Here is an 895252-nt window from a genome sequence, read left to right on the forward strand (position 1 = left end):
TCCAGCTTGGCGCGGGTGAGCTTGATGTTCAGGTGCTTCGGACCCGAGGCATCGGCCGTGATGTAGGGCAGGTTGATGTCGGTCTGCGCGCTGTTCGATAGTTCGATCTTGGCCTTCTCAGCGGCTTCCTTCAGGCGCTGCAGTGCCAGCACGTCCTTGCTCAGGTCGACGCCCTGTTCCTTTTTGAACTCGGCAATGATGTAGTCGATGATGCGCTGGTCGAAGTCTTCACCGCCGAGGAACGTGTCGCCGTTGGTCGACAGCACTTCGAACTGCTTCTCGCCGTCGACGTCCGCGATTTCGATGATCGACACGTCGAAGGTGCCGCCGCCCAGGTCATACACGGCGATCTTGCGGTCGGCCTTGTCCTGCTTGTCCAGGCCGAAGGCCAGGGCCGCAGCGGTGGGCTCGTTGATGATGCGCTTGACGTCCAGGCCCGCAATGCGGCCGGCGTCCTTGGTGGCCTGGCGCTGGGCGTCGTTGAAGTACGCCGGCACCGTGATCACGGCTTCGGTGATGGTTTCGCCCAGGTAGTCCTCGGCGGTCTTCTTCATCTTGCGCAGGATGTCGGCGCTGACTTGCTGCGGAGCCATCTTCTTGCCGCGCACTTCGACCCACGCGTCGCCGTTGTCGGCCTTGGCGATGGTGTAGGGCATCAGGTCGATGTCCTTCTGCACTTCCTTTTCCTCGAACTTGCGGCCGATCAAGCGCTTGATCGCGTACAGCGTGTTCTTGGGGTTGGTGACGGCCTGGCGCTTGGCCGAGGCACCGACCAGGACTTCACCGTCTTCCTGGTACGCGACGATCGACGGCGTGGTGCGCGCACCTTCCGAGTTCTCGATCACACGCGTGGTGTTGCCTTCCATGATCGACACGCACGAGTTGGTGGTGCCGAGGTCGATGCCGATGATCTTTGCCATGTTCTTTACTCCTGAAGCCTGAAAAATATGTTGTTATGAACTTGTGGATAACCCAGCTCGATTCAAGGGACGGAGCGGGGATTTCCTGTGGGAATCTTGTGTGCTGCTCTGCCGGTTACTTCGGCGCGCTGACCGTCACCAGCGCCGGGCGCAGCACGCGCTCGTTGATGGTGTAGCCCTTCTGGAGCACGCTCACCACGGTGTTGGGTTCCTGGTCGGGCGCGGGCACCACCGAGATGGCCTGGTGCTGGTGCGGATCGAACTTGGTGCCGGCGGCCGGGGCCACTTCGATCACCTTGTTGCGTTCGAGCGCGCTCTTGAGCTGGCGCAGCGTGGCTTCGGCACCTTCGCGGATCTGTTCGGGGGTGGCGTCCTTGATGGCCAGGCCCGCTTCCAGGCTGTCGGTCACCGGCAGCAGGCTTTCGGCAAAGGCCTCGACCGCGAATTTGCGGGCCTTGGTGATTTCGTCGTCGGCGCGGCGGCGGGCGTTTTGAACGTCGGCCTGGGCGCGCAGGTATTGATCGGCCAATTCGGCGTTCTTGGCCTGCAGCGCGGCCAGCTCGCCTTGCGCCGCGGCCAATGCGTCGGCTTCATTGGCGGCCTGCGCGGCCTCCAGTTCTTCGGGACTGGGCTCGCCTTGCAGCATTTGCGAATTCTGTGCGGATTGTTGCGGGTCAGACATTTTTCAAAGAACGGCATGCGCCGGAAAACAAACGATAGCCAGCCACTTGGGGCTGGCCCGGGGCATTTCAAGCGAAAAAATGCGGAAAAAGAGGCCGTTGGGACATGAAAAAGGCCCGAAATCGGGCCTCTGTGCCAAGTCCTGGCTCGGGAGCGATCAGTGCGCGTCGAGCAGTTCGACGTCGAACTTGAGCGTCGCGTTCGGCGGGATCACGCCGCCGGCGCCGCGGGCGCCATAGCCCAGCGATGCGGGAATGATCAGCGTGCGCTTGCCGCCGATCTTCATGCCGGCCACGCCTTCGTCCCAGCCCTTGATGACCTGGCCTGCGCCCAGCGAGAACGCGAAGGGGTCGTTGCGGTCGCGGCTCGAATCGAACTTGGCGCCTTGCACGCCGTCGTTGTAGAGCCAGCCGGTGTAGTGCACATGCACGTGCTGGCCAGCCTTGGCTTCGGCGCCGGTGCCGACTTCGGTGTCTTCGTACTGGAGGCCGGAGGGGGTAGTAGGCATGGGAAAACGCTCCTTGCGTCGATGAATGGTGAATTGGATCGAAGGCGCGAAGTTTACCGATGCCGGATGGCGGCCTGCTCAGCTCGTCGTATCGGCGGGCGGTGCAGGGGTCGGGGGAGGCGGCGAGGAGGGGGCTGGAGGCGCGACGGGCGCCGCTGGCGCAGTGGCCGTGGGTGCAGCCGGGGCAGCGGCTTTCTTCAGTTGGCCCAGCTGCCATTTGCCGGCAAAGGCCTGCAGGTCCGACAGGCGCTTGAGCAGGTCCTGCCCGCTGAGCGTGAGGCAATAACCGTCGCTGCCGTGGCTCACGATGCCGGCCTCGCGCAGTTCCTTGATGCGGGTGTTGAGGGTGTTGGGAGTGATACCGCCCACGCTGTCCTGCAGCAGGCGGAAGGTCTGGGCATGACCGTCGCGCAGAGCCCAGAGCACACGCAGCGCATAGCGGGCCTCGAGCAGTGCGAGCAACTGGCTGACGGCTGCGTTTTCCTTGGTACTCATCGACATCATCTCCTCGAAGCTGGGCGGGCTGCGGGCCTGTGGGAGGCCGATGCCGCGCGCTCTTGTTTGTGATTGGTTATGGACCGTCCTGCTGGCCGGCGACTATAGCGCAAACGATGTGGATGCTACTAGTTTTATAGCTGTAAGGGCATGCTGCATGCGGGCTGTGAGACAAAGCCTCACAAATTCGTGTAGTCGGCCATGGCTTCGCCCAGGCGGATCGCACGGGTGGGCGACCAGTCGGGGTTGAACGCCAATGCAGGCGCCGGGAACAGCATGACGACGGTGGAGCCGAGCAAGAAACGGCCCATCTCGTCGCCCTTCTTGATGTCGATCTGCTGGTCGTTGTAGTGCCACTCGCGCAGCTCGCCCACGCGCGGCGGATTGACCACGCCATGCCACACGGTGGCCATGCTGCCGACGATGGTGGCGCCTACGAGCACCAGCACGAACGGGCCGCGGGCCGATTCGAAGACGCACACCACGCGCTCGTTGCGCGCGAAGAGACCCGGCACGCCGCGCGCGGTGGTCGGGTTGACCGAGAACAGGTCGCCGGGCACATGGATCATGCGCACGAGGCGGCCATCGCACGGCATGTGGATGCGGTGGTAATCCTTAGGGCTCAGGTAGAGCGTCGCGAAGCTGCCATGCGCGAATTTCGCGGCCAGCGCTGCATCGCCGCCGACCAGCGCGGTGGTCGTGTAGTTGTGGCCCTTGGCCTGGAAGATCTGGTCGCCCTCGATGGCACCGAACTGGCTGATGGCGCCGTCCACGGGGCACACCAGGTCGGCCTGCGCGAGCGGGCGCATGCCGGGCTTGAGCGCGCGCGTGAAGAACTGGTTAAAGCTTTTGTAGTGCTCGATGTCGGACTCGAGCGCCTCGCCCATGTCGACGCCGTACTTGGCGACGAAGCGGCGAATGATCCATGTCGTGACAGCACCGCGTTCCTTCCCCGCGACCCAGCCGGCGAAATTGGTCAGGGCCTGCTTGGGGAACAGGTATTGGGGCAGAACTGCGGAGCGGTCGGACACGTTGGGGGAAGCCTCGAATGCGGATCGGAGGGGCATTCTATAAAGCGCCCTCCGCAAGGAGCGTAGGAAGCTTCCCTCGGTTGTGCGTGGATGACGGCCGGCGGCGGATTGCTTACTCCGCCTTGATGCCGGCCGCCTTGATCACCCCCGCCCACTTCTCCACCTCGGCCTTCTGGAATGCCGCAATCTGCGCCGTCGACAGATCGGCCGGCTCCATGCCGAAGCCCCTGAGCTTGTCCTGCATCTCGGGCGTTGCGAGGATCTTGCGGATCTCGGTGTGCAGTCGCTCGACGACCGGCGCCGGCGTGCCCGCGGGCACGAAGATCGCCTGCCACGACACCACCTCGAAATCCTTCAGCCCCTCGATGCCCGACTCGGCCACCGTCGGCACGTCGGGCATCGAGGCCAGGCGCTTGGCCGATGTGACGGCGATGGCGCGCAGCTTGCCGCTCTGGATGTGCGGGCCCGCGACCACCGTGGTGTCAAACATCATGTCGACCTGCCCGCCGATCACGTCCTGGATCGCCGGGCCGCTGCCCTTGTACGGAATGTGCGTGAACTTCACGCCCGACTTGAAGGCCAGCAGTTCCAGCGCCAGGTGCTGCGACGTGCCCGTGCCCGCCGAGGCCGACGAGAGCCCGCCCGACTTGGCCTTGCTCGCGTCCAGCACGTCCTTGAGCGTCTTGTAGGGGCTCGCCTGGTTCACCACCAGCACCACCGGGTTGGTGCCGATCAGCGTCACCGGCGCGAACGACTTCTGCGGGTCGTAGCCGATCTTGGGGTACAGGCTCACGTTGATCGCGTGCGAGCTGATCGTGCCGCCCACCAGCGTGAAGCCATCGGGCGCCGCGCGCGCGCCGATCTCCGAGCCCACGCTGCCGCCGGCGCCGCCCTTGTTGTCGATGATCACGCTCGTGCCCAGCACGGTGCCCAGCTTCTGGCCGATCAGCCGGCCCAGCACGTCGGTGGTTCCGCCTGCGGGAAAGGGCACGAGGTAGGTGATGGCCTTGCCCGTGGGCCAGGTGTTGCTGCTCTGCGCGAAGGCGGGCAGGGCCGTTGCAAGCGAAGAGGCGAGGGCGGTTTGAATCAGTGTGCGGCGTTGCATGTCTCTGGTCTCCGATGGTCGGGTCATGGCTTGATGTTGAGCTTGGTGATCAACTGCTTGAAGTAGACGTTGTCCTTGGCCAGCGTCTCCTTGAACACGGCACCGTCGGTGTAGACATAGCCCAGGTTCTGCTTGTCCATCACCTCGTGCATCAGCGGCTCTGCCGCCGTCTTGGCGGTGATCTCGCGCAACTTGGCCATCACCTCCGGCGGCGTGTTCTTCGGCGCGCCGATGCCGCGCCAGGTGCCGATCGACAGGTCGATGCCGCGCTCCTTGGCGGTCGGCACCTTCTCGAAGCCTTTCACGCGCTTGTCGGCCATCACCATCAGCACCTTGAGCTTGCCGCCCTGCACGTGCGTCGTCACTTCGGCCGGGCTCACCGCCACGGCTTCAATGTGGCCGCCCAGGAGGGCGAGCACCGCGGGTGCCGCGCCCTGGAACGGGATGTGGCCGAACTTGGTGGCGGTCTTGTCTTCCAGCGCGGCGGCCGCAAGGTGCCAGATCGAGCCGTTGCCCGAGTTGCCCACGCGGATGCCTTCGGGCGACTTCTTCGCGGCAGCAAGGAACTCTTCGATGGTGTTCCACGGCGCATCGGCCTTCACGGTGATCGCGGCCGGGTCGGCGTTGAGCTGCGCGATCGGCTGGAAGTCGTCGTAGTTGAATTTGGCCAGGCCCAGGTGCGGCAGCGTGAGCAGCTCGACCGTGAGCACCGCGAGCTTGTAGCCGTCGGGCTTGGCGTTGATCACCTCGGTCCAGCCGATGGCGCCGCCCGCGCCGGGGCGGTTGACGATCACGATGCTCTGCGAGATGTGCTTGCGGCTCGCTTCCGAGAAAGCGCGCGCGAGGCCATCGGTGCCCCCGCCCGGCTGGTAGGGCACCAGCAGCTCGATCGAGCGGTTCGGGAAGTCGCTGGCCGCCTGCGCGGAGGCCGTCGAGGCCAGTCCGAGCGAGAGCGTGGCCGTGGCCGAGAAGGCGGCGAGGCCGCGAAGGAATGTGCTTCTTTTCATGATGTCTCTTGTCTCCGTTGTTGATCTGATCCTCGACGCCCCCTTGAGGGCGTTTCGCAAAAAAAGGTCAGGGCATGTACTGCCCGCCATTCACTTCGATGACCTGGCCCGTCACATAGCCCGAGAGCTGTTCCGAGGCCAGGTAAAGAAACGCACCGACGCATTCCTCGGGCTCGCCGATGCGGCCCATCGGAATGCTCGCCTTGAAGTTCTCCAGCATCGCGGGCGTCGAGAAGCGGTCCTGGAACGGCGTCTGGATCACGCCCGGCGCCACCGCGTTCACGCGGATCCTGTCGCCCACCAGTTCCTTGGCCAGCCCGTGCGTCGCCGTGCTCACGAAGCCCTTGGAGCCCGCGTACAGGTACGCGGCCGGCCCGCCGCCGGTGCGCGCCGCGACCGAGGTCACGTTGATGATGTTGCCGCCGCCCTGCGTGCGCATCAGGGGAACCACCTCACGGCAGAACGCGAGCACCGAGCGCGCGTTGATGTGCATCACCTCGTCGAACAGCGCATCGTCGAACTCGGCGATGGGCACGCGCTTGACCAGGCTGCCCGCGTTGTTCACCAGCACGTCGATGCGGCCGAACTGCGACGAGGTCTCCTTCACGCACGCGCGGATCGCGGCGGTCTCGCGCACGTCGGCCTTCACCGCGAACGCGGTGCCGCCGGCGGCGCGGATGGTTTCCACCACCTGGTTCGCGGCGTCGGCCGAGCTGTTGTAGTGCACCGCCACGCGCATGCCGCGCGCGGCGAAGGCGATGGCCACCGCCGCGCCGATGCCGGTACTGGCACCGGTCACGAGCGCGGTCTTGTCCTTGAGGTCTTCCATGAGGGGTTCCGTTGATGAAATCGAAAGAAGGTCAGCGCGGCGCGATCGACGCCACGCTGGGCGAGCGGTACTTCAGCACCCACTTGATGGTGAGCGGCGTGGCGAAGCTGAAGGCCGGCGCGCTGCAGCGGATGCTGGTCTTGAGCGCGCCGGTGGGCGTGTTGTAGTCCTTGATGGCACTCACGTCGACCGGCGCGCAGTCCTGCAGGCCCTCGACCTCGAAGCCCTGCACGTCGCCGTTGGCGTAGCTGAACTTGTTGCCACCGAGCGCCGTCACGCCATCGGAATAGGAGCCGAACTCCAGCTCGATCTTGCCGATGTCGAGCGCGGCGGCGGGCGTGTAGGTGTCCACGCGGGTGATCTTTCCCGGCTCGAAGGTGTACGCGGTCGACGAGGTGATGCGCGTGTCCTTGATCGGATCGTTGCCGCTGGTGGCTTTGTCCATCGCATCCTGGTCGTAGGTCACGGTGAGGACCTTGCCGGCTTCGGCGATCTTCAGGTTCTTCTGGTAAGCCGCGGGAATCAGTGGATCCAGCGAGCCTGCCACCGTGAACTTCGGCTGCAGCTGCGGCCATTGCCTGTCGGCCGCGCCGGAGAGCATGTTGTACGAGTGCGGAATCGCGAAGTAGGGGTTGGTGTGGTGATAGGTCTTGGCGCCGTTTACGACCGGCAGGCTGAGGATGCGGAGGCCATCGCGGTAGGTGACGAGGCCGCGGTCGTAGGTGGCGGGCTGGCCATCGAAGCCCGCGAACTTCGTGAGCGTGCTGCGCGGCAGCTTGTCGAGATAGGCCAGGAAGGTCTGGGTCGAGACGGGCGGCTTCTGCGCGTAGCCGGCGGACTTCCAGAGGTTGTTCGTGTAGATCAGCTGATGCGAGAGGCTCAGGTTCTCGCCGAGGATGCGGATCTTGCCGCGGTAGCCGTCGGTCATCCGACCCTTGTCCCACATGTTGAGCGAACCCAGCTCCGCGTCGTACCAGAACTCCACGTATTTGGCCGTGATGCGGGTCGCGAAGGCGTAGGCGATGTCCTTCTCCTCGGCCGACAGCACGTTCAGGTGCTCGGCCGCGGACAGCACTTCGGCGAATGCGGTGTCGCCGTAGGCCGAGAGACTGCGGCCATAGTCCACGCCATTGCCCGCGGGGTTGAGCCGCGTCTTGATGAGATCGACGGATTGCCGCAGCCAGCCCTTGAGCGAGGCTTCGTCGGCCGGCGAGACCGTCATGCCGGTCTCGATCAGGCGCTGCATGATCTCCCCGATCAGCAGCACGCTGTAGCGGTCGAAGCGGCCGCTGCCATCGGTCTCGTCGGAGAAGCCGAAGGCCGAGAAGGTCTTGTAGTGGGTGATCATCTTCTGCAGCAGCGCCTCGCTGGCCTCGGGCCCTTCCCAACCCATGAGGTAGCGCAGGCGTGCGATGCTGAAGGCCACGCCGTAGTAGTTGGTGGGCAGGTTGATGAGCGAGTAGTCCGCCGGTCTCACGAACGTACGCCAGTCGAGCTTGGTCTTGAGCTTGTCGAGCGTCACGGCGGTGATGGCGGAGTTCGCATCGCCTTCAAGGTAGCCGGCCTTCTTGAGCTTCCACAGCGCCGACATGTAGTAGTAGATGCCCCAACTCTCGTTCACGCGATCGACGGTGGCGTCGGCGATGGTGCGATAGCCGCTGAGATAGCTCTGGAACTTCGGATCCGAGGGCGCAGTGCTGAGCAGCAGGTACGAGAAGCCGATCGCCACCTTGCCCGGCAGGAACTTGTCGCCGCTGTCGAAGACCCTGATGCCCTGGATCTCGGTGTCCACCCCTTGCGCGCTGACCTGTTCGAACAACTTGTCGATCGTCGGCAGCAGGTTCTCGCGCACGATGTCGTCCATCGGCTTGTTCGACAGCTTCGGCTGCGCTGCAAGCACTTCGGGGTCCACCGGCGTCTCCGCTGGCGGCTGTGCCGGCGGATTGACCGCCACGGGAGGAAAGAAAGTGCCACTGCTGTCACTCCCACCGCCGCACGCGGTGAGCAGGGCGGCGCCCGCGATCAGGCTCAATACCAGCTTGGGTTTCTGCATCCTCTGTCTCCTTCTGTTGTAGAAATAAACCAGGCCCGGCTCCTCCGCCGTGCCATCCGGATCAGGTGGTCGTGTCTTCCTCAGGTCACGGGTGCAGGATTGAAGAGCACGAGCGCGTTGTGCAGCTTCCAGTGCTCCGCCCAGGTCTTCTTCCTGCCGCTGGCCACATCGAGCATCAGCCGGAACAGCTCCCAGCCCACGTCTTCGATGGAGGCGTCGCCGTCGGCGATGCGGCCCGCGTTCACGTCCATCAGGTCGTGCCAGCGGCGTGCGAGGTCGCTGCGCGTGGCGACCTTGATGACCGGCACTTCGGCCAACCCGTAGGGCGTGCCGCGGCCGGTGGTGAAGATGTGCAGGTTGATGCCCGCGGCCAGCTGCAGCGTGCCGCAGATGAAATCGCTCGCGGGCGTGGCCGCGTAGATCAGGCCCTTCTGCTTCACTTTCTCGCCCGGAGAGAGCACGCCCGAGATCGGCGCCGAGCCCGACTTCACGATCGAGCCCATCGCTTTCTCGACGATGTTCGAGAGCCCGCCCTTCTTGTTGCCCGGCGTGGTGTTGGCGCTGCGGTCCACGCGCCCCTTCTGCAGGTAGGCGTCGTACCAGGCCATCTCGCGGATCATGGCCTCGGCCACTTCGGGCGACGAGGCGCGCGAGGTGAGCTGGTCGATGCCGTCGCGCACCTCGGTGGTTTCCGAGAACATCACGGTGGCGCCCGCGCGCACCAGGAGGTCGGTGGCAAAGCCCACGGCCGGATTCGCGGTGACGCCCGAGAAGGCATCGCTGCCGCCGCACTGCACGCCCACCACCAGTTCGCTCGCGGGCACGGTCTCGCGCCGGCGCGCGTTCAGCCGCGCGAGGTGCACCTCGGCCTGTCGCATCACCGAATCGATCATCGACATGAAGCCGACGTGCGCGTCGTCCTGCAGGCACACGACGTCGAGCGCCGCATCGGCGGCAACGTTCTCGCCGCGCTGGTCGGCGATGGGAATGGTGCCGGGCGGCAACAGGCGCTCGGGCTGCAACTTCTCGCAGCCCAGGCTCACCACCATCACCTCGCCGCCGAAATTCGGGTTGAGGCTGATGTTGCGCAGCGTGCGGATCGGGATGATCGCGTCGGGCGCGTCGATGGCGACGCCGCAGCCATAGCTGTGTTCCAGCGCCACCACGTCGTCGACGTTGGGAAATTTCGGCAGCAGCTCGGCCTTGATGCGCTGCACCGCGAACTCAGTCACACCTGCCACGCACTGCACGGTCTGCGTGATGGCCAGGATGTTGCGCGAGCCCACCGAGCCATCGGCGTTGCGGTAGCCCTCGAAGGTGTAGCCCTCCAGCGGAGGCATGGCGGGCGGGTTCACGGTCGCAATGGGCAGGCCGTCGAGCTCGGGTGCCGTGGGCATGCGCATCACGCGCTCGTGCACCCAGCTGCCGCGCGGCAGCGCCTTCTGTGCGTAGCCGATCACCACGTTGTAGCGAACGATGGCGTCGCCTTCGGCCAGATCGTTCAGCGCGACCTTGTGGCCTTGCGGCACGTTGTCCACCAGCACGAGGCCGTCGGCGAACGTCGCGCCTGTTTTCAGACCGCCGTCGTTCGCGACGATGGCGACGTTGTCGGCCGCATGGATGCGGATGTAGAGCGGGGGGCGAGTGTTTGTCTCGGCCATCGTGGGGCCTTTCTTTTCTTACTTCACGACCATGAAGAGGCCGGGCAACCAGGTCGAGAAGGCGGGCACGAAGGTGACCACGCCGAGCGCGAAGATCAGCGCGCCGTAGAACGGCCAGATGGTCTTCATCACCGTTCCCACCGACACACCGCCGATCGCGCAACCGACGAATTGCGTGGTGCCCACCGGTGGCGTGTTCAGGCCCAGCGCGCAGTTGATCAGCATCACGACGCCGAACTGCACCGACGTCATGCCGTAGTGCTGGGCGATCGGCAAAAAGATCGGCGTGCACAGCAGGATCGTCGCGGCCATGTCCAGGAAGGTGCCCAGCACGAACAGGATGATGTTGATGAGCAGGAAGATCATCCACGGCGTGGTGGTCACCTGCGACAGCATCTGGCCCGTGAGTTCGGCCACGCCGTAGAGGCTGATGAGGTAGCCGAAGGTGCTCGAGATGCCGATCAGCAGCAGGATCACGCCGGTGGTGCGCACCGCCTTCGATGCGGCCTTGATGAAGTGCTCCCACTTCAGCGTGCGGTACACGAAGATGGTGAGGCCCAGCGCATAGAGCACCGCCACCGCCGCCGATTCGGTCGCCGTGAAGATGCCCGACAGAATGCCGCCGAGGATCAGCACCACGATGAAGAGGCCCGGCAGTGCCGCGGCGAACGAACGCGCCACGATCGACCAGCCCGGGAAGCTGCCGGCCGGATAGCCGCGCTTCACAGCCACGAGGTAGGCGGCCGCGAGATTGCTGATGGTGAGCACGGCTGCCGGCAGCAGCGCCGCCAGGATCAACGCCGCGATCGACACCTTGCCGCCCGCTGCGAGCGAATAGATGATCAGGTTGTGGCTGGTCGGCATCAGCGCGCCCACCAGTGCCGCATGGGTCGTCACGTTGACCGCGTAGTCGGCGTGATAGCCCTCCTTCTTCATCATCGGGATCATCACGGCGCCCATGGCCGAGACGTCCGCCACGGGCGAACCCGAGACGCCGCCGAACAGCGTGCAGGCCACCACGTTCGACATGCCCAGGCCGCCACGCACATGGCCGACGAGGTTGCGCGCGAAGTTGACGATGCGGTCCGCGATGCCGCCGTAGAGCATCAGCTCACCGGCGAAGATGAAGAACGGAATCGCAAGGAACGAGAAGATGCCCATGCCCGAGGTCATCTGCTGGAAGCCCACCGCGAGCGGCAGGCCTTCATACAGCAGCGTGGCCAATGCGGAAAGACCGATCGAGAAAGCGACCGGCACGCCCAGCAGCAGGAAGACCGTGAACGAGAGGCAAAGAATGAGGAGAGGGATCGTCATGATGCGGTTCAGCCCCAGGCGGGTTCGACTTCGCGGCCTTGGGCCAAAGCGATGATGTGTTCGATGGAAAACATGACGATGAGCACGCCGGCGATCGTCGCGGGCACGTATTTCCAGCCTTCCGAAATCCAGAGCGTGGGCAAGCGGTAGTCCCACACCGATTCGGCGAGCGAGGCGCAGTTCCACGCCATGGCCAAACCGAAGACGAGGATGAGCGCATGGATCAGGTATTCCATCTTCAGGCGCAGCCAGTCGGGCGCGAGCACGAGGAACGATTCCAGGCCGATGTGGCCCGCGTCGCGCACGCCGACGGCCACGCCGAACATCGTGACGTAGAGCACCAGCAGCAGCGCGAGGCTTTCAGCCCAGGTCGGGGTGTTGTTGAGCACATAGCGGCCGAACACCTGCCAGCTCACCGCGCAGATCACTGCGACGAGACCGAGGATGCCCAACCACATGCAGGCACGGGCGAGGGTGCGGCAAAGTTTGGTGTACATGAAGGTTCTTCTCTGTCTTACTCCCTCCCCCTCTGGGGGAGGGTTGGGGTGGGGGCAAGCGGCGTTGCGATGCCAGCGCCGCTGTGCCCCCATCCCGGCCTTCCCCCAGAGGGGGAAGGAGCCAATGCAAAAACTGCCTTACTTCGTGTCCTGCACGCGCTTCACGAGGTCTTTCAGCTTCGCGTCGGTGATGAACTTGTCGTACACCGGCTTCATCGCGGCCTGGAACGGGGCCTTGTCGACTTCGATGATCTCGGCGCCGCCGGCCTTCACCGTGGCGAGCGACTTGATCTCGCGCTCTTCCCATTGCTTGCGCATGTAGGGCACCGATTCCTTGGCCGCCTGGCGGATCCAGCCTTGTTCTTCGGCGGAGAGCTTGTCCCACACGCGCTTGGAGAACAGCAGCATCTCGGGCGCCATCGAGTGCTCGGTCTTGCTGTAGTACTTGGCCACTTCGAAGGCGCGGGCGCTTTCATACGTGGGGTAGTTGTTCTCGGCGGCGTCGATCAGGCCGGTCTTCAGGCCGGTATAGACCTCGCCCATGGGCATCGGCGTGGCGTTGGCGCCCATGGCTTCGAGCATCGACACCCAGAGGTCCGACTGCTGCACGCGGACCTTCAGGCCCTTCATGTCGGCAAAAGTGCGCACCGGCTTCTTGGCGGTGAACATCGAGCGTGCGCCGCTGTCGTAGTAGGCGAGGCCGATGAAGCCCTGTTTCTCGCACGACTTCAGGATCTCCTCGCCGATCGGGCCGTCCAGCACCTTGTGCAGGTGATCGACCGAGCGGAACAGGAAGGGCATGGTCGGCACCTGCGTCTCGGCGCAGATGTTGTTCATGGGGGCGATGTTCACGCGCACCATCTGCAGCGCGCCGATCTTGGTCTGCTCGATGGTGTCTTTCTCGCTGCCCAGCGAGCTGTTGTTGAACACCTTGATGGTGTGCTTGCCGCCCGACAGCGCCTTGAGCCGTTCGCTCATGAACTTGACCGCGGTCACGGTCGGGTAGTCGTCGGGGTGGATGTCGGCCGAGCGGAACTCGGTGGCGCCGGCAGCCAGGCTGGACAGCGCGGCTGCGGCGCCGACGGCCAGTGCGATCAGGGTCTTGGTGAATTTCATTTGTCTCATCCTCTTGCTTGGTGGTTGTCGAAAAAGGGTCAGGCGCCGAAGGCCGGTTCGGGAACGCCCTGCACGCCGGGCCGCAGCGCGAACACGCCGCCGGCCAGCGGCTGGTCCGCGAGGTCGATGCCGCCGGGGCGGATCGAGGTGACGAAGAGCGTGTCGAGTGCTGGGCCGCCGAAAGCGCACATCGCGGGCTTCTTCACCGGTACTTCGAGCGAGCGGTCGAGCCGGCCATCGGGCGTGAAGCGGTGCACGAAGCCCGCGTCGTTGCCGCAGATCCAGTAGCAGCCATCGACGTCCATGGCCGCGCCGTCGGGACGGCCGGGCAGGGGCTTCATGTCGACGAAGAGACGGCGGTTGCTTGGTGTGCCGGTGTCAGTGTCGTAGTCGAAGGCCCAGATCGCCTGCACGCTCGGGTGCGAGTCCGAGAGGTACATCGTGCGGCCGTCGGGGCTGAAGGCCAGGCCGTTGGGCACGATGAAGTCGTCGAGCTGCAGCGTGGCGCTATTGCTGCCTTTGCCGTAGCTGTAGAGGCGGCCGACGCGTGCACCGGCGGCCATGTCGAGCAGCATCGTGCCGGCCCAGAAGCGGCCCTGGCGGTCGCAGCGGCCGTCGTTGAAACGCATGGCCGGCATTGCATGTTCGACAGGTGCGAGCGATGTGGAGGCGAGCGTACCGTCGGCCTGCGGCTGCAGCGAGAAGAGGCCGCTCTCCATGCCTGCGATCCACGTGCCGGGGATGTCGGCGCGCGGCGCGATGCAGGCGATCATTTCATCGGCACGCCACTGGGCGTGGCCTTCGCTCGCATGCCAGCGGTTCAGCGCACGCGCCGGAATGTCGACCCAATAGAGCGCCTGCTCCGCGGCATGCCACACCGGGCTTTCGCCGGTGCCGTTGCGCGCGTCGAGGACCAGTTCAGCTTGCATCGCCGAAAGGTCCTTGCGCGGTGAACGCGCCACCCTGGTAGATGGCGTTCGGGTCGGTCGGCACAACGGGCGGCTGCGCCTCGATCTTGTCGCGGAACACTTCCGAGCTGTCCTGCGGCACGAAGCCCAGGTGCGCGGCGGCGCTGTTGTCCCACCACACGTCGCGGTTGGCCGACATGCCGTAGACGACGGTGTGCTTCACATCGGGCGTGAAGAGCGACTTCTCGATCAGCGTGGTCAGGTCGCGGTAGCTCAGCCAAGTGCTCATCATCCGGCGGTTGAGCGGCTCGGGGAACGAGGAGCCGATGCGGATGCTCACCGTCTCGATGCCCCAGCGGTCGAAGTAGAACTGCGCCATGTCTTCGCCGAAGGACTTCGACAGGCCGTAGTAGCCGTCGGGCCGGCGCGCCGCGTGCGCATCGATGTGCTCGGTCTGCTTGTAGAAGCCGATCACGTGGTTGGAGCTGGCGAACACCACGCGCTTGACGCCGTGGCGGCGCGCGGCCTCGTAGACGTTGAAGATGCCCTTGATGTTGGCTTCGAGGATTTCCTCGAACGGCCGCTCGACCGAAACGCCGCCCAGGTGCACGATGGCGTCGCAGCCTTCGAGCAGCGCATGCACCGCGGCCTTGTCCGACAGGTCGCAGGGCACGACTTCTTCGCTCGCATCGGCGGCGGGTGCGAGCGATGCGATGTCCGAGAGGCGCAGCACCTTCGCATAGGGCTTGAGCCGCTCGCGCAGCACCTTGCCCAGGCCGCCGGCCGCGCCGGTCAGCAGGAGGCGGTCGAGCTTGTTGTGGAGGGCTTGTTGGGTCGTCGACATTTGTTTGCGGGAGGTGGTGACTGGGACGGCGTGTCAGGCACCTGCCGAAAGCCGTCGGTACGATGCCGATCAGCCAGGTCGTGAATGCCTTGCAGGACAGCCCTTGAATCGGTTTAAGTGATGAGTTATCTGTTGTCGTACAACTATTAGGGGATTATCATCGTGACCATGGTTCAGACGACTGCGGGTAATCCCTTGGCTTCAGGTGCGTCGGCGGAAGCCGGCTCGGCGGCGGCCCCCGCGGCCTTCGTGGGGCGGCCGCGCCAGCGTGCCCGCGGCCTGGCGCACGGGCTGGTGGAAGACCTGGGCGAGAAGATCCGCAGCCAGTCGCTGCGCCCGGGTGACAAGCTTCCCACCGAGTCGGCCATCATGCAGGCCTATGGTGTGAGCCGCACCGTGGTGCGCGAGGCGCTCTCGAAGCTGCAGGCGGGCGGGCTGGTCGAAACATTGCACGGCGTCGGCACCTTCGTGCTGCAGCCACGGCCGGGTGGGGTGTTTCGCCTCGATCCGGGCGAGATTGCTGCCTCGGTCGATGTGTTGGCCGTGCTGGAGCTGCGCATCAGCCTCGAGACGGAATCCGCCGGGCTCGCCGCGAGCCGGCGCACCGAGGAGCAGCTGGTTGCCATGCGCCAGGCGCTCGACGACTTCGAGCACAACGTGACGATCGCCGGCGACACCGTGGCGCCCGATTTTCGCTTTCACCTGCAGATCGCGCAGTCGACCGGCAACCCGTATTTCGCCGACATCATGCGGCACCTGGGCACCACGATCATTCCGCGCACGCGCATCAGCGCCATCCGCATTCAGGATGGCGGGGCGTACCTGAGCCGCGTGAACCGCGAGCATGAAGAGATCTATGCGGCCATCGCGCGCCGCGATCCCGAGTCGGCCCGGGCCGCCATGCGCATCCACCTGACGAACAGCCGCGAGCGCCTGCGCATGGCGCAAGAGGCTGCGCAGCAGCAGAAGGCGAAGGCCGAAGGTGCGGGCGCTGGCAAGGGCAACGGCGCGGGCGCCGCTTCGTCCGACAACTAACCCTTTCGCCGAAATTTTCGGGTCCGAATCTGGACAAGTTGTTTTTCTAGTTGTACGATGACTGATCTCTTGCTCTGACAACGGGCGAAGCCATGGCACAGATCGAATAACTGGAGACATCAGCATGACCATCAACCGACGCGGCGCACTCGGCGCCGCCCTGGCCACGACCCTGGCCGCCAGCCTGCCGGTGAGCGCGTTTGCCCAGGGCGGCGGCGGCAGCTGGCCCTCCAAGCCGATCCGGCTCATCGTTCCTTACCCGCCGGGCGGCTCGTCCGACATCATTGCGCGCTCGATCAGCCAGCCGCTGTCCGACGCGCTGGGCCAGCCCGTGGTGATCGAGAACCGCGCGGGCGCCAACGGCAACCTGGGCGCCGACATGCTGGCCAAGGCCCCGGCCGATGGTCACACGCTCATGCTGTGTGACCTCGGCGCGCTGGCCATCAGCCCGTCGCTGTACCCCAAGCTGCCTTTCGATCCGACCAAGGACCTGCGCAGCGTGGCCATGCTGGCCTACTCGCCGCACCTTTTGGTGGTGCATCCCTCGGTGCAGGCCAATACGCTGAAGGAACTTGTCGAGCTGTCGAAGAAGAGCGACTTCAACTTTGCCGTCACCGCCAGCGGCAGCACCGCGCACCTCGCAGGCGTCGAGCTGCAGCGCAAGAGCGGTGCCAAGTGGGAATACGTGCCCTACAAGGGCGGCGTGCAGGCCGTGCTCGACACCGTCGCAGGCCAGACGCAGGTGCTGATGAACGGCATGCTCGCCACCTACCCGCACGTGCAGAGCGGCAAGCTCAAGCTGATCGCGGTTTCCAAGCCCACGCGCATGCCCCTCATCGGCAATGTGCCGACCATCTCCGAGCAGGGCGTTCCCGGTTACGAGTCGGGCACGTGGCAGGGCGTGGTCACCGCGCGCGGCACGCCCGACGCGGTGGTCGCCCGGCTCAACAAGGAGCTGGTCCGCATCATCCGCACCCCCGACATCCGCGCCCGCCTCGCAGGCCAGGGCGCCGAGGTCGTGACCATGACCGCGCCCGAGCAGGACCAGTTCTTCGCCAAGGAGCGCGCGCGCTGGGCGCAAGTCATCAAGGAAGCCAACGTCAAGCTCGATTGACCAGCCACCCACCCTCATTTCTCTTTCTCAAATCTTCACTGGACGTTTCCCGATGAACCCGCAAGAACTCAAGACCATCATGGGCTCCGGCCTGCTCTCGTTCCCGCTGACCGACTTCGACAGCAACGGCGACTTCAACGCGCAGGGCTACGTCAAGCGCCTCGAATGGCTGCAGCCCTACGGCGCGAGTGCGCTGTTCGCCGCCGGCGGCACGGGCGAATTCTTCTCGCTGACCGGCGACGAGTACCCCGGCATCATCAAGACCGCGGTGGACACCTGCCGCGGCGTGGTGCCGATCATTGCCGGCGCCGGCGGCCCGACGCGCTTTGCCATCCAGTGCGCGCAAGCCGCCGAGAAGGCCGGCGCGCATGGCATCCTGCTGCTGCCGCACTACCTCACCGAAGCCGGCCAGGAAGGCCTGGCCGCACACGTCGAAGCCGTTTGCAAGAGCGTGAAGTTCGGCGTGATCGTCTACAACCGTGCGTCGAGCCGTCTCAAGCCCGACACGCTGGCGGGCCTCGCCGAACGCAACCCGAACCTCGTGGGCTTCAAGGACGGCGTGGGCGACATCGAGGCGATGGTCGCGATCTACCAGAAGATGGGCGACCGCTTCGCCTACCTGGGTGGCCTGCCGACCGCCGAGGTCTATGCCGCGGCCTACAAGGCCATGGGCACGCCGGTGTATTCGTCGGCCGTCTTCAACTTCATCCCCAAGACGGCGATGGACTTCTATCACGCAGTGGCCAACGACGACCTCGCCACGCAGCACCGCCTGCTGAAGAACTTCTTCATGCCCTACCTCGAGCTGCGCAACCGCACGCCGGGCTACGCCGTGAGCATCGTGAAGGCGGGCGCCAAGATCGTCGGCCACGACGCGGGCCCGGTGCGCGCACCGCTGACCGACCTCAAGCCCGGCGAGATGGAAGAGCTCAAGGCGCTGATCGCCACGCTCGGCCCGCAGTAAGAGCCTCGCCTTTTTCGCAGTCGACAAGCAAGCATCAACATAACAACGGAGTCAACGACATGCTCATCAAGAAACTCTTCCTCATCGCCGCCTCGGTCGCCGTATTCACGGGCTGTGCGATGGCGCCCGCAGGCGGCGGCGCATCCGACCAGGCTTCGGTGGCCGCGGCCGCCGAGCGCCTGCGCATTGCCATGGTCGACCCGACCGCCGCCGCACTCGGCGCACTGGTGGCTGACGACCTGAGCTATGGCCACTCGGGTGGCAAGGTCGACACCAAGGCCAGCTTCATCAGCGACCTGCTCGATGGCAAATCGGACTTCGTGACCATCACGATCACCGAGCAGACCATCAAGGTGGTCGATGCCAACACCGCCATCGTGCGCCACACCCTGGCGGCCGACACCAACGATTCGGGCAAGCCCGGCAAGGTGGCGCTGAAGATCCTGGGCGTCTGGCAGAAGCAGGGCGGCAACTGGAAGCTGCTCGCGCGCCAAGCTGTTCGCGTCAACCCCTGATCAGGAGCACGAATGCAGAGACGAGAGCTTCTTGCGGCGGGCCTCGCGCTCGCCGCCACCGCGATGTTGCCGCTTCACGCCTCGGCCCAGGCCGATGCATGGCCGCAGCAGAAACCCGTGACCATCATCGTGCCGTTCCCCGCCGGCGGCTCCACCGACATGGTGGCGCGCGCGCTTGCGCTGCAACTGCAGACCCGACTCGGCGGCAGCTTCGTCGTCGACAACCGGCCCGGTGCCACGGGCACCATCGGCACCGGCTTCGTCAAGCGCGCACTGCCTGACGGCTACACGCTGCTGGTGTCCTCGCTCGGCGCCTTCGTCGTCACGCCGCACCTGCAAAAGAGCGTGCCCTACGACGCGACCAAGGACTTCGACTACATCAGCGTGCCGGTGCAGGCGCCCAACGTGCTCGTCGCCAACGTCGCGCGGCCCGAGCACACGGTGGCCGACGTGCTCGCGCTCTTGCGCAAGACGCCGGGCAAGGTCTCGTTCGCGAGCTCGGGCAACGGCTCGTCCGATCACCTGTCGGCAGAACTCTTCTGGCAGCAGACCAAGACCGAAGGCGTGCACGTGCCCTACAAGGGCGGTGCGCCGGCGGTGAACGACCTGCTGGGCAACCAGGTCGACTTCTCGTTCCAGAACGTGAATGCCGTGCTGCCGCACATCCGCGCGGGCAAGCTGCGCGCGATTGCCGTCACCGGCGACAAGCGTTCGCCCGTGCTGCCCGCTGTGCCCACGCTGGCCGAAGCGGGCGTGAAGGGCGCCGAGGTCTATTCTTGGCAGGGCATGGCCGCGCCGAAAGGCCTGCCACCTGCGCTCAAGAAGAAGCTGAGCGATGCAGTCATCGCCGCGATGCAGGACCCCGAGACGAAGAAGCGCATGCTCGATCAGGGCCTTGAAATCGTCGCGAGCACGCCCGAAGACTTCACCGCCTTCCAGTTGCGTGAGTGGACGCGATGGAAGACATTGATCGAAACCCGTCACATCACCGCAGACTGAGCCACCGAGCCTGAAGATGACAAGTCCTGAATCCGTTTCCAACGTCGTGTCGGGCACGCCCGTCGTCACCGGCATGCGCGTGGTCCCCGTCGCGGGCCACGACAGCATGCTGATGAACCTGAGCGGCGCGCACGGCCCGTTCTTCACCCGCAACCTCTTGATCCTGACCGACAGCGCCGGCCATACCGGCGTGGGCGAAGTGCCGGGCGGCGAGAAGATCCGCCAGACGCTCGAGGACGCACGCGACCTCATCGTGGGTCAGCCCATCGGCCGCCACAACGCGGTGCTCAACAGCCTGCGCAGCGCCTTCGCCGGCCGCGACAGCGGGGGGCGCGGCCAGCAGACCTTCGACCTGCGCGTGACCATCCATGCGGTCACCGCCGTCGAGGCCGCGCTGCTCGACCTGCTGGGCCAGTTCCTCGAAGTGCCCGTTGCGGCCCTGCTCGGCGAAGGCCAGCAGCGTGATGCGGTGCAGATGCTCGGCTACCTCTTCTACGTGGGCGACCGCACGAAGACCGACCTGCCGTACGAGACCGACCCCGGTGCGGACAACGACTGGTTCCGCCTTCGCCACGAAGAGGCGATGACGCCCGAGGCCATCGTGCGCCTGGCTGAGGCCACGCACGCGCGCTACGGCTTCACCGACTTCAAGCTCAAGGGCGGCGTGCTGCGCGGCGAAGAAGAAGTCGAAGCGATCCGCGCGCTGCACGAGCGCTTTCCGAAGGCACGCGTCACGCTCGACCCCAACGGCGGCTGGCTGCTGGCCGACGCGATCCGCATCTGCCGCGACCTGCACGGCGTGATGGCCTATGCCGAAGACCCGTGCGGCGCCGAAGGCGTGTTCTCGGGCCGCGAGGTGATGGCCGAGTTCCGCCGCGCCACGGGCTTGCCCACCGCCACCAACATGGTTGCCACCGACTGGCGCGAGATGGTGCACAGCCTCTCGCTGCAGTCGGTCGACATTCCGCTGGCCGACCCGCATTTCTGGACGATGCAGGGTTCCGTGCGCGTGGCGCAGCTGTGCCAGGCCTGGGGCCTCACCTGGGGCTCGCATTCGAACAACCACTTCGACGTGTCGCTCGCGATGTTCACGCACGTGGCCGCGGCCGCACCCGGCAAGGTCACGGCCATCGACACGCACTGGATCTGGCAGGACGGCCAGCGCCTGACGAAGTCGCCGCTGCAGATCGAAGAGGGCTTCGTGAAAGTGCCGACGCGCGGTGGCCTGGGCATCGAGCTCGACATGGCCGAAGTCGAGAAGGCACACCAGCTGTACCTGAAGCACGGCCTGGGCGCGCGCAACGATGCGCAAGCCATGCAATACCTGATTCCCAACTGGACCTTCGACAACAAGCGGCCCTGCATGGTCCGCTGAGTGCCCGGCGCCTTGGCGCGCCGGCGGCTTCGACACCCAAGGAGACAGCATGAACAACCACATGGATCGCCGTCGCCTGCTCCAGGCGGCTGCCGGCTCGGCACTCGGCGCAGTGGCTGCCGCCGCAGGCGCCCAATCGTTCCCCTACAAGCCGCAGCAGCGCTACCCCGACCCGGCAGTGCTGATCCTCGACCCGAGCTTCGCCAAATACCGCCTCTACAGCAGCACGCTCGAGCAGGTCGGCACGGGCATGCGCTGGGCCGAAGGCCCGGTGTACATGCCGCGCGAGGGCTGGCTGATCTGCAGCGACATCCCGAACAACCGGCTGATGCGCTACGAGGAAAAGACCGGCGAGTTCAAGGTCCACAAGTCGAACGTGAACCACTGCAACGGCAACACGCGCGACAGGCAGGGGCGCTTGATCAGTTGCGAGCATTCGGTGACGCGGCGGGTGGTGCGCACCGAGCATGACGGGCGCATGACCGTGCTGGCCGACCGCTTCCAGGGCAAGCGGCTGAATTCGCCGAACGACGTGGTCGTGAAGTCGGACGACACCGTCTGGTTCACCGATCCGCTCTTCGGCATCTCGGGCACCTGGGAAGGCGAGAGGGCCGCGCCCGAGCAGGCCACGACCAACGTGTACCGCCTCACGCCCGATGGCCAGCTCTCCGCGGTGATCACCGACCTGGTGAACCCGAACGGCCTGGCCTTCTCGCCGGACGAGAAGAAGCTCTACGTCATCGAATGGAAGGGCACGCCCAATCGCAGCCTCTGGAGCTACGACGTGGCGGCCGACGGCAGCGTGTCGAACAAGGCCAAGCTGATCGACGGCGTGGGCGCTGCCGCGCTCGACGGCTTTCGCGTCGACCGCGACGGCAACCTCTGGATGGGCTGGGGCTGGAACGGCGCGCTGGCCGCCGAGCCCACCGATGCCGGCAACGGCATGAAGGTCTATCAGCCGCTTGCGAAGTCCGAAGACCTGGATGGGGTCAAGATCTTCAACTCGCAAGGCAAGCCCATCGGTTTCATCCGCCTGCCCGAACGCTGCGCTAACCTCACGTTCGGCGGCCCCAAGAACAATCGCCTCTACATGGCGGCCAGCCATTCGCTGTACGCCCTCTACGTGGAGTCCGAAGGCGCCACCTAGCCTTTGGACTCTTCAAACCCCATCACCGCAACAGGCAAAGAAGGACATCGACGATGACTGAATTCAACAACCTCATCAATGGCGAATGGCTCGCTGGCAAGAGCTACAGCCCCAACGTCAACCCCAGCAACCTGGCCGACGTGCTGGGCCAGTACACGCAGGGCGACGCGGCGCATGTCGATGCCGCCGTGGCAGCCGCCACCGCAGCCTTCCCCGCATGGGCCACGGGCAGCATCCAGGCGCGTTCGGATGCGCTCGACAAGATCGGCACCGAAATCCTTGCGCGCAAGGAAGAACTCGGCACGCTGCTCGCACGCGAAGAAGGCAAGACCAAGGCCGAAGGCATCGGCGAGGCCACGCGTGCGGGCCAGATCTTCAAGTTCTTCGCGGGTGAATGCCTGCGGCTTTCGGGCGAGCTGCTGCCTTCGGTGCGTCCGAACATCGGCGTGGAAATCACGCGCGAGCCGGTCGGCGTGGTCGGCCTCATCACGCCGTGGAACTTCCCGATTGCCATTCCCGCATGGAAGATCGCGCCTGCGCTCGCGTTCGGCAACTGCGTGGTGTTGAAGCCCGCGGACCTCGTGCCGGGCAGCGCCTGGGCGCTCTCCGAAATCATCAGCCGCTCGGGTATTCCGGCCGGCGTGTTCAACCTCGTGATGGGCCGCGGCAGCGTGATCGGCGAGGCGCTGGTCAACCACCCCGGCATCCATGCGATCAGCTTCACCGGCTCGGTGGGCGTGGGCCGCAACATCGCGATCCAGTGCGTCACCAACCACAAGAAGGTGCAGCTCGAAATGGGCGGCAAGAACCCGCAGGTGGTGCTGGATGACGCGGACCTCGCGCAGGCCGTGGAACTCAGCGTGCAGAGCGCGTTCTACTCGACCGGCCAGCGCTGCACCGCATCGAGCCGCCTCATCGTGACCGAAGGCATCTACCCGAAGTTCATCGAGGCGATGAAGGCGCGCATGGCCAAGATCAAGGTCGGCGACGCGCTCGCACAGGGCACCGACGTGGGCCCGGTCTCCTCGAAGTCGCAGCTCAACCAGGACATGGAATACATCGCCATCGGCAAGGGCGAAGGCGCCACGCTGGCAGCCGGCGGCGAGCTGCTGAAGCTGGAGACCGACGGTTACTACATGTCGCCCGCGCTGTTCAGCGAATCGGCCGCGACGATGCGCATCAACAAGGAAGAAATCTTCGGCCCGGTCGCGAGCGTGATCCGCGTGAAGAACTACGAGGAAGCGCTGGCCACGGCGAACGACACCGAGTTCGGTCTTTCGGCCGGCATCGCCACGACCTCGCTGAAGTACGCGACGCACTTCAAGCGTCACAGCCAGGCCGGCATGGTGATGGTCAACCTGCCGACGGCGGGTGTGGATTACCACGTGCCGTTCGGCGGCCGCAAGGGCTCGAGCTACGGCCCGCGCGAGCAGGGCAAGTACGCGCAGGAGTTCTTCACCACGGTGAAGACGGCCTACACGTTGGCCTGATCTTCAAGCCGGCGGCAGCGAACTGGGCGGTGCGCGCCGGCGGCGGCGCATCGTCCATTCGATCAGCTCGAAGATCCCTTCGCTGATCAGCGCCATCGCCGCGGCCGGCAACGCGCCGGCCAGCAGCAGCTCGCGGTCGTTCAAGGCCAGGCCCGTCACGATGCGTTCGCCGAATCCGCCCGCACCGATGAACGCCGCAATCGTCGCCGTGCCGATGGCAATCGCGGTGGCCGTTCGCACCCCCGCCAGCAGCGTCGGCAGCGCCAGCGGCAACAGCACGAGCTGCAGGCTCTGCGGCGGCGTCATGCCGAGCGCAGTGCCCGCAAGCCGCAGGCCGTTCGGCACTTCGGCCAGGCCCGTCACCGTGTTGCGCATGATCGGCAGCAGCGAGTAGAGCGTGAGCGCGATCAGCGCGGGCAGCGCACCGATCGCGCCGAGCATCGAGATCAGCACCGCCAGCAGCGCCAGCGACGGCACGGTCTGCATCAGGCTCGCGATGCCGAGCACCACGGCGCGCAGTCGCACATGCGAGAACACGAGGATCGCGATCGGCACGCCGATCAGGATCGCGATGCCCACCGACAGCGCCACCAGCAGCAGGTGCTGGCGCGCGAGCTTCCAGAGGTCGGGGCCGAAGAGCTTGGCGGTGAAGCCGCGCCGGGCTTCCTGCGAGGGCGCCGTGCCCGTCTTGCTGGTGCTGGCGATGAAGTCGCGCGCAATCACGTCGAAGGGCACGCTCTGCAGTTCGGCACGCGCATTCATCGCGATCATCGCGTGCTCGTCGATCTTGCCCTCGAGCGTTTGCAGCGCTGCCCAGGCCTTGGGCAGGCGCGTCGGCAGGTCGAGCTTGTAGAGCACCACCGCGTCGTAGCGCGGAAAGAACTTCCTGTCGTCTTCGAGCACGCGCAGGCCCAGGTGGTCGATCTTCGCGTCGGTGGTGTAGATGTCGATCGCATCGATCTGCTTGGCCGCCACCGCCTCGTAAGCGAGGCCATGGTCCAGGCCGGTGGGCGTCTGCGTGAAGCCGTAGCGCGCGGCCAGCCCCTTCCAGCCATCGGCGCGGCCGAGAAATTCGTTCGAGAGGCCGAGCTTGAGTTCGGGGTGCTTGGCAAGATCGCTCAGCGTACGAAGCCCGAGCCGCTCCGCATCGGCCGCGCGCACGGCCAGCGCATAGCCGTCGTTGAAGCCGAGCGGAATCGCCACGCCCAGCCCCATCGGCGCGAGCGAAGCGTTCATCGCCTCGCGCGTGTCCGCGGGCGAGCCCTTGAGGATTTCCAGCGCGATGGTGCCGGTGTACTCGGCATAGAGATCAATGGCGCCCGAGCGCAGCGCTTCATAGACGATGGCGGTGTTGCCCAGGCCCTGCCGCACGACGGGCGGCGATGCGGTGTGCGGCGCGGCCGTCTGCGCGAGCAGCTCGGCGAGGATGTACGACTCGGTGAAACGCTTGGAGCCGACGCGCAGTGCGTCGTCCGCGGCCTGCGCGGGGGCTGCGGCAAGCCAGGCCATCGAGACCAACAGGGCGGCGCGCCAGAGGCTGCGGAGCAGGTGCATCCGGGCCAGTGTATAGACAACGCTTCGCTTGGCGTACCCGCCAATCTCCTACACGGCATGGTGCGCGGAGCCGATGCAAGCGGGCGGTGATGAGGCTCATAGTCAATCGCCATGAAGTCCAAGCCCTCGAAGAAGAAATCCTCTCCCGCCCCCAAGAATGGTTTGCCCGGCCCCGAAGTCCACGGCCTGCGAGAACTCCCGGGCCTGCAGGTAGACGGCTACAGCCTGCAGTTGCGCGACAAGGACGGCTTTGTCGGCGACCAGGCCAGCCAGACCGCCTTCAGGGAATTGCTCGAACGCTGGCGCAAGCGCCGTCGCAAGGAGGGCCGCGATCCGCTGGGCCTCTCGCATTCGCGCAACCTCAGCAAGAAGGAACTCGACCACGCGTTGCAGGCGAAGCGAACGGCAGAAGCCGCCGACTTGATGCATGGCGCCATCGAGGAATTCGCCGAGGAGCTGGCCTACGTGATCCAGCGTTTCACCCGCCAGCCCTCGTGGCAGAAGGTGCAACGCATCGTGATCGGCGGCGGCTTTCCCGAAAGCGACGTGGGCGAGCGGGCCGTCCTGCAGGCCGGCGCCATCCTCGAGGAGATGGGCGTGCACGTGCAGCTGGGCAGGCTCTCGCACAACGTGGACGACGGCGGCCTGATCGGCTGGGTGCACCTCACGCCGCCGGAGATGCTCAAGGGGCACGATGCCATCCTCGCGGTGGACATCGGCGGCACCAACATCCGCTGCGGCATCGTCAAGACGCGCCACCGCAAGGCGCGCGACTTCTCGCTCGCGAAGGTGGTGCGGCGCGTGAAATGGCGCCATGCCGACGACGGACCGAATCGCGGCAGCATCGTCGAGCACATCGCCGAGATGCTGGAAGACATGGTGCGCTACAGCGAGCGCAAGAAGATCCGGCTCGCGCCTTTCATCGGGATCGGTTGCCCCGGGCTGATCCGCCAGGACGGCTCCATCTCGCGCGGTGCCCAGAATCTGCCGGGCGACTGGGAGAGCCATGCCTTCCACCTGCCGAGTGAAGTGTGGCGCCGCATGCCGATGATCGGCTCGGGGCCGACGCTGGTGCTGATGCACAACGACGCGGTGGTGCAGGGCCTGAGCGAGCTGCCCTTCATGCGCGAGGTGAAGCACTGGGGCGTACTGACCATCGGCACGGGGCTCGGCAACGCGAGCTTCACGAACTTGCCCTGAGCGGACGGGCTACAGGTCTTCGGGCCGCAAGCCTTCGATGCTCACCTGGGCCGAAGCGCTGGCGACATTGCCCGCCGCATCGGCAGCGCGCACCTCGATGTTCGCGGCACCGGTCTTCGCAGGCGTCCATGCGCAGACGTAGGGTGCGGCGCGCAGCGTGCACACGGTCTTGCCGTCGACGATGAACTTCAGCTCCGAAACGCCGACGTTGTCCGATGCCGTGGCCGTGAGCCGCATCGCCATGCCGGCCGCAGCCGCAGACGGCGTGGCCAATGCAACCGTCGGCACCAAGGCATCCGCCGGCGGATTGACGATCACATTCGCGAAGGCGACGGCCGAGTTGCCAGCCATATCGAGCGCGATCACGCGGATGGTTTGCGTGCCCGCCGTCGTCGGCGTCCATGTGCAGGTGTATGGCGGCGCGGTGAAGGTGCAGATCGGGAGGCTGTTCGCACCGACCACCTTGACGCCGAAAATGCCGACGTTGTCGACAGCTACGGGTGCAAGCGTTGTCGGCTGACCTACCGTGGCCATGGCCGGCGCGGCCAGCGAAACCGTCGGCTTGTAGGCATCGGGAACGCCCAGCGACAGGTCGATCGTGAAAGCCGACTGGCCCTGCACCGCCTTCTGCTCGAATGCATCGAAGATGGTGAACCAGGTTGCGTCCGGCGCACGGCCCGGCGCCTGTGCCTTCACGAGCAGGTTGGTCTTGCCGACCGCGAAGCAGCTGAAGCCGCAGCGCCAGTCGAACGTGAAGAGGCCGTTGGCATCGACAGCGCCTTGCGCGAGCGGCTCCAACGGCTTCTGCGCACCCGGGTCGCGCCACACCGAGACCTGCGCGCCGGCGAGTGCAGTACCGGTCTCGCGATCCGTCACGCGCACCTGCGTGGCGTTGGTCGTGGCCATGTACTTCGAGCTGCCGAGCTTAGGCCAGTCGCTCCAGTCGGTGTTGATGTTGGCCTTGGTGCCTTCGGTGAAGCGGATCATCTCCAGCGTGGCAACGCGGTTGGCGGCGGGATCGAAGCGCTCTTCGAACACGGTCCCCAGCAACGGATCGAGGCGCCACTGCTGGCGCTGCCACCAGTAGCGGTCGGTGAGCTTTGCAAGTTCGAGGTCGGTCTTGGGCGCCACCTCGGTGGTGTCGGTCACGGCGATGGCGCTGTAGTACTCGCCGGAGCCCGCGCCGAACACGTGCTCCAGCTCGTGCAGCAGCGTTTTGAGCTGGCGGCCCAGGTAATCCTTTTCGGTGGATTCGGGCACGGCCCCGGTGATGGCGCGCGACAGGCGCAGCGGGTCGTGGATCGCGGTCCAGTTGAGATTCCAGGTCACGCCCTTGGGCGGGAAGGTGGTGCTCGTGGTCAGCCCGCCGTGGCTGAAGCCACGCTGCGACTTCGAGATGCACAGCACGATCTCTCGCTCGGCCACGCCGTTGAAGCCGCACTGCGGTGCTGAGCCCGGCGAGACGAACTGCAGGTCCTTCGCCGGATCGAACACGAAGCTGCGCACGGTCTCGCGCATGAACACGGTGTTGATGTCGGCAACGTACTGCGCGAGGCGGCGGCCTGCTTCGGGCGCGCCGATGTCGGCGGCGAGTTGCGGATCGACGAAGAGCTTCAGCCGATGGATGCTCGGCGTTGCGCGGCCGACTTCGTCCATGGCCGCCCAGGTGGCGGAACTGAAAGAAGGCAGCAGCCATGCAAAAGCAAAAGGCATGGCTGCGCCCAGCCGGCGCGCACGCGCCAGCAGCGAATAAACGGATCGCATCGATTTCTTCCCCTTGGCTCAGGGGAACCCGGCAGTGATCAAAGGGAAATCGCTTCATGCAATCGGATGGACCCGAACTGCAAGAAGCACCATCTTCCCGCCCATGACCACCTTTGCCGGTCACGCTCCTGCATCGCATCGAGTTCGCCGAGGGCGATACGTCCTGAAGGGCGCCGATGCTTCTGAAGTGCGGGGACTGGTTGCGAATTTACGGAGTGAAGAGCGGACCGCTCATTCCCGAACACGAAACTGCGATAACCAGGAAGGCCTCGATTTTAAATTTCGACCCTGTAGGAATGGGTCTTTCCCGCGTGTCGTCGGTGCCTATTATTTAGGCACTAAATCACGGGGTGGAGGACGGATTGCGCTGGGCCATCACATCGCTGTGTGGCGTGCCGCCAGCCAGTGCCTTGTAGACCGTGACCAAGTTCACGGACAGGCGGCTCGTGCTCTGTGCGTGGTCGCGGCGGGCCTGCAAGAGGGCTCGGCGCGCGTCGAGTTCGAAGCCGAAATCGGTGAGCCCAATGGCATACCGCGCATGCGCCAGCACGAGTGCATCGCGGCTTTGGCGCTCGCGCTCGATGAGTTCGGCATGGCGCTGGCGCTCGGCGCTGTAGGCGTTGAGCGCGGCGTCGATCTCGTGCCAGGCCTTGAGCACCGTTTGCTGGAAGGCCACCGCCGCCTCCTGCTGCTGCAACTCGCGCAGATCGATCGTGCTGCGGCGGCGGCCGTTGTCGAAGATCGGCAGGCTGAGCGATGGGCCGACATGCCATTGCCGGCTGCCCCAATCGCCGAAGCGATTGCTCCCCACCGACTCGTAGCCGAAGCCCGCGCCCAGCGTGATGCGCGGATAGAGATCGGCCACGGCCACGCCGACGCGCGCGGTGGCGGCATGCAGCTGCGCCTCGGCCGCGGCGATGTCGGGGCGGCGGCGCGCGAGGTCGGCGGGGAGCCCGAGCGCGAGGTCGGGCAGCAGTGGCGCATCGCCCACGCTGTCGGTGGCGGCATGGGCCAGTTCGGCGTTCAGCGCGCCGGGCGGCGCCCCGATCAGCAGCGTGATGCGGTTCATCGCATCGGCTTCCTGCTGCAGCAGCGAGGGAATGCGCGCGCGCAGCTCGGCCAGCAGGGTGCGCTGGCGCACCGGGTCGAGGTCGGTGACGAGCCCGCCATCGGCGCGCGCCTGCACGAGTTCGAGCGACTCGGCGGCGGCCGCGATGTCGGCGCGCGCAATGCGCAGTTCGCGCTGCGTGCCGCGCAGTTCGAAGTAGTTGCGCGCGAGCTCGGCCTGCACGCTGAGTTCGACCTGTTGCAGCATCGCGGCTGCAGCCGCTGTATCGGCGTCGGCCGCTTCCACCGCACGTCGCACGCGGCCCCAGAGGTCGATTTCCCACGAGGCATCGAAGCCGGCCTGGTAAAGGTTGTAGGGCTCGCTGAGCGTGCGGATCAACTGGTCCTTGTTGGTGACCGAGGAGCCCAGCGCATCGATCATCCGCGTGGCCGCGCCGCTCTCGCTTTGCCGTTGCCGCGTGACGCCCGCGCTGGCGTTGACCTGCGGGCCGCGCTGGGCCGCCGTGGTGGCACGCTGCACGCGGCTCTGTGCGAAGCGCAATGCGGCGGTCTGCAGGTCGGGGTTGGCGGTGAGCACCATCGCTTGCAGCCGGTCGAGCATGGGGTCGTTGAAGGCCTTCCAGTCGCCGGTCGTGAGGGATGCCGTGGCCGTGGTGCGGCGTTCGGCGCCGAGCAACGCGGACGAGCCGCCGTGCCAAGCCGACCAGTCGGCGGGCGCACGTGGCTCCGAGGGCTTGTGATCGGGACCCACGGCGCAACCACCGACGAGAAGTGCCAGTGCAGCAGCGGTCACTGCGTTGCACGTGAAATGGAGAGTGAGAGGCATGAGGTACTCCCGTGTTCAGACAAGACGATTGCGAAAGAGCCACGCCGCCAGCGGCAGCGTGACGACCGCGATGATCGAGAGCGGAATCAGGTTGTGCCACACCGTGCCCAGCCCCACGCCCTCGAGGTACACGCGCTGCACCAGGTCGATGGCGAAGCGCAGCGGATTGGCCAGGGTGATCACCTGCAGCACGTGCGGCATGTTGCGCACCGGCGTGGTCAGGCCCGACAGCAGCATCATCGGCATCAGCAGCACGAAGGTGTAGAGCATGGCCTGCTGCATGTTGGCCGATACCGCCGAGATCGAGAGGCCGATGCCCACGCTCGCGACCGTGAAGAAGATGAGCCCGGTGTAGAGCGTGATCAGCGAGCCCGCCATCGGAATGCCGAACCAGAACATCGCCACCAGCAGGATCAGCGACGACTGCACGAGCCCGACCAGCACCGGCGGCAGCGCCTTGCCGATCATGATTTCGAGCGGCGACATCGGCGTGACCAGCAACTGGTCGAAGGTGCTTTGCTCGCGCTCGCGCGCCACCGAGAGCGCAGTGAGCAGCAGCGTCTGTAGCATGCTGAGTGCGGCGATCATGCCGGGCAAGAGGTTCCAGCGCGTCTCCAGGTTCGGGTTGAACCAGGCGCGCGATTCGATGACCAGCGGCGCGGGGGGCGCGCCCGCGCGCGTACGCAGCTCGGCGTTGTAGCGCTCGACCACCGCGCCCACGTAGCCGGCCGCCGAGCCCGCGGTGTTGGAGTTGCGCGCATCCAGGATCAGCTGGATGGGCGCGGGCTGCCCCGCGCTGAGCTGCCGCTCGAAGTCCGGCGCGATCTGGATCACGAGCAGCGCGCGCTCGGTGTCGATCACCTCGCGGATGTCGGCCTGCGTGCGCAGCGTGGCCACGCGGTGGAACACGCCCGTGCTGTCCAGGTGCGCGATGAGTTCCGTCGCCGCACCGGTGCGGCTCTGGTCGAGCAGTGCATAGGGCACGTTGGTGAGGTCATAGGTCGCGCCGTAGCCGAAGACCAGGCTCTGGACCAGCGCTGGCGCGATCAGGATGACGCGCGTGGCCGGGTCCTTGAGGATGGTCAGCAACTCCTTGCGGCAGAGGTTGGCAACGCGGGCGAAGAAGTCGATCAGGGCGGTCATGGATGCGGCTTTCAGTCGAGGCTCTTGCGCGTTACCGCGCGGGCCACGATCAGCAGGCCCACCGCGTACGCCAGCAGGATCAGGCAGTTGCGCCAGATCAGCGGCCAGACGTCGCCCGCGAGGAACAGCGTCTTGATCAGGTCCATGAAGTAGGTGGCCGGCAGCACGTGGCCGATGACGCGCACGGCAGTCGGCACGTTGCGCAGGTCGAACAAAAAGCCCGACAGCATCATCGAGGGCATGAAGGTCGCGATCAGCGCGATCTGGCTCGCAAGGAACTGGTTGCGCGTGACCGACGAGATCACGAGGCCCAGGCTCACCGCCACGATCAGGTAGAGCATCGAGCTGAACACCACCACGAACAGCGAGCCGTACATCGGCACCGCGAACAGGAAGCGTGCGGCCAGGAGGCAGAGCGCCAGGCCCAGCATGCCGACGCCGAAGTACGGAATGATCTTGGCCAGCAGTATCTCGACCGGCCGCACCGGCGTGACGAACAGCGCCTCGAGCGTGCCGCGCTCCCACTCGCGCGCCATCACCAGCGCGGTGAGGAAGGCGCCCACCAGCGTCATGATCAGCACGATCAGCCCCGGCACGAGGTACCAGGTGCTGGTGTTCGCGGCGTTGAACCACATGCGCTGCTCGACGGTGACGCTGCCCACGGGCGGCGCGTCTGCGCCAGAGGTGCTGCCGAGGCGATCGGCCTGCCGCACGGCGGTCTGGGCGAGGGCACCGCTCACGTAGGCCTGGATGATGGTCGCGCGGCCCGCGTCGGCGCCGTGCACGATCAGCTGCACGCGCGCATTGCCCGCGGCCAGCGCGCGCGAGAAGTCGCTCGGAATGCGCACGATGCCGTCGACCTTGCGCTCGCGCATCAACTCTTCGGCGTCATGCATCGAGCCGAGCAACACCGGCGCGATGGTGGGCGAGAGCTGCAGGCCGGCAATGGCCTCGTGCGCGGTCGGTGAGGCGTCTTCCATCACCACGGCCACCGGCGCGTTCTTCACGTCGAGCGACATGCCGTAGCCGAAGATCAGGATCAGCACCATCGGCAGCAGGATGCCGATCGCGAGGTTGCTGCGGTCGCGCAGCAGCTGGCGGAATTCCTTGCGGGTGAGGGAGATCAACCGTGACCAGAAGCCGCTCATGCGCCAGCTCCTTCCGGTTGCTTCACCGCAGCTTCCTTGCTCTTGCGCCGCGCCTTCTCGACGATGCCGATGAAGGCCTGCTCCATGTCGATGCGCTTGCCTCTGTCTTCGCCCTCGAGTGCCTGTGCGCGCACTTCCTGCGGCGTGCCGATGGCGAGCACCTTGCCGGCGTCCTGGATCACGATGCGGTCGCAGTACTCCGCCTCTTCCATGAAGTGCGTGGTGATGACGATGGTGGTGCCGCCTTCGGCCAGCGCGGTGATGCGGCGCCAGAACTCGCGGCGCGCGAGCGGGTCGGCGCCGCTCGTGGGTTCATCGAGGAACAGGATCTCGGGCTCATGCAAGAGGCCGGTGGCCATCGCCAGGCGCTGCCGGTAGCCGCCGGGCAACTGGCCGCTGGGCGTGTCGAGCTCGCGTTCGAGGTCGAACTGGTGCAGCACGGTCTCCATGCGGTCGCGCAGCCGCTGCCCGCGCAGGCCGTAGGCGCCGCCGAAGAACGAGAGGTTTTCGCGCACCGTGAGGTTGCCGTAGAGCGCGAACTTCTGCGAGACGTAGCCGATGCGCTGGCGGGCCTGCGCACGCGCATGGCGCAGGTCGACGCCGGCCACGCGCAACTGGCCGCCGCTCGCGGGCAGGAGGCCGCAGAGCATGCGGAAGGTGGTGGTCTTGCCCGCGCCGTTGGGGCCGAGCAGGCCGAAGATCTCGCCGCGCCGCACCGAGAAGCTGGTGCTCGCGACGGCGACGAAATCGCCGAAGCGGCGCACGAGGTCTTTCACTTCGATGACGACTTCGTTGGGGTCGCCCTTGGCGGAGCTGGTGGTCGCGACTGCAGTGGTGCCCGGTGCGGATGCCTGCTGCGTGCGCAGCAGCGTCATGAAGCCGTCTTCGAGCCGTGGCGGCACCGGTTCCGCGTGCGTGCCGGCCAGCAGCGTGGCCAGCGCCGCATCGTCTGTGTCCTTGCGACGGATGAAGTGCACCTCGCCGCCTTGCGGCACGGCATCGACGATGTCCTGCTGCGCATCGAGCAGGCGGGCCTGCATCAGGCGGGGTGGCTCGCCCTCCGGCGGCGCGGCGATGAAGCACAGGCCCTGCGCGTGGTCGCGAATCTCGGCGGGCGTTCCCTCGGCCAGCAGCTTGCCCTCGCGCAGCACGAACACATGGCTGCAGCGCTCGGCCTCGTCGAGGTAGGCGGTGCTCACGATGACGGAGAGCTTCTCGTCGTCCACCAGCTGCTGCACGATCTGCCAGAGCTCACGCCGCGAGAGCGGATCGACGCCGACGGTGGGTTCGTCGAGCAACAGCAGGTCGGGCGAGCGCACCAGCGTGCAGGCCAGGCCCAGCTTCTGCTTCATGCCGCCGGAAAGCTTGCCCGCGGGGCGGTCGGTGAAGCGGCCGAGGTCGGTCATCTCCATCAGCCGGGCGTAGCGCTCGCGGCGCTTGTCCTTCGACACGCCATGCAGATCGGCGTAGAGATCGAGGTTCTCCTGCACGCTCAGGTCGTCGTAGAGGCCGAAGCGCTGCGGCATGTAGCTGATGCGGTCCTGCACCGCCTGAGGGTCGGCCAAGACGTCGATGCCGAGCACGCGCAGCTCGCCTTCGTCGGCGCGCATGAGGCCTGCCATCAGGCGCAGGAGCGTGGTCTTGCCGGCACCGTCCGGACCGACGAGTGCGGTGAGCGTGCCCGCAGGGACTTCGAGCGACACGCCGGCCAGCGCATGCACGGGCTGCTTCGACGACTTGAGCGTGAAGCGCTTGTGCAGGGAGCGTCCGGCCACGGCCGGCCCGTGGGTGGCCATCAGGACTTGCCGTTGGCGTCGGAGAACTGCAGCCGCACGGTGGCCGGCATGCCCAGGCGCAGGCGGTCCTGCTTGTCGTCGACCATCACGCGGATCTCGTAGACGAGGCTGCTGCGCAACTCTTCCGTCTGCACGGTCTTGGGTGTGAACTCCGCCACCGACGCGATGTAGCCGACCTTGCCGGCGATGGCCTCGCCGGGCTGGCTGTCGGTGGTCACGCGGGCGGCCTGGCCCGGCTTCACGCGGCCGAGGTCGGCCTCGGCCACATAGGCGCGCACCCACTTGGGATCGGTGATCGCGAGCGTGAAGGCCGGGCGCTGCGGCGAGGCCATGTCGCCGGGTTCGAGCAGGCGCGCGCGCACCACGGCATCGATGGGCGCCTTCAGCTCTGCTTCGGCAAGCTGGTGGTTCATGAGCGCCAGGTCGGCGCGCGCGGATTCGAGCTGGGCCTGCGCTTGCGCGATGTCTTCCTTGCGCGGGCCGGTGACGACGAGCTGCTGCGCCTTGCGCGCGTTGTCGAGCTGCGCGAGAGCGACCTTGCGCCTGGCCTGCGCGCTGTCGAGGTCCTGCTGGCTCACCGCGCGGCCGGCGGTGGTCTGGCTGATGCCCTGCAGGCGCGCGAGCTGCTGCTGTGCGAGGTCGGCATCGGCCTGCGCGGCGGCCACCTGCGCGCCGGCCTGCGCCACTTCTTCGGGGCGGCTGCCCGTCTTCAGGCGCAGCAGGGCCTGCTCCTGCACCCCGATGCGCGCCTGCGATTGCGCCACACGCAGCACGAGCGTGCGGGTGTCGAGCTTGCCGAGCAGTTGCCCGGCCCGAACGTGGTCGCCTTCGCGCACCGCGAGTTCGGCCACGCGGTCGTTGGCGTTGAAGGCGAGCGAGACCTGGCGCACATCGACGTTGCCGTAGAGCACGAGCTGGTCGGTGGGCGTGGCCGAGCGGTTGAAGTACCACCAGCCGCCCGCGACGGCGACCAATGCAACGACGGCCACGGCGATGAGGGGTTTCTTGTTCATGGGTCGGGTTCCTGCCAGTTTCCAGAACGGGATGCGGCCGGATGATATCAAATTGAAATTTGAATTTGAAGTATTTTTTCAATTCGATTACCCTTGACCCCATGGCCACCAGCTCTTCCACTTCCACCGCGCGCACGCAGCGCACCGATGGCAACGCCACGCGCTTGCACATCCTCGAGACCGCGGGCCAGCTGTTCGCCGAGCGTGGTTTCGCCGAGAGCACGAGCAAGGAAATCTGCACCCGCGCGGGCACCAACATGGCCGCGATCAACTACCACTTCAACGGCCGCGACGGGCTCTACGAGGCCGTACTGATCGAGGCGCACCGCCAGCTCGTGAGCATCGACGAGCTGGTCAGCCTGGCCAGCGTGCAGACCGATCCACGCCTGAAGCTGCGCGCCTTTCTTACCCACATGGTCGAGCTGGGCAGCCAGCCCACAGCGCCCTGGGGATTTCGCGTGGTGCTGCGCGAAGCCCTGTCGCCGTCGCCGGCGATGCCCGTGATGATCAAGCGGGCGGTGCTGCCCAAGGCCAAGCTGCTGCGCGGGCTGATCGGCGAGATCATGGCGTTGCCCGACGACCATCCCACGGTACAGCGCGCGCTGATGTTCACCGTGCTGCCATGCATCGTGATGATGGTGGCGCCCAAGGACCTGGGCAACAAGGTGCTGCCGGCGATCAAGGACACGGAGGCGCTCGCGGACGACCTGATGCGCTACGTGTTCGCCGGCATCGAGGCCCTGATGAAAGGCGCGAAAGCCTCCGCGCCGGCGGCCTCTAAAGCTGGAAAGCGACGGTGAGCAGCAGCCCCTCGGCCACGTCACGTACGAGGCCCGGGCGCCGCGCGCGATAGGGCTCGCCGGCCGAGGCCGTGGTGTCGATCCACTCGGCGAGCCAGTCGATCTCGTGCGGGCCGTAGAACACCACGGCGGCCTCGTGGTTCAGCAGCAGGCTGCGCAGATCGAGATTGATCGAGCCGCACATCGCGAGCTCGTGGTCGACCACCACCGCCTTGGCGTGCGCCATGAAGGGCAGCATGCGAAAGCTCACGCCCGCGCGCGCCAAGTCGCGCATGGCGCGCGCGCGCACGAAGTCGGCCAGGCGGTGGTTCGACTGCGCGGGCATCGCGATCGTCACCTGCACGCCGCGCCGCGCCGCGAGCCGCAGCGCATCGCGCAGGCCGTCGCCGGGCACGAAGTAGGGCGTGATCGCGAGGATGCGGTGCTCGGCGCGGAAGCACGCGTCGATGAGGAGCGCGTGCGCGGTGTCCTCGGTCTGGTCGGGGCCGCTCGGCAGGAACTGGGCCATGGCGGTGCCGGGCCCTTGCGGCGCTTCTTCGCAGGTGATGGCGCGCGCCTTGCGCGAGCGCACCGAGCTCCAGTCGTGATCGAACTGGCGGGCCGCGGCGGCCGCCACGCTGCCGTGCAGGTCAAAGGAGAGATCGCGCCAGGCTTCGGGGTGCTTGTCGTTGCCGGTGAAATATTCGCCCGCGAGGTTGCGCCCGCCCGACCAGAGCCAGCTGTCGTCGGCGATGGTGAACTTGCGGTGGTTGCGCAGGTTGCGCGGCCCGGTGCGGCGCAGGCTGAAGAAGGGGCGGAACACCGCCACCTCGCCACCCGCCGCGCGCAGCAGGTCGAAGTGATGGCGCGGCAGCGACAGCGCGCCGAAGCCGTCGAGCAGCACGCGCACCTTGATGCCTTCGCGCGCGCGCTGTGCGAGCCGCGCGAGCACCGCGTGGCCGAGCGGGTCGTCGCCGATGATGAAGGTGCACACGTCGATGCGCTCGCGCGCACCGTCGATCACCTCGAACAGCGCGAGCCGCGCGTGCTCGCCGTCGGCATGCAGACGGATGGCGCAGCGCCCCGGCGGCGCGAGGCCGAAGCTCTCGATCAGGTCGGCCGCCCAGTGCCCGGGCGGCATCGAGCGCGGCGGCCGCGGGGAGCCTGCCGGGCGCAGCTTGCGCTGGCCGAACAGCAGGTACATCGGAAGGATCAGGTAGGGCATCAGCACCAGCCCCATGACCCACGCGATCGCCGTGGTGGGCGCGCGCTGCTCGCGACGCGCGCGCGTGCTCAGTACGTAGACAAGCAGCGCAAAAGTGACGACGAGGAAATGCTGCGAGGGAGAAGGCAGCCAGTCGAACCCTGTATTCGGCATGGGCACCATGATGCCTCAGCGGGCTGGGACCCGATCAGCGCTGCAGGAAGGCCGGCACGCCTCGGCCTTCGGAGGCGAGGAATTTCATCATCGGGTCGACCACCGCATGCACCGCGGGCCGGTCGCGCACGCGGTTGCGCCAGGCGATGAGGCGCGGCGTCGCATCGGTCATGCCGGCGCCCTTGCGGTCGGCGAAGACGTGGGCCATGTAGAAGGCGATGTCCGCGAAGGAGTAGGGGCCCGCAAGGTACTCGCGCGTGGCCAGCAGGCCTTCCATCTCGTCGTAGAAGCGCGCGCAGGCGGCGCATGCCGCAACCGCCGGGGCGCTCTGCATGTCGTGCTGCAGCCCGAAGAGCTTGATGACGTTCGGAAAGAACACCTCGTCGGCCTTCTGCTCCAGCTGCCGCGCCCGTGCCCGGTCGGCAATGCCTTCGGGCCACAGGGCTGGGGTCGGATAGCGGTCTTCGAGGTACTCGAAGATCTGCGTCGAATCGAAGAGTTCGACCTCGCCGTCCATCAGCACCGGCACCTGCTGCTTGACGGGGTTGATGCGCAGCACGTCCGGGTGCTTGGGCTCGTAGGCGTCGTCCTTGGTGAACGGCACCATCGTGAGCTCGAAGGGAATGTCTTTTTCGAGCGCGGCGATCTGCACCTTCGCGCCGAACATGCTGAGGGGGCCTGAGAGGATTTTTGTGATGGTCGTCGTCATGCCCCCGACTTCACCAGAAACCGCGCCTCAGGTCGAGCCCCAGACCTCCTGCGCCGTCTCGACCACCAGGCGCAACTTGTTGCGCTGCGCTTCCACCGCGATGTTGTTGCCGTGCACCGTGCTGGAGAAGCCGCACTGCGGCGAGAGCGCGAGCTGCTCGAGCGGCGCGTACTTGGCGGCGTCCTCGATGCGGCGCTTGAGCTCGTCCTTGTCTTCCATCTCGCCGAACTTGGTGGTCACCAGGCCCAGCACCACCGTCTTGCCCTTGGGCAGGTAGCGCAGCGGCTTGAAGTCGCCCGAGCGGGCGTCGTCGTATTCCATGAAGTAGGCGTCCAGGTCCATCTCCTTCAACAGCGCCTCGGCCACGGGCTCGTAGTTGCCGGCCGCGGCGTGCGTGCTCTTGAAGTTGCCGCGGCACAGGTGCATGGCCAGCAGCATGCCCGGCGGCTTCTGCGCGACCACCTTGTTGATGAATGCGGCATAGCGATGGGGCAGCTCGTTCGGGTCGTCGCCGCGCTTGCGGGCGGCTTCGCGCATGTGCTCGTCGCAGAGGTAGGCGAGGTTGGTGTCGTCCATCTGCACGTAGGTGCAGCCGGCCGCGGCCAGCGAGCGCAGCTCGTCGCCGTAGGCCTTGGCCACGTCGTCGTAGAACACCGGGTCGAGCTCGGGATACGCGTCCTTGCTGATGCCGGCGCGGCCGCCGCGGAAGTGCAGCATGGTGGGCGAAGGGATGGTCACCTTTGGCGTGCGGCCCGCGGAGACCTGGCTCTTGAGGTACTGGAAGTCGGCGAGCTGGATGTCCTTGATGTGGCGCACCTTGTCGATCACGCGCATCGCGGGCGGCGCCAGTTCCTCGGTGCCGTCGGGCTTGCGGATGGTGACCGGAATGTCGGTCTTCACGCCACCGAGCTGGTCGAGGAAGTCGATGTGGAAATACGTGCGGCGGAATTCGCCGTCGGTGATGCTTTTCAGGCCGATGTCTTCCTGGAAGCGGACGATCTCGGTGATGGCCTTGTCTTCGACCGTGCGCAGTTGCTTGGGCGTGATCTCGCCCTTGGCTTTCTGTTCACGCGCTTCGAGCAGGTATTTGGGGCGCAGGAAACTGCCGACGTGGTCGTAGCGTGCGGGCAGGGCGGCGTGCTGGGACATGGGGTGAACTCCGTCGTGGGCTGATAACGAACGGAGCATCCTATCGCCTTCGAAAGCGGCTTGTTTGTATACGTTGATGTCGGTATTTACCCTTAATTTAGGCGTTTTTAGGTAGATATTTCCTGATTTATGTATACATTGGGTATTCATGAAAACGCCCAAGACCGCCTTTCCACTGAACGCTTGGTACGCCGCCGCCTACGATGTCGAAGTGCGCCACGCGCTGTTGCCCCGCACGATCTGCAACCAGAAGGTGGTGCTGTTCCGCCGCACTGACGGGCAGGTCGCCGTGCTCGAAGACGCCTGCTGGCACCGCCTCATGCCGCTCTCGCTCGGCCGCCTCGAAGGCGACGAACTGGTCTGCGGCTACCACGGCCTCGTCTACAACAGCCAGGGCCGCTGCACCCACATGCCGAGCCAGGAAACGCTCAACCCTTCGGCCTGTGTGCGCAGCTTTCCCGTGGTCGAGAAGCACCGCTTCGTCTGGATCTGGCCCGGCGATCCGGCCAAGGCCGACCCGGCATTGGTGCCCAACATGCACTGGAACGACGACCCCGCCTGGGCCGGCGACGGCAAGATGATCCGCGTCAATTGCGACTACCGGCTCGTGGTCGACAACCTCATGGACCTCACGCACGAAACCTTCGTGCACGGCTCGTCGATCGGCAACCGCGAAGTGGCCGAGGCGCCTTTCGTCGCTACGCACGGCGACCGCTCGGCGACCGTCACGCGCTGGATGGAAGGCATCGATGCACCGCCGTTCTGGGGCGGCCAGATCCGTCATGCACGCGGCTACACGGGCAAGGTCGATCGCTGGCAGATCATTCGTTTCGAGGGGCCGTGCACGGTGAACATCGACGTCGGCGTGGCCGAGGCGGGCAGCGGCGCGGTGCCGAATGGCGACAACCCCGGCGACCGCAGCAAGGGCGTCAACGGTTACGTGCTCAACACCATCACGCCCGAGACCGACAAGACGTGTCTCTACTTCTGGGCCTTCGCACGCAACTACTGCATCGGCGAGCAGCGCCTCACGCACGAGTTGCGCGAGGGCGTGGCCGGCATCTTCCGCGAAGACGAACTCGTGCTCGAAGCCCAGCAGAAGGCGATGGACGACCACCCCGACCACCAGTTCTACAACCTCAACATCGACGCCGGCTCGATGTGGGCGCGGCGGTTGATCGATCGCATGGTCGAGAAGGAAAAGCCCGCGCGCGCAGCGATCCCGATCCGGCCCGCAGAAGAAAAGCAGGCGGCATGAAGGCCGCAGTGGTTTCCCCCATCGAGCCCGGCGACACGGGCAGCTCGCAAGCCGTGAAGGCGCAGTTGCGGCTGCGCGAAATGATCCTCGCGGGCGAGCTGCCTGGCGGCGCGCGCATCGCCGAGGTCGCCATCTCCGAGCAACTTGGCGTCTCGCGCACCCCGGTGCGCAGCGCGCTGATGCGACTCGAACAGGAAGGCCTGCTCGAAGCGCTGCCCAACGGCGGCTATGCGGTGCGCACGTTTTCCGAGCGCGACGTGGCCGATGCCATCGAGCTGCGCGGCACGCTCGAAGGGCTGGTCGCCCGGCTCGCGGCCGAGCGTGGCGCGGCGCCCGTGGTGCTGCGCGAAGCGCGCGCCTGCCTTGCACGCATCGATGAGTTGCTGCGCGAGCCCGCGCTCGACGACGCGGCGTTCTCCCGCTACGTCACGCACAACGAGAAATTCCATGCGCTGCTGTGCGAGATGGCCGGCAGCCCGGTCATCGCACAGCAACTCGAACGCGTGGTCAACCTGCCGTTCGCCTCGCCCTCGGGCTTCGTCATCGTGCAGGCCAATTCGCCGGCCGCACGCGACATGCTCGTGATCGCGCAGGACCAGCACCTGCAGGTGCTCGACGCCATCGAGTCCGGCGAGGGCTCGCGCGCCGAGGCGCTGATGCGCGAACACAGCCGCATCGCGCGGCGCAACCTGCGCGAGGCGCTGCACGGCACGCCGACCGCCGAGCAGCGCCCGCTGCCCGGCGTGCAGCTGATCCGCCGCCGCGGCTGATCGACTTCTTCTTTTTCCCTGTTGGTGTTTCCCGATGAAAAGCGATCTTCAATGGATGCAGGCGCAGGTCGCTGCGCTGCGCGATGTCACCCCCACGGTGCGCGAGTTCGAACTGCGGCCCGAGTCGGGCTTTGCCGCCTCGTATGAGCCCGGCGCCCACCTGCAAGTGCAGGTGATGACGGCGCAGGGCAAGCTGCAGACGCGCTCCTACTCGCTGGTCGGCGAGGGCGACGGCCAGTGCTGGCGCATCGCGGTCAAGCGGCTGGACGACGGCCGCGGCGGCTCGCTCGCCATGTGGCAACTCGCACCCGGCGACCGGCTGCAGGTGAGTGCGCCGCAGAACCACTTTGCGCTCGACCTTTCCGCGCCCGGCTACCTGCTGGTGGCGGGCGGTATCGGCATCACGCCGCTGGTGCTGATGGCGCAGCGCCTCGGTGCCCATGCGAAGCGCAGCGGCGTGCCGGTGAAGATGCTCTATGGCGCCCGCCATGCCGGCGAGTTCGGCTACCTCGCGCATCTGCAGGAGGCATTGGGCGAGGGCGTCGTCGCGCACGAGGGCGCGGCCCCCATCGACTTCGCCGCCGCCATCGCCGAGCTGCCGCCCGGCGGCCAGCTCTACACCTGCGGCCCGGTGCCGATGCTCGAAGCCGTCAAGCGCGCCTGGGAGGCGGCCGGCCGTGCTCCTGCGGACCTGCGCTTCGAGACCTTCGGCAGCAGCGGCCGCCTCGCGACGCAGGCCTTCACGGTGCGCATCCCCCGGCACGACCTGGCGATCACGGTGCCCGCCGACTGCACGCTGCTCGAAGCACTCGACGCGGCCGGCGTGCAGACGCTCTGGGACTGCAAGCGCGGCGAATGCGGCCTCTGCGCCATGGACGTGCTCGCGGTCGATGGCGAAGTCGATCATCGCGACGTGTTCCTGAGCGCCGACGAGAAAGCGGCCACCACCCGCATCTGCGCCTGTGTGTCACGCGCCGTGGGTACGCTCACACTCGATTCCGCTTACCGCGCCGACAGCTGAAGAAGGCTTGCGCGATCATCGCGCAGTTCATTTGTTGATCGCGCAACAAAGGTCCGCGCGAGGGGCCGGCTAGGTGATTGCCTGCTCCGCCGAATGTTGCAAAGTGTTGAAAATAGCCCCGGTTTCGCATTCCGTCCCTCAAGGAAAACCTCATGCAAAGACGCCATCTCATTCAGACCGCGGGCCTCTCGGCGATCGCGCTCTCCGCCGCGCTCGCGGCGCCCTTCGCCAGCGCCCAGGACAACAACAAGTTCAAGATCGGCCTGATCCTTCCGATGACCGGCCAGTCGGCCTCCACCGGCCGTCAGATCGAAGCCGCGGCGCGCCTGTACATGGCGCAGAACGGCGACACCGTGGCTGGCAAGAAGGTCGAGCTGATCGTCAAGGACGACACGGGCCTGCCCGACGTGACCAAGCGCCTCGCGCAGGAACTGGTGGTGAACGACAAGGTCAACGTGCTGGCCGGTTTTGGCCTCACGCCGCTGGCGCTGGCCGTGGCGCCGATCGCCACCCAGTCGAAGACGCCTGAAGTGGTGATGGCCGCGGCCACGTCGAGCATCACCGAAGCCTCGCCCTACATCATTCGCTCGAGCTTCACGCTGCCCCAGGTGTCGGTCGCCATGGGCGACTGGGCGCCGAAGAACGGCGTGAAGACCGTGGTGACGCTCGTGGCCGACTACGGCCCCGGCAACGACGCAGAGAAGTTCTTCAGCGAGCGCTTCCAGCTCAACGGCGGCAAGGTGATCGAAAAACTCCGCGTGCCGCTGCGCAACCCCGACTTCGCGCCGTTCCTGCAGAAGGTGCGCGATGCCAAGCCCGATGCGCTGTTCGTCTTCGTGCCCTCGGGCGCGGGCGCGGCGGTGATGAAGCAGTTCCTGGAACGCGGCATGGACAAGGCCGGCATCCGCATGATCGCCACCGGCGACGTGACCGATGACGACCAACTGAACGACATGGGCGACGGCGCGCTCGGCGTGGTCACCTCGCACCACTATTCGGCCGCGCACCCCTCGGCCGCGAACAAGAAGTTCGTCGAGGCCTTCCAGAAGGCCAACCCGAAGATGCGCCCCAACTTCATGGCCGTCGGCGGCTATGACGGCATGCGCGTGATCTACGAAGCGCTCAAGACCACCAAGGGCCAGGGCGGCGGCGAAGCGCTGCTGGCGGCCATGAAGGGCCAGGTCTTCGAGAGCCCGCGCGGCCAGGTGCTGATCGATGCGCAGACGCGCGACATCGTGCAGGACGTGTACCTGCGCAAGGTCGAGAAGAAGGACGGGCAGCTCTACAACGTCGAGTTCGACGTGATCAAGGGCGTGAAGGACCCGGGCAAGGCGAAGTAATTCGGCGCCTCGCGGTGGGGCGTTGCCGTTCAGGGCGACGCTCCCGCCGACGGGGTACCTTGCTCTGCGAATGTCCCCCGGCCTGCGGCCTCCTCCTTGATTTCGCTGCGCAAGGCACCCCATCGGCGTGCTCGTTTTTCAGTGCAGTCGCTGATCAGCGATATGCCAGCAGAGTGCCCAAGTGCGCAGGGCATCGGGTGCTCCCCGCAGCGAAATCAAGGAGGAGGGGCGAAGCCCCGGGGGACATTCGCGGAGGGGAGTACCCGGTGGCCTGTGCACCCGCCCTGAACAACAGCATCCAGAACGAACGCACCTCAGACGCAGACAACAGACATGCTGACCATTCTTTTCGACGGCATCGCCTACGGCATGCTGCTCTTCGTTCTCGCCGTCGGCCTGGCCGTGACGCTCGGGTTGATGAACTTCATCAACCTCGCGCACGGCGCCTTCGCCATGGCGGGCGGCTACCTCACCGTGTTCGCGATGCAGAAGCTCGGCATGCCGTTCCTGGCCTGCCTGCCGTTCGCGTTCATCGTCGTCGCGCTCGCCGGAGCCTTGCTCGAACGCACGCTCTACCGGCCGATGTACGGCAAGCCGCACCTGGACCAGGTGCCTTTCTCCATTGGCCTCGCGTTCATGGCGGTGGCCGCCATCGACTACTTCGTCGGCTCGTCGCAGCAGAACGTGCAATTGCCCGAGTGGCTGCGCGGCCGCACCGAGATCGGCGACGGCGCACTGCTGCTGGGCATGGGGCACTACCGGCTCTTCATCATCGGCGTGTGCGCGGTGCTCACCGTGGTGCTGCAGCTCATCCTCTCGAAGACGCGCTTCGGCAGCCGGCTGCGCGCCGCGGTCGACGACCCGCGCGTGGCCGCGGGCCTGGGCATCAACGTGAACATCGTGTTCCTGCTGACCTTCGCCGTCGGCTCGGGGCTTGCAGGGCTGGGCGGTGCGCTGGGGGCGGAAATCCTCGGGCTCGATCCGACCTTTCCGCTCAAGTACATGATCTATTTCCTGATCGTGGTGTCGGTCGGCGGCACCTCGTCGATCACCGGGCCGCTCGCGGCGGCGCTGCTGCTGGGCATTGCCGACGTGGCGGGCAAGTACTTCATTCCGAAGATGGGCGCCTTCACCGTCTACCTGCTGATGATCCTGATTTTGATGTGGCGGCCCCAGGGCCTGTTCACGCGCAAGGGAGGCCGTTGAGATGAGCGCGCCTTCTTCCTCCACCACTGCGACCTATGAGTCGGCCCTGCTGCGCACCGCGCGCTGGCGGCCCTGGGAGTTCGTGGCCTGGGCGGTGGCCTTCGCGCTGCCGCTGGTGATGCCCTCGCATTCGCTGCTGGTCAACGAGATCGCCATCGTCGCGCTGTTCGCGATGTCGCTCGACCTGATCCTCGGCTACACCGGCATCGTGTCGCTCGGCCATGCGGCCTTCTTCGGCTTCGGCGCGTATGCGGCGGCGCTGTTCGCCAAGCTCGTGATGCCGGACCCGACCGTCGGGCTGGTGTTCGCGACCGTGCTCTCGGCGCTGCTGGGTCTCGTGGCCAGCGTGACGATCCTGCGCGGCAGCGACCTCACGCGGCTCATGGTCACGCTCGGCACCGCGCTGCTCCTGCTCGAACTGGCCAACAAGCTCGACTGGCTCACCGGCGGCGCCGACGGCCTGCAGGGCGTGGTGATGGGGCCGGTGCTCGGCCTCTTCGAGTTCGACCTGTACGGCCGTACCGCCGCCTGGTATTCGCTGGCGGTGATGCTGGTGCTGTTCCTGGTGATGCGCCGGCTGGTGCATTCGCCGTTCGGCGCAACGTTGAAGGCCATTCGCGACAACCGGCTGCGTGCGATGGCCATCGGCATTCCGGTGGTGTCGCGGCTCGCGGTCATCTACACCGTCGCAGCCGGCATTGCCGGCGCGGCGGGCGCGCTGCTCGCGCAGACCACCGGCTTCGCCTCGCTCGACGTGCTGGCCTTCGACCGCTCGGCCGATGTGCTGCTGATGCTGGTGATCGGCGGCGTGGGCTGGCTCTATGGCGGCGTGGCGGGTGCCATCGTCTTCAAGCTGCTGCAGAACTGGCTCTCGGCCGTGACGCCGCAGTACTGGATGTTCTGGATCGGCCTCATCCTCGTGCTGCTGGTGCTCGTGGGGCGCGACCGCCTGCTCAAGCCGTGGACGTGGTTCGGCATGGGCAAGAAGAAAGGGGGTGCGGCATGACCACCACCGACACCGTGCTTTCGACGCAAGGCCTGGTGATGCGCTTCGGCGGCATCACGGCCACCAACAACGTCACGATGGAATTGAAGCGCGGCGCTCGCCATGCGCTGATCGGCCCGAACGGTGCCGGCAAGACCACGCTGATCAACCTGCTGACCGGCGTGCTCACGCCGACCGAAGGCCGCATCACGCTGCTCGGCGAAGACATCACCACGCTCGCGCCGCACAAGCGCGTGGCGCGTGGGCTGGTGCGCACCTTCCAGATCAACCAGCTGTTCGATTCGATGACGCCGCTGGAAACGCTGGCGCTCGTGGTGTCGCAGCAGAAGGGCATCGCCGCGCAATGGTGGCGGCCGCTCGGCGGCACCAAGGGGATCGCGGAGCGGGCAGGGCAACTGCTGGAGCAGTTCCACCTGGCGGACGTCGCGAAGCAGCAGACCAAGTTCATGGCCTACGGCAAGCGCCGCCTGCTGGAGATCGCCATCGCGCTCGCCTGCGAGCCGCGCGTGCTGCTGCTCGACGAGCCCGTGGCGGGCGTGCCCGCCGGCGAGCGCGAAGAGCTGCTGCAGACCGTGGCCGCATTGCCGGCCGATGTGTCGGTGCTGCTGATCGAACACGACATGGACCTGGTGTTCAGCTTCGCCGACCGCATGACGGTGCTGGTCAACGGCACGCTCCTGACCGAGGGCGACCCCGAGACCATCGCCAACGATCCGAAGGTGAAAGAGGTCTACCTGGGCCATGGAACGGAGAACGCCCATGTCTGAGCTGCTGCGCATCGAGAACCTGAGCGCGGGCTACGGCGAGGCCGTGGTGCTGCACGACGTGGCGTTCGCGCTCGGCGAAGGGCAGACGCTCGCGCTGCTCGGCCGCAACGGCACGGGCAAGACGACGCTGATCAACACGCTGGCCGGTGCCACGCGCCAGCACGGCGGCACCATCGCGCTCGGCGGGCAGGCGCTGCACAAGCTGGCACCGCATCAACGTGCCGCGGCGGGCATTGGCTGGGTGCCGCAGGAGCGCAACATCTTCAAGTCGCTCACGGTGCACGAGAACCTGACGGCCGTGGAGCGCCCGGGCAAGTGGAATCCGCAGCGCGTCTACGAGATGTTCCCGCGCCTGGCCGAACGCAAGACCAACCTGGGCACGCAGCTCTCGGGTGGCGAGCAGCAGATGCTGGCTGTCGGCCGTGCGCTGGTGCTGAACCCGAAGCTGCTGCTGCTCGACGAGCCGCTCGAAGGCCTCGCGCCGATCATCGTGGAAGAACTGCTACGCGCCATTCGCCGGATCACGCAGGACGAAGGGCTGGCCGCGATCATCGTGGAGCAGCACCCGCAGGCGATCCTCGCGATTTCCGACCACGCGGTGGTGCTCGACCACGGCACCATCGTTCACACCGACAGCGCGGCGGCACTGCGCAGCCAGCCGCAGGTGCTGGAGCGGCTGCTGGGCGTGGCGCGGTAGCGGCCTCTAACGAACAACGAAGGAGACAGACAGATGGCGATCCCGAAGACAGTGTTTTGCGGGGGCGCCATGCTGGCGGTCGCCGCGTTGCTCGCCGCATGCGGCACCCCCACCGGGCCGAGGAGCCTCACGCTCGGCGCGTACCCGGCCACATCCTGCGTGGCCCTCGCCGCACCGATCGCGCCCGCTGCGATCGGCCTGCCGAGCGGCGCCGCAACCATCGACTCCGTGACCCTCGTTGCCGCCTCCCCGCTGGCGGTCGCCGAGCGCGGGCCCAGCCCCGCGGCGCGCATCACGCCGGTGACGCCCGCGCACTGCAAGGTGCTCGGGCGCATCGCGCCGCTCGATGCGAGCGCGCCGCCGATCCTGTTCCAGGTCAACCTGCCGCTCGCATGGAACGGGCGCAGCGTGCAGTACGGCGGCGGTGGCTTCAACGGCGTGCTGATCACCGGCCTCGCGCTGGTTCCGGCCGGCCGTTTCGACCAGCCCACGCCGCTCGCGCAGGGCTACGTGACCTACGGCACCGACTCGGGCCACCAGAACGTGCAGGGCCAGCCGCCGCAGGCCTTTGCGCTGAACGACGAGGCGCTCGCGAACTTCGCGCATGCCTCGTACAAGAAGGTGCGAGACGTGGCGGTGGCGCTGATGCAGCGCGCCTACGGGCAGGCGCCGCAGAAGCTCTATTTCATGGGCAGTTCCGAAGGTGGGCGCGAGGCGCTCACGATGGCGCAGCGTTATCCGCAGGACTTCGACGGCATCTTCAGCCGCGTGCCGGTGATCAACTGGACGGGGCTGCAGCACGCGGGCACGCGCAACGGCATCGCCACCTTCGGCGAGGGGTGGCTGCGGCCCGCGCAGGTGCAACTGGTGCACAACGCGGTGCTCGCGTCGTGCGATGCCGCGGACGGCGTGGCCGATCGCATCGTGTCGAACCCGGTGGCGTGTCTTCAGCGTTTCGATCCGGCCACCCTGCGCTGCGCGGCGGGAACGAGCGGCGACAACTGCCTCAACGATGCGCAGGTGCAGGCGGTGCGCACGCTGCGCTCGCCGTGGCGCGCGCCCGTGCCGCTGGCCCACGGTGTCGCCGAATATCCGGGCTGGGGCATCGGTGGTGAAGGCACGCCGGCTTTCGCTTCGATGGGCGGCTGGAACGCATGGTGGACCGGCACCGCCGCGCCGAGCGTGCCGCCGCAGCCGAGCAACGGCATCGCGTGGTTCTACGGGAGCGGGGCGCTGCAGTATTTCTACGCGCGCAATCCATCGCTCGATGTGCGCAACTACCGCGCCGAAGACTTCGCCGCCCGCATCGCCACCGTGTCGCAACTGATGGACTCGACCAACCCTGATCTCAGCGCCTTCAACGCACGGGGCGGCAAGCTGCTGATGCTGGAGCACATGGCCGACTACGCGCAGAGCCCGTTCGCCGGCATCCGCTACTACGAGTCGGTGGTGGCGCGCATGGGGCGCGACAACGTGGACCGCTTCATGCGCCTGTACACCGCGCCGGGTGTGGACCATGTGGGCAGCGGCGCGCCTGCGAACGTCGACATGCTCGGCGCGCTGGCTGATTGGGTCGAGCGCGGCCGCGCGCCGGGCGGACTGCAACTGCTCGAGCAGGAGGTTCAGCCGCCGTTCAAGACCACCCGCGCGCGCCCGTTGTGCGAGTGGCCGCTGTGGCCGCGCTACGTGAGTGGCGATGCATCGCAGGCGGCGAGTTTCCAATGCAGCAAGTAGCGCCTGTCATCGCGCGGGCATTCTTCTGAGAGGGCGATCTTCAAAGGCCGATTGAAAGAGTTTCCGGATCGAGAGACTTTTTCAAACGGCGGTGTCATCGCAAACTGCAGGCATCGAAACTTCGTGCCGCAGGAAACGAATACATGAGCACCGTCCCTCTGATCAGCATCGCCGTCCTGAAGGCCAAGGCCGGCCAGCGTGAAGCGCTTCGCAGCGCCTTGAGCGCCCTGGTGCCCTCCACGCGGGAAGAGCCCGGCTGCCTCGACTACACCTTGTTCGAGTTGCGTGACGAGCCCGGCAGCTTCTACATGCGCGAGTCGTTCAGGGACCAGGCCGCGCTGGACGCTCACTTCGCAACGCCGTATTTCCAGGCGTTCGAGAAGCGGTTCGACGAACTGCTGGATGCACCGATCCGGCTGGTCTTCCTGGAAAAGATCGCCTAGATCGCGCAGCCGTCGGGGCCGCACGCGGCGGGCGCTGCTGCGGATTGCGGCGGCGCGGCCAGCGTGGCGAGTTGCGCCTTCCATTCGTCCGCCCGGCCGAGCCAGGGTCCGATGTCGATGCGGCTTGCAGTGCCGTCGGCCTGCGCCAGCACGAAAGTCGGAAAGCCCTGTCCGCCCGAACGTTGCAGCAGCTGGCGGCTCGCGGCGATGTGCTGCGAAGTTGCTTCGCCGGACAGGCGCGCGAAGGTCGATGCGAAAGCTTCTGCATCGAAGCCGAGTTCGATGGCCACGGCATTGAGCACATCCGTATCGGCGATGCGCCGGCCTTCGACGTAGTGGGCGTGCTGCAGGCGATGGACCATGTCGAGGCCGCCACCTTTGCGCAGCGCCTCGGCTGCGAGGATCGCGGTAGTGGGGGGGGCGGAGTCCATCACCGCGCCGGTGTCGCGCAGCAGCCCCTCGAAGTACGCCTCGCCGAAAGGCTGGCCCGTGAGTTCGGCGATGCGCCGGTCATGCGGCATCACGTACTCGCGCCACTGCGGCGAGATCGCGCGGCGGTTCGCGCCGGTCATCATGCCGCCGCCGTGGAACTCGACCGCAAGGCCCGGCACGCTGCGCGCCGCATCGACCAGCGGCGCGGCGGCGTAGCACCAGCCGCACATCGGATCGAAGATGTAGTGCAGCGTGGCGGTGCCCGGTGCGTCGTTCACTGCGGCCATTTCATTTCTCCCTTGATGACCTTGGCGCTCAGTTCGAGCGACGAGGTGTCTTCCAGCTTCGGGTAGCGCTTCTTCATCGCGGCGATGAGTGCGGCCGAGTCCTTGGCCTTCTTGGCTTCGGTCTCGAAGGCCTGCAGGTAGCTGCGCGTGAATTTCACCGAGGCGACTGTGTAGGGCGCGCTGCCGTTCGCGTTCGGCAGATAGTGGCCGGGCACCACGGTCTTGGGATGCAGGGCTTCGATGCGGCCCAGCGTCTTGAGCCAGTCGCTGCGCGATGCAGGCGTCTGCGTGTCGGCGATCCACACGTGGATGTTGGCCGACACCGGGATGCCGCCGGCCACGGCCTTGAGCGAAGGAATCCAGGCGAAGGTGCGCGCGGGGGTAGGACCGTCGAGGCCGACGATCTGGATCTTCTGGCCTTCGAGCTCGATGCTGTCGCCAGCCAGCGGCTGGGGCACGACCACCGCCTTGGGCGCGTTCTCCTTCAGGATCGGGCTCCAGTACGCGAGCTTGCCGTCCTTGGAGGCCTGGATCGCGGCCACGGTCTGCGGCGTGGCGACGATCTTCGCGTCGGGAAAAGCGGCCTGGATCACGTCGAGGCCGAAGTAGTAGTCGGGGTCGCTGTGGCTGATGTAGACGGTGGTCAGCTTCTTGCCGCTGGCCTTGATCTTCTGCACCAGCGCCTCGCCGTCGTTGCGCTGGAACTGCGCGTCGATCAGCACGGCATCGGTCTGGCCGGTGATGAGTTCGGACGACACCGGGAACATCGACTTGGCGCCGGGGTTGTACACGTCGAGCTTGAGCGGCTCGGCGGCTTGGGCCAGAGGTGCGAGGGCGAGGGTGGCGGTCAGGGCGACAGCGGAAATCAGGGTCCTGCGGAACATGGCGATGTCTTTCGGTCGGTGGAATGGAAGGGTGACAGCGTGAACAGACCGAATGTTAGGTTGCAGGAAACGAAACAAAAACCACCGCCATCGCAATGGATCGTTTCCGTTATCGGACGAATCAGTCGCCCGCTGGCCGGTCCGTGGCGCAGCGTTCGAGGTGTGCGACCAGCAGCTGGGCCGAGGGCGACAGCGCCGACTCGCTCCGAAAGCAGATCGCGAACCGGCGGCGGGCCCAGTCGTCGGTAAGCGGCATCAGGCGCAGCCCGAAGGCGTCGGCGAATGGCCGGGCGACTTCCGCCGGCACCACGCTGATGGCCAGGCCGGCGCGCACCACGCGCAGTGCCGCGTCGAAGTTCGACACCAGCACCCGGTACACGAGCGGCTTGCCGGCCACGGCGGCCTCGCGCGCGAGCATCAGCTGCACCGCGCTCAGCGCGGGCATGCCGACGAATTCGTGGTCGAGCACCTGTTCGAAGCGCACCGTGTCGTGGCGGGCCACGGGGTGCGTGGGGTGTGCGACGATCGCGAGGTGGTCCGAGCGGTAGTCGCGCCGCTCCAGCCCTTCGAGATCGGCGGCATCCCAGCACAGGCCGATGGAGGCGACGCCCTCGCGGATGCCCCGGACGATCTCGGGGCTCACGCGCTCTTCCATGTCGACCCGGATGTTGCGGTGCACGGGGTCCTGCAGGAAGCCGGCCACGTCTTCGGCCAGCGATTCGGCCATGACCGACGCCGAGGCCAGGATGCGCACATGACCGCGCGCCCCGCCGGCGTAGGAAGCCATGTCGCGCTCGATGCGGTTCGCGCTGCCGAGCATGGCGCGGGCGTGCTCCAGCAAGGTCTCGCCGGCGGGCGTGGGCACCACACCGCGGCGCTTGCGCAGCAGCAGCGGCGTGCCGACGGTGTCTTCGAGCTGCGCGAGGCGCTTGCTGATCGCCGAGCCGACGATGCTGGCCTGCTCGCCGGCGCGCGCGATGCTGCGGGTTTCGCAGACGGCGACAAACAGGCGCAGGGTGGTCAGGTCGAGGTCTCTCATGATGTTCCGTTCTGGAAGCAAATGGCTTCCAAAATATACCTTCTGAACCAAATCGGAACTTCTAACATCGACGCCGTACCCCTCACGACGGAGACAAAGAATTGACTCACGCTTTCCTGCCGCCCCGCGCGGTCGTTCGCGAAGTGGGGCTGCGCGACGGGCTCCAGAGCATCGCCCGCGTGCTGCCCACCGCACGCAAGCTCGAATGGATCCGTGACGCGCACGCGGCCGGCCAGCGCGAGATCGAAGTCGGCTCCTTCGTGCCGGCCCACCTGCTGCCGCAACTGGCCGACACGGCCGAGCTGCTGGCGTACGCGAAGACGTTGCCGGGGCTTTTCGCCTCGGTGCTGGTGCCCAATCTCAAGGGCGCGGAGCGCGCCATCGCGGGCGAGGCGGACCTGATGATGGTGCCGCTCTCCGCGAGCCACGCGCACAGCCTCGCCAACCTGCGCAAGACGCCCGACGAAGTGGTGGCCGAGGTCGGCCGCATGCGCGCCGCGCGCGATGCGGCGGGCTCGAAGACGCTGATCGACGGCGGCGTGGGCACGGCCTTCGGCTGCACGATCCAGGGCCATGTCGACCCCGAGGAAGTGCTGCGGCTGATGCAGGCGCTGCTCGATGCGGGCGCGGACCGCGTGAGCCTGGCGGACACCGTGGGCTACGCCGACCCGGCGATGGTCCGCAGCCTGTTCGAACGCGCGCTGCGCATCGCGGGCGACCGCCTCTGGTGCGGCCATTTCCACGACACGCGCGGCCTCGGGCTCGCGAACGTCTACGCGGCGCTGGAGGTCGGCGTCACGCGTTTCGATGCCTGCCTGGCCGGCATCGGCGGCTGTCCGCATGCGCCGGGCGCGAGCGGCAACGTCGATACCGAAGACCTCATCTTCATGCTGGAGAGCATGGGCGTTGCGACCGGCGTCGACCTGCAGCAACTGCTCGACCTGCGCAAGCGCGTGGCCGGCTGGCTCGAGGGCGAGACGCTGCAGGGCACGGTGTGGCGTGCGGGTTTCCCGAAGACCTTCGTGCCGACGGCCGCAGCCCAGGAGGTGGCCGCATGAACGCCGCCGTGATCGAGAAAAAGCGCCTGCCGCTCGCCGGCATCCGCGTGGTCGAGTTCACCCACATGGTGATGGGCCCGACCTGCGGCATGGTGCTGGCGGACCTGGGCGCGGAAGTCATCAAGGTCGAGCCGATCGACGGCGACCGCACGCGGCACCTGCTGGGCGCGGGGGCGGGCTTCTTCCCGATGTTCAACCGCAACAAGAAGAGCATCGCGCTGGACCTGCGCAACCCGCAGGGGCTCGAGGCGGCGCTGCGCCTGTGCGCCACGGCCGACGTGGTGGCGCAGAACTTCCGCCCCGGCACGATGGACAAGTACGGCCTGGGCTACGCCGCGCTCGGCAAGCTCAATCCGCGCCTCGTGTACGTGAACCACACGGGCTTCCTGCCCGGGCCCTATGAGCATCGAACGGCGCTCGACGAGGTGGTGCAGATGATGGGCGGGCTCGCCTACATGACGGGGCGCCCCGGCGACCCGCTGCGCGCGGGCACGAGCGTGAACGACATCATGGGCGGCATGTTCGGCGCCATCGGCGCCATCGCCGCGCTGATGCAGCGTGCGGAAACCGGCAAGGGGCAGGAGGTGCAGTCGGCGCTCTTCGAGAACAACGTGTTCCTCGTCGGCCAGCACATGCTGCAGTACGCGATCACCGGGCAGGCGGCGGCGCCGATGCCAGAGCGCATCTCGGCCTGGGCGCTGTACGACGTGTTCACCGTGAAGGACGGCGAGCAGATCTTCCTGGCCGCAGTGAGCGATGCGCAGTGGACGGTGTTCTGCGATGCGCTGGGCTTCGACGACCTGAAGGCCGACCCGGCCCTGAGCACCAACAACGACCGGGTGCGCCTGCGACCCACGCTGCTGGCCGACCTGCGCGTCCGGCTCGCCGATCGTTCGGCGGCCGAGCTGTCGGCGATCTTCGAGGCGCGGGGCCTGCCGTTCGCACCGATCACGCGGCCCGAAGACCTGTATGCCGATCCGCACCTGAAGGCCAGCGGGGGCTTGGCCGACATTCGCTTGCCCGACGGCGAGCGTGCAGGGCAGATGGCGCAGACGACGCTGTTCCCGATCACGCTCGACGGCGAACGCCTGGGCGTGCGCCTGCATCCGCCAACGCTCGGTGAACATACGCGCGAGCTGCTGGCCGAGCTGGGCTACGGCGATGCGCAGGTCGATGCGATGCATGCGGACGCGGCCGTGAGCTGACGCCGGCGATTCTTCAAAAACCATAAAGAGAGACAAGACCCATGACCACCACGAACTTTTTCCCGATGAACCGCCGAACGCTGCTGGGCTTCGGCGCCAGCGCGGCGGCGCTGGCCGCCTGTCCCGTGCTCGCACAGGGCTCCGACAAACCGATCCGCTTCATCCTGCCTATCAGCGCCGGCTCGGGCGTGGACAACATCGTGCGCGCCGCGTCGGTGGCGCTCGGCAAGGCCTTCGGCCAGCCGGTGGTGATCGAGAACATGCCGGGCGCGGGCGGCATCACCGGCACCGCGGCCATCGTCAAGGCGGCGCCCGACGGGCTCACGCTGGGCATGGTGTCGAACAACCACGTGATCAACCCGAGCGTGTTCAAGAAGATGCCGTTCGATGCGATCACCGACATCACGCCGATCAGCGTGGTCGGCGCGACGCCGCTGGTGCTGATGGTGAACCCGAAGCTGCCCGCGAAGAACGTGAAGGAGCTTGTCGCGCTCCTGCGCGCCAAGCCCGAGGGCTACAACTACGCCTCGTCGGGCAACGGCACCATCATTCACCTGGCCGGCGAGATGTTCATGGATGAGGCTGGCGTGAAGGCGCGCCACATTCCGTACAAGGGCACCGGCCCGATGGTGACCGACATGATGGCGGGGCAGGTCGAGATCGGCGTGGTCGCGTTGCCCGCAGTGCAGCAGCACATCAAGAGCGGCGCGCTGCGCGCCATCGGCGTGTGCGGATCGGCCCGCTCGCCGGCCGCGCCGGACATTCCGACGATCGCGGAGCAGGGGCTGCCGAACTACGCGGTCGAAGGCTGGTTCGCGGTGATCGGCCCGCCGAAGATGCAGGCGGCCGACATCAAACGCGTCCACGACGCCGTGGTGGCCGCCTACACCAGCGCCGAGGTGCGCGAGGCGATGGACCGGCAGGGCAACGTCATCAAGCCCACCTCGTCCGAAGAGGCAGCAAGCTACTTCCGCAGCGAGGCTGCGCGCTATGCGGCGCTCGTGAAGAAGGCGAACGTCGTGCTGGAGTAGCGCGCGGTGTTCAGGCCGCGCTCGTGAGCTTGAGCCCGAGGATGCCCGCGACGATCAGCCCCACGCACACGAGCCGCGCCGCATTGGCCGGCTCGTGGAACAGCACGATGCCCAGGATCACCGTGCCTACGGCGCCGATGCCGGTCCATACCGCGTAGGCCGTGCCCACGGGCAGCGAGCGCATGGCCCAGCCCAGCAGCACCACGCTGAGCACCATCGAGAAGGCGGTGCCGACCGAGGGCCAGAATTTCGTGAATCCTTCGGTGTACTTGAGGCCGATGGCCCAGCCCACTTCAAGTAGACCCGCCACCAGCAATACGACCCAGGCCATGCGCGCTCCTTGGTAAAGACAAAAGGGGTTTCAGTTCTCCGGCCGCACGGCACGGTAGAGGGCGCGCACGAAGTCCGACTGGGTGATCATGCCGGTGAGGCGCTTTTCACCATCGATGATGGGGATATGGTGGTGGCCGCCTTCGGAAAAAAGCGGCACGAGATCGACCACCGGCCGCTCGGCGCTGGCCACGCGCACCTGGCGCGTCATGATCTGGCCGACCACCTCGGGCTTGTTCGACACCACGGTGCGCGTGGCGCGAATCAAATCGCGCAGCCGGCCTGCGATGCCTTCGTGGTTCTGCAGGTCGAGTTGGCGGAAGAAGTCGGCCTGCGTGACGATGCCCACCACGCGGCGCGTGCGGTCGGTCACCGGCAGCGCCTTGATGCGCTTCTCGTGCATCAGCGCCCAAGCCTCCTGCAGGGGCGTTCCGAACTCCACCGAGACAGGGTTGGGCGACATGATGTCGCCGCAATCGAGCGTGCCCAGGCGCCGCTTGTACGACTCCAGCTCGGTCTGCTGGATCAGTGACTCGAGGTCGTCTCGGCTGATATCCAGCACCTGGTTGTAGCGGGCGAGCACCGCGTCGATGTCGGCCTGGCTGAAGCGGGCGTCCGCGCGCGGCGGCTGCGCCACCTGCACATGCGGATAGCGTCGGCCGGTGAGCGAGTTGTAGATCACGCCGGCCAGCACCATCAGCACCGAGTTCGTGAGGGCGGGAAACAGGGCCGACGAGAACTGCGTGGTGTGGGTGAGCACCGCCAGCAAGGCCGCCGCGCCGCCCGGCGGATGCAGGCAGCGCGCGGCGAACATCACCCCGATCGCGGCGGCGACCGCGACGGCGGCGCCCACGGCGGGGTCGGGAATCCAGTTCGCGCAGGCGATGCCGACCAGTGCCGACAGCGTGTTGCCGCCGATGACCGACCAGGGCTGCGCGAGCGGGCTCGAGGGCACGGCAAACACCAGCACCGCGGTGGCGCCCAACGGCGCGATCAGCCAGACGGCGCTCTCCAACGGGCCGGCCAGCCAGCGGCACAGCAGGGCGGTGATCAAGAGCCCGATGGCCGCGCCGCACACGGCGCGCAGGCGCTCCCGCATGTCGACGGTGGTGCGGCCCGGCAACCAGGCGCGTGCGTAGGCGAGGAACGCGGAGAACCGCATCGCGCGGCTCCTTTCAGGTTTCGTTGGCGAGGCTGCGGCCGATCTCGGGCCAGCGGCCATGCAGCCAGACCCAGGCAACCAAGCCGATGCCCAGCATCAGCGTGGAGGTGACCGCCAGGGCCAGCGTGGAATGCATCACCAGCGGTGCGATCGCACCGGCGACGACGCCGTTGGCGGTGGAGCCGATCACCGCCTGCAGCGACGAGGCCATGCCGCGGCGCTCGGGGTGCAGGTCAAGCACCAGCAGCGTGACCACCGGCACCATCAGCGCCCAGCCGAAGGCGAACACCGCGAGCGGCCACAGCGCCCAGGCCACGTGCGCATCGAAGAAGAAGTTGGCCACCACGTTGACCACCGAGGTGACCAGCATGATGAGGAAGCCGTCGCGGATCTGGCGCTTGGGCGTGACCTTGCCGGCCATGCGGCCGCTGGCGCGCGCGCCGAGCATGATGCCGCCGATGGTCAGCAGGAAGAACCAGAAGAACTGCTGCGGCTGCAGCGCGAGGTGGTCGCCCAGGAATGCGGGCGCGGCCAGCACGTAGAGAAACATGCCGTTGAAAGGCACGCCGCTCGCGAGCGCGAGCAGCAAAAAGCGCGGGTCCGAGCACAGGTCCCAGTAGCCGCGCATCAGGTGCCGCACGTGGAACGACTGGCGGTGCGAGGGATGCAGCGTCTCGGGCAGCAGCTTGTAATTGGCGACGAACAGCACCACGCCCACGGCCACGAGGAACCAGAACACCGCGTGCCAGCCCGCATGCACGAACAGGAAGCCGCCGATGATCGGCGCGATGGCCGGCGCCACGCCGAAATAGATCGTGACCTGGCTCATCACGCGCTGCGCCTCGGCGGGCGGGAACATGTCGCGGATCACCGCGCGCGAGACCACGATGCCCGCGCCGGTCGACAGGCCCTGCAGCCCGCGGAACAGCACGAGCTGCGTGATGTTCTGCGACAGCGCGCAGCCCAGCGAGGCGATGGTGAATACTGCAAGGCCCCACAGCACCACGGGCCGGCGGCCAAAGCTGTCCGACAGCGCACCGTGGAACAGGTTCATGAACGCGAAGCCGAAGAGGTAGGCCGAAAGCGTCTGCTGCATCTCGGCGGGCGTCGCGCCGATGGAGCGCGCGATGCCCGAGAAGGCCGGGATGTAGGTGTCGATGGAGAACGGCCCGAGCATGCCGAGCACCGCGAGCAGGACGGCCAGCGCCCAACGCGGGGCCTGCCAGAGTTTGTCGGCGTCGGGATTCATGGCTTGGGATGGGAGAGGAAAAGGGCGCGCGAGGTGCGCACCGAAAGAGTGCGAGCGTAGCAGACGCGTCGGGAGGTCGCCGGAGCGGCCTGCCCACTAAACTGCGCGCCTGCGTGCATTGAAGAAACAAGAAGGGACGAGGAATGATTCAGGAGTTTCTGTCGATCACCCGCGGCGAGCTGTGGCTGCGCGGGGGCGAAGCCGCGCCGGTGCAGATCGAATCGCCGTTCGCGCGCGAGCTGATCCAGCGCGAGGCCAACAGCCGCCGCACCACCTCCTGGAAGCACGCCGAGCGCGAGGAATCCAAGGGCATGCTCTCGGGCGCCGCGCTGTGGGGCCGCGGCGGGCCGGGCGGCGCGATGGCGCCGGCGCGCTTCCAGCACGTCTGCCGTAGCGGGCCGCGCACCATCTACTACGTGCTGAGCGTGGGGCGCAGCATCGGTCTGTTCCGCTACGAGCTCGACGAGAAGCGCGAGATCCGGCTCTTTCACCGGCAGCACACGCCGATCCTCGGCATGACCTACGTGCCCGAGACCCGTCACGTGGTGCTGGCCGTGGGGCAACCCGACGGGACCGCTCAACTGGAGGTGTTCGACGAGGAGGGCAATGCCAAGGGGGCGGTCACCGGCGGCGATGCGGTGGACGCCGCGCCGGCCGCGATGCCGGGCGCGCCCTCGACGCTGGTCTACCAGACGTGCGGCGTGGCGCGGCACCCCGAGAACGGCGTCGTCGTCGCGATGGCGCATTCGACGGTGAACTGGCTCGACTACAAGAGCGCCCAGATGGACAGCCTGCTCGACGACCCCGAATGGGACTACATCGTTCCGCGCATCGCGGCCGACGGCACGCTCTACGCGATCCGCCGCCCGGTGGAAAAGCCGGCGCACGAGCGCGCCGGCGGTGCGATCAAGGACACGCTGATGATGCCGCTGCGCCTGGGCAAGGCAGTCTTCGGTTACCTCAACTTCTTCTCGATGATCTACGGCAAGGAGCCGCTGCGCTCGGCCGGCGGCCCGCGCACGCCCGAGCTCGACCAGGACCTGGGCAAGCTGTGGCTGCACGGACGGATGATCGAGTTGTCGAAGGTTCGGAGCGACCCGCAGTACGCGGGCAATCTGGTGCCGGGCTCGTGGCAGCTGATCGCGCAGGAAGGCCGCCGCGCGAGCCCGCGTGTGGTCGCCTCGCATGTGGCGCACTTCGATCTCGCACCGGACGGCACGGTGCTCTACAGCAACGGCTACGACATCTTTTCGTGGTCGCGCGGCGAGCAGCGCAAGCTGGACCGGGAAGCGCTGGTGGAAGGGCTCGCGGCGCTCTGAGGAAGATCGGCGTACCGACCAAAGAAAAAGGCCCGGGACCGCAAGTGCGGTTCCGGGCCTTTTTTGAGCCTGTCCGGCACGGGTGCCGGACAGAGCCCTGGGCTCAGAGCGTGTCGATGAAGCTGCGCAGCTTGTCCGAACGCGACGGGTGCTTGAGCTTGCGCAGCGCCTTCGCCTCGATCTGACGGATGCGCTCGCGGGTCACGTCGAACTGCTTGCCGACTTCTTCCAGCGTGTGGTCGGTCGACATCTCGATGCCGAAGCGCATGCGCAGCACCTTGGCTTCGCGCGGCGTGAGCGAGTCGAGGATGTCCTTGACCACGTCGCGAAGGCCGGCTTGCATCGCGGCCTCGATGGGGGCCGTGTTGCTGCTGTCCTCGATGAAGTCGCCCAGGTGCGAATCGTCGTCGTCGCCGATGGGGGTTTCCATCGAGATCGGCTCCTTGGCGATCTTCATGATCTTGCGGATCTTGTCTTCCGGGATCTCCATCTTGGCGGCCAGGATGCCGGCGTCGGGCTCGAAGCCGAACTCCTGCAGATGCTGGCGCGAGATGCGGTTCATCTTGTTGATCGTCTCGATCATGTGCACCGGGATGCGGATGGTGCGCGCCTGGTCGGCGATCGAGCGGGTGATGGCCTGGCGGATCCACCACGTCGCGTACGTCGAGAATTTGTAGCCGCGACGATATTCGAACTTGTCCACCGCCTTCATGAGGCCGATGTTGCCTTCCTGGATCAGGTCGAGGAACTGCAGGCCGCGGTTGGTGTACTTCTTGGCGATGGAGATCACGAGACGCAGGTTGGCCTCGATCATTTCCTTCTTGGCATCGCGCGAAGACGATTCGCCTTCGTTCATGCGCTTGTTGATGTCCTTGAGCTGCGTGAGCGGCACCACCACGCGCGACTGGATGTCGGTCAGGCGCTGCTGCAGTTCCTGCACCGGCGGAATGTTGCGCGCGAGCACGGCGCTCCAGGGCTTGCCGGCGGCGGCCTGCTTCTCGACCCACTTCAGGTTCAGCAGGTTCGACGCGATGCGGTTGCCGTTCTTGTCGTAGCCGCTGAAGTCGCGGATGAATTCGTCCTGCGGGAAGCCGCACTTGTCCACGATGATGCGGCGCAGTTCGCGTTCCTTCTTGCGAACGTCGTCCACCTGCGTGCGCACCAGGTCACACAGCTTCTCGATGGTCTTGGCCGTGAAGCGGATGGTCATCAGTTCTTCGGACAGGGCCTCCTGGGCCTTGACGTACGCGGGCGTACCGTAGCCTTCCTTGTCGTAGATCTTGTGGACCTTCTCGAACAGGCCGGCAATGCGGTCGAAACGATCGAGCGCTTCGCGCTTGAGTTCTTCGAGCTTCTTGGTGAGGGCCTTGGAGCCGCCCTTGCCGTCGTCGTCGTCTTCTTCGTCGAATTCGTCGAAGTCTTCTTCGGCCACGTAGTCGTCGGCCTCGTTGGGGTTCGAGAAGCCGTCCACGATGGTCGAGATGACGACCTTGCCTTCGCGGATTTCAGCGGCCAGGCGCAGGATCTCGGCGATGGTGGCGGGGGAGGCCGAGATGGCTTCCATCATGGCCATCAGGCCGCCTTCGATGCGCTTGGCGATTTCGATTTCGCCTTCGCGGGTCAGCAGCTCGACCGTGCCCATTTCGCGCATGTACATGCGGACCGGGTCGGTGGTGCGGCCGAATTCGCTGTCCACCGTGGAGAGGGCCGCTTCGGCTTCTTCTTCGGCTTCTTCCACCGTGGTGGCGGTGGGCGCGGTGTTGTTCAGCAGCAGGGTTTCGGCATCGGGCGTCTGCTCGTACACCGCCACGCCCATGTCGTTGAGCATGGTGACCACGACTTCCATGGTCTCGGCGTCGACCAGCTTGTCGGGCAAGTGGTCGGAGATTTCGCCGTGCGTGAGGTAGCCGCGGGTCTTGCCCAGCGTGATCAGGGTCTTCAGGCGCGAGCGGCGCTTGGCCAGGTCTTCTTCGGAGAGCACGGTCTCGTCGAGGCCGAACTCCTTCATCAAGGCGCGTTCCTTCGCCTTGCTGATCTTCATGCGCAGCGGCTTGACCTTTTCTTCGGTGGTCGTCGCAACCGCCGGCTCGTCGCCGGCCAAGTCTTCCTCGATGTCCGACAGGTCGATGTCGCTCTCGGCGGCTTCATTGCCGGCCTTGGGCTTGCGGCCGCGCTTGGCGCCGGTGGCAGGTGCGGCGGCACCGGCAGCCTTGGGCGGACGGCCGACTTTCTTGGCGGCGGGAGCGGCGATTTTCTTGGGATCGTCGAGGGTGGTCGTTTTCGTGGGCACGGTTTTCACTTTCGTTGCGGGCGCCGATTTGGACGCGGCGGCACCCGTCTTAGATGCCGGCGTCTTGCCGGCTTTCAACGGTTTCTCTGCGACAGGCTTTTTGGCGACGCTCTTGGCAAGTGAAATAGCAGGCTTCTTTGAACTGGGCATACGACCTCGTTACGACAAGAATGGACAAGCGGAAATCACAGGCGCACCGCCATTCGGGCAGCGCCACCACAGCCCGCGCACAGGCACGGACATAAAACAATTGGGAAAGAGGAATTAATTCCTCAGCAGACAAGATGTCGGGCGAACATTTGGTGTGCAGTCCTTGCGGTTATTGACCCTTTCCGCCGGAATTTACCGTTGGAGTGCGTTGCGCTAGGGGGTCGGCCCGGAGGTGCTGCTGTCGCTCTTGTCTGATTTCGCCAGTTGCGAAGCCCTACATTATAGCGTATTGCACAAATTTCAAGCAGTTTCTGAACCGCGCGGACTCAGGCGGTTGCGCAATTCCAACCGCCGCGCCTCGAGCGCCTTGTAGCGTTCCAGGGCTTTCGGGTCTTTTCCGACCGCGGCGATGGCCTCGCTTTGCTGGGCCTTGAGGCGATCGTCCAGCATGAAGTCGAGCACGCTCGAAAGCTCCTTGGCGGCGTCAGCCAGGTGCTGTTCTTCCTCGCCCTCGGGGACCGGGGCGGCGTCGGCGACGTTCATGAGGCGCTCGGCCAGTGATTCGAAATCCAGCCCCCTCATGCCTTCGCGCAGCGCCGCCCAAGGTTGCACGCCGTGCTCGTGCAGCTGGCTGTCGAGCCAGGTGAAGAGCGCTCCGTGCGTGCCGGGCAGGTCGCACAGCATGAGGTGCAGCTCATGCGAGAGTGCATCCCATTGCGCCATGTTCGAGAGCAACAGCCGCACCGCCACGTCGGGCCGGCTCGGGGGCTTGCCGCGGCCGCGCAATGGCTCGATGGGCTCTTCGAACTTGCTACCCCAGCGCTTGCCCTTGACGAATTTGCGCGGCTTGCTATCGGTTTCATAGCGGGGCGCTTCGTATTCCATGGGCGGCGGCATGTCCGGGTAGCCGCCATCGTCATCCCCCGACTCGCTGTGGCGCGGCGCGGGCGGCGCCGCTGCCTTGCGCGGGCCAGGCGTGGAGGCCCAGAGATCCGAAAGCGCCGCCGCATCGAGCTGCACCAGAGTGGCGATCTCGCTCAGCAGTTGCCGCTTGAGTGCGCCGTCCGGCATCGCGCTCCAGAGCGGGCGCACGTTGCTGGTCATGTGGGCGCGGCCTTCGGCGGTGGTCAGGTCGCAGCCTTCGCGGGCGGCCTCGAGCATGAAGCGCGACAGCGGCGTGGCCTCGGTCACGAAGCGGGCGAAGGCGTCCGCGCCGTGTTCGCGGATGAAGCTGTCGGGGTCGTGCTCGGCCGGCAGGAACAAGAACTTGATGCTGCGGACGTCGGTGGCATAGGGCAGGGCGCCGTCCAGGGCCTTGCGCGCGGCGCGGCGGCCGGCGGCGTCGCCGTCGAAGCTGAAGACCACCGATTCGGTGAAGCGGAAGAGCTTCTGCACATGCTCGGTGGTGCAAGCGGTGCCGAGCGTGGCCACCGCGTTCGGAAAGCCGAGCTGGGCGAGGGCGACCACGTCCATGTAGCCCTCGGTCACCAGCGCATAGCCGCGGTCGCGGAAGGCGGCGCGCGCCTCGTAGAGGCCGTAGAGCTCGCGGCCCTTGCTGAACACGGGCGTTTCGGGCGAATTCAGGTACTTGGGCTTTTCGTCGCCGAGCACGCGCCCGCCGAAACCGATGCACTCGCCCTTCACGTTACGGATCGGGAACATCACGCGGTCGCGGAAGCGGTCGTAGCGCTTGGCTTCGCTCGCTTCGAGTTGGCCGTCTTCGGTGTTGACGATCACCAGGCCGCTCTCGGCGAGCAGCGGATCGTCGTAGTCGGGGAACACGCTGGCGAGGGCCCGCCAGCCCGCGGGCGCATAGCCGATGCCGAACTGCTTGGCCACCTCGCCGGAGACGCCCCGGCCCTTGAGGTATTCGATGGCACCGGGCGCCTGTCGCAGCGACTTGCGGTACGACTCGCCGGCCTTCTCGAGCACGTCGGTCAGCGTGGCCTGTTTCTGGCGCTGGCTGGCGGCGCGGGCGCGCTCGGCGGGAGAGGCGTCGTCCTCGGGCACCTGCAAGCCATATTGGCCGGCCAGGTCGTGCACCGCCTCGACGAAGCCCATGCCCGCGTGCTCCATGAGAAAACCGATGGCGTTGCCATGCACCCCGCAGCCGAAGCAGTGATAGAACTGCTTGGTCGGGCTGACGGAAAAAGAGGGGGATTTCTCGCCGTGGAAGGGGCACAGCCCCATGAAATTGGCGCCGGCCTTCTTGAGCTGCACATAGCGGCCGACGATCTCGACCACATCGGCGCGCGCGATGAGTTCCTGGATGAATGAAGCGGGGATGGTCATGTAGGCGAAGAGCGGCAAATCATACGCAAGCGGCCGGCCTCCGGCGGTGGGACGGCATACTGATTGCGATCCGGATTTCCCAACGCATGACGACGCCCAACCCATTGCACCACGCCGCGCCGCTGCTGCGGCACCCGCTCCGATTCATCTGGGACGCGCTGAAGGCCTTTCGCGCCAACCAGGGGCTGCTGCTCGCGGGGGCAGTGGCGTACTACGCGCTGCTATCCATCGTGCCGCTCCTGATCGTGAGCGTGATCGCGATGTCGCACATCATCGAACAGGCCGAGCTGCTGCGCACCATCGGTCGGTACCTCGAATGGCTGCTGCCGGGGCAATCGAAGGCGATCGTGACGGAGCTGTCGAGCTTCCTCGACCATCGCGACGTGATGGGGCCGGTGCTGCTGGTGACAATGATCTTCTTCAGCTCGCTGGCCTTCAGCATCCTCGAGAGCGCCATGGCGGTGATCTTTCACCACCGAAAGGCCGACCACAAGCGCCACTTCCTGGTTTCGGTGGCGATGCCCTACGTCTACATCCTTTGCCTGTGCGTGGGGCTGCTGCTGGTCACGCTGGTGTCGGGCGCGCTTCAGCTGGTGGGACAGGAAAGCGTCGACTTGCTGGGGCGCAGCTGGTCGCTATCGGGCGTGTCGGGGTTGCTGCTGTACCTGCTGGGGCTGGGCGGCGAGATCTTCATGCTGACCTCGCTCTACCTCGTGATGCCGGCCGGCCGTATGTCGTTGCGCCACGCGCTGCTCGGCGGCGTGACCGCCGCGCTGCTGTGGGAAGCGACGCGGCGGGTGCTGATCTGGTATTTCTCGACCTTGTCGCAGGTCAACGTGGTCTACGGCTCGCTCACCACGGCGATCGTGGTGCTGCTGAGCCTGGAGATCGCCGCCACGCTCGTGCTGCTGGGCGCGCAGGTGATCGCCCAGTACGAGCGGCTGGACCGCACCGGCAGCACCGCAGTGCCGCCTGCGGTGCCGGGTGTCAGCGTGGAGGGAGTCGAATCGCTCCGTCCAGACGAATCACCTCGCCGTTGAGCATGTCGTTCTCGATGATGTGCTTGGCGAGCTTGGCGTAGTCCTCGGGCGTGCCCAGACGCGAGGGGAAGGGCACGCTGGCCGCCAGCGCGTCCTGCACTTCCTGCGGCATGCCGAAGAGCATGGGCGTGCCGAAGATGCCGGGGGCGATGGTCATGTTGCGGATGCCGTTGCGCGCGAGGTCGCGGGCGATGGGAAGGGTCATGCCGACCACGCCGCCCTTCGAGGCGCTGTAGGCGGCCTGGCCGATCTGGCCGTCGTAGGCTGCGACCGAGGCGGTGGAGATCAACACGCCGCGTTCGCCGGTGGCTTCGGGCTCGTTCTTGCTCATCGCGTCGGCGGCGAGGCGGATCATGTTGAAACTACCGACCAGGTTGATCGTGACGGTCTTGCTGAACACGGCGAGCGCGTGCGGGCCGTTCTTGCCCACGGTCTTCTCGGCCGGCGCGATGCCGGCGCAGTTGACGAGGCCGACCAGCTTGCCGAGCTTGGTGGCCGCGGCAACGACGGCCTGGCCGTCGGCTTCCTGGCTCACGTCGCACTTGACGAACACGCCGCCGATTTCCTTGGCGACGGCTTCGCCTTTTTCAGCCTGCATGTCGGCGATCACCACCTTGCCGCCGTTCGCGGCCAGCATGCGCGCCGCGCCTTCGCCGAGGCCCGAAGCGCCCCCGGTCACGATAAAAACCTTGCCGTCGATCTGCATGAAGAGTCTCCTGAAATAAGACCGGCATTATCGAAGAGGCTCGCCGGGCCAAAAAAAGGGCCTCATCCGAAGATGAGGCCCCTGAATTGGATCCGTGAGGACCCAAGGAGACAACTGGTGGTGGTCAGTGCTTAGCGCTTGCGCGAAGCGGTGGCCGTCTTGGCGGCGGCGACGGCTTGCGTCGACACGGCGTTGAAGTTGGCTTCGGCGACGTCGGAGGCTTGCTTGACAGCCTTCTGGACCGATTCGAATGCGTTGTTGGCAGCAGCCACGGCGCTCTTCAGGACGGCAACGGCGGTTTCCGAACCAGCGGGTGCGTTCTTGGAAGCGCTGTCGACCAGGCCGACGAAGGCTTGCTGGGCTTCAGAGGCCTTGGCTTCGAAAGCCTTGGAGAATTCTGCGCCGGTGCCTTGGGCGATGTCGTACAGGTGACGGCTGTAGGCGGCGGTCTTTTCGGCCAAGGGCTGGAACAGGCTGGCTTGCAGCGTCAGCAGTTCTTGCGCGTCCTTGACGTTCAGTGCAGCTTGGGCGGTGCCGGCGGCTTCGGCCAGGGCAGCCTTCGAGGCGGTCACGTTCAGTTCGACGAGCTTCTCGACGCCTTCGAAAGCCTTGGTGGTCAGGCCGAACAGGGTTTCGAGGTTTGCTTTTTGGGCGGCGAGGATTTGGTCAGCGGTCAGGGCCATTTGGGATCTCCAGAAGGGATGGTGGTCTATTCACGTTGCGCTGCGCCTCGTCGTCTTTGTTGCGGTGCAGCATGGCCTCAAGTATAGGCAGCTGAGTTTTGCGATCAAGGGGTTTTTGCTGCTGTGCAGCAATCTAGAGGTCACTTTCTAAAACGGGCCCGCATCGCAGAATGCGGGGCATGCGCGCCTTCTATTCCGGCCAGTTCGTGTTGCCCCTGCCGCCGGGGCATCGCTTTCCCATGTCGCGCTACGCTTTGCTGCGCGACCGCCTTGAGGAGCACCTGCCCGCCGTCGAGATGGACCAGGCGCCCCGCGCCAGCGACGGCGAACTCGCGCTGGCCCACACCCCGCAGTGGATCGCCGCCATCAGCGACGGCAGCGTGAGCCCGCAGGCGATGCGCGAGATCGGCTTTCCGTGGAGCGAGGCGATGGTCGAGCGCTCACGCCGCTCCACCGGCGCCACCATCGCCGCCTGCCGGGCCGCATTCGCCGGCGGCATCGCGGCGAACATGGCGGGCGGCACGCACCACGCCTATGCCGACAAGGGCGAGGGTTTCTGCGTCTTCAACGACGCAGCCGTGGCGGCCCGGCTGATGCAGGCAGAGCACGGCCGCAGCGGCCGGCAGCTCAAGGTCGCGGTGATCGATCTCGACGTGCATCAGGGCAATGGCACCGCCAGCATCTTTCGCCGCGACCCGAGCGTCTTCACGCTCTCGATGCACGGCCAGAAGAACTTTCCGTTCCGCAAGGAGGCCAGCGACCTGGACGTGGAGTTGCCCGATGGCTGCGGCGATGCCGACTACCTCACCGCCCTGGAGCACGCCCTGGACGAACTCGACCGGCGCTTTTCCCCTGGCCTCGTGATCTACCTTGCCGGCGCCGACCCCTTCGAGCGCGATCGTCTCGGGCGCCTGAAACTCAGTTTCGACGGCCTGGAGGCGCGAGACCGGCGCGTGTTCGACTGGACCTGGCAGCGCCGCATCCCCGTGGCCTTCGCCATGGCCGGCGGCTACGCCAGCGACATCGGGGAGACCGTGCAGGTGCAACTGGGCACCTTCCGGGTGGCCTTCGACTATTGGCGCCGCTGGCAGAATGCCGCGCGATGAGCTCCTCCGCCGCCAAACCCACGCCGAATTCCCGCAGCAGCTACCGCGCGTTCCGCAGCATCCCGACGCGCTGGGCCGACAACGACATGTACGGCCACGTCAACAACGTCGTCTACTACAGCTGGTTCGATACGGCTGTGAATGCCCTTCTCATCGAACGCGGCGCGCTCGATATCCACCAGGGCCGGGCCATCGGCTTCGTGGTCGAGACCCAATGCAACTACTTCGCGCCGATCGCGTTTCCGCAAACGGTGGAGGCCGGCATCCGCGTGGCGCAGGCAGGGCGCTCCAGCGTGCGCTATGAAATCGCGTTGTTCGCCGAGGGCTCCGACACCGCGGCCGCGCAGGGCCACTTCGTTCACGTCTACGTGGACCGCGAGACGCAGCGACCGGTGCCGTTGCCCGAGGCGCTGCAGCGCGTGGTCGACGCGCTGAAAGCCTGAGCCCCAAGAAGAACGGCGCCCGAGGGCGCCGTTGTCTTTTGTCGTACGGCCGATCGACCGATCGGGCCGCAGTGCCTTACATGGCCTTCTTCATGGCCTTGACTTCGGCCTTGCCCTGGGCTTCGTCAGCCTTGGCCTGCTTCACGCAGGCATCCTTGGCCGCACCGTTCTGGTCGTCGCACTTTTCCTTCGCGACTTCGTAGGTGGCCTTCACCTTCTCTTCAGCAACCTTGCGTGCATTGCTGTCGCTCGGCTTGTATTGCTGCTCCAGTTCGGCCTTGGCCACGTCTTCCTTGCCCTTGGCTTCCTTCTGGCAGACGTCCTTGGCGTTGTCCTTCATCGTGTCACATTGGGCCTTGGCGACCTTGTAGTCGGCCTCGATCTTTTCCTTCGCGACCTTGTGTTCGTCACCGGTCATTGCGCTGGCTTGCGTGGCAACGAAGCAGGTGGAAGCGAGGGCGAGCATGAGCAGATGTTTTTTCATTGGAGTTTTCCTTCGAGGTTGTTGAATTCGGTAAGTGCTGCGGGACACGCCCGCAGGCTCTTGATCAGGACTTTTCGAACCAGAGCGAATCGGCCGTGCGGCCGTCGCGCGATTCCCAGTCCTTGACCTGTTTCTCGGCTTCGTCGCGGCTGATGCCGTGGCGTTCCTGGATGCGGCCGAGCAACTGGTCGCGCTTGCCGGCGATGACGTCGAAGTCGTCGTCGGTCAACTTGCCCCATTGCTCCTTGACCTTGCCCTTGAGCTGTTTCCAGTTGCCTTCGATGGTGTCCTTGTTCATTGCGAATCTCCTTGAGAGGTTGATTCGGCGGACCGTGTTGCCGCCGTGAAATCAATGTCTCGTGAGCGATTCGCCCTGCCGGTAGGACGTGCTGTGCAGCCCCCGTAGGCAGAGGCCGACGCTGCCCGTGATAATCGAGCGGACGCCGAAAAGTTTGAGACACCGCGCACCGACGACGACCATGATCATCCACAGCCTGCTCGACACCGACCTCTACAAGTTCACGATGATGCAGGTCGTCCTGCATCACTTCCCGGGCGCCCGGGTCGAGTACCGCTTCAAGTGCCGCAACCCCGGGGTCGACCTGGCGCAGTTCGCGGGCCAGATCCGCGACGAGGTGCGCAGCCTCTGCTCGCTGCAATTCCGCGATGCCGAACTGGCCTACCTGCGGTCCATGCGCTTCATCAAGAGCGATTTCGTCGACTTCCTGGGCCTCTTCCGGCTCAACGAGAAGTACATCAACATCATTCCCCAGCCCTCGGGCGAGCTCGAGATCCGCATCCAGGGGCCGTGGCTGCACACCATCCTGTTCGAGATCCCGGTGCTGGCCATCGTCAACGAGGTCTACTTTCGCAACACGCAGAAGAAGCCCGACATCGAGGAAGGCCGCCGCCGCCTCGAGACCAAGATCGCCCAACTGCAGGACGCGGGCCTCGCCGACCTCAAGATTGCCGACTACGGCACGCGCCGCCGCTTCTCGAAGGACTGGCACGAAGAGGTGCTGCGCACCCTGAACTCGCGCCTCGGCGCCGTCACGCCGCCGTCGATGCAGGCCAAGCCGGGCGCCCGGCTGCCGCAGCTCGCGGGGACCAGCAACGTGCTGTACGCCATGAAGCTGGGCCTCATCCCGCTGGGCACCATGGCGCACGAATACCTGCAGGCCTGCCAGGCGCTCGGCCCGCGGCTGCGCGACAGCCAGATCTTCGGCTTCGAGAGCTGGGCGCGCGAATACCGCGGCGACCTGGGCATCGCGCTGTCCGACGTGTATGGCATGAGTGCGTTCCTGCGCGACTTCGACCTGTACTTCTGCAAGCTCTTCGACGGCGCCCGCCACGACAGCGGCGACCCGTTCCAGTGGGGCGAGCGCATGCTGGCGCACTACGTGGCGAACCGGGTCGATCCGCTCACCAAGACGCTGATCTTCAGCGACGGCCTCACGGTGCCGCGGACCATCGAGCTCTACCAGCAGTTCCGCGGCCGCTGCCAGCTGGCCTTCGGCATCGGCACCAACCTCACCAACGACCTGGGCTACGAGCCGCTGCAGATCGTCATCAAGATGATCAACTGCAACGGCCAGCCGGTGGCCAAGCTGTCGGACACGCCGTCCAAGAACATGTGCGAGGACGAAAAATACCTGGCGTATTTGCGCCAGGTGTTCGAGATCGAGGCATGAGGCGGGTCCCCCGGTTCGGGCTGCTGGCGCTGCTGCTTGCGCCGGCGCTGGCCACGGCCGCGGACTTCGACGGCGCCCAGCTCTCGCCGCTCTGGGGCGTGCCGTTCGCCGGCATCCTGCTGTCGATCGCGCTGCTGCCGCTGCTGGCCCCGTCTTTCTGGCACCACCACTACGGCAAGATTTCTGCGGCCTGGGCGCTGGCCTTCCTGCTGCCCTTTGCCGCAATCTACGGCGCGGGCCTGGCGGGCGTGCAGCTGGTGCATGCGCTGGTGGCCGAGTACATCCCGTTCATCATCCTGCTTACGGCGCTCTTTACCGTGGCGGGCGGCATTCACATCCGCGGCAACCTGCGCGGCGCGCCCGGGCTCAACACGGCGATCCTCGCGATCGGCGCGGTGCTCGCGAGCTTCATGGGGACCACCGGCGCCTCGATGCTGCTGATCCGGCCGCTGATCCGCGCCAACGACGACCGCGTGCACAAGGTGCATGTGATCGTGTTCTTCATCTTCATCGTCTCGAACGCGGGCGGCGCGCTCACGCCGCTGGGCGATCCGCCGCTGTTCCTTGGCTTTCTCAAGGGCGTGGGCTTCTTCTGGACCGCGCAGAACATCCTCGTCGAAACGATCTTCATCCTGGCCGTGCTGCTGGCGCTGTTCTATGCCATCGATCGCCACTACTACCGCAAGGAAGGCGTGCTCCCCGTCGACCCGACGCCGACGACGGCCGAGACGCAGCGCCTGGGCTTCGACGGCGCCGCCAACTTCTGGCTGCTGGGCGGCGTGGTCGCGCTGGTGCTGCTGAGCGGCTTCTGGAAATCGCCGGTCAGCTTCGACGTATTCGGCACCGAGGTGGGCCTGCCGGGGCTCGTGCGCGACGTGGGGCTGCTGTTGATCGCCCTTGTCTCGTACAAGTTCACCTCGCCCAAGGTTCATGCCGACAACCAGTTCGAATGGGAGCCGATGGCCGAGGTGGCGAAGCTGTTCGCGGGCATCTTCCTGACCATCATCCCGGTGATCGCGATGCTCAAGGCCGGCACGCAAGGCCCGTTCGGCGCCATCGTCTCGGCCGTGACGCGCGCCGACGGCCAGCCCGACCCGGCGATGTACTTCTGGGCCACCGGCGTGCTGAGCTCGTTCCTGGACAACGCGCCGACCTACCTCGTGTTCTTCAACACCGCAGGAGGCGACCCGGCGGCGCTCATGACCACCTACGCGAGCACGCTGGCGGCCATCTCGGCCGGCGCCGTCTTCATGGGCGCCAACACCTACATCGGCAACGCGCCCAACCTCATGGTCAAGGCCATCGCCGAGAGCCGCGGCGTGCGCATGCCCAGCTTCTTCGGCTACATGGCGTGGTCCGTGGCTATCCTGGTTCCGCTGTTCGTCCTCTCCACCTTCCTCTTCTTCCGTTGAGTGCACACATCATGAGCAAGCCCAAGATCCTGGTCGCACGCGCGATCTTTCCCGAGACCATCGAACGCCTGTCGCAGCATTTCGAGGTCGAGTCGAACCAGTCCGACGAGAGCTGGAGCAAAGAGCAACTCATTGCCAAGCTCAAGGGCAAGCAGGGCGCCTTCACCACCGGCAGCGAGCGCATCGATGCCGCGGTGCTGGACGCGAACCCCGACCTGAAGATCTGCGCCAACATGGCCGTGGGCTACAACAACTTCGACGTCGATGCGATGGCCGCGCACGGCGTGCTCGGCACCAACGCGCCCGACGTACTGACCGAGACCACGGCCGACTTCGGCTTCGCGCTGCTCATGGCGACCGCGCGCCGCATCACCGAGAGCGAACATTTCCTGCGCGCGGGCAAGTGGGAGAAGTGGAGCTACGACATGTTCGCGGGCTCCGACATCCACGGCGCCACGCTCGGCATCATCGGCATGGGCCGCATCGGGCAGGGCATTGCCAAGCGCGGCGCGCATGGCTTCGGCATGAAGGTGATCTATCACAACCGCTCGCGCCTCGATGCGACGCTCGAAGCCGACTGCAAGGCCAGCTACGTGAGCAAGGAAGAGCTGCTCAAGACGGCCGACCACGTCGTGCTGGTCGTGCCTTACTCGCCCGCTTCGCACCACACCATCGGCGCCGCCGAGATCGCGCTGATGAAGCCGACCGCCACGCTGGTGAACATCGCGCGCGGCGGGATCGTCGACGACGCCGCGCTGGCCGTGGCCCTGCGCGAGAAGCGCATCGCGGCGGCGGGCCTGGACGTGTTCGAGGGTGAGCCCAAGGTCCACCCCGACCTGCTGACCGTGCCCAATGTCGTGCTCACGCCGCACATCGCGAGCGCGACCGTGCCCACGCGCCGAGCGATGGCCGACCTCGCGGCGGACAACCTCATCGCGTACTTCAGCGGCAAGGGGCCGCTTACGCCCGTCACGCCGGTTCCGGCAGCCACCAAGTAAACACCGGACGCAGCGACCCGCCTTGGAACTGACGGAATTGATTCTTCTCGCGCTGGCCGCGCTCGCGGTCGTCCAGCTCGTGCTGGTGATCTGGTTGCTCGCGCGCCGGCAACCCAAGCCCGATCACAGCGAGGTGCTGGGCCTCTTGGCCGCGATGGGCACGGCCAACGAGCGCACCGAGCGCGAGTTGCGCCGCGAGATCGGCGAAAACTCGCGCGGCGCGCGGCAGGAAACCGCGCAGGCCTTCGCCACCTTCCAGCAGTCGCTGGTGCAGCAGGGCGCCGAAGCCACGCGCACGCAGAACGCGCAGCTCGACGCCTTCGCGCTGCAGCTTGCCTCGCTGCAGAAGTCGCTGGCCGACACGCTCAACACCCAGCTGCAGGGCCTGAGCGAATCGAACGCGCGTCGACTGGCCGAGGTGCGCACGACGATGGAAACGCAACTCGCGCAGCTGCAGCAGAGCAACACCGCCAAGCTCGACGAGATGCGCAAGACCGTCGACGAGAAGCTGCAGAGCACGCTCGAGGCGCGGTTGGGCGAGAGCTTCAAGCAGGTGGCCGACCGTCTCGAGCAGGTGCACAAGGGCCTGGGCGAAATGCAGACGCTGGCCGTCGGCGTCGGCAGCCTGCAGCGCGTGCTGACCAACGTGAAGACGCGCGGCGTGTTCGGCGAAGTGCAGCTCGAAGCGTTGCTCGAACAGGTGCTCACCACCGACCAGTACGCCAAGCAGGTCGAGACCAAGCCGCGCAGCGGCCAGCGCGTCGATTTCGCGATCCGCTTTCCGGGCCGCGGCGACGATGGTGCGCCGGTGTGGCTGCCCATCGATGCGAAGTTTCCGCGCGACGACTACGAGCGCCTGATCGATGCGCACGAGCGGGCCGATGCGCCCGCCGCCGAGCTCGCCGCCAAGGCGCTCGAAGCGCGCATCCGGCTGGAGGCCCGCTCGATTGCCGAGAACTACCTCGCCGCGCCGCACACCACCGATTTCGCCATTCTTTTCCTGCCGGTCGAAAGCCTCTACGCCGAGGTGCTGCGCCGCCCCGGCCTGATGGACGCCATCCAGCGCCAGCACCGCGTGACGCTGGCCGGCCCGACCACCTTGCTCGCGATGCTCAACAGCCTGCACATGGGCTTTCGCACGCTCGCGCTGGAGCAGCAGGCCTCCGAGGTGTGGAAGGTGCTGGGCGCGGTCAAGACCGAGTTCGAGCGCTATGGCGAATGGGTCGCGCGCATCAAGGAGCAGGTGGCCAAGGCCTCCGACACGCTCGACAAGGCCGACACGCGCGCCAAGCAGATGCGTCTCGCGCTGCGCAAGGTCGAGGCGCTGCCTGAAGCCCAGTCGCAGGTGCTGCTGCCTCCCACCGCCGACAGCGAGGGCGACGACACCCCGTGAAAGGCTCCGAACTGCTGCGTGTGATCGGCGCCCAGGTCTGCCTGCACGCCACGATGGCCGGCATGCGCCTGGCAACACCGCTGCTGGCGCTGCAGCAGGGCTACAGCGCAGCAGCGGTCGGCGTGCTGATCGCGTTGTTTGCGCTGACCCAGGTGTTCCTGGCGCTGCCGGCGGGGCGATTCGCCGACCGGCACGGCTTCAAGCGGCCGCTCTGGTTTTCGGTGCTCGCGGCCTCGGGCGGTGCGGGGCTGGTGCTGGTCTTTCCGATTTTTCCGGTGATGTGCATCGCGGCGCTGCTGACTGGCGGCGCCACCGGCGCGACCGTCATCGCCTTGCAGCGCCATGTGGGGCGCTCGGCCACCAACGCGACACAGCTCAAGCGGGTGTTCAGCTGGCTGGCCATCGCGCCCGCGGCGGCCAATTTCGTCGGGCCTTTTCTCGCCGGCATGCTGATCGACCACGCCGGCCGCGCGCCCGCGGACATGCTGGCGTTCCGCGTCTGTTTCGCGGTCATGGCCTTCCTGCCGATACTCTGCTGGCTGCTCGCGCGTGGCGCGCACGAGCCGCCGCGTACCGCGCCGACACCCGGCGCCGTGCCGACGCGGGCCTGGGACCTGCTGCGCGAGCCGATGTTCCGCCGCCTGCTGTTCGTGAACTGGCTGCAGTCGTCGAGCTGGGACGTGCACGCCTTCGTGCTGCCGGTGCTGGGCCACGACCGCGGCATCAGCGCCTCGGTGATCGGCTCGATCCTCGGCGCGTTCGCCATCGCCGCGGCCGCCATTCGCGTGGTGCTGCCGCTCATCGCCTCACGCGCTTCCGAGCGCAGCGTGATCCTGAGCTCCACCATCGTCACGGCCGCGATGTTCGCGGTCTACCCGCTGCTCGACTCGGCCTGGACCATGGGCATCTGCTCGGTGATCCTGGGTTTCGCGCTCGGCGCGGTGCAGCCGATGGTGATGAGCATGCTGCACCAGATCACCCCGCACGCGCGGCACGGCGAGGCGCTGGGGCTGCGGCTGATGACCATCAATGCCTCGAGCGTGGCGATGCCGATGCTGTTCGGTTCGCTCGGCGCGCTGATCGGGATCGCGGGTGTGTTCTGGGTCGTGGGCGGGGTGCTGGCGCTGGGCGCGCGGGCGACCTGGGGTTTGAAGCTCTGAGTCGGCTTCGGTTGAAATCCACGCTCCAAATAAGATCAATTCTCATCTGGATTGACTTTTAACTGACTCACGGTCAGTATCGGCGCCTTCTTCAACGACCTTGAAGGCGTCCATGCATTCCCAGAATCCGGCTGCAGCCGATCCGCGTCGCCGCATCGCGCTCGTGGCGGCGGTGTATCTCGGCAGCTTCATCGCCACGCTCGACGTGAGCATCGTCAATGTCGCGCTGCCCACGCTGCAGCGCGCGCTGTCCACCGACCTGGCCGGCCTGCAGTGGGTGATCGACATCTACGCGCTGTGCCTCTCGGCCTTCATCCTGTCGGCGGGGCCGGTCGGCGATCGCTACGGCCGCAAGCGGGCCTGGCTCGCCGGCGTGGTCGTGTTCACGCTGGGCTCGGCGATGTGCGCGATGGCCGGCAACCTCTCCACGCTGCTTGTTGGGCGCGCGGTGCAGGGCGTGGCCGGCGCGCTGATGATTCCCGGCGCGTTGTCGCTGCTGGCGCATGCGTTTCCGGAGCCGGCCAGCCGGGCGCGGGTGATCGGCGGCTGGTCGTCGTTCACGGCGCTGTCGCTGATCCTCGGGCCGATGCTCGGCGGACTGCTGGTGGACCACGCGGGCTGGCAGAGCATCTTCCTCATCAACCTGCCCATCGGCGTGCTGACCGTGGGGCTCGGGCTCTGGGGCATTCGTGAGAGCTCGCATCCCGAGCATGCGGCGCTAGATCCGATGGGGCAGGTGCTCAGTGTGCTGTGGCTTGGCGCACTGACCTACGGGCTGATCGCGGCCGGCGAATACGGCTGGGGTTCCGGCCGTGCCGCGACCGCGCTGGTCGCGGCGACCATCGGCCTTGCGCTGTTCCTGATGGTGGAAGCGCGCGTCGCGCGGCCGCTGCTGCCGCTCGCGCTGTTCCGCGATGCGCGCTTCTCTGCCACCAATTTCGCTTCGTTCGTGCTCGGTTTCTCGTCGTACGCGAGCCTGTTCTTCTTCTCGCTCTTCCTGCAGCAGGTGCAGGGCTGGTCGCCCAGCGACACCGGCTGGCGGCTGGTGCCGCAGTTCGTCGCGACCGGCCTCATCGCCTCGCAGTTCGGCCGTCTCGCGCGGCACTTCGAGGTGCACACGCTGATGGTCGCGGGCTACGCGCTGATCGGCGGCTCGATGCTGCTGCTGACGCTGTTCTCGGCCGATACGCCCTACCTGCTGCTGGCGTTCCTGTTCGTGTTCCTCGGCGCGGGCACGGGCCTGGCGGTGCCGTCCACGAGCATGGCGGTGATGGCCTCCGTGCCCGCGCAGCGCTCGGGCATGGCCTCGGCCACGATGAATGCGCTGCGCCAGGCCGGCATGCTGATCGGCATCGCGCTGCTCGGTACGCTGATGAGCACGCGGGCGACTGCGCTGCTGGCCACCGCGCTCGAGCAGGCCGGGCTGCTCGATGCGCAACAGGCGGCCGTCGCAGCTGTCTCGCGGCATGACCTCGCCGCGCTGGCCTCGCTCGACGCGGACACGGCGCACACCCTGCTGGCCGGCGCGCTCGCCGGCGGGTTTCATGCCGCGATGGCCTGCGCCGGCGTGGCGGGACTCCTCGCGGCGGGGCTGCTCGTGCGCGTCAGGCCGCGCGCCGCCGCGTTGCCGGCGCGCGCCTGAGGCTGCGCAGCACCATGCCCGCCGCATTCGTGCCCGTGCGCCTGCGCGCGCGGCTTCGATCGAAATTTGCCAAGGAGCTTTCCATGATCCGTCACGAACTCAGCCAGTGGCCGCTGGTCATCAGCATTTCATCCGGCCTGCAGACGTTGGAGAGCATGAACGCCTTCACCGAGGACTGGAACCGCTGGCTCGACCGCGGTGAGCCTTTTGCCTCGCTGCGCGTATTCGCCGACGCGGACGCGCTGGTCCATCCCGAAGGCAGCGCCCAGCGCGCCAAGCAGTGGCTGCAGGCGCGGGGCGAGGACATCCGCCGCCACATGATGGGCATGGCGAGCGTGGTGCCTGCCGCGCAATACGAGAAAATCAGCAAGATGAATGTCGAGAAGCTCTTCGGCGTGCCGGCCAGCACCTTCGTCACCACCGACGATGCGCTGACCTGGCTCCGCGAAAGCGTGCTGGCCCCGCGGGGCCTCCGACTCGATGCGGCGGCCGTCCATGCGGCCATCGGCGCCGTGCGCGCCACCCCTGTTTCCTGACTGAACTTTCCGAGTTCCTCGAGATTTGCCATGACACGAAGCGATCCGGCCATCGATCCCACCCCGGCAGGCGAGGCCGAACCGGCCACACCCGCCGCAGTGCGCCGCCGCACGAAGGCGCCCGAAACCCGCGCCGTCGCGCTGATGGACGCCGCCGAGCGCCTCTTCATCGCCAAGGGCATCGCCAGCACCAGCATCGACGACATCGCGGCCGGCGCGCAGGTGGCCAAGGGCACGTTCTACCTGTACTTCCCGTCGAAGGAAGCGATGCTCGGCGCGCTGCAACAGCGCTTCGTCGACACCTTCTGCGAGCGCCTGCAGAACGCCATGGACCGTCATCGCCCCGACAACCATCACGCGCGCCTGAAGGCCTGGGTGGAGACCGGCCTGGAAACCTACCTGGACAACGTCGCGTTGCACGACGTGGTGTTCCACGAATACCGGCCCGAAGACCGGCGCATGCGCAACGACAACGCGGTCATCACGCAACTCGTCGGCTTGCTCAAGCAGGGCGATGCGGCAGGGGTGTGGGAGGTTGAGGACGCGACGCTCACCGCCGTGATCCTCTTCAATGCGCTGCACGGCGTGGCCGACGACGCGGTGGCCATGGGCCCGGCCGGCGACCCGGTGGCCGACCGCCGCCGCCGCGCCCGCGCGCTCACGCGGTTCTTCGAGCAGGCGCTGCACCCGGACGTGGTCGACGACACGGACGCCTGAGCGTCCGCGTGGATCAGAGCTTGTAGAAGCGCTTGATGTAGTCCCACGCGTCTTCGGGCGCGTCGACGTATTCGAAGAGCTTCACGTCGCCGGGCGAAATCACACCTTCATCGACCAGGAAGTCGAAGTCGATCATCCGCTTCCAGTAGTCCGAGCCGAACAGCACGATCGGCACCGGCTTCGACTTCTTCGTCTGCACCAGCGTGATCACCTCGAACAGCTCGTCGAGCGTGCCGAAGCCGCCCGGAAACGCCACCAGCGCCTTCGCACGCATCATGAAATGCATCTTGCGGATCGCGAAGTAGTGGAATTTGAAGCTCAATGCCGGCGTGACGTAGGGGTTGGCTTCTTCCTCCATCGGCAGCGCGATCGCGAGGCCTACCGAGATGCCGCCGCCTTCGTGCGCACCGCGGTTGGCCGCCTGCATGATGCCGGGGCCGCCGCCGGTGCAGACGAAGAGCTTGTCCTGCGGTTCCTTGCCATTGCTGTACTGCGCGACCAGCTTGCCGAAGGTGCGCGCCTTCTCGTAGTAGTGCGAGCTGCGCGCAAGGCGGCGCCAGCGCTCGGCAGCCACCGCGTCGCCGGCGGCATCGGCCTGCGCGATCAGCGCGGCGGCGTCTTCCTCACTGCGAAAGCGAGCGCTGCCGAAGACCACCACGGTGTTCTCGATGCCATGGGCGCGCTGCTCGACGTCGGGCTTCATCAACTCGAGCTGCATGCGGATGCCGCGCGTCTCGCGGCGCAGCAGGAACTCGGGGTCGGCGAAAGCGATGCGCGAGGGATCGGGATCGAGCGGGAGACCTTTTTCGGAATGCGCCTGGAGCGTGGCCCAGGCGTCGGCGAGGCGTTTGTCGTGAAGATCGTGCGTGTTGTTCATGAAGGACTCGGACAGGAAGACCTGAGGGATTGTGCAGCGTTGCAACCGCCGTGCCCAAGAAACGAAAAAGGCCCCTTGCGGAGCCTTTCTTCAGGGAGAGTGGCCGACCCGTAGGGCCGGGAACGCTCAGACGCGCTTGCGGTATTCGCCGGTGCGCGTGTCGATTTCGATCTTGTCGCCTTGCGAGACGAACAGCGGCACGGGCACTTCGAAGCCGGTGGCGATCTTGGCGGGCTTCAGGACCTTGCCCGAGGTGTCGCCCTTGACGGCCGGCTCGGTCCAGGTGATTTCGCGCTCGACGCTGGTGGGCAGTTCGACCGAGATGGCCTTGCCGTCATAGAACACCACTTCGACGGCCATGCCGTCTTCGAGGTAGTTCAGGGCGTCGCCCATGTTCTCGGCTTCGACTTCGTACTGGTTGTAGTCGGCGTCCATGCAGACGTACATCGGGTCGGCGAAGTAGGAGTAGGTGCAGTCCTTCTTCTCGAGCACGATCTGGTCGATCTTGTCGTCGGCCTTGAAGACCACTTCGGTGTTGAAGTTGGCGATCAGGCTTTTCATCTTCATGCGCACGGTGGCGGAGTTGCGGCCGCCGCGGCTGTATTCGGTCTTGAGGACGACCATCGGGTCCTTGCCGTGCATGATGACGTTGCCGGCGCGGATTTCTTGAGCGATTTTCATAACAGGTTCTCTGGATGTTGGCCGCTCGGTGCACGGGGCCTTTCTGTGACATCCGGCGACGTTCGAAACGCGCTTGCCGGTGTGTCTGGCCCCGCGGTACAGGTCCCGCGGCAGGTTTGGCGAAGAGCTTCTCGGGCCCTGAGGGCCCGGGCCGAAATCCGCAAAGCCCGCTATTTTAGCTTTTTTGGGCGATCAGATGCCGCAGTTGAGTGACCAGATCGTCCTGGTCGCGCAGCCTTTGGCGGCCTGCAACCACCGTTTCGCGCCACGGCCCCTGCGTTTCCAAGGGCGGCAGGGGGGGCTCGTCGAACCCGTTCCAGACGTGGTGAAAACGCCGAAGCGAGGGAGGGGCACCGAGCCAGTCGAGCCAAGCGTTCAGCTTGGCGTGGTGGGCGTCGTCGTCCTGCGGATAGATCTGCCAGACCAGCGGGGCACCGGCCCAGAGCGCGCGCACCAGTGAATCCTCGCCCCGCACGAAATTCAGGTCACAGGCCCAGAGCAGATGATCGAAATCGGGCTGCGTCAGATAGGGGAGGTATGAAATCGATAGCGCGCCGTGCCCATGAGGTGAGGGGTTCTCCGGCGAAATGTTCGAAAAATGGGCCTTCACGGCGTTGGCGGCACGGCCTGCCGTCACCAGCAGCCGGGTGGGTTCGGGGCCTTCCGCCAACTGGGTGAGCAGCGGCGCCAGCGCGGGCGGCTCGTAGCAGAACAGGGAGACGAGGCGCTCGTTTTCTTTCCAGGGAATCTGCTGTGCCGCCAACCATTGCACTCGATCGAACCCGGCCCGGCGTTCCGCGAGGCCGGGCTCGCGCAGCAATCCACCGGTGGCGGGCGTGAAGCCTGGATAGAAAAAGCGCTTGGTCAATCCGGCGCCTGGCCCCCTGAACACCGGCGAGGGCAGGCCGTGCAGGCGCTCGACGTACGGCTCGGCCGAGAGGTATTCGAGGTTGATCCAGGACCGGGGCCCGTTGGCGTTCGATGCCGCGGCGAACCGAGCGATCAGTTCCGGCGCGGGCTCGCACCCGAAGGCTTCGATCAGCACGTCCGGCGCAGCCTCGGCCGCGGCCTGGTGCACCGCGGCGGGGTCGAGCCAGTCGATCACCTGCACGCCCTCGCATCCTGCGGGCGCCATCCAGTTCAGCGCCGTCGCATCGTCGATCCACAGTCGCACGCGTTCGCCGAGCGCGGCCAGCTGAGAAGCCAGCCGCCAGCAGACGCCGAGATCGCCGTGGTTGTCGATGACCTTGCAGAAGATGTCCCATTGCATGTGCGTGCCCATGGTCGCGAGTGTGCCTGTCCTGGGAGCCCGTTCGGGGCCCGGCTTGCTATGCTGGCCGCCACAACAACCACCGGAGAGAGAAAGACCATGAGGATGCAGACCCGTTCGCAGTTTTCCCTTCGTTCCACCAAGACCGTGCTCGCCCTGTCGCTGGCCCTGTGCGGCATCGCCGGCATGACCGGTGCGTCGGCCCAGACGAGCACCGCGCCGACGTCGCTCACGCCGCAGCAGCAGCGCTTCCACGACATCTACAAGGAACTGATCGAGATCAACACCACCCACTCGACGGGTGACAACACGCTGGCGGCGCGCGCCATGGAAAAGCGCCTGGTCGAAGCGGGCTTCGCGCCCGGCGACATCCAGATCTTCGAACCCTTCCCGAAGAAGGGCAACCTGGTGCTGCGCTTCAAGGGCAACGGCAGCAAGAAGCCGCTGCTGCTCCTGGCCCACATCGACGTGGTCGAGGCCCGGCGCGAAGACTGGAAGACCGACCCGTTCAAGCTGCAGGAAACCGGCGGCTACTTCACCGCGCGCGGCTCCATCGACGACAAGGCGATGGCCTCGGCGCTGGTGTCGGTGCTGGGGCAGCTCAAGCAGGAGGGCTTCAAGCCCAGCCGCGACATCATCCTGGCGCTCACCGCCGACGAAGAGCGCGGCGATGCGCTGAGCAACGGCGCCTTCTGGCTCATCAGCAACAAGCCCGAGCTGCTGCAGGCCGAGTTCGGCATCAACGAGGGCGGCGGCGGCGAGCTGCGCGGCGGCAAGCCGAACCTGCACCGCATGCAGGTGGCCGAGAAGATGTACACCACCTACATGCTCGAGGCGCGCGACGTGGGCGGCCACAGCTCGGTGCCGACGAAGAACAACCCGATCTACGCACTCTCCGCGGGGCTGGAGCGGGTGGGCAACTACGCCTTCCCGATCAAGCTCGCGGATGTCACCAAGACCTACTTCGCGCGCAGCGCGCCCTTTGCCACCGGTCAGCTGGCCGACGACATGCGCGCCATCGGCAGCGGCACCCCCGATGCCGGCGTGCTCGAACGCATGACGGCCAACCCGGCCTACAACGCGCAGTTGCGGACCACCTGCGTGGCGACGATGGTGCAGGCCGGCCATGCCGAGAACGCGCTGCCGCAATCGGCCAAGGCCACGGTCAACTGCCGCATCCTGCCGCACGACGACCCCGAGGAAGTCGAGCGCCTGCTGACCCAGGCCGTGGGCAACGACAAGATCGTGGTGCGCAACATGGGCAAGCCGCTGCGCAGCCCGGCCTCGCCGCTGAACGGCGACCTCGTGAAGACGGTGGAATCGCTCACCCAGCAGATGTGGCCCGGCGTGCCCGTGGTGCCCGCGATGAGCACCGGCGCCACCGACAGCCGCTTCCTGCGCAATGCCGGCATCCCGATGTACGGCGTGACCGGCATGTTCCTGGAGCCGGCCGATGCGCGTGCGCACGGGCTGGACGAGCGCATCGAGATCCAGCGCCTTTACGACGGCCGCGAGTTCCTTTACCGGCTGGTGTCGGAAGTCGCGAAGTAATCAGGCATAGGGCAGGCGCGGTGCTTGCCCTCTGCGCTTTCTTGCCGTCAGGGCGTGAAGGTATCGCCCAGCACGATGCCTTCGCGCCGCGGGTCCGCGCCGCCGGTGAGCACCGATTTGCCACCCACGTTCGTGCGGATGATGGTGCTGATGCCGCTGGACTGCGGCCCGAAGCTCACCGTGTGGCCGAGCGCACGCAGGCCGGTGATCAGCGGATCGTTGTTGCCCGAATTCGAGGTGTCGATGGCCGGGTGCTCGCCGCCCACGTTGGTGCTCGGGCTGTTGGTGGCGCCGAAGTCCACCAGCGAGGTCGCCTGCTGCGCATCGAGGCCCCAGTCGAGCGCGCCGACCACGGTCTTCACCACGTACTGGATGATCGTGCCGCCGCCCGGAGAGCCGGTGCCCATCACGAATTCGCCCATGCTGCCGTCGCCGTTCTTCCTGAACACCATTGTGGGCGCCATCGTGCTGCGCGGGCGCTTGCCCGGGGCGACGCGGTTGGCGACCTTGATGCTCGGGTCCACGGTGTCGTTCGGGTTGGCCGCGAAGTCGGTCAGCTGGTTGTTCAGCATGAAGCCCTGCGTCATGTGGAACGAACCGAGCGTGCTTTCGACCGTGGTCGTCATCGTCACGACGTTGCCCTCCTTGTCGACCACGGTGAAGTGCGTGGTGCCGTGCTCCTCGGTCTTGTCGACGCCCAGGGGCACGCTGCCCAGATTGCCCGCCGGCGCCACGCCCATGCTCTTGGACAGGCTGATCAGGCTGGCGCGCTGTTGCAGGTAGGGCTTGTTGAGCATGGTGTCGGGCGAGCCGCCCGGCAGCGGGATGAAGTCGGTGTCGGCCACGTACTTGTCGCGGTCGGCATAGGCCAGGCGCTCGGCCTCGCTCACCAGGTGCACGCCCATCACCGTCGGCTTGCCGCCCTCGATGTCGATGGCGGTGGGCTTGTACAGGCCCATGTTGAAGGTCTCCAGGATGCCCAGCGCCTGCACCACGGCGATGCCGCCCGAGGACGGCGGCGACATGCTGCACACGTAGTAGTCGCGGTAGGTGCCGCAGACCGGGTCGCGGCGCTTGGCCACGTAGTTGGCCATGTCGGCCATGGTCGTCACGCCGGGCGTGATGGCCGAGCCGTCGCTGGCCGCGGTCGTGATGCCGACCTTGTCGACGATGGCCTGCGCGATCGGGCCGGTGTAGAAGGCGTTGGCGCCTTCGGTCGCGAGCGTGGTCAGCGTCTTGGCATAGGCCGGGTTCTTGAGCTTCGTGCCCAGCGCCTTGGGCGTGCCGTCGGCGTTGAAGAAGTAGGCCGTCGCCTCCGCGTCGCGCTTCAGGCTGGCTTCCGAGGAGGCGATCGCGGCGGCCATGCGGCCACCGATCGAGAAGCCGTCCGATGCCAGAGTGATGCCGTAGCTGAACAGGTTCTTCCAGGGAAGCTTGCCGTGGTCCTTGTAGGCGATGTCGAGCATGCGCACCGCGCCCGGCGTGCCGATCGAGCGGCCGCTGGCTCGGGCACTGGGCTTGGGCAATCCGCTGGCTGAATCGGTCTGCACGGCGTAGCGCAGGTAGTTTTCGGTGGCTGCGGCAGGTGCCATTTCGCGCCCGTCGTAGGCCTGTACCTTCTTCGTCTTCGCGTCGTAGTGAAGCATGAACGCACCGCCGCCCAGGCCGCTCGATTGCGGCTCGACCAAGCCGAGCACGGCCTGCACTGCCACCGCCGCGTCGACCGCGCTGCCGCCGGCCTTGAGCACGTCGCAGCCCGCGCGCGTGGCCAGCGGATGATTGGCCACCACCATGTAATTCTTCGCGTAGATCAGCTTGTGGCCGAGCACGTAGCCCGAGGCCGGTTCGGGTGCGGCGGGGTCGCCCGGATCGCCGGAGCCCACCACGACAGGCGTGCCGCTGTCGCCGATCAGGCAGCCCTTGGCGGCTTCGGCCGCAGCCGCAGCGTCGTTGGCCGCGTTGATGGCGACGATCGACGCGATCAGCGCAGCATCGTTGTTCTGCCCGCTGCCACCGCCGCCGCAGCTGGCCACGGTCAATGCAAGCGCCAGGGGTGAGAGCACCCACCAGGCACGCGCCTGGATCTTCTTCGTCATGGAAATCTTCCCGAATGGTTTTGGTGAAATGACACGGGCGCTCCTCGCGCCGTCTTTGCATCATCAGCACATTTCATTCCAGCCACCTCGGGGTTTGCGCGCAGCCTGCGACGCGGGCCTCGCGTGCACGCCACAATAGCCGCCATGTCAGACGTGCATTCCGATCAATTGCTCAGCGAGGTCGCGGCGCTGCCGCAACTGCCGGGCGTGTACCGCTACTTCGACGCTGCCGGCGCGGTGCTCTACGTGGGCAAGGCGCGCAACCTCAAGAAGCGGGTCGCCAACTACTTCCAGAAGAGCCACGGCGGCACCCGCATCGGCCACATGATCTCGAAGATCGTGCGCATGGAGACCACCGTGGTGCGCTCCGAGGCCGAGGCACTGCTGCTCGAGAACAACCTGATCAAGATGCTCAAGCCGCGCTACAACATCCTGTTTCGCGACGACAAGAGCTACCCCTACCTGAAGATCGCGTCGCACGCATTTCCGCGGCTTGCTTACTACCGCGGCTCGGTCGACAAGAAGCACCGCTACTTCGGGCCCTACCCGAGCGCCTGGGCGGTCAAGGAGTCGATCCAGTTGCTGCAGAAGGTGTTCAAGCTGCGCACCTGCGAGGACACGGTGTACGCCAACCGCACGCGGCCTTGCCTGCTGTACCAGATCAAGCGCTGCACCGGCCCCTGCGTGGACTACATCACGCCTGAGGCCTATGCACAGGACGTGGCCAGCGCCGAAGCCTTCCTGATGGGCGACACGCAGCTCGTGCTCTCCAGGCTCGAACAGCGCATGACCACGCACGCCGAGAAGCTCGAATTCGAGCAGGCGGCCGAGCTGCGCAACCAGATGTCGGCGATCTCGCGGGTGCTGCACCAGCAGTCGATCGAGATCGCGTCGGACAAGGACGTGGACATCCTCGCGGTCAAGGTGCAGGGCGGCAAGGCCTGCGTCAACCTCGCGATGGTGCGCGGCGGCCGGCACCTGGGCGACCGGCCCTACTTTCCGGTGCACGTGGAAGACGCGGCGCAGATCCACCACGGCGAGATGGACGTGGATGCGGAAGAGGGCGTGGAAGCGGTCGCGGCCGACCCGATCGAAGTGCAGGTGCTCGAAGCTTTCATCGCCCAGCACTACATCGACGTGCCGGTGCCGGCCACGCTGGTGTTGAGCCATCTGGTGAGCCGCGAGCTGATCGAGGCGATCTCGCTGCAAGCCGGCGCGCGCGTGACGGCGGTGTTCCAGCCCCGCGAGCAGCGCCGCCACTGGCTCGAGATGGCCGAGACGAATGCGGGCCTGCAACTGGCTCGCCTGCTGGCCGAAGAAGGCTCGCAGCAGGCGCGCACCCGCGCGCTGGTCGAGGCGCTCGAACTCGCGTGCGACGACCTGGACAACTTCCGCGTCGAATGCTTCGACATCTCGCACACCGCGGGCGAGGCCACGCAGGCTTCGTGCGTGGTGTTCGAGCACCACACGATGCAGAACAAGGAATACCGCCGCTACAACATCGAGGGCATCACGCCGGGCGACGACTACGCCGCGATGCGTCAGGTGCTGCACCGCCGCTATGGCAAGCTGGCCGAGGCGATGGCGGCCGAGACCGAAGCGCTGCCGCCCGGCGACGCAGAGAGCGAAAGCATCGAGGGCGGTGAGGCGGCGCCCAAGACCCGGACCGCGCGCATGCCCGAGCTGGTGCTGGTCGACGGCGGCAAGGGCCAGGTGTCGATGGCGCGCGAGGTATTCAGCGAACTGGGCCTGCCGCTGTCGCTGATCGTCGGCGTCGAGAAGGGCGAGGGCCGCAAGGTCGGCCTCGAGGAACTCGTGTTCGCCGACGGCCGCGAGAAGGTCTACCTGGGCAAGGATTCGGCAGCGCTGATGCTGGTGGCGCAGATCCGCGACGAGGCGCACCGCTTCGCCATCACCGGCATGCGGGCCAAGCGCGCGAAGGTGCGGGTGGGCGGCAGCCAGCTGGAAGATATTCCGGGCATCGGCCCGAAGCGCCGAGCGCGCCTGCTGCAGCGCTTCGGCGGCATCCGCGGCGTGGCGGCGGCGAGCATGGAAGACATCGCCTCGGTCGAGGGCATCGCCGCCGAACTGGCCGAGGAAATTTACAAGGCCCTGCACTGAGCCAGCACCGAGAGATGGGCAACCCGGTGGGGTCATCCCGCCATGACACAATCAAGCGATGTTCTGGACCTTACCGACCATCATGACCTGGACGCGCATCGTCGCGATCCCTTTGATCGTCGGAGTGTTCTACCTGCCGATCGCCGAGCCGATGCGCAACCTGATCGCCACGGTCATGTTCATCGTCTTCGCGGCCACCGACTGGCTCGATGGCTACCTGGCGCGCAAGCTCAACCAGACCTCGGCCTTCGGCGCCTTCCTCGATCCGGTGGCCGACAAGTTCCTCGTATGCGCCGCGTTGCTGGTGCTCGTGCACCTGCAGCGCGCCGATGTGTTTGTGGCGCTCATCATCATCGGGCGCGAGATCGCCATCTCGGCGCTGCGCGAATGGATGGCGCGAATCGGCGCCGGCAAGAGCGTGGCAGTCCACATGATCGGCAAGGTCAAGACGACCGTGCAGATGGTCGCGATTCCCTTCCTGCTCTATGACGGGCACCTCTTCAAGGTGATCGACACCGGCCTCTGGGGCCAGTGGCTGATCTGGATCTCGGCGGTGCTCACCGTCTGGTCGATGGTCTATTACCTGCAAAAGGCCATTCCCGAGATCCGGGCCCACTCCAAATGACGGTGGCGGCCACGGCACGAGGCTCGGGCTGGCTCCGGGCCATGCCGGCGGTCTTCGTGCTGATCTGGAGCACGGGTTTCATCGTCGCGCGCTATGGCATGCCGTATGCGCCGCCTCTCAAGTTCCTTGCTGTGCGCTATGCACTGTCGCTCGTGTGCTTCGGCGTCTGGGTTGCGCTCGCGAAGGTCGCCTGGCCGAAGGAGCGTTCGCAATGGGGCCATCTCGCAGTTACTGGCGTTTTGATGCAGGCGGGCTATCTGGGCGGCGTCTGGGCCGCGGTCCATGCGGGAATGGGTGCAGGGCTCGTGGCGTTGTTGGTCGGCGTCCAGCCGGTGCTCACCGCGATCTGGCTGTCGTTCAACGGCGGGCGCATTTCGAAGCGGCAGTGGGCCGGACTGGTTCTGGGCTTTGCAGGGCTGGTGCTCGTGGTCTCGCGCAAGTTCGGGCAGGGCGCGGAGGTCAATGCGCTGACGATGGCACTCGCAGTCTTCGCGCTTCTTTCGATCACGGCGGGCACGCTGTACCAGAAGCGCTTCGTTGCCCCCTGCGATGTGGGCAGCGCGAGTGCGGTGCAGATGGCGGCGGCGCTGCTCGTGACCTTGCCCTTCGCGGCCATGGAGTCGCAAGGCATCGAATGGAACGCGCATTCGACCGGCGCGATGGCCTGGTCGGTGCTGGCGCTGTCGCTGGGCGGCAGCTCGCTGCTCTACATGCTGATCCAGCGCGGTACTGCGACTGCGGTCACGAGCCTTCTGTACCTGGTGCCGCCATGCACCGCAGTGATGGCGTGGCTGCTGTTCGGCGAGCCGATCACGCTGGTGACGCTGCTGGGCATCGGGCTCACCGCGGTCGGCGTGAGCCTGGTGGTGCGCAGCGAACGCTGAGCCTCAGCGCGCCGCTGTCTTCGCCGGCTTCCACGGCTCGCCGCGAAACTGCTCGGCCAGGTGATCGAGCAAGAGGCGCACGCGGCGCGGCGTCTTGGGCCGCCAGGGGGCGACCCAGTGGATGCCGGCATCGGGCATCACGTACTGCGGCAGCACGCGCACCAGTTCGCCGCTGGCAAGTTGCGGCGCGATGTCCCACAGACTGCGCAGCATGATGCCGTGGCCCGCCATGCACCAGTCGCGCACCATCTCCCCTGAATTGCTCGCGAGCGGCCCCTGCACGCGAACGCGCGCGGTGCTGCCGTCGCGCGCATGGCGCAGTGTCCAGAGCGCGAACTGTCGCTGGTTGACCTCGCCGTTCTCGCGCGCGACCAGGCAGGCGTGCGCGGTGAGTGCGTCGACCGTGGCCGGCACGCCGTGTTGCGCGATGTACGAGGGCGATGCCGCCAGCACGCGCTGGTTGCGCGCGATGCGTCGCGTGACCCAGTCGGCCGCGCGGTGCTGCTGCACGGCCCACAGCCAGAGCGCGCCGTCGTAGCCTTCGGCGCCGAGGTCGGGGAGTTGCTCGGTCAGCAGCAGTTCGATCTGCAGGGCAGGGTGGCGGGCCTGGAAGGCGGCCAGCGTCGGCCCGAGCCAGCGCCTGCCGAAGCCGAAGGTGGCGGCGAGGCGGATCGTGCCGACCAGTTCGTTCTGCCGTTCGCCGAGTTCGCTTTCCAGCGCCGCGAAGCCTTCGAGCAATGTGCGCGCATGCAGGCACACCGCCTCACCCTCGGCCGTGACGCTGAGCCGCCGCGTGGTGCGGTCGAACAACCGCTGCCCAAGCCGCGCTTCGAGCGCCCCGAGCCGCTTAGTGATGACGGAGGGCACGACATCGAGCGTGGCGGCCGCGCCGGCAAGGCTGCCCTGGTCGCGAATCGCGAGCACCAGTTCGAGATCGCTGCGTTCCAGCGAGGAGGGATTCATGCCAATCCGGAAAGTATGAATTGGCTGATTGTTGCTTGATGATCGCGAGGGCGCAACGCACAATCGTTCCGTGACTGCCTCTTTCCTCTCATTCCCCACCTTCGACATCGAGCGCAACGGCGTGCGCATCCATGGCCGCATCGGCGGCAAGGGCGCACCGCTTCTGCTGCTGCACGGACATCCGCAGACGCATGCGATCTGGCATCGCGTGGCACCGCAACTGGCCGAGCAGTTCACCGTGGTCGCGGTGGACCTGCGCGGCTACGGCGACTCGGGTCGTCCGGCGCCCGATGCCGATCACGCGGCCTACAGCAAGCGCGAGATGGCGCTCGATGCGATCGCCGCCATGCGGCACCACGGCTTCGAACGCTTCGGCGTGCTCGCCCACGACCGCGGCGCGCGCGTGGCGCACCGGCTCGCGGCGGACCATCCTTCGGCGGTCGAGCGCATGCTGCTGCTCGACATCGCTCCGACGCTCGCGATGTACGAGAACACCACCGAGGCCTTCGCGAAAGCCTATTGGCACTGGTTCTTCCTGATCCAGCCGCCGCCGCTGCCTGAGGCGCTGATCGCCTCCGATCCGGTGCGCTACGTGCGCAGCGTGATGGGCGGGCGGCACGCGGGCCTCACGCCATTCGCGCCTGAAGTGCTGGCCGAATACGAGCGCTGCGCGCGCATCCCTGGCACGGCCGAATCCATCTGCGAGGACTATCGCGCCTCCGCCACCATCGACCTCGTGTACGACCGCGCGGACCTCGCCGCCGGACGCAAGCTCGCGCAGCCGCTGCGCGTGCTGTGGGGCGAGCACGGCGCGGTGGGCAAGTGCTTCGACGTGCTCGCGCTGTGGCGCGCGTGCGCCAATGACGTGTCGGGCCACGCGCTGCCGTGTGGTCACTATGTTCCCGAAGAAGCCCCGGCCGAATTGCTCGCCGAGGCGCTCGCATTCTTTTCATCTCTCCAACCCGCAGGAGCCACCCCATGAGCACCCACAGAATCGCAGTCATCGCCGGCGACGGCATCGGCAAGGAAACCATGCCCGAGGGCCTGCGCGTCGTCGACGCGGCGGCACGCAAGTTCGGCATCGACCTGAAGTTCGACCACTTCGATTTCTCCAGCTGGGACTACTGCGAGAAGCACGGCAAGATGCTGCCCGACAACTGGAAGGACCAGATCGGCGGCCATGATGCGATCTTCTTCGGCGCGGTCGGCTGGCCCGAGAAGATTCCCGATCACGTGTCGCTCTGGGGCTCGCTGCTGTTGTTCCGCCGCGAGTTCGACCAGTACATCAACCTGCGTCCCGCGCGCCTCATGCCCGGCATCGTCGCGCCCGTGGTGCGCCGCGATGGCACGCCGCGCCAGCCCGGCGAGATCGACATGTACATCGTGCGCGAGAACACCGAAGGCGAGTACTCGAGCATCGGCGGGCGCATGTACGAAGGCACGCCGCGCGAGATCGTGGTGCAGGAAACGGTGATGTCCCGCATCGGCGTTGACCGCGTGCTCAAGTTTGCATTCGAGCTCGCGCAATCGCGGCCGAAGAAGCACCTGACGAGCGCCACCAAGTCGAACGGCATCTCGATCACCATGCCCTACTGGGACGAGCGCGTGGCCGAGATGGCGAAGAACTACGCCGGCGTGAAGCTGGACAAGTTCCACATCGACATCCTCACCGCGCACTTCGTGCAGCGCCCCGATTTCTTCGACGTGGTGGTCGCGAGCAATCTCTTTGGCGACATCCTCTCGGACCTCGGCCCGGCCTGCACCGGCACCATCGGCATCGCACCGAGCGCCAACCTGAACCCCGAGCGCACCACGCCCTCGCTGTTCGAACCGGTGCACGGCTCGGCGCCCGACATCGCAGGCAAGGGCATCGCGAACCCGATCGGGCAGATCTGGTGCGGCGCGATGATGCTGGAATTCCTCGGCCACAAGGAGGCGCATGACGCGATCCTCTCGACCATCGAAAAGGTGCTCGCGCCCCAAAGCGGAGCACCACGTACCCCAGATATCGGCGGCAATGCGAGCACGAGCGACCTCGGAAAGGCCATCGCTGAAGCGCTTTGAAAAGTACTTCACGAAGTGAGCCGAAAAGTGCGCGACGAAACGCCCCTAAAATCGCGCGCTCCGCTGTTTTGCATGGCTTCGTGTCTTATTGACACCCTGCAGGGCAGTGGTTGTAATCCTCGCTGGCAGTGCGCTGCCGAGGCGTCAGGCCTGCCAAGCTCTTGAGTCGCACCCGTCGCGGCCAGGTCGCAGCTGACGAAAGCCGACCAACTTTTTCTCTACAAGGGGCCCTTGTGAACAAGACCGAACTGATTGAGCACATCGCAAAGAACGCCGATATTTCCAAAGCAGCTGCCACCCGTGCGCTCGAATCCACCATCGGCGCCATTCGTACCACGCTCAAAAAGGGCGGCTCTGTTTCGCTCGTCGGTTTCGGCACTTTCGCAGTAGGCAAACGGGCCGCCCGCACCGGCCGGAATCCCCGCACCGGCGACGCGATTAAAATCAAGGCAGCCAAGATTCCGAAGTTCCGTCCGGGCAAGGCGCTGAAAGATGCGCTGAACTGAGACTAGACTCGGAAAGTATTCCCGGTGGGGTGCTTAGCTCAGTTGGTAGAGCGGCGCCCTTACAAGGCGTAGGTCGGGGGTTCGAGCCCCTCAGCACCCACCACCACCCAGATGCAAAGGCGAACACCAGTTCGCCTTTTTTATTGCCGTCCGACATCCGTCGAAAAAGAGTGTTCAAGCATGTTTGATTTCTTCCGCAAGTACAACAAGATCGTCATGATTTTCTTGTTCTTGCTGATCATTCCCTCGTTCGTGCTCTTCGGCGTCGAGCGTTATCAGGGCTCCGGCAGCGACGAGAAGGTGGCCCGAATCGAGGGCCACGACATCACGAAGCCCGAGTGGGATGCGCAGCATCGCATCGAGACGGACCGCATTCGCCAGCAGTCGCCCAACGTCGATCCGACGGTGCTCGACTCGGACGCCTTGCGCTATGCCACGCTGGAGCGCATGGTGCGCGACCGCGTGCTGGCCGCAGCCGCCGCCAAGGCGAACATGACCGTCTCCGAAGACCGCCTCTCGCGAATCTTTGCGCAGGACCCGGGCCTCGCGTCCTTCCGCACGCCCGACGGCAAGTTCGACCGCGAGACCTTCCTTCGCGTGACGGGCCGCACGCCCGAGCAGTACGAAGCACAGGTGCGCGCCGACATGTCTACGCAGCAGGTGCTGCTCGGCGTGTCGGGCACGGCCCTCACGCCGCCCGCGCTGGTGGCTGCCACGGTCAACGCCTTCTACGACCGTCGCGAAATCCAGGTCGCGCGCTTCGCCCCCGAGAGCTTTGCCTCGAAGGTGACCGTGAGCGATGCCGACATCGAGGCCTACTACAAGGACCACACCTCGCAGTTCCAGGCGCCCGAGCAGGCCAACATCGAATACCTGTTGCTCGACCTCGATGCAGCCAAGAAGAACGTCGTCGTGAGCGAGGCCGACCTCAAGACCTATTACGAACAGAACACCGCGCGCTTCGGCACGAAGGAAGAGCGTCGCGCCAGCCACATCCTGATCACCGCACCGGCCAGCATGCCCGCCGCCGATCGCGAAAAGGCGAAGGCCAAGGCCGAGCAACTGCTCGCCGACGTGAAGAAGGCGCCGAACACTTTCGCCGACGTGGCGCGCAAGAACTCGCAGGACCCGGGCTCGGCCGAGAAGGGCGGAGACCTCGACTTCGTCACCAGGGGTGCGATGGTCAAGCCGTTCGAAGACGCGATGTTCGCGTTGAAGAAGGGTGAGATCAGCAGCCTTGTCGAAACCGAGTTCGGCTATCACATCATCCACCTCGTCGACATCAAGCCGGCGGTGGTGCCGCCGTTCGAGCAGGTGCGCGCCACCATCGAGAGCGAAGTCCGCGCCGCGCAGGCCGCGCAGGAATTCGCGAAGGCCGCCGAGGCCTTCACCGATGCGGTCTATCAGCAGCCCGACAGCCTCAAGCCTGCCGCGGAAAAGCTCAAGCTCACGATCCAGACCGCGACCAATGTCCCGCGCATTCCCGCGCCGGGCGCCAAGGGTCCGCTGGCCAGCCGCAACTTTCTGAGCGCGCTGTATGCCAGCGACTCGCTCGAGCGCAAGCAGAACACCGAGGCGATCGAGGTCGGCTCAAGCCAGCTCGCCTCAGGCCGCGTGACGCAGTACACGCCTGCGCATCCGATCCCGCTGGCCGAGGTCAAGGACAAGATCCGCGCGCAGCTCATTACCGAGCGTGCCGCGGTGCTGGCCAAGACCGAAGGCGAAGCCAAGCTCGCGGCCTGGACCGCCAAGGCGGACGGCGCAACCTTCGGCGCGCCAGTCACGGTCTCGCGCATCGAAGCGCAGTCGCAGCCTGTTCCCGTGATCGATGCCGCGTTGCGCGCCGATGCCGCCAAGCTGCCTTCGCTCGTGGGCGTGGACCTTGGCACGCAAGGCTACGTGGTGGTGCGTGTGACCAAGGTGGTTCCGCGCACGCCGCCGCCGCCTGAGCAGGCGCAGCAAGAGAGCGCGCAGGTCGGCCAGTCGGTGACTGCGGCCGAGGCCGATGCGTACTACAAGTTGTTGAAGGAACGCTTCAAGGCCGAGATCCTCGTGCCGAAGCCGGCGGACACGCTGCCTGTTGCATCCGCGCGCTGACGCGAGGCTGCTCAGCAAGCGAACGCCCGGGTCGATGACCCGGGCTTTTTTTGGTCGCACGTGGGACAAGCGCGGCCTGCGCTTCTTGCCAGAATCCGGCGCATGGGAACCCTCTACCTCGTGCGCCATGGGCAAGCCAGTTTCGGCGCTGCCGACTATGACAACCTGAGCGAACTCGGGCATCGGCAGTCCGTGCGCCTGGGTGAGTACTGGCGCGAGCGCGGCATCGTGTTCGATGCCGTCATCACCGGCACCTTGAAGCGGCATCGCCAGACATGGGAAGGCATTGCCAAGGGCCTGGGGCTGGAGCGCGACGACGTGCTGCCGTGGCCCGGGCTCAACGAGTACGACAGCGAGGCCGTCATCGCCACGATCCATGAGGGCAAGCTCGAGAAGCCAGATTCGCCCGAGATGTACCGGCATCACTTCCGCCTGTTGCGCCAGGGCCTGGGTGCCTGGATGCAGGGCAAGACAGCGCCGGTCGGGATGCCGAGCTATGTCGACTTTCTTGCCGGCGTGACGACGGCGCTGGACCATGTGCGCGACCGGCACCACGGCGCGAAGGTGCTGGTGGTGTCGAGCGGAGGGCCGATCAGCACGGCAGTCGGCCACGTGCTGGGCACGAGCGCGGAGACGACCATCGAACTCAACCTGCGCATCCGCAACACCTCGGTGACGGAGTTCGCTTTCACGCCGAAGCGACACATGCTGGTGACCTACAACACGCTGCCGCATCTCGATGGGCCGGCGTACGAGGACTGGGTCACGTACTCCTGAGATTCCTTCCGCGCTGCGCCGCGTCAGGCCTGCCAGACGCCGTAGCCAGCCTTGCGCAATGCGATGCCGAGGTCGACCTCCATCAGGCGCGCGTCGTCACAGGGCATCGGGTTGTAGCGCTCGTAGAGCGCGGGCAGCAGGCGCAAGCCGAACTCCTGCACGAAGCTGTTGGCCTGGATTCCGGCCTTGTGCTTGTCGAAACGGATGTCGGGGTCCAGGCCGGTCATGCCCACGTAGACGAAAGGCTTGCCGAGCTGGTAGTCAGGATTGGCGCGCCTGAAGCGGCTGCTGTTCCACACGCGATCGTCGAGTTCGACCACATAGACGTGGTGCTTGGCGCGTGGCTTGCGAGGCATGTGGTTCGCGACCTCGCCGCGCTGCGCTGGCAAGGCCGCGCGGGGTATCAGCTCTTGCGCTTGATCAGGCCGTAGAGGATCAGCAGCACGATCGCGCCCAGCACGGAAGCGATGAAGCCGGCGCCCTGGCCCGCGGTGTACCAGCCCATGGCCTGGCCGACGTAGGTGACGATCAGCGAACCCGCAATGCCGATCAGCGTGGTGATGATGAAGCCGGCGGAATCGTCGCCCGGCTTGACGGCGCGTGCCACCAGACCCACGACGAACCCGATCAGAATAGTCCAGACGATGCTCATGAAGAAATTCCTTTGGTGGTGAAGTGGAGGGGGCGAAAAGCCGCGCCCGTCCGCGCGGGCCGCGTCGATGATAGCGGAGCCATGTGAGCGGTCGCACCCGTGGTCCATATCGGTGCATGCAAACGAGGAATCTTGCCGCAAGGGCTGCGGCGCGAGCGCTGCGGCGTCCTACAGCGTGTGGATGCGTGCGGGGCTATACCGGCTGCATGCTTGAAAAACTACCCGAAGCCGTCGGCCGCGCATTGCAGGGCGTGCGCGCCGGCCTGGACAACATCGTTTTCAACACGCTGGGCCTCCGCGAAGGCATGGCGTCGATCGCGCTGACCAGCGTGACTTTCGCCGACCATGCGCCGATGCCGCCGCGCTACACCGCCGATGGAGAAGGTGTCTCGCCGCCTTTGCAATGGACGGGGTTGCCGCCGGGCGCCGCATCGCTGGTGCTGATCGTCGAAGACGCCGACTCGCCCACGCCGAATCCACTGGTGCATGCCATCGTGGTCGGCCTGAGGCCTGAAGACGACAGGTTGGTGGAGGCCGCCATTCCCGGAAGCGATCAGGAAGGCGCCGGTTTGCATGTCGGGCGCAATTCGAGCCTGCAGGCCACTTGGCTGCCACCGGACCCGCCGCCCGGCCACGGCGTGCATCGCTACGCGTTCCAGCTGTTCGCGCTCGACAGCGTTCCCGTGTTTTCCGAGGAGCCAGGTCGCGACGAGGTCATCGGCGAATTGCGCGACCACGCCATTGCCAGCGGCCTCTTGATTGGCACCTGCGAGCGATCCGATGGCTCCATCAAGATAGAGGAAGGCGTCGAGGCTTCGGTCCCTCTGGCGGCAGGCTGAATGTGAATTTCAAGCCACGTCGCAGCCTGCTGAAGCCGAAACGGCGATTTTTGACGCTACAATTGCTGGCTCTGCGGTGGCTGTAGCTCAGCTGGTAGAGTCCCAGATTGTGATTCTGGTCGTCGTGGGTTCGAGTCCCATCAGCCACCCCAAAAAATATCTCCCTGTCGCTATTTCCCAATAGCATTCATGGGATTCCAACGCCGGGTTTACCCGGCGTTGTCATTTCCGGCGCATTGCTCGTTGCAGCAGTTGCCCGTCGACTTTTCTCCCCTGTTCTCCCTCGATATACAGAGCCAAAACGGCCCGCTTTGCGTTGCGCGCTGTTGCATCAACCCATTGGGCAGGCATTTTTTCTGATGTTGAGGCACTTGTGACAAATGCAAATTGAATTAAAATCCACCCGTTTTCAATTTTCAGGAGTCCAACAATGGCTTCGACCCTCGCCGATATCAATTCCCAGATCAAGAAGCACGACGAGCAGATTGCTCAATTGCGCAAGCAGGCTGAAGACCTGCGCAACCATGAACGCGCGGGCGTGATCGAGGAGTTGCGCAAGAAGATCGCAGAATTCGGTTTGACTGCCTCCGACCTGAAACTCGGCGGCCGCGGTGCAGCCGCCAAACGCAGCGCAGGTGCTGCAGCACCCAAGGCAGCCGCCAAATACCGCGGCCCGACCGGTGAAACCTGGTCTGGTGGCCGTGGCCGCAAGCCGCGCTGGGTGACCGAAGCATTGGCTGCTGGCAAGTCGCTTTCTGATTACGAGATCAAGTAAGCAGCCTGAATCGCCGAACTTTTATCAATAAAAAAGCCCGCGCATGCGGGCTTTTTTTATTTGGCGCTGAAACGAGCTTCGCTCAGTTCACCATCACGAGCTTTCCTTTGACGCCGCGCGACCCCATGTGCGCATACGCGGCCTTCAATTCGGCCATCGGCATCGTGCTGTCGATCACCGGCTTGATCTTTCCCTGGCCGTACCACTGTGCCAATTCGGCCATCATCTGCGCATTGGCCTTGGGTTCGCGTCTCGCGAAATCGCCCCAGAACACGCCCACGAGCGAAGCGCCTTTCAACAACGTCAGATTCAATGGCAGCGATGGAATGGGTCCCGACGCAAAACCCACGACCAAATAACGACCGCGCCAACCAATGGAGCGAAATGCAGGCTCCGCAAAATCGCCGCCCACCGGGTCGTAAATGACATCCGGGCCCTTGCCGTCGGTTGCGGCCTTGATGGCATCGCGAAAACCGTTGGGCAATGCGTGCGTCGTGTAGTTGATCGTGGCGTCTGCGCCAATGGATCGGCAGAGTTCGCATTTCTCGTCGGTGGATGCGGCTGCAATCACCTTGGCGCCGGCTGCCTTTGCAATCTGGATGGCCGCGGTCCCCACGCCGCCTGCCGCGCCGAGCACCAGCACGGTTTCACCCGCCTTGAGTTGTGCGCGGTCCATGAGCGCGTGCCACGAGGTCGCATAAATCATGATGAACGCGGCCGCATCGACATGACCGAAGCCCTCGGGCAACGGCATGCACAGCGCCGCAGGGGCCAGCGTGTGTGTGCCAAAGCCGCCGGTGCCCGACAGGCACGCCACGTTCTGGCCCACTTTCAAGTGCGTCACGCCTTCGCCGACGGCCTGGACCACGCCCGCGTATTCCGACCCGGGAACGAAGGGCAGGGGCGGCTTCATCTGGTACTTGTTCTGCACGATCAGCAGGTCGGGGAAATTCAGGCTGGCGGCCTTGATCTCGATCAGCACCTGCCCCGGGCCCGGCGTGGGTGTCGGCAGTTCCTTCCAGGTCAGCGCGTCGACGCCAATGGGGTTTTCGCAAAGCCATGCGTGCATGCTCGGGTCTCCTTCGAATGGGTAATGTTGAGGCAATGACTGCGGTCATGATAGGTGTCGCGGCAGAGCATCCTTGTCCCTGCTGCGACGCACCCGACGCCTACAATCCGGTGCACCGAAAAGCACCATGAAGATACTTATTTCCAATGACGATGGCTTCCAGGCGCCAGGCATCGTCGCACTGCACGACGCGCTCAAGGACATTGCCGAAGTCGAGGTGGTCGCACCCGAGCACAACAACAGCGCCAAGTCGAACGCACTGACACTGGCCGCACCGCTCTACGTGCACAAGGCGCACAACGGGTTTCGCTACGTCACCGGCACCCCCGCCGATTGCGTGCACATCGCCCTCAAGGGTCTGCTCGACTACCGGCCCGACCTGGTGGTCTCCGGCATCAACAACGGCGCCAACATGGGCGACGACACCATCTATTCAGGCACCGTCGGAGCGGCCATGGAGGCCTACCTCTTTGGCATCCCGGCCATCGCTTTCTCGCAGATCGAAAAGGGCTGGGCGCACGTGGATGCGGCAGCGCAAGTCGCGCGTCGTCTGGTGCAGCAGATCGAGCGCGAGAAGATGATCGGCGGCCCCGCCTTCCTGCTCAACGTGAACGTGCCGAACCGGCCGTTCGACGAGCTGAAGCCGGTCAAGGTCTGCCGTCTCGGCCGCCGCCATGCGGCGGAGAAGGTCATCACGCAGGACAGCCCGCGCGGCGAGACGATGTACTGGATCGCCGGCGCGGGCAGCGCCAAGGACAGCGGCGAGGGCACCGACTTCCACGCCACCGCTTCCGGCCACATCGCTCTGACTCCATTGCAGATCGACCTGACCGACCACGCCAACCTGGGCCAATGGCGCGAGACGGTGGCCCGTCTCGGCAATTGACATGGCCACGCAACGGCCCAGTTTCCCGGTTCGCCTGACACCCACTGCTTCGGCTGCCACGCGCGGGCGCATGCCCGCCGTGCCGGCCAAGCCCATGGTGCCGTCCACGCCCTCGATGGCTTCCGATGCTGTGCGCGCGCGCATGGTGCAGAAGCTCGCGGCGCAGGGCATTTCCGATCCGCGCGTGCTGCGCGCGATGGGCGCCGTCGAGCGGCATCGCTTCGTCGACAGCGCGCTGGTCAACCAGGCCTACGAAGACACCAGCCTGCCGATCGGCCTGGGACAGACGATCTCCAAGCCGAGCGTGGTCGCCCGAATGATCGAACTGCTGCTCGCAGCGCCCGCGCTGGCTGGCAAGCCGCAAGAGCGCCTCGGCCGCGTGCTCGAGATCGGCACCGGCTGCGGCTACCAGGCCGCGGTGCTCAACCATGTGGCGACCGAGGTCTACAGCATCGAGCGCTTGCGCGGCCTGCATGAGCGCGCCCGGGCCAACCTCCGGCACTTCCGGCTGGCGACGGTGCACCTGATGCTGGGCGACGGCATGGTCGGCTATGCCAAGGGCGCGCCCTACGCGGGCATCATTGCGGCGGCCGGCGGCGAAGCCGTTCCAGAGGCCTGGATCGAACAACTCGCGGTTGGTGGGCGCATCGTTGCGCCTACCCATTCGGCCAAGGGCGGACAGGCCCTGGTCGTCATCGACAAGACCGCTCGTGGACTGGAGCGCCTCATTCTTGAGGCGGTTCACTTTGTCCCCCTAAAATCGGGCATCGCTTGAAGGAATAACAAATGCAGGGTTTTGGCAATCGGAGTTTGTTCGCGGGCATCACGTTGGCCGTTGTGCTCGTGATCGCGGGCTGCTCCACACCGCGCGGGCCAGCGCCCGTCGAGGACCGCGGCACGATGACGCGGGCGCCCGGTGTCACGCCAGGCGGTTCTCCCATCACCGTCGATGCCAACGGCAAGCCGCTCCAGGGCATCGAGAACTACGGCAAGCCGGGCTACTACGCCGTGCGACCCGGCGACACGATCCGCCGCATCGGCAGCGAAACCGGACAACGCTGGCAGGACATCGCCCGCTGGAACAACCTCGACAACCCCGACCTGATCGAAGTGGGGCAGGTGCTGCGCGTGATTCCGCCGTCGGGCTCGGGCACGGCCGTTGCAACCGCTCCTGCCGTTTCGGGTTCGGAAGGTGCTGTCACCAAGCCGGTGACGCCGCCGCCGGTGATCGCAGCCGTTCCGGGTAGCGGTGCAAGCACACCGGTGAAGCCGGCGGCGCCTGTCACGGCTTCTCCGGCAAGTCCCGGCAGCGGAAGCTCTGGCGACGAAGACCTCGGCTGGATCTGGCCCGCGAGCGGTTCGTTGATCGCCGGCTTCGACGAAGCCAAGAACAAGGGCTACGACATCAGCGGCAAGGCGGGCGACCCCGTGCTGGCCGCAGCCGATGGTCGCGTGGTGTATGCCGGCGCGGGCCTGCGCGGCTATGGCAACCTGATCATCCTGAAGCACAACAACACCTACCTCACGGCGTATGCGCACAACCAGGCGCTGCTCGTGAAGGAAGACCAGTCGGTTCAGAAGGGCCAGAAGATCGCCGAAATGGGCAACAGCGACGCCGATCGCGTGAAGCTGCATTTCGAGATCCGCCGCCAGGGCAAGCCCGTCGACCCGTCACGCTACCTGCCCGGCCGGTGATGCCATGGCTGCCTCCCGCCCTCGTCGCACGCTGCCCGTGCGCGGGCTGGCGGGCAGAGGCGGCCGGTCTTCCGGCGACAAGGAAGTCTCGCCCGACGAGAGCCTTCCAGCCGACCCTGTAGAGCTCAACGCGGCGTTGCCGCGCGGCGCCATGGCCGAGCTGATCGGCGGCGAAGGCGCAGATGCATTGACCATCTACCTGCGCCAGGTCCGGCGCACCGAGCTCTTCACGCCCGATGAGGAATTCCAGACCGCCTGCGCTGCGCGGTCCGGGGACTTCGCGGCACGTCAATCGATGATCGAGCACAACCTCCGGCTCGTGGTGAACATTGCCAAGGGGTATCTGGGGCGCGGCGTGCCGCTGTCGGACCTTATCGAAGAGGGCAATCTCGGGCTGATGCATGCCATCACCAAGTTCGAGCCCGAGCGCGGTTTCCGCTTTTCAACGTATGCGACCTGGTGGATCCGCCAGTCGGTTGAACGCGCCGTCATGACGCAGGCGCGTGCGATTCGCCTGCCGGTGCATGTGGTGCGCGAACTGCAGCAGGTGCTGCGCGCGCGCCGTGCGCTCGAAGGCGATGCGGAGTTTGTCGCACGCCGCCCCGACGGCGTGCGCGTGGAGGACATCGCTGCGCTGCTCGGCCGCGACGTGCAGGAGGTGGCCGACCTGCTGGCTCTCTCTGAGGCGCCGCGCTCGCTCGACGCCGGGGATGCGCGCGGAGACGAGGGTTTCACGCTCGCCGACACGGTGGCATCCGACGACGAGCAGGGCAACCCGAGCGGCGTGACGCAGGCGCACGAGGTGGAGCGGTTGCTCGACCAGTGGGTCCACGCGCTTGACGCGCGCGAGCGTGAGGTGCTCGAGGGGCGGTATGGCCTGCATGACCGCGAGCCCGAAACGCTCGAGGTGCTGAGTGTGCGCCTGGGCCTCACGCGAGAGCGCGTGAGGCAGATCCAGAACGAGGCGCTGGCCAAAATGCGGCGCCAGCTGGCGCGTTCGGGCATCGAGCGGGATGCGCTGTTCTAGCGGGGCAAAAAAGCAGGGATGGCCGCGCTGAGACAATCGGGGGATGACGGAATCCATCGAAGAAAAGAAAGTCCCCACGAAACCCGGCGAAGAATGGTTGAAGGTCGAGTCGCTCGACCTCGACGCGCAGGGCGTTTCCCACAATGCCGACGGCATGGTCGTTTTCATCGAAGGCGCGCTGCCTTTCGAGGAAGTGCAGTTCAACGTCCATCGCCGCAAGAACAACTGGGAACAGGGCACGGTCACCCACATCCGGCGCGAATCGTCGCAGCGGGTGCGCCCGGGTTGCCCGCATTTTGGCCTGCACACCGGCGCCTGCGGCGGCTGCAAGATGCAGCACTTGGACGCGGCCGCGCAAGTGGCCGTGAAGCAGCGCGCCATGGAGGACAACCTGTGGCACCTGGGCAAGGTGCGCCCCGACAACGTGCTGCGCCCGCTCGAAGGGCCGGCATGGCATTACCGCTACCGCGCGCGCCTGTCGGTGCGCCATGTGATCAAGAAGGGCACGGTGCTGATCGGCTTTCACGAGCGCAAGAGCCGCTACCTGGCCGACATGCAGGTGTGCCCGGTGCTGCCCAGGCAGGTCAGCGACATGCTGATGCCCCTGCGCGCGCTGATCGGCTCGATGGACGCGCGCGAGACCTGCCCGCAGATCGAACTGGCCTGCGGTGATGCGCCGGGCTCCACGGCGCTCGGCACCATCGCCTTGGTGCTGCGGCACCTGCAGCCCCTCTCAGGCGCCGACATCGTCCGGCTGAAGGCGTTTGCTGCCAAGAATGAAGGCGTGCAATGGTGGCTGCAGGCCAAGGGGCCGGAGACGGTGAAGCTGCTGGAAGAAGGCGGCACGCCACTCGCATACCGTTTGCCCGAATTCGGCGTGACGATGCCGTTCAAGCCGACCGATTTCACGCAGGTCAATCCGCACATCAACCGCGCGCTGGTGGGCAAGGCGCTTCGCCTGCTCGATGTGCAGTCCGACGAACGGGTCATCGACTGGTTTTGCGGCCTGGGCAATTTCACCTTGCCGCTGGCGAGCCAGGCGCGCGAGGTGCTGGGCATCGAAGGCAGCGACACGCTGGTGGCACGCGCGACCGACAACTTCGAGAAGAACCAGCCTGCAACGAGCGCTCGACGGGCGCTTTCGCCGACACGGTTCGTCGCGCGCAACCTGTTCGAGATGACGCCTGCCATGCTGGTGGCCGATGGCAGCGCCGACAAGTGGCTGGTCGATCCGCCGCGCGAAGGTGCTTTTGCGCTCGCCAAGGCGATGGCCGACCTGCATCAGCAGCCCGAGCTTCGCGCCGATGGCTGGACGCCGCCGAAGCGCATCGTCTATGTGAGCTGCAACCCGTCGACGCTTGCGCGCGATGCGGGCTTGCTGGTGCATCAGGCGGGATATCGATGCACCTTCGCGGGGGTGGTCAACATGTTCCCCCACACGGCGCACGTCGAGTCGATTGCGGTCTTCGACCTGGAATGACAAAGGGCCCCTCGGGGCCCTTTGTTCTGGAGTGCGGTTTCGCTCGCTCAGTCGCGTTCGCCGCCGAAGATGCCCAGCAGCGCCAGCAGGCTCTGGAACACGTTGAACAGGTCGAGGTACAGGGCCAGCGTGGCAGTGATGTAGTTGGTTTCGCCGCCGTCCATGATCTGCTTCAGGTCATAGAGCATGTAGGCCGAGAAGATGCCGATGGCGGCCACTGAGATGACCAGCATGCCCGTGGTCGAGCCGACGAACACATTGATGATCGCGCCGAACATCAGCACCATCGCGCCGACGAACAGGAACTTGCCCATGCCCGACAGGTCGCGCTTGATGAAGGTGGCCAGCGAGGCCATCACGAAGAACACGCCCGCCGTGCCGCCGAAGGCCGTCATGACGAGTTCGGAACCGTTCTTGAAGCCGAGCACCATCGCGATCAGGCGCGACAGCATCAGGCCCATGAAGAAAGTGAAGGCCAGCAGCACCGGCACGCCGGCAGCCGAGTTCTTGGTCTTCTCGATGGCGAACATGAAACCGAATGCGCCGCCGAGGAACACGATCAGGCCGAGTCCGCCGGTGAGCGAGCGTGTGAGGCCGGTACTCACGCCGAGCCAGGCGCCCAATACAGTGGGCAGCAGGCTCAGTGCCAGCAGCCAGTAGGTGTTGCGCAGGACGCGTTGGCGCTCCGCCTGCGGCAACGTCTGGCCGTAGCCTGTGGAAGTGTCGAGGGTGGTGACGCGGTCGTTCATGGCCGAAGCTCCTGTGGTTGCTGCTACGCAGTTGGGCGCATTCTAGGTGTCTGCAAGAGGAGGGTGTCCGAAAGACCGTATCCGGGTTGTTCTTAAGCGGCCCGGGCATTTCGAGGCAGGTGGCCGTTATGCTGTCGGGTTTTTACGCAACCTGAGCTCAACATGAAGACCAAATCATTCCTCGAACTTGCCGACGTCAAGGCCATCGCCGCAGCGGCCGAAGCCGAGGCCCTCAAGAACAACTGGGCCGTGACCATCGCCATCTCGGACGACGCCGGCAACCTGCTCTGGCTGCAGCGCCTGGACGGCGCCGCGGCGCTGTCGTCGCACATCGCGCCCGCCAAGGCGCACACGGCCGCCATGGGGCGCCGCGAGAGCAAGGTCTATGAAGACATCATCAATGGCGGCCGGACGGCTTTCCTGACAGCACCTGCGGTCCAGGGCCTGCTTGAAGGCGGCGTGCCGATCGTGAAGGATGGCCAGGTCATCGGCGCGGTCGGCGTGAGCGGCGTGAAGTCGAACGAAGATGCGCAGATTGCCAAGGCGGGCATTGCCGCGATCGGCCTCTGAGTTTTTCTCTCCGCACAAAGCAAAACGCCGACTTCGAGGTCGGCGTTTTCTTTGGAGCGTTCAACGTGAAAAAAAGCTTGGCTAGTCGGCGAACCGTTGGCTAGCAAAAAACGACCCTTCGGAGATGAATCTCCTTGAGTCGCCCCACGATGAAACTTGCGCGAGAGGCGGGCTGAGTGACTTACTTGGTCAGGATCAGCTTGCCGAGTTTGGTGGCTTGGAGCCGGTAGAGCGAACCGTTGTGCATGATGCCCACGGTCTTGCTTCCCTTGAGAAGCTCCGTGCTTTCGACCATCGGCACCGGACGCGATGCCTGGATCGACGCATGACCGCCACCCGATTGGTCGAGCGAAGGATGGTTCAGAACAGTGAAGGCGTTCGGTGTGGCTGGCATTTGGAGTTCCCGTATCGAAGCGATGAGTGAATGATAATGATTCTCAACAAGAAGTCAATCGCGAAGATTGATTTTTTTCACACGCTTCGAATTCAGTTCACTTCACTTCACGTCGGGCTCGGTGATGAAGCCGATCTTGCGCACGCCGGCTTCCCGCGCTTCCGACATGGCCTTGGCCACGCGTTCATAGCGCACGGCCTTGTCGCCGCGGATGTGCAGTTCGGGCTGCGGCTCCTTGGCGGCTTCGGCGGCAAGGCGGTTGGGCAGTTCGCTGTCGTCGATCTTCGTTTCGTTCCAGTAGTAGCTTCCATCGGCCGTGACGCTGAACAAAATGTTCTGCGGCTTGGGCTGCTCGGGCTCGCTGCTGGCGCGAGGCAGATCGATGTTGACCGCGTGCTTCATCACCGGCACGGTGATGATGAAGATGATCAGGAGCACCAGCATGACGTCGACCAGCGGCGTCATGTTGATCTCGTTCATCACCTCATCGGGTTCGTCTTGTGTTCCGAAAGCCATGGTGCTTAGCCCTTCTTGAGCGGAACCACGATTGCGTCGCCGCTGCCGCTTTGCACGCGGGCGCCGGTGACGAAGTAGGCATGCAGGTCGTGCGCGAAGCTGTTGATCTTGGTCAGCACGAACTTGTTGCCGCGAACCAGCGCGTTGTAGCCGAGCACGGCGGGAATCGCCACTGCCAGGCCCAGCGCCGTCATGATCAGCGCCTCCCCGATGGGGCCTGCCACCTTGTCGATGGTGGCCTGGCCGGCCGAGCCGATGCTCATCAGTGCATGGTAGATGCCCCAGACCGTGCCGAAGAGGCCGATGAACGGTGCCGTCGAGCCTACCGATGCGAGGATGGCCAAGCCGGTTTGAAGGCGTGCGGTGAATGCGTCGATGCCGTTGCGGAGGGCGCGCGTGATCCAGTCGCTCACGTCGAGGGCGTCGTGCAGATGGGCCTTGGTGTTGCGGTGGTGTGCCGCTGCCTCTCGGCCTTCGAGTGCCAGTGCGCGGAAGGGGTTGCTGTCGTCCTTGCCGAGCTTGTTCAGCGCGGTGGCGAAGTCTTCGCTGTGCCAGAAGTCCTGAGAGTTCTTGGCAAGGCGCTTGTACTTGATGACGTCGAGTGCCTTGACGATGATCACGATCCACGATGCAAGCGACATGCCGATCAACAGCACCGCGACGGCCTTGGTGACGAAATCGCCCTGATTCCAGACGTTCATCAAGCCAAATTGGGAATCCATACGAAGTTGCTCCAGAGAAAAATTAGTTCAAGACGTAGTTGACGGGGGCGTCATAGGACATGGCCTGAACCACGCCGTTGACCTTGCCGGGCACGAACCGGCATTTCATGATGTATTCGATGGCCGCCTCGTCCAGGCGTTCGAAACCGCTGGATTTCTTGACCTCGGCGCTCTTGGGCAGCCCGTCGACGCCGACGAGCACCTTGACGATCACCTTGCCCTGCTCGCCGAGCCGCTTGCTCATGGCGGGGTAGACAGCCTTGGGGTTCTGCAGGTAGTCGGCGTTGCTCGAGGGCAGTTGCACCGCGGGCGGAGCCGGAGGTGCCGGCGGCAGTGCAGGAGGAACGGGCGGCGTGGGCGCAGCCGGGGGCGCTGGCGGAGGAGGCGGTTCCGTGGTGCCCACGGGCGCCTGTGGGGCTGGCGTGGGCTTGGGTTCGCGGATGGCTTGCGGTCGCGGTGGAGGCGGCGCCTTGGCCACCTTCGGGGGCGGCGGCGGCGGAGGGGGTGGATCCACCTTCGGTTTCGGCGGCTCGACGAACTGGCTCAATATTTCGACTGGAATCACCACTTCGGCAGCCCGCCGCAGCAGCCCGCTTTGCAGCGCCCAGAGCGCAGCCGCGTGAAAAAGGATGACGCTGCCCGCAATGACGACATTGCGCGAGAGGCCAAAAGCAGAGGGAGGGGGGGCAAAGCGGTCAGACACGATCAACCATTCGAATGCGGGCACGCCAAAACGTGCCCCGATTGCAGCAAAACCGCTACGACGTTACTTGCGAAAAATCCACCAGACCGAGCCTGCGACCAGGATCAGGCTGCCGCCGAGTGCCGAGACGAGTTCCATGCCTTGCTTTCCGTGATGGAGCTGGCAAGCTGGATCGCCCTCGGACCCGATTCGCGATTCAACGCGGCGACCGGGTGCGAAGCGCTGCATTGCGCGACGATATCGCGCGCACAACCTTCACATTGACCACACTGTGTGGCCACGCCAAGCTCGAATTGGACTTCGTCGAACGTCATGCCGGCTCGCACATGACGTGCGATTTCACGGTCGGAGACTCGGCGGCAGACGCAAACGATCATGGCTGTGAAAGCGGCAGTTGGCTGGCTGTTGGTTGATCGATTATAAATAAGAATCCGTCGCATTTGCAATAACTATGGTGTTACTGGGCTTGTCGACGACTTCCTATCCGCCCGCTATACCTCGGACCACAGCCGCAAAAGGTTGTGATAGTGGCCTGTCAGCGCCACCGTTTCCTCGCATTCGCCCAGCCGGGCGCGCAATTTCTGGATGTTCTGGTCGAGCTCGAACAGCATGCTGCGCTGCTGGTCGTTGCGCACCATGCTCTGGAGCCAGAAGAACGAACAGACACGCGCCCCGCGCGTCACCGGGTGAACGCGGTGCAGGCTGCTCGCGGGATAAAGAATGAGGTCGCCGGCCGGCAGTTTCACCTCGTGCGAGCCGTAGGTATCGATCACTTCGAGCTCGCCGCCGTCGTAGTCTTCCGGATCGCACAGGAACAGCGTGCAGGACAGGTCGGTGCGCAGCTGCTGACCACCTCCAGGCAGCGCACGGACCGCACCATCGACATGAACGCCGTAGTGCTCGCCCCCTTCATAGCGATTGAAGAGCGGCGGAACAAACCGCGAGGGCAGTGCGGCCGAAAAGAAGAGCGAATGACGCGCCAGCGCCGCAAGCACCGTTGCGCCGAGCTCACGCCCGACAGCCGATGACTCCGGCAGTTGCCGGTTGCGCTTGACCTGCGCGCCTTGCTCGCCAACGGTCTCGCGGCCATCGATCCAGTTCGTCGCTTCCAGTGCAGCGCGCATGTCGCGCACCTGGGCGGGACTCAAGACGTCGGGCACATGCAGCATCATTTTTCAGGCACTCCGCAAAGAGAAAAGCCCCGGCGCAGACCGGGGCTCGAGTTTCGCACCGCGCCGGGCGAACCCGGCAGGCAACAGGATCAGAACGCGAAGTTCGCGGTGATCTTCGCCGAACGGGGCGTACCCGGCGTGTAGCGGTAGCCGCTCTTGTTGATGGCCGCCGCGTACTGCTTGTCGAACAGGTTGGAGACGTTCAACTGGATGTCGACGTTCTTGTTGATGCGGTAGGACGCCATGGCATCGAACACCCAGTAGGCGTCGATGTAGGCCGGCGTACCCACCGCGCCGTCGGTGCCCCGATGCAGCTTGCCGTTGTAGCGCGCGCCGCCGCCGATGGTCAGGCCGAACGGGAACTGGTAGGTGGTCCAGGCCGTGAAGGCGTTCTTCGGGGTGTAGACCAGCACGTTGGTGCCGTCGGCGGTGACGTTGGGGCCGCTCTGGACCTTGGTGTCCATCGTCGTGAATCCGGCCGTCACGCCCCAGCGCTCGGTGATGCTGCCTGCGAGGCCCAGCTCGATGCCCTGAACGCGCTTCTTGCCGCTCTGGTAGTAGACCGAGGTGTTGGTCGGGTCCTGTACCACTTCATTGGTCACGTCCGTGCGATAGATCGCGCCGGTCAGCGACAGCTTGTCGTTCATCACGTCCCACTTCGTACCGATTTCGAAGGTCTTGGCCTTCTGCGGCAGGAAGTCGGTGCGTGCCGCGCTGTTGCCCGAACCGGCAGCCGACAGCGAGAAATTCGCGCCGCCCGGAGGCTGGGCCGACGTGCCGTAGGCGGCGTAGATGCTGCCGTTCTTCACAGGCTTGTAGACCACGCCGATCTTGCCGGTGAACAGGTTGTCGGAGAGCTTGAGCGATGAGGGCACGAGCGTGCCGACCGGCAGGCCCGGGTTGGTCGTCGCAGTCGACAGCGTCGAGCCCTGGAACGACGTGTTGTAGTGATCGAAGCGCAGGCCCCCCGTGATCTGCCACTGCTCGTTGAGCTTGACGGTGTCGAAGGCATAGAGGCCGACGGTGTTGGTCACGCCCTTGCTGTCGGCGCCGCTCTGGATGCGGCTGTAGCCGTTGACGTACGGGTTCGGTGCGTAGAGGTTCGCAGCCGGCCAGGCGCCGTTCTGCACGGCCTTGCCGTTGAACAACGCGCCGGGCGCGAAGTAACCCAGGTTCGACTGCTCTTCGCGGATCAGCTCGACGCCAGCACTGAGCGAGTGGCTCACGCTGCCGGTATCGAACTTGGCGGTCACGTTCGTCTGGTTGACGAAGATCGTGTTTTCCTGGGTCTTGCTGGTCGGCGAGTTGCGCGTGACTGCCCAACTGGAGGGAAGGCCCGGGATCGGCGTGCTGAGGAATGCTGTATTGGCGGAGGGAGGCGGGTTGCCGTTGGTTCCCAGGCCGCCGAGCATGAACGACGTCAGCATGTAGTCCTGCTTCGTCTTGCCGTAGCGCGTGGTGTTGCGCAGCGTGATGTCGGGCGTGAAGTCATGCTCGACGCGCGCGGTGAACATGTCAGCCGTGACCTTGTTGAAGTCGTAGGCCGTGCCGTAGAAATTCTTCGGGTCGACCGGTGCGGCGAAGTTCAGGAAGCTGCGGCGGCGTGCGCCGAGCGCCGTCGGATCGGGGTTCGAGTAGCTGGGCAATCCGATGGTCGGCACGCCGCCGTCGGGCACGTTGTCCTGGTCGACATGCAGGTAGTCGAAGTAGAAGCGCGTGGGCGAGTTCAGGCCGAGCGCGACCGACGGTGCGATGGCCGTGTGCTTGTTCTTGATGAAGTCGCGGCCGGCAACGCCGGAGTCTTCCACCACTGCGTTCAGGCGGAATGCCGCGCCGATGCCGTTGGCACTGCTGAGCGACTTGTTCCAGTCGATGCTGCCGCGCTTGTAGTCGGCGCTGCCGAAACCGATCGAGCCGGTGAAGTTGTCTTCGAGCTTCGGCTTCTTGGTGACGAGGTTGATGTAGCCGGTGGGCGAGGTGCGGCCGACGTCGGTGCCCGAGGGGCCCTTCACGACTTCGACCTGTTCGATGTTGAACACGTCGCGCGAGATCGAGCCGAGGTCGCGGATGCCGTCCACGAAGATGCTGCTCGAGCTGTCGAAGCCGCGCATGAAGACGGCGTCGCCGGTGTTCGTGTTGCCGTTCTCCCCGAGGAAGAAAGTGCCCACGCCGGGCGTGTTGCGAAGCGCTTCGGTCAGCGTCGTCGCGCCCTGTTCGCGGATGACCTGTTCCTTGATCACCTGGATGGTTTGCGGCGTGTTCAGCAGCGGTGCCGTGAACTTGGGGTTGGCCGAGGTGTCGGTCTTGTAGTCGGCTGCAGCCGAATCCTGCACTCGGACTTCGGGCAATGCATTGCCGGCCTGGGCAAAGGCGGCGGGAGCCGCGATGGCCAACAGGGTCGCGGCGGCAGCGCCGGAGAGGTGGGGAACGGCGCGCGCGACGGCGTGTTTGCGGCTCTTGATGTAGGCCATGTAGTTTTCTCCGAAAAGGGCGGCGAGCTGAAGGACTCGACTGGCGATGTCGCACGCGCGCTTTCAGAAAGAGAAAACCGGGGACTGGCTGGGTGAGTCAATTTGCTGGGAAATGCAAATTGATGCGAATAATAGTGTTTCTCATTAACCGATAGTTAACAAGTGAAAAAATAAGCCATTAGTCTTCGTGTGTTGTTGCCTGCGAGCAACTGACACGGCGCTTGCCCAGCTCTCGGAGCTCAGTAGATGTCGCGGCGATACCGCCCGGTTGCCGATAGATCGCGCAAGAACGCGTCGCCGGCAATCTGCCTCAAGGCCGCATCCACACCCGATGCCATGCCCTGGAGACTTCCGCACACGTAGACGGCCGCGCCTTTTTCCAGCCACGCGCGCAGCAGGTCGGCCGATTGCAGCAGCCGGTGCTGCACATAGAGGCGTTCGGACTGGTCGCGCGAGAACACCATGTCGAGGCGCTGTAGCACGCCGGCGGATTGCCATGCCTCGATCTCCTGGCGGCAGAGGAAGTCATGGGCGGCATGCCGTTCGCCGAACACCAGCCAGTTGTCGTTGCGGCCCGCCGCCGCGCGGGCTCGCAGGTGGGCGCGGAGGCCGGCCAGCCCGGTGCCGTTGCCGATAAGGATCAGCGGCCGCGTCTCGTTGCCGTCGAGGCGGAAAGTGCGATGCGACCGCAAGCGCAAGGCGACGGTGTCGCCGATCGTGAGCGTCGATGTGAGCAGGCCCGACGCGGTGCCAAGAGTGCCATCGGGATGCTGCTCCTGGCGCACCAGCAACTGCAGTTCGCCATCGGCAGGCAGCGAAGCGATCGAATAGTCGCGGGGCCGCCCCGGATCGCTGGCAACGGCGATCTGCACGAGGTCGCCGGAGGCCCAACGGGGCATGGCCCCCGACTGCGGCACCAGGCCCAACTGGAAGACCGGCGCGCCTGCGCTGCCGGCGTTGAGCAGGTCGCGCGTCGCGAGCCGCCACGGCGCGAATGCCTCGGAATCTTCATGATCGACGGCAACGTCGCCCCATCGGGCGTGCCAGGCGGCCAGTGCGGCAGGGTCGCTGTTGTCGACTTCGATGCATTCGAAATCGCGCCTGGCCCCGGCCGCGTGCAGCCACGCATCGAGTGCGCGACCGAAGCCGCAAAAATTCCTGTACTGGCGGTCGCCCAGCGCCAGCACGGCATAGCGAAGCGAAGACAGGGTGGGAGCCGAATCCATCACGCGCTCAGCGAACACGCTGGCGCCGTCGGGCGCATCGCCCTCGCCATACGTGCTTGCCACGAAGAGCGCGCGCCCCGCGGAACTCAGCGTGGCGGCCTCGAGGGCATTGAGTTCCATCACGCGCACCGGCGTGCCCGCCGCACGCAGTTGCCGCGCCGTCTGCCAGGCGATCGTCTCCGCCTGGCCGGTCTGGCTGGCGAACAGCACGAGGGTCGGGGGCGTTTCGCCGTCGCTGGAAAGCGCCGCCGCTTCGCGGATTGCCGCAGTGCGCTGCCGTCGCTGCCGCGCATAGATGGCAAGGCAAAGCGCGGCATAGGCTGCCGCCGTGGCGCCTGCGCCCAGCGTGCGCAACATCGCCTCGGTCATGTGCCGCCGGTCTGCGCGATCCAGGCGCGGGTGGCTCGCGGACCCACGCCGCCGTGGCTGATGAACAGGGCTGCAATGCTGTGACGGTCGGCGAAGGCCAGGCCATCGTCCGGCCCCAGCACAGTGAGCACGGTGGCCAGCGCATCGGCCTGCATGCATTGCGCATGCAGCACCGTGACGCTCGCCAGCGCATGCGCAACCGGTTCGCCGTTGCGCGGATCGATGGTGTGCGACCAGCGGCGCCCTTCGTGCTCACGGCGATGCCATCGGTCGCCCGATGTGGCGATGGCCATGTCGGTGAGCGGGATGCGTTGCGCGATCGACGATTCGCCGTCGACGAGCACCTGCCACGGTTGGCCGTCAGGACGGCGACCGATCCCACGCAGTTCTCCGCCGATCTCGAACAGCAGGTCGGTGAGGCCGAGCCCACGCAACGCCTCGACGCCATGATCGACCGCGAAACCCTTGGCGATGCCCGAGAGATCGAGCATGACGTTCCCCGGCTGCAGCAGGGTGCCACGCGCTTCGTCGAATTCCAGCTGCTGCCAGCCAGTCCGCGCGCGCAGCTCGGCGATGGCTTCGGGCGTGGGCGAGCCGTTTGTTTCTGCGTTGGGGCCGAATCCCCAGCACGCGACCAGCGGACCGACAGTCGGATCGATCGCGCTTTCGCTGATGCGCGCCCAACGAAGGGCGCAACTCATCACCTCGGCGAATTCCTTGGGCAACACATGACGCGAGCCCGCAGGCGCACGGTTGAATCGGCTGATGTCCGACGCCGGCTCCCAATGGCTCATCTGCGCGATGACCCGCGCAAGCGCCGCATCCACCGCTTCGCGCACCTGTTCCAGCGGAAGCATCCGCGGGTTGTCGAAGCGCAGCGACCAGGTCGTGCCCATCGTCTGCCCACCCAGTTGCTGCAGGGTGGCCGGATCGGCGCGGCGCGGTACGGCCGCGTTGGCGTAGCCGCCTGCGCGCCAGGTGCTGAAGGAAAGTCCCAAGGGAGCGCGCAGGTGTCAGGGCATCACTTCAAGGGTGGCCGCATAGCTCAGGCGGCGCTCCTTGGCTTGCGGCACGGTGGTCTTGTTGTCCTTGGTGCTGGCGTCGAGCCAGTACATGCCGGCGGTCGGCCAGGTCACGCTGAACTGGCCCTTGTCGTCGGTCTTGAGCTTGATCTCTTCGAGCTTGTCGCGGTACTGCGTGTTGCCGGCTGTCACGGTCACTTCGAGGTTCTTCGCGGGCTGGCCGTCGAGGTTCAGTGTGAAGCTGGCTTTCTCGCCCTTGACCAGGTCGGTCGGGCTGCCGGCCACGATCAGTTCCAGCCCCTGGCCGATCGGCTTGAGCGCCGAAGGCTTGCCGACGGTCACGAAGGTTTCGATGCGGCCCGACGACTGGGTGATGGTGACGTCCTGTGCATCGGCCGGGATGTCCTTCCCGATGGTCTCAGCCGTGCCGCGTGCGCGCTTGTTCTGGCCCGTGGCCTTGTCCTTCCAGCTCGCAAATGCGCCTGCGTTGACCACGGCGATGCGGTACGTGCCCGGCTGCGCGACGCTCACATCGAACACATTGCGCAGCTTGAGCTTGGCTTCGCTCTCGGGCTTGAGCGTGCTGCCATCGGGCGCGGTGATCTGCAGGCCGTCCAGGCGCAGCGGCGCGTGGTTCGCGACGAACAGGTCGTTCGACACGGCGGCATCGACGGTCACGGTGTCCGCCTTGGAGAACACGGTGGACGAGGGCAGCAGCCAGGCGTTGTGCGCCATGGAAACGGAAGCAATGGCCGACAGGGCGATGGCGAGGCCGGTGGCGCGCAGGTTGGAGCGGGTCATGGGAGGTCCTTGATGGATGAAGCGATGAAGCTTGCGGAGAGAGAGGGCCGTCGTCGATCAGGGCTTGAGTTCGAGCTTGATTTCGCCAAGCTCTTCCTTGCCGGTCACGCTCGGCTGCGCTGCTGCAGCGGGCGGCCACTGGAACGGAATGCTCACGACCTCGCGGCCACCGACTTCACGGGCCGCTTCGACCACCAGCTTGTAGGCGCCGGGCGCGAGCTTGGGCATCGGCGCCGTGCCTTCGGTGAAGCTCAACTGATGCTTGCCCGCGGGCTTGGTGGCACCAGTCACGCCGTCGACCGGCACCGCGAGTTCGCGGCCGCCGCGGCGCCACCACTGGCGCATGTCCTTGAGCCACTTCGTGCCTTCGCCTTCGGGGTTGTTCGTCTTGGTGCGCACGTCGTACCAGACGGCCAGCGTGCCCGCGACCGTGTTGTCGGCGCGTTCGATCCAGGTCGCCACGTAAGGGCGGTGGTACTCGGAAACGTTCAGCCGCGGAATCTCGATGTTGACGGCGAGGCTCGCCGCGAAGGCCGGGGTTGCGAGCAACGCCGACATGGCGATCGGCGCGAGTGAATAGCAGCGAACGTGCACGGGAAACCTCTTTTTCTGAATCGATCGATCGGTCAATGAATGAACAACAGCGCGAGCAGCACCGGCACGACCAGCCCCATGCCGACCATCGGCCAGGTGAACGGCCGATTGCCCGCATGCATCTTGAGAATGAACAGCCCGGTGATCGAGAAGACCAGCGCGGCGCCCGCAAAGATGTCGATGAACCAGCTCCAGGCGGCGCCGGTGTTGCGGCCCTTGTGCAGGTCGTTGAGGTAAGAGAGCCAGCCGCGGTCGGTGCGCTCGTATTCGATTTCGCCGTCGGCCAGGTTCAGGTGCAGCCAGGCGTCGCCGCCGGGGCGGGGGAGCGAGAGGTAGATTTCATCGTCGGACCATTCGGCGTCGCGGCCAGAGGTGTCGACGTCCCAGTTCTTCTGGATCCAGCCTTGCAGCTCGGAGGGCAGGGGCGCCTTGCCTTTTTGCGCCTTGGCGGCTGGAAGCTGCTGTTCGAGTCGGGCACGCAATGCCTCGTCGACTGAGCCGTTCAGCTTCGTGATCGCCGGCTTGGCCTCGATCTGCCCCGCGTGGTTGAGGGTGAAGCCCGTGACGCTGAACAGGATCATGCCGATGAGGCAGATCGCCGAACTCACCCAGTGCCATTCGTGCAGGGTCTTGAGCCAGTAGGCACGGCGGCGATTGTCGGGGCGGGCGGCAGCAGTCATCGAAGGCGCGGATTCTATCCGCGCAGATGAGAATGACTGCTATTTGGCGGTCGTTAAGTTACGTAAAGCAATAAAAAACGGGGCCGAAGCCCCGTTGCCTGAAGTCGAAAGATTGCGCTTATTCGAGCTCGCCCATTTGCGATTGCAGGTAGTTCTGCAGACCCACGCGGTCGATCAGGTCGATCTGGGTTTCGAGGAAGTCGATGTGCTCTTCCGTGTCGTCCAGGATTTCCTGCAGCAGGTCGCGCGAGACATAGTCGCGCACCGATTCGCAATGCTGGATGCCGTCCTTGATGGTCGCTTGCGCGCCGGTTTCGGCGCCGAGGTCGCAGCGAAGCAGCTCGGGCACATCCTCGCCGATGTTCAGCTTGCCGAGGTCCTGCAGATTGGGCAGGCCGTCGAGCATGAAGATGCGGTCCATCAGCTTATCGGCGTGCTTCATTTCGCCGATCGATTCTTCGTATTCTTTCTTGGCCAGCTTGTCCAGACCCCAGTGCTTGAGCATGCGGTAGTGGAGGAAGTACTGGTTGATCGCGGTCAGCTCGTTCTTGAGCTGCGCCTGCAGATGTTCGATGACCTTGGGGTCGCCCTTCATGATTTTTCCTTGTTCTGAAAGCGGTGATTGTCAGAGGGGCGGATGCGTGCTTGCAAGCAATCCCATGCTGCGCCGGTCTGCATGCGTTTGATGGTGATACACGTTCGTATTGAGGCGCCGCAAAACCCATCGCGACCTCATCGCAAACATAGCAAGCTCCAATACTTTTAATAGCTCATGACTATTGATAATATGAGATTGGTAGCTATACTCATGGTTCGCCTTTTTCATCAGCCACCTAGGAATCACCAATGTCCCTGATCAACACCCAAGTCCAGCCCTTCAAGACCCAGGCCTACCTCAACGGCAAGTTCATCGATGTGTCCGACGAGACGCTCAAGGGCAAGTGGTCCGTGCTGATCTTCATGCCGGCCGCCTTCACCTTCAACTGCCCGACCGAAGTCGAAGACGCTGCCGACAACTACCCCGAGTTCCAGAAGCTGGGTGCCGAGGTCTACATCGTGACCACCGATACGCACTTCTCGCACAAGGTCTGGCACGACACGTCGCCGGCCGTCGGCAAGGCCAAGTTCCCGCTGGTGGGCGACCCGACCCACACGCTGACCAACGCTTTCGGCGTGCATATCCCTGAAGAAGGCCTGGCACTGCGCGGCACCTTCGTGATCAACCCCGAGGGCATCATCAAGACCGCCGAAGTGCACTCCAACGAAATCGCCCGCGACGTCAAGGAAACCCTGCGCAAGCTCAAGGCAGCGGTCTACACCGCCGCCCACCCGAACGAAGTCTGCCCGGCCAAGTGGAATGAAGGCGACAAGACCATCGCTCCGTCGTTCGACCTCGTCGGCAAGATCTAAGCACCCCGTGCGAAAGCCCGGGCGCTCACGAGGCCCCGGGCTTTTTTGTTCCCATTTGATAGTTTTCAGTTATCGAAAGTGAGTCCGTCATGCTCGACGCCAACACCAAAGCCCAATTGAAGGGTTACCTCGAACGCGCCACGCAACCGATCGAAATCGTTGCCTCGCTCGACGACAGCAAGGCCTCGGGCGAGATGTTGTCGCTGCTGAAGGACGTCGCGGAGTCCTCGCCGCTGGTCAAGCTGACCGAAAGCCGCGACGACAGCCACCGCAAGCCCTCTTTCTCGGTCAATCGCCCGAGCGAGAACCACGGCCCGCGCTTCGCCGGCCTGCCGATGGGCCATGAATTCACTTCGCTGATCCTTGCGTTGCTGCAGATCGGCGGCTACCCGCCCAAGGTCGAGCAGGCCGTGCTCGACCAGATCAAGGCGCTCGACGGCGACTTCGAGTTCGAGATCTACGTCTCGCTCACCTGCCACAACTGCCCCGACGTCGTCCAGGCGCTGAACCTGATGGCGATCCAGAACCCGCGCATCCGCACCACGATGATCGAAGGCGGCACCTTCCAGGACGAAGTGAAGGAACGCCAGATCATGGCCGTGCCCACGGTCTTCCTGAACGGTACCGAGTTCGGCCAGGGCCGCATGAGCCTGGAAGAAATCCTCGCGAAGATCGACACCAGCGGCGTCGAGCGCGAAGCGAAGAAGATCGCCGGCAAGGAAGCGTTCGACGTGCTGATCGTCGGCGGCGGCCCCGCGGGCGCAGCGGCTGCCGTGTACGCCGCGCGCAAGGGCATTCGGACTGGCGTGGCCTCCGAGCGTTTCGGCGGCCAGGTGCTCGACACGATGGGCATCGAGAACTTCATCTCGATCAAGGAGACCGAAGGGCCCAAGTTCGCCCACGCGCTCGAGGAACATGTGCGCGACTACGACGTCGACATCATGAATCTGCAGCGTGCCAAGGCGCTGGTTCCGGGCGACCTGGTCGAAGTGCAACTGGAGAGCGGCGCCTCGCTCAAGAGCAAGACCGTCATCATCTCGACCGGCGCGCGCTGGCGCAACATCAACGTGCCCGGCGAGCACGAGTTCAAGAACAAGGGCGTGGCCTATTGCCCGCACTGCGACGGCCCGCTGTTCAAGGGCAAGCGCGTCGCGGTCATCGGCGGCGGCAACTCGGGCGTCGAAGCGGCGATCGACCTGGCCGGCATCGTGGGCCATGTCACGCTGATCGAGTTCGACACCGCGCTGCGCGCCGACGCCGTGCTGCAGCGCAAGCTGCACAGCCTGAAGAACGTCGACGTGTTCACCAACGCGCAGACCACCGAGATCACCGGCGACCAGAAGGTCAACGGCCTGGTCTACAAGGACCGCGCGACGGGCGAGCTGAAGAAGGTCGAGCTCGAAGGCGTGTTCATCCAGATCGGCCTCGTGCCCAACACCGACTGGCTCAAGGGCGTGGTCGAGCTCACGAAGCACGGCGAGATCGTCGTCGATGCGCGCGGCCAGACCTCGGTGCCGGGCGTGTTCGCGGCGGGCGATGTGACGACCGTGCCGTTCAAGCAGATCATCATCGCGGCCGGCGACGGCGCGAAGGCGGCGCTCGGTGCGTTCGATCACCTGATCCGCACTTCGGCCCCTGCATGAGTAAGTCTTAAGTTGTTTAGATGAGAATTATTCTCATACAATAAAAGCTCGGGCGAATACCTCTTTCTCGCCCCTCATTGCCAGCCAGGTCACGCGCGCAGTTTCGCTGCGCATCAAGGTCCAGCAAGCAGTTCTCCAACTGTTTTCTGGACCTTTTTCGTGGCCACTCATTTCCCTCGAACTTCTCCCCATCGCCTCGCGCTCCTGCCGCTGCTGATCGCCTCCGGCTTCGGTATGGCCACGACGACAGCGTGGTCCCAGCAAGTCGCGGCGCTCGGTGAGGTGGTGGTGAGCGGATCGCGCTCGGAGCAGGCCAAGGACGACCTGCCGCTGAGCATCGAGGTCATCAACCGCAACGACATCGAATCCAAGCAGATCCATGACATCCGCGACGCGGTGCGCGACCTGCCCAACGTCTCGGTCAAACGCTCGCCCGCGCGCTTCGGGCTCGCGCAGGGCAACACAGGCCGCGATGGCAACGCGGGCTTCAACGTCCGCGGCCTCGACGGCAACCGCGTGCTGCTGCTGACCGACGGCATCCGCACGCCGCGCAGCTACGTCTTCAGCGCCAACGCCTTCGGCCGCGACTACTTCGACATCGGCCTCGTCGAGCGCATCGAGATCATCAAGGGCCCGGCCTCGGCGCTCTACGGATCGGACGGCCTCGCGGGCCTCGTCAACTTCATCACCCGCGAACCCTCGTCGTCCCTGCGCGACGGCCGTACCTTCGGCGGCAGCGCGAACATTGGCTACAGCGGCGACGACAACGGCGTGCGCGGCGGCGTCACGCTTGCGGGCAAGGCGAACGATGCGCTCGAGTGGCTCATCTCCGCCAACCTCGGCCGCGCGAGCGAACTCGAGAACATGGGCCGGCTCAACGTGCCCAATGTCGACCGCACCACGCCCAATCCGCAGCGCGACAACACCCGTTCGCTGCTGGCCAAGGCGATCCTCACGCCGAATGCCGATCAGCGCCATGCCTTCACCTTCGAGCACGTCGAGAAGAGCAGCCGCTACGACCTGCTCTCCGGCGTTGCCAAGCCGCCGTATGCGTCCACCTCGGTCGTCGGCCTCAACGCGAAGACTGACCTGGACCGCGATCGCCTCACCTATGAAGGGCGCCTCCGCCTGGACACCGTCGTGGCCGACAACCTGCTCGCCGTCGTGAGCTACCAGAAGGCCAAGTCGCGCGAGTACATCTATGAAGACCGCTTCACCGCTGCCGACCGCACGCGCGACGTCACCTACGACGAGAACACCTGGCAGTTCGGCCTGCAGGCCGGCAAGACGATCCGCATGGGTGACTGGGCGCAGAAGATCACCTACGGCCTCGACTACACCCGCACCAACGTCGAGAACCTGCAGACCGGTCTCGTGCCGCCGGCGGGCGAGAGCTACCCGCTCAAGCGCTTCCCCGATACGCGCGAGACCTCGTCTGCCTTCTATGTGCAGGACGAGTTCATCCACGACCGCTGGAGCATCACGCCCGGCATCCGCTTCGACCGCTTCTCGCTTGACGCGAAGCAGGCGGGCTTCAACGCGCAGGCCGTGTCGCTGTCGGGCTCGGCGGTGTCGCCCAAGCTGGGCGTGCTGTTCCGCGCGACGCCGCAGTTCAGCGTCTACGGCAACTACGCCTCGGGCTTCAAGGCGCCCAACGCGTTCCAGGTCAACAACTTCTTCGAGAACGTGATCTCGGGCTACAAGACGATTCCCAACCCGAATCTCAAGCCCGAGAAGAGCCATAACATCGAGCTGGGCGTACGTGGTCGCACCGGCGTCCTGAGCTTCGATGTGGCCGCGTTCACAGGCGACTACAAGAACCTCATCGAGAACGACCGCCAGGTCGGGGGCGTGTTCGGTTCGCGCGTCAATCCGGCGACGTTCCAGTCGGTCAACATCGGGCGCGCGCGCATCAGCGGCTTCGAGATCAAGGGCGAGCTCGACTTCACCGAGAACGGCAACGGCTTCTCGGTGCCCTTTGCCTATGGTCAGACGCGCGGCCGCGACCGCACCAACAACCGGCCACTCAACTCCATCGATCCGCAGAAGTTCAGCGCCGGCCTCAAGTACCAGGCGCCCGTCTGGAGCGTTCGCCTCGACGCGGTTCACCATGGCGCCAAGAAGTGGAACGACGTCGATCGCAGCGAGGTGACCACCGGCCTGCAGTTCCGTACGCCGCAAGCCACCACGCTGGACATCAGCGCGCAATGGCGCATCAAGAAAGACCTGCGCCTGAATGCCTCGGTGACGAACCTCACCGACAAGCGCTACTGGATGTGGAGCGACGTGCGCGGGCTGACGACGACCTCGAACTTGCGCGATGCCTATACCCAGCCGGGACGCGCCTTCAACGTCTCGCTCGTGGCGGACTTCTGACCCGCGCCGCTGCCACTGCCACTGCAAACAACAAAGGAAACCGATGAACGGCGAAGAAATCCGCGCCCGCTTCTCAGAACTGCGTGCCAAGGGCATGCGCCACAAGGACGCCGCGGCCGCCATGGCGCTGAGCGAAGGCGCAGCCATCGCCGCGCACACTGGCACGCACGACAAGGCCCTGCGCGCCACGCCGCTGAAGGGCCCGTGGGTCGATCTGCTGCAGGCGCTGGAACTGTGCGGCCCGGTGCTCGCGCTCACGCGCAACGAGACCACGGTGCACGAGAAGACCGGCGTCTACGAGAAGGTGTCCGGCAGCGAGGCGATGGGGCTCGCGCTGGGCGAGGCCATCGACCTGCGTCTCTTCTTCAGCCGCTGGCATGCCGGGTTCGCAGTCAGCGAGGCGGCGGCCAATGCCGGCGTGCCGCCTTCGCTGAGCCTGCAGTTCTTCAATGCGAACGGCGTGGCGGTCCACAAGATCTTCGTGCGCGAGGCCACCGACCGCGAAGCCTTCCAGTCGGTCATAGAGACATACACCGCACCCGACGCACCCGTGCAGTTCGTGCCCGCCGATGCCAAGGCCGCACCGCGCGACGACAGCGCCATCGATGCCGGCGGGCTCTCGGAGGCCTGGCGCGGCATGCAGGACACGCACGAATTCTTCGGTCTCCTGAACAAGTTCGGCGTCGAGCGGCAGCAGAGTTTTCGCCTCACCGAGGGAGAGTTCACGCAGCGCGCGGAAACGTCCGCAGTGCGAGAGTTGCTGCACGAAGCTTCGTTCGACGGCACACCCATCATGGTGTTCGTCGGCAGTCCCGGCTGCATCCAGATCCACTCGGGCCCCGTCGTCCGCATCGAGCCGATGGAGATGCACAGCATGCGCTGGCTCAACGTGCTCGACCCCGGCTTCAACCTGCACCTGCGCGAAGACCGCATCGCGAGCGTCTGGATCGTCGAGAAGCCGACCAGCGACGGCATCGTGACCTCGGTTGAAGCCTTCGACGGCGAGGGCGACCTGATGGCAATGTTCTTCGGCGCGCGCAAGCCGGGCGTTCCTGAGCGCGAGGAATGGCGCCAGATCGTGCGCAAGCTCTCGCGCGTTGCCACCTCTGGGGCGGAGGCTCCATGAGCGCCGCACTGAACGTCGTCGAGATCAAGGCTTTCGTCCCGGCGAAGGACTTCGCGCTGTCCTGCTCCTTCTATCAGGACTTGGGTTTCACCATGGCCTCGAACGAAGACGGCATCGCCTATTTCCTGCACGGCAACAGCAGCTTCCTGCTGCAGCAGTTCTACGAACAGAGCCATGCCGAGAATTTCATGATGCACCTGCTGGTCGACGACGCGCATGCGTGGTGGGCTCATGTGCAGGCGCAGCGGCTGGCCGAGCGCTACGGCGTCAGCACCACGCCGCCGGGCGAGCGTCCATGGGGCATGGTCGATTTCACCCTGACCGACCCGAGTGGCGTGCTCTGGCGCATTGCGCACAACATTCCCCGGCGCGGCTGATCCGCGCCTTCATCTCTTGCCGGCTGTGACCTCATGACCGATCACCACGACTCCCTTCTTCTTCCATCGGCACGCCGCCGCGATGTGCTGCGCGTTCTTTCCGCTTCGGCGCTCGGCGCGGCCGCATGGCCCGCGCTCGCGCAGGACAAGCGCCTGCCGCGGCTGGTGACGGTCAGCGGCGCGATCACCGAGGTTGTCTACATCCTTGGGGCCGAAGGCCAGCTGGTGGGCACCGACACCACCAGCCTCTATCCCGCCGCCGCGCGCAGCACGCCCAAGGTGGGCTACATGCGCCAACTGTCGGCCGAGGGGCTGCTTTCGCTGAAGCCCGACGCGATCATCGCCACCAACGAATCGGGTCCGACCGTGGTGCTCGACCAGATCCGCACGGCCGGTGTGAAAGTCGAGATCATCGAGGCCGACCACACCTGGGGCGAAGTGCAGCGCAAGGTGCAGGCCGTGGGCCGTGCCGCCGCCAAGGAAGCGCAGGCGCGCGAACTGCAGGCCCGGCTCGATGCCGAATGGGCCCAGGTGCAGCAGCGCGTGGGCGCGGCGAAGGGCCGCAAGCCCAAGGTGCTGTTCGTGCTCTCGCACAGCGCGAGCCCGCAGGTCTCGGGCGAGAAGACGGCAGCGCATTCGGTGATCGGCTTTGCTGGCGGCGTCAACGCGCTGGGCGGCTTCCACGGCTACCGGCCGATGACGGCCGAGGCGATGGCGAGCGCCGCGCCCGACATCATCCTCACGAGCACGCAGAGCATCGAGGCGCACGGCGGCATCGACAGGTTCTGGGAGCGGCCCGAACTGGCGCTCACGCCGGCCTACAAGAAGCGCGCACTCATCACGCAGGACGCCTTGCTGCTTCTGGGCTTCGGCCCGCGCCTGCCGGCTGCCATTGGCGAGCTGCACGACAAGTTCCTGGCCGCACTGGCATGAGCCAACGCTTCGGGGCGCGTGCCGTGCTGGGCGGCAGCGTGGTGCTGCTCGTGGCAGCCTTTGCGGTGGGTGCCGTGTCGGGTGCCTATGCCATCAGTCTTTCGCAACTCTGGAACGTGCTGACCTCGCTGGGGCAGGGCGGCGTCGACCGGTCGCCCGAGCACCTGGTCTTCCTCAACATCCGCCTGCCGCGCCTCGTGCTCGGTGTTGCGGCTGGCGCGGGGCTCGGCATGGCGGGCACGCTGATGCAGGGGCTCTTTCGCAATCCGCTGGCAGACCCCGGGCTCATCGGCATCAGCAGCGGTGCGGCGCTTGCTGCCGGCATCACCATCGTGCTGGGCGCGTGGTTCTGGCCGGTGCTGCCGCGCACGCTCGGCAGCTGGACGCTGGTGCTCATGGCCTTCGGCGGTGGCTTCCTGGTGACGCTGCTGATCTACGGGCTCTCGCGCAGCGAGGGGGGCACGCGGATGGCGCTGATGCTGCTCGCCGGCATTGCGATCAATGCGTTGGCGGGTGCGGGGCTCGGGCTGCTGAGTGTGATGGCCACCGACGAGCAACTGCGCAGCCTCCAGTTCTGGCTGCTGGGGAGCCTGGGCGGGGCGCGGTGGAGTGCGGTCATGCTGGTGTGCGCGGCGGTGTTTCTCTCTTGCTGGGCGGCGGCCTCGCTCGCATCGCCTTTGAACGCCATCGCGCTCGGCGAAGCGCAGGCGGCGCTGCTCGGCGTGGACGTCGAACACACCAAGCGGCGCGCGATCGTCATCACGGCGGTGGCCGTGGGCGCGGTGACGGCCACGACCGGGATCATCGGATTCATCGGACTGATCGCGCCGCACTGGGTGCGGATGGTGGCGGGGCCCGATCACCGCATCGTGCTGCCGGCCTCGGCGTTACTGGGCGCAGCGCTGGTGCTCGCGGCCGACACGGTGGCGCGTACGGTGATGGCGCCTGCAGAGTTGCCGCTGGGCGTGCTCACCGCCTTCATCGGTGTGCCGATGTTCCTCTTGATGCTGCGGCACTTCAGGGGGCGCATATGACGGCGAGCCACGACGCGCTGTCGTGCGCGGGCGTCGAGGTGCGCATCGGCGCAAAGACGCTGCTGTCGAATGCCTCCGTCGAACTGGCGCCGGGCCGCGTGACGGCCATCCTCGGGCCGAACGGTGCGGGCAAGTCAACGCTGCTGTCGGTGCTGTCCGGCCAGCGCGAACCGACGCGGGGCAGGGCGGCGCTCGACCGCCGGCCGCTCGCGGACCACGGCATGCCGACATTGGCGCTGCGCCGTGCGCTGATGCCGCAGGAAAGCGCGGTCGCCTTCGACTTCACCGCGCACGACATCGTCGCGCTGGGGCGCTACCCGCACCGGCGTGCACCCGAGCCGAATGAGGACGGGATCATTGCCAAGGCGATGGCGCTGACCGACGTCACGGCGCTGGCGCCGCGCATCCTCAACACGCTGTCGGGCGGCGAGAAGGCGCGGGTCCACCTGGCGCGGGCGCTGGCGCAGCTCTGGCATCCGCGCCCCGACGGCGCGACGCGGTGGCTGCTGCTCGACGAGCCCACCGCGGCGCTGGACCTCGCGCATCAGCATTCGGCGATGCGCCTCCTGCGCGCCTGGGCGGCGCGCGGCGTGGGCGTGGTGGCCGTGCTGCACGACCTGAACCTGGCGCGGCGTTATGCCGACGAGGTGGTGGTGCTGGGCGCGCCCGAGGGGCTGCGGCAGGGACCGGTGGACGAGGTGCTGCAGCCCGCGCTGATCGAGCAGGTCTGGCGCATGCCCTGCCAGCCGGTGACCAGCGCGGATGGGACGGTGCAGTACCTGTTCGGCTGAGGCTCCGGCAACGGGGCGCGCTCAGGTCCAATCGAAAGTGAAGAGCGCGATCGAATCCTGCGGGTCGTAGAACAGCAGGATGCTGTCCGCGCCATGCAGGCAGTAGTTGTAGCCCGGCACATGCGCGATGAAGCGGAAGCGGCGGCCGTCCGCCGTGAGAGGGGCAGGGTCGCCCGCAGGATTCCGGTCGATGGGCCATTCGCTGCTCTCGGACCAATTGCCCTCGAAGGCTTCTCCGCCCAATTGCGCCAGCAGGGGCAGCGGGTCGTCGTCGCTGTCGAAGCCGCGAATTTCCTGGCGTTTGTGCAGCAGCGCGAGGGTGTCCGGGTCGCGCACATTCCTGAAGCCGGTTCGCATGATGTCCAGTCGATGGCAGCTTGCGTAGTGCGCTCGCATCGCGGCAAAGGCCAGGTGCGAATCGTCGTAGCGGATATCGAGCTCGGTGCGAAACGACGGCGACAGGTCCGGATCGTTGACCTCGAAGTACCGCCAATCCCCGAGCAGCTTGTAGCGGTCGTCCTTCAATCCGAAGGCCAGCCAGTTGGGGCGCAGGAATTCGCCGTGGTGGGCAACCGTCGATTGACCGATCAATCCCTCATAGGGCTCGATCGGGCTCAGCATGTGGATGCGGCCTTCCCACGCGGGGTCGATAGCGCTCAGGTCGATGGCGCACAGCGGATGCAGATGCCGCGCGTACCGGTCGACGGGATCGCTGAAGACGTCGGCCGGGTCGGGGAACGGGTGGAGGAAAGGCGCGGGCTGGCGGACGTCCGTGATCATTTGCTATCAAAAATGCAGCAAATCAGTACGTCAACCGCTCCGGCCGCAGCTCCTGCAGGATCGTGGTCGCGATTTCCTCGATCGACTTGGTGGTGGTCGATAGCCAGCGGATGCCGGCGCGCCGCATCATGGCCTCGGCCTCGCTCACCTCGTGACGGCAGTTCTCCAGGCTCGCGTAGCGCGAATCGGGTCGCCGCTCGTTGCGGATCTCGCTCAGCCGCTCGGGCTGGATCGTCAGGCCGAAGATCTTCTTGCGGTGCGGCATCAGCGCAGGCGGCAGCTGGCGGCGGTCGAAGTCTTCGGGAATCAGCGGGTAGTTGGCCGCTTTCAGGCCGTGCTGCATCGCCAGGTAGAGCGAGGTGGGCGTCTTGCCGCTGCGGCTCACGCCGACCAGGATCACGTCGGCGCCCTGCAGGTCGCGGTTGCTCTGGCCATCGTCGTGCGCCAGGCTGAAGTCGATGGCTGCGATGCGGGCGTTGTATTCCTTGCTCTTGCTCACGTCGCTGAAGCGTCCGATGCGGTGGTTCGACTTCACCGCGAGCTCGATTTCCAGCGGCCGCACGAAGGTGCCGAACATGTCCAGCAGCATGCCCTTGCAGCCGGTTTCGATCACTTCCAGCACGTCCATGTTGGCCAGCGTGGTGAAGACGATGGGCCGCACGCCCTCGAGTTCGGCCGTGTGGTTGATATGCCGCACCGCCTGGTGCGCCTTGTCGACCGTGTCGGTGAACGGCAGCCGCACATGGCGCGGCTTCATCTCGAACTGGGCGAGCACGGCGTTGCCGAAAGTCTCGGCGGTGATGCCGGTGCCGTCGGAAATGAAGAAAACAGTGCGTGTCTGCATGGTGTTGCTCTTGCGGCCTTGTCCTGCGGCGCGGGCGACCTTGCCACGCCTACAATCCGGTCCATTATCGGGAATCCGCTTTCCCAACCCCCATTCTTCTCATGCACGCCGCTTCCGCACCCAAAGCAACGACAACGATCGTGCCGTGCCGCCTGCATGCAGCACCGGTTTCAACTTCTGGAGCTTCCCCATGTCTGCACTTTTCGACGCGACCGCCCTGATCGTACCGTTTGAAAACCTGAGAATGACCGACGTCGAGGCGGTTGGCGGCAAGAACGCCAGCCTCGGCGAAATGATCTCGCAGCTGCCTCAAGGCGTGCGGGTGCCCACCGGTTTCGCGACCACGGCCCACGCCTTCCGCCAGTTCCTGGCCCACGACGGCCTGGCCGACAAGATCAGCAAGCGCCTGGCCGCACTGGACACCGAGGACGTGCGCGCCCTGGCCGTCGCCGGTGCCGAGATCCGCGCCATGGTCGAGTCCCAGCCCTTCCCGGCCGACCTGCAGAAAGCCATTGGCGAGGCCTTCGCCACGCTGAGCGCCGGCAACCCGTCTGCCTCGTTCGCCGTGCGTTCTTCCGCTACCGCCGAAGACTTGCCCGACGCTTCGTTCGCCGGTCAGCAGGAAACCTTCCTGAATGTGGTCGGCATCGAAGACGTGCTGCACAAGATGAAGGAGGTGTTCGCCTCCCTCTACAACGACCGCGCCATCAGCTACCGCGTGCACAAGGGCTTCGAGCACGACGTGGTCGCGCTCTCGGCCGGCGTGCAGCGCATGGTGCGCTCCGACCTGGGCGCCGCCGGCGTCATGTTCACCATCGACACCGAATCGGGCTTCGACCAGGTCGTTTTCATCACGTCGAGCTACGGCCTCGGCGAGACGGTGGTGCAGGGCGCCGTGAACCCGGACGAGTTCTACGTGCACAAGCCGACGCTGCGCGCCGGCAAGCGCGCCGTGATCCGCCGCAACCTCGGCTCCAAGCTGATCCAGATGGAGTTCGCGACGCCCGAAGAGAAAAAGGCGAGCGGCAAGCTGGTGAAGACCTCCGACGTGAAGGCTGAGCAGCGCAACCGCTACTCGCTGAGCGACGCCGACGTCGAGCAACTGGCCAAGTACGCGCTGGTCATCGAAGAGCACTACGGCCGTCCGATGGACATCGAGTGGGGCAAGGACGGCACCGACGGCCATCTCTACATCCTGCAGGCGCGCCCCGAGACGGTGAAGAGCCAGCAGCAGGGCAAGGCCGAGCAGCGCTACAAGTTGCTGGGCAAAGGCGCAGTGCTCGCCGAAGGCCGTGCCATCGGCCAGAAGATCGGCACCGGCCCCGTGCGCCTGGTGCACAACATCAGCGAAATGGACAAGGTGCAGGCCGGTGATGTGCTCGTCACCGACATGACCGACCCGAACTGGGAACCGGTGATGAAGCGCGCCGCGGCCATCGTCACCAACCGCGGCGGGCGCACCTGCCACGCGGCCATCATTGCGCGCGAGCTCGGCATTCCGGCCGTGGTCGGCTGTGGCGACGCGACTGACCTGCTCAAAGACGGCACGCTGGTCACCGTGAGCTGCGCCGAAGGCGACACCGGCTTCATCTACGACGGCCTGCTCGAGACCGAGGTGACCGAAGTGCAGCGCGGCGTGATGCCGGAAATCGACATCCAGCTGATGATGAACGTCGGCAACCCGCAACTGGCCTTCGACTTCGCGCAGTTGCCGAACCACGGCGTGGGCTTGGCCCGCCTTGAGTTCATCATCAACAACAACATCGGGGTGCACCCGAAGGCGATCCTCGACTACCCGAACGTCGACAACGACCTGAAGAAGGCGGTCGAGTCGGTGGCCCGCGGCCACGCTTCGCCGCGCGCCTTCTACGTCGACAAGGTGGCCGAAGGCATCGCGACCATCGCTGCCGCCTTCTGGCCCAAGAAGGTCATCGTGCGCCTGTCGGACTTCAAGTCGAACGAGTACCGCAAGCTGATCGGCGGCAGCCGCTACGAGCCGGAAGAAGAGAACCCGATGCTGGGCTTCCGCGGCGCGGCGCGCTACCTGAGCGCCGATTTCGGCGAGGCCTTTGCCATGGAGTGCGAGGCGCTCAAGCGCGTGCGCAACGACATGGGCCTGGTCAACGTGCAGATCATGGTGCCCTTCGTGCGCACCCTGGGCCAGGCCGAGCGCGTGACCACGCTGCTGGGCGAGCATGGCCTGAAGCGCGGCGAGAACGATCTCAAGCTGATCATGATGTGCGAGGTGCCGAGCAACGCGATCCTGCCGGAGGAGTTCCTGAAGTACTTCGACGGCTTCTCGATCGGCTCGAACGACCTGACCCAGCTCACGCTGGGCCTGGACCGCGATTCGGGGCTCGAACTGCTGGCGGCCGACTTCGACGAGCGCGACCCGGCCATCAAGGCGTTGCTGAGCCGCGTCATCAAGGCCTGCAAGGCCGAGGGCAAGTACGTGGGCATCTGCGGCCAGGGCCCCAGCGACCATCCGGACTTCGCACTCTGGCTGGCGGAAGAGGGGATCGAATCGATCTCGCTCAACCCCGACAGCGTGATCGACACCTGGCAGCAACTCGCCAAGCGCTGAGTTCCGTCGCGCCGGATTGCGGAAATCCCCATGGGGGGATTCCCGCGAGGCGTGGGTGTTTTTGAAACAAATTGCGTAATTGATGCCAGACTTCTGAGACTCACGGGCGTATCCCGGAAGGGGAAGACCACCATGATTCTTGTGAAGACATCGGCGGGCCATCAGGCCCTGAAGGACCGCGCGGTCCCCATGACGCCGCGCCAGCGCTCGGCGTTCATTCTTTTCGATGGCAAACGCTCGGTCGACGAGGTGCTGGCCAACGGCATGGGCATCGTGCGCGAAGACATCGATCACATGGTCGCACTGGGACTGCTGGAGGCGGCAGCAGGCAGTGCGACGTCACCGGCACCGACGGAGATCGGCACGACCCCAGAGGCTCCGAAACCGGCAGCTTCTGCGGTTGGCTCCAGCTCTTCCGGCCGCAGCAAGCAGCAGCGGTACAAGGACTCCTACCCCATCGCCATCCAGCTCACGGGCAGTCTGGGCCTGATGGGGTTCCGGCTCAACCTGCAGGTCGAGGGCGCTACGAGCTATGAAGACCTGCTGGCGCTGGCGCCCAAGATCCGTGCGGCGGTCGGTCCCGAGAAGGCCGCGGCCCTGGACAAGGCCCTCAACGACTGAGGTGCCTTGCCGGATTGTCAATTACAGGGCTATAATCGCCGGCTTTGCCTTGCCACACTGCGCCCGACGCTGCAGGTGGCTTTTCCTCTTCCTCGGAAGAATCCACAAGGAGTGCCATGCGTCACTACGAAATCATTTTGCTGATCCACCCGGATCAGAGCGAGCAAGTTCCGGCCATGCTGGAGCGCTACAAGGGCCTGATCACGGCCGGCGGTGGCAACGTCCATCGCGTTGAAGACTGGGGCCGCCGCCAGCTGGCTTACCAGATCAACAAGCTCAACAAGGCGCACTACCTGTGCGTCAACATCGAAGCCGAGCAAGCCGTGATGGGCGAACTGGAACACGCGTTCAAGTTCAACGATGCCGTGCTGCGTCACCTCACCGTCCAGAAGAAGAAGGCCGAAACCGGTCCTTCGTCGATGATGAAGACGGTCGAGCGCGAAGAAGCCCGCAAGGCCCAGCAGGCCGAATACGCCGCCAACAACAACTGATGGCGTGACTGCTGCCGCTCTGGCAACCGGTGTCAATCAGCTCTTGCTGACCGCCTCGGTTGCCGAACTCGGAGCCTTGCGATACACGCCCGCCGGCCTGCCAGCCATCGACCTCAGACTCGAACACGAGTCCACGCTCGATGAAGCAGGCAAACCCCGGCAGGTGAAGACGGCCCTCAAGGCCGTTGCCTTCGGCGCCATCGCCGAACGGCTCGCAAGACAGTCGATGGGAAGTCTCTGGCGTTTTCAGGGTTTTCTCGCGACACCGGGCAACGGCAAGCATCCGGTCCTGCACATCCAGGATTTTCAGCAAGATTAATTTTCGACAAGAGGTCCCCAAATGGCCACGTTTAAGAAATTCAACAAAGACAAGCGCCCGAAGCGCAACACCCAGTCGCTGCTGTTCAAGCGCAAGCGCTTCTGCCGTTTCACCGTCGCTGGCGTCGAGGAAATCGACTACAAGGACATCGACACGCTGCGTGACTTCATCAGCGAAAACGGCAAGATCATCCCCGCACGCCTGACCGGCACGCGCGCGATCTACCAGCGCCAGCTCAACACCGCCATCAAGCGCGCCCGCTTCCTGGCCATGGTCCCGTACAGCGACCAACACCGCGTCTAAGGAGCCGACACCATGCAAGTCATTCTTCTGGACAAGGTCGTCAACCTCGGCACCCTCGGCGAAATCGTCAAGGTCAAGGACGGTTACGCGCGCAACTTCCTGATTCCGTCGGGCCGCGCTCGCCGCGCCACCGCTGCCAACAAGGCCGAATTCGAAGCCAAGCGCGTCGAACTCGAAAAGGCTGCGGCCGCCAAGCTGGCTGAAATGCAAGCCCAAGGCGAAAAGCTCGGCGGCACGACCGTCAAGCTGACGCAAAAGGCTGGCGTCGACGGCCGCCTGTTCGGCTCGGTCACCAACGGCGACATCGCCGAAGAGCTGGGCAAGCAAGGCTACAAGGTTGCCAAGTCGCAAGTGCGCCTGCCCAACGGTCCGATCAAGGTCGTCGGCGACAGCACCGTGGCTGTTGCGCTGCACACCGACGTGGTCGTCGAGATCACCGTCACGGTCTACGGCGAAACCGCCTGATCGTTCGTGGCGCCTCGTGCGCTGCCGCGAAAGCCGCCTTCGGGCGGCTTTTGTTTTTTGTTCGCCCGGTTTATTCAGTGGCTGTCCACAGGGTTTTGCACAGCACGTACACAACGTTATGCGTAGCGCTGCCAGTGCCGCGCGCGTAGCATGCCCGTTCACTTCCAAGGTCCCATGTCCGCCGTTTTCTCTTACACCGACGGTAATTCGTCGGCCGACCGCCAGATCGCCCAACTGCGCATTCCGCCTCACTCCATCGAGGCCGAATCGAGCGTGCTTGGTGGCCTGCTGCTCGACAACGGCGCCTGGGACCGCATGGGCGACCTGCTGGTCGACGGCGACTTCTACCGCCACGAGCACAAGCTGATCTACGCCGCCATCGGCGGGCTGATCAATGCCAGCAAGCCGGCTGACGTCATCACCGTCTTCGAGCAGTTGCAGAGCCTGGGCAAGGCCGACGATATCGGCGGGCTGGTCTACCTGAACTCGCTCGCGCAGTACGTGCCGAGCGCGAGCAACATCCGGCGCTATGCGGAGATCGTGCGCGAGCGCTCGATCCTGCGAAAGCTCGTTTCCGCCAGTGACGAGATCGCGACCAACGCCTTCAACCCGCAGGGGAAGCCGGTCGACAAGATCCTGGACGAGGCCGAGCAGAAGATCTTCAACATCGGCGAAGAAGGCTCGCGGATGAAGCAGGGCTTCCAGAGCATGGACGCCCTGGTGGTCGAGCTGCTCGACCGCGTGACCGAGATGGCCGAGAACCCGAACGACATCACGGGCGTTCGCACCGGCTTTCACGACTTCGACAAGATGACCTCGGGCCTGCAGCCGGGCGACATGATCGTGCTGGCCGCGCGCCCCTCGATGGGCAAGACCTCGCTGGCGATCAACATCGCCGAGCACGTGGCGCTCAACGAAGGCCTGCCCGTTGCCGTGTTCTCGATGGAAATGGGCGCCTCGCAGCTGGCGGTGCGTATCGTCGGCTCGATCGGCCGCATCGACCAGGGTCACCTGCGCACCGGCAAGCTCAGCGACGAAGAGTGGCCACGCCTGACCGAAGCCATCGAGAAGCTGCGCACCGTGTCGCTGCACATCGACGAGACACCGGGCCTGTCCACCAGCGAACTGCGCGCCAATGCACGCCGGCTCGCGCGCCAGTACGGGCGCCTCGGCCTGATCGTGGTCGACTACCTGCAGCTCATGTCCACCAGCTCGAGCGGTGACGAGAACCGCGCAACGGCCGTGGGTGAAATCTCGCGGGGGCTGAAGATGCTCGCCAAGGAACTCAAGTGCCCGGTGATCGCGCTCTCGCAGCTCAGCCGCGGCGTGGAAAGTCGAACCGACAAGCGCCCGATGATGAGCGACTTGCGCGAATCCGGCGCCATCGAGCAGGACGCGGACATCATCATGTTCATCTACCGCGACGACTACTACGACAAGAACAGCAAGGAGCCGGGCGTGGCGGAGGTGATCATCAGCAAGCACCGAAACGGCCCCACGGGCACCGTCAAGCTGGCCTTCCTGAAGCCGATCACCAAGTTCGAGAACCTGGAAGGCTACAGCCACAGCGACCAGTATTGAGGCGAACCGAAGGGGTCAAGGCTTCGAAGGACCTCGGGCCTTCGACGGCCATGTCTGCGGTTCCGGCGGCGTCGTTTCCACCTGGCGGGCCTTCACCTGGCGCAGCAGGTCGGCCAGCGTCTTGCCCGGTTCGTCGCGAAATCGATCGGGCAGAACCTCGACCGCATCCATGCGATCGACGCGAAACCCGCGGAAGTCGTTGCGCAGCTCGCACCAGGTCGACAGCGTCCAGACCTTTCCCCAGTAGAAGCAGCCGAGCGGCCGCACCGTGCGCTCGCTGGCGTCGCCCGACACGTCGCGGTAATTGAGGCGCAGTTTCTGGCGCGCCTGCACGGCCTCGCGCAAGGCCTGCAGCCGCGCGCCCATGACGTCGTCGAGCCCCAGCGCGGGCGCATAGAGCGCCAGCGCTTCCGCCGAGACGCGCGCGGCCGGCGGCAGCACCGAGAGAATCTTGCCAAGCCCCGATTCGATGTCGCGCGCCAGCGCCGGATCGACCCAACTCTGCGCAAGCCGCGCCGCAGCCACGAGCGCCGAGGCCTCGTCCTGCGTGAACATCAGCGGCGGCAGCTCGAAGCCCACACCCAGCCGATAGCCCACGCCGGCTTCGCCCTCGATCGGCACGCCCTGGTGCTGCAGGTCGGCCACGTCGCGGTACACCGTGCGCTCCGAGACCTCCAGGCGCTGCGCGAGAAACGCAGCCGTGGTGAGCCGGCGCCCGCGGATGAGCTGCACGAGCTGGAAGAGGCGATCGGCGCGGCGCATCAGCGCGTTCCGGAGAGCTTCTTGGCGAAGTCCTCGACGAAGTAGCGCTTGCCGCGCTGGACGACCGTGTGGCCTTCGGCTTCGAGCCTGGCCATCTGCGCCTCGATGCCGCCGGGGTACTTGGGGTTGAGTTCGCCGCCGATCTTGAGGGTGCGCCAGTAGGGCGTCCGGTCTTCCGCCTTCAGCGACTCTTCGGTGGCGTGCGCGACCATGTGCGCAAAGATCGCCGTGGTCACGGTGCAGCCGATGGTGGCGCGATGGCGCACCGCGATGTCCTCGCCGATGCCCATCACGGTCGCGAGCCGGCCCTCGGGCACGCCACGCATCGCCTCCTCGACCTCGCGCGGCGAGGGCGTGGCGATGGTGCCCTCGCCGTGGCGCTTTCGCATCGGCGCGGGGATCTCCTTGACGTTCGGCAGGTGCGGGTAGCTGGCGAGCCTGTCGCGCCAGCTCTTCTTCATGCTCATGAAACTGCGGAGACTCCGATGTGGATCGCCACCTTGTCCGGCCCCTCGTAGGCTTCGAAATCGCTCTGGTAGCGGCGCGCGATTTCCGGGTGCGCCTCGAAATACTGCCAGATGCGCTGCCAGGTGGCGATCACCATCTGCGGCATCTCGCCCTGGCCGGTGAAGACGAGGTAGTCGCCGGCTTCGACGGCCACGCTGTCCGCGCCGTCCGAGACGGCCACGCCAACGGTGATGTCGAACGGGCCATGGGCATCGGATTCGTAGGCGGAGTAGACGCCGAAGATGCGCGTGTCGCTCGTGCGATGGGGCGTCGATTCGTAGGTCTGCTCGCCGAAGAAACGGCCCCATAGCGCGCCGATGCGGGCCGTGGCTGGATCGTTTTCTTCGCGGTTGGTCGTGCGGACCGTGAGGCCGGCGACCCGGAATGCGTCGTGGTGTTGGCGGGCGGGTTCCATGGGGTTCTTCTCCTGTGTCTGCGATGTTCGGGTGTTGCTGCTCAAAGGGCGAGCGTTTTCAGGTCCGCCTTCATGGTCCGGGCGATCAATGCCATGTCGGCGTCGGTCACGTCGAACATGCCGAAGCGGAACTTGTAGCCCCACTGCTTCGGCGTCTCGATGAAGGCAAGGCGCTCGATCAGCGGCGCGATGGGCGCCTCGTGCGAGGCCGCGTAGCTCACGTCGCGGCGCCACGGGACGAAGCCGCCGCCCATGTCGAATTCGTAGGGTTCGCCGGGCAGCACGGTGCCGATCGCAACGAAGCTCTGCAGCTTGTCCGTGCCGCCGAACACCATGGCCGGCGAATAGTAGGCCACGCGGTCGCCCGCGGCGACCCGCTTGAGAGGGGCCAGCTTGCCGTGGCCGACCTGCATGAAGCCGAGTGGCTTGTGGTCGCGCCCGCGCCGGGCATGTTCGGCGCTCGCGACTGCGATCCAGTTGCGCTGTGCCATGGTGCTCAGGCGAGGGCGTGCAGGCCGACTTCGTTGCCTTCGGTGTCGCGCAGATGGGCGATGAAACCCATGCCTGGCGGCAGCGCGGACTTGGGCGCCACGACCTGCCCGCCGGCCGCCTCGACGCGCGACAGCACGGCGTCGATGCTGGGCATGCAATCGAGGTAGACACGGATGCTGCTGCCCGCACGGCCGGCGGCACTTGCGCCGGCCTGCAAGGCGCCGCCGACGCCCGGGGCGTCGTACGGAAAAACAGCCAGCGCCTCGCCGCCGAGACTCTCGCGGCGCAGCTTGCGCGCCAGCACGGTTTCATAGAAGGCCTGAGCACGGTCCAGGTCGCTGACCGGAATCTCGAACCAGGTGATTGCGTTCTGCATGAAGAGCTCTCTTTCGTTGTGTTGGAAGGAGCCTCGATGGTGCGAGCCGCCTCCTGACAACGTCTTGTCAGGAGCCTGTCATCGCGGGGCGAAAAAAAGCCCGCGATGCCCCAAGGGAGCATGCGCGGGCTTGGTTGCTGACTGGCTTTTTAGAGCACGTCGCTTGCGAAATCGGCCAGGCGTGAGCGTTCGCCGCGCGCCAGCGTGATGTGCCCGCCGTGCGGCCAGCCCTTGAACTTGTCGACCGCGAAGGTGAGACCCGAGGAACCTTCCGTCAGGTACGGCGTGTCGATCTGCGCCAAGTTGCCCATGCAGATGATCTTGGTGCCCGGGCCGGCCCGGGTGATCAGCGTCTTCATCTGCTTGGGCGTCAGGTTCTGCGCCTCGTCGATGATCACGTACTTGTTCAGGAAGGTGCGCCCGCGCATGAAGTTCATGCTCTTGACCTTGATGCGGCTGCGGATCAGCTCGTTGGTGGCCGCGCGGCCCCATTCGCCGGCACCGCCGCCGTCGCCCTTGGCGAGAAACTCGAGGTTGTCGTCCAGCGCGCCCATCCAGGGGCCCATCTTTTCTTCCTCGGTACCGGGCAGGAAGCCGATGTCTTCGCCCACGCTCACCGTGGCGCGGGTCATGATGATCTCGGTGTAGCGGCGGTCGTCCAGCACCTGCGTGAGGCCCGAGGCCAGCGCCATCAGGGTCTTGCCGGTGCCGGCGGTGCCGGTCAGCGTGACGAAGTCGATTTCCGGGTCCATCAGCAGGTTCATCGCGAAGTTCTGCTCGCGGTTGCGCGTGTTCACGCCCCACACCGCGTTCTTGCCCGAGCTGTAGTCCTTGAGCGTCTTGAGCACCGCGGTCTTGTCGCGGATCTCGGTGACGCGCGCGTACATGCTCGGCTCGCCGGGCGCCTCGAAGAAGACGAACTGGTTGATGTACAGGTTGGGCACGATCGGACCGCTGATCCGATAGAAGGTGTTGCTGCCGCTCTGCCAGCTCTCGACGGTCTTGCTCTGGCGGGTCCAGAAGTCGGGCGGGAGCGCCAGCGAGCCGGCGTAGAGCAGGTCACCGTCTTCCAGCGTCTTGTCGTTCTGGTAGTCGTCGGCGGCCAGGCCCAGCGCGCGCGCCTTGACGCGCATGTTGATGTCTTTCGACACCAGCACCACTTCCTGCTTCGGCTTGCCGGGGCGATCCTTGGCGTACTCGTCGCGCAGCGCATGCACCACACCCAGGATCTGGTTGTCGGCCTTGCCCTGGGGCAAGCTGATCGGCAGCGAGTAATCGAGCGGGGCGGTCTGGAAGAACAGGCGACCGCCGGCCTCGCGATGGCCGGTGGTGTCCAGCTTCAGCCCCTTGTCGATGTCGGCATCCTGCGCGCCGGCCAGCGCATCGAGCGTGCGGCTGGTCTGGCGGCCGTTGCGGGCGACTTCGGTCGTGCCTTTCTTGTGGCCGTCGAGCTCTTCCAGCACGATCATCGGCAGGAAGATGTCGTGCTCCTCGAAACGGAACAGGCACATCGGGTCGTGCAGCAGCACGTTGGTGTCGAGCACGAACAGCTTGGCCGGACCGGTGGACTTGCTGCGCTTGGGGCGAGCAGGCGCTTGCGGTGCGGTTGCGACAGGGGCGGGAGCGAGGGCGTGGACCGGAGCGGGGGGCGCCGGGACCCGCGTCTCGACCTGAATGGCGGCAGGCTGTTGGGGGGCAGGCGCGGGCGCCGGCCGGGGGCGGCCGCGGCGCGCCGGACGCGCGGTCTCGCCGCCGCCCACCGCTTCGGAAGCCGGGTTGTCGAACAGCTCCAGCGGCTGCGGGCCGTTGGAGGTTGTTTCGTCAGCGCGCTGGTCGCCAGCGCGGCGCGAACCCCTGTGCGAGGAGCGGGCGGGTGCGTCGATCGCATCCGGCGAGAGCAATGCGGCGCGTTTCGTGGGGGCGGGAGGCAATGGCATGTGGGAAGTCGCTCGCAGGAAAGTGGAAACCAGAAAACGAAAAAGCCGCCTGAAGACCAAGGCGGCTTTGTTCGGGGGATGCGGTCGTGGAACTCAACGGCATGAGGCCATTATGCACACCGCAGGTGACACGCCAGAGGCTCTTTGCGGCTGCGTTGGGCATTCCCCACGCAAATCGCCCAAAGCGCAAGCTGGCGCTTCTTGCTGCGGTCAGGCGGCCTTCTTGAGCGCCTTGACTGCCTTGAGCACGTCATCGACGTGGCCCGGAACTTTGAGCCCGCGCCATTCGGCCTTCAGGATGCCGTCAGCGCCGATCAGGAAGGTGCTGCGTTCGATGCCCTTGACCTTCTTGCCGTACATGATCTTGTTCTTGACCACGCCGAACATGTGGCACATTTTTTCTTCGGTGTCGGCGATCAGTTCGAAAGGCAGTTCGAGCTTGGCCTTGAACTCGTCGTGCGACTTCATGTTGTCACGCGAGACGCCGAAAACAGTGGCACCGGCTTTTTCGAAGTCCTTGTAGCGGTCGCGAAACTGCATGGCTTCGGTGGTGCAACCCGGGGTGTTATCTTTCGGGTAAAAATACATGACCAGCACGTGGCCGAGATGCGAGGTATTCGAGACCTTGAGGCCGCCCGTGGCGTTGGCGTCGAATTCAGGAATGGGTTTGTTGACAACGATCGCCATGAAACTTGTTTTCTCCGTTAGATTCCGTGGATCGAGTTCTTTGGGGCAGACTCGATGCGCAGAGGATTGGTCGTTGCTAACTTTGGGGTAGCTGGCCTGTTCGCAACCCGCTATTTTACCCCGAAAACACCCCTCTCAGTCAGACGACGGGCTCTCGACCAGCAGGGCGGCGATCACATGCCGGCCTTCGCCGGCCAGGATGTTGTAGGTCCGGCAGGCGGCCGGGGTGTCCATGGTCTCGACGCCGGTGCGCTGCGCCATCAAGGGCTGGAGCCAGGCAGGCTGCGGAAAACGAATGCGGGTTCCGCTGCCGAAAATGATCAATTCGGCGCCCAATCCCGCCAATTGCGCGAAATGTTCCGGGCCGATTTCGTCAAAACGGGTGCAATTCCACTCGAAACGCTCGCCGCGCGAGCCGACCACCACACTGCCCTCGACCTTTTCATTGTTGATCGCGACCCAGCCGGGGCCGTGTGCGGTGAGGGATTGGGCGTCGGATTTGTCGGGCTGGAGCTTCATCGGTGCACTGGGAACTGTGGTCAAATTATAGGTTTTCCCCAGTGACATGAGGCCTGCAGGGGCCTTTGACCCTCGAGTAAACCCGCCCGGGAGGGCCCTTTGAAGCAGCTCAAGAAATCGGCCAAGCTGGCCAACGTTCTCTACGACATCCGCGGTCCCATCATGGATGCCGCCAAGCAGATGGAAGAGGACGGCCAGAAGATCATCAAGCTCAATATCGGCAATCTCGCCGTGTTTGGCTTCGATGCGCCCGAGGAAATCCAGCAGGACATGATCCGCAACCTGCCGAACTCGGCGGGGTATTCGGACAGCAAGGGCGTCTTCGCCGCGCGCAAGGCGGTGATGCACGAGACCCAGAAGCAGGGCATCGCCGGCGTCACGTTGGACGACATCTATCTGGGCAACGGTGCCAGCGAGCTGATCGCCATGTCCACGAACGCGCTGCTGGACGACGGCGACGAACTGCTCCTGCCGGCCCCCGACTACCCTTTGTGGACCGCCTCCACCAGCCTGTCGGGCGGCACCCCGGTGCACTATCTGTGCGACGAGGCCAACGGCTGGATGCCCAACCTGGACGATATCCGCGCCAAGATCACGCCCCGCACCAAGGGCATCGTGGTCATCAACCCGAACAACCCGACCGGCGCGCTCTATTCCGACGAATTGCTCAAGAGCATCGTGGCCATCGCGCGCGAACATGGTCTCGTGATCTTTGCCGACGAGGTCTACGACAAGGTGCTGTACGACGACGTCAAGCACACCGCCATCGCGAGCCTGTCGACCGATGTGCTCACGCTCACCTTCAACTCGCTCTCCAAGAGCTATCGCTCGTGCGGCTACCGCGCCGGCTGGGTGGTGGTCTCGGGCGACAAGCGCGCCGCGCAGGATTACATCGAGGGCCTGAACATGCTCTCGAACATGCGCCTGTGCGCCAACGTGCCGGGCCAATGGGCCATCCAGACCGCCTTGGGCGGCTACCAGAGCATCAACGACCTGGTCTGCGACGGCGGGCGCCTGCGCCGCCAGCGCGACCTGGCCTACGAGCTGATCACCGCCATCCCGGGCGTGACCTGCGTCAAGCCGAGCGCCGCGCTCTACATGTTCCCCAGGCTCGACCCCGAGGTCTATCCGATCTCGGACGACCGCCAGTTCTTCCTCGAGCTGTTGAAGGAAACCCGCGTGATGCTGGTCCAGGGCACCGGCTTCAACTGGGCCACGCCGGATCATTTCCGCATCGTGTTCCTGCCCCACGAGGACGATCTGCGCGAGGCCATCAACCGCATCGCGAAGTTCCTGGAGCAGTACCGCCTGCGCCGCAAGACGGGAAAGTGAAATCTGCTGGCGGCGGCATGTGCCGTCGCCTTGCCGGCGCTGCCTGAAGGCTGCCCCCCATCCAAACCATGAACGCCATGAGCGCGACTCTCCCAATGAAACCCATCCAAGTAGGCCTGCTCGGCGCAGGCACGGTCGGCGGCGGCACCTTCAAGGTGCTCCAGCGCAACCAGGAAGAAATCAAGCGCCGCGCCGGCCGCGGCATCGAGATCACCATGGTGGCCGATCTGGACACCGCCCGCGCCCGCGAAGTGGCCGGCGAAGGCGTCAAGGTGGTGGCCGATGCGCGCGAAATCATCGCCAACCCCGACATCGACATCGTCATCGAGCTGATCGGCGGCTACGGCGTCGCGAAACAACTGGTGCTCGAAGCGATCGCGGCCGGCAAGCACGTGGTCACCGCCAACAAGGCGCTGCTCGCGGTGCACGGCACCGAGATCTTCGCGGCCGCGCATGCCAAGGGCGTGATGGTGGCTTTCGAAGCGGCCGTGGCCGGCGGCATTCCGATCATCAAGGCGCTGCGCGAAGGCCTCACGGCCAACAGCATCCAGTGGCTGGCCGGCATCATCAACGGCACCACGAACTTCATTCTTTCCGAGATGCGCGACAAGGGGCTGGATTTCGCCACCGTGCTGAAGGAAGCCCAGCGCCTGGGCTACGCCGAAGCCGATCCGACCTTCGACATCGAAGGCGTCGACGCCGGCCACAAGGTCACGCTGATGAGCGCCATCGCGTTCGGCATTCCCGTTCAGTTCGACAAGGCCCACATCGAGGGCATCACCAAGCTCGCCGCGCAGGACATCAAGTACGCCGAGCAGCTCGGCTACCGCATCAAGCTCCTGGGCATCACCAAGCGCACGGCCAAGGGCATCGAGCTGCGCGTGCACCCGTCGCTCGTGCCGTCCAAGCGCCTGCTGGCGAATGTCGAAGGCGCGATGAACGCGGTGGTCGTGCACGGCGACGCCGTCGGCACCACGCTCTACTACGGCAAGGGCGCGGGCAGCGAGCCGACCGCCAGCGCGGTGATCGCCGACCTGGTCGACATCACGCGCCTGCACACGGCCGACGCCGCACACCGCGTGCCGCACCTGGCCTTCCACCCCGACGCGATGAGCGACCTCAAGGTGCTGCCGATGGCCGAGGTGGTCACCAGCTACTACCTGCGCCTGCGCGTGGCCGACCAGGCCGGCGTGCTCGCCAAGGTGACGGGCCTCCTGGCCACCGCCGGCATCAGCATCGACGCGGTGCTGCAACGCGAAGCCGACGAAGTGGGCGGCGAGGGCTCCACGCAGACCGACCTCATCATCCTCACGCACGACGCGCGCGAAGGCACTGTCGATGGCGTGCTGGCCGAGCTGCAGGCACTGCCGACCGTGCTCGAACCCATCGTGCGCATCCGCAAGGAAGAGTTGAAGTGAACTACCTGAGCACCCGCGGTCACCCCGATCGCAAGCGCTTCTGCGAAATCCTCCTCGAAGGCCTCGCGCCCGATGGCGGCCTGTACCTGCCGGAGAAGTACCCGCAGGTCGATACTGCCACGCTCGCCAAATGGCGCGAGCTGCCGTATGCCGAACTGGCCTTCGAAATCCTCTCGCTCTACATCGACGACATCGCGCCGGCCGACCTGAAAGCCATCTGCGCCAAGACCTACACCGCCGAGGTGTTCGGCACCGACGAGATCGCGCCGTTGCGCGAGCTCGAAGACGGCGTGTACATCGAAGCCCTGTCCAACGGCCCGACGCTGGCCTTCAAGGACATGGCGATGCAGCTGCTGGGCAACCTGTTCGAGTACGAACTGGCCCGCCGCGGCGCCGAGCTCAACATCCTGGGCGCCACCAGCGGCGACACCGGGAGCGCCGCCGAATACGCCATGCGCGGCAAGAAGGGCGTGCGCGTCTTCATGACCTCGCCGGACGGCCGCATGAGCCCGTTCCAGCAGGCGCAGATGTTCAGCCTGCAGGACGAGAACATCCACAACATCGCCATCACCGGCGTGTTCGACGACTGCCAGGACATCGTGAAGGCGGTGTCCAACGACCTGGGCTTCAAGCGCAAGTACCGCATCGGCACGGTCAACTCGATCAACTGGGCGCGGCTGCTCGCGCAGGTCGTCTACTACTTCGCGGGCTACTTCCAGGCCACGGCGAACAACGACAAGCCGGTGAGCTTTACCGTGCCCTCGGGCAACTTCGGCAACGTCTGCGCGGGCCATGTGGCGCGCATGATGGGCCTGCCGATCCAGACGCTGGTGGTCGCCACCAACGAGAACGACGTGCTCGACGAGTTCTTCCGCACCGGCATCTACCGCGTGCGCGGCGCGACCGACACGCACGAGACCTCCAGCCCGTCGATGGACATCAGCAAGGCCAGCAACTTCGAGCGCTTCGTGTTCGACCTGGTGGGCCGCGACGCCGGCAAGCTGCGCAAGCTGTTCGTGGAAGACCTGGGCCTCCAAGGCCGCTTCGACCTGAGCGCCGACCCGGCCTTCAAGCAGGCGGCCGAGCGCTTCGGCTTCAAGAGCAGCCGCAGCACGCACGCCGACCGCCTCGCCACCATCCGCGACACCGAGAAGCGCTTCGCCACGCTGGTCGACCCGCACACGGCCGACGGCCTGAAGGCCGCGCGCGAATTCCTCGTGCCCGGCGTACCGATGGTGGTGCTCGAAACGGCGCTGCCGATCAAGTTCGCCGCCACGATCGTCGAAGCCCTGGGCCACGAACCCGACCGGCCCGTGAAGTTCGAAGGCATCGAGGCGCTGCCCAAGCGCGTGGTCAAGCTGCCTGCGGACGCCGAGGCCGTCAAGGCCTACATCGCCCAGAACTGTGACTGACTCATCGAGCTGTCCGGCATGAAGGTCGTCGGCTTCGCCGGGTACTCGGGCGCGGGCAAGACCACGCTGGTCGAAAAGCTGATTCCCGTGCTCAAGCGGCTCGGCAAGCGCGTCTCGGTGGTCAAGCATGCGCACCACAAGTTCGACATCGACCATCCCGGTAAGGACACATACCGCCACCGCGAGGCCGGTGCTTTCGAGGTGGTCGTCGCTTCCGACAAGCGCCTGGCGGTGATGCGCGAATTCGAAACCCCGGTCGAGCTCAGCGTGCACCAGCTGCTGGCCGAGCTGCATCCGGCCGCCGACTGGGCGCTGGTCGAGGGTTTCCGCCACAGCGACGTGCTCAAGATCGAGGTGTGGCGCCTGCCCGAGGCGGGCGAGGCGCTGCGGCCCGTGCTCTACACGGACGATCCGTTCGTCACTGCCGTCGCCACCGATGCGCCCGGCAACCTGCCATCGCCCACCGAACGGCAGCTGTTCGACCTCAACGACGCCGAGGCCATCGCGCAGTGGCTCATCGCCAATGGCGAGCGCTTCGAGTACAACCCGGAACACCATGGCTGACACACCCGTTCCGTTCTCCGCGTCCAACGCGCGGCCCCCGCTGATGCCGCTGGACGAGGCCATCGCGCAGTTGCTGGCCAAGGCCGTGCCGAAGCTTCCCGACGAAAGCGTCGTCACCTTCGACGCCGACGGCCGCGTGCTCGCGCAGGATCTCGTCTCCGGCCTCACCGTCCCGCCGCGCGACAACAGCGCGATGGACGGCTACGCGGTGCGCGCGGCCGACTGCGTCGCGCCCGGTGCCGTGCTCGAGGTGACGCAGCGCATTCCCGCTGGCACGGTGGGCATGCCGCTCGCGGCCGGTACTGCGGCGCGCATCTTCACCGGCGCGCAGATTCCCGAGGGCGCCGACGCCGTCGTGATGCAGGAAGACACCACTGCCGCGCCGCAGGAAGGCGGCCTGGGTTCGGTGCGCATTGCGATCGTTCCCGTGGCCGGCCAATGGGTCCGTCGCGCGGGCGAGGATGTGGCCTCCGGCGATGTCGTGCTGAAGAAGGGCGAGCGCCTCACGCCCGCCGCACTGGGCCTCGCGGCCAGCGTCGGCTTCCACAAGCTGCAGGTCGCCCGCAAGCCGCGCGTGGCGATGCTTTCCACCGGCGACGAGCTGGTGATGCCCGGGGAGGTCGCACCCGACGCGATGAAGCCCGGCGCGATCTACAACTCCAACCGCTTCTTCATGCGCGCCCTGCTGCACCGGCTGGGCTGCGAGGTGAACGACCTGGGCATCGTGCCCGACAACCGCGAGACCACCATCGCGGCACTGCGCGACGCGGCCGAGTCGAGCGACCTGATCATCACCACCGGCGGCGTCTCCGTCGGCGAGGAAGACCACATCCGCGCAGCGCTGCAGACACTCGGCGAGCTGCAGCTGTGGTCGTTGTCGATGAAGCCCGGTAAGCCTTTCGCTTATGGGTCCATTGCGCGCAGCAACGGGCAGGGCATGTGCCATGTCACGGGGCTGCCCGGCAATCCGGTGTCGAGCTTCCTCACCTTCCTCATGCTCGTGCGCCCCTTCCTGCTGACGTTGCAGGGTGCTGACCGCGTGACCCCTGAGGCTGTGCAGATGCGCGCCGATTTCGATTGGCCGCGCGCCGACAAGCGCCGCGAGTTCCTGCGCGCACGGCGCAACGCCGCGGGCGGGCTCGACCTGTTCGCCAACCAGAGCTCGGGCGTGCTGACCTCGATGGTCTGGGGCGACGGCCTGGTGGACAACCCTTCGGGCCAGACGATCAAGTCGGGCGACACCGTGAACTTCATTCCCTTCGCCTCGCTGCTCGCCTGACATCTCCATGAAGGTCCAGATCCGTTATTTCGCCTCGGTGCGCGAGGCGCTCTCCAGCAGCAACGAAACCGTCGACACCCGCGCCGAAACGCTCGCCGCGCTGCGCGACGAACTCATCGCGCGCGGCGGGGCGCACGCCACTGCCCTCGCGCGCGGCAAGGCGGTGCGCATGGCGCTCGACCAGGTCATGAGCGACGAAGCCGCAGCCCTGCACGAAGGCTGCGAGGTCGCTTTCTTCCCGCCGGTTACGGGCGGCTGAGTCGCGCGTCCAGCGCCACCAGGCGCTCGCGCAGATCGTCGGAGGCGCGCGTCATCGGCGAGCGCAGTTCGTCGTGCATCGCGCCGCCATGCGCCAGCAGCGCCTTCACCGGTCCGGGGTTCGATTCGGCGAACAGCATCTCGATCAGCGGCTGCAGCGGCTGCCATTCGGCGCGCGCTTCGGCGACACGGTTGTCGGCCAGGAGGCGCAGCACCTGCACGAAGCGCTTCGTCTGCACATGCCCGCTCGCTGCGATGGCACCCACGCCGCCTTCGGCCACGGTGGAGAAGATCTGGTGGTCTTCGCCCGACAGCACCTGCAGCCGGCCATCGGCGATCAGCGCGCGCGTCTTGGCCATGTCGCCGCCGCAGTCCTTGATGCCCTGGATGCGCGGGTGCGCGGCCAGCGCGAGCAGCGTCTCGCGCGAAAGTGTGGCGCCGGTGCGGTAGGGGATGTCGTAGATCAGCACCGGCACCGCGCTCGCGTCGGCGATCGCGCGGAACCATTCGATGAGCCCGGCCTGCGACGGGCGGATGTAGTGGGGCGCGGGCACGAGCAGCCCCGTGAGCGGCCGCCCCGAGAGCTGGCGCACCCAGGCCGTCGTCTTGCCCAGGTGGTAGCCCGAAAGACCCATGACGACGGGCAGGCCGCTGGCGGCCGCCAGCACCGTGTCGAGCGACGCGAGTTGCTCCGCTTCGTCGAGCGCGGCGGCCTCGCCGGTCGAGCCGCAGACCACGAAGCCGGCCACGCCGTCGGCGGCAAGGCGCCGGGTCAGCGCGGAGAGCGCTGCATGATCGACCGCGCCCTCGCGAAACGGCGTGACGAGCGGAATCCAGAGGCCCGAAAAATCAGGGGTGGGGGAGGCGGGTTGTTGTTGTGGCACGCAGGTTTCCTTTCAGGAATCAACCGATGGAAAGAACCACCGTCCGATGCGCGCACAACCATGCAGGGGTCAAAGCCTTTGGGCAGGTTCCGTCGCTCATCCGACGACGGAACCGCAGCTCCGGTCAGACGAGCTTTGGTTTTTTGGCTTTGCTGCCCTGGCGCGCGCAACGGCTCTCGGGGTGCGAAGGCACCGTGGAGAGCGTGGCGAGGCAAGGCATGGACGCAGTCTATCTCGATGACACAATCCGGACATGAGCGTTGCGCGTGTTTCGATCCAGACGGGTGATTTCGACTTAAGCCAGGAGCTCGCCACGTTGCGCGCGGGCGACAAGCGGGTGGGCGCGGTCTGCAGCTTCATAGGCACCGTGAGAGATCGCAACGACGGCAGCACCGTCGCCTCGATGGAGCTGGAGCACTACCCCGGCATGACCGAGAAAGCCATCGAGGCCATGATCGACGAGGCCCACAAGCGCTTCGACATCCTGGGCGCCCGCGTGATCCACCGCGTCGGCCTGCTGCAGCCGCTCGACCAGATCATGATGGTGGCGGTGATCTCGGCCCACCGCGGCCAGAGCTTCGAGGCCTGCGAGTTCCTGATGGACTACCTGAAGACCCAGGCCCCGTTCTGGAAAAAAGAACAGACGCCCGAAGGCGCCCGCTGGGTCGATGCGCGCGTCAGCGACGACGCGGCTTTGGCGCGCTGGGGCATCTCCGCCCCGAACGCTTAAAGAGGCTTGAAGCCGCTCGCCTGGATGATCCGTTCCCAGGTCTGCGTGTACGTGCGCACGCGGCCTGCGAACTGGCCCTGCGGCTCGTAGCCGACCGTCAGCCCCATCGTCGTGAGCTTCTGCTTCACGTCGGGCATCGCCAGCACCTTCTGCAGCGCATCGCCGTACTTGTCGATGATCGGCTGCGGCGTGCCCACCGGCGCGAAGATGCCGTAGTAGGGCAGGTCTTCCAGGTTCGAGAAGCCCAGCTCGGTGAAGGTCGGCACGTTCGGAATCACCGCCTGGCGCTTGGCACCGATGGAGGCCACGATGCGCACCTTGCCGGCCTTGTGGTTCTCGATGAAGTCCGGCACCGAGGCGATGCCCGCGGTGATCTGGTTGCCCAGCATGTCGGCCGTCATCGGGGCGCTGCCGCGGTAGGGCGCGGGCTGCACGTCGATCTTGTACTTGTCCGAGATCATCTTCACGAGGAATTCGGGAATCGATGCGGGCGCGGGGATGCCGATGGTCTCCTTGCCGCCCTTGGCGGTGCGGACCCATTTCACGTACTCGTCGATGCTCTTGGCCGGTGTGCCACCCGAGACGGCCAGCACGTTGGCGAAGGTGGCGAAGCCGGCCACGGGCACGAAGTCGGTGGCGGGGTTGAAGCCGGGGTTCTTCACCACCTGCGGCAGGATCGAGATGGTGTGGTCGTGCGAGAGGAACAGCGTGTGGCCGTCGGCGGGCGAAGATTTCAGCACCGTCGCGGCGATCTGCCCGCCCGCGCCGGCGCGGTTCTCGACCACCACCGGCACGCCCAGCACGTCCTTGAGCTTTTCACCCAGGGTGCGCGCAATGGCATCGGTGCCTGCCCCGGCGGGGAAGCCGACCAGGATGCGGACCGGCGTGCCGCTCTGGGCCTGCGCCAGGCCGGACAAGCCCATGGCAGCGGCAAAGAGACCCACGCCGAGCGCGCGGCGCACAGGCTGGACGCGCTGCATTGAAAAAACCATGATCGACTCCATTCGAGAGAAAGAGGGAAATGCCTACGGCAGAAAGGTGCGGGGCACCGTGCAATACCCGTGCCCACGGCGCGAGCCCGGTTTGCAACCTTGAATCGTGCCCGAACGGCCCTATTTTGGATGCAGGATTACCACCATGCGACAAGACAAACTCACCACCAAATTTCAGGAAGCGCTGAGCGACGCGCAGACGCTGGCGCTCGGCAACGACAACGCCTACATCGAGCCGGCCCACCTGCTGGTCGCGATGCTGCGCCAGGACGACGGTCCGCGCGCCCTGCTGGAGCGTGCCGGCGTCAACGTTCCGGGTCTCTTGCAGGCAGCCGAGGCTGGCATCAAGAAGCTGCCGCAGGTGCAGGGCCACGACATCGTGCAGGTCGGCCCCGACCTGGGCAAGCTGCTGCAGGCCACCGAGAAGGAGGCCATCAAGCGCAATGACCAGTTCATTGCCGGCGAACTCTTCCTCCTGGCCGTGGCCGACAGCAAATCCGACATCGGCAAGATCGCGAAAGAAAATGGTTTGAGCCGCAAGTCGCTCGAGTCGGCCATCGATGCCGTGCGCGGCGGGCAGGGCGTGAACAGCGCCGATGCCGAAGGCCAGCGCGAAGCCCTCAAGAAATACACCATGGACCTGACCGAGCGCGCGCGTCTCGGCAAGCTCGACCCGGTCATCGGCCGCGACGAGGAAATCCGCCGTGCCATCCAGGTGCTGCAGCGCCGCACCAAGAACAACCCCGTGCTCATCGGCGAGCCCGGCGTGGGCAAGACCGCCATCGTCGAGGGCCTCGCGCAGCGCATCGTCGCGGGCGAGGTGCCCGATTCGCTCAAGGGCAAGCGCGTGCTGTCGCTCGACATGGCCTCGCTGCTGGCCGGCGCCAAGTTCCGCGGCGAATTCGAAGAGCGCCTGAAGACCGTGCTCAACGAACTCGCGAAGGACGAAGGCCAGACCATCGTCTTCATCGACGAGCTGCACACCATGGTCGGCGCCGGCAAGGCCGAGGGCGCGATGGACGCGGGCAACATGCTCAAGCCTGCGCTCGCACGCGGCGAGCTGCACTGCGTGGGCGCCACCACGCTGGACGAATACCGCAAGTACATCGAGAAAGATGCTGCCCTGGAGCGCCGCTTCCAGAAGATCATCGTGGGCGAGCCGAGTGTGGAGGCCACCATCGCGATCCTGCGCGGCCTGCAGGAGAAGTACGAAGTGCACCACGGCGTGCAGATCACTGACCCTGCCATCGTGGCCGCGGCCGAGCTCTCCGACCGCTACATCACCGACCGCTTCCTGCCCGACAAGGCGATCGACCTGATCGACGAGGCCGCGGCCAAGATCAAGATCGAGATGGACTCCAAGCCCGAGGTGATGGACCGCCTCGACCGCCGCCTGATCCAGCTGCAGATCGAGCGCGAAGCCGTGCGCCGCGAGAAGGACGAAGCCTCGCAGAAGCGCTTTGGCCTCATCGAGGACGAGATCGCCAAGCTGCAGAAGGAAATCGCCGACTACGACGAGATCTGGCAGGCCGAGAAAGCCCAGGCCCAGGGCAGCGCGCATGTGCGCGAGGACATCGACAAGATCAAGTTCCAGATCGAGGAATGGAAGCGCAAGGGCGACTTCAACAAGGTCGCCGAGCTGCAATACGGCCAGCTGCCCGCGCTCGAGAAGCGCCTGAAGGAGGCCGAGGCCAGCGAGGCGAGCAAGGGCAAGTCCAGCGCGCCTACCCTCCTGCGCACGCAAGTCGGCGCTGAAGAAATCGCCGAGGTCGTGGCGCGCGCCACCGGCATCCCGGTCGCCAAGCTGATGCAGGGCGAGCGCGACAAGCTGCTCGTGATGGAAGACAAGCTGCATGAGCGCGTGGTCGGCCAGGACGAGGCCATCGGCGCGGTCGCGAACGCGATCCGCCGCTCGCGCTCGGGCTTGTCCGATCCGAACCGCCCCACGGGTTCGTTCCTGTTCCTCGGCCCCACGGGCGTGGGCAAAACCGAGCTGTGCAAGGCGCTTGCGGGGTTCCTCTTTGACAGCGAAGACCACCTGATCCGCATCGACATGAGCGAGTTCATGGAGAAGCATTCGGTCGCGCGTCTCATCGGCGCGCCGCCGGGCTACGTGGGCTACGAAGAGGGTGGCTACCTCACCGAGGCCGTGCGCCGCAAGCCCTACAGCGTGGTGCTGCTCGACGAGGTCGAGAAGGCGCACCCGGACGTCTTCAACGTGCTGCTGCAGGTGCTCGACGATGGTCGCCTGACCGACGGCCAGGGCCGCACCGTGGACTTCAAGAACACGGTGATCGTGATGACGAGCAACATCGGCTCGCCCATCATCCAGGCCATGGTGGGCAAGCCTTCCGAAGAGATCAAGGAAGCGGTGTGGGATGAGCTGAAGAACTACTTCCGCCCCGAGTTCCTGAACCGCATCGACGAGACGGTCGTGTTCCACGCGCTCGACGCGAAGAACATCGAATCGATCGCCGCGATTCAGCTGAAGGTGCTCAAGGCGCGTCTCGCGAAGATGGACCTGGGCCTGGAGGTGTCACCCGCGGCGCTGGCCGAGATCGCCAAGGTCGGCTTCGACCCGGTGTTTGGTGCGCGGCCGTTGAAGCGTGCGATCCAGCAGCGCATCGAGAACCCGCTTTCGCGGCTGCTGCTGGACGGCAGCTTCGGGCCGAAGGACACGATCGAGGTCGACACCGACCCGATCCAGTCGCCGGGCCAGTTCTCGTTCACGAAGGGCTGGGAACCAACGGCGGTGGCTTCGGCCTAAAGTCGGATGATGAACTTCATTCTTCGCGTCCTTCTTCTGCTCCTGGGGCTGGTGTTCGCGGCCAGCCTGGCCGTCGCGGTCATGCTGCTGGCGGCCGTGTGGGGTGTGCGCTACGCCTGGGGGCGGCTCACGGGCAAGCCTGTGACGCCTTGGGTCATGCGCTTCAACCCGCGTTCCGGCTTCGACCGTTTTCGCAATGCGACACAACCGGCCGAGCCCACGGCCGCCGACGTGGTGAGCGCGCGTGCCCGCGGCGAGTCGGTGCGCAGCCCCATCACGCTGGGCCGCGCCGACGATGTGACCGACGTGCGGGCCCGCCCCGTTCGCGGCGAATAAGACAGTCCGATCAGGCGCTGTACAGCGCCTCGATCTCGCTGGCGTAGGTCTTGTAGATGCTGGAGCGCCGCACCTTCATGGTCGCGGTGACTTCACCGTCGTCATGGTCCAACTCTTTGGTGAGCAGATGAAAACGCCGGATCTGCGACACCTGCGCCAGTTTCTCGTTGCCTCGCGCAATTTCCGTCTCGATCAGCGCCCGCACCCGCGGCTCCTCCACCAGCGAGCGGAAATGGGTGAACGGAATGCGCTCGGCCTCGGCCCACTTGCCCACCGTTTCGTAGTCGATCTGCAGCAGCGCGCCGACGAACTTGCGGCCGTCCGCCACCACGATGCATTCCTTGATGAAGGGGCTGCCCTTCATGGTGTTCTCGATCTCGGACGGCGTGAGGTTCTTGCCGCCCGCGGTGATCATGATGTCCTTCAGGCGGTCGACGATGCGCAGTTGCCCGTCTTCCTCGCGCACCACGTCACCGGTGTAGAGCCACCCCTCGCGGATCGATGAGGCCGTGGCCTCGGGGTTCTTGTAGTAGCCCTCGAACACCATCTCGCCGCGCACCAGCAGCTCTCCCGCTTCGCCGACGCGGTGCTCGGTGCCCTGCGTGGGCGGGCCCACGGTGCCGATCTTCACCGCGTCGCTGCGGTGGCCGGCGATCATGCCGGTCGATTCCGTGAGACCGTACACCTCCACCAGCGGCACGCCCAGCGTGCGAAAGAAGCGCACCACGTCCGCCGGAATCGGCGCAGCGCCGGTGAGCGCGATGCGCGCGCGGCGCAGGCCGATGAAGTTCTGCAGCGCGCGCAGCACCGTCCAATAGGCCAGGGAAAAGCGGCAGCGTTCGGCCAGTGTCCACGTGTCACGCGGCTTCTCCGCCAATGGCGCGCAGGCGGCCATCGCCCGGTGGAACAGGGCACGCTGCACGCGCCCCGCCTCCTGCATCTTGATGCTGATGCCCGCATGCAGCTTCTCCCAGATGCGCGGCACGCCGAGGAACATCGTGGGCGCGACTTCGCGCAGGTCTTCCTGCACGGTGCGGATCGATTCGCCGAAGTTCACCTGCGAGCCCAGGTACACCGGCACGAAGGCCGTGAGCATCTGTTCGGCCACATGACACAGCGGCAGGTACGACAGGTGCGTGGTGTCGCCATCGAGCGCCAGCCGCTCGACGATGCCCGGCACCACGCCGCGGATGTTGCGGTACGAAATCACCGCGCCCTTGGGCTTGCCGGTGGAGCCCGAGGTGTAGATCATCAAGCCGGTGTCGGCGAGCGTCTGGCGCGCGAGCGCGGCATCGACGAGTACGGTGCCATCGCGTGCCTGCACTTCGCCACCGGCCTGCTCGACTTCCGCGAACGTCGCGATGAGCCCGCGCACTTCGGGCGGGTAGCTCGCGAGGCCCTTGGTCTCGATCACCACGATCTTGCGCAGGCGCGGCAGTTGCTCGATGGCGTCGAGCACCTTGTCGGTCTGCTCCTGGTCTTCGCAGACGATCACCTCGATGTCCGCATGACCGACCACATAGGCCACCTCGTTGCTCGGGCTGGTCGGGTAGACGCCGACGGTCACCGCGCCGATCAGCCCCGCGCCCATCTGCGAGAGCAGCCATTCGACGCGGTTCTCGGAGATCACCCCAAGGTGCCCGCCCGGCGCCAGGCCCATCGCATGCAGGCCGAGGCCGAAGTGCGTGGCGCGCCGCAGGTACCCGGCCCAGTCCAGCGGATGCCAGATGCCGAAGTCCTTCTGCCGTATCGCGATGCGCTGCGGCTGCGTGCGTGCCTGCTCGCGCAGCATCTGCGGTAATGTCAGCGAGGGAAGGGCGACATTGGTCATGACAGCCAGCGCTTGCGGCGCTTGTAGTGCTTGAGCGCGCGGAAGCTGCGCGACTCGCCGCTACCGCCCACGCCCAGGTAGAACTCGCGCACGTCGGGGTCGGCGGCTAGGCGCTCGGCGCTGCCGTCGATCACCACCTTGCCGCTTTCCATGATGTAGCCCGTGTGCGCGATGGCCAGCGCCACGCTCGCGTTCTGCTCCACCAGCAGCATCGAGGTGCCACGCTCGGCGTTGATGCGCGCAATGATCGTGAAGATGTCTTCCACCAGCTTGGGCGAGAGGCCCAGCGAGGGTTCGTCCAGCAGGATCAGCTTGGGCTGTGCGACCAGCGCGCGGCCGATGGCCAGCATCTGCTGCTCGCCGCCGGAGAGGTAGCCCGCAAGGCCCTTGCGGCGCTCGTGCAGGCGCGGGAAATAGGCGTACACGTCGTCGAAGTTGCGCGGCGGTGCGGCGCCTTCGCGCCCCGTGAGCGCATAGGTCGCGGCCACGAGGTTTTCTTCGACGGTAAGGTCTTCGAAGACACGCCGGCCTTCCATGACATGGCTCAGACCGCGACGCACCAGTTGCTGCGGCGCCAACTGCGCCGTGGGGGCGCCGTCGAAGATGATGCGGCCGGCCTCGACCTCGCCGTCCTCGAGCGCCAGCAGCCCCGACACCGCCTTCAACGTGGTCGACTTGCCCGCGCCGTTGCTCCCCAGCAGCGCAACGATCTGTCCGCGCGGCACGGCCAGCGACAGGCCGCGCAGCACCTGCACGACCTTGTTGTAGACCACCTCGATGTTGTTGACCTCGAGAACGAGGTCAGCCTTCTCGGGGGCAGGCGCAGCCGCGGGCAGGTTCATGGCTCAGTTCAGCGAGATCCAGTCCGACGCCGGCACCATCTTCTGGGCCTTCATGTCGGCCTTGTAGACACGCCCCACCGGAATCGAGTTGCCCTTGATCGTGATCGGCGTGCCGATGATCCCGCCCGTGTCGAAGTCCTTGATGGTGTTGAGCGAGGCCTTCAGGTTCTTGCCGTCCAGCGGCTTGCCCGCGTCGAGCGTGCGCCTGGCGGCCTCGGTGAACAGCATTGCCGTGAGAAAACCCTGCGTGTAGGCCGTGCTCTGGTACTCGGGGCGCAGCGCGCGGATCTTGTCGAGCATCGGCGACTTGGCGGAGGTGTCGTAGTAGTAGCGGTAGGGCATCACGCCCATGAAGCCGTCGGCACCTTCGCCCATCTTCATGACCGTGGAGCTGTCCATGGTCCAGAAGGTGCCCATCCACTTGCTGGTCATGCCCATCTGCTTGCCCTGCTGCACGAACTCCGGAATGGGCGCGAGGATGTAGCCGTGGAAGATGGTGTAGTCGGGCGCGGCACGGCGCAGCTTGATGACTTCGGTCGACACATCCACGCTGCCGGCCGGCGTCATGAGCTTCACCGGCACCGTGAGGCCGAGCTTCTTCGCGGCGGCTTCGCTGGCTTCGATGGGGTCGCGGCCGAATTCGGAATCGGAGTACACGAAGGCCACCTTCGCGCCCGGCTTCTCCTTGGCGATGTGGCGCAGCAGGATGCCGATCTGCTCGGTGTAGTCGGGGCCGACCAGGAACTGGTTCGGGTACTTGGCCGAGTCGTTGAGTTCCGTCGCGAAGGATGCGCCCGCCATCAGGATCTGGCCGCTGCGGTCCAGCTCGGGGTTGATGGTCTTGGAGAAACCGGTCGAGTCGCCGTAGTAGAGGTTGACCTTGTTCTGGCTCGTGATCTTCTTGAAGGCCGCGACCGACACGTCGACCTTGTAGCCCGTGTCTTCCGGCACGTAGCGCAGCTTCCGGCCCTTGATGCCGCCCGCGTCGTTGACGATCTTCACGTAGTCGGCAATGCCGGCGTTGATGCCGACGCCCGCGAAGGCGAACACGCCGGTCATCGGGATCGAGCCGCCGATGACGATGTCCTCGGTGCCTTGCGCGTTCGCGAACGGTACGGCGGCGGCGAGACCCGCGGCGATCAGCAGCGCACGGCGGTATTGGGAAAGCTTCGGTGTCTTCTGTGTCTTCGGTGTATTGGGCATGCTTGTCTCCTGTTGGAAGGGGCTCAGTTGCGGAACGGCCATAGATGGAAAAAGCGGCGTATGCGCCGCCACACTTCTGCGAGCCCGTGCGGCTCGAACACCAGAAATCCGACGATCAGCAGCCCGAACACGACGGTGCGCACGGGCGAGAGGAACACCGTCATCTCGACGCCGCCGGGCAGCAGGTCGACGATGAGCTTGAGCAGCTCGGGCACCATCGTCATGAACACCGCGCCGAAGATGCCGCCCAGGATCGTGCCCATGCCGCCGACGATGATGGCCGCGAGGAAGAAGATCGACATCAGCAGCGGAAAACTCTCGGGCGTGACCACGCGGAAGAAGTAGGCCCACAGCCCGCCCGCCACGCCCGCGTAGAACGACGAGAGCCCGAACGACAGCAGCTTGTAGCGCAGGAGCGGAATGCCCAGCACTTCGGCCGAGATGTCGCGGTCGCGGATCGCGATGAAGGCCCGGCCCACGCGGGTGCGAAACAGGTTGGCTGCGCCGAGCACCATCAGCAGCATGACCGGCACGATCACCCAGTAGAGGCGGAACGATGTATCGAGCGGCAGGCCGAAGAGCTGCGCAGGCGGCAGCGAAATGCCCGTGGTTCCGCCCGTGAGCTTGAGGTTGGCGAACAGGAAGTGCGTGATGAACGAGGCCGCAATGGTCGCGATGGCCAGGTACAGACCTTTCACGCGCAACGAGGGAATGCCGACGATCAACCCGCCGAGCATGGCGACCACGCCGCCCGCAACGATGTTCAGCAGGAAGGGCGTGCCGAGCCGCGTCTGCATGATCGCGACGGTGTAAGCGCCCAGGCCCATGAACGCTGCCTGCCCGAGGCTCACCAGGCCCGTGTAGCCGGTGAGGATGTTCAGGCCGGTGGCACTCGCCACGTTGATGGCCACGAGGCACGCGAGGTACAGCCAGTAGTCGCTGGCCATGAACGGAAACAGCACCAGCAGCGCCGCACCGACCATGAGCCACACCTTCTGGGTGCGCGAGTCGAACAGCGCCGCATCGGCGACATAGCTTTGCTTGAGGGTGCCGATGCGCATCAGAGTCTCTCGATCTCGTGCGTGCCGAACAGCCCATAGGGCCGCACCATCAGCACGAGCACCAGCACGATGAAGGTTGCGAGCAGCTTGTATTCGCCGCCGAGGTACGAACCCGCCAGCGCTTCCACCAGCCCGATGAAGACACCCCCGACCAGCGCACCGAGCACGCTGTCGAGGCCGCCGACGATCACCACCACCAGCACCGACAAGCCGAACACCCCCATCGACGACGAGATGCCGCCGATGGCGCCGACGATGATGCCGGCCACCGCGGCGATCATGGCCGAGGCCACCCACGCGAGCGAGAACACGCGCGGCACGTTGATGCCCATCGAATACGCCGCCGCCTGGTCCGAGGCTGTGGCCCGCAAGGCCACGCCGCCCCGCCAGAAGCGGAACAGCAGCAGCACCATGCCGATCAGCACCACGGCGATCAGCGCGCCGTAGGCGATCTTGGGCGCGAGGAATGCGTCGCCGACCATCACCGGCGCGTTCGGCAGGAACTCGGGCAGGCGACGCTGGTCGGCGGTCCAGATGATCTCGACCAGCCCCACGAGGATCGACGCGAGCCCCACCGTCACCATGAACACCGAGATCGGTGGCTCGCCGAGCAGCGGGCGGATCATCGTTCGCTCGATCACCGCGCCCAGAAGCCCTGTGCCGATCACCGAGCCCAGCACTGCGAGCCAGATCGGCAGCGAGAAGCTCGCGGCGAAGGTGAAGAACAGGTATGCGCCCACCATCAGCATTTCGCCGATGGCGATGTTGACCACGCGCGTGGCCTTGTAGACCAGCACGAAGGCGAGCGCGGCCAGTGCATAGAGCCCGCCGCCGGCGATGCCCGTGAGCGCGATCTCGAAGAGGTAGGCCCAATCCATCAGGCCACCCCCGCCGCGGTTTCGCCGCGCAGCCGCCGCCGCAGTTCGCCGACATCGCCCGCGCCCAGGTACGCGCGAATCACCTCGGGGTCGGCCTGCACCTGCGCCGGCGTGCCCTGTGCGATGACCTGGCCGAAGTTGAGCACCACCACATGGTCGGACAGGTCCATCACCATGCCCATGTCGTGCTCCACCATCAGCACCGTGATGCCCCACTCGCGCCGCACGTCGAGGATGAAGCGCGCCATGTCTTCCGTCTCCTCGCGGTTCATGCCGGCCACGGGCTCGTCGAGCATCAGCACCTTGGGCTGCATGGCGAGGGCGCGGGCCATCTCCACGCGCTTCTGCAGGCCGTAGGGCAGGGCGGCGACCGAGGCGTGGCGGATGTGGTCGATCTCCAGGAAGTCGATGATCCGTTCCTCCACGTCGCGCCGCAGCTCGGCCTCTTCGCGACGCGCACGGCCCAGGTAGAAGAGCGCGTCGAACACGTTGGTCTTCAGGTGCGCGTGGCGGCCGAGCTTGATGTTGTCGAGCACCGTCATGCCGCGGAACAGGGCGATGTTCTGGAAGCTGCGTGCGAGGCCCAGCGCTGCGCGCCTGGGTGCCGGCAGGCGGGTGATGTCCTCGCCCTCGAACAGCACGCGGCCCTCGGCCGGCTTGTAGAAGCCCGAGACGGTGTTGAAGAGCGATGTCTTGCCCGCACCGTTGGGGCCGATCACCGCGGTGATCGAGCCGGGCGCCACGCTGAAGCCCACATTGGTCAGTGCCTTCACGCCGCCGAAGGCGAGCGTCAATGCCTCCACCTGCAGCACGGGGGCGGCAGGGTTGGGAGAGGCGTCCCGCGAGGGCTCGTCAGGCATGGCTAAGAGGAGGGCGCTAGGGTCAGGGTTTGTGTCCAGGGGCAGGAAAGCTACTGGCCCGTAAAATTCCTACTGGCGGGTAATGTCACAGTTCGCCGCATCGCGCGGCATCCGGACTTTCCCCGCCCGCAGAAACCCGATGCCTCCCATGCCTCGCCAAGCCTCCTCCGCAGTTCGCCAGACCATCCCTTCCTCACCCTGGGAGCCCGCCGACAAGCGCGCGCAGCAGCGCGAGGTCAAGCGCAATGCCGTGCTGCAGACGGCTGCCCAGCTGTTCAACGAGCGCGGCTTCCATGCCACCTCGCTCGACGACATTGCCGAGCGGCTCAACGTGAGCAAGCCCACGCTCTATTACTACGTGGAGAGCAAGGACCAGATCCTGCTGGAGTGCGTGAAGATCGCGCTCGACCTGATGCAGGCCGGCATCGGCGAGGTGCGCGCCGCGGGCGGCAGCGCCATCGACCAGCTCAAGGCCTGCATGCGCATCTATTCGAGCGTGGTGACGCAGGACTTCGGCATGTGCGTGATCCGCATCGGCGAAGACCCGCTGCCTGCGCCGCTCAAGAAGGAACTGCGCCGCCTGAAGGCCGGCATCGACGGGCAGTTCCGCCGGCTCATCGAGGACGGCGTGGCCGAAGGCTCGCTTGCGCCCTGCGATCCGAAGATGGCGGCCTTCATGCTGGCCGGTGCGCTCAGTTGGATCGGCCGCTGGTACCGCCCCGACGGCGACCTCACGCCCGACCAGATCGCCGACCAGGGCATCGAGCTGCTGCTTAACGGCGTGCTGCACCGCCCGGCCGCGGTGCGCCGCAAGCCCGCCGCGGTGAAGCCCAAGTGACCGGCCGCTGCGCCTGAACCGATTTTTTCAATCCAGGAGATCCACACCATGACCTCACGCGACATCTTCGTGGTCGGCACCGCCCGCACCGCCATCGGCACCTTCGGCGGCGCGCTGAAGGACGTGCCCAACACCCAGCTGGCCACCACCGCCGTCAAGGCGGCCATCGAGCGCAGCGGCGTCGCCGCCGACGCCATCGGCCATGTGGTGATGGGCAACGTGATCCCCACCGACGTGAAGGACGCCTACCTGAGCCGCGTGGCCGCCATCGACGCGGGCTGCCCTATCGAGACGCCGGCCTTCAACGTCAACCGCCTCTGCGGCTCGGGCCTGCAGGCCATCGTGTCGGCGGCGCAGGCGATTGCGCTCGGCGACTGCGACATCGCCATCGGCGGCGGCTCCGAATCGATGAGCCGCGGCCCGTACTTCGACACCTCGGCGCGCTATGGCGCGCGCATGGGCGATGCGGTGCTGGTCGACTACATGCTGGGCATCCTGCACGACCCGTGGGAGAAGATCCACATGGGCATCACCGCGGAGAACGTGGCGGCGCGCTACGGCATCACGCGCGAGCAGATGGACGAACTGGCGGTCGCCAGCCAGCAGCGCGCGGCGGCTGCCATTGCCGCGGGTCGCTTCAAGGAACAGATCGTTCCGGTCGAGGTGAAGACGCGCAAGGGCGTCGTGCTGTTCGACACCGACGAGCACGTGCGCGCCGACACCACCGTCGACACGCTCTCGAAGATGAAGCCCGCATTCAAGAAGGACGGCCTCGTCACCGCCGGCAATGCCTCGGGCATCAACGACGGCGCCGCTGCCGTGGTGCTGGCCGAGGGCGGCCGCGTGAAGGCGCTGGGCCTGAAGCCGCTGGCGCGCCTTGTCGGCTACGCACACGCGGGCGTCGAGCCCGCGTACATGGGCATCGGCCCGGTGCCGGCCACGCGCAAGGTGCTGGAGCGCACCGGCCTGAAGGTTTCGGACTTCGACGTGATCGAGTCGAACGAAGCCTTCGCGGCGCAGGCCTGCGCGGTCATCAAGGAATTGGGTTTCGATCCGGCCAAGGTGAACCCGAACGGCTCGGGCATCTCGCTCGGCCATCCGGTGGGCGCGACCGGCGCGATCATCACGACCAAGGCGATTGCGGAGCTGCTCCGCACCGGCGGGCGCTATGCGCTGGTCACGATGTGCATCGGCGGCGGGCAGGGCATTGCCGCCGTCTTCGAACGCGCCTGAGCGCGTTCAGGGCACACTTGCCGGCATGCTGTGCCCACCCCTCCTGATCGATCCCGACGAAGTCGAGATCAGCGCCATCCGGGCGCAGGGCGCGGGCGGGCAGAACGTCAACAAGGTGTCCAGCGCGGTGCACCTGCGCTATGACATTCACGCAAGCTCATTGCCCGCCGATGTGAAGGAGCGGCTGCTCGCGCTGCGCGACAGCCGCATCACACAGGAAGGCGTCTTCGTGCTCAAGGCGCAGCAGCACCGCACGCAGGAGATGAACCGCGCCGACGCGCTCGCGCGCCTGCAGGCGGTGATCGACACCGTGGCCACGCCGCCGCGCGTGCGGCGCGCCACCAAGCCCACCTACGGTTCGAAGCAGCGCCGGCTCGAAGGCAAGAGCCAGCGCGCGCAGATCAAGAACCTGCGCGGGCCGGTGCGGGACTGACCCGCTTGTCGCCGCGCAGCCGCTTGATCTGCAGTGTCACGCCGACCAGGTACAGCGCGCCGAGCACGGCGGTGATCGCCTTGAGTTCGGGCGCCTCGGCGCTCGACAGCAGCGGCGCACCCATCGGCAGGCGGGTCAGGGTTTCGGTGAAGGCCGGAATCCAGTGGAAGAGAAAGCTGGCCGAATAGGCGATGGCCTCGATGTAGCGCGAGTTCTTGCCGAGGTTGCCCCGGCCGGCCAGTGCACCCACCGCGAGCGCGACCAGCGTGATGATGCCCAGCGCATGCGGCTTGCCGAAGCCGCCGTGCTGGAAGATGCCGAAGCCGGTGAGGCAGGTGAGCACCGTGGTCCAGACGAAGATCTGGCCCCATCCGGTGCGCAGGGTGATTTCCTTGTAGCGCAGCAGGGCGACGATCCCCGCGAAGACGGCGATCAGGCTGATCGCGGTGTGAACCAGGCCGAGGGACGTGAGTCCCAGCCATCCTGTAGCTGCCATGCGGATCTCCTCGAAATCGTGGTGTGGCATTCTGGCGCGTGGCCCGCCATTTGTGAAATTTGTCCCGCTTTACGCCTCTGAAACATCTCCCAAGCAAAATCGTGGTCATGAGAAGGTTCTTTCCGCCCGTCCTGCTGTCGGCATTTCTCCTGGTGCCGGCTGCTGCGCTGCTGGCCGGCTGCGGTCCGCAGGCCGTCGCGACAGGTGCCAGCATGGCCGCCGCTCCGGAGCTCAAGTGGGACGAGCTCATTCCCAAGAGCTGGGACCCCACCAAGCGCTATCGCAACATCAGTCTGGAGGCCCTGCGCGACAACGACCCGCGCGCGATCCAGATGCTCGATGAGATGCGCGCCGTCTGGGACAACGCGCCGGTCAACGTGGCGCTCGATGGCACGGCGGCCAAGCTCGCGGGTTTTGTGGTGCCGCTCGACAGCACCCAGGACGGCATCCGCGAATTCCTGCTGGTGCCGTATTTCGGCGCCTGCATCCACACCCCGCCGCCGCCCGCCAACCAGATCGTGCACGTGATCGCCGACCAGGCCTTCAAGGGATTGCACGCGATGGACACGGTCAAGGTCAGCGGCATCCTGAAGGCCGCGCGCTACGCCTCGGCGGACATGGGTGTGAGCGGGTACGAGATCAAGTCGGCGGCGGTGGAGCGGTTCGTCCCGGCCCAGCCGAAATAAGCGCTGGCATCAGGTCATGCGCTGCGACAGGAAATCCAGGAACGAAGTGATCCGCGCCGACAGCTGCGTGTTGCGGTAGTACACCGCATTCACCGGCTGGCGCACGTCCACCGTCTCCTTCGTCAGCACCTGCACCAGCGTGCCGCTCGCGCGGTCGGTGCCGGTCATGAAATCCGCAAGACACACGATGCCCGCGCCGGCAAGCGCGAGCTGGCGCAGCGTTTCGCCGCTCGATGCAGCCAGCGTGGGCACGATGGGCCATTCGTCGCCATGGATGCCGTTCTCGCCGCGCAGCGGCCAGCGGTTGAGCGATTCGGGCTGGGTGAAACCCAGCAGCGCGTGATCGGCAAGATCCGTCACCTTGCGCGGCTTGCCGTGCGCCTCCAGGTACGCCGGACTCGCAAGCACGCGCAGGCGGTGCGAGCCGAGCGGTCGCGCATGCAGCGTGGAGTCGCGCAGCGGCCCGATGCGGATCGCGATGTCGGTGCGGCGCTCCAGGAGGTCGATGGGCAGGTCGTCGGTGTCCAGCTCCAGGCTGATCTGCGGATAGAGCTTCCGAAACTCGGGCACCAGCGGCACGATGGCGTGCAGCATGAAGGGCGAGGCCGCGTTCACGCGCAGACGGCCGGCCGGCTGCTCGCGGCGCGCGGCCATCTGCTCCTCGGCATCGTCGATCGCATCGAGGATCGCGCGGGTGCGCTGCAGGAAGGCGGCGCCTTCCTCGGTGAGTTCGAGGCGCCGCGTGGTGCGGCGCATCAGCGTGGTGTCGAGCTTCTGTTCGAGCCGGCTGAGCGCGCGGCTGATGCCCGAGACCGTGTGCCCGAGCTGCTCGGCCGCGGCGGTGATCGAGCCGGTGTCCACCACCGTGCGGAACGCGACGAGTTCTTCGATGGTGGTTTTCATGGGGCCGTGCTCAGCCTGCGGTCTCGGCCTCTATGGGCACGTCGATGCGCGGCATCAGCGCGGCCAGCGCCTCGCCGTCGGTGCGGTAGCAAAAGAGCATCGGCCCCGGTGCGAGCAGGCCGGCGCGTTCGAGCACCTGCATCGCCGGCAGCTTCATGCCGCTCAGATGCAGGCGCACGCCCTTGGATTCCATCATCCGGCGGATCGAGCCGAACACTTCGGCGCCCGTGATGTCGATGCGGTTGATGGGCTGCGCGAAGAGGCACACATCGGTCAGCTCGGGACGCTCGGCCAGCGCCACGGTGAGCGCGCGTTCCAGCGTGGAGGCCGAGGCGAAGTCGAGCTCGGCGTCCATGCGCAGCGCATAGAGCTTCGGCGCGAGCGGCGGCAGCTTCCAGAGGTTGCGGTCGCGCAGGCTCCCGTCGGGATGCAGGCCCACTTCGATGATGCGTGGATGCAGGTGGCGGTACATGTAGTGCGCCATGCTCGCGAGCAGGCCGCCGAGCACGCCCCAATAGATGCTGGGCGCGGTCGCGATGGTCAGCACGAAGGTGCCGAAGGCGATGCCCGCCTCGATGCGCGAGACGCGCCACAGCGCCGTGAAGCTCGCGGGCTTTACCAGCCCGAGGATGGCCGTGACCACCACCGCCGCCAGCACCGCCTGCGGCACGTGGTACAGCAGCGGCATGAGCCACAGCAGCGCACCGGCCACCACCACCACGCTGAAGAGCGTTGCCCAGCCGGTCTGCGCGCCCGCATAGAGCGTGATGGCCGAGCGCGAGAATGACGAACTGGTCGGGAACGCGCCCGTGAAGCCCGAGGCCAGCTTGGCCAGGCCCTGGCCGATGAGGTCCTGGTTTTCGTTCCACAGCGTGCCGGCGCGTGCGTTGTCGACCTTGGCGCTGGAGGCGGTCTCCAGGAAGCTCACCAGCGTGATCATCAATGCGGGCAGCACCAGCGCGCTGAAGGTGCTCAGCGGCAACAGGCCGGGCCAATAGAAAGAGGGCAGGCCCGAAGGCAGGCTGCCGACCACCGCGCCGCCGCGCAGCGCGTAATTGATGCCCCAGCTGATGGCGGCCGCGCCGGCCACCAGCGCCATCGTGGTCGGAAAGCGCGGCATGAACCGCTTGCCCAGCCACAGCACCGCGATGCTGCCGAGGCCGAAGGCGATGGCCACGAGATCGGGCAGCGGCCCGCCCTGCAGCACCTGAGGAATCGTGCGCCCGGTAAAGCCCAGAAGCGAAGGCAGTTGCGAGATCGCGATCAGCACCGCCGCGCCCTGCGTGAAGCCGATCAGCACCGGTGAATTGACCAGCCGCAGCAGCCAGCCGAAGCGTCCCGCACCCAGCACGATCTGGATCGCGCCGGACATCAGCGTGAGCCACACCGCCATCGCCACCCACTCGGCGCTGCCCGCCACCGCGAGTGGCGCGAGCGAGGCGCCGACCAGGAGGCTGGTGAGCGCCGTCGGCCCGACCGACAGCCGCTGCGACGAACTGAACATCACCGCGATCAGCGCGGGGAACAGCGCCGCGTACACGCCGGTCACCAGTGGCATGCCGGCCAGCGCCGCATACGCCACGCCTTGCGGAATGACCATCAGCGCCACGGTGATGCCGGCCATCGCCTCGCTGCGGAGCAACGCCGCGGAAGGGCGGGGCCATGCAAGACAGGGAACCCAGCGCGCGAGGCGCTGGCGCAGGGAAGAGGGGGAGGCAGCCGGAGTCATGAAGTCGTTACGGGCGCACGGGGAGAAACAGGCAAGCACATGCGCGGTGCGCCGCGCGGGGGCAAGACGGGACGCTATCGGGTCAGATCAGTGAAGTGGCGTTCTTCAGGACGTAGTCGCACGCCTTTTCCTTCACCTTGGACGACAGGATCTTCATGTTGAGCGTCTTGCCGTCGCCGCCCTTCAGCAAACCCTTCGCGCCGCTTTCGAAGTTTTTTTCCTGCTGCTTCTGGCCGGTGATCTTGGCCAGCAGCTTGTCTTTCACCGAGGCCGCATCGCCGCCGAGGTAGTTGTTCTTCACGCAGTACTGCAGCACGCCGGCGGCACTGCCGATGGTGCTGGAGCCGATCGCGGGCATCTTGAAGCCGAGGTTGCCGAGCGCGGAACTGGTGGAGTTGCCGCTCTGCGAACTGGCGGCCGCGCCGGCCTTTTCCTTCAGTTGGTCGAGCAGGTCGTTGGCCTGCGCCGAGGCGCCTGCGGCGAGCAGGGCCAGGGCAATGAGTGTGGAGCGAGCATGCATGGTGGTCTCCTTGGAACGCAATGGGGGGAGAAGCGCCCATCAGCATACCGGAGAGTCCCCGTCATTTCCGGGGGCATGGATCCCGAGGCTCGTCCTAGTTCTTGCGGGGAGCGCGCTTCTCCAGAAGCGGCTCGCTCGTGCCCTGCACGCCGACCAGCCCCAGCACCGTGATGAGCGAGTTCTGCGCACCCTTCCAGCCATCGGTCACGTCGATCCATTCCGACAGCGCGTGGAAGCCCCCCGTCTTGCCGCCGGCGCCGATGATGATGGCCGGGATGCCCAGCGACATCGGTACGTTGGCGTCGGTGCTTGCGCCCGTCAGCAGGGTCTTGTGGCCGAAGGCGCTGTTCGCGCGCGTGGCGGCCTCGACGATCACCGTGTCCGACTGCGTGCGGCCGCCCGGCCGGTCGCCGATCAGCTTGCGGCTCGCGCTCAGCGTGGTCACGTTCCAGCGCTTGTTCTCTTCCTCGACGGCTTCGTCGATGGCCGCGAGGATCTTTTTCTCGGTCTCCAGCAGCGGTGCCATTTCGTCGGAACGGATGTCGATGGCCATGCGCGCATCGGGCGCGATGGTGTTCACCGAGGTGCCGCCACCCACCGTGCCGACGGTGAAGGTGGTCTTCGGGAACGTGGGCGTGCGGACTTCGGCGATCTTGGCGATCGCGCGGCCCATGCCGTGGATCGCGCTGGGCACCTGGCCGAAGGCACCGAAACTGTGGCCGCCGGGGCCCTTGAAGGTGACCTCGTAGCGATGGCTGCCTGTGCCCAGCATCAGCACCGTGCCATCCGGTGCCGGTTCAAGGCCGACCATGCCGTCGATGTCCAGGTTGTCGCGAAAGATCGCCTTGATGCCGCGCAGGTTGCCCAGCTCTTCCTCGCCGACGTTGCCGACGATCAGGAGGTCGCCCACGGTCTGGATCTTGTTGTCGTTGAGCACCTTGAGCCACGACAGCAGGACGGCGAGGCCGCGCGTGTCGTCGGAGATGCCGGGGGCGTAGAGCTTGCCGTCGCGCTCCTTCACCTTCACGTCGGTGCCGGCCGGGAACACGGTGTCCAGATGCGCGGAGATCAGGAGCTTGGGGCCATTGCCCGTGCCTTTGCGCAGCCCGACCACATTGCCCTCTGCGTCGATCTTCGCGTCGGTGAGACCGAGCGCCTTCATGCGCGCGAGGAAGGCTTCGGCGCGCTTCTGCTCCTTGAACGGGGGCGCTTCGATCTCCGTGAGCATCTTCAGGTCTTCGACCGAGCGCTCGTGGTCGGCCTTCACCGCATCGAGCAGCTTCTGGATCGTGGGTGCCGCCATCAACTGCGTGTAGGCCTTGTCGATCTCGGGCCGGACCTGCGCGGGCGTGGCCGCGACGGCGGTGTTCTGGGCCTGGGCGAGCCCGGCGGTGCAGGCGAGGGCGAGGACGATCGGGGCAAGGCGGAATGACGCGGAGCGAGGCATGGCGGTGGGTTGTCCTTGAAGGTGAAGAGGGCGCGGCCGGCGCGGCGCCGTCAGCAATTCTTAGGGGCAAGTGAGCCGCCCGCTCTGGTTTAATCTTTGGCCTTGTCAGTTTTTCTTACGAACCCCGCCATGCGCCGCCACATTCCGAGCACCCGAGCGCTCTTGATCTTCGATGCGGTGGCCCGCCACCATGGCGTCGGCAAGGCGGCCGAGGAGTTATGCCTCACGCACAGCGCGGTGAGCCAGCAATTGCGGCTCCTCGAATCGCAAATCGGCGTGCGGCTGGTGCAGCGCACCGCGCGCGGCACCGAGCTCACCGACGCCGGGCGCCGCTACCACGGCCAGATCGCGGGCGACCTGATGCGGCTGCAGAACCACACGCTCGAAGCGATGGCGCAGCGCGTCGACGGCCTGCGCCTGATCGTGGGCGCGGTGCCTGTGTTGGCGGAGGGCTGGCTCACGCCGCTGCTGCCCCAATTCATCGCGCGGCATCCCGGATGCAGTCTGCACCTGCAGGTGTTTCCCACCGATCTCTACATGGCCGACATGCCGTTCGACGTGGGCGTGCAGTACGACGACGCCGTATGGCCCGGTGCCGATGCGCGGCCGCTGATGGGCGAGTTCTGCGTGGCGGTGTGTTCGCCGCACGCGAAGGGCCGGTCCGCGATGGCGCGCGGCGATTTCCGCGCTGCGCCGCTGCTCCAGCTGCGCACGCGCATGGGCGCGTGGGAGGAATGGTTCGCGCAGACGCCGCATGCGCAGCCGCCCGAGAGCCTGGTGGCGGGGCACCGCTTCGATCTGTTCTCGTCGCTGGTCGCTGCGGTGCGCGCGGATCTCGGCGTGGGGCTGGTGCCGCTGTACTACGTGGAGCGTGAACTGCGTTCGGGTGAACTGTTGCTCGCGTGTGCGCACCGGGCGCCGTCGAGCCGCGGCTACAGCGTGTTCATGGCGCCGAACCGGACAGCCGATCCGTTGGCGGAGGCTTTCGTCGCGTGGCTCTGCGAGGCGGGGGCCGCGTCGCAGCCGGTACAGGCTTAATCAGCGCGACGGAAAAGCAGCACCGAGTTCGTGCCGCCGAAGGCGAAGGAATTGCTCATCGCCGCTTCGAGCGCCGGTGCCGCGCTGTCGTCCTGCGTCACGAGGTTCATGCGGCAGGCCGGATCGATCTCGCTGCAGTTCGCATTGGGCGGCAGTTGCCGACGATGCAGCGCGAGCACCGTGATGAGCGCCTCGATGGCGCCCGCCGCGCCGAGCATGTGGCCGTGCAGCGCCTTGGTGGAACTTACGCGCAGGCTGTCGAAATCGTCGCCCCATACCTCGGCCAGCGCATTGCGCTCGACCACGTCGCCGATGCGCGTGGCCGTGCCGTGCGCGTTGCAGTAGCCCACGTCGCGCGGTTGCAGGCCGGCCTGCCGCAACGCCTGGCGCAATGCGCGCGCCTGGCCGGGTGCGTCGGGCTTGGTGAGATGGGTGGCATCGCTGCTCAAACCCCAGCCGGCCAGCGTGGCGTAGCTGCGGGCACCGCGGTGGCGTGCGCGCCCGGCGGATTCGAGCATCAGGAAGGCCGCACCTTCGCCGAGCGCGAAGCCGCTGCGGTCGCTCGCGAACGGCCGCACCGCGCCGGCCGCTTCGCCGGACTGGAAGGTGGCCAGCGTCTGCATGGCCTGCCAGGCCAGCACCACGCCCGGCACGATCAACGCCTCGCTGCCGCCGGCAATGGCGATGTCGACCTCGCCGCGCTGGATGGCCTTGGCGGCTTCGGCGATGGCCACCGACGACGAGGCGCAGGCAACCGAGTAGGTGAGCACCGGGCCGAGCACACCGTTGCGCATTGCCACGTGGGCTGCGGGCGCGTTGGGCATGAAGGCTGGAATGGTGAGCGGCGACACGCGACCGTTGCCGCGGTAGGCGGCCTCGAGCGCGGCGGCGCCGCCCATGCCACAGCCGGCGTACACGCCGACGCGTTCGAGGTCGGCATCGGCCAGGGGCTGGTTCGCATCGCGCAGCGCAAGGTCGGCCGCGGCCACGGCGAGCTGGCTGACGCGGTCGACGCCGGCGAGCTGGAGCTTGGTGAACCAGCGCGTCTCGTCGAACGCCACCGTGGCGGCGGCGGCCGGCTTGGGCAGTTCAGGGAAAACGGGCTGGATGGCCGAGCGGCCCTGCAGCAGCGCCTGGAACAGCGCGCCGGGCTCGTTGCCGTGGGGCGCCATGACGCCCAACCCGGTGACGGCAACCTCGTGGTGGTTCACGCGACCTTCGCGGCCCGGACCTTGTCGACCAGTTGCGCGAGCTCGGCCAGGGTGTCGATGCTCGCGTCCTCGTCGGGCATGGTGATGCCGAAGTGGTCTTCGATGGCAAAGAGGAATTCGGCCAGCGCCAGCGAATCGAGACCGCCGGTTTCGCGCATCGAGGCGTTGGGGTCGAGTTTCGACGGCTCGATGCCGTACTTCTCGTGAATCAGGTCCTGCAATTCCTTCAGCGAACTCATCGTGCGATGCCTGTCGTCTTGTGCCGCCGTTGATCGATTGCAGCCCTTGCGGGGTGCGCCATTGGATCGATCCCTTCCTCGCTCGGCCTGTGTTGGTCAGTGATGACCAATGATATCCGCTCCGACCGGAGGGGAATCCCCTCGCAAACGCCTGCCCGGCCGCCAGCGCAGCGACGGCAGTGCGAACGCCACGCCGAGCAGCGCGCCCGCCACCACGTCCAGCACCACGTGCTGCTTGACGGCCAGCGTCGAATAGGCGATGGCGGCGAACCATGTCCAGTTGACGATGCGCAACACGATCGGCGTGCGGGCCTGCCGCAGCAGGTGCTCGATCCAGAGGGCTGTGAAGATCGCGACGGCCACATGCATCGACGGGCAGGCGTTGCCCGCCGCGTCCACGCCCTGCAGCATCGCGAAACCGGGATAGCCCGAGACGTCCAGGGCCAAAGGCGGTATCTGGGTCGGCCAGAAGTAGAAGAGGGCCAGGCCGGTGAGGCACAGCGCGCCGATCCACAGCCCGTAGACCACCAGCTCGCGGAAGGTGAGCTGCAGCCCCGGCGCAAGGCCGACGTAGACCCAGAGCGAGAGGTACGCGCCCAGCGTGTAGGGCTGGAACGGAATCAGGTGGTCCAGCGCCGTGAGCGGCATCACCGCGACCGGGAAGGAGGGGTTGCGCAGCAGATGGAAGTAGCCGATGAAGAACAGCCAGGTGAAGGCCGTGGTCCCGACCGCCTTCAAGAAGAAATGGCGGCGAATGCGCAGGCCGATGTCGGCGGTCCAGGTCTGCGGTCGGGGAGGCGGTGCCATGGGCAAGTCGATGGAGGGTCCGTGGTTCTTCGGGCTCGCCGATCTTGCCAGAGCGTCGTGAAGGCCCCGCGCGCCGAATGGTTCATGCAGACACAGCCGAGCGCTTCTTGTGCTGAAACGAAGTCGGCGAGCGCCCCGTGGCGGCCTTGAACATCGCGCAGAACGCGCTGTCGGTGGCGTACCCGCTGGCCGCCGCCACCTGGCTCACCGCCATGCCGCGCGCGAGCAGCGGCAGCGCATGCGCCATCACCGCCTGCTGGCGCCATTGCTGCCAGCTCATGCCGAGCTGGTCGCGGAACAGTCGCGCCACCGTGCGCTCGCTGGCGCCGATGGTGGCCGCACGCTCGGCCAGCGTGGAGCGGTCGGCCGGGTTGCGCAGCAGCGCCTCGCAGAGCTGGCGCAGGCGCTTGTCGGTGGGCAGCGGCACGTCGATGCGGATCTGCGTGGCGCGCTCGATCTCGTCCACCAGCAGCGGCGCGATCATGCGTTCGCGCTGCGGCGCCTGCGGGTCGGTGGGCGGCAGGCCGTCGGGCGTGGTGTCGAGCGCGAGCATCAGGGCGCGCATCAGCGGGCTGATCTCGAGCACCTCGCATTTCTCCCAGGCCGGCGCGAGCCAGGCGTGCAGGTAGATGGTGCGCAGCTCGGCGTCCTCGATCAGCATGATGCTGTGCGGCATGTTGGCCGGCACCCAGAGTGCACGCGAGGGCGGCACGATGTAGCTACCGTCCTCGGTGCTCAGGCGGATCACGCCGCGCGTGGAGAAGGTGAGCTGCGGCCACGGATGCTGGTGCAGCTCGACGAAGGTGTCGGCGCTCAGGAAATGCTCCTTGGCGCGCAGCGGGCGCACCGCGTCGGGGGCGTAGAGGTGCGGCGTGAGCGAGGCGACGCTGGTGACCGGAGAAGGATGGAAAGCGGTGGAGGAGGCGCGTGGCATAGTTTCGACAAATGTTGTCGCTGTATCGCCATTCTGCCGCGCCTCGGGGGCATAGCATCGGTCCCTGCCCCGGTTTTTTGTAGCAATCCATGTCTTCCCACGCGACCACCACACCCCCTGCCACCACCTTGCGCTCCGACGCGCAACTCATCGGCCTCGTCGGCCTGGCCCACGCGATCAGCCACTTCAGCCAGCTCATCCTGGCGCCGCTGTTCCCGTGGCTGAAGGACGCGTTCAACGTGAGCTATACCGAGCTGGGCGCCGTGCTCACGGTGTTCTTCGTGGTCTCGTGCATCGTGCAGGCGGCCTCTGGCTTCATCGTCGACAAGCTGGGCCCGCGCCCGGTGCTGTTCGTGGGCCTCGGCGCGCTGGGGCTCGCCGCCTTCGGCTATGCGATGGCGCAGAGCTACTGGATGCTGCTGGTGTGCGCCGTGGTCGGCGGTATTGGCAACGGCGTGTTCCACCCGGTGGACTACACCCTCTTCAACCGCAAGGTCGCGCCGACGCGCCTGGGCCATGCTTACAGCGTGCACGGCATCACCGGGAGCCTCGGCTGGGCGCTGGCGCCGGCCTTCGTGGTGCCGATTGCCATTGCCTTCTCGTGGCGCGTGGCGCTGGCTTCGGCGGGTGTGCTGGCCATCGCCGTGTTGCTGGTGCTGTGGATCTACCGCAGCGTGCTGTCGCTCGATGTCGCAGCCGTGCACAAGGCCACGGGGCAGGGCGAGCCCGCGCCGGTGGGTGGCGAGTTCGACTTCCTGCGCATCCCGGCTGTGTGGATGTGCTTCGGTTTCTTCTTCTTCTATGCCGCGGTCATCAGCGTGGTGCAGACCTTCGCGCCTGTGGCCGCGGGCCATCTGCATGCGGTGCCGGTGGCGCTGGTGGCGGTGTGCCTCACGGTCTACATGGTGGCGAGCGCGGCCGGCATGGTGGTGGGCGGTTTCCTTGCTTCCGATCCGTCGCGTTGCGAGCGCATCGTGGGCGCGGGCTTCGGCATCGCGGCCGCGCTGGCGCTGGTGCTGGCCTTCGCGCAGTTCCCGCCGATCCTCGTGCCGGTGCTGTTCGGCGCGATGGGTTTCTTCTCGGGCGTGGCCGGGCCGTCGCGCGACCTGCTGGTCAAGCGCTCGACGCCGCCCAATGCGACCGGCCGCGTCTACGGCGTGGTGTACGCGGGGCTCGACATCGGCCAGGCGCTCGCCCCGCTGGTGTTCGGCCGCCTGATGGACCACGGCCAGTACACGAGCGTGATCGTCGGCCTGGCGCTGGTGCAGGGCGTGCTGATCGCGAGCGCGTTCAACGTGACGCGGGTGCGCCGTACGGCGCTGGTGCCGGCTTCGGCCTGACCCTCTCGAGCCCGTCCTCGGACTGAGGCGGGCACGGTGTGGCGGCTTCTATCATCGGCCGCATGCAAGCCTTGTATGTCTATGTGATCGTCGGCGCCGTGCTGGCGGGTTTCGTGCAGGGCCTGTCGGGCTTTGCGTTCGGGTTGGTCGCGATGTCGGTCTGGGCCTGGACGCTGGAGCCCCAATTGGCCGCTGTGCTCGCGCTGTTCGGTGCGCTGACGGGGCAGGTGATCGCGGCCGTCACGGTGCGACGCACTTTCGACAAATCCTTGCTGTGGCCGTTCGTGCTCGGCGGCCTGGTCGGCGTGCCATTCGGTGTGTGGCTGCTGCCGCATCTGGATCTCGTGGTCTTCAAGGTGTGCCTGGGCACGCTGCTGGTGCTGTGGTGCCCGGCGATGCTGATGTCGCAACACCTGCCGAAGATCACTTTCGGTGGCCGCGTGGCGGATGGCATCGTTGGCACCATCGGCGGGGCGATGGCGGGTATCGGGGGCTTCTCGGGGACCATTCCCACGCTCTGGTGCACGTTGCGCGGCTTCCAGCGCGACACGCAACGTGCGGTGATCCAGAACTTCAATCTCTCGATGTTGTTGGTGGCGTTCGCGATTCACCTCGCCAGCGGCAGCATCGTCGCCTCGATGGTGCCGCTGCTGGGGCTGGTCGCGCTGGCGGTTGCGGTGCCGGTGCTGCTGGGCGCGAGGCTTTATATCGGCATCAGCGAGACGGCGTTTCGCAAGCTTGTGCTGAGTTTGCTCACCGCATCGGGCGTGGCGATGCTGGCGTCGGCAGTGCCGACGTGGATGCAGCGCTGAACTATCGCGGCAACGCCAACGCGAACGGCAAACTCGCAACGCCCAGCACCGTCGACAGCGTCACCAGCCCCGCCACATACGGCCCGTTGTAGCCCATGCGCGCCGCGAGCACATAGGCGCTCGATGCCGTCGGCACCGCCGAGAACGCCATCAGCACCGACGCCTGCACGCCGTCGAGCCGCAGCGCCCGCGCCAGGCCCCATGCGACCAGCGGAAGGATCAGGTGCCTTATCGCCAGCACCGACACCGCCAGAACCTTGCCGCGCCCCAATGTCGCGAACTGCATCCCCGCGCCCGCGGCCAGCAGGCCCAGCGCGAGCGAGGCGGCGCCGATGCGCGTGAGCGTCGGCGTGAGCCAGCTCGGCACGGTGAATCCCAGCACGTTCGCCAGCAGCCCGGCCACCGTGGCCACGATCAGCGGGTTGCGCACCAGCTGCCGCACGAAGCCGGTCTGCGCATGCCGCGTCATCGGCCACACTGCCGCGATGTTGAACATCGGCACGCACACGCCGATCAGCACCGCGATGAGCAAGAGGCCCTCGGGGCCCGCGAGCCGGTCGGCCAGCGCGAGGCAGATGAAGGAGTTGAAGCGGAACGCGACCTGCGCGCTGGCGGCATGGTCGCGCCGGTCGATGTGCGGGCCGATGCCCGGCACGAAGGGCAGGGCGTAGGCCAGCGCGATGCCGCACAGGCCGATGCCGACGCCTGCAGTCAGCAGGCTCGAGGTGGCACCAAAATCGAGCGGGCTGCGTACGATCGAATGGAACAGCAGCACCGGAAAGAGGAAGTAGTAGACGAGGCTTTCGACCTGGTCCCACACGCGGCGGTCTAGCGCGGTGTAGCGGCACAGGAGCCAGCCGATGGCGATGAGGGAAAAGTCGGGGAAGAGCAGCTGCGCGTAGTTCACGTTTCGAGCATAAACCGCACGGACCATGGGTAATCCAGAGCATGGGGAGGACCCTGGAGCCGCTAGCATCCGGGCTTCGCTTTTTTCGACATCTGTCAGTCAGAGTCAGTCAAATCAAGGAGTTATTCGATGCAACGTCGTCAATGGAGCGCCCTGATGGGGGCAGTCGCCCTGGCCGCAGTCGCGGGCCAGAGCTTTGCACAGGGCTATCCCACCAAGCCGGTCGAACTGAGCGTGCCGTTCGCTCCGGGTGGCACGACGGACATCGTGGCCCGCGTGATCTCCGATCCGCTGGGCAAGATCCTGGGCCAGCCGGTGGTGGTGATCAACCGTGCCGGCGGCGGCGGCATCGTCGGCGCGGCCGAAACCGCACGCGCCACGCCCGATGGCTACAAGCTCGGCGTGGCCACCGTTTCGAGCACGGCCGCCAACCCGGCCATCAACCCGAAGACGCCGTACGACCCGATCAACGACTTCACGCCGATCACCAACATCGCGGCCACGCCGAACATCATTGCGGTGAACCCGAGCTTCCCGGCCAAGAACTACGCCGAGTTCGTGGCCGAGCTGAAGAAGAACCCCGGCAAGTATTCGTACGCCTCGTCGGGCACCGGCGGCATCGGCCACCTGCTGATGGAGCTCTACAAGAGCCTCACCAACACCTTCGTCACGCACATTCCCTACCGCGGCGCGGGCCCGGCGTTGAACGATGTGGTGGCCGGCCAGGTGCCGATCATGTTCGACAACATCCCCTCGGCCATGCCCTTCATCACCAGCGGCCGGCTGATCCCGATCGTGGTGTCGGCGCCCCAGCGCCTGGCTGCGCTGCCGAACGTGCCGACGTTCAAGGAAGTGGGTCTCGAGCCGGTGAACCGCATGGCCTACTACGGCATCCTCGGCCCCAAGGGTCTGCCCAAGGAAGTGGTCGACAAGGTCGCCGCCGGCGTGAAGAAGGCGGTGGAAGATCCGGCCGTGAAGAAGCGCATCGAGGACACCGGCTCGCTGATCGTGGCCAACACGCCCGAGCAATTCGCAGCGCAGATCAAGGCCGAATACGAGGTCTACAAGCAGGTCGTGAAGAAGCAGAACCTGAAGCTCGACTGATCCGCTTCTGCCCCACGAAAGCCGCCCGCACCCCGGGCGGCTTTTTCTTTTTGTTATCTTGCACCGCATGACCGAGGCCGCTGCCGCACCCACCCCCGAAATCGACGAGTTCATCGACGCCCTCTGGCTCGAGGATGGCCTCTCGAAGAACACGCTGGCCGCGTACCGTCGCGACCTCGCGTTGTTCTCGCAGTGGCTCGGCAAGCAGCGCAGTGGCGTCGCGCTCGATACCGCGCAGGAGAGCGACGTGCAGGCTTACATGGGTGTGCGCCTTTCGACCAAGGGCAAGGCCACCTCGGCCAACCGGCGGCTCACGGTGTTCAAGCGCTACTACCGCTGGGCGCTGCGCGAGCGCCGCATCACGGCCGACCCGACGATCCGGCTCGCACCCGCACGGCAGATGCCGCGCGCCATCAAGACGCTGTCGGAGAAACAGGTCGACGACCTGCTGGCCGCGCCCGACGTCGAGACGCCTTTGGGCCTGCGCGACCGCGCGATGCTCGAAGTGATGTATGCGAGTGGCCTGCGCGTGAGCGAGCTGGTGGCGCTCAAGGTCATCGACATGAGCCTGAACGACGGCGTGTTGCGCGTGCTCGGCAAGGGCAACAAGGAGCGCCTCGTGCCCTTCGGCGGCGAGGCGCGGCGCTGGATCGAGCGCTACCTCGAGGAGTCGCGCCCCGCCATCCTCGACGGCCAGCAGACGCCCGATCTCTTCGTGACCGCGCGCGGTGCCGGCATGACGCGCGTGATGTTCTGGATCATCGTGAAGAAGCAGGCCACGGCCGCGGGCATCCATGTGCCGCTGTCGCCGCACACGTTGCGGCATGCCTTCGCCACGCACCTGTTGAACCATGGCGTGGACCTGCGCGCGGTGCAACTGCTGCTCGGCCATGCCGACATCTCGACGACCACCATCTACACGCATGTGGCGCGCGAGCGCCTGAAGCAACTGCACGCGGCGCACCATCCGCGCGGCTGAACCTGCGGCGGTTCAGGCCTTGCGCTTGCGCGCCTCGATGGCCGGCACCAGCGTGTCGAAGAAGGCGCTCACCATGCGCATCTCGCGCCGCTCCGCCAGGCACAGCACGTGCGCATACGTGAAGATCTCGGTGTCGCTGAAGCCGACCATGCGCAGGTCGGGGCTCGGCACAAACTCCACGCTCGACACCGCCGCGATGCCCAGGCCCTGCGCCACGGCTTCGCGGATCACCTCGCGGCTGCTGATCTCCATCACCACGTCGACCTCGACCTTCGCCTTGGCGAGCGCGAGTTCGAGCGCCTTGCGCGTGGTCGATCCTTCCTCTCGCATGATGAGCCGCTCGCCCTGCAGCTCCGAGAGCCGGATGTTGCGCCGCCGCGCAAAGCGGTGCGTTGACGGCACGAACATCACGACCGGGTGCTGGCTGAAGGGCACCGAGAGAAAGCGGTCGTCGCGCACCATCTGCGCGAGCACGCCGACATCGGCGCTGTAGTCCACGAGGCTGTCGAGCACGTCCTGCGAATTGCCGGTGCTCACCGTCACCTTCACGCCGGGGTAGCGCAGGCTGAAGTCGACCAGCATCTTGGTCACGTGGTAAGGCCCCACGGCCGCCACGCGCAGGTGGCCGGTGCGCAGCGTGCCCGCATCGCCGAGCAGCGCGACCGCATCGCCTTCGAGGCTGAAGATCTGCTGCGCGAGCTGCATCAGCTGCTCGCCGATCTCGGTGAGCTGCACGCGCCGGCCGCGCCGGTGGAAGAGTTCGACCTGGTAGGCCTCCTCGAGAAACCGCACCTGCGTGGTGATGGTGGGCTGGCTCACATGCAGGTGTTCGGCGGCCTTGGTGAAGCTGCCCTCGCGGGCCACGGCATAGAAGGAACGCAGCTGTGTCAGGCGCATGGGGAAGACCCTTTGTATCTATAGATTCAGTATATAGATCATTCAAAAAAATTGAATTTGTTCGATACATGCCTCGGTGGTTTACTCCGCTTCAAGACGGACCAGGCAGCAACAGACATACGCCGGACGTCCCGAATCCTCTCGTTGTCATGACCACGACACGAAGCACTGGAAGACTCAGAACGGGCGCTTTTGCCCTTCGAAAACACCAGGAGGAATTCATGCAACACAGACCACTGGAGACAACCATGATGAAGCGCAGAAAGTTGCTGTTCGGCACTGCAGCCGTCACAGCGTCCGCCTTCGTGCCGATGGCACGGGCACAGCAGGTTCTCACTGTCGGGCTGATTCCTTCCGAGGATTCGCGCGCCATGATCGCCAACAGCCAGGCCATGATGGACATGCTGTCCAAGGCACTCGGTTTTCCGGTCAAGCCCTTCGTGGCGGCCGACTACAACGGCGTGATCGAGGCGCTGCGTTCCAAGCGTCTCGACGTGGCCTACCTCGGCCCGTTCTCGTATGTGCTGGGCGCCACCGTCGCCGACATCGAGGCCTTCGCGGTCGCCGAAACCAAGAAGGCCGGGCGCACCTTCTATTACAGCCAGATCGTCACGCACAAGGACACCGGCATCAAGACGGTGAACGACTTGAAGGGCAAGACCTTCGCATTCGTCGATCCGAGCTCGACCTCGGGCCATCTGTTCCCGAAGGCCGGGCTAATGAAGCTGGGCTTCAACACCGACAAGGACTTCGGCCGCGTCATCTTCTCGGGCTCGCACGACTCCAGCGCGATCGCGGTGCAGAACAAGAAGGTGGACGCCGCGGCCATCGCCGACCGCATCCTCGATGCAGCTGTTTCGAAAGGCCTCGTGAAGCGCGAAGACCTCGTCGAGGTCTGGAAGTCCGACCCGATTCCCGAGTCGCCCACCGTGTGGCGCAAGGACCTGCCTGCCGACCTGAAGACGCGCGTGCAGGCCGCCTTCCTGCAGGTGAAGAACATCCCCTGGTCCGACCAGGGCGAGCTCAACGGTTTCCACCCGACCAACGACGCGGCCTACAACATCATCCGCGACACGGCCAAGGTGCTGAACCTCGACCTGAGGAAGATGAAATGATCGAAATCCGAGGCCTGTGCAAGCGCTACGGCGACTTCACCGCGCTGCACCGTGTCGACCTCACGGTGGGCAAGGGCGAGTTCGTCGTCATCCTCGGCGCGTCGGGTGCGGGCAAGTCCACCTTGCTTCGCTGCATCAACCATCTGGCCGAGCCGAGCGAAGGCGAGATTCACGTCGATGGCGAGCGCTCGCGCGGCGACCGTGCAGGGTTGCGCAAGGTGCGCCGCGACGTGGCGATGATCTTCCAGCACTACAACGTGGTGCCGCGCCTGTCGGTGCTGAAGAACGTGCTGACCGGGCGGCTCGGCTCGATGCCGGCGATCGCTTCGTGGTTCCAGATCTTCCCTGCCAAAGACATCGCGATTGCCCGCGAGTGCCTGCGCCGTGTGGAGCTCGACCACAAGTCGGACCTGCGCACCGACACGCTCTCGGGCGGCCAGAAGCAGCGCGTGGGCATCGCCCGGGCGCTGGCGCAGCAGCCCAAGGTGATCCTGGCCGACGAGCCTGTGGCGAGCCTCGACCCGAAGACTTCGCGCAAGGTGCTCAACTACCTGAAGCAGGCCAGCAGCGAAGCGGGCATCACCGTCATCTGCAACCTGCACCAGGTGGACTACGCGCGCGAATTCGCGCAGCGCGTGATCGGTGTCGCGGCCGGTCGTGTCGTGTTCGAAGGCCGGCCCGACGAGCTGACCGAAGAGGTGCTGCAGCGCATCTACCCGGGTGGTCTCGAGGACGGTCCCATCGAGCCGCCCGCACCCGCCGCATCGCCTGCAGCCGCTCCCGTGGCCGCGGTGCGCCCCGCCCAGCAACTCGCCCTGGAGCAATCATGATCGCCATCGGACGCTACAACCTGCTGGTCGCCAAGAGCGGCGGCAACCCGGGCTGGTGGAAGTACGCCCTTGCCGGACTGGCCCTGCTGTCCGTGATGTGGTGGGCCGCCATCGGCAGCCAGGTCAGCTTCAGCGAACTGGCCAAGGGCATGCCGTGGATCGCCGACTTCCTGGGCCGCATGCTGCCGCCCAACTGGGAGTTCATGCAACGGTTGGTGAAACCCGCCATCGAGACGGTGCAGATCGCGCTCTGGGGCACGCTGCTGTCGGTGATTCTCGCGGTGCCGCTGTGCTTCTTCGCGGCGCGCAACATCTCGCCAAACATCGCGGTGTTCCATGCGATGCGGCAGGTGCTGAACATCACGCGCGGCATCAACGAGATCATCCTCGCGCTGATCTTCGTGGCGGCCGTGGGCCTCGGGCCGTTCCCCGGCGTGCTGGCCTTGGCGCTGCACGGCGCGGGCATGCTCGGCAAGTTCTTCGCGGAGTCGATCGAGGAGATCGACCAGGGCCCGCTCGAAGCGCTGCGCGCCACCGGTGCCGGCCCCATACAGACCATCATCTTCGGCGTCATCCCGCAGGTCGTGACCGCGTGGATCGGCGTCATCGTCTACCGCTTCGAGACCAACCTGCGCCAGGCCACGGTGCTGGGCATGGTGGGGGCGGGCGGCATCGGCTTCGAACTGGTGGGGAGCATGAAGCTGTTCCAGTACCAGGACACCGCAACCTGCATCCTGGTGATCGTCGTCATGGTGATGACGGCGGACTACCTGTCGACCAAGTTGCGCGCATGGATTCAACAAGGAGCGCATCAATGACAGACAAGCCGACCCTCCCGGGCATCTCGGTGAACGGCCGCAGCTACAAGTCGCCTTCGCAGCCCGTCGTCGTGGTGTGCGTGGACGGCTGCGAGCCCGACTACATCACGCAGGCGATCCAGGCCGGTGTCGCGCCCTTCATGAAGAAGATGCTGGCCGCGGGCAGTTCGATGGTGGGCGACTGCGCGGTGCCGAGTTTCACGAACCCGAACAATCTCTCGATCGTGACCGGCGCGCCGCCCTCGGTGCATGGCATCTGCGGCAACTACTTCCTCGATACCGCGCAGGGCAAGGAAGTGATGATGAACGACCCCGCCTACCTGCGCGCCGAGACGCTGCTGGCGGTGTTCTCCAAGGCCGGCGCGAAGGTCGCGGTGGTGACGGCCAAGGACAAGCTGCGCACGCTGCTGGGCCACCGCATGGAAGGCATCTGCTTCTCGGCGGAGAAGGCCGACCAGGCGACGCGCGCCAACGGCGGTATCGACGACGTGCTGGCGCTGGTCGGCAAGCCCGTGCCTTCGGTCTACAGCGCGGACCTGAGCGAGTTCGTCTTCGCGGCCGGCGTGAAGCTGATGGAGACGCAGCGGCCCGACTTGATGTACCTCTCGACCACCGACTACGTGCAGCACAAGTGCGCGCCCGGCACGGCCGGCGCCAACGACTTCTACGCCATGATGGACGGCTACCTCGCGCAGCTCGATGCGCTGGGCGCCACCATCGCGCTCACCGCCGACCACGGCATGAGCCCGAAGACCGATGCCGCCGGCAATCCGCGCATCGTGTTCCTGCAGGAAGTGCTCGATGCGCGTCTCGGTGCGGGACGCGGCCGGGTGATCCTGCCGATCACCGATCCGTATGTGGTGCACCACGGCGCGCTCGGCTCGTTCGCGACCGTCTACCTTGAAGCGGGCGTGGATGTGCCCGCGCTGGTCGAGGCACTGAGGGGCACCGACGGTATCGAGCAGGTGCTCACGCGCGACGAAGCGGCGCAGCGCTTCGAGCTGCCGCCGGACCGCATCGGCGATCTCGTGGTGGTGTCGGACCACCTCGCCGTGATCGGCACGCGCGCCTCGGAGCACGACCTGAGCGGCCTCACGGTGCCGCTGCGCTCGCACGGCGGGCTGTCCGAGCAGAAGGTGCCGTTGCTGTTCAACCGACGGCTGCAGGGGCTCGATCCGAAGCGGCGATTGCGCAACTTCGACATCTTCGACCTGGCACTGAACCACGCGATCCCCGTGGCCCCTGCGGCAACTGCCGCCACCTGACGAGAAATCCATGAGCGCCAACTACCACAACCCCGTACAGAGCGTGTACGGGGCAGGGGCCCTGTCGTCCCTGCCGAAACTGCTCGACGGCCGCCGCGCCGCATTGGTGACCTTTCCGGAGGCCCGCGCCATCGGCCTGCTGGGCCGGCTGGAGTCGGTGCTGCAGGGCGCATTGGCCTGCACCATCGACCAGACACGGCCCAACCCCGACGTCGCCGAATTGGCCGGCCTCTACGAGTGGTTCTGGCGGGAGCACGCGGATGTGGAGGTGCTTATCGCAGTCGGCGGTGGCAGCGCCATCGACACCGCGAAGGCGCTCATGGTCGCGAACGATGCGGCGAGTTTTTCCGATCTCGTGGCGGGCCTTGCCGGCGAGCGGCCTTTCGTTCCCACGCGCAGGAAGATGCTGATCGCCGTGCCCACCACCGCCGGCACCGGCAGCGAGGTCACGCCCTGGGCCACGGTGTGGGACCGCGAGCGGCAGAAGAAGTATTCATTGCACCTGCCCGAGACCTGGCCGCGCTATGCGGTGGTCGACCCGGAGCTGATGCTGTCGCTGCCCGCGGCCGTCACGCTGCAGAGCGGGCTCGATGCGCTGTCGCATGCGCTCGAGGCCATCTGGAACGTGAATGCGAATCCGCTGTCCGACACCTTCGCCGTCTCGGCGGTGCGCGACACGCTGGAGGTGCTGCCGCAGCTGATGGGCCAGCTCGGCAACGTCGAGCTGCGGGGCCGCATGGCGCTCGCGGCGCTGAAGGCCGGCATGGCGTTCTCCAACACCAAGACGGCGCTCGCGCATTCCATCTCCTACGAGATGACGCTGCGCTACGGCCTGCCGCACGGCATTGCCTGTTCGTTCCTGCTGCCGATGGTGCTGGAGCGCGCCATCGGCCGGCGCACCGACCGCGACGCGGTACTGCGCGAAGCGCTCGGCATGCCGCTCGCAGAGGCACCGCAGCAGCTGGCGGCCTTCATCGAATCGCTGGGCGTGAAGACCCGCTTCGCCGACTACGGCGTGGGCGACGACGAAGCCCGCGAGATGCTGCTGCATGCGCAGGGCGGTGCGCGCGGCAAGAACTTCATCGGCAACGACTTCGCGGAGAACCAGGCATGACCACACTTGCCACACCCCATCCCCCTCATCGTGACAGCGCGGCCTTTCGCGCCGAGTCTCTGCGCATCGGCGGCGAGCGCGTGCGGCGCGAGCGCACGCTCGATGTGTTCAACCCCTACACCAACGAGCGCGTGGGTACCGTGCCACTCGCCTCGGTGGACGATGTGCGCGAGGCCTTCCGCATCGGGCATGCGTACCACTCGACCCTGTCGCGCTACGAGCGCGCCAGCATCCTGCAGCGGGCCTGCGCGCTGCTGCGTGCACGCGCCGACGAAGGGGCCGCGGTCATCACGATGGAATCGGGCCTGTGCCGCAAAGACGCGCTGTATGAAATCGGCCGCGTCGCCGACGTGCTGACCTTCGGCGCCACCGAGGCGCTGCGCGATGACGGACAGGTGTTCTCCTGCGACCTCACGGCGCACGGCAAGAAGCGCAAGGTCATCACGCTGCGCGAGCCGCTGCTGGGCGTGATCACCGCCATCACGCCGTTCAATCACCCGATGAACCAGGTCGCGCACAAGGTGGTGCCGAGCATCGCGACCAACAACCGCATGGTGCTCAAGCCCTCGGAGAAGGTGCCGCTGTCGGCCTTCTACCTGGCCGACATCCTCTACGAGGCAGGCTTGCCGCCCGAGATGTTCCAGGTGCTGACGGGCGACCCGCGCGAGATCGCCGACGAACTCATCACCAACGCGCAGGTGGACTTGGTCACCTTCACCGGCGGCGTGGCCATCGGCAAGTACATCGCCGCGAAGGCCGGCTACCGGCGCATCGTGCTGGAGCTGGGTGGCAACGATCCGCTGATCGTGATGGAGGACGCCGACCTCGACCGCGCCTCCGACCTCGCGGTGCAGGGCTCGTACAAGAATTCGGGCCAGCGCTGCACGGCAGTCAAGCGGATGCTGGTGCACAAGGATGTGGCGAGCGAGTTCACCGAGCGCGTGGTCGAGAAGACCAGGCGCTGGAAATACGGCGACCCCGCAGACGCGAACAACGACATGGGCACGGTGATCGACGAAGCCGCCGCGCGTCGCTTCGAGCTGCTGGTGGACGAGGCGGTGGCATCGGGCGCGCGGCTGCTCGTGGGCAACCGGCGCGAAGGCGCGCTCTATTCGCCCACCGTGCTCGACAACGTGCGTCCCGAGATGACGGTGGTGCGCGAGGAGACCTTCGGTCCCGTCTCGCCGATCATCCGCTTCGGCAGCATCGACGAGGCGATCGCCATTTCGAACGGCACGGCCTACGGTTTGTCGTCGGGCATCTGCACCGACAGAATGGACTACGCCACCCGCTTCGCCAACGAGCTGAAGGTGGGCACGGTGAACGTGTGGGAGGTGCCGGGCTACCGCATCGAGCTCACGCCCTTCGGCGGCATCAAGGACTCGGGGCTGGGCTACAAGGAAGGGGTGCAGGAAGCGATCAAGTCGTTCACCAACGGCAAGACATTCACCATGCCCTGGGGCTGATCGGTCGCAGTGCTTACGATGCGGGGATGACGCAGATCATTCCCGAGATGCCGCGCATCGGGTGCGCGGGCTGGAGCCTGCCGCGCGACCTGTGGCCGGCGTTTCCCGCCGAGGGCTCGCACCTCAAGCGTTACGCGCAGCGCTTCGATGCGGTGGAGATCGATACATCGTTCTACCGGCCGCATCGGCGCGAGACCTACGAGCGCTGGGCCGCCAGCACGCCCGACGGGTTTCGCTTCGCGGTGAAACTGCCGAAGACCATCACGCATGAGCGGCGGCTGGCCGGGGCGATGCCGGCCTTCGATGAATTCCTTGCGCAGGTGACGGGGCTGGGCGACAGGCTCGGCTGCCTTGTCGTGCAGCTGCCGCCGAGCCTCTCCTTCGACGCTGCTGTGGTGCGGCGTTTCCTCGCCGATGTGCGGCAGAGGCACACCGGTGCCGTGGCACTGGAGCCGAGGCACCGCAGTTGGTTCTTGCCCGCGGCCGAGTCGCTGCTGTCGCGCTTCCAGGTCGGGCGCGTGCTGGCCGATCCGGTGCTGTTTGATGAGGCTGCGGCGCCCGGCGGATGGCCCGGGCTCGTCTATTTGCGATTGCATGGATCGCCGCACCGGTACTGGTCGGCGTACGACGATGCGCTGCTCGAGCGGCTCGCATCGCGTCTGCGGCTCGCGCGCGAGGAGGGCGCCGCGTGCTGGTGCATCTTCGACAACACGGCAGGCGGCGAGGCGGTCGGCAATGCGATGACCTTGGCACGCCTGCTTCAGAATCGCTGATTCATTCGAGGAGACAACACCATGAACTTCAACAGACTCTGTGCCGGCGTTGCGCTGGCTGCCGCCGCGGGGCTCGCCGTGGCGCAAGGTTTCCCCACCGCCAAGCCGATCCGCCTGATCGTCGGCTACCCGCCCGGCGGCGGCATCGACTTCGCGGCGCGCACGGTGCAGGTGCCGCTGCAGGAGGCGCTCAAGCAGCAGCTGGTGGTCGACTACAAGCCCGGCGCGAGCGGGATGATCGCGGCCACCGAGCTCACGCGCCAGCCGGCTGACGGCTACACGCTGCTGCTGGCCAACACCGGTCCCTTTGCCATCGCACCGTACCTGCAGAGCAAGCCGCCGTACGACCCCATCAAGCAGTTCACGTACATCGGGCAGATCAGCCAGGGCAGCTACATCGCGGTGACGCGGCCCGACCATCCGGCGAAGAACCTCAAGGAGTTCGTCGCGTGGGCCAAGGGGCAGCCGGGCAAGGTCAATTTCGCCTCGGGCGGCAACGGCACCTCGACGCATTTGAATGGCGAGCTGATGAACCAGGTGACGGGCCTGGACATGACCCACGTGCCCTACAAGGGCAGCGCACCCGCGGTGCAGGATCTGCTGGGCGGGCAGACGCAGATCCTCATCGACGCGGGCAGCGTGCTGCTGCCGCAGGTGAAGGGCGGCAAGCTCAAGGCGCTGGCGGTGACCGGGCCGGTGCGCGATCCGCAACTGCCCGACGTGCCGACGGTGAAGGAGCTGGGCTTGGCGGGCATGGAGTCGGTGGGCTTCCAGGGGTTGGTGGGGCCGGCCAACATGCCCAAGGACGTGGTGGACCGGCTCTCCAATGAACTGGCCCGTGCGTTGGCGCAGCCGGCGATCAAGGCCAAGTTCGCGACTGCGGGAGCGGAGGTGCATTCCCTCGGCCCGGTCGAGTTCGCGGCCTTCGTCAAGGCGGACAATGAGAAGTGGTCCAGGCTCATCCGCGAGCGCAAGCTGCAACTCGACTGACCCCTTCCTCATGACAGACATGCATTTCAAGTTCAAGCCGTCGTGGCTTCTCGCCGTTGCCGCACTCTTCGCCGCGGGCGCACAGGCCCAGGCCATTCCCAAGACCATCCGCCTCATCGTGGCGTACCCTGCCGGCGGCGTGAGCGACGTGGTCGCACGCGCGCTTGGCGACAGGCTGGCCGCGCAACTGGGTACCACGGTGATCGTCGACAACCGCGCCGGCGCGAGCGGCGCTATCGGCATGGACGCGGTGGCCAAGGCTGCGCCCGACGGCGCGACGCTCGGCTTCTCGGCCATCAGCCCGCTGGTGCTGAGCCCGCACCTGGGCAAGCTGCCTTTCGATCCGCTGAAGGACATCGCGCCGGTCGCGAGCGTCATGTATTCGCCGGTGCTGCTGATTGCCACGCCCGCCAGCAAGGCGAAGGATTTCCGCGCACTCATCGCCGATGCCAAGGCGCAGCCTGGTGCAGTGCGCTGGGCCACGTCGGGGCCGGCGTCGCTCGGGCACATCGTGCTGGAGCAGGTGAGGGCGGCGACGGGTGTCGACATCACGCACGTGCCCTACAAGGGCGGCGGGCAGCAGCTCAACGATGCGTTGGGCGGGCAGTTCGAAATCCTGTCGACCAACGCGAGCCCGACGCTCACCTCGCACATCCAGTCGGGCAAGCTGCGGCCGCTGGCCGTGGGCGCGCCGGCGCGGCTCGAGAGCCTGCCGCAGGTGCCCACGCTGGGCGAGCTGGGCTACAACGCGGCGAACATCAACTCGCTGTTTGGCGTGTTCGCACCGGCAGCCACGCCGCCCGCGTTGATCGCGAAATACAACGCCGAGATCAACAAGGCCCTGGCCAGCCCCGAGCTGCGCGCCAAGCTCACCGCCACCGACAACGTGCCGACCGGCGGCACGGCCGCGGCCTTCGCCAAGGAGATCGCCTCGGAGTTCGAGAGCAACGGGCGCATCGTGAAGGCCGCGAACATCAAGGCGGATTGATGAATGACCCTGCGGCTTGCGGTTGGAATTTCCCTACCTTATAGTAGGTAGATGAACAACACCGCCGCCACCTCCGCCGCACTTGCTGCCGGCAGCACCCGGGACCAGATCCTCGGCGTGGCGCGCGGCCTCATTGAGACCCGCTCGTACCTGGGCTTCAGCTTCCAGGACGTGGCCAATGCGGTCGGCATTCGCAAGGCGAGCCTGTACCACCACTTTCCGACCAAGGAAGCGTTGGGCATCGCGGTGATCCGGCAGGCCACCCAGTACTTCAAGGACTGGGATGCGGCCCGGGAGCGGGAGCCCCAAGACGCGCTCGACTCGTATTTCCGCATGTACCGCAACACGCTGAAGGCCGGCTCGGGCATGTGCCCCGCCGGATCGCTGGCGCCGGGGTGGGATTGCATCAACGAAGAGCTGCGCCAGGCGGTGCAGGAGCTGCGCCACACGCAGGTGCTGTGGCTCACCGGCGTGCTGGGCGCGCTGGCACCGGCAGGGGCGCGGAAGAAGGGTGCTGCGTCGGTCGCTTCGCAGGCCAGCTATGTGTTCTCGGTGTGCCAGGGCGCGCTGCTCGCATCGCGCATGACCGGACGTGTCGAAGACTTCGATGAAGCCATCGCGCAACTCAGGAGTTCATTGCCCGGCTGATGGTCGGGCGGCATCGCAAGGCACGTATCGACGTGCCTATTTTTTGACCTGTCAGCCTACCGATTGGATGGTAGATTTTCTCAAGGAGCATCTCATGAAAGCCGTCATTTCCGCCTACGCCCGCTCGCCTTTCCACTTCGCCAAGAAAGGCGCGCTGGCCGAAGTGCGCCCCGACAAGCTGGCCGCCGGCGTGGTCAAGGGTCTGCTGCAGCGCACCGACCTCGACCCCGCGCTGCTCGAAGACATCGTCCTGGGCTGCGCCTACCCCGAGGCCTCGCAGGGCAACAACGTCGCGCGCATCGTCGGCTTGCTGGCCGGCCTGCCGCACGAGGTGGGCGGCATGACGGTGAACCGCTTCTGCGGCTCGTCGATGCAGGCCGTGCACATCGCCGCGGCGCAGATCGAGGCGGGCATGGGCGAAGCCTTCCTGTGCGTGGGCGTGGAGTCGATGACGATGGTGCCGCAGGGCGGCTTCAACTTCTCGCCCAGCCCCGAGCTGCTGGCCAACACCGACGCCTACATCTCGATGGGCGAAACCGCCGAGAACGTCGCGCAGCGCTGGAACGTGAGTCGCGCCGACCAGGAGGCCTTTGCGGTCGAGTCGCACCGCAAGGCTGCCGCCGCGCGCGCCGAAGGGCGCCTGACGGGCGAAATCGTGCCGGTGCACTTGGCCTCGGGCGACGTGGTCGATGCGGACGGCTGCATCCGCCCAAGCACCTCGGCCGAGGCACTGGCCAATCTCAAGCCCGCGTTCCGCCCTGACGGCGTGGTGACGGCCGGCACCTCGTCGCCGCTCACCGACGGCGCGGCCGTCGTGCTCGTGACCAGCGATGCCTTCGCCGCCAAGCACGGCCTGCAGATGCTCGCGCGCATCAAGTCGTTCGCGACCGTAGGCGTGGACCCGGCCATCATGGGCATCGGCCCGATCCCCGCGACCCGCAAGGCACTGGCGCGCGCGGGGCTGACTGCGGCGGACCTCGACGTGATCGAGATCAACGAAGCCTTCTCGTCGCAGGCACTCGCGTGCATCCGTGACCTGGGCCTCGACCCGGCGAAGATCAACCTTGACGGCGGCGGCCTCTCCATCGGTCATCCGCTGGGCGCGACCGGCGCGCGCATCACCGGCAAGGCTGCGTCGCTGCTGGTCCGCGAGAAGGGCCGCTATGCGCTGGCCACGCAGTGCATCGGCGGCGGGCAAGGCATCGCGACCATCCTCGAGCGCGTCTGACTGAAGGAAAGTTCGAGAATGCGCGAAGGCACGACAAGGAGACCTCATGGCCGCACCCACTGACACTGGCGCCAGACGCGCGCTGTACCTCGAAGACCTCTCGGTCGGCGACCGTTTCCAGAGCGGCGAACACGCGCTCGACGTGGCGCAGATCAAGGCCTTCGCGCTGCAGTTCGATCCGCAGCCCTTTCACACCGACGAAGAGGCCGCGAAGCACACATTCTTCGGCGGCCTCGCGGCGAGCGGCTGGCACACCGCGGCGATCACGATGAAGCTGCTGGTGGAAAGCGGTGTGCCGCTGGCCGACGGCATCATCGGTTCGGGCGGCGAGTTGCAGTGGCCCAAGCCGACGCGACCCGGTGACGTGCTGCACGTGGTGAGCGAGGTGGTCGACATCACGCCCTCGCGCTCCAAGCCCGGCCGCGCGATGGTGACGATGCGCTGCCAGACGCGCAACCAGCGCGGCGAGGTGGTTCAGTACTTCACGCCGAAGCTGGTGGTGCACAGCCGGCCCACGGCGGCCTGAAGTCTGGCTTCAGACGACGCGCAGGCCCAGCTCTTCGACCAGCGATGCGGCCTGCCGGTGCGAGATGGTCGCGCCCTTGAACTGCGCGGCGTTCGCCAAGCGCAGGCCGCCCAGGTCGGCATCGCGCAGGTCTGCGCCTTCGAAGCGCGCGAGCTTCAGGTGCGCATTGCGCAGGCTCCCGCCCTCGAACACCGCCTCGCGGAAATCGCAGCCCGACAGGTCGGCTTCGGAGAAGTCCAGTTGCGCGAGCGTCTGCTTGCGGAATGACAGGCTGCGCAGATGGGCGTCGACCAGCAGCGAATCCTTGAAAACGATGCCCAGTGCCGAGACTTCGGCGAAGTGCGCGCCCGTGAGCTTCACGCCCGTGAACAGCGCGGAAGCGAGCTTGGCGCGCGTCCATTGGGTGTTGTTCAGATCGCAGTCCTGGAAACGCGCATTCGTGAGGTCTGCGAGGCCGAAGTCGGCTTGCCGCGCCCTGCATCCAGTCCAGCGGGTTTCCGATAGCAGGGCACGCTCGAAAGATGCTTCGGCGAAATTGCACAGCGTGAACTGCGCGCCACGCAGGTCGAGCCGGGAAAGGTCTGCTTCTTCGAAGTTGCAGCGCTCGAAATGCAGGGGCGCGTCGCGGCCTTGCAGGCAGGCGAGCAGGTCGGCGCGGGACCAGGTCTGGTCGGAAATCACGGAGGCAGTGGCCATGTTCATGTGTAGTTGCCGCCGGTCAAGGCGCGCAGCTCTTCGGCGGTGAAGCCGGCGCGTTCGCGGGCTTCGAGATTGAAGGGTGGCCTGATCCGCGGCGCGTCGTAGCGCGCCACGAGCGCCGGATAGTTCGCTTCGGCATCGAGGCCCGCGCGCTCGCAGAGCCAGCGGTACCAGTGATTGCCGATGGCGACGTGGCCCACCTCGTCGCGCAGGATGATGTCCAGGATTTCCACCGCGCGCAGTGCATCGGGCGTGTTGACGCGCTTCAACTTCGCCTGGATCAGCGGCGTGGCGTCGAGCCCGCGCGCCTCCAGCGTGCGCGGCACCAGCGCCATGCGGGCGAGCACGTCGTCCTTCGTTTTCTCGCACATGTTCCACAGGCCGTCGTGGCCCGGAAAGTCGCCGTAGCGCCAGCCCATGTTCTGCAGGTGCGCGTGCAGCAGCGTGAAGTGCAGCGCCTCCTCGTCGGCCACGCGCAGCCAGTCGCGGTAGTAGGCCTCGGGCATGCCGTCGTAGCGCCAGACCGCATCGAGCGCGAGGTTGATCGCGTTGAACTCGATGTGGCAGATCGAATGGATCAGCGAGGCGCGGCCCTCGGGCGTGAAGGGCGAGCGCTTCTGCACCGCCGTGGCGGACACGCGGACCGGCTTCTCGGGGCGGCCCGGCACGCCCAGGTCATCGCCTTCGGTGCGGATAGGGTCGGTTGCTATGGAATCGGTAGCGGCCAGCGCCGCCGTGGCGTGCGTTGCAGCCACCTTCTGTTCAGGATCGGTCAGTCTCAGCGCGGCCAGCGCGCTCAATCGGGGGTGCATCCCTACAATTCTAGTTTTTGCCCCCGGAGACCCCACGATGGCCCTCTATGAACTCGACGGCGTTGCGCCGCAACTCGCCACCGGCGCCTGGGTCGCCGACAGCGCGGAAGTGATTGGCAACGTGAAGCTGGGCGAGAACGCCAGCATCTGGTTCGGTGCCGTGCTGCGCGGGGATAACGAGACGATGACCATCGGCCGCAACAGCAATGTGCAGGACATGTCGATGCTGCACTCCGACCCCGGCAGCCCCCTCACCGTGGGCGAGAACGTCACCATCGGCCACCAGGTCATGCTGCACGGTTGCACCATCGGCGACAACTCGCTCATCGGCATCCAGGCGGTGGTCTTGAATAACGCGAAGATCGGCCGCAATTCGATCGTTGGCGCCGGCAGCGTGGTGACCGAGGGCAAGGAGTTTCCCGACAATTCCCTGATCTTCGGCTCGCCCGCCAAGGTGATGCGCACGATCAGCGACGAAGACGCTGCCCGGCTGCGTCACGGTTCCGAGCATTACGTCGAAAATGCCGTTCGCTACGCGAAGGGCCTCAAGAAAATCGCCTGACCCCGCGCAGGCCCAACAGAAAGAAGAATCCGTTTTGAGCGAGCTGCACAAATTCCTGTTCGATGGCCTGCCGGTGCGCGGCATGATCGTGCGCCTGACAGATGCGTGGCAGGAGATCCTTGCGCGGCGCGCCTCCAACACCGCCACCGGCGCCTACCCGCCGCCCGTGGCCGAACTGCTTGGCGAGATGACCGCCGCGGCCACGCTGATGCAGGCCAACATCAAGTTCAATGGCGCGCTGATCCTGCAGATCTTCGGCGACGGTCCGGTCAAGGTGGCCGTGGCCGAGGCCAAGCCCGATTTGAGCCTGCGCGCCACCGCCAAGGTGATCGGCGACCTGCCGGCCGATGCGCGCCTGCCCGACATGGTCAACGTGAGCAACAAGGGCCGCTGCGCGATCACGCTCGACCCGAAGGACAAGCTCCCGGGCGCCACGCCGTACCAGGGTGTCGTGCCGCTCTTCGGCGACGAAGGCGAGAAGCTCGGCAAGCTCAGCGACGTGCTGCAGCACTACATGCTGCAGAGCGAGCAGCTCGACACTACGCTGGTGCTCGCGGCCGACGACAAGGTGGCGGCGGGCCTCCTGATCCAGCGCCTGCCGGTGAAGGGCGAGGGCAACCTCGAAGGCACCTCGGACAAAGACCGCGACCAGGCCAACGAAGACCAGATCGGCCGCAACGAGGACTACAACCGCATCTCGATCCTGGCCTCGAGCCTGACGCGCGACGAGCTGCTCACGCTCGACATCGAGACCATCCTTCGGCGCCTCTTCTGGGAAGAGAAGCTGCTGCGCTTCGAGCCGCAGGCCGGCTTGCTCGGTCCGCATTTCGCATGCACCTGCGGCCGCGAGCGCGTGGCGCAGATGATCCGCGGGCTCGGCGTGGAGGAAGCCGAAGAGATCCTGGCCGAGCGCGGCGACATCGAGGTGGGCTGCGACTTCTGCGGCAAGCAGTACCGCTTCGATGCGGTCGATGCGGCACAGATCTTCAGGCCGCCTACGGATCAGATTCCGGGCAGTCCGATCGTTCAGTAAGTCGCACTGATGTCAGCGGAGGTGCGCAAGACGCCACCGCTGATGGCTATGTCGTTGCGTGCCGATTCGAGTCCGGCTCGGCAGCACTTCCAGCGAAACACCCGCCATGCCGGGTCGCTCACGCCGGTCCGCGTGAGACTACTTAATTGGGCGACTTCCTGCATGTCGGGGAGTCAATGCCAAAAAGAAACCCGCCAGAGCGCGAGGCGCCTGACGGACTGAAAAGTAGCCCCAGGAGTGTGAGGGGAAAGTCGCTTGAACTGCCTGTGGAACGGTAGCAGTCGAGCCACAGTCGATCACGTCGATACAACCTAAAGACTCACCGATTGATTCGACGGTGTGACATTTATTGCGCATGCCGTTTGAATCTGTGCGCGTTGAATCTTGTTGACATTTGCTATGCGGAGGTCCCCGGAAAATCCGGATCCACTGATGCCTGTGTCAGTGGGCCAGCATGTTGCTCCTACGCCGCGCTTGGCTGTCACGTTGCGCGATCCCAGGGGAGAAAAGAAACATGAACAAGTCGCTTTATAGAGTCGTCTTCAACCGTGCGCGCGGTATCCGCATGGTGGTGCAAGAAACAGCGGCAAGCGACAGCAAGGGGGCCAATAAGGCAACGGATGGATCGCCAGCAACAGCACCAGCGAGGGTGGCGGCTGCCGTCGTGTTGTTCGGCGCGCTGGTGACGTTACCCGGACAGGCCCAGATCGTGGGTGCCCCCAACGTTCCCGGCAACCTGCGTCCCACTGTGCTGCTGGCGCCCAACGGCGTGCCGCTGATCAACATCCAGACGCCTTCGGCAGCGGGTGTTTCGCGCAACGTCTTCAACCAGTTCAACGTCGGGCCCAACGGCGCGATCTTCAACAACAGCCGGACGAATGCGCAGACGCAGCTCGGCGGCATCGTTCAGGGCAACCCGTTCCTCGCCAGAGGCCCGGCGCGGATCATCCTGACCGAGGTCAACGGCGGCAATGTGAGCCAGCTTCGCGGCTACATGGAGGTTGCGGGCCAGCGCGCAGAAATCATCATTGCGAATCCGGCCGGAATCAACGTGGACGGCGCGGGCTTCATCAACGCGAGCCGCGCCACGCTGACCACGGGCCTGCCTCAGCTCAATGCGTTCGGCGGTCTCGACAGCTTTCTCGTGCGTGGCGGCACCATCACCATCAACGGTGCGGGCCTCGATGCCAGCAAGACCGACTACGCGGCCATTCTTGCCCGAGCTGTGGAAGCCAATGCGGGCATCTGGGCCAGTGAATTGAAAGTCGTGACCGGCGCCAATCAGGTCTCGGCCGATCACAACCAGATCAGCGCAACCACGGGCACCGGCACGACGCCCACCTTTGCGCTCGACGTAGCCGCGCTTGGTGGCATGTACGCCGGCAAGATCGTGCTCATAGGGACCGAGGCCGGACTTGGGGTTCGCAATGTCGGCACGATCCAGACCGCGCCGGGCACGCCCGCGATGGCAGGCGCGGGGCAACTCGTGGTGAAAAGCGCGGGCCGGCTCGAAAACATCGGCACGATCCAGGCCACGGCCGATGCCAACCTTGCCGCAGCGAGCCTTGCCAACAGCGGTCGCATCACCAGTGGAGGCAACCTGAAGGTCGCGACGCAAGACACGTTGGGCAATTCCTTCAACGGAGCGGGCGGCACGCTCGAAGGGGCGCGCGTCGAGTTGGCTAGCGCGGCAGGCAACGTCGACAACCGCAACGGCGGCACCATCCGTCAGACCAGCAACGCGGCGCTGAAGATTTCCGCGCCGACTTTGAGCAACGCCAGCGGCGGCGTGATCGGCCTGGAGCCGATTGTGCTGTCGCCGTCGCAGCCCGGCGGCAGCACGGGTACTGGTGCGGGCACGGGCGGTGGCACCGCCACTCCGGAGACACCTGCAGCAGCGGGCGGACCCGGCACCGCTGGAACCATCACGCCTGCGCCATATGTGCCGCCGTCGCCGGGCATGGTCACTGCGGCGAGCGCAATCCTCAACGACGGCGGCCGCGTCTACGCGGGCGGAGCGATCACGCTGCAGAGCGCGAACATCAACAACAACGGCGGGACCATGAGCCTCGCCAGCATGAGGGTCAACCAGCCCACCTTCGACAACCGCGGCGGAACGTTGAATGTCACCAACGGCTTCAACGCCAATGTCGATCGCTTCGACAACAGCGGCGGCAAGCTGAATGCGGGCAAGCTGAACATTGCCACGAGCGGCGACCTGATCAACGTCGGTGGCGCGCTGACCAGCGCCAGCGGCACCTCGCTCACCGTCGGCGGCAAGGCGGACAACACACGCGGAGCGATCTCTGCGACAGGTGCGTTGAATGCGACCGTGGCGGGCGCGACGAACAACACGGATGGCACCCTTGCTTCCAATCAAGGCCTGACGCTCAACACCGGCTCACTGGACAACACGCAGGGCAGCATTCAGTCGGCCCAGGCTGGCATGCAGCTCGCGGTGAACAACCGGCTGGTCAATGGCAACGGTGGCACCATCGGTGCGGCCACGGACCTGAATGTCCAAGCGGGCTCGCTCGCCAATGGTGGCAGCTTGCGCGGTGCGAACGATGTCACCGTCGCAGTCGGTGATGCACTGACCAACGACGGCAGCATCACTGCAGGTCGCAACGCCACAATCACAGCAGGCAGCATCGCATCGGGCAACGCCAGTGTGCTCGGTGCGGGCGTGCAAAGCGACGGCAGGCTGGGTGCAGCAGGCGATCTGCGCGTCACGACCTCCGGCGCACTGGTCTCCAACGGCAACAACATCGCCGCCGGCAACGCCACGTTGCAAGGCGCGAGCGTCGACCTCTCCGATAGCCAGACCAGCGCGGCCAACATCGCAGTCACCGCAATCCAGGGCAATGTGACCACGAGCAATGCCACGGTCGTCACACCGGGCACCCTGAGCGTGACGGCCAATGCGCAGACCGGTCAGACGCTGGTCAACGAAGGCGGCAAGCTCAACGCGAATCTGTTGGACCTCAAGGTCTCGAACATCGCGAACACCCGGGGCGGCGAGATTGTCCAGACCGGCACAGGCGTCACCAGGATCACGACCTCGGGCGTCATCGACAACGGCGGCGGCACGCTGGCGAGCAATGGCAGTCTGGCCTTCACCGCTGCGAGCCTGAACAACAAGGGCGGCACCTTGCGGGCCGCGCAGACATCGGACCTGACGGTCACGGTGGCTGGCTTGGTGGACAACCGGCAGGGCGAGATGAGTGCTGGCGGCAATACGACGCTCCAGGCGGGCAGCCTCGACAACGATGCTGGACGTGTCACAGCTGCGGGCGATGCATCGAGCACCACGAGCAGCACCACCAGCAACAAGGGCGGCACCATCGCCGCGAACGGCAACACGACCCTGAACGCCGGGAGCCTGGACAACGCAGGCGGTGCCGTCTCCGCGTTGAACACCCTGACGGCAAATGTCCAGGGGGCGGTGGACAACACCACAGGCACGCTGGTCGCCAACCAGACGCTCGTGCTCGATGCCGGCTCGCTGGTCAACGACAAGGGCGCGGTTCAGTCGACACAGGCTGCAGCCCGCTTGAACGTAGGCGGGGCCTTGAACAACGGTTCGGGCGTTGTAGGAGCTGCAACCGATCTGGGCATCAAGGCAGGCACTCTGGCCAATGCCGGCAGCCTGCGTGGTGGCAACGACGCCAGCGTCGCCGTGGGGGGCCAACTGGCCAACGACGGCAACATCACGGCCGGGCGGAACACCACCATCAAAGCCGGCAGCGTGCAAAGCAGCAGCACGGGTGTGCTGGGCGCAGGCATCCAGAGCGATGGCAAGCTGGGCACGACAGGTGACTTGAGCGTGACTGCGGATGGTGCACTCGTCGCACGCGGCACGAACCTCGCGGCCGGCAATGCCATGCTGCAAGGTGCAAGCGTCGACATATCAGCCAGCCAGACCAGCGCCGCGAACATCGCAGTCACCGCGACGCAAGGTGACGTGATCACAAGCAAGGCCACGGTCGTCACGCCAGCCATCTTGAGCGTAACCGCCAACAGCGACGCAGCGCAGAGCCTCCTCAACGACGCCGGCAAGCTCAACGCGAAGCAGCTCGACCTGAAGCTCTCGAACCTTGCCAACACGGATGGCGGGGAGATCGTGCAGATCGGTACAGGAGCGACCACCATCGCGATGAGCGGCACGCTCAACAATGACGGCGGTCGCATTGCTAGCAACGGCCAGAACTTGGCGCTTCAAGCGAATGCGATCACGAACACGGCTGGCAAGATCGAGCATGCCGGTACTGGCACGCTGAACATTGCGGGCGGCAACTACAGCGGCACCAACGGTCAGATCACGACCAACGGTGCATTGGCCGTTGCGATGAAGGGTGCGTTCAACCAGGACGGAGGAACGACCAGCGCGAAGCGGGTCACCATCGATGCGGGTTCGTTGAGAAACCGTGACGGGCAGATCGTGCAGACCGGTGCCGATGCAACGCGCATTGCCGTCGTCGGCGCAGTGGACAACAGTGCGGGGACGATTGCCGGCAACGGCAACATGAATGTCGCCGCGGGAAGTTGGATCAACCAAGGCGGAACCCTCCGCGCAACCGAAACTTCCAGCCTTGCATTGACGGTTGGAGGCTTGCTCGACAACAGCAACAAGGGCCTGATCGGCGCGGGTGGCAACACCACGGCTGCGGCCGGAAGCCTGAACAACAACGCCGGTAGCGTGACTGCTGTTGGCGACCTGGGCGCCACCGTCAGCGGTGTTGCAACGAACGTCGAAGGCACGCTGGCGGCCAACGGAAATACCACGCTCGTTGCCGATACGTTGGACAACAGGAGCGGAGCCGTTGCGGCAGTCAAGGGCAAGCTGGGCGTCACGACCACGGGCGCGACGACGAATGATGCTGGCACGCTGCAAGCGGGTGCCAAGACCACATTGCTCAACGGCGGACTGAGCAACGTCGGCGGCAAAGTGCTCGGGGACAGCCTGTCCGTGGACACGCGCGGCAATACGCTGAACAACGCGCGAGGCACGTTGGCCGCGACCACGACGGTTGCAGTGAACTCAGGGGGGCTTGCGAACGATGCCGGCCTGATCCAGTCCGGCGGCGCGATGACCATCGACACGAATGGCAAGGCGCTGACCAACACCAACGCGGCCGGCTACAGCACCAAGCAAGGCGGTATCACGAGCGCGGACACGCTGGACCTGAAGAGCGGGACGGTCAACAACGCCGCCGGCTTCATCGGCGCGAAGAAGGCGCTGACCGCCAATACGCAGGCTTTCTCCAACACGAACGCTGGCACGATGCTTGGCCAATCCAGGGTGGCAATCAACACCAACGGCGGCTACGACAACAGCGGTGGCCAGACACTCGCCGTGGGCGACCTGGACATCGGCGCAGGCAACATTGCCAATACCGGTGGCTTGATTCGGTCTGCGGCAACGACCACCCTCAACGCAGGCAGCGTCGCCAACGACAGGACCCAAGGCAAGGACCGGGGCATCGAAGGCAAGAGCGTTGCGATCAACACGGGCAGCCTGAACAACACGTCTGGCGCCATTCGGGCGGACGTCGACACGACCGTTACCAGCGGCGGCACTGTCACGAATACCAACGGCCTGATCTCGGCAGGCAACGAACTGGGCATTCTCGATCCCAACCGCGCGAACCCCGGTGCCAAGACGCTGAACCTCGTCAACAGCGGTGGCACGCTGGTGGCCGACAAGAGCCTGAAGATCGATGTGGGGACTTTCAGCGGCGATGGCCGGGCGGTCTCGGGCAAGGACCTGAGCATTGCGCTCAAGCAGGACATCGTTAACAACGGTGAGGTGGCCGCCAACGGCAACCTGAGCTACACCACCACCGGCAACTTCACGAACAATGGGAAGTTGCTGGCGGGCCAGACGCTCACGGTGGGCGGCCACAACGTCGACAACACCGCCAATGCGGAGATGTCGGGTACGGACACCATCGTCAACGCCAGCGGCATGCTCACGAACCGTGGCCTGATCGACAGCAAGGGGGCGACGCAAATCAATACCGGTACCCTCCGCAACATCGGCACCGGTCGCATCTATGGCGACGCAGTTTCCGTCGGTGTCGGTACGCTCAACAACGACGCAGAGACTGCCAACGGCATCACCAAGGCCGGGGCGATTGCGGCGCGCGATACTTTGGACATCGGTGCGGGCACCATCAACAACCGCGAGCACGCGTTGCTCTTCAGCTCGGGCGACATGTTTATTGGTGGCGGCCTGGATGCGAGTCGTCAAGCCGTCGGCAAGGGCGGCACGCTCAACAATGAGAGTGCCAGTATCGAGTCGCTTGACAATATGTCGGTTGCCATGGGCAGCATCAACAACATCGACACGCATCTGCGGGTGACAAGCACCAGCAACGCCGTTTCCCTCCCCGGCATCATCACCACAGACGGAAAGACCTGGGACATCGCGGACACATGGGGCGATCCGAGCACGCGACTGGTCTATCACCGAGCCGCAAATGGAACAGTCAGCGTGGTCGGCAAGGGCTGGACCAACACAGTCACCAACATCATCGTGAACCAGGATGTGGCGGCCGATGCAGATCCCGCACGGATCGTCGCAGGTGGCAATATGCGCATCGATGGACGACTGTACAACCGTGACAGTCAAGTCATGGCTGGTGGTGCGTTGGATGCTCCCGATGTCGACAACCAGGCGACGTCAGGCAAGAAGGTGACCGCCATTGGTGGGTTGTGGATCGGCTACAACCCGAATCGTCCTGGAGAGGGGCCGGAGGCGCCCATCGTTATTCCCCCAACGACGACTACCGAAACGTACCGCCTCACGGACTACAAACCGCAGCAGAACCTCAACGCCACGCGGGGCTATGACGCGGGGAGCGCCAACGTTGGCAACGTCAGCAGCGGCTCTGGCGGTGCCGGCAGCATCGGCGGGGGAGCAAGATCGGGTGCGATCATCGAAGTCCACTCCAATGTCGGTGCCGTGGTCAAGACACAAGGATCCGGAGCGAACGCGGCCAATGGCGCTGACGGCGCGCGTGGCATAACGACTGCACTGTCCGGCTCCGCGAGTGCCGGCATCGTCGATGGCGGAGGCTCGACGAGCGGTGCGTCATCGACCGCTCAAGCGGGCGCCACACGGACCATTCCAATGGTCGTGCGCACCAGTGTTCCCAATGCCTCCATTCCACAAGCCAGTCTGTTCAACCTCCACGGAGGACCAAGCGGTCGCTATCTGATCGAGACCGATCCACGATTTGCGAACTACCGAAACTGGCTGAGCAGCGACTATCTGCTGAACAACCTTGGACTCGATCCGAACAACATCCTCAAGCGTCTTGGAGATGGCTTCTACGAGCAGAAGCTGATCCGTGAACAGCTGGCCCAGTTGACTGGGTACCGGTATCTTGACGGCTACAGCAGTGATGAAGATCAGTACACCGCGTTGATGAATGCGGGTGCAACGTTTGCCAAGCAATACGGTCTTTGCCCAGGCATCGGCCTGAGTGCGGCGCAGATGGCGCAGCTCACCAGCGATATCGTCTGGCTGGTCGAGCAAACGGTGACATTGCCGGATGGCAGCACGCAAAAGGCGCTGTTACCACAGGTTTACGTCCGCGTTCGGCCTGGAGACATCGACGGCAACGGTGCGGTACTCAGCGCCGACACGCTCAGGATCAAGGGCAGCGGTGATCTCGTCAATACCGGCACCATCGCTGGCCGAAGCCTGGTGAAGATCGATGCCGACAACATCAACAATCTGGGCGGTCGCATCAGCGGTGGCGATGTGACTTTGAACGCCAAGACCGATCTGAACAACATCGGCGGCGTCATTGATGCCCGCGACAACTTGAAGATCGATGCCGGGCGCGACATCAATGTCCGCACCACCACTCAGACCAATGGCTTGAACACGAACGTGGACCGCATCGCGGGACTTTACGTCACCGACCCTGGCGGCACGCTGGTGGCGAGTGCAGGGCGCGACGTGAATCTGATTGGCGCAATCATCTCGAACCAGGGCAAGGCAGGCTACACCTCCATCACCGCCAAGAACGACATCAACCTGGGAACGGTGACCGAAACACGGGTGCAGATCGGCGTCGGCTTCAGCATGTCCATGGCCATCGCCAGTTCGCAAGAACTTGGCAGCACGATCTCCACCAACGGGACCACGTTGCTCAAGGCCGACCGCGATGTCAATGCGCGACAAGCCACGGTGAACGCGGGGGACAGCCTTCTGAGCGTGCGCGCGGAACGCGACATCAACATCGAGTCGGGCGAGTCCAAGGTCGCAGGCAACTACGCGATGCAGTGGAAGGACAAGAGCACCTTCAGCCGCACGGACAACAAGGTATCCGGCGGTTTCGACAACAGCACGAGCGTGGGCAGCAGTTTCTCGGGCGGCACGGTGTTCATGAATGCCAAGCGCGACTTCACCATGGAGGGATCGAGCATCAGCGGCAAAGATGGTGTGGCGATCATCGTCGGCAGAAATTTGTCCGTGGTCGAGGGACGCAATACCTCGAATGCCCAGGCAGAGTTCGAGCAGAACAAGCGGGGCATTGGCGGCATGGCGGGGTTGCTCACGGGCAATCCAATCATTCCGGCGCTGCCCTACGGAAAGAACAGCAGCACGGGTGTCGAGATCAAGTCGGATACAGCTTCGGCCAGCACGATCAGCAGCAGCCAGGGGGGCGTATTGCTTCAAGGCGGCAATGTCTTCCTTCAAGGCGCGCAGATCGATGCGGCCAAGGACGTCAACATCAACGGCGGCAATGTCGTCATCCAGGCGGCCGCCAACAGCAACGCCGTGACCGGCACGACCGGCTCCCGCACCAAGGGCATCGAGCCGGGCCAGATTCTTTGGCATGACCCGAGCACGGGCATCAACGCGAAGAAGACGACCGAGACCAAGATCGAGGACAGCACGTTGACGCGCACCACGATCAATGGGGCCAACGTGAATATCACGGCGGCCGATACGTTGGCGATGGCCGCTACGACAGTCAACACGCCCGGCAAGCTGACGCTGGAGGCCGATCAACTCATCCTGGGCACGCAGACGACGGAGCACAGAGAGCAGACCACCAGCCAAGGGCGCGATCTGGCCTATCAGAAGATCAAGGACAAGGGAAAGAGCGACCAGACCACGAACTACAACCAGTTCAATGCTGGAAATCTGGCGGTCACGGCGAATCGCATCCAGGCCGGGCTTGGGGCCAGAGACAGCATCGAAGAACTGGCCAAGCAGCCGGGCATGGACTGGGTCAAGCAGATCACCAGCGACCCCAAGCTCAAGGACAAGATCGACTGGACCAAGGTCGAGGAAGCTCACAAGAACTGGAACCACAGCCAGCAAGGATTGACGCCGGAGGGGGCGGCCATTGTGACGTTGGTGGCCGCGTACTTCACGGCGGGTGCGGCCTCGAGCATCGGTGGCGCGGCTGGCAATGCCGCTGCAGTGGGGGCAGGTCAAGGCGTAGCACTGACGAGCGGTGGGGCTTTTCTCACGGGGGCCGGCGCTACGATTTCCAGTGTCGTGGGTGGCGCGGTTACTGCCGGAATCACCGCCCTGGCAAGTCAGGTGGCTGTTTCGCTCATCAATAACCAAGGTGACATCGGCAAGACGCTACAAGACTTGGGGAGCAGCGCCAACGTCAAGAACTTGTTGAACGCCATCGTCACCGGCGGGGTATTGGGCGGGCTCAATCTGACGCCCACAGGCCTGCCTACGCCGGGCGGCGGGAGTCAACAGTTCTTCACCCAACTCGGCCAAAACCTGCAGGCAGGGGTGGCGCGTGCGGTCATCGGCTCTGCGATTAACGGGGGCAATTTTGAGAAAGCCCTGAAGGCTGGCCTCGCAAGCGCGATCCTCGATACCGTGGCTGCGCAGACGGCGTTTGAGATTGGTGAACTGAAAGAAGCAGGAAAACTGGACAGCCTCACGCAAGCCTTGGCGCACGCCATTGCTGGCTGCGCTGTGGGCGTGGCCAAGGCAGACAAAGGGAGTGGTTGCGGGGCGGGGGCACTCGGCGCCGTACTGGGCGAGATCAGTGGCAATGTCTACGGCCGTGACGAATTCGGCAACATCAAGCCCGGTGCGGTCGAGTTGGCACGGATGTTTGCCGGTATCGGCGCGGCGCTGGCGGGGATGGATGCGAACGAAATCAATCTTGCCGGCGATGCAGGCGCCAATGCGGCGGCGAACAACGCGTTGAGCTTGCGTGGCTCGGCCAAGCTGATGGAGGAGCTGCGAGCCTGTTCAAGCGGGGCGAGTCGGAGCTGTGATCTCCCGAGATTGCGCGAAGAGATGATGCGGGATGCCGAAAGGCAAGCCGGGCGTATTGCGGCAGCTTGCGGAAGTTCCGGCGGCTTCACCGATTGCACGGCTCTCGCCAACAGCGCGAGCGTGACGCTCAACAATCTCATCACCTCCTACCTATACGCCGATACGTCAGCGAAGAAAGAGTTGGTGGTTGAGTTGCTGGACAAGCAAGTCAGGGATATGACTGAGCTGTACGAAAAACTTGGGACGTGGGAGGACGCCTCCAGTTTCCAGGACCGCTTGGGTGCAGCAATCTCCAGTGCAATGCCCATGCTGGCTGGAGGAACTGCAGCGCTGCTGGATAAAAAACTTGGAGGGTCTGCACCTAAAGCTCCCTCGGGCGGAAAACCAGTCAAGGGCAACTGCTCTTTCCGGGGCGACATGCTGGTCAAAACAAGAGCCGGCTATGTACAGATCAAGGACATACAAGTCGGTGACAGCGTCTATGCGCGCGATGAGGACAGTGGAGCGTCGAGATACAAGTCTGTCCTGGCGCACTACAGCAACTCGTACAAGGAGACGGTTTACGTCAGCGTGAAGGATGTAATGGGCCGGTCGCAGATTATTGTTTCCAACACCGTTCACCCGTTTTTTGCGCAGGTGTCGAGTATCGAGAGCGAGACTGTGCTGCCCAAGGCGTCCGAAGGTCATGACTACCGGGGCCCGATCCTTCGTGCGCAATGGGTTGATGCGGCGACTCTGAAGGTGGGATACCGCCTGTTGGGCAGTAGCGGAAGCTGGCTCACGGTGAAGGAAGTACGACGTGCTATCGAACCATTAGAAGCCTATAACCTAAGTGTTGCCGATTTTCATACTTACTTTATTAAAGGTGAAGCAGGAGATGAAGGCGTTTGGGTTCACAACACTTGCGCGTATGAGTCGACAGAGTTGCCCAATGCAAAACCCACTGGGGCAAAAAATATCAATGGCCAAGAAGAATATCTAGCCACACCCAATAAGGCACAAGGCGAGAGAAGATTCTATAAGGGCGAAGATGGGAGGTTTTATGACTCTCTGCAAACCTATAATGGAGAAATGCTTGGTGCAAAGGGGACTCAAACGTCTGGAAGCGTCACAAAATGGAAGGGTAAAGATGATGCGTCTCGAATAGACGTGGAAAATGCTAGACCCGGAGAAGATCCTGGGCAAATACATTACCAAGATGCGAGCAATAAAAAATACTACTATGACGCAAATACGAAAAAATTTTACGAAGAAAATACCACTATTGTTGCCCCTAGAAAGATTCAAAAGCTTCTTGAGAATTCCACATTTGAGCGAGGCATCAAGAAAGCCATGGATGTTCTTGGCATCAAATATGATTAGAGATCATGAAAATATTTACAAGCAAACTAATGGAAGGGTATTTTTTCGAAAATCGCCCTCGCCCTTTGATTCCAGATAAATTGAAGAGCACTTTTTTGAGTCTTCCTTTTCTCGAGCTGCAGGGCTGCGTATTTTTCGATTATCTCGTAAAACCAGAATCGAGAGGGAAGTTTAATTTTCATCGATATGGCAACAGATCAAGATGCGAAGCATCCGTAAATGGATTTCATTTGCAGGATTTTTGCGACAAGAAAAAATCTACAATTCCTATTGGCTTTTTATTTTTTGAGGAATTTGTGAAAATTTGGAGGCGAAGATCTGATGAAAATGTTGTGATTTATTTTGGAATAACTCCTCCCGAAGAAGAGTTTGGCCCCGATGTGACCTTCACGTTTCACAAGAAGCGTGAAAATGAAATATGGATGAACCTGGAAAGCATTGAGAAATTGGACACTGCCTTTATGGTTGTTGAGGTTTAATTAATTGATCTGATTTTAAATAAAATCCTCAAGACGAATTGAAGGGTGAATTTGCTTTGAAATTTGAAATGAAATAAATAATAAAGGGGAGTCTGATTTGAAATGCAAACTGCTGGCGACTGCTATGGCAGCCAGCCCACTTCTGGCCTTTGCCCAGCAATCCTCAACAACGCCGCAGCCCTTCGTCGAGCAGCAACGCCAGCAGGAGCGTGAACGCGCCTTGCGCGAGCTGAATGAACGCGCTGCCGAGCAACGCCCGCAGGCGGCCCCGCCGGCGCCCGCCCAACGCATCCCCGAATCCGAGTCCCCGTGCTTTCGCATCGACCGTGTGCTGTTGGTCGGCGAGCAGGCCGACGCTTTCCAATGGGTGGTTGCCGATCTTTCAGGACCCGAGGGCAATGACTCGCCCATCGGCCGATGTCTCGGCACAGCCGGTGTTAACGTGGTCCTCGCACGAGCCCAGCAAGCCGCCATTGCCCGCGGCTACGTTACGACCCGCGTGCTGGCCGCGCCGCAGGATCTCTCCAGTGGCACATTGACGCTCTCTCTGGTGCCCGGCCGTATTGCCGCCATTCGGCTGACGCCGGATTCTTCGTCCACGTTGCTCGGCAGTTCCGCATTGCTGACAACCGCCATCCCTGCACGCGTCGGCGATCTATTGAACCTGCGCGATATCGAGCAAGGTCTAGAGAACTTGAAGCGCGCGCCCACCGCTGAGGCCGACATCCAGATCGAACCATCGACAGCGCCGAACGCCAGGCCCGGCGACAGCGATCTTGTCGTCAAGTACGTGCAGTCCAAAAAATGGCGCGTCAATCTGAGCCTGGACGACAGCGGCACTAAGGCCACAGGCCGCAATCAAGCCGGCGTTACGGCATCGTTTGACAACCCCTTGGGCCTGAACGACCTGTTCTACGTCAGCGCCAACCACAGCATCAACAGCCACTTCCTTTCGGAGCCGAGCTATGGCACCGAAAGTCAAGTCGCCCACTACTCCTTGCCCTTCGGCTACTGGATGCTCGGCTTCACGGCATCGAACAGCCAGTACCACCAGAGCGTTGCGGGCTTGAACACCGACATCGTCTATGCCGGCAAGACCAACAACGCCGAGGTCAAGCTCTCGCGCCTGGTCTACCGTGATCAGAGCCGCAAGACGACGGTGGCGATCAAGGGCTTTCGCCGCGAGTCACGCAGCTTCATCGAAGACCAGGAGATTGAGGTACAGCACCGCGTGGTCGGTGGCTGGGAGCTGAGCCTGAACCACAAGGAGTACATCGGTGAGGCGACGCTCGAAGGCACGCTGGCTTACAAGCGCGGCACCGGAGGGTTCGGTTCGCGCGCTGCACCGGAAGAAGAGTTCGGTGAGGGGACCTCGCGCCTGAAGCTCTACACCGCCGACATCAGCCTCAATGCGCCATTCAAGCTCGGCGAGCAAAAGCTTCGGTACTCCGGCCTGATTCGCGCCCAGTGGAACCGCACGCCCCTCACACCGCAAGACCGCTTCGCCATCGGAGGACGCTACACGGTGCGCGGCTTTGACGGCGAGACGAACCTGATGGGCGACCGCGGCTGGCTGCTGCGCAACGACGTTGGCTGGGCCATGGGGCAGAGCGGGGCAGAGCTCTACGCCGGCGCTGACTATGGCCATGTCGGCGGGCGCTCCACCATCGACACGCTCGGCCGGAACCTGGCGGGTGCCGTGGTCGGCGTGCGCGGTCAGTGGAGCAAGTTGAGCTACGACTTCTTCGTTGGTGCACCCATCAGCAAGCCCGAGGGCTATCGCACCGCGAAGGTCACGCTCGGCTTCAATCTGAACGCGAGCTTTTGATCAAGGGAGGTTTTTCCAATGCAAACAAAGACAGAAAAAATATCAATGAACACTGCTGCCCTGCGACGGGGTGCGCTCGGCATCGCACTTCTCCTGACCGCATGCGTCACCCAACCGCCGCTGGCAGCGACCCAACCGGACGAAGCGGCTGCCTCGGCGCCCGCGCTGAGCAGTTACGCCGCAGCCGACGGCCTCGTGCCGGTGGGCACGACCAAGGTGCGTCTGCGCAGCAAGTCTTATCCCGACGGCTTCGATCGGTTGCGCATCGTGCGCCGCGATCACACGGGCCGTGCCGTTGCGGCACAGGTGGCGCTCAATGTCGGTCTTGCGGCGGTCACGGGGCGGGTAGGCGGCTTCGCGGCAGAAGGCTTCTCCAAGGACAACCTGGTCGGCGACCCGGTATTGGAACTGGCAGGGCAGCCATGGGCGAATAACCCCAGCATGAAGGAATTACCGGAGGCGCTCAATGAGATCGCCACCCGTGTCTATGCGGCCCGAGCGTGGAAGGAACTGGAGCGGGGCCGCAGCGAAAGCGGGTGGACGCGTGAAGACATGGTTGCTGCCGCGCAGTTGCCTGCCGAGGCCGACGCACCGATCAATCCCGGCGCATGGCGACTCGTCTACGAAAACTTGTCGGGCCAGGACGAGTTGTACCGCCTGCAGTTCAGCGCAGGCTTGGCCTTGGCAAGCCTGCACTTCGGTCTTCCGCCCATGCCGGCCAATTGCTTCTATCAGTCGGAGCCGGTGGCTTGGAGCACATGGCAAGCCGACGGCTGGCTGCGTCTGCGCGAGGAACGCGCCAAGGCCTTGGCGCAGTGCGTCGAGAAGCTAGGCCAAACCAAAGGGCGTCTGTGGTGACGGATGTTCCTCGCAGCCGCCAGGAATATTCAGCCAAACGGCATGCGGCATCGGCATCGGCATCGGCATCGTTGAAGCGGTACGGCGCGTTCCCGTAGTCCATCGCAGTGCAGTGGAAGAGCACGCTGCCGCTTCAAAGCAGGAACGTCGCGTGGTTGCAGTTCTATGACGCGGGGAATCCAGTTATCGCAATGCTGCGCAGCGACATCAGCGAGGCTAACGCATCACCTTCACCATCGCCGCCAACCGTTCGTTCGCAAGACCCGCATCCAACGACCGCTCGAACAACCCCATCAGGAATTCCGGAAAGCTCGCATCGAGCCCAGCTTCCCGCGCCTGCTTCACGAAAAGCCGCCCCGAGCCCGCGCAGGTGGCCATCGAGCTCTCGGGCTCGCCATAGCGGTTGGCGTGGATGGCTTGGCCCTCGGCGCTGATCATTTCGCCGAGCACCGGCGAGATCGCGCCGATCATCTGCGAGAAGGCGTCCACCCCCAGCCCTTCGGATTCGCAGATGCGCACGCCGTGGAAGAAACCGCTCATCGCGCCGAACATGCACGAGAGCGTGGCCAGGTCCCACGCAGCCGCGTTGCCGATGGGCTCGCCCATGTACTGGATGTTTCCGGCAACGGCTTCGAGCACCGGCCGGCAGGCGGTGAGGGCGCGTTCCTCGCCGGAGATGAAGAGCGGCGTGTCGGGCCGGCCGATCTGGCCGGGCGTGGCGAGCAGGGCGCCGTCCAGGTAGGCCACACCGCTCAGGGCGGCCCAGTCTTCGCGCGCGTCCTGCGGGGTACCGGTGCTCAGCTGCACCAGTACCTTGCCGCGCAGCGCGTCGGCCACGCCGGGTGCGGCGAGGATCGCGCGCGACGCCGTGTAGTCGGCCACGCAGACCAGCACGACGGGGCTGGCCTGCACTGCGGCGAGCGCGGTCGGCGCGAGCACCGTGCCCTGGTTCAACAGGGATGTCGCGCGTTCGGCGGTGCGGTTCCATACCGTCAGCGTGAATTTCGATTGCAGGGCGCGCGCGAGGGCCATGCCCATGGGGCCGAGGCCTATGAGAGAAACGTCTGTCATGTCATGTGTTCCTTGGGTGTTGATTTCAGTCCGCAGCCGGCGTGAGGTTCTGCCCCAGCCCACCATCGACGGTAAGCCGGGCCCCGGTCGTGAAGGTGGCCTCGAATGCGAAGAAAAGCACTGCGCGCGCCACTTCGGCGGCGGTGCCGTGCCGGCGCATCGGCGTGATCTGGTCGCCGATGCGGATGAACTCCGCGCGCTCCTCGGCCGTCGCATCGGCGATGCCGAGCGTGGGCGTGTCGATGAAGCCGGGACTCACCACGTTGACGCGGATGCCGCGTGTCACCAGCTCGGCCGCGAAGCCCGAGGCGAACGAGCGCAGCGCGGCCTTGGTGCCGCTGTAGACGCTCATGCCGTGCATGCCGCCCTCATCGGCGATGGACGAGGTGAAGACGATCGCGCTGCCCGGCGGCATCAGCGGCGCGAGGCGCTGCACGGTGAAGAACGGGCCCTTGGTGTTGATCGCGAACGCGCGGTCGTAGCCCGCTTCGGTCACCTGCTCGAAAGGCTCCAGCGTCGCGATGCCCGCGTTGATGTGCAGCAGGTCGATGTGGCCGAAGCGCTCGCGTGCCGTGGCGGCGAGGGTGTCGATGTCGGCCAGCGAGGCAGTGTCGGATGCCAGCACATGCGCGCCCGGGCCGAGCGTGTGGCGTGCCGCTTCGAGGTTCTCCGGATTGCGCCCGGTCACCAGCACCTCGGCGCCGCCGTCGAGCAGCGCCTGCGCCGTCGCCAGTCCCATGCCGATGGTGCCGCCGGTGATGACGGCCTTCTTGCCCGCGTAGGGTTTGTTCATGATTCACATGCCTTGAAACGAGTGGAGTTCATGGCTGCGAATGATCGGGATTGCCCCGCGAACGGTCGCGCACGTTCGGCCGTGCCGGAGCACAAACGGACGATGGCATGCAGTGCGGTCGCGGCAGATAATCTTCCGGATGAGCTACACCACCGATCTGGCACTGACGGCCGACAGCTTCGTGATGCCCGCCCCCTCCGGTCTGCGCGTCGACATGCGCCAGACCCCGGCCGGCGTGGTCGGCTACGAGGCATTGCCCGACCACCGCATCAAGCTCCACGCGGGCGCACCGGTGCCGGGCGCCTGCCGGCTGCACAAGTTCCTCTACACGCGCGGCGACCTCGACATCCTGCCGGCCGGCGCGACCGACGTCTGGCACGAGGAGGCGCCCAGCACCTCGATCGTCGTGCGCATGGCGCCATCGCTATTGCAGCGCACCGCCGACGAGATGGGGCTGCCGGCCGAGCGTGCGCGGCTCGGCGAGCGCCACCAGTTCCGCGATGCACAGATCGAGCACATCGCCCTGGCGCTCGATGCAGAGCGGCGCGCGGGTTTTCCGAACGGCACGCTGTACACCGACAGCCTGGGCACCGCGCTGGCGGTGCACCTGATCGCCGGGCAGAAGATCGAGACGGCGTCCGTGCAAGGGCTGTCGCGGCCGCAACTGCGGCGCGTGACGGAATACATCGAGGCGAATCTCGATGGCGATCTGTCGCTGTCCGCGCTGGCGGACATCGCGGGCCTGAGCGCCTCACACCTGAAGACGCAGTTCAAGCGCTCCACCGGCCTGCCGGTGCATGAGTACGTGGTGCACCGGCGCGTGGACCGTGCCCGCGGACTGCTGCTGCGCAGCGCGATGCCGGCGAGCCTCGTGGCACTGGAGAGCGGCTTCTCGCATCAGAGCCACATGGCGCGGTGCATGCGCCGCGTGCTCGGCGTGACGCCGGGCGAGGTCCGGCGCGCGGGCTAGTTCTGCCTAGCGGGCCTCATCGTCGAAGCCGCTGAACTCGATGTCGGGCGCGCTCGTGTTGTGCTTCGAGGGCAGGCTGCGGCCGAAGCGCACCTGCGTGGCCTGCAAGGACTTCACCTCGGGCAGCGGCCTGGCCTGTGATGCGGCATTCGGCGATTCCTGCCAGCGCACTTCGCTCATGTCCGCGTTGTCGGGCGTGACGTACATCGAGCGAAGCACCGCGAAGGGCTGCGTACTCGCCGTGGGTTTCGACAGCGTCACGTCCAGCGCCGTACGCTTGCGGCTGATCTCCTCCACGCGCGCCACGGCGCTGCCGCCGTTCGTGAAGCGCAGGTGGATCGCCAGCGGCTTCGTCGCTACGCGGATCGACGCGATGTTCACCACTGGCCGCCCCGCCTGCTCGACCGGCCCCAGCAGGAACGATGAACCGTACACACCATCGCCGAATCGCGCCTCGGGCAGCGGCTTCAGGCGCCAGTAGCCGTCGGAGGGGTACAGCACGATCGCCTCGAGCGCCTTGCCGTTCTCCTTCTTGAACACCTGCAGCAGGTGAAAGCCGCGGTCGTTGCGTGCACCCACCTGCACCGGCACGCGCTGCGGTCGCCAAAAGGTCGGCAGGGTCATGCCGACGATGCGCCACTCGGCGTTGTCCAGCAGCACCACGGTGCGCTTCTTGAAGCGGTGCGCAGGGTCGGTGGGGTGTGCGCCGCCGTCGAAATTGCAGCCCGAGAAGTCGGGCGCGGTGACGTCGTTGCCGATCTTGTCGAGGTAGTCGGGCTGCAGCGCCTCGATGCGCATGTGGCGGATGCCCTCGCCGCGCAGCACCATGGAAACGTTGTCTTCCTCGGCGCAGGCGGTGGTCGTGGTGCCGTTTTCGATGGTGGCGGCGACTGGGGCCGCGAGCGACGGGCCGGCCGACAGCAGCGCGGCGATGAAGAGGGGCAGGAGGGAGGCGGTGCGCGGGGCGGGGTGCAGGGGCATCAGGTCTCCGTTGAAGAAGAACGGCGGCGTGTGCTTATTCGCGCCGCCCGATCAGGTCTGTGAAAAGCCGATGTTCGCATTCCGGGTCGGAACACTTCTCGCAAGGCCATGTCCACGCGGCGGGCTTTGCATCGGCCTTGCCGCGCGCGCGTGCGCGGGTTTCGCGGTCTTCGCCGCTGGCGATCGAGTTGATGGCATTCCACGCGTTGGCCAGGCGCTCGCCGCCGGTGCCGTGCACGACGGTGAACGAGAGCTTCGCGCCCGTCAGCGCTGCGCGCACGAGCGTGTCGGTGGGCTGGCGGGCATGGGGGCCGTCGCGCAGGTGGTCGCCGACCCAGGGAATGTCGAGCGCTGTGAGCAGCGTGATGGCGTAGCGCCGCTGGGCTGCGAGGGCGTCGGCGTAGAGCGAACGGTCGTCGAAGAGCTGCTCGCTGTAGACCGCGGTCATGAGCGCGGTGGTGTCGGCGATCACCACGCCTGTTGCGGCGGCGATGTCGATGCGGCGCGTCTGTTCGTCGGCGATGGCCTGCTGCTCGTCGGGGCGCGGCGTGCGGCCTTCGCGATCGCACCATTCGCGCAGGTATTCGCCCACCAGCGTGGCGGGAATGCCGCGCTCCTGCAGGCGTTGCGCAATGGCGCGTGCCAGTTCGGTCTTGCCGGTGCTCTCGGCGCCCAGCACCGCGATGACGCAGCCGGTCGGCAGCATCGGCGTCATGCGCGCTCCAGCGCCGGCAGGCGCCGCCGCCATGCCAGGTAGCCGGCCACGCTGAGCACGGCGAACACGGCGTACAGGCCGACGGTGAGCCACAGGCCCTTGTGGATGAACAGGCCCACGCTCACGACGTTCACCGCGAGCCAGATGAGCCAGTTCTCGATGAACTTGCGCCCGAGCAGGAACTGGCCGACGAGGCTGAGGCCGGTGGCGAAACCGTCCCACCACGGCACGTCGGTGTCGGTGAAACGGCGAAGGAAGAGGGCGACCGCGGGCCACGCGATGGCGCAGGCGGCCAGGGTCAGCGTGATGCCGCGCGACGACAGCCGACTGACATGCAGCGCACTGCCGTCGCTGCGATGGCCGCGCAGCCATTGGAACCAGCCCCACAGCGCGACGAAGGCAAAGAACACCTGCAGCGACGCATCGCCGTAGATGCGCGCCCTGGCGAAGACCACGACGTAGAGCAGCGAACTGACGATGGCCAGCGGCCAGCCCCAGTGGATCTCGCGCATGTTGCAGCCGACCATCGCGAGCGCGAGAACGGCGGCCACGAGTTCGAGCCAGCTGACGGGGGAGCCCCAGAGCGCAAAGGCAGGGGCCGAGAGGAACTCGGGCATCAGCAGGCGAAGTGGTGAAGGGTCAGTGCGCGATTTGCACGAACACTTCGTTCGGCTTGACCATGCCGAGTTCCGCGCGAGCGCGTTCTTCGACCATTTCGAGCCCGTCCTTGAGGTCGTTGACCTCCGAGGCAAGGCGTTCGTTGGTGATCGTGGCCTTGGCGTTGGCTTCCTTCTGGTCGGTCAGCTTGGTCTGCAGTTGCTGCACGTCGCGCACGCTCCCGCGCCCGTTCCACAGCTGCCACTGAAGGACGGCCAGCAGGAGCAGCAGGACGATGGGGGGAACGAAGCGCGCGCGCATGAGCGTCTGTCTAACCCACCCGCACACCGAGGCCGCCGCGCTGCCGTTCCAAAGGGAGCGGCGAAGTGCGCGGCCTGGCGAGCCGGGTGGCTGGCATCACTTGAGGTTGTAGAACGCGCCGCGGCCCGGGTAGCTGGCGATGTCGCCGAGGTCTTCTTCGATGCGCAGCAGCTGGTTGTACTTGGCGATGCGGTCCGAACGCGAGAGCGAGCCGGTCTTGATCTGGCCGGCGTTGGTGCCCACGGCGATGTCGGCGATGGTGCTGTCTTCGGTTTCGCCCGAGCGGTGCGAAATGACGGCCGTGTAGCCTGCGCGCTTGGCCATCTCGATGGCGGCGAAGGTTTCGGTGAGCGTGCCGATCTGGTTGATCTTGATCAGGATCGAGTTGGCGATGCCCTTGTCGATGCCCTCTTGCAGGATCTTGGTGTTGGTGACGAACAGGTCGTCGCCCACCAGCTGCACGCGCTTGCCCAGGCGTTCGGTCAGGTGCTTCCAACCGTCCCAGTCGCCTTCGTGCATGCCGTCTTCGATGCTGATGATCGGGTACTTGTCGACCCAGTTGGCGAGCATGTCGGTCCAGCTCTCGGCCGACAGCGACAGGTTCTCGCCCGACAACACGTACTTGCCGTCCTTGTAGAACTCGCTCGCGGCGCAATCGAGGCCGAGGGCGATCTGCTCGCCAGCGGTGTAGCCAGCCTTGTCGATGGCTTCCAGGATCAGCTGGATGGCCGCTTCGTGGCTCTCGACGCTGGGAGCGAAGCCGCCTTCGTCGCCGACCGCCGTGCTGATGCCGCGGTCGCCCAGGATCTTCTTGAGCGCATGGAACACTTCGGCGCCGTAGCGCACGGCCTCGCGGAAGCTCTTGGCGCCCACGGGGATGATCATGAATTCCTGCAGATCGAGGCTGTTGTTGGCGTGCGCGCCGCCGTTGATGACGTTCATCATCGGCACCGGCAGCTGCATGCCGCCCATGCCGCCGAAGTAGCGGTACAACGGCAGGCCCGACTCTTCGGCCGCGGCGCGGGCCACGGCCATCGAGACGGCGAGGGTGGCGTTGGCGCCCAGGCGCGCCTTGTTGTCGGTGCCGTCCAGGTCGATCATCGTGCGATCGAGGAAAGCCTGTTCGCTGGCATCGAGGCCGAGCACGGCTTCGGAGATCTCGGTGTTGATGTTCTCCACCGCCTTCAGCACGCCCTTGCCGAGATAGCGGCTCTTGTCGCCGTCGCGCAGCTCGATGGCTTCGCGCGAACCGGTCGATGCGCCCGAAGGCACGGCCGCGCGGCCCATGGTGCCCGACTCGAGCAGCACGTCGCACTCGACGGTGGGGTTGCCTCGGCTGTCGAGAATTTCGCGGCCGACGATGTCAACGATTGCACTCATCTTTTTCTCTTTCTCAAATAAAACGGATCACAGACCTTCGACAACGATCATGCGCATGATCGCGGCGCCCTGGCGCGATTCGCGCGCCTTGCCGTATTCGGGCGATTCATTGAATTTCTTCGCGGCTTCGACGCTCGGGAACTTGAGGATCACGATGCGCTGCGGAGCCCAGTCGCCCTCGAGCACTTCAACCTTGCCGCCGCGCACGCACACCTCGGCGCCATGCGCCTTCATGGCTTCGGTGGACCACTTCTTGTAGTCCTCATACTGCACCGGGTTGGTGACTTCCACGTTGGCGATGATGTAGGCGCTGCTCATTGCTGAAAGATGTCCTCGAGGAAAGCGTTTTTCTTGGTGACCCGGTCGAGCGCCACGAGCGTCTCGAGCAGGGCCTTCATGTGCTTGAGCGGCACGGCGTTGGGGCCGTCGCTCAGTGCCTTGGCGGGATCGGGGTGCGTCTCCATGAAGAGGCCCGACACGCCCACGGCCACGGCCGCGCGCGAGAGCACCGGCACCATCTGGCGCTGGCCGCCCGAGGTCGTGCCCTGACCGCCGGGAAGCTGCACCGAGTGGGTCGCGTCGAACACCACGGGCGCCTTCGTCTCGCGCATGATCGCGAGCGAGCGCATGTCCGAGACGAGGTTGTTGTAGCCGAAGCTCGCGCCGCGTTCGCAGGCCATGAAGCTGTCTTCGTCCAGGCCCGCTTCTTTCGCCGCAGCACGCGCCTTGTCGATCACGTTCTTCATGTCGTGCGGCGCGAGGAACTGGCCCTTCTTGATGTTGACCGGCTTGCCCGATTGCGCCGCGGCGTGAATGAAGTCGGTCTGGCGGCACAGGAACGCTGGCGTCTGCAGCACGTCGACCACCTTGGCGGCCTCGGTGATGTCCTCGGTGGTGTGCACGTCGGTCAGCACGGGCAGGCCGAGCTCGCGCTTGACCTTGGCCAGGATCTCCAGGCCCTTGTCGCGGCCCGGGCCGCGAAAGCTGGTGCCCGAGGAGCGGTTGGCCTTGTCGAAGCTGCTCTTGAAGATGAACGGAATGCCCAGCGCCGAAGTGATTTCCTTCAGCGTGCCGGCGGTGTCCATCTGCAATTGCTCGGATTCGATCACGCAGGGACCGGCGATCAGGAAGAACGGTTGGTCCAGCCCGATGTCGAATCCGCAAAGTTTCATGCGACGGCCTTCAGGGCCTTGGTGCTTCCGGCACCCTGGTCCTTGTGTTCGAGCGCCGCCTTGATGAAGGCGTTGAAAAGCGGGTGGCCGCCCCACGGCGTCGACTTGAACTCGGGGTGGAACTGCACGCCCATGAACCAGGGGTGCACGTCCTGCGGCAATTCGACGATTTCGGTCAGGTGCTCGCGCTGCGTGAGCGCCGAGATCACGAGGCCGGCGGCGCGCAGCTCGTCCAGGTAATTGACGTTGGCTTCGTAGCGGTGGCGATGGCGCTCGGTGACCACGTCGCCGTAGATGCTGTGGGCCAGCGTGCCCGGCGAGACGTCGGAGCTTTGCGCGCCCAGGCGCATGGTGCCGCCCAGGTCGGACTTCGCGTCGCGCGTCTTCACGGTGCCGTCGGCGTCTTTCCACTCGGTGATCAGCGCGATCACGGGGGTGGGCGTCTCGGGGTCGAACTCGGTGCTGTTGGCGTTCTTCAGGCCCGCCACGTGGCGCGCGTATTCGATGGTGGCCACCTGCATGCCCAGGCAGATGCCCAGGTACGGCACCTTGCCTTCGCGGGCGAAGCGGGCGGCGGAAATCTTGCCTTCCACGCCGCGCTGGCCGAAGCCGCCCGGCACGAGGATGGCGTCGTACTTCGCGAGGCGCGAGACGTCTTGCGCGGAGATGGTTTCCGAGTCGATGTAGTCGATCTTCACGCGCGCATGGTTCTTCATGCCAGCGTGGCGCAGCGCCTCGTTGAGCGACTTGTAGCTGTCCGACAGGTCGACGTACTTGCCGACCATGGCGATCGAGACTTCCTGCTGCGGATGTTCGACCTCGTAGACCAGGTCGTCCCAGCGCTGCAGCTTGGCGGGCGGGGTATTGATGCGCAGCTTGTCGCAGATGAGGCCATCGAGGCCCTGCTCGTGCAGCATGCGGGGCACCTTGTAGATGGTGTCCACGTCCCACATCGAGATGACGCCCCATTCGGGCACGTTCGAGAACAGCGAGATCTTGGCGCGCTCGTCGTCGGGAATCGGGCGGTCGGCGCGGCACAGGAGCACGTCGGCCTGGATGCCGATGGCGCGCAGTTCCTTGGCGGTGTGCTGGGTGGGCTTGGTCTTGAGTTCGCCGGCGGCGGCGATCCAGGGCACGTAGCTCAGATGCACGAAGGCCGAGTTGTTCGGGCCGTTGCGCAGGCTCATCTGGCGCACGGCCTCGAGGAAGGGCAGCGATTCGATGTCGCCGACCGTGCCGCCGATTTCGACGATGGCCACGTCCACTTCGTGCGAGGTGCCGATGCCGGCGCCGCGCTTGATGTATTCCTGGATTTCGTTGGTGATGTGAGGGATGACCTGCACCGTCTTGCCGAGGTAGTCGCCGCGGCGTTCCTTCTCGAGCACGGTCTTGTAGATCTGGCCGGTCGTGAAGTTGTTGGCCTTGCGCATCCGCGTGTTGATGAAGCGCTCGTAGTGCCCGAGGTCGAGGTCGGTTTCTGCGCCGTCATCGGTGACGAACACCTCGCCATGCTGGAAGGGCGACATCGTGCCGGGGTCGACATTGATGTACGGATCGAGCTTGATGAGGGTGACTTGGAGGCCGCGCGATTCGAGGATCGCGGCGAGAGAGGCGGAGGCGATTCCCTTGCCAAGGGAAGATACGACACCACCGGTGACGAAGACAAATTTGGTCATGCCAGTTCCGGATGCGTGAATCCGGGCAGTGGGAAATTGCGATTATAGGTGTGCCCTTAGCGACACCTCCCGCCAAGGGCTTGTTGCCATTTGTTCGATGACCTATGAGCAACAATACGGTCCATGCAAGATCTCGCCGGAAAACACATTGTCCTGGGCCTCACGGGCGGCATCGCCTGCTACAAATCGGCCGAGCTTTGCCGGCTGTTCGTGAAGGCGGGGGCCACCGTCCAGGTGGTGATGACCGAGGCGGCCGAGCAGTTCATCACCCCGGTGACGATGCAGGCGCTCTCGGGGCGCACCGTCTACACCTCGCAGTGGGATGCCCGCGAGCCCAACAACATGCCGCACATCAACCTGAGCCGCGAGGCCGATGCGATCGTGCTGGCGCCGTGCAGTGCCGACTTCATCGCCCGCCTGGTGCAGGGCCGATCCGACGACCTGCTGAGCCTGATGTGCCTGGCCCGGCCGATGGACCGCATTCCGCTCCTGATCGCCCCGGCCATGAACCGCGAGATGTGGGCGCATCCGGCCACCCAGCGCAACCTGATGCAGGTGTCGGCCGACGGTGCAACGGTGCTGGGCGTGGGCAGCGGCTGGCAGGCCTGCGGCGAAACCGGCGACGGGCGCATGCTCGAGCCGGCGCAATTGCTCGAGGACATCACCGCCTTCTTCCAGCCCAAGCTGCTGGCAGGGCAGAAGGTGCTGGTCACTGCGGGCCCGACCTTCGAGGCGCTCGATCCGATTCGCGGCATCACCAACCACTCGTCCGGCAAGATGGGCTTTGCCATCGCACGGGCCGCCCGCGAGGCGGGCGCCGAGGTCACGCTGGTGGCCGGCCCGGTGCACCTGCCGACGCCGCGCGGCGTGACCCGTGTCGACGTGCTTTCCGCCCAGGACATGCTGGAAGCCACCACCCGCGCTGCGCAAAGTGCTAGCATTTTTGTAGCGACGGCCGCCGTCGCCGACTGGCGCCCGGCCACGCACAGCGACCAGAAGATCAAGAAGGACGGCAGCGGCAAGACACCGGTGCTCCACTTCGTCGAGAACGCCGACATCCTGCTCACGGTTGCCAAGAGCGATCGGGCGCAGGCCAAGAAACTGTTCTGCGTCGGCTTCGCGGCCGAGAGCGAGAACCTCGTCGAACATGCCAAGGCCAAGCGCGAGCGCAAGGGCATTCCGCTCCTGGTGGGCAACATCGGCCCGCTGACCTTCGGGCAGGACGACAACGCATTGCTGCTCGTGGACGCCAAGGGCGTGCGCGAGCTTCCCCGCGCATCCAAGCTCACGCTGGCGCGTGAACTGATGACCGAGATCGCCGCGCGACTTCCTGATTGGAGGGTCTGATGAATACCGAATCGAACACACCGCCCAATGGCGACTTCGCCCGATATGTCGAGCAGCTTTCGGCACGGGCCGCGCAGCCCAAGCGCGCGGCACAGCCGGGCGAACCGGGGCTCGACGTCGGCATGGCGCCCGCGCCCGGCCAGCAGGGCCCGGTCACGGCCGCGATGCAGCGCACCGACCTTTCGAACGGCGAAGTGCCGAAGCGGGAGTCGGGCGCGCTCAACCCGACGCTGCTCAAGGGGCTGGGTGTCGTGGGAGCGCTGGTGTTCCTGGTGCTGTGGTCGATCGGCGTGCCGTTCTTCGTGCTGGTCGCGGGGTTCGCTGCGGCTGCGTGGTTCGGCAAGAGTTTTTTCAAGGGTCTGAAGCTGACGCCTGGCGTGGCCAAGTGGCAGCAGGTGCTCGAAGAGGCCGCCCGCAAGCAAAGAGAACAGCAAAACAAGCAAGGCAGCAAATAAGTGAAAGTCGACGTCCGTATCCTCGATCCGCGCATGGTGGATCAATTGCCCGCCTATGCCACCCCCGGAAGCGCCGGCCTCGACCTGCGGGCCTGCCTCGATGCCCCGATCACGCTGGAGCCCAACGGCTGGCAGCTGGTGGGCACCGGCATCGCGATCCACTTGGCGGACCCGGCGTTCGCGGCGCTGATCCTGCCGCGCTCGGGCCTGGGCCACAAGCACGGCATCGTGCTGGGCAACCTCGTCGGCCTGATCGACAGCGACTACCAGGGCGAACTCAAGATCAGCGCCTGGAACCGCAGCGACACGCCCTTCGTGCTGCAGCCGATGGAGCGCCTCGCCCAACTGGTGATCGTGCCGGTGGTGCAGGCGCAGTTCCGGGTGGTCACGGAATTCGAGGCATCGCAGCGCGGCGAGGGCGGCTACGGCTCCACGGGCAAGCACTGAATCAGCACCAAAGCTGAAGCGAACCTGAGTAACCGCGAGGTAAGCGAGGGGTAAAGAACGGAACCCGGGTAGCGCACCGCTCTCGAAAGTTTCAGCATGTGTCTTGCGTCATCGCGGCAAAAGCTGCGGCGTTAGTCACAGGCAGGCGCACTTTCCACGCGCTGTTCTATCCGAGGAGCCTCTCAACATGAAGATCTCAATGCGCTTCGTATCCGTTACCGCATCCATGCTGGCCCTGGCCACGCTCACCGCTTGCGTCGCACCAGCGCCGATTTACCAGACCTCGCGCTACCCATACCAGGCACCGCCGCAGGCCATCCAGTACCGCGAGGCGGCCTACGTCGAGTACGGCCACGTGGCCAACATCGAGGTGCTGCGCAGTGAAACCGCCGGCACCGGCACCTCCGGCGGCGGTGCAGTCGCCGGTGGTCTCATCGGCGGCGTGGTCGGCAACCAGTTCGGACGCGGCCAGGGCCGTGCGGCCGCCACCGCGCTGGGCATCGTGGGCGGTGCCCTGCTGGGCAACACCATCGAGGCCCAGCAGAACGGGCCGCGTGCCTATGAAAGCTACCGCGTGTCGGTGCAGACCGACCACGGCGGTTATCGGGCGTTCGACGTGCAAAGCCCGGGCGACCTGCGCATCGGCGACCGGGTGCGCATCGACAACGGCCAGATTTCGCGCATGTAAGCCGCTCCTGCGGGCACAAAAAAACCGGGCAGTGCCCGGTTTTTTCACGTCTGCAGTCCTCAGTGCAGCATCTGGTTGCCCGGTGCCATCGGCGGCACCTTGAAGAAGGCCGTACCGGCCGTGCCGCGGCCGACTTCTTCTTCCGTCGCCTCGCGCACCGACCGCACCGTGATGTCCAGGCGAATCGCGATGCCGGCCAGCGGATGGTTGCCGTCGAGCACCAAGTGGTCGGGGTAGATTTCGGCGACCGTGTAGAGCGCGTCCCGCGGGATGCCGTCGCTCACGCCCTTGGGCAGGGCGGAGCCGTCGAAGGTCATGCCTTCTTCCGTGCCCTCGGGAAACAACGAGCGCGGCTCGAGAAAGAGCAACTGGTCGTTGAAGTCGCCGAAGCCCTGTTCGGGCTCGACCTGCAGTTGCACACGGGCGCCGGGCTCATGGCCTTGCAGGGCCGCCTCGATGACGTCGAAGAGATCGTCGCCGCCCACCATGAATTCGACCGGCTCGTCGAGCACATCCAGCACGTCGCCGAGCGTGTCTTTCATCGTCCAGGTCAAACCGACCACGCATTGTTCAGAGATTTCCATTGCAGAATTCTCCCATGGAGACTACACAACCGCTGCCGTTGCTCGGCGGCCTGAGCGCCGCGCAGTTCATGCGGCGGTACTGGCAGAAAAAGCCGCTGCTGGTCCGCCAGGCCATTCCCGCCATGGTGCCACCGATCGATCGCAGCGCATTGTTTGCGCTGGCCGAGCACGAGGAGGTGGAATCGCGCCTCATCCGTCATGGCAAATCCGGTTGGTCGCTCAAGCACGGCCCGCTCTCGCGGCGTGCCCTGCCGCCGCTGAAACAACCCGCCTGGACCCTGCTGGTGCAGGGCGTCGACCTGCACCACGAGGGCGTGCACGACCTGCTGCGGCAGTTCCGCTTCCTGCCCGATGCGCGCCTGGACGACTTGATGATCAGCTACGCGAGCGACACCGGCGGCGTCGGCGCGCATTTCGACAGCTATGACGTGTTCCTGCTGCAGGCGCAGGGCCGCCGCCGCTGGTCCATCGGCAAGCAGGGCGACCTGCGCCTGCAGCCGGACGTGCCGCTCAAGATCCTCGAGAACTTCGAGCCGGAAGAGACCTTCGTGCTCGAGCCCGGCGACATGCTCTACCTGCCGCCGAAGTACGCCCACGAGGGTGTGGCGGTCGGCGACGACTGCATGACCTTTTCCATCGGCCTGCGCTCGTCCGCCATGGGCGAACTCGGCGCCGATCTGCTCGCGCGCATGGCACAGGCCTATTCGGAAGACCTCGAGGACGCCGGCCCCGCGGAGCTGGCGCGCTACCGTGATCCGACGCAGCCCGCCGTCGATGCTCCGGCTGCGATGCCGGCCGCGCTGCAGGACTTCGCACGCAAGGCCGTCGAGGCTGCGCTGCGCGACCCCGACGCCATCGACCGCGCCCTCGGCGAATCGCTGACCGAGCCCAAGGCCAACATCTGGTTCGACGAAGGCGGCGACGTGCCCGATGCGATGCAGCACGTGGTGCTCGACCGCCGCACGCGCATGCTCTACGACACGCGCCACATCTACATCAACGGCGAGAGCTTTCGAGCAGGCGGCGCCGATGCCACGCTGATGCGAAAGCTGGCCGACCAGCGCGCGCTCGGTCCGCGCGAACTGGCCCGCGCCAGCGAGGGGGCTTTGACGCTGCTGGGGGAGTGGTGCGAGGCGGGCTGGATTCATGCCGACTGATGACACGCCGCCGCTGCTGCCGGAAGGCCGCTTCGACGGCCGAGAGGCGTTCGGCGCGATCGTGCGCAATGCACTGTCGACGGCCGCGCGCGAGGGCTGGAAGGAAATCGTGTTCAGCGATCCCGACTTCGCCGACTGGCCCCTGGGCGAACGCGCCAGCATCGAAGCGCTGCAGGCCTGGTCGGCCAGCGGCCGGCGCTTCGTGCTGCTTGCCCAGCGCTTCGATGTGATCGAGCGCGGCCACGCGCGCTTCGTGCCGTGGCGCCGCATGTGGGACCACATCATCGAATGCCGTGCCGCCGGCAAGGCGGCCGGCGCCGAGGTGCCGAGCGCGATCTGGACGCCCACCTGGTTCGCGCACCGCATCGACCCCGAGCGCTGTCGTGGCGTCTGCGGCACCGATCCGCGCGCCCGCCGCGAACTGCGCGAAGCCATCGACGAGAGTTGGCGCCTTGGCCGGCCGGCATTTCCGGCATCGACGCTCGGCTTGTAAGCCAATGCCGCGAATGCGGCCGCGAGACACATTCAGGCGGAGATGCGGGTCTAGAATTTTTTCGTTCCAGACATTCTTTGCCAAAGGAGTTCTCATGAAGAAGTCGTCGTCCGTCCTCATTGCCTCGTTGATCGCCGCTGCCGCACTCGTTGCCTGCGGCAAGAAAGAGGACGCTGCCCCCGCGGTCGTGACGCCTCCACCTGCGCCCGTGACCGAGCCCGCAGCGCCGCCTGCTGCCGCACCGGCGCCTTCCGCCGACCCGGCCGCAACCGCGCCTTCGCCCGCTGCTTCGTCGGCGCTGGACGCTGCAAATGCCGCCACAGAGGCCGCAAAGAAGAACGAAGCACCCAAGCAATAAGCCGGGTTCTTCACAAAGCAGAAAGCCGCCCCAGGGCGGCTTTTCTACTGGGGCCGGCAGCAGGTCAGCTGGCGGTCAGACATCCAGCCAGGGCGAGCCCTCGGCCGCCGTGGCGGTAAGCATTTCCGCCTCATGGCCACCCAGCGCCTCGGCCATCAGGCGCCGCACGATGTCGGGCCGGTTGTTCTGCTCGCTCAGGTGTGCCGCGACCACATGGCGCAGGCCGTCGTGGCGTACCGCGCGCGCGATGTCCGCTGCCGCCGCGTTCGACAGGTGCCCGTAGTTGCCGCCGACGCGCAACTTGAGGAAGGGCGGGTAGGCCGAGTTGGCCAGGAGGTCGCTGTCGTGGTTGAACTCGAGCAGCAGCGCATGCACGCCGCTCAGACGGTTCAGGACGTGCGCGGTGGCATGTCCCAGGTCGGTCAGCACGCCGAGCGTGCGCGCCCCGTCGGTGCAGCGCAGCTGCAGCGGCTCGCGCGCATCGTGCGGCACGGTGAAGGGCTGCACGCCGATGTCGCCCACGGCGAACTCCGCGTCGTCGCGCGCCAGGTTCAGCCGGCCCTCGAAGTCGCGGCCGCCCGTGGCAAGCCAGGTGCCTTCGCTCATCCAGACGGGAATGCGGTTGCGCCGCGAGAGCGTGTGGGCGCAACCGATGTGGTCGCCGTGCTCGTGGGTGATGAAGATGGCGTCGATGTCGCCGGCGGCGAGGCCCGCCTGGGCCAGCCGCTGATCGAGCTGCCGGATGCCGAAGCCGCAGTCGATCAGGAGCCGGGAGGTGCGGCCGCCGCTGGTCGCTTCGACCAGCGCGGCATTGCCCGTGCTGCCGCTGCCGAGGCTTCGGAAGCGGAGCATGCGGGTTACTTCAGGTCGTCGGCAATGACCTTGACGATGCGCTGCGCGTTGGCCGAAGTTTCGGGCGCACCGGCTTCGTTCTGCACCGAGACCGTGGTGGCTTCGCCCTGGCTCTTGACCAGGATGCGGAACTTGATCGGCGTTTCGTTCTTGGACGAGCCGCTGAAGAGCTTGCCGAAGAAGCCTTCTTCCTTCTTGTCAGGATTCGGGGTCACGTAACGCACGTAGTAGATGCCGGCGCTGCGGTCGCGGTCTTCCACGGTGAAGCCGGTGCGGTCGAGCGCGAGGCCGACGCGGCGCCATGCGCGCTCGAAGCCTTCGCTGATCTGCACCACGGGCTGGTTGCCCACGCTCGCGATGGTCGCGGTCTTCGCCGGTGCCGAGGTGGCGGCCAGGATCTTCGACTGTTCTTGCGAAACGCCCAACTTGACCATCAGGCGGCGCAGGAACTCGGTCTCGAGTTCAGGGTCGCTCGGGCGCGGCTGCCACACGGTCTGGTCCTGGCGCAAGTTGTTGTAGACCTCCTGCATGCCGCGGTGGCTGATGAAGATCTCGGTGCCGTTGGTCGTGCGCTCGATGCGGGTGCGGAAGCGGTCGAGTTCGCCGGTCGAGTAGACCGAGTCGACCAGCTTGCCCAGCGTGCCGCGGATGATGTCCTGCGGCAGCTTGGCGCGGTTTTCGGCCCAGTCGGTTTCCATGATGCCGAGGTTGCGCTGCTCGGTGGTCAGCAGGAAGCCGCTTTCCTGCCAGAAGTCCTTCACCGGGTCCCAGAGCTGGTCGGGCGTGCGGTTGACGACGATCCAGCGCTGCGTGCCCGCGCGCTCCATGCGCACATCGCCGATGTTGGCGACGGCGGTGGGCACGCCCGGCGCGTTGGCGATGCCGGTCTGGTACGAATTGGCGGTGACTGCGCCGCCGGGCACCGCGTAGCGGTTGTCGCGCGAAAGCTGCGACAGGTCGGGCGGGACTTCGAGCGTCGGGGCCTTGCCGGCGCTCTTGTAGTCGATCTTGTCGCTCTCGAGCACGGAGCAGGCGGCGAGGCTGGCAACGAGGGTGGCCAGCAGTGCATATCGCGAAAGTTGCGAAAGGTTCTTCAACGTCGTCTTCCTTGTTGGAATGGTTCGGTCAATCTATGGGCCGCAGTGCCCGCCATCTCTGAGCACGGATCGGGCAAAAGGTTGCTTAACCTTGTTGCGGCCAGGGAAAAGCGGATCGCAGGCGTGTGTTGGGGATGGGGCTCAGTGGTTGAGCAGGCCGGTGGCGCGCAGGGCGCCCTCGACCGCCGGACGGCTGGCTTCGCCGAGTTCGGTGAGCGGCAGCCGCAGGGCGCCGCCGCACAGGCCGAGCCGGGCCATGGCCCACTTGAGCGGGATCGGATTGGGCTCGACGAACAGGTTGCGGTGCAGCGGCATGAGTTCGAACTGGATCTGCATCGCGCGCTTCACGTCGCCGGCGAGGGCGGCCACGCACAGTTCATGCATCTTGCGCGGAGCGATGTTGGCCGTGACACTGATGTTGCCTTGGCCGCCGCAGAGCATGAGCGCGACGGCGGTCGGGTCGTCGCCCGAATAGACGGCGAAGTTCTTGGGCACATCGCGAATCAGCCACTGGGCGCGTTCGATGTTGCCGGTGGCTTCCTTGATGCCGATGATGCCGGGCACCTGCGCGAGCCGAAGTACCGTGTCGTGCGCCATATCGGCAACGGTGCGGCCGGGCACGTTGTACAGAACGACGGGCAGGTCGCCCACGGCCTCGGCGATGGCCTTGAAGTGCTGGTACTGGCCCTCTTGCGTGGGCTTGTTGTAGTAGGGCACGACCTGCAGTTGCGAATCGGCGCCCACGCCCTTGGCGAATTTGGCGAGCTCGATGGCTTCCTTGGTCGAATTGGCGCCACAGCCGGCCATCACGGGCACGCGGCCCTTGGCCTGCTCGACCGAGACGCGGATGATTTCGCAGTGCTCTTCCACATCGACCGTCGGCGATTCGCCGGTGGTGCCGACCACGCCAAGGCAGTCGGTGCCTTCGTCGATGTGCCAGTCGATGAGTCGCCGCAGGGCGGGGTAGTCGACACTGCCGTCGTCGTGCATCGGCGTGACGAGCGCGACGATGCTGCCTGTCAGTTGCTCCAAGGGGGAATCTCTTTGTCGGTGGACGAAAGCGCCGATTCTACTTACTCCGGGCACAGCCAAGGCAGCGGGCCCGGCCCCCTCATTTTCCCTTGAGGAGGGCGCGCAGTGGATGTCCCGCAAGGGGCTCGGGCGCACGGATGGCGGCAATACGCTGCACGAAGCGCTCCGGTTCAGGGAGGAACCCGTCCTCGTAGGCCACTACGCGCAGACCCTGGCAGGCCACGAGCAATTCGCCGGGCTGCAGCAGGAAGTCGGCCCGCGACGGCTTGCCCACCGTTTCGTTGCCGGCGGCGAAGGTTTCGTAGAGCAGCACGCCGCCCGGGGCCACGGCGGCCACGATGTCGGGCATGCGGGCGCGCCACAGGTAGTTGGTGACGACCACTGCGCCGAAGGTCTGGCCGGCGAAAGGCCAGGGGCCGGATTCGATGTCGGCGGTGACGGTGCGGCCGAAGGCACCGGCTGCCTCGGTCGCTTCCGGCGCCCGGTCGACGCCGGTGGCGGCGTGCCCACGCCCGGCAAACCACTGCATGTGCCGGCCCGCGCCGCAGGCCACATCGAGCACGGTGGCTTCGGCGGCCAGCAGGTGCGACCAGCGAACGATCCATTCCGAAGGTGCGCCCGCACCGTGCAATGGCGCTACATCTTTCATAGCAAGTCGGACTGCCTCAGAAACACGACCACACCTGATCGACCAGCGTCACCAGAAACTCCGGATGGGTATAGAGCATGAACACGCCCGCCAGCGCCGCCAGCACGGCCGCGAGCCAGCCGGCGTGTGCAAGGTGGTGGCGCATTTGCGGAGTCATGACCCGATTGTCTGCTCGCAATAATCAACCCGGCACGGCAGCCGGCCGGGCCGCCCGGGGGATCGCGTGTTCCTTGACCGGCAGGTTGATCAGCGCCGCGAACACGCCCAGCGCGATCGCGATGTACCAGACGATGTCGTAGCTGCCGGTGGTGTCGTACAGGTAGCCGCCCAGCCACACGCCCAGGAACGAGCCGACTTGGTGGCTCAGGAACACGAAGCCGCTGAGCATCGACAGATGCGCGACGCCGAAGATGCCCGCCACGATCGCATTGGTCGCGGGCACGGTCGAGAGCCAGAGGAAGCCCATCGCCGCCGAGAAGACGTACACGCTGACAGGCGAGATCGGCACGATCAGGAAGAGGGCGATCGAGATCGCCCGCGCGAAGTAGATCGCCGCGAGGATCTTCCGCTTGGCCAGCGTCTGCCCCAGCAGGCCGACGGTGTACGTGCCGAACACATTGAAGAGCCCGATCAGCGCCAGCGCGTAGCCGGCCACGTCGGCCGACAGGCTCCGGTCGCGCAGGTAGGTCGGCATGTGGATGCCGATGAAGGCCAACTGGAAGCCGCAGACGAAATAGCCCGCCATCAGGAGGCCGAAGCTCGGGTAGCGGAAGGCTTCGCCCACCGCCTGCAGCACCGATTGGTCGCGGTGCCCGGCCAGTGCCTCGCGCTGCGGTTCGCGCAGGCCGAAGGCCAGCGGCACGATCACCAGCACCAGCACGGCCAGCACCGCCAAGGCGGTCTGCCAGCCCAGGTGGCCGATCAGGCGCCCCTCGATCGGCGCCATCAGGAACTGGCCGAACGAGCCGGCGGCAGCCGCCACACCCATCGCCCAGGAGCGCCGCTCGGCCGGAATCTGCCGCCCGATCACGCCGTAGATCACCGCGTAGGTGGTGCCCGCCTGCGCCGCGCCGATCAGCACGCCCGCGCTCAGTGTGAACAGCAGCGGCGTTGGCGAATGCGCCATGCCCAGCAGCCCCAGCCCGTAGAACACCGCGCCGCCGATCAGCACCCGGAACGCCCCGAAGCGGTCGGCCAGCATGCCCGCGAACACCCCGAAGATGCCCCACGAGAGGTTCTGGATCGCCAGCGCGAAGGAAAAGGTCTGCCGGCTCCAGTCCTGCGCCTGCGTGATCGGCTGCAGCCAGAGGCCGAAGCCGTGGCGGATGCCCATCGAGAGCGTGACGATCATGGCGCCGCAGAACAGCACCTGCTTGATCGAGAGAGTGGGCGTGGGGGCTTGCATGCCTTCGAATGTAGCCACTGCGTGGTGTGGCCGGCGGGCGGGCGGCCAAAGCCATTGATGATTTATCCGGGCCATCTCAATGCGCACTGGGCATCAAAGCGCCTGCTGTATGGGTATCCAGTTGTTTGGCGGCGACTGACTACAATTCGCCCCCATGGCGACTCCTCCCAAGACAACCTCAGACCCCGCTTCCGGCTACTCGGAAGGCTCCATCCGCGTGCTCAAGGGCCTCGAGCCCGTCAAGCAGCGCCCGGGCATGTACACCCGGACCGACAACCCCCTGCACATCATCCAGGAAGTGCTGGACAACGCCGCCGACGAGGCGCTGGCCGGCTACGGCAAGAAGATCAAGGTCACGCTGCATGCCGACAACTCGGTGAGCATCGAAGACGACGGCCGCGGCATTCCGTTCGGCCTGCATCCCGAAGAAAAAGCCCCCGTGGTCGAACTGGTGTTCACCCGCCTGCACGCCGGCGGCAAGTTCGACAAGGGCTCCGGCGGCGCCTACAGCTTCTCGGGCGGCCTTCACGGCGTGGGCGTGTCGGTGACCAATGCACTCTCGAAGCGGCTCGAAGTCACCTCCCACCGCGAAGGCTCGATCGCCAGGTTGGCCTTCAGCGCCGGCGACGTGATCGAGGCGCTCGAAATCCGCAAGCTCGAAGCCGGCGAGCGCAAGCAGGGCACCACCGTGCGCGCCTGGCCCGACGCCAAGTATTTCGAAACCGCCGCGCTCCCGATGAGCGAACTCACGCACCTCCTGCGCAGCAAGGCCGTGCTGATGCCCGGCGTGAGCGTCACGCTGACGGTCGAGAAGACCAAGGAAACGCAGCAGTGGCTCTACAAGGGCGGCCTGAGCGACTACCTGATGCAGACGCTCAACGGCGACCCGGTGATCCCGTTGTTCGAAGGCAGCGGCCACGCCGACAAGAACGCCGACAACTTTGCCGAAGGCGAGGGCGCCGACTGGTGCGTGGCCTTCACCGAAGACGGCCAGCCGGTGCGCGAGAGCTACGTCAACCTGATTCCCACCAGCGCCGGCGGCACGCACGAGAGCGGCCTGCGCGACGGCCTCTTCACCGCGGTGAAGGGCTTCATCGAACTGCACTCGCTGCTGCCCAAGGGCGTGAAGCTCTTGCCCGAGGACGTGTTCGCGCGTGCCTCGTATGTGCTCAGCGCCAAGGTGCTCGATCCCCAGTTCCAGGGCCAGATCAAGGAGCGCCTGAATTCGCGCGATGCCGTGCGCCTGGTGTCGAGCTTCGTGCGCCCCGCGCTCGAACTCTGGCTCAACCAGCACGTCGACTACGGTAAGAAGCTCGCCGAACTCGCCATCAAGGCCGCGCAGACCCGCCAGCGTGCCGGCCAGAAGGTCGAGAAGCGCAAGGGCTCCGGCGTGGCCGTGCTGCCCGGCAAGCTGACCGACTGCGAGAGCAAGGACATCAGCCACAACGAGGTCTTCCTGGTCGAGGGCGACTCCGCCGGCGGCAGCGCCAAGATGGGTCGCGACAAGGAAAGCCAGGCCATCCTGCCGCTGCGCGGCAAGGTGCTCAACACCTGGGAAGTCGAGCGCGACCGGCTCTTCGCCAACACCGAAATCCACGACATCTCGGTGGCCGTGGGTGTCGACCCGCACGGCCCCAACGATTCACCCGATATGAGCGGCCTGCGCTACGGAAAGATCTGCATCCTCTCGGATGCCGACGTCGACGGCTCGCACATCCAGGTGCTGCTGCTCACCTTGTTCTTCCGCCACTTTCCGAAACTCATCGAAACCGGCCACGTGTATGTCGCCAAGCCGCCGCTGTTCCGGGTCGATGCGCCCGCGCGCGGCAAGAAGCCGGCCTCCAAGGTCTATGCGCTCGACGAGGGCGAACTGACCGCCACGCTCGACAAGCTGCGCAAAGATGGTGTGCGCGAAGGCGCCTGGAGCATCAGCCGCTTCAAGGGCCTGGGCGAGATGAGCGCGGAACAATTGTGGGAAACCACGCTCAATCCGGATACCCGGCGCCTGATGCAGGTCCAGCTGGGACGCTTCGACTTCACCTCCACCCAGGGCGAGATCACCAAGCTCATGGGCAAGGGCGAAGCGGCCGCCCGGCGCGAGTTGATGGAACTGCGCGCCGACGATGTGGACATTGATGTATGACGGCTGGCCCCAACAACGGCACTGACAAACTCAGGCTCACGATCTACGTGGCGATGCTTGTGGTTGTCGCCGTTCCCATGCTGTGGTTCTTGATTGAGCGTGTGCTGGTCGTGCTGCATGTGTCTTGGCGACCTCTCGACATGACCGAGTCACTGACGCCGATCTTGCTAATGAGCAAGTTCGGGCTGCTTGCAAACAATGGCGGTGCAATTTGTCCTATTCACTGCGGCTATGACGGGTTGACTATCGTGCTTCATGTGCTGGCGCTGGGCTTGATTGCCCGCCGCGTCTTCCTGGCTTTGTCAGGTCGGCGGCGCCTGCCGCCTGAGTCATTCAAGACCCTGGAAGCAGGGATGGCCGGTATCGCTATTGCGCTGCTGGTGTATTCCGTGTGGTTCGTGCTGACATCGTTGGGAGTCATGTTCAGTGTCATGCTGACCATGTTTTTTCACACAATCAGTTTCGGTTTCATTTCCAACGAAAACGAGTTCTCGCTTCTCCTGCTCGCCCTGGCGTTCTGGCTGACCGAGCTGAAGCAGTTGCCGTTGCTGCCGTCGCCGCGCCGCGGTGCAGAAGCGAGCTGATTCACAGCGCCTTGCATGCGAACAGAAATGCCACGCGTCGATGAGTTCTTGCGCCTGTCTCGGGTGCCAGCTCTTGTCGCCCTTGTTTTCTCACTCTTGGGGTTTGCCGGGTGGACGCACGCCGCTGACATCTACGGCTACATCGACAGCAAGGGCGTCGCGCACTTTGCTGCCGAGAAGGTCGACGAGCGTTACCAGGTCTTCTTCCGCGGCGGCCAGAGCTTCGACACCGCGCAGGGCCTGTCTCCGCTCTCGCGCAGCGGGCGCAAGTTCGACGGCAAGGTGCCGCCAGCGTCGCAGAGCCTGCTGGCGCTCTTCGAGGCCTCGCCGAGCTACAAGGTTGCCAAGAGCGCGCTGCGCGATGCGTCGAACAAGCATTCGATCGACTACGAACTGCTGCAGGCGCTGATCGCCACCGAATCGGGCTTCGACGCGCAGGCCGTCTCGCCCAAGGGCGCGATGGGCCTGATGCAGCTCATGCCCGCGACCGCGCAGCGCTACGGCGTTGCCGCGGACAAGCGCACGAGCATCGAGAAGAAGCTGTTCGACCCGCGCATCAACATCGCCGCCGGTTCCCGCTACCTGCGCGACCTGATCGCGATGTTCCCCGGCCAGATCGAACTGGCGCTCGCCGCCTACAACGCGGGCGAAGGGGCGGTGCAGCGCGCGGGCAACAAGATCCCGAACTACAAGGAAACGCAGAACTACGTGCAGACGGTGCTGCAGCTCTACGCGTACCTGAAGCCCGGCGCGACCGGGGGGCGCATCGGGAGCGGCGGCAAGTCGCCCGGCCGCATCCGTATGGAAATGGGCGGCGCCGTCGGTCGCGGGAACATGCCGCCCGACCGGCCTTGGCTGCCGGCCACCTCGCCGGCCGCGCCCGTCCTGCCGGAGGCGGCCGACGTGCCGACCTCTCCCTACATGCCCGAAGTGCCGGTCTCGTCCATGACGGGCGCGCCTTCGGTGGCCATGTCCGAATAAACAAGCAACAGCAATCTTCCGGAAACGACAGACGATGGATTCCCAACCTCCGCTCGACCTCGGCGGCCCGACCGACGGCGACACCACCCTCACACTGGCCGACTACGCGCAGACCGCTTACCTCGAATACGCGCTCAGCGTGGTCAAGGGCCGCGCGCTGCCCGATGTGTCCGACGGCCAGAAGCCGGTGCAGCGGCGCATCCTGTACTCGATGTCGCGCATGGGCCTCGGCTTCGGCGGCACCAACGGCACCGTGGGCGCCAAGCCCGTCAAGAGCGCGCGCGTGGTCGGCGATGTGCTCGGCCGCTTCCACCCGCACAGCGACCAGGCCGCCTACGACGCGCTGGTGCGCATGGCGCAAGACTTCTCGCAGCGCTACCCGCTGGTCGACGGCCAGGGCAACTTCGGCAGCCGCGACGGCGACGGCGCCGCGGCCATGCGCTACACCGAGGCGCGCCTGGCCCGCATCACCAGCCTCTTGCTCGACGAGATCGACGAAGGCACGGTCGACTTCATTCCCAACTACGACGGCAGCACTGAAGAGCCGCGCCTCCTGCCCGCGCGGCTGCCGTTCACGCTGCTCAACGGCGCGAGCGGCATCGCGGTCGGCCTGGCCACCGAAATCCCGAGCCACAACCTGCGCGAAATCGCCGACGCCTGCGTCGCGTTGATCAAGTCGAACGGCAAGCTGAGTGAGGAAGAACTCTTCGCCATCGTGCCCGGCCCCGACTACCCCGGTGGCGCGCAGATCATCAGCGGCCCGGGCGACATCGCCGACGCCTACCGCACCGGCCGCGGCTCGCTGAAGGTGCGCGCACGCTGGAAGATCGAAGACCTCGCACGCGGCCAGTGGCAGCTCGTGGTCAACGAACTGCCGCCCGGCGTGAGCACGCAGAAGGTGCTCGAGGAGATCGAGGAAATCACCAACCCGAAGGTCAAGGCCGGCAAGAAGGCGCTCTCGGCCGACCAGACGCAGCTGAAGGCCGCGATGCTGTCGGTGCTAGACGTGGTGCGCGACGAATCGAGCAAGGACGCGGCCGTGCGGCTGGTGTTCGAGCCCAAGACCTCGCGCATCAGCCAGGAAGAATTCATCACCACGCTGCTCGCGCAGACCTCGCTCGAAACCTCCTCGTCGATCAACCTCACGATGGTGGGTATCGACGGCAAGCCCACGCAGAAGTCGCTGCGCCAGATGCTCAACGAGTGGATCGCCTTCCGCGAGATCACCGTCGAGAAGCGCTCGCGGCACCGCCTGAACAAGGTGCTGGAGCGCATCCACATCCTCGAGGGCCGGCAGCTGGTGCTGCTGAATATCGACGAGGTGATCGCGATCATCCGCGCGGCGGAAGACCCGAAGGCGGCGCTCATCGCGCGCTTCAGCCTCAGCGAACGGCAGGCCGAGGACATCCTTGAAATTCGCCTGCGCCAACTCGCGCGGCTCGAAGCCATCAAGATCGAACAGGAGCTCAAGGGCCTGCGCGAAGAGCAGAAGAAGCTCGAAGACATCCTCGGCAGCCCCGCCACGCTGCGCCGCCTGCTGATCAAGGAAATCGAAGCCGACGCCAAGAGCTTCGAAGACCCGCGCCGCACGCTGATCCAGGCCGAGAAGCGCGCCGTGGCCGAAGTGAAGGTGGTCGACGAACCCGTCACCGTGATCGTGTCGCAGAAGGGCTGGGTCCGCGCGCAGAAGGGCTGGGCGAGCGAGAAGGCCGGCGCGAACGGTGGCAATGGCTCCTCGACGCCCGAGTACAGCTTCAAGTCCGGCGATTCGCTCTACGGCGCCTTCGAGTGCCGCAGCGTCGACACGCTGCTGGTCTTCGGCTCCGCCAAGGACAAGTCGGTGCGCGTGTACACCGTGCCGGTGGCCTCGCTGCCCGGCGCGCGCGGCGACGGCCAGCCCGTCACCACGCTCGTCGAGCTGGACGCCGGCACGCACGTCACGCATTTCTTCGCGGGCCCCGTGGGCGCGAGCGTGCTGCTGGCCAACACCGGCGGCTACGGCTTCATCGCCACGGTCGAGAACATGATGTCGCGCCAGCGTGGCGGCAAGGCCTTCATCGACGTGGGCGAGGGCGAACAGCTCTGCCGTCCGTCGCTGGTGGGCGGCGCGAGCGGCGCCGAGCCGATGCCGGCCGCCACGCACGTGGCCTGCGCCTCGACCGGCGGCCGCATCCTGACCTTCGACATCACCGAACTCAAGAGCCTGCCCAAGGGCGGCCGCGGCCTCACGCTGATCGACCTGGAGCCCAAGGACACCCTCGCGGGTGCCGCAGCCTACACGCGCAGCGTGAAGATCGAAGGCATCGGGCGCGGCGGCAAGGAGCGCGACGAGACGCTGGAGATCCGCACCCTCAACAACGCGCGCGGCACCCGTGCGCGCAAGGGCAAGGCGGCCGACCTGGGCTTCAAGCCGGCCAGCATCGTGCGGGTGTTGTGATGGGCGGCATCGACATCAGCGTCATCGGCCTGTTCATCGCGGTGGTCACCGGCCTTGCCAGCTTCCTCGTGGGCCGGCACTTCCGGATGAAGCGCGCGGCCAAGCGGCGCGAGAAGGACCGCATCGCGGCGCAGGCCATCGAGACCCGGCAGGTGCGCCGGGCGCGCGAGCGGCGCGAAAGCGGCAGGTGAGCGGAGCGCAGGCGAGGGGCTAGCGCAGCCCCTGCCACCACCGCGTGTTGGTTCGCGCCTGCCCCACCGTCACCACCTCGCCGATCACCGGCGTCGCCAGCTCGATCTTCTTGGCTTCCGTCAGGCTCGCGATGCGGTCCAGCGGGTCGTGCCAGGTGTGGAAGGAGAGGTCGAAGGTGCTGTTGTGCACCGAGAAGAACACCTTGCCGCGCAGGTCCTCGAAGGCCTGCACGCTCTGCTCGGGGGTCATGTGCACGCCGGGCCAGTAGGCGTCGTAGGCGCCGTTTTCCATCAGCGCCAGGTCGAAGCCGCCGAAGCGCTCGCCGATCTGCTTGAAACCCTGGAAGTAGCCCGAGTCGCCGCTGTAGAAGATGCGCTGGTCACCGCTCTGCACCGCCCATGAGGCCCACAGCGTGCGGCCGCGGTCCGAGAGCGTGCGGCCCGAGAAATGCTGGGCCGGCGTGGCGGTGAGCTTCACGCCGTCGTGCTCGGCGTCCTGCCACCAGTCGAGCTCGGTCACGCGCTCGGCGGGTACGCCCATCACCACCAGCCGCGAGCGCACGCCCAGCGGCACGAAGTAGCGCTTCACGCTCTTGGCGAGGTATTCGATGGTCGCCACGTCCAGGTGGTCGTAGTGGTCGTGCGAGAGGATCACGCCTTCGATAGGCGGCAGTTGCTCCAGCGCGATCGGCGGCTTGTGAAAGCGCTTCGGCCCGGCCCACTGCACGGGCGATGCGCGCTCGCTGAACACCGGGTCGATCAACCAGTACTTGCCCCGCAGCTTGAGCAGGTGCGACGAGTGGCCGAGGCGCACCACGTGGTTGGCCTTGGTGTCGAGCGCGTCCAGATCCTTCGCGCTGATCTCACGGACCGGAATCGCATCGACCGGCACCGTGTCGACCTTGCTGCCGACGATGAAGCGAGACCAGATGCGCCAGGCGCTGGCCGAGGGCTTCTCGTCGGGGTTGGCCATGTTCTGGAACACGCCGTCACGGAACTGCGGCGAATTCTCGTAGCGTGTCTCGCCACCGCCGGCGGCGCTGCAGCCCGCGACGAATGCGCAGCCGGCCGCGGCGAGCGCCGTGCCCCGGCGCAGGAGTTGGGGCAGGTAGGACCCCTGCGAAGCCGAATCGTCAGCCATGGGAAGAACCTCTGGACGTGTGTTTGTGTGGAGGCGCGAGACTATCGCGGGCACATGTTTCAATGGTTTCAGCGACAGAAACATTCGGGCGGCAGGGGAATTTCGGGGTGCGCGCGCCATGCCCGGCAAGGGCCCTTCCTTATGCCATGCGCCCTATGGCATGCACCGCTTCGGCGCGGCACACTCGGGGCCTTCATGGGCCAGGAGAAGGCGATACAAAAATGAGCGGCAACCGCTATCCCATCATCTACGTGCGTGGCTATGCCATGACCGAATCCGAGCGCGACGAGACCGCGGCCGATCCGTTCTGCGGCTTCAACCTCGGCTCCACGGTCTACCGCGCCACCGTCAAGAAAGACGCGCCTGCGCAGAAGTTCGTCTTCGAGTCGCCAGTGGTGCGCCTCTTGGCCGACTTCCAGTACCAGAGCGTCTATCAGAACGGCCTGGACATCCTGGACGACGACTGGAAGCCTTCGCCCGACGAGACCGGCAAGGACGTGGACGGCATCCCGTCGGCCTCGGTCATCATCTACCGCTACTACGACACCGGCTCCGAGCTGCTGGGCGATGGCAAAGCGCGCAACATCAAGTTCTATGCGCAGGGTTTGAGCAAGCTGATCCTGCGGGTGCGCGACCTCGTGGGGCAGCGCGAAGGGGCCGCCGCTGCTGCCGACTTCCGCTGCTACCTGGTGGCGCATTCGATGGGCGGGCTGGTGGTGCGCGCCTTCCTGCAGAACCCGGCGCTGGGCGACCCCGCCGCGCGGGCCTGCGTCGACAAGGTGTTCACCTATGCCACGCCGCACAACGGCATCGACATGGGCGGCGTCAACATCCCGGCCTGGCTCACCGCCAACGAGATGAACACCTTCAACCGCGAGAAGATGTCCGAGTTCCTCGCCACGCCGGCCGTCAACGGCCGCATGGACTACCTGCCGGCCACCGCCTTCCCGGCCGAGCGCTTCTTCTGCATGGTCGGCTCCAACCGAGGCGACTACGAAACCGCCAAGGGGCTCTCGCGCATGTTCGCGGGCCATGGCAGCGACGGGCTGGTGCGCATCGAGAACGCCTCGCTCTGGTCCATCGACGCGAACAAGAAGACGCAGCCGGTGGCCACCGCCTACGCCTTTCGTTCGCACTCGGGCTACTTCGGCATCGTCAACTCCGAGGAGGCCTATCAGAACCTCGTGCGCTTTCTCTTCGGCGATGTGCGGGTCGACCTCTGGTTCGACGTCGACGGCGTGACCCTGCCGCCCGACCTGCCCAAGGACGCCGACATCGATGCGCTCTATCAGGTCGAGCTTCTGGCCGCGCCGCGCGGCAAGCGCTGGTACCTGAGCCGGCGCGTGGCCGAGGAAGACTCGCCCGCCTGCCGCACGCACAAGGAGCTGACCGATCCGAAGAAGCCCGAGCGCCGCTCGATCTATCTCTCGACCGTGTTCCTGGCCAACAAGGCCCGCGTCAACCAGGACCGCCCGACGCTCGCCTACGCCATGACGCTGGGCGTGCGCGTGCCCGACTACCAGGTGAACAAGAAGTTCTGGCTCGACGGGCACTACGAAGGAAGCTCTCTCTTCCGCGACACGCTCGTCATCGAGATCGCGCCGCCCCAGGCCGACGACCCGGCGCAGAACTGGAACCTCAAGTACGGCTGGCAGACCGACACGGCGGGGCAGGCGTCGCTGCCGATCAGCCCGAAGCAACTGGCCGGCGGCAAGCTGCAGTTCGTCGTGCCGCTCTCGAGCCTCGGTGCCGCAGCGGCGGCGCCCGGCATCACCGGCAAGGTGCGGCTGGAGGTGAGCGCCTGGAGTTGAGAGGCTGAGAGGCTGAGAGGCAATCCGACATGACCGCTCATCCCCCGCAAACGGCCCCACTCTGCGTTGCAAATGCTCGCCATAGCCTCAGCTATGGCTGCGCTTTGCGCCTTGATTGGGCCCGTTTGCGGGGGCTGCTCGGCCACGCCGAATCGCCTCTCAGCCTCTGAGGCCGCAACGCGAACGCCTGGCCCCACAATCGCACCTCACATGCATTACCTCCTCTTCATCGGCGCGCTCATCTTCTTCGCGTTCATGACGCCGCTCAAGCTCGCGATCGCGGTCTGTGCGCTGGTGCTGTTCGTGACGGTGGTGGTGAAGATATCGGCGCAGGTCGTGGCGGGCGTGTCGCCGAGCCTGGGCGAGTCGTTCAAGTCGGTGTTCTATGCCTCGTTGTTCGTGGCGTTGGCGCTGCTGGCCTACATGAGCTTCTCCAGCGGAACCGGCAATCACCATGTCGAAGGGCTGCCCGCGATCGCGGTGATGGTGGGGCTGTTCGTGGCCTACACACTGGGCTTCCAGATCGGCATCGGCACGTCGTTCGGTGCCAGCGCGGTCGTCGCACTCATCTCCACGCTCCTGTCCGGCGCCATCCTCTGGTCGGTCAAGGGCATTGCCTTCTAACTAGCATCATGAAAACTGCAGTTCTCGTCATCGATGTGCAGCGCGGCCTTTGCGACGATCCGCCGCGCCCGCACGAGGCACAGGAAGTGATCCAGCGCATCAACGCGCTCACTGTGCGAGCCCGCGCCGCCGGCGCGCCGGTGGCTTTCATCCAGCATGAGAACGCGGTCGACCTGGAATTCGATTCCGAACGCTGGCAGCTCGCCGATGCGCTGCAGGTCGATGCGGCCGACACCCGGATCCGCAAGACCACGCCCGATTCCTTTTTGCGCACGCCGCTCGAAGCGTGGCTGATGGGGCAGGGCGTGCGGCGCGTGGTGATCTGCGGCTACTCGTCGGAGTTCTGCGTGGACACCACCACCCGCCGCGCGGCCGCGCTGGGCTACGAAGTGGTGCTCGCGGCCGATGCGCACACCTCGCACGACAAGCCGCATGCCACCGGCGCCTTCATCCGCGCGCACCACAACGCGACGCTGTCGGACATCACGAGCTTCGGCGTACGCATCAGCGCGGTCGACGGCGCGAAGATCGTATTGGGCGATTGATCCTCAGGGCATGCGGCCTGTCTTGAGTGCATGGGCCCAGTCCGGCCGCCCGTTCTCCAGTGCAAGGTTTGCCATCGCCGTGTGGTCGTACGGAACGGCCACCAGCCTGGCGGTCCAGTCGCCGTCGCGCTGCTCGACGATGGCATAGCGCGCATGGGGCGAGCCGGTTTCGACGGCATGCGGATAAGGGTGGATGTCGTCGTAGGCCGGCAGGCCGACGCTGCCCGGATTGACGATCAACTGCCCGCTCGACGCATGCACCACGCGCGGCACATGCGTATGCCCGCAGGCGACGAGCGCTGCATCGACATCGCCGAGCCGCGCATCGATTTCCGCCTGCGTGGCCGCTCGGAAGTCGCCGGGTTCGACCGTCTCCAGAAAGTATTCGAGATCGCTCGCCGGCGTGCCGTGGCAGAGCATCACCTCCGCGCTGAAGCGGTGCGTATGCCCCAGCGATGCGATCCACGCGAACTCCTTCGCACCGAGCCGCGCATGTGCGAACGCATCGGACGCGCCGCGCTTGTCTGCGGGCACGGTGAGCAACTGGCGTTCATGGTTGCCGGCGAGCTGCACCCAGTCCTGCGCCATCAGGAACTGCGCGGTCTCCAGCGGCATCAGCGGGCCCGAGAGGCTGTCGCCCAGGTTGGCGATGGCGTCCACGCCGCGGCGTTCGATGTCCTCGACCACGGCTTCGAGTGCGGGGAGGTTTCCATGGATGTCGGAGACGATGGCGATGCGCATCGGCAGACTTTAATCCGCGCCCGGGCGCCACACCCGTGCCAGCGCAGCCAGCTTGCCGCGAAACCCCAGCCGATCGTTCGACAGCGCATCGATGAAGTCCGACAGCCGCTGCGACTTCACCATCGTGTAGATCGTGAGCCACGTCGTGAAGGCGAACACCACGCCGAACCAGAGCGCCTTGCGCCACAGCGGCGCATCGGCTTCCGCCAGCAGGTTCATGCCGAGGAAGCCCGTGGTGACGGTGCCGATCAGCCCGAACAGCGTGACCACCGTGAGCCGCACGACGGTGCTGGCCTGCCGGCGCAGGCTGTCGGCATCGAGGTATGTGTTCATGTCGGCGATGCGAGATTTGACCTCGTCATACAGCGGATCGAGCCCGAGGTGCGCGGCGCACATGTGCGAGAGCGCGCGCACCTGCGCCTGCTCGGAGATCTCGTGAAACCAGTAGCGGTGCGTGAAGCGCAGGAAGCGTTCGAAGCTCGAGCGGATCGCGCGCTTGAACTGCTTCACGCTCGGCGTGCTGCGGATATCGAGCTTCTTGAGCGCCTCGACCAGCTGGTCCGAGAACATCAGGAGCGACGCCTTCTGGAAATGCGCGATGAGGAACAGCAGGAAGTGCTGGTGCCTGAACTGCGCGAGCACGCCGCGGTCGCGGCAGCAGAAGAAATCGGAGTGCGCATCGCCCACCACGACCAGCGCGTGGCCGTTGCACAGGTAGCGCGTGTTGGGCGCGGCGCCCGCGTCGACCCAGAAGCGGTCGTAGCAGTACTTGTGCTCGAAGTCCGCGAGGTGGTGGTCGGCGTAGGGCAGGTGGGCGTCGGTCGTGCCCGCGCCCGTCACCAGCGCGAGCCGCACGAAGTCGTCGCGCGTGAGGCGGCGCGGATCGTCCATCGAGAGGTACGCCATCACCGGCATGCGGTAGTACTCGATCTGGCGGTAGCGCAGCGCGCCGGGGTCTTCCGAATGGTCGCTCACCAGCGGCTGCATCAGGTAGGCCCAGTGCGACGAGATGCGCGGCGCGCGGTGCTGCGCCACGTGCGAGAGAAAGCTCTCGCGCTGCTGTGCATCGGAACTCGCGAGCACGCGGCCGTCGGCGCCCAGCCATTCGACGCTGGCCATGCAGTGCAGGGCCGATCCGTCGGGCTCCCAGCCGGCGGGGTAGGCGCGGCCGAAGCGGTAGAGGATTTCCTGCGCTTGCGCCAGGCTGAGGTGATTGACACCGACTTCGAGATTGAGCATCACCACGTCGATGTCGAAGAAGAAGTAGAGGTCGCAATGGATCACGTCCAGCGTGACCGGCACGTCGCCGGGCCGGGCCACCACGCGTACCGCCGCGACGTCGTGGCGGCGGAAGATGCGCATCGGCGAATCGCCGTCCTTGCCTGAAGCCGAGTCGTCGCCCTTGCCGCGTGAGCGACCTTCGCCATAGAGAAAGCGCTGCACATACGGCAGGAAGCTCACGAACTCGTTGTAGTGCCGTTCGTGGAAGCGGCTGCTGTCGCCGGTGTATTCGTCGACCTCTTCGCGCCATGGGGAGGCATCGCCCATGTCGCGCAGCACCTGCCAGGGGCCGTGGTGCGTGTACCTGGCATCGGGCGAGGGCATCAGCCGCAGGGGCCAGAGCAATGCCTGCCTGAAATGCTGCACGACGGGAGCGCCGGAAACTGGCGCATTCGCCTCTGTGGGCAAGGTGGCCGCGGGTGGGTTCAGCATCGCGCCAGTGTAGGCAGAAGGTAGGTCAAAACGCCCACCTAGGGGAATCCCTAGTCAAGCCTGAAACCGGTTTCATATAAGCTGCAAGCATTGCTTTTCGAGGCACGTGCACGGCCTTCGTGCACGCCGCACCATGAACTACCAGTTTCAATTCGACGCCGTCTTCGCTGCCTGGCCGCTGCTGCTCAAGGGCACGTGGATCACGGTCCAGCTCTCGCTCATCGCGACGGTGCTGGGCCTCGTGGTCGCGATCTTCTGCGCCTGGGGCAAGACCTCGGGGCCGGGGTGGCTGCGCTTCATCGTCAACGCGTACATCGAGGTGATCCGCAACACGCCGTTCCTCGTGCAGCTGTTCTTTTTCTTCTTCGCGCTGCCGGCCATCGGCCTGCGCTGGTCGCCGCAGACGGCCGCGCTGGTGGCGATGGTGGTGAACCTGGGTGCGTACGCGACCGAGATCATCCGCGCGGGCATCGAGTCGATTCCCAAGGGGCAGATCGAGGCGGGCAGGGCGCTGAACCTCAAGCCCTGGGAGATCTTCCGCTTCGTGATCATCAAGCCCGCGCTGAAGGCCATCTACCCGGCGCTCACGAGCCAGTTCATCCTGCTGATGCTGAACTCGGCCGTGGTGTCGGTGATTTCGGCCGACGACCTGACCTCGGTGGCCGCCAACCTGCAGTCGCAGACCTTCCGCAGCTTCGAGATCTACATCGTGGTGGCCGCCATCTACCTTGCGCTGGCGCTGGCCTTCTCGGCGATGTTCAAGCTGATCTACAAGCGCACGCTCAACTATCCGGACCGCCGGTAACGCGGCCGCACGGAAGAAAACATCATGCGCACCTTCGGCTTTCCCGAATTCCTTTTCATCCTCGAAGCGGCCCAGTGGACGCTGGCGCTGTCGGCCATCGCCTTCGTCGGCGGCGCGATCCTGGGCTTGATCATCGCGCTCATGCGCACCTCCGACTCGACCTGGGCGCGCAATGCGTCGATGGTCTTCATCCAGGTGTTCCAGGGCACGCCGCTCCTGCTGCAGCTCTTTTTGATCTTCTTCGGCGCGCCGGTGCTGGGGCTGGACATCAACCCGTGGATCGCCGCGGGCGTGGCGCTCATCCTCAACAGCGCGGCCTTCCTCGGCGAGATCTGGCGCGGTTGCATCGAAGCCATTCCGCGCGGCCAGTGGGAAGCGGCCGAGGCGCTGAGCCTCAAGTACGGCGCACGCATGCGCGACGTGGTGCTGCCGCAGGCCTTCAAGATCGCGCTCGCGCCCACGGTGGGCTATCTGGTGCAGATCATCAAGGGCACGTCGCTCGCGGCCATCATCGGCTTCACCGAGATCACCCGCGCGGGGCAGATCATCAACAACGCCACCTTCCAGCCGCTCATCGTGTTCTCGGTGGTGGCGGCCATCTACTTCGTGATCTGCTGGCCGCTGTCGCTGCTGGCCGCACGCATGGAGCGCAAGCGCGCTCGCGCCCTCGCACGCTGACCCATTTCCTTTTCTCGCCGCTTCCTTTTTCCATCCAGGAGACACAACCCATGACCCGCACCTTTACCCGCCGCGCCGCACTGGCAGCCCTTGGCCTTGGCGCCGCACTCACCGTGTTCGCACCGTTCGCCTCGGCGCAAAGCGTGGCCGACATCAAGAAGAAGGGCGAGATCACCATCGGCATGCTGGTCGACTTTCCGCCCTATGGCACCACCGATGCGAAGAACCAGCCCGACGGCTACGACGCCGACGTGGCCAAGCTCCTGGCCAAGGACTGGGGCGTGAAGGCCAACATCGTGCCGGTGACCGGCCCGAACCGCATTCCGTTCCTGCTGACCAACAAGGTCGACCTGCTGGTCGCCTCGCTGGCCGTGACGCCCGAGCGCGCCAAGCAGGTGCAGTTCTCGCAACCCTACGCGGCCGCGACCATCGTGCTGTACGGCGCGACCAAGACCCCCATCAAGGCCGCCACCGACCTGAAGGGCCTGCGCGTGGGCGTGGCCCGCGCCTCGACGCAAGACGTGGCCGTGACCAAGGCCGCACCGGAAGGCACAGAGATCCGCCGCTTCGACGACGACGCCTCGGCCATGCAGGCGCTGATCTCGGGCCAGGTCGATGCGATCGGCTGCTCGGTCACCGTCGCCGCGCAGATCGCCAAGCGCGTGCCCGCCGGCACCTATGAAAACAAGTTCACGCTGGTGCAGCAGTCGATGGGCATCGCGATGCGTCCGGGCCAGGAAGAGCTGACCAAGGCGGTGAACGAGTTCGTGCAGAAGAACACCGCGAATGGCGAGCTGAACAAGCTCTACCAGAAGTGGCTGCAGGCCGACCTCCCGAAGATGCAATAAGCCAAGGCGCTTGAAGGAAACCCTGGCATGACGACGGAATCGATCATCCGCATGGAAGCGGTCAACAAGTGGTACGGTGAATTCCAGGTGTTGACCGGCATCGATCTGTCGGTGCGCCAGGGCGAGCGCATCGTGATCTGCGGGCCTTCGGGCTCGGGCAAGTCGACGCTGATCCGCTGCATCAACCGGCTGGAGACGGTGCAGAAGGGCCGCATCGTGGTCGATGGCATCGACCTCACGGCCGGTGGCAAGAACGTGGACGCGGTGCGCGCCGAAGTCGGCATGGTGTTCCAGCAGTTCAACCTGTTCCCGCACCTCACCATTTTGGAGAACTGCACGCTCGCGCCGATGCGCTCGCGCGGCATGACGAAAGCGCAGGCGGAAGAGGTGGCGATGAAGTACCTCACCCGCGTGCGCATTCCCGAGCAGGCCAAAAAGTACCCGAGCCAGCTCTCGGGCGGCCAGCAGCAGCGCGTGGCGATTGCGCGCGCGCTGTGCATGTCGCCCAAGATCATGCTGTTCGACGAGCCCACCTCGGCGCTCGACCCCGAGATGGTCAAGGAAGTGCTCGACACCATGATCGGCCTGGCCGAAGACGGCATGACCATGCTGTGCGTGACGCACGAGATGGGCTTTGCCCGCAGCGTGGCCGACCGCGTGATCTTCATGGCCGAAGGCAAGATCGTCGAACAGGCGCCGCCCGAAGAATTCTTCGGCAACCCGAAGGACGAGCGCACGCGCCAGTTCCTCGGGCAGATCCTCAGTTCTCACCAAGCCCACTGATGTCCTTCGAGGTTCTGATTTCTCTGTCGTCCTTCGGCGCGGCCGAGGTGGGGCGGCACGGCCAGCTCTGGTGCTCGCAACTCGCGAGCACCGCTGGCGCCGATTCGGTGGAAGTGCGCGGCGAGATGCTGCGCGATGCGGATGCCGAATTGCCTGCGCTCAACGGTCTTGCTTCCGTGTACTCCAGCCCTGAAGGTCTTTGGGCCGAGGGCGGCTGGCTCGACAGTGCGGCGCTCAAGCGCGGCATAGCCGCTGCCACCCGCGTGGGTGCGAAGCGGCTGAAGATGTCCATTGGCGATTTCCAGCCTTCGTCGCACGGCTCGCTGTGGGGCCTGAAGGTGGAGCTTGCCGAGACGCGCGTCGAACTGCTGATCGAGAACGACCAGACGGTGCGCGCCGGCACATTGCCCGCATTGCAGGCCTTCTTCGAAGCGGCGGACCGTGCCGGCGTATCGCTCGGCATGACCTTCGACATGGGCAACTGGCACTGGCTGGGCGAGTGCCCGCTGCAGGCCGCACAGGCACTCGGCCACCGCGTGCGCTATGTGCACTGCAAGGGCGCGCAGCGCCTGCCGCACAAGTGGGTGGCGGTGCCGATGGGCGATTCAGTCGCGCCATGGCGTGCGGTGCTGCGCGCCTTGCCCGCCGACGTGCCCCACGCCATCGAATACCCTCTGGTGGGCGACGACCTGATGGCCGTCACCCGCTCGCAAATCGAATTCATCCGCGCCGCACGGGCGTAGAACCAACCACACATGCCAGAACCCACCGCTTTCGACGTCGCCCTGTTCGGCGAGGCCATGATGCTGCTCGTGGCGGACCGCCCCGGGCCGCTGGAGAACGCAGAGGCGTTCCACAAGCGCACCGCGGGCGCCGAGACCAACGTGGCCATCGGTCTTTCGCGCCTGGGTCTGAAAGTGGGCTGGGCCAGCCGACTGGGCACCGACTCGATGGCGCGTGCGCTGCTCGCGACGATGAAGGGCGAGGGCATCGACTGCTCGCACGTCATCTGCGATCCGACGCAACGCACCGGCTTCCAGTTCAAGGGCCGCGTCACCGACGGCAGCGACCCGCCGGTCGAATACCACCGCAAGGGCTCGGCCGCGAGCCAGATGGGCCCGGCCGATGTCGATGAGGCGTGGCTGCGCTCGGCGCGCCACCTGCACGCCACCGGCGTGTTCGCCGCCATCTCCGAGACCAGCCTGCAGGCCGCGCTCAAGACCATGGACGTGATGCGCGCCGCCGGCCGCACGATCTCGTTCGACACCAACCTGCGCCCGACGCTGTGGTCTTCGACCGAGACGATGCGCCACTGGATCAACGAACTCGCCTCGCGCGCCGACTGGGTGCTGCCGGGCATCGAAGAAGGGCTGCTGCTCACCGGCCACAGCGAGCCCGAGGCTGTGGCGCGCTTCTACCGCGAGCGCGGTGCGAAGCTCGTGGTCGTCAAGCTCGGCGCCGAGGGCGCCTACTACGACAGCGATGTGGCCGGCACAGGCCGCGTCGAGGGCTTTCCGGTGAAGGAAGTGATCGACACCGTGGGCGCAGGCGACGGCTTCGCAGCCGGCGTGGTGAGCGCGCTGCTCGAAGGCAGGAGCGTGCCCGAGGCGGTGCGCCGCGGCGCGTGGATCGGCGCTCGTGCGGTGCAGGTGCTGGGCGATACCGAAGGCCTGCCGACGCGTGCGCAACTCGAAGAAGCGGGGCTCTGAAGACCATGACGAAAAAAAACGTGCTCGTTTTCCGGCCCCTGCTCGAAGACCAACTCGCGCGCCTGCAGGCCGCGCACCACGTCACCGTGGCCGATCCGCGCAAGGAGCCCGAGGCCTTCGCCGCCGCGCTCGCCACCGCGAACGGTTTGATCGGCTCGAGCCACACGGTCGATACCGCGTTGCTGGATGCAGCGCCGCAACTCGAGGTGATTTCGAGCGTGTCGGTCGGCGTCGACAACTACCCGATCGCCGAACTGCACAAGCGCGGCATCGTGCTGTGCCACACCCCCGACGTGCTCACCGAGACCGTGGCCGACACGGTGTTCGCGATCCTCATGGCCACGCAGCGCCGCGTCGTCGAGCTCTCGAACCTCGTGCGCGAAGGCCAGTGGACGAAGAACATCGGCGAAGACCTCTTCGGCACCGACGTGCATGGCAAGACGCTGGGCATCCTCGGTTTCGGCCGCATCGGCCAGGCCGTGGCACGGCGCGCGGCGCTGGGCTTCGGCATGCCGGTGCTCTACCACGCACGCCGCCCGGTCGACCTGGCCGCGCAGGCGCCTGAGCTGCAAGGCCGCGCCACGCACACGCCGCTGGACGACCTGCTCGCGCGCGCCGACATCGTGCTCGCGATGCTGCCGTTGACCGACGCCACGCGCGGCATGATCGACGCCGCCTTCTTCGCGCGCATGAAGCCGGGCGCATCGTTCATCAACGGCGGCCGTGGTGCCACCGTGAACGAAGACGCGCTGCTGCAGGCGCTGGACCACGGCACGCTGCGCGCCGCCGGCCTCGACGTGTTCGCGAAGGAGCCGCTGCCGGCCGATTCACCGCTGCGCACGCACCCGCGCGTGACGCCGCTGCCGCACATCGGCTCGGCCACGCACGAGACGCGCCACGCGATGGCCGAGCTGGCGACGACCAATCTGCTGCAGGTGCTGGCCGGCGAGAAGCCGACCGCGCCCTACGACACCGCCGCCCCGTGACATGAAACCCACGGGCCGCGCCACCATCGCCGACGTCGCCGAAGCGGCCGGCGTTTCCAAAGCCACGGTCTCGCGCTTCCTCAACCACCGCGAACGGCTGCTGAGCCCCGACATCGCCGCGCGCGTCGAGGTCGCCATCGCCAAGCTGGCCTATTCGCCGAGCCCGATGGCGCAGGCGCTGAGCCACGGCCGTTCGCGGCTCATCGGCCTGATCGTGGCCGACATCACCAACCCGTATTCGGTGGCGGTGCTGCGCGGTGCCGAGAAGGCCTGCCAGGACGCCGGCTACCTCGTGATGCTGTTCAACCTCGGCAACGAAAGCGAACGCGAGCGCGAGGCCATCGATGCGCTCGCGGGCTACCAGGTCGACGGCTTCATCCTCAACACGCTCGGCCGCGGCAGCAACGTGGTCGATGCGGTCACGCTGCACGGCAAGCCCGCGGTGCTGGTCGACCGCCGGCACACGGGCATGCACACCGACTTCGTCTCGCTCGACAACCATGCGGCGATGCAGGCGACTTGCGGGCATCTGCTCGAAGGCGGGTATCGCGAACTGCTCTACGTCACAGAGCCGCAGAAGGGCGTGAGTTCGCGGCGCGAACGCACGGCCGCCTTCGGTGCCTGCGTGGCTGCGCACGAACCGCGCGTGGCGGGCGAGGTGTTCGAATCGGTCGAAGGTGAGAGCGATGCGCTCGATGCGGCACTGACCGCCTTGCGCAAGCGCGCCAAGCGCGGTCGCCGCGCCGCCGTGGTCGCGGGCAATGCCGTGGTCACGCTGCGCGTGGCGCAGGCCATGGCGCGCCTGGGCCTGCAGTTCGGCGACGACCTGGGCTTCGTCGGCTTCGACGATCCCGAATGGGCCTCGCTGATCGGTCCTGGCCTCAGCACTGTGGCGCAGCCCACCGATGCGATCGGCCGCACGGCCGCTACATGCCTGATCGAGCGGCTGCGTGGGCTGGACTCTGCACCGCGCCAACTGCTGCTCCCTGGAGAGCTGATGGTGCGAGGCTCTTCGCAGGCTCTCTAGCATCCTGCACCGCGCGGTCGAATGTGATCGGCCCGCGCATCCAGTCGGCCACGCGCTCGGCGATCATGATCGTCGGGGCATTGGTGTTGCCGCCGATCAGCGTCGGCATCACCGAGGCATCGACCACGCGCAGATTCTCGATGCCGTGCACGCGCAGTTGCGCGTCGACCACCGCCATCACATCCACGCCCATCTTGCAGGTGCCCACCGGGTGGTAGATGGTGTCGGCGCGCGAGCGGATATGGCGGGTGAGTTCTTCGTCGGTGTGCGCATCGGCCGTGTAGACCTCGCGGTGCCGGTACTTCTGCAGCGCCGGTGCGCGCAGGATCTCGCGCATCTTCTTCACGCCCTGCAGCAGCAATGCCATGTCTTCGGCGTTGGAGAGGAATTGCGGGTCGATGCGCGGCGCCGACAGCGGGTTCGCATCGTTCAGCCGCACGTCGCCCCGGCCCTTGGGGCGCAGCACGCACACATGGCATGAGAAGCCGAAACCCGCATGCAGCTTGCGCGCATGGTCGTCGGTGATCGCGATCACGAAATGCAGCTGCAGATCGGGCCGGCGCAACTCGGGCGACGACTTGATGAAGGCGCCGCCTTCGGCAAAGGGCGTCGCGATGAGGCCCTTGCCGCTCTTGCGCCACTCGAAGATCGCCTTCGTCAGCTTCAGCCCGGCTTTCACGCCGATGCCGAAGAGGTCGGTGTCCTTCGAGGTGTAGGCGAGGATGAAGTCGGTGTGGTCCTGCAGGTTCTGGCCGACGCCCGGCAGCGCATGCCGCACGGCGATGCCGTGGCGGCCCGCCTCGGCGGGGTCGCCGATGCCCGAGAGCATCAGCAACTGCGGCGAGTTGAAGGCGCCGCCACACAGCGCCACTTCACGATGCGCGCTGATGATCTCGGCGGTGCTGCCGCGCAGCACCTCCACACCGGTGGCGCGCTTGCCGTCGAGCACCACGCGCAGGGCTTGCGCGCCGGTCAGCACCGTGAGGTTGGGGCGCGTATTCATCACCGGGTGCAGGTACGCCGCGGCGGCCGAGCAACGCTCGCCGTTCTTCGCGCCGCCGTGGAACTGCGTGACCTGGTAGAGCCCCGCGCCTTCCTGCTCGACGCCGTTGAAATCGTCGTTGCGCGGAATGCCGCACTCCGCAGCCGCGCGCACGAAGTCTTCGGTGATCGGGCGCGGGCTCTGCTGCTCGGAGACCTGCAGCGGCCCGTCGGCGCCGTGCAGCGCGCTCTCGCCGCGCTCGTTGCCCTCGGCGCGCTTGAAGTACGGCAGCACCTCGTCGAACGACCAGCCCGTGCAGCCTGCGCGCGCCCAGTCGTCGTAGTCGTCGCGATGGCCGCGCACGTAGAGCATGGCGTTGATCGCGCTCGAGCCACCGAGGCAGCGCCCGCGCGGCTGGTAGCCGCGGCGTCCGTTCAGGCCGGGCTGCGGCACGGTCTGGTAGGCGTAGTTGTTGATGCGCGGTCGGCCCGGCAGCATCGCCACCGTGGCGGCCGGTGCCCGTACCAGGATGCCGCGGCCATCGCCGCCGGCTTCGATGAGGCAGACCGTCATGGCCGGGTCTTCGCTGAGGCGGGAGGCCAGCGTGGCGCCGCCGGAGCCTCCGCCCACGATCACGTAGTCGAATTCCATGGCTTGTCTCCGTAGTTGTTGTGTTCGGCCGCGGGAGCCTGAACTGTACGATGGCGGGATTCCAACGCGCAGGGCACCCCATGAAGAGCCGCATCATGTACATCGAGTCGAAGGCAGGCGGCTTGACGGGGCCAGCCCGCATCGGACGCGTGAAGTTCTCCAAGACCGGCGCAACGCTGTATTACGGAGACAAGGCCTTCCAGAGCTTGAAGGGCGATGGATTCAAGTCGAACTACTTCGATGTCGAGACGGGCGAGCACTACTGGATTTCGGGGCCACGCAAGGATGGGCCGGACGCGCTCTATGCAACGCACACGCGGCCCGTCGTCGACGAGGACGTGCAGGACGAATACTTCCTGAAGATCCGCGGCGTGGCCGTGCCGGGGCGGAAAGATCCGGAACCGAACCAGACAGCCTAGGCAGAAGGCCATGACTGCGTCCGGAGTGCGTTCCCGCTACGAAGCCGCAGTGAACGAACTCGCCCGGTCGGCATCGCAGATGCTCGCTGCGGGTACGGACGAAGAGCAGGTCGCCCGCTGGGTGGTGGCCGAGCGCAATCGCCTCAAGGAGGCCTACCGCGACCTCACGCCGCCCGATCTGCTGGTGCTCATCGAAGCCCGGACGATGCGGCAGTACGGCAACATCCTCGGCCCCTCGGTGGATCAGCTTCGGGCAGCCGGCAAGTCGTGGCGCGAGATCATCGATTCGGCGGCGCGGGCCGGCGCGCATGGCGATCCATCGACCGGGTTTTCCCTGCCGCAGCCGACAGGCGATTGACAGTTCGCGGAACCAAACTGGTGCGACCTGTCCATCCCGCAAGACAAGGAAGCCAACAACATGCAAGAGACAACACCTGCCATCTCCCGCCGCGGCCTGCTGCGCCTTTCCATCGGCGGCACCGCCATGGCTTCGCTGCCCGGCATCGGCTGGGCCGCCACGGGCACTGCTGCACCGGTCTTTGCCGACGGCCTGCCGCGCAGCCGGCCCGAGGCGCAGGGCATTTCGCCCGCCGCGATCCTCGCCTTCCTCGACGATGCCGAGCGCGGCGCCTTCGAGCTGCACAGCTTCATGCTGTGGCGCAATGGCCATGTGGTGGCCGAAGGCTGGTGGGACCCCTACAAGCCCGAGCGCCGGCACATGACGCACTCGCTCACCAAGAGCGTGACGGTGTGTGCCGTCGGCATGGCGATCGCCGACGGCAAGTTCGGCCTCGACGACAAGGTCGTCTCCTTCTTTTCCGAGCACCTGCCGCCCACGGTCAGTGCCAACCTCGCGGCGATGACGGTGCGCGACCTGCTCACGATGCGCACCGGCCACGAGTCGATGGTGTCGGGCTCGGTGTGGCGGCCGATCCGCACGAGCTGGATCGCGGAGTTCTTCAAGATCCCGGTGGTCCACACACCGGGCAGCAAGTTCGTCTACACGAGCGCGGCCACCTACATGCTGTCGGCCATCGTCACCAAGACCACGGGGCAGTCGACGGCTGACTACCTCAAGCCCCGCTTTTTCGATCCGCTGGGCATCACCGGCTACGAGTGGGATGTGGGACCCGAAGGCATCTCGCCCGGTGCCAACGGCCTGAGCTGGAAGACGGTCGATTCGCTCAAGCTCGGCATCCTGCATGCGCAGAACGGCCTGTGGAACGGCAAGCAGATCCTCACGAAGGAGTGGGTGGCGTCGGTGCACGAGCCGCACACGAAGGACCGCTATGGCTACCAGTGGTGGCTGGGCCAGCGCGGCGCCTACAACGCCGATGGATTGTTCGGCCAGTACTCGGTGGTGTTCCCCGAGCAGAACGCGGTGCTTGCGCTCAACTCGGCGCTGCCGCCGAAGGCGGGCTTCAACGCGGGCATTCTCTACAAGCACTTCCCTGCGGCGTTCGGCAACACGCTGCCGGCCAGCGAACGGGACTACGCGACGCTGAAGAACCGCACGCGCACGCTGCAACTGCTGCCGCCTGTGAAGGCGACGAGTTCGCCCGTGGCGGCAAATGTCTCGGGCGTGCGTTTCGACTTTCCCGAGAACGCGGAGAAGGTCAAGTCGATGCGCCTCGACTTCACGGGTGACACCTGCACCTTCACGATGGAAGACGACCGCGGCACGCACAAGGTGCAGGCGGGGTTGAAGAAGCCCTTCGAAGGCGACACCACCATCACTGGCAACAAGCTGCACCACGAGTACCAGCCCGACGTGATGCGCGTGGTGGCCAGCGGCGAGTGGCGCGACGCGCGCACCTTCGTCATGACCTGGACCTTCGTCGAGTCGGCCTTCCGCGACACGGTGGAGTGCCGCTTCTCGGGGCCCTACATGCGCTTCGATCGCAGTGTGAATGTCAATTCCAGCGCCACGGAACTGCCGACGCTCACGGGGACGCGCGCGAAGGCCTGAGCGCGCCCCCCGATCACCAGCCGTGGAAGCGGCCCCAGGGCTGCAACGCACCGTCTTCGCCCAGCGCCTGGTACTCGGGAAACTGCGCGCCAGTCGCGCATGCATGGTTGGGCAGGATGCGCAGGCGCGTGCCGATCGGAAAGCGCGTGGCGATATCCGTATCAGGCTCGCCTTCGCGCGACAGGATGCCGTGCTCCTGGTTCGCGCCGCTGAGCACGAAGCCATCGAGCACCGCGCCGTCCAGCCCGCAGACCTGGCCATAGCCGAAGTCGCGCTTCTGCTTCTGCGTGCCGCGGTCGCGGCTCATCGCCATCCAGCCCGCATCGACGATGGCCCAGCCTTTCTCGACCTGGTGGCCGATCACGGTGGTGAGCACGCTCAGCGCGATTTCGTCTGTGTCGCACACGCCGACGTTGCGCATCACGAGGTCGAAAAACACATAGACACCGGCCCGCACTTCCGTCACGCCGTCGAGTTGCTCGGCCATCAGCGCCGTGGGCGTGGAACCCACGCTGACGACGGCGCAGGGCAGGCCGGCATCGCGCAGCCGCTGTGCGGCGCGCACGCAGCCGGCGCGTTCCTGCTCGGCCATGGCCTTGAGCGCTTCGGGCGTGTCCAGGTCGTAACTGGAGCCGGCGTGCGTCATCACGCCGGCAAGGCGCATGCCGCCGTCGTGCAGCACGTGGGCAACTGCTAGCAGCACGTCGTCGTCGGGGCGGATGCCGGAGCGATGACCGTCGGTGTCGACTTCGATCAGCACCTCGAAGGCCTCGCCGTTCGCGCGGCCGAACTCGGCAATGGCGCGCGCCGAAGCCACGCCGTCCGTGATGATCGAAAGCGCGCAGCCGCGGCGGCGCAGCTCGAGCGCATGCGGCAGCCGGTGCGCCGCCATGCCCACGGCATAGAGGATGTCGGTGAAACCGGCGGCGAAGAACTGCTCGGCTTCCTTCAGCGTGGAAACGGTGATGCCCTGCGCACCCGCATCGCGCTGCGCACGCGTCACGTCGATGCACTTGCTGGTCTTCACATGCGGGCGGAAGCGCACGCCGAGCGCGTTCATGTGCGCCTGCATCCGCGCGATGTTGTGCTGCATGCGGGGCTGCTCGACGATGGCGGTGGGCGTGTCGATGGTGGCGAGGGTGAGGGCGTTCATGAGGGGGCGTCCGTTCAGGAAATCGAAGCAAAGGATTGGAGCCACGGCAGCGCGGGTGCGAGCGTCGAGGCTTGTTGCTCGGGCGGTGGCGCGCCATTCGGCAAGGCGAGCCCCACGCGGTTGTGCCAGAAGGTGCGCAGGCCCACGGCCGAGGTGCCGAACATGTCGTAGCCCGAGCCGGCGACGAAGGTGGCGTCGCTCGCCTGCACGCCCAGCCGGTCGAGCGCCATGCGGTAGGGGCGCGGGTCGGGCTTGTAGAAGCCGGCTTCTTCTGAAGTGACGACCACGTCCCAGTCGATGCCGAGCAATGCCGCCGCGCGATGGCCGAGCCGCTGCGAGCAGTTGGTGACCACCGCGAGCTGGCAGTGCGGCTTGAGCGCCTGCAACAACTCGCGTGCGCCGTCCCATGCGGGCAGCGTGTCCCAGTGGGCTTCGAGCGTATCCGGTGCGGTGTCGGCCATGCCGGTGTTGCGGGCGGCGTCTTTCACCAGTTGCTCGTAGGGCACGTAGGCGCCGCAGCCGTAGGTGAGCCGGAGGTATTCGGCGCGCCATGCGCGGCCTTTTTCTTCCGAGCCGGCGGCGGCGTTCCACACGGTCCAGGAGTCGAGGAGGGCGGTGAGCAGGTCGAAAAGCACGGCGCGTGGGTAGGCGCCAGCGGGGGCGATGGAGGCTTGCATGAGCACGGACTGTACGTTTCAAAGCCGTCGTTGTGCTTCAATGCGAACTCATCAATCGTTAAGTACAGATTAATGATCCAGATCGAGGACATGCAACTGGCGGCGGCCCTTCTGCGCGAGCCTTCGCTCAGCGCCGCGGCGCGTTCGCTGGCCGTCACGCCGCCCGCGCTGTCGATGCGGCTGCGCAAGCTCGAAGCCACGCTCGGCCTCTCGCTCGCCACCCGCACCGCGCGGCGGCTGAGCCTCACGGCCGAGGGCGAGCGCTTCGCTCGCGAGGCCGCGGCGCTGCTCGGGCAGATCGAGGGCCTGCGCGAATCGATGCAGCGCGACGACCGCCGGCTCACCGGCACGCTGCGCATCGCCGCGCCCTTCGGCTACGGTCGGCAGTACGTGGCGCCGATGCTCGCGCGCTTCGCCCGCCTGCATCCGGGCCTGCGCATCCAGTTCGACCTTCGCGAGACGCCATGGCCCGACCGGCACGATGCCGACGCGATCATCCATATCGGCACGGTGCGCGATTCGTCGTGGGTCGCGCGCACGTTGAGCACCAACGAGCGCTGGCTGTGCGCGAGCCCCGAGTACCTGCGTGTGCGCGGCACGCCCCGCGTTCCGCGCGACGTGATGGTGGGGCACGACTGCATCGTCATCCGTGAGAACGACGAAGACGTCACGCTGTGGCATGTGCGCCGCGCAGCAAAGCCGAAGGCGCAACGACGCGTCGGTGCGCGCGAAACACTGCGTATCGCGCCGGCTTTCGTCACCAACGACGGCAGCGTGGCCCGGCACTGGGCCGAGCAGGGCATGGGGCTGGTGCTGCGCTCCGAATGGGACGCGGCCGATGCGATCGCGCGAGGCTCGCTGGTGCGGGTGCTGAAGGACTGGGAATTCGACAGCGCACCGGTGGTGCTGCTGGTGCCGACCCGCAAGGGGCGGACGGCGCGCGTGCAGGCGTTGATCGAATTCCTGGAGGCGAGCTTCGGCAACTCGCCCTAGTTCACTGAACCCGGTCCCCGTCGCGCACCGACTCGACCGCGCCGTTATAGAACCGCACGATCCCGAGGAAGTTGCCCTGGCCGCGGTGGTAGGTCCAGTCTTCCATCGGGATGCATTGCTGGCTGATGATCTGCCGCGTCCCGCCGCCGCGTGCGCCCGGCGTGACGATCACTTCGACCTGGGGCCGGTTGACGCAGACGATGTCCTTCAGGACCGGCTCGCCGCACTTGTTGAGCACGGAGAACTTCGATTCGCCGACGCCTGCGAGAAAACCGCCGCAGCTGAGCGACTGCGCAGATGCGCCGCCCGGGTGCATGGCGGCGAACAGGAGCGCAGTCGAGGCGAGGGTGCGCAGGACGATGTTCATGGTTGTCGAAGGCTCGAAAAAAAGCCCCGGCCAGCGGGGCGCTTTCCTGCCGGATCAGCCGACTTCGGCGATCAGCTCGATCTCGACGCAGGCGCCCATCGGCACTTGCGCCACGCCGAAGGCGCTGCGCGCGTGCGCGCCCTTTTCGGGGCCGAAGACTTCGGCGAAGAACTCGCTCGCGCCGTTGGTCACCAGGTGCTGTTCGGTGAAGGTGCCGACCGAGTTCACGAGGCTCATCACCTTGACGATGCGCTTGACCTTGTTGAGGTCGCCCACGGCCGCGTGCAGCGTGCCCAGGAGGTCGATGGCGATGGCGCGTGCGGCCTGCTTGCCTTCCTCGGTGGTGATGTTCACGCCGAGCTGGCCGGCCCAGACCTTGCCGTCCTTCTTGGCGATGTGGCCCGACAGGAACACGAGGTTGCCGGTCTGCACGAAGGGCACGTAGGCGGCGGCGGGGGCCGAGACCGGGGGCAGGGTGATGCCGAGGCTGGAAAGTTTGTCGTAAACGCTCATGGAAGCTCCTTGTCTTGGGATGTCGATTGTGTCCGGCTTTGCGGCGCGAGCTGGATCACTTCCCCCACCGGCTGCACGGTCACCCCGACGCTCAGCGTATGCCTTGCGCCGCCATGGAGTACGCCGCGCATCGGCGAGACGTCGGAGTAGTCGCGGCCGATGGCCAGCGTGACGTAGTCCTCGCCCGGCTGGCGGCCGTTGGTGGGATCGAAATCGGCCCAGCCGCCGGCACCGTCGTCTTCGCCCGGCAGGTACACCGACACCCACGCATGCGAGGCATCGGCGCCCACCAGCCGCGGCTGGCCCGGCGGCGGCTGCGTGAGCAGGTAGCCGCTCACGTAGCGCGCGGGCAGGCCCAGCGTGCGGAAGCACGCGATCATGATGTGAGCGAAATCCTGGCACACGCCCTTGCGCTGGGCCAGCGCCTCGACGGCGGGGGTGTTGATCTCGGTGCTGTCGGCGTCGTAGTCGAAGTCGCGGTACATGCGCTCGGTGAGGTCCATCGCCACGTCGAAGGTGGAGCGCCCGGGCACGAAGCTCGCGCGTGCATAGGCGGCAAAGTCGTCGTGGCGCGGCACGTAGGGCGAGGGAAAGACGAACTCGGAGGCCGCATCGAAAGTGGCGTCCTTGCGGAAGCGGAAGCGCTCGCGCACGGTTTCCCAGGGGAGTTCGCGGGCGATGGCGCCCGAGAGCACCGGCACCGAGGTATCGACCACGCTCTCGGCCGTGACCACCAGCCGGTCGTGCGTGGCCTCGAGCGCGAAGAAGGCGCGGGTGTTGCCATACACGTCGGGCAGCTCGCCGCGCTGCGCCGGCGGCGGATCGATCGTGAGCAGGTGGCTCACGAGCCGCTGCGAACCGGTGGCGAGCGGCTTCAGGTGGGCCAGGTGCTGCGCCGTCTCGACCGGCGGTGCGTACTCGTAGCGGGTTTCGTGGGTGACGTGCAGCAGCATGGCGAAGCCGGTGAGTTACTTCGACGCGGCGCCGAAATGCGACGCGTAGATCTTCGCGTAGGTGCCGTCGGCCTTGATGTCCGCCAGGCCCTTGTCGATCTTCGCCAGGAGCTCGGCATTGCCCTTCTTCACCGCGATGCCGTACTGCTCGGACGGAAAGCCCGCATCGCTCACCGTCTTGAAGCCGCCACCAGCGTTGTTCGCGAGGTAGTGCGCCACCACGCCGTTGTCAGCGACCACGGCCTGCACGCCGCCGGCCTCGAGTTCCTTGAGCGCGAGCGGGGTCGATTCGAAGCGCTTGATGGCGGTGTTCGACTTGCCGAGCAGCTTGCCCACCACCTCGTCGCCGGTGGTGCCGTTCTGCACGCCGACCTTCAGCGTCTTGATGTCCTCGAACTTCGCGACGGGCGAATCGCTTTTCACCGCGATGAGCTGCCTGGCCTCGAAGTAGGGCTGCGAGAAGTCCATGGTCTGGCGGCGCTCGTCGGTGATGGTGATGGACGACACCAGCAGGTCGCGGTCGCCCTGGTCGAGCGAATTGAAGATCCCTTCCCACGGCGTGTTGACGAACTTCACCTCGATGCCGGCCTTCTGCGCGACGGCCTTCACCACGTCGATGTCGAAGCCAACGACCTCACCCTTTTCATTCTGCGATTCGAAGGGTGCGTAGGCAGCATCGGTGCCGACGACCAGCACGCGCGCTGCGGCGGGAGGCGGTGGTGCCGAGGCGGCCGCGGGCGCGGCGGCTTCCTGCTTGCCGCAGCCGGCCAGTGCGAGGCCGACCAGAAGTGCAGCGGCGGTCAGCGTGAAGCGGCGGTTGATGGCGATGCCTGACATGGAAATGCCTCCTTCGAAATATCGTTGTGGAATCGATCAGGCTCCAACGGAGCGCAGCGATTCGGATGTGAGCGTGAAGTAGCGCGTGCCGATGGCGTCCGACACATGGTAGGCCGCCGTCTCGCAGTTGGCGAGCAACTGGACCAGCGCGGGATAGTCCGCGTCCGGCCCGACGGCGCACAGGTGCTCGAGCGTCCATGTGGCCGGATCGGGCAGTTCGTACGACAGCGCGGTGAGCTTGCCGGGCGCACTGCCTGCGAGCCGGGCGATGCGCCCGCGCAGGGTCTGCGTGACCCAGGCCAGCGAGCGCGGGTTCTCCGCGTCGAGCACCAGCAGGTCGACCAGCGTGGCGACGTCGCGCCGCTGCTGGTAGCGCGCGTGGAAGGTGATGGTGCTGTCGAACAGCGCCACCATCGCCTCGAAGCCGCTGACCTCGTGCACCGCGCCGTTGTCGAAACCGACTTCGAGCGCATTCGACAAGAAGCCCAGCCGCTCGATGTGGCGGCCGATGGAGAGCAGTCGCCAGGCGTCGTCGCGCGTCATGCGGTCGGTCTGCGCGCCGGTCATGGCGGCCAGCGCGGTACTGGCGGATTCGAGCGCGCGCAACGCGGCGCTGGCGGCAAAGCTGCCTTCGCCGGCCTGCTCGGCAGCGCGGCGAAGGAAGTCGGCCTCGGCGCGCACGATCTGGTTCCAGTTGTCCTGCGAGAGCCGCTCGCGCACCGCGGCCGCCGCCTGCCGGATGCAGCGGAGGCTGTAGCCGACGCTGCCGCCCCCGTCGACGTCGCCGAGCTCGGCCACCAGGGCACGCTCGAACACCCGGCGCGACTGTGGCGCGCTCGGCGCCTCGGCGGGCACCAGCGCATTGCGCACGGCCATGCGGTGCAGCCATTCGAGCAGCGGGCGCGACGACTGGTCTTCGCCGCCCAGCAGGTTGAGCGTGAGGCGCGCCAGGCGCACCGCGTTCTCGGCGCGCTCGGTGTAGCGGCCAAGCCAGAACATGTTCTCCGCGGCGCGGCTGGTGACCGGCGCGCGATGGCGCGCCAGCGAGGCCGGCGTGGCGTGCGGCTGCAGCAGGGTGGTGCGATCGACCTCGCCATGCGTCTGCACCCACACGTCGGCACTGCTGCCGCCGCGCTGCATCGAGGCGATCTGCGCATCGGCGCCCGCGAGCCGCGCGAGGCCGCCTGGCAGCACGCGCCACGACTGCGCGCCGTCGCTCACTGCAAACACGCGCAACAGCGCCGCACGCGGCGCGATGTGGCCGGGGCCAAGGTCGCTGGCCCAGGTGGGCATCTGCGACAGCGGCAGGTAGCTCTGCACCGTGTGGGCGTCGCCCTCGCGCACGATGCGACCGGCCCACTCGTCGAGTTCGCGACGCCCCAGCTGGCTGCCGAGCACCGCGTCGAAACTCACGCGGCCGTCGATGCCGGGGTAGGTGGGCTTGATGAAGCAGTCGCCCAACTGCGGCAGCACCGCCTCGAGTGCGGCGCGCTCGCCGCACCACCAGGTGGGCAGCGCGGGCAGCTTGAGCTTCTCGCCGATCAGCCGACGCGCCAGGCCCGGCAGGAAGCCGAGCAGCGCGGGCGATTCGAGAAACGCCGAGCCCGGCATGTTGGCCACCAGCACGTTGCCGGCGCGAATCGCCTGCAGGAGGCCGGGCACGCCGAGCGTGGAATCGGGGCGCAGCTCCAGCGGGTCGAGGAACTGGTCGTCCAGCCGCTTGATGAGGCCGTGCACCGGGCGCAGGCCCTGCAGCGTCTTGAGGTAGAGCCGCTGGTCGCGCACCGTGAGATCACTGCCCTCGACCAGCGTCACGCCCAGGTAGCGCGCGAGGTACGCGTGCTCGAAGTAGGTTTCGTTGTAAGGGCCGGGCGTGAGCAGCGCGATGTGGGGCGGCACGCCGGCCGGGCACATGCGCTGCAGTCCGTCCATCATGGCGCTGTAGGTGGCGGCCAGGCGCTGAACATGCAGGGCCTCGAAGGCCTGTGGAAACTGTCGCGTGATGGCCAGCCGGTTCTCCAGCAGGTAGCCCAGGCCCGAAGGCGCCTGGGTGCGCTGCGACACCACCCACCAATTGCCGTCGGGGCCGCGCGCGAGGTCGAAGGCTGCGATGTGCAGCCAGGTGTCGCCCGGCGGCTTCACGCCGTGCAGCGCGCGCAGGTAGCCCGGATGGCCGCGCACCAGCGCCGGCGGAATGAGCCCTTCGCTCAGCAACTGCTGCGGGCCGTAGACGTCGGCCATCACCCGGTCGAGCACGCGCACGCGCTGCAGCACGCCGGCCTCGATCTGGCTCCAGCTCTCGGGCGAGACGATCAGCGGGAACAGGTCGAGCGACCAGGGCCGCTGCGGACCGTTGGTGGCATCGGCGTAGACGTTGTAGGTGACGCCGTTGTCGCGGATCTGCCGCTCGAGGCTGACCGCGCGGCGCGGCAGGTCGTTGAAGCCGCCGGGGCCGAGCTGGTCGAAGAAGGCGTTCCAGGCGGGGGTGAGCGGCGGGGTGTCGCCGGAAGCCGCCGGTTGCTGCGACTGCGATTGGCTCTGGGACTGCGATGCGGAAGATTGGGATTGCGATTGCGTGGCTGCCGGGCGTTCTGCTGCCGCGTCGTGCAGCAGCGGGGCACTTGCGGCCGGGGCCGTACCCGGAGGCCCGGGCCGAACAGGCGCCGCCGGCCTGGCCTCGCCGCGCAATTCATCGAAGTGGCCGGGCAGCGCGGCCGGTGCGAGCGCCGACGCCAGGGCCGCTGGAAACTCCAGGGCCTGGGCGTCGAACAGGGATTCGTTCAAAGGTTCCACAGGGGGTGGATTGTCACACCGCCGTCACGGGCCGGCCGTTCGGGCAGTGTGCTAAATGGCCCCTTATCGCCGCAGATCGAGGGTGAACGGGAATTCGCGGCTGCCCGGAAGCTCGATGGTGGCCGGCGGCGTGCGCATCAGGCCGGGCGTGTGGCCCATGCGCGTGAAGCGCGAATGGCGGCGGCTCTCGGCCTCGTAGGCGTTGACCGGGAAGCTGTCGTAGTTGCGTCCGCCCGGGTGGGCCACGAAGTACTGGCAGCCGCCCAGCGAGCGCTTCATCCAGGTGTCGACGAGGTCGAAGGTCAGCGGCGCATGGGCGCCGATGCTCGGGTGCAGCGCCGAAGGCGGATTCCACGCCTTGTAGCGCACGCCTGCGACGAATTCTCCGGTCACGCCCGTGGGTTGCAACGGCAGCACCTTGCCGTTGACGGTGACGACATGGCGGCTCTCGTTGAGACCTGTCACGCGCACCTCGATGCGTTCGAGCGACGAATCGACATAGCGCACCGTGCCGCCCGCCGAGCCTTCCTCGCCCATCACGTGCCACGGTTCGAGCGCGTTGCGCAGCGACAGCTCCACGCCCATCGCCTGCATTTGCCCCACGAGCGGGAAGCGGAACTCGAAGTGCGGCGCGAACCAGTCGGGATCGAAGGCGAAGCCGGCCTGGCGCATCTCGCTGATGACGTCGTCGAAGTCCATCTTCACGAAGGTCGGCAGCAAGAAGCGGTCGTGCAGTTCGGTGCCCCAGCGGGTGACGGGCGCCTTGTAGGGCTCGTCCCAGAAGCGGGCGACCAACGCGCGGATCAATAGCTGCTGCGCGATGCTCATGCGCGCATGCGGCGGCATCTCAAAGGCGCGCAGCTCCAGCAGGCCGAGGCGGCCGGTGCTCGAGTCGGGCGAATACAGCTTGTCGATGCAGAACTCGCTGCGGTGCGTGTTGCCCGATACGTCGATCAGGATGTTGCGCAGCGTGCGGTCGACCAGCCACGCGGGCATGTTCTGGCCGTAGATCTCGCGGTTCTTCGCGATTTCCTTGAGGGCAATTTCGAGCTCGTAGACCTGGTCGTTGCGCGCCTCGTCCACGCGCGGCGCCTGGCTCGTCGGGCCGATGAACATGCCCGAGAACAGGTAGCTCAGCGACGGATGGTTGTGCCAATACAGCAAGAGGCTCGCGAGCAGCTCGGGCCGGCGCAGGAAGGGGCTGTCCGCCGGCGTCGCGCCGCCCATCACGAAGTGGTTGCCGCCGCCGGTGCCGGTGTGGCGGCCGTCGGTCATGAACTTCTCGGCCGACAGGCGCGTCTCGAACGCGGCGTTGTAGAGGAACTCGGTGTGCGCGACCAGTTCCTTCCAGTTGTGGGCCGGGTGGATGTTGACCTCGATCACGCCCGGGTCGGGCGTGACGGCCAGCATCTTCAGGCGCGGATCGCGCGGCGGCGGATAGCCTTCCATCACGATGCGCATGTCCAGTTCGCGCGCGGTGGCTTCAACGGCGGCGACGAGGTCCAGGTAGTCCTCCAGGCGTGCGAGCGGCGGCATGAAGACGTAGAGCACGCCCGAGGCGCTGCCCTTCTTCTCGGCCGACGGGCCGTTGGCGCGGCGCGGGTCGCGCACCTCGACGCACAGCGCGGTGCGCGTGACCCAGTGGGCCGATTCGCCGCGAAGCGGCTGGCGGGTGGCGGGCGTGGCGCTGGCGTCGTCGGCGGCACGCGCGGCCGCCGCTGCGTCGCTGCTGGCCGCATCGCCAGGGCTCTGCATGCGCAGCGATGCGGGCACCACGGGCGGTGTGCCGAAGGTGTAGGGCACGTCGCCGAGGCTGGCGCCGCCAGCACCGGGGGCACCGGCAGCACCGGCGACGCCGGGGGCACCCGTGCTGTAGCGCGCACGGTAGTCGGCCGCGCTCGGCAACGCGCCGCGCGGTGCGGTCGGGTCGCGCTCGATCAGGTAGGGGTAGTCGCCCTTGCTGGCCCACGGCTGCGAGTCGAGCGGCAGGCGGTAGCCCATCGGCGAATCGCCTGGAATGAGATAGAGCCGGTCATCGCGCAGGAACCACGGGCCGGTCTTCCAGCCGGGGCCGGCGAGTGCCGGCGCATCGGCGTTCGCATTGCCCGGCTCGATGGGCAGCATGTAGCCGATCACCGCATCGAGCTTCTGCGTGAACACGCGGCGCAGGCGCACGCGTTCGAGCTCGTCATCGAGCTTCGATTCGAAGGGGTCCACGTTCACCGGCAGGCGGCGTTCGCGCCAGAGGTAGTAGTAGGTGTCCTCGTAGCCGGGCTGGATGTAGCGCTCGGTCAGCCCGAGGTTGCCGGCCAGCGTGGTGGTGAAGCGGCGCGCGTCCTCGCTCGTGTAGTGCGTGGGAAAGCGCTCGTCGGCGAAGAGGGCCGGGTCGTGCCACAGCGTCTGGCCGTCGGCGCGCCAGAAGATCGACAGCGCCCAGCGCGGCAGCTGTTCGCCCGGGTACCACTTGCCCTGGCCGAAATGCAGGAAGCCGCCGTTGCCGTATTCGGCGCGCAGCTTGTGGACGAGTTCGGTGGCGTAGCCGCGTTTCGTGGGGCCGAGCGCGTCGGTGTTCCACTCGGGCGCATCGCGATCACTGGTGGCCACGTAGGTGGGCTCCCCGCCCATCGTGAGGCGCACGTCGCCGGCCTTCAGGCGCGCATCGACCGCATCGCCGAGCGAGAGCACTTCGGCCCATTGCTCTTCGGTGTAGGGCTTGGTGACGCGCGGCGATTCATAGATGCGCGTGACCTTCATCTCGTGGCCGAACTCGACCTCGGATTCATCGACACCGCCTTCGATGGGCGCCGCGCTCGACGGCGTGGGCGTGCAGGCGAGCGGGATGTGGCCTTCGCCGGCCATGAGGCCCGAGGTGGCATCGAGCCCGATCCAGCCGGCGCCCGGCAGGAACACCTCGCACCAGGCGTGCAGGTCGGTGAAGTCGACCGTGGTGCCGCTCGGGCCGTCGAGGGCCTTCACGTCGGGCGTGAGCTGGATCAGGTAGCCCGAGACGAAGCGCGCGGCCAGGCCCATGTGGCGCAGCAGCTGCACGAGCAGCCAGCCCGAGTCGCGGCACGAGCCGCTGCCGTTGGTGAGCGTTTCTTCCGGCGTCTGCACGCCGGGCTCCATGCGGATCAGGTAGTTGACGTCCTGCTGCACCTGCTGGTTCAGGCCCACCAGGAAGTCGATGGTGCGCTGTTCCTTGCGGTCGATCTTGTCGAGGTAGGCCTCCACCAGCGGCGTCACCGGATCGGCCACGAGGTAGGGCGCGAGCTCCTCGGCCTGCGAGGCGGTGTACTTGAACGGAAAGTTCTCGGCCTGCGGCTCGAGAAAGAAGTCGAAGGGGTTGTAGACCGCCATCTCGACCACGAGGTCGACGGTGACCTTGAATTCGCGCGTCTTCTCGGGAAACACCAGCCGCGCCTGGTAGTTCGCGAACGGGTCCTGCATCCAGTTGACGAAGTGCTCGGCCGGCTCGACCGTCAGCGAGTACGAGATCACATTGCTGCGGCAATGCGGCGCGGGCCGCAGGCGCACGACCTGCGGGCCCAACTGCACCAGGCGGTCGTATTTGTAGTGAGTGACGTGGTGGAGTGCGGCGTGAATGGACATGCGTTTTTGTGTGCAGTACTGCGAGATTGCATCGAAAAGATGTCTCTTGTGAGACGCATACTAGCCGAGATAACAAGCAATTAACGCGCCATCGAGCGCGGGTTCGGGGAGGGTTTGCATCATGTGTCGTGAGGTTGTGTGCTGACGCCGTCGCGTGCGTCCGGCAGGGGCGGGTCGTGGGCGTTTGCCGCGCTAGGGGGAACGGTGATCGGTGCGGCGCTGCAGCTGCACCAGCCGGCGTTATGGACCGCGGGTGTCTACGTGGCGCTGCTGTTTGTAGCCGCAGCGGGGCTGTGGTGGCGGCGTGCTTTCGGGCGGTTGCTGCTGGTCGCGGCGTTGATGTGCGGTGCCCTGGCCGGTGCCGGCCTTGCGGGTTGGCGTGCCGTGGCCTATGCGGATGGCGCGCTCGATCCAACACTCGAAGGGCGCGACCTGCGGGTGACCGGCGTGGTGTCGCAGATGCCGCAGCGCAACGAGACTGGAACGCGGTTTCATCTCGATGTCGAATCCACCCGATGGGCCGATGCGCGCAACGACGCGCCCCCGACCATGCCCTCGCGCATCGCGCTGGGCTGGTATGGCGAAAACACCGGTCTGTGGGGGCGTGCCGTCGAGGGGCGGGCATCTGCCTCTGCTGTCGTCGGCGAACTGCACGCCGGCGAACGATGGCAATTGACGGTGCGGCTCAGGGCGCCGCATGGCAATCTCAATCCGCATGGCTTCGACAGCGAGCTCTGGCTGTGGGAGCAGGGCGTGCATGCCAATGGCTATGTGCGAACCGGCGCGCGCGATGCCGCGCCGGTGCATGTGGCGAACACATGGCGACACCCCATCGAACGCGCACGGGAAGCGGTGCGCGACGCGGTCTTCGAGCGTGTGGACGATCGCCGCCGGGCCGGCGTGATCGCCGCGCTGGTCACAGGGGACCAAGGCGCCATCGACCGGGCCGGATGGGATGTGTTCAGGGCGACGGGCGTGGCGCACCTGATGTCGATCTCGGGCCTTCACATCACCATGTTCGCCTGGCTCGCGGCGCACGTCGTCGGCGCGCTGTGGCGGCGCAGCGGCCGGCTGATGCTGCGGCTTCCCGCGCCGCAGGCGGCACTGATCGGCGGCGTGCTGCTTGCCACGCTCTATGCCCTCTTCAGCGGCTGGGGCGTGCCCGCGCAGCGCACCGTGTGGATGCTCGTCACTGTCGCCTTGTTGCGCCTCACCGGCCGGCGCTGGCCGTGGCCGCATGTCTGGCTGCTGACCGCCGCGGTGGTGGTGGCGGTCGATCCCTGGGCCCTGATGCAGGCGGGCTTCTGGCTCAGCTTCATCGCAGTGGGCGTGTTGTTCGCCACCGATTCGACGGACGCGGGCGAGAGAAAGCCGACCGCCGCGAACCGGCTGTTCCTGTTCTTCCGCGAGCAATGGGTGATCACGCTCGCGCTCACGCCGCTGAGTCTGCTGCTGTTCCAGCAGGTGTCGCTGGTCGGCCTGCTGGCCAACGCCATCGCGATCCCGTGGGTGACTCTCGTGGTCACGCCGCTTGCCATGCTGGGTGCGATCGTGGCGCCGTTGTGGGACGTCGCGGCCTGGGCGGTGCAGGCGCTCTCCGTCCTGCTGCAATGGTTGGCCGGGCTGCCTTTCGCCACGCTCTCGATGGCTGCGCCGCCGTGGTGGATGGCCGCTTGCGGCGTCGCGGGCGGCGCATTGCTCGCCATGCGGTTGCCGTGGTCGATGCGCGCGCTCGGCCTGCCGCTGCTGCTGCCCGTGCTGTTGTGGCAGATGCCGCGGCCCTCTGCCGGGGAATTCGAACTGCTCGCGGCCGACATCGGGCAGGGCAACGCGGTGCTGGTCCGCACGGCCACGCACAGCCTGCTCTACGACACGGGGCCGCGCTACAGCCTCGAGAGCGACGCCGGCCATCGCGTGCTCGTGCCGCTGCTGCGCGCCTTCGATGAACGGCTCGACATGCTGGTGCTGAGCCACCGCGACACCGACCACACAGGCGGAGCACCCGCGGTGCTCGCGATGCAGCCGCAGGCCGCGCTGCTCAGCTCCATCGAAGCCACCCATCCGCTGCAGGCGCTGCGCCCGGCGCAGCGGTGCGAAGCAGGCCAGCGCTGGACCTGGGACGGCGTGAGTTTCGAGGTGCTGCATCCCTTCGATACCGACTACCGCAGCTTCACCAGGCCCAATGCCGTCTCGTGCGTGCTGCGCATCGGCAACGGCCGTGCGACGGCGCTGCTGGCCGGCGACATCGAGCGGCTGCAAGAGGCTGCGCTGGTCGCGCGAACAGCCGAGGAGCACCTGCGGGCCGACGTGCTGCTGGTGCCTCATCACGGCAGCAAGACGTCGTCGAGCGAGGCGCTGCTCGATGCGGTGCGCCCGCGTATCGGGCTGGTCCAGGCGGGCTACCGCAACCGCTTCGGGCATCCCGCCGGGGAGGTGGTCGCGCGCTACATGGAGCGGGGCGTGCGGCTGGTGGAAAGCGCGCGCTGCGGCGCGGCGCACTGGACCAGCAAGCGGCCCGCCGAACTGGCCTGCGAGCGCGAGCGCCGCGCCCGTTACTGGCATCACCGCATGCCCTGAAACATGGGGACGCGCCGCTCGTGCCGCACCGGGGAACTCTCCAAAACTGTGAATAAATTGTTAAACAAGAGGTTGAAGACCGGTTGCCACGTCACGCAAGGTGGCGCCTGATGCGTTGTACCGTCCTGAAACAACACACGGGGGCGTCATGCACGGCAGAGACAAGCTTCAGCGCAGGTTCCCTGGCAGGCGGACGTCATGACGTCCGCGGCCGTGCCTGCCATCACCAGCGCCGGGACGGCTTCTTCCGCCTCCGCCGCAAAACTCCAGATGCACCGCGAGGGGGCGGTGCTGGTGCTGACCATCAGCAATCCCGCGGCGCGCAACACCGTCAATCCATCGATCTACCGCACGGCCGCCAAGGCGATACGCGCAGCTTCCCGCTTTCGCACCGTGCGTGCCATCGTGCTGACCGGGGAGGGCGAGCATTTCTGCGTCGGCGGCGACCTGCGGCGGCTCGTGAGGCAGCGCAAGCTCCCGCAGTCGGAGCAACTGGCACATTCCGACGCCCTGAACGAATGGGTCATGGCGATGCAGGAGGCGCCCCAGCCCGTGATTGCCGCGGTGGAAGGCACGGCGGCGGGCAGCGGCTTTTCGCTCTGCCTGGCCTGCGACCTGATCGTTGCGGCCGAGGATGCGGAATTCGTGATGTCCAACGTCAACTTCGGCCTGTCGATCGACGGGGGCGGCACCGATTCGCTGGCTCGCTCGCTGCCGCCGCAGGCAGTGATCGAGATCCTGCTGGGCGGCACGGTCCACCACGCCCGCCGGCTCCACGACTGGGGCGTGGTGAACCGGATCGTGCCGCGCGGAACCGCGTACGCCGTTGCGCTCGCCTGGGCGCAGAAGCTCGCGCAGGGCCCGTTCGACGTGCAGGCGCGCATCAAGGAGCTGGTCCATTCGGCGCGCGGGCGCAGCCGCCGCGAACAGCTCGATGCCGAGCGTGGCGTGCTCGTCGAGAGTCTCTACAGCGACGAAAGCGGCAAGCGGATCAAGGAATTCCTCGCGGCCCGCAAGAAGCGGTAGCGGGGGAGCGGCCATTTACAAGCCTTCCGGCGATGCATAAGGGGTTCTACTGGCCCTGAACTTGCTAAGCTATGGCTCAAGGAGATTGGTCGTTCCATGCACAAATTCGATGAGATGTATGAGCAGTTGCCCTATACGGGGGCTGCAATCCGACAGCACTACAAGCGCTACGACCAATGGCTCGCGAAGCAACCCGGTGAGGTGATGCGATCGCGGCGCGAAGAGGCGGAAATGATTTTTCGCCGGGTCGGCATCACCTTCGCGGTGTATGGCGCCAAGGATGAGGACGGCTCGGGTACCGAGCGGCTCATTCCGTTCGACCTGTTGCCCCGCATCATTCCCGCCCACGAGTGGGACAGCATGGAAAAGGGGCTGGTGCAGCGGGTCACCGCGCTCAACCGCTTCCTGCATGACGTCTACCACGACCAGGAAATCATCAAGGCCGGCATCATCCCGGCCGAGCAGATACTGAACAACGCGCAGTTCCGCCCCGAGATGATGGGCGTCACCGTGCCGCACAACGTCTACTCCAACATCTCCGGCATCGACATCGTCCGCGCCCCCGATGCCGACGGCAACGGCGAGTACTACGTGCTCGAAGACAACCTGCGGGTGCCCAGCGGCGTGAGCTACATGCTGGAGAACCGCAAGATGATGATGCGGCTCTTCCCGGAGCTGTTCAACCAGAACCGCATTGCGCCGGTCGCGCACTACCCCGACCTGCTGCTGGAAACCCTGCGCGCCAGCGCGCCGCCAGCCACGGCCGAGCCCACGGTGGTGGTGCTCACGCCCGGCATGTACAACAGCGCCTACTTCGAGCACGCCTTCCTCGCGCAGCAGATGGGCATCGAGCTGGTCGAGGGGCAGGACCTGTTCGTCAAGGACGACTTCGTCTACATGCGGACCACGCGCGGACCGCGGCGCGTCGACGTGATCTACCGCCGCGTCGATGACGACTTCCTCGACCCCGACGTGTTCCGCCCGACCTCCACGCTCGGCACGGCGGGCCTCATGCGCGCCTACCGTGCGGGCAACGTCGTGATCTGCAATGCGGTGGGCACCGGCGTGGCCGACGACAAGTCGATCTACCCGTACGTGCCCAAGATGATCGAGTTCTACCTCGGCGAAAAGCCGATCCTGAAGAACGTGCCCACCTACATGTGCCGCAACAAGGACGAGCTGCAGTACACGCTCGACAACATGAAGGACCTGGTCGTGAAGGAAGTGCACGGGGCAGGCGGCTACGGCATGCTGATCGGCCCGGCCGCCACGCAGGCCGAGATCGAGGACTTCAAGAAGGCCGTGATCGCCAAGCCCGACGGCTACATCGCCCAGCCCACGCTGAGCCTGTCGACCTCGCCGACCTTCGTCGATGCCGGCATCGCGCCGCGCCACATCGACCTGCGCCCGTTCGTGCTCTCGGGCAAGGAGGTGCAGATGGTGCCCGGCGGCCTCACGCGCGTGGCGCTGAAAGAGGGTTCGCTGGTGGTCAACTCGTCGCAGGGCGGCGGCACCAAGGACACCTGGATTCTCGAAGCCGACCGCACGCCCAAGCCCAAGGCGGCCACGCAGTCACAAAGCCAATCGTCATCGGTCTGAGTGCAGGCACCAAGGAACTAGGAGAACACACGATGCTTTCGCGCACCGCAGACCACCTCTACTGGATGTCCCGCTACACCGAGCGCGCGGAGAACACCGCGCGCATGCTGGACGTCAACTACCAGACTTCGCTCCTGCCGCAGTCCGCCGAAGTCGCCAAGTACGGCTGGCAGGGCGTGCTCTCCATCAGCGAACTGCTGCCCTGGTACAACAAGAAGTACGAGCAGATCACGCCCAACGAGGTGATGGAGTTCATGGTCAAGGACGAGAGCAATGCCTCGTCGATCGTCTCCTGCCTCAAGGCCGCGCGCGAGAACGCACGTGCCGTGCGCGGCGCGCTCACCACCGAGGCCTGGGAAACGCAGAACACCACCTGGCTCGAAGTGAACCGCATGCTGCGCCAGGGCGACTTCGAGCGCGACCCGGGCCAGTTCTTCGAATGGGTCAAGTTCCGCTCGCACCTCTCGCGCGGCGTGACGCTGGGCACGATGCTGCAGGACGAGGCCTTCTACTTCTCGCGCCTGGGCACCTTCCTCGAACGCGCCGACAACACCGCGCGGCTGGTCGACGTGAAGTTCCATGCGCTGAACAGCGAGTTCTTCGGCGCCGCCACCGAGGAAGATCAGGAGTACGACTTCTATCACTGGAGCGCGATCCTGCGCAGCGTCTCGGCCTTCGAGGTCTACCGCAAGGTGTACCGCGACGTGATCAAGCCCGAGCGCGTGGCCGAGCTGCTGATCCTGCGCGCCGACATGCCGCGCTCGCTCCACGCGAGCCTGGCCGAGGTGGTCAGCAACCTCGCGAAGGTGCAGAACGAGCAGAGCGCCGAAACGCAACGCCGCGCCGGCAAGCTGCTGGCCGACCTGCAGTACGCGCGGGTCGACGAGATCCTTGCGACCGGGTTGCATGCCTATCTCACGCAGTTCCTCGATCGCGTGAATGAGCTCGGCGGACGCATCAGCCAGGATTTCCTGGTCCCCGCGCACTGAGCGCCGATGCCAGCCTTCGGGCTGGCATCGCTTTCATCCCGCCGTGTTCACCGCATAGAGGCTTGCGCATCCATAGTCGGTGCGCACGCCGATCGCGTCGTTGCCGATCCAGGCGATGGCGCAGCGCTTGATCACATGATCGACTGCAAAGCGCAGCAGCGATTTCATGGTGACGAAGTCGAACACTTCGATGTGGTTGCGGTGTGCGACGGCGAAGCGTTCGCCTGAAGGGTCGAGCGCGAAATCGCTGTTCGCCAGATCGCCGAGGTCCGGCCAGTCTGCGCGCGGCGCGGCGGTTTCCATGTCGAAGCAGTGCAAGGTCCAGCCGCCGTATTGCTCCTTGGCGAGCAGCCAGCGCCCGTCGGGCGTGAAGCACAGCTTGGCGATCATTTCGAAATCACCTTTCCACGAGGTTCTGGCGGTGCCGCCAGCCACGTCCAGGAACTGCACTTCGCCGGCTTGCACGCAGAAGGCGAGAACGCCTTGCGAGGACAGCGCGCCTTCCATCTGAGGCGTGTGCCCGCCGTGAAGCTGGGGGTGTGCCTCGTGCCTCAGAAGATCGTTGCCGCTCGCTGAAGGCGACAGGTCGCGCACCACCAGTTCCGGCTGCGCGAACCAGGCGGCGCGTGTGCCCTCGACGCTCAGGAAGCTCGCGGGGGTGCGGTTCTGCTCGGCAAGGGTTTCGAAGGTACGCGTGGCCGGCGACCAGGCGAGCACGCCGTGATCGGCGCGCACGAGCAGGCGGTCGAGCGCCGGCGCGTACACGGCTTTCCAGATCAGCGTGTTCTCGGGTGCCTCGAAGGTATCGGTTTCCTGCGCCTGCGCGTTGATGACCACCAATTGGTCTCTGCCAGCGGCCTGGGGATGCACATCTGAGGCGAGATTGCGGCTGCACAGGAGCTGGCCGTTGAAGTCGGCAACCGGCATCGCACCCGTGTAGCCCTGGCCAAGGTAGCGGTGCATGCGCGGCTCGCCGGCGCGGGCCTCGGGGTTGACGAGCACGAAGCCTTTCTTGAGTCGCGACCACTCCTCTTTCTGCGCGTGGGCGATGGCGGCCTTGGCATCGGCTTGAGATTTGACGCTTTCCTTTTCCTTGCCGGGCGCACCGGCGCGAACGATCACGTCGGCGCCTTCGCAGCGCGTGGCCCATGTCTTGCCGGTGGGGTCAAGAAGAACGCGGGTACGGGTCATGAAAGGATGCTCCGGAACGTAGAGGAATCGGATCGGGAACGGGGCCCGTTGGCGGCGTTGCCAGCGCTTTCAGCGCGAGAACGACTCTACAGCCACCGGAATCTTAGGCGCCTGCCAGCGGTAGGCATCGCCCAGCACATTGCGCTCGGGCATCTGCCCGCTCCACTGGATATTGAGCAGGTCCATCAGCGCCCATCCCGTCCAGTCCGCGCGAAAGGGCTGCTGCTGCGCGGCGGCGCTGGGCAGCGGCTCCCGGTTGCGCCAGATGACCGTCGGGATGCGATAGCCCGAGGCGGTCGATGGGCTGTGGCCCGCGCGGTCGCTGCCGTGGCCGACCTCCTGGCCGTGGTCCGACAGGTACATCCAGGCGCGGTCCTCGCCCGCCTTGCCCGCGCTGCGCGTCTGCTGCAGCAACTCCGACACCACGAAGTCGTGGTACAGCAGCGCCGCGTCGTACTCCTGGCGGAAGCGCCGCACCCAGGCGGAGCGGCCGTCCTTCACCAGACCGTTCTCGACCGCATCGACGTCGTCGTCGAAGGGGTTGGCATTCTCGGGAAAGCGCAGGCTGTAGTGCGGGTGCGCGCCCATCAGATGGACCACGATGAGCTTGCGGTCGGTGCTCGTGTCCGCAAAGGCTTCCTGCACGCAGTCGAGGATCTCGCCGTCCAGCGAAGCGCTGGCGCGGCCCGGCGTGCGGTTGACCATGTCCACCACGTCAGCCAGGCGTGCATGCTGCTGCTCGATGGCGAGGTCGTCGTGGTTGCTGATCCACCAGACCTTGTAGCCCGCGGCGCGCGCCAGCGCCAGCAGGTGCGGCGGGTTCTCGCTCTCGGGCAGGCCGAAATGGAACATGTTGCGCAGCGCGGGCAGGGTGCTCGCGTCCACCGACCATGCATTCTTCAGTACCGCCATCTGCTCGCCGGCCTGCGCCTTGTGCGCCAGCAGGCGCGGCGTGGTCGGGCGGCCGTAGCCGTACAGGGCCATGTTGTCGCGGTTGATGCTGTCGGTGATGACCAGCACCACCGTCGACGGACCGGCCTGAAAGGCCACGGGGGCGATGGCTTTTGCCTGTGCCATCAGGCGGTCGCGCACCTTCTCCTGGTCGGCCCAGGCGGCGCGCTGCGTCTGCAACGACTGTGCCCAGCCGGCCCAGAAGATCGCGGGATGCAGCCGGCGCCACGGCTTGCTCGCATAGGCCACGCAGGCGATCAGCAAGAGAACGAGCACCAGCGATCGCGTCCAGAACGATGACCTCGTGCGTGCGGAAGATCCGCCCGCATCGAAAGCCGCGCCGCGCCGCGCGAACATGCCCACGAGCACGCCGGCCATGGCGAGCGCGCCTGACCAGATGACCGCCGAGCGCCAATGCATCCACAGGTATTCCGTGCTCTCGCGTGCATTGGTGTTGGCTGCGGCGCCGAGCACCATCGCGCCGTCGGGCGCGGCCTGGTAGGTATCGAGCAGGTACGCGCGCACCGCGCCGTCGAGTGCGAAGCCCATGGCCCAGAGCCACACGAGCACCGTTCGCGCGCTTCGCATTCGCGCGCTGCGGATCGGCCATGCGAGCCACAACACCATCGGCATGGCGAGCACTGCGAGTTGGGCGATACGGCGGCCGTCGTGGCCCAGCGCAATGAGGGCGAGCAGTGTGGCGCCGACCACGCCGCAGGCGAGCAGGGCGCTCTGGCGGGAAGCTGCGGTCCGCGGAGCGGGTTTGTCGGAGGGGAGGGAAGTCAAGCGGGCAACGCGGCGAGTCGGGGGCGTGCGCATTCTGCGTTGGCGCATGCGCTGCAGGGGCCAGTGTCCCGATGGCAGCGGGGGCCTTGAGGGGAAGCGCTCCGGGATATCCCCGCGGAACTTATCGCGCCTCGCGGTCCCAGAAGGGCTCGACCGGCATCGCCGGACATTTCGAAGACCCGTAGAAAGGAACCTCCCCTCCATGTTCAGATTCATCCGGCTGCCCGCGCTCGTGCTCGCCTTCGTCCTCTCGTGGATGGCCCTGCCTTCAGCGTGGGCCGCGCCCCAGAAACAGATGGTCAGCGCCGCCGTAGGCACCCTGAACATGCGCACCGGCCCCGGCCAGCGCTACGAGACGCACTGGACCGTGAGCAAGGGCTACCCGTTCCGCGTCATCGGCCGCAAGGGCCGCTGGCTGCATGTCAGCGATTTCGAGAACGACAAGGCCTGGATCTACCGGCCGATGACGAGCAGGACGCCGCACCACGTCGTGAAGGCGAAGGCGGTCGTGCTGCGCAAGTCGCCGAACGCGCGCAGCCCGGTCGTGCGCCGCGCAGCCTACGGCGATGTGTTGCGAACCCTCGAGCGCCGCGGCGCCTGGGTCAAGGTCACGCACGAAGGCGGCGGCACCGGCTGGGTGGCGCGGCGCCTGGTCTGGGGCTGGTAGGGAGCCTCAGGTCGCCGTCGCCTGACGCACCGCGCGCTCCCAGCGCGCCATCGATTCCTCGGCCTGCGTGCGGCCCATGGTCGGCAGGAAGCGGCGCTCCACCTTCCACAGCTTCGAGAGCTGGCGCGCGTCGGCATAGACGCCTGTCGACAGCCCCGCGAGGTACGCAGCGCCGAGCGCCGTGGTCTCGATGACTTCGGGCCGCACCACCGGAATGCCCAGCAGGTCGGCCTGGAACTGCATCAGCAGGTCGTTGACGCTCGCGCCGCCGTCCACGCGCAGCTCGGCCACCGGCTTGCCGCCCGCGGCCACCGCATCGCGGCTCATCGCCTGCAGCAGCGCGGCGCTCTGGTAGGCGATGCTCTCCAGCGCGGCGCGCGCGATGTGCGCCACCGTCGTGCCACGCGTGAGTCCGGTGATCGTGCCGCGCGCATCCGCATCCCAGTAGGGCGCGCCGAGGCCGGTGAAGGCCGGCACCATCATCACGCCGCCCGCATCGGGCACGCTCTCGGCGAGCGACTGCACTTCCGCACTGCCCTTGATGGCCTTGAGCCCGTCGCGCAGCCACTGCACCACGGCGCCACCGACGAACACGCTGCCCTCCATAGCGTACTGCGGGGTCGCGTCGGCCTGTGCGGCGCTGGTCACGAGCAGGCCGTTGTGCGAGGGCTGGAACGCGCCGCCCGTGTGCATCAGCAGGAAGCAGCCGGTGCCATAGGTGTTCTTGGCCATGCCGGCCTCGAAGCAGGCCTGGCCGAAGAGGGCGCTCTGCTGGTCGCCCGCCACGCCCCCGATGGGCAGTGCGTGGCCGAGCAGCGCGGCATCGGTGTCGGCGAAGTGCGAGCTCGAGGGCTGCACCTTCGGCAGCAGCGCGGCGGGGATCTTCAGCGCGGCGAGCAGGTCGGCGTCCCATTCGTTCGTGTGCACGTTGAAGAGCATCGTGCGCGAGGCGTTGCTCACGTCGGTCACATGCACCTTGCCGCCGGTGAGCTGCCACATGAGCCAGCTGTCGACGGTGCCGAAGGCCAGATCGCCGCGTTCGGCCTCGGCGCGTGCGCCGGGCACGTTGTCGAGCAGCCAGCGCAGCTTGGTGCCGGAGAAATACGCGTCGATCACCAGGCCGGTCTTCTCGCGGATGGTGTCGGTCATGCCTTCGTCGCGCAATTGCGCGCACAGCGGCTCGGCGCGGCGGTCCTGCCAGACGATGGCGTGGTGCACCGGCTGGCCGGTCTTGCGGTTCCACAGCACGGTGGTCTCGCGCTGGTTGGTGATGCCGATGGCGTGGATGTCCGAGGGCTTCAACTTCGCCTTCACGAGCACTTCGCGCGCGGTGGCGAGCTGGCTGCGCCAGATCTCCATCGGGTCGTGCTCGACCCAGCCGGGCTGCGGGTAGATCTGCGTGAGCTCCTTCTGCGCGATGGCGACGATGTGGCCTTCGCGGTCGAACACGATGCTGCGGGAGCTGGAGGTGCCCTGGTCGAGGGCTAGCAGGTAGGTCATGGGTTCATGTTCCTCTGGGTCCGGTCAATGGAGCGGTCGGGTCTTGCTCCTTCCCCCTCTGGGGGAAGGCTGGGATGGGGGCAGGCCTTCGATCAAGCACCGTGCTTCTTCGGAAGCCGTAGTGCCCCCACCCCAACCCTCCCCCAGCGGGGGAGGGAGCAATGCGGGGCGCGTTCATGCTTCGCGCGCGATCTCGAGGCGAACCTGCGCCGCATGCAGCAGGTCCGCAAAAGGCGCCGGTGGCGCCGCGTCGGTGAACAGCCGGTCGATCTGCGAGAGCGTGCCCAGCTGGATCATCGCGGGTCGGTTGAACTTGCTCGCATCCGCCGCGAGCCACACCTCGCGCGCCTGCGCAATGATGGTTTGCGCCACCTTCACCTCGCGCAGGTCGAAGTCGCGCAGCGACCCGTCGGCCTCGATGCTCGAGACGCCGATGAGAGCGATGTCCACCTTGAACTGGCGGATGAAATCGATGGTCGCCTCGCCCACGATGGCGCGGTCGCGTGCGCGCACCGAGCCGCCCGCCACGATCACTTCGCACGAGCTGTTGCCGCTCAGGATGGTCGCCACGTTCAGGTTGTTGGTGATCACGCGCAGGCCGGTGTGGCGCATCAGCGCCTTGGCGATGGCTTCGGTGGTGGTGCCGATGTTCAGGATCAGCGAGCAGTCGTTGGGCACCAGCTCGGCCACGCGCTGCGCGATGCGGGCCTTGCCTTCGGCATGCAGGGTTTCGCGCTGCTGGTAGCCGATGTTCTCGGTGGTGGAGCTGGGCACGCGCACGCCGCCGTGAAAACGCGTGAGCAACCCCTCGTCGGCCAGCCGCTGCACGTCGCGTCGCACGGTCTGCAGGGTCACGCCCAGCATGTCGGCCAGTTGCTCGACAGTGACGGAGCCGCGCGTGCGCACGGTGTCCAGGAGGTTGATCTGGCGCGGGTTGGAATTCACAGGGGCGTCGTGGAGAGCAGGAAGACTGCAGGGAGGGTACAGGCCGCGTCACTTTAAAGCGAACCAAAACGAACTCGACTAAGGGAAAACTCGGAGGAAAATCGCGCCAAAAGGAATCCAAATGAAAAGACCCGAAAATACAATGGCGCCCTCCAGTGACCAAAGTCACGCTTCAACGGGCCCATTTCCAGTGAGCGATTTCTCCTCCAGTTCGCCTGCGCCGGCAACCGATTGCGACGTGCTGATCGTCGGCGGCGGCATCAACGGCTGCGGTATCGCGCGCGACCTCGCCGGGCGCGGCTGGCGCGTCGTGCTGTGCGAGAAGGACGACCTCGCCTCGCACACGTCTTCCTCTTCCACCAAGCTGATCCACGGGGGCCTGCGCTACCTGGAGTACTACGAGTTCTCGCTCGTGCGCAAGGCGCTGCAGGAGCGCGAAGTGCTGCTCAAGAGCGCGCCGCACATCATGTGGCCGCTGCGCTTTGTGATGCCGCACGACCCCTCGATGCGGCCGGCCTGGATGATCCGCATCGGGCTGTTCATGTACGACCACCTCGCCAAACGCGAAGTGCTGCCGGGCTCGCGCAGCGTCGACCTGCGCAAGCACGCGGCCGGCAAGCCGCTCAAGGACCAGTACAAGCGCGGCTTCGTCTACTCCGACGGCTGGGTCGACGATGCCCGGCTCGTGGTGCTGAACGCGCTGGATGCGCAAGCCCGTGGCGCCGAGGTGCTTACCCGCACCCGCTGCACCCATGCGCAGCGCGATGCCGACGGGTGGACCGCCACGCTCGAAGGCCCGCAGGGCACACGTACCGTGCGCGCCCGCGCCGTGGTGAATGCCGCGGGGCCGTGGGCCGAATCTTTCCTGCGCGGCGTGGCGCAATCGGCCAAGGGCGAATCGCTGGCCACCAAGAGCCTGCGGCTCGTGAAGGGCAGCCACATCATCGTGCCGCGCCTGTTCGAGCACGACCATGCGTACATCTTCCAGAACCCCGACAAGCGGATCATCTTCGCGATCCCCTACCAGGACGAGTTCACGCTGATCGGCACCACCGACATCGAGCTGAACGGCGACGACCCCGGCGCCGCGCGCATCGCGCAGGAAGAGATCGACTACCTCTGCACGCAGGCCAGCCGCTATTTCGAGAAGGCCATCGTGCCGGCCGACGTGGTGTGGACCTACTCGGGCGTGCGCCCGTTGCTGGACGATGCCTCGGGCGATCCCTCGGCCGTCACGCGCGACTACATGCTGGAGTCGAACACCACCGCCGCACCGCTGCTGTCGGTGTGGGGCGGCAAGATCACCACCTTCCGCAAGCTCGCGGAAGACGCGGCCGACGAGGTCGGCAAGATGCTCGGCCAGTCGAACGCGCAGCGCCCCGCATGGACCGATGGCGCATTCCTCGCCGGCGGCGACCTGTCGGCGTGGATCGGCGCTGCGAAGCGGCCAGACGACGACTTCGAACGCTTCGTCTCGGCGGTGCAGGCGAAATACCCATGGCTCTACGGCAAGCTCACGCGCCGTCTCGCACGCGCCTACGGTGCCCGGGTGTCGGAGCTGCTCGGCGATGCGAAGTCGCTCGCCGACCTGGGCCCCGCGGTGGCGCCCGACCTGCACGAGCGCGAGCTGCGCTTCCTGCAAACCCATGAATGGGCCGTGAGTTCGGACGACGTGCTCTGGCGCCGCTCCAAGCTCGGCCTGCACTACACGCCAGCCGAACGCGAACAGGTCGCGGCCTGGCTGCAGGCCAACGCGAAGAACAACGACAAAGTGGAAGTGGAGGTGAGCTGATGCAGCTGACTCTGGATCGCGTCACCAAGAAGGTCGGCGCGCAGACATGGCTCTATGAACAGAGCATCGCGCCCAAGAGCGGCGCGGTGACCGTGCTGCTGGGCGCCACGCAGGCCGGCAAGACCAGCCTGATGCGCCTGATGGCGGGGCTGGACACGCCGACGACGGGCAAGGTGCTGGTCGACGGCAAGGACGTGACCGGCATGCCGGTGCGTGAGCGCAACGTCGCGATGGTCTACCAGCAGTTCATCAACTACCCCTCGCTCAAGGTGTCCGACAACATCGCCTCGCCGCTCAAGCTGCGCGGCGAGAAGAACATCGACGCGCGGGTGAAGGCGCTGGCCGACAAGCTGCACATCGGCATGTTCCTGGACCGCCTGCCGGCCGAGCTCTCGGGCGGGCAGCAGCAGCGCGTGGCGCTGGCGCGCGCGCTGGCCAAGAACGCGCCGCTGATGCTGCTCGACGAGCCGCTGGTGAACCTGGACTACAAGCTGCGCGAGGGCCTGCGCGAAGAGCTCACGCAGCTTTTCGCCACCGGCGACTCGACCGTGATCTACGCGACCACCGAACCCGGCGAGGCGCTGCTGCTCGGTGGCTACACCGCCGTGATGGACGCGGGCGAACTGCTGCAATACGGCCCGACCGCCGAGGTGTTCCATGCGCCGCAATCGCTGCGCGTGGCGCGCGCCTTCAGCGATCCGCCGATGAACCTCTTGGCCGGCACCGCAACCGCCGGCCAGGTGCAACTCGCGGGCGGCCCGGCACTGGCGCGGGCGTTGCCCGAAAGCGTTTCGGGCGCGGTCACCATCGGCCTGCGCGCGAGTGCGTTGAACGTGGATGCGGGCGAGGGCGACATTGCCTTGCCCGGCAAGGTGGAGCTGGCCGAGATCTCGGGCTCCGACACCTTCGTGCACGTGGAAACGCCGGTGGGCGAACTGGTGGCGCAGCTCACCGGTGTGCACCGCTTCGAGCTGGGGGCTTCGATCACGCTGTACTTCAGCGCATCGCAAGCCTATGTGTTCGATGCCGGCGAAAAGCTGGCGCTGGCGCCCGCATGGCGCAAAGGAAACTGAGATGGCACGCATCGATCTCGACCTGGCCCACGCCTACCGCGCTAACCCCACGCAGGACAGCGACTATGCGCTGCTGCCGCTGAAGATGAGCTTTCGCGACGGCGGCGCCTACGCCTTGCTCGGCCCCTCGGGCTGCGGCAAGACGACCATGCTCAACATCATCTCGGGCCTGCTCGTGCCTTCGCAGGGCACAGTGACCTTCGATGGCCGCGACATGACGCGCGCCACGCCGCAGGAACGCAACATCGCGCAGGTGTTCCAGTTCCCGGTGATCTACGACACCATGACCGTGGCCGAGAACCTCGCGTTCCCGCTGCGCAACCGCAAGGTGCCCGAAGACCAGATCAAGAAGCGTGTCGGCGAGATCGCCGAAATGCTCGACATGAGCGGCCAGCTCAACCAGCGCGCGGCGGGTCTCGCGGCCGATGCCAAGCAGAAGATTTCGCTGGGCCGGGGCTTGGTGCGCAGCGACGTGTCGGCCGTGCTCTTCGACGAGCCGCTCACCGTGATCGATCCGCACCTGAAATGGCAGCTGCGCCGCAAGTTGAAGCAGATCCATCGCGAGCTGAAGCTCACGCTGATTTATGTGACGCACGACCAGGTCGAGGCGCTCACCTTCGCCGAAGAGGTGGTGGTCATGACGCGCGGCAAGGCCGTGCAGGTGGGCAGTGCCGAGGCGCTGTTCGAGCGGCCGGCCCATACCTTCGTCGGCCATTTCATCGGCTCGCCGGGCATGAACTTCCTTTCAGCCAAGAGCATGAACGGCGCACTCGAAGTGGCGGGCACGCCGCTCGTGCCCACGCGCGAGCTGCCGCAGGGGGCGCTCAAGATCGGCATCCGCCCCGAGTACCTGCGCCTGTCGAACGCTGGCGCCGCCGGTGCCGTGCCGGCGGTGGTCAAGCAGGTGCAGGACGTCGGCACGCACGCGATGCTGAGCGCCGAAGTCGACGGCATCGTGATCAAGGTGCGGCTGCACTCCGACGAACAGCCGCCGGCCCCGGGAGATACGGTGTGGCTGCGCGTACTGGACGCCCACACCTGCTATTACAAAGACGAGGAACTGGTGGCATGAACGCAACCAACAAGCCGATCAATCAAAAAGCCTGGTGGCTCGTGCTGCCGGTGCTGATCTGCGTGGCCTTCTCGGCCATCGTGCCGCTGATGACGGTGGTCAACTACTCGGTGCAGGACATCATCTCGCCCGATCGCCGCGTGTTCGTGGGCACCGAATGGTTCGCCTCGGTGATGCGCGACGACGAACTGCACCAGGCGCTGTGGCGCCAGCTGGGCTTCTCGCTGTCGGTGCTGCTGGTGGAGATTCCGCTGGGCATCGGCCTCGCGCTCTCGATGCCGGCCAAGGGCTGGAAGTCGTCGGCGGTGCTGGTGGTGGTGGCGCTGTCGTTGCTGATTCCCTGGAACGTGGTGGGCACCATCTGGCAGATCTACGGCCGCGCCGACATCGGCCTCCTGGGCCATGCGCTGCAGAAGATGGGCATCGACTACAACTACACCGGCAATGCGACCGACGCGTGGCTCACCGTGCTGGTGATGGACGTGTGGCACTGGACGCCGCTGGTGGCGCTGCTCTGCTATGCGGGACTGCGCTCGATTCCCGACGCCTACTACCAGGCCGCGCGCATCGACGGCGCGAGCAAGTTCGCCGTGTTCCGCTACATCCAGCTGCCCAAGATGCGCGGCGTGCTGATGATCGCGGTGCTGCTGCGCTTCATGGACAGCTTCATGATCTACACCGAGCCCTTCGTGCTCACGGGCGGCGGGCCGGGCAATGCGACGACCTTCCTGAGCCAATACCTGACGCAGAAGGCGGTGGGGCAGTTCGACCTCGGGCCGGCTGCAGCGTTTTCGCTGATCTATTTCCTGATCATCCTGTTGTTCTGCTTCGTGCTCTACAACTGGATGCAGCGGGTCGGTACGCAGGAAGTCGAGGTCGAAAAATGAACGAAAAAAGATTCCACAAGCGCAGCATCTTCCTGGTGCTGTACATCCTGTTCGCGCTGTTGCCCATCTACTGGATGATCAACATGAGCTTCAAGACGAACGAGGAGATCCTCTCGAGCTTCTCGTTCTTCCCGCAGCAGCTCACCTGGGCGAACTACGCGCGCATCTTCACCGACGAGTCGTGGTACTCGGGCTACATCAACAGCCTGATCTACGTGGCGATCAACACGGTGATCTCGCTCACCGTGGCGCTGCCGGCGGCGTATGCGTTCTCGCGCTATTCGTTCCTCGGCGACAAGCATGTGTTCTTCTGGCTGCTGACGAACCGCATGACGCCGCCCGCGGTGTTCCTGCTGCCGTTCTTCCAGCTCTACAGCACGGTCGGATTGATGGACACGCACCTGGGCGTGGCGCTGGCGCACCTGCTGTTCAACGTGCCGCTGGCGGTGTGGATCCTGGAAGGCTTCATGAGCGGCATTCCGCGCGAGATCGACGAGACGGCGTACATCGACGGCTACTCGTTCCCGCGTTTCTTCCTCACCATCTTCCTGCCCCTCATCAAGGCGGGCGTGGGCGTGGCGGCGTTCTTCTGCTTCATGTTCAGCTGGGTCGAACTGCTGCTGGCGCGCACGCTCACGAGCGTGAATGCCAAGCCCATCGTCGCGACGATGACGCGCACGGTGAGCGCATCGGGCATGGACTGGGCAACGCTGGCCGCGGCCGGCGTGCTCACCATCGTGCCGGGCGCGATCGTGATCTGGTTCGTGCGTCACTACATCGCGAAGGGTTTCGCGATGGGCCGCGTTTAAGGAGGTCGAAAGATGTTCGACTGGATGGTCTGGACCACCCCCGTGGCCGTATTTTTCATCTGCATCGCGCTCATGCTGGTCGGCATGACGGTGTGGGAATTCAAGTCGCCCACCGTCATGCGGCGCGGCTGGCTGCCCATTGCCACCACGCGCGGCGACAGGCTCTTCATCGGGCTGCTCTCTGCGGCCTATGTGAACCTCATCTTCATCGGCCTGGCCGGCAAGTTCCAGGAGTGGATGAGCCTGGAGGCCGAGCCTTCCATCTGGATCAGCTTCGTGCTGTCGATGTTCGTGCTGGCCCTGGTCATGCGCAAGGGCTAGGCCCCCATTTTTTTCAGACGCGTCCGGCTCTCCGCCTCCCCGGAGCCGCGAAACGAAGAACACCGGGGAAGCACAACCGAGGAGACACATTCATGAAGATGCGCTACACGGCATTGGCAATGGCAGCGGCAATGTTTGCCGCGCACGGTGCATGGGCCGCAGAGCCCGAGGCCAAGAAATGGATCGACAGCGAGTTCCAGCCGTCGACCCTGAGCAAGGACCAGCAGGCAGCCGAGATGAAATGGTTCATCGACGCGGCCAAGAAGCTCCAGGCAAAGGGCGTCAAGGAGATCTCGGTGGTGTCGGAGACCATCACCACCCATGAATACGAATCGAAGACGCTGGCCAAGGCCTTCGAGGAAATCACCGGCATCAAGGTCAAGCACGACCTGATCCAGGAAGGCGACGTGGTCGAGAAGCTGCAGACCTCGATGCAGTCGGGCAAGTCGATCTACGACGGCTGGATCTCCGACTCCGACCTGATCGGCACGCACTACCGCTACGGCAAGATGATGAACCTGACCGACTACATGGCCGGTGCAGGGAAAGAGTGGACCAACCCGGGCCTGGACCTCAAGGATTTCATCGGCACCAAGTTCACCACCGCACCCGACGGCAAGCTCTACCAGCTGCCCGACCAGCAGTTCGCCAACCTCTACTGGTTCCGCGCCGACCTGTTCGCGCGCAAGGATCTGAAGGACAAGTTCAAGGCCAAGTACGGCTACGAGCTGGGCGTGCCGCTCAACTGGAGCGCGTACGAAGACATCGCCGAGTTCTTCAGCGTCGACGTGAAGAGCATCGACGGCAAGCCGATCTACGGCCACATGGACTACGGCAAGAAGGACCCGTCGCTCGGCTGGCGCTTCACCGATGCATGGCTCTCGATGGCCGGCACCGCCGACATCGGCAACCCCAACGGTATGCCGATCGACGAATGGGGCATCCGCGTGGCTGACGACAAGTGCACGCCGGTGGGCGCTGCCGTCTCGCGCGGCGGTGCGACCAATTCGCCGGCCGCCGTGTACGCGCTCACCAAGTACATCGACTGGATGAAGAAGTACGCGCCCAAGGAAGCCATGGGCATGACCTTCGGCGAATCCGGCCCGGTGCCCGCGCAGGGGCAGATCGCCCAGCAGATCTTCTGGTACACGGCCTTCACCGCCGACATGACCAAGAAGGGCCTGCCCGTGGTGAACGAGGACGGCACGCCCAAGTGGCGCATGGCGCCCGGGCCGAACGGCCCGTACTGGAAGCAGGGCATGCAGAACGGCTACCAGGACGTGGGTTCGTGGTCGTTCTTCAACGGCCATGACGCCAACAAGACGGCAGCCGCCTGGCTCTACGCCCAGTTTGTGACTTCCAAGAGCGTCTCGCTCAAGAAGACCATCGTGGGCCTGACCCCGATCCGCGAATCGGACATCCAGAGCAAGGCCATGACCGACATGGCGCCCAAGCTCGGCGGCCTGGTCGAGTTCTACCGCAGCCCGGCCCGCGTGGCGTGGACGCCCACCGGCACCAACGTGCCCGACTATCCGAAGCTCGCGCAGCTCTGGTGGAAGAACGTGGCCGAGGCGGTGACGGGCGAGAAGACCCCGCAGAAGGCGATGGACAACCTGGCCGACGAGATGGACAACGTGATGGCACGCCTGGAGCGCGCCGGCATGGCCCATTGCGCGCCCAAGCTCAACGCCAAGGGCGACCCGAACAAGTGGCTGAGCGACCAGCATGCACCGTGGAAGAAGCTGGCCAACGAAAAGCCCAAGGGCGAGACCATCGACTACGACAAGCTGCTGAGCGCCTGGAAGGCCGGCAAGGTGCGCTGAGCGCGCCTGCTTGAGGCTCGCCAGACTGCTGGCTTGCACAGTGAAAGGGGCCACACCGAAAGGCGTGGCCCTTTTTTTGCGCCCAGCTGCGCCGCTTCTCACTTTTCGCTTGGTACACGGAAAAATTACGCGCGCTTGTTTCTTTCTGGCTGTGTCACCCACCATGCTGATGCAACGATCAGCAGGCCACCAATCCAGCCTTGCAACGCCATCTTTTCGCCCAACCAGAGCACGGCGATCAGCGCACCCCACATCGGTTCGCTGCCCATGAGCAAGGTCACGCGTGAAGGACTGGTGCGCGATGCCGCGTAGTTCTGCACGAAAAAAGCAAACAACGTGCACAGCAACACCAGGAACGCCATGGCCGACCAGAACGACACGCTGCTCGGCAATGGTGGCCACGCAGTACCGTGCGCAGCGAGCATCAAGGCTGCCGAGCCCAACGTCATTACGCCCATCTGCACTGCAGTCACCGTGAGTGCAGGCAGCCCATGTCTTTGACCATAGAGACGTGTGAAGCAGACCATGATGCCCCGCAGAAAGGCTGCAAGCACCATCAGGCCATCACCCCAGGCGAGACTGGCCGACCCGCCATGTTGGAACGCCAGCAGTCCTGCGCCCAATAACGACAAGCCAGCCGCCGCCAGAACTGTGCCAGAGGGCCTTGCCTTAAGCAGCCACCACTCGCACAACGGTGTAAAGGCCACGCAGAGGCTGATGAGAAATGCCGCATTGGAGGCAGTGGTTAATGAAACCCCGAAAGTCTCACAGATGAAGATGGCCAAGAGGTTGATGCCCAGCATCGACGCACCGGTCAGCGCAGCCGGCCACGACGCCACCGCCAGCCCTCGAAGTGCGGGCAGCAGAATCAGGAAAGTCAGGCCAAAGCGCAGCACCAGGAACTGCAACACGGGCACCTGCTCTGTAGCAAACTTGGCGGCGCTATAACTACCGCCCCATATCACGGCCACCAGAAGCAGCAGCCACTCGACTGGACCGAACAATGGCCAAAATCGTGTACCCGTCTTGACCGATCCCTTCGAGTCCGTGGCGATGGAGGAGGTATTCATGCAGTCACCTTGGTGAAGGCGATCACCAGAACGTCCCGATAGGCCTCTTTGCTGGTGTCAACCGGAGACACCGGTGAGACCGCGTGCATCGTGTGTGCGTCCTTGCCGATCACGATGTCCATCGGCTTTTGAAGCGTTCTCTGCCAAAGCACCTGGCTGTCGTTGTCGGTGATGGTCGTCTCGCCCCCTTCGACGTTGCGCCGCGACATCATCATGCTCACGATGTAGTCCACACCGTCCCTGTGAAGTCCCTCAGGGGTGGGATTTCCTTTCTCATCCTGTTTGGCCAGGACTCGGTACGGATGCAGGCGGATGTTCCAGCGTTGTCGACCGCCCTCGCACTGGTCGTAGAGGGTCGTGAGCCAGTCGAGCAGCCTATTCAGCGTCGGATGCGCAACGAACGTAGGTTCCAGAGGATCGAACAGTCGAGCAACATCGCCGTTGAGGCTGTTGATGTATTTGGGTTGCTGGTATGGGCCATGTGGCAACAGTCGACGGGTCGATCCAGGCTGCGAATCAAATGCTCCATAGCGACGGAACCTGTAGGTTCCGCCGTCGCCCATGTAGCGATCCGATGTCAGCCGAGGCCAATGCGATGCAAAGTCTTTGATGTCCTCCTGTGTCAGGCCCAACAGGTCACTCAGGGCACTGCCGGGAAAGAACAGAAATCGCAGATTGTTCAGGTGCCGCCCGAATCCTTCGATCAACGCGCTTTCCACCGTTGAGGCTTCGATGACTTCGCTCGTCATGCCGCCACCTCTTCTTCGCTGGTGGCACGAGCGCTGCGAGCCGGTGGCGCAAACGCGTCCTGAATCAAGCTCTTTTCCCATGCATCGCGGTCGGTGAGATAGAGGGGCTCGTGCGCCTTGATCGAACACAAATCCATCGCACCCTGACGCAGGCTGTAGACAACGGTGCCCGTCACTTTCTCCGACGACATGCGGATGAATGCGTCGGCGCATTGCCGCAATGGCGCAAACCATCGCCCCTCGACGGCTTCGCGAGTCCATAGAAGCTCCACTGCCGCCTTCTCCCGTAGCAATTCTGCGTCGAGTACCGCGGTTTCGATCTGTCGGTAGGCATCCATCAAGATGGCTGCCGCGGGTGCTTCGCGTACCTCGAGAACCTTCTGACCTCCCTCGAGGTGCTCCAGCCCGCTGTACCTGCCGATCGAATACGCGCCGACTGTCTCGTTGAGATACGCGATAAGCGGGACGAGATCAATAGCCTTTTTATCGACGGCCACCGGAATGCCGGCACGAAAATCGATTTGAATCTCCCGAATCCTGGGGGATGTTTCTGGAGCACGGGTCCACTCGAACAGCGATGGAGGTACCCAGAATCCTTCGGGGTTGTCGATGGAGCCGGATTCAAATTCGCGGCACCACAGGTTCGCATCGCCGCTGATGCCGCGAGCCTGAAACCGCGTGAGTCCTAGCTGCCTGAGGACTTCGATCTTCTCGTCGCGCGTGAGAATCGAACGCTCGTAGGGTGTGCCATAGCAACCTGAATACTCCAACTGACCGATGGCGCCGTTGAGCCTGCGAAGGCTGTTCTGCGACTGGTTGGCGGTGTGCACGATGGCATCGCAGCCCAGTTCACGAGCTGCTTGCACAGCAACCTTGGCCAGGATAGGGCGAGAGAGCGAGGAACTCACCGGGTACATCCCAAGGTACTTTGCCTGAGCGCGAATCGCGGGTGCGACAGCTTCATGCGCAAACATTTCACGGGCATCCACGATCGTCAGATCGGCTCCAAAGAAGTCGGCGATCTCTTTAAGGTCCTGGACCTGGCAGCCTTCACCCACATCCACCGAAAGTGCGGTAATGCGCAGGTTTCGTTGCGAGAGCTCCTTGAGCACATAGCTGCTGTCAAGGCCACCACTGAAGAGCGTGAGCACATGGTCGACGTGGCCCTTCATGGCATCGAGATCTTCAAAGCTGCGAATCCTGCGTGTTGACATGCCATTCCCCCTTGATGTTGTTGGCGTGCGAATTGTTCGTTTCCCTCCCGGCATTGACTAGACTCGACCTCAGAACAGGAGCTTTGCGCCTTGAGAACAGATGATTTCCTGGAGGTGATGCGCGAACTGGTCGCGTTCGTCCGCGTAGCGGAGGCGGGCAGTTTCTCGGCCGCGGCGCGGCGGCATGGGCAAACACCGTCGGCCGTCAGCCGGCAAGTCGCGCGCCTGGAAAGTGTCATGGGTGTATCGCTGTTGCAGCGCACGACTCGGCAATTGCGCCTAACGGAAGCGGGTATGGCCGTGCTGGAGCGCGGGCGCGAAATGGTGGCTTCGGCGCAAGCCTCCATGAGGGTGGCCGAGGGCCATGTGGGCATACCCAAGGGCCTGATCCGCGTTAGCGCGCCCAAGGCGTTTGCCCGCCATGTATTGCAGCAGCCTTTGCTGTCTTTCCTGCAACGCTATCCCGATGTGGATGTGCACCTGCTGGTGGTTGACCGGCCGGTGGACCCTCTGCGTGAAGGCGTCGACCTCGTGATCCGCCTGACTGACGATCCGCCGCAGGGCATGGTGGCGCGCGCCCTGATGCCAGTGCGTCAACTGGTGCTGGCCAGCCCGGCTTACCTCGCTTCGCACGAGAGCATCCACAGTCCCGAGGACCTCATGGCCCACAGTTGCTTGTCAATCGGTGAGCAGGAGCGCGACAGCCGCTGGCGCTTTGTGCGGGGCGACGACGAGGTCGAACTCGCGGTAGCCGGTCGCTATACCCTCAACCACAGCGAGATGCGCCTGGCGGCGGTCGAGGCTGGCCTGGGCGTGGGCTGCGTGCAGGATTTCGTGGCACGGGATGCCCTGGCGGCCGGACGGGTGGTCCGTTTGCTGTCAGAGTGGGCTTTCGACACCAACTATCAGGGTATGGCATACCTGTTGTTTTTGGCATCTCGCTACACCACTCCAAAGGTGCGCGCTCTGATCGATCACCTGGTAACTGAGTTGCGGCCGCCGTCAGCGAGCCCACTGCCCCCGCCAATTTGAACGGGCAGCGAGTATCGAAGGTGTCGCCGGGGCTGAGTCCGCTGTTGCATTCCCTCTGTACACCCGGCGTATCGGCCTTGCGAACTGCCTCAATCGTGGGATCGGCGCGACGGCATGACCAATGGCAGATGCGTTTTGCTAACGCTTGGCTTACATTCGACGGCCCTCGAAATCGCCCACCCAGTGACCTCCAGCTCTCCCAGCTCCGCCAGCCCTGCCCCACGCCCCAAGCGGGTGCTGGTGATTCATTACTCGCAGTCCGGACAGCTCGACAGCGTTGCCGAGCAGATCGTCGCGCCCTTGCGGGCCGACCCGTCCATCGAGGTGCACGAGGAAACCCTGCGCCCGCTGGTGCCGTTCCCGTTCCCCTGGCCCTTCATCACCTTCTTCGACGCCTTCCCGGAATCGGCGCACCTGAAGCCGCCGCCGCTGGCGCCGCTCTCGCTCACGGGCGACGAGGATTTCGACCTCGTCGTCCTGCCGTACCAAGTGTGGTTCCTGGCGCCTTCGCAGCCGGTCACCGCGTTCCTCAAGCACCCGCTGGCCGGGCGCCTGCTCAAGGGCAAGCCGGTGGTCACGGTCATCGCCTGCCGCAACATGTGGCTGCTGGCCCATGAAAAGCTCAAGGGCATGCTCGACGACTTGGGCGCGCGCCTCATCGACAACGTGGTGCTGACCGATCCCGGCCCGACGCTCGCCACCTTTTTCACCACGCCGGCGTGGCTCATCTGGGGCCGCAAGCGCGGCTTCTGGGGGATGCCCGATGCGGGGCTCAGTGCTACGCAAATTCGTAGCACGGGCCGTTTCGGCCGTGCGCTGCGCGATGCGCTGCACGGCGACCTGGAGCGCGGCACCGGGCCGCTGCTGGCTGGCCTGGGCGCGGTCGAGGCCAATGCGCGCCTTCTCATCAGCGAGAAGGCCGGCACCCGCAGTTTCTTCCTCTGGGGCAAGCTCATCATGGCGGCCGGCGGGCCCGGTGCCTGGCCGCGCAAGCCGTTGCTGCTGCTCTATGTGGTGTTCCTGCTTGCGCTCATTGTCACGGTCGTGCCGGTGAGCCTGACGCTGCAGGCGCTTCTGCGACCTTTGTTCAAGGGGTGGCTGACTAAAATGACAGCCCAATTCGAGTGCCCGTCGGGCTCCGCCACGGACCGCTCCCACCTCTATGACGACTGATGTCTTCCTGACCCGCACCGCCGCCTTCCTGCCCTTTTCCCCGGTCAGCAATGAAGACATCGAAGAAGTGCTCGGCCGCATCGGCGGCAAGGCGTCGCGCGCGCGGCGGCTGATTCTTCGCAGCAACGGCATCCAGTCGCGCCACTACGCCATCGATCGCGCCACCGGCCAACTGGCCATGACCAACGCGCAGCTCACCGCCTCGGCCATCCGCGGGCTGGGCGACGACATCGGCCCGGTCGACTGCCTGGCCACCGGCACTTCGCTGCCCGACCAACTCATGCCCAACCATGCGGTGATGGTGCATGGCGAACTCGGCTGGCCGCGGCTCGAAGTGGTGGCCTGCGCGGGCATCTGCCTCGCGGGCACCGCGGCGCTCAAGCACGCCTGGCTCTCGGTGCGCGCGGGCGATGCGCGTCGCGCGGTGGCCACGGGCTCGGAGCTCGCATCCGCGGTGATGCGCGGCTCCCGTTTCGAGGCCGAGCTCGAGCACAAGCTCGAAGCGCTCGAAGAACGGCCCGAGCTGGCCTTCGAAAAGGACTTCCTGCGCTGGATGCTGTCCGACGGCGCCGGCGCGGTGCTGCTAGAGCGCGAGCCGCGCGGGCCGCTGTCGCTGCGCATCGACTGGATCGACCTGTCGTCGGCCGCGCACGAGCTGCCGGTGTGCATGTATGCCGGCGCCGACAAGAATGCCGAAGGCGGCCTCGACGGCTGGGCCCGCACCGCGCCTGCCGACTGGCACCGCGACTCGACCTTCGCCGTCAAGCAGGACGTGCGCCTGCTCAACGACAACATCGTGCGTGCCACGCTGGCCGAACCGCTCGCCGCCGTCATCGAGAAGCGCGGGCTCAAGGCGGCGGACATCGACTGGTTCCTGCCGCACCTGTCGTCGAACTATTTCGTCGAGCCGGTGAGCCGCTGCCTCGATGCCATGGGCTTTTCGATCCCGCGCGAGCGCTGGTTCAGCAACCTCGCGCGCAAGGGCAATACCGGCTCGGCATCGCCTTACATCATGCTCGACGAGCTGTTCCGTTCCGGACGCATCCAGCCCGGCCAGAAGCTCCTGATGTTCGTGCCCGAAAGCGGCCGCTTCTCCAGCGGTTTCATCCATATGGAAGCGGTGTAGCCATGGACCTCGACGCAGTTCCGCAGGAGGGCAACGCGACCCTCGACGGCCATTCCAAGCTGATGTACGCGCGCGACGCGCAGGGCCGCGTCGTCACCACCACTTCGCGCGGCTGGGAGGCGGAAGAAATCGTCACCAGCCACGCGGTCGACGTGCTGGTCGAGCAGGCGAAAGAAGCGAAGGAGCGGGCAAAGGCCGGCCTTGCTTCGCCGCTCGAATACTGGATGTACGAGCGCCGCATGGACGTGGCGCTGCTCTCGCAGACCAGCGGCTTCTGGCAATGGCGCGTGCGGCGCCATCTGCAGCCCCGGCATTTCTCGTCGCTCTCCCAGGCACAGCTTGCGCGCTATGCCGAGGCGCTGGGCCTTCCGATTTCCACCTTGCAGGGCCTGCCGTGAACTTCCAACACCAACAGGCGGCGCACTGCGAAAGCGGCGTCATCTCCAGCCTGATGCGCCACCACGGCGCGCCGATGACCGAGAGCATGGCGCTGGGCCTGTCGTCGGCACTGTCCTTCGCGTACCTGCCGTTCATCAAGCTGTCGGGCCTGCCGCTCATCTCGTACCGCATGCCGCCCAAAGCCATCATCAAGGGCCTGCTGGCACCGATGGCTGCGCGTTTTCGCTTCGAGACCTTCCGCAGCCCCGAGGCCGGGCAGCAGCGGCTCGACGCGCTCCTGGCCGATGGCCAGCTCGTGGGCCTGCAGACCTCGGTGTACTGGCTGCCGTACTTCCCGCCGAACATGCGCTTTCACTTCAACGCGCACAACCTGCTGGTCTACGGCAAGGACGGCGACGACTACCTGATCAGCGACCCGGTGTTCGAGGAGCCCGTGCGCTGCGCGAGCGCCGACCTCGCGCGCGCGCGCTTCGCCAAGGGCGTGCTCGCGCCCAAGGGGCTCATGTACTACCCGCAGGCCATCGATCGCAAGGCGGTCGACCCCGCGTCGGTGACCAAGGCCATCCGCAAGACGGTGCGCAACATGCTCGCGCCCATTCCCATCGTCGGCGTGCGCGGCATGCGCACACTGGCCAACCGGATGCAGCGGCTGTCGGCCACCGATCCGCGCAGCGTCGATTTCATCGGCCACCTGGTGCGCATGCAGGAAGAAATCGGCACCGGCGGGGCGGGCTTCCGCTTCATCTACGCGGGCTTCCTCCAGGAGGCCGCGCAGCTGCTCGGCAAGCCGCAGCTCACGCAGATGTCGGAGCGGCTCATCGCCATCGGCGACGGCTGGCGCGCCTTCGCGCTCAAGGCGGCGCGCATGGTGAAGGGGCGCGAGCCGGTCGATCCAGCCGCGCTGGCGGGCAAGCTGCGGGAGCAGGCGCAGCAGGAAGAGACGTTCTTTCGCGACCTCAAGGCTGCCGTCGCCTGAACCGATGCTCGAGCTGAAGAACCTCGGACACCGCTACCCGCACGCCACGGCCCCCGCGCTGGCCGATGTCTCGCTCGCCGTGCCACGGGGTTGCGTGCTGGGGCTGCTCGGCCCGAACGGCGCGGGCAAGACCACGCTGATCTCTCATCTGTCGGGTGCGCTCGCGGTGCAGTCGGGCGAGATCCTGATCGATGGACAGCCGCTGCAGCAGGTGCGCGCGAAGACGCCCACGCGCATCGCGGTGGCGCCGCAGGACCAGGCCTTTTATTCGATGCTCACGGTGTCGGAGAACCTCGCATGCTTTGCCGCCGCGAGCCGGCTGTCGGGCGCGCGCAAGAAGGAGCGCATCGATGCCTGCATGCACTTCTCGCAGCTCGAGTCGTTCGCGGGCGTGCGTGCCGACCGGCTCTCGGGCGGCCTCAAGCGCCGGCTGAACCTTGCGATCGCCTTGCTGCCCGAGCCCGAGCTCATGCTGTTCGACGAGCCGACCGTCGGTGTCGATCCGCAGTCGCGCGCGTTCATCCTCGATGCCATCAAGAGCCTCGCACAAGCGGGTGCGGCAGTGATCTACGCCTCGCACTACATGGAAGAGATCGAGGCCATTGCCGACCGCGTCGCCATCCTCGACCACGGTCGCGTACTGCGTGAAGGGTCTCTCGACGATCTGCTCTCCAGGAGTGCGATGCTCCTCACGCTCGCGGCCGACGGGCTCGACGCGGAGATGCTCTCGCGCTTCGGCACGGTGGAGCAGGGGGCGGCGCAGTGGCGCATCCACCTGAACCCCGGCAGCGGCCCCGGCCCGGTGCTGGCGGCACTCGAAGCCTCGGGCATCGAGGTGCGCCACGCCGAGTTCGGCCGCCACGACCTGGAGCAACTCTTCATGGCTCTGACCCACCGCTCGCTGCGAGATTGAACGACAGAACCCGATGCTTCCCGCGCTCATCAAGAAGGAACTGCTCGCCCTCGTGCGCGACATGCACGGGCTGGCCGTGCTGTTCCTGATGCCGATGGTCTTCATCGTGCTGATGTCGCTCACGCTGAAGGACATCTACCGCCCACCGCTCGCCGAACTGAGTTACGCCGTCGACGCGCGCGACACCGCGACGCCCGCCAACTGGCTGCTGCAGATCTGGCAGCGCAGCCACGGCGCGCCGCAGCCGCTCGGTGCGGACTGGCAGGAGCGCCTGCGCAACGGGTCGCTCAAGTACGTGATCGTGCTGGAGCCGGGCCTCTCGGAAGAACTGGAATCGGCCGCGCTCTCGACCAGGGCGCACATCCGGCTGCTGACCGAACCGGGCGTCGACGCCAATCTCTTCAATGCGCTGCGCGCGGAACTCATCGGCGCATCGGGCGAGTTGAAGGCGCGCCTCGCGCTGGCCGTGCCCGGCACCGCCAGCCCGGCGCCCGACGCCTCCATCCAGGCGATGGTGCAGGCCGAGCGTTTCTCCACCGCCGGCCCGCGGCCCACCTCGGTGCAGCAGAACGTGCCGGCCTGGCTGGTCTTCGGCATGTTCTTCGTGGTGGCCTCGCTCTCCAGCCTGTTCGTGCAGGAGCGCGGCTCGGGCGCGCTCGGCCGGCTGCAGAGCCTGGGTGTCTCGCGCACGATGCTGCTGGCCTCCAAGGCCTTGCCGTACCTCGGCGTGAACGCGCTGCAGGCGCTGTTGATGCTTGCAGCCGGCATCTGGTTCATGCCGCTGATCGGCGGCGATGCGCTCTCGCTCGCGGGCATCCACTGGGCCGCCTTGCTGCTGTCGCTCGCGGCCGTGAGCCTTGCCGCTGTGAGCCTGTCGCTCGCGCTGGCATGCCTCGTGCGAACTCACGCGCAAGCGGCTACGCTCGGACCGATGGTCAACGTGCTGATGGCGGCTGCGGGCGGCATCATGGTGCCCAAGTTCGTCATGCCGGGCTTCATGCAGCGGCTGGTCGAGGTCTCGCCGATGAACTGGGGCCTCGAGGCGCTGCTGACCGTGCTGTTGCGCGGCGGCGGCGTGGCCGATGCATTGCCGCAGGTCGGTCGGCTGGTCGCGTTTGCGGCCGCCATGTTCCTTCTCGCAGTCTTTCTGTTTCGCAGGCGCACATCGTGAGTACCCCGTGAGTAGCGTGACCCCTGAATTCATCGCCAGCCTCAAGACGATGGTGCTCGAAGCCGTCGAGAGAGATGCGCCCCCCGGCGGCCTCGGCGACGACGAGCCGCTGTTCGGCCCCGAGGCGCGGCTGGACCTCGACTCGCTCGATGCATTGCAGGTGTCGATGACGATCCAGCAGCGCTTTGGCGTGCGCATGCCCGACAGCAAGGAGACGCGCCGCGCGCTGACTTCCATTGCTCATCTTGCGGAACACCTTGCGCAGGTCGGAAAAGCATGAGCGGCGGCGTCTACCTGGCTTCTACCGGTCTTGCCTGCGTTCTCGGCAACGACATGCCCGGCGCGCTCGACGCATTGCGGCGCGGCGGTGTGCCACCGACGCCGGTGAGCATCGCCCGGGGAAACGGCTGGCCGGTCTACAAGCTGCCGTCGCAGGAGGGCAACTGGCTCGAGCGCGTGCGGCGCACCGTGCGCAACGTGGTCGCGCAGACTGGCGAGTGGGGCGCTCGCACCGCGCCGCTCTTCGTCGCGTCGTCCTCGCTCGACATCGGCTACATGGAATACGAGAAGCCGGACTTGCGGCTCGGCGGCGACCTGCAGGACTTCGCCAGCATCGTCTCCGAGGCGCTCGACTGGCGGGGCCCGGTCTTCACCATTTCCACGGCCTGCACCTCGGCGCTCAACGCCGTGCTGGCCGCTGCCGACCTGATCCGGGGCGGCGGCGTCGACGAGGCGCTGGTGCTCGGTGCCGAGCTGGACAACCGTTTCACCGCAGCCGGCTTCCGCGCGATGCAGCTGCTGGCACCGGGCAACGCCCAGCCCTTCGGCGCGGAGCGCAGGGGGCTGGTGCTGGGCGAGGCCGTGGCGGCGCTGCGCCTGGGTGCGCGGCCGACGCGTTGGCGCATCACGGGCGGCGCGAACGTGGTCGACGGGCGCAATCCGTCGGGCACCGAGGCCAGCGCCGTGCGCGCCATGTGCCAGGCGGCGCTCGCGCAGAGCGGGCTGCGGCCCGAGGACATCGACCTCATCAAGGTGCAGGCCGCAGGAAGTCCCGTCAACGACGCCATCGAGGTGGAGGCGCTCAAGCAGGTGTTCGACCGGCTGCCGCCACTGGTGTCGCTCAAGTCGTCGCTCGGCCACACGCTCGGCGCGGCGGGTGCCGCCGAACTGGCCCTCTTGGTCGGCTGCATCGAAGGCGGCGCCTGGCCATCGACCGACTATCCGCTGGACGACACGCTGGGCATCACGCTGAGCGCCGAACCGCCCGTGAAGCTGCGCAACATCCTGCTCAATGTGGTCGGCTTCGGCGGCGGGCATGCCTCGCTGCTGCTGAGGGATTGCCACGCATGAGCGCTTTGCCCAGAGATATCGCGATGAATGCCGGGATCGATACGGCCTGGCGCACTGTCGCCCATTTCGTTGTCCATCCGCCGCCCGCGGACTGGCGCGACGAACTGGCGCGCCGCCTCGGCCGTCGGCCGCGCCGCGTCGGCCTGTGGACCGAACTGGCGATGTACGGCGCGCGCCGCTGCCTCGATGCGGCGGATGAAGCCGCGCTGCCGCAGGGAGCACGCTTGCGCGTGTCCAGCAGGCGCGGCGCATGGGGTGCCACCTACACAGGCCTGGAGCAACTCGATGCCGGGCTGCCGATGCCGTTCACCTTCATGCAGAGCCAACCGGCGCTGATGCTCGCCGAGGTCGGCCGCAGCCTCGAATGGCAGGGCGACGCGAGCTTCATGCTGTGCCGCGATCCCGAGCGCCTGCTGCAGCTGGCGAAGCTCGGCGCTCCCCGCGACGGCCTGCTGTTCGGCATCGTCGAGGAGGAGCGCAACGAAGAGCTGCCGCGCACCGAGTGGTGGCGGCTGGTGCCGGCCTGAGAAGGTGCACACCTTCTGAGCGCTACTCGCGCGGCAGGTCAGCGGTGGAGCCTCACTCCCACCATGCTTCCATCTGGATACCGAAGGTTGTGGCGTTCCTGCGGCCATTGGCCCCGAAGCTGGTGGCGTTGGCATCGCCGGCTGCCTTGTTCCAGCTCGCACGCGTGGCGTAGATACGGAACTCCGGCCGGGTCCAGAAATCGGTGTTCGGCGAGAACGCCACCGCGATCGTGCCCTTGTTCAGCGTCTGGCGAGGCTGGTCGTCGGTGCTGCGGCGTGTGGTGGAGAGCTCCGCGAGGAGCTTGGTGTACTTGGCGATGCCGTAGGAGACGCGTCCGCCCAGCGAGAAGTCCTTGGTCTCGGGACCATCGTCCGGACGCGTGGTCTGGTAGCCGATCAAGCCCTGGCCGCCGAAGCGCCCGAACTGGAAGTCCACCGAATCGAGAATGCGCCGCTGCTTGGCGCCCGCCTGCGGCGTGATCACCGTGCGCTCCACCAGCGGCGCGAACAGCAGCGTGTTCTCCAGCCCGAAGCCCGGCGGCAGCAACAGCCCCGTGGTCGTGGTGCTGTTGTCCATGTTGTAGAACTTGCCGCTGAGCGAGGCGTGGCCGCTCGACGCCTGCACGATGAAGGTGTTGTTCAGGCCCGGCAACAGGTCTTTCTGGATGTGCATGAGCCCCAACGCCCCGCCGTCGCGGCCCTTGGCGAAGTCGCCCGAGATCAATCCGCCCGTCACCGTGAGCTTGCCGCCCGGGTTGGTGGGAATGTCGCGCCACTGCACATTGATGCGCTTGGCGTTGTTGGGGTTGCCGCTCTTGTTGTCCACCGAGTCGGCCGTGTGCAGGGCCACGTTCAGGCGCCCATAGCCCCAGAGAGGAATGTCGTCGATGCCCGCGCCGTAGTTGTCGCCGTCCTCCACCACCCACTTGTCCACGATGTGCACGTCCTGGACGCGGTGGTAGCGCTGGCCGGCCCAGAGGGTGGCGGCGTTGCCGAAGATGCCGGTCAGGGAGAAGTAGGCCTGTGCGGTGCCGCTCTTGCCGTTGTAGATGGTGGGCATGTAGAACACGCCCCACTTGATGCCGTCGCCCATGTCGAAGCGCTTGCCGATGCCGAATTCCAGGTAGTTGTCGCCCTCGTTGCCCAGGCGGTACTTCTGCAGGTCGCCGCCCAGGGAGTAGCCGCCCTTGAGCCTGCCCTTGCCGGCGCTGAAGAAGCCGCCGCGGCCGTAGCCCCAGAACTCCAGGCCGGTGGCGTCGTTGATCTTCTTGACGAGCTCCTTGGTGGGGTCCTTGGCTTCGGCCTGCGGGGGCTCGTCGGTTTGCTGGGCGTGGGTATGGGCGCAGAGGCCGGCCAGCAGAAGGACGGCGGTGGCGAGTTGGGTCAATCGGGTGTTCACAGGGGATGTCTCCTTGGTTGGGATTGGTTGTGGGAGGCGGTCTTCGAAAGCGCCGGGCAACAGAAGGCCCTCACCGGCCGTTGGCGGCAGTGACAGATGCAGGTGAAAAAGAGGGGAAGGGGGCTACCGCTTCATCGGGCGATGCGATCGGTGTTCGTCAAAGGTCCATGGATCGACTCCTTCTTCTGGCGTGCGGTGAGCGGGAGGGGGACAAAAAAAGGGCGTGCGTGTGCTCCGCGGAAGGCCGGGGCCTTTCGCGTGAATGGTTTCGGTGAAAGCGGGTCTACGCGGCTCGGCGGTGAAGCACGAGAGGCGCTATGAGCGGCGGTGCGCGCGTCGCATCGCGACGGGTGGGCGAACAGGTCGTCGGCATGCTGTATCTCCTCAGTTCTGGCTGCTTCTCATCGGCAGTGTCTTGGGGTGTTCGTGTGCGCAGCGGGTGCGTTTTCCGAGGTGGCTTGTGCGTGACGGCCGCAGTGTAGGGGCGCGGTTTCGCCATGCGGCGTGTGATTTCCCGCACGCAACACAGCGTTGGCAACGCAACAAACTGGCGGCCGGGCCGATGGCTCGGCGATGCCCCGTTCCGGGGATCAACCTGCGGCGATGGAATGCTGCAGATTGGTGCGCGCGCGGGCCTCGAGCAGCGCGTGCATCCGGGGCGTGGCGTAGATGGCGCCGCGGTCCAGAAAGCGCTGCAGGATCGCGCGCCGGCGCGGCAGGCGCACTTCGTCGGGCACGAAGGCGTATTCGGCGTGGACCTGGCGCTCGTACTCGGCAAAGCGCGCCGGTTCGGCACCGAGGATGGAGAGGTCGATATCGATCAGCAGCTCGGCGTCGCGGCCCTCGGGCACCGCGTCATGGCGCGTGGCCATCACGAGCGCATGAATACGTTCGGCTGCTTCTTCGCTCGCGCCCGCGGCCCGCATGGCCTCGCGCGCCCAGTCGGCGCTGCGCGCTTCGTTGTCGTGCGCATGCACGTCGTAGATGGCGTCGTGGAACCAGAGTGCGAGCGCCACTTCGCCCGGGCGTTCGGCCAGCGACTTCTCGCGCTCGAACCAGGCGAGGCATTCGCCCAGGTGCTGCATCGTGTGGTAGTGGCGTTGCGGCTCGGCGTAGCGGCGTTGCAGTTCCAGGCACAGCGCCTCGTCGGGCGCCGCGATGCCCAAGTCGCGCCAGGCCTCGGACCAGTTCGCCAACAGCGCCTCGGGCGTCATGGCGCTATTGCTCCATGGCGGCCTTGACCTCCTGGCCGAGGTCGAGCACCGACATCGCGTAGTAGCTGCTCCAGTTGTAGCGCGTGATCACGTAGAAGTTGCGCGTGCCGGCCACGTAGGTCGGCGGTGCGTCGGCGCCGTTCTGAAGTTCGACGAGCGCGAGCAGGCCCTTGTGACGGGTGCCTTCGCCTTCGGGCACCGCACCGGCGGCCACGAAGCTGTCGGCGCTGAAGGTCGGGAGGATGTCGGGTGCGAGCAGCAGCGACTTCTTCAGCCGCGCTTCCTCGAAGTGCACCGGGTAGATGGCGGGCATGCCGGGCGTCCAGCCGAACCCCTTGAAGTAGCTTGCGACCGAACCGATCACGTCGGCAGGGTTGTTGACGAGGTCGATGCGGCTGTCGCCATCGAAATCGACTGCGTACTTGGCAATGCTGCTGGGCATGAACTGCGGCATGCCCATGGCGCCTGCATAGCTGCCGAGGGGAACGAGCGGGTCTTCGGCGGTGCGGCTCTCGGTGCTCAGGAAGCTCTCGAGCTCGCCGCGAAAGAAGGCTTCGCGTTCGGCCGCGCGCGGATGGCCCTGCGGGAAGTCGAACGACAGCGTGGCCAGTGCATCGATCACCCGGAAGCTGCCCATGTTGCGGCCGTAGATGGTTTCCACGCCGATGATGCCGACGACGATTTCGGGCGGCACGCCGTACACCTGCTCGGCACGCGCCAGCGTGTCTGCATTGGCGCGCCAGAAGCGCACGCCGGCCGCGATGCGCACCGGGTCGATGAAGCGGCTGCGGTAGACCTGCCAGTTCTTCACCGTGCCCACCGGGCCCGGCAGCATCAGCCGCGGCACGTTGGGCAGGAAGCGAGCGCTGCCGATGGTGGCGCGCACCCAATCGCGGTCGAGGCCGCGGCGTGCGGCCACGTCGTCGGCGAATTGCATCGCGTCGTCGCGCGTGGCGTAGGGGATGCTGCCGCGAACCGGGCTCGTCGCAGCGTTGCGGCCGCTGGTGGATTTCTGGGCCGAAGCCCCCGTGGACCAGGCGCAGCAGGCTGCGAGAAGAACGATGGCGGTGGCGGCGCGAGAGGGCTTGGGGAGAAGAAATCGCATCGGCCGATTGTGCCGCCCGCCTGCGCGTGGCTGCCGGCGGGACACATGTGGTTTCAGCCGCGCGGATTTGCGACAGGCCAGACAAGGCGCCGGAACTCCGCGCGCAGGGCTGCGAGCGTTTCGGGTGCCGCCTCTGCATAGCGCTGGGCCTCGAGCTTGAGCAGCCAGTCGCGCACCGGTTGCGCGGCGGTGCCGAAACGCGCGTCGGCCTGGGCGGCCATCTGGCGCGGCGGGGCGGTCTCGGGCACCGCGAGGCCGGCTTTCGCAAGGCGCGCTCGGGCCTGGCCGAGGAGGCGCAGCCAGGGGTCGTGCCGGCTGCGCTCCCACAGTGTCCAGCCCGCGCCGGCGAGGCTCGCGGCGATGACCAGGTAGAGGAGCACGTAGGCGAGGTCTTCGAGGCTCGGCGCGTCGAAGCCGAGGTTCTTCAACAGGTTCAGCTGGCGGCTCTGGGTGTAGTTGAGCACCCACTGGTTCCACCCGTTGTTCACCGCTTCCCAGGCGGCGCGCAGGTTCTGTACCAGCGTCGGGCTCATCGCGCCGATGGCGCCGGCGAAGAGGCCCGGCTGCGGCATGAGCCGCTGCAACTGCCCGATGCGGCCGGGAGCGACCGAGGCCGTCGGGTCCACGCGCACCCAGCCTGCGCCTTCTTGCCAGACTTCGGTCCAGGCGTGCGCATCGCGCTGGCGCACGATCCAGTAGTTGTCGATGCTGTTGAGTTCGCCGCCCTGGTAGCCGGTCACGATGCGCGAGGGAATGCCGAGGTTGCGCATCAGCACCACGAAGGCCGAGGCGATGTGTTCGCAGAAGCCCTCCTTGCGGTCGAACCAGAATTCGTCGGCCGTGTCGTTGCCATAGACGCCGGGCTCCAGCGTGTAGGTGTAGCCGCCGGTGCGAAGCCGTTGCAGCGCGGCCTGCACGAGGGCGGGCGTGGCGGCGCCGGCCAGCGCCGGATCGTTGCGCATTTCTGCCGCGAGCGCGGCGGTGCGCGGGTTCGTGCCGGGTGGCAGAGCCAGGTAGGCCTGCAACTGCCCGCCGACGCGGCGAACCGGACCGCTCTGGAATCGCGGGTAGCTTTCCGCGCGGTAGCGCAGCAGGTCGGTGACGGGGCGGTTCGAGAGCCACTGCAGGTCGGGCGTGCCCATGACCTCGAGGCCGGGGGCTTCGGGCGCTTTTTGCGCCGCATCGAGCGTCAGCAGCCAGGGGCGGTTGTTGGGTTCGAGCGTGACTTCGTAGCGCACGGGCTCGCCGGTCACGCGCAGGTTGGAAGCCCCTTGTCCGCCGCGTGCCCATGTTGGCAGCGCTGTCCACTCGCGGCCATCGAACTGGCCGAGCACCGGGCCGCGAAAGTAGAGTTGGCTCTGCGGCGGTGCGCGGTTGTCGTCGAACTTGATGCGGGCGGCAATGCTGTCGTCCAGCGCCAGCTCGGCGATGGCGCCGACGCGCATCGTGTTCGAGAGCCCCGAGCGCCCGGCCATCGCATCGCTCGGCGTGCCCCACAACGGCGCGAAGCGCGGGAACAGAAGGAACAGCGCGAGCATGATCGGCGCCCCGGCCAATGCCATCCAGCCTGCCGTGCGCGCGGCCTGCATCAGCGACGGCTTGCCCACGGGCATGTGCGCGTTGACCAGCGCCGTGAGCAGGCCCAGCAGGGCGAGCAGCATCGTGAAGGCCGTCAGCAGCGATTGCGAATAGAAGAAGTTCGTGAGCATCGCGAAGAAGCCCAGGAAGAAGACGACGAAGGCGTCTCTTCGGGCACGCAGCTCGAGGGTCTTGAGGGCCAGCAGGATGACGATGAGCGTGACGCCTGCGTCGCGGCCGAGGAGGGTGCGGTGGGTGGCGTAGGTGCCTGCCAACGCCAGTGCGAGCAGGGCGATGCGCCACCAGCGGCTGGGGAGGGGGCGGGCTTCTATGGCCAGCGAGCCGCGCCAGAGCAATACCAGCGCCGTCAGGGCTGTGCACCACCAGGGGAGGTTCTCGACCTGTGGCAGCACTATCAGGGCGATGACTGTCAGCAGGAAGAGGGTGTCTCGGGCGTCTCTTGGGAGAGCGGAGAGCTTCTGGATGAGCTTGTTCATGGGGCGGGCCCCTTGCGGGGGGCGGAGGCCGGGTCTCGCCCCGGCGGGCGACTCACTTTCTTTTGCTTCGCCAAAAGAAAGTAAGCAAAGAAAAGGCGAACCCGCTGTCTGCGACCCCTGCGCTGCGCTACGGGGCAACCTGCGGTGCTCGTGTTTTGCGGGGTCCCGCAGAACTCGCTTCGCTCAAACAGCTGCGAGCCCTGATCCGCAAAACGCTGCGCTCCTCGGCGCAGCCAGAGGGGGTGGAAACCATGCGGGCCATTGCTTCGCTCGGCCCGAAGGGCGGACACGCTCCGCGTGTCCGCCTTGCATTGGCTGTTGGTATTGGTCTCGTGTGCCGAGCGCAGCGAAGGCGTGTCTTGTCTCCAAGCCCTTCTGGCTGCGCCGAGGAGCGCAGACGTAGGCGGGATCAGGGCCGCAGCTGTTTGAGCGAAGCGAGTTCTGCGGACCCCCGCCGTAGTCGAGCACCGCAGGTTGCCCGCAGCGAAGCGGAGGGACGCAGACAGCAGGGTCGCCTTTTCTTTGGCTACTTTCTTTTGGCGAAGCAAAAGAAAGTAGCTCGCCCGCCGGGGCGAGACCCGGCCTCGGAAAGAAAACCCATCAACCCTCAACATAAAGCCAACGCCTCCAGGCAGGCCCGCTTGTGTGCCTCCCCTTGCGAAGGCTTCATCACCCGCCCGGCAACCCGAACCCCATAGTCCACCCCCAGCCGATCTGCCATCAGCACCCAAGCGCAGAGCCGGGACAAACGGGCTTCGACGTCGGCAAGTCCAGCCGCCTGTGCATCGAGCCACAGCTCCTCGCGCTGCGTGTGCTGCGTGTCGCGGCTCACGAGGTCTTCCGACCCGGCCGCCTGCGCGCGCGCGGCCTTCTTCCAGACCACCAGCTTCAATGGATCCCCACGCCGATACGCACGCACACCGTCGTACTCACCGGCGCCATGCGCCCGCTGCGCAGCCGAGATGGCCGCCGGCCCCGACAGCGGTTCGCCGGGCGGCAGCGGCGGTGGATGCGCCTCGGGCGCCGGATACACCAGCATCTGCGCCGCGGGGCGCCAGACCGTCCACACGCGGAACGTGCCGAGCGGAAAGCGCGTCTCGGCGGTCAGCGGCGGCACCGGATGCAGCCCCCGCCGCTCGGGCAGGAACGCGATCTCGACCGTGGATGTTCCCTCGGCCGGCACGTCGGTCCAGGCCCACTGTCCGCTGCCGCGCACCGCCATCCCGATGCCGTAGCGCACGCTGCGTCGCTCGTTGTGCAGCACCACCCGGAAGACGGCCGCGGCGCCAGCGTAGTGCGCCTCGGGCGGCATCATGCGCATCGCGAGGCCGCGCAGCGTGGCATGGCACACGTGCATGCCTACCGCAACGCTGCCGGCCAGGAGAAAGGTCAACAGGTAGCCGAGGTTGAGCTGGTAGTTGATCGATGCGACCAGCAGCACCAGCAGCGTGGCTGCCAGCGTCCAGCCGGCGCGCGTGGGCACGATGTAGACGTTGCGTTGCGTGAGCTCAAGCGTGTCCGACGGCGGTCGCCGGGACAGGAACCAGCCGTCGATGCGCGCGCGCAGGGCGCCGACGGGATTCACGGCAGCGGGACCGCCGCGATCATCGCGCGCACCTGCTCGACGGCGCCCCGGCCCGCATCGCCCACGGGCGTGAGCCGGTGCGCGATCGTCTGCGGCAGCACGGACTGCACATCGTCCGGCGCGACGTAGTTGCGGTTGGCCAGGAGCGCCTGCGCCTTGGCGGCGCGCAGCACCGCGATGCCGGCGCGCGGCGACAGGCCCTGCAGGAACCAGCGGCCCGAGCGCGTGGCCGCGATCAGGTCCTGCACGTAGTTGAGCAGCGCGTCGGAGGCATGCACCTGCTGCACACGCTGCTGGATGGCCGTGAGTTCGCCGGCGGTCAGCATGGCCGGCAGGCCGGCCAGCATCTCGCGGCGGTCTGCGCCCGAGAGCAGCAGCCGCTCGGCGGCGCGGTCCGGATAGCCGAGCGAGATGCGCATCAGGAAGCGGTCCAGCTGCGACTCGGGCAGCGCGAAGGTGCCCAGCTGGTCCTGCGGGTTCTGCGTGGCGATCACGAAGAAAGGCGTGGGCAGCGGGCGGGTCTCGCCTTCGATGGTGACCTGCTTTTCTTCCATCGCCTCGAGGAGCGCGCTCTGGGTCTTGGGGCTTGCGCGGTTGATTTCGTCGGCCAGCAGCACCTGCGCAAAGATCGGCCCGGGGTGGAACACGAAGGCCTGCTGGCCGCGGTCGTAGATCGCCACGCCCGACAGGTCGCCCGGCATCAGGTCCGCGGTGAACTGCACCCGCGAAAACTGCAGGCCGAAGGTGTGCGAAAGCGCGTGGGCGAGGGTGGTCTTGCCGACCCCCGGCACATCCTCGATCAGCAGGTGTCCGCCCGCGAGCAGGCAGGCCACGCAGTCGCGCACCTGCGCCTCTTTGCCGACGATCACCGTGTTAAGCTGACTCAGCAAAGTGGCAAGCTTCGCAGCAACGTCCATATTTGTATCCATATGCAAACGATACCGTAAGACCTTGCGGCCCCATGCCGCGTGAGGTCTAGACGCGACAAGAGACATGGGCAAGACAGGCTACTTCACACACCGCGACTTCTGGAAGCACGACATGGGCCGGGGTCATCCCGAGTGCCCCGAGCGACTGGATGCCATCGAAGACCGGCTGCTGCTGACGGGCGTCAGCGATGCGTTGGAGCACTGCGAAGTGCCGCTGGCCACTCTGGAGCAGCTCACCCGGGCTCACAGCGTGGAGCATGTCGAGCTCCTCGAAGAACTCCATATGCGCCTTGTGGCCGACGAGCCCGCAGGGGGCCCAGACCACGCGCAGCTCGACCCCGACACCTCCCTGAACCGCTTCACGCTGTTGGCTGCACGTCGCGGCGCCGGTGCGGCCATCGCCGCGACCGATGCGGTGATCGCCGGCGACATAGAGAACGCCTTCTGCTCGGTGCGCCCGCCCGGCCACCACGCCTGCCGCGAGCGGGCGATGGGTTTCTGCTTCTTCAACAACATCGCCATTGCGGCGCGCCATGCGCTGGAGGTGCACGGCTTCGACCGGGTGGCCATCGTCGACTTCGACGTGCACCACGGCAACGGCACCGAGAACATCCTCTCGAACGATCCGCGCGTGCTGATGGTCGGCTTCTTCCAGCATCCGTTCTACCCGTACAGCGGCACCGAGCATCCGGCCTCGAACATGCTGAATCTGCCGATCCCGGCCTATACCCGGGGCATGGACGTGCGAGAACTCATCGAAGCCGCCTGGATGCCGCGGCTCGAAGAGTTTCGCCCGCAGATGGTGTTCATCAGCGCCGGCTTCGACGCCCACCGCGAGGACGACCTGGGCCAACTCGGCCTCACCGAGAACGACTTCGCCTGGATCACGAGCCGCATCCACGACGTGGCCAAACGCCATGCGCGCGGGCGCATCGTCTCGATGCTCGAGGGCGGCTACAACCTCGATGCGCTGGCGCGCAGCGTCGAGGCGCACATTCGCGTTCTCGCGGACCTGTAACGCAATCGGCGCGGTTGGCGCCGTGTTTTTTCATCGATGAATTTCAACGACTTCACCCAACGCCTGAAACTGGTCGATGCGACCGGCATCGGCATCGAACTGAGCGTGCTGGTGGCCTGCGTGGCCCTGGCCTGGGCCATCTGCAAATGGTTCGGACGCGACCAGCCCAAGGACTCCATCTGGTTCGGCGAAAGCACTTTCGACGGCCTGTTATTCCCGCTGCTGTCGCTGGTGTTCACCGATCTCGCGCGGCGCGTGGTGATCGATTTCCAGACGGTGCTGGTGCTGCGCATCGCGGTGTCGGTGTTTCTCTCGCTCGCTGTCATCCGGCTCTTCGCGCGGGTGCTCAGGGCGGTGTTTCCCACCTCCAACCTGGTGCGGCTGATCGAGCGCACGATTTCGTGGCTGGCCTGGATCGCAGCCGTGCTCTGGATCGTCGGGCTGCTGCCGCCCGTGCTGGCAGAACTGGACAACATCACGCTGGCCTTCGGCAAGACGCGTGTGAGCGTGCAGACGATCTTCCAGGGCGTGCTGTCGGCCGGGCTGGTGCTGGTGATTGCGCTGTGGATCGCCTCGACCATCGAGAAGCGCATCCTGCGCGAGGCCGTCACCGATCTGTCGATGCGCAAGGTGGCTTCGAACGCGGTGCGCGCCTTCCTGCTGCTGATCGGCTTGCTGTTCGCGCTGTCGGCGGTGGGTGTGGACCTCACGGCGCTCTCGGTGCTGGGCGGTGCGCTCGGCGTGGGCCTGGGCTTCGGGCTGCAGAAGCTCGCGGCGAATTACGTGAGCGGCTTCGTGATCCTGCTGGAGCGCTCGATCCGCATCGGCGACAACGTGAAGGTCGACACCTTCGAAGGCCGCATCACCGACATCAAGACGCGCTATACGCTCATCCGCGCGGGCAACGGACGCGAAGCCATCGTGCCGAACGAATCGCTGATCACCAGCCGGGTGGAAAACCTCTCGCTGGCCGACCGCAAGTTCAACATCACGACCAACATCGTGGTGGGCTACGAGAGCGACGTGGCTCAGGTGCAGGCCATCCTGTGCGCGGCGGCGAAGTCGCAGGCGCGGGTGATGACCGACCCGGAACCGGTGGCTTATCTTGTGAACTTCGCGCCCGATGGGCTCGAGTTCAGCCTGCACTTCTGGGTGGCCGATCCGGACAAGGGCAAGGACAACCTGCGCTCGGCCATCAACATCGCCATCCTCGAGGGGCTGCGCGGAGCGGGAATCGACATTCCCTATCCGCAGCGCGTGGTGCGGGTGGAATCTTTGCCGCCAGGAATCGCGCCGGCGCCTGGCGCTGTTTTATAATCGCGGAAAAGCACGATCGTTCTTTTTTTTGGCCCGCAGTGCCTACGAGAAGAATGGAGAGGCTGCAAAGGTCGCGTCCTAGAATGACCGGTTGCCCTCGAAGCCCCCTTTTTGCAATCCAATGGAGTCAAGTCAATGAAGGTTCTTGTGCCTGTCAAACGGGTCGTCGATTACAACGTGAAGGTGCGCGTCAAGAGCGACGGCACCGGGGTGGACATTGCCAACGTCAAGATGAGCATGAACCCCTTCGACGAGATCGCTGTCGAAGAAGCGGTTCGACTGAAGGAGAAGGGCGTTGTGACCGAGGTCATCGCCGTCTCCTGCGGCGATGCCAAGTGCCAGGAAACCCTGCGCACCGCGATGGCCATCGGTGCTGACCGCGGCATCCTGGTCGAAACGACTGAAGAGCTGCAGCCGCTGGCTGTCGCCAAGCTCCTGAAGGCGCTGGTCGAGAAGGAACAACCGTCGCTCATCATCCTGGGCAAGCAAGCCATCGACGATGACGCCAATCAAACGGGCCAGATGCTCGCTGCACTTGCAGACCTGCCCCAGGCCACCTTCGCCTCCAAGGTTGAAGTCGCTGGCGACAAGGCCACGGTCACCCGCGAAGTCGACGGCGGCCTGGAAACCATCTCCCTCACGCTGCCGGCCGTCATCACGACCGACCTGCGCCTCAATGAGCCGCGCTATGTGACGCTGCCCAACATCATGAAGGCCAAGAAGAAGCAGCTCGATACCTTCAAGCCCGAAGACCTGGGCGTGGACGTCAAGCCCCGCCTGAAGACCCTGAAGGTCAGCGAGCCTCCGAAGCGCGGCGCCGGCATCAAGGTGCCTGACGTGGCGACGCTGGTGGACAAACTGAAGAACGAAGCGAAGGTGATCTGAACATGACCGCACTTGTTATTGCCGAACACGACCACGCCAGCATCAAGCCGGCTACCCTGAACACTGTGACTGCAGCGCTGGCTTGCGGCGGTGAAGTGCATGTGCTGGTGGCTGGCGCGAACGCCGCTGAAGCCGCCAAGGCTGCAGCCCAGATCGCAGGCGTGACCAAGGTCATCGCGGCCGACAGCCCGAGCCTGGCCGAGAACCTCGCCGAGAACGTGGCTGCCCAAGTCCTCGCGATTGCGGCCAACTACAGCCACATCCTGTTCCCCTCGACCGCCAACGGCAAGAACGTCGCCCCGCGCGTGGCTGCCAAGCTGGACGTGGCGCAGATCAGTGATATCACCAAGGTGGACAGCCCGGACACCTTCGAGCGTCCGATCTACGCCGGCAACGCGATTGCCACCGTGCAGAGCAGCGATGCCACCAAGATCATCACCGTGCGTACGACCGGCTTCGATGCCGCAGCAGCAACGGGCGGTAGCGCCACGGTCGAAACGGCTGAAGGCGTGGCCGACAGCGGCAAGAGCAGCTTCGTCGGAAGAGAAGTCACCAAGAGCGAACGCCCCGAACTGACGGCCGCCAAGATCATCGTCTCGGGCGGCCGTGCCCTGGGCAGCGCCGAGAAGTTCACCGAAGTGATGGCCCCGCTGGCTGACAAGCTCAACGCGGGCCTGGGTGCCAGCCGCGCCGCCGTCGATGCGGGCTACGCCCCGAACGACTGGCAAGTGGGCCAGACCGGCAAGATCGTTGCGCCGCAGCTGTACATCGCAGCGGGCATCTCGGGCGCGATCCAGCATCTGGCCGGCATGAAGGACTCCAAGGTGATCGTGGCGATCAACAAGGACGAAGAGGCACCGATCTTCTCGGTGGCCGACTACGGCCTCGTGGCCGACCTGTTCACGGCTGTGCCGGAACTGGTCAAGGCGCTCTGATCGCATCGCCGCATTGAGCCGGAGGGCATCGTTCGCGATGCCCTTTTCGTATCCGCTGTATCTGGAGACAAGACATGAGCTACACCGCCCCCCTCAAGGACATGCTGTTCGACATCGAGCACCTGGCCAACATCGGCGAGATCGCCAAGCTGCCGGGCTTCGAGGATGCAGGCCTCGAGACCGCGCAAGCCGTGCTCGAGGAATGCGCCCGTTTCAACCAGGACGTGGTCGCGCCGCTGAACATCGAAGGCGACCGCAATCCCTCGTCGTTCAAGGGCGGTGAGGTCACCACTACGCCGGGCTTCAAGGATGCCTTCGCGCAATACGTCTCTGGCGGCTGGCAAGGCCTTCAGCATCCGGCGGACTTCGGCGGCCAGGGCCTGCCGAAGACCATCGGCGCGGCATGCGGCGAGATGCTCAATTCGGCCAACATGAGCTTCGCGCTGTGCCCGCTCCTGAGCGACGGCGCCATCGAGGCACTGCTCACCGCCGGCTCCGACGAGCTCAAGGCCGTGTACCTCGAGAAGCTCGTGAGCGGCCAGTGGACCGGCACGATGAACCTCACCGAGCCGCAGGCCGGCAGCGACCTGGCCATGGTGCGCAGCCGCGCCGAACCGCAGCCCGACGGCACCTACAAGGTGTTCGGCACCAAGATATTCATCACCTACGGTGAGCACGACATGGCCGAGAACATCGTGCACCTCGTGCTGGCCCGCGTGACCGGTGCGCCCGAAGGCGTGAAGGGCATCAGCCTGTTCGTGGTGCCGAAATTCATGGTCGGCAAGGACGGCGCGCTCGGCGAGCGCAACGACGTGCACTGCGTGAGCATCGAGCACAAGATGGGCATCAAGGCCTCGCCGACCGCGGTGCTGCAGTACGGCGACCACGGCGGCGCTGTCGGTTACCTCGTCGGCCAGGAGAACCGCGGCCTGGAGTACATGTTCATCATGATGAACTCGGCCCGCTATGCAGTGGGCATGCAGGGCATCGCGATTGCCGAGCGTGCCTACCAGCACGCCGTGGCCTACGCAAAGGACCGCGTGCAGAGCCGTCCGGTCGACGGTTCGATCAACGTGAGCGCACCGATCATTCACCATCCCGACGTCAAGCGCATGCTGATGACGATGCGCGCCTACACCGAAGGCTGCCGCGCGATGGCTTCGGTGGCCGCTGCCGCCTACGATGCCGCGCACCACCACCCCGATGCGGATGCGCGCAAGCAGAACCAGGCCTTCTACGAATTCATGGTGCCGCTGGTCAAGGGCTACAGCACCGAGATGAGCCTCGAAGTGACTTCGCTCGGCGTGCAGGTGCACGGCGGCATGGGCTTCATCGAGGAGACGGGCGCGGCGCAGTACTACCGTGACGCGAAGATCCTCACGATCTACGAAGGCACCACCGCCATCCAGGCCAACGACCTGGTCGGCCGCAAGACCGCGCGCGACGGCGGCCAGACCGCCAAGGCCATCGCCGCGCAGATCGAGAAAACCGAAGCTGAACTCGCCAAGAGCGACAGCGCCGCAGCCGCGTCCGTGCAGAAGCGCCTGAAGGCCGCGCGCGAAGCCTTCATCGAAGTGGTGGATTTCGTCGCGGGCCAGACCAAGGCCTCGCCCAACGCGGTGTTCTCGGGCAGCGTGCCGTACCTGATGCTCGCGGGCAACCTCATGGCCGGCTGGCAACTGGCGCGCTCGCTGATCATTGCCGAGGACCTCGCTTCGCGCAGCTTCGATACCGACTTCATGCTCGCCAAGATCGCCACGGCGCGCTTCTATGCCGAGCACATCCTGAACAAAGTGCCGGGCATCCGCGAGAGCATCGTCGACGGCGCCGAGAGCGTCACGGCGCTCGCGCTCGACGCGTTCTGAGCCGCGTTCCGTGTCGCCCACCTGACCGGCGGCACGGGCCTTCCTCTCTTATAAAACCGAATCCATTTCCGGAGACAACATGTCCAAGCTGCCCCCCGTCCTCGCGAACCTGCCGCTGCCGATCATCGGCTCGCCGCTGTTCATCATCAGCAACCCCAAGCTCGTGATCGCGCAATGCAAGGCCGGCGTGGTCGGCTCGATGCCCGCGCTCAACGCACGCCCCGCGGCGCAGCTCGAAGAGTGGCTGATCGAGATCACCGAAGAACTTGCGGCCTACAACAAGGCGAACCCCGACAAGCCCGCCGCGCCGTTCGCCATCAACCAGATCGTGCACAAGAGCAACGACCGCCTGGAGCACGACATGGAGATGGTCGTGAAGTACAAGGTGCCGATCGTCATCACCTCGCTGGGCGCGCGCACCGACGTGAACGATGCGGTGCACAGTTACGGCGGCGTGACGCTGCACGACATCATCAACAACAAGTTCGCGCAGAAGGCGATCGAGAAGGGCGCCGACGGCATCATCGCCGTGGCGGCCGGTGCCGGCGGCCATGCGGGCGTGAAGAGCCCGTTCGCGCTGGTGCAGGAAATCCGCCAGTGGTTCGACGGGCCGATCGCGCTGTCGGGCTCGATTGCCACCGGCGGCGCGGTGCTCGCGGCGCAGGCCATGGGCGCCGACTTCGCCTACATCGGCACCGCCTTCATCGCGACCGAAGAGGCGCGCGCGAGCGACGACTACAAGCAGGCCATCGTCGATGGCACGTCGGACGACATCGTCTACTCCAGCCTCTTCACCGGCGTGCACGGCAACTATCTGGCGCCGAGCATCGTCGCCGCCGGCATGGACCCGGCGAATCTGCCCGAAGGCGACGTGAAGACCATGAACTTCGGCGGTGGCGACGGCAGCAAGGCCAAGGCCTGGAAAGACATCTGGGGCTCGGGCCAGGGCATCGGCGCCGTGACCGAAGTGGCCAGCGCAGCGGCCTTCATCGAAAAGCTCAAGCGCGAATACCAGGAAGCAAGGCAGCGGCTCGCTCTTTGAGCGACGACTGACCATGGCTCCTGCCATCGCGCCCTCGTCGCCAGGGCGCATGCCGTTGCTCGACGTGGCGAAGGGCATCGCCTGTGCGGTGATCGTCGGGCATCACCTCTCGCGCTACGGGCCGATGCCCGCGGGCGCGTACGGGCTCGCGCCCGATTTCTTCGGCTGGCTGGCGGATGACGGCCGGCTCGCGGTGCAGGTGTTCCTCGTGATTGCGGGATTTCTCGCGGCAGCGAGCCTCGCGCCGGACGGCCTGTTGCGCGTCGATCGGCCCATCGCACGCATCCTGCAACGGTACGGGCGGCTGGTGATGCCGTACCTGGCTGCGCTCACCGTCTGCGTGCTCGTGGCCGCGCTGGTGCGGCCGTGGCTCGATGAAGACGTGGTGCCGGCTTCGCCGAGCATCGGCCAATTGTTTGCGCACGGCCTGTTGCTGCAGGATCTGCTGGGCTACGAGTCGCTGTCCACCGGCGTCTGGTACGTGGCCATCGACTTCCAATTGTTCGCGCTCGCGTTGATGCTCGTGGGCCTTCCTGCCATGTTGCGCTCGCCCGCACCGGCCGTCGTGCATCCGTCGTCGCGGTGGATGCCCGTGCTGCTGGTGCTCGCGCTGGCCGTTGCCTCGCTGGTGCTCTTCAACCGAAACGCCGACCTGGACGACACCGCGCTGTATTTCTTCGGCGCCTACGGGCTCGGCATGCTGGTGTTCTGGATCGGCCGTGCGACGCGGGCCAGCACCTGGCAGGGCGCCGTGGCACTGCTGTTGCTGGTTGGGGCAGGAGCGCTGGCCATCGAATGGCGCAGCCGCATCGCGACGGCGCTGCTGACGGCGCTGCTGATCGCGCTCGCACAGCATTGGCATTGGCTATCGCCCGCCAAGTGGCCGGCAGCAGCGGTGCCGCTGCAGCGCTTGGGGCGCATGTCGTATTCGCTCTTCCTGATTCACTTTCCGGTGCTCCTGGCCATGAACGCGCTCGTCGCGAACCTTGCGCCGCACGGGCCGTGGGTCGACCTGCTGGGCATGGTGGTGACCTTCGGCCTTTCGGTGGCTGCGGCGGCGCTGCTGTACCGCTGGGTGGAGGCGCGCCCGGCATCGTGGCGCGGGGTCTTCACGCTGTTCGCTGCGCTGCTGGTCAGCGGGATCGTCGTTTCGCACTGATCGCGTCGGTGAAGAGGGCGTCTGCCTCGCGGCAGCGCTGGCGCCACAGCTGATTCTTCCTTGAACGGGTTGCGCTCGGGCGCCGGAGCGCGCAGGCTGCGGGCTCGTCAGTGTCTTTTCGCCTTCGGTATGATTGTGGAGATTTCAGTAAATACTGAAAATACGCAAAACTAAGGAATGACCCAGCACTCGCCAACCCCACGACTGCCGTTGCAGGCCTCTGCGTCGACCGACGTCGGCAGCGTGGTGCAGGGCGCAGCCGCGCTTTTCTGGATTCCGCAGGCAGCGTTGCTCGCGATGGCGGTGCAGGGACTGGCTGCGGGACAGGGCTTGGCGGCGGTGCAGTTGCCGGCGCTCGGCATCATGCTGCTTGGATTGCTGCGCGCGGCTTGCGAGGCCTGGGGCGCGCGCCGGACTTTCACGCGCGCAAGAGCACAGCTGACGGCACTGCGTGCGCAGGCAACTGCAGCACTCGCGGGCGGATCGCCACTTGACCGCAGCCGCACCGCTTCCGGCCAGGCCGCCAGCATCCTCGCCGAGCAGGCCGAGGCGCTGGTGCCATACCTCGTGCGCTACCAGCCGGCGCGCTGGCGCGTGATGGTGGTGCCCGTTCTCATCGTGCTCGTGGTGGCGAGCCTCTCGTGGATCGCCGCGTTGGTGCTCCTGGTCGCGGCCCCGTTGATTCCGCTCTTCATGGCCATCGTCGGCTGGCGCGCCAAGGCTGCGAGCGAGGCGCAGATGGTCGAGATGGGCGGCATGAATGCCTTCCTGCTCGACCGCCTGCGGGGCCTGGCCACGCTGCGCGCGCTCGGTGCGGTGGATGCAACGGCCGTCCGCCTGGGCGAAGCCGCGCAATCGCTGCGTCAGCGGACCATGGCGGTACTGCGCATCGCCTTCCTCTCGTCGGCGCTGCTTGAGTTGTTCTCGGCGCTCGGCGTTGCGATGGTGGCGGCGTACGTGGGCTTCCACCTGCTGGGCACGCTGGGCTTCGGCGCCTGGGGCCGGCAGTTGAGCCTCGGTGAAGGCCTGTTCGTGCTGTTGCTCGCGCCGGCTTTCTTCGAGCCGCTGCGCGAGCTTTCGGCCGTCTGGCACGACCGCGCGGCGGGCGAGGCGGCACTGCAGTCGCTCGAACAGCTTCAGCGCAGCGAGTTGCCGCTGCCTGGCGCGAATACACCGGTGCGCACGGCAACCGGAGCCGCTGGCGCCGCGCCCGTCGTCACCATCCACGGCCTGCGTTTCGCCTGGCCCGGCGAGCAAGCGCTGTTCGACGGCTACGACCTTCGCGTCGCGGCCGGCGAGCACGTCGCGATCACCGGCGCGAGTGGCTCGGGCAAGACGGCCTTGCTGTCGCTCCTCGCCGGACTGCTGCCTGCGACCGGCGGAGAAATCTCCATCGGCGGTGTGCCGCTGTCCGACCGCACCGTGAGCGCCCTTCGGCAGCGCATGGCATGGATGGGCCAGAAGCCGCATGTGTTCGCCGGTTCGATCGAGGACAACGTGGCGCTCGGCCGCGCAGAAATCGACACCCCACAGGTCGCGGCCGCTATGCGTTTCGCATCGCTCGAAACCGTCGCACAGGCCCATCCCGCCGTGGCGCTGGGCGAGGGCGGCAGCGGCCTGTCGGGCGGAGAGGCGGTGCTGCTTGCCCTGGCACGCATCGCCGTCCACGTGCATGCCGACCTGCTGCTGGTCGACGAGCCCACCGCGCACCTCGACACGGAAACCACCGGGCGCGTGGCCGACGCACTGGTCACGCTGGCCAAGGGCAAGACGCTGATCGTCGCGACGCACGATCCCGTGCTGGCGGCGCGCATGCACCGGGTGATCAGCCTCGACGCAGAAGCGATGGAGCGTGCGGCATGACGATCTCCAGAAACAACTGGCGCGACCTGCGCCTCGTGCTGCGCCCCTTCCTCGCCTCGCAGCCGCGCCCCTTGCTCTGGGGTGGCCTGCTCGCTGCCGTCACGGTGCTCGCGGGCATGGCGTTGCTGGGTCTCTCGGGCTGGTTCATCACCGCGACCGCGCTCGCCGGCCTGCATGCGGCGACTGCATTCACCTTCGACGTGTTCGCGCCGTCGGCCGGCATCCGCCTGCTGGCGCTGGGCCGCACGGCATCGCGTTATGGCGAACGGCTTGTCACGCACGATGCGACCTTTGCTGTGCTCGCATCTCTGCGGGTTCGTCTGTTCCAGGGTTGGGCGCGTCCGGAGGCGGCGCGTGCGCTGCTGACGCGACCTGCGCGCCTGCTGTTCCGCCTCACGGCCGACATCGACGCGCTCGAATCGCTCTACCTGCGCCTGCTCGTGCCCGCCGCCGCAGCCTTGGGTGCCGCGCTGCTGGCCGGCGTGGTGCTGGGCTTCATGCACGTCGGCATGGGCGTGGCGTTGATGCTCTGGCTCGTCGCTGTCGGTTGGGGCATCGCGTTCCTTGTCGCGCGGCGTGCACGGCGACCTGCGGTGCACCGCGCCCACGCCATCGAGGCGTTGCGCGCCCGTGCGGTCGATCTCGTGGCCGGCCAGACCGACTTGGTCATGGCCGGCCGCATCGACGCGCAACGCGAAGCACTCATGAACGCCGACCGGCATCTCGCCAAGGCAGACCTCGCGTTGAACCGCCTCGAAACCGCAGCCGGCATCGCCTATGGCAGCGCGGGTACCGCAACCCTCGTCGGCGTGCTGCTGGCAGTGGGCGTGCTGGTGGGGGAGGGCGCGATCGGCGCACCCGCCGCGGCGCTCGCGTTGCTCGTGGCGCTCACGGCGACCGAGCCTTTCGCGGCCTTGCGGCGCGGCGCGCTCGATGCGGGGCGGACGTGGCTCGCGGTGCGCCGCCTCGCGCCGCGCATGACGACCGAGGAAGAGACGCCGGCAGCCAGCAGCGAAGAAGCCTCCGTCGCGCTGTGCATGAGCCATGTCACGCTCGCGCACCCCGGCAGCCGCATCCAGGTCTTGAACGACGTGTCGTTGACCGTCGCCCCAGGCGAACGCGTCGCACTGATCGGCGCCAGCGGCGCCGGCAAGTCCACGCTGCTCAACGTGATCGCCGGCGAAATCACCCCGCAGTCCGGCCGCACGAGCGCACAGCCGCCGTGCCTGCTCACCCAACGCACCGAACTCTTCCAGGACAGCCTGCGCGACAACCTCCGCCTCGCCAACCCCGAGGCCACTGACGAGCAACTCTGGTCCGCGCTGCAAGCAGCAGGCCTCGAAGACGACGTCCGTGTCCTGAAGACGGGCCTGGACACCCGCCTCGGCGAAGGCGGCCTCGGCCTCTCCGGCGGTCAATCCCGCCGCCTGGCACTGGCCCGCCTGCTGCTGCGCCCCGTGCCACTCTGGCTGCTCGACGAACCCACCGAAGCGCTCGACGCCGCAGTTGCGCACGACGTGCTGCAACGCCTCGCCCGACACGCCGACGGCCGCACGCTCGTGATCGCCACGCACCTGCGCCGCGAAGCCGCGCTCGCCGATCGCCTCGTGTGCATGCAGCAGGGCCGCATCGTGGCCGACCTGCGACGCGGCAGCGCCGCCTTCGACACCGCGTTGCGCACCCTGCGCCCCGATTGATCCCGCAGAAAAAGACAGAAGAGAAAAACCAAAGGAAGCCCCATGGACCTCGACATCGTTGCGCTCTCGCGCCTGCAGTTCGCCGTCACGGCGCTGTATCACTTCCTCTTCGTGCCGCTCACTCTCGGCCTCTCGATCCTCCTGGCCATCATGGAGACGGTCTACGTGATGACCGGTCGCGTGATCTGGCGCGACATGACGAAATTCTGGGGCGTGCTCTTCGGCATCAATTTCGCGATGGGTGTGGCGACCGGCGTGGTGATGGAGTTCCAGTTCGGCATGAACTGGAGCTACTACAGCCACTACGTGGGCGACATCTTCGGCGCGCCGCTGGCCATCGAGGGGCTCATGGCCTTCTTCATGGAAGCGACGTTCGTGGGCCTGTTCTTCTTCGGCTGGGACAAGCTCTCCAAGGTCGGCCACCTGGTCGCGACGTGGGCCGTGGCCATCGGCTCCAACTTCTCGGCGCTGTGGATCCTCATTGCCAACGGCTGGATGCAGAACCCCGTGGGCGCGGCCTTCAACCCGCAGACGATGCGCATGGAGGTGACCGATTTCCTCGCGGTGCTCACCAACCCGGTGGCGCAGGCCAAATTCGTGCACACCGTCTCGGCGGGCTATGTGTGCGCCTCGGTGTTCGTGCTCGGCGTGTCGGCCTGGTATGTGCTCAAGGGCCGTCACCTCGAACTGGCCAAGCGCTCGATGACCGTGGCCGCGTCCTTCGGTCTGGCCTCCGCGCTGTCGGTGGCGGTGCTCGGCGACGAAAGCGGCTACCTTTCGGGCGAGCACCAGAAGATGAAGCTGGCCGCCATCGAAGCCATGTGGGAGACGCAGCCCGCACCCGCCGCCTTCACCGTCATCGGCTTCCCCGACCAGGCGGCGCGCGAGACGCACTACGCCATCCACATCCCCGGCGTGATGGGCCTCATCGGCACCCGCTCGCTCGACACGGTGATGCCCGGCATCGACGAACTGGTCAAGCGCGCCGAGGCCCGCATCCGCGAAGGCCTCAAGGCCTACGACGCCCTGCAGAAGATTCGCGAGGCCGGCGGTACCGACAAGGTCACGCAGGGCGTGCGCGGCGACTTCGAGGACAACGGCATCAACATGGGCTACGCGCTGCTGCTCAAGCGCTATGTGGACGATCCGCGCCAAGCCACCGACGAACAGATCGCCAAGGCTGCGTGGGACACCGTGCCGCAGGTGGCGCCGCTCTTCTGGCTGTTCCGCGTGATGGTGGGCATCGGCATGCTGCTGATCCTTTTGACCGGCACCTTCTTCGTGCTGTCGGCGCGCCGCCAGCTCGACAAGCACCGATGGCTGCTCAAGGCTGCGGTGTTCGCGATCCCGTTGCCGTGGATCGCCATCGAGTCCGGCTGGCTGGTGGCGGAGTTCGGTCGGCAGCCCTGGGTGATCGAGGGCGTGCTGCCCACGGCCGTGGCCGTGTCGAACCTCGGCGTGAAGACGCTCCTGCTCACGCTCGCGGGGTTCATTGCGATCTACACCACGCTGCTGGTCATCGAGATGAAGCTGATGCTCAAGGCCATCCGCAAGGGACCTGAAGCCGAGCACGCGCCCGACGAGGGCGATGCACGCTCGCACGTTCCACCGGCGCACGCCGCCGCCACCGTCTCTTCCACCACCGGGAGCGCCGCATGATCCTCCACACACTCCTCGACTACGACACCTTGCGCTTCATCTGGTGGCTGCTGATCGGCGTGCTGCTGGTCGGCTTCGCCGTGACCGACGGTTTCGACTTGGGCAGCGGCATGCTGCTGCCGTTCGCGGCGCGCAACGACATCGAGCGCCGCGTCGTCATCAACAGCGTCGGCCCGGTGTGGGAGGGCAACCAGGTGTGGCTGATCCTGGGCGGCGGCGCGATCTTCGCGGCGTGGCCGCAGCTGTACGCGGTGTCGTTCTCGGGCTTCTATCTCGCGATGTTCGTGATCCTCACGGCGCTGATCCTGCGGCCCGTGGCCTTCAAGTTCCGCAGCAAGCGCGAGTCGCCGCAATGGCGCGCGCGCTGGGACTGGGTGCTGTTCTTCAGCGGCTTCGTGCCCGCGCTGATCTGCGGCGTGGCGGTGGGCAATGTGCTGCAGGGCGTGCCATTTCGCTTCAATGCCGACATGCACATCTTCTACGACGGCGGCTTCTTCGGTCTCCTGAATCCGTTCGCGATCCTGTGCGGGCTCGTGTCTGTCGCGATGCTCGTGATGCACGGCGCGGCGTGGCTGCTGCTCAAGACGGCCGGGCCGGTGGCCGAGCGGGCGCGCACCTACGGCATCGTCGCGGCGGTGCTCACCGTTGTGCTCTATGCGCTGGCCGGCGTGTTGCTCGCGACCAGCATCGGCGGTTACCGCATCAGCAGCGTGGTCGATGCGGTGGGGCCGTCGAACCCGATGCTGAAGACCGTCGAGCTGCACGCGGGCGCATGGACCGCCAACTACGCAGCGCACCCGTGGACATTGGCTGCGCCTGTTGCCGGCTTCGTCGGCGCGCTGGGCGCGTTGCTCGGGCTGGTGTTGCGCCGGCCGGTGCTCGCGTTGCTCACCGCGGCACTCGGCATCGCCGGCATCATCCTGAGCGTGGGCGCGTCGATGTTCCCGTTCATCCTGCCTTCGTCCATCGATCCGCGCGCGAGCCTCACGGTGTGGGATTCGTCCTCGAGCCATCTCACGTTGTTCATCATGCTGGTGGTCACGGGCATCTTCATTCCGATCATCGTGGCCTACACCACCTGGGTCTACCACGTGCTGTGGGGCAAGGTCGACGAGAAAGCCATCCGCGAAGACAGCGGTCACGCCTACTGAACAAGGAGGAACAGAACATGTGGTACTTCGCCTGGATCCTCGGCCTGCCGTTGGCGGCCGCCTTCGCCGTACTCAATGCCATGTGGTACGAACTCATGGACGACGACGCCATCCGCAGGGAGAAGCTCGAGTTGCCCGAATCGCCGGAGGGGCAGGAGCGGCTGTGACGGTGAACTAGCCAGCTGCAGGCTTTTTCTTCTTCGCCGCACCACCGCCAGTGATGCGGTCTTTGAGTGTCAGCACCTTCGTGACAGTCGCCCCCATGCCCATGAGCTGCATCGCAGTCTCGGGCGCGAGCCGCTGCACATCGTCGAACCACTTCATCAACCGGTCGATCAGGTCGTGCATCTCGCGCATGCGCTCCTGCGCGTGGCGTTCGGCATCGCTCGTGGGCGATTCGAGCAGCGCGTTGCGCAGCATCGAGAGCGTGGGTTCGATCTCGCGGCGACGGCGCTCCTCGGCCAGCACGCGGAAGATTTCCCACACGTCCGACGGCGCCTCGAAGTATTCACGCCGGTCGCCGGCCTGGTGCCGCAGCCGCACCAGCCGCCAGGCCTGCAACTCCTTCAGGCCCATGCTCACGTTGGAGCGCGAGAACTCCAGCAGCTCGGCGATTTCGTCGGCATTGAGCGCGCGCTGCGACAGGAAGATCAGCGCGTAGATCTGTCCCACGGTGCGGTTGATGCCCCACTTGCTGCCCATCTCGCCGAAGTGAGCGACGAACTGGCGGTTGAGGGGAGGGAGGTCGGGTGCGGTGGCCATGCGCGGATTGTCGCGCGGGATTGCTGGAGTTTCGGTAGCTTCTGAAAACTCGATCCGCTCAATCGGGCTGCACGTCGGGCAGGGCACGCCGCCGGTACGACCCCGGCGCGCCGCCCGTCCAGGTCTTGAAGGCCCGCTGGAAGGCTGCGCTGTCCGCGAACCCCAGCTCCTCGGCCAGCGCGGCGAGCGGCACGGTGCTGGTGTTGAGCCGCACGATGGCCAGGTCGCGCCGCAGCTGGTCCTTCAACGACTGGAACGACGTGCCTTCCGTCGCCAGGTGACGCTGCAGGGTGCTCACCGACATATGCAGGCTGTCTGCCGTGGTCGCCAGGTCGGCCCACGCGGGCCGGTTCTGCTGCAGTACCGCGCGCACCTTCGCGCTCACGACCTGCTCGGCGAGCCGGGGCAGGATCACGTTGGCCGGCGACGCCGAGAGAAAGACCTGCATCGCGTGCGCATCGCGGTGCACCGGCGTGGCGAGTGCGCTGCGATCGAACCACACGGCCGACAGCGGCTGGCCGAACTGCAGCGGGCCCGGGAACACTTTGGCGTAGCCATCGGCATAGGGCGGCAGCTCGAAGCCGAAATCGAAACGCCGTGCCACCAGCCGGCCGCCATGCAGCCATGCGAAGAGTCGCCAGTACACCCGCAGCATCAACTCGTGCAGGAAGTTCTGGTGCGCCGCCTGCGGGTTGTTGAGGCGGATGCCGAAGCCGGCGAGCGCGCCTTCCTGCAGCGGCACCAGCGTCAGGTCGTCCTGCAGCAGGCTGAAGGTGTGCGCCACGCGGCGCAGCGCCACTTCGAAGGTCGGCGCGCCCAGCGTGGAGCGCACCATCAACGCGAAGCTGCCGCAGCGCAGGCGTCGCGTGAGAAAGCCCAGGGCCTCGTCGTCCATGCGCTGCATCAGCAGCGCGAAGAGGGCCACGTACTGCTCGCCCGTGACGCGCGCACCGGCCTCCTGCAGCAGCGAGGGCGCGATGCCCGCATCTTCGAGTGCCGTGTCGATGCACACCGCCGCCTCGGCCCCGCGCGCCCGGACGCCCGAGAGCATGCCCTGCACGAAGACGATCGGAATGGTGATGGGCGGTTGCAGCATGTGTCGGTGGATTGACGTTTTCTGCCATGCGATCGAAGCGAACTGCAATCGCCGGGCCGTGCGGGGATTTCTACCATGCCACTGCACAAGAACCAGACGGAGACAAACCCATGTACATGACCCAAGGCCTTCACCGCGCCGTGCAGCAGCGCCCCGACGCCATCGCGGTGCGCTTTGCCGGCCGCGCCCGCAGTTTTCGCGACTTTGCTGAACGTGTGGCGCGCCTGGCCGGCGCGCTCCAGGGCCTCGGCATGCAGGCGGGCGACCGCGTCGCCATGCTGTCGCTCAACTCCGACCGCTACCTGGAATACCAGATGGCGGTGCCCTGGGGCGGCGGCGTGCTCAACCCCTGCAACATCCGCTGGTCGCCGGCCGAAATCCTCTACTCACTGGAAGACTCCGGCTCGAGCATCGTGCTGGTCGACGAGACCTTCCGCGGCGTGGTCGAGCAGATGCGCGGCCAATCGAAGAGCCTGCGTGAGGTCATCTACTGCGGCGACGGCCCTGTGCCGGCCGGCATGCACAGCTACGAGAGGCTGATCGACGCCGCCTCGCCGGTGTCCGACGCCGTGCGCCGCGGCGAAGACCTGGCCGGCATCTTCTACACCGGCGGCACCACCGGTTTTCCCAAGGGCGTGATGCTCAGCCACATCAACATCTGCAGCTCGGCGCTGGCGGCGCAGGCCGAGGGGCTGGCACCGGCGGGCGGCTGCTACCTGCATGCGGCGCCGATGTTCCACCTGGCCGACATGGGCCTGGCCACGCCGCACTGGTTCGCCGGCAACACGCACGCGATCCTGCCGATGTTCACGCCCGAGGGCGTGCTCGACGCCATCGAGCGCGACCGCGTGACCAGCCTGCTGCTGGTGCCCACCATGATCCAGATGCTGGTCGATCATCCCGCCATGCGCAAGCCGCGCGACCTGAGCACCCTCAAGAACATCACCTACGGCGCCTCGCCGATTTCCGAGGCCGTGCTGAACCGCGCCATGGAAGCCTTCCCGGGCGTCGACTTCGTGCAGGCCTACGGCATGACCGAGCTGTCGCCCATCGCCACGCTGCATCCGGCCTTCTTCCACACGGCCGAGGGCCGCAAGACCGGCAAGCTGCGCTCGGCGGGCCGCGCCAGCGTGTGCATGGAAGTGCGCATCGTCGATGCCGACGGCACCGAAGTGCCGCGCGGCACCGTGGGCGAAGTGGCGGTGCGCGGCCCCAACGTGATGCAGGGCTACTGGAACAAGCCCGAGCAGACGGCCGCCGCGCTGCGCGACGGCTGGATGCACACAGGCGACGGCGCCTACATGGACGCGGACGGCTTCATCTTCGTGGTCGACCGCATGAAGGACATGATCATCAGCGGCGGCGAGAACGTGTACTCAGCCGAAGTCGAGAACGCCATCAACCAGCACCCCGCGGTGGCCGCGTGCGCGGTCATCGGCATTCCGAGCGAGGAGTGGGGCGAGAGCGTGCATGCGGTGCTGGTGCTCAAGTCCGGGCAAGGCATCCAGCCCGAGGAATTGATCGCGCACTGCAAGAGCCTGATCGCCAACTACAAGTGCCCGCGCAGCGTGGCCGTGGTCGAGGCGCTGCCGCTGTCGGGGGCCGGCAAGGTGCTCAAGACAAAGCTGCGCGAACCCTTCTGGCAAGACCGGCAACGCAGCGTGGCCTGACATTTTCCCTCCAACCATTTTTCCAATCCGAACATCAAGGAGACCTTCATGAGTCAAGACGTCTACGTGGTCGGGGTCGGCATGATCCCCTTCACCAAGCCGGGCGCGAACCAGCCTTATCCGCAGATGGCCGCGCACGCGACGAACGCCGCGCTCAAGGACGCGGGCATCGGCTACGAGTTGATCCAGCAGGCCTACGTGGGCTACGTGTACGGCGACTCCACCGCCGGCCAGCGCGCGCTGTACGAGGTGGGCATGACCGGCATCCCGGTCGTCAACGTCAACAACAACTGCTCGACCGGCTCGACCGCGCTCTTCCTCGCGCGCCAGGCCGTGGCCAGCGGCGCTGCCGACTGCGTGCTCGCGCTCGGCTTCGAGCACATGAGCCCGGGCGCGCTGGGTGCGGTGTTCAACGACCGCCCGAGCCCTTTCGACAATTTCGAAACCATCACCGACGAGCTGGTCGGCAACGAGCAGGTGCCGCTCGCGCTGCGCTACTTCGGCGGTGCAGGCTTGGCGCATATGCAGCAGTACGGCACGCAGATGTCGACCTTCGCGAAGATCCGCGCCAAGGCCAGCCGTCATGCGTCGAACAACCCGGTGGCGCTGTTTCGCACCGTCGTCACCGAGGACGAGGTGATGGCCGCCCCCGTCATGTGGCCCGGCGTGATGACGCGGCTCATGGCCTGCCCGCCCACCTGCGGCGCGGCCGCGGCCATCGTCTGCTCGCCGCGCTTCGCGGAACGCCACGGCCTGGACCGCAGCGTGCGCATCAAAGCGCAGGCCATGACCACCGACCGCCCCGTGACTTTCGAGAGCCGAGACATGCGCGAGGTGGTCGGCTTCAGCATGGCGCAGGAGGCTGCGCAGAAGGTGTACGACGCGGCCGGCGTCGGCCCGCAAGATATCAACGTGGTCGAGCTGCACGACTGCTTCGCGCACAACGAGCTCCTCAGCTACGAGGCGCTGGGCCTCTGCCCGGTTGGCGGCGCGGAGAAGTTCGTGGTCGACGGCGACAACACCTATGGCGGCAAGGTGGTGACCAACCCGTCGGGCGGGCTCCTGTCGAAGGGGCATCCGCTCGGGGCGACAGGGCTCGCGCAATGCACGGAGCTGGTCCAGCAACTGCGTGGCACGGCAGACAAACGGCAGGTCGAAGGCGCGCGGATGGCGCTGCAGCACAACCTCGGGTTGGGCGGCGCCTGTGTGGTCACGCTGTACGAACGCGTCTGAGGAAAGGCAAGACATGATCGACAAGAAATGGATCGGCCACGAGCTGCCCGCCTCGGTGCTGCCGATCGAGCGCACGCGGCTGCAGTTTTTCGCCAAGGCCATCGGCGAGACCGACCCGGTCTACACCGATGCCGCCGCGGCACGCGACGCGGGCTACGCAGACCTGCCCGCGCCGCCCACTTTCCTGTTCGCAGCCGAGCTGGATTCGGGTGCCTCGAACCAACTGCTCGACGACCTGCAGATTCCGCTGTCAAAGCTGCTGCACGGCGAGCAGAGCTTCAGCTACCACCGGCCGGCCTGCGTGGGCGACACGGTGACGGTGCGCTCCACCATCAGCGACATCTACGACAAGAAGAACGGCGCGCTCGAATTCGTGGTGAAGACCTCGCGTGCCACCAACCAGCGCGACGAGCTCGTGGCCGAACTGCGCACGGTGATCGTGTGCCGCCACTGACGAAGGAACGCACGATGACCACCATCACTTACGACAACATCCAGATCGGCGACGCGCTGCCCGCATTGCAGCTTGCGCCCGTCAACCGCACCACGCTCGCGCTCTTCGCGGGCGCCTCGGGCGACCACAACCCGATCCACATCGACACCGACTTCGCGCGCAAGGCCGGCATGCCCGACGTGTTCGCGCAGGGCATGCTGGGCATGGCCTGGCTCGGCCGCCTCGTCACGCAGTGGGCGCCGCAGTCGCAGCTGCGTCGCTTCGACGTGCGCTTCCAGGGCATCACTCACATCGGCCATGCGGTGCGCTGCACCGGTCGCGTGGTCGAGAAGCTCGAGCACAACGGAGAGCGCTGCGTGCGCGTCGAGGTGCAGAGCGCCAACCAGTACGGCCAGACCCGCATCGCCGGCGAAGCGCTGGTGGCGCTGCGCTGATCCATCCCAACGAAAGACAAAACAACATGACACTCAAGCTCGAAGGCAAGGTTGCCCTCATCACCGGCTCGGGCCGCGGCATCGGCCGTGCGATCGCACTCAAGCTCGCTTCCGAAGGCGCGCGCATCGTGGTCAACGATCTCGATGCGGAGCCCGCCGAGGAAACCGTGCAGGCCATCCGCGCGGCGGGCGGGCAGGCGGTGGCCTGCACCGGCAGCGTGTCGGCGCCGGACTTCGCCGAGCGCTTCATCGGCACCGCGGTGAACGAATACAAGGGCCTCGACATCATCGTGAACAACGCCGGCTACACCTGGGACAGCGTCGTCCAGAAGATGACCGACGAGCAGTGGTACGCCATGATCGACGTGCACCTGACGGCGCCGTTCCGCATCCTGCGCGCGGCGCAGCCGGTGATTCGTGCACTTGCCAAGGCCGAGGGCGAAGCGGGCAAGCGCGTGGTGCGCAAGGTGGTCAACATCTCCTCGGTGGCGGGGCTCTTCGGCAACGCGGGCCAGACCAACTACTCGACCGCCAAGGCCGGCATCGTCGGCATGACGCAGACGCTCGCCAAGGAATGGGGCCGCATGAACGTCACCGTCAACTGCGTGGCCTTTGGCTTCATCCAGACCCGGCTGACCGCGAGCACCGCCGATGCGGCCACGGCCAACATCGAGGGCCGCGAGATCAAGGTCGGCGTGAACCCCGGGCTGCTGGCGATGATGGAGCAGTCGATTCCGCTCGGCCGCGGCGGCACACCCGAGGAAGCGGCCGGCGCGGTGTACCTGCTGTGTGCGCCCGAGTCGGACTACGTGAGCGGCCAGACGCTCATGTGCACCGGCGGCTTGACGGGCATTTGATATGGACACCGTCGAAGGCATCGCCTGGGGCATCCGCGACGACATCGGTCGCATCGTGCTGCAGCGGCCCGGGAGCGCGAACGCGCTGACCTCGGTGAGCGCCCGGGCCCTGGTCCGCGCCATCGACGAGGTGCTCGAACAGAAGCCGCGCGCCATCCTGTTGACCGGCGAGGGCAAGGCGTTCTGCGCAGGGGGCGATATTGATGAGTTTGTGGCCGCCGGAGAGCGGCTGCCCGAACTGGTGAACGAAATTCTCGACGGGCTTCATCCCGCATTGCTGCGCCTGGTGACGGGCCCGGCACCGCTGGTGGTCGCCGTGAACGGGCCGGCCGGCGGCGCGGGCGTGGGGCTCGCGCTGTGCGGCGATTTCGTGCTGGCTGCGGAGTCGATGAAGCTGCGCACGGGCTATGCGGCCATCGGCCTCTCGCCGGATGCGGGCGCCTCGTACTTCCTGTCGCGCCGCGTGGGGCCGGTGCGGGCGCAGCAATGGCTGATGCTCAGCGAACCCATCGACAGCCAGCGCTGCCTGGCATCGGGCGCGGTCGATGCGGTCTATCCGGATGCGGAGCTTGCGGCGGCGGGCGAGGCGCTGGTGGCGCGGCTGGCCGCCGGTGCGAGTGCGTCGTTCGCGGGCATCAAGGCGCTGTGCGGCGGCGCGCCGGGGCGACCGATCGAGGAACACTTCGCGATGGAGCAGAAGCTCTTGCGCGAACGTGCGGGCAGTGCGGACGCGCGCGAAGGCGTGGCCGCATTCGTTGCGAAGCGGGCACCGCGTTTCACCGGCCGCTGAGGCGCGGCCTTCGGGGCCTGGACCATGAACGAAGCCCCGTTGCCGGCGTGGCGCATGCAAGAATTGCCGTGGCCCTTTCGCCTTGCGTCCAGACCACGGAGTTCTCTTGAGTCTTGTCTCCACGACCTCGCTTCGGTACTTCGCCGAAGTCGTTCGCGCCGGCTCGATCAGGGCGGCATCCGAGAACCTGTACGTCGCGGCCTCCGCCATCAGTCGGCAACTGGCCATGCTCGAGGACTCGCTGGGCGCGCCCTTGCTGGAGCGGCGCCAGGGGCGCGGCAAGGTCAAGCTCACCGCGGCGGGCGAGATCCTGATGCGTTATCACAAGAACGTCGTCAAGGAGTCCGGGCGGCTGCACTCCGAGATCGAGGCGCTGCAGGGCCTCAAGCGCGGCCATGTCAACTTCGGCATGCCCGAATCGCTCACGCGCGACTTCATGCCGCAGTTCTTCGCCGGCTTCTCCAAGCGCTATCCGGGCATCTCGTTCAGCGTGAAGGTCAGCGGCAGCCCCACGCTGGGCGAGATGCTGCTGGAAGACGACCTGGACGCGTGCTTCACCTTCGGCGACATCGCTTTCCAGGACCTGTCGGTGGTCTATTCGCGGCTCCTGCCGCTGTACGTGATGGTGCCTGTCGGGCATCCGCTCGAAGGCAGCAAGTCGCTGCGGCTTTCCCACTGTGCCGAGTACGGCCTGTCATGGCTCGACTCGTCGCTGTGGGCCAGGCAGCAGTACGACGAGATGCTCGCCAAGGCGAAGATCCGCCCGCGCATCGCGCTGGAGACCAACTCCTACGAGCTCATGCGCAACGTGGCGGCCGAAGGCATGTGTCTCACCTTCACGACCGTGCCGCTGGAAGACCCGTTCGGGCGCCCCAGGGCCGGCTCCTATGTGCCGCTGAAGGATCCGCGGGCCCGGCCGCAGCGCCTGGCCTTGAGCGTGCACAAGGGCCGCAGCCTGCCGATCCCGGTGGCTGCTTTCCTGTCGGAGCTCACCGCCGCGCTCGAGGCGGCCGAAAAATTGGCCGAGCCACATGCCGAACCAAGGGCGCCGAGGGGCCGGCCCGCCAGGTGAGGCGCGCGCCGCGCGGTGGCCCGGTCAACCGGCAGCCAGCTCCGCGGGCGTCTTGTACTTCTGCACCGCCGCGAACCGGCGCACCAGGTAGTCGCCCGACTTGATGGGCGCATGCCGGGGTTCGCCATCGGCGGGCGCGAACTCGGGCAGGCAGGCCACGGGCGTGTCGTAGTCGAGGTTGAAGAAGGTGGGAATCGAGTAGCGCTCCTTGCCGGTGCGGTTTGCCACGCGGTGCCGGTTGGACACGTAGACATCGTTGGTCCACACTTTCACGAGGTCGCCCAGGTTGATGACCAGCGTGCCTTCGACATACGGCGCTGCCACCCACTCGCCGCCGCGCGTGCACAGCTCCAGCCCGCCGATCGGGTCTTGCGCCAGCACGGTCAGCATGCCGTAGTCGGTGTGCGCGGCGGCGCCCAGCTCCAGGTTGGTGAACGACTCCTGCGGCGGGTAGTGAAAGAGCCGCGCCTGCACCATCGGCTTGGTGGCGTACTGCAGGAAGAAGTCTTCGTCCTTGCCGACCGCCGAGGCGAAGATCTTCAGCAGGTTGCGCCCGAGCGCGATGGTGGCGTTGAAGTACGCCATGGCCGCGGGTTCGAGCCAGGGCTTGTCCGCGGGCCAGCGATTGGGGCCGTGCAGCGGCAGGCCGTTCGCCACGTCGGGGTCGGCGAGCGGCAGGTCCATGCCCAGTTCGTAGCTCTCCTTGAGGTCCGGCTTGTGGCCCGGGTGCTGCGTGACGCCCATGGGCATGAAGCCGCGGCGAAAGCGCTCGTCGATGCGGTCCTTCAGGCGCTCTTCCATCGGCAGCGACATGTAGCGGCGGGTGGCGTCGAACACGGCGTCGATCACGGCCTGCGGCACGCCGTGGTTCCGCACGTAGAAGAAGCCGGTGTTGGTGCATGCGGCCTTGAACTGCTCGACGACCGGCCCGATCGGCCCGCCGGCCAGCCATGGGCCCAGGTCCAGGATCGGCATCTCCTCTGCGGAGGCCCTGCGAGGGGCTTCGAGCTGCTGTTCTTCTTGGGTCATTGCGTTGCTCCTTTGTAGTGGTGGGGTTGTTGCTTCAGGTGCCGCGGGACAGGTCGGTGAACGCTTCCGCCCAGAACACCACGCGCCGCGCGATCGCCTTCATCAGGCCGTGCAGCACGATGCCGATCGCCGAGAGCACGATGAGGATCGCGAACATGCCCGCCGCGTCCATCGAGAAGTTGCGCTGCAGGATGAGATAGCCCAGGCCGGCCTGGGCGCCCACGAACTCGCCCACGATCGCGCCGATCACGGCAAGCACGATGCCGATGTCCAGCCCCGCGAACACATAGGGCAGCGCGTGCGGCAACCGCACCATGCGGAACACATGCCATGGCGAGGCGGTGAATGCGCGCATCAGGTCGATCTGGTCCCTGGGTGCCGAGCGAAGCCCGACGATGGTGTTGGCGAGCACCGGAAAGAACACGATGGTCGCGGTGATCACGACCTTCGACGTGGTGTCGAAGCCGAACCACAGCACGAACAGCGGCGCCACGGCCACCTTGGGCACGGTCTGGAACGCGACGACGTACGGGTAGAGGACGAGTTCAAGCAGGGCGCTCTGGCCGATCAGCGCGCCCAGCAGGAAGCCCGCGAACGCGCCGAGCGCGAAGCCCGCAAGAATCTCGTAGAGCGTCACCCACAGGTGCGGCCACACCTCGCCCGAGAGGAAGACGTCGTAGATGGAGCGGGCCACGCCCGCGGGGCCCGGGAAGATCAGGTGCGAGACGCCCACTGCGCTCACCACGAGCTGCCATGCGGCCACCACGGCCACGAAGACGGCCACGATGAGCGCCTTGCGCCGCGCGGGAGTGAGCCACGGGGCGGGAAGCTCGAAGTCGATGTTCTCGGTGCTCATCCGTCGAGCCCTCCACTGGCGTTCAGGTTGGTGCGGATGCCGCGAACGTGGCTGCCGAACCGCTCGGTGTTGATGAGATCCAGCGTGCGGGCGGCGGGCAGGTCGACCTCGATCACCTGCGTGACGCGCCCGGGCCGCGGCGACATGACGATCACGCGGTCGCCGAGGAACACCGCCTCCGGAATGCTGTGGGTCACGAGCATGATCGTGGCGCCGGTGCGCTCGCGCAGCTTGAGCAGCTCCACGTTCATGGTCTCGCGCGTCATGGCGTCGAGCGCGCCGAAGGGCTCGTCCATCAGCAGCAGCATCGGGTCGTTGACCAGCGCACGCGCAATGCCCACGCGCTGCTGCATGCCGCCGGACAGTTCGCCGGGGTACTTGGTCTCGAAGCCCTCGAGCCCCACCAGATGCAGGTAGTGCAGCGCGCGTTCGCGCGCGACCTTGGGGTTGCGTCCCTGGATCTGCGCCGGCACCAGCACGTTGTCGAGGATGTTGCGCCACGGCAGCAGCACGGGCGCCTGGAACACCACGCCGATGTCGCGGCTCGGCCCGCTGTGGCGCTGCCCGCCGAGCTCGACCGTGCCGCGGCTCGCGCGCTCCAGGCCCGCCAGGATGCGCAGCAGCGTGCTCTTGCCGCAGCCGCTCGGGCCGACCACGGTGACGAACTCGCCGCGCGCGACGCTGAAGCTCACGTCGTGCAGCGCGACCACGTCCGCGCCGTCCTTCGAGCGGAAGGTCTTGTGCAGGCCGTCGAAGCGGAACGCCGGCACGGCACCCGATGCTTCCTGCAGCGTCGTCCGCCTGGCAGGGAACTGGACGAGCGCGCTCATGCCGCCGCCTGCTGGATGCTGTGGGCGACCCATGCATCGACGGCGCGGAACGCGGCCGAACGCTGCTCGGGCGTGATGAAGGCGGCCTCGAAGCTGTTGAGCGCCAGGCTCACCATGTCGTCGCGCCCGAGGCCGAGCGCCTGCTGGCATGCGAGGTAGTTGTCGTTGACGTAGCCGCCGAAGTAGGAGGGGTCGTCGGAGTTGACGGTCACGCACAGGCCTGCGTCCATGAGCCTGCGCAGCGGGTGCGCGGCCATCGAGGGCACCAGCTGCAGTTTCAGGTTGGACAGCGGGCACACCGTGAGCGGAATGCGCTGCTGCGCCAGTTGCGCGACGAGCGCGGGGTCGTCCAGGCAGGCGTTGCCATGGTCCAGGCGCTGGACCTGCAGCAGTTCGACCGCTTCGCGCACATACGCGGCTGGTCCTTCCTCGCCCGCATGCGCCACCACCTTGAAGCCGCGCTCGCGGCAGCGGCGGAAGAACTCGACGAACTTCGAGGGCGGGTTGCCCACCTCCGCACCGCCGAGGCCGAAGCCCAGCAGCCGGTCGTACCAGGGGCGCAGCCCGTCGAGCAGCGCAAGCGCCTCGTCTTCGCTGCGATGGCGCTGGACGACGACGATCAGGCCTGAGCTGATGCCGTCTTCGGCCTGCGCGGCTTCCATGGCGCCCAGCACACCGTCCATCACCACGGCCAGCGGCACGCCGCGGCTGGTGTGGCCTTGCACGCCGAGGAACATCTCCGCATGCAGCACGCGATCGGCATGCGCGCGGCGCAGGTAGTCGCGCGTCACGTCGTGGAAGTCCTGCGGCTGAACGAGCACACGGCAGCCGTCGTAGTACAGGTTCAGGAAATCCTGCAGGTCGGTGAAGCGGTAGGCGGCGCGCAGCTCGTCTTCGGTCTGCCAGCGCAGCGCCACGCCGTTGCGCCGGGCCAGCCGCAGGAACAGCGCGGGCTCGATCGAGCCTTCGATGTGCATGTGCAGTTCGGCCTTGGGCAGGCCCGCCACGAATTGCTCGGGCGTCATGTCAAAGCACCTTGCAGGCCTTGGCGGCCTCGATGACGGCGTTGCGGTCGAAGCGGTTGATGGCTTCGACGAAGCCGGGCTTCAGGTACAGCATCGACTCGGGCGGCAGCGTGCGCTTGATCAGGCCGTCCTTGAGCATCACGTCCTGCATGCGGCCGTAGGCGGCCGGGCTCATCGCGCCGATCAGCTTGCCGCCGTTCATGGCCTGCGCGTCGGCCATCGTCTCCAACTGCGTGCGCAGCAGCGCGAGGTCCCATTTGGCCAGCGTGGCCTCGTCGGCGCCCGTGGGTTTGGTGCTGGGGAAATTCTTCCAGTGGATCTGGCGCGCGCACTCGGGATCGGTCTGCGCGAACAGCGTCGCCTTGGCCGCGCCGCGCGCGATGGCCTCGACCATCGCCGGGTCGGCGTCGATGGTCTTCTGCATGGTGGCGAAGGTGAAGTCGGGCAGCGAGCGCCACGCCGGATCGAACAGCACGCGCATGTTCGCTCCCGCATTCTGGAAGCCGGTGAGCGCCGAGCCCCAGAACATCAGCGCCTGCACGCGGCCCGCGCGCATCGCCTCCAGCGCCGGCGCGCCGGCACCGGTGGCGATGATCTGCACCTCGGTGTCGGGGTTGATGCCGTTGGCGCGCAGGTACCCCTTGAGCAGCGGCATGCCGCCCGTGCCCAGGCTGAAGATGCCGATCTTCTTGCCCTTGAGGTCGGCCACCGTCTTCACGGGGCTGTCCTGCGGCACGCCGATGCCCCAGTCGATCACGCCGGTGCCCATGAGCCCGCGCACGGCGACGTTGTTCTCGGTGTTGGCCTGGATCAGGCCGGTGGAGTTGACCTGCGCGAAATCGACGCCGCCGGCCACCATCTGCTGGATGCCCTGCAGCGAGCCGCCGGTGGTGACGATCTTCACGTCGTAGCCCTCGGCCTTCCAGTAACCCAGGGCGATGGGCAGCGTCAGCCAGGGGTAGGTGACGTTGACCACCTGCGTGCCCAGCGCGATGGTCACGGGCTTGAGCGGCTTGGTCTGGGCCTCCGCGACGGGGGCCGACAGCAGGAGGGCCAAGGTGGCAAGTCCTGCGGCAAGGCGGGCGAAGACGGGTTTCAGGTGGGGGGACATGAACGATCCTGTGGTGCTCGGATCGCTGCGAGATTAGTCCCGGAAACCAATCGCTTTGGATCAATATTCCGTCAGTATTGTTCTGATTTTTCGCGCATTGTCAGAGCAGGGCTCACCTGTCCTTCCGGTGCGTACCGCACCGCCCGGCGCGGCCGTTCAGCCGCCCAGCACGTGTGCGCTGCCCAGCATCTCGTGCGTGTCGTGCGCCATCACCGAAAGGAACGCCAGGAGGCCGATGTAGTACACGCTGTACGTCACCCGCGTCTCGGTGGAGACGGCGTAGTACTGCTGGTTGGCCGGGTCCTTCGGGTCGTACTTCCAGGCCCGCATCACCTGCGGCGCGGCGAGTACCGCGACCAGGATCAGCATCGGGCTCGGCCGCCAGAAGAAGAGGCCCGCGAGCACCGGCACCCCCACCAGCCACACGCGCGGCGTGAGCACCGCGGTGATGCGCCCGCCGTCGAAGGGCGAGAGCGGGATCAGGTTGAAGAGGTTGATGAATAAGCCCGCATAGGCGAGCGCCAGCAACAGCCGGCTGTCGGATTCGCGCGCCGCGAAATAGCAGGCCAGCGCCGCGAGGCTCCCGAGCAACGGGCCGCCGAAGCCGACCCAGGCTTCGGTCTCGACGTCGTGCGGCTGGTCCTTCAGCTCGATCCATGCGCCCACGAACGGAATGAAGGTGGGCAGGCCGACGTGCAGGCCGCGCTGCTTCGCCGCGAGGTAGTGGCCCATCTCGTGCACGAAGATGAGCGCCACGAAGCCCGCCGCATAGCGCCAGCCGAACACGAAGGCATAGGCCACCACCGAGAGCAGCATCGTGCCGCCCGAGAGCAGCAGCTTGCCGAGCTTGCCCGCGCTCAGCAGGACCAGCAGCAGCTTGACCATGGATCGCTCTTCAGTCCTTCAAGTCCCTTCAGCCTTCAGGCCTCGGGGTTCTTCTTCTTGAAGATCTTGGCGATGCCCCAGAGCGCCGCGCCGCCGGCCACGACCGCGATCTTCGCGAACTTGGCGAGGAATGCCAGCGCGAGCGCGAAGAGGCCCAGCTTCTTGACCGCAACGCCGGCCACCAGCGCGGCCAGGCCATAGGCGGCGACCTTGTCGGTGGACGAGTTGAAGTCCGCGTACTTCTTGCCGTCGTCGTACTGCAGCGCGGCCAGGAGCTTGGCGGCGTCGGGCTTGTAGGTGTCCAGGTCCTTGGCGTTGGTGATGAGGTTCAAACTCAGGTAGCCCTCGCGGCCCAGCGCATAGGTGTTGTAGTTGACGCCCTGGTTCTCGCCCGTGGAGCCCTTCTTCTTCGAGAGGGCCGACCACACGAGGCGGTGCGTCTGGGCCTCGTAATGCGGCTTCTGCGCCCAGCCCGTGACCTCGATGCCCGGGATGCCGCGCTTGGCGCGCTCTTCGTTCGCGGCCTCGGTGCCTTCCTTCAGGCTCTTGAGCAGGTCGTCGGCGTTCCAGTCCTTCGCGTCGTCGTCCTTGATGTAGCCCTCTTTCACGAACTTGACGACGGCCATCCAGTCGGCGTTGTCGTCGGCCGGGAAGATCGCACCGATGAAGGTGTCGTCGGTCCGGTTGCCCATGCTGTGCATGAGCTGTGCGGCCGCGGGCGTCGGCACCCAGATATAGCCGGCCGGCAGTTGCAGGTGGGCCTGGTCGCGCAGCGGGATGTCGGCGGGGCCGGCCTTCTGCACGGCCTTGGCGGCCTTGAAGGCGGCTTCCTGTTCGGCCTCCAGCGAATTGGTTGCAGAGGCGGGGGCCGGGGCCGCGGAAGTGGTGGGCGATGCGGCGTTGCCGGTATTGGTGGCCGCAAGGGCGCACGCGAGCAGCAAGCCGGCCGTCAGGCGGGCAGTATGAATACGCAAGTTCTCTCTCCTCGGTTGTTGTCGGTTTTGGTGAGCCGCGAGGAGTTTATCGGCGCCCTTGCCGGCGCCAACAGTGCGTTTTCAGGGCCAGGGCGTGGGCGGCGGAATTTCGCACACCGGCTCGACGTCGATGCTCTTGAAGTCCGCCGGCGAGACGATCTCCAGGTACTCCATGTCGGGCGAGTAGTCGAACAGGAAGTGCCGGATGCCCGGCCGCTGGTGCACCACGTCGCCGGCCTCGACCAGGGTTTCCTTGTCTTCGTACATGAAGCGGGCCCAGCCCTTGACCATGATGACGATCTGGAAGTCCGCCTCGTGGCGGTGCCAGCCGGTGCCCGTTTCCGGTGCCATGTTGGCCTTGACCAGATGCGCGATGACCTTGCCGTTGGTGGCCTCGGCCACGCCCAGGTCGCGGTACAGGAAGAAATCGCGCAGGCCGCCCGAGACGAACTCTGTGTCACCGGGCTTGACGTGGGAGAACTGGGTGGCGGTACGGTCCAGCATGGGGCGCTCCTTCGCAGGGTGGTTGTGTTGCGCCGCAGCACGCATAAAGCGTTCCTGTTCATGGGAGCTTTTGTTTGTGCAGCGGGGCGTTCGTGACTTTCTTCTCTCCACTTGACGCTCTTGCACCCCCTTTCCATACTCAACCGCATGGTTCACCCAGCCGCCCCTCCCGAAGCCGCAACCCTCGACGCCGTTTTTGCCGCGCTGTCCGATTCGACGCGTCGCACCGTGCTCGAAACCCTGGGCGAGCGCAGCCTCAGCATCACCGAACTCGCCGAGCCGCACGGCATGTCCCTCACCGGTTTCATGAAGCACCTGCGCGTGCTTGAGAACGCAGGCCTCATCTCCCGCACGAAAGAGGGCCGCATCGTGCGCTGCGAGCTGTCGCCCCGGCCCATGCAGGAGGCGGCCGTGTGGTTGTCGCGTTACGAGAAATTCTGGACCGGGCGCCTCGATGCACTGGCGCGCTTTCTCTACCACCAGGAGGAGACCGAATGGCACAACCTACCGACCGAGACACCCCAGACAAAGAGCGCCCCTCGCTCACCCTCCGCCGGCACTACCGCGTCGCGCCCCAAAAAGTCTGGCGTGCCTGGACGGACCCGCAAGCGCTGAGGCTCTGGTTCGGCCCCGACGAAATCGTCGCGGTGCCCCTCGTCGAGATCGACCTGCGCGTCGGCGGGCGCTTCCGCGTGGCCATGCTGGCGGCCGACGGCGAGACGCACGACGTGAGCGGCACCTACCTGGAGATCGTGCCGAACCGCAAGCTCGTCTTCAGCTGGGCCTGGCGCAGTACGCCCGAGCGCGAATCGCGCGTCACCGTGCAGATCGAGCCCGACGACGACGGCTGCGAACTCGTGCTCATGCACGAGCAGTTCTTCGACGAGGCCGCGCGCGACGGGCACAACCATGGCTGGAGCGGCGCGCTCGTGAAGCTCGAACGGTGGCTGGGCAGCGCAACGACATGACTGAGCCGGTCGCCGATGCCATCGACGCGATCTATCGCACCGAGTCGCGCCGCATCTTCGCCACGCTGGTGCGCCTGCTCGGCGACTTCGACCTTGCCGAAGAGGCGCTGCACGACGCCTTCCGCAGCGCCCTCGAACAATGGCCGCGCGATGGCGTGCCCGCGAACCCGCGCGCCTGGCTGGTGTCGGCGGGACGCTTCAAGTCCATCGACGGCGTCCGCCGGCAGGCGCGCTTCACCGCCTGGGATGATGCGGCCGAGCACACCGCAGGCCTCGCCGATCCCGCCCCGGCGTGGGACGACGCCACCGAAGACCTCGAAGACGATCGCCTGCGCCTGGTCTTCAGCTGCTGCCATCCCGCGCTCGCGCCCGACGCGCAGGTGGCGCTCACGCTGCGCGAGGTCTGCGGCCTCGCCACCGAGGAAATCGCGCGCGCCTTCCTCGTGCCCGCGCCCACCATCGCCCAGCGCATCGTGCGCGCCAAGGCCCGCATCCGCGATGCGCGCATTCCGTACCAGGTGCCTTCGCTGGCCGAACTGCCGGAGCGGCTGGATGCGGTGCTGCGCGTGGTGTATCTCGTGTTCAACGAAGGCTATGCGGCCTCGTCGGGCGAGAGCGTCATGCGGGCCGATCTCTCGGCCGAGGCGATCCGCCTGGGCCGTCTGCTCGTCGATCTGTTGCCCGACCCCGAGGCGCTCGGCCTGCTCGCGCTGATGCTGCTGCACGACTCGCGCCGCGAGGCGCGCACTTCGCCGGGCGGCGAGCTCGTGCTGCTCGACGCGCAGGACCGCAGCCTCTGGAACCGGGCGCAGATCGGGGAGGGCGCCGCGCTGGTCGAGCGCGCGCTGCTGTCGCGCCGCTTCGGCCCCTATGCGCTACAGGCCGCCATCGCCGCCGTGCATGCGGAAGCCCGCGAGGCCACTGCCACGGACTGGCCGCAAATCGTCGGCCTCTACGACGTGCTGCTGCGCCTGGACCCCTCGCCCGTGGCCGAACTCAACCGCGCCGCCGCCATCGCCATGCGCGACGGTCCGGCGGCGGGGCTGGCGCTCATCGATGCGCTGCTCGCACGCGGCGAGCTGGCCGACTACCACCTGGCCCACGGCGCCCGCGCCGAACTGTGCCGACGCTTGGGGCGCCTCGGCGAGGCGCGTGCCGCCTACGAGCGCGCACTGTCGCTGGCGCATCAGTTGCCCGAACGGAAATTCCTGGAGCGGCAACTGACCCTGCTGGATCTCAAATAGAAAATTTTTGACGCCGGTCGTGCCGGACATGTCGATTTCCGGCATCGCCAATCGACCAGTGGTGTCCACATTCCATCTTCAAGGAGATACCGCCATGAAATACCTCTGCCTCGTTCACTACGACGAAGCGGTGATCGACACGATGCCGCCCGACGAACTCAAGGCCCTGGGCGACGAATCCCACGCCTACGACCGCGAGCTCGAGCGAACCGGCCACTACATCGCCTCGAACGCGCTCGAACCCGTGAAGACCGCCAAGGTCGTGCAGGTGCGGGGCGGCAAGCGCTCCCATGTCGATGGCCCCTACGCCGAGGCGCGTGAGCAGCTCGGCGGCTTCATCCTCATCGAGGCGCGCGACCTGAATGCCGCGATCCAGCTGGCGGGGCGCATTCCCATGGCGCGCTACGGCGCCATCGAAGTGCGGCCAGTAGAAACCCTTCAAAGGAGAGCGGCATGAGATACCTCTGCATCATCTACGGCACCGACGATCACACCGCGCACTTCTCTCCGCGCGAAATGGACATGTACGTGAACGAACACCTCGACTACGACCTGGCCCTGCAGGCCCGCGGCAAGCTCGTCGCCTCCGAGGCACTGCAGCCCGCCGAAACGGCAACCACCGTGCGCATGCGCCGCAACAAGCTCTCCGTCACCGACGGCCCGTTCGCCGAAACCAGCGAATACCTCGGTGGCTTCTACCTGGTCGAAGCCGAGAACGACCAAGAAGCGCTCGAACTCGCGGCCGGCATTCCGTCCGCGCGCTTCAGCAGCGTCGAAGTGCGGCGTGTGAAGGGCGGCACGCGCGGCGCGGAGCGAACGCCGTGAGCGGCGCGCCGCCCGCGCGCGCCACGGTGCGCGAATGGACCGGCCTGGCCGTCATCGCGCTGCCGTGCATGCTGTATTCGATGGACCTCACGGTGCTGAACCTCGCGATCCCGGCGATCAGCGAGGAGCTCAAGCCCACGGCCTCGCAGCTCCTCTGGATCGTCGATATCTACGGCTTCTTCGTGGCAGGGCTGCTGGTCACCATGGGCACGCTGGGCGACCGCATCGGACGGCGCCGGCTGCTGCTGATCGGCGCTGCCGCGTTCGGCATCGCCTCGGTGCTGGCGGCGTTTTCCACCAGCGCGAACATGCTCATCGCCACGCGCGCGCTGCTCGGCGTGGCGGGCGCAACGCTCGCGCCGTCGACGCTCTCGCTGATCCGCAGCATGTTCCTCGACCCGGCGCAGCGCACCGTGGCCATCGGCGTGTGGATATCGAGCTATTCGGCCGGCGCCGTCATCGGGCCGGTGCTGGGCGGGGTGCTGCTGCAGTTCTTTCCGTGGGGCTCGGTGTTTCTCATCGGCGTGCCGGTGATGGTGCTGCTGCTGGTGCTCGGGCCGATCCTTTTGCCCGAGTACCGTGACCCGGATGCGGGGCGGCTCGACCTGGCCAGCGTGGCGCTGTCGCTGGGGGCGGTGCTGGCTGTGATCTACGGCATCAAGCAGATCGCCGAGCACGGGCCGGACGTCGTGCCGGCGCTGTCGATCGCGGTGGGCGTGGCCCTCTGCTGGGTGTTCGCGCGCCGGCAGAAGCGCCTGGCCAACCCGATGATCGACCTGCAGCTCTTTCGCCTGCCGGCCTTCACTGTCTCGCTCGCGGCCTACATGCTGGCGTGCTTCGTGATGTTCGGGCTCTTTCTCTACAACGCGCAGTACCTGCAACTGGTGCTGGGCCTGTCGCCGCTGCATGCGGGGCTCTGGAGCGTGCCGGGGGCGGGGGCTTTCATCGTGGGGTCGATGGTCGTCTCGGCGCTCGTGCGGCGGATGCGCCCGGCCTACGTGATGGGCGGCGGGCTGGCCGTGGCGGCGCTGGGGTTCGCGATGCTCATCGTGCTGCCCGTGTCCTCCGAACAAGGCGGGCTGGCGTGGCTGGTGGCGAGCGCGGTCATCTCCTCGCTCGGCCTCGCGCCGGTGTTCACGCTGGCCACCGACGTGGTCGTGGGCAGCGCACCGCCGGAGCGAGCCGGCGTGGCCTCGGCGATTTCGGAAACCAGTTCCGAATTCGGCGGGGCGCTGGGCATCGCGATCCTGGGCAGCATCGGCGCGGCCATCTACCGCAGCACGATGGCCGACGCGGTGCCTGCGGGGCTGGCGGGTGCGGCCGAGGTGGAAGCGGCGCGCAGCACGCTCGGCGGTGCGGTGGCGCTGGCGGCCCAGCTCACCGGGAGCGCAGGCGCCGAGCTGCTCGATGCAGGCCGCGCTGCGCTGCTGCACGGCCTGCGCCTGACGGCCGGCATCTGCGCTGCCGTGCTGCTGATCGTGGCCGGCCTCGTCGCTTTCAGGTTGCGCGGGGCTGGCGAGGCCAATGCCCCCGAAACACCGGGTGCCGCCGCATTGCCGGAGCGCTGACGAACACCCATACTGGGGCTTCCACGACGAGACCAACGGAGCCTCCCATGAGCAACGAACTGCGCAAGAAGCTGCACGACCTGGCGGAGCTGGCCGAGAACACCACCGACCCGCAGACCAAGGCCATCGTCGAGGCCATCCGCCTGCAGACGGCCGTGCTGAACGAGCGGCTGTTCTCCATCGAGCTGCAGGTGGGCGCGCTCACCAAGCGCCTGGAAAACACAACCGACTGAGGGGGCGCCGCTTTGTAGGGATAATCCCGGCCATGAGCGGCAACACTTTCGGAACACTCTTCGCGGTCACCAATTTCGGCGAATCGCACGGCCCGGCCATCGGTTGCGTCATCGACGGCTGCCCCCCGGGCATGGCATTGAGCGAGGCCGACATCCAGGGCGATCTGGACCGCCGGCGCCCAGGCACCAGCCGCCACGTCACGCAGCGCAACGAGCCCGATGCGGTGCAGATCCTCTCCGGCGTCTACGAAGGCAAGACCACCGGCACCCCCATCGCCCTCCTGATCCAGAACACCGACCAGCGCAGCAAGGACTACGGGCAGATCGCCCAGCAGTTCCGTCCTGGCCACGCCGACTTCACCTACTGGAAGAAATACGGCATCCGCGATCCGCGCGGCGGCGGGCGCTCCTCGGCGCGGCTCACGGCGCCGATGGTCGCGGCCGGTGCGGTCGCCAAGAAGTGGCTGGCTGAAAAATACGGCATGGTGTTTCGCGGCTGCATGACGCAGATCGGCGACATCGCGATTCCCTTCGAGAGCTGGGACCACGTGCCCCACAACCCCTTCTTCGCCCCCATCGCCGACGTCAGCGAACTCGAGGCCTACATGGACCGCCTGCGCAAGGCCGGCGATTCGTGCGGTGCGCGCATCCGCGTCACCGCGACGAACGTGCCCGTTGGCCTGGGCGAACCGCTCTTCGACAAGCTCGACGCCGAAATCGCCTACGCGATGATGGGCATCAACGCTGTGAAGGCAGTGGAAATCGGCGCCGGCTGGGACAGCGTCACCCAGCGCGGCACCACGCATGGCGATTCGATCACGCCGACCGGCTTCGTCACCAACAACGCGGGCGGCATCCTGGGCGGCATCAGCTCGGGGCAGGACCTCGAGGTGAGCATCGCGATCAAGCCGACCAGCTCGATCATCAGCCCGCGCCAGTCCATCGACATCCACAACAACCCCGTCGAGGTGGTCACCAAGGGCCGCCACGACCCGTGCGTCGGCATCCGTGCCACGCCCATCGCCGAGGCGATGCTCGCGCTGGTGGTGATGGAGCACGTGCTGCGCAATCGCGCGCAGTGCGGCGACGTGCAGACCGACGCCCAGAAGAACGAAGCCGCGTCCCCGCAGGCGTCTTTCCTCTAGTGCCTACCCCGCCACCCGTGGCCGCCCAGCGCGGCCACCTGCTGGCGTTCGCTGGTCTGTCGGCCAGCTATTTCGCACACATCGGTTTCTTCAACCCCTACCTGCCGCTGTGGCTCAAGGACCTGGGGCTGCCGATCTTCACGATCAGCCTGCTGGCCTCGGTGCAATCAATCACGCGCGTTTTCGCGCCCTATGCCTGGGGCGCGCTCAGCGACCACACCGGCCACCGCGTGATGCTGCTGCGCTTCAGCGCGGCGGTGGCGCTGGTCAGTTCCTTCGGGCTCTGGTGGCACGGCGGCGCGTGGTGGCTCGCGCTGGTGCTGCTCGTGATGTTCACCCACACCAGCTCGATGATGTCGCTCACCGAAGCCGCCATGGCGCAGCTGGTGGCCGGCGACTGGGGCCGCTACGGGCGCATTCGCCTCTGCGGCTCGGCCGGCTTCCTGCTGACCGTGTTCGTCGCGGGCGAATGGTTCGAGCGCTTCGGCATGAAGCACTTTCCGGCCTGGGCGGCCGGCACGCTGGCCATCGTGCTCGTCGCGACGATGAAGCTGCCCGACGTGCGCGAGCCCGTGGCGGCGCACGACGCTGTCAAGGAGCCCATCGGGCCCGTGCTGCGCAGCCCGGTGGTGCAGTGGTTCTTCGCATCGCTGTTCTTCCAGGTGATGTCGCACTTCTCGGTGTACGCCTTTTTCTCGCTGTATCTCGATTCGATCGGCTACGGCAAGAGCACCATCGGCCTCCTGTGGGCGCTGTCGGTGGTGGCGGAGATCGTCTGGTTCTTCCTGCAGGGCCGCCTCATCGGTCTCCTGCCGATGCCGCGCTGGATGCTGGTGTGCAGCATCGCGGCCGTGGCGCGGCTGGGGCTCACCGCAGCGTTCGGCGGCTTCATCGCCGCGCTGGTCGTCGCGCAATGGCTGCACGCGCTGAGCTTCGCGGCGCACCACACGACCTGCATCGCCGTCGTGTCGCGCCGCTTTCCCGGGCGGTTGCGGGGAAGAGGGCAGGCGCTCTTCACTGTGATCGGCTATGGGTTCGGTGGCGTGCTGGGTGTGCTGCTGGGCGGGGCGGTGGCGCAGGGCTTCGGCTACCGCGCGATGTTCACTGCGGCGGCGTTGTTGGCGGTGGTGGGGAGTCTTTGTGCCTTGCGGGTGGTCAGGCTGGAGCACGTCGAGCGCGCCGCAGCCTAGTCCCGCCGTTGCGCCGCTATTTCTTGCCGCGCTTCACCGGCTTGGTCACGGCAGTCTTCGCGTTGCTTCCCTTGCCCGCCTTGCCACCCCCGCTCTCCTTCTCGAACACCGCAAAGTACTCCGAAGCCAGCTTCCTCAACGACCGCCCGATGTTCGCGTAGTCGTATTCATTGAGGTTCGCCAACGACACCCGCCCCGATGCGTGCTTGCCGCCGAAGCCGCGCCCCGGCAGCAGCACGATGCTGGTCTCCTCGGCGATGCGAAAGAGCGCCTCGTTCGGCTGCAGCTTCGTCACGATCCACTTGCCGAAGCGCTCGCCGTGCATCTGCGTGGCAATGTCCTGCAGGTCGAGCAGGTGGTAGTAGTTGACCGAGTTGGGGTCGTCCTGCATCGGCAGGCCCAGTTCGCGGTACAGCGCTTCCTTCCTGCGCAGCACGATGCGCTTCATCGACTGCTTGTAGGCCTGCGGCTCGTCCATCAGGCAGAAGAGCGAGAACATCACCATCTGCGCCTGCACCGGCGTCGAGAGGCCGGCGGTGTGGTTCAGTGCCACGGTGCGGCTGTCGGCCACCAGGCGGTCGATGAACTTCAGTTGGCGCGGCTCGGTGGTGATGGAGCTGTAGCGTGCGTCGAGCTCCTTCTTCTTCGACTCGGGCAGGGCCGCGATCTTGCGGTCGATGATGTTGTCCTCGTGCGTGGCCACCACGCCCATGCGCCAGCCGGTCACGCCGAAATACTTCGAGAACGAATACACCAGGATGGTGTTCTGCGGACAGGTTGCGAACAGCGAGAGAAAGTTGTCCGCGAAGGTGCCGTAGACGTCGTCGGTGAGGATGATCAGGTCGGGCCGCTGCTTCACGATGTCGGCGATGTAGCCCAGCACCTCGTCGCTCATCTTCACCGAGGGCGGGTTGCTCGGGTTGCAGACGAAGAAGGCCTTGACCTTCGGGTCGAGCAGCTTCTGCAGCTCCTTTTTGGTGTACTGCCAATTGTTCTCCGAGGGCGCCTCGATCAGCGTCTCGATCAGCTGGTAGTCGTTCAGGTGCGGAATCTCGATGTAGGGCGTGAAGATCGGCATGCCCAGTGCGATGGTGTCGCCGGGCGAGAGCACATGGTTCTCGCGCAGGCTGTTGAAGAGGTAGGTCATGGCGGCGGTGCCGCCTTCCACCGCGTACATGTCGAAGGTGCCCACGAAGGGATGCGTGCCGATCATCTCCTGGTGGATGTACTTGCCCACGATGATTTCACTGAGCCGCAGCATGCGGTCGGGCACCGGGTAGTTGCAGCCGAGGATGGCCTCGCACATCTCGTAGATGAAGTCGCCGGCCGAAAGCCCCAGCTGATCGCGCACGTACGACACCGCCGCCTCGATGAAGCGCGTGCCCGGCTCGCCCGCATGGGCCTTGGCAAAGATCTCGAAGCGCGCCTCGATGCCTTCGCGCTGCGGAAAGCCGCCCACATGCTCCATGTAGATGTAGGAGCGCTCGGCCTCGGTCATCGCGAACTGGCCGAACTGGAAGAAGCCGTGCCGCGGCGTGGTGGCCAGGAAGTTCGGATTGCCGCGCCCCGCATTGAGCATGAGGCGGTCGCTCTGCTTGGCGACCTGGATCAGTGCGTCCTTCAGTTCGAACGGGCTCAGGCCGGCCAGTTTCTTCACGTCGCTGAAATCCATTGGATGCTCCTTCTGGTGGTGGAAAAGAGAGAGAACGAAAAAAGAAGTGGGCGGCCCGCTCAGACGAGCGCGACGATCAGCGGGCCGAGCAAGGTGAGGAACACGTTGGCCAGCGCATAGGTGATGGCGAAGGGCACGGTGGGAATCGAGTTCTCCGCCTTGCCGAGCACCTCGCCGAAAGCCGGGTTGGCGCTGCGCGAGCCGCTCAGTGCACCCGCGAACACGGCCGTGTTGCTGTAGCGCAGCACGTACTTGCCGAACAGCATGGTCAGGAGCATCGGCACGATGGTCACGACCACGCCCACGCCGAAGATCGTGATGCCCAGTTGCTTGATGGTCTCCACCGCCTGCAGGCCCGAAGACAGGCCCACCACAACCACGAAGCCGGCAAGGCCCAGGTCCTTGAGCAACTGCACCGCGGCGGGCGGCAGGGCGCCGAAGGTCTGGCGCCTTGCGCGATACCAGCCGAAGAGCAGGCCCGCGAGCAGCGCACCGCCACCCGAGCCGAGCGTGAGCGGGATGTTGCCGAGCTTCACGCTCAGGAGGCCCACCAGCAGGCCGACCACGAGGCCGGCGCCCAGGTACACGAAGTCGGTCTTCGCGCTCGGCACGATCACGTCGCCGACGAGGGCGGCCACGCGTTTCACGTCCTGCTCGGCGCCGAAGATCGACACCAGGTCGCCGGCCTGCACCACGGTGCCGGGCTGCATCGGCAGCGCCTTGCCCATGCGGCTCAAGCCCGTCACGAAGATGCCGTGGCGCACGCCGCCGGCGGTGAGCTGGCGGATCTGGTCCACCGTCTTGCCGTCGAACTCCTTGTTGGTGAGCACGATCTCGCGCTTCTCCAGCGTCAGCTCCATGCCGTCGACCGCAAAGACCTCCTTGCCCAGCAGCGGCGCGCTGGCCACCACCGCATCGCGGCGGCCGACCGCGAGCACGGTGTCGCCCTGGCGCAGCGCGAGCGTTGGGCTCACCTCGATGAATTTGCCCTCGCGCTTCACGCGCTCGATGGTGATGGTGGTCGCGGGGTTCGCGTTCTCGATGTCGGCCACCGTGCGCTGCGGGTCGGTGCTGAGTTCGTAGATGCGGCCCACCAGCGAGGGCGCCGCCTCTTCCTGGTCGGCGCCGAGCACCTTCACGCCGGCCTGCTGCGCGGTCTCGGCCGCGATGGCGTCGTCGCGGATGGTGCGGCCCATGAACTTGGGCAGGATGTTGACGCACACGATGATCGCGCCGAAGGAGCCGAACACGTAGGTCACCGCATAGCCGATGGCCACGTTGGCCTGCAGCCGCGCGGTCTCGGCCGCGGCGAGCCCGAGCTTGCCGATGGCATCGCCCGCCGTGCCGATGATGGCCGACTGCGTGAGCCCACCCGCCGCCACGCCCGCGGCCAGGCCCTTGTCGAGCCCGCACAACTTGGCCATGACCACCACCGTCGCAAGGCCGGTGGCCGCCATCACCGCGGCCAGGATGATCTCCTTCACCGACTGCTTGCCGAGCGAGCTGAAGAACTGCGGCCCGCTCTCGAAGCCCACCGCGTAGATGAAGAGCGCGAACAGCACCGCCTTCACGCCGCCGTCGATCTGCACGCCCACCTGGCTCACGATCACCGCGACGAGCAGCGAGCCCGCGACGCCGCCGAGCTGAAACTTGCCGAACTTGATCTTGCCGATCCAGTAGCCGACCGCCAGCGAGAGAAAGAGCGCCATCTCGGGCGACTTCTTGAAGAGGTCATGGAGCCATTCCATAGGTCAAGGTCCTTTCAGGTTATTTCGCTGCATGCACCAGTCCCGCGAGCGCCACGATCAGCGGCCCCATCAACGGCAGCACCACGTTCGAGATGGCGTAGGTGATCGTGTAGCCCAGGAGCGGCGTGGCATTGCCCGCTGCGTTCTGCACCGCGCTGAGCGCGGGCGTGCTGCACTGCTGGCCCGCGATGGCGCCCAGCAGCACTGGCGCCTCGAGCTTGAGCAGGCGCCGCCCGACGAAGAGCGAGATCGAGGCCGGCACCACCGCCACGGCCACGCCCACCAGCGGCAGCGCGATGCCGAACTTCTTGACGAGCGCGATCGCCTGCGGCCCCGAGGCCAAGCCCACGCAGGCGATGAAGGTGGCCAGGCCCAGGTCCTTCATCAGCGCCAGCGCATCGGGCGGCACGCTCAGGCGGTGCGGGTTCTTCGACTGGTACCAGCCGAAGGCCAGCCCTGTGACCAGCGCACCGCCGCCCGTGCCGAGCGAGAACGGAATGCCGCCGAGCTTGACGCTGAAGCCGCCGATGAACACGCCCAGCAGGATGCCCGCCGCCGCGTAGCTGATGTTGCTGCGCGTCGATGCGATGACCCGGTCGCCGACCAGCGGCAGCGTGCGCGCCACATCGGCCGCCGGGCCGTAGAGCTTGAGCACGTCGCCGCGCTGCAGCTTCACCTCGTGCAACAGCGGCATGACATGGCCGTCGCGCGCGAGGCCCACGATCTGCAGTGCGGGCGGCAGTTGCGCATCGAGCTCGCGCAGGCCCCGGCCGAACCATTCGCGCCGGTTGACCACGACCTCGGTGGTCTCGACGACGGCATCGAAGGCGGTGGTGTCCGCGAACTCGCGGCCCAGCAGCTCGGCCACATTCACCAGCATGCTGCGCCGGCCGATGGCCAGCACCTGGTCGTAGGCCTGCAGCCGCAGCGCGGGCTCGACGTTCAGCTTTTGCCCGCGCCGCACCACGCGCTCGATGCTCGCGTGGCCGCCGAGGATCGACATCAGCTCGCCCACCGTGCGCCCCCGGCCGACCGTGACGAGGAACACGCGGCCGACCATCTCGGGCGTGGCGCTGGCCGCGGCGGGGTTTTCGTCGCCGCCGCCCATCGTCTTCCAGAGCCTGTCGGCCTCGGCGCGCAGGTCCACGCGCAGCAGCAGCGGAAAGACCTGGCTCGTGGCAACCACGATGGCGATGAGGCCGAACACGTAGGTGATGGAGTAGGCCGTGACCACGTTGGCCTGCAGCTGCTGGATGTCCGCGAGCGGCAGCGCGAGCTTGGAGATCGCATCGGTCGCCGTGCCCACCACGGCCGACTCGGTGGCCGCGCCCGCCATCAGGCCCGCGGCGGTGCCCTGGTCGAGCGAAAGGAAGACGGTGGCGCACAGCACCAGCGCGAGCACGGTGACCACCTCGACCAGGCACAGCAGCCCGAGTCGCAAACCCTTGGCATCGAGATTCGCAAAGAATTGCGGCCCGCCCGCATAACCGAGCGCAAAGATGAACAGCATGAAGAACACGTTCTTCACGCTGTCGTCGAGCTTGATGCCCAACTGGCCTACCACGAGCGCGGCAATCAGGGTGCCGCAAATGCCGCCGAGCTGGATCGGACCAAAACGGATCTGGCCGACCGCATAGCCAATGGCGAGCACGAGGAAAAGTGCGATTTCGGGCTGGCTTCTCAGGATGCCGGTCAGGCCATCCATCACCGGCCGTTCTCCTTGGTGGTCAATGCTGGATTCATGGAAGCGAGAGCTTTGTGCCTATGAATTGGGAACACCGGATCTCTTGTCTCCTGTCACGATAAATCAACATCGGAAATAATTGTAAAAACATGCGGCAATTGCGGAAAGCTGCGCTGGCAATTAAGACGATAGGCCTATTTGTTTAATTGCCAATAGTCGGTTCTCGCTATAGCGCAGCAATTCGACGAATTGATGTTTTCGGGAGTGCGCGCGAAACCCCTCTCCGGGTTTCCGATAACTACATGCACTTGATTTAGTCTGCCAGCTGAAACATAGTTGCCCCCGTTCAACAACGACACAGGCACATCGCCTGCAAGGAGACACACCCATGTTCAGTTCGCGCAGCCGCCGTCGCTCGACCCTGGCCCTCGCCATCCTCTCCGTTGCCGCATCCACGGCTTTCGCCGCCGGCGAGCCGGTCATCGGCCTGGTCACCAAGACCGAGACCAACCCCTTCTTCGTGAAGATGAAAGAGGGCGCGCAGGAAGAAGCCAAGAAGCTCGGCGCCAAGCTGCTCTCGGGCGCGGGCAAGGCCGACGGCGACAACGCGGGCCAGATCACCGCGATGGAAAACATGATCGCGGCCGGTGCCAAAACCATCCTCATCACGCCGAGCGACGCCAAGGCCATCGTGCCGGCGATCAAGAAGGCGCGCGACAAGGGGATCATGGTGATCGCGCTCGACAGCCCGGCTGATCCGCCGGACGCAACCGACGCGCTCTTCGCCACCAACAACTACACCGCCGGCGTGCTGATCGGCGAATACGCCAAGGCCGCGATGGCCGGCAAGACGCCCAAGATCGTCGCGCTCGACCTGCTGCCTGGCCATCCGGTCGGCGCGCAACGCCACAACGGCTTCATGAAGGGCTTCGGGCTGGCGGCGAACGATGCCAAGTCGAACGAGCTCTCCAAGGCGCCCGAGATCGTCTGCATGGCCGACAGCTTCGGCGACCAGGCCAAGGCGCAGACGGTGATGGAAAACTGCCTGCAGAAGGCGCCCGAGGTGAACCTGGTCTACACCATCAACGAGCCCGCCGCGGCCGGTGCCTACAACGCGCTCAAGCGCGCGGGCAAGGAGAAGGGCGTGATGATCGTCTCGGTCGACGGCGGCTGCCAGGGCATCAAGGACACCAACGCCGGCATCATCGCCGCGACCTCGCAGCAGTACCCGCTGAAGATGGCCGCGATGGGCGTGGCCGCAGGCGTCGAGTTCGCCAAGACCGGCAAGAAGGCCTCGGGCTACGTCGACACCGGCGTCACGCTGATCGCCGGCAAGAGCGTGGCGGGCGTCGAGAGCAAGGACACCAAGACCGGCGCCGAGCTGTGCTGGGGCAAGAAGTAAACAGGTAGCCCCAGGGAGGCACATCGATGGCGAAATCCGCAACGCACCACATTCCGTGGGGCGCCCTGGGGCCGTGGCTGGCCCTGCTCGGCGCATGCATCTTCTTTGCGACCCAGTCCGACCGGTTCCTGACCGGCGAGAACCTGTCGCTCATCCTGCAGCAGGTGATGGTGGTGGGCGTGATCGCCATCGGCCAGACGCTGATCATCCTCACGGCCGGCATCGACCTGTCGTGCGGCATGGTGATGGCGCTGGGCGGGATCATCATGACCAAGTTCGCCACCGAGCTGGGCATGCCGGTACCGATCGCCATCCTCTGCGGCATCGGGGTGACGACGCTCTTCGGGCTCATCAACGGCCTGCTGGTCACGCGCATCAAGCTGCCGCCCTTCATCGTCACGCTGGGCACGCTGAACATCGCGTTCGCGATCACGCAGCTCTATTCGTCGTCGCAGACCATCACCGACCTGCCCACGGGCCTCACCGGGCTGGGCACCACCTTCGCCATCGGCAGCGCCGAAGTGGCGTGGGGCTCGGTGCTGATGGTGGCGCTCTACGGCCTCGCGTGGTTCGTGCTGCGCGAGACGGGCGCGGGCCGGCACATCTATGCGGTGGGCAACAACGCCGAGGCCACGCGGCTGGTCGGCATTCCGACGCAGCGCGTGCTGCTGGGCGTGTACGTGGCGGCGGGTGTGCTCTATGGCATTGCCTCGCTGCTGTCGGTGGCGCGCACCGGCGTGGGCGATCCGAATGCGGGGCAGACCGAGAACCTCGACGCCATCACGGCAGTGGTGCTCGGCGGCACCAGCCTCTTCGGCGGACGCGGCATTGTGCTGGGCTCGCTGATCGGCGTGCTGATCGTGGGCGTGTTCCGCAACGGGCTCACGCTGATGGGCGTGTCGTCGATCTACCAGGTGCTGGTGACGGGCGTGCTCGTGATTCTTGCCGTGGCCGCGGACCAGCTCTCGCGCAAGGGGGCACGCTGATGAACACCGTAGCCAACCCGAAGATCGTGATGCAGGCCAAGGGCCTGGTAAAGCGCTACGGCCAGGTCACCGCGCTCGATGGCGTGGACTTCGAACTGCGCGAGGGCGAAATCCTCGCGGTGATCGGCGACAACGGCGCGGGCAAGTCGTCGCTCATCAAGGCGCTCTCGGGCGCGACCATTCCCGACGAGGGCGAGATCCTGCTCGACGGCGCGCCGGTGCACTTTCGCAATCCGCTCGATGCGCGGCGCGCGGGCATCGAGACGGTCTATCAGGACCTGGCCGTCGCGCCCGCGATGACCATCTACGAGAACCTCTTTCTCGGCCGCGAACTGCGCCGCCCCGGGTTCCTCGGCAACGTGCTGCGCATGCTCGACAAGAAGAAGATGCTGCAGGAAAGCGCTGCCCGCATGGCGGACCTGAAGGTCGGCATCCAGTCGATGACGCAGGCTGTCGAAACCCTCTCGGGCGGTCAGCGCCAGTGCGTGGCCGTGGCACGCAGCGCGGCCTTCGCGCGGCATGTGGTCATCATGGACGAGCCCACTGCCGCGCTCGGCGTGAAGGAGGGCAACATGGTGCTCGAGCTCATCCGCCGCGTGCGCGACCGCGGCCTGCCCGTGGTGCTCATCAGTCACAACATGCCGCACGTGTTCGAGGTGGCTGACCGCATCCACGTGGCGCGGCTGGGCAAGCGCGCGGCCGTGCTCAATCCGAAGAAGATCAGCATGAGCGACACGGTGGCGGTGATGACCGGCGCAATGACCGCCGACCAGCTGCCCGCGGAGGCGCATGCCTGATGCAGAAGTTGCTGCCGCGCGCTCGCCCGACCTGTTGCGCCCGCGCGGCTCCAACCAGGTCGGCATGCGCCAGTTCAACGAGCGCGTGGTGCTGCAGGCGCTGCGCGTTCACACGAGGCTGCCCAAGGCCGACCTCGCGCGGTTCACAGGGCTGAGCGCGCAGACCATCGGGCTCATCACTGCGCGGCTCGAGGAAGACGGGCTCATCGTCAAGCAGAACCGTGTGCGCGGGCGCATCGGCCAGCCTTCGGTGCCGCTGGCGCTGAACCCCGATGGCGCGTTTGCCATCGGCATCAAGGTAGGGCGGCGCGGCGCGGAGTGGCTCTTGATCGACTTCACCGCGCAGGTGCGGGAGCGCCATGCGATGAGCTATGACTTTCCCGATGCGGATGCGTTGCTGCCCGCGATTGCCGAGCACATCCACCGGCTGCGCGACGGGCTCGGCCCGCTGGCCGCGCGCAACGTCGGCGTGGGGCTGGCCGCGCCGTTCCTGCTGGGCGGCTGGCATCGCACGCTGGGACTCTCGAAGGCGCAGTCGGACGAGTGGAACCAGATGGACCTGCTGGCCGAGGTGCGGGCGCGCACCGAGGTGCCGGTGAGCTTCGCCCGCGACACGGTCGCCGCCTGCGTGGCCGAGCTGGTCGGCGGACGCGGGCACGATCTGAAGAGCTTCCTGTACATCTTCGTCGACACCTTCGTGGGCGGCGGGCTGGTCATCGACTCGCACCTGCACACGGGGATGCATGGGAATGCGGGGGCCTTGGCTTCGTTGCCGATGCAGTCGGTGCGGGCCGGCGGCACACCGCCCCCGCAGGTGATGGCCGAGGCCTCGCTGTGGGAGCTGGAGCAGCGCCTGCAAGGCGAAGGGCTCGACCCCACGGCCGCCTACGACGACCGCGCGTTGCAGCCGCCGTTTGCCGCCGCGACGCAGGCCTGGCTCGGCTCCGCATCGCTGGCATTGGCGCACGCCATCGTCAGCAGCACCGCGGTGCTCGACCTCGCCGACGTGGTGATGGATGGCTCGATGTCGCGCGCGTTGCTGCAGGCCTTGCTCGACCAGACGCGTGCCGCGCTTGCGCAGTGCAACTGGGAAGGCTTGTGGCCGCCTCAGTTGCATGGGGGCAGGGTGGGCGCACAGGCGTGTGCGCTAGGCGGCGCGATGCTGCCGCTGCATGCCAACTTTGCGCCGGACCACGATGTGTTCCTGAAGGCGGCCTGAGAGGGCGAACGACGCGTTCTCGCTCGGGCGCGCCGACCAGCTTCAGTCGCTCACGGGCTGGCCGCTGCGTGCAGGTTGCGCGGCAATTTCAGCGTGCTCGCGCTGGCACCCTCGGGGCAAGGCCCGTCGGAATAGATCGCATCGCCCTCGGGCATGACGCACTTCTGCACCTCGACGAAAGCGGGTACTGCCTTGGCGGGCGGCTCTGCGGCCACCGGGGCCTCGAAGCTCGTGCTCGCCAGCGGCATGCGATAGGGCGTCGACCGGGCCGGCGCTTCGGGCGGTCGCGTCGCCGCACCCTTGGTCTCGACATAGGCTGGCATGACCGTGGGTGCCGAGGCTGGCGCGCGCGCCGCGCTCTCGTGGACCAGGTCCTTCAACGTCACATAGAAGAGAGACACCGCGACCAGCGCCACGGCCAGGCATGGTGCCCAGTACCGCGGGGCGCCGAAGAGGGATGAGCCGGATCGGGGCGCGCCGACCCCTGAGTTCAGCGCCGCGGCCATGCCCAGCCTCCGCTCTGCAATGCACCTGCGAGCTTCGAGATGCCACCGGTGCCGCTCGCAGCCCGCCCGATCAGCGCGCCGCCGGCCGCGCCAGCGGCGATGCGCATGAGGAACGATCGGCTGCGGCCCGCCGCAAGAAGCAGCAGCACGCCGGCGCCGAGCACGACGAGATGCTCGCCGGGGTAGTCGGCGCGCGCGGCATCTACTTTCTTGAACTTGTCGACTGTTTCTTCCAGGCTCATGGCTGAAGCTCCCAATGGTGTTCAGCGATTCTTGTTGGCAGGTGCAGTCACCCTTGTAGGCCTGCGCCATGCGCCGCGACGGAATTCGTCCCGAAAACGACGCGGACAAGAGCGCATCGGCCGCGTGTCTCGATAATGCGATCCCCTTGCAGAGAACCGGGAAAACATGAGTGCCGCAGATTTCCTTTTCGCCCCTGAGGTGCAAAAGCTCTTGATGGTCGCCTACGCGGCGCCCGACCAACCCTTTTCTTCCAGCGAATTGGCCCAGCGAACGAAGCTCGCCCTCGACGACGTGGCGCGCACGCTGGAGCACCTCGTCGGCAGCGGCATCCTGAAGCGGCACAAGCCCAAGGCAGACGAAGCCGTGGCGGTCTCCATCGACCGCGCGTTTCTCTTCCACGACGAACTGCGCAGCATCGCGCTGAAGTCGTTCGCCGCGGCCGAGCCGGTTCGCGCGATGCTGCGCAGCAAGTTCAAGGATTCGGTGCTGCGCGCCTTCGTGCTGAACGAGGACAAGGACGGCACCCTCGAACTCCTCGTCGTGCACGGCCAGCTGACGCCCGACGAAGCGGCCATGACGGCCGCGTGCCAGAAGCTCTCGAAGAACATCCACCGACACCTGAAGGTTCACGTCATCCCGAACGCGAGGTTCAACGGCCTTACGCCGCGCGACCCGCTCATGCCAAAGCCCTCGGCACTCGAAGTCATCAAGCTCGGCGATACGAAGGCTCAACCGCCCGTCGAGAAAGTCGGCCTCCTGCAAAGCGCGAAGAAGAAACTGGCGGCGCTGTCGCGCTCATCGGCATCCTGAGAAGCGAGACCGGAGACGGCTCGATCGATGTTTCTCGAGGCTGAGGGTACGACCTTTACGGTCCGCATTCCCCGCTGAACATCTCGCCACCTTCTCGTTGACGGATCAGGATCAGGCAGATCCGAGCGCATCGTTCTTGGAGGGGTCCGGCTCCGCATCGTCGTGCTTCAGTGCGGGCTTCTGGCCGGGCTGAGGCGCGTGGATGGCGCCGGGTGCGATCTCCTCGCCGTTGTGTTTCTTTTCCTGTTGCACTTTTTTGTCGTGCGCGACATTGCGTGGGTCAGTCATGAATGCAGGTTGGATGCATGGCTGCATGCTGAACGTGGGACGAGGCGCCTGTCGAGGGTCGGCATTGGGGGCCGCCTTTGATGAAACGGCGACCTTGTCCTCTGAAAGCGATCGCGCTGAGTTACTTGCCTTTGTCCCTCGCGGCCAGCAGGTTGCGGGCCTCCATAAGCAGAGGCTTCACGGTCTCGAAGGTCTTGTCGCCCGGGTTGATCACGCTGACCCAATACATCTTTGCGTACATGGGATGCGGCATCAGCCGGTCGAGCGCGGTGTAGTCGATGGTCGCCGGCTCCTCTTCGCCGAACAGCGCGCGAAAGGTTTCCCTGCCGACGCCCACATTGAGGCGAAAGATGCCGGGGCGGTCCAGGTTCGAGGCGCTGTCGAACTCGTTGTCCTTCGTGACGATGGTCGCGAAGGGAAACTTGTTGTCCGCGCCATGAAAGAAGAAGGTGTTGTCGTCGGCCACTTCGAAATGGCCGCCGCCGAGCGAGTCGATGATGTGCTGGGTGATGTCGTCTTCGGTCATGGGCATGTTGTTCTTCAGGGCTTCCAGCGGCGCAGGCCGAGTTCGTCCGCGAGCGCCTGGTAGGTCTTGATGCGGGCCTGCACGTAGTCGTCGAGTGCGGCGCCGGTGAGCGCGAAAGGATAAAGGCTGTGCCGCTCGCGCAGCGCGGCATAGCCCGGCGCGGCCGTGGCCTCGGCGAACGCTGCGCTCCACGCGCGCACGGCTGCATCGGGCACGTTGGCGCTGAGGTACAGGCCGCGCACGGTTGGCCAGACGATGTCCACGCCTTGCTCGCGCGCGGTCGGCACGCCGGTGAGCGCACCGCCCAGCCGCGTTTCCGACAGCACCGCCAGGAGGCGCACCGCCGCGCCGCCTGCCATGGCCTGCAGCGCCTCGGCCGCATCGCCGGGGAACACGTCGACGTGCTTGCCCTGCAACGCGCCCAGTGCATCGCCGCCGCCTTCGAAGGAGACAAAACGCATCGCCTTGTGGTCGCGGCCCGCGGCGCGCACCAGCAGCGCAGCCTTCACCCAGTCCTGGCTGCCGACCGTGCCACCCGCGCCGAAGGCCATGCGCGAAGGGTCTTGTCGCAGGGCCGCGATCAGGTCCTGCAGGCGCTTATGGGGCGAGTCGCGGTGCACGGCGATCACGCCGTAGTCGGTGCCGAGCGTGGCGATCCAGCGCACGGCCGATGGCGAGTGCGGGCCGAAACGGCCCTGCGCGAGGTTGAGCAGCGAGCCGCTGGAGAACGCGACCAGCGTGCCTGCGCCGCCGAGCTGGCCGGTGGCGATGCGATCGAAGGCCACCGCGCCGATGCCGCCGGGCAGATAGCGCTGGCCGAGGGGCGGGCGCGGAGGGCGTACCGCCTGCAGCGCATCGCGGGCGAGGGTGCAGGTGAGATCGAAGCCGCCGCCGGCCTTGGCGGGGATCACGCAATCGGCCGCGGCCAGCGAAGGGTCGCCGAACTGCGCCGTGGCGATGCCAGGCATCAGCAACACGGACAGCGCGCACAGCGCATGACGGCGGTTGGGGAGGGAAGTCTGCATCGGGTGAGTGCCGCTAGCTGGCGGCCGGCCGGGGCCACCAGATGATCGCATGCAGCCCTGTGCCGGCCTCCCGCGCTTCGAGTCGCAACTCGCCCCGGTGCCGCTGCGCGATCGAGCGTGCAATGGCCAGCCCGAGACCGAAGCCGCCCTTGCCCGCACGCGCGCCGCGGCGAAAGCGCTGCCCCAATGCCGCGCGTTCCTCGTCGCTCAGGCCGGGGCCGTCGTCTTCGACATTGAGGCTCCAGCCCGCGGCATCGCCCGCCGCGAAGAGGGTGATGGTTCCTTCGGCCGGCGTGTAGGTGATGGCGTTCGTCACGAGATTGCTGAAGGCTTCGCGCAACAACCCCCGGTCCGCGACCGCGAAGAACTCGGGGGCGGGCGCATGGATGCCCAGGTCGATGCGCTTTGCACGCGCCAGCGGCAGCAGATCCACCGCCACTTCTCGCAGCAGCGCCGCGAGGTCGAACTCGGCGGGCTCCACCGCCACCGTGTCGCTGCGGCCGAGCGCAAGCAACTGCTGCGCGCTGCGCGTGGCGCGACCGATCTCGGTGCCGAGCGCATCGAGCGCGGCGCGCACCTGCGCCGGGTCTTCTTCGCGCCTGGCGTAGTCGGCCTGCATCTGCAGCGTGGTGAGGTGCGTGCGCAACTGGTGCGAGGCATCGTCCAGGAACTGGCGCTGCTGCGTCACCAGGTCCTGCGTGCGCGACATCTGCTGGTTGACCGCATCCACCAGCGGGCGCACTTCGGCGGGCAGGTCGGTCTCGGGAATGCGTGTCAGGTCGTCGGGCGTGCGCGCCTCGACCTCGCGCGCGAGCCGCGACAGCGGACGCAGTGCCGCGGCGAGCGCGATCGCAGTGCCGCACAGCAGCATCACCAGCACGAGCCCGTCGCGCAGGGCGGCGCTGCGCACGAAGCGCCCCGTGAACTCCTGCCGCGAGTGCGTGCTCTCGCCGACCTGGATCAGCACGCTGCGCCCCGTGCTGCCGGCCGGCGCGCGGTCGAGGTCGCGCCGATAGGCCGCGAGCCGCACCGCCTCGCCGAAGTAGGTCGCGTCGTAGAAGGCCGGCACGCCCATCTTCAGTTCGGCGGGCGGCGCGGGCAGGTCGGCGCTGCCGAGTTCGACGAGCCCATCGGAAGTCGCCACCCGAAAGAACACCTGGCCGCTCGCCGTGAGCTCGAAGAACTCGAACATCGTGTACGGCAGCTCGACCGAGAGGCCGCCCGATGCGGTGGAGATGTTGGCGTCGATGGACTTGAGCGCGCCCAGCAAAGAGCGGTCGTAGGCGGCGTTGGCGGCGGCGAGCGCGTCGTGCCGCGTCATCCACAGCTCGAGGCCGGTCACCACCAGCAGGGCGGGGAACAGAAGCAGCGCGAGCCGCTGCCAGAGGCTCGCGCGGCGCAGGCGACCGCTCAGGCTGCTCACTCAGGTTCCTACCGCGCGTGACGCATGAAACCGCCACGGCCAAGGCCAGGAACACCGCGGAACGGGCTTGGCCCGGCCGCAGGTGTTGCCCCCTGCAAGGGGGTTGGCGAAGCGACACGAAGTGCGCGAAGACTGGGGGTGTGCTTCATTTTTTCAGTCCGCTTCCAATACGTAGCCGAGGCCGCGCAACGTGACGATGCGCACGCCGGTGCCGTCGAGCCGCTTGCGCAGGCGATAGACGAACACCTCGACGGCCTCGGGGTGCACTTCTTCGTCGTCGGAGAACACCCGTTCGAGGATCTGCTGCTTGGACAGCGGCTCACCGCTGCGCTGCACCAGCACGCGCAGCACCGCGTGTTCGCGCGGCGACAGCGCGAGCGCCTCGCCGTTCAGCACGAACTGCCGGCGCGCTCCGTCGTATACCAGTGGCCCGCACGCGAGGCGCGGATGTTCCACACCGCGCGCGCGCCGCACCAATGCATGCAGCCGCGCTTCGAGTTCGGCGAGTGCGAAGGGCTTGGCGAGGAAGTCGTCCGCGCCCGCATTGAGCGAGGCGACGCGCTCGTTCAGCGAATCGCGCGCCGTGAGGATCAGTGCCGGCAGCCGCTGGTCGCGTTCGCGCAGCCGCTGAAGCACGGTGTGGCCGTCCATGCCGGGCAGGCCCAGGTCGAGCACCAGCGCATCGTGGTCGCGCTGCTGCAGCGCGCGGTCCGCGAGCCGGCCGTCGTCCACCCATTCGACCTGAATGCCCGCATGCTCCAGCGCCTTGCAGAGCCAGGTGCCCAGGGTGTGTTCGTCTTCGGCCAGCAGGATGCGCATGGCGCCGATGCTAGGGCCTGCGGGGCTCAGTCCGGCTTGATGTTTGCCCGGGCGATCACCTTCTGCCAGCGGGCTTGTTCCGCGGCGATGAACTGCGCGAACTGCTCGGGCGTGCCGCCGACGGCCTCGGCCGCGTCGGCCGTGAGCCGCTGCATCGAGTCGGGCGACTTCACCGCCTTCATCGTCTCGGCCGAGAGCTTGGCCAGGTTCGCCGGCTCGATGTTGGCCGGCGCGAGCATGCCGTACCACTGCGTCATCTCGAAGCCCGGGAAGCCTTGCTCGGCAACGGTCGGCACATCGGGCAGTTGCGCCAGTCGCTTGGCCGAGCCGGTCGCGATGCAGCGCACCTTGCCGGCCTTGATGAACGGAATGATCGCCGCCGCGCCGATGGCCGAGGCGTCGAGCCGGCCCGAGAGCAGGTCGGTCACCATCGGGCCGGTGCCGCGGTAGGGCACGTGCAGCATGAACACGTCGGCGGTCATCTTCAGGTACTCGAAAGCCAGGTGGCCCGCGCTGCCGTTGCCGGCCGACCCGTAGCTCAGCTTGCCGGGCTTCGACTTGGCATAGGCGATGAACTCCTTCAGGTTCTTGGCCGGTACGTCGGGGTGCACCACATAAAGGCTCGGCACCTTGGCCAGCAGGCTCACGGGCTTGAAGTCCTTGTTCGGGTCGTAGGGCAGCTTGGCGAAGATGTACGGGTTCACGGCCAGCGTGCCGATGTGGCCGAGGATCAGCGTGTGCTGGTCGGTGCTGCGCGCCACTTCGCTCATCGCGATGTTGCCGGCCGCGCCGGGCTTGTTGTCGACGAAGACGCTCTGGCCGAGCGTGCGCGAGAGTTCTGCGGCAGTGGAGCGCGCGACGATCTCGGAGCTGCCGCCCGGCGCGAAGGGCACGACGAAGCGCACCGACTTGCTGGGCCAGGCCGACTGGGCCGAAGCCAGCGAGGGGAGGAGGCCGCCGAGGGCGAGGGCGGAGCCGCCTTGTAGCCATTGGCGGCGCGTGGGCGGGGCGCTCAGGAAGTTGTCGTGCATGGTCTGTCTCCGTCTTTTGATGCGAACGCCTGCATCCTGCCCGGTCGATGCTGTCGGAATGCTGTCAGCGCGGCACAACGAAATCCGCCTTGGCGCGTATTCGCCGCGGGTGACATGTGTAAACGTAAGTTACATTCCTCCGAAAACGACCCGAGGGAAGCGCACGTGAACGAGACGGCCCAACATTTCCTGGACTGCTATGCCCGCGGCACGGAGCCCGACGGCGGCTGGACATTCGGCAAGGCCTTGCAGCAGGCCCAGCTCGACTACACGGCCGCGAGCCTGAAGCGGGTGAACAGCCTGCTCGACCAGATCAAGGCCAAGGTGAATCCCGAGCGCGAGGCGTTCCTTGCAACGCCGGGCGGCCGCAACTTCTGCGCGCTGCTGGCGTACTACCTCATCTCCCACGCCACGAAGAACGCCGGAGCACCCGTCGACTGGCACGACACGGCCTCGGCGCAGCAGGTGCTGGGCGCGGAGCGGCCCCTGCCGCAGAAATCGTTCTCGCGCATCGTGGCGATTGCCAAGGACCCCGGCGTGGCCCTGATGCCGCTCGGGTGGATCGAGGACAAGCTCTTCGGCGACGGCTCCGCGCCCGCGTGCGCCGACTACCTGGCCGGGGTCAGTGCGCAGCTGAACCACGCGGGTCCTTTGGTCTGGGCTGGCGCCGCGCGGTGCCTGGGCCAGCTGGCATCGCATGCGATGTACATGGTCTCGGAAGGGGGAAGCCTCATGCCGACCGTGCTCCACCCGAGCGCCGATGGCAAGCGCTGGGCCTTCGTGAACATCGTCGATGAATCGTCCGACAGCGCCCTGCGCCGCGCCCGCGCGGCGCTCGAAGCGCAGAGAGAAGGGCCGCCCTTCGCCGCGTTCGCCTGCGAAGCCAGCGTGACGCTGCCGACCGGGCGCACCGACGCGATCGTGATCGAGTTGCGCTGCCATGGCGATGCGCCGCTGGCGGTCACCCTCGTGTTTCCGTTTCGCCCCGCGGGCGATCCGCAAGGCTTTGCCATTCTCGATTCGCAACTCATCGAGGGCACGGTTCCGGCCGCGGCGCAAAGGCTTTTCAACGAGGCGATCGAAGCAGGCATCCAGAGCTTCAACTGGCCTTCGGGTTCGTGGGCGCAATACCAATCTCGCGACCAACACAGCGATGTCGCGGCGACCGATGCGGCGCCTTCGACCACGACGAGCGAAGCACCTGCCTACGCCGATGGCCGGCGCGTGCAGGTGGGCGATGCGGTGCTCGCCAACGGCGGGCTCCTTCCTTCGCGGGTGACGGAAATCGTCCGCACCGGCGACGACTTCTCCGGACTGCGGCTGGAGGGCTGCAACGGCACGGAGCAACGCATTCCACCGCAGGCCGCGAAGGAGACGCTCGTCTTCGTTGCCAGCGAACCGGCGGATTTCCGCTTCGCCTGCATCCGCTGGCTCGAGCAGCAGGATTCACCGCATGCGCAGTTCGCCCTGGGCAACCTGCTGTACCGCGGGCTCGCGGTGGAGCGCGATCTGGGGCGTGCCCTGCGCCTCTGGCAGACCGCCGCCGAGTCGGGCCATGCGCCGGCCGAACGCGAGATGGGCATCATCTATCTCGAAGGCGATGCGCTGAGCGCCAACATCTCCAAGGCCTTCACTCTGCTGCGCCGCGCGGCGGACAAGGACGATGCGCGCGCCCTGTGCGTGCTGGGCGAAGTCCACGAGCGGGGGCAGGTCGTGCCGCAGGCGATGGGCGAGGCCATCTCGTTCTACACGCGTTCGGCGAAGCTCGGCGACCTGGCCGCGCTCACGAACCTGGCGCGCCTGCATCTGACCGGGACGGAAGTTGCATCCAGCACAGGCAAGGCCGTGGCATGGCTCACGCAGGCGGCCGAGAGCGGGTACGTGGGCGCGCAGCACCTGCTCGCCACGTGCTACCAGCAGGGCCTTGGCGTCCCGCAGGACTACGCCCGCTGCGTTCATTTCTATGCACTGGCGGCCGCGCAGGGCCATGCCATCTCGATCAACAACCTGGCCGACAAGTACGAGAACGGCACCGGCGTCGCGCAGGACCTCGGCAAGGCCCTGGCGCTCTACCGCGAGGCCGCCGACAAGGAAATCGTGGCCGCCTGGTACAGCCTGGCCGGCATGTATGCCGACGGCCGCGGGGTGCCGCGCGACCTGGAGCAGGCCATCCGCTTGATGAAGCGCGCGGCCGGCTACGACTTCCTCGACGCGGCGCAGCGCCTGCGCGCGATGGAAGAAGGGCTGAACGCCTACCGTCGCGAAAAGGGTGTCGCCGCACTGGCCGACGCGCAGCGCTTCGACGCGGAGACGCTCTACGAGCTGGCCGGCAGCATCTACGAGCCCGAGATTCCGCAGTCCCTGCCGATCGCGTTCGAGCTGTACATGCATGCCGCCGAAGAGGGGCATGCCGACGCGCAACTGCAGGTCGCGTTCCGCTACCGCCAGGGCCTCGGCGTGGCGGTGGACGGGCCCAAGGCAGTCGAGTGGTACCGCAAGGCGATCGACTCGGGCAGTCCTTATGCCGCCGAGGGCCTTGGCGAGATGTACCAACTGGGCAAGCTGGTGCCGCGGGACCTGCGACAGGCGGCCGCGCTGTATGCGGAGGCCGTCGAGGCCGGCAGTTTCACCGCGGGTGGCCGGCTGGCCGCATTGCGACGGGCGGGCGTGCCCGAGCCGAAGAAGGGCGGCAAGCCGGGGTGGAAGTTCTGGTGATCCGCCGCGCCGGCGCAGCGCTCGCCGGGCCGGGGATGAAAGAAAAAGTAAGGTGCAAACTCCCCAGCCGCACCCCAGAATCCGGTGCGAAGCGGCGACGACGTCGGCGCAGCGATGGCTCTTTCGAGGACTCGGACGGCAACTTTGTTCATTGCGCCATGCTTGACGAATTTCGGGTTGCAGCTCGCCGGCAAGGCGAAGCAGTCCGGCATCGCTGACTGCCTCGCCGCGATCCGCGCTGTGGCGGGACTCGCCTTGTTCCTGCTGGCGTGCCTGGCCCTGCCGAGCCATGCACAGGTGGAGCCGCTGAAGCTCGATGCGGGACTGGGTTTCTTCGAGCGCAACCTCGAGGGACGCTCGCAAGCCTTCCACGACGCCACCGGCCTGCTGACGCGCGAGCAGGTGGCATCGCCGCCTTACGACCGGCAATTCGAAACGCTCAAGGGCACTTTCAACGGCGGCTACGACCGCGGCGCCTGGTGGGTGCGCTTCCGTATCGAGGCTTCGCCCGGGCAGGTCGCACATCCGCTCGAGGGTGGCTGGTGGTTGCGGCTGAACGCGCCGTATGTCGACTACCTTGACGTGTGGTGGCCCGATGCCGAAGCCGGTACGAGCGGCGGGTTCACGCACCGCGCGCTCGGCGGAATGCGGGCCGGCTCCCAGCGCGAGCTGCCCTGGTCGATCCCGGCGACACGCCTGCCCGACCTGCGCGATACCGAACCGCGCTGGGTCTGGGTGCGCCTGGCGGGTGACCGCACGCTGAGCCTTGCCGGCGGTGTCTCGCCGCTGCGCGAGTTGGCCGAGGTGCAGCAGCGGCTCGACTACGCCGACGCGGCCGTCGTCGGCATGGCCCTGCTGATGGCGGTGGTCAGCCTGATGATGGGCATCGCGCTGCCCGACCGCCGGTTCATTGCCTACGCCGGCTACCTCCTCACGCTCGCCATGGTGTTCGCGAGCTCGGAGGGCCTGCCGGCGTCCCTGTGGCTGCAGAACAACCCCCTGGCTGCCGTTCGCCTGCACAACTTCTCGGTTTGCCTGCACACGGCCGCCGCGTTCGGATTCGCCAGGGTGCTGCTGGACATGGAGCGACAGTTCCCGCGCATGAACCGCGTGTTCCAGGTGATGACGCTCGTCTGCTTCGCGGCCTGCGCGATCGCCCTGGCCGGTGGGTACCGGCACGTTGCACGACCGCTGAACCTGCTGTGGCTGCTCTTCGCGGCCTGCATCGTGCCGATGTGCGTGGTTGCGCTGCGCCGGAACATCCATGTCTGGCCGGGGTTGGTCGGCTATGTCGTCTACCTCATGATGGGCACGGTGCACTTCGCCAAGAACCTGCAGTGGCTGCCCTACACGCAGGCCACCCAGTACAGCTATGCGCTCGGCAGCATCGTCCACATCATGGCTTTCTTCTTCGCGCTGGGCTGGCGCGTGCGCCATCGCGAGCGGCGGGCGCTCTCGCTGTCCCTGCGGCATCGCGCGCGGCTGGCACGGCGCGTGAACGAGCGCACCCACGACCTGCGCCAGGAGATCGCGCAGCACCATCGCACGCACGACCAACTGGCGCTGGCGCTGCGCGAACAGCGCGGCCTGCTGGCCATGGTGTCGCACGAGTTCCGCACGCCGCTGGGCACCATCGGCGGCGCGGCGCAGATCCTTGCGGACGACCGGCTCGGCCTGGCGCGCGAGGAGGTCAAGAAGGAAGCCGAGAAGATCAGCCGTACCGTCCTTCGCATGCGCGATCTGGTGGACACCCTGCTGGCCGACGAGTGGCTCGATGCGTCGAGCGAAAACCTGTGCCTGGTCCCAATCGAGCTCGCGGGGTTCCTGCGCGAGAAGATCGAGGAGCACAACGAAGGCGTCGGCGGCGGGCGCATCTCGCTGCAACTCGGTGCGCGCGAATTGCCGGTGCTAGCGGACGAGACGCTGATGCACATCGCGCTGGACAACCTCCTGACCAACGCCATCAAATATGCGCCGCCTCATTCGCCGGTTTGGGTCCGGGCCGGAATCCGGCGCGGCCGCGCCGATGGCCTTGCGGAAGGCGACACGGCGTCGGACGTGTGCATCCAGGTGTGCGACGAAGGCCCCGGCTTCATGCCGCACGACCTGTCGCACGTCTTCGAGCGCTTCTATCGCGCGGCCGGCACCCGGCGCATTCCGGGCATCGGGCTGGGCCTGCACATGGTGCACCGCATCGCCACGGTCCATGGCGGCGGCGTGGCCGCTTCCAATGGCGCCAGGCAGGGCGCAGTGCTGACCCTGACCCTGCCTCTTCTCGGAAGTGCCGAAGGATTGGAAACCCGAAACTACACGGCGCTTGGACAAGGGGGCTACCGATGAGCGCCCAGGCCCGCGTGCTGGTCATCGAGGATGACGACGACCTGCGCGACACGCTGCTGCGGTACCTGCGCGGCGTCGGCATGCTGGCCCGCGGACTGGAGAGCGCCGAGGGGCTCGATGCGGAATTGCTGCGACAGGATTTCGATGCCGTGGTGTGCGACGTCAACCTGCCGGGCGAAGACGGATTCAGCGTGCTGGCGCGCCTGCGATCGCGCAGCGCGATGCGCATCGTGATGCTGACCGCGCGCGGCATGGCGAACGATCGCCTGCACGGCCTGGGTCTGGGCGCCGACTACTACCTCGTCAAGCCGGTGAACCTGCGCGAACTCGAAATGGTGTTGCACAACCTGCTGCAGCGCAGCCACGAGACGCAGGAGCAGGGCGGCACGCGCGAGACCGCTGCCCATGCGGTCGGCGAGCCCGCCGCGCAGGCGCCCTGGCGCTATCAGGGCACCACGTGGTTGCTGCTGTCGCCGGCCGGCCAGCGCGTGCAGTTGTCCAGTGCGGAAGCGCGGCTCTTGCAGTGCCTGATCGAGCAGCCGCGCGAAGTGGTGGACCGAGCCACGCTGCTGGCGGCAATGGGGCGCCCGGGCCTTGAGGCCTACGAACGCAACCTCGATGTCACGGTCTCGCGATTGCGTCGCAAGGCCGAGCAGGCCAGTGGCGAGAAGCTGCCGATCGTCGCGGTGCGCGGCGAGGGCTACAGCTTCCAGGGGACCGTGCGCATCGAGCGCTGAGCGCCGCTGGTTGAGTGACCGCTGGGCCTCCGCCCGCGCATCCGGCTCACCTGAATGCAGCACTGCCGCACTGCCGGAACGCGTGGCGCCACACGCCTGTCAAGCCTCTTTTCCGTCGGCAAAACCACGGTTTTCCGTAGGTGACGGCGGGCTCCGTTTGCAAGAAAAAGTAAGGTGCAAATCAGAGGGGGGAGCTTGAGAATTTCGCTCGAAGCGGCAACGCAGTGATGCCGCACATGCCGCGCGCCGCGCGCGATTGCATGGCGGGAGGAGACCCCCATGAACAGCAGTACGACAGCCGTCGGCCCATGGTCTTCGGCTGAATTGGCTTTTTGTTGCAGCGCTTTTTGCACGCTGCCTACGGAGGAGGAGAACCGTCCATGAATACCGCCTACAAGACCGTCTGGAACGCCGCGATCGGCGCATGGGTGGCCGTCTCGGAAACGACGCGCGCGCGGGGCAAGCGCAGCACCAGCCGGCGCGCGGGCCGCACGGCACATCTCGTGGAGCCGATGAAGGTCGGCATGCTGACGGCGCTCGCATTTTTTGCGACCAGCTTCTTGCCGGCGCAGGCCTTCTGCACGACTGCGGGCAGCGACGTGACCTGCAACGGCGCTGCCAACCCGCTGGCGCCGGGCTTTGCGAACGGCGCCAACAACCTGGCCGTGACGGTGAACCCCGGGGCAACCCTCGGCGTGTTGCTGGGCGTAGGTGGAAGCGCAATGTCGCTGACGGGTTCCAACGTCAGGCTCACGAACAACGGCCGGATCGATCCGTTGCTGTTCGGCAGCAACACCGGGAAGCTGTCCACGGGCGTCGTGATGGGCAACACCGCGAACAGCACGATCGTCGTCGTCAACAACGGGACGATAGGCGGTACCAGGCAGTCGTCGGTCGACCTGGCCGGCCTGGCGCTCACGGTGCGCAACGGCCCCGGCGGCATCACGACGATCACCAACACGGGAACGATGACGACGGGGGCCATCCTCGGCGCGACGCTGGCCGAGGCCGATGCGGCCGTGGTCGCCGCCTATGGTGGCGGCCAGATCAGCATGGTGAACACGGCCGCCGGTACGATCACCGGCCGCATCGCGTTCGAGAGCCCGACCAGCGGCGGCAACACCTTCACCAACGCGGGAGTGATCAACGGCAGCGTTTCGCTCGGCACTGGGGAGCGCAACGACACCTTCTTCGCGGTCACCGGCTCGAGCATCACCGGCGGATCGGCCCCGGCCGTCGCGGTGGCGACGCCGTCGGGCGGCAGCCTGAACTTTGCGGCCGGCGGCACGGTCGACGCGGGCCTCGGCGGCACCGATATGCTGGTGCTGCGCAACATTGCAGGCGGTCCCGGTTCAGGCAATGCCGGCTCGGGCGGGATCAAGGCCGCGCAGTATCTGAACTTCGAGAACCTCCAGGTCGACAGCGGCACCTGGACCCTGAACGGCGCGGTGGTCAGCGGCAGTGCCCTGCTCAACGGCGGCCTCGCGATCTTCGACGATGCGGGCGCCTTCGGCACCGGCACGCTGACGGGCAGCGGCGGCGCGATGCAGGCTGCGGTGAACGGCCTCACGCTGGGCCAGAACGTGAATCTCACCAGCGGCCTGATCGTGCAGGGTGACAACAGCTTCACGCTGGGCGGCACCGTCAGCGGCGGCGGTGGCCTCATCAAGAACGGCACCGGCACGCTCACGCTGAACGGCATCAACAACTTCAGCGGCGGTTTCGCGCTCAACGGCGGCGGCGTGACGCTGGGCAACGCGAGCGCGCTCGGCTCGGGCCTGTTCCTGGTCAGCGGCAATGTCGATCTCAACACCTTCTTCACCGGCACGCTCAACAACCAGGTGCAGCTCAACGGCGCGCTGACGCTCGACGGGACGGGCACGCTGACCTTCGGCGCACCCATCTCGGGGGCCGGCAGCCTGACGACGAACGGCAACCTTGCACTGGCCGCCAGCAACACCTATGGCGGCGGCACGACGATGGGGGGCGGCAGGCTGGACGTGGGCAGCAACACGGCGCTCGGCACCGGCGACCTCACCATCAACGGCGCTTCCGTGCTGACCGGCGCGGCCGGCGTGACGCTTGCCAACAACGTGGTGCTCAACAACACGCTGAACTTCGGCGCGGCCGGCAGCGGCGGCGCGCTCACGCTCAATGGCACGATCAGCGGCGCCGGCGGCATCAGCCTGGCCGGCGCGCCGGGCCTCACGCTTAATGGCGCCAACACCTTCACCGGTGGCTTCAACCTCGGCGCCGGCACGCTCACCGTGGGCAACGACAAGGCGCTGGGCCAGGCCGGCGTCACGGTCAGCGGCCCGAGCTCGCTCGAGTCGAACAAGGCGGTGAGCCTCGCCAACGACTTCCGCCTCAATGCGGCGCTCGCCGTCGGCGGTGCCAGCGACCTCGCGCTCAACGGCGCGATCACCGGCCTGCGCGGATTGACGAAGAGCGGCACGGGCCGCCTCACGCTCGGCGGCGCGAATAGCTTCTCGGGCGGGGTGAACCTGCAGGGCGGCGCGCTGCGCGTGGGCACCGACACCTCGCTGGGTGGCGGCGACCTCACGGTGAGCGGCACCACCGCGCTCGACGCGAGCGCGGCCGTGAACCTCGGCAACGCGGTGGTGCTCAACGCAGGCCTGGACATCGGCGGCGCGAACGACATCGGACTCGGCGGGGTCATTACGGGCACCGGCCCGCTCTCGTACAGCGGCAGCGGCACGCTGACGCTGGCCAACGCCAACTTCTGGACCGGTGGAACCACGCTCAAGAGCGGCACGCTGAACGTTGGCGACAACTTCGCGCTGGGCCAAGGCGCACTCGCAGTGACCGGCAACGCGAACCTGCGCGCCAACGTGCCGGGTACCGTGCTGGGCAACGCCCTGACATTGGGCGCTGGCACGACGCTCAACGTGGACGGCTCGAATCCGCTGGCGCTGATCGGCACGATCGACGGCGGCGGCGCGCTCGCGCTCAGCGGCCCGGGTGCAGTGGTGCTGGCCGGCGCCAACACCTACAGCGGCGGCACGACCGTCTCGGGCACCACGCTCGGGGTCATCAACCCGGCTGGCAGCGCCACCGGCAGCGGCGCCGTGCAGGTGCAGGCGGGCGGCGCGCTCGTCGGGAACGGCAGCATCGCGGGCACGGTGAGCGTGGGCTCGGGCCTGCTGGAGCCGGGCCTCGGCGGCGCGGGCACGCTGACCGTCGGTGGCCTGAACCTCGCCGCCGGCTCCGTGCTGAACTACGAGCTCGGCGAGGCCGGCGTGGCGGGCGGCACGTTCAACGACCTGATCAATGTCAACGGCAACCTGCAACTGGACGGCACGCTCAACATCGCGCAATCGGCCGGCGGCAAATTCGGCGCGGGCCTGTACCGGCTCATCAACTACACGGGTACGCTGAGCGACAACGGCCTCGACATCGGCACCGCGCCGACCGACGGCAAGAACCTGCAGGTGCAGACCAGCATCGCGAACCAGGTCAACCTGATCAATCTCGACGGTGCGGCGCTCACCCTGTGGGACGGCGGCGATCCCGCGAACTTCAACGACGGCAAGATCGCGGGCGGCAGCGGCGTCTGGCGCGCGGGGGGGTCGACCGAAAGCTGGACCGGCGTCGACGGCAAGCTCAACGCGGGCTGGCAGCAGGATGGCGTCGCCATCTTCAGCGGCACGGCCGGCACCGTCACGGTGGACAACAAGAGCGCGGGCGGTCCGGTGCGCATCGGCGGCGCGCAGTTCGCGGTCGACGGCTACGTGGTCAACGGCGACCCGCTCACGCTTCGCGCCGGGGACGCCGTGGTGCGCGTGGGCGACGGCACCGCGGCGAGCGCGGGCATGACCGCGACCCTCAACGCGGCGCTCGGCGGCACAGGCCGGCTCGTCAAGGACGACGGCGGCACGCTGGTGCTGGGCGCAGCCAACTCGTACACGGGCGGCACGACGGTCAAGGGCGGCGTCCTGCAGATCTCCACGGACAGCAATCTGGGCGCGGCCGGCACGGAGCTGGCACTCGACGGCGGCACGCTGCGCATCGCGGCGGGCTCCACGCCGTTCTTCAGCATGCGCGCGCTCTCGCTCGGCGCGGGCGGCGGCACCATCGATCTGTCGAACAGCCTGTACGGCGTGGGCGGCCCCATCACCGGCAACGGTCTGCTCACCGTCACCGGCAAGGGCGGCACGTTCGGCCTGGTGGCGGCCAACAGCTACAGCGGCGGCACGGTGCTGAAGGACGGTGCGAGCATCACCACCACCGCCAGCGGCGTGCTGGGCAGCGGCGCGGTACAGCAGCAGGGCAACGGCACGGTGTTGTCGTTGCTCGGCACGGCGAGCGCCGGCAGCAACGAATACACCGTGGGCCGCGCCGCGAGCACGGACAGCGGCAACACGCTGTCGTTCTCGCAGAGCGCCACGGCCGCCGCCTCGAAGATCACGCTCAACGGCACGGGCTGGGCGACCCCCGGTTCGAACGCGCTGCAATTCGGCGGCAGCGCCAGCGCGGGCACATCGATCATCGTCAACCAGGGCGGCGCGATCAACATCTTCGGGAACGCCAGCGCCGGCAGCGCGACGATCACCAACGGCGACAAGAGCGTGCTGGCCTTCAGCCAGAACGCCACGGCGGGCAGTGCGCAGATCAGCAATCTCGGCGGCGGCCTGGTGCGCTTTGCCGAGGGTTCGATCGGCACTTCGGCGACGGTGACCAACGCCGCGGGCGGCGTGGTCGATGTCTCGGGGTCGACCGCCAAGACCGGTGTCGAGCTCGGCTCGCTCTCCGGCGCAGGCGCTGTGGTGCTGGGCGCCACGCAGCTTGCGCTCGGCGGCCTGGGCAACAGCGACACGATCTCGGGCACCGTCAGCGACAAGGGCAGCATCTTCGCGCAGCCGGGCTCGGGCACGGGCGGCTCGATCGTCAAGGTCGGCGCGGGCACGCTCACGTTGAGCGGCGCCAATACCTATACCGGCGGAACCACCATTGCCGCAGGCACGCTCAGCGTGAACAACACCAGCGGCAGCGCGACCGGCACGGGCGCGGTGCAGATCCTGGGCAACGCGATGCTGGCCGGCAGCGGCACCATCGCGGGCACCGTGAGCATCGCCAAGGGCGGCATCCTGTCCGCGGGCAACAGCCCGGGCACGCTGACCGTGGGCGGCTTGAACCTGGCCGACGGCGCGGTGCTGAATTTCGAGCTGGGTCAGGCCAACACCGTGGGCGGTCCGCTCAACGACCTGGTCAAGGTCAACGGCGACCTGCAGCTGGACGGCACGCTCAACGTGGCGCAGTCGGCGGGCGGCGCCTTCGGCGCGGGCCTGTATCGCCTCATCAGCTACACCGGCGCGCTGACCGACAACGGCCTGGACATCGGCATCGCACCGGGCGCCGTGGGTGACCTGCAGGTGCAGACCTCGGTGGCGCAGCAGGTCAACCTGGTCAATCGCGCGGGCCTGTCGCTCAACTTCTGGGACGGCAGCGACGCAAGCAAGTACAACGACGGCCAGATCGCCGGCGGCAGCGGTACCTGGCGCGTAGGCACCCCGGGCGACGGCTGGACCGGCGCGGACGGCAAGATCAACGCGGCGTGGGCGCAGGGACAGTTCGCGGTGTTCGGCGGCAATGCCGGCACCGTCACGGTCGACGGACTCGGCGGCAGGGTGCTGATCACCGGCGCGCAGTTCGCCACCGACGGCTACCGCGTGCAGGGCGATGCCATCGAGCTCGGCAATGCCGCCACCACCGTGCGCGTGGGCGACGGCACCGCGGCCGGGGCGGGCATGACGGCCACGGTCGCCTCGGAGCTCACCGGCACCGGCAGCCTGGTCAAGGAAGACCTGGGCACGCTGGTGCTGGACGGCACCAACAGCTACAGCGGCGGCACCCTGGTCAAGGGCGGCATCCTGCAGATCGCGTCCGACGCCAACCTCGGCACGGCTGCGGGCGGCCTCGCGCTCGAAGGCGGCGCCACGCTGCACGTGACCGGCGACACCGCCAGCACGCGTGTCGTGAGCCTCGGCGCAGGCGTCGACACCTTCGACATCGACCCGATCCGCACGCTGGCACTGAATGGCGTGGTCACCGGCGCGGGGAGCCTCCGCAAGACAGGCGCGGGCACCTTGCAACTCGGGGCAGCCAACTTCTACGCCGGCGGCACCGAGGTCGCGGCGGGCTCGGTCGAAGCGCTGGTCACGGGCGCACTGGGCACTGGACCGGTGTCGGTGGCGGACAACGCATCGCTGGCCTTCGCCAACACGGCGGAAGCGGGCGCGCTCGCGATCACCGTGGCCGCGCGCGGCAATGTGCCGACCGACAACGGCGGCTTCGTCGCGTTCCGCGACAGCAGTTCGGCCGGCAACGCGACCATCACGACGAACAAGGGCGCCTCGGTCGAATTCCGCGACACCTCCAGCGCGGGCAATGCGGTGATCGAGAACCGCGGCGGCCTGACCATCCTGTGGTTCAACGCGACCGCGGGCAAGGCGCAGATCACGAACTTCGACGGCGGGCGCATTGACCTGCTCGACGATGCGAGCGCCGGGCAGGCGCGGCTGGTCAACGAGAGCGGCGGCGCGATCAGCTTCTTCGACCGCACGAGTGCCGACCAGGCCACCGTGGTCAACAACGCGGGTGCACAGCTGCGCATCGGCAGCCTCACCAATGCGGGCCTCTCGATCGGCTCGCTCGAAGGCGCGGGCAATGTGCTGCTCGGCGCCAAGGCGCTGACCACCGGCGGGCTGAACACCAGCACCACGGTCTCGGGCACCGTCAGCGGCGTGGGCGGCTCGATCGTCAAGGTCGGCAGCGGCACGCTCGCGCTCACCGGCGCGAACACCTACACCGGCGGCACCACGGTGGCGGCCGGCACGCTCACCGCGAACAACGCGAGCGGCAGCGCGACCGGCACGGGCGCGGTGCAAGTCCAGGGCGGCGCAGCGCTTGCCGGCACCGGCACGGTGGCCGGTACGGTGACGATCGCCAAGGGCGGCATCCTGTCGGCCGGCAACAGCGGCGCCGGCACGCTCACGACGGGCAGCCTGAACCTCGCCGAGGGCGCGGTGCTCGACTACGACCTGGGCCAGGCCGGCACCGCCGGCGGTTCGCTCAACGACCTGGTCAAGGTCAACGGCAACCTGCAGTTGGACGGCACGCTCAATGTGGCGCAGTCCAAGGGCGGCGTGTTCGGCGCGGGCGTCTACCGCCTGATCGACTACACCGGCACGCTCACCGACAACGGCCTCGACATCGGCAGCGCGCCGGTCGCGTCCAAGGACCTTCAGGTCCAGACCTCGGTCGCCCAGCAGGTCAACCTGGTCAACCGCGCGGGCCTCGCGCTGAACTTCTGGGACGGCGGCGACGCCGGCAAGTACAACGACGGCAAGATCGCCGGCGGCTCGGGCACCTGGCGTGTCGGCGTGCCGGGCGACGGCTGGACCGGCGCCGACGGCAAGGTCAACGCGGCCTGGGCGCAGGACCAGTTCGCGGTGTTCGGCGGCACGGGCGGCACCGTCAATGTCAGCAACGCGGGCGGCACGGTGCGCATCACCGGCGCGCAGTTCGCGTCCGACGGCTATGTGGTGCAGGGCGATGCGATCGAGCTCGGCGCTTCGGGCACGGTGGTGCGCGTGGGCGACGGCTCGGGCACCGACACCACGCGCAGCGCGACCATGAACGTGGCACTCATCGGCACCGGTGGCCTGGTCAAGGACGACGTGGGCACGCTGGTGCTGGGCGGTGCCAACACCTACACCGGTGGCACCACGGTGAAGGCCGGCGTGCTGCAGGGCGGCACGGCGAGCCTGCAGGGCGACATCGTCAACAACGCCGAGGTCGCGTTCGACCAGGGCAACGGCATCGTCAGCACCTATCTCGGCACGATGAGCGGCACCGGCCGGCTGCGCAAGATCGGCAGCGGCATCCTGTTGCTGGACCGCGCGAACAGCTACACGGGCGGCACCTTCGTCGATGCCGGCGCGCTCTTCGCCAATGTCACCGGCGCCCTCGGCAGCGGCCCGGTGAGCGTGGCGGCGGCCGGCAGGCTGCTGTTCAGCCAACTCGCCGACGCGGGCGACGCGGTCATCAGCAACCAGGGCACGGTGCGCTTCCAGGAACAGGCGAGCGCCGGCACCGCGACCATCACCAACGCAGCGGGCGGTGTGTTGGGCTTCTCCGAAAACGCCACGGCCGACAAGGCCACGGTGATCAATCAGGCCGGCGGGCAGGTGCGCCTCGACCAGCCGATCGCCGGCGTGAGCATCGGTTCGCTCAGCGGTGCGGGCGAACTCGTGCTCGGCAGCGCCGCGCTCACGCTCGGCGGGCTCGGCGGCGACAACACGCTGTCGGGCACTGTCAGCGGTACGGGCGGCTCGATCGTCAAGGTGGGCAGCGGCATGCTCACGCTGACGGGCGCCAACACCTACACCGGCGGCACCCAGGTGGCCGCCGGCACGTTGAGCGTCAATAACAAGAGCGGCAGCGCCACAGGCACGGGCACCGTGCAGGTGCAGTCGGGCGCCACGCTCGTGGGCAGCGGCACCATCGCGGGCGCTGTCTTCGTGGCCAACGGCGGCATCCTCGCTGCCGGCAACAGCCCCGGCACGCTGACGCTCGGTTCGCTCGGGCTGGGCAGCGGCTCCGTGCTGAACTACGAGCTCGGCCAGGCCGGCGTGCCCGGTGGCGCGCTCAATGACCTGATCAACGTCACGGGCGATCTGCAACTCGATGGCACGCTGAACATCGCGCAGTCCGCGGGCGGCAGCTTCGGGCCAGGGCTGTATCGCCTCATGAGCTACGGCGGCACGCTCACCGACGCCGGCCTGGACATCGGCACCGCCCCGGCCGGCGCCAAGCTGGCCGACCTGCAGGTGCAGACCTCGGTGGCGAACCAGGTCAACCTGGTCAATCGCGCGGGCCTGTCGCTCAACTTCTGGGACGGCAGCGACAGCACGAAATACAACGACGGCCAAGTGGCCGGCGGCAGCGGCACCTGGCGCGCGGGCAGTCCGCGGCCCTCGCAGGACGGCTGGACCGACATGGACGGCAAGCTCAACGCCAACTGGGCGCAGAGCCAGTTCGCCGTCTTCAGCAGCAAGGCCGGCACCGTGACGGTCGATGGGACCGGCGGCCCGGTGCGCATCGCGGGTGCGCAGTTCGCGGTCGATGGTTATGTGGTGCAGGGCGACGGCGTCACGCTGGACAGCGCGAACTCGGTGATCCGCGTGGGCGACGGCACGGCCGCGGGCGCGAACATGACCGCGACGATGAATGTCGCGCTCAGCGGCACCGGCGGCATCTCGAAGGAGGACGCGGGCCGGCTGATCCTCGGCGGTGCCAACACCTACACCGGCGGCACCACCGTCAAGGGCGGCGTGCTGCAGGGCAGCGCCACCAGCCTGCAGGGCACCATCGTCAACAACGCCGAGGTCGCGTTCGACCAGGGCGCGACCGCCGGCATCTATGCCGGCGCGATGAGCGGCACCGGCAAGCTGCGCAAGATCGGCACGGGCACGCTGACGCTGGCCAATGCCAACAGCTACAGCGGCGGCACGCTGGTCGATGCGGGCACGCTCGCCACCGACACCAGCGGCGCGCTGGGCACGGGCGCAGTGAGCATCGCCTCGGGCGCGACGCTGCAGTTCGGCGGCAAGGCCGATGGGGGCAAGCTCGCCATCGCCAACCAGGGCACGCTGCGGCTGCAGGACGGCGCGAATGCCGCCAGCGCCACCGTGACCAACGCGGCCGGCGGCCAAGTGCGCATCGACCTGGCCACCACCGGCGCGAGCATCGGCTCGCTCGGCGGTGCGGGCGACGTGGTGCTCGGCGCCAAGGCGCTCACCATCGGCGCCATCGGCAGCAGCACCACGATCTCGGGCGCGATCACCGGCACCGGTGGTTCGCTGGTCAAGGTCGGCGCGGGCACGCTCACGCTTGCGGGCACGGCCAGCTACAGCGGCGAGACGCGCGTCGTTGCGGGTACCTTGAAGGCCGGCGCGGCCAACGCCTTCAGCGCCGCTTCGAGCGCCGCGGTGGCCAGCGGCGCCACGCTCGACCTCGCGGGCTTCAGCCAGACAGTGGCGGGCCTGAGCAACAGCGGCACCGTGGCACTGGCAGGCACCGCGCCCGGCACCACGTTGACTGTCAAGGGCAACTACGTCGGCAACAACGGCGTGCTGAAGCTGGGCACCGTGCTCAACGGCGGTGCGGGGCCGTCGGACCGGCTGGTGATCGACGGCGGCACAGCCAGCGGCAAGACCAGCGTGCAGGTCACCAACCTCGGCGGCCTGGGCGCGCGCACCAGCGGCGCGGGCATCGAGCTGATCAGCGCACGCAACGGCGCGACCACCACCGCGCAGACCACCAAGGACGCCTTCGTGCTCGCGGGCGGTCATGTCGATGCCGGTGCCTTCGAGTACCGGCTGCACGCGGGCGATGCCAGCGGCGGCGGTGAGAACTGGTACCTGCGCACCGAGGCCGAACCGGGCACGCCGGGCGCTGGTCTTCCGACCTATCGCGCCGAGGCCTCGCTGTTCGCAGCGCTGCCGAATCAACTGCGCCAGAGCAACCTGGGCATGCTCGCAAGCCGCAGCCAGCGCATCGGCGACGACGATGTGCGCGGCGGCGCGGGCGCGACACCAGGCACCGACGGCAATAACCGCCGCGCCTGGGGCCGGCTGATCTCCACCGACATGGACATCCGCCAGGGCGGCACCGTCTCGCCGCACAGCGAGGGCCGCGTGACCGGGCTGCAGGCCGGCACCGACCTGTGGGCCAACCAGGACTGGCGCGCCGGCATCTACGTGGGCCAGCTCGATGGCGACACCCGCACGAGCGGCTTCAGCAGCGGCCTTTTGAACAATGCCGCGGGCCGCAACGACCTGCGCAGCCAGTACCTGGGCCTGTACGGCACCTACGCCTCCGAAGACGGCTTCTATGCCGACGCGGTGCTGCAGGCAGGTCGCCATCGCTACACGGTGCAGCCATTCCTGAGCGGGGGCGTCGAGGGCAAGGGCAACAGCCTGCTGGCCTCGATCGAGGTGGGCAAGGCCTTCGCGATTGGCACGGGCGGCTGGTCGGTGGAGCCGCAACTGCAGCTGATCCATCAGCGGCTGCGGATGGACGACGTGTCCATCCCGGGCGCGCTCGTGCAGCAGGACGCGGACAGCGGCTGGATCGGCCGTGCGGGTGTGCGCATCAAGGGCAGCTTTGCGACCGGCGCCGGCACACTGCAGCCTTATGCGCGCGTGAACGTCTACCGCAGCGCCAAGGGCAACGACGTTGCGCGCTTCGTGAACCCGGCGGCGATCACGCCGGTGGGGGCACCGATCGGCGGCACCAGCACCGAGCTGGCGGCGGGCTTCACGTTGTCGGTGAGCCAGCGCACGAGCATCTACGGCGAACTCGGCAAGCAGTGGGCTTCGGGTGGCGATGCGCGCGTGGGCAGCTCCATCAACGCGGCTGCGGGCGTGCGGGTGAAGTGGTGAAGTGAGGCCGCATCGACAGCGCAGGCACCGTCGGCGCGCGAGCGGCCCGATTCAGATCAGGTTGCGCATCGCCTGCGCTGTCTCGCGCAGCACCGGCAGCACGCGGGCCACCGCGTCCTCGGAGCTCTCGTGCCCCATCGGCATCGTGATGTTGAGCGCGCCCACCAGCGTGCCGTGCCGGTCGCGCAACGGCACCGCGATGCCGCGTGAGTTGAGGTCGAGCTGTTGCTCCGACAACGCCCAGCCCTGCGCCCGGATGCGCGCCAGTTCGAGCTTCATGCGCTCCATGCTCGCGATGGTGTGCGAGGTGAACACGGTGAGCTGGCGCGTCGCGAGCCACTCGTTCAGCTCGGCGTCGCTGCGCAGCGCGAGCATCAACATGCCCGAGGCCGTGACCTGCGCCGGCACGCGCGCGCCGAGCACATAGCCGGTGCTCATGCTGCGGTTGGGGCCGTTGCGCGCGATGTAGACGACCTCGTCGCCGTCCATCACGCTGAGGTACGCGATCTCGTTGGTGCCGGCCGCCACGCGCTGCAGAAAGGGCTGCACCACGCGCGGCAGGCGGGCCGATTCGAGGTACGAGCGGCCCAGGCGCAAGACCCGCGGGGTGAGCCAGAACAGCTTGCCGTCGCTCGCCACATAGCCCATGTGCTGCAGCGTGAGCAGATAGCGCCGCGCGGCGGTGCGCGTCATGTTCGTGCGCTGCCCGGCCTGGCTGGCGGTGAGGCGCGGGTTGGCATCGTCGAATGCCTCGATGATGCTCACGCCGCGCTCCAGGCCGGCGATCCAGTCGCGCTTGTCCAGGCCTGCGGGTGCGGGGGAGTCGTCCTTGCTGTCCTTGCTCATGGTCGGAAGTGTGCCTCCGGCGGGCGGCCGGCAAGCTGCACTCAATGGCGGTGAAAACCCTTGGTTTGAACGATTGTCGAATTTGAAAGATCGATGATCGAACGTTTTGGCCTTCCTGACGCTGTGGAAAAGGGCCGAAGGGACTATAAAGCTCGGCATCCGGCCTTCCAAAGAGCGATTGACGAACGGAACCCAGCACATGAGCCATTCCATCAGCGGCAGCACCCAGGCTTACCTGATCCCGGGCGATCCGGTCCGCAATGTGCGGCTGCCGCGCATGTTCAACGCGGCCTTCCAACGCTTCGGCATCGACGCGGTGCTGCTGCCGATGCAGGTGCCGGTGCGCGACTTCGCGGTGTTCTTCAAGTCGGCCTTCCTCGCGCGCAATGTGCGCGGCATGGTGATCGCGCCGCCGCACAAGCCGCTGGTGGTCGACCTGCTCGACGGCTGCGGGCTTTTCGGCCGCGTGGCCGGCTCGGTCAACGTGGTGCGCCGCACCGAAGGCGACCAGCTCGAGGGCGACCTGTTCGACGGCGAAGGCCTCATCGGCGCGCTCGACCACTGCAACATTCCCTTCCGCGGCAAGCGCGTGCTGATCCTCGGTGCAGGCGTGAGCGCCGCGGCCATCGGCGTGGCGCTGGCCGAGGGCGGCACGGTGAATGGCGCGGAGCACATCGCCTTCTTCGACACGGCGGCCGGCAAGGCGGCGGGCGTGGCCGCCAAGCTCGATGCGTTCTTCGATGCGACCGTGGTCGCGGTCGAGAGCAACGCGCCCGAAGGCTACGACCTCGTGATCAACGCCACGCCGCTCGGTCTGGTCGAGGGCGATGCCCTGCCACTCGACGTGTCGCGCATGGAAAGCCACGCGGCGCTGTTCGACATCCTCTTGCGCAATCAGCCCACGCCGCTGGTGCGTGCGGCGCGGGCGCGCGGGCTCAACGCGCAGGCCGGCTTCGAGATGCTGATCCAGCAAATGCCGCACTACCTGCGCTACTTCGGCCACCTCGATGCGGCCGATGCGCTGCAGGCAGACGCCAACTTCCTGCGCGAAATCATCTATCCGCCGGCGATGCAGGCCGAGATCGCGAATCCCTTGCGCTACCACTCGCCCAGCGTCGCCTGACGCCTTCCCTCTTTTCCTCGACGAAACGGCTTTCATGATTTCCGGCAAGACAACGCTCATCGCGCACCTCGGCTATCCGACCGAGGCCTTCAAGGCGCCGATGATCTACAACCCCTGGTTCGACAAGCAGGGCATCGATGCGGTGGTGGTGCCGATGGGTGTGAAGCCCGAGGACTACGCGGCCACGCTGCCGCAGGTGTTCAGGTTCTCGAACCTCCGCGGTGCGCTGGTCACGATGCCGCACAAGGTCACGACGATGGGGCTGGTCGACGAGGTGACGCCCACCGCGCGCGTCGCAGGCGCGTGCAACGCCATCCTCAAGCGCGCCGACGGCACGCTGCTCGGCGACCAGTTCGATGGCGCGGGCTTCGTGCGCGGCGTGGAGCGCAAGGGCAGGCTTTTCAAGGGCACACGGGTGCTGGTGTCGGGCACGGGCGGCGTGGGCTCGGCCATTGCGGCGTCGATCGCCGCCGCGGGCGCCGCCGAGCTGATGCTGTTCGACATGAGCGATGCATCCGCACAGGCCCTCGCCGCGCGGCTGCGCGAGCACTACCCGCAGATGAAGGTCGCCACAGGATCGAAGGACCCGGCCGGCTACGACGTGGTCGTCAACGCCACGCCGCTCGGCATGAAGGACAGCGACCCGCTCCCCTTCGACGTGGACCGCATCGACCCGGCCACCTTCGTCGGCGAGGTCGTCATGAAGACCGAATACACGCCGCTGCTGCAGGCCGCCCGGGCCAAGGGCTGCGCGGTGCAGGTCGGCACCGACATGCTGTTCGAGATGATCCCGGCCTACCTCGAATTCTTCGGCTTCGGCACCGCCTCCCCGGAAGAACTGCGCGCCGTCGCCCAACTGAAATATTGATTGATGAACACCCAGGTCACCGCATGAGCATTTTCGAAGGCTTCCTCTCCACATCCGAAACGCTGGGCGCCTTCAGCGACCGCGCCTTCGTCGACGCGATGCTGCGTTTCGAGGCCGCGCTCGCGCGCGCGCAGGCGGCCGAAGGGTTGATTCCCGAGAGCGCTGCGCACTCCATCGTCGGCAGCTGCAAGGTCGAGCTGTTCGACGTGGCCAAGATCGTGCGCGAGAGCGGCCGCGCGGGCAGCGTGGCGATTCCGCTGGTCAAGGCGCTGCGCGAAGCCGTGGGCCTGTTCAATGCCGAGGCCGCGCCGTTCGTGCATTTCGGCAGCACCAGCCAGGACGTGATCGACAGCGCGATGGCACTGGTCACGCGCGAAGCGGTCGCGCTCATCGAGACCGACCTGTCCAAGGCCGTCAGCGCGCTGCTGCGCCTCGCGGTACAGCACGCCGAGACGCCGATGCTCGCGCGCACGCTGATGCAGCCGGCCTCGGTCACCAGCTTCGGCTTCAAGTGCGCAGGCTGGGCCGCGCCGCTGGTGCGCAGCCGCATGCGCCTGCGCGATGCCGCGAAGCATGCGCTGCAATTGCAGCTGGGCGGGGCCGTCGGCACGCTCGCGCAGATGAAGGGGCAGGGCGCCGCGGTGCGCAGGCGCATGGCCAAGGAACTGGGCCTCGACGACCCCGGCGCGACCTGGCACACCCAGCGCGACGAATGGGTGGCGCTCGGATGCGAGCTCGGCCTGGTCGCGGGCAGCCTCGGCAAGATCGCCGTCGACATCGCGCTGCTCGGCCAGTACGAAGTGGCCGAAGTCGCCGAGCCCAGCGAACCCGGCCGCGGTGGCTCGTCGGCGATGCCGCACAAGCGCAACCCGGTGGCCTCGATGGTTGCCATCGCCGCCGCGCACCGCGCGCCGCAGCGCGTGGCCGCCTTGCTCGGCGCGATGCCGCAGCAGCACGAACGTGCCCTCGGCGCATGGCAGGCCGAGCTGGCCGAATGGCCGCAGCTCCTGATGTCGGCCCACGGCAGCGTGCGCGCCATGGCCGGCGCGCTGCCCGGCCTGCAGGTGGACGCCGCGCGCATGCGCGCCAACATCGATCGGCTGCGCGCCGAGCTGCCGCGCGATGCGGCCGACGAATGGTTCGACCCCGCGCTCGCCATCGCGGCGGGCCAGATCGCGCTGGCAGAAGTGAAAGCGCTGCAAGCCCAACTCAAAGACAAGGAACTCTCGCAATGACCGCCCCCGAAACCCCGAGCAACGATTACGAAGACGGCCTCCTGAACCGCCGCCGCATCCTCGGCGATGCCTGGGTCGACAAGTCGCTCGCCAACCGCAACGGCTTCAACGCAGAGTTCCAGGAACTGATCACGCGCCATGCGTGGAACGACATCTGGGGGCGTCCCGCGCTGGGCGACAAGACGCGCCGCTACATGGTGCTGTCGATGATGCTGGGCATCCACGCCTACGAAGAGTTCGCGATGCATGTGCGCGCCGCGCTCGACGGGCCGCCCGAGTCTCGCCTGACACCGGACGACATCAAGGAAGTGATCATGATGGCCGCCATCTACTGCGGCGTGCCGGTGGCCAACCATGCGTTCGGTATCGCCACGAACATCCTGCGCGAGAAGGGCCTTCTGCCCGCCGCACCGCCTGCGCAGTGAACGCGCCGGTGGCCCGCAAGGGCCGGTTCGACGTCACGTTCACGCTGATGCTGCCGCTGCTCCTTGCGGCGCAGCCAGTGGCCACCGACAGCTACCTGCCGGCACTGCCCGCCATCGCCAAGGAACTCGGCTCGGCCAGCACCAGCCTCACGCTGTTCGTGCTGGCCTTCGGCTTTGCGCAGTTGCTGTGCGGCCCGCTCGCCGATCGCTTCGGCCGCCGGCCGGTGCTGCTCGCGGGGCTCGCCTGCTACGCGATCGCCGCGCTCGGCGGTGCGTTCGCGGGCAGCGTGGTGCTGCTCGCGGGCTGGCGCACGCTGCAGGGCTTTTCGATGGCCGCGATCCTCGTGTGCGCGCGCGCGGCGGTGCGCGATCTCTACCCGGCGCACGAAGGCCCGCATGTGATGGCGCGCGGCCTCACGGGGCTGGGCGTGGTCGGGCTGATCGCGCCGCTGCTCGGTGCCTGGCTCGTGCAGGGCGCGGGCTGGCGCTGGGTGATGGTGGCGATGGCGGTGTATGCCTCGCTGCTGTTCGCGATGTGCTGGCGCTCGTTCGGCGAAACGCGCAAGCCGCTGACCGGTGAGTCGTCCGCGCCGCGCGGCAGCACGCGCACGGTGTTCGCAAGCCGCTCGTTCCGCGCGTGGGCCTCGGTGGCGGCGACGACCTATGGCGGGCTCTTCTGCTTTCTGCTGCTGTCGCCGATGGTCTACATCGGCTACCTCGGCTGGTCGCCCGCGTGGTACGGGTGGATCCCGGCCGGCGGCTCGCTGGTCTACATCTTCAGCACCACGATGTGCCGCACGCTGCTGCGGCGCTACGGGCCGGTGCGCACCGTGCGGCTGGGCGCGACGCTGAGCATGACGGGCGCGGTCATCCAGGCGCTGGGCTGCTGGCTCATGCCGCTCAGTGCGGTGCCGCTGCTCGTGGGCCATGCGGTGTACTGCCTCGGCCATGGCATCCACCAGCCCTGCGGACAAGCGGGCGCGGTGGGCGACCTGCCGCACCTCGCGGGGCGTGCCGTGTCGTGGTCCGGATTCGGCATGATGATGGTCGCGTTCTGCGTGGGGCAGGTCGCCGCGCTGTTTGTCGATACCGATTACTCCCATGGCGCATGGCCCATGGTCGTGCCGATGCTGGTGGCCGGTGCCGTGCTGCTGGTCATCGCCTTTCTCTGGCTCCCGCGTCTTCAACATCCCAAGCATCCGTAAGAAGGAAACCACACCATGACCCCCCGCCTGAATGTCGTTCGCGAAGGCGAAGGCCCGTTCGTCGTGCTCAGCCATGCGCTGGGCTGCAGCTTGCGCATGTGGGACGGCGTGGCCGCGCAGCTCGCACAAGCTCACACGGTGATCCGCTACGACCACCGCAACCACGGCGCCTCCGAGGTGGTGCCGGGCGCACTGCGCGTGGAGACGCTCGCGCAGGACGTGGCCGAGCTGATCCAGCGCGAGACCGAGGGCGAGCCCGTGCACTTCGTCGGCCTTTCGATGGGCGGCATGACCGCGCAGGCGCTGGCGGTGCGCCACCCCGAGCTGCTCAAGACGGTGGTGATCGCAAATTCATCCGCCCACTACCCCGACCAGGCGCCGTGGCGCGCGCGGGCCGAGACGGTGGCCACCAAGGGCGTTGAAGCCATCGCATCGGGCGCTGTCTCGCGCTGGCTCACGCCGGCCTATGCCGCGACCTACGAAGGCGCCGGCGCAGCGAAGGCGCTACACGACGTGCTGGTCGCCACCGACGCACAGGGCTACATCGAGAGCTGCAACGCGGTTGCCGCCATCGATTTCCGCGACAGCAACCACCGCATCGCCGTGCCCACACTCGTGATTGGCGGCCTGCAGGACGAGGCCACGCCGATGGCGATGTCGGAAGCCATGGCCGCGGCCATTCCCGGTGCCCGGCTGGCCACCATCGACGCCGCCCACCTGAGCGCCGTGGAGCGGCCCATCGAATTCGAACAGCTGCTGATCGATTTTTGGCGCAGCCTCTGAGGACTGGCGGGAGCGCTCCGGACCTAGGTGTATCCCGTATTTCGTGCGATTAATGAACGAGTGCGTTCGTTAATCGCTCAATGAATGCCCGAATTGGTTGTGGCGCGGGGCCGGGGTTCCTAAAGTCCACCCCCATGCATCGCTCCATCGCCACGGTTTCGCTCAGCGGCACCTTTCGCCAGAAGCTCGAAGCCATTGCGGCCGCCGGGTTTGACGGCATCGAGCTGTTCGAGGCCGACTTCATCAACTTCAAGGGCACCGCCACCGAACTGCGCGGCATCGTGGCCGACCTGGGCCTGTCGATCGATCTCTACCAGCCGTTTCGCGATTTCGAAGGCATGCCCGAGCTGCAGTTCCGCCGCAGCCTGGAGCGCGCCGAGCGCAAGTTCGACCTCATGGAGGCGATGGGCGCACCGATGGTGCTGTGCTGCTCGAACACTTCGCCGTTGTCCATCAACGATCCTTCGCTCGCCGCCGCGCAGCTGCATGAGCTGGCCGAGCGCGCCGCGCGCCGCAACCTGCGCGTGGGCTTCGAGGCGCTGGCCTGGGGCCGCCACACCTCGCTCTACAGCCAGGCCTGGAACATCGTGAAGCAGGCGGACCACGCGCACCTCGGGCTGATCCTGGACAGCTTTCACACGCTGTCGCTGAAGGACGATCCCTCGGGCATCGCCGACATTCCGGGCGAGAAGATCTTCTTTTTGCAGATGGCCGATGCGCCGTTGCTCGCGATGGATGTGCTGCAGTGGGCACGGCACCATCGCTCGTTCCCGGGGCAGGGCGATTTCGACGTCGTCGGCTTCTTCGCGCAGGTGCTGCGCGCGGACTACACCGGGCCGCTGTCGCTGGAGATCTTCAACGACATCTTTCGCGAGACGCCGAACCGCCGAACTGCGGTCGATGCGATGCGTTCGCTGCTGTATCTCGAAAGCGAAGCGCGGCAGCGGCTGGACGTGGTGCAGCCGCTGCGCGTGGAGCTTTTCAACCCGCCGCCCGTCGCTGCACTCTCGGGCCTGTCGTTCATCGAGTTCGCGGCAGACGAAGCCTCGGCGCTCACGCTCGACACGCTCGTGCGGCAACTCGGCTTTCGCCGCATCGGCAAGCACCGCTCCAAGGCCGTGACGCTGTACCGGCAGGGCGAGATCAACTTCATCGTGAATGCACAGCCCGATTCGTTTGCGCGCGGCCGCTTCGAGGCGCACGGCACCTCGGTGTGCGCGCTGGGCGTGCGCTGCGCCGATCCGCTCGCGGCGGTGGAGCGCGCGACCGCGATGCGCTCCAAGCGCCACGACAGCCCGGTCGGCCCGAACGAACTGCGGGTGCCGGCCGTCGTTGCGCCGGGCGGCAACCTCATTCATTTCGTGGCGGAGTCGCTGGGCGCGAACGGCCTGTACGAGGCCGACTTCATCCTCGAAGAGGATGCGCCGGAAGCTAACGATGCGGGCCTGAAGCAGATCGATCACGTCGCCCTCGGCCTTGCGCTCGACCAGCTCGACACCTGGGTGCTCTTCACGCGCGCGGTGCTCGGCCTGGAGCCCGGCGAGAGCCTGGAACTGGCCGACCCCTTCGGCCTGATCCGCAGCCGCGGCGTCGCGAATACGGAGCGCAGCGTGCGCCTGGTGCTCAACGTGTCGCTGAGCCAGCGCACCCGCACCGCGCGCACGCTCAGCGTGACCGGTGGCGGCGCGGTGCATCACATCGCACTGACCTGCGACGACATCTTCGAGACGGCCGCCAGGCTGCGCGCCAACGGCACGCGCTTCGTGCCGATCTCGGACAACTACTACGACGACCTCGCCACGCGCATCGACCTCGCACCCGAGCTGCTCGCGCGCATGCGCGGCGCCGGCGTGCTGTTCGACCGCTCGCCGGCCGGCGACTACCTGCACATCTACACCGAGAGCTTCGAGGGAGGCCTCTTCTTCGAGGTTGCGCAGCGCGTGGGCGACTACGACGCCTACGGTGCCCTCAACGCACCCGCGCGCATGGCTTCGCAAGCGCAGGACGACTGATTTTTTCGCACGCATCACTGCATCACCACTGGAGACAAACCCATGGCCAACACATCAGCCAAAGAGCCGCAAGGCAGGCACCAGTCGAAGAAAGCCGCGGCCAGCGGCTGGATCGGCTCGGCGCTGGAGTACTACGACTTCTTCATCTACGCCACCGCGGCGGCGCTGATCTTTCCGCAGATCTTCTTTCCGAAGGGCGACCCGACGACCGCGATCGTCGCATCGCTCGCGACCTACGGCGTGGGCTACGTGGCACGCCCCATCGGTGCATTCGTGCTCGGCCACTGGGGCGACACGCATGGGCGCAAGCAAGTGCTGGTGCTGTGCATGTTCCTGATGGGTTTCTCGACCGTGGCCGTGGGCCTGTTGCCGACCTATGACCAGGTCGGCTTGCTGGCCCCAGTGCTGCTGGTGATCCTGCGCCTGGTGCAAGGCTTTGCGGTGGCGGGCGAGATCTCGGGCGCGAGCTCGATGATCCTGGAGCATGCACCGTTCGGGCGTCGCGGCTTCTTCGCGAGCTTCACGCTGCAGGGCGTGCAGGCCGGCCAGATCCTGGCGGCCGCCGTGTTCCTGCCGCTCGCGCACTACATGCCCGAAGACGCCTTCAATTCGTGGGGCTGGCGCATTCCGTTCCTGCTGAGCTTTCTTGTCATCGTGGCCGGCTATATCATCCGCCGCGAGGTCGATGAGACGCCGGCCTTTGCCGAAGTCGACAAGAAGGGCGAAGTGGCGAAGTCGCCGATCGTGCAGGCCTTCACCGACAGCTGGGCCGACATGCTGCGCGTGGTCTGCATGGCGCTGATGAACGTGATTCCGGTGGTGGCCACCGTGTTCGGCGCGGCCTATGCGGTGCAGGCGGCCTACGGCATCGGCTTCCAGAAAGACGTGTACCTGTGGATCCCGGTGCTGGGCAACATCCTCGCGGTGCTGGTGATTCCGTTCGTGGGCAACCTGTCGGACCGCATCGGCCGCAAGCCCCCGATCGTCATCGGCGCGCTGGCCTCGGGGCTGCTGTCGTTCGTGTACCTGTATGCCATCAGCATCAAGAACGTGCCGCTCGCGATCTGCATGTCGCTCCTGATGTGGGGCATCGTGTACCAGGGCTACAACGCGACCTTCCCGAGCTTCTATCCGGAGCTCTTCCGCACCCGCAATCGCGTGTCGGCCATGGCCATCTCGCAGAACATCGGCACGACGTTCACCGCGCTGCTGCCCGCGCTGTTCGCCGCCGTGGCGCCTCCAGGCTCGACGAATGTGTGGCTGACCGTGGGCGCGATCACCTTCACGGTGACCATCCTCGCGGCGCTCGCGGCCATGAGCGCGCGGGAGACCTACCGCATCCACATGCGCGACCTGGGCGACCCCAACGCGGTGCCGGTGGACAAGGCCGAGTACGACCGCCTGCGCGAGCAGACGCTGTCGGATGCCCGGCTGGCCAAGGCCGTGGCCTGACCAGCCCCTCGGAAAACCTTTCGCGCACCAAGGGTTGTGACGCCATGAAGAATGGCGCCATGACATCCCACCTCAAGATCGATTTCGTCTCCGATGTGTCTTGCCCCTGGTGCGCCGTTGGCCTGAGTTCGCTCGAGGCGGCGCTCAAGAGGGTGGCACCGGAGGTCACCGCGGAACTGCACTTCCAGCCCTTCGAGCTGAACCCGCAGATGCCGCCCGAAGGGCAGGACACCTTCGAGCACTTGAACCAGAAATACGGTTCTTCACGCGAGCAACAGGCCCAGTCCCGCGAGATGATCCGCCAGCGCGGCGCGGCCGTCGGCTTCGAGTTCAGCGCCGAGGGCCGGCCCCGGGTCTACAACACCTTCAACGCGCACCGGCTCCTGCACTGGGCCGAACTCGAAAGCCCGACCAAGCAGGCGGCGCTCAAGAAGCTGCTGCTCAAGGCCTATTTCACCGACAGCCAGAACCCCTCGGACCCCGAGGTGCTGGTGCGCGCGGCGACCGAAGCGGGCCTCGATGCGGCGCGGGCCCGCGAGATCCTGGCGAGCGACGAATACGCCGCCGAGACCCGCGAGCGCGAACGCATGTACACCGATGCCGGCATCCACTCGGTGCCCGCGATCATCATCAACGACCAGCACCTGATCTCCGGCGGCCAACCGGTCGAAGTGTTCGAGCGCGCGTTGAAGCAGATTGCGGGCGCGGCGCCGAGTTCGGTTGTCAGCGCCTGACATGGCCCGCTTTCGTTTCGGCTTGAAACGAAGCTGACCGCCAGCTTTACCTGAGGGGCGGGCAGGGGCCGTCAACCGCATCGACCCGGTGAGGGTTGATCGGTTCATGATGAGTCCCATGCTGCATCTTGGCCGTCTCTGCATGGTGTCGGCCGCCATGGCCCTGGCGGCTTGCACGACGGGATCGTTGCGATCCGATGCGCCCCCGCTGTCTGTGTCCAGCACAGTGGCCGATAGCCCGGCCGCGCAGTTGCAATGGCTCGATCGCGTGACCTGGGGCGCGAATGCGAGCAGCCAGGCCGAGCTGGCGAAGACCGGCCTTGCGCGATGGATGGGGCGGCAACTGAAGCCGCAGCCGCAACCCTTGCCGCCGGCGGCACAGGCGCAGATCGACGCGATGACGATCTCGCGCACACCGCTCGACCAGCTCGTGATCGCCCTCGACGCCCAACGCAAGGCCGCCGATGCGTTGCCCGACGAAGAACAGAAGAAGGCCGCGCGCCAGGCCTACCAGCAGGAGCTGACCCGGCTCGGCCGCGAGGCGCAGCAACGCTTCGTGCTGCGCGCGCTGTACTCTCCCAACCAGCTGCAGGAGCAGATGACCTGGTTCTGGATGAACCACTTCAACGTGAACCTGCGCAAGGACAACATCCGTGCGCTCGTCGGCGACTACGAAGAAAACGCGATCCGCCCGCATGCGCTCGGCAGGTTCCGCGACCTGCTCGGTGCCACGCTGCACCACCCCGCGATGCTGCGCTACCTGGACAACGCGCAGAACGCCGCCAACCGCATCAACGAGAACTACGCGCGCGAGCTGATGGAGCTGCACACGCTGGGCGTGGGCGGCGGCTATTCGCAGGCCGATGTGCAGGAGCTGGCGCGCGTGCTCACCGGCGTGGGCGTGAGCCAGCAGCCGCTCGATGCGGTGCCGCCGAACATCCGGCCGGCGTTGCGCGCGGACTATGTGCGCAAGGGGCTCTTCGAGTTCAATCCGAACCGGCACGACTACGGTGCCAAGACGTTGCTGGGGCAGCCGATACAGGCCCGCGGTCTCGCGGAAGCTGACGAGGCGCTGGACCGCTTGGCACGCGCCCCCGCCACCGCGCGCTTCATCTCGCGCAAGCTCGCGGTGTACTTCGTCGCCGACGAGCCGCCACCCGCGTTGATCGACCGCATGGCATCGGCCTTCACGCGCAGCGATGGCGACATCGCCGTCACGTTGAAGGCGCTGTTCGAATCGCCCGAATTCGCCGCTTCGCTCGGCCGCAAGTTCCGCGACCCGGTGCACTACGTGATGGCCGGCGTTCGGCTCGCGTACGACGACCGCGTGGTGCTCAACGTGACCCCGATGCTGAGCTGGATCAACCGCATGGGCGAGCCGCTGTATGGGCACGAGACGCCCGATGGCTATCCGCTGAACGAAGCCGCGTGGGCAAGTGCGGGGCAGATGAACGCGCGCTTCGAGATCGCGCGGGCCATCGGGGCGAACGGCGCAGTGCTGTTCCGTGCAGACGACAAGGCACCCCTGGAGAAGCCTGCGTTTCCGCAGCTGGCCGAATCGAACGCGGTCCGCGCCATGCAGGTCGGCCTGAGCGCCGATACGCGCGAAGCACTCGCGCAGGCGAAGAACCCGCAGGAATGGAACACCTTCCTGCTCGCATCGCCAGAGCTGATGCGCCGATGAGCAGAAAGGACAACACCATGCAACGCCGAGAACTGTTGAAGCTCCTTGCCGCCGCACCGCTCGCGGGCGCTGCCGGCCAGCTGATCGCCGCGCCCGCTGCCGAAGGCGCCAAGCTGCTCGTCGTGTTTTTGCGCGGCGCCTACGACTGCGCCAACCTGCTGGTGCCGACCGCCAGCGATTTCTATTACGCCTCGCGCCCCAACATCGCCATCGCGCGGCCGGGCCAGCCCAACGGCGCGTTGCCGCTCGACAGCAACTGGGGCCTGCATCCTGCGCTCGCGCAAAGCGTGATGCCGCTCTTCCAGCAGAAGCAGGCATCGTTCATCGCCTTCGCCGGCACCGACGACCTCACGCGCAGCCACTTCGAAACGCAGGACTCCATCGAGCTGGGCCAGGCGCTCGACAAGCGCCGCGACTACCGCTCGGGCTTTCTCAATCGCCTGGCGGGTGTCCTCGGCGGCGGGCCCATCACCGACGTGTCGCCCATCGCCTTCACCGACCAGTTGCCCATCGCGCTGCGCGGCGATGCCAAGGCCGCGAACATGGCGCTTGCGGGCAATGCGCGTTCGGGCATCGACGCGCGGCAGAGCCAGATCATCGCGTCGATGTACCGCAACACGCCGCTCGCGCAGCCCGTGGCCGAGGGCTTCCAGGTGCGCGACGAAGTCATGCGCGCGGTGCAGGCCGAGATGGACGCGGCCAGCCGCAATGCGATGAGCGCCAAGGGCTTCGAGCTCGTCGCGCGCCGCATGGCGGTGCTGATGCGCGATCGCTTCGACCTCGGCTTTGTCGATGTCGGCGGCTGGGACACGCATGTGGGGCAGGGCGCCGCCACCGGCTACCTCGCCAACCGTTTCGAAGAACTGGGCCGTGGTGTCGCCGGCTTCGCGCAGGAGATGGGCGAGGACGCCTGGCGCCAGACCGTGGTGGTCGTCATCAGCGAGTTTGGCCGCACCTTCCGCGAGAACGGCAACCGCGGCACGGACCACGGGCATGGCACTGTCTACTGGGTGCTCGGCGGCGGGCTCTCGGCCGAGGCCGGCGGGCGCATCGTCGGCGAGCAGCAGGCGCTGACGCAGGCCACGCTGTTCCAGAACCGCGACTACCCGGTGCTCAATGAATACCGGGCGGTGTTCGGTGGATTGTTCAGGCGGATGTATGGGTTGTCGCCTGCGCAGCTCGGGCGGGTGTTCGAGGGCGTGTCGCCGCGCGAGCTGCAGCTGGTCTAGCGGCCCGGCGGACCGGGCTGCGGCTCGTCGCCGGCTAGCAGGTACTTCTTGACGGTGTTGCGAGACAGGCCTGTACGCCTGGCTATCTCGCGGATAGACATCTGCTCGCGCAGGGCCCAGCGTCGGATGACACTCAATGTCGCCACGTCTATCACTCCTAGGATCCCTGCTTTAAAAATGTGCAGGGGAGTTTTACGTGGGTCAGTCTTAGACGGAAATTAGTGCGTTAGCTGGGTCAATTTTCGACGGCAATCAACAATCGACCAGTTGAATCCGCCGTAACAGCGTTCGCCGACATGGCTGTGGAGAAGCTCAGTCATCAGGATTGGGTGCCAGCATCCTGTGCATAGCGTTCAGAGGCTGTTCACGCCGCGTGAGAGAACAATGCCATTCCACCTAAAAATGAGTGAGTGAATCTCGATTTTCGATGCGATCAAAAAACAAGGGATGAAGTCTCGGCTTCTCCTACTCCGTCGATCGCCGTATCGTGAATGGAGCGCCTTTTAATGCACAAGTGGTGGTTGATGCTAGGCCTGATGTGCCGGTGTTTCCTTTTTGTCAGACTCCACTTAAGAGATGGCCATAACTTGTCACACGGTGAATCCGAAGCGACGCTCCGTTTCACTTTCTGGGATCAATTGGCGCGTTCTTCTCCGACGGGGTCTAAGGCATGAATCGTGCATCTCATGGCGTGGTCGGCGAGTGGATCCGGGCCCGAGCCTGCGACATGCATGCTGGCCATGCACGACGAAAGTGTTCCCCTGCATGTGAAGTGCGCAACGGCCATACGGAGCGCGTCCAGCGCTATACGGTCACCAGCACCACCAACCCGGTCCCGCGCGATCCGAAGGACTGGCCCAAGCCGTAGTGAACCCGATGCGCGATTACCGGAGCATCGATCCGGGCGACGCATCTTGTCGTTTTTTCACGGCCGCGCGGCGACGATTTGAGTGGTTCGGTTTTTGCTGTGCATTAACAATTGCACACAAAATGCCAAAAATGTCACAGATTTCAAAAATGATGAGTGAGGTATCCATTGACAGATCGTCAACAGTTTCATCGGCGATCTCCTGGAACTGGAGTCGCGCGCGGCTCATTGCGATCGGCCTGCTGACCACATGGGTCGCGGCTTGTGGCGGTGGTTCGTCAGGCACTTCGGCAGTAGCGCTCTTTGCAGGCGCACCTGCAACCGCACCTGCACCTGCACCTGCAGCTGCACCTGCACCTGCACCTGCAACCGCGCCCGCACCTGCACCTGCACCTGGAGGTGCAGGTGTCACTTTCATGGGCAAGAGCACGGTGTTGATCGGAAGAATGTCGACTGATGCTCTTTCGGTTGCCGCACCATTCGACGCTCAGTACCAATACGTCGTCAGTCCGCCGGCACCGTCGAGCGACCTGTACACGGCGACGTCCTGCCCGGATGGGACGAACTGGTGGGGATGCGCGGGCGGCAGCATCGGGGGGCTCATCCCCAACGTCGAAGCCCGCGCTGCGCAGGCCACCTACTTGGGTAAATCGCATCCGCAGACAGTGATGTGGACATGGTTTGAACTCGGCCTCCTCGTGCCCGGTAAGCCCGGTGTTCCTACTCCGTGGCAGGAGGAAGTTGAGTCGGTCAACAAGGTCGACCTCCTCACCAGATACCTGAACGACTACCGTTTCTTCCTCCAGAAGATCGGCACCTCGCACGACATGATCGATCTCGAACCCGACTTTTTTGGTTTCGCGCGCGGATATGGCGATGTGACCCAGGTCCCGGCGCAGGTGACGGCTGCGAATCCGACCGACTGCGCAGACCAGGCGAACACTGTGGCGGGTCTGGCTCACTGCCTGATCGCAATGACCCGCAAGTACGCTCCCAACACGGCCGTCGGCCTGCACCTCACCTGCTGGGATTGGCCGGGCAACGTGGATAAATGCGCCAGAGATTACGTGAACCTCGGAGGAAAAGGAGCCGACTTCCTCGTCGGGGAGGTTGAATCCACGGACGCCGGACTCAACGCCAAGCTGGGGAATGGCAACTCATTCTGGAGCGACGAGAAGTGGGCCGCGCAACTCGCCTATTGGAAGCAGATGTCCGAGGCGGTCGGCCACCCGATCGTGGTCTGGCAGATCCCGATCGGCAACATGGCACAGAACAACACCGACTACCACTACCAGGACGAAGGTGGACTGGCTGTTCTCGCACATGGACCAGGTCGCGAGCGCCCATGTCGGTGCTCTGATGTTCGGCCAAGGATCGGACCTGTCGACCACGGCTGAAACCGACGGCGGCAACCTGTACAAGAAGACGGCCGCCTATCGAAATGCAGGGGGCACACCGCTCAAATAGCGTGTCCCTGCGTGCTGTCGCATAGCCACCCTGGCGTCGGCCTGACATCCGGCGCTTGAACTCGCCATCGCTGAGTTCCAGTTCACTTGCTTCGCGCCAGTTGACGTTCATCGCTTCCAACAGACCTCGAGCCGAAAAGCCTTCAAGGCGGCTCGCGGGCCTATCAATGAAATCAACGCCTCGAGGAAAGCTTGCAGTGCCGTACGAGCTCCGCGACTTTCCGCGTATTGACCAAGAAGGTTCCCATGTTTGATAAAACCAAATTTGCTGCTGTGTTGCTCGTGTTGAGCGCAGTCGTGCTCCCGGGTTGCGGGGGTGGAGATTCGGGAAGTTTCCAGGCGGACGCCAGGGGCCCTGCTGTCGCGGGGGGCGCCCCGGAGGTCCCCGCTGTCGCGGGAGGCGCACCGGAGACTCCCGCCGCCCCGGGAGTCACCCCCGAAATCCCCGCCGCCCCGGGAGACAACACCCCGGTGGCCCGCGTCATCAAGCATCCAGGTGCTGGGCTCACCCTCTCGGATCTCACGACGCTCAAGGCAAAAGTCGATCAGGGCAAGGAGCCGTGGAAGTCCGGCTACGACCAACTGGCGGGCAGTCCCATGTCCAGGCTCAGCTACGGAGGGTATGGCCCGTTCGCGAAAGTGAGCCGCGCCCCTGACGAGAACCTCGGGGCCTGGCGCAACGACATGGTTGCGATCGGGAATCTGTCGCGGATGTGGTACTTCACGCAGGACGAGCGATACGCGGAGAATGCGCGCAAGCTGCTGCTGGGGTGGGCCACCACCCAGACCGAGTTCTCGGGTCGCGAGTCGATGCTCGAACTGGGCGACTACGCCGCCGCGTTCGTGGGCGGCGCGGAAATCCTGCGCGGCACATGGCCGGGCTGGAAAGAGGACGACACGGCGACCGTCCAGAAGTACTTCAAGGACGTGCTGATGCCGGCAGCCAACCCCTATGGCGAAAGCTCGTTCGGCGCCGCCAACAAGGGCGCACTGTCCCTCACCGCGCTTGGGCTGATGGCGATCTACACCGACGACATCGAGACATTGGACAAGGTCGTCTACCAGGCCCGCACGCTGGCCCACATCGGGCTGCGAAATTCCAACGACATCGGCATGCTCGGCGACTCGCTGCGCGACCAGGGGCATGCCTACGGGCAGCTCAAGTCACTGACCATGCTCGCCGAGGCGCTCTGGAGCCAAGGCATCGACATCTATTCCGATTTCGACAACCGCCTGCTGGCGGCGGGCGAGTATTTCGCGAGGGTGAACGATCTCGTGCCCACGCCAGCGCTTCCTTTTGGCACCACCGATCGCTACTACCTCACCGACGTCACCGGGCACGGCTGGCAGGGCGCCAATGGTGGAGGCGTGGCGCTGACCCAACTCTATGGTGCCTACGTCCTGCGCAAGGGTCTCCAGGCGCCATTCATCGCGCAGAGACTCCTCTGGGTGGGGGTAGACGGCAGCAGTTTCATGTTCCTCAAGGACGCCGACACGTCGAAGGCGACGCCGCCGCCGGCGCTGCCCATTCCTTCGACCGCCTCGATCACCTCGGGATTCAGCAATGCCGACATCGGGGGCGCCAGCCCGGCCGGCTCGGCCACATATGCCGCCGGCAAATGGAGAGTGGCGGGGGCAGGCTGGGGTATCTGGGACGCACTTGACAGTTCCCACTTCGCCTACAAGGCCCTCACCGGCAACAGCGCCATCATCGCGAAAGTCGAGTCGCTCCAGAACACCCACCCGTCCGCAATGGCGGGCGTGATGATGCGCACAAGCCTGGATCCAGGCGCTCCGCGCGCCTGGATGGCGATCAACTACAAAGGTGAAGCCTTACAGAACATGACGAAACTGGCGGTGTATGGCAGCGCGAACTACGCAAACAAGGTTGCGAGCTCCGGGCCCACTTACTGGGTGAAGCTCGAGCGCATCGGGAACATCATCACCGGCTACGTTTCTCCCGATGGCACCAATTGGGCCGCCACCGATGTCGGCCGCATCGACGCCCCCGTTCCCGATACGGTCTATGTTGGATTGGTGGTCACGTCGGTCACCAGCCAACTGAACAACAGCGTCTTCAGCAATGTCCAGATCACCGGCGGCGACGGTGGTGCGCCGCGCGTCATCCCCGCGGCGCCCGCCATGCTGCTGGCCTCGCCGGGCGATGGCGCCGTCCCGCTGCGCTGGCAGGCGTCCTTCGGGGCCACAGGCTACACGGTCAACCGCTCCGAATTCAACGGCGGGCCCTACGAGGCCATCGCGTCGGGCGTCACGGGCAGCAGCTATACGGACACGTCCGTGACCAATGGCACCACCTACTACTACACCGTCACGGCGAGCAACTCCGCAGGAGCGAGTGGTAGTTCTCCTGCGGACAGCGCCACACCGGTTCGTTCGATGGTGAATGTCACCACCGGTGGGACCGCAAACGACAGCGCAGGCAACGCGACCAACGCCAGACGCGCCTTCGACAAGAACGCGTGGTCGCAATGGGTCTACGCTGGCATAACCGGCTGGCTGCAGTATGACCTTGGCCACACGGAGCGCGTCCAGCGCTATTCGGTCACCAGCACCTTCGACGGCAATCTCATGGCGCGCGATCCGAAGGACTGGCAGTTCCAGGGCTCCAACGACGGCGCCAACTGGACCACGCTCGACACGCAAAGCAACCAGAAACGCGCCGAGTTGAAGAGCTACGCGGTCGCGAGTCCGGGCTCCTATCGCTACTACCGGCTGAACATCACAGCCAACAACGGCGATCCCACCTCCACGGCTATTTCCGAATTCGGGCTGTTCGTTTCCAAGCCGTAGTGAATCCGATGCGCGATGGACGGGCACGCCCATGGCACCTATCTTCCAGCTCCAAGAAATAAGCCAAAAAATGTCACAAATATCAAGAAGGATGAGTGAGGTGTCTCTCGACCGATCGTCACCGATTCCATCGACGATCTCTCGCAACTCGAATCGCGCGCGGCTCATCGCGATCGGCCTGCTGAGCACATGGCTCGCGGCTTGTAGCGGTGGGTCGTCGGGCACTTCGACAGAAGCACTCATTGCAGGCACACCCGCGACTGCACCTGCAACCGCACCTGCACCTGCACCTGCACTTGAACCCGCACCCGCCCAGGGCACCACCTGGAAGAGTTTGAAGTTCGGCGGTGGCGGCTACGTCAGCGGCCTCGTCTTCCACCCGACGACCGCCAATCTGCTGTACGCACGCACCGACGTCGGCGGCGCCTACCGCTGGAATCAGGCCGTGGCGTCCTGGGTGCCCATTACCGACGGCCTGGGCTTCGGTGGAGGCGAGGCCCGTTTCCATGGCATCGAAAGCATCGCCGTCGATCCGAACAACGACCAGCTCGTCTACATGGCCGCCGGCATGTACACGTCCGAAGGCAACGGCCGCCTGTACATCTCCAGCAACCGCGGTGACCAGTGGACCTACGTCGCCCTGCCTTTTCCCCTGGGTGGCAACAACCCTGGCCGGGCCATCGGCGAACGCCTGATGGTCGACCCCAACAAGCCTTCGACGCTGTTCTACGGCACGCGCACGGCCGGCCTATGGAAGAGCATCGACTCGGGCTTGACCTGGGCGCAGGTCACGTCGCTGTCGTCCGCCAAGTTGACCCAGGACCAAGTCAATGCCTTGGGCATGAACAGCGCGATGGGCGTCGAGACGGTCGTCTACGACACCGGCACCAAAGGCAGCGGCTCGGCCACGCAGACGATCTACGCGCCCGTCGCCCCGGACTATGTCCAGACAGCAGGCCTGGCCTCGAACCTGTACAAGTCCAGCAACGGCGGCGCCTCGTGGACCCCGGTCCCGGTCCCGATCTCCGGCTATCACATCCCGCACATGGTGCGCGCCGCGGACGGCATGTTCTATGTCGTGTTCACCAAAGAGACCGGACCAGGCGCCGGCGGTCCCGCCCGTCTCTACAAGTTCGACGGCAGCAACTGGACCTTGCTCGGCAGCAACGACTCCGCCGGCTACGGCGGCGTGTCCGTCTCCGGCACCGGCTCGACCACGCGAATTGCGCTGGGTGTGACCAACACCTGGGGCAACTTCAGCGGCCAGCAAATCATCCAGCTGTCCGACGATGCCGGCCGCAACTGGCGCGAGATCGCGGCCACCATGCCGCATACGCCGGCCGACGCACCCTTCTGGGGATGGCCCGACGACATGGAGATCGATCCTGCCGACCGGGATCACATCCTGTACGGCCATGGCGGCGGGGTCTGGGAAACGCGCGACGCTTCCTCGGCCACGCCGAGCTGGAACGAGCTGAACGACGGCATCGAGGAGACTGCCGTCCTGGGCCTGGCCACGCCGCCGGCCGGCGCCACGTACACCGTGATCAACAGTACGGGCGACATCGGCACCTGGGTACACACCAAGCTCGCGACCAAGCCGACCCTGACGCCGGCCACCAGCTGGAGCAACGGCTTCGCCGCCGACATGGCGTGGTCCGATCCGCAATACATGGCCACCATCGGTGTCGTCCTGGGCAACAGCACCGGCTACGGCGTCTGGTCCGGCGACGGCGGCAAGATCTGGGCGAAGTTCGCCACCTACCCGCCGGGCGTCGCGGAAAACAAGGGTGGGGAAGCGAGCATCGCCATCACCGCGCGCAACAGGGCGGTCTGGGCGCCCGGCTATTCGGTGCCGTCCTACACCACGGACAACGGCGCCACCTGGGTGCCGACCAATCTGCCCGCGATCAACACCATCTTCCCCCGCGCCTACCATCTGGTCGCAGATCGCAAGAACCCGAACAAGGTCTATGCCTACGATTCCGGCGGCCACTGGTGGGGCACGCCGGGCAAGGTCTACGTGTCGACGGATGGCGGCCACACGTTCACGCTGAGCCAGGGCTCGGTGACCGCAGGGATGGCCCCCAGCTACTTCGGGAACACCTCGCTGGCGGTCAACCCCAACGTCGAAGGCGAGCTCTGGCTGGCCGACGGCAACGCCGTGTACCACTCGGTGGATTCAGGAGCGACCTGGACGAAGCTGAGCCAGTTTGCGTCGATCATGGGCAGCAACCCGTGGCCCGACGTCCAGGGCGCCACCTTGGTGGCCTTGGGCAAGGCAGCGCCTGGTGGGGCGTACTCGGCCTCAGTCTATGTGGTGGGCGTGGTGAACGGCGTGTGGGGCGTGTACCGCTCCGATGACGCCGGCGTCACCTGGACTCGCTTCAACGACGACGCTCACCAATTCGGCGGCATCGGCGTGATGGCGGCCGACCAGAACATCTATGGCCGAATCTACGTGAGCGGCACCGGCCGCGGCGCGTTGTACAGCAACTGAACCCCGTCGCTTCATCCTCGCATCGCTCATGCGCAAGACAACTGCGATGGGCTCCTTGCCCGATGCGCCGGCACGCCGCGGCTTCGTGCGCGCCGTGGCACGTGCCGGAACCGTGGGGTACCGAGGTCCACGGGCGTTGCCAAGAAGCGCAAGACCGTGCAGGGTGCTTCACGTACCGATGCAGCGCTCGACGGCTTCCTCTTGCCAGCTTTCCCATTGGCGACCTTGACCGGCCTTTGATGGCGCTGAACACCTCCGCTTGCTGCCCTACGGAAGCTCCCTCGCGCTGACCGGATCGGCCGTCGGCGGTAGCGCCCCACGGAGCGGGCTGGGCGCCAGCTTGCGCGTATCCACCAGCGGTTGCGGCGGCGGAATCAGCTGCGTGCCCTCCATGCGGGTGCTGCCCGCACCCCGGTTGTTCGAGCGCTGCAGCGTCGTATCCGGCAGCACCGGCGCGGCGTTCACCCCGCGCAGCATGATGTTGTCGGTGCTGGGCTGCGTCTGCAGCTGCTGGCCGCGGATCTCGTCGTAGCGGTCGTAGGCGAAGGCCTCGGTCGAAGCGCCGTCGCGCATCACCGCGGGGCGCAGGAACATCATGAGGTTGCTCTTGTTGCGCGTGCGGTTCTCGTTCTTGAACAGGTTGCCCACCACCGGGATGTCGCCGGCCAGCGGCACTTTCTCGATGTTGTTGTTGTAGGTGTCCGACAGCAGCCCGCCCAGCATCACCAGGCCGCCGTCCTCCACCAGCACGCTCGACTCGATCGAGCGCTTGTTGGTGGTCGGGCCGTTCACGTTGGTCAGCGAGTTCTGGTCGACCGTAGAGGTCTCCTGGAAGATCGTCATGCGCACCGTGCCGTTCTCGTTGATGGTGGGGCGCACGCGCAAGGTCAGGCCCACGTCCTTGCGCTCCACGGTGGTGAACGGGTTGACGCCCACCGAGCCCGAGGTGCTGGCATACGAGCCGGTGGGGAAGGGCACGTTCTGGCCGATGATGATCCTGGCCTCTTCGTTGTCTAGCGTCAGCAGGTTGGGCGTGGAGAGCACGTTGGCATCGCCATCGCTGTTGAAGAAGTTCGCGATCGCGCCCAGGATGTACTGGCCGCCGATCTTGCCGGTGATGCCCAGGTTCAGCCCGGGCTGGATCGAGGAGGCCACGCCTGCGGCATTGCGGGTGGCCAGCGCCTGCGTCAGTGTCAGGATGTTGTTCCTGTTGAGGCTGGAGTTGGTGCCGATGACCGCGTTGTTGCCCAGCGCGCTCTGCCATTGCACACCGAAGTTCGCGGCCTTGTTGGCGCTCACCTCGACGATCAGCGCCTCGATCATCACCTGCGCGCGGCGGCCATCGAGCTTGTCGATCACTGCGCGCATCTGGCGGTACTGCGGCTCGGGCGCGGTGATGATCAGCGAATTGGTCGATGGGTCGGCCTGGACCTGTCCGCCGGTCGATGCCTGGTTGGCGTTGTTGAGCGGGGCGTTGGCCGCCGGCGAGCCGCCTTGTCCGCCCATGCCGTTCTGCGTGGCCTGCTGTGGTACGGCACTGTTGCTGCCGTCGGTCGCACCCGTGGCGCCCGATGGCCGGTTCGCCGCCATCGCCGCGCGCAGCGTGGCCGCCAGGCGCACTGCATCGGCGTTCCTCAGGTAGACCACGTAGATGTTGCCGGCCGCGCCGTTGCTGCTTTCCGCAGGCGGGCGGTCGAGCTTCTCGATCAGCGTGCGCACGAGCTGCGCGCGCGCCGGATTGGCCGCGCGCATGAGCACCGAGTTGCTGCGCGCGTCGGCCAGCAGCGTGGTGCGAAACGATGCATCGGCACCACCCGGCGCTTCGCTGACGCTCGGTGCGCCCGACGCACCGCCATCGATGAGCCGCTGCACCAACGGAATCAGGTCGGTGGCGATCGAATGCTTCAGCTGGATGACCTCGACATCGGATGCATTCGGCACATCGAGCGCCGCGATGATGCGCGCGAGCCGGCGCATGTTGTCGGCGTAGTCGGTGATCACGAGCGAGTTGTTGCTCGGGTTCACGTTGATGGGGTTGTTCGGCGGAATCAGCGGGCGCAGCACCGGCAGCAGGGCGTTGGGCGACTCGTGGTTGAGCCTGAAGATCTGGGTGACGACCTGGTTGCTGGCCGTCGATGGCACGGCGCCGATGGAGGTGTTCACCGCGACGCTCTGCAGCTTGGCGTTGGCTTCGAGCACCACCTTGTAGAGGCCGTCGGCCTCCACCACCGCAAAGCCCTGCAGGCGCAGCGCCGCGGCGAACTGGTTGAAGGCCGCGGCCGGCTGCACGGCGCGGTCGGTCACGAGGTCCATCGTGCCCTTCGCGCGCGGATCGACCACCACATTGCGCCCGGTGACCACCGCCATGGTACGCGCCACGGCCTCGATGTCGGCGTTGATGAAATTGAGCGTGATCGGACTGCTGCGAACAACGGGCGCTGGCGCGGCATCGCCCGGCGCGGGCGTCTCCACCGTCCGCGGCTCGGCAACGGCAACGGCAACGGCAACGGCAACCGCCTGCAGCGTGACCCGCACCGAATTGCCTTGCAGCTCCGCCGTGTACGGCACCGGCTGCCGGAGATTCAACACCACCCGGCTGCGCTCGCCGGCCTGCACCACATTGATCGAGCGCAGGTTGGGTTGATTCACTTCGATGGCTGCGCGCCCGACATCGTTGGTGGCGCCGGGGAAGTCCAGTGCGATGCGCGCGGGGCTCGCGACCGAAAAACTGTTGGGCGCGGCGGCGAGCGGTCGTGCCAGGTCGATCTGAATCACCTCCACACCCTGTTGCAAGGCGCTTGCGACCGCCTTGATCGCGTTCTGCGCGCAGGCGGTGTCGACCGCCCCGGCCACGAGCAGGCCCAGGCACGCGGCCCGAAGGAGGAATCGGAACCGGAGAGCGCCCCTTGCGCCGAGATCTTTCACTTGCGGGCGGTTCGTCTCAAATCGAATGGCCGAGCACCAAGGGGAGTCATTGCGGCACGCAGCAGCCGCCGGGGAAAAGGGAACATGGGTACGACGCCAACGGCGGTTTGAATTTCGATGTCGATCACACGCCGTTGCTGTTTCGCCGACCCTCGAGGGTCGCAATCGCATCCACCGCCCGGCATCGCTTGCAAGAGATTCGGTTCTTGCGAGCGATGCGGACCCCATGTGTCATTCGGTAACCTTGCGCGCTGATTGTTTACTGAAACGTGTACCTTCCATTGGCATAAAAAATGGAATTCAGACGCTCGTTTTTCGAAGTAATCACCAGGGGCGCCGGGTGCCAGTACCAGGCGCTCTGAAATGTCTGACTTCAGAATGCGTGACGGTGCTGGCAACGACCGGCGCCGCCGGATGGTCCAGCATCACCGTCAGCGCGACGGCGGGCGTGGGGTCGACGGTGTCTTCGATCGTCTCGCCGCGTCCGATCCACGATTGCGGCTGTTCTCTCTGTGCGTCCACTGGTGTCTCCTTTGCGGCTGCACCAAGCGGCACTCATGGGAGCGAGTCTGCGGCGCAGGCCGCGTTCGGGGAATTGCAATGTTTGTGGTCCTATTGATGCATCCGGCGCAATAAAGCCCCTCGCGTTCCGGTTCGGGACGCGGCGAGACGGCGGGGAACTGGCTCGCCGTTCGCGGTATTCCGACGCCCGCTTGCGGGGGCGAGTGGATGACCCAGCCTCTGCAACGGCCCCACGGAGATCACCAGCGCTGGCACGCCGCTTCCAACCCGACGTCGAGAGTGGAGGGCTTGTCTTCGCCCAGCCACAGTGAGGGCTTCGGCAGCAATGTGCATTATATTTCCGAATGATCGCTGCGAAAAAGCCGGATCTGGGCTGCTTTGGTGGGTCAATTCGCTCACAACCACTGCACGGCGTATTCCCTAGCGGTGGGATAACCCGTACAAGCGAAATTTTTGGAGGATGCCTAATATTTCATGCTGCATTCGAAGTTGGGCAAAGAAATGCACTTTCTTGCAGCTGCCCATAACTTGAGGAGACATATGAAAACTCATCAGCCTTTGGCAGCTTCCGCGATCGTTGCAGCCGTTCTCGCCAGTGGGTGCGGCGGCGGCAGCAACAACAACACACTGCCTTTCATCGGATTCGGCAATCCCCCTGTCGCCACGGTGCCGCCCCCCTCAGGCCCTGCGGCGCTGACATGTGATGACACGCTCAAGGCCAATTTCAAGCCTGACGCCAGCACCAGTGTTGTTGCGGTCAAGTCATTCAAGAAGGGAGACGCCCTCGTCTTGAGTGGCGCGGCGACGGCGGCAACGCCGGTGGCTGCCAATGACGTCTGCATGGTCAAGCTCAATGTGGGGCCTGGAAACCCTGGACCCGAACGCGCCCCTTCAACGTCGCCCGGCATCGGCATCGAGATCTGGCTGCCATCGAAAGCAGCCTGGAATTCGCGCATTCATGCGTTGGGGGGCGGCGGTTGGCAAGGGGGTGTCGCCGGCAGCTCGGCAGCGATTGCTAGCAGTGACGCGGCCGACGTGGCGGGCAACGAGGGCGCCGTCTCGTCGACCACGGATACCGGCCATCCTTCGCTCGCGGGCGGGTCGTTTGCAATGAATCCGGATGGCACCATCAACAAGACGTTGTGGACCGACTTCGCCAGCAGAGGCATTCATGAACAGGCCGTCAAGACGAAAGCGCTGGCAGCGGCCTACTACGGAACGCCGGCCAGGTACGCCTACTGGGACGGGGGCTCGACGGGTGGACGCCAGGGCCTGAACCTGGCGCAGAACAACCCCACCGACTTCGACGGCATCATCGCCAACTTTCCCGCCATCAACTGGACGAGGTTCATCACCGCGGAGCTGTATCCGCAGATCGTCTTCCAGCGCGACCTGGGTGGTGTTGCACCGACGCGGGCCCAGCAGGATCTGGTTTCCAACGCCGCTGTTGCCGCATGCGATGTGGTGGCCGGCCAGCACCTGGGCTACGTGCTCGACCCCGCGTCTTGTATGTACGACCCGACGACTGATCTCACGGTTCTCTGCGCATCCGACGGTGGGACGAACGGCACGAGCGCGTGCGTCACGAAAGCACAAGCCACGGCCATCAACAAGGTCTGGTACGGCATGACCGCCGACGGCTCGGCGCCATCGCCGGCGACCGACAACGGCTGGTCCGCGGCGTCGTCCTCCACGCTGCTCGGTTCCGCAAACCAGCGCTGGTATGGGCTCAGCCGCGGGACTTCGCTGTATGGCGCGATGTTCGCTCCCTTTGGCTTGAACGGCCTGACCAGCCCGAACGGTGCATTCCCCATTGCGTCCGATCAGGTGGCGCTCGAGTTGCAGAACTCGACCATCGGCGACCCTTCGTTCGTGAATGCAACCGGCAACGGTCAATCGCTCTGGAAGCAGCTGAGCTACGCACAGTTGAGCAATGCCTATGACCGCGGCGTGACGCTGCAGCCGCAGTTCGGAAACATCAACACGGACAACCCGGACCTCTCCGCGTTCAAGAATCGCGGCGGCAAGATGCTGACCTGGCACGGTTTGGCCGACGAGCTCATCATGGCGCAGGGGACGGTCAACTACTACAACAGCGTGGTCGCCAAGAACGGCGGGTTGAGCGATGTCCAAGGCTTCTATCGACTCTATCTGGTGCCAGGTGCCGGCCATGGCAATCCAAACGGAACGTCCAACCCGACAGCGGAAGTTCCCTACTTCGCGCCGACCCAGTTCTACGATGCGCTGACGGCGTGGGTGGAAAAAGGCATCGCTCCGGATGCCCTGACCCTGCAGACCCTTGGCGGTGCCCCAGCGAAAACTCGTCCCATCTGCGTGTACCCGAAGAAAATCACCTACACCAGTGGCGACATCGGGTCAGCGGCAAGCTACGCCTGCTCGTAACTGCGGCAAAGGTCGAAGCGTGTGGTGCGCGCTGAGCGAAGGTCATGTTGGCAGCAGGCCGTGCACGTCCGCGAGAGAGGAACACGCTCCGTGTCTTTGATCCTTGGGTGTGTTTGATGCCGAGATGCTGCAACGCCCCCATAAAGCTTAAATCGGAGATACGTATGGCGCGAGAAAAGCATTCAAGCCATTGGGTCGGCGTAGGTAGCCTTGTCGCCTGCTTGACGCTGCTTGCCGCATGCGGTGGCGGCGGCAGCAACGTCGTCATTCCGACCGTCCCGGACAAGTCCTCGCTCGCACAGGCTTGCACCGGCATGGCAGCTAAAACGGTCGCGGCGGGGCAGATCGGGCTGGCCAGCGGCAGTGCAACCGTTTCATCGGCCGTGCTCGTACCGGCGGTCACCACTTCGCCTGCTTTCGCCGAATATTGCAAGGTGCAGGGTTTGATCGCGTCCCTCACGGCGGGTGCTGATCCGATTCGCTTTCAACTCAACTTGCCGACCGCCTGGAACGGAAAGGCCGTCATGGTGGGCGGCGGTGGGTTCAACGGCATGCTCATCGACGCTGTCGCCGCGCTTCGCGACGCAGCGCCGGGCCAAGCGCAGCCGATCACCCAGGGCTTCGCGACCTTCGGCACCGACTCCGGTCACGACGGCACGACTTACGGAGTGACCGACCCCGCCAAGTTCGCGTTGAACGACGAGATGTTCCTGAATTTCGCGCACCAGTCATACAAGAAGGTCAAGGACGTCGCGCACGCGCTGATGCAGCAGTATTACCTGCGCACGCCGTCCAAACAGTACTTCTACGGAGGGTCTGAGGGCGGGCGCGAGGGCCTCACGATGGCGCAGCGCTACCCGCAGGACTTCGATGGCATCGTGTCGGTCGTGCCGGTGATCCACTGGACGGGACTCTTCAACGGCTTCATCAATTACCAGTTGCCACAGTTCTCCGGCGGCGCAATCAACGCCAGCAAGGTGCGCGTGCTCGCCAACTACGTGAACACGGCGTGCGACGCACTCGACAACAGCGCGGACGGCGTGGTGAGCAACTACCTGGCTTGCCCGTCGCGCGTCGACCTGCAGACGCTACGCTGCCCTGACGGTGCCAACACGGGCGACACCTGCCTTTCCGACGCGCAACTGCTCGTGCTCAAGGCATCGTACGGACCGACCGTGATGCCTTTCCCTCTTGCCAACGGGCTCACTACCTACCCCGGCCGCCTGTACGGCGGTGAGATCCAGCTCGGTGGCGAAGGCATCGGACGCTGGGTGACAACGGGCAAAGCGCCTAACCTGCCACCCACTGCGACAGATGCCCGCGGTGTGATCTACGGCAGCAGCTACGCTCGCTACGTGATTGCGAAGAACGCCGCCTTCGACATCCGCACGTGGAACGCCTCGACCTTCCAGGCGCGCATCCAGGAGGTGTCGGCGCTGATGGACTCGACCAATCCCGATCTCGCAAACTTCCACGCGCGAGGTGGCAAGCTCATCATCCGCGAGAACGCGGGTGACTGGGCGCAGAGCCCGGTGGCCGGCATCCAGTACTACCAGAGTGTCGTCGACAAGCTGACGCAGCCGGTAGTCGACGAGTTCGTGCGCCTCTACGTGTCGCCCGCGTCGAATCACGGCGGTACGGCAGCAAGCCTCACGGCAGGCACCGAAGTTCCCACCAACCACGATTTGCTCACGACGCTCGACAACTGGGCGACGAGTGGCAGCGCGCCAGCCGATGCACTTGTGCAGGTACGCAACTCGCCCACTGCCCCATTCACCACCCTGGCGACGCGCCCCATGTGCCGCTACCCGAACTACCCGGCATACGTGTCAGGCGACGTGACGAAGGCGGAGAGCTACCGTTGCGTTGCGTCGTTGCCGTGAATCGACACGCTTCTGGCGCAATCAAGTCAATCGCAGGCTTCCGAGGGGTGTAACTACAGCCGCCCACTGCGGCTAGGCTCTGTTGTCGATCGGCAGCGATGACCGAAGCGGCGAAACTGGAGAGTCGTGACGAACTTCCGCTTCTGGCCGACTGTAGCCGGTCGAGATGCTGCCGCGAAGGGGCCCACTGCGGTCTTCCGACATTGTCCAAAGCTGCCGGTCGTCGCGCCAAAGCTAAGAGACATCTCCTTCCACGGAGTGTCTAGCCAGGCACGCTGAATAAAATCCAGCCATGTCCGCCGCGGTAGTCCCTCGCCCCCAGTGCACCGCTTGCCTGCGCCCGCTCAGCGCCTGCATTTGCCGCTGGGTCGTGCCCACGGCCAACGCGGTGGAGGTACTAGTGCTGCAGCACCCGCTGGAGGTACACCAGGCGAAAGGCAGTGCCCGCCTGCTGCATCTCAGCTTGGCGCACTGCCGCTTGGTGGTGGGTGAGGCATTTGCCGTGCCGGTCTGGCCGGTGGACGGCAAGCACACGCTGCTGCTGTACCCGGACAGTCTGCAAGATACCGCCCGGGACCTGCGGGTCCCACCCCCGCTACCGTCCGAGTGGCCGCAAGCCCAGTCGCGCCTGCGCCTGGTTGTGCTGGACGGCACCTGGCGCAAAAGCCGAAAGATGCTCTACCAAAGCCCGCCACTGCAAGAGTTGCCCCGCTTGGCCCTGCACAATCTGCCGCCTTCGCACTACCGTATCCGCAAAGCCCATGGGCCCGACCAACTGTCCACGCTGGAGGCGACCTGCTACGCCTTGTGCCAACTGGAAGGCGGTGCGGCGCGGTTCCAGCCCTTGTTGGATGCCTTCGACGGGTTTGTAGAGTACTTGGAGCAGGCTGGCGGGCAGCGAAACGCGAAAACTGACAAGTCCTGCCCTCGACCGAGGGTTACGGGGTTCATTTAAGTGACCAGCTAAATGGCTGGTTTTGGCCGCGTTGTGCCCGCTGCCTTACTCTTCTGTTTGCTGGGCTTCGGCCTGGCGGCTCCAAGGAGCATCGGGCGCCTCACGCCAAGCCATCCAGCCTGGCTGCATTGCTGCAAGCTCAAGCAGCGTCTGGTCTCGCGCGACCATGCTCTCCAAAGTGACCAGCATTGCTTCTGCCATGTGGAACGCATCCCCCGTTAGGAACTGCCATCCTCCATCGTCTGCATCGCGTGATGCCATAAGGACGGGCTTTTCGCCATCAACGATGGACCGCACCGTGAAACAAACCACGTTGGGTGGACTGTTGAACGGCCAACTCTGCGGCTCGGTGGTCATGCTGGGGCCCGTGTGTAAACGTCTGGTTGTAGCCGCATTCTGCCTTTCCCGAACGCCGGAGGCTCATGCGTTAGCGGGCGCGACTGTCTGACCAACCAGAATCCATCGCTCACCTTGCCCGGCCTCCGCACGGGCATCCTGGGCGAAACCGGACTTCTGGAGGATGCGTCGGGAGGCTCCGTTGACGGGATTGATGTCGGAGGAGCGCGATCTTCGGAATAGATAACCGTCTCAATCTTTACGGTCGCCTCAACCGAAGTACAGAGATCAAGACTCGTAGCATCTGGGTCAAATGGCTGACATGCTCCGGCGATTTCTTGTGGCCGTACCAAACGAAAGTCGCTGCTGATGCCGATTGCGACAAGTGTGGCACGGCAAAGAACCTCCTCGCTGCTTGCGTGCGGCGGAGGGAGGATGGCAAATGCAGATGAAGTGACTACCGCGACGAGGGCTACCAACGCGCTCTTGGAGAAGCTAAGCATTGTCTTCATCTTGGATGACTGCAAACGGGGTACCCGAGAAATTGGGCGAATCAGTCGAACGTCAGGTTCTGGCCGCACTCTGTCTTCGATGCCCACACAGCATCACGACTTTCGCGGGTCGTTGCTGGGTCGCACTTGAAGCTCTTGTTCGGCCGGAATGCTTCGGAGACCATCCCGCAAGTCTTCATAGGCGGGGCAGTCGCCTGCGCGCACAGCGCCGCGCCGGAAGTCACATGTCAACGTCGCCCCATTCCCCGGACGAGCATGCTCTTCGTATGTGAGCGGGGAGCCGCGCTGAAACCGAATCACCAGGACGCGCTCGCCCATCTCGTTCCACATCGTTTGACAGCCGGTGTATCCGGCACTCACCTTGTTAGGGAAGACGAAGAAATAGTTTCCATGACTGGCGTTCACACCGGCAGCGCGAGGAGGCTTCTTCAACGCACAGGTCCTTTCGGCCCACGCTGGCGCCATCAGCGCCAGTGCTCCAAATGCGACTGCAGCCAGCCGTACGAACCTTGGGAGAGCGCCAATAGTCATAGGCAACGAAGCTGATGTGCCGAAGGTCTGCTCATGGCCGAAGTCCATCATCCGGTCTTTGGCTGTCATGCGCCCATGCACTCACGGTCTATTGACCAACTGCATGTATCGCCAGACGCCCCAAACCACGCCCACAGCGATACCAACCACGACGCTCCAGCCCACCGGAATACCAGCGATGAGGCTCAGAAAAAATATCAACGCGACCGATGCGAGACCAATGTAGGTCAATGTGATGAGGTCAAAGCGTGCGATCTCGTGCGCGTCTTCGGAGAATGCGCGGTCGCTGTGACCGCGCTTGCGGCGCTGCCCTCTGAAGAGCACTACGTCAACGATGAACTCGAAGATTCCGACGACGAAGTCCGTCAGCATGCTGAACATGAAGCTCCTTTGAATGTCTGCAAATTGACCGAAGGCACCACAGCAAGAAGGCCACCCACCACTAGCGACCCCGAGGCTGCTCCACAAGCTGAATCTCATTGCCCGCAGGATCGCGAAGCGTCGCAAGAATACCGCCCCATTGCTGCCGCTCGGGAAGCCCGCTGAAGTCAACGCCGAGCGACGCCAGTTCCTTGTACTTCGACTGGATGTCCGCCACGTCGAAAGACAGCCCTGTAAAGCGCCCCACCAATACCTGGTCTTCCGCCGGAGCATCGTCCTCGACACGTTCGACCACCAGGCTCATCGGTCCCGCGTCAAACACACAGAAGCCGTGTTCGCGACCGTCGGCCTTCAGTGGCAGGTCCAGGACTTCCTCATAAAAGCGGGAGGCGCCGGCAAGGTCCCGGACAAAGATGCGTGCGGTGTGAAGCTGCATGGTCTCTCCTGGCAAGCTCATGGTTGCGGATGGGCTGCATCCTAGGTGCGGACGCCTTCCGCAACAAGAGGCAATCTCGCGCTCATGAAGAGGCCGAGAGAGTGATCAATCGATCAATGCGCGTGGTCGCCGGGCGTGCCCCGCGCTGGCACGGTCACCGCCACCGTTTCGCTCACAAGGATCTTGTGGTTCGAATCGGCAAGCTCGATGCGCATCGTGTGCGGGCCGGGCGCGAGGCCCATCACGATGATCGGGTCGCCGCTCGTGTGCGCCCAGGTGCCGGGCCGCTCATCGACGGTCACGTGCAGGTGGCCGACGCGCGGCGAAACCTCGACGGCTGCCTGACCGAAGACCGGGATGATCCGCGCGTTCTCGGTGCGGTACTGCACGATGACGACGCCGCGTGCCAGGGGCGCAGCCAGCGCCGGATAGACGATGAGCTTGGGGGCCGGCTCCTCCGATTGCAGCGGCACGACGGCCGCGGGGCGACCGATGTCGCTGGCCGCCTGCGCCGAGGCCGCGACGCAGAAGACTGCCCCGGCAGTGAAGAGGGCAAGGTGTCTGAAAGGGAGTCGCATGGGTTTCCTTCACGAGGTTCGAGTTGCACAACATCCGAAATCTTCGGCGGTGCGTTACCCCATCAGGGCGCGGAACGTATGCCTCTGTGTCGGCGCTGCGGATACCTACAGTACGTTTCTCATCCGGACGACCCGTGAAATTTATTGTCGTGAAAGCGCGCCTGGATACACAGGCATACGGTGTGCGCGGAGAGCGGGGTGCATCGCCCCAAGAATCGTCTTCGTCATCCACTCCTCACTCCAAAAGACTCCCATGACGAACACGACGAAGATCCGAACAATGGCTGCAATGCTGCTGGTCGCCGCCAGCACTCTTGCCCCGCATCTCGCGCTTGCGCAGCAGCCTCCGGGCATCGGCCGCACCCAATCGCTGAAGCACGACCTGGCCGATCCTGGCCGCGAGGTCATCCAGGTGCGCGTCGATTTCGCGCAGGGCGCGGCCTTCGGCTTTCACTCGCATCCGGGCGAGGAGATCGCCTATGTGCTCGAAGGCACGGTGCAATACCAGTTTGAGGGCAAGCCGCCCATCACGCTCAAGGTCGGCGACTCGCTGTTCATTCCGGCGGGCGCGGTCCACTCGGCAAAGAACGTCGGCAGCGGCCATGCGGCGGAGCTCGCGACCTATCTGGTCGAGAAGGGGAAGCCGCTCGTGGTGAGCAAATGAGCCCTGGTTTCCCTGTCTCCAGGACAATCCGCTCCTGAACCGTTGGCCGCATCGGCCCAACCCTGGAGCGAAAGATGAATGCCATAAAGTCGTTTTCGCGGATGCTCGTCGCCGCACTGGTGATCGCGAGCGCGATGGTGGTGCATGCCCGCACGGATGGGCCCGCTGTGCCTGCGCAGGTGACCACCGTGGCAACTGGCGGCGAATGGACTTCGGCTCAGGCAGGCGGCACGCTTCGCCTGGTCATCGTCAACCAGGGCTTCGAGCATGTGCACTCGAAGCTCTGGCTCGAATGGCTGGCTCTCGATGAACGGGGCAAGCCAAGGCTGGCTGCAAGGATGCTGGTGAAGGAGTTGTCCTCGGGCTTCGCGGTCGTCAGGCTGGACGATCGACGCAAGACATTCAACGGGCTGCGGGTTCAGCTGCGTGCTGCGAACCCTTATTCATCCGATGACAGGGAGGTCACGATCGAGGCGGGAAAGCCGGGGCAGTACAAGATGATTTCCGAGGCACCTCGCTGAGTTGAAAATCCCCGCATGCCTCACGCCGTCTCCCTCCTTCGCGCCGCCCGTCTGGCGCGAAGCGCCAAGCCCTTTCTCGCACGCGGTGGCTTCAAGCGCGAGCGCTGCGCGGGCTGCCGCCTGCTGCCCAGCCATTGCATGTGCGCCTTGCGCCCGTCGGTGAACACGCGCGCGGGCGTGTGCCTTCTCATGGCCGACATCGAGCCGCTCAAGCCGACCAACACGGGTTGGCTGATCGCCGATGTGGTGGCCGATACCTTTGCCTTCGGTTGGGCGCGCACCGAAACCGATCCCGCGCTGCTGGCCTTGTTGGCCGACCCGCAGTGGCAACCCTATGTGGTGTTTCCCGGGCAATATGCGGCGCCCGAGCGCGTGGTGCACACCGTCCTGCCGTTGCGTGACTCGCTGTACGGCGTGCCCGCGAAACGCCCGCTCTTCATCCTGCTGGACGGAACCTGGGGCGAGGCCCGCAAGATGTTCGGCAGAAGCCCGTACCTCGACGCGCTGCCGGTGCTGAGCCTGGAGCCGGAGCAGATATCGCAGTACAAGCTTCGCCGCTCCGGCCGCGACGACCATTTCTGCACCAGCGAGGTGGCCGCCCTGTGCATGAGCCTGGCCGGCGAACACCTCGCCGAGCAAACGCTGGAGGCCTACCTGGCGGTGTTCACGCACCACTATCTGCGTGCGAAGAACCAGCAGCCCATCGTGTGGGATGGTGATGCGCACCAGCGGCTGCGCGACGTGCTGCTCCAAGGGAAAGCGGGTGCTACGACTCCTGCAACCCCATGAAAAACTCGACCGCCCGCGCCACCACCCACGGCACGATGACGTGGTCGCCGTCGAAGGGCTGAAGCGTCAGGTCGTGCCCGCTCTCCAGCAGCCGCCGTGCGTGCGGATGGGCGCTGGTCTCGATGGGCAACTGGCTGTCGGAGCGGCCGTGCGCCAGAAACACCCGCGGCTTTCCCGTCTGCGTGAACGCGTTCATGAAGCCCGCCGACAACCCGATCACATGGCTCGCCACATCGCCATTGGTCACGCCGAGCGAGAGGGCGTAGCTGCCGCCATCGGAGAAGCCCGCGAACCCGAGGCGCGCGGGGTCGATGCAAAAGTGCCCGGCCACCGTCGAGAGCGCGCCGTCTAGCCGCTCCAGGTCGGGCCCGTGCCCGCCGACCACGATGTCCCACGTCGGGTACATCGATTGCGGTGCCAGCAGAAGAAATTTCCGGGCTCGCGCATGGGCCACGAAATGCGGCAGCACCCGGTTGGCCTCGCCACCCGCGCCGTGGAACATCACCAGCAGCGGCAGCGGTGCATCGACGGGCAAGCCCTCCGGTACGACCAGCACGGCCTCGCGCCCTTCGGCGAACGAGAGGCCGTGGCGCCCTGGCGGCAGCGGGGCTGAAGCGGGCAGGGCGCCGGGCCGGAAGGCCAGGCGGCCGGTGAGCGCGCCACCCAGCAGGCTGGCATCGATCATTCGTCGTTCCTCGTCCGTGCGCCGGTCTGCGAAGCGCAGGCAATGCCGCGGAACACCGCGCACTGCGCGAACGCCTGCGTCGACAGCGGCAGCTCCTTGCGGCGGCAGTACTTGCTGGTGAGCTTGAGCAGTTCCTTGATGTCGCGTCCGCTCGCGCCGGCATAGTCCGCCACCAGCCTGTCGATCACCGTGCCCGGCAGCTCAACGCCCAGTTGCGTCGACAGCGTGGACCAGAGGCGCCGCGCATCGTCCGGCCCCGGCGGCTGGTAGTCGATGACCGCGATGCAGCGCGAGAGGATCGCCTCGTCGATGTCGCCGTCGCGGTTGGTGGTCATGAAGAGCAGGCCGCTGAAGTATTCGAGCGTGCGCAGGAACTCGGCCACGATGGCGTTGTGCTGCAGGTCGTTGTCGCGCCGGCGGATGTACACGTCGGCTTCGTCGAGCAGCAGCACGCAATCCCAGCGCGCGGCGCGCTGCAGGATCTTCGTGAGGCTGGCCTCGACCGAGTTGGCCGTCACGCCCAGTTGGCCCGAATGCACGCGGTACAGCGGCTTGCCCACCACCTCCGCATAGACCTCGGCCGTGAGCGTCTTGCCCAGGCCCGGTGCGCCCTTGCACAGGATGGTGGTGCCGCCCGACTTGCCGGGCACCACGTCTTCCACGAGGAAGCTGCGGTCGGCCGTGAGGATGTCGATCAGGTCGCGGTGCGCCTGCGGCAGCACCAGCCGCTCGCGCAGGTTGGGCTGGTACGTGTACGCCTGCACATGCTGCGCATGCACCCAGACGTTGCGGTGCCAGTCGAGATGAAACAGGTGCAGGTAGCAGTGCTGCGGAATGCGGTCGAACCCGCTGGCAACGCCGCTCTCGCGCCAGTAGTGCGGATCGGCGGCCAGGTCGAAGCGGCGCCGCAGCAGCTCTTCGTCGTTCACGCAGCGCACGGTCGCGCCTTCGGGCAGCCGGTGGCACGACATGCCGGCCCGCGGGCCTTCGCCCGCCGTCCAGATGCAGCCATCGACGGTGAACTGGGCGCCGAACTGCGGTTGCAGCCTGGTGAAGCACGCGACCTGCTTGTCGTACTCGCGCTTGAACTCGGCGCACTCCTTGTGAAAGCCGTGGTCGGCGAAGAGGCCGGCCAGCGTGCGGCCGGGCAGGTCTTCCGCGTAGAAGCTCAGGCCCCAGGTCATGCCCGAGAAGCGCAGCCGCGGCTCGGTGGGCGGCTCGCGGCCGGCCGCCTGCAGCGTGTTGGCCAGCAAGCCCACCAGCACATACGCCTCGCCGTCCGTCGGCTTCACCAGGCGCACCGTGTGCACCAGCCAGGGCAGCAACGCGCCGTCCTTGCCGCGCTGGTAGAGCCAGCCGTCGATGAGGTCGCGGCGCAGCCACTCGATCAGGGCCGGCACCATCAGCTCCAGGCTCGGGATCGGTCGCGCGAGCGGTTCGCCGTTGAGGTTGTCCAGCGCGAGCAACTGGAACACCAGGTCGCGCGCGCCGGCGCCCATGCCCAGCTGGAAGAGCAGGTTGAGCGATTCGCCGTCGAAATGCTGGCTGGACACGATGCGCACGCCGCTGCCGGCGCCATACCCACCCAACTGCAGGCCAAGCGGCGACTGCGCGCCGACCTGACCCTGCAGTACAGCGGCCAGCATTTCCGGTATCTCGAGTTCCACGGTGTCTCCTCGTGTGGTCTTCGATGCTAGCCATGGGGGCGCTGCGAGCGCTTGACCCAGGTCAAGCCGGCGGGTCTTGCGGCTTCGCAGCTGTTGCGAGGTTTTCTCCGCCTTTTTGCCGGAGGCGCTTCGTGGCGGGTGTGCAACAACGGCGATCGGGATGGCCCGCGGCACCTGCAAAAGCGTGTGTGCACTGACGCCGTGCGAATCGACAATGCGCCTCCAGGCCGTCTCCATCCGTCTCGCCCAACGAGAGTCGCATCCCCATGTTCTTCTCGCGCAAACCGAAGCAACCTCCTTCAAGGCTCGTGCAACTGCACGAGTACCTCGACCTGCTCGAGGGCGGCACGGAGGATCACGCCGCGAGAGACGCCGTCAAGCGCAATGCCGTGGCGCTGGCGGGCAGCCTTCGCGAATCGCTGCGATTGACGGCGTGGACTGCACCCGAGCTGGCGCGGGTTTTCGTGCGTCGCGCCAAGGCGCACGATGCGCTGCTGGTGCATGTGCCGCTGGACCTGCCCGATTGCTTCTTCATCGCCATCGTCAGACGCGGCGCGTTGATCGCGCAGGAGCATCTTCTTTTTGACATCGGCGCGGAGTACCAGGTGCCCATGCTGGACAGCCCCGACTTCGGTGTGTCGGAGGCGGCGAGCGAGGCCAACATCCGCCACTGGATTCCGCGGCTGCAAGACAATGCGGCCGCATTCGCGATCATCGAACGGCGCGGCGGAACGTACATGCAGCTGTACGCCGATTCGAAGGGCTTTCACCTGGAGCACCAGCTGGTCGCCGGGGGCGCGCACTACCGCAGCGCCGAGCCCGTCGGCGTCGATGAGGCCATCGACACCGTGGTGTCCTATGGATGCGGCAAATACGAGTGGGCCTACAAGCGCTGGGAGTGGCTCGAACTGTAGGCGGGGCGGGCCGCCTCGCTTTCTCGTTCAATCATCGATGGCAGCGGCTTGCCTCCCGGCTTCTGCGGTTCCGCCAGGTCCCCTCACCCCGCTCAAGCTTGCGACACCCAGCCCCTGAACGCCATGCCGGCGTAGAACACCCGCACGTTCGCGAAGCCGGCTTCTCGAAGCAATTCTTCCTCTTCCTCCGGGCCGAGCAGCGGCAGCGTCGAACCGATGGCAGATGCTGCCTTGCGCGCGTTCGCCGGTTCGACGCCCGAAGCGATGGCGAAAGCCGCATACCGCGAGAGCCACAGCGCCCGCTCTTCCTCCGCCTGGGGAAAACTGAGATGTGCCATGACAAAAGGCGCCCCGGGCTTCAAGCGGCGATGGATTTCCTTCAGCGTCGATCTTCTTTCGTCGATGGTGATGAAGTGCATCGTCAGCAGGCAGGTCGCGGCATCGAACGGGCCAGTGGGCGATGTGTCGGTGTAGCCGAGGTGCAACTGGGCTCGCGCAGCAAGCGGGCCGAGCGCCGCCGCCGCCAGGTCGAGCATGGGTTGCGATGGATCGACACCGACGAATTGCCAGTGCGGATGCGCCTGTGCGAGCGCCGCCAATTCCATGCCGCCACCGGCGCCGATGACCAGCACGTTGGCCGATTCGGGCGCACGTTCTGCGACCAGCAGGGCGGCCATCTTCTGCAGGTCGTGCAGGCCGGGAACGATGCGGGCGGTTTTCTCGGCGTAGTCGCGGAGGGCGGATGCGTCGCTGAAAGGGGTGTTGGGTTGGGGCATGGGAACAGTCTATTGAGGCGGGCGAGAGGGCGCTCTGCTGGGGGCATGGTGCGGCAGAATCCGGTAAAGAGAAGTCGTTCATCTACAGCAGAGAAATCGGACATCTGCAGCACCGGCACAACCATACCAATGCCTTCCATCTCCTTCGGTCCACTCCCCGCTGAATGCCTGTTGGACGAAGCCTTGCGCATCACAGTGAACGGGCTGGCACCCGGCCAACAGATAACACTGCGGGCGCTGAGCGCTGGTGCCGAAGGAACCGTGCTTGCCTCTCACGCGAGCTTTCACGCAGCAACTACGGGTGATGTGGACCTGGCGCGTGATGCACCCGGGTCCGGTGACTACACGGGCGCAGATGCCATGGGATTGTTCTGGTCCCGCTCATCGCAACCAGCGTCGGCGGTGCCATTTGCAGATCGGTGCGCGGACGACCCTATGGCCGTTTTGCTCGTCGTCGAGAGCGAGTCGGAGGAGCCTGTCACGCATACATTCCGCAGGCGCTATTTCGACGACTCCGTCGCGATGCGCAAGGTGCACGAGGTGGGACTTGTGGGCAGTTTGTTCGAGCCGAAAGCATCCGGCCGTCATCCCGCAGTTCTGGTCGTGGGTGGTTCCGGAGGTGGCGTGCGGTGGTCAGCGGAAATGGCCGCATTGTTGGCGTCACACGGGTACGTTGCATTGGCCCTGGCTTACTTCGGCCTGGAGGGACTGCCGCCTACCTTGGACCGAATTCCTCTGGAGTACTTCGACAAGGCCATCGCCTGGCTGGCACAGCAGGAAAAGGTTGACCCCGATCGCATCGCCGTGAGCGGCGCATCCAGAGGCGGGGAATTGGCGCTTCTGTTGGCGTCGACCTTTCCCTCCGTTCGGGCCGTGGTGGCGTACGTCGCAAGCGGCATCGTCTGGCCCGCCTATCCGCCGAGCGGGCACTCGGCCTGGACGATGGATGGCAAGGACGTGCCGCATGCCGATGTCATGCCCCTGGAAGCGTGGAACCTCGCCGTTTCGCAAGGCCGCGTCGACCCCGACAGCTTTGACTGGTATTTCATTCCGCTTCAGGATGAGGCGGTCGTGGAAGCAACCTCCATCCGCGTGGAGAACATCAACGGGCCCGTGCTGTTGATCAGCGCCCGGGACGACAAGATCTGGCCTTCTGCGCCATTGAGCGAATTCGCAATGATTCGCTTCGAGCGGAAGGGGTTCAATCACCCCGTCGAACACTTGTCTTACCCCGACGCCGGTCACAGTCTGGGCTGGCCGAATGTCTCCACCATGTCGACGCGATTCAAGCATCCTGTATCCGGTGAAGACCAAGACCTCGGTGGTTCACCAGTCGGCACGGCCCGTGCGCGTGAGGATTCCTGGCGGAAGATGCTCGCCTTCTTGCGGGACAACTTGTAGAGGCCATCGTGGATGACAGCAGAATTCCGTCGCACCGACTCCGCATGCCGCCGCGTCGGTTGAGAAAAACTGGGAGCAACCTGCCATGACAAATTCCGATGCCGCAGAAGCACCAGCCGAAACCTTCCCCTCCCTGACAACCCCCCGCCTCACCCTGCGCGAGATCATCCCGACCGACGCAGCCTCCTTGCTCGCCATCCACGGCGACCGCGAGGCCATGCGCTGGTTCGGAAACGATCCGATCACAAGCCTGCCGGAGGCCGAGCAGCTGGTGAAGATGTTCGCGAATTGGCGAAAGCCACCGGTCCTGGGGACCCGATGGGCGATAGAGCGCGATCAAGACCACCGGTTCATCGGCACATGCGGCCTGTTCCGCTGGAACAGGAACTGGAAAAGCTGCACCTTGGGCTACGAACTCGCACGCGATACCTGGGGCGGCGGCCTGATGACCGAGGCGCTGCGGGCTGCGCTGGCGTGGGGGTTCGAATCGATGGCGTTGAATCGCATCGAAGCGCAGGTCCATCCGGAAAACGCCGCTTCGCTGAAGCTCCTGAAGCGACTTGGCTTCGTCGAAGAAGGAGTTCAGCGGCAGGCGGGCTTCTGGGGAGGCGAGCATCGCGACCTCTTGCAACTCTCGCTGCTGCGCCACGAATACCGCGCCCCTTCTCCATGATCACCCCCGACCTCCTGCGCCGCATGTGCCACGCCCGCAGCCGCCTCCAGTTTGAACTGGAGCCGCCGGCCAGCGTGGCGCTGCTGGCGCGCGAGGCGGGCCTGTCGACCTCGCACTTCATCACCCAGTTCAACGCGCTCTTCGGCGAAACGCCCTTGCAGTGCCGCACACGCGCCCGCCTGCAGCGTGCGAGCGAATGGCTCCTGGCCAGCGACGAGCCGGCCACGCAGATCGGCCTCGCACTGGGCTTCGACAACGTGGGGAGTTTTTCGCGCCTCTTCACCCGGCATTTCGGCATGCCGCCGCGCGTGTACCGGCGAACGGCGAAGCGCTTCGTCGCGCCGTTGGGCTGCGTCGCGCTCATGAACGAGGCCCATGCGAGCGACCTCAATTTCGGCAAAGTCGCGCCCGGTCGCGTGGTGCAGGATGGCGGCTCCGCACCTCCTCACCACTGACCCGACCACCATGCGCATCAACCTCACCAGCCTCTTCGTCGACGACCAGGACAAGGCCCTGGCCTTCTACACGCAGGTCCTCGGCTTCGTGAAGAGCCAGGAGATGCCGATGGGCCGCTACAAGTGGCTCTCGGTGAAGTCGCCCGAAGGCGGCGACACCGAACTCTCGCTCGAACCCAATGCCAACCCCGCGGCGCTCGCGTACCAGCAGGCGCTGATGAGCCAGGGCATCCCGGCGACGGCTTTCGAGTGCGACGACATCGATTCGGAGGCGAAGCGCCTGCGGGAGCAGGGCGTGCGCTTCACGATGGACCCGTCTGACGCGGGCGCGGTCAGGCTGGCGATCTTCGCGGACACCTGCGGCAACCTGATCCAGATCTACCAGCACCGCAAGTAAAGGGGAGTGCAGGCAGCCGCTCCTACTGCGGCACCAGCCCCGCAGCCTTCACCAGCTCCGCGTGCACCCGGATCTCTTCCGCAATGACCTGCCCCAGCGGCTTGGCATCGTCGGGCGCCGGCTCCATGCCCACCTCCAGCAGCCTCGCCCTCGCGTCGCCCCGCAGCAGCGCCTTCACGGACTTGTCGAGCCGCTCCAGGATCGGCCGCGGCGTCTTCGCCGGGGCCAGCAGGCCGATCCATGCCGACAGCACCACGCCGTCGACGCCGCCTTCGCGCAGCGTCGGAATCTCGGGCGCCGACACCGCGCGCTTGTCGCTCAGCACGCCGACGGCGTGCAGCTTGCCGCCCCGGATGTGCGGCAGCGCCTCCGGGAGCGGGGCGAACACCATGTCCACGACGCCGCCGATGAGGTCGGTGATCGCGGGCGCGCCGCCCTTGTAGGGAATGTGCAGCAGCCGCGCGCCGGTGCGGCTCTCGAACATGAGGCCCGCCAGGTGCTGCGGGCTGCCGTCGCCCGAGGATGCGTAGGTCAGCTTGCCGGGGTTGGCCTTCGCTGCCGCCAGCACGTCGGCGACGGTGCCAAAGCGCGCCTTGTCGCGCACCACCAGCACCATGGCCTGGTTGACCAGCTTGGTGACCGGGGCGAAGTCGGTCTCCGGGTTGTAGGGCAGCGTCTTGAAGATGCTCTTGTTGGTGGTGAGGAACGAGGCGGGCGAGACCATGAGCGTGTAGCCGTCGGGCGCCGCGCGCGCGACCAGCGGCGTGCCGATCTGGCCGGAAGCGCCGGCCTTGTTGTCGACCACGAAGGGCTGGCCCAGGTCGGCCGCAAGCTGCTGGCTGACCAGCCGCGCCACCATGTCCACGCTGCCGCCGGCCGGCAGCGCGACGATGACCTTCACGGGGCGGTTGGGGTAGGCGTCCTGTGCCGGGGAGGGCGTGGACAGGAGAAGGGCGGAGACGGCGCCGAGCGCTGAGAGGAGGGATCGGGTGGTGGGCATGTGGCGGCTCGTTTCGTGGTTGGGGCGTCCTGCAGGTTTCGTGCCGAGTCGGGGTTGCCGGACAAATGAGGCGTCCCACCGATCTCCGTAGTAGCGGAAGCACACCTCGGCCCCTATAAAGCCGGATGACCGTTTGCTCTGTTCTTTCCGCCTTGCGCGCCTTGCTGGTGACTTCGGTCTGCGTCGGCCTGCTGGCTGGTTGTGTGTCCCGCCCCGGCCGCAACATCGAGGGCGACATGCCGCTTTTCGTTTCCGATGCGGTCCGAAAGTCCGTCTCGGCGCCCACAAAACTCAGACCGCCCACCTATGTGATCGCAGTCCTGGAGAACGCGCAGGAGATCGACAGACGCGGAAATCTCGGCTTGATCGAGACCAGGGTGCGCCAGCGGATCACGACGGGCTGGCACGACGACCTGATCCTGGGAGCGACCGGCATCGACATCTACCGGAGCAAAAGCGGTGATGACAATGCCCGCGCCAAGTTCCGCAACACCAGCCTGTGCGGCATGGTGATGCTGGCCAGCGAATACGCGCTGGACAGCAACTTCAAGGGAACAAGGATGCTTCAGGCCGGCGCCGTATTCGTGCCCATCACCGTGACGGAAAGCGAGCAATACCGGCATCGCGTCAGGCTGTCGAAATTCATCGGCGACCCGATGAAGGTGTGCGGCCCGACGCCCGGCGGCAGCTTCGAATACCGTACCGAGAGCGAGCGGCAGGTGCGGTCCGAAGGCAACGTCGTCAGCTCCAACAAGCAGGTCACCATCGATACCATGGTCACCTGCAGGGTCGGCGCGAATCCATTGCCGGCCAAGGGGCTGAATGCGGCACTGCCGGGCGACTACCTCCCGGTGTCTTGTGACCACAAGGCCAATGTCGAGAACGTGGAGCGAACCCGCTTCGCATGGCTGATCGACGCCGGCATGTACCTGCCGCTGGAGGAAGTCAATTGGCGGGAGACAGTGAAGACAGGCTACGGCCGGATCGAGCTTCGAGCGCCCTGAGCCGCCGGATTCGAGCCCGTCCGCATCCGGGCGCCCGGCAAGTTCTTACAACTCCCTGGCCTTGGGGACCATCTGCTGACGGTAAAGTCCCGTGACCCGGTCGCTCCGCGACTTCTCCCTCGATCACTCTCGTTTCCGTTCCCGCACCTCCATGTCCAACCTCATCGTGCACGGCGGCACGCCGCTTCGCGGCCGCATCACCCCTTCCGCCAACAAGAACGCCGTGCTGCCGGTGCTCTGCGCCACCTTGCTCACCAACGAGCCGCTGCGATTGCTCGGCGTGCCCGACATCACCGACGTGCGCAAGATCCTGGACATCTTCCGCACCCTCGGCAGCGACGTGCAGATGGACCACGCCACCGGCACGCTCGAACTGCACCACCGCGAAACCGCGTTCGACGCCGCGCTGCACCGCCTGCCCGAGGAGATGCGCTCGTCGATCATGCTGGTGCCGCCGCTGCTCGCGCGCTTTGGCGTCGCGCGGCTGGAAGACAACGTCAAGGGCTGCACGCTGGGCGTGCGCGAGATCGATCCGCACGTCGAAGTGTTCCAGCGCTTCGGCGGCCAGGTGGAGCGCACCGAAGGCTCGCTGCTCGTGCGCAGCGCCGGGCGCCTCACGCCCACCGACCACTGGCTCGACTACGCCTCGGTCACCACCACCGAGAACTTCGTGCTGTGCGCCGCCGCCGCGGACGGCACCTCCACGCTCACCAACGCCGCCTCGGAGCCGCATGTGCAGGAGTTCTGCCGCTTCATGGCGATGATCGGCGTGCGCATCGAAGGCATCGGCACCTCGCGCGTGACGGTGCATGGCGGCAGCGCGCTCGCCGGCGGCGAGTTCCGCTTCGACGAAGACTTCCACGAGATCACCACCTTTCTCGCGCTCGGCGCCATCACCGACGGCGACGTGATCGTGCGCAACAGCGCGCCCGCGAACTTTCCGCTGCTGGACCGCACCTTCGCGAAGTTCGGCGTGCGCATCGAGCACGCGGACGGCTGGTCGCGCGCCATCCGAACCGGCCCGCTGAAGGTGCAGACGCCGTTCACGAGCAATGTGCTCACCAAGGTGGAGGCGGCGCCGTGGCCCTATTTCCCGGTGGACCTGTTGCCGATCTTCATCGCGCTGGGCGTGCGTGCGCAGGGCAACGCGATGTTCTGGAACAAGGTCTACGACGGCGCGCTGGGCTGGACCGGCGAGCTCTCCAAGTTCGGCGCCCACGTGTTCTCGTCGGACCCGCACCGGCTCATCACCTTCGGCGGCAATCCGCTGACGCCTGCGGTGGTCGAGAGCCCGTACATCATCCGCGTGGCGATCGCGCTCTTCATGGTGGCGGCGAGCATCGAAGGGCGCTCGGAGATCCGCAACGCGACGCCGATCCGCCGCGCGCATCCGCGCTTCGTGGAGAACCTGCGCAGCCTGGGCGTGCAGGTGGAGTGGACGAGCGAGGAGTGAAGCTCGCGCTCAGGCTGCTGCTGTCCTATCTGGTGGCGAGCTTCGCGATGGCGGCGGCGTCGGCCGTCTTTTTTCCGCCGCATGCGCATGTGCCCGTGGTCGCGGTGCTGCTTGCCTTTCCGCTGCTTCCGTTGCTCGCGCTCAAGGACTTGCTGGCCGTGGGCGCCGCATGGAAGGGCGTGATGCCGCTGGCCGTTTTCGCCGTGCTGTTCGGCGGCATGGCGTGGCTGGCGTTTCGTGCCCGGGCACACGACCGGTCGAAGGCGGCTGCACGCCCGTAGGCGGTAGGGGCCTCCGGATGCCCCTCCGTCAGAACGACGGCACCGGATTGCGCCCCTGGCGCAGCACATACGCCCCATTGCGATTGACGTACACGAGCGTGGTGTTGACCGTGCGCACTGCCGGGTCCTTGGTGCCATTGGTGCGCTTGCCGCTGAAGGCGATGTGCATCTCGCCTTTTTCGTCGCCCTCTGCACCGGGCGCGAAGGCCAGCCGGCCGCTGATGTCGTAGCACGCGTTGCGCGGCGGTGCTTCCGGCCGCTCGGCCTTGAGCAGTTTCTCGCAGGCTTCGTCGGCGCCCTCGTTGACGGCCGAAAGCGGAATGCCCCTGACCATTGCGCGCACCCTGTCCGTCTCCAGCGAAAAGACTGACAGCCACTGGGCGCAGTTGCCCTGCCAGCAGCTGCCGTTGGTGAGGGTCATCACGAACTGGCCGGTTGTCAGATGCTCCACCTTCGTCTCGCCGAGGTTGCCCATGAAGCCCTGGTAGTCGACCGCGTCGTTGCGGCCGGTGAGCTTCCACCCGTCGGGACCCTGCTCGAAGAAGTAGGCGCCGAGCCAGGCGCCTTCGGGGTGGCCGTTCATCGGCTGGCCCTGGTCGTCCAGGGGCAGGTTCTCGGTGAGCATGACGGCGTGCCTGTCGTCCAGGCGCACCACCTCGCGCGCCGACACCTGCGCCTTGCGTTCGCCGTCGCTGCCTGCGACCTGCTTGCCGTCGTTGCCGATCTCGGGCAGGCGCACGGTGTCGGGCGTGTCCGCTGCCGCCTGCGGGCCTTGCGAATCGGGGAACACCAGCGCCAGCAGTTCTGCGCGCTTGAGCGTGGCGGAGACGGTGGGGCGAGGCGCCGGTGCCGTACGTGCAGCCGGGGGTAGGGCTGCACTGGCCGGGGTGGGCGATGCCTCGGGCGCCGCCCCGACGGCCGCTTCTTTCTGCGGACAGCCGCCGAGCACGAAGAGCCCGGCAGTGGCGATGGCGACGGCGACGGCGCGCCGCAGCGGCTTCGACGGGCGGGGCAGGGAGAAGGTCGGGCTGGGCATGCGCGCGATTGTGCCAAGCCATGCCGCGATGACCCCGCCGCCACAGCGCCCTGCGGCTTGGCGAGACAATCGCCGGCATTCGACACAGAAGGAGCATTCGAATGACGACGCTGCAGCAACTCCTGGGCACTGAACTCCCACTCATCCAGGCGCCGATGGCAGGCATCCAGGTCAGCGCGATGGCCATCGCGGTCAGCAACGCGGGCGGGCTCGGCTCGCTGCCCTGCGCCATGCTGAGCCCCGACGTGATGCGCAGCGAACTCGCGGCGATCCGTGCCGGCACCGACAAGCCCTACAACGTCAACTTCTTCTGCCACACGCCGCCCGTGCCGAACACCGAGCGCGAGGCCACATGGCGCGCCGCGCTCGCGCCGTACTACGTCGAGTACGGCATCGATGCGGCGAGCATCCCGACCGGGCCGGGCCGCAATCCCTTCAGCGCCGAGGTGGCCGACCTGCTGGCCGAGTTCAAGCCGCCGGTGGTGAGCTTTCATTTCGGGCTGCCGTCCGCGGAGCTGCTCGCGCGGGTGCGTGGCTGGGGCGCGAAGGTGCTGGCTTCGGCAACTACGGTCGAAGAGGCGCTGTGGCTCGAAGCGCATGGCGCCGATGCGGTCATCGCGCAGGGGCTCGAGGCTGGCGGGCACCGCGGCCACTTTCTCTCCCACGATCTCACGAAGCAACTCGGCACCTTCGCACTGCTGCCGCAACTGGTGCGCGCGCTGAAAGTGCCGGTGATCGCGGCGGGCGGCATCGCCGATGCGAACGGCGTGGCCGCGGCCATGGCGCTGGGCGCGGCCGGCGTGCAGGTCGGCACCGCCTACATGCTGACGCCCGAGGCCACGACGAGCGCGATTCACCGCGCGGCGCTCAAGAGCGAAGCCGCGCGCCACACCGCGCTCACCAATCTCTTCACCGGCCGGCCGGCGCGTGGCATCGTCAATCGCGTGATGCGCGAACTGGGGCCCATCGGCGCGGCCGCGCCTGAGTTTCCGCTCGCCACCTCGGGCATCGCGCCGTTGCGCGCCAAGGCCGAAGCCGCGGGCAGCGGCGACTTCACGCCGCTCTGGTCGGGGCAGAACGCCACCGGCTGCCGCGAGGTGTCGTCGGCCGAAGTGACCCGCGCGCTGGCCCAAGGTTTTCAAGCATCCCTCTGAACGACTTCAATGACCCAGCTTCACCTGCCCCTCAAGTTTCTCGAACACAGCGCACAGGCCAACGTGCGCGAGCCCTGGTTGCTGGTGCTGATGCATGGCGTCGGCAGCAACGAGCAGGATCTGTTCGGCCTCGCGCGGCTGATGCCGCCGCAGTTCCATGTGCTGAGCCTGCGCGCGCCGTATGTGCTGTCGCCCGATGCCTATGCGTGGTTCGAGTTCGAGGTGCTGCCCGATGGCGGGCGCCGCATCGATGAAGAGCAGGAGCGCGAAAGCCGCTTCCTCGTCGGCGAGATGATCGACTCGGCCGCGCAGCAACTGGGCGTGCCGCCCGAGCGCATCGTGGTGGGCGGTTTCAGCCAGGGCGGGATCATGGCGCTGTCGCTCCTGCTCACGCAGCCCGCGAAGCTGCGCGCCGCGATGGTGTGGCACAGCCGGCTGCTCGCGCAGGTGGTGCCGCACATCGCACCGCCCGAGGCCTTCGAGGGCAAGGCGCTGTGGGTGAGCCATGGCAGCGCCGACAACGTGATTCCGCCGGCCGCCGCAGCGGCCACGCGCGAGCTGGCGCGCACGCTGCCGCTGGCGTTGTCGGGCTCGGACTTTCCGGGCGCGCACGAGATCCGCCCGGCCGAGCTGCAGGGCACGATCGCGTGGCTGCAGTCGCTCAGCGCGCCGGCCTGAACCTTCGCTGAACCTTCGCGCGGCGTCACAAGGCGTTACGAGCTTGTGGCGTGACGCGGTGCCGATTGATGCAACATCGACCGGTCTCCTGCATCACACAGCCTTCAGCAAAAGGAAAGTGCCGCCATGACCGACAACGACTCCCCCGGCTCCAGGGACGATGCCCCCGAATTCAGACCCCGCCGCGAAACGCCGATCGGCATGATCGTCGCCATCGGCCTCGTGGTACTGGTGGCCGCGTTCTTCGGCTGGCGCTGGTACCAGCAACAGCAGAAACCGCCCGAGCCCACGCCGGTGGCCACCGCGCCCAACGACGGACCCACGACGCCGCCCGCCGCCACCGAGCCCACGGGCCCGCAGAACCCTGTCGATGCGCTTGCGCCGCCCGATGCCGCCCTGCCGGCGCTCGCGGAATCCGATTCGCGCGTGATGAAGGCGCTGGCCGAGCTGATCGGCGGCAAGAACGCTTCCGAACATCTGCGCTCCGACGGCATCGTGCGGCGCTTTGTCGCCACGGTCGACAACCTCGCGCGCGAACAGGCGCCCGCCAGCGCATGGCCGGTGCAGCCCACTGGGCAGCGCTTCATCACCGACGGGCCGCAGGGCGGCACGCAGACCATCGCGGCGAACAACGCGGCGCGCTACAACGGCATGGTGCTGATCGCCGAGACGGTCGATCCGGCCAAGGCGGCGACGGTGTACGCCAAGCTCTATCCGCTGTTCCAGAAGGCGTATGAAGAGCTGGGCTTTCCGGGACGCTACTTCAACGACCGGCTCATCGCGGTGATCGACCACCTGCTGCAGGCGCCCGAGCCGAGTGGCCCGGTGCAGGTGCGGCTGGTCGAGGTGAAGGGCGACGTGCCCTCGACGCGGCCGTGGGTGCGCTACGAGTACGTCGATCCGAAGCTGGAGGCGATGTCCTCGGGCCAGAAGATCATGGTGCGCATGGGGCCGGAGAACGAGCGCAAGGTGAAGGCCAGCCTGCGCGGTTTCCGCCAGCAGATCGCCACGGGCGAACTGGCTAAGAAGAAACAGCCCTGAACGCTGATCGGGTCTGATCCGGCGCGCTGTGTAGGCGCGGGCCGATTGCGCGCGGCGCCGGGGCCGGGGACTATCGGTTCTCAAATTACGAGGACAAGCATATGAACCCGATGAGCGTCGACCTCTACCAGAGTGCCACCGATCCGGAGAAATTCCTCGCGCTGCCCACGGGCGTCGATCCCGCGGAACTCATGGGCCCGATGACCTTCGACCGCGACTACGCGCAGGTCAAGCGGTACCAGGCGGCTTTCGAATTCAATCCGTCCGAAAGCTACGCGGGCGTCAACGCCGCGAAGATCGCAGCGGACATCCTGACGGTGAGGTGGGCGATCTATCGCCGTGATGCCTGACCGCAGGGGCGCGGTCGCCATGGCGAAGAAGAAGCCGCCGTAACCGGTCACGGCCCTGGCCGCGGCCTTTGTTCCAGCGGGGACACTGGCGCGCCGCCTTCGTTCCTAGAGTTGCGTGCTTCGAGACAAGACACGCAACGAGGGAAAAAAATGAAGGCGATCATCCGGGCCGCGACACTGTGCGCGGCGGCACTGTTCGGTGCTGCGCTCTCTGCGCAGGCAGCAACGGTCCAGCAGCTTTCGGTGCAGTCGCCGGTGGCCGATCCGTTGGCGCAAGGCACCGCCGGCACCAAGGTCGCATTCACGCTCTTCCTGCCCGATCGCCAACCGGAAGGCGGCTACCCGCTGGTGCTGCATGCGAGCGGCTTCGGCCTCGGGCGCCTGCAGGCCATGCCGCCGCGCGACACCGACCCGTCAGCAAGCTACTGGTCGCGGCTCGATCGCCTGGTGCCCACGCTGGTGGAACGTGGCTATGCCGTCATCAGCTTCGACCACCGCGGCCACGGCGACAGCGGCGGCGACAGCCGCATCATGGACCCCGAGGCCGAGATCGCCGATATCCGCAGCCTCGTCGACTGGGCGGAACGCGAACTGCCGCTGCGCAAGGGCGCCGATGGCCGCGCGCGCATAGGGACCATCGGCGGCTCCTACGGTGGCGGCTACCAGATGCAGCTCGCGCAGCGGGAGCCGCGCATCACCGCCGTGATTCCATCGATGACCTGGTACGACCTGCAGCACGCGCTCGCGCCGCAAGGTGTGTTGAAGGAAGGCTTCGTGCAGTTCGAATGCTTCATGGCCCAGCGCGGCAAGGTGCGCGACGGCGGCCTGCTGCGGCCGCTGTGCGACACGGCGCCCAGGCCGGGCGCCTGGGCATGGAACGACCTGGGCGCCGACGCGGCGCGGCTGCGCGACGCGTACCAAGCCCACGGCCCCTCGGGCGCAAGCTGGGCCGGGCAGCCGGTGCGGCGTGTCGACGCACTGGTCGTGCAGGCCAGCGAAGACGTGCTGTTCGACATGGAGGAGGGCCTGCGCAACTGGCGTTACCTGAAATCCGGTGGCGGCGACGTGCGGCTCATGGTGCTGCGCTCCGGCCATGTGAATCCGCGCGCAGGGCAGCGCGACAAGCCGGCGCGCTGCGGCGACGTCGATGCAATGGCGGCCATGGCGACCTGGCTCGACGCCAAGCTGCGGGATGTCGTGGATGCGGGGCTCGCGTCGGTGCCGCGCCTGTGCATCGCGCTGGACGACGGCACCGCCTACACGGGCACGGCGCCTGTCGCGGCGCAGGTCGGCGCAGCGCTTCCGCTGACCGACGTGCCCGCGACGACAGCGGGCCCCCGGTTCGTTCCGCTGTCCGTCGATGCGCTGGCGCGCCAGGGCGCCGGTGCCGTGCTGGCCGGTGTGCCCGAGGCCGAGCTCGAGGTGCAGGGCAAGGCCGGTCCCGGCGTGGCACTGGTCGGCCTTGCACTGCGGCGGCGCGGCGGCGAAGTGGTGTTGCTGTCCGACCAGGTGGTGCCCGTGCCGCCAGGCCGCCAGCGCATCGCGCTCGGTGGCGTGGCCGCGCGCATGCAGCCGGGCGACGAGCTGGGCGTGGCGTTGTTCGCGACGCACCCGCAGTATGTATGGGCGCCCGCGTCCACCTCGGGCGCACCGGTGGCCGGCATCGTTGCCGGCAACGCCTACGCAGTCTCGGGCCGCATGTGGCTGCCGCTCGCCACCGATGCGCTGCCGCAGTAGGTGCGCAGCGCATCGAGCTGCGTCAGCGTGACGACCTGGTAGCCGAGTTCGACGAGCCCTTCGGATTCGAGTTGCCGCAGGGCCGCGTTCAGCCGCGGGCGCGACATGTTGCAGTAGCTCGCCAGCTCGGCCTGCGACACGCGCAGCTCCAGCGAGCGCGGCGGAAAGGCCGAGGGGCTGAACAGCAGGGCCAGGATCTGTGCCACCTTGGCGATGGGCTCCAGCGTGCGGTCCGACAGCGTGACGGCCATCGATTGCGTGAGCCGTTCGCTCATCAGCCGCAGCACGAAGCGGTTGAACGCGGGGTTGGTGTCGAGCAGATGGAAGAACGCGGCCTTGGGCAGCTTGATGACCACCGCTTCGGACAGTGTCACCGCGTCGCAGAAGCGCGGTGCGTCCTGCAGCAGCTCGACCTCGCCGACCCAGCTGAAGGCCTGTCCCATGAAGGTCACGGCCTTGCCCGAGGCCGAGGTGGTGCACAGCTTCATGCTGCCGCGCCCCATGCCGATCCAATGCTCGGCGGGGCCGCCGCGGTGCCAGATGGCCTGGCCCGCGGCGAGTTCGACAAAGCGCAGTTGCGGCAGCAATGCCGCGCCTTCGTCGTCGCTCAGCGTGTGGGCCCACACGCAGCCGCGCCAGCGCGACTTGAGCGAGGCGACCTCGTCCGCGTTCATGGGCGCCTCGGGCGTCTCAGGCCTCTTCGGTTTCCTTGTAGTCGCCCACCGGCACGCAGCTGCAGAACAGGTTGCGGTCGCCGTACACGTTGTCCACGCGGCCGATCGGCGGCCAGTACTTGGCCAGCTTGAGTTCGGCCAGCGGGAACGCGCCGAGTTCGCGCGAGTACGGGTGGCTCCACTCCGTGCCGAGCAGGCTGGCCGCGGTGTGCGGTGCGTGCTTGAGCGGGTTGTCTTCCTTGGGCCACACGCCTTCTTCGATGCGGCGGATCTCGCCGCGGATCGCGATCATCGCGTCGATGAAGCGGTCGAGTTCGGCCAGCGGTTCGCTCTCGGTGGGCTCCACCATCAGCGTGCCGGGCACGGGGAAGCTCAGCGTGGGCGCGTGGAAGCCGTAGTCGATGAGGCGCTTGGCGACGTCTTCGGCGGTGACGCCGCTGGTGTCCTTGAGCGGGCGCAGGTCCAGGATGCATTCGTGCGCGACATGCCCGTTGGGGCTTGCGTACAGCGTGGGGTAGTGGTCCTTCAGGCGCGCGCTGATGTAGTTGGCGCTCAGGATCGCGGTCTCGGTCGCGGCCTGCAGGCCCTTGGCGCCCATCATGCGGCAATACATCCAGCTGATCGGCAGCACGGCCGCGTTGCCCAGCGGCGCGGCTGAAACGGCGCCGACGCCGTTCGATGCGACGCCGGCCGTCGCATGGCCCGGCAGGTACGGCACGAGGTCTTCGACCACGCAGACCGGACCCACGCCCGGCCCGCCGCCGCCGTGCGGAATGCAGAAGGTCTTGTGCAGGTTCAGGTGGCTCACGTCGCCGCCGAATTCGCCCGGTGCGGCCACGCCGACCAGCGCGTTCATGTTGGCGCCGTCCACGTACACGCGGCCGCCGTGTTCGTGCACGAGCTCACAGAGCTCCTTCACGCGCGTCTCGAACACGCCGTGCGTGCTGGGGTAGGTGATCATCACCGCGGCCAGGTGGGCGCTGTGCTTCTCGCAGGCGCGCTTCAGGTCGTCCATGTCGACGTTGCCCTGCGCGTCACAGGCCGTCACCACCACCTGCAGGCCCACCATCTGGGCGCTCGCGGGGTTGGTGCCGTGGGCCGACGAGGGAATCAAGCAGATGTTGCGGTGGCCCTGGCCCTTGGCTTCATGGAACGAGCGGATGGCCAGCAGGCCCGCGTACTCGCCCTGCGAGCCCGCGTTCGGCTGCAGGCTGATGCCCGCGTAGCCGGTCGCTTCGCACAGCCATGCGCGCAGTTGCGCATCGAGCTGCGCGTAGCCCAGCTGCTGCTCGGCGGGCGCGAAAGGGTGGATGTTCGCAAACTCGGGCCAGGTGATCGGGATCATCTCGCTGGTCGCGTTGAGCTTCATCGTGCAGCTGCCCAGCGGGATCATGCTGCGGTCGAGCGCGAGGTCCTTGTCCGAGAGGCTGCGGATGTAGCGCAGCATCGCGGTCTCGCTCTTGTGCGTGTTGAACACCGGATGCGTGAGGAAGGCGCTGCTGCGGCGCAGGTCTTCGGGAATCAGCGGCGTGGTGTGGGTGGCCAGGTCGTCGAAGCGCGGCATCGCGGTGCCGGCGGGAACGAACAGCGCCCACAGGGTTTCGATGTCGGCGCGCGTCGTGGTCTCGTCCAGCGAGATGCCCAGGTGCTGCTGCAGCCGCTGGCGCAGGTTGACGCCGCCGGCCTGCGCGCGCTCGATGATCGCGGCGGTGTCGTCGCCGGTGCGGATCGTGAGCGAGTCGAATGCGGTGGTGTTGACCGGCTCGCGGCCCATCTGCGACAGGCCCTTCGAGAGGATCGCCGTGAGCGCCGCCACGCGCTGCGCGATGCGCGTGAGCCCGTCGGGCCCGTGGTACACGGCGTACATGCTGGCCACGACGGCCGGCAGCACCTGCGCGGTACAGATGTTGGAGGTGGCCTTCTCGCGGCGGATGTGCTGCTCGCGCGTTTGCAGCGCGAGGCGGTAGGCGGGTTGGCCGTGGCTGTCGACGCTCACGCCGACGAGGCGGCCCGGCAGCGAGCGCTTGAACGAATCGCGGCAGGCCAGGTACGCGGCGTGCGGGCCGCCGTTGCACAGCGGCATGCCGAAGCGCTGCGTGGTGCCGCAGACGATGTCGGCATCCCATTCGCCGGGGGGCGCGAGCAGCGTCAGCGCGAGCAGGTCGGCCGCCACGCAGAAGGCGGCGTCGCATTGGTGGGCGTGGCCCGCGAGCGGACGCAGGTCGTGCACATGGCCGGTGGTGGCGGGGTACTGCGCGAGCACGCCGAAGAATTCGCCGCTCACCATGAGGTGCGGCAACGTCTCGGAGGCGGTGCTCACCTTGACCTCGATGCCCAGCGGCGCGGCGCGCGTCTTGATGACCTCGATGGTCTGCGGATGGCAGTCGCCCGAGACCAGGAACACGTTGCTCTTGCTTTTCACGCTGCGCTTGGCGAGCGTCATCGCCTCGGCCGCGGCCGTGGCTTCGTCCAGCATCGACGCGTTGGCGATGGCCATGCCCGTGAGGTCGCACACCATCGTCTGGAAGTTGAGGAGCGCCTCCATGCGGCCCTGCGAAATCTCGGCCTGGTAGGGCGTGTAGGCGGTGTACCAGGCGGGGTTCTCCAGCACGTTGCGCAAGATCACGCCCGGCGTGTGCGTGCCGTAGTAGCCCTGGCCGATGAAGCTCTTAAACACCTTGTTCTTCGACGCCATCGCCTTCAGCTCGGCCAGCGCCTCGGCCTCGGTCACCGGTGCGGGCAGGCGCATCGGCTTCGCACGGCGGATGGCCGCGGGCACGATGCCGTCGATGAGCTCCGCCCGCGTTTCCGAGCCGATCACCGGCAGCATGCGTGCCTCGTCCGCCGCATCGATGCCGATGTGGCGGGCGAGGAATTCTTCGGCGTTCTCTAGTTCTTGCAAAGAGGGAAGGGCGGGAATCGGCATGGCGGTGAAGGCTTGAGGAGAAGAAGGAAAGGCGGGGGAACGCGGTGGATCAGGATTCGGCTGCGAACTTGTCGTAAGAAGCGGCGTCGAGCAAGGCGTCGAACTGCGCGGGCTCGCTCAGCTTGACCTTGAAGAACCAGCCGCTGGCCAGCGGGTCGCTGTTGGCGAGCGACGGGTCGGCGCGCAGCGCTTCGTTCACTTCGGTGATCTCGCCCGAGACGGGCATGAACACATCGGCCGCGGCCTTCACCGATTCGACGACACCGGCGACTTCGCCCTGCGCGAAGGTCTTGCCGACTTCGGGCAGGTCGACGAACACGACGTCGCCCAGCGCGTCCTGCGCGTGCACGGTGATGCCGACGGTGGCAGCGCCGCCTTCGGCCGAGACCCACTCATGGTCCTTGGTGTACTTGATGCTCATGGGAAAACTCCTCGTGGAAAAAATTGAATAAGTGGCAGAGCCTAGCCGCGGTAGTAGCGGGTCGGCACAAAGGGCATGGTCGAGACTTCCATCGGCACCGGCTTGCCGCGCACGATGGCCTGCACGCGCGTGCCGGGCTCGGAGAACGCGGTGGCCACGTAGCCCATCGCGACGCAACGGTCGGCACTCGGGCCGAGCAGGCCGCTGGTGACGATGCCGATGTCCTGGCCTTCGAAGGATTGCAGCACCGTGCCGTCGCGCACCGGAATGCGTTCCAGCGCGACGAGGCCGACGCGCTTGCGCTTGAGGGTGTCGTGGTCGGTGTGGCCGGCCGCGCCTGCGGTGGTGGCAGCGAGCTGGGCGAGGATCTTTGCCGCGCCCGGGAAACCGCCTTCGCGCGCACCGCCCGCACGGCGCACCTTCTGCATCGCCCAGTTGAGCGAGGCTTCGACGGGCGTGGTGGTGGTGTCGATGTCGTTGCCGTAGAGGCAGAGGCCCGCTTCCAGCCGCAGCGAGTTGCGCGCGCCCAGGCCGATGGGCTTGACCTCGGGCTGCGCCAGCAGCAGGCGGGCGAGGGCGTCGGCATCCTTGCCGGCCACGGAGATTTCGAAGCCGTCCTCACCCGTGTAGCCGCTGCGCGTGACGAAGGCCGGGATGCCGCCGATCTGCACCGCACCGCCCGTCATGAACACGAAGCGCTCGATGCCGGGCGAAAGGCGCGCCAGCGTGGCTGCGGCCTGCGGGCCCTGCAGCGCGAGCAGCGCGTGGTCGGGCAGGGGCTGCACCTCGCAGCGCGTGCCGATCTTCTGCTGGATGTGCGCGATGTCCGCCGCCTTGCAGGCGCCGTTCACGATCACGAAGATCGAGCCGTGGCCCTCGTTGAAGAACATCAGGTCGTCCAGGATGCCGCCCTCGTCGTTCAGCAGCAGGCCGTAGCGCTGCTTGCCGGCGGGCAGGTCGATCACGTCGACGGGCATCAGGGTTTCGAAGGCGGCGGCGGCGTCGGGGCCGACCAGGCGCAGCTGGCCCATGTGGGAAATATCGAAAAGGCCGGCCGCATCGCGCGTGTGCTTGTGCTCGGCCATCAAACCGGAGGGGTACTGCACGGGCATCGAATAGCCGGCGAAGGGCACCATGCGGGCACCGAGCTCCACGTGGAGGTCGTACAGCGGTGTCTTGAGAAGTTGGGCGTCGGAAGCGGGAGAAGTCACCGGAGGCACTCCAAAGGGGCAGTCGAAATCCATGGCTGCAACGCCACGGGCCACCCCTGCTGTCCGCTTTACCTGAGAGATTCGCCCCACGATCGGGGTTTGCTCCTTCGGTGGGCCGGTGCAATGCAAGCATGCAACGGCCTCTCTCCAGCAAGGAAACGCCGGTGTGAACCGGCGCCTTGTCAGTCCTTTTGCCTGAGCGTTCGGGGATCCCCTGCGCCTTCGGCGGCCCCGTCGCGCGGGGCTCTCTCCTGACCCTGCCGAGTGTAGTGGACGAATCGCCCGACGTCGGAGCTCAAGACGTTTGCGCGGGATTTCGGTGTCATCAGTGCGGTGCGGCAAAACCGCACCAAGGCTTGGACAAATCCGTCTGGTGAGCCTCTTCTTTTGGCACTAGCATATTGGGCACATCAACACATCCCCAAAGGAACGCAAAGAATGACAGATGCCAGAAATATGAGCTTCGCGGATATCCAGAAGCGCATCCAGGAAATGGACGATGAACGGGCCCAACTGGAACTGGCATTGCAGGCCAAGCGCGGAGAAGAATTGAAGGTGCTGGCCGATGCCTATGCGAAGAAACTCGAAGCAGCCGGCTTCAGCATTGCGGAGGGCAAATCCGCGCTCGACCCCTACGACAAATCGGAAGCAAAACGTACGCGTTCACCCAATGGCAGTCGTGTATCGGAAGCCAAGGCCTATGTGAAGGGCACCGTCTACAAGGATCCCAATTCCAGCGCGACCTGGACAGGCGGAACAAAAGGCCGGCAACCACCGTGGCTCATCGCCGCGCTCGAAGGCGCGCCGGACAAGAGCAAGGCCTACGAAAAGCTCGCGGCAGGTGGCGACCACGTTAATAACGGCTGATGGCATTCAATGCCAAGTTTTGCAGCCATCACGCCGGCGATCATTGCCGGCGACGTCGACGCAGTTCATCATTTTTTCAAACATGATCTGAATGGAAATGCAAAAGCCGTGGACATATGTGGAGATACCTTGCTGCATATTGCTGCCCGCCACAACAAGACCACGGAAGTTCGTGCGATAGAGGTTTTGCTGATTGCTCATTGCCGGGTTGAGTTCAGCACGCCAAACAGGAGTGGAATTTGCGCCCGGGATATGCCGGATCAAATGAACGAGGCCAATGTCTCGAACAATGACCGATATCGCGAGATATTCAACGACCGTCTGGAATGGGTCATGGTGGACGATGGTCCGCCCGAGAAAGTAGAAATCAAATCCAGAAAAATCTGACCGAATCTTCACGGTGTCCGGGAGATGCCAGATCGTCAGAAGTGGAAGCGCAGATGCAGCGTCAATGCACCACTTCCGCCGGCGGCAGCAGCCGCTCGATGCGCTCGCGCAGCGATTCGGCCCGCTCGGCGCCGGCCGTCTTCTCGATTTCGCTGAGCATCAGCGCAGCAATGGTCAGCATCGCCTCGCGGTCGCGGGCTTCGCGCAGGGCGTCGCGCATCTGCAGGGCGAACTTCGGGTCGCGCCGCACGAACATGCGCTCGCAGATGTCGAACAGGAACATCCGCGTGGTGGCCAGCGAGCGCTTGCCGTCGAAGTTGTCGGCCGTGGTCGTGAGCTGGATCGGGTTGGCCGCGGGCACCGGCTCGGGCGGGGCGCTCGCCGTGGGCGGCTGCGCCGATGGGGCCGCGGCGGGCGCCGCGACAGGCGCGGCCGGCCGCGCGTCCTGCAGATACCCCTTGCTCACCAGCGCCAGGATCGCCTGCTCCGCCTCGATGCGGTTCGCGAACAGCGGGCTGAAATCGGTCAGCGAGCGTCGGCCGTCGGCCATCAGCAGCAGGGCGCGTTCACGCTGGCTGAGCGTGCGCTGCCCTCCCTGGAGTTCGTCGCGTGCCTTGTCGGTCTTGGTGGGAAACATGGCGGCCACAGCTTTCGGAGATCGAAGGCTGCAGCATCGTTGCAAGCGGTGACATCTTCATGAACCTGTTTGCCTTACAGGGGAAATCACCGCCGCCGGCCCGGCGGACGCTCGAATCCTCAGGCGCCGGTGCTTTCCTTGCGGATCAGCCACTTGTCGCCCACGCGCTGCAGTTCCAGCGTCTTGCGGTCGGTGCTCTTGAGCTTGTCTGCGACGTAGACCTGCTTGAAGCGCGCACTGGCGGTCTGGCCGTTGACGCTGATGACGAGGTCGTCGACCGTCACGCTGATCTTCGACTTGTTCGAAATGCGGGTGCGGCGCTCGGCTTCCCAGTGCTTCTTGTCCTGCTTCTTGGCCGGCGTGAAGTCGGGGGCGTAGGCCGCGAGGTAGCGATCCACGTCGCGAGCCGACCAAGCGTCGGCCCAGGCGCGCACGGCGGTTTCGACTTCGGCGATGCCCGCGCTGGGCGCCTGCGCGGGGGCGGCCGCTGGTGCCGGGGTTGCCGCAGCAGCCGCCGATGCGGCAGGTGCCGGTGGTTTTGCGGCCGGGGTGGCGGGCGTGGCAGCCAGCGCGGCCGTGGACAGCAGTCCTGCGGCGAGCAGGCAGGTGGCGAGTCGGTTCATGGTGCGGTTCCCTCGGATGTTGGTTTGTTGGCGTGGCGCCGATTCTGGCAGCGAACCGTTGCACAAACACCGGCCCCGCTACTTGAACCCCAGCGCCCGCGGCAGCCAGGTGCTCAGCGCAGGCACGAAGGTCAGGATCATCAGCACTGCGCCGTGCGCCCACAGGAACGGCACCAGCTCCTTCACCAGCGCCGACATCGGCACCTTCGACACGTTGCAAGTCACGAACAAGAGCCCACCCACCGGCGGCGTGATCATGCCGAGCGTGAGGTTGAAGATCACGATCATCGCGAAGTGCACCGGGTCCACGCCCAGCTTGATCGCCACCGGCGCGAGGATCGGCGCCAGCACCATCACGCCCGGCAGCGGCTCGATGAAGATGCCGAACAAGAGCAGGAACACGTTGACGATGATCAGGAACATCCACGGCGAGAGGTTCATGCTGATGAGCCACTCGGCCATCTGCTGCGGAATGCCCTCGATGGTCAGCACCCACGCGAACGAGGCCGACAGGCCGATGATGATCAGCACCGAGGCCGAGAGCAGGGCCGAGCGCGAGAGGATGTCGGGCAGCATCTTCCACTCGAGCGTGCGGTAGACGAACTTGCCGCACACCAGCGCATAGAACACCGCCACCACCGAGGCTTCGGTCGGCGTGAACCAGCCGGCGCGCATGCCGCCCAGGATGACCACCGGCAAGAGGATGGCGGGAATCGCCTTCCAGGTCGTGATGAGAATCTCGCGCAGCGGCGGCGTCTGACCGTCGCCCTTGTAGTTGCGCTTTTTCGAGACGTAGAAGTTCACCACGCACATCGCCACCGCGATCAGGATGCCCGGCAGGATGCCGGCCGCGAACAGCGTGCCCACCGACACGCTCTCGTCCTGCAGCGCATAGATGATCATGATGATCGAGGGCGGAATGATCGGCCCCACGATCGCGGTGGAAGCCGTGAGCGCCGCCGCGTACGAGCGGTCGTAGCCGGCCTTGTCCATCATCTTGATGAGCATCGACCCCGGCCCCGCCGCATCGGCCAGCGCCGAGCCCGAGATGCCCGAGAAGAAGGTGAGCGACACCACGTTGGTGTAGCCCAGGCCCCCGCGCCGGTGGCCGACGAACTGGCCCGCGAAGCGCAGCAGCACCTCGGTGAGCGAGCCGCCGCTCATGAGCTCGGCCGCGAGGATGAAGAACGGCACGGCCATCAACGGAAAGCTGTCGATGCCGGTGAAGGTTTCCTTCAGCAACACCATCAGCGGATAGTTCTCCGCAAGGATGAGCGTGGTGACGGTGGAGAGCCCGAGCGCAAAGGCCACGGGCACGCCGATGGCCAGGAAAATGCAGGCCGAGACGATGAGAACGATGCTGGCATCCATGGTCGTTCTCCTTACAGCGACGCCGAGGCGTTGGCGTCGAAGTGGGCGTCGGAGGCGAACTCGCGGTTCATCACGTAGCCTCGCACCACCAGCAGCCAGTGCACGATCAGCAGCACGCCGCCGAACAGCATCGCGCTGTAGATGTAGGCGAACGGAATCTGCGTGACGGCCGTGAGCTGGAACATCGTGCGCTGCATGTAGAGCCACCCGTACCAGACCATGAAGCCGAAGAAGGCGAACAGCAGTGCGGCGACGAAGGCGCGCACCGCGATGGCGCCCGCGCGCGGCAATGCGTCCTGCAGGTTCTCGACCGCGATGTGGCCGCCGTAGCGCAGCACCGGACCGGCGCCCAGGAAGGTGAGCCAGATCATCATGTGGCGCGAGACCTCTTCGGCCCACTCAAGCGAGTTGCTCGTGGTGTAGCGCATGACGACGTTGGTGAAGATGATGACCGACATGGCGGCCAGCAGAAGAATCAGCGCCCAGCGGTTGGCGGCAAGGAAGTAGCGCTCGAAGGCTTGCACGTTGTTGTTCTCGATCTCGGTCTCGGGGTCTTGGAAAAAGCGAAGCGCCCGGCGCACTGAAGCGGGCCGGGCGCGGTCGTCACAGGAAGCGGGCGCGCAGGCTTACTGGACGTCCGTGATCTTCTTGATGTTGTCGGCGCCGAACTCCTTGGCGTAGCCCGCATAAGCCGGCTTCAGCGCTTCGCGGAAGGCGGCACCGTCGACGGTCTTGGTGACCTTCATGCCGTCCTTCTCGAGCTGGGCGATGCCGTTGTTCTCGTCGTCGTTGACCTTCTTGCGCTGGGCCACGGCAGCCTTCTTGGCGGCATCGACGAAGACCTTCTTGTCGGCATCCGAGAGCTTGTTCCACACCTTCGGCGAGAGCAGCAGCAGCGCGGGCGAATACACGTGTCCCGTGAGCGACAGGTGCTTCTGCACCTGCGAGAACTTGGACGCCAGGATCACCGGAATCGGGTTCTCCTGCCCGTCGACCGTGCCCTGCTGCAGTGCGCCGAAGAGTTCGGGGAAGGCCATCGGCGTCGGCAGGATGCCGAAGGTGCGGTAGCCGTCCATGTGCACCTTGTTCTCCATGGTGCGCATCTTCAGGCCCGCCGCATCGCTGGGCTTGACGATGTCGCGCTTGCTGTTCGTCATGTGGCGAAAGCCGTTCTCCGTCCAGGCCAGCGCGATGATGCCCTTGCTCGGGAACTTGGTGAGGATGTCCTGGCCGATGGGGCCGTCCATCACCTTGCGTGCGTGGTCGTAGTCGCGAAAGAGGAAGGGGATGTCGACGATCTTGACTTCGGGCACGAAGTTGCCCACCGGGCCGGTCGAGGTGTTCACCAGGTCCTGCGTGCCCAGCTGGATCGCCTCGATCTGCTCGCGCTCGCCGCCCAGGGCCGAGTTGGCGAAGTGCTGGCACTTGAAGCGGCCTTGCGTGCCTTTCTCGACCTCGTCGCAGAACACCGTGGAACCCACGCCGTAGTGCGACTCCTTGGAGGTCGCGTAGCCGATCTTCAGCACCGTCGGTTGTTGGGCGAGGGCGGATGTGCCCAGGGCGAGCGAAAGGCAGGCGGCGGCGATGTGGCCGAGTTTCATGGTGTCTCCGGGGGGAATAGGGTCGGGGTCAGGAATGCGTCAGGCGCATTCGACTATGCCGCAACCGGGGGCTTTGCCGTGTCGGGAGTTTCACGGACGCCACCCGTGAAAACGCCCTCATCGGCCTCACCAGAGCTTGGCGCAGCTTCCGCTCAACACCACGTCGGCACTCGGGGTTGCAGGCGTCGCCGTGCGCTCGCGCGTGACGACGAGACGCGACACCTTCGACAGCAGTTTCTCGGAGGTGTCGGGCAGGGCCGACACCTGGGTTCCGCTGGCCGGAACCGTTCCCATGGCGAAAGGCGCCCCGTCGGCGGGTAAAGCCCACAAGACCAGTCGCTCATCGCTGGCCAACGCAGGTGAGAGGGGGGCGGCACCCAGCACCTTGAGCGTGAGCGTCTTGCCATGCCGCAGCGAACTCACGAGCAGCCGGCCCTGGCCCTGCGCATCGGTCAGCACGCCCACATAGCTTTGCGGCAGCCGTTCGCCCGAGCGCATCGCGAGCTGGTCGCTCGTGATGAAGAGGCCGGGTGCAGAAAGGATCAGCGCGCTCGCGGCGATCACCCCGGCCGCGATGCCGCCAAGCCCGAAGCCCGCGGGACGAAGCCATGCCGGCCAGCGCGAAGTGGATGCCTTGTGTTCTGCAGCCGGCCGTGTGCGCGCCTCGATCACGCGCCACAGATCGGCCGAGGGCCGGCGCGCCGGCACCGACAGGGCCAGCTTGCCCAACCGCTGCTCCCACTGCACCACAAGCGCGCGCACGTCGACGCGGTCGCGCTGCAGGCGTTCGAAGCGCCGCCGCGCACCACCTTCGAGCGTGCCGAGCACATAGGCCGATGCGAGCGCATCGAGCAGCTTGGTGTCGGTGTATCTCATGGCGTGACTCCTTGCGCGCTCAGGCAGGCGCGCAGCTTGTCGAGGCCGCGGCGTATCCACGCCTTCACCGAGCCCAGCGGCGCATTCATCTGCGCGGCCACCTCGGTGTGCGACAGGCCCTGGTAGTAGGCGAGCGCGAGGCTCTGGCGAAAGCTGCCGTCCAGCGCCGCCATGCAGCCTTCGATGCGCAGCGCCTGCATGGCCTGCTCGAAGAGCTGCAGCGCGCCGGGCGCGGTGTCGGTGCCATGCGGCACCTCGATGTCGTCTTCGGCATCGAAGTGCTGCTGCGGCTGCTCGTGCGCACTGCGCCGGGTGCGCGAACGCAGCGCATCGAGCGCCTTGTTGCGCACGATCGCGATCAGCCAGGTGATCGGCTGGATCTCCTGGCCGTCGACGCTGGCGCGGTAGCTGGCCGCGTTCTTCCAGATGTTCACGAAGGCCTCTTGCAGCACGTCTTCGGCTGCCTGTTCATTGCCCAACATACGAACCGCGACACCGAACAGGTGCAGGTGCGTGCGTTCGTAGATCTGGGCGAAGGCCGCGTGGTCCCCGCGCGCCGCTGCGGCGATCAACGTCTGCAGGCTGTCCGGAGGATGTCCATTCATGCGCGCGAGTATTGCACTCCGTGACAGCCCTGCGGCCGCGGCCGCAGGGCTTCAGCTCTTCTTGCCGCCGCTCGCCTTGAAGCTTTCGACCGAGGCCTTCAGGTCCTTGTATTCGCCGCAGCTCATGTTGCAGGCTTGGCCCAGCGCGGCCAGGCGTTGCTCGGCCTTGGGCAGGTCGCCCATCGAGATGTACAGCTCGCCCGAGTATTCGAGCGCGCCGAGGTGCTTCGGGTTGATCTTCAAGGCTGCGTCGTAGTACTTCTCCGAAGCCACCCACTTGCCCGCGCCCGATTTGCGCATCGTATAGCCCATGAGGTTGTTCCAGTCGGCGTTGCCGGTGTCGTTGACGCGCTCGAGCTCGCTGACGGCGGCGGCCCACTTGCTGTCGGCGATCAGCGCGCGGGCGGCGGCGAGGTTGCTGGCCGGCGCGGCCTTGGCGGCGGGGGCGGGTGCTGGCGTCATGTCCGCGGCGAGGGCGTGGCCGGCGGCCAGGGCGAAGGTGGCTGCGATGGCAATGCGGGTGAGCATGGTGTTCATGGCGAAAGATCCTCTCGAATGGTCGTTGAATGGATTGGCGGACGGCGATGTTTCATCGCCGTCCTGCTTCCATTTACGCCGCGGGTTTCCGAACGGACGCATCTTCGCGAAAAAAAATGAAAAAGCCCTCCGAAGAGGGCTTCCAGAAACAGCGCGGGGGCGCCTTACATGCCCACGTAGTTCGGCCCGCCACCGCCTTCAGGCGTCACCCACACGATGTTCTGCGTCGGGTCCTTGATGTCGCAGGTCTTGCAGTGCACGCAGTTCTGCGCGTTGATCTGCAGGCGCTGCTTGCCGTCTTCCGTACCCACGAATTCGTACACGCCGGCCGGGCAGTAGCGGCTCTCGGGGCCGGCGAACTTCTCGAGGTTGATGTTGACCGGCACCGTCGCATCCTTGAGCGTCAGGTGGGCCGGTTGCTGCTCTTCATGGTTCGTGTTGCTGATGAAAACGCTGGAGAGGCGGTCGAAGGTGAGCTTGCCGTCGGGCTTGGGGTACACGATGGGCTTGCACTCGGCCGCGGGCTTCAGGTACTGGTGGTCGGGTTTGGTGCGGCGCAGGGTCCAGGGGATGTTGCCCTTGAGCAGCCACTGCTCGATGCCGTTCATGAGGGTCGCGACGACGAGGCCCTTCTTGAACCAGGCCTTGAAGTTGCGCGCCTTCTTCAGCTCGGCGTGCAGCCAGCTCTTCTCGAACGCGGCCGGGTAGGCCGTGAGCTCGTCGTGCTGGCGGCCGGCCTGCACTGCGTCGAAGGCGGCTTCGGCGGCCAGCATGCCGGTCTTGATGGCGGCGTGGCTGCCCTTGATGCGGCTCACGTTCAGGTACCCGGCCTCGCAGCCGACCAGCGCGCCGCCCGGGAATACCGTCTTGGGCAGCGACTGCAGGCCGCCGGCCGTGATGGCGCGTGCACCGTAGCCGATGCGCTTGGCCGGCTTGATGCCCTTGGCCTCGTCGCCTTCGAGGTACCAGCGCACATTGGGGTGCAGCTTCCAGCGCTGCATTTCCTCGAACGGGCTCAGGTACGGGTTGCTGTAGTCCAGGCCGGTGATGAAGCCCATCGTGACCTTGTTGTCCTCCATGTGATAGAGGAAGGCGCCGCCGTAGGTGTCGCTCTTCATCGGCCAGCCGGCCGTATGGAGCACAAAGCCGGGCTGGTGGCGCTTGGGGTCGATTTCCCACACTTCCTTCACGCCCAGGCCGTAGGTCTGCGGGTCCTTGCCTTCGTCGAGCTTGTATTTGGCGATGAGCTGGCGGCCCAGGTGGCCGCGCGCGCCTTCGGCAAACACCGTGTACTTGCCCAGCAGCTCCATGCCGAGCTGGAAGTTCTCGGTCGGCTCGCCGTCCTTGCCGACGCCCATGTTGCCGGTGGCCACGCCGCGCACCGAGCCGTTCTCGTTGTAGAGCACCTCGGCGGCCGGGAAGCCGGGGAAGATTTCCACGCCCAGGTTTTCGGCCTGCTGCGCCAGCCACTTGGTGAAGGCGCCCAGGCTGATGATGTAGTTGCCGTGGTTCTGGAAGCATGCGGGGAGGAAGGCGTTGGGGGTACGCAGGCCCGACTTCTCGCCGAGGAACACCATCGCGTCGTCGGTGACGGGCTGGTTCAGCGGGGCGCCCAGTTCCTTCCAGTCGGGCAGCAGCTCGTTGAGCGCACGCGGGTCCATGATGGCGCCCGAGAGGATGTGCGCGCCGGGCTCGGAGCCCTTTTCGAGCACCACGACCGAGATTTCCTTCTCGTGCTGGGCCGCCAGCTGCTTCAGGCGGATCGCGGTCGAGAGGCCGGCCGGGCCGCCACCGACCACGACCACGTCGTATTCCATGGCTTCGCGAGGGCCGAACTGGGCAAGGATTTCGTCGTGGGTCATGTGGGTCTGGTCGATAATGTTTTGAGGCTCGGACGCTACGAGGGCGCGAAACATTTTAGGGGGAGCGCAACCCGTCACCTCCGCGACTCACCAGGACCCGTTTTCATGGCTTACAGCATCGATCTTTCGGGCCGCGTGGCCTTCGTCACCGGCGCCTCCAGCGGACTCGGCGCCCAATTCGCGAAAACGTTGGCGCGCGCCGGCGCCGCGGTGGTCCTGGCCAGCCGCCGGGTCGAAAAACTCAAGGAGCTGCGCGCCCGCATCGAAGGCGAGGGCGGCGACGCCCACGTGGTCGAACTCGACGTGACCGACCACGGCAGCATCAAGGCCGCCGTGGCACGCGCCGAGACCGAGGTCGGCCCGATCGACATCCTGGTCAACAACTCCGGCGTCAATATCCGCAACAAGCTGCAGGACGTGACGCCCGACGACTACGACTTCATCTTCGACACGAACCTCAAGGGCGCTTTCTTCGTCGCACAGGAAGTGGGCAAGCGCATGCTGGCGCGCGCCGACGGCTCGGCACCGGGCACCTACATCGGCGGTCGCATCATCAACATCGCCTCGGTGGCCGCGCTCAAGGCGGTGCCGAACATCGGTGCCTACGGCATGAGCAAGGCCGCGGTGGTGCAGATGACCAAGGCCATGACGCTCGAGTGGGGCCGCTTCGGCATCAACGTGAATGCGCTGTGCCCGGGCTACATCGCCACCGAGCTCAACGAAGAACTCTGGACCACCGAGGCTGGCGCCAAGCTGGTCAGCATCCTGCCGCGCAAGCGCGTGGGCAAGGCCGAAGACCTCGACGGCCTGATCGTGCTGCTGGCCAGCGGCCAGAGCCATTTTGTAAATGGCGCGGTGATCGCTGCCGACGACGGATTCGCGCTCTGACTCCACGCGCGTGGATCGGCATCGCCGCCGGCCTGGGCGCGGGCGCGCTCTGGGGCTTGGTGTTCGTGGCGCCGCGCATGGTCGGCCACTTCGGCATGGTCGACATCACGGCCGCGCGCTTCGCGGTGTTTGGTGCCGTGTCGGCGTTGGCAGTGTTCGCGCGGCCGGCGGCCGTGCGCTGGCCGAATGGACGGCAGGCGCTCGCGGCGCTCGGGCTCAGTGTGCTGGGCTTCAGCGGCTACTACCTGCTGCTGGCCTTCGGCATCGTGGCGGCCGGTACCGAGGTGCCCAGCCTCATCATCGGCACGATTCCCGTCTGGATGATGCTGCTCGGCCGGCCCGCGGGGCTGCGCATGCGCGCGCTGCTGCCGGGGTTGTTGCTCACGGGCGCGGGCATCGCGCTGATGATCTGGAGCGCGTGGGCGACGCAGCATCGCGAAGGTGGGGTGCGCTACGGCTGGGGCATTGCGCTGGCACTCGGCGCGATGGTGAGCTGGACGATCTACGGCCTGCTCAACGCGAAATGGCTGCAGCGCCACACCGAACTCAACGCGACGGACTGGGCCAACTGGCTCGGCATCGCCACCGGCCTCGGCGCTCTGCTGCTGTGGGTGGTGGCGGGCAGTGACATGGCCACGCTGCAGTCGCAGCCCGACGGCATGCTCTTTGTCTGGATCGCATTGGCGGGCGGCTTCGGTTCGTCGTGGCTTGCGACCATCCTCTGGAACATCGCCAGCCAGCGCCTCTCGGCCAGCCTGTGCGGCCAACTGATCGTGAGCGAGACGCTGTTCGCCTTGCTCTATTCCTTCGTCTGGGACGGCCGCTGGCCGCAGGCCACCGAATGGGTGGCGGCGCTGCTGTTCGTGCTGGGCATCCTCGCATCCATCAAGGCGCACCGATGAGAATCGAAATCCCCGAAAAGAAGAAGCTCGTGTATGAAATGTCGATCCCCATCCGCTGGGGCGACATGGACGCCATGGGCCACCTGAACAACGGCACCTACTTCCGTTACCTCGAAACCGCACGCATCGACTGGATGCGTTCGATCGGCTTCGAGCCGGAGCCGGGCGGCGAGGGCATGGTGATCGTCAATGCCTTCTGCAATTTCTACCGGCAGATCGAATATCCGGGCAACGTGCTGCTGAAGATGTACGTGAGCGACCCGGGCCGCACCACCTTCGAGAGCTGGGGCACGATGGCGCGCGAGGAAGCGCCCGACGTGATCTGCGCGGCGGGCGGGGCGACGACGATCTGGGTGGATTTTCCGAAGCAGAAGGCGTTGGCGTTGCCGGTGTGGCTGCGTACGCTGGTGAGCGAGTAAGCGCACGATGAAACGCAAGGTACTGTCGCTTGCCGCGTTCGCGTTGCTCGCCACCGCAAGCCATGCCCAGACGACGAAGGCCGAAAAAAATGCATGCCCCGCCAACGCGCCCTTCCTGAGTGCCGACGCGGTGAAGAAAGCCGGCGTCGAACTCCCGGTGTTCAAGCGCTACTGCTACACCGACACCTCCGGCAGCTACGCGTTGCTGCTCGCCGAAAAGCAGGACGTGCCGTTCACAGGCGAGATGCTGTCCTCGGTCATCCAGGCCACGCTCTTCAAGGTAGAAGGCGACGGCAGCCTCGCGCGGCAATGGTCGATTCGCGACTTCGCGGGCAAGGACGATGCCGGCATCAACTTCAGGTCGAAGCTCTTGGAGCTCGCAGATATCGATGCGGACGGGTCGGTCGAGCCGATCCTCGTCTACCGCTTCTTCGCCCCGGGCGAGAAAGACGGCTTCAACACCGACGCCTACTCGGGCGCCATCAAGATCGTCGCGTTCTACCAGGGGCGAAAAGTGGTGATCCACGCCATCACCGGCATCCTGGACGGTGATCGCAGCACGAGGGCCAATGCAGAATTCTTTGCCTTGCCGGAGCCTGTGCGCCGGCACCTGATCGACAAGACGGTCGCGATGGAGAAGGCGGGTCAGTTCGGCTTCGACAACTCCAACAAGTTCATGCCGAAGAAGGCGAAAGCGCGCTAGGCCGGCCGCAACACAATCCGCGCCTCGAACCCCTGCGCCGCCCCCACCGGCGGGGATGCCAGCTCCAGCTTCGCGTTGTGCTTCTCGACGATCGTGCCCACGATCGACAGCCCCAACCCATAGCCTGCGCGGTCCGAGCCGTGCCGCACATGGCGTTGCTGCAGCGTCTTGAGCTGCGTTGCGCTGACGCCGGCGCCGAAGTCCCTCACCACCAGCGTGCAGGGCGCCGCCACCTCGATCACCACGCGCCCGCCACCGCCGTAGCGCAACGCGTTCTCCACGAGGTTGCGCAGCGCGATCGCCAGCGCGTCGACATCGCCGAAGGCCACCGGCGCCGCGCTGTCGGGCACCTTGAGCTTCAGGCGCTCGTTGTTCAGCGGGTCTTGCCAGAACTCCTGTGCCACGGTGCCTGCGAGCTGAACCAGGTCGACCCTCGCACGCGTGAGCGATGCACCCGATTCCGCGCGCGACAACTGCAGCAGTTTCTCGGTGCGGTGGCTCAGCATCTGCAGCGCCTGGAGCGCGCCCTGCACGTCGTCACGCTTCAGGTCATGGTCGAGTGCGGTCTGCAAACGAAGGCGCGCGGCAGCCAGCGGCGTGCGCAGTTCATGGGCCGCGTTGGCGGCGAGTGCGCGCTCCACGTCGAGCGACTGCGACAGCCGCTCCAGCAGGCTGTTGACGTGGTCGCCCACCGAGCGCAGCTCCTGCGGCAACCCCGGCAGCGTGATCGGCCGCAGGTCGGCACCGCTGCGCTTCTCGATCTCGCCCGCGAGCTGCTGCAGCACGCGCAGCTCGGTGCGCGCCACATTGCGCAGCACCAGCGCGAGCAGTGGCAGCACCGCACCGAGCGGAATGATCAGGCCGAACAGCGTGCGGTTGAGCGCACGGCGGCGCTCGTCGAGCGGGTCGGCCACCTGGAAGTAGAGGCCGAGCGTCGGGTGCCGCACGGTGTAGATGCGCCAGGTCGGGTTGTTGGCGAAGCCGGGAGCCAGCGGCACATCGAAGGTGTCGGCGGGCGTCTCGGCCGAACGCAGCAGCACGTGCTCGTGAATGTCGACCACCTGGTACAGAACGGCGTCTTCGGCGAACAACTGCTTGGGTGCGACCAGCGGCGTGGCCGGCGGTGCGTCGCCCTTGTGCTGCAGCTTGGCGAGTTCCTGCACGGCCATGTCGAACATGCGGTGCGACACCTCGACCAGCTCGTTGTCGAAGTTGTGGTTGATCTCGCGGTCCACATACCAGACCACGGCCAGCACGCACAGCAGCCACACGCCGCCGACCCACACGATGAGGGTGCGTGTGAGGCGTCCGGCCAGCGAGTCGCGACCACCCACAGAACTCGCAAGCCGGGCGGTGCTCATTCGTCGTCGTCCGCCGAGAACGACAGCCGGTAGCCGAGGCCGCGCAACGTCTGGATGTGGCTCTTGCCGAGCTTGCGGCGCAGGCGGCTGATGAAGACCTCGAGCGTGTTGCTGTCGGCTTCGTCGCCGAAGCCGTAGAGCGCGTCGGCCAGGTTCTCGCGCGTGTGGATGCGCTCGGGGCGCGTGGCCATCACGCGCAGCAAGGCCCATTCCTTTTGCGTGAGCACGACGGGGCTGCCATCCTTGCGCACGCGGTCGTGGGCCAGGTCGATCTCCAGCGTGCCCAGCTGCAGCACCGGCGAGGTGTTGGCGCTGCGGCGCCGCTCGACCGCGCGCAGCCGGGCCAGCAGTTCCGCGGGGTCATACGGCTTGATGAGGTAGTCGTCGGCACCGGCGTCGAGGCCGCGGATGCGGTCGGTGACCTGGTCGCGGGCCGTGAGCACGATGACGATGGGCGGCTCGCGCAACGCGCGCACCTGCGGCAGCAGCGAGAGGCCGTCGCCGTCGCCCAGGTGCAGGTCGAGCAGCACCGCCGCGTACTGCACCGAGAGCAGGGCACCGCGTGCTTCGGCGAGGCTGGGCGCCACATCGACGACGAAAGCCTTGGCCAGCAGATAGCTGCACACGGCATCTGCCAAGGAAGTGTCATCTTCGACAAGCAATATGCGCACGCGGTGTGTCTCTGTAAAAACACGAAGTCTAGCGCCCGCAGGGCGGCGGGAGGCCGCGTCAGGATTCGTTCAGGTCGCTTCAGACTGGGTTCATTTCGCGAACGTAGGCTCGCGCCAGTTTTTGTCGAGGCCTGGTTTTTTCAAATGACACGCACCGCAAATCTCCGTTCCGGAGTCCTGACCTTGCTCGCACTGGCCTTGTTGATGACGTGGGACGCCTCCGGCGGCGACCTCTGGCTGGCACACATGGCCGGCACGCCGATGGGCTTTCCGTGGCGCGACAACCCCTTCCTGGTCCATGTGATGCACGAGGGCGCCAGAAACCTGAGCTGGCTGCTGGTGATCGGGCTGTTCGCGGCCATCCGCTGGCCTGTGGGCATCCTGCGCAGGCTCGCCACGCGGGAACGGGTGCAACTCGCATCGACCGTGCTGGCCTCGGTGCTGGCCATCAGCCTCATCAAGCATTTCAGTGACACCAGCTGCCCCTGGGACCTGAAGGAATTCGGCGGCGTCGCGCGCTATGTGTCGCATTGGTCGTGGGGTGTCGACGATGGCGGGGCGGGCGGGTGCTTCCCCGCCGGTCACGCCTCGGCTGCGTTCGCCTATGTCGGCGGTTATTTCGTGCTGCGCCGGGTTTCCTCCCGCGCGGCGTTCATCTGGCTGGGCGTGGCGGTGGTCGCAGGCCTGGCGCTGGGCTTGTCGCAGCAACTGCGCGGCGCCCACTACATGAGCCACACGCTCTGGACCGCGTGGGTCTGCTGGGTGGTCGGGTTTGCCATCGACGTGGCGGTGACGCGCCGCGACCCCCACCCGTCCGATCTGTCCGACGCGGCAGCACCTCTTCACCATGCAAGCTCTTGATTTCGCTCTGTTCGGATGGCTCAACGCGGGCGCCTCCGCATCGCTGTGGCTCATCGAATTCGCCCGTTTCGCCTCCGAGGTGCTGCCGGCCCTGCTGGCCGTGACGATCATCGCGGCTGCGATGGTCGACAAGCGCTGGCGCTATGTGCTTTTCACCGCGCTGGTGAGCGTGCTGGCGACCTGGGTCATCGTGAACGTGTTTCGCTCGGCCCTGCCGTTCCCGAGACCCGCGTTCTACGGGCTGGGCATCCAGTGGGAGCCGCAAGGCATGCGGCCGGGCTTTCCGAGCCTGCATGCGGCGGGCACCTTCGCCGCCGCCTTCTCGCTGTGGTGCCTGCCGCAGCGCGCACCGATGCTGGCAGCGCTCGCGGTGGCGGCGGTGGTGGCCTGGAGCCGCCTCTACCTGGGGCTGCACTTTCCCTCGGACATTGCGGCGGCCGTGCTCCTTGCCGCGCTGGTGTCGATCCTGGTCGAGCGCGGCGTGAGCCGCCCGCTGAGCCTCGCCTTGGCCAGAATGCCAGCCCGTCGCAGGCGCGCACGGGCACGGCGAGCCTGAACATGGCCTGAACAGCGAGTTCAGGCTCCTTTCAGGCAGGGCTCCTACAGTCGCTGCATGTCTTTTTCGCGTATCGAGCCCGCACCCGCGCATCGCATGCCTTTTTCCGAGGCTTCCGAGGCATCGGCGCCACACTTTCCGGCGGCCGGAGCGCTCTGGAAACGCCTCGACCGATGGCTCGCACGCCCGCGTTCCGCCGCACAGGTCGTGCTCTGGCTGGGCCTGTACTTGGTGCTGACCACCAACTGGCCGCTCTGGAACGAGCTGGCCCGCATCGGCGGGGCGCCCAGCACCTACCTGCCGACGGTCGCCGCCATGAGCCTGCTCACGCTGTGCGGCACGGTGGCGATGCTCTCGCTCACGGCCTGGTCGCGCTGGGTCAAGCCGCTGTGGTTCCTGGTGGTCGTGCTGGCCGCGGTGGCGCAGCACTACATGCTGGAGTACCGCGTCGTCATGGACCCGACCATGATCGCCAACGCGCTGCAGACCGATCCGAACGAAGCGCGCGACCTGCTGAGCTGGCGCATGGCCTTCAACGTGCTGGTGGTCGCATTGCCCGCGGGGGCGCTGCTCTGGCGCGTGCGCATCGCGCCGATGCGTTTTTTCTCCAAGCTCTGGCGCAACGCGGCCCTGCTGCTGCTGGCCGTGGTGGTGGCGCTGGTCACCGGCGTGGCGATGAACCGGCAACTCGCGCCGCTGATGCGCAACAACATCCACCTGCGCTACATGATGAACCCGATCGCGAGCCTTTACTCGACGGGTGCCGTGTTCATCAAGCCGCTGTTCAAGCGCAGCGGGAAGCTGATTCCGATCACCGCCGGCACATCGCTCGGCGCGAGCTACGCAGCGCAAGCGCGTCCCCCGATGTTCGTGATCGTGGTGGGCGAAACGGCGCGAGCGGACCATTTCGCTCTCAACGGCTACGCACGAGACACCACGCCCGAGCTGGCCAAGCGCGGCGTGCTGAGTTATCGCGACGTGCACTCGTGCGGCACCAACACGCTGGCCTCGGTGCCGTGCATGTTTTCGCCATTGGGCAAACAAGGCTACGAATCGCGCAAGGACGACTACGAGAACCTGGTCGACGTGTTGCAGGCCTCGGGCCTGGCCGTGCTCTGGCTCGACAACCAGGCCGGCTGCAAGGACGTGTGCACGCGCATCCCCAACGCATCGGCTTTCGACGGGCTCGATGCCGCCACGAAGAAAGCCCTGTGCGACGGCGATGAATGCCTGGACGACGTGATGCTCAAGAACCTCGACGCGCGCATCGCCGCGCTGCCGGCCGAGCGCCGCGCCAAGGGCGTGGTGCTGGTGATGCACCAGATGGGCAGCCATGGGCCGGCCTACTACAAGCGCTCGGCGCCCGACGTGAAGCGCTTCACGCCCGAGTGCAAGACCAACGCGCTGGCCGAGTGCGGGCACAACGAGCTGATGAACGTCTACGACAACTCCATCGCGGAGACCGACCGCTTCCTCGCCCGCACGATCGACTGGCTCCAGGCCCAATCGAAGCAGTACGACCCGGGAATGCTGTACGTGAGCGACCACGGCGAATCGCTCGGCGAATACGGCCTGTTCCTGCACGGCGTGCCGTACAGCTTCGCGCCCGAGGCGCAGAAGCACGTGCCGATGGTCACCTGGTTCGGCGAAGGCCTGAGCGAGCGCCGCAAGCTCTCGCGTTCGTGCATGGAGGCGGGGCTCGATGCGCCGCTCACGCACGACAACCTCTATCACACGGTGCTGGGCGTGATGGACGTGAACACGCCCACCTACAAGCCGGCGCTGGATGCGCTGGCCTCCTGCCGCGCGAAGGCCTGAACGCGAGTGCCTTGACTACTTCTTCTCGCGAGGCAACCGCCCCATCAGGAAGAACTCATTGTTCGGCTGCATGCCGCTGAAGCTCGCGAGCCGGTTGCTCAGGCCGAAGAAGGCGGTGATGGCCGCGATGTCCCAGATGTCCTCGTCGTCGAAGCCGTGGGCGTGCAGCGGCGGGAAGTCGTTGTCGTCGATCTCGTGCGAGCGGTCGCAGACCTTCATCGCGAAGTCGAGCATCGCGCGCTGGCGCGGCGTGATGTCGGCCTTGCGGTAGTTCACCGCCACCTGGTCGGCCACCAGCGGTTTTTTCTCGTAGATGCGCAAGAGCGCGCCGTGCGCCACCACGCAGTAGAGGCACTGGTTGGCCGCGCTGGTGGTGGTCACGATCATCTCGCGGTCGCCCTTGGTGAGCGAGCCTTCTTCCTTGAGCATCAGCGCGTCGTGGTACGCGAAGAATGCGCGCCACTCGGCCGGGCGTCGCGCGAGGCCGAGGAACACGTTGGGCACGAAGCCGGCCTTTTCCTGCACGGCGAGGATCGCGGTGCGGATGTCTTCGGGCAGGTCTTTCAGTTCGGCGAGGGGGTAGCGGGCAGCCATCTTTTGTCTCCTGGTGTTCGATGCCAGGATCATAGGCAGATGCCCGCGGCCGGGCTGTCTCGGGCTGGCTACTTGAGCGCCTTGCCTTGCGTGGCACCCAGCGGTGTGTGCAGCTGCGAGGCCACCCACTGCCCGGTGTTGTCGTCGCGGCCCTGCAGCAGGTAGCGGGTGTCGGGCTTGCCGTAGTTCTGCACCGCCATCGCCGAGAACTTGCCGATGTCGGTCTTCGGATCGCGCAGTCGGTTGACGATCAGCACCTTCTTCGTGTCGGCGAAGTCGGCCATCATGTTCTGGTCGCCCTCGCTGTCGCCGGCAATGAAGCTCGGGCCGTAGCCGTACTTGCTGACCAGGAAACGCTGGATGTTCTTCGTCTTGCCCGGGCCCTGCGTCTGGTCGTAGCCGCGGCGGAACTCGGGCTGGATCACGCCGTTGGCGTCGCGCTCCAGTTCCATCGCCAGCACGCGATCGGGCGGGTTGTTGTAGCCGAAGGCGGGGTTCGAAGAGATCTCCTTGATCACGTCGACGAACGAGGCCGAGCACACCCACACATCGAAGCCCGCGGTGCGGAACGCGGCATACAGCTCCTGCATCTCGGGCTGCAGCCGCAGGCCGTTCTTCCAGCTCACCGAAACCACGCCCGCCTGGCCCGGCAGTGCGGCTGGCGAAGTCCACTTGACCTTGGCAACCGGCTCCTTCAGCTGCCACGCCACCGTGTCGGCCGTGAGCTTGCGCACCTGTGCCTCGGTCATGCCGACGAAGAGGTAGGTGACCCAGGGGTAGGCCGTGCCGTGGTCGAAGGTGTCGCCGATGGCTTCATAGAGATAGCGCACCTTGGTGGTGAAGGCGATGTAGTGCGGGTTCAGCTTCACGGCCGCCAGCGGCTGGTTGCCCTTGAGGGTGCTGCTGTTCCGGTAGAGCCAGGTGTAGCTGGCCACGATGTCGGGCACCACGAGGTCGATGTTGACCGGCTTGCCCGCCGCGTTGTTGTACGCGGGCAGGAAGTCTTTCTTCGGGATGTTCTTGCGCAGGGCCACTTCGAGCTGCGCGGGCGTCGCACCGAAGGCGAGGTTCTCGAGCTGGTAGATGAGCGAGGCTTCCTCGATGTCGAGAAAGACGCTGGTGTTGTCCCAGTCGAACACCACGTACGGCGGCTTGGCGGCGTTGTAGCCGGGGCTGCCCTTGCCGAGGCTGGCAATCAGGCCTTCGATCTGCGTGCGGTTGAAGGCGTCCCAATGGGCAGGGGAGAGACCCTTGATGGGCGAGAGGCTGGCGCAGCCGGTGGCGACCAGCGCCGTGGCGAGCGGGGTGAGGAGGACGAGGCGGCGGTGCATGCGTTCCCTGTTGTTGTGCGTTGTCGATGAGAAGCGCGGACGTATGCGGCGCCCGTGACACTTCCGCATCGACCTACGCATCAGCCGTGCCAGGCCAGGCCAGGCCAGGCCTGGTCAGGGCGTGGCGGAAGTCGCCGTGGTGGCTTGAGTCATGACGGTGGCCCATGCACCGTCGATGCGCTTCCAAACTTCCATTCCCCATAGCCTGCCGCTGAAAAATCGAGTGACTACAAGGTCGCCTTGCTGTTCGTGTTGCTCGCGTTCGCGCGGGACATAGGGCCGCCGCTTCTGCGTTTGCAGGTTGCCGATCCGTTCGGCCCGAGACATGAATTCACCGTTCTGCTGGACAGTCGTGAAGTCGCTTGCTGTGTACTTGCCCCATTGCGCAGGGTCGACGGCATAGAAGGCTTCGTCTCGTGCACGCACAGCGGCTTGAAGGTCGGGAGGGAGTGTGTTTGTGCTGGTCATGAGAGCAATGTAGCGCCCAGGGTTGGGGTCTGCTGTGGGCCGACGCTGCTGGAAGTGCTTCGGCTAAAGTCGGCCAGAGGCAGCCTTTGGACACCGGCCTGCAGTTGTCACAGAAACCAGAAGAATGGAACAGCGACGGCGGACATACAGGCGAGGCGAACGCCTCCAAGATGTGCGTGTTTGAGGGCAATCGCTTTCGGGCTCGCGTCCGTTTTCCAATGTGCATGCGCGCAAGCGAATTGCGAGGAACTCTTTTGAAACAGATGCCGCACACGATCCTTCCCGACCTGGCTTGGTCGTTCAGCAGGGACACACCTGAATCCATCGTCGAATGGGAAGAAGCGTTGTCTGCCTATGGAGAAGACGTCGGCATGCCTGTCGAACGGGACAGTCTGTGGCTGGTGCTCCCGGTTCGCGCTCTCGACGTGCAGTACACGTACTGGGTGGTCGGCAACAACAACGAGCGGCAGCCAAAGAGCAAGGTCGTTTCCGTCCGCGCTTCAAGGCTCCTGTCGTGCAGCGAGATTCTTTTTGAGGTGCACAAGGCGTCGCATGCCGAACTAGAGGATCAGGATCATTGCTTTTTCGAAGGGCTGGAACTGCTCGACGAGGTGTTCGAAAAAGACGTACCGGCGTACAAGCTGCTGCTGGGCAGTTGAGGCTTGGTGGAGTGGCGGAGCAGTATCGCAATTCGCCGAAATCCGAAACGGGCCGAACTTTGCAGGTTTGGAAGAATGGGCTTGCGTGAGGAGGGTGCTGGATCGTCTGCCCCGGCCTTCGCGCAACTTCGTTGGTTTGGGCGAGGCGACGTCCGCTGCTCGACAGCGTCCACGACGTTCACTCAATTGCGCACATTGCGCAAGTCCTGCTTCGTCGATCAATGCGACGATACCCACTCTTGCGCTCCCGGCAACGGTGGCATCGCGAAGCTCGACTTCAGGCGCGCCACCTCATCGCCCGGACTGCGCCCGAAAAAGCGCTTGAACTCACGGCTGAACTGCGACGCGCTTTCATACCCGACCTCCAGGCTCGCTGCGGACGCTGTCTTCCCGTTTCGCAGCATCAGCAGGCGCGCTTGATGAAGGCGCACCGACTTGAGGTACTGCATCGGAGAACTCTGGGTGACGCTGCGAAAGTGGGCGTGAAACGTAGGGATGCTCATGCCAGCCTCGCGGGCCAAGCGCGTGACGGTGAGGCGATCGCCAAACGAGGTGTGGATGCGTCGCACGGCCTTGGCGATTCTTCCGAACTGACCCTGACCGGCGAGGGCCGCGCGCATCGATGCACCCTGTTCTCCGATGAGGACCCGGAAGTAGATCTCGCGCACGATCGCCGGCCCGAGCAACACGGCCTCCACGGGTGAACTCATCGCTTCGAGAAATCGCAGGACTGTCTGCGCCAGCGCGTCGTCCATCGGTGTCGAGAACATCCCGACGGGTTCAGCGCTCGAACGCTCGGTGAGCTCGTCGACCTGCAACGCAAGGCTGGCGAGGACGGTGAGGTCGAGGCTGAAGTAGATCGCCAGCAGAGGCGCGTCGGCGCTGGCGTCGGTCTCCATGGTGAACGGGACCGGCACCGACACCGCGAGGTAGTGCTGGGCATCGTAGAGGTAGACCTGATCGGCCCAGAGGCCCCGCTTGCGACCCTGGCAGACGATGACGATGCCCGGTTCGTAGAGCACGGGGGTCGAAGCCAATGGGCGATCGGAGCGAAGAAAACGCACGTCCGCAAGCGCGGTCAGCGTGTAGCCCTCTTGCGGTGCGAGTTGCTTCAAGAGCGCAATCATGCGGGCGCTGGAAGAACTGCTGTCGAGGGGCGTTGCGCTCGATTTTTTCATTCAGCGTACTGTGCATCAATTCGGGCAATAAGCGGCAAAAAAATGGATGGTATTCATAGGAATAGGCAAACAAAACAGAGGATTGCGACTGGCTTGGCGGCACCCTAGATTCCTAGAATCGACGCATGAAAAACACCAGAACATTCTTCATTACGGGCGTCAGCAGCGGCTTCGGCCGGGCCATCGCGAGCGCTGCGCTGCAGGCCGGTCACCGCGTCGTCGGAACCGTTCGAAACGAGCAGGCAGCAGCGGAATTCCAAACGCAGATTCGCGGTGATGCGCACGTGAAACTGCTCGACGTGACGCAGTTCGACGCTGTTGCACCACTCGCTGCTGTCGTCGAGGCGGAGCTCGGGCCGGTGGACGTCGTGATCAACAACGCGGGGTACGGCCATGAGGGCATCCTGGAGGAATCGTCGCTCGACGAAATGCGGCGCCAGTTCGACGTCAACGTGTTTGGTGCGGTCGCGGTCATGAAGGCGTTCCTGCCGTTCATGCGCCAGCGCCGGCGTGGACACATCATCAACATCACGTCGATGGGGGGCTACATCACGATGCCCGGCATCAGCTACTACTGCGGCAGCAAGTTCGCCCTTGAAGGGATCTCCGAGACGCTGGCCAGGGAGGTGAAGGGCCTCGGCATCGCAGTGACCGCGGTCGCCCCGGGATCTTTCAGGACGGACTGGGCCGGACGTTCGATGGTGCGCAGCGCGCGCGCCATCAGCGACTACGACAGCCTGTTCGATCCGATCCGGCAATCGCGCATCGACAAGAGCGGCAAGCAGCTTGGCGATCCGTACAAGGCCGCTGCGGCGATCCTTGCGCTCGTCGATATGCCGGAGCCCCCGGAGCACTTGCTGATCGGCAGCGATGCGCTCGGGCTCGTGCGAGCAAAGTCCGATGCAATGCTTGCGAGTTTGAAGCGCCATGAGGCGCTGACTTGCTCGACCGATATTGTTTGACGTTGCGTTCGGCCTGAAGCTCGATAACCGTCAAGCCGAAGTGCGGCGGCCTGTCAACCTGCCGGCAAGGGCACGGCGTTGATCGCCAGCTGCGCGGCGAACGCTCGCTGGTAGGCCGGCCGCGCTTCGCCGCGAGCAACATAAGCGGCCAGGCTGGGAAACTCGTCCAGCAGGCCGGATGGTCTCGCCCGCAGCAGCACCGACACCATCAATAGGTCGCCGGCGCTGAAGCCGCCGTCCAGCCAGTCGGTCTCGCCCAGGCGAGTGGCAAGCTGGGTCAGCCGGGCGCGCACGCGGTCATGCACGAGGGGCATGCGCTCGTCTTTCCAGGGCTTGTCGCCTTCCACGAACTTGACAGTGACGAGTTCGAGGATGGGCGGCTCGACCGTATTGAGTGCCGCGAACATCCATGTGATGGCGCGCGCCCTTGCGTTGGCATCGGCGGGGAACAGGCCGGGGCGGCGCTCGGCGATGTGCAGCACGATGGCGCCGGTCTCGAACAGCGCGAGGCCGCCTTCCTCGTAGGTGGGAATCTGGCCGAAGGGATGCAGCGCCAGATGCGCGGCCTCCTTCATCGCGTGGAAGGGCACCAGGCGCACCTCGTAGGGCAGGCCGACTTCCTCCAGCGCCCAGCGCACGCGCGTGTCGCGCGCCAGACCCTTGCCGCCATCGGGCGACCGTTCAAAGGCGGTGATGGTGATGGTCATCGTGAGTGTCCTTTGGCCTTGCGGGCGCGCACCCGCCCCGGGTTGCTCAAACCCCTTCGATGACGCGCAGATCCCGTTCCGCACCGTCGCCCAGTGCGGCAAGCGCTGCCTGGTAGTCGGGGCTGTCGTGCACTGCTGTCGCTTGCTCGACGCTGTCGAATTCGATCAACACGGTGCGTTCGGGCAAACCGTACTCGTAGACCTTGGCGGGGAGGCCTCGTGCGAGAAAGCGCCCGCCGCCGGCAGCGATCGCCGGGCCGGCCAGTTTCGCGTAGGCCGCGAGTTTGTCGGCGTCCTTGACGGCTCGGTATGCACTGACCCAATAGGCTTTTGCCATGGCGATCTCTTTCTGTCTTGTTGCTGAATGAGTGAATGAACGAATGAACAATTCGCGTCGTTGAAAACGATCCGCGGACCGGATCTTCGGTGCCTTCGTCCAACTTGTCCGGGACAGGGGAATCAAAGTCTATATAGGCTGCCCCGGCGCAGTCGAGCGCAGGTGCCTAGGCGCCGATGCGGCCGGCCTGCTGCTCGATGAAGGCCGCCACGCGCCGCACGAGCGCTGGATCGCCTGCTTTATCCGGGCAGCCCCGGCCTTCGCGCATCGTGCTGCTGCAGCACCGCAAGATCGCTTTCATCCTTGAGCGCCACGCCGGTCAGCCCCCTTTGCAGGGACTCGCGCATCAGCCATGCCAGCTTGAATGCGGCGGCTTCGTAGGGCAGGCCTTCGGGTCGCACGTTGGAGATGCAATTGCGCGCTGCATCGTTCAGCCCGCGTTTGGGCGAATGGGTCAGGTAGATGCCGAGGCTGTCGGGTGAACTCAAGCCCGGCCGCTCGCCGATCAGCATCACCGAGAGCATCGCGCCGAACAGTTCGCCCACCTCGTCGGCCAGCGCCACGCGCGCCTGCGTGGCGATGACCACGGGAGAGAAGCGCGTGTCGGCCGGCAACTGCGCGCGCAGGGCGGCGAGCAGCGGTGCGGCATGGCGCGCCACGGCGAGCGACGAAAGCCCGTCGCCGATGACGACGCAGACATCGCAGCCGTAGCGGCCGATGCCGCGCAGGCGCCCGTCGTCCTGGTCGTCGAGCTGGCGGCCCAGGTCGGGGCGGCGCAGGTAGGTGGTGCGGTCCGCTGCACGGCTGCGGGCGCGGGCCACTTCCCAATGCTGCGAGCTCAGCGTGGCTTCGAGCGCATCGACATCGAGTGCGGCATGGATCGCATCCCGCGCCATCGCATGCGCCCAGCCGAAGCGCAGCGTCTCGTTGGTGGGCATGCCGGCGCCGGCGCGGCCGAGTGCGAGGCGCGCGGGCGTGGCCGAGCGCCATTGCGCCCAGGGGTTGGGTGTGACGGCGTCGCTCATGATTTGAAAGCCTTGAGCCCGCTCATGTCGGCCAGCAGTCGGTTGGAGGAGGGCGGTGCGAGCTGCCCCGCCGCATCGGTGATCTGCATGCGCTGCAGCCACGCCTCGAACTCGGGCGCGCGCTTCAGGCCCAGCGTCTGGCGCAGGAACAGGGCGTCGTGGAACGAGGTGCTCTGGTAGTTGAGCATCACGTCGTCGGCACCCGGAATGCCCATGATGAAGTTGATGCCCGCGGTGCCCAGCAGCACGAGCAGGGTGTCCATGTCGTCCTGGTCGGCTTCGGCGTGGTTCGTGTAGCAGATGTCGCAGCCGATGGGCAGGCCCAGCAGCTTGCCGCAGAAGTGGTCTTCGAGGCCCGCGCGGATGATCTGCTTGCCGTCGTACAGGTACTCCGGCCCGATGAAGCCGACCACCGTGTTGATGAGAAAGGGCTTGTAGCGCCGCGCCAGCGCATAGGCACGCACCTCGCAGGTCTGCTGGTCGACGCCGAAGTTCGCATTGGCCGAGAGCGCGCTGCCCTGGCCAGTCTCGAAGTACATGACGTTGTCGCCGACGGTGCCGCGCTTCAGGGCCAGCGCGGCCGCATAGGCCTCGTCGAGCAGCTCGGGCGTCACGCCGAACGAAAGGTTCGCCTTCTCGGTGCCGGCGATCGACTGGAACACCAGGTCCACCGGCGCGCCGGCCTCCGCGAGCTTGAGCGTGTTGGTCACGTGCGTGAGCACGCAGCTCTGCGTGGGAATCTCGAAGCGCTGGATCACCTCGTTCAGCATGTGCAGCAGCTGGCCCAGCACCGGCATGCTGTCGGAGGCCGGGTTGAGGCCGATCACCGCATCGCCCGCGCCGTAGAGCAATCCGTCGAGCGTGGAGGCGGCCACGCCGCGCAGGTCGTCGGTCGGGTGGTTGGGCTGCAGCCGCACCGACAGGTGGCCGGGCAGGCCGATGGTGTTGCGAAAGCGCGTGATCACGCTGCACTTCTTCGCGACCGACACCAGGTCCTGGTTGCGCATGAGCTTGGACACAGCCGCCACCATCTCGGGCGTGAGGCCGGGCGCGAGTGCGGTGAGCGTGGCGGTCGTGGCTTCGTCCGACAGCAGCCAGTTGCGGAAGTCGCCGACCGTGAGGTGCGACACCGGCGCGAAAGCCTCTGCATCGTGGCCGTCGATGATGAGCCGCGTGATGTTGTCGCTTTCGTAGGGAATGAGCGCTTCGGTCAAAAACTGCTTGAGCGGCGTGTCGGCCAGCACATGGCGCGCGGCCATGCGCTGCTGCGCGGTGGCGGCGCCGACGCCCGCGAGGTAGTCGCCCGAGCGCGCGGGGCTGGCAAAGGCCATGACCTGCTTCAGGTCGTCGAAGGTGAAGACCTGTTCTGCGATGGTGGTGCGGTAGCGCATCGTTCGGGCGTGGACTCAGGCGTTGGTGGCCGAGGAAGACAGCATCTCATCGGGCGCGGCCGCCTTGCGCTGCGAAGAGGTCAAAAGAAAGTAGCCGTAAGCCGCGGCCATCAGCACCAGGAACAGCACTGTCAGCATGAAGTTGAACCACACCATCGCACCGAGGCACACCACCCCCAGGCCGAGCGCGATGGCCGGGAACACCGGATAGAAGGGCGCGCGGTAGGTGCGCAGCAGGTCGGGCTCGCTCCTGCGCAGCTTGAAGAGCGCGGCCATCGAGATCAGGTACATCACGATCGCGCCGAGCACCGCCATGGTCACGATGTTGGCGGTGAGCGTCTGGCCGCCGAACTGCACCCACTCGTCGCTGAAGATCGCGATCACGCCGATGACGCCGCCGGCCAGCAGCGCGCGGTGCGGCGTGTCGAAGCGGGGGCTCAGGCCCGCGAAGTAGGCCGGCAGATAACCGGCACGCGCCAGCGCGAAGATCTGGCGCGAGTAGCCCATGATGATTCCGTGGAAGGACGCAATGAGCCCGAACAGCCCGATCCACACCAGCATGTGCAGCCAGCCGCTGTTGTCGCCCACCACCGCCTTCATCGCCTGCGGCAGCGGGTCGTTGATGTTGGCGAGCTTGCGCCAGTCGCCCACGCCGCCCGCGAAGATCATCACGCCGAAGGCCAGCACCACCAGCGTGACGATGCCGGTGGTGTAGGCGATAGGAATGGTGCGGTGCGGATCGCGCGCTTCTTCGGCCGCCATGGCCGCACCCTCGATGGCAAGGAAGAACCAGATCGCGAACGGAATCGACGCGAAGATGCCCGAGATCGCCGCGCCGTTGAGCACGTTGCCGCCGGCCCAGCCGTTGGCGACGAAGTTCGCCAGCGTCCAGCCCGGCGTGACCACGCCCATGAACACCAGCAGCTCGAAGATCGCGAGCACCGTCACGAAGAGCTCGAAGGCCGCGGCGATGCCGACGCCGATCCAGTTGAGCCCGATGAAGATCACGTATGCCCCAAGCGCGAACCACTTCGGGTTGATGCCCGGGAACTGCACGTTGAGGTAGGCGCCGATGGCCAGCGCGATGGCCGGCGGCGCGAAGACGAATTCGATCAGCGTGGCAAAGCCCGCGACGAAGCCGCCGGTCGGCCCGAAGGCGCGCCGCGCATACGCAAAGGGACCGCCCGCATGCGGAATCGCGGTCGAGAGCTCGGTGAAGCTGAAGATGAAGGTGGTGTACATCGTGGCCACCAGCAGCGTGGCGACCAGGAAGCCGAGCGTGCCGGCGGTGTTCCAGCCGTAGCTCCAACCAAAGTACTCACCGGAGATGACAAGGCCCACTGCAATGCCCCAGAGCTGGATGGGGCCCAGGACCTTCTTCAGATGGCCCGTGCCCTGGGCAGTCGATGCGGCCGGGGCGGCTTCGGTGGCGTGCATGGAGGCTTCCTCTCTTCGTGAATGTTGACAGTGCACATCCAGCAAAGCAAGGGTCGTTCCACTACCTACATCGCGCTACATCGAGGCGATGCAGGCGCTGGCCATAATCGAGGTCTTTCAATCCCCGAGGTGTTTCGTGAAGACTCTTTTCTGTGCCGCTCTCGTGTCCGTCCTTGCCATTCCCGCAGCCTTTGCGCAGTCCGCACCGGTGACCACGCCCAGCGGCCTGATCTACCAGTCGCTCAAGGAGGGCACCGGCGCATCGCCCGCCGCCACCGACACGGTCAAGGTCCACTACCGCGGCACCTTCCCCGACACCGGCAAGGAGTTCGACAGCTCCTACAAGCGCGGCGAACCCACCGAGTTCCCGCTCAACGGCGTGATCCCGTGCTGGACCGAAGGCGTGCAGAAGATGAAGCCGGGCGGCAAGGCCAAGCTCACCTGCCCGCCGTCGATTGCCTACGGCTCGCGCGGCGCGGGCGGCGTGATTCCGCCGAACGCAACGCTGAACTTCGAAGTCGAGTTGGTGTCGGTCACCAAGCGCTGATCGGTCAGATCTGCGCCATGCCTCCGTCGACGAACAGTTCCGTGCCGTTCACGAAGCTGCTGTCGTCGGAGGCGAGGAACACCACAGCCTTGGCGATCTCGTCGGGCGTGCCGACCCGGCCCAGTGGAATGTTCTGTGCCTGTCCCTCGATGAAGCCCTTCACCTGTTCCGGCGTGAGGCCCAGCAGCTCATAGGCCGGCGTCGGCACCACACCGGGACTGACCGCGTTGACGCGGATGCCGGCATCCTTCAGGTCCACCGCCCAGCCGCGCGCGAAGCTGCGCACCGCCGCCTTGGTCGCGCTGTAGACGCTGAAGGCCGGGTTGCCCTTGATGCTGGTGATCGATGCGTTGAGAACAATCGACGCGCCCTTGGGCATCAGCGGCAGCGCCTTCTGCACGGTGAAGAGCAGGCCGCGCACATTGGTGCCGAAGGTTTTGTCGAAATGTTCTTCAGTGATCTGGCCGAGCGGCAGCAAGCTGCCACCGCCCGCGTTGGCGAACAGCACGTCGAGCCGGCCTTTCTGTTCCTTGATGGTGGCGTAGAGCCTGTCGAGATCGGCGAGCTTGGAGACGTCGCCGAGCACGCTGGTCACGTTGCGGCCGATGGTCTTCACCGCCGCATCGAGTTCCGCCTGGCGGCGACCCGTGATGAACACATGGGCGCCTTCGGCCACGAAGCGTTGCGCGGTGGCCAGGCCGATGCCGCTGGTGCCACCGGTGACGAGGGCGATCTTGTCGTTGAGCTTGAGTTGGGACATGACTTCTTTCTTCCTTGGAAATTGCTGCAAGGCAGCGTTGACGATGGAAGGCAGTTTGGGCGCGACCGCCTCGCAGACCAAGAGGCCGCGCGGGACATCTTTATTTCCGGATCACTAATAATCCGGCGATGGACCAGATCACCGCCATGCGCGTCTTCGCCCGGGTGGTCGAGGCCGGCACCTTCACCCGCGCGGCCGATTCGCTGCAGATGCCCAAGCCCACCGTGACGAAGATGGTGCAGCAGCTCGAGACGCACCTTCGGGTGAAGCTGCTGCAACGCACGACGCGGCGCGTGACCGTCACGCCGGAAGGCGCGGCCTACTACGAGCGCACGGCGCGCGTGCTTGCCGAGCTGGAAGACATCGAATCGGACCTCACCAATGCGCAGGCCAATCCGCGCGGAAGGCTGCGGGTGGACGTCGGCTCCTCGCTGGCCAACATGATCCTGATTCCGCAGTTGCCGGCATTCCATGCGCGCTATCCGGAGATCGAACTCGAGATCGGCGTGAGCGACCGGCCGGTGAACCTGATCGGCGATGCGGTCGACTGCGTGATCCGTGCCGGGGAATTGAACGACCAGACGCTCGTGGCGCGCCGCATCGCGACCTTGCCCTTCGTGACCTGCGCGACGCCGTCTTATCTGGAACGCCACGGTGTCCCGAAGACGCCGGCGGACCTGGGGGACGGCACGCACCGCGTGGTGGGCTATTTCTCGTCGCTGAGCAACCGGCCGATTCCGCTGCGCTATGTGCGCGGCGAGGAGCGCATCGAGATCCACGGCCACACGGTGGTCGGTGTGAACGAGAGCACCGCGCACCTGAGCGCAGTGCTCACCGGGATCGGCGTGGCACAGACCTTCGATGTGATGGCCGCCCCCTATCTGGCAAGCGGCGCGCTGGTCGAGATACTGCAGGGCTGGGCGCCCGAGCCGTATCCGCTGCACGTGGTGTACCCGACCAACCGGCACCTGAGCGCCAAGCTGCGCGTGTTCGTCGACTGGGCGGTGGAGCTCTTCGCGCCCCACAACGCACACCCAACGCGTTGAAGAAGCTCAACCAGGCTGGTACTGGTACAGCCAGGTCTCGGTCAACGTCTGGTCGCCGTTCTTCAGGTAGAGCCGCATATCGATCGGCTCGTTGCCTTCGGGCGTGAAGTCGAACTGCGCGCGCCAGTGGCCGGGCACGCCATTGGGCACGGCCTCGGCGAAGACGTACGAGAACTTGCCGCGCGGCGCCGTGAGCACCAGCTCGGGCTTCACCCCGAAGGGCACGGTGGTGAGCGGCTGGCCGATGAACTCGACCATGAACTTGCGCACGCCCTGCGGCCGCGGCTGGCCCGGCTGGCCGCCGCGGCCGATGCGCGTGGCCACGCAGCGCGCGAGCGGCGAAGGAAATGGCTCCTGGTCGGTCCAGTGCAGCCGGTACTGCAGGCTGTAGCTCGCACCCGCCTTGGCCTCGACCTTCGGCACCCAGAAGGCGACGACGTTGTCGTGGATCTCGTCGTCGGTCGGGATCTCGATGAGCTGCACCGAGCCTTCGCCCCAATCGCCCAGCGGTTCGATCCAGAGGCTCGGGCGCTTCTCGTAGTTGACGCCGTCCTGGTAGTGGTCGAACGACCGGTCGCGCTGCAACAGGCCGAAGCCGCGCGGCTTGGTGTCGGCGAAGGCGGAGGCGCGCGTCTGCGTGGGGTTGTTGAGCGGGCGCCAGATGCGCTCGCCCGCGCCGTTCCAGATCGCGAGGCCGTCGGAGTCGTGCACCTCGGGCCGCCAGTCGATGGCGGTGGGCTTGATGGTCTCGGAGTACCAGTACATCGAGGTGAGCGGCACGAGGCCCAGGCGCGCCACGTCGCGGCGCAGGAACAGGCGCGAATCGATGTCCATGATCACCGCCTTGCCGCGCTGCATGACGAACTTGAAGACGCCCGTCACGCTCGGCCCTTCGAGCAGCGCGTAGACGGTCATCGAGGTGGTGTTGTTCGCGGCCGGGGTCTCGAAATAGAAGCGGGTGAAGGTGGGGAATTCCTCGGGCTTGTCGGGCACCGCCACATCGAGTGCGAGGCCGCGCGCCGAGAGACCGTACTGGTAGAGCTCGCCGATCGCGCGGAAATACGAGGCGCCGAGGAAGGCGACCCAGTCGTTCTTCTGCCAGTCGAGCTTGCTCTGGTCACCCAGGCGGCTTTCCTGCAGGCGAAAACCCGCGAAGCCCGCGCCGGGCGGCAGCGCGCGCGCGGGGCTGTCGGGCGGCATCGAGAAGTAGTCGGGGCTGTAGAGCACCTCGCGGGCGAAGGCATCGCCATCGGAGTTCTCCAGCACGTGCATGCGCACCGGCGTCTGGAAGAAGCGGCCGAGGTGGAAGAAGGTGACGGGGAACGCGCCGGGGCCTTCGCGGAAGAGGGCGTTGGCGGGGTCGAACTTGATCTTGCCGTGCGCGTCGTAGTCGATCTTCTCGAGCACGTTGGGTGCGAGCGGCGCGGCGGCAACGTAGGGTTGCGCGGCGAGGCGCTTGGCTTGCGCGACGAGACGGTCGAACGAGAAAGGCGACGGCTGGCTCAGTTGCAGGCCGTTGGCGGCCAGCGCCTCTTCGGGCAGTCCAAGGGCGGCGAGTGCGGCGGCGGCACCACCTGCGGCAAGGAAGGATCGGCGATCAAGCATGTGTTTCTTGAGGGTTCGAGTCTTTGGGGAGGGGGAGAACGAGGCGAAACGCGGAATGATTTTCCGCGATGGAAGCAGCCGCCAGCTTGCCGCATTTCGCGGGACACCCCGCGTCAGCCATTCCGCGCAATGCAGGCCGGACAAAGCCGTCGATTCGGAAAATTGTGCGTTTATGTATCGGCTGGCGCCACCGTGTCCACGGCGCTCAACGCATACACCGCATAAAGGGGCGCGCCGAAGACCATCCTGAACACCGGGCCAAGCACCGTGTAGGCCAGGCCCAGGCCCTCCATCACGCGGTAGGTGCCGTCCAGCTGCAGGCGCGGATGCGGTTGGGTCAGGTCGGCGGGCCGGCGCAGGCCCCAGAGAAACTCGGCGCCCGTCGGCCGCACCGACGGATGGTTGCGCGCGCGCCCGGTGGCGATCCAGCACATGGCATCGAAAGCCAGCACCGAGCCCGCGGGCGCCCGCTCGCCGAAGGCGGCGAGCACCGCTTGCACGGTCTCCGGCTTCAGGTACATGAGCACGCCTTCGGTGAAGAGGAAGACCGGTGGCGCGTTGCGCTTTTTCGGCAGGCCGAGCTGGTCCCACCAGTCGGGTGCGGTCAGGTCGAGCTCGCGCACGTCGTGGCGCGGATGGGTCTCGGGAATCAGCTCGCGGCGCAGCGCGAGCACCTCGGGCAGGTCGGCATCGGTCATGCGCGACTTGTCGTCGTCCAGCCACTGGAAGTAGTGGCTCAGGCCGCAGCCCATGTTCACCACGCGCGCGCCGGGATGCCGCTTCAGAAAATCCTGCGCGAGGCTGCGAAAGCGCCGCGTGCGCGCGAGGATGCCGTAGATGGTCGCCCGGTCTTCCGGCAGGGCCTGCCCGTCGTCGCGGATCTTCTCGAGGATGGCTGCGGCATAGGCGTCCCGCACGGCCACCTGCGGGAAGATGGCGTCGCCGGACGCACGCGCGGCCAGGGGGATCCGCAAGGTGGAGGGAACGGCCGACAGGCGCTGCGCGAGCTTGCTGGTCGTCATGGATGCGGGAGCGAGGTCATGGGCAAAGTCTGGCGGCTCCCGCACGACGGGGCAAGTCAGTCTTTCGTTCAGCCTCGCGGGGCCATCAGTTGCCTCTTTACGTGGCCTCAGGCATGACGAGCTTGCGCGAATGCTGCTCGCGGGGCGAACCAGGTCTCGGGAGTCGGTGACCAGCGGGGATCGGGTTCCCGCTCGAGCAGTGCGCAAGCCAGCGCGCCGAGGTCCGCTTCAAAGATTTCGCTCGCTGCATCGGCGCCACCATCTTCGTGTCGCGCGGTGGACACGAACTGTGCAAAGGGAAGCCAGTCCTTTGCCAGCAACTCGACCAGAATGCGGGCGAGCTCGTAGGAAAGAAGATTGCCGTCGTCGGTCCTGAAGAAGGACTCGCCCGACCAGAACTCCTGTATCTCGGTTTCTCCCCAGAAGGCGAGGTGCTTGCGCCGCAGTTCCTGTGGGGTGTGGGTTGCGGGCCCCGCACCTGCCAGTCTTCGCTCCGTATTGACTGCCAGCCCTTCGTCGAGCCATCTTGGCAGGTCCAGATGTGACAGGGCGCTGTGGGTCATCTCGTGCGCGATGACCGGTTCTATGGCGGAGAGGTCGGCCCGTTTGGCAAGGAAATGCGGGCAGCCTGCATTGATGAACATGCCGCCGCTGAGGGCGAATTCGCCCTGTTCGGGGTAGTAGCTCGAAACGTAGCCGTAGTACGTCTCTTCATCGTCCATGACCAGCAGGATGCTCCTGTCGTTCTCCTCGAACACGGCAACGCCGGCGAGGACTTTCCGGATTCTCTTGCGTGTGGAAGTGACATATGCCGCCGTGGCGACGGCGACCGAGTGCTCCAGCGAGGAGAGCACCCACGCCTGTTCCGATTCGTACAAATGGAAATGAGGTCCCAGGGCATCCCTGAGATGAAGCAGCCATGCGCGCTTTCCCAGCGCAGTGGCCGCGCGTTGACGATCGGGCTCAGTCTGCGATGAGGTCCACTCGCCGAGGGCTTGCCAGTCCAGCAGGGGAAGGCCATGGGAGAAGCCGATGTTCGGGGGGAGCGAAAACGGCTCCGCGCCGCCGAGGGAGATTTCGGTCGGTGCAGCCTCGGCGATGAATCCGTTCGGCAGCGCGGTGTCGACACCTTTCCCGGGATCGCGGGGTGGTCTGGGCAGATAGCTCCATACGATGGACGCGCCCATGAAGGGGACGATCCAGATCATGGCGATCAGCAGGTTCTTTCGCAGTGGAATTTCGTCAATCGCAAGAGCGCGCCGCGTCATCCACACATTGAGCACGAGCAGCAAGGCAGACGCCGAGACAAGAAGCAAAGCGGACATCGGAAAAGAATCAGACGAATAGGAGGAGCCGCGTCACGAAATCGACACGCAGGGTGGACGGGCCTGCCATCGGCGGATTCTAGAGAGCGCGCCAGTGCCGAAAGTCATGGCTTGGCAAAAAGAAAATTTTTGACATGTTATGTCGGCGCACCTATAGTGAACCCATCGAAGCACCGCTCGCTTCCAACGGTTTCAACCACAAGGAGAGGTATGCAATCACTGCTCGATCAACTCAAGGGCCTCGATGCGCTGGCGGGCGCCGCGATGGGCGGGCTGCCGGTGCAGCTGCAACCCATTCCGGGCAGTACGCCCGTGGTCCAGGTGAGCATCGAGGGGCGCGACGAGCTGCCTATCTTTATTACCAGTTCCGACATGCAGATCATCTGCATCTGCTACCTCTGGACCGAGGATGAAGTGAGGCCCGAGCGCCGCACCGAGCTGCTCGAATCGCTGCTCGATCTCAACCCATCCGTGCCCCTGTCGTCCTTCGGCCGCGTCGATGGCCGCTACGTGCTCACCGGTGCACTCGGGCGCAACGCGAGCGTGGAAGACGTCGCACGCGAAGTGGCGGTGCTCAGCGACAACGCGCTCGATGCACTGGACGCCCTGTCCGAATTCCTGAATTAAGCGGAGATCCACATGACCGTCATCAAGAAGCTTGTCACCCTGCTGCGCGGCAGCGCGCGCGAGATCGGCGAGAGCGTGGTCGACAGCAATGCCACGCGCATCTACGAGCAGGAAATCATCGACGCCAAGCACAGCATCGAGAAGGCCAAGGGCGACCTCACGGGCGTGATGGCCAAGGAGATGCAGTCGGCCCGCGAGATCGAGCGCCTGAAGAACGAAGCCACGCGTTACGAAGGCCTCGCGCTCGAAGCGCTCAATAAGACGCAGGAAAGCCTTGCGCTCGACGTGGCGGCCAAGGTCGGCACCATCGAGCAGGAGCTGGAGGAACAGGCCAAGGCCCATGCCTCCTACGCACTGCAGGTCTCCAAGCTCAAGGAGCTGATCAAGTCGGCCGAGGCGCGCATCCGCGAGCACGAGCGCGAGATCGGCATCGCCAAGACCACCGAGAGCGTCTACCGCGCCACGCAGTCGATCTCCGAGAACATCGGCAGCGGCGGTTCGCGCCTGGCCAATGCGCGCGAATCGCTCGAACGCATCCGCGCACGCCACGAAGACCTGGCCGACCGCATGACCGCCAGCCAGGCGCTCGAGAACGAACTGGGCCATCAGGCGCTCGAGAAGAAGCTGGCCGCCGCGGGCATCGGCAGCGACGCCGACCGCACCGGCAAGGTGATGGAGCGCATCCGCGCCCGCCAGGCCAACCCGAGCGGGCCGGCTTCCGAATGAACGTGCGGGTCAAGCCGGTTCGCTGGCAGGGCTCGGACGAGGCGATACGCGCCGTCCAGGTGGCGTTCGACGTGGAGGAGGCCGTGCTGGAGGCGGTCCGCACGGCGGCTTTCGGGCAGCACGTGTCCACCTCCGACCAGATCCGCCAGGTGCTGGGGCTGGCGACCACGTCGAAGCCCAAGCGCCCGCGCCTGACGGTGTCGCTCAGCGGGGCAGACTACGAATTCCTGGCGAAGCGCTATGGCCTCGCCGCCGACGACCGCCTGGCCATCAAGGAAAGAGCCACGCGCGACCTGATTGCGTTTGCAAGTAGTGGGAAGAAGGGCACCGGCGCGGGGAAGCCGAGCCGCAAGTAGAACAACAAACAACAACCCGCAAGCGGGAGGATCAATGGGCAATTTCATGGATGCGGTGACGGGGTACCCCACCGCGATCTACACGGTGCTGCTGGGCGTCGTGGTGATCTATTGGGTGCTCGCGGTGCTCGGCATGGTCGACATCGAAGGCAGCGGCATCGACGTCGACGTGCAGACGCACGCCGATGGCGACACGAGCGATGTCGGCCAGCTCGCGAGTTATGTCGTCGCCTTCGGCCTCAACGGCGTGCCGTTCTCGGTGGCCGTGAGCCTGCTGGTGCTCGTCGCGTGGACGGTCTCGTGCCTCGGCGGCGAGTGGCTCATGCCGCTGGTGCCGACGATGGTGCTCAAGCTGGTGGCCGGCACGGTGCTGCTGGTGGCCAGCGCGGCCATCGCCATTCCCGTCACCGCGGTCGCCATCCGGCCGCTCAGGGGCCTCTTCGTCAGCCACACGGCCGTGAGCAATGCCGCGCTGGTGGGCCAGGCCTGCCGCGTGGTCACCGGCGTGGTGAACGAGAAAGACGGCCGCGCCGAGATTTCGCGCCGTGGCGCCAGCCTGAACATCCGCGTCTGGGCGCCCACGCCCAACACGCTCAAGCGCGGCTCGCACGCGCTGATTCTCGAATATGACGAGGTGGCCGGGCGTTACCTCATCGCGGCGCACGAAGACATCGTCTGATCACGCGCATCCCTTACTGTTCGTCCGCTCTCAAAGCAAATCTGGAGAAAAAATGGAGCCCATCATCTTTGCCGTCGTCATACTGGCCGTTGTCATCCTCGGCCTGTTCGCGATGTTCGCCAAGTTCTATCGCAAGATCGAACAGGGCCACGCGCTCATCGTGAACACGCTGCGCGCTGAGCCCGAGGTGACCTTCACCGGGCGGATGGTCTACCCGATCATCCACAAGGCCGAGCTGATGGACATCTCGGTCAAGACCATCGAGATCGACCGCTCGGGCAACGAAGGCCTCATCTGCCGCGACAACATCCGCGCGGACATCAAGGTGAAGTTCTTCGTGCGCGTCAACAAGACCGCCGACGACGTGCTGAAGGTGGCGCAGGGCATCGGCTGCGCGCGCGCCTCCAACCACGAGACGCTCGAGGAATTGTTCTCCGCCAAGTTTTCCGAAGCGCTCAAGACGGTCGGCAAGTCGATGGACTTCGTCGATCTCTACCAGGCGCGCGACGGCTTCCGCGACCAGATCATCAGCCAGATCGGCAATGACCTCTCGGGTTACGTGCTCGAGGACGCGGCCATCGATTACCTCGAGCAGACGCCGCTGTCGGAACTCGACGCCAACAACATCCTCGATGCGCAGGGCATCAAGAAGATCACCGAACTCACGGCGGTCGAGCATGTGCGCACCAACGAGCTGCGCCGCAACGAGGAAATGCAGATCAAGAAGAAGAACGTCGAGACGCAGGAAGCCCTGCTCGAACTCGAGCGCCAGCAGGCCGACGCCACCTCGCGCCAGCACCGCGAGATCGCCAGCGTGCGTGCCCGCGAGGAAGCCGAGACCTCCAAGATCCAGTCCGAAGAGCGCACCAAGTCCGAAACTGCGCGCCTGCTCTCGGAACAGACCGTGGCCGTCCAGCAGGAAAACGTGCAGCGCGAAAAGGAAGTCGCCGAGAACAACCGCAAGCGTGCGGTGGCCGTCGAGGAAGAAAAGGTCACGCGCGCCCGCGACCTGGAGATCGTCGACCGCGAGAAGGAAGTGACGCTGCAGCGCATCGAGAAGGACAAGGCCGTCGAAGTGCAGAAGAAGGCGATTGCCGACGTGATCCGCGAGCGCATCGTGGTCGAGCGCACCGTGGCCGAGCAGGAAGAAGCCATCAAGGAACTGCGCGTGGTCGCCGAGGCCGAGCGCACCAAGAAGTCGGTCGTGATCATGGCCGAGGGCCAGGCCGAAGAGAAGATGGTCATCGACGTGAAGGCGGCCGAAACGCAGGAAAAGCGCGCACGCCACAAGGCGGCCGAAGAATTGACGCTGGCCGATGCCAAGCTCAAGGTGGCCGAGCGCGACGCCGAATCGAAGAAGCGCGAAGCCGAAGGCGTGGAAGCCATCTCCGCCGCACCGGGCCTGGCCGCCGCGAAGGTCGAGATCGCCAGCGCGCAAGCCAGGCTCGCGAGCTTCGAAGCCGAGGCCTCGGGCAAGGAAAAGCTGGGCCTCGCCGATGTGCATGTGCGCCAGGCCGATGCCGACGCGATCCTCAAGGCCGGTCAGGCCGATGCGCAAGTCATCGAGGCGCGCTCGCAGGCCGAAGCCGCCGGCATGCGCGCCAAGTTCGACGCCGAAGCCTCAGGCAAGGAAAAGCTCGGCCTCGCCGAAGTCAACGTGCGCACGGCCGATGCCGAAGCCACGCTCAAGTCCGGCCAGGCCGATGCGCAGGTGATCGAAGCCCGCTTCAACGCCGAGGCCAAGGGCCTGCATGAAAAGTTCGAGGCCATGAAGTCGATGAGCCCCGAAACCCGCGACCACGAAGAGTTCCGCATGCGCCTGGAAAAGTCGCACATCGAGACCCTGAAGGGCATCGACGCGCAAACCTCCATCGCCAAGGAACAGGCCGATGTGCTGGGCACCGCGCTCGCCAACGCCAAGATCGACATCGTGGGCGGCTCGGGCGACTATTTCGACAGCTTCGTGCGCTCGCTCTCGGTGGGCAAGGGGATCGACGGGGTCATCTCCAAGAGCCAGGCGGTGCAGGTCGCCTTCAAGGACCAGCTCTCGGGCGAACGCGACGTGGTGAAGGACCTGCGCGACATCGTCGGCGCGCTGGGTAATTCGTCGGGCGAAATCCAGAACCTCAGCGTTGCCTCGCTGATGAGCAAGATCGCCAACGACGGCACGGAGAGCCAGAAGTCGGCGCTGCAGAACCTGATCTCCTCCTTCCGCAACTGAGACGGGAGCGCGCGATGAACCCGAACCTGAAGTGCAGTTGCGCCGCCCATTCCGCGATGCAGCCCGTCGCACTCGCCGAAGCCTTGCTCGGCGTGCAGTGCGGCGACTGCCATGGCATGGTGATGGACATGGACGACTGGCGCAGCTGGAAGGCCGCCGACCCGAAGCGCGTGCCGCACGAGGTCGACGACGAGGTGATCGAGGTGTTCGACCTCGCCGCCGTGCGCCACTGCCCGGAGTGCGATCGATTGATGCAACGACTGCGCGTGAGCGCGGGGCCCGACTTCCGCATCGACCGCTGCGTGTCCTGCCAGAACCTCTGGTTCGACCAGGGCGAATGGCGCGCTCTCGTGAGCCGTGGCCTGGCCGGCCGGCTCGACGAGCTGCTGTCCGACGGCTGGCAGCGCCGGCTGCAGACCGAGGAGGTGCGCGAGGCGCGCCTTGCCGCGCTGCGCCGCCGCTACGGCGACGACTGCATCGACGAGCTGGACCGCATCCGCACCTGGCTCGACACCCAGCCTCACCGCGACGAATTGCTCGCACTGCTGCGCGCGGACTGACCGCGCCGATCCATGCAACCTACCGACGAAACCGGCGCGCCGCCCGGCGCCCAGGCTCCCATCGACGCCACCGAAGCCCTGGTCTCGGGCAGCGGTAGCTACGACCTGCTGAAGAAACGGCTCGAAACCCAGGGCGAGGGCCTGCTCAAGAAGACGCAGGCGCTCAACGAGCAGCGCCTGGCCGAGTTCGGCCGCTCCGATCAGACCCTGATCCTGCGCACCCGCGCGCGCACCGAGAACAACGCCGTAGCGCGCGACATCGTGCGCATCGGCGACCTGCTCTTGTTCGGCTACAACGTCTTCATCGGCCTTCGCAAGGAAACGGCCGTGGGCGACGTGTTCGGCCTTTACCGGCTCGCGACGCCGGGCGAAGCCGCCACCGAGAACGACGAGCTGCAGCCCGTGCCGCTGGCCGGCACCTTTCTGGAAGACACACGCTTCGTCTCCGACTTCCGCGAGCTCTACGCCTACTACAAACAGGCCACGCTGCTGCAGTTGCGCGTGACGCAAGACAAGCTGCTCGCCTCGTTCCAGATCGGCCAGCAGCTGCACGACGTGCGCGTGTTCCGTTGGGCCATCGAGCGCGACGGCGGCATCCACTACATCGACAACCGCGGCGAGCGCGACATCGCCTTGCCCGCGAGCCACGATTTCGAGTGGACCGTTGCCACGCGCGAAGACCACGTGGGCGGCAAGCATCCGCATGTGAACGTGCTCGACACGGTGTTCGTCGAAACGCTGGGCGGCGACCTCACGATCAAGATCGAGAACAACACCGAGACGGGGCTGGGCATCTACAGCGAACCGGTGGAGGACAAGAGCCAGTCGCTCACCGATGCCGAGATCGCCTGGGCCAAGTTGGGCATGCTGATCCTCTTGCGCGTGAAGCCTTACCGCGAGCAGGTCACGCGCTACCTGGTGTTCAACATCCGCACGCAGCAGGTCGAGCGCATCGATGCCATCGGCGGCTCCTGCGTGCAGCTGCCCGAAGACCACGGGATCATTTTTCCGGGGGGCTACTACCTGCAGTCGGGCGAATACAAGCGCTTCGACCTGCCGGCCGAAGTGGTGGAGCACCTGCGCTTCAAGCGCATGCTCCGTTCGCCCAACGGCGAGGACGTGGCCTATGTCTTCTACGACCCGAAGCCGGGGCGCTACGCGCTCTTCAACTACAACCTGATCGACAAGAAGCTCGCCACGCCGATCATTGCCAACGGCTACGCGCGCTTTGCCGACGGCCGCATCCTGGTGTTCCACGACAACGACGGCGAGCCGACGCGGGTGCACCCGATGCAGCTGTGGCAGACGCCGTTCGCCAGCGAAGAGCATGTGGGCGCGCAGCCGCCCGCCACCGGCTTCTTCGGCAAGATCGGCAATGCCGAACTGGTGCGCGGCGTGAGCGACCTCATGGGCATCGCGCGTGCAGTGCGCGAGCAGGCGCCCACGCGCGCCGCCTACGAAGACCTGATCCGCCAGTGCACCCGCGTGAGCGACGCCTACTTCTGGCTCGACGCGCCCGAAGCCGCCGGCCTCATGGCGGAGCTGCGCAGCATCGCTGACGTGGCGCGCAGCACGCTGGCCGAGTTCGAGAAGGTCGATACCATCCGGCGCGAAACCGCCCGCGCATTGGCCCGGGCCGAAGACGCGCAGCATGCGCTGCTGGTCGACATCGCCAGCACCATCTGGCGCGTGCCCGACGATTTCGTGAAGGCGCTGGGTCGCCTGCGCGAGCGGCGCGGCGCGCTGCAGATGCTCAAGGAGCTGCGCTATGCCGACCTGCCGCGCATCGCCGCGATGGACGCCGCGCTTGAAGTCGAGCAGCAGCGCATCGGCGAGCGCGCGATGCAGTTCCTGGCGGCCGACACCGCCTTCAACGGCCAGCGCCAGGCGCTGGACAAGCTCGCGCTCGACCTGCCCAACCTGGCCACGTCGCCCGCGCTCGGGCAGATGCTCACCACGCTCGACGAGCAGGCCGCGGGCCTTGACCTGCTGACCGAGCAGCTGGGAAGCCTGCCGGGCGGCGATGCGGTGATTCGCACCTCCATCCTGGACCGCATCTCGCTGATCTACGCCGACATCAACCGCATGCGTGCCGACGCGCGTGTGCGGCGCAAGTCGTTGGGCGCGACCGAGGCGCGCGCGGAGTTCGGCGCGCAGTTCAAGCTCTTCAGCCAAGCGGTCGAGAACGCGCTGGAGTTTGCCGACACACCCGAGAAGTGCGACGACGCGCTCACGCGCCTCCTGGCCCAGCTCGAAGAAATCGAAGGCCGCTTCGCCGAGCAGGAAGACTTTCTCGCCGACATCGCCGAGAAGCGAGAGACCGTCTACGAGGCGCTCTCCGCGCGCCGGCAGAGCCTGGTGGAAGCCCGGCAGCGCCGCGCACAGGGCGTGGTCGATGCGGCGGGGCGCATCCTGGACGGCATTCCGCGCCGCATCGCGCAGCTTGCCGACCTGACGCAGGTCCACAGCTACTTCGCGGCGGATCCGATGATCGGCAAGCTGCGCACGCTGATCGCCGACCTGCGCACGCTGGGCGCCGCGGTGCCGGCCGACGAACTCGACACGCGCCTGAAGACCGCGCGCGACCAGGCCCTGCGCTCGATCCGCGACAAGCGCGAGCTGGTGAGCGAGGGCGGCGACACGCTGCGCCTGGGCCGTCACGCCTTCACCGTGCACCGCCAGCCGGTCGACCTGACGCTGGTGGCCCGCGACGAAGGCATGGCCTACCAGGTGACGGGCACCGATTACCAGAGCCCCGTCGACGAACCCCGGCTGCTGCCGCTCCAGCGCTACTGGAACCAGTCGCTGGTGTCGGAAACGCCTGAGCTGTCACGCGCCGAATACCTTGCGGGCCGGCTGCTGGAGGCGCTGCTCGACGGCAAGGCCGAGCGCACGTGGGCCGACGTGCTCACGCTGCTGGCCGAAGACCCGCTGCATCCGCAACTGCTCGACATGGTTCGCCGCTTCGCCGCCGCGCGGTATCAAGAGGGCTACCAGAAGGGCATCCACGACGACGACGCATTGCGCCTGCTGGGCGCGCTCGTCGCGATGCAGGACCAGGCCGGGCTTCTGGCCTGGGGCCCGACCGAACGCGCGCTGGCCTTGCTCTACTGGCAGCACGGGCACCTGATCGCCCATCGTGAATCGCTGCTGCGCCGCGCGCGGGCCGCGATGCAGATGCAGACCCTGTTCGGCCGGCGCGATGCGCTGGAGCAGCTCGAAGCGGACACGGCGCGCGCGCTGAAGCACTTCGCGCACGACGTGGTGCCTGACATGCTGGCGCTGGCGCAGGACGCGAACGAAGAAGAGCGCGATGCGCACGACGGCCGCGTCTCCACCTTGTGCGACCAGGCTGCCGCGTACCTCGTGCGCGAGCTGGCCGGCGAGCGCGGCGGCGAAACCTGGGCCGTCTCGGGCGCGGGCGAAGACCTCGCCGCCGCACTGCTGCGCGAACTGGAGCGCAGCGGCCGACGCGACGCCTGGCAGCACGACCTCGATGCCGCACCGCCGGCAGAGCGCTGGCGCCTCGCGCGCGACTGGGTGCGCGCCTACGCCGTGCACCAGGCACCGCAGTCGGTCGACTGGGTGGACGATGCAGCCAGCGTACTGGCCATTCCGCTGCAGCGCACCCGCGTCAATGCGGCGCTCGACCGCACGGTCGAAGGGCTGCGTGGTGAGCATCCGCGCGTGGCGGAAGGCCGCATCACGCTGAACCTCAATGACTTCTGGCGCCGCTTCCTGTTTCACACCATGCACGCGGTGCCGGGCTACGAGGCGCTGCACAGCCTGCGCCACGAATTGCTCGAACGCGAGAAGGCGCGGCTCAAGCTCGGCCAGTTCCAGGCCAAGCCGCTCTCGACGTTCGTGCGCAACCAGCTGATCGACGAGCTCTACCTGCCCATCATCGGCGACAACCTCGCCAAGCAGATCGGCTCGGCGGGGGAGGGCAGCCGCACCGACCGCATGGGCCTGCTGCTGCTGATCTCGCCGCCCGGCTACGGCAAGACGACGCTGATGGAGTACGTGGCCGACCGGCTCGGGCTCATCTTCGTACGCATCAACTGCCCGGCACTTGGCCACGGCGTGACAGCCATCGACCCGGCCAACGCGCCCAACAGCGCGGCAAGGCAGGAGTTGGAGAAGCTCAACCTGGGCCTGGCGATGGGCAGCAACGTGATGCTGTACCTGGACGACATCCAGCACACCAGCCCCGAGTTTTTGCAGAAGTTCATCGCGCTGGCCGATGGCACCCGCCGCATCGAAGGCGTGTGGAACGGCGAGCCGCGCAGCTACGACATGCGCGGCAAGCGCTTCGCGATCGTGATGGCGGGCAACCCCTATACCGAGTCGGGTGACGTGTTCAAGATTCCGGACATGCTGGCCAACCGCGCCGACATCTACAACCTGGGCGATGTGCTTTCGGGCCGCGAGGCGGCGTTCGCGCTCTCGTACATAGAGAACAGCCTGACCTCCAATCCCACGCTGATGCCGCTGGCCTCGCGCGACCCGAAGGACGTGCAGTTGCTGGTGAAGATGGCGCAGGGCCACGACGTGCCGAGCAGCGCGCTCTCGCATGCCTACAGCGCGGTCGAGCTGGAGGAAATCAAGGCCCTGCTGCAGCGGCTGTTTCGTGCGCGCGACCTGCTGCTGAAGGTCAACCTTGCGTACATCGAATCGGCCGCGCAGCAAGAGGCCTACCGTGCCGCGCCACCGTTCAAGCTGCAGGGCAGCTACCGCAACATGACCAAGCTCGCGGGCAAGATCACCGCGCTGATGCGCGACGATGAGCTAGATGCGCTCTTGCGCGACCACTACCGCGGCGAGGCGCAGACGCTGACCACCGGCGCGGAAGAAAACCTGCTGCGCCTCGCGCAACTGCTGGGCAGCCCGACGCCGGAGGAAAGCGCGCGCTGGACCGCCATCTGCGACGAGTTCGTGCGGCAGCGCAAGCTCGGCGGCGCCGACGTGGACGGTAGCCAGCGCATCGCGAGCAGCATGCTCGACGTGGCGCGCGCGGTCGATGCGCTCAAGCCCGTGCCCCAGCCGGTGGCTGAAGGGCCGAGCGAAAGCCAGCGTCTGGCCGACGCGATGCTCCAGATCGCGGTCACCTACCGCGAGCTGATCCTGCCGCTGGTGACCGCCACCGAGCGCCGGCTCGAACTCGACCGCTCGATCAAGCAGGACATGGAACGTCTTGCAGCCGAAGTGCAGGCCACGCGGGCCGCACCGAAGCGAGCCCCGAAACCCGACAAGGATCACTGATGTCCGCATTGCCCGAACTGCTGGCCCAGCTCGACGCCACCATGGCCGATGCCCGCCTGAGCGACGACGAGCGCCGCGTGCTGGTCCACACCCTGCGCGAAGCCTCACCGCCCGAGGACGGGTTGCGCCAGCTGCGCAACCGCGCCTTCGACCTAGTGCGTGCGCGCACCGCCGACCCCGAGCAGCTGTCGCTGCTCAAGTGGCTCGAAGGCGTGGTCCGCTCTATCGACACCGGCCGCTCGCCCGATGCGGTCGCGGTGCACTCGCAAGCTTTCTTCAGCCCCGGCACGGCCTGCCTCCAGGCGATCAACCAGCAACTGAAGGCCGCGAAGCGCTCGGTCGATCTCTGTGTCTTCACGCTGTCGGACGACCGCATCACCGCCGAGGTGCTGGCCGCGCAGCGGCGTGGCGTGGCGGTGCGCTTCATCACCGACAACGACAAGGAGTTCGACCGCGGCAGCGACGTCGGCCAGTTGCGCGCGGCCGGCATCCCGGTCGCGGTGGACCGCACCGAGGCGCACATGCACCACAAGTTCGCCATCTTCGACGGCGCACGGCTCATCAACGGCAGCTACAACTGGACGCGCAGCGCCTGCGACTACAACGAGGAGAACGTGATCCTCAGCAACGACCCTTCGCTCGTTCGCCGCTTTGCGGACGAATTCGACACCTTGTGGAAAGAACTGCAGGCCGACTGATGGCGAGACGAATCGACTACGACTGGGAACTGCCTCCCGAGATCCAGCAGCGCCTGGGCGGCACGACCTACGGCGCGCAGCGCGTCATTCACGAGCAGGGGCACCTGATGGTGATCCTGCACGAGCCGCCCACTGGCGCCGGCGCCGAACGCAAGCCCACGGTGTTCCTGCGCAAGCCCGATGGGGCGTGGCTCCACAAGGGCAACAACCCCGGCGAAAGGGCGCTCGCCAAGCTGCTCGAAAGCTATCGTGCGGCGTTCAGCACCTTCGAGATCCGGCATCAGTCGGCGGAGACCTCGGAAGATCTGTTCCAGATCCTCGGCCCGCTGATGCCGCTGACCCGTGCCGCGAGGAACATGCAGGACACCCTGCAGGCCGCGCGCGAGGCCGTCAAGGACGACCTGATGCTCGTCGATCTGCGCGACCTCGCTGTCGAAATATCGCGCGGCTTCGAGCTGCTGCTCGCGGACACGCGCATGTCGCTGGACTACCGCCTCGCGCATGCCGCGGAAGCGCAGGCGCACTCGGCCATGGAAATGAACCGCGCGCAGCACAAGCTCAACACCATCGCTGCGCTGACCTTTCCGCTGATGGCCATCGGCGCCGCCTTCGGCATGAACCTGCACAGCGGCGCGGAAAACCTGCCGGCCTGGGTGTACTGGGTGATCTTCGCGGCCGGCATCTGCCTGGGCGTGATGCTGCGCGGCTGGGTCAAGGCGCCAGTGGCGCCGCCGGTCGTTGCAAGGCCTGCGTCCACGCTGAAGAAGAAATAGGGAGGGCGGTCCGGCCTTCGTGATTCGCGAGGTCTCGCTGCCGAATGGGCACTTCTCTTCATCGCGATCTGCTTCTAGAGTCGCCTGCTTCCGCACAAGGAGAAAGCCCCTCATGATCGACCACCTGGATCACCTGGTGCTCACGACCGCGAACGAAGAGGCCTGCGTGCGCTTCTACGTCGACGCACTGGGCATGACGCTGGAGACCTTCGGCGCCGGCCGCAAGGCCTTTCGCTTCGGCAACCAGAAGATCAACCTGCATGTGAAGGGGCACGAGTTCGAGCCGAAGGCCGATGTGCCCACGCCCGGTTCGCTGGACCTGTGTTTCATCGCCAGCGTGCCGCTCGAAGCGGTCATCGAGCGCCTGGGCGAGAAGGGCGTGCCGATCATCGAAGGCCCCGTCATGCGCACGGGGGCGACCTCGCGCATCCGCTCGGTCTATGTGCGCGACCCGGACCTGAATCTCATCGAGATTTCAGAGCTCGTGCCCTGAAATTCACACCCGATGGGACCGTACCGCCGCGATGCGTTACGGCTTGACGCCGAGCACCGACAGGATGATCGCCGCCAGCGTCAGGGTCACCGGCAGGCGGTGCGCGGCGATGGCGTGGACCTGGGCGACGGACACCCGGGTTTGCTGAAGGAGGTTCTTTTCGGAATGAAGGGCTGTGGACATGGCATTGACTCCTGAATGGTGCGAACGGCTTGTTCGCATGAACTCGAAGATAGACCTCTGAACGCGCAGCAACACGGGCCTTTCGAGGACGCGGCGTTTCCGTTTTCGCAACGATCTGGGGTACGAATTTCGGAACTTCCAGCCCCGCGCGATGATCCGGCGGGGCGTTTCTTAGCCCGCGATGAGCTTCTGAACCAGCTCCGCGGTGGTCGCCGCCGCGTACTTGCGCATCAGCCGCGCCCGGTGCAGCTCGACCGTGCGGTGGCTGATGCCCAGCGCCTTGCCGATCTCCTTGGACGTCAGTCCCTGCATCACCTGCGCCGCCACCTCGCGTTCGCGCGGCGTGAGCTCGGCCTTTACCGCGCGGCGCGAGCCCAGGTCCTCGAAGGTCCAGATGCCGGCCTCGTGCGGCGCGGCGCGATTCATGGCATGGCCAGTGACGTGGCACCAGAAGGTCTCGCCGGCAATGGCGCCATGCAGGCCGCCCAGGCGCTTCATCATGCGGTTGTCGGCGTAGTTGCCATTGGCGTTCAGGAACGGTTCCATGCGCTTGCCGATGCGCTCGAACTCGGCCACGCTCGGGTACAGGATGCTGAACGAATGCCCGACCAGGGCAGAGGGCGTTGCGCCGAAGATCTCGCACACCCGCTGGTTGCAGGCCACGATGGTGCGGTTGCTTGAGACGACCATGCCGACGGGGGCATGTTCAAAAGCCAGCCGATAGTCGATTTCAGGCATCGGGGGTCACCATTACGAAATACTACGTATGCGGGTACGTAGTATCGTTGACGGCTTCTCACCCAATCACCCACCCACTCTTCACCATTCCATCAAGGAGCCCGAGTGAACAAGATTTATCCCTCCGCAGACGCGGCACTCAAGGGGGTCGTGGCCGACGGGCAGACGCTCGCGGTCGGCGGCTTCGGCCTGTGCGGCATTCCCGAAGCGCTGATCGATGCGCTGAAGGACTCCGGCGCGCAGAACCTCACCGTCATCTCGAACAACGCGGGCGTCGACGGTTTCGGCCTCGGCAAGCTGCTCGAGACGCGCCAGATCAAGAAGATGATCGCGTCGTACGTGGGCGAGAACAAGGAGTTCGAGCGCCAGTACCTCGCAGGCGAACTGGCCCTCGAATTCACGCCACAGGGCACGCTGGCCGAGAAGCTGCGTGCGGGCGGCGCCGGCATTCCGGCTTTCTTCACCAAGACCGGCGTGGGCACGCAAGTGGCCGAAGGCAAGGAACTGCGCGAGTTCGACGGCGAGACCTACGTCATGGAACGCTCGCTGGTGCCCGACGTGGCGCTGGTGAAGGCCGACGTGGCCGACAAGTCGGGCAATCTGCGCTTCCGTCTCACGGCGCGCAACTTCAACCCGGCCGCCGCCATGGCCGGCAAGGTCTGCATCGTCGAGGTCGAGAAGATCGTCGAAGTGGGCGAGCTCGCCCCCGACGACATCCACCTGCCGGGCATCTATGTGCACCGCATCGTGCTCAACGCCACGCCCGAGAAGCGCATCGAGAAGCGCACGGTGAGTGCGTCGGCGCCGGTCGATGCGGCTGCCGCCAAGGTCGAGGCCCAGGCCGCGATCGCCCAGGCGGCCATCGGCACCGAATCGCCTGCCAAGGTCGTCAACAAGAAAGAAGGAGCCTGAGATGCCCTGGACCCAAGACCAGATGGCGGCCCGTGCCGCGCAAGAACTCGAAGACGGCTTCTACGTGAACCTGGGCATCGGCATCCCGACGCTGGTGGCCAACCACACCGGCACCAAGGAAGTCTGGCTGCAGAGCGAGAACGGCATGCTCGGCATCGGCGCCTTCCCGACCGAAGACAACGTCGACGCCGACCTCATCAACGCCGGCAAGCAGACCGTGACCACCATCCCCGGCTCGGCCATCTTCGGCAGCCACGACAGCTTCGCGATGATCCGCGGCGGCAAGATCAACCTGTCGATCCTCGGCGCGATGCAGGTGAGCACCGAGGGCGACCTCGCCAACTGGATGATCCCCGGCAAGATGGTCAAGGGCATGGGCGGCGCGATGGACCTCGTGGCGGGCGTGAAGCGCGTGATCGTGCTGATGGAACACGTCGCGAAGAAGAAGGACGGCACCGAGGACTTCAAGATCCTCGAGAAGTGCACGCTGCCTCTGACCGGCGTGGGCGTGGTCGACCGCATCATCACCGACCTCGCGGTGATGGACGTGGTGCCCGAAGGCCTGAAGGTGATCGAGCTCGCGCCGGGCGTGAGCTTCGATGCGCTGCAGGCGAAGACGGGTGCGAAGCTGATCCAGTAAGGTCGGTTGCATCCGACATCGACAAGGGCCGCTTTCGCGGCCCTTTGTCATGGCGCAATGAGAAACTGCGCGCATGGCTTATCTCGACATCGACAACCTCCGGACCATCTTCCTCGACGACGAGGCATTGCGCGTGCGTCACCTTCAGCGCCAGCCGTGCGGGATGCTTCACATCACGAGCGGCCGCATCGTGGCCTGCGATCCGCTGGTGCAGCCCGAACGCGCGCCTTTCATCCGCAGCGTGAGCGGTCGCGGTGCATTCGCTGCCGAAGTGCTGCAGCACGAAGGTCGCCACGCGCTGGCGGTGCTCTGGCTGCACGAGCGTGGAGGCCTGCAGCCTGCCGATCTGCACTGGGAACCGGCGCTGCTCGGCGGGCAATCGCAGGACGAACTCGGCGACGACGAGTTCTACGGCTACCCCGTCGATGCCGGCGTCGGCTGCTTCATGGACGCCGAATGCGCCGCGGCCATCGCCGAGCGCGAGGCGCGCGAATCGGCCAACCCCGGCTACGTCAGCTACTACGACGACGTGCTCGACACCGAACTGGGCGTCAAGGACATGGCTGACCACTACCCGCTGGGCGAGGGCAGCGCGAACAACGTGCTGATCTTCAGCTCGGGCTGGGGCGACGGCAGCTACCCGAGCTTCTGGGCACTGGACGCATCCGGCGAGCCCGTGGCGCTGGTGACCGACTTCATGACGATGGAGGGTGGCGATGCGCGCAGCGAGGACGAGAAGCGCGACGACGCCTATGCGGCCAGCCTTTCCCCCGAGCGGCTGGCAGCGCTCGAAGCGCTGGGCGCCGCTGCGGTCGATGGCGATGCGGCCGCCATCCAGCCCCTGCTCGACGCGAGGCTTGCAGGTGCCAACGACATCATTCCTTCACTCGGGGAGACTGCGCTCATGAGCGCGATCCGCATGGACCAGCTCGAAGCCCTGCGCGTATTGCTGGGCTCCGCGCCGTGTCCTGCCATGCCCGAGCAGTTGCGCATCGAAGGCAAGGCGGAAACCTACCTGGCCTATGCGCAATGGCTCAAGAAGCCGCGCGTACCGGGCTTGGTCGAGTTGCTTGAAAAGTCCGAGGCCGTCGCCGTCGAGCCCGCCGCCGGCAAGAGCCTCTGGAAACGCCTCTTCTCGTGAACCTCTAAGCGCCCAGCGCGGCGCGCACCTTGTTGCCGAGTCCGCGCAGCCTTTCGACCGGCTCGTTGGAGAACACGAAGCGCAGGTATTGCGCGCCGTGCGTTTCGCCCCAGCCGCGCATTGCCGTCGCGCAGACGCGCGCTTTCAGGAGGCGCTCCGACAGCGCTTGTCCGTCGATGCCGAAATCGCTGGTCCGCAGCAGCAGCGACCAGCCGCCCGCTGGAATACCGGCCGGCAGGCCCTTGAGTTCATCCAGCACCGTGTCGCGCCGGCGCTCCAGCTCGGCCACATACGGCGCGAGCGTGCGCGCCGACTGTTCCAGCGCCGTCGCCACCGCGTCCTGCGCGATACCCACCGGCACGACCACATTGGCAAGCGACACGGCCACGAGATCGGGCATGTAGCTCTCGGGTGCCACGGTCCAGCCCACGCGCCAGCCGATCATGCGCAACTCCTTGGCTGACGAACCGACGGTGATCGTGCGTTCGGCCATGCCCGCGAGGCCCGCCGGGTGAATCACCTTGCGGCCGTCGTAGAGCAGACGCTCCATGGCGGTATCGAGGATGAGCGTCAGGTCGTGCTGCACGCACAGCGCGGCGATGGCGCGCCAGTCGTCCTCGTCGAAGTAGCCTCCAGTCGGCATCGATGGCGACATCAGCAGCATCACGCGCACGCGCGGTCCGATGGCGGCTTGCAGCGCCGCACGGTCGAGCTTCCATTCGCCGCCGGGCGTGAACTGAAAGGGCACGTACTTCGGCGTGCCGCCCGCCAGGCGGATGCGGTTGAGGAGGCCCGCGTAGGTCGGATCGGTCACCAGCACTTCGTCGCCCACCTCGACTGTCGCGAGCAGCGCGTTGAGGATGCCCGAGAGGCCGCCTGCGGAGATCACGCAGTTGCGCGGGCCGTAGTCCACGCCAGAGAGCGCCGACACATGCCGCGCAGCAATTTCGCGCAAGCGCGATTGGCCGACGAAGGGTAGGTAGCTGTTGTCCGAATCTTCCGAGGCTGCGCGCACGGTGCGCGCGACCGCTTCGGGGTCTGGCGGGATATCGACGTCGAGGTTTTCGAGCCGGAGGAAGGGCGGTCCGTCCGCATCGTCCGCGATGGCGCCCATGCGGTCGACGCCGATGCCTGCGATGTGTTCGAGCCGCGCGGGGCGATGACGTGGCATGCGTGTTTCCTCGATGGCTACAGAGTCGGTTTGCGCGGACGCGGCGGCCGTTGCGGTGCGCCTGCCTTGTCCTCCGGTTTTCCCGCATTCTGCGGCAGTAGCACCGGCTGCTGCGCCTCTGCCGTCTCGCACAGGAAGTTCCACACGGTCTGCATGCGCACGAGGTGCTTGGTCTCCGCCGGCATCGACATCCAGAAGGTGCGCGTGAAGTTCGCCTGGCCTGCGAGCACCGGTCGCAGCGCGCTGTCGCCCTCGGCCACGAACGCCGGCAACACCGCAATCCCCGCACCCGCCACCACCGCCCGGTGCTGCGCAAGCACGCTGGTGCTGCGCAACGCGAACGCATCGGGCCGGTGCAGTTCATCGAGGTACTGCAGTTCCTTGCTGAACAGCAGGTCGTCCACATAGCTGATGAAGGTGTGGCCGCGCAGGTCCTCGCGCGTCTTGATCGGCTTGTGCGCCGCCAGGTACTGCTTCGACGCATAGAGCCGCAGCGTGTAGTCCGTGAGCTTGGTCACCACCACCGGCCCGCGCGCCGGACGCTCGAGCGAGATCACGATGTCGGCCTCGCGCCGCGACAGGTGCACCAGCCGCGGCATCGCCAGCAGGTCGATGGTGAGCTTGGGGTGCTGCAGCGCGAAGAGCGCGAGTTGCGGCGCGAGCACCACCGTGCCGAAGCCCTCGGTCGCGCCGATGCGCACCAGCCCCGACAGGCCCTCTTGCGAGGCCGGCGCGGTGCTCTCCACGGCCTGGAAGGCGCTCTCCATCGCCTCGACCTGCGGCTGCAGCCGGCGGCCCGCCTCGGTGAGCCGGTGGCCGCCCGACTCGCGCGAGAAGAGCGGGGCGCCGACTTCCTTTTCGAGCGCCTGGATGCGCCGCGCGACCGTGGTGTGGTCCACCTCGAGCCGGCGTGCCGCACTCATCAGCGTGCCTGAGCGGGCGAGTTCGAGAAAGTAGCGCAGGTTGTCCCAGTCCATGTGCTTGCGTGCCTCCGTGTTAAGGCTCTGCATTTTTGCAAAGCCATGGCGCATATTTGTCTATTGTCATAGCAAATCTGCAAAGCTAGGATGCGGGCTGCACCGGCCCTGACCGGCATCGCTTTCCAGAGATTCACAGGAGACAAACCCCATGGACGCCACCACCACGCCCTCGACCCAGATCGCCACCGTCAAGCTCTTGATCGGCGGCAAGCTCGTCGAATCCAAGACCACCGAATGGCGCGACATCGTCAACCCGGCCACGCAGCAGGTGCTGGCCCGCGTGCCCTTCGCGACGCAGGCCGAGCTCGATGCCGCCGTGGCCTCCGCCAAGGAGGCCTTCAAGACCTGGCGCAAGACCCCCGTCGGCGCGCGCGCCCGCATCTTCCTGAAGCTGCAGCAGCTCATCCGCGAGAACATGGGCGAACTCGCCGCCATCCTCACCGCTGAGCAAGGCAAGACCCTGCCGGACGCAGAGGGCGATGTGTTCCGCGGCCTCGAAGTGGTGGAGCACGCCTCCAACATCGGCAACCTGCAACTCGGCGAGCTCGCCAACAACGTGGCCAACGGCGTCGACACCTACACGCTGCTGCAGCCGCTGGGCGTGTGCGCCGGCATCACGCCGTTCAACTTCCCCGCGATGATTCCGCTGTGGATGTTCCCGATGGCCATCGTCACGGGCAACACCTTCGTGCTCAAGCCCTCCGAACAAGACCCGATGGTCACCATGCGCCTGTGCGAACTGGCGCTCGAAGCCGGCATCCCGCCGGGCGTGCTGAACGTGATTCACGGCGGCGAAGCCATCGTCAACGGCATCTGCGACCACAAGGACATCAAGGCGATCAGCTTCGTCGGCTCGACCAAGGTCGGCACGCACGTCTACAACCGCGCCACGCTGAATGGCAAGCGCGCGCAATGCATGATGGGCGCGAAGAACCACGCCATCGTGATGCCCGACGCGAACAAGGAGCAGACGCTCAATGCACTCGCAGGCGCGAGCTTCGGCGCAGCCGGCCAGCGCTGCATGGCGGTGTCGGTGGCCGTGCTGGTGGGCGAGGCCCGCAACTGGGTGCCCGAGCTGATTGCCAAGGCCAGGACGCTGAAGATCGGTGCCGGCACCGAGAAGGGCGTAGACGTGGGCCCGCTGGTTTCCTGTGCCGCGTACGACCGCGTCAACAGCCTCATCGAACGCGGTGAAGCCGACGGCGCCAAGCTCGTGCTCGACGGCCGCAAGCCCACTGTGCCCGGCTACGAGAAGGGCAACTTCGTCGGCCCGACGATCTTCACCGGCGTGAAGCCTGGCATGACGATCTATGACCAGGAAGTGTTCGGTCCCGTGCTGTGCATTGCCGACGCCGAGACCATCGACGAAGCCATCGAACTCATCAACAGCAACCCGAACGGCAACGGCACGGCGATCTTCACGCAGTCGGGCGCCGCGGCCCGCCGCTTCCAGGAAGACATCGACGTGGGCCAGGTCGGCATCAACGTGCCGATCCCGGTGCCGGTGCCGATGTTCTCGTTCACCGGTTCGCGCGCCTCGAAGCTCGGCGACCTCGGTCCGTACGGCAAGCAGGTCATCATGTTCTACACGCAGACCAAGACCGTGACGGCCCGCTGGTTCGACGACAGCACCGTCTCGCAAGGCGTCAACACCACGATCAGTCTCAAGTAAGAAGTCCGCCGGATGGACTTCGAACTTTCCGAAGAGCAGCGCGCCTTCGCACAGAGTGCGCGCGACTTTGCGCAGGCCGAGTTCGCGCCTCACGCGGCGCAGTGGGACGCCGAGGCGATCTTCCCCAAGGAGGCCATCGCCAAGGCCGGCGAGTTGGGTTTCTGCGGCCTGTACGCACCCGAGCGCGTCGGCGGCCTCGGGTTGCCGCGGCTCGATTCAGCGCTGGTGTTCGAGGAGATGGCCGCGGTCGACCCGTCGACCACGGCCTTCATCACGATCCACAACATGGCGACGTGGATGCTCGGCACCTGGGCGACCGATGCAGTGGCCGCGCAGTGGGGCGAAGACCTCACGAGCGGGCGCAAGCTCGCCTCCTATTGCCTCACCGAGCCGGGCGCCGGCTCCGATGCGGGCTCGCTCAAGACGCGCGCCGAGCTGCAAGGCGCCGAGTACGTCATCAACGGCGGCAAGGCCTTCATCTCGGGCGCTGGCGCGACCGACGTGCTGGTGCTGATGGCGCGCACCGGCGGCGCGGGTGCGAGTGGCATCTCGGCCTTCGCCGTGCCGGCCGACGCACCCGGCGTGAGCTACGGCAAGAAGGAACACAAGATGGGCTGGAACAGCCAGCCCACGCGCACCATCAACTTCGACAACGTGCGCATTCCCGCGCAGAACCTGCTGGGCAAGGAAGGCGAGGGCTTCCGCATCGCGATGAAGGGGCTCGACGGCGGGCGCATCAACATCGCGACCTGCTCGGTGGGCGCGGCGCAGGGCGCACTCGATGCGGCGCGCCGCTACCTGCACGAGCGCCAGCAGTTCGGCAAGCCGATCGCGAGCTTCCAGGCGCTGCAGTTCAAGCTGGCCGACATGGCGACCGAGTTGGTCGCGGCGCGGCAGATGGTGCGGCTGGCCGCGAGCAAGCTCGATGCGGGCCATGCCGACGCCAGCACCTACTGCGCCATGGCCAAGCGTTTCGCGACCGATGCGGGCTTCAAAGTCTGCAACGACGCGTTGCAGCTGCACGGCGGCTACGGCTACCTGAGCGAGTTCCCGCTGGAGCGCCTGGTGCGCGATACCCGCGTGCACCAGATCCTCGAAGGCACCAACGAAATCATGCGAGTGATCGTTGCGCGAAAATTGCTGGAAGGGGACAGCGATATCCGCTGACGCCCCGCACCCAGAACCCCTCAAGACAATGACCGACTCCGTAGTTCTCTTCGACGAAATCAAGACCGCCGGCGGCAAGCGCTTCGGCGTTGCCACGCTCAATGCCCCGGCCTCGCTCAATGCGCTGTCCGTGGACATGGTCCGCCTGCTCACGCCCAAGCTGCGCGAATGGGCGAAGGACGACGGCATCGTCGGCGTGCTGATGCAGGCGGCCGGCGAGAAAGCCTTCTGCGCCGGCGGCGACTTGCGCCAGCTCTACCAGACGCTGCTCGAATGCGGCCCCGCGCGCAACACCTACGCCGAAGACTTCTTCCGCGAAGAGTACGAGCTCGACTACCTGATCCACACCTTCCCCAAGCCTTTCCTCTGCTGGGGCCACGGCATCGTGATGGGCGGCGGTGTGGGCCTGATGTCGGGCTGCTCGCACCGTGTGGTGACGACGCAGAGCCGCATCGCGATGCCCGAGATCGCCATCGGCCTGTACCCCGATGTGGGCGGCAGCTGGTTCCTGCGCCGCACGCCCGGCCGCACCGGCCTGTTCCTGGCGCTCACCGCAGCGAACCTGAATGCCGCCGATGCGATCTTCTGCGGCCTCGCCGACGTGCTGGTGCCGCAGGAGCGCAAGAGCCAGGTGCTCGAAGCCATCGCCGCGGCATCGTGGGCCGGCGAGAGCAAGGCCGACCGAGCCACGCTCTCGCGCATCCTCGCCAAGGCCGGCGAAGGTGCCGAGATGCCGGCTTCGAAGGTGCGCGAGCACTACGACACCATCAACGCGCTGATGGCCGGCGACGACCTGCTCGACATCGCCAACCGCCTGCGTGGCCTGCAGAGCGAGGATCCCTGGCTGCAAAGCGCCTCCAAGACCTTTGTGAAGGGCGCGCCGAGTTCGGCTGCGCTGAGCTTCGAGCTCTGGCAGCGCGTGCACCGCATGTCTCTGGCGGAAGTGTTCCGGCTCGAGTACTGGGCGTCGCTGGGCTTCTGCGCGCACAAGGACTTTGCCGAGGGCATCCGCGCGGTACTGATCGACAAGGACCGCAATCCGCGCTGGAACCCCGCGACCATCGAAGAGATCACGCCCGCCTTCATCGACGACCACCTGCGTCCGCGCGGCGAAATGCCGGCGGAGCTGGCCTCGCTGGTCTGACACCGCATTCATAAAGACAACGGAGACAAACACATGAAGATCGCATTCATCGGCCTCGGCAACATGGGCGGCCCGATGGCCTTGAACCTGCTCAAGGCCGGCCACACGCTCAGCGCCTTCGACCTCTCGGCTGAGGCCTGCAAGAAGTTCGGCGCCGAGGGCCTGCCCATTGCCAAGTCGGCGGCCGAGACCGTCGCCGACGCCGAAGTCGTGATCAGCATGCTGCCGGCCAGCGCGCACGTCGAGGGCCTGTTCCTCGGCGGCGCGGGCAAGCCCGGCCTGCTGGAGAGCATCAAGGCCGGCACGCTCGTGATCGACAGCAGCACCATCGCCGCCGCCACGTCGCGCAAGGTGGCCGAGGCGGCCGCTGCCAAGGGCGTGGCGATGATCGACGCACCCGTGTCGGGCGGCACCGGCGGCGCGATCGCCGGCACGCTGACCTTCATGGTCGGCGGCGAGACCAAAGACCTGGAGCGCGCGCGCCCGGTGCTCGAGAAGATGGGCGCCAACATCTTCCACGCCGGTGCAGCCGGTGCGGGCCAGACCGCGAAGATTTGCAACAACATGCTGCTCGGCATTTTGATGATCGGCACCTCCGAGGCGCTGGCGCTTGGCGTGGCCAACGGGCTCGATCCGAAGGTGCTCTCCGAAATCATGCGCCGCAGCTCGGGCGGCAACTGGGCGCTCGAGAAGTACAACCCGATGCCGGGCGTGATGGAAACGTCGCCCGCCTCGAAGAACTACGCGGGCGGCTTCGGTACCGACCTGATGCTCAAGGACCTGGGTCTGGCGCAAGAGAACGCGGCCGCCGTGCGCGCCGCCACGCCCCTGGGCGGCCTGGCGCGCAGCCTGTATGCGGCGCACAGCCTTGCGGGCCACGGCGCGCTGGACTTCTCCAGCGTGCTGAAGCTGGTGCAGAAGGCTTCCTGATCAGGTGCCGGTGAGGGGCGAGGCTTCCTCGGGCTCCTCTTGCAGGTTGGTGGCCCATGGCGGGCCCGCAGCCTTGCAGTAGCTCGCCACCACCTCCCGGATGATGGTGTCGACCGCCGCCACGGCGGGCGACGACTCCCTCGGCCGCGTCACCGTCACGACCAGCGGCGGCAGGGCGGGCCCCTCGCAGAGCTTCAGGTCCCCGGCCTCGATCTCGCGCTGCACGAAGATCGGTGGAATCGCCGCCACGCCGAAGCCTTCCTTCACGAGCTGCACGATCGACTGCACCGACGGAAAGCTGCAGATGCGCGGCTCGGCCTCGCGTCCCGCGAACAGCGCGCGGATGTGCGCGTGCGGGCTGGAGGTGCGCACATAGGTCAGCACGGGAATGCGTTCGAGGTCTTCGAGCGTCAGCACGTCTCGCGTGGGCCATACGTCGGGCCGCGCGATCCAGCGGATCGGAAAGCGCGACAGCGGCGTCACTTCGAGCTCCATGTTGCCGGCCGCTTCCTCGACGGGATCGTTCTGGATCAAGAGGTCGAGCTTGTGCTGGCGGAACTGCTCCCGCAGGTTGCGCGCGGGCTCGACGGTGATGTCCGGGTCCACCGCGGGAAAGCGCCGCGTGAGCCCGTGGATCAGCGGCGTGAGCCAGGTATGGACCACGGTCTCGATCACGCCGATGCGCACGCGCCCGGCGGGTGGCGCATCGGGCTGTGTCGAGAGCTTGAGCTCGCGCTCCAGCGCGAGCATGCGCTCGGCCTGTCGCACCACCTGTTCGCCGACGGGCGTGAGGGTCAGGGTGCGATTCGAACGGTCAACAAGGAAAACCCCTAGTTCGTCTTCCAGAGCTGCAATGCGCTGAGATGCGGCCGCCTGCGTGGTGTGCAGTACCTGCGCGGTCTCGCGAAAGCTCTTCAGGCGGGAAAGGACGACCAGCGTCTCCAGAAAGCGTGTGTTCATCGGTCCGTCGGTGTTCGGTGCAAGGCGGTTCTTAAAAAAATCTTATCGAGGGTTCGAACAATTTCTGAGTCGACGTCATCGGCGTGCCGTGATTTCATCGCCCCCCATTGACGGTGTGCCGGCATGCAAGTCCTGCACCAGCACAAAAGCATGACATCAAGAGGTACGCAATGGAATTGGTGGATACGGGCAGTGCCGTGCAGGCGCCCGACGAGACATTCGAAGACGCCTACGAGGCGCGGCAGGCCATCCGCGCCGGCCGCTGGCGCCGCCACACGAGCGGGCTGGCTCCTGCGCACGTGCAGGGCAATCTGGCGATCTTGCCGCTGGACCTGGCCTCGGACTTCATGCGCTTCTGCCAGAGCAATCCCAAACCGTGCCCGTTGCTGGCGGTCGGCCAGCCCGGCAACCCGCAGTTGCCCACGCTGGGCCGCGACATCGACATCCGCACCGACGTGCCCGCCTACCGCGTCTATCGCGAAGGCGTGCTGGTGGACGAGGTGAACGACCTGAAGGCCCTCTGGCAGGGCGATTTCGTGGCCTTCGTTCTGGGCTGCTCGTTCTCGTTCGAGCATGGCCTCATCGATGCGGGCATTCCGCTGCGCCATGTGGACGAGGGCAAGAACGTGGCCATGTACAGGACGAACATCCAGACCGTGCCGGCCGGCCCCTTCCACGGGCCGATGGTGGTGTCGATGCGGCCGATGAAGGCGGCCGACGCGATTCGCGCGGTGCAGATCACCGCGCGCGTGCCCAAGGTGCACGGCGCGCCGGTGCACATCGGCGACCCGGCGCTGATCGGCATTGCCGACATCGCGAAGCCCGACTTCGGCGATGCGGTGCGCATCGCGCCCGACGAACTGCCCGTGTTCTGGGCCTGCGGCGTGACGCCCCAGGCGGTGGTGATGGCTGCCAAGCCCGCGCTGTGCATCACGCACTCGCCGGGGTACATGCTGGTCACCGACATGCTCAATCGCGATCTGCCGTTCGCCTGAGCACTCGCCTCGTTCTTCGACACCTGTTTTTCATCACCTAGAGGATTTCCACCATGTGGCTGCAGGAAACCAAACCCCAGGAGCGCCGGACGCTGGTCGCCGCCTTCGCCGGCTACGGCGTCGATGCGTTCGACTACATGATCTACACCTTCATGATCCCCACGCTGATCCTGGTGTGGGGCATGACGAAAACCGAAGCCGGCTACATCGCGACCGGCGCGCTGGTCACCTCGGCCATCGGCGGCTGGCTCGCGGGCATCCTGGCCGACAAATATGGCCGCGTTCGCATCCTGCAGCTCACGGTGCTGTGGTTCAGCTTCTTCACCTTTTTGAGCGGCTTCACGCAATCGCCCGAGCAGCTCTTCGTCACCCGCGCGCTGCAGGGGCTGGGCTTCGGCGGCGAGTGGTCGGTGGGCTCGGTGCTGATCGCCGAGATGATCCAGGCGCGCCACCGTGGCAAGGCCGTGGGGCTGGTGCAAAGCAGCTGGGCCGTGGGCTGGGGCGTCTCGGCCATCGCGTTCTGGGCGGTGTATGCCTTGCTGGAACCGGCGCTCGCTTGGCGCGTGCTGTTCTGGATCGGCGTGCTGCCGGCGCTGTTGATCCTCTACATCCGTCGCAACATCAGCGACCCCGAGGTCTATCACCAGACCCGTGCGCGCATGGCGAAGGAGGGCGACAAGGGCAATTTCCTGGAGATCTTTTCTCCCAAGCTGCTCAAGACCACGATCCTCGCGAGCCTGCTGGCCACCGGGATGCAGGGCGCCTACTACGCGGTGACCACCTGGCTGCCGACGTACCTGAAGATGGAGCGCAACCTCTCGGTGTTCAACACCAGCGGCTACCTGCTGGTGCTGATCCTCGGCTCCTTCGTGGGCTACCTCACGAGCGCATGGCTGTCCGACAAGCTGGGCCGGCGCCGCTGCTTCATGCTGTTCGCGCTGTGCGCCGGGCTGCTGGTGATCGCGTACACGCAGATCCCGATCACCGACGCAATGATGCTGGTGCTCGGCTTTCCGCTCGGCTTCTTTCTCTCGGGCATCTTCTCGGGCATGGGGGCCTATCTGAGCGAGCTGTTCCCCAGCCGCGTGCGGGGCTCGGGCCAGGGCTTTTGCTACAACTTCGGCCGCGCGGTCGGCTCGATCTGCCCAGCGCTCATCGGCTACATGAGCACCTCGATGCCGCTGGGCATTGCCATTGGCTACATGGCAGCGGGCGGCTACCTGCTGGTGATCGTTGCGTCGCTGCTGCTGCCTGAAACGGGCGGGCTCGAACTCACCTCGGAGGATTGAAGCGATGAAGCGCATCCTCATTGCCAACCGGGGCGAGATTGCCTGCCGCGTCATCCGCGCTTGCAAGGCGCTCGGCATCGAGACGGTGGCTGTCTATTCCGAAGCCGATGCGAAGGCGCTGCATGTTGAGATGGCCGACCATGCGGTCGCCATCGGCCCCGCATCGCCGGCCGAGAGCTACCTGAACCACGAGCGCATCCTGGCCGCCGCCGTCGCGCACGGCGCGGAAGGCGTCCATCCGGGCTACGGCTTCCTCTCGGAGAACACGGCGTTCGCACGTGCCGCCGAGGCTGCAGGCGTGGTGTGGATCGGCCCCACGCCGCAGAGCATCGAGGAGATGGGCGACAAGGAGCGCGCCCGCGAAATCGCCAAGGCCGCCGGTGTGCCGACGCTGCCGGGCAGCCGGCGCTTCGCGCTCGACGATCTGGCGGGCATCGAGGAAGCGGCTGTGGCCGTGGGCTATCCGCTGCTGGTCAAGGCCACGGGCGGTGGCGGCGGCATCGGCATGCGGCTGGTGGATGCGCCCGAGAAGTTGCTGGCCTCGGTATCGGCCACGCAGCAACTCGCTGCCAAGTCGTTCAAGGACGGCACGATCTACCTGGAGCGCTATGTGCCGAGGGCACGCCATGTGGAGATCCAGGTGTTCGGCTACGGCGACGGCAGCGCGGTGCATCTGTTCGAGCGCGAGTGCTCGATCCAGCGGCGCTTCCAGAAGATCATCGAGGAGAGCCCCGCACCGGGCGTGCCGGCCGAACTGCGCGCGCGCATGGCCAAGGCAGCCGCCGCGCTGGCCGCGTACCAGCGCTATCGCGGTCCGGGCACGGTCGAATTCATCGTGGATGCGGATTCGCTCGAATTCTTCTTTCTCGAGATGAACACGCGCATCCAGGTCGAGCATCCGGTCACGGAGATGGTGACGGGCTGGGACCTGGTGCAGCAGCAGATCAAGCTGGCGGCCGCGGGGCCGTCGCTCGCGGGCTTCGAGAAGATCGCGCAAGAGGACATCGCGACGCATGGCGCAGCCATCGAATGCCGGCTCTATGCGGAGAACCCGGCGAAGAACTTCTTCCCGTCGCCGGGTCCGCTCGATGTTTTCCAACTGCCGCCGGCCGGACCCCACCTGCGCGTGGACACCGGCGTGCGGCAGGGCGATGTGATCACGCCTTTCTACGACCCGATGATCGCCAAGATGATCGTCTGGGGCGAGACCCGCGACGCGGCGCTCGCTGCGATGCTGGATGCGCTGGAGGCGAGCCGCATCGAGGGTGTGAAGAACAACCTCGCGTTCCTGAAAGCGGTGATCCGCCACGAGGACTTCGCGGCCGGGCGGCTCGACACCGGGCTGGTCGAGCGCGAGCGTGCGCGGCTGCTCGAAGCGATGGCGGGTGCTGCGCCAACGGCGGGTTGAACGCCAGGGTGCGACCGATGACTTCTTCCAGCACATCCCCCTGGCGCATCGCCCCGGTGGGCGACCGCAGCCTGATCGTGGAATTCGGCCAGATCGTGGAGCCAGCCGTCAACGCCACCGTGCGCAGCTTTGCGCGCGAACTGCTCGACGAGCCCATCGCGGGCATCGTCGACGTGGTGCCGGCCTTCACCACCGTGGCCGTGCATTACCGCCCCGAGTTCTTCGCGGAGGGCGCTTCGCCCTATGACGTGCTGCGCCGGCGGCTCGACGCCTTGCTGGCGCGCGGTATCCGCCACCACGACGAGGATGCGCGCACGGTCGACATCCCCGTTTGCTACGGCGGCGAGTTCGGCCCCGACCTCGAAGAGGTCGCCGCCGCCTGCGGGCTGCGGGCCGAAGAGGTGATCGCGCGCCACGTCGCGTCGCAGCACCTCGTCTACATGCTCGGCTTCGCGCCGGGCTTCCCCTACATCGGCGGGCTCGATCCGTCGCTCGCCGTACCGCGCCGCAGCACGCCACGCACGCGCATTCCCGCGGGCAGCGTGGCGATTGCACGCGACCAGACCTCGATCTATTCGCTGGAAACGCCGGGCGGATGGAACGTGATCGGCCGCACGCCGCTGAAGCTGTTCGATGCGGCGGCCGAATCGCCATGCCTGCTGCGTCCCGGCGATCGCATCCGCTTCGTGCCGGCATCGGCGGACGCCTTCGGCAACGCGGAGGTCCAGCGATGAGCACCATCGAAGTCATCAAGCCCGGCGCGCTGTCGCTGCTGCAGGACTTGGGGCGCCATGGCTACCAGCACCTGGGCGTGGTGGTCGGCGGCGCGATGGACGAGTGGTCGCATCGCTGCGCCAACGCGCTGCTAGGCAACCAGGAAGACGAGGCCACGCTCGAAATCACGCTGATGGGGCCGAGCCTGCTGTTCCGCGAGACCCAGGCGATCGCGCTGTGTGGCGCGAACCTGTCGGCACGCATCGGCGAGGCCGAGCTGCCGATGAACCGCGCCGTGCGGGTGCGCGCCGGTGCGCGGCTGGATTTCGGCAAGCGCATCGGCGGCATGCGCAGCTACCTCGCGGTGCGCGGCGGCTTCGCGGTGCAACCGGTGATGGACAGCCGCAGCACCTATGTGCGCGGCGCGTTCGGCGGGCTGCAGGGGCGGGCGCTGAAGAAGGGCGACCTGCTGGAGGTCGGCGGGGTGCAGCCGGTTTCCGCCGCGGCGGTCGCCCGCTTGGGCGCCAGGGATTTCGTCGAGCTTCACCCACCCGAGGTCCACGCGACGCCCCTCGCACCGCAGGCATCGGGGCCGGTGCCGGTGCGCGTGATCGCGGGCCAGCAATGGGCGCTGTTCACCGACGAAGCGCAGCAGGCCTTCGTGCAGACCGACTTTCGCATCAGCCCGCAGTCCGACCGCATGGGCTTCCGGCTCGAAGGACCGGTGCTCGAGCGCCGGCATGCGATGGAAATGATCTCCGAGGGCGTGGCCTTCGGCACGGTGCAGGTGCCGCCCGACGGCCAGCCGATCGTGCTGATGGCCGACCGGCAGACCACCGGCGGCTATCCCAAGATCGCCTGCGTGGCCAGCGTCGACCTGCCATTGGTCGCGCAGCTGGCGCCGCAAGAGGCGCTGCGCTTCGAGCCGATTTCGCTCGAGGCGGCGCAGGCGCTCTACCTGGAGCGCGAGCGCGCCCTCGCGCGGCTGCGCAACCTGGTGCGCGCGGCCGGGGAGGCGCAATGACACAGGCGCTGCGCATCGACATCAACTGCGACATGGGCGAGGGCTTCGGCGCCTGGGCGATGGGCAACGACATCGAGCTGCTCGACCATGTGAGTTCGGCCAACATCGCATGCGGCTTCCATGCGGGCGATCCGTCGACCATGCGCCGCGTGGTTGCGGCGGCATTGCACCGCGGCGTGCGGGTCGGCGCGCACCCGGGCCTGCCCGACCTGCAGGGTTTCGGGCGGCGCGTGATGCAGGTGTCTCCGTCCGAGGTCTACGCGATGGTGGTCTACCAGGTCGGCGCACTCGGGGCCTTCGCGAAGGCGGCCGGCGGCGCGCTGAGCCATGTGAAGGCACACGGCGCGCTCTACAACATGGCCGCGAAAGACCGCGCCCTGGCGGATGCGATCGCACGTGCGGTGCACGAGGTCGATCCGCGGCTGGTGCTGTTCGGCCTGGCCGGCAGCGAGATGATCTGCGCCGCCGAGGCCCTGGGCCTGCCGGTCGCTGCCGAAGTGTTCGCCGATCGCAGCTACCAGGACGACGGTTCGCTGTCGCCGCGCGGCCAGCCCGGCGCCCTGATCGAAGACGCCGACGTGGCCACCGCACAGGTGCTGCAGATGGTGCAGCACGGCACGGTGCGTGCGGCCAGCGGCAAGGAGGTCGCGCTGCGCGCCGACACGCTGTGCATCCATGGCGACCAGCCGGGCGCGCTCGCGTTCGTGCGGCGCATCCGCAGCGCGCTCGACGCCATCGGCGTGCGCGTGGCCGCCCCCGAATTCCCGTCAACGACCCGCACGCAATCAACCGGAGGAAATCCCCATGCCTGAACACAACATCGTGGCCGACGTCAGCGGCCGTGTCTGGAAACTCGAGGTCGCCGAAGGCCAGCAGGTCGCGGAGGGCGACACGCTGCTGATCGTGGAGTCCATGAAGATGGAAATCCCGGTGGAAGCACCGGCCGCGGGCACGGTGCTGCGCATCCTGGCTGCCGAAGGCGAAATGGTGACCGACGAGCAGGTGCTTGTCGTGCTGGCATCTGCGTAAACATTTCCCCTGCAACACATCAAGGCCACACCATGCCCATTTCATCTCTTCGCCGCATCTCCACCGTGGCGGCCTGCGCCGCGTTCGTCGCGGGTTGCTCGACCCTGCCGCCGCCATCGGCCACCGAAGGCCCCGGCAAGTTTGCCGACGCGCACTTCCACATTGCCAACTACGCCTACCAGGGCGCGTCGCTCAAGCAGTTGCTGCGCGACTACATGAAGGACGACATGGTGCGCTCCACCGTCATGCCGCTGCCGCTGCAGCAGAAATGGGACGGCTTCGAGCAGTACGCCGGCGACAAGGTCGCGCCCACCTACTACCTCGGACCGAAGGCCGAGCTGTACTACTACGCCTTTGCCGATGCGATGTACGCGAAGGAATACCTCACGCTGTCACCGGCCGAGCAGAGCCGGCTCGACTTGATGATCACCGGCTTCAACCCGATGGACCGCTATGCCGCGCAGCACATCAAGCGCGCGCTGCTGACCTTCCCGGGCGCCTTCGCCGGCATTGGCGAGTTCACGGTGCACAAGGAGCTGGTGTCGCGCAAGATCGCGGGCGACCCGATCAGCTACACCGCCGCGGGCGGCAAGCAGCCGCCCGACACGACGGAGAAGGACGGCAAGCTCTCGCTTTACAGCCCCGCGCTGGTGGACATCCTGAAGACGGTGGCCGAGACCGGCCTGGTCGCCACGCTGCACAACGACATCTACCCGGCCGACGTGACCTACGACGGCACGGTGGAGGCGCTGCGCCCGCAGAACAACTACGAGGCAGGCTTGAAGCAGCTCTGCGTGCAGGCGCCGGGCGCCAGCGTGATCTGGGCGCACACGGGCCTGGGGCGCTTCGTGAAGCCCACGCGCGACCATCTGCAGATGGTGTCGCGCGTGCTCGACGCCTGCCCCGGCTGGAGCGTCGACATTTCATGGGACATCGTGCAGGAGCGCTTCATCAAGCCCGAGCCCGGCATGCCGACCACCGACGAGTGGGCGCAGTTCGTCACCCGCTACCAGGACCGCGTGCTGTGGGGCTCGGACACCGTGATCTACAGCCGCAACGTGGTCGACCCGAAGGGCGTGCCGGTCTCGATGGGCAAGCGCATGACCTTCGACCAGTACATGGCCGTGCCGAAGATCACGTCGCCGTTGTTCGAGAAGGTGGGCCCGCAGATCAGCCAGAAGGTGCGCGTGGGCAATTACGTGAAGCTGTTCGACGGTGCGAAGAAGAAGGTGCGCGCCTGGGAGGCAGCGCATGCCGCGGACGACGTGTGGGACCTGAGCGCCCGCTAGGGCGTCAGATGAAGTAGGCCTTCACGGCCCAGAGGACGCCCAGCACGACAGCGACCAGCACGACGAAGAGCATCCAGGCCCGGGTGAACGCCTGGGCCTCTGTGATGGGTGCGGAGGCTGCCGCTGGAGGCGGGCTAGGGGCTGCGGGCGGTTGTGGGTTCATTCCCGACTGTACCCCGCGCCGGTCCGGCCGCGGCCGGTTTTACCGAAGCATCCCGCCGGGCCATCGCCAGCAGGATGCCGGCCGCGACGAGGTTCGCGCCGATGCTGGCCACGATCGGGAGCAGGTAGCTGCGGCTGATGTCGAAGGCGAAGCCCGCGGCGCTGGGCCCCACGAGGGTGCCTACTGCCACGCTGGTGTAGAGCACGCCGATGATCGCGCTGATGTTGCGTCCGCCGAAGTAGTCCATCACCAGCGCCGGCAGCAGGGCGACGAAGCCGCCGTAGAACACGCCATAGGCGAACGCGAACACGGCCAGTCCCCAGAGCCCGCCGGACACGGCCCACACCACCAGAGAGAGCGCCATGCCCGCGGACATCAGCGGCAGCGCGAGCTGGCGGCCGATGCGGTCGGCCAGCCCGCCGAGGAAGAAGCGGCCGGCCGTGCTGCCCACGCCGATGGCGCCCAGCAGCAGCACCGCCGAGGTCGACGGCACGCCGTGGTCGAGCGCGTAGGGCACGAGGTGGACGAAGGGCACGAACAGGCCGAACGAGCTGATGAGGCACGCAGCGTAGAGGCCGCCGAATCGTCGTGACGTCACCGCTTCGCGCACCGTGGCGCCTGACGGTGCGGCCGATGGCGCTTGTGGCTGCGGCGGATCGCCGTCGGGGCCGAGCCCGCGGTCGCGTGGATCGTTCTCGATCAGGAGCGCCATGCCCACGCCCACCACCACGGCGAGCACGCCGAGCGCCAGGTAGGCGTGACGCCATCCGATCGCCTCGATGAGGAGCGACGCCAGCGGGGGCATCACCAGCGTGCCCACGCCGATGCCACTGACCGCGAGCCCCGAGGCGAACCCGCGTCGCTTGACGAACCAGCGCTGCACCGCGCCGAGCACCGGCACATAGGACGCGCCCACGCCCAGGCCCACACCGAGCCCGTACGCGAGGTAGATCTGCGTGAGGCTCTGCGCCTGCCCCGCGAGGGCCAGACCCAACCCGACCAGCACCATGCCCGCGACCGCCAGCCGCCGGGAACCCCATCGGTCCGCCAGCGGGCCGCTGATCACGCCGAGCCCGAAGTAGAGAAAGCCCGCGAGCGAGAACACCAGCGAGACCGAGCCGCGCGAGGCGCCGAAGTCGCGCTGCAGCGATTCGAGAAATGCGCTGAAGGTGTAGGCGCTGCCAAAGCCCACGAGGGTCACGGCGAAGGCGCCCGCGACCACGAGCCAGCCGTGGAAGAGGCGTGCGCGCGGCGATGCGGATGAGGGGGTCAAGGGGGAGGTCTCCATGTTCTTTTTCTTCAGTCCAGCGGATGGCGGCGGTGCCATGCGGTCACGCCCTGGAACGCGGCGCCGGCGCGGACCAGCGTGGCTTCGTCCATGTGCGCCGCGACGAGTTGAAATGCGAGCGGCATGCCGGCATCGGTGAACCCGCCGGGCAGCGTGATCGTGGGGTGGCCTGTCATGTCGAAGGGTGCGGTGTACCGCAGCAGTGCGGACACCAGTGTCGGCGTTTCGCCCAGCGTCTGCATCGCGTTGACGGTGGGCGATGCGAAGGGGTGCACGGGAACCAGCAGCAGGTCGATGTCGGCGAACAGGGCCGAGACGCGGCCGCGCAGGGCCATGCGGCGCAGGTGGATCTTCTGGAGCTCGGTTCCGCTCACGACATGGCCGGCTTCGATGACCGAAGCGAGCACGGGGCCGTACGCGCCCTTACGCGATGGGTAGGTCGCTTCATGGGCCACGGCGGCTTCCACCGCGCAGAGCGGAAACCAGTCTGCCACCGCCTGCGTTGCGTCGGGAAAGCGCAGGTCGACGAGGCGGGCGCCGAGTGCGCGCAAGGTCTCTGCCGCATCTTTCAGCATGGCTTGCGTCGCGGGGTCCACGCCGTCGCTGTTCCATGCGGCATCGATGCCGATGCGCAGGCCCCGCACACCGTGGTCCGCCGCCGCGAGGTAGTCGGGCACCGCGTCGCGTGCGGAGGTCGGATCGTTCTCGTCGCTGCCCGCGATCGCGCCGAGCAGCACGCCAGCATCGACCGCGCTGCGCGCCATCGGGCCGATGTGGTCCAGCGAGGCCGCGAGCTCGAACACACCGTGCCGGCTCACGCGGCCCCAGCTCGGCTTGATCCCGGTGAGGCCGTTGGCTGCAGAGGGAAAGCGGATCGACCCGCCCGTGTCGGAGCCGAGCGAGCCGAAGCACAGGCCCGCCGCCGTCGCCACGCCCGAGCCGCTGGACGACATGCCGGGCCAATGGTCCGCATGCCACGGGTTGCGCGGCGGTGTGATGGATGGGTGGTGATCGGAATAGGCGCCCTCGGTCAGCTGCAGCTTGCCGAGCAGCACCGCGCCTGCTTCCTTCAGGCGGCGTACCACGGTCGCATCCTCTGTGGGGATGTGGTGCCTGTGGATTGCCATGCCGCCCGCGGTGGCGAAGCCTGCGGTGAAGCACAGGTCCTTCACCGCGATGGGCACGCCGTGCAGCGGGCCGCGGTAACGGCCCGCGGCGATCTCCGCCTGCGCCGCCTCGGCCTGCGCCATCGCGGCATCGGTCATTACCAATGCGTAGCTGTGGAGCGCGCCGTCCAGCGCAGAGATGCGGTCGAGCTGGGCGCGGAGCACGGCGACGGGCGAGACCCGTCGCGTGCGGATGCGCGCGGCCAGTTCGGTGAGTTCCAGGTAATGGAGAGCGCCGCTGGAGTGATCAGAATATCTAATGTCAATGCGATCGGGTGTATGCAGCAAGGTGGTTTCTCGTTTCGGCTTTGTTGTGCCAATATTCCCCCTTGCCACGCAGCCAGGCAAACTAGATTTTCTGAAGCTTTCAGATCAGATTAACTAAATGACAGAGCACCAACTTCCCCCGCTCAACGCGCTGCGCGCCTTCGAGGCCACCGCCCGCCATCTCTCGGTCAAGAACGCGGCGGACGAGTTGTGCGTGACGCCCGGCGCGGTGAGCCAGTTGATCAAGACGCTGGAGGTGCACCTGGGCGTTCCGCTTTTTCGCCGCGTGAATCGCGGCATCTTCCTCACCGACCTCGGCCAAGCCTACCTGCCGCCGGTGCGCAATGCCTTCCGGCAGATCAGCGATGCCACGCGCCGTGTCGCGGTGCCCGAGGACACGGGCATCCTCACCGTGAGTGCCACGCCGTTCTTCGCCTCCGCGTGGCTGGTGCCTCGGCTCAAGAGCTTCCAGGATGCGCATCCAGACATCGACCTGCAGGTGATGAGCAGCAGCGCGCTGGCCGACTTCTCGCGCGATGGTGCGGGCGTTGCGATTCGCCACGGGCTGGGTCGCTATCCGGGGTTGAGCAGCCAGCGCGTGCTGACGGTGGAGATCGTTCCGGTCGCTGCGCCCGCACTGGTCAAGCAGCTTGGTATGCCGGAAACGCCAGCCGGTCTCACCCGCTGGCCGCGTGTGAACGATGCCGAACGCAAGGCGTGGGCACTGTGGTTCGAGGCGCAGGGCATCGAGAGCACGGGGCCTGCGCGCGGTCCGTCCTTCGACGATTCGGGCCTGCTCCTGAAGGCTGTGCTTGCAGGGCAGGGCGCGGCCTTGCTGCCCGCCGCGGTGGTGGCCGACGACCTGGCACAAGGCCGGCTCGTGCAGCTGTCGGATGCGAGCTGGCTCGAAGACTTCGCCTACTACCTCGTCTGCCCGGAGAACAGCCATGACCGCCCGAAGGTCGCAGCCTTTCGCGAGTGGATCCTGAGCGAGGCGAGCAAGACGGCGGCCCGTCCGCGCAAGAAGGCGCCCGCTAGAGCAGCTCGATCCCGGGCAGGCTCTTGAAGCAGCTCTCGCGCGTGATGCGCACGAAGTCGGCAAGCCACGGCTGATCTGAAGTGCCCTGCATGCAGGCCATGTAGAGCCGCCCCGTCAGCCCCTTGCTGCCGACGCGCCGCGCAGTGACATAGCCGCGGTCGAGGTAGTTCTGCACCGCCCAGAGCGGAAGGGTCGCAACGCCGCGCCCGCTCGCCACCAGTTGCAGCATCGCCACCGTGAGCTCGGTCGTGCGCCGGTGCGCGGGCTCCACGCCGGCCGGTGCGAGCACTTGCCGCACGATGTCGAGCATCTCGTCGGGCACGGGGTAGGTGATGAGCGTCTGGTCGGCGAAGTGCCGGGCCGTGAGGTGCGCCTTGGCCGTGAGCGCGTGGTCGTTGGCGAGCAGCGCGACGATCTCGAAGCGGAAGAGGGCGTGGTAGTCGACCGTTTCATCGGGGTCTTCTTCGGAGACGATGGCCACCTCGGCGCGGTTCTGCATCACCAGCGCGATCGGGTCGGGGTGGAAGCCCGAGACGATGTCCAGTTCGATCTCGGGCCAGCGCTGGCGGAATGCGTCCATCGCAGGCATCAGCCAGTCGAAGCAGGTGTGGCACTCGACCACGATGCGCAACTGGCCGCTGCGACCGAGCGCGAGCCGCGCCACGTCGCGCTCCGCTTCCTCGATCATGGGCAAGGCGGTGTCCGCCAGTTGCAGCAGCCGCAGGCCCGTGGTGCTGAACTGCGGCGGCACCGACTTGCGCTCGAAGAGCTGCGCGCCATAGCGGTCTTCGAGCAGCTTGATCTGGTGCGACAACGCCGACTGCGTGAGGTTGAGCAGCTGCGCTGCGCGCACCAGGCTGCCGGTGTCGCGCAACGCGATGAGCGTGCGCAAGTGGCGTATCTCTAGGATCGACTGCAACATGAATGATATTCAAGTGAATGGGCAAAACGTTTCGTTTGAATCATAGGCGCCAAACGCCGACCATTGCAGATTCTCAAGATTCAAGCGACCGGACTACCTGCAATGACCACCCGTACCCACACCCTCGGCTTTCCGCGCATGGGCGCCAACCGCGAACTGAAGTTCGCACTCGAAAAGCACTGGCGCGGCGAGATCGACCGCGCCGCGCTCGAGGCCGTCGGCGAGGAACTGCGCGCGCGCCACTGGCAGGCCCAGCGCGATGCGGGACTCGACTTCGTGACCGTCGGCGACTTCGCCTACTACGACCAGGTGGCCAACCACATCCAGCTGCTCGGCTGCGAGCCGGCGCGCTTCAACTTCTTAGGCGACGAGCCCGAGCTTTCGCGCTACTTCAAGATGGCGCGCGGCGTGGAAGACGAGGCCGGGCATGTACACGACGAAAGCTGCAACCACGGCACCGAAGGCACCTTCGCGCTGGAAATGACCAAGTGGTTCGACACCAACTACCACTACCTCGTGCCCGAATTCAATGCGGCCACGCAGTTCAAGCTGGCCTCCGCGCGGCTCTTCGACGAAGTGGCGCAGGCGCAGCAGGCCGGACACGCGGTCAAGTCCGTGCTGCTCGGGCCGCTGAGCTTCCTGTACCTGGGCAAGGAGAAGAAGGCCGGGTTCGACCGCTTCTCGCTGCTCGACGCGCTGCTGCCCGTGTACGAGCAGGTGCTCACTCGCCTGAAGCAGCAGGGCGTGGAGTGGGTGCAGATCGACGAGCCGATCCTCGGCCTGGACCTGCCCGATGTCTGGCGAAATGCCTTCGAGCGCGCCTACTGGCAGCTCGCACGCAGCGCGCCCAAGCTGCTGCTGGCCACGTACTTCTCGCCGCTCTCCGACAACCTGCGCCTGGCCTGCCAGCTGCCGGTCGCTGGCCTGCATGTGGACGCGGTGCGTTCGCCGCAGGAGCTGACCGGCGTGGCCGACTGGCTGCCGGCGCACAAGGTGCTGTCGGTGGGCATCGTCGATGGCCGCAACATCTGGCGCACCGACCCCGATGCCGCGCTCGCCACGCTGCGCCCGGTGGTCGACAAGAACCGCGGCGAGCTGTGGATCGCACCGTCGTGTTCTCTGCTGCACGTGCCGTTCAGCCTCGCGGCCGAGACCAGGCTCGATGCCGAGCTCAAGTCGTGGCTCGCCTTTGCTGTCGAGAAGCTCGATGAACTGCGCGTGCTGCGTGCCGTGCTCGATGGCGGTGAGGCGTCCGTCGCAAACGAACTCAAGACCGCACGCGCAGCCGTTGCCGCTCGTCGCAGCAGCCTGCGCGTGCACCGCGCCGACGTGGCGCTGCGCCTTGCGCGCAGCGTGGCCGGCGACGACGCCCGCACCTCGGTCTTCCCAAAACGCCAATTGGTACAGCGCACGCGCTTTGCATTGCCTGCTCTGCCGACCACCACCATCGGCTCGTTCCCGCAGACGCCTGACATCCGCGCCGCGCGTGCCGCCTTCAAGCGCGGTGAACTCGATTCGGCCGGCTACCGCGAGAAGATGCGCGCCGAGATCGCGCTGGCTGTGCGCAAGCAAGAAGAGCTGGGCATCGACGTGCTGGTGCATGGCGAGGCGGAGCGCAACGACATGGTCGAGTACTTCGGCGAACAGCTCAACGGCTTCGCCTTCACCGCCAATGGCTGGGTGCAGTCGTACGGCTCGCGCTGCGTGAAGCCGCCGGTGATCTTCGGCGACGTGGCGCGCCCGGCCGCGATGACGGTCGAATGGACCGCCTACGCGCAGAGCCTCACCAAGCTGCCGATGAAAGGCATGCTGACCGGCCCGGTCACGATCCTGCAGTGGTCCTTCGTGCGCGACGACCAGCCGCGCGCCACCACCTGCGAGCAGATCGCCTGGGCGATCCGCGACGAGGTGGTGGACCTCGAAGGCGCGGGCATCGGCATCATCCAGATCGACGAGCCCGCCATCCGCGAAGGCCTGCCGCTGCGCCGCGCGGGCTGGCCCGCGTACCTGAAGTCGGCGACGCGCGCCTTCCGCATCAGCGCCTCGGGCGTGCGCGACGAGACGCAGATCCACACGCACATGTGCTATTCGGAGTTCAACGACATCCTGCCGGAGATCGCGGCGATGGACGCCGACGTGATCACCATCGAGACTAGCCGCTCCGACATGGAACTGCTGCGCGGATTCGGTGGCGAGAACAATTCCGGGGGCTTTCGCTACCCGAACGAGATCGGCCCGGGCGTGTACGACATCCACTCGCCGCGCGTGCCCTCGGTGGAAGAGATCGTGCGCCTGATGCGCAAGGCCGCGGTCGTGGTGCCGCACGAGAACCTCTGGATCAACCCCGACTGCGGCCTGAAGACCCGCGGCTGGCCGGAAACCGAGGCGGCGCTGTCGAACATGGTCACGGCCGCGAAGCTGCTGCGCAAGGAGCTGGCGGCGGCCTGAAGCAGGGGCGGTCGTGATGAGCGCCAATAATGGCGCCATGACCGTCTCTCCTCTCGCAGCCAAACGCCTTGCCCTTGTCCTTTCGCTGCTGCTCGCGCCGGCCATGGCCTGGGCGCAGGACCGCGCCCAGGCCCTGATGCAATTCGAAGGCGTGCAGGCGCGCTACCAGGCCGCGTATGCACCCGGCGCCGTGTCGCGCGATGCACGGCAACTGTTGGACCCGCCGGACCAGGCCATCGCCGACAAGGCGCTTGCGGCGCTGGACACGGCTGCATCGCGGTCGTTCGACGTCAAGGCCTCGGTGGCTGCGATCCAGAAGGAAGTGGCCGCTGCAGGGAAGGGCGGGGCCGCACCGAGCGCGCAAGTGCTGGAAGCGGTGGCGCGCCTCGCCAAGCTGCGCGCCGACTACGCCGCGATGGACGATGCAGCCAAGGTCGAGTTCTTCAACCGCGAGCGCGCGAAGCCGGCCGACCCGGCGCGCACCGAGTTGCTCGAGCGCATGGCCGTGGCCGACACGCGCGAAGTCGATTTCTCGAGCCAGCTGCTGCTGAGCTCCGTCGTCAAGCAACTCGCACGGGGCAATGCCGGCCAGTTCACCTCGCTGCCCGATCGCACGCTCGACATGGCCGTCGACACGCTGTGGTCTCGTGGCATCACCTCGCCGCGTCCGCGGAATCTGCTGACGGTGGCGCGCGAGTTCGAGAAGCAGGTCACACAGGCGTTGCTCGCGGCATTGCCCGATGCGGACGTGGCGGCCTTGCTCGCCTGGCGCAACGACCCGCAGGCTGCGGCCGAGCGCGAAGCGTTGGTGGGCAGCTACCGCGCCGAGGTCAAGGGGAGCGGCGCCGTGGCGATCCGGACGCTGGTGCGCGGCTGGCCCCGCTCTTGAGTGCGGCCCGCGCGGCGCCGTATTTGTCGGGCGCCGCGGCGTAAGGCATGAAGCGGCTCTGGTTCTCGTCTACGTCGAGCGGCCGGCCGACGAACGGAAAGGCGCGCTGCGGGCAGGCCTCGCGCTCGCACACCTTGCAGCCCGCGCCGATGGGCGTCGGCACTTCGGGGTCGCGCAGGTCCATGCCCTTGGAGTAGACGAGCCGCGTGGCATGGCTGATGTCGCAGCCCAGGCCGATGGAAAAAGTCTTGTTGGGTGAGCCGTAGCCGCGAAAACCGTGCGACACGGTGCGCGCGATCCAGAGGTAGGCGCGCCCATCGGGCATGCGCGCGAGTTGCGTGAGTACGCGGCCCGGTTGCGCGAAGGCCTCGTACACGTTCCACAGCGGGCAGGTGCCGCCGGTCTTGGAGAAGTGGAAGTGCGTGGCCGACTGGCGCTTGGAGATGTTGCCGGCGCGGTCGACGCGGATGAGGAAGAAGGGCACGCCGCGCGCCTCCGGCCGCTGCAGCGAGCTCAGGCGGTGGCAGATCGTTTCGAAACCGACGCCGAAGCGGCGCGCGAGCTGGTCGATGTCGTAGCGCAACTGCTCGGCCGCTTCGAGGAACGCGCCGTAGGGCAGCAGCAATGCGGCGGCGAAGTAGTTCGCGAGGCCGATGCGCGCGAGCGAACGCGCGGTGTCGCTCGACAGCGGCGCATCGGCAACAAGCTTGTCGATCATGTCGCCGAGTTCGAGAAAGGCGAGTTGCGTGGCGAGCTGGAAGGCGTGCTGGCCCGGCTCCAGGTAACGCGAGAGCCTGAGTACACGTGTGACCGGATCGAAGCGACGTTGCGCGCCGCCTTCGTCGTCTTCGGCCGGGATCACCTGCACGCCGTGTGTTTCGAGCAGGCGGTGCGCAAGCCGGTCGCCGGGGTTGCCCTCGCGCAGTCGCCATTGTGCAGAGAAGGCCTCGGCGGCGTTGTCGAGCGGGGCGATGTGGTTCTGGTGCGCGAAGAAGAAATCGCGCACTTCCTCGAAGGGCATCGGCCGCGCCTGCGGCATGCGCGCGAGATCGCCGCGGCCGTCGCCGAGTTCGCCGGCCAGTGCCTCAAGTCGTTCCATGGCATCGCGATGACGCTGGTGCAGCGCAACCAGTGCGCGGCCCACCGCGGGCATCTGCGTAGCGACCTCGCGCAGCTCGGCGAGCGCGACCGCGTCGCCACCCGGGTTGTCGGCCAGCGCCTCGCGCAGGCTCGCGACGAGGCGCGCTTCCTCGTCCTCCGAAAAGGCCTGGATGTCGACGCCCAGCGTGGCATGCAGGCGCAGCAGCACCGGTACGGTGAGCGGCCGCTGGTTCTGCTCGATCTGGTTGAGGTAGCTGGGCGACAGGCCCAGCTGCTGCGCGAGCGCGAGCTGGCTCAGGCCGCGCTCTTCGCGCAGGCTGCGCAGCCGCACGCCCATGAAGGTCTTCTTCATCGTTCGATCCGTTCTTCGATGTTCGCAAGATTCGCAAATCGAGAGCGTCGTGTTCGCAATTATTCGCCAATCAAGTCCTTCATTATGGGCACGATCCCATGTGAATTGCGAATCATGCGAAACGCATGTGATTGCCCTGTGGACGGTTCTGGAAAGAGGTGCGTGGCATCATGAAAAAGCCCGACCCGCTGGGCTCTTCAAACCCACTACAACACAGGAGAACAAGATGATTCCATTCCGCCTTGCCTCGCTTGCCATCGGGCTTGCCGCGTCGATGCTTGCCTCAGGCGCTTCTGCACAAGCGTGGCCGACCAAGCCGATCCGCCTCGTCGTTCCGTTCTCTGCCGGCGGTGCCAACGACCTCATGGCGCGCGCTGCAGCCGAGGGCGCATCGAAGCAGCTCGGCCAGCCCGTCGTCATCGACAACAAGCCCGGTGCGGGCGCCATCCTCGGTGCCGACGTGGTCGCCAAGAGCGCGCCCGATGGCTACACCTTTCTCGTGAGTGCGGCCGGCGTGGTGTCGAACAGCATGATCAAGAAGAACATGCCGTACAAGGACGACGCGCTGGTGCCGGTGGCCATGATCGCGCTCGCACCCTCGGTGGTGGTGGTGCCGGCCAATGCGCCCTACAAGGACCTGAAGGAATTCGTCGCCGCATCGAAGAAGTCGGCCAACGGCTTCCACTGGGCGACGGCGGGCACCGGCAGCACGCCGCATTTCGTCGAAGGCATCCTGGAGACGACGTACGGCGGCAAGCTCGATGTGGTGCCCTACAAGAGCGGCTCGGAGTCGATCACCGCGGTGCTCGGCAACCAGGTGGAAGCAACGTCGGAGGCCAGCATCGTGGTGCTGCCGTACATCAAGAGCGGCAAGCTGAAGGCACTCGCGGGCACGTGGACGCAGCGCATCTCGGCCTATCCGCAACTGCCGACGGCAGCGGAAGAAGGCTTCCCCGAGATCCGCATTGCGCACTGGGCCGGCGTGCACGCGCCGCGCGGCACGCCCGAAGCCATCCTCGACAAGATGGCCGCGGCCATCGACGCTGCGATGAAGACGCCGGCCACGGCCGAACATCTCAAGGGCATGGGCATCGAGCCCATCGGCGGCACGCGCGCGTCGTTCACCAAGTTCGTCGACGAAGAGCGCGCCCGGCTCGGCGGCGTGGTGAAGGCGACGGGCATGAAGGAAGACTAGGCGCGTGGGAGCGGGAGGCGGTGGCTGGCATGCAATGTGCGTTGACCTGTGCAGCCCAGCGCTCTTGCTTGACGAACTAGAGGAAAAGTACGCAAACTACGCGGGTTTTCAGCGGTAGGACGGGCACTTGACTTAGCCTCGTCACAAAGTTCCCGGTCATTGTTTCAGTTTCATGAACACTGCGATTCGATTGAGTAGGGTTTTCCCTTGGAATCGTGGTGCAAACTTCAGGGCATCCAAAGCCCAATCAAGAAGGAAATTGAAATGAAGACCTCGAACATCCTCGCCGCCGCCGCTCTCTCCCTGCTCGCCGCCGCTGGCGCCCATGCAGAAACCTATGAAGGCGTGCAACCCCTGACCTCCGGCTACAGCCGCGCCGAAGTGGCGCCCCAGGCTGTCGCCGCCGCCCGCGCCGGCAACGAATACGGCGATGCTGCTTCGTCCACCGTCGCTCCCACGCTGACCGCTTCGACCACCGACCGCGCCACCGTTCGCGCCCAGGCTGTTGCCGCAGCACACGCACCGGGTCAGAACCTGCGTCCCGAAACCTTCCCCGGCAGCGTGATCCCCGCCCAAGCGAAGGGCCTGACCTTCACGCGTCAAGCCGGTCTGTAATCCGTCGCGGCGCAAGCCGCTTCAGGTCACAAGCCCAAAAGAAACCCGGACCGTGCGCAAGCGCGGTCCGGGTTTTTCATTGAGCGTTTATTTCTTCTTCGATCCATGACGGTGGCAATCCGGCGCGTGGTCGTCCACGATGCCCGTGGCCTGCATCCACGCATAAACGATCACCGGCCCGACAAACTTGAAGCCGCGCTTCTTGAGCGCCTTCGAAATCTCCTCGGACAGCGGCGTTTGAGTCGGCACCTTGTCGGTCGCGTTGACGATGGGCTTGCCGCCCGCCATGCCCCAGACGAACTCCGAGAAATCCTCGCCAGCGGCCTGCATCGCGAGGTAGGCGCGCGCATTGCCGATGGTGGCCTCGATCTTGGCGCGCGCACGCACGATGCCCGCGTCCTGCATCAGCCGTTCGACATCGTCGGCGGTGAATCTGGCGACCTTCTCCGGCACGAAACCCTGGAAGGCCTTGCGGAACGCATCGCGCTTGCGCAGGATGGTGATCCAAGCGAGGCCGGCCTGGAAGCCGTCGAGCATCAGCTTTTCCCACAGCGCGCGGCTGTCGTACACGGGCACGCCCCATTCGGCGTCGTGGTAGTCGGCCAGCAGCGGGTCGGTCCGGGCCCAGGCGCAGCGGGTTTTTGTGGCGGTGCTGCCGTTCATTGTTCGATCTGTCGCTCGGCTATCGTCGGAAGATATTTTCAGAATGAGGGAGTCACCCCGATGCAGCAATTTCGATTTTCATTGTCGGCCCTTTCACTGGGCATCGTGCTCGGTCTCGGTGCACCGGCCTTCGCCGACACGCTCCAGAAACCGGCGCTGGACCAACTGGCGGCGGCATGGAAAAGCAGTGGCAAGGCCCCTGCCGATTTCAATGCCTTCCTGTCGCAGGCCACGAAGGCGAACCCTGCGTTGCAGCCGACCGTTGCGGCCTACCGCAAAAAGGCACCGCTGGCCGGCGACGATCTCACCAACATCGCGCGTTTGCTCGGCCTCTACAACCGCCTGCAGAACCAGCAGGCCGTGATCGCCAGCATCGGCACCATGGTGGCGATTCCCACGGTGCGCAATGTGCAGGTGCCGCCGCACGAGAGTCCGCAGATCATCGAGTTCGGCAAGCTGGTGGAGAAGATGTCGAAGGACTTCGGCCTTGCGTACCGCAACGTCGACAACCGCATCTTCGAAGTGAGCCTCAAGGGCAGGGGCAGCGAGGAGTTCGGCATCCTCACGCACGCCGACGTGGTGCCCGCGGTGCTCTCCGAATGGGTGCTGGACGACGGCACGAAGCTTGACCCCTTCACGATGACGCGCGTGGGCGACTTCCTCTACGGCCGCGGCACCATCGACGACAAGGGCTCCATCGCCGCCGTGCTCTACGCGATGAAGGCGGTGAAGGACAGCGGCCTGCCCATCGACCGCAGCATCCGCCTGATGATCGAGACCACCGAAGAGACGGGCGGCGACGCGATGGTGTACTACCGCAGCAAGACGCAGCTGCCGGCCTACAACATCGTGCTCGACAGCAAGTACCCCGCGGTCGTCGCGGAGAAGGGCTCGGGCGCGTTGAAGGTGCTCTTTCCCGCGGAGACCACGGACGGCGCCTCGACCGCAATCACCGCGATGAGCGGTGCCGCATCCGCCAATGCGATCTCGCAGACTGCGACCGCGACGCTCAAGGGCGGCGACCTCGCCGCGGTGGCTGCGAAGCTCGAAGCGGCGAAACCGGCCTTCTTGCAGAAGTACGAACCGCAAGGCGGCAAGTTCGCGATCGACATCGCGCGCAGCGCCGACAGCATCGACATCAAGGTTACCGGTACTTCGGCTCACGGCTCGCGTCCGGAAGAGGGCGTGAACCCGCTGCCGCGCCTTGCGCTCTTCCTTCAGGAGTCGGGCGCACCGCTCGCCGCCAACCATTACCTGAAGGCCGTGAAGTACATCGACGCGCTCTACGGCACAGGCTACCTCGGCGAGAAGATGGGCCTCGGCTACAAGGACGACTTCATGGGCCCGTTGACCTTCTCGCCCAACCTCATCCGCATGGGCGCGGACGGCAAGCTCGAGATGACGACCAACGTGCGCATGCCGCGCGGCCGCGCGCCCGACGAATTGAAGGCGCAGGTCGCGGCCAAGGTCAACGCGTGGGCCGCGGCGAACCAGGTGAGGCTCGAGGTGAATCACGAGCAGGGCAACTGGATGGCTCGCGACCCCAAGGGCGCATGGCTCTCCACGCTGCTCGACATCTACGGCAGCACCACCGGCCTGGAGGCCAAGCCCGTGCCCACGGCCGGCAGTACGACCGCCAAGCTGATGCCCAACGCGATCAACTTCGGCCCCGCGATGCCGGGCAAGAAATACACCGCGCACAACGCCAAGGAATACAAGGAAGTGCCGGACCTCGATGCCGACATGCAGATGTTCACCGAGATGCTGGTGCGCATCGGCAACCTGCAGCAGATGCAGTGATGGCGCGCCGTCTGCAAACCTAAAGCTGCACCTCTCGCCTCATCCGCTACGTTTCTTCGTAGCGCGGCGAGGCATGTCGCGATGCATGCCTCGGGTATCGTCGAAGGCTCCATTTTTTGTGAACAGGGAGTCACCCTCATGCAGCAATTTCGCGTCTCGTTGTCGGTCCTTACCATGGGCTTGATGGCAGCAGGCCTCACCGCACCGGCCTTTGCAGAAACGCTCAAGAAACCCGCACTCGACCAGTTGGCCGCGGCCTGGCAAGGCGGCAAGACCGCATCCAGTTTCAATGCCTTCCTCGCGCAGGCCGAGAAGGCCAACCCCGAGCTGAAACCCGCCGTGGCCGCCTACCGCAAGAAGGCGACGCTGGCCGGCGACGACCTCACCAACATCGGGCGCCTGCTCGGCCTCTACAACCGCCTGCACAACCAGAAGGCGGTGATCGCGAGCCTCGGCGCCATGGTGGCGTTGCCGACCGCGCGCAATGTGCAGATTCCGCCGCACGAGAACCCGGCGATCATCGACTTCGGCAAGCTGGTCGAGAAGACGGCGAAGAATTTCGGGCTTGCGTACCGCAACGTCGACAACCGCATCTTCGAAGTCAGCCTCAAGGGCAAGGGCACCGAAGAGTTCGGCATCCTCACGCATTCGGACGTGGTGCCCGCGGTGCTCTCCGAGTGGGTGCTCGACGACGGCACCAAGCTCGATCCCTTCACGCTGCATCGCGTGGGCGACCGCCTCTACGGCCGCGGCACCATCGACGACAAGGGCTCCATCGCGGCCGTGCTCTACGCCATGAAGACGGTGAAGGAAAGCGGCATCCCGATCCAGCGCACCATGCGCCTGATGATCGAGACCACCGAGGAAACCGGCGGCGATGCGATGGAGTACTACCGCGGCAAGACCAAGCTGCCCGAATACAACATCGTGCTCGACAGCGGCTACCCGGCCGTCGTGGCCGAGAAGGGCGCGGGCTCGCTGAGCGTGTTCTTCCCCGCCGAGAAGACCGACGGCACGGTCACCGCGATCACCGACATGGGCGCGGCCGCTGCGGTCAACGCGATCTCGCAGACCGCCACCGCCACGCTCAAGGGCGGCGATCTTGCGGCCGTGCAAGCCAAGCTCGAGGCAGCGAAGGCGGCCTTCCTGCAGAAGTACGAACCGCAGGGCAAGTTCGCGATCGCCGTCGCGCGCGGCGCGGACGGCATCGACATCAAGGTCACCGGCACCTCGGCCCACGGCTCGGAGCCCCAGAACGGCGTGAACCCGCTGCCGCGCCTGGGCCTGTTCCTGCAGGAGTCGGGCGTTGCGCTGGCCGACAACCAGTTCCTGAAGGCGATCAAGTACATCGACGATCTCTACGGCACCGGCTACCTCGGCGAGAAGATGGGCGTGGGCTACAAGGACGACTTCATGGGCCCGCTGACCTTCTCGCCCAACCTGATCCGCACCGGTGCCGACGGCCGGCTGGTCATGGCGGTCAACACGCGCATGCCGCGCGGCCGCACGCCCGAGGAGCTGAAGGCGCAGGTGGAAGCCAAGATCAACGAATGGGCCGCGGCCAACAAGGCCAAGGTCGAGATCAAGTACGACCAGGGCAACTGGATGGCGCGCGATCCGTCGGGCCGCTGGCTCGCGACCCTGCTCGACATCTACGGCGACACCACCGGCCTCGAGGCCAAGCCGGTGTCCGCGGCCGGCGCCACCACGGCCAAGCAGATGCCCAACGCGATCAGCTTCGGCCCCGGCATGCCCGGCAAGAAGTACACGGGACACAACGCCAAGGAATACAAGGAAGTGCCCGACCTCGACGCCGACCTGCAGATGTTCACCGAGATGCTGGTGCGCATCGGCAACCTGCAGCAGATGCAGTAACCCGCGGCGGCTTCGCCTCGCCGTGCCACTGCGAGGCGAAGCCGTTGAGTTCCACCAGTTCGTCAAGGATGGGGCAGGCCGGCTGGTGATCGCCCCGGCACAGGTTCGCGAGGCGTTCGAGCACGCGCTTCGTCGCCTGGAGCTCCTCGATGCGCGATGCCAGCGCCTCGGCCTGGCTCAGCGCCACGTGCCTGACCTCTGCACTCGTGCGGTGCTCGTTCCGCCAGAGGGCCAGCAGCGTGGCGATTTCATTCATGCCGAAGCCCAGGGCCGATGCTCGGCGCACGAAGCGCAGCACGCTGATGTGCTCTGACGTGTACCGGGGAGCGGCTGCGTCGGCGCCTTCGATCAGGCCGCGCGCTTCGCACTGACGCAGCAGCCGTTCCGAGACTCCTGCGCGGGCAAGCGCGGCTTCGGTGTCGAATGGCCGGTCGGCCTCCGGGGTGTTGTTGCAGGGATTCATGCGGCCTCCTGTTGAAGAGGTCCGAAGTCTTCGGCCTGGCACGGTGTCAAGGTCAAGCCTGCGCGCGGCTTTCCCTTGGAGGCCGGAGGGCCATGCGCCGCGCAGGGGCGCCAGCCGGTGCTACTACCGCAGGCCGTGAGCCTGCAGCGCGGCCTTCAGCCGCCGTACTTCGTGCTGCAGGTCGAGGATCAGCGCGGCCGCATCGAGGCCCACGCCGAAGTCGCGCTCCAGCCGGCGCGCCTCGAGCGCGCATTGCAGGTCGGTGCTGGAGAACTGCCAGCGCTCGGGTGGCGCGTCGACGGTGGTGACCTGCACGATGCCGACCTCGACCAGCTGCACCACCCAGGCGGCATCGGCGCCGACGGCGTGGGCCAATTCGTTCAGCGCGAGCGGTTGCGAGGCGCTGATGGCGGTTGCGGTTGTGATGGAAACAGTCGCCATGCTCAGACTCCCAGGTGCTGGCGCGGGTTGAACGAAGAGGCCGCCTGCGCAAGCTGCTCGTAGGCCGCGCGCGCGGCGTCGCTGTCGGCGGGCGGCAGCGCGATCTCGATCAGCAGGTACAGGTCGCCGGGCGTCTTGCCCTTCAGGCCGCGACCCTTGAGCCGCAGCTTCATGCCGCCGCGCGCATTGCGCGGCACCGTGACCTCGACCACGCCGCCGCCCGGTGTCGGCACCTGCACCTGCGCGCCGAGCGCGGCCTCGGTGGGCGTGACGGGCAGCGTCATGTAGATGTCGCGCTCTTCCACGCGGTAGAGCTTGTGCGGCGCAATGCGCACTTCGAGGTACAGGTCGCCGGCCGCTTCGCCGCCATGGCCGGGCATGCCTTGCCCCGCGAGGCGGATGAACTGGCCCGGGTGCACGCCCGACGGGATCTTCACGCTCAGCGTGCGGTTCTCCCACTGCGGGTGGCCTTGCGCATCGACGGTCTGCGCGCGCAGCGTGATCTCGCGCTCGGCGCCATTGAGGGCGTCTTCGATGGCAATCTCGATGGCCGCGTGATGGTCTTCGCCGCGTGCGCGGAAATTCTGACGCGCGGCGCCACGCCGTTCGGCCTCGCCGAACATCGACGAGAAGAACTCGCTGAAGTCCGCATGGTCGGCCGGGCCTTGGCGTGGGCCGCGGTGGAACTCGTAACCCGAGTCCCAGCCCGGCGGCGGCTGGAAGTCGCCCCCGGGGCTGCCGCCGCGCGCCACGCGGTCGGCCAGCGCGTCGTAGGCGGCGCGCTTTTCCTTGTCGCCCAGCACATCCTTGGCTTCGTTGATCTCGCGCATGCGCTTCTCGGCGTCGGGCTCCTTGCTGACGTCGGGGTGGTACTTGCGGGCGAGCTTGCGGTAGGCCTTGCGCACCTCGTCGTCCGACGCGGTGCGCTCGATGCCCAGTGCGCTGTAGTAGTCCTTGAATTCCATGGTGGCGATGGTCGTTTCGATGGACGGCGTACCGGGCGGCCTGATCAGGCCAGGGCGGATGCGCCGTCGACATGCCGCAGCAGCGGCGTTATGGCCCATGTAGGGCCACTGCGTGAAAAACGCAATGGTTGCGCGTTGCCGAGCACGGTGATGTCGATGGGCACGCCCAGCAGCGCAGCCAGCGCGTACAGCGTGCCGCCGTGCGCCACCACCAGCACCGGCGCGGGTTGCTTCAGCGCCGCGTCGAGCGCGGTGCGCTTGCGGGCGACGAACTGCGCGAGCGTCTCGCCGCCCTCGGGTTCGCAGGCCCAGTCGATGTTGGCGGACGAGGTGCCGATCAGTGCGCCGAAGTTGCGCTCGCGCAGCTCGGCCTGCGCCGTGGGCGCAAGCCGCAACGCGGCACCCACCGTGTGGGCGGTGTCGAAGGCGCGGCGTGCATCGCTGCAGACGATGGTGCGAATGGGCTCGCCCGCCAGCAACTCGGCGGCATGCGCGGCCTGCTGCAGGCCGAGCTCGCTCAACGGCTCGTCGACCGCCTGGAAGATGCGCAGCGCGTTGCGCCCGGTCTGGCCATGGCGCAGGAAGTAGAAGTGGTCGCAGGCCGGCGAGAGCGGCTGCGTTGCGGCGATGCGCACCAACTGGTCGAGACCGCCGGCGGCCGTGTGCGGGGAAGAGGTGACTTGTGACATGAGGTCGATGCGTGCTTCAGCCGAACTTCATGCCCTTGGGGCGCGCCTGCAGGCGGTCGATGTAGGCGTCCAGCTTCGGGCGGTTCAGCTTGCCGCCGAACGCGCGGTGCCAGATGAGGCACGAACCGATCATCACGTCGGCCGCGGTGAACTGCTTGCCGAAGAGGTAAGGGCCGTAGCCGAGTTCGCGTTCGACCGCGTCCTTGGCCTCCTCGAAATTCGTCCAGCCGCGCGCGCTGTTGTTGCTGCGGATCTTCATCAGGTCGTCACCCATGGCGGGTTCGAACTGCGCGGTCGAATAGACCATCAGCGACAGGTAGCGGCCGCGCTCGGGCGTGCCGATATAAGGCGCTAGCCGCTTCCCGGGAAACTTCTCGGCGATGTACATGCAGATGGCCGCGTTCTCGAAGATGCGCGTGCGGCCGTCGACCAGCGCGGGCAGCTTGCCGGCCGGGTTGATCTTCAGGTACTCGGGGCGCTTGTGCGCCTTGTCCTTGATGAGGGTGGTCACGATCTCGTAGTCGACCTCGGCCTCGTCGAGCATCCACTTGGCGACCTGCGAACGGCTTCGCGGATCGAAATACAGCTTCATGGTCATGAACGTGTCTCCGTTTCCTGGATGGACTCAGAACTTGGGAATGCGCAGGGTCTTGCTGATCATCAGCGTGCCCGACAGCGCGAACAGCAGTGCGAGCGGATGCAGCAGCCACGGGCCGATGGCCCAGGCCCCGCCCCAGACGGCATCGCCGATGCGGCCCTGCCACGCCGCATACGCCAGCACGCCCACCAGCACCACGCTGGTCGGGATCGGCGTGCCCTCGAAATACTTCACCTTGTCCGCGCCTTCGGACAGGGCCTCGGCCGTGACGTTGTAGCGCGCGAGCCGGCTCACGCCGCAGCACACGAAATAGATGAGGATGAGGCAGTCCCAGCCGCCGTTCAGGCCCGCGGCGAAGGCCAGCGCGGCGGGCGCGACGCCGAACGAGATCACGTCGGCCAGCGAGTCGAGTTCGCGCCCGAGCGCGGAGTGCGTCTGGCGCCAGCGCGCGATGCGGCCGTCGAACACGTCGAAGATGAAGGCGGCCGGCGCGAGCGCGGCGGCCCAGAGGAACTGCGCGAGCGACTGGCTCGCCATGTAGGCCATTGCCAGGAACACCGCGCCGACGCCGCAGGCCGCATTGCCGAGCGTGAACACGTCGGCCAGGTGGAAGCCGCGGATCATCGAGAAGTGCTTGCGGGCAGGAGCGGGGGAGGGAGTGGTCATGGGGTGGTGTCGGCGTGCCGCGAACGGCGGATGAACCGCACCTTAACCCAAGCGCGCAAGGCTTCTTGTAGTCGCGCTCCGACGAAAAGGGGGCGCCCCGCCCCGGGGCTCAGACGCCTTGATGCGCCTCGACGATGCGCGCGAAGCGCCCGAGCAGCCCGGCCGCCGCGCCGGTCGGGGCCACGCGCTCACGCAGCGCGGCCGGGTCGGGGCCACGCGCTCACGCAGCGCGGCCGGGTCGGCGCCTTCGGCGCGCAGGGTGTCGGCCAGCATGTCGATGTAGCCGCGCATGGTGCCGGCATCGAACTCGGGGTGAAACTGCAGCCCCCAGGCGTTGTCGCCCACGCGGAAGGCATGCACCGGCTCATGCGTGCTGCCGGCCAGCCGCACCGCGCCTTCGGGCAGGCGCAGCGCGCTCTGCCAATGCACCGCGTTCGCCGGAAACTGCGCGGGCAGGCCGCCCAGCAACGCGTCGGTGGCGGCCGCCTCGTCGAGCGTGACGGTGACCGTGCCCACTTCCGCGCCCCGCGGATGGTTGCCGGCCTCGCCGCCCAGCGCGTGCGCCAGCAACTGGTGGCCGTAGCAGATGCCGAGCACCGGCGTGTCGCGCGCCACCAGCCGCGCGAGCCACGCGGCCGTGGTTTCGCTCCACGGCTCGCGGTGCGACACCATCGCATGCGAGCCCGTCACCACCACGCCCGAAACCTCGGCCGGATCGGGCAGTGTGTCGCCCCGGCGCGGGTCGATCACCAGCAGCGGCAGCACCTCGGTGCCCAGGCCGTCGGCAATCCAGTGCTCGAAGTCGCCGTGCTGTTCGCGAAGGGCGTCGAAGGTGCCTCCGACCTTGACGATGACCAGGGGGAGAGAGGGTTGCGGCGATGCGTTGTGGTCCATGTCCGCGATCATGCCGCAGCCCGAAAGAACGACTTCAGCCTGCGGAATTGCGGTCCGGCAGTTGTTTCAGCGGATGTGCGCCTCGTAGGCTTTTTCTGCTTCCTGCAGGTTCGTCCAGAACCGCTGTGGCTCGCGCCCGTGCAGCACGTCGTCGAGCACATCCAGATGGGCGTGCCAGCCGCTCGAGACGCTCACCGTTTCCTTGCGGTCGGGCAGGCGCCGGTGCGTGAGAACGAGCTGCGTGCCGTCGCCCTTCGGTGTGAGTTCGAAGGTGACTTCGGAGGCGGTGTCGCTCTCGCTGCCCCAGCTGATGGTCAGGAGCTTCGGTGGATCGATGCGCAGCACGCGCGATTTCTGAATGTGCATCTTGCGGTAGGCCGCGTAGTGCTCGGGCGCTTCTTCGCCGGAGAGTTCGGTGTGCTGGAAGCGCAGCTCGAACACGCCGCCTGCCGCTTGAGCCATGGAGCCGCCGGCCAGCCAGGTCCTGCGCTTTTCAGGGTCGACGAGGTAGGCCCACACGCGCTCGACGGGCGCGGGCAGGGTGCGCTCCACGCGCAGGGTGGCGGGTTCGGTCTGCGTACCGAGGCTGTGCTTGAGGGTCATGGGATTGCGCTCCTTGAGGGGTTCGTTCACTTGCCGGATGTGTCGCGCCGCAGTTCTTCTGCCAGCGCGTCGAGATGGGTGTTCCAGAAGCCTTCGTAGTGGCGCAGCCATGCGTCGGCCGTGGCCAGCGCCGCCGGCTCGAGCCGGCAGACATGCGCCCGGCCGAGCACGGTGCGCGAGACCAGACCCGCGCGCTCCAGCGTCTTGACGTGCTTGGAGGCGCCCGCGAAGGACATGTGAAAAGGCGCGCCGAGTTCGCCCACGCTGCAGTCGCCCTGGGCCAACAGTTGCAGCATGGTGCGGCGCGTGCCGTCGGCGAGGGCGTGGAATACGGCGTCGAGCCGTTCGTCATCTAGTTCAACCATGAAGTTGAATATAGATGCATCTCCCAAATAATTCAACCACTGGGTTTAATAAAAGAGCCGATCCGTTACACCCGATACACGTGAGACGCGATTGAGCGGTGGCGCACTTGGGCGCGCACGATGGCGCTCCTACGATGAGGGCTTGTTCCATTCACTCGCCAGACAACAACCCATGAATCCTCTCGTACATCGCCGCACCCTGTTGCTCGCCGCTTCAGTCCTCCCGCTTGCGAGTGCCTGCACCGCGTGGTCCGCCAAGGGAGCGCTGCAGGATGCGTCGGCGCAATTCGCCGCGCTCGAAAGCGCATCGGGCGGGCGGCTCGGCGTCGTCGGCTTCAACACCGCCACCGGAGCGCGCGTTCAGCACCGCGCGGACGAACGCTTTCCGTTCTGCAGCACCTTCAAGCTCATGCTGGCCGCTGCGGTCCTTGAACGCAGCGCAAAGGAGAGCGGCTTTCTCGCGCGCCGCGTCAACTACAGCAAGGGCGACCTGGTCACCTATTCGCCCATCACCGAGAAGAACGTCGCAACGGGCATGACGGTGGCCGAGCTGTGTGCCGCCACGGTTCAGTACAGCGACAACGGCGCAGCCAACCTGCTGATGAAGATGCTGGGCGGTCCGCCCGCGGTGACGGCCTTCGCGCGTTCGACGGGTGACGATGTCTTCAGGCTCGAGCGCTGGGAGACCGAACTCAACACCGCCATCCCCGGCGACCTGCGCGACACCACCACGCCCGCCGCCATGGCGGCCAGCGTCGAGCGGCTGGTGCTGGGCAACGCACTCGGTGCGGCGCAGCGCGAACAACTCAAGACATGGCTGCTGGGCAATACCACCAGCACCGAACGCTTCCTGGCCGGCGTGCCGGCGGGCTGGAAGGTGGGCGACAAGACCGGTTCGGGCTCCTACGGCACGACGAACGACGTCGGCGTGCTGTGGCCGCCGGCCGGTGCGCCGCTGGTGCTGGCTGTCTATCTGACATTTCCGGAGAAGGACGCAAAGGGGCGCAACGATGTCGTGGCGTCGGCGACGCGCATTGCGGTGGGGGCGTTGGCCTGATCCGCGCTGCGGCTACAGCACGAACCACCCGACCGCCACATAGTGGCTCGCCGTCCCCGCCAGCACGAACAGGTGCCACGCGCAGTGCGCATGCCGGAAACCCTGGCGGTTCCGGTAGAACACCGTGCCCGCGGTGTAGAGCACACCGCCGATCAGAAGCCACGCGAGCCCGCCGCTTTCGAGCCGCGCCGCCAGCGGCACGGCTGCAAGCACGCCGAGCCAGCCTATGCCGATGTACAGAGCGAGCGGCGGCTTCTGCGGCGCATCGGCATCACTGTGTTGGGGCGGTCGCAGCTCGCGCCAGATGCCGTAGAACGCAGCGCCCCAGATCGTCGCGAGCAGAAGCCAGCCCCAGAACCCCTGCAGCGTGACAAGCGCGAAGGGCGTGTACGTGCCAGCAATCAACAAATAGATCGCGCAGTGATCGGCCCGCTCCCACACGCGTTTCAGGCGCCCGCGCGTGCTGTGGAACAGCGTCGAGGCCGCGTACAGCGCCACGGCCGAAAGCGAAAAGACCAGCGCTCCCACGATGCGCGCGGGGTCGCCGGTCGGCACGGTCTTGGCCAGCAGCAGCGCGGCCGCGGGCAGTGCGAGCACCAGGCCCAGCAGGTGGCTGTATCCGTTGAGTCGTTCGCCGGGATACATGCGTGCCGCCTGCTTTCCGCCTGGGATCTCCGGCCTCAGCGGCCGGTTTCCTTCAGGTACGCCTGGCGTGCCGCGAAGGCCGTGTTCGCGAAGTCCGAGAACACGCCGTCGATGCCTGCGCGGAAGTACGCGAGGTACTCGGCCACCGGGTCGCCCTTGTAGACGCCCGCGAGGTACTTGGCCTCGTTGCGGAAGGTGTAGCTGTGAACGATCAGGCCGGCCTTGTGCGCGTCGGCGATCAGTGCGGTGGGCTTGATGGTGTTCACGTCGGCCAGCGTGCCCTTGTCCTTGAACGGCACGATGGTGTGCGCCATGACTTGGGGCTTCCAGGGGCCGATGCCGTCGGCGTAGGTCTTGACCTCGGCCAGGCCGGCGGGCGTGAGCATCTCGCCGAACCACTTCGGGTTGCCGGCCAGCGTCCAGCTGTAGGGGCGGCCATCGACGAAGGTGTAGACGTCGTTGGTGACGTAGATCATCTCGCCGGTCTTGAAGTCGATCGCATTGCCGTCCACCAGTTGCACCGCACGTGCCTTCAGGCCGGCCGAGCGCAGGTACTTCAGGCTCTCGGGTTCGAAGCTCTGCACGAAGATCGGCGCGTCCTTCCGGTTCAGGTCGTTGGCGGCCATGATCTTCAGGAGCGCATCTTCCAGCGGGTGGCTGCCGGCGACGCCGCAGCCATTGGCGATGGCTTGCGCGTTGTTCCAGATCGGGTTCTTGGTTTCCGGGTACACGGTGAGCGCGCGGCCGGTGGACTTGGACTTGGCCTTCGCGATGTCGATCACCTCCTGGAAGCTCAGGATCGGCAGCTTGCCGTTCAGCTCGGTCGGGCGCTGGTCGGCGGCGTCGTAGGTGGTGCCGGCGATCCACTGCTTGAGCTCGGCCATCGTGAAGTCGGTGATCGACCAGTCGTTGGTGTGGTCCTCGCCATCGACGATCAGCGACTTGAGCACCGACTTCGGGTCCTTGGGGTCGGTCAGGTCGCTCAGGTATTGCGGCGGGCCGTTGTCGGCCACGGGCGGGTACTTCACATCGACCAGCACGCCGGGCACGGTGCGCTTGCGGGCAGCCACGGTGGGGTTGGTCTTGGCGACCTCGGCGATGTTGGTGTTGTCGCTCAGCCAGGGGTTGTGGCGCGCGACGAGCACGCAGTCCTTGGTGAGGTGCAGGTCGGTTTCGAGCGAGTCGGCGCCGGCATCGGCCGCTGCTTCGTACGCCTTCTGCGTTTCCTCGGGGAACAGGCCCGGCAGGCCGCGGTGGCCGATGACCAGGGGCATGGAGCCGTCGAGCGTGCCCAGCGGCGAAGGCTGGGGCGCCGGCGCCGGCGCCGGTGCGGGAGCGGGTGCCGGCGGAATGATCGGGAACACCGGGCCGTCGTTGCCACCGCCGCCGCAGGCTGCGATGACGAGGCTGCCGCCGAGGGCCACGAGGGCCGCGCGCAGCGGACGGGGAGCGGGCGCGGGAACGTTCTTGGTCATGTTGGTTTTCGAGTGTTTTGTAGGAACGAAGGCCGGCGGATGCTAGGTTTGGCCCGTGACGGCACGGTGACCGGCCCGGCACTGTGGCCCGGATGCCGAAGCCTCAATAGCTGTGCGCGTCGATCACGCGCCTGACCTGCGCCAGCGCGCCGCGCAGCACGTCGAGCCCGACGGACCCCAGTGCCAGGCGAATGGCGTGCGGCACTTGCGTGGACGTCGCGAACGGTTCGGCGGTCGACACCGAGATCCCATCGCGCATGAGCGCCTTGGTCACCTGGTCGGCGCGCACCTCTTCTCCCAGCGGCAGCCATACGAAGTAGGACGACGGGTGGCGCACGCACCGCATGCCGGCCAGCACGTCGGCGGCAATCGCCTGCCGGGCCATCGCATCGCTGCGTTTCTCCGCCTCCAGGCGGGTGACGGTGCCGTCCTCGAGCCAGCCGCAGGCAATCGCCGTCATCACGCTGGGCGTGTTCCAGGTAGTGGCCCGGATGGCGCGCTCGATGGCGGGCACCCACTCGGCGGGCGCGGCGACGAAGCCGACGCGCAGCCCGGTCGCGATGCTCTTGGAAATGCCCGACACATAGACCGTCGACTCCGGGGCCAGCGCGGCCAGCGGCGCGGGCGCGTCCTCCGCGAGAAAGGCGTAGGCGGCGTCCTCGATGATGAGCAGCCCGTGCCGGCGGGCAATTGCCACCAGTTGCCGCCGACGGCTCGCGCCCATCACCCAGCCGAGCGGGTTGTGCAACGTCGGCATCGCATAGATGGCGCGCACCCGGCGCTTCTTGCACAACCGCTCCAGCGCGTCGAGGTCGGGGCCGTGACCGGCTGTTGGGATCGGTGCCAGTTCCAGACGATGGGCTTCGGCCAGTACCTTGAATCCGGGGTAGGTCAGCGCATCGGTCGCGACCACGTCGCCCGGTTGCAGCAGCGCCATGACGGTCGTGGCCAGCCCGTGCTGGGCGCCGCTCACGATCATCACCTGGTCCGCATTCACGGCGAGGCCGCGCGATGCGAGATGGCCGGCCACGATCGCGCGCTCATGCGGGCGCCCGCCGTGCGGCTGGTAGCGCAGCAGCGCTTCCAGGTCACCCGAGGCAGCAAGCTGGCGCAGGCCCGCGCGCAGCATTTCGGCCTGGCCGGGCAGCGACGGGTAGTTGAAGTTCAGGTCGACCATGCCCGAGGCCGCTGCGTGCTGGTCGATGCCGAGGCCCCGGGGGAGCAGGCTCTCCCGCACGAAGGTGCCGCGGCCGGTCTCGCCGCTGACCAGCCCCATGGCCTGCAGTTCCGCATAGATGCGGCTGGCGGTGACGAGCGCCAGGCCCTTCTGCGCTGCAAGTTTGCGCAGCGTCGGCAGGCGCGTGCCCGGTGGCAGGCTGCCTTCGCGAATCTGCGCGGCGAGCGCATCGACCAACTGCTTGTAACGGGCTTGAGGCATGCGGCAATGTATCCATGACAATTTTTTGATTGTATTGATCGACGTGCCTACGATGCGGCCCATGCACATCGCCATCCTCACCTTCGAAGGCTTCAACGAGCTCGACTCGCTCATCGCGCTCGGCATCCTCAACCGCATCAAGACGCCGGGCTGGCGCGTGTCGATCGCGAGCCCGACCGCGCGCGTGCGTTCGATGAACGGCGTGGTGCTCGAAGCGCAGGCGTCCCTGCGCGAAGCCAGCGAGGCCGATGCGGTCATCGTCGGAAGCGGCATGCAGACGCGCGAGGTCGTCGCCGATGCGAGCTTGATGGCGCAGCTGCAGCTCGATCCGTCGCGGCAACTGCTGGGCGCGCAGTGCTCCGGTGCACTGGTGCTGGCGAAGCTGGGGCTGCTCGATGGCGTTCCGGCGTGCACGGATCTGACGACCAAGCCCTGGGTCCAGGCCGCCGGCGTTGCCGTGCTGAATCAGGCCTTCGTCGCCAACGGCAACGTGGCGACCGCGGGCGGTTGCCTCGCGTCGCAGTACCTGGCCGCCTGGGTCATCGCCCGCCTCGTCGGCATCGAAGAGGCCCGCAGCGCGATGCACTACGTGGCGCCTGTTGGAGAAAAGGAAGACTACGTCGAGCGCGCGATGCGGAACATCACGCCGTTCCTGCAGACCGCGCCCATCGTCGCCTGAGACCGAGGCTGGGCGGCGCGGCGCGTACATTCGCGCGCATGGATACGCGATACCTGCAGAGCTTCGTCGCCGTGGTCGAACTGGGCTCGATGGCCGAGGCCGCGCGCCGGCTCGACCTCACCCCCGCCGCAATCGCCGCGCGCGTGAAAGCCCTCGAAGACGACATCGGCGTGCCGCTGGTGCAGCGCGCCGGCCGATCGGTGCGCCCCACCGAGGCGGGCCTGAAGATGCTCGACCGCGCGCGCAACGTGCTGCGCGATGTGCGCGACCTTCGTGCCGCAACGAGCGGCGGCGTTTCGCTCGGCGAATTGCGATTGGGCGTGTTCATCTCGGCGCTCACTGGCGTGCTGCCGCCAGTGCTCGAGCGCCTCTACGCGCGCTTTCCCGATCTCTCGGTGTTCGTGGCGCCCGGCAGCTCGGTGGAACTCTGTCGGCAGGTGGCGAGCGGTGCGCTCGATGCGGCCATCGTGGTCGAGCCGCAGTTCGCCGTCGGCAAGGGCTGCAGCTTCGAGACGCTGCTCGAGGAGCCGCTGGTGGTGGTGGCGCCCGAGGCCATGGCGCACCGCGCGGCGCACGAACTGCTGGCCACCGAGCCCTTCATACGCTACGACCGCTCGGTGCTGGGCGGACAACTAGCTGACCGGTACCTGCGCGACCACGGCATCCGCGTGCGACAGCGGTTGGAAATCGACAGCCTGATGGCCGTCGCCGCGCTCGTGGGGCGCGGCCTCGGCGTGGCGCTGCTGCCCGATTGGGCTCCGATGTGGCGCGCCGGCATGAACATCGCGCGCGTGCCGTTGCCCGAGCGCGCGCCGGTGCGGCACGTGGGGCTCATCTGGGCGGCGCAGGGGCCGCGCGCGGCGCTCGCGCAGGCGCTGCTGGCAGAGGCACAGGCCGTCTTCAGTTAGCGGGGCACCTTGCCGATCGTGTTCGGCGCGCGCAGGAAATCGAAGTCCACGCCCTTGTCCGCCTGCGTCACCGTCTGCAGGAAGAGCTTCTTGTAGCCCCGGTCGGCCGTCGGCTCGACCACCACCGTTTCCTTCGCGCGGCGCGCGAGTTCGTCGTCGGACACCAGCAGCGAAATTTCGCGGTTCGCCACGCTGAGCCGGATGCGGTCGCCGCTCTGCACATAGGCCAGCGGCCCGCCGATGGCCGACTCCGGCGTGACGTGCAGCACGATGGTGCCGAAGGCGGTGCCGCTCATTCGGCCGTCGGAGATGCGCACGATGTCCTTCACGCCCACCCGCGCGAGCTTGCGCGGAATGGGGATGTACCCGGCCTCGGGCATGCCCGGCGCGCCCTTCGGGCCGATGTTCTTGAGCACCAGGATGTCGTCGGCCGTCACGTCGAGCGCGTCGCTGTCGATGCGCGTCACCAAGTCTTCGGCGTTCTCGAACACCACGGCACGGCCTTCGTGTTCCATGAGCTTCGGATCCGCAGCCGACTGCTTGATGATCGCGCCGCCCGGCGCCAGGTTGCCCCACAGCACCGCGATGCCGCCCTGCGGATAGATCGGCTGGCTCGCGGGCCGCACCACGTCCTGCTTGAAGCCCGGCCCGGCGCGTTCGATCTCCTCGCCGAGCGTGCGGCCGGTGACCGTGAGCGCGTCCAGGTGCAGCAGCGGCTTCAACTCGCGCAGCAGCGTCGCCATGCCGCCCGCGGCGTGGAAGTCTTCCATGTAGTGCTGGCCCGAGGGCTTCAGGTCGAGCAGCACCGGCGTCTCGCGGCCCATGCGGTCGAGCGCAAGCAGGTCGATGTCCAGGCCCATGCGCCCGGCGATGGCCGCCAGGTGCACGATGCCGTTGGTCGAGCCGCCGATGGCCAGCAGCACGCACATCGCATTCTCGAATGCAGCCGGCGTCAGCACCTTGTCGATGGTGAGCCGGTCGCGCGCGATCTGCACCGCCTGCGCGCCGGTCTGCTCGGCGATGCGGATGCGGTCGGCCGTCACCGCCGGTGGTGAGGCACCGCCCGGCATCGTCATGCCCAGCGCCTCGGCGATGCAGGCCATGGTGCTGGCCGTGCCCATCACCGAGCAGGTGCCCACGCTGGCCACGAGCTGGTTGTTGACGTCGGCGGTTTCCTCGATGTCGATCTCGCCCGCGCGGTACTTGCCCCAGTAGCGGCGGCAGTCGGTGCAGGCGCCCACGCGTTCGCCGCGGTGGCTGCCGGTGAGCATCGAGCCGGTGATGAGCTGGATCGACGGCAGGCCCGCCGAAGCTGCGCCCATCAGCTGCGCGGGCACGGTCTTGTCGCAGCCGCCGATGAGCACCACCGCGTCCATGGGCTGCGCGCGGACCATCTCTTCCGTGTCCATCGACATCAGGTTGCGCAGGTACATGCTGGTCGGCGCGGCGAAGCTCTCGTGCACCGAGATCGTCGGAAAGTCCATCGGCAGGCCGCCCGCGAGCATCACGCCGCGCTTGACTGCCTCGATGAGCTGCGGCGCGTTGCCGTGGCACGGGTTGTAGGCGCTGCCGGTGTTGGCGATGCCGACTACCGGGCGGTCGAGCGCCGCGTCTGTGTAGCCCGCGCCCTTGATGAAGGCCTTGCGCAAGAAGAGCGAGAAGCCGCGGTCGCCGTAGCTGGTCAGGCCCTTGCGCATGCCCGCGTTGTTGTTTGCAGCGCTGTCGTCGGGTTCGAAGGGGGAGTCTGGCATGGGTGTTGTCGTGGGTTGTCTGTTATTCGTCGGACTTGATATTGGACTCGGTGATGACTTTTTTCCAGCGCGCGACCTCGGCCTGGATCTGTTCTCCCGATTGGGCGGGCGTGGTGGGCGGCGCCGCGTACACGCCTTGCTTGAGCAACATCTCCTTCGCCTCGGCCGACTGCACGACCTTCGCGAGCGCTTCGTTCAGCCGCGCGACGATGGCCGCGGGCGTGCCCGCCGGTGCCAGCACGCCGAAGGTGGAGCTCACCTCCAGGTTCGGCACACCGGCCTCGGCCGCCGAAGGCACGTCGGGCAGCATCGAGATGCGCTGCGGGGTGGCAACGGCCAGCGCGCGAAGCTTGTTCGCGGTGATGAAGGGGAGGGACGCCGGCGCGGTCTCGACCATGGTGTTGACCTGCCCCGCGACCATGTCGGTCATCGCGGGGCCGCTGCCCTTGTAGGCAATGTGCGTCATGCGGATGCCAGCCTCGCGCTGGAACAGTTCGGCCGCCATGCGCTGCGGCGAGCCCGCGCCCGACGAGGCGTAGTTGAGCTTGTCGGGGTTGGCCTTGGCGTAGGCGATGAATTCCTTCAGCGTCGTGGCCGGCACCTGCGGATTCACCACGACCACCAGCGGCACCGAGCCGACGACCATCACGGGCGCGAAGTCCTTCACGAGGTCGTAGCGCAGGCGCCCTTTCTCCAGCGTCGCCATGGTCGCGTGCGAGGTCAGCGCGCCCATCAGCAGCGTGTAGCCGTCGGCTGGCGCCCGGGCCACCGCCTCGGCGCCGATGTTGCCGCCCGCGCCGCCGCGGTTGTCCACCACCACCTGCTGGCCCAGTTGCTCGCCGAGCTTGAGCGCGACGATGCGCCCGATCACGTCGGTGGCGCCGCCGGGCGGGTAGGGGATGACTAGCTTCACGGGCTTGTCGGGGTAGGCGGCCAGCACGGCCGGGGCACATGCGGCGAGCGCTGCGGCCAGGCAGACCTGCAGCGCCCGGCGGCGCGGGGATCGGGGGGCTTTCATCTTGTGTTGTCTCCAGTTCGCTCTCGGTGCGCAGTGTTGCCCGTGGGGCGTGTGCGTTGAAGCGGCTGGGGCAAGGACACAAGATAAAGATTCTTGCGTGTGCAAGGGCGCATGCCCGCAGTCGGGCAAACCCCGGTTACCACCTTTGTTTCAAATCCTTACGATCGCCACGCCGGGACCTTTCCGGCGGTCCGCCTGGGTTCTGGCGCGTAATTTGCACAGGGTTGGCCTTCTCAACAGAGGGAGAGTTCATGAAGCGTTTCTTGCCGTGGCGCCGGGCGGGCGTCCTGCTGATGGCACTGGGTGGCGTTGTCGTAAGCGCGGCTGCCCAGGCGCAGGTGCTGCAATTGAAATGGGGCCACGTCTTCGAGCCCGGCAGCATCTTTCACCAGCAGGCGGAACTGGCGGCGCGCAAGATCGGCGAGCAGTCCGAGGGCAAGATCAAGATCGAGGTGGTGCCCTCGTCCAAGTTGGGCCAGGAGGGCGACTTCGCCCTGATGCTCGCGAACGATTCCATGCAGATCGCCTATGTGGGGCAGGCCACGCTGGCCGAGGGCTATCCGCCGCTGCGCCTGGGGAGCTACCCATTCGCCTTCAAGGACCTCGCCCACATGCGCAAGTACCTCGCGAGCCCGCTGCTCGCGGAGCTGATGAAGGGCTACGACGAGAAGAGTGGCAATCACATGGTCGCCCCGGTGTACTTCGGCGCGCGGCAGGTCACGTCGAGCAAGCCGTTGCAGAAGCCCGAAGATTTTCGCGACCTGCGCCTGTACGTGCCCGATGCCTCGGCCTACCAGCTCTTCGCCACCGCGCTGGACGCCAAGCCGATCACGCTGCCCTTCATGAGCCTGTACAGCTCGCTCAAGAAGGGCGAGGTCGAGGCGCAGGAGAACCCGCTCGGCACGGTGAAGGACAAGCGCCTCTACGAGGTGCAGAAATACGTGCAGCTGACCGGGCACATCTACGACACGCTGGGCATCGTCATCGGCAAGGCCGCGTGGGCGAAGTTGACGCCGCCGCAGCAGGCGATGGTCGAGAAGACGCTGGTGGAAACCGCCAAGTGGACCAACGTCGGCGTGATCGCCGGCGAGCTCGAAGACGAGCAATTCCTGCGCGGCAAGGGCATGACCGTCTCGCCGGTCAACCGGCAGGCGTTCCTCGAGCGCATCGGCAAGCGCTCGACGCCCGAGCAATTCGGCGCGCGGCCGGGCGACTACGCGAAGCTGCAGGCGCTGGGTTCGGGCGCGAACTGATCGGCTACTTGAGTGCCCCGAAGCGGTCCACGTACACCTGCGTCACCCAGTCGATGAACACCCGCACCCGCGGCGAGAGCTGCCGGTGGTGCGGATACAGCACCGAATGCGGCATCGGCGGGCAGGGCGCATGCGCGAGGATCTCCACCAGCGTGCCCTCGCGCAATTGCCGCTCGATGCCGTAGCGCGGCACCTGGAGATTCCGCAGCCCTGCTCGGCGCAGAGCTTGTAGCTGTCGGCGCTGTTGACGCTGATCCAGCCCTTGAGCGTGTGTTCCTCGACCTTGCCGTCGACCTCGAAGAGGTAGGGGAACACATCGGGCCGTGAGGCCGAGAAGAAATTGACGCCGATGTGCTGCGCGAGGTCGGCCGGCTGAAGCGGTGTGCCGTGCGCCGCGAGATAACCCGGGCTCGCGCAGGTGACCTGCGGCACCAGCGCAAGCCGGCGCGTGACCAGCGACGAATCGCGCGGCTCGCCGGCGCGCACTACGCAATCCACGCCTTCGCGCAGGAGATCGACCAGCCGGTCGCCGCTGCCCATTGCGAGTTCGATGTGCGGATAGCGCGCATGGAATTCGCCGATGCGCGGCAGCAGCAGGTCGTTGGCGGGCGCGCCGTGGATGTCGATGCGAAGCCGCCCGCGCGGGTTCACGGCCAGTTGCGCGAGCGAGGACTCCGCGTCTTCCAGGTCGCGCAGCAGATGGCGGCAGCGCTCGTAGAAGGCCTGGCCGTCGACCGTGGTGCGCACCTGCCGCGTGGTGCGTTCGAGCAGCCGCACCTGCAGCCGCGCTTCCAGCTCCTTGATGGCATGGGTGGCGGTGGCGCGGGGAATGTCGAGTGCGGTGGCAGCCTGCACGAAGCTGCCCAGCTCGACGATGCGGGTGAACAGCCGCATGGCATCGAAGCGGTCCATCTGGCGTCCGTCCTCGGTGTTGATTGTTGAGTTCTGTTGGATTGTATTGGCAGGATTTTGGTCTTTATTCAACCGTGAGGAATAGAGAGACTCGCCCCGAACAACCACGGAGCGACGCATGCCACTGATCTTTCCGCGCCTCAAAGGCCTCTACGACCGGCTCGAGCCCTTGAGCTACCTGCTGCTGCGCATCGCCTTCGGGCTGATGCTCATGACGCACGGCGTGCCCAAGCTGCTCGGCCGCAGCCACGGCAGCATGGCCGACCCGATGGCGGGCTCGGTCAACCTGATCGCCAACGTGCTGCACCTGCCGGCCGCGCCGCTGATCGGCTGGTTCATCGCGCTGCTCGAAGGCGTGGGCGGGCTGATGCTCGCGGTGGGCTTTCTCACGCGCCTGGTCGCGCCGATGGTGACGGTGCAGATGCTGGTCATCAGCTGGCTGCTGGCGCCGACCTTCCCCTGGATCGACCGCGGCTTCGAGTACCCGCTGATGCTGGTGTTCGTGGCGCTCTTCATCACCGCGCGTGGCAGCGGCCCGGGCTCGATCGATGCCTGGCGCGGCCGCGAGTTCTGACGTTGCCCCTCGATTCCCTCCCCACAAGAAAGCCCACGATGAACGACACCCCGACATTGCGCGCGGCGAACGGCAAGCCTGCCCTCAGCCGCCGCACCTTCATGATGACCACGGCGGCCGGCGCCGGCGTGGCCGCCACCCGCGGCGCGGTTGCCGCGGCACCTGGTGAAGCCCCCGCGAATCCGCACGCCGGCTCGCAGGCCACCCGCGTCACCGTCAACGGCAAGCCGTACGAACTGGCGCTGGAGCCGCGCGCCTCGCTGCTCGACGTGCTGCGGGAGCAACTGGGCCTCACCGGCGCCAAGAAGGGCTGCGACCACGGCCAGTGCGGCGCCTGCACGGTGCACGTCGACGGCCGCCGCGTGGCCTCCTGCCTCACGCTCGCGGTGAAGACCGACGGCTGCGCCGTCACCACCATCGAAGGCATCGAGTCGCCCGACGGCACGTTGCACCCGATGCAGCAATCCTTCATCGACCACGACGCGCTGCAGTGCGGCTACTGCACGCCGGGCCAGGTGATGGCGGCGATTGCCTGCGTGCGCGAAGGCCATGCCACCAGCGATGCGCAGATCCGCGAATACATGAGCGGCAACATCTGCCGATGCGGCGCCTATGCCGGCATCCTCGAAGCGATCCGCGAAGCCGCGCCGCAAATGCGTCGCAGCGAAGGAGCCCGCCATGCATGACTTCGCCTACCTGCGCCCCCGCAGCACCGGCGAGGCGGTGCAACTGCTGGTGCAGCACCAGCCCGGCGCGCGCTATTTCGCGGGCGGCACCACGCTGTTCGACCTGATGAAGCTCGGCGTGGAAGCGCCGGCCACGGTGATCGACATCACCCGCATCGAAGGGCTCGCCCGCATCGACGCGAGCGACCGCACGGAGCTGCGCATCGGCGCGCTCGCCGCGATGAGCGACGTGGCGGAGCACGCGGTGGTGCTGCGCGAATTCCCGGCGCTCTCCGAATCGCTCTGGAAAGCCGCCTCTCAGCAGTTGCGCAACATGGCCACCGTGGGCGGCAACCTGCTGCAGCGCACGCGCTGCGCGTACTTTCGCGGCAGCCCCGAGTTCGCCTGCAACAAGCGCGTGCCCGGCAGCGGCTGTGCGGCCATCGGCGGCGCGAACCGAGGGCATGCGGTGCTCGGCGGCAGCGAGGCCTGCGTGGCGATCTACCCCGGCGACATGGCGATCGCGCTCGCGGCCTTCGACGCGGTGGTCGACACCGTGAGCCCGCGCGGCGAGCGCTCGGTGGCGGTGCGCGAGCTGCACCGCGAACCCGGCGCGACACCGCACCTGGAGACGGTGCTGGCGGCCGACGAGTTGATCGTGCGCATCCGCATCCCGCGCGGGCCCGTCGGCCGCGCGTCGACGTACCACAAGATCCGCGATCGCGAGTCGTACGCCTTCGCGCTCGCCTCGGCGGCCGTGGCGGTGCACATCCGCGGCAACCGCGTGGCCGATGCGCGCATCGCGCTCGGCGGCGTGGCGACCCGGCCGTGGCGGGCGACGGAGGCCGAGCGCAGCCTGGTCGGCCTGCCGCTCACGCGCGCCGCCGCACGGCGCGCGGCCGAGCTGGCCTTCGCGGGCGCGAAACCGCTCGAACACAACGCGTTCAAGGTGGCGCTCGGCATCGAGACGGTGACCGACGCGCTCATGCTGGCCAAGGACAGGAGCTGAAGATGGCGAACCCCACGATCACGACGAAGAAGAACACACCCCGTGCAGGCGCAGAGCGCGTCGACGCGCACGACAAGGTGCGCGGCGCCACGCGCTACGCGGCCGACGACGCGCGCCCCGGCCTGCTGCACGCCGCGCTGGTGCCTTCGCGCATTGCGCGCGGCAGCATCACGCGCATCGACACGTCTGCGGCGCAGCGCGTGCGCGGCGTGCGCACGGTGCTCACGCACGAGAACGTCGGCAGCTTCGATACGGGCGGCTTCCTGATGGGCGGCGGCTTCGGCTTCCAGAGCTTCTACCCGCTGCGCTCGGCGCAGATCGCCTATCGCGGCCAGAGTGTCGCGATGGTGGTGGCCGACACGCTCGAAGCGGCGCGCGAGGCTGCCGCGCTGGTGGTGGTGACGTATGAGGCGACGCCGTTCGTCGCGACCCTCGACGCACCCGATGCCGAACCGCTCGCGCAAACAGCGGTGCTGCCGCAGCCCATGTTCGCCGACCGGCGCGTGGGCGATCCAGAAGGCGCGCTCGCGGGCGCGGCCGTGACGGTGGACCTGCGTTACACGCTGCCCGCCCAGCACCAGAACCCGATGGAGATCATCGCGACCGTGGCCGAGTGGAACGACGGTGTGCTCACCATCCGCGAGCCCACGCAGAATGCCGAGGGCGTGCGACACGGCCTCGCCAAGCAGCTCGGCATCGAGCCCGCGAAAGTGCGCGTGCTGTCGCCCACGCTGGGCGGCGGCTTCGGGCAGAAGAATTCGCTGCAGTCGCACACCGTGTTGGTGGCGATCGCCGCGCGTGCGCTGCAGCGGCCGGTGAAGCTGGTGATGACGCGCGCGCAGCTCTTCCACAACGCGAGCTTCCGCCCCGCGAGCCGGCACCGTGTGCAGCTCGGCGCGGACCGCGACGGTCGGCTCGTCGCGGCGGTCCACGAGATCGACCAGCAGACCTCGCGGCACGATCTGTTTCCCTCGTTCGGCACCGAGATCACCTCGCGGCTCTACGGCATCGGCAACTACCAGGGCCGCGAGCGGCTGGTGCGCACCGACGTGCAGACGCCGGGCTACATGCGTGCGCCGTTCGAGCACCCGGCCGCCTTCGCCTTCGAGAGCGCCGTCGACGAGATGGCCTATGCGCTCGGCCGCGACCCGGTGGCCTTCCGGCTCGCGAACGACGCCGCGGCCGATCCGCTCACCGGCAAGCCGTTCTCCTCGCGGCATGTGGCCGAGTGCCTGGTCAAGGGCAGCGAGACCTTCGGCTGGGCGCGCCGCACGATGGCGCCGGGCTCGATGCGCGCACCCGACGGCAGCCTGGTCGGTTGGGGCGTGGCCATCGGCACGTACAAGGCCGCAGTCGCCCCGGCCATCGCGACCGTGCGGCTGAACAGCAATGGCACGGTGCGCGTGGCGGTCGGCGGGCACGAGATGGGGCAGGGCATGCGCACGGCGATTGCCGTGACGGTGGCGCGGGCGCTCGGCGCACCGGTCGCGGCGATCGAGATCGCGCTGGGCGACACGCGCGCCGCACCCCAGCACCTGACGGCCGGTTCATGGGGCACCGCCACGGCGCTGCCGCCGGTGCTGGAGGCAGCGCAGCGGCTGATGGAAGACCTGCGCAAGAACGCGGGCAGCACGGCCAGCGAAAGCGGCGTGACCGCGCTCGCCTTGCTGCGCGCCTCGGGCCGGCCGTTCGCCGAAGCCGAGAGCCGCCGCCGCGCACCGGGCCAGCCCGAGCAGGTGTTCGGCCGCTTGACCGGCGGGCTGCCGGCCGCGGCGGGACCGGTGTACCCGGACTTCGTCGGATTCAGCTTCATCGCCCATTTCGTCGAGGTGCGCATCGAGCCGACCACGCGCCGCATCCGCGTGCCGCGCGTGGTGAGCGTGGCGGACTGCGGTGTCGTCGCGAGCCCGCGTACGGCGCGCAGCCAGGTCGAGGGCGGTGTGGTCTGGGGCATCGGCGCGGCGCTGCGCGAGGTGAGCGAGGTCGATCCGCGCTACGGCGGCTTCCTCAACGCCGACCTCGCGGAGTACGTGATGCCGGTGGCGGCGGATATCGGCCGCATCGAGGTCGATTTCGTCGGGAAGCCCGACACGCGGCTCAACGCGCTGGGCGTGAAGGGGCTCGGCGAAGTCGCGATGGTGGGCGTGGCGCCGGCCATCGTGAACGCGGTGTTCCACGCAACCGGCAAGCGGCTGCGGCGGCTGCCGCTGATGCTCGAAGACCTGCTGGACAGTTGAGCTTCTTCAGCGGTTGCTGCCGAACGCGTTGACGTGCACCTCGACGAGGTCCACGAACTCGGGCAGCTCCAGCAGGAACTCGGGGTCGCGCGCCAGCGGCGCCACGCGCAGCGGATCGCCGCGCGTGGCGTGCATCGCCTGCATCTCGTCGATCGAGCGCCAGAACGACACGGTGCGGAACTGCGCCACGTTGCCGTTCAGCTTGCGGAAATACTGCACGCCGAGGCAGTTGGGCTTCTTTGCGATTTCGGCGATGCCGTGCTCGACGCTGTAGCGCAGGTATTCGTCCGCTCGTGCGATGGGGGTGCGGCCTTCCCAGATGCGCCCGATCAACGGGGTGGACAGGAGCTTGCATTCGACGGCCATGAGGTCTCCTTTCGATGTGCCGGTGAACATCGTCGAAAAGCTGAACCGTTTGCAAGCGGCGGCGCGTAGGAGCCGGCCAACGCCGGCTGCAAGTCAAGCCCGGCGTCAGGCGTCGAATGCGGGCAGCAGCGTGTGCGAGAGGTCGGCAACCAGCGCTTCGCGCTGCGGCGAAGGGCGCCAGAAACTGCGGGTCACGATGCCGGTCGATTCCCACTCGGGGTGGTTGCGCGCGGCCTGCGCGCCGCGCACCGCAGCGGCTGCGGCGCGCGTGGGTGCATCGCCGTCCTTGGGTGTGTCGGCGGCGATGCGCTGCGTCGCCGCGTGGCCGCGCTGCTCCAGCGCCTGGGTGAGCTTGAGCTGCCAGGCAACCAGCGTGAAGAGCACGCCGTCTTCCACGGTGACCTCATGCACGTCGCGCAGCTTGTTGGCGAGCTTGCGGCCCAGCGGCCCCCAGCCCTGAGACACGGCGCCACCGATGGCGCCGCCCAATGCCGCGCCCGCGCCGAGCGAGATGCCCGCCACGGCGAGGTCGGCCACCACGCCCACGGCAGCGCCGATGACGGCGCCCTTGCCGAGACGCAGGCCCGCGTCCTTCATCGCTTCGGGGCTGAAGAAATCGAGCGTCCAGCGGCCTTCGACGATCGGTAGCGGCGCCTCGTCGGCATCGCCCTGGCGAAAGCCGTACAGCGCGAGCAGGTCGTCGGTGCAGCGCTGGGCCTTGTCGAACACGGTCTTGCGAAGGGCGGTGACGAGCGCTTCGCGCCGCGCCGGGTCGGCGAACTCGGTGGCCGACACGGTGCGGCGGATCGCGGCCGCATCGACCAGCAATCCGGCGATGCGCGTGCAGGCGGACTGGCGGCGCTGGGCGGCCTCGGTGTCGAGGAAATCGGCCACGCCCCGCAACTGGTCACGGCGCTCGCGCAGCAGCGTGGCGAGGTCGTTGTACAGGTCGTGCTCGGCGCCGACGAAAGGCGCGGCCGTATCGAAGCGCACCTGCACGTGCAGGCCGTAGGCCGAGAGCAGTTCTTTCCACGCGGGCTCGCGGCTGGCTGCATCGCGCACGAAGTTCAGCACCGGCAGCACAGGACGCGCGCACGAGTTGAGCAGCTCGATCTCGTCGCGGAACTTCGGCAGCACCGGCTCGCGCACGTCGATGACGAGAAAGGCCGCGTCGATATCGAGCATGGTGCGCAGCACCTTGGCCTCCTGCTCGAACACGCCGTGCGCCTCGGGCCCCTGCAGGAACTGGCGGATGCGCTCGGGCGGCGTGGCCCCCGCATCGAAGCCCGCGAGATGCTCGCGCAGCGCCACCGCGTCTTCCAGGCCCGGCGTGTCGAAGAAGCGCACGGCGGCCTCGCCGTTCACATCGAGGTCGACCGATTCGACATGGCGGGTGGTGCCAGGGCGCTGCGACACCTCGCCGAACCCGACGCGCCGCGTGAGCGTGCGCAGCAGCGAGGTCTTGCCCGCGTTGGTGTGGCCGACGACGGCGATGCGGATGGCTTCTTGCGTCATGGGGCGACCAGTCCTTGCAAGGCGGTGTCGAGACTGTTGCTGGCGGCGATGCGTTCGAGGCCCGTGTCGCGCAGCCAGTCGATCCAGCGGGACGCCATGCCGCCGGTCGCTTCGGCGAGCCACAGCCGGCATTCGCCGCAATGCGCGAGCACTTCGCGGAGAAACCGTTCGGTGCCGCGGTCGGGGCTCGATGCGGCGTGGCACACCAGCAGCACGGCGCGCGGGCGGGCCTGTGCCAACTGGTCAAGCAGTGAGCGGCGGGCGGGGGCGCTGCCGTCGATGCGCAGCACCTGTGCGGCATCGGCGGGCAGGCCGGCGGGCGGCCACGGCATGTCGGGCGGCAGCTCGAAGCCGATGACGAAGAGCGCGTCCTGCAGTTCGGAGGACGCCAGCCGGGCGGGCGTGGCGCCGCGTGTGCGACCCGGGTCCGCATCGACGATGGCGGCCGGCGCCAGCGCGGCGAAGCGCGTCAGCAGCTTGCGGTAGTAGGGCTCGCTCCAGTCGGGCTGCAGCGCCTTGCGGCGGGCACGCCAGATGGCGGCGCTCAGCAACACCAGCGCCAGGCGCGGCAGCAGTCCGTAGACGACGATGCAGCCGGTCAGCCACATCGCCCAGGTGCGCTGGCCTGCGGCGCCCGGGGTGGCCGAGAGAACCGTGGCCGCGTCCGGCACCGGAAAACCGAGCTGCGCCGGCGCCCAGCCCAGCACCTGCACCGCGCGCACGAAGAAAGCCGGATCGAGGATCGTCGTCTCCCAGCTCAGCGTGTAGCTGCGAAAGGCCAGCGCGAACAGCATCGCGGCCAACACCACGGCGAAGGACAGCGTCCAGATGCCATGGCTCACGAGTCCAAGGGCCCACGGGAGCAATCTGGCGCGGGTCAGCAGTCCGGTGGTCGCGCGCACCAGCAATGGCGCCTGACCGCGCTTGCCGCTCGCCACGCGCGCAGTGAGCGACATCCAGATCCAGCCGAGCGACGCGGTGCCGAACGACCCCGCCGGCAGCCACAGGCCGACCAGCCACAGCAGCAGCGTGAGCGCATGCAGGCCCAGCAGGCTCACGAGAGCGACGATCACGTTGATGTGCCGCTCGCTCCCGCCCACCACGTTGCCCGCAAGGCCCAGCCCCGCCACGACGATCAGCGCCACCAGCGCGAGCAGAACCCAGGGCGCCCATTGGCGGGCGCGTGTCAATTCAGATCGAAGCCCGATGCGTTCGCCGAGGTGAAGGGCGCGTTCGGTGATGCGGGCGTGGCCATCGTTCGCACGCGAGGCGGCAGTGCGCAGGGCCTGCGCGTCATCGAGCGGACCGGTCTCTTCGGTCCATCGGATCGCCTCGGTGATCACCGCATCCGGAAAGGCAGGTTCGCGCAACGCGGTGTCGGTCAACAGGGTCCCTTCGCTGGTCATGCCCTGCGGAGTGCCGGGGCGCCGGAATTATGCCCGGCGCCTTGCGAGCGCCCACGAGAAACGGGGCCGCGTGCGGCCCCGTTCTCGAAGGGATGTCGGGTTGAAAAGCGCGATGCGTTCTCAGCGCAGGCCGAAGAACGACAGCACGGCGACTACGACCACGACCAGACCGACGATATAGATGATGGAATTCACGCGAGGACTCCTCGTTGATTGGGATGAATCAAGGATGAGACTTCGGTGGCGTGGGTGATGTCGGCGAGGGGCGGCCAGTGCTGTAGGACTTGCGAAGCGCAGCAGCGCATGACAAATCCCCGCTTTGCGCGCCTTTGTCAGCGCACACCGCAGGATGTGACCATTGTTTGCAATGAGCCACCCGCATCCACGCAAGACTCTGGCCCTTCCAGAAAGGCCCAGCCATGCGACCTGCCGAGCAGTCTTCCTTCACCGGTGCCCACCTTGCGCACCCCGGCGCCCGTTCACTCCGTCCGGCCGATGCACCGGCCATGCATCCCAACGCGCAACTGCTCCCCACGCTGTTCGACCGCCTGCGCGACGAGGCCCCGAGCCGTACCAGCGAACTGGCCTCCGAGTACGCCGTGACGCCCGCGCAGATGCGCGGCATCGTGCAGCGCGACCTGGCCTACCTGCTCAACACCACCAATGCCGAAGACCTGATCGACCGCACGCGCCATGCGGATGCGGCGTCCTCGACGATCAACTTCGGCGTGCCGCCGCTGGCGGGCAGCTACCTGTCGGAGCGCCGGTGGGCCGACATCGAACGCATCATCCGCCGCGCCATCCAGGACTACGAGCCGCGGCTGATTCCCGAGACGGTGACGGTCGTGCCGCTGATGAAGGAGGGTGGCGCGGCCGGCGAATACAACGTGCTGCTGTTCGAGATTCGCGCACTGATCCATCTGCAGCCTTATCCGCTCGCCTTCACCGTGCAGAGCGCAGTCGATCTGGAGACCAACCGCATGCGCGTGATCTCTTCATCGCGCTGACCTTTCATCACGACAAACAACTTCACTCAGGGAAATCACATCGCCATGGACCCGCAACTTCTCGACTACTACAACAAGGAACTGGTCTACATGCGCGAGGCCGCGAGCGAGTTTGCCGCATCGCACCCGAAGATCGCGCGGCGCCTCGGCATGCACGGCATCGAGGTGGCCGACCCGTATGTGGAGCGGCTCATCGAATCGTTCAGCTTTCTCTCGGCGCGCATGCAGATCAAGCTGGACGCGGAGTTTCCGCGCTTCACCCAGCGGCTGCTCGAAGTGCTGTACCCCAACTACCTGAGCCCCACGCCGTCGATGGCGGTGGCGCAGTTGCATCCGAGCGTGAAAGAGGGCGATTTCACCCGCGGCTTCGTGGTGCCGCGTGGCACGGCCTTCCATGCCCGGGTGCCGGCGGGCGAGGAAACGCCGTGCGAGTTCCGCTCGAGCCAGGACGTGACGCTGTGGCCCATCGAGATCGTCGATGCGAAGCTCACCGGCGCGCCCCCCGACATTCCTGCGCTGGAACGCTACCTGCCGCCGCATGTGCAGGTGTCAGGCGCGCTGCGGCTGCGGCTGCGCACCGTGGGCGAAATGGGCTTCGGCGCGCTGGTCGGGCTCGACCGGCTGCCCATCTACCTGCGCGGCAACGAGCATGTGGCCTCGCATCTCTTCGAGCTGCTGCACACCTCGGCGGTTGCCACCTTCGTCGGCGAGCCGGGCAAGCTGATGGAGCGGCCGCACGTCGTGACCGATGGGGCGCTGGTGCATGAAGGACTGGCGCCGGGGCAGGGGCTGTTGCCGCTGGCATGGAACACCTTCCATGGCCACAACCTGCTGCACGAATACTTCGCGTGCCCCGAGCGCTTCTATTTCTTCACGCTGACCCAACTGGCGCCGGGGCTGGCACGGGCGCAGGGCAGGGAGGTCGAGGTCGTCGTGCTGTTGAGCAAGCCGCCGGGGGCGCTGGGTTCGCTGGTCGATGCGGCGCAGTTCGCGCTGTTCAGCACGCCGGTGGTCAACCTGTTCGAGCGGCGCACCGACCGCGTCGAGCTCAACGCGGCGCAGCCCGAGTTCCACCTGGTGCCCGACCGCTCGCGCCCGCTCGACCTCGAGGTCTATTCAGTCCAGCGCATCGCGGGCCAGCAGGCGCAGACCACGGCCGAGCTGGAGTTCCGTCCGCTCTACCAGACGCTCAATGAAGACGAGGGGAACTACTGCCGTTACTTCTCGGTGCGCCGCGAGCCGCGGCTGGTGTCCAACACCGCGCGCAAGTACGGCACGCGCACACCGTACATCGGGACCGAGGTGTTTCTCTCGCTGGTCGACCAGCACGAGGCGCCGTATCCGGAGAGCCTGCGCTACCTGTCGGTGAAGGCGATGCTCACGAACCGCGACCTGCCATGCCTGGTGCCGCGAAACGGACACGCCGATCTCGCGGTGTCCGACTCGATCCCTGTGTCGGCGGTGGGATTGATCCGGCCACCGAGCACGCCCAAGTCGCCATTCGCGCAACGTGAAATTGCATGGCGGCTGATCCGCCAACTGGGCTTCAACCACCTGCCGTTGGCCGACATGCCGCACCGCGAGGGCGCGCAGGCATTGCGCGACATGCTGCGGCTGTTCGTGTCGGCCGACAGCGACGTGCTGCGCCGGCAGATCGACAGCCTCGTGGGCTCGCGCATCGAGCCCGTGACGCGGCGCCTGCCGGGCTCGGGGCCGTTGATCTATGGGCGCGGCGTGCAGTGCACCCTGAGCGTGGATGAAGAAGGCTTCTCCGGCACGAGCCCGTATCTGCTGGGCCTGGTGCTGGAGCACTACCTCGCGCGGCACGTGAGCATCAACGTGTTCACGCAGACGACGCTCGAATCGATGCAGCGTGGCACGGTCGCCAGGTGGCCCGTCCGCATGGGCGGGCGCGGGATCGTCTGAGGCCCTAGCGTTTCCTGACGGGGCCCAGCGCCTGCTCGACCAGCCAGTGCATGGCGGCGCGAACTTCCTTGGCGTCGGCGCCCGCATCGATTTCCAGCGCGGCGCGGTCGAAGGCGGCCGACAGCAGTTGCGACAGCGCATCGACCGAGACTTCGCCGCGCCCCATGCCGGCGCGTTTCAGGCCCGCGCGCAGCGACTGCGCCGCATTGGCATCGTCGATTGCCATGGCCTCCGCCATGCCCAGCACGGCCGGGCCGTCGACCAGCAAGAGCCGCGTGCGGCCGGGCACGGTCATGGCGTTCAGGTAAGCCTCGCTGCCCTGGAGCAGCGCCTCGCGCGGGCCCAGTTGCTCAGGCGTGGCGGCTTCGATGTCGGCTGCGACCGCCATGGCCTCGCGCGCCAGCACCTGCCGGAACAGGTCGCGCTTGTCCGCGAAGTGGTGGTACAGCGCGCCGCGCGTGATGCCCGCGGCCAGCGCGATTTCGGGAGTGGAGGTGTCGCCGTAGCCCTTGCTGACGAAAAGCGCGCGGGCGGCTTCGATCAGCGCGAGCTGGGTGCTTTCGGTGCGTTCGCGGTTGGTGGCCATGGAAGGTAATTTACATGCAGGCTGTCTGTAGGTTAGTATTTAATGTACGTACAGTCTGTATGTTTTATGAAAGGACCTGTCCCATGCTTCCCATGAAAGTCACGAGCTACTACCCCGTCGTCATGACCGGGGACGTGGCGGGCACCGCCGCTTTCTACCAATCGCACTTCGGTTTCGTGCCGCTTTTCACCAGCGACTGGTACGTGCACCTGCAGCTGGAGGGCGAGCCTTCGGTGAACCTCGCCGTGCTCGACGGCCGCCACGAGACCATTCCCGCACCGGCGCGCGGCCAGGTGGTGGGCGGGCTGCTGCTGAACTTCGAGGTGGACGACCCCGACGCCGTTCACGACCGGCTGAAGGCGGCGGGCCTGCCGATCCTCCTGCCGCTGCGTGACGAGGCTTTCGGCCAGCGCCACTTCATCACGCGCGACCCGAACGGGGTGCTGATCGACATCATCAAGCCGATCCCGCCGAGCGGGGAGTTCGTCGCGCAGTACGAGGCCGGCGCGCTGCCGACCTGATGCGCTGACACGGCTGCTATCTCATCTCCGCGCGAAGCTCCCGCACGCCGCGCCCGAGCTTGCGGCGCAAGAGGTTCCTCAGGGTCGAGGCATCGGCGTAGCCGACCTCCGCGGCGATCCCCTCGAGGTCGCCGCCGGATGACACGAGCCGCTTGGCGTGTTCGATCCGCAGGTCCTGGAAGAAAGCGAGGGGCGACTTGCCCAGCACCGATTCCATCCGGCGCTGCAAGGTGCGCGGGTGAACGTGCAATGCATCCGCGGAAGCCTGCAGCGAGAACCCTTGCGCCAGATGTTCTCGCGACCAGCGCTCGAACCTTGCAATCAACGGATCGGCGTGAGCCACGAAGTCCGGAATGATGTACTGCGCCTGCGACGAGCGGCTGTCCACGAGCATCAGCCGCGCCACGCGTGCCGCCAGCTCGGGGCTGGCTTGGCGGACCAGCCAGAGCGCCAGGTCGAGGTGGCCCATCATCGCGCCCGCCGTCACCACCCCGCGCGATGTGATGACCATGCGCGAATCGTCCAGCTTCACCGCCGGGTAGCGATGGCGAAAGAGCGGCGCGAGCGACCATGTCGTGGTCGCCTCGCCGTGGTCCAGCAGTCCCGCGTCGGCGAGCAGGAAGGTGCCGATGCAGGCGGCCGCGATGCCGATGCCCTCCGCATGCCAGGCGCGAAGATGCTCCTTGGCTTCGCGTACATCGCGCCGCTCCAGCGCCTCGACAAGACTCGCGGGCTGCTTGGCGTTCAAGGCCGGCACCACCACCCAATCGGGCCGCCCGAGCGTGCTCGCCGGCTCGACCGCCGTGGTGAAGCCCATGGCCGTGCGAATGCGCCTTCTGACGCCGACGAGCCGCACGTCGAACTGCGGGGATGCCGCCCCCTGGAGCATGGCCAGTTCGTTGGCCGTGGCAAAGGTGTCCAGCAAGGCGGTGATGCCGGTGTCGAACGCGCCGTCGAGGGCAAGGATGCAAAGCTTCATGTCGTGAATCGCATCAAAGATGTCGTTTGCGACTGTAGCCCAGCACGGGCCCGCTGCCTAAACTGGGTGCATGGCGAAACATCCCGATCAAAGGCAGCTCGACAACCCGACATGGTTCGCCCTTGCCACGAAGCAGGTGCATCTGGGGCGGCGCGAAGCGCTCGCTGCCCGCTATCACCCGGAGGTCGCCGCGTTCGCCGGCGTGGCGAACACGACGCCCGAGGCCTTCCGGCAGCTTCGCCTGCTCCTCGCGTCGGGCGAGCACGTGCTGCTTACGGCTGCCGAGCCGCTGCCGTCGGCGGAAGGGGTGCACGCGGAACGCCTGTTTGCCGTGTGCCAGATGGTGGACACCGGCGAAGCGCCCAGCGTCGCGCAAGGCGAGGTTCTCCGGCTGGGCGCCTCGGACGCCCCCGCGATGTTGGAACTGGCCCTTGAGACCAAGCCCGGCCCCTTCGGCCCGCGAACGCATGAGATGGGCAGCTACATCGGCATCCAGGCCGGCGGACGCCTCGTCGCGATGGCAGGCGAACGGATGCGGTTCGACGGGTACACCGAAATCAGCGCAGTCTGCGTGAACGACGCGAACCGCGGCAGGGGCATCGCGGGCCGCCTCATGAACATCCTTCGCCGCGAGATACGCGGGCGCGGCGAAACGCCTTTCCTGCATGTCCGCGACGACAACGCGACGGCCATCGGGCTCTACGAACGCCTCGGGTTCCAGACCCGGCGGACGTTTCACCTCTACCGGGTTGGTTTTGACTAGGCCCTGAGCGCCTCGTCTTCCAGGTTGTCGCCCAGGAAGCCGCCGCTCTGGTGCGCCCACAAGCGCGCATAGAGGCCGCCCTGCGCCATCAGCGTGCGGTGGTCGCCTTCTTCCACCACGCGGCCTTCGTCGAGCACGATCAGCCGGTCCATCGCCGCGATGGTCGAGAGCCGGTGCGCGATCGCGATCACGGTCTTGCCTTCCATCAGCGTGTACAGGCTCTGCTGGATCGCGGCCTCCACCTCGGAATCGAGCGCGCTGGTCGCTTCGTCGAGCAGCAGGATCGGCGCGTCCTTCAGCATCACGCGCGCGATCGCCACGCGCTGGCGCTGGCCGCCCGAGAGCTTCACGCCGCGTTCGCCCACATGCGCCTCGTAGCCGCGCCGGCCGCTCGCATCGCCCAGGGTCTGGATGAAGTCGTGCGCCTCGGCGCGCCGGGCCGCCGCCTCGATCTGCGCGAGCGTCGCATCGGGCCGGCCGTAGGCGATGTTGTCGGCCACCGATCGGTGCATCAGCGAGGTGTCCTGCGTGACCATGCCGATATGGCTGCGCAGCGAATCCTGCGTGACGTGCGCGATGTCCTGCCCGTCGACGAGGATGCGGCCGCTCTCCAGGTCATGAAAGCGCAGCAGCAGGTTCACCAGCGTCGACTTGCCGGCGCCCGAGCGGCCGACCAGGCCGATCTTCTCGCCAGGCTTGACGGTGAGGTTCAGGTCGTCGATCACGCGGCGGCCCGCGTCGGCATAGCGGAAGCTCGCATGGTCGAAGCGCACTTCGCCGCGCGGCACTTCGAGCACGCCGGCGTCGGGAGCGTCGAGCACGGTGCGCGGGCGCGACAGTGTCTTCATGCCGTCCTGCACCGTGCCGATGTTCTCGAACAGGCTGGTCATTTCCCACATGATCCAGTGCGACATGCCCTGCAGCCGAAGCGCCATCGCGGTGGCCGCGGCCACCGCGCCCACGCCCACGGTGCCGTTCGACCAGAGCCACAGCGCGGTGCCCGCCATGCCGGCCGTGAGGCCCATGCTCAGCGTGTGGTTGACGATCTCGAAGGCGCTCACCAGGCGCATCTGGCCGTAGCCCGTGTGCATGAACTCGCGCATCGCATCGCGCGCAAAGCCCGCCTCGCGCTGCGTGTGCGAGAACAGCTTGACGGTCTGGATGTTGGTGTAGGCGTCGGTCACGCGGCCGGTCATGAGCGCGCGCGCATCGGCTTGCGCCTTGCCGACCTTGCCCAGGCGCGGAACGAAGTAGGCGAGCGAACCGATGTAGAGCGCCAGCCAGATGATGAAGGGCCACACCAGTTGCGCGTCGAGCACGCCCACCAGGATGATCATGGTCGCGACATACACGCCCATGGCGACCAGCACGTCGGCCAGCACGAAGATGGTGTCGCGCACCGCGAGCGCGGTCTGCATCACCTTGGCGGTGATGCGGCCCGCGAACTCGTCCTGGTAGAAGGCCATGCTCTGGCCCAGCATCAGCCGGTGGAAGTTCCAGCGCAGGCGCATCGGCAGGTTCACCGCCAGCGTCTGGTGCTTGACGATGGTCTGCAGCGCCACCACCAGGATGCTGATCACCAGCACCGCAGCCATCCACAGCAGCATGTCGCCGCGCTCGGCCCACAGCCGCGACGGCACCTGGCCGCCGAGCCAGTCGACGATGCGCCCGAGGATGGCGAACAGCGCCGCCTCGAAGATCGACATGATGGCCGTGAGCACCGCCATGACGGCGATCTTGCCGCGCACGCCATGCGTGCAGGCCCACAGGAAGGCGAAGAAGCCTTGCGGCGGCAGTGGCGGTTCGGCGGCGGGGTAGGGGTGAAGGAGTTTTTCGAAGAAGCGGAACAAGGACACGGTCTCCCAGAGAGCCTTGGACTTTAGCCGCGCTCGCATGACCTTGCCCCTAAAAGGTGCGTTCTTCTACCTTCTGCGTGGCTTCGCCGTGACATGCGGCGTTGCCTTTGGTTCCAGCGCGCGGAGCCGCTCGCCGAGGAAGTCGATGAAAGTACGCAGCTTGGGCGCCATGTACTGCCGGCTGGTGTACACCGCGAAGAGCGTGACGGGCTCGGCCTCGTAGTCCGGCAGCAGCCGCACGAGCCGGCCCTCCGCGAGGTCGTCGTCGATGAGCCACAACGGCATGAACGCGATGCCCATGCCCGCATGCACCGCGTGCAGCGTGAGCGTGGTGTCGTCCGAGCGCATCGCGGGCGTGAGGCGCAGCGGCAGCATCCGCCCGCCCGGGCCCTTGAGTGCAAGGTTGTCCAGGTTCACATAGCTCGGCACGATCGCGCCGAGCCGCGACAGGTCGGCCGGCAGCGCGGGACAGCCGCCCATGCGCTCAAGGTACTCGGGCGTGCCCGCGAGATGAAAGGGCACGCGGCACAGCGGCCGCGCGATCAGCGCGGGCGAGGGCTCCTGCGTGGCACGCAACGCGAGGTCGTAGCCGTCGGCGGCCAGATCGACCTTGCGGTTCTCCAGGTGCATGTCGACCAGCACTTCCGGAAATCGCTCGCGGTGGTCGGCGAGCACGCGCGCGAAGCGCGGCGTGGCACACCACACCGGCGCGCTCACCTTGAGCTGGCCGCGCGGCGCCTCGCTTGTCTGGCCGATGGCGGCTTCGGCCGCATCGAGCAGGTCGAGCGCGCGGCGGCTCTGCTCGTACCAGGCGGTGCCGGCTTCCGTGAGGCTCAGGTGGCGGCTGGAGCGGTGCAGGAGGCGCGCGCCGAGCGACTTCTCGAGCTGCGCCACGTGCTTGCTCGCCATGGGCGGCGACATCGCGAGCCGCCCGGCCGCGGCCGTGAAGCTGCCGGCCTCGACGACTTCGCGGAACACGCGCAGGCTGGTCATGCGGTCCATCGATGGTTTCCTGTGGAGAAATGATTCCATGCATCGTAGCCTGTCGATTTCCCTGGAGGAAATGTCTACAGTCGATCCAACGCTTGAAGGAGCATCGACTTGACCCACGACAACACCACATCGCGCCTCCCCACGTACTTCATCTCCCACGGCGGCGGCCCCTGGCCCTGGATGAAGAAGGAGATGGGCGCCACCTACGACCAGCTCGCCGCCTCGCTCGCCGACATGCCGCGGCAGATCGGCCGCACGCCCAAGGCCATCCTCATGGTGTCGGCGCATTGGGAGGCGCCGGCTTTCACGGTGCAGGGCAACCCGAAGCCGCCGATGATCTACGACTACGGCGGCTTCCCGGCCCATACCTACGAGGTGCATTACGACGCGCCCGGTTCGCCCGAACTCGCGCAGCGCGTGCAGTCGCTCATCGCGGCCGCCGGCCTGCCGGTGCAGATCGACTCCGAGCGCGGCTACGACCACGGCATGTTCTCGCCAATGGCCGCGATGTACCCGAAGGCCGACGTGCCGGTGGTGCAGCTGTCGCTGCGTCGCGGGCTCGATCCGGCCGAGCACCTGGCACTTGGCCGTGCGCTCGCTCCGTTGCGCGACGAGGACGTGCTGATCGTTGGCAGCGGGTTGAGCTATCACAACCTGCGCAACTTCGGCCCGCAGGCGCACGGCGTGTCGAAGGCCTTCGACGACTGGCTCGACGCGGCGGTGGTGAAGGGCGCGCCAGCCGAACGCGCCGCGCATCTGCAGAACTGGGAAGCGGCGCCCGCCGCGCGCATGGCGCATCCGCGCGAGGAGCACCTGATTCCGCTGATGGTCGCGGTCGGCGCGGCCGAAGGCGAGGCCGGCGAACGCGTCTATCACGAGGACGCGTTCATGGGCGGGCTCGTGGTGTCGAGCTATCGCTTCGGCGGCGCCTGACCCCTGGCTGCAGCGTCAAAGGCCGCGCGGCAAAATCGGGCGATGCTCCCGATTACTGACGCCTCCGCGGCCCAACGCGAAATCGCGCGCATCGACGCGCTCTCCACCCATCACGACCCGGTGCACGAAGGCATACGCGTGCGCTGGCGCCGCTTCGGCACCGACACGACGAAACCACCCATCGTGCTGCTGCACGGCGGCCACGGCAGCTGGATGCACTGGCTGCGCAATGCCGAGGCACTCTCGGCCGAACGCACGCTGCTGCTGCCCGACATGCCGGGCTTCCACGATTCCGATGCGCTGCCGCGCGTGGCACCCGGCGAAGACTCCCTGCTGCCTTTGTTGAAGGCGCTCGGCGGCACGCTCGATGCACTCGTCGGCGCCAGCACGCCCATCGACCTGGGTGGCTTCTCCTTCGGCGGCCTCACTGCCGCGCGGTTCGCGGTGCAGCGCGGCGCGGTGCGAAAGCTCGCGCTGCTGGGCAGCGGCGGCCACGGCACGCTGCGCCGCATGACGGCGCAGATGATCAACTGGCGCGCTGCCCCCGACCGCGAGGCCGAGCGCGCCGCGCTGCTGCACAACCTGGGCGCGCTGATGCTGCACGACACCGAGGCCATCGACGCGCTGGCCTTCGAGATCCACGACATCTCGTGCCACGGCACGCGCTTTCGCAGCAAGGAGGTGTCGCAGGCCGGCGGCCTTCGCAAGGCGATCGACACGCTGGGCGTGCCGACGCTGCTGCTCTGGGGCGAGTACGACGTGACGGCCGATCCGCGCCCGCTGGTGGCGCTGCTCGCGAGCGAGGGGCCGAACCGCGAAGGCGTGGTCGTCGACGGCGCGGGGCACTGGGTGCAGTACGAGCGCGCCGCCGAGACCAACGCGCGGCTCCTGAAGTTCTTCGGCTGAATTGCGCGCGAGCTACTGCTTCGTGAGGCCGAGCTTGCGGATGGTCTCGGCCCACTGGTCGTAGGTCGTGCGCGTCAGGTCGGCCAGCTGCTGCGGGGTCGACGATTCGGCTTCGTAGGCGCCCTGGCGGAAGAAGTCGCGCGTGGCCGGCATCGCGAGCACCTGCGCGAGCGCCGCATTGAGCTTGGCGACCACCGGCGCCGGCATGCGCGCCGGGCCGTAGAAGCCGAGCCAGCTGGCCATGTCAACGCCGCTCACGCCTTGCTCGGTCATGGTGGGCACGTCGGGCAGCATCGCGCTGCGCTTGGGGGCCGCCACCGCCAGCATGCGCACCTTGCCGGTGGCCGTGTTCTGGATGGCGTTGGGCGCCGCGTCGAAGTAGTACTGCACGCGGCCCGCGAGAAAGTCCTTCGCCGCATCGGCGCCGCCCTTGTAGGGCACGTGCACCACGTCGAGGCCCGCCTGCCGCGCGAAGGCCTCGCCGTAGATGTGCGACGAAGTGCCGGTGCCGAAGGAGGCGTAGCTCATCTTCCCGGGGTTGGCCTTGATGTAGGCGACCAGTTCCTGCACGTTGCGCGCCGGCACGCTGGTGTGCACCGTCAGCACCAGCGGGCCGCGCGCGCCGAGCGAGATGGGTGTGAGGTCCTTGAACGGGTCGTAGCGCACCTGCGCCAGCGTCTGCGGGTTCTGCGCGACCACGGAAGAGGGCGCGTACATGAAGGTGTAGCCGTCGGGCGCCGCGCGAATCACTTCCTCGGTCGCGAGGATGAAACTCGCGCCCGGCCGGTTCTCCACGATGACCGGCGTCTGCAGCACCTCGCCGAGCTTGTTGGCGACGAAGCGCGCCTGCGAGTCGGAGGCGCCGCCTGCCGCCAGGCCGAGCACGATGCGGATGCTGCGGCCCTTTTCCGGAAAGGCCGCGGGCGAGGCTGCGAGCGAAGACAGCGGCAGGGCGGCCGCACCCAGTGCGAGCCACGCGGCGATGCGGCGCCTGGAAATGAAGAAGGTTGCGGTCATTGCTTGGCCAAGCCTACCTGCTGAACCATCGCGCCCCAACGGTCGTAGGTCGTGCGGGTGATGCCGGCGAATTCTTCCGGCGTCGTCGCGCCCGCTTCGTAGCCGCCGGTGCGATAGAACTCGCGCACCTGCGGCATCGCCAGCACCTGCGCGAGCGCCGCGTTGAGCTTGGCGACGACTGGCGCCGGCATGTGCGCCGGTCCGTAGAAACCGAGCCAGCTCGGCAGGTCGAGCCCGGCGATGCCCTGCTCGGCGAAGGTGGGCACGTCGGGCAGCGCCGAGATGCGCGCGTTCGCCGCGATGGCGAGGATCTTCACCTTGCCCGAGGCCGAGGTGATGACCGCCGACGAAGCCGAGTCGAACATGTACTGCACGCGCCCGCCGATCAGGTCCTTCGCCGCATCCGAGCCGCCCTTGTAGGGAATATGCACCGCATCGACGCCGGTCTTCTTCACGAAGGCCTCGCCGTAGATGTGGGACGAGGTGCCCGCGCCGAACGAGGCGTAGCTCACCTTGCCGGGGTTCGCCTTCACATAGGCCACGAGTTCCTTCACGTTGTTGGCGGGCACCGTGGTGCTGACCGACAGCACCAGCGGCCCGCGCCCGCCCATCGAGATGGCGGTGAAGTCCTTGAACGGGTCGTAGGGCACCTGCGCGAAGGTGTGCGGGTTCTGCGCCATCGTGGAGGAGGGCGCGTACAGCAGCGTGTAGCCGTCGGGCAGCGCGCGCGACACCTCGTTGGCCGCGAGCATGGTGCTCGCGCCGGGGCGGTTGTCCACGATCACGCTGGTGCCCAGCACCTCGCCGAGCTTCTGCGCCACGATGCGCGCCTGCGCATCGGTGCCGCCGCCGGCGGTGAAGCCCACGACGATGCGGATCGGTTTGTTGCGCGACGGAAAGTCCTGCGCGAACGCGAGCGGCGCCAGGCCCAGCAAAGCCGCGGCACTGAGGGCCGAGCCGAATGCACGGCGGGTGCCGTTGAGTTTCTTCATCGATGTCTCCGTTGGAATGTTCTTCTTATATTGATTTAGAAAATCATAAAAATCCATATTGACTAGGGAATACCCCAAACAAATGACATTTATGGCCTTTTGTATTTGACAAAATGAACATTGAAATCAAAATACAGCGAAACAGCCCATCCAAGACACCTATCCATGAAAACTGTCGTCCGCACCGACGAGCGCATCCTGTCCTCCGACATCTTCGACCGCGACAGCCGCGTCAAGCGCCCTGACCACGGCAGCTGGGTCGAGCCCGGCAAGAACATTCCGGTCTATCACCGCTGCGGCGTGCTGGTGGTCGGCGGCGGTCCGTCGGGCACCGCCGCAGCCGCTGCCGCCGCCCGCGCGGGCGCCGACGTGGCGCTGCTCGAGCGCTACAACCATCTGGGCGGCCTCTCCACCGGCGGCCTGGTGATCTGGATCGACCGCATGACCGACTGGGAAGGCAAGCTGGTGATCCGCGGCTTCGCCGAAGAACTGTTCGATCGCCTTCCCGCCGACGCCATCGCCGGCCCGCAGCGCGAAGACTGGGGCTCGCAGGACGTGGCCAAGGCTGCGCACTGGTCGCAGCGCACCGCCGCCTATCACGGCATCGTCACCTGGTCGCCCACCATCGACCCCGAGCGCCTGAAGCTGCTCTCGCAGGAGATCGTGCTGGAGCGCAAGGTCAAGCTCATCTACCACTCGTGGGCCGCCATCCCGATCGTGCAGGACGGCGCCGTGAAGGGCGTGGTCTTCGAGAGCAAGGAAGGTCGCATGGCCATCATGGCCGACGTGGTGGTCGATGCCACCGGCGACGGCGACCTGTTCGCCCGCGCCGGCGCCGCCTACGTGAACGACATCGAAGAGGCCGACGTGCACCACTGCATGAACACCTCCTGGCTCTTCGGCGGCGTGGACATGAACCGCTGGATCGACTTCAAGGCCGGCCAGCCCGAGGCCTTCGCGGGCTTCATGGCGCGCGGGCGCGAGCAGCTGGGCCTCTTCGAGCGGCCCTTCGTCTCGTGGCGCAACGACGTGGCGCTCTTCATGGGGCCGCGCCAGTCGGGCTATTCGGCGCTCGATGTGGACGACCTCACTGCCGTGGAAGTGCGTTCGCACCGTGCCATGGCCGCGCACCTCGATTACTTCAAGGCGCACGCGCCCGGCTTCGAGGACGCCTACCTGATGCTGAGCGCGCCGCAGATCGGCGTGCGCCATGCGCGGCGCCTCACCGGCGTGGGCGCGGTGCTGCGCAGCCAGTGGCCCGATGGCGTGGCGCTGGCGGACGAGATCGGCGTGACGCCTGCGGTGTCGCCGAAATTCCCGAACATCTCCATTCCCTACGGCGCACTGGTGCCCCAGCAACTCGACGGCCTCGTGGCCTGCGGCCGCCACATCTCGTGCGACCGCAACTCGCACGGCTTCATGCGCGAGATTCCGCAGTGCTGGATCACCGGGCAGGCCGCGGGCGTGGCGGCGGCGCTGGCGTCGCGCGGCGGCATCGCGCCGCGCTTTATCGACGTCGGCGCGCTGCAGTCCGAATTGCTGGCGCAGGGCGTGTACCTGCGGGCGGGTGCGGGGCAGGGCGTGGCATCCGTCGCGGCCGAAGCCAGCGCCTAAGAACCTTCGCCATGAACCCGGTCGATCCGCTTTCGCAAGCCTCTACATTGCAGAGTCTTGCAAAGCGTTCAAAGGGTCCCTCCATGTCCAACGACAAAAACGACAGCTCTCTTTCCTCCGCCGACGCGACCGCCGATGCGCGCGGCGAGCGCTCCGACACCGTGAGCGCGCTGGAGCGCGGCATCTCGGTGCTGCGCTGCTTCAGCGAAGAGCGGCCGGTGCTGGGCCACGCCGATGTGGCGCGCATGACCGGCATTCCACGCCCTACGGTCAACCGTCTGGTCGCGACGCTGCTCACCTTGGGCATGCTCAAGCCCGCGCAGGTGGCCGACCGCTTCATGCTCGGGCCGGGCGTGGTGTCGCTCTCGCGCGTGTTCCTCGGCAGCCTCGACGTGCGCGCCGCCGCGCGGCCCAGCATGCAGGCCATGGCGGAGGAGGTCGGTGCCTCGGTCTACCTCGCCATACGCGACGGCATGGAGATGGTGCTGATCGAAGCCTGCCGGCCGCGCTCGTCGATGCTGTCGGCGCGGCTCGATGTTGGCTCGCGCGCGCCGTTGCCGAATTCGGCGCTCGGGCGTGCGTACCTCTCGGCGCTGCCTGATGTGCAGCGCAACCAGCTGGTCGATTCGATGCGCCTCCTGCGCGGCCCCGAGTGGGACGGCATCGCCGCGCCCATGACGCGCGCCATCAACGAGGCCAGGCGCCTGGGCTACTGCCTTTCGCTCGGCGAATTCCACCGCGAGATCAACTCGGTGTCGGTGCCGCTCATCGGCCCCGACGGCGAGGTGATGGCGCTCAACGGCGGTGGCGCCGCCTTCGTGTTCACCGAAGACAGATTGCGCAACGAACTCGCACCGCGCCTGCACGACATCGCGCTCACCATCGCGCGCGACATCGGCGGGCACGTGCCCACGCCCTTGCCGGGCTAGCAACCCGGCCGGGGTTCATTCCCCACGACGACAGAAGAACGGAGACACAGGTCATGCACCTGAGCAACGAAGAAAAAGCCATGTACGACGGCCGCGACGGACCGGCCGTGCAGAAGGCGATGGACCTCCTGATGCGCTATGGCGAAGCCCTCGGCGCCGAGCGACTGGTCGAGACGCGCAACGTCTGCGCCACCATCACCTCGACCACGCCCTTCCAGCGCGACTTCGCGCTCGCCCAGGGCGGCGGCATGGACGCGGTGTTCTCCGAATTCAGCCTCGACAGCCAGGAGACGGTCGAGATCCCCAAGTTCAAGGTCTTCACGAGCCACCTGCAGCTGGGCTTCGACCCCGGCCAGCCCGAGCGCATGGGCGTGAGCGAGGAGATCGTGCAGTTCTACAACCGCAGCGAACGGCATGCGGCCGGCCTCGGCGCGCAGATCATGAACACCTGCACGCCCTACCAGGTGGGCAACATCCCGACGCGCGGCGAGCACTGCGCGTGGATGGAATCGTCGGCGGTGGTGTATTGCAATTCGGTGCTGGGTGCACGCACCAACACCGAAGGCCGCGAGAGCACGGGCGCGGCGATGCTCACCGGCCGCATTCCGTACTGGGGCTACCACCTCGACGAGAACCGCCGTGCGACGCATGTGATCGAGCTCGACATCGAGGTCGAGTCGGTGCAGGACTGGGGCCTGCTCGGCTACTACATCGGCGAGCACGTGCAGGAGCGCGTGCCGGTGGTGCACAGCAAGCGCGGCATCGGCCGCGTGCCGAATCTACCGAGGCTCAAGCACTTCGGCGCGGCCGCGTCGTCCTCGGGCGGCGTGGAGATGTACCACATCGCCGGTGTCACGCCCGAGGCGCTGACGCTGGAGCAGGCACTCGGCGGCAAGGTACCCATCGAGGTGCTGCGCTACGGCGAGGCCGAGCGCCGCGCGACCTACGAGAAGATCAATGTGACGGGCAAGGATGCGGAGGTGCAGTACGTGATGCTGGGCTGCCCGCACTACACCATCGAGCAGATCTGGGAGGCCGCGCAGCTCATCGAAGGGCGCAAGGTTCACCCCGATTGCGAGCTGTGGATCTTCACGCCGCGCGCCATCAAGTCGCTGGCCGACCGCAACGGTTACACCAAGATCATCGAGGACGCGGGCGGCATTCTCATGACCGACAGCTGCTCGGCCATGAGCCGCGCCGTGCCCAAGGGCACGAAGACGGTGGCGCTCGATTCCGCCAAGCAGGCGCACTACCTGCCCGCCATCCTCGGCGTGCAGGCGTGGTTCGGGACCACGGCCGAATGCGTCGATGCAGCCTGCACCGGCCGCTGGAACGGGGGCTACGCATGAGCGATGCAGTCATGACTGAAAACACCATCGTGATCCGCGGCCGCAAGGTGGTCGGCGGCGTCGCGGAAGGCGAGGCGCTGGTCACGCGCGACCGCATCTCTGGATGGGGCGGCATCGACCCGCGCACCGGCACCGTCATCGAGACGCGGCACGAACTGCGTGGCCAGAGCTTCGCGGGCAAGGTGCTGGTGTTCCCGGGGGCCAAGGGCTCGTCGGGCTGGTCCGCGATGTTCCACATGACGCGGCTCATGAACTCGGCGCCCGCGGCGTTCCTGTTCAATGAGATGACGACCAAGATGGCGCTGGGCGCCGTGGTCACGCACTCGCCCTCGATGACCGATTTCGAGCGCGACCCGCTCGCCTGCATCGAGACCGGCGACTGGGTGCGCGTGGACGCCGACCGCGGCGTGATCGAGATCACCAAAAAGAAGAACGGAGACCGCCCATGACCCGCCCCCTGCGCAGCAACTTCCCGCGCGGTTCCTATCTGTGGTCGGTGCGCAATGCGCACTGGCGCGCGCTCGGAATTCCGGAAGAGGACTGCGAGAAGCCCAAGATCGCCATCGTCAACAGCTCCTCGGAGCTGGCCGCGTGCTTCAGTCACCTCGACAAGGTGGCGGCGGAAATCAAGACCGCGATCCGCGCGGCGGGCGGCGTGCCGTTCGAGATCCGCACCGCGGCGCCCAGCGACTTCATCACCGGCGCGGGCGCGCGCGGCGCCTACATGCTCGGCGCGCGCGACCTGGTGACCAACGACATCGAGGTGGCCGTGGAAGGCGCGCAGCTCGACGGCATGGTCTGCCTCACCTCGTGCGACAAGACCGTGCCGGGGCAACTCATGGCGGCGGCGCGTCTCAACATTCCGGCGCTGCTCGTTCCCTGCGGCTACCAGCCCAGCGGCGAGTACCGCGGCAAGCACATGGACATCGAGGAGGTGTTCATCGGCGCGATGCACGCGGTCACTGGCAACCTGCCGGTGGAAGAGCTGGTCGGCATGAGCCGCGAGGCGATCCGCGGGCCGGGCGTGTGCTCGGGCCTGGGCACGGCGAACTCGATGCACATCGTCTGCGAGGCGCTCGGCATGGCCTTGCCCGGCAGCGCGCCGGTCGCCGCGCTGAGCCCGAAGATGATGGACGACGTGCGTGCCGCAGGTACGCGCATCGTGCAGATGGTGCTGGACGATCTGAAGCCGCGCGACATCCTCTCGCCAGGCGCATTCGCCAACGCGGTGCGCGCGGTGCTGTCCGTCGGCGGCTCGCTCAACACGGCCAAGCACCTGCAGGCGATATCGACCGAAGGGGAGTGCGGCGTCGACGTGTACGGCCTCTTCGAAAGCCTCGGCCCCACGACACCGGTGCTCGCCGGCGTGCGGCCCATCGGCGAGCATTCGATCGAAGCCTTCGAGGCGGCGGGCGGTTGCCGTGCGCTGATGAAGCAGCTCGCGCCGCTGCTCGACACAGGCGCGCTCACGGTGACCGGCGGCACTGTCGCCGACAACCTCCGCCACGCCGAAGTGATGGACGCCGAGGTGATCCGCTCCATCGACCGTCCGGTCGCGCCGCTGCCGGCCATCGTGCTCCTGCGCGGCAACCTCGCGCCCGAGTCGGGCCTCATCAAGACCGGCATCGCCGAGCGCAAGGTGCGGCGCTTCACCGGCCCGGCCGTGTGCTTCTGGACTTCGGATGCCGCCATCGCCGCGCTTAAGAACAACGAGATCGTGCCGGGCCAGGTGGTCGTGATGCGCGGTGCCGGCGCGTGCGGCGGCCCGGCCATGGGCGGCGGCGCATCGCGCGTGGTGTTCGCGGTCGATGGCGCGGGGCTGGGCGACCAAGTCGCGCTGCTGACTGACGGGCATCTCTCGGGCCTCGTGTGCAAGGGGCTCGTGGTGGCCGAGGTGTCGCCCGAGGCCGCGCTCGGCGGACCGCTTGGCCTCGTGCGCGACGGCGACGTGATCACCATCGACCTGGACGCGCGCCGCCTCGACATCGCATTGACCGACGCCGAACTCGCCGCCCGCCGCGCCGATTGGCAGGCGCCGCCGCCGGCCTTCGACACCGGCTGGCTGCAGCAGTACCGGCGCAACGTGAGCCCGCTGTCCAAGGGCGCGGTGCTCGTGAGAACCGAGCGTACGGAGCGCCCCGAGCTCTCGGGCTAGACCTTTTTCACCCCGGCTTCGTCAACCGGTGCGCACCCCGTGCGCACCCGGTGGCGCAGCCCTGCGCGCGATTCCAGAGTTTTCAACCAAGAAAAGAGCAGGAGACAAGAAACCATGAAGAGACTTTTGATGTGGTCGGCCATCGGCCTCGCCAGCAGCGGCGCGGCGCATGCGCAATCGAGCGTCACCGTGTTCGGGGTGATGGACCTCGGCGTGCAGTACACCAAAGGCGAGGGCGGCGGCACGGTCAAGGCGCTGTCGAACGGCGGACTCTCGACCAGCCGCATCGGCTTTCGCGGCACCGAGGATCTGGGCGGCGGCCTGCGCGCGGGCTTCTGGCTCGAAGGCAGCCTGAACCCCGATCTCGGCACCGGCCGCCCGAGCAACAGCAACAACCAGACGAGCGGCGCGGGCACCGCGGGGCCGATCACCTTCGACCGCATGTCCTTCGTGAGCCTCTCGCACGATTCGCTGGGCGAAGTGCGGCTGGGCCACGACTTCATTCCCACGCACTACAACAGCATCTACTTCGACCCCTTCAACGCCAACGGCGTGGCGCGTGCGGGCAACCTCACCTTTTCGGGCGCGGGCACCGGCCCGCTGCCCACGGCCATCACCGGCAGCAACACGGTGAGCTACTGGCTGCCGGCCAAGCTGGGCGGCTTCTACGGCATGGCGATGATCGGCACCGGCGAGAACGACTCCACCGCACCGAACCGCGACGACGGCAACTTCGGCGGCGCGCGCTTCGGCTTCGCCTCGGGCGCGTTCGACATCGCGGCGGCCGTGACGCGCTCGCACTTCAACGCCACCTCCACCATCGGCAACTACACGCACGCCAATATCGGCGGCTCGTGGGATGCGGGCTTCGCGAAGTTCTTCGCGCTCTACAACAAGGTGACGGTGAAGCTCGCGGGCGGCACGGTGCGCAAGAACACCGCCGAGATCGGCGCGCACATCCCCGCCTTCGAGGTCGGCCGCATCCGCGTGAGCTACGCGTACCTGGACGACCGCAGCGACGAGAGCCTGCGCAACGCCAACGGCATGCCGCGCAACCGCGACGACGCGCGCCAGTTCGGCATCGGCTACGTGCACAACCTCTCCAAGCGCACTGCGCTCTACGGCACCTACGCGCGGCTGATGAACAGCGGGCAGGCACGCTACGTGGTGAGCGGCGGCGTGGCGCCGGCGGGCGGGATGCGCTCGTCGGGGTGGGAGTTCGGCGTGCGGCACCTCTTCTGATCTTCTGAACCAAGGAGGCTTTCATGCGACGCAGAAACCTGGCCCTGGCGGCCCTTGCAACGACGGTGCTGCCCGGTGCGGTGGCCTGGAGCGCCGACGCCTATCCGAACAAGCCGCTGCGGCTGATCGTCGGCTTCGCGCCCGGCGGCGGCGCCGATTCGCTCACGCGGATCATCGCGGAGGGGCTGTCGAAACAGCTCGGTCAGCAGGTGATCGTGGAGAACCGCCCGGGTGCTGACGGCGTGCTCGCGGCGCAGGCCACCTCATCGGCGAAACCTGATGGCTACACGCTGCTGATGGGCACCAACACCGCGATGGTCGCCGCGCCCACGTTGCGGCCGACTTCGCCCTACGACCCGTTCAAGGCCTTCACGCCGATCAGTTCGGCGGGGCAGTTTTCGATGTTCCTCGTGGTGCCGTCGAGCCTGCCCGCCAAAAGCGTGAACGAGCTGCTGGCGATGGTGGCGGCCAAGCCCGGCGCCTACAACTCGGCATCGAGCAACAGCGCCTCGGAGCTCGCGATGCTGCAACTGCTGGGCGACCGCAAGGTGGTCAACGCGCGCTACAAGGGCGACATGCAGGCCATGACCGACCTGCTGGGCGGGCAGATCCACATGATGTTCACCACCGGCACGCTGGCGCCGGGCTTCGTGAAGGAGGGGCGCATCCGCGCGCTGGTCACGCTGCTGCCGCAGCGCAGCGGCTTGCTGCCCGATGTGCCGACGGGCGGCGAGCTCGGGCTGGGCAAGCTCACGATCACGCCGTGGGCCGGCTTCTTCGGGCCGCCGGGGTTGCCGAAGGCGATCACCGACAGGCTCTCGCTTGAGTTGCAGAACACGCTCAAGCGGTCCGACGTGCATGCGCAGCTGGTGCAGCAGGGCTTCGAGGGCTACGGCATGAGCCCCGAGAAGTTCGCCGGGTTCTTCCGCACGCAGTACGACGCCTTCGGCGCGACGGTGCGGGAGCACAACGTCAAGTTCGAATAGCGGCGGCCTCGCGGCGCCAGAAGGCCGCGTCGGGGAAGGTGCCTGCGCCGGCCGCGGCGTTGTCGGCCATGTGCTCGGCGCGGCTCGTGCCGGGGATCGTGCAGGTCACGGCCGGATGGCTCAGCACGAACTTCAGCAGCACCTGCGCCCAGCTCGTGCAGCCGATCTCGCCGGCCCAGGCGGGCAGCGGCTTGTCGCGCAGGCGCCGCAGCAAGCCGCCGCCGCCGAAGGGCATGTTGACGATCACCGCCACGCCGCGCTCGGCCGCGAGCGGCAGCAGGCGCTGTTCGGCATCGCGCGCGTCGAGCGAATAGTTGATCTGCAGGAAGTCGAGCTTCTCGGCGCGCAGCACGGCCTCGACCTCGTCGTAGGCCGAGGCGGTGTAGTGCGTGATGCCGATGTGGCGCACGCGGCCTTTCTCCTTCCAGCCGCGCAGGGTGGCGAGGTGGGTGCGCCAGTCGACGAGGTTGTGCACCTGCATCAGGTCGATCTCTTTCGTGCGCAGCCGCGCGAACGACTGCTCCATCTGCGCAATGCCGGCTTCGCGGCCCGAGGTCCAGACCTTGGTGGCGAGGAAGGGCTTGGTGCGTGGCTTGGCTGCGGCCAACAGTTCGCCGGTGGTTTCCTCGGAGCGGCCGTACATCGGCGAGCTGTCGATCACCGTGCCGCCTGCCGCGAAGAGCGCATCGAGCACGCTGGGCAGGCGCTTGTACTCGTCGGTGCCGGGGCGCTGGTCGAAGCCGATCCAGGTGCCGCAGCCGACGACCGGCAGGGCTTCCTTTGTGGAGGGAATGGGGCGGGTGGTCATCTGCATCGCGGGCCTGCCTTGTTGCTGCTGGGCGAAGGAGGGGAGCGCGGCGTCCGCGCAGAGTGCCGCGCCGAGCCGCAGCAACTGCGCGCGCGTCACTGCAGGAAGGTGGGGTTCGTTCGTGGAGGGCGTTGTCACGAACGAAATTCTGCGCCCGCGAGGCCGTCGGGCGGAAGACCTCAGCGCAGGTAGCGCCCGTCGGCCTTGAGCATCGACAGTTCGGAGAAGGTCAGCCCGCGGTGCTCGCCGGGCCGGTACGACACCGCGATTCCGCCGATGTCGAGCGTCTTGAACGATTCCAGGCCCTTCTGCAGCGACTCGGGCGTCGGGTTCGCGCCCGCGCGCTTAAGGCCTTCGACCATGACCTTGGCGGTGACGTAGCCCTCCAGGCTGGCGTAGCTGAACTCGTTCACGCCGATCTTCTTCATCGCCGCCTGGTACTCGCCGATGACGGGCATCGCGCTGTTCCACGGGTAGGGCACGACCTGCGAGATGACCACGCCGGCCGCGTCCTTCTTGATGTCCTGAAAGAGCTTCTGCCCGTTCAGGAAGGAGAACGAATAGAAGGCCGTCTCGCCGCCCGCCGCGCGGTAGGCGGTGATGAACTTGGCGGCCACGTCGTTGGTGGCCGACAGCACCACCGCCTTGGGCTTGAGCTTGGCCAGCTCGGCGGCGCGCTCTGCCGCGTCGGAGCCGTCGTTCTTGATGGCGACGCTGCCGACCATCTTCTCGCCGCGCTCTGCAATGAATTTCTGCGTGCTCTCCATCGCCGAGCGCGCGCCGGGGTTGTCGTTGTGGGCGAAGGCGATGCGCGAGAGGCCGATGGTGAACAGGTGGTTCACGATGCGGCTGTACTCCTCGTCGAAGCTGATGCGCACCGGAAAGCCGTACTCGGTGAACTTCACCACCGGGCCCGCGCCCGTGTAGGGGCCGACGACAGGAATCTTCAGCTCGTTGGCCGCCTTGATCGCGCCGACCGACGACGAGGTGCCGATGGGCATCAGCACGCCGATGGCGCCGTCCTTCGCGAAGGTCTTGACGTTCTCGGCGCCCTTGGCGGGGTCGTAGGCGTCGTCGAGCTGGCGCAGCTCGACCGGCCGGCCGTTGATGCCGCCGCTCGCGTTCAGCGCGGTGAACATGGCACGGATGCCGACCAGCGGCTCGGTCGACAGCGACGCGAGCGGGCCGGTCTGCACGTAGGTCTGGCCGATCAGGATCGGCTTGCCGGTCTGCGCCTGGGCGGCGGGCGAGAGGCCGAGGACGAAGGCGGCGAGGGCCGAGGCCAGGAATTGAATCTTTTTGTGTGTCATGGTCACAAACTGTTAACAATTCATCTTAAGGGGCGGCGCCTCCTGAGTAAATCGATCTCCGGTTGCGGCTCAGGAAATACTGTATAAAAATACAGCTAAATATCCGATCATGGGCCTCCCTTTCCTCGACTCCTTTTCCGCCGCCGCGGGCCGTGGCGTCTGGCATGCCGACGAACTCGGCCTGGCCGACGCGCAGGTCGTCGCGACCGGCCACGCCGCGCTCGACGCCGAGTTGCCCGGCGGCGGCTGGCCGGTCGGCGCGATGACGGAGCTGTTGCAAAGCGCGCCTGAAGCGCATGTCTGGCGGCTGCTGTTGCCCGCGCTGGCGCAGGCGGTGGAGGCGCGCGGCGGGCCGGTCGTGCTGATTGGCGCGCCTTACGAGCCCTGCGGGCCGTCGCTCGCGGCGCAGGGGCTGCCGGTGGAGGCGTTGATGTGGGTCAAGAGCGATGCGCCGGCCGCGCGGCTCTGGGCCTGCGAGCAGGCGCTGCGCTGCGCGGACGTGGCCGCCGTGCTGGCCTGGCTGCCCCAGGCGCGGGTGGGCGAGCTACGGCGGTTGCAACTGGCGGCCGCCCAGCATGACGTGATGCTCTTCGTGTGCAGGCCCGAGTCGGCTGCGCAGGGGGCTTCGCCGGCACGGCTGCGTCTTCAGGTGGAGAGTTGCGAGGCTGATGCATCGCAGATCGAACTGCACATCCTCAAGCGCCGCGGCCCGCCGTTGGCTGCGCCAGTGATGCTGCCGGCGCGCAACGAGCGCATGACCGCATTGCTCGCCGCCGCCCGGCTGCGCCGCAAGCTGCGTCTTCAGCAACAGGGCACGGTGCCGATCGGCGACACGGCAACGTCAGCGACCGTGGTCCGCATCGATGCGTGGAAAGGAGGCCCCAATGCACTGGATCGCATTGCGGTGGTCGCTTGAAGCCAACGCGCCCGACGCTCCGCAGCTGCCCACGCCCGAAGCCCTCGGCTGGTGGGCGCTGGAATACACGCCGCACGTCGCCTGGCAAGACGAGGCGCTCATGCTCGAAGTCTCGGCCTGCGAGCGCCTGTGGGGCGGGCGGCTTCAGCTGATGCGCCAGTTGGTCGCCGCCAACCCCGCGCCCGACGTGCGCATGCTCGGCGCGCAGGGCGCCACGAGCCTGATCGCGCTCGCGCGGCTACGTCTGTTCGAGATCAACGAGCCACGGCCCAAGGATGTGCCGGCCGGCCTGCCGCTGGAAACGCTGACCGCCGCGCATCCGCACCTCGACCTGCTCGCGCGCCTGGGCTGCCGCACCTGGGGCGATGTGGCCGCGTTGCCGCGCGGCGGCCTCACGCGGCGCTTCGGCACCGAACTGCGCGCAGCGCTCGACACGGCCTGGGGCCTGCTTCCCGAAAGCCACGACTGGCTCACGCTGCCCGACGTCTTCGAGCAGAAGCTGGAGCTGCCCGCCCTCGCCGAGACCGCGCCCGAACTCATGTGGTCGGCCAACCGCCTGCTCTCGGCCCTGCAGATCTGGCTGCGCGCCCGCCAGCGCGGCGCGCGTGCGCTCGAGCTGCAGTGGACGCTCGACCTCAAGCGCTTCAACGGCGTGAACCTGCCGCCGCACCAGCAGGTCACCGTGCGTACGGCAGAGCCCACGCAGGACCTCGCGCACCTGCGTCGCCTGCTGTCGGAAAAGCTCGCCCTCACCACGCTCGCGGCGCCCGCAAGCTGGCTCCGGCTGCGCACGCTCGAAACCGATCCGTGGGCCGGCGCCAGCACCAGCTTTTTGCCCGAGGACAACCGCAAGGGCGACAAGCTGCACGAGATGGTCGAGCGCCTGAGCGTGCGGCTCGGTGCGCACCAGGTGGTGGTGCCGTGCGCCGAGGCCGATCATCGGCCCGAGCGCAAGCAGGCATGGCGGCCCGCGCTGCAGAAAGAGAAGGCCGTGCCCGACAAGGCCCGCAAGCAAGCGAAAGCCGCGGCTTCGCAGTCGCAGCAGCCCGATGCGATCTACCCGCCGTGGCTGCTGCCCGAACCCCTGCTGCTCGAGATGGACGGCGAGCGCCCGTGCTACCGCGGCCCGCTGAGCAAGCTGATCGGGCCGCAGCGCGTCGAGGCCGGCTGGTGGGGCGGCAAGGAAGACGGCGGCCAGCCGGCGATGCGCGACTACTACGTGGCCGAGAGCCCCGAGGCCGGCCTGGTCTGGATCTTTCGCGAGCGGCCTTCCGCGCGCTTTTCTTCGGGCGAGGTGCGCTGGTATCTGCAGGGGTTCTATGCCTGATCCCAGCGGCAAGCAGATGCGGGCGCTCATGCCTGCCAAGGTGCATGTGCTGCCGCAACGGCAGAAGCCGGTGCCGGGGTTGCCCGACTATGCCGAGCTGCACTGCCTGACCAACTTCAGTTTCCAGCGCGGCGCCTCGATGCCCGAGGACATGGTGGAACGGGCCTATCACCTGGGCTACTCGGCGCTGGCGATCACCGATGAATGCTCGGTGGCGGGCATCGTGCGTGCATACGTCGCATTGCGCGACCTGCCTGCGAAGCTCGAGGAGTACGAACGCGAGTACCCCAACGAGCCGCCGATCCCGCGCAACCCCGGTTTCCGGCTGCTGTTCGGCAGCGAGTTCCGCTTCGAACGCTTCAAGCTCGTGGTGATCGCGAACGACACCGAGGGCTGGGGCAATCTCTGCGAGTTCATCACCGCCGCGCGCAACACCGAGTTGCCCAAGGGGGAGTACCGCGTGAGCTGGGAGGGCAGCGACGTGGCCTCGCTGCAGCGCTGCCAGGTGCTCTTCGTGCCGCAGCGCAACCCGGGCGGCGCGATGGATGTCGCCACGCTGCATGAAGACCTGCTGGCCGCCAAGGCGCTTTACGCAGGCAACCTCTGGCTGGCGGTGGAAATGCTCAACGAACTCGACGACGACCTGTGGTTCGTCACGTTGATGCAGGCGAGCGAGCAGACGGGCGTGTCGCTGGTGGCGGCCGGCGATGTGCACATGCATGTGCACGCCTGCAAGCCGCTGCACGACGTGTTGACGGCGGTGCGCGAAGGCAAGACCGTGGCCGAGTGCGGCTTTGCGCTGCAGTCGAATGCGGAGCGGCATCTGCGGCAGCGGGTTCGACTGGCGGAGCTTTATCTGCCCGGGATGCTGGCAAACACGCTGGTGGTGGCGGGGCGGTGCAGGTTCGATCCGGCGGTGATCCGGGAGAACTACAAGTACCCGCTGGAAACCGTGGGCAGCAGCGAGACGCCCTTGCAGACGCTGGTGCGCAAGACCTGGGAGGGAGCGGCAGTGCGCTACCCGAATGGCATTACCGACAAGGTGCGCGAGCAGGTAGAGAAAGAGCTCGTGCTGATTGCCGAGCTCAAGTACGAGATGTTTTTTCTCACGGTGGAGGACATCGTGCGTTTCGCGCGTTCGCGGCACATCCTCTGCCAGGGGCGCGGCTCTTCGGCCAACTCAGCGGTGTGCTACTGCCTCGGCATCACTGCCGTCAACCCCGACAAGGGCACCTTGCTGTTCGAGCGCTTTCTGAGCCGCCATCGCAATGAGCCGCCGGACATCGATGTCGATTTCGAACATCAACGTCGCGAAGACGTCATCCAGTACATCTACGAAAAGTACGGCCGCGAACGCGCTGCCATCGCTGCTGTCGTCATCTGCTATCGCTCGCGCAGTGCACTGCGCGACGTGGGCAAGGCGCTCGATATCGATGAACGCCTGATCGACGAGTTCGCCAAGGACCACTACTGGTTCGACGACACCGTGCTCGGCGAGCAGCTGTTCCAGGCGGCCGCACGCGTCGGCGTGAAGGAGGACGAACTCAAGCTCGTGCAATGGATCGAGATGACGCAGCGGCTCAAGGGCTTTCCGCGCCATTTGAGCCAGCACGTCGGCGGCTTCGTCCTGACGCACACCAAGCTCACGCGGCTGGTGCCGGTCGAGAAGGCGTCGATGAAAGACCGCTCGGTCATCCAATGGGAAAAAGACGACCTCGAAGCCATGGGCATGCTCAAGGTCGACGTGCTCGCGCTCGGCATGCTCAGCGCCATCCGCCGCGGGCTCGATCACATGAACCGCTGGCGGGGCTCGATGGTCGAGATGCATCACATCCCCAACGACGACCAGCAGGTGTTCGACATGATCTGCGACGCCGACACCATCGGCGTGTTCCAGATCGAGAGCCGGGCGCAGATGTCGATGCTGCCTCGATTGAAACCGAAGACTTATGAGGACCTGGTGATTGAGGTCGCGATCGTGCGGCCGGGGCCCATTCAGGGGGGCATGGTCCATCCATATCTCAAGCAGCGTGAGCGGGTGGCCAAGGGATTGGCGATCACTTACGAAAAGGAAGAACTTCGGCCTGCCTTGGAACGCACGCTGGGCATCCCGATCTTCCAGGAGCAGGTGATGCAGATCGCCATGATCGCGGCCGACTTCTCTGCTGACGAAGCGGATCAACTGCGCCGTGCCATGGCGGCGTGGAAGCGCAAGGGTGGACTCGAAAAATTCCACAAGAAGCTCGTCGATGGCATGACAGCTCACGGATACAAAGCCGAGTTCGCCGAAGCCATCTTCAAACAGATCCTCGGCTTCGGCGACTACGGCTTCCCCGAAAGCCACGCCGCGAGTTTCGCGCTGCTGGTCACCATCAGCAGCTGGCTCAAGAACTACGAACCCGCCTGCTTCCTCGCCGCATTGCTCGACTCCCAACCCATGGGCTTCTACAGCCCCTCGCAACTCGTGCAGGACGCGCGCCGCCATGGCGTCGAGGTGCGCCCGGTCGACGTCACCTGCAGCGACATCGACACCACGCTCGAACCCCGCGCCCCCGATGCGCCGCGCATGCCGCCAGGCACCGACGCGCGCTACGCCGAGCGCCTGGGCAACGAGAACCAGCCCGCGGTGCGGCTCGGCCTGAACCGCATTGCCAGCCTCAGCAAGGAAGGCGCCAAGCGCTTGCTCGAAGCCCGCGCCCAGGCCCCTTTCACCAGCACCGAAGACCTCGCCCTGCGCGCCGAACTCGACGGCAAGGACATGGCCGCGCTCGCCGCGGCCGATGCGCTGATGTCGCTCTCGGGCCATCGCCGCCAGCAGGTGTGGGACGCTACCGCGCAGCATCGCTCGCCGGCCCTGCTCAAGGGCGTGCCGATCAACGAGCAGGTGCTGCTGCTGCCCGCGGCGTCCGAGGGCGAGGAGATCGTCGGCGACTACGCGGCGATGCGCCTCACGCTGCGCCGCCATCCGCTCGCACTGCTGCGCCCGCGTCTGGCGCGCATGAAGTTGATGAGCGCGGAGGAACTGCGCGCGCAGCCCACCGGCCGCACCGTGCGCGCCTGCGGCATCGTCAAAGGACGCCAGCGGCCCGGAACGGCCAACGGCACGATCTTCGTCACGCTGGAGGACGAGACCGGCAACGTCAACGTGATCGTCTGGAACCATGTCATCGACGCGTGGCGTGAGCCCTTGCTGAAGTCGCACCTGCTCGCGGTGCAGGGCACATGGCAGCGCGACGACGACAGCGGCGGCAAGGTGCAGCACCTGATCGCCACCGGCTTCAAGGACCTGACGCCGCTCATGGGCCGGCTCGCGCAGAGCAACACCAGCCGGGATTTCCATTGAACGGGCGATGGCGATGGATGCAACCGATCGTTCCACGCCTCGCGCGCCCCACGACTTTTCGCTAACCTGTTCCCCCATGTCCGCACTCGCACTTGCCATCGACCCCGTCGTCGCCACGCCGATCGGTCCACCGCCACCGGCACCGGATGTGCCCAACCCCGTGGTGCCGCCACCACCGCCGCCGCCCGAAGGCGATCCGCCGCCGGTCGTGCCGCCCATCACCGACCCTGGTACGACGCCGCCCGTGGTGGAGCCGCCGATGCAGGTGGCGGCAGCGACCGCCACGGTGCCTTTCGGCAAGCTGCATGCGAGGCGCCTGCGCGAGATCTACCGCTCGGCCGGCTGGCCATGCTGCGACGCCATCGAGGTCGAGCTGCTGGCCGGTGGATTCCTCGAACGCGTGCGCACATCGCACGGCCACGAGACCCTGCGCGTGACCGATGCCGGCATTGCCCGCATCGCGACCACGCTCACCATCAACCGCGCGGCGCTGACGCCGCATGAGGCGCTGGTCGAACGCGTGGCACGCGAGATGACGCGCGGCGGCCGCATCGCATGGCGCGGCCTCGGCCTGCGCGCGCGCCTGCCGCCGCTGGAAGAGGGCGGCAAGCCGCGCTGGTGCATGGCGCGGCCCGATGTGTTCTCGATCCGCAATACCAGCGTCGAGGCTTATGCGCACCCAATCGTCCACGAGGTGAAGGTGAGCCGCGCCGACCTGCTGGGCGACCTGCGCAAGCCCGACAAGCGCGCGGCTTATCTCGACCTGGGCGGTGAGTGCTGGTACGTGCTGGGCAACGATGCGCGCGGCCGCTGCATCGCCACGCCCGAGGAGATTCCCGCGGAGTGCGGCGTGCTGGTGCTCGAAGGCGAGCGCCTCGTGGTGGCGCGCGCCGCGGTGCATCGCCCGATCGAGCGCATTCCTTTCGCGGTCTGGCTGGCGCTGGCGAAGGCGCAGCCGATTGCGGGGTTCGACGAGGATGTGCAGGACATGCTGATCTAGCGGATCAGCAGCGGATCAGGTGACGGCTTCGTAGCTCCGGTGCGCGATGGCGACGACGTCGCCGGGCTGGAACTGACTCGCCATCTGGCGCATGGCTTCTTCGCGGTCTTCGGTGCTTGCGGAGGCATCGAAGACCTGGTCGCTGATCTCGAGGATGTCGCGGACGATGCGCTCGTGGCGGTAGTAGGCGAGCGCGACCGCATCGATTTCCGCGGCGCCGTAGCCTTGGTAGAAGCTGGCTTCTTCCTGCGGCTGGTTCCAGACGTGGCCGACACCGCCGCCGATGAACATCAGGTCGCGCTCCTTCGGCGCGAGGATGAGCGTGTCCCAGTCGACGATGGCCAGTTGGTCTTCATCGCCGAGAAGCACGTTGCCTGCGTGGATGTCGGCGTGGCACACGACCTGTGGCAATGCCTTCTCCAGCAGGATCGACGCGAGCTGCTCGCTGCGATAGACGATGGTGTCGATCTCCTCGTCGTGTTGCGCCCAGAAGGCGTGGAACCGCTGGACGATGGCGTCGCCCACGAAGCCATTGATGAAGCGGCGCTGGTAGCGCCTGACGCCTTCGCGCCAGCGGTGCGCGTAGGTTTCCTTGGGGATGCCTGCGAGCAGGGCGGGAGGCAGCTCGGTGCGATGAATGGCGCCCAGTGCCGCGCCGAGGGCGGCCCATTGCGCGGCCGTCAAGGCGCGTTCGAATCCGTTCTGGCCTTCGAAGAAGGGGTAGAGCATCCAGTCGAACCCGTGGCGTTGCACGCTGAGCTGATGGTCCGTTGTCGGCAGCGGCGCCATCACTGCGCCGATGCCTTCGTCATGGTGGAGAAAGGCAGGCACGGCAACGGCCGTCTTGTCGAAATCGCCGCTGCGCAGCTTCAGGAAGTACGCCGTGCCGTTGTTCGCCTGCACGTGGAAGACCGCTGAATGAATGTCTGCGCCCAGCGGAAGGAATTCAGTGCGTGTCGCCTGGAGGCCGTAGGTTTCGGCGAGACACTTTTGAATGGCGTCTTGGGCGATATCGGGTGGTGTCAGCATGCAGGGGTGATGGCGTTCGTTCGATGGGCGCCGAAAATTGTCTCACCCGATAAGGCCACGAAAGCTGACTGACCCATGTCAGACGTCGTCTTCTTCGTCGGCCTCGTAGGTGCCCAGCACGTGGTGCTCGACCGGATGAGAAGTGAACGAGCGCACGAGCAGGAATTTCCTCACGCGCCATGGGATCGGCGGCAGGCTCATCGGATAGGCCGCGCCTTCGGTTCGTCGGGCGATGGTGATGTGCGGCGTGAACGTCGGCGTTTCCGTGACGATGCCCGCCTTCCGGACAGCACGGCCGATGTCGGCATGCAGGGTGCGCAAGGCGCCGTGCTCGGCCGGCTGCAGCACCGCGATGTCGTTGCGCCATGTGCGTGAGCTGTCCAGCACGAGGTTCATGGGCTGCACCCGAACCTGGGCGAGCGCTTCGAGCAGCCGCTTTTCGACAGCCTTCGGCTGGTCGCCGAAACAGTGGAGCGTCAGGTGCAGTCGCGGGCTGCGGGGAAAGTAGTGGCCCTTGGGCCAGATCCAGTCCTTGCGGTGCGTTTCAATGGCCGCTTGCACGTCGGGCTCTGGAAACAGCGCGATGAGAAGGTGCCGTTGCCGCTCGAAAGAGGGGGAATCCCAGTCAGGTTCGGGGTCGTTCGGAAAAACATCGCCACGGTTGAAGTCGTCCATTGCAGTTCTCCTGGAGAAAGAAGGATGAACAGGCGGGTTCAGGTTTCCGACGGCCACCAATGCTCGGCCGTCGTCCGGATGACGCGCGCCGCCTGAACGCGGACGTCATCGCTCTCGTTGCTATCGCCGTGGCCGTGTTCCCGAACCACGCGGAAGGGCCAGGTCGAGATGCGGCCTGCACGTTGCCGCGGCTGCATCGGGTGCCGCCGGACGGGTGAAGAAGAGAAAAAAAGAACCTGCGCCGAGGGCGCAGGCGGATTGGCGGTGGTCATGGAGTCGCCTCGAATGTTGCTCTTGGAGACGATCTATTCTAGAGAAAACACTGTATCTATGTACAGTATATTTGCAGCCTATCGAGGGTCGCCGAGCAGGGCGTCGAGGTCGATCGCGGCCGCCATCGCCTTGTAGCCGGCGTCGCCCGGATGCAGGTGGTCGCCCGAGTCCATCGCCCCCTTCAAACGGATCGGCCGGGCCGGATCACGCAGCAGTGCATCGAAGTCGACCACCGCATCGAACGCGCCGCTTTCTCGAATCCAGCGGTTCACGGCTTGGCGCACCTTGTCCTTCTCGGGCGAGTGGTGGCCTTCGAGCGCCGTGCCTTCCAGCCCGCGCTCGTTGGGCGTGATCGTGCCGGCCAAGATGCGCACGTTGTGGGCGCGGGCCATCGCGATCAGCTGGCGGAAGCCCTGGATCAGTTCTTCCGCGCGCATCGCCGGCTCCTGCGGCGCGAAGGGGCCGCCGGGCCAGCCGATGTCGTTGGTGCCCAGCAGCACGATCACGGCGCGCACGCCCGGCTGCGTGAACACATCGCGCCCGGCGCGCTCGAGGCCGGCGCGGCCCATGCCGTCCTTCATCAGGCGGCCGCCGGAGATGCCGGCGTTCAGCACGCCGACGCCGCGCGGGGCCAGGCGCTCGGCCAGCGCATCGGGCCAACGGGTGTTGGCGCCGGGCGTGGAGCCGTTGCCATCGGTGATCGAGTCACCCAATGCGACGACGGTGGCCGGCGGCGTGGGTGTTTCGACCACGAGGCCGCTGACGTAGACGCGCGTGCTCCATTGCGATGCGGCCGGCGGCATCTTGGCAACGCCGGTCAGGTCACCGCTGGCGACATACGCCGTCTCGCGCGCGTCGAAATGAAAACCCGCGGGCTGGCTGGGCTTCGGCAAATAGAGCGATACGGCAACCTCGCTGAACGCGGGCAGCGGCAAGTCGACCGGATCGCTCACCAGCCGAGCACCCGGCGGCACGGTCACCTCGGCCTGCCCGCCGAAGCGCACGGCGCGGTCGGTGCCTTCGACGATGGCCGAACCTTCGCCATGCCGCGCCACGCGGGCCGCGCCGATGTAGAGCGGCGCCGTGCCGCCTTCGTTGCTGATCACCACGCGCAGCTTCGCGCCGCCGATGCTCAGGCGCGCCACCTGGCGAATGGTCTGCCGGTTGAACTGGAAGGGCAGGCCGCTCGGCAGCACGAAGTCGCCGCCCCAGATGGGCTGGGTGCTGGCCATCCAGCTGGGGCTCCAGTACGTGGGTGCGGGCGGTGTGGTCTGCGCTGCCGATACGGCGGTGATGCCCGCGAGAGTCAGCGCCGCGGCACCGTGCTTGAGGATCGATCCGAAGGTGGATGCATGCATGTTCGTGTCCTTGAAAGTGAAGCGAGGCCTCGACTTTCTTCCATGCGCGTTCGGATGGGTAGGTGGCAAAATTGCATCCAACACATTCCCGAATCGAATACACCATGGAAACCCTGCGCGCACTCTCGGCCTTCGTGCACAGCGTCGAACTCGGGAGCCTCTCGGGCGCGGCCCGCGCGCTCGACACCACGCAGCCCACCATCAGCAAGCTGGTCGCGGGCCTGGAGCGCTCGCTCGGCGTTCGCCTGCTGCGCCGCGCGGCCACCGGCCTGAGCCTCACGGAAGAAGGGCAGCGCTTCCACGAGCGCGCCCGCCGCGTGCTGGAGGACTACGGCGATGCCGTTGCCGATGCGCGCGAGCAGGTGCAGCAGCCGCAAGGCCTGCTGCGCGTGAGTGCGCCGGTCACGATGGGGCAGCGGTACCTCAATGCGATGGCAGTGGAGTTCCTGCGGCTCTATCCGGACATCGAACTCGAGCTGGTGCTGGATGACCGCTTCGTCGATCCGCGCGAGGAGCGTATCGACGTCTCGCTGCGCGTGGGCGGTTTGCTACCACCGGACCTCGTTGCGAAGCACCTCGGTTCGTGGCCGCGTGTGCTCGTCGCATCACCGGCCTATCTGGCCGCGCATGGCAAGCCTCGCAATCCGAAGGACCTGCTCTCGCACGACTACATCCGCTATGCCGCGGGCGACGACGGCGTCCTGCTGCAGGGCCCGGAAGGCGCGGTGACCGTGCCGGTACGCAGCCGCTACCGGGTCAACAACGCGGTCGCCATGCTCGACAGCGTGCTCGGTGGTGCCGGCATTTCGCTGCAACCCACGTGGATGGTGGCCGACCATCTGGCCGATGGCAGCCTGGTGCGCGTGCTCGCGCGACACACGGGGCCGGCGCAGGAAGTGCACCTGCTCTACGCCCCGCGCCGCCACCAGCCGCTGCGCGTGCGCGTGCTGGTGGACTTCCTGGCAGAGCGCGTGGAGCAGCTGCCAGGGGCAAGCCGTCAGTTGAGCGGCAAGCGCAGGTAGGTGCCGCGCAGCGGCTCCTGGCCCGCGCCGGGCTTGCTCCAGTCGCACACGCCGCTCGGGAAGATCGTCTGCAGGCGCGCGAGGTCGGCGCCGGCGATCGTCACCGCGTAGTCGGCAGCGTTGACCGGCTTGAGCTGGCACTTGAGTACGTCGTTCACCAGCGGCGAGCCGGCCACGATGCGCGGCGTGCTGAAGCGCGGATAGATCACGTTGCACTTCGCGGCCGGATCCTGCGATGCGATTTCGTCGATGCGCTTGTTGCTCTTGTCCCAGCAGGCATCGTTGGCGCCGGCGGGCTTGTTGCGCACCACCTTGTCGATCGAGGCCGCGGCGCTGTCGGCCGCCATGTTGTCGAGCCACTTGTTCATCAGGTCGATCGAATCGGCCACGTAGCTCAGGATCGAGGTCGACGAGCCCAGCGTCCAGATGATCTGGTTGTCGCTGCGGCCGTTGGCGCGCTGCAGCCGCGCGCGGATGATCAGGTCCTGCAGCGTGTCGTGGATGTCACCGGTCGCATCGGCATTGCCGCGCTGCGTGATGATCGGGATGTTCGCGAGGCCCGGGCCCGAGAAGCTGTTCTTGAAGCCGCCCCCGTAGGTGGCCTCGAGCGCGCCGGCATCGGCCTGCGAGCGTGCCGCCTGCACGTTGCCGTCGCGGTCGTAGCCGCCGACCTTGTCGTTGAGGTCGAGGAATTCCTTCACCGTGATCGTGCCCTTGTTGAGCGCGGCCAGTCCGTACTGCACGCCGATGTTGTCGATCGGGCGGCGCGCTTCCTGCGTGCCGGCCCGCTTGCCCAGCAGGTTGACGTTGGTCTGGAAGAGGTCGCAGCGCACGCCGTTCGGATTGGTCGCGCGGTTGAACACGTTGGCCGCGTTGCCCGGTTCGAGGAAGCCGCAGCCGCTTGCGTTGTCGGACTTGATGATGCTGGCAAACGCCCCGTCCCAGGCCGCGCAGGTTCCCTGGTTGAAGCCATTGACCGCGACCTGCTTGGCCGGCGTCCAGATGGCCAGGTCGGGCGCGTAGACATTGTTGAGCAGCCGGCACTCCATCACCTCGGGCATCAGTGTCTCGGGGAATGAGACGATCGGCTGGATGCCGTCGAGCAGCCCCGGGTAGAGCTGCGCGATCAGGTACTGCTGGATCGCGCCGCCCGAGCCGCCGATGCCCGCGGTCCACTTCGGCACCTCGCCGAATTCCTCGGTCACGTGCTCCTTGATCATCATCAGCGTCTCGCCTTGCAGGTGCGGGTTGGCGTGCTGGTTGTTCCACAGTTCGGTCGAGTTGACGAAGGCGAATCCGCGCGACAGGTAGATGTCGGCGATCGGGTCGAGGATCGATTCGATCGGATGCACGCCCTGGTTGTATTGCGCCGAGCCGCAGCAGTCGAAGTAGGGCACCAGCTTCCTGTTCCAGCCCTTGCCGGGCTTCCAGGTGGCGGGCGAATCCTTCGCCGGGTTGTCGAGCACCGCGAGCCGGTACACGCCGCGGTTGATGGTGCCCGACTCCACGCGCACGATGTAGGGCACGGTGAAGCCGTCGTTGGTGGTGGTCTCGGCGAGGTCGGCCGGCCGCGTGCCCGTTGGGTCGACCAGTGGCTTGAAGCTGCCGGTCTTGGCGCGGTAGTACCAGACCACCTGCGTGGTGGCCGAACAGTTGGCGTCGAGCGCCACGCCCAAGCCGTTCTGCACCGTGCGGCATTCGTACGGCGAGATGTGCGGGCCCGAGAGGATCGGCCCGGTGATCGGGTAGTTGACCAGCTTCGCCTCGGTGCGCTGCGCCGCAACATCGGCGTTGCTCACCACCAGCGTGTTCACGCTGCCGGTGGTGCTGGCCGGGTCTGTCGTGAGGCCTGTGACGAGGCCGCGCAGCACGCGGGTCGTGCTGTTGAAGACCGGCACCTGCGAGGTCACGTCCTTGCCGTTGAGGCTCACGCGCACCTTGTCGAGCGCAACGCCGGCGGGCGCGGTCACTTCGAGCAGCGTGTCGCCGCCGCTGATCATGTCGGGCGCGGATGACAGCGTCTTGACCTGGAACGCAGCCGGCGCGGCAGGCGGCGGGTTGGCTCCGGGAAAGAACGGAAACACCGGGCCGCTGTCGGACCCGCCGCCGCAGCCTGCGACGAGCAGCGCGCCGGCCATCGCGATGCCTGCGACGGCGACCTGGGCACGGGGCCACGGAAAAACCCGCTTGTGCGGGCGGCGAGGTATGGCGAGCATGGGTGTCTCCTGCTGTTGTGTAGGTGTTAGGGAAGATTAAGGATGGACGTTCCAGGCTGCGGTCGTCGCGACGACATATGAGGCGCGAATCGCTAGAGGTAATCCCTGATCCGCCGGGGGGCTCGCCGGCGCCGGCGATGGAAGACATGGTGCGGCGCTCGCGGTGGGCAGCAGGCCTGTCGGCCGCCGACGTCGAGCATGTGCTCGGCAGCATGCAGGAGCGGCAGTTCGCACGCGGCGCCTGCATCGCGCGGGCCGGGCAACTGGTCGAGCACTGGGCGGGGCTGATCGATGGCTTCGCCAAGATGTCGGTGGCCTCCGAAGACGGGCGGGTGTCCACGCTCACCGGCGTCTCGGCCGGCGTGTGGTACGGGGAAGGCTCGCTCTTCAAGCACGAGGCGCGCCGCTACGACGTGTTCGCGCTGCGGCCCACGCGCGTGGCGCTGATGCCGCGCCGCACCTTCGAATGGCTGCGCGGCACCAGCGTGCCGTTCAACCACTACCTGCAGGACCTGCTGAATGCGCGGCTGAGCCTCTTCATCGGCGCGCTGGAGCGCGAGCGGCTGCTCGACATCGACGCGCGCGTCGCGAATTGCCTTGCGAGTCTTTTCAACCCCGACCTGTACCCGGACGCCCCACGCTTCCTGGAGGTGGGGCAGGTCGAAATCGGGTTGCTGGCGAACGTGTCGCGGCAGCGGGTGAACGTGGCGTTGCAGCGCCTGCAGGCGCTGCAACTCATCCGGCTGGAAAAGCGCGGGCTGACGGTGCTCGACCTGGGCGGGCTGGTCAACTACAAGTCCATCGACACGGGCGTGCCGCCCGTGCGCTCCGCCTGAGGCGGCTCAAGCTCACTCCACGCGCACTTCGAAATACGCCTCGTCGGCCTCGCCGAGTGCGCGGAAGCCCGCCGTCTTCGCCGCCTCGTAGGCCTTGGCCCAGCTCGCGGCCAGCGCGATCTCGTCCTTGGTGAGTTCGTCGGCGCTGGATTCACTGGCGTTCTCGAACGCCTTCAGGGCTTGCACCACGTTGTCGCCCAGCAGCTTGTCGAGTTCGCGGCGGAAGCGCGTCTCGGCGGTGGCGATGACGTCGGGCGGTGCGTCGGGGAAGTCGATCAGTTTCACGGTGTAGCTCATGGGCGGCGATGCTACGTGATGCGCGTGACTGTGCGTCTCAGCCCGTGCGGTATTCCTTGAGCCGGCCCTCCGCCGCCAGCGGCAGCGTGCGCAGGCGCCGTCCGGTGGCATCGGCGATCGCGTTGGCCATCGCGGCCGGCGCCGGTCCCTGCGAGGCTTCGCCGGTGCCGAGGAAGGGCGCGCCGGGCCGGTCGATGAGGTGCACCTCGACCTTTCGCGGCACTTCGGAGAAACGCATGATCGGGTAGCCGCTCCAGTCGTGGCTGCGGATGCGCTGGGTGTCGTACTGCACCTCTTCGAACAGCGCCCAGCTCGTCGATTGCAGGATGCCGCCCTCGACCTGGTTGCGCACGCCGTCGGGGTTGACCACCTGTCCGCAATCGATGGCCGCCACTGCGCGCTCGATGCGCACCGCGCCGGTCTCCGGAACGATTGAGATCTCGACCGCGAGCGCGAGATAACTCATGAGGTTCTTGTACTGCGCGAACGAGAAGCCCACGCCGCGATGGGGCACGCGCTTTCGCTTCGCATCCCAGCCGAAGCGCTGCGCGGCCAGGTTGACCACGTCGCGCGCGCGCGGATCGTCCAGGTGCTTGAGCCGGAACGCGACCGGGTCGGCGCCCGCCGCCGCCGCCAGCTCGTCCATGAAGCTCTCGATGGTGAAGACGTTCATGAATGCGCCAAGGCCCCGCATGGCAGAGACGCGCACCGGCATGTCGGGCAGGAAGTGGTGCTGCACCTCGTAGTTCGCAAAGTTGTACAGCGGCAGGCTGTTGCGGTCGCCGCCGCCCTCGGGCATGGGAATCGGCTTGGGCGGCGCGGGAACGAAAGCCTTGGCGAGGTACTGGGCGGAGATGAAGCGGCCCGCGTTGTCCAGGCGCTGGTTGTGCGAGTTGCTCCAGATCTCGTACTGCCAGTCGACCACGCGGCCCTCGGCATCGAGCGAAGCCTTCACGTCGGTGACCATCGCGGGGCCGAAGGGCTCCCAGGTGAATTCGTCCTCGCGCATCCACTGCACGCGCACCGGCTTGCCGGGCAGGGCGCGCGCGATGAGCGCGGCCTCGGCGCCCGCATCGTCGGCGGCGTTGTGGCCGTAGCAGCCCGAGCCTTCGACGTGGATGCAGCGGATGTCCTCGGGCTTCATCGACAGCAGCTCGGCCAGCGCGGCGCGCATCGGGAACACGCCCTGCGAATGGGTCCAGACGCTGAGCTTGGCGCCTTGCGCATCGAACTGCGCCACCGCGCACGAAGGGCCGATCGATGCGTGCGCGAGATAGGGCTTGGTGAAGCGGGCGTGGAGCGTCTTCGCGGCGGGCGCCGCGGTGCCGTGCCGGTCGCCGACGTGGATCTCGCGGGCCGGCAGCTTCATCAACGTGTCGGCGATGGTGGCGGGTGTGGGCAACGGCGCGGCCTGCGGCTGCCAGCGCGCGGCGCCGGTCAATGCGCGCATCGCCTGGATGGCCTGCCACTCATCCTCTGCGACCACGGCGACGAAGCTGCCGTCGCGCACGATCTTCAGCACGCCCGGCATCCTCTCGACGGCGGCGCTGTCCAGTGCCGTGAGCGTTGCGCCATATGACGGCGGGCGCACGACGCGCGCATGCACCATGCCCGGCAGGCGCATGTCCTGCACATAGCTCGCGCCGCCCGTGAGCTTGCCGGGAATGTCGACGCGGCGCAGCGACTGGCCGATGACGCGGTGCTTCGCAGGCTCGACCAGTTCGGAGCGCGGCTCGGCGCGGCGGTGCAGGTCGAGACCGCTGACGGCATCGCCGTAGCTCAGCGAGCGCCCGTCGGCCGTTGAAATCTTGCCGTCGCGTGCCGTGAGCTGATCGGCGGCCACGCCGAGCTTCGCGGCCGCCGTGCCCAGCAGCAGCGTGCGCACCTGCGCGGCCGCATGCAGGATCGCCGTGCCGCTGTCGGCCGTCGAATGGCTGCCGGCGGTGTAGCCCTCGTTGGGCGTGGCGCCGGTGTCGGCGGTGACGAGGCGGATGGCTGGCGGCAGTACACCGAGCTGTTCCGCGGCGATCTGGATGAACGCGGTGCGGATGCCCGTGCCCAGCTCGGCCTTGCCGGTGAAGACGGTGATCGCGCCTTTCTCGTCGATGCGAATCCACGCATCGAGCATCGGCGAACTCCCGAGGTCACCGGGGAGCTTGGCCGCGCCGCCGTCGACCGCGACCGGCGCCGCCGCCTCGGTGGCCTGCTGTGCCAAAGCGGAGGCGGCCGGCCAGAGCGCGAAGCTCACCGTCAGCGAGCCGGCCGCGATGAAGTGGCGACGCGACGGATCGCGAAGTTCCGAACTCATGCGGCCGCTCCCTTGCCCGCCATCGTCCGCGAGGCCTGCACGATCGCCGCGACGATGCGCATGTGCGTGCCGCATCGGCAGAGGTTGGGTTGCATGTGACGGCGGATTTCTTCTTCATCGGCACCGGGCCGCTCGTCGAGCAGCGCCTGCGCGCGCATCACCATGCCGGCGATGCAGTAGCCGCACTGCGCGGCCTGCTGGTCCATGAAGGCCTTCTGGATCGGCGCGGGTTTCTCGGCGCTGCCCAGGCCCTCGATGGTGCGCACCGCGCGTTTGCCGACGGCCGACACCGGCATGAGGCACGAGAACACCGGGCGCTTGTCGACGATGACGGTGCAGGCGCCGCATTGGCCCAGGCCGCAGCCGTACTTCGCGCCGTTGAGCTTCAGGTGGTTGCGCAGCGCATAGAGCAGCGGCATCGACGGGTCGATGTCCAGCGCGTGGTCGGTGCCGTTGACGGTCAGGGTGATCATTTCGGCGATGCCTCGTTGCGGATGTGGGCGACGTCCTTTTCCAGGTCGGGCCAGGCGGGCCGCTGCGTGGAACTGGCGCGCACGTAGGTCAGGACTTCGGCGATCTGCGCATCACTCAGCACGTCGGCGAAGGGCGGCATGAAATGCGCTGGCGTAGAGCCGTTCCACGGATTGCCGCCGAGCACCGTGCGGATCGCGTTGCGCGCGCTGTCGGCATTGATGGCTGTGCTCGCGGCGAGCGAGGGCCGCCCGCCGATCGTGCCCATCGGTGCCGTGGCGGCGTGGCAGCCGGCGCAGGCACCGGCGAACAATGCGGCACCGCTGTCGACGCGCTGGCCTGCGGTTGCGATGGTTGTTGCGGGTGTGGGTGTCGATGCGGACGCAGATGACGCCGTCGCCTTGGTGTCGAGCGCAAGGATGTAAGTCGCGATCGCGCGCACATCGGCCTCGGGCACATCGGCCATGTGCTCCGTCACCGGACGCATCGGGCCGGAGGCCGCGCCATGCTCGCTCGCGAGACCGGTGCGCAGGTAGGCCACGAGCTGCTCGCGCGTCCACGGCTTCGGCGATTTCGATGCCAGCGCATTGAGCGGCGGTGCCTCCCAGCCATCGATCAGGTTGCCCGCGAAGGCCTGGCCGCTCTTCTCGGCGCCGAGCATGTTCATCGGCGTGTGGCAGGACGCGCAGTGCCCCGCGCCTTCGACGAGGTACTGGCCGCGCAGCCATTCGGCCGACTGCGGCGTGGCCGGGGCATCAGGCGTGGGCAGCGGCCCGCGCTGAAGGAACAGCAGGTTCCATCCCGCCACCAGCGGCCTGAAGCCGAGCGGGAACACGAGTTCGTTCTCCGGCGGCTTGGACTCGGCGGGCGTGCGCGCCATGAGGTACGCGTAGAGCGCGCCGACGTCTTCCTCTGTCATCCGCGTGAAGTGCGCGTAGGGAAAGGCGGGGTACAGCAGGTGCCCGTCGCGCGAGACGCCCGAGCGCATCGCGCGCTCGAAGGCCGCGAGCGACCAGGTGCCGATGCCGGTGGCCGTGTCGGGCGTGATGTTGGTGCTGTAGATGGTGCCGAAGGGCGTTTTCAGCGGCAGGCCGCCGGCATAGGGCTTGCCGTTGGCGCTCGTGTGGCAGACCATGCAGTCGCCTTGCGCCGCGATGCGCGCGCCTTGTGCGAGCAGCGCCTGGTTGTCACTCGGTACGGGGCGATCGGGCAGGGCGTCGATGGACGGTTGCCATGCATAGGCGCCTGCGCCAACAGCCGCGGCCGCAATGACGGCCAGCGTCGCCATCCATAACCTGAGTTTCATGCGTGGTCTCGTTGCGCCTCGCGGCGTTGGGGCGCGATCTTACGGATCGCCATCCGGCGTGTTTTCGCCTGCTGCAATAACCAGGCAGCGTGCTCGGTCGCTCATTCCTGCCTAACAAATGCAAGGGGGAAAGGGAAAGCGTCGAGCGGTCGACTGGGCTTCGGCGCGCACAATGGCGATCCGCTTTTCACTTCGCATCCAAGCACTGCACAGAGCCGTGAACCTGCACCGCCTCGACCTCGTTTCGCTCTCGCTCTTCAACCTCGTGGTGCGCACCGGCAGCATCAGCAAAGGCGCCGAACTTGCGCACCTGGCGGTGGGCGCGGCCAGCAAGCGCATCTCCGATCTGGAGGCGGCAGTGGGCACCGAACTCTTCGAGCGGCATTCGCGCGGCGTCACGCTCACCGTGGCGGGAGACGCGCTGCACCGGCATGCGCAGCGCATCCTCAGCGACGTCGACCAGCTCGCGGCCGACCTGTCCGACTACGCCTCGGGCGTGGTGGGCGTGGTGCGCCTGTGGGTCAACACCTCGGCCGTGACGCAGTTCCTGCCGCGCGAGCTCGCGAGCTTCGTGGCGGGCAACTCCGGCATCCGCATCGAGCTCGAAGAACAGAACAGCAGCGAGATCGTGCTGGCCGTGCTCGAAGGCCGCGCCGACGTCGGCATCTTTGCCGACCGCACGCCCACGCTGGGCCTGGACATCGTGAACTACCGCGAAGACCGCCTGGTGCTGGTGGTGCCGCGCGGCCACCCGCTCGCGCGCCGCAAGAGCGTGCGTTTCGAAGAGGCCTGCGATTTCGACTTCGTGACCCTCTCGGGCGCCACCTCGCTCGCGCAGCGCCTGCAGGCCGCCAGCGAAACGCTCGGGCGGCGCCTGAAGCTGCGCATCCAGGTGCGCAGCTTCGATGCCATGTGCCAGATGGTCGCCGCGGGCATGGGCGTGGCGGTGCTGCCGCGGGAGGCAATCCAGCCGCACCTGCGCTCGATGAACCTGCGCGAGATCACGCTCGAGGACGACTGGACGCACCGGCGCCTGGTGATCGGCCTGCGCGACGCGGGCGCGGTTCCGCGGCACGTGCGAACCCTCATCGACCACCTCTGCGCGGGTTAACCCCTTCCAGCTTTCGCGATCCGCGAAAGCTGGGTGCGTGCCTTTGTCGTTCCCTCCGCAAGGCCCGCTGCCCAGAATCCGGGCATCGGATGCAGCACACCGCCTGCATCTCCCGGAGACAACAAACACATGGCTTCCACGCTTCCAACCCCCAGCGCCTTGCAAGGCGTGCGCGTCATCGAAATGGGCCAGCTCATCGCCGGCCCCTTCGCCGGCAAGACGCTCGGCGAATTCGGCGCCGACGTCGTCAAGATCGAGCCGCCCGGCAGCGGCGACCCGCTGCGCAACTGGCGGCTGATCCAGGAGGGCACTTCGGTCTGGTGGCAGGTGCAGTCGCGCAACAAGCGCTCCATCGCGCTGGACCTGCGCAGCACCGAAGGCCAGGACATCGCGCGCAAGCTCATCGCCGAGGCCGACGTGCTGATCGAGAACTTCCGCCCCGGCACGCTCGAAGGCTGGGGCATGGGCTACGACGTGCTCTCGGCGCTGAACCCCGGGCTTGTGATGCTGCGCATCTCCGGCTATGGGCAGACCGGACCCTACCGCGACCTGCCGGGCTTCGGCGCCATCGGCGAGGCGATGGGCGGGCTGCGCCACCTCACCGGCGAACCGGGCCAGGTGCCGGTGCGCTGCGGCATCTCCATCGGCGACACGCTGGCCGCGCTGCACGGCACCATCGGCGTGCTCACGGCGCTCTATCACCGCAAGGTCAACGGCGGCAAGGGGCAGGTGATCGACGTCGCGCTCAACGAGGCGGTGTTCAACGTCATGGAGAGCCTAGTGCCCGAGTACAGCGCGTTCGGCGCGGTGCGCGAACCTGCGGGCAGCGCGCTGCCCGGCATCGCGCCGTCGAACGCCTACCGCTGCAGCGACGGCTTCGTGCTGATCGCGGGCAACGGCGACAGCATCTTCAAGCGGCTGATGCAAACCATCGGGCGCGACGATCTCGGCGCCGATGCGGCGCTCGCCGACAACGCGGGCCGCGTGGCGCGCGTGGAAGAACTCGACCGGGCCATCGAGGCCTGGACGCTGGTGCGCTCCGTGGCCGAGGTGCTCGACGTCCTCGGCGCGGCCCGCGTGCCCGCCGGCAAGGTCTACACCGCCAGGGACATCTGCGAAGACCCGCACTACCGCGCACGCGACATGCTGCTTTCGCAACGCACGCGCGACGGTCACGACATCGAGGTGCCTGGCGTTGTGCCCAAGCTCATGGGCACGCCGGGCACGGTGCGCTCTTCGGCGCCGGGCCTGGGCGACGACACGGATTCGGTCTTGGACGAACTCGGCTTCACCGTCGAAGACATCGCCGCCTTGCGTGGCAGAAAGGTGGTCGCATGAACACGGTGTGGAACGGCGCCTCGCAGCGCATCAAGATGTTTGAGGTCGGCACGCGCGACGGCCTGCAGGCCGAAGCGGCTTTCGTGCCGACGGAGGACAAGATCGAACTGGTCAACGCGCTCTCGCGTGCGGGCATGGCGAAGATCGAGGTCACGGCATTTGTTTCGCCAAAGGCGATTCCCGCGTTGTCCGATGCAGAGATCGTGCTGCGCGAGATCGAGCGCGTGTCCGGCGTCGTCTACAGCGCGCTGGTGCCCAACGTGCGCGGCGCCGAGCGCGCGATCGATGCGCAAGCCAACGAGATGAACCTCGTGATGTCGGCCAGCGAAAGCCACAACCTCGCTAACCTGCGCATGACGCGCGAGCAGTCACTGCGCGGCCTCGCCGAAGTGGCGGCGCTGGCGCGGCAGGCCGGCGTGGCGGTCAATGTGTCGCTCTCGTGCAGCTTCGGCTGCCCGATCGAAGGAGACCTCGCCGAGAGCGACGTGTTCGCATGGTGCGGGCGCTTCATCGACGAGATCGGCGCGACCGGCATCACGCTGTGCGACACCACGGGCATGGCCTATCCGGGGCAGGTTGCGCGCATGGTGCGCGAATTCATCGCGCGCTGGCCCGCCACCGACCTGACCCTGCATTTCCACAACACGCGCGGCATGGGTCTCGCGAACGTGCTGGCGTCCATCGACGCAGGCGGACGCTGCTTCGACGCCTCCATCGGCGGCATCGGCGGCTGCCCCTATGCGCCGGGCGCGTCGGGCAACGTGTGCAGCGAGGACATCGCGCATGCGCTGGAACTCATGGGCTACGACACCGGCATTGACGTGCAGGCGCTGACGGCGGCCGCGCGGCGCCTGCCGGCGCTCATCGGGCACGACACGCCGAGCCAGATCGCGAAGGCCGGACGTCGGCTCGACCTGCATCCGGCGCCGGCCGATTTCGAGGCCACGCGCGCGCGGGCCCTTGCACGCGATCACTGATTCCCCATCGACTTCAACTTCACAGAAACCAGGAGACAAAGACATGAAACGGCTTTCGAACCCATCGTCCGTGTCACGCCGCAGCCTCTGCGCGCTGACCGCCTTCGCGGCATTGTTCGGCACCAGCGCCTTCGCGCAGACCTACCCCACGCGGCCCATCACGATGGTCGTGGGGGCAGCGGCCGGCGGCACGACCGACATCGCGGGGCGCATGCTTGCCGATCCGCTCGGCAAGGCGCTGGGCCAGTCGGTCATCGTGGACAACAAGTCGGGCGCCAGCGGCGTGATCGCCGCGGTGCAGGTCAAGCGTGCCGAGCCCGACGGCCAGACGCTGCTGATGCAGTACTCGGGCTATCACGTCATCTCCCCGCACGTCGTGAAGCAGAAGCAATGGGCGCCCGAAGACCTGCGCGCGGTGGCCAACGTGCTGAGCGCGCCGCAGGTGGTGGTGGTGCGCGCGGACGTGCCGGTCAAGACCATGGCCGAGCTGATCGCTTATGCCAAGGCGCACCCGGGCAAGCTCACCTTCGCATCGTCGGGCCCCGGCTCGCTGCAGCATGTGACCGGCGCCATGCTCGAGCAGCAGGCCGGCATCCGCATCACGCACATTCCCTACAAGGGCACGGGCCCGGCGCTGCAGGACCTGCTCGGCGGCCAGGTCGACATGACCTTCGGCACGCCGCCGCCCTTCATGCCGTTCATCCAGTCGGGCAAGCTGCGCGCCATCGCGGTGACCGGCAAGACGCGCGTGGCGTCGCTGCCGGGTGTGCCGACGGCCGCGGAGGTGGGCCTGCCGAACCTCGATGCGACCTCGTGGTTCGCGGTGTTCGCGCCGGCGAAGACGCCGCAGCCCGTGATCGACCGGCTCAACGCGGAGATCTCGAAGATCGTGGCGACGCCGGCTTTCCAGCAGAAGGCGGCCGAGCTCGGCGCGACGGCCGACTACATGAACGCCAAGCAACTCGACGATTTCAGCAAGGCCGAGTTCGTGCGCTGGGGCAAGGTGGTGGAGGCCGCGAAGATCGAGGCGGAGTGAATCGAAGCCGTCGGGCGCCGTAGCCGCCCGATGGCAGAAAATCGGCCGATGGACATCGCCTCACTCGAAATCCTCGTGGCCGCCATCGAGGAGAAAAGCCTTTCGCGGGCGGCCGATCGGGTGCATGTCGTCACCTCCGCCGCGAGCAAGCGCATCACCGAACTCGAACGCCAGCTGGGCACTCGGCTCCTGCGCCGCCACGGCAGGGGCGTGGAGGCCACGCCGGCGGGCGCGATGCTCTACCAGCAGGCCAAGGCGATCCTGCGCACGCTCGCGCAGGTGCAGACATCGCTCGGCGCGTATTCGGCCAGCGGCGTGCCCAAGATCCGGCTGGTCGCCAATTCGTCGGCGGTGCAGCAGTTCCTGCCTTCGGAGATCAGCAGCTTCTCGCGCAAGGCGCCGGGCTCGCGGGTCGACCTGATGGAGGCCTTCAGCTATGACGTGCCGCGCATCGTGGCCGACGGCGAGGCGGACATCGGCGTCTATCACGCGGCGCATCCGGCGGCGGGCGTGGTGTCGATGCCCTACCGCACCGACCGCGTCGGGCTGGTCGTGCCGGTCGGCCACGCGCTTTCCCGGCGGGAAACGCTGCGGCTCGAAGATGCGCTCGACTACGACTTCCTCGGCTACTTTCCGCGCCACAGCGTGGAGGAGTTCATGCAGCTGATCGCGCCCGCGCTGCCGCGTCCGCTGCGGGTGCGCGCGCAGGTGTCCAACCCCGAGGCCCGCTGCGAGCTGGTGCGGGAAGGCCTGGGCCTGGCGATCGTGCCGGTGGGCATCGCGCGCAACTACGAGGCGCGCATGGGGCTGGTCGTGTTGCCGCTCGAAGACGACTGGGCGCACCGGCAGTTGTGGGTCTGCGTCGGCGACCGGGCGGCGCTGTCGCCTGCGGCCCAGGAATTTCTCGCGCACTTGGTGTCCGGCGAGGGCCGCGGCGCCTAGGCGCCGGAAAAGGAGCTTTGCCGAATCGTCAAAGCAGGGCGCGCCTGCGTTCCTAGACTTCCTGTTCGCCGCGACGCCTTTCATGAAGGGCATTGCCAGACAGAACAAGGAGACGATTTTGAAATTCCCCAGCCTGCAGCGCCGCGCCGTGCTGCGCATGGCAACAGCCGGCACGGCCTTCGCCGGTGCACCGGCCCTCTTCATCGGCACGGCCGCCCGCGCCGCCGATGCCTTTCCGTCGCGGCCGCTGCGCGTCGTGATTCCCTTCACCGCCGGCGGCGGCACCGACGTCGTCGGCCGCGTGCTCGGCCAGGCACTCGCGGTCGAGTTGGGCCAGCCGGTCATCATCGACAACCGGGCCGGCGCCGGCACCGTGATCGGTTCTGACATCGTCTCCAAGGCGCCCGCCGACGGCTACACGCTGCTGCTGACCACCTCGGCGCTCGCGATCAACGCCTCGCTGGTGAAGAGCCTGCCCTACGACACCGAGAAGGGCTTCACCGAAGTGGGCCTCATCTGCCACGGGCCCAACGTGCTGGTCACGCGACCCAACAGCCCCTACAAGACGATTGCCGATGTCATCAAGGCCGCCAAGGCCAGTCCGGCCAAGCTGAACTACGGCTCCTCGGGCAACGGTTCGGCCGTGCACCTGGCCGGCGAGCTGTTCAAGAACATGGCGCAGGTCGACATCACGCACGTGCCTTACCGCGGCGCGGGCCCGGCCTACACGGACCTGCTCGGCGGGCAGATCGACATGGTCTTCGCCACCGCGGGCGGCGTCGCCAAGTTCGTCGAGAGCGGAAAGATGCGCGCCGTCGCGGTGACTTCGCCGCAGCGCTCGTCGGCCTACAAGAACGTGCCGGCCATCGCGGAGACGATCCCCGGCTACAGCGCCGAGGTCTGGTACGCGATCTTCGCGCCGGGCGGCACGCCGCCGGCCGTGCTCGAGCGCCTGAACGCGGCACTGCGCAAGGCCGCCGAGGCCCCGGCGTACCGCGAACGGCTCGCGGGCGAGGGACTGACCGTGGCGGTCAACTCGCCACCGGAGATGACGAAGTTCATGCGCGCGGAAGAGGCGCGCTGGCGCAAGGTCGTCACCGACGGCCACATCACGATCGATTGAGCTCGACAACGAATCACACACACAGGAACAACGGAACCGACATGGGCACAGGAAGACTGGAAGGCAAGATCGCCATCATCGTGGGCGCGGGACAGCAGCCGGGCGACACGGTGGGCAACGGCCGCGCGACAGCCGAGCGCTTTGCGCAGGAGGGCGCGACGCTGCTCCTGGTGGACATCAACGAGGAATGGGCCGCAAGCACCCGCGATGCGGTTGTCGCACTCGGCGGCAGCGCCTCGGTGCTGCGCGCGGATATCACGCGGGAGGCGGACTGCGCCGCGATCGCCGCCGCTTGCATCGAACGCCATGGCCGCATCGACATCCTGCACAACAACGTGGGCCGCTCCAAGGGCGACCGCAAGACGGTCGAGATGGACGCCGACACGTGGGACAGCATCATGGCGATGAACCTCAAGGGCATGTTCATGACCTGCAAGCACGTGCTGCCGCACATGATCGAGCGGCAGTCCGGCTGCATCGTCAACATCTCCTCGACCTCGTCGCTGGCGGCGCGGCCGAGCATCACCTACAAGACCAGCAAGGGCGCGGTCAACACGCTGACGCAGCACATCGCGATGGAGAACGCGCGCCACGGCGTTCGCGCCAACGTGATCCTGCCGGGCCTGATCGACACGCCCATGGCCATCGAGCGCCGTGCGCAGGAGCGCGGCGTGTCGCGCGACGTGATCCGCGCCGAGCGCGAGGCGCTGGTGCCGATGGGGCGCATGGGCACGGCGTGGGACGTGGCCAATGCGGCGCTGTTCCTCGCGTCCGACGAGGCGCGCTACATCACGGGCGTGATCCTGCCGGTCGACGGCGGGCTGCTCGAGAAGCGGGGCTGAACGCGGTGGATCTCGGACTTGCCGGGCGCCACGTGCTCGTGACCGGCGCCAGCCGCGGCATCGGCTTTGCGTGCGTGCAGGCCTTTCTGGCCGAAGGCGCGCGGGTGACGATGCTGTCGCGCGACGACGCTGCCTTGCGCACGGCTGCGCAGTCGTTGAATGCAGAAGGCCGCGTCGCCTGGCATGCCGCCGACCTGCGCGACCCCGCATCGGCGCTCGCCGCGCTCGATGCGATCGAAGCTGCGTCGGGCTCGCTCGACGTGCTGGTCAACTGCGCCGGCGCCGCCAGGCGCAGGCCGCCCGACGAACTCGATGCCGCGGCCTGGAGCGACGCGATGCAGGCCAAGTTCTTCAGCTACATCCACGTCATGTCGCCGGCCGTGCAGCGCATGGCCGCGCGCGGTACGGGCAGCGTGGTCAACATCGTCGGCGCGGGCGGCAAGGTCGCCAACCCGACGCACCTGGCGGGCGGTGCTGCGAACGCCGCGCTGCTGCTCGCGAGCGCCGGCATGGCGGCTGCGTATGCGCGGCAGGGCGTGCGCATCAATGCGCTCAATCCGGGCCAGGTGGCCACGGAGCGGCTGCGCCAGCGGCAGGAAGCCGAAGCCCGGCTCGCCGCGCTCGAAGGCCGGCCCGCGCCGGCCGCACCGGGCGCCACGCTCCCCATCGGCCGGCCCGCCGAGCCGCGCGAGATCGCCGACATGGTGGTCTTTCTCGCCTCGGACCGCGCAAGCTACGTAACTGGCGCCACCATCGCCATGGATGGCGCAGCGACGCCCGTGATCTGAGCGCAGACTTTTTTTCCTTTTCATCCTCGAACAGAAACCATCATGCGAATCTCCCCCGTCGAACCCGGAAGCCGCCCCGAACTCGCCACGCTCGAAGCGGAAATCGCCAGGCAGCGTGGCCGCGTCTCGCCGCTCTACCAGGTGCTGCTCAACAGCCCGCCCATGGCGCACGGCTGGGAGCAACTGCTGACGGCCGTGCGCCGCCACAACAGCCTGCCCGAGGCGGCGCGCGAGCTGGTCATCCTGCGTGTGGCGGTGCTCAACCGGGCACGCTACGAATACGACGCGCATGTGCCGATTGCGCTGCAGGCGGGCGCGTCGCAGGCGGCGGTGGATGCGCTGTCGGACCCGGCGGCCATCGGCCCGGGCCTGTCGGCCGACGAGGCGCTGCTCATCGAACTGACCGATGCCATGACGAACAGCATCGAGGTGCCGGCCGCCCTCTACCAGCAGGTCAGCGCGCGCTTCACGCCGCAGCAGGTGGTCGATGCGATGGTCACGGTCGGCGCCTACAACATGGTGTCGCGCTTCCTCGTGGCGCTCGAGATCGGGCACTGAACTTCATTCGGCCTTCGTGCTCGCGTAATGCTCCAGCGCCAGCTCGCGCAGCACCTGCGCGGCCCAGCGGCTCGGCCGCGTCGCGGGCCGGGCCTTCGGAATGGCGAGCACGATGCGGTTGCGGATGGCCGGTGCGTGGATGGCCGCGCGATGCAGCGGCTTGTCGTAGGTCCACAGGTGCACCGCGCTTTGCGGCAGCACCGTGTACGACACGCCGCGCGCCACCAGCGACAGCACGGTCTGCACCGAGTCGACCTCCGCGACGATCGACAGCGGCATGCCGCGCGGCTTGGTTTCGCGCTCGAGCAGCTGGCGCAGCGCGTTCGGTCCGCTCGGCATCACGAGCGGCAGAGCAGCGACCTCGGCCAGCTTCATGCGGCGCGGCAGCGGTTCGGGGCCGATCACGATCAGCGGCTCGCGCGCCAGCGTTTCCTCCTGCATCTGGGGCGAGGGCGGCGGATCGAACAGGATCGCAAGGTCGAGCTTGCCCGCGACCAGCCACTCGCGCAGGCGAATGCTCAAGCCCTCGACCACGCTGATGACCGCATCGGGAAACTTCGCGCGAAAGCGCTCCACCAGGTCGGCCGCGAGCACATGCGCCACGCGCGGTGGCAGCCCCACCACGACGCGGCCATGCGGGCTGGCGCGCCGCTCCTGCATGTCCGCGCGGGCCCGGTCGGCCATCTCGAGGATGGCTCGCGCATGCGCGAGCAGCGCGAGGCCCGACTCGGTGGCCTCGACCCCGCGGCCGGTGCGCACGAGCAGCGGCTGCCCAGCTTCTTCTTCGAGCAGAAGGATTTGTCGGCTCAACGCCGGCTGCGACATGTGCAGCGAGGCCGCGCCCCGGCTGAAGCTGCCCGCCTCGACGACGGCGACGAAATAGTTGAGGCGCGTGAGGTCCATGGGCGATGCATTTTACGGATAGCTGATATCCGGCAAAAGCAGAGATCGAACTGCGGGCACCGCAAGACAATTCATCGAGAGACAACGACATGACAGCAACCCTGACCTACAACCCGCGGCCCTCGGTGCCGCATCTTCAGCTGCCGCCCGGTGCCTGCGACGCGCATGTGCACATCTTCGGGCCGGCCGCGCAATTTCCCTTTTCCGAAACGCTGAACTGGACGCCCGCCGACTCGCCGAAGGAGGCGCTCTTCGCGCTCCACAAGCACCTGGGCATCGACCGCTGCGTGATCGTCCAGTCGCTGGTGCACGGCTTCGACAACCGCGTGATCGAGGATGCGATCGCCGCGGGCGGCGGGCGCTACCTGGGCGTGGCGCTCGTGCCGCTCGGCGTGACCGATGCCGAACTCGCGCGCCTGGCGACAGCGGGATTCCGCGGCGTGCGCTTCAACTTCATGAAGCACCTGGGCGCCTCCGCGAGCGTGGACGACATCGTCGCCTTCACCCGCCGTCTGGCGCCGCTGGACATGCATCTGCAGGTGCATTTCGAGAGCAGCCTGGTGCATGCACTGGCTGCCCCGCTCGCGCGCAGCGCGGTGCCGGTGGTCATCGATCACATGGGCCGCGTCGATGCCTCGTTCGGTGCGGACCATGCCGACTTCGCGGCGCTGCGCGCGCTGCTGCGCAACCCGCTCTTTCGCGTCAAGTTGAGCGGCATCGACCGCATCTCGGCCGGCGCGGACTACGCCAACGGCATCGCGCTCGCACACCTGCTGGCCTACGAGTTCCCCGGGCGCTGCCTGTGGGGCAGCGACTGGCCGCATCCCAACCATCACCACGTGCCGGACGACGGCGTGCTCGTCGATGCGCTGGCGCAGATCGCGCCGGACGCCGCGCTGCGCGAACAGATCCTGGTGCGCAATCCCCTCGACTTCTACCGGTTCGACGCATGACGACTACAGCAGCAGATTTCTTCCAACCCACCGCGCGCCGCCTCGAAGGCAAGGTGGCACTCATCACCGGTGCGGGCTCGGTCGGCCCCGGCTGGGGCAACGGCCGCGCGATCGCGGTGCGCTTCGCGCAAGAGGGCGCGCAGGTGTTCGGCGTGGACCGCGACATCGATCGCATGGGCGAAACCGCTGAGCTCATCGCGCAGGCCGGCGGCGTGTTCGCGAGCGCCGCTTGCGACGTCACGCAGGCCGCATCGATCGAGGCGATGGTCGCGCAGTGCATCGCGCGCTTCGGCCGCATCGACGTGCTGGTCAACAACGTGGGTGGCTCGGCCAAGGGCGGGCCGGTCGAGATGCCTGAAGCGGTGTGGGATGCGCAGGTCGACCACAACTTGAAGAGCGTGTTCCTCACCTGCAAGCACGTGCTGCCGCACATGCTGGCGCAGGGCAACGGCGCCATCGTCAACCTGGCATCGACCTCGGCCACGCGCTGGACCGGCGCCGCGCAGATCGCCTACGCCTCCACCAAGGCGGCGGTGATGCAGTTCTCGCGCGTGCTCGCGGTGCAGTACGCGGGGCAGGGCATTCGCGTGAACACGGTCGTGCCGGGGCAGCTTCATACGCCGATGGTCGAGACGCGTCTTGCCGGCCAGCGGGCGGGCGGCGATGTCGAGGCGCTGCTCAAACAGCGGCAGGCGCGCATTCCGCTGCCCTTCATGGGCGATGGGCGCGACACCGCCGCGGCGGCGCTCTTTCTGGCGTCCGACGAGGCGCGCTTCGTTACGGGCACCGAGATCGTGGTGGACGGCGGCATGTCCGTGCGCTGCGACTGACTTTCACACAAGAACCATCAGGAGAATCCGGATGAAACATCCGTTCGTTCACAGGCGGCATTGCCTGCAGGGCCTCGCCGCCGCCGCACTGATGGCCGCGGGCATTCCCGCCCGTGCGCAGCAGGACAAGATCACGCGGATCGTGGTCGCATTTCCGCCGGGCGGCCCCGTCGATTTCGTCGCCCGCGCGATCGCCGAACAGCTCGGCAAGGAAACCGGCCACCAGGTCATCGTCGAGAACAAGGCGGGTGCCAACGGCGGCATCGCGGCCGAGTACGTGTCGCGCTCTGCGCCCGATGCGCAGACGCTGTGGCTCACCAGCGTGGGCGCGGTCGCGATCAATCCGTCGCTGTACGAGAAGCTCATGTACGACCCGGCGAAGGACCTCACGCCCATCTCGCTGGTGGTGCGCAACGTCGAAGTGCTGGTGGTCGGGGCCAACGCGCCGTACAACACCGGCGCCGAGTTCGTGGCCGCCGCGAAGAAGAGCAAGCGGCCGATGACGCTCGCCTCGTCGGGCACCGGCAGCGTGCCGCACCTGGCGATGGAACTGCTGTCGGACGCAGCGAAGACGCCGCTGCTGCACGTGCCGTACAAAGGGGCCGCTCCGGCCATCACCGACGTGCTCGCGGGACATGTGGACGGTTTCTTCGGCGACATCCCCGGGCTGCTGCCGTTCATCACCAGCCGCAAGCTCAAGCCCATCGGCATTGCCGCGTCGAAGCGGCACCCGCTGCTGCCCGAGGTCAAGACTTTCCTGGAGATGGGCATTCCCGGCGTCGATTCGGACAACTGGTATGCGCTCTTCGCGGCCAGGGGAACACCGGCCGGCGTGGCCGACGCGATGAATCAGGCGGTGCGCCGTGCGCTTGCCAACGACGGTGTGAAGAGCCGGCTGATGGCATCCGGCGCTGAGCCCGCGCCTTCGAGCCCGGCCGAGCTGAGCGCACTGCTGGCGCGCGACAGCGCCAAGTGGTCGGCCGTGGTTCGCGCCAAGAAGATCAAGCCCGATTGATGCCGATGCAAGAAGACATCGCCCCCCGCTTCGTTCTCCTCCAGATGCGCACCGCACCCGCCGCGGCCTCGCGCATCGATGCCGATGTCCGCGCGTTCTGCGCAGCCCACGCCACCACGCTGGCGTTGCACCGTGCGGCATCGAGCCTCGATGGATCGCAGGCCTACGTCTACCTGAAGTCGCATGGGTCCCAGGCGCTTGATGGCGATGCGATGGCCGCGACGTTCCAGGCGCAGTGCGATTGGGCAAGCGAGCTGCGCGCGTCGCCGCTCGAGCCGATGCTCGGCATCGAAGGTGCCTCCGCCGGAGAGCGCCCGCGCTTTCACTATGTCGTCGAAACCGACCCCGAGACGGGCTGGCTCGACGAGATTTCGCGCTGGTACGACACCGAGCACATGCCCGGCCTTGCGGCAGTGCGGGGCTGCGTGCGGGCGATGCGTTTTCTCAACCGTGGCGCCGGGCCGTTGTCCCTGGCCTGCTACGACCTGCAGCGCGAAGACGTGCTGGGCTCGCCGCCCTGGCTCGCAGTGCGCGCCACCGCGTGGAGCGGCATCGCGCGGCCGCACTTCACGAACACGAAGCGGACCATGTTCCGCGTGATCGCAGAGGCGCCGTAGCGCCTTGCGCGTCGCAGCTACTGCACCGTGATCGTCTTGGCCGTCAGCGAGGCGTCGAAGTTCAGCACCGACGGGTACTGCGGCCAGTTGACGCCCAGCGCCGCGTTGTTGGGGTCGCCGCCGCGGGCGAACGCCGCCAGGCTCTTCATCATCGCGTCCGAGAGCTCCAGCCGGCCCGGCTCGTTCGCCTTCGAGTTCGCGAACTTCGAATAGAGCGAAGGGCCGAAGTTGCCGAACACGAACGGCAGGTCGAAGGTGTGCGCGGCGCCGAAGATGTCGTTGAACGGCGCTGGCGACTTGTCCCAGTTGAACTGGTACCACCACAGCGGTACGTTCTGCGCCTGCAGCACCGGGAAGATCTGCTTGCGCAGCGCGATGAAGAAATACTGGTTGTACAGGTCGGTCCTCGCGTTGAAGCCGGTCACCGGCGTCGTGACGGGCAGGTACTGGCCGGGGATCCATTGCTCGAGCGACGTGGTGGGCGCCGCGTTCGGGTCATAGCTGTAGGCCATCGAGAACACCGTCGGGTCGTCGAGCAGCCGGCCACTGATGCCGCCGAACGCAGGCGAGGTGGCCAGGTTCTGCGGGAAGAGCTTGGTCTCGTCGCGCGTGTAGCCGGCCAGCACCGGCACCTTCAGGAACTGCCCCGCGTTGATCGCCGCGATCGGATCGACCGGAACCACCGTGCCGTCGTTCAGCGGATTGGAGGCCGACAGGCCCAGCGGCACCAGCTTCTTCAGCACGGTCTGCAGCAGCGTGTCCGCGCTCTTCGACCGGAGGTACGCGGCCAGGTCGGCGTTGCTCTGTTTGGCGATGTAAGTCGCCGCGGCCGCGTCGTCTGCCACGGTGCCGTCGGCCACGAGCAGGGCGCTCAGGAGCGCGTTGACCTGGTTCGGCTTGGTCGTGGCCGTCGCGACGCCGCCGCTCAGCGGAACCAGCCGCTGGAACAGCGCCGGCTTGGCGTTGGCCACCAGCGGCGAGACCATCAGCGCGTAGATGTTCACGGCGCCGGCCGACTGGCCCATCAGCGTGACGTTGCCCGGATCCCCGCCGAAGGCCGCGATGTTCGCATTGACGAACTTCATGCCCTTGATGAGGTCCAGGATCGCGTAGTTGCCGGAGTCGTCGTTCGCATCGAGGCCGGCCTTGAGCTGCGGCGAGGCCAGGAACCCCATGATGCCCAGGCGGTAGTTCACCGTGACGACGACCGCATTGGCCGCCTTCGCGAGCGCGGCGCCGTCGTAGACCGGATCGCCCGTGTAGCCGGTGATGTTGCTGCCGCCGTAGACGAAGACGATGACGGGCAGCTTGTCGGTCGCCTTGGCTGTCGACGGTGCCCAGATGTTGAGGTACAGGCAGTCCTCGGAACCGGTGGTCTTGCCGATGGAGGTGCCGATGGTCGCGTCGTACTGGTTGTTCTGGCCCGGGCCATAGAGGCGGCCGGTCTGCACGCAGGCGTTGCCGAGCTTCTGCGTCGTCTTGACGGTGGCCCAGGGCTCCGGATCGACCGGCGCCTTCCAGCGCAGGTTGCCGACCGGCGCCTTGGCAAAGGGCACGCCCTTCCAGTTGTAGGTGCCGTTCGTCGCGGCGTCGTCGGTGCCGAGGATGCTTCCGTAGACGGTGGCGCGCTGCAAGGGCGAGGTCGCGACCGGCGGCGGTTCGCTGGGTGGCGGGGAGGTCGTGGTCGGGGGGATGGGCGTGAACACGGGATTGTTGCTCCCCCCTCCGCCGCAAGCGCTCAGCTGCAGCAGGGCGAGGACGGCGCAGGCGGTGCTGGCGCGCAAGTGGCGAATCATGGTGATGTCTCCGTTTGTCTCTGTTGTCATGGCCGTCAGCGCGGCTGCCGGCCGTCTTTGACCCGCCGACATGCGTACAGGCCGGCGGGCGACCACAGTCTGGGCAGAGCGGAGCCCGAATCCAATGTGGCGCGCGCACATCGTTCGGGGGTGTTCTATGTGAGTGCGGCTGCGGGATTTCACCAAGGTGGTGCAACCGCCAGTGCGGCGCATACTGCGCCAAACCCACATGACGGCCCCTTCGGGGCCAGGGCGACTGTCAGGAGAAACGCATTGCAGCGAACCGACATTGCCAACCCGGCCTATTTCCACAAGGTCGTCGATTGCCAGTACGCCTGTCCGGCGCACACCCCCGTCCCTGAATACATCCGCATGATCGCGCAGCGCCGCTACGGCGACGCGTACATGATCAACTGGGCGTCCAACGTCTTCCCGGGCATCCTCGGGCGGACCTGCGATAGGCCCTGCGAGCCGGCCTGCCGGCGCGGGCGGGTAGAGGAAAGCAACGCGCAGGCGCCCGAGCCGGTGGCCATCTGCCGGCTCAAGCGCGTGGCGGCCGACATGAAGGAGGACGTGCGCTCGCGCATGCCCAAGAGCGCGCCGAAGAACGGCAAGCGCGTCGCCTGCATCGGCGCAGGGCCGGCCTCGCTCACCGTGGCGCGCGACCTCGCGCCGCTCGGCTATGAGGTGACCGTGTTCGACGGCGAGGCCAAGGCCGGCGGTTTCATCCGCACGCAAATCCCGCGCTTTCGCCTGCCGGAGTCGGTGATCGACGAAGAGACCGGCTATGTGCTGGACCTGGGCGTCGAGTTCCGCGGCGGCGAGCGCATCGATTCGATGAAGGCGCTGATGGGCCAGGGGTGGGACGCGATCTTCGTCGGCTGCGGCGCACCGCGCGGGCGCGACCTCGACGTGCCCGGCCGCAAGGAAGCGGCGGCCAGCATCCACATCGGCATCGACTGGCTCAACTCCGTGTCCTTCGGCCACATCACGAGCATCGGCCGGCGCGTGATCGTGCTGGGCGGCGGCAACACCGCGATGGACTGCTGTCGCTCGGCCCGGCGCCTGGGCGGCACCGACGTGAAGGTCATCGTGCGCAGCGGCTTCGAGGAGATGAAGGCCTCGCCCTGGGAGAAGGAAGACGCGCAGCACGAGGGCATTCCGATCATCAACTTCCACGTGCCCAAGGCCTTCGTGCACGACCAGGGCCAGCTGAAGGGAATGACCTTCGAGGTGGTCCGCGCCGAGTACGACGACAAGGGTCGCCGCACGCTGGTGCCCACCGGAGAGCCCGATGCCTTCTTCGAATGCGACGAGGTGCTGGTTGCGGTGGGCCAGGAAAACGCCTTCCCGTGGATCGAGCGCGACAGCGGCATCGCCTTCGACAAGTGGGGCCTGCCCACGCTCGACAAGAACACCTTCCAGTCGACGGTGCCGAACGTGTTCTTCGGCGGCGATGCGGCCTTCGGTCCCAAGAACATCATCACGGCCGTGGCCCACGGCCATGAGGCCGCCGTGTCGATCGACAAGCTGCTGCGCGCCGAGCCCGTGTACGTGCGCCCCGCGCCCATGACCAACCTGGTGTCGCAGAAGATGGGCATCCACGAGTGGAGCTACGACAACGACACCTCCAACGACCTGCGCTACAAGGTGCCGTGGGCCAAGGCCGAGACGGCGCTGGCGAGCATCCGCGTGGAAGTGGAACTGGGCTTCGACGCCGCCACCGCCTTCAAGGAGGCCGAGCGGTGCCTCAACTGCGACGTGCAGACCGTGTTCACCGAGACCGCCTGCATCGAGTGCGACGCCTGCGTGGACATCTGCCCGATGGACTGCATCAACTTCGTCGACAACGCCGACGAAGCCGAGCTGCGGCCCCATCTCAAGGCGCCGGCGCTGAACCTGACACAGGACCTGTATGTGTCCGGCGGCCTGAAGACGGGCCGCGTGATGGTCAAGGACGAAGACGTCTGCCTGCACTGCGGCCTGTGCGCCGAGCGCTGCCCGACGGGCGCGTGGGACATGCAGAAGTTCCTGCTGAAGATGACGCCAGCGGGGCAGGGGGTGGCGGCATGAGCGCCGTACTGCCGCCCGAAGGCGCGAGCGTGGGGGCCACCACCGCCATCCCGCCGATCGAAGGCATCAACGACTTCGTCATCAAGTTCGCGAACGTCAACGGCTCGGGCTCGGCCTCGGCCAACGAGCTGTTCGCCAAGGCGATCCTGCGCATGGGCGTGCCGGTGAGCCCGCGCAACATCTTCCCGAGCAACATCCAGGGCCTGCCGACCTGGTACGAGGTGCGCGTGACCGAGGCAGGCCACCTCGGGCGGCGCGGCGGCACCGACATGATGGTGGCGATGAACCCGCAGACCTGGGACGCCGACCTGGCCGAACTGGCGCCCGGCGGCTATCTCTTCTACGACAGCACGCGGCCGCTGCCGCCCTCGAAATTCCGCACCGACATCCGCGTGATCGGCATGCCGCTCACCGAGATCTGCAACGCGGTCTATCAAGACCCGCGCCAGCGGCAGCTCTTCAAGAACATCGTCTATGTCGGCGCGCTGGCCATCCTCCTGGGCATCGAGCCCGAAGTGGTCGAGAAGCTCTTTGGCGAGCAGTACAAGGGCAAGGAAAAACTGCTGGCCTCCAACGTGCAGGCGCTGAACCTTGGCTGCGACTTCGCGCGCGAGAACCTGCGCGAACCGCTGGGCATTCAGGTGCGACGTGCCGACCGGGTGGGCAACCGCATCTTCGTGGATGGCAACAGTGCTGCGGCGCTGGGCTGCGTGTACGGCGGCGCGACGGTCGCGGCCTGGTACCCGATCACGCCCTCGTCCTCGGTGGCCGAGGCCTTCCAGAAGTACTGCACCAAGTTCCGCGTGGACCCCGCCACCGGCCAGCACCGCTTCGCCATCGTGCAGGCCGAAGACGAGCTCGCCTCCATCGGCATGGTGGTCGGCGCCGGATGGAACGGCGCGCGGGCCTTCACGCCGACCTCGGGACCGGGCATCTCGCTGATGACCGAGTTCATCGGCCTGGCCTACTTTGCGGAGATCCCGGTCACGCTCATCAACGTGCAGCGCGGCGGACCCTCGACGGGCATGCCGACGCGCACGCAGCAGGCCGACATCCTCTCGTGCGCCTACGCCTCGCACGGTGACACCAAGCATGTGCTGCTGTTCCCCGAGGACCCGCACGAGTGCTTCGAACACGCGGCGGCCGCGCTGGACCTGGCCGACCGCCTGCAGACGCCGGTGTTCCTGATGACCGACCTGGACATCGGCATGAACCAGCGCCTGTGCGAGCCCTTTGCCTGGGACGACGCCAAGGCCTACGACCGCGGCAAGGTCATGACCGCCGAAGAACTGGAGGCGGGCCGCGACTTCGGCCGCTACAAGGACGTGGACGGCGACGGCATTCCCTGGCGCACGCTGCCGGGCACGCACCCGACCAAGGGCAGCTACTTCACCCGCGGCACCACGCGCGATGCCTATGCGCGGTATTCGGAGCGCGGGCCGGACTACATCTACAACGTCGAGCGGCTCTTGAAGAAGTTCGCGACTGCGGCCACGCTGGTGCCCCAGCCGGTGCTGCGGCCCGCGGCAGAGAAGACCGACTTGGGCGTGATCTATTTCGGATCGACCAGCCCATCCATGCACGAGGCGCTCGAGGCGCTGGAAGAAGAGGGCATCCACCTCGATGCGATGCGGCTGCGTGCATTTCCGTTTCCCGAGAGCGTGTCGCAGTTCCTTGCCGCGCACCGGCAGGTGTTCGTGGTCGAGCAGAACCGCGATGCGCAGATGCGCAGCCTCTTGGTCAACGAACTGGACTTCGACCCCGCCCGGCTGGTGCGCGTGCTGCATTTCGACGGCACGCCGATCACGGCGCGCTTCATCAGTGAGGCGATCGCCGCGCATGTGCAGAAGACTGCCCCTGCAGCCACCGCGAAGGAATCCGCATGACCTACCTCGCCAAGCCACGGCTGCACCACCCGACGCTGGCCACCAACAAGGTCGGCTACAAGCGGCGCGACTACGAGGGCAAGATCTCCACGCTGTGCGCCGGCTGCGGCCACGACTCGATTTCCGCCGCCATCATCGAAGCCTGCTGGGAGCTGGACATCGAGCCGCACCGCGTGGCCAAGCTCTCGGGCATCGGCTGCAGCTCGAAGACGCCGGACTATTTCCTCGGCGCCTCGCACGGCTTCAACACGGTGCACGGCCGCATGCCCAGCGTGCTGACCGGCGCCAACCTGGCCAACCGCGACCTGCTGTACCTGGGCGTCTCGGGCGACGGCGATTCGGCCTCCATCGGCCTCGGCCAGTTCGCGCATGCGATGCGACGCGGCGTGCGCATGGCCTACATCGTGGAGAACAACGGCGTCTACGGCCTCACCAAGGGCCAGTTCTCGGCCACCGCCGACCAGGGCTCCAAGAGCAAGAAGGGCGTGGTCAACACCGACAGCCCGGTCGACCTGGTGGCCCTGGCGCTGCAGCTGGGCGCGAGCTACGTGGGGCGCGGCTTCTCGGGCAACAAGGCGCAGCTGGTGCCGCTCATCAAGGGCGCGATCAGCCATGGCGGCTCGGCCTTCATCGACGTGATCAGTCCCTGCGTGGCCTTCAACAACCACCCGGGCAGCACCAAGAGCTACGACTACGTGCGCGAGCACAACGAGGCGGTGAGCCGCATCGACTTCATCAGCGGGCGCGAGGAGATCACCGCCGACATCGGCCCGGGCGAGGTGATGGACGTTCGCCAGCACGACGGCACGCTGCTGCGCCTGCGCAGCCTGCACCCCGACTACAACCCCGGCGACCGCTACGCCGCGATGGCCTACATGCAGCGGCACCACGAGATGGGGGAGGTGGTGACGGGACTGCTCTACGTCGATCCGCTGGCCACCGACCTGCATACGGCGCTCAACACCTGCGACCGGCCGCTCAACACGCTCGAGGCGGACCAGCTGTGCCCCGGCGTGGGCGCACTCGAAAAGCTGAACGCCTCCTTGCGCTGAGCCGGCGCCGGCGGCACCATTGACCTCACTTCCGGAGGGCGCACCATGGCCGAGCGCACCGTTTTCCAATCCGTCTCGCGCAAGCACGTGATCAGCCTGGGCCCCCAGGCCAGCGTGCGCGATGCCGCCTGCGTGATGACCCGCGCCAACTGCGGCAGCGTGCTCGTCATGGAGCTGCCCGACACGCTGGTCGGCATCCTCACCGAGCGCGACCTCATGACCCGCGTGCTCGCCAAGGGGCTCGACCCCGACCGCACACCCGTGCGCGAGGTGATGACGCCCAACCCCATCTGCGTGCCGCCGGAGACGCTCGTGTCCGACGCGGTGGTGCTGATGCTGGAGCGCGGGTTCCGTCACCTGCCGCTGGTGTCGGGGGCGAAGATCCTCGGCGTGTTCTCGGTGCGCGATGCGCTGCCGCGGGAAATCGGCACGGCGCTCAGCCAGACGGAATTCAACGAGCAGGTGAACGACGCGCTGGGGTGAGAAGCGGCAGCCGGCGGCTGCCTTGCGCACGTTTGGCTATTTGTATATGATGAGCGTCATGCCAAATGCAAAAATCAATGCCAGAAGTGCCGCCAAGGAGGCTTCGCACGAACGCATCGTGGCCGTGGCCGCCAAGGCCATTCGCCGCAGCGGCTACGACGGCACCGGCGTCGCCGACATCATGAAAGAGGCGGGCCTGACGCACGGCGCGTTCTACGCGCATTTCCCGTCGCGCGAAGCCATGCTGGCAGAAGCGGCCGTCCGTGCGTGCGCGGAGGCCGCCGCAGCAGCGGCAGATGCCGCAGCCAGCGTTCCCACCGGCGAAGCCCTGGAACGCATGCTTCGCGCCTATCTCTCGAAAGAGCACCTGGAACACGCGGACATCGGCTGCCCCTTGGCCGCGCTGGGCTCGGAAACCCCGCGGCAGGCGCCCGAAGTGCGCAGCGCGACGACGCGGCACATCAAGGCAATGGTCGATCTGGTCGCCCGCCAGTTGCCCGATTGGGGGCAGCCCGGCGCCCACGAACAGGCCCTCGTGACGATCGCCACCATGGTCGGCGCCTTGACGCTGGCCCGTGCGGTCGACGAGCCCGCGCTGTCCGAGCGCCTGCTCGAAACCGCGCTCAATCGACTGCTCCCCGCCGAGGCCTGATTTCTCCCCGGAGAACGCCGCCTGTTCGTTCGCCCTTGAATATGATGAGCATCATGCCAAATTCGATTTTTACGCCAGCCAACCCCAAGGAAACACCATGAAGGCATTTGTTCTCGATCGATACGCCAAGAAAGGCATGCTGCGATCGGCAGACATGCCGATGCCCAGCCTGCGCGACGACGAGGTCCTGGTCGAGGTCCACGCCGCGGGTGTGAACCTGCTGGACGCCAAGATCAGGGACGGCGAGTTCAAGCTCATCCTGCCGTACCGCCTGCCGCTCGTGCTGGGGCACGACGTGGCCGGCGTCGTGGTCAAGACCGGGCCACAGGTGCGGCAGTTCAAGGTGGGCGACGAGGTCTATGCGCGGACCGATGATTTCCGCATCGGCACCTTCGCGGAGTTCGTGCCGGTGAAGGAGGCCTCGCTCGCGCTCAAGCCCGGGAACCTCACGATGGAAGAGGCCGCATCCATCCCGCTGGTCGGCCTCACCGCGTGGCAGGCGCTCGTGGAGAAGGCAGGGCTCAAGAAAGGGCAGCAAGTCTTCATCCAGGCGGGATCCGGCGGCGTCGGAACCTTTGCGATCCAGCTCGCGAGGCACCTGGGCGCCACCGTCGCCACGACGACGGGCACGTCCAACGTCGAGTTCGTCAAGCGACTGGGCGCGGACATCGTCGTCGACTACCGCAAGCAGGATTTCGAAGACATCCTCAGCGGCTGCGACGTCGTGCTGAACAGCCAGGACGGCAAGACGCTCGAGAAGTCCCTGCGCGTGCTCAAGAGCGGCGGAAAGCTCATCTCCATCTCCGGACCGCCCGACCCCGAATTCGGCAAGGCGATCGCGGCGCCTGGCTTCGTGCGGCTGGTCACGCGGCTGCTGAGCGCCGGCATTCGGCGCCGGGCGCGCGCCCGCGGCGTGGGCTATTCGTTCCTCTTCATGCGGGCGAACGGTGACCAGCTGCGCGAAATCACCCGGCTCATCGAGGCCGGCGCCATCCGCCCCGTGATCGATCGCGTCTTTCCGTTCGCTTCGACCAACGAAGCCCTCGCCTATGTCGAAGCCGGCCGTGCCAAGGGCAAGGTCGTCATCAAGCTCAAGTGAACCTGTCTTTCAACCCGCAACCCCCTGGAGATATTTCATGAAGATCGAAAACGCCGTCGTCCTCGTCACCGGTGCCAACCGCGGCATCGGCCTCGCATTCACGCGCGAATTGCTCGCCCGCGGCGCTCGCAAGGTCTACGCCGGTGCACGCGACCCCGCCACCATCACACAGGCCGGCGTCGAGCCGCTGCGGCTCGACGTCAACAAGCCCGATGAGGTGGCGGCCGCCGCCACGCGGGCCTCCACCGTGACGCTGGTCATCAACAACGCCGGCATCGCCCAGCCCGGAGGCTTCCTGGCGCCGGACAGCGAAGAGGTCGCGCGCCGCATCTTCGAGACCAATTTCTTCGCCGTGCTGCGCATGAGCAAGGCCTTTGCGCCGGTACTCGCGGCCAACGGCGGCGGCGCGCTGCTCAATGTGCTGTCGGTTGCCTCGTGGGTGAACGGCGGCGAGCTGGCCGCGTATTCGGCGAGCAAGTCCGCGGCCTGGTCGCTCACCAACGCGCTGCGCAGCGAACTCGCGCCGCAGAAGACCCAGGTGCTGGGGCTGCACATGGCCTATGTCGACACCGACCTCACGCGCGGCTTCGACGTGCCCAAGTCCAGCTCCGAGGACATCGTCCGGCGAGCGCTCGACGGGCTCGAAGCCGGCCTGGACGAAGTGCTTGCCGACGAGCTCACGCAGCAGGTCAAACGGGGCATGGTGGCGTCATGAAACAAGATCCGCCGGTGACCTGGAGGAACGTGCCGACGCGCGCGAATGCCTTCCTCCCGCGCGGTCTTCGCTGAAGCGCAGGAAGCTGCAAAGTCTGAATCTGAAATCGGAGAGCGCCTCGAAGTGCTGCTTTCCGACGCTTTTGCGCCGGCTGGCCATTGCATTTCCAGGCGATGTGCGAACGGAAGGCGATGTAGCAGCGCGAGCCCGGGTCCCCGAGCCTCAGGCTGCACCAAACGGGACGACGCATGCGCCACAACGGCGCACGGCGCCGCGCCCTGCGACCCGTGGAGCGCCGCATTTGGTGCGATGCGCTTCCGCAGACGGCCCAATCGCCTGGCACGGATGTTGCGCAGGGTCTAACACTGTTCCGCGGCAACGCCGCCGCGGCACTCACAGTGCCTCCGCTAACGACGGCGGACCCGAGCGCACTGCAAGCTTTGTTGAACCAAGGCCGGCAGTACGTCCGTTCCAACCCGATTCGCATCTGTCCCTTGCGGGGGCTTCGCTGTGACACGCCGTCTTTCCTGACGGTGTGTCCGGCGGCCTGTCGCACGGTCGGCTGCGTACAGGATCCGACATGAAAATCGCAGTCATTGGCCACGGCATGGTGGGCCACAAGTTTCTAGAGCAACTCCACGAACTCGGCGTTGCCGATGCAGAGGTCACGGTGTTCTGCGAAGAGCCCCGTGCGGCCTACGACCGGGTGCATCTTTCCGAGTTCTTCGCGGGCAAGACCGCCGAAGACCTCTCGCTCGTGGAGCCCGGCTTCTTCGAGCGCAGCGGCTTCACGCTGCGCCTGGCCGCAAAGGCGGTGGCCATCGAGCGCCGCAACAACACGCTCAGCACGGCCGACGGCGAGGTGGTGGCCTACGACAAGCTCGTGCTGGCCACCGGCTCCTCGCCGTTCGTGCCGGCCGTGCCCGGGCGCGACCGCGACAACTGCTTCGTCTACCGCACCATCGAAGACCTGGAGGCGATGAAGGCCTGCGGCGCGCGCTCCAAGAGCGGCGTGGTCGTCGGCGGTGGCCTGTTGGGGCTGGAATGCGCCAAGGCGCTGCGCGACATGGGCCTGGAGACGCACGTGGTCGAGTTCGCCCCGCGCCTCATGGCCGTGCAGGTCGACGAAGGCGGCGGCCGTGCGCTGCGCAGCAGCATCGAGGCGCTGGGCCTGCATGTGCACACGGGCCGCAACACGGTGGAGATCACCGACGGCGCCGCTGCGCGGCACCGCATGGTGTTCGCCGACGGCACGTACCTCGAGACAGACATGATCGTGTTCTCCGCCGGCATTCGCCCGCGCGACGAATTGGCGCGGCAGTCGGTGCTGGCCATCGGCCCGCGCGGCGGCGTGGCGATCGACAGCCATTGCCGCACGAGCGACCACGACATCTACGCCATCGGCGAGTGCGCCTCGTGGAACGAACAGACCTTCGGCCTCGTGGCGCCCGGCTACGACATGGCGCGCGTTGCCGCGAAGCACATCGCCGGCCAGCAGGAGGCGGCCTTTGTCGGCGCGGACATGAGCACCAAGCTCAAGCTCATGGGCGTGGACGTCGCCAGCATCGGCGATGCGCATGGCAAGACGCCGCATTCGCGCGCCTACCAGTACATCAACGAGCACAAGCAGATCTACAAGAAGATCGTGGTGAGCGAAGACGGCAAGCAGCTGCTCGGCGCGGTGCTGGTCGGCGATGCGGCCGAGTACGGCACGCTGCTGCAGATGGCGCTCAACGGCATCGCGCTGCCGGCGGACCCGGAGTTCCTGATCCTGCCCTCAAGTGACGGCAAGGCGCGCCCCGGCCTCGGCGTGGACGCGCTGCCCGACACGGCCCAGATCTGCTCCTGCAACAACGTGACCAAGGGCCAGATCTGCGCGGCCGTGGGCGAGGGCGCCTGCACCGTCGCCGAGATGAAGGCCTGCACCAAGGCCGGCGCCACCTGCGGCGGCTGCGTGGCGCTGGTGGGGCAGGTGATGAAGGTCGAGATGGCCAAGCGCGGCATGGCCGTGAACAACCACCTGTGCGAGCACTTCGCGTACTCGCGCCAGGAGCTCTATCACCTGATCCGCGTGGGCGAGATCCGCAGCTTCGAGGACCTGCTGGCCAAGCACGGCAAGGGCCTGGGCTGCGACATCTGCAAGCCCACGGCGGCGAGCATCTTCGCCTCGTGCTGGAACGAGTTCGTGCTCAAGAAGAACCTCGCGAGCCTGCAGGACAGCAACGACTACTTCCTCGGCAACATCCAGAAGGACGGCACCTACTCGGTCGTACCGCGCATGCCGGGCGGCGAGGTCACGCCCGACGGGCTCATCGCCGTGGGGCAGGTCGCCAAGAAGTACGGCCTCTACACCAAGGTCACCGGCGGCGCCCGGGTGGACATGTTCGGCGCGCGCGTCGAGCAACTGCCTTCGATCTGGGAAGAGCTCATCGCCGCGGGCTTCGAATCGGGACACGCCTATGGCAAGTCGCTGCGCACGGTGAAGAGCTGCGTGGGTTCGACCTGGTGCCGCTACGGCGTGGACGACAGCGTGGGCCTGGCCGTCGAGCTGGAGAACCGCTACAAGGGCCTGCGCGCGCCGCACAAGATCAAGTTCGGCGTGTCGGGCTGCACCCGCGAATGCGCCGAGGCGCAGGGCAAGGACGTGGGCATCATCGCCACCGAGAAGGGCTGGAACCTCTACGTCTGCGGCAACGGCGGCATGAAGCCGCGCCACGCCGAGCTGTTCGCTTCCGACCTCACCAAGGCGCAGCTGATCCAGCTGATCGACCGCTTCCTGATGTTCTACGTGCGCACGGCCGACCGCCTGCAGCGCACCAGCACCTGGCGCGAGAACCTCGAAGGCGGACTCGACTACCTCAAGGGCGTGCTGCTGCAGGACACCCTCGGCATCGCCAGCGAACTCGAAGCGCAGATGCAGGGCGTGGTCGACACCTACCAGTGCGAGTGGAAGACCGCGGTGAACGACCCGGCCACGCGCCAGCGCTTCCGCTCCTTCGTCAACAGCGAGAAGCCCGACGAGCACATCGTGTTCGTGAAGGAGCGCGGCCAGATTCGCCCGGCCCGCGCGGAAGAGCGCAGCACCGAAGCCGATGCCGAAACCGTCTGACGAAAACCGAGGATCTTCACGATGACCACCGACACCCTCCAATGGACCGCCGTGTGCGCGGCCAGCGACATCCTCCCCGACACCGGCGTCTGCGCGCTGGTCGAAGGCGTGCATGTCGCGATCTTCAGCGTGGGCCGCGATCAGGCCCTGTATGCCATCGACAACGTCGACCCGAAGGCCGGCGCCAGCGTGCTGTCGCGCGGACTGGTGGGCAGCCTGGGCGACCGCATCGTCGTTGCCTCGCCGCTCTACAAGAACCACTTCGACCTGCGCAGCGGCGAATGCCTGGAGGCGCCCGAGTACTCGGTGCGCGCCCATGCGGTGCGCGTGGACGAAGGCCGCGTGCTCGTCGCGCTGGGCTGAGCCGCGCACCTTCGACGCTTCAATCTTTTCTCTGCTTTCTCAAGGAATCCCGATGGCCTATCTAGCCCCCGCCGAGTTCGTGACCAAGATGGTCGACGCCGGCGAATCCAAGCTCTTGATGTCCACCCGCGACACGCTCATCCGCTCTTACATGGCCGGCGCCATCCTGGCGCTCGCCGCGGCCTTTGCCGTCACCATCACCGTGAACACCGGCAATGCGCTGGTGGGTGCGATGCTGTTCCCGGTCGGCTTCATCATGCTGTACCTGCTGGGCTTCGATCTCCTGACCGGCGTGTTCACGCTCGCGCCGCTCGCTGTGCTCGACAAGCGCCCCGGCGCCACCTGGGGCGGCGTCATGCGCAACTGGAGCCTGGTGTTCGTCGGCAACTTCGCGGGCGCGCTCACGGTGGCGGTGTTCATGGCGATCATCTTCACCTTCGGTTTCAGCGAGGCGCCCAACGCCATCGGCGAGAAGCTCGGCCACATCGGCGAAGGCCGCACCGTGGGCTATGCCGCGCACGGCGCCGCCGGCATGCTGACGCTGTTCATCCGCGGCGTGATGTGCAACTGGATGGTCTCCACCGGCGTGGTCGCGGCCATGATGTCCACCACCGTGTCAGGCAAGGCCATCGGCATGTGGATGCCGGTGATGGTGTTCTTCTACATGGGCTTCGAACACTCGATCGTCAACATGTTCCTGTTCCCCACCGGCCTCTTGCTGGGCGGCAAGTTCACGCTGATGGACTACCTGATCTGGAACGAGATTCCCACCGTCATCGGCAACCTGGTCGGCGGCCTGACCTTCGTGGGGCTGACGCTGTACTCGACGCACTACAAGACGGCGCCCAAGCGCAAGACCAGCTGAGCACCGGCCAATAAGACGCACACGCATCGCTTCGATGCTGATGCCCACGCAGAAGGCCCTGCGCGTGACGCTCGGCCAGCACTCGCTGGCCAAGCCCGGCGCAGTCAACCAGGACTTCCACGGCGCGATGCTGCCCGAGGGAACGCTGCGCATGTCCAAGGGCATCGCGGTGGCGCTCGCCGACGGCATCGGCTCCAGCCGCGTGAGCCAGGTGGCGAGCGCGGCGGCGGTGCGGGGTTTTATCGACGACTACTACGCGACCTCCGATGCGTGGTCGGTGCGCCGCGCGGCCCAGCGGGTACTGAGCGCCACCAACTCGTGGCTGCACGCGCAGACGATGCGCAGCGACGCGCGCTTCGACAAGGACAGCGGCTACGTCTGCACCTTCAGCGCGCTGATCTTCAAGGGCCGCGACGTGCACATGCTGCATGTGGGCGATGCGCGCATCCATCGCCTTCACCCCAACGGGCTGGAGCAGTTGACCGAAGACCACCGCGTGCATGTGTCGCCGGTCGAGTCGTACCTCGGGCGCGCGCTGGGCGCGGGGCCGAACGTGGAGATCGACTACCGCTGCTGGGAGGCGGAGGTGGGCGAGGTCTACCTGCTGGCCACCGACGGCGCCTATGCGCACCTCGATGCCGCGGCTGTGCATGACGCGATCGCGCGGTGCGGCGAAGATTTCGACGAGGCCGCGCGCCTGCTCACGGAGGCCGCGCAGGCCCGCGGCAGCGACGACGACTGCACAGTGCAGCTCGTGCGCATCGACGAACTTCCGACCGCCGATGCCGCACAGCTTCCGTTGCAACGCGAGGGGCTCGCCATCGCGCCGCCGCTCGCGCCCCGCACGCGCTTCGAAGGCTTCACGCTCGTGCGCGAACTCCATGTGAGCTCGCGCAGCCACGTGCACCTGGCCGTGGACGACGCCAGCGGGCAGCAGGTCGTGCTGAAGCTGCCATCGGTCGACCTGCGCGACGACCCGGAGTACCTCGACCGCTTCGTGCTTGAGGAGTGGGTGGCGCGGCGCATCGACAACGTTCATGTGCTGAAGGCGAGCGCGATCGACCGCACGCGCGGCCATCTGTACGTCGCCATGGAATACGTCGATGGCCAGACGCTCGCGCAGTGGATGGTCGACAACCCCAAGCCGTCGCTCGACAGCGTGCGCCGCATCGCCGAGCAGCTGGCAAGCGGGCTGCAGGCGCTGCACGGTAAGGAGATGCTGCACCAGGACGTGCGCCCCGAGAACGTGATGATCGACCGCACCTGCACCGTGCGGATCATCGACCTCGCGACGACGCATGTGGCGGGGCTCGCCGACGGGGCGGGCGAGGGGCGTCCGCTCGCGATCACCGGCACGCTGCAATACACGGCGCCCGAATACTTCACCGGCCATGGCGGCAGTGCGCGGTCCGACCTGTTCTCGATGGCGGTGATCGTTTACCAGATGCTCACGGGTCAGTTGCCGTATGGGCTGCAGGTCTCGCGGGTGCGGTCGCCCGCCGATGTGAACCGGCTGCGTTATGTGCCGGTGCGCCACCTGCGGCCCGACCTACCCGAGTGGGTCGATGCAGTGTTGCAGAAGGCGCTGAGCCCCAACCCGGCGAAGCGGCAGGAGGCGGTGTCGGAGCTTGCCCACGACCTTCGGGCGCCGGGGCAGGAGTTCCTGCGTCCGTGCCTGTCGCCGCTGATCGAACGGCACCCGGTGCGTTTCTGGCAGAGCACGACGGCGCTGCTGGCGATTGCGACGGTCGTGCTGCTGGCGGTGCTGATCCTGGGGCGTTGAGGCGTCGCTTACCGACAAGGGCTCGAGGTCGAGCGCTCTTCGTTACTCTGTAGAATCCGGCGCTTGGGTCGACAACTCGTTTGAAATCAACGGGTTGCAAATGCGGGTGTAGTTCAATGGCAGAACGGCAGCTTCCCAAGCTTCATACGAGGGTTCGATTCCCTTCACCCGCTCCATCTCCTCGCCCCCTGACACAACCCCTTTCTCAAGCGCACACGGCCAATTCCGGTTGGGGCATGGCTATGCCGAAAGCAGCACCTCGGCACGCAAAAAAAGAAGCCCGCAACGAGGCGGGCTGAATGGCCCGTACTTGCGTGGGGCCGGAGGGAGGAACCCGTCGCAGGGAGGAAGCGACGGGCAGCGCCATCATGGGCGCCGAATTGGGAGACATCTGGGAGGAGTCGGCTTGAAGCTCTCGTCCCGGCCCTTCAGGGCCATGGCTTCTTCGCGAGTTGGGCGGGGCAGGTGGTTGTCGCTGCCGCAAGCATTGTGAATCGCAGCGTCGGCAAGCCCAGAACCGTTCAGGCAAAAAAATACCCGCCGAAGCGGGTTCGAGGAGCCCCTGTGGGGCGCTCTAAGGACGAAACAGAGAGCTCTTCTTCTATGCGGCCCTGTTGCGTGACAGCACCTTGATCGTCGGTGGAGTGGTTGTTATCGGCTGTAAGCCAAAAATAGGCTGTTCGCGTAGGACACACTTAAAAACGTGAAGTATTTGGCAGGCACTGAGGACCGCCGGGCGGAGGGTGCGTCTGAAGTGTCGGTCTCGTCTTACAGAGGTGGCCTGTGCGAAGCCCTAGATTTTGCGAACTCGCTTCGAACTGCGAGTTCTCTGTGTGTGACAGCACTTAAAGAGATTCAACCCAGCCTGGTGCTGGGTTTTTTTTGCGTCTGGCGTTCCGAACGGCTGTGAATTAATGCCACTTCAAGCCATCAAGTTTGTGTAATTGTGTCTTGTTGTGCCTTATGTCGCAGATCAACATTCCCAATGTGCGAATCGCTGCAGCACACTCTTTGCAACAAAAAGAGGTGTCTCATGGGAGTTATGAATGAACTGTCACCTGAGGTGGGCACATTCGTGTGCCGCTTCAGCATCCCGATCCGGCTTGATGAAGATCGGTTCCAGTATTTCCCCGTCGTGGGGGTTTTTCGCAGCATGCCGTTCGACCAGGTCGATCGATGGGTGATGCGGCCGGACGGCCGTGCGCGCACCGATCGCGAGTTGGCGGCCGAGGTTCTTCTCGAGTTGCGCCGGCCGCTCGGCTCCACGGGCAAGACGGCTTCGCTTCGGTTCGGCATCACCGAGGTGCTCGACGTGGCTCGGGCCGCGGCCATCATCGTGTCGACGTTCCTGGCCGAACTCCCGCGCGGGGCGGAGCGGGAACTCGAGAGCGAACTCGCGGGTTAGACCAGGCGGACCGGCCCAATGAAAAAGCCCGCGCGAGGCGGGCTTTGGAATGTGGTCGTGAACTCTCACGCGGTCCACGGTTACGGCAAATGTTCAATTGCGGAAGCCACCCTGTTGTTTTTCTCGTCGCAGTGACTTCGACGCGCCGGTGTGAGATTCGGCTTGCCTGGCCAGGCAACACCCGAAGCAAGTCCGGGCGAAGCCGGATTGTACCAGAAGCCACATTTGTGTCCGGCAAGGAACGAAATCCGTGACGGCTCCAGATATTTTTCACCTGCTGCTGCTTTTGCAGGCACCGTGTTGCAGGCCACGCCAGGCAACGATCCTGAGCGCTTCACACATGGTTTTCCACAACATTGTCCCCATTGAAAATGGAAAACCTGACATGGCCATGTGCTAGGTAAATGCAGCTGTTGCAGAAACCGGGGTAGGCGCGCGCTGACAGACTTCATGGGGCCCGCAGGAGGAACATGTCCTGACCGCACTCTTGCGGCAAGGAGCATGAAATGACCTTCGACTTCTTGTTTCGGCCCAGCCATGCCGCATACCTCAAAAGGGCTTCGGCATTGCTCGAGGAAGCACAGATGGCACGCATCGAACACCAGGCGGCCGCGGAGCACCACAGCGCATTGGCGCGGATGTACGCCGAGCGCGTCAGGCGGCTCGAGAACGAGCTCTATCGGCAACCGCGTGGTGCGGAGCATGGGCCTGCCGATGTCCTTGCGGAAGATCGGCCGCAGCTGTATTCGCTGGATGGCAGTCGCAAGCCGGGCCTGACCTCTGCGACTTGAGTCCACGCCACGAAGCCCTCCTTCAGATCGGTTGTCTCTATCCCGCGCATGAATATTGCCAACTCCACGGGAAGTGCAGACGCGGCACCATCAGGACTCACTGTTGGAGAGTCGCATGAAGACGTTGAGAAAAGTCATTGGTGGGGCCATCTCGCTGGCCGGTGCGGTGGTGATCGTCGCGCAGCATTTGTGAGGGGCCTTGAAGAAACCGCCGCGGCGGGGCGATGAACAGGTTCGATCAGAAGGCTGTCGATTGCGGATGACTTTCGGCACTGGCGGGTGACCGGGCGCTTCACTAATCTTGTTACCTTGATTGCGAGGACGGGCAACCGGTTTTCAGCCCGGCTTAAGGTTGGAGAACGATACTGAATCTTGACGGTCTTCCGGCGTTGGTAGAGGTCGCTTCTGCATCTGCTTTTGCACCCGCTCATCGAGCGGTTCCTCGAGGCTGAAGGTCGTCAAGATTTCTTTCTCCGCGCCCCGCATCTCCATCAAGCGTTCAGGGATTCAAGAAGATGCGCCATACGTTGTTGCACTACCTCTCCACGCAGCGATTGCCCGCCACCGTCGCGGGTGCGCAGGGCATTGCCGCCGTGCAGGCTTTGCTGCAGGAGGGCTGCGTCAAGGCGGTGCTTCCACAGACGCGCTCCGCCGAGGCCGGCGTACCCGTTGCAACGGTCACCGAACTCACCCGGCTCGGCCACCGCGCGCTGCGCCGGTTCAGCGGCGCGTGAAACGACGCCTGGCTTTCAGTTAGCGTTGCGCCAGCCGCCGCAGCGCCACCGACAACTCCTCCATATCGACGGGTTTGAGCAAGTGATGGTCGAAGCCGGCCTGGGCAATGCGCGCCCGGTCGTCCGGTTGGCCCCAGCCCGTCAGTGCGACCAGCGTCAGTCCGCGGTGCGCCGGGTCGGCGCGAAGCCTGCGGGCCAGTTCGCAGCCATCCATTCCGGGCATGCCGATGTCCAGGATCGCCAGCGATGGACGAAAACTGTCCGCCGCCTTCAACGCCTCGACGCCACTGAACGCCACGGCGGTGCGCGCCCCGAGAAGGCCCAGCAGCGCCGCCAGCGACTCCGCCGCGTCGCGGTTGTCGTCGACGACCAGGATGCTGTGCCGCGCGATGGCTGCTTCGGTGGAGGGGGCGTCGCTTTTTTCGGTCCCCGCATCGTGCGCGGTCGCCAACGGCAACGTCACCACGAATTCGCTGCCCTGGCCCAGCCCGTCGCTCTTTGCGCTGACCGTGCCGCCGTGCAACTCCACCAGGCTCTTCACCAGCGTGAGCCCGATGCCCAGCCCCCCCTGGGCGGCCCTGGCTGTGCCGCTCACCTGTACGAACATGTCGAAGATCGACGCCAGCATGTCCGGCGGAAGGCCGGCCCCGTTGTCGCGGACACGGACCACCGCATCCGTACCGTCGCGCTCGACGAACACGTCGATCCGGCCGCCTTCGGGCGTGTATTTGGCCGCGTTGTTCAGGAGGTTGGAAAACACCTGCGTGAGCCGCACCCCGTCGCCCTCGACGGCCAATGGAGCATCCGGTGCATGCACCTGCAACTGGTGCCGGCCGGCGTCCATCAGCGGCCGGCTGAGCTCCACGGCATCGCGGATCACCTGGTCGACCATCAGCTCGCCGAGCTGCAGTTCGATCTTGCCGCGGGTGATGCGCGACACCTCCATCAGGTCGTTCACGAGCCGCACCATGTGGTCGATCTGGCGGCCCATGAGCTGGTAGTAGGGCAGTGCGGCCTCGGGCGTGAGCGTCTTGCGCGTGAGGATGGCGAGCGCGGTGCTCAGCGGCGCCATCGGGTTGCGAAGCTCGTGCGCCAGCGTGGCGAGGAATTCGGTCTTGCGCTTGTCGGCCTCGTTCAGGTCATTGAGGATCCGCCGCAGCTCGTACTGCCGCCGCCGAGCCCGCAAGGCGCTTCGCAGTGCGCTCACGAGCGCCGCCACGCGGATCGGCCGCTCCAGCACCGTGACGTTGGCCATGCCTTCCATCGCCACGGCAACGGCACGGGAATCGGCCCCTTGCTTGGCCAGCACCAGCACCGGCAGGTCCGACCACGGCGGCTGCATCGAGACCGCGTCGGACAAATCGGCGGCGTCGTTGCCCGAGAGCATTTCCTCGGACACCAGCACGGCGCCCGCGCCCTGGCCGATTTCCAGCACCAGTTCGTGCAGCGTGGCGCAGACCCGGGTGGCGATGCCGGCGCGTTCGAGCACGGCCGTCGCCATCACGGCGTCCTTCGAAGTGGCCGTCCTGAGCAGGACGCGCAGTTGCGTGTCTTCGTGCGTGATCGTGGTGGTCGCCGCGTTCGTCGTCACGGCGGGGTGGCGCTGACGCCATCGATGGGCACCGGAATGCCGCTCAGGATGCCCCGGAAGTGGCGCAGGGGCTCGCCCACGTGCAGCCCGCGGCCGTCCATCGAGAAGTCGCGGATGGTCCGCTCGTGCGCGCTGCCGCGTTTCTTGAGCACCGAGATGGCCTGGCGGACCTCGCCCTCGAATTCGAAGTAGCGCAGCAGCACGACCGCATCCGCGAGATAGCTGGCATCGACCGGCGTCTGCATCTGCATGCCGATCAGCCCGTGCTGCGCGCCGACCAGCAGCGTGGCCACACCGGCCTGCCCGAGGTAGGTCAGCAGTTCATGCAGCTGGACGATGAGAAAGCGCTCGTCGGGCATGGCGTTGAGATAGCCGTTCAGGCTGTCGATGACGACGACCTTCGCGGCATGTTCCGTCACGGCCAGGCGTATCTCGTGGACCAGCTCGCCCGGTGAGAGCTCGGCGGGGTCGACCTGCTTGATGCGAAGGTGTCCCGACTGGATGTGCGGTTCCAGGGCCATCCCCAGGCCGGCGCAGCGAGTGCGCAGCGTGTTGACGCTCTCGTCGAAGATGAAAAGCGCGGCGCATTCGCCCCGCCGGGCGGCGGCAATGGCGAATTGCACAGCCACCGACGATTTGCCCGTGCCCGGCGCGCCGACGAACAGGGTGCTCGTTCCCTTCTCGAGGCCGCCCCCGAGCAGGTCGTCCAGTTCCGTGATGCCGCTGGGCATCTTGATCAGCGGGCCGCTGGTGGCGTGTTCGGAGGCCACGAGCCGCGGAAACACCTGCAGGCCCCCGCGATGGATCTTGTAGTCGTGGAAGCCGCCGCGGTACGACTGGCCGCGGTACTTGACGACCAGCAGGCGGCGCCGCGCCGAGCCGTAGTCGGAATTGAGCTGCTCGAGCCGCAGCACGGCGTGCGCGATGCTCTGCACCTGCAGGTCGTGCTCGGTGGCGGTCATGTCGTCGAGCAGCAGCACGGTGCATTGCCGGCCCGCGAAGAACTGCTTGAGCGCCAGGATCTGCCGCCGGTACCGCAGCGAAGTGCCCGACAGCAGCCGCAGCTCGGACAGCGAGTCGAAGACGATGCGCGAGGGCTTGAGCGTGTCCACGTCACTGAGGATGCGCAGCGTCGTCTCGCTCAGCTCCACTTCCGAGGGGTGGAACATCGTGTACTGCTCCTCGGGGTGGAGGCTGTCCTGTGCGGGGAGCATCTCGCGCACGTGGATGCCCGACAGGTCCCATCCGTGGGAGTTGGCCACGCCGCGCAGTTCGTTCTCGGTTTCCGAGAGCGTGACGTACAGGACCGATTCGCCCCGTTGCGCCCCCTCGAGCAGAAACTGCAGCGCGATCGTCGTCTTGCCGGCGCCCGGCGTTCCCTCAACGAGGTAGAGGCGGTGGGGCTCGAGGCCCCCGCCCAGCACATCGTCCAGCCCCGGCACGCCGATGCCCAACAGGTTGTCTTGCCGTCTCCCGAGGCTTGATGCCTTGGCCTCCATCGTTGTCGCTCCATGAAAAATTCGGATACCAAATTCAATCATGCGGGCGCGAAAAACCCATGCAGGACAAGGCCGGAAAAACGGCCCAACCTTTGTCGGCGGGGACCGATTTTTCCCGTGATGCCCAGCGATGGGGAAGGTGCGGGGGTGAGGGGCTAGCGCAGGAACACGTGCTGCATGAACTGTTTGATCGGGTACTGGATCACCGTCTGCACCCGGGCCGGCAGCTCCAGCGGCCGCATCAGCATCTTGAGCGTGCTGCCGGCACTCAGGTTGGTGCGGATGGTGCTGTTCATGCGCGCGCTCAGCGCCTGCACATAGGCCGTGTCGTGGGCGCGGTGGGGCGCCCGGGCCTTCACGACGTGGCGGATCGCGCAGTCCGCGTCTTCGCTCTTGAGCTCCAGCGTGCGCCGGCCGATGGTGCCGACCACGCGGAAGCGGCTGAGTTTTTCCTGCTCGCGGTAGCGGCGAAAGAACCGGTAGAAGTGCTTGTAGTGGTTGACCTCGTCGGTCGCGATGCGGGTGGCCAGGTCGTGCAGCACGGGCTCGTCGGTGGCGCGGGCCATGGCGCGGTAGTAGGTGGCGGTGCCGGTCTCGACCACGCAGCGTGCCGTCATCTCCAGGGCGCGGGTGGGGGCCAGCAATTCGACCTTGCAGTAGGTCGCGTACTCCTCGAGAAAGCCCTGGTAGGCCGTGTCCCATTCGAATTCGGGCCACACGTGGCGCACATAGGCGCGCAGGGCCTGGCCGTGCTGCAGCTCCTCGGGCTCCCAGTAGTTGGAGAGCCAATCGGTGACTTCGTCGTCGCCGCGGAAAAAATCCACCAGGTTGTGCGTGTACAGGTCCGAGCCGCTTTCGATGAACGAGGCGGAGGTCACGAGGTAGAAAAGATTCTCGTCCGGGCGCACCTTGTCGAGCGCGATGCGCGAGAAATCGAGGTCCTCGATCTTCCAGTGTTCGGCCTCAAGACCTGCCATGCGGACTCCTTGATTCATGTTGTGCATATGAATAGGACGGGGCTCGCCGCGTTTGGTTCGGCCGCGCGGGCGCCAGGGTGCATATTAGCCGCGGCGCCCCGATCATGCCGTTGGCCCCGGGGCCGCCCGGGCTCCATGGGCAAACCTATAATCGTTTGTTCAAGCAAATCAAGCAGTTAGGTCGGTTCGACGCAGTGGTTTCGACGAGAGGTCGCCATCGCCAGGCCGCCCTCGACAGAAGACGAAATCCAAAGATGAGCCAGCCCACATTCACGGTCGCGGACATCCGCAAGACCTTTCTCGATTTCTTCGCCTCCAAGGGCCACACCGTCGTGGCTTCGAGCTCATTGGTGCCGGGCAACGACCCGACGCTGATGTTCACCAATTCGGGCATGGTCCAGTTCAAGGACGTGTTCCTCGGCGAAGACAAGCGCAACTATGTGCGCGCGGCCTCGGTCCAGGCGTGCCTTCGCGCCGGTGGCAAGCACAACGACCTCGAGAACGTGGGCTACACCGCGCGCCACCACACCTTCTTCGAGATGCTGGGCAACTGGAGCTTCGGCGACTACTTCAAGCGCGAATCGCTCACCTGGGCCTTCGAGCTGCTGACCAAGGTCTACAAGCTGCCGGCCGAGAAGCTCTGGGCCACCGTCTACATCGAGGACGACGAGGCCTACGACATCTGGACCAAGGAAATCGGCCTGCCGCCCGAGCGCGTCGTGCGCATCGGCGACAACAAGGGCGGCCGCTACATGTCCGACAACTTCTGGATGATGGCCGACACCGGCCCGTGCGGCCCGTGCTCCGAGATCTTCTACGACCACGGCCCCGAGATCCCCGGCGGCCCGCCCGGCTCGCCCGATGAAGACGGCGACCGCTACATCGAGATCTGGAACAACGTGTTCATGCAGTTCGACATGCAGCCCGACGGCTCGGTCAAGAAGCTGCCCGCGCCCTGCGTCGATACCGGCATGGGCCTGGAGCGCCTGGCCGCGATCCTGCAGCACGTGCACAGCAACTACGAAATCGACATCTTCGATGCGCTCATCAAGGCTGCGGCGCGCGAGACCGGCGAGAAAGACCTGGGCAACAACTCGCTGCGCGTGATCGCCGACCACATCCGCGCCACCTCGTTCCTGGTGGCCGACGGCGTCATCCCCTCGAACGAAGGCCGCGGCTACGTGCAGCGCCGCATCGTGCGCCGCGCCATCCGCCACGGCTACAAGCTGGGCCAGAAGAAGCCGTTCTTCCACAAGCTGGTGCCCGACCTCGTGAAGCTGATGGGCGATGCGTATCCCAAGCTGGTGGCCGACGAGAAGCGCATCACCGACACGCTGAAGGCCGAGGAAGAGCGCTTCTTCGAGACGCTCGCCAACGGCATGGAAATTCTGGATGCGGCCCTGGCCGGCGGTGCCAAGACGCTGCCGGGCGACGTCGCCTTCAAGCTGCACGACACCTACGGCTTTCCGCTCGACCTGTCGGCCGACGTCTGCCGCGAGCGCGGCGTGAGCGTCGACGAGGCCGGCTTCAACGTCGCCATGGAAAAGCAGAAGGCCGCGGGCCGTGCAGGCGGCAAGTTCAAGATGGACCGCAACGTCGAATACACCGGCGCGGGCAACACCTTCACCGGCTACGAACACCTCGAGGAAAACGCCAAGGTCGTGGCGCTGTACTTCGAAGGCGCAGCGGTGAATGAACTGAAGGAAGGCCAGCCCGGCATCGTCGTGCTCGACACCACGCCCTTCTATTCGGAGAGCGGTGGCCAGGTCGGCGACCAGGGCGTGCTCAGCGCCGAAGGCGTGCAGTTCGGTGTCGACGACACCCAGAAGATCAAGGCCGACGTGTTCGGCCACCACGGCACGCAGACCCAGGGCACGCTCAAGGTGGGCGACGCGGTCAAGGCCGCGGTCGACGGCGAGCGCCGCAACGCGACCATGCGCAACCACTCGGTCACCCACCTGATGCACAAGGCCTTGCGCGAAGTGCTCGGCGACCATGTGCAGCAGAAGGGCTCGCTGGTCGATGCCGACAAGACGCGCTTCGACTTCGCGCACAACGCACCCGTCACGCGCGAGCAGATCCTGGAGATCGAGAAGCGCGTGAACGCCGAAGTCCTTGCCAACGTCGCCACGCAGGCGCGCGTGATGGACATGGAATCGGCCCAGAAGACCGGCGCGATGATGCTGTTCGGCGAGAAGTACGGTGAGACCGTGCGCGTGCTCGACATCGGCACCAGCCGCGAACTGTGCGGCGGCACCCACGTGGGCCGCACCGGCGACATCGGGCTCTTCAAGATCGTGAGCGAAGGCGGCGTGGCCGCCGGCGTGCGCCGCATCGAGGCGGTCACGGGTGCCAACGCGCTCACCTACCTGCAGGACCTCGAATCGACCGTGCAGAGCGTGGCCGCCACGCTCAAGTCGCCGGCCGCCGAGCTGCAGGGCCGCCTCACGCAGGTGCTGGAGCAGGTGAGGGCGCTGGAGCGCGAAGTGGGTTCGCTCAAGGGCAAGCTCGCATCGTCCAAGGGCGACGAACTCATTGCACAGGCCATCGACGTCAACGGCATCAAGGTGCTCGCGGCCAAGCTCGACGGCGCCGATGCGAAAACGCTGCGCGACACCATGGACAAGCTCAAGGACAAGCTCAAGACCGCCATCATCGTCCTAGCCGCCGTCGACGGCGACAAGGTGCAGATCGCGGCCGGCGTCACCGCCGACACCGTGGGCAAGGCCAAGGCCGGCGAGCTGGTCAACTTCGTGGCGCAGCAGGTCGGCGGCAAGGGCGGCGGCAAGGCCGACATGGCCATGGCCGGCGGCACCGATGCGGCGGGCGTGCCTGCCGCGCTGAAATCGGTTCAGGGCTGGGTCGCGGAACGCGTCTGATGACGCAAGCGCTGCCCGGCGAAAAGTCTGGCGCGCCTCCCGGCGAGGTGCTCGTGATGGGCGCGGGCACCATCGGCTGCTACATCGGCGGCCGGCTCGCCGCGGCGGGCGTGCCCGTCACCTTCGTCGGCCGGCCCCGCGTGCTCAAGAAGCTCGCGGACCGCGGCCTCTCGCTCAGCGATCTCGACGGCGCGAAGCACCACATCCTGCCTTCGGCGCTGCGCCTGTGCGAGCAGGTGCCTGCCGGCGCCAAGCCCGCGCTGGTGCTTCTCTGTGTGAAGAGCGGCGCCACTGCCGACGCGGCGAGGGAACTGGCGTTCTCGCTGCCCGCGGGCACCACGGTTGTCTCGCTGCAGAACGGCATCTCCAACAGCGCGGCCGCATCGCAGGCCGGCCCGTCGCTCAATGTGCTGCCGGGCATGGTGCCGTACAACGTGGCCGAGATCGGCGACGGCGCCTTCCATCGCGGTACGCCCGGACGGCTTGCCGCGAAGGACGACGCGGTGCTGCGCCCGTGGCTCCCCGTGTTCGAGCGCGCCGGCGTGCCGCTCGACCTGCACGAAGACCTGCTGCCGGTGCAGTGGGGCAAGCTGCTGCTGAACCTCAACAACCCGGTCAACGCGCTCTCGGGGCTTCCGTTGCGCGAGGAGCTGATGCACCGCGGCTACCGCCAGTGCTTTGCGGCACTCATCGACGAAACGCTCGGCGTGCTTGGCGTGAGCGGCATCACGCCCGCGCAGGTGGCAGCGGTGCCGGCGCAGCGGCTGGCGAGCCTGCTGCGTCTGCCCGACTGGCTCTTTCGCATCGTCGCGGCGCGGATGCTGCGCATCGATGCCAAGGCGCGCTCCAGCATGGCCGACGATCTGGCGCTCGGCCGCCGCACGGAGATCGATGCGCTCAGCGGCGAGGTCGTGCGACTCGCGCAGGAACATGGCCTGAGCGCGCCGCGCAATGCGCGCATGGTCGCGCTGCTTGAAGCCTGGCCGCAGCGGCCCGAGCGCTGGCCGGCACGCCAATTGCAGGATGCGCTCGGCCTGTAGCGCTTAGCCTGTACCCTCAGGCCGTTGCGGCCCACAAGAAAGAGGGAGTTCTTATGCAGGTCCTGATTCTCGGCAGCGGTGTCATCGGCACCTCGGTGGCGTACTACCTGGCACGCGCCGGCCATGAGGTGACGGTGCTGGAGCGCCAGCCGGCCCCCGCGCTCGAAACCAGCTTCGGCAATGCCGGCGAAGTCTCGCCCGGCTACTCGGCGCCCTGGGCCGGTCCCGGCGTTCCGGTGAAGGCCATCAAGTGGATGCTGATGCAGCACAGCCCATTGGTCGTCAAGCCGATGCTCGATCCGGCGATGTGGCGCTGGGGCCTCTCGATGCTGCGCAACTGCACGCAGGCGCGCTACGAACTCAACAAGGGCCGCATGGTGCGGCTGGCCGAATACAGCCGCGATTGCATGAAGGCCCTGCGTGCCGATACCGGCATCCAGTACGACGAGCGCATGCAGGGCACGCTGCAGCTCTTTCGCACGCAGCAGCAGCTCGACGGCACTGCGAAAGATGTCGAAGTGCTCAAGGCCTCCGGCGTGCCCTACCAGGTGCTCGACCGCGACGGTTGCTTGCCCTACGAGCCCGCGCTCGCCGCGGTGAAGGAGAAGTTCGTCGGCGGCCTGCGCCTGCCGGGCGACGAGACCGGCGACTGCTTCAAGTTCACGCAGGCGCTGGCCAAACTGGCGGAAGCTGCGGGCGTGACCTTCAGGTTCGGCGTGAACATCCAGGCCATCGAGCACGACGCTGTGAAGGGCGTGAGCGCCGTGCGCACCGACAAGGGCAGCTTCACCGCCGACCGCTACGTCGTCGCGCTCGGCAGCTATTCGCCCGCGCTGGTCAAGCCGCTGGGCATCGACCTGCCGGTGTACCCGGTCAAGGGCTTCTCGATCACCGTGCCGATCACCGACGCGAGCGGCGCGCCCGAATCCACCGTGATGGACGAGACCTTCAAGGTCGCGGTCACCCGCCTGGGTGACCGCATCCGCGTGGGCGGCACGGCGCAGCTCTCGGGCTTCGACCTCGCGCTCAACCCGCGGCGGCGCGACACGCTCGAACACGTCGTGACCGACCTCTTCCCCAAGGGCGGCAACGTGCGCGAGGCTTCCTTCTGGACGGGCCTGCGTCCGATGACGCCCGACGGCACGCCGGTCGTCGGCGCCACGCGCATCCCCAACCTGATGCTGAGTACCGGCCACGGCACGCTCGGCTGGACCATGGCAGCCGGCACCGGCCGCGTGATGGCCGACCTCATCGCCGGCAAGGCCCCGGAGATCGACATGGAAGGCTTGACCGTGGCGCGCTACGGCGGCTAATAGGCACGACACGCATCCCAACGAGCAGGGCGGTCCGAAAGGGCCGCCCTGTTTACGTTGGGTTGCGACATCTAGGGGTTTCTACTTAGTCACGAAGTTGTCTTCGTGATTATCCTTCGTGCGTTCCATTAATAAATCGTTGTTTCTCTAATGAAACAAAACGCCGACCACGACGGACCTATGAAACACACACGCCGCCTCGCCATTGCCGCCGCCATGTCCCTGGTCGGCGTTTGCGCCACCGGTCTTGCCTGGGCACAGAACTACCCCGCCAAGCCGATCACGCTGGTCGTTGCCTATCCGGCCGGCGGCGACACCGATGCGCTGGCGCGGCTCTTTGCCGAAAAACTCTCGGCGCGCGTGGGGCAGCCGGTGGTGGTCGACAACCGCCCGGGTGCCAGCGGCATCATCGGCAGCGGCTATGTGTCGAAGGCGGCGCCCGACGGCTACACGCTGCTGCTCGCGCCCAGCACCTTCTCGATCGCGCAGCTGGTGCTCAAGACCAACGGCGCCTCCGGCTACGACGTGCTCGCCGGCTTCACGCCGATCGTGCAGACCGGCAGCCAGCCGCTGTTCCTGGTGGCGAGTGGCGGCAGCGGCATCGCCACCGCGAAGGACGCGGTCGCCGCCGCCAAGGGCGCCGGCAAGTCGCTCTCGTACGCGAGCCCGGGCAGCGGCTCGCCGATGCACATCCTGGGCGAGATGTTCGCTCGCGCCTCGGGTGCGAGCCTCGCGCACGTGCCCTACAAGGGCGTGGCGCCCGCGGTCAACGACGTGTTGGGTGGCCATGTGCCGGTGACCTTCATCACGCTCGGCCCGGTCGCGCCTTATTTCGCCAACGGCAAGCTCAAGCCGCTGGCCGTGGCATCGGCCCAGCGCTCGCCCCTCGCGCCCAATGTGCCTACGCTCGCCGAGCTGGGCTACAAGGACGTCGAGGTGGTCGCCTGGAACGGCCTCTGGGGCCCGCGCAACCTGCCGGCCGAGATCGTGAAGACGCTCAACGGCCACTTCAACGAGATCCTGAAGATGCCCGACATCGTCGCGCGCATGGCCGTGCTCGGCACTACGCCCGTGGGCGGCGATGCCGACGTGCTCGGCAAGACCAACGCGGCCGACTACACGCGCTTCGGCAAGGTCATCAAGGAGCTCGGCATCCAGGCCGACTGAACACGCCATGACCGAACTCAAAGCCATTCCCGATTCGTCGAGCCTGCAGTCGCTGCTGGCCGAGTTGCCCGCCAGCCTTCTCACGGGACGTCGCGTTCTTGTGACCGGCGGCGCACGCGGCTTGGGCCTCGCGTTCGCGCAGTGCATCGCCGCGGCGGGTGCGAGCGTGGTGCTGGCCGACATCCTCGGCGAACTCGCCGAGACCGAAGCGAAGGCGCTGCGCGACGCGGGCCACAAGGCACATGCGGTCACCGTTGACCTGTCGGACCCGGCCTCCATCGATGCCTGTGCGGCCGAAGCGATCCGCCTGCTCGGTGGGCTCGACGGGCTGGTCAACAACGCCGCCATCACCAACTCGGGCGGCCGCGATGCGCACCAGCTCGAGATCGACATGTGGGATCGCGTGATGAACGTCAACGTGCGCGGCACCTGGCTCATGGGCCGCGCCTGCCGCAGCGCACTGGCAGCGAGCGGCCGCGGCGCCGTCGTCAACCTCGCTTCCGACACCGCCCTCTGGGGCGCTCCCAACCTGCTGGCCTACGCATCGAGCAAGGGCGCGGTCATCTCCATGACGCGCTCGCTGGCGCGCGAATGGGGCGGCGACAACATCACCGTCAACGCCGTGGCGCCGGGCCTCACGCTGGTCGAGGCGACCGAGTACGTGCCGATGGCGCGCCACCAGAAATACCTCGAAGGCCGCGCCATCCCGCGCGAGCAGCAGGCGGCTGATGTGTGCGGCGCCACGCTGTACCTCTTGTCCGGCCTCTCACGCTTCGTGACGGGCCAACTGCTGGCCGTCAACGGCGGCTTTGCGATGCACTGAATTTTTCCGACGAAGGAGTAAACCCGATGAGCGATTTGTCCGAACAACAGAAGATCAACGATGCCGCCGGCACGACCCTGGCGCAGCCCGAGGGCACGAGCCTCGCCGAGTGGATGAACACCCGCATCGCGCGCTACGAAACCCGCAAGTACGACTGGGACGCGCTGAAGTTCCAGGCTGATTTCGACCCCAAGTTCCGCCGCGCGCAGATGCGCTACGTGGGCACCGGCGGCACCGGCGTTGCGAAGGACGTGAACACCGTGCCTTCTGAGCACTTCACCTTCTCGACCATGGTGATCCCGGCCGGCCACGAAGGCCCGCCGCACCTGCACACCGACGTGGAAGAAGTGTTCTTCCTCATCCGCGGCAAGCTCAAGGTCGTGATCGAGAAGGACGGCGAGCGCTTCGAGACCATCATGACCGACCGCGACCTCATCTCGGTGCCGCCCGGCGTGTACCGCGAGGAGATCAACATCGGCGACGAAGACGCGCTGATGTGCGTGATGCTTGGCGCGAAGAAGCCGATCACGCCGACATACCCGGCCGATCACCCGCTCGCGAAGATCAAGCGCTGAGCACGCCATGAGCGACACGATGGCCACCGACGCATTGGCGCTGCCCGCCTCCGAGCTGGCACTGCTGGGCGACCGTTTCCCCGCGCGCGCCGTGCCGGTCGGCGGTGGTGCGGTGGTGTCGGTGCGCGAACGCGGCACGGGTCCGGCCATCGTCTGCCTGCACGGCATCGGCTCGGGCGCGGCGTCGTGGCTCAACGTCGCGATGCTGCTCGCGCCGCAGGCCCGCGTGATCGCGTGGGATGCGCCGGGCTACGGCGCGTCGACAGCCCTCGCGCCGGCAGCGCCATCCGCTGCGGACTACGCGGAACGACTGCATGCCTTGCTCGATGCGCTCGACATCCAGTCGTGCGTGCTCGTGGGCCATTCGCTCGGCGCGCTCACGGCGGCATCCGCTGCGCGGAGGGATTCGGCCTTGGCCTCGCGCATCCGCCGCCTCGTGCTGATCAGCCCGGCCGCCGGCTACGGCGCGCCGTCCCGCGCTGAAGCCCGCGCCAGGGTGCGCACCGAGCGCCTCGCCACGCTCGACGAACTCGGCATCGCCGGCATGGCCGCGAAGCGCTCGGGCCGCCTGGTCTCGGATAACGCCAGCGAGCTCGCGCGCCAATGGGTGCGCTGGAACATGGCGCGCCTGAACGACGGCGGCTACCGCCAGGCGGTCGAGTTGCTGTGCAACGGCGACCTCGTCGCCGACCTGCCGCCCGCCATGCCGGCGCGCGTGGCCTGTGGCACGCTCGATGTCGTCACCACGCCAGAAGCCTGCGCCGAGGTCGCGCGCGGCTGCGGGGTGACGCTCGAACCCATCGAAGGCGCCGGGCACGCCAGCTACGTGGAGCGGCCCGAGGCCGTGGCCGCGCTGCTGCGCGAAGCACTCGCCGCTTGAGCCGGGCGACCAAAGAACAACCAACGGAAACAACCAATCACCATGGCCACCAACGACAACGAAGCGATGGAAGAGGGCGCCGACCGCTACAACGTGCCCGCACTCGAACGCGGCCTGCGCGTGCTGTGCGAGTTCAGCCGCGAGAACCGCACGCTCTCCGCGCCCGAGCTGGCGCGCCGCTTCGACCTGCCGCGCTCGACCGTGTTCCGCCTGCTCACCACGCTGGAGAACATGGGCTTCCTCGAACGCGCCGAGGGAGGCCGCGACTACCGCCTCGGCCTTGCGGTGCTGCGCCTGGGCTTCGAATACCTCGCCTCGCTGGAACTCACGCAACTGGGCACGCCGCTGCTCAATCGCCTGTGCGACGAGCTGCGCACGCCCTGCAACCTGGTGGTGCGCGACGGCCGCTCGATCGTCTACGTCGCCAAGGTCGCGCCACCTACGCCCTTCGCCAGTTCGGTCACCGTGGGTACGCGCCTGCCGGCCCATGCCACGGTGCTCGGCCGTGTGCTGCTGGAAGACCTCACGCTGCCGCAGCTGCGCGCGCTCTATCCCGAAGACAAGCTGGAGACCTTCTCGCCAAGCACGCCCAAGACGGTGAACGAACTCTTCGACATGGTGCAGGCCGACCGCTCGCGCGGCTACGTGCTGGGCGAGGGCTTCTTCGAATCGAACATCTCCAGCATCGCCGCGCCGGTGCGCGACCACAGCGGCCACATCGTGGCGGCGCTGGGCGCGACCATCACCTCGGACCACATCGAGGAAAGCCGAATGGACGAGATGGTCCTGCGCGTGCGCAGCGTCGCTGACGAGATCTCGGGCCTCTTGAACTACTCGCCCGCGCGTACCAACAAGGTGGTGCCGCTTCGCAGCGCATGACGGAAATGACGATGCAGGCATCTTCCTTTTTTGCTGCGGACGCCTTGGCGGACCGTGTGGCGGTGGTCACGGGCGGCTCCTCGGGCATCGGCCTCGCGACCGTCGAGCTGCTGCTTGCGAGCGGCGCCGCCGTCGCGCTGTGCGGCCGCAACGCCGAGCGGCTGGACCGCGCGGTGGCCGGCCTGCGCGAGCAGTTTCCCAGTGCGAAGCTCTTCGCGCAGTCTTGCGACGTGCTCGACGGCGACGCGGTCAAGGCCTTCGCCACCGCCAGCGAGGCCGCGCTCGGCCCGGCTTCCATGCTCGTCAACAACGCGGGGCAAGGGCGCGTCTCCACTTTTGCCACGACCGACGACGCGGCCTGGACCGAAGAGCTCAACTTGAAGTTCTTCTCGGTCATCAACCCCACGCGCGCCTTCCTGCCGCAGCTCGCTGCGCAGCGCGCGGTGCTGGGCGATGCGGCCATCGTCTGCGCCAATTCGCTGCTTGCGCGCCAGCCCGAGCCGCACATGGTCGCCACCTCGGCCGCGCGTGCGGGGCTGTTGAACCTCGTGCGTTCGATGGCCACCGAGTTCGCGCCGCAGGGCGTGCGCGTCAACGGCATCCTGATCGGACTGGTCGAGTCGGGCCAGTGGCGCCGCCGCTTCGAAGCGCGCGAAGACAAGTCGCAGGACTGGCCCGCATGGAGCGGCCAGCTCGCGCAGAACAAACACATCCCGCTGGGTCGCCTGGGGCTTCCGACCGAAGCCGCACGCGCGATCCTTTTCCTCGCTTCGCCCCTCGCTTCGTACACGACGGGCAGCCACATCGATATCTCCGGAGGCCTGTCGCGCCATGCATGAACCCAACAACAACATGGTCACGGTCGGCGCAGTCGTCGCGGCCTTTCTCGAACAGTGCGGCGTGAAGGCGGCCTTCGGCGTGATCTCGATCCACAACATGCCGATCCTCGATGCCTTCGCGCAGCGCGGCATGGTGCGCTTCATCTCCGCGCGCGGCGAGGCGGGCGCGGGCAACATGGCCGACGCCTATGCGCGCTCCACCGCCAGCCTGGGGGTATGCATCACCAGCACCGGCCCGGCCGCGGGCAACATCGCGGGCAGCCTTGTCGAGGCGCTGACCGCCGGCGCGCCGCTGCTGCACATCACCGGGCAGATCGAGACGCCGTACCTGGACAAGGGCATGTCGTACATCCATGAGGCACCCGACCAGTTCACCATGCTCAAGGCGGTGTCGAAGGCGGCCCTGCGCGTGCGCAGCGTCGAGACGGCGCTCGGCACGCTCAAGCGCGCGGTGCAGCTCGCGCTGACGGCGCCCACCGGTCCCGTGAGCGTGGAGATCCCGATCGATATCCAGTCGGCGCTTATGGCGATGCCTGCCGACCTGTCGCCATTGCCCATCGAGCGACCGGTGCCGTCCGCCGCCGCGCTCGATGCGCTCGCCGTTCGCCTGGCAACTGCCAAGCGCCCGCTGCTGTGGGTGGGCGGCGGTGCACGCCATGCCCGCAGTGCGATCCAGCGCCTGCAGAAGCTCGGCTTCGGCGTGGTCACCACCACGCAGGGCCGCGGCACGGTGCCCGAGGATGACGCCGGCTCGCTCGGCGCCTACAACATCCAGAAGCCGGTCGAGGCCTTCTATCAAACCTGCGACGCGATGCTCGTGGTCGGCTCGCGCCTGCGCGGCAACGAAACGCTCAAGTACGAACTGAAGCTGCCGCGCCCGCTGTACCGCATCGACGCCGATGCCGCCGCCGAAGGCCGCTGCTATGCCTCCGAGGCCTTCGTCTGCGGCGACTCGGCACTGGCGCTCGAAGGCTTGGCAGATCGCCTCGAGGCAAAGGGTTATCGGGCCGATGCGCAGCTGCTGGTTGACCTGCGCGCCGCGCACGACCAGGCGGTGGCCACGCTGCGCGACGGCCTCGGCCCGTATGCCGAACTCGTGCGCCGCATCCAGGAAGCAGCGGGCCGCAAGTTCAACTGGGTGCGCGACGTGACCGTCTCCAACAGCACCTGGGGCAACCGCGAGTTGCGCATCTTCGAGCCGAGCGCCGGCGTGCACGCCACGGGCGGCGGCATTGGGCAGGGCATGCCGATGGCCATCGGCGCGGCGATCGGCGCGGCAGTGACCGGCTCGGGCCGCAAGACCTTCTGCCTGGCCGGCGACGGCGGCTTCATCCTGAACCTGGGCGAGCTCGCCTGCATGGTGCAGGAGAAGGCACCGATGGTGATCGTGCTGATGAACGACAAGAGCTACGGCGTCATCAAGAACATTCAGGACGCGCAGTACGGCGGCCGCCAGTGCTACGCCGAGCTGCACACGCCCGACTACGACCTGCTGTGCAAGTCGATCGCGCTGCCGCACGCTCGCGTGAAGGACCTGGCCGACCTGCCGACGCGCCTGGACGAAGCGCTGTCCACCGACGGCCCGTTCCTGCTGGAGATCGACATGCTCTCCGTCGGCGGCTTCAAGACCAGCTTCGCCGGCCCGCCGACCAACACGGTCACGCAGATTCCCGCGCTCGGCACCGCCAAGTGAGAACGAGCGGAGCCAAACGCATGACCGCCATCACACGCATCGCTCTCATCGGCTGCGGCGCCATCGGCACCGCGGTGCTCGAACTGCTTCGGGGCGATCCGGCCCTGCGGGTGACGGTCGTCGTCGTGCCCGCCGAAGGCATGGCCGCCGCGCAGAAGGCCTTGCCCGGCGCGGAGGTGCTGAGCATGGTGCCTGTCGCCGGCATCGACCTCGTGGTCGAGACCGCGGGCCATGCCGCCATCGAAGAGCATGTGCTGCCGGCGCTGGCGCGCGGCACGCCCTGCGTAGTTGCCTCAGTCGGCGCGCTGTCGACCGCCGGTCTCGCTGAAAAGCTCGAAGCCGCCGCTGTCGCAGGCCGCACGCAGGTGCAACTGATTCCCGGCGCGATCGGCGGGATCGATGCGCTCGCCGCCGCCCGCATCGGGGGCCTGGACGGCGTGCGCTACACCGGCCGCAAGCCGCCGAAGGCCTGGAAGGGCACGCCGGCCGAACAGGGCCGGGACCTCGACAAGCTGACGCAGGCCACCGTGATCTTCGAAGGCAGCGCGCGCGAAGCCGCCTTGCTGTACCCGAAGAACGCCAACGTCGCGGCCACCGTCTCGCTCGCAGGGCTCGGCCTCGACAAGACGCAGGTGCGCCTGATCGCAGACCCCGCCACCGCAGAGAACGTGCACACCGTCGAAGCCGAAGGCGCCTTCGGCAGCTTCGAGCTGACCATGCGCAACAAGCCGCTGGCGGCCAACCCAAAGACCTCCGCGTTGACCGTGTACAGCGCAGTGCGCGCGCTGCGCAACCGTGTCGCACCCCTCGCCATCTGAATTTCTCCCCATGATTTCTTCCGAACTTCTTCCGATCTGCATTGCCGGCGAATGGCGCCTGGGCGGCGGCGATGTGTATGAAAGCCTGTACCCGGCCACGGGCGAGCCGATCGCGCGCCTGAAGGCCGCGAGCCTCGCCGACGTCGAGGAGGCCATCGTCCGCGCCGACCACGCCTTCCGCACCAGCGGCTGGGCGCAGCGCCTGCCGCACGAGCGCGCCGCCGTGCTGCACCGCGTGGCGCAGCTGATCCGCGAAGAGAGCGAATCGCTCGCGCAGAAGCAGCGCCTGGACAACGGCAAGCCGATCAACGAAACCCGCAACCTCGTGGCGAGCGCGGCGGGCACCTTCCAGTTCTTCGCTGCCGCATTGGAGACGCTCGAAGAAACCATCACCCCGTCGCGCGGCGCCTTCGTCACGATGAGCGTGCACGAGCCCATGGGCGTGGTGGCCGCCATCACGCCGTGGAACTCGCCGATCGCGAGCGAAGCGCAGAAGCTGGCGCCCGCGCTCGCAGCCGGCAATGCGGTGGTTGTCAAGCCCGCCGAAGTCACGCCGCTGATGGCGCTGGAACTCGCGCGCATCTGCGAGCAGGCCGGCGTGCCCAAGGGCATCGTGAGCGTGCTGCCGGGCAAGGGCTCGGTCATCGGCGATGCGATCACCAAGCATCCGCTGGTCAAGCGCGTGTCGTTCACCGGCGGCACCACCACCGGCAAGCACATCGCCCACATCGCGGCCGACAAGATGATGCCGGTGTCGCTGGAGCTGGGCGGCAAGTCGCCCACCATGGTGCTCGACGATGCGGACCTCGACCATGCGGTGAACGGCGTGCTGTACGGCATCTTCAGTTCGTCGGGCGAGTCGTGCATTGCGGGCTCGCGCCTTTTTGTCGCGCGCAGTATCTACGACGAATTTCTCACGCGGCTGGCCGAAGGCGCCAATGCGCTGCGCGTGGGCGACCCGGCATCGGAGCAGACGCAGATGGGCCCGCTCATCACGTCGAAGCACCGCGAAGGCATCGAGCGCTACGTGGGCCTGGGCGTGTCCGAAGGCGGCCGCATCCGCACGGGCGGCGTGCGCCCGCACGGTGCCGGCTACGACAACGGCTACTTCTACAAGCCGACCATCATCGAAGGCCTGGACAACAGCGCACGCATCAGCCAGGAAGAAATCTTCGGCCCGGTGCTCGTCGCGATGCCTTTCGACGACGAGGAGTCGCTGATCGCGCAGGCGAACGACAGCGTCTACGCACTGGCCGCTGGCGTCTGGAGCCGCGACTTCAAGCGCGCCTGGAAGCTCGGCCGCGCGGTGCAGGCCGGCACCATCTGGGTCAACACCTACAAGCAGTTCTCCGTCTCCACGCCGTTCGGCGGCTGGCGCGACAGCGGCCTCGGCCGCGAGAAAGGCCGCGAAGGCATCTTCCAGTACATGGAGCAGAAGAGCATGTACTGGGGCACGAATGAACAACCGCTCCCGTGGGCGAACTGAAGAGGACACCACCATGAGCGTTCTAGGCATCGACCAGATCACCTACGGGGCAGACGACCTGCCCACCTGCCGCCGGTTCTTCGAGGACTGGGGCCTCGCACTGAAGTCGGAAGCCGCCGACGAACTCGTCTTCGAGTGCCTCAACGGCTGCAAGGTCGTCGTCGCGGCGTTGGACAAGGCGGGCTTGCCGCCCGCAATGGAAGAGGGCCCGACGCTGCGCGAAGTGGTGTGGGGCGTGGAGAGCGATGCGGATCTGGACCGCTACGCCGCCGCCATCGCGAAAGACCCGGCCTTCTTCGACGGCACCGTCGACGGCGCACGCCGCATCGGCTGCATCGACCCCAACGGCCTCGCGGTGCGCCTGCAGGTCAGCCGCAAGCACACGGTGGAAGTCGACTGCGGCGCAATGAACACCTGGAACGCCAAGCCGCGAGTGAACCAGGCCGCGCCGATCTACGACCGTGCAACGCCGATCGAGGTCGGCCACGTCGTGTTCTTCGTGAGCGACGTGGTGGGCACCAGCGCGTTCTACGCGGATCGCTTCGGCTTCGTCTCGTCCGACAGCTACCCGAACCGTGGCGCCTTCATGCGCTGTGCGGCAGAGGGCGGCCACCACGACCTGTTCCTGCTGCAGATCCCCTCGGGCAAGCGCGGGCTCAACCACGTGGCGTTCACCGTGCGCGACATCCACGAAGTCTTTGGTGGTGGCCTGCATTTCTCGCGTCGCGGCTGGGAAACGCAGCTCGGCCCCGGGCGGCACCCGGTGTCGTCGGCGTACTTCTGGTACTTCAAGAACCCGGCCGGTGGACTCATCGAGTACTACGCGGATGAAGACCAACTCACCGCCGACTGGCAGCCGCGCGAGTTCGAGCCTGGCCCGACGGTGTTCGCCGAATGGGCGGTCGATGGCGGCCTGGATGGCAACACGCGCCGCCAGAAGAACGCCGAAGGCCCGAAGGGCGCCTTCCTCACCGAGAAGAAATGACGACCTCGATCACCATGCAACGACGTTTCTCCATCTCCCTTCTGTTCGCCGCATTGGCCGCTGTCGCCATGCCGGTGTATGCGCAGAGCGATGCGCAGAAGCAGCTCTCCAGCGACCGATTCACCATCGTCTCGCCATTCCCGCCCGGCGGCCCGGTCGACACGCTCGCACGTGTGCTCTCCGATGGCCTTGCCAAGCGCTACGGCCAGGCGGCCGTGGTCGAGAACCTCGTGGGTGCGGCCGGCAACATCGGCATCGACAAGGTCAAGCGCGCGAAGGGCGACGGCCACACGCTGCTCGTGGTGCCGGCAGGCAACCTCACGATCAACCCGACGCTGATGCCGAACTTCCCGTTCGACATCGCGAAGGACTTCGTGCCCGTCACCATGCTCGCCAAGGCGCCCAACGTGCTGGTGGCCGCGCCGTCGTCGGGCATCAAGAGCGCGAAGGAGCTGGTGGCGATGGCCAAAGCCAAGCCGAACACGCTGTCGTACGCCTCGCCCGGCGTGGGCAGCGGCCTGCACCTGGCGGGCGAACTGTTCAAGCAGCAGGCCGGCATCGACCTGCTGCATGTGCCCTACAAGGGCACGGCGCCCGCGCTCAACGATGTGCTCGGCGGCTCGGTGCCACTGATGTTCAGCAACCTGCCCGCGACCATGCCCTTCATCAAGAACGGCAAGCTCGTTGCGCTGGGCGTGACCGAGGCGACGCGCAGCGCGGCGGCGCCCGACATTCCGACGCTGGCGGAGCAGGGCATCCAGGGCGTGACGGTGACCTCGTGGTACGGCCTGCTGGCGCCGAAGGGCACGCCGCCCGCCGTGGTCGAGCAGCTCGCGAAAGATGCGGCGCAGATGCTGGCGCAGCCCGACGTGCGCGAGCGCCTGAAGGTGCAGGGCATGACCGATGCAGCCATGACGCCGGCTGCATTTGCCGCGCACATCCGCGACGAAACCGCCGTGTGGGCCCGGATCATCAAGGCCCGCAACATCGTGGCCGAGTGAGCCGCATGCAAGAACAACCAAGAGGCATCATGAAGACAAGCGAATCCACCATCGGCATCGTCGGTGCCGGCATCGGCGGCCTGGTGGCTGCCATCGCGCTGCGGCGCGCGGGGCACGACGTGGTCGTGTTCGAACAGGCGAAGCAGTTCGCCCGCGTCGGCGCGGACATCAACCTCACGCCCAACGCAGTGCGCGCGCTCGATGGCCTGGGCGTCGGCGAAGCAGCCCGCGTGACGGCGGCGCGTCCGTCGCACCGCATCAGCCGCACCTACGATACTGGCGAGGAAACCTCGCGCCTGGAAATGGCCGATTCGGCGGAGGAGCGCTACGGTGCGCCGCAGCTCACCATCCACCGCGCCGACCTGCTGGCCGCATTGGCCGACATGTTCCCGGCCGAGCGCGTTGCCCTGGGCAAGCGCGCCGAGAAGATCGCTGCGGACGAAGAGGGCGTGACCCTCTCGTTCACCGACGGCACGAGCGCGCGCGTCGGCGTGCTGCTAGGTGCCGACGGCATCCACTCGTGCGTGCGCACCGCGATGTTCGGCGCCGAGAGCCCGCGCTTCACCGGCATCGTCGCCTACCGCGCCGTGGTGCCCGCCGAGCGCGTGGCCGGTGTGCCCAACCTCGGCGCGTTCACCAAGTGGTGGGGGCCGAACCCGCAGAGCCAGATCGTCACCTTCCCGCTGAACCGCGGCAAGGACATCTTCATCTTCGCGACCACGCCGCAGGACACCTGGCACCTCGAGTCGTGGACCGCGCCCGGCAGCGTCGACGAGCTGCGGGAGCAGTACGTGGCCTACCACCCCGAGGCGCGGGCCCTGCTCGATGCCTGCGACACGGTGCTGAAGACCGCGCTGTACGAACGCGACCCGATGCCCGCATGGGCCGAAGGCCGCATGGCGCTGCTCGGCGATGCCGCGCATCCGATGCTGCCTTTCATGGCGCAGGGCGCGGGCATGGCGATCGAAGACGCCGTGGTGCTGTCCCGCCACCTCGAAGGAGTGGCGCTCGCGGACGCGGCCGATGCGCTGAAGGACTACGAGAAAGCCCGCATCGAACGCGCGAGCCAGGTGCAGCTCGGCTCGCGCGGCAACAACTGGCTGCGCGAAGGCGGCAATGCGGACTGGGTCTACGGCTACGACGCCTGGGCCGTGCCGCTCGGCGCGCCTGCCGTCGCAGCAGCTACTGCCTGATTTCATTTCACCTCACCCCCGGAGGCCCACGATGCAACAAGACCGTTATCTCCAACCGCACCAGGCGCGCCAGCGCCCCGCGACCACCTACGAAGACCTGCTGGGCGACGTGATCGAGCGCGCCTTTGCCGATGGCATCCACGACCTGGGCGGCCTCGTGCAGCGCCTGAACGACAACGGCCTCGCCACGCCCGGCGGCCAGCCCTGGACCGAGGCGCTGTACCGCAAAGAGATGGCCACGCTGGCCGCCTGAGGAGAACCCACCATGACCATCGCCATCCAACCCGTTCCCGCAGACCCGGTCGACCACCTGCTCGAGATCGGCCTCAAGGACCTCTGGTACCCGATCTGCCCCTCGCACTTCATCAAGGAGAACCCCATCTCCCTGCGCCGCCTCGGCCGCAAGATTGCTCTGTGGCGTGATGGCGAAGGCGTGCTGCATGCGCTGGAAGACCGCTGCCCGCACCGCGGCGCGCCGCTGTCGCAGGGCGTGATCCTGGGCGACCGGCTCTCGTGCCCGTACCACGGGGTCGAGGTGCGCCATGACGGCATCGTTACGCGCGTGCCCGGCAGTCCCGGCTGCAAGCTCGAAGGCTCGAGGGCCACGCGGCATTTCCATGTGCAGGAGCGCGCGGGTGCCGTGTTCCTCTACAACTCGAAGGAGCCCGTCGACGTTCCGCCGCCGCTGGTGCTGCCCGAGCAACTGACCGACGACGCCGAATACGGCAGCTTCCTCTGCTACACCGAGTGGAAGGGCGACTACCGCTATGTGCTGGACAACGTGATGGACCCGATGCACGGCACGTACCTGCACAAGCAGTCGCACTCGATGGCCGAAGGCGATTCGAGCGCCAAGTTCGGCATCCGCCCGACCGACATCGGCTTCGTGTTCGAGAAGGAAGGCCAGCGCAACGTCAACTTCGACTGGACCGAGTGGGCCGACACCGGCATCCACTGGATGCGGCTTGAAATTCCGTACCCGAAGACCGGCGGCCCCGGCGGCAACTTCATCATCGTCGGCGCCTTCTCGCCGATCGTGAAGGGCATGACGGCCACCTTCTTCTGGCGCGTGCGCAAGCTTCCGAAGGGCTGGGAGCGCGACACCTGGCGCTTTCTCTACAAGAACCGCCTGGAGGCGCGCCACTGGCACGTGCTGGAGCAGGACCGCGTGATGCTCGAGGAGATGGAGCCCGACGCCAACCAGCACGAGAACCTGTACCAGCACGACCTGGGCATCGTCCGCCTGCGCCGCCACATGCGCAACCTCGCAGTTGCGCAGTTGGCCGAAGCCACAGAGACCGCCACGGCCTGACCGGGAAGCGAGCACGCCCATGTCTTCTCCCACGCTGAACGCCCTCGTGCACACGATGCGCTACGAGGCCGACGGCATCGTCAGTGTCGAGTTCCGGCCGGCCACGCCCGCCGTGGACTTTCCGGCCTTCGAGGCCGGCTCCCACATCGACCTGCACCTGCCCAACGGGCTGGTGCGCAGCTACTCGCTGTGCAACCCGGCCAGCGATCGCCAGCGCTATGTGGTCGGCGTGCTCAGCGACCGCAAGAGCCGCGGCGGCTCGCGCTATGTGCACCAGCAACTGCGCGTGGGCATGACGCTGCCGATCTCGGCGCCGCGCAACAACTTCAAGCTGCAGGAAGATGCCGAGCGCTCGGTGCTGGTGTCCGGCGGCATCGGCGTGACGCCCATCTGGTGCATGCTGCAGCGGCTCGTGGCCATCGGCCGGCCGGTGGAACTGCTGTACTGCGCGCGCACCCGCAAGGAGGCCGCGTTCTGCGAGGCCATCGAGGCGCTCGCGAAAGAGAAGTCGATCCAGCTCACCTGGCATTTCGACGACGAGAAGGGCGCACCGCCCGACCTCGCGGCGCTGCTGGGCGGCAAGGCCGCCACCAGCCATTACTACTGCTGCGGCCCGACGCCGATGCTCGATGCGTTCGAGAAGAGCTGCGAGCAGCTCGGCTACGCCAACGCGCACATCGAGCGTTTTGCCGCGGTGCATGTTGAAGCGCCGAGCGCGACACAGGGATGTGTGGTGCAGTGCGCGAAGAGCGGCAAGAGCGTCGAGGTGCCGGCGGGCAAGTCGATTCTCGACAGCCTGATCGACGCCGGCCTCAACCCCGACCACAGTTGCAAAGAGGGCGTGTGCGGCGCCTGCGAAACAGCGGTTCTCGAAGGCGAAGTCGAGCACCACGACGGCATCCTCACCAAGATCGAACGTGCGTCCAACAAGACCATGATGATCTGCGTCTCTCGCTGCAAGGGCGAGCGGCTGGTGCTGGACATCTGAGGCTACGGCCAGAGAAAAACCAACCGAGACATCCATTGAAAAACTACTTGATCGCGCTGGCTGCGGCCAGCACGGCTGGCGGAGCGCTGGCCCAATCTTCCCTCACTCTCTTCGGCGTGGTCGATGCAGCCGTCACCTACACACGCGGCAGCGGCGACGGATCGGCCCACAAGACGCAGCTGTCCAACAGCGGCAACATGTTCAGCCGCCTCGGCTTTCGCGGCACCGAAGACCTGGGCGGCGGCTACTCGGCCAACTTCTGGCTCGAGATGGGTTTGCAGAACGACAGCGCGATGGGTTTCCCGTCGAATTCGAACAACCAGGCCAGCGGCAACGGCACCGCGGGCGTGCTGAGCTTCAACCGCCGCTCGACGGTGAGCCTCGCCGGCCCTTTCGGCGAGGTGCGCCTGGGCCGCGACTACGTGCCCGCGTTCTGGAACACCGCCATCTTCGATCCCTTCGGAACGGGCGGCGGCATCGGCGCCAACCAGATCTATTTCTCGGGCCTCGGCGGTCTGGTCGCGCCGACGGGTACGCGCGCATCGAACAGCATCGGCTACCTGCTGCCGGCCTCGCTCGGCGGTTTCTACGGGCAGGTGATGTACGCGATGGGCGAGAACGATTCGAACTCGGTGTTGCCGGGCACGCTGGTGTCGAACAAGCGCGATGGCAACCACACGGGCCTGCGTTTCGGCTACCAGAGCGGCGGCCTCAACATCGCTCTTGCCACCGGCCGCACGCGCTATGCGAGCGGCGACCTGCGCGTGACCAACCTCGGCGCGGCCTACACCTTCGGTCCGTCGCTCATGAACCTCAAGCTCACGAGCGAGCTGTACACCGAGTCGAAGGGAACGACCGATGCCAAGGGTGCACTCATCGGCTTCCAGTTGCCCATTGGCGTGGGCGAGATCAAGGCCTCGTATGCACGCTATCGGCTCGAGCCTGCAGGTGCAGCACTGAAGCCCACCTCGTCGAAGCTGGCCATCGGCTACGTGCACAACCTCTCCAAGCGCACCGCGCTGTACGCCACCATCGCACGCATCAGCAACAGCAACGGTGCCGCGCAAGCGCTCTCGAGCGCGATCACGGCGCCTAACCGCGCCTCCAGTGGCACCGAGTTCGGCATGCGCCACATGTTCTAGGCGCAAGCTCTCCTTAGCAGCAGAAGCACCCCATGCACAGCAAACACTTTCGTTGGTACGGCGTCATCACGCTGTTCGTGATCGTCGCGATCTCGTATGTGGACCGCATCAACATCGCGGTGCTCATCACCGACAAGGCGTTCCTGGACCACGTGGGCCTCGCGGCGAGCGACCGCGTGAGCCAGGGCCTGCTGGCGACGGCGTTCATGCTCGGCTATGGCGTGTCGGCCTTCGTGCTCACGCCGTTCTGCTCGGCGCTCTTCGGTGTGCGGCGCAGCCTGGTCTACGGGCTGATTCTCTGGGGCGTGGTGACATGGGCGTCGCCGATGTTCAACAGCTACGGGCTGCTGCTGGCCTCGCGCATTCTGCTGGGCGTGTCGGAGGGGCCGCTGTTCTCGCTGGCCTCGTCGTACATCAAGGCGCACTTCCAGAGCCACGAGAACGGCAAGCCCAATGCACTCGTGAACATGGGCACGGGCCTCGGCCTGGCCATCGGTTATCCGCTGGTGGGCTACCTGCTCGCGCAGTTCCAGTGGGACACCTCGTTCCATGTGCTGGGCATCATGAACATCGCGCTCGGCATTCCGCTGGTGCTTGCTTTCGTTCGCATGCCGCCCGGCAAGGAAGACACGGCTCGGCCTTCGTCGCTCGGCGAAGCGATGGCGCGCGTGGGCGCGATCGTGAAGGGCGCGCTGCAGACGCGGCACCTGTTCCTCATCACCTTGCTCACATCGGCGGCGCTCGCCTACCTCTGGGGCAGCAGCAACTGGCTGCCGACCTACCTGCACGAGGCGCGCGGCTTCTCGCTGCGCGAGATGGGCTGGCTCGCTTCGCTGCCGCAGTACGCGACAGTGCTCGCCGTGCTCGTGAGCGGCGTGCTCATCGACAGGATCGAACGCGAGCACGTGCCCTTCATCTTCATGGGTGCGAGCGTGGGCGTGGCGCTCTCGGTGCTCATGGCCATCAACGCGCACGACCCGTATGCGGCGGCGTGCTGTCTCGTCGCGGCCAACTTCTTCTGGGGACTGCAGAGCCCCGCGATCCCGAGCACGATCCAGTACTGCTCGCGGCCCGAGCACACGGCGAGTGCGTTCGGCGTGACCAACGGGGCAGGGAGTCTTGTGGCCGGCTTCATGCCTGCGTTGATGGGCGGCGTGATCAGCGCGGTGTCGCACAGCTCATCGGCATCGGGCGCGGCCGCTGCATCGGCCGCGTCCGCATCGGGCTTCTTCGCGGGCTTCGCGCTGCTGATCGGCACGCAGGTCGTGGTGTTCGGCTGCGGTTTCGTGCTGTGGTTGAGAGAACGCACGCGCGTGGTTTCGAGCGCCGCGCATTCGCGGGTTTTGTAGCGCCTGTATCGCTTTGAGTCGCGGAGTGTGGCTGCATCGTCACACTCGATGACTACGAGTTTTCGTAATGACGCAGCGCATGTGCCGCATCTGCGAAACCATCTTCGTATCGCACGACATGCATTGAATGCGGTGACTCCATTCGTCGTATGGCACGCGAACATTTTGAGAGCGAAAAGTTCCGCGATTCGTTGAGATGTCGCATTCGATCAGCTACAACTGAGCGCATTCAATGGACGAGGGAATGCGCGTGATATCAACGACAAGAGCCGCAAGAATTCTGATCCTGACGAGCACAGCGCGTGTCGTTCCTGCTGCGCATGAACGGCCGGCGCCGATGCGCGGGCGCTAGGCACACACCCGCCTCAAGGCCCGATCTCCCGCATCCCATCCACCCGCGCATCGACGGGAATGGAAGCCATCACCCCCCGCATCCTGGGGCCGCCTGCATAGCGTGCAGCGTGGCCTGGTGTCGCACGTTCATTCGTTTGTTCGTGGCGCATCGGCCGAAGAAAAATTCCGGTGGTTCCGTGTTGTCCTGACGAACGTGTGGTTCGCCGGGAGGGTGCGGTGTTGCCTGTTCGCAGCGTCAGTTGTTCTTCCATCACCGCGCGTGTTCGCGCATCACCGGCTACCCGCCGATGCATGCAAGGACAGCGCAATGTCCTTACCAAAAGGCGATCATGAAAAAACTCAATTACTCCCTCGTGAATCATCTTGCCATCACCGCAGTGACCCTTGCCGTCATCACGGCTTGCGGCGGCGGCGGAGACAGTGGCCCTTCGTTCGGCGGTGGCGGTGGTGTCGGCCTTTCCGGTCCGATCACCTCCGGCCCTGCATCCGAAAACACAGACACGGCGAAGACGCCCGATGACGGCGTGCCCGCACCGGCGGCCGTGGCTGCGGTCGACAGGTCCGCCAAGCCGATGGAACTGCCCGACACCGTCTGGCCGAGCAACTACAAGCTGTGGTTCCGTCCCGATGCAGCGCTCAAGACTTTCGTGGGCCGCGGCGATGTGGAGATCGAGGTGCTCAAGCCCGTCGATGCGATCGTGGTCGCCGCACACAACCTGAACTTCGCCAAGGGCCGCACCACGCTGCGCAAGGTGTCGAACCCGGGTGAAGCGATCCCGCTGATCCCGACGCCGCAGACGCTCGGCGACTTCGTGCAGCTGCGTTTGAACGACGGCCAGATCGCCAAGGGCAAGTACCTGCTGCACATGGAGTGGGACGGCAAGATCCAGTTCTCCGATGCGGAGTACTGCCCGCCCGCGGAGATGGCGCGCAACCCGTTCTGTTCGGCTGCGACCGGCATCTTCAAGGTGGGCCTGTCCACGCCCGAAGGTGTGAGCAGTGATGCCATCGTGACGCAGGGCGAAACCAATTACGCGCGGCAATGGTTCCCGGGCTGGGACGAGCCGGCTTTCCGCCACACCTTCGAGATCTCTGCCGAGGTTCCGGGCGACTGGAAGACGGTGTCCAACGGTGCGCAGACCGAGGCGACCAAGCTGCCCGACGGCTACCAGCGCGTGGCGTTCGAGAAGACGCCTTCGATGCCGATGTACCTCACGTTCTTCGGCGGCGGCAAGTTCGACATCCTGGCCGACACCTTCAAGAACCCGCTCGACGGCAGCGACATGCCGCTGCGCTGGTTCACGCCACCGGGCCGCTCGGACTGGGCCAAGTTCGCGATGGAGTGGACCAAGGTGTCGATGGACTACTACTACAAGTACACCGGCATCCCGCTGCCCTTCAAGAAGTTCGACACGGTGGCGGCCAACGACAGCTACGACAACAAGCCCAACACCGGCTTCGGCGGCATGGAGAACTGGGGCTCGATCTTCGAGTTCGCCGACTCGGTGCTGACCAAGCCGGGCGACAAGCCCACGCTGTATTCGGTGACGGTGGTGACGCATGAGATCGCACACCAGTGGTTCGGTGACCTGGTCACGCTCGACTGGTGGGACAACGTGTGGCTCAACGAATCGTTCGCGCGCTGGTTCGAAAGGCGCACCACCATCAAGTTCCACCCCGAGTACTACAGCTTCTCGGACTACGTGCTGGACAAGCACAACGTGATCGTGGCCGACCTGAAGAGCACCGCGGTTCCGGTGCAGCGCAACCTGAACGACGCGGGCTCGTTCGGCTTCATCAGCCCGTCGATCTTCGTCTACAACAAGGGCAGCCATGTGCTGGAGACCATCCAGAACTACATCGGCGAAGACGCGATGCAGAAGGGCCTGCAGATCTATCTGAAGGACTATGCGTACGGCAACGTCACGCCGTCGCGGCTGTGGAGTTCGCTGGAGAAAGCCACCGACAAGAAGGTGAGCGACATCGGCGATAGCCTCATCCGCCAGACGGGGATTCCGCTCCTGACGGTGGATGCGCAATGCGCCGGCGACCGCACCTACGTGAACATCAGCCAGGAGTCGTTCCCGAACCAGAACCAGTTCCCGGCCTCGACGTGGACCATCCCCGTCACGCTGGCGTATGGCAATGCGATGGAGCAACGCAAGACCTTCGTGATGTCGAACAACGCGGTGCAGCTGGAGCTGCCGGGTTGCACGGCGGTGCTGGCCGGGCCGACCGGACAGGACTACTACGTGAGCAACTACAGCGCGCAGTCGTGGAGCGACCTGCTGGCCAAGGCGCAGAACTTCGCCTCCAACAAGCCCCTGTTGCTGAACATCGAGCGCGATGCGTTCCGCCTGAAGGAGGTGGGCCGCATCACGCAGGCGCAGTACGACCAGATCAAGGGCGTGCTGAACCTGCCGGCGCCGCTGCTCGCGAAGACACAGCTGAGCCAGCAGAAGATGGCGGCGGTGGATGCGGGCGAGAAGGAAGAGTACCCGCACGCACTGCGCTTCCAGGGCAGCCTGAAGCTGCGCGAGAACGACAAGCGCTGAGCCTTGTGACCTGTGCGTGATGCCGGCCGGGCGCGCCTTCGGGTGCGTCCGGCGGCTCACGCCTCACACCATGACCATCATGAAAAATCTACTCAAGTACATCGTGGCGGGCGCTTGCGTCTCGCTGCTGGCGGGCTGTGGCGCAGGCGGTGGACCCGAGGCCGAGCTGGTCGGCGTCTATGCCATCAAGAAGAACGGCGCGCTCAAGGAGGTCGTGAAGATCGAGCGCCAGGGCGACCGCTACATCATGCGAGACAAGGTACGCACGCCCGAGTGGAGCGAACCCAAGATGCAGATGCAGCCGGTGACGCGCGAGCGCTGGACCAAGATCACCACCGACAGCGAGAACACGAAGTTCGTCGGCGTCTCGAGCGACCAGCTGGCGATCTTCAAGGTGCCGCCGGGGTGGCAGAAGAACAGCTTCAAGACGGAGACCGGCTACTTCCTGTTCTATTCGCAGGGGCCGGTGGAAGCCTTCAAGCTCTGATCGCCTAAGGCGCGACGATCGCGCCTTCGATGCGGTGGCGTTTCAGCGCATCGGCGACGAAGCCGCTCGCCTTCATCTCTTCGACGAAGGCGGCGAGCAGCGCCTGTGCTTCTTCGCCGCGGCTGGCCGGTGTGCCCATGGCCTGCTGGATCACCATGAAGCGGCCCGGCAGCACGCGCACGCCCGGGGCGCGCTGCGCCTCGCCTTCGAGCAGCTGGCGAATGCCGGCCGCCACTTCGACCTCGCCCGATCGCACGGCGGCCAGCGCGGGGCCGGCGCCTTGCAGTCGAACGATCTCTGCGTGCTTGATCTCGCGCGTGAGGAACAGGTCGTAGGCGCTGCCCGATCCGACCGAGATGCGATGGCCTTGCGCATCGACCTGCGCGTTGTCGGCGAGCGCCGACGAGTCGGGCACGAGGTAGCTGCCCTCGATCAGCACGTAGGGCGCGGTGAAGCGAAGGCCTTCGCTGCGCGCGGGGTCGATGGCGAAGAAGCCGATGTCGGCCTTCTCGTTCTTCACAGCATCGACCGAGGCCGCGGCCTTCTCGAACACGACGAGCTCGATGCCCACGCCAAGGCGCCGCGCGAACTCGCGCGCGAGATCGATCGACACGCCCACCGGCTCGCCGCTTGCGGCGTCCTTGTTGGCGAGGATCGGGTTGCCGAGGTTGATCGAGGCGCGCAGCGTGCCACCGGGCGCAAAGGCGGAGGCGAGGGCGGGGGAAGGCTGGGGCTGAGTCATGGCGTACGTTCTTCCAGGAGAAGTCGGAGGAAAAAGGAGGAGGGCGATGCAGAGGCGGCGGCCAGTTTACGTGGGGGCCGGCCGGATTTCCTACTGGAGAAAGGGAAGCGCGCCCACCAACGCCGCGCGGCGTTTGCGTAGGCTCGGTCTACCCCGGATCGAGCATCCGCCTCGGTTCCCCCCGATTTGCCGTTTCGCCTGCTTCATGACGACCAACCCGCCCGATATCGCCGACGTCCTTCACCCGCTGCGCACCGCCACCCAGGCGCTGCATGAGGCGCTGGACAGCCGGCTGCCGATTGCGCGGGACGATGCGTCGCTGGCCGACTATGCGGGGCATCTGCGCGCCCTTCGGCCCTGGTTGCAGGCGGTGCGCGACGCGCTCGCAGCCTCCGGCGTGCCGGGCCTCGAACGCATCGCCCGGCGCACCGACCGGCGGCTCGCTGTGCTTGCGCTGGATCTTGACGATCTCGGGGCATCGAACAGCAGCGAGCAAGAGAGCGCTTTGGACACGACCCCTCGGCTTGCCGAGGAAGCCGTACGCGATCCCGCCTTCGCCTGGGGCCTGGCCTATGTGCTGGAAGGTTCGCAGCTCGGCGGCATGGCGATGCACAAGCGGCTCGGTGCGCGCCTCGCGCCGCATCCGCTGCGGTACTTCCAGCCGGTGGATGCGCCCGGCGGGCTCGCGGCGCAATGGAAGGAATTCGTCGCCCAACTCGGGGCCGCGCTGGCGGACCCGTTGGCCATCGACGCGGCCCGCCGCGGTGCGGTCGCGGGCTTTCGCAGTCTCATGCCCCGCTTCGGGCTGCAGGGCTTGTAGGAAACGACCGACGAGATCCCAGAGGACGCCGAGGCATGATCCCCGCCACCCGTTTCTTCAGATTCCTTTCCCTGACCCAGCGCGCCGCCGCACGCGCCGATTGAACGTGCCCCAGCCTTACGCGACCGCCCCCACCCCCCACGCCTTGCGGCCGCCCGAGGTCGACCTGTCGTCCTGCGACCTCGAGCCCATCCGCGTTCCCGGATCGATCCAGCCGCACGGCCGGATGCTGGTGCTGGAACCTGATTCCCTCGACCTCGTCGCCTGGAGCGACAACTGGCCCGACGGCCAACTCGATGCCGCGCAGCAGATCCTTCGCGGACTGGTGCTGCCCGCGCTCGAGCCGGGCGCGACACCCGTGTCGCTCGGCGCGCTGCGCGTGGCGGGAGAGACCCTCGACGTGGCCGCGCACCGCAGCGACCGCCACCTGTTCGCCGAGTTCGAAGCCGCGCTGCCCGCCGCCGGCAACGAGGCGCCGATCTACTCGCTCGGGCGTGTCTTCCTGCCGAAGCTGCAGGAAGCGGGCACGCTCGAGCAGCTCACGCAGCTGACCGCGGCCGAGATGAAGCGCCTGACCGGCTTCGGGCGCTGCCTGATCTACCGCTTCGATGCGGCTGGCCATGGCGAGGTGCTGGCCGAGGAGGCGGACCCCGGCTACGACAGCTACACCGGCCATCGCTTTCCGGCCTCCGACATTCCGCAGCAGGCGCGCGCGCTGTACCTGGTCAACCACTTCCGGCTGATCGCCGACGCCACCTACACGCCGGTGCCGCTGCGTGCCGCCGACCCGGCGCTCACCGCGGCCGACCTCGACCTCTCGCAGGCGCAGTTGCGCAGCGTGTCGCCCATCCACCTGGAGTACATGCGCAACATGGGCACGCTCGCGTCCATGTCGGTGTCGATCGTGATCGACGGGCGCTTGTGGGGGCTGATCTCGTGCCACGACCACCAGCCGCGCTTTCTGGACCCCGGCACCCGCCTGGCGTGCGAGCACCTGGGGCAACTGCTGTCGCTGCAGATCCAGTCGAAGGAGAGCAACGTCGCGGTGGCCGAGCGGCTGGAGCTGCGCCAGCTCACGCTGCAGATCGTCTCGCACCTCGCGGACAGCGACGCCACGCTGCAGCGGCTGGTGGCGGAGTCGTCCCTCATGCTGCGGCTGGCACGCGCCACCGGCGCGGCCGTGGTGCTGGACGATGAGGTCTGGAGCGTGGGCGACGTGCCCGCGCGCGCGCATGTACAGGAGCTGGCGAGCTGGATCGCCGGGCTCGGCACCGAGGTCTACGAGAGCAGCGAGCTGCCCGCGCACTTCGCGCCGGCGAACGAGTTCCGCGAGGTGGCGGCCGGCGTGCTCGCGATCTCGATCTCGCAGGTGCACCGGCACCTCATCCTGTGGTTCCGGCCCGAGTTCGTGCAGACGATCCAGTGGGCCGGCGATCCGCAGAAGCCGAAGGCCTCGGCCAGCGGCCGCGTCCACCCGCGCATCAGCTTCTCCAGTTGGGTCGAGGAGGTGCGCGGCCGGTCGGCGGCCTGGACCCCGGCCGAAGTGGGCGCGGCAGTTGAACTGCGCCAAGCGCTCATCGGCGTGGTGCTGCGCCGCGCGGAAGAACTGGCGGCCGTGGCCACCGAGCTCGGCCGCGTCAACAAGGAGCTCGAAGCCTTCTCGTACACCGTCTCGCACGACCTGCGCGCACCGATGCGGCACATCGCCGGCTACGTCGACCTCGTCGCGCAGACCGAGGGCAAGCAGCTCAGCGAACGCGCGCACCGCTACCTCGGCCACGTCAAGGACGCGGCCGCCTTCGCGGGACAGATGGTCGATGCGCTGCTCGATTTCTCGCGCATGGGCCGCGCCGCGCTGAAGCAGCGCATGGTCGACACCGAATCGCTGGTCGAAGGCCTGGTGCGCGAACTGGCGCGGCTGGAACCGGCGCGCCGCATCGAATGGCAGGTCGACCCCGGACTGCCCGCGCTCTACGCCGATCCGCTGCTGCTGCAGGTGGCCGTTCGCAACCTGCTGGCCAATGCGGTGAAGTATTCGCGCACCCGCGATCCGCAGCGCATTGCGGTGCGCGCGATCCTCAGCGACCTGGGCAGCGGGCTGGAGGTCGAGGACAACGGCGTGGGCTTCCAGATGAAGTACGTCGACAAGCTTTTCGGCGTGTTCCAGCGGCTGCACCAGGCCGAGGAATTCGAAGGCACGGGCATCGGCCTGGCCAACGTGAAGCGGATCGTCGAGCGCCACGGCGGGACGGTCTGGGCAAAGGGCGCGACGGGCGAGGGCGCGACCTTCGGCTTCATCGTGCCGAACCGGGAACCGGGCAACGACCATGCGGTGGGCACGCCGCCAGACAACGGAGAAACACATGCTTAAGCCGATCCTGCTCGTCGAGGACGACAAGCGAGACTTGGAGCTCACCCTCATCGCGCTGGAGCGCAGTCAGCTCGCGAACGATGTCGTCGTGCTGCGCGACGGCGCGCAAGCGCTCGACTACCTGCGACGCGAGGGCGAGCACGCCGCACGTTCCGAGGGCAACCCGGCCGTGATCCTGCTGGACCTGAAGCTGCCCAAGGTGACCGGCCTGGAGGTGCTGCAGGCGGTGCGCGCCGACGCGGCGCTGCGCAGCATTCCGGTGGTGATGCTCACCTCTTCACAGGAAGAGTCGGACGTGCTGCGCAGCTACGAGCTGGGCGTGAACGCCTATGTGGTGAAGCCGGTGGCGTTCGACCTGTTCGTCTCGGCCATCGCCGAGCTGGGTGTCTTCTGGGCGGTGCTCAACGAGCCGCCGCCCGGTTCGTTGAAGGCGTCGCGCCGACATGAATAGGCCAGGCGTCGCGAGCGCGCCGGACGATGTGGGCATGGCGGACGCGGTGAACGCCCCGGATGCCCCCGGCGCCGTGGTGCCCGGACCGATAGACGTCCTGATCCTGGAGGACTCGCGCTTCGACGTCGAACTGCTGGGCGAGGCCCTCTCCGCGGCGCTGCCGCAGGCGCGGACGCATGTGGTGCGCGACGAGCGTGGCTTCGTCGCGGCGCTGGGCGAACGCAGCCATGCGCTGATCCTGTCGGACTACGAACTGCCCGGCTTCTCCGGCGCGGAGGCGCTGGCGATCGCACAGCGCGTGACGCCCGAGACGCCCTTCGTCTTCGTGTCGGGCGTGATCGGCGAGGACAACGCGGTCGAACTGCTCAAGCGCGGCGCGACCGACTATGTGAGCAAGGGGCGCCTCGCGCGCCTGCCGGTGGTGCTGGAGCGCGCCCTCAAGGAAGCCGCCGACCGGCGCGCCAAGCGCGTGGCGGAGTTCCAGCTGCAGGTGGCGAACGAGACCTTCCGCGAGGCGGAGTCGCGCCGGCTCGCGCTGATGGAACTGGGCGACCGCATCCGCGACATCGACGATCCGGCCGAGATCGCCTACGTGGCCTCGGCCATGCTGGGCCAGCGGCTGGGCGTGGATCGCGCGGGCTACGGCCTGGTGGACAAGGCGGCCGAAACGATCTCGATCGACCGTGACTGGACCGCGCCAGGCGTGGCCAGCCTCGCGGGCCTGCTGCACTTTCGCGACTACGGCTCCTACATCGAAGATCTGCAGCGCGGGGTGACGGTGGCCTTCGCCGATGCCCGGATCGATCCGCGCACCCGCGACACCGCCAACGCACTGGAGGCGATCACCGCGCGCGCGGTGGTCAACATGCCGATCACCGAGCGCGGCGGACTGGTCGGGCTGCTCTACCTGAATCACGGGCAGGAGCGCGAATGGACGCGCGACGAGCTCGACTTCGTGCGCGAGACCGGCCACCGCGTGCGCTCGGCCATCGCGCGGCGCGAGGCGCAGATCGAACTGCAGGCCTTTGCCGAATCGCTGGAGCGCCAGGTCGAGGAGCGCGCCGCCGAACTGGAGGCCGCGCGCGAGCAACTGCGCCAGAGCCAGAAGCTGGAGGCGGTGGGCCAGCTCACGGGCGGGCTCGCGCACGACTTCAACAACCTCCTGGCGGCCATCAGCGGCAGCCTCGAGCTGATGCGCCGGCGCGGGCTCGATGGCAAGCCTGCCGAGATGGAGCGCTACATCGGCGTGGCGCAGGGCGCGGTCAAGCGCGCGGCCGCGCTCACGCACCGGCTGCTCGCGTTCTCACGGCGCCAGACGCTGGAGCCCAAGCCACTCAATGCCAACCGGCTGGTCTCCGACATGGAAGAGTTGTTGCGCCGCACGCTCGGGCCGCAGATCTCGCTCGAGGTGGTCGCGGCGGTGGGCCTGTGGAACGTGCATGCCGATCCGAGCCAACTCGAGAACGCGCTGCTCAACCTGTGCATCAACGCGCGCGACGCCATGCCCGAGGGCGGCAAGCTGGTGATCGAGACCGCCAACCGCTGGGTCGACGTGCGCACCGCGCAGGAGCGCGACATGCCCACCGGCCAGTACGTGTCGCTCACCGTGAGCGACAACGGCGTGGGCATGACGCCCGAGGTGGTGGCGCGGGCCTTCGATCCCTTCTTCACGACCAAGCCGATCGGCATGGGCACGGGCCTGGGCCTTTCGATGATCTACGGCTTCGCCAAGCAGTCGGGCGGGCAGGTGCGCATCTATTCGGAGCCGGGCAAGGGCACCTCGGTCAGTCTCTACCTGCCGCGCCACGACGAGCAGGAGGAAGCAGCGAGCGAACCGGTGGAGGCCACGCTCGCGCCGCGCGCCGACCAGGGCGACACGGTGCTTGTGGTGGACGACGAGCCCGCGCTGCGCATGATCATCGTGGAGGTGATGCGCGGGCTGGGCTATGCCACGCTGGAGGCGGCCGACGGCGCGGGCGCGCTGCGCATCCTGCAGTCACCGCGCCAGCGCATCGACCTGCTGGTGAGCGACGTGGGCCTGCCCGGCGGCATGAACGGCCGGCAGGTGGCCGATGCGGCGCGCACCGCGCGGCCGGGGCTCAAGGTGCTGTTCATCACCGGTTATGCGGAGAACGCGGTGCTGAGCCACGGCCATCTCGACCGCGGCATGCATGTGATGACCAAGCCGTTCGAGATGGATGTGCTCGCGCGGCGGGTGAAGACGCTGATCGAGTCGCGCTAGCGCGGGCCGCCGGCGGCAGGGTCAACGCGCCGTGAGCGGCTCCAGCCCGGTCTTCGCGATGGTGGGCGCGGCCGCCGGCGAGTTGAGATAGCGGATCAGCTGCCGCGCCGCATCGGGCTGTTTCGACGCGGTGGCGATGCCGGCCGAGAACACCGTGTTCTGCTGTACCTCGGCGGGCAGCGGGCCGATGTAGTCGATGCCCGCGATGGGCAGCAGCTCGCTCACCTGCTGCAGGCCGAGCGCCGCGTCGCCACGCGCGACGACGGTGCCGACGCGCTCGCTCAGGATGCGCTTGCTCTTGGGCTTGACCTGCGCCTCGATGCCTAGCTTCTTGAGTAGCTCGGTCTCGTAATAGGTGCCGCTTGCGCTGGCCGAGTAGGCAATCGACGGCGCCGCGATCAGCGTGCGCTTGAGCGCATCGACGGTGCTGATGTCCGGCTTGGGCGCGCCCTTGCGCACCGCGAAGCCGATGGCCGAGCGCACGAGGTCGACCTGACTGCCCGGCACCACCTTGCCCTTGGCGACGAGGTCGTCGAGCGCCGGGCGCGCGAGGATCACCACGTCGGCGGGCTCGTTGCGGGCGAGGCGGCTCGGGATCGAGTCCTGCGCGTTGCCCATCGAGGCGCCATAGGCCGTCTTCACCGAGCGGCCGCTGCTGCGTTCGAAATCGGGGCGAAGGTCGTTGTACGCGGCGGTGAAGCCGCCCGAGGTCATGACGTGGATGTCGTCGGTGGCCGGCTTGTTGCCGAGACTGCCGCAACCGGCGAGCGCGAGGGCCGCGACGAGCGGGAGTGCGGCGCGGCGGGTGAGAAAGGAAAGAGGCTTCACGATGGTGTCTCCTGGAGGAAGAGGGCGGCAGCGTGGACGCTGCCTGCCGTTGCCATCGTAGAGGCCGAGGCTGTCAATCAGCCTTCAGGGGCTTAGGGGTTACTACGGGGCGGACTGCTTCCTGCAGGCACTGCGCAAGCTGCGCGACCACCGGCGAACCGGCGCGCGGCTTGCGCTGGAGCAGGCCGACTTCGCGATGGAATGTGTGCTCGCCGAGCGGCAGCGCGCGAACGCCGGGTGGCAGCGGAAGATGCGCTTCGACCAGCGGGACGAGGCCGACGCCCAATCCCTTCGCAGCCAGGTGGATGAGGGCGGGAATCTCGTCCACCTCGACGGAGTCGTTCACCTGCAGCCCTTCGCGCCGGAGGAAGCGCTCGACCATCCGCCCGCCGAACGAGGCGCGGTCGTAGCGCAGGAACGGCTGTTCCTGCAGCAGGGTGCGCCAGTCCTTCTTTGCGGGCGTGTCTGCCGGCGCGATCAGCACGTAGGGCTCCTGCACCAGCGGCTGCCACGCCAGATCGGGAAGAAGGCCGAAGGGCGGCCGGATGATCACTGCCGCATCGATGCTGCCTGCATCCAGGTCGTCCATCAGCCGCATCGACACGCCGGGCGAGACATGCACGCGCAGCAACGGCAAGCTCTGCCGCAACCGGGCGAGTGCCCGCGCAACCAGCGTCGGCTGTGCCGAGGCGATGGCGCCGATGCGCAGCAGCCCGCGGTTCGCGGCGTCGTCAGGCAGGTCGCCCAGCTTCGCGTAGAGGGCACAGATCTCCTCGGCGCGCGCCAGCGTGGTCTCTCCTGCGGCATTCAAGGTGGCGGAGCGCCCCGTCCTGTCGAAGAGCGCGAAGCCCAGGTTGTCCTCCAGCCGCTTGATCTGGCTGCTGACCGCCGATTGCGTGAGGCCGATGCGCTCGCCCGCCGCGGCAAAGGTGCCGTGGCGGCAGACGGTGATGAAGGTCTGGAGTTCGTTGATCATGGTTGAATCATCGAAATTATTGGGACTCAGCGAGGAAATATATCGCTTTCGGTTGTGAGGCTCGTTGCCTAAAGTCTCGGCATTCCGATCCCCTCAATGCGACGAATCCCATGAGCACCCACAACACACGCATCCCTTTTCACCTGGCCTTTCCCGTTCGCGACATCGCCGAAGCCCGCGCGTTCTACGGCGAGTTGCTTGGATGTCCGGAAGGGCGCAGCGCGCCCCAGTGGGTCGATTTCGATTTCTACGGCCACCAGATCGTGGCCCACCTCGCGCCCGACGAATGCGGCCACAAGGCCCTGAGCGCCGTCGACGGCCACGACGTGCCCGTGCGCCACTTCGGCGCGATCCTTCCGATGGACCAATGGCAGGCCATGGCCGACAAGCTCGTCGCCCGCGGCACGAAGTTCGTGATCGAGCCCTACATCCGCTTCAAGGGCGAACCGGGCGAACAGGCGACGATGTTCTTTCTCGACCCCTCGGGCAATGCGATCGAGATGAAGTCGTTTGCGAACCTGGATTCGCTGTTCGCCGTCTGAGGATGCGGCGAGGGCGGGTCCTCGCCTATTCCAGGTTCTTCCGCAGGAACTGCTCCATCTCGGTCAGCACCCGCACCCGGTCTTGCTCGCGGCTCAGGTTGTGGTCGCCGAGCGGCAGTTCGACGTAGCGCGCGTCGGTGCGGCCCGCTTTCTTCAACGCCTCGGCCATGTCGCGCGATTGCTCGACCGGCACGATGAGGTCGTTGGCGCCGTGGATCAGCAGCACCGGTACGCGGATTTCTGCGGCGCGCAGGGCGGGCGAGGTCTGGCGCAGCTTTTCGCGATCGCCCCACCAAGTGCCGATTTTCGCTTCGGCGCCGAGCTCATAGCCCATGTAGTTCTGCGAGTGGCTGAGCAGGTCGCGCAGGTCCGAGACGCCGGCGATGCTGATGGCGCAGCGATAGAGCGTGGGGTCTTTCACCGCGCCCATCAGCGCCGCGTAGCCGCCGTAGCTCGCGCCCACGATGCAGGCCCGCTTGGGGTTGGCAATGCCTTGCTCGACCAGCCAGCCCAGGCCGTCGGCAAGATCGTCCTGCATCTCCAGGCCCCAGCGGCGGCGGCCGGCTTCGCGGAAGTCCTGGCCGTAGCCGATCGATCCGCGGAAGTTGATCTGCATCACGGCCCAGCCGCGGCTGGCGAGGAACTGTGCCCAGTAGTCGTAGCTGCCGGTGTCCAGCGATGCCGGGCCGCCATGCGGCAGCATGATGGTGGGCAAGCGGCGTGCTGACGGAGCGCCCGCCGTGTCGGCTTCACGTACAGGCGGCAGGGTCAGGTAGCCCTCCAGCTGCAGGCCGTCGCGGCTGCGCAGCGCCACGCGCTTCGGCGTGGCCAGCGGCTGCTTTTCCAGGGCAGGGTGCGTGTCGCTGATGAGCCCGAGCTTGCCGCTCGGCCAATCCATCGTGAAGTACTTCGGCGGCCGCGAACCATGGACCGACAGGACGATGCTGCTCTGCCCCGTTTCGTCGTTGCTCACGATGCGGTTGGCGCGCCTGGGCAGCGCGCGGTCCAGCGTTTCCTGCCGCTGCCGGGCCGCGTCGTCCCAGTACAGCACCCGGGACACATCGGTGCTGTATCGGATGCCGACGACGCGCCGCGTCGCCGGGTCCCGGAGCAGCGCGCCGCGAACATCGAAGCGGGCATCGGCCAGCAGCGTTTCGCGCGGGAATGAAGGGTCCTGCAGGTCGATGCGCACCAGCGCGTCGCGGCCGTCGATGGGGGCGAGGGCGTAGAGAAAGCGAGGGTCGGCGTCGAAGCCCAGCGGCGTGAGGGCCTGCCGGCGGGCTTCCACTGGGTCGGTGCCGTCGTACTTGGCAAGGGTCGCCCATTCGGAGGAGCGCCCTTGCGATTCCGGCGGCTTGACCATCACGCGCATGGTGGTGCGCGTCGAGCCGCTGCCCAGCCGCACCACGCCCTGGGTGTCGGTCATCCAGTGGCGGATGCCACCGAGATTGCGTTGCAGCAGGCGCGATCGCCCGGTGCGTGCGTCGAGGCGATAGACATCGGGCTGTCCGGGCGACTGGGCGTCGTAGGCGATCAGCACGGTTTCCGGCTCGTCGCGCAAGGCGCCGACGATGCGGTCCTGGTACTGCGGCATGTGCGGCTGCCGTTCGAAGAAGGCGCCGTTCTGCAGCGCACTCGTGAGGTCCGCCTTCAGGTTGCTGCCGTCGGGGTCGATCGCGATCAGCCGGGTCTCGCCCGTCGCCACGCCGCGCCGGTGGTCCGGAAAGAAGGCGCCGATCAACAGGCGCTTGTTGCCGGCCCAGCGAAGCGACGAGACGATGTATTTGTCGTTGTCGGTGTGCAGGACGATCTTCGGCTTGTTGCCGAAACCGCTCACCACCACGTAGCTCTTGCCGTCGACGTTCTGGACCATGGCGGCGCCACGTCCGTCAGGAGACATGCGCAGCATCTCGATGGCGGGCAGTTCCGCGAAGGCCTGCAGGGGAATGGGTGCGGATGGCTGTGGCGGTGAATCTGGCGGCTCGGCCGCAAGGACGATGCCGGAACCGGCGAGACAGAGTGCGGCCAGGCGCAACAGGCGCCTGCGGGCAACGGACATTTTTTTGACTCCCTGAACATGGAAACCGCAACAGTGTATCGATACGGTCTCTGCTCAGGCAGGCGCTGTCCGGTCAGGCCAGCTGCCCGCTCGCCAGCGCCGCGGCCGCCGCGCGCGTCTCCACCCCCAGCTTCTCGAAGATGTGCTCCAGGTGCTTGTTCACCGTGCGCGGGCTGGTGCCCAGGATCTCTCCGATGTCACGGTTCGTCTTGCCCTTGGCGAGCCACGACAGCACCTCGGTCTCGCGCGGCGTGAGGGCCGCTTCGGCCAGCCGCGCCGACGAAGCGCCTGCAGCACCATCGCGCTGCATCGCGAACAGCAGCATCGTTTCGCCGAGCGCCGCCGCGCCCAGGTTGCGCACCGACAGGCGCATGCCCGTCGCCGTGCCGATGACGATCGCCGCACCCGGCAAGAGCGCCGCCTCGAGCGACTGCGGCAGCAGTCCCGGCGACACCGGGTCTTCGAGCGCATGCAGCCACAGCGCCGCCTGCGGCGAGCGCCACGCGATGCGCCCGCGCGTGTCCACGAACACCACGCCCATGCCGGCCACGTCGACCGCATCGCGCGCCATGCGGGTGATGCGGGCATTGCGCGTGTGCGTGTGCAGCCGGGCCAGCACCTCCTGCGCACGGATGGGTTTGACCACGTAGTCGACGCCGCCGCACTCGAAGCCTTCGACCACATGCGCGGTTTCCGACAGTCCCGTCATGAACAGCACCGGGATGTGCGCGAGCGCCGCGTTGGCCTTGATGCGCCGGCAGGTCTCGAAACCGGAGAGGCCCGGCATCAGGCCGTCGAGCAATATTGCATCGGGCACCACCAGTTCGAGCCGTTGCAGCGCGGCCTCGCCGTCGGCTGCGACCAGCACGGTGTAGCCGCTGGCCTCCAGCGTGTCGCACAGCATGCCCAGGCTGCTGGGGGCGTCGTCCACCACCAGTACCACGGGGCGCTCGGATTCATGGCTGGGCGAGGGGAGTGTCTGCATCTTCTGCCAGTGCGTTGCGGAGGTTGTCGAGTTCGAAGCGGGTGACCATGCCGCGCAGCCACGTGCAGGTGGCAGCCGCCGCGGGCGACGCGGCGGCGAGCCGGTCGAGCGCCGTCTGCAGGCCACGCACATGGCCCATCTGCACGAGGCGCATCAGCTCGGCGCGGTCGTCCTCCGAAAGCACGAGCTGCGGCGGGCGCACAGCACTTTCTTCATCGCTCGCGGGAGGCATCGCGTCGCTGGCCGACAGCCATTCGAGGCCCAGGTGCCGCTCCAGCGTGGCGATGAGCACCGACTCGATCACCGGCTTGCCGACGAAGGCCTGGCAGCCCGCGGCGTGCAGGCGCTCGGTCTGGTTCTCGAACATGTTGGCCGAGACGATGATGATCGGGATGTCGCTGAAGCCCGAGGCGCGCACCGAGGTGGCGGTCTGCCAGCCGTCCATGTCATCCATCGTGAGGTCGAGCAGGATGGCCGAGGGCAGTTCTTCGCGCAGGCTGTCCAGGCACTCGGTGCCGCTCGCGGCCTCGCGGATCTCGAAGCCCAGCGGCATCAGCATGCCGGCGAGCATCTGGCGCTGCACGGGCTGGTCGTCCACCACGAGCAGCGTGCGGCGCGCGCCGATGTAGCCCGTCACCGGCTGCCGCAAGGCATCGCCCTTGGCTTGCGGACCGGGGTCGGCCACCTCGCGCAAGTACACGCGCACGCTGAACGTGCTGCCTGCGGGGGAGGTCTGCGCCAGGACAAGCTCGCCGCCCATCAGCGAAGTCAGCAGCGCGGTGATCGTGAGGCCCAGCCCCGTGCCCGGCTCGCCGCGGCGGCGCCCCGCGGCTCCGCGCTCGAAGGGCTCGAAGATGCGCAGGTGGTCCTGCGGCGCGACGCCGATGCCGGTGTCGACCACGTCGAAGCGCAGCACCTCGCGCCGCGCATCGACATGCAGCGTGACGGTGCCGCTGTCGGTGAAGCGCACCGCGTTCGTCAGCAGGTTGATGAGGATCTGCCGCAGCCACTTGGCATCGGCATGCACCCAGGCCGGCAACTGCCCCGCGTGCGTGTAGACGAAAGCCAGGCCCTTGCTCTCCGCCTGCGGTCGAACCATGTGCACGAGCTGGTCGAGAAAGGCCGGCAGCGCGAGCGGCGCCGGCTCCAGCTGCAGGCGGCCGGCCTCGATGCGCGCCAGGTCGAGCAGCCCGTCGATGAGGCCGAGCATGTGTTCGCCGCTGCGGTGGATGGTCTGCACGGCCTCGCGCGGCGGCGCGATGGCATCGCCCTTCAGCAGGATCTGCGAGTAGCCCAGGATGCTGTTGAGCGGCGTGCGCAGCTCGTGCGTCATGCCTGCGACGTAGCGCGTCTTGGCCTGGTTGGCGGCCTCGGCGGCTTCCTTGGCGGTCTGCAATGCGGCGTCGGTGCGGCGATGGGCTTCGATCTCGAGTGCGAGCAGGTTGTTGTGGCGGTTCGATTCTTCCTGCGCCATCTGCCGGCTCTCGCTGCCCAGTACCACCCACCATGCGGCCACCGCGGCCACCACCGAGAGCAGCGCGAATACTTTCAGGAAGGCCGTGGCCAGGGTCGGGTCGCTGGTGCCCGCGATGGCCTCCTGCGCATAGACCACGCCGACCACCGTGGCCAGCAGCGCGATCAGCGAGGTCGCCACGAGCAGGTAATGCGCCACGCGGAAGTTGAGTCGGGCGGACAGCGCCGGCGGCAGCAGCGCCTGTAGCCAGCCGCTCATCTGCTCGGCGGCGCGCGAGTCGGTCTTGCAGCGGTCGTGGCAGCGCGATTCGAGCGTGCAGCACAGCGAGCAGATCGGCGCGCTGTAGGCGGGGCAGTGCGCCATGTCTTCCGACTCGAAGCTGTTGTCGCACACCGAGCACTTCACGCTCTGGCCGGGTGCCCAGCGGTCGATGTCGGTGCGCGCGAGGTAGTAGCGGCCACGCGTCTTCCACGCGAGCAGCGGAGAAACAACCATCGCGGTCGCCAGTGCGATGAACGGCGAGAAAGCCTTCGCCCATTGGCCCAGTGCACCGGAGTACGCGAGCATCGCGAGCGCCGCGGCCACCAGCATCGCGACGAGGCCCACGGGGTTGATGTCGTACAGGTGCGCCCGCTTGAACTCGATGGTCTTCGGGCTCCAGCCCAGCGGCTTGTTGATGACCAGGTCGGCCACCAGCGCGCCGACCCAGGCGATGGCGATGTTGCTGTAGAAGCCCAGCACATGCTCCAGCGCGGCGAACACGCCGAGCGCCATCAGCAGGATCGCGATGGCCACGTTGAACACCAGCCATACCACGCGCCCCGGGTGGCTGTGCGTGAGCCGCGCGAAGAAGTTCGACCACGCGAGCGATCCCGCATAGGCGTTCGTGAGGTTGATCTTCATCTGCGAGACGACCACGAAGAGCACCGTCACGCCGAGAATCCACGCTGGATCGCGCAGCACATACGAAAAGCCCGTGAGGTACATCTGCGTCGGCTCGATCGCATGCGCGGCAGGTATCTCGTGCTGCAGCGCGAGGAACGCGAGGAATGCACCGCCCATCATCTTGAGCATGCCCGGCACGATCCAGCCCGGGCCCGCGACGAGCACCGCGGTCCACCAGCGACCGCGGTTGGCGGCGGTCTTCTCGGGCAGGAAGCGCAGGTAGTCGACTTGCTCGCCGATCTGCACCACGAGCGAGAAGGCCACGGTGGCGGCCGCGCCGAACATCAGCGGATCGAAGCCGCTGCTGTCGGAGGTGCGGCCCACCAGGCCGGTGAAGTCGGCATACAGCTCGGGCTTCTTCACCATCACCGCGATGAAGGGGCAGACGAACAGCACGATCCAGATCGGCTGCGTCCACAGCTGCAGCCCCGAGATGAGCGTGATGCCGCGCGCCACCAGCGGAATGATCACGATGGACGACACCAGGTACAGCAGCCACAGCGGCCAGTCCAGGTACATCTGCAGCGCCAGCGCGAGGATGGCCGCCTCCAGCGCGAAGAAGATGAAGGTAAAGCTCGCGTAGATGAGCGAGGTGAGCGTGGAGCCCAGGTAGCCGAAGCCCGCGCCGCGGGTGAGCAGGTCCATGTCCACGCCGTGCCGTGCCGCGTAGTACGAGATCGGCAGGCCCGTGAGAAAGGTGATGAGCCCCACCACCAGGATGGCCCACAGCGCGTTCGAGAAACCGTAGCTCAGCGCGATGGCCCCGCCGATAGCCTCCAGCGCCAGGAACGAGGTGGCGCCGAACGCCGCGTTGGCCACGCGGAACTCCGACCATTTGCGAAAGCTGCGCGGCGTGTAGCGCAGCGCGTAGTCCTCCAGCGTCTCGTTCGCGACCCAGGCGTTGTAGTCGCGGCGGATGCGAAAGATCTTCTGTCCGGAGACGGATGTCATGGCGGGTTCTCGCGGCGGCGGTGGCATGGGCAGGTACAGCAAGAAGCGCTCCCTGTGCCTTGTCCCACCGTTGTCTGGATCGCGAGTCTGCGGGCAGGACGCGGGACGGCCGCTACGTTGAATGACGTATTCGCCTGCGGCCAACTGATTTCTAAAGTACCAGCCATGGTGCTCGGGGCACCGTCCGATGCACCGTGATGGTGCGCGGCTCACCCTTCCCAACCTGCTTCTCAACCTGCCTGGAGTTCCTGATGTCGCGTGATTCCGATCCTTCTCTCGATGCCCTGGCCTTGCGCCGCCGCCGCCTTCTGCAGGGCGCCGCCGCCTTGCCCGTGATGGGCCTGAGCGGCCTGAGCTTCGGCCAGTCGCAGTTCCCCACCGCCAAGGTCAACACCACCAAGCTCGCGGTGACCGACACCGAAGTCACGGTGGGCCAGCTGCATTCGTCCACCGGCACCATGGCCATCTCGGAGACCGGCTCGATCCAGGCCGAGCAACTGGCCATCGACCAGATCAACGCGATGGGCGGTGTGCTGGGCCGCAAGATCAAGGTCATCAAGGAAGACGGCGCCTCCGACTGGCCCACCTTCGCCGAGAAGTCGAAGAAGCTGCTGGTCAACGACCACTGCGCCGCGGTGTTCGGCTGCTGGACCAGCGCTTCGCGCAAGGCCGTGCTGCCGGTGTTCGAAAAAGAGAACGGCCTCCTGTACTACCCGACCTTCTACGAAGGCCTGGAGCAGAGCAAGAACGTGATCTACACGGGGCAAGAGGCCACGCAGCAGATCATCTGGGGCCTGGACTGGGGCGCGAAGGAGAAGAAGGCCAAGACCTTCTTCCTCGTCGGCTCCGATTACATCTGGCCGCGCACCTCGATGAAGATCGCGCGCAAGCACATCGAGAACTTCCAGAAGGGTTCGGTCAAGGGCGAGGAGTACTACCCGCTGGGCCACACCAACTTCAACTCGCTGATCAACAAGATCAAGGTCGCCAAGCCCGACTGCATCTTCGCAGCGGTGGTGGGCGGCTCGAACGTGGCCTTCTACAAGCAGCTGAAGGCCGCGGGGATCACCGGCGACAAGCAGTTCCTGCTGACGCTGGCCGTGACGGAAGACGAAATGACCGGCGTGGGCGGCGAGAACTTCGCGGGCTTCTATTCGTCGATGAAGTACTTCCAGTCGCTGGACAACGAGAACAACAAGAAGTTCGTGGCGGCGTTCAAGGCGAAGTACGGCAAGGACGCGGTGATCGGGGACGTGACGCAGGCGGGCTATCTCGGGCCGTGGCTGTGGAAGGCTGCTGTGGAGAAGGCCGGCAGTTTCGACGTGGACAAGGTGGTGGCGGGTTCGCCGGGCATCGAACTGAAGACGGCGCCCGAGGGCTACGTGAAGCTGGATGCGAACCACCACCTGTGGAGCAAGGCGCGCATCGGGCAGGGGCAGTTGGACGGCACGTTCAAGGTCGTCGCCGAGTCGGCCGAATTGATCAAGCCCGATCCGTTCCCCAAGGGCTACCAGTAATTCTTTGCCTTTCTCCCTCCCCCTCTGGGGGAGGGCAGGGGTGGGGGCAAGCGGCCGTTGATGAAGCCTTGCGCTTGCAAATGCCGCCTGCCCCCATCCCAACCTTCCCCCAGAGGGGGAAGGAGCCAATACCCAACACCGGAATCGTTGCCATGACTCTGTCGGACATGATGAACATCGGCCTCATGCAGGGCTTCGCGGGGCTGAGCCTCTTCGCGGTGCTGCTGCTCATGGGCCTGGGCCTGGCAATCATCTTTGGCCAGATGGGCGTCATCAACATGGCGCATGGCGAGTTCATGACCATCGGCGCTTATTCGATCTACCTCGCCGCGCAGGTGACGGAGCGGATGGCGCCCGCGTTCATGCCGTACTACTTTCCGATCGCCATCGGCCTGGCGTTCGTGTTCGCCTTCATCGTCGGCTGGCTGGTGGAGTGGGGGCTCATTCGCCATCTCTACAAGCGCCCGCTCGACACGCTGCTCGCTACCTGGGGCGTGAGCCTCGGGCTGCAGCAGATTTTTCGCACCTTCATCGGCCCGAAGGAAGTGAGCCCGACGCTGCCCGAGTGGCTCATGGGTTCCTGGACGCCGCATGAAGGCCTGGACATCCCGATCAACGGCCTCTTCGTGCTCGCGCTCACCACGCTGGTCACGGGCGGCGTGCTCATCGCGCTGCACAGGAGCCGCTGGGGCCTCAGGGTGCGTGCCACCGTGGCCAACCGCACGATGGCCAACGCCACCGGCATCGACACCAAGAAGACCGACCGCCTGACCTTCGCCATCGGCTGCGGCATTGCCGGCATGGCGGGCGCGGCCTTCACCACCATCGGCTCGACCGGGCCGACCTCGGGCTCGCTCTACATCGTCGATGCGTTCCTGGTCGTCACCTTCGGCGGCGCCGCGAGCTTGCTGGGCACCGTGGTCTCGGCCTTCGGCATTGCGCAGACGCAGTCGATCTCCGAGTTCTTCATGACCGGCTCGATGGCCAAGGTGCTGACGCTCTCTTTGATCGTGCTGATTTTGATGATGCGGCCGCAGGGCCTCTTCGCAGTCAAGGTCCGCCGCTGATGAACCCGATTTCTTCCTGGAGAACGTTCCGATGAATTTCATCAAGGCCTCGATCCTGCGCTACCAGCTGGGCAGTCTCCTGCTGCTGGTGCTGCTGCTGGCGGTCGTGCTGCCGCTCTCGCTCGACATCTTCCGCCTGAACCTCGTGGGCAAGTACCTCACCTACGCGTTCGTCGCCGTGGGGCTCGTGATGGTGTGGGGCTACGGCGGCGTGCTGAGCCTGGGGCAGGGCGTGTTCTTCGGCATCGGCGGATATGCGATGGCGATGTTTCTCAAGCTGGAAGCCTCCGACCCGATCACCACCAAGATCCAGTCGACGCCCGGCATCCCGGACTTCATGGACTGGAACCAGATCACCGAGCTGCCCACGCTGTGGCTGCCGTTCAAGAGCCTGCCGCTGAGCCTCGCGCTGGTGGTGCTCGCGCCGATGGCGCTGGCCTGGCTCGTGAGCTTTGCGATGTTCAAGCGCCGCGTGGGCGGCGTGTACTTCGCGATCATCACGCAGGCGGTGGCGCTGATCTGCACCGTGCTCATCATCGGCCAGCAGGGGTACACGGGCGGCGTCAACGGCATGACGGACCTGAAGACGATGCTGGGCTGGGACACGCGCACCGACAGCGCCAAGTACATCCTCTACTACGTGTGCGTCGGCCTCCTGGTCGCGAGCATCGTGCTGTGCCGCTGGATCCAGACCAGCAAGCTCGGCACGCTGCTGCTCGCGATGCGCGACAAGGAAGACCGCGTGCGTTTCTCGGGCTACGACGTGTCGAATTTCAAGGTCTTCATCTTCTGCCTGGCTGCCGGGCTCTCGGGCATCGGCGGCGCGATGTTCGCGCTGCAGGTGGGCTTCATGTCGCCGAGTTTCGTGGGCATCGTGCCCTCCATCGAGATGGTGATCTTCTGTGCGGTCGGCGGGCGCATGAGCCTGGTGGGCGCGGTGTACGGCGCGCTGCTCGTGAATGCAGGCAAGACGCTGTTCTCGGAGAGCTTTCCGGACCTGTGGCTCTTCCTGATGGCCGGGCTTTTCATCGGCGTGACCATGGCTTTCCCGATGGGGCTCGCGGGCCTCTGGGAGGAAAAGATCCGGCCTTGGTGGAAGGGCCGCCGCGAGGCGCTGCGCCAGGCCGCGGTGCAGCCGCCGCCCGCCATGCCGATGACGCCGCCGGCCCCGTCGACCGCATCACCCGAACCCCACCTGCCCGAGGGTGTCGGCAGCCAACGCGCCTGAACCCGGAACACCTTCATGAGCAACACAGACTTCGCGCTCGCCGTGGAAGACCTCACCGTCTCCTTCGACGGCTTCAAGGCCATCGACGACCTGACGCTCTACATCGACCGCAACGAGCTGCGCGTGATCATCGGCCCCAACGGTGCGGGCAAGACCACGCTGCTCGACCTCATCTGCGGCAAGACCAAGGCCAGCGCCGGCAGCATCAAGTTCAAGAACACCGAGCTCACGAAGATGGCTGAGCACAAGCGGGTGCGGCTGGGCATCGGCCGCAAGTTCCAGACGCCGTCGATCTACGAGAACCTGAGCGTGTTCCAGAACCTGGAGGTGTCCTTTCCGAAAGGGCGCTCGGTGTTCGGCGCGCTGGCCTTCAAGTGCGACGACGAGGTCAAGGCCAAGGTGCAGGCGGTGGCCGAAGACATTGGCCTCGCCGACAAGCTGCGCACCGAGGCCGGCCTCCTGAGCCACGGCCAGAAGCAGTGGCTGGAGATCGGCATGCTGCTGATGCAGGAGCCCGAGTTGCTGATGCTCGACGAACCCATCGCCGGCATGAGCGCGCGCGAACGCGAACTCACCGCCGACCTGCTCAAGCGCATCTGCCAGAACCGCGCGGTGATCGTCATCGAGCACGACATGGCCTTCGTCAAGCAGATCGCGCACAAGGTCACCGTGATGCACCAGGGAAAGATCCTGGCCGAAGGGCCGATGGAGAAGGTGCAGGCCGATCCGAAGGTCATCGATGTCTACCTGGGGCACTGAACCATGAGCAACATCATGCTGAAGGTCGACGACCTGCACACCGCCTACGGCCAGAGCGAGGCGCTGCACGGCATCTCGTTCGTGGGCCATGCCAACGAGACCGTCGCGATCATGGGTCGCAACGGCATGGGCAAGACCACGTTGTTCAAGAGCCTCATGGGGGTGCTGCCGATCAAGAGCGGGCGCATCGAAGTGGCGGGGCAGGACGTGTCGCGCGACGAGAGCTTTCGTCGTGTGGCCAAGGGCATCGCCTATGTGCCGCAGGGCCGGATGATCTTTCCGACGCTGACGGTGGAAGAGAACATCCAGACGGGCCTGGAGAACTCGAAGACCAGGCGCATTCCCGAAGAGATCTACGCGCTCTTCCCCGTGCTGTGGGACATGAAGCGCCGCAAGGGCGGCAACCTCTCGGGCGGCCAGCAACAGCAGCTCGCGATTGCACGCGCGCTCGTCACCGACCCCAAGGTGCTGCTGCTCGACGAGCCCACCGAGGGCATCCAGCCTTCGATCATCAAGGACATCGCCAAGGCGCTCAACGAAATCCGCAAGCTGCGCGGCATCACCATCGTCGTGTCCGAGCAGGTGCTCAGTTTCGCGATGGACGTGGCCGACCGGCTGTTCGTCATCGAAGGCGGCCGCCTTGTTCACGAGACGGCGCGCGACAAGACCGATGTCGATCACATCAAGGCCTATCTCTCTGTCTAACCACAACCCCAGGAGCCACTGCAAATGACGGACACGCTGATCAAGGTCGACCTGACCAAGTCCCCCACGGAGAACGAGAACATCCACAACCGCTGGCATCCGGACATCCCGATGGCCTGCTGGGTCAACCCGGGCGACGACTTCATCCTCGAGACCTTCGACTGGACCGGCGGCTTCATCAAGAACAACGACAGCGCCGACGACGTGCGCGACATCGACCTGAGCACGGTGCACTACCTCTCGGGCCCGGTGGGCGTGAAGGGCGCGGAGCCCGGCGACCTGCTGGTGGTCGACCTGCTGGACATCGGCGCGAAGCAGGACAGCCTCTGGGGCTTCAACGGTTTCTTCTCGAAGAAGAACGGCGGCGGCTTCCTCACAGATCACTTTCCCGAAGCACAGAAATCGATCTGGGACTTCAAGGGCATGTTCACGAGTTCGCGCCACATTCCGGGCGTCAACTTCGCGGGGCTGATCCATCCCGGCCTCATCGGCTGTCTGCCCGACAAGCCGATGCTCGACATGTGGAACGAGCGCGAAGGCAAGCTCCTCGCCACCGACCCGGACCGCGTGCCCGGTCTCGCCAACCCGCCTTTCGCAGGCACCGCCCACATGGGCAAGATGACCGGCGAAGCACGCGCCAAGGCTGCAGCCGAGGGCGCGCGCACCGTGCCGCCGCGCGAGCACGGCGGCAACTGCGACATCAAGGACCTGTCGCGCGGCTCCAAGGTGTTTTTCCCCGTGTACGTCGATGGCGCGGGCCTGAGCGTAGGCGACCTGCACTTCAGCCAGGGCGACGGCGAGATCACCTTCTGCGGCGCCATCGAGATGGCGGGCTGGGTGCACATGAAGGTCACGCTCATCAAGGGCGGCATGGCCAAGTACGGCATCAAGAACCCGATCTTCAAGCCCAGCCCGATCACGCCGCAGTACAACGACTACCTGATCTTCGAAGGCATCTCGGTCGACGAGAGCGGGAAGCAGCATTACCTCGACGTGAACGTGGCCTATCGCCAGGCGTGCCTCAACGCCATCGAGTACCTGAAAAAATTCGGCTACTCGGGCGCGCAGGCCTATTCGATCCTGGGCACGGCACCGGTGCAAGGCCACATCAGCGGTGTGGTCGACGTGCCGAATTCATGCGCGACGCTGTGGCTGCCCACGGGCATCTTCGACTTCGACATCAACCCGAACGCCTCGGGCCCGGTGAAGATGATTGACGGCAGCATCGACATGCCGTTGTCGCACGACCTGCGCTGAAGAAGAAAAAGAGCCATGCCGACCTACGACTACGCCTGCGGGCAATGCGGCGGTTTCGATGCGCTGCGGCCTTCGGGCCTGCGCGACGAGCCGGCCGCATGCCCCGACTGCGGATGCGCTTCGCCGCGTGTACTTTCGGCCGCACCGCGGCTTGCGCTGATGGCTTCCGGCACGCGCAGTGCGATGGAGACCAACGAACGTGCGCGGCATGAGCCCGGGAGCTCCCGCGACTACGCGCGCTTCAAGCATCCGGCAGGTTGCGGCTGCTGTTCGGGGTCGTCCCGCCGCAGCGCGACGGTGACCGCGCCGAGCGGTGCGAAGTCGGCGCCATCGACGCGCCCATGGATGATTTCGCACTAGTGCCGCGTTAGCAAATCGGGGTGCACCGCGGTTCGGTGCAAACCCCGATTGTTTCAATCTCGTGAACGCCGCGATTCCTTTTGCCGCGGTTTTTTGGAGGCCTTCAGGATCAAACTTCTCCTCACCAACCAACCGATTGAAGGAGATTGAAATGAATGCCTCGAAGATCCTCGCTGCTGCTGCTCTCTCGCTCCTGGCTGCCGCCGGTGCGCAAGCAGAAACCTATGACGGCGTGCACACCGTGAACTCGTCGGTGTCGCGTGCAGAAGTCGCTCCGCAAGCTGTTGCCGCCGCTCGCGCCGGCAACGAATACGGCGACGGTGCCACCGCCGGTGCGCAACCTTTCACCTCGACCGCGAACCGCGCGACCATCCAGGCTGAAGCCGTTGCCAAGGCCCACGATCCGTTCGCGAGCCTCGACCGCCGCGCTTACTACCGCGACGAAGTGCCTGCTGCCTACAAGAAGCCCAGCGTGTCGTTCACGCGCCAAGCCGGCCTCTGAGAAGGTGTGAACGAATCCGTCATGCCCGCTCATCCCGCCCAGACCCACCCGCTCGGCGTTGCAAATGCTCGCCATAGCCCGAGCTATGGCTGTGCTTTGCGCCTTGATCGGGCGCGCCTGGGCGGGCTGCTCGGGCACGCCGAATTCATTCACACCTTCTGATCCGATCGTTCTGATCGGCACCATGAAGAACGGGCCCTCGGGCCCGTTTTTTCGTTTCTGCCGCTGACCGGGTTTCAGGCCCCGGGCCTCACAGCAGCGACTCCGGAATCAACAGCGACTGGATGTAGAGCTTCATCCGCATCGACAGATCGGCCCCCGGCTCGCTGTCGGACACCTTCACGGGTTGCGGGCCGTCCACCCGCCACCATTCGAGCTCGAACCAGCTGCCCGGCTTGAGCTTTACCTGGTAGGACGCGTGGTCCTTCAGTTGCTGCAGGAAATCGTGCGCTTCCTTCGCAAGCGGGGGGCTGTCGATGAGCAGGCCGAACTCGGTGTTCAGCGCGGCGGAGCGCGGGTCCATGTTCACCGAGCCGATGAAGAGCCGGCGGTTGTCGATCACCGCGGCCTTGGTGTGCAGCCGGATGCGCGTGCCCTCGCCGATGTTGCCGGTGAACAGGGTGCGGCTCGGGTCGGGATGGATTTCGAAGATCTCGACGCCCGCACGCAGCAGGTTGTCGCGATAGCGTCGGTAGCCGGTATGCACCACCGGCTCGTCGGTGGCGGCGAGCGAGTTGGTGATGAGGCTCATGCGCACGCCCCGGCGGACATTGCTCTCCATGCCTTCGAGCGCCAGGGGGCCGGGCACGAGATAGGGCGAGGAGATCAGCACCTCCTCGCGCGCGCCGTCCAGGGCCTCGCTCAGCAGGCGGCGGCTGCTGTCGAGCAGGGCGCCGCTGGGCAGGCGGGCGGGTTCGGGCTCGCCCCAGGCCTTGGCGGGTGAATCGGCAAAGGCCTGCGCCGTGCCGGGCACCAGCTTCACGCGGCCGGCCGCCAGCTCGTCGCCGATGGTCACGCGGCCCAGCGGGTCCACGTTGCGAAAGGGCACGGGCTCGGGCGTGTCGGCGCCGTCCACGGCGGTGTCGAAGGCGCTGCGCAATGATTCGGGGGCCTGCGTGGGCCGCAGCACCGACGCGGCGGTGCGCACCTGGGGGGCGTTCCAGTAAGCGTCGAACACGTCTGACATCTGCGGCACCACGGCGCCGGCGACAAGCACGTCGTAGTCGAAGAAATTCGAGTCGGTGCCGCGCATGAAGTACTCGTCGCCGAGGTTGCGCCCGCCGGCCACCGCGAGCACGCCGTCGGCCACGAAGAGCTTGTTGTGCATGCGGCGATTCACGCGGGCGAAGTCAAAGAGCGCGGCCGCGAAGCGCGCGGCCTGCCCGCCGCGCGTCGGGAAGGGATTGAACAGGCGCACCTCGATGTTCGGATGGGCGCCCACGCCGTTGAGCAGCGCCTGCACCTCCTCGGTGTAGAGGTCGTCCACCAGCAACCGCACGCGCACGCCGCGCCGGGATGCGTCGCGCAATTCGCGCAGCACCAGGCGGCCGGTGGCGTCGTTGTGCAGGTGGTAGTACTGCAGGTCGAGCGAGCGGCGGGCGCCGCGCAAGAGGGCAAGCCGGGTGTCCATGCTCGCGAGGCCGAGCATCAGTCGGAAACCGCTCGCGCCCGGCTCGGCGCCGGCCATCGAGGCGGTGGCGATGCGGTCGAGCGGTGTGGCCGGAACCTGGACGGGCAGGGCGGTGGTGTGGCTGCGCGCGCCCTCGTCCGGCAGGGTGGCGCACCCGGCCAGTGCGAGTGCGGCAAACGCGGCGGTGGCGGCGAGCGCGCCGCGGCGCAGCCATCCGTGGAATCTGCTGGTTCTCTGTTGCTTCATGGCGCCCCCTGTGGACCGATCGGATTCTGCCTCCGGCGCCAGGTGCTCAGGTGTCGATGCGCCGATAGGTCAGCAGCCGCCCCCGGTACGCCACGCGGCCCACCGCGGCGCGCTGATCGAGCCGCTCCTCGCACATTCCGAAGCCTTCATCGGCCATCTGCCGGTTGAAGGCGGGACGGTTGCCGCGGTCGGGGTCCACGATCCACACCTGCGCGGCCGGGCTCGCGTGGCGTCCGATGAAGGCAGCCAGCAGGCCACCGGCATCGCGCTCGTACAGCAGGTCGCTGCCGATGATGAGGTCGTACGCGCCCTGCACGTCGCCCTCGGCGCCGGTCTCGCGCATGCCCCAGTGGCCGCGCCGGTATTTCATCGGCGGCAGCGCATTCAGCCGAATGTTCTCCAGGAGAAAGCCCGCCGTCAGCGGATGGCAGTCGCTCGCGGTCATGTCGTTGCCGCGGCGGTGGCCGACCAGGCTCGCGAGTGCGAGGCCGCAGCCGATCTCCAGCACGCGCGCGCCCGTCACCACGGGGTGCGTGGCCATGCGCGCGGCCAGTTGAGCGCCCGAGGGCCAGAGCAGCCCGAACATCGGCCACGCCGCCGAAGAGATACCTTGCGCGGCAGCGGCGCCCAGCGGGTCGGTGTATTGCTGGCGGTCGAGCAGCGACCGGATGACCAGGTCATCGGCACCCGCGATGGCGATGCGTTCCAGCTTGATTCGGTAGCCCGGCATCGGAAGGGGTGCGGGGCCTCGCGGGCGAGGCCTCGGAGCAGCAAAGGTGGGCCCAGTATGCGCGCCGCCCGCGCAGGACCTGTGCGCGCCGGCCGCGCGGGCGCATGAAACCGCCATCGTGGGCGGGTAAGCTCGCGGCCCATGAAGCGCAACAGCACCTCCCGATCCGCCAGCCCCAAGGCCACCGGCATGCCGCCGCCCCAGTTGCCGGACGGCCAGGTTTCTGCAGTGCTGGCGCGCATCGAGACTCTGTGGTCGTCGCTCGGCCCGGTGGGCCAGCGCATCGCCGATTTCATCGTGAAGAACCCGCGCGAGGTGGTCCACATGTCGGTGAGCGAGGTGGCCGAGCGCACCGGCTCCAGCGAAGGCAGCATCGTGGGCCTGTGCAAGAACCTCGGCGCCACCGGCTTCCAGCAGATCAAGATCGCGCTCGCACAGGAGATCGTGCGGCCGGTGCAGTTCATCCACGAAGACCTCGATCCGCAGGACAAGGCCGACGCGGTGATCCGCAAGATCTTCCAGAGCAATGTGCAGACGCTGCACGACACGCAGGCCACGCTCGACGCGAAGGCGATGGAGCGCGCGGTCAAGCTGTTCCGCAAGGCCGAGCGCATCGAGATCTACGGCATCGGAAGCTCCGCCACCATTGCCGAAGACGCGCACTACCGCATGCTGCGCATCGGCCTGAACGCCAAGGTGGTGGTCGATTCGCACGTGCAGGCCATCAGCGCCTCGCTCACCGATTCGAAGGTGGCGGTGCTCACCATTTCGCACTCGGGCAGCACGCACGAGACGGTCACGGCCACGCGGCTTGCCAAGGAGGCGGGCGCCTCGACGGTGTGCATCACCAACTTCGGCAAGTCGCCGATCCAGGCCTTTGCCGACGTGGTGCTGTTCACCATGGCGCGCGAGACCAGCTTTCGCACCGAGGCGATGACCAGCCGGCTCGCGCAGCTGGCAATCATCGACGTGCTGATCGCCTGCCTGGCGCTCTCGGACTACGACACCTCGGTGCGCACATTGCGCCAGACCTTCGACGTGCTCTCGCTCAAGCGGTACTGAGCAGCCGCGTCGCGCACGGGCATCGACGGCCGGAACAGCCCGGCCACGGTGGGCGCGACCGCCCCCGGCGCCTGCCCCACCAGCAGGCAGGCCATGCCGAGCCGCGCGGCGCCTTCGGCATCGGTGAGCGGGTTGTCGCCGATGACCACGGTGCTTGCGGGCTCTGCGCCCAGGCGGCGCAGGCCTTCCTCGAACAGCAGGGGCGCGGGCTTGCCGATCACGCGCCACGGCTGCACGCCGCTCGCGGCGATCACGGCTGCGAGCAGCGAACCTGTCTCGGGCACCACGCGGCCTTGCGGGCCGGGGTGCGTGGCGTCGGCATTGCTCACCATCAGCTTGGCGCCGCGCAGCAGTTCGTTCGCGGCGGCCGCCAGGCGTGTGTGGCTGAAGTGCATGTCGAGCGCGAGCAGCACGAAGTCGGCTTCGGCCTGCACCAGGTCGCAGCCCTCGGCACGCGCAAAGCGCTGCAGGGCGATGCTCCCGATCAGCAGCACGCGCGCGCCGGGGTGCTGCTGTGCCAGCTGCCGCACCGCCAGCTCGCCGGCCAGCACGATGCGCCCGGGCGGCACGCGCAGGCCCAGCCGGCGCAAGCGTTGTGCAAGGCCCTGGGCCGTGTGCGTGGAGTTGTTGGAAACGATGGCGTAGCGGTCGTGAAAGTGCGCGAGCAGCTCGGCCGCGCCGTCGATCGCTTCCTGCTGGCGCACCAGCGTGCCGTCGAGGTCGACGAGCAGGTGGCGGGCCTGGGTGAGCCATTCGCCGTTCGCTGTTGCCATTGCTGTCTTGAAATTCGTGCTCATGGATCTCCGGTATCGGCCGACCGGTATCTCGGCCATGGCGGCGGATTGTATTGAATATTGCTCAGTTGATTTGTGATTTTGTATTGAGCTAATTTCATTTTCTTGTCATCTTTGGTTTCTAAGCTCACCGGCATCCGAGCGCTGAACCCGCTCGCCACCCCGATCCGAAACCAAGGAACCGATCATGAACAAGCTCCTGGCCGTCGCGGCCGCAGCCCTCTCGCTCTCCGCAGCGCTCAGTCTCCCGGCGCATGCGCAATCCGTGGCCGACGGCTCGCGCGAGCACCCGCTGCGCGTGCTGCTGATTCCCGCCGACGGCGGCACCGAGTCGGGCACCAAGGCCGACTACGCGCCCGTCTTCAACGCCATCACCCGCACCACCGGCCTGAACTTCGACCTGAAGGTCGGCCAGTCGTACGGCGCGGTGGTCGAGGGCATGTGCAACCAGCTCGCCGACATCGCCTTCTTCGGCCCCGTGTCGTATGTGCAGGCCCACAAGCGCGGCTGCGTGCAACTGCTGGCCGTGGGCGTGGAGAAGGGCGCCTCGGTGTACTACGCCGGCATGTTCGCCAAGGCCAATGCGCCCATCGCCGCCATCAAGGACGTGAAGGGCAAGCGCGTGGCCTTCGGCGACGTCAACTCGGCGTCGAGCTTCACCTTCCAGGTCGCGATGCTGATGGACGCGGGCATGGACCCGGCCAAGGACCTCTCGGCCATCCGCATGACCGGCAGCCACGCCAGCAGCCTGGCCGCGCTGGTGCAGGACCAGGTCGACGTCGCCTCGCTGTCGTTCGACTCGTACGAGAAGGCTGTGAAGCAGGGCGCGGTCGATCCGAAGACCGTGAAGGTCATCGCCAAGAGCATCGCCATTCCGTACCCGCCGCTCGCACTCAATTCCAAGCTGCCCGAGCCGCTGAAGGCCAAGCTGAAGGACGCCTTCCAGACGGTGAACAAGGCCCCCGGCATCACGCCCGACATGATCCGCGGCTACGGCGGCGGCAAGATCGACGGCTACGACACCAGGTTCTCGGAAGACGAGTTCAACGTCGCCGCCGAGAAGCTGGGCCTTTTGACCGACGAACTCAAGGGCCGCATCCTCGCCAAGGCCGCGGAGCGTTGAGCACGGCCATGCTGAACTTCGATTCGGTCGCCATGCGCTATGCCGACGGCACGCGCGCGCTCGACGGCGTCTCGCTCCAGGTGCCGGCCGGCCAGTTCTGCGTGGTGCTGGGCTCCTCGGGCGCCGGCAAGTCGACGCTGCTGCGCATGGCCAACGGGCTGGTGCGGCCGACCGGGGGCGCGGTGCAGGTCGAGGGCGTGCCGATCGTGGCCGCTGCGCTGGCACGCATCCGGCCGCGCATCGGCATGATCCACCAGCAGTTCAACCTCGTGCTGCGTTCCACCGTGGCCGAGAACGTGCTGGCCGGCGCATTGCCCGCCATGCCGACCTGGCGCGCGCTGCTGGGCCTGTTCACCGACGCGCAACGCAGCAAGGCCTGCGCGCTGATCGAATCGGTCGGGCTGCAGGAGCAGCACCTGCTGCGCCGCGTGAGCGAACTCTCGGGCGGCCAGCAGCAGCGCGTGGGCATTGCGCGCGCCTTCATGCTCGATCCGCCGCTGGTGCTGGCCGACGAGCCGGTGGCGAGCCTCGATCCGCAGACCAGCCACGACGTGCTCTCGCTGCTGCGGCGCGAGGCGCGCGAGCGCGGCACCACGGTGCTGTGCAGCCTGCACCAGATCGAGCTGGCCTGCGAGTTCGCCGACCGCATCGTGGCGCTGCGCCATGGCGCGGTGGTGTTCGACGGTGCGCCTGAAGCGTTCGACCCCAAGGTCTTCGATGCGATCTACGGTCGACCCGCGACCATTGCGCAACCGCAGGGCCCTCTGACAGAACCTGAAGCCGTGCTGCCGTTGCACAACGGCACATTGGAGCTTGCACGATGAGCCGCCCCGCATCCGCCTGGGAACTGCCGCGTCCCTTCGGCACCCGCAGCCTCGTCGTGCTGTTCCTCGTCATCGTCGTCGGCTTCTTCGCCGGCCAGCGCGTGGAGATGGGCCGCATGCTTTCGCTCACCGGCGAAGGCTTGCTCGCCGCCGTCGGGCTGCGCGACCAGTCGCAGGTGCTCTCGGGCCTGGGCACCATTGCGCGTTCGCTCTTTCCGCCGCAGGTCTCGGAGCGCACCGAGGTCGCACGCATCGAGGGCTTCGACCGCAATCAGCTGCCCTGGTTCTCGCATGTCGAGACCGAGGAGTCGCGCCAGCCCAAGCTCAACCCGCAGACGCTGCAGATGGAAGAGGTGGTCGACCAGCGCGAGGTGCTCGTCGAGCCCTTCGGCTACCTCTGGCATGTGGCGGTGAAGATGCTCGAGACCTTCGAGATCGCCATCTGGGCCACGCTGCTGGCCATCGTGCTGAGCGCCCCGCTGGCCTGGTGCAGCGCGAAGAACTACACGCCCAACCGCGCCGTCTACGCGCTGGCGCGCAGCGTGGTGGGCATGTTCCGCGCGGTGCCCGAACTGGTGAGCGCGCTCTTCCTGGTGCTGGCCTACGGCTTCGGTCCCATCGCCGGCGTGCTGGCCCTCGCGCTGCACTCGGCGGGCTTTCTCGGCAAGTTCTACGCGGAAGACATCGAGACCGCCGACGACAAGCCGCAGGAGGCCCTGCGCGCCATCGGCGCGAACAAGCTCAAGGTGATGCGCTTCGCGGTGCTGCCGCAGGTGATGCCGCAGTTCATTGCCTACACGCTCTACGTGCTCGACCGCAATGTGCGCATGGCCACCGTGGTGGGCCTGGTGGGCGCGGGCGGCATCGGCCAGGAGCTCAAGGGCCGCTACGACATGTACAACTATGCGCACGTCGGAACGATCCTCATCGCGATCTTCCTGACGGTCCTCGTGCTCGACAGGGTCGCAGCCCGCCTGCGCAGCCGCTATGCCTGAGCGCTAGCCCACCCCATCCCCCGACTTTCTTTCGATTCCGGTGCGAGCCCTTCGCGGGCCCGCAGGGGACCGGCTTTGCCTTCGATTTCGCTTTTTTGCTTCCTCACGCCCAACCGACTCCAAAGGACACCTCATGAAATCAGCTTCTTCCCGGTACGGCCTCGCTGCGGCGGGCCTCGTCTTGTGCCTTGGCCTCGCCGCCTGCGGCGGTGGTGGTGGCGGCGGCAGCGGTGGACTGCCCATCCTCCCGCCGGGCCAGACGCCGCCCGCCGGCAGCGGCCCGCAACAGCCCGGTGGCGACCAGCCCCCGCAGCCCGCTCTCAAGTGCGCGCCCTGACACCGCCCATCGCCAACCGATCAGCCCCCCATTCCCCGCGTTGAAAGACCACCCATGAACACCCCCAACCGTCGCGATTTCTTCCGCAAGTCGGCGGGCGCCATCGGCGCCGCCTCCGCCCTGACCATGCTGCCGCCCGTGATCCGCAAGGCGCTCGCCATCGAGGCCGCCGTCGACACCGGCACCATCAACGACATCAAGCACATCGTGATCCTGATGCAGGAGAACCGCAGCTTCGACCACTACTTCGGCACCCTGAAGGGCGTGCGCGGCTTCGGCGACCGCTTCCCGATTCCGCTGGCCAACGGCAAGCCGGTGTTCTTCCAGCCCAACACCGTTGTCGGCGGCCCGGAGATCCAGCCCTTCCGTCGCGATTCCACGATCGCCAATGCGCTGATCGGCTCCGGTACGCCGCACAACTTCCCCGACATGCAGGGCGCATGGAACCAGGGAAAGATGGACCGCTGGATCCAGTTCAAGAATCAGGCAACGATGGGCTACTACCTGCGCGAGGACATCCCGTTCCAGTTCGCGCTGGCCGATGCCTTCACGATCTGCGACGGCTACCACTGCTCCATCCTCACCGGCACCGATCCGAACCGCATCGTGTTCTGGTCGGGCTCCAACTTCAATCCGGAGTTGCGGAAGAAAGGCATCAACAGCACGGACACCGATTCCGAGCCGGTCAACTCGCGCTGCTGGCCCAGCCCTTCCAGCTGGGTCGCGGGCCGCGCGCAGAAGACCGACGGCACGGGCCAGACCGACCCGGCGGGCGCCTACAACTACAAGTACGTCAACAACTCCTTCAAGTGGGACACGTTGCCGGATGTGCTGCAGAAGGCCGGCATCACCTGGCACATCTACCAGAACATGAACAACAACTGGACGGGCGCCATGAACGGCTGCCTGGCCTTCGAGAGCTTCCGCACCGCGCAGCCCGGTTCGCCGATCTATGAGCACGGCCTCACGGGCGGCCCCGCGGCGGCCGACGGCGCCGTCAACTTCCTCGCCCAGCTCAAGCTGGACGTGACGAACGACACCCTGCCGCAGGTCTCGTGGGTGCTGCCCACGCAGGCACTGGCCGAGCACCCGGGCAGCAGCGAAGGTGTTGCCGGCGCGGCCGACTTCATCTCGGACGTGCTGAGCGCGCTGACCTCCAACGCCGCGGTCTGGAGCAAGACGGCACTGTTCGTCACCTTCGACGAGAACGACGGTTTCTTCGACCACCTGGCGATGCCGGCGGTGCCCTCGTACGACGCCAGCGGCGAGCTGATGGGCAAGTCCACCGTGCCGCTCGATGGCGAGTACTTCGACGCCTCCGTGGGCAGCTACCTGAACGCCGCCGACACCACCAGCGGCAAGACACGCCCCTGGGGCCTGAGCTCGCGCGTGCCGATGTACGTGATCTCGCCGTGGAGCAAGGGTGGCTGGGTCAACTCGCAGGTGTTCGACCACACCTCGATGGGCCGCTTCCTGGAGAAGCGTTTCGGCATCACGATCGACGCCATCAGCCCGTGGCACCGCGCGGTCTGCGGCGACCTCACCTCCTGCTTCGATTTCGTGAGCCCGAACGACCCGGTCGTTCCCAAGCTGCCCGACACGAGCAACTATCCCGCGGTCAATGCGGCGCAGAAGCTTCTGGGCAACACGGGTGCGGTGACCAAGGCACCCGCCACGCCGCAGCCGCTGTACCAGGAAACCGGCACGCGCTTCTCGCGCGCGCTGCCCTACGAGCTGCACACCAGCGCGCGCATCGAGCCGCGCGGCCTCGTGTCGCTGATCTTCAGCAACACCGGCGAGCAGGGCGCGGTGTTCCACGTCTACGACAAGCTGCACCTGGACCGCATCCCACGCCGCTACACGGTCGAGGCCGGCAAGCAGCTCACCGACTATTGGAACGCCGGCGCCACCGACAGCGGCAAGTACGAGCTGTGGGTGTACAGCAGCAACGGCTATGTGCGCACCTTCAAGGGCGATGCGCTGGCCACCGATGCCGCGGCCTTCAAGCCCGAAGTGCAGGTCTGCTACGACCCGGCCGCGGGCCAGGTCTACGTGAAGGTGCACAACACCGGCACGGGCAGCGGCACGGTGTCGGTCAAGGCCAACGCCTACCGCGCCGACGGCCCCTGGTCGCTCGACGTGGCCGCGGGCGCCACCGGTCTCTTGCACTGGAACCTGGAGAACAGCGGCCACTGGTACGACTTCACCGTGACCGCCGACAACTTCGAGCGCCGCTTCTCGGGCCGCGTGGAAACCGGCAAGCCGAGCGTGAGCGATCCGGCGATGGCGCTGCATCTCGCGGCCTGAGCCGCCCCCCGAAACGACAACAACGAGGAGAACCATGAAACACAAGCGCGCAACGCGCGGCGCAGCCCTGGTCGGGCTGGCCGTCGCGCTCGGCTCGGGTGTCGGCCTGGGCCATGCCCAGACCATCACCTGGGACCCGGCCAAGTCGAACCTGGGCATCGGCACCAACGCCGGCACCACCGGCGTCACGGGCACCAACAACCAGGCCGTGGGCACCAATACCGGCAACAACGTCAGCACCAAGTACAACCTGGCCATCGGCGACGGCGCGGGCACCAACGTGAGCGGCGACAACGCCAACCAGGCCATCGGCTTCCAGGCGGGCACCGACGTCAAGGGCGGCTGGAACCAGTCCTTCGGCCGCAGTGCCGGCGACAACGTCACGGGCAACCACAACAACGCGACGGGCTTCCACGCCGGCAGCGGCGTGACCGGCTCCGACAACAACTCGACCGGCACCAACGCGGGCATGACGGTGGCCGGGAACAACAACAACGCCATGGGCAACGGTGCCGGCAACAACGTCACGGGCAGCGAGAACACCGCCATCGGCACCAATGCCGGCAAGAACGTGACCGGCAGCAACGACATCTCGATGGGCAACGGCGCGGGCAACAACGTCAGCACCAACTGGAACCTGGCCATCGGCGAAGGCGCGGGTACCAACGTGTCGGGCAAGAACGCCAACCAGGCCATCGGCTACTACGCGGGCACGAACGTGGTCGGCGGCTGGAACCAGACCATGGGCCGCAGCGCGGGCGAGAACGTCACCGGCGACTACAACAACTCGAACGGCTATGCCGCGGGCCAGTTCGTCACCGGCAACCGCAACGACGCCACCGGCTCCAACGCCGGCCAGCATGTCACCGGCTCCGACAACGAGGCCTACGGCACCAGCGCCGGCGGCAACGTCACGGGCAACAACAACCAGGCCTACGGCAACAGCGCGGGGCGCGACGTGAACGGCAGCAACAACATCTCCAGCGGTGCGGGCGCAGGCGTGGGCGTCACCGGTTCGGGCAACCAGGCCTCGGGCCAGATGGCCGGCGCGCAGGTCTCGGGCAACAACAACCTCTCGATGGGCCAGGGCGCAGGCGGCGGCGTGCAGGGGAACCGCAACCAGGCTTTCGGCGCAACGGCCGGGCAGGCCGTGACAGGCAACGACAACACGGCGCAGGGCAACGGCGCCGGCCGGCACGTGAGCGGCAACGCCAACATCGCCATCGGCAACGACGCGGGCGTGTACGTCAACGCGAACCAGACGCTGTCGATCGGCGCTTCGGCCCGCGCCAACGCCGACAACGCGATGGCCATCGGCAGCGGCGCACAGGCGCAGGCCGATGCGGGCATTGCGCTGGGTGCCAACGCGGTGGTGCAGCACGCCAACAGCGTAGCGCTCGGCGCGGGCAGCGTGACCACGCGCGGCGCCCAGTCGAGCTACGTGGCCACCGGCATGGCCGGGCTGCAGTCGTCGGCCGGCGAAGTGGCGCTGGGCAACCGCCAGATCACCGGCGTGGCACCCGGCAGCGCGCCGACCGACGCGACCAACGTGGGCCAGGTGCAGGGCATGGTGCAGAACGGCGTGGCCTCGGCCAACGCGTACACCGATACCGTCGCCGCGCAGGGCCTGCCGTTTGGCAAGGCCTACACGGACCTCACGGCCGCACGGCTGCAGAACGAGATCAGCGACAACGCACGCCGCGCGTATGCGGGCATCGCAGGCGTCGCGGCGATGGAGTCGGCACCGGTCGTGCCCGGCAAGATCAGCTATGCCGTGGGCCTGGGCAACTTCCGCAGCGAGAGCGCGATGGGCGGATCGCTGCGCCGCACCTCGGAGGATGGCCGCTACAGCGTCACGCTCGGCGTGGGCGCGACCAGCTCGGGCGTGGTAAGCCGGGTGGCGTTCACGGGCGTTTTCGACTGAAGCTGTGAGGCGAGAGAAGGCGCTCGCGCCGCGGCGCCTTCTCACGCAGGTCTAAGCAAGCTCTCACGGGCCCGTAAGTGGGCCGGCCTAGAGTGAAAAAACCGATCACTCCAGGAGACACCCATGAGACTTCGTACCGTAGCCCTCTGCATCGCCGCCGCGCCGGCACTGGTGCTGGCCTCGCTCGCGCATGCGAGCGGCTTCGCCGATCCCGACTATCCGCAGGTATCGCACTCCACCCAGTCGCGCGACGCGGTGGCCGCGGAGGCCATGCGCGCCAACAACGGCATGCACGCGACCGAGATCGCCGAATCGCAGGTGCAGCCATCGGTGGCGGGTGCCGACCGCGCGCAGGTCCAGGCCGAGGCGGTGCGCGCCAACAACGCGATGCATCCGACCGAGATTCTCGAATCGCAGGTGCAGCCGCCGGTGGCGTCCGCGAACCTGCCGTCGCCGAGCGCCAGCGGCGAGTGAGCCGCCAGCTCGCTCGCGCTCACTCGCGGGTGAGCACGAAGCGCTTGCGGATGCCGCTCGCAGCCGAAGGCGCCACCCACAGGTCGAACTCGCCGGGTTCGACCACGGGCTTCATGTCGCGGCCGATGAATGCCATGTCGGCCGCGGCGAGCGTGAACTCGACCACCTTCGATGCGCCCGGCTCGATGCGCACCTTCTGGAAGCCCTTGAGCTCGCGCACCGGCCGCGTCACGCTCGCGGCACGCTGCGAGAGGTAGAGCTGCACCACTTCCTCGGCCTCGCGCATGCCGGTGTTGGTGACGGTGGCACGCACGCGCAGCGTGTCGCCCATCGTCATGCGGTCCTGGCTCAGCTCCACGCTGTCGTAACGCACCGGCGCATAGCCGATGCCGAAGCCGAAGGGGTAGAGCGCCTCGTTCGTCGCATCGATATAGCGCGTCTTGAACGACGTGCCCGGCGCGCCTTCGGGCGAAGGCCGGCCGGTGCGCTTGTGGGCGTAGTAGTAGGGCACCTGGCCGGCCGTCTGTGGAAAGCTCACCGGCAGGCGGCCGGAAGGATTGAAGTCGCCGAACACCACGTCGGCGATGGCGTGGCCCGTCTGTACGCCGAGGAACCAGGTCACGAGGATGGCGCGCGCATTGCGCACCGCGCCCTTGAGCGCCATCGCGCGGCCGTTGCTCAGCAGCACGACCACCGGTTTGCCGGTCGCGGCCACGGCTTCGGCCAGGTCCTGCTGCGGCTGCGGCAGGCCGATGTCGCTGCGCGAGCGCGATTCGCCCGACAACTTCTGGCTCTCGCCGATGGCGAGCACTACCACGTCGGCATCGCGTGCGGCCGCCACTGCGGCCTCGATGCCGCCGGCCAGCGGTGATTCGACGTTCGAGCCGCGCGCGATCGTCACGGATGAATCCGGCCCCAACGCGGCACGCAGCCCTTCGTCGATGCCCACCGGCGCCGACTGGCCCGGGAACAGGCTCCACGAGCCCATCAGGTCCTTCGTGCCTTCGGAGAACGGCCCGATCAGCGCGATCTTCGTGCCGGCCTTGGGCAGCGGCAGCAGCTTGGCCTCGTTCTTGAGCATGACGATGGAGCGGCGCGCATCCTCGCGGGCGAGCGCGATGAACTCGGGGTTCTCGGGGCGTTTGGCGGCGGGCGGCCCGTCGAGACCGCGGAACGGGTCGTCGAAGAGGCCCAGCTTCTGCTTGACGTACAGCACGCGGCGCACCGCCTCATCGAGCCGCGCCATCGGCACTTCGCCGGAGGCCACGAGGTCGGGCAGGTGGCGCATGTAGAGCCCGCTCTGCATGCTCACGTCGGTGCCGGCCATGAATGCCTGCTTGGCGGCTTCGCGGCTGTTGGCGGCGTAGCCGTGCTCGATGAGCTCCTCGTCGGCCGTGAAGTCGGAGACCACGAAGCCCTTGAACTTCCATTCGTCGCGCAGCACGCCGGTGAGCAGCGCGCGGTTGGCGGTCGACGGGATGCCGCCGATCTCGTTGAAGGCACTCATGACCGAGAGCGCGCCCGCGTCGATGGCCGCGCGGAACGGCGGCAGGTAGACCTCGCGCAGCGTGCGTTCGGAAATGTCGCTGCTGTTGTAGTCCAGCCCGCCCTCGGCCGCGCCGTAGGCCGCGAAGTGCTTGGGCGTGGCGAGCATCGAATCGGCGTTCGAGAGGCTGCTGCCCTGGAAGCCGCGCACGCGCGCCGCCGCGAACTGGCGCGCGAGGTACGGGTCTTCGCCCACGCCTTCGAGGCCGCGGCCCCAACGCGCATCGCGCGCGATGTCGACCATCGGCGCAAAGGTCCAGCGGAAACCGTCGGCCGTGGCCTCGACCGCCGCCGCGCGCGTGGTGCGCTCGGCGAGCGCCGGCTCCCAGCTCGAAGCCTCGGCCAGCGGCATCGGGAAGATCGTGCGAAAGCCGTGGATCACGTCGGCGCCGAAGATCAGCGGAATCCCCAGCCGCGATTCGCGCACCGCCACCTGCTGCAGCCGCAGCTTGCCTTCGAGGCCCGCGTTGTTGAAAAGGCCGGTCACGCGCCCGGCGCGCACGTCGGCCGTCTCCTGCTGGCCATTGCGCCACGCGGTCTGCGGGTTGTTGGGAATGTTGATGTCGGCCGGACCGTAGAGGCTGAGCTGGCCGGCCTTTTCCTCGACCGTCATGCGCGAGATCAGCGATTCGATGCGCGCATCCGCCACGTCGGCGGGCGTGGGGTCACCCGGGGCGGAGGCGGCGAAGGCGGGAGGAAGGAAGCCGGAGGAGAGGGAGAGGAGGGCGGCGAGCGCCGCTTTTCGAACGTGCATGGCCTCCTATTCTGCAGACAACCCGTCCAGCCCCCGGCAAGCGGGTTTCCGTCGTGGCCGTAGGGCTATGTCTGACTCGGCCGCTTTACTCCGCCGTCGCGCCTGCTTCTTTCGCCACCTTGACCCACTTGGTGGTCTCCGTGCCGATGAAGGTCGCAAGCTCCGCGGGCTTCATGTTCCCGGCCGTCACGCCCTGTTCCTCGAAGCGCTTGACCACGTCGGGCTGCTGCACCGCGCGGGCGAGTTCGGTGTTCAGGCGTTGCACGATTTCGGGCGGCGTGCCGTGCGGGGCCATCAGCGCAAACCACGTCGTCATGTCGTAGCCCTTCAGGCCCGCCTCGTCGAGCGTGGGCACGCCGGGGTAGGCGGGCGAGCGCGTCTTCGTCGTCACGGCCAGCGCATGCACCTTGCCGGCCTTGACGTGCGGCGAGGCCGAGGGGCTGGTCTCGATGGCCATCTGGATCTGTTCACCCATGAGGTCGGCCATCATCGGTGCGCCGCCCTTGTAGGGCACGTGCACGATGTCGGTCTTGGTCATCGAGCGGAAGAGCTCGCCCGAGATGTGCTCGGTGCTGCCGTTGCCGGCCGAGCCGAAATTGACCTTGCCCGGATTGGCCTTGATGTATGTGACGAGCTCGGCCACCGTTTTCGCGGGCACCTTCTCGTTGACGATCAGCACGTTGGGCGTGGAGGCCACGAGCGCCACCGGATCGAAGTCGCGCTGGAAGTCGTAGGCGAGCTTCTTGTAGAGGCCCGGCGCGATCGAATGCGCGATGGTGGCCAGGAACAGCGTGTAGCCGTCGGCCGGTGCCTTCGAGGCGATGGTCGCGCCCACGGTGCCGCCCGCGCCGCCGCGGTTGTCGATGATCACCGGCTGCTTGAGCGCTTCGGAGAGCTTTTGCCCCACGGTGCGCGCGACGATGTCGGTGGTGCCGCCGGCCACGAAGGGCACGACGAGGGTGATGGGTTTGGTGGGCCAGTCGGCGGCGGATGCCATGCCGGCGGTGAGCATCAGCGCGGCGACGGCGGTGTGGAGGAAGGTGTTTCGGTTCATGGTCGTGAGGTCTTGGTGTTGTTGTTTGAGAGGAGATGGCTTCAGGCCACGCGGTTCAGAAGCGGCCGGCCTTCGTTCCAGCGTTTCAGGTTGTCGAGGAAGAGCGCGGCGACCCGCGCCTCGTTGCCGTCCGAGTGGCCGGCGGTGTGGGGCGTGACGATCACGTTCGGCATGTCCCACAGCGGCGAATCGGGCGGCAGGGGCTCGTGCGCGAACACGTCGAGGTAGGCGCCCGAGAGCGCGCCGCTGCGCAGTGCGTCGATGAGCGCGGGTTCGTCTACGACCTCGCCGCGCGAGACGTTCACCAGCCTCGCGCCAGGCGGCAGCAGGGCGAGCGCGGCCGCATCGACAAGGCCGCGCGTGCGATCGGTCAGCGGACAGGCGAGCAACAGCCAGTCGGCGCGCGGCAGCACGGTGTGGATGTCCTCGAAGCGCACGCTGTCGGTGCCTGCATTGCTGCGCACGGCGACCACGCGCAATCCGAGCGCAGAGAGCAGTGCACCGAGGCCTTGCCCGATCGGCCCCCAGCCGACGATCACCGCCGTCTGTCCCGCCAGGTCGCGCGGCAGGCCGCTGCCCACCAGCGGCGCCCAGGTCTTCTCGCGCTGCGCCGCGAGCAACTGAGGAAAGCTGCGCGCGAGCATCAACACACCGGCCAAGGCGGTCTGCACGACCACGCCCGCGTTGGCGCCCGACGAAGTCGTCACATCCACGCCGCGAGCGCGCAGCTCGCCGTACACGGGGCGGTCGGCGCCCGACGAGTGCGCATGTACCCAGCGCAGCGATGGCGCGCCGCGCAAGGCATCGTGAAACTGCTGCGTGTGGGGCAGCACCTGGTGCTTGGTCGAGAGGCCCGTGACATCGCGCGAGACGAAGGCGACGTCCGCATCGTCCCCGGGATTCACCACCACGTGCGCGCGCCCTCCGAGCGCTTCGGCAAGGCCCGTGCTGGCCTGCCGCACGGCCGCAGGCGTCATCAGGATGCGCAGTGGCGAACTCATTCCGCCGTAGCGCCGGATTCGCGCACGATCACTTTCCACTTGTCGTACTCCTGCCGTGTGAACTTGCCGAACTGCTCGGGCGTGCCGCCGACGGGGTCGGCGCCTTCGCGGATCATCTGCGCTTCCAGCGAAGGCAGCGCGTCATTCACCGATTTGTTGAGCAGCGCGATCACCGGTGCCGGCGTGCCCTTGGGCGCGAAGAAACCGAACCAGGAGCCCGCCGAGAAACCGGCGAAGCCCTTCTCGGCCACGGTCGGAACGTCAGGCAGGGAACGCGAGCGCTTCAGGCTGCTCACCGCGATGGCGCGCAGCTTGCCCGCGCGGATGTGCGGGATCACCGAGGGAATGGTCGCGAACATGAACTGGATGCGTCCTGCGAGCAGGTCGGTCAGCGCATTGGCGCCCTTGTAGGGCACGTGCAGCGTCTCGGCGCCGATGCGCTTGCTGAGCATGTAGCTCGACAGGTGCGACGAGGTGCCGATGCCGGTCGAGCCGTAGTTCAGCTTGTTGGGGTTGGCCTTGGCGTAGGCGATGAACTCCTCCATCGTCTTCGCGGGCACCTCGGGGTTCACGACCAGCACGTTGGGCACGTCGGCGATCTGCACCACCGGCACGAGGTCGGCGAGCGGGTCGTAGGTCATGTTCTTGTAGAGCGTCTGGTTCACGGCCATCGGGCCGACCGAATTGACGATGAGCGTGTAGCCGTCGGCCGGCGCGCGCACCACGAACTCGGTGCCGATGTTGCCGCCGCCGCCGGGCTTGTTGTCGATGACGAAGGGCTGGCCCAGCTTCTCGGACATCTGCTGCGTGACGGCGCGCGCGAGGATGTCGGTGGTGCCGCCCGCGGTGAAGGCGACGACCACGCGCACGGGTTTGCTGGGGTACGCGGATTGCGCATCGGCACGCGGCGCGGTGCCGAGACCCGCGGCCAGCAGCGCGGCGGTGGCCGTGCCCATGAGCTTCTGCAGGAGAGGGGAAGAAAGCTTGTCTCGTTTCATTTTTCTGATCCTTGGGTCTGTTGTCTCTGTCTCTTGTCACTTAAGGGGGCCGGGGAAAGTCGTACAGCGCCGCCGGGTTGTCGACCAGCACGCGCTGGCGCTGCGCCTCGTCCGGCAGCCAGCGCGCCAGCAGGTTCACGAGGGCTCCGTCGTCCGGCACCTGCTGCGCTTCGAAGTAGTTGATGTGCGGCCAGTCGGTGCCCCACACCACGCGCTCGGCACTGGCCTCAAGCAGCGCGGCGGCGAAGGGGTCGATGTCGGCGTAGGGCGGGCCCATGCCGGTGTTGCGGTCGGCGCCCGAAATCTTGGTCCAGGCCTTGCCTTCGGCGAGCAGGCGGCACAGCGTGCGAAAGCCCGGATCGTCGGTGCCGCGCGATGCCGCCATGCGGCCCATGTGGTCGATCACCAGCGGCACGCCGGCACGCAGCAGCCGCGGCGCCAACTCGACGAGGTCGGGTGCGTGGATCCAGATCTGCGCGTGCCAGCCGCGCTCCGCCAGGCGTGGCGCCAGCGCTTCGAGCACCTCGATGCCCACGCCGTTGCGGTACACGGCATGGCCGTCGCGCTTGAAGAGGTTGAAGCGCACGCCGCGGATGCCGGCCGTGTGCCAGCGGTCGAGCTCCGCATCGCTGGTGTCGGCTTGCGGCACGGCGATGCCTCGCAGGCGGTCGGGGTACTGCGCGAGCGCGGCCAGCACGGCACCGTTGTCGGTGCCGCTCGCGCTGCCGGTCACCAGCACGCCGCGCGAGAGGCCCAGCCGATCCAGGTGCGCGATGAAGGCCGCGCCGGGATATTCGCCGGGCGTGTAGCTGCGGTCGTCCGCCAGCGGAAAGCGGTCGTAGGGGCCGAAGACATGGGCGTGGCTGTCGCACGCACCGGGCGGCAGCGCGAAAGACACGGGCGTGAATGCGTCGTGGGGAGGCAGGCAGGGGCGGGTCATGGTGCGTGCCTCCTCAATCGGTCTTGAGCTTGCCGCTCTTGGCGAGCACCCGCGCGCTGGCGTCTTCCTTCTTCAGCATGGCAAGCCATTCGTCGGGCGACGAGGCCTTGCCGGGGCTGCCGACGGAGACGAGGTGGCGCTTGACGTTCTCGTCGGCCAGCGCCTTGCGCAGCGCGGCGTTGATCGTGTGGATCACGTCCGGCGGCGTACCGGCGGGCGCGAGCAGGCCGGTGGCGGTGGTCGCGTCGAAATCCTTCAGGCCGGCTTCGCGCAGCGTGGGCACGTTCGGCAAGGCGGGGTCGCGGTCCTTCGACATCACGGCGACCACGCGCAGCATGCCCGACTGGATGTGCGCGGCCGAGCTCGTGAGCTGGTCCACCACGAGATCGATCTGCCCGCCCAAGAGGTCCGTGAGCGCCGGCGCCGAGCCCTTGTACGGCACGGTGTTCAGGCTCAACTTGCCGGCCTGCTCGAGCTGCAGCAGCGCGACGTGGTTGGTGGTGCCCGGGCCCGCATGGCCGGCCGTGACCTGGCCCGGCTTGCTGCGCGCGGCCGTGAGCACGGCGTCGATGTCCTTGTACGGGCCTTGCCCGCGCACCGCGATCACCAGCGGCGTGGTGGCGGCCAGGCCGATGGGGGCGAAGTTGTCGAGCGCGTAGGTCGTCTTCGTCATCAGCGGCAGCACGACGAGCGCGTTCGGCGTGCTGACGAGGAGCGTGTAGCCGTCGGGCTGCGCGCGCGCCACGTACGACGCGCCGATGGCGCCGCCCGCACCTGCACGGTTGTCCACGATCACCGACTGGCCGAGGGTCTGGCCCAGTGCCGGTGCCAGCGTGCGCGCGACGACATCGAGGTTGCCGCCGGGCGCGAACGGCACGACGAGCGTGACCGGCTTCTGCGGGAATTTCTGCGCGAGCGCGGGCAGCGCGAAGGCGGCTGCAACCGCCGCCAGCAGGGCGGGGAGGAATCTTCTCTTCATGGGCGTTGTCTCTGTGTTTCTTCGGTGTGCGCTTCGGCGTCAGTCACGGAAGCTCGGGTCCATGCGGTCGAGCTTGCGCAGCAGCGCGGGCCATTCCATGAGTCCGTAGGGCCGGCGGGTGCCGGGCTGGTAGTTGTTCCAGGTTTCCTCGAGCACGTCTTGCGGCACGGCCTTGAGCGGCGTGTTGCACGACATCGCGCCGATCTGCGCGCGGCAGGCCAGTTCGAGCCGGTGCATCCAGTTGAAGGCCTCGCCCACGCTGCGGCCGACCACGAGCGCACCGTGGTTGCGGAAGATCACGGCCTCGCTCTGGCCGAGGTCGGCGAGCAGCGACGCCTGCTCTTCGGTGTTGAGCACCACGCCCTGGTACTCGTGATAGCCGATCTTCAGGAAACGCATCGCGGTCTGCGTGAGCGGCAGCAGACCGCATTCGAGCGAGGACACCGCCATCGACGCCCAGCTGTGCGTGTGGATCACGCAGGCCACGTCGGGCCGTGCGGCATGCACCGCGCTGTGGATCACGTAGCCGGCCTTGTTGATGCCGTAGTTCAGGTCGCCGAAGTCGGGCGACGAGAGGATGCGGCCATCGGCGTCGACCTTGATGAGGCTGGACGCGGTGATCTCCTCGTACATCATCCCGTAGGGGTTGATGAGGAACGCGCCGTGCTCGCCGGGCACGTGCGAGGAGATGTGGTTGGCCATCATGTCCGACATGCCGTAGAGGTCGACCAGCCGGTAGCAGGCTGCGAGGTCGATGCGGGCCTGCCATTCGGCAGCGGAGCACTTGTCCTTCATGGAAGGGATCTGGAGCACGCCAGGGTTCGTCATCGTTGGGTCCTTTCAATATCGGGTGGGTTCAATCGGCGCCCAGCTGCAGGCGGCTGGGCAGGCGTTTCTCGATCGCGAACTTCAAGAGCGCCGCCGAGCGGAAGATGCCGTGCGCGAACTTGCCGTAGGGCAGCGTGAGGAAGAGCGCCATTACCACGCCCAGGTGCACCGCCAGCAGCAGCGCCATGAAGGTCGTGTCGCGCCATGCGAGGAGCGCCAGGCCCGTGATGCTCGTGAGCAGCAGCAGCGCGATGAAGCCGCGGTCCATCGGCCGCTGCGCCACGTCGCCGTGCGCGGCATTGCGCCGCAGGTTCAGCCAGAGCAAGCCGATGGGGCCGACCACGAGGCCGATGCCGCCCGCGGTGCCCAGCAGCACCGGCAGGCTGGTGAGCGCATAGGGCGCGTGCAGGCCGAACAGGTAGTGGTAGAGCGTCGCCACGCAGGTGGAGGCGAAGCACAGCATGAAGCCGTAGAAGGTGAAGTGGTGGAAGCGCCGGCGCCAGAGGGTGAAGCGGTCGTCCTCGTTGTTGCAGCCTTCGCCGTGGCCGCCGCCGAGGTACTTCAGGCGCAGCGCGTCGTGTGCGGCTTCTGCGCTCGCGGGGCCGCGTACGCCGGGCATCGAAGGCGCATTGCCCGGGTCGTTCGCGGGCGACACCTCGCGCCAGAAGCTGCGCACGCCCATGGCCAGTGCGAACATCACGAAGAGAAACACTGCGCCGAACACCAGCGCGAGGAAGTTGTGCGGAAAGATCGCGTAGAAGTTTCCCGCAAGCGGTTCGTGCAGCAGCGAGCCCGACATCGCGACGGCCAGCACGAGGAACAGCGCCAGCCCGCCCGCGAGGGCAAGCGCAACGGTGAGGCCAGCCTTCTTGTAGAGCGCCCCCATCGCGGGCGGCCAGGCGTAGTCGTGGTACGTCTGCATGCGCACCTGCGCCATCGCCTGCGGCACGTTGACCGCGAATTCGTGCGGCGGCGCGTACTGGCAGGCATGCAGGCACGAGCCGCAGTTGTGGCAGAGGTTCGCGAGGTAGTGCGTGTCGGCCTTGCCGAATTCGAGCCGGCGCGTCATCGCGGGGAACACGGCGCAAAAACCTTCGCAGTAGCGGCAGGCGTTGCAGATCTGCAAGATGCGCGCGACCTCGCCTTCGCTGGCGGTCAACGGAAGGGCGGGCTGGATCGGGATCACGCGCTGCGAAGGCGGCGCGCTGCCGATGCCGTCGGCATCCGCACGGGCGCGTGCGACGAGGTCAGTGAGCTGCTGCAAGGGCGGTCTCCGGGGAATTCTTCGAAAGGTTCTTGGCGGCTTTCGCTGCCTGCGTGCCGGCGATGCGGCCGAAGGCCGTGCCGATGCTCATGCCCACGCCGGCCGTGTAGCCCTTGCCCAGCACGTTGCCGGCCATCATTTCGCCGGCCACGAAGAGGTTGGGGCTGGCGCGTCCGCCGAAGCGCACGGCCGCGGTCTCGTCCACCTTGAGGCCCAGGTAGGTGAAGGTGATTCCGGGGCGCACGGGGTAGGCGTAGAAGGGCGCGGTATCGAGTGGGCGCGCCCAGTGCGTCTTGGCGGGCGCGATGCCTTCGGTGTGGCAGTCGTCGAGGGCCGTGTGGTCGAAGCGGCCGACGCGGCATGCGGCGTTGTAGTCCTGCACGGTGCGCACGAACGTGGCTTCGTCCAGGCCGATCTTCTGGGCGAGTTCGCCGAGCGTGTTGGCCTGCGTGCCGGTGAACACGGGCGGCATGAATCGGCCGACCGCCTTCTGGTCGATGACCGACCAGGCGATCTGCCCCGGCTGCTGCGCCACGAGGCGGCCCCAGATCGCGTAGCGCTTGGGCCAGAAGTCTTCGCCTTCGTCGTAGAAGCGCTGCGCGTCGCGGTTGACCACCACGCCGAGCGACACGCAATCGATGCGCGTGCAGATACCGCCGTCGTACAGCGGTGCGCGCGCATCGATGGCCACCATGTGGCCCTGCGACGGATCGCCGATGCTGTCGGCGCCCGCGGCGATCATGTATTTCAGCAGCACGCCCTGATTGAAGCGCGTGCCGCGGATGAGGAAGTTGTCGGCGGGCCATTCGCCGCGCTCGTTCTGGCCCCACGCTTCGCGCAGCCATTCGCGGTTCGATTCGAAGCCGCCCGAGGCGAGCACGCAGCTCCTGGCTTCGATGCGCTCGCCGGCTTCGGTGCGCACGGCCACGAAGCGGTCGCCGTCGAGTTCGACCGAAGCCACGGGCGTGTCGTAGCGGATCTGCACGCCCAGCTTCTCGGCGCTGCGGAAATACGCATTCACCAGCGCCTTGCCGCCGCCCATGAAGAAGGCGTTGGTGCGCGCCACGTGCAGTGCGCCCGACAGCGGCGGCTGGAAGTGCACGCCGTGGCTGCGCATCCAGTCGCGGCAGTTCGAGGAGGCGCGGATCACCAGGCGCGCGAGATGCTCGTCGGTGAGGCCGCCGGTCACCTTCAAGAGGTCTTGCCAGTACTCCTCTTCAGGGTAGGCATCGACCAGCACGTCCTGCGGCGCGTCGTGCATGCAGCGCAGGTTGCGGGTGTGCTGCGAATTGCCGCCGCGCCATTCCTTGGGCGAGGCTTCCAGCAGCAGCACCGAAGCGCCGGCCTCGCGCGCCATCAGTGCGGCGCACAGCGCGGCATTGCCGCCGCCGACAACCAGTACATCTATCACTCGTGGGTCTCCTTGGAATCCAGGAGACTTTAGGGAGCGCGGCCTTCACGCGAAAGGCCGAAAGAGGCAACGGGTGTTCAGTTTTCGAGAAGACTTGCGCCGGTCCAGCGGCCCTCGCGAACGAGGGCGCGGGCGGTGTCGGCGACCACCACGCGCGCGGCCAGCGCGGCGGGCGAGAGCTCGTCGTCCGACAGGCTCACCAGCAGGTTGCGGCGGCCGACGTGAGCATCGCTGATCTGCGTGAGCTCGAGGTCGTCGCGGTCGTGCCGCGCCGTGGCCGCGCCGGGCTGCACAGTGGCGCCGTAGCCGGCGCGCACCGCGTCCATCAGGAGCGCGAGGCCGTCGACCTCGGCCACGATGCGCGGCGTGACGCGCGCCCGCAGGAAGGCGGCCATCAGCGTGGCGCGCAGGCCGTGGCTGCCGCTCGGCAGGATCAGCGGCACATCGGCCAGTTGGGAGAGGCGCACCTTGGTGCCCTTGGGGCGTTCGGTCAGCGTGGGCGAGGCGACCACGAAGAGCTTCTCGGCGAGCAGCGGCGAGACGCTCCAACGCCGCGGCGTGTCGGTCTGGAACAGCACGGCCAGGTCGAGCTGGCGTGCATGCAGCATCGTCGTGAGATGGCCCGAGAGTGCCTCCACCATGTGCAGCCGCACCTCGGGGTAGCGCTCCTGCATCGCGCGCATCAGCGGCACGCCGAGCACGGTGGCGGTGGTGGGCGCGAGGCCCACGCTCACATGGCCCGACAGGCGCGCCTGCTGTGCCGCGCGCACCGCGTCGTCGGCATGGCGCAAGGTGAGTTGAGCCTGCTGCAAAAAGGCCAGGCCCGCATCGGTGGGCGTGACGCCAGCCGAGCTGCGCTGCAAGAGGCGCGTGGCCAGTTCGCTTTCGAGTCGGCTGATCTGCTGGCTCAGCGCCGAGGTGACCACGCCCAGCTCCACGGCCGCGCGGCCCATGCTGCGCAGTTCGCAGACCTTGACGAAGTAGCGCAGTTGCCTCAGTTCCATGCGCGCATCATCGCGCAGGCGCGGCGACGGGCTGGCCGCGCCGTAGCAACAGCCATCCGAACAGAGGGGCCGTGATGTACATCACCACCGAATAGATTGCGGCCGGCAGCGCGAGCGGAAAACTCCCAAGCACGCTCACCGCGATGAAGATGGCGAGCGTGGAGTTGTGGATGCCGATCTCGTAACTGATGGCGGTGGCCAGCGGTTTGTCCAGGCCCGCGGCGCGGCTCAGGTAGTAGCCCGCGAGCAGGCTCACGAGGTTGAACAGCAGCACCGGAATGCCGATCTCGGCGAAGGTGGCGGTGATGGTCTTCCACTCGTTGGCGATCGCGAGCACCGTGACCACCGCGAGCACCACCGCGCTGAAGATCTTGGTCGGCTTCTCCATGCGCGCGGCGAAGCCGGGCTTGCGAGAAGCCACGAACATGCCGATGGCCACCGGCACCAGCACGATCGCGATCACCTCCACGAGCTTCCGCGTCTGCAGCGGCACCACCTGGCCGCTCTGCGCGAAATGATTGATCGCCCAGTTGGCGATGAGCGGCAGCGTGACGATCGACAGCAGCGTGTTCACCGCGGTGAGCGAGATGTTCATCGCCACGTTGCCGCCGAAGAGGTGCGAGAACAGGTTCGCCGAAATGCCGCCCGGCGAAGCCGCCAGCAGCATGAGCCCGATGGCGAACACCGGCGAGAGCCCGAAGCCCACGATGATCGCGTAGCAGACGAGCGGCAGGCCAATGACCTGCAGCACCAGCGCGATGGTCACCGCCTTCGGATGCTTGAAGAGCCGCCGGAAGTCATCGAGCGAGAGCGACAGCCCCAGCCCGAACATCACCAGCGCGAGCGCGCCGAACAGGAACCGGGTCACGATGAGCGTGGTGTCCATGGTTGTCTTGTCTCCTCTGTCGTTCTTCTATCTAAAAAAATGGCTGCCGGCACCCGTCGCGCGGGCGCTGGCAGCCGTGGAAACCGCTGACTGATGGGTCTCGACGCGTCTTATTGTTTGTAGCTGTCGTCGATGCGGTCGAGTTTCCGGATCAGCGAAGGCCAGACGAACATGCCGCCGAGACCGCCGCTTTGCACCTTCATCGCCTGGCCCACTCCATCGATGATCTTGGGATTCACATGCGTGAGTTCGCCGCCGCCCGACTGCGCCGCGATCTGGATCTGGCAGGTGTTCTCGAAGGTGTACATCGAAAGGAACGCATCGGCAATGGTCTTGCCACAGGTCAGGAGGCCGTGGTTGCGAAGCATGAGGAAGTTGGCGTGGCCCATGTCGGCCTGCAGGCGCGGCTTCTCGTCGTCGCGGAAGGCCACGCCTTCATAGTCGTGGTAGGCCAGCGAGGCCAGCACGAAGGTCGATTGCTGGCTGATGGGCAGCACGCCGTTCTTCTGCGCGCTCACCGCTATGCCGGCCTTGGTGTGGGTGTGCAGCACGCACTGGATGTCTTCGCGCGCGGCATGCACCGCGCTGTGGATCACGAAGCCCGCCGGGTTCACCGGGTAGGGCGACTCGATGATCTTGTTGCACTGCTGGTCGACCTTCACCAGGCTCGATGCGGTGATCTCGTCGAACATCAGGCCGTAGGGGTTGATGAGGAAGTGGTGCTCGGGGCCGGGCACGCGCGCGCTGATGTGGGTGAACACCAGGTCGCTCCAGCCGTAGAGGGCCACCAGGCGATAGCAGGCGGCGAGGTCGACGCGCAGCTGCCACTCTTCGGCGGAGACGAGCTTCTGGATTTCGGATTGGGAGTTTGCGTTCATGGTGTGGGTCCTTTGTCTGGGGTCAGGCGGTGGCCGGCTCTTTCAGCACGGTCTTGTAGATGCTCTGCTTGGGTTGCGCCATCAACCGGCGCAGCATGGGCTCGAATTCGCTGATCGGCAAGGTCTCGGCCTTGGGGTCGAAGGCGGGGTTGTCGTAGAGCGCGCAGAACTCGGCGGTGCGCTCGTAGTGCGGGTGGTCCCTGAAGTTTTCGCGCATGTCGCGGTCCAGCCCGATGTGGTGGAAGAAGTAGTGGCCCTGGAAGATCCCGTGGTGCTGCACCATCCAGTGGTTGGCCTCGCTCACGAAGGGCTTCAGGATCGCGGCGGCGATGTCGGGGTGGTTGAAGCTGCCGAGCGTGTCGCCGATGTCGTGCAGCAGCGCGCACACCACGTATTCCTCGTCGCGGCCGTCGCGCAGTGCGCGGGTGGCGGTCTGCAGCGAGTGGGTGTAGCGGTCGACCGGAAAGCCGCCGTAGTCGCCTTCCAGGATCTGCAGATGCTTGATCACGCGTGCGGGCAGGCCGCCCGCGAACTGCATGAACTCGCCGCCGATCAGTTGCCAGTCTTCGCGCGTGCTTTCCTGCATGCTCTTGAAACTTGCCCTTGCGCTCATCTTGTTGTCTCCGTCGTTCGTCTGTGGGGTGCCGGTCACTGTAGACCTGCACTTGACGCTCAACTGTCAAGAATTTGACAATGCAGGGTGCTGGTAAACCCCTGTGCTCACAGGCAACCAAGCCTTTCCGATGCCTCCTTCCCCCAAGCCGCGACTCTCCGCCCCGCACCGCGCCGCGCTGGAGGGCAACCCGTGGTTCACCAGCATGCCGCGCGCGCAGCGCGATGCGCTGGTGGGCGCGGCCGAGCTCATCCACGTGCGGCGCGGCGCAATGATCTTCCGGCAGGGCGATCCGATCCAGGCTGCGGGGGCTGGCTTCTACGGGCTGGTGGCGGGCACGATCAAGATCTCGTCGCTGCGGCAGGATGGGCGCGAAGCCATCCTCGCGGTGCTCGAGCCGGGCAACTGGTTCGGCGAGATCACGCTGATCGACGGCTCGCCGCGCACCCACGACGCCACCGCGCTCGAAGCGCTCGACCTGCTGGTGGTGTCGCCCGAGGCCTTCGCGCGGCAGATGCGCGACGTGGTGTTCTCCAACGCCATCGGCGCGATGCTGGCGGCGCGGGTGCGCATGCTCTACGGCCTGGCGGAAGACGCCACCCTGCGCAGCCTGCGCGCGCGGGTGGCGCACCGGCTGCTGGTGCTGGCGCGCGGCGATGCAACGCAGTCGGTGCACCTGCGGCGCAGCCTCCAGCTGCCTCAGGAGGCGCTGGCCATGATGCTGGGCGTGACGCGCCAGACGCTCTCCAAGGAGCTCAACGCGCTGGCGGGTGAGGGCGTGGTGGCGCTGGGCTACGGGCGCATCGAATTGCTGTCGCTCGATGCGTTGCAGCGGCTTGTCAGCACCGGCTGAACGCATCCGCCGGTCGCGGTGCCCAACCTCGCGCCCGACAGCGCACGAGAGTTTTGGCGACGCCATCACGGCGCCGGCGCCGCGAACGGCTGACGCGTCGGCTCAGGCGCAGCGCGGCTTCGCGCTGCGCCAGCCCAGCAAGGCCACCGAACAGGCCGCCGTGACCACGATGGCCACGGCCACCACCATCACCGCGAAGAAGGCCTGGTCGAAGGCCGTGTGCGCGAGCGCCACGAGCTGCGTGCCGATCTGCGTGGGCAGCGTCTCGGCCGCGAGCAGCGCGCCGTCGATGCCGTCGCGCGCCGAGTCCGGCACCGCGAGCGTGTCGGGAATGGCCAGCGTGGCCGTGTAGGTCGACGAGAGCACGCTGCCGAGCAGCGCGATGCCGAGCACGCCGCCCAGCTCGTACGACACCTCCTCGATCGACGCGGCCATGCCCGCGTGCTCGGCCGGCGCGTTGTTCATGATCGCGTTCGAGGCCGCCGTGATGGTCGCGCCCACGCCGAGGCCCAGCAGCACCAGCACCGCGAGCTTGAGCGCGCCCGTGGCATCGACGGCCAGCGCGAGGCCGCACAGCGAGAGCGCGGTGGCCAGCAGGCCGCCGAGGATCAGCGGGCGCGAACCGGTGCGGGGCAGCACCATGCCCGCGAGCGGCCCCGCCACGAAAGCGGCGAGCGGCACCGGCAGGATCGTGAGGCCCGCCTGCAGCGGCGAGAGGCCGGTCACCAGTTGCAGACGCTGGCTGAACACCAGCTCGACGCCGATCAGCGCCACCGAGGCCACGATGGCCGCGATCACGCCGCCCGAGAAGTACGGATCGCGGAACAGCCGGAAGTCGACCAGCGGGTTCGCGCTGCGCCGCTGGCGCTGCACGAACAGCGCCATGGCCAGCAGGCTCAGCGCGCCGCTGACGCCCATCGCCAAGCCCGAGGGCGCGGGCTTGGCGAATTCCTTGATCGTCAGCACCAGGCAGACCAGGGCCACGAACACCTGCACCGAGCCGATGACGTCGAAGGGCTTCGGGCGCGCAGTGCCGCTCGCGCGCCGGCCCGGCAGCAGCCAGGCGCCGAGCACCAGCGCGAGCACGACCACCGGCACGTTGATGAGGAACACGGAACCCCACCAGAAGTACTCGAGCAGCACGCCGCCGACCACCGGGCCGAACGCGGCCCCGCCCGAGGCAACCGAGGCCCAGACGCCGATGGCGATCGCGCGCTCGCGTTCGTCGGCGAAGGCGAGCCGGATGATGGCCAGCGTGGCCGGCATCATCATCGAGGCGCCCACGCCCAGCAGGCCGCGCGCCGCGATCAGCGCCGCGGGGCTGCCGGCATAGGCGGCGCACAGCGAGGCCACGCCGAACACGACGAGGCCCGCGAGGAACATGCGCTTGTAGCCCACGCGGTCGCCGAGCGCGCCCATGCCGAGCAGGAAGCCCGACACCACCACCGTGTAGGCGTTGACGATCCAGAGCTTCTCGGACGACGAGGCCGCGAGGTCGTGCGTGAGCGTGGGCAGCGCGGTGTAGAGCACGGTCATGTCGACCACGATCAAGAGCAGCGCCATCGAGACGATCACCAGCGTGATCCATTTCTTGAACACGGGATTCATCGCTCAGGCCTCCAGCTCTTTGAGCATCGTGACCGAGACCGGCGCGCAGCCACGCGCCTCGAAGAAGCGGTGTGCGCCCTGGTTGTCGATACCGCTTTCCAGGAACAGGCGCGCGATGCCGCGCTGCCGCAGTTCGGCACAGATCCAGTCGAACAAGTGGCCGCCGACGCCAGCGGACTGGAACGGCGCATCGACCACGAGGTCGTCGAGCGTGGCGAAGGCGCGCGCGGCGCGACAGGCCTCGTCGATGGACACCAGCGCGATGGCGGCGAGCGCATCGCCGGCGTGCGCGGTGGCGATCAGCGAAGGGGCCGTGGCCGGCGGCATCGCGAGCGTTTCGCGCAGTTCGGCGCGCAGCACTTCGGGCAGGTCGCGGCGCCATTCGCCGGGCGCGACGGCGCGTGCGCCCTGCAGCTCGGAGTGCGAGATGTAGCGGGGGCTCAGCTGACGCATGAACAGCGCGGCAATGGCGGCTTCCTGCGCGGGGTCGTGGCACCAGCGCAAGGCCAGCGGCGCGGTGTGGATGCGGGGGATTGCAATACGGGAGATCGGCATACGAACGGACTTCTCTTTTTCAGGGACGGGGCGAGGTCGCCTCGCCTGGATTGCCGATCTTGCTTCAATAGAATGGATGAATAAAGATGAAAACCATCTGATAAATAGATGAAAAGAGGAAGCGCCATGGAATGGACCGTCGACCAGTTGCGCCAGTTCGTCACCACCGCCGACTGCGGCTCGTTCTCCGCGGCCGCGCGCCGGCTCGGCAAGGCGCAGTCGGCCGTGAGCACCGCCATCGGCCTGCTCGAGGCCGACCTCGGCGTGGCACTGTTCGATCGCTCGCGCCGCAATGCGCAGCTCTCCGAAGCGGGGCAGGTGCTGCTGCTCGAGGCGCGCGAGCTGCTGCGCCAGGCCGAGCAGCTCGACCAGCGCGCGCGTTCATTGCATGACGGCAACGAGGCCGCGCTCTCGATGGCCTTCGACGAGGCGCTGCCGTACACCGCCATCGCCACGCTGTTGCGCGAGATCTCGGTGAAGTACCCGAGCCTTGAACTCACGCTGCTCAACGGCACCGCCACCGAGGTGGCCGACTACGTGGAGCAGGAGCGCGCGAGCGTCGCCTTCCATTTCGACCGCGGCCCGGCGCGGGCCTGCTTCGAGCTGCGCCGCATCGGCAGCGTGCCGCAGGGCGTGTTCGTGGCGGTCGACCATCCGCTGGCCGACGGCCGCACCGTGCGTCGCAAGGACCTGGTCGGGCACCGGCAACTGCTGATGCATGCGGACGATGTGCACGAGGTGGCCTACAGCCCGCGCGTCTGGCGCTCCGACAGCTTCTACAGCACGGCCGAGATGGTGGCCGACAAGCTCGGATGGGCCGTGCTGCCCGTGAACATCGCGCACTACGAGGGCTACCGCCAGGCGCTCAAGGAACTGCCGTGCCCCGCGCTGGCGTTGCCGCGGCTGTCGGTGCGCATGCTCTGGCTGCAGGGGCGGCCGCTCGGCGTGACCGCGCTCTACGTGCAGCAGCGGTTTACCGAGCTGCTGCTCGACAGCGTTGCCTGAATTCCATCAGCGCCATCAGCGCAGCACGCGCCCGTCCGCCGAGATGCTGATCAGGTCGATGCTGCGCACGTTGTCGCGCAGCCCCGGGCGCAGGTTGATGCGAAAGCCGCCCACGTCGTAGTCGGTCATCGCGGTCATCGTGCGCTGCAGGGTCGCGGTGTTGAAGCCGCGGCCCGCGCGGCGCACCGCCTCGCCCACGGCCTTGGCGGCGATGAAACCCTCGAGCCCTTCGTACGACGCGGTCTGGTCGGAGTTGTCGACCGCCGCGAGGTATTCCTTGACGATCGGAATGGCCGACGGCCGGGGCGACGGCACCACCTGCGAGATCACGATGCCGCCGATGTCCTTGCCGAGCTCCGCGTAGAGCGGGTCGATTCCCACGATCGAGAAGGCCATGAAGTTGCCCGTATAGCCGCTCTTGCGGAGCTTGCGGATGGCGTTGGCGGTGGTGCCCGAGAGCGACACCAGCACGATGGCCTGGGGCGATTGTTTCTGCACGTCTTTCAGCGCCGCGTCGAGCTTGTCGCCGCCCGCGGGCACCAGCGCGCTCGCGACCAGCGGCGTGAGCTTGAGTTCGGTGATGGCCTGCTGCACGGCGGCAAGGCCGGCGCGGCCCATGGCGTCGTCGTCGCCCACGAGCGCCACGCGGGTCTGCCCCACGGTGGCGCACTGGCGCACGATCTTGAGGGCCTCGTCGATCATGCCGGGCCGCACATGGAACACATTGGGATGCTCGGCGCCGCGCAGGTTGTCGGAGGCTGCGAACGGCGCGAAGAGCAGGCTGCCCTGTTGCGCGGCGACGTTCGCGCCGGCCTCGCTGCTGGCGGTGCCGACGAAGCCGAACAGCAGGTCGGCCTTCTGGGCGCCGAGCAGGGTGCGCGCGTTGGCCGTGGCGCGCGCGGCGTCGTAGCCGTCGTCGAGCTGGACCAGTTTCAGCTGAAGCCCGGTGGTGGCGTTGCGCGCGTTGAAGTCGCTCACCGCGAGCCGGCTGCCGGCCGCGAAGGCGCTGCCGATTTCGCTCGCGCCGCCGGTCAGCGGCACCGATTGCCCGAGCAGCACGACGCGGGGTGCGCCGCCCGTGCGCGTCTGCGCCGAGACGCCGTGGGTCATGCCGATGCCGCCTCCCAGCAGCAGCGCGCCGTACGCCTTGCCCAGCCATTCCCTGCGTGACTTGTTCATCTGGACATCCTTTTGCTTACAGTAGTAAAAAAGTGTAGCAATATCGAGGCCAAGGCGATAGGCGGGCCTGCTACAGAATTCCCCTATGAAACTTGCTTTTCTCCAGGGTGGTTTGGTGTTGTGCATGGCACTCGCGGGATGCACCGTGCCGCCGCGCGACGTGGTCGAAATCGCGGCGCCCACACAGGTGCCGTCGCCGCCTGTCGCTGTGCCGGCGCCGCCGATGATCGATGCGCCGCCCATCGGGACAGGACGCCTGGAACCACCGGTCGTGACGCCCGCCATCGAGACGACGCCGGTGATCCGCCAGCGCCGTCTGCCCCGCTATCCGGACTTTCTTGCGGAGGAGGGCGTCGAGGGCCAGGTGATCGCGGTTTTCTACGTCGATACGGAAGGCAAGACGGATGGGGTTAGCATCGAAAGCTCGCCACACCCGCTGCTGTCGAAGGCCGTGACCGATGCGCTCAAGGAATGGCGCTTCGATCCGGCGCGCTCGGCGGACGGGCGCCCGGTGCGCACCCGGATGCGGCTGCCGTTCCGCTTCCAGGCCGAGTAGCGCGCTTCTTTGCTTGCTTCAGGCGCGCTCGAACACCAGGTCCCACACGCCGTGGCCCAGCTTGATGCCGCGGTTCTCGAACTTGGTGAGCGGCCGGTATTCCGGCTTCGCGGCGTAGCCTTCGGCCGTGTTGCGCAACAGCGGCTCGGCGGCCAGCACCTCGAGCATCTGCTCGGCGTAGGGCTGCCAGTCGGTCGCGCAATGGATGTAGCCGTCGGGGCGCAGGTGCTGCGCGAGCTTGGTCACGAATTCGGGCTGGATCAGCCGGCGCTTGTTGTGGCGCTTCTTGTGCCACGGGTCCGGAAAGAACACATGCACGCCGGCCAGCGTGCCGGGCTGCAGCATGTGGTCGAGCACATCGACCGCGTCGTGCGCGCAGATGCGGATGTTCGAGATCGACTGCTCGCCGATGCGCTTGAGCAGCGCGCCCACGCCGGGCTCGTGCACCTCGCAGCAGAAGAAGTTGGTCTCGGGCCGCACCGTGGCGATGTGCGCGGTGGCCTCGCCCATGCCGAAGCCGATCTCCAGCACCGTCGGGGCGGCGCGGCCGCCGAAGGCCGCCGTGAGGTCGATCGGCTCGGGGGTGTAGGGGATGAGGAACAGCGGGCCCAGTTCGGAAAAGGCCCGCGCCTGGCCGTCGGTGGTGCGGCCGGCGCGCTTCACGAAGCTCTTGAGGCGGCGGTGCAGCGGGTGCGGCTTGTTGTCGCCGTCGCCTGCGCTGTCGTCTGTGTTGTCGTCGCTGGGCGGAAGGTCGTGGGGCACGGTGTCGGGAAAGGTCATTACGGCCGCGAATTGTAGAGAGCGCGCCATTCGGGGACCCAGCCGGCCAGTGCGGCCGCGCAGGACGGGGCCGTCGCGGGGCCGAGGCCGAGCACGCGCGCGGCCGTATCGAGCGCGGCCAGCGCGGCTTCGGGCGTGGCGGTGTCGATGGGCGTGGCGCCGTTCTGCTTGGAGAGCTTGTCGCCATCGGCGCCACGCACCAGCGGCGTGTGCAGGTAGCTGGGCGTCGGCAGGCCGAGCGCGCGCTGCAGCAGGATCTGGCGCGCAGTGTTGTCGGCCAGGTCCTCGCCGCGCACCACGTCGGTCACGCCCTGCTCGGCATCGTCGACGACCACGGCGAGTTGATAAGCCCATGGGCCGTCGGCGCGGCGCAGCACGAAGTCGCCGACCTCGCGGCTGACGTCCTGGCGTTGTTCGCCCAGGCGCCGGTCGGTCCAGCGGAGTTCGCCCGGCTGTGCCGATGCGAATTTCTCCGCAGCAAAGCGCCAGGCCCGCGCGGGCTTGCCGTGCAGGCCGTCGCGGCAGGTGCCGGGATACACACGCTCGCCATGCCGCTCGTGCCGCTGGCCGAGCCGGGCGAGCGCGGTGTCGATGTCCTTGCGCGAACACCCGCAGGGGTAGGCGAGGCCGAGGGCCTGCAGCTTCTGCAGCGCCGCCTCGTAGAGCGTCGTGCGCTGCGTCTGCCACACCGGCGTTTCGTCGGGCAGCAGGTGGCAATCGGCAAGCTGCCGCAGCATGTGCTCGCCCATGCCGGGCAGGCAGCGTTCGGTGTCGGCGTCCTCGATGCGGATCAGCCAGCGCGCCTGGGGGCCGCGGGCGCGCACGTCGAGCCAGCTGGCGAGTGCGGCCACCAGCGAGCCGGCGTGCAGCGGCCCGGTGGGCGAGGGCGCGAAACGGCCGGTCTCCCGCATCCCGCGGATCAGATCACGGCGAGCGCCAGCGAGAGGCCCGAGAGGAACGCGTCTTCCACCCGGTGCCCCGTGCACCAGTCGCCCGCCACGCCGATGCGGGCCTTGGCGTCCCAGAGGTGCGTCTTGCCCACGGGCACCTGCGTCTGGGCTTCGGTCCAGCAGCGGGTTTGCGCATGCGAGGGCACCGCGTGGATGCCGGTGATCTCGGCGAAGGCGCGCAAGAGCTTGGCTTCGACGCGCGGCGCGTCGTCGCGCAGGTGCTCCTGCGACCACGCGGCGCTGGCCTGCAGCGTCCAGCGCTCGATGCGTTCGCGGCCGGGCTTGGACGATTCGCGCGCGAGCCACGCCACGCGGTGGTGGGTGCTGCGCGCCGCATTCCACTGCGGGCCGAGGTGGGACATGTTGGCCTGGTTGGCCTGCGGGAACGCGATCATCAGCGTCCAGCAGGGCGCAATGCGCACCGGCTCGATCTTCTGGCTGATGGAGGCCGAGAGCTTGCCGTCGCCCAGCAGCACGCGGGTGCGCGAGGGCGGCACGGCGAGCAGCACCGCGTCGAAGCCCGAGTACACATGCTGCGAATCGTCTTCGCCCGCGGTGCGCAGTTGCCAGCGCTTGGGATCGAGCGCGTCGGGCTCGATCTGGGTGACTTGCGTGTTCGTGATGAGGTTGTCTGCCAGCGGTGCGGCCCAATGGGCGACCAGTGCGTCCATGCCGGGCTGCGCCACCCAGTGCGATTCGCGGCCCGGCAATGCCGCTTCGGCCACGCGGCCATGGGCGTCGAGCACGCGCACGAGGTTGGCGCTCCAGGGGCGGCAGAGGTTGGGCGTGGATTCGAGCGCCAGCGCGAATCGCGGATCGCGCACGGTGAAGTACTGCGCGCCGCTGTCGAAGCGGCCGAAGGCGGTGTCGATGCTCGCCATGCGACCGCCGGGTGCGGCTTCGCGTTCGAACACCGTGACCTTGTGGCCGGCCTGCACCAGCGTGCGTGCGCAGGCCACCCCGGCGATGCCGGCGCCGACGACGGCGTAGTGGCGAGGGGTGGAGGGGGTTCGGTGGCGGTCGGTCTGCTTTGCAGTTGCGCGAGTGGTCATGGCGGACTCTTTTCTTTTGACAGGGGAGACGATGAATGTGTCCGCACTCTACATCGGTCTGCGACGGTGGCCGGGAGACCGCGTCTCAGGGCTTTCCTCAACGTCCTCGATGGCGCTCGAGCAGCGCGCGCCGCGTGGCCTCGTGCTCGAACTGCGCGAGCCACCATTCGAGCGCGCGCCCCGGCCCGCCCGCGCTGCGCACGCGCCATGCGCAATGCATGGTGCCCAGCGGTGGCGTGCGCTCGGTCTTGCGCTCGATCAGGTGGCCCGCCTCGATGTACGGCCGCGCCATCGGCTCGGGCAGGAAGCCGCCGCCCAGCCCGTGCAGTTGCGCGGCCAGCTTGAACTGCATGCTTGGCACGGCGAGCACGTCCTGCCCGCCCACGAGGTTGACCGTCATGCTCGGTCCGCTGCGCACCGAGTCGGCCGCCGCGACCGCGCGGTACTGGCGCAGCACTTCATCGGTCAGCGGCTCGGGCAGGCGCGCGAGCGGATGGTGCGGCGCCACCGCATACACGAAGCGCAACTCGCCGATGGGCCGGCTGCGGATGCCGGTGGCCGTAAAGGCGAGGCTCGCCGCATCGAGCACTGCGCCGATGGCGAGATCGGCTTCGCCGCTCGTGAGCGCCTCGATGGTGCCCAGCAGCGTTTCATCGCGCAGCTTGAGCCGCGTGGGCGGATCGAGCGCAAAGAAGGCGGTGGCCAGGTCGAGCAGCGGATCGCGCGCGATCACGCTGTCGACCGCGATGGTCAGCATTGGCTCCCAGCCGGTGGCCACGCGCTTCACGCGATTGGCCACCGCGTCGATCTCGTTCAGGAGGCGCGCCGATTCGCGCAGCAGCTCGGCGCCGGCCTCGGTGATGCGGGCCTGGCGCGCGCTGCGGTCGAACAGCAGCACGTCGAGCGCGTCCTCGATCTGGCGCACCCGGTAGCTCAGCGCGCTGGGCACGAGGTTGAGCGCGCGCGCCGCACCGGCGAAGCTGCCGGTGTTGGCCACCGTCTGCAGCATGGCGAGCGCGTCGGGGGTCAGTACGTCTCTGGCGCTGGGCATGGCGACTCCGTCGATTGAGCAAAAAATTTGAATGATGCCATCAAAACCAGGCGCTTTTCCCTCGGGGGCACGGGCCTAAAGTTCTTCACATCCGCTGCGCATCCGGCGCGGCATACGAAGAAGGCCCGAACATCCCCCTCGGGGAACGGCCAAAGGAGTTTGACGATGTTGCAAGTCCGTAAATCACAGGAACGCGGTTATGCCGACCATGGCTGGCTGCGCTCCTTCCACAGCTTTTCTTTTGCCGGTTACTACGACCCGGCCCACATGGGTTTCGGCAACCTGCGGGTGATCAACGAAGACCGCGTGGCCGCGGGCGCCGGCTTCGGCACCCATGGCCACAAGGACATGGAGATCATCAGCTACGTGCTCTCGGGTGAACTGGCGCACAAGGACAGCATGGGGAACATCGAATCCATTCCGCCGGGCGACGTCCAGCGCATGAGCGCGGGCCGCGGCGTGATGCACAGCGAGTTCAACCACAAGAAGGACGAGACCACGCACTTCCTGCAGATCTGGATCGAGCCCAACGTGCGCGGCATTGCCCCCGGCTACGAGCAAAAGCAGTTCAGCGACGCCGAGAAGCGCGGCAAGCTGCGCCTGGTGGCCTCGCCCGACGGCAGCGAGGGCTCGGTGAAGGTGAATGCCGATGCGCGCCTCTTCGCGGGCCTCATCGACGGCGAAGAGAAGGCCAGCCTGGCGCTCGACCCGGCGCGCAAGAGCTATGTGCACCTGGTGCGCGGCGAACTCGAAGTGAATGGCCAGAAGCTCGTGGGCGGCGACGCCGCGATGCTCGAAGGCGAATCGCAACTGACGCTCGGCGCCGGCAAGGATGCCGAAGTGCTGGTGTTCGACCTGACCGCTTGATCCACGGCCGGGCGCTCGTCGCCCGGCTTTTTTCTGTTCCCCCTGTATTTCATTCAACAACCCGAGGAGTTTTCAACCATGGCAACCACCACCACCCCCAACGCAGCCCAGGACACCCTGGCGCTGATCGGCCGCATCCTGATCGCGTACCTGTTCATTCCCGCCGGCATCGGCAAGCTCATGGGCTTCGCGGGCACCGTTGGCTACATCAATTCGGTGGGCCTGCCGCTGCCGGAAGTGGGCGCCGTGATCGCCATCGTGGTCGAACTGGGCCTTGGCATCGCGCTGCTGCTGGGCTTCAAGACCCGCTGGACCGCCATTGCGATGGCGATCTTCACCGTGGCCGCCGCGCTGTTCTTCCACAAGTACTGGTCGGCGCCCGATGCGATGAAGATGATGCAGCAGATCAACTTCAACAAGAACATCGCGATCGCCGGTGGCCTGCTCGCTTTCGCCGCTTTCGGCCCGGGCCGCTTCAGCATCGACAAGCGCTGATCCACCCCTGAACACAAACACAAGGAGCACCCGAACATGGCAAACATCGTTGTCGTCTTCCATTCCGGCTACGGCCACACCCAACGCATTGCGCAAGCCGTGGCGGAATCCGCCGGCGCGCAGCTGCTCGCCATCGACGCCGATGGCAACCTGCCCGAAGGCGGCTGGGAAACGCTGGCCGCGGCCGACGCCATCGTCTTCGGCTCGCCGACCTACATGGGCGGCGTGAGCTGGCAGTTCAAAAAGTTCGCCGATGCGTCGTCGAAGGTCTGGTACACGCAGGGCTGGAAAGACAAGCTCTTCGCCGGCTTCACCAACAGCGCCACCATGAACGGCGACAAGGTCACAACCATGGCCTACCTCTGGACGCTCGCGATGCAGCACAGCGGCATCTGGGTCAGCATGGGGATCCTCCCGACCAACAACAAGGCCGCCACGCGCGAGTCGATGAACTACGTGGGCGGCTACGGCGGCCTGCTGACGCAATCGCCATCGGACGCGAGCCCGGCGGAAATGTTCAAGGGCGACTTCGACACCGCCCGCGCGTTCGGCGAGCGTATTGCGGCAGTGGCAAGATCGCGCGCATAAAACCCAGCCACCCACGGAGCCCCCGATGACCGACACCACCGCCCACGCCCAATTGCTTCAACCGCACGACAAGGACCTGGGCGGTGGCTTCAACGTGAGGCGCCTCTTGCCCGCGGCGCAGCGCCGCTCGGTCGGGCCCTTCGTGTTCTTCGACCATTTCGGGCCGGCCACCGAGAAGCCCGGAACGGAACACGACGTGCGGCCGCATCCGCACATCGGCCTCGCGACGGTCACCTATCTTTTTGAGGGCGCGATGATGCATCGCGACAGTCTCGGCAGCGTGCAGGAGATCCTGCCCGGCGCGATCAACTGGATGACCTCGGGGCGCGGCATCGTGCACTCCGAGCGCAAGCCCGAGCGCCTGAAGGCCGACACCTACGTCAACCACGGGTTGCAGCTTTGGGCTGCCTTGCCCCAGGCGCATGAAGAGGTCGAGCCGAGCTTCGAACACACGCCGGCCGATGCGATTCCCGAACTGGTGGAGCAGGGCGTCAACGTGCGCGTGCTGGTGGGCGAGGCTTTCGGCCAGCGCTCGCCGGTGAAGACACTGGCGCAAACGGTCTATCTCGACATCGCGCTGCCCGCGGGCGGCCGTTTCGAGTTGCCTGCACTTGCGCCCGAACTGGCCATCTACGCCGTCGATGCCGATGCGCGCGTCAACGGCGAGGCGATCCCCGCGCACACGATGGCGGTGCTGCCCGACGGCCAGGGTGCCGTGCTGGCATCCGACACGGCAGTGCGCCTGATGGTGATCGGCGGCGAGCCGCTCGATGGCCCGCGCTACATCACCTGGAATTTCGTCTCGAGCCGGCGCGAGCGCATCCTCGAAGCGGGTGCCGATTGGGCTGCGCAACGCATGGGCCATGTGCCTGGCGAGACGGAATTCATTCCGCTGCCGGGCAAGCCTTTCGGCGTGCGTGAGCCGGATACGGGCACCACGCCTGTTTGATGCCGTTCATTCGGGGCGGGTGCGCAGGCCACCGGGTACTCCCCTCCGCGAATGTCCCCCGGCTTCGCCTCCTCCTTGATTTCGCTGCGGGGAGCACCCGATGCCCTGCGCACTTGGACGCGCTGCTGATGTATCGCTGATCAACGGCGACTCTGAAAACGAGCACGCCGATGGGGTGCCTTGCGCAGCGAAATCAAGGAGGAGGCCGCAGGCCGGGGGACATTCGCGGAGCAAGGTACCCCGTCGGCGTGATCGCCGCCCCGAACTGACCTTCACACGCGGGTAGTAAGCTGCGCCCCGCAAACGGCGATCGAGGGGATCGCCGTCCCAACGACATCCCAGAAAGGGAGCAAGGCACATGGCAGTTTTCCGAACCCCCGAAGTTGCACCGGGCGAATACGGCGATCTTTTCGAGTTCCTCATGAAGGAGCTCAAGCTCTTCAAGCGGCAGTTGGTGATCATGCTCAAGCATGTGCAGACCGGCGAGTCGATGGTCTTCGAGGAAGCCTGGTACGACTACCACCTGAAGGACCGGCTCACCCACCTGCTCAAGACCGACGACTACGCTGCCGTCGCAGCGCTGCCGATCAACAAGAAGGGCCAGACGGGCATCTACATCGAGACCCGCTACGTCAAGAGCGGCAAGCTCGTCGGCCTGCAGCTCGTGGAAGCCCGGCCGCACGAGGGTGGGCGCTATGTGGGCCTCACCCCGGCGGTGGTGTACACCGACGCCGACGGCGAACGCATGCTGCCGTTTGCGCAGAAGCTCAAATAAAAGCTTCGATGAAAAAAGGGCCCGACTGATCGGGCCCTTTCTCTGTGGGTCGTTGACTTCGCTTACTTGCCGCCGAGCGAGATGGCCTCCGCAGGCGGCGCACCATCGGGCGCCTTCGGCAGTTCGATCACTGCCTTGCGCCCCGCGCGACCGCGCCACGCCGAGAAGCCCACACCGGCCAGCAGCAGCACGCACAGGCCGATGAAGGTGCCGCTGATCGGCCGCGTCACGAACACCGACATGTCGCCGCGCGAGAGCAGCAGCGCACGGCGGAAGTTCTCCTCCACCATCGGCCCGAGCACGAAGCCCAGGAGGATCGGCGCGACCGAGAACTCCAGCGTCATCAGCACCGCGCCGACGATGCCGAACACCAGCACTTCCCAGATCTGGAACAGGCTGTTCTGCGTGCTGTAGACACCTGTAGCAATGAAGAACATCGCGGCAGGGAACAGGTACTTGTAGGGCACCTTCAGGAGCTTGACCCACACGCCGATCATCGGCACGTTGAGCACCACGAGGATCACGTTGCCGATCCAGAACGAGGCGATCAGGCCCCAGAAGATGTCCGGATGCTCGGTGATGAGCTGCGGGCCGGGCTGGATGCCCTGGATCAGCAGCGCGCCGAGGATCAGCGCCATCACCGCGTCGCCCGGAATGCCCAGGCTCATCGTCGGGATGAAGTCCACCTGCGTCTTCGAATGGGCCGAGGCCTCGGGGCCGGCCACGCCTTCGATCATGCCGGTGCCGAACTTGTCCGGCGTCTTCGAGACCTTGCGCTCCAGCGCATAGGCGATGAAGGTGGTGATGGTCGGGCCCGTGCCGGGCATCGCGCCGAACACCGTGCCGACGATGGTGCCGCGGATCATCGCGGGGAAGGCGCGCTTGAGTTCTTCCTTGCTCGGGCGCATGTCGCTCAGCTTGAGCGTGCCCGTGTCGCCGATGGCCTTCATGCGGTTCACGTTGAGAAGGAAGTCGGCCACGCCGAAGAGACCCATCGAGATGGCCACCAGCTCCAGGCCGTCGCTCAGCTCGGGCAGGCCGAACGCGAAGCGGAAGCTGCCGCTGTTCACGTCGGTGCCGACCACGCCGCACAGCAAGCCGAAGATCGTCATCGCCACGCCCTTGAGCGGCGAGCCGCGCGACATGGTCGAACCCGCGAGCAGGCCCAGCAGCATGATCGAGAAGATCTCGGTCGGGCCGAACTTGAACGCGATCTGCACCAGGAGCGGCGAGGCGAAGATCATCACGATGATGCCGACCGACGCCGCGAAGAACGAGGCGATCATCGTCACCCCGAGCGCGACGCCGCCCTTGCCCTGCTTGGTCATCGGGTAGCCGTCCAGGCACGTCACCGCATGCGGCGGATGCGAGGGCATGTTCATCAGGATGGCGCCGATGGCTCCGCCGTACTGCGAGCCGTAGAAGATGCCCGCCAACATCAGGATCGCGGGCACCGGGTGCATCGCGTAGGTGAGCGGCAGCAAGATCGAGATGGCCTGCAGCGCGCCCATGCCCGGCAGCACGCCGATCAGGTTGCCCACCAGCACGCCGAAGAACGACCACAGGAGATTGGAGCCCTGGAACGCGACGCCGAAGCCGAACCAGAGGTCGTGGAGCGATTGACCGATCATGATTTCAGCCTCCCCACTGGAACAGGGGCAGCTGCAGACTCAGCGCCCACCAGAACACCACCACCGCGATGAACGACATCGCGAGCGAGAGCAGCACCGCTTCGGTCAGCGTGTTGTCGCGGTCGCCGAGCGCCGAGATGAACACGATGGCAAACGTTGCCGGCAGCAGGCCACCGTATTCGCCGAGCAGCAGGAACGCGAGGATGCCCAGGATGATGCAGATGCCGCCGCGCAGGTCGGGCATGCCGGTGGGATGGCCGTGGGACACAGCCTCCGTGCTCGCGGGTTTTTCGCCGCGCGCGGACAGCGCGATCAGCAAGCCCGTGAGCGCCAGCAGGCCGCCGAGCGCCACCGGGAAGAAGCCCGGTCCCATGTGCGCCAGCTCGCCGACGCGGTAGCCGACACCGGCATAGACGGCCGCGAGGCCGATGACCACGAGCAACGCGCCGCCGTAGTAATCCTTCTTGAATTTCGATGCGGGCCGAAGCGCGTGCGAGGCCGGATCTTCACCGTGCGGGTGCATTGAGTCTCCTTCGATTTGGAAGGAGCGCAGTCTAGGAATCGAGGCTTTCAATCGCCTTTCGACGAAGGCTTCGGAGGGCTCGCGAAGCTCAAAATACGTGTAATTGCTTACAGCGCTACCCGCGAAAACCCTAAGAGGAACCGGCCGCCAGCGGCAGCTTCAGGATCGCGCGGAGGCCACCGCCGTTGGCGCTCTCGGGCATGTCGGCGGCGTCGAGTTCGATCTCGCCGCCGTTGCGTCGCGCATAGCTGCGCGCGATGGTCAGGCCGAGCCCCGCGCCCTGCGTGGCGGCGTGGGTGGACGGGTCGCGGTGAAAGCGCTCGAACACGCTGTCGCGCCGCTCGGGCGCGATGCCGGGGCCGCTGTCGCAGACCTCGGCCAGCGCATGCGAGGACTCGCGCCGCACGGTCACCGTGATGTTGCCGCCGCGCGGCGTGTACTTGATGGCGTTGTGCACGAGATTCGCAAGCACCTCGTGCAGCTCGGCGGCGTTGGCCTTCACCGGCAGTGGCGGCGGCTCGTCTTCGCCTTCCGTTTCGGCCCGTGCATCCACCCAGCCCAGGTCCTGATCGTGCTCTCGTGCGAGCGGCAGGTACTGCAGCACAACCTGGCGCGCGATGTCGCTGAGGTCGACCACGGTGGGCTCGGTGCCCGCGACCTCCTCGTCGGTGGTGGCATGCGCGAGCGCCAGCAGCTGTTCGCTCAGGCGCCGCGTGCGCGCCAACTGCCCGACGATGGCGTGCAGCGATTCGCGCATGCGCTCGGGGTCGGTCTCGCGCACCGCATAGCCCGCCTGGATCGACAGGATGCTCAGCGGCGTGCGCAGCTGGTGCGAAGCGTCCGCAAGAAACTGCGACTGCTCCGCCACCATGCGCCGGTGGTCGGCGATGTGGTGGTTGACCGCATCCACCAGCGGCACCACTTCTTGCGGCACGCCGCTCGCGTCGAGCGGCTTCAGGTCGTCGCGTCGGCGTTCGCGCAGGGACCGGCGCAGGCGCTCCAGCGGCCGCAGCGTCCAGGCCACGCCGAGCCACACCAGCACAGCCATCACCAGCACCATGCGCGTGTCGCGCAGCAACTCCTGCTTGAGCGATTCGTTCTGCGCCTGCAGGCGCGGGCCGGTGCCTTCGGCGGCCTGGATCAGCACGCTGTACGCGGTGCCGGCGTGGGTGTTGTCGTAGACCGTCTGACGCAGCGCGGCCACGCGCACCGGGTGCTGCTCGTGCACCGCGTCGTAGAACACCGGCGTGCCGTCGGGCGGCGTTTCCGCAGGGCGGGGCAGGCCGGGCACGCCCATGAGCGTGTCCTCGGGTGCGTTGGGGTCGAGCGTCTCGCCCTGGGGGATGCGCTGCACGCCGACATGCAGGTACTTGTAGCGCAGGTGCGTGGACTCGAACATCGCCTGCACCGAGAAGGCCTCCTGCACCCGCACGCTGCCGTCGCTCGCGACCACGATGCCGTTGGCCAGCGCCTGCACCGGTTCGAGCAGGCTCTGGTCGTAGGCGACCACCAGTGAATCGGTGAGCGTGCGGTAGTCGTTCCAGCTGTCCAGCGCCAGCAGCGCGACGATGCCCGGCAGCAGCAGCGCGAGCAGGCGCGCGCGGATGCCGAAGCGCTGCGGTTCAGCCCTCGGTGGGCTGGACGGAACCTGGGGGTCCATCGGCAATGCCCTCGAGCATGTAGCCCAGCCCGCGCACGGTGACGATGCGCACGTCGCTGTCCGCGAGCTTGCGCCGCAATCGGTGCAGTACCACCTCGATGGCGTCGGGACCCGCGGTGCTGTCGTTGGTGAACACCTTGGCGAAGAGCTGCGACTTGCCGACCGGCGCACCGCTGCGCATCAGGAGCGCGGTGAGCGCGGCGTGCTCGCGCGGCGTGAGCGACAGCAGCGTGCCGCGCAGCGTGAAGGCGTGGCTCTCGCTGTCGTACGAAAGCGAAGCACACTGGAGGCGCGGATGCTGCTTGCCGCGGCTGCGCCGCACCAGCGCCGCCAGCCGCGCCTCGAGTTCGACCAGTTCGAAGGGCTTGGTGAGGAAATCGTCCGCGCCGAGATTCAGGCCGCGCACCCGGTCCTGGAGCGCGCCCTGCGCGGTGAGGATGAGCACGGGGGTGCGGTCGTCGGCATCGCGCATGTCGGCCAGCACGCTCAGGCCGTGCTTGTCGGGCAGGCGCAGGTCGAGAACGATCGCGTCGTATTCGGTGCCGGCCATGAAGGCTTCGGCGGTGCGCGCATCGGGCGCGTGGTCTGCCACGAAGCCGCTCTGGGTCAACGCCCGGATGAGCCACGAGGCCATGTCCAGTTCGTCTTCCACCAGGAGGATGCGCATGAGGGTTGCCGGTTATTTTTTCAGGCCGCGGCCCAGGTCGAGGTCTTCCGACGCGCGTGCGCTGGCATCGGCCGCGCGGGCGCTCAGGTCGGGCGCCAGCGCGCGCCGGCCGTCGAACACGAAGCAGTCGCCGTGGTAGTGCGCGCCGCCGACCTCTTCGAAATATTTCAGGATGCCGCCTTCGAGCTGCAGTACGTGCTCGATGCCTTCCTCGCGCATCAGGATCGCGGCCTTCTCGCAGCGGATGCCGCCGGTGCAGAAGCTCACCACGGTCTTGCCTGCGAAGTCGGCGCGGTGCGCTTTCAGCGCGGGCGGGAATTCGGTGAACTTGGTGATACGCCAGTCGATCGCGCCGTCGAAGGTGCCTTCGTCGACCTCGAAGTCGTTGCGCGTGTCGAGCAATGCGATCTCGCGGCCTTCGTCGTCATGGCCCTGGTCAAGCCAGCGCTTGAGCGTGGAGGCGTCGACGCCCGGGGCGCGTCCGGCGGCCGGCTGGATGGCCGGGTGGTCCATGCGGATGATCTCGCGCTTGAGCTTCACCAGCATGCGCCGGAAGGGCTGCGCGGCGGACCAGCTTTCCTTGGTCTCGAGGTCGGCGAAGCGGGCATCGGCGCGCAAGTCGGCCAGGAAGGCGTGGATGGCGTCGGCGGTGCCCGCCAGAAACAGGTTGATACCTTCAGGCGCCAACAGGATGGTGCCCATGAGGCCCAGGGCCTGGGTGCGGGCACGCAGGTCTTCGCGCAGCACGGGGCTGTCGTCTATGGCCACGAACTTGTAGGCCGCGATATTCAGAATCTCTTGCACGGGGCGCGATTGTAGGGATTGCCAACCCACATCGTGGGGTGCCGGTTTCTACAATGGCGGGATGTTTGTTCACCTGCGCCTGCACACCGAGTTTTCCGTCGTCGACGGCACCAACCGGATCGACGAAGTCATCAAGGCCGCCGCTGCCGACAAGCAGCCCGCATTGGCCATCACCGACCTGAACAACCTGTTCGGGGCGGTCAAGTTCTACAAGACGGGGCGGGGCAAGGGCGTCAAGCCCGTCATCGGCGCTGAAATCTTCATCGAGGGGCTGGGTAAGGAGCCCGGCGTGCTCACCCGGCTCGTGCTGCTGGTGCAGAACATGGAGGGCTACCTGAGCCTGTCCGAACTGCTCGCACGTGCCTGGACGCAGAACGTGGGCCGCGGCCAGTCGCAGGCGGCCTGCAAGCTCGAATGGCTCGAGGAGCTTTCGGGTGGGTTGATCGTGCTGTCAGGCGCGCAGGCGGGGCCGTTGGGCGTGCCGCTGCTGCAGGGGCAGGAAGAGCGCGCCGCCGAACTGGCGCTGAAGTTGGCGGGCATGTTCCCGCACCGCTTCTACATCGAGCTGCAGCGCGCGGGCCGTCCGGAAGACGAGCCGCACGTCATCGCCGCTGTGAAGCTCGCGGCCCGCCTGAAGCTGCCGGTGGTTGCCACGCACCCGGTGCAGTTCGCCGAACGGCAGGACTACGAGGCGCACGAGGCGCGCGTGTGCATTTCCGAAGGCGAGATCCTCGGCAACCCGCGCCGCGTGCGCAAGTTCACCGAAGAGCAGTACTTCAAGTCGACCGCCGAGATGCAGGCGCTGTTCGCCGACGTGCCGAGCGCGCTGGCCAACACGGTCGAGATCGCCAAGCGCTGCAACCTCACGCTGGTGCTTGGAAAGCCGCAGCTGCCCGACTTTCCGACGCCCTTCGTCAGCGAAGGCGTGCGCATGCCGATCGGCGAGTTCTTCCGCCAGGAATCGTTCGAAGGGCTGGAGGCGCGCCTGAAGCACCTGTACCCCGACGAGGCCAAGCGCAATGCCGAACGGCCGCGCTACGTGGAACGCCTCGAATTCGAGATCAACACGATCCTGAACATGGGCTTCCCCGGCTACTTCCTGATCGTGGGCGACTTCATCAAATGGGCCAAGGAAAACGGCTGCCCCGTGGGCCCGGGCCGGGGCTCGGGCGCGGGCTCGCTGGTGGCCTATGCGCTGAAGATCACCGACCTCGACCCGCTCGAGTACAAGCTGCTGTTCGAACGTTTCCTGAATCCCGAACGCGTCTCGATGCCCGACTTCGACATCGACTTCTGCCAGGGCAACCGGGACCGCGTGATCGACTACGTGAAGGACAAGTACGGCCGCAACGCGGTGAGCCAGATCGCCACCTTCGGCACGATGGCCGCGCGCGCTGCCATTCGCGACGTGGGCCGTGTGCTCGACATGAGCTACATGTTCTGCGACGGCATCAGCAAGCTGATTCCGAACAAGCCGGGCATGTCGGTCACGCTGCAGTACCCGCCCGAGAAAAAGATCGAGGGCGACAAGAACAACTACGCCATCGAGATGGAGCCGCAGCTCGCGCAGCGCATCGAGAAGGAAGAAGAAGTGCGCATGCTGGTCGAGCTCGCGCAGAAGCTCGAAGGCATGACCCGCAACATCGGCATGCATGCCGGGGGCGTGCTCATCGCGCCGGGCAAGCTCACCGACTTCTGTCCGCTCTACCAGCAACCGGGCAGCGACTCGGCGGTGAGCCAGTACGACAAGGACGACGTCGAAGCCATCGGCCTCGTGAAGTTCGACTTCTTGGGCCTGGCCACGCTCACCATCCTGGAGATCGCCAAGGACTTCATCGTCGCGCGGCACAAGGGCCAGGAGAACTTCGCGTTCGAGAACATTCCACTGAAGGACGCAGCCACCTATCGACTCTTCTCCGAAGGCAAGACGGAGGCGGTGTTCCAGTTTGAATCGCGCGGCATGCAGGGCATGCTGAAGGACGCACGGCCCACGCGCCTGGAAGACCTGATCGCGCTCAACGCGCTGTACCGCCCCGGCCCGATGGACCTGATTCCCAGCTTCGTGGCGCGCAAGCACGGCCGCGAAGAGGTGGAGTACCCGCACCCGGCCGTGGCCGAGATGCTCTCGGAGACCTACGGGATCATGGTCTACCAGGAGCAGGTGATGCAGACCGCGCAGATCCTGGGCGGCTACTCGCTCGGCGGCGCCGACCTGCTGCGCCGCGCAATGGGCAAGAAAAAGCTCGAGGAGATGGCCGAGCACCGCGAGAAATTCCGCGCGGGCGCGCTCTCCACGCACGGCATTCCCCAGGACAAGGCCGACGAGATCTTCGACTTGATGGAGAAGTTCGCGGGCTACGGCTTCAACAAGTCGCACGCCGCCGCCTACTCGCTGCTGGCGTACCACACGGGTTGGCTCAAGGTCCACTACACGGCCGAATTCTTCTGCGCCAACATGACCGTGGAAATGGACGACACGGACAAGCTCAAGCTCTTGTTCGAAGACGCCCAGAAGAACTTCGGCATCACCTTCGAGCCGCCGGACGTGAACCGCGGCAACTACCGCTTCGAGCCGGTCACCGACCGGGTGATCCGCTATGGCCTGGGTGCCGTCAAGGGCACGGGCCAGCTCGCGGTCGAGGCCGTGGTGCGGGCGCGCGAGGAGGGCGGGCCGTTCAAGAGCCTGTTCGATTTCTGCGTGCGCATCGACCGCCAGCGCATCAACAAGCGCACGGTCGAGGCGCTGATCAAGGCCGGCGCGTTCGATGCGATCCAGCAGAACCGCGCGGCGCTGATCGCGTCGGTGGACCGCGCCTTCGAATTCGCCAGCGCGACGGCCGCCAACGCTTCGCAGGTCGACATCTTCGGCGACTCCGAGCACGGCTCGGCCACCGCCGAACCCGATCTGGTCGACGCCACGCCGTGGGGCGTGAAGGAGCGGCTGACGCTCGAGAAAACGGCCATCGGCTTCTACCTTTCGGGCCACCTGTTCGACGAGGTCTCGCACGAGGTGCGGCGCTTCTGCAAGCGCGAGATCGGCGACCTGCTCGACAGCCGCGACCAGCAGGTCATCGCGGGCATCGTGAGCGACTTCCGCGTGATCAACGGGCAGCGTGGGCGGCTTGCGATCTTCAAGCTCGACGACAAGTCCGAGTCCATCGACGCCACGGCCGACGAGGCGCTCATCAACGCCAACCGCAACACGTTGAAGGACGATGAACTCGTCATCGTGAGCGGCCGGCTGCAACCCGCGCGCGGCGGCTTCGAGGCGCGCTTCCAGGTGCAGCAGGTGTGGGACCTCGCGACGGCGCGCTGCCGCTTCGGCAAGTTCCTGCGCGTGGCGGTCAACGGCAAGGCGCCGGACATCGCGCGGCTGGTGAAGGACTTTCCGCCCCGCACCGAGCAGACGGAAGTCGGCGACCTCGTGCAGGGTCTGCCGGTGCGCCTGTCGATGGCGCGCGGCGGCGCACAGGTCGAGCTGCAGCTGGGCGAACGCGCCAAGTTCTTCCCGACCGATGCCGCGCTCGCGAGCTGGACGGCGCAGGCGGAGGCGGGCAAGGCGCTGATCGTCTACGAGTGAATGGCCCTTGGTTTTCGAGGGTCGTGGAACGTTTGGGCGCGTACGGCGTCCATCTGTTTCTTCACAACCAGGCTGTTCAAGGAGGAACGATTGCCATGACCCATACCAAGACCACCAAGACCCTGAAGACCGCCGCGCTCGCGCTCGGCATGTCGCTGGCGATGTCCGCCGCCTTCGCCCAGTACGCCGGCCCGAGCAGCGTGCCGGCGATGACGGTCAAGCAACTGCTCGACACCGGCAAGGACGACCAGCACGCCACGCTGCGCGGATTCATCGTCTCGCACGATGGCGGCGAGCACTACACCTTCGCCGACGATTCCGGCCGCATGAAGGTGGAGATCGATGCCAAGCACTTCCCCGCCGGTGTGAAGATCGACGACAAGACGCGCGTCGAGATCACGGGCGAGTTCGACAAGGACCTCGTCGGCAACAAGGCCGAGCTCGACGTCAAGCGGCTGAGCCTGGTGCGCTGACCCTGGCGGCGGGCTCTCCCGCCGCCTTGCTCTGGCCTCCCTTCTCTCAGTCAGTGCATCTCCGCCAAAGCCTCCTTGACGCCCTGTTCTCGCAGCGGCGTGTCGCCGCCTTCGAGGTGCAGCGCCGCATGCGATGGCACCGGTGTTGCGCAGTCCTTGTGGATCACGCCGTCCTTCATTACCAGTTGCACCTTCGCCGGGTCCGTCAGCAGCGACAGGTCTTGCAGCGGGTCACCGTCGACAAGGACGATGTCGGCGAGAAACCCCGCCTTCAACTGTCCCAGTTCGTCGGGCCGCAGCATGATCTGGCCGCCCAGGCGTGTCGCCGCCATCAGCGCCTCTTTCGGCGTCATGCCGATGTAGTCGACGAAATATTGCAGGTCGTTGGCGTTGGTGCCGTGCGGCATCCAGGCAAAGCCGTAGTCACCGCCGGGCAAGATGCGAATACCCCGCTTGTGCATTTCGCGCAGTGAAGCCGATGCCACCTCCAGCTCGCGCTTGTAGCCCATCTGCGTCGCCACGGCTTCGGTGATGCCGTACTCGGCCGCGTTGTAGGTCGTGCGAATCAGCCACCCGATGCCGGGCGCGACGAAGTGCTTGTCCTTCGCAGCCTCAAGCATGTCGAGTGCCTCGGCATCTGCGAAGCTGGCGTGGTAGACCATCTCGATGCCGTGGCGCACGCACTGCTTGACCGACTCGCTCGACCGCGCGTGGGCAGCCATGCGCTTGCCGTAGCGCTTGGCCTCCTGGGCGAGCATGGCCACCTCGTCTTCCGCGAAAGGTGACATCTCGGCGGGCAGGCCGGCGATGTACTCGCCGGACAGGTTGATCTTCAGATGGTCCACCCCGTACTTGATGAAAGTGCGCGCGGACCTGCGGATCTCTTCGGGTCCGCTGCACACGCTGCCAAAGCTCAGTTCCTCGAACTTCATGTGCGGCAGCGTGTTGTCGCCCAGCGCGCCGATGGTGGTGATCTCCTGGCTGCCGGCGAGGTAGCGTGGGCCCGGGAACTCGCCCGCATCGATGGCATTGCGCAGCACCACGTCCAGCCGCGGCTTGGCCGCCGCCGCGCCGATGGCGGATGTCCATCCCATGTCGAGGTAGCGCTTGGCAACACGCACGCACCAGAGCATGTGCTCTTCGGGCGGCATGAACTGGATGGCCGCGAGCGACGGCTGGTCATTCCACGAGAAGTGCGTGTGGGCCTCGGTCATGCCCGGCATGAGAAAGCGGCCCTTGCCATCGATCACGCGCGCGTCGTCGGTGCTCACGCGCTGAGGAAAGCGCGCCACCTCGATGATGCGTTTTCCCTCGACCAGAAGGTCACCGGCGTAGGGCTCCTCGCCCGAGCCGTCGAAGATGCTGACATTGGTGAATGCAATACGGGTCATCGTTGTCTCCTCCGGCGCGTGGTGCCGGCAATGGGTTGTCTAAATCGAGCGGGGCGATGTCTCAACGAAGCGCCGCGTAGAAGGCTTCGAGCGCCTGGGCGCAGCGCTGCGGTTGCTCGAAAGTTGTCCAGTGGCCGCATCCCTCGAGCACAACGAGGCGGCTGCCAGCGATGCGTGCCTGCATGGCCTGGACGTTGGCCACGGGGGCCACGCCGTCCTGGTCCCCGGTGACCAGGAGCGTCGGCAGATCGAGGCGCTCGAGCGCGGCCGACTGCGCATCGGCGAGCGCCGTACAACTCTGCGCGTAGCCCTCGGGCGACTGGCGCATCACGCTCTCGCGCACCAGGGCGAGCACCGCCGGCTGCTGTTCCTTCGTCTGGATGCTCGTCGCGCCCTTCACGATGGCATCGGCGATCTCCTGCATGGCTGCCGCGCCGCCGCGCGCTGCGTTGGCACGCGCCGCGATGTTGGGGCGCGCCGCATCAGGTGGCGCGGCCAGCGGACCGAACAGCGCCAGCGATTTCACAGTGTCGGGGCTGCGCACCGCCAGGTGCTGGGCGACGATGGTTCCCATCGAGTGCGCCATCACATGCACGGATGCGATGTCGAGCGCCGAGAGCAGCCGCTGCATGGCATCCACGTAGCTGTCGATCGACAAGGCCTTTCCGTCAGCCGGCAGTGGTGATCTCGCGCTGCCCGGCAGGTCGGGCCTGATGCGCCGAAAACGGCCGAGCGCCGGCAGGATGGGCGTCCAGTTGTTCGACGATCCGCCCAGGCCGTGGATGCACAACAGTGCTTCGCCTTCGCCTTCGCCTTCGCCTTCGCCTTCGCCATCGACCTCGACCTCGACCTCGACGGCGAGGCCGTTCAATACTTGAGTTGTCATGTGCAGCCCCTTCAGACGAACTTGTTCTCGATGGCGCCGAGCCGGTCGATCTCGACACGCACCACGTCGCCGGCGCGCAGGTAACGCGGCGGGTTCATGCCCATGCCCACCCCGGCGGGCGTGCCCGTGGCGATGACATCGCCGGGATAGAGCGTGATGCCGCGCGAGATCGTCTCGATGAGCGTGGGGATGTCGAAGATCATGTTCTCGGTAGGACCGTCCTGGCGCAGTTCGCCGTTGACCCAGCAACGCACGCGCGTCCTGGTGCCGTCGAACTCGTCGGCCGTGACGATCCACGGGCCCATCGGGCAGAAGGTGTCGAACGACTTGCCCAGGTCCCATTGCCCGTGGCGCATCTGCACGTCGCGCGCGGTCACGTCGTTGACGACCGTGTAGCCGAACACATGCGACATCGCAGCTGTGCGCGTGATGTTCTTGCCGCCCTTGCCGATGACCACGGCCAGTTCGGCCTCGTAGTCGATCTGCGTCGACACCTCGGAAGGCACGAGCACGTCATCGTGCGGACCGACAACGCACTCGGGCACTTTGGTGAAGACGATGGGCCATTCGTCCGTCTTGGCCGCGTTGTCCTTGAACACCGAAGCAGACAACTCCTTGGCGTGCGCATGGTAGTTGCGACCCACGCACCAGAGGTTGCGGCGCGGCTTGGGCAACGGCGCATCGAGCACCACGTCGCCCAGGTTGACTGCGGGACCGGCTGCCTCCGGAAGCGGGCCGCCCTCGGCCAGGGTTTCGATCAGCGTCAGCACGCCGAAGTCCGCCTGGGCCTGTGTGAACTGCAGTGGGGTGACGGTCTTTCCATCGGCGGAAACGAGGCCGACCTTGCGGTCTCCCTCGCTCGTGAAGGTGGCGATTCGCATGCGGTTTGCTCCTGTGTTTTTGCGATGCGTCAACTTTAGAAATTGCGCACCAGAAGCGCTTATCGACCGATCCGGCGGCGTATCGAATCGTCTGGTGTGCTTCTAAGGAATTACCCGGAGCGCTGTGTTGGCCCGATGCGTGGGAGGGAACAATCGCCGCAAACGACCTCGAAGAGAGACAGATGCAGGAAGCCTATGCACTCCATGAAGGCGCGTTCGGCACGGCGATCGTCCTGGAGGCGAGCGCCAACCTGGTGTCGCATGCGCATTCAGAAACACAGCTCGCCCTATGGCTGGGCGGTGCGCGTGCCTGTGCCCATGTGGGCTCCGAGGTCGTGCCTTACGGCGAAAGCGTGGCTTTGGGTGTGAACGCTTTCGAGGCGCATGACATGGTGCGCCTGGAAGACAGCGGATCGAGCCTCTTCATCGTCTTCATGATCAAAAAGGACTGGCTCGACGACCTCGGCCAGGCAAAGGACCGGAGCTTCCGGTTCCCGTCTCCGCGAGTTCCCATCAGCGACGCGTTGCGGCGTTCATGCTGGCGGGTGCTGGACCTGATGATCTCCGCTGGTGCAGGGCGCGAGCAGGTGGACAAGGAAGTGGAACGCTTGCTGGAGGCCGCCATCGCGGCATCCACGACGGGCGCGGATGCCGCTCCGGTGCCCGGAGGCATCGGCGTGACGCTGGACCATCGCCTGCGCGCCGCCATCGCTCACATGCGCACGCATGTCTCCGAGAAAACGAGCATCGACGAGATCGCCGCAAAGGTCGGGCTGTCGCGCGCGCATTTTTTTACGCTGTTCCGCGATCAGTTGCACACGACGCCACAGGTGTTCTGGAGCGGCGTGCGCGTCGAGGAAGCCATGCGCCGCGTCAGCGAAGGCGGCGAGTTGACCGACGTCGCGCTCGACCTCGGCTTCTCGGCGCCGGGCAATTTCTCGCGCTTCTTCAAGGAACACACCGGCATCTCGCCGTCGGTCTTCAAGCGGGCCACGCGCGCGCCTTCTCCTGTCACCGTCACAGGCATCCCGCGCGAGGGGCAGAGTTTCTAGGCACACCGTCAAGCTTCGGGATTTCCTGCAAGCGAAGGGCGAGGCAGGAGATCTAGCCATATTCGATGGCAAACCAGAAGATGCCGGCGAACAGCTGGTTGTGCCCGAGAGCCGAAGCCCAGCTTGCGCGCCAGGGAGCTATTGCTGGGTCAAGATGGGAGGCTGGTCGCTTGTTCCTTCTTGCGCAGCGCCAGCTCGATCTGCTCGAGCACGGCCTCCGGCGCGTGCAGCCAGTCCTTGGCGAGCACCTGCACCACCTGCCATCCGAACGCGTCGAGCACGCGCGGGCGCGAGACATAGCGTTCGAGCACGTTGCGGTTCTCGTAGTGCGTCGCGGTGTCCACGAGGATGCCCAGCGCATAGTGCCCGGCCTCCGGTGCACGCAGCGCGAGGTCGCAGCGAAAGCGCGATTGCCCCACCTGCTCATCGACCGCATGGCCGCGCGCACGCAGCGCCGCCGCGAGTTGCGCCGTCACCTCGTCGGCGCGAACATGCTGCGCGCTGCTGCCGCGCGTGAGCGGGTTCATGCTTTCGAGCACGCGCCGGGCAGTGGCCGAATCGCCGCGCGACAGGCACTCCGCATAGCGCAGGAACTGCTTGAGCGCCGCGGCGCCTTCGTTGTGGTCGTTGGTGATCGCCTCGTGGCGGATCGTCGAGACGACGGCCATGTGGTGCCGCGCTCGGCTGAAGATCACGTTGAGCCGCTTCTCGCCGCCGCGCTGGTTGATCGGGCCGAAGTTCATCAGCATGCGGCCCTCGGGGTTCGGGCCGTAGCAGATGCTCAGGATGATGATGTCGCGCTCGTCGCCCTGCACGTTCTCCAGGTTCTTGATGAAGAGGCCGCAGAACTGGTCGTCTTCCTCGCGGACGTACTCGGCTTCCAGGCGCGCGGCGAAGTCGCTGTCGATGGCGCCCAGCGCATCGAGCTCGGCTTCGATCTCGGTTTGCTGCGCCTCGGAGAAGGCGACGATGCCCAGGCTTCGGCCGGTCTCGCGCTTGAGCAGTTCGCGCACCAGTTGCGCGATGTGGCGCGCCTCGCCGTCGTTGATGCGGTTCTCGTATACCGCATCGGTGACGCGGTGGAAGCTGATGGCGCGCGAGAGCAGGGCGTCGACATTCGCGGCCACCGATTCCTCGGTCGGGTTGTTCGACTGCACGAGGATCTCCTCGCGCGCATCCGCCGGGAGGCTCCGGTCCGGAATGGTGAAGAGGTTGCCCGCGTAGAAGGCCGCGTTCGAAAAGCCGATCAGCGATTCGTAGCGGCTGCGGTAGTGCCACGCGAGCAGCGTGGCCGGCAGGTTGCGCGCGCCCTGGTTCAAGAGGCTGTCGGCATCGAGTACTACGGCGATGCGGTCGCCCTCGTCTTCCACCGAGACGGTGTCGTCCTCGGGGTCGCGGCCCGAGGAGAAGAAGCTGGTCGGCGGCAGCTGCATCTCGTCGCCCACCACGATGATCTGCGGCGCGCGGTAGAGCGCGGGCACGGCTTCTTCCACCGGAATCTGGCTGGCCTCGTCGAAGATCACCACGTCGAACAGGTCGGCCGCGAGCGGCAGCGTGTCGGACACCGAGAGCGGGCTCATGAGCCAGATCGGCTTCATGTCGCGCACCACCTGGCCGGTCTCGCCCGAGGCGAGTTCGCGGATCGCCTTGTAGCGCATCGTCTTGCCGAACTCGTGTTCGAGCTCGCGGCGGCCCGCGTTGTAGCTCTTCTTGAAGAGCTTGCCGCCGGCGTCGAGCTGGCTCGCGGGGAGGGCGCTGGTGCGCACGTGCTCCCGAAAGCGCTGGCGCACCGCGGCGGCGAGCGTGCGGGCGTTGCGGTCGAGGAGCTTGCGCTCTCCCTCGGCCAGGCGCTGTGCATGGCGCGCGAGCGCAGCGCTGTCGAAGCGCGGCAGCCAGCGCTCGGTGCGGTAGACGCGCTCCAGGCCTTCGCGCGCGACGGCGTATTCGATGGCGTCGGGTGCGAGCGGCAGCGTGCGCAGGGCCTTGGCCAGGGCCGGGTCGGCATCGGCCAGTTCCTGCAGGTGGGGCAGCACGGTGGGCAGGGTGTCGGCCTGTTCGCGCAGCGTGCGGGCCAGTTCTTCGAGCGATGACAGCGGCAGGGCGGCCGGGTCGTCGAGCAGGTCGTGCCACAGGGCGTCGAGTGCCTCGGTGCGTTCGCCGAGGGCGGCCAGCCGTTCGACGTTGCGGCTCGCGCCGGGCTCGGTGCGCAGATGCGTGTGGAAGGCTGCACGCACGCCGCTGCCGTTGGCATCGCCACGGCGCAGGGCATCGAGCTGCTGCGCGAAGTCGTCGGGGGCGGTGCAGCCGTAGGTCGCCTCGATCTGCGACGCCTGCTTGCCGACAGCCGCGCGGGCCGTGTGCTCGGCCAGCAGTTCCTCCAGCACCTGGCTGGGTTGCGGGCGGACGGCGTGCCTGGCGAAGTCGTAGCGGCGCTTGAGTTCGCCCGACAGCCGCCACCACGAGGGCTGGAGCCAGCGCAGCAGCGAACCCTGCTGCGCCTTGGCCTGGGCGAGGCCGGCTTCGGTGTCGCCTGGTGAGAACTTGTCCTTCCAATGGCTGGTGCGTGCCACGGCTTCGTTAAGGACTTGCTGCAACGCGCGGCGCTGCGCCATCGCCTCGCCGAACGCGAGGCTCGTCGGGTGCGCGGTGTCGAGCAGCGAGAGATGCCCGCGCGCGGCGAGTGCGGCCACGCGGCGTGCATCGACCACCACGGCAAGCGCATCGCCCCAGAGCGTGGGCGCATCGCCCAGCGGCGGCCAGGCGTCGGTCAATGCATCGCGGTGCGGGCCGGTCCGTTCCGCCGCGCGGTCGCTGAGCTCGACCAATCGTGCAAGCGGCCGCTCCTGCCGCAGCAACACGGGCGCGAGTTGCGCGAACGCATGCGCCGACAGATACGGCACGCCCAGGCTTTCGGTGACTGCGAGGTGAAGGCGCGCGACCAGGTCCTCGTGTTTGCGCCAGGCAGCGAAAGCGGGCAGGGCCTCGGCCTGCAACGGTGTCAAAGCGGGATCGTGGGGCTTGAGCGCGATCAGCCGCGCCATCAGCGTGCGCACCGCCACGGCCAGGTGCTCGGGCACTTCGCGCATCGCGGCGTCGAAACGTTCGAGTGCCTTCAGGTCGGCGTCCATGGTGTCGACGAGCTGCGTGCGCTCGCGGGTCTCGGCATCCAGTTCCTCGGGCGCCGCGAGCCAGTGCTCGTAGGTCTTCTTGAGGTTCTGCACGAAGGCCTTCTTGTCGCCCTGCGAGTCGTGGATCATGCAGCACAGCTCGTCCAACCCCTGCTGCCGCAAGCGGTGGAACACCACGTCGATGGCAGCGCGCTTCTCGCAGACGAACAGCACGCGCTGCCCGCGCCCCACATAGTCCGCGATGAGGTTGGTGATGGTCTGCGATTTCCCCGTGCCCGGCGGCCCCTGGATGATGTAGCTGGTACCGGTGCGCGCGAGCGCGACGGCGGCGGTCTGCGTGGCATCGGCCTGCACCACGGGCCACTGGTCGGCCAGCGGCAGCGCGGCCGGCGTCTCGGCATCGACCTGGCGCGGCTGCAGCGAGAACACGCGGTCGAAGGCGTCGCTCGCGATTTCCGATTCGCTCAGCGCCGAGTAGTCGCGCACCAGCGACATCTTGCGGTGGTTGAAGTTGCCGAGCGTGACCGAGGTGAGGTCGACGTCCCACTGGTAGGGGTTGCCGCTGCTTTCATGCAGCGAATAGGTCTGCTGCTCGGTCTGCGCGGCGGTCGATGCCATCTGCGGCGCGCGCGGCAAGGGCCGCGCACCGACCGCATCGCGCAGCGTCAGAGGAACCGGCCGCACCTTCGCGTGATAGAGCTGCAGGCCGAGCGGCCGGAAGTCGTCCTTCGCATAGCTGAAGTCATGCGCCGCCACGGGTTGCGCGCCGGGGTTGCGCACGCGGGTGCGCCGCTTGAACTGTTCGAGCCGCTGGCGGGCACGCTGGTGGATCAGTTCGATCTCGGGCTGCTTGACCAGCCGCAACTGCACGCCGGGTTCGGTCGCGGCGATCTGCGCGGAGAGCTGGGCGTGAAACTGCTCGATGGTGGTCTCGCGCAGGTCGATGCTCTCGGGCAGCACGATGCCGTAGAGCTGGCGCAGGTGGTGCCTGAGCGTCGGGTTGACCTGCGCCTCGCTGGAGGCTGCTTCGAGCAGGTACTGGTCCTTCACGCCCTTCTTGCGCGTGAGCTCGACCGACAGCAACAAGAGCGGCGAGGCGATGCGCTCGGCCCGCTCGGCCTCTCCCTCTTTCAGGTTGTGCCAGCGCAGGAACGCGATCACCAGCGACAGCTGCGAGAAGCCGTATTCGGAGCGGTCGCGCCGCGCCTCCTGCAGGATGCGGTCGAGCGCGCCCGGCAGGTAGGGCTGGTCTTCGAAACGCAGCCAGCGCGCGAGCGGCACGGGGTCGCAGGTGGCGATGTCGTTCGCGAAGCGGCCGTCCCATAGGCAGAGCTGGTCAACGCGGATGTTCTTGATGTCCACCACCAGCGGCACGCTCGCCACCGTGAGGTTCACATGCGTCTGGCTCGGCTTGAAGTGCAGCAGGCGGTTGCGCCGCGAGAGGTCAAAGAGGCGGTCGCGCAGGTGCACGCGGATCGCCTGGCGGCGCTGGCCCGCGCCGTCCTTCGCGGGCGCGATGCGGTCGAGGCCGAGGTCCAGCGGCTGGTCGCGGTAGGTCTCGAGCCGGCGGATCACCGAGGGCAGGTCGCGCGCGCGTTCGTGGCGGTCGAGCGCGGTCATCTCGCCGATCACCGCGGCCACCACCGGGTGCAGGCGGCGGTTGAGCGCGAACAGGTTGCCGCGGCTTGCGACGAAGCGGGCCAGTTCCTCGCTGTCGGTGAAGTCCAGGCCGCACGAGAGACTGGCGAGGACTTGGCCGAGGCAGAGGATGTCGGTCAGCGCGTCGTGGTGCGCGAAGCGCAGCTCCCAGGCGGTGTAGCCGGGCAGGTAGACGGGGCGGGTCGGCAGTGCATCGGGCGCGGCGTCGGCCATGAGCGCGAGGTTCTCGACCGAGACGCCCTCGTCGACATCGAGCGTCACGCGGTGCTCGCCGACCACGCGCAGCACGGAGGCGGCAGGTGCTTCGAGCGGCGCGATCGCGTCGCGGTTCTGGCGCGGCTCGGCGCCTTCGGGCTGCACGAGCACGAGGGCGGGCGTGTCGTCGACGCGGTAGGCGAAGGCGCTGCCGAGCGCGGCGACCTTGCCTTGCTCGTGCAATGCGGACACCTCGCGCAGCAGCGGCAGTACGAGGCTGAGCACGTCGTCGGTCTGCAGGCCGCCGTGGGCGCCGGCGGTGTCCAGCAGTTGCAGCAAAGGGGCGACGGTGGCGGTCATGCGGAGGCGCCTTGCAGGTGTTGGGCGGCGGCCTTTTCGAGCAGCGTGGCGGCATCGCGCTTGACGCGGGTGAGGCTGCGCTTGGGGAAGCGCATGTCCTTCACCACGCGCTCTTCGAGCTGCGCGGTGCAGCCCATCGCTTCGGCGAGGCCGAGCGCGGCGGCGAGCGTGATGTCGTCCAGCTCGGGGTCGGCTGCGACGAAGTCGACCAGCACGCTGGCCAGGTAGTCGTGCACGCCGGCGGGCACGGGGCCGGGTGGCGGCATCGGATTGGCGGGTGGCGCGAAGTTCGGAAAGAAGCGGCGCGCATGGGCCAGCAGCGATTCGGATTGCAGGAACGGCCGCTGCAGCAACTGCGCGATGGTCTCCCGCGTGAGTGCATCGGCGCGCTGCTGCCCGAGCAGGTCGAGCGTGGCGAGGTCCAGCGGGCCTTCGAGCGCGCCGGCGAGCCACTCGTCGGCTTCGGGTTGGCGCTCGGTCCACAGGCGCAGCGCCCGCGCCCGCACGAAGACTTCAGGGTGGCTGGTGCCGCGTGTCTGGAGTTCAGGCGCGGCGCAGATCTCGTCGGCCTGCCGCAGGTAGCTCGCGGCGTTCACTTGGTTGAGGCCCGTCTGAACCTTGACCAGCGCAGTCACAGCAGGTTCCAGCGCTTCGCACGCGATGCAGGCGCCGCGGTCGGCAAAGGCCTCGGTGTAGAGCCCGTAGCGGCGCGCCGCATGCAGGTGGCTGGCGTCGGCGCGGGAATCGGCCGCCGCGGCCTGCAGGATGCGATCGACCACGTGGTACTTGCCGCCGTCGCGCTCCCACAGCAGGTAGTGCGCCAGCTCATGGCCGAGCACGGCCTGCAGTTCGGGGCCCTGCAGCCGCTCCAGGAGCGGACCCGAGAGCACGATGTGCGCCTCGCCCGGCAGGAAGAAGAGCGTGGCATTCATCGTGCCGTCGCCCGCCTGGTAGAGCGCGATGCGCGCCGTGATGCCCAGGCGCTGCGCCGCCGCGTTGCAGTGCGCATGCAGCTCGGAGTGGGCGTCGGCATCGAGCCGGTACGAATTGCGCAGCAGGTCCGCGCGGACTGCCGCGGCATGCTCCTCGCGCGCCTCGGCGGAGGCGGCCCAGCGCCAGACTTCGGGCTCGTTCGCCTGCAGATGGGCGGCCAGGGCCTGCTGGTAGGGGAGCGGGGTCAGGTCTTCGAGGCGAACGGCAGGAGGGGTGTCGACCATGTCAGGAGCGCCATGCAATGAGTTGCAGACGATCCTAAACGAGGGCGGTGAATCAATGCGCCATCAGTGCGCCATGGAGGCCACCGGCAGGTCGGGCAGCACGTTCAGGATGCGCAGCGTCTGCTGCACCACCTGGCTGAACACCGGTGCCGCCACGAGGCCGCCGAAGTACTTGCCGGCGCCGGGCTCGTCGATCATCACCGCAACGATGATGCGCGGCTTGTCGATCGGCGACATGCCGGTGTACCAGGCGCGGTACTTGTTGCTCGCATAGCCCTTGCCGACCTGCTTGTGCGCGGTGCCGGTCTTGCCGCCGACGGAATAGCCCTCGGTCTGCGCGAGCGGCGCGGTGCCGCCGGGCGCGGCCGCCAGGTGCATCATCTTGCGCACCTCGCTGGCGACCTGCGGCGAGAACACCTGCACGCCGGGCGGATCGGTGTCGGTGCTTTTCAGAAGGCCCACCGGAATGACTTCTCCGTTGTGCGCAAAGGCCGTGTACGCATGCGCGATCTGGAACAGCGACGCCGAGAGGCCGTAGCCGTACGACATGGTGGCCTGCTCGATCGGCCGCCACGACTTCCAGGGCCGAAGGCGCCCGGTCACCGCGCCGGGGAAGGGCGTCTGCGGCTTCTGGCCGAGGCCCACGGCGGTGAACGAGTTCCACATTTCCTGCGCCGTCATGCGCTGCGAAATCTTGGTGGCGCCCACGTTGCTCGATTTCTGGATCACGCCCTGCACCGTGAGCACGCCGAAGTTCTCGTCGTCGTGGATGGTGGCGCCGGCCACGGTGATGCGGCCCGGGTTGGTGTCGATGATGGTCTGCGGCGTCACGCGGCCCAGCTGCAGCGCGGTGGCGATGGTGATCGGCTTCATCGTCGAGCCCGGCTCGAACACGTCGGTCATCGCGCGGTTGCGCAGCTGTTCGCCGGTGAGGTTGCGGCGGTCGTTCGGGTCGTAGCTCGGGTAGTTGGCCATGGCGAGCAGCTCACCCGTCTCGGCATCGACCACCACCACGCTGCCGGCCCGGGCCTTGTTGGCGACCACCGCATCGCGGATCTTCTCGTAGGCGGTGAACTGCACCCGGTCGTCGATGCTCAGCTGGATGTCGTGGCCATCGGTGGGCGGCACCTGGTCTTCGGTGTCCTCGACGATGTGGCCGAGGCGATCCTTGATGACGTGGCGGGAGCCCGCCTTGCCGGCCAGCTCGCCGTTGAAGGCGAGCTCGACGCCTTCCTGCCCGGTGTCCTCGACGTTGGTGAAGCCCGCCAGGTGCGCGGCCGCCTCGCCTTCGGGGTATTGGCGCCGGTAGTCGCGGCGCAGGTAGATGCCCTTGATGCCGAGTTCGGCAATCTGCTTGCCGACGGCGGTGTCGACCTGGCGCTTGATCCAGACGAAGCTCTTGTCCTCGTCCTCCAGCTTCTTGTCGAACTCCTTCTGCGGCATGCCGAGCAGTTTTGCCGCCTGCTTCAACTTGGCCTGCACGGCGGGATCGTCGCGCTCGATGTCCTCGGGAATGGCCCAGATGCTGGGCGCCGGGATGTCGGACGCGAGGATGAGGCCGTTGCGGTCGAGGATGCGCCCGCGGTTCGCGGGCAGCTCCAGCGTGCGCTGATAGCGCACCTCGCCCTGATGCTGGAAGAAGTCGTGGTTGAAGACCTGCACGTAGGCGGCCCGGCCGGCCAGCAGCACGAAGCCGAAGGCGATGCTGGCCACGATGAACTTGCTGCGCCAGACGGGTGTCGGGCTCGCCAGGAGCGGACTGCTGCCGTAGCGGATTCGGCCGTTGGGATTCATCTTCTTGTGCGGGCGCGAGGCCCGGCTGTTGTTGTGCGCGGGTAGACAGCGCGGCAACAGCGGAGTTCCGGGTGGGCTTGCGAAAGGCCACCCGGAACTGGCATGAATCAGCGCTTGGGCCTGAGCGAGACGATGAGCGACGGAAAGATGCGCCCGTCGGTGTCGCGCGGCAGCTTGTCGGTCTTGTGCAGGCCGCGCTCGGCCGCTTCGTCCCAGGCGGGAAGTCCGCTGGAGCGCGTGAGCTTCACGCCGACGATGGTGCCGTCAGGCGCGAGGTTCACCTCGAACTCGGCGGCCGGGTTCCCGTTCACCGTGTCTGCATCGGGGAAGGTGATGTTCGGGCGCACCGCGGCGGCGATGCGTCCGGCATAGCCGCTCGACGGACCCGAGGACCGCAGGGCCGTGCCCTTCGAGTCGTCAGCACCGCTGGCGCCCGCAAGACCCTGCATGCGCTTGAGCGTGGCGGCGCGGTCGGCGGCGGCCTGCTTGGCGGCCGCCTCGGCCTTCTTGGCTTCGGCCTGCTTGGCGTCAGCTTCCTGCTGCTTCTTCTGGTCAGCGAGCTTCTGCTGCTGCTCCTTCTTGCGCTGGGCGTCGTCTTCGGCGCGCTGCTTGGCTTCGAGCTCCTTCTTCTTTTGCTGTTGCTGCTGCTCCAGCTCGCGCTCTTTCTGTTCCTTCTGCTCCTTGAGCTTCTTCTCGCGCTCCAGGGCAATGTCAGGGGCCTTGGGTGCAGGTGCGGGCTCGGGGGCCTTGGCCGCGGGAGGCGGTGGTGGCGTCGGGGCCGGCGGAGGCGGTGCGGGGGCAGGCGTCGGCGCCTCCGGTGCGGACAGGCGCGGCGCAGCCTGTTGCACGGTGGAGGACCACAGCTCGGCATCGACGGCGCCTTCGTCGGCATCGCTGCGCCAGCGCACGCCCCACGTCAGCGCCGCGATCAGCAGCGCATGCGCGATGAGGGCGAGCACCACGGCGCGCGGCGTGCCGCGCTGCGGGGGCGGCGCGAACTCGGGGCGATCCAGTGCGAGCGACATGCCTTATTTGCCGCCCGTGGTCGTAACCGACAGGCCCACGCGCTCGATGCCGCTGCGCTTGAGCTGGTTCATCGCCTTCACGACGGTTTCGTACTTCACCGTCTTGTCGGCGCTGATGACCACCGGGCGCTGGGCGTCACCGCCCTGGGCGGTCTTGGCGGCCGCGCCGATCTGGGTCATGGGGATCGAGGTGCCACCCGTGCCGGTGGACGGGTCTTTCTTGATCTGCACTTCGTCGTCGCTCTTGATGACGATCTCGATCGGCTTGTCGGGTTGCTTGTTGGCGCGGTCGACGGAGGGCAGGTTGATCACGCTCGGCGTGATGAGCGGCGCGGTGACCATGAAGATGATCAGCAGCACCAGCATCACGTCGATGAACGGGACCATGTTGATCTCGTTGATCGTGCGGCGTCCTCGGCCCCGGGATGAAACGGCGGGCATGCGCTGCTACCTGTTCAACGGTTGGCCGGAGCCGACGTGGTGGCCGCGGCGGCAGCGCCCGGATTGGCCGAGAGGTTGCGCTGCAGGATATTGGAGAACTCCTCGATGTAGGTCTCGAGGGCGATGGCGATCTTGTCGATCTCGCGGGCGAAGCGGTTGTAGCCGACCACCGCGGGAATGGCGGCGAAGAGGCCGATGGCCGTGGCCACCAGCGCTTCGGCGATGCCGGGCGCCACGGTGGCGAGCGTCACCTGCGCGAGGGCGGCGAGGCCGGTGAAGGCATGCATGATCCCCCAGACCGTGCCGAAGAGACCCACGTAAGGCGAAACGGAACCGACGGTGGCCAGGAACGAGAGGTTCTGCTCGGCCGCATCGAGCTCGCGCTGGAAGCTCGCGCGCATCGCGCGGCGGGCGCCGTCCAGCAGCGTGGCGGGGTCGCTCACATGGCGTTCGCGCAGCTTTTGATATTCGCGCATGCCCGAGGCGAAGATGCGCTCCATCGGTCCCGCGAACTTGGCGTTCTGGGCGGCCGAGGCGAACAGCTCGTTCAGGCTGGTGCCCGACCAGAACTCGCGCTCGAAGTCGTCGTTCAGGGCGCGCATGCGCCGCAGCGCGAAGTACTTGCGGATGATCGCGGCCCAGCTGGCAATCGAGACGATCACGAGCAGCAGCACGACCATTTGCACCACGAAACTGGCGTGGAGCAGGAGGTTGATGATGGAAAGATCTTGGTTCATGGCTTGAAAGGTTGAGTCATGGAGCCGCCGCAGCGCTCGAGGGTTCCCGAAACCCGGGAAGGGATGCGCGCGGGACGCAAAGTGGCGGCGTTCACCCACCCGATACGGATCGTGCCTTCGCACAGCAAGACCGGTGCCGGGGCCCCGGTTCGCTCCTGCTCTGTTTTTGATAGCACTTGCTGTCCGATTATCAACGACGCAGTGCCCAATTGTTGAAGATCGGCGGTAACCAGCAACTCGTCGTCGAGCCGCGAGGGCCGATGGTATTTGAGCTGGGCCTCGCTCACCACGAACTGGCCGCCGGTTTCTTCCTTGAGCTTGCGCTGCTCGACGCCCAGGGAGCGCAGCCACTCGGTGCGCCCGCGCTCCATGAACTTCAGGTAGTTGGCGTAGAACACGATGCCGCCGGCATCGGTGTCCTCCCAATACACGCGGATCGGAAACGCGTAGCTCATTGCGCCCGGTTCTCGGCCATCGCGCGCAGGCGCTCGATGGCTTCTTTCAGGTGTTCCATCGAACTCGCCGTGGAGAAGCGCACGAACTTCGCCGTCTCTGCCGTGCCGAAATCGCGGCCAGGCGTGACGGCGACGTGGGCGCGCTTCATGGTCTCGAAGGCGAAGTCCCAGCTGCCCGAGATGCCGAGCTTCTCGGCAAAGCTCGTGCAATCGGCCCACGCATAGAAGGCGCCATCGGGCACCACGGGCACGTTCAAGCCCAAGGCGTTGAGTTGCGGAATGAACCAGTCGCGGCGCGCCTTGAACTCGGCGCGGCGGCGTTCGTACTCGGCGATGCTCGCGTCCTCGAAGCAGGCGAGCGCGGCGTACTGCGACACCGTGCTCGCGCAGATGAAGAGGTTCTGCGCCAGGCGCTCGACCACCGGCACCAGAACTTCAGGCACCACCAGCCAGCCCAGGCGCCAGCCGGTCATATTGAAGTACTTGCTGAAGCTGTTGATGCTGATGACGTTGTCGTCGATGGCCAGCGCCGTCTGCCCAAAGGCATCGTCGTAGGAGAGGCCCAGGTAGATCTCGTCAATCAGTGTGATGCCACCGCGCTGCGACACCACCTCGTGGATGCGGCGCAGCTCGTCGGGCGCGATCGAGGTGCCGGTCGGGTTGGACGGCGAGGCGAGGAGCACGCCGCGCGTCTTGTCGGTCCAGGCGGCCTCGACCTTGGCGGCGGTGAGCTGGAAGCGCTCCTCGGCCGTGGTGGGAATGAGCACCGCCTTGCCGTCCGCGGCGCTCACGAAGTGGCGGTTGCAGGGGTAGCTGGGGTCGGGCAGCAGGATCTCGTCGCCCGATTCGATCAGCGCGAGACAGGCCAGCTGCAACGCGGCCGAGGCGCCGGCCGTCACCACGATGCGGCGGGCGGGCACGTCGACGTTGAAGCGCTCGCGGTACCAGCCGCTGATGCGTTCGCGCAGATGGTCGAGGCCCGTGGCCTGCGTGTACTGCGTGGCGCCAGCGCGCACGGCGCGAAGGGCTGCTTCCTGCACCAGCGGGGGCGCTGTGAAATCGGGCTCGCCGATGTTCAGGAAGATCATCGGCCGGTCGGTGTGGGCGACCTCGCGAGCCAGTGCGCCGGCGGCTTTCGCCACCTCCATCACATAGAAGGGCTCGATACGCTCCGCGCGCGTCGAGATCCTCATGCCTTCGCTTTCCCCGAAGCCCGGTCGGCCTCCACTTCGAGCGGCCGGAACTGCGGCGCCAGACCGTTGAGCACCGCGTTCACGTACTTGTGGCCGTCGGTGCCGCCGAATTCCTTGGCGAGCTCGATGCATTCGTTGAGCACCACGCGCCATGGCACGTCGGGGCAGTTCTGGAACTCGTACACGCCGATCCACATCACCGCGTGCTCGATGGGCGAGATCTCCTCGAACTTGCGGTCGAGCAGCGGACGGATCAGCGCATCGAGCTGCTCGGCGTTGTCGATCGAGCCGTGCAGCAGCGCGTCGTAGTGCGCGGCATCGGCCTTGTGAAAGCCGGCGAGGTCGCGCGTGAAATGGTCGATGTCGGTCGGGTCGTTGCGGCCCACCAGGTGCTGATAGAGCGCCTGCAACGCGAACTCGCGTGCGCGGCTGCGGTTGGACTTGGCCGAAGCCTTGCGTGCGCCGGTGCTGGTGAGCCCCGTGCGCGACTGGCGGGGCTTGGCGCCGCCTGCCTTGGTGGTGTCTTCGGTCATGAAAGGGTGGCCAGCAGTTGCGCCATCTCGACGGCGACCTGGGCTGCATCGCGGCCCTTGTCGGTCTGCCGTGCGACGGCCTGCTCGAGGTTTTCGGTGGTGAGGATCGCGTTGGCGATGGGAAGGCGGTAATCGAGCGCGATGCGGCTCACGCTCGCGCCCGATTCGTTGGCCACCAGTTCGAAGTGGTAGGTCTCGCCGCGGATGATGCAGCCCAGCGCGACCAGCGCGTGGTAGCCGCCGCGCTCGGCCAGCGCCTGCAGTGCCACGGGCACTTCGAGGGCGCCGGGCACCTTCAGGTGATGGATGTCGGCGGCGGCCACGCCCAGCGCTTCGAGTTCGGCCAGGCAGGCGGCTGCCAGCGCATCGGTGATGTCGGCGTTGAAACGCGCCTGCACGATGCCGATGCGCAGGCCCTTGCCGTTGAGCTTGGTCTCGCCCTTGTTTGAACCTTGCATGGTCGTTCAGTCTTTCGTGAGGTAGCCGGCGATTTCGAGGCCGTAGCCCGCTGCCATGCTCGGCATGCGACGCGGCGTGCCCAGCAGGTTCATCTTGTGCACGCCGCATTCGCGCAGGATCTGCGCGCCGATGCCGTAGCTGCGCAGGTCCATGCGGCCGCGCTCGGGGGCTTGCGCGGGACGCGCGGTGCCGTCGAACTGCGCGAGCAGCTCGCCGGCGGTTTCGCCGCAGTTCAGCAGCACCGCCACGCCCTTGCCCTCGGTCGCGATGTGCGAGAGGCTGGCGTCAAGGCTCCAGGAGTGCAGCGAGCGGTTGATTTCGAGCGCGTCGAGCACCGAGAGCGGCTCGTGCACGCGAACCGACACGGTGTCTTCGGGCGCCCACTTGCCGCGCACGAGCGCCAGGTGCACGCCGCGGCTGGGCTTGTCGATGAAGGCGTGGGCGGTGAAGGCGCCCCAGGCGGTTTGAATCTCGCGGCAGCCGACTTTCTCGACCAGCGATTCGACACGGCTCCTGTGCTCGATGAGCGCAGCGATGGTGCCGATCTTGATGCCGTGCTCGGCCGCGAAGATCTGCAGGTCGGGCAGGCGGGCCATCGTGCCGTCTTCGTTCATCACCTCGCAGATCACCGAGGCGGGCGAGCAGCCGGCCATGGCAGCGAGATCGCAGCCGGCTTCGGTATGGCCGGCGCGCATCAGCACGCCGCCGTCCACCGCCTGCAGCGGGAAGATATGGCCGGGCTGCACCAGGTCGGCGGCCACGGCGTTGGGTGCGACGGCCGCCTGCACGGTGCGGGCGCGGTCGGCCGCCGAGATGCCGGTGGTGACGCCTTCGGCCGCTTCGATGGAGACGGTGAAGGCGGTCGAATGCTTGGCGCCGTTGCGCTGGACCATCGGTGGCAGTTGCAGCCGCTCGCACATCTCGCGCGAGAGCGTCAGGCAGATGAGGCCGCGTGCATGGCGCGCCATGAAATTGATGGATTCAGCCGTGATGTGGTCGGCCGCGATGACGATGTCGCCTTCGTTCTCGCGGTCTTCCTCGTCGACCAGGATCACCATGCGGCCCGCGGCCAGCTCGGCCACGATTTCTTCGACCGAGGCGATCGGTGCGGGGGCGCGCGTGGCGCTGGGGGCGGCGCCGATCGGCGTGACGGAGGCGTTCATTCGGCTGTGTCCTTGGAATACGTGGCGGCCTGCGGGACCAGCACGCCGGCCTGGAGCATGCGCTCCACGTAGCGCGCCACGGTATCGATTTCGAGATTGACCTTCGAGCCGGCTTTCAGGCCGCCGAGGGAGGTGTTCTCCACGGTGTGCGGGATCAGGTTGATGCTGATCTCGGCGCCACCTTCGATGTCGCTCACGCTGTTGACCGTGAGGCTCACGCCGTTGATGGTGATCGAGCCCTTGTAGGCCAGGAAGCGGGCGAGGGCGGGGGGTGCGACCACGCGCAGCTCCCAGCTTTCGCCGACCGGCTCGAAGAAGCTCACCGTGCCGATGCCGTCCACATGGCCCGAGACGATGTGGCCGCCGAGGCGGTCGCTGGCGCGCAAGGCCTTCTCGAGGTTGATGCGGCTGCCCTCGTCGGTCAGGCCCGCTGTCTTGTCGAGGGATTCGGCGGAAATGTCGATGGTGAACTGCTGTCGCCCGGGAACGAGCGTGGTGACGGTCATGCAGGCGCCGTTCAGCGCGATGCTGTCGCCCAGCCCGACGTCGTCGAGATAGCCGTCAGGCACCGCAATGCTGAGTCTTTTGCCGTAGGAGGAGGAGGTGCCGAGGTCGTGGATGGCGGCGATGCGCCCCACGCCGGTGATGATTCCGGTGAACATCCGCACATTTTCGCAGAGAACGTGAAGGGTTCGGGGTAAACGCTAGAAGGCGTCTTTTTCGCGGACCCGGGCGAGGATTCGTACATCGGGTCCGAGCATGTCTACGGACCTGAATTCGAGGGGCAGGGCGCCCGTCAGTGCAGTCAGCGGACCGCCTGCGTGAATGTGGCTGGCCATGTCCAGCCCGCGGCCGATGAGCTTGGGCGCGAGGTAAACGAGCAACTCGTCGACGCAGCCCTCCCGGATCAGCGAACCATTGAGCTTGTGGCCCGACTCGACGTGCAGTTCGTTGACGCCGCGCGCCGCCAGGTCCTTCAGCATCGCGCCCAGATCGACCTTGCCGTCGGCGTTCGCCAGGCAGGTGACGGTGGCGCCACGGGCCTCGAGCGCGGCGGCCTTGGCTTCGTCCCGCACGGCCGCATAGATCCAGACGGGACGGCCTGCTATGAATATGTGAGCACCAGGCGGCGTTTGGAGGCGGCTGTCGACCACCACGAGGTGCGGCTGGCGCGGCGTCTCGACCAGGCGCACATCCAGGCGCGGGTTGTCTTCGAGCACCGTGCCGACGCCGGTCAGCACGGCGCTCGCGCGGGCGCGCCAGGCGTGGCCATCGGTGCGCGCGGGCTCGGAGGTGATCCATTGGCTCACGCCGTTCTCCAGGCCCGTCTTGCCGTCCAGCGAGGCGGCCACCTTGAGCCGCACCCACGGTATCTTGCGCACCATCCGGCTGAAGAAGCCGATGTTGAGCTCGCGCGATTCGGCGGCGCCGGGACCGACCTCGACCTCGACATCGGCCGCACGCAGCCGCTCGAAGCCCTGGCCTGCGACCAGCGGGTTCGGATCGGCCAGCGACGCCACGACCCGTCCGATGCCTGCCGCAATCAGCGCATCGCAGCAAGGCCCGGTGCGGCCGTGGTGCGAACAGGGCTCCAGCGTGACGTACGCCGTCGCGCCTTCGACCGAGTGACCTTGTGCCGCCGCATCGCGCAGTGCCATCACCTCGGCATGCGGACCGCCGGCCTTCTGCGTATGCCCCTGGCCCAGTACGCGCCCGTCGGCGTCGCACAGCACGCAGCCGACGCGCGGGTTCGGGTCGGTCAGCAGCAGCGCGTCGGAAGCCAGGCGCAAGGCTGTCGCGATGTGCTGCGCGTCTTGTTCGTGTGAGGGCATGGAAATGGAAGAGACGGGACGGGGAAAAATTTAACACCGGTGCCGTTCGATCATACGAGCGGCATGCCGATGCGGATGAACGGCGCGCGCTCCGTTGCAAGCGGCCTCTACGCTCGAAGTTCGGTGGCGGGAATAAAGAAGCAACACAAGTTGCAGCAGATCAGGGAGGGCATCGAACATGGCTTCAACGAAGCATCGGGCCACGGGCTTTTCGCTCGTGGAAGTATTGGTATCCATCGTCGTGCTGAGCGTGGGGCTGCTCGGCACGATCGGCATGTTGCTGGCGTCGGTGCGCACCAGCAACGAGTCGGCAACCTTCACGGCAGCGCTCAATCTGGCGCGCGATCTGTCGGAGAAGGTGCGGATGAACAAGGGCATCGCCACGCGCAACGATGCGGGCAACGCCTACCTTGTCGAGGACTGGCGTGAGGGAGGCGCATCGGGAACCGCCTCCTCGGCCGGCGCGGCCTGCGTGGGGGGCGGCGCAGTTTGCAGCACGGCAGACCTCGCGGCATGGGACATGAGCGAGTGGCAGCGCCGCATTGCCAAGGCGCTGCCCGATGCGCGCGTCAGCGTGTGCTTCGACGAGGCGCCCTGGAATGCGGCGGCGGACGCGTACACATGGACATGCAGCAAGACGGGCCGCACCGTGGTCGTGAAGCTCGGCTGGACGCCTCGCGCCGGCCTCGGTGCGAAGGCCGATTCATTGTCGGCGCCGCGCCTGGTGATGCAACTGGTCGCAGGGCAGGCGCACGATGGCCAGGCGGGTTCCTGAGTTCCTCAGCCGCGTGCGCGAACGCGGTGCGACGCTGGTCGAGCTCCTGGTCGCCACGGCCGTTGCATTGGTCGTCGTGCTCGCGGCCACAGCTGCCTTCGTCGCCAGTCAGCGCTTGTTCACGGCCGATGCCGATGCGCAGGCGGTGGAGGAGTCGCTGCGGTTCGCGGGCTTCGTCGTCAGGAGCGTCGCGCGGCAGGCGGGCTATTCCGACCACGCGCCCGACTCCGTGGGGCCCCAGGGCTCCGAGGGCATTGCCGGCAGCGCAAGCACGACGGCACCGTCGAACGACCTCGCCGACCTCGACATCGTGGGCGCGAGCGACACCCGTGTCAGCGGCGTCGGCGAGAGCCACGGCGCGCACGGCACGCGCGGCATCAACGCCAGCGATTCGCTGCGGGTCCGCTTCTTCGGCCGCAGCCGCGCCGGGGGCGACGGCACAGAGCCTGACGGCACGATGATCGATTGCATGGGCTTCGCCCAGCCCGGTCCGGCGGCGGACACGCCCGTGTCCGCAGACCGCGCCTGGAGTTTTTTCTACATCGCCGAAGCCGCGGACAAGGAGCCCGAGCTCTACTGCAAATACCGCAGCGCCAGAGGCGGGACGTTCAGGGCGCAGCCCCTGGCGCGCGGCATCGAGGTGTTCAAGGTCGTCTACGGCCATGACGCCGATGGCAACGGCGTTCCCGAACATTGGCTGGACGCCGCGCAACTCGAGGCCATGGCGGCCTCCGCAGACAAGGCTGCCGACGAATGGCGCAAGGTGGTCGGCCTGCGCATCGGCATGGTGGCGCGCAGCGCGCAAGCCCGGGGTGGTGCCCGGGAGGCGGAGGAGGTGCTCTATCCGTTGGGCACCGATTTTTCCGAGCTGAGTTTCAGGCCCGCGGCCGATGGCAGGCTGCGGCGCGTGGCGACCTTCACGGTCATGTTGCGCAATGCGATGAAGGCGCCGGCACCGTGAGCCCGCACCGTCGTTCGCCGCAGCGGGGCTTTTCGCTGATCGTCGTGCTGCTGCTTCTTGTCGTGGCCACCGTGCTGGGCGTCGGTGCGGCGCAGGTCTCGCTGGTCAACGAGCGCAGCGCCCGCAACGACCGCGACACCGAGGTGGCGTTCCAGGCGGCCGAGGCTGCCCTCGTCGACGCCGAAACCGATGTGCTCGGACCCAATGAGGACACACGGCAACGCCTCTGCCTTTTCAATCGGCAGGATGCGACGGCCTTCGTCGCAGGGTGCGGTGACCACGGCGAGCAGCAGGGGCTGTGCGCACCTGCCGATCCGGGCGCCGATCCGGCATGGATGACGCTCGACCTTTCGGCCGGAAACGGCAAGTCGGTCGCCTACGGCACCTTCACGGGCCAGACCTATTTCAGCGGCGATGCCATCACGGGCAGCCGCGCCGGCGCGCTGCCGGCCCGCGCGCCGCGCTACATCGTGGAGGCCGTTCGCAGCCGCGGCGACTGGCAGGCCAATGTGCTGCAGAGCGCGAGTGCCCAGGGCGCCAGCTACGTCTTTCGCGTCACGGCCATCGGCTACGGCATGCGCGACGAGACACAGGTCGTTCTGCAGACCACCTTGTACAAACCGGCCGCCAGCCCTGGCTGCCCTTCCTGAAGACGAGACCTGTATGCGCCTCCTTCGAATTTGGGCGATGGCCGTCTGCGCCATCCCATGCGCCCATGCCGCGGCGGCGGCGACCGCACCCGACGCGGAGCTTCCGAGCGAGCCGATGTTTTCGCTGGCTTCGCGCGCCGACCCGGGACTGGTGATCGATCTTTCGCTGAAGCGCGCGAACGCGGGCGCCGCGTACCACGACAGCTTCGACGCGAAGAAAACCTACGGCGGTTACTGGGACGCGATGGGCTGCTACGGCTACGCGGCGGGCGACGGCTATTTCAAGCGCTCGTCCACCGCAACGAGGCTCGGCAGTGGAGAAATCGCCTGCGTCAACCAGTGGAGCGGCAACCTGCTGAACTGGGCGCTGTCGTCGTCCCTCGACGGGGTGCGCCTTGCGTTGACGGGCGGCGACCGCGTGATCGACGAGCCGGGCCGCACGGTGTTGCAGCGCGGGGTGCTGCCGGAGGACTTTCATCGCAGCGCCCACTTTCCCGACAAGGCGGTGACCGGCAACCTGGACAGGCTGACGCCGCTCGTCACAGGCGCGCGCGGCGGGATGCGCGCGACGGACACGCTGCACTTCAGCAACTGCCTCGATCGGTTCGTCGTCGGGCCTACAGCCGCCGGCACTTGTGCGGCGCCGGGCGGCACGTCCTACATCGCTCGCGTCGAGGTGTGCTCGGTGGCCGAAGCGGCGGTGCGTTCCTCGCTCTGCGTCAGGTACCCGGATGGCAATTCCAAGCCCGTGGGTGCCATCCAGCACTACGCCGGGCGGATGAGGTTCTCCGTCTTCGGCTATCTGCCGGATGACGACCCTGCACGCTATGGCGGCGTTCTGCGCGCACCGATGAAGCACGCCGGGCCGCGGAAGATCGACACGGCCTTCGACATGGTGGACAACCCGCAGTCGGAGTGGGAAGCGACGACGGGCGTGTTCAAGGCCGACACGGCGGAGGGCCGCGGCATTGTCAACGCCATCAATCGCTTCGGGCGCAACGGCGTCCGGCAGGGCACCTACAGCTTGTTCGATCCGGCAGGCGAGCTTTACTACGAGTCGCTGCGCTATCTGCAGGGCAAGGCGCCGACGCCCGATGCCGTCGCCGGTACGGACAGTCCCCGGCGCCATGACGACCCCATCGCCGCCAGTTGCCAGAGAAGCAGCATCCTGGTGATCGGCGATGCCGAAACCCACCACGACCGTTCGCTGCCGGGCATGTCGAAGGGGGACTCCATCGGCGACTTCGACCGGGGCTTCAACATTGCAGCCCACGAGCCCGACACGGCCTACTGGACAAGTCTGGTCGGTGCCTTCGAAAACAGGGAAGCGCTTTCCTACACGCACCCTTCGGGCAAGGCGGGCCTCACCACCCGTGGCAACGAGGGGCCTCGGGCGTTCAACTACAAAGGCGGCGCGCCATTGACCTCGGCCCACATCGCGGGCGTCGAAACCGGCGCCGACAAGGGATCGTTCGGGATGGCAGGCCTTGCGTACTGGGCCCGCACGCAGAAGATCCGCAGCGACCACACCAACCTGCGCGCGCAGACCTTTGCCATCGACATGGGGCAGGGCGGCGTGAGCGCCATCGGGCAGAAGCAACGCGGCAGCGTCTTCTATCTGGCCGCGAAGTACGGCGGTTTTGCCGACAGCAACGACGACGGCAATCCGTTCCTTGCGTCGGGCGGCGGTTCCGAATGGGCCGAGGGCCTCGACGGCGATAACCAGCCCAAGCCTGCCAACTACTTCCTGGCCGGCGACCCGCTGCAGATGACCGAAGCCATTCGCCGGACCTTCCTGCACGCGATCGCGCCGGCGGGCGGCGTCGCTGTGGGTGGCGCTCTTTCCTCGAACACGATCACCGAGGCCGGCGCGAGCCTTTACGTGCCGCAGTTCGATGGACGACGCTGGTCGGGCACGCTGCGGTCGTACCGCCTTCGCGCGGATGCGGCGACAGGTACGGTGCAGCGTGCCGACAGGCCCGACTGGGATGCCGGCGAGCTGCTGACCGGCAACCCGAACGCGGTGCCGCCCGTGGCCGCGCGCGACGTCGCGAGCAGGCGCATCTTCACGCTCTCGACGGCCGGTGCCGGCACGCCGTTTCAATGGGAAGCGCTCGACAGCGGGCTGCGCGGCTGGCTGAACGCGGTGCCCTATGTCGTGCCCGAAATCCCCGACGGCCTGGGCGCCGAGCGGCTGGCCTATCTGCGTGGAGATCGGCGCAGGGAGCAGTCCGCGCCGCAGGGCATCTTTCGCGTGCGCGACTCGGTCATGGGCGACGTGACCAATTCGAACCCGGTGCACGTGGGCGCGCCGGGCCCCGCGATCCAGGAGCCGGGCCACGACAGGTTCCTGGCTGCCCATCGCGGCCGGCCGCCTGTCGTGTACATCGGCGCCAACGACGGCATGCTGCATGCCTTCGACGCCCGCACCGGGAACGAACTCTTCGCCTACGTGCCGCGCATCATGTTCGCCCGACTGGCTGCCTACACATCGCCGGACTACCGGCATCGAAGCTACGTCGACGGAACCCCCGTCGTGGGCGACGCCCGGATGGCGAGCGGCGCATGGAAGACCGTGCTGGTTTCCGGCAACGGCGGCGGTGGCACCGGGGTCTTCGCGCTCGACGTGACCGACCCCGTAACGTTCTCGGCCGACAAGGTGCTGTGGGAGTTCGGCGGCGCGCACGACAGCGACATGGGCCATGTGACGCAGGCTCCACGCATCATGAAGTTCCGCACCGCGGCGGCCACGAAGACCCAGGCCGCCACCTATGGCTGGTTCGCAGTCGTTCCTTCGGGCTTCAACAACGCCAACCCCGACAAGCTCGCCGCGCTGTTCCTGCTGTCGCTGGACAAACCTGTGGGCGAAGCCTGGAAGCGAGACACCAACTACTACAAGATCGTCCTGCCAGCCCCGGCAGACAAGACCCTCGTGAATGCCCTGAGCACCCCGGGCGACTATGCGGAAACGGACGGCGCCACGCGCTTCCTCTATGCAGGCGACACGCAGGGCAATCTGTGGAAGTTCGATTTCTCGGGCAATGCGCCGTGGGGCAGCAAGGCTTTGGCGCTGAACCGCAAGCCACTGATGGTCGCAATGACAGACCGCGGCGCGCAGGCAAGTCGGCAGCCGATCACCGTCGCGCCCGAGGTCGGCGTGGGCCCGGCGGGCGGCGCGATCGTGCTCTTCGGAACGGGAAAGTTCGTGAGCACCGAAGACCTGGGCCGTTCGGGCCGGGGCGTTCAGACGATCTATGGCGTGTACGACAACGGCGTGGCGATTCCCGCCGGCGAAGCGCGGGTGCAGCTGCAACCGCGCAAGGCCAGTGCCGTCGATGGACAGGCATTTCCGCCAGTCACCGGCGATGCCTTCGTGTACGGCGCGTTCGACCGCAAGACGAACGCCCGGCGCGGCTGGTACTTCGACCTGCCGGCGGGACCCGCGCAGGGCGAGCGGCTGGTCTTCAAGCCGGTGCTGGGCGACGGCCAATTGTTCTTCAACACGCTGATTCCCGATTCCAGCGCTTGCAGCGCCGACGGCGGCGGCCGCACCTGCGCTGTGAACGCGATGACGGGGCTCTCGCAGGGCGGCACCTGCATGCCATCGAGTGTCGGCATGCTGGGGGCGCCGCATCTGGTGCAGTTGGGCACGGCCGGCTTCGGTGCGACCGATGCGCTCGGGCGCCGTTCGGAAACGAAGCGCCTCGCCATCGTCAGCACGGGTGCGCGCAGCGGTCGGGGCACAGGCCTCTCGACCGCGCAGCCCGTCGGCGACGGCAAGGTGGGCCAGACCGGCGGACGCCTGAACTGGCGACAGATCACCGACTATCGGAGAGCGAAGCAATGAGGACCCCGGTGCTTCGCGGTTTCACGCTGATCGAGATGCTGATCGTGCTGGCTATTGCCGCGATCCTGGTGGCCATCTCCTATCCGTCGTACATGGATTTCGTACGCAAGGGCTGGCGCAGCGAGGGGCGTTCCGCGCTGATGCAGCAGATGCAGGAGCAGGAGCGCCGCTACACACAGGTGGGGCGGTACCGGCGCTACGCGGGTGACTCGGGAGACGGCGGCGCTGGCGGCAAGTACACCGTCGAGAGCAGCAGTTGCGAAGGGAAGGGGAGCACCGACAGTTGCATCCGGCTGACGGCCACGCTGAAGGCCGGATTCTCCGACCCGCAGGTCGGCAATCTCTGGGTGGACAGCACAGGCGGCAAAGGCTGCGACGGGACGCAGCCCGCCAGGTGCTGGCAATGACGGGCGGCAAGAGCGCGGCGTCGGCCGGCTTCACCTTGGTCGAGCTGATGGTCGTCGTGGCCATCGTGGCGGTGCTGGCCGCCGTCGGCGCACCGAGCTTTCGCGACATGCTGCTCAACCAGCGTCTCGCGACCGCCGCCCAGGGCCTCAGTTCCGCATTGAGCTTCGCGCGCATGGAGGCCATTCAGCGCGCGCGGCCCGTGGAGGTGGCTGCGTTCACGGGCGGCGATTGGTCCCATGGCTGGGTCGTTCGGACCGGAGGCGATGAGTCCTTCAAGACGCTGCGGCGCTTCGAGCGGTTGCCGCAGGGCGTGAGTGTCGACGCGACGCTCGGGGGCGGGTTTGCGCAGGGCCTGCGTTACGACGGCAACGGGTTCTCGCGACAGACCGCAAGGGCCGGCTTCAGCGCGGGCTGCCTGACGCTGAAAGCCGAGACCGGGCGCAGGGCATCGATAGTCGTCTCGGCCTCAGGCCGGGCGAAGGTCTGCAATCCGGATGCGAGCGGCGATTGCGGCTCGGGGGTGTGCGGCAGGGGCGACGATGGCGGCTGACAGCCGCCGCAGCGTCGGTCAGATGTCCCGTAGCAATTGCCTGAACTCGTCCACGTCCTCGAAGCTGCGATACACCGAGGCAAAGCGCACATAGGCCACCTTGTCCAGGCGCTTGAGCTCGCGCATCACGAGTTCGCCGACCTTGGTCGAATCGATTTCGCGCAGGCCGCTGGCCAGCAGCTTCTGCTCGATGCGCAGGAGAGCGGTGTCGATCTGCTCGATGCTCACCGGGCGCTTGCGCAGCGCCAGCATCATCGAGGCGCGCACCTTGGAGGAGTCGAAGTCGGCGCGGCTGCCGTCCTTCTTCACGACCACGGGGAAGTTGACGTCGGGGCGCTCGTAGGTGGTGAAGCGCTTGTCGCAGGCGCTGCACTGGCGGCGCCTGCGGACGAAGTCGGCGTCTTCCGAAACGCGGGTCTCGACGACCTGCGTTTCAAGATGACCGCAAAAAGGGCATTTCATGCGGCCAGGTCTTCCAGTCGATCAGCGATAGACCGGGAAGCGGCTCGTCAGCGCGTGCACCTTGGCGCGCACTGCGTCGATGTTCGCCGCGTCGCGCGGGTTCTCGAGCACGTCGGCGATCAGGTTCGCGGTGATGCGGGCCTCTTCGTCCTTGAAGCCGCGGGTGGTCATGGCGGGGGTGCCGATGCGCACGCCGCTGGTGACCATCGGCTTTTCGGGGTCGTTGGGGATCGCGTTCTTGTTGATCGTCATGTGGGCGCTGCCCAGCACGGCTTCGGCTTCCTTGCCGGTGATGCCCTTGGCGCGCAGGTCGACCAGCATCAGGTGGCTTTCGGTGCGTCCGCTCACGATGCGCAGGCCCCGCTCGGTGAGGGTGTCGGCCACGATCTTGGCGTTCTTGACCACCTGTTGCTGGTAGGCCTTGAACTCGGGCGTCATCGCTTCCTTGAACGCGACGGCCTTGGCGGCGATCACGTGCATCAGCGGGCCACCTTGCAGGCCCGGGAAGATCGCGCTGTTGATGGCCTTCTCGTGCTGCGACTTCATCAGGATGATGCCGCCGCGCGGGCCGCGCAGGCTCTTGTGGGTGGTCGAGGTCACGATGTCGGCGTGCGGCACGGGGTTCGGGTACACGCCCGCGGCCACGAGGCCGGCGTAGTGGGCGATGTCGACCATGAAGATCGCGCCCACGTCCTTGGCCACCTTGGCGAAGCGCTCGAAGTCGATGTGCAGCGAGTAGGCCGAGGCGCCCGCGATGATCAGCTTGGGCATGTGCTCGTGCGCCTTGCGTTCCATCGCGTCGTAGTCGATGGCTTCGTTGGCGTCCAGGCCGTAGCTCACCACGTTGAACCACTTGCCGCTCATGTTGAGAGGCATGCCGTGGGTCAGGTGGCCGCCTTCGGCCAGGCTCATGCCCATGATGGTGTCGCCGGGCTTCAAGAACGCCAGCATCACGGCTTCGTTGGCCGAGGCGCCGCAATGCGGCTGCACGTTGGCGGCGTCGGCACCGAAGATCTGCTTGACGCGGTCGATGGCCAGTTGCTCGGCCACGTCGACATGCTCGCAGCCGCCGTAGTAGCGCTTGCCCGGGTAGCCTTCGGCGTACTTATTAGTGAGCTGCGAGCCCTGGGCGGCCATGACGGCAGGCGAGGCGTAGTTCTCGCTGGCGATCAGCTCGATGTGGTGTTCCTGGCGCGCGTTTTCGGCTTGAATCGCGGCCCAGATTTCGGGATCGGTCTGTTCGACCAAGATATTGCGTTGGTACATGGCAGTCCTTTGAAGACGAGGTCCTTGTTCTTCAACCAAACAAGGGCTGCCCAGGCGAACGGCTGAACGCCTGTTGTGGCCAGGCGGTACGCTTCCCAGTGGTATTCCACGTCAGCGCGTGGCACCTTGTTCAGGTGCTGCGCCTATCGCCAGTCGCGTACAGGGCCGAGTGTAGCTCACACCCAGCCGGGCCGGCTTCAGGAAACCGCGGAAAGCAGGGCGACCTTGGCGGGCTCCGAGCCTTCTTCGGCCTTGATCGGGGCCGGTGCCGGCGTCACGATGGGAATCGGCTGCGCGCGCACGGTCGTGCGGGGCGGCTGTACCGACGGCGCACGACCGTTGGCGACCTGCAGCAGGCGCTCGTGCTCGGCCATCACCTTGCTGGCGTAGCCGCCGTCGTCTTCCAGGTTGGCTGCGCCCACGTAGTAGCGCAGGCCACCTTCGAGCGAGCCGGCGCGGGAGATGCATTCCTGCAGCACCTTCACGCCTACGCGCATGTTCGTCACCGGGTCGAAGGCGGTGAGCGTGCCGCCCGCGCTTTCGTACTTGTCGCCGTGCACGCGGGTCATGACCTGCATCAGGCCCTGGGCGCCTACATGGCTCTGGGCAAAGGGATTGAAACTGGATTCCACGGCCATGATGGCCAGGATCAGTGTCGGGTCGAGCTTGGTGCGCTTGCCGATGTTGTAGGCCTCGGCCACGAGCACGCTCAGCGGCTCGGCCGCAACGCTGTACTTCTTGCTGAGCCAGTACGCCACGGCGGCCTGCTGCTTGGGCAGGTCGCCGGGGCTTGCGGCCGTGGTGCGCTCGATGGCGGTCGGCTCGAGGTCGGTGACTTCAGGCGCGGGCTTGCGCGACTGCAGCCAGCCCATGAGCTGTTCCTCGCCGGTCTGGCGCAGATCGGGCCGTGCCACGAGGGCGAGGGCCGCAAACACGATGGCCAGGCCGACCAACGCAAACCCGTTGTGGGTGATTTCAAAAAAGCCGTCTGCCACATCGGACACAAAGGTCCTCAGCCCGCGGGCTGTGGCATCAAACGCCTTGTTCATCGCTCTTCCTTTCTGTGCGGCACCTGCTCGCAGCGCCTGGAGAGGCGATGGATGAAGGCAACGGCGCTTGGATTGGTACGAATCAGGCTCCGCGCATGGAGGGGTGTAGGGTAAGGAGCGCGGTGACCTGATCAAGCCGGGGAGTTCTCGGCAGCGGATTCAGGGGGTGGCCCCGTTGCGTCTGGCAATCGGAGCAGGCCGGATTCTAGCGTGGCTAAATACTCGGTCAAGCATAAGGATTTTGTTTCTTATGCTAATAGATGTTTAAAAAATGAGCCGCCCCCAGAGGCGTTTCGCCTAGGGAAATCCCTTGGAAGATTGGATTTGCAATGCGAGGGTGCGGCACCTAATCTGAACGGGCCTGGGTTTTCAGGCGTTTTTCCGAAGTCAGGCAGTCCGAGGTGCAAGTCAAGGGCTCGAACGACGGAGGATCCACGGCGGCAATCTCTTGCTGCCAGCACGGCAGGAACCATTGACTTCCGGTCGCGCGAATCGATGGCTTGGGTGTTAGGCCCGCCATCAAGCCCGGCAACGAGGCATTCAGTCGCGTTGCCGGGCTTTCTTGTTTCTGCTTTGGCGCATGTTTGCGGCACACTCCCGCGATGGATTTAGCTTCGCTCAAACAAAATAAATGGGCGCGACGCGGGATCGTCGCGTTGCTGGTTCTGTTGGCCCTCTGGGTCATCGCATGGTTGGCAGTGCCGCCGATCGCCAAGAGCCAGCTTCAAAAGATCGCGAGCGAGAAACTGGGCCGGCAGGTCACCGTGGGCAAGATCGATTTCAAGCCCTGGACCCTCGAGCTCGCGCTGCACGACCTGCGCATCGCCACCGTCGACGGCAAGCAGCCGCAACTGGCCATCAAGCGCATCTACGCCGACGCCGAACTGCAATCGCTCTTTCGCCTGGCGCCCGTGATCGATGCGGTCTCGGTCGAGTCGCCTGCGATCCTGCTCACGCACCAGGCCGACGGCAAGTACGACATCGACGACATCCTGGCCAAGCTGGCCGCGGGCCCGCCGCCCGATCCCAAGGCCGAGCCGGCGCGCTTTGCGATCTACAACATCTCGATCAGGGACGGCGCGGTCGACTTCGACGACCAGACGGTCAAGCGCAGGCACGAGCTGCGCAACTTCGTGCTCAACGTGCCTTTCCTGAGCAATCTGGCTTCGCAGCGCGAGGTCAAGACCGAACCCAAGCTGGCCTTCGTGCTCAACGGCAGCAGCTTCGATTCGGCCGCCTTCACCACGCCCTTCGCGGCAAGTCGCAAGACCGACGCCCATGTGCAGTTCAAGGGTCTCGACCTCGTGCCTTACCTCGGCTACATCCCCGGCGGCCTGCCGGTGAAGCTGCAGGCCGGCAGCCTCGATGCCGACCTGAAGATCGACTTCCAGCAGGCCACGACGACCGGCCTGAAGATCTACGGCACCGTGGAAGCGCACGGCGCCAAGCTGAGCGACGCCAAGGGCCGCGATCTGCTGGGCTTCGATTCGCTCAAGCTCGCGCTGGCGGACGTGCGCCCGCTCGAATCGGTGTTCCATTTGAGCGAAGTGGCGCTCGCCAATCCGCAGCTCGTGGTGGCGCGCGATGCCTCGGGCCAGCTCAACCTGATGGCGACCGATCCGGCCACCGGCGCCGCGGAAAAAGTGGCGCCGCTTCCAACCGCCGCGGCCAGTGCGCCGGCCGGCAAAGCAGCGGAAAAGCCCAAGCTGAAGGTGCAGGTCGACAAGGTGGCACTGAGCGGCGGGCGCATCGGCTGGCGCGACGAGACCGTCAAGCCGGCGGCCGCCGTCGACGTGACCGACCTGGGGCTCGATGTCACCGCCATCACCTGGCCGATGGAGAAACCGGCCCAATTCAACGGCAGCACCACCATCGCCGGCGCCTCGCTCAAGTTCAAGGGCAGCGCCACCGACAAGGTTGCGGACGTGCAGACCGAGGTCGACGCACTCCCGCTCTCGTTGGCGGCTCCCTATCTGGCACAGAGCCTGGAGCCCACGCTTGACGGCAAGCTCAGCGGACAGATCGACATCGCCTGGAACCAGCCCAACCTCAAGTTCAAGGCGCGCCGCCTGGCTGCCGACGGCCTGGCGCTGACCCAGACCAAGACCGCGCTGGCGAGCGTCGGCCGCTTCGAGCTGGTCGATGCCGAGGTCGACATGACGCAGCACACGCTGAACATCGCCTCGTTCACCGCCACCAACCCCAAGGTGCGCGTGGAGCGCGACAGCGAAAAGCGCTGGATGTTCGAGCGCTGGCTGCGCACGCCGGCCGGCAACGGCGGCGCTGCCGAGGCGAAGGTCGCGGCGCCCAAGCCCGCCGGCGCCGGATCGGCCAAGGCCGACGCCAACACCAAGCCCTGGGCGCTGACCATCGGCACTGTGGCGGTCGACAACGGCAGCCTCTCTTATTCAGACAAGGCCGGCGCGCTGCCGGTGACGGTCGAGGTCACGGCCTTCAAGTTGAACGCCCAGAAGATCGCGCCGGAGACCAACACCGCGTCGCCATTGCAGGTCTCGGGCCGCATCGGCTCCGGCCGCTCCGACCCGGGCAAGTTCGACTACAAGGGCAACGTGGTGCTCAAGCCGCTGGCGGCCGAGGGCCGGCTCGAGGTGATCTCGTTCCCCGCGCACGCCTTCAAGGCCTATTACGCGGACGCGCTCAACGTCGACATCCGCCGCGCCTTCGCGAGCTACCGGGGCACCGTCCACTACGCGACCGCGCCGGCCGGCATGACCGTCAAGCTGGCCGGCGACACCGCGCTGGACGACTTCCGCGCCAACAGCGTGTCGCTGACCCAGTCGCCCGGTTTCGACCGCAACACCAACCAGCTCCTGAGCTGGAAAACGCTGAGCCTGCGCGGCCTGCAGGTCAGCATGGCGCCCGGTGCTCCACCCAAGGTGGACGTGCGCGAAACCACGCTGACCGACTTCTTCGCCCGCGCGATCGTCGATCCGACCGGCCGGCTCAACCTGCTCAACCTGACGAAGAAGGGCGAGGCCGAGGGTGCTGCCGCTGCCGCAGCGACCGCCGAAGCCAAGACCCAGAAGGGCCCGGGCGGCACCACCACGACGACCCGGGGGGGGCCGCCGGCGCAGCGCTCGGGCGGCGCGCCGGTCCCGGCCGAAGCCATGGTGGGCGGCAGCTCCGAACCGGCGAAGGCGGCGGCACCCGTTGCCACGGCGCAGGCGGCCGCGGAAACAGGCCCCGCGCCAGTCATCAACTTCGGTCCGATGAGCCTGGTCAACGGCAAGATCGATTTCACCGACCTGTTCGTCAAGCCCAACTACTCGGCCGACCTGAGCGAGCTGACCGGCAAGCTCAGTTCCTTCTCGTCGAACCCGCCCAAGGGCGAGACAGGCCGCCCGGCGCTGGCCGACCTGGAACTGCGCGGCAAGGCGCAGCAGACCGCCGCGCTGGAAATCACCGGCAAGCTCAATCCGCTGGCCAAGCCGCTCGAGCTCGACATCACCGCCAAGATGCGCGACCTCGACCTCGCGCCGCTGTCACCGTATTCGGTGCGCTACGCCGGCCACGGCATCGAGCGCGGCAAGATGAGCATGGACGTGAATTACAAGGTCGCGCCCGACGGACAGCTCACGGCCACCAACAAGCTGGTGCTCAACCAGCTGCAATTCGGCGAGGAAGTCGCCGGCGCGCCCAACAGCCTGCCGGTGAAGCTGGCGGTGGCCCTCCTGGCCGACCGCAACGGCGTGATCGACGTCGACCTGCCGCTCAGCGGCTCGCTCAACGATCCGCAGTTCAGCGTCGGGCCGCTCATCTGGAAGGCGGTGGTCAACCTGATCGTCAAGGCCGTGACGGCGCCGTTCAGCCTGCTCACGGGCGGGCTTGGCGGCGGTGGCAGCGGCGAATCGAGTGCCATCACTTTCGAGGCGGGCAGCTCGATGCTCAGCGCGGCGGCGAAGGAAAGCCTGGACAAGGTCGCCAAGGCGCTGACCGAGCGGCCGACGTTGGAGATGACGGTCGTGGGCACCTCCAGCCTCGAGAAGGAGCGCGACGCCTACCAGCGCCAGCGCGTGCGCCAGCTGACCCAGGCCGAAAAGCGCCGTGTCGCGGTGCGCGGCGGCCAGACCGGCACCGATGTGCCGCCGGTCACCGACGCCGAATACCCCGAGCTGTTGACGGCTGTGTACAAGCGCGCGGACATCACGAAGCCGCGCAACCTCGTCGGCCTGGCCAAGGACCTGCCGGTGAAGGAAATGGAAAACCTGCTGTTCGCGAGCGTGCCGGTCGACGAGGAGTCGATGCGGCAACTGGCCGTGGAGCGCGGCGCCGCGGTGCGCGACTACCTGCTGGCGCAGAAGCTGACGAGCGAACGGCTGTTCCTGGGCGCAGTGCGCACCACGGCCAGCGGCGCCGACTGGAAGCCGGGCGCCGAACTCAAACTGACCATGAAGTGAGAACGGCCACTTGGTTTTTTGCATCGGCTTGCTATATATGTAGTCACCTTTAATCTCCCAGCCCGCAACCTGCATTGGCCGCCGTTCCGCAACGGAATTGGGCGGTCCACCGCAAGTGGGTGAAAATGTCGATGTGCGCCGGCCTTTGCCGGCGCCTTCGCTTTCCATACCAAGACAACGATTTCGCGCAGTGACCTCTACTTCTTCCAAGCCACACGACCTTCAGGCCCTCGACACGCTCACCGGCGGCGCCTTCACCGCGCCGACCTCCGGCGAGCGCGCCGCGCGCATCCGCGACTGGCTCGCGGGCAACCCGGCATCCGAGCAAATGCAGGAAGTCTTCAAGGAACTGAGCGGTCGCGACAAGGGCGCCGCGCGCCTGCTGCGTGAAAAGCTCGACGAGCTCAAGCGCGCCAAGGGCCAGGAGGCCATCGCTGCCGAATGGGCGCAGAAGGCCGAGGCGCTGCTGGGCCAGTCCAAGCTCAATATCGCCGATGCGCTCGCCTGGCAGCGCGACGCCGCCAAGGCCGGCGCACCGCTCTCGCGCGAACCGCTCGCAGGTCTCAAGGCGAAGCTGGCCGAACGCGTGAAGGGCATCGAAGACCTGCAGCACCGCGCCCAGGTGCACCGCGAAGCCGCCGTCTTGCTGGCACAGCGCTTTGAAGTGCTCTCGACCAAGGGCTGGCAGGACGCCCAGGCCGCGGAGGAGTCGCTGCGCAACGACGTGACCCATTGGCAACAGCAGACCGCCGACATCACGTCCGACATCAACTGGAACAGCCTCGATGCGAAGTTCGCGCCGCAGCTGGAAGCATCGAAGTCGCAACTGCTGGTCGTGTCCGATGCGTTCCACAGCGCGCTGGCGCAGGCCATTGCTGCCGCAACCGATGCTGCCGCGCCGCTGCCGCCGGTGCCCGTGTGGGCCGACGAGCTGCGCAGCGCGCGCGGCGAAGTGCTTGCGCCCAAGGCCGCAGCGCCCGCACGGCCTGCCGCACCCAAGATCGATCCGGCCGTGCGCGCCGCGGCGCAAGACGCCGTGCAGGCCGCGCTCGCCAAGCTCGAACAGGAAACCGCCGAAGGCCACGGCAAGGCCAGCGCCGGTGCGGCTGCCGCGCTGCGCGCGGTGCTCAAGGAGCACGGCAAGCTGGTCGAGGCGCCGCTCGAAGCCCGCGTGCATGCCGCGTTGGTCGCGGCCGGCGAACTCGAAGGCTGGCAGCGCTGGAGCGCCGACAAGGTCCGCGAAGACCTCGTCGCCAAGGCCGAAGGCCTGCTCAAGCGCCCCGAAGGCCAGGCCCTCGGTGGCCGCAAGATGCAGGAAACCCTGCGCGCGCTGCGCGACCAGTGGAAGCAGGCCGACCAGGGCGGCGTGCCCAACCATGCGCTGTGGAAGCGTTTCGACGAAGCCTGCAACGAAGCCCACAAGGTGGTCGAGGCCTGGCTCGAGAAGGTGCGCGCCGATGCGGCCGAGCACCGCGCCCATCGCGTGGCGCTGATCGAAGAGGTCAAGGCCTGGGCTGCCGAGCATGCCGGCGCCACTGACCTGAAGGCGCACAACCGCGCGCTGCACCAGTTCGCCGACCGCTGGCGCGATGGCGGCCACGTGGGCGAGAAGGTGTTCGCCGAGCTGCAGCCGCAGTGGAATGAAGCCTTCGGCGCCGCGCGCGCACCGTTCGAAACGGCGCAGAAGGCCAGTGTCGAACGCCGCCAGGCCATGATCGCCGAGGCCGTCGAGCTCGGCGCCCAGCCGATGCTGCGCATCGACGCCGTCAAGGCGCTGCAACAGCGTTGGCAGCACGAGGCGCAGAGCGTGCCGCTCGACCGCCGCCACGAACAGAAGCTGTGGGACGCGTTCCGCGCCCCCATCGACGAAGCCTTCAACCGCAAGACCGCCGAGCGCGAAAAGGCGTCCTCGGCCATGAGCGAACATGACCGCCATGTGCTCGACGCCTCCAAGGCGCTCGATGCGGCCAACGCCGGCGGCGACGTGCAGAAGATCCGCGCGGCCATCGCCCGCCTCGAAGGCGCGCTGCGCGGCGAAGCGCCGCCGCCCGCACCCAAGGCCGAACCGCCTGTGGTGACCAGCGATGGTCCATCGGTCGGCGCAACCGAAGTCGTGGCACCCGGACAGGCCGCCGCTGAATTCGCCGAAAGCGCCGAGCAGGCCCCAAGCCCGAGCGATGCGGAAGCATCGCCGACCGCACCCGCTGAAACGGTGCAGGCTGATGCGCCCGATCTCGTGGCACCGGCCGATGGCGCCGATGCCTCCGCACGCGCGGACGGCGTAGCGCACGACGCTGGCGAAGCCGCCGTTGTCGAAAGCCCGGCGCCGGCCGCCGCGCCGAAGCCGGCACCCAAGCCGGTCGTGGCCATGCGCGGTGACGACCGTCCCAGCAGCAAGAAGGCGGAAGCGGCGCCCGCGGGCCGCGCCGGCGGCAAGTTCGGCGATCGTCGCGACGGTGGTCGATCAGGCCCAGGTGGTCCGGGTCGTCCCGGCGATCGTGGCGGTCCGCGCCCCGACGCACGTGGTGGTGACCGTGGTGATCGCGGCGCACCGGCCGGTCGTTTCGGCGACCGCCCCCCGCGCTTCGAAGACCGCGGTCCGCGCCTTGGCGATGCCGCTTTCCGCGCTCAGCGCGAAGCGCTCGAACGTGCGGACATGGCGCTGCGCAAGCTCGCGGCGCAAGCCCACGGCGAAGCGCTGACGCAGGTGCTCGGCGCCTGGGAACAGCGCGATGCCGCGCGCCTGCCGAGCGTCCAGGAACTGGGTCGCGCGGTCACGCCGGCTGTTCGCACGAATTGGTCGCAAGCCATCGGCAGCGCGCCGACGGCTGCTGCCAACGATGCCGCCGAAGCACTGCTGCGGCTGGAAATGGCTGCCGAAGTGCCGACGCCGGCCGAGCAGCTCGACGCACGCCGCGCGCTGCAGCTCAAGCTGCTGACCAAGCGTGGTGATCCGGCGCCGGTGCAGACCTGGGGGCAGGACGCCGGCAAGGTGCTGGCTGCGGCGCACGACGCTGCGAGCGCACGTCGCCTGCAGAACGCGCTGAAGGCGCTGCTGCGCAAGTAAGGCGCGCGCTGGACAGCCAAGAAAAAGACGCCCGCGGGGCGTCTTTTTCTTTTCCGATCAGGCCTGCCTGCTCAGGAAGAACTCATCGAAAAGAATCGTCACCTCGGCGAAGTCCCGCGCGAAGTTCGGCCGGTTCACGAAGTAGGCCTCGCAGGCCACAGCGAAGAACTCGCTGATCGATGTGGCGCCATAGTCGTCGAGCCACGGCGGCTCGGCGCCGAAGCGATCGGCCATGATGGTTTTCTCGCGGAAGTCGTCGTAGGCGGGTTGCAGCACCGCGAGCCACGCGGCACGCGATTCGCGGGCGCTGCGCTTGCCCGCGAAACCGGCCGGCAGCGGCGGGCACCCATCGGCATCGCCGCCGCGCATGTCGATCTTGTGGGCGAACTCGTGGATCACCACGTTGTAGCCGCCGTCGCTGGTGACGCTGCTCGCAAGCACGTCCTGCCAGCTGAGCATGACCGGGCCGCGGTCCATGGCTTCGCCGGCCACCACCTCGTCGTACTCGTGCACGACCAGCGCCTCGTCGACGACCTTGCGTCGCGCCACGACCTCGGACGGGTGCACCACGATGCCGACGAAATCGTCGTACCAGTCGAGATGGCCCTTCAGGTGCAGCACGGGCAACACCGCCTGCGCCGCGATGGCCAGTGCGACCTCGTCGGTGATGACGAAGCCCTGGGTGCCGTGGAATTCCTTGTCGCGCAGGAACTCGGCCGTCAGCATGCGCAGCCGTTGCACATCGGCAGCAGGGCGGTCGGCCAGGAAGGCATAGCGCGCCAGCGTGGCCTGCCAGGCGGCATCGGGAATCGGGGGCAGGGCGCGCAGACGGCGCAGCCACTTGAACATTGGCGGCGCGGCTAGCGCAGGTCGACGCGCTGCGCGCCGGCGGTGGACAGGCACAGCAGCTGCGCGCGCGGCGGATGGGCTGCCGCGTCCCAGTCGCTCAACACGATGCGGCGCAGGCCATGCCCCAGGTCGTGGTCGGCCGGGCGGTGCGTGTGGCCGTGCACCAGCGTGTGCGCGTTCGCCTGCTGCAGCCATTGGCGCGCGGCGTCGGCGTCTACATCGGCCCAGATCGTCGACGGATTGCGCTTGCGGTCTTCGCTCTGCGTGCGCATCGCGCGCGCGAGCGCGCGGCGCTCTTCGAGCGGGCGCGCCAGGAACGCGGCCTGCCATTCAGGCGTGCGCACCTGCGCGCGAAACTTGAGGTACTCGGTGTCCTCGAGGCAGAGGATGTCGCCATGGCTCAGCAGCCATCGCTGGCCGTGCAGCACCAGCACCGTAGGGTCGTCGAGCAGCGTGATGCCCGATTGCGCCGCGAGCGCGGGGCCGACGAGAAAGTCGCGATTGCCGTGCATGAAGAACACCGGCAGGCGCTCGGCGGTGCGGCGCAGCAGTTCGGCGCATTGCGCCTCGAAGCCGGGAGCGGCGGCGGCATCGTCGCCCACCCAGACCTCGAACAGGTCGCCGAGGATGACCAGCGCATCGGCCGGCGTGGTCTCGAGGTAGCCCTGCCAGGCCTCGAAGGTGGCAGGCTCGCCGGCCTGCAGGTGCAGGTCGGAGATCAGGTCGACGGTGCGCCATGCAGGTGGCGCCACCAGCTCGGTGAAAGCCGGGTTCGCCACGTTGGTCATGCCGCGCCGTGCCTGTCTTGCCTGAGGATCATTCAGCGATGACGACAGCCTTTTCGATCACCACGTCTTCGAGCGGCACGTCGTCGTGGAAGCCCTTGCGGCCCGTCTTCACGGCCTTGATCTTGTCGACCACGTCGGTGCCGTTGATGACCTTGCCGAACACCGCGTAACCCCAGCCCTGGGCCGAAGGTGCGGTGTGGTTCAGGAAGCCGTTGTCCGACACGTTGATGAAGAACTGCGCGGTGGCCGAGTGCGGCGCGCTGGTGCGGGCCATGGCAACGGTGTAGTTGGCGTTCTTCAGGCCGTTGTTGGCTTCGTTCTCGATCTCGGCGCCGGTGGGCTTCTGCTTCATGCCGGGCTCGAAACCGCCGCCTTGCACCATGAAGCCGGGGATCACGCGGTGGAACACAGTGTTGTCGTAGTGGCCCTTCTTCACGTAGGCAATGAAGTTCTCGGCCGACTTCGGCGCCTTCTCGGCATCGAGCTCGAGCGTGATCACGCCGTAGTTCTTGATGTGCAGTTCGACTTGGGGATTGCTCATGAGGGACTCCTTCGGAAATTCGGAATGGGGGGATTACTTCGCCAGCGTGGCGGACTTGATGGTGATGGTCTCGACGGGCACGTTCTGCATGCCGCCCTTGTTGCCGGTCTGCACGGCGCGGATCTTGTCGACCACGTCGGTGCCGGCCACGACCTTGCCGAACACCGTGTAGCCGTAGCCGTCGGGGTTGGGCGCGTTGAGCGAGTCGTTGTTCTTCACGTTGATGAAGAACTGCGAGGTGGCCGAGTTCGGGTTGCCGGTGCGCGCCATGGCGATCGTGTACTTGTCGTTCTTCAGTCCGTTGCTCGCCTCGAGCGGAATCGGCGGGCGCGTGGGCTTTTGCTGCATGTCGGCCGTGAAGCCGCCGCCCTGGATCATGAAGCCGTCGATCACGCGGTGGAACACCGTGCCGTCGTAGTGCTTGTCCTTGACGTACTGCAGGAAGTTCTCGACCGACTTGGGCGCCTTGGCCGCATCGAGCTCGACCACGATGTCGCCGGCCGAAGTGGCGAGCTTCACGCGCGGTGCGGCTTGCTGTGCGTAGCCGGTGGCGGCGAAGCCGATGGCCGCGGCCAGGATGAAGGCGTTGCGGCGGCTGAATCTTGAAAGGGCGTGGATCGTCAAGTGATGCTCCGTTTGCGAAAGGGGGAGAGTGCGGGCGGCGCGACGAATGCGTCGCACCGCCCGCGCCGGCAGCGGCTTACTTGCTGGAACGGCCGACCGGCTTGCGGATGACCGGAGGCGCCGCCGGCAGGGCGGCAGCTTCGGCCTCGGCCTTGGACGAGAAGATCTGGCGGATCAGCACGAGCTTGGGCGCGACGCTGGCGTTGGTGCTGGCGAACTGTTGCGCCTTCACGTACTCCTGGGCCGCGAGGCGCGCATACACGTCGCCGAGGTTCTCGTGTGCGGTCGCGTAGTTCGGGTTGAGCTTGAGGGCGGATTCGAGCGCGGCGCGCGCCTGGTCGAACTTGCTCTGTGACGCATACAGCGCCGCGAGGTTGTTGTAGGGCTCGGGGAGCTCGGGGAAGTCTTGCGTGAGTTGGGTGAAGGCGATGATGGCCTCGGCCTGCTTGTTCTGCTCGGTGAGGATCACGCCGCGCAGAAACCGCATCTGCGGGTCGCGCGGCTTGCCGGCGATGTAGGTGTCGGCCTTGGCGAGCGCCTCGGTCGACTTGCCTTGGCGCAGCAGAAGGTTCACATCGTCGTAGTCGTTGGCATGTGCGACCGAACCCCACAGGCTGAACAGGAGTGCGAAGGCGATGGAGAGTTTGGGGAACACGGCGTGCTTCATGAAGCCTCGGCAGGATTGGGGGATGCGGGCCTGGAGAACACCCGGGAGGGACGCGGCAGCAGGCTGCGGCGGCCGTTTATACTGCGTTGCATTGTAGCCGAGGGGCCATGTCCAACCCCTCGTGGCCACTGTCCCCGTCACCCCTGAAAAACACCGTCGTTCGCCCGTGCCGCACGTGCGCGAAGCGACGCTTTCCGAGTCTCATGAGTCTGCGCATCTACAACACGCTGTCGCGTGAATTGGAGGAATTCTCCCCATTGCAACCTGGCAAGGTGCGCATGTACGTTTGCGGCATGACGGTCTACGACTACTGCCACCTGGGCCATGCCCGCTCGATGATCGCCTTCGACGTGGTGCAGCGCTGGCTCAAGGCCAGCGGCTTCGACGTGACCTACGTGCGCAACATCACCGACATCGACGACAAGATCATTCGCCGCGCCGTGGAAAACGGCGAGAGCATCCGCGCGCTGACCGATCGCATGATCGACGCGCTGCACGAAGACGCCGATGCGCTGGGCATCGAGCGCCCCACGCACGAGCCGCGCGCCACCGACTACATCCCGCAGATGCTGTCGATGATCGGCACGCTCGAGAAGAAGGGCCTGGCCTATCGCGCCGAGAACGGCGACGTGAACTATGCGGTGCGCAAGTTCCCGGGCTACGGCAAGCTGAGCGGCAAGTCGATCGACGAATTGCATGCGGGCGAGCGCGTGGCCGTGCTCGACGGCAAGGACGATCCGCTGGACCCCGTGCTCTGGAAGAGCGCGAAGGCGAGCGAGCCCGAAGAGGTCAAGTGGGCCAGCGAGTTCGGCGCCGGCCGCCCGGGCTGGCACATCGAGTGCTCGGCCATGGCCTGCGCGCTCCTGGGCGAAACGCTGGACATCCACGGCGGCGGCGAAGACCTGCAGTTTCCGCATCACGAGAACGAAATCGCGCAGAGCGAAGGCGCCAACGACAAGCCGCTGTCCAACTACTGGATGCACAACGGCTTCATCGTGACCGACAACGAGAAGATGTCCAAGAGCCTGGGCAACTTCTTCCTGATCCGCGATGTGCTCAAGAAGTACGACGCCGAGACCATCCGCTTTTTCGTGCTGCGCGCGCATTACCGCCGGCCGCTCAACTACAGCGATGTGCACCTCGATGACGCGCGTAATTCGCTCACGCGCTTGTACACGGCGCTCGACCTGGTGGCCCCTGCCAACGTGACGATCGACTGGACCGATCCGTATGCCGCGCGCTTCAAGGCCGCAATGGACGAAGACTTCGCCACGCCCGAGGCGGTGGCGGTGCTGTTCGACCTGGCGGGCGAGGTCAACCGCACCCGGTCGGCGACGCAGGCCGGACTTCTGAAGGCGCTGGGTGGGTGCGTGCAGATATTGCAGAGCGATCCGAAGAGCTTCCTGCGCGCGGGCGCAACGCTTGACGACGCGGCCATCCAAGCGCAGATCGATGCGCGTGCCGCTGCCAAGGCCGCGAAGAATTTTGCCGAGGCCGACCGGCTTCGGCAGGCGCTGCTGGATCAGGGCATCGTGCTCAAGGATTCGCCCACCGGCACGACCTGGACCGTTGCGAAGTGAACGGAACCACCAACCCCATGCCCGCTTCCAAAAACCCGACCGTTCAGATCTACACGCCGGACTATTGGGAAGAGGCCTGCAAGCACCTGGCAAAAAAAGACCGCGTGATGAAGCGGTTGATTCCGAAGTTCGGCGAAGCCTGCCTCGAATCGCGCGGCGATGCCTTCACCACGCTGGCGCGCAGCGTCGTCGGCCAGCAGATTTCGGTGAAGGCCGCGCAAACCGTCTGGGACAAGTTCGCGTTGCTGCCGCGCAAGCTGACGCCTGCCAACGTGCTCAAGCTGAAGGTCGACGACATGCGTGCAGCGGGCCTTTCGGCCCGCAAGATCGAATACCTGGTCGACCTGGCGCTTCACTTCGACTCGGGCGTGGTGCACGTCGATGCGTGGAAAGACATGTCGGACGAGCTCATCATCGAAGAGCTCGTGGCCATTCGCGGCATCGGCCGCTGGACGGCCGAGATGTTCCTCATCTTCCACCTGATGCGGCCGAACGTGCTGCCTGTGGACGACGTCGGGCTGCTCAACGGCATCAGCGTCAACTACTTTTCGGGCGACCCGGTGAGCCGCAGCGATGCCCGCGACGTCGCCGTGGCCTGGGCACCGTATTGCAGCGTGGCGACTTGGTATATTTGGCGGTCGCTGGACCCCGTGCCGGTCGCGTATTGAAATAAAACAGGAGAAGACGTTGGCGAAACGAACCTTCCTCGATTTCGAGCAGCCCATTGCGGAACTCGAAACAAAGATTGAAGAACTGCGCTATGTACAGACCGAATCGGCGGTCGACATTTCGGAAGAAATCGATCAGCTCGGCAAGAAAAGCCAGCAGCTCACCAAGGACATCTACAGCGACCTGACGCCCTGGCAGATCACCAAGATCGCCCGGCATCCGGAGCGCCCTTACACGCTCGACTACGTCAACGAAATCTTCACCGACTTCGTCGAACTGCACGGCGACCGGCATTTTTCGGACGACCTGTCGATCGTGGGCGGCCTCGCACGCTTCAATGGCGTGCCCTGCATGGTGCTGGGCCATCAGAAGGGCCGCGACACGAAGGAGCGCACCGCGCGCAACTTCGGCATGAGCAAGCCCGAGGGCTATCGCAAGGCCTTGCGCCTCATGAAGACCGCCGAGAAATTCAAGCTGCCGGTGTTCACCTTCGTGGACACGCCCGGCGCGTACCCCGGCATCGATGCCGAAGAGCGCGGCCAGTCCGAAGCCATCGGCCGCAACATCTTCGAGATGGCGCAGCTCGAGGTGCCGATCATCGTCACGATCATCGGCGAGGGCGGCTCCGGTGGTGCGCTGGCCATCTCGGTCGGCGACCAGTTGGTGATGCTTCAGTACTCGATCTACTCGGTGATCAGCCCCGAAGGCTGCGCCTCCATTCTCTGGAAGACCAGCGACAAGGCGCAGGAAGCGGCCGATGCGCTCGGCATCACGGCGCATCGCCTGAAGGCGCTGGGCCTGGTCGACAAGATCGTGAACGAACCGGTCGGCGGCGCGCACCGCGACCACCGGCAGATGGCGGCGTTCCTGAAACGCGCGCTCAACGATGCGTTCCGCCAGGTCAGCGACCTGAAGCCCAAGGAACTGCTGGATCGCCGTTATGAGCGCCTGCAGAGCTACGGCCGTTTCAACGACACCAAGGCCGACACCGGCAGATAAGCCCCTTATGAGCGAAGCCTTCGAACGCGCCATGGCCGCGTTCGAGCCGGCGCAGTGGCCGCTGGCGGTGGGCTTCAGTGGCGGTGCGGATTCCACCGCCTTGCTGGCCGCCTGCGCATCGCGCTGGCCCGGGCAGGTGGTGGCCTTTCATGTGCATCACGGGCTGCAGGCTGCGGCCGACGATTTCGAGCGGCATTGCGAAGCGGTGTGCGAGCGGCTCGGCGTGCCCCTCGTCGTGCATCGCGTCGATGCACGGCATGCACCGGGCGACAGCCCCGAAGATGCGGCGCGGCGTGCGCGTTACGAAGCCTTCGCCGTCATGGCCCGCGCCGACAGCGCGCAGCGGCCCGCCATTTCATCGATCGCCCTGGGGCACCACGCCGACGACCAGATCGAAACGCTCCTGCTGGCGTTGTCGCGCGGTGCGGGGCTTCCGGGCCTGTCGGCCATGCCGGCGCGTGCAGAGCGCAACGGTCTGAGCCTCTACAGGCCGCTGCTGGCGGTGCCCGCCGCCGACATCCGCGCGTGGCTCGCGCAGCGCGATCTGCCCTGGATCGAAGACCCGAGCAACGGCGACGCCCGCTACACCCGCAACCGGATTCGGGCGGTGCTGTTGCCCGCGTTGGAGCAGGCTTTCCCGCACTTCCGCGCCACCTTCGCCCGCAGTACCGGCCATGTCGCACAGGCGCAGCAACTGCTGGCCGAGCTCGCGGCACAGGACCTGGAAGCCGTCGGCGACCCGCCCGTCATCAAGGCGCTGCAGGCGCTGTCACGCGCCCGGCAGGCGAATGTGCTGCGCCACTGGCTCATGCAATCGCACGGCTGCGCGCCCAGCGCCGCGCAGCTCGACCAGCTGCTTGACCAAGTCCGCGCCTGCACCACGCGCGGCCACCGCATCCACCTCAAAGTGGCCGGCGGTTTCGCCGAGCGGAGGGGGGACAGGCTGCATTGGTACAATGCTCCGCCCTCGCCGAAGACTTAGCTCCCACAGCTTGCAGGGCGCCGCCTAGACAGCGGCCCTTTTCTTTTCTCTGATTTCACCCATGGCATTGATCGTTCACAAATACGGCGGTACGTCGATGGGCTCGACCGAGCGCATCCGAAACGTCGCCAAGCGCGTCGCCAAGTGGGCGCGCGCCGGCCACCAGATGATCGTGGTTCCGAGTGCCATGAGCGGCGAGACCAATCGCCTGCTCGGCCTCGCCAAGGAACTGGCGCCGAGCAAACCGGGCGACGCCCACAACCGCGAACTGGACATGCTGGCATCGACCGGCGAACAGGCTTCGTCCGCGCTGCTGGCCATTGCGCTGCAGGCTGAGGGCATGGAGTCGGTGAGCTACGCGGGCTGGCAGGTGTCGGTGCGCACCGACAACTCGTACACCAAGGCCCGCATCGAGAGCATCGACGACACGCGCGTGATGGCCGACCTGAACGCGGGCAAGGTGGTGGTCATCACCGGCTTCCAGGGCGTGGACGACGCGGGCAACATCACCACGCTGGGTCGCGGCGGCAGCGACACCTCGGCCGTGGCCATCGCGGCGGCCATGAAGGCGCACGAGTGCCTGATCTACACCGACGTGGACGGTGTCTACACCACTGACCCGCGCGTCGAACCCGATGCACGGCGCCTGACCACCGTGAGCTTCGAAGAGATGCTCGAGATGGCGAGCCTCGGCTCCAAGGTGCTGCAGATCCGCTCGGTGGAATTCGCCGGCAAGTACAAGGTGCCGCTGCGTGTGCTTTCGAGCTTCACCGCATGGGACATCGACATCAATGAAGAGGCCAAGTCCGGCACGCTGATCACTTTCGAGGAAGACGAAAACATGGAACAAGCCGTCGTATCCGGCATCGCATTCAACCGCGACGAAGCCAAGATCTCGGTGCTGGGCGTACCGGACAAGCCGGGCATCGCGTATCACATCCTCGGTGCCGTGGCAGACGCCAACATCGAGGTCGACGTGATCATCCAGAACCTGAGCAAGGACGGCAAGACCGACTTCAGCTTCACGGTTCACCGCAACGAATACGCCAAGACGATCGACCTGCTGCAGTTGAAGGTCATGCCCTCGCTGGGCGCGACCGAGATCGTGGGCGATACCAAGATCTGCAAGGTCAGCATCGTGGGCATCGGCATGCGCAGCCACGTGGGCGTGGCGAGCAAGATGTTCCGCGTGCTGAGCGAAGAGGGCATCAACATCCAGATGATTTCGACCAGCGAGATCAAGACCTCGGTCGTGATCGACGAAAAATATATGGAATTGGCCGTCCGGGCGCTGCATAAAGCCTTCGATCTGGACCAACCGGCCGCCTGACGGTGGCATAATCTCGGCTTCTTTCAGGAACTGTGACCGAGTGGCCGAAGGTGCTCCCCTGCTAAGGGAGTATGGGGTGTAGAGCCTCATCGAGGGTTCGAATCCCTCCGGTTCCGCCAAACAAGAGCCCCTGTAGTTGCAAGACTACAGGGGCTTTTCGTTTACGGCGGCGGTTTGCCGCCGCTGTTGGATTCCACCGACGTCTGACCCTTACTGCGTTTAGAGGGTCAATTTTCGATCGCCTCAACAGACCACGCGTATATCTACTTTGATATCAGTCTCCGGAGCGGGAGCGGCGCGCCGAAGTGATCGTGGTCCGCCAAAATATTAGAGGCGTACAAGTTCCGCTACGGCGGCGGCGAAAGCCTGGGGCGCCTCCTGAGGCAGGTTGTGCCCGATCCCGCCGTTGACCACGCGATGTTCGTACCTGCCCGAAAACTTCCCGGCATAAGCGCTCGCCTCCGGATGCGGTGCGCCGTTGGCATCGCCTTCGAAAGTGATTGTGGGGACGGTGATGATCGGGGCTTTGGCGAGCCGGCTTTCCAAGTCGTCGTACTTCGATTCGCCTTCGGCCAGGCCCAGCCGCCAGCGGTAGTTGTGGACCACTACGGCGACATGGTCGGGATTCTCCAGAGCAGCAGCGCTGCGGTCGAATGTGGCGTCGTCGAAAGCCCATTTGGGAGAGGCAATCTGCCAGATCAGCTTCGAGAAGTCGTGTCGGTTCTTCTCGTAGCCGGCGCTGCCGCGCTCGGTGGCGAAGTAGTACTGGTACCACCATTGCAGTTCGGCTTTCGGTGGCAATGGAACCTTGCCCGACTCCCTGTTGCCGATCAGATAGCCGCTGACGGAGACAAGGGCCTTGACGCGCTCCGGCCACAAGGCTGCAAGGATGCAGGCCGTTCGAGCGCCCCAATCGCAACCGCCGACCGTAGCCTGTTGGATCTTCAGCGCATTCATCAACGCAATGATGTCAACGGCGAGCACCGCTTGTTGACCGTTGCGAGGCGTTTCGCTGGAAATGAATTGCGTCGTGCCATAACCGCGCACGTACGGGACGATGACCCTGTACCCATCGGCGGCGAGGAGCGGCGCAACCTCGGCATAGGTATGGATGTCGTAGGGCCAGCCATGCAAAAGCAGGATCGGTGCCCCGTTGCCGGGCCCCAATTCCGCATAGCCGACGTTCAACACACCGGCCTCGATGGTCTTGAGCGGCCCGAGGCGCTTGAGCGGCGTTGATGCGATGCGTGTCTGTGCGACAGCTGGAACGCCTGCCGTGAACTGGGAGGCAACGACGCCGACGGCCGCTTTTCCCAGAAATGAGCGGCGGAGCAACTTGATTGAGTCGGACATCTGGAAATCCTTGTGTGTGAAGAATGGTTCTCCCGCAATCGGGAGTGCGGTGCCGTGAACGGCCACGGCTTCGCTCCATGGGGTTTGCGGCGGCCGCGAATCAGAAGGTCTCGCCGACCATGTCCTCGCTTCGACGCCAAAGCAGCCTGGCTGACTCAGGGTCCAACGCGTAGGAGCGAACGCCCTCGGCAAATGGGCTGAGAGGCCCGTCGTTCACTTCGGAGACGTGGCAGTTCTCGCAATAGCGTCCACCAACCTCTGCCGGCGCAGCGACCAGGCCGGCCCAAACAGTGGTCGCGGCCCCTTGCGCCACACTTTTCCACTGGAATGGCGTTTGACCCTCGGCCACGAGCGACGCGCTGATTCGCTCGATGGCTGTGTCCATGACCTCCTCCCCCATGTGTCGGCCGAGTTCCGTACGAATGGTTCCGGGATGGACGGCGGCGGCCCGCACGCCACGAGCGCGATGACGGCGGTCGAATTCCACTGCGAACAGGATGTTCGCTGTCTTCGATCGCGCGTACGCAAGTTGAGGCTCGTAGACGGTGTGGTCGAAGTTCAGGTCGTCCAGGCTGAAAGGGGCGGAGCGATGGGAAGCGGATGCCACGACCACGACCCTGCCGCCGTCAGCGATCCGCGGTGCCAACCGGTTCACGAGGAGGAAGTGCCCCAGATGGTTCGTACCGAACTGCGTTTCGAAGCCGTCGCGCGTGCGTCCCGCTGGCGTGGCCATGACGCCCGCGTTGGCGAGGACCACGTCAAAAAGCGAGTCGTCCTTTCCCATGAGGTCCGCACATCTGCGCACGCTCTCCAGAGACGACAAGTCGAGTTCCACCAAGTCGAAGTTCCCACCGTTTGCCACATCAGAAAGAACGGCGGTCGCGACAGCCTGAGCTTTTCGCAGGTCGCGCGCCGTTCCGGTCACGTGCGCGCCATGCGCTACCAGCGAGCGCGCCGTTTCGACGCCGAGGCCGGATGAAACCCCCGTCAGGAGGACTCTTTTTCCTCGAAGGTCAACGCCGTCAAGGACGTCGTCGGCCGTAGAGCTTGCATTGAAAGTTCGATTCATCAAGTCATCCTTGAAGTGATTTCGTTCCAGGGATATCGGCGTTCTCACACGGAGGATTCGTGGGTGATGGTGGAGCGCAAAGGTTGCCCGGCCGGTGCCGCCGCCCGTGACAGGCACGGTGGCGCGAGGCACCGCCTGCTACGACTGCATGGACTTCTGCTGCGCGGTCCCGGCCCAGAAAGCCGCCAGGAGGCGTACCAGTTCTTCGGGTTGTTCCTCGGGAATGAAGTGCCCGCAGTTGGCAACCACGCCACCCTGGACGTTCTCGGCAACGGTGGTCAGCAGTGCGCGGGTTTTGTCGCCGAAGCTCGCGTCGCCTCCCAGGCCGAGCACTGGGACGCGCACCTTGTCGCGCATGAAGCGCTCTGTCTGCGACTGTGTTTCGAAGATCGCGCGGTAGACGCCGAGCACGCCGCTCACACCGCCCGGTGCGGCGAACGTGCGCATGGTTTCGTCGAAAGCCTCTGGCCCGATTGCGCTGGGGTTGGCGCAGAAGTTCTCGTAGAACCAGGTGAGAACCTCCCGTTCGTGCCCCGAGAACAGCGTCTCCGCGAGGCCGGGCGCAAAGGCGAGCGGCCACCACCACAGGCCGCCCCTGACGGTGCCTTCCGGCGTGAACTGGATCAATCGCGCGAGGCTCTCGCCCGTGATGATGGGTTCGTCCAGGTAGGCGAGCGTGCGCACCTCATCGGGATGGTGGCCGGCCCAGACCAACGCCGCGGGTGCACCCATGTCGTGGGCCACGATGTGAAGCGGTCCGACGCCCAGGTGCCGCAAGAGCGCGCGGAAATCCGCGACCAGCGTGTGCGCGTCATAGCCCGCCGCCGGCTTGTCCGAATCACCGAAGCCGCGCATGTCGGGCACGATCACGGTGTGGTTCTGGGCGAGAAGGGGCAAGACCTTGTGCCAGGACTGCGAGGTGCCCGGGAAGCCATGCCAGAGCAGCACGGGGTCGCCTTGCCCGGCAATTGTGTAGTGCAGACGAATGCCGTTGACGCGTGTGGTTTCTCTTGTGGAGATCATGGCATCCCCTGTTCGCGAGGTGCGATGTGCCGCATCGCAAGGAGACGGAGCCGGCGTTCGAGGTGAGTCATGAATAGTTCCAGGTGCTGACTGCAAGGAGTTGCTAGATGCTGGTCATTCGCTGACTCAGCGCACTCGATGCTATTGACGCGACCTACTCGCCGGTAGATGGCCAAGATGCATCACCCTGTTGCCGGGCAGACACCAAAGATGCGAGAGGCGAGAGAGGTGCCTCTGCTGTTTGGCTATGAGGCGACGCGCTTCTGGCGCGGAATGAACCTCATCATCGCGACGGTCGCGCGCGATACGCGGCTACAGCGCCTGGATGTGAAGATGCCTTCGATCATCGGCTGTTGAAACCGCCGAGGTTCTCGCCAATGTTGGCTGTCACTGGCCCGGATATCTATGTCGACGTGCGCCGCCAGCCGTCAGGGTTTCGATCATGCACAGGTCTACGGCCGGACCATTTCCAACCGGAGCCGATCAAGGCTTTCTTCCGTTCCTCGTAAACGCTGAGCACGGTCCTCGTGCCCGTCCAGGTAGGCGAGCTGCTCGCGGTAGATCATGCGAGTCCCGCGTTTGTGGGCAAAGAACTCGACGGTCACGAGCGAAACCGACAGGCGGCGCGCATCGAGCTGGATGTCGTAGGCGAAGACGATGCGCCGTGCGGGTTCGATGTCGAAGAACACTTTCTCGATCTGCTGAATGCGTCCATCGGGATAGGCGACCCGATGCGTTTCATGACCGAAAGGCCGAAAGTCCAGGTGGTAATCGGTTGTGTGCTCGGCATGGCAGTCGGACCAGCGGCGCTTTGCCTCCGGGTCGGCCCAAGCCTGAAAAACCGCCTCGGGCGGAGCGTCGAACTCGCGCTCGATGACGAAGTCGGTGTGTGCGGCCGGGATGTGCTTCATGACTTGCCTTTCTGCTTGGCCAGATACGCATCGAGTTGGTCGAACTGCGCATTGAGCAGCGTCTTGCGCTTCGCGACCCACGCTTCCATGGCATCGAGCGCCTTGGGCTCGGCCGTGTAGGTGCGCACACGGCCGCTTTTTTGGGAGGCGACGAACCCGCCGTTAACGAGTACGGCCAGGTGCTTGACGGCCGAAGGCAACGCCATGCCCAGCGACGCGGCCAGCTCGGACACCGATGCCGGTCCGCGGCTCAGGCGGTCGAGCATGCCGCGGCGGTGCGCGTCGGCCAGTGCAAAGAACATGCGGTCGAGCTGTGCGGGCTCGGCAATCGCTGCTCGCATCAGGCGCTCGCCGGATCGTAGAAGCGACGCGACAGACCGGCGCGCCCCGGATAGAACTTGAACCATGGGCGCGCCGCATCGAGGGTGGCTGCCACCGAGGGGTGATCCATCAATCGCTCGAAGTAGGCGGCCAGGTGCGCATGCTGTGCCGACAGCGGCACGTAGGTCACGGCATAGAACAACGCGGGCGCCGCAGCGCAGTCGGCCATGCTGAAGGCGTCGCCGGCCCCCCAGGTCCGTCCTTCCAGGTGACGGTCGATGAACGCGTAGGCCGATGCCAAACCTTCTCGCGCCTTGGTCACGCTGCGCATATCGCGTTCGCCTTCCGCTCGTAGAAGGTCGGCGGTCAGCGCCTGCATCGGCGTCATCACGTGGAGGTCGAACAGGCGGTCCCACAAGCGCACGTCGAGCGCGGCGTCCGGGTCTTTCGGGATGAGCATGCGGTCCGAGGCGGCATGGTGTCGCTGGAGATACTCGATGATGATGCTCGATTCAGGCACGGGCCGAAGCCGGTCCACCAACAGCGGCATCTTGCCCGTGGGCCACAGTGCGAGGTGTGACGCCCGCTCTTCGGGGTCTCCCAGGTTGAGCAATCGCTTCTCAACTTCGATGCCCAACGCGTCGATCGCTATCAGTACCTTGTGGCAGTAGGACGAGAGGGGGTGGTAATGCAGCGTGAGGTCATTCATGAGGCGGCTAATACTTTCCTGTTTTGGAAAGTATAGGTTCGGCAGCATGCCGAATCAAGTGCGGCTTTCGGGGTGCCATGTGAAACCGCGAGCGAGAGGTAGCACGACCCTTCGCAGCGTTTCGCAAGCTCAACGCGCGGGACGGTCCGCGCGAACGAGCTCGAGCACCGCGTTCGCAAATGCGCTCGGCGCTTCTTGCGGCAGGTTGTGTCCCGCCCCTGGTATCACACGGTGTGTGCGTGGCCCCGTGAACTTCGCCGCCTGGGCCGAACCATCGGTCGGTGCATGAGCACCATCGTCACCGCCGTCCAGCGTCACCGTCCGAACCGGGATCGCGGGAAGCGACGCAAGCTTGCGATCGATCTCGGCATAGGCCGGGTCTCCCTTGACTGCGCCGAACCTGTGCCGGAACGAATGCATGGAGACATCGACGTGGTCGGGGTTGTCGAACGATGCGGCGGTGCGGGCAAAGGTCGCGTCGTTGAAGCGCCAGCTCGGAGACCACTGCTTCCAGAAAAATCGGTTGAACTCACGGCGGTACTTTGCGTAGCCGGCGCGTCCTCGCTCGGTCTGGAAGTAGAACTGCCACCAGAGGGGAGCTTCGCTTTCGGGCTTCGCCGGAATCAGCGCCGTCGCCGGATCGGCGAACGCATAGCCGTTGCCCGACACCAACCCCGCGCAGCGCTCGGGCCAGAGAGCAGCAACAGTGCTGGCCGCCTTCCCGCCCCAGTCGTATCCTGCCAGCACCGCGCGCGGCACCGCCAATGCGTCGAGCAGCGCGAGGAGGTCCGCGCCGAACGCCGCAAATTCGCCCGAGCGAAGCGTGTTTGCGCTCAGGAAGCGTGTGGGACCAAAGCCGCGCAGGTAGGGAACGATCACCCGGCAACCCGCGGCCGCCAGCATGGGGGCGACTTCTGCGTACGCCTCGATGTCATACGGGAACCCGTGGAGCAGCACCACTGCGGGGCCATCCGCCGGACCTGCTTCGTAGTAGGCGATGTTCAAGACACCGGCATCCACGTTCTTCAAATGCAGTGCGAGGACGGGTGATGCGAAGCCCTTCGCAGATGCCACGCTGCTGCCCAGCGCCAGACTCAGTCCGGCGATGCTCGCGCTCGCCACCGCGCCGCGCAGCAGCCCGCGCCGCCGCATGTCCATGCGATCGTTTGGGGGCATTGAATCCGTCATCTGAATCTTTCCGTCGTCGCGTCGTGCATGAAGTGGGGTGACCCAACCCGCGACATCCGTGATGCGAGCGCCGGGGTCTTGAAAGCTGCATCGATCGTAGATTCGGGCAGGGCCGGCCACTAGCCACGCGCAAGGCCGCACCGTGTTGAGCGATGGACATCAATCGTTCGATGGCGCGATCCGAGCCGCCGATCTCAACCGCAAGGCAGCGTCGGCCGGTATGTACTTTCTACCGCTAAGGTTGTCGTGCGCAAGACTGCTGGCGACGCAGCGATGCCCTAACATCGCCTCCCGCCGCCGATCCAGCAAGCACCCCGAGTACAAGAACCATGAAGAAGTTCATCGCCGCCGCCATCACACTTACTACGGCGTTTGTCACGTCGCTCGCGGCACATGGGCAGGATGCCCCGCTGGATCCCGACACGGGCCTGCCGGCATCACAGCCTTTTGATTTCCCCGCGCAGGGGCCGGCCGCACCGTTCTGGGCGAAGCGCCTCACCGGCTACTTCACGACGGCCGACGGCACCAGGCTGCGCTACAGCGTGCTCCTGCCGAAGGCTTCGGGCAAGTTTCCGGTCATCCTGAGCATCAACGGATACGACGCTGGCTCGATCGGGGGAACGCCCTATCTCCAATACAAGACATCGATGTCGGTAGAACTCGACAAGCGGCTCGTCGAGGCCGGGTATGCGGTGATGGGCGTCAATGCTGCGGGCAGCGGATGCTCCACAGGCCCGCTCGAGTACACGCGGCCACAGCTCGGAAGACACGGCGCCGAAGCCGTCGAATTCGCAGCGTCGCAAGCCTGGTCCGACGCCAAGGTCGGCATGGTCAACTGGTCGTACGGTGGCTCTTCCCAACTGGCGACGGCGCAGCACCGGCCGCCGCATCTTCGGGCCATCGTGCCCGGCATGGTGCTGACTGACTTCCGCGACGCCTTGATGCCAGGCGGTGTGCCGGCGCCCGGCTTCATCACGCCGCTTCGCGGTTCCATGCGCGCCTACTGGGAGAAGGTGGTCGCACAGACCGCAAAGGAAGAGGGCGACGCGGCCTGCCTGACGCAGATACCGAAGAACCTCGCGGCCGAAGACACGAACTCCGTGATGCACCTGTTCCTGTCGCATCCCTTGCGGGACGAGCACATGAAGAGCTTCGACCTGGCGCCGCATGCCGACCGCGTGCGGGTTCCCGTGCTGTCGCTCGAAGCGTTCCAGGACCAGGCCATCACGCCGCGCAGCGGCTACTACCAGTCCCGACTCGATCCGGCCAAACTGTGGTCGGTGCAGACGAACGGCGGCCACAACATGTACCTGGCCGCGGACTTCCAGGCGATGGCGGTGCGTTTTCTCGACCGCTTCGTCAAGGGCGAGAACAATGGATTCGACCGTGACACACCACGCACCACCGTATGGATGGAAGCCGCCGAAGCAAACGCAAGCGGCAATGCGCTGGAGCAACGCGTTTCTCCCAAGCCTCGCTGGGTCGTGCAAAGGGGAGTGACCCGCAGCGACGACCTGGCCGTCAAGGCCTTCCATCTGGGTGCGGGCCAAACCCTCGCCGACGCACCTGGCTCCGGAGCCGCCGATGGCTTCGACTACCCGGGCGCCGGTGTGGTCGTCAACGACATTGCTGGAGGCAGCTTCTGGGGGCCGCTGCCTGGCGACTGGAAGACCACGGGCGTGGCCTACACATCGCCGCCGTTGGGTGAAGACATGATGGTCTACGGGCCAGGCAGCGCCGACCTCTGGGTCACGGCCAGCGCCGGCGACGCTGACCTTCAGGTCACCGTCACCGAACTGCGGCCAGATGGGCAGGAGACCTATGTCCAGCGTGGCTGGCTACGCTTGTCGAACCGCGCTCTGGACACCGCGCGCTCGACGCCGTTGTTGCCTGTTCGCCTTGAACGGCCGGAGCAGCCCATGCCGCTGCTGCCGGGCCGGCCGGTCCTTGCCCGCGTCGAGATCCACAAGATGGGCCACTACTTTCGCAGCGGCTCGCGGCTGCGGATCTGGATCGACACGCCCGCCCAAACCGGCGGCCTGGTGTTCGACACCTTCACGCAGAAGCAGCGCGTGCACGTGCTGCACAACGCTCGGTACGACTCCGTGGTGCGGCTCGGCGTGCTGAAGAACGTCAAGGGACCGGAAAGCTATCCGGCGTGCGGTGTGACGATCCTGCAGCCGTGCCGGCCGGATCCGCTGGCCAGCCGCTGAGCGGGGATTCGCATGCAGTACAACCCGGCGCTCGATGGTGTTCGCGCGCTGTCCATCCTCGCTGTCGTCCTGTTTCACTGCGAAGTCCCGGGCGCCCGCGGCGGGTTCGTCGGGCTGGACGTGTTCTTTGTGCTCTCCGGCTACCTGATCACGTCGCTGCTCGCGACGGAATACCGCAATGGCGGCATCGAGGTCGGGCGCTTCTACGCCCGCCGGGCCCTGCGGCTGTATCCGACCTTGCTGCTCATGATCGCGGCCTACGTGGTGCTGGCGCCCATCCTCTGGCCGGCGGACAACCGATGGCTGTCGGCCGCCCTGGCCGCACTCTATGTCTACGACTATGCGCTGCCCTTCTGGGAGCTGACCTACACCATCGGGCACACGTGGTCGCTGGGCGTGGAGGAAAAGTTCTATCTGCTCTGGCCCTTGCTGCTGCCGCTGGTGCTGCGAACGCGGCATCCGGTCCGCTGGCTCGTATCGGCATTCCTTGCGGTGACCGCGTGGCGGTACTTCGTGGCCCTGAACTGGACCTGGGCGCAGGCCTACTTCTGCTTCGACACGCGAATGAGCGGCATCCTGCTCGGGGCCATTGCGGCGCTGACCCGGTTCAAGGTATCGAGGCATGCACTCGCGATGGCCTGCGTGGCGCTCGCGGTGCTCATGACGCTGCCTTCGCTGCCGACGATCGACCAGACGGAGGCCGTCACGCTGCGCATCACCCTGGCGGAGTTGTCCGCCTTCGTGCTTGTCTGCCATGCCGCCGAAAACAGGAAGGCGTCGTTCCTCGCTTCACGGCCCATGGTCTACATCGGCAGGCTGTCATACGGCATCTATCTCTGGCATTTCCCCTTGGTCCTGCTGCTGCGCTATACGCAGCCGCTGTGGATCACGCTGAGCGCGACGATCGTCTTCTCGTTCGCGATGGCGGCGATCTGCCTGCATCTGGTGGACACACCTCTGAAGCGATGGCGCCAGAAGGCATGGCCGGAGGTTCGCAGCACCGCGTGAGCGTCCGGCATTGATGCCGAAACGGAACCAGCGCGCGTCCTTGCGCGGACCTACCGAGGTGAGGACGCTCTGCCTACGATGAAAGCCTCGAGCTTCCATCGCAGAAACGCATCTGTTGCATGCGCTGAGGCTCTTTCCGCATCTCAGCCAAGGAGCTTCACATGCCTCAGTCTCACAATCCCGAAATCATTGCCTTCATCGACGTGCTCGCCGACACCGGAAGCCACTACCGGATGGATGAAATGGAAGCGCTCTACACCGAAGACCTCGGGTTCCTGGTGCTGACGCCCCAGGGGGAGGTTGCCCGCTTCTCGAAGCCGGAAATGATGGCCGAATTCAGAAGCCGCCGCGACGCGGGCGAGAAGCCGTTGTCGACGGAGAAGCGAATCCTGCACATCGAGGAGCAGGGCGACGAGGCAACCGCCATCCTCTTTCGGCGGATGAGCCAGGACGCCGACCCGGCGCTCTATGAACTGCGGCTTCGGCGGATCGGCGGCAAGTGGCTGGTTGCCGGAGAAACAGTGCTGCCGTGGCCAGACCTGGCCAACGCGAAGGGATTTCTCCCTCCGCGCACGGTGGCTCAGGCCTGACGAGAGGGGGCTGCAGATTCAGGCGCGACGCGACCGATCACGTCAGCGCCATGCCACCGTCGACCTTCAGATTGACGCCCGTGACGAACACGCTGTCGTCGCTCGCAAGGAAGAGCGCTGCTTGTGCCAATTCATTCGGCTGCCCCAGCCGGCCCAAGGGGATCGCCGCGGCCATGGTCTTGTCGAACTCTGGCCGCGCCGATTCCGAGATGCCCAGCTTCGCGAGGATCGGCGTGTCGACCGGCCCCGGGCTCAGCACATTGACCCGGATGCGCCGGGTCTTGAGCTCCAGCGCCCAGTTGCGCGCGAAGGCCTCGATGGCCGCCTTGCTGCCCGCGTAGACCGCGTGGTTGTCCATCACCTTGCCGCTGGCGATCGAGCTCGTGAGAATGATCGAGCCGCCATCGCGCATGAACGCAAGCGCCTTGGTCACGCCGAAGAACACCGCGCGCGTGTTGGTGGCGAACTGCACGTCGTAGTTGTCCACGGTGACGGCGGAAGAAGGCTCGAGGATGGCCGTTCCCGCATTCGCCACATAGATGTCGATGGCGCCGAACCGCGCCTTCACCGCGGCGAGCAGTCGGTCGTGCATCGCAAGATCGGCCACGTCGCCGACGAAGCCCATCGCGTCCGGGCCGATGCTCGCCAGCGCGGTGTCGACCGCGTCCTGGCGCCGTCCCACGATGACGACATGGGCGCCTTGCGCCGCGAAAGCCTGTGCGCAGGCCAGGCCGATGCCGCTGTTGCCGCCGGTGACCACGGCCACTTTGCCTGAGAGTTTTTGCATGACGTATTTCCTTGATTGACAGAGAGAGAAGTCTTCAATTTAGGTTTTCCGTGCGGACTTAAGTAGTGGGCAAAAATGGAAACACTTGTGCCCAGGAGTCTTCAATGAATGTTCTAGATCACGCACCCGGATTGGTGGCCTTCGCGAGTTCGGTCGAGGCCGGCTCGTTCAGTGCGGCCGCACGGACGCTGGGCACGTCACCGTCGGCGGTCTCCAAGGGCGTCGCGCGGCTGGAGCAACGCTTCGGCGTCCGTCTTTTCCAGCGCTCGACACGGGTCTTGTCGCTCACGCAGGAAGGCGCCGCCTACTACGAACGCATCGCACCGCTGCTGCGTGCGCTCGCCGAGGCGAGCGACGTGATACAGCCCGCCGGCATCGCGCAAGGAATGCTGCGCATCACCGCGCCCGGTGATCTCGGGCGAATTCTTCTGGAGCCGTTGGTCGGCAGGTTCCTGCCCAGGCATCCCCGCCTGAAGCTGGAGATGAGCCTTGCCGACCGGCACGTCGACCTGATCCGCGAGGGCTACGACATCGCGATCCGCGCAGGGCAGGTCGCCGACTCCGACCTCACCGCGCGACGCCTCGCCGACATGCCGCTCGTGCTGGTGGCGTCACCCGGATACTTGGCACGCCGCGGCACGCCCGATTCGATCGATGCCCTGAGCGGTCACGCGCACGTGCGCTACATGCTGGGCGGCAAGGCATTTCCGATCCGCTTCGCCGATGGCAGCGTGCTGAACCCGGCCGGCGTGTTCGACACGGACAACAGCGTTGCGCTGCGCATCGCGGCGCTGGGCGATCTGGGCGTCATTCAGATCCTGCGGTTGTTCGTGCAGGACGACATCGATGCGGGGCGCCTGGTGCCCGTGCTGCCGCTGCAGCCGCTGCCGCTCGTCACCATCTCGGCCCTGCATGCCTTCGGACGACAGGCGCCGGCACGTGCGCGGCTTTTCATCGAGTTCCTGACGGCGGAACTCGAACGGCTGTCCTGATGCTGCGAGCGGAGAGGGCTCCTCAAAGACCCAGCGCCTTGGCCACCCCCGCGCCGTAGGCCGGGTCGGCCTTGCTGCAGTTGTCGATGTGGCGGCGCTTGATGAACTCCGGCGCATCGCCCATCGCGCGCGCCGTGTTCTCGAACAGCGCCTGCTGCTGCTCGGGCTTCATCAGCCGGAACAGGTCGCCGGGCTGCTTGTAGTAGTCGGCATCGTCTTCGCGGAAGTTCCAGAAGTCGGCATCGCCGCGCAGCTTGAGCGGCGGCTCGCGGTAGTCGGGCTGTTCCTGCCACTGGCCGAAGCTGTTGGGCTCGTAGTGCAGCGTGCCGCCGTAGTTGCCGTCCACGCGCATCGTGCCGTCGCGGTGGTTGCTGTGCACCGGGCAGCGCGCGGCGTTCACCGGGATCTGGTGGTGGTTCACGCCCAGGCGGTAGCGCTGCGCATCCGAATACGCGAAGAGGCGCGCCTGCAGCATCTTGTCGGGCGAGACGCTGATGCCCGGCACCAGGTTGTTCGGCGCGAAGGCGCTCTGCTCCACGTCGGCAAAGAAGTTCTCGGGGTTGCGGTTCAGCTCCATCACGCCCACCTCGATCAGCGGGTAGTCCTTCTTGGGCCAGACCTTGGTCAGGTCGAAGGGGTGGTAGGGCACCTTCTCTGCATCGGCTTCGGCCATCACCTGCACGTAGAGCGTCCACTTGGGAAAGTCGCCGCGGCCGATCGAATCGAACAGGTCGCGCTGGTGGCTCTCGCGATCACCGCCCACGAGCGCCGAGGCTTCGGCATCGGTGAGGTTCTTGATGCCCTGCTGCGTCTTGAAGTGGAACTTGACCCAGAAGCGCTCGTTGGCCGCATTCACGAAGCTGTAGGTGTGCGAGCCGAAGCCATGCATGTGGCGGTAGCTCGCCGGAATGCCGCGGTCGCTCATCACGATGGTCACCTGGTGCAGCGCCTCGGGCAGCAGCGTCCAGAAGTCCCAGTTGTTGGTGGCGCTGCGCATGTTGGTCTTGGGGTCGCGCTTCACGGCCTTGTTGAGGTCCGGAAACTTGCGCGGGTCGCGCAGGAAGAAGACGGGCGTGTTGTTGCCCACCAGGTCCCAGTTGCCTTCCTCGGTATAGAACTTGAGCGCGAAGCCGCGGATGTCGCGCTCGGCATCGGCCGCGCCGCGTTCGCCGGCCACCGTGGTGAAGCGCGCGAACATTTCGGTCTTCTTGCCCACGGCGGCAAAGAGCTTGGCGCGCGTGTACTTCGTGATGTCGTGCGTGACGGTGAAGGTGCCGAAGGCGCCCGAGCCCTTGGCATGCATGCGGCGCTCGGGAATGATTTCGCGGTTCAGGTTGGCCAGCTTCTCGAACAGCCACACGTCCTGCATCAGCAGCGGGCCGCGCGGGCCGGCGGTCAGGCTGTTCTGGTTGTCGACCACGGGCGCACCAAAGGCGGTGGTCAGCGGGGTCTTCTTCGAGGGGGCGGATGAATCGCTCATGAAGGGCTTTCTCAACATTGGGAAGGGAGCGCCTATCAAGCGTGGCGCCGGGGGACGGGTTCCTAGGTCGCCAGTGCAACGACGCTGGTAATGCCGTCGCGGGTCATCTTTGCGTAGGGGCAGAATCTTTCCGTGCTGCGCACCAACTCTTCGGCCACGCTTTTCTCGACATCGGGCAAATGAATCCGGACATCTGCCGTGAGCATGAAGAGTCCATCGACAGGATCGCGTCCGAAAGCGACGGACACCTGCACGGTGGCGTCGTGAACCGGAATCCTTTTCTTTGTTGCCAACAGGTTCAACGCACCATGGAAGCACGCGGCATAGGCCGCCGCGAACAACTGCTCCGGGTTGGTGCCGCCGCCGTCACCGCCGAGCGCGGCAGGAAGTCGCAATTGCACATCGAGGTCGCCGTCGTCGGAGCGCGCCACGCCCGAGGCCCGTCCGTGTTCCGCTTCGCCGCCGCTCACCGTGACGACCGTCGAATAGATCGGCTCGAACTCCTGCCCTTTGTACTTGTCGAGCAGCGTGACGGGTGGTGGCTGCAATGGGCCTGGTTGCACGTCTTCAGCTGCAAGGGCAGCGGCTTTGTCTTTCTGCGTGGGCATTCCAGGCTTCTGTTCAATGGTGAAGGAGGCGGTGCGCTCAGGCGGCAGGGACTTCGAGTTCGAAGGCCGCGCTGATGATGAGGCTGAGTTCGTCGCCGATCATCGGGAGCGCGGTGGTGACGCCGTACTCGCTGCGGCGGATGCGGCCCCGAATGTCGAATCCGATCGTGTAGACCTGCTTGGCCGGGTTCATGCCGGCACCGACGAAGTTCACGTCGAACGTGACGTCGCGCGTCACGCCATGCAAGGCGAGCGTGCCGGTTACCTGGAAGGAATTCCTGGCAAGGGAAAGAGGCGCAGCGAAGTCGAACGCGATCAGTGGAAACTGCTCGCCGTCCAGCCAGTCGCGGCTCTTGAGTTCGTCGTCCAGGATCCGGCTCGTCGTTTTCACGTTGGCGACCGGTACGGACACCGCGAGGCGTGTGTCGCTGCCGCTTGCCGACAGCGGAATGTCGAGCGTGCCGCCAGGCATGGTGAACTCGCCGTAGTAGGTCGAGATGCCGAAGTGCGACACGCTGAACAGCACATGCGAATGCACGGGATCGATGACGTAGCGCCCGCGGCTGACGTCGGCCAGGTTTGTCGAGGCGAGTGTTGAAAGCTCGGAGCTGTCGGGCATGAGACACCAAGGGGGTGAGAGGAGGACCTTGTCGGGGGAGGAGCCCAGGACGCACCGAATGCGGGCCGAGGGCTGGCTTTGGTATCAGCGTGCCGGCTTGGGCAGGGCGAACCAGGCTTCGAAGCCGAGCGCGCCGATGCGTGGATTGGCACCTGGAACCAGCGTGTCGTCCTTCAGCTCCGCGCCGAAGTAACGAGCGTGCACGTCCTGAACAACCTTGCGCGGATCGTTGGTCTTGGCGAGAAAACGCTGCACGAGATCGGACAAGCGAACGCGCTCGGGGCCCGCAATTTCGACCACGCCGTTCACCGGGTTGCCCAGTGTGTAATCCGCCACGGCGGCCGCGACGTCATCGGATGCGATCGGCTGAACGAAGGCCGGCGAGAGGTGCACGGTGTCCCCGTCGGTGCCCGATTGCGCAATGCCGCCGAGGAACTCGAAGAACTGCGTCGAATGGACGATGGTGTACGGAATCTTCGATTCGCGGATCAACTTTTCCTGAGCGATCTTGCCGCGGAAGTAGCCGCTTTCGGAGAGGCGGTCCGTGCCGACCACCGACAGCGCGACGTGGTGCTTCACGCCGGCCACGGCTTCCGCGGCCAGCAGGTTGCGTCCGGAGGTCTCGAAGAACTCGAGCACAGCCTTGTCCTCGAACGAGGGTGAGTTCGCCACGTCCAGCACGACCTGCGTGCCTTGGAGGGCCTCCGCCAGGCCTTCCCCGGTGATGGTGTTGACGCCCGATGCCGGCGATGCGGCAACGACTTCATGGCCGGCTTCGCGAAGCTTGCTGACGACCTTCGAGCCGATAAGGCCCGAGCCGCCGATGACAACGATCTTCATGATGATTTCCTTGTAGCCCGCAAGGGGCCGTGTGGATGACGGGGTGAGTTCTGGCAGCGCGGATCAGGCGAGCTTTGCCTTGTCCAGGCCGAACACCTTGTCGGAGGCGCCGGGCACGCTCTTGAAGCCGATGTTCAGGCGGCTCCATGCGTTGGTGGACATGATGAGGAAGGTGAGGTCGGAGATTTCCTTTTCCGACAGTTGCGTGCGCACGCGCTCGTAGATGTCGTCGGGCACGCCTTGCTCGGGCAGCTTGGTCAGCACTTCGGTCCAGGCCAGTGCCGCGCGCTCGCGCGGGATGAACAGCGTCGACTCGCGCCATGCGGCCAGGTGGTACAGACGCAGCTCGCGCTCGCCCTGGATCTTGGCCTGCTTGACGTGCATGTCCAGGCAGAACGTGCAGCCGTTGAGTTGCGACGTGCGGATCGACACAAGGTTGCGAATCGGCTCTTCGATGGTGCTTTCCTTGATGGCGTTGAGGAACTCGACGAACTTCTTGAAGAGTTCGGGCGATTGCTCGACATAGTTGACACGTTGGGTCATGACTACTCCTGGAATGGGGTGGCGGATGCCTGGACTCAGAAGCGGCTGAGTCATCCGTTTGCGAAGATCGCGCAGACAGGACGTAGCGTAGGTTTGGGAGGCTGGCGCCGGTAGCCATGCACGAGGCTTCACGGTGTTGCCCAACGCGCAACAATCCGGCCTGGGACTCGGCATGTTTCCGAAATGGCACCAGTCGAAAGTGAAAACCGGCGAGGCCGCGCCCTAGAATTTTTTGGGACGCTTGCGGCAACGCGGTGTCATCCCACTCACTTTCGGAAAGCCAATCCCATGTTCAAGCACATCACCGTCATGACCGCCGCCTTCCTGGCCGCGACGAGCGTCTTCGCACAATCAGCGGAGAACCAGGTCATTACCGACAGCAAACCGCAGGTGCGAGCGCAGGCCAAGGTGGCGGCGAAATCGCAGGGCAAGGTTGCCGCACCCTCGGGCGACACGGTCAAGACCGCCGAAGGCGGAGCGATCGGAGCCGACAAGGCCGCCGTTGCCGGCGAGGGGCGCCACCAGACGCGCGACACGCGCAAGCCGAATCGCCGCAAGCCCGTTCCCGGCGGCACGCCCAACTGACACTGCGAACCGCTTGAGGCCCCTCGCAGGAAGCCCGCCAGTGACTCACTGGCGGGCTTCGTCGCATGAGGTGCACAAGTGCGCACCCGTCAGCTGGCACTCGCCGCCGCAAGGGCGCGGTCGCGCACCAGATCTTCGATCACGCGCAGCACATCGGACGGCTCCGCGCGCTTTCGGATGTCTTCCTCGATATGGGCGAAACGGATGCGACCTTCCTCGTCGATCACATAGGTCGCCGGAACCGGCAACACCCACAAGCCGTTGCCATTCAGGACGGGAATGTCGGTGCCCACCGAACCGTAGAAGCTCACCAGTTCGGGAGGAAGCGTGAAGGCCAGTTCGAAGCCATTGGCGGCATCGAGGTTGGAATCGCTGAGTACGGTGAATGCGAACTGGTTGTCCTCGGCCGTGCGCATCGAGTGGTCAGGCGTCTGCGGCGAGATCGCCAGAAGCGAGGCGCCGAGCCGTGCGAGTTCATCCGCTCGCTGATGCCAGGCCCGCAACTGGAGGCTGCAGTAACCGCACCAGCCGCCACGGTAGAAAACCAGCACGAGCGGTCCCTTGCGCCACTCGTCCGACAGACGAACCGGCCGACCGGAACCGTCCGGCAATGTCGCGTCAGGCGCAAGGTCGCCGGCGCGCTTGGCGCGGGCAGCGATGCCCGTGGCGTCGAACACCGCATCTGCGGCGTCGTTATGGTCGAAGACTGAAAGTTGCGGGCTCATGGCAAGGCTCCGAAAAGTGGGGGAGGTCGATCGTCGGGTGCACACCGCTGCATCGCACCCGAAACTCAGACGAGCTTCTTGTCGACATAGCACCATCGCCAGGATTCGCCGGGCTCCGCAGACTGCACGATCGGGTGGCCGGTCTCGTGGAAGTGACCGGTCGCGTGCCTTCCCTGCGACGAGTCGCAACATCCGACATGGCCGCAGGTCAGGCACATGCGCAGGTGAACCCAGCGGCCGCCAGTGCGAAGGCATTCCTCGCACCCGTTGGTGGTTGGCGTGACCGGGCGGACCTGGTCCAGGTGAGAGCAGCCGTCGGTCATGCCCTCACCTCCACGGATGCAAGGACGGTGGGGGCGAGAGGGGCAGGAATTTTCATGGCATTTGCTCCAGCGTTTTCCGGAGATGGTGTCTACAGATCGAGACGGATCGCACCGTTGCTGACATAGCGCGAGAAGTTCTGGAAAGGAATGGCCGCTTGGCCGCGGTAGTTCTCGTCCTGCCAGCTGAAGACCGTGTCCATCCGGGAAACCTCGATCTCCACGAGACCGCGGCGCACTTCGAGTTCGGCGCCGTCGCCTTCGCTGTACTCCACCATCCCGACCACTTCGGCGTTCAGCGTGGTGGCCAGGTTGTCGCGGATCCGTTCGTTCAGGCGCATCAACTGATCGGGGGCGCTGCGCGCACGCTCGCTGCGCGGCGCTAGGCCTTCTTCCATCACGAGCGCCGCATGCACGCCTTCGTCGGCATGCATTCGGCGAACGAAGGCCGTCAGGTGCTCGAAATCGTGCAGACCCACCTTCGTGCCGATGGCCCAGCGCAGCATCACGAAGTGGTAGGCATCGGCGATGGAGCGCTGGCCCGTGAGCCATTCGCGCCTGGCGAGTTGCGCATCGAGCCGCCCAAGGTACTCGCGCACGTGGCCGCGTGCCGTGGCAGCCAGTTGCCCGGCCAGGCTGTCGTCGGGCAGGTAGCGCTCGGGGAAGAAGATCGGCCTGAACGCCTTGTGCACATCGGAGTTCAGGAAGCCGAGCCAGCGCATCACCTCGGCCCGCGAGCGCGGCGAGCCGTCGCCCGCCAGCTGAAGATGCGGATGCAGGTCCGCGAGGTAGCCGAGGATGGCGACGTTCTCGGTCAGCCTGAAGTCGCCGTGCACGAGCAGCGGAACCACACCTGTGGGGTTGAGCGCCAGGTATTCCGGCGTCTTGATGCTGTGGCGGTCCATGCGGACCGTCTCGTACGGCTGGCCGGACCACTCAAGCACGATGTGGTCGGCCAGTGCGCTGGCACCGGGCATGTAGAAGAGTTTCATGGCAGGGGTCCTGTGAGCTTGTGCCGGCTTCCTGTTGCAGGAAGCAAGGGATGCCTTCCACCCGCCGCGTCGCCGTGTTGCTGGTCGGATTTACGCGGGGACACCGCGCCGACGTGAGTCTGTCCCGTGCACGAACGGGTGGAAAGTGCACGCCTCATTACAGCCGCCTCGGCGATCTGACACCCGTCATCTTCGTTGCGGCGGGTGGAATGCAATCGGTGGTTATTTCACTGGAATGAAGAACTCGGCGCCCTTGTTCTTCACGAGCATGACGACGAACTTCGCGGACTTGGTCTTGCTCGCGTTGCGCCCCACAGTGTGGATGTCGTCGGGGCCTTCGTAGAAGGTGTCGCCAGCCTTCAGGGTCACTTCCTTGCCGCCCTTCACGCCCATCACGATCGAGCCTTCGAGGACATATACGTAGCTGTGGGCGTCGTGGCGATGCACCGGGTCAGCGGCGCCCGGCGGGTAGTCCACCGTGATCATCAGCACTTCCTTGCCGGGGATGTCCTTCATCTCCTGAGTCATCAGCTGCGTTACCTTGGCGTCCTTGGGTCCGCCGTGCGATGCGGTGTGCTGTGCCATGGCAGCGCCTGCGGCGAACAGAAATGTCAGCCCGAGGCTTCTTGCAATCTTGATCATGGTCTTCCCTTCATTGATGCGATGGATGAATCGTAGGATCGCGTGCCGGAGCCCGGTAGGCCTGTGCGATGGATCACGGTGTTGTCCGCAAGGCACCAATCGCGCGTTCGCTGCATGGCCCGGCGCGGCGGCATCGGTCGGAGCAACGGGCGCAGTCACGGTTGATCGTTTCCCTGAAGGTGCGGTTGCAAACGATGGCCGGCCTGCGCAGGCGTCTGGGTTGACTGGCTGAGGGCGTTCTCCAAGGCGATGGCAAGGCTAAGAGCCACCAGCGGCTCTTGCCCCATCAGGGCAAGGATTTCCTGGCAAAGCGTGTCGGGAACGGGTGTCGAATCCCGCCAAGCCAGCGCCTCCGCCCATGCGAGCACGGCCTGCTCTTGCGGGCGGAGTGCCGCGCCGGCTTCGCGCCAGTCCGCCACCAGTACCAGCTTCTCAATCGAAAAGCCTGCATCGATCAGCGACAGGAAGTGAGCGTCGATGCGCGCATCGCATCCATGAACCTGGGCGACACGCAACTTGGCCAGTCCGACAAGTCCGAGGCAAAGGCCGCATCGTTCGATACACCGATGAATCAGGTCAGCGGCGGCTTCATGGGGGGGCAGGTGGGCTCATTGGCGTACCTTCGTGCTTCGCACTTCGGTGCGAGCTTGCTCGAGGCGGACCGGCACGTTGCTCATGCCGGTGGCTCGCTTTCCACGGGCTCGAAGCGGGCTCCCCCTTCGAGCGTCCGGTGGACGGGGCATCGCTGCGCCATGTCCAGCAGCTGCTCACGTTGCGCCTGTGTGATGGTCCCGTCTATGGACACCCGCCGGCTGAAGACATCGGGCGGGGAAGCCGCCTTGTCCTTTCGGTGGCTCACCGCGGTGCGGATGCGCGTGACCGGCCAGCCCTTGCTGTCGGCGTAGTGGCGCAGCGTCATGGTCGTGCAGGCGGCGAGCGCGGACGACAAGAGGTTGTAGGGCGTGGGTCCCGAACCGAGCCCTCCCACCGTTGCGGGTTCGTCGGCGAGCCAGCGCGAGCCACCCGAGCGCAGCGCGAGCTGGAATTTCCCCAATCCCGTTTCTTCCGCCTCGGCATCCGCCGCGACAGGATGACCGGCGGGCGGCTCGGGCAGGTAACGGGCCGCCCAGGTCGCGATGAGGTGCGCGACTTGTTCGGCGTCTTCGCGCTGCGACAGCAGGTGGTCCGCATCATCGAGCGAGACGAAACTCTTGGGATGCCTCGCTGCCAGAAAGATGCGCGTGGCGTTCTCGATGTCCACCGTCCGGTCGTGTGGCGCGTGGAGCAGCAGCAGCGGTCGGCGCAGGGCTGCGATGCGCGCCGCCGGGTCGTGCGTGCGCAGGTCGTCCACGAAGGCCTTGCCGACCGCCATCGGCCGCCCGACCACCTGGACCAACGCCTGCCCCTCGGTTTCGAGGCGCGCAAGACCCGCGGGGTCCAGCAGGTGCAGCACCTGCGCCACATCGAACGGCGCGGCAATGGTCGCGACGGCACGTGCGCTCGCAATGCGGCCTGCCGCGGCGAGCACGGCCGAGCCACCGAGGCTGTGACCGATGAGCAGGCGGGGCGGCATGCCGGCGGCCTCCATGGCGTCGGCGGCCGACACCAGGTCTTGCACGTTCAGCGAGAAGCTCGCTTCGGCGAAGCTGCCCTCGCTATCGCCCAGCCCGGTGAAGTCGAAGCGCAGCACCCCGATGCCCACACTGGCCAGCGTCCGCGCGATGCGCACGGCCGCGAGGTTGTTTTTGCCGCAGGTGAAGCAGTGTGCAAACAGGGACCACCCCCGCTGGATGCCTTCCGGCATCTCGAGGCTGCCTGAGAGGCGGCGTCCACCGGCGTTGAGAAATTCGAAGGGGCGCGTGGGCACGGGCGTGTTCCTGTGTCTAGAGCAGTTGCGTGCGGATCGGGATGCCTGCCTTGAGCGTCAGCGTCACCGGGGTCCGCTCGGCGATGTCGGCCAGGCGCGCCTTCTGGGCGTCGTCCAGGCCGACGATGCGCAGCGATCTCTCGATAAGCATGGCGTTGTCTTGCCGGGAAAGGTGCAGGTCGACCTGGACCGATTCGAGGGGCCAACTCTTGAGGTCCGCATACATGCGCAGCGTGATGGCGGTGCACGCGCCCAGGCCGGCAATCAGCAGTTCGTAGGGCGTGGCCCCCGCGCCTTCGCCCCCGAGCACGGATGGCTCGTCCGAGAAAAGCGTATGGCCGCTGGCGAGGTCGACCTGCGTGCGGTAGTGGTCGCGCCCTATGCGCGCGGTGCCCTGGGCCATGGTCGAGCCTATTTCTTGCGTCGGCGGGCTCAACGCGCCAGGCGTGCAGCAAGCCGCGCCACGTGCTCGCCCTGGAAGCGGGCGATCGACAGCTCGTTGTCCGAGGGCGTGCGCTTGCCATCGGAGCCGGCCAGCGTGGCAGCGCCGTAGGGCGAGCCGCCGGTGATCTCGGCCATGTTCGTCAGGCCCGTGCATGAATACGGCACGCCCGCGATCAGCATGCCGTGATGCAGCAGTGTCGAGTGGAACGACACGAGGGTGGTTTCCTGCCCGCCGTGCTGCGTGCCCGTCGAGGTGAACGCGCTGCCGATCTTGTTGATGAGCGCGCCCGCAGCCCACAGGCCACCGGTCTGGTCGAGGAAGGTACGCATCTGCCCGGCCATGTTGCCGAAGCGGGTGGGGGTCCCGAAGATGATCGCGTCGTAGTCCGCCAGCTCCGCCACCGTGGCGATGGGCGCTGCTTGATCGGCCTTGCCGCCGGCCTGGCGGAAAGCATCGGGTGGCATGGTCTCGGGCACGCGCTTGAGGGCCACTTCGCAGCCCTCGACCGATCGCGCGCCTTCGGCGACCGCGTGCGCCATCGTTTCGAGATGGCCGTACATGCTGTAGTAGAGAACGAGAACTTTGCTCATGGTGATGGTCCAGGGGTTGAGGGAAAAATACCGAGCACGCGAGGGGCGTGCTCAGGCGTCGAGCGCGGTCGAGTCGCGCCAGCACAGTGCCGAGAGAACGGCGCCTTCACCGTCGATCTCGAATTCGTCGGGCAGCGGCCCGTCGATGCGTTCCAGTTGCACGGTGCCGGGCAACCGCTCGCGCAGGTCGCGCGCCCACCGGCTGCCGTGCGCCATCCAGGCGGGGCTGATCTCGTCTCCGTCCAGCGAGGGTTCCAGCATCACGATGACGCGCAGCAGAGGCTCGTCCGTCGCCTGGATGGCCCACAGGCGCCGCACGGCGGGCTGCTCGGCGTACCAGCGGGCGAGCGCGCCCGACGTGGCGCAGGTCGGTTCGGCGGCTGCAAGAGAAGATTCGAGCGAGAGTCTCATGGTGTGTCTCCGTTCAGTGCGGCGCGCGGCTCTCAGCGCCCAGTGCGGCTTGCAAGCCGGCGTCGCCCTCCATCCTCCGGACGAAGCGCGCGAGGTTGTCCAGGCCCTGCATGTCGACCTTCTTGGCCGTCGACCAACGCGAGAGCACGAACAGGTACGGGTCCGCGATGGAGCGCTCGCCGGTCAGCCAGTCGCGTCCGTCGAGTTGGTCGTCCAGCCGCGCGAGGTATTCGCGTACATGGCCGCGCGCGTTGTCGGCCAGAACAGGCGCCATCGCTGCGTCTTTCAGGAAGCGCTGCGGCGCGAAGATCGGTTTGAACGCCTTGTGCACATCCGAGTTGAGAAAGCCCAGCCAGCGCATGACCTCGGCGCGGGCGCGCGGCGACCCGTCGCCCAGCAGGCGGGCTTCGGGGTACAGGTCGGCCAGGTAGCCAAGGATGGCGACGTTCTCGGTGAGCGACAGGTCGCCGTCCGTCAGCAGCGGCACCGTGCCGCCCACGTTGAGCGCAAGGTAGCCCGGCGACTTGATGCTCTCCAGGCTCATGCGCACCGGCTCGTGGTCTGCGCCGATCCACTGGAGAACGATCAGGTCGGCGAGGGAGCACGCGCCGGGCATGTGATAGAGCTTCATGAGGTATCCGTTGGGTTGAGGCGAGTCGTTCGCTTTTCGGCGGGACGGTCGTCTTCGCTTTGTGAAGAAGAGAGAGGCTTGCGAACGATTCGATGCTAGGCAGGCGTGCGCGGCGGGAGAAGGCATGCGTCGGGGTGCACCGTGTTGTCGCGAGCGCACCAATCGCGGTGTCGTGCTCGACGCATTGGTGCGTGCAGGGCAACACCACGGTCACGTCATGGCACCTACCGCCGCCAGCAGGGCGCTCCTACGATCTACGTGAACCCGACACCTGGAGCACGCATGCCATCGACCGAACCCGGCGAATCCGACAACGACGTGGAGATCGCCGACGCCCCCGGGGTCTCGATACGGTTCGATGGCAAGCGCTGCATCCATGCGCGGTTCTGCGTAACCCGGGGACCGAAAGTCTTCGTCGCCAACGTGGAAGGCCCGTGGATCCATCCCGGTGCGATGGACGTCGAAGCCGTGGTCGGCATTGCGCACGCCTGCCCATCGGGTGCCATCCGCTACGAGCGCCACGACGGGCACGCCGACGAGCAGGCACCGCCGGTCAATCTGCTCTCGCTGCGGGAGGCCGGCCCCTACGCCGTGCGTGCGGACATGCGCGTGGCGGGCGAGGCCGTCGGCTTTCGCGCGACGCTGTGCCGCTGCGGCGCATCGAAGAACAAGCCCTTCTGCGACAACACCCATCGGGCCATCGGCTTCGACGCCAGCGGCGAGCCGGCGAGCGGGCAGGTCGACATGCTCGAGGCCCGCGATGGCGTGCTGCAGATCGATCCGCAGATCAATGGGCCGTTGGAGGTTCGCGGCAACCTGGAGATCTTGAGCGGCACGGGGCGGGCAGTGGCGCGCACCCAGCTCACGTGGCTGTGCCGCTGCGGTGGTAGCCGCAACAAGCCGTTCTGCGACGAAAGCCATGTACGCATCGGCTTCAGGAGCGAGCCTTGAGCTGCCCCGACGCCCGAGCCATTCAATGGCCGATGTGCACGGCGCGACCCACCGACAGCCCGAGCACGCACATCGCCAGGCACAGCACCAGGCAAACCGCCAGCGGCATCGTCCAGTTGCCCGCGGCTTCGTGCAGGAAGCCGACCAGCGTCGGGCCGATGGCCGCCAGCAGGTAGCCGATGCATTGCGACATGCCCGAGAGCGACGCGGCGATCTGCTGGCTGCCGGCGCGCAGTCCGACGAAGGCCAGGCTCAGGATCAACGCCGATCCCATGCCCATGCCGAAGGCGAAGATCCACAACGGCGTCAGTGCGGGCAGGGCCAGCAGGCCCGCCAGGCCGCAGGCACTCAGTGCGGGCGAGGCGAAGGCGAGCCAGCGTTGGTCGGGCATGCGGTGCAGCAGCGGCATCAGCAGCAGCGCGGGCACGGCCCCCGCCAGTTGCATCCATCCGTGCAGCGTGCCGGCGCGCGCACTCGAGAAGCCGGCCTCCTGGAGGATCGAAGGCAGCCATGCAATCGCCGCGAAGTAGATGAAGCAAGTGAGGCCCAAGTAGCCGGCCACCTGCCAGGCCAGCGAGGCCTTCCACACCGATGTGCCCCGCACACCCGTGACAAGGCCCGGCGCCGAGACGGTGCGAAAGCGCAACTGCGGCAACCACAGCAACGCGGCGGCGAGCGGCAGCACGGCGACCGTGCCGAGCGAGGCGGGCCATCCGGCGCCCAGCGCATGGTCCAGCGGCACGGCCACGGCCGACGCGATGCCTGCGGCGGTGATCATCGCCAGCGCATAGCAGGCCGTGAGCTTCGCCACATGGTGGGGAAAGTCTCTTTTCAGCAAGCTTGGCAACAGGACGTTGGCGATGGCGATCGCGCCGCCGATCACGCAGGTGCCCGCATAGAGCGCCGACACGGTGCCGGCCGAGCGCACGGCGATGCCGGCGATCAGAAGGGCCAGCGACGCGAAGAGCACGCGCTCCAGTCCGAATCGGTGCGCCAGGGGTGCGGCAAGCGGCGACACCAGCGCGAACGCGAGGAGCGGCAGGGTGGTCAGCAGGCCGGCCTGCGAGGCGTTGAGCGCGAAACTCTCGCGCACCTGTTCGAGCAACGGCCCGAGCGTGGTGATCGGTGCTCTGAGGCTGGCCGCGATGAGCAGGATGCCGGCGATGAGAAGCGCGGCGCGGGGCGAGGAATCTGCCGTTTGTGAGGAATGCATGGAGGTCCGAAGAAATGCGGGATGCCACCGATGAATCTAGTGACGATGCGCGGATTCGAATGCCTGCGGGCCGACTGAATATGCGCAAATCCGGTCAAGATGAACCAATGAGAATGCAGCGCCAGGGTCCCTGGACTTTCGAGTTCGACAAGATGGAGGCCCGCGTTGCAGCCGTGCGGATTCGCACCCAGGCGCTCGCCGAGGAACTGCCGACGCACCAGCATCCGCAGGGGCAACTGGCGATGGTGTTGCGCGGCACTCTGACGTGCGAAGTGCCTGGCGCGCTGTGGATGGCACCGCTACACGGTGGCTTCTGGATTCCCGGAGGCGTGCCCCACAGCCTGCGTGTTTCGGTGGACGGGAATGTCTGTTTTCTGTTCGTGGAAGATGCCGCCGCGGCCATGCCGCAGACTTGCTGCGCATTGAGCATCAGCCCCTTGCTGCGCGAACTCATTCTTCACTTGGCCGACTTGTCGGAGAGTGCACAGTGCGACGTTCAGACGCAGCGGCTGCACGCAGTGCTGCTTGACCAGCTGGTGCGCATGCCGACCGAGGCCATGCACCTGCCGGTGTCGGACGAGCCGCGCCTGCGCCGATTGATCGATGCACTGATGCGCGACCCGTCGGACCGGACCACGGCAGCGCAGTGGGCCTCGCGGTTGGCCATGAGCGAGCGAACCCTGACTCGTCTCGTGCAGCACGAAACGGGCATGTCCTTCGGCCGCTGGAGCCAACGCCTGCGTCTGATCGTTGCGCTGCAATGGCTGACTTCAGGCCTCTCGGTCCAGCAGGTGGCCAATGACCTGGGCTACGACTCGGTGAGTGCCTTCATCGCCATGTTCAGGAAGGCCACGGGCCAGCCGCCCGCGCGCTATCTGGCGCAGCGCCGCTAGAACCTGCGTACGTATCGGATCTGGACGAAGTTCTCGCCGGGGTTCGGATGCTTGATGCCCGCATTCGAGAAGTGTTCGAGGCGCAACGCGATCTCATGCTGGCGTTGCGCACCGAAGCTCCGGCCCACGGCCAGGTGGGTGCCGAAGTTGAAGCTGGTCGAGAAGCTCTTCTGCCGGGTCCTGTAGATCGACGAGGTAGCGGTCACCCCCAACCCGGTGTCGAAGAACCACGGCGAAGCGCCACCCTCAGGGCGATAGCGAAGCACGGGAACCAGTGCGAGCTGCGATAGGTGCGAAAGCCCGGCCCGATCTGACGACTGGATTTGCCAGTACGCGTAGGAGGCTTCCAGATGGCTGCTCAGCTCGCCCGGGCCCAGCTGCCATCGATAGGGCAGGTCCCAACTGAGTCCGACGGTCAGCGTTCGCGTGCCATGGGCGGAACCGGTCTGCACGAACGCGGCGTCAGGGTGGGTCAGCGCTTGCGCAGCGCTATCGCCTGCATGAGAGAGGCAGAGTCCGAGGCCGAGCCATGCGGTGGCCTGGAGTCTGCGGCGCCAGGGCGCGGTGAGGTTCGGGGAAAAGAGGGCGTTTGACATCGCCACAAGCGTAGGAAGACCGGGGTGCAACCGCATGCCCCAGAAGAGAGAGCCGATGTCCTCTCTTCGGTCGTGCAGCGCGAGTGGACAGGTTCTTGCGCGACACGCGCAGGGTCCCGAATCACCAGAGGCTTTCGAGCAACGCGTCGAGCTTGATGCTCGCGTTGTTGCCCAGGTCCGCCACTTCGTTGGGGTAGTTTTTCTTCAGCAGCCTTGCCACCTCCGGCAGCTTCGCTTTGTCGAGGTCGAAGGCACCGATGCGGTCCGGCAGGCCGAGCGAGCTGACCACGCCTGCGATCCGGTCGGCCAACTGCGTGGCGGCATCGGCATGCGCGGAACGGTTGCCGAAGATCTCGAGCTTGTCGCCATAGAAAGCTGCGCAGGCACGGATGACGGGTGCCAGGGTGATGCAGGACGTCGCGCTGTGCGGCAGGCCAAAGGTGCCGCCAAGGATGTGGCCGATGCGATGGCTCAGGCCATAGATGACCGACGCGGGCGAGAAGTAGCATTGCCAGGCCGCCAGTTGGAGCTGCAGCAGGTCGTCGGGTGCCACCAACCCCTTGTCCAGCGCCTCGCGCGTAGTCATTGCCTGCGGCCACTTCTGCAGCGCCGTCATGAACCGCTCAAGCCCGCTCGCCGCCATGATCGCGTGCGGGTGCTCCTTCGTGACCTTGCGCATGCCCTCCACCGCATGGTCCATGCCCTTGATGGCGGAGGACAGCAGCAGTGCGCGCGGCGTGTCGAACACGAGCACGGGGTCGATCACGACCGCCTTGGGCACCGTCTCGCGCACCGCGTAGCTGCGCTTGAATTTCTCGGGGCCCTCGGTCTCGGTAATGCCGAAGTAGTGAGAGAACTCGGAGCCCGAGAGCGTCGTCGGCAGAGCCGCGATGGGCAGGTAGCGTCCCGTCCTTTCATGGTGCAGATAGGACACGGCCTTGGCCGCATCGAGCACCGAACCGCCGCCCAGCGCCACGATCGACTCGGCCCCAGCGAGAAGACAGGCGTCGAGGCCGGCTTGCACTGCCACGTCCGGCACGTGCGCCGGCAGTTCCATGAAGCTGCCCACGGCCTGCTTCAGGTTGGGCCGCACGCAATCCTGGTAGAGCTTTGTCAGCGGTTCGACGGTGAACGTCATCGGCCGATGGATACCGTGCTCGCCGAGCCGTGCCACGGCGCCTTGCAAGATGTGTTGGCCCCAGAAAATGCCGTCTTGCGGCAAGCAATTCAAATGATTCATCTCGATCAGCCTTGTGGAAGTCAAGGCCGAAAAGATAGGTCGTTCACCCGCAGCTCACAAGCTGCTCTTTGCAGGATGCAGCGTTCAGGTTCGTGGACGACACGGCTTTGCCGCTCGGCCGCTTCACTCGAAGCTGCGGGGGTGGTCGAAGGCCGTGACGACCGGCATTTCCACGGCAAGGAAGTCGACCAGCGAACGCACCGCAGGAAGCAGCCCGGTGCGAAACGGGATCAGCGCCGAGATGCGGGCATCCGCCGCCGACCAGTCGGGCAGAAGTTGCTGCAAGGTTCCGTCCCTCAGCTCCGACCTGCAGATATAGCCCGGAAGTGCGGTGATGCCCAGGCTCGCGCAGGCCGCCTCTTTGAGCGCGACCATGTTGTTGCTTTGAAAGCGCGGGTCGATGGGCATGACGAGCTCCTCGTCGTTCGGCCCCTTCAGCTGCCACTGCTGCGCCCCGTTGCGCACCATCGCGATGGTGGCGTGCTGCGCAAGATCCGCGGGGTTTTCGGGCACCCCCCTTTGCGCGAGGTACCCGGGGCTGGCGAACAAGTACCAGGGAACGTTGGCAAGAGCGCGCTGCACCAGCGTGGAGTTCTGCAGCGACGCCGTATGCCCGCGTATCGCAAGATCGAAACCTTCGCCCACGATGTCCACGTACCGGTCCGTCGCGATCTCCACGACGCGCACCTTCGGATACCGGTTCATGAAGACGGGGAGGATTTCGCGGAGGGCGAACTGCGCGATCTCCACGGCCGTCGTCAGCCGGATCACCCCGCTGGGTTCGGCCAGGCGCTGGCGCACCGCTTCTTCGGCGACGTCGGAGCTGTGCAGCATCGCGACCGCGTACTGGTAGAACTCCTTGCCGATGTCGGTCATGCCGAACTGACGGGAGGTTCGGTTGAGAAGCCGCACCCCCAGGTAACCCTCGAGCTCCTGGACGCGGTGACTCAGTGTCGACTTCGGCAGGCGAAGGGCCGACCCGGCCGCCGTGAAGCCTCCGCGGTCGACGACTTGGACGAAATAGAAGACATCCTTCAGATCCAGCATCGCAGTCCTGGTGAGAGAGCAGGGAGGCCGCGCAGCAACAACAGCAGCGACAGCGCTGCCGCCGAGGATAGCGCCGCAACTCTCTGCTCGCTATCCCCGTCTCAGGCGGCTTCCGCCACCGGCTGCGCCACTCGCAGCGACCGCGCCACCGATGCGACGCGCCGGCCTTGGTAGGTCGCCACGGCAAGGTCTTCGGCACCCGGCATCACCGAGTCCCTGTTCGAGACGTGGGTCGCGCCATAGGGCGTGCCTGCAGCGAACATCGCGGCATCGGCATAACCTAGCGGCACGATGATCAGGCCCAGGTGCGCCATCGGGCCGTAGAGCGACAGCAGCGTTGCCTCGTTGCCGCCGTGCCTGGAAGAAGTCGAGCCGAACACCGAGCCGGCCTTGCCGTTCAGCTTGCCCTGAAACCAGAGGCCGCCAAGCGAGTCGATGTAGGCCTTGAGTTCGGCGGCAATGGAACCGAAGCGCGTCGGCGTGCCGAAGACGATCGCGTCCGCCCATTCGGCGTCCGCCTCGGTCGGGGCTTCGTACTTGGCGTTCATTTCGCTGGCCCGCTCGGACCACTCGGGCACCTGGCGCATGACTTCCGGGGCGACGAATTCCCGCGCGCGGCGGAGCCGGACTTCCGCGCCTTCGGCCATGGCGCCTTGCGCGACGGCCTTGGCGAGAAGCTCGGTGGAGCTGTTGCGGGAATAGAAAGCAATGAGAACCTTGGGTGTGGACATGGGTTGACCTGTGTGGGAAGCAAAGAAAAAAGAAGACGCCTTTGCGCGCCCTCAGACGGCAATGGGCTCCAGGCGCGCAAGCAGTTCGTCCTTGCGGTCGCGCAGCCATGGCGGCAGCTGGAACTCCGCGCCGAAATGGCCGGGCTCTTCGTCGATGGCAAAGCCGATGTCGGTGGTCGCAGCCTCGAACATCACGCCGCCCGGCATCTTGAAATACATCGAGCGGAAGTAGTTGCGGTTGACGGATTCGGAGGTGTCGATGTGGCCCATCGACATCAGCTTCTCCTTGATCTGCATCTGCTGATCGACGCTGTCCACCGCAAAGGCCACGTGGTGGATAGTGCCTTCGCCGTAGATCGACGAGCCCTGCAGGCGGTCCGGCTCGTGCACGAATTCGACGATGGTGCCGGGCTTGCCGTCAGCGGTTTCGAAACGATGGTGCGGGCCGGATTGGCCGGCGTAGTGGAAGTCCAGCGCCTCCTTCATGAAGATGATGGATTCATCGACCTCGCGCAGCGACAGCGTGATGCTGTGAACGCCGCGGATCGCGAATTGAGCCGGAATGTCGTCTGCAATGCAGGGCGGGCGTGTGTCGTGTTCGGAGGCCACCAGGTCGAACTCGATGCCGCAGGGGTGCTGGAAGCGCTGGCGCTGCTCGCCGAAGCGCTCGACGATGGTCTTGTCGAAGACCACGCCGCGGGCGCTGAAGCGATCGCGCCAGAAGTCCAGTGAGCCCGCCGGCACCGAGTAGTTGATGACCTTGATCTGGCCCGAGCCGCGGCGTCCCTTCACGCCTTTTTGCTTGAAGGGGAACGAGGTGACCAGCGTGCCGGCATCGCCCTGAGCGTTGCCGTAGTAGAGGTGGTAGACCGGCTCTTCGCCGTCCAGCAGCACCGTTTTCTTGACCAGGCTCTGGCCCAGCAGCTTCACGTAGAAGTCCACGTCTTCCTGTGCGCCGCTGACGCAGGCGGTCAGGTGGTGGAAGCCTTTGATGATCGACATGTGAGTACCCTTGTGTGAGTGCAGTTGGTGACTATTGAGTGAATGAGGCGAATTGCTCGACCGGCGTTTTCTGCAGGGTCATGCAGTTCTCCGGCATGCCGTTGTTGGCCCAGCCCATCGACATGCCGGCAATCACCATCTCGCCCTGGGGAATGCCCAGTTCCGCGCGCAGCACATGGTGTTGCAGCGACCAGATCTGCTGCGGGCAGGTGTCCAGGCCCCGGGCCTTGGCGGCCAGCATGATGTTCTGAAGGAAGCAGCCGTAGCAGAGAAAGCTGGCCCATTCGAGGCGGCGGTCCATCGTGAAGATGATCCCGACCGGCGCATCGAAGAACAGGAACTGCCGCTCCACGTCGCGCATGCGCCCGCTCTTGTCGCTGCGGTGCACGCCCTGCGCATCGCCGAGCTGGCCCCGAAAGGTGTTGAAGCGGCTCGCGTACGGGTCGTGCAGCGGTTGGGGAAAGAACGGGTACTCCGGTGCCAGCGTCGCATGGTTGGCACGGAATTCCGCGACCGCTGCCTTGGTGACGCGGTCGCGGGCTTCGCCGGTCACGACATAGCAGCGCCAGGGTTGTGTGTTGCTCGAGCTGGGGGCATGGCTCGCGGTCGACAGGATGTCTTTCACAGTGTCGAGCGGAACAGGCCGCTCGAGAAAGCCGCGCTTGCTGCGTCGTTCCCGGATGACTTCGTCGATGGCCGGTGTTGCATTCATTTCCAGAATCTCCATCAGTAGGTTGGCTGACAAGGTTGTCTCTAAAAAATCGGTTTTGTAATTAACTGGATAACGCGAAGCCGAGGCAAATCGTAGGTATGCCCCGGATGCCTGAGAAGACCTTGCTTCTTGCACGCTCGGTCCGGGAATCACGAACGATCGGGGCGTTCATTTCCCTTGCCTGGCCATATGCGGGCACACGGGTGGCGGGTCTCCGATGAAGGTGCGCGCCGACCAGAGTTCGGGAAACGGGATCTCGTCCATCGACGGTGCGAGCCACGCGACGCCCTCGGTGCCGAAGTACGCAGGCCGCGCACCGAAGGTTCGCCGTGTTGCCATCAGGTGGCGGAATTTCCAGTTGCAGAAGCCCTCGGCAATGTCGGCCAGGGTCTCGCCGAGCCGCTGGAGTTCGATGTTCGCGTTCGGGTCGGCGTAGATCCGGCGCCAGACCTGCTCGACTTCCTTGCTTGGGCTGTAGGGAGCGCTCAGATCTCGCGCGAGTAACTCCGCCGGCACGTTCATCCCTCTGCGCCCAAGGAATGCAAGCACGTCGTCATAGAGACTGGGTTCGGCAAGCGCCTTGCCGAGCTGTTCCCGGCGGTGGGGTTGCGGCTCGAAGTGCTGCAGGTGCTCGGCCTGCTTGATGCCCAGCAGGTAGACCATGTGCCGATAGGTCCATCCCTGCAGCGCCGTGTCCTTGCCGTGCGTGGCGACGGCGCGCGAAAGAATCGCGAGCAGGTCGTTCGGCGTCATCCAGTCGATCGAGCGCCAGATGGCGTCCAGCGGCGCGTGGTGCGCAACGACCCGCAGCAGCGTGCGCCAGGCCTGCGGCAGGTTGTCCGCGCGCAGGAATGCCTGGGCCGTCTGGATCTCCTTGATGATGAGCATCCAGTAGAGCTCGGACACCTGGACGTGAACGATCCAGGCATGTTCGCCCGGATGGTCGCTGACCGTGCGCTGCAGCGAGTGCAACGTGTCGGTCTGCATCCACGCGCTGTAGGGTGTCTGGCCGGCCGCGGTGCCGGCGGGCGCCGGATGTTCGGTGTTCTGAAGGGTGGGGGTGTCGTTCACTTTGTGCTCCTGGTTGTGTGGGGTCTGTCAGCGCGCCGGCGTGGTCGCGGCCACCGGGCGCAGCAGCTGTTCGATCTGTTGGGCGAGCTGCAGGAGGGCTGCGTCGTGGCCCGGCTTCGCGACGATCTGCAGCGCTGCGGGAAGCAGGCCGTCGCGCGCGGCGAGGGGGATCGAGATGGCGGGGAAGCCCGCAACGTTGAAAGGCGCCGTGTAGGTCATCAGCGCCTCGCGGACCGTGCCCGACCAGTTGCCGATATCGATCGACGCCTGGTTCACCCGCGGCGCAGTGCATGGGCAGGTGGGTAGCACGAGGCAGTTGACCGCCGACATCGCGCGATGCAGCCTGGCCGTGAAATCGCGCCGCATTTGCTGCGCACGCGCGTAGTCGCCCAGCGTCAGGGTCCTGGCGCGTTCGAGCCTGTCGATGGTCTCGCGGCTGTAGTGGGCCGCGATGCGATCGGTGTCGTTGCGCCGGAAGTGCTCTGCGCCGCCTTCGGCGAGGACGATGTGCGCGAAGGCTTCGAAGACGCCGCCGAACAGCCCGGGCTCATCGAGCGTCGTGCAGGCGAAGGCCTCTCCGAGCCTTGCGACCGCGGCGTCGAACGCCGCCGCGACCTCGGCGCTCAACGGCACGGGCGCGATCTCGTGGATGACGCCCAGGCGTGCGTGCAGAGGGGCGGCGTTCCGCGGCATCTCGATGTGAAAGGCGCCCGCAAGCATCGCGATGTCGTCGACCGTCTCGCCGAGAAAACCGGGATGGTCCAGCGTCGGCGCCAGCGGAAAGATGCCGCGCGTGGGCAGCGCGCCGTACGTCGGCTTGAAGCCGACGACGCCGCACAGCGCGGCCGGAATCCGCACCGACCCGCCGGTGTCCGTGCCGAGGCCAGCGGCCACGGCGCCGTAGGCGATCGCCGCGGCGGCACCGCCGCTGGAGCCGCCGGGAATGCGCGTGCGGTCCAGCGGGTTCAACGCGTCGCCGAAGGTGACGCTGGCCGTGGTCACGCCCCATGCAAATTCGTGCGTGGTCGTCTTGCCGATGGGAATGGCGCCGCGCTCGATCAGCGCGCGCACGACGTCAGCGTCGAAGGCCGGAAGGTGCCCCAGATAGGCGGCCGAGCCGTAGCTGGTTTCGATGCCTCGGGTGTCGATCAGGTCCTTGACGCCGATGGCCAGCCCTTCCAGCGGCCGTTGCCGGCCTTGCGCATAGCGCCGCTCGCTTTCCGCCGCGGCCCGGAGCGCGCCGTCCCAGTCGATGGCGGCGAACGCGTGCAGCTCGCGCTTGCCGGCCTCTGCCGCGTCGAGCGCCTGCTCGATCAGGCCGGAGACCGTGATGCGCCGCGTGGCAAGAGCTTCGAGCGCACGGCGAAGACCGGGGGCGCGTGGGACTACGCGGGTTGGCTGGCGAACGGCGTTCAAGGCTTGGCTCCGTGTTCACGAAAAGTAGGACGAACTCGCCCGCCATCACGACGTGACGGGTGACTCAATGGGTGGCGAAAGGTGCGGCGGACGGGATGCGCTATGCCGCGGGAAAACTCAGGCCACGGCGTCGGCCCGACAGTCCGCCACGGCATCCATGTAGCGGGAGTGCGGCAGCGAATCGAGCGACGCCTGGATGGCTTCCTTGCACAGCGAAGGCCGCCTGGCCAACTCGTCGAAATAGCGCGTGACGTGGGGCAGTGCCTCCCACATCGACGCCAGGCCGAGGTAGTTCAGGCGCACGAGGTTCACGCCCCAGAACACATCCGCGAGCGAGAAGGCGTGCCCGTTCGTGCAAGCAAACAAACCCGCGGCCAGGTCGCGCTCCAGGTCGCTGAGCAACTGCCCCGCCTTCTGGCGCGCAGCACGCTGGAACGCCGGGTCGCGGCACACTTTCTTGCCGCCGCTTTCCTTCACGACCTTTGCACGGTAGGCCGCCACCAGTTCGGGTTCGCCGGCGTTGTCGGCCATAAGGCGCTCGAGCGCCATGACCTTGTAGTCATAGACCGTCTGCATCGATGTCTTGAGGGCCTCGGGCCGCAGATCCGCATCCGGATGAAAACCGTAGAGCAGGGCGCCGTTCGGAATCCTGTCGACGATGCCGACCTGGCGCATCACCTCGGCGCGCGCATCGGGCGCGTCGGGAATGAGCTGGAGCGGCGCGCGCGATACGCCGTCGAGGTAGATGCAGATGCGCTGCGAGTCGGCGATCACGCGGCCGGCCTGGTAGTCGACGAGCAATGGCACGACGCAAGGATCGAAGCCCTCCGTCTCGACCGATGTCCGTCCGCTGTAGCCGCTGACGTATTCGCGGTTCAACTCGCGCGCGGCGACCAGGCGCAGGCGAATGTAGGCGGGGCTGTAGTGTTCGGCCGGAACCAATCCATCGCTGCCCATGGTGCTCAGGATCAGCATGTCGTTGGAGCGATACGAAAGCGCCTTCTCGTGCAGCACCGTGCGCACCTTCTGCGAGCACAGCGAGCTCGCCGCATGGAAGAGTTCGAACTTGGGTTCCGGGCGATCGCCCACGATGGTGATGCGGTGGGGGTCCGCAATGGCAGCGCGGGCGGCGGCAGTCATCTCGATCAGGGAGGCACGACTCGTCATCACATTCCTCATCCGCCTGCGCGGCAGGCACACCAACCAACAATCAATGAGCGGGTTTGCGTTCGATCCGGTTCAGGATGAACGCAGGCAAATCGTAGGGAGCCCGCTGGGGGTTGAGAAGGCGTCGGGGCTTGTACGCACGGTCCCGAAAATTCGAACGATCCAGGGCGCAGCCACGGCGGCCGCATGGTCGGCACATCGGCGCTCGGTGCAGGCGCGGGTCAGGCGTTGGCTGTTGGGCCGTCTTCGGGAATCAGGCGCACCCAGCCGCGCTGCCCCTGCACGCGCGCCAGCCAGTTGCGGATGCCGGCGAAGCGCGCCATGTCGTAGCCGCCTTGGGCGGCCAATCCAACATAGGCCGAGAGTGCGAGGTCGGCGATGGTGTAGCGCTCGCCCACGAGCCATGTGCGCGCGAGCAACCACTGGTCCAGTTTTTCGAGGCTTGGGTATCCGTCGGCATGGAACCTGTCGATGTCTTGCTGCTTGGCCTGTGCAAGGCCGCGCAAGTGAAGCACGCGCGGGATGGCGATGGCTTTCTGCAGGTCCGCCTGCTCGAAGAAAAGCCAGCCCATGACTTCGGCCCGCAAGTACGGGTCGTCGGGCAGGTAGGGCGTGCTCTCTGCGAGATGCAGCAGGATCGCGCCAGATTCGACAATCGGGCGACCGTCTTCCAGTATGAGAACCGGCACCCGCGCGAACCGGCTGATCTGCAGAAACGCGGGTTCGCGGGTCTCGCCTTTCTGCAGGTCCAGCGTGATGCGTTCGTAGGCCAATCCCAACTGGCTCAGCAGGATGCGGATCTTCCATGAGTTGCCCGATAGACGACTGTCGTAGAGACGCAGCATGGTTGACTCCATCAAGTGAGGCCCGCGGGACCGGAATCGGAATGTCAGTCCGGCCCTGAAGACTCGCCGCCATGGCAAAGCCGTCTCGGGCCGCCCGCCGATTTTCGCCTTGGAAAGCCGTTGCTGCTGACGGCCCGCCGGAGCCTCAGTCGCCTTGCAAATGCAATGCCAGGAAGGCGGCTGTCCTGCCGTTGGCCAGTGCGGCTGCTTCGGCGTCGTAGCTGATGCCGCGATGGCGTGCAAAGGCGTGGCCGCAACCGGGGTAGTTGTAGGCCTGCACCTGTGGATGGTTCGCCAGGGCGGACGAAATTTTCCGCTGCGCATCGACCGGGATGTATTCGTCCTTCTCCGCGAGATGAACGATCAGCGGGCTGGCGATGCGATCCACTTCCCCGATGTACTTGTCCGCGTTGCCGGGGTAGTAGGCCACCACCGCATCGGCGCCTGCACGCGCGGCCGTGAGGAAGACCAGCAGGCCACCGAGGCAGTAGCCGACGACACCGACCTTCCCCGTGGAACCCGGCATACCGCGGGCGGCGTTCACGACGGCGGCGATGTCGTTCACACCGGCATCGATGTCGAAGGCGTTGTACAGCGCCAGTGCCTGCGCACGCTCCGCCTCCGTCCGGTCGGTGAGTTCGACGGCCGGGGCGATCCTCCAGAACAGGTCGGGGCAGACGGCCAGGTAGCCTTGCGCCGCAAGCTCGTTGCACGACTGGCGCATGTCGGCATTGACGCCGAAGACTTCGTGGACGACGACGATGACCGGCGCGGGGAGCTTCTGCGGACGTGCGACGTACGCGGGGATGTTCCCGTCGGGGGTGATGATTTGCTGCGGGTCGTGCATTGTTTTTCCTTGGGAGCCTGCTCAGGCGTTGAGCCAGAAGGCGATGTTGCGCACGTACTGCTTCGTGGAGCGCAACGCTTCGGAAAAGCGGACGATCCCGTCCCCGGCGGGCTCGGTCACGAAGGAAGGACAGCCGGCCGAGGGGTCCCAGTTGTAGTCCGCGAAGTGATGGAAGGTGGATTGCGCGATCGCCCTGCCGCCGTGCTCGGAGCGCTCGAAAGCGACCGCGATGTTGTAGCGCCTGCCGGATATCGAGCTCTCTCCTTCCATGACCACGCGGCAGTTCGGGTCGCCGGGCGGTACGCCGACGGTGCCTTCATGTGGATGCGCGGGCAGGTACTGGATCACGCCGGTCGCCGAGCGCCTGTCGCGCATTACCGGATGGATGCTGCCGACCGAGCGGATGCGCTGGTAGTCGCCGTTCGCGCCCGAGTAGTAGTTGGGCCACGAGATGTGGCCCGAGAACGGGTTGTCGACACACTGGCGACCCGCCTCGGGCTCGCAGTTGCGGCTGTGGAAGTGATGCGCGGCGCCGATCCCGCTCAGGTTGCAGATCGAGCTGCCCAGGTCCATGTGGTCGCGCGTGACCATGAGGCCGCCGCCGCGATGCCGGAACCGGCTGATGCTCGCGCAATCCTCCGGCGTCAGGCCGTCGCCGGTATCGACGGCGAAGAGCCAGAGCTGGTCGAAGTCCGATTCGTTCAGCGTCGAGAGCACGGGGTCGGGCGCGGCGCGCGGTGCACGGTCGCGCGCCGTCACGCGGAAGGCGGGCCGACCCTCGTCGTCCTGCAGCTGCGAGAGAAACGATGCGAGCCGACTGAAGCGCGAAATGTTCCAGTCGTCCGGGTCTCCTTCGATCGTGGTTTGCAGCAATAGATTCAGCATGGTGCGAGGTATGGGTCGGTCGGTCCTGTTCGCGGTTCAGCTCTTCAGGAATGCGAGCAGGTCCGCATTCACCTTGTCTTGCATCGTGGCGGTGAGCCCGTGCGGCGCGCCCGGGTAGTAGATGGCCTTGGCGCCCTTGACGAGCTGCACGGACTTCTTCGCGGAGTCGTGGATGGGCACGATCTGGTCGTCCTCGCCGTGCATGATCAGGGTCGGCACTTCGATCTTTTTCAGGTCTTCGGTGAAGTCGGTCTCCGAGAAGGCCTTGATGCACTCGTAGGCATTTTTCTGGCCGCATTGCATGCTCAAGAGCCAGAAGTGGTCGAGGATGCCCTGCGATACCTTGGCGCCCGGACGGTTGGCGCCGTAGAACGGGATCGAAAAGTCCTTGTAGAACTGCGAACGGTCGCCGGCCACGCCAGCGCGAAGACCGTCGAACACCTCGATCGGCAGGCCTTCGGGGTTCGCCGCGGACTTCAGCATGACCGGCGGCACCGCGCCGATGAGCACGGCCTTGGCCACGCGCTTGCTGCCATGGCGTGCGATGTAGCGCGCCACCTCGCCGCCGCCGGTGGAGTGGCCGACCATCGTGACCTTCTTCAGGTCGAGCGCCTCGAAGAGCGCCGAGAGGTCGTCGGCGTAGCCGTTCATGTCGTTGCCCGACGACGACTGGCTCGAGCGGCCATGGCCGCGACGGTCGTGCGCGATGACGCGATAGCCGTTGCGCGCCAGGAAGTGCATCTGTCCGTCCCATGCGTCGGCGTTGAGCGGCCAGCCATGGGAGAAGGTGACGACGGGGCCGTCGCCCCAGTCCTTGTAGTAGATCTGCGTGCCGTCGGGGGTGGTGATGGTGTTGCTTGTCATGGAAGGGCTCCGGGGTTGGGTCGAACGATTGCGGGTTGCTGCATCGGCTGCGTCCTGCATGCCGAACGCGAGGGTTCCAGTGGCGACGGCAGCGCCTGTCGCAATCAGGTGTCGGCGCGAAGGGTTTTGTGTGGTCTTCATGGTTTCCTGCAGTTGAAATTGAAACGTCGGACCACGGTGCGCGAGCGCTGCGAAAGAGGCCGTGGAACGGTTCAAATGCTAGGTTCGCCGAGCGCGCGGGGGTAGGCCTGCGCAAGGACTCACGCTGTTGTCGCGTCGGCACCAATCCCAGTGTTGGCCGGCAGTTTCGGGCTGAGGTCGGTGAGACAGTCCAGATCGGCGGCCCGGATCTTCAGCGTCATGAAGTCGATGAACACGCGCATGCGCGACGGCAGATGCTGCCGGCTCAGGTAGCAGATGTAGTGCCCGCTGTCGTCGGGTGCGTACTGGGTCAGGCACGGGACCAGTGCACCCGTCCTCAGCGACTCGCAGGCCAGGTAGCCCGGCAGTTGGGCGATGCCATGGCCGTCGAGCACGGCCTGCAGCACCAGGTCCGCGTCGTTGTAGGTGAGCTTGGCCTGTGGCGCGAGCTTGCGTGGCTGGCCTCCGACCTTGAACTCCCACTCGGAGATACGGCCGGATGAAAAGCGGAAGTTGATGCACTCGTGCTGGGCCAGCGCGTCCACGGTGGTGGGCAGCCCGTGGGCTTCCTGGTAGGCGGGGGAGGCGCACAGCATCAGCTGCATGGGGATGATCTGCTTGGCGATGATCTGGGCGTCTTCCATGCGGCCGTTGCGAAATGCGATGTCCACGCGGTCCGAGGTGAAGTCGGTCGGCTTGTCGTTCAGCAGTAGGTCGATGGTGACCTCCGGGTAGGTTGCGCGAAATTCACCCAGCAGGGGCGCGACGACCCGGCGGCCGAACCCGACCGCGGCATTGATGCGCAGGTGCCCGCGGGGTGGGCCTTGCCGCAGGTCACGCATTTCTTCCACGGCCTGGACGATCCGGTCGACCCCGGTGTGGCAATTGGCGTAGAAGAGGTCGCCCTCGCGCGTGAGCGTGGTGCTTCGCGTGGTGCGCAGGAAGAGCCGGACGTTCAACTGGTCTTCCAGCTTCTGAACGCTGCGGCTCACCGCGGAACGACCGATGCCCAGGCGATCGGCGGCCCGTGCGAAGCTGCCTTCGGTGACGACGGCGATGAAGGCGACCACCCCCGCGTAACTTGTGGCGAAGCTGGAGGCCAGCGGGTCCGCACGCGGCGCGAGAGGAATGGAGGGGGACGAGGGGAGGGCTGAGGTAGTCATGAGGCGGCTTCTCGGTTCGGGGGATCAGGCGTCCTGGAGCCCCCATGAAAGCGAAGCGGCCACTCTGCGCGGAAAGCCATGCCGAGGCCAGTTAAGGCCTGTCAAGGTTTGTTATGGCGGCCGGCCGGCGCTGCCGCATGCGCCGCGCGGTCCTTCAGGCGCGGGAGAGTTCGTTGCGCAGCGCGCGGACTTGCGCAAGGCCGGGGTGGTCGCCGCACGGTGCCGCGCGCCGGCAAAGCTCGTCCAGCAGTGCGATGGCCTCCTTGGCCCTGCCCAGGCGAACCCACATCCTGGCCGTGCTGATCGCCGCACGGAACTCCCATCCCAGCGCACCTTGCTGCCTGGCGGTGTCGATGGCACGCCGGTAGAACGCCTCGGCCTCGTCGTCGAGGCCGCGCTGCTCGCAACGCCGTCCGGCGGCGCGCCAGGTCTCGGCCGCGCTCCACTGGCCGCGTCCGGCCTCGGCCTGCGCGATCGTCTCGTCGTCGATCCAGTCGGCGCAGAAGGTCACGAGCATTTCCTTGCGCGGCGCATCGAAGGAGGCAAGCTGCTGCACGACCTGGCGAACGTGGCGCTCGCGGTCGTCCGCGGTGAACGCCTGCAGGCCCAGCGCATAGCAGTGCGCCCACTGGTGCCAGTACGCGAGCCCTCTGCGCCGGGCTTCGTCTAGCAGCATGCGAACCCATTTGCGCGCCAGTTCCAGCTCGCCCGACCACAGGGCGACGGGGCATGCGCCGAACAGCGCGAAGCACAGCGACAACGCATTGCCGCCGGCCTCTGCAAGCGCCACCGCGCGGGTCGCGGTGGCCATGGCCTTCGCAGCATCGCCCCGCAGCCAGAGCGTGCGGGCCAGCAGGGCGTTCGATGCGACGGCGGCATCGAACTGGAAGAGGTTGACGTGCGTCGGGCGCACGGTGCCGCCGACAAGGATCGCCGCCTGCGCGCCGGCGCTCGCCGCGGAAAAATCCCCGCAGAAGTGACTCGCCAGTGCGGTCATCCGATGCGCCAGGTTGAGTGCGGCGGGGTCGGGGGTCGATTGCGCGAACTCGAACAGCACCTGCGAGTGGTGCAGCGCGGCCGCGTATTCGCCGCGAATCGCATGCAGCACGCAAATGCCCCAGCGGGCCTGCAGTTCCAGCACGACCGACTTGGCCCGCATGGCGATCGCCAGCGCCCGATCGTAGGCGGCGCCCATTTCCGGGACCGCTCCCCGGGTGTGCCACAGCGCATTGCCCAGTGCGATCTGCAGCCAGGCCTCCGTCTCCGTGTCCGCTCCCGGCTGTTGCGCGAGGCACGCGAGCGCGCCGATGACCCGGTCGCGGTACTCCTCGACCTGCGAGACATGAAACCACAAAGGCGCCGAAGCGATGGTGAGCGCGGCGCCGGTCTCCCAGTCGTCCTGCTGTGCCAGGCAGGCGTCCATCGCGCTGCGCACATCGTCCAGCCGGTGCGCGTAGCGCGCGTTCCAGGCCTGCCCGGTGAGTTCGCCCGAATCCGAGGTCGCGGCGCTCATCAGCTCGCGCATGAGGAGCGCATGGCGCCGTCGCAGCGCTGGGCCTTCATCGGTTTGCGCGAGAAGTGCGGCGGCGTAGCTTCGCGTCGTGTCGAGCAGCCGGTAGGGCGCGATGGCGTCGCTGTTGTCGAACGACACCAGCGACTTGTTGGCCAACGAGATCAATGCATCGAACGCCACTTCGGGGTCCATGTCCGCCCGGGTGACGCTCAGCGCCGACTCGACATCGAAGCGCCCTCGGAAGACCGAAAGCCGGCGAAAGAGCCGCAGTTCCGCGTCGTCGAGCAGCGCGATGCTCCAGTCCAGCGCCGCCGCGAGCGTGCTATGCCGGGGCAGAACGGCCCTGCTGCCTGCGGAGTAGAGCCGCATGTGGTCATTCAGCCGGAACGCAAGATCGCCGATTGGCTGGACGCCAAGGCGTGCTGCCACCAGTTCGATGGCCAGCGGAATGCCATCCACCTGCCGGGCGATCGCGGCGAGCAACCGGCCATCGGAATCCTCGAACGCGCGGGCACCCACGGCCTTTGCGCGCTCGACCAGGAGTTCGACCGCCGGCGACGCCATGGCTTCGGCCAGATCGGCACATTCCGCGCCGGGCACCGCGAGCGGCGACAGCCGCTCGACGTGTTCTCCCTCGATGCGAATGGCCTCCCGGCTGGTTGCGAGGATGCGCAAGCCGGGCAGGGCGCCGAGCAGTTCGGTGATGAGCAGCGCCAGTTCATCCAGCATGTGCTCGCAGTTGTCGATCAGCAGGAGCACATCGCGGTCCGCCAGCCGCTGGAGGATGGCTCGCGTCGTGTCGGCGGTGTCCGCCGGCGCGCCGAGCGACCGGGCCACCGTGCTCGCCAGATGGGCCTGCGAAACCAGCGGCGAGAGGTCGATGAAGGCCAACTGCATGGCCGTGCGTTCTGCATGGCATTCGGCCGCATGGATGGCGACACGGGTCTTCCCGATGCCGCCGGCGCCGACGATGGTGACCAGCCGGCGCGCGTCGAGTGCCGTCAGCACGCGCGCCATGTCGGCGTCGCGGCCCACGAGCCGGGTGAGGCGTTCCGGCAGTTTCGCGAAAGACGGTGCGGGCATAGCCATCGCCAGCGTCCGTTCTTCGGTCGGCTTGCCGACCTGCTCGCGAAAAACCGTTCCATTGAATCGGTAGCCGCGCAGGGGGATGTTCGAAATCCATTCCTTGCAGTTGTCGCCGTCTTGCGGCTCTCCCAGGGCCTTGCGAAGCGCGGAGATGTGGACCCGGACACTGGACTCCTCGACCACCACGCCGGCCCAGACGGTGGCGAGCAGCTCGTCCTTGCCTACGACGTCGCCTTCGCGCTTGAGCAGTTGCAGCAGCAGCTCGAACGAACGCGAGCCCAGGCGCACGCTGTGCCCGAGTCTTTCGAGCCGGCGCTGGGCCTCCCAGAGGGTGAATGCGCCAAAGCGCCATCGAACCTCGCCCAGTCCCTGCGCGGCGCCGGCATGCGCCTGCAGTGGCGTGGAGCGAGCTGCGATGTCGTAGATGTCACCCACTCGCCAGCCCCTGCAATGTTGGCGCTCCAGGCTGGCCCGTGCGGCGTCTGATGGCGACGATCTGCTTGCCCGCGATGGGAAATGCCTCGAGTGCAAATTTTTTCATTCGACGATCCAGTCAAGAAGATGAAGGCGGCGGTCATTCGGGCCGCACGATGCGCCGAAAGACTGTCTGCCGGACCCCAGGGACGTGCCCCTTCGAGATGCAAGACGGTCGGACACGGGGTTTTGTGACAGGGATCGCGATCTGCGCCCTGCATGCGCTGCAACTGTCGCTGTCGGGGATGTCGAGCTATTGGATGCGACGCGAGGTTATTCAGGAACCCGGCTCGCGTGAACGAAGAGTCCGGAAATGACGAACGATGTACCGCGGACGGTTCTCGGCGATTGGTGTTTGGCCGGCAACACGGTGCGCCACCGCAGCGGCCTTCTCCGAGGGAATGCGGCTGCCTACGATCCGTCCAATCGCGAGAACCAGAGAACAACGTCGTTCATCACCGAGGCCCCCTGTCGCGATGAATCCGGGGTGGCCGCATCAAGAAGCACGGATTCCTCGTGAAGCTTTATCCCATCGGGGGCGCGCAATCCGCCCTCCAGTCTCCCCACGACATTCGCGCTGCAACGAGCTTGCGCTGCGCGACCCGAGACCGGGCGCTGGCCGTCATCTCGCACGAACTCAGGCAGCCGTTGAACGTCATCCAGATGAATGCCAGCCTGCTCCATCGCCTGTCCGCATCCGCGGTGCCCTTGCAATTGCAAGGCATCGCCCAGGCGATGCAACGCGCCATCGAAAGCCAGACGCGGCTGATCGACGACCTGCTCGATTTCTCGCGCGTGCGAACCGGCAAGCTGGCGCTGCGCCGCGCGGAGGTCGACTTCGGCGCGCTCACGCTCGACCTTGTCGCCGCATTCGGTGAACGCTGGCCCTCGGGGCGCTTCCGCGCGGAGGTGCAGGCGGCCGATCCGTTGATCTGTCATGCCGACCGGGTGCGGCTGGAGCAGGTCGTCGGCAACCTCCTGGACAACGCGATGAAGTTCTCGCCCGCCGGCGGAGAGGTTCGGGTGCGCCTTTCTTCGGAGGACGGCTTTGCCCGGCTTGCGGTGGCAGACAGCGGCTGCGGCATCGCGCACGAGTTCCTGCCGCATGTCTTCGGCCTGTTCAGCCAGGCCGGCACCGGGGACGGCGGCTCGCGCGGTGGGCTGGGCATCGGCCTTGCGCTGGTTCACGGCCTTGCGGTCGCTCACGGCGGTTTCGTGAAGGCGACGTCCGCAGGGCCAGGCCGTGGCGCCGAGTTCAACGTGTGGCTTCCTCTTCAACGACGCGCCTGACGGTGCGCCGCACATTGATGCCGGGTGGGCAACACGGAAGTACCTCCCGCATGCCTACCGCAACCGGGATGCGAAACCTAGCATTCAGACCATGCCGCGATGTTCGCGAATCGGAGCCCAGCCGTCCTGAGGCAGGGCGATGGCGCCCACGAGGAATCATCATGACGCAGCGCATTCATTCCCTCGCGCAATCGGGCGCACCCCGCCGCACGCGCAAGGCACGCGAGCAGGCCTTGCAGGCGGCCGCCGACGCCGAACCGCGGGGCGCAATGGACCGCGTCTGGACCGCGGGATACATGACCGTCTCGCTGCTGGCCATCGCCGCGGCCTGCGCGGTCGCGGGCGGTGAGCCGGCGAATGCGGAGCTGCGTTTTGCCACAGTGGCCATCGGTGCGGCTCCGCTCGTGCAGGACATCTGCTCCGCCGGCGCCGCGCCGCATCCCAGTCCGCTGGCGCAGGCATGCGCCAGCGCCCTTGCGCATGGGGGCCACGCCTCTGGCGCGTGTTGAGCCGCGGCCCACCGCCGCACACCGATTTTCAGAACAAGCGAAGGTCAATTGCCTGTACCTGTCGCTCGCGATGCATCCCGCACGGGATGCGAGGTTTTCAAGTCAGGCCCTCCATTCAACAAAGGTAATCAGCATGAAGAATTTTTCGATCCTCGCACGTGCATTCACGGCCATCGGCATCCTGGCATTGCACCTCTCGGCGCCTGCAAACGCGGCCACGTCGGGGGCGCGGCCGGCCAAGCCCACCATCGTGCTGGTTCACGGCGCTTTCGCCGAATCGGCCAGCTGGAACGACGTGGCGCGCGACCTTCGTGCGCGCAGCTTTCCTGTTGTCGCGGCTGCCAACCCGCTGCGCGGCGTGAAGTCCGACGCGGACTATGTGGCCGCGATCGTGGGTTCGATCCCCGGGCCGGTCGTGCTGGTTGGGCATTCGTATGGCGGTTCGGTGATTTCCGCTGCGGCAGTTGGAAAGCCCAATGTCCAGGCGCTGGTCTTCGTTGCGGCGTTCGCGCCTGAAGTGGGCGAGTCGGCGGTCGATCTGTCGGGCAAGTTTCCCGGCAGCACGCTCGGTCCCACGCTGGCCGCACCGGTGATCCTCCCGAACGGCGGCAAGGACCTCTACATCCAGCAGGACAAGTTCGGCAAGCAGTTCGCCGAAGACGTGCCGCCGGCAGTTGCACAACTGATGGCCGTGTCGCAACGCCCCATCACCGAGGGCGCCCTGGGCGAAGCGGCGCCTGCCGCCGCCTGGAAGAACGTGCCCTCGTGGTTCATCTACGGTGATCGCGACAAGAACATTCCGCCAGCCGCGCTGGCCTTCATGGCCGAGCGTGCGAAGTCGATGAAGACGGTCGTGGTCAAGGGGGCTTCGCACGTGGTCATGACCTCACGGCCGAAGCTGGTGACCCGACTCATCGTCGAAGCCGCTGACGCGGTCAGGACGGCACAGCCCTGAGGGCCCATGAAGATCGCGCTGCCTCCTCGCCGCGCCTGGCTGGAATGGCTCAAGAGCATCGCCTGCGCTGTGGCCGTGACGGTCGCGGTCGGTGCCGGCGCGGTGATTGCCGCCTCCGAGTCGCTGCGGCCAACGCCCGGGAGCGCCATCGTCGTGCTCTGCGACGCGGTCGGGCGTTGCCGGGGCGCGATGAATCCGGCGGCGTCCGTCCCCAGAGACGCCGTGGCGCATTCCGACCCTTAACAAGGCTTGACACCGTTTAACTGGCGACGGATTCGCCAACCGCACAGACTTCCACCCATGACTTCCAGAAGGACTTGAGCCCATGACCGCGCCGACCCAGGCCAGGCAGATCCATGTGGCGGTCGCACACCGCGACCCGTACGTGGCCGCTGGCATCGCATCTCTGCTGCGCGCCCGCGCCGACTTCGTCGTTCGATCCGGCCTCCCCGACGCCGATGGCGACGACGAGCCCGTCGACGTGCTCGTCACGGACTACGCAACCGGCGTTCACAAGGCCACGAATGTCCCATCCGACCGGAATCGCTCCACGCTGAAATCTTTCCTCGTGGTCACGGACCAAAGCACCGGGTGGCAGATTCGCCGCGCCGTGGACGCCGGCGTGCGCGGCTACCTTCTGCACGATTGCTCGGCCGAGGAACTGTCGGACGCGGTGCGTTGCGTTGCAGAGGGCCGCAGGTACCTGTCCTGCCCCGTGGCCGACCAGTTGCTGGACAACTTTTCGGCCGCAGTGCCAACCGCTCGCGAACTCGAGGTGCTCCAACTCATGGCGGAGGGCCTGCCCAACAAGGACATCGGCCGACGCCTGGGCATCGGCGAAGGGACCGTCAAGACGCACGTGAAGGCGATCCTGCGCAAGCTCGAAGAGCCGACGCGGACCGCCGCGATAGGCGAGGCTCTTCGCCGCGGACTGCTTCTGGAGGCATCGCCATGAACGGTGCCATCGATCTGTACGTGCGTGTGTGCCATGGCGATTCGCTCGTCACGGCCGGCCTCGTCGCGCTCATCGGCCAGGAACCCGGTTTTCACGTGCAGGCAGAGAACGGGCCTGACGAAGGCATCGTGAACGTGATCGTGGCCGACCACGCCTGCGCGCTGAGCTTGCTCGCATCGGCACCGGCACCGGCATTGGATCAGCCCGGCGCGGCAGGCGGCTTTCGTGTGCCGCGCGTCATCGTCGTAATGCGACGGGACAATGAGGGCGAGCTCATGCAGGCGATCGCCAGCGGGGTGCACGGCTGTGTGCGCCAGGAGGCGAGCCCGGCCGAGCTGATGGAGGCCATTCGCCACGTGGCGCGAGGAGGCTCTCTCTATCTCTGCAAGCGCACGAAGATGCTTTTCAGGCACGGCAGCCCAGGCGCAGGGTTCACCGCCCGGGAAGAGGACGTGCTGCGCTTTCTGGTGAAAGGCGATTGCAACAAGGGAATCGCCCGCAAGCTAGACATTTCCGCCAATACCGTCAAGGCGCACGTCTCAAGGATCTGCGAGAAGCTGCATGTCGGCTCAAGGGTGCAAGTGGCCGTCAAGGCGACGCAGCGCGGGCTGATCCGTGTCTGAGATTCGCCGGTGGCGCTTTGGCGCCTTTGCGCTGTGGGAGACCGAGCCAAGGCTCGAGCGCGACGGGCGGCAGGTGCGGCTCGGATCGCGCGCCATCGGCCTGCTGGTTGCACTCGTGGGTCGCGCCGGCGAAGTGATCAGCAAGGACGAGTTGCTCGCGGCGGTCTGGCCAGACACGGTGGTCGAGGAGGCGAGCGTCCGGGTCCATATGTCGATCCTGCGCAAGGCCCTGGGTCCGCCCGGCGCAGAGGACGGGTGCCTGGAGTGGATCGCCAACATTCCGCTGCGCGGCTATCGCTTCCTGGGGCGTGTGCACTGCGAGTTCGTGCCGTCTGCCATCGCCGCGCAAGTGTCACAGGCATCGCTGCCGGATGCGCCCTCGGCGTTGCCCACTCGCGTCTCCAGTCTCGTAGGGCGCGAGGTGGAGATCGAGCGCGTGCTCGGCATGCTTGCGGCGAGCAGGCTGGTCACCGTCGCCGGGCCCGGAGGCGTGGGAAAGACCAGCGTTGCCATCCGCGTCGCCGCACGCTATCGGGAGCGGCTGCAAGCCCAATTCGGCTTCGTCGATCTCGCGCCCCTGACATCGCAGGACCACGTGCTGACGACGATGGCGCGCGCCATCGGCGTGCGAGGCGGCGTGCCGGACATCGAAGAAGCCATCGTCCAGCGCCTCGAAGGCCAGGCGATGCTGCTGCTCGTGGACAACTGCGAACATGTCATCGAGAGGCTGTCGCCGCTCCTGGGCAGGTTGCTCGCGGCGTTGCCCGGCCTGCGGGTCCTTGCAACCAGCCGCGAGGTGCTTCGCGTGGCAGGCGAACATGTTTTTCGCTTGATGCCCCTGGCGGTCCAGCAGTCCCAGCCCGGCTCCCTGGCGCATGCCTTGCGCTCGCCGGCGGTGCAGTTGCTCGTCGAGAGAGCCCAGGCCGCGGGCGCTGACGCATTCGATGACGCGAGCAGCGGGCCGCTGACCAGGATCTGCCAACAGGTGGATGGAATCCCGCTGGCGATCGAGCTGGTCGCGGCCCGCCTGGGAGCCCAACCCGTGGGTGAGCTGGCATTCGGGCTCGACGATCACATGCGCCTGCATTCAACGGACAAGCGGGCTGCGCTGGCGAGACACCGCACGCTCGCTGCGACGCTGGACTGGAGCATCGGCCTGCTGGGCGACGCCGAGTTGCTGCTGTTTCGCAGGTTGTCGGTGTTCCGCGCTTACTTCGGCATCGCGGCGGCGCTCAGCGTGGCGGCCAGTGCGCTGGACCCGGACGTGGCGTCCGACGCGCTGCTGAACCTCGCCAGCAAATCGCTCGTGGTGTACGACACAGATCAGGCCGCGGACTCGCCATACCGCCTGCTCGACACCACTCGCAGCTATGCGCATGCGCTGCTCGTGCAGGCGGACGAGAAAGACGCGGTATCGAAAAGCCATGCCCTTTTCATGCTGGACCTCATGGGCATTGCCACTGCCGACCTTGCCTTGCTGGACGCCGATGCCTGGACGCAGCGCTACCGCGGCTGCCTGGACGACGTTCGCGCGGCTCTGGATGCCTGCATCGGGCACCACGACGACATGACGATCGCAGGCGCGCTCACCGTCGCATCGGCGCCGCTCTGGTTCCGCTTGTCCGAAGTCAGCGAATACCGGGATCGCGTTCGCGCGGCACTGGACCAGGTCGACGCGCTGAAGGTCCCCGACCGCCTGATGGCCGGACGACTGGAGATCGCGCTCTACAACGCGTTGTGGCACACCGGCGGCACGGTGCCCGAGATGACGCAGGCGTGCGAGCGGGCGCTGGCATGCGCGCTGGAATTCAAGGTGAAGACGCTCGAATTCCAGGCGCGATGGGGCCTTTGCGCACTGAACATCACGCGCGGCGCGTACACACCGGCGTTGCGGCATGCCGAGTTCCTGAGCGAGTTTGCGAGCCACTCGACCAACGCAGTGACGCGCAACCTGTCGCATCGGATGCTGGCGCTCGCCAGTCACTTCTGCGGCGCGTTCGCCGAGGCCAGGGCGCATGCCGAAGCAGCGGCGGACGTGGACGACGCGATCCGGCGCAACCATGCCAACGCCTTCCAGCCCGACGCGCGCACCACCGCAATGGCCATTCTTGCCAGAACGCTGTGGATCCAGGGCGAGAGCCGTCTTGCCATGGCCACTGCCATCCGGTGCGTGGAGGAGGCTGAAGCGCTGGGGCACGCGCTGTCCCTGTGCGTTGCGCTCTTCTGGATCTGTCCCATGGCCATCTGGGCCGGCGAACAAGGGGCCGCCCGCGCCTGGACCGACACGCTGCTGCAGCAGACCCGGTCCAAGGGCTTTGCCTACTGGCACGCCTGGGCGCTTTGCTACGACGACGCAATGAAGCTCGGCGAGGTCGACGATGCCGGCGCGCACATCGATGCCGTCGCGGCGAAGGTCCTGGCCATGGATGAACCCCGCAGGGAAATGATGGTCACCTTCTGCGACCGATGGGTGGACGATGACCTGGTAGCTCGCGCGATGCGGGGCGAAGGGCAGTGGAGCGCCGCCGAGGTTTGCCGTGCTGCCGGGCGGCGCATGGAACTGCAGGGCAACGACGCCGAAGCCGAGGCGCTTTATCTGCAGGCCCACGCCCTCGCACGTTCGCAAGGCGCACTCGCCTGGGAACTGCGTGCGGTGGGGATGCTGGAAGGACTGCGCGCCAGGGCCGGTCAGCGTTGAGCCGCCTGCGCACCCGACAGGCGGACCCGCGCCAGCGCGGCGCGCTGTTCCCAGGCCACGGCGCCTTGTTGCCTGGCGGTCTCGATTGCCCGCAGGTAGAAGGCCTCTGCCTCGTCGCTCGCAGCGTTCTGCTCCGCGCGCCAGCCGGCGGCGCGCCAGACCTCGGCGGCTACCCATGGACTCTCTCCGCGAGAGACGCGCTCGATCAGGTCGTCGTCGACCCAGTCGATGCAGAAGGTGGCGAGCATCTCCCTGTGGGGTGCGTCATAGGTTGCGAGCTGGCCGGCCACTTCACGGACGTAGAGGTCCCGGTCCGGCGCGATGCTCAACTGCAGGCCTTGGGAGAACCACTCGGCATAGCGCAGCCAGCCCACCAGGCCCTTGCGCTGTGCTTCGTCCGTCATCAAGTGAATCCATCCGGCGGCGAGATCGAGTTCACCGGCCCACAGCGCGACCGGGCAGGCGCCGTACAGCGCGGAGCACAGCGAGACTGACCTTCCGGCCGCTTGCGCCCGGTCCACCGCATCGCTGGCCTCTTCCAGGGCCCTGGCCGTCTCCCCTTGCACCCAGAGGGTTCGGCTCAGCATGGCTTTCGCGGCAACGATGGCGTTGACCCCCACCATGTTCGCGCGGGCATGTCCGAGGCCGCCGCCCACGCGCACGGAAGCTTCGCTGTGCACCCTTGCCACACCGAAGTGGCCGCAAAAATGGTTCGCCATCGCCATCACGCGGTGAGCGAGATTGAGCGCGGCGGGGTCGGACCAGGATTGCGCAGCCGCCATCAGCGTGTGCGCCTGATCCAGGGCCGCCGAATATTCGCCGCGGAACATGTCGTGCGTGCACCGTCCCCAACGGGCTTGCAGTTCCAGCACGGGGATCTTGACGGCAAGCGCGCCGGCCAGGGCCTCGTCGGCGGCGGCACCCAGCTCCGGTGTAGACCTGCCGGTGTGGAGCAAGGCGCTGACCAGGGCTGTGTTCAGCCAGGTCGCCGTTTCCGTGTCGCGCGCGGGTTGCCGGTCGACCAGCGCCAACGCTGCGGAGACCCGGTCGCGGTATTCCACCACCTGGGCCAGGTGAAACCACAATGGCGCGGAGGCCGTCACCAGCGAGGCGGCCATCTTCGGGTCGGGCTGCTGCGTCAGGCAGACTTCGAGCGCGAAGCGCACGTCGTCCAGGCGGTGTGCGTACCGGTCGGCCCAGGCCTGCTCGGTGAGGTCGGAGAGCTCCGCCGCTGCGGCCTTCATCAGGTCGCGCATGAGCACCGCGTGGCGCCGCAGCAATGCCGATCGTTCATCGCTCTGCGCGAGAAGCGCAGCGGCATAGCTTCGCGTCGTGTCCAGCAGCCGATAGGGCGCGACAGCGTCGTTGCTGTCGAAGAAGACCAGCGACTTGTTGACCAGCGAGATCAGCGCGTCGTAGGCCACCTCGGTGTCCATGCCGCCGGCGCTCACGCCAAGCGCGGATTCGACATCGAAACGGCCACGGAACACGGACAACCAGCGAAAGAGCCGCAGTTCCGTATCGCTCAGCAACGCGATGCTCCAGTCCAGCGCCGCGGCCAGCGTTCGGTGCCGTGCGAGTGCGGCGCGGCTGAAGGCATAGAGACGCATGTGGTCGTCCAGCCTGCGCGCCAGATCTGCGACTGGCTGGACACCCAGGCGCGCGGCCACCAGTTCGATGGCCAGGGGAATGCCGTCGATCTGCCTGGCTATCTGTGCCAGCAGAGGGCCATGCGATTCGTCGAACGCACCCGCGCCCGCGGCCTTGGCCCGCTCTACAAGCAGTTCGACGGATGGCCAGTGCAGCGCCTGCGTGAGCGAGATCTGCGCGGTGTCCGGGATCGCAAGCGTCGGCAAGCGGAAGACATACTCGCCCGCCACGCGAAGCGCCTCGCGACTGGTCGCGAGGATGCGCAGGCCGGGCAGCACGGAAAGCAAGCCGTCGATCGGCAGCGCCAGGGAATCCACCACGTGCTCGCAGTTGTCGATCAACAGGAGCACGGCGCGCCCCCTCAGGCGTTGCGTGATGGCCCCCGCGATGTCGGGCAGGTCGGCGGGCACTCCCACGGCGCGCGCCAGCGTGCCGAGCACGTGATCCTGGGAGATCAGCGACGACAGATCGATGAAGGCGATCTCCGTGCCGTGCGTGTGCTGGTGGATCTCCGCAGCGTGGATCGCAAGCCGGGTCTTGCCGATGCCGCCGGTGCCTACGATCGTCACCAGCCGGCGGGTTTCGAGTGATTCGAGAACGCTTGCCAGATCGGCTTCGCGACCGACGAGCTCGGTCAGGCGAACCGGCAGCGGGGTGAAACCGGGGTCGGGCTGCGGTGCCGCGGGCTTGGCCGAGAGGCCCGCCGCCTCACGCCGGACACGTCCATTGAAGCGGTAACCGCGCAGCGGAATGTTGGAGATCCACTCCTTGCACTCGTCGCTCTCGCCCGGCTCGGCCAGCGCCTTGCGCAGCGTGGACATGTGGACGCGCACGCTGGCCTCTTCGACCACGACGCCAGCCCAGACCGCCGCGAGCAGGTCATCCTTGCTCACGAATTCGCCGGCCCTCTTGATCAGCTGCAGCAGCAGATCGAAAGCGCGCGGCCCCATCCGCACGGCCTCGCCGGCCCGCTCGAGCCGGCGCTGGGCCTCCCAGAGAACGAAAACGCCGAAGTACCACCGGACTTCCGCCGACGCCAGGTGAGATGGGTCCTCGGGCTGCGCTTGCATGAGGTATCTGCGGCGGTCCGCCTCAGGTCGCCGCGAGCCAGGCGCGAGCGGCGCAAGGTCGTTGAACGAGGAGGCGGCGGATCGGGTCGACGGTTTCCATGGGTTGAGACTTAAGTACCAGTTTGAGATCGTAGCCCGGGACTGCGCGACATCGCGCTAGTCCCTGCTGCCCATGGGTCATAGTGCGATGTAGCCCGAAGCCACCAGCGACTGAAGGGGGGCAAACAAGGGTTGCGGCAGGTCGTTCCAATCGAACCAGGCCCAGCCTTCGCATTTGTGCGGCTCCAGATTTGCCGGATCGCCAGTTGCCTGCCGGGCCACCACGAAGGCGGTGACGTACTGCTCCTGCACATCGGCGAAGACATCGTTGGTATAGGGGCCCGGCTCGACGGCGCCGAGATCCAGCGCCGTTTCCTCTCGCAATTCGCGCGCGGCGCACGCTTGTATCGACTCGCCGAACTCGAGTCGGCCGCCCGGCGCGGACCACGTCCCTGCGCCATGCGATCCCTTGCGCTTGCCGAGCAGAACCTTTCCGTGGCGCAGCACGATGACGCCCACGCCAACGCCGATCGTGCCGGGGCTGCGCAGCGCTGCGACGGCCTCCGCCTGGGAACCCGCTTGCGAGGAAGGCGCGGATCGTTCGAGACTCTCGTGATGTTGCATGGCGCTGCTCCGTTGACCTGTGACCCGCTCGCGGACCTAGTGAGAGCGCGCGGTTGCGCCGGCCAATACCTGGTCGACGAGCGTTTCGACATACCGGTCGGTCACCTCGGCATAAGGGATCAACAGCCGGTAGTAAACGGCCCCGAAAAGCGTGTCGATGAAGATCTCCTCGTCGAGGTCTGCGCGCAATTCGTGATGCGCCTTGGCCTCCGCGATGACTTCCTTGGCTTGTGCGCGGCGCGGCGCGATCCACAGGTCGAGGAACACCTTCTGCAGGTCCGCATCGCTTTGCGCCGCGCCGAGCAGGTGGCGAAGCAGATCGCCGCGGGGGCCGCGCAGCGCATGCGCGAGTTCCCTCAACGCGGCGACGAAGGTCGCGCGCACGCTGGCTTTGCGGCGGTAGCGGATGAGCGGGGTGATGTCCTCCAGAAAGGCGTCCATCACGATCGCGGCCGCATTAGGCCATCGGCGGTAGATGGTCGTCTTTGCAACGCCGCTGTGCTCGGAGATGCGCCCGAGCGTGGCATGGCCGATACCGCCTTCGCAAGCAAGGGCGAGCGCTGCGGCGCGAACCGCCTCCGTGGCGTTTGCATTGCGCGGGCGGCCCAGGGTCGGCTCGGCGGGAAGGTTGGAATCCTGGCGTTTAGGCATGAGGAGAGTTGCACGGATCGTTTATTTACGAAACGATCCGGAGCGATTGTATTTCTAATACGAAACGCGTCGGAGCGTAATTTTGAGGACGATCGGCAATCTTGGATGGCGACGAACTCGCGGACGGGAAAGGCGGGCGCACGGTGCGCGCCACTTGACGCGGCAAATGCGCACAGACGCGGCTCCAGCACCTGCGCGAAAAGCGTTCGCTGGAGCGGCGTCAAAGGGGGAGTGGTTGAAGGCGATTGAACGCCTGTCCGGCTGGTGTTGCCGGAGGGCGGGCAACGCGGGGCGAAAGCGTCCCGCTGGCTAGGTTGCCACCGAAGCAGCCCGAGAGTAGGCCCGAGCGCGCAACCCGCCGATGGCTTGGTTCACGCGATAGGCGGTCAGACGCGCGAGCGCATCGGCCATCTGGCAGTTGCCTGCTACCGCAGCGTCTTCAGGTACTGGACGAGTTCCGCCACCTCGCCGGGATCGGGAACGCCGGCAAAAGGCATCCGGTTGCCCGGCACGGCTTGCTGCGGATCGCTCAGAAACGCCGCCAATGATTTGTCGTCCCAAGTGATCTGCGCGTTCTTCATGGCTCGGCTGTAGCCGAACCCTGGCGACGAGCCGGCCCTTCGGCCCACCACACCGGCGAGTGGCGGTCCGATGGCGGCCGCGCCTTGAGCCGTATGGCAAGCCGCGCAGGTCGTCCATGTCTTGGGCGTCTGCATGGCCGACTGACCATGCGCCAGGTTCACGAAAGCTGCAGCGCAGGCGGTGACAAGGAGTGTTCGCATTTCAGTCTCCTCAAAGCATGCGCGGTTGCTTTGCATAGCGCACCAGGTCGTCGCCCAGGCGCAGCGCCAGTGCCGCGAGAGGGCCGGTGGGGTTGTATCCCGCGTTGTGCGCATAGACCGAAGCGCCGACCACGAAGAGGTTCTGCGCATCCCAGTGCTGAAGCCGTGGCGACACCACGCTCGTTGCCGGATCGGCGCCCATGATCGTTCCGCCCGTGGTGTGCGTTGTCTGGTACTGGCGCGCATCGAAGTCGCCTCGCCGGGGTTGGGGCGCGCCGACCGTCGTGGCACCCATGGCGCGCGCAATGCCGGCGGCCTTGTTCGTGACGTACTCGCTCATCCGGTGGTCGTTCTCGTGAAAGTTGAAGGTCATGCGCAGCAATGGTGAGCCGTAGGCGTCGCGGTACGTCGGATCGAGGTCGAGGTAGTTCTGGCTGTGCGGGTAGTTGCTGCCGTGCACCGCGACGTTGAAGGCGTGCGCGTACCAGTCGGCATTGGCCTGTTTCCACGCCGATCCCCAGCGCGGCGTTCCGGCCGGATGGAGTCGGGCATTGATCGGGCGGCCATTCGTCACGTTCGAGTAGATGTAGCCGCCGCCGAAGAAGCCGAGCCCGGCGTGGTCGAAGTTGTCACCGTTGAACTCGTCCACCACCATCTGCGACGCGCCCGAGGCCATGAACGGATTGATGAAGCGGTCCTTGAAGAACACCGGCACCGACGACATCACCTGGTAGCAGAAGTTCTTGCCGACCACGCCTTTGCCCGTCTTCGGGTCGTAGGGGCGCCCGATGCCGCTCGTGAGCAGCAGCTTGGTGTTGGTCATGGTGAAGCCGGAGAGCACGACGACATCGGCCGGTTGTTCGTACGTTTGCGCGGTCTGCAGATCGATGAACTGCACGGCCGTCACGCGCTTGGCGTGCTTGTCGTAGACGAGGCCGGTCACCTGCGAGTGAAGTCGAATCTCGAAATTGCGCTGCTTCTGCAGCAAGGGGTAAAGCAACACCGCCGGACTGGCCTTGGCATTGGCCTCGCAGAGAAAGCGCTCGCAGTGGCCGCAATACTGGCACGGCGCAAGGCTTGCGCCATCGGGGTTGGTGTAGGCGCGCGGCGAGTTGGCTGCGGGCAGCGGGAACGGCTTATAGCCGAGGCTCTGCGCGGCAGCCTTGAAGATGCGGCCCGACTCGAGGATCTCGAGCGGCGGCTGCGGAAAGTCGCGCTGTCGGGGCGCCTCGAAGGGGTTGCCGCCGTCGATCAGCCGCCCGCCGACATTGCCCGCCTGCCCGGCGATGCCGAAGAGCTGCTCGAACAGGTCGTGATACGGCTCCATCTCGGCATAGCTGATGCCCCAGTCCTGCACCGTCATCTCGCGCGGGATCGCGGCCTTGCCGTAGCGGGATTCGAGGCGGGTGCGCAGAGTCGGGTCGTACTCGGCCCAACGCCAGGTCTGGCCGTTCCAGTGGTTCGCCGCGCCACCCATGCCTTCGCCGGGGAGGAAGGCCTCCATGCGGCGCACTGGCAGCGCGCTCTCGCTGGTGGCATGGCGCAGGGTGTAGGTCTCGTTGGCCCAGTTCTGCACCAGGCCGTTGCGTACGCCCCAGCGCAGCTCGTCGCGTTGGTTGGGCAGCGTGGCGGCAGCACTGCCGGCGAGATCGCCACCGCGCTCGAGCACCAGCACGTCGATGCCGGAGTTCATCATCTGCCGCGCCGCCAGGCCGGCGGTGAGTCCGCCGCCGACGAAGACCACGGCGCGCTTGGGAAGTTTGTGAGTCATGGGGATGGATTGGCGGGGCCTTCAGTTGAAGTCCTCGATCGATTGCGGCTCGGCCGCGCCGGGGAAGGGCAGGCCGCGGAACTGGACCACGTTGCGTCCGTGAAAGGCGGGCAGGCCGGGGAAGCCCACGGCGCGCCAGAAGGCCTTGTCGCGGTTGCCGCCGTACATCGGGTCGGCAAAGCAGGCCTGGACGAACAGCGGATAGAAAAAGTCGTTGAACCACGCACCGAGCGCATAGCGCGCGTCGTCCATGCGGCCGGCTGCGACCTCCTGCAGCAGGGCGTCGAGAGGGGCCGCTTCGAGCTGCTCGACGGCCTTGCCCGTGCGGTGTTGGGCCTCGCGACGCAGCACCGCGAGGCCGACCTTGAAGTGCTGCTCGGGTGTGAGGGGCGACTGGTAGCCGTGCTGTGGTTTGCCGGGGCGCCAGGGGCCTTGTCGATAGAGCTGATCGCCACGCCCCCAGCCGCCGGCCAGCTGACGATCGATGTACAGGTGCAAGCCGCAATCGACACCGTTCGGTGTCATTGCATCGGCCGGGCACATCACGTTGACGAGGGCCTCCACGCAGGCGGCTTCCTGCGGGCCCAGCGACAGGTAACCCGAAGGCCGGGCATCGTCGTTGGGGCGGGCTACGCTGCTCTGCTGCGCCGAAGCGAGCGGGCTGGCGAGGCCACCGAGCAGTGCGGGCGCCGCGAGCGCGGCGACGCTGGAAGCGCCGCCGATCTGGCGCAGGAAAAGACGCCGCGCAGGCGGCTCTCGGTCATTCAGGGACATGGAGGTCTTTCTTCGAGGGGCGGAGTTCGTGCAGACGCATCGATCAGAAGGGCTCGTATTGCGCGGCGCCCACCGTTTCTGTCGGCGTGATTGGCGTGCGGTCCAAAGGCTCCTGGGGCATCGGATATGGCAGATCGATCGAGAGAAACGGACTCGCGACCGAGGCCTCGGCCGTCGCTTGGGGCGGCGCGTCAGCGCTCGCCGGCTGGATCGCATAGATCGATATCGAGGTGGTGAGACTGGCCAGCAGCGCTGCGAAGAAGATTTTTTTCGTCATCAACTACTCCTGAAATTGGAGGAAGCCATCGAACGGAAAGCCGTTGAAGGCGCATGAACAGTCATTGCTCGCGACGAGAAAAAAGGCTTCGCGCGCCATGTATCTGTCGCACTCGAATCTAGGTTTCGAGAGCTCGATGCGGTAGGCCTGCCGAGCGAAACGCCGCATTGAGCCAACGGCATCAATGGCGGCGCAACACCGCTTCAGCTCGACCGACGGCGTGCTCTGGAAACGCACGGCTGCGCCACCCGCGACACGGCGAGAAAGAACTCGAAAAAGGAAAGGCGGGCGCTGGATCTGCGAGTGCAGCTATCGATGGCGAGGGAAGGCTGCGCTTCTCAAGTCGCCTTCGCAGCCCGGCGCGAAGAAGGCAGCGCCAATGCGCCAAACGACAAGTAGCCGTAGGAACCGCAAGAGGCGGTGCCTACGGCTGCTGCAAAGACTTAGGAGAGGTTTGCCTTGTCCAGGCCGAAGGCCTTGTCGGACGACCCGGGCACGGTCTGGAACGCGACGTTCACTCGGTTCCATGCATTGATGGTCATGACGCTGAAGGTCAGGTCCGAAAGTTCCTTTTCCGAAAGCTGCGTGCGCACACGCTCGTAGATGTCGTCGGGCACGCCTTGCTCGGGCAGCTTGGTCAGCACTTCGGTCCAGGCCAGTGCCGCACGCTCACGCGGGACGAAGAGCGTCGACTCACGCCATGCGGCCACGTGGTGTATGCGCAGTTCGCGCTCGCCATGGATCTTGGCTTCCTTGATGTGCATGTCGAGGCAGAACGCGCAGCCGTTGATCTGCGACGCACGGATCGTGACCAGGTCTCGAATCGTTTGCTCGATGGTGCCGTTGTCCACGAGCGTGCTGAACTCAATCAGCTTCTTGAAGAGTTCGGGCGATTGTTTGATGTAGTTGAGGCGATGGGTCATGTGTGGCTCCGACCTCAGTGCGGCTGAGGTACCCGTTCGCGAAGACTGCGAGAGAAAGAAAGACTGGCATCGACGATGCGGCGCGTGAGCAGACCGCGGGCCTGCTCGCGCGCCGCATGCTGCGTTCAGTAGTCCCAGATGATCGGAACCCAGCGAAAGATCTCGCCGTCGATCGCCACCCGGCCAATGGAGGGGAAGGGCAGGTGAGCGGCCACCAGCAACCCGCGGGTCTGCGCCAGTTCGCGGAAAAGGCCGATGCGAACTTGGGTCGCCTTCTCGGGGTCGTGCTCGAAACCGTTGTGCCAGTCGGGGTGGTCGAATGCGACCGGGAACATGGCGTCGCCGGCGAACATCAGGCGTTCGCCGCCCGACACCAGGTCGACCACGCTGTGCCCCGGGGTGTGGCCGCCGGTGAGACGGACCACCACACCCGGCGCCACCTCGCGTCGCTCCTCGAAGATCTGCAGCCGGTCACGGTACTCGTTGTAGAAGCTCTTGGCGGTCGAGCGGAGTACCTCCGGCACCGGCTTCGGCATCACTGTCTGGGAGAAGTCGGGCGAGATCCAGAAATCGACTTCGGCCTTGGCCACGTGGATGCGCACATCCGGACGCAGGCGTTCCTTGATCCCCGGAACGAGCAACCCGCCCACGTGGTCCATGTGCATGTGGGTGATGATCACGTCGGTCACGGATTCGAGCTCGATGCCGGCCGCGGCCAGGCGCTGGGGAAACTGTCCGGCGCGCGGGAAGCCCGGGAACTGGCCGCCCAGCCCCGCGTCGATGAGGATGGTCTGGTCGCCGCTGCGGGCGACCATCACGTTCAGCGGCCAGTCGTACTTGTCGGGCGGCATGAACATCTGGTCCAGCCAGCTTGCCAGGTCCGCCGGGTCGGCGTTGGTGGCCATCGTCGAGGTGGGCAGCGGCAGCACGCCATCGCTGACCACCAGCGCTTCGATATCGCCGATGCGCAGCGCGTAACGGGAGGGCACCGGATCTTTAGGTTTCTCGCTCGTGGGTTGCAAGGTGTCATCTGTGGGGGACATGGCGGAATCTCCAAAATGGCGGCCCGATTGCGCGGGCCTAACCTGCCAGGCGACTGGCAGCAAGTTGCCGTTCAACTCCCAGGGGTTGTCAGGCACGGATCACGGCAGAAGGCCGTATGCCATTCATCGTAGGTAGGCAGGGAGCGAGGCGGTAGGCTCGTGAACGGACGCACAGTGGTGCCTGATACGCACCAAATGCGTGGACGAGATCTGGTCCCCGGAAGTGACGAGAGTTGTGCCGCTAGGTGTGCAGAGTTGTTCGCGGATGGCGCCTGTTGAACGGTGCTCGATGCGCTGCGGTAGATGGACTTGCCGGTGTGATTTCGTACGGATCAAAGCGTGGGAACCGGGGCGGGCGTTACCCGTGCGTTTGCCGGAGAAAAGGCTCGTCAAGCAGGACGCTCGCGTTGTCGTGCTTGAGCTCGTTGATATCTGTTGGTCTCTACCAGGGTTGTCGGCGGCGCAGACTTGGCCGGTCCATCAGGACTTCCATCCCTTGGCAGGGTTCCGAGTGATGTGGCTGTCAGCGACTCCCGGTTGCCCAAGCCGAAGCCAAATGAGAGCAACTGCCGATAACTGGGTGTTTACGTGCGGCGCTGGCGGCCGCTATCGTCGTCGCACGGTCGAAAGCACATCTACTTCAACGCCGAAATCTCCCGACTCTTGATAAGCCTCGAACGCAGGATGTTCCGGCTGATCCCCAGCAGCCTCGCCGCCTGCACCTGGTTTCGGTGGCAGAACTCGAAGGCGGTGCGCATCACGGTGTCCTCGATCAGCTCGAACATCTGCTCGTGAGGCTCGTTGAACAGATCGCGCAGCACCGTCTCCAGCGCCTGCTGTGGCGTGGCGTGCGCAACAGGAGCCTCGCTCTCTGCCGGACGCCTCTGGATGTTCAGCGAGGACAGGTGCAGGTGCTCCGCGCCCAGCACGTCGTGCTGGCAGATCAGGAGCGCGTGGTGGATCACGTTCTCCAGCTCGCGGATGTTGCCGGGCCAGCCGTGCTCGGAGAGCTTCTGCTCGGCACCGGCATCGAGGCGCACCGCGCCGTAGCCCAGCCGCTGGCGGTATTCCTCGATGAAGTGCCGCGCCAGCGGAAGAATGTCGCCGGGGCGCTCGCGCAGCGTGGGCAGCGCGAGGTGCACCACATGCAGCCGGTAGAACAGGTCTTCGCGGAAGTGGCCGGCCGCCACCGCGTCCTGCAGCCGCACGTTGGTCGCGGCTACCACGCGCACGTCGATCGGCACGCTCTTGCGCGAACCCAGCCGCACCACCTCGCGCTCCTGCAGCACGCGCAGCAACTTGACCTGGATCGACAGCGGCAGGTCGCCGATTTCGTCCAGGAACAGCGTGCCGCCGTTGGCCGCCTCGAACCAGCCGGTCTTGGCCGAGAACGCGCCGGTGAAGGCGCCTTTCTCGTGGCCGAAGAGCTCGCTCTCGACCAGGCTCTCGGAGAAGGCACCGCAGTTCACCGCCACGAAGGGCTTGCCGCTGCGGCGGCTGAGGTCGTGCACATGCCGCGCGATCAATTCCTTGCCGGTGCCGGTCTCTCCGATGATGAGCACGTTGGCATCGCTCGGTGCCACCATGCGGATGCGTTCGAGCAGCGCGGCCGAGCGCGGGTCCTGGAACACCTGCGCGGTGGCGCGGATCGAGGTAGTGAGCTTGCGCGGGTTGGGAAAGGTCAGCAGCGTGGGCGCGTCCCAGTCCTCGTCGGCGGCGGAAGAGGCATCGACCGATGGCAGCACGTCGAAGGGGCGGGTGTAGGCGGTCATGAGTAGAAGGTCGGTACGGGGTATTGCTGCTTGAGGGCCCATTCGCCGAGCTCGCGCAGCTTGTAGGCCACGGGGTCGTGCAGGGTCTGGGTGCGCAGGTTGCGCCAATGGCGGTCCAGGCGCAGGCCGCCGTGGGTGGCGCGCGCGCCGGCCACGTCGAACATGCGCGTACAGATGTCCAGTCCCGTGTTCGTGGCCGCGACCTTGGCGGTGGCCACGGCCACCGCGACATCGCCGCGCTCGATCTCGGTGAGCGCAGGGCCGCGCCGCCAGGCTGCATCGAGCCGGTCGGCTGCGCGGTCGGCCAGCACCCGCACGCTCTCCAGGCCGACCCAGAAGTCGCCGTAGTGGCCCAGAACGTAAGGGTCTTCATGCATCTGCGCCACATGGGCCGCATGCCATGGGCGCGACTCGTGCAGCGTGTAGTGCCGCGCATCGTTGAAGGCGGCCTCGGCGATGCCCAGGTAGATATTGGCCAGCACGAGCTGCGACACCAGCGGCCGCAGGCAGGCAAAAGGGGTCGAGAGCGGGCCCGGATCGGCCAGCACCTCGTGCTGCTCCACGCGCACTTTCTCGAAGGTCACGCTGCCGCTGTCGGTCTGGCGCTGGCCGATGTTGTTCCAGTCGGGCGCGACGAAGATGCCCGATCGGCCCGTGGGCACCGCCGCGACGATGAAGGCGCCGCTGCCCGCCTCGCGCGCCGAGGCGATGAGCATCTCGGAGTCGAGTGCGCCCGAGCAGAAGCTCTTCTGTCCGGTGAACTCACGCCAGCCTTCGTGTGCGCTGGCCACCGTGCGGTCGTCCAGCGGATTGAGCGCGTTGCCCCAGAACCAGCGGCGGCGCGCGGTCTGCTCGAACCATGGCTGCCATTGCGCGGGCCGTGCGAACAGGCGCACCGTGGCCAGCATCAGGTGGTGGAAGCCGAACACGTGCGCGATCGAGCTGTCGGCCTGCGCGAGCAGGCGCACGACATCGAGCGTCTCGCGCCAGTCCGCGCCGCCGCCGCCGAACTCGTGCGGAATGCTCAGGGCCAGCAGGCCGCTTGCGCGCAGGGCATCGCGCTCGGCCTTCGGCGTGCCGCCGCGCTCGTCGCGCTCGACCGCGGTGGCCGCGAAGCGCTGCATGAGATCGCGTGCGATGTCGCGTGGGGATTCGGCAATCGGGATGGAAAGAACGGAACTCACACACAAGTCCTTGGTGATGGGCAGGCAGGCAGCACGGTTGCTGCGTCAGCAGCATGTTCGCGGCGAAGCAGCGGCCGACCAACGATGCGATCCGTATATCGATCCTTGCTTTGCTTCCATGGCAGCAGCGCGCTTCGATCGATGTGCCGCGTGCAGCAGATGTGGTGCTCGGCTGCTGCTCCAGCAGCAGAAATCACGCGCTTTTGCGGATTCCCGCAGGCAGGGCGATTGGCACGCTAACTGCTGAACCGTCGCATGCAACTTTTCTGGTTCCTCCCCACGCACGGCGACAGCCGCTACCTCGGCACCTCGCGCGGCGCGCGCACGGTGAGCCATCGATACCTGCGGCAAGTGGCGCAGGCGGCAGACGAACTGGGCTACGAAGGCGTGCTGATCCCGACGGGGCGCTCATGCGAAGACTCGTGGGTCGTCGCCTCGTCGCTCGCGGCGCAGACCGAGCGGCTCAAGTTCCTGGTCGCGATCCGCCCCGGCATCATTTCGCCGACGGTCTCGGCGCGTCAGGCCGCAACGCTCGACCGCTTTTCCGACGGCCGCCTGCTCATCAACGTGGTGACCGGCGGCGACCCCGACGAGCAGCACGGCGACGGCAGCTTCCTCACGCATGCCGAGCGCTATGAAGTCACCGACGAGTTCCTGCGCATCTGGCGCGGCGTGGCGGCGGGCGAGACGGTCAACTTCTCGGGCAAGCACCTGCGCGTGGAGAACGCGAAGACGCTCTATCCGCCGGTGCAGAAGCCGTACCCGCCGCTGTGGTTCGGCGGCTCGTCGGACGCGGCCATCGAACTTGCAGGCGAGCAGGTCGACGTGTACCTCACCTGGGGCGAACCGCCGGCGGACGTGGCCGACAAGATCGCGAAGGCGCGCGCCGCCGCAGCGAAACATGGCCGCACGCTGCGCTTCGGCATCCGTCTGCATGTGATCGTGCGCGAGACCAGCGAAGCCGCGTGGCGTGCCGCCGACGAGCTCATTTCCTACGTGACCGACGACACCATCGCCGCCGCGCAGAAAGCCTTCTCGCGCTTCGACTCGGTGGGGCAGCAGCGCATGGCAGCGTTGCACTGCGGGCGGCGCGACAAGCTCGAGGTGTCGCCCAACCTGTGGGCCGGCGTGGGCCTGGTGCGCGGCGGTGCGGGCACGGCGCTCGTGGGCAGCCCCGAGGAGGTGGCGGCGCGCATCAAGGAATACGCGGCGCTCGGCGTGGAGACCTTCATCTTTTCGGGCTACCCGCATCTCGAAGAGGCGTACCGCGTGGCCGAACTCCTGTTCCCGCTGCTGCCGCTCGACCATGTGCGGCCGGCGGGGCAAGCGAACATCACCGGGCCTTTTGGCGAAGTCATTGCCCACGACATCGTGCCGCCGTCGCCGAATGCCACGGTGCGCGAGAAGGCCGTCGCATGAAGCATTTCTCCGCGGAGGCTGGCGATGAAGTCGTGCCCTGGCATGCCACGGTGCAGCGCATCACGCAGGCATTGGCAGAGACCGCCGTCGAACGCGACCAGCGCGGCGGCACGCCCAAGGCCGAGCGCGATCTGCTGCGGGGCAGCGGCCTGCTCATGCTCAGCGTGCCGACCGAGTTCGGTGGCCTCGGCGCGAGCTGGCAGCAGACGCTCGATGTGGTGCGCGGCTTTGCGCGCGTCGACAGCTCGGTGGCGCACCTGTTCGCCTTTCATCACCTGCTGCTCGCGACCACGCAGCTCTTCGCGCAGCGCGCGCAGTGGCAACCGTGGATCGAGCAGACCCGCGCGCAGCGCTGGTTCTGGGGCAATGCGCTGAATCCGCTGGACAAGTCCACGCGCGCGGAAGCGGTCGATGGCGGCTACGTGTTCTCCGGCCGCAAGAGCTTCTGCTCCGGCGCGAGCGACTCCGACATGCTGCTCGCCTCCGCCCTCGATGCGAACGACCGGCTGCTGATCGGTGTCGTGCCCACCCAGCGCACGGGCATCGCGGTGCAGGGCGACTGGGACAACATGGGCCAGCGCCAGACCGACAGCGGCAGCGTGCTGTTCGACAACGTGCGGGTGGAAGCAGGCGAACTGCTGCTCGACCCCGGTCCGCTCTCGACGCCGTTCGCCTGCCTGCGTCCGCTGCTGGCGCAACTGATCCTCGCGAACATCTACCTTGGGCTGGGCGAGGGCGCGCTCGAAGAGGCGAAGTCCTTCACGCTGCAGCAAGGCCGCCCCTGGCTGTTCTCGACGGCCTCGTCCGCGAACGAAGACCCCTATGTGCTCACGCACTACGGCGACTTCTGGCTCGCGCTGCAGGGCGCCCGCATGCTGCTCGACCAGGCGGCCGCGGCCTTCGACCAGGCCTGGCTGCGCGGCACTTCGCTCGACGAGCAGGAGCGTGGGCAGGTGGCCGTCGCCGTCGCCGCAGCCAAGGTCGCGAGCACGCGCGCGAGCCTCGAGGTGGCGCACCGCATGTTCGAAGTGACGGGCGCACGCGCCACCACCGCGGCGCTGCGGCTGGACCGCTACTGGCGCAACCTGCGCGTGCACACGCTGCACGATCCGGTCGACTACAAGGTGCGCGAACTCGGCGACTGGGCGCTCAATGCGCGCGTGCCGCAACCCAGTTTCTATTCCTGAACTTCCGCGTCCGGTGCAACGGGCCTGCGACCTCGTGTTGCAGGCCCGTTGTGCTTTCAGGCGGGCACCTCGCGCTGCTGCAGGGGAAGCAGTTTTCGCATCGGGTTGCTGCCTGGGGTTCATTCGGTGGCCGCATACCGATCTGCTCCGAACAACTATGGCGGCAGAGCTGCTGGTCCATCAGCAACCCACCCGCAGCCTGCTGCCGATTCAGCATGCGAGCAGGCAGCCATTTCGTTCTAACTCGTTGATTCATAAGGAAAAAGATGGTGGCACGCCATTCGCTTATATCCAGTGCGCCGCGAACGGGTCGCAGCTTCCAAACAAAGGTCATATCAACATGAGTCGAAAACTGAAAGTCGTTGCCGTCTCCGGCAGCCTGCAACGTCCCTCGCGCACGCTGGTGCTGGTCGATCAACTGCTGGCCGCGCTCGGCGAAGAGGTCGCCATCGATGCGCGCGTGATCTCGCTCGGCGAGATCGGCCCGCAGTTCGCCGGTGTGCTCTACCGCAACCAGTTGCCCGCGGCCGTCGAGGAGAGCATTGCGGCCATCGAGTCCGCCGACCTGCTGATCGTGGCGAGCCCGGTGTACCGCGGCTCGTACACGGGGCTCTTCAAGCACCTGTTCGACTTCGTTCACCACGAAGCGCTGACCGACAAACCGGTGCTGCTCGCCGCAACCGGTGGCAGCGACCGCCACGCGCTGGTCATCGATCACCAGCTGCGCCCGCTCTTCAGCTTCTTTCAGGCGCGCACGCTGCCCATCGGCGTCTACGCAGTCGAGAAGGACTTCGAGGGCTACGAGATCGCGAACCCCGCGCTGCGCGAACGCATCGCGCTGGCCGTGGCGCGCGCCGTGCCGCAATTGCGCGATGCCTCGCCCGCCGCTGCACCCGTCATCCGCAAGCCCGCGCCCGTGGCGCTGGCCGCCTGAAGCCCATTCGACCTTTACAGAGAGAGCCTTGCCATGAGCCAAACGCCTTCCACCACCGCCCCCGTCAAGTTCGCCTACTGGGTGCCCAACGTCAGCGGCGGTCTTGTGGTCAGCACGATCGAGCAGCGCACCGACTGGAGCCTGGAATACAACCAACGCCTCGCGCTCGCGGCCGAGAAGGCCGGCTTCGAATATGCGCTGAGCCAGATCCGCTTCACCGCGGGCTATGGCGCGGAGTACCAGCACGAGTCGGTGTCCTTCAGCCAGGCGCTGCTGCATGCGACCACCAAGCTCAAGGTGCTGGCCGCGATCCTGCCCGGCCCGTGGAACCCGGCCGTGGTGGCCAAGCAGATCGCCACCATCGACCACATCTCCAACGGCCGCATCGCCATCAACGTGGTGAGCGGCTGGTTCAAGGGCGAGTTCCAGGCCATCGGCGAGCCGTGGCTGGAGCATGACGAGCGCTACCGCCGCTCCAACGAATTCATTCGCGCGCTCAAGGGCATCTGGACGCAGGACAACTTCACCTTCAAGGGCGACTTCTACCGCTTCAGCGACTACACGCTGAGCCCGAAGCCGGTGCAGAAGCCGCACCCCGAGATCTTCCAGGGCGGCAGCTCGCGTGCCGCGCGCGACAACGCGGCCAGCGTGTCGGACTGGTACTTCACCAACGGCAACACGCCCGAGGGCCTGAAGGCGCAGATCGACGATATCCAGGCCAAGGCCGCGCAGAACGGGCACACGGTGCGCATCGGCGTGAACGCCTTCGTCATCGCCCGCGACACCGAGGAAGAAGCCAAGGCCGTGCTGGCCGACATCATCAAGCACGCGCATGTCGAGGCGGTGCATGCTTTCGGCGATGCGGCCAAGCAGGCCGGCAAGTCCTCGCCCGAGGGCGAGGGCAACTGGGCCAAGTCCACCTTCGAAGACCTCGTGCAATACAACGACGGCTTCCGCACCAACCTCATCGGCACGCCGCAGCAGATCGCCGAACGCATCGTGGCGCTCAAGGCCATCGGCGTCGACCTGATCCTCACGGGCTTCCTGCACTTCATCGAAGAGGTGGAGTACTTCGGCGAGAAGGTGCTGCCGCTGGTGCGCAAGCTCGAAGCCGAGCAGGGCGCGAATGCCGGCAAGCACAGCAAGCCGGCGCTGGAAGCCGTGGCGTGAGCCTCGCGATGCCCGATCTTTTCTTCGAGGCGGGGCCAGTCTCGCTCGGTGTCGATCCGATGGCCTTCATGCCGGCGGGACGCACGGCACCGGCCGGAGAAGACACGAGCACGTCGGCCGTGCTGCGGCTGGAGGGCATCGACCTGTCCTTCGGCGGCGTCACCGCGCTGTCGGGCGTGGACCTGTCGATCGCCAAGGGAGAGATCCGCGCCGTCATCGGCCCGAACGGCGCAGGCAAGAGTTCGCTGGTCAATGTGATCAGCGGCCTGTACCGGCCCGACCGTGGGCGTGTGTGGATCGGCGGGTGCAGCTTCGGCCATGTGCCGACGGCGCGGCTGGCCCGGCTGGGCATCGCGCGCACCTTCCAGAATCTGGCGCTCTTCAAGGGCCTGAGCGTTCGCGACAACATCGTGCTGGGCCGCGTCGATGCGGCGCGCTCCACCTTCATCGAACAACTCATTGGCCTGGGCCGCGCACGCCGTGAACGCGAAGGTGCGCGCGCGCGGGCCGACGCGATCATCGGTTTTCTCGGGCTGGGCGCCGTGAGCGAGCGGCTGGCCGGCACGCTGGCCTATGGGCTGCAGAAGCGCGTCGAGCTGGCGCGCGCGCTGGTCGCGGCGCCGCAACTGCTGCTGCTCGACGAGCCGATGGCCGGCATGACCGTCACCGAAAAAAGCGAGCTGGTGCATTTCGTGCGCGCCGCGCGCGACGAATTCGGCACCACCATCCTGCTGATCGAGCACGACATCGGCGTGGTGCTGGGCCTGTCGGACCGCGTGGCCGTGCTCGACCACGGCATCAAGATCGCCGACGGCACGCCGGCCGAGGTGCGCAGCGATCCGGTGGTGATCGACGCCTATCTGGGCGTGGCCCACGGCGACGAAGCGGAGCAGGGCTGATGGACGCCTCCGATCTCAGCTTCTTCGCCGAAGTGCTCATCGGCGGCCTGCTCTCGGGCGTGATGTATTCGCTCGTGGCCATCGGCTTCGTGCTGATCTACAAGACATCGGGCGTGCTCAACTTCGCACAGGGCGCCCAGTTGCTGTTCGCCGCGCTCACCTTCGTGAGCCTGGTCGAGCGCGGCGTGCCTTTTGCACTGGCACTCGTGCTGACCTTCGCGCTCATGGTGCTGCTGGGCCTGGCCATCGAGCGTACCGTGCTGCGGCCGCTGGTGAACCAGCCGCCGATCACGCTGTTCATGGCGACGCTGGGCCTCTCGTATGTGATCGAGGGCGTGGCCCAGCTCGTGTGGGGCACGCAGGTGCACGCGCTGGAGCTGGGCATCGCGGACGAGCCGCTGCAGTTCCTCGGCATCATGGTCTCGACCTTCGACCTGTTCGCCGCCGCGACGGCCGGCGTGATGGTCGCGCTGCTCTCGGCGTTCTTCCGCTACACCCGCGTGGGTCTGGCGTTCCGCGCGGTCGCGGACGACACCTATGCGGCGATTGCGGTGGGCCTGCGCCTGCCGCGCATCTGGGCCACGGTGTGGGCCGCGGCCGGCGTCATCGCGCTGGTGGCCGGGTTGCTGTGGGGCGCGCGGTTGGGCGTGCAGTTCTCGCTCTCGCTGGTGGTGCTGAAGGCGTTGCCGGTGCTGGTACTAGGCGGCTTCGATTCGATCCTGGGTGCGATCGTCGGCGGGCTGGTGATCGGTGCGCTCGAGAAACTGGCCGAGGTCTACATCGGGCCTTTCGTGGGCGGGGGCATCGAGAGCTGGTTCGCCTATGTGGCGGCGCTGGCCTTCCTGCTCATCCGGCCGAGTGGATTGTTCGGGCAGAAGCTCGTCGAAAGGGCTTGAGCGATGAGTGCCGCCGCATTGCCCCGGACCTTGCCTGCGTGGACCTTGCCGCTTGCCGTGCTGGTCATTGCCTTCGGCGTCGTGCCGTTCGCCGCCTCCGGCTATGTGTTCGATGCGCTGCTGATCCCGTTCCTTGCGCTGTCATTGGCGGCAGTGGGGCTCAATCTTCTGACCGGCTACGCGGGCCAGCTGTCGCTGGGCACCGCAGCCTTCATGGCGGTCGGCGCCTTCGCCGCCTACAACTTCAACCTGCGCGTGGAAGGGCTTCCGCTGCTCGTGAGCATCGGCCTCGCCGGGCTGGCCGCCACGGCCGTCGGTCTGGTGTTCGGCTTGCCCAGCCTGCGGCTGCGCGGCTTCTACCTCGCGGTCTCGACGCTGGCGGCGCAGTTCTTCGTGCAATGGGCGCTCACCAAGTTCAGCTGGTTCAGCAACGACAACGCCTCGGGCGTGATCGATGCGCCCGCGCTCGAAGTGGCCGGCATCGTGTTCGACACGCCGGTGGGCCGCTACATCTTCTCGCTGGTGGTGGTAACGGTGCTCACGCTGCTCGCGTGGCGTCTCGTGCGCACGCAGACCGGCCACCACTTCATTGCCGTGCGCGACAACGAACTGGCGGCGCGCGTCATCGGCGTGCCGGTGCTGCGCACCAAGCTGCTGGCGTTCGCTGTGTCGTCGTTCATCGTGGGCGTGGCGGGGGTGCTGTGGGGCTTCGTGTACCTGCGCACCGTGGAGCCCGCGGGCTTCAATCTCGACCGCTCGTTCCAGATCCTCTTCATCGTGATCATCGGCGGGCTCGCGACGATCCGCGGGGCCTTCTTCGGCGCGGCGCTGATCGTGGTGTTTCCGCTGCTGCTCTCGCGCGTGGGCAGTTTTCTCTTCGGTGGCTGGTTCGATTCGGGCGTGCTCGACATGAGCCAGCGCATCGTGCTGGGCGCACTGATCATCTTTTTTCTTGCCGTGGAGCCGCAGGGGCTGGTCGCCCTGTGGGACCGCGCGCGCAAGCGGCTCGCACCGGCCTGAGCGCACACCTTTTCTTTTTCCTTCGCATCCCCAGAACCTTCAACACCATGTCCTTCCTCAAGCACCTGAAAACCGCGGCCCTGGCCGCCACCCTGTCCGTGGCCGGCCTGCAGTTCGCGCACGCCGATGGCAACGAGCAGTTCTTCCCGCTGCAGAGCTACCGCGTCGGCCCCTATGCGGCCGGCGGCACGGGCTTCTTCGGCGGCTTCATCGATTACCTGAACCTGGTCAACACGCGCGACGGCGGCGTGGGCGGTGTCAAGCTGACCTGGGAGGAGGGCGAGACGCAGTACGAGGTGGAGCGCGGCGTCGAGGTGTACGAGCGCCTGAAGCAACGCCCCGGCATCGCCACCTGGAACCCGCTGTCGGTCGGCATCGCCTACGCCCTCATCGACCGCGTGACGGCCGACAAGGTGCCGCTGCTCACCATCAACCACGGGCGCACCGATACCACCGACGGCCGCGTGTTCAAGTACATCTTTCCGCTGCTGCTCAATCCGTACAGCGAAACCTCGGGCATCGTGAACTACATCGCGGGCAAGGAGGGCGGCACCGACAAGCTCAAGGGCAAGAAGATCGTGGTGCTGTACCACGGCTCGCCTTACGGCAAGGAGACCATCCCGGTCTACGAGCTGCTCGCCAAGAAGTACGGCTTCACGCTGCAGCAGATCGAGGTGCCGCACCCGGGCAACGAGCAGCAGTCGCAGTGGCTCACCATCCGCCGCGTGAAGCCCGACTACGTGGTGCTGCGCGGCTGGGGCGTGATGAACCCGGTGGCGCTCAAGACGGCGCAGAAGACCGGCTTTCCGGTCGATCACATCGTGGGCAACGTCTGGTCCAACTCCGAGGAAGACGTGATTCCCGCGGGCGATGCGGCCAAGGGCTACGTGGCCATCACCACGGTGGCGGCCGGCGCGCAATACCCGGTGCTGCAGGACATCACCAAGGTCGTCTACGGCGCGGGCAAGGGCAACCTCCAGGACACCAAGCGTATCGGCAGCGTCTATCACAACCTGGGCGTGCTCAACGGCATCCTGAACGTGGAGGCCATCCGCATCGCGCAGGCCAAGTTCGGCAAACGCACGCTCACCGGCGACGAGATCCGCTGGGGCCTGGAGAACCTCAAGATCGACGAGGCGCGCGCCGCCGCGCTCGGTGCCAAGGGGCTCTTCCACTCGATCAACGTGACCTGGGACAACCACGAAGGCGACGGCCGCGTGGCCTTCCAGCAGTGGGACGGCAGCAAGTGGAACGTGGTGTCCGACTGGATCGCGCCCGACTGGAAGCTGCTGCGCCCGATCATCGAGAAGTCTTCGCTGGCCTATGCGAAGGAGAAGAACGTCAAGGTGCGCAAGAGCATCGACGACTGATCCGCACGTTCACACGCATCTGAAAGACCACGCCATGTCCGCTGTTCTCCAACCCACCGCATCTGCACCGGCAGCCGCCAACGATCCCGTCCCCGGCCTGCCGCTGTCCGACACGCCCGCGCATGTGATCCGCGACGACGCCGAGGCCATTGCCGTGGCGCATGCGCTGGCCGCCAAGCTGATCGTCGGCGCCTCCGAGCGCGATCGTCTGCGTCGCTGGCCGGTCGAAGAGATCGACGCCTATTCGCAGAGCGGCCTCTGGGCCATCAACGTGCCCAGGGCCTTCGGCGGCGCGGACGTGTCGTATGCCACGCTGGCGGAGGTGATCGCGATCATCTCGGCGGCCGACCCCTCGCTCGGGCAGATCACGCAAAACCACTTGGGCTTCGTCGCTGCGGTGCGCACGGTGTCCGACGCGGTGCAGCAGAAACTCTTCTTTGCCGACTTCCTGCGCGGCGTGCGCTGGGGCAATGCGTTCTCGGAGTCGGGTTCGAAACGCGCGGCCGATTTCGAGACACGCTTCACCGACGCGGGCGATCATGTGGTGGTGACCGGCAAGAAGTTCTATTCGACCGGTGCGCTGCTCGCGCACTACGTGCCCATCGTGGCCAACGACGAAGCGGGCAACACCTGGTATGTGGTGGCCGACCGCAACGCGCCGGGCCTCACGGTGATCGACGACTGGTCGGCCTTCGGCCAGCGCACCACGCTCAGCGGCACGGTGATCATCGACCATGTGAAGGTGCCCAGGACGCACCTGATCCCGGCCTACAAGGGCTACGACACGCCTTCGGCCGATGGCGCGATCTTCCAGATCATCCAGGCGGCGGTCGACGTGGGCATTGCGCGCGGCACCATCGCGGAGACGGTCGATTTCATCCGCACCAAGACGCGCCCGTGGATCGACAGCCAGCGCGACCACGCATGGGAAGACCCGTATTCGATCCAGGCCGTGGGCGACCTGCAGATCAGGCTGCATGCGAGCGAAGCGCTGCTGGAGCGCGCGGGCCGCGCCATCGACCGCGCTGTCGCCGCACCCGGTGCCGACAGCGTGGCCGCCGCGCAGATCGCGACGGCCGAGGCCAAGGTGCTTTCCACCGAGATCGCCATCCTGGCGACCAACAAGCTGTTCGAGCTGGCGGGCACGCGCTCCACGCTGGGCCAGTACAACCTGGACCGCCACTGGCGCAACGCGCGCACGCACACGCTGCACGACCCGGTGCGCTGGAAGTACGCCATCGTGGGTAACTACTTCCTCAACGGCGTGAGGCCGCCGTTCCACGCGTGGAGCTGAGGTGACGGCACCCCTGTTGCGCATCGAGGCAGTCGAGGCGGCCTACCAGCGCTCGATCGCGGCACTGCACGGCGTGAGCCTGGAGGTGCGCGCCGGCGAGACCCATGCGCTGCTCGGCGCCAACGGCGCGGGCAAGTCGACCACGCTCAAGGCGGTGTCGAACCTGCTGCCGGCCGAGCGCGGACAGGTCACGGCCGGTCGCATCGTGTTCGACGGGCACGACACGGGGCGCACCAGCCCGGCCGATCTCGTGCGGCTCGGCCTGGTGCAGGTGCTGGAGGGGCGCCACTGCTTTCGCACGCTGACGGTGGAGGAGAACCTGCTGACCGGCGGGCTCGGCCGCAGCGCGCGGCGTTCGGAAACCGCCGAAGACCTTGCAAGGGTCTATGCGATCTTTCCGAAGCTCAAGGACAGGCGAAAGACCCCGGCCGGCCTCTGCTCCGGCGGCGAGCAGCAGATGACGGCCATCGGCCGCGCGCTGATGTCGCGGCCCCGGTTGCTGGTGCTCGACGAACCTTCGATGGGGCTCGCGCCGCTGGTGGTGCGCGACATCTTCGAGCAGCTGCGGCGGCTCAACCGCGAGCAAGGCCTCTCGATCCTGGTTGCCGAGCAGAACTCCACCGTGGCGCTGCAGTACGCCGACCGGGCGACCGTGCTCGATGCCGGCGCTGCAGTCTTGAGCGGCGATGCGGCGGCGCTGCGCCAGCGCGCCGACATCCAGTCTTTCTATTTCGGCGAAGGTGTTGCCGCCGCCGACGCGGACGCCCGCTCGAAGCGGTAGAACAGATTGGGTTCGGACAGCAGATAGAGCCTGCCGTCGGGCCCCACGGCGACCCCCTCGGGCTGCGGCACCTTGCGCTGCAGGCCAGAGAACCCGCGCCACAGCGGCAGCATGCTGACCGGACGCCCGTCCGGCGCATATTCCACGATCAGCGCCGACTCGTCGCTCAGCAGCAGCAGGTGCCCGGTCTCGTCATGCAGCGTGACCGAGGAAAGGTCGCTCATGACCAGCGAGGACGCGCGCGAGGATTTCCATTCGCTGATGTCGATGTTGAAACCGGTGGAGGGCATGGCCGGGTCCAGCCCGGTGATCACCAGCACGCGCATCGGCAGCTTCTCGCGCACCACGTACAGGCGCTTGTGCACACCGTCCCACGAAATGCCCTCGAAGCTGCTGTTGTGCAGCTTGTCGATGCCGATGCCCAGGCTCGGCCGGCCGGCCACCGACACCCGCTGCGTATCGTGGCCGATCTGCACCCAGTACATGCGATGGCTGTCCTCGTCCGAGATCACATAGCTGTCGCCCTGCACGTAGGTGATGCCCTCGGGATCCTTCACCCCGTCGAGCGCGATGACGCGCAGCAGCCGGCCCTCGGTGGTGAGCTCCGCGATCTGCGGCGGGCGGTTGATGACGGTGAAGAGGGTGCCGGTTTCCGTGTTGAAGGTCAGGCCCGAGGCATTGCGGGTGAGGCCCTGGATCGGCACGCCTTCGACAACCACCTTGTAGTCCGGCAGCCACAGCGAGGTGCCCGCCCACTGCGATGCGCCGAGTGTCGTGCTCAGCCAGTAGTAGCCGAGGGCCAGGACCTTGAAATACCAGACGAACAGCGCGCCGAGGCTCAGGACGACGGCGTAGAGGAGGGACTTGCGGAAGCTCGGACGGGGCATGCGACCGAGTCTAGGGGCTACCGCCGAAGGGCGATGCCTCGGCGCATCACACAGGCTCTGGCCACGGCGCCTGTGCCCCGCGCACGGACTCGTAGAACGCAGCCATCTGCAGCACACCCAGGTCGTCGAACCGGCGCCCGGCGATCTGCAGGCCGATGGGCAGGCCGCTCGCGGCGTAGCCGCAATTGATCGATGCAGCGGGCTGCTCCGACTGGTTGAACACCGAGGTGAAGTGGGAGTCCTTCAGGGGATTCTCCGGACCGCTGTTGATGGCCTCCGCCGCGAAGGGCAGCACCGGCGACACGGGCGACAGCACGTAGTCGTACGGCTGCGTGGCGGCCACGGTTGCCGCGCGCAAAGCCTGCATGCGCGTGAAGGCACGGAAGGTTTCCTCGGGCGAGAGCGAGCCCGCGAACTCGCCCGCCGCATGGATGTAGTCCGCGGCCAGCCTGGCGCGTTCCAGCGGCATGGCGGCCAGGTCGACGCGGCAGCGCATGGTGAAGAAATGCGCCATGCCCATGCGCATTTCCAGCGCGGTCCAGTCGGCGAGCGGCTCCACGATGGCGCCGGCCTGCTCGAAGACGCGCGCCGCGGCCAGCACGGCTTCTTTCACCTCGGGGTCGATCGGCCAGCCGCCCGTGGTGTCGGTCCACAGGCCGATGCGCAGGCCCCGCACGTCGCGGCCCAGGTGCTCCCACGCGATGTCTTGCGCCGGCAGGCTCATGTAGTCGCGTGGATCGGGGCGCGAGACTACCTTCATCAGCAGTGCGGCGTCGGCGACGGTGCGCGTCATGGGGCCGATCACGCGTGCGGCCGCTGGCGGGTCGACCGGAATGCGTCCGTGGCTGGGCTTGAGTCCGAACACGCCGCAGAAGTTGGCGGGAATGCGCACCGAGCCGCCGATGTCGGTGCCCAGGTGCAAGGGGCCGTAGCCTGCAGCTGCGGCAGCGCCCGCACCGGAGCTGGAGCCGCCAGTGTTCTTGCTCAGGTCCCAGGGGTTGCGCGTGAGTGCATGAAAGCTCGACGGGGCAGCACCCAAAAAACCGAAGTCCGGCATCGTCGTCTTGGTGACGATGACCGCGCCCGCTTCGCGCAGGCGCGCGGCTGCAGGCGCATCCGCCGCGGCGGGCGACAGCACCGTGGCGGCGCTGCCGATCGGCGACGGCGTGCCGCGCGTGGCGATGTTTTCCTTGAGCGTGACCGGCACGCCGTCGAGCTCGCCCTGCGGCGCGCCCTGGGCCCATCGCGCTTCGGAGGCCTTCGCCGAGGCCAGGGCGGCTTCTGCATCCAGCCCGTAGGTGGCGTGGATGCTCGGCTCCCAGCGTTCGATGCGCGCCAGCACGGCCTTCGTCACGTCGACGGGAGAGAGGGTGCGGGCGCGATAGCGTTCGAGCAGTTGAACGGCGCTGAGGGCGTACAGGGGTGTGTCCATGATGTTGTGTCTTTCTGCAGGTCGAGGATGCTGTTGATCGGAGCCAGTGGTCGATGCGCGCGCATCAACCCTGGCCGAATGCGTAGCCCTGACCAGGGGCCGCGGCCAACAGGGAGCGGGTGTAGGCCTCGCGCGGCGACAGCAGCACGTCGCGCGCGGTGCCTTGTTCGACGATGCGGCCCTTGTGCATGACGATCAGCCGGTCGCAGATCTGGCTGGCCACGCGCAGGTCGTGCGTGATGAAGAGGATGCCGATGGACAGGCGCTGCTGGATTTCCGCGAGCAGCTTGAGGATCTGGTCCTGCACCGACACGTCGAGGGCGGAGACGGCCTCGTCGGCAATCAGCACCTGGGGCTCGCAGGCCAGCGCGCGCGCGATGCACAGGCGCTGCCGCTGGCCGCCGGAGAACTCGCTCGGATAGCGATGCAGCACCTCGGGCTTCAGCCGCACCAGGTCCATCAGCTCCTCGGCGCGCTGCCACGCCTTCTCGGGCGAAAGGCCGAAATTCACCGGGCCTTCGATGATCGATTGGCCGACCGTGCGGCGCGGATTCAGCGAGCGGTTAGGGTCCTGGAACACCACCTGCACCATGCGCCGGAACGCCGAGAGCCGTGCCCGCGGCGCGTGCTGCGCTTCGAGGTGGGGCACCCAGACCTCGCCGCCGGTCGGCTCGATCAGCCGCGCGATGCAGCGCGCCACGGTGGACTTGCCCGAGCCCGACTCGCCCACGATGCCCACGGTTTCGCCGGCGTGGAGCTTGAGCGACACGTCGGTTGCCGCATGCACCGTGCGGCGCTTGCCGGGCCACGAACCGGAGCGGTAGGTCTTGGTCACGCCGCGCGCGTCGAGCAGAGGTGGTGCATCCGCGATGGGAGGGCGCGAGGCGGGCGCGAGGTGTGGCACGGCATCGAGCAGCATGCGCGTGTAGGGCTCCTTCGGCCGGCGCAGCACGTCGTCCTTCGGTCCGCTTTCGACCTGGCGGCCCAGTTGCAGCACCACGACATGGTCCGCAATGTCCGCGACCACGCCGAAGTCGTGCGTGATGAACAGCACCGCCGTGCCGTTCTCCTGCTGCATCTCGCGGATGAGCGAAAGGATCTCGGCCTGCGTGGTCACGTCGAGCGCGGTGGTGGGCTCGTCGCAGATCAGCAGCGCGGGGCGCAGGATCAGCGCAATGGCAATCACGATGCGCTGCCGCTGCCCGCCCGAGAGCTGATGCGGGTAAGCGTCGTAGATGCGTTCGGGCTCCGGCAGCTTGACGCGCGCGAAGATGGCCAGCACCTTCTGCCTGCGCTCCGCGGCGCCGAGCCCGGTGTGTTCCGCCAGCATTTCATCGACCTGCGCGCCGCAGCGCATCACCGGGTTCAGCGCCGTCATGGGCTCCTGGAACACCATCGCCATGCGCGCACCGCGCCAGGCACGCAGATGCGCCGCGTCGGCCGTGAGGATGTCCTCGCCCAGAACATCGATGTGTCCGCCCGAGGGCCTGAGCGAATCGGGAAGCAGCCCCATCACGGCCTGCGCGATCACCGATTTGCCCGAGCCCGATTCGCCCAGCAGGCACACGACCTGGCCGGGCATGACGTCGAAGGAAACACTGTGAACGGCATGCGGCCGGTCTGCGCCTTCGGGCAGGTCGATGCACAGGTCGCGCACGACAAGGCAGGGCGATCCGGCGGCGGGCTGCGTGGTGGAAAGCGTGCGTGCCATGGTCAGCTCCCGCGCTTGTTGAACTTGGGGTCGAGCGCGTCGCGCAGGCCATCGCCCAGCATGTTCACTGCCAGCACCGTGACCGCGAGGAAGGCGCCGGGCAGCAGGACGGTGGAAGGATGCGACGTGAAATACGCGCGGCCCTCGGACATGATGTTTCCCCAGGTCGGCACGTCGGAAGGCAGGCCGATGCCAAGGAATGACATGACCGCTTCCACCAGCATGGCGGCCGCGCAGACGAAGGTGCCCTGGACGATCAGCGGCGCCACCGTGTTGGGAAGGATGTGGCGCAGCATCAGCTTCCAGGCGGGCGTGTCCAGCGCAATGGCCGCTTCGACATACGGCTCTTCGCGAACCGACAGCACGACCGAACGCACCAGCCGCGCCACGCGCGGTGTTTCGGGAACGACGATGGCAAGGATCACCGTCCACAGGCTGGGCCGCCAGACCGCCACGAGCACGATGGCGAAGAGGATGCCCGGGATGGCCATGATCCCGTCCATCACCCGCATGATCGTGCCGTCGAGGCGGCGAAAGTAACCCGCGACCATGCCCACCAGCACCCCGAGCGCGATCGAGCCCAGCGCGACCGCCACGCCCACCGACAGCGAAATGCGCGCGCCGTAGGCCGTGCGGCTCCAGATGTCGCGGCCCATGCTGTCCGTGCCCATCGGGAAGAAGCGCGCGAAGCTGTCGCCGGCCAGCGTCGTGAATTCGGCATGCGCGCCCGGCGACAGGTGCGAGTTGGCCGGGTCCATCGCGTTGGGGTCGATGGTGTAGAGCCACGGGGCCGCGACCGCCAGCACCACCATGAGGCACAGGAGCATGCTGCCCGTGCGCACGGCGCCGTTCGCGAAGACGCGGCGCAGGAGGGACGGTGGGCGATGGCGACGCGGCGCGGTTGCCGCCGTGTCCGCCGGCAGGGGAATCGAAGTCATGAAAAGGTCTCCGAAAGAAAGATGACCGCTCGCGTCAGTAGCGGATGCGCGGATCGAGCAGCAGGTAGCTCAGGTCCACCAGCAGGTTCACGACCACGTAGACGAGCGAGAAGAACAGGGTGATGCCCTGGATGAGCGGGTAGTCGCGCGAGAGCACGGCATCGACCGTCAACTGGCCCAGGCCCGGTATGGCGTAGATGGTTTCGGTCACCACCACGCCGCCGATGAGGCCGGCCACGCTCAAGCCGATGATGGTGGCGATCGGCACGGCCGCATTGGCGAGCGCATGGCGGATCAGCATGCGCCGCTCGGAGATGCCCTTGGCGCGCGCGGTGCGCACATAGTCTTCGGTCAGCGCTTCGGAAACCGCCGCCCGCGTGACCCGCGCGATCAGCGCCGCATACATCACGGCCAGCGTGACGCAGGGCAGCACCAGGTTGCGCAGCCACGGGCCGACGCCTTCGCCGATGCGGTTGTAGCCCTGCGACGGCAGCCAGCCCAGCTGCATCGAGAACAGCCAGATCATCAGGTAGCCCGCGACGAACACCGGCACCGAAAAGCCGAGGACCGACGCGCTCATGATGAAGCGGTCGAGCCGGCCGCCGCGCCGCGAAGCCGCCAGCACGCCCAGCGGCACGGCGATGAGCACGGTGAGCACGACGGTCACGGCAGCCACCGAAAGCGTGGGCTCCAGCCGTTGGCCGATCAACTCGGTCACGCTCATCTTGTAGAAGTAGGAATAGCCCAGGTCGCCGCGCAGCACGTGGCCTAGCCATCCGAAGAACTGGCTGACGACCGGTGCGTCCAGACCGAGCTGCGCGCGAATGCGCTCGATGTCCTGCACGGTGGCCCCGTCGCCCGCGATGGCCGCTGCAGGATCGCCGGGCGTCATGCGCAGCAAGAGGAAGACGATGACGGCCACGATCAGGAGCACGGGCGCCGTGGCCAGGCCGCGCCGCAACAGGAAGTTGAGCATGTGAGAAGGTCTCGTTCGAGCGATGGATCGGCTGGCGCGGGCAAAGGAATCCCCCGACCGGCTGCAACGCGTGCAACCGGTCAACGCCTCGATGAGAGAGAGAAGGGGCCGCGCCTACTTCTTGCGCACGTTCCAGTACAGGACGGCGGGCGAGGGCAGCAGGCCGCTCACCACGCCGCGGCGCACCGCGGTCGGCGCCTTGCCCTCGCCCAGCGGCGCGATCACGCCGCCTTCGAGCACGCGCAGCTGGATCTGCGTGGCGATGTCCTTGCGCTGCGCGACGTCGGCCGTTTCGATGAACCGCGTCTTCAGCTTTTCCAGTTCGGGATCGACGGGCCAGCCGAAGTAGCCCTGGTCGCCGTTGCCGGTCAGCGGGCTGTAGGTGATGGGGCTGCTGGCATCCACGCCGCCCCAGAAGGTGATGAAGGCATTCCAGCCGCCGTTCTCCGGCAGGTCTTTCTTGGTGCGGCGCGTCACGAGCGTGGCCCAGTCGGTGGTCTGCACATCGACGTTGAAGCCCACCTGCTTGAGCAGCTGCCCGTAGATGGCAGGCAGCTTGTTCAACGCCGGCGCATCGCCCGGCAGCAGGATGACGACAGGCTTGCCGTCGTAGCCCGATTCCTTCAGCAGCTTGCGCGCCTCCTCGAACTGCGGCTTGCCGGTGAAGAAGCCTGTCTTGTCACTGGCATAGATCGAGCCGCACAGGTAGATCGAGGTGCAGGGCTTGTAGAAGTCGCGGAAGGTGGCCTGGGCGCGCAGCATCGCTTCTTGGTTGATGGCGAGCATGGCGGCCTTGAGCGCCTTCGGGTTGTTGAAGGGCGCGACCTTGTGGTTGTAGATCACGGTGAACGGGCCTGCGGGCATCACGTCCACCAGCTCGATCTTCTGATTGGTGCGCATGTCGGTGTAGCCCGAGGAGGGCACGGTCTCGAGCATGTCGACCTCGCCGTTGAGCAGGGCATTGACCTGCGTCTGCGGGTCACGCAGCAGCACCCACTCCACGCGGTCCAGGTTCACTACCTTGCCGCCCGCGAGGCCCGAGGGCGCCTCCTTGCGCGGCACGTAGGCGGCGTTCTTGCGATAGATCACACGGTCGCCGGGGCGAAAGTCCGCCTTGGCGAGCGTGAAGGGGCCGGAGCCGATCATCTCTTCGATCTGCTTGTCGGCGGGCGTCTCGGCCACGCGCCTGGGCATGATGAACGGCACCAGCGGATTGGGCTTGCCCAGCGCATCGAGCACCACGCCGAAGGGCTGCTTGAAGTTCATGCGAAAGGTGTTGGGGCCTTCCGCGGTGATGCTGTCCATGGCCTCGTACATCTTCTGGCCGAGCGTGTCGCGCTTGGCCCAGCGGGCGAGCGAGGCGATCACGTCCTGCGAAGTGACGGGCGCGCCGTCGTGGAACTTCAGGCCCGGGCGCAGCGTGAAGGTCCAGACCTTGTTGTCGGGGCTGGCGGTGTATTTGTCCACCATCTGCGGCTTGATCGCGCCCTTTTCGTCCATGCCGAAAAGGGTGTCGTAGATCATGAAGCCGTGGTTGCGGGTGATGTTGGCGGTGGTCCAGATCGGGTCGAGGATCTTCAGGTCCGACGAAGGCACGGTGCGCAGCACGGTGTCCGCGGAGGCCGTGGCCGAGAACGCGAGGGCCAGTGCCGGCAGGGCGGCCGCGAACGCGCGGCGCAGCGAGAGGGAAATAGCCATGAAGCCTTACTTCTTTTGAGAGGTGCCAGAGGGAGGTGTTGAAGAGGAATCCGCAGACTTGCTTTCGCGCAGCTGGGCCAGCAGAAATTCGAAGATGTCGCGCGAACCGGCTTCCGCATCGATGATCTTGTGCAGGATGCGGCGAAGGGTGTCGACCTCGGCCACGGTGAGGCAATCGAGGAAGCGCGCTTCCATTTCCTTCCCGATGGGCTCGGCCTGCAGCACGAGGTCGATGCCGGAGGGCGTCAGGCACAGGTGGATCTGCCGGGCGTCTTCGCTGCCGATCTGGCGCTGCACCAGCTCGCGCTGCACCAGCGAGCCCACGAGCTTGGAGACCAGCGTCTTCTCGATGGCGCAGGTTTGCACCAGCTGGCCCATCGTGATGCCGGGTGCGCCGCCGATCATGCGAAGCAGTCGCACGTCACGGATCGACAGGCCGACTTCGATCTCGTACACGCGAGAACCACGGTCTCTCGTTCGCTCGGAGGCCAGGTCGAGCAGGACGTTGATGTAGTCGGTTTTCAGATCGAGTGGTGCGTGCATGAGCAGATGAGAGAAATCTTCAATAGTTGAAGTATTCAACTATCTGGGGTGCTTATGCAAGCACCGGGCCAGGTGACGAGGGAAATCACCTACGACCGATGCTGTCGAGAGGAAGAGGGATGAAGCGCCGCTTTTTTGCGGCCTGGGCAATCACATGACTGCCCTCATGCGGCACGTGCCTGGTGCGGTGCGTGCACCAGGATGCGCCTGGGTCTGCGGCTTCTCTTGCCCGGCCTATCGGCGTGCGTACGTCGTGGCGACGGATTCGACCTCTCCAAGATAGCCGCGCAGCCCCGCGAGGTCGAGCACCTCGACGCCGCCGTGCTCCACCCGCAGCAGCCCCGCGCGTTCGAGTTCGTGCAATGCGCGATTGGCGCGTTGGCGCGAGACGGCGGACAGCAGGCCGATCTCGTCCTGGCTCAGGCGCACGAAGCTGCTGGTCTGCGGATAGAGCACAGGGTCGAACAGGCTGGCGAGGCAGCGTGCCACGCGTGCGTCGGGGCCCAGCAGGCGGTCGAATTCCATGAGGCCGATGAACAGGCTCAGGCGTGCGTTGATGTGCGACAGGAGGAACCGGCTGAATTCGATGTTCGTCGAGAGCAGCCGCTCGAAGGTGTGGCGCGGCACGCAGGCCATGCGCGTCGGCCGCATGGCCACGCCGTCGTAGCGCCACGGGCCGGGCTTGAGCAGCGAGCCTTCGCCGGCCCAGCCGCCGGTGGTCACGCCGGTGAAGGTGGAGACGCGGCCATCGGCCAGCGAGACCGACATCTTCACGAGGCCCTCGATGATGCCGAGCCAGAGGTCGGCCGGCTCGCCGCGGCGCAGCGCAAAACCGCCGGCCGGCACCTCGCGCTCGTGCGACTCGCGCACCACGCGGTCGAGTTCCTCGGCCGTCAGGGTCTGTGCCCACAGGCTCTCGCGGAGCATGGTCTCCATGGCGTTCGACGACATACGTGCTTTCCTCGCTCGCTTGCTTGCTTTTCAGCTGGCTGGCTTGCTCACCCGCTCTTCCACCCGCGTGGGCCTGCATGGAAAGGCCCGCGGATCCGTGCGTAAGGAATGTCTTTGAAACGACACTCTTGGCGAAACGATCATGACATATTGACTCCTGTTCGCCACAACCAGAAGACAGGAGACAAGGATGGAACATTCCGAATCCGGCGCGGTCCCCACGCATGTGCCGCGCCAAGACGAACCACCCGGCATGCGCCGGCGCGACCTGTTGGGATACGCGGCATCCGCGCCGCTGGTTTCAGCCGCCGCCGTGGGACTTGGCGGGCTGGCGGCCCCCTCGTCGGCCGAAGCGGCGATCCTGCCGATGACGCCCCCCGACACGACCGACCTGATCGACATCGGCGATGCGGTGACGCTCACCGCGCTGCCGACCATGCCGCTGGTGAAGGTGACCCCTATCGCCAACGGCCGCGTGCGGCTGGAGCTTCCGCGGCTGGAGTCGGGGCAGGGCATCGCCACCGCCGCCGCAATGATGCTGGCCGACAAGCTGCGCCTGCCGCTCAGTGCCATCGAAGTCGGCTCGGCGGATGCGAGCCCGGAGCTGATCTTCAACCAGCTCACCGGCGGCTCGTCGAGCGTGCGTTCGCTGCATGCCGGCATGCCGTTGCTGGGCGGCCTGGGCGGATTGCTTTCGGGCAGCGCGAACGCGGTGGTCGGCCGGCGCACCACCCGGCTCGATGCGCTGGAGATCGTGACCGGCCGCAAGAAGTTCTCGATGGACCAGGCCGTGCCCGAGGCGAAGCCGACCATGGTGTGCCGCCCGCCGACCATCAACGGCAAGTTCGTGCGCATCAACAACCTGAACACGGTGACGGCGATGCCGGGCGTGCTCGGCATCGCGCCGATCCCCGCGACCAACGGCATCGTGCCCACGCCGCCCGGCGTGGCGGTGATGGCCGAGACCTTCGGGCAGGCCTGGGCCGCGGTGAATGCGCTCGACGTCACCTGGACGGCCGGCCCGGTCGCGGGCGAATCCAACGCCAGCATCCAGCAGAAGCTCAAGAGTGCGCTGTTGCCGTTCCTGCTGCCGCCGCTGGGTGCGCTCACGGTCGAGGGCGAATTCGAGTTCGCGGCGGTCTCGCACTGTCCGATGGAGACCGAATGCGCCATTGCCGATGTGCGTGCCGACCGGGCCGAGATCTGGTCCGGCCTGCAGAGCCCGATCGTCACGCAGCAGGCCATTGCCATCGAGCTGGGCCTGCCGCTGGACAAGGTCAAGGTGCATGCGGTGCCCTCGGGCGGCTCCTTCGGACGCCGGCTGTTCTGGGACGCGACGCTGCAGGCGGTGCAGGCCTCCAAGGCGCTGGGCCGGCCCTGCCGGCTGATGTACCACCGCACGGACGACATGCGCCACGGTCGCGTCCGCCCGCCCATGTTCCACCGGGCGCGCGCCACCATGCTGCTGGGCCAGGTCATCGCCTTCGAGCAGCGCATTGCCGGGGTGCGGCTCGACACGCGCCACGGCTTCGGCGAGATGCTGGGCGCTGCGGCCATCGCGCTGCCCAACGGCTTTCCGCAGACGGTGGGCAACTTCGCGATCGAGCAGGTCATGTTCAAGACCATGGTCACCTCGCCGTACAACTTCGGCGTGACCACCAAGCTGCTGACACCGGTGGCGATGGACATGAACACCTGCTCGTACCGCTCGGTGCACATCCAGCCCTCGCGGCTGGTGGAGGAGATCCTGGTCGACGACATGGCCCGGGCGCTGCGCAAGGACCCGGTCGCGTTCCGCCTCGAGTACCTGCGACTGCCGCGGGCACGCGCGGTGCTCAAGGCGGCGGCCGAGGCGGCGGGATGGGGCAAGGCCATGCCGGCGGGCTTTGCGCAGGGCGTGGGGGTGCACCAGGAGTCGAAGTCGTTCACCGCCTGCATCGTCGAGATCGATGCGCGGGTGCCGACCGACATCAAGGTCGTTCGCGCCACCATCGCGATCGACGTCGGCACGCCCATCAACCCCTCGGGCATCGAGGCGCAGATGCAGGGCGGCCTGTGCGAATCGATCTCCATCGTGCTCACGGCGGGGCTGCACATCCAGAACGGGCTACCGCTGGAAGGCAGCTATTCGCAGTACCACTTCGCGCGCATGAAGAACTACCCGAAGGACGTGAAGGTGATCATCATGCCGGCCAGCACCGGCGAAGCCATCGGCGGGCTGGGCGAGGTGGGCCTGTCGGCCAGCTCGGGCGCGATCGCCAACGCGTATGCACGCGCCACTGGCCGGAAACCGCGCAGCTTCCCGCTGAATTTCCCGGTCGATTTCACCCCGATCCCCCCGGGCAAGCTGCCCACGCCGGTCGTCGTGCCGGTGCCCGCCTGAGGAGCCCCCCATGTCCGTGCAATCTTTCAAGGTGAACGGCAGCAATGTCGATGTCGAGGCGCCCGACGACATGGCGCTGCTCTGGGTGCTGCGCGACAAGCTCGGCATCACCGGCCCGAAGTACGGCTGCGGCATCAACGTGTGCAAGGCCTGCACCTGCCACGTGGACGGCAAGGCGGTCACCGCCTGCTCGACGCGGGTGGCCGACGTGCGCGGCCGCCAGGTGACGACCATCGAGGGCCTGGCCAACGGCAACGTGCTGCATCCGGTGCAGCAGGCCTGGATGAACCTGGACGTGCCGCAGTGCGGCTTCTGCCAGCCGGGGCAGATCATGGCGGCGGTCGATCTGCTGCGGCGCACCCGCAACCCGACCGATGCGGACATCGATGCCATCGAGAACGTCTGTCGATGCGGCACCTACGGGCGCATCCGGGAGGCGATCAAGGCGGCCGCGGCCATGATGGGGTAGCGGGACGGGCGCCCGCCAGGCGCGAACCCGTCATGCGGATAGACGGGTCGGGAGACATAATTGTTAACTAATGCACACATCTCCCGCCGATTCCGACCGCCGCGCCGGGCTGGGCCGCTGGATCGCAACGTTGTGCCTGGCCCTGCCGCTGGCTGCGTTCTCTCTTGTGCAAGGGGCACACGCAGCCGATGCCGCGCCACCGTCCGATGGCGCCGTCCACATCACCCGCGCCGAACTGCTGTCCGTCCCCGGCACGGGATATTCCGCGCCTCCGCAGCGCATCGAGGACGCCCGGCTGCCGAACGACGGATGGCAGGAAGTCGACCTCCCGCACACGGCCGGACGTGAACTGGTCCCCACGCCGCTGGGCGGCGTGCGGACCCTCACCGACTGGTACCGCATCGACCTGACCGGTCAGCTGCCGTCGAGACAGCCGCGCCTGCTTTACCTTCCGCGCTGGAAGACGCTGGGCCATATCGCGGTGTACGGCGATGGCGTCCTGCTCTACCAATCGCATGGCAGCCCGATCCACAACGGCTACAACCATCCGCTGCTGCTGCCGCTGAATGCGACCGACGGCGCGTTTTCTCCAACCTCGGTGCTGATCCGCGTTGACCGCCTGCGCAGCAGCGGGAGCGGGTTCTCCACCGTGTGGGTGGGCGACCAGGCGTCGCTGAACTGGCGCTATCAGATCCGCGAGCTGCTGCAGGTGCAGGTGCCGGCCATGGGCAGCGCCGCGTTCCTGGCGGTGGGCGTTTTCGCATTCGCGGTGTACCTGGGCAAGCGGCGCGAGTCGCTCTACCTGCTGTTCTTCGCGATCTCGGCGCTGGCCTTCCTGCGGACGCTCCACTACTACGCGGGCGGCAACTACTTTCCGGTCTCGGACGAGCTGTTCGAATGGATGACGGTGGCCTCGCTGCTCTGGCTGATCATCGCCATCCACCTCTTCCTGCAGCGCCTGCACCAGCAGCCCTCGCCCTGGCTGACCCGCTTGTCGGTGGCGCTGGCAACGGCCTGCAGCATCGCCACGCTGCCGCATCTGTCGCCGTCCATCGCGAGCCTCTACCTGATCACGCCGCTGCTCAACCTGATGGTGCTGCCGGTCGCGGTGCTGATCTTCGCGGTGAACCTGCGCAAGGCGTTGCGCGCGAAATTGCCCGAGGGGCGGCTGGTCGCGGGCTGGACGGTCTTTGCCGTCGCGTTCACTTCCTACGACGGGCTGCTGCAGAACAACCTGGTGAGCCCGGAGAGCGTGTACACCTCGCCCTACGCGATCATCAGCCTGTTCTTCGTCTTCTCGTACATCATGTTCGAGCGGTACACCGGTGCGTTCGCCGAAGTGGCCCGGCTGAACAAGGGCCTGGCGCAGCGCCTGCAGGCACGCGAAGCCGAGCTGGAACAAAGCTACCAGCGGCTGCGCGTGATCGAGAACCAGCAGATGCTCGATGCCGAGCGCCGGCGCCTGATGCAGGACATGCACGACGGGCTGGGCTCGTCGCTCATCAGCGCCATCCGTTCGGTGGAGCGGGGCGCCATGACGGATGCCGAGATCTCCGACGTGCTCAAGGGCTGCATGGACGACCTGAAGCTGGCCATCGACTCCATGGAGAGCGTGGACGCCGACCTGTTGCTGCTGCTCGCCACCCTGCGTTTTCGCCTGGCGCCGCGCATCGAGAGCGCCGGCGTGGCGCTGCGCTGGGAAGTGCAGCCGGTGCCCGAGCTGCCCTGGCTGGACCCGGGGAGCGCGCTGCACATCCTGCGGATCATGCAGGAGTGCATCGCCAACGTGCTGCGCCACACGCGGGCCACCACCATCGGCTTCAGCACCGCGACGGCGGGCGAGGGCGTCTCGGTGGTGATCGAGGACAACGGCGCGGGCTTCGATGTGCAAGAGGCCATGCGGCGAAGCGGCCGGGGGCTGCGCAACCAGCAGCAGCGTGCCATGGCGATCGGCGGAACTGTGAACTGGGAATCCGGCAGCGGCGGAACGCGCTTCACGCTGTGGCTGCCGCTTCGGCGGAAGGTCGATGCAGAAAAGGCAGTGCGGGCCGCTGCCTGATGCGCCGAGGCCCCTGCGCTACTTCGGGCCTTCTTTCTTTGCCAGCGGAGGCTGCGAAAGCACCCAGGCCGCCAGCACCCGCGCATCGGCCTCCGACACCAGGCTCTGCCGCGGCATGATGACGCGGCCCCAGGTGCCGACACTGCCGTTGCGGATCTTCTCCGCCAGGCGCGGCGGCGCCTCCGGATCGTTGCGATAGCGCTCCGCGATCTGCGCGAAACCCGGGCCGACCTGCTTGTGGACCAGTCCATGGCAGGCCATGCAGCCGTTTTTCCTGAGCAGGTCCACCGGCGCGGTCTGCGCGGTGGCGATGGATGCGCTGTTGAAAAGCAACAGCAGGACGGCGATCGGGAGCTTCATGCGCAGGGGTTGTAGGTACTTTGATTTGCGGCCCGCCAGGAGCGGGAACGCATGGTCGCATGCCGCCTCGTCGGTCGTAGTGCATTCGCGACAAGTCGATTCAAGAGTAACTATATGTATGGTTAAATCCGCGGAACTACCGCGAAAGAGGACGAGGGAAACCCCATGAAGCTGTTGCTGAGCATTGCGTTCGCCGCTGTGGCCCTGATGGGCTGCACCGCCAGGGCGCCGCTGGTGCCGACCGAACCCGGCACCGGGTCCGGACTCACCTACGTGCCCATGGTCGCCATGGAAGGCGTCGACAAGGTTCGCTACGACAACGACGTGCAGGCCTGCCGCACGGCAGCCACCCGCATCACCGCGCGCAGCGAAACCGGCGATGCCATGTGGCTGGCGCTGGGTCTGGGCCTGATCACGGTGCATGGCCAGGGCATCGTTGCCGCCGCTTCGTACACCGGCATCAGCGCAGCCGTCATCGACTGGAATGGCCGCCCGACCTCGGAGCTCATGGCCGAGCACCAGGAAATTGCGATCGTCCACTGCATGGCCAAGCGCGGCTACCGCAACCTCGATCCGGACGTGCGCGACACCTTCTATGGCCACACCTTCGATCCAGTGGTCGCCGCCAAGCCGCGCCGCACCGGCATCGACACCTACAACGTCGAATCGCTGGCCAAGGCCGGGCGCTGCAACGTGCAGCCGCGCGCCGAACTCACGGCCAAGGGCCCGGGCTTCGAGTCGTACAACGTGCCTTGCGAAAACGGCGGCACCTGGGCGGTGCGCTGCGAATTCGGCAAGTGCCGCGTGCTGGCGCAGGCGCCGGTCCGTCGTTCCTGAGTTTCTTCAGGCAAAAAAAGAAGCCGGCTTTCATGCCGGCTTCTTTTTTGAGGCTTTAACGCCAGACGTAATGTCCCGGCACGCGGCGGCCATGTTCGCGGTGCGCCGGCACCCAGACCTTGTGCTTGCGGTGGCTCTGTCCTGCGTGCGAACGGTCATAGCCCGGTCCGTGCCGCGGCGATGGCTGGGCCAGGGCAGCGGTCGAGAGAACGCAGGCGGCGATGACGAAGATGATTTTTTTCATGTTGGAGTCCTTCGGGTTGATGACGCACCAAAATCCGGTGCGGCATGAACCTTAGTTCGCAGAGCTGCCCCACCTCGTAGGCCGCTGGGCACTTTACAAACAGGACACCAAAAACCTGGGCCGCTGCTCCCGCAGCCGTGCCCCACGCCTCACTTGACGATCATTCCCTTGAGCGCCGGGTCCGGCGGCGGGGCCTTGAGCTTCATCTGCCGCAGCGTCTTCATCAGCAGTTGCGCAATCATCAGGTTGCGGTGCCGCTTGCTGTTGGCCGGTATGACGTACCACGGCGCATGCTCGGTCGATGTGGCGGCCAGCGCGTTGTCATAAGCGCGCTGGTAGGCGGGCCACTTGGTGCGCACTTCCAGGTCGCCCATGCTGAACTTCCACTGCTTGCCGGGCGTGTCGATTCGGGCCTGCAGGCGCTCGCGCTGCTCGTCCTTGTCGATGTGCAGCATGCACTTCACGATGACCGTGCCGGTCTCGGCCAGCAGCCGCTCGAAGTCGTTGATCTGGGCATAGCGGCGCTTGGCCTCGGCCTTGTCGATCCAGCCTTCGACCACCGGCACCAGCACGTCTTCGTAGTGGCTGCGGTTCCACACCGCGATCTCGCCGTTGCGGGGCACGACGGCGTGGCAACGCCAGAGATAGTCGCGCGCCCGTTCCTCTTCGGTCGGTGCCTTGAAGGCCGCCACGCGCACGCCCAGCGGGGAGGTGCGCGAGAACACCCAGCGCACCGTGCCGTCCTTGCCGCTGGTGTCCATGCCCTGCAGCACCAGCAGCACCTTGCGGCGACCTTCGGCGTGAAGCAGGTTCTGCAGCTCGTCGAGCTCGACGGCCATCGCGTCGACCTCTTCGCGCTGCGCGGCTTCGTCGCCCTCGCAGAAGGCGGTGTCGCCGGGATCGACCTGCGAGAGCTTGAACTTGCTGCCGACGCGGTATTTCTTGAAGCTGGCCATGAACCGGAACCCCTTGAAGAAGGAAAGCCGACAGCGTAAGCGAATCAGCGCTCGGTATCTTCGGGATCGATCGAGGCGCTCCAGCGGTTGTCCCATTCGGCATGGCGCACCGCGCCGTCGAGATCGCGCCGGTCGCGCTTGGTCGGACGGCCCTGTTCGATGGCCAGGGCCGGCTCGCTGCCCATGCGGCGCTGTTCGCGCAGTGCAGCCTGTGCGGCGATGCTTTCCGCAGTTTCCTCGTAGAGCAACTGGGCGACGGGCGCCGGCCCGCGCTGGCCGCTGATGCCGCGCACTGTCACGGTCCGCGTCTGCACGCCCAGGCGCATCGTCACGGTGTCGCCGGCCTTCACCTCGCGCGAGGCCTTGGCAACGTCGCCGTTCACCTGCACCCGGTTCTTGCCGATTTCCTCCGCGGCCAGCGAACGCGTCTTGAAGAAGCGTGCGGCCCAGAGCCATTTGTCGATGCGCAAACGTTCCAGAGATTCCATAGATCAGGAATTGTGCCGCCAGAGCGGCAGATGCACGACGGCGTCCAGCCCGATGACCCTGGCGGCGCTGTCCTGCGTGGTGCGGTTTTCGAGGTCGATGCGGCCTTCGAGCGCCAGCACGATCTCGCGGCAGATCGCCAGCCCCAGCCCCGAGCCGCTCGACGTGCTGCCGGCGGAGAAGGGCGCGAACAGGCGCTGCCTCAGTTCGGGCGAAATGCCGGGCCCTTCGTCGCGCACCGTCAGCACCGCCTGCCCCCCGACAGCCCGCACGCTCACCGACAGCGCCGCGCCCTGCGGGCTCTGCTTGATCGCGTTGTGCAGCAGGTTGCGCGTGAGCTCCTGCAGCATCCACTGGTGCGCGCGCACGGCCACCGGCTCGCCCGCGGCCAGCTCGAAGTCGAGCGCCTTGTCGGCCACCAGCGGCGACAGGTCGAGCACGATGTTGCGCACCACGTCGCCCAGGTCAAGCGTCACCGACTCGGGCTGCTGGCGCAGTTGCTCCACCTTGGCGAGCGAGAGCATCTGGTTGGCCAGCATCGTGGCGCGCTCGACCGTCTGGCTGATCTCGCCGAAGGCCTGCTCGGGCGCCACGTCGCCGCGGCGCGCCGACTGCACCTGCGCCTTGAGCACCGCCAGCGGCGTGCGCAGCTGGTGGGCGCTGTCGCGCACGAAGCGCTTCTGGTGGTCGAGCAGCCGCTGCAGCCGGCCCATCACCTCGGTGGTGGCGTCGATCAAGGGGCGCAGTTCGCGCGGCGCATCGGGTGCATCAATGGCCGAGAGGTCGTCCGCCGGCCGTTTCTCGATGGCTTCGCCCAGTTCGCGCACCGAGCGCGTGGCGCGGTGCACCACGAACACCGTGACGCCCGCGATCACGCCCATCAGCAGCAACTGGCGCCAGAGCGTGTCGAGCAGCAGCTTGCGCACCAGCGTCTCGCGCAGCTCCAGCGTCTCGGCCACCTGCACCACCGCCATGCCGCGGCCGCGCGCGCTGGCCACCGGCTGCAGCAGCACCGCGACGCGAACGGGTTGCCCCCGGAACTGCGCATCGTAGAAATCGACCAGCGCCGCATACGCGCTGCGGTCCGGAATGCGGCCGCGCCAGAACGGCAACTCGGCAAAGCCCGAAATCATCTCGCCGTCGAGCGCGGAGACCCTGTAGAACAGGCGGCTGCGGTTGTCGGCCTCGAAGGCTTCGAGCGCGGAGTAGGGCACGATCGCGCGCAACTGCGCGAGCTCGTCGTAGCCCTCCACGTCGAGCTGCTCGCCGATGGTCTTGGCCGAGGCGAGCAAGGTGCGGTCGTAGGCGGTGGTGGCGGCCGCGAGGCTCTGGCGGTACAGGCTCACGCTGTTGATCACGATGAACAGCGCCACCGGCGCGAGGATGCCGATCAGCAGCCGCGCGCGCAGCGAGGAGACATGCTTCATGCGGCCTTCATGTCTCGGGCCGCAGCAGATAGCCGAGGCCGCGCATCGTCATCAGCACCGCGCCCGTGCCCACGAGCTTCTTGCGAAGGCGATACACCACCACCTCGATGGCCTCGTACTGCACCTCGGTCTCGCCCGGAAACACCAGCTCGAACAGGCGCTCCTTGGTCACTGCATGGCCCGGCTTCATCATCAGCGCCTTCATCAGTGCGAGCTCGCGCGGCGTGAGTTCGAGCAGGTCGGCGCGGTTGTAGATGGCGCCGTTGTCGGGCTCGAAGCGCAGGCCGCCGATCTCCTGGGGGTTGAGCGCGGTGTCGAGGCCCGCGCTCTGGCTGCGCCGGCGCAGCGCGCGGATGCGGGCCTCCAGCTCGTCGAGGTCGAAGGGCTTGGGCAGGTAGTCGTCGGCGCCGGCGTTCAGGCCCACGATGCGGTCGCCCACGGTACCGCGGGCCGTGAGCAGCAGCACCGGCGTGCGCAGCCCCTCGGCGCGGGCCTGGGCCAGGACCTGCAGGCCATCAAGGTTGGGCAGGCTCAGGTCGAGCGCCACCACGTCGGGCTCGATGGCGCGCCACTGCGCCACCGCCTCGGCCCCGTCGCCGCAGACGCGCACATCGATCCGGCGGCGGCCGAGGGTGCGCTGCAGGGTGATCTGCATCGAGGGATCGTCTTCGACCAGCAGCAGCTTCATACGGGGGTCATGTGGGGGGAGCGGAATGGATACTTTGGTGTTTTCCCCAGTCTGGCGGACAGCCAACTGACAGCGGGGCGGCGCATGATAGCGGCTCAGGCCTGAGTCAGGTTCCTGCCACTTTCCTTTCAGCCCCTCTGGAGACAACGATGCGTCGCGATACCTTTTTGAAGTCCCTGGCCGCTCTGGCCGCCGCCGGAGCGCTTCCGCTCTCGGCGCGTGCTGCAGCCAACGTCAAGATGATGATCCCCGCCAACCCGGGCGGCGGCTGGGACACCACCGGCCGCGCATTGGGCAAGGCCCTGAGCGACGCCAAGGTGGCCGACACCGTCACCTACGACAACAAGGGCGGCGCCGCCGGTGCACTGGGCCTGGCCCAGTTCGTGAACGGCTCCAAGGGCGACGCCAACGCGCTGATGGTGATGGGTTCGGTCATGCTGGGCGGCATCATCACCGGCAAGCCGCCGGTCAAGCTGGAGCAGGCCACGCCCATTGCGCGCCTGACCACCGAATACAACGTGTTCGTGCTGCCGGCCAATTCGCCCCTGAAGACCATGAAGGACGTGGTCGACCAGCTCAAGAAGGACCCGGGCAGCGTCAAGTGGGGCGGCGGTTCGCGCGGCTCCACCGAGCACATCGCCGCGGCCATGATCGCGCAGAAGGTCGGCGCCGATCCCTCCAAGATCAACTACGTGGCCTTCCGCGGAGGCGGTGAAGCCACCGCCGCCATCCTGGGCGGCAATGTCACCGTCGGCGGCAGCGGCTACAGCGAGTTCGCCGAATACATCGCCGCCGGCAAGATGAAGGCGATTGCCGTCACCTCCGCCCAGCGCCTGCCGGGCATCAATGTGCCCACGCTCAAGGAGCAGGGCATCGACGTGGAAATCGGCAACTGGCGCGGCGTGTACGGCGCCCCCGGCATCTCGGCCGAGCAGCGCAAGGCGCTGACCGACATGGTGCTGGCCGCCATGAAGAGTTCGTCGTGGGCCGAGTCGCTCAAGAAGAACGACTGGACGCCTGCCGTGATCTCGGGCGAAGCGTTCGCCAAATTCGTGGACGACGACTTCGCCAGCCTCCGGGCGATCATGACCAAGTCCGGCATGGTCTGACGGCAACCGCGCAATACCTGCCTGCCGAATGGCACGCTGTCCTCGCAAGAGACGACAGCGTGCCGTTTTCAAATCCAGCACCACATTCCGGGAGCAAAAATGACAACTCCAGATTCCTCGGTCTCGCCGCCTGATTCGGCGGCCCAAGCGGCTGTCTGGCCGCAAACCCTCGTCGGCGCGGGCGTCCTGCTCACCGGCCTCGCACTGGCCTTCGGCGCCATCGGCATCTCCTCCGAGGCCGGCTACGGCGGCGTCGGCCCCAACTTCCTGCCCTGGATGGTGTCCGTGGTGCTCGTGCTCTGCGGCGCCTGGATCCTCTGGGAAGCGCGCACCGGCGGCTTTCGCGAGCTCGATGCGCCCACGGGGGCCGACCGCGCCTACTGGCCCGGCTTCGTCTGGGTCTCGGCGGGCCTCCTGCTCAACGCGGCGCTCATCACCACGCTGGGCTTCATCCTGAGCTGCACGCTGTGCTACCTGCTGGCCGTGCAGGGCCTGCGCCGCGCAAGCGGACAGGCCGGCGTGAATTCGCCGCGCACCTTCGCCATCGATTTCGTCACCGGCGCGCTGATCTCCGCCCCTGTGTTCTGGATGTTCACGCAGTTCCTGGCGATCAACCTGCCGGGCCTCACATCGACCGGGTGGCTCTGACATGGAAATCTTCAACGCACTGATGGCGGGCTTCGCCACGGCGATCACCCCGATCAATCTGCTCTGGTGCCTGGTCGGTTGTGCCCTGGGCACGGCCGTGGGCGTGCTGCCCGGCATCGGCCCGGCGGTGGCGGTGGCCATGCTGCTGCCGATCACGGGCAAGGTCGACATCACGGCCTCGATGATCTTCTTCTCGGGCATCTACTACGGCGCCATGTACGGCGGCTCGACCACCTCGATCCTGCTGAACACGCCCGGCGAAACCGCCAGCATGGTGACCGCGATGGAAGGCAACAAGATGGCCAAGAGCGGCCGGGCGGGCGCGGCGCTCGCCACCGCGGCCATCGGCTCCTTCGTGGCCGGCACCATCGCCACCGTCATCGTCACGCTGTTTGCGCCGTTCGTGGCCGAGTTCGCGGTCAAGCTCGGGCCGCCCGAGTATTTCCTCCTGATGCTGCTGGCCTTCACCACGGTGAGCGCGGTGCTCGGCAAGAGCACGCTGCGCGGCATGACGGCGCTGTTCGTCGGCCTCGCGGCCGGCTGCGTGGGCCTGGACCAGATCTCCGGCCAGGGCCGTTACACGGGCGGCGTGCCCGAGTTGCTCGACGGCATCGAGATCGTGCTGGTCGCGGTCGGCCTGTTCGCCGTGGCCGAAGTGCTCTACGCGGTGCTCTACGAGGGCAAGGTCGTCGAAGGCCAGAACAAGCTCAGCCGCGTGCACATGACCAAGCGCGACTGGAAGCGCTCGATTCCCGCCTGGCTGCGCGGCACCGCCATCGGCACGCCCTTCGGCTGCATTCCGGCCGGCGGCACCGAGATCCCGACCTTCCTGAGCTACGCGACCGAGAAGAAGCTGGCCAAGGACAGGGACGCCAAGGCCGAGTTCGGCACCACCGGCGCCATCGAAGGCGTGGCCGGCCCCGAGGCCGCCAACAACGCCACGGTGACGGCCGCGCTGATCCCGCTGCTCACGCTCGGCATCCCGACCTCGAACACCACCGCCATCCTGCTGGGCGCGTTCCAGAACTACGGCATCCAGCCGGGGCCGCAGCTCTTCACCACCTCGGCCGCGCTGGTGTGGGCGCTGATCGCCTCGCTCTACATCGGCAACGTGATGCTGCTGGTGCTGAACCTGCCGATGGTGGGCCTGTGGGTCAAGCTCCTGAAGATCCCGAAGCCACAGCTCTATGCCGGCATCCTGATCTTCGCGACGGTGGGTGCCTACGGCATGCGCCAGAGCGCGTTCGACCTGTTCCTGCTCTACGCCATCGGCCTCCTGGGCGTGGTGATGCGCCGCTTCGATTTCCCGACCGCCCCCGTGGTGGTCGGCATGATCCTCGGCCCGCTCGCCGAAGCGCAGCTGCGCAACGCCATGTCGATCGGCGAGGGCAGTGCGGCGGTGTTCTTCCAGCGTCCGATGTCGATCGCGCTGGTGATCATCGTGGTGGCCGTGCTGGTGCTGCCGCGCCTGGCCAAGCGCATGAGCGAGCGCAAGTTGAAGCGGCTGGCGCAACTGGACGCCTGACGCGCCTTCTTCGCTTCCTCTCCGAAATGCCGCGGCGCCCTGGCCCCGCGGCATTTTTCTTTTGGCTCTTTCAGGCGGCGGTCGCGGGCGCTAGGACCTGCGACCGAGCCGCTCAGGAGTTGGCCGCCTGCGCGGCGGGCAGGCGGCGCAGGCCGGACCGCGCACGCTTGCCTTGCGCGATGCCGGGCTTCTCCACGAGCCGGTAGCTGGCCACCGAAGCCGCCACGAGCAGCAGCGCGCACAGCGTGCCCACCAGCCAGTACTGCATCGCCCCGGCCATTGCGAAGTCCTGCAGCGGCGGCACCGCGAAGACCGCGGTCAGCGCGATGCCCTGCAGCAGGTAGATGCTGTAGCTCACCGTGCTCATGCGCCGCGCCGCGCGCAGGGCCAGCAGGCCGTAGAGCGTGCTGCCGTTGCAGACCAGGTGGAAAAAGAGCCAGAGCAGCACGACCTGAACGGGGCCGACCATGTGTGGGAACCCAAGGAACAGGGCGCCCAGGCAGGCGAGGGCGAGCAGCGATGCGCCCCATGCCGGCAGGCGTGAAGCGAGCCGCCTCGCGCCTTCGTACCGGATCAGCCACGCCGACAGCATTCCGAGGAGAAACGACGCCAGCACCCAGGCCATCGCACCGATCACCAGCGCGAGCGTGGGCTGCGTGGGCGAGCCGGCCGATGGAAGCGCCGCGATCGTCAGCGCCGGCAGGCACAGCAGCAGCAAGCCGCCGGCAACGAAGCGCGGCGTTCGCCCGTTGCGCGCGAGCGGTGCCATCAAGCGGAGCGATCCGTAGAACAGCCACTCCACGAAGACCGTCCAGGTCACGCCGGCGAGGATGAACGTCGTTCCGACATAGCCATTGATGTCGGGCTGCATCGGCACGATGCCGAGCGCCAGCCATTGCAGCGCCCCGCCCAGCACGGACCAGACCGGCTCCCTGAGCGTGAACCCGGTTTTCCAGGCAACGATGAAGAGCATCAGCCCGACCGTCACCAGGTACATCGGGCCGATGCGCCAGAGCCGGCCGACGTAGAGGCTGCGCCAGTCGGGCCGGCCCTTGGTGTCAAGCAACTTTCCCCAGAACAGGAAGCCGGTGATCATGAAGAAGACCCCCACGCCAACCTGCCCGAGCAGCGTGGGGAAGCCCGAGGACGGAAACGTCCACTCGCCGCTTTCGAGGTAGCCGTGGGTCACCATCAGGTGATGCACGAAGACGCTGAGGGCGAGAAAGCCGCGCAACCCGTCGAGCGTCGCGGTGCGCTGGTCGCGCTGCGGCGGCTCGTCGGCGGCGCGGAAGACCGGCAGGGCCAGCGCGACGAGCACCACGCCCATGAGCACGACATACGGCCAGGCGGAGAAGACACTCATCGCTTGCCTTGTTCGTCTTCGATGCCGTGGACTGGCAGGGGGCTCAGGCGCCCGTCCGGGCGGGCGCGGCGCCGCTGTCCCCCGTGGTCTCGCGCAGGTCGTCGTCGATGTGCGGATCGGCCGGCTGCCCGCGCAGCCTGCGCACGGTGCGCCGGATCCAGTGCTCGATGTCGTCAACGTAGGTGAACACCGCCGGCACCACCAAGAGGCTCAGCACGGTCGAGGTGATCAGCCCGCCGATCACCGCCATCGCCATCGGCGAGCGGAAGCTGGAGTCCGCGGCGCCGAAGCCCACGGCAATCGGCAGCATGCCGGCGCCCATGGCGAGCGTGGTCATGATGATGGGCCGCGCGCGCTTGTGGCAGGCATCGCGCAGCGCGTCCCAGCGGCTCATTCCGTGGTCGCGGCGCGCCACGATGGCGTATTCCACCAGCAGGATCGAGTTCTTCGTGGCGATGCCCATGAGCATGATGAGCCCGATCAGCGACGGCATCGAGAGCGCCTTCTGCCCGATCAGCAGACCCACGAAGGCGCCGCCGAGCGCGAGCGGCAGCGCGCACAGGATGGTCACCGGATGCAGGAAGTCCTTGAACAGCAGCACCAGCACGATGTAGATGCACAGCACGCCCGTGAGCATCGCGAGGCCGAAGCTCGCGAAGAGCTCGGTCATCACTTCCGCATCGCCCACCTCGGTCACGCGCACGCCGGGCGGCAGCTTCTGGATCGAGGGAAGGTTCATCACCGCGGTCTTCGCATCGCCCAGGCCCACGCTGGAGAGTTCGATCTCGAAGTTGACGTTGCGCGAGCGGTCGTAGCGGTCGATCACGGCCGGGCCGCCTTCCATGGTGAGCGAGGCCACCTGGCTCAGCATGACGGGGCCGCGTGCGCCAGGCACCGAGAGGCGGCCGAGCAGGTCGAGGTCCTTGCGCGCCGAGTCTTCCAGCTTCACCACGATCGGCACCTGCCGCTGCGCGAGGTTGAGCTTGGCGAGCGACTGGTCGTAGTCGCCCAGCGTGGCCACGCGCAGCGTCTCGGCGATGGCGGCGCTGGTCACGCCCAGGTCGGCGGCGCGCGCGAAGTCCGGCCGCACGGCGATCTCCGGGCGGATCAGGCTTGCGGTGGAGGTGATGTTGCCCAGGCCCGCGATGGTGCGCAGGTCCTTCTCGACCGCGCTGGCGGCGGTCGCCAGCGCCACCGGGTCTTCGCCCGTGAGCGCCAGGATGTACTTCTCGCCCGAGCCGCCCAGGCCCACGGTGCTGCGCACGCCGGGCAGCGTCTCCAGGGCGGTGCGGATCTGGTTCTCGATCACCTGCTTGCGCGGCCTATCGCCGCGCTCGTCCAGCTTGATGGTGAGCGTGGCCTTGCGCGTCTCGGGCGTGCCGAAGCTGGCGAACGGGTCGCCGCCGGCGCTGCCGCCGGCCACCGTGGTGTAGACGCTTTTCACATGTGCGATCTTCATCACGCGGTTGCGCGTTTCCTCGGCGGCCGCGGTGGTCTGCGCGAGCGTGGAGCCCGGCGCGAGCGACAGGTACACCTGCGTCTGCGAGTTGTCGTCCGGCGGAATGAAGCCGGTCTTGAGCAGCGGGATCATCGCGAGCGAACCGAAGAAGAAGAGGGTGGCCATCACCATCGTCTTGAAGCGGTTGTGCGTGCTCCACTCCACCGCGCGCATGTACCAGCGCAGCCACCCCGGCTCTTTTTCTTCGCCGACGATGGGCTTGAGGATGTAGGCCGCCATCATGGGCGTGAGCACCCGCGCGACCACCAGCGAGGCGAACACCGCGAGCGAGGCCGTCCAGCCGAACTGTTTGAAGAACTTGCCGGCCACGCCGCTCATGAAGGCCGTCGGCAGGAACACCGCGATCAGCGTGAAGGTGGTGGCGATCACCGCCAGGCCGATTTCGTCGGCCGCCTCCATCGCCGCCTGGTAGGGCGTCTTGCCCATGCGCAGATGCCGCACGATGTTCTCGACCTCCACGATCGCATCGTCCACCAATATCCCGACCACCAGCGAGAGCGCGAGCAGCGAGATGACGTTGACCGAGAAGCCCAGCACGAACATGCCGATGAAGGCCGGGATCACCGACATCGGCAGCGCCACGGCCGAGACGAAGGTGGCACGCCAGTCGCGCAGGAACAGCCACACCACGATCACCGCCAGGATGGCGCCTTCGTACAGCAGGTGCAGCGAGCCGTTGTATTCCTCTTCCACCGGGTCTACGAAGTTGAAGGCTTCGGTCAGCTCGATGTCGGGGCGCTGCGCGCGCATCTCGCCCAGCGCCTTCTGTATCGCGCGGCCCACTTCCACTTCGCTGGCGCCGCGGCTGCGGGCCACTTCGAAGCCCACCACCGGCTTGCCGTTGAGCAAGGCGCCCGAGCGCGGCTCGGCGATGGTGTCGCTGATGCGCGCCACCTGATCGAGCCGCACGCGGCGGCCATCGGACAGCACGATCTGGATGTTGTTGAGCTGGTCGGCCGACTGCACGGTGGCGAGCGTGCGCACCGGCTGTTCGCTGCCGCCCAGGTCGAAGCGGCCGCCCGCGCTCTCCACCTGCACCTGGCGCAGCTGGCGCGAGATGTCGGCCGCCGAGGCGCCCAGCGCCTGCAGCTTGCTCGGGTCCAGGTCGATGTGCACCTGGCGGGTGACGCCGCCCACGCGGTTCACCGCGCCCACACCGGGCAGCGCGAGCAGCTTCTTGGTGACGTCGTTGTCCACGTACCAGCTGAGCGCCTCGGCATCCATCTGCGACGAGGCGATGGTGAAGGCCAGCACCGGCTGGCCCGCCAAGTCGAGCTTGGTGACCACCGGGTCGCGCACGTCGGCCGGCAGGTCGGCGCGCACGCGCTGCACCGCGGAGCGCACGTCGTCCACGGCTTCCTGCACCGGCTTTTCGAGGCGGAACTCGACGATCAGCGTGGCGGCGCCGTCCTGCACCTTGGTGGTGATGTGCTTGAGGCCCTGCACGGTGGCGATGGAGTTCTCGAGCTTGCGCGCGACGTCGGTTTCCAGCTGCGAAGGGGCGGCACCGGGCAGCAACGCCGAGACCGTGACGGTCGGCAGGTCGATGTCCGGAAAGTTCTGCACCTTCATCGCGTTGAACGACAGCAGCCCACCGAAGGTGAGCAGCACGAACAGCATCACCGCCGGAATCGGGTTGCGTATGGACCAGGCGGAAACGTTCATGAGCGTGTCCTTGTTTGTCTTACTTGGCGACCGCGGCGGAGGCTGCGGATTTCGCCGGCTGGGCTGCTGTCGCTGCCGGTGCCGCTGGTGCGGCCGGCGGCGTTGCCGCCACCACGCGCACCAGGTCGCCGTCGTTCAGGAAGCCGGCGCCCTGCACGACGACCTGCGAGCCCTCGGGCAGCGCGCTCGTGATCTCGATGCGGTCGTTCAGCCGGCGGCCGATTTGCACCTTGAGCTGCGAGACGCGGTTGTCGGGCTGCAGCACAAACACGTTGTTGAAGCCGTCGCGCGGAACGATGGAAGCCTGCGGCACCGTGGGCGCCGAGCTGCGGCCCAGTTCGAAGTCGCCACGCGCGAACATGCCGGCCTTCACGCCCGTGTTCTGCAGCACCGTGGGCAGGTCGACGTAGACCAACGCCGCGCGCGTCTGCGGATCGACCGTGGGCGCGATGCTGCGCACCTTGCCGCGCACCTGCGCGCCGCTGGCGCTGACCACGAAGGCGGGCGTTCCAACCGCGATGCGGGCGAGCTCGGCCGAGGTGACTTCGGCGCGCCATTCGAGGCGGCCCTGGCGGATCAATCGGAACAGCTCGGTGCCGGCCGCGACCACGCTGCCCACCGTGGCGGTGCGCGCGGAGATCACGCCGTCGTCCGGCGCCAGCACCTGCGTGTTGCGCCCGCGCACCTGCTGCGCGGCCAGCACGGCCTCGGCGGCTTCGACGCGCGCCTTGGCGGTCTGCTCGGTCGTCTGGTACTGGTTGATCTGCTGCTGGCTGAGGGCGCCCGTGGCCTGCAGCGTCCGGGCGCGCGCGGCGTTGCCGGCGGCATCGGCCGCGGTGGCACGGGCTTCAGCGAGCGAGGCGCGCGACTGCGCGATGTCGGCCTGCACCGTCTCGGGCGAGAAGACCGCGAGCACCTGGCCCTTCTTGACCACATCGCCCACGTTCACGCGCACCTCGGCGAGCTTCAGGCCGTTGGATTCGGAACCGACCACGGCTTCCTGCCAGGCAGCGACGTTGCCGTTGGCCGCGAGCGTCACGGTCAGCTCGGTGGCTTCGGGCTTGGCGACGGTGACGGTGAGCGCGGGCTTGGGCGCCGGCGCGCCGTCTTTTGCCTTCGCTGCCGCGGCCTGCTCGGCAGGCGTGCCCGAGGGCTTGCGCACGAGCCACACGGCTGCAACGACGACGATGACGAGCGCCAGCAGCGCGAGGACGAGGGTGGAACGCTTCATTGTTTTCATGGTGACGTCGCAACCTTGGAGGTCGAGGAAGAAGTCGTTGACGAGGACACTGACGATTCGGGCCGGTTCCAGCCTCCGCCCATCGAGCGGTACAGCGAAACCCAGGCTTCGGCGCGTTCGCGCTGCAGCGTGACGCGCGCGGTTTGCGCGCTGAAAAGCGTGCGGCGCGAATCCTCCAGCTCGAACAGGCTGGCGAGGCCGCTGCTGTAGCGCGCCTGCGTGGCGTCGAAGGAGGCCTGGTAGTTCTTCACCGCGCTGTCGGCGTCGGTGGTGCGGGCGTCGGTGGCGTCGAGGTTGACCAGCGCTTCCTCGACCTCGCGAACCGCCTGCCGCACGTTCGCGCGGTAGAGCGACACGGCCTCGGTGTAGCGCGCCTTGGCCGCGTCGGTGTTGGCCTTGCGCGCGCCGAAGTCGAGCAGCGGCACGGTGAGCGACACCGGCCCGACCGTCCACGTGTCCATCGACTCGCGAAAGCCGCTGGTGCGGATCTGCATGCGGCCGATCGAGCCCGAGATGCTGAGCTTGGGATAGCGCTCGGCCTCGGCCGAGCCCACGTCGGCGCTGGCCGATGCCACGGCAAGTTCGGCCGCATACACGTCGGGCCGCTGCGAAAGCGCCGCTGCCGGCACGCTCTCGATGCTGCCCATCACCACCAGCGCGCGCTGCGTGTGCGAGACGGCGAGCTTCTGCGCGAGCGTGGGTTCGTCGATGCCGCTGAGCGCCACCAGCGCCTTGCGCTGCACCGCGCATAGGGCGCGCTGTTGCGTGAGGCGGCCCGAGGCGTCCGAGGCGCTGGCGCGGGCGAGAGCCGCATCGGCCGGTGCAGTGAAGCCGGCACCCGCCGAGAGGTCGGTGAGCCGCGAGGTTTCGCTGCGCGACTTGGCATCGGACTCGGACACACGCAGCTGCTGCCGGCAGGCGCGCTCGGCGAAATAGGCGTTGGCGGTTTCGGCCGCGACGGCCACGCGCGCGTCGTGCCATTTGGCGGTGGCGCTGTCGAGCTTCTGCTGGGCCGAATCGCGGTCGGCGCGCAGGCGCCCGAAGAGGTCGATCTCCCACTTGGATTGCAGGCCGGCCTGCAACGTGGTGAGCGGTGCGGTGGCGGACGCGCTGCTGCTGCTCGACGACGAGCCCGTGCCACCTCCGCTGAAGGAAGAGCCCGAGACGCCCCGGCTCGCCGATGCCGTGCCGTCCAGGCTGGGCAGCAGCGCCGCGCCGGCCTGCACGCGCGTGGAGCGCGCCTCGGCCACGCGCGCCGCGGCGCTCGCGAGATTGGGGCTGGCGGCTTCGGCGGCGGCGATCAGCTCGACCAGCAGCGGATCGTCGAGCTGGCGCCACCAGTCGGCCAGCGATGCGAGCGAGCCGCCGTGGGGCAGGGGCGCATTCCATTGCGGGGGGAACGGTGCCTCGACCGTGGCCGGCGGGCGCATCAGGCCGCAGCCCGCGAGGCCCAGGCTCAAGCCCAGCGGGAGGAGGCTGCGGGAGGCAATCAATCGGAGTCGTCTCATGGCTTCTTTCTCGCGGCGCGTGCGGGTGCCGATGCAGGTGCAGGCGCGGTTGCGGATTTGTCGTCGTCAGCCAGCGCCTCGCGGCGTGCGGCTTCGGCCTGCACCAGCGCCATGGCGTAGACCGTGAGGCGGTCGGCCCAGGTGTCGATGCTGCGCGGCGTGCGCAGCAGCGAAGGGCGAACGGCCTCGATGAAGTCCTGGTTCACGTAGAGCTGCATCGACAACCCCGTGATCGCGAAGGTCAGGCGGTGGATGTCGTCGTCGGCGCGGTCGAGCTTCAGGTGGCGACACAGCAGCTCGGCGATGGCGCGGTGCGGGCCCTTGATGTCGCGCTCGATTTCCTTGGCCCACTGGCTGGTCGGCTCCAGCATCTCGCGCATGTGCAGCTGGATGCATTGCCGCACGATCTCGCCCTGCTTGAGCGGCTCGATCACCGAGGTGAAACAGATGCGCAGCGCCTCCTGGAGCGTGAGGCCGGGCGTGCTGCAGATGGCGACCAGGTCGTCGGAATCGCCGCCCATCGGCTCGGTGAAGCAGGCGCCGTACAGACCGTTCTTGTCGCTGAAGTAGTAGCTGATGGCCGAGATGTTGACCCCGGCCTCGCGGGCGATCTCGCGCGTGGAGGTCTTGGCGAACCCTTTCTGCGCAAAGAGCCGCAGCGCGGTGTGCAGGAGGCGATGGCGCGCCTCGGCGCCGTCGGCGCGGGGCGCGCGGCGCGGCGCGGAAGTGATGGGATCCCTCGCGTTCATGCCCGGCATTAGACCACGGGAGAAATCAAACGATTGATTTACTTAAGGGATCCTGAAGGCTTTTTTTCCTCGGCGCCGTTCCAGGCATTTCCGGCGCTGCATCGATGCCGGATTTGTTGCCTTTCGATGCACAGTTACGATCCGCCCATGCCTGCTCCCCCTGCCTTGCCCCTTGACGCCGAGGGCATCCTCGCGCTCGCCGCGCGCTCGATGTTCCATCTGTTCTCCAGCATCAGCCAGGGCATGTTCCTGGTCGACAGCAGCGGGCGCATCGTCTGGGTCAACGAGGGCTACCGGCGCTTCCTGCCGGCGCTGGGCTTCTCCTCCATCGACCAGTTCCAGGGCCACATGGTCGAGGACGTGATTCCCAACACGCAGATGCGGCGCGTGCTCGAAACCGGCGAGCCGATCCTGGTGGACCTGTTGACCAACAAGGCGGGCACCTTCGTGGTCAGCCGCATTCCGCTGCGCGAGGAGCGCGAGGGCGGGGCGGGCGATGTGATCGGTGCCATCGGCATCGTGCTGTTCGACCAGCCCGAGACCACGCTGCAGCCGCTGATCAGCAAGTTCGCGTTGCTGCAGCGCGACCTCGACGACGCGCGGCGCGAACTCGCGAGCCAGCGCAACAACCCGCTCTACCAGCACGCGCCCGACGGGCAGCGGCGCTCCAAGTACACCTTTGCGAGCTTCATCGGCAGCAGTCCGGCGGCGGTGGAGGTGAAGCGCCATGCGCGCCGGGCGGCGCAGTCGACCAGCCCGGTGCTGCTGCTGGGCGAGACCGGCACCGGCAAGGAGTTGCTTGCGCATGCGATCCATGCGTCGTCGGCGCGCGCCAAGGGCATGTTCGTCAGCGTCAACATCGCCGCCGTGCCTGACACGCTGCTCGAAGCCGAGTTCTTCGGCTTCGCCCCCGGTGCCTTCACAGGCGCCGACAGGCGAGGGCGCGAAGGCAAGTTCAAGCTGGCCGATGGCGGGAGCCTCTTCCTCGACGAGATCGGCGACATGCCGCTCGGCCTGCAGGCCAAGCTGCTGCGCGCGCTGCAGGAGGGCGAGATCGAACCGCTCGGCTCCAACAAGCTCGTGCCCTTCGATGCGCGCGTGATCGCCGCCACCTCGCGCGACCTGCCCGAGCTGGTGCGCCGCGGCCTGTTTCGCGAAGACCTCTATTACCGCCTCAACGTGCTGCCGCTGCGCGTGCCGCCGTTGCGGGAACGGCGCAGCGACATCCCGGCGCTGGTCGAAGCGCTCGGCGAAGACATGGCGCTGCGCAGCGGCGAGGCGCCGCCCGAACTCACCCCCGATGCACTCGCGCTGCTCGCGGGCCAGCACTGGCGCGGCAACATCCGCGAACTGCGCAACGTGCTGGAGCAGGTGACCATGCGCAGCGATTCGCAACGCATCGACGCCGTGCAACTCGAGCGCATCCTGCGGGAAGCCGGGCTGGAGCAGATCGAGCTGCCCGACATGTCGCACGCGAATGGCGATGAAGAAGCCGCATTGCTGCGGCCACTGGCACAGCAGGTCGCAGAACTGGAGCGCAAGGCCATCGCCGCCGCGCTCGCATCCACGGGCGGCAACAAGCTGGCGACATCACGGCTGCTCGGCATATCACGCGCGACCTTGTACGAGCGCATGACGAACCAGGGTCAGTCGTGAGCGTCCGAGCCCTGCGTTCCACCTTCGGCCCCAACTGTCACTGGTGCGGCCTTCCCATGGACTTCGACGAGCCGCACGGCCGGCCCGAGTCCGCGACCATCGAGCACCTCGTCGATTCGACGCTGGGCGGCGTGCGCAACCAGAAGCACCGGCGCCTGGCCCATGCCATCTGCAACCACACGCGCAACGAATTCCGGATGCAGGCCGAGCGCGAATTCCAGCGCTGGATCGCAGCGCGGCAGGCCTCTGGCAAACCCTGACTGATAAAAAGACAGTTGCCTGATATTCAGTCACAACAAGTGTTCTGAAATCAGGCGCCAAGGGCTTCTTCCCAATGAAGAAACCTTTGTTATCAATGAGTTGGGCGTGTGGCACGAACTGTGCAATATTCAGTCACCACTTTCAGGAGACATAACGATGATCCGTCGCCACCTCGTCGCGCTGGCCGCGCTTTCCGCTTGCGCCGCTGCCGCTTCCGCCTGGGCCCAGTCCAACGAAATCCGCATCGCCCACATCTACAGCAAGACCGGCCCGCTGGAGGCCTACGGCAAGCAGACCCAGACCGGTTTCGCGATGGGCCTGGACTACGCCACCGGCGGCACGATGACGGTCAACGGCAAGAAGCTGGTGGTCATCGAGAAGGACGACCAGGGCAAGCCCGACCTGGGCAAGTCGCTGCTGGCAGCCGCGTATTCGGATGACAAGGCCGCGCTGGCTGTCGGCCCGACCGCCTCGGGCGTGGCGCTGGCGATGCTGCCGGTGGCCGAGGAATACAAGAAGATCCTGATCGTCGAGCCTGCGGTGGCCGACTCGATCACCGGCGACAAGTGGAACAAGTACATCTTTCGCACCGGCCGCAATTCGAGCCAGGACGCGATCTCCAATGCGGTGGCGGTCGACAAGGCCGGCGTGACCGTTGCCACGCTCGCGCAGGACAACGCCTTCGGCCGCGACGGCGTGAAGGCCTTCGGCTCGGCGCTCAAGAAGGCCAAGCTTGTGCACGAGGAGTACCTACCGCCTGCGACCACCGACTTCACCGCCGGTGCGCAGCGCCTGATCGACAAGCTGAAAGACCAGCCGGGCCGCAAGATCATCTGGATCGTCTGGGCCGGCGCGGGCAACCCGTTCAAGATCGTCGACCTGGACCTGAAGCGCTACGGCATCGAGATCGCCACGGGCGGCAACATCCTGCCGGCCATGGCCGCGTACAAGGCGCTGCCGGGCATGGAGGGTGCTGCGTACTACTACTTCGGCATCCCGAAGAATCCGGTGAACGAGGCGATGGTCTCGGCGCACTACAAGCAGTTCAAGACGCCGCCGGACTTCTTCACGGCCGGCGGTTTCTCGGCCGCGATGGCGGTGGTGACGGCGCTGAAGAAGACCAACGGCGACACCAACACCAACAAGCTCATCAGCACGATGGAAGGCATGAGCTTCGACACGCCCAAGGGCAAGATGACCTTCCGCAAGGAAGACCACCAGGCGATGCAGTCGATGTACCACTTCAAGATCAAGGTCGACCCGGCGTTCGCCTGGGGCGTGCCGGAGCTGGTCCATGAGATCAAGCCCGAAGAGATGGACATCCCCATCAAAAACAAGCGCTGAGCGCCCACCTGGTCCCGCGGCCTTGAGAAAGGCCGCATTCCCATTTCGCCCCGGATGGCCGCCGGGCGAAGCGCCAGCCTGCGTCCGCGCAAGCCGGCGCGATCCTCGGCCGATTCGTCAGTCTGCAAGCAAGCGTTCGATACCCACAACACTAGGAGACAGCGATGCAAGCGATGAGAAGGAACTGGAAGGAACTGGCCGCGGCTGCGGCAATGACGGTGGCGGCGCATGCCGCGATGGCGGCGGTGCCGCTGCCCGCGCTCAACGCCAACCCGGCGGAGGTGAGCGTGTCGGGCCTCTCGGCGGGCGGCTTCATGGCCGTGCAACTGCACGTGGCCTATTCGGCCACCTTCAAGCGCGGCGCCGGCGTCGTGGCCGGTGGGCCGTACTACTGCGCCGAAGGCTCGGTGCTCAACGCCACCGGGCGCTGCATGACGCACAGCACCAGCATCCCGGTGTCCACGCTGGTGAGCACCACCAACAGTTGGGCCGCGAGCGGCGCGATCGATCCGGTGTCGAACCTCACGGGCTCCAAGGTCTATCTCTTCTCCGGCACCGCGGACAACACCGTCAAACAGGCGGTGATGGACGACCTGAAGACCTACTACCAGAGCTTCGTACCGACCGCCAACACGGTCTACAAGAACAACCTGGGCGCGGGCCACGCGATGGTCACCGACGACTACGGTGGCGCCTGTGCCACCACCGCCACGCCCTACATCAACAACTGCGGCTTCGACCTCGCGGGCGAGATCCTCACGCACCTGTACGGCCCGCTGAACCCGCGCAACAACGGCACGCTGGGCGGCACCTTCACCGAGTTCAACCAGTCGGAGTTCATCACCGGCCACGGCGCGGCCGCGACCGGCTGGATCTACGTGCCGCAGGCTTGCACCACCGCCTCGTGCCGCGTGCACCTGGTGCTGCACGGCTGCAAGCAGAACTACACCGACGTGAGCGACCAGTACGTGAAGAAGACCGGCTACAACCGCTGGGCCGACACCAACAACATCGTGCTCATCTATCCGCAGACCAGCACCGCGGCCACCAACAGCTGCTGGGACTGGTGGGGCTACGACAACGCGAACTACGCGAAGAAGTCGGGTCCGCAGATGGCGGCGATGAAGGCCATGGTCGACCGCGTGACCAGTTCGAGCGGCGGCTCGTCGCTGCCGGCGCCCACCGGCGTGGGCACCTCGGGCGCGACCGCCAGCAGCATGGTGATCGGCTGGGCGGGCGTCTCGGGTGCCACTGGCTACAACGTGTACCGCGGCGGCAGCAAGGTCAACGCGGCGCCGGTAGTCGCCACCAACTACACCGACACGGGCCTCGCCGCATCCACCACCTACAGCTGGACCGTGGCCGCGCTGGACGCGAGCAACGCGCAGGGCGCGATGTCGACGGCCGCCACCGGCACCACCACCTCGGGCGGCACCGGTGGCACCTGTTACACCGCGAGCAACTATGCGCACACCTTGGCCGGGCGCGCCTATGCGCTGTGGGGCCTGACGTATGCCTACGGCTCGGCGCAGGCCATGGGCCTGTGGAACATCTACGTCACCACCACACTGAAGCAGACCGGCCCGAACTACTACGTGATCGGCACCTGCTGAGGCCGATCGAGATCGACACTTTTTCTTTTTCGCAATGACCAACGATGCTTGAGACCCGAGACCTGACCATCCGCTTCGGTGGCCACGTGGCCGTCAACAGCGTGAGCTGCGCTTTTGCGCCGGGCACGCTGACGGCCATCGTCGGCCCCAACGGGGCGGGCAAGACCACCTATTTCAACCTGATCTCGGGGCAGCTCAAGGCGAGCGCCGGCACGGTGTCGCTCGACGGGCAATCGCTCTCGGGCCTGTCGCCGTCCGCGCGCACGCACGCGGGGCTGGGGCGGGCCTTCCAGCTCACCAACCTCTTTCCCAACCTCACGGTGCTGGAGAACGTGCGCCTGGCGGTGCAGGCCACGCGCGAGGGCGCGCACCGGCGGGGCCTGAACCTGTGGAGCATCTGGAGTGACCACAAGGCGCTGACCGAGCGCGCGGACCAGATCCTCGCGGACGTGGCGCTGAAATCGCGGGAACACGCCACGGTCGCGAGCCTGCCGCACGGCGACCAGCGCAAGCTGGAGGTGGCGTTGCTCATGGCGCTGGAGCCCAAGGTCTTCATGTTCGACGAACCCACGGCCGGCATGAACGCGGCCGAGGCGCCGGTCATCCTCGACCTGATCCGCAAGCTCAAGCAGGACAAGACCAAGACCATCCTCCTGGTCGAGCACAAGATGGACGTGGTGCGCGAGCTCGCGGACCGCATCATCGTGCTGCACAACGGCACGCTGGTGGCCGATGGCGAACCGGCCGAGGTGATCGCATCGCCGGTGGTGCAGGAGGCCTACCTGGGCATTGCGAAGGAGGCGGCATGAGCACCAATCTCTTGACGCTCGAAGGCGTGCAGACGCACATCGGGGCGTACCACATCCTGCATGGCGTGGACCTCGCCGTGCCCCGTGGCCAGCTCACCATGCTGCTGGGCCGCAACGGCGCGGGCAAGACGACCACGCTGCGAACCATCATGGGCCTGTGGCATGCATCGCAAGGCAGGGTGCGCTTCGGCGACAAGGACATCACCGCGATGCAGACGCCGCAGATCGCGGGCCTGGGCATCGCCTACGTGCCCGAGAACATGGGCATCTTCTCCGACCTCACGGTCAAGGAGAACATGCTGCTCGCCGCGCGAGGCGCAAAGAACGCCGCGCAGATCGACGACACGCGCCTGAAGTGGATCTTCAAGCTCTTCCCCGCAGTGGAGAAGTTCTGGAACCACCCCGCGGGCAAGCTCTCGGGCGGGCAGAAGCAGATGCTGGCGGTCTCGCGCGCCATCGTCGAGCCACGCGAACTGCTCCTGATCGACGAGCCCAGCAAGGGCCTTGCGCCCGTGATGATCAACAACATGATCGACGCGTTCGCCGAGCTGAAGCGCAGCGGCGTGACGATCCTGCTGGTGGAGCAGAACATCAATTTCGCCCAGCGCCTGGGCGACAACGTGGCGGTGATGGACAACGGCCGCGTGGTGCACAGCGGCTCGATGGCGGTGTTTTCCGCCGATGCGCAACTGCAGCAATCGCTGCTGGGACTGGCCCTATGAAACTCGACTTCGACTGGAAGCCGCTGCTTCTCGCCCCCATCCTCGCGCTCGTCGCGCTGCCGCTCACGGGCTCGTTCTCGACGTGGCTCACGCTTACCGTGGCGGGCCTCGCGATGGGCATGATCATCTTCATCATCGCCTCGGGCCTCACGCTGGTGTTCGGCCTCATGGACGTGCTGAACTTCGGCCACGGCGTGTTCATCGCGCTCGGCGCCTTCGTGGCGAGCAGCGTGCTCGGGCTCATGGGCGACTGGACCGGCTCGCAGGAACTCTGGCGCAACCTCGTGGCGGTGTTTCCCGCGATGCTGGTCGCGATGGCCGTCGCGGGCGCGGTCGGGTTCGCGTTCGAGCGCTTCATCGTGCGGCCGGTGTATGGCCAGCACCTGAAGCAGATCCTCATCACGATGGGCGGCATGATCATCGGCGAGGAGCTCATCAAGGTGATCTGGGGCCCGGCGCAGGTGCCGCTGCCGTTGCCCGAGGCACTGCGCGGCTCGCTGTTGATCGGCGATGCGGCCATCAGCAAATACCGGCTGCTCGCGGTCGCGGTGGGCGTGGTGGTGTTCGGCCTGCTCGCATGGACGCTCGGTCGCACCAAGATCGGCCTGCTGATCCGCGCGGGCGTGCAGGACCGCGAGATGGTCGAGTCGCTCGGCTACCGCATCGGACGGCTCTTCGTCGGCGTGTTCGTGGTGGGCAGCGCACTCGCGGGCCTGGGCGGCGTGATGTGGGGGCTGTTCCAGCAGAACCTCGTGCCGCAGATGGGCGCGCAGGTCAACGTGCTGATCTTCATCGTCATCATCATCGGCGGGCTGGGCTCGACGGGCGGGGCGCTCATCGGCGCGCTGCTCGTGGGCCTCATGACCAACTACATCGGCTTCCTGCTGCCCACGCTCACGCAGTTCGCGAGCATTTTCCTGATGGTGGCCGTGCTGCTGTGGCGGCCGCAGGGCGTGTACCCCGTCGCGAACCGTTGAGGAAGAAGACACCCATGTTCCTCAAACGACTCCTCTCCAACGACATGCCGCGCAGCCGCCTGCTGGCGCTGCTGCTCGTGGCGCTGTTCATTGCGCTGGCGTTCGCGCCGTTCATCTTCCCGGGCGTGAAGGCGCTCAGTGTCGCGGCCAAGATCCTGGTGTTCGTGGTGCTGGTCGCGAGCTTCGATCTGTTGCTGGGCTACACCGGCATCGTGAGCTTCGCGCACACGATGTTCTTCGGCATCGGTGCGTATGGCATCGCCATCTCTGCTTCGCGGCTCGGGCCCAACTGGGGTGCGGTGCTGGTGGGGCTGGGCGCATCGCTGGCGATCTCGCTGGTGCTCTCGTTCGCCATCGGGCTGTTCTCGCTGCGGGTGCGCGCGATCTTCTTCGCGATGATCACGCTGGCCGTGGCCTCGGCGTTCCAGACGCTGGCCTCGCAGCTGTCGGACTTCACCGGCGGCGAAGACGGCCTGACCTTCAAGCTGCCCGAGCTGATCTCGCCGAGCTTCGAGTTTGCCGAGGAGCCGTTCCTCGGCGTCTCGCTCGATGGCCGGCTGCTCTGCTACTACCTGCTGTTCGTCGCGGCGGTGGTGCTGGTGCTCGCGCTGCTGCGCATCGTGAACTCGCCCTTCGGCCGCGTGCTGCAGGCCATTCGCGAGAACGAGTTCCGCGCCGAGGCCATCGGCTACCGCGTGGTGGTGTACCGCACGACGGCCGCCGTGCTGTCGGCGTTGTTTGCCACGCTGGCCGGCGCGATGCTCGCGATCTGGCTGCGCTACAACGGACCCGACACCTCGCTGAGCTTCGAGATCATGATCGACGTGCTGTTGATCGTGGTGATCGGCGGCATGGGCACCATCTACGGCGCGGCCATCGGCGCGGTGCTGTTCGTGGTGGCGCAGAGCTACCTGCAGGACCTGCTGCGATTGGGCAGCGAGGCGGCGAGCGGGCTGCCGTGGCTCGCGGCGCTGCTGTCGCCCGATCGCTGGCTGCTGTGGCTCGGCGTGCTGTTCGTGCTGTCGGTGTATTACTTTCCGACCGGCATCGTCGGCAAGCTGCGGGCGAGGGCGGCGAGATGAGCGACAGCAACTTCATGACGCCGCTGTCGCGCTACGCGCAACTCGCGGGCCGCGAGATCCACTGGCTCGAATGGGGCGCGCCCGATGCGCCGGTCGTCATTGCCTGGCACGGCCTTGCCCGCACCGGCCGAGACATGGACGAACTGGCGCAGCACTTTGCCGCGCGCGGCTTTCGCGTGATCTGCCCCGACACCATCGGCCGCGGCCTCAGCCAATGGAGCCCGCTGCCCGACGAGGAATACCAACTCTCGTTCTATGCAAAGCTCGCGAACGCGCTGTGCGACGAACTGCGCCTCGGCCGGGTGCACTGGGTCGGCACCTCGATGGGCGGCGCGATCGGCATGGTCTGCGCCTCGGGCCTGTTCGAGCCGCGCATGAAGGCGCGCATCGCGAGCCTCACGCTCAACGACAACGCGCCGCAGCTTGCGCAAGCGGCCATCGAGCGCATCCGCGCCTATGCGGGCCAGCCGCCATCGTTCGATACGGTGGCCGAGCTGGAGGCGTTCTTTCGCACCGTCTACAAGCCCTACGGCTGGCTCAGCGATGCGCAGTGGCGCCGCCTGACCGAGAGTTCCACCCGCCGCCTGCCCGACGGCCGCGTGACGCCGCACTACGACCCCGCGATGGTCCGGCAGTTCAGCGCGCACGACAACGACTACCTCATCTGGCCGCACTACGACCTGATCGAGGTGCCGGTGCTGTGCCTGCGCGGCGCCGAGTCGGACCTGGTGCTGCCCGAGGTGGTCGAGGAGATGCGGCGCCGGGGACCGGGCGCCGAAGGGCGACTGCAGGTCATCGAAATCCAGGGGTGCGGTCACGCGCCCGCGCTCAACGTGCCCGAACAACTGGAGCCCATCGAGGGGTTTATCCGCGCCGCCGGTCGCTGAATGCAGGGCGGCAGCACAATCGCCGCCGGCTTCAACCACTGCTACAAGGCTCACCTCACCATGGCGCTCTCGATGTACGACCTGTCCGTCCCGGTCTTCACCCGCGGACTCGGGCAACTGACTCACCTGTTCGACAAGAGCCTGGCGCACGCCAAGGCCAACGGCATCGACACCGCCACGCTGGTCGATGCGCGTCTCGCGCCCGACATGCTCACGCTGGCCGGCCAGGTTCAGCGCGCGAGTGATGCATCGAAGCTCGGCGCCGCGCGCATCGCGGGCATCACGGCGCCCAGCTTCCCCGATGAGGAAAAGACCTGGGACGACCTCGTGGCCCGCATCCGCAAGACGCAGGATTTCCTCGCGACCATTGACCGAGCCCTGATCGACGGCCACGAGGAACGCCCCGTGACCATCAAGACCCGCGAGGGCGAGGCGACCTTCACCGCGCAGCGCTACCTGCTGCAGTTCGCACTGCCCAACTTCTTCTTCCACGTGACCACGGCCTACGACGTGCTGCGCCACAGCGGCATGCCGATCGGCAAGCTGGACTACCTCGGCAAGTTCTGAGCACCAGCTATCGCGTCGGCCAGCCTGCGAGGTTGCGTTCGGCGATGTTCGCGAGCGCGGTGATCCATGCCGGGCTGTCGTTGAGGCAGGGGATATAGCTGAAGGCCTTGCCACCCGCATGCAGGAAGGCTTCGCGGCCTTCCATGGCGATTTCCTCCAGCGTCTCCAGGCAGTCGGCCGGGAAGCCCGGGCACACCACGTCGACCCGCTGGATGCCGCTTGCGCCGAGCTCGCGCAGCGTCGGCTCGGTGTAGGGCTCGAGCCACTTGGCGCGGCCGAAGCGCGACTGGAAGGTGACGCGGTGCTGCGCGTCGGAAAGACCGAGCCGTGCCGCGAGCAGGCGCGCGGTTTCGAGGCACTGCGCCTGGTACGGGTCGCCGAGCGCGATGTTGCGTGCGGGGATGCCGTGGAAGCTCATCAACAGCACCTCGCCGCGGCCCTCGGCCTTCCAGTGGCGCTCGATGCCTTGCGCGAGCGCATCGATGTAGGCGGGGTCGTCGTGGTACTGGTTGACGAAGCGGAATTCGGGAATACGGCGCTGCTTGCGGCTCCAGTCGTTCACTGCATCGATCACGCTCGCGGTGGTCGTGGCCGAGTACTGCGGATAGGCCTGCAGCACCAGCACGCGCGTCGCGCCCTCGGCCGCAAGTGCGTCGAGGCGCGAGGCGATCGACGGGTTGGCGTAGCGCATCGCGTCGCGCACCGTCACGCGGTGGCCGCGTTCGCCGAGCCAGCCGGCCAGGAGCGTCGCCTGCTTCTGCGTCCACACCTTGAGCGGCGAGCCCTCAGGCATCCAGATGCTCGCGTACTTGGCGGCGGATTTGGCGGGCCGCGTGCGCAGGATGACGCCGTGCAGGATCAGCGCCCAGAGCAATTTCGGAATCTCGACGACACGCGGGTCGCCCAGGAAATCGGCGAGATAGGGGCGAACGGCGGCGGCGGTGGGGGCGTCGGGGGAGCCCAGGTTGCACCAGAGCACGGCGGTGCGGTCATTGGCGGAGCTGGCGTTCATCGGGTCGTGGGGCATGCGATATTCTCAGGCATGACCTCCGCTTCCCCTGCGCCCGCGAGCGCCGCGCCGCTCGACGTCCAACGCATCTCCGCGATCTCCCTCGACCTCGACGACACCCTCTGGCCCATCTGGCCGACCATCGAACGTGCCGAGGCCGTGCTGCAGGAATGGCTCCTGCGCGAGGCACCGAAGACCGCCTCGTTGCTGCTCACGCCCGGCATCCTGCGCGAACTGCGCGAAGCCACCGAGAAGGAGCGCTCGGACCTCGCGCACGACCTGAGTGCGCTGCGCCGCGAATCGATCCGCACCGCGCTGAAGCGCTCCGGTGAAGACCCAGCGCTGGCCGATCCCGCCTTCGACGCCTTCTTCGCCGAGCGCCAGCGCGTGACGCTCTATGACGATGCGTTGCCCGCGCTCAAGTGGCTCAGCGAGCGTTATCCATTGGTTGCCGTGTCGAACGGCAATGCCGACATCCACCAGACCGGCGTGGGCCGGTGGTTTCGCACCGCGTTCAATGCACGCGCCTTCGGCAGCGGCAAGCCGCATGCGCCGATCTTCCGCGCCGCCGCGGCTTCGGTCGGCCTGTTGCCCAAGGATGTGCTGCACGTGGGCGACGACGCCGAGCTCGACGTGGTCGGCGCGCTCAATGCCGGCATGCAGGCCGCCTGGCTGGTGCGCGACGAGCGCCCCTGGGTGCATGGCGCGCGGCCGCAGCTGATCGTGCCGAACCTGCACGCGCTGTGCGTGGCGCTGGGCGCCTGAGGCTTATTCGAAGACAGGCCGGAAAAAGCTGCGCTCGTAGCTCAGGATGCAGCGCGTGTCCTCTGCGTACTTGAACGCCGCCTGGCACTCGGGGTCCTGCATCGAGTCGGCGCGGTATTTCTCGTAGGCCGCGAGGCTCGGAAAACTGAACATCGCCAGCGCGACGTTGTTGGCGCCTTCCGAGGGCAGGAAGTAGCCGTGGTGCTTGCCGCCGAACTTTTCGACCAACGGAATCCAGAGCTTGCCGTAATGCTCGAATTCCTTGAGCTTGTAGGCGTCGACGATGTAGCGCAGGTAGCAGGTGACCATGTCTTGGTTTCCGGAGGTGAGGGGTAATCGGCGCGGCCCCGGCGGGCTGCGGGCCGTCGGACTATAGTTTCCCGCTCCCCTGTTTCGTCTCTTGTCCACCTTTCGCGCAGGAACTCCGAAAGTGCACCTCTCCAACTGGCTCATCTTCTGCGGCGTGACGCTGCTCGTCGCCTTCACCCCTGGCCCGGCCGTGCTGCTCGCGGTCTCGAACTCGATCTCGGTGGGCCCGCGGCGCGCGATGATCAGTTCGATGGGCAATGCGGTGGGCCTGTTCATGGTGTCGGCCGCCGCGATGGCGGGGCTGGGCGTGGTACTGACGACCTCGGCCTCCGCATTCATGGTGCTGAAGGTGGCCGGTGCGGCGTACCTGATCTACCTGGGCATCAAGCAGTGGCGCAACCGGGCCAGCGTGTTCTCCGACCTGGCCGCAACCGGCGCGCCCCCCGCACCGCGCGCTGCGTGGCGCCTGTTCGGCAACGGCGTCACCGTGGCGCTCACCAATCCCAAGGGCATCCTGTTCTTCTCGGCACTGTTCCCGCAGTTCCTCGTGCATGACGCGCCGATCCTCGGGCAGTTCGCGGTGCTCACCGCCACCTTCGCCGCGGGCTCGGTGCTGTCGCACGCGTTCTATGTGCTGCTCGCGCGGATGCTGAAGAAGCAGCTGTCCGATCCGCGCCGCTCGAAGCTCTTCAATCGCGTGTCCGGCGGCGCTTTCGTGCTGCTGGGTTTGAGCTTGCTGCGCCTGCCCAACAAGGCGGCCTGATCCGCCCGATCAATCGAGCGCGAACTGCTCGCGCAAAGCGGCGCAGAAGTCCGCAGTGCCGCTGAGCGAGAAGGTGAGGGTGGTGAAGCGCGAGTCCTCGCGCGTTTCCTGCAGGTCGCAGTCCCAGGTCGCGCCTTCGTCCAATGCGCCACGCGCATTCGGAAACGTGGCTTCCGCCCAGGCGAGCATCCGTTCGATCTCGGCATGCACCTCGGGCACTTTCTCCGGCGCGGTCGAAGCCATGGCATCGAATGTGCCGTGGCCTTCGGTGTCTTCGCTGTAGTCGAAGTCGAGGTAGCGCAGTTCGGTCATGGGGTGGTCGATGCCTTGGCAGCGGCCAGCCCGCTGAGTACCGCGCCCTCGAGCGTGGCGGGGTAGGGGCCTTCGGTGTAGTCACCGCAGGCTTGCAGGCCGGGCGCGATGCGCATCGGTGGCCGGGCGAGCGCAGGCGTGCAGGCGAAGGTGGCGCGCTTCTCGACGACGGTCTGGATGATCTCCAGCGAGGCCTGGCCCAACTGCGTTGCGGCTTGCGCGATCACTTGCTGCTCCAGCACTTCGCGCGATGCTTCGTTGGCGCTGATGACCAATGCGAGCACGCCTTCCGGGCCGTCGAGCTGACTGCGGTCGAACACGAACTGGGCAGGGGCCGTGGCCGGATCGCTGCGCAGGGCCAGCATCGGCTCTGCAAGTTTCGAGGCGCCGCGCACATAGACCGTGGCGATGGCTTCGAAGCGCAACGCCTCGGTGGTCTCGCTCCAGCGGTCGGCCGGCAAGCCCGATGCACGAACGAGGCGCGCGGCATCCCAGGGTGCGCAAGCCAGGATGACCCGGTCGAAGGGTTCGTCGTCGACAAGCCACTGCCCGGCTTCGGGTGCGATGGCCCGCACGCGCGTGCCGATGCGCAGCGTTGTGCCGTGCTTCGTCAGCCACGCCATCGCGGCATCCGGGAACAGCGCGCCGAGGTCCACACGCGGCAGCAGCAAGTCCGCGCCGCCGCTTCCGCTGAAGAGCGCGTCGCGCAGCACGCGCAGGAACACTTCGCCGCTTGATTGGGGCACCGGCGTGTTGAGCGCCGAGACGCACAGCGGCTCGATCAACTCCTGCATCACGCGCGGCGTGAGACCGGTGCAGAGCGCGGCCACCGTGGTGTCGGGCGCGCAGCGGAATCCACCGAGGCGCCATCCGACGGCGGTGCGCAGCAGCGAGGATTTGTCCCGCCACGTCCAGCCGCGCGCCGTGAAGATGCCCGCCAGCAGATCGAGCGGCGCAGGCAGCCGCGGCAGCTTGAGCCCACCGCCGTCGGCGAATCGCAGCGAGAGTGGCAGGCGATGCAGTGCCTTCTCCACATCGACGCCCACTTCGCGCATCAGCTTCAGCGTGGCCGTGTAGGCACCAATCAGGATGTGCTGCCCGTTGTCCAGCGCCATCCCGTGCATGTCGTCGACGCGCCGCGCCCGTCCGCCCGGCATGTGCGCTGCCTCGAACAGCGTGACGGAATGACCGAGCCGCGTGGCCTCGACCGCAGAGGCGAGGCCGGCCCAGCCGGCGCCGACGACGGCTGTCTTCAAATCCGCCCCAGCGCCTGAACCTTCCACGCGAGCCAGAACTTGCGCACCGGCGTCAGGCTCACGCGCTGGTTCAGCACTTGGAAGTCGTCGCGTTCGATCTCGCGCAGCAGCGTGCGGTAGATGCTGGCCATCATCAGGCCGGGCTTCTGCGTGCGGCGGTCGGCCACCGGCAGCAGGGCGAGCGCCTCGTCGTAGGCGGCATGCGCGCGTTGCGCCTGGAACTTCATGAGCGCGACGAAGCGGTCCGAGTGCACGCGGTTCAGGATCTCGTGCGCCTTCACATCGAACTGCTGCAGCTCGTTGACCGGCAGGTAGATGCGGCCGCGCAAGGCGTCTTCGCCCACGTCGCGCAGGATGTTCGTGAGCTGCAATGCCAGCCCGAGCTTGTGGGCGTAGGCGGTGGTCTGCGGATCGGTCTGGCCGAAGATGCGCGCCGCGACCTCGCCCACCACGCCGGCCACCAGGTGGCAATAGCGCGCGAGGCCGGGGAAGTCGAGGTAGCGGGTCTGGTCCAGGTCCATCTGGCAGCCGTCGATCACCTCGAGCAGCTGGCGCGCCTCGATGCCGTAGGCCGCGGCGTGCGGCATCAGCGCCTGCATCACCGGATGCCGCGGCGTGCCTGCGAAGGCCTGGGCGACCTCGGTGCGCCACCAGGCGAGCTTGGTGGCGGCCACGCCGGGGTCGGTGACCTCGTCGACCACGTCGTCGACCTCGCGGCAGAAGGCATAGAACGCCGTGATCGCGGCGCGCCGGGGCTTGGGCAGGAACAGGAAGGCGTAATAGAAACTGCTGCCCGAGGCGGCCGCCTTGTCTTGCACGTATTGCTCGGGATTCATCGGGGAGGCGCTGCTTTCATGGGGCGCCATTGTCTCCGCATCCGCAGCGTCTTCCAGAGCAGGACGGGCGCATCGGCCTTGCCGATGGTGGGGCGCTGGGAGAAGGTGTCGAAGCCCAGGTCGGTGATCTTGTCGAGGATGCGCAGGCCTCCCTGCACGACCAGCCGCAGCTCCCAGCCCGCGCGGCCCGGCAGGCGATGCACCAGCGGCGCGCCTTCGTCCATGAGCTCGCGGGCCCAGAAGGACACGACCGAAACCAGGTTGATGGCCTCCTGCGGCGGCGGCGCGGCTGAGAGCGGCTCGAACACCTTGAAGTGCTCGCGCGTGAGCCCGCGCCGGGCGCAGTCGGTCAGCGGGAAATAGAAGCGCCCGCGGGGCAAGTCCACGCTCGGGTCCTGCCAGAAGTTGATGAGCTGCAGCGCGCTGCATATGGCATCGCTCTGCGCCAGCGCCTGGGCGTCATGCACGCCATAGAGATGCAGCAGCAGCCGTCCGACCGGGTTGGCCGAGCGGCGGCAGTAGTCGAGGAGTTCGGCGCGGTCGGCGTAGGTGCCGTGGTCGCGGGTCTTCTCGATGTCCTGCATGAACGCGTTCAGCAGGTCGGCCAGCAGGTTCTCGGGCAGGCCGTATTGCGCGATGCTGTGGGCCAGCGGGCCGAAGACGTGCGGCCAGCGCGACGTGGCGAGCGCCTCGCCCTGCGCGGCGGCGGCGAGCTCGTCGCGGTAGGCGCGCAACTCGGCCAGGCGCTGGTCGGGCGATGCATCGCCTTCGTCGGCGATGTCGTCGGCAGTGCGCGCGAAGTGGTAGATCGCGGCAATCGGCGGGCGCAGGTGCGGCGGGCAGAGCCACGAGGCGACCGGGAAGTTTTCGTAGTGCGCCGGCGGGGCGGCGAGGTGGGGAGTGGCGGACACGCCACGATTGTCCGCGACACGATGCCCTCGGCACTATGCTCGGTGCGTTGCCACTTCGAACAGCTCGCCCATGAACGCACCGGCCCCGGCCTCCACGGCCCAGATTCCAGCGCAAGGCGGGGCAGGGCATCCGGCGGGACCCGGATTGATGATCGCGGCGCTCGGCGTCGTCTTCGGCGACATCGGCACCTCGCCGCTCTACGCCTTCAAGGAAACGATGAACCCCGAGCACGGCGTGCCGTTCTCGCCCGACTCGGTGCTGGGGCTGCTGTCGCTGATCTTCTGGGGCCTGATGTTCGTGGTGACGCTGAAGTACGTGGTGTTCGTGCTGCGCGCCGACCACGACGGCGAGGGCGGCATCCTCGCGCTGCAGGCGCTGGCGCGCAGCGCCGTCGCCGGGCCGAAGACCAGGCCCTGGGTGTGGAACGTGATCGGCCTGCTGGGCCTGGTGGGCGCGGCCATGTTCTACGGCGACAGCCTGATCACGCCGGCGATCTCGGTGCTCTCGGCGGTCGAGGGGCTGGAAGTGCAGGCGCCGATGCTGCAGCGGGCGGTGATTCCGATCACGGTCGTCATTCTTGTCGCGCTTTTCATGGTGCAGAAGAAGGGCACGGGCGTGGTCGGCAAGATCTTCGGGCCGGTGATGCTGCTGTGGTTCATCGTGCTGGCCGCGGCGGGTCTCTGGCAGGTGCTGCAGCAGCCGCAGGTGCTGGCGGCGCTCGATCCTCGGCGCGCCTTCGGCTTCCTGATCGAGCACCGGGCGCAGTCGCTCGCGGTGCTGGGCGCGGTGTTCCTGGCGTTCACCGGTGGGGAGGCGCTTTATGCCGACATGGGGCATTTCGGCGCGAAGCCGATCCGCCTGGCCTGGCTCTTCATCGCGCTGCCGGGGCTGGTGCTGAACTACTTTGGGCAGGGCGCGCTGGTGCTGGCGAACCCGGCGGCCATCGACAACCCGTTCTTCCGGCTCTTTCCCTCGTGGGGCGTGCTGCCGATGGTGGTGCTGGCCGCGATGGCCACGGTGATCGCCTCGCAGGCGGTGATTTCGGGCGCCTTCTCGCTCACCGCACACGCGATGCGCATGGGCTACCTGCCGCGCATGCGGGTGGTGCAGACCTCGGGCTCGGCCATCGGGCAGATCTACGTGCCGGCCGTGAACTGGCTGCTGATGGTGGGCGTGCTGCTCTTGGTGCTGGGCTTCCGCAGCTCGGGCGCGCTGTCGGCGGCGTACGGCATCGCGGTGTCGATCACGATGGTGACGACCACGCTGCTCGCGGGCATCGTCGCGTGGGGGCTGTGGAAGTGGAACAAGGTGGCGGTGGTGGTGGGCGTGGTGGCCTTCGCGGTGGTCGACCTGACCTTCGTGGTCGCCAACAGCCTGAAGGTGGCCGAGGGTGGCTGGCTCACGCTGGCGGTGGCGGCCGTGGTGATGGTGGTCTTCACCACCTGGGCCAAGGGCCGGCGGCTGGGGCTGGAAGCGGCGGCAGCCGAGAGCCTGCCGCTGCGGCCTTTCATCGAATCGCTGGCGCAGCACATGCCGCACCGGGTCAGCGGCACCGCGGTGTTCCTGAACCCTGATGCCACGGCGGTTCCGCATGCGCTGCTGCACAACCTCAAGCACAACCAGGTGCTGCACGACCAGGTGATCGTGCTGCGCGTGCTGGCCTGCGACACGCCGCGCGTCGACGCCCGCATCCGCATCGAGGCGGAGCAGTTGATGGAAGGCATCTGGGTGGTCACCGCGCGCCACGGCTTCATGGAGCGGCCCGACGTGCCCGAATTCATTCGCATCCTGGCCTACCAGAAGACGCTGGCAATCGATTCGATGAAGACCTCGTATTTCGTCTCCCGCGCCTCGGTGGGCGAGGAAAACCTGCCGGGCTTGAACCCGGTGCGGCGCGTGCTGTTCGGCTGGCTGCAGCGCAATGCGGGGCGTGCGTCGGACTACTTCGAGTTGCCCGACAACCGGCTGGTGGAGATGGGCCAGCGGACCTGAAAGTACCCGGAAAGTACCTGTCAACTGACCCGCGGGTCATTGACAGTATTTAACGTTTACCCTAGATTACTAACCAGTGGGTCATTAAAGGCCCGGGTTTGTTCTTTCTTGGGTGTCTCATGACCGCCTCCACCGCTTTTCCCCGTGTGCGCAGCGCCTTGTGGCTGCTGATTCCGTCCCTGTTTCTGGCCGGCTGTTCGCCGAAACCAGCAGCCGAGGAGCCCGTTCGAGCGGTGAAGCTGGTGACCGTCGGCACCAGCGACTTCGACGCCCAGCCCGAGTTCTCGGCCCAGGTTCAGGCCCGCGTCGAATCGCGTGTGGGCTTTCGGGTGGCGGGCAAGATCACCCGGCGCCAGGCCGAGCTCGGCCAGCACGTGCAGGCCGGCCAAGTGCTGGCCCAGCTCGATCCGCAGGACTACAGGCTGGCCGCCGAAGCCGCCCGCGCCCAGCAGGCCGCTGCGCTCACCAACCGTGACTTGGCGGCCGCCGACCTGAAGCGCTACCGCGAACTGCGCGAGCAGAACTTCATCAGCGGCGCCGAGCTCGAGCGCCGCGAAACCACCTGGAAAGCCGCCCAGGCGCAGCTCGAACAGGCGCAGGCCCAACTCTCCTCGCAGGGCAACCAGGCCAACTACACGACGCTCGTCGCCGACGTGGCCGGCGTCATCACCGCCATCGAGGCCGAGCCAGGCCAGGTGGTGCAGGCCGGCACGCCGGTCGTGCGCATCGCACAGGACGGCGCGCGCGACGTGGTGTTCGCCGTGCCCGAAGACCGTGCTCAGGCGATCAAGCCCGGCTCGCCGGTCACTGTGCGCGGCTGGTCCGGCGGCAATGAGCTGCAGGGGCAGGTGCGCGAAGTGGCGGCCAGTGCCGATGCGGTCACGCGCACGTTCTCGGTCAAGGTCGCGATCGACGCGGCCACCTCGCCCCCGCTCGGCGCCACCGTCTACGCGCGCCCGCAGGCGCTGGCGCACGGCAACACCGCGGTGATCAAGCTGCCGACCAGCGCGCTGCGCCAGGAAGGCGAGGGCACCGCGGTCTGGGTGCTCGACAAATCGACGATGACGGTGCGCTCGCAGACCGTGCAGGTGGCAACGGCCGACGGCAATGAAGCCGTGATCGGTGCGGGTCTCTCGCCAGGAATGATGGTTGTCGCCGCCGGCGTGCACGTGCTCTCGCCAGGCCAGAAGGTCACCATCTACCAGTCCAAGGAGGCGGCCGCGGCCGCCGCCAACGCGAAGGACGTCGTGCAGGCCGTCGAGCCTGTCGCCGCAAACAAGAAGGAGATCGCTGCAGGTGCCGCCAAATGACGGACGGCGCAGAGAACCCCACCGACAAGCCCGCCGGCTTCAATCTCTCCAAATGGGCGCTGGACCACGCGCCCCTCACGCGCTACCTGATGGTGGTGCTGATGGTGCTGGGCGCCTTTGCGTACTTCCAGCTCGGGCAGGACGAAGACCCGCCGTTCACCTTCCGCGCGATGGTGGTGCGCACCTACTGGCCCGGCGCGACCGCGCAGCAGGTGGCCGAGCAGGTCACCGACAAGCTCGAACGCACGCTGCAGGAGGCGCCGTATGCCGACAAGATCCGCAGCTATTCGAAGCCGGGCGAGTCGCAGATCATTTTCCAGATCAAGGATTCCTCGAAGGCCGCGGACGTGGCCAACGTCTGGTACACGGTGCGCAAGAAGATCGGCGACATGCGCAACACGCTGCCGCCTGGCGTGCAGGGGCCGTTCTTCAATGACGATTTCGGCGACGTCTATGGCGTGATCTACGCGCTGGAAAGCGAAGGCTTCAGCTACGCCGAACTCAAGACGCTGGCCGACGAAACCCGCCAGCAGCTGCTGCGGGTGAAGGACGTGGCCAAGGTCGACCAGTTCGGCGTGCAGGACGAGAAGGTCTACATCGAGATCTCGCAAAAGCGCCTCGCGCAACTGGGGCTCGATTTCAACGCGGTGCTTGCGCAGCTCGGCTCGCAGAATGCGGTGGAAAGCGCCGGCACCATCCAGTCGCCGCTCGACGTGGTGCAGGTGCGCGTGGCGGGCCAGTTCACCAGCGTCGACCAGCTGCGCGAGATGCCGATCCGCGGCACTTCGGGCAACCAGCTGAAGCTGGGCGACATCGCCGAGATCCACCGCGGCTACGTCGATCCGCCGGCCGTCAAGGTGCACCACCAGGGCAAGGAAGTGATCGCGCTGGGCGTCTCCATGGCCAAGGGGGGCGACATCATCGCGCTGGGCAAGGCGCTGAAAGTGGCGACGGCGCAGATCGACCAGCGCCTGCCCATCGGCGTGAAGCTCGCGCAGGTGCAGGACCAGCCGGTGTCGGTGGCCAGCTCGGTGAACGAATTCGTCGGCGTGCTGATCGAGGCCGTGGCCATCGTGCTGGCCGTGAGCATCATCGCGCTCGGCCTGCACAAGGGCGGGCGCTTCGGCTGGTACATCGACGTGCGCCCGGGGCTGGTGGTGGCGATCACCATTCCGCTGGTGCTGGCGGTGACCTTCCTCGCGATGAACTACTTCGGCATCGGGCTGCACAAGATATCGCTGGGGTCGCTGATCATCGCGCTCGGCCTCCTGGTGGACGATGCGATCATCGCGGTCGAGATGATGGTGCGGAAGATGGAAGAGGGCTACGACAAGGCCCGTGCCGCCACCTATGCCTACGACGTCACGGCAAAGCCGATGCTCACGGGCACGCTCATCACGGCGGCCGGCTTCTTGCCGATCGGCCTGGCGAAGTCGGTGACGGGCGAGTACACCTTCGCGATCTTCGCGGTGACGGTGATCGCGCTGGTGCTGTCGTGGATCGTCTCGGTGTATTTCGTGCCGTACCTGGGCACGCTGCTGCTCAAGGTGAAGCCTCACGATCCCGATGCGCCGCCGCACGAGCTGTTCGACACGCCGTTCTACAACGGCTTCCGACATGCGGTGGACTGGTGCGTGCAGCACCGGTGGCTGACCATTGGCGCGACGGTGCTGGTGTTCGCGCTCGGCATCTTCGGCATGGGCAAGGTGCAGCAGCAGTTCTTCCCCGATTCGAGCCGGCCTGAAATCATGGTGGACATCTGGTTCCCCGAAGGCACCTCGTTCGCGGCCAACGAAGAGGTGGCCAAGCGCGTCGAGCAGCGCGTGATGAAGGAAGAGGGCGTCAAGACCGTGAGCACCTGGGTCGGCTCGGGCGTGCCGCGCTTCTACCTGCCGCTGGACCAGGTGTTCCCACAGACCAATGTGTCGCAGCTCATCGTGCTCGCCAAGGACCTGAAGGTGCGCGAGCGGCTGCGGCTGCGCTTGCCGGCCCTGTTGGCCGAGGAATTCCCCGAGGTGCGAGGCCGCGTCAAGCTGCTGCCCAACGGGCCGCCGGTGCCGTACCCGGTGCAGTTCCGCGTGATCGGCACCGAGCCCGCGCAACTGCGCGCCCACGCCGACGAGGTGAAGGCGGTGCTGCGCGAGAACGCCAACATGCGCGGCGTGAACGACAACTGGAACGAGTCGGTGAAGGTGATCCGCCTGGAGATCGACCAGGCCAAGGCGCGCGCACTCGGCGTGACGAGCCAGGCCATCGCGCAGGCCTCGCGCACGATGTTCAGCGGCACCACCGTGGGCCAGTACCGCGAGAACGATTTGCTGATCGACATCGTGCTGCGCCAGTCACCGGACGAACGCGAAGCCATCTCGGACATCGGCAACGCTTACATCCCGACGACCTCGGGCCGCTCGATTCCGCTCACGCAGATCGCACGGCCGGTGTTCACCTGGGAACCCGGCGTGATGTGGCGCGAGAACCGCGATTACGCGATCACTGTGCAGGGCGACGTGGTCGAAGGCCTGCAGGGCGCAACCGTGACCGCCGAGCTGCTGCCCAAGCTGCGCCAGCTCGAGGCCGGCTGGCTCGCGGCCGGGCAGGGCGCCTACCGCATCGAAGTGGCGGGCGCGGTCGAGGAAAGCAGCAAGGGCTCGGCCTCCATCGTGGCGGGCGTGCCGATCATGCTGTTCCTGGTGTTCACGCTGCTGATGCTGCAGCTGCACAGCTTCAGCCGCTCGCTGCTGGTGTTCATCACCGGGCCGATGGGCATTGCGGGTGTCGCCGGTGCGCTGCTGGTGCTCGACCGGCCATTTGGCTTCGTGGCGCTGCTGGGTGTGATCGCGCTCATGGGCATGATCCAGCGCAACGCGGTGATCCTGATCGACCAGATCGAGAGCGACCGGGCGGCCGGTGTGCCGGCCTGGGACGCGATCGTCGAGTCGGCGGTGCGGCGCCTGCGCCCCATCGTGCTGACGGCGGCCGCGGCGGTGCTGGCGATGATTCCGCTCTCGCGCAGCGTGTTCTGGGGGCCGATGGCCGTGGCCATCATGGGCGGGCTGATCGTGGCCACCGTATTGACCCTTCTGGCACTGCCGGCAATGTATGCCGCTGCATTCCGCGTCAAGCGGGGGCCAAAAGAGGCCCTGATTAGCGTTTAAAATGCGCGGTTGACCGATTTCAGGCGGGCGGTCTTTGGGTTGCAGGTATCCGGTATCGGGTGTTTGCGGCACCAGGGCCGTCCGCCTTTGCATTCACCTGAAAAATTGGCATCGCGCGGGTGGCGAAATTGGTAGACGCACCAGGTTTAGGTCCTGACGTTCGCAAGAACGTGCCGGTTCGAGTCCGGCCCCGCGCACCAGCCACACCCCTCACAAGGAAGACACCATGACCGTGACCGTTGAAACTCTCGAGAAGCTCGAACGCAAGATCACGCTGACCCTGCCGGTCGGCACCATCCAGAACGAAGTCGATTCGCGCCTCAAGAAGCTCGCGCGCACCGTCAAGATGGACGGCTTCCGTCCCGGCAAGGTGCCGATGAACGTCGTGGCCCAGCGCTATGGCTACTCGGTGCACTACGAAGTCATGAACGACAAGGTCGGCGAAGCCTTCTCGCAAGCCGCCAACGAAGCCAAGCTGCGCGTGGCCGGCCAGCCCCGCATCACCGAGAAGGAAGAGTCGCCCGAGGGCGAACTGGCCTTCGACGCGGTGTTCGAAGTGTTCCCCGAAGTCAAGATCAACGACCTGTCGGGCGCTGAGGTCGAGAAGCTCTCGGCCGAAGTGGGCGACGACGCGATCGACAAGACGCTCGACATCCTGCGCAAGCAACGCCGCACCTTCGCCCAGCGCGCGCAAGACGCCGTGGCGCAAGACGACGACCGTGTCACGGTCGACTTCGAAGGCAAGATCGACGGCGAGCCCTTCCAGGGCGGCAAGGCCGAAGACTTCCAGTTCGTGGTCGGCGAAGGCCAGATGCTCAAGGAATTCGAAGACGCGGTGCGCGGCATGAAGTCCGGCGACAGCCGCACCTTCCCACTGTCGTTCCCGGCCGATTACCACGGCAAAGACGTGGCCGGCAAGCAGGCCGACTTCATGGTCACCGTGAAGAAGATCGAAGCCTCGCACCTGCCTGAAGTCAACGAACAACTGGCCAAGTCGCTCGGCATCGCCGAAGCCACCGTCGAAGGCCTGCGTGCCGACATCAAGCGCAATCTCGAACGCGAAGTGAAGTTCCGCCTGCTGGCCCGCAACAAGAACGCCGTGATGGACGCGCTGGTTGCCAACGCCGAGCTCGACCTGCCGAACGCCAGCGTGCAATCGGAAGTCAGCCGCATGATCGAAGGCGCCCGCGCCGAGCTCAAGCAGCGCGGCATCAAGGACGCCGACAAGGCGCCGATCCCCGACGAAGTGTTCCGTCCGCAAGCCGAGCGCCGCGTGCGCCTGGGCCTCGTGGTCGCCGAGCTGGTGCGCGCCAACAACCTGCAGGCCAAGCCCGAGCAGATCAAGGCCCACATCGACGAACTGGCCGCCAGCTACGAAAAGCCGGCCGACGTGGTGCGCTGGTACTTCAGCGACAACAACCGCCTGGCGGAAGTCGAAGCCGTCGTCATCGAGAACAACGTGACCGATTTCGTGCTCGGCAAGGCCAAGGTCAACGAGAAGTCGGTGTCGTTCGACGAACTGATGGCGCAGCAACAGCAAGGCTGATCCTGTCGCTGACCGCAACGCCAATGGGGCTTGTGCTTTGCGGCACGAGCCCCATTTCACTCAGGCGTACAGTTCATACACAGCGAACGATTCATCTTCCGGAGAGCTAATTCATGATCGCAAACGAAATTCAAGGCCTCGGCATGGTCCCGATGGTCGTCGAGCAGTCGGGCCGTGGCGAGCGGTCCTATGACATCTATTCGCGCCTCCTGAAGGAGCGCATCGTGTTCCTGGTGGGCGAGGTCAACGACCAGACCGCCAACCTCGTGGTGGCCCAACTGCTGTTCCTGGAGAGCGAGAACCCGGAGAAGGACATTTCCTTCTACATCAACTCCCCCGGTGGCAGCGTGAGCGCCGGCATGGCGATCTACGACACCATGCAGTTCATCAAGCCCGACGTGTCGACCATGTGCCTGGGCTTCGCGGCCAGCATGGGTGCCTTCCTGCTGGCGGCCGGCGAGAAGGGCAAGCGTTTCTCGCTGCCCAATTCGAAGGTCATGATCCACCAGGTTCTGGGCGGTGCACGTGGCCAGGCCACCGACATCGAGATCCATGCGCGCGACATCCTGCGCACCAAGGACCAGATGAACCGTATCCTGGCCGAACGCACCGGCCAGCCGCTGGAAAAGGTCAAGACCGATACTGAGCGCGACTACTTCCTCACGGCCGACGAGGCCAAGGACTACGGTCTGGTCGACCAGGTTGTTGCCAAGCGCGGTTGAAGCTGCCCGGCGCCAAATAGCGTCATAGGGCGCAAAAGGCAAAAGACGGCGTTTTCCACACGGGAAACGCCGTTTTTGTTTAGTTATCATTGTCCATACCCTGTCACGAGGCACCTGTCCATGGCCGAAAAAAAAGGCTCTTCCAGCGAAAAAACGCTTTATTGCTCGTTCTGCGGCAAGAGCCAGCATGAGGTCAAGAAGCTGATCGCGGGCCCTTCGGTCTTCATCTGCGACGAGTGCATCGACCTCTGCAACGAAATCATCCGCGACGAACTGCCGGCTGGTGAAGAAGCGCGCGAAGCGCGCAGCGACCTGCCGACGCCGCTGGAGATCAAGACCAACCTCGACAACTACGTGATCGGCCAGGAGCCGGCCAAGCGCATGTTGTCGGTGGCGGTCTACAACCACTACAAGCGCCTGCGCCACAAGGAAAAGGCCAAGGGCGAGGACGTCGAGCTCAGCAAGAGCAACATCCTTTTGATCGGCCCGACGGGCTCGGGCAAGACGCTGCTGGCGCAAACGCTCGCGCGCATGCTCGACGTGCCGTTCGTGATGGCCGACGCCACCACGCTGACCGAAGCCGGCTACGTGGGCGAAGACGTCGAGAACATCATCCAGAAGCTGCTGCAAAGCTGCAACTATGAAGTCGAGCGCGCCCAGCGCGGCATCGTCTACATCGACGAAATCGACAAGATCTCGCGCAAGTCCGACAACCCCTCGATCACGCGCGACGTGTCGGGCGAGGGCGTGCAGCAGGCCCTGCTCAAGCTCATCGAAGGGACCATGGCCAGCGTGCCGCCCCAGGGCGGGCGCAAGCACCCGAATCAAGACTTTTTGCAGATCGACACGACCAACATCCTGTTCATCTGCGGCGGCGCGTTCGCGGGCCTGGAGAAGGTCATCGAAAACCGCACCGAGGCCTCGGGCATCGGCTTCGGTGCTACGGTCAAGAGCAAGGCGCAGCGCAGCATCACCGAAGTGTTCCGCGAAGTCGAACCCGAAGACCTGATCAAGTTCGGCCTGATTCCCGAACTTGTGGGCCGCATGCCTGTGGTTGCATCGCTTGCGGAACTCAGCGAGGACGCGTTGGTCCAGATCCTGACCGAGCCCAAGAATGCGGTGGTCAAGCAGTTCACCAAGCTCCTTCAAATGGAGGGCGTGGACCTCGAGATTCGCCCGGCAGCGCTCAAGGCAATTGCACGCAAGGCCCTGGCCCGCAAGACCGGTGCACGGGGCCTGCGTTCGATCCTTGAACAGTCGCTGATCGACACCATGTTCGAATTGCCGAACGCGACCAATGTCGACAAGGTGGTGGTCGAGGAATCGACCATCGACGAAAACAAGCCACCGCTGCTCGTGTACCGCGAAGCGGCGAAAAAGGCGTAAAGGATTTCGCATGTCTGGTCATACCCCCCTGCCTCCCGAAGCACTCGACCTGCCGCTGCTCCCGCTGCGCGACGTCGTTGTGTTTCCCCACATGGTGATCCCGCTCTTCGTGGGACGCCCCAAGAGCATCAAGGCGCTCGAACTGGCCATGGAGGCCGAGCGCCGCATCATGCTGGTGGCCCAGAAGGCCGCCGCCAAGGACGAGCCCTCGGTCGAGGACATGTTCGAGGTCGGCTGCGTCTCGACCATCCTGCAGATGCTCAAGCTGCCCGACGGCACGGTGAAGGTGCTGGTCGAGGGCCAGCAGCGCGCACGCGTGAACCGCATCGATGACGGCGAAACGCATTTCACGGCCAACGTGACGCCCGTCGAGGCGACCGAAGGCGGCGAGAAGGGCACCGAGGTCGAGGCCCTGCGCCGCGCCGTGATGCAGCAGTTCGACCAGTACGTCAAGCTGAACAAGAAGATCCCGCCCGAGATCCTGACTTCGATCTCGAGCATCGACGATGCCGGCCGCCTGGCCGACACCATCGCCGCCCACCTGCCGCTCAAGCTGGACAACAAGCAGGCCGTGCTCGATCTGGACGACGTCAAGGCGCGCCTGGAGAACCTGTTCGGCCAGCTCGAGCGCGAAGTCGACATCCTCAACGTCGACAAGAAGATCCGCGGCCGCGTGAAGCGCCAGATGGAGAAGAACCAGCGCGACTTCTATCTCAACGAGCAGGTCAAGGCCATCCAGAAGGAGCTCGGCGAAGGCGAAGAGGGCGCGGACATCGAGGAGATCGAGAAGAAGATCAAGCTCGCCAAGATGTCCAAGGAAGGCCTCAAGAAGGCCGAGGGCGAACTCAAGAAGCTCAAGCTGATGTCGCCCATGTCGGCAGAAGCGACCGTGGTGCGCAACTACATCGACGTGCTCATCGGCCTGCCCTGGAGCAAGAAGACCAAGATCAAGCACGACCTGGCCAATGCCGAGGCGGTGCTGAATGCCGACCACTACGGCCTCGAGAAGGTCAAGGACCGCATCCTTGAATATCTCGCGGTGCAGCAACGCGTCGACAAGGTGAAGGCACCCATCCTGTGCCTCGTGGGCCCGCCGGGTGTCGGCAAGACCTCGCTGGGGCAGTCGATCGCGAAGGCGACCGGCCGCAAGTACACCCGCATGGCGCTGGGCGGCATGCGCGACGAAGCCGAGATCCGCGGCCATCGCCGCACCTACATCGGCGCGCTGCCGGGCAAGGTGCTGCAGGGGCTGAGCAAGATCGGCACGCGCAATCCGCTGTTCCTGCTCGACGAAATCGACAAGCTGGGCACCGACTTCCGCGGCGACCCGTCGAGTGCGCTGCTCGAAGTGCTCGACCCCGAGCAGAACCACACCTTCGGCGACCACTACGTGGAAGTCGACTTCGACCTGAGCGACGTGATGTTCGTCGCCACCTCGAACTCGATGAACATTCCGCCGGCGTTGCTGGACCGCATGGAAGTCATTCGCCTCTCGGGCTACACCGAGGACGAGAAGACGCACATCGCGATCAAGTACCTGCTGCCCAAGCAGCTGAAGAACAACGGCGTCAAGGAAGAAGAACTCCTGGTCACCGAAGAGGCCGTGCGCGACATCGTTCGCTACTACACGCGTGAAGCTGGCGTGCGTTCGCTCGAGCGCGAGCTGTCCAAGATCTGCCGCAAGGTGGTCAAGGGCCTGTTGCTCAAGCAGATGACGCCGAAGGTCACGGTCGATGGATCGAACCTCAACGATTTCCTGGGCGTGCGCAAGTACAGCTTCGGCCTCGCCGAGAAGCAGAACCAGGTCGGCCAGGTGGTCGGCCTCGCATGGACCGAAGTCGGCGGCGATCTGCTGACGATCGAGGCGGTCACCATGCCCGGCAAGGGCGTGATCAGCCGCACCGGATCGCTGGGCGACGTGATGAAGGAATCGGTCGAGGCCGCACGCACCGTGGTGCGCAGCCGCTCGCGCCGCCTGGGCATCAAGGACGAGATGTTCGAGAAGCGCGACATCCACATCCACGTGCCCGACGGCGCAACGCCCAAGGACGGCCCGAGTGCGGGTGCCGCGATGACGACCGCCTTCGTGTCGGCGCTCACCGGCATTCCGGTGCGCGGCGATGTGGCGATGACGGGCGAGATCACGCTGCGCGGCGAAGTCACGGCCATCGGCGGACTGAAGGAAAAGCTGCTCGCCGCATTGCGCGGTGGCATCAAGACCGTGCTGATCCCTGAAGAGAACGCCAAGGACCTGCAGGACATCCCCGAGAACGTGAAGAACGGCCTGGAGATCGTGCCCGTGAAGTGGATCGACAAGGTGCTGGAGATCGCGCTCGAGAAGATGCCCGAGCCGCTGTCGGACGAAGAGGTTGCAGCCTCTGCGGCTGCCGTGGCCGAGTTGGCCAAGCAGCGTGCTGGTGCGCCGGCTTCCGAGGGGCCGGTCAAACATTGATCGTGTCAATTTGCCGAGCCCCGAAAAACTGGTATATAATTCGAGGCTCGAAACGCGGGAATAGCTCAGTTGGTAGAGCGCAACCTTGCCAAGGTTGAGGTCGAGAGTTCGAGACTCTTTTCCCGCTCCAGTTTTGAAAAAGGGAAGCAAATGCTTCCCTTTTTTTCGCAAGTTCGGTTTCGTTTTTCTGCGTGGCGCGATAGCAAAGCGGTTATGCAACGGATTGCAAATCCGTCTAGCCCGGTTCGACTCCGGGTCGCGCCTCCACCTTCTCGTTAGACACGATTCGATCCGACAAACACGCCCCGCCAACCACCGTTGCCGGGGCTTGTTTCGTTTGGGTTATCGTCGATGTTCAACCTGACGCCCGGATGGTGAAATTGGTAGACACATCGGACTTAAAATCCGCCGCTTCCTTGATCGGGGCATACGGGTTCGACCCCCGTTCCGGGTACCACATATAGAAAAAGGAGCATTCGATGCCTCGCTACAACGCTCCATTTGAAATCCATGTGCATGGCGACGTGCCATTGCGTCCGGACGTGAGCTTCGAGCAGATCCAGGAAGCGCTCAAGCCGCTCTGGAAATATGCAGGCGCCAAGTCGCTCGCCGACGGCGCCACCAGCACCTACGAAGAAGAACCCGGCATCCGCTTCGAGCAGAAGGACCACACGCTGCAGATCTGCTGGACTGTGCCCGGCGACGAAGACTTCCGCCAGGCGCTCGACGAAATGTGCATGGCCCTGAACGAACTCTCGGACCGCGGCGCCGCCATCGAGGTCACCTTCTACGACACCGACTTCGACGAGGAAGAGGGCGATCCCGACGAAGAATCGCGCGACGATTTCCTGATGCTCTTCGTCGGCCCCAACCCGGCCGCGATCATGCAGGTGCAGCGCGACCTGCTGGTGGAAGACGTCGTCAACCTCATGGAGCGTCACTTCGACGGCGCCGAGCTGGGTGGTGTGGTCGCCGAGATCGATCGCCTCTTCAGCGACCGTTTCGATGCGCTCGTGAACTCGCTCGAGATCGGCAAGCGCCCGCGCGGCACGGGTGGTCCCGGCAGCGGCGGAAGCGGCGGTGGCCACGGCGGCGGTCGCCGTCCTCGCCACCTGCACTAACCCCAACCGCTCGCCCGACGCAAGGCCGCATGGCCCTGTTTCCCGCCTCCGCGCTGCGCCCGGGCGTGCGCAAGCGCGAGGTGTTCGGCTGGGCGATGTACGACTTCGCCAACTCGGGCTACACGACGGTCGTCATCACGGCGGTCTTCGCCGCCTACTTCGTGGGTGGCATCGCGAAGGGCGCGCCCTGGGCCGCTTTCGCGTGGACTGCGGCACTCAGCATCTCCTACGCCATCGTGATGCTCACGATGCCCGCTATCGGCGCCTGGGCCGATCTGCGCGGCGCCAAGAAGCGCGTGCTGGTCATCGCCACCACCGGCTGCGTGCTGGCCACGGCCGCGCTGGCGCTCACGCCGCGCTTTGCAGGTGCCTCGGGCAGTGTTGCACTGGCCATGGCGCTGGTGATCGTTTCCAACGCCTTCTATTCCTACGGCGAGTCCCTCACGGGCGCCTTTTTGCCCGAACTCGCAACGCCTGAAGGCATGGGGAAGGTGAGTGGATGGGGCTGGAGCTTCGGCTACGTCGGCGGCATGCTGACGCTCGGCATCTGCCTGGCCTACGTGCTGTGGTCGCAGGCAAGGGGTCTGCCGGCTTCGCACTTCGTGCCGGTCACGATGGTCATCACGGCCGCGATCTATGGCGCCGCGGCATGCGCCACCTTCGCGCTGCTGCCTGAGCGGGCAGAGCCAAAAACAGCGGGCGATGAACTCGGCGCATGGCAGCAACTGCGCGCCACCTACCGCCAGGCACGCGCCTACCGCGACTTCATGTGGCTGCTGGTCTGCACCGTCTGCTACCAGGGCGGCGTGGCGGTCGCGATCACGCTGGCGGCGATCTATGCCGAGCAGGTGATCGGCTTCGTCGCGAGCGAGACGATGGTGCTGATCTTCGTGCTCAACGTCGCCGCCGCCATCGGCGCTTTCTCGTTCGGCTATATCCAGGACCGCATCGGCCACAAGGTGTCACTCGCAGCCACGCTGGTGGCCTGGATCGCGGTCTGCGTGATCGCCTCGGTGGTGACCACGAAGGAAGGCTTTTGGTGGGCCGCCGCCATCGCAGGGCTCGCGATGGGCTCGAGCCAGTCCGCCGGGCGCGCGATGACAGGCTATCTCGCGCCGCCGCAGCAGCTGGCGGAGTTCTTCGGGCTCTGGACCTTCGCGACGCGGTTGGCCAGCATCATCGGTCCGCTGAGCTTCGGCGCGATCACCTGGGCCACCGGCGGCAACCAGCGCATCGCGATCCTCTCGACCGCGGTGCTGTTCGTGGCGGGATTGCTGTTGCTGCTGCCGATCGACATGCGGCGCGGCCGCGAGGCCGCGCTGCGCAGTTCGTAGATCAGGGCAGCTTGTCGCCGAACAGGCTGTTGTTGGTCAGCGGCCAACCCACTGCCGGTGCATAGCGAATGGTCCAGTTGGCCGGGTTCTTCACGCGAGCCGCGAAGGCGCCCAGGTCCGAGCGGTCCAGCGATCCGGTGTAGATCGCATTGGTCTGGTTGGCTGGCGACACCGTGAAAGAGAAGCCCGTGCCCGCTGTCGTGATCGCATCGGGAATGGTGCCGGCGGCACCGCCCAACGTAAGGCTCGCAAGGAAGTTGCCGACCGCCGTGATCTTGCCGGCCTTGCCGGGCGTCAGGTTCTCGATGGTGCCACCCGTGAAGGCGTAGACCGTCTCGGACTTGCCGATGCCGCCCGGCGACCCCAAGGTGGTGCCCTTGTCCGCGATCGGATTGCCCGTGACGTCGGTCTGGATGGTCACGATGGTGCCGGCGGGCAGGTTCTGGTCGGCGGTCCAGACGAAGGCGGTTTCGTTCGTGATGTCAGTGAACTCGAGCACGCCATCCTTGCCGCGGTCGCGGTCGGTGAACATCACTTGCGTGCCGCCGTTCACGGCCTTGAGCAGCACGAAGGCATAGGCATCCGGCGCCTCGGCATTGCCTGCCATGAACAGCAGGTCGCCAGCGACCAGTGGCGTCGGCGCGCCGGCCGTCACAAAGCTCTGCTTCGTGGCGTCAGCGATGCCCGCATAGGCGTTGCCGACGGGGTCGGTGATGGCATTGGCGTCCACCGTCACGTAGTAGCCCGTGTCGGCCGTGAGCTTGGTGGTCGGCACGAGCGTCAGTACGTTGAACGCCAGTTGCACGCGGGCGGCCGGGCTGGCGGCGTTGAAGGTCTCGACCACGCTGCCGTCGGCCTTGTGCAGCACGATGTTGCCCGCGCCGAGGCGGATCGCCTCGTTGAAGGACAGCACGATCGACGTGTCGAAGTTGACGCCCACGCGGCCCGCGGTGGGCGAGGCGGTCTTCAGCGCCGGGCCGGCCGTGTCCACCCACGGCTGGCCCAGGCGCACGACAAAGCCGTCGAACTTCTGGTCGGCCGCGTCGAGGTCCTTCGATGCCTCGGTCTGGCCCGGCCAGACGGTGTCGCCGTTGTCCAGCAGCAGTTGCACCTGCGTGCCGGCCTTCACCGGACCCGGCACTTCAACGGTCGATTCGAAGCTGCCGCCCGTTTCCTTGCGCAGTTTGTCGAGGTCGTTCGACAGTTCGACCGGCGCCGTGCCCGGATTGCCGTTCCACGAGAAGAGCGCGAAGTTGCGGTCCACGTCCGGGCTGGCCGCGCCAGCGGGGCCGGCCACGATCAGGTAGTTGCCGTCCGTGCCCTTGTCGATCGAGCGGATGCCGCGGCCGCCGAGCTCCAGCTCGATGGGTGCGCCGAACGCCGCCTGCGTGGCCGTGCCGCCCACCAGCGCGGCGTAGTTCTGCACCGGCACGATCAGGGCCTTGACGCGCGTTGACGCGCCCGTCTGCGGTGCGCGGAAGCCCAGCCACAGGGCGCTGTCGCCCGGTGCGCTGGTCATGCCTTCGATGGAGAAGCCGTCGACGCGCTCGGGCACGATGCCCGCCGCAGCGGACACGGCAAAGCCGAAGTGATTGGCGCCCAGCCCGTGGGTGTTGTCCTTGTCCCAGGCGATCAACTGCGCCTCGAGCAGCGAGAACTGCCCCACATAGCTGAACGTGGTGGCCGCGCCCGTGCCTGTGACCTTCACCGCGAAGAGGTGCGAGCGGTCCGCGGCTGCATCGCCGCCGTCCTTCTTGTTGCTGTTGGAGCCGGTGAGGTACAGCGTGTCGCCGATGCGTGTGCCGGCCTCGAGGTCGAGCTCCTTGCCGAGCTTCGGGCCCTCGAGCTCGTAGCTCCATTCCTTCACCGCGGCGCCGCCGCCACGTGGGTACACACGCAGCACGTTGGCCTCGTCATCGGCCACGAGCATGAAGTTGTCGGGCAGGGCGAAGGCGGTCGATGCGTCCGACGAGCCCTCGGTGGTACCGGCGTTGGGGGTAAACGTCGCCTTGGAGACCAGTTGGTCCGGCTCCGGTGCCGGCGGCGGCGCCGCGGGCGGCTGAGCGGCGGGCGGAGGCGCGACACCGATCGGCGGGAATGCAATGCCGCCTCCGTTGCTACCGCCGCCGCATGCGGCCAGTACGAGAGCGAGAGCACTGGCGAGCAGCATGGGCTTGAAGGGAATGCGGGAGGCGGAGAGAGAGTTCATGGTGCGCGGTTGTTGTTCTGGACAAACCGCGCATGCTGGTACTTTCGTGTGACGGCGCCGTGAAAATGCACCGCCGTTCAGCTCCCCGTCAGGGGGATTGCTGTAGCAGCGACTTCGGCACCTTGAACCGCTCGCCGTCGTAGCGCAGCGTCACCGTGCTGAACTTTGCAGGAAGCGTCTTCTCGATGCAGCCCTGGTCTTCCTGCTCCTGCGCATGGCTCTGCACGAGGGTGCGGGACAGCTGCAGGTCGGCAAAGCCGTTGCTGGTCGCCTTGCCGACCGACAGCATGGTGCGCAGCTTCTCGAAGTGGCCGGTGCAGGTCGAATCCCAGCCGCCGTTGTCGTGGTCGAGCTCGATCTCCTGCAGCACCTCGCGCAGCTTGTTGCCGTGCTGCACGTAGAGGCGCACCGTCTCGCTGGCCAGCGGACTCGACGGTGCGCTGCTGCCGCGATAGCGCACGCGCACGCCGAAGGCGCGGGCGTCAGAGGCCAGCACGTAGCGCGAGGTGTCGATGCGGATGTCCTGGATCGCGGTGGTGGCGTCCTCGTCGAGCGCCTCGGGCTGCAGGAGGCGACCGATGACGGTGTCGCGCTCGGTGTTGCCGTTGTCGGGCCGCTGGATCAGCAGCACCTCGAGGTCGAAGACCTTGGCGCCCTTGTCGGTGGTTTCGCGCGGCATCGGTAGCACCACGATGCTGCGGCCGGGGAAGGCCGGCCACACCTTGCAGGCCGCGAGCCGTTCGTCGAGCGGGCGCTTGGGATACAGCTTGGCGTGCATGCGCTCGGCGAGGCCGCTTTCGCAGGCGGCATGGCTCAGGCCCGTGGCACAGAGGCACAGCAGGAGCAGGGCGTGGCGCAAAAGGGGGCCCATGACGGCGGTTGTTTCAGGCGGAAGTCGCCTTTGTACCTTGCGGTGAGGTTTGCAGCCAGCGCGCGGCGGCCACTTCGAGCACGGACTGGTCACCGCTGCTCTGGAGGATCAGCCCGCCTTCGCCGTCCGCGAGACGGCCGGCGGCCGCCAGCACGCGCCGCGTCTGCTGCGCGACCGGCGCGCCGGTGTCGATGAAGCGCAGCGTGGGCGGCGCATGGCGCTGGAGTTCGTTCTTCACGAGCGGGTAGTGCGTGCAGCCGAGCACCACGGTGTCGACTTCGCCGGGCGTATCGCCGAAGGGGCCGGCCTCCGCCATGTAGCGAGCACAGAGCGTCGCGATGGCCTCGGTGTCG

The 895252-nt window shown here is 66.8% G+C and carries 821 protein-coding genes, 8 tRNA genes, 5 pseudogenes and 3 riboswitches (2 of these 837 cut by a window edge); of the genes and pseudogenes, 451 read left to right on the forward strand and 383 right to left on the reverse strand.

Features of this window, described 5'->3' with window-relative positions; translation table 11 throughout:
• The 15 genes and pseudogenes from dnaK to ACSFA7_RS00885 all read right to left on the reverse strand — a co-directional run.
• Positions 1–920 carry the beginning of a molecular chaperone DnaK gene (gene dnaK / locus ACSFA7_RS00815; protein WP_435497642.1) on the reverse strand. 1018 nt of this gene lie to the left of the window's left edge, so the window shows 920 of its 1938 coding nt (coding positions 1–920); its start codon is at positions 918–920; the stop codon falls past the left edge of the window.
• A 115-nt stretch (positions 921–1035) separates the two neighbouring features.
• A complete protein-coding gene (gene grpE / locus ACSFA7_RS00820; RefSeq protein WP_198787593.1) occupies positions 1036–1602 on the reverse strand; it encodes a nucleotide exchange factor GrpE in 567 nt (188 codons plus the stop codon).
• Positions 1603–1758: 156 nt separating this feature from the next.
• Complete coding sequence (locus ACSFA7_RS00825) at positions 1759–2109, reverse strand: FKBP-type peptidyl-prolyl cis-trans isomerase (protein ID WP_013540334.1); 351 nt, start codon at positions 2107–2109, stop codon at positions 1759–1761.
• 192 nt (positions 2110–2301) lie between these two features.
• A pseudogene (locus tag ACSFA7_RS00830) lies at positions 2302–2604 on the reverse strand (winged helix-turn-helix transcriptional regulator); the annotation flags it as partial.
• A 179-nt stretch (positions 2605–2783) separates the two neighbouring features.
• Positions 2784–3635, reverse strand: a complete 852-nt coding sequence (asd, locus tag ACSFA7_RS00835; protein WP_042578644.1) for an archaetidylserine decarboxylase — start codon at positions 3633–3635, stop codon at positions 2784–2786.
• Between the two features lie 112 nt (positions 3636–3747).
• Positions 3748–4740: a Bug family tripartite tricarboxylate transporter substrate binding protein gene (locus ACSFA7_RS00840; RefSeq protein WP_435497643.1), complete on the reverse strand. Its 993-nt coding sequence runs from the start codon at positions 4738–4740 to the stop codon at positions 3748–3750.
• A gap of 23 nt (positions 4741–4763) precedes the next feature.
• A complete protein-coding gene (locus tag ACSFA7_RS00845; RefSeq protein WP_435497644.1) occupies positions 4764–5747 on the reverse strand; it encodes a tripartite tricarboxylate transporter substrate binding protein in 984 nt (327 codons plus the stop codon).
• A gap of 67 nt (positions 5748–5814) precedes the next feature.
• A complete protein-coding gene (locus ACSFA7_RS00850) occupies positions 5815–6576 on the reverse strand; it encodes an SDR family NAD(P)-dependent oxidoreductase (RefSeq protein WP_435497645.1) in 762 nt (253 codons plus the stop codon).
• A gap of 31 nt (positions 6577–6607) precedes the next feature.
• Complete coding sequence (locus ACSFA7_RS00855; protein WP_435497646.1) at positions 6608–8629, reverse strand: hypothetical protein; 2022 nt, start codon at positions 8627–8629, stop codon at positions 6608–6610.
• Between the two features lie 80 nt (positions 8630–8709).
• A complete protein-coding gene (gene garD / locus ACSFA7_RS00860) occupies positions 8710–10290 on the reverse strand; it encodes a galactarate dehydratase (RefSeq protein WP_435497647.1) in 1581 nt (526 codons plus the stop codon).
• 18 nt (positions 10291–10308) lie between these two features.
• Complete coding sequence (locus ACSFA7_RS00865; protein WP_042578574.1) at positions 10309–11604, reverse strand: TRAP transporter large permease; 1296 nt, start codon at positions 11602–11604, stop codon at positions 10309–10311.
• Between the two features lie 8 nt (positions 11605–11612).
• Positions 11613–12101 carry a TRAP transporter small permease gene (locus tag ACSFA7_RS00870; RefSeq protein ID WP_435497648.1) on the reverse strand — a complete coding sequence of 163 codons (489 nt, stop codon included), beginning with the start codon at positions 12099–12101 and terminating at the stop codon, positions 11613–11615.
• A gap of 138 nt (positions 12102–12239) precedes the next feature.
• Positions 12240–13217: a TRAP transporter substrate-binding protein gene (locus ACSFA7_RS00875; protein WP_435497649.1), complete on the reverse strand. Its 978-nt coding sequence runs from the start codon at positions 13215–13217 to the stop codon at positions 12240–12242.
• Positions 13218–13255: 38 nt separating this feature from the next.
• Positions 13256–14146, reverse strand: a complete 891-nt coding sequence (locus ACSFA7_RS00880) for an SMP-30/gluconolactonase/LRE family protein (protein WP_435497650.1) — start codon at positions 14144–14146, stop codon at positions 13256–13258.
• Complete coding sequence (locus tag ACSFA7_RS00885; RefSeq protein ID WP_435497651.1) at positions 14136–14969, reverse strand: NAD-dependent epimerase/dehydratase family protein; 834 nt, start codon at positions 14967–14969, stop codon at positions 14136–14138. Before ACSFA7_RS00885 ends, ACSFA7_RS00880 begins: the two co-directional genes overlap by 11 nt.
• A 168-nt stretch (positions 14970–15137) precedes the next feature.
• Here ACSFA7_RS00885 and ACSFA7_RS00890 point away from each other — a divergent pair, with 168 nt between their 5' ends.
• The 8 genes from ACSFA7_RS00890 (at position 15138) to ACSFA7_RS00925 (ending at position 23608) form a co-directional block, all read left to right on the forward strand.
• Entirely contained in the window at positions 15138–16004 is an 867-nt protein-coding gene (locus tag ACSFA7_RS00890) for a FadR/GntR family transcriptional regulator (RefSeq protein ID WP_435497652.1), read from the forward strand.
• Between the two features lie 124 nt (positions 16005–16128).
• A complete protein-coding gene (locus tag ACSFA7_RS00895) occupies positions 16129–17118 on the forward strand; it encodes a Bug family tripartite tricarboxylate transporter substrate binding protein (RefSeq protein ID WP_435497653.1) in 990 nt (329 codons plus the stop codon).
• A 52-nt stretch (positions 17119–17170) separates the two neighbouring features.
• On the forward strand, positions 17171–18082 hold the full coding sequence (gene kdgD / locus ACSFA7_RS00900; protein ID WP_435497654.1) for a 5-dehydro-4-deoxyglucarate dehydratase: 912 nt from the start codon (positions 17171–17173) through the stop codon (positions 18080–18082).
• A gap of 59 nt (positions 18083–18141) precedes the next feature.
• Entirely contained in the window at positions 18142–18597 is a 456-nt protein-coding gene (locus tag ACSFA7_RS00905; RefSeq protein WP_176658549.1) for a nuclear transport factor 2 family protein, read from the forward strand.
• A 12-nt stretch (positions 18598–18609) separates the two neighbouring features.
• Complete coding sequence (locus ACSFA7_RS00910) at positions 18610–19596, forward strand: Bug family tripartite tricarboxylate transporter substrate binding protein (protein WP_435497655.1); 987 nt, start codon at positions 18610–18612, stop codon at positions 19594–19596.
• Positions 19597–19612: 16 nt separating this feature from the next.
• Positions 19613–20971, forward strand: coding sequence for a glucarate dehydratase (gene gudD / locus ACSFA7_RS00915; RefSeq protein ID WP_435497656.1), 1359 nt, complete (start codon positions 19613–19615; stop codon positions 20969–20971).
• A gap of 49 nt (positions 20972–21020) precedes the next feature.
• Positions 21021–22118, forward strand: coding sequence for an SMP-30/gluconolactonase/LRE family protein (locus ACSFA7_RS00920; protein ID WP_435497657.1), 1098 nt, complete (start codon positions 21021–21023; stop codon positions 22116–22118).
• Positions 22119–22171: 53 nt separating this feature from the next.
• Positions 22172–23608, forward strand: coding sequence for an aldehyde dehydrogenase family protein (locus tag ACSFA7_RS00925; protein WP_435497658.1), 1437 nt, complete (start codon positions 22172–22174; stop codon positions 23606–23608).
• A gap of 3 nt (positions 23609–23611) precedes the next feature.
• Here the strand turns inward: ACSFA7_RS00925 and ACSFA7_RS00930 are convergent, their stop codons facing one another.
• Positions 23612–25162: an ABC transporter permease/substrate-binding protein gene (locus ACSFA7_RS00930; RefSeq protein WP_435497659.1), complete on the reverse strand. Its 1551-nt coding sequence runs from the start codon at positions 25160–25162 to the stop codon at positions 23612–23614.
• A gap of 111 nt (positions 25163–25273) precedes the next feature.
• Here ACSFA7_RS00930 and ACSFA7_RS00935 point away from each other — a divergent pair, with 111 nt between their 5' ends.
• Positions 25274–26362: an ROK family protein gene (locus ACSFA7_RS00935; RefSeq protein ID WP_435497660.1), complete on the forward strand. Its 1089-nt coding sequence runs from the start codon at positions 25274–25276 to the stop codon at positions 26360–26362.
• A gap of 9 nt (positions 26363–26371) precedes the next feature.
• Here the strand turns inward: ACSFA7_RS00935 and ACSFA7_RS00940 are convergent, their stop codons facing one another.
• The 6 genes from ACSFA7_RS00940 to ACSFA7_RS00965 all read right to left on the reverse strand — a co-directional run bounded on the left by ACSFA7_RS00940 (position 26372) and on the right by ACSFA7_RS00965 (position 35120).
• Positions 26372–28126 carry an Ig-like domain-containing protein gene (locus ACSFA7_RS00940; RefSeq protein WP_435497661.1) on the reverse strand — a complete coding sequence of 585 codons (1755 nt, stop codon included), beginning with the start codon at positions 28124–28126 and terminating at the stop codon, positions 26372–26374.
• Between the two features lie 343 nt (positions 28127–28469).
• A complete protein-coding gene (locus ACSFA7_RS00945) occupies positions 28470–30020 on the reverse strand; it encodes an efflux transporter outer membrane subunit (RefSeq protein ID WP_435497662.1) in 1551 nt (516 codons plus the stop codon).
• 15 nt (positions 30021–30035) lie between these two features.
• The gene (locus ACSFA7_RS00950; RefSeq protein WP_435497663.1) at positions 30036–31163 is read right to left on the reverse strand and encodes an ABC transporter permease; all 1128 of its coding nucleotides are present in this window, start codon (positions 31161–31163) and stop codon (positions 30036–30038) included.
• Between the two features lie 11 nt (positions 31164–31174).
• Entirely contained in the window at positions 31175–32311 is a 1137-nt protein-coding gene (locus ACSFA7_RS00955; protein ID WP_435497664.1) for an ABC transporter permease, read from the reverse strand.
• A complete protein-coding gene (locus ACSFA7_RS00960) occupies positions 32308–34107 on the reverse strand; it encodes an ATP-binding cassette domain-containing protein (protein ID WP_435497665.1) in 1800 nt (599 codons plus the stop codon). Before ACSFA7_RS00960 ends, ACSFA7_RS00955 begins: the two co-directional genes overlap by 4 nt.
• The gene (locus ACSFA7_RS00965) at positions 34107–35120 is read right to left on the reverse strand and encodes an HlyD family secretion protein (RefSeq protein WP_435497666.1); all 1014 of its coding nucleotides are present in this window, start codon (positions 35118–35120) and stop codon (positions 34107–34109) included. The genes ACSFA7_RS00960 and ACSFA7_RS00965 overlap by 1 nt, the downstream gene beginning before the upstream one ends.
• 101 nt (positions 35121–35221) lie before the next feature.
• On the opposite strand from ACSFA7_RS00965, the gene ACSFA7_RS00970 reads away from it, so the two are divergent.
• Complete coding sequence (locus tag ACSFA7_RS00970; RefSeq protein WP_435497667.1) at positions 35222–35920, forward strand: TetR/AcrR family transcriptional regulator; 699 nt, start codon at positions 35222–35224, stop codon at positions 35918–35920.
• Here the strand turns inward: ACSFA7_RS00970 and ACSFA7_RS00975 are convergent.
• Genes ACSFA7_RS00975 through ACSFA7_RS00985 form a run of 3 tightly spaced genes read right to left on the reverse strand, consistent with a single transcriptional unit; the run spans position 35898 to position 39135 of the window.
• A complete protein-coding gene (locus ACSFA7_RS00975; protein ID WP_435497668.1) occupies positions 35898–37277 on the reverse strand; it encodes a phospholipase D-like domain-containing protein in 1380 nt (459 codons plus the stop codon). The two genes, ACSFA7_RS00970 and ACSFA7_RS00975, sit on opposite strands and share 23 nt — an antisense overlap.
• Before the next feature lie 34 nt (positions 37278–37311).
• On the reverse strand, positions 37312–37986 hold the full coding sequence (locus ACSFA7_RS00980; protein WP_435497669.1) for a glutathione S-transferase family protein: 675 nt from the start codon (positions 37984–37986) through the stop codon (positions 37312–37314).
• Between the two features lie 27 nt (positions 37987–38013).
• The gene (locus ACSFA7_RS00985) at positions 38014–39135 is read right to left on the reverse strand and encodes a 5-methyltetrahydropteroyltriglutamate--homocysteine S-methyltransferase (RefSeq protein ID WP_435497670.1); all 1122 of its coding nucleotides are present in this window, start codon (positions 39133–39135) and stop codon (positions 38014–38016) included.
• A gap of 148 nt (positions 39136–39283) precedes the next feature.
• Between ACSFA7_RS00985 and ACSFA7_RS00990 the strand changes: the two genes are divergently transcribed.
• The 10 genes from ACSFA7_RS00990 (at position 39284) to ACSFA7_RS01035 (ending at position 49377) form a co-directional block, all read left to right on the forward strand.
• Entirely contained in the window at positions 39284–40393 is a 1110-nt protein-coding gene (locus ACSFA7_RS00990; RefSeq protein WP_435497671.1) for an aromatic ring-hydroxylating dioxygenase subunit alpha, read from the forward strand.
• Positions 40390–41163 carry a GntR family transcriptional regulator gene (locus tag ACSFA7_RS00995; protein ID WP_435497672.1) on the forward strand — a complete coding sequence of 258 codons (774 nt, stop codon included), beginning with the start codon at positions 40390–40392 and terminating at the stop codon, positions 41161–41163. The genes ACSFA7_RS00990 and ACSFA7_RS00995 overlap by 4 nt, the downstream gene beginning before the upstream one ends.
• Before the next feature lie 34 nt (positions 41164–41197).
• Complete coding sequence (locus tag ACSFA7_RS01000) at positions 41198–42184, forward strand: PDR/VanB family oxidoreductase (protein WP_435497673.1); 987 nt, start codon at positions 41198–41200, stop codon at positions 42182–42184.
• 152 nt (positions 42185–42336) lie between these two features.
• Positions 42337–43524 (forward strand): ABC transporter substrate-binding protein, encoded by a 1188-nt coding sequence (locus ACSFA7_RS01005; protein WP_435497674.1) that lies wholly within the window; start codon positions 42337–42339, stop codon positions 43522–43524.
• 333 nt (positions 43525–43857) lie between these two features.
• A complete protein-coding gene (locus tag ACSFA7_RS01010; RefSeq protein ID WP_435497675.1) occupies positions 43858–44730 on the forward strand; it encodes a branched-chain amino acid ABC transporter permease in 873 nt (290 codons plus the stop codon).
• Position 44731: 1 nt separating this feature from the next.
• A complete protein-coding gene (locus tag ACSFA7_RS01015; RefSeq protein ID WP_435497676.1) occupies positions 44732–45736 on the forward strand; it encodes a branched-chain amino acid ABC transporter permease in 1005 nt (334 codons plus the stop codon).
• Positions 45733–46503, forward strand: a complete 771-nt coding sequence (locus tag ACSFA7_RS01020; RefSeq protein ID WP_206178200.1) for an ABC transporter ATP-binding protein — start codon at positions 45733–45735, stop codon at positions 46501–46503. Before ACSFA7_RS01015 ends, ACSFA7_RS01020 begins: the two co-directional genes overlap by 4 nt.
• Positions 46496–47200, forward strand: a complete 705-nt coding sequence (locus ACSFA7_RS01025) for an ABC transporter ATP-binding protein (RefSeq protein WP_013540373.1) — start codon at positions 46496–46498, stop codon at positions 47198–47200. Before ACSFA7_RS01020 ends, ACSFA7_RS01025 begins: the two co-directional genes overlap by 8 nt.
• A gap of 33 nt (positions 47201–47233) precedes the next feature.
• A complete protein-coding gene (locus ACSFA7_RS01030; RefSeq protein ID WP_435497677.1) occupies positions 47234–48934 on the forward strand; it encodes a tannase/feruloyl esterase family alpha/beta hydrolase in 1701 nt (566 codons plus the stop codon).
• A gap of 143 nt (positions 48935–49077) precedes the next feature.
• Positions 49078–49377: a putative quinol monooxygenase gene (locus ACSFA7_RS01035; RefSeq protein ID WP_435497678.1), complete on the forward strand. Its 300-nt coding sequence runs from the start codon at positions 49078–49080 to the stop codon at positions 49375–49377.
• On the opposite strand, the gene ACSFA7_RS01040 is transcribed toward ACSFA7_RS01035, so the two are convergent.
• The 3 genes and pseudogenes from ACSFA7_RS01040 to ACSFA7_RS01050 all read right to left on the reverse strand — a co-directional run bounded on the left by ACSFA7_RS01040 (position 49374) and on the right by ACSFA7_RS01050 (position 52019).
• Complete coding sequence (locus tag ACSFA7_RS01040) at positions 49374–50096, reverse strand: DsbA family protein (RefSeq protein ID WP_435497679.1); 723 nt, start codon at positions 50094–50096, stop codon at positions 49374–49376. The two genes, ACSFA7_RS01035 and ACSFA7_RS01040, sit on opposite strands and share 4 nt — an antisense overlap.
• Positions 50090–50980: pseudogene (locus ACSFA7_RS01045) on the reverse strand (MBL fold metallo-hydrolase); the annotation flags it as partial. The pseudogene ACSFA7_RS01045 and the gene ACSFA7_RS01040, both read right to left, overlap by 7 nt.
• A 121-nt stretch (positions 50981–51101) precedes the next feature.
• Positions 51102–52019, reverse strand: a complete 918-nt coding sequence (locus ACSFA7_RS01050; protein WP_435497680.1) for a LysR family transcriptional regulator — start codon at positions 52017–52019, stop codon at positions 51102–51104.
• A 101-nt stretch (positions 52020–52120) separates the two neighbouring features.
• Between ACSFA7_RS01050 and ACSFA7_RS01055 the strand changes: the two genes are divergently transcribed.
• Genes ACSFA7_RS01055 through ACSFA7_RS01065 form a run of 3 tightly spaced genes read left to right on the forward strand, consistent with a single transcriptional unit; the run spans position 52121 to position 55313 of the window.
• On the forward strand, positions 52121–53077 hold the full coding sequence (locus ACSFA7_RS01055) for a hydroxymethylglutaryl-CoA lyase (RefSeq protein ID WP_435497681.1): 957 nt from the start codon (positions 52121–52123) through the stop codon (positions 53075–53077).
• Complete coding sequence (locus tag ACSFA7_RS01060) at positions 53074–54282, forward strand: CaiB/BaiF CoA transferase family protein (protein WP_435497682.1); 1209 nt, start codon at positions 53074–53076, stop codon at positions 54280–54282. The genes ACSFA7_RS01055 and ACSFA7_RS01060 overlap by 4 nt, the downstream gene beginning before the upstream one ends.
• 41 nt (positions 54283–54323) lie before the next feature.
• Positions 54324–55313 (forward strand): Bug family tripartite tricarboxylate transporter substrate binding protein, encoded by a 990-nt coding sequence (locus ACSFA7_RS01065; protein WP_435497683.1) that lies wholly within the window; start codon positions 54324–54326, stop codon positions 55311–55313.
• A 10-nt stretch (positions 55314–55323) separates the two neighbouring features.
• Here the strand turns inward: ACSFA7_RS01065 and sugE are convergent, their stop codons facing one another.
• Genes sugE through ACSFA7_RS01080 form a run of 3 tightly spaced genes read right to left on the reverse strand, consistent with a single transcriptional unit; the run spans position 55324 to position 58054 of the window.
• A complete protein-coding gene (gene sugE / locus ACSFA7_RS01070) occupies positions 55324–55644 on the reverse strand; it encodes a quaternary ammonium compound efflux SMR transporter SugE (protein ID WP_435497684.1) in 321 nt (106 codons plus the stop codon).
• 30 nt (positions 55645–55674) lie between these two features.
• A complete protein-coding gene (locus ACSFA7_RS01075) occupies positions 55675–56805 on the reverse strand; it encodes an HPP family protein (protein WP_435497685.1) in 1131 nt (376 codons plus the stop codon).
• Positions 56806–56818: 13 nt separating this feature from the next.
• A complete protein-coding gene (locus ACSFA7_RS01080; RefSeq protein ID WP_042578536.1) occupies positions 56819–58054 on the reverse strand; it encodes a multidrug effflux MFS transporter in 1236 nt (411 codons plus the stop codon).
• 143 nt (positions 58055–58197) lie between these two features.
• Here ACSFA7_RS01080 and ACSFA7_RS01085 point away from each other — a divergent pair, with 143 nt between their 5' ends.
• Positions 58198–59373 (forward strand): hypothetical protein, encoded by a 1176-nt coding sequence (locus tag ACSFA7_RS01085; RefSeq protein WP_435497686.1) that lies wholly within the window; start codon positions 58198–58200, stop codon positions 59371–59373.
• A gap of 103 nt (positions 59374–59476) precedes the next feature.
• Here the strand turns inward: ACSFA7_RS01085 and rpoD are convergent, their stop codons facing one another.
• Together rpoD and dnaG are read right to left on the reverse strand one after the other, a co-directional pair.
• Positions 59477–61813 carry an RNA polymerase sigma factor RpoD gene (gene rpoD / locus ACSFA7_RS01090; RefSeq protein WP_435497687.1) on the reverse strand — a complete coding sequence of 779 codons (2337 nt, stop codon included), beginning with the start codon at positions 61811–61813 and terminating at the stop codon, positions 59477–59479.
• Positions 61814–62113: 300 nt separating this feature from the next.
• A complete protein-coding gene (gene dnaG, locus ACSFA7_RS01095; RefSeq protein ID WP_435497688.1) occupies positions 62114–64105 on the reverse strand; it encodes a DNA primase in 1992 nt (663 codons plus the stop codon).
• 86 nt (positions 64106–64191) lie between these two features.
• Here dnaG and ACSFA7_RS01100 point away from each other — a divergent pair, with 86 nt between their 5' ends.
• Complete coding sequence (locus ACSFA7_RS01100) at positions 64192–65145, forward strand: YihY/virulence factor BrkB family protein (protein ID WP_435497689.1); 954 nt, start codon at positions 64192–64194, stop codon at positions 65143–65145.
• Here ACSFA7_RS01100 and ACSFA7_RS01105 read toward each other — a convergent pair.
• Positions 65093–65851: a 3-hydroxyacyl-CoA dehydrogenase gene (locus tag ACSFA7_RS01105; RefSeq protein WP_435497690.1), complete on the reverse strand. Its 759-nt coding sequence runs from the start codon at positions 65849–65851 to the stop codon at positions 65093–65095. The two genes, ACSFA7_RS01100 and ACSFA7_RS01105, sit on opposite strands and share 53 nt — an antisense overlap.
• 131 nt (positions 65852–65982) lie before the next feature.
• Positions 65983–66534, reverse strand: a complete 552-nt coding sequence (locus ACSFA7_RS01110; RefSeq protein ID WP_013540389.1) for a phasin family protein — start codon at positions 66532–66534, stop codon at positions 65983–65985.
• Positions 66535–66704: 170 nt separating this feature from the next.
• Here ACSFA7_RS01110 and ACSFA7_RS01115 point away from each other — a divergent pair, with 170 nt between their 5' ends.
• Together ACSFA7_RS01115 and ACSFA7_RS01120 are read left to right on the forward strand one after the other, a co-directional pair.
• Positions 66705–67640 (forward strand): histone deacetylase family protein, encoded by a 936-nt coding sequence (locus ACSFA7_RS01115; protein WP_435497691.1) that lies wholly within the window; start codon positions 66705–66707, stop codon positions 67638–67640.
• Positions 67637–68083 carry an acyl-CoA thioesterase gene (locus tag ACSFA7_RS01120; RefSeq protein ID WP_435497692.1) on the forward strand — a complete coding sequence of 149 codons (447 nt, stop codon included), beginning with the start codon at positions 67637–67639 and terminating at the stop codon, positions 68081–68083. Before ACSFA7_RS01115 ends, ACSFA7_RS01120 begins: the two co-directional genes overlap by 4 nt.
• A gap of 76 nt (positions 68084–68159) precedes the next feature.
• Here ACSFA7_RS01120 and ACSFA7_RS01125 read toward each other — a convergent pair whose 3' ends face one another.
• The gene (locus tag ACSFA7_RS01125; protein WP_435497693.1) at positions 68160–68567 is read right to left on the reverse strand and encodes a hypothetical protein; all 408 of its coding nucleotides are present in this window, start codon (positions 68565–68567) and stop codon (positions 68160–68162) included.
• 64 nt (positions 68568–68631) lie between these two features.
• Entirely contained in the window at positions 68632–68865 is a 234-nt protein-coding gene (locus ACSFA7_RS01130; RefSeq protein ID WP_176658504.1) for a CsbD family protein, read from the reverse strand.
• A 181-nt stretch (positions 68866–69046) separates the two neighbouring features.
• Between ACSFA7_RS01130 and pncB the strand changes: the two genes are divergently transcribed.
• From pncB to ACSFA7_RS01170, 8 genes are all read left to right on the forward strand, one after another.
• Complete coding sequence (pncB, locus tag ACSFA7_RS01135; RefSeq protein ID WP_435497694.1) at positions 69047–70258, forward strand: nicotinate phosphoribosyltransferase; 1212 nt, start codon at positions 69047–69049, stop codon at positions 70256–70258.
• The gene (locus ACSFA7_RS01140; RefSeq protein ID WP_435497695.1) at positions 70255–71670 is read left to right on the forward strand and encodes a sodium:proton antiporter; all 1416 of its coding nucleotides are present in this window, start codon (positions 70255–70257) and stop codon (positions 71668–71670) included. Before pncB ends, ACSFA7_RS01140 begins: the two co-directional genes overlap by 4 nt.
• An 11-nt stretch (positions 71671–71681) precedes the next feature.
• Complete coding sequence (locus tag ACSFA7_RS01145) at positions 71682–72668, forward strand: 2-hydroxyacid dehydrogenase (protein ID WP_307508957.1); 987 nt, start codon at positions 71682–71684, stop codon at positions 72666–72668.
• 28 nt (positions 72669–72696) lie between these two features.
• The gene (locus ACSFA7_RS01150) at positions 72697–74061 is read left to right on the forward strand and encodes a DNA recombination protein RmuC (RefSeq protein WP_435498870.1); all 1365 of its coding nucleotides are present in this window, start codon (positions 72697–72699) and stop codon (positions 74059–74061) included.
• Complete coding sequence (locus ACSFA7_RS01155; RefSeq protein ID WP_435497696.1) at positions 74058–75221, forward strand: MFS transporter; 1164 nt, start codon at positions 74058–74060, stop codon at positions 75219–75221. The genes ACSFA7_RS01150 and ACSFA7_RS01155 overlap by 4 nt, the downstream gene beginning before the upstream one ends.
• Before the next feature lie 112 nt (positions 75222–75333).
• Positions 75334–76863: a DHA2 family efflux MFS transporter permease subunit gene (locus tag ACSFA7_RS01160; RefSeq protein ID WP_435497697.1), complete on the forward strand. Its 1530-nt coding sequence runs from the start codon at positions 75334–75336 to the stop codon at positions 76861–76863.
• 83 nt (positions 76864–76946) lie between these two features.
• Entirely contained in the window at positions 76947–77399 is a 453-nt protein-coding gene (locus ACSFA7_RS01165) for a hypothetical protein (RefSeq protein ID WP_435497698.1), read from the forward strand.
• 30 nt (positions 77400–77429) lie between these two features.
• Positions 77430–78116, forward strand: a complete 687-nt coding sequence (locus ACSFA7_RS01170) for a TetR/AcrR family transcriptional regulator (protein WP_435497699.1) — start codon at positions 77430–77432, stop codon at positions 78114–78116.
• Positions 78117–78129: 13 nt separating this feature from the next.
• On the opposite strand, the gene ACSFA7_RS01175 is transcribed toward ACSFA7_RS01170, so the two are convergent.
• The 3 genes from ACSFA7_RS01175 to earP all read right to left on the reverse strand — a co-directional run bounded on the left by ACSFA7_RS01175 (position 78130) and on the right by earP (position 80956).
• Positions 78130–78993, reverse strand: coding sequence for an LOG family protein (locus ACSFA7_RS01175; RefSeq protein ID WP_435497700.1), 864 nt, complete (start codon positions 78991–78993; stop codon positions 78130–78132).
• Between the two features lie 126 nt (positions 78994–79119).
• On the reverse strand, positions 79120–79674 hold the full coding sequence (efp, locus tag ACSFA7_RS01180) for an elongation factor P (protein ID WP_007830687.1): 555 nt from the start codon (positions 79672–79674) through the stop codon (positions 79120–79122).
• 175 nt (positions 79675–79849) lie between these two features.
• Positions 79850–80956 (reverse strand): elongation factor P maturation arginine rhamnosyltransferase EarP, encoded by a 1107-nt coding sequence (gene earP, locus ACSFA7_RS01185; RefSeq protein ID WP_435497701.1) that lies wholly within the window; start codon positions 80954–80956, stop codon positions 79850–79852.
• Positions 80957–81043: 87 nt separating this feature from the next.
• Between earP and ACSFA7_RS01190 the strand changes: the two genes are divergently transcribed.
• Positions 81044–82495 (forward strand): M20/M25/M40 family metallo-hydrolase, encoded by a 1452-nt coding sequence (locus tag ACSFA7_RS01190; RefSeq protein WP_435497702.1) that lies wholly within the window; start codon positions 81044–81046, stop codon positions 82493–82495.
• 47 nt (positions 82496–82542) lie between these two features.
• On the opposite strand, the gene ggt is transcribed toward ACSFA7_RS01190, so the two are convergent.
• The gene (gene ggt, locus ACSFA7_RS01195) at positions 82543–84591 is read right to left on the reverse strand and encodes a gamma-glutamyltransferase (RefSeq protein WP_435497703.1); all 2049 of its coding nucleotides are present in this window, start codon (positions 84589–84591) and stop codon (positions 82543–82545) included.
• A 144-nt stretch (positions 84592–84735) separates the two neighbouring features.
• On the opposite strand from ggt, the gene uvrC reads away from it, so the two are divergent.
• From uvrC to ACSFA7_RS01210, 3 genes are read left to right on the forward strand one after another with little or no spacing between them, the layout of a single operon-like run.
• On the forward strand, positions 84736–86712 hold the full coding sequence (gene uvrC / locus ACSFA7_RS01200) for an excinuclease ABC subunit UvrC (protein ID WP_435497704.1): 1977 nt from the start codon (positions 84736–84738) through the stop codon (positions 86710–86712).
• Positions 86713–86770: 58 nt separating this feature from the next.
• Positions 86771–87337, forward strand: coding sequence for a CDP-diacylglycerol--glycerol-3-phosphate 3-phosphatidyltransferase (gene pgsA / locus ACSFA7_RS01205; RefSeq protein WP_093434251.1), 567 nt, complete (start codon positions 86771–86773; stop codon positions 87335–87337).
• The gene (locus ACSFA7_RS01210) at positions 87334–88221 is read left to right on the forward strand and encodes a DMT family transporter (RefSeq protein WP_435497705.1); all 888 of its coding nucleotides are present in this window, start codon (positions 87334–87336) and stop codon (positions 88219–88221) included. Before pgsA ends, ACSFA7_RS01210 begins: the two co-directional genes overlap by 4 nt.
• Before the next feature lie 3 nt (positions 88222–88224).
• On the opposite strand, the gene ACSFA7_RS01215 is transcribed toward ACSFA7_RS01210, so the two are convergent.
• Positions 88225–89184 carry a LysR substrate-binding domain-containing protein gene (locus ACSFA7_RS01215; protein WP_435497706.1) on the reverse strand — a complete coding sequence of 320 codons (960 nt, stop codon included), beginning with the start codon at positions 89182–89184 and terminating at the stop codon, positions 88225–88227.
• A gap of 70 nt (positions 89185–89254) precedes the next feature.
• Here ACSFA7_RS01215 and ACSFA7_RS01220 point away from each other — a divergent pair, with 70 nt between their 5' ends.
• From ACSFA7_RS01220 to ACSFA7_RS01245, 6 genes are all read left to right on the forward strand, one after another.
• Positions 89255–90166 carry an alpha/beta fold hydrolase gene (locus tag ACSFA7_RS01220; protein WP_435497707.1) on the forward strand — a complete coding sequence of 304 codons (912 nt, stop codon included), beginning with the start codon at positions 89255–89257 and terminating at the stop codon, positions 90164–90166.
• Positions 90163–91248, forward strand: a complete 1086-nt coding sequence (locus ACSFA7_RS01225) for a tartrate dehydrogenase (RefSeq protein WP_435497708.1) — start codon at positions 90163–90165, stop codon at positions 91246–91248. The genes ACSFA7_RS01220 and ACSFA7_RS01225 overlap by 4 nt, the downstream gene beginning before the upstream one ends.
• A 233-nt stretch (positions 91249–91481) precedes the next feature.
• Entirely contained in the window at positions 91482–91754 is a 273-nt protein-coding gene (locus ACSFA7_RS01230; RefSeq protein ID WP_007830705.1) for an HU family DNA-binding protein, read from the forward strand.
• Between the two features lie 27 nt (positions 91755–91781).
• Positions 91782–91857 (forward strand) — tRNA-Val (locus ACSFA7_RS01235).
• Positions 91858–91934: 77 nt separating this feature from the next.
• A complete protein-coding gene (locus tag ACSFA7_RS01240) occupies positions 91935–93851 on the forward strand; it encodes a SurA N-terminal domain-containing protein (RefSeq protein ID WP_435497709.1) in 1917 nt (638 codons plus the stop codon).
• 102 nt (positions 93852–93953) lie between these two features.
• Positions 93954–94628, forward strand: a complete 675-nt coding sequence (locus tag ACSFA7_RS01245) for a histidine phosphatase family protein (protein ID WP_435497710.1) — start codon at positions 93954–93956, stop codon at positions 94626–94628.
• Positions 94629–94651: 23 nt separating this feature from the next.
• On the opposite strand, the gene ACSFA7_RS01250 is transcribed toward ACSFA7_RS01245, so the two are convergent.
• Both ACSFA7_RS01250 and ACSFA7_RS01255 read right to left on the reverse strand, forming a co-directional pair.
• Positions 94652–94984: a hypothetical protein gene (locus ACSFA7_RS01250; RefSeq protein ID WP_435497711.1), complete on the reverse strand. Its 333-nt coding sequence runs from the start codon at positions 94982–94984 to the stop codon at positions 94652–94654.
• 47 nt (positions 94985–95031) lie between these two features.
• Positions 95032–95280 (reverse strand): GlsB/YeaQ/YmgE family stress response membrane protein, encoded by a 249-nt coding sequence (locus ACSFA7_RS01255; protein ID WP_435497712.1) that lies wholly within the window; start codon positions 95278–95280, stop codon positions 95032–95034.
• Between the two features lie 206 nt (positions 95281–95486).
• Between ACSFA7_RS01255 and ACSFA7_RS01260 the strand changes: the two genes are divergently transcribed.
• The 3 genes from ACSFA7_RS01260 (at position 95487) to ACSFA7_RS01270 (ending at position 96894) form a co-directional block, all read left to right on the forward strand.
• Complete coding sequence (locus ACSFA7_RS01260; RefSeq protein ID WP_435497713.1) at positions 95487–96119, forward strand: YbhB/YbcL family Raf kinase inhibitor-like protein; 633 nt, start codon at positions 95487–95489, stop codon at positions 96117–96119.
• Between the two features lie 76 nt (positions 96120–96195).
• Positions 96196–96271, forward strand: a tRNA-His gene (locus tag ACSFA7_RS01265).
• A gap of 278 nt (positions 96272–96549) precedes the next feature.
• A complete protein-coding gene (locus ACSFA7_RS01270; protein ID WP_206178239.1) occupies positions 96550–96894 on the forward strand; it encodes an H-NS histone family protein in 345 nt (114 codons plus the stop codon).
• 82 nt (positions 96895–96976) lie between these two features.
• On the opposite strand, the gene ACSFA7_RS01275 is transcribed toward ACSFA7_RS01270, so the two are convergent.
• On the reverse strand, positions 96977–97963 hold the full coding sequence (locus ACSFA7_RS01275) for an NADPH:quinone oxidoreductase family protein (RefSeq protein ID WP_435497714.1): 987 nt from the start codon (positions 97961–97963) through the stop codon (positions 96977–96979).
• A 127-nt stretch (positions 97964–98090) separates the two neighbouring features.
• On the opposite strand from ACSFA7_RS01275, the gene surE reads away from it, so the two are divergent.
• Genes surE through rlmD form a run of 5 tightly spaced genes read left to right on the forward strand, consistent with a single transcriptional unit; the run spans position 98091 to position 103051 of the window.
• Entirely contained in the window at positions 98091–98849 is a 759-nt protein-coding gene (surE, locus tag ACSFA7_RS01280; RefSeq protein ID WP_206178240.1) for a 5'/3'-nucleotidase SurE, read from the forward strand.
• Between the two features lies 1 nt (position 98850).
• Positions 98851–99624 (forward strand): protein-L-isoaspartate(D-aspartate) O-methyltransferase, encoded by a 774-nt coding sequence (locus tag ACSFA7_RS01285; protein ID WP_435497715.1) that lies wholly within the window; start codon positions 98851–98853, stop codon positions 99622–99624.
• An 11-nt stretch (positions 99625–99635) separates the two neighbouring features.
• Positions 99636–100544, forward strand: a complete 909-nt coding sequence (locus ACSFA7_RS01290; RefSeq protein WP_435497716.1) for a peptidoglycan DD-metalloendopeptidase family protein — start codon at positions 99636–99638, stop codon at positions 100542–100544.
• 4 nt (positions 100545–100548) lie between these two features.
• On the forward strand, positions 100549–101571 hold the full coding sequence (locus ACSFA7_RS01295; protein WP_435497717.1) for a sigma-70 family RNA polymerase sigma factor: 1023 nt from the start codon (positions 100549–100551) through the stop codon (positions 101569–101571).
• Between the two features lie 43 nt (positions 101572–101614).
• Positions 101615–103051 carry a 23S rRNA (uracil(1939)-C(5))-methyltransferase RlmD gene (rlmD, locus tag ACSFA7_RS01300; RefSeq protein WP_435497718.1) on the forward strand — a complete coding sequence of 479 codons (1437 nt, stop codon included), beginning with the start codon at positions 101615–101617 and terminating at the stop codon, positions 103049–103051.
• Between the two features lie 47 nt (positions 103052–103098).
• On the opposite strand, the gene ACSFA7_RS01305 is transcribed toward rlmD, so the two are convergent.
• Entirely contained in the window at positions 103099–103800 is a 702-nt protein-coding gene (locus ACSFA7_RS01305; RefSeq protein WP_257858905.1) for a Bax inhibitor-1/YccA family protein, read from the reverse strand.
• A 162-nt stretch (positions 103801–103962) separates the two neighbouring features.
• Between ACSFA7_RS01305 and ACSFA7_RS01310 the strand changes: the two genes are divergently transcribed.
• Positions 103963–104370 carry a GlcG/HbpS family heme-binding protein gene (locus tag ACSFA7_RS01310; RefSeq protein ID WP_013540499.1) on the forward strand — a complete coding sequence of 136 codons (408 nt, stop codon included), beginning with the start codon at positions 103963–103965 and terminating at the stop codon, positions 104368–104370.
• 181 nt (positions 104371–104551) lie between these two features.
• On the opposite strand, the gene hemP is transcribed toward ACSFA7_RS01310, so the two are convergent.
• The 13 genes from hemP to bfr form a co-directional block, all read right to left on the reverse strand.
• Positions 104552–104764, reverse strand: coding sequence for a hemin uptake protein HemP (hemP, locus tag ACSFA7_RS01315; protein WP_013540500.1), 213 nt, complete (start codon positions 104762–104764; stop codon positions 104552–104554).
• Between the two features lie 102 nt (positions 104765–104866).
• On the reverse strand, positions 104867–105280 hold the full coding sequence (locus ACSFA7_RS01320) for an ExbD/TolR family protein (RefSeq protein WP_435497719.1): 414 nt from the start codon (positions 105278–105280) through the stop codon (positions 104867–104869).
• A 5-nt stretch (positions 105281–105285) separates the two neighbouring features.
• The gene (locus ACSFA7_RS01325; RefSeq protein WP_435497720.1) at positions 105286–106002 is read right to left on the reverse strand and encodes a MotA/TolQ/ExbB proton channel family protein; all 717 of its coding nucleotides are present in this window, start codon (positions 106000–106002) and stop codon (positions 105286–105288) included.
• Positions 106003–106024: 22 nt separating this feature from the next.
• Positions 106025–106708 (reverse strand): energy transducer TonB, encoded by a 684-nt coding sequence (locus ACSFA7_RS01330; RefSeq protein ID WP_435498871.1) that lies wholly within the window; start codon positions 106706–106708, stop codon positions 106025–106027.
• A gap of 101 nt (positions 106709–106809) precedes the next feature.
• Complete coding sequence (locus ACSFA7_RS01335) at positions 106810–107082, reverse strand: (2Fe-2S)-binding protein (protein ID WP_093434223.1); 273 nt, start codon at positions 107080–107082, stop codon at positions 106810–106812.
• A 114-nt stretch (positions 107083–107196) separates the two neighbouring features.
• Complete coding sequence (locus ACSFA7_RS01340) at positions 107197–107877, reverse strand: Fe2+-dependent dioxygenase (protein WP_435497721.1); 681 nt, start codon at positions 107875–107877, stop codon at positions 107197–107199.
• A gap of 89 nt (positions 107878–107966) precedes the next feature.
• Positions 107967–110348 (reverse strand): catecholate siderophore receptor Fiu, encoded by a 2382-nt coding sequence (locus tag ACSFA7_RS01345; RefSeq protein ID WP_435497722.1) that lies wholly within the window; start codon positions 110346–110348, stop codon positions 107967–107969.
• 239 nt (positions 110349–110587) lie between these two features.
• A complete protein-coding gene (locus tag ACSFA7_RS01350) occupies positions 110588–111943 on the reverse strand; it encodes a sulfite reductase subunit alpha (protein WP_435497723.1) in 1356 nt (451 codons plus the stop codon).
• On the reverse strand, positions 111940–112941 hold the full coding sequence (locus tag ACSFA7_RS01355) for an FAD:protein FMN transferase (RefSeq protein WP_435497724.1): 1002 nt from the start codon (positions 112939–112941) through the stop codon (positions 111940–111942). Before ACSFA7_RS01355 ends, ACSFA7_RS01350 begins: the two co-directional genes overlap by 4 nt.
• A gap of 15 nt (positions 112942–112956) precedes the next feature.
• A complete protein-coding gene (locus ACSFA7_RS01360; RefSeq protein ID WP_435497725.1) occupies positions 112957–113766 on the reverse strand; it encodes a DUF4198 domain-containing protein in 810 nt (269 codons plus the stop codon).
• 57 nt (positions 113767–113823) lie between these two features.
• A complete protein-coding gene (locus ACSFA7_RS01365; RefSeq protein ID WP_435498872.1) occupies positions 113824–114324 on the reverse strand; it encodes a DUF2271 domain-containing protein in 501 nt (166 codons plus the stop codon).
• Positions 114325–114392: 68 nt separating this feature from the next.
• Positions 114393–115040 (reverse strand): PepSY-associated TM helix domain-containing protein, encoded by a 648-nt coding sequence (locus ACSFA7_RS01370; RefSeq protein ID WP_435497726.1) that lies wholly within the window; start codon positions 115038–115040, stop codon positions 114393–114395.
• Between the two features lie 118 nt (positions 115041–115158).
• Positions 115159–115635, reverse strand: coding sequence for a bacterioferritin (gene bfr, locus ACSFA7_RS01375; RefSeq protein WP_013540512.1), 477 nt, complete (start codon positions 115633–115635; stop codon positions 115159–115161).
• Between the two features lie 251 nt (positions 115636–115886).
• On the opposite strand from bfr, the gene ahpC reads away from it, so the two are divergent.
• The 8 genes from ahpC (at position 115887) to ACSFA7_RS01415 (ending at position 124730) form a co-directional block, all read left to right on the forward strand.
• A complete protein-coding gene (gene ahpC / locus ACSFA7_RS01380) occupies positions 115887–116450 on the forward strand; it encodes an alkyl hydroperoxide reductase subunit C (RefSeq protein ID WP_007830764.1) in 564 nt (187 codons plus the stop codon).
• Positions 116451–116539: 89 nt separating this feature from the next.
• The gene (ahpF, locus tag ACSFA7_RS01385; protein WP_435497727.1) at positions 116540–118093 is read left to right on the forward strand and encodes an alkyl hydroperoxide reductase subunit F; all 1554 of its coding nucleotides are present in this window, start codon (positions 116540–116542) and stop codon (positions 118091–118093) included.
• A 159-nt stretch (positions 118094–118252) separates the two neighbouring features.
• Complete coding sequence (locus tag ACSFA7_RS01390; protein WP_435497728.1) at positions 118253–120469, forward strand: TonB-dependent hemoglobin/transferrin/lactoferrin family receptor; 2217 nt, start codon at positions 118253–118255, stop codon at positions 120467–120469.
• 43 nt (positions 120470–120512) lie between these two features.
• Positions 120513–121595: a hemin-degrading factor gene (locus ACSFA7_RS01395; RefSeq protein WP_435497729.1), complete on the forward strand. Its 1083-nt coding sequence runs from the start codon at positions 120513–120515 to the stop codon at positions 121593–121595.
• Positions 121592–121972 (forward strand): VOC family protein, encoded by a 381-nt coding sequence (locus tag ACSFA7_RS01400; RefSeq protein WP_435497730.1) that lies wholly within the window; start codon positions 121592–121594, stop codon positions 121970–121972. The genes ACSFA7_RS01395 and ACSFA7_RS01400 overlap by 4 nt, the downstream gene beginning before the upstream one ends.
• 33 nt (positions 121973–122005) lie before the next feature.
• Positions 122006–122905: a heme/hemin ABC transporter substrate-binding protein gene (locus tag ACSFA7_RS01405; RefSeq protein WP_435497731.1), complete on the forward strand. Its 900-nt coding sequence runs from the start codon at positions 122006–122008 to the stop codon at positions 122903–122905.
• The gene (locus tag ACSFA7_RS01410) at positions 122902–123939 is read left to right on the forward strand and encodes a FecCD family ABC transporter permease (RefSeq protein ID WP_435497732.1); all 1038 of its coding nucleotides are present in this window, start codon (positions 122902–122904) and stop codon (positions 123937–123939) included. The genes ACSFA7_RS01405 and ACSFA7_RS01410 overlap by 4 nt, the downstream gene beginning before the upstream one ends.
• Entirely contained in the window at positions 123936–124730 is a 795-nt protein-coding gene (locus ACSFA7_RS01415) for a heme ABC transporter ATP-binding protein (protein ID WP_435497733.1), read from the forward strand. The genes ACSFA7_RS01410 and ACSFA7_RS01415 overlap by 4 nt, the downstream gene beginning before the upstream one ends.
• 21 nt (positions 124731–124751) lie before the next feature.
• Here ACSFA7_RS01415 and ACSFA7_RS01420 read toward each other — a convergent pair whose 3' ends face one another.
• Together ACSFA7_RS01420 and ppsR are read right to left on the reverse strand one after the other, a co-directional pair.
• On the reverse strand, positions 124752–125510 hold the full coding sequence (locus tag ACSFA7_RS01420; protein WP_435497734.1) for a hypothetical protein: 759 nt from the start codon (positions 125508–125510) through the stop codon (positions 124752–124754).
• Positions 125511–125532: 22 nt separating this feature from the next.
• Positions 125533–126354 (reverse strand): posphoenolpyruvate synthetase regulatory kinase/phosphorylase PpsR, encoded by an 822-nt coding sequence (gene ppsR, locus ACSFA7_RS01425; protein ID WP_306877557.1) that lies wholly within the window; start codon positions 126352–126354, stop codon positions 125533–125535.
• Positions 126355–126544: 190 nt separating this feature from the next.
• Between ppsR and ppsA the strand changes: the two genes are divergently transcribed.
• The 7 genes from ppsA (at position 126545) to dnaB (ending at position 132718) form a co-directional block, all read left to right on the forward strand.
• Positions 126545–128938, forward strand: coding sequence for a phosphoenolpyruvate synthase (gene ppsA, locus ACSFA7_RS01430; RefSeq protein WP_435497735.1), 2394 nt, complete (start codon positions 126545–126547; stop codon positions 128936–128938).
• 132 nt (positions 128939–129070) lie between these two features.
• Positions 129071–129559: a hypothetical protein gene (locus tag ACSFA7_RS01435; protein ID WP_435497736.1), complete on the forward strand. Its 489-nt coding sequence runs from the start codon at positions 129071–129073 to the stop codon at positions 129557–129559.
• 116 nt (positions 129560–129675) lie between these two features.
• The gene (gene rpsF / locus ACSFA7_RS01440) at positions 129676–130050 is read left to right on the forward strand and encodes a 30S ribosomal protein S6 (RefSeq protein ID WP_435497737.1); all 375 of its coding nucleotides are present in this window, start codon (positions 129676–129678) and stop codon (positions 130048–130050) included.
• A gap of 4 nt (positions 130051–130054) precedes the next feature.
• The gene (priB, locus tag ACSFA7_RS01445) at positions 130055–130369 is read left to right on the forward strand and encodes a primosomal replication protein N (protein WP_013540524.1); all 315 of its coding nucleotides are present in this window, start codon (positions 130055–130057) and stop codon (positions 130367–130369) included.
• A 21-nt stretch (positions 130370–130390) separates the two neighbouring features.
• A complete protein-coding gene (gene rpsR, locus ACSFA7_RS01450) occupies positions 130391–130672 on the forward strand; it encodes a 30S ribosomal protein S18 (protein WP_007830781.1) in 282 nt (93 codons plus the stop codon).
• 12 nt (positions 130673–130684) lie between these two features.
• The gene (rplI, locus tag ACSFA7_RS01455; RefSeq protein WP_013540525.1) at positions 130685–131137 is read left to right on the forward strand and encodes a 50S ribosomal protein L9; all 453 of its coding nucleotides are present in this window, start codon (positions 130685–130687) and stop codon (positions 131135–131137) included.
• Positions 131138–131311: 174 nt separating this feature from the next.
• Positions 131312–132718 carry a replicative DNA helicase gene (gene dnaB, locus ACSFA7_RS01460; RefSeq protein ID WP_435497738.1) on the forward strand — a complete coding sequence of 469 codons (1407 nt, stop codon included), beginning with the start codon at positions 131312–131314 and terminating at the stop codon, positions 132716–132718.
• Between the two features lie 15 nt (positions 132719–132733).
• Here the strand turns inward: dnaB and ACSFA7_RS01465 are convergent, their stop codons facing one another.
• The 8 genes from ACSFA7_RS01465 to ACSFA7_RS01500 form a co-directional block, all read right to left on the reverse strand.
• Positions 132734–133480 carry a helix-turn-helix transcriptional regulator gene (locus ACSFA7_RS01465; protein WP_435497739.1) on the reverse strand — a complete coding sequence of 249 codons (747 nt, stop codon included), beginning with the start codon at positions 133478–133480 and terminating at the stop codon, positions 132734–132736.
• Positions 133480–133947: an MGMT family protein gene (locus ACSFA7_RS01470; RefSeq protein WP_435497740.1), complete on the reverse strand. Its 468-nt coding sequence runs from the start codon at positions 133945–133947 to the stop codon at positions 133480–133482. The genes ACSFA7_RS01465 and ACSFA7_RS01470 overlap by 1 nt, the downstream gene beginning before the upstream one ends.
• The gene (locus tag ACSFA7_RS01475) at positions 133944–134402 is read right to left on the reverse strand and encodes a GyrI-like domain-containing protein (RefSeq protein ID WP_435497741.1); all 459 of its coding nucleotides are present in this window, start codon (positions 134400–134402) and stop codon (positions 133944–133946) included. The genes ACSFA7_RS01470 and ACSFA7_RS01475 overlap by 4 nt, the downstream gene beginning before the upstream one ends.
• Before the next feature lie 41 nt (positions 134403–134443).
• On the reverse strand, positions 134444–134893 hold the full coding sequence (locus tag ACSFA7_RS01480) for an EVE domain-containing protein (RefSeq protein WP_435497742.1): 450 nt from the start codon (positions 134891–134893) through the stop codon (positions 134444–134446).
• Between the two features lie 5 nt (positions 134894–134898).
• Positions 134899–135270: a VOC family protein gene (locus ACSFA7_RS01485; protein ID WP_435497743.1), complete on the reverse strand. Its 372-nt coding sequence runs from the start codon at positions 135268–135270 to the stop codon at positions 134899–134901.
• Positions 135271–135419: 149 nt separating this feature from the next.
• Positions 135420–137207, reverse strand: a complete 1788-nt coding sequence (locus ACSFA7_RS01490) for a PhoH family protein (RefSeq protein ID WP_435497744.1) — start codon at positions 137205–137207, stop codon at positions 135420–135422.
• A 210-nt stretch (positions 137208–137417) separates the two neighbouring features.
• Positions 137418–137894 carry a peroxiredoxin gene (locus tag ACSFA7_RS01495; RefSeq protein WP_007830801.1) on the reverse strand — a complete coding sequence of 159 codons (477 nt, stop codon included), beginning with the start codon at positions 137892–137894 and terminating at the stop codon, positions 137418–137420.
• Positions 137895–138029: 135 nt separating this feature from the next.
• Complete coding sequence (locus tag ACSFA7_RS01500; RefSeq protein WP_042579530.1) at positions 138030–138413, reverse strand: Mth938-like domain-containing protein; 384 nt, start codon at positions 138411–138413, stop codon at positions 138030–138032.
• Positions 138414–138512: 99 nt separating this feature from the next.
• Here ACSFA7_RS01500 and ACSFA7_RS01505 point away from each other — a divergent pair, with 99 nt between their 5' ends.
• From ACSFA7_RS01505 to moaD, 6 genes are all read left to right on the forward strand, one after another.
• Positions 138513–139745: a pyridoxal phosphate-dependent aminotransferase gene (locus ACSFA7_RS01505; RefSeq protein ID WP_435497745.1), complete on the forward strand. Its 1233-nt coding sequence runs from the start codon at positions 138513–138515 to the stop codon at positions 139743–139745.
• A gap of 95 nt (positions 139746–139840) precedes the next feature.
• A complete protein-coding gene (locus ACSFA7_RS01510) occupies positions 139841–141163 on the forward strand; it encodes a homoserine dehydrogenase (protein WP_435497746.1) in 1323 nt (440 codons plus the stop codon).
• On the forward strand, positions 141160–142575 hold the full coding sequence (gene thrC / locus ACSFA7_RS01515) for a threonine synthase (protein ID WP_435497747.1): 1416 nt from the start codon (positions 141160–141162) through the stop codon (positions 142573–142575). Before ACSFA7_RS01510 ends, thrC begins: the two co-directional genes overlap by 4 nt.
• 18 nt (positions 142576–142593) lie before the next feature.
• Positions 142594–143139, forward strand: coding sequence for a molybdopterin-guanine dinucleotide biosynthesis protein B (mobB, locus tag ACSFA7_RS01520; RefSeq protein ID WP_435497748.1), 546 nt, complete (start codon positions 142594–142596; stop codon positions 143137–143139).
• A complete protein-coding gene (locus tag ACSFA7_RS01525) occupies positions 143132–144418 on the forward strand; it encodes a molybdopterin molybdotransferase MoeA (RefSeq protein ID WP_435497749.1) in 1287 nt (428 codons plus the stop codon). The genes mobB and ACSFA7_RS01525 overlap by 8 nt, the downstream gene beginning before the upstream one ends.
• Before the next feature lie 7 nt (positions 144419–144425).
• A complete protein-coding gene (gene moaD / locus ACSFA7_RS01530) occupies positions 144426–144677 on the forward strand; it encodes a molybdopterin converting factor subunit 1 (RefSeq protein WP_307647741.1) in 252 nt (83 codons plus the stop codon).
• On the opposite strand, the gene dapA (ACSFA7_RS01535) is transcribed toward moaD, so the two are convergent.
• On the reverse strand, positions 144664–145560 hold the full coding sequence (gene dapA, locus ACSFA7_RS01535; protein ID WP_435497750.1) for a 4-hydroxy-tetrahydrodipicolinate synthase: 897 nt from the start codon (positions 145558–145560) through the stop codon (positions 144664–144666). The genes moaD and dapA (ACSFA7_RS01535) overlap by 14 nt on opposite strands.
• A 26-nt stretch (positions 145561–145586) precedes the next feature.
• Here dapA (ACSFA7_RS01535) and ACSFA7_RS01540 point away from each other — a divergent pair, with 26 nt between their 5' ends.
• Positions 145587–145817 (forward strand): hypothetical protein, encoded by a 231-nt coding sequence (locus ACSFA7_RS01540; protein ID WP_435497751.1) that lies wholly within the window; start codon positions 145587–145589, stop codon positions 145815–145817.
• Positions 145814–146290, forward strand: a complete 477-nt coding sequence (locus ACSFA7_RS01545) for a molybdenum cofactor biosynthesis protein MoaE (protein WP_435497752.1) — start codon at positions 145814–145816, stop codon at positions 146288–146290. The genes ACSFA7_RS01540 and ACSFA7_RS01545 overlap by 4 nt, the downstream gene beginning before the upstream one ends.
• Here ACSFA7_RS01545 and ACSFA7_RS01550 read toward each other — a convergent pair.
• Complete coding sequence (locus ACSFA7_RS01550) at positions 146287–147282, reverse strand: Bug family tripartite tricarboxylate transporter substrate binding protein (protein ID WP_435497753.1); 996 nt, start codon at positions 147280–147282, stop codon at positions 146287–146289. The genes ACSFA7_RS01545 and ACSFA7_RS01550 overlap by 4 nt on opposite strands.
• Before the next feature lie 145 nt (positions 147283–147427).
• Here ACSFA7_RS01550 and clpB point away from each other — a divergent pair, with 145 nt between their 5' ends.
• Together clpB and ACSFA7_RS01560 are read left to right on the forward strand one after the other, a co-directional pair.
• Entirely contained in the window at positions 147428–150049 is a 2622-nt protein-coding gene (clpB, locus tag ACSFA7_RS01555) for an ATP-dependent chaperone ClpB (protein WP_435497754.1), read from the forward strand.
• A gap of 9 nt (positions 150050–150058) precedes the next feature.
• Positions 150059–150385, forward strand: coding sequence for a hypothetical protein (locus ACSFA7_RS01560; protein ID WP_435497755.1), 327 nt, complete (start codon positions 150059–150061; stop codon positions 150383–150385).
• A gap of 10 nt (positions 150386–150395) precedes the next feature.
• Here the strand turns inward: ACSFA7_RS01560 and ACSFA7_RS01565 are convergent, their stop codons facing one another.
• Genes ACSFA7_RS01565 through ACSFA7_RS01590 form a run of 6 tightly spaced genes read right to left on the reverse strand, consistent with a single transcriptional unit; the run spans position 150396 to position 157060 of the window.
• Positions 150396–152216, reverse strand: a complete 1821-nt coding sequence (locus ACSFA7_RS01565; protein ID WP_435497756.1) for an AMP-dependent synthetase/ligase — start codon at positions 152214–152216, stop codon at positions 150396–150398.
• Entirely contained in the window at positions 152213–153058 is an 846-nt protein-coding gene (locus ACSFA7_RS01570; protein ID WP_435497757.1) for an ABC transporter ATP-binding protein, read from the reverse strand. Before ACSFA7_RS01570 ends, ACSFA7_RS01565 begins: the two co-directional genes overlap by 4 nt.
• A 3-nt stretch (positions 153059–153061) precedes the next feature.
• Positions 153062–154261, reverse strand: a complete 1200-nt coding sequence (locus tag ACSFA7_RS01575) for an ABC transporter substrate-binding protein (RefSeq protein ID WP_435497758.1) — start codon at positions 154259–154261, stop codon at positions 153062–153064.
• A 23-nt stretch (positions 154262–154284) separates the two neighbouring features.
• Positions 154285–155322, reverse strand: coding sequence for a branched-chain amino acid ABC transporter permease (locus tag ACSFA7_RS01580; protein ID WP_435497759.1), 1038 nt, complete (start codon positions 155320–155322; stop codon positions 154285–154287).
• Positions 155322–156200 carry a branched-chain amino acid ABC transporter permease gene (locus tag ACSFA7_RS01585; protein WP_435497760.1) on the reverse strand — a complete coding sequence of 293 codons (879 nt, stop codon included), beginning with the start codon at positions 156198–156200 and terminating at the stop codon, positions 155322–155324. The genes ACSFA7_RS01580 and ACSFA7_RS01585 overlap by 1 nt, the downstream gene beginning before the upstream one ends.
• Complete coding sequence (locus ACSFA7_RS01590; protein WP_435497761.1) at positions 156200–157060, reverse strand: ABC transporter ATP-binding protein; 861 nt, start codon at positions 157058–157060, stop codon at positions 156200–156202. The genes ACSFA7_RS01585 and ACSFA7_RS01590 overlap by 1 nt, the downstream gene beginning before the upstream one ends.
• A 139-nt stretch (positions 157061–157199) precedes the next feature.
• Here ACSFA7_RS01590 and ACSFA7_RS01595 point away from each other — a divergent pair, with 139 nt between their 5' ends.
• The 3 genes from ACSFA7_RS01595 to arfB are packed head-to-tail and all read left to right on the forward strand — an operon-like array spanning position 157200 to position 159564.
• Entirely contained in the window at positions 157200–157898 is a 699-nt protein-coding gene (locus ACSFA7_RS01595; RefSeq protein WP_435497762.1) for a TetR/AcrR family transcriptional regulator, read from the forward strand.
• A 48-nt stretch (positions 157899–157946) separates the two neighbouring features.
• Entirely contained in the window at positions 157947–159131 is a 1185-nt protein-coding gene (locus ACSFA7_RS01600) for an acetyl-CoA C-acyltransferase family protein (protein ID WP_435497763.1), read from the forward strand.
• Positions 159132–159156: 25 nt separating this feature from the next.
• On the forward strand, positions 159157–159564 hold the full coding sequence (gene arfB, locus ACSFA7_RS01605; protein WP_435497764.1) for an alternative ribosome rescue aminoacyl-tRNA hydrolase ArfB: 408 nt from the start codon (positions 159157–159159) through the stop codon (positions 159562–159564).
• Here arfB and ACSFA7_RS01610 read toward each other — a convergent pair.
• On the reverse strand, positions 159533–160060 hold the full coding sequence (locus ACSFA7_RS01610) for a DUF2306 domain-containing protein (protein WP_435497765.1): 528 nt from the start codon (positions 160058–160060) through the stop codon (positions 159533–159535). The two genes, arfB and ACSFA7_RS01610, sit on opposite strands and share 32 nt — an antisense overlap.
• A gap of 107 nt (positions 160061–160167) precedes the next feature.
• Here ACSFA7_RS01610 and ACSFA7_RS01615 point away from each other — a divergent pair, with 107 nt between their 5' ends.
• The gene (locus ACSFA7_RS01615) at positions 160168–160746 is read left to right on the forward strand and encodes a DUF3299 domain-containing protein (protein ID WP_435497766.1); all 579 of its coding nucleotides are present in this window, start codon (positions 160168–160170) and stop codon (positions 160744–160746) included.
• A 9-nt stretch (positions 160747–160755) separates the two neighbouring features.
• Here ACSFA7_RS01615 and ACSFA7_RS01620 read toward each other — a convergent pair whose 3' ends face one another.
• The 4 genes from ACSFA7_RS01620 to ACSFA7_RS01635 form a co-directional block, all read right to left on the reverse strand.
• Positions 160756–161649 (reverse strand): LysR substrate-binding domain-containing protein, encoded by an 894-nt coding sequence (locus tag ACSFA7_RS01620; RefSeq protein ID WP_435497767.1) that lies wholly within the window; start codon positions 161647–161649, stop codon positions 160756–160758.
• A 10-nt stretch (positions 161650–161659) separates the two neighbouring features.
• The gene (locus ACSFA7_RS01625; RefSeq protein WP_435497768.1) at positions 161660–163378 is read right to left on the reverse strand and encodes a SulP family inorganic anion transporter; all 1719 of its coding nucleotides are present in this window, start codon (positions 163376–163378) and stop codon (positions 161660–161662) included.
• Positions 163379–163460: 82 nt separating this feature from the next.
• Positions 163461–163898 carry a DUF2501 domain-containing protein gene (locus ACSFA7_RS01630; protein WP_435497769.1) on the reverse strand — a complete coding sequence of 146 codons (438 nt, stop codon included), beginning with the start codon at positions 163896–163898 and terminating at the stop codon, positions 163461–163463.
• A 94-nt stretch (positions 163899–163992) separates the two neighbouring features.
• On the reverse strand, positions 163993–165345 hold the full coding sequence (locus tag ACSFA7_RS01635; RefSeq protein WP_435497770.1) for a M20/M25/M40 family metallo-hydrolase: 1353 nt from the start codon (positions 165343–165345) through the stop codon (positions 163993–163995).
• A gap of 129 nt (positions 165346–165474) precedes the next feature.
• On the opposite strand from ACSFA7_RS01635, the gene ACSFA7_RS01640 reads away from it, so the two are divergent.
• Positions 165475–166383, forward strand: a complete 909-nt coding sequence (locus ACSFA7_RS01640) for a LysR substrate-binding domain-containing protein (RefSeq protein ID WP_435497771.1) — start codon at positions 165475–165477, stop codon at positions 166381–166383.
• On the opposite strand, the gene ACSFA7_RS01645 is transcribed toward ACSFA7_RS01640, so the two are convergent.
• From ACSFA7_RS01645 to ACSFA7_RS01660, 4 genes are all read right to left on the reverse strand, one after another.
• Positions 166380–167594 carry a beta-ketoacyl-[acyl-carrier-protein] synthase family protein gene (locus ACSFA7_RS01645; RefSeq protein WP_435497772.1) on the reverse strand — a complete coding sequence of 405 codons (1215 nt, stop codon included), beginning with the start codon at positions 167592–167594 and terminating at the stop codon, positions 166380–166382. The genes ACSFA7_RS01640 and ACSFA7_RS01645 overlap by 4 nt on opposite strands.
• The gene (locus tag ACSFA7_RS01650) at positions 167591–167833 is read right to left on the reverse strand and encodes an acyl carrier protein (RefSeq protein ID WP_093434167.1); all 243 of its coding nucleotides are present in this window, start codon (positions 167831–167833) and stop codon (positions 167591–167593) included. The genes ACSFA7_RS01645 and ACSFA7_RS01650 overlap by 4 nt, the downstream gene beginning before the upstream one ends.
• Positions 167834–167929: 96 nt before the next feature.
• Complete coding sequence (locus tag ACSFA7_RS01655; protein WP_435497773.1) at positions 167930–168640, reverse strand: phosphatase PAP2 family protein; 711 nt, start codon at positions 168638–168640, stop codon at positions 167930–167932.
• A gap of 82 nt (positions 168641–168722) precedes the next feature.
• Complete coding sequence (locus tag ACSFA7_RS01660; protein ID WP_435497774.1) at positions 168723–169574, reverse strand: AraC family transcriptional regulator; 852 nt, start codon at positions 169572–169574, stop codon at positions 168723–168725.
• 89 nt (positions 169575–169663) lie between these two features.
• On the opposite strand from ACSFA7_RS01660, the gene ACSFA7_RS01665 reads away from it, so the two are divergent.
• Together ACSFA7_RS01665 and ACSFA7_RS01670 are read left to right on the forward strand one after the other, a co-directional pair.
• The gene (locus ACSFA7_RS01665) at positions 169664–170914 is read left to right on the forward strand and encodes an MFS transporter (protein WP_435497775.1); all 1251 of its coding nucleotides are present in this window, start codon (positions 169664–169666) and stop codon (positions 170912–170914) included.
• A gap of 62 nt (positions 170915–170976) precedes the next feature.
• Positions 170977–171726: a sulfite exporter TauE/SafE family protein gene (locus tag ACSFA7_RS01670; protein WP_435497776.1), complete on the forward strand. Its 750-nt coding sequence runs from the start codon at positions 170977–170979 to the stop codon at positions 171724–171726.
• A 1-nt stretch (position 171727) separates the two neighbouring features.
• Here ACSFA7_RS01670 and ACSFA7_RS01675 read toward each other — a convergent pair whose 3' ends face one another.
• Positions 171728–172660 (reverse strand): AEC family transporter, encoded by a 933-nt coding sequence (locus tag ACSFA7_RS01675; protein ID WP_435497777.1) that lies wholly within the window; start codon positions 172658–172660, stop codon positions 171728–171730.
• A 102-nt stretch (positions 172661–172762) separates the two neighbouring features.
• On the opposite strand from ACSFA7_RS01675, the gene ACSFA7_RS01680 reads away from it, so the two are divergent.
• Both ACSFA7_RS01680 and xerD read left to right on the forward strand, forming a co-directional pair.
• Positions 172763–173737 carry a tripartite tricarboxylate transporter substrate binding protein BugE gene (locus tag ACSFA7_RS01680; protein WP_093434156.1) on the forward strand — a complete coding sequence of 325 codons (975 nt, stop codon included), beginning with the start codon at positions 172763–172765 and terminating at the stop codon, positions 173735–173737.
• A gap of 67 nt (positions 173738–173804) precedes the next feature.
• Positions 173805–174716, forward strand: a complete 912-nt coding sequence (gene xerD, locus ACSFA7_RS01685) for a site-specific tyrosine recombinase XerD (RefSeq protein ID WP_435497778.1) — start codon at positions 173805–173807, stop codon at positions 174714–174716.
• 12 nt (positions 174717–174728) lie between these two features.
• Here xerD and ACSFA7_RS01690 read toward each other — a convergent pair whose 3' ends face one another.
• Positions 174729–175613, reverse strand: coding sequence for a LysR substrate-binding domain-containing protein (locus ACSFA7_RS01690; protein WP_435497779.1), 885 nt, complete (start codon positions 175611–175613; stop codon positions 174729–174731).
• 251 nt (positions 175614–175864) lie between these two features.
• Here ACSFA7_RS01690 and phnD point away from each other — a divergent pair, with 251 nt between their 5' ends.
• The 12 genes from phnD to ACSFA7_RS01750 all read left to right on the forward strand — a co-directional run bounded on the left by phnD (position 175865) and on the right by ACSFA7_RS01750 (position 187374).
• A complete protein-coding gene (phnD, locus tag ACSFA7_RS01695; protein WP_435497780.1) occupies positions 175865–176728 on the forward strand; it encodes a phosphonate ABC transporter substrate-binding protein in 864 nt (287 codons plus the stop codon).
• Positions 176725–177558 carry a phosphonate ABC transporter ATP-binding protein gene (gene phnC, locus ACSFA7_RS01700; RefSeq protein ID WP_435497781.1) on the forward strand — a complete coding sequence of 278 codons (834 nt, stop codon included), beginning with the start codon at positions 176725–176727 and terminating at the stop codon, positions 177556–177558. The genes phnD and phnC (ACSFA7_RS01700) overlap by 4 nt, the downstream gene beginning before the upstream one ends.
• On the forward strand, positions 177555–178376 hold the full coding sequence (gene phnE / locus ACSFA7_RS01705; RefSeq protein ID WP_052810660.1) for a phosphonate ABC transporter, permease protein PhnE: 822 nt from the start codon (positions 177555–177557) through the stop codon (positions 178374–178376). Before phnC (ACSFA7_RS01700) ends, phnE (ACSFA7_RS01705) begins: the two co-directional genes overlap by 4 nt.
• Entirely contained in the window at positions 178373–179641 is a 1269-nt protein-coding gene (gene phnA / locus ACSFA7_RS01710; protein ID WP_435497782.1) for a phosphonoacetate hydrolase, read from the forward strand. Before phnE (ACSFA7_RS01705) ends, phnA begins: the two co-directional genes overlap by 4 nt.
• A 10-nt stretch (positions 179642–179651) precedes the next feature.
• Positions 179652–180755: an iron-containing alcohol dehydrogenase PsrA gene (gene psrA / locus ACSFA7_RS01715; protein ID WP_435497783.1), complete on the forward strand. Its 1104-nt coding sequence runs from the start codon at positions 179652–179654 to the stop codon at positions 180753–180755.
• On the forward strand, positions 180752–182221 hold the full coding sequence (gene phnY / locus ACSFA7_RS01720) for a phosphonoacetaldehyde dehydrogenase (RefSeq protein WP_435497784.1): 1470 nt from the start codon (positions 180752–180754) through the stop codon (positions 182219–182221). Before psrA ends, phnY begins: the two co-directional genes overlap by 4 nt.
• 26 nt (positions 182222–182247) lie before the next feature.
• Positions 182248–182994: a DUF72 domain-containing protein gene (locus ACSFA7_RS01725; protein WP_435497785.1), complete on the forward strand. Its 747-nt coding sequence runs from the start codon at positions 182248–182250 to the stop codon at positions 182992–182994.
• Between the two features lie 21 nt (positions 182995–183015).
• Entirely contained in the window at positions 183016–183984 is a 969-nt protein-coding gene (locus ACSFA7_RS01730) for a Bug family tripartite tricarboxylate transporter substrate binding protein (protein ID WP_435497786.1), read from the forward strand.
• A gap of 10 nt (positions 183985–183994) precedes the next feature.
• A complete protein-coding gene (locus ACSFA7_RS01735) occupies positions 183995–184972 on the forward strand; it encodes a Bug family tripartite tricarboxylate transporter substrate binding protein (RefSeq protein WP_435497787.1) in 978 nt (325 codons plus the stop codon).
• 51 nt (positions 184973–185023) lie between these two features.
• Positions 185024–185620: a TetR/AcrR family transcriptional regulator gene (locus tag ACSFA7_RS01740; protein WP_435497788.1), complete on the forward strand. Its 597-nt coding sequence runs from the start codon at positions 185024–185026 to the stop codon at positions 185618–185620.
• A 94-nt stretch (positions 185621–185714) separates the two neighbouring features.
• A complete protein-coding gene (locus ACSFA7_RS01745) occupies positions 185715–186848 on the forward strand; it encodes a thiolase family protein (protein WP_435497789.1) in 1134 nt (377 codons plus the stop codon).
• A 46-nt stretch (positions 186849–186894) separates the two neighbouring features.
• Entirely contained in the window at positions 186895–187374 is a 480-nt protein-coding gene (locus ACSFA7_RS01750) for a MaoC family dehydratase (RefSeq protein ID WP_435497790.1), read from the forward strand.
• Positions 187375–187383: 9 nt separating this feature from the next.
• Here the strand turns inward: ACSFA7_RS01750 and ACSFA7_RS01755 are convergent, their stop codons facing one another.
• Positions 187384–188070 carry a pentapeptide repeat-containing protein gene (locus ACSFA7_RS01755; RefSeq protein WP_435497791.1) on the reverse strand — a complete coding sequence of 229 codons (687 nt, stop codon included), beginning with the start codon at positions 188068–188070 and terminating at the stop codon, positions 187384–187386.
• Positions 188071–188072: 2 nt separating this feature from the next.
• Entirely contained in the window at positions 188073–188885 is an 813-nt protein-coding gene (locus ACSFA7_RS01760) for a ferritin-like domain-containing protein (protein ID WP_435497792.1), read from the reverse strand.
• 37 nt (positions 188886–188922) lie between these two features.
• Between ACSFA7_RS01760 and ACSFA7_RS01765 the strand changes: the two genes are divergently transcribed.
• The 6 genes from ACSFA7_RS01765 to ACSFA7_RS01790 all read left to right on the forward strand — a co-directional run bounded on the left by ACSFA7_RS01765 (position 188923) and on the right by ACSFA7_RS01790 (position 205283).
• On the forward strand, positions 188923–189447 hold the full coding sequence (locus ACSFA7_RS01765; RefSeq protein ID WP_257858968.1) for a gamma carbonic anhydrase family protein: 525 nt from the start codon (positions 188923–188925) through the stop codon (positions 189445–189447).
• Between the two features lie 34 nt (positions 189448–189481).
• A complete protein-coding gene (gene hslO / locus ACSFA7_RS01770) occupies positions 189482–190480 on the forward strand; it encodes an Hsp33 family molecular chaperone HslO (protein ID WP_435497793.1) in 999 nt (332 codons plus the stop codon).
• Positions 190481–190994: 514 nt separating this feature from the next.
• Complete coding sequence (locus tag ACSFA7_RS01775) at positions 190995–202118, forward strand: two-partner secretion domain-containing protein (protein WP_435497794.1); 11124 nt, start codon at positions 190995–190997, stop codon at positions 202116–202118.
• Between the two features lie 5 nt (positions 202119–202123).
• Positions 202124–202597, forward strand: a complete 474-nt coding sequence (locus tag ACSFA7_RS01780) for a hypothetical protein (protein WP_435497795.1) — start codon at positions 202124–202126, stop codon at positions 202595–202597.
• A 124-nt stretch (positions 202598–202721) separates the two neighbouring features.
• On the forward strand, positions 202722–204425 hold the full coding sequence (locus ACSFA7_RS01785) for a ShlB/FhaC/HecB family hemolysin secretion/activation protein (RefSeq protein ID WP_435498873.1): 1704 nt from the start codon (positions 202722–202724) through the stop codon (positions 204423–204425).
• 45 nt (positions 204426–204470) lie between these two features.
• Complete coding sequence (locus tag ACSFA7_RS01790; protein WP_435497796.1) at positions 204471–205283, forward strand: hypothetical protein; 813 nt, start codon at positions 204471–204473, stop codon at positions 205281–205283.
• A 216-nt stretch (positions 205284–205499) separates the two neighbouring features.
• Here the strand turns inward: ACSFA7_RS01790 and ACSFA7_RS01795 are convergent, their stop codons facing one another.
• Both ACSFA7_RS01795 and ACSFA7_RS01800 read right to left on the reverse strand, forming a co-directional pair.
• On the reverse strand, positions 205500–206354 hold the full coding sequence (locus ACSFA7_RS01795; protein ID WP_435497797.1) for an NAD(P)-dependent oxidoreductase: 855 nt from the start codon (positions 206352–206354) through the stop codon (positions 205500–205502).
• A gap of 25 nt (positions 206355–206379) precedes the next feature.
• Positions 206380–207147 (reverse strand): SDR family oxidoreductase, encoded by a 768-nt coding sequence (locus ACSFA7_RS01800; RefSeq protein WP_435497798.1) that lies wholly within the window; start codon positions 207145–207147, stop codon positions 206380–206382.
• A gap of 139 nt (positions 207148–207286) precedes the next feature.
• On the opposite strand from ACSFA7_RS01800, the gene ACSFA7_RS01805 reads away from it, so the two are divergent.
• Positions 207287–208117 (forward strand): AraC family transcriptional regulator, encoded by an 831-nt coding sequence (locus ACSFA7_RS01805; protein WP_435497799.1) that lies wholly within the window; start codon positions 207287–207289, stop codon positions 208115–208117.
• 6 nt (positions 208118–208123) lie between these two features.
• Here ACSFA7_RS01805 and ACSFA7_RS01810 read toward each other — a convergent pair whose 3' ends face one another.
• From ACSFA7_RS01810 to ACSFA7_RS01845, 8 genes are all read right to left on the reverse strand, one after another.
• Positions 208124–209098 carry a hypothetical protein gene (locus ACSFA7_RS01810; protein WP_435497800.1) on the reverse strand — a complete coding sequence of 325 codons (975 nt, stop codon included), beginning with the start codon at positions 209096–209098 and terminating at the stop codon, positions 208124–208126.
• A 34-nt stretch (positions 209099–209132) separates the two neighbouring features.
• Positions 209133–209813, reverse strand: coding sequence for an AAA family ATPase (locus ACSFA7_RS01815; protein ID WP_435497801.1), 681 nt, complete (start codon positions 209811–209813; stop codon positions 209133–209135).
• Positions 209810–210430 carry a nicotinamide riboside transporter PnuC gene (gene pnuC, locus ACSFA7_RS01820; protein ID WP_435497802.1) on the reverse strand — a complete coding sequence of 207 codons (621 nt, stop codon included), beginning with the start codon at positions 210428–210430 and terminating at the stop codon, positions 209810–209812. Before pnuC ends, ACSFA7_RS01815 begins: the two co-directional genes overlap by 4 nt.
• A 22-nt stretch (positions 210431–210452) precedes the next feature.
• Positions 210453–210731, reverse strand: a complete 279-nt coding sequence (gene ftsB / locus ACSFA7_RS01825; protein WP_206178322.1) for a cell division protein FtsB — start codon at positions 210729–210731, stop codon at positions 210453–210455.
• A gap of 96 nt (positions 210732–210827) precedes the next feature.
• Positions 210828–212111 (reverse strand): phosphopyruvate hydratase, encoded by a 1284-nt coding sequence (gene eno / locus ACSFA7_RS01830; RefSeq protein WP_013540608.1) that lies wholly within the window; start codon positions 212109–212111, stop codon positions 210828–210830.
• Between the two features lie 27 nt (positions 212112–212138).
• A complete protein-coding gene (locus ACSFA7_RS01835; protein ID WP_280809918.1) occupies positions 212139–212429 on the reverse strand; it encodes a DUF1330 domain-containing protein in 291 nt (96 codons plus the stop codon).
• On the reverse strand, positions 212426–213283 hold the full coding sequence (gene kdsA / locus ACSFA7_RS01840; RefSeq protein WP_435497803.1) for a 3-deoxy-8-phosphooctulonate synthase: 858 nt from the start codon (positions 213281–213283) through the stop codon (positions 212426–212428). Before kdsA ends, ACSFA7_RS01835 begins: the two co-directional genes overlap by 4 nt.
• Positions 213280–214959, reverse strand: coding sequence for a CTP synthase (locus ACSFA7_RS01845; protein ID WP_435497804.1), 1680 nt, complete (start codon positions 214957–214959; stop codon positions 213280–213282). Before ACSFA7_RS01845 ends, kdsA begins: the two co-directional genes overlap by 4 nt.
• Before the next feature lie 123 nt (positions 214960–215082).
• Here ACSFA7_RS01845 and coaBC point away from each other — a divergent pair, with 123 nt between their 5' ends.
• The 4 genes from coaBC (at position 215083) to ACSFA7_RS01865 (ending at position 217896) form a co-directional block, all read left to right on the forward strand.
• Complete coding sequence (coaBC, locus tag ACSFA7_RS01850; protein WP_435497805.1) at positions 215083–216306, forward strand: bifunctional phosphopantothenoylcysteine decarboxylase/phosphopantothenate--cysteine ligase CoaBC; 1224 nt, start codon at positions 215083–215085, stop codon at positions 216304–216306.
• A complete protein-coding gene (locus tag ACSFA7_RS01855; RefSeq protein ID WP_435497806.1) occupies positions 216306–216761 on the forward strand; it encodes a hypothetical protein in 456 nt (151 codons plus the stop codon). The genes coaBC and ACSFA7_RS01855 overlap by 1 nt, the downstream gene beginning before the upstream one ends.
• Entirely contained in the window at positions 216762–217208 is a 447-nt protein-coding gene (gene dut / locus ACSFA7_RS01860) for a dUTP diphosphatase (protein WP_306877456.1), read from the forward strand.
• Between the two features lie 187 nt (positions 217209–217395).
• The gene (locus tag ACSFA7_RS01865; protein WP_435497807.1) at positions 217396–217896 is read left to right on the forward strand and encodes an outer membrane lipoprotein; all 501 of its coding nucleotides are present in this window, start codon (positions 217396–217398) and stop codon (positions 217894–217896) included.
• Positions 217897–217955: 59 nt separating this feature from the next.
• Here ACSFA7_RS01865 and ACSFA7_RS01870 read toward each other — a convergent pair whose 3' ends face one another.
• Positions 217956–218480 carry an FKBP-type peptidyl-prolyl cis-trans isomerase gene (locus ACSFA7_RS01870; RefSeq protein WP_176658390.1) on the reverse strand — a complete coding sequence of 175 codons (525 nt, stop codon included), beginning with the start codon at positions 218478–218480 and terminating at the stop codon, positions 217956–217958.
• A 14-nt stretch (positions 218481–218494) separates the two neighbouring features.
• Here ACSFA7_RS01870 and ACSFA7_RS01875 point away from each other — a divergent pair, with 14 nt between their 5' ends.
• The 3 genes from ACSFA7_RS01875 to ACSFA7_RS01885 all read left to right on the forward strand — a co-directional run bounded on the left by ACSFA7_RS01875 (position 218495) and on the right by ACSFA7_RS01885 (position 220488).
• Positions 218495–219637 carry a JmjC domain-containing protein gene (locus ACSFA7_RS01875; RefSeq protein ID WP_435497808.1) on the forward strand — a complete coding sequence of 381 codons (1143 nt, stop codon included), beginning with the start codon at positions 218495–218497 and terminating at the stop codon, positions 219635–219637.
• Entirely contained in the window at positions 219627–220130 is a 504-nt protein-coding gene (locus ACSFA7_RS01880) for a hypothetical protein (protein ID WP_435497809.1), read from the forward strand. Before ACSFA7_RS01875 ends, ACSFA7_RS01880 begins: the two co-directional genes overlap by 11 nt.
• A 94-nt stretch (positions 220131–220224) precedes the next feature.
• On the forward strand, positions 220225–220488 hold the full coding sequence (locus tag ACSFA7_RS01885; protein WP_176658387.1) for a hypothetical protein: 264 nt from the start codon (positions 220225–220227) through the stop codon (positions 220486–220488).
• A gap of 75 nt (positions 220489–220563) precedes the next feature.
• Here the strand turns inward: ACSFA7_RS01885 and ACSFA7_RS01890 are convergent, their stop codons facing one another.
• The 6 genes from ACSFA7_RS01890 to ACSFA7_RS01915 all read right to left on the reverse strand — a co-directional run bounded on the left by ACSFA7_RS01890 (position 220564) and on the right by ACSFA7_RS01915 (position 225523).
• Positions 220564–221340, reverse strand: a complete 777-nt coding sequence (locus ACSFA7_RS01890) for an MBL fold metallo-hydrolase (protein WP_435497810.1) — start codon at positions 221338–221340, stop codon at positions 220564–220566.
• Positions 221341–221345: 5 nt separating this feature from the next.
• The gene (gene bamC, locus ACSFA7_RS01895) at positions 221346–222437 is read right to left on the reverse strand and encodes an outer membrane protein assembly factor BamC (RefSeq protein WP_435497811.1); all 1092 of its coding nucleotides are present in this window, start codon (positions 222435–222437) and stop codon (positions 221346–221348) included.
• A 141-nt stretch (positions 222438–222578) separates the two neighbouring features.
• On the reverse strand, positions 222579–223505 hold the full coding sequence (gene dapA / locus ACSFA7_RS01900) for a 4-hydroxy-tetrahydrodipicolinate synthase (protein WP_435498874.1): 927 nt from the start codon (positions 223503–223505) through the stop codon (positions 222579–222581).
• 43 nt (positions 223506–223548) lie between these two features.
• Positions 223549–224118: a class I SAM-dependent methyltransferase gene (locus ACSFA7_RS01905; RefSeq protein WP_435497812.1), complete on the reverse strand. Its 570-nt coding sequence runs from the start codon at positions 224116–224118 to the stop codon at positions 223549–223551.
• Between the two features lie 16 nt (positions 224119–224134).
• Positions 224135–224275, reverse strand: coding sequence for a hypothetical protein (locus tag ACSFA7_RS01910; protein WP_176658383.1), 141 nt, complete (start codon positions 224273–224275; stop codon positions 224135–224137).
• Positions 224276–224299: 24 nt separating this feature from the next.
• Positions 224300–225523, reverse strand: coding sequence for an MFS transporter (locus ACSFA7_RS01915; protein ID WP_435497813.1), 1224 nt, complete (start codon positions 225521–225523; stop codon positions 224300–224302).
• A gap of 154 nt (positions 225524–225677) precedes the next feature.
• Here ACSFA7_RS01915 and ACSFA7_RS01920 point away from each other — a divergent pair, with 154 nt between their 5' ends.
• The 5 genes from ACSFA7_RS01920 to ACSFA7_RS01940 are packed head-to-tail and all read left to right on the forward strand — an operon-like array spanning position 225678 to position 231859.
• The gene (locus ACSFA7_RS01920; protein ID WP_435497814.1) at positions 225678–227666 is read left to right on the forward strand and encodes a DNA topoisomerase IV subunit B; all 1989 of its coding nucleotides are present in this window, start codon (positions 225678–225680) and stop codon (positions 227664–227666) included.
• A complete protein-coding gene (locus tag ACSFA7_RS01925; protein WP_435497815.1) occupies positions 227663–228250 on the forward strand; it encodes a hypothetical protein in 588 nt (195 codons plus the stop codon). The genes ACSFA7_RS01920 and ACSFA7_RS01925 overlap by 4 nt, the downstream gene beginning before the upstream one ends.
• Positions 228251–228265: 15 nt before the next feature.
• Positions 228266–229231: a lytic transglycosylase domain-containing protein gene (locus ACSFA7_RS01930; RefSeq protein ID WP_435497816.1), complete on the forward strand. Its 966-nt coding sequence runs from the start codon at positions 228266–228268 to the stop codon at positions 229229–229231.
• Positions 229232–229265: 34 nt separating this feature from the next.
• Complete coding sequence (gene parC / locus ACSFA7_RS01935) at positions 229266–231668, forward strand: DNA topoisomerase IV subunit A (protein WP_435497817.1); 2403 nt, start codon at positions 229266–229268, stop codon at positions 231666–231668.
• Entirely contained in the window at positions 231668–231859 is a 192-nt protein-coding gene (locus ACSFA7_RS01940) for a hypothetical protein (protein WP_206178344.1), read from the forward strand. Before parC ends, ACSFA7_RS01940 begins: the two co-directional genes overlap by 1 nt.
• 19 nt (positions 231860–231878) lie before the next feature.
• Here ACSFA7_RS01940 and ACSFA7_RS01945 read toward each other — a convergent pair whose 3' ends face one another.
• Positions 231879–233000, reverse strand: coding sequence for an MBL fold metallo-hydrolase (locus tag ACSFA7_RS01945; RefSeq protein WP_435497818.1), 1122 nt, complete (start codon positions 232998–233000; stop codon positions 231879–231881).
• A gap of 221 nt (positions 233001–233221) precedes the next feature.
• On the opposite strand from ACSFA7_RS01945, the gene ACSFA7_RS01950 reads away from it, so the two are divergent.
• The 3 genes from ACSFA7_RS01950 to ACSFA7_RS01960 all read left to right on the forward strand — a co-directional run bounded on the left by ACSFA7_RS01950 (position 233222) and on the right by ACSFA7_RS01960 (position 235980).
• Positions 233222–234811 carry an esterase/lipase family protein gene (locus ACSFA7_RS01950; RefSeq protein ID WP_435497819.1) on the forward strand — a complete coding sequence of 530 codons (1590 nt, stop codon included), beginning with the start codon at positions 233222–233224 and terminating at the stop codon, positions 234809–234811.
• A gap of 210 nt (positions 234812–235021) precedes the next feature.
• Positions 235022–235435 (forward strand): hypothetical protein, encoded by a 414-nt coding sequence (locus ACSFA7_RS01955; protein ID WP_435497820.1) that lies wholly within the window; start codon positions 235022–235024, stop codon positions 235433–235435.
• Positions 235436–235443: 8 nt separating this feature from the next.
• Entirely contained in the window at positions 235444–235980 is a 537-nt protein-coding gene (locus tag ACSFA7_RS01960) for a cysteine hydrolase family protein (RefSeq protein ID WP_435497821.1), read from the forward strand.
• 3 nt (positions 235981–235983) lie between these two features.
• On the opposite strand, the gene ACSFA7_RS01965 is transcribed toward ACSFA7_RS01960, so the two are convergent.
• Both ACSFA7_RS01965 and ACSFA7_RS01970 read right to left on the reverse strand, forming a co-directional pair.
• Positions 235984–236721, reverse strand: a complete 738-nt coding sequence (locus tag ACSFA7_RS01965) for a metallophosphoesterase family protein (RefSeq protein ID WP_435497822.1) — start codon at positions 236719–236721, stop codon at positions 235984–235986.
• Between the two features lie 9 nt (positions 236722–236730).
• Positions 236731–238434 carry a hypothetical protein gene (locus tag ACSFA7_RS01970; RefSeq protein ID WP_435497823.1) on the reverse strand — a complete coding sequence of 568 codons (1704 nt, stop codon included), beginning with the start codon at positions 238432–238434 and terminating at the stop codon, positions 236731–236733.
• Positions 238435–238567: 133 nt separating this feature from the next.
• On the opposite strand from ACSFA7_RS01970, the gene ACSFA7_RS01975 reads away from it, so the two are divergent.
• The 8 genes from ACSFA7_RS01975 to ACSFA7_RS02010 are packed head-to-tail and all read left to right on the forward strand — an operon-like array spanning position 238568 to position 245270.
• Positions 238568–239239 carry an amino acid ABC transporter permease gene (locus ACSFA7_RS01975; RefSeq protein WP_435497824.1) on the forward strand — a complete coding sequence of 224 codons (672 nt, stop codon included), beginning with the start codon at positions 238568–238570 and terminating at the stop codon, positions 239237–239239.
• Between the two features lie 24 nt (positions 239240–239263).
• Entirely contained in the window at positions 239264–239917 is a 654-nt protein-coding gene (locus ACSFA7_RS01980; RefSeq protein ID WP_013540637.1) for an amino acid ABC transporter permease, read from the forward strand.
• Positions 239918–239967: 50 nt separating this feature from the next.
• Positions 239968–240765 carry a transporter substrate-binding domain-containing protein gene (locus ACSFA7_RS01985; protein WP_435497825.1) on the forward strand — a complete coding sequence of 266 codons (798 nt, stop codon included), beginning with the start codon at positions 239968–239970 and terminating at the stop codon, positions 240763–240765.
• A gap of 27 nt (positions 240766–240792) precedes the next feature.
• On the forward strand, positions 240793–241548 hold the full coding sequence (locus ACSFA7_RS01990) for an amino acid ABC transporter ATP-binding protein (protein ID WP_042579448.1): 756 nt from the start codon (positions 240793–240795) through the stop codon (positions 241546–241548).
• Positions 241548–242291: a sugar phosphate isomerase/epimerase family protein gene (locus tag ACSFA7_RS01995; protein ID WP_435497826.1), complete on the forward strand. Its 744-nt coding sequence runs from the start codon at positions 241548–241550 to the stop codon at positions 242289–242291. Before ACSFA7_RS01990 ends, ACSFA7_RS01995 begins: the two co-directional genes overlap by 1 nt.
• A 12-nt stretch (positions 242292–242303) precedes the next feature.
• The gene (locus ACSFA7_RS02000) at positions 242304–243257 is read left to right on the forward strand and encodes a sugar kinase (protein ID WP_435497827.1); all 954 of its coding nucleotides are present in this window, start codon (positions 242304–242306) and stop codon (positions 243255–243257) included.
• 5 nt (positions 243258–243262) lie between these two features.
• The gene (locus ACSFA7_RS02005) at positions 243263–244243 is read left to right on the forward strand and encodes a 2-hydroxyacid dehydrogenase (protein WP_435497828.1); all 981 of its coding nucleotides are present in this window, start codon (positions 243263–243265) and stop codon (positions 244241–244243) included.
• A 1-nt stretch (position 244244) separates the two neighbouring features.
• Positions 244245–245270: a LacI family DNA-binding transcriptional regulator gene (locus ACSFA7_RS02010; protein WP_435497829.1), complete on the forward strand. Its 1026-nt coding sequence runs from the start codon at positions 244245–244247 to the stop codon at positions 245268–245270.
• Here the strand turns inward: ACSFA7_RS02010 and ACSFA7_RS02015 are convergent.
• Positions 245170–246903, reverse strand: coding sequence for a GMC family oxidoreductase (locus ACSFA7_RS02015; RefSeq protein WP_435497830.1), 1734 nt, complete (start codon positions 246901–246903; stop codon positions 245170–245172). The genes ACSFA7_RS02010 and ACSFA7_RS02015 overlap by 101 nt on opposite strands.
• An 80-nt stretch (positions 246904–246983) precedes the next feature.
• On the opposite strand from ACSFA7_RS02015, the gene ACSFA7_RS02020 reads away from it, so the two are divergent.
• From ACSFA7_RS02020 to ACSFA7_RS02030, 3 genes are read left to right on the forward strand one after another with little or no spacing between them, the layout of a single operon-like run.
• Entirely contained in the window at positions 246984–247322 is a 339-nt protein-coding gene (locus tag ACSFA7_RS02020) for a 1-deoxy-D-xylulose-5-phosphate synthase (protein ID WP_435497831.1), read from the forward strand.
• 10 nt (positions 247323–247332) lie between these two features.
• Positions 247333–247680, forward strand: a complete 348-nt coding sequence (locus ACSFA7_RS02025) for a hemagglutinin (protein ID WP_435497832.1) — start codon at positions 247333–247335, stop codon at positions 247678–247680.
• 60 nt (positions 247681–247740) lie between these two features.
• Entirely contained in the window at positions 247741–249291 is a 1551-nt protein-coding gene (locus ACSFA7_RS02030; RefSeq protein WP_435497833.1) for a serine hydrolase domain-containing protein, read from the forward strand.
• A 13-nt stretch (positions 249292–249304) separates the two neighbouring features.
• Here the strand turns inward: ACSFA7_RS02030 and ACSFA7_RS02035 are convergent, their stop codons facing one another.
• Together ACSFA7_RS02035 and ACSFA7_RS02040 are read right to left on the reverse strand one after the other, a co-directional pair.
• Positions 249305–250444: a DSD1 family PLP-dependent enzyme gene (locus tag ACSFA7_RS02035; protein ID WP_435497834.1), complete on the reverse strand. Its 1140-nt coding sequence runs from the start codon at positions 250442–250444 to the stop codon at positions 249305–249307.
• 14 nt (positions 250445–250458) lie between these two features.
• Positions 250459–251121 carry an HAD family hydrolase gene (locus ACSFA7_RS02040; RefSeq protein WP_435497835.1) on the reverse strand — a complete coding sequence of 221 codons (663 nt, stop codon included), beginning with the start codon at positions 251119–251121 and terminating at the stop codon, positions 250459–250461.
• 72 nt (positions 251122–251193) lie between these two features.
• Between ACSFA7_RS02040 and ACSFA7_RS02045 the strand changes: the two genes are divergently transcribed.
• A complete protein-coding gene (locus tag ACSFA7_RS02045) occupies positions 251194–252114 on the forward strand; it encodes a LysR family transcriptional regulator (RefSeq protein WP_435497836.1) in 921 nt (306 codons plus the stop codon).
• Position 252115: 1 nt separating this feature from the next.
• On the opposite strand, the gene ACSFA7_RS02050 is transcribed toward ACSFA7_RS02045, so the two are convergent.
• The 6 genes from ACSFA7_RS02050 to ACSFA7_RS02075 form a co-directional block, all read right to left on the reverse strand.
• Positions 252116–252481: a DUF2845 domain-containing protein gene (locus ACSFA7_RS02050; protein ID WP_435497837.1), complete on the reverse strand. Its 366-nt coding sequence runs from the start codon at positions 252479–252481 to the stop codon at positions 252116–252118.
• Positions 252482–252535: 54 nt separating this feature from the next.
• A complete protein-coding gene (locus tag ACSFA7_RS02055) occupies positions 252536–252994 on the reverse strand; it encodes a RidA family protein (RefSeq protein ID WP_042580499.1) in 459 nt (152 codons plus the stop codon).
• On the reverse strand, positions 252991–253947 hold the full coding sequence (locus ACSFA7_RS02060) for a transglutaminase family protein (RefSeq protein WP_435497838.1): 957 nt from the start codon (positions 253945–253947) through the stop codon (positions 252991–252993). The genes ACSFA7_RS02055 and ACSFA7_RS02060 overlap by 4 nt, the downstream gene beginning before the upstream one ends.
• Before the next feature lie 15 nt (positions 253948–253962).
• Positions 253963–254784, reverse strand: a complete 822-nt coding sequence (locus tag ACSFA7_RS02065) for a basic amino acid ABC transporter substrate-binding protein (protein WP_435497839.1) — start codon at positions 254782–254784, stop codon at positions 253963–253965.
• Between the two features lie 36 nt (positions 254785–254820).
• A complete protein-coding gene (locus ACSFA7_RS02070; protein ID WP_435497840.1) occupies positions 254821–257577 on the reverse strand; it encodes a circularly permuted type 2 ATP-grasp protein in 2757 nt (918 codons plus the stop codon).
• 63 nt (positions 257578–257640) lie between these two features.
• Positions 257641–261186, reverse strand: a complete 3546-nt coding sequence (locus ACSFA7_RS02075) for a transglutaminase family protein (protein WP_435497841.1) — start codon at positions 261184–261186, stop codon at positions 257641–257643.
• Between the two features lie 141 nt (positions 261187–261327).
• Between ACSFA7_RS02075 and ACSFA7_RS02080 the strand changes: the two genes are divergently transcribed.
• The 4 genes from ACSFA7_RS02080 (at position 261328) to ACSFA7_RS02095 (ending at position 267377) form a co-directional block, all read left to right on the forward strand.
• Positions 261328–263763, forward strand: a complete 2436-nt coding sequence (locus ACSFA7_RS02080) for a DNA internalization-related competence protein ComEC/Rec2 (protein ID WP_435498875.1) — start codon at positions 261328–261330, stop codon at positions 263761–263763.
• Positions 263764–263961: 198 nt separating this feature from the next.
• Positions 263962–264789, forward strand: coding sequence for an oxepin-CoA hydrolase, alternative type (locus tag ACSFA7_RS02085; RefSeq protein ID WP_435497842.1), 828 nt, complete (start codon positions 263962–263964; stop codon positions 264787–264789).
• Between the two features lie 96 nt (positions 264790–264885).
• Entirely contained in the window at positions 264886–266388 is a 1503-nt protein-coding gene (locus ACSFA7_RS02090) for a circularly permuted type 2 ATP-grasp protein (protein ID WP_435497843.1), read from the forward strand.
• 32 nt (positions 266389–266420) lie between these two features.
• Positions 266421–267377 (forward strand): alpha-E domain-containing protein, encoded by a 957-nt coding sequence (locus ACSFA7_RS02095; RefSeq protein WP_435497844.1) that lies wholly within the window; start codon positions 266421–266423, stop codon positions 267375–267377.
• A gap of 33 nt (positions 267378–267410) precedes the next feature.
• Here ACSFA7_RS02095 and ACSFA7_RS02100 read toward each other — a convergent pair whose 3' ends face one another.
• Both ACSFA7_RS02100 and ACSFA7_RS02105 read right to left on the reverse strand, forming a co-directional pair.
• Positions 267411–268568, reverse strand: coding sequence for a WD40 repeat domain-containing protein (locus tag ACSFA7_RS02100; protein ID WP_435497845.1), 1158 nt, complete (start codon positions 268566–268568; stop codon positions 267411–267413).
• Between the two features lie 69 nt (positions 268569–268637).
• A complete protein-coding gene (locus ACSFA7_RS02105) occupies positions 268638–270305 on the reverse strand; it encodes a sulfatase-like hydrolase/transferase (protein WP_475542241.1) in 1668 nt (555 codons plus the stop codon).
• Between the two features lie 202 nt (positions 270306–270507).
• On the opposite strand from ACSFA7_RS02105, the gene ACSFA7_RS02110 reads away from it, so the two are divergent.
• Positions 270508–270972 carry an SH3 domain-containing protein gene (locus ACSFA7_RS02110; protein ID WP_435497847.1) on the forward strand — a complete coding sequence of 155 codons (465 nt, stop codon included), beginning with the start codon at positions 270508–270510 and terminating at the stop codon, positions 270970–270972.
• Between the two features lie 6 nt (positions 270973–270978).
• Here ACSFA7_RS02110 and glpK read toward each other — a convergent pair whose 3' ends face one another.
• Both glpK and ACSFA7_RS02120 read right to left on the reverse strand, forming a co-directional pair.
• Positions 270979–272472, reverse strand: a complete 1494-nt coding sequence (glpK, locus tag ACSFA7_RS02115; RefSeq protein WP_435497848.1) for a glycerol kinase GlpK — start codon at positions 272470–272472, stop codon at positions 270979–270981.
• A gap of 174 nt (positions 272473–272646) precedes the next feature.
• Positions 272647–273417, reverse strand: a complete 771-nt coding sequence (locus tag ACSFA7_RS02120) for a DeoR/GlpR family DNA-binding transcription regulator (RefSeq protein WP_435497849.1) — start codon at positions 273415–273417, stop codon at positions 272647–272649.
• A 121-nt stretch (positions 273418–273538) separates the two neighbouring features.
• Between ACSFA7_RS02120 and glpD the strand changes: the two genes are divergently transcribed.
• From glpD to ACSFA7_RS02155, 7 genes are all read left to right on the forward strand, one after another.
• Positions 273539–275209: a glycerol-3-phosphate dehydrogenase gene (gene glpD, locus ACSFA7_RS02125; protein ID WP_435497850.1), complete on the forward strand. Its 1671-nt coding sequence runs from the start codon at positions 273539–273541 to the stop codon at positions 275207–275209.
• Positions 275209–276282: an ABC transporter ATP-binding protein gene (locus tag ACSFA7_RS02130; protein ID WP_435497851.1), complete on the forward strand. Its 1074-nt coding sequence runs from the start codon at positions 275209–275211 to the stop codon at positions 276280–276282. Before glpD ends, ACSFA7_RS02130 begins: the two co-directional genes overlap by 1 nt.
• A 1-nt stretch (position 276283) precedes the next feature.
• Positions 276284–277354: an ABC transporter ATP-binding protein gene (locus ACSFA7_RS02135; protein ID WP_435497852.1), complete on the forward strand. Its 1071-nt coding sequence runs from the start codon at positions 276284–276286 to the stop codon at positions 277352–277354.
• The gene (locus ACSFA7_RS02140) at positions 277351–278241 is read left to right on the forward strand and encodes a carbohydrate ABC transporter permease (protein WP_435497853.1); all 891 of its coding nucleotides are present in this window, start codon (positions 277351–277353) and stop codon (positions 278239–278241) included. Before ACSFA7_RS02135 ends, ACSFA7_RS02140 begins: the two co-directional genes overlap by 4 nt.
• The gene (locus tag ACSFA7_RS02145) at positions 278238–279050 is read left to right on the forward strand and encodes a carbohydrate ABC transporter permease (protein ID WP_019656045.1); all 813 of its coding nucleotides are present in this window, start codon (positions 278238–278240) and stop codon (positions 279048–279050) included. The genes ACSFA7_RS02140 and ACSFA7_RS02145 overlap by 4 nt, the downstream gene beginning before the upstream one ends.
• Before the next feature lie 12 nt (positions 279051–279062).
• A complete protein-coding gene (locus tag ACSFA7_RS02150; RefSeq protein ID WP_093434001.1) occupies positions 279063–279371 on the forward strand; it encodes a DUF2160 domain-containing protein in 309 nt (102 codons plus the stop codon).
• A gap of 92 nt (positions 279372–279463) precedes the next feature.
• Positions 279464–281194 (forward strand): ABC transporter substrate-binding protein, encoded by a 1731-nt coding sequence (locus ACSFA7_RS02155; RefSeq protein ID WP_435497854.1) that lies wholly within the window; start codon positions 279464–279466, stop codon positions 281192–281194.
• A gap of 125 nt (positions 281195–281319) precedes the next feature.
• Here the strand turns inward: ACSFA7_RS02155 and ACSFA7_RS02160 are convergent, their stop codons facing one another.
• The 3 genes from ACSFA7_RS02160 to ACSFA7_RS02170 are packed head-to-tail and all read right to left on the reverse strand — an operon-like array spanning position 281320 to position 284227.
• Complete coding sequence (locus tag ACSFA7_RS02160) at positions 281320–282264, reverse strand: DMT family transporter (RefSeq protein WP_435497855.1); 945 nt, start codon at positions 282262–282264, stop codon at positions 281320–281322.
• Positions 282261–283013, reverse strand: coding sequence for a 2OG-Fe dioxygenase family protein (locus tag ACSFA7_RS02165; protein WP_435497856.1), 753 nt, complete (start codon positions 283011–283013; stop codon positions 282261–282263). The genes ACSFA7_RS02160 and ACSFA7_RS02165 overlap by 4 nt, the downstream gene beginning before the upstream one ends.
• Positions 283010–284227: an argininosuccinate synthase-related protein gene (locus ACSFA7_RS02170; RefSeq protein WP_435497857.1), complete on the reverse strand. Its 1218-nt coding sequence runs from the start codon at positions 284225–284227 to the stop codon at positions 283010–283012. The genes ACSFA7_RS02165 and ACSFA7_RS02170 overlap by 4 nt, the downstream gene beginning before the upstream one ends.
• A 90-nt stretch (positions 284228–284317) precedes the next feature.
• Here ACSFA7_RS02170 and ACSFA7_RS02175 point away from each other — a divergent pair, with 90 nt between their 5' ends.
• From ACSFA7_RS02175 to ACSFA7_RS02220, 10 genes are all read left to right on the forward strand, one after another.
• Positions 284318–285259 (forward strand): LysR family transcriptional regulator, encoded by a 942-nt coding sequence (locus ACSFA7_RS02175; RefSeq protein WP_435497858.1) that lies wholly within the window; start codon positions 284318–284320, stop codon positions 285257–285259.
• 183 nt (positions 285260–285442) lie between these two features.
• The gene (locus ACSFA7_RS02180) at positions 285443–286432 is read left to right on the forward strand and encodes a dialkylrecorsinol condensing enzyme (RefSeq protein WP_475542246.1); all 990 of its coding nucleotides are present in this window, start codon (positions 285443–285445) and stop codon (positions 286430–286432) included.
• Positions 286422–287558 carry a beta-ketoacyl-ACP synthase III gene (locus ACSFA7_RS02185; RefSeq protein WP_435497860.1) on the forward strand — a complete coding sequence of 379 codons (1137 nt, stop codon included), beginning with the start codon at positions 286422–286424 and terminating at the stop codon, positions 287556–287558. The genes ACSFA7_RS02180 and ACSFA7_RS02185 overlap by 11 nt, the downstream gene beginning before the upstream one ends.
• Positions 287559–287560: 2 nt before the next feature.
• Positions 287561–287956 carry a DarG family dialkylresorcinol biosynthesis protein gene (locus ACSFA7_RS02190; RefSeq protein WP_206178386.1) on the forward strand — a complete coding sequence of 132 codons (396 nt, stop codon included), beginning with the start codon at positions 287561–287563 and terminating at the stop codon, positions 287954–287956.
• Positions 287953–288933, forward strand: a complete 981-nt coding sequence (darH, locus tag ACSFA7_RS02195) for a BtrH-related acyltransferase DarH (protein WP_435497861.1) — start codon at positions 287953–287955, stop codon at positions 288931–288933. The genes ACSFA7_RS02190 and darH overlap by 4 nt, the downstream gene beginning before the upstream one ends.
• A gap of 4 nt (positions 288934–288937) precedes the next feature.
• The gene (locus tag ACSFA7_RS02200) at positions 288938–289846 is read left to right on the forward strand and encodes an ABC transporter ATP-binding protein (RefSeq protein ID WP_435497862.1); all 909 of its coding nucleotides are present in this window, start codon (positions 288938–288940) and stop codon (positions 289844–289846) included.
• A gap of 13 nt (positions 289847–289859) precedes the next feature.
• Entirely contained in the window at positions 289860–291017 is a 1158-nt protein-coding gene (locus ACSFA7_RS02205; protein ID WP_435497863.1) for an ABC transporter permease, read from the forward strand.
• A gap of 49 nt (positions 291018–291066) precedes the next feature.
• Positions 291067–291297 (forward strand): acyl carrier protein, encoded by a 231-nt coding sequence (locus ACSFA7_RS02210; protein WP_435498876.1) that lies wholly within the window; start codon positions 291067–291069, stop codon positions 291295–291297.
• Positions 291294–292367, forward strand: coding sequence for a beta-ketoacyl synthase N-terminal-like domain-containing protein (locus ACSFA7_RS02215; protein ID WP_435497864.1), 1074 nt, complete (start codon positions 291294–291296; stop codon positions 292365–292367). The genes ACSFA7_RS02210 and ACSFA7_RS02215 overlap by 4 nt, the downstream gene beginning before the upstream one ends.
• Positions 292364–292894 (forward strand): hypothetical protein, encoded by a 531-nt coding sequence (locus ACSFA7_RS02220; RefSeq protein ID WP_435497865.1) that lies wholly within the window; start codon positions 292364–292366, stop codon positions 292892–292894. Before ACSFA7_RS02215 ends, ACSFA7_RS02220 begins: the two co-directional genes overlap by 4 nt.
• Positions 292895–292946: 52 nt before the next feature.
• Here the strand turns inward: ACSFA7_RS02220 and ACSFA7_RS02225 are convergent, their stop codons facing one another.
• The 6 genes from ACSFA7_RS02225 to ACSFA7_RS02250 form a co-directional block, all read right to left on the reverse strand.
• Entirely contained in the window at positions 292947–294293 is a 1347-nt protein-coding gene (locus ACSFA7_RS02225; RefSeq protein WP_435497866.1) for a carbohydrate porin, read from the reverse strand.
• Positions 294294–294883: 590 nt separating this feature from the next.
• Positions 294884–295507: an HD domain-containing protein gene (locus ACSFA7_RS02230; protein WP_435497867.1), complete on the reverse strand. Its 624-nt coding sequence runs from the start codon at positions 295505–295507 to the stop codon at positions 294884–294886.
• A 4-nt stretch (positions 295508–295511) separates the two neighbouring features.
• Entirely contained in the window at positions 295512–296612 is a 1101-nt protein-coding gene (mltB, locus tag ACSFA7_RS02235) for a lytic murein transglycosylase B (RefSeq protein WP_435497868.1), read from the reverse strand.
• A 53-nt stretch (positions 296613–296665) separates the two neighbouring features.
• A complete protein-coding gene (locus ACSFA7_RS02240; RefSeq protein WP_435497869.1) occupies positions 296666–298687 on the reverse strand; it encodes a transglutaminase TgpA family protein in 2022 nt (673 codons plus the stop codon).
• 607 nt (positions 298688–299294) lie between these two features.
• On the reverse strand, positions 299295–300272 hold the full coding sequence (locus tag ACSFA7_RS02245; RefSeq protein ID WP_435497870.1) for a DUF58 domain-containing protein: 978 nt from the start codon (positions 300270–300272) through the stop codon (positions 299295–299297).
• Positions 300269–301189: an AAA family ATPase gene (locus tag ACSFA7_RS02250; protein ID WP_435497871.1), complete on the reverse strand. Its 921-nt coding sequence runs from the start codon at positions 301187–301189 to the stop codon at positions 300269–300271. The genes ACSFA7_RS02245 and ACSFA7_RS02250 overlap by 4 nt, the downstream gene beginning before the upstream one ends.
• 76 nt (positions 301190–301265) lie before the next feature.
• On the opposite strand from ACSFA7_RS02250, the gene ACSFA7_RS02255 reads away from it, so the two are divergent.
• The 12 genes from ACSFA7_RS02255 to cydX all read left to right on the forward strand — a co-directional run bounded on the left by ACSFA7_RS02255 (position 301266) and on the right by cydX (position 315959).
• Positions 301266–302219, forward strand: a complete 954-nt coding sequence (locus ACSFA7_RS02255) for a histone deacetylase family protein (protein WP_435497872.1) — start codon at positions 301266–301268, stop codon at positions 302217–302219.
• Between the two features lie 36 nt (positions 302220–302255).
• Positions 302256–303536, forward strand: a complete 1281-nt coding sequence (locus ACSFA7_RS02260; RefSeq protein WP_435497873.1) for a mechanosensitive ion channel family protein — start codon at positions 302256–302258, stop codon at positions 303534–303536.
• A 135-nt stretch (positions 303537–303671) separates the two neighbouring features.
• Positions 303672–304421, forward strand: a complete 750-nt coding sequence (locus ACSFA7_RS02265; protein ID WP_435497874.1) for an electron transfer flavoprotein subunit beta/FixA family protein — start codon at positions 303672–303674, stop codon at positions 304419–304421.
• Between the two features lie 2 nt (positions 304422–304423).
• Complete coding sequence (locus ACSFA7_RS02270; RefSeq protein WP_435497875.1) at positions 304424–305356, forward strand: electron transfer flavoprotein subunit alpha/FixB family protein; 933 nt, start codon at positions 304424–304426, stop codon at positions 305354–305356.
• Between the two features lie 74 nt (positions 305357–305430).
• Positions 305431–307221, forward strand: a complete 1791-nt coding sequence (locus ACSFA7_RS02275) for an acyl-CoA dehydrogenase (protein ID WP_435497876.1) — start codon at positions 305431–305433, stop codon at positions 307219–307221.
• A gap of 79 nt (positions 307222–307300) precedes the next feature.
• On the forward strand, positions 307301–308263 hold the full coding sequence (locus ACSFA7_RS02280) for an NAD(P)H-dependent flavin oxidoreductase (protein WP_435497877.1): 963 nt from the start codon (positions 307301–307303) through the stop codon (positions 308261–308263).
• Positions 308264–308312: 49 nt separating this feature from the next.
• Positions 308313–309422 carry an acyltransferase family protein gene (locus ACSFA7_RS02285; protein WP_435498877.1) on the forward strand — a complete coding sequence of 370 codons (1110 nt, stop codon included), beginning with the start codon at positions 308313–308315 and terminating at the stop codon, positions 309420–309422.
• A gap of 177 nt (positions 309423–309599) precedes the next feature.
• Positions 309600–311285, forward strand: a complete 1686-nt coding sequence (cydD, locus tag ACSFA7_RS02290) for a thiol reductant ABC exporter subunit CydD (RefSeq protein ID WP_435497878.1) — start codon at positions 309600–309602, stop codon at positions 311283–311285.
• On the forward strand, positions 311282–312982 hold the full coding sequence (cydC, locus tag ACSFA7_RS02295; protein ID WP_435497879.1) for a thiol reductant ABC exporter subunit CydC: 1701 nt from the start codon (positions 311282–311284) through the stop codon (positions 312980–312982). Before cydD ends, cydC begins: the two co-directional genes overlap by 4 nt.
• 42 nt (positions 312983–313024) lie before the next feature.
• Positions 313025–314641 (forward strand): cytochrome ubiquinol oxidase subunit I, encoded by a 1617-nt coding sequence (locus tag ACSFA7_RS02300; RefSeq protein WP_435497880.1) that lies wholly within the window; start codon positions 313025–313027, stop codon positions 314639–314641.
• A complete protein-coding gene (cydB, locus tag ACSFA7_RS02305; RefSeq protein WP_435497881.1) occupies positions 314638–315792 on the forward strand; it encodes a cytochrome d ubiquinol oxidase subunit II in 1155 nt (384 codons plus the stop codon). Before ACSFA7_RS02300 ends, cydB begins: the two co-directional genes overlap by 4 nt.
• Before the next feature lie 17 nt (positions 315793–315809).
• Positions 315810–315959, forward strand: coding sequence for a cytochrome bd-I oxidase subunit CydX (gene cydX, locus ACSFA7_RS02310; protein ID WP_093433953.1), 150 nt, complete (start codon positions 315810–315812; stop codon positions 315957–315959).
• 7 nt (positions 315960–315966) lie between these two features.
• Here cydX and ACSFA7_RS02315 read toward each other — a convergent pair whose 3' ends face one another.
• Positions 315967–316554 carry a GbsR/MarR family transcriptional regulator gene (locus ACSFA7_RS02315; RefSeq protein WP_206178412.1) on the reverse strand — a complete coding sequence of 196 codons (588 nt, stop codon included), beginning with the start codon at positions 316552–316554 and terminating at the stop codon, positions 315967–315969.
• A 58-nt stretch (positions 316555–316612) separates the two neighbouring features.
• On the reverse strand, positions 316613–317650 hold the full coding sequence (locus ACSFA7_RS02320) for an AraC family transcriptional regulator (RefSeq protein WP_435497882.1): 1038 nt from the start codon (positions 317648–317650) through the stop codon (positions 316613–316615).
• Positions 317651–317760: 110 nt separating this feature from the next.
• Here ACSFA7_RS02320 and ACSFA7_RS02325 point away from each other — a divergent pair, with 110 nt between their 5' ends.
• The 7 genes from ACSFA7_RS02325 to ACSFA7_RS02355 all read left to right on the forward strand — a co-directional run bounded on the left by ACSFA7_RS02325 (position 317761) and on the right by ACSFA7_RS02355 (position 324160).
• Positions 317761–319320, forward strand: coding sequence for a long-chain-fatty-acid--CoA ligase (locus ACSFA7_RS02325; RefSeq protein ID WP_435497883.1), 1560 nt, complete (start codon positions 317761–317763; stop codon positions 319318–319320).
• Between the two features lie 48 nt (positions 319321–319368).
• Positions 319369–320553 carry a lipid-transfer protein gene (locus tag ACSFA7_RS02330; protein ID WP_435497884.1) on the forward strand — a complete coding sequence of 395 codons (1185 nt, stop codon included), beginning with the start codon at positions 319369–319371 and terminating at the stop codon, positions 320551–320553.
• Positions 320554–320566: 13 nt separating this feature from the next.
• The gene (locus tag ACSFA7_RS02335; RefSeq protein WP_257859056.1) at positions 320567–321007 is read left to right on the forward strand and encodes a MaoC family dehydratase N-terminal domain-containing protein; all 441 of its coding nucleotides are present in this window, start codon (positions 320567–320569) and stop codon (positions 321005–321007) included.
• A 14-nt stretch (positions 321008–321021) separates the two neighbouring features.
• Positions 321022–321441 carry a MaoC family dehydratase gene (locus ACSFA7_RS02340; protein WP_435497885.1) on the forward strand — a complete coding sequence of 140 codons (420 nt, stop codon included), beginning with the start codon at positions 321022–321024 and terminating at the stop codon, positions 321439–321441.
• A 26-nt stretch (positions 321442–321467) separates the two neighbouring features.
• The gene (locus ACSFA7_RS02345) at positions 321468–322298 is read left to right on the forward strand and encodes an SDR family NAD(P)-dependent oxidoreductase (RefSeq protein ID WP_435497886.1); all 831 of its coding nucleotides are present in this window, start codon (positions 321468–321470) and stop codon (positions 322296–322298) included.
• 1 nt (position 322299) lies between these two features.
• Positions 322300–323088, forward strand: a complete 789-nt coding sequence (locus ACSFA7_RS02350; protein ID WP_435497887.1) for an enoyl-CoA hydratase-related protein — start codon at positions 322300–322302, stop codon at positions 323086–323088.
• Between the two features lie 106 nt (positions 323089–323194).
• A complete protein-coding gene (locus ACSFA7_RS02355; RefSeq protein WP_435497888.1) occupies positions 323195–324160 on the forward strand; it encodes a LysR family transcriptional regulator in 966 nt (321 codons plus the stop codon).
• A 24-nt stretch (positions 324161–324184) separates the two neighbouring features.
• On the opposite strand, the gene ACSFA7_RS02360 is transcribed toward ACSFA7_RS02355, so the two are convergent.
• The 8 genes from ACSFA7_RS02360 to ACSFA7_RS02395 all read right to left on the reverse strand — a co-directional run bounded on the left by ACSFA7_RS02360 (position 324185) and on the right by ACSFA7_RS02395 (position 331374).
• A complete protein-coding gene (locus tag ACSFA7_RS02360) occupies positions 324185–325189 on the reverse strand; it encodes an isopenicillin N synthase family dioxygenase (protein WP_435497889.1) in 1005 nt (334 codons plus the stop codon).
• A 34-nt stretch (positions 325190–325223) separates the two neighbouring features.
• Positions 325224–326045, reverse strand: coding sequence for an ABC transporter permease (locus ACSFA7_RS02365; RefSeq protein WP_435497890.1), 822 nt, complete (start codon positions 326043–326045; stop codon positions 325224–325226).
• A complete protein-coding gene (locus tag ACSFA7_RS02370) occupies positions 326042–326875 on the reverse strand; it encodes an ABC transporter ATP-binding protein (protein WP_435497891.1) in 834 nt (277 codons plus the stop codon). Before ACSFA7_RS02370 ends, ACSFA7_RS02365 begins: the two co-directional genes overlap by 4 nt.
• Positions 326872–327900 carry an adenosine deaminase gene (locus ACSFA7_RS02375; RefSeq protein ID WP_435497892.1) on the reverse strand — a complete coding sequence of 343 codons (1029 nt, stop codon included), beginning with the start codon at positions 327898–327900 and terminating at the stop codon, positions 326872–326874. The genes ACSFA7_RS02370 and ACSFA7_RS02375 overlap by 4 nt, the downstream gene beginning before the upstream one ends.
• Before the next feature lies 1 nt (position 327901).
• Complete coding sequence (locus ACSFA7_RS02380; protein WP_435497893.1) at positions 327902–329011, reverse strand: ABC transporter substrate-binding protein; 1110 nt, start codon at positions 329009–329011, stop codon at positions 327902–327904.
• Between the two features lie 156 nt (positions 329012–329167).
• The gene (locus ACSFA7_RS02385) at positions 329168–329896 is read right to left on the reverse strand and encodes a site-2 protease family protein (RefSeq protein ID WP_435497894.1); all 729 of its coding nucleotides are present in this window, start codon (positions 329894–329896) and stop codon (positions 329168–329170) included.
• A 35-nt stretch (positions 329897–329931) separates the two neighbouring features.
• Positions 329932–330870, reverse strand: a complete 939-nt coding sequence (locus ACSFA7_RS02390) for a DUF2167 domain-containing protein (protein ID WP_435497895.1) — start codon at positions 330868–330870, stop codon at positions 329932–329934.
• Between the two features lie 81 nt (positions 330871–330951).
• The gene (locus ACSFA7_RS02395; RefSeq protein WP_206178426.1) at positions 330952–331374 is read right to left on the reverse strand and encodes a cupin domain-containing protein; all 423 of its coding nucleotides are present in this window, start codon (positions 331372–331374) and stop codon (positions 330952–330954) included.
• Positions 331375–331521: 147 nt separating this feature from the next.
• Here ACSFA7_RS02395 and ACSFA7_RS02400 point away from each other — a divergent pair.
• From ACSFA7_RS02400 to ACSFA7_RS02440, 9 genes and pseudogenes are all read left to right on the forward strand, one after another.
• Positions 331522–331767: pseudogene (locus tag ACSFA7_RS02400) on the forward strand (ArsR/SmtB family transcription factor); the annotation flags it as partial.
• Positions 331768–331868: 101 nt separating this feature from the next.
• Complete coding sequence (locus tag ACSFA7_RS02405) at positions 331869–332342, forward strand: SRPBCC family protein (RefSeq protein WP_435497896.1); 474 nt, start codon at positions 331869–331871, stop codon at positions 332340–332342.
• Positions 332339–333586: an RNA polymerase sigma factor gene (locus ACSFA7_RS02410; RefSeq protein ID WP_435497897.1), complete on the forward strand. Its 1248-nt coding sequence runs from the start codon at positions 332339–332341 to the stop codon at positions 333584–333586. The genes ACSFA7_RS02405 and ACSFA7_RS02410 overlap by 4 nt, the downstream gene beginning before the upstream one ends.
• A gap of 94 nt (positions 333587–333680) precedes the next feature.
• Complete coding sequence (locus ACSFA7_RS02415) at positions 333681–334043, forward strand: YciI family protein (protein WP_435497898.1); 363 nt, start codon at positions 333681–333683, stop codon at positions 334041–334043.
• Complete coding sequence (locus ACSFA7_RS02420) at positions 334040–334411, forward strand: YciI family protein (protein WP_435497899.1); 372 nt, start codon at positions 334040–334042, stop codon at positions 334409–334411. Before ACSFA7_RS02415 ends, ACSFA7_RS02420 begins: the two co-directional genes overlap by 4 nt.
• Positions 334408–335979: an MFS transporter gene (locus ACSFA7_RS02425; protein ID WP_475542256.1), complete on the forward strand. Its 1572-nt coding sequence runs from the start codon at positions 334408–334410 to the stop codon at positions 335977–335979. Before ACSFA7_RS02420 ends, ACSFA7_RS02425 begins: the two co-directional genes overlap by 4 nt.
• 47 nt (positions 335980–336026) lie before the next feature.
• Positions 336027–336212: a hypothetical protein gene (locus ACSFA7_RS02430; protein ID WP_435497900.1), complete on the forward strand. Its 186-nt coding sequence runs from the start codon at positions 336027–336029 to the stop codon at positions 336210–336212.
• Positions 336213–336244: 32 nt separating this feature from the next.
• A complete protein-coding gene (gene aroC / locus ACSFA7_RS02435; protein WP_435497901.1) occupies positions 336245–337357 on the forward strand; it encodes a chorismate synthase in 1113 nt (370 codons plus the stop codon).
• A gap of 17 nt (positions 337358–337374) precedes the next feature.
• Complete coding sequence (locus tag ACSFA7_RS02440) at positions 337375–338547, forward strand: MFS transporter (protein WP_435497902.1); 1173 nt, start codon at positions 337375–337377, stop codon at positions 338545–338547.
• Between the two features lie 16 nt (positions 338548–338563).
• On the opposite strand, the gene ACSFA7_RS02445 is transcribed toward ACSFA7_RS02440, so the two are convergent.
• Genes ACSFA7_RS02445 through aspT (ACSFA7_RS02455) form a run of 3 tightly spaced genes read right to left on the reverse strand, consistent with a single transcriptional unit; the run spans position 338564 to position 343672 of the window.
• Positions 338564–340219, reverse strand: coding sequence for a bifunctional aspartate transaminase/aspartate 4-decarboxylase (locus ACSFA7_RS02445; RefSeq protein WP_435497903.1), 1656 nt, complete (start codon positions 340217–340219; stop codon positions 338564–338566).
• A gap of 59 nt (positions 340220–340278) precedes the next feature.
• Positions 340279–341967, reverse strand: a complete 1689-nt coding sequence (aspT, locus tag ACSFA7_RS02450; RefSeq protein ID WP_435497904.1) for an aspartate-alanine antiporter — start codon at positions 341965–341967, stop codon at positions 340279–340281.
• 19 nt (positions 341968–341986) lie between these two features.
• Complete coding sequence (gene aspT, locus ACSFA7_RS02455; RefSeq protein WP_435497905.1) at positions 341987–343672, reverse strand: aspartate-alanine antiporter; 1686 nt, start codon at positions 343670–343672, stop codon at positions 341987–341989.
• 367 nt (positions 343673–344039) lie between these two features.
• Here aspT (ACSFA7_RS02455) and ACSFA7_RS02460 point away from each other — a divergent pair, with 367 nt between their 5' ends.
• The 4 genes from ACSFA7_RS02460 to ACSFA7_RS02475 are packed head-to-tail and all read left to right on the forward strand — an operon-like array spanning position 344040 to position 348055.
• On the forward strand, positions 344040–345053 hold the full coding sequence (locus tag ACSFA7_RS02460) for a sugar ABC transporter substrate-binding protein (protein ID WP_435497906.1): 1014 nt from the start codon (positions 344040–344042) through the stop codon (positions 345051–345053).
• A gap of 26 nt (positions 345054–345079) precedes the next feature.
• Positions 345080–346039: an ABC transporter permease gene (locus tag ACSFA7_RS02465; protein ID WP_435497907.1), complete on the forward strand. Its 960-nt coding sequence runs from the start codon at positions 345080–345082 to the stop codon at positions 346037–346039.
• Positions 346039–346836, forward strand: coding sequence for an ATP-binding cassette domain-containing protein (locus tag ACSFA7_RS02470; protein WP_013540710.1), 798 nt, complete (start codon positions 346039–346041; stop codon positions 346834–346836). Before ACSFA7_RS02465 ends, ACSFA7_RS02470 begins: the two co-directional genes overlap by 1 nt.
• Entirely contained in the window at positions 346829–348055 is a 1227-nt protein-coding gene (locus ACSFA7_RS02475) for an ROK family transcriptional regulator (protein WP_435497908.1), read from the forward strand. The genes ACSFA7_RS02470 and ACSFA7_RS02475 overlap by 8 nt, the downstream gene beginning before the upstream one ends.
• Before the next feature lie 50 nt (positions 348056–348105).
• Here the strand turns inward: ACSFA7_RS02475 and ACSFA7_RS02480 are convergent, their stop codons facing one another.
• Positions 348106–348456 carry a hypothetical protein gene (locus ACSFA7_RS02480; RefSeq protein WP_435497909.1) on the reverse strand — a complete coding sequence of 117 codons (351 nt, stop codon included), beginning with the start codon at positions 348454–348456 and terminating at the stop codon, positions 348106–348108.
• A gap of 89 nt (positions 348457–348545) precedes the next feature.
• Entirely contained in the window at positions 348546–348803 is a 258-nt protein-coding gene (locus ACSFA7_RS02485; RefSeq protein ID WP_206178441.1) for a hypothetical protein, read from the reverse strand.
• A gap of 166 nt (positions 348804–348969) precedes the next feature.
• On the opposite strand from ACSFA7_RS02485, the gene ACSFA7_RS02490 reads away from it, so the two are divergent.
• The gene (locus ACSFA7_RS02490) at positions 348970–349614 is read left to right on the forward strand and encodes a hypothetical protein (protein ID WP_435497910.1); all 645 of its coding nucleotides are present in this window, start codon (positions 348970–348972) and stop codon (positions 349612–349614) included.
• Between the two features lie 111 nt (positions 349615–349725).
• On the opposite strand, the gene ACSFA7_RS02495 is transcribed toward ACSFA7_RS02490, so the two are convergent.
• The 6 genes from ACSFA7_RS02495 to ACSFA7_RS02520 form a co-directional block, all read right to left on the reverse strand.
• A complete protein-coding gene (locus tag ACSFA7_RS02495; protein WP_206178443.1) occupies positions 349726–349902 on the reverse strand; it encodes a hypothetical protein in 177 nt (58 codons plus the stop codon).
• A gap of 121 nt (positions 349903–350023) precedes the next feature.
• On the reverse strand, positions 350024–350434 hold the full coding sequence (locus ACSFA7_RS02500; protein WP_435497911.1) for a DUF6194 family protein: 411 nt from the start codon (positions 350432–350434) through the stop codon (positions 350024–350026).
• Between the two features lie 8 nt (positions 350435–350442).
• Positions 350443–351453 (reverse strand): tripartite tricarboxylate transporter substrate-binding protein, encoded by a 1011-nt coding sequence (locus tag ACSFA7_RS02505; RefSeq protein ID WP_435497912.1) that lies wholly within the window; start codon positions 351451–351453, stop codon positions 350443–350445.
• Positions 351454–351466: 13 nt separating this feature from the next.
• The gene (locus tag ACSFA7_RS02510; RefSeq protein WP_435498879.1) at positions 351467–352867 is read right to left on the reverse strand and encodes a sensor histidine kinase; all 1401 of its coding nucleotides are present in this window, start codon (positions 352865–352867) and stop codon (positions 351467–351469) included.
• Between the two features lie 162 nt (positions 352868–353029).
• Positions 353030–353695 (reverse strand): response regulator, encoded by a 666-nt coding sequence (locus ACSFA7_RS02515; protein ID WP_176658290.1) that lies wholly within the window; start codon positions 353693–353695, stop codon positions 353030–353032.
• Between the two features lie 26 nt (positions 353696–353721).
• Positions 353722–354726, reverse strand: coding sequence for a Bug family tripartite tricarboxylate transporter substrate binding protein (locus ACSFA7_RS02520; RefSeq protein ID WP_435497913.1), 1005 nt, complete (start codon positions 354724–354726; stop codon positions 353722–353724).
• A gap of 165 nt (positions 354727–354891) precedes the next feature.
• On the opposite strand from ACSFA7_RS02520, the gene ACSFA7_RS02525 reads away from it, so the two are divergent.
• The 4 genes from ACSFA7_RS02525 to ACSFA7_RS02540 all read left to right on the forward strand — a co-directional run bounded on the left by ACSFA7_RS02525 (position 354892) and on the right by ACSFA7_RS02540 (position 371986).
• Entirely contained in the window at positions 354892–357441 is a 2550-nt protein-coding gene (locus ACSFA7_RS02525) for a tetratricopeptide repeat protein (RefSeq protein WP_435497914.1), read from the forward strand.
• Between the two features lie 162 nt (positions 357442–357603).
• Complete coding sequence (locus ACSFA7_RS02530) at positions 357604–359781, forward strand: sensor histidine kinase (RefSeq protein WP_435497915.1); 2178 nt, start codon at positions 357604–357606, stop codon at positions 359779–359781.
• Positions 359778–360518 (forward strand): response regulator transcription factor, encoded by a 741-nt coding sequence (locus tag ACSFA7_RS02535; protein WP_435497916.1) that lies wholly within the window; start codon positions 359778–359780, stop codon positions 360516–360518. The genes ACSFA7_RS02530 and ACSFA7_RS02535 overlap by 4 nt, the downstream gene beginning before the upstream one ends.
• A gap of 380 nt (positions 360519–360898) precedes the next feature.
• A complete protein-coding gene (locus ACSFA7_RS02540) occupies positions 360899–371986 on the forward strand; it encodes an autotransporter-associated beta strand repeat-containing protein (RefSeq protein ID WP_435497917.1) in 11088 nt (3695 codons plus the stop codon).
• A gap of 51 nt (positions 371987–372037) precedes the next feature.
• On the opposite strand, the gene ACSFA7_RS02545 is transcribed toward ACSFA7_RS02540, so the two are convergent.
• Positions 372038–372832: an IclR family transcriptional regulator domain-containing protein gene (locus tag ACSFA7_RS02545; RefSeq protein ID WP_435497918.1), complete on the reverse strand. Its 795-nt coding sequence runs from the start codon at positions 372830–372832 to the stop codon at positions 372038–372040.
• Between the two features lie 199 nt (positions 372833–373031).
• Between ACSFA7_RS02545 and ACSFA7_RS02550 the strand changes: the two genes are divergently transcribed.
• The 11 genes from ACSFA7_RS02550 to ACSFA7_RS02600 all read left to right on the forward strand — a co-directional run bounded on the left by ACSFA7_RS02550 (position 373032) and on the right by ACSFA7_RS02600 (position 385582).
• Positions 373032–373955 (forward strand): shikimate dehydrogenase family protein, encoded by a 924-nt coding sequence (locus tag ACSFA7_RS02550; protein ID WP_435497919.1) that lies wholly within the window; start codon positions 373032–373034, stop codon positions 373953–373955.
• Positions 373956–373989: 34 nt separating this feature from the next.
• Entirely contained in the window at positions 373990–374823 is an 834-nt protein-coding gene (locus ACSFA7_RS02555) for a shikimate dehydrogenase family protein (RefSeq protein WP_435497920.1), read from the forward strand.
• A gap of 23 nt (positions 374824–374846) precedes the next feature.
• Entirely contained in the window at positions 374847–376058 is a 1212-nt protein-coding gene (gene pcaB, locus ACSFA7_RS02560; RefSeq protein ID WP_435497921.1) for a 3-carboxy-cis,cis-muconate cycloisomerase, read from the forward strand.
• Positions 376055–376483 (forward strand): carboxymuconolactone decarboxylase family protein, encoded by a 429-nt coding sequence (locus ACSFA7_RS02565; protein ID WP_435497922.1) that lies wholly within the window; start codon positions 376055–376057, stop codon positions 376481–376483. The genes pcaB and ACSFA7_RS02565 overlap by 4 nt, the downstream gene beginning before the upstream one ends.
• 47 nt (positions 376484–376530) lie before the next feature.
• Positions 376531–377688: a multidrug effflux MFS transporter gene (locus ACSFA7_RS02570; protein ID WP_435498880.1), complete on the forward strand. Its 1158-nt coding sequence runs from the start codon at positions 376531–376533 to the stop codon at positions 377686–377688.
• 15 nt (positions 377689–377703) lie between these two features.
• Positions 377704–378471 (forward strand): alpha/beta fold hydrolase, encoded by a 768-nt coding sequence (locus ACSFA7_RS02575; protein WP_435497923.1) that lies wholly within the window; start codon positions 377704–377706, stop codon positions 378469–378471.
• A 134-nt stretch (positions 378472–378605) separates the two neighbouring features.
• Entirely contained in the window at positions 378606–380483 is a 1878-nt protein-coding gene (locus tag ACSFA7_RS02580) for a bifunctional sugar phosphate isomerase/epimerase/4-hydroxyphenylpyruvate dioxygenase family protein (RefSeq protein ID WP_435497924.1), read from the forward strand.
• A 42-nt stretch (positions 380484–380525) separates the two neighbouring features.
• The gene (locus ACSFA7_RS02585; RefSeq protein WP_435497925.1) at positions 380526–381935 is read left to right on the forward strand and encodes an MFS transporter; all 1410 of its coding nucleotides are present in this window, start codon (positions 380526–380528) and stop codon (positions 381933–381935) included.
• A 59-nt stretch (positions 381936–381994) separates the two neighbouring features.
• The gene (locus ACSFA7_RS02590; protein ID WP_435497926.1) at positions 381995–382669 is read left to right on the forward strand and encodes a DsbA family oxidoreductase; all 675 of its coding nucleotides are present in this window, start codon (positions 381995–381997) and stop codon (positions 382667–382669) included.
• A 142-nt stretch (positions 382670–382811) separates the two neighbouring features.
• Positions 382812–384353 (forward strand): DUF1800 domain-containing protein, encoded by a 1542-nt coding sequence (locus ACSFA7_RS02595; protein ID WP_435498881.1) that lies wholly within the window; start codon positions 382812–382814, stop codon positions 384351–384353.
• 17 nt (positions 384354–384370) lie between these two features.
• Positions 384371–385582, forward strand: a complete 1212-nt coding sequence (locus ACSFA7_RS02600; protein WP_435497927.1) for a DUF1501 domain-containing protein — start codon at positions 384371–384373, stop codon at positions 385580–385582.
• Positions 385583–385608: 26 nt separating this feature from the next.
• Here the strand turns inward: ACSFA7_RS02600 and ACSFA7_RS02605 are convergent.
• A pseudogene (locus ACSFA7_RS02605) lies at positions 385609–385737 on the reverse strand (helix-turn-helix domain-containing protein); the annotation flags it as partial.
• Between the two features lie 729 nt (positions 385738–386466).
• Entirely contained in the window at positions 386467–386868 is a 402-nt protein-coding gene (locus ACSFA7_RS02610) for a hypothetical protein (RefSeq protein WP_435497928.1), read from the reverse strand.
• On the opposite strand from ACSFA7_RS02610, the gene ACSFA7_RS02615 reads away from it, so the two are divergent.
• The 3 genes from ACSFA7_RS02615 to ACSFA7_RS02625 all read left to right on the forward strand — a co-directional run bounded on the left by ACSFA7_RS02615 (position 386867) and on the right by ACSFA7_RS02625 (position 393227).
• Positions 386867–387847 (forward strand): hypothetical protein, encoded by a 981-nt coding sequence (locus ACSFA7_RS02615; protein WP_435497929.1) that lies wholly within the window; start codon positions 386867–386869, stop codon positions 387845–387847. The two genes, ACSFA7_RS02610 and ACSFA7_RS02615, sit on opposite strands and share 2 nt — an antisense overlap.
• Positions 387848–388387: 540 nt before the next feature.
• Positions 388388–390727 (forward strand): discoidin domain-containing protein, encoded by a 2340-nt coding sequence (locus ACSFA7_RS02620; RefSeq protein WP_435497930.1) that lies wholly within the window; start codon positions 388388–388390, stop codon positions 390725–390727.
• 100 nt (positions 390728–390827) lie between these two features.
• Positions 390828–393227 (forward strand): beta propeller repeat protein, encoded by a 2400-nt coding sequence (locus tag ACSFA7_RS02625; RefSeq protein ID WP_435497931.1) that lies wholly within the window; start codon positions 390828–390830, stop codon positions 393225–393227.
• A gap of 267 nt (positions 393228–393494) precedes the next feature.
• On the opposite strand, the gene gspD is transcribed toward ACSFA7_RS02625, so the two are convergent.
• Both gspD and ACSFA7_RS02635 read right to left on the reverse strand, forming a co-directional pair.
• Positions 393495–396152, reverse strand: a complete 2658-nt coding sequence (gspD, locus tag ACSFA7_RS02630; RefSeq protein WP_435497932.1) for a type II secretion system secretin GspD — start codon at positions 396150–396152, stop codon at positions 393495–393497.
• 324 nt (positions 396153–396476) lie between these two features.
• Entirely contained in the window at positions 396477–396674 is a 198-nt protein-coding gene (locus ACSFA7_RS02635; RefSeq protein ID WP_435497933.1) for a hypothetical protein, read from the reverse strand.
• A 474-nt stretch (positions 396675–397148) separates the two neighbouring features.
• Between ACSFA7_RS02635 and ACSFA7_RS02640 the strand changes: the two genes are divergently transcribed.
• From ACSFA7_RS02640 to ACSFA7_RS02650, 3 genes are all read left to right on the forward strand, one after another.
• Positions 397149–399077 carry a tannase/feruloyl esterase family alpha/beta hydrolase gene (locus tag ACSFA7_RS02640; RefSeq protein WP_435497934.1) on the forward strand — a complete coding sequence of 643 codons (1929 nt, stop codon included), beginning with the start codon at positions 397149–397151 and terminating at the stop codon, positions 399075–399077.
• A gap of 221 nt (positions 399078–399298) precedes the next feature.
• Positions 399299–400960, forward strand: a complete 1662-nt coding sequence (locus tag ACSFA7_RS02645; RefSeq protein WP_435497935.1) for a tannase/feruloyl esterase family alpha/beta hydrolase — start codon at positions 399299–399301, stop codon at positions 400958–400960.
• Positions 400961–401252: 292 nt separating this feature from the next.
• Complete coding sequence (locus ACSFA7_RS02650; RefSeq protein ID WP_435497936.1) at positions 401253–401915, forward strand: tRNA-uridine aminocarboxypropyltransferase; 663 nt, start codon at positions 401253–401255, stop codon at positions 401913–401915.
• Positions 401916–401960: 45 nt separating this feature from the next.
• Here ACSFA7_RS02650 and ACSFA7_RS02655 read toward each other — a convergent pair whose 3' ends face one another.
• The 5 genes from ACSFA7_RS02655 to ACSFA7_RS02675 all read right to left on the reverse strand — a co-directional run bounded on the left by ACSFA7_RS02655 (position 401961) and on the right by ACSFA7_RS02675 (position 404689).
• Positions 401961–402272: a hypothetical protein gene (locus tag ACSFA7_RS02655; protein ID WP_435497937.1), complete on the reverse strand. Its 312-nt coding sequence runs from the start codon at positions 402270–402272 to the stop codon at positions 401961–401963.
• A gap of 584 nt (positions 402273–402856) precedes the next feature.
• On the reverse strand, positions 402857–403363 hold the full coding sequence (locus ACSFA7_RS02660) for a hypothetical protein (RefSeq protein WP_435497938.1): 507 nt from the start codon (positions 403361–403363) through the stop codon (positions 402857–402859).
• 12 nt (positions 403364–403375) lie between these two features.
• Positions 403376–403675: a hypothetical protein gene (locus ACSFA7_RS02665; protein WP_435497939.1), complete on the reverse strand. Its 300-nt coding sequence runs from the start codon at positions 403673–403675 to the stop codon at positions 403376–403378.
• Positions 403676–403736: 61 nt separating this feature from the next.
• Positions 403737–404111: a VOC family protein gene (locus ACSFA7_RS02670; RefSeq protein ID WP_435497940.1), complete on the reverse strand. Its 375-nt coding sequence runs from the start codon at positions 404109–404111 to the stop codon at positions 403737–403739.
• Between the two features lie 113 nt (positions 404112–404224).
• Entirely contained in the window at positions 404225–404689 is a 465-nt protein-coding gene (locus tag ACSFA7_RS02675; RefSeq protein WP_435497941.1) for a DUF6130 family protein, read from the reverse strand.
• Positions 404690–404978: 289 nt separating this feature from the next.
• On the opposite strand from ACSFA7_RS02675, the gene ACSFA7_RS02680 reads away from it, so the two are divergent.
• The 3 genes from ACSFA7_RS02680 (at position 404979) to ACSFA7_RS02690 (ending at position 406663) form a co-directional block, all read left to right on the forward strand.
• Positions 404979–405353 (forward strand): cupin domain-containing protein, encoded by a 375-nt coding sequence (locus ACSFA7_RS02680; RefSeq protein ID WP_435497942.1) that lies wholly within the window; start codon positions 404979–404981, stop codon positions 405351–405353.
• A 74-nt stretch (positions 405354–405427) separates the two neighbouring features.
• Positions 405428–405874 carry a hypothetical protein gene (locus ACSFA7_RS02685; RefSeq protein WP_435497943.1) on the forward strand — a complete coding sequence of 149 codons (447 nt, stop codon included), beginning with the start codon at positions 405428–405430 and terminating at the stop codon, positions 405872–405874.
• A 15-nt stretch (positions 405875–405889) separates the two neighbouring features.
• Complete coding sequence (locus tag ACSFA7_RS02690) at positions 405890–406663, forward strand: tRNA-uridine aminocarboxypropyltransferase (protein ID WP_435497944.1); 774 nt, start codon at positions 405890–405892, stop codon at positions 406661–406663.
• Here the strand turns inward: ACSFA7_RS02690 and ACSFA7_RS02695 are convergent.
• Together ACSFA7_RS02695 and ACSFA7_RS02700 are read right to left on the reverse strand one after the other, a co-directional pair.
• On the reverse strand, positions 406641–407348 hold the full coding sequence (locus ACSFA7_RS02695) for an alpha/beta hydrolase (RefSeq protein ID WP_435497945.1): 708 nt from the start codon (positions 407346–407348) through the stop codon (positions 406641–406643). The genes ACSFA7_RS02690 and ACSFA7_RS02695 overlap by 23 nt on opposite strands.
• Entirely contained in the window at positions 407345–409015 is a 1671-nt protein-coding gene (locus tag ACSFA7_RS02700; RefSeq protein WP_435497946.1) for an AAA family ATPase, read from the reverse strand. Before ACSFA7_RS02700 ends, ACSFA7_RS02695 begins: the two co-directional genes overlap by 4 nt.
• 266 nt (positions 409016–409281) lie before the next feature.
• On the opposite strand from ACSFA7_RS02700, the gene ACSFA7_RS02705 reads away from it, so the two are divergent.
• The gene (locus tag ACSFA7_RS02705; protein WP_435497947.1) at positions 409282–409929 is read left to right on the forward strand and encodes a hypothetical protein; all 648 of its coding nucleotides are present in this window, start codon (positions 409282–409284) and stop codon (positions 409927–409929) included.
• A gap of 92 nt (positions 409930–410021) precedes the next feature.
• Here ACSFA7_RS02705 and ACSFA7_RS02710 read toward each other — a convergent pair whose 3' ends face one another.
• A complete protein-coding gene (locus ACSFA7_RS02710; RefSeq protein ID WP_435497948.1) occupies positions 410022–410606 on the reverse strand; it encodes a class I SAM-dependent methyltransferase in 585 nt (194 codons plus the stop codon).
• A 228-nt stretch (positions 410607–410834) separates the two neighbouring features.
• Here ACSFA7_RS02710 and ACSFA7_RS02715 point away from each other — a divergent pair, with 228 nt between their 5' ends.
• The 4 genes from ACSFA7_RS02715 (at position 410835) to ACSFA7_RS02730 (ending at position 413631) form a co-directional block, all read left to right on the forward strand.
• Positions 410835–412106, forward strand: a complete 1272-nt coding sequence (locus ACSFA7_RS02715) for an acyl-CoA thioesterase/bile acid-CoA:amino acid N-acyltransferase family protein (RefSeq protein ID WP_435497949.1) — start codon at positions 410835–410837, stop codon at positions 412104–412106.
• Between the two features lie 85 nt (positions 412107–412191).
• The gene (locus tag ACSFA7_RS02720) at positions 412192–412779 is read left to right on the forward strand and encodes a GNAT family N-acetyltransferase (RefSeq protein WP_435497950.1); all 588 of its coding nucleotides are present in this window, start codon (positions 412192–412194) and stop codon (positions 412777–412779) included.
• A complete protein-coding gene (locus ACSFA7_RS02725) occupies positions 412776–413234 on the forward strand; it encodes a helix-turn-helix transcriptional regulator (protein WP_435497951.1) in 459 nt (152 codons plus the stop codon). Before ACSFA7_RS02720 ends, ACSFA7_RS02725 begins: the two co-directional genes overlap by 4 nt.
• Positions 413235–413244: 10 nt before the next feature.
• Entirely contained in the window at positions 413245–413631 is a 387-nt protein-coding gene (locus ACSFA7_RS02730; protein WP_435497952.1) for a VOC family protein, read from the forward strand.
• A 22-nt stretch (positions 413632–413653) separates the two neighbouring features.
• Here the strand turns inward: ACSFA7_RS02730 and ACSFA7_RS02735 are convergent, their stop codons facing one another.
• Positions 413654–414631: a Bug family tripartite tricarboxylate transporter substrate binding protein gene (locus ACSFA7_RS02735; RefSeq protein WP_435497953.1), complete on the reverse strand. Its 978-nt coding sequence runs from the start codon at positions 414629–414631 to the stop codon at positions 413654–413656.
• Positions 414632–414783: 152 nt separating this feature from the next.
• Here ACSFA7_RS02735 and ACSFA7_RS02740 point away from each other — a divergent pair, with 152 nt between their 5' ends.
• The 3 genes from ACSFA7_RS02740 to ACSFA7_RS02750 all read left to right on the forward strand — a co-directional run bounded on the left by ACSFA7_RS02740 (position 414784) and on the right by ACSFA7_RS02750 (position 417369).
• A complete protein-coding gene (locus tag ACSFA7_RS02740) occupies positions 414784–415635 on the forward strand; it encodes a hypothetical protein (RefSeq protein ID WP_435497954.1) in 852 nt (283 codons plus the stop codon).
• Positions 415636–415786: 151 nt separating this feature from the next.
• Positions 415787–417088 (forward strand): UDP-N-acetylglucosamine 1-carboxyvinyltransferase, encoded by a 1302-nt coding sequence (locus tag ACSFA7_RS02745; protein ID WP_435497955.1) that lies wholly within the window; start codon positions 415787–415789, stop codon positions 417086–417088.
• Complete coding sequence (locus ACSFA7_RS02750) at positions 417085–417369, forward strand: hypothetical protein (protein ID WP_435497956.1); 285 nt, start codon at positions 417085–417087, stop codon at positions 417367–417369. Before ACSFA7_RS02745 ends, ACSFA7_RS02750 begins: the two co-directional genes overlap by 4 nt.
• A gap of 28 nt (positions 417370–417397) precedes the next feature.
• Here ACSFA7_RS02750 and ACSFA7_RS02755 read toward each other — a convergent pair whose 3' ends face one another.
• Positions 417398–418405 (reverse strand): hypothetical protein, encoded by a 1008-nt coding sequence (locus ACSFA7_RS02755; RefSeq protein ID WP_435497957.1) that lies wholly within the window; start codon positions 418403–418405, stop codon positions 417398–417400.
• A 101-nt stretch (positions 418406–418506) separates the two neighbouring features.
• Here ACSFA7_RS02755 and ACSFA7_RS02760 point away from each other — a divergent pair, with 101 nt between their 5' ends.
• The 5 genes from ACSFA7_RS02760 to ACSFA7_RS02780 all read left to right on the forward strand — a co-directional run bounded on the left by ACSFA7_RS02760 (position 418507) and on the right by ACSFA7_RS02780 (position 423365).
• Complete coding sequence (locus tag ACSFA7_RS02760) at positions 418507–419559, forward strand: NAD(P)H-dependent flavin oxidoreductase (RefSeq protein WP_435497958.1); 1053 nt, start codon at positions 418507–418509, stop codon at positions 419557–419559.
• Positions 419560–419568: 9 nt separating this feature from the next.
• A complete protein-coding gene (locus ACSFA7_RS02765; protein WP_435497959.1) occupies positions 419569–420237 on the forward strand; it encodes an alpha/beta hydrolase in 669 nt (222 codons plus the stop codon).
• Between the two features lie 126 nt (positions 420238–420363).
• Positions 420364–421278 carry a DUF3014 domain-containing protein gene (locus ACSFA7_RS02770; RefSeq protein WP_435497960.1) on the forward strand — a complete coding sequence of 305 codons (915 nt, stop codon included), beginning with the start codon at positions 420364–420366 and terminating at the stop codon, positions 421276–421278.
• A gap of 101 nt (positions 421279–421379) precedes the next feature.
• Entirely contained in the window at positions 421380–421628 is a 249-nt protein-coding gene (locus ACSFA7_RS02775) for a hypothetical protein (RefSeq protein ID WP_435497961.1), read from the forward strand.
• 150 nt (positions 421629–421778) lie between these two features.
• Positions 421779–423365 carry an alpha/beta fold hydrolase gene (locus ACSFA7_RS02780; RefSeq protein ID WP_435497962.1) on the forward strand — a complete coding sequence of 529 codons (1587 nt, stop codon included), beginning with the start codon at positions 421779–421781 and terminating at the stop codon, positions 423363–423365.
• On the opposite strand, the gene ACSFA7_RS02785 is transcribed toward ACSFA7_RS02780, so the two are convergent.
• The 4 genes from ACSFA7_RS02785 to gcvT are packed head-to-tail and all read right to left on the reverse strand — an operon-like array spanning position 423308 to position 428597.
• Entirely contained in the window at positions 423308–424039 is a 732-nt protein-coding gene (locus tag ACSFA7_RS02785; RefSeq protein WP_435497963.1) for a Crp/Fnr family transcriptional regulator, read from the reverse strand. The genes ACSFA7_RS02780 and ACSFA7_RS02785 overlap by 58 nt on opposite strands.
• A 16-nt stretch (positions 424040–424055) precedes the next feature.
• Positions 424056–426965: an aminomethyl-transferring glycine dehydrogenase gene (gene gcvP / locus ACSFA7_RS02790; protein ID WP_435497964.1), complete on the reverse strand. Its 2910-nt coding sequence runs from the start codon at positions 426963–426965 to the stop codon at positions 424056–424058.
• A gap of 49 nt (positions 426966–427014) precedes the next feature.
• Positions 427015–427386 carry a glycine cleavage system protein GcvH gene (gcvH, locus tag ACSFA7_RS02795; RefSeq protein ID WP_435497965.1) on the reverse strand — a complete coding sequence of 124 codons (372 nt, stop codon included), beginning with the start codon at positions 427384–427386 and terminating at the stop codon, positions 427015–427017.
• A 41-nt stretch (positions 427387–427427) separates the two neighbouring features.
• Positions 427428–428597, reverse strand: a complete 1170-nt coding sequence (gene gcvT, locus ACSFA7_RS02800; RefSeq protein ID WP_435497966.1) for a glycine cleavage system aminomethyltransferase GcvT — start codon at positions 428595–428597, stop codon at positions 427428–427430.
• Between the two features lie 49 nt (positions 428598–428646).
• Positions 428647–428758, reverse strand: a riboswitch (glycine riboswitch).
• Positions 428759–428778: 20 nt separating this feature from the next.
• Positions 428779–428853: riboswitch (glycine riboswitch) on the reverse strand.
• A gap of 182 nt (positions 428854–429035) precedes the next feature.
• Between gcvT and ACSFA7_RS02805 the strand changes: the two genes are divergently transcribed.
• Both ACSFA7_RS02805 and ACSFA7_RS02810 read left to right on the forward strand, forming a co-directional pair.
• A complete protein-coding gene (locus ACSFA7_RS02805; RefSeq protein ID WP_435497967.1) occupies positions 429036–429464 on the forward strand; it encodes a hypothetical protein in 429 nt (142 codons plus the stop codon).
• A 9-nt stretch (positions 429465–429473) separates the two neighbouring features.
• Positions 429474–429851: an ankyrin repeat domain-containing protein gene (locus ACSFA7_RS02810; protein WP_435497968.1), complete on the forward strand. Its 378-nt coding sequence runs from the start codon at positions 429474–429476 to the stop codon at positions 429849–429851.
• Positions 429852–429912: 61 nt separating this feature from the next.
• Here the strand turns inward: ACSFA7_RS02810 and ACSFA7_RS02815 are convergent, their stop codons facing one another.
• The 9 genes from ACSFA7_RS02815 to ACSFA7_RS02855 form a co-directional block, all read right to left on the reverse strand.
• Positions 429913–430488: a hypothetical protein gene (locus ACSFA7_RS02815; protein WP_435497969.1), complete on the reverse strand. Its 576-nt coding sequence runs from the start codon at positions 430486–430488 to the stop codon at positions 429913–429915.
• A gap of 119 nt (positions 430489–430607) precedes the next feature.
• Positions 430608–431111, reverse strand: a complete 504-nt coding sequence (locus ACSFA7_RS02820) for a YybH family protein (protein ID WP_435497970.1) — start codon at positions 431109–431111, stop codon at positions 430608–430610.
• A gap of 78 nt (positions 431112–431189) precedes the next feature.
• On the reverse strand, positions 431190–432482 hold the full coding sequence (locus ACSFA7_RS02825) for a TRAP transporter large permease (protein WP_435497971.1): 1293 nt from the start codon (positions 432480–432482) through the stop codon (positions 431190–431192).
• A gap of 11 nt (positions 432483–432493) precedes the next feature.
• Positions 432494–433006 carry a TRAP transporter small permease gene (locus ACSFA7_RS02830; protein ID WP_206178510.1) on the reverse strand — a complete coding sequence of 171 codons (513 nt, stop codon included), beginning with the start codon at positions 433004–433006 and terminating at the stop codon, positions 432494–432496.
• A gap of 102 nt (positions 433007–433108) precedes the next feature.
• On the reverse strand, positions 433109–434083 hold the full coding sequence (locus ACSFA7_RS02835; protein WP_435497972.1) for a TRAP transporter substrate-binding protein: 975 nt from the start codon (positions 434081–434083) through the stop codon (positions 433109–433111).
• Positions 434084–434209: 126 nt separating this feature from the next.
• The gene (locus tag ACSFA7_RS02840) at positions 434210–434959 is read right to left on the reverse strand and encodes an anti-sigma factor (RefSeq protein WP_435497973.1); all 750 of its coding nucleotides are present in this window, start codon (positions 434957–434959) and stop codon (positions 434210–434212) included.
• Positions 434956–435564 carry an RNA polymerase sigma factor gene (locus ACSFA7_RS02845; RefSeq protein ID WP_435497974.1) on the reverse strand — a complete coding sequence of 203 codons (609 nt, stop codon included), beginning with the start codon at positions 435562–435564 and terminating at the stop codon, positions 434956–434958. The genes ACSFA7_RS02840 and ACSFA7_RS02845 overlap by 4 nt, the downstream gene beginning before the upstream one ends.
• 51 nt (positions 435565–435615) lie before the next feature.
• The gene (locus ACSFA7_RS02850; RefSeq protein WP_435497975.1) at positions 435616–436101 is read right to left on the reverse strand and encodes a tetratricopeptide repeat protein; all 486 of its coding nucleotides are present in this window, start codon (positions 436099–436101) and stop codon (positions 435616–435618) included.
• 164 nt (positions 436102–436265) lie between these two features.
• Complete coding sequence (locus ACSFA7_RS02855; protein ID WP_435497976.1) at positions 436266–437963, reverse strand: electron transfer flavoprotein-ubiquinone oxidoreductase; 1698 nt, start codon at positions 437961–437963, stop codon at positions 436266–436268.
• A 105-nt stretch (positions 437964–438068) separates the two neighbouring features.
• On the opposite strand from ACSFA7_RS02855, the gene ACSFA7_RS02860 reads away from it, so the two are divergent.
• The 4 genes from ACSFA7_RS02860 (at position 438069) to ACSFA7_RS02875 (ending at position 440875) form a co-directional block, all read left to right on the forward strand.
• Positions 438069–438851: an SDR family oxidoreductase gene (locus ACSFA7_RS02860; RefSeq protein ID WP_435497977.1), complete on the forward strand. Its 783-nt coding sequence runs from the start codon at positions 438069–438071 to the stop codon at positions 438849–438851.
• A 77-nt stretch (positions 438852–438928) separates the two neighbouring features.
• Entirely contained in the window at positions 438929–439753 is an 825-nt protein-coding gene (locus tag ACSFA7_RS02865; RefSeq protein WP_435497978.1) for a DMT family transporter, read from the forward strand.
• Positions 439750–440172, forward strand: coding sequence for an acyl-CoA thioesterase (locus ACSFA7_RS02870; protein WP_435497979.1), 423 nt, complete (start codon positions 439750–439752; stop codon positions 440170–440172). Before ACSFA7_RS02865 ends, ACSFA7_RS02870 begins: the two co-directional genes overlap by 4 nt.
• 7 nt (positions 440173–440179) lie before the next feature.
• A complete protein-coding gene (locus ACSFA7_RS02875) occupies positions 440180–440875 on the forward strand; it encodes a M949_RS01915 family surface polysaccharide biosynthesis protein (protein WP_435497980.1) in 696 nt (231 codons plus the stop codon).
• Here ACSFA7_RS02875 and ACSFA7_RS02880 read toward each other — a convergent pair.
• Together ACSFA7_RS02880 and ACSFA7_RS02885 are read right to left on the reverse strand one after the other, a co-directional pair.
• On the reverse strand, positions 440872–442236 hold the full coding sequence (locus ACSFA7_RS02880; RefSeq protein WP_435497981.1) for a sensor histidine kinase: 1365 nt from the start codon (positions 442234–442236) through the stop codon (positions 440872–440874). The genes ACSFA7_RS02875 and ACSFA7_RS02880 overlap by 4 nt on opposite strands.
• Complete coding sequence (locus ACSFA7_RS02885; protein ID WP_435497982.1) at positions 442233–442907, reverse strand: winged helix-turn-helix domain-containing protein; 675 nt, start codon at positions 442905–442907, stop codon at positions 442233–442235. Before ACSFA7_RS02885 ends, ACSFA7_RS02880 begins: the two co-directional genes overlap by 4 nt.
• A gap of 183 nt (positions 442908–443090) precedes the next feature.
• Between ACSFA7_RS02885 and ACSFA7_RS02890 the strand changes: the two genes are divergently transcribed.
• The 3 genes from ACSFA7_RS02890 to ACSFA7_RS02900 are packed head-to-tail and all read left to right on the forward strand — an operon-like array spanning position 443091 to position 446142.
• A complete protein-coding gene (locus ACSFA7_RS02890) occupies positions 443091–443768 on the forward strand; it encodes a phosphatase PAP2 family protein (protein WP_435497983.1) in 678 nt (225 codons plus the stop codon).
• Positions 443755–444324 carry a phosphatase PAP2 family protein gene (locus ACSFA7_RS02895; RefSeq protein ID WP_435497984.1) on the forward strand — a complete coding sequence of 190 codons (570 nt, stop codon included), beginning with the start codon at positions 443755–443757 and terminating at the stop codon, positions 444322–444324. The genes ACSFA7_RS02890 and ACSFA7_RS02895 overlap by 14 nt, the downstream gene beginning before the upstream one ends.
• Before the next feature lie 57 nt (positions 444325–444381).
• Entirely contained in the window at positions 444382–446142 is a 1761-nt protein-coding gene (locus ACSFA7_RS02900) for a phosphoethanolamine transferase (RefSeq protein ID WP_435497985.1), read from the forward strand.
• A 15-nt stretch (positions 446143–446157) separates the two neighbouring features.
• Here the strand turns inward: ACSFA7_RS02900 and ACSFA7_RS02905 are convergent, their stop codons facing one another.
• The 3 genes from ACSFA7_RS02905 to ACSFA7_RS02915 form a co-directional block, all read right to left on the reverse strand.
• On the reverse strand, positions 446158–446736 hold the full coding sequence (locus ACSFA7_RS02905; protein WP_435497986.1) for a peroxidase-related enzyme: 579 nt from the start codon (positions 446734–446736) through the stop codon (positions 446158–446160).
• A 68-nt stretch (positions 446737–446804) separates the two neighbouring features.
• On the reverse strand, positions 446805–448067 hold the full coding sequence (locus ACSFA7_RS02910) for an HAD family hydrolase (protein WP_435497987.1): 1263 nt from the start codon (positions 448065–448067) through the stop codon (positions 446805–446807).
• A gap of 114 nt (positions 448068–448181) precedes the next feature.
• Complete coding sequence (locus ACSFA7_RS02915; protein ID WP_435497988.1) at positions 448182–448535, reverse strand: nuclear transport factor 2 family protein; 354 nt, start codon at positions 448533–448535, stop codon at positions 448182–448184.
• A gap of 86 nt (positions 448536–448621) precedes the next feature.
• Between ACSFA7_RS02915 and ACSFA7_RS02920 the strand changes: the two genes are divergently transcribed.
• Complete coding sequence (locus tag ACSFA7_RS02920; RefSeq protein WP_435497989.1) at positions 448622–449194, forward strand: hypothetical protein; 573 nt, start codon at positions 448622–448624, stop codon at positions 449192–449194.
• A gap of 218 nt (positions 449195–449412) precedes the next feature.
• On the opposite strand, the gene ACSFA7_RS02925 is transcribed toward ACSFA7_RS02920, so the two are convergent.
• The gene (locus ACSFA7_RS02925) at positions 449413–450372 is read right to left on the reverse strand and encodes an AraC family transcriptional regulator (protein ID WP_435497990.1); all 960 of its coding nucleotides are present in this window, start codon (positions 450370–450372) and stop codon (positions 449413–449415) included.
• Positions 450373–450497: 125 nt separating this feature from the next.
• Here ACSFA7_RS02925 and ACSFA7_RS02930 point away from each other — a divergent pair, with 125 nt between their 5' ends.
• On the forward strand, positions 450498–451334 hold the full coding sequence (locus tag ACSFA7_RS02930) for an oxidoreductase (RefSeq protein ID WP_435497991.1): 837 nt from the start codon (positions 450498–450500) through the stop codon (positions 451332–451334).
• Positions 451335–451387: 53 nt separating this feature from the next.
• On the opposite strand, the gene ACSFA7_RS02935 is transcribed toward ACSFA7_RS02930, so the two are convergent.
• The 5 genes from ACSFA7_RS02935 to eat form a co-directional block, all read right to left on the reverse strand.
• Positions 451388–452041: a glutathione S-transferase family protein gene (locus ACSFA7_RS02935; RefSeq protein WP_435497992.1), complete on the reverse strand. Its 654-nt coding sequence runs from the start codon at positions 452039–452041 to the stop codon at positions 451388–451390.
• Between the two features lie 46 nt (positions 452042–452087).
• Positions 452088–452378 carry a DUF1330 domain-containing protein gene (locus ACSFA7_RS02940; protein WP_307647572.1) on the reverse strand — a complete coding sequence of 97 codons (291 nt, stop codon included), beginning with the start codon at positions 452376–452378 and terminating at the stop codon, positions 452088–452090.
• Between the two features lie 239 nt (positions 452379–452617).
• Entirely contained in the window at positions 452618–453403 is a 786-nt protein-coding gene (eutC, locus tag ACSFA7_RS02945) for an ethanolamine ammonia-lyase subunit EutC (protein ID WP_435497993.1), read from the reverse strand.
• Positions 453400–454794 (reverse strand): ethanolamine ammonia-lyase subunit EutB, encoded by a 1395-nt coding sequence (locus ACSFA7_RS02950; protein ID WP_435497994.1) that lies wholly within the window; start codon positions 454792–454794, stop codon positions 453400–453402. Before ACSFA7_RS02950 ends, eutC begins: the two co-directional genes overlap by 4 nt.
• Positions 454795–454809: 15 nt before the next feature.
• Positions 454810–456231: an ethanolamine permease gene (eat, locus tag ACSFA7_RS02955; RefSeq protein WP_435497995.1), complete on the reverse strand. Its 1422-nt coding sequence runs from the start codon at positions 456229–456231 to the stop codon at positions 454810–454812.
• 136 nt (positions 456232–456367) lie between these two features.
• Between eat and ACSFA7_RS02960 the strand changes: the two genes are divergently transcribed.
• Positions 456368–456778, forward strand: coding sequence for an FKBP-type peptidyl-prolyl cis-trans isomerase (locus tag ACSFA7_RS02960; RefSeq protein WP_435497996.1), 411 nt, complete (start codon positions 456368–456370; stop codon positions 456776–456778).
• A gap of 4 nt (positions 456779–456782) precedes the next feature.
• Here ACSFA7_RS02960 and ACSFA7_RS02965 read toward each other — a convergent pair whose 3' ends face one another.
• On the reverse strand, positions 456783–457538 hold the full coding sequence (locus ACSFA7_RS02965; RefSeq protein ID WP_435497997.1) for a glucose 1-dehydrogenase: 756 nt from the start codon (positions 457536–457538) through the stop codon (positions 456783–456785).
• A 128-nt stretch (positions 457539–457666) separates the two neighbouring features.
• Here ACSFA7_RS02965 and ACSFA7_RS02970 point away from each other — a divergent pair, with 128 nt between their 5' ends.
• Complete coding sequence (locus ACSFA7_RS02970; protein WP_435497998.1) at positions 457667–458584, forward strand: LysR family transcriptional regulator; 918 nt, start codon at positions 457667–457669, stop codon at positions 458582–458584.
• A gap of 6 nt (positions 458585–458590) precedes the next feature.
• Here ACSFA7_RS02970 and ACSFA7_RS02975 read toward each other — a convergent pair whose 3' ends face one another.
• From ACSFA7_RS02975 to ACSFA7_RS02985, 3 genes are all read right to left on the reverse strand, one after another.
• The gene (locus ACSFA7_RS02975) at positions 458591–460189 is read right to left on the reverse strand and encodes an OpgD/OpgG family glucan biosynthesis protein (RefSeq protein ID WP_435497999.1); all 1599 of its coding nucleotides are present in this window, start codon (positions 460187–460189) and stop codon (positions 458591–458593) included.
• Positions 460190–460359: 170 nt separating this feature from the next.
• The gene (locus ACSFA7_RS02980) at positions 460360–461211 is read right to left on the reverse strand and encodes a class I SAM-dependent methyltransferase (RefSeq protein WP_435498000.1); all 852 of its coding nucleotides are present in this window, start codon (positions 461209–461211) and stop codon (positions 460360–460362) included.
• A 107-nt stretch (positions 461212–461318) separates the two neighbouring features.
• Positions 461319–462536, reverse strand: a complete 1218-nt coding sequence (locus ACSFA7_RS02985; protein WP_435498001.1) for a hypothetical protein — start codon at positions 462534–462536, stop codon at positions 461319–461321.
• A gap of 210 nt (positions 462537–462746) precedes the next feature.
• On the opposite strand from ACSFA7_RS02985, the gene ACSFA7_RS02990 reads away from it, so the two are divergent.
• The 10 genes from ACSFA7_RS02990 to ACSFA7_RS03035 all read left to right on the forward strand — a co-directional run bounded on the left by ACSFA7_RS02990 (position 462747) and on the right by ACSFA7_RS03035 (position 474931).
• Complete coding sequence (locus ACSFA7_RS02990; RefSeq protein WP_435498002.1) at positions 462747–463163, forward strand: YjfI family protein; 417 nt, start codon at positions 462747–462749, stop codon at positions 463161–463163.
• Between the two features lie 12 nt (positions 463164–463175).
• A complete protein-coding gene (locus ACSFA7_RS02995; protein WP_435498003.1) occupies positions 463176–463889 on the forward strand; it encodes a PspA/IM30 family protein in 714 nt (237 codons plus the stop codon).
• A complete protein-coding gene (locus ACSFA7_RS03000; protein WP_435498004.1) occupies positions 463886–464245 on the forward strand; it encodes a hypothetical protein in 360 nt (119 codons plus the stop codon). Before ACSFA7_RS02995 ends, ACSFA7_RS03000 begins: the two co-directional genes overlap by 4 nt.
• 34 nt (positions 464246–464279) lie before the next feature.
• Positions 464280–464924 carry a ubiquinone biosynthesis protein gene (locus ACSFA7_RS03005; RefSeq protein ID WP_435498005.1) on the forward strand — a complete coding sequence of 215 codons (645 nt, stop codon included), beginning with the start codon at positions 464280–464282 and terminating at the stop codon, positions 464922–464924.
• Between the two features lie 52 nt (positions 464925–464976).
• Complete coding sequence (locus tag ACSFA7_RS03010; RefSeq protein ID WP_435498006.1) at positions 464977–467145, forward strand: flotillin family protein; 2169 nt, start codon at positions 464977–464979, stop codon at positions 467143–467145.
• A 14-nt stretch (positions 467146–467159) separates the two neighbouring features.
• Positions 467160–467705, forward strand: a complete 546-nt coding sequence (locus ACSFA7_RS03015; RefSeq protein WP_435498007.1) for a TFIIB-type zinc ribbon-containing protein — start codon at positions 467160–467162, stop codon at positions 467703–467705.
• Between the two features lie 12 nt (positions 467706–467717).
• Entirely contained in the window at positions 467718–472967 is a 5250-nt protein-coding gene (locus ACSFA7_RS03020) for a DNA repair ATPase (protein WP_435498008.1), read from the forward strand.
• Positions 472967–473665 carry a phospholipase D-like domain-containing protein gene (locus ACSFA7_RS03025; RefSeq protein WP_435498009.1) on the forward strand — a complete coding sequence of 233 codons (699 nt, stop codon included), beginning with the start codon at positions 472967–472969 and terminating at the stop codon, positions 473663–473665. Before ACSFA7_RS03020 ends, ACSFA7_RS03025 begins: the two co-directional genes overlap by 1 nt.
• Entirely contained in the window at positions 473665–474438 is a 774-nt protein-coding gene (locus tag ACSFA7_RS03030) for a magnesium transporter CorA family protein (RefSeq protein WP_435498010.1), read from the forward strand. The genes ACSFA7_RS03025 and ACSFA7_RS03030 overlap by 1 nt, the downstream gene beginning before the upstream one ends.
• A gap of 112 nt (positions 474439–474550) precedes the next feature.
• A complete protein-coding gene (locus ACSFA7_RS03035; protein WP_435498011.1) occupies positions 474551–474931 on the forward strand; it encodes a VOC family protein in 381 nt (126 codons plus the stop codon).
• A 36-nt stretch (positions 474932–474967) separates the two neighbouring features.
• Here ACSFA7_RS03035 and ACSFA7_RS03040 read toward each other — a convergent pair whose 3' ends face one another.
• Both ACSFA7_RS03040 and ACSFA7_RS03045 read right to left on the reverse strand, forming a co-directional pair.
• The gene (locus ACSFA7_RS03040; protein ID WP_206178557.1) at positions 474968–475114 is read right to left on the reverse strand and encodes a hypothetical protein; all 147 of its coding nucleotides are present in this window, start codon (positions 475112–475114) and stop codon (positions 474968–474970) included.
• A gap of 171 nt (positions 475115–475285) precedes the next feature.
• Entirely contained in the window at positions 475286–475852 is a 567-nt protein-coding gene (locus tag ACSFA7_RS03045; RefSeq protein ID WP_257859203.1) for a LuxR C-terminal-related transcriptional regulator, read from the reverse strand.
• Positions 475853–475957: 105 nt separating this feature from the next.
• On the opposite strand from ACSFA7_RS03045, the gene ACSFA7_RS03050 reads away from it, so the two are divergent.
• The 3 genes from ACSFA7_RS03050 (at position 475958) to ACSFA7_RS03060 (ending at position 478545) form a co-directional block, all read left to right on the forward strand.
• Entirely contained in the window at positions 475958–476764 is an 807-nt protein-coding gene (locus ACSFA7_RS03050) for a CoA transferase subunit A (RefSeq protein ID WP_435498012.1), read from the forward strand.
• Position 476765: 1 nt separating this feature from the next.
• Positions 476766–477404, forward strand: a complete 639-nt coding sequence (locus ACSFA7_RS03055) for a 3-oxoacid CoA-transferase subunit B (protein ID WP_042579296.1) — start codon at positions 476766–476768, stop codon at positions 477402–477404.
• Between the two features lie 73 nt (positions 477405–477477).
• Positions 477478–478545 (forward strand): DUF4241 domain-containing protein, encoded by a 1068-nt coding sequence (locus tag ACSFA7_RS03060; protein ID WP_435498013.1) that lies wholly within the window; start codon positions 477478–477480, stop codon positions 478543–478545.
• 4 nt (positions 478546–478549) lie between these two features.
• Here the strand turns inward: ACSFA7_RS03060 and ACSFA7_RS03065 are convergent, their stop codons facing one another.
• Together ACSFA7_RS03065 and ACSFA7_RS03070 are read right to left on the reverse strand one after the other, a co-directional pair.
• A complete protein-coding gene (locus tag ACSFA7_RS03065; RefSeq protein WP_435498014.1) occupies positions 478550–479716 on the reverse strand; it encodes a pyridoxal phosphate-dependent aminotransferase in 1167 nt (388 codons plus the stop codon).
• Positions 479717–479733: 17 nt separating this feature from the next.
• Complete coding sequence (locus ACSFA7_RS03070; RefSeq protein ID WP_435498882.1) at positions 479734–480693, reverse strand: LysR family transcriptional regulator; 960 nt, start codon at positions 480691–480693, stop codon at positions 479734–479736.
• Between the two features lie 151 nt (positions 480694–480844).
• Here ACSFA7_RS03070 and ACSFA7_RS03075 point away from each other — a divergent pair, with 151 nt between their 5' ends.
• From ACSFA7_RS03075 to mmsB, 4 genes are read left to right on the forward strand one after another with little or no spacing between them, the layout of a single operon-like run.
• Complete coding sequence (locus ACSFA7_RS03075) at positions 480845–482368, forward strand: CoA-acylating methylmalonate-semialdehyde dehydrogenase (protein WP_435498015.1); 1524 nt, start codon at positions 480845–480847, stop codon at positions 482366–482368.
• 12 nt (positions 482369–482380) lie between these two features.
• Complete coding sequence (locus ACSFA7_RS03080) at positions 482381–483535, forward strand: acyl-CoA dehydrogenase family protein (RefSeq protein WP_435498016.1); 1155 nt, start codon at positions 482381–482383, stop codon at positions 483533–483535.
• A gap of 28 nt (positions 483536–483563) precedes the next feature.
• A complete protein-coding gene (locus ACSFA7_RS03085) occupies positions 483564–484679 on the forward strand; it encodes an enoyl-CoA hydratase/isomerase family protein (protein WP_435498017.1) in 1116 nt (371 codons plus the stop codon).
• Between the two features lie 33 nt (positions 484680–484712).
• Positions 484713–485609: a 3-hydroxyisobutyrate dehydrogenase gene (gene mmsB / locus ACSFA7_RS03090; RefSeq protein WP_435498018.1), complete on the forward strand. Its 897-nt coding sequence runs from the start codon at positions 484713–484715 to the stop codon at positions 485607–485609.
• Here mmsB and ACSFA7_RS03095 read toward each other — a convergent pair whose 3' ends face one another.
• Entirely contained in the window at positions 485610–486569 is a 960-nt protein-coding gene (locus tag ACSFA7_RS03095) for a LysR family transcriptional regulator (RefSeq protein WP_435498019.1), read from the reverse strand.
• A gap of 170 nt (positions 486570–486739) precedes the next feature.
• On the opposite strand from ACSFA7_RS03095, the gene ACSFA7_RS03100 reads away from it, so the two are divergent.
• From ACSFA7_RS03100 to ACSFA7_RS03135, 8 genes are read left to right on the forward strand one after another with little or no spacing between them, the layout of a single operon-like run.
• Positions 486740–487564: a putative hydro-lyase gene (locus ACSFA7_RS03100; protein ID WP_435498020.1), complete on the forward strand. Its 825-nt coding sequence runs from the start codon at positions 486740–486742 to the stop codon at positions 487562–487564.
• A gap of 53 nt (positions 487565–487617) precedes the next feature.
• A complete protein-coding gene (locus tag ACSFA7_RS03105) occupies positions 487618–488853 on the forward strand; it encodes an MFS transporter (protein WP_435498021.1) in 1236 nt (411 codons plus the stop codon).
• 4 nt (positions 488854–488857) lie between these two features.
• Positions 488858–490261, forward strand: a complete 1404-nt coding sequence (locus ACSFA7_RS03110; RefSeq protein ID WP_435498022.1) for an acetyl-CoA carboxylase biotin carboxylase subunit — start codon at positions 488858–488860, stop codon at positions 490259–490261.
• A gap of 17 nt (positions 490262–490278) precedes the next feature.
• Positions 490279–490995 (forward strand): 5-oxoprolinase subunit PxpB, encoded by a 717-nt coding sequence (gene pxpB, locus ACSFA7_RS03115; RefSeq protein WP_435498023.1) that lies wholly within the window; start codon positions 490279–490281, stop codon positions 490993–490995.
• Positions 490992–491999, forward strand: a complete 1008-nt coding sequence (locus tag ACSFA7_RS03120; protein ID WP_435498024.1) for a 5-oxoprolinase subunit C family protein — start codon at positions 490992–490994, stop codon at positions 491997–491999. Before pxpB ends, ACSFA7_RS03120 begins: the two co-directional genes overlap by 4 nt.
• The gene (locus tag ACSFA7_RS03125; RefSeq protein WP_435498025.1) at positions 491996–492811 is read left to right on the forward strand and encodes a LamB/YcsF family protein; all 816 of its coding nucleotides are present in this window, start codon (positions 491996–491998) and stop codon (positions 492809–492811) included. Before ACSFA7_RS03120 ends, ACSFA7_RS03125 begins: the two co-directional genes overlap by 4 nt.
• A complete protein-coding gene (locus tag ACSFA7_RS03130; RefSeq protein ID WP_435498026.1) occupies positions 492804–493028 on the forward strand; it encodes an acyl-CoA carboxylase biotin carboxyl carrier protein subunit in 225 nt (74 codons plus the stop codon). The genes ACSFA7_RS03125 and ACSFA7_RS03130 overlap by 8 nt, the downstream gene beginning before the upstream one ends.
• 32 nt (positions 493029–493060) lie before the next feature.
• Positions 493061–494317 carry a hypothetical protein gene (locus ACSFA7_RS03135; RefSeq protein WP_435498027.1) on the forward strand — a complete coding sequence of 419 codons (1257 nt, stop codon included), beginning with the start codon at positions 493061–493063 and terminating at the stop codon, positions 494315–494317.
• A 4-nt stretch (positions 494318–494321) separates the two neighbouring features.
• Here the strand turns inward: ACSFA7_RS03135 and ACSFA7_RS03140 are convergent, their stop codons facing one another.
• The 3 genes from ACSFA7_RS03140 to ACSFA7_RS03150 are packed head-to-tail and all read right to left on the reverse strand — an operon-like array spanning position 494322 to position 497201.
• Positions 494322–494480 carry a hypothetical protein gene (locus ACSFA7_RS03140; protein WP_206178577.1) on the reverse strand — a complete coding sequence of 53 codons (159 nt, stop codon included), beginning with the start codon at positions 494478–494480 and terminating at the stop codon, positions 494322–494324.
• Positions 494452–495768 (reverse strand): MFS transporter, encoded by a 1317-nt coding sequence (locus ACSFA7_RS03145; protein ID WP_435498028.1) that lies wholly within the window; start codon positions 495766–495768, stop codon positions 494452–494454. The genes ACSFA7_RS03140 and ACSFA7_RS03145 overlap by 29 nt, the downstream gene beginning before the upstream one ends.
• Positions 495769–495779: 11 nt before the next feature.
• A complete protein-coding gene (locus ACSFA7_RS03150; protein ID WP_435498883.1) occupies positions 495780–497201 on the reverse strand; it encodes an amidase in 1422 nt (473 codons plus the stop codon).
• A 118-nt stretch (positions 497202–497319) separates the two neighbouring features.
• Here ACSFA7_RS03150 and gcvA point away from each other — a divergent pair, with 118 nt between their 5' ends.
• Entirely contained in the window at positions 497320–498267 is a 948-nt protein-coding gene (gene gcvA / locus ACSFA7_RS03155) for a transcriptional regulator GcvA (RefSeq protein WP_435498029.1), read from the forward strand.
• Here gcvA and ACSFA7_RS03160 read toward each other — a convergent pair.
• Positions 498236–499162, reverse strand: a complete 927-nt coding sequence (locus tag ACSFA7_RS03160) for a LysR family transcriptional regulator (protein ID WP_435498030.1) — start codon at positions 499160–499162, stop codon at positions 498236–498238. The two genes, gcvA and ACSFA7_RS03160, sit on opposite strands and share 32 nt — an antisense overlap.
• Positions 499163–499264: 102 nt before the next feature.
• Here ACSFA7_RS03160 and metE point away from each other — a divergent pair, with 102 nt between their 5' ends.
• Both metE and ACSFA7_RS03170 read left to right on the forward strand, forming a co-directional pair.
• Positions 499265–501610 (forward strand): 5-methyltetrahydropteroyltriglutamate--homocysteine S-methyltransferase, encoded by a 2346-nt coding sequence (gene metE, locus ACSFA7_RS03165; protein WP_435498031.1) that lies wholly within the window; start codon positions 499265–499267, stop codon positions 501608–501610.
• Positions 501611–501647: 37 nt separating this feature from the next.
• Positions 501648–502499: a hypothetical protein gene (locus tag ACSFA7_RS03170; protein WP_435498032.1), complete on the forward strand. Its 852-nt coding sequence runs from the start codon at positions 501648–501650 to the stop codon at positions 502497–502499.
• Here the strand turns inward: ACSFA7_RS03170 and ACSFA7_RS03175 are convergent.
• Positions 502441–503952, reverse strand: a complete 1512-nt coding sequence (locus ACSFA7_RS03175) for a short-chain fatty acyl-CoA regulator family protein (RefSeq protein ID WP_435498033.1) — start codon at positions 503950–503952, stop codon at positions 502441–502443. The genes ACSFA7_RS03170 and ACSFA7_RS03175 overlap by 59 nt on opposite strands.
• Before the next feature lie 226 nt (positions 503953–504178).
• Here ACSFA7_RS03175 and ACSFA7_RS03180 point away from each other — a divergent pair, with 226 nt between their 5' ends.
• A complete protein-coding gene (locus ACSFA7_RS03180; protein WP_435498034.1) occupies positions 504179–505147 on the forward strand; it encodes a Bug family tripartite tricarboxylate transporter substrate binding protein in 969 nt (322 codons plus the stop codon).
• 264 nt (positions 505148–505411) lie between these two features.
• The gene (locus ACSFA7_RS03185; protein WP_435498035.1) at positions 505412–505762 is read left to right on the forward strand and encodes an alpha/beta hydrolase; all 351 of its coding nucleotides are present in this window, start codon (positions 505412–505414) and stop codon (positions 505760–505762) included.
• An 87-nt stretch (positions 505763–505849) separates the two neighbouring features.
• Here ACSFA7_RS03185 and ACSFA7_RS03190 read toward each other — a convergent pair whose 3' ends face one another.
• Positions 505850–506425 (reverse strand): DNA-3-methyladenine glycosylase I, encoded by a 576-nt coding sequence (locus ACSFA7_RS03190; RefSeq protein ID WP_435498036.1) that lies wholly within the window; start codon positions 506423–506425, stop codon positions 505850–505852.
• Between the two features lie 60 nt (positions 506426–506485).
• Here ACSFA7_RS03190 and ACSFA7_RS03195 point away from each other — a divergent pair, with 60 nt between their 5' ends.
• Positions 506486–508225: a dipeptidase gene (locus tag ACSFA7_RS03195; RefSeq protein ID WP_435498037.1), complete on the forward strand. Its 1740-nt coding sequence runs from the start codon at positions 506486–506488 to the stop codon at positions 508223–508225.
• A 138-nt stretch (positions 508226–508363) separates the two neighbouring features.
• Positions 508364–510100, forward strand: a complete 1737-nt coding sequence (locus ACSFA7_RS03200; protein ID WP_435498038.1) for a dipeptidase — start codon at positions 508364–508366, stop codon at positions 510098–510100.
• On the opposite strand, the gene ACSFA7_RS03205 is transcribed toward ACSFA7_RS03200, so the two are convergent.
• The 9 genes from ACSFA7_RS03205 to ACSFA7_RS03245 all read right to left on the reverse strand — a co-directional run bounded on the left by ACSFA7_RS03205 (position 510054) and on the right by ACSFA7_RS03245 (position 515784).
• Positions 510054–510563 carry a MerR family DNA-binding protein gene (locus ACSFA7_RS03205; RefSeq protein ID WP_435498039.1) on the reverse strand — a complete coding sequence of 170 codons (510 nt, stop codon included), beginning with the start codon at positions 510561–510563 and terminating at the stop codon, positions 510054–510056. The two genes, ACSFA7_RS03200 and ACSFA7_RS03205, sit on opposite strands and share 47 nt — an antisense overlap.
• A gap of 123 nt (positions 510564–510686) precedes the next feature.
• Positions 510687–511004: a chaperone modulator CbpM gene (locus tag ACSFA7_RS03210; RefSeq protein WP_435498040.1), complete on the reverse strand. Its 318-nt coding sequence runs from the start codon at positions 511002–511004 to the stop codon at positions 510687–510689.
• A gap of 2 nt (positions 511005–511006) precedes the next feature.
• On the reverse strand, positions 511007–511969 hold the full coding sequence (locus ACSFA7_RS03215; RefSeq protein WP_435498041.1) for a DnaJ C-terminal domain-containing protein: 963 nt from the start codon (positions 511967–511969) through the stop codon (positions 511007–511009).
• A 44-nt stretch (positions 511970–512013) separates the two neighbouring features.
• Positions 512014–512658 carry a histidine phosphatase family protein gene (locus ACSFA7_RS03220; RefSeq protein WP_435498042.1) on the reverse strand — a complete coding sequence of 215 codons (645 nt, stop codon included), beginning with the start codon at positions 512656–512658 and terminating at the stop codon, positions 512014–512016.
• 16 nt (positions 512659–512674) lie between these two features.
• A complete protein-coding gene (locus tag ACSFA7_RS03225; protein ID WP_435498043.1) occupies positions 512675–513256 on the reverse strand; it encodes a glutathione S-transferase family protein in 582 nt (193 codons plus the stop codon).
• Positions 513257–513283: 27 nt separating this feature from the next.
• Positions 513284–513922, reverse strand: a complete 639-nt coding sequence (locus ACSFA7_RS03230) for a CDP-alcohol phosphatidyltransferase family protein (RefSeq protein WP_435498044.1) — start codon at positions 513920–513922, stop codon at positions 513284–513286.
• 42 nt (positions 513923–513964) lie between these two features.
• Complete coding sequence (locus ACSFA7_RS03235; RefSeq protein ID WP_435498045.1) at positions 513965–514816, reverse strand: glutamine amidotransferase; 852 nt, start codon at positions 514814–514816, stop codon at positions 513965–513967.
• A 66-nt stretch (positions 514817–514882) separates the two neighbouring features.
• Entirely contained in the window at positions 514883–515419 is a 537-nt protein-coding gene (locus ACSFA7_RS03240; protein WP_435498046.1) for an SRPBCC family protein, read from the reverse strand.
• A gap of 26 nt (positions 515420–515445) precedes the next feature.
• Complete coding sequence (locus tag ACSFA7_RS03245) at positions 515446–515784, reverse strand: ArsR/SmtB family transcription factor (protein ID WP_013540849.1); 339 nt, start codon at positions 515782–515784, stop codon at positions 515446–515448.
• A gap of 172 nt (positions 515785–515956) precedes the next feature.
• On the opposite strand from ACSFA7_RS03245, the gene bla reads away from it, so the two are divergent.
• Positions 515957–516841, forward strand: a complete 885-nt coding sequence (gene bla, locus ACSFA7_RS03250) for a class A beta-lactamase (protein ID WP_435498047.1) — start codon at positions 515957–515959, stop codon at positions 516839–516841.
• 12 nt (positions 516842–516853) lie between these two features.
• On the opposite strand, the gene trhA is transcribed toward bla, so the two are convergent.
• The 3 genes from trhA to ACSFA7_RS03265 form a co-directional block, all read right to left on the reverse strand.
• On the reverse strand, positions 516854–517486 hold the full coding sequence (trhA, locus tag ACSFA7_RS03255; protein ID WP_435498048.1) for a PAQR family membrane homeostasis protein TrhA: 633 nt from the start codon (positions 517484–517486) through the stop codon (positions 516854–516856).
• Positions 517487–517521: 35 nt separating this feature from the next.
• Positions 517522–518961 (reverse strand): glycerophosphodiester phosphodiesterase family protein, encoded by a 1440-nt coding sequence (locus ACSFA7_RS03260; RefSeq protein WP_435498049.1) that lies wholly within the window; start codon positions 518959–518961, stop codon positions 517522–517524.
• 103 nt (positions 518962–519064) lie between these two features.
• A complete protein-coding gene (locus tag ACSFA7_RS03265) occupies positions 519065–520399 on the reverse strand; it encodes an aminotransferase-like domain-containing protein (protein WP_435498050.1) in 1335 nt (444 codons plus the stop codon).
• A gap of 61 nt (positions 520400–520460) precedes the next feature.
• Here ACSFA7_RS03265 and ACSFA7_RS03270 point away from each other — a divergent pair, with 61 nt between their 5' ends.
• The gene (locus ACSFA7_RS03270; RefSeq protein ID WP_435498051.1) at positions 520461–521078 is read left to right on the forward strand and encodes a DJ-1/PfpI family protein; all 618 of its coding nucleotides are present in this window, start codon (positions 520461–520463) and stop codon (positions 521076–521078) included.
• A 38-nt stretch (positions 521079–521116) separates the two neighbouring features.
• Positions 521117–521986 carry a LysR family transcriptional regulator gene (locus ACSFA7_RS03275; RefSeq protein ID WP_435498052.1) on the forward strand — a complete coding sequence of 290 codons (870 nt, stop codon included), beginning with the start codon at positions 521117–521119 and terminating at the stop codon, positions 521984–521986.
• Here the strand turns inward: ACSFA7_RS03275 and ACSFA7_RS03280 are convergent.
• Together ACSFA7_RS03280 and ACSFA7_RS03285 are read right to left on the reverse strand one after the other, a co-directional pair.
• Entirely contained in the window at positions 521983–523737 is a 1755-nt protein-coding gene (locus tag ACSFA7_RS03280; protein WP_435498053.1) for an IlvD/Edd family dehydratase, read from the reverse strand. The genes ACSFA7_RS03275 and ACSFA7_RS03280 overlap by 4 nt on opposite strands.
• A gap of 22 nt (positions 523738–523759) precedes the next feature.
• Positions 523760–524755 carry a Bug family tripartite tricarboxylate transporter substrate binding protein gene (locus ACSFA7_RS03285; RefSeq protein WP_435498054.1) on the reverse strand — a complete coding sequence of 332 codons (996 nt, stop codon included), beginning with the start codon at positions 524753–524755 and terminating at the stop codon, positions 523760–523762.
• Between the two features lie 251 nt (positions 524756–525006).
• On the opposite strand from ACSFA7_RS03285, the gene ACSFA7_RS03290 reads away from it, so the two are divergent.
• Positions 525007–526008 (forward strand): sialic acid TRAP transporter substrate-binding protein SiaP, encoded by a 1002-nt coding sequence (locus ACSFA7_RS03290; RefSeq protein WP_435498055.1) that lies wholly within the window; start codon positions 525007–525009, stop codon positions 526006–526008.
• A gap of 4 nt (positions 526009–526012) precedes the next feature.
• Here the strand turns inward: ACSFA7_RS03290 and ACSFA7_RS03295 are convergent.
• Positions 526013–527040: pseudogene (locus ACSFA7_RS03295) on the reverse strand (LysR family transcriptional regulator).
• Here ACSFA7_RS03295 and ACSFA7_RS03300 point away from each other — a divergent pair.
• The 4 genes from ACSFA7_RS03300 to ACSFA7_RS03315 are packed head-to-tail and all read left to right on the forward strand — an operon-like array spanning position 527039 to position 531405.
• Positions 527039–527494 carry a DoxX family protein gene (locus ACSFA7_RS03300; RefSeq protein ID WP_435498056.1) on the forward strand — a complete coding sequence of 152 codons (456 nt, stop codon included), beginning with the start codon at positions 527039–527041 and terminating at the stop codon, positions 527492–527494. The pseudogene ACSFA7_RS03295 and the gene ACSFA7_RS03300 sit on opposite strands and share 2 nt — an antisense overlap.
• A gap of 38 nt (positions 527495–527532) precedes the next feature.
• Entirely contained in the window at positions 527533–528180 is a 648-nt protein-coding gene (locus ACSFA7_RS03305) for a (2Fe-2S)-binding protein (RefSeq protein WP_435498057.1), read from the forward strand.
• Positions 528173–529168, forward strand: a complete 996-nt coding sequence (locus tag ACSFA7_RS03310) for an FAD binding domain-containing protein (protein WP_435498058.1) — start codon at positions 528173–528175, stop codon at positions 529166–529168. Before ACSFA7_RS03305 ends, ACSFA7_RS03310 begins: the two co-directional genes overlap by 8 nt.
• Positions 529169–529170: 2 nt before the next feature.
• Positions 529171–531405, forward strand: a complete 2235-nt coding sequence (locus tag ACSFA7_RS03315) for a xanthine dehydrogenase family protein molybdopterin-binding subunit (protein ID WP_435498059.1) — start codon at positions 529171–529173, stop codon at positions 531403–531405.
• A gap of 6 nt (positions 531406–531411) precedes the next feature.
• Here ACSFA7_RS03315 and ACSFA7_RS03320 read toward each other — a convergent pair whose 3' ends face one another.
• The 3 genes from ACSFA7_RS03320 to ACSFA7_RS03330 all read right to left on the reverse strand — a co-directional run bounded on the left by ACSFA7_RS03320 (position 531412) and on the right by ACSFA7_RS03330 (position 534692).
• Positions 531412–531771 (reverse strand): hypothetical protein, encoded by a 360-nt coding sequence (locus tag ACSFA7_RS03320; RefSeq protein WP_435498060.1) that lies wholly within the window; start codon positions 531769–531771, stop codon positions 531412–531414.
• Between the two features lie 105 nt (positions 531772–531876).
• Positions 531877–533286: a GTPase/DUF3482 domain-containing protein gene (locus ACSFA7_RS03325; RefSeq protein ID WP_435498061.1), complete on the reverse strand. Its 1410-nt coding sequence runs from the start codon at positions 533284–533286 to the stop codon at positions 531877–531879.
• Positions 533283–534692 (reverse strand): DUF2868 domain-containing protein, encoded by a 1410-nt coding sequence (locus ACSFA7_RS03330; RefSeq protein ID WP_435498062.1) that lies wholly within the window; start codon positions 534690–534692, stop codon positions 533283–533285. Before ACSFA7_RS03330 ends, ACSFA7_RS03325 begins: the two co-directional genes overlap by 4 nt.
• Before the next feature lie 506 nt (positions 534693–535198).
• Here ACSFA7_RS03330 and tssE point away from each other — a divergent pair.
• Both tssE and tssF read left to right on the forward strand, forming a co-directional pair.
• Positions 535199–535699, forward strand: a complete 501-nt coding sequence (gene tssE, locus ACSFA7_RS03335; protein ID WP_435498884.1) for a type VI secretion system baseplate subunit TssE — start codon at positions 535199–535201, stop codon at positions 535697–535699.
• Between the two features lie 45 nt (positions 535700–535744).
• Positions 535745–537625, forward strand: a complete 1881-nt coding sequence (tssF, locus tag ACSFA7_RS03340) for a type VI secretion system baseplate subunit TssF (RefSeq protein WP_435498063.1) — start codon at positions 535745–535747, stop codon at positions 537623–537625.
• A 4-nt stretch (positions 537626–537629) separates the two neighbouring features.
• Here tssF and ACSFA7_RS03345 read toward each other — a convergent pair whose 3' ends face one another.
• Complete coding sequence (locus tag ACSFA7_RS03345; RefSeq protein ID WP_435498064.1) at positions 537630–538211, reverse strand: TetR/AcrR family transcriptional regulator; 582 nt, start codon at positions 538209–538211, stop codon at positions 537630–537632.
• Between the two features lie 92 nt (positions 538212–538303).
• On the opposite strand from ACSFA7_RS03345, the gene ACSFA7_RS03350 reads away from it, so the two are divergent.
• Positions 538304–538732, forward strand: coding sequence for a VOC family protein (locus ACSFA7_RS03350; protein ID WP_435498885.1), 429 nt, complete (start codon positions 538304–538306; stop codon positions 538730–538732).
• Positions 538733–538748: 16 nt separating this feature from the next.
• On the opposite strand, the gene ACSFA7_RS03355 is transcribed toward ACSFA7_RS03350, so the two are convergent.
• Positions 538749–539711, reverse strand: a complete 963-nt coding sequence (locus ACSFA7_RS03355; RefSeq protein WP_435498065.1) for a GlxA family transcriptional regulator — start codon at positions 539709–539711, stop codon at positions 538749–538751.
• A 70-nt stretch (positions 539712–539781) separates the two neighbouring features.
• Here ACSFA7_RS03355 and ACSFA7_RS03360 point away from each other — a divergent pair, with 70 nt between their 5' ends.
• Positions 539782–540474: a GNAT family N-acetyltransferase gene (locus tag ACSFA7_RS03360; RefSeq protein ID WP_435498066.1), complete on the forward strand. Its 693-nt coding sequence runs from the start codon at positions 539782–539784 to the stop codon at positions 540472–540474.
• Here the strand turns inward: ACSFA7_RS03360 and ACSFA7_RS03365 are convergent.
• Together ACSFA7_RS03365 and ACSFA7_RS03370 are read right to left on the reverse strand one after the other, a co-directional pair.
• Positions 540471–542369, reverse strand: a complete 1899-nt coding sequence (locus ACSFA7_RS03365) for an ABC transporter ATP-binding protein (protein WP_435498067.1) — start codon at positions 542367–542369, stop codon at positions 540471–540473. The genes ACSFA7_RS03360 and ACSFA7_RS03365 overlap by 4 nt on opposite strands.
• A gap of 27 nt (positions 542370–542396) precedes the next feature.
• The gene (locus tag ACSFA7_RS03370; protein WP_435498068.1) at positions 542397–543332 is read right to left on the reverse strand and encodes a LysR family transcriptional regulator; all 936 of its coding nucleotides are present in this window, start codon (positions 543330–543332) and stop codon (positions 542397–542399) included.
• A gap of 99 nt (positions 543333–543431) precedes the next feature.
• Here ACSFA7_RS03370 and ACSFA7_RS03375 point away from each other — a divergent pair, with 99 nt between their 5' ends.
• A complete protein-coding gene (locus tag ACSFA7_RS03375) occupies positions 543432–544256 on the forward strand; it encodes a DODA-type extradiol aromatic ring-opening family dioxygenase (RefSeq protein ID WP_435498069.1) in 825 nt (274 codons plus the stop codon).
• 42 nt (positions 544257–544298) lie between these two features.
• On the forward strand, positions 544299–545162 hold the full coding sequence (locus ACSFA7_RS03380) for an alpha/beta fold hydrolase (protein WP_435498070.1): 864 nt from the start codon (positions 544299–544301) through the stop codon (positions 545160–545162).
• A 12-nt stretch (positions 545163–545174) separates the two neighbouring features.
• Here ACSFA7_RS03380 and ACSFA7_RS03385 read toward each other — a convergent pair whose 3' ends face one another.
• Complete coding sequence (locus tag ACSFA7_RS03385) at positions 545175–546179, reverse strand: Bug family tripartite tricarboxylate transporter substrate binding protein (RefSeq protein WP_435498071.1); 1005 nt, start codon at positions 546177–546179, stop codon at positions 545175–545177.
• Positions 546176–547171 carry a Bug family tripartite tricarboxylate transporter substrate binding protein gene (locus ACSFA7_RS03390; RefSeq protein WP_435498072.1) on the reverse strand — a complete coding sequence of 332 codons (996 nt, stop codon included), beginning with the start codon at positions 547169–547171 and terminating at the stop codon, positions 546176–546178. The genes ACSFA7_RS03385 and ACSFA7_RS03390 overlap by 4 nt, the downstream gene beginning before the upstream one ends.
• Positions 547172–547336: 165 nt before the next feature.
• On the opposite strand from ACSFA7_RS03390, the gene ACSFA7_RS03395 reads away from it, so the two are divergent.
• The 7 genes from ACSFA7_RS03395 (at position 547337) to ACSFA7_RS03425 (ending at position 555446) form a co-directional block, all read left to right on the forward strand.
• Entirely contained in the window at positions 547337–548785 is a 1449-nt protein-coding gene (locus tag ACSFA7_RS03395; protein WP_435498073.1) for an FAD-dependent oxidoreductase, read from the forward strand.
• A gap of 83 nt (positions 548786–548868) precedes the next feature.
• A complete protein-coding gene (locus tag ACSFA7_RS03400; RefSeq protein ID WP_435498074.1) occupies positions 548869–549714 on the forward strand; it encodes an IclR family transcriptional regulator in 846 nt (281 codons plus the stop codon).
• A 53-nt stretch (positions 549715–549767) separates the two neighbouring features.
• Positions 549768–551063, forward strand: a complete 1296-nt coding sequence (locus ACSFA7_RS03405) for an aconitase X (RefSeq protein WP_435498075.1) — start codon at positions 549768–549770, stop codon at positions 551061–551063.
• Positions 551060–551512: an aconitase X swivel domain-containing protein gene (locus ACSFA7_RS03410; RefSeq protein WP_435498076.1), complete on the forward strand. Its 453-nt coding sequence runs from the start codon at positions 551060–551062 to the stop codon at positions 551510–551512. The genes ACSFA7_RS03405 and ACSFA7_RS03410 overlap by 4 nt, the downstream gene beginning before the upstream one ends.
• Positions 551509–553218 (forward strand): dihydroxy-acid dehydratase, encoded by a 1710-nt coding sequence (gene ilvD, locus ACSFA7_RS03415; RefSeq protein WP_435498077.1) that lies wholly within the window; start codon positions 551509–551511, stop codon positions 553216–553218. The genes ACSFA7_RS03410 and ilvD overlap by 4 nt, the downstream gene beginning before the upstream one ends.
• Before the next feature lie 114 nt (positions 553219–553332).
• The gene (locus ACSFA7_RS03420; RefSeq protein ID WP_435498078.1) at positions 553333–554460 is read left to right on the forward strand and encodes a porin; all 1128 of its coding nucleotides are present in this window, start codon (positions 553333–553335) and stop codon (positions 554458–554460) included.
• Between the two features lie 23 nt (positions 554461–554483).
• The gene (locus ACSFA7_RS03425) at positions 554484–555446 is read left to right on the forward strand and encodes a Bug family tripartite tricarboxylate transporter substrate binding protein (protein WP_435498079.1); all 963 of its coding nucleotides are present in this window, start codon (positions 554484–554486) and stop codon (positions 555444–555446) included.
• Here ACSFA7_RS03425 and ACSFA7_RS03430 read toward each other — a convergent pair.
• Together ACSFA7_RS03430 and ACSFA7_RS03435 are read right to left on the reverse strand one after the other, a co-directional pair.
• A complete protein-coding gene (locus ACSFA7_RS03430; protein WP_435498886.1) occupies positions 555433–556353 on the reverse strand; it encodes an aldo/keto reductase in 921 nt (306 codons plus the stop codon). The two genes, ACSFA7_RS03425 and ACSFA7_RS03430, sit on opposite strands and share 14 nt — an antisense overlap.
• Positions 556354–556433: 80 nt before the next feature.
• Complete coding sequence (locus ACSFA7_RS03435; RefSeq protein ID WP_435498080.1) at positions 556434–557564, reverse strand: ABC transporter substrate-binding protein; 1131 nt, start codon at positions 557562–557564, stop codon at positions 556434–556436.
• A 109-nt stretch (positions 557565–557673) separates the two neighbouring features.
• On the opposite strand from ACSFA7_RS03435, the gene imuA reads away from it, so the two are divergent.
• The 4 genes from imuA (at position 557674) to ACSFA7_RS03455 (ending at position 564150) form a co-directional block, all read left to right on the forward strand.
• Entirely contained in the window at positions 557674–558480 is an 807-nt protein-coding gene (imuA, locus tag ACSFA7_RS03440; protein WP_435498081.1) for a translesion DNA synthesis-associated protein ImuA, read from the forward strand.
• Positions 558449–559807 carry a Y-family DNA polymerase gene (locus ACSFA7_RS03445; protein ID WP_435498082.1) on the forward strand — a complete coding sequence of 453 codons (1359 nt, stop codon included), beginning with the start codon at positions 558449–558451 and terminating at the stop codon, positions 559805–559807. The genes imuA and ACSFA7_RS03445 overlap by 32 nt, the downstream gene beginning before the upstream one ends.
• The gene (locus tag ACSFA7_RS03450) at positions 559800–563150 is read left to right on the forward strand and encodes an error-prone DNA polymerase (protein WP_435498083.1); all 3351 of its coding nucleotides are present in this window, start codon (positions 559800–559802) and stop codon (positions 563148–563150) included. The genes ACSFA7_RS03445 and ACSFA7_RS03450 overlap by 8 nt, the downstream gene beginning before the upstream one ends.
• A 76-nt stretch (positions 563151–563226) precedes the next feature.
• Positions 563227–564150 carry a hypothetical protein gene (locus ACSFA7_RS03455; RefSeq protein WP_435498084.1) on the forward strand — a complete coding sequence of 308 codons (924 nt, stop codon included), beginning with the start codon at positions 563227–563229 and terminating at the stop codon, positions 564148–564150.
• Between the two features lie 15 nt (positions 564151–564165).
• On the opposite strand, the gene ACSFA7_RS03460 is transcribed toward ACSFA7_RS03455, so the two are convergent.
• The 4 genes from ACSFA7_RS03460 to ACSFA7_RS03475 form a co-directional block, all read right to left on the reverse strand.
• On the reverse strand, positions 564166–565179 hold the full coding sequence (locus tag ACSFA7_RS03460) for a phosphotransferase family protein (RefSeq protein WP_435498085.1): 1014 nt from the start codon (positions 565177–565179) through the stop codon (positions 564166–564168).
• A gap of 78 nt (positions 565180–565257) precedes the next feature.
• Positions 565258–565854: a 2'-5' RNA ligase family protein gene (locus ACSFA7_RS03465; RefSeq protein WP_435498086.1), complete on the reverse strand. Its 597-nt coding sequence runs from the start codon at positions 565852–565854 to the stop codon at positions 565258–565260.
• Between the two features lie 38 nt (positions 565855–565892).
• Positions 565893–566126, reverse strand: a complete 234-nt coding sequence (locus ACSFA7_RS03470) for a hypothetical protein (RefSeq protein ID WP_435498087.1) — start codon at positions 566124–566126, stop codon at positions 565893–565895.
• Between the two features lie 78 nt (positions 566127–566204).
• Positions 566205–567485 (reverse strand): SGNH/GDSL hydrolase family protein, encoded by a 1281-nt coding sequence (locus tag ACSFA7_RS03475; RefSeq protein WP_435498088.1) that lies wholly within the window; start codon positions 567483–567485, stop codon positions 566205–566207.
• Between the two features lie 104 nt (positions 567486–567589).
• On the opposite strand from ACSFA7_RS03475, the gene ACSFA7_RS03480 reads away from it, so the two are divergent.
• The gene (locus ACSFA7_RS03480; protein WP_435498089.1) at positions 567590–568507 is read left to right on the forward strand and encodes a LysR family transcriptional regulator; all 918 of its coding nucleotides are present in this window, start codon (positions 567590–567592) and stop codon (positions 568505–568507) included.
• On the opposite strand, the gene ACSFA7_RS03485 is transcribed toward ACSFA7_RS03480, so the two are convergent.
• Positions 568483–570723, reverse strand: coding sequence for a DUF6351 family protein (locus ACSFA7_RS03485; RefSeq protein ID WP_435498090.1), 2241 nt, complete (start codon positions 570721–570723; stop codon positions 568483–568485). The two genes, ACSFA7_RS03480 and ACSFA7_RS03485, sit on opposite strands and share 25 nt — an antisense overlap.
• 137 nt (positions 570724–570860) lie before the next feature.
• On the opposite strand from ACSFA7_RS03485, the gene ACSFA7_RS03490 reads away from it, so the two are divergent.
• The gene (locus ACSFA7_RS03490) at positions 570861–571559 is read left to right on the forward strand and encodes a Crp/Fnr family transcriptional regulator (RefSeq protein ID WP_435498091.1); all 699 of its coding nucleotides are present in this window, start codon (positions 570861–570863) and stop codon (positions 571557–571559) included.
• Positions 571560–571571: 12 nt separating this feature from the next.
• Here the strand turns inward: ACSFA7_RS03490 and ACSFA7_RS03495 are convergent, their stop codons facing one another.
• Genes ACSFA7_RS03495 through ACSFA7_RS03510 form a run of 4 tightly spaced genes read right to left on the reverse strand, consistent with a single transcriptional unit; the run spans position 571572 to position 575941 of the window.
• Positions 571572–571856 (reverse strand): hypothetical protein, encoded by a 285-nt coding sequence (locus tag ACSFA7_RS03495; RefSeq protein ID WP_206178643.1) that lies wholly within the window; start codon positions 571854–571856, stop codon positions 571572–571574.
• 37 nt (positions 571857–571893) lie between these two features.
• Entirely contained in the window at positions 571894–574164 is a 2271-nt protein-coding gene (locus tag ACSFA7_RS03500) for a xanthine dehydrogenase family protein molybdopterin-binding subunit (protein WP_435498092.1), read from the reverse strand.
• Complete coding sequence (locus ACSFA7_RS03505; protein ID WP_435498093.1) at positions 574161–574637, reverse strand: (2Fe-2S)-binding protein; 477 nt, start codon at positions 574635–574637, stop codon at positions 574161–574163. Before ACSFA7_RS03505 ends, ACSFA7_RS03500 begins: the two co-directional genes overlap by 4 nt.
• Entirely contained in the window at positions 574634–575941 is a 1308-nt protein-coding gene (locus ACSFA7_RS03510) for a cytochrome c (protein ID WP_435498094.1), read from the reverse strand. Before ACSFA7_RS03510 ends, ACSFA7_RS03505 begins: the two co-directional genes overlap by 4 nt.
• Before the next feature lie 217 nt (positions 575942–576158).
• On the opposite strand from ACSFA7_RS03510, the gene ACSFA7_RS03515 reads away from it, so the two are divergent.
• The 9 genes from ACSFA7_RS03515 to ACSFA7_RS03555 all read left to right on the forward strand — a co-directional run bounded on the left by ACSFA7_RS03515 (position 576159) and on the right by ACSFA7_RS03555 (position 584656).
• Positions 576159–577052 carry a LysR family transcriptional regulator gene (locus tag ACSFA7_RS03515; protein ID WP_435498095.1) on the forward strand — a complete coding sequence of 298 codons (894 nt, stop codon included), beginning with the start codon at positions 576159–576161 and terminating at the stop codon, positions 577050–577052.
• Between the two features lie 129 nt (positions 577053–577181).
• Positions 577182–578390: a CaiB/BaiF CoA transferase family protein gene (locus tag ACSFA7_RS03520; RefSeq protein WP_435498096.1), complete on the forward strand. Its 1209-nt coding sequence runs from the start codon at positions 577182–577184 to the stop codon at positions 578388–578390.
• Positions 578387–579367 (forward strand): hydroxymethylglutaryl-CoA lyase, encoded by a 981-nt coding sequence (locus tag ACSFA7_RS03525; protein WP_435498097.1) that lies wholly within the window; start codon positions 578387–578389, stop codon positions 579365–579367. Before ACSFA7_RS03520 ends, ACSFA7_RS03525 begins: the two co-directional genes overlap by 4 nt.
• Before the next feature lie 43 nt (positions 579368–579410).
• Positions 579411–580403 carry a Bug family tripartite tricarboxylate transporter substrate binding protein gene (locus ACSFA7_RS03530; RefSeq protein WP_435498098.1) on the forward strand — a complete coding sequence of 331 codons (993 nt, stop codon included), beginning with the start codon at positions 579411–579413 and terminating at the stop codon, positions 580401–580403.
• A gap of 48 nt (positions 580404–580451) precedes the next feature.
• Positions 580452–581345, forward strand: coding sequence for a LysR family transcriptional regulator (locus tag ACSFA7_RS03535; RefSeq protein ID WP_435498099.1), 894 nt, complete (start codon positions 580452–580454; stop codon positions 581343–581345).
• Positions 581346–581463: 118 nt separating this feature from the next.
• Entirely contained in the window at positions 581464–582468 is a 1005-nt protein-coding gene (locus ACSFA7_RS03540) for a tripartite tricarboxylate transporter substrate binding protein (protein WP_435498100.1), read from the forward strand.
• Positions 582469–582509: 41 nt separating this feature from the next.
• The gene (locus ACSFA7_RS03545) at positions 582510–583310 is read left to right on the forward strand and encodes an SDR family NAD(P)-dependent oxidoreductase (protein WP_435498101.1); all 801 of its coding nucleotides are present in this window, start codon (positions 582510–582512) and stop codon (positions 583308–583310) included.
• Between the two features lie 5 nt (positions 583311–583315).
• A complete protein-coding gene (locus ACSFA7_RS03550; RefSeq protein ID WP_435498102.1) occupies positions 583316–584098 on the forward strand; it encodes an SDR family NAD(P)-dependent oxidoreductase in 783 nt (260 codons plus the stop codon).
• A 42-nt stretch (positions 584099–584140) separates the two neighbouring features.
• A complete protein-coding gene (locus tag ACSFA7_RS03555) occupies positions 584141–584656 on the forward strand; it encodes a carboxymuconolactone decarboxylase family protein (protein ID WP_435498103.1) in 516 nt (171 codons plus the stop codon).
• A 3-nt stretch (positions 584657–584659) separates the two neighbouring features.
• Here the strand turns inward: ACSFA7_RS03555 and ACSFA7_RS03560 are convergent, their stop codons facing one another.
• Positions 584660–585559, reverse strand: coding sequence for a LysR family transcriptional regulator (locus ACSFA7_RS03560; protein WP_206178660.1), 900 nt, complete (start codon positions 585557–585559; stop codon positions 584660–584662).
• A gap of 89 nt (positions 585560–585648) precedes the next feature.
• Between ACSFA7_RS03560 and ACSFA7_RS03565 the strand changes: the two genes are divergently transcribed.
• The 4 genes from ACSFA7_RS03565 to ACSFA7_RS03580 are packed head-to-tail and all read left to right on the forward strand — an operon-like array spanning position 585649 to position 588974.
• The gene (locus ACSFA7_RS03565; RefSeq protein WP_435498104.1) at positions 585649–586512 is read left to right on the forward strand and encodes an amidohydrolase family protein; all 864 of its coding nucleotides are present in this window, start codon (positions 585649–585651) and stop codon (positions 586510–586512) included.
• A complete protein-coding gene (locus ACSFA7_RS03570; protein WP_435498105.1) occupies positions 586509–587342 on the forward strand; it encodes an SDR family NAD(P)-dependent oxidoreductase in 834 nt (277 codons plus the stop codon). The genes ACSFA7_RS03565 and ACSFA7_RS03570 overlap by 4 nt, the downstream gene beginning before the upstream one ends.
• A 31-nt stretch (positions 587343–587373) precedes the next feature.
• Complete coding sequence (locus ACSFA7_RS03575) at positions 587374–588357, forward strand: Bug family tripartite tricarboxylate transporter substrate binding protein (RefSeq protein ID WP_435498106.1); 984 nt, start codon at positions 587374–587376, stop codon at positions 588355–588357.
• Positions 588357–588974 (forward strand): hypothetical protein, encoded by a 618-nt coding sequence (locus tag ACSFA7_RS03580; protein WP_435498107.1) that lies wholly within the window; start codon positions 588357–588359, stop codon positions 588972–588974. The genes ACSFA7_RS03575 and ACSFA7_RS03580 overlap by 1 nt, the downstream gene beginning before the upstream one ends.
• A 17-nt stretch (positions 588975–588991) precedes the next feature.
• Here ACSFA7_RS03580 and ACSFA7_RS03585 read toward each other — a convergent pair whose 3' ends face one another.
• Positions 588992–590770, reverse strand: a complete 1779-nt coding sequence (locus ACSFA7_RS03585; RefSeq protein WP_435498108.1) for a carboxylesterase/lipase family protein — start codon at positions 590768–590770, stop codon at positions 588992–588994.
• Between the two features lie 273 nt (positions 590771–591043).
• On the opposite strand from ACSFA7_RS03585, the gene ACSFA7_RS03590 reads away from it, so the two are divergent.
• The 15 genes from ACSFA7_RS03590 (at position 591044) to ACSFA7_RS03660 (ending at position 607780) form a co-directional block, all read left to right on the forward strand.
• Positions 591044–592843 (forward strand): FAD-dependent oxidoreductase, encoded by a 1800-nt coding sequence (locus ACSFA7_RS03590; RefSeq protein WP_435498109.1) that lies wholly within the window; start codon positions 591044–591046, stop codon positions 592841–592843.
• The gene (locus ACSFA7_RS03595) at positions 592840–594729 is read left to right on the forward strand and encodes a 2-oxoacid:acceptor oxidoreductase subunit alpha (RefSeq protein WP_435498110.1); all 1890 of its coding nucleotides are present in this window, start codon (positions 592840–592842) and stop codon (positions 594727–594729) included. Before ACSFA7_RS03590 ends, ACSFA7_RS03595 begins: the two co-directional genes overlap by 4 nt.
• A complete protein-coding gene (locus ACSFA7_RS03600; protein ID WP_435498111.1) occupies positions 594726–595781 on the forward strand; it encodes a 2-oxoacid:ferredoxin oxidoreductase subunit beta in 1056 nt (351 codons plus the stop codon). Before ACSFA7_RS03595 ends, ACSFA7_RS03600 begins: the two co-directional genes overlap by 4 nt.
• A gap of 45 nt (positions 595782–595826) precedes the next feature.
• Positions 595827–596264 carry a CBS domain-containing protein gene (locus tag ACSFA7_RS03605; protein WP_435498112.1) on the forward strand — a complete coding sequence of 146 codons (438 nt, stop codon included), beginning with the start codon at positions 595827–595829 and terminating at the stop codon, positions 596262–596264.
• A gap of 46 nt (positions 596265–596310) precedes the next feature.
• Positions 596311–596916, forward strand: coding sequence for a TetR/AcrR family transcriptional regulator (locus ACSFA7_RS03610; protein WP_435498887.1), 606 nt, complete (start codon positions 596311–596313; stop codon positions 596914–596916).
• 97 nt (positions 596917–597013) lie between these two features.
• The gene (locus ACSFA7_RS03615) at positions 597014–598015 is read left to right on the forward strand and encodes an NADP-dependent oxidoreductase (RefSeq protein ID WP_435498113.1); all 1002 of its coding nucleotides are present in this window, start codon (positions 597014–597016) and stop codon (positions 598013–598015) included.
• A gap of 37 nt (positions 598016–598052) precedes the next feature.
• Positions 598053–598730, forward strand: coding sequence for an SDR family oxidoreductase (locus tag ACSFA7_RS03620; RefSeq protein ID WP_435498114.1), 678 nt, complete (start codon positions 598053–598055; stop codon positions 598728–598730).
• A gap of 580 nt (positions 598731–599310) precedes the next feature.
• On the forward strand, positions 599311–601839 hold the full coding sequence (gene nirB, locus ACSFA7_RS03625; protein ID WP_435498115.1) for a nitrite reductase large subunit NirB: 2529 nt from the start codon (positions 599311–599313) through the stop codon (positions 601837–601839).
• 21 nt (positions 601840–601860) lie between these two features.
• Positions 601861–602202 carry a nitrite reductase small subunit NirD gene (gene nirD, locus ACSFA7_RS03630; RefSeq protein ID WP_435498116.1) on the forward strand — a complete coding sequence of 114 codons (342 nt, stop codon included), beginning with the start codon at positions 601861–601863 and terminating at the stop codon, positions 602200–602202.
• Between the two features lie 52 nt (positions 602203–602254).
• On the forward strand, positions 602255–603067 hold the full coding sequence (locus ACSFA7_RS03635) for a formate/nitrite transporter family protein (protein WP_435498117.1): 813 nt from the start codon (positions 602255–602257) through the stop codon (positions 603065–603067).
• Positions 603068–603101: 34 nt separating this feature from the next.
• On the forward strand, positions 603102–604850 hold the full coding sequence (locus ACSFA7_RS03640; protein WP_435498118.1) for a bifunctional protein-serine/threonine kinase/phosphatase: 1749 nt from the start codon (positions 603102–603104) through the stop codon (positions 604848–604850).
• A gap of 102 nt (positions 604851–604952) precedes the next feature.
• Positions 604953–605026: transfer RNA gene (locus ACSFA7_RS03645), tRNA-Gly, on the forward strand.
• 866 nt (positions 605027–605892) lie between these two features.
• Positions 605893–606255 (forward strand): hypothetical protein, encoded by a 363-nt coding sequence (locus ACSFA7_RS03650; protein WP_435498119.1) that lies wholly within the window; start codon positions 605893–605895, stop codon positions 606253–606255.
• Positions 606256–606761: 506 nt separating this feature from the next.
• Positions 606762–607046 (forward strand): hypothetical protein, encoded by a 285-nt coding sequence (locus tag ACSFA7_RS03655; protein ID WP_206178708.1) that lies wholly within the window; start codon positions 606762–606764, stop codon positions 607044–607046.
• A gap of 515 nt (positions 607047–607561) precedes the next feature.
• Positions 607562–607780, forward strand: a complete 219-nt coding sequence (locus tag ACSFA7_RS03660; RefSeq protein ID WP_206178709.1) for a hypothetical protein — start codon at positions 607562–607564, stop codon at positions 607778–607780.
• A gap of 19 nt (positions 607781–607799) precedes the next feature.
• Here ACSFA7_RS03660 and ACSFA7_RS03665 read toward each other — a convergent pair whose 3' ends face one another.
• The 3 genes from ACSFA7_RS03665 to ACSFA7_RS03675 form a co-directional block, all read right to left on the reverse strand.
• Complete coding sequence (locus tag ACSFA7_RS03665) at positions 607800–609371, reverse strand: hybrid sensor histidine kinase/response regulator (protein WP_435498120.1); 1572 nt, start codon at positions 609369–609371, stop codon at positions 607800–607802.
• Complete coding sequence (locus ACSFA7_RS03670) at positions 609368–610870, reverse strand: ATPase domain-containing protein (RefSeq protein ID WP_435498121.1); 1503 nt, start codon at positions 610868–610870, stop codon at positions 609368–609370. The genes ACSFA7_RS03665 and ACSFA7_RS03670 overlap by 4 nt, the downstream gene beginning before the upstream one ends.
• A 155-nt stretch (positions 610871–611025) precedes the next feature.
• Positions 611026–611847 (reverse strand): ferritin-like domain-containing protein, encoded by an 822-nt coding sequence (locus ACSFA7_RS03675; protein WP_435498122.1) that lies wholly within the window; start codon positions 611845–611847, stop codon positions 611026–611028.
• Between the two features lie 254 nt (positions 611848–612101).
• On the opposite strand from ACSFA7_RS03675, the gene alaS reads away from it, so the two are divergent.
• From alaS to ACSFA7_RS03785, 22 genes are all read left to right on the forward strand, one after another.
• Positions 612102–614726 (forward strand): alanine--tRNA ligase, encoded by a 2625-nt coding sequence (alaS, locus tag ACSFA7_RS03680; protein WP_435498123.1) that lies wholly within the window; start codon positions 612102–612104, stop codon positions 614724–614726.
• A complete protein-coding gene (locus ACSFA7_RS03685; protein WP_435498124.1) occupies positions 614726–615766 on the forward strand; it encodes a 2-dehydropantoate 2-reductase in 1041 nt (346 codons plus the stop codon). The genes alaS and ACSFA7_RS03685 overlap by 1 nt, the downstream gene beginning before the upstream one ends.
• A 53-nt stretch (positions 615767–615819) precedes the next feature.
• Complete coding sequence (locus ACSFA7_RS03690) at positions 615820–617079, forward strand: D-amino acid dehydrogenase (RefSeq protein ID WP_435498125.1); 1260 nt, start codon at positions 615820–615822, stop codon at positions 617077–617079.
• 180 nt (positions 617080–617259) lie between these two features.
• The gene (locus ACSFA7_RS03695; RefSeq protein WP_435498126.1) at positions 617260–618246 is read left to right on the forward strand and encodes a Bug family tripartite tricarboxylate transporter substrate binding protein; all 987 of its coding nucleotides are present in this window, start codon (positions 617260–617262) and stop codon (positions 618244–618246) included.
• A 7-nt stretch (positions 618247–618253) separates the two neighbouring features.
• Positions 618254–619069, forward strand: coding sequence for an SDR family oxidoreductase (locus ACSFA7_RS03700; RefSeq protein ID WP_435498127.1), 816 nt, complete (start codon positions 618254–618256; stop codon positions 619067–619069).
• A gap of 26 nt (positions 619070–619095) precedes the next feature.
• Complete coding sequence (locus ACSFA7_RS03705; protein ID WP_435498128.1) at positions 619096–619644, forward strand: cupin domain-containing protein; 549 nt, start codon at positions 619096–619098, stop codon at positions 619642–619644.
• Positions 619645–619651: 7 nt separating this feature from the next.
• Positions 619652–620524: an alpha/beta fold hydrolase gene (locus ACSFA7_RS03710; RefSeq protein ID WP_435498129.1), complete on the forward strand. Its 873-nt coding sequence runs from the start codon at positions 619652–619654 to the stop codon at positions 620522–620524.
• Between the two features lie 42 nt (positions 620525–620566).
• The gene (locus ACSFA7_RS03715; RefSeq protein WP_435498130.1) at positions 620567–621403 is read left to right on the forward strand and encodes an IclR family transcriptional regulator; all 837 of its coding nucleotides are present in this window, start codon (positions 620567–620569) and stop codon (positions 621401–621403) included.
• Between the two features lie 5 nt (positions 621404–621408).
• The gene (locus ACSFA7_RS03720) at positions 621409–622242 is read left to right on the forward strand and encodes an SDR family oxidoreductase (RefSeq protein ID WP_435498131.1); all 834 of its coding nucleotides are present in this window, start codon (positions 621409–621411) and stop codon (positions 622240–622242) included.
• Positions 622235–623935 (forward strand): thiamine pyrophosphate-binding protein, encoded by a 1701-nt coding sequence (locus tag ACSFA7_RS03725; protein ID WP_435498132.1) that lies wholly within the window; start codon positions 622235–622237, stop codon positions 623933–623935. Before ACSFA7_RS03720 ends, ACSFA7_RS03725 begins: the two co-directional genes overlap by 8 nt.
• A gap of 20 nt (positions 623936–623955) precedes the next feature.
• Positions 623956–624753, forward strand: a complete 798-nt coding sequence (locus ACSFA7_RS03730) for an aspartate dehydrogenase (protein WP_435498133.1) — start codon at positions 623956–623958, stop codon at positions 624751–624753.
• 10 nt (positions 624754–624763) lie between these two features.
• Entirely contained in the window at positions 624764–626239 is a 1476-nt protein-coding gene (locus ACSFA7_RS03735; protein WP_435498134.1) for an aldehyde dehydrogenase, read from the forward strand.
• A gap of 13 nt (positions 626240–626252) precedes the next feature.
• Positions 626253–627224: a VOC family protein gene (locus tag ACSFA7_RS03740; protein WP_435498135.1), complete on the forward strand. Its 972-nt coding sequence runs from the start codon at positions 626253–626255 to the stop codon at positions 627222–627224.
• Entirely contained in the window at positions 627221–628225 is a 1005-nt protein-coding gene (locus ACSFA7_RS03745) for a Bug family tripartite tricarboxylate transporter substrate binding protein (protein WP_435498136.1), read from the forward strand. The genes ACSFA7_RS03740 and ACSFA7_RS03745 overlap by 4 nt, the downstream gene beginning before the upstream one ends.
• Positions 628226–628254: 29 nt before the next feature.
• Complete coding sequence (locus ACSFA7_RS03750) at positions 628255–629418, forward strand: FAD-dependent monooxygenase (RefSeq protein ID WP_435498137.1); 1164 nt, start codon at positions 628255–628257, stop codon at positions 629416–629418.
• A gap of 31 nt (positions 629419–629449) precedes the next feature.
• A complete protein-coding gene (locus ACSFA7_RS03755) occupies positions 629450–629671 on the forward strand; it encodes a recombinase-like helix-turn-helix domain-containing protein (protein ID WP_435498138.1) in 222 nt (73 codons plus the stop codon).
• Between the two features lie 12 nt (positions 629672–629683).
• The gene (locus tag ACSFA7_RS03760) at positions 629684–630730 is read left to right on the forward strand and encodes a Rieske 2Fe-2S domain-containing protein (protein ID WP_435498139.1); all 1047 of its coding nucleotides are present in this window, start codon (positions 629684–629686) and stop codon (positions 630728–630730) included.
• A 19-nt stretch (positions 630731–630749) separates the two neighbouring features.
• Entirely contained in the window at positions 630750–631718 is a 969-nt protein-coding gene (locus ACSFA7_RS03765) for a PDR/VanB family oxidoreductase (protein ID WP_435498140.1), read from the forward strand.
• A gap of 35 nt (positions 631719–631753) precedes the next feature.
• Positions 631754–632860: a porin gene (locus tag ACSFA7_RS03770; protein ID WP_435498141.1), complete on the forward strand. Its 1107-nt coding sequence runs from the start codon at positions 631754–631756 to the stop codon at positions 632858–632860.
• A gap of 32 nt (positions 632861–632892) precedes the next feature.
• The gene (locus ACSFA7_RS03775) at positions 632893–634209 is read left to right on the forward strand and encodes an MFS transporter (protein ID WP_435498142.1); all 1317 of its coding nucleotides are present in this window, start codon (positions 632893–632895) and stop codon (positions 634207–634209) included.
• 683 nt (positions 634210–634892) lie between these two features.
• The gene (locus tag ACSFA7_RS03780; protein WP_435498143.1) at positions 634893–637118 is read left to right on the forward strand and encodes a M1 family metallopeptidase; all 2226 of its coding nucleotides are present in this window, start codon (positions 634893–634895) and stop codon (positions 637116–637118) included.
• A 70-nt stretch (positions 637119–637188) separates the two neighbouring features.
• Positions 637189–637605 carry a hypothetical protein gene (locus tag ACSFA7_RS03785; RefSeq protein WP_435498144.1) on the forward strand — a complete coding sequence of 139 codons (417 nt, stop codon included), beginning with the start codon at positions 637189–637191 and terminating at the stop codon, positions 637603–637605.
• Positions 637606–637609: 4 nt separating this feature from the next.
• Here ACSFA7_RS03785 and ACSFA7_RS03790 read toward each other — a convergent pair whose 3' ends face one another.
• Positions 637610–638347: a transporter substrate-binding domain-containing protein gene (locus ACSFA7_RS03790; protein WP_435498145.1), complete on the reverse strand. Its 738-nt coding sequence runs from the start codon at positions 638345–638347 to the stop codon at positions 637610–637612.
• A gap of 205 nt (positions 638348–638552) precedes the next feature.
• On the opposite strand from ACSFA7_RS03790, the gene ACSFA7_RS03795 reads away from it, so the two are divergent.
• The 4 genes from ACSFA7_RS03795 (at position 638553) to ACSFA7_RS03810 (ending at position 644231) form a co-directional block, all read left to right on the forward strand.
• Positions 638553–639167, forward strand: a complete 615-nt coding sequence (locus ACSFA7_RS03795; protein ID WP_435498146.1) for a biliverdin-producing heme oxygenase — start codon at positions 638553–638555, stop codon at positions 639165–639167.
• Between the two features lie 106 nt (positions 639168–639273).
• On the forward strand, positions 639274–641538 hold the full coding sequence (locus ACSFA7_RS03800) for an ATP-binding protein (RefSeq protein WP_435498147.1): 2265 nt from the start codon (positions 639274–639276) through the stop codon (positions 641536–641538).
• Entirely contained in the window at positions 641531–641989 is a 459-nt protein-coding gene (locus tag ACSFA7_RS03805; RefSeq protein ID WP_435498148.1) for a response regulator, read from the forward strand. The genes ACSFA7_RS03800 and ACSFA7_RS03805 overlap by 8 nt, the downstream gene beginning before the upstream one ends.
• Complete coding sequence (locus ACSFA7_RS03810) at positions 641982–644231, forward strand: response regulator (protein WP_435498149.1); 2250 nt, start codon at positions 641982–641984, stop codon at positions 644229–644231. Before ACSFA7_RS03805 ends, ACSFA7_RS03810 begins: the two co-directional genes overlap by 8 nt.
• Positions 644232–644252: 21 nt before the next feature.
• Here the strand turns inward: ACSFA7_RS03810 and ACSFA7_RS03815 are convergent, their stop codons facing one another.
• On the reverse strand, positions 644253–645059 hold the full coding sequence (locus tag ACSFA7_RS03815) for a substrate-binding domain-containing protein (RefSeq protein ID WP_435498150.1): 807 nt from the start codon (positions 645057–645059) through the stop codon (positions 644253–644255).
• Between the two features lie 73 nt (positions 645060–645132).
• Complete coding sequence (locus ACSFA7_RS03820) at positions 645133–646035, reverse strand: LysR family transcriptional regulator (RefSeq protein WP_435498151.1); 903 nt, start codon at positions 646033–646035, stop codon at positions 645133–645135.
• Positions 646036–646145: 110 nt separating this feature from the next.
• Here ACSFA7_RS03820 and ACSFA7_RS03825 point away from each other — a divergent pair, with 110 nt between their 5' ends.
• Positions 646146–646577 (forward strand): VOC family protein, encoded by a 432-nt coding sequence (locus tag ACSFA7_RS03825; RefSeq protein WP_435498152.1) that lies wholly within the window; start codon positions 646146–646148, stop codon positions 646575–646577.
• Between the two features lie 25 nt (positions 646578–646602).
• Here ACSFA7_RS03825 and ACSFA7_RS03830 read toward each other — a convergent pair whose 3' ends face one another.
• The 3 genes from ACSFA7_RS03830 to ACSFA7_RS03840 all read right to left on the reverse strand — a co-directional run bounded on the left by ACSFA7_RS03830 (position 646603) and on the right by ACSFA7_RS03840 (position 652991).
• A complete protein-coding gene (locus ACSFA7_RS03830; RefSeq protein ID WP_435498153.1) occupies positions 646603–648636 on the reverse strand; it encodes an alpha/beta hydrolase family protein in 2034 nt (677 codons plus the stop codon).
• A gap of 73 nt (positions 648637–648709) precedes the next feature.
• Positions 648710–649621: a response regulator gene (locus ACSFA7_RS03835; RefSeq protein WP_435498154.1), complete on the reverse strand. Its 912-nt coding sequence runs from the start codon at positions 649619–649621 to the stop codon at positions 648710–648712.
• A complete protein-coding gene (locus ACSFA7_RS03840) occupies positions 649593–652991 on the reverse strand; it encodes a hybrid sensor histidine kinase/response regulator (RefSeq protein ID WP_435498155.1) in 3399 nt (1132 codons plus the stop codon). Before ACSFA7_RS03840 ends, ACSFA7_RS03835 begins: the two co-directional genes overlap by 29 nt.
• A gap of 251 nt (positions 652992–653242) precedes the next feature.
• Here ACSFA7_RS03840 and urtA point away from each other — a divergent pair, with 251 nt between their 5' ends.
• From urtA to ACSFA7_RS03880, 8 genes are all read left to right on the forward strand, one after another.
• Positions 653243–654508 carry an urea ABC transporter substrate-binding protein gene (gene urtA, locus ACSFA7_RS03845; RefSeq protein WP_435498156.1) on the forward strand — a complete coding sequence of 422 codons (1266 nt, stop codon included), beginning with the start codon at positions 653243–653245 and terminating at the stop codon, positions 654506–654508.
• A 152-nt stretch (positions 654509–654660) separates the two neighbouring features.
• Positions 654661–655575, forward strand: coding sequence for an urea ABC transporter permease subunit UrtB (urtB, locus tag ACSFA7_RS03850; RefSeq protein WP_435498157.1), 915 nt, complete (start codon positions 654661–654663; stop codon positions 655573–655575).
• Positions 655576–655606: 31 nt separating this feature from the next.
• Positions 655607–656803: an urea ABC transporter permease subunit UrtC gene (gene urtC / locus ACSFA7_RS03855; RefSeq protein WP_435498158.1), complete on the forward strand. Its 1197-nt coding sequence runs from the start codon at positions 655607–655609 to the stop codon at positions 656801–656803.
• Between the two features lie 15 nt (positions 656804–656818).
• A complete protein-coding gene (gene urtD / locus ACSFA7_RS03860) occupies positions 656819–657562 on the forward strand; it encodes an urea ABC transporter ATP-binding protein UrtD (protein ID WP_435498159.1) in 744 nt (247 codons plus the stop codon).
• 15 nt (positions 657563–657577) lie between these two features.
• A complete protein-coding gene (gene urtE, locus ACSFA7_RS03865; RefSeq protein WP_257860511.1) occupies positions 657578–658267 on the forward strand; it encodes an urea ABC transporter ATP-binding subunit UrtE in 690 nt (229 codons plus the stop codon).
• 24 nt (positions 658268–658291) lie between these two features.
• Positions 658292–659524 (forward strand): formamidase, encoded by a 1233-nt coding sequence (fmdA, locus tag ACSFA7_RS03870; protein ID WP_435498160.1) that lies wholly within the window; start codon positions 658292–658294, stop codon positions 659522–659524.
• A gap of 15 nt (positions 659525–659539) precedes the next feature.
• Positions 659540–659884, forward strand: a complete 345-nt coding sequence (locus ACSFA7_RS03875; protein ID WP_435498161.1) for a zinc ribbon domain-containing protein — start codon at positions 659540–659542, stop codon at positions 659882–659884.
• Between the two features lie 151 nt (positions 659885–660035).
• A complete protein-coding gene (locus ACSFA7_RS03880) occupies positions 660036–660386 on the forward strand; it encodes an alpha/beta hydrolase (protein WP_435498162.1) in 351 nt (116 codons plus the stop codon).
• Between the two features lie 250 nt (positions 660387–660636).
• Here ACSFA7_RS03880 and ACSFA7_RS03885 read toward each other — a convergent pair whose 3' ends face one another.
• Both ACSFA7_RS03885 and ACSFA7_RS03890 read right to left on the reverse strand, forming a co-directional pair.
• On the reverse strand, positions 660637–662262 hold the full coding sequence (locus ACSFA7_RS03885) for a phospholipase D-like domain-containing protein (RefSeq protein WP_435498163.1): 1626 nt from the start codon (positions 662260–662262) through the stop codon (positions 660637–660639).
• Positions 662263–662308: 46 nt separating this feature from the next.
• On the reverse strand, positions 662309–662992 hold the full coding sequence (locus ACSFA7_RS03890; RefSeq protein ID WP_435498164.1) for a class I SAM-dependent methyltransferase: 684 nt from the start codon (positions 662990–662992) through the stop codon (positions 662309–662311).
• Between the two features lie 141 nt (positions 662993–663133).
• Here ACSFA7_RS03890 and ACSFA7_RS03895 point away from each other — a divergent pair, with 141 nt between their 5' ends.
• Positions 663134–664054, forward strand: coding sequence for a MurR/RpiR family transcriptional regulator (locus tag ACSFA7_RS03895; protein ID WP_435498165.1), 921 nt, complete (start codon positions 663134–663136; stop codon positions 664052–664054).
• On the opposite strand, the gene ACSFA7_RS03900 is transcribed toward ACSFA7_RS03895, so the two are convergent.
• Positions 663991–664851 (reverse strand): HAD-IIA family hydrolase, encoded by an 861-nt coding sequence (locus ACSFA7_RS03900; protein ID WP_435498166.1) that lies wholly within the window; start codon positions 664849–664851, stop codon positions 663991–663993. The genes ACSFA7_RS03895 and ACSFA7_RS03900 overlap by 64 nt on opposite strands.
• Before the next feature lie 184 nt (positions 664852–665035).
• Here ACSFA7_RS03900 and ACSFA7_RS03905 point away from each other — a divergent pair, with 184 nt between their 5' ends.
• The 7 genes from ACSFA7_RS03905 to ACSFA7_RS03935 all read left to right on the forward strand — a co-directional run bounded on the left by ACSFA7_RS03905 (position 665036) and on the right by ACSFA7_RS03935 (position 672832).
• The gene (locus ACSFA7_RS03905) at positions 665036–665971 is read left to right on the forward strand and encodes a phosphate/phosphite/phosphonate ABC transporter substrate-binding protein (RefSeq protein ID WP_435498167.1); all 936 of its coding nucleotides are present in this window, start codon (positions 665036–665038) and stop codon (positions 665969–665971) included.
• An 8-nt stretch (positions 665972–665979) separates the two neighbouring features.
• On the forward strand, positions 665980–666795 hold the full coding sequence (gene phnC / locus ACSFA7_RS03910) for a phosphonate ABC transporter ATP-binding protein (protein WP_435498168.1): 816 nt from the start codon (positions 665980–665982) through the stop codon (positions 666793–666795).
• Complete coding sequence (gene phnE, locus ACSFA7_RS03915) at positions 666792–667790, forward strand: phosphonate ABC transporter, permease protein PhnE (protein WP_435498169.1); 999 nt, start codon at positions 666792–666794, stop codon at positions 667788–667790. Before phnC (ACSFA7_RS03910) ends, phnE (ACSFA7_RS03915) begins: the two co-directional genes overlap by 4 nt.
• Before the next feature lie 133 nt (positions 667791–667923).
• Positions 667924–668127 carry a hypothetical protein gene (locus tag ACSFA7_RS03920; protein ID WP_435498170.1) on the forward strand — a complete coding sequence of 68 codons (204 nt, stop codon included), beginning with the start codon at positions 667924–667926 and terminating at the stop codon, positions 668125–668127.
• A 54-nt stretch (positions 668128–668181) separates the two neighbouring features.
• The gene (locus ACSFA7_RS03925; protein WP_435498171.1) at positions 668182–670434 is read left to right on the forward strand and encodes a phosphocholine-specific phospholipase C; all 2253 of its coding nucleotides are present in this window, start codon (positions 668182–668184) and stop codon (positions 670432–670434) included.
• A 34-nt stretch (positions 670435–670468) separates the two neighbouring features.
• Positions 670469–672358 carry a YadA family autotransporter adhesin gene (locus tag ACSFA7_RS03930; RefSeq protein ID WP_435498172.1) on the forward strand — a complete coding sequence of 630 codons (1890 nt, stop codon included), beginning with the start codon at positions 670469–670471 and terminating at the stop codon, positions 672356–672358.
• Positions 672359–672481: 123 nt separating this feature from the next.
• Positions 672482–672832, forward strand: a complete 351-nt coding sequence (locus ACSFA7_RS03935; RefSeq protein WP_435498173.1) for a hypothetical protein — start codon at positions 672482–672484, stop codon at positions 672830–672832.
• A gap of 19 nt (positions 672833–672851) precedes the next feature.
• On the opposite strand, the gene ACSFA7_RS03940 is transcribed toward ACSFA7_RS03935, so the two are convergent.
• The 13 genes from ACSFA7_RS03940 to ACSFA7_RS04000 all read right to left on the reverse strand — a co-directional run bounded on the left by ACSFA7_RS03940 (position 672852) and on the right by ACSFA7_RS04000 (position 686987).
• A complete protein-coding gene (locus tag ACSFA7_RS03940) occupies positions 672852–675131 on the reverse strand; it encodes a glycoside hydrolase family 3 N-terminal domain-containing protein (protein ID WP_435498174.1) in 2280 nt (759 codons plus the stop codon).
• 85 nt (positions 675132–675216) lie between these two features.
• Positions 675217–676185 carry a Bug family tripartite tricarboxylate transporter substrate binding protein gene (locus tag ACSFA7_RS03945; protein ID WP_435498175.1) on the reverse strand — a complete coding sequence of 323 codons (969 nt, stop codon included), beginning with the start codon at positions 676183–676185 and terminating at the stop codon, positions 675217–675219.
• 41 nt (positions 676186–676226) lie between these two features.
• Positions 676227–677186, reverse strand: a complete 960-nt coding sequence (locus ACSFA7_RS03950) for a D-2-hydroxyacid dehydrogenase (RefSeq protein ID WP_435498176.1) — start codon at positions 677184–677186, stop codon at positions 676227–676229.
• Complete coding sequence (locus tag ACSFA7_RS03955; RefSeq protein ID WP_435498888.1) at positions 677183–678142, reverse strand: Bug family tripartite tricarboxylate transporter substrate binding protein; 960 nt, start codon at positions 678140–678142, stop codon at positions 677183–677185. The genes ACSFA7_RS03950 and ACSFA7_RS03955 overlap by 4 nt, the downstream gene beginning before the upstream one ends.
• A gap of 82 nt (positions 678143–678224) precedes the next feature.
• Positions 678225–679124 (reverse strand): amidohydrolase family protein, encoded by a 900-nt coding sequence (locus ACSFA7_RS03960; protein WP_435498177.1) that lies wholly within the window; start codon positions 679122–679124, stop codon positions 678225–678227.
• Positions 679125–679137: 13 nt separating this feature from the next.
• A complete protein-coding gene (locus ACSFA7_RS03965) occupies positions 679138–680103 on the reverse strand; it encodes a tripartite tricarboxylate transporter substrate binding protein (RefSeq protein ID WP_435498178.1) in 966 nt (321 codons plus the stop codon).
• 39 nt (positions 680104–680142) lie between these two features.
• Positions 680143–680931: a class II aldolase/adducin family protein gene (locus tag ACSFA7_RS03970; RefSeq protein WP_435498179.1), complete on the reverse strand. Its 789-nt coding sequence runs from the start codon at positions 680929–680931 to the stop codon at positions 680143–680145.
• A 28-nt stretch (positions 680932–680959) separates the two neighbouring features.
• Complete coding sequence (tcuB, locus tag ACSFA7_RS03975) at positions 680960–682195, reverse strand: tricarballylate utilization 4Fe-4S protein TcuB (protein WP_435498180.1); 1236 nt, start codon at positions 682193–682195, stop codon at positions 680960–680962.
• Positions 682179–683606: an FAD-dependent tricarballylate dehydrogenase TcuA gene (tcuA, locus tag ACSFA7_RS03980; RefSeq protein WP_435498181.1), complete on the reverse strand. Its 1428-nt coding sequence runs from the start codon at positions 683604–683606 to the stop codon at positions 682179–682181. The genes tcuB and tcuA overlap by 17 nt, the downstream gene beginning before the upstream one ends.
• A 77-nt stretch (positions 683607–683683) precedes the next feature.
• On the reverse strand, positions 683684–684610 hold the full coding sequence (locus ACSFA7_RS03985) for a LysR family transcriptional regulator (protein ID WP_435498182.1): 927 nt from the start codon (positions 684608–684610) through the stop codon (positions 683684–683686).
• A gap of 7 nt (positions 684611–684617) precedes the next feature.
• Complete coding sequence (locus ACSFA7_RS03990) at positions 684618–685496, reverse strand: bile acid:sodium symporter family protein (protein ID WP_435498183.1); 879 nt, start codon at positions 685494–685496, stop codon at positions 684618–684620.
• A 110-nt stretch (positions 685497–685606) separates the two neighbouring features.
• Entirely contained in the window at positions 685607–686374 is a 768-nt protein-coding gene (locus tag ACSFA7_RS03995) for a class II aldolase/adducin family protein (protein WP_435498184.1), read from the reverse strand.
• A gap of 22 nt (positions 686375–686396) precedes the next feature.
• On the reverse strand, positions 686397–686987 hold the full coding sequence (locus tag ACSFA7_RS04000; protein ID WP_435498185.1) for an HD domain-containing protein: 591 nt from the start codon (positions 686985–686987) through the stop codon (positions 686397–686399).
• Positions 686988–687117: 130 nt separating this feature from the next.
• Between ACSFA7_RS04000 and ACSFA7_RS04005 the strand changes: the two genes are divergently transcribed.
• On the forward strand, positions 687118–687840 hold the full coding sequence (locus tag ACSFA7_RS04005) for a Crp/Fnr family transcriptional regulator (protein ID WP_435498186.1): 723 nt from the start codon (positions 687118–687120) through the stop codon (positions 687838–687840).
• Positions 687841–687942: 102 nt separating this feature from the next.
• Here ACSFA7_RS04005 and ACSFA7_RS04010 read toward each other — a convergent pair whose 3' ends face one another.
• Both ACSFA7_RS04010 and ACSFA7_RS04015 read right to left on the reverse strand, forming a co-directional pair.
• Positions 687943–689448: an MFS transporter gene (locus tag ACSFA7_RS04010; protein ID WP_435498187.1), complete on the reverse strand. Its 1506-nt coding sequence runs from the start codon at positions 689446–689448 to the stop codon at positions 687943–687945.
• 3 nt (positions 689449–689451) lie between these two features.
• Positions 689452–690003 carry a GNAT family N-acetyltransferase gene (locus tag ACSFA7_RS04015; RefSeq protein WP_435498188.1) on the reverse strand — a complete coding sequence of 184 codons (552 nt, stop codon included), beginning with the start codon at positions 690001–690003 and terminating at the stop codon, positions 689452–689454.
• Between the two features lie 126 nt (positions 690004–690129).
• Between ACSFA7_RS04015 and ACSFA7_RS04020 the strand changes: the two genes are divergently transcribed.
• Entirely contained in the window at positions 690130–691008 is an 879-nt protein-coding gene (locus ACSFA7_RS04020) for a LysR family transcriptional regulator (RefSeq protein ID WP_435498189.1), read from the forward strand.
• Positions 691009–691023: 15 nt separating this feature from the next.
• Here ACSFA7_RS04020 and ACSFA7_RS04025 read toward each other — a convergent pair whose 3' ends face one another.
• Positions 691024–692187 carry an ABC transporter substrate-binding protein gene (locus ACSFA7_RS04025; protein WP_435498190.1) on the reverse strand — a complete coding sequence of 388 codons (1164 nt, stop codon included), beginning with the start codon at positions 692185–692187 and terminating at the stop codon, positions 691024–691026.
• A gap of 85 nt (positions 692188–692272) precedes the next feature.
• Between ACSFA7_RS04025 and ACSFA7_RS04030 the strand changes: the two genes are divergently transcribed.
• A complete protein-coding gene (locus ACSFA7_RS04030; protein ID WP_435498191.1) occupies positions 692273–692743 on the forward strand; it encodes an energy transducer TonB in 471 nt (156 codons plus the stop codon).
• Between the two features lie 18 nt (positions 692744–692761).
• On the opposite strand, the gene trmB is transcribed toward ACSFA7_RS04030, so the two are convergent.
• The 4 genes from trmB to ACSFA7_RS04050 all read right to left on the reverse strand — a co-directional run bounded on the left by trmB (position 692762) and on the right by ACSFA7_RS04050 (position 696576).
• Positions 692762–693523, reverse strand: coding sequence for a tRNA (guanosine(46)-N7)-methyltransferase TrmB (gene trmB / locus ACSFA7_RS04035; RefSeq protein ID WP_435498192.1), 762 nt, complete (start codon positions 693521–693523; stop codon positions 692762–692764).
• Positions 693523–694434, reverse strand: coding sequence for a tRNA glutamyl-Q(34) synthetase GluQRS (gene gluQRS, locus ACSFA7_RS04040; protein ID WP_435498193.1), 912 nt, complete (start codon positions 694432–694434; stop codon positions 693523–693525). Before gluQRS ends, trmB begins: the two co-directional genes overlap by 1 nt.
• An 8-nt stretch (positions 694435–694442) precedes the next feature.
• Entirely contained in the window at positions 694443–695525 is a 1083-nt protein-coding gene (locus ACSFA7_RS04045; RefSeq protein ID WP_435498194.1) for an NAD(P)/FAD-dependent oxidoreductase, read from the reverse strand.
• A gap of 97 nt (positions 695526–695622) precedes the next feature.
• Entirely contained in the window at positions 695623–696576 is a 954-nt protein-coding gene (locus tag ACSFA7_RS04050) for a LysR family transcriptional regulator (RefSeq protein ID WP_435498195.1), read from the reverse strand.
• 165 nt (positions 696577–696741) lie between these two features.
• Here ACSFA7_RS04050 and ACSFA7_RS04055 point away from each other — a divergent pair, with 165 nt between their 5' ends.
• The 5 genes from ACSFA7_RS04055 (at position 696742) to ACSFA7_RS04075 (ending at position 700250) form a co-directional block, all read left to right on the forward strand.
• Positions 696742–697443, forward strand: coding sequence for a pirin family protein (locus ACSFA7_RS04055; protein ID WP_206178774.1), 702 nt, complete (start codon positions 696742–696744; stop codon positions 697441–697443).
• Between the two features lie 51 nt (positions 697444–697494).
• Positions 697495–697938 (forward strand): DoxX family protein, encoded by a 444-nt coding sequence (locus ACSFA7_RS04060; RefSeq protein WP_435498889.1) that lies wholly within the window; start codon positions 697495–697497, stop codon positions 697936–697938.
• Between the two features lie 36 nt (positions 697939–697974).
• Entirely contained in the window at positions 697975–698526 is a 552-nt protein-coding gene (locus tag ACSFA7_RS04065; protein WP_435498196.1) for a flavodoxin family protein, read from the forward strand.
• Between the two features lie 25 nt (positions 698527–698551).
• A complete protein-coding gene (locus tag ACSFA7_RS04070; protein WP_435498197.1) occupies positions 698552–699475 on the forward strand; it encodes a pirin family protein in 924 nt (307 codons plus the stop codon).
• Positions 699476–699833: 358 nt separating this feature from the next.
• Positions 699834–700250 carry a hypothetical protein gene (locus ACSFA7_RS04075; protein WP_435498198.1) on the forward strand — a complete coding sequence of 139 codons (417 nt, stop codon included), beginning with the start codon at positions 699834–699836 and terminating at the stop codon, positions 700248–700250.
• Between the two features lie 62 nt (positions 700251–700312).
• Here the strand turns inward: ACSFA7_RS04075 and ACSFA7_RS04080 are convergent, their stop codons facing one another.
• The 5 genes from ACSFA7_RS04080 to ACSFA7_RS04100 form a co-directional block, all read right to left on the reverse strand.
• A complete protein-coding gene (locus ACSFA7_RS04080) occupies positions 700313–701881 on the reverse strand; it encodes a tripartite tricarboxylate transporter permease (RefSeq protein ID WP_435498199.1) in 1569 nt (522 codons plus the stop codon).
• Positions 701882–701885: 4 nt separating this feature from the next.
• Positions 701886–702404 (reverse strand): tripartite tricarboxylate transporter TctB family protein, encoded by a 519-nt coding sequence (locus ACSFA7_RS04085; protein ID WP_435498200.1) that lies wholly within the window; start codon positions 702402–702404, stop codon positions 701886–701888.
• Between the two features lie 130 nt (positions 702405–702534).
• Positions 702535–704064 (reverse strand): ATP-binding protein, encoded by a 1530-nt coding sequence (locus ACSFA7_RS04090; protein WP_435498201.1) that lies wholly within the window; start codon positions 704062–704064, stop codon positions 702535–702537.
• Positions 704027–704731 (reverse strand): response regulator, encoded by a 705-nt coding sequence (locus ACSFA7_RS04095; RefSeq protein WP_435498202.1) that lies wholly within the window; start codon positions 704729–704731, stop codon positions 704027–704029. The genes ACSFA7_RS04090 and ACSFA7_RS04095 overlap by 38 nt, the downstream gene beginning before the upstream one ends.
• Positions 704732–704743: 12 nt before the next feature.
• Positions 704744–705535, reverse strand: a complete 792-nt coding sequence (locus ACSFA7_RS04100) for a sulfurtransferase (RefSeq protein WP_435498203.1) — start codon at positions 705533–705535, stop codon at positions 704744–704746.
• A 61-nt stretch (positions 705536–705596) separates the two neighbouring features.
• Between ACSFA7_RS04100 and dnaE the strand changes: the two genes are divergently transcribed.
• Both dnaE and ACSFA7_RS04110 read left to right on the forward strand, forming a co-directional pair.
• The gene (dnaE, locus tag ACSFA7_RS04105) at positions 705597–709115 is read left to right on the forward strand and encodes a DNA polymerase III subunit alpha (RefSeq protein ID WP_435498204.1); all 3519 of its coding nucleotides are present in this window, start codon (positions 705597–705599) and stop codon (positions 709113–709115) included.
• A 95-nt stretch (positions 709116–709210) separates the two neighbouring features.
• On the forward strand, positions 709211–709588 hold the full coding sequence (locus tag ACSFA7_RS04110; protein WP_435498205.1) for a YgiW/YdeI family stress tolerance OB fold protein: 378 nt from the start codon (positions 709211–709213) through the stop codon (positions 709586–709588).
• 50 nt (positions 709589–709638) lie between these two features.
• On the opposite strand, the gene ACSFA7_RS04115 is transcribed toward ACSFA7_RS04110, so the two are convergent.
• The 3 genes from ACSFA7_RS04115 to ACSFA7_RS04125 form a co-directional block, all read right to left on the reverse strand.
• Positions 709639–710979 (reverse strand): metal-dependent hydrolase family protein, encoded by a 1341-nt coding sequence (locus tag ACSFA7_RS04115; protein WP_435498206.1) that lies wholly within the window; start codon positions 710977–710979, stop codon positions 709639–709641.
• A gap of 61 nt (positions 710980–711040) precedes the next feature.
• Complete coding sequence (locus tag ACSFA7_RS04120; RefSeq protein ID WP_435498207.1) at positions 711041–711865, reverse strand: alpha/beta fold hydrolase; 825 nt, start codon at positions 711863–711865, stop codon at positions 711041–711043.
• A gap of 11 nt (positions 711866–711876) precedes the next feature.
• The gene (locus tag ACSFA7_RS04125) at positions 711877–712746 is read right to left on the reverse strand and encodes a fumarylacetoacetate hydrolase family protein (protein ID WP_435498208.1); all 870 of its coding nucleotides are present in this window, start codon (positions 712744–712746) and stop codon (positions 711877–711879) included.
• A gap of 182 nt (positions 712747–712928) precedes the next feature.
• Here ACSFA7_RS04125 and ACSFA7_RS04130 point away from each other — a divergent pair, with 182 nt between their 5' ends.
• Complete coding sequence (locus ACSFA7_RS04130; RefSeq protein WP_435498209.1) at positions 712929–713798, forward strand: helix-turn-helix domain-containing protein; 870 nt, start codon at positions 712929–712931, stop codon at positions 713796–713798.
• A 149-nt stretch (positions 713799–713947) separates the two neighbouring features.
• Here ACSFA7_RS04130 and ACSFA7_RS04135 read toward each other — a convergent pair whose 3' ends face one another.
• From ACSFA7_RS04135 to ribD, 13 genes are all read right to left on the reverse strand, one after another.
• Entirely contained in the window at positions 713948–719140 is a 5193-nt protein-coding gene (locus ACSFA7_RS04135; RefSeq protein WP_435498210.1) for an AAA domain-containing protein, read from the reverse strand.
• A complete protein-coding gene (locus ACSFA7_RS04140; protein WP_435498211.1) occupies positions 719137–720357 on the reverse strand; it encodes a SprT-like domain-containing protein in 1221 nt (406 codons plus the stop codon). Before ACSFA7_RS04140 ends, ACSFA7_RS04135 begins: the two co-directional genes overlap by 4 nt.
• Before the next feature lie 63 nt (positions 720358–720420).
• Entirely contained in the window at positions 720421–722151 is a 1731-nt protein-coding gene (locus ACSFA7_RS04145; protein WP_435498212.1) for a peptidoglycan D,D-transpeptidase FtsI family protein, read from the reverse strand.
• Positions 722152–722258: 107 nt separating this feature from the next.
• A complete protein-coding gene (gene tolA / locus ACSFA7_RS04150; RefSeq protein ID WP_435498213.1) occupies positions 722259–723176 on the reverse strand; it encodes a cell envelope integrity protein TolA in 918 nt (305 codons plus the stop codon).
• Positions 723177–723179: 3 nt separating this feature from the next.
• On the reverse strand, positions 723180–723617 hold the full coding sequence (locus ACSFA7_RS04155; RefSeq protein ID WP_435498214.1) for an ExbD/TolR family protein: 438 nt from the start codon (positions 723615–723617) through the stop codon (positions 723180–723182).
• A 14-nt stretch (positions 723618–723631) separates the two neighbouring features.
• Positions 723632–724354: a protein TolQ gene (tolQ, locus tag ACSFA7_RS04160; RefSeq protein ID WP_206178788.1), complete on the reverse strand. Its 723-nt coding sequence runs from the start codon at positions 724352–724354 to the stop codon at positions 723632–723634.
• Positions 724351–724809, reverse strand: a complete 459-nt coding sequence (gene ybgC, locus ACSFA7_RS04165) for a tol-pal system-associated acyl-CoA thioesterase (protein ID WP_435498215.1) — start codon at positions 724807–724809, stop codon at positions 724351–724353. Before ybgC ends, tolQ begins: the two co-directional genes overlap by 4 nt.
• Positions 724806–726002: a pyridoxal phosphate-dependent aminotransferase gene (locus ACSFA7_RS04170; RefSeq protein WP_435498216.1), complete on the reverse strand. Its 1197-nt coding sequence runs from the start codon at positions 726000–726002 to the stop codon at positions 724806–724808. Before ACSFA7_RS04170 ends, ybgC begins: the two co-directional genes overlap by 4 nt.
• Positions 725999–726535, reverse strand: coding sequence for a transcription antitermination factor NusB (nusB, locus tag ACSFA7_RS04175; protein WP_042580121.1), 537 nt, complete (start codon positions 726533–726535; stop codon positions 725999–726001). The genes ACSFA7_RS04170 and nusB overlap by 4 nt, the downstream gene beginning before the upstream one ends.
• The gene (ribH, locus tag ACSFA7_RS04180) at positions 726532–726993 is read right to left on the reverse strand and encodes a 6,7-dimethyl-8-ribityllumazine synthase (RefSeq protein WP_435498217.1); all 462 of its coding nucleotides are present in this window, start codon (positions 726991–726993) and stop codon (positions 726532–726534) included. The genes nusB and ribH overlap by 4 nt, the downstream gene beginning before the upstream one ends.
• Positions 726994–726999: 6 nt before the next feature.
• Positions 727000–728157, reverse strand: a complete 1158-nt coding sequence (gene ribBA, locus ACSFA7_RS04185; RefSeq protein ID WP_435498218.1) for a bifunctional 3,4-dihydroxy-2-butanone-4-phosphate synthase/GTP cyclohydrolase II — start codon at positions 728155–728157, stop codon at positions 727000–727002.
• Positions 728154–728819, reverse strand: a complete 666-nt coding sequence (locus ACSFA7_RS04190) for a riboflavin synthase (RefSeq protein ID WP_435498219.1) — start codon at positions 728817–728819, stop codon at positions 728154–728156. The genes ribBA and ACSFA7_RS04190 overlap by 4 nt, the downstream gene beginning before the upstream one ends.
• A 42-nt stretch (positions 728820–728861) precedes the next feature.
• Positions 728862–729989: a bifunctional diaminohydroxyphosphoribosylaminopyrimidine deaminase/5-amino-6-(5-phosphoribosylamino)uracil reductase RibD gene (gene ribD / locus ACSFA7_RS04195; protein WP_435498220.1), complete on the reverse strand. Its 1128-nt coding sequence runs from the start codon at positions 729987–729989 to the stop codon at positions 728862–728864.
• Positions 729990–730167: 178 nt separating this feature from the next.
• Between ribD and pilV the strand changes: the two genes are divergently transcribed.
• Genes pilV through ACSFA7_RS04225 form a run of 6 tightly spaced genes read left to right on the forward strand, consistent with a single transcriptional unit; the run spans position 730168 to position 737180 of the window.
• Complete coding sequence (pilV, locus tag ACSFA7_RS04200) at positions 730168–730764, forward strand: type IV pilus modification protein PilV (RefSeq protein WP_435498221.1); 597 nt, start codon at positions 730168–730170, stop codon at positions 730762–730764.
• Positions 730745–731725, forward strand: coding sequence for a PilW family protein (locus ACSFA7_RS04205; RefSeq protein WP_435498222.1), 981 nt, complete (start codon positions 730745–730747; stop codon positions 731723–731725). Before pilV ends, ACSFA7_RS04205 begins: the two co-directional genes overlap by 20 nt.
• Positions 731722–732375, forward strand: a complete 654-nt coding sequence (locus ACSFA7_RS04210) for a pilus assembly PilX family protein (RefSeq protein WP_435498223.1) — start codon at positions 731722–731724, stop codon at positions 732373–732375. The genes ACSFA7_RS04205 and ACSFA7_RS04210 overlap by 4 nt, the downstream gene beginning before the upstream one ends.
• A 13-nt stretch (positions 732376–732388) precedes the next feature.
• Positions 732389–736222: a pilus assembly protein gene (locus tag ACSFA7_RS04215; RefSeq protein ID WP_435498224.1), complete on the forward strand. Its 3834-nt coding sequence runs from the start codon at positions 732389–732391 to the stop codon at positions 736220–736222.
• Entirely contained in the window at positions 736219–736629 is a 411-nt protein-coding gene (locus tag ACSFA7_RS04220; RefSeq protein WP_435498225.1) for a type IV pilin protein, read from the forward strand. The genes ACSFA7_RS04215 and ACSFA7_RS04220 overlap by 4 nt, the downstream gene beginning before the upstream one ends.
• Positions 736626–737180 carry a GspH/FimT family pseudopilin gene (locus ACSFA7_RS04225; RefSeq protein WP_435498226.1) on the forward strand — a complete coding sequence of 185 codons (555 nt, stop codon included), beginning with the start codon at positions 736626–736628 and terminating at the stop codon, positions 737178–737180. The genes ACSFA7_RS04220 and ACSFA7_RS04225 overlap by 4 nt, the downstream gene beginning before the upstream one ends.
• A gap of 18 nt (positions 737181–737198) precedes the next feature.
• On the opposite strand, the gene nrdR is transcribed toward ACSFA7_RS04225, so the two are convergent.
• From nrdR to ACSFA7_RS04240, 3 genes are all read right to left on the reverse strand, one after another.
• Positions 737199–737642, reverse strand: a complete 444-nt coding sequence (nrdR, locus tag ACSFA7_RS04230; protein ID WP_013541926.1) for a transcriptional regulator NrdR — start codon at positions 737640–737642, stop codon at positions 737199–737201.
• A 21-nt stretch (positions 737643–737663) separates the two neighbouring features.
• A complete protein-coding gene (gene glyA, locus ACSFA7_RS04235) occupies positions 737664–738908 on the reverse strand; it encodes a serine hydroxymethyltransferase (RefSeq protein ID WP_435498227.1) in 1245 nt (414 codons plus the stop codon).
• A 41-nt stretch (positions 738909–738949) separates the two neighbouring features.
• Positions 738950–739075: riboswitch (ZMP/ZTP riboswitch) on the reverse strand.
• A gap of 30 nt (positions 739076–739105) precedes the next feature.
• Positions 739106–739957 carry a lytic transglycosylase domain-containing protein gene (locus ACSFA7_RS04240; protein WP_307507891.1) on the reverse strand — a complete coding sequence of 284 codons (852 nt, stop codon included), beginning with the start codon at positions 739955–739957 and terminating at the stop codon, positions 739106–739108.
• Positions 739958–740559: 602 nt separating this feature from the next.
• On the opposite strand from ACSFA7_RS04240, the gene ACSFA7_RS04245 reads away from it, so the two are divergent.
• Together ACSFA7_RS04245 and ACSFA7_RS04250 are read left to right on the forward strand one after the other, a co-directional pair.
• A complete protein-coding gene (locus ACSFA7_RS04245; protein ID WP_435498228.1) occupies positions 740560–744375 on the forward strand; it encodes a DUF748 domain-containing protein in 3816 nt (1271 codons plus the stop codon).
• A 190-nt stretch (positions 744376–744565) separates the two neighbouring features.
• Entirely contained in the window at positions 744566–747442 is a 2877-nt protein-coding gene (locus ACSFA7_RS04250; protein WP_435498229.1) for a DUF349 domain-containing protein, read from the forward strand.
• Between the two features lie 57 nt (positions 747443–747499).
• On the opposite strand, the gene ACSFA7_RS04255 is transcribed toward ACSFA7_RS04250, so the two are convergent.
• The 5 genes from ACSFA7_RS04255 to ACSFA7_RS04275 all read right to left on the reverse strand — a co-directional run bounded on the left by ACSFA7_RS04255 (position 747500) and on the right by ACSFA7_RS04275 (position 750911).
• Positions 747500–748291, reverse strand: a complete 792-nt coding sequence (locus ACSFA7_RS04255) for a M90 family metallopeptidase (RefSeq protein WP_435498230.1) — start codon at positions 748289–748291, stop codon at positions 747500–747502.
• Between the two features lie 11 nt (positions 748292–748302).
• On the reverse strand, positions 748303–749079 hold the full coding sequence (locus ACSFA7_RS04260) for a UDP-2,3-diacylglucosamine diphosphatase (RefSeq protein ID WP_435498231.1): 777 nt from the start codon (positions 749077–749079) through the stop codon (positions 748303–748305).
• A 28-nt stretch (positions 749080–749107) separates the two neighbouring features.
• The gene (locus ACSFA7_RS04265) at positions 749108–749620 is read right to left on the reverse strand and encodes a peptidylprolyl isomerase (protein ID WP_307601088.1); all 513 of its coding nucleotides are present in this window, start codon (positions 749618–749620) and stop codon (positions 749108–749110) included.
• A gap of 33 nt (positions 749621–749653) precedes the next feature.
• A complete protein-coding gene (locus ACSFA7_RS04270) occupies positions 749654–750244 on the reverse strand; it encodes a peptidylprolyl isomerase (protein ID WP_093433328.1) in 591 nt (196 codons plus the stop codon).
• A gap of 76 nt (positions 750245–750320) precedes the next feature.
• The gene (locus ACSFA7_RS04275) at positions 750321–750911 is read right to left on the reverse strand and encodes a tetratricopeptide repeat protein (RefSeq protein ID WP_435498232.1); all 591 of its coding nucleotides are present in this window, start codon (positions 750909–750911) and stop codon (positions 750321–750323) included.
• Positions 750912–751114: 203 nt separating this feature from the next.
• On the opposite strand from ACSFA7_RS04275, the gene cysS reads away from it, so the two are divergent.
• From cysS to ACSFA7_RS04305, 6 genes are all read left to right on the forward strand, one after another.
• Positions 751115–752491 (forward strand): cysteine--tRNA ligase, encoded by a 1377-nt coding sequence (gene cysS / locus ACSFA7_RS04280; protein ID WP_435498233.1) that lies wholly within the window; start codon positions 751115–751117, stop codon positions 752489–752491.
• 17 nt (positions 752492–752508) lie between these two features.
• A complete protein-coding gene (locus ACSFA7_RS04285; protein WP_435498234.1) occupies positions 752509–753159 on the forward strand; it encodes a DNA-3-methyladenine glycosylase family protein in 651 nt (216 codons plus the stop codon).
• A gap of 19 nt (positions 753160–753178) precedes the next feature.
• Complete coding sequence (locus tag ACSFA7_RS04290) at positions 753179–754159, forward strand: acetyl-CoA carboxylase carboxyltransferase subunit alpha (RefSeq protein WP_013541914.1); 981 nt, start codon at positions 753179–753181, stop codon at positions 754157–754159.
• Positions 754160–754166: 7 nt separating this feature from the next.
• Positions 754167–755141: a tRNA lysidine(34) synthetase TilS gene (tilS, locus tag ACSFA7_RS04295; RefSeq protein WP_435498235.1), complete on the forward strand. Its 975-nt coding sequence runs from the start codon at positions 754167–754169 to the stop codon at positions 755139–755141.
• A 61-nt stretch (positions 755142–755202) separates the two neighbouring features.
• A complete protein-coding gene (locus tag ACSFA7_RS04300; RefSeq protein ID WP_435498236.1) occupies positions 755203–756471 on the forward strand; it encodes an aspartate kinase in 1269 nt (422 codons plus the stop codon).
• A 26-nt stretch (positions 756472–756497) separates the two neighbouring features.
• A tRNA-Ser gene (locus ACSFA7_RS04305) sits at positions 756498–756590 on the forward strand.
• 208 nt (positions 756591–756798) lie between these two features.
• On the opposite strand, the gene ACSFA7_RS04310 is transcribed toward ACSFA7_RS04305, so the two are convergent.
• The 3 genes from ACSFA7_RS04310 to ACSFA7_RS04320 form a co-directional block, all read right to left on the reverse strand.
• Entirely contained in the window at positions 756799–757824 is a 1026-nt protein-coding gene (locus tag ACSFA7_RS04310; protein WP_435498237.1) for an alpha/beta fold hydrolase, read from the reverse strand.
• Between the two features lie 100 nt (positions 757825–757924).
• Positions 757925–758893 carry an SDR family NAD(P)-dependent oxidoreductase gene (locus tag ACSFA7_RS04315; RefSeq protein ID WP_435498890.1) on the reverse strand — a complete coding sequence of 323 codons (969 nt, stop codon included), beginning with the start codon at positions 758891–758893 and terminating at the stop codon, positions 757925–757927.
• 138 nt (positions 758894–759031) lie between these two features.
• Positions 759032–759916 carry an alpha/beta fold hydrolase gene (locus ACSFA7_RS04320; protein ID WP_435498238.1) on the reverse strand — a complete coding sequence of 295 codons (885 nt, stop codon included), beginning with the start codon at positions 759914–759916 and terminating at the stop codon, positions 759032–759034.
• A 168-nt stretch (positions 759917–760084) separates the two neighbouring features.
• Here ACSFA7_RS04320 and ACSFA7_RS04325 point away from each other — a divergent pair, with 168 nt between their 5' ends.
• Entirely contained in the window at positions 760085–760273 is a 189-nt protein-coding gene (locus tag ACSFA7_RS04325; RefSeq protein ID WP_435498239.1) for a hypothetical protein, read from the forward strand.
• Between the two features lie 95 nt (positions 760274–760368).
• Here ACSFA7_RS04325 and ACSFA7_RS04330 read toward each other — a convergent pair whose 3' ends face one another.
• The 4 genes from ACSFA7_RS04330 to ACSFA7_RS04345 form a co-directional block, all read right to left on the reverse strand.
• The gene (locus tag ACSFA7_RS04330) at positions 760369–760827 is read right to left on the reverse strand and encodes an SRPBCC family protein (protein WP_435498240.1); all 459 of its coding nucleotides are present in this window, start codon (positions 760825–760827) and stop codon (positions 760369–760371) included.
• Positions 760824–761168 carry an ArsR/SmtB family transcription factor gene (locus ACSFA7_RS04335; RefSeq protein WP_435498241.1) on the reverse strand — a complete coding sequence of 115 codons (345 nt, stop codon included), beginning with the start codon at positions 761166–761168 and terminating at the stop codon, positions 760824–760826. Before ACSFA7_RS04335 ends, ACSFA7_RS04330 begins: the two co-directional genes overlap by 4 nt.
• Positions 761168–761857: a glutathione S-transferase family protein gene (locus ACSFA7_RS04340; RefSeq protein ID WP_435498242.1), complete on the reverse strand. Its 690-nt coding sequence runs from the start codon at positions 761855–761857 to the stop codon at positions 761168–761170. Before ACSFA7_RS04340 ends, ACSFA7_RS04335 begins: the two co-directional genes overlap by 1 nt.
• A gap of 129 nt (positions 761858–761986) precedes the next feature.
• Positions 761987–763045, reverse strand: coding sequence for an alpha/beta fold hydrolase (locus ACSFA7_RS04345; RefSeq protein WP_435498243.1), 1059 nt, complete (start codon positions 763043–763045; stop codon positions 761987–761989).
• Positions 763046–763374: 329 nt separating this feature from the next.
• Here ACSFA7_RS04345 and ACSFA7_RS04350 point away from each other — a divergent pair, with 329 nt between their 5' ends.
• From ACSFA7_RS04350 to ACSFA7_RS04360, 3 genes are all read left to right on the forward strand, one after another.
• A complete protein-coding gene (locus tag ACSFA7_RS04350) occupies positions 763375–765258 on the forward strand; it encodes a CocE/NonD family hydrolase (RefSeq protein ID WP_435498244.1) in 1884 nt (627 codons plus the stop codon).
• A gap of 12 nt (positions 765259–765270) precedes the next feature.
• Complete coding sequence (locus ACSFA7_RS04355; RefSeq protein ID WP_435498245.1) at positions 765271–766266, forward strand: acyltransferase family protein; 996 nt, start codon at positions 765271–765273, stop codon at positions 766264–766266.
• Between the two features lie 161 nt (positions 766267–766427).
• Positions 766428–766856, forward strand: a complete 429-nt coding sequence (locus ACSFA7_RS04360) for a hypothetical protein (protein WP_435498246.1) — start codon at positions 766428–766430, stop codon at positions 766854–766856.
• 37 nt (positions 766857–766893) lie between these two features.
• Here ACSFA7_RS04360 and ACSFA7_RS04365 read toward each other — a convergent pair whose 3' ends face one another.
• The gene (locus tag ACSFA7_RS04365; RefSeq protein WP_435498247.1) at positions 766894–767643 is read right to left on the reverse strand and encodes an SDR family NAD(P)-dependent oxidoreductase; all 750 of its coding nucleotides are present in this window, start codon (positions 767641–767643) and stop codon (positions 766894–766896) included.
• Positions 767644–767747: 104 nt separating this feature from the next.
• Between ACSFA7_RS04365 and ACSFA7_RS04370 the strand changes: the two genes are divergently transcribed.
• The gene (locus ACSFA7_RS04370) at positions 767748–768635 is read left to right on the forward strand and encodes a LysR family transcriptional regulator (RefSeq protein ID WP_435498248.1); all 888 of its coding nucleotides are present in this window, start codon (positions 767748–767750) and stop codon (positions 768633–768635) included.
• Positions 768636–768657: 22 nt separating this feature from the next.
• Here the strand turns inward: ACSFA7_RS04370 and ACSFA7_RS04375 are convergent, their stop codons facing one another.
• The 5 genes from ACSFA7_RS04375 to ACSFA7_RS04395 form a co-directional block, all read right to left on the reverse strand.
• A complete protein-coding gene (locus ACSFA7_RS04375) occupies positions 768658–770115 on the reverse strand; it encodes a catalase (protein ID WP_435498249.1) in 1458 nt (485 codons plus the stop codon).
• 62 nt (positions 770116–770177) lie between these two features.
• Positions 770178–770723, reverse strand: coding sequence for an Ohr family peroxiredoxin (locus ACSFA7_RS04380; protein WP_435498250.1), 546 nt, complete (start codon positions 770721–770723; stop codon positions 770178–770180).
• Between the two features lie 37 nt (positions 770724–770760).
• The gene (locus ACSFA7_RS04385) at positions 770761–771342 is read right to left on the reverse strand and encodes a YceI family protein (RefSeq protein ID WP_435498251.1); all 582 of its coding nucleotides are present in this window, start codon (positions 771340–771342) and stop codon (positions 770761–770763) included.
• 84 nt (positions 771343–771426) lie between these two features.
• Positions 771427–772182 carry an SDR family oxidoreductase gene (locus tag ACSFA7_RS04390; protein ID WP_435498252.1) on the reverse strand — a complete coding sequence of 252 codons (756 nt, stop codon included), beginning with the start codon at positions 772180–772182 and terminating at the stop codon, positions 771427–771429.
• Positions 772183–772245: 63 nt separating this feature from the next.
• The gene (locus ACSFA7_RS04395) at positions 772246–772725 is read right to left on the reverse strand and encodes a carboxymuconolactone decarboxylase family protein (protein WP_206178840.1); all 480 of its coding nucleotides are present in this window, start codon (positions 772723–772725) and stop codon (positions 772246–772248) included.
• A gap of 288 nt (positions 772726–773013) precedes the next feature.
• On the opposite strand from ACSFA7_RS04395, the gene ACSFA7_RS04400 reads away from it, so the two are divergent.
• Positions 773014–773310 (forward strand): hypothetical protein, encoded by a 297-nt coding sequence (locus tag ACSFA7_RS04400; RefSeq protein WP_435498253.1) that lies wholly within the window; start codon positions 773014–773016, stop codon positions 773308–773310.
• A gap of 89 nt (positions 773311–773399) precedes the next feature.
• On the opposite strand, the gene ACSFA7_RS04405 is transcribed toward ACSFA7_RS04400, so the two are convergent.
• The 10 genes from ACSFA7_RS04405 to ACSFA7_RS04450 all read right to left on the reverse strand — a co-directional run bounded on the left by ACSFA7_RS04405 (position 773400) and on the right by ACSFA7_RS04450 (position 779933).
• On the reverse strand, positions 773400–774035 hold the full coding sequence (locus tag ACSFA7_RS04405; protein WP_435498254.1) for a peroxiredoxin-like family protein: 636 nt from the start codon (positions 774033–774035) through the stop codon (positions 773400–773402).
• 65 nt (positions 774036–774100) lie between these two features.
• Positions 774101–774358: a ubiquitin carboxyl-terminal hydrolase 14 gene (locus ACSFA7_RS04410; RefSeq protein WP_435498255.1), complete on the reverse strand. Its 258-nt coding sequence runs from the start codon at positions 774356–774358 to the stop codon at positions 774101–774103.
• A gap of 89 nt (positions 774359–774447) precedes the next feature.
• Positions 774448–775347, reverse strand: a complete 900-nt coding sequence (locus tag ACSFA7_RS04415) for a glutathione S-transferase family protein (protein WP_435498256.1) — start codon at positions 775345–775347, stop codon at positions 774448–774450.
• A gap of 222 nt (positions 775348–775569) precedes the next feature.
• Positions 775570–775989 carry a cupin domain-containing protein gene (locus ACSFA7_RS04420; protein WP_435498257.1) on the reverse strand — a complete coding sequence of 140 codons (420 nt, stop codon included), beginning with the start codon at positions 775987–775989 and terminating at the stop codon, positions 775570–775572.
• A gap of 155 nt (positions 775990–776144) precedes the next feature.
• On the reverse strand, positions 776145–776504 hold the full coding sequence (locus tag ACSFA7_RS04425; RefSeq protein ID WP_435498258.1) for a carboxymuconolactone decarboxylase family protein: 360 nt from the start codon (positions 776502–776504) through the stop codon (positions 776145–776147).
• Positions 776505–776662: 158 nt separating this feature from the next.
• Positions 776663–777856, reverse strand: coding sequence for a bifunctional alpha/beta hydrolase/OsmC family protein (locus ACSFA7_RS04430; RefSeq protein WP_435498259.1), 1194 nt, complete (start codon positions 777854–777856; stop codon positions 776663–776665).
• Between the two features lie 16 nt (positions 777857–777872).
• Positions 777873–778259: an OsmC family protein gene (locus ACSFA7_RS04435; RefSeq protein WP_435498260.1), complete on the reverse strand. Its 387-nt coding sequence runs from the start codon at positions 778257–778259 to the stop codon at positions 777873–777875.
• Between the two features lie 29 nt (positions 778260–778288).
• Entirely contained in the window at positions 778289–778891 is a 603-nt protein-coding gene (wrbA, locus tag ACSFA7_RS04440) for an NAD(P)H:quinone oxidoreductase (protein ID WP_435498261.1), read from the reverse strand.
• Between the two features lie 51 nt (positions 778892–778942).
• Positions 778943–779302 (reverse strand): hypothetical protein, encoded by a 360-nt coding sequence (locus ACSFA7_RS04445; protein ID WP_435498262.1) that lies wholly within the window; start codon positions 779300–779302, stop codon positions 778943–778945.
• A 13-nt stretch (positions 779303–779315) separates the two neighbouring features.
• Positions 779316–779933 carry a glutathione S-transferase family protein gene (locus ACSFA7_RS04450; RefSeq protein WP_435498263.1) on the reverse strand — a complete coding sequence of 206 codons (618 nt, stop codon included), beginning with the start codon at positions 779931–779933 and terminating at the stop codon, positions 779316–779318.
• A 282-nt stretch (positions 779934–780215) separates the two neighbouring features.
• Between ACSFA7_RS04450 and ACSFA7_RS04455 the strand changes: the two genes are divergently transcribed.
• Positions 780216–780884, forward strand: a complete 669-nt coding sequence (locus ACSFA7_RS04455; protein WP_435498264.1) for a CDGSH iron-sulfur domain-containing protein — start codon at positions 780216–780218, stop codon at positions 780882–780884.
• A gap of 22 nt (positions 780885–780906) precedes the next feature.
• Here ACSFA7_RS04455 and ACSFA7_RS04460 read toward each other — a convergent pair whose 3' ends face one another.
• Positions 780907–782097 (reverse strand): MFS transporter, encoded by a 1191-nt coding sequence (locus ACSFA7_RS04460; RefSeq protein ID WP_435498265.1) that lies wholly within the window; start codon positions 782095–782097, stop codon positions 780907–780909.
• Between the two features lie 14 nt (positions 782098–782111).
• On the opposite strand from ACSFA7_RS04460, the gene ACSFA7_RS04465 reads away from it, so the two are divergent.
• The gene (locus tag ACSFA7_RS04465) at positions 782112–782990 is read left to right on the forward strand and encodes an AraC family transcriptional regulator (RefSeq protein ID WP_435498266.1); all 879 of its coding nucleotides are present in this window, start codon (positions 782112–782114) and stop codon (positions 782988–782990) included.
• Here the strand turns inward: ACSFA7_RS04465 and ACSFA7_RS04470 are convergent.
• The 15 genes from ACSFA7_RS04470 to ACSFA7_RS04540 form a co-directional block, all read right to left on the reverse strand.
• The gene (locus ACSFA7_RS04470; protein ID WP_435498267.1) at positions 782987–783586 is read right to left on the reverse strand and encodes an acyloxyacyl hydrolase; all 600 of its coding nucleotides are present in this window, start codon (positions 783584–783586) and stop codon (positions 782987–782989) included. The genes ACSFA7_RS04465 and ACSFA7_RS04470 overlap by 4 nt on opposite strands.
• 121 nt (positions 783587–783707) lie before the next feature.
• Entirely contained in the window at positions 783708–784826 is a 1119-nt protein-coding gene (locus ACSFA7_RS04475) for an iron-containing alcohol dehydrogenase (RefSeq protein WP_435498268.1), read from the reverse strand.
• A gap of 123 nt (positions 784827–784949) precedes the next feature.
• Entirely contained in the window at positions 784950–785873 is a 924-nt protein-coding gene (locus tag ACSFA7_RS04480) for a LysR substrate-binding domain-containing protein (protein ID WP_435498269.1), read from the reverse strand.
• A gap of 101 nt (positions 785874–785974) precedes the next feature.
• Complete coding sequence (gene wrbA / locus ACSFA7_RS04485) at positions 785975–786604, reverse strand: NAD(P)H:quinone oxidoreductase (RefSeq protein WP_435498270.1); 630 nt, start codon at positions 786602–786604, stop codon at positions 785975–785977.
• A 51-nt stretch (positions 786605–786655) separates the two neighbouring features.
• Positions 786656–787606: a ring-cleaving dioxygenase gene (locus ACSFA7_RS04490; RefSeq protein ID WP_435498271.1), complete on the reverse strand. Its 951-nt coding sequence runs from the start codon at positions 787604–787606 to the stop codon at positions 786656–786658.
• Positions 787607–787637: 31 nt separating this feature from the next.
• Positions 787638–788318, reverse strand: coding sequence for a nitroreductase (locus tag ACSFA7_RS04495; protein ID WP_435498272.1), 681 nt, complete (start codon positions 788316–788318; stop codon positions 787638–787640).
• 168 nt (positions 788319–788486) lie between these two features.
• The gene (locus tag ACSFA7_RS04500; protein WP_435498273.1) at positions 788487–789389 is read right to left on the reverse strand and encodes a tryptophan 2,3-dioxygenase; all 903 of its coding nucleotides are present in this window, start codon (positions 789387–789389) and stop codon (positions 788487–788489) included.
• Between the two features lie 27 nt (positions 789390–789416).
• Complete coding sequence (locus tag ACSFA7_RS04505; protein WP_435498274.1) at positions 789417–790805, reverse strand: amidase; 1389 nt, start codon at positions 790803–790805, stop codon at positions 789417–789419.
• A 117-nt stretch (positions 790806–790922) separates the two neighbouring features.
• The gene (locus ACSFA7_RS04510; RefSeq protein ID WP_435498275.1) at positions 790923–791972 is read right to left on the reverse strand and encodes a glutathione S-transferase family protein; all 1050 of its coding nucleotides are present in this window, start codon (positions 791970–791972) and stop codon (positions 790923–790925) included.
• Positions 791973–792193: 221 nt separating this feature from the next.
• Positions 792194–792817 carry a glutathione S-transferase family protein gene (locus ACSFA7_RS04515; RefSeq protein WP_435498276.1) on the reverse strand — a complete coding sequence of 208 codons (624 nt, stop codon included), beginning with the start codon at positions 792815–792817 and terminating at the stop codon, positions 792194–792196.
• 145 nt (positions 792818–792962) lie between these two features.
• A complete protein-coding gene (locus ACSFA7_RS04520; RefSeq protein ID WP_435498277.1) occupies positions 792963–793664 on the reverse strand; it encodes a dienelactone hydrolase family protein in 702 nt (233 codons plus the stop codon).
• Between the two features lie 21 nt (positions 793665–793685).
• Complete coding sequence (locus ACSFA7_RS04525; RefSeq protein WP_435498278.1) at positions 793686–794549, reverse strand: hypothetical protein; 864 nt, start codon at positions 794547–794549, stop codon at positions 793686–793688.
• A gap of 36 nt (positions 794550–794585) precedes the next feature.
• On the reverse strand, positions 794586–795554 hold the full coding sequence (locus ACSFA7_RS04530; protein ID WP_435498279.1) for an alpha/beta fold hydrolase: 969 nt from the start codon (positions 795552–795554) through the stop codon (positions 794586–794588).
• A gap of 119 nt (positions 795555–795673) precedes the next feature.
• Positions 795674–796717, reverse strand: coding sequence for a LysR family transcriptional regulator (locus tag ACSFA7_RS04535; RefSeq protein ID WP_435498280.1), 1044 nt, complete (start codon positions 796715–796717; stop codon positions 795674–795676).
• 154 nt (positions 796718–796871) lie between these two features.
• On the reverse strand, positions 796872–799604 hold the full coding sequence (locus ACSFA7_RS04540; protein WP_435498281.1) for an ATP-binding protein: 2733 nt from the start codon (positions 799602–799604) through the stop codon (positions 796872–796874).
• A gap of 702 nt (positions 799605–800306) precedes the next feature.
• Between ACSFA7_RS04540 and ACSFA7_RS04545 the strand changes: the two genes are divergently transcribed.
• The 7 genes from ACSFA7_RS04545 (at position 800307) to ACSFA7_RS04575 (ending at position 806820) form a co-directional block, all read left to right on the forward strand.
• A complete protein-coding gene (locus tag ACSFA7_RS04545; RefSeq protein ID WP_435498282.1) occupies positions 800307–801080 on the forward strand; it encodes a sensor histidine kinase in 774 nt (257 codons plus the stop codon).
• Between the two features lie 161 nt (positions 801081–801241).
• A complete protein-coding gene (locus ACSFA7_RS04550) occupies positions 801242–801589 on the forward strand; it encodes a hypothetical protein (RefSeq protein ID WP_435498283.1) in 348 nt (115 codons plus the stop codon).
• A 133-nt stretch (positions 801590–801722) separates the two neighbouring features.
• Positions 801723–802544 carry an alpha/beta fold hydrolase gene (locus ACSFA7_RS04555; RefSeq protein ID WP_435498284.1) on the forward strand — a complete coding sequence of 274 codons (822 nt, stop codon included), beginning with the start codon at positions 801723–801725 and terminating at the stop codon, positions 802542–802544.
• 6 nt (positions 802545–802550) lie between these two features.
• Positions 802551–802787: a hypothetical protein gene (locus ACSFA7_RS04560; RefSeq protein WP_435498285.1), complete on the forward strand. Its 237-nt coding sequence runs from the start codon at positions 802551–802553 to the stop codon at positions 802785–802787.
• Between the two features lie 82 nt (positions 802788–802869).
• Complete coding sequence (locus ACSFA7_RS04565) at positions 802870–803499, forward strand: response regulator transcription factor (RefSeq protein WP_435498286.1); 630 nt, start codon at positions 802870–802872, stop codon at positions 803497–803499.
• Complete coding sequence (locus ACSFA7_RS04570; RefSeq protein ID WP_435498287.1) at positions 803496–804122, forward strand: LuxR C-terminal-related transcriptional regulator; 627 nt, start codon at positions 803496–803498, stop codon at positions 804120–804122. The genes ACSFA7_RS04565 and ACSFA7_RS04570 overlap by 4 nt, the downstream gene beginning before the upstream one ends.
• A complete protein-coding gene (locus tag ACSFA7_RS04575) occupies positions 804115–806820 on the forward strand; it encodes an ATP-binding protein (RefSeq protein ID WP_435498288.1) in 2706 nt (901 codons plus the stop codon). The genes ACSFA7_RS04570 and ACSFA7_RS04575 overlap by 8 nt, the downstream gene beginning before the upstream one ends.
• Here the strand turns inward: ACSFA7_RS04575 and ACSFA7_RS04580 are convergent.
• From ACSFA7_RS04580 to ACSFA7_RS04630, 11 genes are all read right to left on the reverse strand, one after another.
• Positions 806811–809540: an ATP-binding protein gene (locus ACSFA7_RS04580; RefSeq protein ID WP_435498289.1), complete on the reverse strand. Its 2730-nt coding sequence runs from the start codon at positions 809538–809540 to the stop codon at positions 806811–806813. The genes ACSFA7_RS04575 and ACSFA7_RS04580 overlap by 10 nt on opposite strands.
• A 177-nt stretch (positions 809541–809717) precedes the next feature.
• Positions 809718–810203 (reverse strand): nucleotide triphosphate diphosphatase NUDT15, encoded by a 486-nt coding sequence (locus ACSFA7_RS04585; RefSeq protein WP_435498290.1) that lies wholly within the window; start codon positions 810201–810203, stop codon positions 809718–809720.
• Positions 810204–810239: 36 nt separating this feature from the next.
• Entirely contained in the window at positions 810240–810854 is a 615-nt protein-coding gene (locus tag ACSFA7_RS04590) for a TetR-like C-terminal domain-containing protein (RefSeq protein WP_435498291.1), read from the reverse strand.
• Positions 810855–811279: 425 nt separating this feature from the next.
• The gene (locus ACSFA7_RS04595; RefSeq protein ID WP_435498292.1) at positions 811280–811636 is read right to left on the reverse strand and encodes a c-type cytochrome; all 357 of its coding nucleotides are present in this window, start codon (positions 811634–811636) and stop codon (positions 811280–811282) included.
• 10 nt (positions 811637–811646) lie between these two features.
• Positions 811647–813407, reverse strand: coding sequence for a GMC family oxidoreductase (locus tag ACSFA7_RS04600; RefSeq protein ID WP_435498293.1), 1761 nt, complete (start codon positions 813405–813407; stop codon positions 811647–811649).
• Between the two features lie 21 nt (positions 813408–813428).
• Positions 813429–814181, reverse strand: a complete 753-nt coding sequence (locus tag ACSFA7_RS04605; RefSeq protein ID WP_435498294.1) for a gluconate 2-dehydrogenase subunit 3 family protein — start codon at positions 814179–814181, stop codon at positions 813429–813431.
• A gap of 43 nt (positions 814182–814224) precedes the next feature.
• Positions 814225–814458 carry a hypothetical protein gene (locus tag ACSFA7_RS04610; protein WP_435498295.1) on the reverse strand — a complete coding sequence of 78 codons (234 nt, stop codon included), beginning with the start codon at positions 814456–814458 and terminating at the stop codon, positions 814225–814227.
• 443 nt (positions 814459–814901) lie between these two features.
• The gene (locus tag ACSFA7_RS04615) at positions 814902–815381 is read right to left on the reverse strand and encodes a carboxymuconolactone decarboxylase family protein (protein WP_435498296.1); all 480 of its coding nucleotides are present in this window, start codon (positions 815379–815381) and stop codon (positions 814902–814904) included.
• A 125-nt stretch (positions 815382–815506) separates the two neighbouring features.
• Positions 815507–816424: an MBL fold metallo-hydrolase gene (locus ACSFA7_RS04620; protein ID WP_435498297.1), complete on the reverse strand. Its 918-nt coding sequence runs from the start codon at positions 816422–816424 to the stop codon at positions 815507–815509.
• Between the two features lie 635 nt (positions 816425–817059).
• Positions 817060–818196, reverse strand: a complete 1137-nt coding sequence (locus ACSFA7_RS04625; protein WP_435498298.1) for a sigma-54 interaction domain-containing protein — start codon at positions 818194–818196, stop codon at positions 817060–817062.
• A complete protein-coding gene (locus ACSFA7_RS04630) occupies positions 818193–819320 on the reverse strand; it encodes an acyl-CoA dehydrogenase family protein (RefSeq protein WP_435498891.1) in 1128 nt (375 codons plus the stop codon). The genes ACSFA7_RS04625 and ACSFA7_RS04630 overlap by 4 nt, the downstream gene beginning before the upstream one ends.
• Positions 819321–819635: 315 nt before the next feature.
• On the opposite strand from ACSFA7_RS04630, the gene ssuD reads away from it, so the two are divergent.
• The 10 genes from ssuD (at position 819636) to ACSFA7_RS04680 (ending at position 830350) form a co-directional block, all read left to right on the forward strand.
• Positions 819636–820799, forward strand: coding sequence for an FMNH2-dependent alkanesulfonate monooxygenase (ssuD, locus tag ACSFA7_RS04635; protein ID WP_435498299.1), 1164 nt, complete (start codon positions 819636–819638; stop codon positions 820797–820799).
• The gene (locus ACSFA7_RS04640) at positions 820796–821986 is read left to right on the forward strand and encodes an acyl-CoA dehydrogenase family protein (RefSeq protein WP_435498300.1); all 1191 of its coding nucleotides are present in this window, start codon (positions 820796–820798) and stop codon (positions 821984–821986) included. Before ssuD ends, ACSFA7_RS04640 begins: the two co-directional genes overlap by 4 nt.
• 340 nt (positions 821987–822326) lie before the next feature.
• Complete coding sequence (msuE, locus tag ACSFA7_RS04645) at positions 822327–822920, forward strand: FMN reductase (protein WP_435498301.1); 594 nt, start codon at positions 822327–822329, stop codon at positions 822918–822920.
• A 33-nt stretch (positions 822921–822953) separates the two neighbouring features.
• On the forward strand, positions 822954–824090 hold the full coding sequence (gene sfnG / locus ACSFA7_RS04650) for a dimethylsulfone monooxygenase SfnG (RefSeq protein ID WP_435498302.1): 1137 nt from the start codon (positions 822954–822956) through the stop codon (positions 824088–824090).
• A gap of 59 nt (positions 824091–824149) precedes the next feature.
• On the forward strand, positions 824150–824989 hold the full coding sequence (locus ACSFA7_RS04655; protein ID WP_435498892.1) for an ABC transporter ATP-binding protein: 840 nt from the start codon (positions 824150–824152) through the stop codon (positions 824987–824989).
• Entirely contained in the window at positions 824989–825885 is an 897-nt protein-coding gene (locus tag ACSFA7_RS04660; protein WP_435498303.1) for a branched-chain amino acid ABC transporter permease, read from the forward strand. The genes ACSFA7_RS04655 and ACSFA7_RS04660 overlap by 1 nt, the downstream gene beginning before the upstream one ends.
• Before the next feature lie 3 nt (positions 825886–825888).
• Positions 825889–826905, forward strand: a complete 1017-nt coding sequence (locus ACSFA7_RS04665) for a branched-chain amino acid ABC transporter permease (RefSeq protein WP_435498304.1) — start codon at positions 825889–825891, stop codon at positions 826903–826905.
• 47 nt (positions 826906–826952) lie between these two features.
• Entirely contained in the window at positions 826953–828275 is a 1323-nt protein-coding gene (locus ACSFA7_RS04670) for an ABC transporter substrate-binding protein (protein ID WP_435498305.1), read from the forward strand.
• A gap of 34 nt (positions 828276–828309) precedes the next feature.
• Positions 828310–829569: an SfnB family sulfur acquisition oxidoreductase gene (locus ACSFA7_RS04675; protein ID WP_435498306.1), complete on the forward strand. Its 1260-nt coding sequence runs from the start codon at positions 828310–828312 to the stop codon at positions 829567–829569.
• A gap of 1 nt (position 829570) precedes the next feature.
• Positions 829571–830350, forward strand: coding sequence for an ABC transporter ATP-binding protein (locus ACSFA7_RS04680; protein ID WP_435498307.1), 780 nt, complete (start codon positions 829571–829573; stop codon positions 830348–830350).
• On the opposite strand, the gene ACSFA7_RS04685 is transcribed toward ACSFA7_RS04680, so the two are convergent.
• The 8 genes from ACSFA7_RS04685 to ACSFA7_RS04720 all read right to left on the reverse strand — a co-directional run bounded on the left by ACSFA7_RS04685 (position 830296) and on the right by ACSFA7_RS04720 (position 839486).
• Positions 830296–831237 carry an SdiA-regulated domain-containing protein gene (locus ACSFA7_RS04685; protein WP_435498308.1) on the reverse strand — a complete coding sequence of 314 codons (942 nt, stop codon included), beginning with the start codon at positions 831235–831237 and terminating at the stop codon, positions 830296–830298. The two genes, ACSFA7_RS04680 and ACSFA7_RS04685, sit on opposite strands and share 55 nt — an antisense overlap.
• A gap of 46 nt (positions 831238–831283) precedes the next feature.
• Complete coding sequence (locus ACSFA7_RS04690; protein ID WP_435498309.1) at positions 831284–832669, reverse strand: amidase; 1386 nt, start codon at positions 832667–832669, stop codon at positions 831284–831286.
• A gap of 64 nt (positions 832670–832733) precedes the next feature.
• A complete protein-coding gene (locus ACSFA7_RS04695) occupies positions 832734–834380 on the reverse strand; it encodes a dipeptide ABC transporter ATP-binding protein (RefSeq protein ID WP_435498310.1) in 1647 nt (548 codons plus the stop codon).
• A gap of 2 nt (positions 834381–834382) precedes the next feature.
• Complete coding sequence (locus ACSFA7_RS04700; RefSeq protein ID WP_435498311.1) at positions 834383–835318, reverse strand: ABC transporter permease; 936 nt, start codon at positions 835316–835318, stop codon at positions 834383–834385.
• A 34-nt stretch (positions 835319–835352) separates the two neighbouring features.
• Positions 835353–836294 (reverse strand): ABC transporter permease, encoded by a 942-nt coding sequence (locus tag ACSFA7_RS04705; RefSeq protein WP_307647349.1) that lies wholly within the window; start codon positions 836292–836294, stop codon positions 835353–835355.
• Between the two features lie 114 nt (positions 836295–836408).
• A complete protein-coding gene (locus ACSFA7_RS04710; RefSeq protein ID WP_435498312.1) occupies positions 836409–837992 on the reverse strand; it encodes an ABC transporter substrate-binding protein in 1584 nt (527 codons plus the stop codon).
• A gap of 6 nt (positions 837993–837998) precedes the next feature.
• On the reverse strand, positions 837999–838535 hold the full coding sequence (locus ACSFA7_RS04715) for a MarR family winged helix-turn-helix transcriptional regulator (protein ID WP_435498313.1): 537 nt from the start codon (positions 838533–838535) through the stop codon (positions 837999–838001).
• A gap of 234 nt (positions 838536–838769) precedes the next feature.
• Positions 838770–839486: a Crp/Fnr family transcriptional regulator gene (locus tag ACSFA7_RS04720; protein WP_435498314.1), complete on the reverse strand. Its 717-nt coding sequence runs from the start codon at positions 839484–839486 to the stop codon at positions 838770–838772.
• A 190-nt stretch (positions 839487–839676) separates the two neighbouring features.
• Between ACSFA7_RS04720 and ACSFA7_RS04725 the strand changes: the two genes are divergently transcribed.
• The 3 genes from ACSFA7_RS04725 to ACSFA7_RS04735 all read left to right on the forward strand — a co-directional run bounded on the left by ACSFA7_RS04725 (position 839677) and on the right by ACSFA7_RS04735 (position 844397).
• Positions 839677–841869, forward strand: a complete 2193-nt coding sequence (locus ACSFA7_RS04725) for a xanthine dehydrogenase family protein molybdopterin-binding subunit (protein WP_435498315.1) — start codon at positions 839677–839679, stop codon at positions 841867–841869.
• Positions 841870–841879: 10 nt separating this feature from the next.
• Complete coding sequence (locus ACSFA7_RS04730) at positions 841880–842338, forward strand: (2Fe-2S)-binding protein (RefSeq protein WP_277401895.1); 459 nt, start codon at positions 841880–841882, stop codon at positions 842336–842338.
• Between the two features lie 70 nt (positions 842339–842408).
• Positions 842409–844397, forward strand: coding sequence for a sensor histidine kinase (locus ACSFA7_RS04735; protein ID WP_435498316.1), 1989 nt, complete (start codon positions 842409–842411; stop codon positions 844395–844397).
• 18 nt (positions 844398–844415) lie between these two features.
• On the opposite strand, the gene ACSFA7_RS04740 is transcribed toward ACSFA7_RS04735, so the two are convergent.
• Positions 844416–844757 (reverse strand): c-type cytochrome, encoded by a 342-nt coding sequence (locus ACSFA7_RS04740; protein WP_435498317.1) that lies wholly within the window; start codon positions 844755–844757, stop codon positions 844416–844418.
• 165 nt (positions 844758–844922) lie between these two features.
• Between ACSFA7_RS04740 and ACSFA7_RS04745 the strand changes: the two genes are divergently transcribed.
• The gene (locus tag ACSFA7_RS04745; protein WP_435498318.1) at positions 844923–845594 is read left to right on the forward strand and encodes a hypothetical protein; all 672 of its coding nucleotides are present in this window, start codon (positions 844923–844925) and stop codon (positions 845592–845594) included.
• Positions 845595–845649: 55 nt separating this feature from the next.
• Here the strand turns inward: ACSFA7_RS04745 and ACSFA7_RS04750 are convergent, their stop codons facing one another.
• From ACSFA7_RS04750 to ACSFA7_RS04770, 5 genes are all read right to left on the reverse strand, one after another.
• Entirely contained in the window at positions 845650–845838 is a 189-nt protein-coding gene (locus ACSFA7_RS04750; protein WP_435498319.1) for a hypothetical protein, read from the reverse strand.
• Between the two features lie 149 nt (positions 845839–845987).
• Positions 845988–846794, reverse strand: coding sequence for a PPK2 family polyphosphate kinase (locus tag ACSFA7_RS04755; protein WP_435498320.1), 807 nt, complete (start codon positions 846792–846794; stop codon positions 845988–845990).
• A 44-nt stretch (positions 846795–846838) separates the two neighbouring features.
• A complete protein-coding gene (locus ACSFA7_RS04760) occupies positions 846839–847273 on the reverse strand; it encodes an RNA-binding S4 domain-containing protein (RefSeq protein ID WP_013541870.1) in 435 nt (144 codons plus the stop codon).
• Between the two features lie 12 nt (positions 847274–847285).
• Positions 847286–848707 carry a sensor histidine kinase gene (locus ACSFA7_RS04765; protein WP_435498321.1) on the reverse strand — a complete coding sequence of 474 codons (1422 nt, stop codon included), beginning with the start codon at positions 848705–848707 and terminating at the stop codon, positions 847286–847288.
• A 7-nt stretch (positions 848708–848714) separates the two neighbouring features.
• A complete protein-coding gene (locus ACSFA7_RS04770) occupies positions 848715–849395 on the reverse strand; it encodes a response regulator transcription factor (RefSeq protein WP_206178899.1) in 681 nt (226 codons plus the stop codon).
• A 149-nt stretch (positions 849396–849544) separates the two neighbouring features.
• On the opposite strand from ACSFA7_RS04770, the gene ACSFA7_RS04775 reads away from it, so the two are divergent.
• The 3 genes from ACSFA7_RS04775 (at position 849545) to ACSFA7_RS04785 (ending at position 852677) form a co-directional block, all read left to right on the forward strand.
• Positions 849545–850504 carry a tripartite tricarboxylate transporter substrate binding protein gene (locus ACSFA7_RS04775; RefSeq protein ID WP_435498322.1) on the forward strand — a complete coding sequence of 320 codons (960 nt, stop codon included), beginning with the start codon at positions 849545–849547 and terminating at the stop codon, positions 850502–850504.
• 99 nt (positions 850505–850603) lie between these two features.
• The gene (locus tag ACSFA7_RS04780) at positions 850604–851152 is read left to right on the forward strand and encodes a tripartite tricarboxylate transporter TctB family protein (protein ID WP_435498323.1); all 549 of its coding nucleotides are present in this window, start codon (positions 850604–850606) and stop codon (positions 851150–851152) included.
• A gap of 1 nt (position 851153) precedes the next feature.
• Positions 851154–852677 (forward strand): tripartite tricarboxylate transporter permease, encoded by a 1524-nt coding sequence (locus ACSFA7_RS04785; RefSeq protein WP_435498324.1) that lies wholly within the window; start codon positions 851154–851156, stop codon positions 852675–852677.
• Positions 852678–852789: 112 nt separating this feature from the next.
• Here the strand turns inward: ACSFA7_RS04785 and ACSFA7_RS04790 are convergent, their stop codons facing one another.
• The 5 genes from ACSFA7_RS04790 to ACSFA7_RS04810 are packed head-to-tail and all read right to left on the reverse strand — an operon-like array spanning position 852790 to position 860730.
• Entirely contained in the window at positions 852790–854040 is a 1251-nt protein-coding gene (locus tag ACSFA7_RS04790) for an acyltransferase family protein (RefSeq protein ID WP_435498325.1), read from the reverse strand.
• 43 nt (positions 854041–854083) lie between these two features.
• Positions 854084–857224 (reverse strand): efflux RND transporter permease subunit, encoded by a 3141-nt coding sequence (locus ACSFA7_RS04795; RefSeq protein WP_435498326.1) that lies wholly within the window; start codon positions 857222–857224, stop codon positions 854084–854086.
• A 19-nt stretch (positions 857225–857243) separates the two neighbouring features.
• Entirely contained in the window at positions 857244–858464 is a 1221-nt protein-coding gene (locus tag ACSFA7_RS04800; protein WP_435498327.1) for an efflux RND transporter periplasmic adaptor subunit, read from the reverse strand.
• Entirely contained in the window at positions 858461–859972 is a 1512-nt protein-coding gene (locus ACSFA7_RS04805; RefSeq protein ID WP_435498328.1) for an efflux transporter outer membrane subunit, read from the reverse strand. The genes ACSFA7_RS04800 and ACSFA7_RS04805 overlap by 4 nt, the downstream gene beginning before the upstream one ends.
• Entirely contained in the window at positions 859969–860730 is a 762-nt protein-coding gene (locus ACSFA7_RS04810) for a TetR/AcrR family transcriptional regulator (protein WP_435498329.1), read from the reverse strand. The genes ACSFA7_RS04805 and ACSFA7_RS04810 overlap by 4 nt, the downstream gene beginning before the upstream one ends.
• Positions 860731–860868: 138 nt before the next feature.
• On the opposite strand from ACSFA7_RS04810, the gene ACSFA7_RS04815 reads away from it, so the two are divergent.
• The 10 genes from ACSFA7_RS04815 to ACSFA7_RS04860 all read left to right on the forward strand — a co-directional run bounded on the left by ACSFA7_RS04815 (position 860869) and on the right by ACSFA7_RS04860 (position 870639).
• The gene (locus ACSFA7_RS04815) at positions 860869–862377 is read left to right on the forward strand and encodes a sigma-54 interaction domain-containing protein (protein WP_435498330.1); all 1509 of its coding nucleotides are present in this window, start codon (positions 860869–860871) and stop codon (positions 862375–862377) included.
• Positions 862374–862637, forward strand: a complete 264-nt coding sequence (locus ACSFA7_RS04820; protein WP_042580081.1) for a hypothetical protein — start codon at positions 862374–862376, stop codon at positions 862635–862637. Before ACSFA7_RS04815 ends, ACSFA7_RS04820 begins: the two co-directional genes overlap by 4 nt.
• Positions 862638–862794: 157 nt before the next feature.
• Complete coding sequence (locus ACSFA7_RS04825; protein WP_435498331.1) at positions 862795–863982, forward strand: substrate-binding domain-containing protein; 1188 nt, start codon at positions 862795–862797, stop codon at positions 863980–863982.
• 164 nt (positions 863983–864146) lie between these two features.
• Positions 864147–865595 (forward strand): extracellular catalytic domain type 2 short-chain-length polyhydroxyalkanoate depolymerase, encoded by a 1449-nt coding sequence (locus ACSFA7_RS04830; RefSeq protein WP_435498332.1) that lies wholly within the window; start codon positions 864147–864149, stop codon positions 865593–865595.
• 44 nt (positions 865596–865639) lie between these two features.
• Entirely contained in the window at positions 865640–866404 is a 765-nt protein-coding gene (locus ACSFA7_RS04835) for an ABC transporter ATP-binding protein (protein WP_435498333.1), read from the forward strand.
• Positions 866401–867126, forward strand: coding sequence for an ABC transporter ATP-binding protein (locus ACSFA7_RS04840; RefSeq protein WP_435498334.1), 726 nt, complete (start codon positions 866401–866403; stop codon positions 867124–867126). The genes ACSFA7_RS04835 and ACSFA7_RS04840 overlap by 4 nt, the downstream gene beginning before the upstream one ends.
• Complete coding sequence (locus ACSFA7_RS04845; RefSeq protein WP_042580076.1) at positions 867123–868103, forward strand: branched-chain amino acid ABC transporter permease; 981 nt, start codon at positions 867123–867125, stop codon at positions 868101–868103. The genes ACSFA7_RS04840 and ACSFA7_RS04845 overlap by 4 nt, the downstream gene beginning before the upstream one ends.
• Positions 868104–868117: 14 nt before the next feature.
• The gene (locus ACSFA7_RS04850) at positions 868118–869185 is read left to right on the forward strand and encodes a branched-chain amino acid ABC transporter permease (RefSeq protein WP_093435208.1); all 1068 of its coding nucleotides are present in this window, start codon (positions 868118–868120) and stop codon (positions 869183–869185) included.
• A 14-nt stretch (positions 869186–869199) separates the two neighbouring features.
• Positions 869200–870072 carry an alpha/beta fold hydrolase gene (locus tag ACSFA7_RS04855; protein ID WP_435498893.1) on the forward strand — a complete coding sequence of 291 codons (873 nt, stop codon included), beginning with the start codon at positions 869200–869202 and terminating at the stop codon, positions 870070–870072.
• A gap of 60 nt (positions 870073–870132) precedes the next feature.
• Positions 870133–870639 carry a DUF1993 domain-containing protein gene (locus ACSFA7_RS04860; protein WP_435498335.1) on the forward strand — a complete coding sequence of 169 codons (507 nt, stop codon included), beginning with the start codon at positions 870133–870135 and terminating at the stop codon, positions 870637–870639.
• 7 nt (positions 870640–870646) lie between these two features.
• Here the strand turns inward: ACSFA7_RS04860 and hemH are convergent, their stop codons facing one another.
• Entirely contained in the window at positions 870647–871651 is a 1005-nt protein-coding gene (hemH, locus tag ACSFA7_RS04865) for a ferrochelatase (RefSeq protein WP_435498336.1), read from the reverse strand.
• A 30-nt stretch (positions 871652–871681) separates the two neighbouring features.
• On the opposite strand from hemH, the gene ACSFA7_RS04870 reads away from it, so the two are divergent.
• The gene (locus ACSFA7_RS04870) at positions 871682–872413 is read left to right on the forward strand and encodes an HAD family hydrolase (protein ID WP_435498337.1); all 732 of its coding nucleotides are present in this window, start codon (positions 871682–871684) and stop codon (positions 872411–872413) included.
• 3 nt (positions 872414–872416) lie between these two features.
• On the opposite strand, the gene ACSFA7_RS04875 is transcribed toward ACSFA7_RS04870, so the two are convergent.
• Positions 872417–872722, reverse strand: coding sequence for an NIPSNAP family protein (locus ACSFA7_RS04875; RefSeq protein ID WP_013541845.1), 306 nt, complete (start codon positions 872720–872722; stop codon positions 872417–872419).
• Between the two features lie 121 nt (positions 872723–872843).
• Between ACSFA7_RS04875 and ACSFA7_RS04880 the strand changes: the two genes are divergently transcribed.
• The gene (locus ACSFA7_RS04880; protein WP_435498338.1) at positions 872844–873485 is read left to right on the forward strand and encodes a LysE family translocator; all 642 of its coding nucleotides are present in this window, start codon (positions 872844–872846) and stop codon (positions 873483–873485) included.
• A 9-nt stretch (positions 873486–873494) separates the two neighbouring features.
• Here ACSFA7_RS04880 and ACSFA7_RS04885 read toward each other — a convergent pair whose 3' ends face one another.
• From ACSFA7_RS04885 to hpnC, 4 genes are read right to left on the reverse strand one after another with little or no spacing between them, the layout of a single operon-like run.
• Positions 873495–873797 (reverse strand): hypothetical protein, encoded by a 303-nt coding sequence (locus ACSFA7_RS04885; RefSeq protein WP_435498339.1) that lies wholly within the window; start codon positions 873795–873797, stop codon positions 873495–873497.
• The gene (gene hpnE / locus ACSFA7_RS04890) at positions 873794–875053 is read right to left on the reverse strand and encodes a hydroxysqualene dehydroxylase HpnE (RefSeq protein ID WP_435498340.1); all 1260 of its coding nucleotides are present in this window, start codon (positions 875051–875053) and stop codon (positions 873794–873796) included. The genes ACSFA7_RS04885 and hpnE overlap by 4 nt, the downstream gene beginning before the upstream one ends.
• On the reverse strand, positions 875050–875889 hold the full coding sequence (gene hpnD, locus ACSFA7_RS04895) for a presqualene diphosphate synthase HpnD (protein WP_206178924.1): 840 nt from the start codon (positions 875887–875889) through the stop codon (positions 875050–875052). The genes hpnE and hpnD overlap by 4 nt, the downstream gene beginning before the upstream one ends.
• On the reverse strand, positions 875886–876800 hold the full coding sequence (gene hpnC / locus ACSFA7_RS04900; RefSeq protein WP_435498341.1) for a squalene synthase HpnC: 915 nt from the start codon (positions 876798–876800) through the stop codon (positions 875886–875888). The genes hpnD and hpnC overlap by 4 nt, the downstream gene beginning before the upstream one ends.
• A gap of 148 nt (positions 876801–876948) precedes the next feature.
• On the opposite strand from hpnC, the gene ACSFA7_RS04905 reads away from it, so the two are divergent.
• From ACSFA7_RS04905 to ACSFA7_RS04965, 13 genes are all read left to right on the forward strand, one after another.
• Positions 876949–878793, forward strand: coding sequence for a potassium transporter Kup (locus ACSFA7_RS04905; protein WP_435498894.1), 1845 nt, complete (start codon positions 876949–876951; stop codon positions 878791–878793).
• A 119-nt stretch (positions 878794–878912) separates the two neighbouring features.
• Complete coding sequence (locus ACSFA7_RS04910) at positions 878913–880103, forward strand: efflux RND transporter periplasmic adaptor subunit (RefSeq protein WP_435498342.1); 1191 nt, start codon at positions 878913–878915, stop codon at positions 880101–880103.
• Positions 880100–883258, forward strand: a complete 3159-nt coding sequence (locus ACSFA7_RS04915) for an efflux RND transporter permease subunit (protein ID WP_435498343.1) — start codon at positions 880100–880102, stop codon at positions 883256–883258. Before ACSFA7_RS04910 ends, ACSFA7_RS04915 begins: the two co-directional genes overlap by 4 nt.
• A 113-nt stretch (positions 883259–883371) precedes the next feature.
• Positions 883372–883458: transfer RNA gene (locus tag ACSFA7_RS04920), tRNA-Leu, on the forward strand.
• Positions 883459–883484: 26 nt separating this feature from the next.
• Complete coding sequence (tig, locus tag ACSFA7_RS04925) at positions 883485–884804, forward strand: trigger factor (protein WP_435498344.1); 1320 nt, start codon at positions 883485–883487, stop codon at positions 884802–884804.
• Between the two features lie 113 nt (positions 884805–884917).
• Complete coding sequence (clpP, locus tag ACSFA7_RS04930) at positions 884918–885526, forward strand: ATP-dependent Clp endopeptidase proteolytic subunit ClpP (RefSeq protein WP_013541834.1); 609 nt, start codon at positions 884918–884920, stop codon at positions 885524–885526.
• Between the two features lie 120 nt (positions 885527–885646).
• Positions 885647–886912: an ATP-dependent Clp protease ATP-binding subunit ClpX gene (clpX, locus tag ACSFA7_RS04935; RefSeq protein WP_435498345.1), complete on the forward strand. Its 1266-nt coding sequence runs from the start codon at positions 885647–885649 to the stop codon at positions 886910–886912.
• A 10-nt stretch (positions 886913–886922) separates the two neighbouring features.
• Positions 886923–889364, forward strand: a complete 2442-nt coding sequence (lon, locus tag ACSFA7_RS04940; RefSeq protein WP_435498346.1) for an endopeptidase La — start codon at positions 886923–886925, stop codon at positions 889362–889364.
• A 54-nt stretch (positions 889365–889418) separates the two neighbouring features.
• Positions 889419–889494: transfer RNA gene (locus tag ACSFA7_RS04945), tRNA-Gly, on the forward strand.
• A 63-nt stretch (positions 889495–889557) separates the two neighbouring features.
• A tRNA-Cys gene (locus tag ACSFA7_RS04950) sits at positions 889558–889631 on the forward strand.
• Positions 889632–889729: 98 nt separating this feature from the next.
• Positions 889730–889821, forward strand: a tRNA-Leu gene (locus ACSFA7_RS04955).
• A 22-nt stretch (positions 889822–889843) separates the two neighbouring features.
• The gene (locus ACSFA7_RS04960) at positions 889844–890485 is read left to right on the forward strand and encodes a DUF6806 family protein (protein WP_206178930.1); all 642 of its coding nucleotides are present in this window, start codon (positions 889844–889846) and stop codon (positions 890483–890485) included.
• Positions 890486–890514: 29 nt separating this feature from the next.
• Entirely contained in the window at positions 890515–891819 is a 1305-nt protein-coding gene (locus ACSFA7_RS04965; RefSeq protein WP_435498347.1) for an MFS transporter, read from the forward strand.
• 1 nt (position 891820) lies between these two features.
• Here the strand turns inward: ACSFA7_RS04965 and ACSFA7_RS04970 are convergent, their stop codons facing one another.
• The 3 genes from ACSFA7_RS04970 to murI all read right to left on the reverse strand — a co-directional run.
• Positions 891821–894028: an Ig-like domain-containing domain gene (locus tag ACSFA7_RS04970; protein ID WP_435498348.1), complete on the reverse strand. Its 2208-nt coding sequence runs from the start codon at positions 894026–894028 to the stop codon at positions 891821–891823.
• A gap of 88 nt (positions 894029–894116) precedes the next feature.
• Positions 894117–894899 carry a PA3715 family protein gene (locus ACSFA7_RS04975; protein ID WP_435498349.1) on the reverse strand — a complete coding sequence of 261 codons (783 nt, stop codon included), beginning with the start codon at positions 894897–894899 and terminating at the stop codon, positions 894117–894119.
• Between the two features lie 13 nt (positions 894900–894912).
• Positions 894913–895252, reverse strand: partial view of a glutamate racemase gene (gene murI / locus ACSFA7_RS04980; RefSeq protein ID WP_435498350.1) — the 3' end only. It continues 458 nt past the right edge of the window; the window shows 340 of its 798 coding nt (coding positions 459–798); its start codon lies off the right edge, out of view; the stop codon is at positions 894913–894915.

This window comes from Variovorax trehalosi (assembly GCF_051216415.1).
GTDB lineage: Bacteria > Pseudomonadota > Gammaproteobacteria > Burkholderiales > Burkholderiaceae_C > Variovorax.

What these genes read in the sequence shown, in the direction of transcription:
- ACSFA7_RS03100 (WP_435498020.1), top strand. Translation starts at nt 486,740, where the DNA reads ATGGAATTGGTGGATACGGGCAGTGCCGTGCAGGCGCCCGACGAGACA.
- ACSFA7_RS04090 (WP_435498201.1), bottom strand. Translation starts at nt 704,064, where the DNA reads ATGGACCCCCAGGTTCCGTCCAGCCCACCGAGGGCTGAACCGCAGCGC.
- ACSFA7_RS04695 (WP_435498310.1), bottom strand. Translation starts at nt 834,380, where the DNA reads ATGGCACGCACGCTTTCCACCACGCAGCCCGCCGCCGGATCGCCCTGC.
- ACSFA7_RS02720 (WP_435497950.1), top strand. Translation starts at nt 412,192, where the DNA reads ATGACAAATTCCGATGCCGCAGAAGCACCAGCCGAAACCTTCCCCTCC.
- parC (WP_435497817.1), top strand. Translation starts at nt 229,266, where the DNA reads ATGGATTCCCAACCTCCGCTCGACCTCGGCGGCCCGACCGACGGCGAC.
- ACSFA7_RS01785 (WP_435498873.1), top strand. Translation starts at nt 202,722, where the DNA reads ATGGCAGCCAGCCCACTTCTGGCCTTTGCCCAGCAATCCTCAACAACG.
- ACSFA7_RS03615 (WP_435498113.1), top strand. Translation starts at nt 597,014, where the DNA reads ATGAAGGCATTTGTTCTCGATCGATACGCCAAGAAAGGCATGCTGCGA.
- ACSFA7_RS02395 (WP_206178426.1), bottom strand. Translation starts at nt 331,374, where the DNA reads ATGCTGGACCGTACCGCCACCCAGTTCTCCCACGTCAAGCCCGGTGAC.
- ACSFA7_RS03930 (WP_435498172.1), top strand. Translation starts at nt 670,469, where the DNA reads ATGAAACACAAGCGCGCAACGCGCGGCGCAGCCCTGGTCGGGCTGGCC.
- ACSFA7_RS04400 (WP_435498253.1), top strand. Translation starts at nt 773,014, where the DNA reads ATGTTCAAGCACATCACCGTCATGACCGCCGCCTTCCTGGCCGCGACG.
- ACSFA7_RS01065 (WP_435497683.1), top strand. Translation starts at nt 54,324, where the DNA reads ATGACCACCACGAACTTTTTCCCGATGAACCGCCGAACGCTGCTGGGC.
- ACSFA7_RS02965 (WP_435497997.1), bottom strand. Translation starts at nt 457,538, where the DNA reads ATGTCCCAACTCAAGCTCAACGACAAGATCGCCCTCGTCACCGGTGGC.
- ACSFA7_RS04345 (WP_435498243.1), bottom strand. Translation starts at nt 763,045, where the DNA reads ATGACGGATTCAATGCCCCCAAACGATCGCATGGACATGCGGCGGCGC.
- ACSFA7_RS01475 (WP_435497741.1), bottom strand. Translation starts at nt 134,402, where the DNA reads ATGGAACCCGCCCGCCAACACCACGACGCATTCCGGGTCGCCGGCCTC.
- ACSFA7_RS01945 (WP_435497818.1), bottom strand. Translation starts at nt 233,000, where the DNA reads ATGGCTGACGATTCGGCTTCGCAGGGGTCCTACCTGCCCCAACTCCTG.
- ACSFA7_RS02250 (WP_435497871.1), bottom strand. Translation starts at nt 301,189, where the DNA reads ATGGACGTTGCTGCGAAGCTTGCCACTTTGCTGAGTCAGCTTAACACG.
- ACSFA7_RS03610 (WP_435498887.1), top strand. Translation starts at nt 596,311, where the DNA reads ATGATGAGCGTCATGCCAAATGCAAAAATCAATGCCAGAAGTGCCGCC.
- tig (WP_435498344.1), top strand. Translation starts at nt 883,485, where the DNA reads ATGACCGTGACCGTTGAAACTCTCGAGAAGCTCGAACGCAAGATCACG.
- ACSFA7_RS03460 (WP_435498085.1), bottom strand. Translation starts at nt 565,179, where the DNA reads ATGCTGACACCACCCGATATCGCCCAAGACGCCATTCAAAAGTGTCTC.
- ppsA (WP_435497735.1), top strand. Translation starts at nt 126,545, where the DNA reads ATGTCTGCACTTTTCGACGCGACCGCCCTGATCGTACCGTTTGAAAAC.
- ACSFA7_RS02160 (WP_435497855.1), bottom strand. Translation starts at nt 282,264, where the DNA reads ATGAATACCTCCTCCATCGCCACGGACTCGAAGGGATCGGTCAAGACG.
- ACSFA7_RS03085 (WP_435498017.1), top strand. Translation starts at nt 483,564, where the DNA reads ATGACCGACTCCGTAGTTCTCTTCGACGAAATCAAGACCGCCGGCGGC.
- ACSFA7_RS01130 (WP_176658504.1), bottom strand. Translation starts at nt 68,865, where the DNA reads ATGAACAAGGACACCATCGAAGGCAACTGGAAACAGCTCAAGGGCAAG.
- ACSFA7_RS02410 (WP_435497897.1), top strand. Translation starts at nt 332,339, where the DNA reads ATGACTGAGCCGGTCGCCGATGCCATCGACGCGATCTATCGCACCGAG.
- phnE (WP_435498169.1), top strand. Translation starts at nt 666,792, where the DNA reads ATGAGCCGCCCCGCATCCGCCTGGGAACTGCCGCGTCCCTTCGGCACC.
- ACSFA7_RS03525 (WP_435498097.1), top strand. Translation starts at nt 578,387, where the DNA reads ATGAACACGGTGTGGAACGGCGCCTCGCAGCGCATCAAGATGTTTGAG.
- ACSFA7_RS02940 (WP_307647572.1), bottom strand. Translation starts at nt 452,378, where the DNA reads ATGGCAAAAGCCTATTGGGTCAGTGCATACCGAGCCGTCAAGGACGCC.
- ACSFA7_RS04570 (WP_435498287.1), top strand. Translation starts at nt 803,496, where the DNA reads ATGAACGGTGCCATCGATCTGTACGTGCGTGTGTGCCATGGCGATTCG.
- ACSFA7_RS04300 (WP_435498236.1), top strand. Translation starts at nt 755,203, where the DNA reads ATGGCATTGATCGTTCACAAATACGGCGGTACGTCGATGGGCTCGACC.
- ACSFA7_RS02270 (WP_435497875.1), top strand. Translation starts at nt 304,424, where the DNA reads ATGACCGCACTTGTTATTGCCGAACACGACCACGCCAGCATCAAGCCG.
- ACSFA7_RS00985 (WP_435497670.1), bottom strand. Translation starts at nt 39,135, where the DNA reads ATGTCCCAGCACGCCGCCCTGCCCGCACGCTACGACCACGTCGGCAGT.
- dnaB (WP_435497738.1), top strand. Translation starts at nt 131,312, where the DNA reads ATGTCCGCCGTTTTCTCTTACACCGACGGTAATTCGTCGGCCGACCGC.
- ACSFA7_RS04915 (WP_435498343.1), top strand. Translation starts at nt 880,100, where the DNA reads ATGACGGACGGCGCAGAGAACCCCACCGACAAGCCCGCCGGCTTCAAT.
- ACSFA7_RS02485 (WP_206178441.1), bottom strand. Translation starts at nt 348,803, where the DNA reads ATGAGCCTGGAAGAAACAGTCGACAAGTTCAAGAAAGTAGATGCCGCG.
- ACSFA7_RS03170 (WP_435498032.1), top strand. Translation starts at nt 501,648, where the DNA reads ATGACCGTCTCTCCTCTCGCAGCCAAACGCCTTGCCCTTGTCCTTTCG.
- ACSFA7_RS02675 (WP_435497941.1), bottom strand. Translation starts at nt 404,689, where the DNA reads ATGCGACTCCCTTTCAGACACCTTGCCCTCTTCACTGCCGGGGCAGTC.
- arfB (WP_435497764.1), top strand. Translation starts at nt 159,157, where the DNA reads ATGCTGTGCCCACCCCTCCTGATCGATCCCGACGAAGTCGAGATCAGC.
- ACSFA7_RS01010 (WP_435497675.1), top strand. Translation starts at nt 43,858, where the DNA reads ATGCTGACCATTCTTTTCGACGGCATCGCCTACGGCATGCTGCTCTTC.
- ACSFA7_RS02350 (WP_435497887.1), top strand. Translation starts at nt 322,300, where the DNA reads ATGGACACCGTCGAAGGCATCGCCTGGGGCATCCGCGACGACATCGGT.
- sfnG (WP_435498302.1), top strand. Translation starts at nt 822,954, where the DNA reads ATGAGCCAAACGCCTTCCACCACCGCCCCCGTCAAGTTCGCCTACTGG.
- rlmD (WP_435497718.1), top strand. Translation starts at nt 101,615, where the DNA reads ATGACGGAATCCATCGAAGAAAAGAAAGTCCCCACGAAACCCGGCGAA.
- ACSFA7_RS02130 (WP_435497851.1), top strand. Translation starts at nt 275,209, where the DNA reads ATGCAGCTGACTCTGGATCGCGTCACCAAGAAGGTCGGCGCGCAGACA.
- gluQRS (WP_435498193.1), bottom strand. Translation starts at nt 694,434, where the DNA reads ATGCGGGAGACCGGCCGTTTCGCGCCCTCGCCCACCGGGCCGCTGCAC.
- ACSFA7_RS03360 (WP_435498066.1), top strand. Translation starts at nt 539,782, where the DNA reads ATGGCGAAACATCCCGATCAAAGGCAGCTCGACAACCCGACATGGTTC.
- ACSFA7_RS02805 (WP_435497967.1), top strand. Translation starts at nt 429,036, where the DNA reads ATGACAGATGCCAGAAATATGAGCTTCGCGGATATCCAGAAGCGCATC.
- ACSFA7_RS01040 (WP_435497679.1), bottom strand. Translation starts at nt 50,096, where the DNA reads ATGGCCGCAGTGAACGACGCACCGGGCACCGCCACGCTGCACTACATC.
- ACSFA7_RS01115 (WP_435497691.1), top strand. Translation starts at nt 66,705, where the DNA reads ATGCGGGGCATGCGCGCCTTCTATTCCGGCCAGTTCGTGTTGCCCCTG.
- ACSFA7_RS04080 (WP_435498199.1), bottom strand. Translation starts at nt 701,881, where the DNA reads ATGATCGGTCAATCGCTCCACGACCTCTGGTTCGGCTTCGGCGTCGCG.
- ACSFA7_RS03890 (WP_435498164.1), bottom strand. Translation starts at nt 662,992, where the DNA reads ATGCCGGGCTACCGAATCAAGCTGGAACGCATCGCCATCGCGGGTGCC.
- ACSFA7_RS04660 (WP_435498303.1), top strand. Translation starts at nt 824,989, where the DNA reads ATGGACGCCTCCGATCTCAGCTTCTTCGCCGAAGTGCTCATCGGCGGC.
- ACSFA7_RS01480 (WP_435497742.1), bottom strand. Translation starts at nt 134,893, where the DNA reads ATGGCACAGCGCAACTGGATCGCAGTCGCGAGCGCCGAACATGCCCGG.
- ACSFA7_RS02710 (WP_435497948.1), bottom strand. Translation starts at nt 410,606, where the DNA reads ATGGCCGCCCTGCTGGTCGCAGAACGTGCGCCCGAATCGGCCAACGTG.
- rplI (WP_013540525.1), top strand. Translation starts at nt 130,685, where the DNA reads ATGCAAGTCATTCTTCTGGACAAGGTCGTCAACCTCGGCACCCTCGGC.
- ACSFA7_RS04705 (WP_307647349.1), bottom strand. Translation starts at nt 836,294, where the DNA reads ATGCTCAACTTCCTGTTGCGGCGCGGCCTGGCCACGGCGCCCGTGCTC.
- ACSFA7_RS04465 (WP_435498266.1), top strand. Translation starts at nt 782,112, where the DNA reads ATGCGGGATGCCACCGATGAATCTAGTGACGATGCGCGGATTCGAATG.
- ACSFA7_RS03045 (WP_257859203.1), bottom strand. Translation starts at nt 475,852, where the DNA reads ATGCCTGAAATCGACTATCGGCTGGCTTTTGAACATGCCCCCGTCGGC.
- ACSFA7_RS02985 (WP_435498001.1), bottom strand. Translation starts at nt 462,536, where the DNA reads ATGTCCGCTTTGCTTCTTGTCTCGGCGTCTGCCTTGCTGCTCGTGCTC.
- ACSFA7_RS01565 (WP_435497756.1), bottom strand. Translation starts at nt 152,216, where the DNA reads ATGACCAATGTCGCCCTTCCCTCGCTGACATTACCGCAGATGCTGCGC.
- ACSFA7_RS04115 (WP_435498206.1), bottom strand. Translation starts at nt 710,979, where the DNA reads ATGACCCGTATTGCATTCACCAATGTCAGCATCTTCGACGGCTCGGGC.
- ACSFA7_RS01370 (WP_435497726.1), bottom strand. Translation starts at nt 115,040, where the DNA reads ATGACTGCTGCCGCCCGCCCCGACAATCGCCGCCGTGCCTACTGGCTC.
- ACSFA7_RS00970 (WP_435497667.1), top strand. Translation starts at nt 35,222, where the DNA reads ATGGCCACCAGCTCTTCCACTTCCACCGCGCGCACGCAGCGCACCGAT.
- ACSFA7_RS02085 (WP_435497842.1), top strand. Translation starts at nt 263,962, where the DNA reads ATGACGTCCGCGGCCGTGCCTGCCATCACCAGCGCCGGGACGGCTTCT.
- ACSFA7_RS01510 (WP_435497746.1), top strand. Translation starts at nt 139,841, where the DNA reads ATGAAACCCATCCAAGTAGGCCTGCTCGGCGCAGGCACGGTCGGCGGC.
- ACSFA7_RS02755 (WP_435497957.1), bottom strand. Translation starts at nt 418,405, where the DNA reads ATGCCCAGCCCGACCTTCTCCCTGCCCCGCCCGTCGAAGCCGCTGCGG.
- ACSFA7_RS01765 (WP_257858968.1), top strand. Translation starts at nt 188,923, where the DNA reads ATGGCCCTCTATGAACTCGACGGCGTTGCGCCGCAACTCGCCACCGGC.
- ACSFA7_RS01845 (WP_435497804.1), bottom strand. Translation starts at nt 214,959, where the DNA reads ATGACCAAATTTGTCTTCGTCACCGGTGGTGTCGTATCTTCCCTTGGC.
- ACSFA7_RS03745 (WP_435498136.1), top strand. Translation starts at nt 627,221, where the DNA reads ATGACGACCTCGATCACCATGCAACGACGTTTCTCCATCTCCCTTCTG.
- ACSFA7_RS02855 (WP_435497976.1), bottom strand. Translation starts at nt 437,963, where the DNA reads ATGACCCACGACGAAATCCTTGCCCAGTTCGGCCCTCGCGAAGCCATG.
- alaS (WP_435498123.1), top strand. Translation starts at nt 612,102, where the DNA reads ATGAGCCAGCCCACATTCACGGTCGCGGACATCCGCAAGACCTTTCTC.
- ACSFA7_RS04670 (WP_435498305.1), top strand. Translation starts at nt 826,953, where the DNA reads ATGTCCTTCCTCAAGCACCTGAAAACCGCGGCCCTGGCCGCCACCCTG.
- kdgD (WP_435497654.1), top strand. Translation starts at nt 17,171, where the DNA reads ATGAACCCGCAAGAACTCAAGACCATCATGGGCTCCGGCCTGCTCTCG.
- ACSFA7_RS04275 (WP_435498232.1), bottom strand. Translation starts at nt 750,911, where the DNA reads ATGAAGCACGCCGTGTTCCCCAAACTCTCCATCGCCTTCGCACTCCTG.
- ACSFA7_RS01730 (WP_435497786.1), top strand. Translation starts at nt 183,016, where the DNA reads ATGAACTTCAACAGACTCTGTGCCGGCGTTGCGCTGGCTGCCGCCGCG.
- ACSFA7_RS03685 (WP_435498124.1), top strand. Translation starts at nt 614,726, where the DNA reads ATGACGCAAGCGCTGCCCGGCGAAAAGTCTGGCGCGCCTCCCGGCGAG.
- ACSFA7_RS04495 (WP_435498272.1), bottom strand. Translation starts at nt 788,318, where the DNA reads ATGAATGCAACACCGGCCATCGACGAAGTCATCCGGGAACGACGCAGC.
- ribD (WP_435498220.1), bottom strand. Translation starts at nt 729,989, where the DNA reads ATGCCCTCACACGAACAAGACGCGCAGCACATCGCGACAGCCTTGCGC.
- ACSFA7_RS02475 (WP_435497908.1), top strand. Translation starts at nt 346,829, where the DNA reads ATGCCTGATGCAGAAGTTGCTGCCGCGCGCTCGCCCGACCTGTTGCGC.
- ACSFA7_RS02535 (WP_435497916.1), top strand. Translation starts at nt 359,778, where the DNA reads ATGAGCGCCCAGGCCCGCGTGCTGGTCATCGAGGATGACGACGACCTG.
- ACSFA7_RS04620 (WP_435498297.1), bottom strand. Translation starts at nt 816,424, where the DNA reads ATGTCCCCCACAGATGACACCTTGCAACCCACGAGCGAGAAACCTAAA.
- ACSFA7_RS04700 (WP_435498311.1), bottom strand. Translation starts at nt 835,318, where the DNA reads ATGACTTCGATTCCCCTGCCGGCGGACACGGCGGCAACCGCGCCGCGT.
- ACSFA7_RS04025 (WP_435498190.1), bottom strand. Translation starts at nt 692,187, where the DNA reads ATGAACAAGTCACGCAGGGAATGGCTGGGCAAGGCGTACGGCGCGCTG.
- ACSFA7_RS02040 (WP_435497835.1), bottom strand. Translation starts at nt 251,121, where the DNA reads ATGCAAGCCTCCATCGCCCCCGCTGGCGCCTACCCACGCGCCGTGCTT.
- ACSFA7_RS01015 (WP_435497676.1), top strand. Translation starts at nt 44,732, where the DNA reads ATGAGCGCGCCTTCTTCCTCCACCACTGCGACCTATGAGTCGGCCCTG.
- ACSFA7_RS01415 (WP_435497733.1), top strand. Translation starts at nt 123,936, where the DNA reads ATGACGGCGAGCCACGACGCGCTGTCGTGCGCGGGCGTCGAGGTGCGC.
- ACSFA7_RS04595 (WP_435498292.1), bottom strand. Translation starts at nt 811,636, where the DNA reads ATGCGAACACTCCTTGTCACCGCCTGCGCTGCAGCTTTCGTGAACCTG.
- ACSFA7_RS00930 (WP_435497659.1), bottom strand. Translation starts at nt 25,162, where the DNA reads ATGCACCTGCTCCGCAGCCTCTGGCGCGCCGCCCTGTTGGTCTCGATG.
- ACSFA7_RS02360 (WP_435497889.1), bottom strand. Translation starts at nt 325,189, where the DNA reads ATGACCCAAGAAGAACAGCAGCTCGAAGCCCCTCGCAGGGCCTCCGCA.
- ACSFA7_RS03400 (WP_435498074.1), top strand. Translation starts at nt 548,869, where the DNA reads ATGTCCAACGACAAAAACGACAGCTCTCTTTCCTCCGCCGACGCGACC.
- ACSFA7_RS03690 (WP_435498125.1), top strand. Translation starts at nt 615,820, where the DNA reads ATGCAGGTCCTGATTCTCGGCAGCGGTGTCATCGGCACCTCGGTGGCG.
- ACSFA7_RS02060 (WP_435497838.1), bottom strand. Translation starts at nt 253,947, where the DNA reads ATGCTGCTGCACGTCACCCACGAAACCCGCTACGAGTACGCACCGCCG.
- ACSFA7_RS04255 (WP_435498230.1), bottom strand. Translation starts at nt 748,291, where the DNA reads ATGTTCAAGTGGCTGCGCCGTCTGCGCGCCCTGCCCCCGATTCCCGAT.
- ACSFA7_RS01395 (WP_435497729.1), top strand. Translation starts at nt 120,513, where the DNA reads ATGAACGGCGAAGAAATCCGCGCCCGCTTCTCAGAACTGCGTGCCAAG.
- fmdA (WP_435498160.1), top strand. Translation starts at nt 658,292, where the DNA reads ATGACGGACACGCTGATCAAGGTCGACCTGACCAAGTCCCCCACGGAG.
- ACSFA7_RS01125 (WP_435497693.1), bottom strand. Translation starts at nt 68,567, where the DNA reads ATGAAAAAACATCTGCTCATGCTCGCCCTCGCTTCCACCTGCTTCGTT.
- ACSFA7_RS03755 (WP_435498138.1), top strand. Translation starts at nt 629,450, where the DNA reads ATGCAACAAGACCGTTATCTCCAACCGCACCAGGCGCGCCAGCGCCCC.
- ACSFA7_RS02150 (WP_093434001.1), top strand. Translation starts at nt 279,063, where the DNA reads ATGTTCGACTGGATGGTCTGGACCACCCCCGTGGCCGTATTTTTCATC.
- nirB (WP_435498115.1), top strand. Translation starts at nt 599,311, where the DNA reads ATGAAAATCGCAGTCATTGGCCACGGCATGGTGGGCCACAAGTTTCTA.
- ACSFA7_RS01245 (WP_435497710.1), top strand. Translation starts at nt 93,954, where the DNA reads ATGGGAACCCTCTACCTCGTGCGCCATGGGCAAGCCAGTTTCGGCGCT.
- ACSFA7_RS02600 (WP_435497927.1), top strand. Translation starts at nt 384,371, where the DNA reads ATGCAACGCCGAGAACTGTTGAAGCTCCTTGCCGCCGCACCGCTCGCG.
- ACSFA7_RS01940 (WP_206178344.1), top strand. Translation starts at nt 231,668, where the DNA reads ATGGGCGGCATCGACATCAGCGTCATCGGCCTGTTCATCGCGGTGGTC.
- ACSFA7_RS02905 (WP_435497986.1), bottom strand. Translation starts at nt 446,736, where the DNA reads ATGGCTGCCCGCTACCCCCTCGCCGAACTGAAAGACCTGCCCGAAGAC.
- ACSFA7_RS01960 (WP_435497821.1), top strand. Translation starts at nt 235,444, where the DNA reads ATGAAAACTGCAGTTCTCGTCATCGATGTGCAGCGCGGCCTTTGCGAC.
- ACSFA7_RS01420 (WP_435497734.1), bottom strand. Translation starts at nt 125,510, where the DNA reads ATGATCACGGACGTCCGCCAGCCCGCGCCTTTCCTCCACCCGTTCCCC.
- ACSFA7_RS02280 (WP_435497877.1), top strand. Translation starts at nt 307,301, where the DNA reads ATGTCCAAGCTGCCCCCCGTCCTCGCGAACCTGCCGCTGCCGATCATC.
- ACSFA7_RS04725 (WP_435498315.1), top strand. Translation starts at nt 839,677, where the DNA reads ATGGAACATTCCGAATCCGGCGCGGTCCCCACGCATGTGCCGCGCCAA.
- ACSFA7_RS02465 (WP_435497907.1), top strand. Translation starts at nt 345,080, where the DNA reads ATGGCGAAATCCGCAACGCACCACATTCCGTGGGGCGCCCTGGGGCCG.
- ACSFA7_RS03060 (WP_435498013.1), top strand. Translation starts at nt 477,478, where the DNA reads ATGGCTTATCTCGACATCGACAACCTCCGGACCATCTTCCTCGACGAC.
- ACSFA7_RS03650 (WP_435498119.1), top strand. Translation starts at nt 605,893, where the DNA reads ATGAATGAACTGTCACCTGAGGTGGGCACATTCGTGTGCCGCTTCAGC.
- ACSFA7_RS03730 (WP_435498133.1), top strand. Translation starts at nt 623,956, where the DNA reads ATGACCGCCATCACACGCATCGCTCTCATCGGCTGCGGCGCCATCGGC.
- ACSFA7_RS02690 (WP_435497944.1), top strand. Translation starts at nt 405,890, where the DNA reads ATGCCTCACGCCGTCTCCCTCCTTCGCGCCGCCCGTCTGGCGCGAAGC.
- ACSFA7_RS03015 (WP_435498007.1), top strand. Translation starts at nt 467,160, where the DNA reads ATGAACCCGAACCTGAAGTGCAGTTGCGCCGCCCATTCCGCGATGCAG.
- ACSFA7_RS02190 (WP_206178386.1), top strand. Translation starts at nt 287,561, where the DNA reads ATGGACCTCGACGCAGTTCCGCAGGAGGGCAACGCGACCCTCGACGGC.
- ACSFA7_RS03195 (WP_435498037.1), top strand. Translation starts at nt 506,486, where the DNA reads ATGCAGCAATTTCGATTTTCATTGTCGGCCCTTTCACTGGGCATCGTG.
- ACSFA7_RS01275 (WP_435497714.1), bottom strand. Translation starts at nt 97,963, where the DNA reads ATGCACGCATGGCTTTGCGAAAACCCCATTGGCGTCGACGCGCTGACC.
- aroC (WP_435497901.1), top strand. Translation starts at nt 336,245, where the DNA reads ATGAGCGGCAACACTTTCGGAACACTCTTCGCGGTCACCAATTTCGGC.
- ACSFA7_RS01760 (WP_435497792.1), bottom strand. Translation starts at nt 188,885, where the DNA reads ATGCACCCCCGATTGAGCGCGCTGGCCGCGCTGAGACTGACCGATCCT.
- ACSFA7_RS01580 (WP_435497759.1), bottom strand. Translation starts at nt 155,322, where the DNA reads ATGCGCATCGGCACCCTCAAGCAAAGCTATGTCGCCGATGCGGCGCTG.
- ACSFA7_RS01790 (WP_435497796.1), top strand. Translation starts at nt 204,471, where the DNA reads ATGAACACTGCTGCCCTGCGACGGGGTGCGCTCGGCATCGCACTTCTC.
- ACSFA7_RS02760 (WP_435497958.1), top strand. Translation starts at nt 418,507, where the DNA reads ATGACGACGCTGCAGCAACTCCTGGGCACTGAACTCCCACTCATCCAG.
- ACSFA7_RS03620 (WP_435498114.1), top strand. Translation starts at nt 598,053, where the DNA reads ATGAAGATCGAAAACGCCGTCGTCCTCGTCACCGGTGCCAACCGCGGC.
- ACSFA7_RS04085 (WP_435498200.1), bottom strand. Translation starts at nt 702,404, where the DNA reads ATGCACCCGCACGGTGAAGATCCGGCCTCGCACGCGCTTCGGCCCGCA.
- ACSFA7_RS03555 (WP_435498103.1), top strand. Translation starts at nt 584,141, where the DNA reads ATGCGAATCTCCCCCGTCGAACCCGGAAGCCGCCCCGAACTCGCCACG.
- ACSFA7_RS01545 (WP_435497752.1), top strand. Translation starts at nt 145,814, where the DNA reads ATGAGCGTTGCGCGTGTTTCGATCCAGACGGGTGATTTCGACTTAAGC.
- ACSFA7_RS04075 (WP_435498198.1), top strand. Translation starts at nt 699,834, where the DNA reads ATGGCAGTTTTCCGAACCCCCGAAGTTGCACCGGGCGAATACGGCGAT.
- ACSFA7_RS03005 (WP_435498005.1), top strand. Translation starts at nt 464,280, where the DNA reads ATGGGCAATTTCATGGATGCGGTGACGGGGTACCCCACCGCGATCTAC.
- ACSFA7_RS01985 (WP_435497825.1), top strand. Translation starts at nt 239,968, where the DNA reads ATGACCCGCACCTTTACCCGCCGCGCCGCACTGGCAGCCCTTGGCCTT.
- ACSFA7_RS02490 (WP_435497910.1), top strand. Translation starts at nt 348,970, where the DNA reads ATGAGTGCCGCAGATTTCCTTTTCGCCCCTGAGGTGCAAAAGCTCTTG.
- clpB (WP_435497754.1), top strand. Translation starts at nt 147,428, where the DNA reads ATGCGACAAGACAAACTCACCACCAAATTTCAGGAAGCGCTGAGCGAC.
- ACSFA7_RS04860 (WP_435498335.1), top strand. Translation starts at nt 870,133, where the DNA reads ATGGCGCTCTCGATGTACGACCTGTCCGTCCCGGTCTTCACCCGCGGA.
- ACSFA7_RS03700 (WP_435498127.1), top strand. Translation starts at nt 618,254, where the DNA reads ATGACCGAACTCAAAGCCATTCCCGATTCGTCGAGCCTGCAGTCGCTG.
- ACSFA7_RS04420 (WP_435498257.1), bottom strand. Translation starts at nt 775,989, where the DNA reads ATGATCAAGATTGCAAGAAGCCTCGGGCTGACATTTCTGTTCGCCGCA.
- ACSFA7_RS02895 (WP_435497984.1), top strand. Translation starts at nt 443,755, where the DNA reads ATGCAAGCTCTTGATTTCGCTCTGTTCGGATGGCTCAACGCGGGCGCC.
- tolA (WP_435498213.1), bottom strand. Translation starts at nt 723,176, where the DNA reads ATGTCGCTCGCACTGGATCGCCCCGAGTTCGCGCCGCCCCCGCAGCGC.
- cydB (WP_435497881.1), top strand. Translation starts at nt 314,638, where the DNA reads ATGATCCTCCACACACTCCTCGACTACGACACCTTGCGCTTCATCTGG.
- gudD (WP_435497656.1), top strand. Translation starts at nt 19,613, where the DNA reads ATGACAAGTCCTGAATCCGTTTCCAACGTCGTGTCGGGCACGCCCGTC.
- bfr (WP_013540512.1), bottom strand. Translation starts at nt 115,635, where the DNA reads ATGAAGGGCGACCCCAAGGTCATCGAACATCTGCAGGCGCAGCTCAAG.
- gcvP (WP_435497964.1), bottom strand. Translation starts at nt 426,965, where the DNA reads ATGCCGATTCCCGCCCTTCCCTCTTTGCAAGAACTAGAGAACGCCGAA.
- ACSFA7_RS03995 (WP_435498184.1), bottom strand. Translation starts at nt 686,374, where the DNA reads ATGAACGCAAACTCCCAATCCGAAATCCAGAAGCTCGTCTCCGCCGAA.
- ACSFA7_RS03905 (WP_435498167.1), top strand. Translation starts at nt 665,036, where the DNA reads ATGAACAAGCTCCTGGCCGTCGCGGCCGCAGCCCTCTCGCTCTCCGCA.
- ACSFA7_RS03180 (WP_435498034.1), top strand. Translation starts at nt 504,179, where the DNA reads ATGATTCCATTCCGCCTTGCCTCGCTTGCCATCGGGCTTGCCGCGTCG.
- ACSFA7_RS04450 (WP_435498263.1), bottom strand. Translation starts at nt 779,933, where the DNA reads ATGAAGCTCTATCACATGCCCGGCGCGTGCTCCCTCGCCGACCTGATC.
- dnaE (WP_435498204.1), top strand. Translation starts at nt 705,597, where the DNA reads ATGTTTGTTCACCTGCGCCTGCACACCGAGTTTTCCGTCGTCGACGGC.
- ACSFA7_RS02880 (WP_435497981.1), bottom strand. Translation starts at nt 442,236, where the DNA reads ATGAGCACCGCCCGGCTTGCGAGTTCTGTGGGTGGTCGCGACTCGCTG.
- ACSFA7_RS04350 (WP_435498244.1), top strand. Translation starts at nt 763,375, where the DNA reads ATGAAGAAGTTCATCGCCGCCGCCATCACACTTACTACGGCGTTTGTC.
- ACSFA7_RS02155 (WP_435497854.1), top strand. Translation starts at nt 279,464, where the DNA reads ATGAAGATGCGCTACACGGCATTGGCAATGGCAGCGGCAATGTTTGCC.
- ACSFA7_RS04830 (WP_435498332.1), top strand. Translation starts at nt 864,147, where the DNA reads ATGCAAGCGATGAGAAGGAACTGGAAGGAACTGGCCGCGGCTGCGGCA.
- ACSFA7_RS02200 (WP_435497862.1), top strand. Translation starts at nt 288,938, where the DNA reads ATGCTCGAGCTGAAGAACCTCGGACACCGCTACCCGCACGCCACGGCC.
- ACSFA7_RS00995 (WP_435497672.1), top strand. Translation starts at nt 40,390, where the DNA reads ATGAAGGCCGCAGTGGTTTCCCCCATCGAGCCCGGCGACACGGGCAGC.
- ACSFA7_RS01735 (WP_435497787.1), top strand. Translation starts at nt 183,995, where the DNA reads ATGACAGACATGCATTTCAAGTTCAAGCCGTCGTGGCTTCTCGCCGTT.
- ACSFA7_RS01340 (WP_435497721.1), bottom strand. Translation starts at nt 107,877, where the DNA reads ATGATGCTGCATGTGCCCGACGTCTTGAGTCCCGCCCAGGTGCGCGAC.
- ACSFA7_RS03670 (WP_435498121.1), bottom strand. Translation starts at nt 610,870, where the DNA reads ATGGAGGCCAAGGCATCAAGCCTCGGGAGACGGCAAGACAACCTGTTG.
- ACSFA7_RS02640 (WP_435497934.1), top strand. Translation starts at nt 397,149, where the DNA reads ATGCTGCATTCGAAGTTGGGCAAAGAAATGCACTTTCTTGCAGCTGCC.
- ACSFA7_RS04320 (WP_435498238.1), bottom strand. Translation starts at nt 759,916, where the DNA reads ATGATCTCCACAAGAGAAACCACACGCGTCAACGGCATTCGTCTGCAC.
- ACSFA7_RS03175 (WP_435498033.1), bottom strand. Translation starts at nt 503,952, where the DNA reads ATGAAGAAGACCTTCATGGGCGTGCGGCTGCGCAGCCTGCGCGAAGAG.
- ACSFA7_RS02025 (WP_435497832.1), top strand. Translation starts at nt 247,333, where the DNA reads ATGACTGCGTCCGGAGTGCGTTCCCGCTACGAAGCCGCAGTGAACGAA.
- ACSFA7_RS04215 (WP_435498224.1), top strand. Translation starts at nt 732,389, where the DNA reads ATGCGCCTCCTTCGAATTTGGGCGATGGCCGTCTGCGCCATCCCATGC.
- ACSFA7_RS01740 (WP_435497788.1), top strand. Translation starts at nt 185,024, where the DNA reads ATGAACAACACCGCCGCCACCTCCGCCGCACTTGCTGCCGGCAGCACC.
- ACSFA7_RS04475 (WP_435498268.1), bottom strand. Translation starts at nt 784,826, where the DNA reads ATGAATCATTTGAATTGCTTGCCGCAAGACGGCATTTTCTGGGGCCAA.
- phnC (WP_435498168.1), top strand. Translation starts at nt 665,980, where the DNA reads ATGCTGAACTTCGATTCGGTCGCCATGCGCTATGCCGACGGCACGCGC.
- ACSFA7_RS01965 (WP_435497822.1), bottom strand. Translation starts at nt 236,721, where the DNA reads ATGCGCATCGCCATCGTCTCCGACATCCATGGAAACCTCCCCGCACTC.
- ACSFA7_RS03025 (WP_435498009.1), top strand. Translation starts at nt 472,967, where the DNA reads ATGTCCGCATTGCCCGAACTGCTGGCCCAGCTCGACGCCACCATGGCC.
- ACSFA7_RS02980 (WP_435498000.1), bottom strand. Translation starts at nt 461,211, where the DNA reads ATGACGACCAGCAAGCTCGCGCAGCGCCTGTCGGCCGTTCCCTCCACC.
- ahpC (WP_007830764.1), top strand. Translation starts at nt 115,887, where the DNA reads ATGTCCCTGATCAACACCCAAGTCCAGCCCTTCAAGACCCAGGCCTAC.
- ACSFA7_RS01890 (WP_435497810.1), bottom strand. Translation starts at nt 221,340, where the DNA reads ATGCTCCGCTTCCGAAGCCTCGGCAGCGGCAGCACGGGCAATGCCGCG.
- ACSFA7_RS03985 (WP_435498182.1), bottom strand. Translation starts at nt 684,610, where the DNA reads ATGGAACTGAGGCAACTGCGCTACTTCGTCAAGGTCTGCGAACTGCGC.
- ACSFA7_RS00945 (WP_435497662.1), bottom strand. Translation starts at nt 30,020, where the DNA reads ATGCCTCTCACTCTCCATTTCACGTGCAACGCAGTGACCGCTGCTGCA.
- ACSFA7_RS04790 (WP_435498325.1), bottom strand. Translation starts at nt 854,040, where the DNA reads ATGAGTGTCTTCTCCGCCTGGCCGTATGTCGTGCTCATGGGCGTGGTG.
- bla (WP_435498047.1), top strand. Translation starts at nt 515,957, where the DNA reads ATGAATCCTCTCGTACATCGCCGCACCCTGTTGCTCGCCGCTTCAGTC.
- eutC (WP_435497993.1), bottom strand. Translation starts at nt 453,403, where the DNA reads ATGAGCGACGCCGTCACACCCAACCCCTGGGCGCAATGGCGCTCGGCC.
- ACSFA7_RS04380 (WP_435498250.1), bottom strand. Translation starts at nt 770,723, where the DNA reads ATGCCCACGCAGAAAGACAAAGCCGCTGCCCTTGCAGCTGAAGACGTG.
- ACSFA7_RS02005 (WP_435497828.1), top strand. Translation starts at nt 243,263, where the DNA reads ATGACGAAAAAAAACGTGCTCGTTTTCCGGCCCCTGCTCGAAGACCAA.
- ACSFA7_RS04745 (WP_435498318.1), top strand. Translation starts at nt 844,923, where the DNA reads ATGAAGCTGTTGCTGAGCATTGCGTTCGCCGCTGTGGCCCTGATGGGC.
- ACSFA7_RS02110 (WP_435497847.1), top strand. Translation starts at nt 270,508, where the DNA reads ATGTTCAGATTCATCCGGCTGCCCGCGCTCGTGCTCGCCTTCGTCCTC.
- ACSFA7_RS01500 (WP_042579530.1), bottom strand. Translation starts at nt 138,413, where the DNA reads ATGAAGCTCCAGCCCGACAAATCCGACGCCCAATCCCTCACCGCACAC.
- ACSFA7_RS04610 (WP_435498295.1), bottom strand. Translation starts at nt 814,458, where the DNA reads ATGACGAAAAAAATCTTCTTCGCAGCGCTGCTGGCCAGTCTCACCACC.
- ftsB (WP_206178322.1), bottom strand. Translation starts at nt 210,731, where the DNA reads ATGCGCGCGCGCTTCGTTCCCCCCATCGTCCTGCTGCTCCTGCTGGCC.
- ACSFA7_RS03475 (WP_435498088.1), bottom strand. Translation starts at nt 567,485, where the DNA reads ATGCATGCATCCACCTTCGGATCGATCCTCAAGCACGGTGCCGCGGCG.
- ACSFA7_RS02845 (WP_435497974.1), bottom strand. Translation starts at nt 435,564, where the DNA reads ATGAATGGACATCCTCCGGACAGCCTGCAGACGTTGATCGCCGCAGCG.
- ACSFA7_RS03465 (WP_435498086.1), bottom strand. Translation starts at nt 565,854, where the DNA reads ATGGACGACTTCAACCGTGGCGATGTTTTTCCGAACGACCCCGAACCT.
- ybgC (WP_435498215.1), bottom strand. Translation starts at nt 724,809, where the DNA reads ATGAGCTACGCGTTTCCGATCCGCGTGTATTGGGAGGACACCGATGCC.
- ACSFA7_RS03450 (WP_435498083.1), top strand. Translation starts at nt 559,800, where the DNA reads ATGCCTGATCCCAGCGGCAAGCAGATGCGGGCGCTCATGCCTGCCAAG.
- ACSFA7_RS04875 (WP_013541845.1), bottom strand. Translation starts at nt 872,722, where the DNA reads ATGGTCACCTGCTACCTGCGCTACATCGTCGACGCCTACAAGCTCAAG.
- ACSFA7_RS03505 (WP_435498093.1), bottom strand. Translation starts at nt 574,637, where the DNA reads ATGATCACCCTGACCGTCAACGGCACCGACCACGCGCTGGACATCGAC.
- ACSFA7_RS01980 (WP_013540637.1), top strand. Translation starts at nt 239,264, where the DNA reads ATGCGCACCTTCGGCTTTCCCGAATTCCTTTTCATCCTCGAAGCGGCC.
- ACSFA7_RS02370 (WP_435497891.1), bottom strand. Translation starts at nt 326,875, where the DNA reads ATGAGCGCGCTCGTCCAGTTCCCTGCCAGGCGGACGACGCTGCAGGAA.
- ACSFA7_RS03185 (WP_435498035.1), top strand. Translation starts at nt 505,412, where the DNA reads ATGAAGACCTCGAACATCCTCGCCGCCGCCGCTCTCTCCCTGCTCGCC.
- ACSFA7_RS00925 (WP_435497658.1), top strand. Translation starts at nt 22,172, where the DNA reads ATGACTGAATTCAACAACCTCATCAATGGCGAATGGCTCGCTGGCAAG.
- ACSFA7_RS01560 (WP_435497755.1), top strand. Translation starts at nt 150,059, where the DNA reads ATGAACTTCATTCTTCGCGTCCTTCTTCTGCTCCTGGGGCTGGTGTTC.
- glpD (WP_435497850.1), top strand. Translation starts at nt 273,539, where the DNA reads ATGAAAAGACCCGAAAATACAATGGCGCCCTCCAGTGACCAAAGTCAC.
- moaD (WP_307647741.1), top strand. Translation starts at nt 144,426, where the DNA reads ATGAAGGTCCAGATCCGTTATTTCGCCTCGGTGCGCGAGGCGCTCTCC.
- ACSFA7_RS02505 (WP_435497912.1), bottom strand. Translation starts at nt 351,453, where the DNA reads ATGCAGACTTCCCTCCCCAACCGCCGTCATGCGCTGTGCGCGCTGTCC.
- ACSFA7_RS02010 (WP_435497829.1), top strand. Translation starts at nt 244,245, where the DNA reads ATGAAACCCACGGGCCGCGCCACCATCGCCGACGTCGCCGAAGCGGCC.
- ACSFA7_RS01600 (WP_435497763.1), top strand. Translation starts at nt 157,947, where the DNA reads ATGACCTCACGCGACATCTTCGTGGTCGGCACCGCCCGCACCGCCATC.
- ACSFA7_RS01970 (WP_435497823.1), bottom strand. Translation starts at nt 238,434, where the DNA reads ATGCTGAACCCACCCGCGGCCACCTTGCCCACAGAGGCGAATGCGCCA.
- ACSFA7_RS02030 (WP_435497833.1), top strand. Translation starts at nt 247,741, where the DNA reads ATGCAAGAGACAACACCTGCCATCTCCCGCCGCGGCCTGCTGCGCCTT.
- pnuC (WP_435497802.1), bottom strand. Translation starts at nt 210,430, where the DNA reads ATGCCCGAGTTCCTCTCGGCCCCTGCCTTTGCGCTCTGGGGCTCCCCC.
- ACSFA7_RS01995 (WP_435497826.1), top strand. Translation starts at nt 241,548, where the DNA reads ATGTCCTTCGAGGTTCTGATTTCTCTGTCGTCCTTCGGCGCGGCCGAG.
- ACSFA7_RS02840 (WP_435497973.1), bottom strand. Translation starts at nt 434,959, where the DNA reads ATGAGATACACCGACACCAAGCTGCTCGATGCGCTCGCATCGGCCTAT.
- ACSFA7_RS04020 (WP_435498189.1), top strand. Translation starts at nt 690,130, where the DNA reads ATGGAATGGACCGTCGACCAGTTGCGCCAGTTCGTCACCACCGCCGAC.
- ACSFA7_RS04775 (WP_435498322.1), top strand. Translation starts at nt 849,545, where the DNA reads ATGCGTCGCGATACCTTTTTGAAGTCCCTGGCCGCTCTGGCCGCCGCC.
- ACSFA7_RS04135 (WP_435498210.1), bottom strand. Translation starts at nt 719,140, where the DNA reads ATGACCGCCACCGTCGCCCCTTTGCTGCAACTGCTGGACACCGCCGGC.
- kdsA (WP_435497803.1), bottom strand. Translation starts at nt 213,283, where the DNA reads ATGAAACTTTGCGGATTCGACATCGGGCTGGACCAACCGTTCTTCCTG.
- ACSFA7_RS04470 (WP_435498267.1), bottom strand. Translation starts at nt 783,586, where the DNA reads ATGTCAAACGCCCTCTTTTCCCCGAACCTCACCGCGCCCTGGCGCCGC.
- tssF (WP_435498063.1), top strand. Translation starts at nt 535,745, where the DNA reads ATGGACCCGCAACTTCTCGACTACTACAACAAGGAACTGGTCTACATG.
- ACSFA7_RS02990 (WP_435498002.1), top strand. Translation starts at nt 462,747, where the DNA reads ATGCAATCACTGCTCGATCAACTCAAGGGCCTCGATGCGCTGGCGGGC.
- ACSFA7_RS01105 (WP_435497690.1), bottom strand. Translation starts at nt 65,851, where the DNA reads ATGCAGATCGACGGCAAGGTTTTTATCGTGACCGGGGGCGCTTCGGGC.
- psrA (WP_435497783.1), top strand. Translation starts at nt 179,652, where the DNA reads ATGAGCGCCAACTACCACAACCCCGTACAGAGCGTGTACGGGGCAGGG.
- ACSFA7_RS03075 (WP_435498015.1), top strand. Translation starts at nt 480,845, where the DNA reads ATGGACGCCACCACCACGCCCTCGACCCAGATCGCCACCGTCAAGCTC.
- ACSFA7_RS02265 (WP_435497874.1), top strand. Translation starts at nt 303,672, where the DNA reads ATGAAGGTTCTTGTGCCTGTCAAACGGGTCGTCGATTACAACGTGAAG.
- ACSFA7_RS01320 (WP_435497719.1), bottom strand. Translation starts at nt 105,280, where the DNA reads ATGGCTTTCGGAACACAAGACGAACCCGATGAGGTGATGAACGAGATC.
- ACSFA7_RS01240 (WP_435497709.1), top strand. Translation starts at nt 91,935, where the DNA reads ATGTTTGATTTCTTCCGCAAGTACAACAAGATCGTCATGATTTTCTTG.
- ACSFA7_RS00840 (WP_435497643.1), bottom strand. Translation starts at nt 4,740, where the DNA reads ATGCAACGCCGCACACTGATTCAAACCGCCCTCGCCTCTTCGCTTGCA.
- ACSFA7_RS02745 (WP_435497955.1), top strand. Translation starts at nt 415,787, where the DNA reads ATGTCCAACCTCATCGTGCACGGCGGCACGCCGCTTCGCGGCCGCATC.
- ACSFA7_RS03790 (WP_435498145.1), bottom strand. Translation starts at nt 638,347, where the DNA reads ATGACTCAGCCCCAGCCTTCCCCCGCCCTCGCCTCCGCCTTTGCGCCC.
- ACSFA7_RS01290 (WP_435497716.1), top strand. Translation starts at nt 99,636, where the DNA reads ATGCAGGGTTTTGGCAATCGGAGTTTGTTCGCGGGCATCACGTTGGCC.
- ACSFA7_RS04685 (WP_435498308.1), bottom strand. Translation starts at nt 831,237, where the DNA reads ATGCCCCGTCCGAGCTTCCGCAAGTCCCTCCTCTACGCCGTCGTCCTG.
- ACSFA7_RS01020 (WP_206178200.1), top strand. Translation starts at nt 45,733, where the DNA reads ATGACCACCACCGACACCGTGCTTTCGACGCAAGGCCTGGTGATGCGC.
- ACSFA7_RS03695 (WP_435498126.1), top strand. Translation starts at nt 617,260, where the DNA reads ATGAAACACACACGCCGCCTCGCCATTGCCGCCGCCATGTCCCTGGTC.
- nrdR (WP_013541926.1), bottom strand. Translation starts at nt 737,642, where the DNA reads ATGAAATGCCCTTTTTGCGGTCATCTTGAAACGCAGGTCGTCGAGACC.
- ACSFA7_RS03580 (WP_435498107.1), top strand. Translation starts at nt 588,357, where the DNA reads ATGCCGATGCAAGAAGACATCGCCCCCCGCTTCGTTCTCCTCCAGATG.
- ACSFA7_RS01085 (WP_435497686.1), top strand. Translation starts at nt 58,198, where the DNA reads ATGATTCAGGAGTTTCTGTCGATCACCCGCGGCGAGCTGTGGCTGCGC.
- ACSFA7_RS04655 (WP_435498892.1), top strand. Translation starts at nt 824,150, where the DNA reads ATGGCCTTCATGCCGGCGGGACGCACGGCACCGGCCGGAGAAGACACG.
- ACSFA7_RS04190 (WP_435498219.1), bottom strand. Translation starts at nt 728,819, where the DNA reads ATGTTCACCGGAATCATCACCGGCGTGGGGCGCATCGCCGCCATCCAC.
- ACSFA7_RS03190 (WP_435498036.1), bottom strand. Translation starts at nt 506,425, where the DNA reads ATGAACGGCAGCACCGCCACAAAAACCCGCTGCGCCTGGGCCCGGACC.
- ACSFA7_RS04265 (WP_307601088.1), bottom strand. Translation starts at nt 749,620, where the DNA reads ATGAGCAATCCCCAAGTCGAACTGCACATCAAGAACTACGGCGTGATC.
- ACSFA7_RS02445 (WP_435497903.1), bottom strand. Translation starts at nt 340,219, where the DNA reads ATGGATTTCAGCGACGTGAAGAAACTGGCCGGCCTGAGCCCGTTCGAA.
- ACSFA7_RS02585 (WP_435497925.1), top strand. Translation starts at nt 380,526, where the DNA reads ATGGCCAACACATCAGCCAAAGAGCCGCAAGGCAGGCACCAGTCGAAG.
- ACSFA7_RS03810 (WP_435498149.1), top strand. Translation starts at nt 641,982, where the DNA reads ATGAATAGGCCAGGCGTCGCGAGCGCGCCGGACGATGTGGGCATGGCG.
- ACSFA7_RS02950 (WP_435497994.1), bottom strand. Translation starts at nt 454,794, where the DNA reads ATGCGCTACCGCACCACCATCGCAGAACAGGTCTTCACCTTCGACGAC.
- ACSFA7_RS02140 (WP_435497853.1), top strand. Translation starts at nt 277,351, where the DNA reads ATGAACGCAACCAACAAGCCGATCAATCAAAAAGCCTGGTGGCTCGTG.
- ACSFA7_RS03715 (WP_435498130.1), top strand. Translation starts at nt 620,567, where the DNA reads ATGGCCACCAACGACAACGAAGCGATGGAAGAGGGCGCCGACCGCTAC.
- ACSFA7_RS04110 (WP_435498205.1), top strand. Translation starts at nt 709,211, where the DNA reads ATGACCCATACCAAGACCACCAAGACCCTGAAGACCGCCGCGCTCGCG.
- ACSFA7_RS01525 (WP_435497749.1), top strand. Translation starts at nt 143,132, where the DNA reads ATGGCTGACACACCCGTTCCGTTCTCCGCGTCCAACGCGCGGCCCCCG.
- phnC (WP_435497781.1), top strand. Translation starts at nt 176,725, where the DNA reads ATGATCGAAATCCGAGGCCTGTGCAAGCGCTACGGCGACTTCACCGCG.
- ppsR (WP_306877557.1), bottom strand. Translation starts at nt 126,354, where the DNA reads ATGCAGACACGCACTGTTTTCTTCATTTCCGACGGCACCGGCATCACC.
- ACSFA7_RS04055 (WP_206178774.1), top strand. Translation starts at nt 696,742, where the DNA reads ATGTTGCAAGTCCGTAAATCACAGGAACGCGGTTATGCCGACCATGGC.
- ACSFA7_RS03265 (WP_435498050.1), bottom strand. Translation starts at nt 520,399, where the DNA reads ATGCCTCAAGCCCGTTACAAGCAGTTGGTCGATGCGCTCGCCGCGCAG.
- ACSFA7_RS02655 (WP_435497937.1), bottom strand. Translation starts at nt 402,272, where the DNA reads ATGACCACCGAGCCGCAGAGTTGGCCGTTCAACAGTCCACCCAACGTG.
- ACSFA7_RS03635 (WP_435498117.1), top strand. Translation starts at nt 602,255, where the DNA reads ATGGCCTATCTAGCCCCCGCCGAGTTCGTGACCAAGATGGTCGACGCC.
- ACSFA7_RS02470 (WP_013540710.1), top strand. Translation starts at nt 346,039, where the DNA reads ATGAACACCGTAGCCAACCCGAAGATCGTGATGCAGGCCAAGGGCCTG.
- ACSFA7_RS03560 (WP_206178660.1), bottom strand. Translation starts at nt 585,559, where the DNA reads ATGGACCTCACGCGCCTCAACTATTTCGTCGCCGTCGTCGAGGCGGGC.
- ACSFA7_RS02320 (WP_435497882.1), bottom strand. Translation starts at nt 317,650, where the DNA reads ATGCTGCAACCGCCCATCACCATTCCGATCGTCTTCGTGCAGGGCATG.
- ACSFA7_RS02650 (WP_435497936.1), top strand. Translation starts at nt 401,253, where the DNA reads ATGTCCGCCGCGGTAGTCCCTCGCCCCCAGTGCACCGCTTGCCTGCGC.
- ACSFA7_RS03470 (WP_435498087.1), bottom strand. Translation starts at nt 566,126, where the DNA reads ATGACCACCGCCAATCCGCCTGCGCCCTCGGCGCAGGTTCTTTTTTTC.
- ACSFA7_RS01350 (WP_435497723.1), bottom strand. Translation starts at nt 111,943, where the DNA reads ATGACCGAGGCGATGTTGCGCACGCTGGGCGCAGGCGCCACGGCGGCA.
- ACSFA7_RS01165 (WP_435497698.1), top strand. Translation starts at nt 76,947, where the DNA reads ATGATCCGTCACGAACTCAGCCAGTGGCCGCTGGTCATCAGCATTTCA.
- ACSFA7_RS03840 (WP_435498155.1), bottom strand. Translation starts at nt 652,991, where the DNA reads ATGACATCCGTCTCCGGACAGAAGATCTTTCGCATCCGCCGCGACTAC.
- ACSFA7_RS03230 (WP_435498044.1), bottom strand. Translation starts at nt 513,922, where the DNA reads ATGACCACTCCCTCCCCCGCTCCTGCCCGCAAGCACTTCTCGATGATC.
- ACSFA7_RS02995 (WP_435498003.1), top strand. Translation starts at nt 463,176, where the DNA reads ATGACCGTCATCAAGAAGCTTGTCACCCTGCTGCGCGGCAGCGCGCGC.
- ACSFA7_RS01870 (WP_176658390.1), bottom strand. Translation starts at nt 218,480, where the DNA reads ATGGAAATCTCTGAACAATGCGTGGTCGGTTTGACCTGGACGATGAAA.
- ACSFA7_RS04850 (WP_093435208.1), top strand. Translation starts at nt 868,118, where the DNA reads ATGTTCCTCAAACGACTCCTCTCCAACGACATGCCGCGCAGCCGCCTG.
- ACSFA7_RS01930 (WP_435497816.1), top strand. Translation starts at nt 228,266, where the DNA reads ATGCGAACAGAAATGCCACGCGTCGATGAGTTCTTGCGCCTGTCTCGG.
- ACSFA7_RS02900 (WP_435497985.1), top strand. Translation starts at nt 444,382, where the DNA reads ATGTCTTTTTCGCGTATCGAGCCCGCACCCGCGCATCGCATGCCTTTT.
- ACSFA7_RS02595 (WP_435498881.1), top strand. Translation starts at nt 382,812, where the DNA reads ATGGTGTCGGCCGCCATGGCCCTGGCGGCTTGCACGACGGGATCGTTG.
- ACSFA7_RS01950 (WP_435497819.1), top strand. Translation starts at nt 233,222, where the DNA reads ATGAGCGGCAACCGCTATCCCATCATCTACGTGCGTGGCTATGCCATG.
- ACSFA7_RS01680 (WP_093434156.1), top strand. Translation starts at nt 172,763, where the DNA reads ATGCAACGTCGTCAATGGAGCGCCCTGATGGGGGCAGTCGCCCTGGCC.
- ACSFA7_RS02315 (WP_206178412.1), bottom strand. Translation starts at nt 316,554, where the DNA reads ATGGCCACCGCACCCGACCTCCCTCCCCTCAACCGCCAGTTCGTCGCT.
- ACSFA7_RS01295 (WP_435497717.1), top strand. Translation starts at nt 100,549, where the DNA reads ATGGCTGCCTCCCGCCCTCGTCGCACGCTGCCCGTGCGCGGGCTGGCG.
- ACSFA7_RS03940 (WP_435498174.1), bottom strand. Translation starts at nt 675,131, where the DNA reads ATGCACGTTCGAAAAGCGGCGCTCGCCGCCCTCCTCTCCCTCTCCTCC.
- ACSFA7_RS01805 (WP_435497799.1), top strand. Translation starts at nt 207,287, where the DNA reads ATGAGCTACACCACCGATCTGGCACTGACGGCCGACAGCTTCGTGATG.
- dnaG (WP_435497688.1), bottom strand. Translation starts at nt 64,105, where the DNA reads ATGACCATCCCCGCTTCATTCATCCAGGAACTCATCGCGCGCGCCGAT.
- ACSFA7_RS04240 (WP_307507891.1), bottom strand. Translation starts at nt 739,957, where the DNA reads ATGAACAAGGCGTTTGATGCCACAGCCCGCGGGCTGAGGACCTTTGTG.
- ACSFA7_RS00885 (WP_435497651.1), bottom strand. Translation starts at nt 14,969, where the DNA reads ATGTCGACGACCCAACAAGCCCTCCACAACAAGCTCGACCGCCTCCTG.
- metE (WP_435498031.1), top strand. Translation starts at nt 499,265, where the DNA reads ATGACCACCCGTACCCACACCCTCGGCTTTCCGCGCATGGGCGCCAAC.
- ACSFA7_RS04795 (WP_435498326.1), bottom strand. Translation starts at nt 857,224, where the DNA reads ATGAACGTTTCCGCCTGGTCCATACGCAACCCGATTCCGGCGGTGATG.
- ACSFA7_RS03350 (WP_435498885.1), top strand. Translation starts at nt 538,304, where the DNA reads ATGAAAGTCACGAGCTACTACCCCGTCGTCATGACCGGGGACGTGGCG.
- ACSFA7_RS01575 (WP_435497758.1), bottom strand. Translation starts at nt 154,261, where the DNA reads ATGCCCAATACACCGAAGACACAGAAGACACCGAAGCTTTCCCAATAC.
- ACSFA7_RS04710 (WP_435498312.1), bottom strand. Translation starts at nt 837,992, where the DNA reads ATGGCTATTTCCCTCTCGCTGCGCCGCGCGTTCGCGGCCGCCCTGCCG.
- ACSFA7_RS03510 (WP_435498094.1), bottom strand. Translation starts at nt 575,941, where the DNA reads ATGAAACTCAGGTTATGGATGGCGACGCTGGCCGTCATTGCGGCCGCG.
- ACSFA7_RS04480 (WP_435498269.1), bottom strand. Translation starts at nt 785,873, where the DNA reads ATGCTGGATCTGAAGGATGTCTTCTATTTCGTCCAAGTCGTCGACCGC.
- ACSFA7_RS03765 (WP_435498140.1), top strand. Translation starts at nt 630,750, where the DNA reads ATGTCTTCTCCCACGCTGAACGCCCTCGTGCACACGATGCGCTACGAG.
- ACSFA7_RS03310 (WP_435498058.1), top strand. Translation starts at nt 528,173, where the DNA reads ATGCATGACTTCGCCTACCTGCGCCCCCGCAGCACCGGCGAGGCGGTG.
- ACSFA7_RS04325 (WP_435498239.1), top strand. Translation starts at nt 760,085, where the DNA reads ATGGCCAAGATGCATCACCCTGTTGCCGGGCAGACACCAAAGATGCGA.
- ACSFA7_RS03275 (WP_435498052.1), top strand. Translation starts at nt 521,117, where the DNA reads ATGGATACGCGATACCTGCAGAGCTTCGTCGCCGTGGTCGAACTGGGC.
- ACSFA7_RS03245 (WP_013540849.1), bottom strand. Translation starts at nt 515,784, where the DNA reads ATGGTTGAACTAGATGACGAACGGCTCGACGCCGTATTCCACGCCCTC.
- efp (WP_007830687.1), bottom strand. Translation starts at nt 79,674, where the DNA reads ATGAAAATCGCTCAAGAAATCCGCGCCGGCAACGTCATCATGCACGGC.
- urtA (WP_435498156.1), top strand. Translation starts at nt 653,243, where the DNA reads ATGTCGCGTGATTCCGATCCTTCTCTCGATGCCCTGGCCTTGCGCCGC.
- ACSFA7_RS03125 (WP_435498025.1), top strand. Translation starts at nt 491,996, where the DNA reads ATGACACAGGCGCTGCGCATCGACATCAACTGCGACATGGGCGAGGGC.
- ACSFA7_RS03315 (WP_435498059.1), top strand. Translation starts at nt 529,171, where the DNA reads ATGGCGAACCCCACGATCACGACGAAGAAGAACACACCCCGTGCAGGC.
- ACSFA7_RS04825 (WP_435498331.1), top strand. Translation starts at nt 862,795, where the DNA reads ATGATCCGTCGCCACCTCGTCGCGCTGGCCGCGCTTTCCGCTTGCGCC.
- ACSFA7_RS03655 (WP_206178708.1), top strand. Translation starts at nt 606,762, where the DNA reads ATGACCTTCGACTTCTTGTTTCGGCCCAGCCATGCCGCATACCTCAAA.
- ACSFA7_RS04155 (WP_435498214.1), bottom strand. Translation starts at nt 723,617, where the DNA reads ATGCCCGCCGTTTCATCCCGGGGCCGAGGACGCCGCACGATCAACGAG.
- ACSFA7_RS04385 (WP_435498251.1), bottom strand. Translation starts at nt 771,342, where the DNA reads ATGCCCGACAGCTCCGAGCTTTCAACACTCGCCTCGACAAACCTGGCC.
- ACSFA7_RS02520 (WP_435497913.1), bottom strand. Translation starts at nt 354,726, where the DNA reads ATGCACGACAACTTCCTGAGCGCCCCGCCCACGCGCCGCCAATGGCTA.
- ilvD (WP_435498077.1), top strand. Translation starts at nt 551,509, where the DNA reads ATGACCCGCCCCCTGCGCAGCAACTTCCCGCGCGGTTCCTATCTGTGG.
- ACSFA7_RS01050 (WP_435497680.1), bottom strand. Translation starts at nt 52,019, where the DNA reads ATGAGAGACCTCGACCTGACCACCCTGCGCCTGTTTGTCGCCGTCTGC.
- pcaB (WP_435497921.1), top strand. Translation starts at nt 374,847, where the DNA reads ATGAGCATTTTCGAAGGCTTCCTCTCCACATCCGAAACGCTGGGCGCC.
- ACSFA7_RS03885 (WP_435498163.1), bottom strand. Translation starts at nt 662,262, where the DNA reads ATGAAGCAACAGAGAACCAGCAGATTCCACGGATGGCTGCGCCGCGGC.
- ACSFA7_RS02765 (WP_435497959.1), top strand. Translation starts at nt 419,569, where the DNA reads ATGACCCAGCTTCACCTGCCCCTCAAGTTTCTCGAACACAGCGCACAG.
- ACSFA7_RS03325 (WP_435498061.1), bottom strand. Translation starts at nt 533,286, where the DNA reads ATGACGCAAGAAGCCATCCGCATCGCCGTCGTCGGCCACACCAACGCG.
- ACSFA7_RS01225 (WP_435497708.1), top strand. Translation starts at nt 90,163, where the DNA reads ATGAGCACCCACAGAATCGCAGTCATCGCCGGCGACGGCATCGGCAAG.
- ACSFA7_RS01075 (WP_435497685.1), bottom strand. Translation starts at nt 56,805, where the DNA reads ATGCGGTTCTCCGCGTTCCTCGCCTACGCACGCGCCTGGTTGCCGGGC.
- ACSFA7_RS04870 (WP_435498337.1), top strand. Translation starts at nt 871,682, where the DNA reads ATGACCTCCGCTTCCCCTGCGCCCGCGAGCGCCGCGCCGCTCGACGTC.
- ACSFA7_RS03775 (WP_435498142.1), top strand. Translation starts at nt 632,893, where the DNA reads ATGCACAGCAAACACTTTCGTTGGTACGGCGTCATCACGCTGTTCGTG.
- ACSFA7_RS01550 (WP_435497753.1), bottom strand. Translation starts at nt 147,282, where the DNA reads ATGGTTTTTTCAATGCAGCGCGTCCAGCCTGTGCGCCGCGCGCTCGGC.
- ACSFA7_RS04840 (WP_435498334.1), top strand. Translation starts at nt 866,401, where the DNA reads ATGAGCACCAATCTCTTGACGCTCGAAGGCGTGCAGACGCACATCGGG.
- ACSFA7_RS04015 (WP_435498188.1), bottom strand. Translation starts at nt 690,003, where the DNA reads ATGCCGATCTCCCGTATTGCAATCCCCCGCATCCACACCGCGCCGCTG.
- ACSFA7_RS02705 (WP_435497947.1), top strand. Translation starts at nt 409,282, where the DNA reads ATGTTCTTCTCGCGCAAACCGAAGCAACCTCCTTCAAGGCTCGTGCAA.
- ACSFA7_RS02970 (WP_435497998.1), top strand. Translation starts at nt 457,667, where the DNA reads ATGGACCAGATCACCGCCATGCGCGTCTTCGCCCGGGTGGTCGAGGCC.
- ACSFA7_RS03320 (WP_435498060.1), bottom strand. Translation starts at nt 531,771, where the DNA reads ATGGCCGTCGAATGCAAGCTCCTGTCCACCCCGTTGATCGGGCGCATC.
- ACSFA7_RS04065 (WP_435498196.1), top strand. Translation starts at nt 697,975, where the DNA reads ATGGCAAACATCGTTGTCGTCTTCCATTCCGGCTACGGCCACACCCAA.
- ACSFA7_RS03385 (WP_435498071.1), bottom strand. Translation starts at nt 546,179, where the DNA reads ATGACCGCAACCTTCTTCATTTCCAGGCGCCGCATCGCCGCGTGGCTC.
- ACSFA7_RS01635 (WP_435497770.1), bottom strand. Translation starts at nt 165,345, where the DNA reads ATGCCTCGCTCCGCGTCATTCCGCCTTGCCCCGATCGTCCTCGCCCTC.
- cydX (WP_093433953.1), top strand. Translation starts at nt 315,810, where the DNA reads ATGTGGTACTTCGCCTGGATCCTCGGCCTGCCGTTGGCGGCCGCCTTC.
- ACSFA7_RS02825 (WP_435497971.1), bottom strand. Translation starts at nt 432,482, where the DNA reads ATGGATGCCAGCATCGTTCTCATCGTCTCGGCCTGCATTTTCCTGGCC.
- hpnD (WP_206178924.1), bottom strand. Translation starts at nt 875,889, where the DNA reads ATGAATCCCGAGCAATACGTGCAAGACAAGGCGGCCGCCTCGGGCAGC.
- hemH (WP_435498336.1), bottom strand. Translation starts at nt 871,651, where the DNA reads ATGAACGCCAGCTCCGCCAATGACCGCACCGCCGTGCTCTGGTGCAAC.
- ACSFA7_RS02255 (WP_435497872.1), top strand. Translation starts at nt 301,266, where the DNA reads ATGGGCAAGACAGGCTACTTCACACACCGCGACTTCTGGAAGCACGAC.
- ACSFA7_RS01060 (WP_435497682.1), top strand. Translation starts at nt 53,074, where the DNA reads ATGAACGCCGCCGTGATCGAGAAAAAGCGCCTGCCGCTCGCCGGCATC.
- ACSFA7_RS04805 (WP_435498328.1), bottom strand. Translation starts at nt 859,972, where the DNA reads ATGAGACGACTCCGATTGATTGCCTCCCGCAGCCTCCTCCCGCTGGGC.
- ACSFA7_RS02565 (WP_435497922.1), top strand. Translation starts at nt 376,055, where the DNA reads ATGACCGCCCCCGAAACCCCGAGCAACGATTACGAAGACGGCCTCCTG.
- ACSFA7_RS03605 (WP_435498112.1), top strand. Translation starts at nt 595,827, where the DNA reads ATGGCCGAGCGCACCGTTTTCCAATCCGTCTCGCGCAAGCACGTGATC.
- ACSFA7_RS04780 (WP_435498323.1), top strand. Translation starts at nt 850,604, where the DNA reads ATGACAACTCCAGATTCCTCGGTCTCGCCGCCTGATTCGGCGGCCCAA.
- ACSFA7_RS02915 (WP_435497988.1), bottom strand. Translation starts at nt 448,535, where the DNA reads ATGACCAGCACAAACACACTCCCTCCCGACCTTCAAGCCGCTGTGCGT.
- ACSFA7_RS02810 (WP_435497968.1), top strand. Translation starts at nt 429,474, where the DNA reads ATGCCAAGTTTTGCAGCCATCACGCCGGCGATCATTGCCGGCGACGTC.
- pncB (WP_435497694.1), top strand. Translation starts at nt 69,047, where the DNA reads ATGATCATCCACAGCCTGCTCGACACCGACCTCTACAAGTTCACGATG.
- ACSFA7_RS03960 (WP_435498177.1), bottom strand. Translation starts at nt 679,124, where the DNA reads ATGACCCGCCCCTGCCTGCCTCCCCACGACGCATTCACGCCCGTGTCT.
- ACSFA7_RS02715 (WP_435497949.1), top strand. Translation starts at nt 410,835, where the DNA reads ATGCCTTCCATCTCCTTCGGTCCACTCCCCGCTGAATGCCTGTTGGAC.
- ACSFA7_RS03355 (WP_435498065.1), bottom strand. Translation starts at nt 539,711, where the DNA reads ATGAAGCTTTGCATCCTTGCCCTCGACGGCGCGTTCGACACCGGCATC.
- ACSFA7_RS01755 (WP_435497791.1), bottom strand. Translation starts at nt 188,070, where the DNA reads ATGGCCACTGCCTCCGTGATTTCCGACCAGACCTGGTCCCGCGCCGAC.
- ACSFA7_RS00890 (WP_435497652.1), top strand. Translation starts at nt 15,138, where the DNA reads ATGGTTCAGACGACTGCGGGTAATCCCTTGGCTTCAGGTGCGTCGGCG.
- ACSFA7_RS03030 (WP_435498010.1), top strand. Translation starts at nt 473,665, where the DNA reads ATGGCGAGACGAATCGACTACGACTGGGAACTGCCTCCCGAGATCCAG.
- ACSFA7_RS01250 (WP_435497711.1), bottom strand. Translation starts at nt 94,984, where the DNA reads ATGCCTCGCAAGCCACGCGCCAAGCACCACGTCTATGTGGTCGAACTC.
- earP (WP_435497701.1), bottom strand. Translation starts at nt 80,956, where the DNA reads ATGGGCACGCACATGCAATGGGACATCTTCTGCAAGGTCATCGACAAC.
- ACSFA7_RS04800 (WP_435498327.1), bottom strand. Translation starts at nt 858,464, where the DNA reads ATGAAAACAATGAAGCGTTCCACCCTCGTCCTCGCGCTGCTGGCGCTC.
- ACSFA7_RS03675 (WP_435498122.1), bottom strand. Translation starts at nt 611,847, where the DNA reads ATGGCAGGTCTTGAGGCCGAACACTGGAAGATCGAGGACCTCGATTTC.
- urtC (WP_435498158.1), top strand. Translation starts at nt 655,607, where the DNA reads ATGAATTTCATCAAGGCCTCGATCCTGCGCTACCAGCTGGGCAGTCTC.
- ACSFA7_RS01540 (WP_435497751.1), top strand. Translation starts at nt 145,587, where the DNA reads ATGGAAAGAACCACCGTCCGATGCGCGCACAACCATGCAGGGGTCAAA.
- ACSFA7_RS03830 (WP_435498153.1), bottom strand. Translation starts at nt 648,636, where the DNA reads ATGTCCGTTGCCCGCAGGCGCCTGTTGCGCCTGGCCGCACTCTGTCTC.
- ACSFA7_RS02380 (WP_435497893.1), bottom strand. Translation starts at nt 329,011, where the DNA reads ATGTCCCCCCACCTGAAACCCGTCTTCGCCCGCCTTGCCGCAGGACTT.
- rpsF (WP_435497737.1), top strand. Translation starts at nt 129,676, where the DNA reads ATGCGTCACTACGAAATCATTTTGCTGATCCACCCGGATCAGAGCGAG.
- ACSFA7_RS02035 (WP_435497834.1), bottom strand. Translation starts at nt 250,444, where the DNA reads ATGAACGCCCTCACCCTCGCCACCATCGACACGCCCACCGCCATCGTC.
- ACSFA7_RS00920 (WP_435497657.1), top strand. Translation starts at nt 21,021, where the DNA reads ATGAACAACCACATGGATCGCCGTCGCCTGCTCCAGGCGGCTGCCGGC.
- ACSFA7_RS04590 (WP_435498291.1), bottom strand. Translation starts at nt 810,854, where the DNA reads ATGCCTAAACGCCAGGATTCCAACCTTCCCGCCGAGCCGACCCTGGGC.
- ACSFA7_RS03955 (WP_435498888.1), bottom strand. Translation starts at nt 678,142, where the DNA reads ATGGGCACGGCCACCGCCGCGCTGCTGGCCGCGGGTCTCGGCACCGCG.
- ACSFA7_RS00955 (WP_435497664.1), bottom strand. Translation starts at nt 32,311, where the DNA reads ATGAGCGGCTTCTGGTCACGGTTGATCTCCCTCACCCGCAAGGAATTC.
- aspT (WP_435497904.1), bottom strand. Translation starts at nt 341,967, where the DNA reads ATGGAATGGCTCCATGACCTCTTCAAGAAGTCGCCCGAGATGGCGCTC.
- lon (WP_435498346.1), top strand. Translation starts at nt 886,923, where the DNA reads ATGTCTGGTCATACCCCCCTGCCTCCCGAAGCACTCGACCTGCCGCTG.
- ACSFA7_RS04285 (WP_435498234.1), top strand. Translation starts at nt 752,509, where the DNA reads ATGCCCGCTTCCAAAAACCCGACCGTTCAGATCTACACGCCGGACTAT.
- ACSFA7_RS02375 (WP_435497892.1), bottom strand. Translation starts at nt 327,900, where the DNA reads ATGACGCCCGAGCAATTCGTGGCGGGCCTGCCCAAGGCCGAACTGCAC.
- ACSFA7_RS04315 (WP_435498890.1), bottom strand. Translation starts at nt 758,893, where the DNA reads ATGAATCGAACTTTCAATGCAAGCTCTACGGCCGACGACGTCCTTGAC.
- ACSFA7_RS01335 (WP_093434223.1), bottom strand. Translation starts at nt 107,082, where the DNA reads ATGATCGTTTGCGTCTGCCGCCGAGTCTCCGACCGTGAAATCGCACGT.
- ACSFA7_RS03290 (WP_435498055.1), top strand. Translation starts at nt 525,007, where the DNA reads ATGAAGCGTTTCTTGCCGTGGCGCCGGGCGGGCGTCCTGCTGATGGCA.
- phnA (WP_435497782.1), top strand. Translation starts at nt 178,373, where the DNA reads ATGACAGACAAGCCGACCCTCCCGGGCATCTCGGTGAACGGCCGCAGC.
- ACSFA7_RS04785 (WP_435498324.1), top strand. Translation starts at nt 851,154, where the DNA reads ATGGAAATCTTCAACGCACTGATGGCGGGCTTCGCCACGGCGATCACC.
- ACSFA7_RS04580 (WP_435498289.1), bottom strand. Translation starts at nt 809,540, where the DNA reads ATGCAAGCGCAGCCCGAGGACCCATCTCACCTGGCGTCGGCGGAAGTC.
- ACSFA7_RS01345 (WP_435497722.1), bottom strand. Translation starts at nt 110,348, where the DNA reads ATGGCCTACATCAAGAGCCGCAAACACGCCGTCGCGCGCGCCGTTCCC.
- ACSFA7_RS01170 (WP_435497699.1), top strand. Translation starts at nt 77,430, where the DNA reads ATGACACGAAGCGATCCGGCCATCGATCCCACCCCGGCAGGCGAGGCC.
- ACSFA7_RS04330 (WP_435498240.1), bottom strand. Translation starts at nt 760,827, where the DNA reads ATGAAGCACATCCCGGCCGCACACACCGACTTCGTCATCGAGCGCGAG.
- ACSFA7_RS01255 (WP_435497712.1), bottom strand. Translation starts at nt 95,280, where the DNA reads ATGAGCATCGTCTGGACTATTCTGATCGGGTTCGTCGTGGGTCTGGTG.
- phnE (WP_052810660.1), top strand. Translation starts at nt 177,555, where the DNA reads ATGATCGCCATCGGACGCTACAACCTGCTGGTCGCCAAGAGCGGCGGC.
- ACSFA7_RS01120 (WP_435497692.1), top strand. Translation starts at nt 67,637, where the DNA reads ATGAGCTCCTCCGCCGCCAAACCCACGCCGAATTCCCGCAGCAGCTAC.
- ACSFA7_RS03925 (WP_435498171.1), top strand. Translation starts at nt 668,182, where the DNA reads ATGAACACCCCCAACCGTCGCGATTTCTTCCGCAAGTCGGCGGGCGCC.
- ACSFA7_RS04005 (WP_435498186.1), top strand. Translation starts at nt 687,118, where the DNA reads ATGCCTCCTTCCCCCAAGCCGCGACTCTCCGCCCCGCACCGCGCCGCG.
- ACSFA7_RS01875 (WP_435497808.1), top strand. Translation starts at nt 218,495, where the DNA reads ATGGAGACTACACAACCGCTGCCGTTGCTCGGCGGCCTGAGCGCCGCG.
- ACSFA7_RS04770 (WP_206178899.1), bottom strand. Translation starts at nt 849,395, where the DNA reads ATGAAGCTGCTGCTGGTCGAAGACGATCCCTCGATGCAGATCACCCTG.
- ACSFA7_RS01285 (WP_435497715.1), top strand. Translation starts at nt 98,851, where the DNA reads ATGGCCACGCAACGGCCCAGTTTCCCGGTTCGCCTGACACCCACTGCT.
- ACSFA7_RS00990 (WP_435497671.1), top strand. Translation starts at nt 39,284, where the DNA reads ATGAAAACGCCCAAGACCGCCTTTCCACTGAACGCTTGGTACGCCGCC.
- ACSFA7_RS04030 (WP_435498191.1), top strand. Translation starts at nt 692,273, where the DNA reads ATGAAACTTGCTTTTCTCCAGGGTGGTTTGGTGTTGTGCATGGCACTC.
- ACSFA7_RS04965 (WP_435498347.1), top strand. Translation starts at nt 890,515, where the DNA reads ATGGCCCTGTTTCCCGCCTCCGCGCTGCGCCCGGGCGTGCGCAAGCGC.
- ACSFA7_RS01410 (WP_435497732.1), top strand. Translation starts at nt 122,902, where the DNA reads ATGAGCCAACGCTTCGGGGCGCGTGCCGTGCTGGGCGGCAGCGTGGTG.
- ACSFA7_RS03280 (WP_435498053.1), bottom strand. Translation starts at nt 523,737, where the DNA reads ATGCCAGACTCCCCCTTCGAACCCGACGACAGCGCTGCAAACAACAAC.
- ACSFA7_RS01975 (WP_435497824.1), top strand. Translation starts at nt 238,568, where the DNA reads ATGAACTACCAGTTTCAATTCGACGCCGTCTTCGCTGCCTGGCCGCTG.
- ACSFA7_RS03285 (WP_435498054.1), bottom strand. Translation starts at nt 524,755, where the DNA reads ATGAAAGCCCCCCGATCCCCGCGCCGCCGGGCGCTGCAGGTCTGCCTG.
- ACSFA7_RS01815 (WP_435497801.1), bottom strand. Translation starts at nt 209,813, where the DNA reads ATGACGCCGATGCTGCCGACCGGCTGCGTCATCGCGGTGCTGGGCGCC.
- ACSFA7_RS02725 (WP_435497951.1), top strand. Translation starts at nt 412,776, where the DNA reads ATGATCACCCCCGACCTCCTGCGCCGCATGTGCCACGCCCGCAGCCGC.
- ACSFA7_RS03105 (WP_435498021.1), top strand. Translation starts at nt 487,618, where the DNA reads ATGTGGCTGCAGGAAACCAAACCCCAGGAGCGCCGGACGCTGGTCGCC.
- ACSFA7_RS04405 (WP_435498254.1), bottom strand. Translation starts at nt 774,035, where the DNA reads ATGAGCCCGCAACTTTCAGTCTTCGACCATAACGACGCCGCAGATGCG.
- ACSFA7_RS04625 (WP_435498298.1), bottom strand. Translation starts at nt 818,196, where the DNA reads ATGACCGCCTACACCCGCCCCTTCGACGTGCTGCCATCGGTCGATGCC.
- ACSFA7_RS02075 (WP_435497841.1), bottom strand. Translation starts at nt 261,186, where the DNA reads ATGTCCATTCACGCCGCACTCCACCACGTCACTCACTACAAATACGAC.
- ACSFA7_RS04120 (WP_435498207.1), bottom strand. Translation starts at nt 711,865, where the DNA reads ATGACAACTCAAGTATTGAACGGCCTCGCCGTCGAGGTCGAGGTCGAG.
- ACSFA7_RS04640 (WP_435498300.1), top strand. Translation starts at nt 820,796, where the DNA reads ATGAAGCATTTCTCCGCGGAGGCTGGCGATGAAGTCGTGCCCTGGCAT.
- ACSFA7_RS01030 (WP_435497677.1), top strand. Translation starts at nt 47,234, where the DNA reads ATGGCGATCCCGAAGACAGTGTTTTGCGGGGGCGCCATGCTGGCGGTC.
- ACSFA7_RS02065 (WP_435497839.1), bottom strand. Translation starts at nt 254,784, where the DNA reads ATGTCAGGCATCGCCATCAACCGCCGCTTCACGCTGACCGCCGCTGCA.
- ACSFA7_RS01865 (WP_435497807.1), top strand. Translation starts at nt 217,396, where the DNA reads ATGAAGATCTCAATGCGCTTCGTATCCGTTACCGCATCCATGCTGGCC.
- ACSFA7_RS04555 (WP_435498284.1), top strand. Translation starts at nt 801,723, where the DNA reads ATGAAGAATTTTTCGATCCTCGCACGTGCATTCACGGCCATCGGCATC.
- ACSFA7_RS01775 (WP_435497794.1), top strand. Translation starts at nt 190,995, where the DNA reads ATGAACAAGTCGCTTTATAGAGTCGTCTTCAACCGTGCGCGCGGTATC.
- ACSFA7_RS00845 (WP_435497644.1), bottom strand. Translation starts at nt 5,747, where the DNA reads ATGAAAAGAAGCACATTCCTTCGCGGCCTCGCCGCCTTCTCGGCCACG.
- ACSFA7_RS04225 (WP_435498226.1), top strand. Translation starts at nt 736,626, where the DNA reads ATGACGGGCGGCAAGAGCGCGGCGTCGGCCGGCTTCACCTTGGTCGAG.
- ACSFA7_RS02020 (WP_435497831.1), top strand. Translation starts at nt 246,984, where the DNA reads ATGAAGAGCCGCATCATGTACATCGAGTCGAAGGCAGGCGGCTTGACG.
- ACSFA7_RS03110 (WP_435498022.1), top strand. Translation starts at nt 488,858, where the DNA reads ATGAAGCGCATCCTCATTGCCAACCGGGGCGAGATTGCCTGCCGCGTC.
- trhA (WP_435498048.1), bottom strand. Translation starts at nt 517,486, where the DNA reads ATGTATCCCGGCGAACGACTCAACGGATACAGCCACCTGCTGGGCCTG.
- garD (WP_435497647.1), bottom strand. Translation starts at nt 10,290, where the DNA reads ATGGCCGAGACAAACACTCGCCCCCCGCTCTACATCCGCATCCATGCG.
- ACSFA7_RS02730 (WP_435497952.1), top strand. Translation starts at nt 413,245, where the DNA reads ATGCGCATCAACCTCACCAGCCTCTTCGTCGACGACCAGGACAAGGCC.
- ACSFA7_RS02330 (WP_435497884.1), top strand. Translation starts at nt 319,369, where the DNA reads ATGAGTCAAGACGTCTACGTGGTCGGGGTCGGCATGATCCCCTTCACC.
- ACSFA7_RS03970 (WP_435498179.1), bottom strand. Translation starts at nt 680,931, where the DNA reads ATGACGAACCCTGGCGTGCTCCAGATCCCTTCCATGAAGGACAAGTGC.
- ACSFA7_RS02545 (WP_435497918.1), bottom strand. Translation starts at nt 372,832, where the DNA reads ATGAGCAAGGACAGCAAGGACGACTCCCCCGCACCCGCAGGCCTGGAC.
- ACSFA7_RS01215 (WP_435497706.1), bottom strand. Translation starts at nt 89,184, where the DNA reads ATGAATCCCTCCTCGCTGGAACGCAGCGATCTCGAACTGGTGCTCGCG.
- cydD (WP_435497878.1), top strand. Translation starts at nt 309,600, where the DNA reads ATGACCCAGCACTCGCCAACCCCACGACTGCCGTTGCAGGCCTCTGCG.
- ACSFA7_RS01585 (WP_435497760.1), bottom strand. Translation starts at nt 156,200, where the DNA reads ATGGATTGGGCCTACCTCTTCGAGATCGCGCTCACGGGCATCGCCGGC.
- ACSFA7_RS01305 (WP_257858905.1), bottom strand. Translation starts at nt 103,800, where the DNA reads ATGAACGACCGCGTCACCACCCTCGACACTTCCACAGGCTACGGCCAG.
- clpX (WP_435498345.1), top strand. Translation starts at nt 885,647, where the DNA reads ATGGCCGAAAAAAAAGGCTCTTCCAGCGAAAAAACGCTTTATTGCTCG.
- ACSFA7_RS04220 (WP_435498225.1), top strand. Translation starts at nt 736,219, where the DNA reads ATGAGGACCCCGGTGCTTCGCGGTTTCACGCTGATCGAGATGCTGATC.
- ACSFA7_RS02835 (WP_435497972.1), bottom strand. Translation starts at nt 434,083, where the DNA reads ATGAAACTCGGCCACATCGCCGCCGCCTGCCTTTCGCTCGCCCTGGGC.
- ACSFA7_RS00960 (WP_435497665.1), bottom strand. Translation starts at nt 34,107, where the DNA reads ATGGCCACCCACGGGCCGGCCGTGGCCGGACGCTCCCTGCACAAGCGC.
- ACSFA7_RS01325 (WP_435497720.1), bottom strand. Translation starts at nt 106,002, where the DNA reads ATGGATTCCCAATTTGGCTTGATGAACGTCTGGAATCAGGGCGATTTC.
- ACSFA7_RS01750 (WP_435497790.1), top strand. Translation starts at nt 186,895, where the DNA reads ATGGCCGCACCCACTGACACTGGCGCCAGACGCGCGCTGTACCTCGAA.
- ACSFA7_RS03140 (WP_206178577.1), bottom strand. Translation starts at nt 494,480, where the DNA reads ATGAACCCACAACCGCCCGCAGCCCCTAGCCCGCCTCCAGCGGCAGCC.
- ACSFA7_RS01835 (WP_280809918.1), bottom strand. Translation starts at nt 212,429, where the DNA reads ATGAGCAGCGCCTACATCATCGCCAACGTGGAAGTCACCAACCCGGTG.
- ACSFA7_RS01000 (WP_435497673.1), top strand. Translation starts at nt 41,198, where the DNA reads ATGAAAAGCGATCTTCAATGGATGCAGGCGCAGGTCGCTGCGCTGCGC.
- ACSFA7_RS02170 (WP_435497857.1), bottom strand. Translation starts at nt 284,227, where the DNA reads ATGTCAACACGCAGGATTCGCAGCTTTGAAGATCTCGATGCCATGAAG.
- ACSFA7_RS02820 (WP_435497970.1), bottom strand. Translation starts at nt 431,111, where the DNA reads ATGAACCGACTCGCCACCTGCCTGCTCGCCGCAGGACTGCTGTCCACG.
- ACSFA7_RS04835 (WP_435498333.1), top strand. Translation starts at nt 865,640, where the DNA reads ATGCTTGAGACCCGAGACCTGACCATCCGCTTCGGTGGCCACGTGGCC.
- ACSFA7_RS03300 (WP_435498056.1), top strand. Translation starts at nt 527,039, where the DNA reads ATGCCACTGATCTTTCCGCGCCTCAAAGGCCTCTACGACCGGCTCGAG.
- ACSFA7_RS04905 (WP_435498894.1), top strand. Translation starts at nt 876,949, where the DNA reads ATGATCGCGGCGCTCGGCGTCGTCTTCGGCGACATCGGCACCTCGCCG.
- ACSFA7_RS02615 (WP_435497929.1), top strand. Translation starts at nt 386,867, where the DNA reads ATGGGCAAGAGCACGGTGTTGATCGGAAGAATGTCGACTGATGCTCTT.
- ACSFA7_RS04585 (WP_435498290.1), bottom strand. Translation starts at nt 810,203, where the DNA reads ATGCAACATCACGAGAGTCTCGAACGATCCGCGCCTTCCTCGCAAGCG.
- sugE (WP_435497684.1), bottom strand. Translation starts at nt 55,644, where the DNA reads ATGGCCTGGGTCGTATTGCTGGTGGCGGGTCTACTTGAAGTGGGCTGG.
- ACSFA7_RS03200 (WP_435498038.1), top strand. Translation starts at nt 508,364, where the DNA reads ATGCAGCAATTTCGCGTCTCGTTGTCGGTCCTTACCATGGGCTTGATG.
- ACSFA7_RS01675 (WP_435497777.1), bottom strand. Translation starts at nt 172,660, where the DNA reads ATGGTCCGTGCGGTTTATGCTCGAAACGTGAACTACGCGCAGCTGCTC.
- ACSFA7_RS02185 (WP_435497860.1), top strand. Translation starts at nt 286,422, where the DNA reads ATGACGACTGATGTCTTCCTGACCCGCACCGCCGCCTTCCTGCCCTTT.
- ACSFA7_RS03330 (WP_435498062.1), bottom strand. Translation starts at nt 534,692, where the DNA reads ATGACCAGCGAAGGGACCCTGTTGACCGACACCGCGTTGCGCGAACCT.
- ribBA (WP_435498218.1), bottom strand. Translation starts at nt 728,157, where the DNA reads ATGAACGCCTCCGTCACGCCGATCGGCGCCGCCCCCAGCGCCACGCGC.
- ACSFA7_RS00855 (WP_435497646.1), bottom strand. Translation starts at nt 8,629, where the DNA reads ATGCAGAAACCCAAGCTGGTATTGAGCCTGATCGCGGGCGCCGCCCTG.
- ACSFA7_RS03055 (WP_042579296.1), top strand. Translation starts at nt 476,766, where the DNA reads ATGCCCTGGACCCAAGACCAGATGGCGGCCCGTGCCGCGCAAGAACTC.
- ACSFA7_RS03065 (WP_435498014.1), bottom strand. Translation starts at nt 479,716, where the DNA reads ATGCCACGTCATCGCCCCGCGCGGCTCGAACACATCGCAGGCATCGGC.
- msuE (WP_435498301.1), top strand. Translation starts at nt 822,327, where the DNA reads ATGAGTCGAAAACTGAAAGTCGTTGCCGTCTCCGGCAGCCTGCAACGT.
- ACSFA7_RS02015 (WP_435497830.1), bottom strand. Translation starts at nt 246,903, where the DNA reads ATGGAATTCGACTACGTGATCGTGGGCGGAGGCTCCGGCGGCGCCACG.
- ACSFA7_RS04730 (WP_277401895.1), top strand. Translation starts at nt 841,880, where the DNA reads ATGTCCGTGCAATCTTTCAAGGTGAACGGCAGCAATGTCGATGTCGAG.
- mltB (WP_435497868.1), bottom strand. Translation starts at nt 296,612, where the DNA reads ATGCGATTTCTTCTCCCCAAGCCCTCTCGCGCCGCCACCGCCATCGTT.
- ACSFA7_RS04375 (WP_435498249.1), bottom strand. Translation starts at nt 770,115, where the DNA reads ATGAGCGATTCATCCGCCCCCTCGAAGAAGACCCCGCTGACCACCGCC.
- ACSFA7_RS03595 (WP_435498110.1), top strand. Translation starts at nt 592,840, where the DNA reads ATGAGCGCCGTACTGCCGCCCGAAGGCGCGAGCGTGGGGGCCACCACC.
- ACSFA7_RS02275 (WP_435497876.1), top strand. Translation starts at nt 305,431, where the DNA reads ATGAGCTACACCGCCCCCCTCAAGGACATGCTGTTCGACATCGAGCAC.
- ACSFA7_RS04550 (WP_435498283.1), top strand. Translation starts at nt 801,242, where the DNA reads ATGACGCAGCGCATTCATTCCCTCGCGCAATCGGGCGCACCCCGCCGC.
- ACSFA7_RS01655 (WP_435497773.1), bottom strand. Translation starts at nt 168,640, where the DNA reads ATGGCACCGCCTCCCCGACCGCAGACCTGGACCGCCGACATCGGCCTG.
- ACSFA7_RS02205 (WP_435497863.1), top strand. Translation starts at nt 289,860, where the DNA reads ATGCTTCCCGCGCTCATCAAGAAGGAACTGCTCGCCCTCGTGCGCGAC.
- ACSFA7_RS04435 (WP_435498260.1), bottom strand. Translation starts at nt 778,259, where the DNA reads ATGGCCCAGGGCACCGCGCGCATAGGGCGCGACCACTACCGCACGCAG.
- mmsB (WP_435498018.1), top strand. Translation starts at nt 484,713, where the DNA reads ATGAAGATCGCATTCATCGGCCTCGGCAACATGGGCGGCCCGATGGCC.
- ACSFA7_RS02575 (WP_435497923.1), top strand. Translation starts at nt 377,704, where the DNA reads ATGACCCCCCGCCTGAATGTCGTTCGCGAAGGCGAAGGCCCGTTCGTC.
- ACSFA7_RS04340 (WP_435498242.1), bottom strand. Translation starts at nt 761,857, where the DNA reads ATGAATGACCTCACGCTGCATTACCACCCCCTCTCGTCCTACTGCCAC.
- ACSFA7_RS04310 (WP_435498237.1), bottom strand. Translation starts at nt 757,824, where the DNA reads ATGTCCGACTCAATCAAGTTGCTCCGCCGCTCATTTCTGGGAAAAGCG.
- ACSFA7_RS01160 (WP_435497697.1), top strand. Translation starts at nt 75,334, where the DNA reads ATGCATTCCCAGAATCCGGCTGCAGCCGATCCGCGTCGCCGCATCGCG.
- ACSFA7_RS01910 (WP_176658383.1), bottom strand. Translation starts at nt 224,275, where the DNA reads ATGACTCCGCAAATGCGCCACCACCTTGCACACGCCGGCTGGCTCGCG.
- gcvH (WP_435497965.1), bottom strand. Translation starts at nt 427,386, where the DNA reads ATGAGCATCAAGTACACCAAGGACCATGAGTGGGTCTCGGCCGAAGGC.
- ACSFA7_RS03270 (WP_435498051.1), top strand. Translation starts at nt 520,461, where the DNA reads ATGCACATCGCCATCCTCACCTTCGAAGGCTTCAACGAGCTCGACTCG.
- ACSFA7_RS03210 (WP_435498040.1), bottom strand. Translation starts at nt 511,004, where the DNA reads ATGGCGACTGTTTCCATCACAACCGCAACCGCCATCAGCGCCTCGCAA.
- urtB (WP_435498157.1), top strand. Translation starts at nt 654,661, where the DNA reads ATGACTCTGTCGGACATGATGAACATCGGCCTCATGCAGGGCTTCGCG.
- ACSFA7_RS02865 (WP_435497978.1), top strand. Translation starts at nt 438,929, where the DNA reads ATGGTCGGCCACTTCGGCATGGTCGACATCACGGCCGCGCGCTTCGCG.
- ACSFA7_RS03145 (WP_435498028.1), bottom strand. Translation starts at nt 495,768, where the DNA reads ATGGAGACCTCCCCCTTGACCCCCTCATCCGCATCGCCGCGCGCACGC.
- ACSFA7_RS03380 (WP_435498070.1), top strand. Translation starts at nt 544,299, where the DNA reads ATGCTCCCGATTACTGACGCCTCCGCGGCCCAACGCGAAATCGCGCGC.
- ACSFA7_RS04975 (WP_435498349.1), bottom strand. Translation starts at nt 894,899, where the DNA reads ATGGGCCCCCTTTTGCGCCACGCCCTGCTCCTGCTGTGCCTCTGTGCC.
- ACSFA7_RS03040 (WP_206178557.1), bottom strand. Translation starts at nt 475,114, where the DNA reads ATGTCCACAGCCCTTCATTCCGAAAAGAACCTCCTTCAGCAAACCCGG.
- ACSFA7_RS04600 (WP_435498293.1), bottom strand. Translation starts at nt 813,407, where the DNA reads ATGACTCACAAACTTCCCAAGCGCGCCGTGGTCTTCGTCGGCGGCGGA.
- tilS (WP_435498235.1), top strand. Translation starts at nt 754,167, where the DNA reads ATGAGCGAAGCCTTCGAACGCGCCATGGCCGCGTTCGAGCCGGCGCAG.
- ACSFA7_RS04885 (WP_435498339.1), bottom strand. Translation starts at nt 873,797, where the DNA reads ATGACCGAACTGCGCTACCTCGACTTCGACTACAGCGAAGACACCGAA.
- ACSFA7_RS04095 (WP_435498202.1), bottom strand. Translation starts at nt 704,731, where the DNA reads ATGCGCATCCTCCTGGTGGAAGACGAACTGGACATGGCCTCGTGGCTC.
- ACSFA7_RS04365 (WP_435498247.1), bottom strand. Translation starts at nt 767,643, where the DNA reads ATGCAAAAACTCTCAGGCAAAGTGGCCGTGGTCACCGGCGGCAACAGC.
- gcvA (WP_435498029.1), top strand. Translation starts at nt 497,320, where the DNA reads ATGACAGAGCACCAACTTCCCCCGCTCAACGCGCTGCGCGCCTTCGAG.
- ACSFA7_RS04665 (WP_435498304.1), top strand. Translation starts at nt 825,889, where the DNA reads ATGAGTGCCGCCGCATTGCCCCGGACCTTGCCTGCGTGGACCTTGCCG.
- glyA (WP_435498227.1), bottom strand. Translation starts at nt 738,908, where the DNA reads ATGTACCAACGCAATATCTTGGTCGAACAGACCGATCCCGAAATCTGG.
- ACSFA7_RS00905 (WP_176658549.1), top strand. Translation starts at nt 18,142, where the DNA reads ATGCTCATCAAGAAACTCTTCCTCATCGCCGCCTCGGTCGCCGTATTC.
- ACSFA7_RS01920 (WP_435497814.1), top strand. Translation starts at nt 225,678, where the DNA reads ATGGCGACTCCTCCCAAGACAACCTCAGACCCCGCTTCCGGCTACTCG.
- ACSFA7_RS02220 (WP_435497865.1), top strand. Translation starts at nt 292,364, where the DNA reads ATGAGCGCTTTGCCCAGAGATATCGCGATGAATGCCGGGATCGATACG.
- ACSFA7_RS04720 (WP_435498314.1), bottom strand. Translation starts at nt 839,486, where the DNA reads ATGTCGTCGAACGCCATGGAGACCATGCTCCGCGAGAGCCTGTGGGCA.
- ACSFA7_RS01800 (WP_435497798.1), bottom strand. Translation starts at nt 207,147, where the DNA reads ATGAACAAACCCTACGCGGGCAAGAAGGCCGTCATCACCGGCGGCACC.
- ACSFA7_RS03490 (WP_435498091.1), top strand. Translation starts at nt 570,861, where the DNA reads ATGGAAGACATGGTGCGGCGCTCGCGGTGGGCAGCAGGCCTGTCGGCC.
- ACSFA7_RS02515 (WP_176658290.1), bottom strand. Translation starts at nt 353,695, where the DNA reads ATGCGCATCCTGCTGGCCGAAGACGAACACACCCTGGGCACCTGGCTC.
- ACSFA7_RS02095 (WP_435497844.1), top strand. Translation starts at nt 266,421, where the DNA reads ATGCTTTCGCGCACCGCAGACCACCTCTACTGGATGTCCCGCTACACC.
- tolQ (WP_206178788.1), bottom strand. Translation starts at nt 724,354, where the DNA reads ATGAACCAAGATCTTTCCATCATCAACCTCCTGCTCCACGCCAGTTTC.
- pilV (WP_435498221.1), top strand. Translation starts at nt 730,168, where the DNA reads ATGGCTTCAACGAAGCATCGGGCCACGGGCTTTTCGCTCGTGGAAGTA.
- ACSFA7_RS02695 (WP_435497945.1), bottom strand. Translation starts at nt 407,348, where the DNA reads ATGATCGATGCCAGCCTGCTGGGTGGCGCGCTCACCGGCCGCCTGGCC.
- ACSFA7_RS04355 (WP_435498245.1), top strand. Translation starts at nt 765,271, where the DNA reads ATGCAGTACAACCCGGCGCTCGATGGTGTTCGCGCGCTGTCCATCCTC.
- ACSFA7_RS00965 (WP_435497666.1), bottom strand. Translation starts at nt 35,120, where the DNA reads ATGAACAAGAAACCCCTCATCGCCGTGGCCGTCGTTGCATTGGTCGCC.
- ACSFA7_RS02660 (WP_435497938.1), bottom strand. Translation starts at nt 403,363, where the DNA reads ATGACAGCCAAAGACCGGATGATGGACTTCGGCCATGAGCAGACCTTC.
- ACSFA7_RS03740 (WP_435498135.1), top strand. Translation starts at nt 626,253, where the DNA reads ATGAGCGTTCTAGGCATCGACCAGATCACCTACGGGGCAGACGACCTG.
- ACSFA7_RS02460 (WP_435497906.1), top strand. Translation starts at nt 344,040, where the DNA reads ATGTTCAGTTCGCGCAGCCGCCGTCGCTCGACCCTGGCCCTCGCCATC.
- ACSFA7_RS02495 (WP_206178443.1), bottom strand. Translation starts at nt 349,902, where the DNA reads ATGACTGACCCACGCAATGTCGCGCACGACAAAAAAGTGCAACAGGAA.
- ACSFA7_RS03785 (WP_435498144.1), top strand. Translation starts at nt 637,189, where the DNA reads ATGACCATCATGAAAAATCTACTCAAGTACATCGTGGCGGGCGCTTGC.
- ACSFA7_RS02090 (WP_435497843.1), top strand. Translation starts at nt 264,886, where the DNA reads ATGCACAAATTCGATGAGATGTATGAGCAGTTGCCCTATACGGGGGCT.
- rpsR (WP_007830781.1), top strand. Translation starts at nt 130,391, where the DNA reads ATGGCCACGTTTAAGAAATTCAACAAAGACAAGCGCCCGAAGCGCAAC.
- ACSFA7_RS01880 (WP_435497809.1), top strand. Translation starts at nt 219,627, where the DNA reads ATGCCGACTGATGACACGCCGCCGCTGCTGCCGGAAGGCCGCTTCGAC.
- ACSFA7_RS04810 (WP_435498329.1), bottom strand. Translation starts at nt 860,730, where the DNA reads ATGCCGGGCATGAACGCGAGGGATCCCATCACTTCCGCGCCGCGCCGC.
- ACSFA7_RS03780 (WP_435498143.1), top strand. Translation starts at nt 634,893, where the DNA reads ATGAAAAAACTCAATTACTCCCTCGTGAATCATCTTGCCATCACCGCA.
- clpP (WP_013541834.1), top strand. Translation starts at nt 884,918, where the DNA reads ATGATCGCAAACGAAATTCAAGGCCTCGGCATGGTCCCGATGGTCGTC.
- ACSFA7_RS00935 (WP_435497660.1), top strand. Translation starts at nt 25,274, where the DNA reads ATGAAGTCCAAGCCCTCGAAGAAGAAATCCTCTCCCGCCCCCAAGAAT.
- glpK (WP_435497848.1), bottom strand. Translation starts at nt 272,472, where the DNA reads ATGACCTACCTGCTAGCCCTCGACCAGGGCACCTCCAGCTCCCGCAGC.
- ACSFA7_RS04010 (WP_435498187.1), bottom strand. Translation starts at nt 689,448, where the DNA reads ATGAATCCCGTGTTCAAGAAATGGATCACGCTGGTGATCGTCTCGATG.
- wrbA (WP_435498261.1), bottom strand. Translation starts at nt 778,891, where the DNA reads ATGAGCAAAGTTCTCGTTCTCTACTACAGCATGTACGGCCATCTCGAA.
- ACSFA7_RS00895 (WP_435497653.1), top strand. Translation starts at nt 16,129, where the DNA reads ATGACCATCAACCGACGCGGCGCACTCGGCGCCGCCCTGGCCACGACC.
- ACSFA7_RS03535 (WP_435498099.1), top strand. Translation starts at nt 580,452, where the DNA reads ATGGACATCGCCTCACTCGAAATCCTCGTGGCCGCCATCGAGGAGAAA.
- tssE (WP_435498884.1), top strand. Translation starts at nt 535,199, where the DNA reads ATGCATCCCAACGCGCAACTGCTCCCCACGCTGTTCGACCGCCTGCGC.
- ACSFA7_RS03485 (WP_435498090.1), bottom strand. Translation starts at nt 570,723, where the DNA reads ATGCTCGCCATACCTCGCCGCCCGCACAAGCGGGTTTTTCCGTGGCCC.
- ACSFA7_RS02815 (WP_435497969.1), bottom strand. Translation starts at nt 430,488, where the DNA reads ATGTTTCCCACCAAGACCGACAAGGCACGCGACGAACTCCAGGGAGGG.
- ACSFA7_RS03215 (WP_435498041.1), bottom strand. Translation starts at nt 511,969, where the DNA reads ATGGAATTCAAGGACTACTACAGCGCACTGGGCATCGAGCGCACCGCG.
- ACSFA7_RS04855 (WP_435498893.1), top strand. Translation starts at nt 869,200, where the DNA reads ATGACGCCGCTGTCGCGCTACGCGCAACTCGCGGGCCGCGAGATCCAC.
- ACSFA7_RS03235 (WP_435498045.1), bottom strand. Translation starts at nt 514,816, where the DNA reads ATGGACCACAACGCATCGCCGCAACCCTCTCTCCCCCTGGTCATCGTC.
- ACSFA7_RS03585 (WP_435498108.1), bottom strand. Translation starts at nt 590,770, where the DNA reads ATGATTCGCCACTTGCGCGCCAGCACCGCCTGCGCCGTCCTCGCCCTG.
- ACSFA7_RS04260 (WP_435498231.1), bottom strand. Translation starts at nt 749,079, where the DNA reads ATGACCAACGTGGCGAACCCGGCTTTCACCGAGCTGGTGGCGCCACCT.
- ACSFA7_RS02340 (WP_435497885.1), top strand. Translation starts at nt 321,022, where the DNA reads ATGACCACCATCACTTACGACAACATCCAGATCGGCGACGCGCTGCCC.
- ACSFA7_RS01035 (WP_435497678.1), top strand. Translation starts at nt 49,078, where the DNA reads ATGAGCACCGTCCCTCTGATCAGCATCGCCGTCCTGAAGGCCAAGGCC.
- ACSFA7_RS04675 (WP_435498306.1), top strand. Translation starts at nt 828,310, where the DNA reads ATGTCCGCTGTTCTCCAACCCACCGCATCTGCACCGGCAGCCGCCAAC.
- ACSFA7_RS01795 (WP_435497797.1), bottom strand. Translation starts at nt 206,354, where the DNA reads ATGACAGACGTTTCTCTCATAGGCCTCGGCCCCATGGGCATGGCCCTC.
- ACSFA7_RS02930 (WP_435497991.1), top strand. Translation starts at nt 450,498, where the DNA reads ATGAAAAACACCAGAACATTCTTCATTACGGGCGTCAGCAGCGGCTTC.
- ACSFA7_RS04755 (WP_435498320.1), bottom strand. Translation starts at nt 846,794, where the DNA reads ATGGCCAGCTTCAAGAAATACCGCGTCGGCAGCAAGTTCAAGCTCTCG.
- ACSFA7_RS01465 (WP_435497739.1), bottom strand. Translation starts at nt 133,480, where the DNA reads ATGCGCCGCGCCGATCGCCTCTTCCAGCTCGTGCAGCTCATCCGCGGG.
- ACSFA7_RS03760 (WP_435498139.1), top strand. Translation starts at nt 629,684, where the DNA reads ATGACCATCGCCATCCAACCCGTTCCCGCAGACCCGGTCGACCACCTG.
- ACSFA7_RS04765 (WP_435498321.1), bottom strand. Translation starts at nt 848,707, where the DNA reads ATGAAGCATGTCTCCTCGCTGCGCGCGCGGCTGCTGATCGGCATCCTC.
- ACSFA7_RS02680 (WP_435497942.1), top strand. Translation starts at nt 404,979, where the DNA reads ATGCTGCTGGTCGCCGCCAGCACTCTTGCCCCGCATCTCGCGCTTGCG.
- ACSFA7_RS03575 (WP_435498106.1), top strand. Translation starts at nt 587,374, where the DNA reads ATGAAACATCCGTTCGTTCACAGGCGGCATTGCCTGCAGGGCCTCGCC.
- ACSFA7_RS01725 (WP_435497785.1), top strand. Translation starts at nt 182,248, where the DNA reads ATGACGCAGATCATTCCCGAGATGCCGCGCATCGGGTGCGCGGGCTGG.
- ACSFA7_RS03895 (WP_435498165.1), top strand. Translation starts at nt 663,134, where the DNA reads ATGAAGCGCAACAGCACCTCCCGATCCGCCAGCCCCAAGGCCACCGGC.
- ACSFA7_RS00950 (WP_435497663.1), bottom strand. Translation starts at nt 31,163, where the DNA reads ATGACCGCCCTGATCGACTTCTTCGCCCGCGTTGCCAACCTCTGCCGC.
- ACSFA7_RS01630 (WP_435497769.1), bottom strand. Translation starts at nt 163,898, where the DNA reads ATGCATGCTCGCTCCACACTCATTGCCCTGGCCCTGCTCGCCGCAGGC.
- ACSFA7_RS01745 (WP_435497789.1), top strand. Translation starts at nt 185,715, where the DNA reads ATGAAAGCCGTCATTTCCGCCTACGCCCGCTCGCCTTTCCACTTCGCC.
- ACSFA7_RS03425 (WP_435498079.1), top strand. Translation starts at nt 554,484, where the DNA reads ATGCGACGCAGAAACCTGGCCCTGGCGGCCCTTGCAACGACGGTGCTG.
- urtD (WP_435498159.1), top strand. Translation starts at nt 656,819, where the DNA reads ATGAGCAACACAGACTTCGCGCTCGCCGTGGAAGACCTCACCGTCTCC.
- ACSFA7_RS02215 (WP_435497864.1), top strand. Translation starts at nt 291,294, where the DNA reads ATGAGCGGCGGCGTCTACCTGGCTTCTACCGGTCTTGCCTGCGTTCTC.
- ACSFA7_RS01855 (WP_435497806.1), top strand. Translation starts at nt 216,306, where the DNA reads ATGAATACCGAATCGAACACACCGCCCAATGGCGACTTCGCCCGATAT.
- ACSFA7_RS04520 (WP_435498277.1), bottom strand. Translation starts at nt 793,664, where the DNA reads ATGCACGACCCGCAGCAAATCATCACCCCCGACGGGAACATCCCCGCG.
- ACSFA7_RS02780 (WP_435497962.1), top strand. Translation starts at nt 421,779, where the DNA reads ATGAAGGCGATCATCCGGGCCGCGACACTGTGCGCGGCGGCACTGTTC.
- ACSFA7_RS04205 (WP_435498222.1), top strand. Translation starts at nt 730,745, where the DNA reads ATGGCCAGGCGGGTTCCTGAGTTCCTCAGCCGCGTGCGCGAACGCGGT.
- ACSFA7_RS01955 (WP_435497820.1), top strand. Translation starts at nt 235,022, where the DNA reads ATGCATTACCTCCTCTTCATCGGCGCGCTCATCTTCTTCGCGTTCATG.
- ACSFA7_RS04460 (WP_435498265.1), bottom strand. Translation starts at nt 782,097, where the DNA reads ATGCATTCCTCACAAACGGCAGATTCCTCGCCCCGCGCCGCGCTTCTC.
- nusB (WP_042580121.1), bottom strand. Translation starts at nt 726,535, where the DNA reads ATGACCGAAGACACCACCAAGGCAGGCGGCGCCAAGCCCCGCCAGTCG.
- ACSFA7_RS02405 (WP_435497896.1), top strand. Translation starts at nt 331,869, where the DNA reads ATGGCACAACCTACCGACCGAGACACCCCAGACAAAGAGCGCCCCTCG.
- ACSFA7_RS04000 (WP_435498185.1), bottom strand. Translation starts at nt 686,987, where the DNA reads ATGAGCGCAAGGGCAAGTTTCAAGAGCATGCAGGAAAGCACGCGCGAA.
- ACSFA7_RS03945 (WP_435498175.1), bottom strand. Translation starts at nt 676,185, where the DNA reads ATGAACCGAAACACCTTCCTCCACACCGCCGTCGCCGCGCTGATGCTC.
- ACSFA7_RS00850 (WP_435497645.1), bottom strand. Translation starts at nt 6,576, where the DNA reads ATGGAAGACCTCAAGGACAAGACCGCGCTCGTGACCGGTGCCAGTACC.
- ACSFA7_RS03600 (WP_435498111.1), top strand. Translation starts at nt 594,726, where the DNA reads ATGACCTACCTCGCCAAGCCACGGCTGCACCACCCGACGCTGGCCACC.
- ACSFA7_RS03000 (WP_435498004.1), top strand. Translation starts at nt 463,886, where the DNA reads ATGAACGTGCGGGTCAAGCCGGTTCGCTGGCAGGGCTCGGACGAGGCG.
- ACSFA7_RS04715 (WP_435498313.1), bottom strand. Translation starts at nt 838,535, where the DNA reads ATGCACGCACCACTCGATCTGAAAACCGACTACATCAACGTCCTGCTC.
- ACSFA7_RS03345 (WP_435498064.1), bottom strand. Translation starts at nt 538,211, where the DNA reads ATGGCCACCAACCGCGAACGCACCGAAAGCACCCAGCTCGCGCTGATC.
- ACSFA7_RS03990 (WP_435498183.1), bottom strand. Translation starts at nt 685,496, where the DNA reads ATGGACACCACGCTCATCGTGACCCGGTTCCTGTTCGGCGCGCTCGCG.
- ACSFA7_RS03640 (WP_435498118.1), top strand. Translation starts at nt 603,102, where the DNA reads ATGCTGATGCCCACGCAGAAGGCCCTGCGCGTGACGCTCGGCCAGCAC.
- ACSFA7_RS04740 (WP_435498317.1), bottom strand. Translation starts at nt 844,757, where the DNA reads ATGAAGCTCCCGATCGCCGTCCTGCTGTTGCTTTTCAACAGCGCATCC.
- ACSFA7_RS03480 (WP_435498089.1), top strand. Translation starts at nt 567,590, where the DNA reads ATGGAAACCCTGCGCGCACTCTCGGCCTTCGTGCACAGCGTCGAACTC.
- ACSFA7_RS04910 (WP_435498342.1), top strand. Translation starts at nt 878,913, where the DNA reads ATGACCGCCTCCACCGCTTTTCCCCGTGTGCGCAGCGCCTTGTGGCTG.
- ACSFA7_RS03395 (WP_435498073.1), top strand. Translation starts at nt 547,337, where the DNA reads ATGAAAACTGTCGTCCGCACCGACGAGCGCATCCTGTCCTCCGACATC.
- ACSFA7_RS01435 (WP_435497736.1), top strand. Translation starts at nt 129,071, where the DNA reads ATGATTCTTGTGAAGACATCGGCGGGCCATCAGGCCCTGAAGGACCGC.
- surE (WP_206178240.1), top strand. Translation starts at nt 98,091, where the DNA reads ATGAAGATACTTATTTCCAATGACGATGGCTTCCAGGCGCCAGGCATC.
- ACSFA7_RS02210 (WP_435498876.1), top strand. Translation starts at nt 291,067, where the DNA reads ATGGTGCTCGAAGCCGTCGAGAGAGATGCGCCCCCCGGCGGCCTCGGC.
- ACSFA7_RS04455 (WP_435498264.1), top strand. Translation starts at nt 780,216, where the DNA reads ATGCCATCGACCGAACCCGGCGAATCCGACAACGACGTGGAGATCGCC.
- ACSFA7_RS04360 (WP_435498246.1), top strand. Translation starts at nt 766,428, where the DNA reads ATGCCTCAGTCTCACAATCCCGAAATCATTGCCTTCATCGACGTGCTC.
- ACSFA7_RS00880 (WP_435497650.1), bottom strand. Translation starts at nt 14,146, where the DNA reads ATGCAAGCTGAACTGGTCCTCGACGCGCGCAACGGCACCGGCGAAAGC.
- ACSFA7_RS02590 (WP_435497926.1), top strand. Translation starts at nt 381,995, where the DNA reads ATGACATCCCACCTCAAGATCGATTTCGTCTCCGATGTGTCTTGCCCC.
- ACSFA7_RS02875 (WP_435497980.1), top strand. Translation starts at nt 440,180, where the DNA reads ATGAAACGCAAGGTACTGTCGCTTGCCGCGTTCGCGTTGCTCGCCACC.
- ACSFA7_RS01110 (WP_013540389.1), bottom strand. Translation starts at nt 66,534, where the DNA reads ATGGCCCTGACCGCTGACCAAATCCTCGCCGCCCAAAAAGCAAACCTC.
- ACSFA7_RS02860 (WP_435497977.1), top strand. Translation starts at nt 438,069, where the DNA reads ATGGCTTACAGCATCGATCTTTCGGGCCGCGTGGCCTTCGTCACCGGC.
- ACSFA7_RS03405 (WP_435498075.1), top strand. Translation starts at nt 549,768, where the DNA reads ATGCACCTGAGCAACGAAGAAAAAGCCATGTACGACGGCCGCGACGGA.
- ACSFA7_RS04970 (WP_435498348.1), bottom strand. Translation starts at nt 894,028, where the DNA reads ATGAACTCTCTCTCCGCCTCCCGCATTCCCTTCAAGCCCATGCTGCTC.
- ACSFA7_RS02770 (WP_435497960.1), top strand. Translation starts at nt 420,364, where the DNA reads ATGACCGACAACGACTCCCCCGGCTCCAGGGACGATGCCCCCGAATTC.
- ACSFA7_RS02570 (WP_435498880.1), top strand. Translation starts at nt 376,531, where the DNA reads ATGCTGCCGCTGCTCCTTGCGGCGCAGCCAGTGGCCACCGACAGCTAC.
- ACSFA7_RS03420 (WP_435498078.1), top strand. Translation starts at nt 553,333, where the DNA reads ATGAAGAGACTTTTGATGTGGTCGGCCATCGGCCTCGCCAGCAGCGGC.
- ACSFA7_RS02300 (WP_435497880.1), top strand. Translation starts at nt 313,025, where the DNA reads ATGGACCTCGACATCGTTGCGCTCTCGCGCCTGCAGTTCGCCGTCACG.
- pxpB (WP_435498023.1), top strand. Translation starts at nt 490,279, where the DNA reads ATGACTTCTTCCAGCACATCCCCCTGGCGCATCGCCCCGGTGGGCGAC.
- ACSFA7_RS02580 (WP_435497924.1), top strand. Translation starts at nt 378,606, where the DNA reads ATGCATCGCTCCATCGCCACGGTTTCGCTCAGCGGCACCTTTCGCCAG.
- ggt (WP_435497703.1), bottom strand. Translation starts at nt 84,591, where the DNA reads ATGACGAAGAAGATCCAGGCGCGTGCCTGGTGGGTGCTCTCACCCCTG.
- ACSFA7_RS03205 (WP_435498039.1), bottom strand. Translation starts at nt 510,563, where the DNA reads ATGAATCCCTGCAACAACACCCCGGAGGCCGACCGGCCATTCGACACC.
- ACSFA7_RS03920 (WP_435498170.1), top strand. Translation starts at nt 667,924, where the DNA reads ATGAAATCAGCTTCTTCCCGGTACGGCCTCGCTGCGGCGGGCCTCGTC.
- ACSFA7_RS00825 (WP_013540334.1), bottom strand. Translation starts at nt 2,109, where the DNA reads ATGCCTACTACCCCCTCCGGCCTCCAGTACGAAGACACCGAAGTCGGC.
- ACSFA7_RS01495 (WP_007830801.1), bottom strand. Translation starts at nt 137,894, where the DNA reads ATGGCGATCGTTGTCAACAAACCCATTCCTGAATTCGACGCCAACGCC.
- ACSFA7_RS01270 (WP_206178239.1), top strand. Translation starts at nt 96,550, where the DNA reads ATGGCTTCGACCCTCGCCGATATCAATTCCCAGATCAAGAAGCACGAC.
- ACSFA7_RS01570 (WP_435497757.1), bottom strand. Translation starts at nt 153,058, where the DNA reads ATGAACCTGCCCGCGGCTGCGCCTGCCCCCGAGAAGGCTGACCTCGTT.
- ACSFA7_RS01915 (WP_435497813.1), bottom strand. Translation starts at nt 225,523, where the DNA reads ATGCAAGCCCCCACGCCCACTCTCTCGATCAAGCAGGTGCTGTTCTGC.
- ssuD (WP_435498299.1), top strand. Translation starts at nt 819,636, where the DNA reads ATGCAACTTTTCTGGTTCCTCCCCACGCACGGCGACAGCCGCTACCTC.
- ACSFA7_RS02055 (WP_042580499.1), bottom strand. Translation starts at nt 252,994, where the DNA reads ATGAGCGTTTACGACAAACTTTCCAGCCTCGGCATCACCCTGCCCCCG.
- ACSFA7_RS03455 (WP_435498084.1), top strand. Translation starts at nt 563,227, where the DNA reads ATGTCCGCACTCGCACTTGCCATCGACCCCGTCGTCGCCACGCCGATC.
- ACSFA7_RS04395 (WP_206178840.1), bottom strand. Translation starts at nt 772,725, where the DNA reads ATGACCCAACGTGTCAACTATGTCGAGCAATCGCCCGAACTCTTCAAG.
- ACSFA7_RS01310 (WP_013540499.1), top strand. Translation starts at nt 103,963, where the DNA reads ATGAAGACCAAATCATTCCTCGAACTTGCCGACGTCAAGGCCATCGCC.
- ACSFA7_RS01615 (WP_435497766.1), top strand. Translation starts at nt 160,168, where the DNA reads ATGAGAAGGTTCTTTCCGCCCGTCCTGCTGTCGGCATTTCTCCTGGTG.
- cydC (WP_435497879.1), top strand. Translation starts at nt 311,282, where the DNA reads ATGACGATCTCCAGAAACAACTGGCGCGACCTGCGCCTCGTGCTGCGC.
- ACSFA7_RS03095 (WP_435498019.1), bottom strand. Translation starts at nt 486,569, where the DNA reads ATGAACACACGCTTTCTGGAGACGCTGGTCGTCCTTTCCCGCCTGAAG.
- ACSFA7_RS02935 (WP_435497992.1), bottom strand. Translation starts at nt 452,041, where the DNA reads ATGACCATCACCATCACCGCCTTTGAACGGTCGCCCGATGGCGGCAAG.
- ACSFA7_RS03705 (WP_435498128.1), top strand. Translation starts at nt 619,096, where the DNA reads ATGAGCGATTTGTCCGAACAACAGAAGATCAACGATGCCGCCGGCACG.
- ACSFA7_RS01620 (WP_435497767.1), bottom strand. Translation starts at nt 161,649, where the DNA reads ATGAAAACCACCATCGAAGAACTCGTCGCGTTCCGCACGGTGGTGGAC.
- ACSFA7_RS02555 (WP_435497920.1), top strand. Translation starts at nt 373,990, where the DNA reads ATGATTTCCGGCAAGACAACGCTCATCGCGCACCTCGGCTATCCGACC.
- ACSFA7_RS02500 (WP_435497911.1), bottom strand. Translation starts at nt 350,434, where the DNA reads ATGCCCATGACCGAAGACGACATCACCCAGCACATCATCGACTCGCTC.
- ahpF (WP_435497727.1), top strand. Translation starts at nt 116,540, where the DNA reads ATGCTCGACGCCAACACCAAAGCCCAATTGAAGGGTTACCTCGAACGC.
- ACSFA7_RS02240 (WP_435497869.1), bottom strand. Translation starts at nt 298,687, where the DNA reads ATGAACAAGCTCATCCAGAAGCTCTCCGCTCTCCCAAGAGACGCCCGA.
- ACSFA7_RS01405 (WP_435497731.1), top strand. Translation starts at nt 122,006, where the DNA reads ATGACCGATCACCACGACTCCCTTCTTCTTCCATCGGCACGCCGCCGC.
- ACSFA7_RS03820 (WP_435498151.1), bottom strand. Translation starts at nt 646,035, where the DNA reads ATGATCAACGAACTCCAGACCTTCATCACCGTCTGCCGCCACGGCACC.
- ACSFA7_RS03565 (WP_435498104.1), top strand. Translation starts at nt 585,649, where the DNA reads ATGACAGCAACCCTGACCTACAACCCGCGGCCCTCGGTGCCGCATCTT.
- ACSFA7_RS01100 (WP_435497689.1), top strand. Translation starts at nt 64,192, where the DNA reads ATGACGACGCCCAACCCATTGCACCACGCCGCGCCGCTGCTGCGGCAC.
- ACSFA7_RS03020 (WP_435498008.1), top strand. Translation starts at nt 467,718, where the DNA reads ATGCAACCTACCGACGAAACCGGCGCGCCGCCCGGCGCCCAGGCTCCC.
- ACSFA7_RS02135 (WP_435497852.1), top strand. Translation starts at nt 276,284, where the DNA reads ATGGCACGCATCGATCTCGACCTGGCCCACGCCTACCGCGCTAACCCC.
- ACSFA7_RS01175 (WP_435497700.1), bottom strand. Translation starts at nt 78,993, where the DNA reads ATGAACAACACGCACGATCTTCACGACAAACGCCTCGCCGACGCCTGG.
- ACSFA7_RS03435 (WP_435498080.1), bottom strand. Translation starts at nt 557,564, where the DNA reads ATGACACACAAAAAGATTCAATTCCTGGCCTCGGCCCTCGCCGCCTTC.
- wrbA (WP_435498270.1), bottom strand. Translation starts at nt 786,604, where the DNA reads ATGTCCACACCCAAGGTTCTCATTGCTTTCTATTCCCGCAACAGCTCC.
- ACSFA7_RS01210 (WP_435497705.1), top strand. Translation starts at nt 87,334, where the DNA reads ATGACGGTGGCGGCCACGGCACGAGGCTCGGGCTGGCTCCGGGCCATG.
- ACSFA7_RS04370 (WP_435498248.1), top strand. Translation starts at nt 767,748, where the DNA reads ATGAATGTTCTAGATCACGCACCCGGATTGGTGGCCTTCGCGAGTTCG.
- ACSFA7_RS01400 (WP_435497730.1), top strand. Translation starts at nt 121,592, where the DNA reads ATGAGCGCCGCACTGAACGTCGTCGAGATCAAGGCTTTCGTCCCGGCG.
- ACSFA7_RS01660 (WP_435497774.1), bottom strand. Translation starts at nt 169,574, where the DNA reads ATGCCACGCGCCTCCTCCACCGCTTTCCATCCTTCTCCGGTCACCAGC.
- ACSFA7_RS02415 (WP_435497898.1), top strand. Translation starts at nt 333,681, where the DNA reads ATGAAATACCTCTGCCTCGTTCACTACGACGAAGCGGTGATCGACACG.
- ACSFA7_RS03130 (WP_435498026.1), top strand. Translation starts at nt 492,804, where the DNA reads ATGCCTGAACACAACATCGTGGCCGACGTCAGCGGCCGTGTCTGGAAA.
- ACSFA7_RS01590 (WP_435497761.1), bottom strand. Translation starts at nt 157,060, where the DNA reads ATGCCTGACGAGCCCTCGCGGGACGCCTCTCCCAACCCTGCCGCCCCC.
- ACSFA7_RS03390 (WP_435498072.1), bottom strand. Translation starts at nt 547,171, where the DNA reads ATGAAGAAACTCAACGGCACCCGCCGTGCATTCGGCTCGGCCCTCAGT.
- ACSFA7_RS03035 (WP_435498011.1), top strand. Translation starts at nt 474,551, where the DNA reads ATGATCGACCACCTGGATCACCTGGTGCTCACGACCGCGAACGAAGAG.
- trmB (WP_435498192.1), bottom strand. Translation starts at nt 693,523, where the DNA reads ATGACCTTTCCCGACACCGTGCCCCACGACCTTCCGCCCAGCGACGAC.
- ACSFA7_RS03220 (WP_435498042.1), bottom strand. Translation starts at nt 512,658, where the DNA reads ATGTCACAAGTCACCTCTTCCCCGCACACGGCCGCCGGCGGTCTCGAC.
- ACSFA7_RS03410 (WP_435498076.1), top strand. Translation starts at nt 551,060, where the DNA reads ATGAGCGATGCAGTCATGACTGAAAACACCATCGTGATCCGCGGCCGC.
- ACSFA7_RS03735 (WP_435498134.1), top strand. Translation starts at nt 624,764, where the DNA reads ATGATTTCTTCCGAACTTCTTCCGATCTGCATTGCCGGCGAATGGCGC.
- ACSFA7_RS00870 (WP_435497648.1), bottom strand. Translation starts at nt 12,101, where the DNA reads ATGTACACCAAACTTTGCCGCACCCTCGCCCGTGCCTGCATGTGGTTG.
- ACSFA7_RS02870 (WP_435497979.1), top strand. Translation starts at nt 439,750, where the DNA reads ATGAGAATCGAAATCCCCGAAAAGAAGAAGCTCGTGTATGAAATGTCG.
- urtE (WP_257860511.1), top strand. Translation starts at nt 657,578, where the DNA reads ATGCTGAAGGTCGACGACCTGCACACCGCCTACGGCCAGAGCGAGGCG.
- ACSFA7_RS03710 (WP_435498129.1), top strand. Translation starts at nt 619,652, where the DNA reads ATGAGCGACACGATGGCCACCGACGCATTGGCGCTGCCCGCCTCCGAG.
- ACSFA7_RS03495 (WP_206178643.1), bottom strand. Translation starts at nt 571,856, where the DNA reads ATGAGCTACACCGTGAAACTGATCGACTTCCCCGACGCACCGCCCGAC.
- ACSFA7_RS02260 (WP_435497873.1), top strand. Translation starts at nt 302,256, where the DNA reads ATGAATTTCAACGACTTCACCCAACGCCTGAAACTGGTCGATGCGACC.
- ACSFA7_RS03445 (WP_435498082.1), top strand. Translation starts at nt 558,449, where the DNA reads ATGCACTGGATCGCATTGCGGTGGTCGCTTGAAGCCAACGCGCCCGAC.
- ACSFA7_RS01665 (WP_435497775.1), top strand. Translation starts at nt 169,664, where the DNA reads ATGTCTTCCCACGCGACCACCACACCCCCTGCCACCACCTTGCGCTCC.
- ACSFA7_RS02145 (WP_019656045.1), top strand. Translation starts at nt 278,238, where the DNA reads ATGAACGAAAAAAGATTCCACAAGCGCAGCATCTTCCTGGTGCTGTAC.
- phnY (WP_435497784.1), top strand. Translation starts at nt 180,752, where the DNA reads ATGACCACACTTGCCACACCCCATCCCCCTCATCGTGACAGCGCGGCC.
- ACSFA7_RS01260 (WP_435497713.1), top strand. Translation starts at nt 95,487, where the DNA reads ATGCTTGAAAAACTACCCGAAGCCGTCGGCCGCGCATTGCAGGGCGTG.
- ACSFA7_RS04510 (WP_435498275.1), bottom strand. Translation starts at nt 791,972, where the DNA reads ATGACGAGTCGTGCCTCCCTGATCGAGATGACTGCCGCCGCCCGCGCT.
- ACSFA7_RS01360 (WP_435497725.1), bottom strand. Translation starts at nt 113,766, where the DNA reads ATGACCCGCTCCAACCTGCGCGCCACCGGCCTCGCCATCGCCCTGTCG.
- ACSFA7_RS03120 (WP_435498024.1), top strand. Translation starts at nt 490,992, where the DNA reads ATGAGCACCATCGAAGTCATCAAGCCCGGCGCGCTGTCGCTGCTGCAG.
- ACSFA7_RS01905 (WP_435497812.1), bottom strand. Translation starts at nt 224,118, where the DNA reads ATGAAAGATGTAGCGCCATTGCACGGTGCGGGCGCACCTTCGGAATGG.
- ACSFA7_RS03500 (WP_435498092.1), bottom strand. Translation starts at nt 574,164, where the DNA reads ATGAGTTCGGAACTTCGCGATCCGTCGCGTCGCCACTTCATCGCGGCC.
- ACSFA7_RS02610 (WP_435497928.1), bottom strand. Translation starts at nt 386,868, where the DNA reads ATGAAAGTGACACCTGCACCTCCAGGTGCAGGTGCAGGTGCGGGCGCG.
- ACSFA7_RS02735 (WP_435497953.1), bottom strand. Translation starts at nt 414,631, where the DNA reads ATGCCCACCACCCGATCCCTCCTCTCAGCGCTCGGCGCCGTCTCCGCC.
- ACSFA7_RS04535 (WP_435498280.1), bottom strand. Translation starts at nt 796,717, where the DNA reads ATGACTACCTCAGCCCTCCCCTCGTCCCCCTCCATTCCTCTCGCGCCG.
- ACSFA7_RS04140 (WP_435498211.1), bottom strand. Translation starts at nt 720,357, where the DNA reads ATGGTCGACACCCCTCCTGCCGTTCGCCTCGAAGACCTGACCCCGCTC.
- ACSFA7_RS01490 (WP_435497744.1), bottom strand. Translation starts at nt 137,207, where the DNA reads ATGCCATTGCCTCCCGCCCCCACGAAACGCGCCGCATTGCTCTCGCCG.
- ACSFA7_RS01925 (WP_435497815.1), top strand. Translation starts at nt 227,663, where the DNA reads ATGACGGCTGGCCCCAACAACGGCACTGACAAACTCAGGCTCACGATC.
- ACSFA7_RS01885 (WP_176658387.1), top strand. Translation starts at nt 220,225, where the DNA reads ATGAAGAAGTCGTCGTCCGTCCTCATTGCCTCGTTGATCGCCGCTGCC.
- ACSFA7_RS04615 (WP_435498296.1), bottom strand. Translation starts at nt 815,381, where the DNA reads ATGACCCATCGCCTCAACTACATCAAACAATCGCCCGAACTCTTCAAG.
- ACSFA7_RS03835 (WP_435498154.1), bottom strand. Translation starts at nt 649,621, where the DNA reads ATGCAGACACTCCCCTCGCCCAGCCATGAATCCGAGCGCCCCGTGGTA.
- ACSFA7_RS04690 (WP_435498309.1), bottom strand. Translation starts at nt 832,669, where the DNA reads ATGGACACACCCCTGTACGCCCTCAGCGCCGTTCAACTGCTCGAACGC.
- ACSFA7_RS03570 (WP_435498105.1), top strand. Translation starts at nt 586,509, where the DNA reads ATGACGACTACAGCAGCAGATTTCTTCCAACCCACCGCGCGCCGCCTC.
- ACSFA7_RS01990 (WP_042579448.1), top strand. Translation starts at nt 240,793, where the DNA reads ATGACGACGGAATCGATCATCCGCATGGAAGCGGTCAACAAGTGGTAC.
- ACSFA7_RS01595 (WP_435497762.1), top strand. Translation starts at nt 157,200, where the DNA reads ATGCCTCCCATGCCTCGCCAAGCCTCCTCCGCAGTTCGCCAGACCATC.
- ACSFA7_RS02045 (WP_435497836.1), top strand. Translation starts at nt 251,194, where the DNA reads ATGATCCAGATCGAGGACATGCAACTGGCGGCGGCCCTTCTGCGCGAG.
- ACSFA7_RS03725 (WP_435498132.1), top strand. Translation starts at nt 622,235, where the DNA reads ATGCATGAACCCAACAACAACATGGTCACGGTCGGCGCAGTCGTCGCG.
- ACSFA7_RS02910 (WP_435497987.1), bottom strand. Translation starts at nt 448,067, where the DNA reads ATGCACCGCCGCCTCGTCCTCCTCACCCCGCTCGCCACGGCGCTGGTC.
- ACSFA7_RS03135 (WP_435498027.1), top strand. Translation starts at nt 493,061, where the DNA reads ATGCCCATTTCATCTCTTCGCCGCATCTCCACCGTGGCGGCCTGCGCC.
- eat (WP_435497995.1), bottom strand. Translation starts at nt 456,231, where the DNA reads ATGCACGCCACCGAAGCCGCCCCGGCCGCATCGACTGCCCAGGGCACG.
- ACSFA7_RS03070 (WP_435498882.1), bottom strand. Translation starts at nt 480,693, where the DNA reads ATGGACTGGGACAACCTGCGCTACTTTCTCGAACTCGCCCGCTCAGGC.
- ACSFA7_RS02975 (WP_435497999.1), bottom strand. Translation starts at nt 460,189, where the DNA reads ATGCTTGATCGCCGATCCTTCCTTGCCGCAGGTGGTGCCGCCGCCGCA.
- ACSFA7_RS04445 (WP_435498262.1), bottom strand. Translation starts at nt 779,302, where the DNA reads ATGAGACTCTCGCTCGAATCTTCTCTTGCAGCCGCCGAACCGACCTGC.
- ACSFA7_RS01625 (WP_435497768.1), bottom strand. Translation starts at nt 163,378, where the DNA reads ATGACTCCGGCTGCCTCCCCCTCTTCCCTGCGCCAGCGCCTCGCGCGC.
- ACSFA7_RS03010 (WP_435498006.1), top strand. Translation starts at nt 464,977, where the DNA reads ATGGAGCCCATCATCTTTGCCGTCGTCATACTGGCCGTTGTCATCCTC.
- ACSFA7_RS00865 (WP_042578574.1), bottom strand. Translation starts at nt 11,604, where the DNA reads ATGACGATCCCTCTCCTCATTCTTTGCCTCTCGTTCACGGTCTTCCTG.
- ACSFA7_RS01005 (WP_435497674.1), top strand. Translation starts at nt 42,337, where the DNA reads ATGCAAAGACGCCATCTCATTCAGACCGCGGGCCTCTCGGCGATCGCG.
- coaBC (WP_435497805.1), top strand. Translation starts at nt 215,083, where the DNA reads ATGCAAGATCTCGCCGGAAAACACATTGTCCTGGGCCTCACGGGCGGC.
- ACSFA7_RS03240 (WP_435498046.1), bottom strand. Translation starts at nt 515,419, where the DNA reads ATGACCCTCAAGCACAGCCTCGGTACGCAGACCGAACCCGCCACCCTG.
- ACSFA7_RS03750 (WP_435498137.1), top strand. Translation starts at nt 628,255, where the DNA reads ATGAAGACAAGCGAATCCACCATCGGCATCGTCGGTGCCGGCATCGGC.
- ACSFA7_RS00940 (WP_435497661.1), bottom strand. Translation starts at nt 28,126, where the DNA reads ATGCGATCCGTTTATTCGCTGCTGGCGCGTGCGCGCCGGCTGGGCGCA.
- ACSFA7_RS01190 (WP_435497702.1), top strand. Translation starts at nt 81,044, where the DNA reads ATGAGGATGCAGACCCGTTCGCAGTTTTCCCTTCGTTCCACCAAGACC.
- ACSFA7_RS02050 (WP_435497837.1), bottom strand. Translation starts at nt 252,481, where the DNA reads ATGAACATCGTCCTGCGCACCCTCGCCTCGACTGCGCTCCTGTTCGCC.
- pgsA (WP_093434251.1), top strand. Translation starts at nt 86,771, where the DNA reads ATGTTCTGGACCTTACCGACCATCATGACCTGGACGCGCATCGTCGCG.
- ACSFA7_RS02785 (WP_435497963.1), bottom strand. Translation starts at nt 424,039, where the DNA reads ATGAACGCGGACGAGGTCGCCTCGCTCAAGTCGCGCTGGCGCGGCTGC.
- ACSFA7_RS04170 (WP_435498216.1), bottom strand. Translation starts at nt 726,002, where the DNA reads ATGAGGATCTCGACGCGCGCGGAGCGTATCGAGCCCTTCTATGTGATG.
- ACSFA7_RS03875 (WP_435498161.1), top strand. Translation starts at nt 659,540, where the DNA reads ATGCCGACCTACGACTACGCCTGCGGGCAATGCGGCGGTTTCGATGCG.
- ACSFA7_RS02550 (WP_435497919.1), top strand. Translation starts at nt 373,032, where the DNA reads ATGAGCCATTCCATCAGCGGCAGCACCCAGGCTTACCTGATCCCGGGC.
- ACSFA7_RS01145 (WP_307508957.1), top strand. Translation starts at nt 71,682, where the DNA reads ATGAGCAAGCCCAAGATCCTGGTCGCACGCGCGATCTTTCCCGAGACC.
- ACSFA7_RS00875 (WP_435497649.1), bottom strand. Translation starts at nt 13,217, where the DNA reads ATGAAATTCACCAAGACCCTGATCGCACTGGCCGTCGGCGCCGCAGCC.
- ACSFA7_RS04735 (WP_435498316.1), top strand. Translation starts at nt 842,409, where the DNA reads ATGCACACATCTCCCGCCGATTCCGACCGCCGCGCCGGGCTGGGCCGC.
- ACSFA7_RS02385 (WP_435497894.1), bottom strand. Translation starts at nt 329,896, where the DNA reads ATGGTCAAGCTGCTGCTGGTCCTGCTGAGCGCGGGCAAGCTCGGCAAG.
- ACSFA7_RS01610 (WP_435497765.1), bottom strand. Translation starts at nt 160,060, where the DNA reads ATGGCAGCTACAGGATGGCTGGGACTCACGTCCCTCGGCCTGGTTCAC.
- ACSFA7_RS01485 (WP_435497743.1), bottom strand. Translation starts at nt 135,270, where the DNA reads ATGCAGAACGCAATCACCTGGTTCGAGATTCCGGTCAGCGACCTGGAC.
- ACSFA7_RS01140 (WP_435497695.1), top strand. Translation starts at nt 70,255, where the DNA reads ATGAGGCGGGTCCCCCGGTTCGGGCTGCTGGCGCTGCTGCTTGCGCCG.
- ACSFA7_RS03935 (WP_435498173.1), top strand. Translation starts at nt 672,482, where the DNA reads ATGAGACTTCGTACCGTAGCCCTCTGCATCGCCGCCGCGCCGGCACTG.
- ACSFA7_RS03880 (WP_435498162.1), top strand. Translation starts at nt 660,036, where the DNA reads ATGAATGCCTCGAAGATCCTCGCTGCTGCTGCTCTCTCGCTCCTGGCT.
- ACSFA7_RS03965 (WP_435498178.1), bottom strand. Translation starts at nt 680,103, where the DNA reads ATGAAGAGAAGATTCCTCCCCGCCCTGCTGGCGGCGGTTGCAGCCGCC.
- ACSFA7_RS02775 (WP_435497961.1), top strand. Translation starts at nt 421,380, where the DNA reads ATGAACCCGATGAGCGTCGACCTCTACCAGAGTGCCACCGATCCGGAG.
- ACSFA7_RS01470 (WP_435497740.1), bottom strand. Translation starts at nt 133,947, where the DNA reads ATGAGCATGAAGAAGAGCTGGCGCGACAGGCTCGCCAGCTACCCGCAC.
- ACSFA7_RS02925 (WP_435497990.1), bottom strand. Translation starts at nt 450,372, where the DNA reads ATGAAAAAATCGAGCGCAACGCCCCTCGACAGCAGTTCTTCCAGCGCC.
- ACSFA7_RS02000 (WP_435497827.1), top strand. Translation starts at nt 242,304, where the DNA reads ATGCCAGAACCCACCGCTTTCGACGTCGCCCTGTTCGGCGAGGCCATG.
- ACSFA7_RS04410 (WP_435498255.1), bottom strand. Translation starts at nt 774,358, where the DNA reads ATGACCGACGGCTGCTCTCACCTGGACCAGGTCCGCCCGGTCACGCCA.
- ACSFA7_RS03900 (WP_435498166.1), bottom strand. Translation starts at nt 664,851, where the DNA reads ATGAGCACGAATTTCAAGACAGCAATGGCAACAGCGAACGGCGAATGG.
- ACSFA7_RS02540 (WP_435497917.1), top strand. Translation starts at nt 360,899, where the DNA reads ATGAATACCGCCTACAAGACCGTCTGGAACGCCGCGATCGGCGCATGG.
- ACSFA7_RS04605 (WP_435498294.1), bottom strand. Translation starts at nt 814,181, where the DNA reads ATGTCCCTGAATGACCGAGAGCCGCCTGCGCGGCGTCTTTTCCTGCGC.
- ACSFA7_RS04525 (WP_435498278.1), bottom strand. Translation starts at nt 794,549, where the DNA reads ATGCTGAATCTATTGCTGCAAACCACGATCGAAGGAGACCCGGACGAC.
- ACSFA7_RS00975 (WP_435497668.1), bottom strand. Translation starts at nt 37,277, where the DNA reads ATGCCGAATACAGGGTTCGACTGGCTGCCTTCTCCCTCGCAGCATTTC.
- ACSFA7_RS04815 (WP_435498330.1), top strand. Translation starts at nt 860,869, where the DNA reads ATGCCTGCTCCCCCTGCCTTGCCCCTTGACGCCGAGGGCATCCTCGCG.
- ACSFA7_RS02365 (WP_435497890.1), bottom strand. Translation starts at nt 326,045, where the DNA reads ATGAGCACCGAGAACATCGACTTCGAGCTTCCCGCCCCGTGGCTCACT.
- ACSFA7_RS00910 (WP_435497655.1), top strand. Translation starts at nt 18,610, where the DNA reads ATGCAGAGACGAGAGCTTCTTGCGGCGGGCCTCGCGCTCGCCGCCACC.
- ACSFA7_RS03160 (WP_435498030.1), bottom strand. Translation starts at nt 499,162, where the DNA reads ATGTTGCAGTCGATCCTAGAGATACGCCACTTGCGCACGCTCATCGCG.
- ACSFA7_RS03080 (WP_435498016.1), top strand. Translation starts at nt 482,381, where the DNA reads ATGGACTTCGAACTTTCCGAAGAGCAGCGCGCCTTCGCACAGAGTGCG.
- ACSFA7_RS03520 (WP_435498096.1), top strand. Translation starts at nt 577,182, where the DNA reads ATGGCTTCCACGCTTCCAACCCCCAGCGCCTTGCAAGGCGTGCGCGTC.
- ACSFA7_RS04335 (WP_435498241.1), bottom strand. Translation starts at nt 761,168, where the DNA reads ATGCGAGCAGCGATTGCCGAGCCCGCACAGCTCGACCGCATGTTCTTT.
- ACSFA7_RS02685 (WP_435497943.1), top strand. Translation starts at nt 405,428, where the DNA reads ATGAATGCCATAAAGTCGTTTTCGCGGATGCTCGTCGCCGCACTGGTG.
- ACSFA7_RS01640 (WP_435497771.1), top strand. Translation starts at nt 165,475, where the DNA reads ATGCGCCGCCACATTCCGAGCACCCGAGCGCTCTTGATCTTCGATGCG.
- ACSFA7_RS04490 (WP_435498271.1), bottom strand. Translation starts at nt 787,606, where the DNA reads ATGTCGATCATCAAAGGCTTCCACCACCTGACCGCCTGCGTCAGCGGC.
- ACSFA7_RS00980 (WP_435497669.1), bottom strand. Translation starts at nt 37,986, where the DNA reads ATGACGACGACCATCACAAAAATCCTCTCAGGCCCCCTCAGCATGTTC.
- ACSFA7_RS03260 (WP_435498049.1), bottom strand. Translation starts at nt 518,961, where the DNA reads ATGACCAAGAACGTTCCCGCGCCCGCTCCCCGTCCGCTGCGCGCGGCC.
- ACSFA7_RS03950 (WP_435498176.1), bottom strand. Translation starts at nt 677,186, where the DNA reads ATGAGTTCGCCACTGCGCATCCTGATGACGCCTGCGGCCGTGCGGCAG.
- ACSFA7_RS01690 (WP_435497779.1), bottom strand. Translation starts at nt 175,613, where the DNA reads ATGCGCCTGACACAGCTGCGTTCCTTCTATGCCGTGGCCCGCGAGGGC.
- ACSFA7_RS04130 (WP_435498209.1), top strand. Translation starts at nt 712,929, where the DNA reads ATGCAGGAAGCCTATGCACTCCATGAAGGCGCGTTCGGCACGGCGATC.
- hemP (WP_013540500.1), bottom strand. Translation starts at nt 104,764, where the DNA reads ATGCCAGCCACACCGAACGCCTTCACTGTTCTGAACCATCCTTCGCTC.
- ACSFA7_RS04245 (WP_435498228.1), top strand. Translation starts at nt 740,560, where the DNA reads ATGGATTTAGCTTCGCTCAAACAAAATAAATGGGCGCGACGCGGGATC.
- grpE (WP_198787593.1), bottom strand. Translation starts at nt 1,602, where the DNA reads ATGTCTGACCCGCAACAATCCGCACAGAATTCGCAAATGCTGCAAGGC.
- ACSFA7_RS04045 (WP_435498194.1), bottom strand. Translation starts at nt 695,525, where the DNA reads ATGACCACTCGCGCAACTGCAAAGCAGACCGACCGCCACCGAACCCCC.
- ACSFA7_RS01810 (WP_435497800.1), bottom strand. Translation starts at nt 209,098, where the DNA reads ATGCCCCTGCACCCCGCCCCGCGCACCGCCTCCCTCCTGCCCCTCTTC.
- ACSFA7_RS01080 (WP_042578536.1), bottom strand. Translation starts at nt 58,054, where the DNA reads ATGAATCCCGACGCCGACAAACTCTGGCAGGCCCCGCGTTGGGCGCTG.
- imuA (WP_435498081.1), top strand. Translation starts at nt 557,674, where the DNA reads ATGGGCCTCCCTTTCCTCGACTCCTTTTCCGCCGCCGCGGGCCGTGGC.
- ACSFA7_RS03660 (WP_206178709.1), top strand. Translation starts at nt 607,562, where the DNA reads ATGCGCCATACGTTGTTGCACTACCTCTCCACGCAGCGATTGCCCGCC.
- ACSFA7_RS03225 (WP_435498043.1), bottom strand. Translation starts at nt 513,256, where the DNA reads ATGACCATGAAGCTGTATTTCGATCCGCGAAGCCGTTCGCAGGTCGCC.
- ACSFA7_RS02325 (WP_435497883.1), top strand. Translation starts at nt 317,761, where the DNA reads ATGTACATGACCCAAGGCCTTCACCGCGCCGTGCAGCAGCGCCCCGAC.
- ACSFA7_RS02420 (WP_435497899.1), top strand. Translation starts at nt 334,040, where the DNA reads ATGAGATACCTCTGCATCATCTACGGCACCGACGATCACACCGCGCAC.
- ACSFA7_RS01780 (WP_435497795.1), top strand. Translation starts at nt 202,124, where the DNA reads ATGAAAATATTTACAAGCAAACTAATGGAAGGGTATTTTTTCGAAAAT.
- ACSFA7_RS03795 (WP_435498146.1), top strand. Translation starts at nt 638,553, where the DNA reads ATGACGACCAACCCGCCCGATATCGCCGACGTCCTTCACCCGCTGCGC.
- xerD (WP_435497778.1), top strand. Translation starts at nt 173,805, where the DNA reads ATGACCGAGGCCGCTGCCGCACCCACCCCCGAAATCGACGAGTTCATC.
- ACSFA7_RS02100 (WP_435497845.1), bottom strand. Translation starts at nt 268,568, where the DNA reads ATGACCCGTACCCGCGTTCTTCTTGACCCCACCGGCAAGACATGGGCC.
- ACSFA7_RS04845 (WP_042580076.1), top strand. Translation starts at nt 867,123, where the DNA reads ATGAAACTCGACTTCGACTGGAAGCCGCTGCTTCTCGCCCCCATCCTC.
- ACSFA7_RS04565 (WP_435498286.1), top strand. Translation starts at nt 802,870, where the DNA reads ATGACCGCGCCGACCCAGGCCAGGCAGATCCATGTGGCGGTCGCACAC.
- ACSFA7_RS03825 (WP_435498152.1), top strand. Translation starts at nt 646,146, where the DNA reads ATGAGCACCCACAACACACGCATCCCTTTTCACCTGGCCTTTCCCGTT.
- ACSFA7_RS02285 (WP_435498877.1), top strand. Translation starts at nt 308,313, where the DNA reads ATGCCGTTGCTCGACGTGGCGAAGGGCATCGCCTGTGCGGTGATCGTC.
- mobB (WP_435497748.1), top strand. Translation starts at nt 142,594, where the DNA reads ATGAAGGTCGTCGGCTTCGCCGGGTACTCGGGCGCGGGCAAGACCACG.
- ACSFA7_RS02165 (WP_435497856.1), bottom strand. Translation starts at nt 283,013, where the DNA reads ATGACGAGCGAAGTCATCGAAGCCTCAACGGTGGAAAGCGCGTTGATC.
- ACSFA7_RS03365 (WP_435498067.1), bottom strand. Translation starts at nt 542,369, where the DNA reads ATGCGAGCGCGGCTAAAGTCCAAGGCTCTCTGGGAGACCGTGTCCTTG.
- ACSFA7_RS03720 (WP_435498131.1), top strand. Translation starts at nt 621,409, where the DNA reads ATGACGATGCAGGCATCTTCCTTTTTTGCTGCGGACGCCTTGGCGGAC.
- ACSFA7_RS03530 (WP_435498098.1), top strand. Translation starts at nt 579,411, where the DNA reads ATGAAACGGCTTTCGAACCCATCGTCCGTGTCACGCCGCAGCCTCTGC.
- ACSFA7_RS02665 (WP_435497939.1), bottom strand. Translation starts at nt 403,675, where the DNA reads ATGTTCAGCATGCTGACGGACTTCGTCGTCGGAATCTTCGAGTTCATC.
- ACSFA7_RS02850 (WP_435497975.1), bottom strand. Translation starts at nt 436,101, where the DNA reads ATGAACACCATGCTCACCCGCATTGCCATCGCAGCCACCTTCGCCCTG.
- ACSFA7_RS04415 (WP_435498256.1), bottom strand. Translation starts at nt 775,347, where the DNA reads ATGAAACTCTTCTACATGCCCGGTGCCAGCGCACTGGCCGACCACATC.
- ACSFA7_RS04145 (WP_435498212.1), bottom strand. Translation starts at nt 722,151, where the DNA reads ATGAATCCCAACGGCCGAATCCGCTACGGCAGCAGTCCGCTCCTGGCG.
- ACSFA7_RS02430 (WP_435497900.1), top strand. Translation starts at nt 336,027, where the DNA reads ATGAGCAACGAACTGCGCAAGAAGCTGCACGACCTGGCGGAGCTGGCC.
- ACSFA7_RS03805 (WP_435498148.1), top strand. Translation starts at nt 641,531, where the DNA reads ATGCTTAAGCCGATCCTGCTCGTCGAGGACGACAAGCGAGACTTGGAG.
- aspT (WP_435497905.1), bottom strand. Translation starts at nt 343,672, where the DNA reads ATGGATGGCCTGACCGGCATCCTGAGAAGCCAGCCCGAAATCGCACTT.
- ACSFA7_RS04560 (WP_435498285.1), top strand. Translation starts at nt 802,551, where the DNA reads ATGAAGATCGCGCTGCCTCCTCGCCGCGCCTGGCTGGAATGGCTCAAG.
- ACSFA7_RS01670 (WP_435497776.1), top strand. Translation starts at nt 170,977, where the DNA reads ATGCAAGCCTTGTATGTCTATGTGATCGTCGGCGCCGTGCTGGCGGGT.
- ACSFA7_RS01025 (WP_013540373.1), top strand. Translation starts at nt 46,496, where the DNA reads ATGTCTGAGCTGCTGCGCATCGAGAACCTGAGCGCGGGCTACGGCGAG.
- nirD (WP_435498116.1), top strand. Translation starts at nt 601,861, where the DNA reads ATGACCACCGACACCCTCCAATGGACCGCCGTGTGCGCGGCCAGCGAC.
- ACSFA7_RS04750 (WP_435498319.1), bottom strand. Translation starts at nt 845,838, where the DNA reads ATGAAAAAAATCATCTTCGTCATCGCCGCCTGCGTTCTCTCGACCGCT.
- ACSFA7_RS04515 (WP_435498276.1), bottom strand. Translation starts at nt 792,817, where the DNA reads ATGCTGCGTCTCTACGACAGTCGTCTATCGGGCAACTCATGGAAGATC.
- ACSFA7_RS02345 (WP_435497886.1), top strand. Translation starts at nt 321,468, where the DNA reads ATGACACTCAAGCTCGAAGGCAAGGTTGCCCTCATCACCGGCTCGGGC.
- ACSFA7_RS04530 (WP_435498279.1), bottom strand. Translation starts at nt 795,554, where the DNA reads ATGAAGACCACACAAAACCCTTCGCGCCGACACCTGATTGCGACAGGC.
- ACSFA7_RS03305 (WP_435498057.1), top strand. Translation starts at nt 527,533, where the DNA reads ATGAACGACACCCCGACATTGCGCGCGGCGAACGGCAAGCCTGCCCTC.
- ACSFA7_RS04390 (WP_435498252.1), bottom strand. Translation starts at nt 772,182, where the DNA reads ATGAAGATCGTTGTCATCGGCGGCTCGGGCCTTATCGGCTCGAAGGTC.
- ACSFA7_RS04630 (WP_435498891.1), bottom strand. Translation starts at nt 819,320, where the DNA reads ATGCAGCGCTTCGCGGCCACCGCGGTCGAGCGCGACGAGCGCGGCGGC.
- ACSFA7_RS04125 (WP_435498208.1), bottom strand. Translation starts at nt 712,746, where the DNA reads ATGCGAATCGCCACCTTCACGAGCGAGGGAGACCGCAAGGTCGGCCTC.
- ribH (WP_435498217.1), bottom strand. Translation starts at nt 726,993, where the DNA reads ATGCAAGGTTCAAACAAGGGCGAGACCAAGCTCAACGGCAAGGGCCTG.
- ACSFA7_RS02670 (WP_435497940.1), bottom strand. Translation starts at nt 404,111, where the DNA reads ATGCAGCTTCACACCGCACGCATCTTTGTCCGGGACCTTGCCGGCGCC.
- cysS (WP_435498233.1), top strand. Translation starts at nt 751,115, where the DNA reads ATGAGTCTGCGCATCTACAACACGCTGTCGCGTGAATTGGAGGAATTC.
- rpoD (WP_435497687.1), bottom strand. Translation starts at nt 61,813, where the DNA reads ATGCCCAGTTCAAAGAAGCCTGCTATTTCACTTGCCAAGAGCGTCGCC.
- eno (WP_013540608.1), bottom strand. Translation starts at nt 212,111, where the DNA reads ATGAGTGCAATCGTTGACATCGTCGGCCGCGAAATTCTCGACAGCCGA.
- phnD (WP_435497780.1), top strand. Translation starts at nt 175,865, where the DNA reads ATGAAGCGCAGAAAGTTGCTGTTCGGCACTGCAGCCGTCACAGCGTCC.
- ACSFA7_RS02230 (WP_435497867.1), bottom strand. Translation starts at nt 295,507, where the DNA reads ATGACGCCCGAGGCGCTGTTGGCGAACTGGTCCGAGGCCTGGCGCGAC.
- ACSFA7_RS04960 (WP_206178930.1), top strand. Translation starts at nt 889,844, where the DNA reads ATGCCTCGCTACAACGCTCCATTTGAAATCCATGTGCATGGCGACGTG.
- ACSFA7_RS04070 (WP_435498197.1), top strand. Translation starts at nt 698,552, where the DNA reads ATGACCGACACCACCGCCCACGCCCAATTGCTTCAACCGCACGACAAG.
- ACSFA7_RS03545 (WP_435498101.1), top strand. Translation starts at nt 582,510, where the DNA reads ATGGGCACAGGAAGACTGGAAGGCAAGATCGCCATCATCGTGGGCGCG.
- ACSFA7_RS01365 (WP_435498872.1), bottom strand. Translation starts at nt 114,324, where the DNA reads ATGTCGGCGTTGCTCGCAACCCCGGCCTTCGCGGCGAGCCTCGCCGTC.
- ACSFA7_RS01650 (WP_093434167.1), bottom strand. Translation starts at nt 167,833, where the DNA reads ATGAGTTCGCTGAAGGAATTGCAGGACCTGATTCACGAGAAGTACGGC.
- ACSFA7_RS03370 (WP_435498068.1), bottom strand. Translation starts at nt 543,332, where the DNA reads ATGGACCGCATGACCAGCCTGCGCGTGTTCCGCGAAGTCGTCGAGGCC.
- uvrC (WP_435497704.1), top strand. Translation starts at nt 84,736, where the DNA reads ATGTCAGACGTGCATTCCGATCAATTGCTCAGCGAGGTCGCGGCGCTG.
- ACSFA7_RS04050 (WP_435498195.1), bottom strand. Translation starts at nt 696,576, where the DNA reads ATGCCCAGCGCCAGAGACGTACTGACCCCCGACGCGCTCGCCATGCTG.
- ACSFA7_RS02335 (WP_257859056.1), top strand. Translation starts at nt 320,567, where the DNA reads ATGATCGACAAGAAATGGATCGGCCACGAGCTGCCCGCCTCGGTGCTG.